General features: G+C 64.7%; 831 protein-coding genes, 8 tRNA genes, 2 other RNA genes, 30 pseudogenes, 4 riboswitches and 2 other annotated features (2 of these 877 only partly in view). Of the genes and pseudogenes, 493 read left to right on the forward strand and 378 right to left on the reverse strand.

All coding sequences use genetic code 11. The features are described from left to right. The 12 genes from ctaD to ACZ47F_RS08030 form a co-directional block, all read left to right on the forward strand. Positions 1-448: the final stretch of a cytochrome c oxidase subunit I gene (ctaD, locus tag ACZ47F_RS07975; protein ID WP_464924212.1), read on the forward strand. It extends 1,190 nt beyond the left edge of the window; the window shows 448 of its 1,638 coding nt (coding positions 1,191-1,638); its start codon lies off the left edge, out of view; the stop codon is at positions 446-448. A 90-nt stretch (positions 449-538) separates the two neighbouring features. Further along, complete coding sequence (locus ACZ47F_RS07980) at positions 539-1,201, forward strand: Crp/Fnr family transcriptional regulator (protein ID WP_464924213.1); 663 nt, start codon at positions 539-541, stop codon at positions 1,199-1,201. Then, complete coding sequence (locus ACZ47F_RS07985; RefSeq protein ID WP_464924214.1) at positions 1,194-1,715, forward strand: DUF2244 domain-containing protein; 522 nt, start codon at positions 1,194-1,196, stop codon at positions 1,713-1,715. Before ACZ47F_RS07980 ends, ACZ47F_RS07985 begins: the two co-directional genes overlap by 8 nt. A gap of 82 nt (positions 1,716-1,797) precedes the next feature. Then, a complete protein-coding gene (locus ACZ47F_RS07990; protein WP_464924215.1) occupies positions 1,798-2,934 on the forward strand; it encodes an NAD(P)/FAD-dependent oxidoreductase in 1,137 nt (378 codons plus the stop codon). A 238-nt stretch (positions 2,935-3,172) separates the two neighbouring features. Beyond that, positions 3,173-3,538, forward strand: a complete 366-nt coding sequence (gene merT / locus ACZ47F_RS07995) for a mercuric ion transporter MerT (protein ID WP_464924216.1) — start codon at positions 3,173-3,175, stop codon at positions 3,536-3,538. Between the two features lie 11 nt (positions 3,539-3,549). After that, entirely contained in the window at positions 3,550-3,828 is a 279-nt protein-coding gene (merP, locus tag ACZ47F_RS08000; RefSeq protein WP_464924217.1) for a mercury resistance system periplasmic binding protein MerP, read from the forward strand. Positions 3,829-3,838: 10 nt separating this feature from the next. Beyond that, positions 3,839-5,530: a mercury(II) reductase gene (merA, locus tag ACZ47F_RS08005; protein WP_464924218.1), complete on the forward strand. Its 1,692-nt coding sequence runs from the start codon at positions 3,839-3,841 to the stop codon at positions 5,528-5,530. A gap of 376 nt (positions 5,531-5,906) precedes the next feature. Beyond that, entirely contained in the window at positions 5,907-6,104 is a 198-nt protein-coding gene (locus ACZ47F_RS08010; protein WP_464924219.1) for a hypothetical protein, read from the forward strand. Continuing rightward, on the forward strand, positions 6,101-7,483 hold the full coding sequence (locus ACZ47F_RS08015; RefSeq protein ID WP_464924220.1) for an NRAMP family divalent metal transporter: 1,383 nt from the start codon (positions 6,101-6,103) through the stop codon (positions 7,481-7,483). Before ACZ47F_RS08010 ends, ACZ47F_RS08015 begins: the two co-directional genes overlap by 4 nt. 3 nt (positions 7,484-7,486) lie before the next feature. Beyond that, positions 7,487-7,684, forward strand: coding sequence for a hypothetical protein (locus ACZ47F_RS08020; RefSeq protein ID WP_464924221.1), 198 nt, complete (start codon positions 7,487-7,489; stop codon positions 7,682-7,684). A 157-nt stretch (positions 7,685-7,841) separates the two neighbouring features. Then, on the forward strand, positions 7,842-8,933 hold the full coding sequence (locus ACZ47F_RS08025; protein ID WP_464924222.1) for a carbohydrate porin: 1,092 nt from the start codon (positions 7,842-7,844) through the stop codon (positions 8,931-8,933). A gap of 15 nt (positions 8,934-8,948) precedes the next feature. Further along, entirely contained in the window at positions 8,949-9,656 is a 708-nt protein-coding gene (locus ACZ47F_RS08030; RefSeq protein ID WP_464924223.1) for an MgtC/SapB family protein, read from the forward strand. 340 nt (positions 9,657-9,996) lie between these two features. Here the strand turns inward: ACZ47F_RS08030 and ACZ47F_RS08035 are convergent, their stop codons facing one another. From ACZ47F_RS08035 to ACZ47F_RS08045, 3 genes are all read right to left on the reverse strand, one after another. After that, the gene (locus ACZ47F_RS08035) at positions 9,997-10,221 is read right to left on the reverse strand and encodes a hypothetical protein (RefSeq protein WP_464924224.1); all 225 of its coding nucleotides are present in this window, start codon (positions 10,219-10,221) and stop codon (positions 9,997-9,999) included. Between the two features lie 66 nt (positions 10,222-10,287). Further along, positions 10,288-11,075 (reverse strand): IS5 family transposase gene (locus tag ACZ47F_RS08040; protein WP_464924225.1). Its coding sequence is split into 2 segments (ribosomal slippage): positions 10,288-10,739 and positions 10,739-11,075, totalling 789 coding nucleotides; the frame shifts between segments, so codons are not numbered across the junction. A 203-nt stretch (positions 11,076-11,278) separates the two neighbouring features. Continuing rightward, on the reverse strand, positions 11,279-12,223 hold the full coding sequence (locus ACZ47F_RS08045) for a hypothetical protein (protein WP_464924226.1): 945 nt from the start codon (positions 12,221-12,223) through the stop codon (positions 11,279-11,281). A gap of 666 nt (positions 12,224-12,889) precedes the next feature. Between ACZ47F_RS08045 and ACZ47F_RS08050 the strand changes: the two genes are divergently transcribed. The 6 genes and pseudogenes from ACZ47F_RS08050 (at position 12,890) to ACZ47F_RS08075 (ending at position 18,338) form a co-directional block, all read left to right on the forward strand. Beyond that, a complete protein-coding gene (locus ACZ47F_RS08050) occupies positions 12,890-13,534 on the forward strand; it encodes a VirB8/TrbF family protein (RefSeq protein ID WP_464924227.1) in 645 nt (214 codons plus the stop codon). A 28-nt stretch (positions 13,535-13,562) separates the two neighbouring features. Continuing rightward, a complete protein-coding gene (locus ACZ47F_RS08055; RefSeq protein ID WP_464924228.1) occupies positions 13,563-14,507 on the forward strand; it encodes a TrbG/VirB9 family P-type conjugative transfer protein in 945 nt (314 codons plus the stop codon). Between the two features lie 39 nt (positions 14,508-14,546). After that, the gene (locus ACZ47F_RS08060) at positions 14,547-15,941 is read left to right on the forward strand and encodes a TraB/TrbI/VirB10 family type IV secretion system protein (RefSeq protein ID WP_464924229.1); all 1,395 of its coding nucleotides are present in this window, start codon (positions 14,547-14,549) and stop codon (positions 15,939-15,941) included. Positions 15,942-16,023: 82 nt separating this feature from the next. Next, positions 16,024-16,353: an IS66 family insertion sequence element accessory protein TnpA gene (gene tnpA, locus ACZ47F_RS08065; protein WP_464924230.1), complete on the forward strand. Its 330-nt coding sequence runs from the start codon at positions 16,024-16,026 to the stop codon at positions 16,351-16,353. A gap of 83 nt (positions 16,354-16,436) precedes the next feature. Continuing rightward, a complete protein-coding gene (gene tnpB / locus ACZ47F_RS08070; RefSeq protein WP_464924231.1) occupies positions 16,437-16,718 on the forward strand; it encodes an IS66 family insertion sequence element accessory protein TnpB in 282 nt (93 codons plus the stop codon). Positions 16,719-16,734: 16 nt separating this feature from the next. Beyond that, positions 16,735-18,338 (forward strand): annotated as a pseudogene (locus ACZ47F_RS08075) (IS66-like element ISCARN15 family transposase). A 101-nt stretch (positions 18,339-18,439) separates the two neighbouring features. On the opposite strand, the pseudogene ACZ47F_RS08080 reads toward ACZ47F_RS08075, so the two are convergent. Beyond that, positions 18,440-19,155: pseudogene (locus ACZ47F_RS08080) on the reverse strand (IS3 family transposase); the annotation flags it as partial. Next, positions 18,761-18,877, reverse strand: a sequence feature (AL1L pseudoknot). (Overlaps the previous pseudogene by 117 nt.) A gap of 77 nt (positions 19,156-19,232) precedes the next feature. Between ACZ47F_RS08080 and ACZ47F_RS08085 the strand changes: the two are divergent. Beyond that, positions 19,233-19,760, forward strand: a complete 528-nt coding sequence (locus ACZ47F_RS08085) for a transposase (RefSeq protein ID WP_464924232.1) — start codon at positions 19,233-19,235, stop codon at positions 19,758-19,760. Between the two features lie 156 nt (positions 19,761-19,916). Here the strand turns inward: ACZ47F_RS08085 and ACZ47F_RS08090 are convergent, their stop codons facing one another. From ACZ47F_RS08090 to ACZ47F_RS08170, 17 genes are all read right to left on the reverse strand, one after another. Continuing rightward, positions 19,917-20,456: a chemotaxis protein CheW gene (locus ACZ47F_RS08090; RefSeq protein ID WP_156052794.1), complete on the reverse strand. Its 540-nt coding sequence runs from the start codon at positions 20,454-20,456 to the stop codon at positions 19,917-19,919. A gap of 26 nt (positions 20,457-20,482) precedes the next feature. Next, positions 20,483-21,949 (reverse strand): methyl-accepting chemotaxis protein, encoded by a 1,467-nt coding sequence (locus tag ACZ47F_RS08095; RefSeq protein WP_464924233.1) that lies wholly within the window; start codon positions 21,947-21,949, stop codon positions 20,483-20,485. 31 nt (positions 21,950-21,980) lie between these two features. Next, positions 21,981-22,196, reverse strand: a complete 216-nt coding sequence (locus ACZ47F_RS08100) for a hypothetical protein (protein ID WP_464924234.1) — start codon at positions 22,194-22,196, stop codon at positions 21,981-21,983. Positions 22,197-22,246: 50 nt separating this feature from the next. Then, positions 22,247-23,866 (reverse strand): methyl-accepting chemotaxis protein, encoded by a 1,620-nt coding sequence (locus ACZ47F_RS08105; RefSeq protein ID WP_464924235.1) that lies wholly within the window; start codon positions 23,864-23,866, stop codon positions 22,247-22,249. A 95-nt stretch (positions 23,867-23,961) separates the two neighbouring features. After that, positions 23,962-25,044: a protein-glutamate methylesterase/protein-glutamine glutaminase gene (locus tag ACZ47F_RS08110; RefSeq protein WP_156052799.1), complete on the reverse strand. Its 1,083-nt coding sequence runs from the start codon at positions 25,042-25,044 to the stop codon at positions 23,962-23,964. A 35-nt stretch (positions 25,045-25,079) separates the two neighbouring features. Further along, positions 25,080-25,631, reverse strand: a complete 552-nt coding sequence (locus ACZ47F_RS08115; protein ID WP_464924236.1) for a chemotaxis protein CheD — start codon at positions 25,629-25,631, stop codon at positions 25,080-25,082. Beyond that, the gene (locus tag ACZ47F_RS08120) at positions 25,628-26,425 is read right to left on the reverse strand and encodes a CheR family methyltransferase (RefSeq protein ID WP_156052797.1); all 798 of its coding nucleotides are present in this window, start codon (positions 26,423-26,425) and stop codon (positions 25,628-25,630) included. The genes ACZ47F_RS08115 and ACZ47F_RS08120 overlap by 4 nt, the downstream gene beginning before the upstream one ends. A 7-nt stretch (positions 26,426-26,432) precedes the next feature. Beyond that, positions 26,433-29,681, reverse strand: coding sequence for a sensor domain-containing protein (locus tag ACZ47F_RS08125; RefSeq protein WP_464924237.1), 3,249 nt, complete (start codon positions 29,679-29,681; stop codon positions 26,433-26,435). 28 nt (positions 29,682-29,709) lie between these two features. Continuing rightward, positions 29,710-31,329: a methyl-accepting chemotaxis protein gene (locus ACZ47F_RS08130; protein WP_464924238.1), complete on the reverse strand. Its 1,620-nt coding sequence runs from the start codon at positions 31,327-31,329 to the stop codon at positions 29,710-29,712. Then, positions 31,263-31,622, reverse strand: a complete 360-nt coding sequence (locus ACZ47F_RS08135; protein WP_464924239.1) for a hypothetical protein — start codon at positions 31,620-31,622, stop codon at positions 31,263-31,265. The genes ACZ47F_RS08130 and ACZ47F_RS08135 overlap by 67 nt, the downstream gene beginning before the upstream one ends. Before the next feature lie 51 nt (positions 31,623-31,673). Continuing rightward, a complete protein-coding gene (locus ACZ47F_RS08140; RefSeq protein ID WP_156052794.1) occupies positions 31,674-32,213 on the reverse strand; it encodes a chemotaxis protein CheW in 540 nt (179 codons plus the stop codon). A 26-nt stretch (positions 32,214-32,239) separates the two neighbouring features. Then, entirely contained in the window at positions 32,240-33,706 is a 1,467-nt protein-coding gene (locus ACZ47F_RS08145) for a methyl-accepting chemotaxis protein (protein WP_464924233.1), read from the reverse strand. Positions 33,707-33,737: 31 nt separating this feature from the next. Then, positions 33,738-33,953 (reverse strand): hypothetical protein, encoded by a 216-nt coding sequence (locus tag ACZ47F_RS08150; RefSeq protein ID WP_464924234.1) that lies wholly within the window; start codon positions 33,951-33,953, stop codon positions 33,738-33,740. A 50-nt stretch (positions 33,954-34,003) separates the two neighbouring features. Then, positions 34,004-35,617: a methyl-accepting chemotaxis protein gene (locus tag ACZ47F_RS08155; RefSeq protein ID WP_464924240.1), complete on the reverse strand. Its 1,614-nt coding sequence runs from the start codon at positions 35,615-35,617 to the stop codon at positions 34,004-34,006. Positions 35,618-35,648: 31 nt separating this feature from the next. Beyond that, a complete protein-coding gene (locus ACZ47F_RS08160; RefSeq protein WP_464924241.1) occupies positions 35,649-37,889 on the reverse strand; it encodes a chemotaxis protein CheA in 2,241 nt (746 codons plus the stop codon). Continuing rightward, complete coding sequence (locus ACZ47F_RS08165) at positions 37,886-38,227, reverse strand: STAS domain-containing protein (RefSeq protein WP_464924242.1); 342 nt, start codon at positions 38,225-38,227, stop codon at positions 37,886-37,888. The genes ACZ47F_RS08160 and ACZ47F_RS08165 overlap by 4 nt, the downstream gene beginning before the upstream one ends. 20 nt (positions 38,228-38,247) lie before the next feature. Further along, a complete protein-coding gene (locus ACZ47F_RS08170; RefSeq protein WP_013105568.1) occupies positions 38,248-38,616 on the reverse strand; it encodes a response regulator in 369 nt (122 codons plus the stop codon). Between the two features lie 123 nt (positions 38,617-38,739). Between ACZ47F_RS08170 and ACZ47F_RS08175 the strand changes: the two genes are divergently transcribed. Beyond that, positions 38,740-39,849 carry a transposase gene (locus ACZ47F_RS08175; protein WP_464924243.1) on the forward strand — a complete coding sequence of 370 codons (1,110 nt, stop codon included), beginning with the start codon at positions 38,740-38,742 and terminating at the stop codon, positions 39,847-39,849. Positions 39,850-40,100: 251 nt separating this feature from the next. Here the strand turns inward: ACZ47F_RS08175 and ACZ47F_RS08180 are convergent, their stop codons facing one another. The 3 genes from ACZ47F_RS08180 to ACZ47F_RS08190 all read right to left on the reverse strand — a co-directional run bounded on the left by ACZ47F_RS08180 (position 40,101) and on the right by ACZ47F_RS08190 (position 41,884). Next, the gene (locus ACZ47F_RS08180) at positions 40,101-41,099 is read right to left on the reverse strand and encodes a methyl-accepting chemotaxis protein (protein WP_464924244.1); all 999 of its coding nucleotides are present in this window, start codon (positions 41,097-41,099) and stop codon (positions 40,101-40,103) included. Positions 41,100-41,144: 45 nt separating this feature from the next. Then, a complete protein-coding gene (locus tag ACZ47F_RS08185) occupies positions 41,145-41,438 on the reverse strand; it encodes a response regulator (protein ID WP_464924245.1) in 294 nt (97 codons plus the stop codon). Between the two features lie 224 nt (positions 41,439-41,662). Beyond that, positions 41,663-41,884 (reverse strand): hypothetical protein, encoded by a 222-nt coding sequence (locus ACZ47F_RS08190; RefSeq protein ID WP_464926653.1) that lies wholly within the window; start codon positions 41,882-41,884, stop codon positions 41,663-41,665. Between ACZ47F_RS08190 and ACZ47F_RS08195 the strand changes: the two are divergent. Beyond that, a pseudogene (locus ACZ47F_RS08195) lies at positions 41,856-41,978 on the forward strand (IS1182-like element ISCARN109 family transposase); the annotation flags it as partial. The gene ACZ47F_RS08190 and the pseudogene ACZ47F_RS08195 overlap by 29 nt on opposite strands. Positions 41,979-42,106: 128 nt before the next feature. Here the strand turns inward: ACZ47F_RS08195 and ACZ47F_RS08200 are convergent. From ACZ47F_RS08200 to ACZ47F_RS08250, 11 genes are all read right to left on the reverse strand, one after another. Continuing rightward, the gene (locus ACZ47F_RS08200) at positions 42,107-43,081 is read right to left on the reverse strand and encodes an IS5 family transposase (RefSeq protein ID WP_464926604.1); all 975 of its coding nucleotides are present in this window, start codon (positions 43,079-43,081) and stop codon (positions 42,107-42,109) included. A 224-nt stretch (positions 43,082-43,305) separates the two neighbouring features. Next, positions 43,306-44,106 (reverse strand): IS21-like element helper ATPase IstB, encoded by an 801-nt coding sequence (istB, locus tag ACZ47F_RS08205; RefSeq protein WP_464924246.1) that lies wholly within the window; start codon positions 44,104-44,106, stop codon positions 43,306-43,308. Further along, complete coding sequence (gene istA / locus ACZ47F_RS08210) at positions 44,099-45,616, reverse strand: IS21 family transposase (protein ID WP_464926573.1); 1,518 nt, start codon at positions 45,614-45,616, stop codon at positions 44,099-44,101. Before istA (ACZ47F_RS08210) ends, istB (ACZ47F_RS08205) begins: the two co-directional genes overlap by 8 nt. Before the next feature lie 96 nt (positions 45,617-45,712). Beyond that, positions 45,713-46,054, reverse strand: a complete 342-nt coding sequence (locus ACZ47F_RS08215; protein WP_464924247.1) for a hypothetical protein — start codon at positions 46,052-46,054, stop codon at positions 45,713-45,715. Between the two features lie 115 nt (positions 46,055-46,169). Further along, entirely contained in the window at positions 46,170-46,394 is a 225-nt protein-coding gene (locus ACZ47F_RS08220; RefSeq protein WP_464924248.1) for a hypothetical protein, read from the reverse strand. A gap of 137 nt (positions 46,395-46,531) precedes the next feature. After that, positions 46,532-46,607 (reverse strand) — tRNA-Asn (locus tag ACZ47F_RS08225). A 67-nt stretch (positions 46,608-46,674) separates the two neighbouring features. Beyond that, complete coding sequence (locus ACZ47F_RS08230) at positions 46,675-47,778, reverse strand: NAD(P)/FAD-dependent oxidoreductase (RefSeq protein WP_464924249.1); 1,104 nt, start codon at positions 47,776-47,778, stop codon at positions 46,675-46,677. A gap of 77 nt (positions 47,779-47,855) precedes the next feature. Further along, positions 47,856-48,179, reverse strand: a complete 324-nt coding sequence (fdxA, locus tag ACZ47F_RS08235; protein WP_464924250.1) for a ferredoxin FdxA — start codon at positions 48,177-48,179, stop codon at positions 47,856-47,858. A 144-nt stretch (positions 48,180-48,323) separates the two neighbouring features. Beyond that, a complete protein-coding gene (locus tag ACZ47F_RS08240; RefSeq protein WP_464924251.1) occupies positions 48,324-48,791 on the reverse strand; it encodes a DUF6691 family protein in 468 nt (155 codons plus the stop codon). Between the two features lie 3 nt (positions 48,792-48,794). Next, positions 48,795-49,244, reverse strand: a complete 450-nt coding sequence (locus ACZ47F_RS08245) for a YeeE/YedE family protein (protein WP_464924252.1) — start codon at positions 49,242-49,244, stop codon at positions 48,795-48,797. A gap of 125 nt (positions 49,245-49,369) precedes the next feature. Next, complete coding sequence (locus ACZ47F_RS08250) at positions 49,370-49,714, reverse strand: ArsR/SmtB family transcription factor (RefSeq protein ID WP_464924253.1); 345 nt, start codon at positions 49,712-49,714, stop codon at positions 49,370-49,372. A 92-nt stretch (positions 49,715-49,806) separates the two neighbouring features. Here ACZ47F_RS08250 and ACZ47F_RS08255 point away from each other — a divergent pair, with 92 nt between their 5' ends. From ACZ47F_RS08255 to clpB, 3 genes are all read left to right on the forward strand, one after another. Then, entirely contained in the window at positions 49,807-50,673 is an 867-nt protein-coding gene (locus ACZ47F_RS08255; protein WP_464924254.1) for an MBL fold metallo-hydrolase, read from the forward strand. A 225-nt stretch (positions 50,674-50,898) separates the two neighbouring features. Then, complete coding sequence (locus tag ACZ47F_RS08260) at positions 50,899-53,301, forward strand: Tex family protein (RefSeq protein WP_464924255.1); 2,403 nt, start codon at positions 50,899-50,901, stop codon at positions 53,299-53,301. A gap of 161 nt (positions 53,302-53,462) precedes the next feature. Continuing rightward, positions 53,463-56,051, forward strand: a complete 2,589-nt coding sequence (clpB, locus tag ACZ47F_RS08265; protein WP_464924256.1) for an ATP-dependent chaperone ClpB — start codon at positions 53,463-53,465, stop codon at positions 56,049-56,051. Between the two features lie 38 nt (positions 56,052-56,089). Here clpB and ACZ47F_RS08270 read toward each other — a convergent pair whose 3' ends face one another. After that, positions 56,090-57,112 (reverse strand): substrate-binding domain-containing protein, encoded by a 1,023-nt coding sequence (locus ACZ47F_RS08270; protein WP_464924257.1) that lies wholly within the window; start codon positions 57,110-57,112, stop codon positions 56,090-56,092. Positions 57,113-57,164: 52 nt separating this feature from the next. Next, positions 57,165-57,416, reverse strand: coding sequence for a hypothetical protein (locus ACZ47F_RS08275; RefSeq protein WP_464924258.1), 252 nt, complete (start codon positions 57,414-57,416; stop codon positions 57,165-57,167). A 161-nt stretch (positions 57,417-57,577) separates the two neighbouring features. On the opposite strand from ACZ47F_RS08275, the gene ACZ47F_RS08280 reads away from it, so the two are divergent. Beyond that, positions 57,578-58,192 (forward strand): SCO family protein, encoded by a 615-nt coding sequence (locus ACZ47F_RS08280; RefSeq protein ID WP_464924259.1) that lies wholly within the window; start codon positions 57,578-57,580, stop codon positions 58,190-58,192. A gap of 91 nt (positions 58,193-58,283) precedes the next feature. Here ACZ47F_RS08280 and ACZ47F_RS08285 read toward each other — a convergent pair whose 3' ends face one another. The 4 genes from ACZ47F_RS08285 to ACZ47F_RS08300 form a co-directional block, all read right to left on the reverse strand. Next, complete coding sequence (locus tag ACZ47F_RS08285) at positions 58,284-60,083, reverse strand: TRAP transporter large permease (protein WP_464924260.1); 1,800 nt, start codon at positions 60,081-60,083, stop codon at positions 58,284-58,286. Then, positions 60,084-60,677 carry a TRAP transporter small permease subunit gene (locus ACZ47F_RS08290; RefSeq protein WP_464924261.1) on the reverse strand — a complete coding sequence of 198 codons (594 nt, stop codon included), beginning with the start codon at positions 60,675-60,677 and terminating at the stop codon, positions 60,084-60,086. It lies immediately after the preceding gene. A gap of 221 nt (positions 60,678-60,898) precedes the next feature. Then, on the reverse strand, positions 60,899-61,969 hold the full coding sequence (selD, locus tag ACZ47F_RS08295) for a selenide, water dikinase SelD (protein ID WP_464924262.1): 1,071 nt from the start codon (positions 61,967-61,969) through the stop codon (positions 60,899-60,901). Positions 61,970-61,989: 20 nt separating this feature from the next. After that, entirely contained in the window at positions 61,990-62,886 is an 897-nt protein-coding gene (locus ACZ47F_RS08300) for a LysR family transcriptional regulator (RefSeq protein WP_464924263.1), read from the reverse strand. A gap of 278 nt (positions 62,887-63,164) precedes the next feature. Between ACZ47F_RS08300 and iscR the strand changes: the two genes are divergently transcribed. The 7 genes from iscR to fdx (ACZ47F_RS08335) all read left to right on the forward strand — a co-directional run bounded on the left by iscR (position 63,165) and on the right by fdx (ACZ47F_RS08335) (position 68,795). Beyond that, positions 63,165-63,701: a Fe-S cluster assembly transcriptional regulator IscR gene (iscR, locus tag ACZ47F_RS08305; protein ID WP_464924264.1), complete on the forward strand. Its 537-nt coding sequence runs from the start codon at positions 63,165-63,167 to the stop codon at positions 63,699-63,701. A 103-nt stretch (positions 63,702-63,804) separates the two neighbouring features. Then, positions 63,805-65,025 carry an IscS subfamily cysteine desulfurase gene (locus ACZ47F_RS08310; RefSeq protein WP_464924265.1) on the forward strand — a complete coding sequence of 407 codons (1,221 nt, stop codon included), beginning with the start codon at positions 63,805-63,807 and terminating at the stop codon, positions 65,023-65,025. Positions 65,026-65,125: 100 nt separating this feature from the next. Next, entirely contained in the window at positions 65,126-65,548 is a 423-nt protein-coding gene (gene iscU / locus ACZ47F_RS08315; protein ID WP_464924266.1) for a Fe-S cluster assembly scaffold IscU, read from the forward strand. A 22-nt stretch (positions 65,549-65,570) separates the two neighbouring features. Beyond that, positions 65,571-65,894, forward strand: a complete 324-nt coding sequence (iscA, locus tag ACZ47F_RS08320; protein ID WP_464924267.1) for an iron-sulfur cluster assembly protein IscA — start codon at positions 65,571-65,573, stop codon at positions 65,892-65,894. A gap of 44 nt (positions 65,895-65,938) precedes the next feature. After that, positions 65,939-66,469 carry a Fe-S protein assembly co-chaperone HscB gene (gene hscB / locus ACZ47F_RS08325; RefSeq protein WP_464924268.1) on the forward strand — a complete coding sequence of 177 codons (531 nt, stop codon included), beginning with the start codon at positions 65,939-65,941 and terminating at the stop codon, positions 66,467-66,469. A 66-nt stretch (positions 66,470-66,535) separates the two neighbouring features. Continuing rightward, complete coding sequence (gene hscA, locus ACZ47F_RS08330) at positions 66,536-68,431, forward strand: Fe-S protein assembly chaperone HscA (RefSeq protein ID WP_464924269.1); 1,896 nt, start codon at positions 66,536-66,538, stop codon at positions 68,429-68,431. A gap of 25 nt (positions 68,432-68,456) precedes the next feature. Further along, the gene (fdx, locus tag ACZ47F_RS08335; protein ID WP_464924270.1) at positions 68,457-68,795 is read left to right on the forward strand and encodes an ISC system 2Fe-2S type ferredoxin; all 339 of its coding nucleotides are present in this window, start codon (positions 68,457-68,459) and stop codon (positions 68,793-68,795) included. Here the strand turns inward: fdx (ACZ47F_RS08335) and ACZ47F_RS08340 are convergent. The 4 genes from ACZ47F_RS08340 to argA all read right to left on the reverse strand — a co-directional run bounded on the left by ACZ47F_RS08340 (position 68,770) and on the right by argA (position 73,602). Beyond that, complete coding sequence (locus ACZ47F_RS08340; protein ID WP_464924271.1) at positions 68,770-70,200, reverse strand: exonuclease domain-containing protein; 1,431 nt, start codon at positions 70,198-70,200, stop codon at positions 68,770-68,772. The genes fdx (ACZ47F_RS08335) and ACZ47F_RS08340 overlap by 26 nt on opposite strands. Positions 70,201-70,274: 74 nt before the next feature. Then, on the reverse strand, positions 70,275-71,570 hold the full coding sequence (locus tag ACZ47F_RS08345; protein ID WP_464924272.1) for an OmpP1/FadL family transporter: 1,296 nt from the start codon (positions 71,568-71,570) through the stop codon (positions 70,275-70,277). A 376-nt stretch (positions 71,571-71,946) separates the two neighbouring features. Then, complete coding sequence (locus ACZ47F_RS08350; protein WP_464924273.1) at positions 71,947-72,219, reverse strand: oxidative damage protection protein; 273 nt, start codon at positions 72,217-72,219, stop codon at positions 71,947-71,949. Positions 72,220-72,276: 57 nt separating this feature from the next. Next, positions 72,277-73,602, reverse strand: a complete 1,326-nt coding sequence (argA, locus tag ACZ47F_RS08355) for an amino-acid N-acetyltransferase (protein WP_464924274.1) — start codon at positions 73,600-73,602, stop codon at positions 72,277-72,279. A 50-nt stretch (positions 73,603-73,652) separates the two neighbouring features. Here argA and hrpA point away from each other — a divergent pair, with 50 nt between their 5' ends. The 9 genes from hrpA to ACZ47F_RS08400 all read left to right on the forward strand — a co-directional run bounded on the left by hrpA (position 73,653) and on the right by ACZ47F_RS08400 (position 85,883). After that, a complete protein-coding gene (hrpA, locus tag ACZ47F_RS08360; protein WP_464924275.1) occupies positions 73,653-77,630 on the forward strand; it encodes an ATP-dependent RNA helicase HrpA in 3,978 nt (1,325 codons plus the stop codon). Between the two features lie 93 nt (positions 77,631-77,723). After that, positions 77,724-80,234, forward strand: a complete 2,511-nt coding sequence (locus tag ACZ47F_RS08365) for a heavy metal translocating P-type ATPase (protein ID WP_464924276.1) — start codon at positions 77,724-77,726, stop codon at positions 80,232-80,234. 8 nt (positions 80,235-80,242) lie between these two features. Continuing rightward, positions 80,243-80,452, forward strand: coding sequence for a cbb3-type cytochrome oxidase assembly protein CcoS (gene ccoS, locus ACZ47F_RS08370; protein ID WP_464924277.1), 210 nt, complete (start codon positions 80,243-80,245; stop codon positions 80,450-80,452). A gap of 158 nt (positions 80,453-80,610) precedes the next feature. Continuing rightward, positions 80,611-82,053 carry a cytochrome-c oxidase, cbb3-type subunit I gene (gene ccoN, locus ACZ47F_RS08375; protein WP_464924278.1) on the forward strand — a complete coding sequence of 481 codons (1,443 nt, stop codon included), beginning with the start codon at positions 80,611-80,613 and terminating at the stop codon, positions 82,051-82,053. Between the two features lie 19 nt (positions 82,054-82,072). Continuing rightward, positions 82,073-82,714 carry a cytochrome-c oxidase, cbb3-type subunit II gene (gene ccoO, locus ACZ47F_RS08380; RefSeq protein ID WP_464924279.1) on the forward strand — a complete coding sequence of 214 codons (642 nt, stop codon included), beginning with the start codon at positions 82,073-82,075 and terminating at the stop codon, positions 82,712-82,714. An 8-nt stretch (positions 82,715-82,722) separates the two neighbouring features. Then, on the forward strand, positions 82,723-82,917 hold the full coding sequence (locus ACZ47F_RS08385) for a cbb3-type cytochrome oxidase subunit 3 (RefSeq protein ID WP_464924280.1): 195 nt from the start codon (positions 82,723-82,725) through the stop codon (positions 82,915-82,917). Then, positions 82,914-83,858 (forward strand): cytochrome-c oxidase, cbb3-type subunit III, encoded by a 945-nt coding sequence (gene ccoP / locus ACZ47F_RS08390; RefSeq protein ID WP_464924281.1) that lies wholly within the window; start codon positions 82,914-82,916, stop codon positions 83,856-83,858. Before ACZ47F_RS08385 ends, ccoP begins: the two co-directional genes overlap by 4 nt. Positions 83,859-83,961: 103 nt before the next feature. Beyond that, positions 83,962-85,380 (forward strand): cytochrome c oxidase accessory protein CcoG, encoded by a 1,419-nt coding sequence (ccoG, locus tag ACZ47F_RS08395; protein ID WP_464924282.1) that lies wholly within the window; start codon positions 83,962-83,964, stop codon positions 85,378-85,380. Positions 85,381-85,403: 23 nt separating this feature from the next. Then, a complete protein-coding gene (locus ACZ47F_RS08400; RefSeq protein ID WP_464924283.1) occupies positions 85,404-85,883 on the forward strand; it encodes a FixH family protein in 480 nt (159 codons plus the stop codon). 71 nt (positions 85,884-85,954) lie between these two features. Here ACZ47F_RS08400 and ACZ47F_RS08405 read toward each other — a convergent pair whose 3' ends face one another. After that, positions 85,955-86,692 (reverse strand): helix-turn-helix domain-containing protein, encoded by a 738-nt coding sequence (locus tag ACZ47F_RS08405; protein ID WP_464924284.1) that lies wholly within the window; start codon positions 86,690-86,692, stop codon positions 85,955-85,957. A gap of 58 nt (positions 86,693-86,750) precedes the next feature. Between ACZ47F_RS08405 and ACZ47F_RS08410 the strand changes: the two genes are divergently transcribed. Further along, a complete protein-coding gene (locus tag ACZ47F_RS08410) occupies positions 86,751-87,491 on the forward strand; it encodes a sulfite exporter TauE/SafE family protein (protein ID WP_464924285.1) in 741 nt (246 codons plus the stop codon). A 5-nt stretch (positions 87,492-87,496) separates the two neighbouring features. On the opposite strand, the gene ACZ47F_RS08415 is transcribed toward ACZ47F_RS08410, so the two are convergent. The 9 genes from ACZ47F_RS08415 to ACZ47F_RS08455 all read right to left on the reverse strand — a co-directional run bounded on the left by ACZ47F_RS08415 (position 87,497) and on the right by ACZ47F_RS08455 (position 101,541). Then, positions 87,497-88,039 carry an NUDIX hydrolase gene (locus ACZ47F_RS08415; protein ID WP_464924286.1) on the reverse strand — a complete coding sequence of 181 codons (543 nt, stop codon included), beginning with the start codon at positions 88,037-88,039 and terminating at the stop codon, positions 87,497-87,499. 64 nt (positions 88,040-88,103) lie between these two features. Then, the gene (locus ACZ47F_RS08420) at positions 88,104-88,253 is read right to left on the reverse strand and encodes an Lrp/AsnC ligand binding domain-containing protein (protein ID WP_464924287.1); all 150 of its coding nucleotides are present in this window, start codon (positions 88,251-88,253) and stop codon (positions 88,104-88,106) included. Positions 88,254-88,470: 217 nt separating this feature from the next. Further along, entirely contained in the window at positions 88,471-89,841 is a 1,371-nt protein-coding gene (pelG, locus tag ACZ47F_RS08425; RefSeq protein WP_464924288.1) for an exopolysaccharide Pel transporter PelG, read from the reverse strand. Beyond that, positions 89,842-91,611 (reverse strand): GT4 family glycosyltransferase PelF, encoded by a 1,770-nt coding sequence (gene pelF, locus ACZ47F_RS08430; protein WP_464924289.1) that lies wholly within the window; start codon positions 91,609-91,611, stop codon positions 89,842-89,844. Between the two features lie 6 nt (positions 91,612-91,617). Then, positions 91,618-92,769 (reverse strand): HEAT repeat domain-containing protein, encoded by a 1,152-nt coding sequence (locus ACZ47F_RS08435; protein WP_464924290.1) that lies wholly within the window; start codon positions 92,767-92,769, stop codon positions 91,618-91,620. Further along, on the reverse strand, positions 92,766-94,262 hold the full coding sequence (locus ACZ47F_RS08440; RefSeq protein ID WP_464924291.1) for a hypothetical protein: 1,497 nt from the start codon (positions 94,260-94,262) through the stop codon (positions 92,766-92,768). The genes ACZ47F_RS08435 and ACZ47F_RS08440 overlap by 4 nt, the downstream gene beginning before the upstream one ends. Positions 94,263-94,284: 22 nt before the next feature. Further along, on the reverse strand, positions 94,285-94,845 hold the full coding sequence (locus ACZ47F_RS08445; RefSeq protein ID WP_464924292.1) for a penicillin-binding protein activator LpoB: 561 nt from the start codon (positions 94,843-94,845) through the stop codon (positions 94,285-94,287). Positions 94,846-94,880: 35 nt separating this feature from the next. Beyond that, positions 94,881-98,630, reverse strand: coding sequence for a tetratricopeptide repeat protein (locus tag ACZ47F_RS08450; protein WP_464924293.1), 3,750 nt, complete (start codon positions 98,628-98,630; stop codon positions 94,881-94,883). Between the two features lie 16 nt (positions 98,631-98,646). Beyond that, entirely contained in the window at positions 98,647-101,541 is a 2,895-nt protein-coding gene (locus ACZ47F_RS08455) for a bifunctional glycoside hydrolase 114/ polysaccharide deacetylase family protein (protein WP_464924294.1), read from the reverse strand. Positions 101,542-101,729: 188 nt separating this feature from the next. On the opposite strand from ACZ47F_RS08455, the gene ACZ47F_RS08460 reads away from it, so the two are divergent. Next, positions 101,730-102,575, forward strand: coding sequence for a TatD family hydrolase (locus tag ACZ47F_RS08460; RefSeq protein WP_464926605.1), 846 nt, complete (start codon positions 101,730-101,732; stop codon positions 102,573-102,575). Between the two features lie 61 nt (positions 102,576-102,636). After that, positions 102,637-104,610: a molecular chaperone HtpG gene (gene htpG / locus ACZ47F_RS08465; protein WP_464924295.1), complete on the forward strand. Its 1,974-nt coding sequence runs from the start codon at positions 102,637-102,639 to the stop codon at positions 104,608-104,610. Between the two features lie 154 nt (positions 104,611-104,764). Here htpG and ACZ47F_RS08470 read toward each other — a convergent pair whose 3' ends face one another. The 6 genes from ACZ47F_RS08470 to rpsP all read right to left on the reverse strand — a co-directional run bounded on the left by ACZ47F_RS08470 (position 104,765) and on the right by rpsP (position 108,722). Continuing rightward, the gene (locus tag ACZ47F_RS08470) at positions 104,765-105,733 is read right to left on the reverse strand and encodes a CobD/CbiB family protein (protein WP_464924296.1); all 969 of its coding nucleotides are present in this window, start codon (positions 105,731-105,733) and stop codon (positions 104,765-104,767) included. A gap of 9 nt (positions 105,734-105,742) precedes the next feature. Continuing rightward, positions 105,743-106,453, reverse strand: coding sequence for an NUDIX hydrolase (locus ACZ47F_RS08475; protein WP_464924297.1), 711 nt, complete (start codon positions 106,451-106,453; stop codon positions 105,743-105,745). Between the two features lie 91 nt (positions 106,454-106,544). Then, on the reverse strand, positions 106,545-106,946 hold the full coding sequence (gene rplS / locus ACZ47F_RS08480) for a 50S ribosomal protein L19 (protein ID WP_464924298.1): 402 nt from the start codon (positions 106,944-106,946) through the stop codon (positions 106,545-106,547). Positions 106,947-107,038: 92 nt separating this feature from the next. Next, complete coding sequence (gene trmD / locus ACZ47F_RS08485) at positions 107,039-107,803, reverse strand: tRNA (guanosine(37)-N1)-methyltransferase TrmD (RefSeq protein WP_464926606.1); 765 nt, start codon at positions 107,801-107,803, stop codon at positions 107,039-107,041. A gap of 18 nt (positions 107,804-107,821) precedes the next feature. Next, the gene (gene rimM / locus ACZ47F_RS08490; RefSeq protein WP_464924299.1) at positions 107,822-108,364 is read right to left on the reverse strand and encodes a ribosome maturation factor RimM; all 543 of its coding nucleotides are present in this window, start codon (positions 108,362-108,364) and stop codon (positions 107,822-107,824) included. Positions 108,365-108,461: 97 nt separating this feature from the next. Further along, on the reverse strand, positions 108,462-108,722 hold the full coding sequence (gene rpsP / locus ACZ47F_RS08495) for a 30S ribosomal protein S16 (RefSeq protein ID WP_464924300.1): 261 nt from the start codon (positions 108,720-108,722) through the stop codon (positions 108,462-108,464). A gap of 146 nt (positions 108,723-108,868) precedes the next feature. Between rpsP and ACZ47F_RS08500 the strand changes: the two genes are divergently transcribed. Both ACZ47F_RS08500 and ACZ47F_RS08505 read left to right on the forward strand, forming a co-directional pair. Further along, positions 108,869-109,402 carry an N-acetyltransferase family protein gene (locus tag ACZ47F_RS08500; RefSeq protein WP_464924301.1) on the forward strand — a complete coding sequence of 178 codons (534 nt, stop codon included), beginning with the start codon at positions 108,869-108,871 and terminating at the stop codon, positions 109,400-109,402. A 10-nt stretch (positions 109,403-109,412) separates the two neighbouring features. After that, complete coding sequence (locus ACZ47F_RS08505; RefSeq protein ID WP_464924302.1) at positions 109,413-109,838, forward strand: NINE protein; 426 nt, start codon at positions 109,413-109,415, stop codon at positions 109,836-109,838. A gap of 24 nt (positions 109,839-109,862) precedes the next feature. Here ACZ47F_RS08505 and folK read toward each other — a convergent pair whose 3' ends face one another. The 5 genes from folK to ACZ47F_RS08530 are packed head-to-tail and all read right to left on the reverse strand — an operon-like array spanning position 109,863 to position 114,360. Further along, complete coding sequence (folK, locus tag ACZ47F_RS08510) at positions 109,863-110,369, reverse strand: 2-amino-4-hydroxy-6-hydroxymethyldihydropteridine diphosphokinase (protein ID WP_464924303.1); 507 nt, start codon at positions 110,367-110,369, stop codon at positions 109,863-109,865. A gap of 6 nt (positions 110,370-110,375) precedes the next feature. Continuing rightward, positions 110,376-111,815 (reverse strand): polynucleotide adenylyltransferase PcnB, encoded by a 1,440-nt coding sequence (gene pcnB / locus ACZ47F_RS08515; RefSeq protein ID WP_464924304.1) that lies wholly within the window; start codon positions 111,813-111,815, stop codon positions 110,376-110,378. Then, a complete protein-coding gene (locus ACZ47F_RS08520; RefSeq protein ID WP_464926607.1) occupies positions 111,812-112,486 on the reverse strand; it encodes a histidinol-phosphatase in 675 nt (224 codons plus the stop codon). The genes pcnB and ACZ47F_RS08520 overlap by 4 nt, the downstream gene beginning before the upstream one ends. 30 nt (positions 112,487-112,516) lie before the next feature. Beyond that, on the reverse strand, positions 112,517-113,299 hold the full coding sequence (gene hda / locus ACZ47F_RS08525; RefSeq protein ID WP_464924305.1) for a DnaA regulatory inactivator Hda: 783 nt from the start codon (positions 113,297-113,299) through the stop codon (positions 112,517-112,519). A gap of 2 nt (positions 113,300-113,301) precedes the next feature. Then, positions 113,302-114,360, reverse strand: a complete 1,059-nt coding sequence (locus tag ACZ47F_RS08530) for an AI-2E family transporter (protein WP_464924306.1) — start codon at positions 114,358-114,360, stop codon at positions 113,302-113,304. Between the two features lie 195 nt (positions 114,361-114,555). Between ACZ47F_RS08530 and purM the strand changes: the two genes are divergently transcribed. Further along, a complete protein-coding gene (gene purM, locus ACZ47F_RS08535) occupies positions 114,556-115,599 on the forward strand; it encodes a phosphoribosylformylglycinamidine cyclo-ligase (protein WP_464924307.1) in 1,044 nt (347 codons plus the stop codon). A 13-nt stretch (positions 115,600-115,612) separates the two neighbouring features. Here the strand turns inward: purM and ACZ47F_RS08540 are convergent, their stop codons facing one another. Further along, positions 115,613-117,130, reverse strand: coding sequence for an AMP nucleosidase (locus tag ACZ47F_RS08540; RefSeq protein WP_464924308.1), 1,518 nt, complete (start codon positions 117,128-117,130; stop codon positions 115,613-115,615). Between the two features lie 121 nt (positions 117,131-117,251). On the opposite strand from ACZ47F_RS08540, the gene ACZ47F_RS08545 reads away from it, so the two are divergent. The 4 genes from ACZ47F_RS08545 to rfaD are packed head-to-tail and all read left to right on the forward strand — an operon-like array spanning position 117,252 to position 120,652. After that, positions 117,252-117,572, forward strand: coding sequence for a LapA family protein (locus ACZ47F_RS08545; protein WP_464924309.1), 321 nt, complete (start codon positions 117,252-117,254; stop codon positions 117,570-117,572). Then, on the forward strand, positions 117,562-118,734 hold the full coding sequence (gene lapB, locus ACZ47F_RS08550) for a lipopolysaccharide assembly protein LapB (protein ID WP_464924310.1): 1,173 nt from the start codon (positions 117,562-117,564) through the stop codon (positions 118,732-118,734). Before ACZ47F_RS08545 ends, lapB begins: the two co-directional genes overlap by 11 nt. Then, complete coding sequence (gene rfaE1, locus ACZ47F_RS08555; protein WP_464924311.1) at positions 118,731-119,654, forward strand: D-glycero-beta-D-manno-heptose-7-phosphate kinase; 924 nt, start codon at positions 118,731-118,733, stop codon at positions 119,652-119,654. Before lapB ends, rfaE1 begins: the two co-directional genes overlap by 4 nt. Then, a complete protein-coding gene (gene rfaD, locus ACZ47F_RS08560) occupies positions 119,651-120,652 on the forward strand; it encodes an ADP-glyceromanno-heptose 6-epimerase (protein ID WP_464924312.1) in 1,002 nt (333 codons plus the stop codon). Before rfaE1 ends, rfaD begins: the two co-directional genes overlap by 4 nt. 80 nt (positions 120,653-120,732) lie before the next feature. On the opposite strand, the gene ACZ47F_RS08565 is transcribed toward rfaD, so the two are convergent. After that, the gene (locus ACZ47F_RS08565; protein ID WP_464924313.1) at positions 120,733-121,845 is read right to left on the reverse strand and encodes a hypothetical protein; all 1,113 of its coding nucleotides are present in this window, start codon (positions 121,843-121,845) and stop codon (positions 120,733-120,735) included. A 174-nt stretch (positions 121,846-122,019) separates the two neighbouring features. Here ACZ47F_RS08565 and ACZ47F_RS08570 point away from each other — a divergent pair, with 174 nt between their 5' ends. Further along, complete coding sequence (locus tag ACZ47F_RS08570; RefSeq protein WP_464924314.1) at positions 122,020-122,499, forward strand: phosphate-starvation-inducible PsiE family protein; 480 nt, start codon at positions 122,020-122,022, stop codon at positions 122,497-122,499. A 6-nt stretch (positions 122,500-122,505) separates the two neighbouring features. On the opposite strand, the gene ACZ47F_RS08575 is transcribed toward ACZ47F_RS08570, so the two are convergent. Further along, positions 122,506-123,717 carry a YbfB/YjiJ family MFS transporter gene (locus ACZ47F_RS08575; protein ID WP_464924315.1) on the reverse strand — a complete coding sequence of 404 codons (1,212 nt, stop codon included), beginning with the start codon at positions 123,715-123,717 and terminating at the stop codon, positions 122,506-122,508. 191 nt (positions 123,718-123,908) lie between these two features. Continuing rightward, positions 123,909-124,886: a GMP reductase gene (locus ACZ47F_RS08580; protein WP_464924316.1), complete on the reverse strand. Its 978-nt coding sequence runs from the start codon at positions 124,884-124,886 to the stop codon at positions 123,909-123,911. Positions 124,887-125,090: 204 nt separating this feature from the next. Here ACZ47F_RS08580 and ACZ47F_RS08585 point away from each other — a divergent pair, with 204 nt between their 5' ends. Continuing rightward, entirely contained in the window at positions 125,091-127,364 is a 2,274-nt protein-coding gene (locus tag ACZ47F_RS08585; protein WP_464924317.1) for a UvrD-helicase domain-containing protein, read from the forward strand. 80 nt (positions 127,365-127,444) lie between these two features. Here ACZ47F_RS08585 and ACZ47F_RS08590 read toward each other — a convergent pair whose 3' ends face one another. From ACZ47F_RS08590 to ACZ47F_RS08630, 9 genes are all read right to left on the reverse strand, one after another. Further along, positions 127,445-127,660 (reverse strand): hypothetical protein, encoded by a 216-nt coding sequence (locus ACZ47F_RS08590; protein ID WP_464924318.1) that lies wholly within the window; start codon positions 127,658-127,660, stop codon positions 127,445-127,447. A 29-nt stretch (positions 127,661-127,689) separates the two neighbouring features. Further along, positions 127,690-127,765 (reverse strand) — tRNA-Thr (locus ACZ47F_RS08595). A gap of 42 nt (positions 127,766-127,807) precedes the next feature. Beyond that, a complete protein-coding gene (locus ACZ47F_RS08600) occupies positions 127,808-128,818 on the reverse strand; it encodes a class 1 fructose-bisphosphatase (protein WP_464924319.1) in 1,011 nt (336 codons plus the stop codon). A 22-nt stretch (positions 128,819-128,840) separates the two neighbouring features. Further along, positions 128,841-131,522 carry an aminopeptidase N gene (gene pepN, locus ACZ47F_RS08605; RefSeq protein ID WP_464924320.1) on the reverse strand — a complete coding sequence of 894 codons (2,682 nt, stop codon included), beginning with the start codon at positions 131,520-131,522 and terminating at the stop codon, positions 128,841-128,843. 30 nt (positions 131,523-131,552) lie between these two features. Beyond that, a protein-coding gene (gene prfB / locus ACZ47F_RS08610; protein ID WP_464924321.1) for a peptide chain release factor 2 occupies positions 131,553-132,657 on the reverse strand; the annotation gives its coding sequence in 2 pieces (ribosomal slippage) (positions 131,553-132,575 and positions 132,577-132,657; 1,104 coding nt in all). A 72-nt stretch (positions 132,658-132,729) separates the two neighbouring features. Then, the gene (dnaJ, locus tag ACZ47F_RS08615; protein ID WP_464924322.1) at positions 132,730-133,866 is read right to left on the reverse strand and encodes a molecular chaperone DnaJ; all 1,137 of its coding nucleotides are present in this window, start codon (positions 133,864-133,866) and stop codon (positions 132,730-132,732) included. A gap of 94 nt (positions 133,867-133,960) precedes the next feature. Next, entirely contained in the window at positions 133,961-135,889 is a 1,929-nt protein-coding gene (gene dnaK / locus ACZ47F_RS08620; protein WP_464924323.1) for a molecular chaperone DnaK, read from the reverse strand. A 116-nt stretch (positions 135,890-136,005) separates the two neighbouring features. Continuing rightward, positions 136,006-136,554: a nucleotide exchange factor GrpE gene (gene grpE / locus ACZ47F_RS08625; protein WP_464924324.1), complete on the reverse strand. Its 549-nt coding sequence runs from the start codon at positions 136,552-136,554 to the stop codon at positions 136,006-136,008. A 186-nt stretch (positions 136,555-136,740) separates the two neighbouring features. After that, positions 136,741-136,935, reverse strand: a complete 195-nt coding sequence (locus ACZ47F_RS08630) for a hypothetical protein (RefSeq protein ID WP_464924325.1) — start codon at positions 136,933-136,935, stop codon at positions 136,741-136,743. 172 nt (positions 136,936-137,107) lie between these two features. On the opposite strand from ACZ47F_RS08630, the gene ACZ47F_RS08635 reads away from it, so the two are divergent. Then, entirely contained in the window at positions 137,108-137,596 is a 489-nt protein-coding gene (locus ACZ47F_RS08635) for a low molecular weight protein-tyrosine-phosphatase (RefSeq protein WP_464924326.1), read from the forward strand. Between the two features lie 9 nt (positions 137,597-137,605). Here the strand turns inward: ACZ47F_RS08635 and ACZ47F_RS08640 are convergent, their stop codons facing one another. Next, entirely contained in the window at positions 137,606-138,778 is a 1,173-nt protein-coding gene (locus tag ACZ47F_RS08640) for a GNAT family N-acetyltransferase (protein WP_464924327.1), read from the reverse strand. Here ACZ47F_RS08640 and ACZ47F_RS08645 point away from each other — a divergent pair. The 22 genes and pseudogenes from ACZ47F_RS08645 to ACZ47F_RS08750 all read left to right on the forward strand — a co-directional run bounded on the left by ACZ47F_RS08645 (position 138,777) and on the right by ACZ47F_RS08750 (position 160,933). Further along, the gene (locus tag ACZ47F_RS08645; RefSeq protein ID WP_464924328.1) at positions 138,777-140,453 is read left to right on the forward strand and encodes an NAD+ synthase; all 1,677 of its coding nucleotides are present in this window, start codon (positions 138,777-138,779) and stop codon (positions 140,451-140,453) included. The genes ACZ47F_RS08640 and ACZ47F_RS08645 overlap by 2 nt on opposite strands. Positions 140,454-140,519: 66 nt before the next feature. After that, positions 140,520-140,858, forward strand: a complete 339-nt coding sequence (locus tag ACZ47F_RS08650; RefSeq protein ID WP_464924329.1) for a P-II family nitrogen regulator — start codon at positions 140,520-140,522, stop codon at positions 140,856-140,858. 6 nt (positions 140,859-140,864) lie between these two features. Then, complete coding sequence (locus ACZ47F_RS08655; RefSeq protein WP_464924330.1) at positions 140,865-141,926, forward strand: 2Fe-2S iron-sulfur cluster-binding protein; 1,062 nt, start codon at positions 140,865-140,867, stop codon at positions 141,924-141,926. Between the two features lie 151 nt (positions 141,927-142,077). Next, a pseudogene (gene scpB / locus ACZ47F_RS08660) lies at positions 142,078-142,641 on the forward strand (SMC-Scp complex subunit ScpB); the annotation flags it as partial. A 145-nt stretch (positions 142,642-142,786) separates the two neighbouring features. Continuing rightward, positions 142,787-144,454, forward strand: coding sequence for a 23S rRNA pseudouridine(2605) synthase RluB (gene rluB, locus ACZ47F_RS08665; protein ID WP_464924331.1), 1,668 nt, complete (start codon positions 142,787-142,789; stop codon positions 144,452-144,454). A 90-nt stretch (positions 144,455-144,544) separates the two neighbouring features. After that, positions 144,545-144,970: a nucleoside-diphosphate kinase gene (gene ndk, locus ACZ47F_RS08670; RefSeq protein ID WP_464924332.1), complete on the forward strand. Its 426-nt coding sequence runs from the start codon at positions 144,545-144,547 to the stop codon at positions 144,968-144,970. Positions 144,971-144,988: 18 nt separating this feature from the next. Next, positions 144,989-146,119 (forward strand): dual-specificity RNA methyltransferase RlmN, encoded by a 1,131-nt coding sequence (gene rlmN, locus ACZ47F_RS08675; RefSeq protein ID WP_464924333.1) that lies wholly within the window; start codon positions 144,989-144,991, stop codon positions 146,117-146,119. Between the two features lie 14 nt (positions 146,120-146,133). Further along, complete coding sequence (gene pilW / locus ACZ47F_RS08680; protein ID WP_464924334.1) at positions 146,134-146,985, forward strand: type IV pilus biogenesis/stability protein PilW; 852 nt, start codon at positions 146,134-146,136, stop codon at positions 146,983-146,985. A 6-nt stretch (positions 146,986-146,991) separates the two neighbouring features. Further along, a complete protein-coding gene (locus ACZ47F_RS08685) occupies positions 146,992-147,879 on the forward strand; it encodes a helix-turn-helix domain-containing protein (protein WP_464924335.1) in 888 nt (295 codons plus the stop codon). Positions 147,880-147,890: 11 nt separating this feature from the next. Then, positions 147,891-149,174, forward strand: a complete 1,284-nt coding sequence (ispG, locus tag ACZ47F_RS08690; RefSeq protein ID WP_464924336.1) for a flavodoxin-dependent (E)-4-hydroxy-3-methylbut-2-enyl-diphosphate synthase — start codon at positions 147,891-147,893, stop codon at positions 149,172-149,174. Positions 149,175-149,181: 7 nt separating this feature from the next. Beyond that, entirely contained in the window at positions 149,182-150,474 is a 1,293-nt protein-coding gene (hisS, locus tag ACZ47F_RS08695) for a histidine--tRNA ligase (RefSeq protein WP_464924337.1), read from the forward strand. Positions 150,475-150,503: 29 nt separating this feature from the next. After that, positions 150,504-151,142 (forward strand): YfgM family protein, encoded by a 639-nt coding sequence (locus ACZ47F_RS08700; RefSeq protein WP_464924338.1) that lies wholly within the window; start codon positions 150,504-150,506, stop codon positions 151,140-151,142. Further along, a complete protein-coding gene (bamB, locus tag ACZ47F_RS08705) occupies positions 151,139-152,311 on the forward strand; it encodes an outer membrane protein assembly factor BamB (RefSeq protein ID WP_464924339.1) in 1,173 nt (390 codons plus the stop codon). Before ACZ47F_RS08700 ends, bamB begins: the two co-directional genes overlap by 4 nt. A 22-nt stretch (positions 152,312-152,333) precedes the next feature. Further along, the gene (gene der / locus ACZ47F_RS08710; protein WP_464924340.1) at positions 152,334-153,716 is read left to right on the forward strand and encodes a ribosome biogenesis GTPase Der; all 1,383 of its coding nucleotides are present in this window, start codon (positions 152,334-152,336) and stop codon (positions 153,714-153,716) included. A gap of 105 nt (positions 153,717-153,821) precedes the next feature. After that, on the forward strand, positions 153,822-154,067 hold the full coding sequence (gene hfq, locus ACZ47F_RS08715) for an RNA chaperone Hfq (protein ID WP_464924341.1): 246 nt from the start codon (positions 153,822-153,824) through the stop codon (positions 154,065-154,067). Then, positions 154,042-155,223, forward strand: a complete 1,182-nt coding sequence (gene hflX, locus ACZ47F_RS08720; RefSeq protein WP_464924342.1) for a GTPase HflX — start codon at positions 154,042-154,044, stop codon at positions 155,221-155,223. The genes hfq and hflX overlap by 26 nt, the downstream gene beginning before the upstream one ends. 86 nt (positions 155,224-155,309) lie before the next feature. Further along, positions 155,310-156,635, forward strand: a complete 1,326-nt coding sequence (hflK, locus tag ACZ47F_RS08725) for an FtsH protease activity modulator HflK (protein WP_464926608.1) — start codon at positions 155,310-155,312, stop codon at positions 156,633-156,635. A gap of 9 nt (positions 156,636-156,644) precedes the next feature. Further along, complete coding sequence (gene hflC / locus ACZ47F_RS08730) at positions 156,645-157,535, forward strand: protease modulator HflC (RefSeq protein ID WP_464924343.1); 891 nt, start codon at positions 156,645-156,647, stop codon at positions 157,533-157,535. Between the two features lie 51 nt (positions 157,536-157,586). Beyond that, the gene (locus ACZ47F_RS08735; protein WP_464924344.1) at positions 157,587-157,772 is read left to right on the forward strand and encodes a DUF2065 domain-containing protein; all 186 of its coding nucleotides are present in this window, start codon (positions 157,587-157,589) and stop codon (positions 157,770-157,772) included. 49 nt (positions 157,773-157,821) lie between these two features. Then, positions 157,822-158,979: an ATP phosphoribosyltransferase regulatory subunit gene (locus tag ACZ47F_RS08740; RefSeq protein ID WP_464924345.1), complete on the forward strand. Its 1,158-nt coding sequence runs from the start codon at positions 157,822-157,824 to the stop codon at positions 158,977-158,979. Between the two features lie 50 nt (positions 158,980-159,029). Further along, a complete protein-coding gene (locus ACZ47F_RS08745; protein WP_464924346.1) occupies positions 159,030-160,352 on the forward strand; it encodes an adenylosuccinate synthase in 1,323 nt (440 codons plus the stop codon). A gap of 56 nt (positions 160,353-160,408) precedes the next feature. Next, the gene (locus ACZ47F_RS08750; RefSeq protein ID WP_464924347.1) at positions 160,409-160,933 is read left to right on the forward strand and encodes a phosphoribosyltransferase; all 525 of its coding nucleotides are present in this window, start codon (positions 160,409-160,411) and stop codon (positions 160,931-160,933) included. 9 nt (positions 160,934-160,942) lie between these two features. On the opposite strand, the gene ACZ47F_RS08755 is transcribed toward ACZ47F_RS08750, so the two are convergent. Further along, positions 160,943-161,464 (reverse strand): DUF4124 domain-containing protein, encoded by a 522-nt coding sequence (locus ACZ47F_RS08755; protein ID WP_464924348.1) that lies wholly within the window; start codon positions 161,462-161,464, stop codon positions 160,943-160,945. A gap of 105 nt (positions 161,465-161,569) precedes the next feature. On the opposite strand from ACZ47F_RS08755, the gene guaB reads away from it, so the two are divergent. From guaB to ACZ47F_RS08770, 3 genes are all read left to right on the forward strand, one after another. After that, positions 161,570-163,045, forward strand: coding sequence for an IMP dehydrogenase (guaB, locus tag ACZ47F_RS08760; RefSeq protein ID WP_464924349.1), 1,476 nt, complete (start codon positions 161,570-161,572; stop codon positions 163,043-163,045). Positions 163,046-163,078: 33 nt separating this feature from the next. Next, entirely contained in the window at positions 163,079-164,662 is a 1,584-nt protein-coding gene (guaA, locus tag ACZ47F_RS08765) for a glutamine-hydrolyzing GMP synthase (RefSeq protein WP_464924350.1), read from the forward strand. A gap of 286 nt (positions 164,663-164,948) precedes the next feature. Further along, positions 164,949-166,229: a tyrosine-type recombinase/integrase gene (locus ACZ47F_RS08770; RefSeq protein ID WP_464924351.1), complete on the forward strand. Its 1,281-nt coding sequence runs from the start codon at positions 164,949-164,951 to the stop codon at positions 166,227-166,229. Positions 166,230-166,239: 10 nt separating this feature from the next. On the opposite strand, the pseudogene ACZ47F_RS08775 reads toward ACZ47F_RS08770, so the two are convergent. The 6 genes and pseudogenes from ACZ47F_RS08775 to chrA form a co-directional block, all read right to left on the reverse strand. Beyond that, a pseudogene (locus tag ACZ47F_RS08775) lies at positions 166,240-166,371 on the reverse strand (hypothetical protein); the annotation flags it as partial. Between the two features lie 92 nt (positions 166,372-166,463). Further along, complete coding sequence (locus ACZ47F_RS08780; protein ID WP_464924352.1) at positions 166,464-168,164, reverse strand: ATP-dependent helicase; 1,701 nt, start codon at positions 168,162-168,164, stop codon at positions 166,464-166,466. A gap of 319 nt (positions 168,165-168,483) precedes the next feature. Further along, positions 168,484-172,047, reverse strand: coding sequence for an EAL domain-containing protein (locus ACZ47F_RS08785; protein WP_464924353.1), 3,564 nt, complete (start codon positions 172,045-172,047; stop codon positions 168,484-168,486). Between the two features lie 131 nt (positions 172,048-172,178). Beyond that, positions 172,179-173,417 carry an RNA polymerase factor sigma-54 gene (locus ACZ47F_RS08790; protein WP_464924354.1) on the reverse strand — a complete coding sequence of 413 codons (1,239 nt, stop codon included), beginning with the start codon at positions 173,415-173,417 and terminating at the stop codon, positions 172,179-172,181. A 169-nt stretch (positions 173,418-173,586) separates the two neighbouring features. Continuing rightward, positions 173,587-173,892: a PadR family transcriptional regulator gene (locus ACZ47F_RS08795; protein ID WP_464924355.1), complete on the reverse strand. Its 306-nt coding sequence runs from the start codon at positions 173,890-173,892 to the stop codon at positions 173,587-173,589. Between the two features lie 10 nt (positions 173,893-173,902). Then, positions 173,903-175,108, reverse strand: a complete 1,206-nt coding sequence (chrA, locus tag ACZ47F_RS08800) for a chromate efflux transporter (protein ID WP_464924356.1) — start codon at positions 175,106-175,108, stop codon at positions 173,903-173,905. Between the two features lie 267 nt (positions 175,109-175,375). Between chrA and ACZ47F_RS08805 the strand changes: the two are divergent. Then, positions 175,376-175,628, forward strand: a pseudogene (locus ACZ47F_RS08805) (mercury(II) reductase); the annotation flags it as partial. 184 nt (positions 175,629-175,812) lie between these two features. Next, the gene (locus ACZ47F_RS08810) at positions 175,813-176,058 is read left to right on the forward strand and encodes a hypothetical protein (RefSeq protein WP_464924357.1); all 246 of its coding nucleotides are present in this window, start codon (positions 175,813-175,815) and stop codon (positions 176,056-176,058) included. Positions 176,059-176,090: 32 nt separating this feature from the next. Here the strand turns inward: ACZ47F_RS08810 and ACZ47F_RS08815 are convergent, their stop codons facing one another. Then, positions 176,091-176,354, reverse strand: a complete 264-nt coding sequence (locus ACZ47F_RS08815) for a FitA-like ribbon-helix-helix domain-containing protein (RefSeq protein ID WP_464924358.1) — start codon at positions 176,352-176,354, stop codon at positions 176,091-176,093. 381 nt (positions 176,355-176,735) lie between these two features. On the opposite strand from ACZ47F_RS08815, the gene ACZ47F_RS08820 reads away from it, so the two are divergent. Beyond that, positions 176,736-177,146, forward strand: a complete 411-nt coding sequence (locus ACZ47F_RS08820) for a hypothetical protein (RefSeq protein ID WP_464924359.1) — start codon at positions 176,736-176,738, stop codon at positions 177,144-177,146. Continuing rightward, positions 177,137-177,718: a DNA-binding protein gene (locus ACZ47F_RS08825; RefSeq protein WP_464924360.1), complete on the forward strand. Its 582-nt coding sequence runs from the start codon at positions 177,137-177,139 to the stop codon at positions 177,716-177,718. Before ACZ47F_RS08820 ends, ACZ47F_RS08825 begins: the two co-directional genes overlap by 10 nt. Before the next feature lie 141 nt (positions 177,719-177,859). Here the strand turns inward: ACZ47F_RS08825 and ACZ47F_RS08830 are convergent, their stop codons facing one another. From ACZ47F_RS08830 to ACZ47F_RS08850, 5 genes are all read right to left on the reverse strand, one after another. Next, positions 177,860-178,078, reverse strand: coding sequence for a WGR domain-containing protein (locus ACZ47F_RS08830; RefSeq protein ID WP_464924361.1), 219 nt, complete (start codon positions 178,076-178,078; stop codon positions 177,860-177,862). Continuing rightward, positions 178,068-178,718, reverse strand: coding sequence for a uracil-DNA glycosylase (locus ACZ47F_RS08835; protein WP_464924362.1), 651 nt, complete (start codon positions 178,716-178,718; stop codon positions 178,068-178,070). The genes ACZ47F_RS08830 and ACZ47F_RS08835 overlap by 11 nt, the downstream gene beginning before the upstream one ends. Next, the gene (locus ACZ47F_RS08840; RefSeq protein ID WP_464924363.1) at positions 178,681-180,486 is read right to left on the reverse strand and encodes a tyrosine-type recombinase/integrase; all 1,806 of its coding nucleotides are present in this window, start codon (positions 180,484-180,486) and stop codon (positions 178,681-178,683) included. Before ACZ47F_RS08840 ends, ACZ47F_RS08835 begins: the two co-directional genes overlap by 38 nt. 67 nt (positions 180,487-180,553) lie before the next feature. Continuing rightward, positions 180,554-180,907, reverse strand: coding sequence for a hypothetical protein (locus tag ACZ47F_RS08845; protein ID WP_464924364.1), 354 nt, complete (start codon positions 180,905-180,907; stop codon positions 180,554-180,556). Positions 180,908-181,163: 256 nt separating this feature from the next. Further along, positions 181,164-182,138 carry a ParM/StbA family protein gene (locus ACZ47F_RS08850; protein ID WP_464924365.1) on the reverse strand — a complete coding sequence of 325 codons (975 nt, stop codon included), beginning with the start codon at positions 182,136-182,138 and terminating at the stop codon, positions 181,164-181,166. A 597-nt stretch (positions 182,139-182,735) separates the two neighbouring features. Between ACZ47F_RS08850 and mobI the strand changes: the two genes are divergently transcribed. Beyond that, complete coding sequence (gene mobI / locus ACZ47F_RS08855; RefSeq protein WP_464924366.1) at positions 182,736-183,068, forward strand: conjugative transfer protein MobI(A/C); 333 nt, start codon at positions 182,736-182,738, stop codon at positions 183,066-183,068. A gap of 785 nt (positions 183,069-183,853) precedes the next feature. Here mobI and ACZ47F_RS08860 read toward each other — a convergent pair. From ACZ47F_RS08860 to ACZ47F_RS08875, 4 genes are all read right to left on the reverse strand, one after another. Beyond that, entirely contained in the window at positions 183,854-184,657 is an 804-nt protein-coding gene (locus tag ACZ47F_RS08860; protein WP_464924367.1) for an LEM-3-like GIY-YIG domain-containing protein, read from the reverse strand. A 117-nt stretch (positions 184,658-184,774) separates the two neighbouring features. After that, a protein-coding gene (locus ACZ47F_RS08865) for an IS3 family transposase (protein WP_464924368.1) occupies positions 184,775-186,003 on the reverse strand; the annotation gives its coding sequence in 2 pieces (ribosomal slippage) (positions 184,775-185,715 and positions 185,715-186,003; 1,230 coding nt in all). Further along, positions 185,609-185,725 (reverse strand) — a sequence feature (AL1L pseudoknot). It overlaps the preceding gene by 117 nt. A gap of 47 nt (positions 186,004-186,050) precedes the next feature. Continuing rightward, positions 186,051-186,356, reverse strand: coding sequence for a GIY-YIG nuclease family protein (locus ACZ47F_RS08870; protein WP_464924369.1), 306 nt, complete (start codon positions 186,354-186,356; stop codon positions 186,051-186,053). Then, the gene (locus tag ACZ47F_RS08875) at positions 186,353-187,216 is read right to left on the reverse strand and encodes an RNA polymerase factor sigma-54 (RefSeq protein WP_464924370.1); all 864 of its coding nucleotides are present in this window, start codon (positions 187,214-187,216) and stop codon (positions 186,353-186,355) included. Before ACZ47F_RS08875 ends, ACZ47F_RS08870 begins: the two co-directional genes overlap by 4 nt. 497 nt (positions 187,217-187,713) lie before the next feature. Between ACZ47F_RS08875 and ACZ47F_RS08880 the strand changes: the two genes are divergently transcribed. From ACZ47F_RS08880 to ACZ47F_RS08890, 3 genes are all read left to right on the forward strand, one after another. After that, on the forward strand, positions 187,714-188,016 hold the full coding sequence (locus tag ACZ47F_RS08880; protein ID WP_126152464.1) for a type II toxin-antitoxin system HigB family toxin: 303 nt from the start codon (positions 187,714-187,716) through the stop codon (positions 188,014-188,016). Between the two features lie 18 nt (positions 188,017-188,034). Beyond that, on the forward strand, positions 188,035-188,406 hold the full coding sequence (locus ACZ47F_RS08885; RefSeq protein WP_464924371.1) for a helix-turn-helix domain-containing protein: 372 nt from the start codon (positions 188,035-188,037) through the stop codon (positions 188,404-188,406). A gap of 70 nt (positions 188,407-188,476) precedes the next feature. Next, positions 188,477-188,614, forward strand: coding sequence for a hypothetical protein (locus ACZ47F_RS08890; protein ID WP_464924372.1), 138 nt, complete (start codon positions 188,477-188,479; stop codon positions 188,612-188,614). Positions 188,615-188,619: 5 nt separating this feature from the next. On the opposite strand, the pseudogene ACZ47F_RS08895 reads toward ACZ47F_RS08890, so the two are convergent. Beyond that, positions 188,620-188,895 (reverse strand): annotated as a pseudogene (locus tag ACZ47F_RS08895) (integrase core domain-containing protein); the annotation flags it as partial. A 484-nt stretch (positions 188,896-189,379) separates the two neighbouring features. Here ACZ47F_RS08895 and ACZ47F_RS08900 point away from each other — a divergent pair. Together ACZ47F_RS08900 and ACZ47F_RS08905 are read left to right on the forward strand one after the other, a co-directional pair. Then, positions 189,380-189,676, forward strand: a complete 297-nt coding sequence (locus ACZ47F_RS08900; protein ID WP_464924373.1) for a type II toxin-antitoxin system RelE/ParE family toxin — start codon at positions 189,380-189,382, stop codon at positions 189,674-189,676. A 3-nt stretch (positions 189,677-189,679) separates the two neighbouring features. Beyond that, complete coding sequence (locus tag ACZ47F_RS08905; RefSeq protein WP_156054986.1) at positions 189,680-189,976, forward strand: addiction module antidote protein; 297 nt, start codon at positions 189,680-189,682, stop codon at positions 189,974-189,976. A 441-nt stretch (positions 189,977-190,417) separates the two neighbouring features. Here ACZ47F_RS08905 and ACZ47F_RS08910 read toward each other — a convergent pair whose 3' ends face one another. Continuing rightward, a complete protein-coding gene (locus ACZ47F_RS08910; RefSeq protein ID WP_464924374.1) occupies positions 190,418-190,834 on the reverse strand; it encodes an ATPase, T2SS/T4P/T4SS family in 417 nt (138 codons plus the stop codon). 31 nt (positions 190,835-190,865) lie between these two features. Here ACZ47F_RS08910 and ACZ47F_RS08915 point away from each other — a divergent pair, with 31 nt between their 5' ends. From ACZ47F_RS08915 to ACZ47F_RS08955, 9 genes are all read left to right on the forward strand, one after another. Beyond that, entirely contained in the window at positions 190,866-191,075 is a 210-nt protein-coding gene (locus tag ACZ47F_RS08915) for a hypothetical protein (protein WP_464924375.1), read from the forward strand. A 164-nt stretch (positions 191,076-191,239) separates the two neighbouring features. Next, positions 191,240-192,403: a J domain-containing protein gene (locus ACZ47F_RS08920; RefSeq protein WP_464924376.1), complete on the forward strand. Its 1,164-nt coding sequence runs from the start codon at positions 191,240-191,242 to the stop codon at positions 192,401-192,403. Between the two features lie 320 nt (positions 192,404-192,723). Continuing rightward, a complete protein-coding gene (gene nifE / locus ACZ47F_RS08925; protein WP_464924377.1) occupies positions 192,724-194,208 on the forward strand; it encodes a nitrogenase iron-molybdenum cofactor biosynthesis protein NifE in 1,485 nt (494 codons plus the stop codon). Between the two features lie 10 nt (positions 194,209-194,218). Next, positions 194,219-195,652 (forward strand): nitrogenase iron-molybdenum cofactor biosynthesis protein NifN, encoded by a 1,434-nt coding sequence (gene nifN / locus ACZ47F_RS08930; RefSeq protein ID WP_464924378.1) that lies wholly within the window; start codon positions 194,219-194,221, stop codon positions 195,650-195,652. A gap of 49 nt (positions 195,653-195,701) precedes the next feature. Continuing rightward, complete coding sequence (gene nifX / locus ACZ47F_RS08935; protein WP_464924379.1) at positions 195,702-196,118, forward strand: nitrogen fixation protein NifX; 417 nt, start codon at positions 195,702-195,704, stop codon at positions 196,116-196,118. Continuing rightward, positions 196,111-196,617, forward strand: coding sequence for a NifX-associated nitrogen fixation protein (locus ACZ47F_RS08940; protein ID WP_464924380.1), 507 nt, complete (start codon positions 196,111-196,113; stop codon positions 196,615-196,617). Before nifX ends, ACZ47F_RS08940 begins: the two co-directional genes overlap by 8 nt. A 26-nt stretch (positions 196,618-196,643) precedes the next feature. Further along, positions 196,644-196,850, forward strand: a complete 207-nt coding sequence (locus tag ACZ47F_RS08945; protein WP_464924381.1) for a CCE_0567 family metalloprotein — start codon at positions 196,644-196,646, stop codon at positions 196,848-196,850. Between the two features lie 13 nt (positions 196,851-196,863). After that, positions 196,864-197,169, forward strand: coding sequence for a ferredoxin III, nif-specific (gene fdxB / locus ACZ47F_RS08950; protein WP_464924382.1), 306 nt, complete (start codon positions 196,864-196,866; stop codon positions 197,167-197,169). Positions 197,170-197,172: 3 nt separating this feature from the next. Then, a complete protein-coding gene (locus ACZ47F_RS08955; RefSeq protein WP_464924383.1) occupies positions 197,173-197,838 on the forward strand; it encodes a nitrogen fixation protein NifQ in 666 nt (221 codons plus the stop codon). A gap of 86 nt (positions 197,839-197,924) precedes the next feature. Here ACZ47F_RS08955 and ACZ47F_RS08960 read toward each other — a convergent pair whose 3' ends face one another. The 4 genes from ACZ47F_RS08960 to ACZ47F_RS08975 form a co-directional block, all read right to left on the reverse strand. Continuing rightward, the gene (locus ACZ47F_RS08960; protein WP_464924384.1) at positions 197,925-198,197 is read right to left on the reverse strand and encodes a 2Fe-2S iron-sulfur cluster-binding protein; all 273 of its coding nucleotides are present in this window, start codon (positions 198,195-198,197) and stop codon (positions 197,925-197,927) included. Positions 198,198-198,267: 70 nt separating this feature from the next. Then, entirely contained in the window at positions 198,268-198,627 is a 360-nt protein-coding gene (locus ACZ47F_RS08965; protein WP_464924385.1) for a 2Fe-2S iron-sulfur cluster-binding protein, read from the reverse strand. A 63-nt stretch (positions 198,628-198,690) separates the two neighbouring features. After that, complete coding sequence (locus ACZ47F_RS08970; protein ID WP_464924386.1) at positions 198,691-199,956, reverse strand: FprA family A-type flavoprotein; 1,266 nt, start codon at positions 199,954-199,956, stop codon at positions 198,691-198,693. A gap of 87 nt (positions 199,957-200,043) precedes the next feature. Continuing rightward, entirely contained in the window at positions 200,044-200,496 is a 453-nt protein-coding gene (locus ACZ47F_RS08975; protein WP_464924387.1) for a 2Fe-2S iron-sulfur cluster-binding protein, read from the reverse strand. Positions 200,497-200,843: 347 nt separating this feature from the next. Between ACZ47F_RS08975 and ACZ47F_RS08980 the strand changes: the two genes are divergently transcribed. From ACZ47F_RS08980 to ACZ47F_RS09115, 28 genes are all read left to right on the forward strand, one after another. Further along, positions 200,844-202,061, forward strand: a complete 1,218-nt coding sequence (locus ACZ47F_RS08980; RefSeq protein WP_464924388.1) for an IscS subfamily cysteine desulfurase — start codon at positions 200,844-200,846, stop codon at positions 202,059-202,061. Between the two features lie 60 nt (positions 202,062-202,121). Further along, complete coding sequence (gene iscU, locus ACZ47F_RS08985; RefSeq protein ID WP_464924389.1) at positions 202,122-202,559, forward strand: Fe-S cluster assembly scaffold IscU; 438 nt, start codon at positions 202,122-202,124, stop codon at positions 202,557-202,559. A 97-nt stretch (positions 202,560-202,656) separates the two neighbouring features. Then, complete coding sequence (gene erpA, locus ACZ47F_RS08990) at positions 202,657-203,028, forward strand: iron-sulfur cluster insertion protein ErpA (RefSeq protein WP_464926609.1); 372 nt, start codon at positions 202,657-202,659, stop codon at positions 203,026-203,028. Between the two features lie 26 nt (positions 203,029-203,054). Continuing rightward, positions 203,055-203,378 carry a HesB/IscA family protein gene (locus tag ACZ47F_RS08995; RefSeq protein ID WP_464924390.1) on the forward strand — a complete coding sequence of 108 codons (324 nt, stop codon included), beginning with the start codon at positions 203,055-203,057 and terminating at the stop codon, positions 203,376-203,378. 23 nt (positions 203,379-203,401) lie between these two features. Continuing rightward, positions 203,402-205,312 (forward strand): Fe-S protein assembly chaperone HscA, encoded by a 1,911-nt coding sequence (hscA, locus tag ACZ47F_RS09000; protein WP_464924391.1) that lies wholly within the window; start codon positions 203,402-203,404, stop codon positions 205,310-205,312. 126 nt (positions 205,313-205,438) lie between these two features. Continuing rightward, complete coding sequence (gene fdx, locus ACZ47F_RS09005; RefSeq protein ID WP_464926610.1) at positions 205,439-205,774, forward strand: ISC system 2Fe-2S type ferredoxin; 336 nt, start codon at positions 205,439-205,441, stop codon at positions 205,772-205,774. 176 nt (positions 205,775-205,950) lie between these two features. Further along, on the forward strand, positions 205,951-207,087 hold the full coding sequence (nifV, locus tag ACZ47F_RS09010; RefSeq protein WP_464926611.1) for a homocitrate synthase: 1,137 nt from the start codon (positions 205,951-205,953) through the stop codon (positions 207,085-207,087). Between the two features lie 53 nt (positions 207,088-207,140). Continuing rightward, positions 207,141-207,503, forward strand: coding sequence for a nitrogenase stabilizing/protective protein NifW (gene nifW / locus ACZ47F_RS09015; RefSeq protein WP_464924392.1), 363 nt, complete (start codon positions 207,141-207,143; stop codon positions 207,501-207,503). A gap of 23 nt (positions 207,504-207,526) precedes the next feature. Next, entirely contained in the window at positions 207,527-208,375 is an 849-nt protein-coding gene (locus ACZ47F_RS09020; RefSeq protein ID WP_464924393.1) for an electron transfer flavoprotein subunit beta/FixA family protein, read from the forward strand. 25 nt (positions 208,376-208,400) lie between these two features. Further along, positions 208,401-209,492 carry an electron transfer flavoprotein subunit alpha/FixB family protein gene (locus ACZ47F_RS09025; protein ID WP_464924394.1) on the forward strand — a complete coding sequence of 364 codons (1,092 nt, stop codon included), beginning with the start codon at positions 208,401-208,403 and terminating at the stop codon, positions 209,490-209,492. Between the two features lie 105 nt (positions 209,493-209,597). Next, a complete protein-coding gene (locus ACZ47F_RS09030) occupies positions 209,598-210,908 on the forward strand; it encodes an FAD-dependent monooxygenase (protein ID WP_464924395.1) in 1,311 nt (436 codons plus the stop codon). Continuing rightward, on the forward strand, positions 210,905-211,210 hold the full coding sequence (locus tag ACZ47F_RS09035; RefSeq protein ID WP_464924396.1) for a ferredoxin family protein: 306 nt from the start codon (positions 210,905-210,907) through the stop codon (positions 211,208-211,210). Before ACZ47F_RS09030 ends, ACZ47F_RS09035 begins: the two co-directional genes overlap by 4 nt. A 173-nt stretch (positions 211,211-211,383) precedes the next feature. Then, a complete protein-coding gene (gene nifA / locus ACZ47F_RS09040; RefSeq protein WP_464924397.1) occupies positions 211,384-213,081 on the forward strand; it encodes a nif-specific transcriptional activator NifA in 1,698 nt (565 codons plus the stop codon). Between the two features lie 21 nt (positions 213,082-213,102). Next, positions 213,103-213,420, forward strand: a complete 318-nt coding sequence (gene cyaY / locus ACZ47F_RS09045; RefSeq protein ID WP_464924398.1) for an iron donor protein CyaY — start codon at positions 213,103-213,105, stop codon at positions 213,418-213,420. Between the two features lie 389 nt (positions 213,421-213,809). After that, a complete protein-coding gene (gene nifB / locus ACZ47F_RS09050) occupies positions 213,810-215,318 on the forward strand; it encodes a nitrogenase cofactor biosynthesis protein NifB (protein ID WP_464926612.1) in 1,509 nt (502 codons plus the stop codon). 34 nt (positions 215,319-215,352) lie between these two features. Next, complete coding sequence (locus tag ACZ47F_RS09055; protein ID WP_464924399.1) at positions 215,353-215,547, forward strand: 4Fe-4S dicluster domain-containing protein; 195 nt, start codon at positions 215,353-215,355, stop codon at positions 215,545-215,547. Between the two features lie 28 nt (positions 215,548-215,575). Beyond that, the gene (locus tag ACZ47F_RS09060; RefSeq protein WP_464924400.1) at positions 215,576-215,965 is read left to right on the forward strand and encodes a HesB/IscA family protein; all 390 of its coding nucleotides are present in this window, start codon (positions 215,576-215,578) and stop codon (positions 215,963-215,965) included. A 130-nt stretch (positions 215,966-216,095) separates the two neighbouring features. Then, complete coding sequence (locus tag ACZ47F_RS09065; protein ID WP_464924401.1) at positions 216,096-216,686, forward strand: hypothetical protein; 591 nt, start codon at positions 216,096-216,098, stop codon at positions 216,684-216,686. Then, complete coding sequence (locus ACZ47F_RS09070; RefSeq protein WP_464924402.1) at positions 216,679-217,071, forward strand: nitrogen fixation protein NifZ; 393 nt, start codon at positions 216,679-216,681, stop codon at positions 217,069-217,071. The genes ACZ47F_RS09065 and ACZ47F_RS09070 overlap by 8 nt, the downstream gene beginning before the upstream one ends. Next, positions 217,064-217,393 (forward strand): nitrogen fixation protein NifZ, encoded by a 330-nt coding sequence (locus ACZ47F_RS09075; RefSeq protein WP_464924403.1) that lies wholly within the window; start codon positions 217,064-217,066, stop codon positions 217,391-217,393. The genes ACZ47F_RS09070 and ACZ47F_RS09075 overlap by 8 nt, the downstream gene beginning before the upstream one ends. After that, positions 217,393-217,758 carry a DUF3024 domain-containing protein gene (locus ACZ47F_RS09080; protein ID WP_464924404.1) on the forward strand — a complete coding sequence of 122 codons (366 nt, stop codon included), beginning with the start codon at positions 217,393-217,395 and terminating at the stop codon, positions 217,756-217,758. The genes ACZ47F_RS09075 and ACZ47F_RS09080 overlap by 1 nt, the downstream gene beginning before the upstream one ends. After that, entirely contained in the window at positions 217,755-218,945 is a 1,191-nt protein-coding gene (locus ACZ47F_RS09085; protein WP_464924405.1) for a cysteine desulfurase family protein, read from the forward strand. The genes ACZ47F_RS09080 and ACZ47F_RS09085 overlap by 4 nt, the downstream gene beginning before the upstream one ends. Before the next feature lie 21 nt (positions 218,946-218,966). After that, on the forward strand, positions 218,967-219,176 hold the full coding sequence (nifT, locus tag ACZ47F_RS09090) for a putative nitrogen fixation protein NifT (RefSeq protein ID WP_464924406.1): 210 nt from the start codon (positions 218,967-218,969) through the stop codon (positions 219,174-219,176). A gap of 4 nt (positions 219,177-219,180) precedes the next feature. Next, positions 219,181-219,444, forward strand: coding sequence for a hypothetical protein (locus ACZ47F_RS09095; RefSeq protein ID WP_464924407.1), 264 nt, complete (start codon positions 219,181-219,183; stop codon positions 219,442-219,444). Between the two features lie 8 nt (positions 219,445-219,452). Further along, a complete protein-coding gene (locus tag ACZ47F_RS09100; protein WP_464926613.1) occupies positions 219,453-220,604 on the forward strand; it encodes a DegT/DnrJ/EryC1/StrS family aminotransferase in 1,152 nt (383 codons plus the stop codon). A gap of 22 nt (positions 220,605-220,626) precedes the next feature. Then, positions 220,627-221,514: an SIR2 family protein gene (locus tag ACZ47F_RS09105; RefSeq protein WP_464924408.1), complete on the forward strand. Its 888-nt coding sequence runs from the start codon at positions 220,627-220,629 to the stop codon at positions 221,512-221,514. Positions 221,515-221,578: 64 nt separating this feature from the next. Then, a complete protein-coding gene (locus ACZ47F_RS09110; RefSeq protein ID WP_464924409.1) occupies positions 221,579-221,875 on the forward strand; it encodes a 2Fe-2S iron-sulfur cluster-binding protein in 297 nt (98 codons plus the stop codon). 5 nt (positions 221,876-221,880) lie between these two features. After that, positions 221,881-222,264, forward strand: coding sequence for a hypothetical protein (locus tag ACZ47F_RS09115; protein WP_464924410.1), 384 nt, complete (start codon positions 221,881-221,883; stop codon positions 222,262-222,264). A 6-nt stretch (positions 222,265-222,270) separates the two neighbouring features. Here the strand turns inward: ACZ47F_RS09115 and ACZ47F_RS09120 are convergent, their stop codons facing one another. From ACZ47F_RS09120 to ACZ47F_RS09130, 3 genes are read right to left on the reverse strand one after another with little or no spacing between them, the layout of a single operon-like run. Continuing rightward, entirely contained in the window at positions 222,271-222,507 is a 237-nt protein-coding gene (locus ACZ47F_RS09120) for an FmdB family zinc ribbon protein (protein ID WP_464924411.1), read from the reverse strand. A gap of 9 nt (positions 222,508-222,516) precedes the next feature. Next, complete coding sequence (locus tag ACZ47F_RS09125) at positions 222,517-222,957, reverse strand: ArsC/Spx/MgsR family protein (RefSeq protein ID WP_464924412.1); 441 nt, start codon at positions 222,955-222,957, stop codon at positions 222,517-222,519. Positions 222,958-223,005: 48 nt separating this feature from the next. Next, on the reverse strand, positions 223,006-223,596 hold the full coding sequence (locus ACZ47F_RS09130) for a hypothetical protein (RefSeq protein WP_464924413.1): 591 nt from the start codon (positions 223,594-223,596) through the stop codon (positions 223,006-223,008). 494 nt (positions 223,597-224,090) lie between these two features. Here ACZ47F_RS09130 and nifH point away from each other — a divergent pair, with 494 nt between their 5' ends. From nifH to ACZ47F_RS09150, 4 genes are all read left to right on the forward strand, one after another. Next, positions 224,091-224,975: a nitrogenase iron protein gene (gene nifH, locus ACZ47F_RS09135; RefSeq protein WP_464924414.1), complete on the forward strand. Its 885-nt coding sequence runs from the start codon at positions 224,091-224,093 to the stop codon at positions 224,973-224,975. Between the two features lie 78 nt (positions 224,976-225,053). Then, entirely contained in the window at positions 225,054-226,508 is a 1,455-nt protein-coding gene (nifD, locus tag ACZ47F_RS09140; protein WP_464924415.1) for a nitrogenase molybdenum-iron protein alpha chain, read from the forward strand. Positions 226,509-226,545: 37 nt separating this feature from the next. Continuing rightward, positions 226,546-228,105, forward strand: a complete 1,560-nt coding sequence (gene nifK / locus ACZ47F_RS09145) for a nitrogenase molybdenum-iron protein subunit beta (protein ID WP_464924416.1) — start codon at positions 226,546-226,548, stop codon at positions 228,103-228,105. 84 nt (positions 228,106-228,189) lie between these two features. Beyond that, the gene (locus ACZ47F_RS09150) at positions 228,190-228,732 is read left to right on the forward strand and encodes an Rrf2 family transcriptional regulator (RefSeq protein ID WP_464924417.1); all 543 of its coding nucleotides are present in this window, start codon (positions 228,190-228,192) and stop codon (positions 228,730-228,732) included. A 286-nt stretch (positions 228,733-229,018) separates the two neighbouring features. Here the strand turns inward: ACZ47F_RS09150 and istB (ACZ47F_RS09155) are convergent, their stop codons facing one another. Continuing rightward, positions 229,019-229,819: an IS21-like element helper ATPase IstB gene (gene istB, locus ACZ47F_RS09155; protein ID WP_464924246.1), complete on the reverse strand. Its 801-nt coding sequence runs from the start codon at positions 229,817-229,819 to the stop codon at positions 229,019-229,021. Beyond that, positions 229,812-231,329, reverse strand: a complete 1,518-nt coding sequence (gene istA, locus ACZ47F_RS09160; protein ID WP_464926573.1) for an IS21 family transposase — start codon at positions 231,327-231,329, stop codon at positions 229,812-229,814. Before istA (ACZ47F_RS09160) ends, istB (ACZ47F_RS09155) begins: the two co-directional genes overlap by 8 nt. Before the next feature lie 238 nt (positions 231,330-231,567). On the opposite strand from istA (ACZ47F_RS09160), the pseudogene ACZ47F_RS09165 reads away from it, so the two are divergent. Then, a pseudogene (locus ACZ47F_RS09165) lies at positions 231,568-231,933 on the forward strand (transposase); the annotation flags it as partial. A gap of 142 nt (positions 231,934-232,075) precedes the next feature. Here ACZ47F_RS09165 and ACZ47F_RS09170 read toward each other — a convergent pair. The 7 genes from ACZ47F_RS09170 to ACZ47F_RS09200 all read right to left on the reverse strand — a co-directional run bounded on the left by ACZ47F_RS09170 (position 232,076) and on the right by ACZ47F_RS09200 (position 239,268). Beyond that, positions 232,076-232,999: a methyl-accepting chemotaxis protein gene (locus ACZ47F_RS09170; RefSeq protein ID WP_464924418.1), complete on the reverse strand. Its 924-nt coding sequence runs from the start codon at positions 232,997-232,999 to the stop codon at positions 232,076-232,078. Beyond that, entirely contained in the window at positions 232,987-233,364 is a 378-nt protein-coding gene (locus tag ACZ47F_RS09175; RefSeq protein WP_464924419.1) for a P-II family nitrogen regulator, read from the reverse strand. The genes ACZ47F_RS09170 and ACZ47F_RS09175 overlap by 13 nt, the downstream gene beginning before the upstream one ends. Next, a complete protein-coding gene (locus ACZ47F_RS09180; RefSeq protein WP_464924420.1) occupies positions 233,364-236,021 on the reverse strand; it encodes an EAL domain-containing protein in 2,658 nt (885 codons plus the stop codon). Before ACZ47F_RS09180 ends, ACZ47F_RS09175 begins: the two co-directional genes overlap by 1 nt. Before the next feature lie 3 nt (positions 236,022-236,024). Continuing rightward, on the reverse strand, positions 236,025-237,116 hold the full coding sequence (locus ACZ47F_RS09185; protein ID WP_464924421.1) for an IS630 family transposase: 1,092 nt from the start codon (positions 237,114-237,116) through the stop codon (positions 236,025-236,027). 380 nt (positions 237,117-237,496) lie between these two features. Beyond that, entirely contained in the window at positions 237,497-237,787 is a 291-nt protein-coding gene (locus ACZ47F_RS09190; RefSeq protein ID WP_464924422.1) for a type II toxin-antitoxin system RelE/ParE family toxin, read from the reverse strand. After that, positions 237,775-238,065, reverse strand: a complete 291-nt coding sequence (locus ACZ47F_RS09195) for a CopG family ribbon-helix-helix protein (RefSeq protein ID WP_464924423.1) — start codon at positions 238,063-238,065, stop codon at positions 237,775-237,777. The genes ACZ47F_RS09190 and ACZ47F_RS09195 overlap by 13 nt, the downstream gene beginning before the upstream one ends. Before the next feature lie 156 nt (positions 238,066-238,221). Then, a complete protein-coding gene (locus ACZ47F_RS09200; protein ID WP_464924424.1) occupies positions 238,222-239,268 on the reverse strand; it encodes an RNA-guided endonuclease InsQ/TnpB family protein in 1,047 nt (348 codons plus the stop codon). 552 nt (positions 239,269-239,820) lie between these two features. On the opposite strand from ACZ47F_RS09200, the gene ACZ47F_RS09205 reads away from it, so the two are divergent. Further along, on the forward strand, positions 239,821-240,060 hold the full coding sequence (locus ACZ47F_RS09205) for a ribbon-helix-helix domain-containing protein (protein ID WP_464924425.1): 240 nt from the start codon (positions 239,821-239,823) through the stop codon (positions 240,058-240,060). After that, positions 240,060-240,479 (forward strand): putative toxin-antitoxin system toxin component, PIN family, encoded by a 420-nt coding sequence (locus ACZ47F_RS09210; RefSeq protein WP_464924426.1) that lies wholly within the window; start codon positions 240,060-240,062, stop codon positions 240,477-240,479. Before ACZ47F_RS09205 ends, ACZ47F_RS09210 begins: the two co-directional genes overlap by 1 nt. Before the next feature lie 204 nt (positions 240,480-240,683). On the opposite strand, the gene ACZ47F_RS09215 is transcribed toward ACZ47F_RS09210, so the two are convergent. Next, entirely contained in the window at positions 240,684-240,884 is a 201-nt protein-coding gene (locus ACZ47F_RS09215) for a hypothetical protein (protein WP_464924427.1), read from the reverse strand. A 151-nt stretch (positions 240,885-241,035) separates the two neighbouring features. Between ACZ47F_RS09215 and ACZ47F_RS09220 the strand changes: the two genes are divergently transcribed. From ACZ47F_RS09220 to atzF, 13 genes and pseudogenes are all read left to right on the forward strand, one after another. After that, a complete protein-coding gene (locus ACZ47F_RS09220; protein WP_464924428.1) occupies positions 241,036-241,275 on the forward strand; it encodes an AbrB/MazE/SpoVT family DNA-binding domain-containing protein in 240 nt (79 codons plus the stop codon). A 10-nt stretch (positions 241,276-241,285) separates the two neighbouring features. Beyond that, positions 241,286-241,705, forward strand: coding sequence for a type II toxin-antitoxin system VapC family toxin (locus ACZ47F_RS09225; protein WP_464924429.1), 420 nt, complete (start codon positions 241,286-241,288; stop codon positions 241,703-241,705). A 93-nt stretch (positions 241,706-241,798) separates the two neighbouring features. Beyond that, positions 241,799-242,068: pseudogene (locus ACZ47F_RS09230) on the forward strand (IS1634-like element ISCARN23 family transposase); the annotation flags it as partial. 219 nt (positions 242,069-242,287) lie between these two features. Beyond that, complete coding sequence (locus ACZ47F_RS09235; RefSeq protein ID WP_464924430.1) at positions 242,288-243,412, forward strand: IS256 family transposase; 1,125 nt, start codon at positions 242,288-242,290, stop codon at positions 243,410-243,412. A 49-nt stretch (positions 243,413-243,461) separates the two neighbouring features. Next, positions 243,462-243,551 (forward strand): annotated as a pseudogene (locus ACZ47F_RS09240) (hypothetical protein); the annotation flags it as partial. Between the two features lie 237 nt (positions 243,552-243,788). Further along, a complete protein-coding gene (locus ACZ47F_RS09245; RefSeq protein WP_464924431.1) occupies positions 243,789-244,331 on the forward strand; it encodes a GNAT family N-acetyltransferase in 543 nt (180 codons plus the stop codon). 254 nt (positions 244,332-244,585) lie between these two features. Next, positions 244,586-244,695, forward strand: a riboswitch (guanidine-I (ykkC/yxkD leader). Positions 244,696-244,747: 52 nt separating this feature from the next. Further along, positions 244,748-245,737, forward strand: a complete 990-nt coding sequence (locus ACZ47F_RS09250; RefSeq protein ID WP_464924432.1) for an ABC transporter substrate-binding protein — start codon at positions 244,748-244,750, stop codon at positions 245,735-245,737. Between the two features lie 76 nt (positions 245,738-245,813). Beyond that, positions 245,814-246,671, forward strand: coding sequence for an ABC transporter permease (locus ACZ47F_RS09255; RefSeq protein ID WP_464924433.1), 858 nt, complete (start codon positions 245,814-245,816; stop codon positions 246,669-246,671). A gap of 13 nt (positions 246,672-246,684) precedes the next feature. Continuing rightward, positions 246,685-247,572, forward strand: coding sequence for an ABC transporter ATP-binding protein (locus ACZ47F_RS09260; RefSeq protein WP_464924434.1), 888 nt, complete (start codon positions 246,685-246,687; stop codon positions 247,570-247,572). Beyond that, entirely contained in the window at positions 247,569-248,306 is a 738-nt protein-coding gene (locus ACZ47F_RS09265) for an urea amidolyase associated protein UAAP1 (protein ID WP_464924435.1), read from the forward strand. The genes ACZ47F_RS09260 and ACZ47F_RS09265 overlap by 4 nt, the downstream gene beginning before the upstream one ends. Positions 248,307-248,332: 26 nt before the next feature. After that, complete coding sequence (locus ACZ47F_RS09270) at positions 248,333-249,061, forward strand: urea carboxylase-associated family protein (protein ID WP_464924436.1); 729 nt, start codon at positions 248,333-248,335, stop codon at positions 249,059-249,061. 159 nt (positions 249,062-249,220) lie between these two features. After that, positions 249,221-252,835 (forward strand): urea carboxylase, encoded by a 3,615-nt coding sequence (gene uca / locus ACZ47F_RS09275; protein WP_464924437.1) that lies wholly within the window; start codon positions 249,221-249,223, stop codon positions 252,833-252,835. Further along, positions 252,836-254,641, forward strand: coding sequence for an allophanate hydrolase (atzF, locus tag ACZ47F_RS09280; protein ID WP_464924438.1), 1,806 nt, complete (start codon positions 252,836-252,838; stop codon positions 254,639-254,641). A 51-nt stretch (positions 254,642-254,692) separates the two neighbouring features. Here atzF and ACZ47F_RS09285 read toward each other — a convergent pair whose 3' ends face one another. Further along, positions 254,693-255,013, reverse strand: coding sequence for a CzcE family metal-binding protein (locus ACZ47F_RS09285; RefSeq protein WP_464924439.1), 321 nt, complete (start codon positions 255,011-255,013; stop codon positions 254,693-254,695). 294 nt (positions 255,014-255,307) lie between these two features. Here ACZ47F_RS09285 and ACZ47F_RS09290 point away from each other — a divergent pair, with 294 nt between their 5' ends. Continuing rightward, the gene (locus ACZ47F_RS09290) at positions 255,308-255,670 is read left to right on the forward strand and encodes a helix-turn-helix domain-containing protein (RefSeq protein WP_464924440.1); all 363 of its coding nucleotides are present in this window, start codon (positions 255,308-255,310) and stop codon (positions 255,668-255,670) included. Positions 255,671-255,982: 312 nt separating this feature from the next. Here ACZ47F_RS09290 and ACZ47F_RS09295 read toward each other — a convergent pair whose 3' ends face one another. From ACZ47F_RS09295 to ACZ47F_RS09330, 8 genes are all read right to left on the reverse strand, one after another. After that, entirely contained in the window at positions 255,983-256,672 is a 690-nt protein-coding gene (locus ACZ47F_RS09295; protein WP_464924441.1) for a hypothetical protein, read from the reverse strand. Next, positions 256,672-257,454 carry an N-acyl homoserine lactonase family protein gene (locus ACZ47F_RS09300; RefSeq protein WP_464924442.1) on the reverse strand — a complete coding sequence of 261 codons (783 nt, stop codon included), beginning with the start codon at positions 257,452-257,454 and terminating at the stop codon, positions 256,672-256,674. Before ACZ47F_RS09300 ends, ACZ47F_RS09295 begins: the two co-directional genes overlap by 1 nt. Then, positions 257,451-258,122, reverse strand: a complete 672-nt coding sequence (locus ACZ47F_RS09305; protein WP_464924443.1) for a cysteine hydrolase family protein — start codon at positions 258,120-258,122, stop codon at positions 257,451-257,453. Before ACZ47F_RS09305 ends, ACZ47F_RS09300 begins: the two co-directional genes overlap by 4 nt. A 1-nt stretch (position 258,123) precedes the next feature. After that, positions 258,124-258,891, reverse strand: coding sequence for a creatininase (locus ACZ47F_RS09310; protein WP_464924444.1), 768 nt, complete (start codon positions 258,889-258,891; stop codon positions 258,124-258,126). A 37-nt stretch (positions 258,892-258,928) separates the two neighbouring features. Then, positions 258,929-259,681 (reverse strand): SDR family NAD(P)-dependent oxidoreductase, encoded by a 753-nt coding sequence (locus ACZ47F_RS09315; protein ID WP_464924445.1) that lies wholly within the window; start codon positions 259,679-259,681, stop codon positions 258,929-258,931. Positions 259,682-259,686: 5 nt separating this feature from the next. Next, positions 259,687-260,697, reverse strand: coding sequence for a fatty acid desaturase family protein (locus ACZ47F_RS09320; RefSeq protein ID WP_464924446.1), 1,011 nt, complete (start codon positions 260,695-260,697; stop codon positions 259,687-259,689). Between the two features lie 81 nt (positions 260,698-260,778). Continuing rightward, positions 260,779-261,786, reverse strand: a complete 1,008-nt coding sequence (locus ACZ47F_RS09325; protein WP_464924447.1) for an ABC transporter substrate-binding protein — start codon at positions 261,784-261,786, stop codon at positions 260,779-260,781. 60 nt (positions 261,787-261,846) lie between these two features. Next, positions 261,847-261,947: riboswitch (guanidine-I (ykkC/yxkD leader) on the reverse strand. A 260-nt stretch (positions 261,948-262,207) separates the two neighbouring features. Next, positions 262,208-262,600 carry a RidA family protein gene (locus ACZ47F_RS09330; RefSeq protein WP_464924448.1) on the reverse strand — a complete coding sequence of 131 codons (393 nt, stop codon included), beginning with the start codon at positions 262,598-262,600 and terminating at the stop codon, positions 262,208-262,210. A 336-nt stretch (positions 262,601-262,936) separates the two neighbouring features. On the opposite strand from ACZ47F_RS09330, the gene ACZ47F_RS09335 reads away from it, so the two are divergent. The 4 genes from ACZ47F_RS09335 to ACZ47F_RS09350 all read left to right on the forward strand — a co-directional run bounded on the left by ACZ47F_RS09335 (position 262,937) and on the right by ACZ47F_RS09350 (position 269,035). Beyond that, the gene (locus tag ACZ47F_RS09335; protein ID WP_464924449.1) at positions 262,937-263,872 is read left to right on the forward strand and encodes an ABC transporter substrate-binding protein; all 936 of its coding nucleotides are present in this window, start codon (positions 262,937-262,939) and stop codon (positions 263,870-263,872) included. A gap of 12 nt (positions 263,873-263,884) precedes the next feature. After that, complete coding sequence (locus tag ACZ47F_RS09340) at positions 263,885-265,492, forward strand: amino acid ABC transporter permease/ATP-binding protein (protein WP_464924450.1); 1,608 nt, start codon at positions 263,885-263,887, stop codon at positions 265,490-265,492. Positions 265,493-265,562: 70 nt separating this feature from the next. Further along, positions 265,563-266,600 (forward strand): acetamidase/formamidase family protein, encoded by a 1,038-nt coding sequence (locus tag ACZ47F_RS09345; protein ID WP_464924451.1) that lies wholly within the window; start codon positions 265,563-265,565, stop codon positions 266,598-266,600. Between the two features lie 92 nt (positions 266,601-266,692). Then, complete coding sequence (locus tag ACZ47F_RS09350) at positions 266,693-269,035, forward strand: acetamidase/formamidase family protein (RefSeq protein ID WP_464924452.1); 2,343 nt, start codon at positions 266,693-266,695, stop codon at positions 269,033-269,035. A gap of 44 nt (positions 269,036-269,079) precedes the next feature. Here ACZ47F_RS09350 and ACZ47F_RS09355 read toward each other — a convergent pair whose 3' ends face one another. The 5 genes from ACZ47F_RS09355 to ACZ47F_RS09375 form a co-directional block, all read right to left on the reverse strand. Next, positions 269,080-270,669 (reverse strand): gamma-glutamyltransferase family protein, encoded by a 1,590-nt coding sequence (locus ACZ47F_RS09355; protein ID WP_464924453.1) that lies wholly within the window; start codon positions 270,667-270,669, stop codon positions 269,080-269,082. Positions 270,670-270,748: 79 nt separating this feature from the next. Then, positions 270,749-271,456 (reverse strand): YoaK family protein, encoded by a 708-nt coding sequence (locus tag ACZ47F_RS09360; protein ID WP_464924454.1) that lies wholly within the window; start codon positions 271,454-271,456, stop codon positions 270,749-270,751. A gap of 34 nt (positions 271,457-271,490) precedes the next feature. Continuing rightward, on the reverse strand, positions 271,491-272,771 hold the full coding sequence (gene oxlT / locus ACZ47F_RS09365) for an oxalate/formate MFS antiporter (RefSeq protein WP_464924455.1): 1,281 nt from the start codon (positions 272,769-272,771) through the stop codon (positions 271,491-271,493). Positions 272,772-273,236: 465 nt separating this feature from the next. Further along, entirely contained in the window at positions 273,237-273,545 is a 309-nt protein-coding gene (locus tag ACZ47F_RS09370; protein ID WP_094161094.1) for an antibiotic biosynthesis monooxygenase family protein, read from the reverse strand. Positions 273,546-273,575: 30 nt separating this feature from the next. Then, entirely contained in the window at positions 273,576-274,340 is a 765-nt protein-coding gene (locus tag ACZ47F_RS09375) for an SDR family oxidoreductase (protein WP_464924456.1), read from the reverse strand. Between the two features lie 191 nt (positions 274,341-274,531). On the opposite strand from ACZ47F_RS09375, the gene ACZ47F_RS09380 reads away from it, so the two are divergent. Both ACZ47F_RS09380 and ACZ47F_RS09385 read left to right on the forward strand, forming a co-directional pair. Next, the gene (locus ACZ47F_RS09380) at positions 274,532-275,233 is read left to right on the forward strand and encodes an SDR family NAD(P)-dependent oxidoreductase (protein WP_464924457.1); all 702 of its coding nucleotides are present in this window, start codon (positions 274,532-274,534) and stop codon (positions 275,231-275,233) included. 224 nt (positions 275,234-275,457) lie between these two features. Beyond that, positions 275,458-275,970, forward strand: a complete 513-nt coding sequence (locus ACZ47F_RS09385; RefSeq protein WP_464924458.1) for an N-acetyltransferase family protein — start codon at positions 275,458-275,460, stop codon at positions 275,968-275,970. 13 nt (positions 275,971-275,983) lie between these two features. Here ACZ47F_RS09385 and ACZ47F_RS09390 read toward each other — a convergent pair whose 3' ends face one another. From ACZ47F_RS09390 to ACZ47F_RS09400, 3 genes and pseudogenes are all read right to left on the reverse strand, one after another. Further along, positions 275,984-276,277 (reverse strand): hypothetical protein, encoded by a 294-nt coding sequence (locus ACZ47F_RS09390; protein ID WP_464924459.1) that lies wholly within the window; start codon positions 276,275-276,277, stop codon positions 275,984-275,986. 219 nt (positions 276,278-276,496) lie between these two features. Further along, a pseudogene (locus tag ACZ47F_RS09395) lies at positions 276,497-277,222 on the reverse strand (IS5 family transposase); the annotation flags it as partial. Between the two features lie 25 nt (positions 277,223-277,247). Continuing rightward, complete coding sequence (locus ACZ47F_RS09400; protein WP_464924460.1) at positions 277,248-278,126, reverse strand: ankyrin repeat domain-containing protein; 879 nt, start codon at positions 278,124-278,126, stop codon at positions 277,248-277,250. Positions 278,127-278,500: 374 nt separating this feature from the next. On the opposite strand from ACZ47F_RS09400, the gene relB (ACZ47F_RS09405) reads away from it, so the two are divergent. Further along, complete coding sequence (gene relB / locus ACZ47F_RS09405) at positions 278,501-278,725, forward strand: type II toxin-antitoxin system RelB family antitoxin (RefSeq protein WP_464926614.1); 225 nt, start codon at positions 278,501-278,503, stop codon at positions 278,723-278,725. Next, the gene (locus ACZ47F_RS09410) at positions 278,709-278,981 is read left to right on the forward strand and encodes a type II toxin-antitoxin system RelE family toxin (protein WP_464924461.1); all 273 of its coding nucleotides are present in this window, start codon (positions 278,709-278,711) and stop codon (positions 278,979-278,981) included. Before relB (ACZ47F_RS09405) ends, ACZ47F_RS09410 begins: the two co-directional genes overlap by 17 nt. 35 nt (positions 278,982-279,016) lie before the next feature. Here ACZ47F_RS09410 and ACZ47F_RS09415 read toward each other — a convergent pair whose 3' ends face one another. The 3 genes from ACZ47F_RS09415 to ACZ47F_RS09425 are packed head-to-tail and all read right to left on the reverse strand — an operon-like array spanning position 279,017 to position 280,006. Continuing rightward, positions 279,017-279,358, reverse strand: coding sequence for a helix-turn-helix domain-containing protein (locus ACZ47F_RS09415; protein WP_464924462.1), 342 nt, complete (start codon positions 279,356-279,358; stop codon positions 279,017-279,019). Continuing rightward, positions 279,355-279,819 carry a DUF192 domain-containing protein gene (locus ACZ47F_RS09420; protein ID WP_464924463.1) on the reverse strand — a complete coding sequence of 155 codons (465 nt, stop codon included), beginning with the start codon at positions 279,817-279,819 and terminating at the stop codon, positions 279,355-279,357. Before ACZ47F_RS09420 ends, ACZ47F_RS09415 begins: the two co-directional genes overlap by 4 nt. A 1-nt stretch (position 279,820) precedes the next feature. After that, positions 279,821-280,006 (reverse strand): hypothetical protein, encoded by a 186-nt coding sequence (locus tag ACZ47F_RS09425; protein ID WP_464924464.1) that lies wholly within the window; start codon positions 280,004-280,006, stop codon positions 279,821-279,823. 190 nt (positions 280,007-280,196) lie between these two features. Here ACZ47F_RS09425 and ACZ47F_RS09430 point away from each other — a divergent pair, with 190 nt between their 5' ends. Next, positions 280,197-281,255: an IS5 family transposase gene (locus ACZ47F_RS09430; RefSeq protein WP_464926615.1), complete on the forward strand. Its 1,059-nt coding sequence runs from the start codon at positions 280,197-280,199 to the stop codon at positions 281,253-281,255. A gap of 296 nt (positions 281,256-281,551) precedes the next feature. After that, positions 281,552-282,028, forward strand: a complete 477-nt coding sequence (locus ACZ47F_RS09435) for a hypothetical protein (RefSeq protein ID WP_464924465.1) — start codon at positions 281,552-281,554, stop codon at positions 282,026-282,028. Positions 282,029-282,036: 8 nt separating this feature from the next. On the opposite strand, the gene ACZ47F_RS09440 is transcribed toward ACZ47F_RS09435, so the two are convergent. The 5 genes from ACZ47F_RS09440 to ACZ47F_RS09460 all read right to left on the reverse strand — a co-directional run bounded on the left by ACZ47F_RS09440 (position 282,037) and on the right by ACZ47F_RS09460 (position 288,109). Next, entirely contained in the window at positions 282,037-283,179 is a 1,143-nt protein-coding gene (locus ACZ47F_RS09440) for a HoxN/HupN/NixA family nickel/cobalt transporter (RefSeq protein ID WP_464924466.1), read from the reverse strand. A 19-nt stretch (positions 283,180-283,198) separates the two neighbouring features. Continuing rightward, positions 283,199-284,329 carry a carbohydrate porin gene (locus ACZ47F_RS09445; RefSeq protein ID WP_464924467.1) on the reverse strand — a complete coding sequence of 377 codons (1,131 nt, stop codon included), beginning with the start codon at positions 284,327-284,329 and terminating at the stop codon, positions 283,199-283,201. Between the two features lie 76 nt (positions 284,330-284,405). Further along, positions 284,406-285,125, reverse strand: coding sequence for a Ni/Fe-hydrogenase, b-type cytochrome subunit (gene cybH, locus ACZ47F_RS09450; protein WP_464924468.1), 720 nt, complete (start codon positions 285,123-285,125; stop codon positions 284,406-284,408). A 63-nt stretch (positions 285,126-285,188) separates the two neighbouring features. Beyond that, positions 285,189-287,000, reverse strand: coding sequence for a nickel-dependent hydrogenase large subunit (locus tag ACZ47F_RS09455; RefSeq protein ID WP_464926616.1), 1,812 nt, complete (start codon positions 286,998-287,000; stop codon positions 285,189-285,191). A gap of 2 nt (positions 287,001-287,002) precedes the next feature. Then, positions 287,003-288,109: a hydrogenase small subunit gene (locus ACZ47F_RS09460; RefSeq protein ID WP_464924469.1), complete on the reverse strand. Its 1,107-nt coding sequence runs from the start codon at positions 288,107-288,109 to the stop codon at positions 287,003-287,005. Positions 288,110-288,555: 446 nt separating this feature from the next. Between ACZ47F_RS09460 and ACZ47F_RS09465 the strand changes: the two genes are divergently transcribed. Genes ACZ47F_RS09465 through hypE form a run of 18 tightly spaced genes read left to right on the forward strand, consistent with a single transcriptional unit; the run spans position 288,556 to position 304,908 of the window. Further along, a complete protein-coding gene (locus ACZ47F_RS09465) occupies positions 288,556-289,257 on the forward strand; it encodes a HyaD/HybD family hydrogenase maturation endopeptidase (RefSeq protein WP_464924470.1) in 702 nt (233 codons plus the stop codon). Between the two features lie 2 nt (positions 289,258-289,259). Continuing rightward, complete coding sequence (locus ACZ47F_RS09470) at positions 289,260-289,577, forward strand: HypC/HybG/HupF family hydrogenase formation chaperone (RefSeq protein WP_464924471.1); 318 nt, start codon at positions 289,260-289,262, stop codon at positions 289,575-289,577. A 12-nt stretch (positions 289,578-289,589) separates the two neighbouring features. Next, entirely contained in the window at positions 289,590-290,000 is a 411-nt protein-coding gene (locus ACZ47F_RS09475; RefSeq protein WP_464924472.1) for a hydrogenase-1 expression HyaE, read from the forward strand. 10 nt (positions 290,001-290,010) lie between these two features. Then, complete coding sequence (locus ACZ47F_RS09480; RefSeq protein ID WP_464924473.1) at positions 290,011-290,871, forward strand: hydrogenase expression/formation protein; 861 nt, start codon at positions 290,011-290,013, stop codon at positions 290,869-290,871. Further along, positions 290,868-291,089, forward strand: coding sequence for a rubredoxin (locus ACZ47F_RS09485; protein WP_464924474.1), 222 nt, complete (start codon positions 290,868-290,870; stop codon positions 291,087-291,089). The genes ACZ47F_RS09480 and ACZ47F_RS09485 overlap by 4 nt, the downstream gene beginning before the upstream one ends. Beyond that, on the forward strand, positions 291,086-291,613 hold the full coding sequence (gene hybE, locus ACZ47F_RS09490) for a [NiFe]-hydrogenase assembly chaperone HybE (protein ID WP_464924475.1): 528 nt from the start codon (positions 291,086-291,088) through the stop codon (positions 291,611-291,613). The genes ACZ47F_RS09485 and hybE overlap by 4 nt, the downstream gene beginning before the upstream one ends. A gap of 8 nt (positions 291,614-291,621) precedes the next feature. After that, positions 291,622-292,722, forward strand: a complete 1,101-nt coding sequence (locus tag ACZ47F_RS09495; protein ID WP_464924476.1) for a nickel-dependent hydrogenase large subunit — start codon at positions 291,622-291,624, stop codon at positions 292,720-292,722. Then, positions 292,715-293,056 (forward strand): hydrogenase maturation nickel metallochaperone HypA, encoded by a 342-nt coding sequence (hypA, locus tag ACZ47F_RS09500; RefSeq protein ID WP_464924477.1) that lies wholly within the window; start codon positions 292,715-292,717, stop codon positions 293,054-293,056. The genes ACZ47F_RS09495 and hypA overlap by 8 nt, the downstream gene beginning before the upstream one ends. A gap of 1 nt (position 293,057) precedes the next feature. Then, on the forward strand, positions 293,058-294,011 hold the full coding sequence (hypB, locus tag ACZ47F_RS09505; RefSeq protein WP_464924478.1) for a hydrogenase nickel incorporation protein HypB: 954 nt from the start codon (positions 293,058-293,060) through the stop codon (positions 294,009-294,011). Beyond that, a complete protein-coding gene (locus tag ACZ47F_RS09510) occupies positions 294,008-295,495 on the forward strand; it encodes a sigma-54-dependent transcriptional regulator (protein ID WP_464924479.1) in 1,488 nt (495 codons plus the stop codon). The genes hypB and ACZ47F_RS09510 overlap by 4 nt, the downstream gene beginning before the upstream one ends. Further along, positions 295,488-296,852, forward strand: a complete 1,365-nt coding sequence (locus ACZ47F_RS09515; protein WP_464924480.1) for a PAS domain-containing sensor histidine kinase — start codon at positions 295,488-295,490, stop codon at positions 296,850-296,852. Before ACZ47F_RS09510 ends, ACZ47F_RS09515 begins: the two co-directional genes overlap by 8 nt. Next, on the forward strand, positions 296,845-297,846 hold the full coding sequence (locus ACZ47F_RS09520) for an NADH-quinone oxidoreductase subunit B family protein (RefSeq protein ID WP_464924481.1): 1,002 nt from the start codon (positions 296,845-296,847) through the stop codon (positions 297,844-297,846). Before ACZ47F_RS09515 ends, ACZ47F_RS09520 begins: the two co-directional genes overlap by 8 nt. Positions 297,847-297,903: 57 nt before the next feature. After that, positions 297,904-299,343 (forward strand): nickel-dependent hydrogenase large subunit, encoded by a 1,440-nt coding sequence (locus ACZ47F_RS09525; protein ID WP_464924482.1) that lies wholly within the window; start codon positions 297,904-297,906, stop codon positions 299,341-299,343. A gap of 5 nt (positions 299,344-299,348) precedes the next feature. Further along, positions 299,349-301,712: a carbamoyltransferase HypF gene (hypF, locus tag ACZ47F_RS09530; protein WP_464924483.1), complete on the forward strand. Its 2,364-nt coding sequence runs from the start codon at positions 299,349-299,351 to the stop codon at positions 301,710-301,712. A 1-nt stretch (position 301,713) separates the two neighbouring features. Further along, positions 301,714-301,995 (forward strand): HypC/HybG/HupF family hydrogenase formation chaperone, encoded by a 282-nt coding sequence (locus ACZ47F_RS09535; RefSeq protein WP_464924484.1) that lies wholly within the window; start codon positions 301,714-301,716, stop codon positions 301,993-301,995. Positions 301,996-301,998: 3 nt separating this feature from the next. Further along, positions 301,999-302,694, forward strand: coding sequence for a D-sedoheptulose-7-phosphate isomerase (locus ACZ47F_RS09540; protein WP_464924485.1), 696 nt, complete (start codon positions 301,999-302,001; stop codon positions 302,692-302,694). After that, positions 302,681-303,844 carry a hydrogenase formation protein HypD gene (gene hypD, locus ACZ47F_RS09545; RefSeq protein WP_464924486.1) on the forward strand — a complete coding sequence of 388 codons (1,164 nt, stop codon included), beginning with the start codon at positions 302,681-302,683 and terminating at the stop codon, positions 303,842-303,844. Before ACZ47F_RS09540 ends, hypD begins: the two co-directional genes overlap by 14 nt. After that, positions 303,841-304,908 carry a hydrogenase expression/formation protein HypE gene (gene hypE, locus ACZ47F_RS09550; RefSeq protein ID WP_464924487.1) on the forward strand — a complete coding sequence of 356 codons (1,068 nt, stop codon included), beginning with the start codon at positions 303,841-303,843 and terminating at the stop codon, positions 304,906-304,908. The genes hypD and hypE overlap by 4 nt, the downstream gene beginning before the upstream one ends. A 267-nt stretch (positions 304,909-305,175) precedes the next feature. On the opposite strand, the gene ACZ47F_RS09555 is transcribed toward hypE, so the two are convergent. From ACZ47F_RS09555 to ACZ47F_RS09595, 9 genes are read right to left on the reverse strand one after another with little or no spacing between them, the layout of a single operon-like run. Next, entirely contained in the window at positions 305,176-306,279 is a 1,104-nt protein-coding gene (locus ACZ47F_RS09555; protein WP_464924488.1) for an NAD(P)/FAD-dependent oxidoreductase, read from the reverse strand. Between the two features lie 32 nt (positions 306,280-306,311). Beyond that, positions 306,312-306,635 (reverse strand): ferredoxin FdxA, encoded by a 324-nt coding sequence (fdxA, locus tag ACZ47F_RS09560; RefSeq protein WP_464924489.1) that lies wholly within the window; start codon positions 306,633-306,635, stop codon positions 306,312-306,314. Between the two features lie 9 nt (positions 306,636-306,644). Continuing rightward, positions 306,645-307,409 (reverse strand): uroporphyrinogen-III C-methyltransferase, encoded by a 765-nt coding sequence (gene cobA, locus ACZ47F_RS09565; RefSeq protein ID WP_464924490.1) that lies wholly within the window; start codon positions 307,407-307,409, stop codon positions 306,645-306,647. Then, positions 307,409-308,713 (reverse strand): sulfate adenylyltransferase subunit 1, encoded by a 1,305-nt coding sequence (locus tag ACZ47F_RS09570; RefSeq protein WP_464924491.1) that lies wholly within the window; start codon positions 308,711-308,713, stop codon positions 307,409-307,411. Before ACZ47F_RS09570 ends, cobA (ACZ47F_RS09565) begins: the two co-directional genes overlap by 1 nt. Then, entirely contained in the window at positions 308,713-309,672 is a 960-nt protein-coding gene (gene cysD, locus ACZ47F_RS09575; RefSeq protein WP_464924492.1) for a sulfate adenylyltransferase subunit CysD, read from the reverse strand. The genes ACZ47F_RS09570 and cysD overlap by 1 nt, the downstream gene beginning before the upstream one ends. After that, complete coding sequence (locus ACZ47F_RS09580; RefSeq protein WP_464924493.1) at positions 309,669-310,460, reverse strand: phosphoadenylyl-sulfate reductase; 792 nt, start codon at positions 310,458-310,460, stop codon at positions 309,669-309,671. The genes cysD and ACZ47F_RS09580 overlap by 4 nt, the downstream gene beginning before the upstream one ends. Then, positions 310,457-310,963, reverse strand: coding sequence for a DUF934 domain-containing protein (locus ACZ47F_RS09585; protein WP_464924494.1), 507 nt, complete (start codon positions 310,961-310,963; stop codon positions 310,457-310,459). Before ACZ47F_RS09585 ends, ACZ47F_RS09580 begins: the two co-directional genes overlap by 4 nt. Next, complete coding sequence (locus ACZ47F_RS09590; RefSeq protein ID WP_464924495.1) at positions 310,960-312,666, reverse strand: nitrite/sulfite reductase; 1,707 nt, start codon at positions 312,664-312,666, stop codon at positions 310,960-310,962. The genes ACZ47F_RS09585 and ACZ47F_RS09590 overlap by 4 nt, the downstream gene beginning before the upstream one ends. Before the next feature lie 10 nt (positions 312,667-312,676). Next, positions 312,677-313,444, reverse strand: coding sequence for a sulfite exporter TauE/SafE family protein (locus ACZ47F_RS09595; protein ID WP_464924496.1), 768 nt, complete (start codon positions 313,442-313,444; stop codon positions 312,677-312,679). Positions 313,445-314,284: 840 nt separating this feature from the next. Between ACZ47F_RS09595 and ACZ47F_RS09600 the strand changes: the two genes are divergently transcribed. The 3 genes from ACZ47F_RS09600 to ACZ47F_RS09610 are packed head-to-tail and all read left to right on the forward strand — an operon-like array spanning position 314,285 to position 316,054. Next, positions 314,285-314,509, forward strand: a complete 225-nt coding sequence (locus ACZ47F_RS09600; protein WP_464924497.1) for a hypothetical protein — start codon at positions 314,285-314,287, stop codon at positions 314,507-314,509. A 41-nt stretch (positions 314,510-314,550) separates the two neighbouring features. Continuing rightward, positions 314,551-315,069, forward strand: coding sequence for a tRNA adenosine(34) deaminase TadA (tadA, locus tag ACZ47F_RS09605; RefSeq protein ID WP_464924498.1), 519 nt, complete (start codon positions 314,551-314,553; stop codon positions 315,067-315,069). Between the two features lie 34 nt (positions 315,070-315,103). After that, positions 315,104-316,054: an LD-carboxypeptidase gene (locus tag ACZ47F_RS09610; RefSeq protein WP_464924499.1), complete on the forward strand. Its 951-nt coding sequence runs from the start codon at positions 315,104-315,106 to the stop codon at positions 316,052-316,054. 27 nt (positions 316,055-316,081) lie between these two features. On the opposite strand, the gene ACZ47F_RS09615 is transcribed toward ACZ47F_RS09610, so the two are convergent. From ACZ47F_RS09615 to ACZ47F_RS09625, 3 genes are read right to left on the reverse strand one after another with little or no spacing between them, the layout of a single operon-like run. Then, positions 316,082-316,339, reverse strand: a complete 258-nt coding sequence (locus ACZ47F_RS09615; RefSeq protein WP_464924500.1) for a DUF3106 domain-containing protein — start codon at positions 316,337-316,339, stop codon at positions 316,082-316,084. Then, positions 316,323-316,748 carry an anti-sigma factor family protein gene (locus ACZ47F_RS09620; protein ID WP_464924501.1) on the reverse strand — a complete coding sequence of 142 codons (426 nt, stop codon included), beginning with the start codon at positions 316,746-316,748 and terminating at the stop codon, positions 316,323-316,325. Before ACZ47F_RS09620 ends, ACZ47F_RS09615 begins: the two co-directional genes overlap by 17 nt. A gap of 21 nt (positions 316,749-316,769) precedes the next feature. Beyond that, positions 316,770-317,360: an RNA polymerase sigma factor gene (locus tag ACZ47F_RS09625; RefSeq protein WP_464924502.1), complete on the reverse strand. Its 591-nt coding sequence runs from the start codon at positions 317,358-317,360 to the stop codon at positions 316,770-316,772. 186 nt (positions 317,361-317,546) lie between these two features. Here ACZ47F_RS09625 and dapC point away from each other — a divergent pair, with 186 nt between their 5' ends. The 7 genes from dapC to ACZ47F_RS09660 all read left to right on the forward strand — a co-directional run bounded on the left by dapC (position 317,547) and on the right by ACZ47F_RS09660 (position 325,330). Continuing rightward, complete coding sequence (gene dapC / locus ACZ47F_RS09630; protein ID WP_464924503.1) at positions 317,547-318,746, forward strand: succinyldiaminopimelate transaminase; 1,200 nt, start codon at positions 317,547-317,549, stop codon at positions 318,744-318,746. 8 nt (positions 318,747-318,754) lie between these two features. Further along, a complete protein-coding gene (dapD, locus tag ACZ47F_RS09635) occupies positions 318,755-319,576 on the forward strand; it encodes a 2,3,4,5-tetrahydropyridine-2,6-dicarboxylate N-succinyltransferase (RefSeq protein ID WP_464924504.1) in 822 nt (273 codons plus the stop codon). A gap of 47 nt (positions 319,577-319,623) precedes the next feature. Next, positions 319,624-320,775 carry a PilT/PilU family type 4a pilus ATPase gene (locus ACZ47F_RS09640; RefSeq protein ID WP_464924505.1) on the forward strand — a complete coding sequence of 384 codons (1,152 nt, stop codon included), beginning with the start codon at positions 319,624-319,626 and terminating at the stop codon, positions 320,773-320,775. 18 nt (positions 320,776-320,793) lie between these two features. Continuing rightward, complete coding sequence (gene dapE, locus ACZ47F_RS09645; protein ID WP_464924506.1) at positions 320,794-321,942, forward strand: succinyl-diaminopimelate desuccinylase; 1,149 nt, start codon at positions 320,794-320,796, stop codon at positions 321,940-321,942. After that, a complete protein-coding gene (gene prmB, locus ACZ47F_RS09650) occupies positions 321,939-322,889 on the forward strand; it encodes a 50S ribosomal protein L3 N(5)-glutamine methyltransferase (RefSeq protein ID WP_464924507.1) in 951 nt (316 codons plus the stop codon). Before dapE ends, prmB begins: the two co-directional genes overlap by 4 nt. Further along, complete coding sequence (locus ACZ47F_RS09655; protein ID WP_464924508.1) at positions 322,886-324,817, forward strand: ABC-F family ATP-binding cassette domain-containing protein; 1,932 nt, start codon at positions 322,886-322,888, stop codon at positions 324,815-324,817. The genes prmB and ACZ47F_RS09655 overlap by 4 nt, the downstream gene beginning before the upstream one ends. Before the next feature lie 120 nt (positions 324,818-324,937). After that, positions 324,938-325,330, forward strand: coding sequence for a DUF6858 family protein (locus tag ACZ47F_RS09660; RefSeq protein WP_464924509.1), 393 nt, complete (start codon positions 324,938-324,940; stop codon positions 325,328-325,330). A gap of 6 nt (positions 325,331-325,336) precedes the next feature. Here ACZ47F_RS09660 and ACZ47F_RS09665 read toward each other — a convergent pair whose 3' ends face one another. From ACZ47F_RS09665 to ACZ47F_RS09720, 12 genes are all read right to left on the reverse strand, one after another. Next, positions 325,337-326,683 (reverse strand): MATE family efflux transporter, encoded by a 1,347-nt coding sequence (locus ACZ47F_RS09665; RefSeq protein WP_464924510.1) that lies wholly within the window; start codon positions 326,681-326,683, stop codon positions 325,337-325,339. Between the two features lie 7 nt (positions 326,684-326,690). Then, the gene (locus ACZ47F_RS09670; RefSeq protein WP_464924511.1) at positions 326,691-328,379 is read right to left on the reverse strand and encodes a hypothetical protein; all 1,689 of its coding nucleotides are present in this window, start codon (positions 328,377-328,379) and stop codon (positions 326,691-326,693) included. A 111-nt stretch (positions 328,380-328,490) separates the two neighbouring features. Beyond that, positions 328,491-328,751 (reverse strand): type B 50S ribosomal protein L31, encoded by a 261-nt coding sequence (locus ACZ47F_RS09675; protein ID WP_464924512.1) that lies wholly within the window; start codon positions 328,749-328,751, stop codon positions 328,491-328,493. A 149-nt stretch (positions 328,752-328,900) separates the two neighbouring features. Next, complete coding sequence (rho, locus tag ACZ47F_RS09680; RefSeq protein WP_464924513.1) at positions 328,901-330,163, reverse strand: transcription termination factor Rho; 1,263 nt, start codon at positions 330,161-330,163, stop codon at positions 328,901-328,903. Positions 330,164-330,369: 206 nt separating this feature from the next. Further along, on the reverse strand, positions 330,370-330,699 hold the full coding sequence (gene trxA / locus ACZ47F_RS09685; protein ID WP_464924514.1) for a thioredoxin TrxA: 330 nt from the start codon (positions 330,697-330,699) through the stop codon (positions 330,370-330,372). 155 nt (positions 330,700-330,854) lie between these two features. Continuing rightward, positions 330,855-330,953: signal recognition particle sRNA small type (ffs, locus tag ACZ47F_RS09690), an RNA gene on the reverse strand. A gap of 218 nt (positions 330,954-331,171) precedes the next feature. Further along, entirely contained in the window at positions 331,172-332,227 is a 1,056-nt protein-coding gene (locus tag ACZ47F_RS09695; protein WP_464924515.1) for a bifunctional UDP-4-keto-pentose/UDP-xylose synthase, read from the reverse strand. After that, positions 332,224-333,153 (reverse strand): formyltransferase, encoded by a 930-nt coding sequence (locus ACZ47F_RS09700; protein ID WP_464924516.1) that lies wholly within the window; start codon positions 333,151-333,153, stop codon positions 332,224-332,226. The genes ACZ47F_RS09695 and ACZ47F_RS09700 overlap by 4 nt, the downstream gene beginning before the upstream one ends. Beyond that, on the reverse strand, positions 333,150-334,172 hold the full coding sequence (locus tag ACZ47F_RS09705) for a glycosyltransferase (protein ID WP_464924517.1): 1,023 nt from the start codon (positions 334,170-334,172) through the stop codon (positions 333,150-333,152). Before ACZ47F_RS09705 ends, ACZ47F_RS09700 begins: the two co-directional genes overlap by 4 nt. Next, positions 334,169-335,305 (reverse strand): DegT/DnrJ/EryC1/StrS family aminotransferase, encoded by a 1,137-nt coding sequence (locus ACZ47F_RS09710; protein WP_464924518.1) that lies wholly within the window; start codon positions 335,303-335,305, stop codon positions 334,169-334,171. Before ACZ47F_RS09710 ends, ACZ47F_RS09705 begins: the two co-directional genes overlap by 4 nt. A gap of 10 nt (positions 335,306-335,315) precedes the next feature. Then, on the reverse strand, positions 335,316-335,687 hold the full coding sequence (locus tag ACZ47F_RS09715) for an SMR family transporter (protein ID WP_464924519.1): 372 nt from the start codon (positions 335,685-335,687) through the stop codon (positions 335,316-335,318). After that, positions 335,684-337,489, reverse strand: a complete 1,806-nt coding sequence (locus tag ACZ47F_RS09720; RefSeq protein WP_464926617.1) for a glycosyltransferase family 39 protein — start codon at positions 337,487-337,489, stop codon at positions 335,684-335,686. The genes ACZ47F_RS09715 and ACZ47F_RS09720 overlap by 4 nt, the downstream gene beginning before the upstream one ends. Positions 337,490-337,625: 136 nt before the next feature. Between ACZ47F_RS09720 and ACZ47F_RS09725 the strand changes: the two genes are divergently transcribed. Continuing rightward, positions 337,626-339,257, forward strand: coding sequence for an isovaleryl-CoA dehydrogenase (locus ACZ47F_RS09725; protein WP_464924520.1), 1,632 nt, complete (start codon positions 337,626-337,628; stop codon positions 339,255-339,257). Positions 339,258-339,266: 9 nt separating this feature from the next. On the opposite strand, the gene ACZ47F_RS09730 is transcribed toward ACZ47F_RS09725, so the two are convergent. Continuing rightward, positions 339,267-339,689 carry an energy transducer TonB gene (locus ACZ47F_RS09730; protein WP_464924521.1) on the reverse strand — a complete coding sequence of 141 codons (423 nt, stop codon included), beginning with the start codon at positions 339,687-339,689 and terminating at the stop codon, positions 339,267-339,269. Positions 339,690-340,284: 595 nt separating this feature from the next. Between ACZ47F_RS09730 and carA the strand changes: the two genes are divergently transcribed. From carA to ACZ47F_RS09755, 5 genes are all read left to right on the forward strand, one after another. Then, complete coding sequence (carA, locus tag ACZ47F_RS09735) at positions 340,285-341,436, forward strand: glutamine-hydrolyzing carbamoyl-phosphate synthase small subunit (RefSeq protein WP_464924522.1); 1,152 nt, start codon at positions 340,285-340,287, stop codon at positions 341,434-341,436. A 15-nt stretch (positions 341,437-341,451) separates the two neighbouring features. Next, positions 341,452-342,135, forward strand: coding sequence for a leucine efflux protein LeuE (gene leuE / locus ACZ47F_RS09740; RefSeq protein WP_464924523.1), 684 nt, complete (start codon positions 341,452-341,454; stop codon positions 342,133-342,135). Between the two features lie 36 nt (positions 342,136-342,171). Continuing rightward, positions 342,172-345,396, forward strand: a complete 3,225-nt coding sequence (carB, locus tag ACZ47F_RS09745; RefSeq protein ID WP_464924524.1) for a carbamoyl-phosphate synthase large subunit — start codon at positions 342,172-342,174, stop codon at positions 345,394-345,396. Positions 345,397-345,474: 78 nt separating this feature from the next. Continuing rightward, a complete protein-coding gene (greA, locus tag ACZ47F_RS09750) occupies positions 345,475-345,948 on the forward strand; it encodes a transcription elongation factor GreA (protein ID WP_464924525.1) in 474 nt (157 codons plus the stop codon). Next, entirely contained in the window at positions 345,945-346,367 is a 423-nt protein-coding gene (locus tag ACZ47F_RS09755; RefSeq protein ID WP_464924526.1) for a DUF4149 domain-containing protein, read from the forward strand. The genes greA and ACZ47F_RS09755 overlap by 4 nt, the downstream gene beginning before the upstream one ends. A gap of 9 nt (positions 346,368-346,376) precedes the next feature. On the opposite strand, the gene ACZ47F_RS09760 is transcribed toward ACZ47F_RS09755, so the two are convergent. Further along, the gene (locus ACZ47F_RS09760; RefSeq protein WP_464924527.1) at positions 346,377-346,868 is read right to left on the reverse strand and encodes a YhbY family RNA-binding protein; all 492 of its coding nucleotides are present in this window, start codon (positions 346,866-346,868) and stop codon (positions 346,377-346,379) included. A gap of 76 nt (positions 346,869-346,944) precedes the next feature. On the opposite strand from ACZ47F_RS09760, the gene ACZ47F_RS09765 reads away from it, so the two are divergent. From ACZ47F_RS09765 to phoR, 14 genes are all read left to right on the forward strand, one after another. Next, a complete protein-coding gene (locus ACZ47F_RS09765) occupies positions 346,945-347,595 on the forward strand; it encodes an RlmE family RNA methyltransferase (protein ID WP_464924528.1) in 651 nt (216 codons plus the stop codon). Positions 347,596-347,775: 180 nt separating this feature from the next. Beyond that, the gene (gene ftsH, locus ACZ47F_RS09770; RefSeq protein ID WP_464924529.1) at positions 347,776-349,683 is read left to right on the forward strand and encodes an ATP-dependent zinc metalloprotease FtsH; all 1,908 of its coding nucleotides are present in this window, start codon (positions 347,776-347,778) and stop codon (positions 349,681-349,683) included. A 56-nt stretch (positions 349,684-349,739) separates the two neighbouring features. Then, a complete protein-coding gene (gene folP / locus ACZ47F_RS09775; protein WP_464924530.1) occupies positions 349,740-350,573 on the forward strand; it encodes a dihydropteroate synthase in 834 nt (277 codons plus the stop codon). A gap of 19 nt (positions 350,574-350,592) precedes the next feature. After that, positions 350,593-351,912 (forward strand): phosphoglucosamine mutase, encoded by a 1,320-nt coding sequence (glmM, locus tag ACZ47F_RS09780; RefSeq protein ID WP_464924531.1) that lies wholly within the window; start codon positions 350,593-350,595, stop codon positions 351,910-351,912. A 147-nt stretch (positions 351,913-352,059) separates the two neighbouring features. Beyond that, positions 352,060-353,142, forward strand: coding sequence for a phosphate ABC transporter substrate-binding protein PstS (gene pstS / locus ACZ47F_RS09785; protein WP_464924532.1), 1,083 nt, complete (start codon positions 352,060-352,062; stop codon positions 353,140-353,142). Between the two features lie 80 nt (positions 353,143-353,222). Next, positions 353,223-354,179 carry a phosphate ABC transporter permease subunit PstC gene (pstC, locus tag ACZ47F_RS09790; protein WP_464924533.1) on the forward strand — a complete coding sequence of 319 codons (957 nt, stop codon included), beginning with the start codon at positions 353,223-353,225 and terminating at the stop codon, positions 354,177-354,179. Continuing rightward, entirely contained in the window at positions 354,172-355,026 is an 855-nt protein-coding gene (gene pstA / locus ACZ47F_RS09795) for a phosphate ABC transporter permease PstA (RefSeq protein ID WP_464924534.1), read from the forward strand. Before pstC (ACZ47F_RS09790) ends, pstA (ACZ47F_RS09795) begins: the two co-directional genes overlap by 8 nt. Positions 355,027-355,154: 128 nt before the next feature. After that, positions 355,155-356,186, forward strand: coding sequence for a phosphate ABC transporter substrate-binding protein PstS (gene pstS / locus ACZ47F_RS09800; RefSeq protein WP_464924535.1), 1,032 nt, complete (start codon positions 355,155-355,157; stop codon positions 356,184-356,186). Between the two features lie 164 nt (positions 356,187-356,350). After that, positions 356,351-357,334 (forward strand): phosphate ABC transporter permease subunit PstC, encoded by a 984-nt coding sequence (gene pstC / locus ACZ47F_RS09805; RefSeq protein WP_464924536.1) that lies wholly within the window; start codon positions 356,351-356,353, stop codon positions 357,332-357,334. Further along, the gene (gene pstA, locus ACZ47F_RS09810) at positions 357,331-358,209 is read left to right on the forward strand and encodes a phosphate ABC transporter permease PstA (protein ID WP_464924537.1); all 879 of its coding nucleotides are present in this window, start codon (positions 357,331-357,333) and stop codon (positions 358,207-358,209) included. The genes pstC (ACZ47F_RS09805) and pstA (ACZ47F_RS09810) overlap by 4 nt, the downstream gene beginning before the upstream one ends. A 9-nt stretch (positions 358,210-358,218) precedes the next feature. Then, the gene (pstB, locus tag ACZ47F_RS09815; RefSeq protein WP_464924538.1) at positions 358,219-359,001 is read left to right on the forward strand and encodes a phosphate ABC transporter ATP-binding protein PstB; all 783 of its coding nucleotides are present in this window, start codon (positions 358,219-358,221) and stop codon (positions 358,999-359,001) included. Between the two features lie 13 nt (positions 359,002-359,014). Further along, positions 359,015-359,719, forward strand: coding sequence for a phosphate signaling complex protein PhoU (phoU, locus tag ACZ47F_RS09820; protein ID WP_464924539.1), 705 nt, complete (start codon positions 359,015-359,017; stop codon positions 359,717-359,719). Between the two features lie 40 nt (positions 359,720-359,759). Beyond that, the gene (phoB, locus tag ACZ47F_RS09825; RefSeq protein WP_464926618.1) at positions 359,760-360,488 is read left to right on the forward strand and encodes a phosphate regulon transcriptional regulator PhoB; all 729 of its coding nucleotides are present in this window, start codon (positions 359,760-359,762) and stop codon (positions 360,486-360,488) included. Between the two features lie 95 nt (positions 360,489-360,583). Beyond that, positions 360,584-361,930: a phosphate regulon sensor histidine kinase PhoR gene (gene phoR / locus ACZ47F_RS09830; RefSeq protein WP_464924540.1), complete on the forward strand. Its 1,347-nt coding sequence runs from the start codon at positions 360,584-360,586 to the stop codon at positions 361,928-361,930. Between the two features lie 197 nt (positions 361,931-362,127). Here the strand turns inward: phoR and ACZ47F_RS09835 are convergent, their stop codons facing one another. Then, positions 362,128-362,298 carry a hypothetical protein gene (locus tag ACZ47F_RS09835; protein ID WP_464924541.1) on the reverse strand — a complete coding sequence of 57 codons (171 nt, stop codon included), beginning with the start codon at positions 362,296-362,298 and terminating at the stop codon, positions 362,128-362,130. A 77-nt stretch (positions 362,299-362,375) separates the two neighbouring features. Beyond that, positions 362,376-364,466: a polyphosphate kinase 1 gene (gene ppk1, locus ACZ47F_RS09840; RefSeq protein WP_464924542.1), complete on the reverse strand. Its 2,091-nt coding sequence runs from the start codon at positions 364,464-364,466 to the stop codon at positions 362,376-362,378. 133 nt (positions 364,467-364,599) lie between these two features. On the opposite strand from ppk1, the gene ACZ47F_RS09845 reads away from it, so the two are divergent. From ACZ47F_RS09845 to ACZ47F_RS09855, 3 genes are all read left to right on the forward strand, one after another. Further along, positions 364,600-366,135: a Ppx/GppA phosphatase family protein gene (locus ACZ47F_RS09845; RefSeq protein WP_464924543.1), complete on the forward strand. Its 1,536-nt coding sequence runs from the start codon at positions 364,600-364,602 to the stop codon at positions 366,133-366,135. Between the two features lie 102 nt (positions 366,136-366,237). Beyond that, positions 366,238-366,606, forward strand: coding sequence for an HIT family protein (locus tag ACZ47F_RS09850; RefSeq protein WP_464924544.1), 369 nt, complete (start codon positions 366,238-366,240; stop codon positions 366,604-366,606). A 334-nt stretch (positions 366,607-366,940) separates the two neighbouring features. After that, a complete protein-coding gene (locus ACZ47F_RS09855) occupies positions 366,941-368,335 on the forward strand; it encodes a class I SAM-dependent methyltransferase (protein WP_464924545.1) in 1,395 nt (464 codons plus the stop codon). A 10-nt stretch (positions 368,336-368,345) separates the two neighbouring features. On the opposite strand, the gene ACZ47F_RS09860 is transcribed toward ACZ47F_RS09855, so the two are convergent. Continuing rightward, complete coding sequence (locus tag ACZ47F_RS09860; protein WP_464924546.1) at positions 368,346-368,669, reverse strand: DUF190 domain-containing protein; 324 nt, start codon at positions 368,667-368,669, stop codon at positions 368,346-368,348. After that, positions 368,666-369,049 (reverse strand): fluoride efflux transporter FluC, encoded by a 384-nt coding sequence (locus ACZ47F_RS09865; protein WP_464924547.1) that lies wholly within the window; start codon positions 369,047-369,049, stop codon positions 368,666-368,668. The genes ACZ47F_RS09860 and ACZ47F_RS09865 overlap by 4 nt, the downstream gene beginning before the upstream one ends. A 290-nt stretch (positions 369,050-369,339) precedes the next feature. Between ACZ47F_RS09865 and fumC the strand changes: the two genes are divergently transcribed. After that, on the forward strand, positions 369,340-370,764 hold the full coding sequence (gene fumC / locus ACZ47F_RS09870) for a class II fumarate hydratase (protein WP_464924548.1): 1,425 nt from the start codon (positions 369,340-369,342) through the stop codon (positions 370,762-370,764). A gap of 21 nt (positions 370,765-370,785) precedes the next feature. On the opposite strand, the gene ACZ47F_RS09875 is transcribed toward fumC, so the two are convergent. From ACZ47F_RS09875 to ACZ47F_RS09885, 3 genes are all read right to left on the reverse strand, one after another. Beyond that, the gene (locus ACZ47F_RS09875; protein ID WP_464924549.1) at positions 370,786-371,583 is read right to left on the reverse strand and encodes a GNAT family N-acetyltransferase; all 798 of its coding nucleotides are present in this window, start codon (positions 371,581-371,583) and stop codon (positions 370,786-370,788) included. A gap of 96 nt (positions 371,584-371,679) precedes the next feature. After that, the gene (locus tag ACZ47F_RS09880) at positions 371,680-372,171 is read right to left on the reverse strand and encodes a SixA phosphatase family protein (RefSeq protein ID WP_464924550.1); all 492 of its coding nucleotides are present in this window, start codon (positions 372,169-372,171) and stop codon (positions 371,680-371,682) included. A 245-nt stretch (positions 372,172-372,416) separates the two neighbouring features. After that, positions 372,417-373,754, reverse strand: a complete 1,338-nt coding sequence (locus ACZ47F_RS09885) for a hemolysin family protein (protein WP_464924551.1) — start codon at positions 373,752-373,754, stop codon at positions 372,417-372,419. Positions 373,755-374,121: 367 nt separating this feature from the next. Here ACZ47F_RS09885 and ACZ47F_RS09890 point away from each other — a divergent pair, with 367 nt between their 5' ends. Together ACZ47F_RS09890 and ACZ47F_RS09895 are read left to right on the forward strand one after the other, a co-directional pair. Next, on the forward strand, positions 374,122-375,291 hold the full coding sequence (locus tag ACZ47F_RS09890; protein WP_464924552.1) for a cystathionine beta-lyase: 1,170 nt from the start codon (positions 374,122-374,124) through the stop codon (positions 375,289-375,291). A 68-nt stretch (positions 375,292-375,359) separates the two neighbouring features. Beyond that, a complete protein-coding gene (locus ACZ47F_RS09895; protein ID WP_464924553.1) occupies positions 375,360-375,899 on the forward strand; it encodes a glycine zipper 2TM domain-containing protein in 540 nt (179 codons plus the stop codon). 12 nt (positions 375,900-375,911) lie between these two features. On the opposite strand, the gene serB is transcribed toward ACZ47F_RS09895, so the two are convergent. Together serB and mfd are read right to left on the reverse strand one after the other, a co-directional pair. Beyond that, on the reverse strand, positions 375,912-376,766 hold the full coding sequence (gene serB, locus ACZ47F_RS09900; RefSeq protein WP_464924554.1) for a phosphoserine phosphatase SerB: 855 nt from the start codon (positions 376,764-376,766) through the stop codon (positions 375,912-375,914). A 47-nt stretch (positions 376,767-376,813) separates the two neighbouring features. Next, positions 376,814-380,308, reverse strand: a complete 3,495-nt coding sequence (gene mfd / locus ACZ47F_RS09905; protein ID WP_464924555.1) for a transcription-repair coupling factor — start codon at positions 380,306-380,308, stop codon at positions 376,814-376,816. A 43-nt stretch (positions 380,309-380,351) separates the two neighbouring features. On the opposite strand from mfd, the gene ACZ47F_RS09910 reads away from it, so the two are divergent. The 5 genes from ACZ47F_RS09910 to ACZ47F_RS09930 all read left to right on the forward strand — a co-directional run bounded on the left by ACZ47F_RS09910 (position 380,352) and on the right by ACZ47F_RS09930 (position 385,828). Next, positions 380,352-381,197, forward strand: coding sequence for an IspD/TarI family cytidylyltransferase (locus ACZ47F_RS09910; RefSeq protein WP_464926619.1), 846 nt, complete (start codon positions 380,352-380,354; stop codon positions 381,195-381,197). Next, on the forward strand, positions 381,194-381,694 hold the full coding sequence (ispF, locus tag ACZ47F_RS09915) for a 2-C-methyl-D-erythritol 2,4-cyclodiphosphate synthase (protein ID WP_464924556.1): 501 nt from the start codon (positions 381,194-381,196) through the stop codon (positions 381,692-381,694). Before ACZ47F_RS09910 ends, ispF begins: the two co-directional genes overlap by 4 nt. A 9-nt stretch (positions 381,695-381,703) precedes the next feature. Next, the gene (locus ACZ47F_RS09920) at positions 381,704-382,186 is read left to right on the forward strand and encodes a DUF192 domain-containing protein (protein WP_464924557.1); all 483 of its coding nucleotides are present in this window, start codon (positions 381,704-381,706) and stop codon (positions 382,184-382,186) included. A 763-nt stretch (positions 382,187-382,949) separates the two neighbouring features. Next, the gene (locus ACZ47F_RS09925) at positions 382,950-384,602 is read left to right on the forward strand and encodes a DUF1800 domain-containing protein (RefSeq protein ID WP_464924558.1); all 1,653 of its coding nucleotides are present in this window, start codon (positions 382,950-382,952) and stop codon (positions 384,600-384,602) included. Between the two features lie 11 nt (positions 384,603-384,613). Beyond that, the gene (locus ACZ47F_RS09930; protein WP_464924559.1) at positions 384,614-385,828 is read left to right on the forward strand and encodes a DUF1501 domain-containing protein; all 1,215 of its coding nucleotides are present in this window, start codon (positions 384,614-384,616) and stop codon (positions 385,826-385,828) included. A 37-nt stretch (positions 385,829-385,865) separates the two neighbouring features. On the opposite strand, the gene ACZ47F_RS09935 is transcribed toward ACZ47F_RS09930, so the two are convergent. The 4 genes from ACZ47F_RS09935 to xseA all read right to left on the reverse strand — a co-directional run bounded on the left by ACZ47F_RS09935 (position 385,866) and on the right by xseA (position 391,688). Beyond that, on the reverse strand, positions 385,866-386,957 hold the full coding sequence (locus ACZ47F_RS09935) for an ADP-ribosylglycohydrolase family protein (RefSeq protein WP_464924560.1): 1,092 nt from the start codon (positions 386,955-386,957) through the stop codon (positions 385,866-385,868). 1 nt (position 386,958) lies between these two features. Then, on the reverse strand, positions 386,959-389,079 hold the full coding sequence (gene ovoA, locus ACZ47F_RS09940; protein WP_464924561.1) for a 5-histidylcysteine sulfoxide synthase: 2,121 nt from the start codon (positions 389,077-389,079) through the stop codon (positions 386,959-386,961). A gap of 579 nt (positions 389,080-389,658) precedes the next feature. Continuing rightward, complete coding sequence (locus ACZ47F_RS09945) at positions 389,659-390,243, reverse strand: superoxide dismutase (RefSeq protein WP_464924562.1); 585 nt, start codon at positions 390,241-390,243, stop codon at positions 389,659-389,661. 74 nt (positions 390,244-390,317) lie between these two features. Then, a complete protein-coding gene (xseA, locus tag ACZ47F_RS09950) occupies positions 390,318-391,688 on the reverse strand; it encodes an exodeoxyribonuclease VII large subunit (RefSeq protein WP_464924563.1) in 1,371 nt (456 codons plus the stop codon). A gap of 506 nt (positions 391,689-392,194) precedes the next feature. Here xseA and rpoD point away from each other — a divergent pair. From rpoD to hemH, 3 genes are all read left to right on the forward strand, one after another. Next, entirely contained in the window at positions 392,195-394,474 is a 2,280-nt protein-coding gene (gene rpoD, locus ACZ47F_RS09955; protein WP_464924564.1) for an RNA polymerase sigma factor RpoD, read from the forward strand. 122 nt (positions 394,475-394,596) lie between these two features. Beyond that, entirely contained in the window at positions 394,597-395,517 is a 921-nt protein-coding gene (locus ACZ47F_RS09960) for an adenylate/guanylate cyclase domain-containing protein (protein WP_464924565.1), read from the forward strand. 19 nt (positions 395,518-395,536) lie between these two features. Further along, the gene (gene hemH, locus ACZ47F_RS09965; RefSeq protein WP_464924566.1) at positions 395,537-396,634 is read left to right on the forward strand and encodes a ferrochelatase; all 1,098 of its coding nucleotides are present in this window, start codon (positions 395,537-395,539) and stop codon (positions 396,632-396,634) included. A gap of 98 nt (positions 396,635-396,732) precedes the next feature. Here the strand turns inward: hemH and ACZ47F_RS09970 are convergent, their stop codons facing one another. Then, complete coding sequence (locus tag ACZ47F_RS09970; protein ID WP_464924567.1) at positions 396,733-397,113, reverse strand: hypothetical protein; 381 nt, start codon at positions 397,111-397,113, stop codon at positions 396,733-396,735. A 35-nt stretch (positions 397,114-397,148) separates the two neighbouring features. Between ACZ47F_RS09970 and ACZ47F_RS09975 the strand changes: the two are divergent. Beyond that, a pseudogene (locus ACZ47F_RS09975) lies at positions 397,149-397,307 on the forward strand (phosphoribosyltransferase); the annotation flags it as partial. Next, positions 397,306-397,461 carry a hypothetical protein gene (locus tag ACZ47F_RS09980; protein ID WP_464926654.1) on the forward strand — a complete coding sequence of 52 codons (156 nt, stop codon included), beginning with the start codon at positions 397,306-397,308 and terminating at the stop codon, positions 397,459-397,461. The pseudogene ACZ47F_RS09975 and the gene ACZ47F_RS09980, both read left to right, overlap by 2 nt. 206 nt (positions 397,462-397,667) lie before the next feature. Here ACZ47F_RS09980 and msrB read toward each other — a convergent pair whose 3' ends face one another. Both msrB and ACZ47F_RS09990 read right to left on the reverse strand, forming a co-directional pair. After that, on the reverse strand, positions 397,668-398,081 hold the full coding sequence (gene msrB / locus ACZ47F_RS09985) for a peptide-methionine (R)-S-oxide reductase MsrB (protein ID WP_464924568.1): 414 nt from the start codon (positions 398,079-398,081) through the stop codon (positions 397,668-397,670). Between the two features lie 10 nt (positions 398,082-398,091). Beyond that, positions 398,092-399,603 (reverse strand): protein adenylyltransferase SelO, encoded by a 1,512-nt coding sequence (locus ACZ47F_RS09990; RefSeq protein ID WP_464926620.1) that lies wholly within the window; start codon positions 399,601-399,603, stop codon positions 398,092-398,094. Positions 399,604-399,696: 93 nt separating this feature from the next. Here ACZ47F_RS09990 and ACZ47F_RS09995 point away from each other — a divergent pair, with 93 nt between their 5' ends. From ACZ47F_RS09995 to ACZ47F_RS10015, 5 genes and pseudogenes are all read left to right on the forward strand, one after another. Then, positions 399,697-400,227, forward strand: a complete 531-nt coding sequence (locus ACZ47F_RS09995) for a methylated-DNA--[protein]-cysteine S-methyltransferase (protein WP_464924569.1) — start codon at positions 399,697-399,699, stop codon at positions 400,225-400,227. After that, on the forward strand, positions 400,220-401,173 hold the full coding sequence (gene xerD, locus ACZ47F_RS10000; RefSeq protein ID WP_464924570.1) for a site-specific tyrosine recombinase XerD: 954 nt from the start codon (positions 400,220-400,222) through the stop codon (positions 401,171-401,173). The genes ACZ47F_RS09995 and xerD overlap by 8 nt, the downstream gene beginning before the upstream one ends. A 14-nt stretch (positions 401,174-401,187) precedes the next feature. Further along, the gene (locus tag ACZ47F_RS10005; RefSeq protein WP_464926655.1) at positions 401,188-401,391 is read left to right on the forward strand and encodes a hypothetical protein; all 204 of its coding nucleotides are present in this window, start codon (positions 401,188-401,190) and stop codon (positions 401,389-401,391) included. Continuing rightward, positions 401,354-401,527: pseudogene (locus ACZ47F_RS10010) on the forward strand (transposase domain-containing protein); the annotation flags it as partial. The gene ACZ47F_RS10005 and the pseudogene ACZ47F_RS10010, both read left to right, overlap by 38 nt. 51 nt (positions 401,528-401,578) lie before the next feature. Next, positions 401,579-401,757 (forward strand): annotated as a pseudogene (locus ACZ47F_RS10015) (IS5-like element ISCARN85 family transposase); the annotation flags it as partial. A 136-nt stretch (positions 401,758-401,893) separates the two neighbouring features. Here the strand turns inward: ACZ47F_RS10015 and ACZ47F_RS10020 are convergent. After that, positions 401,894-403,039, reverse strand: coding sequence for a diguanylate cyclase (locus ACZ47F_RS10020; protein WP_464924571.1), 1,146 nt, complete (start codon positions 403,037-403,039; stop codon positions 401,894-401,896). Between the two features lie 245 nt (positions 403,040-403,284). Between ACZ47F_RS10020 and ACZ47F_RS10025 the strand changes: the two genes are divergently transcribed. Then, a complete protein-coding gene (locus ACZ47F_RS10025) occupies positions 403,285-403,440 on the forward strand; it encodes a hypothetical protein (RefSeq protein WP_464924572.1) in 156 nt (51 codons plus the stop codon). 155 nt (positions 403,441-403,595) lie between these two features. On the opposite strand, the gene ACZ47F_RS10030 is transcribed toward ACZ47F_RS10025, so the two are convergent. Next, the gene (locus ACZ47F_RS10030) at positions 403,596-404,627 is read right to left on the reverse strand and encodes an IS5 family transposase (RefSeq protein WP_464924573.1); all 1,032 of its coding nucleotides are present in this window, start codon (positions 404,625-404,627) and stop codon (positions 403,596-403,598) included. 700 nt (positions 404,628-405,327) lie between these two features. Further along, positions 405,328-405,678: a hypothetical protein gene (locus ACZ47F_RS10035; RefSeq protein ID WP_464924574.1), complete on the reverse strand. Its 351-nt coding sequence runs from the start codon at positions 405,676-405,678 to the stop codon at positions 405,328-405,330. On the opposite strand from ACZ47F_RS10035, the gene ACZ47F_RS10040 reads away from it, so the two are divergent. The 4 genes from ACZ47F_RS10040 (at position 405,673) to ACZ47F_RS10055 (ending at position 408,019) form a co-directional block, all read left to right on the forward strand. After that, positions 405,673-406,371, forward strand: a complete 699-nt coding sequence (locus ACZ47F_RS10040; RefSeq protein WP_464924575.1) for an FHA domain-containing protein — start codon at positions 405,673-405,675, stop codon at positions 406,369-406,371. The genes ACZ47F_RS10035 and ACZ47F_RS10040 overlap by 6 nt on opposite strands. Next, positions 406,368-406,763, forward strand: a complete 396-nt coding sequence (locus ACZ47F_RS10045; RefSeq protein ID WP_464924576.1) for a hypothetical protein — start codon at positions 406,368-406,370, stop codon at positions 406,761-406,763. Before ACZ47F_RS10040 ends, ACZ47F_RS10045 begins: the two co-directional genes overlap by 4 nt. A 158-nt stretch (positions 406,764-406,921) precedes the next feature. Beyond that, on the forward strand, positions 406,922-407,431 hold the full coding sequence (locus tag ACZ47F_RS10050; RefSeq protein ID WP_464924577.1) for a MarC family protein: 510 nt from the start codon (positions 406,922-406,924) through the stop codon (positions 407,429-407,431). Between the two features lie 87 nt (positions 407,432-407,518). Continuing rightward, positions 407,519-408,019: a Crp/Fnr family transcriptional regulator gene (locus tag ACZ47F_RS10055; protein WP_464924578.1), complete on the forward strand. Its 501-nt coding sequence runs from the start codon at positions 407,519-407,521 to the stop codon at positions 408,017-408,019. A 21-nt stretch (positions 408,020-408,040) separates the two neighbouring features. Here ACZ47F_RS10055 and ACZ47F_RS10060 read toward each other — a convergent pair whose 3' ends face one another. The 4 genes from ACZ47F_RS10060 to ACZ47F_RS10075 form a co-directional block, all read right to left on the reverse strand. Beyond that, positions 408,041-408,457, reverse strand: a complete 417-nt coding sequence (locus tag ACZ47F_RS10060; RefSeq protein WP_464924579.1) for a DUF2237 family protein — start codon at positions 408,455-408,457, stop codon at positions 408,041-408,043. A gap of 190 nt (positions 408,458-408,647) precedes the next feature. Then, positions 408,648-409,484 (reverse strand): ferritin-like domain-containing protein, encoded by an 837-nt coding sequence (locus tag ACZ47F_RS10065; protein ID WP_464924580.1) that lies wholly within the window; start codon positions 409,482-409,484, stop codon positions 408,648-408,650. After that, on the reverse strand, positions 409,481-410,386 hold the full coding sequence (locus tag ACZ47F_RS10070; RefSeq protein WP_464924581.1) for an SPFH domain-containing protein: 906 nt from the start codon (positions 410,384-410,386) through the stop codon (positions 409,481-409,483). Before ACZ47F_RS10070 ends, ACZ47F_RS10065 begins: the two co-directional genes overlap by 4 nt. A gap of 38 nt (positions 410,387-410,424) precedes the next feature. Beyond that, positions 410,425-410,901 carry an NfeD family protein gene (locus ACZ47F_RS10075; RefSeq protein ID WP_464924582.1) on the reverse strand — a complete coding sequence of 159 codons (477 nt, stop codon included), beginning with the start codon at positions 410,899-410,901 and terminating at the stop codon, positions 410,425-410,427. 74 nt (positions 410,902-410,975) lie between these two features. Here ACZ47F_RS10075 and ACZ47F_RS10080 point away from each other — a divergent pair, with 74 nt between their 5' ends. The 5 genes from ACZ47F_RS10080 (at position 410,976) to ACZ47F_RS10100 (ending at position 416,261) form a co-directional block, all read left to right on the forward strand. Continuing rightward, positions 410,976-413,234 carry an Orn/Lys/Arg family decarboxylase gene (locus ACZ47F_RS10080; protein ID WP_464924583.1) on the forward strand — a complete coding sequence of 753 codons (2,259 nt, stop codon included), beginning with the start codon at positions 410,976-410,978 and terminating at the stop codon, positions 413,232-413,234. 195 nt (positions 413,235-413,429) lie between these two features. Next, entirely contained in the window at positions 413,430-414,329 is a 900-nt protein-coding gene (locus tag ACZ47F_RS10085) for a DUF6662 family protein (protein WP_464924584.1), read from the forward strand. An 11-nt stretch (positions 414,330-414,340) separates the two neighbouring features. Beyond that, positions 414,341-414,886 (forward strand): FMN-binding protein, encoded by a 546-nt coding sequence (locus ACZ47F_RS10090; protein ID WP_464924585.1) that lies wholly within the window; start codon positions 414,341-414,343, stop codon positions 414,884-414,886. Next, a complete protein-coding gene (locus tag ACZ47F_RS10095; protein ID WP_464924586.1) occupies positions 414,883-415,737 on the forward strand; it encodes an FAD:protein FMN transferase in 855 nt (284 codons plus the stop codon). Before ACZ47F_RS10090 ends, ACZ47F_RS10095 begins: the two co-directional genes overlap by 4 nt. Further along, positions 415,734-416,261 carry a hypothetical protein gene (locus ACZ47F_RS10100; RefSeq protein WP_464924587.1) on the forward strand — a complete coding sequence of 176 codons (528 nt, stop codon included), beginning with the start codon at positions 415,734-415,736 and terminating at the stop codon, positions 416,259-416,261. The genes ACZ47F_RS10095 and ACZ47F_RS10100 overlap by 4 nt, the downstream gene beginning before the upstream one ends. On the opposite strand, the gene prmC is transcribed toward ACZ47F_RS10100, so the two are convergent. Genes prmC through ACZ47F_RS10120 form a run of 4 tightly spaced genes read right to left on the reverse strand, consistent with a single transcriptional unit; the run spans position 416,192 to position 420,034 of the window. Beyond that, positions 416,192-417,133, reverse strand: a complete 942-nt coding sequence (gene prmC / locus ACZ47F_RS10105) for a peptide chain release factor N(5)-glutamine methyltransferase (RefSeq protein ID WP_464924588.1) — start codon at positions 417,131-417,133, stop codon at positions 416,192-416,194. The two genes, ACZ47F_RS10100 and prmC, sit on opposite strands and share 70 nt — an antisense overlap. 11 nt (positions 417,134-417,144) lie before the next feature. After that, complete coding sequence (gene nadE, locus ACZ47F_RS10110) at positions 417,145-418,131, reverse strand: NAD(+) synthase (protein ID WP_464924589.1); 987 nt, start codon at positions 418,129-418,131, stop codon at positions 417,145-417,147. A gap of 18 nt (positions 418,132-418,149) precedes the next feature. Further along, positions 418,150-418,401 (reverse strand): acyl carrier protein, encoded by a 252-nt coding sequence (locus ACZ47F_RS10115; RefSeq protein ID WP_464924590.1) that lies wholly within the window; start codon positions 418,399-418,401, stop codon positions 418,150-418,152. A 52-nt stretch (positions 418,402-418,453) separates the two neighbouring features. Next, a complete protein-coding gene (locus tag ACZ47F_RS10120; RefSeq protein ID WP_464924591.1) occupies positions 418,454-420,034 on the reverse strand; it encodes a class I adenylate-forming enzyme family protein in 1,581 nt (526 codons plus the stop codon). Between the two features lie 158 nt (positions 420,035-420,192). Between ACZ47F_RS10120 and ACZ47F_RS10125 the strand changes: the two genes are divergently transcribed. From ACZ47F_RS10125 to ntrC, 5 genes are all read left to right on the forward strand, one after another. Continuing rightward, a complete protein-coding gene (locus tag ACZ47F_RS10125; RefSeq protein WP_464924592.1) occupies positions 420,193-420,963 on the forward strand; it encodes a competence/damage-inducible protein A in 771 nt (256 codons plus the stop codon). Between the two features lie 243 nt (positions 420,964-421,206). Beyond that, positions 421,207-422,622, forward strand: a complete 1,416-nt coding sequence (gene glnA / locus ACZ47F_RS10130; RefSeq protein ID WP_464924593.1) for a type I glutamate--ammonia ligase — start codon at positions 421,207-421,209, stop codon at positions 422,620-422,622. A 128-nt stretch (positions 422,623-422,750) separates the two neighbouring features. After that, complete coding sequence (locus tag ACZ47F_RS10135; RefSeq protein ID WP_464924594.1) at positions 422,751-423,302, forward strand: hypothetical protein; 552 nt, start codon at positions 422,751-422,753, stop codon at positions 423,300-423,302. A gap of 38 nt (positions 423,303-423,340) precedes the next feature. Continuing rightward, on the forward strand, positions 423,341-424,402 hold the full coding sequence (glnL, locus tag ACZ47F_RS10140; protein WP_464924595.1) for a nitrogen regulation protein NR(II): 1,062 nt from the start codon (positions 423,341-423,343) through the stop codon (positions 424,400-424,402). Between the two features lie 28 nt (positions 424,403-424,430). Continuing rightward, on the forward strand, positions 424,431-425,918 hold the full coding sequence (gene ntrC / locus ACZ47F_RS10145) for a nitrogen regulation protein NR(I) (protein ID WP_464924596.1): 1,488 nt from the start codon (positions 424,431-424,433) through the stop codon (positions 425,916-425,918). Here the strand turns inward: ntrC and ACZ47F_RS10150 are convergent, their stop codons facing one another. Together ACZ47F_RS10150 and ACZ47F_RS10155 are read right to left on the reverse strand one after the other, a co-directional pair. After that, positions 425,919-426,686, reverse strand: coding sequence for an exodeoxyribonuclease III (locus ACZ47F_RS10150; RefSeq protein ID WP_464924597.1), 768 nt, complete (start codon positions 426,684-426,686; stop codon positions 425,919-425,921). A 39-nt stretch (positions 426,687-426,725) separates the two neighbouring features. Continuing rightward, positions 426,726-427,832 carry an alkene reductase gene (locus tag ACZ47F_RS10155; RefSeq protein ID WP_464924598.1) on the reverse strand — a complete coding sequence of 369 codons (1,107 nt, stop codon included), beginning with the start codon at positions 427,830-427,832 and terminating at the stop codon, positions 426,726-426,728. 289 nt (positions 427,833-428,121) lie between these two features. On the opposite strand from ACZ47F_RS10155, the gene ACZ47F_RS10160 reads away from it, so the two are divergent. The 5 genes from ACZ47F_RS10160 (at position 428,122) to ACZ47F_RS10180 (ending at position 434,193) form a co-directional block, all read left to right on the forward strand. After that, entirely contained in the window at positions 428,122-431,112 is a 2,991-nt protein-coding gene (locus ACZ47F_RS10160) for a molybdopterin oxidoreductase family protein (RefSeq protein WP_464924599.1), read from the forward strand. Then, on the forward strand, positions 431,109-431,906 hold the full coding sequence (locus ACZ47F_RS10165) for a 4Fe-4S dicluster domain-containing protein (protein ID WP_464924600.1): 798 nt from the start codon (positions 431,109-431,111) through the stop codon (positions 431,904-431,906). The genes ACZ47F_RS10160 and ACZ47F_RS10165 overlap by 4 nt, the downstream gene beginning before the upstream one ends. 3 nt (positions 431,907-431,909) lie before the next feature. Further along, a complete protein-coding gene (locus ACZ47F_RS10170) occupies positions 431,910-432,842 on the forward strand; it encodes a dimethyl sulfoxide reductase anchor subunit family protein (protein WP_464924601.1) in 933 nt (310 codons plus the stop codon). A 68-nt stretch (positions 432,843-432,910) separates the two neighbouring features. After that, positions 432,911-433,321 carry a lysozyme inhibitor LprI family protein gene (locus tag ACZ47F_RS10175; protein ID WP_464924602.1) on the forward strand — a complete coding sequence of 137 codons (411 nt, stop codon included), beginning with the start codon at positions 432,911-432,913 and terminating at the stop codon, positions 433,319-433,321. Positions 433,322-433,359: 38 nt separating this feature from the next. Continuing rightward, positions 433,360-434,193, forward strand: a complete 834-nt coding sequence (locus tag ACZ47F_RS10180; RefSeq protein WP_464924603.1) for an enoyl-CoA hydratase — start codon at positions 433,360-433,362, stop codon at positions 434,191-434,193. Here the strand turns inward: ACZ47F_RS10180 and ACZ47F_RS10185 are convergent. Beyond that, positions 434,156-434,992, reverse strand: a complete 837-nt coding sequence (locus ACZ47F_RS10185) for a PP2C family protein-serine/threonine phosphatase (RefSeq protein ID WP_464924604.1) — start codon at positions 434,990-434,992, stop codon at positions 434,156-434,158. The two genes, ACZ47F_RS10180 and ACZ47F_RS10185, sit on opposite strands and share 38 nt — an antisense overlap. Before the next feature lie 110 nt (positions 434,993-435,102). Between ACZ47F_RS10185 and ACZ47F_RS10190 the strand changes: the two genes are divergently transcribed. After that, complete coding sequence (locus ACZ47F_RS10190) at positions 435,103-437,121, forward strand: ATP-dependent DNA helicase (protein ID WP_464924605.1); 2,019 nt, start codon at positions 435,103-435,105, stop codon at positions 437,119-437,121. A 3-nt stretch (positions 437,122-437,124) separates the two neighbouring features. Here the strand turns inward: ACZ47F_RS10190 and ACZ47F_RS10195 are convergent, their stop codons facing one another. Beyond that, entirely contained in the window at positions 437,125-437,946 is an 822-nt protein-coding gene (locus ACZ47F_RS10195; protein ID WP_464924606.1) for an outer membrane protein assembly factor BamD, read from the reverse strand. Positions 437,947-438,006: 60 nt separating this feature from the next. Between ACZ47F_RS10195 and ACZ47F_RS10200 the strand changes: the two genes are divergently transcribed. The 7 genes from ACZ47F_RS10200 to rimO all read left to right on the forward strand — a co-directional run bounded on the left by ACZ47F_RS10200 (position 438,007) and on the right by rimO (position 446,116). Then, positions 438,007-439,038 carry an RluA family pseudouridine synthase gene (locus ACZ47F_RS10200; protein ID WP_464924607.1) on the forward strand — a complete coding sequence of 344 codons (1,032 nt, stop codon included), beginning with the start codon at positions 438,007-438,009 and terminating at the stop codon, positions 439,036-439,038. Positions 439,039-439,054: 16 nt separating this feature from the next. Next, positions 439,055-439,894 (forward strand): peptidoglycan editing factor PgeF, encoded by an 840-nt coding sequence (gene pgeF / locus ACZ47F_RS10205; protein ID WP_464924608.1) that lies wholly within the window; start codon positions 439,055-439,057, stop codon positions 439,892-439,894. Positions 439,895-440,156: 262 nt separating this feature from the next. Then, positions 440,157-441,890, forward strand: coding sequence for a class I poly(R)-hydroxyalkanoic acid synthase (gene phaC, locus ACZ47F_RS10210; RefSeq protein ID WP_464924609.1), 1,734 nt, complete (start codon positions 440,157-440,159; stop codon positions 441,888-441,890). 26 nt (positions 441,891-441,916) lie between these two features. Further along, complete coding sequence (locus ACZ47F_RS10215) at positions 441,917-443,098, forward strand: acetyl-CoA C-acetyltransferase (protein WP_464924610.1); 1,182 nt, start codon at positions 441,917-441,919, stop codon at positions 443,096-443,098. Between the two features lie 45 nt (positions 443,099-443,143). Beyond that, complete coding sequence (gene phbB / locus ACZ47F_RS10220; protein WP_464924611.1) at positions 443,144-443,884, forward strand: acetoacetyl-CoA reductase; 741 nt, start codon at positions 443,144-443,146, stop codon at positions 443,882-443,884. Between the two features lie 233 nt (positions 443,885-444,117). Further along, a complete protein-coding gene (gene phaR, locus ACZ47F_RS10225; RefSeq protein WP_464924612.1) occupies positions 444,118-444,660 on the forward strand; it encodes a polyhydroxyalkanoate synthesis repressor PhaR in 543 nt (180 codons plus the stop codon). Between the two features lie 55 nt (positions 444,661-444,715). Continuing rightward, positions 444,716-446,116, forward strand: coding sequence for a 30S ribosomal protein S12 methylthiotransferase RimO (rimO, locus tag ACZ47F_RS10230; protein WP_464924613.1), 1,401 nt, complete (start codon positions 444,716-444,718; stop codon positions 446,114-446,116). 328 nt (positions 446,117-446,444) lie between these two features. Here rimO and ACZ47F_RS10235 read toward each other — a convergent pair. The 6 genes and pseudogenes from ACZ47F_RS10235 to ACZ47F_RS10260 form a co-directional block, all read right to left on the reverse strand. Then, positions 446,445-446,672, reverse strand: a pseudogene (locus ACZ47F_RS10235) (helix-turn-helix domain-containing protein); the annotation flags it as partial. Next, positions 446,629-449,007 (reverse strand): plasma-membrane proton-efflux P-type ATPase, encoded by a 2,379-nt coding sequence (locus ACZ47F_RS10240; protein ID WP_464924614.1) that lies wholly within the window; start codon positions 449,005-449,007, stop codon positions 446,629-446,631. The gene ACZ47F_RS10240 and the pseudogene ACZ47F_RS10235, both read right to left, overlap by 44 nt. 21 nt (positions 449,008-449,028) lie before the next feature. Next, positions 449,029-450,453 (reverse strand): dihydrolipoyl dehydrogenase, encoded by a 1,425-nt coding sequence (locus ACZ47F_RS10245; protein WP_464924615.1) that lies wholly within the window; start codon positions 450,451-450,453, stop codon positions 449,029-449,031. 18 nt (positions 450,454-450,471) lie between these two features. Then, positions 450,472-451,662 (reverse strand): acetate/propionate family kinase, encoded by a 1,191-nt coding sequence (locus tag ACZ47F_RS10250; RefSeq protein WP_464924616.1) that lies wholly within the window; start codon positions 451,660-451,662, stop codon positions 450,472-450,474. A gap of 8 nt (positions 451,663-451,670) precedes the next feature. Next, positions 451,671-453,176, reverse strand: a complete 1,506-nt coding sequence (locus ACZ47F_RS10255; protein ID WP_464924617.1) for a bifunctional enoyl-CoA hydratase/phosphate acetyltransferase — start codon at positions 453,174-453,176, stop codon at positions 451,671-451,673. A gap of 8 nt (positions 453,177-453,184) precedes the next feature. Next, positions 453,185-453,322 (reverse strand): annotated as a pseudogene (locus ACZ47F_RS10260) (helix-turn-helix domain-containing protein); the annotation flags it as partial. Positions 453,323-453,337: 15 nt separating this feature from the next. On the opposite strand from ACZ47F_RS10260, the pseudogene ACZ47F_RS10265 reads away from it, so the two are divergent. Beyond that, a pseudogene (locus ACZ47F_RS10265) lies at positions 453,338-453,470 on the forward strand (IS200/IS605 family transposase); the annotation flags it as partial. A gap of 77 nt (positions 453,471-453,547) precedes the next feature. Here ACZ47F_RS10265 and ACZ47F_RS10270 read toward each other — a convergent pair. Beyond that, positions 453,548-455,266, reverse strand: coding sequence for a PHA/PHB synthase family protein (locus tag ACZ47F_RS10270; RefSeq protein ID WP_464926621.1), 1,719 nt, complete (start codon positions 455,264-455,266; stop codon positions 453,548-453,550). 417 nt (positions 455,267-455,683) lie between these two features. Here ACZ47F_RS10270 and ACZ47F_RS10275 point away from each other — a divergent pair, with 417 nt between their 5' ends. After that, positions 455,684-457,009, forward strand: a complete 1,326-nt coding sequence (locus ACZ47F_RS10275) for a UDP-glucose dehydrogenase family protein (RefSeq protein WP_464924618.1) — start codon at positions 455,684-455,686, stop codon at positions 457,007-457,009. A gap of 120 nt (positions 457,010-457,129) precedes the next feature. Here ACZ47F_RS10275 and ACZ47F_RS10280 read toward each other — a convergent pair whose 3' ends face one another. Beyond that, entirely contained in the window at positions 457,130-457,516 is a 387-nt protein-coding gene (locus ACZ47F_RS10280; RefSeq protein WP_464924619.1) for a YccF domain-containing protein, read from the reverse strand. A 187-nt stretch (positions 457,517-457,703) separates the two neighbouring features. Between ACZ47F_RS10280 and fliO the strand changes: the two genes are divergently transcribed. The 15 genes from fliO to ACZ47F_RS10355 all read left to right on the forward strand — a co-directional run bounded on the left by fliO (position 457,704) and on the right by ACZ47F_RS10355 (position 470,998). Next, positions 457,704-458,087 carry a flagellar biosynthetic protein FliO gene (gene fliO, locus ACZ47F_RS10285; protein ID WP_464924620.1) on the forward strand — a complete coding sequence of 128 codons (384 nt, stop codon included), beginning with the start codon at positions 457,704-457,706 and terminating at the stop codon, positions 458,085-458,087. Then, positions 458,084-458,851 carry a flagellar type III secretion system pore protein FliP gene (gene fliP, locus ACZ47F_RS10290; RefSeq protein WP_464924621.1) on the forward strand — a complete coding sequence of 256 codons (768 nt, stop codon included), beginning with the start codon at positions 458,084-458,086 and terminating at the stop codon, positions 458,849-458,851. The genes fliO and fliP overlap by 4 nt, the downstream gene beginning before the upstream one ends. A gap of 12 nt (positions 458,852-458,863) precedes the next feature. Further along, entirely contained in the window at positions 458,864-459,139 is a 276-nt protein-coding gene (fliQ, locus tag ACZ47F_RS10295; RefSeq protein WP_464924622.1) for a flagellar biosynthesis protein FliQ, read from the forward strand. 14 nt (positions 459,140-459,153) lie between these two features. After that, complete coding sequence (fliR, locus tag ACZ47F_RS10300; protein WP_464924623.1) at positions 459,154-459,945, forward strand: flagellar biosynthetic protein FliR; 792 nt, start codon at positions 459,154-459,156, stop codon at positions 459,943-459,945. A gap of 10 nt (positions 459,946-459,955) precedes the next feature. Continuing rightward, the gene (gene flhB, locus ACZ47F_RS10305; RefSeq protein ID WP_464924624.1) at positions 459,956-461,077 is read left to right on the forward strand and encodes a flagellar biosynthesis protein FlhB; all 1,122 of its coding nucleotides are present in this window, start codon (positions 459,956-459,958) and stop codon (positions 461,075-461,077) included. Positions 461,078-461,116: 39 nt separating this feature from the next. After that, positions 461,117-463,186: a flagellar biosynthesis protein FlhA gene (flhA, locus tag ACZ47F_RS10310; protein WP_464924625.1), complete on the forward strand. Its 2,070-nt coding sequence runs from the start codon at positions 461,117-461,119 to the stop codon at positions 463,184-463,186. A gap of 17 nt (positions 463,187-463,203) precedes the next feature. Then, positions 463,204-464,649 (forward strand): flagellar biosynthesis protein FlhF, encoded by a 1,446-nt coding sequence (flhF, locus tag ACZ47F_RS10315; protein WP_464924626.1) that lies wholly within the window; start codon positions 463,204-463,206, stop codon positions 464,647-464,649. 4 nt (positions 464,650-464,653) lie between these two features. After that, positions 464,654-465,520 carry a MinD/ParA family protein gene (locus ACZ47F_RS10320; RefSeq protein WP_464924627.1) on the forward strand — a complete coding sequence of 289 codons (867 nt, stop codon included), beginning with the start codon at positions 464,654-464,656 and terminating at the stop codon, positions 465,518-465,520. 34 nt (positions 465,521-465,554) lie between these two features. Then, positions 465,555-466,283 (forward strand): FliA/WhiG family RNA polymerase sigma factor, encoded by a 729-nt coding sequence (locus ACZ47F_RS10325; RefSeq protein WP_464924628.1) that lies wholly within the window; start codon positions 465,555-465,557, stop codon positions 466,281-466,283. 42 nt (positions 466,284-466,325) lie between these two features. Then, the gene (locus ACZ47F_RS10330) at positions 466,326-467,069 is read left to right on the forward strand and encodes a flagellar motor protein (protein WP_464924629.1); all 744 of its coding nucleotides are present in this window, start codon (positions 466,326-466,328) and stop codon (positions 467,067-467,069) included. Positions 467,070-467,087: 18 nt separating this feature from the next. Further along, positions 467,088-467,303: a hypothetical protein gene (locus tag ACZ47F_RS10335; RefSeq protein WP_464924630.1), complete on the forward strand. Its 216-nt coding sequence runs from the start codon at positions 467,088-467,090 to the stop codon at positions 467,301-467,303. 24 nt (positions 467,304-467,327) lie between these two features. After that, positions 467,328-467,744: a DUF2802 domain-containing protein gene (locus tag ACZ47F_RS10340; RefSeq protein WP_464924631.1), complete on the forward strand. Its 417-nt coding sequence runs from the start codon at positions 467,328-467,330 to the stop codon at positions 467,742-467,744. Positions 467,745-467,759: 15 nt separating this feature from the next. Beyond that, positions 467,760-469,007, forward strand: a complete 1,248-nt coding sequence (fliK, locus tag ACZ47F_RS10345) for a flagellar hook-length control protein FliK (RefSeq protein WP_464924632.1) — start codon at positions 467,760-467,762, stop codon at positions 469,005-469,007. After that, complete coding sequence (locus ACZ47F_RS10350; protein ID WP_464924633.1) at positions 469,004-469,306, forward strand: EscU/YscU/HrcU family type III secretion system export apparatus switch protein; 303 nt, start codon at positions 469,004-469,006, stop codon at positions 469,304-469,306. Before fliK ends, ACZ47F_RS10350 begins: the two co-directional genes overlap by 4 nt. Positions 469,307-469,369: 63 nt before the next feature. After that, positions 469,370-470,998, forward strand: coding sequence for a GGDEF domain-containing protein (locus ACZ47F_RS10355; RefSeq protein WP_464924634.1), 1,629 nt, complete (start codon positions 469,370-469,372; stop codon positions 470,996-470,998). Positions 470,999-471,108: 110 nt separating this feature from the next. Here ACZ47F_RS10355 and ACZ47F_RS10360 read toward each other — a convergent pair whose 3' ends face one another. The 12 genes and pseudogenes from ACZ47F_RS10360 to ACZ47F_RS10415 all read right to left on the reverse strand — a co-directional run bounded on the left by ACZ47F_RS10360 (position 471,109) and on the right by ACZ47F_RS10415 (position 485,648). Further along, a complete protein-coding gene (locus tag ACZ47F_RS10360) occupies positions 471,109-475,602 on the reverse strand; it encodes an EAL domain-containing protein (protein ID WP_464924635.1) in 4,494 nt (1,497 codons plus the stop codon). Positions 475,603-475,700: 98 nt separating this feature from the next. After that, positions 475,701-477,227 (reverse strand): methyl-accepting chemotaxis protein, encoded by a 1,527-nt coding sequence (locus ACZ47F_RS10365; RefSeq protein ID WP_464924636.1) that lies wholly within the window; start codon positions 477,225-477,227, stop codon positions 475,701-475,703. Between the two features lie 34 nt (positions 477,228-477,261). Further along, a complete protein-coding gene (locus ACZ47F_RS10370; RefSeq protein ID WP_464924637.1) occupies positions 477,262-478,227 on the reverse strand; it encodes a chemotaxis protein in 966 nt (321 codons plus the stop codon). A gap of 30 nt (positions 478,228-478,257) precedes the next feature. Next, a complete protein-coding gene (locus tag ACZ47F_RS10375) occupies positions 478,258-479,775 on the reverse strand; it encodes a methyl-accepting chemotaxis protein (protein WP_464924638.1) in 1,518 nt (505 codons plus the stop codon). A gap of 30 nt (positions 479,776-479,805) precedes the next feature. Beyond that, positions 479,806-480,045, reverse strand: a complete 240-nt coding sequence (locus tag ACZ47F_RS10380; RefSeq protein WP_464924639.1) for a hypothetical protein — start codon at positions 480,043-480,045, stop codon at positions 479,806-479,808. Positions 480,046-480,076: 31 nt separating this feature from the next. Further along, positions 480,077-480,448: a CZB domain-containing protein gene (locus tag ACZ47F_RS10385; RefSeq protein WP_464926622.1), complete on the reverse strand. Its 372-nt coding sequence runs from the start codon at positions 480,446-480,448 to the stop codon at positions 480,077-480,079. A 66-nt stretch (positions 480,449-480,514) separates the two neighbouring features. Next, positions 480,515-481,300, reverse strand: a pseudogene (locus ACZ47F_RS10390) (methyl-accepting chemotaxis protein); the annotation flags it as partial. A gap of 19 nt (positions 481,301-481,319) precedes the next feature. Continuing rightward, positions 481,320-482,072, reverse strand: coding sequence for an oxygen-binding di-iron domain-containing protein (locus ACZ47F_RS10395; RefSeq protein WP_464924640.1), 753 nt, complete (start codon positions 482,070-482,072; stop codon positions 481,320-481,322). After that, positions 482,069-482,764: a chemotaxis protein gene (locus tag ACZ47F_RS10400; RefSeq protein WP_464924641.1), complete on the reverse strand. Its 696-nt coding sequence runs from the start codon at positions 482,762-482,764 to the stop codon at positions 482,069-482,071. Before ACZ47F_RS10400 ends, ACZ47F_RS10395 begins: the two co-directional genes overlap by 4 nt. Before the next feature lies 1 nt (position 482,765). Next, complete coding sequence (locus ACZ47F_RS10405) at positions 482,766-484,703, reverse strand: chemotaxis protein CheA (RefSeq protein WP_464924642.1); 1,938 nt, start codon at positions 484,701-484,703, stop codon at positions 482,766-482,768. A gap of 19 nt (positions 484,704-484,722) precedes the next feature. Beyond that, positions 484,723-485,280: a protein phosphatase CheZ gene (locus ACZ47F_RS10410; protein WP_464924643.1), complete on the reverse strand. Its 558-nt coding sequence runs from the start codon at positions 485,278-485,280 to the stop codon at positions 484,723-484,725. Continuing rightward, on the reverse strand, positions 485,277-485,648 hold the full coding sequence (locus tag ACZ47F_RS10415) for a response regulator (RefSeq protein ID WP_464926623.1): 372 nt from the start codon (positions 485,646-485,648) through the stop codon (positions 485,277-485,279). Before ACZ47F_RS10415 ends, ACZ47F_RS10410 begins: the two co-directional genes overlap by 4 nt. 504 nt (positions 485,649-486,152) lie before the next feature. Between ACZ47F_RS10415 and flgM the strand changes: the two genes are divergently transcribed. From flgM to fliW, 4 genes are read left to right on the forward strand one after another with little or no spacing between them, the layout of a single operon-like run. After that, the gene (gene flgM, locus ACZ47F_RS10420; protein ID WP_464924644.1) at positions 486,153-486,491 is read left to right on the forward strand and encodes a flagellar biosynthesis anti-sigma factor FlgM; all 339 of its coding nucleotides are present in this window, start codon (positions 486,153-486,155) and stop codon (positions 486,489-486,491) included. Positions 486,492-486,510: 19 nt separating this feature from the next. Next, positions 486,511-486,930, forward strand: a complete 420-nt coding sequence (locus ACZ47F_RS10425; RefSeq protein WP_464924645.1) for a flagella synthesis protein FlgN — start codon at positions 486,511-486,513, stop codon at positions 486,928-486,930. 20 nt (positions 486,931-486,950) lie between these two features. Beyond that, complete coding sequence (locus tag ACZ47F_RS10430) at positions 486,951-487,190, forward strand: carbon storage regulator (protein WP_464924646.1); 240 nt, start codon at positions 486,951-486,953, stop codon at positions 487,188-487,190. A gap of 13 nt (positions 487,191-487,203) precedes the next feature. Continuing rightward, entirely contained in the window at positions 487,204-487,692 is a 489-nt protein-coding gene (fliW, locus tag ACZ47F_RS10435) for a flagellar assembly protein FliW (RefSeq protein WP_464924647.1), read from the forward strand. A gap of 97 nt (positions 487,693-487,789) precedes the next feature. Here fliW and ACZ47F_RS10440 read toward each other — a convergent pair whose 3' ends face one another. The 15 genes from ACZ47F_RS10440 to flgB all read right to left on the reverse strand — a co-directional run bounded on the left by ACZ47F_RS10440 (position 487,790) and on the right by flgB (position 505,336). After that, entirely contained in the window at positions 487,790-488,530 is a 741-nt protein-coding gene (locus ACZ47F_RS10440; RefSeq protein WP_464924648.1) for a flagellar brake protein, read from the reverse strand. A gap of 10 nt (positions 488,531-488,540) precedes the next feature. Then, on the reverse strand, positions 488,541-489,821 hold the full coding sequence (locus ACZ47F_RS10445) for an EAL and HDOD domain-containing protein (protein WP_464924649.1): 1,281 nt from the start codon (positions 489,819-489,821) through the stop codon (positions 488,541-488,543). A 72-nt stretch (positions 489,822-489,893) separates the two neighbouring features. Further along, positions 489,894-494,138 carry a rhamnan synthesis F family protein gene (locus ACZ47F_RS10450; protein WP_464924650.1) on the reverse strand — a complete coding sequence of 1,415 codons (4,245 nt, stop codon included), beginning with the start codon at positions 494,136-494,138 and terminating at the stop codon, positions 489,894-489,896. Between the two features lie 4 nt (positions 494,139-494,142). Further along, positions 494,143-495,396, reverse strand: coding sequence for a flagellar hook-associated protein FlgL (gene flgL / locus ACZ47F_RS10455; RefSeq protein ID WP_464924651.1), 1,254 nt, complete (start codon positions 495,394-495,396; stop codon positions 494,143-494,145). Positions 495,397-495,407: 11 nt separating this feature from the next. After that, positions 495,408-497,423 carry a flagellar hook-associated protein FlgK gene (flgK, locus tag ACZ47F_RS10460; protein WP_464924652.1) on the reverse strand — a complete coding sequence of 672 codons (2,016 nt, stop codon included), beginning with the start codon at positions 497,421-497,423 and terminating at the stop codon, positions 495,408-495,410. 1 nt (position 497,424) lies between these two features. Continuing rightward, the gene (locus tag ACZ47F_RS10465; protein ID WP_464924653.1) at positions 497,425-497,826 is read right to left on the reverse strand and encodes a hypothetical protein; all 402 of its coding nucleotides are present in this window, start codon (positions 497,824-497,826) and stop codon (positions 497,425-497,427) included. A 39-nt stretch (positions 497,827-497,865) separates the two neighbouring features. After that, on the reverse strand, positions 497,866-498,942 hold the full coding sequence (gene flgJ, locus ACZ47F_RS10470) for a flagellar assembly peptidoglycan hydrolase FlgJ (protein WP_464924654.1): 1,077 nt from the start codon (positions 498,940-498,942) through the stop codon (positions 497,866-497,868). Positions 498,943-498,950: 8 nt separating this feature from the next. Beyond that, a complete protein-coding gene (locus tag ACZ47F_RS10475; protein ID WP_464924655.1) occupies positions 498,951-500,063 on the reverse strand; it encodes a flagellar basal body P-ring protein FlgI in 1,113 nt (370 codons plus the stop codon). A 125-nt stretch (positions 500,064-500,188) separates the two neighbouring features. After that, a complete protein-coding gene (locus tag ACZ47F_RS10480) occupies positions 500,189-500,890 on the reverse strand; it encodes a flagellar basal body L-ring protein FlgH (protein ID WP_464924656.1) in 702 nt (233 codons plus the stop codon). Beyond that, the gene (flgG, locus tag ACZ47F_RS10485) at positions 500,890-501,675 is read right to left on the reverse strand and encodes a flagellar basal-body rod protein FlgG (RefSeq protein WP_464924657.1); all 786 of its coding nucleotides are present in this window, start codon (positions 501,673-501,675) and stop codon (positions 500,890-500,892) included. The genes ACZ47F_RS10480 and flgG overlap by 1 nt, the downstream gene beginning before the upstream one ends. Before the next feature lie 42 nt (positions 501,676-501,717). Continuing rightward, positions 501,718-502,455 (reverse strand): flagellar basal-body rod protein FlgF, encoded by a 738-nt coding sequence (gene flgF / locus ACZ47F_RS10490; RefSeq protein WP_464924658.1) that lies wholly within the window; start codon positions 502,453-502,455, stop codon positions 501,718-501,720. A gap of 26 nt (positions 502,456-502,481) precedes the next feature. Next, the gene (gene flgE / locus ACZ47F_RS10495) at positions 502,482-503,723 is read right to left on the reverse strand and encodes a flagellar hook protein FlgE (RefSeq protein WP_464924659.1); all 1,242 of its coding nucleotides are present in this window, start codon (positions 503,721-503,723) and stop codon (positions 502,482-502,484) included. 55 nt (positions 503,724-503,778) lie between these two features. Continuing rightward, positions 503,779-504,477: a flagellar hook assembly protein FlgD gene (locus ACZ47F_RS10500; protein ID WP_464924660.1), complete on the reverse strand. Its 699-nt coding sequence runs from the start codon at positions 504,475-504,477 to the stop codon at positions 503,779-503,781. 17 nt (positions 504,478-504,494) lie between these two features. After that, entirely contained in the window at positions 504,495-504,911 is a 417-nt protein-coding gene (gene flgC / locus ACZ47F_RS10505) for a flagellar basal body rod protein FlgC (RefSeq protein ID WP_464924661.1), read from the reverse strand. Positions 504,912-504,928: 17 nt separating this feature from the next. Then, positions 504,929-505,336, reverse strand: a complete 408-nt coding sequence (gene flgB, locus ACZ47F_RS10510; protein ID WP_464924662.1) for a flagellar basal body rod protein FlgB — start codon at positions 505,334-505,336, stop codon at positions 504,929-504,931. A 238-nt stretch (positions 505,337-505,574) separates the two neighbouring features. Between flgB and flgA the strand changes: the two genes are divergently transcribed. The 24 genes from flgA (at position 505,575) to fliN (ending at position 529,481) form a co-directional block, all read left to right on the forward strand. Beyond that, positions 505,575-506,312, forward strand: a complete 738-nt coding sequence (flgA, locus tag ACZ47F_RS10515; protein ID WP_464924663.1) for a flagellar basal body P-ring formation chaperone FlgA — start codon at positions 505,575-505,577, stop codon at positions 506,310-506,312. Positions 506,313-506,487: 175 nt separating this feature from the next. Next, the gene (locus tag ACZ47F_RS10520) at positions 506,488-507,474 is read left to right on the forward strand and encodes a GGDEF domain-containing protein (protein WP_464924664.1); all 987 of its coding nucleotides are present in this window, start codon (positions 506,488-506,490) and stop codon (positions 507,472-507,474) included. A gap of 121 nt (positions 507,475-507,595) precedes the next feature. Continuing rightward, the gene (locus ACZ47F_RS10525; RefSeq protein ID WP_464924665.1) at positions 507,596-508,561 is read left to right on the forward strand and encodes a histidine kinase; all 966 of its coding nucleotides are present in this window, start codon (positions 507,596-507,598) and stop codon (positions 508,559-508,561) included. Next, positions 508,558-509,073, forward strand: coding sequence for a chemotaxis protein CheW (locus ACZ47F_RS10530; RefSeq protein ID WP_464924666.1), 516 nt, complete (start codon positions 508,558-508,560; stop codon positions 509,071-509,073). The genes ACZ47F_RS10525 and ACZ47F_RS10530 overlap by 4 nt, the downstream gene beginning before the upstream one ends. After that, positions 509,070-510,158: a chemotaxis protein gene (locus tag ACZ47F_RS10535; protein WP_464924667.1), complete on the forward strand. Its 1,089-nt coding sequence runs from the start codon at positions 509,070-509,072 to the stop codon at positions 510,156-510,158. Before ACZ47F_RS10530 ends, ACZ47F_RS10535 begins: the two co-directional genes overlap by 4 nt. Positions 510,159-510,403: 245 nt before the next feature. Continuing rightward, entirely contained in the window at positions 510,404-511,879 is a 1,476-nt protein-coding gene (locus ACZ47F_RS10540) for a flagellin N-terminal helical domain-containing protein (RefSeq protein ID WP_464924668.1), read from the forward strand. 116 nt (positions 511,880-511,995) lie between these two features. Next, a complete protein-coding gene (locus ACZ47F_RS10545) occupies positions 511,996-512,415 on the forward strand; it encodes a hypothetical protein (protein WP_464924669.1) in 420 nt (139 codons plus the stop codon). An 87-nt stretch (positions 512,416-512,502) separates the two neighbouring features. Continuing rightward, positions 512,503-514,473, forward strand: coding sequence for a flagellar filament capping protein FliD (fliD, locus tag ACZ47F_RS10550; protein WP_464924670.1), 1,971 nt, complete (start codon positions 512,503-512,505; stop codon positions 514,471-514,473). Positions 514,474-514,497: 24 nt separating this feature from the next. Continuing rightward, positions 514,498-514,899: a flagellar export chaperone FliS gene (fliS, locus tag ACZ47F_RS10555; RefSeq protein WP_464924671.1), complete on the forward strand. Its 402-nt coding sequence runs from the start codon at positions 514,498-514,500 to the stop codon at positions 514,897-514,899. Positions 514,900-514,982: 83 nt separating this feature from the next. After that, the gene (locus ACZ47F_RS10560) at positions 514,983-515,588 is read left to right on the forward strand and encodes a PilZ domain-containing protein (protein WP_464924672.1); all 606 of its coding nucleotides are present in this window, start codon (positions 514,983-514,985) and stop codon (positions 515,586-515,588) included. A gap of 28 nt (positions 515,589-515,616) precedes the next feature. Then, the gene (gene motD / locus ACZ47F_RS10565; protein WP_464924673.1) at positions 515,617-516,489 is read left to right on the forward strand and encodes a flagellar motor protein MotD; all 873 of its coding nucleotides are present in this window, start codon (positions 515,617-515,619) and stop codon (positions 516,487-516,489) included. Further along, positions 516,486-517,268 (forward strand): SPOR domain-containing protein, encoded by a 783-nt coding sequence (locus ACZ47F_RS10570; RefSeq protein ID WP_464924674.1) that lies wholly within the window; start codon positions 516,486-516,488, stop codon positions 517,266-517,268. Before motD ends, ACZ47F_RS10570 begins: the two co-directional genes overlap by 4 nt. A gap of 47 nt (positions 517,269-517,315) precedes the next feature. Beyond that, positions 517,316-518,416, forward strand: coding sequence for a sigma-54 interaction domain-containing protein (locus ACZ47F_RS10575; RefSeq protein WP_464924675.1), 1,101 nt, complete (start codon positions 517,316-517,318; stop codon positions 518,414-518,416). A 120-nt stretch (positions 518,417-518,536) separates the two neighbouring features. After that, positions 518,537-519,958 (forward strand): sigma 54-interacting transcriptional regulator, encoded by a 1,422-nt coding sequence (locus ACZ47F_RS10580; protein ID WP_464924676.1) that lies wholly within the window; start codon positions 518,537-518,539, stop codon positions 519,956-519,958. Positions 519,959-520,032: 74 nt separating this feature from the next. Next, positions 520,033-520,380, forward strand: a complete 348-nt coding sequence (fliE, locus tag ACZ47F_RS10585; protein ID WP_464924677.1) for a flagellar hook-basal body complex protein FliE — start codon at positions 520,033-520,035, stop codon at positions 520,378-520,380. A 33-nt stretch (positions 520,381-520,413) separates the two neighbouring features. After that, entirely contained in the window at positions 520,414-522,093 is a 1,680-nt protein-coding gene (gene fliF, locus ACZ47F_RS10590) for a flagellar basal-body MS-ring/collar protein FliF (RefSeq protein ID WP_464924678.1), read from the forward strand. Further along, positions 522,083-523,099: a flagellar motor switch protein FliG gene (gene fliG / locus ACZ47F_RS10595; RefSeq protein ID WP_464924679.1), complete on the forward strand. Its 1,017-nt coding sequence runs from the start codon at positions 522,083-522,085 to the stop codon at positions 523,097-523,099. Before fliF ends, fliG begins: the two co-directional genes overlap by 11 nt. Positions 523,100-523,136: 37 nt before the next feature. After that, entirely contained in the window at positions 523,137-523,871 is a 735-nt protein-coding gene (locus tag ACZ47F_RS10600; RefSeq protein WP_464924680.1) for a FliH/SctL family protein, read from the forward strand. A gap of 44 nt (positions 523,872-523,915) precedes the next feature. After that, entirely contained in the window at positions 523,916-525,250 is a 1,335-nt protein-coding gene (fliI, locus tag ACZ47F_RS10605; RefSeq protein WP_464926624.1) for a flagellar protein export ATPase FliI, read from the forward strand. Between the two features lie 104 nt (positions 525,251-525,354). Next, the gene (fliJ, locus tag ACZ47F_RS10610) at positions 525,355-525,846 is read left to right on the forward strand and encodes a flagellar export protein FliJ (RefSeq protein WP_464924681.1); all 492 of its coding nucleotides are present in this window, start codon (positions 525,355-525,357) and stop codon (positions 525,844-525,846) included. A gap of 70 nt (positions 525,847-525,916) precedes the next feature. Beyond that, positions 525,917-527,224, forward strand: a complete 1,308-nt coding sequence (locus tag ACZ47F_RS10615; protein ID WP_464924682.1) for a flagellar hook-length control protein FliK — start codon at positions 525,917-525,919, stop codon at positions 527,222-527,224. 161 nt (positions 527,225-527,385) lie between these two features. Further along, positions 527,386-527,955: a flagellar basal body-associated FliL family protein gene (locus ACZ47F_RS10620; protein WP_464924683.1), complete on the forward strand. Its 570-nt coding sequence runs from the start codon at positions 527,386-527,388 to the stop codon at positions 527,953-527,955. Between the two features lie 32 nt (positions 527,956-527,987). Further along, positions 527,988-529,016, forward strand: coding sequence for a flagellar motor switch protein FliM (fliM, locus tag ACZ47F_RS10625; RefSeq protein ID WP_464924684.1), 1,029 nt, complete (start codon positions 527,988-527,990; stop codon positions 529,014-529,016). Positions 529,017-529,031: 15 nt separating this feature from the next. After that, on the forward strand, positions 529,032-529,481 hold the full coding sequence (fliN, locus tag ACZ47F_RS10630; protein WP_464924685.1) for a flagellar motor switch protein FliN: 450 nt from the start codon (positions 529,032-529,034) through the stop codon (positions 529,479-529,481). Between the two features lie 46 nt (positions 529,482-529,527). Here the strand turns inward: fliN and ACZ47F_RS10635 are convergent, their stop codons facing one another. From ACZ47F_RS10635 to nth, 17 genes are all read right to left on the reverse strand, one after another. Then, complete coding sequence (locus ACZ47F_RS10635; protein WP_464924686.1) at positions 529,528-530,031, reverse strand: GNAT family N-acetyltransferase; 504 nt, start codon at positions 530,029-530,031, stop codon at positions 529,528-529,530. Beyond that, positions 530,028-530,306 (reverse strand): type II toxin-antitoxin system TacA family antitoxin, encoded by a 279-nt coding sequence (locus tag ACZ47F_RS10640; RefSeq protein ID WP_464924687.1) that lies wholly within the window; start codon positions 530,304-530,306, stop codon positions 530,028-530,030. The genes ACZ47F_RS10635 and ACZ47F_RS10640 overlap by 4 nt, the downstream gene beginning before the upstream one ends. Positions 530,307-530,752: 446 nt before the next feature. Continuing rightward, positions 530,753-531,112, reverse strand: a transfer-messenger RNA (tmRNA) gene (gene ssrA / locus ACZ47F_RS10645). Positions 531,113-531,157: 45 nt separating this feature from the next. Next, a complete protein-coding gene (locus tag ACZ47F_RS10650) occupies positions 531,158-531,826 on the reverse strand; it encodes an HAD family hydrolase (RefSeq protein WP_464924688.1) in 669 nt (222 codons plus the stop codon). Next, complete coding sequence (ubiG, locus tag ACZ47F_RS10655; RefSeq protein WP_464924689.1) at positions 531,826-532,539, reverse strand: bifunctional 2-polyprenyl-6-hydroxyphenol methylase/3-demethylubiquinol 3-O-methyltransferase UbiG; 714 nt, start codon at positions 532,537-532,539, stop codon at positions 531,826-531,828. The genes ACZ47F_RS10650 and ubiG overlap by 1 nt, the downstream gene beginning before the upstream one ends. A gap of 19 nt (positions 532,540-532,558) precedes the next feature. Further along, the gene (locus ACZ47F_RS10660) at positions 532,559-533,317 is read right to left on the reverse strand and encodes a YdcF family protein (protein ID WP_464924690.1); all 759 of its coding nucleotides are present in this window, start codon (positions 533,315-533,317) and stop codon (positions 532,559-532,561) included. Continuing rightward, positions 533,314-534,486, reverse strand: a complete 1,173-nt coding sequence (locus tag ACZ47F_RS10665; RefSeq protein WP_464924691.1) for a glycosyltransferase — start codon at positions 534,484-534,486, stop codon at positions 533,314-533,316. The genes ACZ47F_RS10660 and ACZ47F_RS10665 overlap by 4 nt, the downstream gene beginning before the upstream one ends. After that, on the reverse strand, positions 534,483-535,331 hold the full coding sequence (locus tag ACZ47F_RS10670; RefSeq protein WP_464924692.1) for a polysaccharide deacetylase family protein: 849 nt from the start codon (positions 535,329-535,331) through the stop codon (positions 534,483-534,485). Before ACZ47F_RS10670 ends, ACZ47F_RS10665 begins: the two co-directional genes overlap by 4 nt. 3 nt (positions 535,332-535,334) lie before the next feature. Next, positions 535,335-536,501 (reverse strand): glycosyltransferase, encoded by a 1,167-nt coding sequence (locus ACZ47F_RS10675; RefSeq protein ID WP_464924693.1) that lies wholly within the window; start codon positions 536,499-536,501, stop codon positions 535,335-535,337. After that, a complete protein-coding gene (locus ACZ47F_RS10680) occupies positions 536,485-538,023 on the reverse strand; it encodes an O-antigen ligase family protein (protein WP_464924694.1) in 1,539 nt (512 codons plus the stop codon). Before ACZ47F_RS10680 ends, ACZ47F_RS10675 begins: the two co-directional genes overlap by 17 nt. 73 nt (positions 538,024-538,096) lie before the next feature. Then, positions 538,097-538,903: a polysaccharide deacetylase family protein gene (locus ACZ47F_RS10685; protein WP_464924695.1), complete on the reverse strand. Its 807-nt coding sequence runs from the start codon at positions 538,901-538,903 to the stop codon at positions 538,097-538,099. After that, entirely contained in the window at positions 538,900-540,030 is a 1,131-nt protein-coding gene (locus ACZ47F_RS10690) for a glycosyltransferase family 2 protein (RefSeq protein ID WP_464924696.1), read from the reverse strand. The genes ACZ47F_RS10685 and ACZ47F_RS10690 overlap by 4 nt, the downstream gene beginning before the upstream one ends. Continuing rightward, positions 540,027-540,929 carry an alpha/beta fold hydrolase gene (locus ACZ47F_RS10695; protein ID WP_464924697.1) on the reverse strand — a complete coding sequence of 301 codons (903 nt, stop codon included), beginning with the start codon at positions 540,927-540,929 and terminating at the stop codon, positions 540,027-540,029. The genes ACZ47F_RS10690 and ACZ47F_RS10695 overlap by 4 nt, the downstream gene beginning before the upstream one ends. After that, positions 540,922-541,749: a serine aminopeptidase domain-containing protein gene (locus tag ACZ47F_RS10700; RefSeq protein WP_464924698.1), complete on the reverse strand. Its 828-nt coding sequence runs from the start codon at positions 541,747-541,749 to the stop codon at positions 540,922-540,924. The genes ACZ47F_RS10695 and ACZ47F_RS10700 overlap by 8 nt, the downstream gene beginning before the upstream one ends. Further along, positions 541,746-542,528, reverse strand: a complete 783-nt coding sequence (locus ACZ47F_RS10705) for a 4'-phosphopantetheinyl transferase family protein (RefSeq protein WP_464924699.1) — start codon at positions 542,526-542,528, stop codon at positions 541,746-541,748. Before ACZ47F_RS10705 ends, ACZ47F_RS10700 begins: the two co-directional genes overlap by 4 nt. A 363-nt stretch (positions 542,529-542,891) precedes the next feature. Further along, on the reverse strand, positions 542,892-543,782 hold the full coding sequence (locus ACZ47F_RS10710; RefSeq protein WP_464924700.1) for a cobalamin-binding protein: 891 nt from the start codon (positions 543,780-543,782) through the stop codon (positions 542,892-542,894). After that, complete coding sequence (nth, locus tag ACZ47F_RS10715) at positions 543,779-544,420, reverse strand: endonuclease III (RefSeq protein ID WP_464924701.1); 642 nt, start codon at positions 544,418-544,420, stop codon at positions 543,779-543,781. The genes ACZ47F_RS10710 and nth overlap by 4 nt, the downstream gene beginning before the upstream one ends. Positions 544,421-544,540: 120 nt before the next feature. Between nth and smc the strand changes: the two genes are divergently transcribed. The 9 genes from smc to lgt all read left to right on the forward strand — a co-directional run bounded on the left by smc (position 544,541) and on the right by lgt (position 556,220). Beyond that, positions 544,541-548,065 (forward strand): chromosome segregation protein SMC, encoded by a 3,525-nt coding sequence (gene smc, locus ACZ47F_RS10720; RefSeq protein WP_464924702.1) that lies wholly within the window; start codon positions 544,541-544,543, stop codon positions 548,063-548,065. Positions 548,066-548,118: 53 nt separating this feature from the next. Then, on the forward strand, positions 548,119-549,177 hold the full coding sequence (locus tag ACZ47F_RS10725) for a cell division protein ZipA C-terminal FtsZ-binding domain-containing protein (protein ID WP_464924703.1): 1,059 nt from the start codon (positions 548,119-548,121) through the stop codon (positions 549,175-549,177). 9 nt (positions 549,178-549,186) lie between these two features. Then, on the forward strand, positions 549,187-551,238 hold the full coding sequence (gene ligA / locus ACZ47F_RS10730) for an NAD-dependent DNA ligase LigA (RefSeq protein ID WP_464924704.1): 2,052 nt from the start codon (positions 549,187-549,189) through the stop codon (positions 551,236-551,238). Then, entirely contained in the window at positions 551,231-552,154 is a 924-nt protein-coding gene (locus ACZ47F_RS10735) for an ROK family protein (RefSeq protein WP_464924705.1), read from the forward strand. The genes ligA and ACZ47F_RS10735 overlap by 8 nt, the downstream gene beginning before the upstream one ends. A gap of 80 nt (positions 552,155-552,234) precedes the next feature. Beyond that, a complete protein-coding gene (locus tag ACZ47F_RS10740; protein WP_464924706.1) occupies positions 552,235-553,113 on the forward strand; it encodes a metal ABC transporter solute-binding protein, Zn/Mn family in 879 nt (292 codons plus the stop codon). After that, positions 553,110-553,991, forward strand: a complete 882-nt coding sequence (locus ACZ47F_RS10745) for a metal ABC transporter ATP-binding protein (RefSeq protein WP_464924707.1) — start codon at positions 553,110-553,112, stop codon at positions 553,989-553,991. Before ACZ47F_RS10740 ends, ACZ47F_RS10745 begins: the two co-directional genes overlap by 4 nt. Beyond that, complete coding sequence (locus ACZ47F_RS10750; RefSeq protein WP_464924708.1) at positions 553,988-554,806, forward strand: metal ABC transporter permease; 819 nt, start codon at positions 553,988-553,990, stop codon at positions 554,804-554,806. The genes ACZ47F_RS10745 and ACZ47F_RS10750 overlap by 4 nt, the downstream gene beginning before the upstream one ends. Positions 554,807-554,932: 126 nt before the next feature. Continuing rightward, the gene (gene panD / locus ACZ47F_RS10755) at positions 554,933-555,277 is read left to right on the forward strand and encodes an aspartate 1-decarboxylase (RefSeq protein WP_464924709.1); all 345 of its coding nucleotides are present in this window, start codon (positions 554,933-554,935) and stop codon (positions 555,275-555,277) included. Between the two features lie 115 nt (positions 555,278-555,392). Further along, on the forward strand, positions 555,393-556,220 hold the full coding sequence (gene lgt, locus ACZ47F_RS10760) for a prolipoprotein diacylglyceryl transferase (protein ID WP_464924710.1): 828 nt from the start codon (positions 555,393-555,395) through the stop codon (positions 556,218-556,220). Positions 556,221-556,223: 3 nt separating this feature from the next. Here the strand turns inward: lgt and ACZ47F_RS10765 are convergent, their stop codons facing one another. The 3 genes from ACZ47F_RS10765 to ACZ47F_RS10775 all read right to left on the reverse strand — a co-directional run bounded on the left by ACZ47F_RS10765 (position 556,224) and on the right by ACZ47F_RS10775 (position 557,475). Then, positions 556,224-556,670 carry a putative toxin-antitoxin system toxin component, PIN family gene (locus ACZ47F_RS10765; protein ID WP_464924711.1) on the reverse strand — a complete coding sequence of 149 codons (447 nt, stop codon included), beginning with the start codon at positions 556,668-556,670 and terminating at the stop codon, positions 556,224-556,226. A gap of 221 nt (positions 556,671-556,891) precedes the next feature. After that, on the reverse strand, positions 556,892-557,236 hold the full coding sequence (locus ACZ47F_RS10770; RefSeq protein WP_464924712.1) for a cell division protein ZapA: 345 nt from the start codon (positions 557,234-557,236) through the stop codon (positions 556,892-556,894). Further along, positions 557,233-557,475, reverse strand: coding sequence for a hypothetical protein (locus ACZ47F_RS10775; RefSeq protein WP_464924713.1), 243 nt, complete (start codon positions 557,473-557,475; stop codon positions 557,233-557,235). Before ACZ47F_RS10775 ends, ACZ47F_RS10770 begins: the two co-directional genes overlap by 4 nt. A 78-nt stretch (positions 557,476-557,553) precedes the next feature. Beyond that, a riboswitch (cobalamin riboswitch) is annotated at positions 557,554-557,786 on the forward strand. Positions 557,787-557,951: 165 nt separating this feature from the next. Between ACZ47F_RS10775 and ACZ47F_RS10780 the strand changes: the two genes are divergently transcribed. The 9 genes from ACZ47F_RS10780 (at position 557,952) to ACZ47F_RS10820 (ending at position 567,041) form a co-directional block, all read left to right on the forward strand. After that, positions 557,952-559,916, forward strand: coding sequence for a TonB-dependent receptor domain-containing protein (locus ACZ47F_RS10780; protein WP_464924714.1), 1,965 nt, complete (start codon positions 557,952-557,954; stop codon positions 559,914-559,916). A gap of 13 nt (positions 559,917-559,929) precedes the next feature. Beyond that, positions 559,930-560,868: a FecCD family ABC transporter permease gene (locus ACZ47F_RS10785; RefSeq protein ID WP_464924715.1), complete on the forward strand. Its 939-nt coding sequence runs from the start codon at positions 559,930-559,932 to the stop codon at positions 560,866-560,868. Further along, a complete protein-coding gene (locus tag ACZ47F_RS10790) occupies positions 560,865-561,626 on the forward strand; it encodes an ABC transporter ATP-binding protein (protein ID WP_464924716.1) in 762 nt (253 codons plus the stop codon). Before ACZ47F_RS10785 ends, ACZ47F_RS10790 begins: the two co-directional genes overlap by 4 nt. Positions 561,627-561,677: 51 nt before the next feature. Next, on the forward strand, positions 561,678-562,934 hold the full coding sequence (gene kch / locus ACZ47F_RS10795) for a voltage-gated potassium channel protein (protein ID WP_464924717.1): 1,257 nt from the start codon (positions 561,678-561,680) through the stop codon (positions 562,932-562,934). A gap of 483 nt (positions 562,935-563,417) precedes the next feature. Beyond that, positions 563,418-563,774 (forward strand): carboxymuconolactone decarboxylase family protein, encoded by a 357-nt coding sequence (locus ACZ47F_RS10800; protein WP_464924718.1) that lies wholly within the window; start codon positions 563,418-563,420, stop codon positions 563,772-563,774. A 162-nt stretch (positions 563,775-563,936) separates the two neighbouring features. Next, the gene (locus ACZ47F_RS10805; RefSeq protein ID WP_464924719.1) at positions 563,937-564,209 is read left to right on the forward strand and encodes a hypothetical protein; all 273 of its coding nucleotides are present in this window, start codon (positions 563,937-563,939) and stop codon (positions 564,207-564,209) included. 1 nt (position 564,210) lies between these two features. Continuing rightward, entirely contained in the window at positions 564,211-565,005 is a 795-nt protein-coding gene (ppk2, locus tag ACZ47F_RS10810) for a polyphosphate kinase 2 (protein WP_464924720.1), read from the forward strand. Between the two features lie 12 nt (positions 565,006-565,017). Continuing rightward, positions 565,018-566,544, forward strand: a complete 1,527-nt coding sequence (locus ACZ47F_RS10815) for an MFS transporter (RefSeq protein WP_464924721.1) — start codon at positions 565,018-565,020, stop codon at positions 566,542-566,544. A 110-nt stretch (positions 566,545-566,654) separates the two neighbouring features. After that, positions 566,655-567,041 (forward strand): translational machinery protein, encoded by a 387-nt coding sequence (locus ACZ47F_RS10820; RefSeq protein ID WP_464924722.1) that lies wholly within the window; start codon positions 566,655-566,657, stop codon positions 567,039-567,041. 279 nt (positions 567,042-567,320) lie between these two features. Here ACZ47F_RS10820 and ACZ47F_RS10825 read toward each other — a convergent pair whose 3' ends face one another. The 5 genes from ACZ47F_RS10825 to map all read right to left on the reverse strand — a co-directional run bounded on the left by ACZ47F_RS10825 (position 567,321) and on the right by map (position 572,638). Further along, entirely contained in the window at positions 567,321-568,109 is a 789-nt protein-coding gene (locus tag ACZ47F_RS10825) for a peptidylprolyl isomerase (RefSeq protein WP_464924723.1), read from the reverse strand. 46 nt (positions 568,110-568,155) lie between these two features. Then, positions 568,156-568,473 (reverse strand): BolA family protein, encoded by a 318-nt coding sequence (locus tag ACZ47F_RS10830; RefSeq protein WP_464924724.1) that lies wholly within the window; start codon positions 568,471-568,473, stop codon positions 568,156-568,158. After that, positions 568,460-568,999: a septation protein A gene (locus ACZ47F_RS10835; protein WP_464924725.1), complete on the reverse strand. Its 540-nt coding sequence runs from the start codon at positions 568,997-568,999 to the stop codon at positions 568,460-568,462. Before ACZ47F_RS10835 ends, ACZ47F_RS10830 begins: the two co-directional genes overlap by 14 nt. A gap of 143 nt (positions 569,000-569,142) precedes the next feature. Next, complete coding sequence (locus tag ACZ47F_RS10840) at positions 569,143-571,770, reverse strand: [protein-PII] uridylyltransferase (RefSeq protein ID WP_464924726.1); 2,628 nt, start codon at positions 571,768-571,770, stop codon at positions 569,143-569,145. A 49-nt stretch (positions 571,771-571,819) separates the two neighbouring features. Continuing rightward, a complete protein-coding gene (gene map, locus ACZ47F_RS10845) occupies positions 571,820-572,638 on the reverse strand; it encodes a type I methionyl aminopeptidase (RefSeq protein WP_464924727.1) in 819 nt (272 codons plus the stop codon). A gap of 147 nt (positions 572,639-572,785) precedes the next feature. Here map and purL point away from each other — a divergent pair, with 147 nt between their 5' ends. From purL to ACZ47F_RS10910, 13 genes are all read left to right on the forward strand, one after another. Beyond that, positions 572,786-576,793, forward strand: coding sequence for a phosphoribosylformylglycinamidine synthase (gene purL, locus ACZ47F_RS10850; RefSeq protein ID WP_464924728.1), 4,008 nt, complete (start codon positions 572,786-572,788; stop codon positions 576,791-576,793). Continuing rightward, on the forward strand, positions 576,786-577,592 hold the full coding sequence (locus ACZ47F_RS10855) for an acetyltransferase domain-containing protein (RefSeq protein ID WP_464924729.1): 807 nt from the start codon (positions 576,786-576,788) through the stop codon (positions 577,590-577,592). Before purL ends, ACZ47F_RS10855 begins: the two co-directional genes overlap by 8 nt. A 188-nt stretch (positions 577,593-577,780) precedes the next feature. Then, the gene (locus ACZ47F_RS10860) at positions 577,781-580,633 is read left to right on the forward strand and encodes a 2-oxoglutarate dehydrogenase E1 component (RefSeq protein WP_464924730.1); all 2,853 of its coding nucleotides are present in this window, start codon (positions 577,781-577,783) and stop codon (positions 580,631-580,633) included. Between the two features lie 125 nt (positions 580,634-580,758). Beyond that, entirely contained in the window at positions 580,759-582,060 is a 1,302-nt protein-coding gene (gene odhB, locus ACZ47F_RS10865) for a 2-oxoglutarate dehydrogenase complex dihydrolipoyllysine-residue succinyltransferase (protein WP_464924731.1), read from the forward strand. A gap of 69 nt (positions 582,061-582,129) precedes the next feature. Further along, positions 582,130-583,566: a dihydrolipoyl dehydrogenase gene (lpdA, locus tag ACZ47F_RS10870; protein ID WP_464924732.1), complete on the forward strand. Its 1,437-nt coding sequence runs from the start codon at positions 582,130-582,132 to the stop codon at positions 583,564-583,566. Between the two features lie 8 nt (positions 583,567-583,574). Next, on the forward strand, positions 583,575-584,672 hold the full coding sequence (gene zapE / locus ACZ47F_RS10875) for a cell division protein ZapE (protein ID WP_464924733.1): 1,098 nt from the start codon (positions 583,575-583,577) through the stop codon (positions 584,670-584,672). Beyond that, complete coding sequence (locus ACZ47F_RS10880; protein WP_464924734.1) at positions 584,669-585,370, forward strand: hypothetical protein; 702 nt, start codon at positions 584,669-584,671, stop codon at positions 585,368-585,370. Before zapE ends, ACZ47F_RS10880 begins: the two co-directional genes overlap by 4 nt. A gap of 58 nt (positions 585,371-585,428) precedes the next feature. Continuing rightward, the gene (locus tag ACZ47F_RS10885; RefSeq protein WP_464924735.1) at positions 585,429-586,763 is read left to right on the forward strand and encodes a mechanosensitive ion channel family protein; all 1,335 of its coding nucleotides are present in this window, start codon (positions 585,429-585,431) and stop codon (positions 586,761-586,763) included. A gap of 512 nt (positions 586,764-587,275) precedes the next feature. Beyond that, the gene (locus ACZ47F_RS10890; RefSeq protein WP_464924736.1) at positions 587,276-588,025 is read left to right on the forward strand and encodes an electron transfer flavoprotein subunit beta/FixA family protein; all 750 of its coding nucleotides are present in this window, start codon (positions 587,276-587,278) and stop codon (positions 588,023-588,025) included. 43 nt (positions 588,026-588,068) lie between these two features. After that, positions 588,069-589,001 carry an electron transfer flavoprotein subunit alpha/FixB family protein gene (locus ACZ47F_RS10895; RefSeq protein ID WP_464924737.1) on the forward strand — a complete coding sequence of 311 codons (933 nt, stop codon included), beginning with the start codon at positions 588,069-588,071 and terminating at the stop codon, positions 588,999-589,001. Between the two features lie 90 nt (positions 589,002-589,091). Further along, positions 589,092-590,876, forward strand: coding sequence for an acyl-CoA dehydrogenase (locus ACZ47F_RS10900; protein WP_464924738.1), 1,785 nt, complete (start codon positions 589,092-589,094; stop codon positions 590,874-590,876). 2 nt (positions 590,877-590,878) lie between these two features. Continuing rightward, positions 590,879-591,838 carry an NAD(P)H-dependent flavin oxidoreductase gene (locus ACZ47F_RS10905; protein WP_464924739.1) on the forward strand — a complete coding sequence of 320 codons (960 nt, stop codon included), beginning with the start codon at positions 590,879-590,881 and terminating at the stop codon, positions 591,836-591,838. A gap of 30 nt (positions 591,839-591,868) precedes the next feature. Continuing rightward, on the forward strand, positions 591,869-592,228 hold the full coding sequence (locus ACZ47F_RS10910; protein WP_464924740.1) for an Mpo1-like protein: 360 nt from the start codon (positions 591,869-591,871) through the stop codon (positions 592,226-592,228). Here the strand turns inward: ACZ47F_RS10910 and ACZ47F_RS10915 are convergent. Both ACZ47F_RS10915 and ACZ47F_RS10920 read right to left on the reverse strand, forming a co-directional pair. Next, a complete protein-coding gene (locus ACZ47F_RS10915; protein WP_464924741.1) occupies positions 592,158-593,438 on the reverse strand; it encodes a YihY family inner membrane protein in 1,281 nt (426 codons plus the stop codon). The genes ACZ47F_RS10910 and ACZ47F_RS10915 overlap by 71 nt on opposite strands. A 196-nt stretch (positions 593,439-593,634) precedes the next feature. Further along, on the reverse strand, positions 593,635-594,507 hold the full coding sequence (locus ACZ47F_RS10920; protein WP_464924742.1) for an RNA-guided endonuclease InsQ/TnpB family protein: 873 nt from the start codon (positions 594,505-594,507) through the stop codon (positions 593,635-593,637). Between the two features lie 89 nt (positions 594,508-594,596). Between ACZ47F_RS10920 and wrbA (ACZ47F_RS10925) the strand changes: the two genes are divergently transcribed. Genes wrbA (ACZ47F_RS10925) through ACZ47F_RS10935 form a run of 3 tightly spaced genes read left to right on the forward strand, consistent with a single transcriptional unit; the run spans position 594,597 to position 597,014 of the window. Beyond that, entirely contained in the window at positions 594,597-595,196 is a 600-nt protein-coding gene (wrbA, locus tag ACZ47F_RS10925; protein ID WP_464924743.1) for an NAD(P)H:quinone oxidoreductase, read from the forward strand. 11 nt (positions 595,197-595,207) lie between these two features. Beyond that, a complete protein-coding gene (locus tag ACZ47F_RS10930; RefSeq protein ID WP_464924744.1) occupies positions 595,208-595,585 on the forward strand; it encodes a DUF2069 domain-containing protein in 378 nt (125 codons plus the stop codon). Next, positions 595,572-597,014, forward strand: coding sequence for an FAD-binding oxidoreductase (locus tag ACZ47F_RS10935; protein ID WP_464924745.1), 1,443 nt, complete (start codon positions 595,572-595,574; stop codon positions 597,012-597,014). The genes ACZ47F_RS10930 and ACZ47F_RS10935 overlap by 14 nt, the downstream gene beginning before the upstream one ends. 27 nt (positions 597,015-597,041) lie before the next feature. On the opposite strand, the gene leuA is transcribed toward ACZ47F_RS10935, so the two are convergent. From leuA to mutL, 4 genes are all read right to left on the reverse strand, one after another. Then, positions 597,042-598,754 (reverse strand): 2-isopropylmalate synthase, encoded by a 1,713-nt coding sequence (leuA, locus tag ACZ47F_RS10940; RefSeq protein WP_464924746.1) that lies wholly within the window; start codon positions 598,752-598,754, stop codon positions 597,042-597,044. Positions 598,755-599,330: 576 nt separating this feature from the next. Further along, positions 599,331-600,377, reverse strand: a complete 1,047-nt coding sequence (locus ACZ47F_RS10945) for a sensor histidine kinase (protein WP_464924747.1) — start codon at positions 600,375-600,377, stop codon at positions 599,331-599,333. 59 nt (positions 600,378-600,436) lie between these two features. Then, complete coding sequence (gene miaA, locus ACZ47F_RS10950) at positions 600,437-601,390, reverse strand: tRNA (adenosine(37)-N6)-dimethylallyltransferase MiaA (protein ID WP_464924748.1); 954 nt, start codon at positions 601,388-601,390, stop codon at positions 600,437-600,439. A gap of 2 nt (positions 601,391-601,392) precedes the next feature. Then, entirely contained in the window at positions 601,393-603,237 is a 1,845-nt protein-coding gene (mutL, locus tag ACZ47F_RS10955; protein ID WP_464924749.1) for a DNA mismatch repair endonuclease MutL, read from the reverse strand. 305 nt (positions 603,238-603,542) lie between these two features. Between mutL and ACZ47F_RS10960 the strand changes: the two genes are divergently transcribed. Then, positions 603,543-604,184 carry a DedA family protein gene (locus tag ACZ47F_RS10960; protein WP_464924750.1) on the forward strand — a complete coding sequence of 214 codons (642 nt, stop codon included), beginning with the start codon at positions 603,543-603,545 and terminating at the stop codon, positions 604,182-604,184. Between the two features lie 3 nt (positions 604,185-604,187). Here the strand turns inward: ACZ47F_RS10960 and lexA are convergent, their stop codons facing one another. Beyond that, on the reverse strand, positions 604,188-604,856 hold the full coding sequence (gene lexA, locus ACZ47F_RS10965) for a transcriptional repressor LexA (protein WP_464924751.1): 669 nt from the start codon (positions 604,854-604,856) through the stop codon (positions 604,188-604,190). A 123-nt stretch (positions 604,857-604,979) separates the two neighbouring features. Here lexA and ACZ47F_RS10970 point away from each other — a divergent pair, with 123 nt between their 5' ends. Further along, on the forward strand, positions 604,980-605,930 hold the full coding sequence (locus tag ACZ47F_RS10970) for an asparaginase (protein ID WP_464924752.1): 951 nt from the start codon (positions 604,980-604,982) through the stop codon (positions 605,928-605,930). Here ACZ47F_RS10970 and ACZ47F_RS10975 read toward each other — a convergent pair. After that, positions 605,922-607,361 carry a sensor histidine kinase gene (locus tag ACZ47F_RS10975; RefSeq protein WP_464924753.1) on the reverse strand — a complete coding sequence of 480 codons (1,440 nt, stop codon included), beginning with the start codon at positions 607,359-607,361 and terminating at the stop codon, positions 605,922-605,924. The two genes, ACZ47F_RS10970 and ACZ47F_RS10975, sit on opposite strands and share 9 nt — an antisense overlap. Continuing rightward, positions 607,330-608,058 (reverse strand): osmolarity response regulator transcription factor OmpR, encoded by a 729-nt coding sequence (ompR, locus tag ACZ47F_RS10980; RefSeq protein ID WP_464924754.1) that lies wholly within the window; start codon positions 608,056-608,058, stop codon positions 607,330-607,332. Before ompR ends, ACZ47F_RS10975 begins: the two co-directional genes overlap by 32 nt. Before the next feature lie 159 nt (positions 608,059-608,217). On the opposite strand from ompR, the gene ACZ47F_RS10985 reads away from it, so the two are divergent. The 3 genes from ACZ47F_RS10985 (at position 608,218) to folE2 (ending at position 609,796) form a co-directional block, all read left to right on the forward strand. Next, positions 608,218-608,541 carry a hypothetical protein gene (locus tag ACZ47F_RS10985; protein WP_464924755.1) on the forward strand — a complete coding sequence of 108 codons (324 nt, stop codon included), beginning with the start codon at positions 608,218-608,220 and terminating at the stop codon, positions 608,539-608,541. Between the two features lie 4 nt (positions 608,542-608,545). After that, positions 608,546-608,887, forward strand: coding sequence for a metal ABC transporter permease (locus ACZ47F_RS10990; RefSeq protein WP_464924756.1), 342 nt, complete (start codon positions 608,546-608,548; stop codon positions 608,885-608,887). A 120-nt stretch (positions 608,888-609,007) separates the two neighbouring features. Continuing rightward, positions 609,008-609,796 carry a GTP cyclohydrolase FolE2 gene (gene folE2, locus ACZ47F_RS10995; RefSeq protein WP_464924757.1) on the forward strand — a complete coding sequence of 263 codons (789 nt, stop codon included), beginning with the start codon at positions 609,008-609,010 and terminating at the stop codon, positions 609,794-609,796. On the opposite strand, the gene mutS is transcribed toward folE2, so the two are convergent. After that, the gene (gene mutS, locus ACZ47F_RS11000) at positions 609,793-612,369 is read right to left on the reverse strand and encodes a DNA mismatch repair protein MutS (RefSeq protein WP_464926625.1); all 2,577 of its coding nucleotides are present in this window, start codon (positions 612,367-612,369) and stop codon (positions 609,793-609,795) included. The genes folE2 and mutS overlap by 4 nt on opposite strands. Positions 612,370-612,633: 264 nt before the next feature. Between mutS and ACZ47F_RS11005 the strand changes: the two genes are divergently transcribed. Together ACZ47F_RS11005 and ACZ47F_RS11010 are read left to right on the forward strand one after the other, a co-directional pair. Then, positions 612,634-615,165, forward strand: a complete 2,532-nt coding sequence (locus tag ACZ47F_RS11005) for an ABC transporter permease (RefSeq protein WP_464924758.1) — start codon at positions 612,634-612,636, stop codon at positions 615,163-615,165. A gap of 106 nt (positions 615,166-615,271) precedes the next feature. Beyond that, positions 615,272-615,736 carry a group II truncated hemoglobin gene (locus ACZ47F_RS11010; RefSeq protein WP_464924759.1) on the forward strand — a complete coding sequence of 155 codons (465 nt, stop codon included), beginning with the start codon at positions 615,272-615,274 and terminating at the stop codon, positions 615,734-615,736. 433 nt (positions 615,737-616,169) lie between these two features. On the opposite strand, the gene ACZ47F_RS11015 is transcribed toward ACZ47F_RS11010, so the two are convergent. Beyond that, positions 616,170-616,847, reverse strand: a complete 678-nt coding sequence (locus tag ACZ47F_RS11015) for a Smr/MutS family protein (protein ID WP_464924760.1) — start codon at positions 616,845-616,847, stop codon at positions 616,170-616,172. After that, positions 616,844-617,524: a RadC family protein gene (gene radC / locus ACZ47F_RS11020; protein WP_464924761.1), complete on the reverse strand. Its 681-nt coding sequence runs from the start codon at positions 617,522-617,524 to the stop codon at positions 616,844-616,846. The genes ACZ47F_RS11015 and radC overlap by 4 nt, the downstream gene beginning before the upstream one ends. Positions 617,525-617,606: 82 nt before the next feature. On the opposite strand from radC, the gene ACZ47F_RS11025 reads away from it, so the two are divergent. The 4 genes from ACZ47F_RS11025 (at position 617,607) to ACZ47F_RS11040 (ending at position 620,518) form a co-directional block, all read left to right on the forward strand. Next, complete coding sequence (locus tag ACZ47F_RS11025; protein ID WP_464924762.1) at positions 617,607-618,068, forward strand: FKBP-type peptidyl-prolyl cis-trans isomerase; 462 nt, start codon at positions 617,607-617,609, stop codon at positions 618,066-618,068. A gap of 8 nt (positions 618,069-618,076) precedes the next feature. Next, positions 618,077-619,048, forward strand: a complete 972-nt coding sequence (ispH, locus tag ACZ47F_RS11030; protein ID WP_464924763.1) for a 4-hydroxy-3-methylbut-2-enyl diphosphate reductase — start codon at positions 618,077-618,079, stop codon at positions 619,046-619,048. Positions 619,049-619,099: 51 nt separating this feature from the next. Beyond that, complete coding sequence (gene serS, locus ACZ47F_RS11035) at positions 619,100-620,392, forward strand: serine--tRNA ligase (protein WP_464924764.1); 1,293 nt, start codon at positions 619,100-619,102, stop codon at positions 620,390-620,392. A gap of 36 nt (positions 620,393-620,428) precedes the next feature. Continuing rightward, positions 620,429-620,518, forward strand: a tRNA-Ser gene (locus ACZ47F_RS11040). A gap of 44 nt (positions 620,519-620,562) precedes the next feature. Here the strand turns inward: ACZ47F_RS11040 and ACZ47F_RS11045 are convergent. The 8 genes and pseudogenes from ACZ47F_RS11045 to ACZ47F_RS11080 all read right to left on the reverse strand — a co-directional run. After that, positions 620,563-620,824 (reverse strand): annotated as a pseudogene (locus ACZ47F_RS11045) (IS5-like element ISCARN14 family transposase); the annotation flags it as partial. Between the two features lie 270 nt (positions 620,825-621,094). Beyond that, positions 621,095-621,400 (reverse strand): type II toxin-antitoxin system RelE/ParE family toxin, encoded by a 306-nt coding sequence (locus tag ACZ47F_RS11050; RefSeq protein ID WP_464924765.1) that lies wholly within the window; start codon positions 621,398-621,400, stop codon positions 621,095-621,097. Next, the gene (gene relB, locus ACZ47F_RS11055; protein WP_464924766.1) at positions 621,397-621,843 is read right to left on the reverse strand and encodes a type II toxin-antitoxin system RelB family antitoxin; all 447 of its coding nucleotides are present in this window, start codon (positions 621,841-621,843) and stop codon (positions 621,397-621,399) included. Before relB (ACZ47F_RS11055) ends, ACZ47F_RS11050 begins: the two co-directional genes overlap by 4 nt. Positions 621,844-622,417: 574 nt before the next feature. After that, entirely contained in the window at positions 622,418-623,368 is a 951-nt protein-coding gene (locus tag ACZ47F_RS11060) for a transglutaminase family protein (RefSeq protein WP_464924767.1), read from the reverse strand. 20 nt (positions 623,369-623,388) lie between these two features. Beyond that, the gene (locus ACZ47F_RS11065; RefSeq protein WP_464926626.1) at positions 623,389-625,968 is read right to left on the reverse strand and encodes a circularly permuted type 2 ATP-grasp protein; all 2,580 of its coding nucleotides are present in this window, start codon (positions 625,966-625,968) and stop codon (positions 623,389-623,391) included. Positions 625,969-626,032: 64 nt separating this feature from the next. Further along, a complete protein-coding gene (locus tag ACZ47F_RS11070) occupies positions 626,033-629,470 on the reverse strand; it encodes a transglutaminase family protein (RefSeq protein WP_464924768.1) in 3,438 nt (1,145 codons plus the stop codon). Between the two features lie 40 nt (positions 629,471-629,510). Then, positions 629,511-630,467, reverse strand: coding sequence for an alpha-E domain-containing protein (locus ACZ47F_RS11075; RefSeq protein WP_464924769.1), 957 nt, complete (start codon positions 630,465-630,467; stop codon positions 629,511-629,513). Positions 630,468-630,510: 43 nt separating this feature from the next. Then, positions 630,511-631,932 carry a circularly permuted type 2 ATP-grasp protein gene (locus tag ACZ47F_RS11080; protein ID WP_464924770.1) on the reverse strand — a complete coding sequence of 474 codons (1,422 nt, stop codon included), beginning with the start codon at positions 631,930-631,932 and terminating at the stop codon, positions 630,511-630,513. A 374-nt stretch (positions 631,933-632,306) separates the two neighbouring features. Between ACZ47F_RS11080 and ACZ47F_RS11085 the strand changes: the two genes are divergently transcribed. Further along, complete coding sequence (locus ACZ47F_RS11085) at positions 632,307-632,636, forward strand: type II toxin-antitoxin system PrlF family antitoxin (RefSeq protein ID WP_464924771.1); 330 nt, start codon at positions 632,307-632,309, stop codon at positions 632,634-632,636. After that, the gene (locus ACZ47F_RS11090) at positions 632,633-633,223 is read left to right on the forward strand and encodes a type II toxin-antitoxin system YhaV family toxin (RefSeq protein ID WP_464924772.1); all 591 of its coding nucleotides are present in this window, start codon (positions 632,633-632,635) and stop codon (positions 633,221-633,223) included. The genes ACZ47F_RS11085 and ACZ47F_RS11090 overlap by 4 nt, the downstream gene beginning before the upstream one ends. 78 nt (positions 633,224-633,301) lie before the next feature. Here the strand turns inward: ACZ47F_RS11090 and ACZ47F_RS11095 are convergent, their stop codons facing one another. The 5 genes from ACZ47F_RS11095 to ureE form a co-directional block, all read right to left on the reverse strand. Continuing rightward, positions 633,302-634,138, reverse strand: a complete 837-nt coding sequence (locus ACZ47F_RS11095; RefSeq protein ID WP_464924773.1) for an urease accessory protein UreD — start codon at positions 634,136-634,138, stop codon at positions 633,302-633,304. A gap of 98 nt (positions 634,139-634,236) precedes the next feature. Further along, complete coding sequence (locus ACZ47F_RS11100; RefSeq protein ID WP_464924774.1) at positions 634,237-635,190, reverse strand: HoxN/HupN/NixA family nickel/cobalt transporter; 954 nt, start codon at positions 635,188-635,190, stop codon at positions 634,237-634,239. 107 nt (positions 635,191-635,297) lie between these two features. Next, entirely contained in the window at positions 635,298-635,963 is a 666-nt protein-coding gene (gene ureG / locus ACZ47F_RS11105) for an urease accessory protein UreG (RefSeq protein ID WP_464924775.1), read from the reverse strand. Then, entirely contained in the window at positions 635,960-636,697 is a 738-nt protein-coding gene (locus ACZ47F_RS11110) for an urease accessory protein UreF (RefSeq protein ID WP_464924776.1), read from the reverse strand. Before ACZ47F_RS11110 ends, ureG begins: the two co-directional genes overlap by 4 nt. Then, positions 636,681-637,190, reverse strand: a complete 510-nt coding sequence (gene ureE, locus ACZ47F_RS11115) for an urease accessory protein UreE (protein ID WP_464924777.1) — start codon at positions 637,188-637,190, stop codon at positions 636,681-636,683. Before ureE ends, ACZ47F_RS11110 begins: the two co-directional genes overlap by 17 nt. 102 nt (positions 637,191-637,292) lie before the next feature. Between ureE and ACZ47F_RS11120 the strand changes: the two genes are divergently transcribed. Both ACZ47F_RS11120 and ACZ47F_RS11125 read left to right on the forward strand, forming a co-directional pair. Beyond that, the gene (locus ACZ47F_RS11120; RefSeq protein ID WP_464924778.1) at positions 637,293-637,520 is read left to right on the forward strand and encodes an AbrB/MazE/SpoVT family DNA-binding domain-containing protein; all 228 of its coding nucleotides are present in this window, start codon (positions 637,293-637,295) and stop codon (positions 637,518-637,520) included. Next, entirely contained in the window at positions 637,517-637,903 is a 387-nt protein-coding gene (locus ACZ47F_RS11125; RefSeq protein WP_464924779.1) for a type II toxin-antitoxin system death-on-curing family toxin, read from the forward strand. The genes ACZ47F_RS11120 and ACZ47F_RS11125 overlap by 4 nt, the downstream gene beginning before the upstream one ends. Positions 637,904-637,974: 71 nt before the next feature. On the opposite strand, the gene ureC is transcribed toward ACZ47F_RS11125, so the two are convergent. From ureC to ureA, 3 genes are read right to left on the reverse strand one after another with little or no spacing between them, the layout of a single operon-like run. After that, the gene (gene ureC, locus ACZ47F_RS11130; protein WP_464924780.1) at positions 637,975-639,717 is read right to left on the reverse strand and encodes an urease subunit alpha; all 1,743 of its coding nucleotides are present in this window, start codon (positions 639,715-639,717) and stop codon (positions 637,975-637,977) included. Next, positions 639,717-640,022: an urease subunit beta gene (locus tag ACZ47F_RS11135; RefSeq protein WP_464924781.1), complete on the reverse strand. Its 306-nt coding sequence runs from the start codon at positions 640,020-640,022 to the stop codon at positions 639,717-639,719. Before ACZ47F_RS11135 ends, ureC begins: the two co-directional genes overlap by 1 nt. Positions 640,023-640,035: 13 nt before the next feature. Further along, a complete protein-coding gene (ureA, locus tag ACZ47F_RS11140; protein ID WP_464924782.1) occupies positions 640,036-640,338 on the reverse strand; it encodes an urease subunit gamma in 303 nt (100 codons plus the stop codon). 349 nt (positions 640,339-640,687) lie between these two features. Here ureA and urtA point away from each other — a divergent pair, with 349 nt between their 5' ends. The 21 genes from urtA to ACZ47F_RS11245 all read left to right on the forward strand — a co-directional run bounded on the left by urtA (position 640,688) and on the right by ACZ47F_RS11245 (position 662,342). Then, positions 640,688-641,929 (forward strand): urea ABC transporter substrate-binding protein, encoded by a 1,242-nt coding sequence (urtA, locus tag ACZ47F_RS11145; RefSeq protein ID WP_464924783.1) that lies wholly within the window; start codon positions 640,688-640,690, stop codon positions 641,927-641,929. A 138-nt stretch (positions 641,930-642,067) separates the two neighbouring features. Further along, positions 642,068-643,708: an urea ABC transporter permease subunit UrtB gene (gene urtB, locus ACZ47F_RS11150; RefSeq protein WP_464924784.1), complete on the forward strand. Its 1,641-nt coding sequence runs from the start codon at positions 642,068-642,070 to the stop codon at positions 643,706-643,708. Between the two features lie 6 nt (positions 643,709-643,714). Then, positions 643,715-644,848 (forward strand): urea ABC transporter permease subunit UrtC, encoded by a 1,134-nt coding sequence (urtC, locus tag ACZ47F_RS11155; RefSeq protein ID WP_464924785.1) that lies wholly within the window; start codon positions 643,715-643,717, stop codon positions 644,846-644,848. Then, positions 644,793-645,689, forward strand: a complete 897-nt coding sequence (urtD, locus tag ACZ47F_RS11160; protein WP_464924786.1) for an urea ABC transporter ATP-binding protein UrtD — start codon at positions 644,793-644,795, stop codon at positions 645,687-645,689. Before urtC ends, urtD begins: the two co-directional genes overlap by 56 nt. A gap of 32 nt (positions 645,690-645,721) precedes the next feature. After that, complete coding sequence (gene urtE, locus ACZ47F_RS11165; protein WP_464924787.1) at positions 645,722-646,414, forward strand: urea ABC transporter ATP-binding subunit UrtE; 693 nt, start codon at positions 645,722-645,724, stop codon at positions 646,412-646,414. 119 nt (positions 646,415-646,533) lie between these two features. After that, a complete protein-coding gene (locus ACZ47F_RS11170) occupies positions 646,534-646,908 on the forward strand; it encodes a sirohydrochlorin chelatase (RefSeq protein ID WP_464924788.1) in 375 nt (124 codons plus the stop codon). A 65-nt stretch (positions 646,909-646,973) separates the two neighbouring features. Next, the gene (locus ACZ47F_RS11175) at positions 646,974-647,618 is read left to right on the forward strand and encodes an ANTAR domain-containing response regulator (RefSeq protein WP_464926627.1); all 645 of its coding nucleotides are present in this window, start codon (positions 646,974-646,976) and stop codon (positions 647,616-647,618) included. Between the two features lie 294 nt (positions 647,619-647,912). Further along, on the forward strand, positions 647,913-649,205 hold the full coding sequence (locus tag ACZ47F_RS11180) for a CmpA/NrtA family ABC transporter substrate-binding protein (RefSeq protein WP_464924789.1): 1,293 nt from the start codon (positions 647,913-647,915) through the stop codon (positions 649,203-649,205). A gap of 31 nt (positions 649,206-649,236) precedes the next feature. Beyond that, positions 649,237-650,160 carry a nitrate ABC transporter permease gene (gene ntrB / locus ACZ47F_RS11185; protein WP_464924790.1) on the forward strand — a complete coding sequence of 308 codons (924 nt, stop codon included), beginning with the start codon at positions 649,237-649,239 and terminating at the stop codon, positions 650,158-650,160. A 30-nt stretch (positions 650,161-650,190) separates the two neighbouring features. Continuing rightward, positions 650,191-650,991: an ABC transporter ATP-binding protein gene (locus tag ACZ47F_RS11190; protein WP_464924791.1), complete on the forward strand. Its 801-nt coding sequence runs from the start codon at positions 650,191-650,193 to the stop codon at positions 650,989-650,991. Between the two features lie 43 nt (positions 650,992-651,034). Beyond that, on the forward strand, positions 651,035-651,469 hold the full coding sequence (locus ACZ47F_RS11195; RefSeq protein ID WP_094160070.1) for a globin family protein: 435 nt from the start codon (positions 651,035-651,037) through the stop codon (positions 651,467-651,469). Then, complete coding sequence (gene nirB, locus ACZ47F_RS11200) at positions 651,466-653,925, forward strand: nitrite reductase large subunit NirB (protein ID WP_464924792.1); 2,460 nt, start codon at positions 651,466-651,468, stop codon at positions 653,923-653,925. The genes ACZ47F_RS11195 and nirB overlap by 4 nt, the downstream gene beginning before the upstream one ends. Further along, a complete protein-coding gene (gene nirD, locus ACZ47F_RS11205) occupies positions 653,922-654,323 on the forward strand; it encodes a nitrite reductase small subunit NirD (RefSeq protein WP_464924793.1) in 402 nt (133 codons plus the stop codon). Before nirB ends, nirD begins: the two co-directional genes overlap by 4 nt. Further along, positions 654,323-657,178 (forward strand): nitrate reductase, encoded by a 2,856-nt coding sequence (locus ACZ47F_RS11210; protein WP_464924794.1) that lies wholly within the window; start codon positions 654,323-654,325, stop codon positions 657,176-657,178. Before nirD ends, ACZ47F_RS11210 begins: the two co-directional genes overlap by 1 nt. Before the next feature lie 33 nt (positions 657,179-657,211). Beyond that, the gene (ybiB, locus tag ACZ47F_RS11215) at positions 657,212-658,252 is read left to right on the forward strand and encodes a DNA-binding protein YbiB (RefSeq protein ID WP_464924795.1); all 1,041 of its coding nucleotides are present in this window, start codon (positions 657,212-657,214) and stop codon (positions 658,250-658,252) included. A 20-nt stretch (positions 658,253-658,272) separates the two neighbouring features. Beyond that, complete coding sequence (cobA, locus tag ACZ47F_RS11220) at positions 658,273-659,097, forward strand: uroporphyrinogen-III C-methyltransferase (RefSeq protein ID WP_464924796.1); 825 nt, start codon at positions 658,273-658,275, stop codon at positions 659,095-659,097. 223 nt (positions 659,098-659,320) lie between these two features. After that, a complete protein-coding gene (locus ACZ47F_RS11225; protein ID WP_464924797.1) occupies positions 659,321-659,551 on the forward strand; it encodes a FitA-like ribbon-helix-helix domain-containing protein in 231 nt (76 codons plus the stop codon). Continuing rightward, positions 659,548-659,958: a type II toxin-antitoxin system VapC family toxin gene (locus ACZ47F_RS11230; protein WP_464924798.1), complete on the forward strand. Its 411-nt coding sequence runs from the start codon at positions 659,548-659,550 to the stop codon at positions 659,956-659,958. The genes ACZ47F_RS11225 and ACZ47F_RS11230 overlap by 4 nt, the downstream gene beginning before the upstream one ends. A gap of 254 nt (positions 659,959-660,212) precedes the next feature. Then, positions 660,213-661,349, forward strand: a complete 1,137-nt coding sequence (locus ACZ47F_RS11235) for a Fic family protein (protein ID WP_464924799.1) — start codon at positions 660,213-660,215, stop codon at positions 661,347-661,349. A gap of 229 nt (positions 661,350-661,578) precedes the next feature. Continuing rightward, positions 661,579-661,851, forward strand: a complete 273-nt coding sequence (locus tag ACZ47F_RS11240; RefSeq protein ID WP_464924800.1) for a type II toxin-antitoxin system TacA family antitoxin — start codon at positions 661,579-661,581, stop codon at positions 661,849-661,851. Next, entirely contained in the window at positions 661,848-662,342 is a 495-nt protein-coding gene (locus ACZ47F_RS11245; RefSeq protein WP_464924801.1) for a GNAT family N-acetyltransferase, read from the forward strand. Before ACZ47F_RS11240 ends, ACZ47F_RS11245 begins: the two co-directional genes overlap by 4 nt. Before the next feature lie 70 nt (positions 662,343-662,412). Here the strand turns inward: ACZ47F_RS11245 and ACZ47F_RS11250 are convergent. Further along, positions 662,413-662,721: pseudogene (locus tag ACZ47F_RS11250) on the reverse strand (hypothetical protein); the annotation flags it as partial. Between ACZ47F_RS11250 and ACZ47F_RS11255 the strand changes: the two are divergent. Both ACZ47F_RS11255 and ACZ47F_RS11260 read left to right on the forward strand, forming a co-directional pair. Then, positions 662,713-662,952, forward strand: a pseudogene (locus ACZ47F_RS11255) (integrase core domain-containing protein); the annotation flags it as partial. The pseudogenes ACZ47F_RS11250 and ACZ47F_RS11255 sit on opposite strands and share 9 nt — an antisense overlap. Positions 662,953-662,990: 38 nt before the next feature. Continuing rightward, complete coding sequence (locus ACZ47F_RS11260) at positions 662,991-663,488, forward strand: reverse transcriptase domain-containing protein (RefSeq protein WP_464924802.1); 498 nt, start codon at positions 662,991-662,993, stop codon at positions 663,486-663,488. Positions 663,489-664,040: 552 nt separating this feature from the next. Here the strand turns inward: ACZ47F_RS11260 and ACZ47F_RS11265 are convergent. The 5 genes from ACZ47F_RS11265 to ACZ47F_RS11285 form a co-directional block, all read right to left on the reverse strand. Continuing rightward, positions 664,041-664,117, reverse strand: a tRNA-Pro gene (locus ACZ47F_RS11265). A gap of 184 nt (positions 664,118-664,301) precedes the next feature. Beyond that, positions 664,302-664,709: a MerR family transcriptional regulator gene (locus ACZ47F_RS11270; protein WP_464924803.1), complete on the reverse strand. Its 408-nt coding sequence runs from the start codon at positions 664,707-664,709 to the stop codon at positions 664,302-664,304. A gap of 165 nt (positions 664,710-664,874) precedes the next feature. Beyond that, positions 664,875-665,660 (reverse strand): BPSS1780 family membrane protein, encoded by a 786-nt coding sequence (locus tag ACZ47F_RS11275; protein ID WP_464924804.1) that lies wholly within the window; start codon positions 665,658-665,660, stop codon positions 664,875-664,877. Between the two features lie 97 nt (positions 665,661-665,757). Further along, complete coding sequence (locus ACZ47F_RS11280) at positions 665,758-666,699, reverse strand: homoserine kinase (RefSeq protein WP_464924805.1); 942 nt, start codon at positions 666,697-666,699, stop codon at positions 665,758-665,760. 57 nt (positions 666,700-666,756) lie between these two features. Then, a complete protein-coding gene (locus tag ACZ47F_RS11285) occupies positions 666,757-667,113 on the reverse strand; it encodes a hypothetical protein (protein WP_464924806.1) in 357 nt (118 codons plus the stop codon). A 34-nt stretch (positions 667,114-667,147) separates the two neighbouring features. Here ACZ47F_RS11285 and polA point away from each other — a divergent pair, with 34 nt between their 5' ends. The 4 genes from polA to ACZ47F_RS11305 all read left to right on the forward strand — a co-directional run bounded on the left by polA (position 667,148) and on the right by ACZ47F_RS11305 (position 673,087). Next, positions 667,148-669,943 carry a DNA polymerase I gene (gene polA / locus ACZ47F_RS11290; protein ID WP_464924807.1) on the forward strand — a complete coding sequence of 932 codons (2,796 nt, stop codon included), beginning with the start codon at positions 667,148-667,150 and terminating at the stop codon, positions 669,941-669,943. Positions 669,944-670,155: 212 nt separating this feature from the next. Then, positions 670,156-670,428: a FeoA family protein gene (locus ACZ47F_RS11295; RefSeq protein WP_464924808.1), complete on the forward strand. Its 273-nt coding sequence runs from the start codon at positions 670,156-670,158 to the stop codon at positions 670,426-670,428. After that, a complete protein-coding gene (feoB, locus tag ACZ47F_RS11300; RefSeq protein ID WP_464924809.1) occupies positions 670,425-672,776 on the forward strand; it encodes a Fe(2+) transporter permease subunit FeoB in 2,352 nt (783 codons plus the stop codon). The genes ACZ47F_RS11295 and feoB overlap by 4 nt, the downstream gene beginning before the upstream one ends. Next, entirely contained in the window at positions 672,773-673,087 is a 315-nt protein-coding gene (locus ACZ47F_RS11305) for a FeoC-like transcriptional regulator (protein ID WP_464924810.1), read from the forward strand. Before feoB ends, ACZ47F_RS11305 begins: the two co-directional genes overlap by 4 nt. Positions 673,088-673,290: 203 nt before the next feature. Here the strand turns inward: ACZ47F_RS11305 and ACZ47F_RS11310 are convergent, their stop codons facing one another. Together ACZ47F_RS11310 and wrbA (ACZ47F_RS11315) are read right to left on the reverse strand one after the other, a co-directional pair. Next, positions 673,291-673,575: a YkgJ family cysteine cluster protein gene (locus tag ACZ47F_RS11310; protein ID WP_464924811.1), complete on the reverse strand. Its 285-nt coding sequence runs from the start codon at positions 673,573-673,575 to the stop codon at positions 673,291-673,293. Beyond that, on the reverse strand, positions 673,575-674,177 hold the full coding sequence (gene wrbA, locus ACZ47F_RS11315) for an NAD(P)H:quinone oxidoreductase (RefSeq protein WP_464924812.1): 603 nt from the start codon (positions 674,175-674,177) through the stop codon (positions 673,575-673,577). Before wrbA (ACZ47F_RS11315) ends, ACZ47F_RS11310 begins: the two co-directional genes overlap by 1 nt. Before the next feature lie 210 nt (positions 674,178-674,387). Between wrbA (ACZ47F_RS11315) and ACZ47F_RS11320 the strand changes: the two genes are divergently transcribed. From ACZ47F_RS11320 to ACZ47F_RS11350, 7 genes are all read left to right on the forward strand, one after another. Next, the gene (locus ACZ47F_RS11320) at positions 674,388-676,205 is read left to right on the forward strand and encodes a bifunctional diguanylate cyclase/phosphodiesterase (protein WP_464924813.1); all 1,818 of its coding nucleotides are present in this window, start codon (positions 674,388-674,390) and stop codon (positions 676,203-676,205) included. Next, on the forward strand, positions 676,202-677,161 hold the full coding sequence (locus tag ACZ47F_RS11325; protein WP_464924814.1) for a fatty acid desaturase: 960 nt from the start codon (positions 676,202-676,204) through the stop codon (positions 677,159-677,161). The genes ACZ47F_RS11320 and ACZ47F_RS11325 overlap by 4 nt, the downstream gene beginning before the upstream one ends. Before the next feature lie 86 nt (positions 677,162-677,247). Then, entirely contained in the window at positions 677,248-678,114 is an 867-nt protein-coding gene (locus ACZ47F_RS11330) for a pirin family protein (RefSeq protein ID WP_464924815.1), read from the forward strand. Positions 678,115-678,161: 47 nt separating this feature from the next. Beyond that, a riboswitch (TPP riboswitch) is annotated at positions 678,162-678,285 on the forward strand. Between the two features lie 30 nt (positions 678,286-678,315). Then, positions 678,316-680,352, forward strand: coding sequence for a phosphomethylpyrimidine synthase ThiC (thiC, locus tag ACZ47F_RS11335; RefSeq protein WP_464924816.1), 2,037 nt, complete (start codon positions 678,316-678,318; stop codon positions 680,350-680,352). 3 nt (positions 680,353-680,355) lie between these two features. Beyond that, positions 680,356-681,468, forward strand: coding sequence for a glycine oxidase ThiO (gene thiO / locus ACZ47F_RS11340; RefSeq protein ID WP_464924817.1), 1,113 nt, complete (start codon positions 680,356-680,358; stop codon positions 681,466-681,468). After that, positions 681,465-681,695 (forward strand): sulfur carrier protein ThiS, encoded by a 231-nt coding sequence (thiS, locus tag ACZ47F_RS11345; RefSeq protein ID WP_464924818.1) that lies wholly within the window; start codon positions 681,465-681,467, stop codon positions 681,693-681,695. Before thiO ends, thiS begins: the two co-directional genes overlap by 4 nt. 1 nt (position 681,696) lies before the next feature. Further along, on the forward strand, positions 681,697-682,542 hold the full coding sequence (locus tag ACZ47F_RS11350; RefSeq protein WP_464924819.1) for a thiazole synthase: 846 nt from the start codon (positions 681,697-681,699) through the stop codon (positions 682,540-682,542). 56 nt (positions 682,543-682,598) lie between these two features. On the opposite strand, the gene ACZ47F_RS11355 is transcribed toward ACZ47F_RS11350, so the two are convergent. Continuing rightward, positions 682,599-684,362, reverse strand: coding sequence for an ArnT family glycosyltransferase (locus ACZ47F_RS11355; protein WP_464924820.1), 1,764 nt, complete (start codon positions 684,360-684,362; stop codon positions 682,599-682,601). A gap of 528 nt (positions 684,363-684,890) precedes the next feature. On the opposite strand from ACZ47F_RS11355, the gene ACZ47F_RS11360 reads away from it, so the two are divergent. Then, positions 684,891-686,162 carry an IS256 family transposase gene (locus tag ACZ47F_RS11360; RefSeq protein ID WP_464924821.1) on the forward strand — a complete coding sequence of 424 codons (1,272 nt, stop codon included), beginning with the start codon at positions 684,891-684,893 and terminating at the stop codon, positions 686,160-686,162. A gap of 188 nt (positions 686,163-686,350) precedes the next feature. On the opposite strand, the gene ACZ47F_RS11365 is transcribed toward ACZ47F_RS11360, so the two are convergent. Further along, entirely contained in the window at positions 686,351-686,659 is a 309-nt protein-coding gene (locus tag ACZ47F_RS11365; RefSeq protein ID WP_464924822.1) for a hypothetical protein, read from the reverse strand. 134 nt (positions 686,660-686,793) lie between these two features. Next, positions 686,794-688,557, reverse strand: a complete 1,764-nt coding sequence (locus tag ACZ47F_RS11370; protein WP_464924823.1) for a hypothetical protein — start codon at positions 688,555-688,557, stop codon at positions 686,794-686,796. A 224-nt stretch (positions 688,558-688,781) separates the two neighbouring features. On the opposite strand from ACZ47F_RS11370, the gene ACZ47F_RS11375 reads away from it, so the two are divergent. Beyond that, positions 688,782-689,594: a DUF6502 family protein gene (locus ACZ47F_RS11375; protein WP_464924824.1), complete on the forward strand. Its 813-nt coding sequence runs from the start codon at positions 688,782-688,784 to the stop codon at positions 689,592-689,594. Between the two features lie 40 nt (positions 689,595-689,634). Beyond that, positions 689,635-691,260 carry a DUF5666 domain-containing protein gene (locus ACZ47F_RS11380; RefSeq protein ID WP_464924825.1) on the forward strand — a complete coding sequence of 542 codons (1,626 nt, stop codon included), beginning with the start codon at positions 689,635-689,637 and terminating at the stop codon, positions 691,258-691,260. A gap of 131 nt (positions 691,261-691,391) precedes the next feature. On the opposite strand, the gene ACZ47F_RS11385 is transcribed toward ACZ47F_RS11380, so the two are convergent. Continuing rightward, positions 691,392-691,715, reverse strand: coding sequence for a PepSY domain-containing protein (locus ACZ47F_RS11385; RefSeq protein ID WP_464924826.1), 324 nt, complete (start codon positions 691,713-691,715; stop codon positions 691,392-691,394). A gap of 491 nt (positions 691,716-692,206) precedes the next feature. Between ACZ47F_RS11385 and ACZ47F_RS11390 the strand changes: the two genes are divergently transcribed. Next, positions 692,207-693,913, forward strand: a complete 1,707-nt coding sequence (locus ACZ47F_RS11390) for a multicopper oxidase family protein (protein ID WP_464924827.1) — start codon at positions 692,207-692,209, stop codon at positions 693,911-693,913. A 7-nt stretch (positions 693,914-693,920) separates the two neighbouring features. Here the strand turns inward: ACZ47F_RS11390 and ACZ47F_RS11395 are convergent, their stop codons facing one another. From ACZ47F_RS11395 to ACZ47F_RS11410, 4 genes are read right to left on the reverse strand one after another with little or no spacing between them, the layout of a single operon-like run. Further along, a complete protein-coding gene (locus ACZ47F_RS11395; RefSeq protein ID WP_464924828.1) occupies positions 693,921-694,457 on the reverse strand; it encodes a cupredoxin domain-containing protein in 537 nt (178 codons plus the stop codon). 14 nt (positions 694,458-694,471) lie between these two features. Continuing rightward, entirely contained in the window at positions 694,472-697,624 is a 3,153-nt protein-coding gene (locus ACZ47F_RS11400; protein WP_464924829.1) for an efflux RND transporter permease subunit, read from the reverse strand. Continuing rightward, a complete protein-coding gene (locus ACZ47F_RS11405; protein WP_464924830.1) occupies positions 697,625-698,635 on the reverse strand; it encodes an efflux RND transporter periplasmic adaptor subunit in 1,011 nt (336 codons plus the stop codon). Then, complete coding sequence (locus tag ACZ47F_RS11410) at positions 698,635-700,164, reverse strand: TolC family protein (protein ID WP_464924831.1); 1,530 nt, start codon at positions 700,162-700,164, stop codon at positions 698,635-698,637. The genes ACZ47F_RS11405 and ACZ47F_RS11410 overlap by 1 nt, the downstream gene beginning before the upstream one ends. A gap of 149 nt (positions 700,165-700,313) precedes the next feature. Here ACZ47F_RS11410 and ACZ47F_RS11415 point away from each other — a divergent pair, with 149 nt between their 5' ends. Together ACZ47F_RS11415 and ACZ47F_RS11420 are read left to right on the forward strand one after the other, a co-directional pair. After that, positions 700,314-700,991: a heavy metal response regulator transcription factor gene (locus tag ACZ47F_RS11415; protein WP_464926628.1), complete on the forward strand. Its 678-nt coding sequence runs from the start codon at positions 700,314-700,316 to the stop codon at positions 700,989-700,991. 142 nt (positions 700,992-701,133) lie between these two features. Continuing rightward, the gene (locus ACZ47F_RS11420) at positions 701,134-702,516 is read left to right on the forward strand and encodes a heavy metal sensor histidine kinase (protein ID WP_464924832.1); all 1,383 of its coding nucleotides are present in this window, start codon (positions 701,134-701,136) and stop codon (positions 702,514-702,516) included. 3 nt (positions 702,517-702,519) lie between these two features. Here the strand turns inward: ACZ47F_RS11420 and ACZ47F_RS11425 are convergent, their stop codons facing one another. Beyond that, positions 702,520-703,050, reverse strand: coding sequence for a hypothetical protein (locus tag ACZ47F_RS11425; RefSeq protein WP_464924833.1), 531 nt, complete (start codon positions 703,048-703,050; stop codon positions 702,520-702,522). 80 nt (positions 703,051-703,130) lie between these two features. Between ACZ47F_RS11425 and ACZ47F_RS11430 the strand changes: the two genes are divergently transcribed. Continuing rightward, complete coding sequence (locus tag ACZ47F_RS11430) at positions 703,131-704,645, forward strand: bifunctional hydroxymethylpyrimidine kinase/phosphomethylpyrimidine kinase (protein ID WP_464924834.1); 1,515 nt, start codon at positions 703,131-703,133, stop codon at positions 704,643-704,645. A 22-nt stretch (positions 704,646-704,667) separates the two neighbouring features. On the opposite strand, the gene ACZ47F_RS11435 is transcribed toward ACZ47F_RS11430, so the two are convergent. Then, positions 704,668-706,287, reverse strand: a complete 1,620-nt coding sequence (locus tag ACZ47F_RS11435) for a 3-(methylthio)propionyl-CoA ligase (protein ID WP_464924835.1) — start codon at positions 706,285-706,287, stop codon at positions 704,668-704,670. A 154-nt stretch (positions 706,288-706,441) separates the two neighbouring features. Continuing rightward, a complete protein-coding gene (fabI, locus tag ACZ47F_RS11440; protein ID WP_464924836.1) occupies positions 706,442-707,251 on the reverse strand; it encodes an enoyl-ACP reductase FabI in 810 nt (269 codons plus the stop codon). A 60-nt stretch (positions 707,252-707,311) separates the two neighbouring features. On the opposite strand from fabI, the gene ACZ47F_RS11445 reads away from it, so the two are divergent. The 11 genes from ACZ47F_RS11445 to ACZ47F_RS11495 all read left to right on the forward strand — a co-directional run bounded on the left by ACZ47F_RS11445 (position 707,312) and on the right by ACZ47F_RS11495 (position 722,623). Continuing rightward, positions 707,312-709,162: an extracellular solute-binding protein gene (locus ACZ47F_RS11445; protein ID WP_464924837.1), complete on the forward strand. Its 1,851-nt coding sequence runs from the start codon at positions 707,312-707,314 to the stop codon at positions 709,160-709,162. A gap of 99 nt (positions 709,163-709,261) precedes the next feature. Then, entirely contained in the window at positions 709,262-710,320 is a 1,059-nt protein-coding gene (locus ACZ47F_RS11450; RefSeq protein ID WP_464924838.1) for a microcin C ABC transporter permease YejB, read from the forward strand. After that, on the forward strand, positions 710,317-711,384 hold the full coding sequence (locus tag ACZ47F_RS11455) for an ABC transporter permease (protein WP_464924839.1): 1,068 nt from the start codon (positions 710,317-710,319) through the stop codon (positions 711,382-711,384). Before ACZ47F_RS11450 ends, ACZ47F_RS11455 begins: the two co-directional genes overlap by 4 nt. Next, a complete protein-coding gene (locus ACZ47F_RS11460; RefSeq protein ID WP_464924840.1) occupies positions 711,381-712,997 on the forward strand; it encodes an ABC transporter ATP-binding protein in 1,617 nt (538 codons plus the stop codon). The genes ACZ47F_RS11455 and ACZ47F_RS11460 overlap by 4 nt, the downstream gene beginning before the upstream one ends. A 352-nt stretch (positions 712,998-713,349) precedes the next feature. Beyond that, the gene (gene rimP, locus ACZ47F_RS11465) at positions 713,350-713,922 is read left to right on the forward strand and encodes a ribosome maturation factor RimP (protein ID WP_464924841.1); all 573 of its coding nucleotides are present in this window, start codon (positions 713,350-713,352) and stop codon (positions 713,920-713,922) included. After that, a complete protein-coding gene (nusA, locus tag ACZ47F_RS11470; protein ID WP_464924842.1) occupies positions 713,919-715,397 on the forward strand; it encodes a transcription termination factor NusA in 1,479 nt (492 codons plus the stop codon). Before rimP ends, nusA begins: the two co-directional genes overlap by 4 nt. A gap of 76 nt (positions 715,398-715,473) precedes the next feature. Beyond that, a complete protein-coding gene (gene infB / locus ACZ47F_RS11475) occupies positions 715,474-718,392 on the forward strand; it encodes a translation initiation factor IF-2 (RefSeq protein ID WP_464924843.1) in 2,919 nt (972 codons plus the stop codon). Between the two features lie 19 nt (positions 718,393-718,411). Beyond that, a complete protein-coding gene (rbfA, locus tag ACZ47F_RS11480) occupies positions 718,412-718,774 on the forward strand; it encodes a 30S ribosome-binding factor RbfA (protein WP_464924844.1) in 363 nt (120 codons plus the stop codon). A gap of 30 nt (positions 718,775-718,804) precedes the next feature. Beyond that, complete coding sequence (truB, locus tag ACZ47F_RS11485) at positions 718,805-719,818, forward strand: tRNA pseudouridine(55) synthase TruB (RefSeq protein ID WP_464924845.1); 1,014 nt, start codon at positions 718,805-718,807, stop codon at positions 719,816-719,818. Then, the gene (gene typA, locus ACZ47F_RS11490; RefSeq protein WP_464924846.1) at positions 719,815-721,641 is read left to right on the forward strand and encodes a translational GTPase TypA; all 1,827 of its coding nucleotides are present in this window, start codon (positions 719,815-719,817) and stop codon (positions 721,639-721,641) included. The genes truB and typA overlap by 4 nt, the downstream gene beginning before the upstream one ends. Before the next feature lie 58 nt (positions 721,642-721,699). Beyond that, positions 721,700-722,623, forward strand: a complete 924-nt coding sequence (locus ACZ47F_RS11495) for a spherulation-specific family 4 protein (protein WP_464924847.1) — start codon at positions 721,700-721,702, stop codon at positions 722,621-722,623. A gap of 150 nt (positions 722,624-722,773) precedes the next feature. Here ACZ47F_RS11495 and ACZ47F_RS11500 read toward each other — a convergent pair whose 3' ends face one another. Together ACZ47F_RS11500 and ACZ47F_RS11505 are read right to left on the reverse strand one after the other, a co-directional pair. Beyond that, on the reverse strand, positions 722,774-723,130 hold the full coding sequence (locus ACZ47F_RS11500) for a c-type cytochrome (protein ID WP_464924848.1): 357 nt from the start codon (positions 723,128-723,130) through the stop codon (positions 722,774-722,776). Positions 723,131-723,143: 13 nt separating this feature from the next. Then, on the reverse strand, positions 723,144-724,391 hold the full coding sequence (locus ACZ47F_RS11505; RefSeq protein WP_464924849.1) for a molybdopterin-dependent oxidoreductase: 1,248 nt from the start codon (positions 724,389-724,391) through the stop codon (positions 723,144-723,146). A 452-nt stretch (positions 724,392-724,843) separates the two neighbouring features. Between ACZ47F_RS11505 and ACZ47F_RS11510 the strand changes: the two are divergent. From ACZ47F_RS11510 to ACZ47F_RS11530, 5 genes and pseudogenes are all read left to right on the forward strand, one after another. Beyond that, positions 724,844-725,146, forward strand: a pseudogene (locus tag ACZ47F_RS11510) (GMC family oxidoreductase N-terminal domain-containing protein); the annotation flags it as partial. 43 nt (positions 725,147-725,189) lie between these two features. Beyond that, positions 725,190-725,959 (forward strand): annotated as a pseudogene (locus tag ACZ47F_RS11515) (GMC family oxidoreductase). Between the two features lie 252 nt (positions 725,960-726,211). Continuing rightward, positions 726,212-727,618, forward strand: a complete 1,407-nt coding sequence (locus ACZ47F_RS11520) for a TIGR03013 family XrtA/PEP-CTERM system glycosyltransferase (protein ID WP_464924850.1) — start codon at positions 726,212-726,214, stop codon at positions 727,616-727,618. A gap of 19 nt (positions 727,619-727,637) precedes the next feature. Then, positions 727,638-728,918 (forward strand): nucleotide sugar dehydrogenase, encoded by a 1,281-nt coding sequence (locus ACZ47F_RS11525; RefSeq protein WP_464924851.1) that lies wholly within the window; start codon positions 727,638-727,640, stop codon positions 728,916-728,918. A gap of 3 nt (positions 728,919-728,921) precedes the next feature. Continuing rightward, entirely contained in the window at positions 728,922-729,965 is a 1,044-nt protein-coding gene (locus tag ACZ47F_RS11530; RefSeq protein ID WP_464924852.1) for an SDR family oxidoreductase, read from the forward strand. 52 nt (positions 729,966-730,017) lie between these two features. Here ACZ47F_RS11530 and ACZ47F_RS11535 read toward each other — a convergent pair whose 3' ends face one another. Genes ACZ47F_RS11535 through ACZ47F_RS11545 form a run of 3 tightly spaced genes read right to left on the reverse strand, consistent with a single transcriptional unit; the run spans position 730,018 to position 732,709 of the window. Then, positions 730,018-731,547 (reverse strand): NAD(P)H-hydrate dehydratase, encoded by a 1,530-nt coding sequence (locus ACZ47F_RS11535; RefSeq protein WP_464924853.1) that lies wholly within the window; start codon positions 731,545-731,547, stop codon positions 730,018-730,020. Positions 731,548-731,561: 14 nt separating this feature from the next. Next, on the reverse strand, positions 731,562-732,095 hold the full coding sequence (locus ACZ47F_RS11540; RefSeq protein ID WP_464924854.1) for a chromate transporter: 534 nt from the start codon (positions 732,093-732,095) through the stop codon (positions 731,562-731,564). Next, entirely contained in the window at positions 732,095-732,709 is a 615-nt protein-coding gene (locus ACZ47F_RS11545; RefSeq protein WP_464924855.1) for a chromate transporter, read from the reverse strand. The genes ACZ47F_RS11540 and ACZ47F_RS11545 overlap by 1 nt, the downstream gene beginning before the upstream one ends. Positions 732,710-732,943: 234 nt before the next feature. On the opposite strand from ACZ47F_RS11545, the gene aceA reads away from it, so the two are divergent. Beyond that, positions 732,944-734,251, forward strand: a complete 1,308-nt coding sequence (gene aceA, locus ACZ47F_RS11550) for an isocitrate lyase (RefSeq protein WP_464924856.1) — start codon at positions 732,944-732,946, stop codon at positions 734,249-734,251. Positions 734,252-734,317: 66 nt separating this feature from the next. On the opposite strand, the gene ACZ47F_RS11555 is transcribed toward aceA, so the two are convergent. From ACZ47F_RS11555 to ACZ47F_RS11580, 6 genes are all read right to left on the reverse strand, one after another. Further along, a complete protein-coding gene (locus ACZ47F_RS11555) occupies positions 734,318-734,764 on the reverse strand; it encodes a DUF3617 domain-containing protein (protein WP_464924857.1) in 447 nt (148 codons plus the stop codon). Between the two features lie 302 nt (positions 734,765-735,066). Further along, a complete protein-coding gene (locus ACZ47F_RS11560) occupies positions 735,067-735,558 on the reverse strand; it encodes a dihydrofolate reductase (protein WP_464924858.1) in 492 nt (163 codons plus the stop codon). Continuing rightward, positions 735,555-736,403: a thymidylate synthase gene (locus ACZ47F_RS11565; protein ID WP_464926629.1), complete on the reverse strand. Its 849-nt coding sequence runs from the start codon at positions 736,401-736,403 to the stop codon at positions 735,555-735,557. Before ACZ47F_RS11565 ends, ACZ47F_RS11560 begins: the two co-directional genes overlap by 4 nt. A gap of 66 nt (positions 736,404-736,469) precedes the next feature. Beyond that, entirely contained in the window at positions 736,470-738,275 is a 1,806-nt protein-coding gene (locus ACZ47F_RS11570) for an ABC transporter transmembrane domain-containing protein (protein WP_464924859.1), read from the reverse strand. A gap of 43 nt (positions 738,276-738,318) precedes the next feature. Beyond that, positions 738,319-738,807: a bactofilin family protein gene (locus tag ACZ47F_RS11575; RefSeq protein ID WP_464924860.1), complete on the reverse strand. Its 489-nt coding sequence runs from the start codon at positions 738,805-738,807 to the stop codon at positions 738,319-738,321. A 9-nt stretch (positions 738,808-738,816) separates the two neighbouring features. Then, positions 738,817-739,785, reverse strand: coding sequence for a M23 family metallopeptidase (locus ACZ47F_RS11580; RefSeq protein ID WP_464924861.1), 969 nt, complete (start codon positions 739,783-739,785; stop codon positions 738,817-738,819). 151 nt (positions 739,786-739,936) lie between these two features. Here ACZ47F_RS11580 and uvrA point away from each other — a divergent pair, with 151 nt between their 5' ends. The 4 genes from uvrA (at position 739,937) to clpA (ending at position 750,003) form a co-directional block, all read left to right on the forward strand. Beyond that, positions 739,937-745,804: an excinuclease ABC subunit UvrA gene (gene uvrA / locus ACZ47F_RS11585; protein ID WP_464924862.1), complete on the forward strand. Its 5,868-nt coding sequence runs from the start codon at positions 739,937-739,939 to the stop codon at positions 745,802-745,804. An 85-nt stretch (positions 745,805-745,889) separates the two neighbouring features. Continuing rightward, complete coding sequence (icd, locus tag ACZ47F_RS11590; protein WP_464924863.1) at positions 745,890-747,140, forward strand: NADP-dependent isocitrate dehydrogenase; 1,251 nt, start codon at positions 745,890-745,892, stop codon at positions 747,138-747,140. A 207-nt stretch (positions 747,141-747,347) separates the two neighbouring features. Then, entirely contained in the window at positions 747,348-747,680 is a 333-nt protein-coding gene (gene clpS, locus ACZ47F_RS11595) for an ATP-dependent Clp protease adapter ClpS (protein ID WP_464924864.1), read from the forward strand. Between the two features lie 10 nt (positions 747,681-747,690). After that, complete coding sequence (gene clpA, locus ACZ47F_RS11600) at positions 747,691-750,003, forward strand: ATP-dependent Clp protease ATP-binding subunit ClpA (RefSeq protein WP_464924865.1); 2,313 nt, start codon at positions 747,691-747,693, stop codon at positions 750,001-750,003. A 55-nt stretch (positions 750,004-750,058) separates the two neighbouring features. Here the strand turns inward: clpA and ACZ47F_RS11605 are convergent, their stop codons facing one another. Then, the gene (locus ACZ47F_RS11605) at positions 750,059-750,976 is read right to left on the reverse strand and encodes a LysR family transcriptional regulator (protein ID WP_464924866.1); all 918 of its coding nucleotides are present in this window, start codon (positions 750,974-750,976) and stop codon (positions 750,059-750,061) included. 106 nt (positions 750,977-751,082) lie between these two features. Between ACZ47F_RS11605 and ilvD the strand changes: the two genes are divergently transcribed. The 7 genes and pseudogenes from ilvD (at position 751,083) to ACZ47F_RS11640 (ending at position 759,350) form a co-directional block, all read left to right on the forward strand. Further along, entirely contained in the window at positions 751,083-752,924 is a 1,842-nt protein-coding gene (gene ilvD, locus ACZ47F_RS11610) for a dihydroxy-acid dehydratase (RefSeq protein WP_464924867.1), read from the forward strand. A gap of 139 nt (positions 752,925-753,063) precedes the next feature. Further along, positions 753,064-754,596: an ABC transporter ATP-binding protein gene (locus tag ACZ47F_RS11615; protein WP_464924868.1), complete on the forward strand. Its 1,533-nt coding sequence runs from the start codon at positions 753,064-753,066 to the stop codon at positions 754,594-754,596. Then, on the forward strand, positions 754,583-755,644 hold the full coding sequence (locus tag ACZ47F_RS11620; protein ID WP_464924869.1) for an ABC transporter permease: 1,062 nt from the start codon (positions 754,583-754,585) through the stop codon (positions 755,642-755,644). Before ACZ47F_RS11615 ends, ACZ47F_RS11620 begins: the two co-directional genes overlap by 14 nt. 8 nt (positions 755,645-755,652) lie before the next feature. After that, positions 755,653-756,573: an ABC transporter permease gene (locus ACZ47F_RS11625; RefSeq protein ID WP_464924870.1), complete on the forward strand. Its 921-nt coding sequence runs from the start codon at positions 755,653-755,655 to the stop codon at positions 756,571-756,573. A gap of 118 nt (positions 756,574-756,691) precedes the next feature. Then, positions 756,692-757,729 carry a BMP family ABC transporter substrate-binding protein gene (locus tag ACZ47F_RS11630; RefSeq protein ID WP_464926630.1) on the forward strand — a complete coding sequence of 346 codons (1,038 nt, stop codon included), beginning with the start codon at positions 756,692-756,694 and terminating at the stop codon, positions 757,727-757,729. 50 nt (positions 757,730-757,779) lie between these two features. Further along, on the forward strand, positions 757,780-758,388 hold the full coding sequence (locus tag ACZ47F_RS11635) for a DUF1415 domain-containing protein (protein ID WP_464924871.1): 609 nt from the start codon (positions 757,780-757,782) through the stop codon (positions 758,386-758,388). 66 nt (positions 758,389-758,454) lie between these two features. Further along, a pseudogene (locus ACZ47F_RS11640) lies at positions 758,455-759,350 on the forward strand (dienelactone hydrolase family protein). Positions 759,351-759,363: 13 nt separating this feature from the next. On the opposite strand, the gene ACZ47F_RS11645 reads toward ACZ47F_RS11640, so the two are convergent. The 4 genes and pseudogenes from ACZ47F_RS11645 to ACZ47F_RS11660 form a co-directional block, all read right to left on the reverse strand. Then, the gene (locus ACZ47F_RS11645; RefSeq protein WP_464924872.1) at positions 759,364-759,798 is read right to left on the reverse strand and encodes a universal stress protein; all 435 of its coding nucleotides are present in this window, start codon (positions 759,796-759,798) and stop codon (positions 759,364-759,366) included. Between the two features lie 66 nt (positions 759,799-759,864). After that, the gene (locus tag ACZ47F_RS11650) at positions 759,865-760,299 is read right to left on the reverse strand and encodes a universal stress protein (RefSeq protein WP_464924873.1); all 435 of its coding nucleotides are present in this window, start codon (positions 760,297-760,299) and stop codon (positions 759,865-759,867) included. 111 nt (positions 760,300-760,410) lie between these two features. Beyond that, positions 760,411-761,262 (reverse strand): sulfurtransferase, encoded by an 852-nt coding sequence (locus ACZ47F_RS11655; RefSeq protein ID WP_464924874.1) that lies wholly within the window; start codon positions 761,260-761,262, stop codon positions 760,411-760,413. A 20-nt stretch (positions 761,263-761,282) separates the two neighbouring features. Beyond that, a pseudogene (locus tag ACZ47F_RS11660) lies at positions 761,283-762,389 on the reverse strand (aromatic ring-hydroxylating oxygenase subunit alpha). A gap of 169 nt (positions 762,390-762,558) precedes the next feature. Between ACZ47F_RS11660 and ACZ47F_RS11665 the strand changes: the two are divergent. The 4 genes from ACZ47F_RS11665 to dxs all read left to right on the forward strand — a co-directional run bounded on the left by ACZ47F_RS11665 (position 762,559) and on the right by dxs (position 766,239). Next, positions 762,559-762,825 (forward strand): exodeoxyribonuclease VII small subunit, encoded by a 267-nt coding sequence (locus tag ACZ47F_RS11665; RefSeq protein ID WP_464924875.1) that lies wholly within the window; start codon positions 762,559-762,561, stop codon positions 762,823-762,825. Positions 762,826-762,889: 64 nt separating this feature from the next. Continuing rightward, positions 762,890-763,777: a polyprenyl synthetase family protein gene (locus ACZ47F_RS11670; RefSeq protein ID WP_464926631.1), complete on the forward strand. Its 888-nt coding sequence runs from the start codon at positions 762,890-762,892 to the stop codon at positions 763,775-763,777. Between the two features lie 30 nt (positions 763,778-763,807). Next, positions 763,808-764,314 carry a disulfide bond formation protein B gene (locus tag ACZ47F_RS11675; protein ID WP_464924876.1) on the forward strand — a complete coding sequence of 169 codons (507 nt, stop codon included), beginning with the start codon at positions 763,808-763,810 and terminating at the stop codon, positions 764,312-764,314. A gap of 11 nt (positions 764,315-764,325) precedes the next feature. Further along, complete coding sequence (gene dxs, locus ACZ47F_RS11680; protein WP_464924877.1) at positions 764,326-766,239, forward strand: 1-deoxy-D-xylulose-5-phosphate synthase; 1,914 nt, start codon at positions 764,326-764,328, stop codon at positions 766,237-766,239. A 23-nt stretch (positions 766,240-766,262) separates the two neighbouring features. Here the strand turns inward: dxs and ACZ47F_RS11685 are convergent, their stop codons facing one another. After that, complete coding sequence (locus ACZ47F_RS11685) at positions 766,263-767,222, reverse strand: zinc ABC transporter substrate-binding protein (RefSeq protein WP_464924878.1); 960 nt, start codon at positions 767,220-767,222, stop codon at positions 766,263-766,265. A 65-nt stretch (positions 767,223-767,287) separates the two neighbouring features. Between ACZ47F_RS11685 and ACZ47F_RS11690 the strand changes: the two genes are divergently transcribed. From ACZ47F_RS11690 to ACZ47F_RS11800, 23 genes and pseudogenes are all read left to right on the forward strand, one after another. Then, entirely contained in the window at positions 767,288-768,052 is a 765-nt protein-coding gene (locus ACZ47F_RS11690) for an ATP-binding cassette domain-containing protein (protein WP_464924879.1), read from the forward strand. Continuing rightward, positions 768,049-768,849: a metal ABC transporter permease gene (locus ACZ47F_RS11695; RefSeq protein ID WP_464924880.1), complete on the forward strand. Its 801-nt coding sequence runs from the start codon at positions 768,049-768,051 to the stop codon at positions 768,847-768,849. The genes ACZ47F_RS11690 and ACZ47F_RS11695 overlap by 4 nt, the downstream gene beginning before the upstream one ends. A 247-nt stretch (positions 768,850-769,096) precedes the next feature. Next, positions 769,097-769,479, forward strand: a pseudogene (locus ACZ47F_RS11700) (RNA-guided endonuclease InsQ/TnpB family protein); the annotation flags it as partial. 398 nt (positions 769,480-769,877) lie between these two features. Beyond that, on the forward strand, positions 769,878-770,498 hold the full coding sequence (locus tag ACZ47F_RS11705) for a MotA/TolQ/ExbB proton channel family protein (protein WP_464924881.1): 621 nt from the start codon (positions 769,878-769,880) through the stop codon (positions 770,496-770,498). A 12-nt stretch (positions 770,499-770,510) separates the two neighbouring features. Further along, positions 770,511-770,933 (forward strand): ExbD/TolR family protein, encoded by a 423-nt coding sequence (locus tag ACZ47F_RS11710; protein WP_464924882.1) that lies wholly within the window; start codon positions 770,511-770,513, stop codon positions 770,931-770,933. Further along, positions 770,930-771,976 (forward strand): tetraacyldisaccharide 4'-kinase, encoded by a 1,047-nt coding sequence (gene lpxK, locus ACZ47F_RS11715; protein ID WP_464924883.1) that lies wholly within the window; start codon positions 770,930-770,932, stop codon positions 771,974-771,976. The genes ACZ47F_RS11710 and lpxK overlap by 4 nt, the downstream gene beginning before the upstream one ends. Further along, on the forward strand, positions 771,957-772,175 hold the full coding sequence (locus ACZ47F_RS11720) for a Trm112 family protein (RefSeq protein ID WP_464924884.1): 219 nt from the start codon (positions 771,957-771,959) through the stop codon (positions 772,173-772,175). The genes lpxK and ACZ47F_RS11720 overlap by 20 nt, the downstream gene beginning before the upstream one ends. Beyond that, positions 772,172-772,954, forward strand: a complete 783-nt coding sequence (gene kdsB / locus ACZ47F_RS11725) for a 3-deoxy-manno-octulosonate cytidylyltransferase (RefSeq protein ID WP_464924885.1) — start codon at positions 772,172-772,174, stop codon at positions 772,952-772,954. The genes ACZ47F_RS11720 and kdsB overlap by 4 nt, the downstream gene beginning before the upstream one ends. 74 nt (positions 772,955-773,028) lie before the next feature. After that, on the forward strand, positions 773,029-773,685 hold the full coding sequence (gene adk / locus ACZ47F_RS11730) for an adenylate kinase (RefSeq protein WP_464924886.1): 657 nt from the start codon (positions 773,029-773,031) through the stop codon (positions 773,683-773,685). Positions 773,686-773,735: 50 nt separating this feature from the next. Then, positions 773,736-774,494, forward strand: a complete 759-nt coding sequence (locus ACZ47F_RS11735) for an SDR family NAD(P)-dependent oxidoreductase (RefSeq protein WP_464924887.1) — start codon at positions 773,736-773,738, stop codon at positions 774,492-774,494. A gap of 39 nt (positions 774,495-774,533) precedes the next feature. Beyond that, the gene (dnaG, locus tag ACZ47F_RS11740; protein WP_464924888.1) at positions 774,534-776,435 is read left to right on the forward strand and encodes a DNA primase; all 1,902 of its coding nucleotides are present in this window, start codon (positions 774,534-774,536) and stop codon (positions 776,433-776,435) included. 130 nt (positions 776,436-776,565) lie between these two features. Continuing rightward, entirely contained in the window at positions 776,566-776,853 is a 288-nt protein-coding gene (locus ACZ47F_RS11745) for a GmrSD restriction endonuclease domain-containing protein (RefSeq protein WP_464924889.1), read from the forward strand. A gap of 5 nt (positions 776,854-776,858) precedes the next feature. Next, positions 776,859-777,077: a hypothetical protein gene (locus ACZ47F_RS11750; protein WP_464926656.1), complete on the forward strand. Its 219-nt coding sequence runs from the start codon at positions 776,859-776,861 to the stop codon at positions 777,075-777,077. A gap of 32 nt (positions 777,078-777,109) precedes the next feature. Beyond that, positions 777,110-777,985, forward strand: a complete 876-nt coding sequence (locus ACZ47F_RS11755; RefSeq protein ID WP_464924890.1) for an alpha/beta fold hydrolase — start codon at positions 777,110-777,112, stop codon at positions 777,983-777,985. 101 nt (positions 777,986-778,086) lie between these two features. Next, a complete protein-coding gene (locus tag ACZ47F_RS11760; protein WP_464926632.1) occupies positions 778,087-780,177 on the forward strand; it encodes a RelA/SpoT family protein in 2,091 nt (696 codons plus the stop codon). A 45-nt stretch (positions 780,178-780,222) separates the two neighbouring features. After that, positions 780,223-780,299, forward strand: a tRNA-Val gene (locus ACZ47F_RS11765). Between the two features lie 181 nt (positions 780,300-780,480). Next, a complete protein-coding gene (gene thrS / locus ACZ47F_RS11770) occupies positions 780,481-782,400 on the forward strand; it encodes a threonine--tRNA ligase (protein ID WP_464924891.1) in 1,920 nt (639 codons plus the stop codon). Positions 782,401-782,450: 50 nt separating this feature from the next. Continuing rightward, entirely contained in the window at positions 782,451-782,996 is a 546-nt protein-coding gene (gene infC / locus ACZ47F_RS11775) for a translation initiation factor IF-3 (protein WP_464926633.1), read from the forward strand. 212 nt (positions 782,997-783,208) lie between these two features. Next, the gene (gene rpmI, locus ACZ47F_RS11780; RefSeq protein ID WP_464926634.1) at positions 783,209-783,406 is read left to right on the forward strand and encodes a 50S ribosomal protein L35; all 198 of its coding nucleotides are present in this window, start codon (positions 783,209-783,211) and stop codon (positions 783,404-783,406) included. Positions 783,407-783,454: 48 nt separating this feature from the next. After that, positions 783,455-783,811, forward strand: a complete 357-nt coding sequence (rplT, locus tag ACZ47F_RS11785) for a 50S ribosomal protein L20 (protein ID WP_464924892.1) — start codon at positions 783,455-783,457, stop codon at positions 783,809-783,811. Positions 783,812-783,920: 109 nt separating this feature from the next. Further along, complete coding sequence (gene pheS, locus ACZ47F_RS11790) at positions 783,921-784,964, forward strand: phenylalanine--tRNA ligase subunit alpha (protein WP_464924893.1); 1,044 nt, start codon at positions 783,921-783,923, stop codon at positions 784,962-784,964. Between the two features lie 78 nt (positions 784,965-785,042). Beyond that, entirely contained in the window at positions 785,043-787,469 is a 2,427-nt protein-coding gene (pheT, locus tag ACZ47F_RS11795) for a phenylalanine--tRNA ligase subunit beta (protein WP_464924894.1), read from the forward strand. A gap of 42 nt (positions 787,470-787,511) precedes the next feature. Continuing rightward, positions 787,512-787,874, forward strand: coding sequence for an integration host factor subunit alpha (locus tag ACZ47F_RS11800; RefSeq protein ID WP_464924895.1), 363 nt, complete (start codon positions 787,512-787,514; stop codon positions 787,872-787,874). A gap of 195 nt (positions 787,875-788,069) precedes the next feature. Here ACZ47F_RS11800 and ACZ47F_RS11805 read toward each other — a convergent pair whose 3' ends face one another. Genes ACZ47F_RS11805 through mltG form a run of 6 tightly spaced genes read right to left on the reverse strand, consistent with a single transcriptional unit; the run spans position 788,070 to position 792,574 of the window. After that, positions 788,070-788,744 carry an ankyrin repeat domain-containing protein gene (locus ACZ47F_RS11805; RefSeq protein ID WP_464924896.1) on the reverse strand — a complete coding sequence of 225 codons (675 nt, stop codon included), beginning with the start codon at positions 788,742-788,744 and terminating at the stop codon, positions 788,070-788,072. 25 nt (positions 788,745-788,769) lie between these two features. Continuing rightward, positions 788,770-789,552 (reverse strand): TatD family hydrolase, encoded by a 783-nt coding sequence (locus ACZ47F_RS11810; protein ID WP_464924897.1) that lies wholly within the window; start codon positions 789,550-789,552, stop codon positions 788,770-788,772. Positions 789,553-789,567: 15 nt separating this feature from the next. After that, the gene (locus ACZ47F_RS11815; protein WP_464924898.1) at positions 789,568-789,945 is read right to left on the reverse strand and encodes a PilZ domain-containing protein; all 378 of its coding nucleotides are present in this window, start codon (positions 789,943-789,945) and stop codon (positions 789,568-789,570) included. A 3-nt stretch (positions 789,946-789,948) separates the two neighbouring features. Beyond that, positions 789,949-790,935 (reverse strand): DNA polymerase III subunit delta', encoded by a 987-nt coding sequence (locus ACZ47F_RS11820; RefSeq protein WP_464924899.1) that lies wholly within the window; start codon positions 790,933-790,935, stop codon positions 789,949-789,951. Next, positions 790,932-791,579 carry a dTMP kinase gene (tmk, locus tag ACZ47F_RS11825; protein ID WP_464924900.1) on the reverse strand — a complete coding sequence of 216 codons (648 nt, stop codon included), beginning with the start codon at positions 791,577-791,579 and terminating at the stop codon, positions 790,932-790,934. The genes ACZ47F_RS11820 and tmk overlap by 4 nt, the downstream gene beginning before the upstream one ends. Continuing rightward, positions 791,576-792,574 carry an endolytic transglycosylase MltG gene (mltG, locus tag ACZ47F_RS11830; protein ID WP_464924901.1) on the reverse strand — a complete coding sequence of 333 codons (999 nt, stop codon included), beginning with the start codon at positions 792,572-792,574 and terminating at the stop codon, positions 791,576-791,578. Before mltG ends, tmk begins: the two co-directional genes overlap by 4 nt. A 124-nt stretch (positions 792,575-792,698) precedes the next feature. On the opposite strand from mltG, the gene ygfZ reads away from it, so the two are divergent. After that, the gene (ygfZ, locus tag ACZ47F_RS11835) at positions 792,699-793,643 is read left to right on the forward strand and encodes a CAF17-like 4Fe-4S cluster assembly/insertion protein YgfZ (RefSeq protein WP_464924902.1); all 945 of its coding nucleotides are present in this window, start codon (positions 792,699-792,701) and stop codon (positions 793,641-793,643) included. Positions 793,644-793,729: 86 nt separating this feature from the next. Here the strand turns inward: ygfZ and ACZ47F_RS11840 are convergent, their stop codons facing one another. Both ACZ47F_RS11840 and ACZ47F_RS11845 read right to left on the reverse strand, forming a co-directional pair. Continuing rightward, entirely contained in the window at positions 793,730-794,287 is a 558-nt protein-coding gene (locus ACZ47F_RS11840; protein ID WP_464924903.1) for a CoA transferase, read from the reverse strand. Between the two features lie 86 nt (positions 794,288-794,373). Further along, entirely contained in the window at positions 794,374-794,841 is a 468-nt protein-coding gene (locus ACZ47F_RS11845) for a winged helix-turn-helix transcriptional regulator (RefSeq protein ID WP_464926635.1), read from the reverse strand. 130 nt (positions 794,842-794,971) lie between these two features. On the opposite strand from ACZ47F_RS11845, the gene ACZ47F_RS11850 reads away from it, so the two are divergent. Further along, positions 794,972-796,264 (forward strand): D-amino acid dehydrogenase, encoded by a 1,293-nt coding sequence (locus ACZ47F_RS11850; RefSeq protein WP_464924904.1) that lies wholly within the window; start codon positions 794,972-794,974, stop codon positions 796,262-796,264. 15 nt (positions 796,265-796,279) lie between these two features. On the opposite strand, the gene ftsH (ACZ47F_RS11855) is transcribed toward ACZ47F_RS11850, so the two are convergent. From ftsH (ACZ47F_RS11855) to ACZ47F_RS11895, 9 genes are all read right to left on the reverse strand, one after another. Continuing rightward, positions 796,280-798,166, reverse strand: coding sequence for an ATP-dependent zinc metalloprotease FtsH (gene ftsH, locus ACZ47F_RS11855; RefSeq protein ID WP_464924905.1), 1,887 nt, complete (start codon positions 798,164-798,166; stop codon positions 796,280-796,282). A gap of 89 nt (positions 798,167-798,255) precedes the next feature. Next, positions 798,256-798,618, reverse strand: a complete 363-nt coding sequence (locus ACZ47F_RS11860) for a c-type cytochrome (protein WP_464924906.1) — start codon at positions 798,616-798,618, stop codon at positions 798,256-798,258. An 11-nt stretch (positions 798,619-798,629) separates the two neighbouring features. Further along, a complete protein-coding gene (locus ACZ47F_RS11865; RefSeq protein WP_464924907.1) occupies positions 798,630-798,974 on the reverse strand; it encodes a c-type cytochrome in 345 nt (114 codons plus the stop codon). 68 nt (positions 798,975-799,042) lie between these two features. Next, on the reverse strand, positions 799,043-799,780 hold the full coding sequence (locus ACZ47F_RS11870) for a cytochrome c oxidase assembly protein (protein WP_464924908.1): 738 nt from the start codon (positions 799,778-799,780) through the stop codon (positions 799,043-799,045). A 2-nt stretch (positions 799,781-799,782) separates the two neighbouring features. Then, entirely contained in the window at positions 799,783-800,454 is a 672-nt protein-coding gene (locus ACZ47F_RS11875) for an SCO family protein (RefSeq protein WP_464924909.1), read from the reverse strand. Positions 800,455-800,458: 4 nt separating this feature from the next. Beyond that, a complete protein-coding gene (locus ACZ47F_RS11880) occupies positions 800,459-802,162 on the reverse strand; it encodes a cbb3-type cytochrome c oxidase subunit I (protein ID WP_464924910.1) in 1,704 nt (567 codons plus the stop codon). Beyond that, the gene (locus ACZ47F_RS11885) at positions 802,159-802,695 is read right to left on the reverse strand and encodes a cytochrome c oxidase subunit II (protein ID WP_464924911.1); all 537 of its coding nucleotides are present in this window, start codon (positions 802,693-802,695) and stop codon (positions 802,159-802,161) included. Before ACZ47F_RS11885 ends, ACZ47F_RS11880 begins: the two co-directional genes overlap by 4 nt. Positions 802,696-802,702: 7 nt before the next feature. Beyond that, positions 802,703-802,897, reverse strand: coding sequence for a hypothetical protein (locus tag ACZ47F_RS11890; RefSeq protein ID WP_464924912.1), 195 nt, complete (start codon positions 802,895-802,897; stop codon positions 802,703-802,705). A gap of 86 nt (positions 802,898-802,983) precedes the next feature. After that, entirely contained in the window at positions 802,984-803,547 is a 564-nt protein-coding gene (locus ACZ47F_RS11895; protein ID WP_464924913.1) for a group III truncated hemoglobin, read from the reverse strand. A 67-nt stretch (positions 803,548-803,614) separates the two neighbouring features. On the opposite strand from ACZ47F_RS11895, the gene ACZ47F_RS11900 reads away from it, so the two are divergent. Next, positions 803,615-804,058, forward strand: coding sequence for an RrF2 family transcriptional regulator (locus ACZ47F_RS11900; protein ID WP_464924914.1), 444 nt, complete (start codon positions 803,615-803,617; stop codon positions 804,056-804,058). A 25-nt stretch (positions 804,059-804,083) separates the two neighbouring features. Then, a complete protein-coding gene (locus ACZ47F_RS11905) occupies positions 804,084-804,521 on the forward strand; it encodes a DUF2214 family protein (RefSeq protein WP_464924915.1) in 438 nt (145 codons plus the stop codon). An 87-nt stretch (positions 804,522-804,608) separates the two neighbouring features. Here the strand turns inward: ACZ47F_RS11905 and murB are convergent, their stop codons facing one another. After that, positions 804,609-805,631 (reverse strand): UDP-N-acetylmuramate dehydrogenase, encoded by a 1,023-nt coding sequence (gene murB, locus ACZ47F_RS11910; protein ID WP_464924916.1) that lies wholly within the window; start codon positions 805,629-805,631, stop codon positions 804,609-804,611. 47 nt (positions 805,632-805,678) lie between these two features. Between murB and ACZ47F_RS11915 the strand changes: the two genes are divergently transcribed. After that, positions 805,679-806,164, forward strand: a complete 486-nt coding sequence (locus ACZ47F_RS11915) for a YajQ family cyclic di-GMP-binding protein (RefSeq protein WP_464924917.1) — start codon at positions 805,679-805,681, stop codon at positions 806,162-806,164. A gap of 159 nt (positions 806,165-806,323) precedes the next feature. Here the strand turns inward: ACZ47F_RS11915 and plsY are convergent, their stop codons facing one another. Next, positions 806,324-806,956, reverse strand: coding sequence for a glycerol-3-phosphate 1-O-acyltransferase PlsY (gene plsY, locus ACZ47F_RS11920; protein ID WP_464924918.1), 633 nt, complete (start codon positions 806,954-806,956; stop codon positions 806,324-806,326). Positions 806,957-807,045: 89 nt separating this feature from the next. On the opposite strand from plsY, the gene ACZ47F_RS11925 reads away from it, so the two are divergent. From ACZ47F_RS11925 to ACZ47F_RS11945, 5 genes are all read left to right on the forward strand, one after another. Further along, positions 807,046-807,918, forward strand: coding sequence for an RNA-guided endonuclease InsQ/TnpB family protein (locus ACZ47F_RS11925; RefSeq protein WP_464924919.1), 873 nt, complete (start codon positions 807,046-807,048; stop codon positions 807,916-807,918). A 212-nt stretch (positions 807,919-808,130) separates the two neighbouring features. After that, positions 808,131-808,982 (forward strand): 3',5'-nucleoside bisphosphate phosphatase, encoded by an 852-nt coding sequence (locus tag ACZ47F_RS11930; RefSeq protein ID WP_464924920.1) that lies wholly within the window; start codon positions 808,131-808,133, stop codon positions 808,980-808,982. An 8-nt stretch (positions 808,983-808,990) separates the two neighbouring features. Next, the gene (locus tag ACZ47F_RS11935; protein ID WP_464924921.1) at positions 808,991-809,626 is read left to right on the forward strand and encodes an L-threonylcarbamoyladenylate synthase; all 636 of its coding nucleotides are present in this window, start codon (positions 808,991-808,993) and stop codon (positions 809,624-809,626) included. Positions 809,627-809,712: 86 nt separating this feature from the next. Then, positions 809,713-810,372 carry a site-2 protease family protein gene (locus ACZ47F_RS11940; protein ID WP_464924922.1) on the forward strand — a complete coding sequence of 220 codons (660 nt, stop codon included), beginning with the start codon at positions 809,713-809,715 and terminating at the stop codon, positions 810,370-810,372. Positions 810,373-810,462: 90 nt separating this feature from the next. Continuing rightward, the gene (locus ACZ47F_RS11945; RefSeq protein WP_464926636.1) at positions 810,463-811,632 is read left to right on the forward strand and encodes a tryptophan--tRNA ligase; all 1,170 of its coding nucleotides are present in this window, start codon (positions 810,463-810,465) and stop codon (positions 811,630-811,632) included. Between the two features lie 150 nt (positions 811,633-811,782). Here the strand turns inward: ACZ47F_RS11945 and ACZ47F_RS11950 are convergent, their stop codons facing one another. Together ACZ47F_RS11950 and ACZ47F_RS11955 are read right to left on the reverse strand one after the other, a co-directional pair. Then, positions 811,783-812,334, reverse strand: a complete 552-nt coding sequence (locus ACZ47F_RS11950; RefSeq protein ID WP_464924923.1) for a DedA family protein — start codon at positions 812,332-812,334, stop codon at positions 811,783-811,785. Between the two features lie 109 nt (positions 812,335-812,443). Continuing rightward, positions 812,444-812,647 carry a cold-shock protein gene (locus ACZ47F_RS11955; RefSeq protein WP_055450940.1) on the reverse strand — a complete coding sequence of 68 codons (204 nt, stop codon included), beginning with the start codon at positions 812,645-812,647 and terminating at the stop codon, positions 812,444-812,446. A 368-nt stretch (positions 812,648-813,015) separates the two neighbouring features. Here ACZ47F_RS11955 and ACZ47F_RS11960 point away from each other — a divergent pair, with 368 nt between their 5' ends. The 4 genes from ACZ47F_RS11960 to ACZ47F_RS11975 all read left to right on the forward strand — a co-directional run bounded on the left by ACZ47F_RS11960 (position 813,016) and on the right by ACZ47F_RS11975 (position 818,483). Continuing rightward, positions 813,016-813,987 (forward strand): bifunctional riboflavin kinase/FAD synthetase, encoded by a 972-nt coding sequence (locus tag ACZ47F_RS11960; protein WP_464924924.1) that lies wholly within the window; start codon positions 813,016-813,018, stop codon positions 813,985-813,987. Positions 813,988-814,109: 122 nt separating this feature from the next. Beyond that, positions 814,110-816,989, forward strand: a complete 2,880-nt coding sequence (gene ileS / locus ACZ47F_RS11965) for an isoleucine--tRNA ligase (protein ID WP_464924925.1) — start codon at positions 814,110-814,112, stop codon at positions 816,987-816,989. A 9-nt stretch (positions 816,990-816,998) separates the two neighbouring features. Next, positions 816,999-817,526: a signal peptidase II gene (lspA, locus tag ACZ47F_RS11970; RefSeq protein ID WP_464924926.1), complete on the forward strand. Its 528-nt coding sequence runs from the start codon at positions 816,999-817,001 to the stop codon at positions 817,524-817,526. Positions 817,527-817,667: 141 nt separating this feature from the next. Next, positions 817,668-818,483 carry a DUF2189 domain-containing protein gene (locus tag ACZ47F_RS11975; RefSeq protein WP_464924927.1) on the forward strand — a complete coding sequence of 272 codons (816 nt, stop codon included), beginning with the start codon at positions 817,668-817,670 and terminating at the stop codon, positions 818,481-818,483. On the opposite strand, the gene ACZ47F_RS11980 is transcribed toward ACZ47F_RS11975, so the two are convergent. After that, a complete protein-coding gene (locus ACZ47F_RS11980; protein WP_464924928.1) occupies positions 818,484-820,097 on the reverse strand; it encodes a peptide chain release factor 3 in 1,614 nt (537 codons plus the stop codon). Between the two features lie 187 nt (positions 820,098-820,284). Here ACZ47F_RS11980 and dnaQ point away from each other — a divergent pair, with 187 nt between their 5' ends. Beyond that, on the forward strand, positions 820,285-821,025 hold the full coding sequence (dnaQ, locus tag ACZ47F_RS11985; protein WP_464924929.1) for a DNA polymerase III subunit epsilon: 741 nt from the start codon (positions 820,285-820,287) through the stop codon (positions 821,023-821,025). Between the two features lie 45 nt (positions 821,026-821,070). Next, positions 821,071-821,145, forward strand: a tRNA-Val gene (locus tag ACZ47F_RS11990). 69 nt (positions 821,146-821,214) lie between these two features. Here the strand turns inward: ACZ47F_RS11990 and ACZ47F_RS11995 are convergent. Beyond that, a complete protein-coding gene (locus ACZ47F_RS11995; RefSeq protein WP_464924930.1) occupies positions 821,215-822,018 on the reverse strand; it encodes an exodeoxyribonuclease III in 804 nt (267 codons plus the stop codon). Positions 822,019-822,213: 195 nt separating this feature from the next. Between ACZ47F_RS11995 and ACZ47F_RS12000 the strand changes: the two genes are divergently transcribed. Next, positions 822,214-822,819, forward strand: coding sequence for a DUF4124 domain-containing protein (locus ACZ47F_RS12000; protein ID WP_464924931.1), 606 nt, complete (start codon positions 822,214-822,216; stop codon positions 822,817-822,819). Positions 822,820-823,174: 355 nt separating this feature from the next. On the opposite strand, the gene ACZ47F_RS12005 is transcribed toward ACZ47F_RS12000, so the two are convergent. Next, complete coding sequence (locus ACZ47F_RS12005) at positions 823,175-823,723, reverse strand: acetate uptake transporter (RefSeq protein ID WP_464924932.1); 549 nt, start codon at positions 823,721-823,723, stop codon at positions 823,175-823,177. A 297-nt stretch (positions 823,724-824,020) separates the two neighbouring features. Here ACZ47F_RS12005 and ACZ47F_RS12010 point away from each other — a divergent pair, with 297 nt between their 5' ends. Beyond that, positions 824,021-824,809 carry a sulfite exporter TauE/SafE family protein gene (locus ACZ47F_RS12010; RefSeq protein ID WP_464924933.1) on the forward strand — a complete coding sequence of 263 codons (789 nt, stop codon included), beginning with the start codon at positions 824,021-824,023 and terminating at the stop codon, positions 824,807-824,809. A gap of 215 nt (positions 824,810-825,024) precedes the next feature. On the opposite strand, the pseudogene ACZ47F_RS12015 reads toward ACZ47F_RS12010, so the two are convergent. The 9 genes and pseudogenes from ACZ47F_RS12015 to ACZ47F_RS12055 all read right to left on the reverse strand — a co-directional run. Next, a pseudogene (locus tag ACZ47F_RS12015) lies at positions 825,025-826,170 on the reverse strand (IS3 family transposase); the annotation flags it as partial. An 11-nt stretch (positions 826,171-826,181) separates the two neighbouring features. Beyond that, a protein-coding gene (locus ACZ47F_RS12020) for an IS3 family transposase (RefSeq protein ID WP_464924934.1) occupies positions 826,182-827,755 on the reverse strand; the annotation gives its coding sequence in 2 pieces (ribosomal slippage) (positions 826,182-827,317 and positions 827,317-827,755; 1,575 coding nt in all). A 260-nt stretch (positions 827,756-828,015) separates the two neighbouring features. After that, a pseudogene (locus ACZ47F_RS12025) lies at positions 828,016-828,456 on the reverse strand (transposase); the annotation flags it as partial. A 217-nt stretch (positions 828,457-828,673) separates the two neighbouring features. Continuing rightward, positions 828,674-829,774 (reverse strand): hypothetical protein, encoded by a 1,101-nt coding sequence (locus ACZ47F_RS12030; RefSeq protein ID WP_464924935.1) that lies wholly within the window; start codon positions 829,772-829,774, stop codon positions 828,674-828,676. A 415-nt stretch (positions 829,775-830,189) separates the two neighbouring features. Next, entirely contained in the window at positions 830,190-830,600 is a 411-nt protein-coding gene (locus ACZ47F_RS12035) for a hypothetical protein (protein ID WP_464924936.1), read from the reverse strand. A gap of 294 nt (positions 830,601-830,894) precedes the next feature. Continuing rightward, complete coding sequence (locus tag ACZ47F_RS12040) at positions 830,895-831,926, reverse strand: IS5 family transposase (protein WP_464924573.1); 1,032 nt, start codon at positions 831,924-831,926, stop codon at positions 830,895-830,897. 7 nt (positions 831,927-831,933) lie between these two features. After that, entirely contained in the window at positions 831,934-832,326 is a 393-nt protein-coding gene (locus tag ACZ47F_RS12045; RefSeq protein WP_464924937.1) for a hypothetical protein, read from the reverse strand. Positions 832,327-832,368: 42 nt separating this feature from the next. Further along, entirely contained in the window at positions 832,369-833,655 is a 1,287-nt protein-coding gene (locus ACZ47F_RS12050; protein WP_464924938.1) for an ISL3 family transposase, read from the reverse strand. A gap of 175 nt (positions 833,656-833,830) precedes the next feature. After that, the gene (locus ACZ47F_RS12055) at positions 833,831-834,502 is read right to left on the reverse strand and encodes a ParM/StbA family protein (RefSeq protein ID WP_464924939.1); all 672 of its coding nucleotides are present in this window, start codon (positions 834,500-834,502) and stop codon (positions 833,831-833,833) included. On the opposite strand from ACZ47F_RS12055, the pseudogene ACZ47F_RS12060 reads away from it, so the two are divergent. From ACZ47F_RS12060 to ACZ47F_RS12075, 4 genes and pseudogenes are all read left to right on the forward strand, one after another. Then, positions 834,501-835,731 (forward strand): annotated as a pseudogene (locus ACZ47F_RS12060) (IS3 family transposase). The gene ACZ47F_RS12055 and the pseudogene ACZ47F_RS12060 sit on opposite strands and share 2 nt — an antisense overlap. 12 nt (positions 835,732-835,743) lie before the next feature. After that, entirely contained in the window at positions 835,744-835,956 is a 213-nt protein-coding gene (locus ACZ47F_RS12065) for a DUF1272 domain-containing protein (RefSeq protein ID WP_464926637.1), read from the forward strand. Between the two features lie 520 nt (positions 835,957-836,476). Next, positions 836,477-837,718 (forward strand): RNA-guided endonuclease InsQ/TnpB family protein, encoded by a 1,242-nt coding sequence (locus ACZ47F_RS12070; RefSeq protein ID WP_464924940.1) that lies wholly within the window; start codon positions 836,477-836,479, stop codon positions 837,716-837,718. A gap of 68 nt (positions 837,719-837,786) precedes the next feature. Beyond that, the gene (locus ACZ47F_RS12075) at positions 837,787-838,965 is read left to right on the forward strand and encodes a polysaccharide biosynthesis/export family protein (protein WP_464924941.1); all 1,179 of its coding nucleotides are present in this window, start codon (positions 837,787-837,789) and stop codon (positions 838,963-838,965) included. A 27-nt stretch (positions 838,966-838,992) separates the two neighbouring features. Here the strand turns inward: ACZ47F_RS12075 and ACZ47F_RS12080 are convergent, their stop codons facing one another. Then, positions 838,993-840,261 carry a glycosyltransferase gene (locus ACZ47F_RS12080; RefSeq protein WP_464924942.1) on the reverse strand — a complete coding sequence of 423 codons (1,269 nt, stop codon included), beginning with the start codon at positions 840,259-840,261 and terminating at the stop codon, positions 838,993-838,995. Between the two features lie 364 nt (positions 840,262-840,625). Between ACZ47F_RS12080 and ACZ47F_RS12085 the strand changes: the two genes are divergently transcribed. The 13 genes from ACZ47F_RS12085 to ACZ47F_RS12145 all read left to right on the forward strand — a co-directional run bounded on the left by ACZ47F_RS12085 (position 840,626) and on the right by ACZ47F_RS12145 (position 868,191). After that, positions 840,626-848,314 carry an SDR family NAD(P)-dependent oxidoreductase gene (locus ACZ47F_RS12085; RefSeq protein ID WP_464924943.1) on the forward strand — a complete coding sequence of 2,563 codons (7,689 nt, stop codon included), beginning with the start codon at positions 840,626-840,628 and terminating at the stop codon, positions 848,312-848,314. Next, positions 848,311-849,645: an aminotransferase class I/II-fold pyridoxal phosphate-dependent enzyme gene (locus ACZ47F_RS12090; RefSeq protein ID WP_464924944.1), complete on the forward strand. Its 1,335-nt coding sequence runs from the start codon at positions 848,311-848,313 to the stop codon at positions 849,643-849,645. Before ACZ47F_RS12085 ends, ACZ47F_RS12090 begins: the two co-directional genes overlap by 4 nt. Positions 849,646-849,675: 30 nt before the next feature. Then, the gene (locus tag ACZ47F_RS12095) at positions 849,676-851,127 is read left to right on the forward strand and encodes a mannose-1-phosphate guanylyltransferase/mannose-6-phosphate isomerase (RefSeq protein ID WP_464924945.1); all 1,452 of its coding nucleotides are present in this window, start codon (positions 849,676-849,678) and stop codon (positions 851,125-851,127) included. A 56-nt stretch (positions 851,128-851,183) separates the two neighbouring features. Next, entirely contained in the window at positions 851,184-852,299 is a 1,116-nt protein-coding gene (locus tag ACZ47F_RS12100) for a KpsE/RkpR family capsule polysaccharide export protein (RefSeq protein WP_464924946.1), read from the forward strand. Then, the gene (locus ACZ47F_RS12105; protein WP_464924947.1) at positions 852,289-853,104 is read left to right on the forward strand and encodes an ABC transporter permease; all 816 of its coding nucleotides are present in this window, start codon (positions 852,289-852,291) and stop codon (positions 853,102-853,104) included. The genes ACZ47F_RS12100 and ACZ47F_RS12105 overlap by 11 nt, the downstream gene beginning before the upstream one ends. A 108-nt stretch (positions 853,105-853,212) precedes the next feature. Beyond that, positions 853,213-855,666, forward strand: coding sequence for an FkbM family methyltransferase (locus tag ACZ47F_RS12110; protein ID WP_464924948.1), 2,454 nt, complete (start codon positions 853,213-853,215; stop codon positions 855,664-855,666). A 161-nt stretch (positions 855,667-855,827) separates the two neighbouring features. Beyond that, the gene (locus ACZ47F_RS12115; RefSeq protein ID WP_464924949.1) at positions 855,828-860,882 is read left to right on the forward strand and encodes a DUF6492 family protein; all 5,055 of its coding nucleotides are present in this window, start codon (positions 855,828-855,830) and stop codon (positions 860,880-860,882) included. 279 nt (positions 860,883-861,161) lie between these two features. After that, complete coding sequence (gmd, locus tag ACZ47F_RS12120; RefSeq protein WP_464924950.1) at positions 861,162-862,199, forward strand: GDP-mannose 4,6-dehydratase; 1,038 nt, start codon at positions 861,162-861,164, stop codon at positions 862,197-862,199. After that, positions 862,199-863,170 carry a GDP-mannose 4,6-dehydratase gene (locus tag ACZ47F_RS12125; protein ID WP_464926638.1) on the forward strand — a complete coding sequence of 324 codons (972 nt, stop codon included), beginning with the start codon at positions 862,199-862,201 and terminating at the stop codon, positions 863,168-863,170. Before gmd ends, ACZ47F_RS12125 begins: the two co-directional genes overlap by 1 nt. A gap of 85 nt (positions 863,171-863,255) precedes the next feature. Beyond that, positions 863,256-864,866: a glycosyltransferase family 4 protein gene (locus tag ACZ47F_RS12130; protein ID WP_464924951.1), complete on the forward strand. Its 1,611-nt coding sequence runs from the start codon at positions 863,256-863,258 to the stop codon at positions 864,864-864,866. Positions 864,867-864,918: 52 nt separating this feature from the next. Then, a complete protein-coding gene (locus ACZ47F_RS12135; protein ID WP_464924952.1) occupies positions 864,919-865,572 on the forward strand; it encodes an ABC transporter ATP-binding protein in 654 nt (217 codons plus the stop codon). Between the two features lie 268 nt (positions 865,573-865,840). Beyond that, positions 865,841-867,013 (forward strand): glycosyltransferase family 4 protein, encoded by a 1,173-nt coding sequence (locus ACZ47F_RS12140; RefSeq protein WP_464924953.1) that lies wholly within the window; start codon positions 865,841-865,843, stop codon positions 867,011-867,013. A gap of 176 nt (positions 867,014-867,189) precedes the next feature. After that, positions 867,190-868,191, forward strand: a complete 1,002-nt coding sequence (locus tag ACZ47F_RS12145) for a capsular polysaccharide export protein, LipB/KpsS family (protein WP_464924954.1) — start codon at positions 867,190-867,192, stop codon at positions 868,189-868,191. Here the strand turns inward: ACZ47F_RS12145 and ACZ47F_RS12150 are convergent. From ACZ47F_RS12150 to ACZ47F_RS12160, 3 genes are read right to left on the reverse strand one after another with little or no spacing between them, the layout of a single operon-like run. Beyond that, the gene (locus ACZ47F_RS12150; protein WP_464924955.1) at positions 868,175-869,488 is read right to left on the reverse strand and encodes a capsule biosynthesis protein; all 1,314 of its coding nucleotides are present in this window, start codon (positions 869,486-869,488) and stop codon (positions 868,175-868,177) included. The two genes, ACZ47F_RS12145 and ACZ47F_RS12150, sit on opposite strands and share 17 nt — an antisense overlap. Further along, positions 869,485-870,510 (reverse strand): NAD-dependent epimerase/dehydratase family protein, encoded by a 1,026-nt coding sequence (locus ACZ47F_RS12155; RefSeq protein WP_464924956.1) that lies wholly within the window; start codon positions 870,508-870,510, stop codon positions 869,485-869,487. Before ACZ47F_RS12155 ends, ACZ47F_RS12150 begins: the two co-directional genes overlap by 4 nt. Then, positions 870,507-871,844: a peptidogalycan biosysnthesis protein gene (locus tag ACZ47F_RS12160; RefSeq protein WP_464924957.1), complete on the reverse strand. Its 1,338-nt coding sequence runs from the start codon at positions 871,842-871,844 to the stop codon at positions 870,507-870,509. Before ACZ47F_RS12160 ends, ACZ47F_RS12155 begins: the two co-directional genes overlap by 4 nt. A gap of 83 nt (positions 871,845-871,927) precedes the next feature. Here ACZ47F_RS12160 and ACZ47F_RS12165 point away from each other — a divergent pair, with 83 nt between their 5' ends. Continuing rightward, positions 871,928-872,383, forward strand: coding sequence for a cytochrome P460 family protein (locus ACZ47F_RS12165; RefSeq protein ID WP_464924958.1), 456 nt, complete (start codon positions 871,928-871,930; stop codon positions 872,381-872,383). Between the two features lie 70 nt (positions 872,384-872,453). Here the strand turns inward: ACZ47F_RS12165 and ACZ47F_RS12170 are convergent, their stop codons facing one another. Continuing rightward, positions 872,454-872,861: a hypothetical protein gene (locus ACZ47F_RS12170; protein ID WP_464926657.1), complete on the reverse strand. Its 408-nt coding sequence runs from the start codon at positions 872,859-872,861 to the stop codon at positions 872,454-872,456. A 594-nt stretch (positions 872,862-873,455) separates the two neighbouring features. Here ACZ47F_RS12170 and ACZ47F_RS12175 point away from each other — a divergent pair. The 5 genes and pseudogenes from ACZ47F_RS12175 to ACZ47F_RS12195 all read left to right on the forward strand — a co-directional run. Then, positions 873,456-874,109, forward strand: a pseudogene (locus tag ACZ47F_RS12175) (transposase); the annotation flags it as partial. A gap of 350 nt (positions 874,110-874,459) precedes the next feature. Continuing rightward, positions 874,460-876,033, forward strand: a protein-coding gene (locus ACZ47F_RS12180) for an IS3 family transposase (protein WP_464924934.1) whose coding sequence is annotated in 2 segments (ribosomal slippage) — positions 874,460-874,898 and positions 874,898-876,033 — 1,575 coding nt in all. Because the reading frame shifts where the segments join, the coding sequence is not laid out codon by codon here. Positions 876,034-876,608: 575 nt separating this feature from the next. Next, positions 876,609-877,736, forward strand: a complete 1,128-nt coding sequence (locus ACZ47F_RS12185) for a branched-chain amino acid ABC transporter substrate-binding protein (protein WP_464926639.1) — start codon at positions 876,609-876,611, stop codon at positions 877,734-877,736. Between the two features lie 155 nt (positions 877,737-877,891). Beyond that, positions 877,892-878,407, forward strand: a complete 516-nt coding sequence (locus tag ACZ47F_RS12190; RefSeq protein WP_464924959.1) for a class I SAM-dependent methyltransferase — start codon at positions 877,892-877,894, stop codon at positions 878,405-878,407. A 213-nt stretch (positions 878,408-878,620) separates the two neighbouring features. Beyond that, positions 878,621-879,991, forward strand: coding sequence for an MFS transporter (locus ACZ47F_RS12195; protein WP_464924960.1), 1,371 nt, complete (start codon positions 878,621-878,623; stop codon positions 879,989-879,991). A gap of 172 nt (positions 879,992-880,163) precedes the next feature. Here the strand turns inward: ACZ47F_RS12195 and ACZ47F_RS12200 are convergent. The 13 genes from ACZ47F_RS12200 to ACZ47F_RS12260 all read right to left on the reverse strand — a co-directional run bounded on the left by ACZ47F_RS12200 (position 880,164) and on the right by ACZ47F_RS12260 (position 892,442). Beyond that, positions 880,164-880,239 (reverse strand) — tRNA-His (locus tag ACZ47F_RS12200). Between the two features lie 58 nt (positions 880,240-880,297). Then, positions 880,298-882,217 carry a SurA N-terminal domain-containing protein gene (locus tag ACZ47F_RS12205; protein WP_464924961.1) on the reverse strand — a complete coding sequence of 640 codons (1,920 nt, stop codon included), beginning with the start codon at positions 882,215-882,217 and terminating at the stop codon, positions 880,298-880,300. 137 nt (positions 882,218-882,354) lie between these two features. Beyond that, a tRNA-Val gene (locus ACZ47F_RS12210) sits at positions 882,355-882,430 on the reverse strand. Between the two features lie 62 nt (positions 882,431-882,492). After that, positions 882,493-882,765 carry an HU family DNA-binding protein gene (locus tag ACZ47F_RS12215; RefSeq protein WP_464926640.1) on the reverse strand — a complete coding sequence of 91 codons (273 nt, stop codon included), beginning with the start codon at positions 882,763-882,765 and terminating at the stop codon, positions 882,493-882,495. Between the two features lie 203 nt (positions 882,766-882,968). Further along, positions 882,969-884,072, reverse strand: a complete 1,104-nt coding sequence (locus ACZ47F_RS12220) for a tartrate dehydrogenase (RefSeq protein ID WP_464924962.1) — start codon at positions 884,070-884,072, stop codon at positions 882,969-882,971. 171 nt (positions 884,073-884,243) lie between these two features. Beyond that, positions 884,244-884,396, reverse strand: coding sequence for a hypothetical protein (locus ACZ47F_RS12225; RefSeq protein ID WP_464924963.1), 153 nt, complete (start codon positions 884,394-884,396; stop codon positions 884,244-884,246). A gap of 66 nt (positions 884,397-884,462) precedes the next feature. Next, a complete protein-coding gene (locus tag ACZ47F_RS12230; protein ID WP_464924964.1) occupies positions 884,463-884,915 on the reverse strand; it encodes a hypothetical protein in 453 nt (150 codons plus the stop codon). A gap of 213 nt (positions 884,916-885,128) precedes the next feature. Continuing rightward, complete coding sequence (gene pgsA, locus ACZ47F_RS12235; RefSeq protein ID WP_464924965.1) at positions 885,129-885,707, reverse strand: CDP-diacylglycerol--glycerol-3-phosphate 3-phosphatidyltransferase; 579 nt, start codon at positions 885,705-885,707, stop codon at positions 885,129-885,131. Between the two features lie 523 nt (positions 885,708-886,230). Beyond that, positions 886,231-886,557: a c-type cytochrome gene (locus ACZ47F_RS12240; RefSeq protein WP_464924966.1), complete on the reverse strand. Its 327-nt coding sequence runs from the start codon at positions 886,555-886,557 to the stop codon at positions 886,231-886,233. A 60-nt stretch (positions 886,558-886,617) separates the two neighbouring features. Next, a complete protein-coding gene (locus ACZ47F_RS12245) occupies positions 886,618-887,871 on the reverse strand; it encodes a hypothetical protein (protein WP_464924967.1) in 1,254 nt (417 codons plus the stop codon). Between the two features lie 4 nt (positions 887,872-887,875). After that, complete coding sequence (locus tag ACZ47F_RS12250) at positions 887,876-889,360, reverse strand: c-type cytochrome (RefSeq protein WP_464924968.1); 1,485 nt, start codon at positions 889,358-889,360, stop codon at positions 887,876-887,878. 419 nt (positions 889,361-889,779) lie between these two features. Beyond that, the gene (gene uvrC / locus ACZ47F_RS12255; protein ID WP_464924969.1) at positions 889,780-891,747 is read right to left on the reverse strand and encodes an excinuclease ABC subunit UvrC; all 1,968 of its coding nucleotides are present in this window, start codon (positions 891,745-891,747) and stop codon (positions 889,780-889,782) included. 8 nt (positions 891,748-891,755) lie between these two features. After that, positions 891,756-892,442 (reverse strand): uracil-DNA glycosylase, encoded by a 687-nt coding sequence (locus ACZ47F_RS12260; RefSeq protein WP_464924970.1) that lies wholly within the window; start codon positions 892,440-892,442, stop codon positions 891,756-891,758. Between ACZ47F_RS12260 and earP the strand changes: the two genes are divergently transcribed. Together earP and efp are read left to right on the forward strand one after the other, a co-directional pair. Then, on the forward strand, positions 892,441-893,607 hold the full coding sequence (earP, locus tag ACZ47F_RS12265) for an elongation factor P maturation arginine rhamnosyltransferase EarP (protein WP_464924971.1): 1,167 nt from the start codon (positions 892,441-892,443) through the stop codon (positions 893,605-893,607). The genes ACZ47F_RS12260 and earP overlap by 2 nt on opposite strands. A gap of 35 nt (positions 893,608-893,642) precedes the next feature. Continuing rightward, a complete protein-coding gene (gene efp / locus ACZ47F_RS12270; RefSeq protein ID WP_464924972.1) occupies positions 893,643-894,197 on the forward strand; it encodes an elongation factor P in 555 nt (184 codons plus the stop codon). Between the two features lie 215 nt (positions 894,198-894,412). On the opposite strand, the gene ACZ47F_RS12275 is transcribed toward efp, so the two are convergent. The 5 genes from ACZ47F_RS12275 to edd all read right to left on the reverse strand — a co-directional run bounded on the left by ACZ47F_RS12275 (position 894,413) and on the right by edd (position 899,012). Next, the gene (locus tag ACZ47F_RS12275) at positions 894,413-894,694 is read right to left on the reverse strand and encodes a high-potential iron-sulfur protein (protein ID WP_464924973.1); all 282 of its coding nucleotides are present in this window, start codon (positions 894,692-894,694) and stop codon (positions 894,413-894,415) included. 57 nt (positions 894,695-894,751) lie between these two features. Beyond that, positions 894,752-895,210 (reverse strand): group I truncated hemoglobin, encoded by a 459-nt coding sequence (locus tag ACZ47F_RS12280; protein ID WP_464924974.1) that lies wholly within the window; start codon positions 895,208-895,210, stop codon positions 894,752-894,754. A gap of 43 nt (positions 895,211-895,253) precedes the next feature. Continuing rightward, the gene (locus ACZ47F_RS12285; RefSeq protein ID WP_464924975.1) at positions 895,254-896,276 is read right to left on the reverse strand and encodes a DUF3034 family protein; all 1,023 of its coding nucleotides are present in this window, start codon (positions 896,274-896,276) and stop codon (positions 895,254-895,256) included. Positions 896,277-896,496: 220 nt separating this feature from the next. Beyond that, positions 896,497-897,153: a bifunctional 4-hydroxy-2-oxoglutarate aldolase/2-dehydro-3-deoxy-phosphogluconate aldolase gene (gene eda, locus ACZ47F_RS12290; RefSeq protein WP_464924976.1), complete on the reverse strand. Its 657-nt coding sequence runs from the start codon at positions 897,151-897,153 to the stop codon at positions 896,497-896,499. A 2-nt stretch (positions 897,154-897,155) separates the two neighbouring features. After that, the gene (edd, locus tag ACZ47F_RS12295) at positions 897,156-899,012 is read right to left on the reverse strand and encodes a phosphogluconate dehydratase (protein WP_464924977.1); all 1,857 of its coding nucleotides are present in this window, start codon (positions 899,010-899,012) and stop codon (positions 897,156-897,158) included. A 251-nt stretch (positions 899,013-899,263) separates the two neighbouring features. On the opposite strand from edd, the gene zwf reads away from it, so the two are divergent. The 6 genes in view from zwf to glgX are tightly spaced (at most 10 nt apart) and all read left to right on the forward strand, a layout consistent with a single transcriptional unit that may run on beyond the window. Further along, positions 899,264-900,724: a glucose-6-phosphate dehydrogenase gene (gene zwf, locus ACZ47F_RS12300; protein ID WP_464924978.1), complete on the forward strand. Its 1,461-nt coding sequence runs from the start codon at positions 899,264-899,266 to the stop codon at positions 900,722-900,724. A 3-nt stretch (positions 900,725-900,727) separates the two neighbouring features. Further along, entirely contained in the window at positions 900,728-901,420 is a 693-nt protein-coding gene (gene pgl, locus ACZ47F_RS12305) for a 6-phosphogluconolactonase (protein WP_464924979.1), read from the forward strand. Further along, positions 901,401-902,384 (forward strand): glucokinase, encoded by a 984-nt coding sequence (locus ACZ47F_RS12310; protein WP_464924980.1) that lies wholly within the window; start codon positions 901,401-901,403, stop codon positions 902,382-902,384. Before pgl ends, ACZ47F_RS12310 begins: the two co-directional genes overlap by 20 nt. Further along, positions 902,381-903,895, forward strand: coding sequence for a 4-alpha-glucanotransferase (gene malQ / locus ACZ47F_RS12315; RefSeq protein WP_464924981.1), 1,515 nt, complete (start codon positions 902,381-902,383; stop codon positions 903,893-903,895). The genes ACZ47F_RS12310 and malQ overlap by 4 nt, the downstream gene beginning before the upstream one ends. Positions 903,896-903,905: 10 nt before the next feature. Beyond that, a complete protein-coding gene (gene glgB, locus ACZ47F_RS12320) occupies positions 903,906-906,101 on the forward strand; it encodes a 1,4-alpha-glucan branching protein GlgB (RefSeq protein ID WP_464924982.1) in 2,196 nt (731 codons plus the stop codon). An 8-nt stretch (positions 906,102-906,109) separates the two neighbouring features. Further along, a protein-coding gene (gene glgX, locus ACZ47F_RS12325; RefSeq protein WP_464924983.1) for a glycogen debranching protein GlgX crosses the window boundary here: on the forward strand, positions 906,110-906,718 show its beginning. It continues 1,551 nt past the right edge of the window; 609 of the gene's 2,160 nt are visible here — the first part of the coding sequence; the start codon lies at positions 906,110-906,112; its stop codon lies off the right edge, out of view.

The raw sequence follows: 906,718 nt of genomic DNA on the forward strand, positions 1-906,718 counted from the left end.
CACCATGGTGGCCGGTACGCTGTTCGCTATTTTCATGGCGTTTTACTACTGGTCGCCGAAGTGGACCGGCACCATGTACAACGAGACCGCCGGGAAAATCCACTTCTGGCTGTCGATGATCGGCTTCAACCTGACCTTCTTCCCGCAGCACTTTCTCGGTCTGGCCGGCATGCCGCGACGCTACATCGCCTACCCGGTGCAGTTCACCGACTTCAACCAGATCTCGACCATCGGCGCGTGGATTTTCGGGCTGGCTCAGGCTTACTTCGTGTTCGCTGTGGTGATTCCAGTGCTGCGCGGACAGGGCGACAAGGCGCCGCAACGCCCCTGGGAAGGCGCTGAAGGGTTGGAGTGGGAGGTGCCCTCTCCAGCACCGTTCCATACCTACGAAACCCCGCCGCGTCTCAACGCCGATGCCACGCGGGTGATTGCACCGCAGACGAACTGAAGTCCACCAGCCGTGATGCGGCGCGACCTGGATTCCTGCAGCGGCTGCACCAGGATGCAAGGCTGCGCTCTGCCCGCCGCCGGTGCGGAGTTGGCCCGGCACGGAGATGTAGCGATTGCCCAGCAGACGTTCTGCGCCGATGCGCCGATTGCGGTCGAAGGCGACTGTCTGCTGGCGGTCAAGTCCGGCGTGGTCAAGTCGGTCTGCACGGACGCGCAGGGCAAGCTACGCGTGGTGACCTTCAGCTTTCCCGGCGATCTGTTCGGACTGGAGGCACTGGCCGATGCCGCGCCCGATGCGCTGCGGCACGGCGCGGCGGTATCGATGACCACGGTGTGTCGCATGCGCCTGAGCCCGGACGCAGCGCGTCGCGCGTCGCCGCAGTTCTGCGCCCGGCTCAGCGCCGAACTCGCCGCACGCATCCGCGACAACTTCGCGCATCGCCAGATCGTGGCTGCCAGCGCGCCGGTGCGCATCGCGTATTGGCTGATGCAATGTCTGCGTGCGGTGCAGCCGCCGCGCGGCGTGCGCTGCACCAGCCTGCCGGCGATCGCCCGCGGTGATATCGCCAGCTACTTGCACCTGCGCGCCGAGACCGTCAGCCGCATCCTGGCAGAGTTTCGCCACAATGGCTGGGTGCGCGGGCCGCTGCATCGGCTGGAAATCTGCGATGCCCAGGCGCTGTCGCAGCTGGCGTGCGCAGCCGGCGTGACGCCGCAAGCCCCATCTCATCGGGAGGCTCTGCATGGATGAGGCCGTCCTCGTCGCACAAGCGCGCGACTGGCCGCAGGCCGTCGCACCAGGCAGCCTGTTGCTGCGCCCGGTTTGGCACGGGGACGCATGGCACTGGCACTTTCGCCGCAACTGTGCCTTGCGCCCGGCGCAGCTGTTCGGCGCGTTCGCTGTGTTCGCGCTGGTCAGCGCCGTGGTGGCGCTGCTGTTCTGGTTGCGGGGCGTGCGTCTGGTGGCGCCGTTCACCGTGGCGGAACTGGCTGCGGTGGGCGCGGCGCTGATGGTGTACGCACGTCACGCCGCCGACCAGGAGCGCATCGCCATCGGCGCGGGCGCCGTCGTGGTGGAATGGGTGCGCGGCGGCAGGGAAGGGCGGATGGTGTTCGATCCGCGCTGCATCCGCATCCAGGCGCTGGACGGCGGTCTGGTGCAACTCTCCGATCGGCATCGGCAGGTGCTGATCGGCCGCCACCTACGCCCCGAGCGCCGCGCTGCACTGGCGCGCGACCTGCGGCGGGCAGTGATGCTGACATAGGGCAGCGCTGATATTTCTCAAGGCATGGTGGTACGGCAGCGCCTATGCTGGTTGCAAATTTCATCCCTGAAAGTTGCCTTCCATGTCTGCCCACTTGGTCGTTCTCGGCGCCGGCTTTGCCGGCCTGACGGCGGCGCGGACTCTGCGTGCCAAGGCGCCGCAGGCGCGCATCACTCTGGTCGCGCCCAAGGCGGAGTTCGTGTATCTGCCCAGCTTGATCTGGGTGCCCACTGGGGTGCGCAAGAATGCCGATCTGGTGATCGACCTCAAGCCCTTCCTGCAGAAAAACCGTATCGATTTTCTCGCCGCCGAGGTGACCGGGCTGCAGGACGGCGGCCGCACCGTGCTGACCAGTGCCGGGCCGGTGGACAACGACGGCTTGCTCATCGCCACCGGCGGGCGCTTCATCAAAAAGCTCCCGGGAATCGAACATGCCATCGCGCTGTGCGAGGGCGTGGCCGCGGCGGAGAAAATCCGCGAGCGTCTGCTGGCGATGGACTCCGGGCGCATCGCCTGTGGCTTTGGCGGCAATCCGCAGGAGCCCTCAGCCACGCGTGGCGGGCCGATGTTCGAGCTGCTGTTCGGCATCGACACCTGGCTGCGTCGGCAGCGCAAGCGCGACCAGGTGGAACTGGTGTTTTTCAACGCTTCCGCCACTCCGGGCCAGCGCCTGGGAGAGAGGGCGGTCACGGGGCTGCTCTCGCATATGGCCAAGCGCCGCATCGACACCCATCTGGGGCACAAGGTGCTGCGCATGTCGCCCACAGGCGTGGAAACCGAAGGCGGGCTGGTCAAGGCCGATCTGATTCTGTTCATGCCGGGTATGACCGGGCCGACATGGCTGCACCAGACCGAGCTGCCGCGCTCGCCCGGTGGTTTCATCCAGGCCGATGCGCATTGCGCGGTGCCCAGTTTCGAGCGGGTGTTCGTCGCCGGAGACGTGGGCAGCTATCCCGGCCCGGACTGGCTGCCCAAGCAGGCGCACATGGCCGACCTGCAGGCCAAGGCTGCGGCGGAGAACCTGCTGCTGGCCTTGGAGGGCAGGCCGCCAGTGCATGTGCCCAAGGCGGAATTGGTGTGCATCGTCGATACCGTGGATTCCGGCATCCTGGTGTTCCGCGATGAGCGCAAGACCTTCGTGCTGCCGCCTTCGCGCGCCTTCACCTGGGCCAAGCGCTGGTTCGAGGGCCGATATCTGAAGGACTATCGCACGCCCTGACGATGCGGTACCTGCCCGCGCGACAACCCCGCCCGTAGCGCTCGCCCCGGTCGGCGGACGGTGCCGCGCCGACGGGTGCAAAGAGGGAGTTCATGACCGTTTTGCGCCGCTAAGCCCGCATCCTGGCCCTCTGCGGCAAAACCCCACCGCCTTGTCAACCAAGGCGACATATGGCTTGACTCCGGACTTTGGTACGGACGGAAACTTATCGCTATCGTCAGCCCACCGGAGTTCTGTTATGTCCCAGTCGCTTTCCCCGCCGCCGCGAAAAGGCCGTGGCGCGCTGCTCGCCAGCGGGATTGCCGCCATTTTGGCGTCCACCTGCTGTCTCGGGCCGCTGATTCTGCTCAGCCTGGGCATCAGCGGCGCGTGGATCGGCAACCTGACCCTGCTCGAGCCGTATCGGCCGATTTTCATCGGCGTGGCCCTCGTCGCGCTGTTCCTCGCCTATCGCCGGCTGTTTCGCGCGCCGGCGGCGTGCAAGCCCGGCGAGGTCTGCGCCGTCCCCCAGGTCAACGCCGCATACCGGCTGCTGTTCTGGATCGTCGCTGCGCTCATCGTCGTGGCGCTGTCTTTCCCCTTCGTTGCACCGATCTTTTACTGAAAGGAATCAACATGAATAAGCTCTCGACCGCGATCGCCCTGGTTTTTGCCCTCTCCGTGCCGGCCTGGGCCGGGGTGCAGACCGTGACTCTGTCGGTGCCCGGCATGACCTGTGGGGTTTGCCCGATCACCGTGCACAAGGCGCTCACCGCCGTTCCCGGAGTGGAAAAGGTCAGTGTCGATGAGGCCAAGAAAGACGCCGTGGTGACCTTCGACGATGCCAAGACCAATGTCAAGGCGCTGATCAAAGCCACAACCGACGCGGGTTATCCCTCTGTTCTTGTCCACTGAAGGCGCTGTCATGACTCAAGCAAGCACGCTGCGCAGCGCGGTGTTCGACATCGGCGGCATGACCTGCAACGCCTGTGCCGCGCATGTGGCCAAGGCGCTCGAACACGTGCCGGGGGTGCAGTCGGCGCAGGTGTCTTATTCCCAGGGCGTTGCCCAGGTGCTGGCTGAGGCCGATGTATCCCTGGATCTCATGGCCGCCGCGGTAGCCAAGGCCGGCTACTCGGCCAGGCTGGCCTCGAGCGGAGCCGGCGCGGGTCTGGGCCGGCCCGGTGTGACCGAGGGACTGGCGCGTGGCGCGGCGGGCACGGGTCTGCGCGTGGCGGTAATCGGCAGCGGTGGCGCCGCGATGGCCGGCGCCATTCGCGCGGCGGGCGAGGGCGCACAGGTCACGCTGATCGAGCGCGGCACCATCGGCGGCACCTGCGTGAACATCGGCTGTGTGCCGTCCAAGATCCTGATCCGCGCGGCGCACGTCGCGTACCTAAGGCGTCACAGCCCGTTTGACGACGGCATTTCACCAGCCACGCCGGCAATTCTGCGCGATCGCTTGCACGCGCAGCAGCAGGGCCTGGTGGATGCGCTGCGGCACGCCAAGTACGAAAGCATCCTGCAAAGCCAGCCGGGCATCACTACGCTGCGCGGCCAGGCTCGGTTCATGGATGCGCACACGCTTGACGTGACCATGGCGGACGGCTCGGTGCAACAGGTCGGTTTCGACCGCTGCCTGATCGCAACCGGCGCCAGTGCCGCCATTCCGCCGCTTCCCGGCCTGCACGGCACACCGTACTGGACCTCGACCGAGGCGCTGGCAAGCAGCACTATCCCACCGCGGCTGGCGGTCATCGGCGGCTCGGTGGTGGCGGTCGAACTCGCACAGGCCTTTGCACGTCTGGGCAGCCAGGTCACCATTCTGGCGCGCAGCACGCTGCTGTCGCGCGACGATCCCGCGATCGGCGCCGCGCTTGCCGATGCCTTCGCTGGCGAAGGCATCACCGTGCTGACCTACACACAGGCCAGCGCCGTGACCCATGCAGACGGTGTGTTCAGGCTGAGCACCGCGCAGGGCGAGATCTTGGCCGATCGCCTGCTGGTGGCCACCGGGCGCACGCCCAACACCGCCGAGCTACAGCTGCAGGCCGCTGGTGTGAGAGTCGATGCGCACGGCGCGATCGTGGTGGACGACCATTTGCGCACCAGCGTGCCGCACATCTTTGCCGCTGGGGATTGCACCGACCAGCCGCAGTTCGTCTATGTGGCCGCTGCCGGCGGGACGCGCGCGGCGATCAATCTGCTCGGCGGCGATGCCGCGCTGGATCTGTCGGTCATGCCCGCTGTGGTGTTCACCGATCCGCAGGTGGCCACCGTCGGCCTGAGCGAGCCTGAGGCGCAGGCACGCAACATCCAGACCGACTGCCGCACGCTCAGCCTGGACAACGTGCCCCGGGCGCTGGTGAATTTCGATACCCGTGGCTTCATCAAGCTGGTGGCGGAGGCTGGAAGCGGGCGTCTGCTCGGTGTGCAGGCGGTGGCAGCGGAGGCTGGGGAACTGATTCAGACCGCGGCAATCGCCATCCGCAACAGCATGACGGTGCAGCAACTGGCCGATCAACTCTTTCCTTACCTCACCATGGTCGAAGGGCTCAAGCTCGCAGCGCAAACCTTCAGCAAAGATGTGAGCCAGCTCTCGTGCTGCGCCGGATGAAGTCTGGGTAACGCGATGCATCATCGAGATCGGCGGGGCGCGCACTAGTGCACCGAGCGCATGCCGCGTTGCATTTGGATACTTTCCATCTCTTGACCATCCCTGCGCGCGCCGATTAGGCTTAGAGAGTTTTCGTTTTGCCGAAGCTCGGCTCGAACCAACCCATGGACAGTGACAGTTGTCGACCAGTGAAGTGAACGCCTGAAGGCTCTCGACAGCAGACTGTTGCCGCTGCCGCCGCCCTCAGGCTGGCGGCAGCATCAGGATGAGTTCCTCATCCTGTTGCCCCCCTCTTCGTGTGAACCGTCACGCAAGCAGCGCAGGATGTGCTTGCGTGCACCGTGTGTCCGTCCGTCAACCACGAACGGAGGAAATCATGTGTTTCGCGTTTCATAACCTGCTCACCCGCCTGCTGCCCCGTCGCGCGCGGGCCCATATGGCATCCCGGCCGGCCCGTCGTGCGGTTGGCCCGGCGCGGATCAGTGTGGTCGATGTGCGTCTGGCCTCTCTGGACCTGGCGCTGATCCAGCTTCCCAGCCGGGACAGCGGCGAGACTCTGGGAGAGCGGTCATGAACACCGAAGTTGCCACTCTCGACGTCAAGCTCTGCCCGGACTGCCCCCCGTTGCCCGCGCAGCTCGAACACCGCCTGCGCGATCGCCTCTACCTTGATGCCCTGCGCCGCGCGCCGCAGGACTGGCGAACCCGGCTCGCCCTCGGACTGGCCCTGATCGGGCCGGGCGTGCTGGTCATGCTCGGCGACAACGACGCCGGCGGTGTGGTGACCTATGCGCAGACCGGGGCGACCTATGGGCTGGGCATTTTCCTGCCCATGATGATTCTTCTGGGTTTCGTCGCTTATGTGGTGCAGGAGATGACCGTGCGCCTGGGCGCGGTGACCCGCCGCGGTCACGCCGAACTGATCTGGAAGCGCTACGGCGCCTTCTGGGGGTGGTTCTCTCTGATCGATCTGGTGGTGGCCAATGTGCTGACCCTGATGACCGAGTTCATCGGCATCCGTCTGGGCGGTCAGGCCATGGGATTATCGCCCTGGCTGACGGTGCCCGCGTCGCTGGCCTTCATCGTCTATGTCCTGGTGTTTTTACGTTATTGGACCTGGGAGCGGATTTCGCTGTTCATCGCGGCGTTCAATCTGATCTTCGTGCCGCTGGCCCTGATGTCACACCCGGACTGGCACGCGGTTGCGCTGGCCTTCGTCGGGCATGGCTGGATCGTGCCGGGCGGCTTCCTGTCGCTGACCTTCCTGATCCTGATCTCGGCCAACATCGGCACGACCATTGCGCCCTGGCAGCTGTTTTTCCAGCAGTCCTGCGTCGTGGACAAAGGCTTGTTGCCACAGGACATTCGCGCGGGTCGCCGCGATCTGATGCTGGGCATCATCGGCATGGTGCTGGTGGCCATGGCCATCATCATCCTGGCCGCACAAACCCTCAAGGGCGTACCCAATGCACAGAACCTCGACGCCGACGTGGTGCTGCATGCCATTCGCGGCAAATTGGGCGACGGGATGATGGCCCTGTTTGCCCTGGGTCTGATGGAAGCCGGGTTGATTGCTTCCATCGTGATCACCGCCAGCAGCGCCTGGGCGATCGGTGAAGCCTTTGACATCGATCGCTCGCTCAACGCGCCCCCGCGCAAGGCCATCGGTTTTTATCTGCCGGCGATCCTCGGCACGGCCGTGGCGGCCATCGCGGTGATGATTCCCAACCTGCCCCTGGGTTTTCTGAACCTGAGCGTGCAGGTGATTGCCACGGTGTTCATGCCTGCGGCCATGTTGTTCCTGCTCATGCTGCTCAACGACCGTCAGCTCATGGGCGACCAGGTCAATTCGCCGCGGCGCAACGCGGTGTCCATCGCCATCATGGCGGGTTTGATCGTGTGCAACGGCCTCTACGGTGTGGCCATCCTGTTTCCCCATGCCTTTGGAGGATGAGCCATGAAGCAACTGCATGAATTCGATCCGACCGACATCCGCCGGTTGATCGAACGCGAGGGCTGGGAGAAACCTTTGCCGCCCGTGCAGCGCGTGCCGCTCACGCCCCGGCAGCAGATCGTGTTCTGGGGCCTGCGCCTCTATGTGGTGGTGATGACTGCGGTCGTCGTCTGGGCATTCCTGCACGGCGAGGCTGGCTGACCCTCCCCGGCGCGCATCGCGCGCCCATCTCATCTCATCTCCTCTGAACCCGTGTGACGCATTGCGTCACCCGCCGGGGGTCGTGCGCGCCGCGCGCACAACTCTGCACCTCGAACCGTCACGATCCCGATCCGGAATCGGGAGGGAAGGACGCATCATGCGCAAATTCCATCTGTTGTTTCTGTATGTCGTTCTGTTGGCCATCGTGCTGGGCACAGCAGTGCTGCCTGCGGCCTATGCGGACTCGGTGGCCCTGAGCACCTCGGGCCGGCTCGATCTGGAAAGTCAGGCCAATCTCTCCGGCGGGCTGCAAAGCCGCCCGGCATCCTCTGTGCTGTTCCAGTGGGGAGGCAGCCTGGATACCGCAGCCGCCCATTGGTGGCCGGGTGGATTGATCGAATTCAGCATCGAAGGCGTGCGCTCGGATGGCAACCTGCCCGACCGCACCGGGGCGATCCAGTATCCGAACAACGAGTGGGCGCCCAATTTCCTGCGCCTGTATCAGCTGACCTATCGGCAGCAACTGGGCGCGGCAGCTGTGCGCGTGGGCATCATGGACATCAACCAGTATTTCGAGGCGAGTGACGTCTCGGATCTGCTGCAAAACAGCTCGTTTGGTCTGGCGCCGAACTTCACCGCAAATTTCAACGCCCCTTCATTTCCAAACCCGGGTCTCGGGGCGATGGCGGAATACCGCTTCACCCCCGCCTGGACGGCACACGCCGGTATCTGGCAGGGCAACCCGCCCGGGCTTGCGGGTGCGCTGCGCCAGGGGGCACTGTGGATCGGGGAGGTGCAATGGAGCGCAGTGGCAGGCCAGGACGATCCGCCGAGCAGTGATCTCAAGCTCGGCGCCTGGCGCTATCGGCAAAGCGACCCGACCATCGGCCCGACCACCGCTGGCGCTTACCTGGTGGGCGAGACGCGCTGGACATGCGGCACGCAGCAATGGGGTGCGTTCGTGCTGGCTGGCACGTCCCCGACGCAAGTCAATCTGGTGACGCAGTTTTTCGCCGCCGGGGTGCTGGTGACCGGGCCGTTTTCCAGCCGGCCGCAAGATCAGTTCAGTGTCGGCGTGAGCCGGGTGAACCTGCATGCACCGTCGCCGGAGACGGTGCTGGAAGCGGTGTATTCGCTGCAAATCACTCCGACTCTGGCCGTGCAGCCCGATGTGCAGCGCTTTTGGCATCCGGGAGGTGTCAATCCCAGCGCGCTGGCGGCCGGGCTGCGTCTGCATCTGGCCTTGTGAATCGTGAGACATAGCATGACCGTCCTGTGGAATGATCCCCGCGTTCAGATCCTTGCCTGCCTGCTGATGGCCTTTGTGCTCGGTGGCATTGTGGGCTATGAGCGCCAGTACCGGCAACGTACCGCGGGGCTGCGCACCAATGTGCTGGTGGCGGTCGGCGCGGCGCTATTCGTCAACATGGCCGACCGGCTCGACGGACACGGTGGATCGGTGCGGGTCATCTCGTATGTGGTCTCGGGCATCGGCTTTCTGGGGGCGGGGGTGATCATGCGCGAAGAGGGCAATGTGCGCGGGATCAACACCGCCGCAACGCTGTGGGGATCAGCTGCAATCGGCGCGGCCTGCGGAGCGATGCTGTTTTTCGAGGCCAGCCTGGGCGCTTTGTTCGTGCTTGCGGCAAACACCCTGTTGCGGCCCTTAGTCAATGCGATGAACCGACAGCCGCTCGATACGGAGGCGGTCGAGGCGACTTACACGGCGCATGTGATCGCGGCAAAAGAGGATTGCCAGGATACGTTGGAGCGGGTCGGGCAGATGCTCGAATCCGCGGGCTATCCGATTCGCAAATTGCAACAGCATCCCTTCGGGCAAGGCGAGGTGGAAATCGAGGCCACGTTGATGGCCACCTCGGTGGATGGCGACGCGCTCGACGCCCTGGTCGAGGGGCTATCTGCGCTGCCGCAAGTCCACCAGGCGTTCTGGAGCCCGAGCACCTCAGAGTAATGGCAACGCTGAACAAAAAAAGCACCTAGCGTCTTACGACGCCAAGTGCTTGATTCATAAGCCAAATTTGGCTCCTCGACCTGGGCTCGAACCAGGGACCTACGGATTAACAGTCCAAAAATAAGCCGATTGCAAGTCATTGTTCGGTCGTGGCGATGACGCAAAAGCCATTTAAAAACATAGGTTTACGGTTGTTGTTCTTCGTTCTTCGAAAGTTTTCTTTAGTTCTTTTTTGTTCAACGAGTGAACCAAAATTGAACCAAGAGGTGGCTGAGTCCGCATGTCGCCGAGCGACGATAGCCTGCTGCTGCAGCGAGCTTGCGCATCAATCAAGCCCCGGCTAGACAAAGCCTTCGGCGACCGCCGACCGGGTTTCGTACAGGTGGCGCTCATCATCGCCGTGAAGCTCAGACCACGGCGTCGCGTATTCGGCGCAGAGCGCGCGGCGCCATTCCTGCTGCATCAGGTGTAGCGCTTCGCCGACCGTGCCAGCGCGCCGGAACATCGTTGGCGATCCCCGGTTTTGCATCCAGGACGCAACGATATAGCTCGGGTTCTTCAACATCGGCTCGCGCAGGAAAAACGAAACGCCGACCTGCGGGCCTCGGCCGCGCATTTCATCTAGGGCCTGTTAACACAAACTGCGAAGTCCATCGACCACCAGCACGAAGCTGAGGAAGCCGAGGAACATCGCGTCGAGTTTTTCGAACCGAGAGAAGATGCGCCGGAAGCCCTTCAGGCGTCGGAACAGGCGCTCGACTTCGTTGCGGCGCTTGTACATCTCTCGGTCGTACTCCCATGGCTCGATGCGCGTCTTCATCGGCGGCACCACCGGGATGAAGCCAAGGTCCAGAGCCAGTTGGCGCGTCTCATTGCCTTCGTAAGCGCGGTCCATCAGCAAGTGAATGGGGCGGCTCGTTGGGCCCAGGCTTTCAAGCAACTTCCTGCCCTCGGGCGCATCGTGCGCCTGCCCGGGAGACAGGCTAAACGTTACGGCCGTTCGAGCATCCGCGGCAACCAGATGAACCTTGGTGTTCCAGCCGCCTCGGGATTTGCCGATGGACTGCGGTCCGTTTTTTTTAGAGCGCCAGTGCCGTCGGGATGCACCTTGATGCTGGTGCTGTCCAGCGAGACCGCCTCGATCTTGATGCGCACCACCTGCTGGCGCTGCAGCTCTTCGAACATCTTGTCCAGCACGCCCGCCTTGGCCCAGCGCCGCATGCGCGTGTAGATCGTGTGCCAGTTGCCGAACCGCTTGGGAAGCCCGCGCCACTTGCAGCCCTGTTCGGCCACGTACAGCATGGCATTGACGACTTGCAGATTGGTCATGCTGACGTTGCCTCGTTGCTTGGGCAAACAATGTTCGACAAGGGCGAATTGCTGATTTCCATGTGCAGCAGTGTCGCTCACCGGCCCCATCGGTGCAATTAGTGTTAACACGCCCTAGCATTTCCGCGCATGCTTTCGCCGTTTCCTCGTCAACCCATTTGCTGGCAGTGATCGGGCGCAGGCCGTGATCGCGAATGATGCTGCTGCGCTGCTTGCGGTAGGATGGCCGCTCTTCGTTCGTGTCGCTCATCGCGTTCTCCGGTTAGTGATTAGATATGCGACGGACCGGCAGCCTAGTACTGCTCACCGCTCGCCCTCGCCCGCTCGATTGAAGCCTCAATATCAGCCACCGTTCGCTCGACAGTGCGCGAATCTGTCTGCAATATCGCGCCGCCACGCTTCCGGCCGTACTTGTCAACGATATGCAGCGACGACTTGTACTTGTCGCTTGCCACCAGCCGCAAGCCGTATTTCTTGATGATCTCCCTGGCGCGATCATTCGGAATGATGATGTAGCCGACGTCTCCGTTTTCCACCGGAACCGCCTGCGGCGGGAAAAGCGGGTTGTCATACATTGGGCGGCCGTCAAAGGTGAGGCGCATGAATTGATACGGTTGGCCGGTCTGCTCGTTGATCGGGGCGGATACGCCCCAAAGCCTTTCTAACCACGCCAGCGCTTCGGCGGGTAGCTCATCGGGCTTGATCTGCTTCGGGTGCCGGTCGCCGAATTGCGACGCGATCCACCTTTTCACGATCTCCGACCGCTGCACATCGGTCAGGTTGCCAACCGGGATCTCGGGCAGGGGCGCTGGGGGTGATGCGGCCTCTGCGCGAGGCTCCGCCGGTGCGGGCACCAATGCCGCTTCTTTCTTTGCCCCTACTGTCGCGACCGATTCTGTCGCGGCGGGTGCTGGCGCAACGGGCGCTGGCTGCGTGGCGGCTGGAATCGCGGCGGGCGGTGGCGGCGTCCTTGATCCGCGCTCGGCGCGCAGCGAGCCAAGATGCCGAACGAGGTGTGTTTTCTTGACGGCAAAACCGTCTTCTTGCAAAGCGGTTGCGATGTCTTCCAGTGTCAGCCCTGCCGCCAAATACTTCTCGATGACGGGAAAAAGAACCCCGACCAATGAGCCGGGCGAGAGTCGCTGCGGATCTTGCAGCCGCCGTGTCAGCGTCGCGTCCGCACGCTGGCGAATGTGCCCTGCGGGATCTTCGGTGAAATTTTGCGTGTCCGTGTTCATGCTGCACCGCATTCCAGGGTGGCTGATGTGTAGATATAACGACAGGCGGCACGACGGGCGTAGCGACAGCCGCACGAAACGCTCCGACAGCGTCACAAAGCGCGCCGACAGCGTCACAAAGCGCGCTGACAGCGGTAAAAAGTGCTCTGACAGGCGAAAAAGTGGCCCGACAGCGTCACAAAACGCTCCGACAGCGTCACGAAGCGCGCTGACAGCGTCACAAAGTGCGCTGACAGTCGAAAAAAGTGCTTCGACAGGAATCACGACAGGAGAACAAAACCGCTTCGACAGGAATCACGACAGCGGTAAAAAGTGCTCTGACAGGCGTAACAACCCGGCCATCCCGCGTAAAAAAATAAGTGCAGGGTAAGGGGCCGTGCCCACAAGCCTCGAAACCGCCCGCTTCGCTTGGCGTTTTCTGCGTTTGTGTGCGCCGTCCCACCCTGGTCAGGCTCCGCCCGACACCCCACCCCGGCGTTCTCGGCTGCGCCTTGAACGCCCCAAAATCGAGCCCGCCGCACGGTCACCGATGGATCAATTGGCGGTGCCAGCGAGGGGCAAACAGGGGCAAAAAGAAGTGCCGCCGCCGGGCCGTGCGGGCCTCGATTTGCGGTGTTGCCGCTGTCGCTCATATCTCTACAGACAACCCACCCAAGGAGAATCCACGTGGCCCAAGCCAACCCCTACCTGAATGCTCGGCGTGAATGGGATGAACGATACGGCGACGCACTCGCCCGCGCCAAGTCCTGGCGCATCGCCGCCCTCGCGGCGCTGTCTGTATCGGCCGTCGCCGTGATCGGTGTGGCCTATATCGGCGCCCAATCCAAGATCAAGCCTTTCGTCGTAGCGATCGACAAAATGGGCAGCCCGATTGCTGTCGCGCGGCCAAGCGACGGTTCTGGCGTGACGCAGCGAATCATCGAGGCGCAGCTCGCAAACTGGATCGTGAACACGCGCACCGTGCTGCCCGATCAGACAGCGCAGCAAACGCTACTCAACCGCAGCTACGCGATGTTGTCCAGCAACGCCGCCAGCACGGTGAATGATTGGTTCAAGGCCCACAGCCCGTTTGGCGTGACTTACACGGTCAACCCGCAGATCAACAGCGTGCTGCCGACAGGTGCCAACACCTATCAGGTGAACTGGACGGAAGTCAAAACCATCCCCGGCCAGAACAGCACAACCACGCACTGGAAAGCGCAAATCACCGTCGGCGTGGATCCCAAGCTGGCCGACAAACCGCAAGTGATGCTCGACAACCCGCTCGGCATCTTTATTCAGTCCTTGAACTGGGCGCAGAGCGTGTCTTGAGCCAGCCCGTCAACCTGGAGAAATCACCATGAAACGCACCATCCTCGCCGCCGCGCTGTCGGCCTCTTTCTTTGCCCCTGCCTTTGCGGGCGGGCAGACCCCGTCAGTCGGCACGCCGGACAACGGGCGCACCAGCCACGAGCTGGCAAGCCAGACCCCGCCCGTGCCGCTGTCATACCGCGCCACGGATGCCGCCGCGCAGCAGTGGCTGAAAACCGGTGTAGCGAATGACATCATCGGCACCAACGGGCAGGTGATGTATGCCTACGGCCAGAGCCGCCCGACGATCACCTGCGCCCCGCTGCATGTCTGCGTTATCAACCTCTTGCCCGGCGAGCACATCACCAGCTTGAGCATCGGTGATTCTGTCCGCTGGCTGGTGCAACCGACCACCGCCGGCGATCGCCCGGTTGTTGTTGTCAAACCGACCGCCACCGGGCTGGTGACCAACCTCGTCGTCGCCACCGATGCCGGGCGCGTCTATTACATGACGCTGCAAAGCGACGCCCATGAATACGTGCCGCTGGTCGGCTTTTATGACCCGCAGCAGCTTGTCATCGACATGCAAAAGCAGGCCGAGCAGGCCGAGGCGGCAGAACGGGCCAAGGCCGAAGCCAAAAAGCAGGCCGTAGTTGCCCCGCTGGGCAACATCGATCCGGCAAGTCTGGATTTCAATTTCACCTGCAAGGCCAACGGCGGCAATGATGACGCCAGCATGGTGCCCGTGCGCGTCTTTGCCGGCGGCGGACACACCTATCTGCAGATGCCGCAGTCGATGAAATTCACCGACGCGCCCGCCGTGTTCAACGTCACCAACGGCCAGACCGAGCTGATGAACAGCCGCCTGGTGCATGGCTACTACATCATCGACGGCCTGCCGGAGAAATTCAAACTGGCCGTCGGCGTTGGCAAGGACTCCCGCAGCGTGACGTGCGAGCACGGCGGGCCGGGCGATGATGCGTTTTGGCGGTGACATCCGGGGTTGAGCCAATGAACAGTGAGGACACGAAAAATGGATGAGGACAAGAAGCCATCTGGCAACCAAGGCGCCGCACCGCCGGATCCTGCCGAGCTTCCGCCGATCGCCGACGTCGTCGGGCCGGGGAAAGTCAGAGAGGAAGGCAGCAAGGGCAAGGGCAAGGCGCTCAAGATCAAGGGCGAAGCGAAGCAGGGCAAGCGCCTGTCGAGCAAAAGCAAGACCGCCATTGTTGGCGCGCTGTCGGCCCTTAGTGCGTTGATCCTGTTTGGCATTGCGACGTCGGGCAACAAATCCGACACGCAAGACAGCGCGCTGACCGCAAGCAGCACAGACCAGGTCGGCGCGACCCCGCCGCCTGCGCCGACGGCATCACAGTCTCGTGCGCAGGCTTTCCCCTTCGCACCTCGCGGCGTCGCGTCGGCCCCTGCGGGCACGGCCAGCCGCCCGGCGTCCCCGTTGAATCCGACTGGCGCAAGCAGCGCGCCATTGCAAGGCGGCCAGCCGCCGCAACTGACGCCGGCGCAGAAATATCACCAGTGGCTGGTCGAGCAGCACTATAAGGATCTGGAAAACGCGGTTCTGGCAGAGCAGGCGGCCCATTCTGCCAAGACAAGCGCGGGCGATATAGAAGCGCTAAGCAGTAGCCAGCCCAAAACTGCGGCCTCATCGCAAGCCGACACGCTGCGCACTCTCGCCGCCTTGGCCGCAACCCCGCAAGGCGCGACCGATCCCGCCATTCAAAAGGCGCTGGCCGCGCTTTCCGGACTCCAAGGCGCGGCTGTAGCAGGCGCAACCCAGAACCCGCAGGCCCAGCAAGATGCGAACAAGGCGTTCCTTGCCAGCCAAGGGCAAGGGGCGTCCAATGGCTACCTCGATGCAGCGGTGCAGCCGCCTATCGGCAACCATGAATTGTTCGCCGGTGCCGTCATCCCTGCGGTCATGCTGACCGGCATCGACAGCGATCTGCCGGGCACGATCACGGCGCAAGTGCGGCAGACGGTCTATGACAGCCTCAACCCGAACGTGGTGCTCATTCCGCAAGGCACTCGCATCGTTGGTGAGTACAGCAGCGATGTCGCCTACGGCCAGAGCCGCGTATTGGTTGCATGGAATCGTTTGATCTTCCCGAACGGTGCCACGATCAACCTGAAAGGGATGAGCGGCGCGGACGGCGAAGGGCAGGCCGGTTTCTACGACCAGGTCGATAACCATTACATGCGGATCTTTGGCAGCGCGGTCTTGATGAGCTTACTCGGTGTCGGTGCCCAACTCAGCCAGCCGCAGAACGCGGGTGCCTTCAACACGCCGACGGCGGGCCAGCAGGCCGCTGCAACCCTTGCGCAGCAGATGAACAGCGTCGGCACCAACTTGCTCAACAAGAACCTGAACATCCAGCCCACGCTGAGGATCCGGCCAGGCTACACGTAACCGGTAACCCCTCGGCGTTCTTTTCGCGCGCAGCATGACGCTGAACAATGCCCATTATCGATCACACGATGGAGGCTGAGCGATGCAAGAGCAAGCGCAAGGGATGCTGCCGGTCAAGCGGCGCCGACACCTGGACGAGCACAGTTGGCGGGCGCTGTTCGATCGTTTTGCGCAAGCCGGGTTGACGGTTGAGGAGTTTTGCCGCCGCGAGGGCGTATGCCGCAGCAGCTTTCGGCGCTGGCGCACCCGACTGTTGGGCGCGCCGCGCAAGGGGCCTGCCGCGGCACCCAAGACGCCGCCGCCAGGCCCCGCATTCGTCGATCTGGGGGCCATCGGTGGCAGCGCGGCGCGTGCGTTCGAGCTCAGCTTGGAGCTGGGCGACGGCATCCGTGTGCGCCTGGTGCAGGGCTGATGTTTTTCCCTGAGAGCCGCATTCGCGTGTTCCTGTGGGGCCAGCCCACGGACATGCGTTAGTCCTTCGACGGGCTATACACCTTGGCGCGCTCTGGCTTTGCCGTCGATCCCCTGCAGGGGCACCTGTTCGTGTTCGTCAATCGGCGTGGCACCCAGATCAAGGTGCTGTACTTCGACCGCAGCGGCTGGTGCGTGTGGAGCAAGCGGCTGGAAGCCGGGCGTTTCATCCGCGATTGGCGCCATGTCACACAGCGCGAGATCGACCCCACGGCGCTGAAGATGCTGCTCGAAGGCATCGAGCCCACACGCCGCTACAAACGTTATTGCCTGTTGCCTGCCGAAGCAGACATGGCACGGTGTTGAGCACGACAATGACTGCATGTCTGCCGTGCCGTCGATCCCCCTGCCCGATGCCACCGAGGTGGCGGCCCTGGGGCCCGAGCGGGTTGTGCAGATCATGCGCATGCAAGCCATGGCGATGGATGCACTCAAGCTGCAGGTCGCCGAGCTCCAACGCCAGCTCGACTGGTTCAAACGCCAGATCTTCGGCACCAAGAGCGAGCGCTTCGTGCCCGATGCCCAGCAGTTGCACCTCGGGCAGGTGCTGGATGAGATGCCCCCCCGCAGGCCGCATCGCCCCAACCCGAACAAACCGTGCCGGCGCACAAGCGGCGCAAGGCCCAGAACGACTTCGCCGAAGACCATGCCGGGGCGTTTTTCGACGCTGCCAACGTCCCCGTCGAGACCATCACGCTGCCCAGCCTTGAGGCGCAGGGGCTCGCCCCCGAGCAGTATGAGGTCATCGGCGAGAAGATCAGCCACCGTCTGGCCCAGCGTGCGGGCAGCTATGTGGTGCTCAAGTCCGTGCGCCCCATCATCAAGCGGCTCGACACGCAAACCCTGCACTGCGCCCCGGCGCCCACAGGCGTGCTCGAAGGCAGTCGTGCCGACGTGAGCTTCATCGCCGGCGTGCTGGTGGACAAGTTCCGCTGGCACCTGCCCCTGTACCGCCAGCACCAGCGCCTGCTCGACGCGGGCTTGACCCTGAGCCGTCCGTGGCTGACGCAGCTCGTGCAACAAGCAGCCCGCCTCCTCACGCCGATCGTTGATGCGCAACTCGCCTCGATCCTGGCCGGGCACGTCATCACCATGGACGAGACCCCGATCAAGGCCGGCCAGGCCGGGGGTGGCAAGATGAAGGCCACCTACTTCTGGCCGGTGTACGGCGACCGCGACGAGGTGTGCTTCCCCCACTTCACCTCACGCCGTGCCGAGCACGTGCAGAAAGTCCTGGGATGCGCTCGGCCGGGGGTGGTCTTGCTGAGCGACGGCTACGCGGCCTATGCGCGTTATGCGAGCAAAACGGGCATCACCCACGCGCAGTGCTGGGCGCATGCCAGGCGCACATTCTTTGAAGCGCAGGGCGCCGAACCGCAGGCCGCTGGCGAAGCGCTGCGCCACATCGGCGCGCTGTATGGGGTGGAGGAGGATATCCGCACGGCCAAACTCGCAGGGCAGGCCAAGCAACAGCATCGGCTCACCCACAGCAAACCGCAGGTGGAGGCGTTCTTCGCCTGGGTGGATCAGCAGCTCGCCCAGCAGGGCTTGCTGCCGAGCAACCCGCTGACCCGGGCGCTGGCCTATGTGCGCGAGCGCCGCGCGGCGCTGGAGGTCTTCCTGGACGACCCCGCAGTGCCGATCGACACGAACCACATCGAGCGTGCCCTGCGGCCCATCCCCATGGGGCGACGCAACTGGCTGTTCTGCTGGACGGAGGTCGGTGCGCAGCACGTGGGGATCGTCCAGAGCCTCATCGCCACCTGCCTGCTGCAAGGCGTCGACCCGACCACCTACCTCGTGGACGTGCTGCAGCGCGTGGGGCAGCACCCGGCCTCCAACGTGGCCGCGCTCACGCCAAGGCTGTGGAAACTGCACTTCGCCGATCAGCCGCTGCGATCGGATTTGCACAAGACGGCCGTGTAGGCAAGAACGCCGGCTGGTTAACGGTTACGGCTACACGTTCAATGTGCTGGTGAACCGCACAATGATCCTGCCGCCGTATCCAGGGCGCTAGGCAACCGTGGCCGACGGGGCCGCCCGGCGCGGAACTGCCTGTTCACCCGGTCCAGCGGGCACGCCGCCTTGGCATCGGGCACGGTGGTGCGCACCGACTTGCCGCGTCGCGTCCCGCGCAGCCCGGCCTGGCGCATTAGCCGCTCGACCGTGCAGCGTGCCACCGTCACGCCCTCGCGCTGCAGTTGTCGCCAGACCTTGTCGGCGCCGTAGACGCGCAGGTTGGCGTCGAACACGCGCTGCACTTCGGGCCGCAACTGGGCGTCACGCCGCGCACGCGCCGGCAGCAGCGCCGGCGCGCGCAAGCGGGCGGCATGACGCCGGTACGCCGACGGGGCAACCTGCAAGGCGTTGCAGATCGGCTCGACCCCGCAACGCGCGCGGTGCGCGTCGATGAAGGCGTTCACTTCTTGTGATGGCGGTCGAGCTCCGCCTGGGCGAAATACGCGCTGGCCAGCTTGAGGATCTCGTTGGCACGGCGCAGCTCCTTGTTCTCGCGCTCCAGATCCTTGATGCGCTGCTGCTCGACCGTCGTGGCGCCGGGCCGCACGCCGCTGTCGCGCTCGCCTTGGCGCACCCACTTGCGCAGCGTCTCGGCCGTGCAGCCGATCTTGCCGGCAATCGACTCGATCGCCGCCCACTGCGACGGGTACTGATCCTTGGCATCAAACACCATGCGCACGGCGCGCTCGATCACCTCGGGGGAAAACTTCGGGGACTTCCTCATGATGGCTCCATTCTCTCAATCGAAGGAGCCTCCTCAAAACCCGGGGCGGTTCAGATCTGGATGTGTCTCGCCTGTGGGTGATTGATGGATCCAAGGCCCTGGCCAGTGCCATCAACAGCCTGTGTGGCCAGGCGGCCAAGGTGCAGCGCTGCCAGATCCACAAGATCAGGAACGTCCCCGAGCGTTTGCCCAAAGACATGCGCGAGCAGGTGGCCTGGCGCATGAAAGCAGCGTTTGGCTTGCAGCGTGTCAACGGCATTGGGCGCCTGAAGGCACTGGCCCAGGAACTCAAGGCTCAGCACCCCGATGCGGCGGCCAGCGTGCTCGAAGGCCTGGAGCAGATGTTCACGGCTGCCACTCTGGGCGTACAAGGGGCTCTGGCACGCGGCCTGAGCAACACCAACATCATCGAGTCGCCCAACTCGGTGGTGCGCCGCCACAGCCAGCGGGTGACGAACTATCAGAATGCCGACATGGCGCTGCGCTGGACGGTGATGGGCTTCCTGGAGAGCGAGCGAGGCATGCGCCGCATCAAGGGCTTTGCACAGCTTCCTGAACTCGTCCGGGCGCTGCGACCGCAGCCAGATCAACGTCTGGCAGCATAATGCTCCCCGTCCACCAGCTCAAACCTGCAACTGAGTTCGGGACATCGCCAAGGCGATCGGCGCAAGGATGCGGAACTGAAGACGTTGATGCAAAGCGAGGGTCATGGCGTGCTCTGGTCGATGGAAAGAGTGGAAGAGAAATCGGTTAAGAAGAAATCAGGCGGCCATATGCGAGGCGCTGGCCAGACCCGCCATGTCTTCGACCGACAGCACACGACCCACATCGAGCAGGATGATGAAACCGGCTTCGGTGCGGGCCATGCCGCGGATGAACTCTTGCCGCAGGCCGGTGCCGAAGCTCGGCGCCGGTTCGATCTGGCCGGCTTCCATATCGAGTACGGCGTTGACCGCATCGACCAGCACGCCGATGGCCAGCGGCCCGTCTTCGCCCTCGATTTCAACGATGACGATGCAGGTGCGAGCCTGCAAGGCGGTGGGCGCGCGGCCGAAGCGCTGCGCCAGATCGATTACCGGCACCACGTTGCCGCGCAGGTTGATCACGCCGTGCACAAAGGCCGGCATCATCGGCACTGTGGTCGGGCGGGTGTATTCCAGAATTTCCCGTACCCGCAGAATGTCCAGACCATAGATCTCGTTCTGCAAGGTGAAGGTCAGGTACTGGCCGCTGGTGGGCTGGGCGTTGCCCGCCAGTTGCAGGGCAGGGGTGGAAGACGGATGCGCGATGGCGGTCGTCATATGGGGCTCCTTGGAAAATAGGCTGATCAGAATTTGACGAAGTCGCCCGCACCGGCCGCAGCCAGGGCTGGGCGCGGCGTGGCAGCGGGTCGGCGCGCGGGGGGCGTTGGTGTGCGCGACTGGGCTACGGCTGGCGTCGCTTGGGCGTCGGTTTTGAACTGGCTGATGAGGTCTTGCAGACCGCTGGCCTGCGCATTCATCTCTTCTGCGGTGGCCGCGAGTTGTTCCGAAGCCGAGGCGTTCTGCTGAGTGACGGCTGAGAGCTGCGCCACCGCCTGATTGATCTGCTGCATGCCGGTGGCCTGCTCCGTGGACGCCGCAGCGATCTCCTGGACGAGACCGTAGTTCTTCGTCTTCAGAGTGACCAATTCAGAAATCAGGTGAGTGGCGTGATCGGCGTGCTTGACCGTTGTAGAGGCCAGATCGCCGATTTCCTTGGCTGCGGATTGGCTTTTCTCGGCCAGCTTGCGCACCTCGGCGGCCACCACGGCAAAGCCCTTGCCATGTTCTCCGGCGCGGGCCGCTTCAATCGCCGCATTCAAAGCCAGCATATTGGTCTGGTACGCAATGTCATCGATCAGCGAAATGCGATCCGCGATGGTTTGCATGGCGGTGGAAGCCTGCCCAACGGCGGATTTACTGCTGTCGGCATGTTGCAGTACCTGTTGGGCGAGCGCATCGGCCGCAGAGGCGTTGTCCGCGTTCTGGCGTATCGAGGCTGCGGCCTGCTCGACGGTCGCCGAGGTTTGTTCCACCGAAGCGGCCTGCTCCGAAGACGACTGCGACAGACTCTGCGAAGTGGCCGACACCTGGGTGGACGCCGAGAGCAACTGCTCGGCCGACGACCGCACCGAGCCGATGGTCTGGGTAAAACGGTCGATCATCTTTTGTGCGGAGGCCATGACCTGACCGATTTCGTCGTTGCTGCGGCGGCCCATGCGAACCGTCAAGTCACCCTGCTCAAGCCGTGCAAACACAGCGAAGGCGTTGCGCATCGAAGCGTTGGTGCGGCGGGTGATGAACAGCGCCAGCGCCACCAGCAGGGCAATGCCGATGACCGAGATGATGAGGCCCTGCGTGCTGTAAGCCCACGCGGCCGCGCTCACGTCATCGACATACACCCCGGTGCCGATCACCCAGTGCCAAGGCGCGAAATTGATCGCGTAGGCCACTTTCGGGAAGGCCTCTTGGGTGGCGCCGCCGCCCGCAACGGGCTTGGGAAAGCGGTACTCGAAAATACCGCCATCGGGATTTTTTGCCGCGAGGTTCTGCGCGGTGTAGAGGTTCATCTTGCCGTCGGTATCAACAGGCTTGGCCTCCAGCCCGGGGCGGTAGCCGGTGGCGTTGTCGAACTTGGGCAGATCGAGCACCTTGCCGATGAGCGCGGGCACCGTGGGGTGCATCAGCATGGTTGGCACCGGGGTGGTGTCGGTGGTGATCCAGAAGTAGCCGTCTTTCTTCGCGCCGTAGCGCATGTCCTTGACGGCGGCCATCGCCTGGGTTTGGGCCTGCTGCGTGGTCAGCTCAGCTTGCCGGCCTGCGCCTGCTGGTAGTATACTGAATCACGCCCTCAGCGGTTTGCGTGGCGTTGCGCAGCATGAATTCGCGCTCGGTCAGAATGGACGACTGCAAGCGGCTCACATTGAGCAGGGTGATGCCGATCATTCCGAGAATGAACAGCGCGGATAGCAGCAACAGGCTGCGGCGAATGTCGAGCTTGAAGCCCTGTCTGGATCGCATGAGAGTTCCTTGTGAACGGAAGGTGAGTGTGTGAAGGGGGATGTTGAGGTTCAGAACCGCACGAATTCTGGCTGCGATTGCGCGAGCACCGGCAGACTGTCCTCGGTAGCCACCCGGGCCTTGCTTGCGGCAGACCGTGCGGCCGGTTTAGCCGCCGTGACCTGCGCTTCCTGGCTAAGCCGGAAGCCCGCCATGATTTCCTGCAAAGCCTGCGCCTGCGCGTTCATCTCTTCGGCAGTGGCCGCGAGTTGTTCCGAAGCCGAGGCGTTCTGCTGCGTCACCGCCGAGAGCTGGGCGACGGCCTGATTGATCTGCTGCATGCCGGTGGACTGTTCTTCCGAAGCTGCCGTGATCTCCTGCACCAGATCCGAGGTCTTGGAGATATTGGGTGCCATCTGCGCAATCAGGCTACCTGCCGCATCCGCCTGCTTCACCGTCGAAGTCGCCAGATCGCCAATCTCCTTGGCCGCCACCTGAGAGCGCTCCGCCAGCTTGCGCACCTCCGCGGCCACCACCGCAAAGCCCTTGCCATGCTCCCCAGCTCGGGCCGCTTCAATCGCCGCATTCAAAGCCAGCATATTGGTCTGATACGCAATGTCATCGATGATCGAGATGCGCTCCGCGATGGCTTGCATCGCCGAGACCGTGCCCTGCACCGCCGCACCCCCTTCACGGGCTTGGCCTGCCGCCTGCTGCGCCATCGAATCCGTCAGACGCGCGTTATCCGCGTTCTGGCGAATGGACGCCGTGGCCTGCTCCAGCGTGGCCGAGGTTTCCTCCACCGAAGCCGCCTGTTCTGAGGACGACTGCGACAGACTCTGCGAAGTCGCCGACACCTGCGTGGCCGCCGAGAGCAGTTGCTCGGCAGACGAACGCACCGAGCCGATGACCGAAGTCAGCCGCCCGACCATGTCTGCCAAAGCCGTGAGCAACTGCCCGGTTTCATCCTTCGACGTGGAAAGCACCCGCACCGATAGATCGCCTTCGGCCACGCGCTGGGCGACATGCACTGCCTCGCTCAAGGGGAGGGTGATGGAGCGGGTGATCCAGAAGCCGCCCACCATTGCTGCGAGGATGAAGCCGATGGTGATCCACAGCGCCTGGCGAACCGCACTTGCATAGGCAGCCTGGCTTTGCGCATACGCCGCCTGCATCTGCGCTTTCTGATGGGCGATCAACGCACTGATGTGCTGGTGCATGGCGAGCACGATGGGCGAAGCCAGTTGGGTGTAGATGGTGCTGGCCTGCGGATAGAGCCCTTGCTGCATCAGACCGATGACCTGCTGCTGCACGCCCCGGTTCTTTGCCATCAGGCTGTGAATTTCAGCGAGTTGCGCGTTGACCTCGGCATCCGGCGGCAAGGCTTGCAACTCTTTGAACACCTGGGCCGTGCTTTCACGGTTTTCGGCGAGCTGCTTTTTGAGGGCCTGCTGCGCCTGCGCGTGTGCCGGGTTCAGCAGGGTTTGATACAGCGCTGCCGTGGTGCCCTGGAAGTTGGTGAAAAAAGTGTTGAGCAGGGCGATACGCTGGCTTTGCACATGCACGATGGAGTCGAGCCGGGCGTTGGATTGCGCCAATTGCTGCTGCGCCAACGCGGCATTGAGCACGATGACGGCCAGCATTCCGAGCAGGCCCAAGGTCATGCGGGTGCGAATACGAAGGTTGTTCATCAGGGTAGAGAGAGGTTTAACTTGATGCTTATGTAACGACACGAGGCCAGTGCCGCTGCATAGGGGAAGACCCCGTGTGAAGCGCGACTTTCGGGTCAACCGCGGCCGTATTCCACCATCGCCGCGCCGATGTCGCCCAGGGCCAGGCTGCGGTCGGCGGCGCCAAGTTTCACCGCCTCCTTGGGCATGCCGTAGACCACGCTGGTGGCCTCATCTTGCGCCACGGTGCGGGCGCCGGCGTCGTGCATTTCCTTGAGGCCGCGCGCGCCGTCGTCGCCCATGCCGGTGAGGATGATGCCCAACGCGTTGCGCCCGGCGCATTGCGCCACTGAGCGGAACAGCACATCGACCGAAGGCCGGTGGCGGTTGACCGGCGGGCCATCGCGTACTTCGACGTGGTACTGCGCGCCGCTGCGCCGCACCTGCATGTGGCGGCCGCCCGGCGCGATGAGCACCAGCCCGGGAATCAGCCGGTCGCCGTCACGCGCCTCGCGCACTTCGAGGGCGCAGACGGAATTCAGGCGCTCGGCAAAAGTCGCGGTGAACTTCTCCGGCATGTGCTGCACCACGGCGATGCCCGGCAGGGTGCGGGGCAGGGTGGTGAGCACGCGCTCGAGCGCCACGGTGCCGCCGGTGGACATGCCCATGGCGATGATCTTCTCGGTGGTGTCGGTCAGCACATGCGCGCTGGGGGTGAACGTGGGCGGCGCGGGGGCCTTGGCCACGCTGACCACGGGCCGCGACAAGGCGCGCAGACTACCGGTGTTGGCGCGGGCTGCGGCCTTGATGGTCTGCGTCAGCTCGGTGGTTTGCTCCACCAGAAAGTCCTTCAGGCCCACGCGCGGCTTGGTCACCACGCTGACGGCCCCGGCCGCCAGAGCATCGAGCGTGATCTGCGCGCCTTTTTCGGTGAGTGTGGAACAGATGACCACCGGCAGCGGATGCTCGACCATGAGCTTCTTGAGGAAGGTGATGCCGTCCATGCGGGGCATCTCCACGTCGAGCACCAGCACGTCGGGCCACTGGCCTAGCTGCATGCGCTGCAGGGCAAACAGCGGGTCGGGTGCGACACCGATGACCTCGATGCCCGGATCGCGCAGCAGCACGGCCTGCAGCACCTGCCGCACCACGGCGGAATCGTCGACGATGAACACCTTGACCTTGTCGGTCCGAATCATGAAAGCGTCTCCAGTAGGAAGGGTTTTGATGGGACTCAACCCATGCTTTGCTGCGCGTTCTGGCCCCAGAATTTCAGATAGGCGTCGCCGCTCCAAATCTCGAACAGCACATTGCGGTGGCCTTCGCCACCCAGATGTTCGGCCTTCAGGCGCAGGCCATGTTGACGCACGAGTTCGCGTCCGCGCAGTACGTTTTTGCACGGCACGTCCAGGCAGCCGTGTTGCACATGCAGGGGCTTTTCCTGCGTGAACATGCGCCCGCCGCCGAACAGCTTGGCCTCGTATTCATCGGGGCGGGTGCCCGCCGCCTGCATATCGCGCAGGAATAGCAGCATGGCCTCGTCGGCATAGCGGCCGTCGAGCGCACGGTGAGCACCATGATGCGCGCCGCGGCCGGGCAGCATGTAATGGCATAGCCCGCCGATCTTCAGCCGCGGGTGCCACACCGCAATGGCCACGCACGAGCCCAGCAGGGTGCGCACGCGGGTGCGCCCTTCGCCGAAATACAGCTCGCCGGGCTGCAGAAAAATTTCCAGCGGCTCTTCCTGCGCGGCCTCGGCAGGTGCGGGGAACGGCGCAGTTTTCATTGCGGCTTGAGATAGACGGCGGGCTGAAGGCTGCGCAGCGGCAGATCCAGACCGTTCAGGCTTTCGGAATGACCGATGAACAGATGCCCGCCGGGCCGCAGCACATCCAGCAGCCGACGACAAACCGCGCGCTTGGTCTCGGCGTCGAAATAGATCATCACATTGCGCAGCACCACCAGGTCGAACTGGCCGATGTCGGGCAGGGCGGTGTTGAGATTGATGACCTGAAAGCGCACCCGCTCGCGGATGCTGGGCTGCAGCGCAAAACTACCCTCATGTGCCCCCGTTCCCTTCAGACAAAAGGCCTTGAGGTAGGGCTGGGGAATTTTTTCGGCGCGCTCCATCGGGTAGATGGCGCGACGCGCCTGCTCGATCACCCGGGTGGAAATGTCGGAGGCCACGATCTCCCACGGCCGTTGTCCCATGCGCTCGGCCAGCACCATGGCGATGCTGTAGGGCTCTTCGCCGCTGGAGCAGGCCGCGCTCCACACCCGGAATGGGCGCGAGGTATCCGCATGCGGAATGATTTGCTCCGACAGATAGGCGAAGTGCCGCGGCTCGCGAAAGAAATAGGTTTCGTTGGTGGTGAGCAGGTCGATGGCCTGCTGGCGCTCGGCGGCGTCTTGCCGCAGATGGTGCAGGTAATCGGTGAAAGTCGCCAGCCCGAGCGCGTGCAGCCGCTTTGAAAGACGCCCTTCGACCAGCGCTTTTTTCGACGGTGCCAGGGTGATGCCAGCGGCTTCGAACATGAGGCGGGAAAAGCCGCTGAGTTCGGTATCGGTGAGCGTTTGCATGGTTTTTTCAGCCAGGTGTGTGGGTCTTGGCATCGGCCAGATATTGAGCAAAGCGCTTGGGCGCGACCGCCTGGCTGAACAGCCAGCCCTGGTAGGCCTCGCACCCGAGTTGCTGCAGAAAATCGGCTTGCTCCTGCGTTTCGACGCCTTCGGCGATGACGATCAGGTGCAGGGCCTTAGCCATCGAAATCACCGCACGCGTAATGGCCGCGTCGTCGGCATCGTTGGGCAGGTCTTTGACAAAAGCGCGGTCGAGTTTGATTGTGGTGACGGGCAGGCGCTTGAGCGAGGCCAGCGAGGAGTAGCCCGTGCCGAAATCGTCGATGGAGGTGTTCACGCCAAGTTCGCGCAATTGCACGATCAGCCCGCTGACATGCTCGGGATCGCGCAGCATCATGCTTTCGGTGATTTCCAGCTCCAGCAGGCCGGGCGCGATGCCCGAGTGCTCCAGGGCCGAAGAGACCTGGCGCAAAATCAGATCGCCCTGCAACTGCCGCATCGAGCAGTTCACGGCGATGGGCAACGGGGTCTTGCCCTGCTGCTCCCATTCTTGAAGCTGCTTGCACACGGCGTTCAGCACCCATTGCCCCACGGGCACGATCAGGCCGGTTTCTTCGAGCAGCGGAATGAACGTGGCCGGAGAAACCAGGCCATGTTGCGGGTGCTGCCAGCGCAGCAAGGCCTCCGCCCCAATCACCTGACGGGTTTGCAAGCAGACCTTGGGTTGGTAAAGCACAAAAAACTGCTCCATGGCGAGAGCGTGGCTCAGATCGGTCTCCATCTCGATGAGCTCGCGCCCGCGCTGGCTCATGTCGGCGGTGTAGAGCAGCGCCCGGCCGGGGGTGTTGGCCTTGCAGCGGTACATGGCCACATCGGCACGGCTGAATAGTTGCGTGGCCGACCGCCCATCGCGCGGCGCACGCGCAATGCCCAGGCTGGCGGTGATGAAAATGGTCTGACCGTCGAGTACGAAAGGTTCGGTCAGGCTGTTGAGCAGTTGCTCGGCGTGATCGAGCAGAGCCTGCTGGTCGGCGGTGCAAGGATGCAGCACCGCGAAGGCATTGCCGCCCCAGCGTGCCAGAAAATCGTCTGGAGCAAGCGCGACCTTCAGCCGCGCCGCGGTTTCGATCAACAGGTCATCGCCCAGGGCGTGACCAAAGCTGTCGTTGATCTGGCGGAAGCGGTCGATGTCGAGCAAGTAAACGGCCAGTTGGCGGCTCTCGTCCCGGCTGGTCTCGGCTTCGAGCAAGCGCTCTAGCGATTCGATGACCAGGGTCTGATTGGGCAGTTCGGTCAGCTCGTCGTGATCGATCAGCCACTTGAGGCGCCGGTCTACGGCACGGATTTCCGTGACGTCGTGCGCGACCGCTGCGGCGCCGAGAGGCGTGCCGGTGGAATCCAGCAGTCGACGCGCCGTGATTTCATAGTGCCGCCACTGGCCTTCCAGGCTTTCTATCAGAAAGTTCTCTGCCTCCTTGGGTTCACCGCGCAAGGCCGATTCCAGCGGCAGTTGCTCCAGTGGAACCGGCTTGTGGTCAGTGGTGTGAACAGGCGTGACCAACTCCAATTCACGCAACGACACCCCCATTTTTGTCGGCAAACCCGCCCGAATGGCTGCCGCGTTTACATAGCTCAGCAAGCCGTTTTCGTCGCAGGCGTAGACCACGTCGCGCATATTGTCGAGCACCGCATTCAGAAACGCGGTCTGCCGGATCGCAGCGTCCCTGCGGGCGAGTTCGTCAGTCACGTCGAGGGCGTAACACACGATGGAGGTCACAGCGCCGTCCTCGTTCTTCACCGGGGAGACATGCCACTGCAGCATGCGGTAGCGGCCATTCTTGTGACGATAGCGCCGGTGCGCGCAATAGGCGCCCACCTCCGTATCTGCCATGCCGCCGAGCTGGGCGGCTACGGCGCCCCGGTCGTCCGGATGCAGAAAATCGTCGACGACATGGGGCTGGCGCAGCTCTGCCGGCGTGTAGCCCAGCATCTCGCTGAAGGCCGGATTGAAGTCGAGAATCTCGCCTTGCCCGTTCACCATCAAAATGCCGATACCAGAATAGTCAAAAGCGTTCTGTACCCGCGCGTTCGCCTGATGCAGCCTCTGGGTCAGTGGGCGCAGTTGCCAGCCCAGCACGAGCAGCCCCAGCAGCACCAGACCCGGCACGAACAGCAGCCCGGTTTCGAGCGTATCGACGACCGGGGCATAGAGTTCGGCCGTGGGCACCTCCACCGCCAGGGCCAGCCCGGTTGTGCCGAGCGGCGTGGAGCTGATCAGCCATCGCTGGCCGTCGATTTCCTGAATCGTCGTAGCCGCTTTGCCCTGTGCCCAGCGCACCTCTGCGGGCAGACGCTTGGATGTGAGCCGCGTCGTCTGTTCGCTTTCACCGGCCTGGCTGGGCAGACAGGTCCAGAGGTCATTGGAGAGGCTGCAGATCTTGATGACGGTGTGTTTCGCGCGACGCGTCAGCTCATGCGCGATGCGGCTGGAGGCGGGCAGGGGCAGCGAGGCGCTGAAGTGGCCGATGGTCTGCTCGCCCTTGCGAATCGGGAGCTGCGCGTGCAGAAAAAAATTGAGCGTTACCGGATCGCGCTGCAGCATGAACTGGCTGGCTGGCGGCATGGCCGACACCAAGCTGGGCAGCCCCGGGTGGTGCGCTGTGGAGGCTGCACTCGACAGCACGGTTTCACCCCAGAGATTGGTGATGCTGTATTCGTGAGGGGCCAACAGCGCCATCATGGTGCGCAAGTCGGCGAGTTGGCTTTGCAGTTCGGCAGATGGATGCGCGGGACTGCCTTCTTTGCCGGTTTGAAGCGTTTGCAGGGTGCGTAAGAGCAATGGGTTGTGGGAAAACCGCTCCAGCTCCTTGCCGCGAACCTCCATCGCCATGAGCAGGCCGCGGCTGAGCGCGTTGCGGTCGTTCTCCATGCTGAGCGTCAGCCGATTCCGTTCGTGGTCGGCCATTACCAGGGCGGTGAACAGCGCGGTGAGCGAGCTGGCCAGCAACAGAATCACCGCCGCCGTCAGCATGAGTTTGCGGTCTGGCCGCTGCCGGTACGCCGCGCGCATCCAGGGAAAGCGATTGCGCACGGCCGTGGCGATGCCAGCGGAAAACAGCAGCGCCGCAGGCTGGTAGGCGCTGCTCGTCCCGGTTCCCCACAGTTGCTGGAGCAGCTTCCAGGCGAGCATCAGCACGCCGGCCATCGCTAGGGCGACGATGCCGAGATCGATGAGTAGTGGGGTGATCAGGTGCATCAGCGTGTTGAGGAGTTAGTCAGTCCCTTCAGAACCGCACGAATTCTGGCTGCGATTGCGCGAGCACCGGCAGACTGTCCTCGGTAGCCACCCGGGCCTTGCTTGCGGCAGACCGTGCGGCCGGTTTAGCCGCCGTGACCTGCGCTTCCTGGCTAAGCCGGAAGCCCGCCATGATTTCCTGCAAAGCCTGCGCCTGCGCGTTCATCTCTTCGGCAGTGGCCGCGAGTTGTTCCGAAGCCGAGGCGTTCTGCTGCGTCACCGCCGAGAGCTGGGCGACGGCCTGATTGATCTGCTGCATGCCGGTGGACTGTTCTTCCGAAGCTGCCGTGATCTCCTGCACCAGATCCGAGGTCTTGGAGATATTGGGTGCCATCTGCGCAATCAGGCTACCTGCCGCATCCGCCTGCTTCACCGTCGAAGTCGCCAGATCGCCAATCTCCTTGGCCGCCACCTGAGAGCGCTCCGCCAGCTTGCGCACCTCCGCGGCCACCACCGCAAAGCCCTTGCCATGCTCCCCAGCTCGGGCCGCTTCAATCGCCGCATTCAAAGCCAGCATATTGGTCTGATACGCAATGTCATCGATGATCGAGATGCGCTCCGCGATGGCTTGCATCGCCGAGACCGTGCCCTGCACCGCCGCACCCCCTTCACGGGCTTGGCCTGCCGCCTGCTGCGCCATCGAATCCGTCAGACGCGCGTTATCCGCGTTCTGGCGAATGGACGCCGTGGCCTGCTCCAGCGTGGCCGAGGTTTCCTCCACCGAAGCCGCCTGTTCTGAGGACGACTGCGACAGACTCTGCGAAGTCGCCGACACCTGCGTGGCCGCCGAGAGCAGTTGCTCGGCAGACGAACGCACCGAGCCGATGACCGAAGTCAGCCGCCCGACCATGTCTGCCAAAGCCGTGAGCAACTGCCCGGTTTCATCCTTCGACGTGGAAAGCACCCGCACCGATAGATCGCCTTCGGCCACGCGCTGGGCGACAGAAACGGCTTCGCCCAGGGGGCGAATCACCAGACGGCGAAGAAGAAAGGCGGTGACGCCGAGTATCAGCAGAACCATGATCGACCCACCCGTGAGGATGGGCAGAACCCGCTCCCAAGTGTGGCTGGCAACGACGGATTTCGCGTAACGGGCGGTGACGGTGAAGCCCCAACCGGGTATGGCTTTCGACGACGTGATCCAGTCGTCCGGGTTGATCTGGGTTGGCATATTGGCCGTGGCGAAAATCACTTTGCCGGACTTGTCAGTCACGTCCAGATTGCCGCCATGCAGCAGTTGCAGCTTGCTGACTTCGTTTTTGATGGCGTCGATCTGCGCCTTGTAGCCCACGTACCAGATGCCGATGATTTTGCCGCTGGCGTCGCGCATGGGTTCATAGCCGGTGATGTATGGATTGCCCAGAATCTGCACCACGCCATAAAACGCTTTGCCATCGCGGATGCCGGCAATCACCTTGCCTTTGGGGTCAAGCAGGGTGCCGATGGCGCGGGCGCCGTCCGGCTTTTTGGCATTGGTGCTTACGCGCACAAAGTCGTCACCGCTGCGCACGAACAGGGTGGCGGTGCCGCCAAACAGCTTGGTTACGCCGTCCACCAGGCCGAACTGGTTGACCTCGCTGGTCTTGCCAAACTGCAGATCGGGCAGCATTTTCCGCCCAGCTCCACTGGCGCGCCCAGCGAAGGCGCGCCGAGCTGCGCGCCACGCTCGGTCAGCAGGCGCATCGAGCCATGCACCTGCTCGTTGAGCAGGTTCTTGGTGATGTCGAGCGTGCGCACGATTTCGCCCATCTGCTGCTGCGATTCACGTTGAATCTCCACGCCGACGTTGTGTTGCGCGTTGCGCACCATCAGGAACGAGCCGGTGGCGACCACGACGATCACCAGCAAGGCGATCGGCGCAAGGATGCGGAACTGAAGACGTTGATGCAAAGCGAGGGTCATGGCGTGCTCTGGTCGATGGAAAGAGTGGAAGAGAAATCGGTTAAGAAGAAATCAGGCGGCCATATGCGAGGCGCTGGCCAGACCCGCCATGTCTTCGACCGACAGCACACGACCCACATCGAGCAGGATGATGAAACCGGCTTCGGTGCGGGCCATGCCGCGGATGAACTCTTGCCGCAGGCCGGTGCCGAAGCTCGGCGCCGGTTCGATCTGGCCGGCTTCCATATCGAGTACGGCGTTGACCGCATCGACCAGCACGCCGATGGCCAGCGGCCCGTCTTCGCCCTCGATTTCAACGATGACGATGCAGGTGCGAGCCTGCAAGGCGGTGGGCGCGCGGCCGAAGCGCTGCGCCAGATCGATTACCGGCACCACGTTGCCGCGCAGGTTGATCACGCCGTGCACAAAGGCCGGCATCATCGGCACTGTGGTCGGGCGGGTGTATTCCAGAATTTCCCGTACCCGCAGAATGTCCAGACCATAGATCTCGTTCTGCAAGGTGAAGGTCAGGTACTGGCCGCTGGTGGGCTGGGCGTTGCCCGCCAGTTGCAGGGCAGGGGTGGAAGACGGATGCGCGATGGCGGTCGTCATATGGGGCTCCTTGGAAAATAGGCTGATCAGAATTTGACGAAGTCGCCCGCACCGGCCGCAGCCAGGGCTGGGCGCGGCGTGGCAGCGGGTCGGCGCGCGGGGGGCGTTGGTGTGCGCGACTGGGCTACGGCTGGCGTCGCTTGGGCGTCGGTTTTGAACTGGCTGATGAGGTCTTGCAGACCGCTGGCCTGCGCATTCATCTCTTCTGCGGTGGCCGCGAGTTGTTCCGAAGCCGAGGCGTTCTGCTGAGTGACGGCTGAGAGCTGCGCCACCGCCTGATTGATCTGCTGCATGCCGGTGGCCTGCTCCGTGGACGCCGCAGCGATCTCCTGGACGAGACCGTAGTTCTTCGTCTTCAGAGTGACCAATTCAGAAATCAGGTGAGTGGCGTGATCGGCGTGCTTGACCGTTGTAGAGGCCAGATCGCCGATTTCCTTGGCTGCGGATTGGCTTTTCTCGGCCAGCTTGCGCACCTCGGCGGCCACCACGGCAAAGCCCTTGCCATGTTCTCCGGCGCGGGCCGCTTCAATCGCCGCATTCAAAGCCAGCATATTGGTCTGGTACGCAATGTCATCGATCAGCGAAATGCGATCCGCGATGGTTTGCATGGCGGTGGAAGCCTGCCCAACGGCGGATTTACTGCTGTCGGCATGTTGCAGTACCTGTTGGGCGAGCGCATCGGCCGCAGAGGCGTTGTCCGCGTTCTGGCGTATCGAGGCTGCGGCCTGCTCGACGGTCGCCGAGGTTTGTTCCACCGAAGCGGCCTGCTCCGAAGACGACTGCGACAGACTCTGCGAAGTGGCCGACACCTGGGTGGACGCCGAGAGCAACTGCTCGGCCGACGACCGCACCGAGCCGATGGTCTGGGTAAAACGGTCGATCATCTTTTGTGCGGAGGCCATGACCTGACCGATTTCGTCGTTGCTGCGGCGGCCCATGCGAACCGTCAAGTCACCCTGCTCAAGCCGTGCAAACACAGCGAAGGCGTTGCGCATCGAAGCGTTGGTGCGGCGGGTGATGAACAGCGCCAGCGCCACCAGCAGGGCAATGCCGATGACCGAGATGATGAGGCCCTGCGTGCTGTAAGCCCACGCGGCCGCGCTCACGTCATCGACATACACCCCGGTGCCGATCACCCAGTGCCAAGGCGCGAAATTGATCGCGTAGGCCACTTTCGGGAAGGCCTCTTGGGTGGCGCCGCCGCCCGCAACGGGCTTGGGAAAGCGGTACTCGAAAATACCGCCATCGGGATTTTTTGCCGCGAGGTTCTGCGCGGTGTAGAGGTTCATCTTGCCGTCGGTATCAACAGGCTTGGCCTCCAGCCCGGGGCGGTAGCCGGTGGCGTTGTCGAACTTGGGCAGATCGAGCACCTTGCCGATGAGCGCGGGCACCGTGGGGTGCATCAGCATGGTTGGCACCGGGGTGGTGTCGGTGGTGATCCAGAAGTAGCCGTCTTTCTTCGCGCCGTAGCGCATGTCCTTGACGGCGGCCATCGCCTGGGTTTGGGCCTGCTGCGTGGTCAGCTCAGCTTGCCGGCCTGCGCCTGCTGGTAGTATACTGAATCACGCCCTCAGCGGTTTGCGTGGCGTTGCGCAGCATGAATTCGCGCTCGGTCAGAATGGACGACTGCAAGCGGCTCACATTGAGCAGGGTGATGCCGATCATTCCGAGAATGAACAGCGCGGATAGCAGCAACAGGCTGCGGCGAATGTCGAGCTTGAAGCCCTGTCTGGATCGCATGAGAGTTCCTTGTGAACGGAAGGTGAGTGTGTGAAGGGGGATGTTGAGGTTCAGAACCGCACGAATTCTGGCTGCGATTGCGCGAGCACCGGCAGACTGTCCTCGGTAGCCACCCGGGCCTTGCTTGCGGCAGACCGTGCGGCCGGTTTAGCCGCCGTGACCTGCGCTTCCTGGCTAAGCCGGAAGCCCGCCATGATTTCCTGCAAAGCCTGCGCCTGCGCGTTCATCTCTTCGGCAGTGGCCGCGAGTTGTTCCGAAGCCGAGGCGTTCTGCTGCGTCACCGCCGAGAGCTGGGCGACGGCCTGATTGATCTGCTGCATGCCGGTGGACTGTTCTTCCGAAGCTGCCGTGATCTCCTGCACCAGATCCGAGGTCTTGGAGATATTGGGTGCCATCTGCGCAATCAGGCTACCTGCCGCATCCGCCTGCTTCACCGTCGAAGTCGCCAGATCGCCAATCTCCTTGGCCGCCACCTGAGAGCGCTCCGCCAGCTTGCGCACCTCCGCGGCCACCACCGCAAAGCCCTTGCCATGCTCCCCAGCTCGGGCCGCTTCAATCGCCGCATTCAAAGCCAGCATATTGGTCTGATACGCAATGTCATCGATGATCGAGATGCGCTCCGCGATGGCTTGCATCGCCGAGACCGTGCCCTGCACCGCCGCACCCCCTTCACGGGCTTGGCCTGCCGCCTGCTGCGCCATCGAATCCGTCAGACGCGCGTTATCCGCGTTCTGGCGAATGGACGCCGTGGCCTGCTCCAGCGTGGCCGAGGTTTCCTCCACCGAAGCCGCCTGTTCTGAGGACGACTGCGACAGACTCTGCGAAGTCGCCGACACCTGCGTGGCCGCCGAGAGCAGTTGCTCGGCAGACGAACGCACCGAGCCGATGACCGAAGTCAGCCGCCCGACCATGTCTGCCAAAGCCGTGAGCAACTGCCCGGTTTCATCCTTCGACGTGGAAAGCACCCGCACCGACAGATCGCCTTCGGCGACACGCTGCGCCACAGAAACGGCTTCGGCCAGGGGGCGGGTGATGGAGCGGGTGATGAGCCAGGCAGCGGCGATGGCCAGCAGCAGAGCAAACACCGCCAGGCCGATGTTGGCATTGCGGGCAGCGACGAAATCGGCCTCGCTCTGGGCGTAAAGCGCATCGGTCTGACCCCGCAACATCGTCTCGATCGCCGCGGTTTCCTGGCGAACCTCGCGTGACACGATCAAGCCGGATTTGAGGTAATCGGCCGCAGCGGCGCCGAAGTTGCTTCGCTGCATTTCAAGAATCGCGGTCTGTTGCGCCGAACTTCCTTTGGCGATGATGGCGCGCAGGTTGTCGAGCCGGGTTTGCAGCTGCGGGGTGGGTTGAAGAGACTCCAAAGTCTTGAAAGCGGCGTCCGTATTCACACGTTGTTCAGCGATAAGGGCACGATCGGCATCACTGAACTGCTGCGACAGCAGGCTGCGCAGCATGATGCGTGTGGTGTTCTGGCTGCTGTTGGCAATGATGGTGACGGCTCGCTCCTTGGCGAGATGGTTTTGCACCACGAGCCGCAGATTGCTCTGAATGCGAGAGGCTTCGTACAGCCCGAACGCCGCGTTGGCGAGCAGAAGAACGATGAGCAGGCCGAAGGCGAGGCTGAGGCGTGTACCGATGCGAAGGTTGTTGAACATGGAAGGCTCAGTGTGCGGACGTTGAAGGGGTTCAGTTGCTCAGTACCGGGGCCTGGCGGCCCTGCGCGCTGCGGCTGGCGCGGCTGATCAGGGGGGCGGCGTCGAGAATGAGCGCCACTTCGCCGTTGCCCAGAATGGTCGAGCCGCTGATGCCTTGCAGGTGGGCGAACAGCGCGCCCAGCGGTTTGATGACGGTCTGATATTCGCCAAGCAGGGCATCGACGACGATGCCCGCGCGCTGCCCGCCGATTTGCGCGACCACCACATTGCTGCGGGTGTTCGGCGAGTCAGCGGCGGAGTCCGCCAAACCGAGCTGTTCGCGCAGATGCAATAGGGGCAACACTTCGCCGCGCAGGTTGATATAGCCCTGCTGCGGCTGGATGGGCGCAAACTCCATGCACTCGATCACCGCGTCGAGCGGCAGCACGAAGGTGCGCCCGGCGGCTTGCACCAGAAAGCCGTCGATGATGGCGAGCGTCAAGGGCAAGCGCAGGTGCATCTGCGTGCCCACACCGGCGCTGCTCTGAATGTCGATGCTGCCGCGAATGGCTTCGATATTGCGCTTGACCACGTCCATGCCCACGCCGCGGCCCGACAGATCGGTGACGGCATCGGCGGTGGAGAAGCCGGGCTCGAAAATCAGCGCCCACACCTCGGCGTCGGGCAGGGCGGCGGCGGCCTCAGTCGAAATCAGCCCGCGCTCGACGGCTTTGGCAAGAATGCGCTCGCGGTTCAGCCCGCCGCCGTCGTCTGAAACCGTGATGAGAATGCTGCCCGAGTCGTGACGGGCGGCGAGTTTGAGGGTGCCTTGGGCGGGTTTGCCGCGGGCGGTGCGCACTTCGGGCGACTCGATGCCGTGATCGATCGAGTTGCGCACCAGGTGCATCAGCGGATCGGCGATGCGCTCGACCAGGGTTTTATCCATTTCGGTGTCGGCGCCTTCGATGACCAGGGCGATGTCTTTGCCCAGCTCACGCGATACGTCGCGCACCACGCGCTGAAAGCGCGCGAAGGTTTCGCCGATCTCGACCATGCGCAGCTTGAGTGCCCGCTCGCGGATGTCTTCGACCAGCCGGGTGATCTGCGCGGCGGCTTCGATCTGGCTGGCGTTCTGCGCGTGCAGAGCATTGCCGGCGCTGGCAATCACCAGTTCGCCCACGAGGTTGATGAGGGCGTCGAGCTTGTCGGCGGCCACGCGCAGCATCTGGTTGTCGCGGCTGCGTTTATCTTTAATCTGCTTCTGTTTGTCGAGCGCGGCTTGCACGATGGGCTGGTGCGTGGCGCCTTCGCGCACCAGAATTTCGCCCAAGGGGGCGGCCGGTGCGCCGGTGGCCTGCGCGTCGTGTTGCGCGCTGAGCGCGTCGCTCAATTCTTTCTGCGTCAGCGTGCCGATCTGTACCAGAATGTCGCCCAGCCGCAGGTCGTCTTCGGGCAGGCTGCGAATGAGTTGCACATAGTCGGCAATGCGGCTGTGCGCGGGCAGGATGCGGATGGTGCTGTCTTCCTGCACGAACTCGAACACGGCGGCGATTTCTTCCTTGCTGGCCTCGCTCTTGAAGTTGATCTCGAAGCCGAGATAGCTGGTCTCGGCGTCCATCGCGTCGAGCGGGGGCAGGGCGTCGGTCAGGGTGACGAGACCGACGATTTCGCCCAGCCCGCGCAGATAGCGGATGAAGGCCAGCGGGTCCATGCCGTTGCGCAGACTGTCGGCGCCGAAGCGCAGCGACAGATGCCACGATGGCGTCAGCGCCGATCCGTGCGCGAGCACGGTGACGGGGGCGGCTTCCGCCGAGGGGGCGCTCGGTGCGATGGGGCTTTGCTGGGCCACGACCAGCGCACCGCCTGCGGGCTGCTGAGCGGCCTGCAGCCGGGCGACCAGCGCCTGTTCTTCCGGGGTGTCGGCGATGCAGGCGCCTTGGCTGTCGATCTGGTCGATCAGTTGCGCGAGGTGATCGCGCCCTTGCAGCAACAGCGCGACGAGTTCGCTGCTGACGGCGAGTTTGCCTGCGCGCATCTGGTCGAGCACGCTTTCCAGATGGTGAGTGAAACGCACGATGCTGTCGAGGCCGAACAGCCCGGCCGAGCCTTTGATGGTGTGGGCCGCGCGAAACAAGGCGTTGATGTGCTCGCCATCAAGGGCGTCATCAATAGCGTCATCAGCGCCGCCTTGGGGTTCGAGCTCCATCAGCCCGCGTTCCATGCCTTCGAGCAGCTCTTGCGCCTCGACGATGAAGGAGCGCATGGCCTGCTGCATTTGTTGTTCGAAGCTCATGCGTGCTCCTTGGGGGACGTGGTGTGGCCAAACTCGACCACCGGGTCGCCGAAGTAGGCGAGCAGGCCGCAGAGTTCGAGGGCGTCGATGACGGCGGGGCTGTGCCCGCTGAGCTTGAGGCTGTGCTCCAAATTGCTGGCCTGCTGCTTGGCGGCCAGCAGAATCTGCACGCCGGAGGCGTCGATCTCGTCAACCGCGGCCAATTGCAGTTCGACCAGGGGATGCTGGGCGATCAGTTCGGCCAGCCGGGTGCGCACCTCGGCGGCGGCATAGATGTCGAGCGCGCCTTGCAGCGTCACGCTGCAAGCCGGGCCGGCTTGACGGAGGATGATGTCCACAGCGTCTCCTCTGGCGGGGTTCAGGGTGCGATGAGTTTGGAGACCGCAGCCAGCATCTGCGCCGGCTGGAAGGGCTTGACCACCCAGGCACGGGCGCCTGCGGCCTGGCCTTGCGCCTTCATGTCGTCCTGGCTCTCGGTGGTGAGCATGATGATGGGCGTGAACTTGTAGTCGGCCTTCTGCTTGATCTCTTTCACCAGGGTGATGCCGTCCATATTGGGCATGTTCACGTCGCTGATGATGAGGTGGATCTTGCGGCCGTCGAGCTTGGTCAGCGCGTCCACGCCGTCAACGGCTTCAATGACTTCGTAGCCCGCGCTGGCAAGGGCGATGTTGACCACCTGACGCAGTGAGGCGGAGTCGTCGACGATGAGAATGGTTTTGGCCATGGAGCCTCTTGCAAAACTCCACACTCGAGCTGAATTACCCGCCGAATCGGGAGCAAAAACAGGTAGAGATGGGCGGCCATTGCTGGCAAGATAAAGGTTCCAAAGACTTGATCAACGCCCGACATGAATACTACACAACGCACCGGAATCATGCAACGCTGGACCATCATTCAGCACGAACTGATGCCTGAATTGCGGAGCGAGGTAGGTGCGCTGACACCGAAGTTAGCCAGGTTGGTGCACATCCTGGAATGGGTGCGCATTGAAGAATTTGTCAGTTCGTCGTGGGGCGGTAGCGGGCGGCCTGCACACGACCGTGGCATGCTGGCAAATGCCTTTGTTGCCAAGGCCGTGTTGGGTCTGTCGACGACGGCCGGGCTGATTGAACGTCTGGCCATGGATCGCGCATTGAAGCGCATCTGTGGCTTTTCGATGTGGCGTAAATTGCCGAGCGAAGCGACCTTCTCGCGCGCCTTTGCCGAATTTGCCGAGGCGGGCCTGGCGGAACGCACCCATGCGGCCCTGGTAAGGGAAACGCTGGGCGAACAGTTGATCGGCCACATCAGCCGGGATGGCACGGCAATCGAGGCGCGCGAGAAACCAGCCAAAAGAGACAAAGCGCCGGAATCTGCGCCTGTCGTAGCAAGGAAACGTGGTCGCCCCGGGAAGGGTAAGACCCGTGAAGTAACGCCGGGCAAACTGGAACTGCAACGTGGCAAGCCGCTGGCGCAACTCCTGAAGGAATTGCCGCGCGAATGCGACCGAGGCAGCAAGTGCAACGCGCAAGGCTACAAGAACAGCTGGAACGGCTACAAACTGCACATTGATACGGCGGACTGCGGTGTTCCGGTGAGCGCGCTGTTATCGAGCGCCTCGATGCACGACAGCCTGGCGGCGATACCGCTGTCCCTGATGACGGCAGAGCGCGTGACGAACTGCTACGACCTGATGGACGCGGCCTATTGCAGCAGCGTATTGCGGGAACACAGCCGCAGTCTGGGACATGTGCCGCTGATCGACCACAACCCGCGCCGTGGCGAGAAGATCGAATTCGCGCCCTGCGAGGCGGAACGATACAAGGAACGCACCGGTGCGGAACGGGCGAATGGGCGGTTGAAGGATGATTTCGGCGGCAGGCATATCCGGGTCAAGGGAAACAAGAAAGTGATGTCGCACCTGATGTTCGGTGTGCTGGCGCTGACGGCGGACCAGCTTCTCAGGTTGCTGACATAAGCCTGTCCTGAGCCCGTTGAAGGGCCCGGCAGCGTGGAGCAAAAAAGACTCAAACCGGCTTGGCCGGTGGAGAAACTCGCCCTCAGGGGCGGGGAAATGCGGTAATTTTGAGAAATTGCCGCAAACAGGGGAAGCGTAATCACTTCGATGCCGAAATTCGAGCATCAAATGCCATCGCGCTCCGTTTTCAAAAATAGTTTTGCAAGAGGCTCGCTTTTGAATGAGGGGATCGAAACAAGGGTTTGCTGGAGTCAGAAAAAGGTGATGTCGCCGCCGTCCTGCGCGTCCACCGTGGACTGGCCGCCGTGGTTGAGGCGCTGCTCCTGCGTGGTGTAGCCGACCGCGATGCGCTGCATGAAGGCGGAGGCGTCGAGCGCGGCTTCAGGGTTGCTGGCGCGGCGCGACTGATAGCTCTGCAGTTCGACCACCAGGGCGTCGAGGCTGTCGCGGCTGTGGGTGAGAATCTGGCTGACCCGATCCTGGAACTGCAGCGACACCAGCACGTCGCCGATCTCTTCGCGGATACCGCTGCTTTCGCGTTGCAGCAGGTCGGACGAATCGGACAGCCCCGTAGCCACATCGCGCAGGCGGGCGAGCACCTGATCGATGGACGATTCGGATTGGGTGAGGAACTGCTGCTCCTCGATTTGCGACTGCCCGGCCGAGCGGGTGAGCGTCTGGATGGCGCCGGTGATGATCTTCACCTGCTCGCCCATCTTGCGCCCGGTATCGCGCGATTGCGCCGAGAGCTTGCGCACTTCGTCGGCCACCACCGCGAAGCCGCGGCCGTTTTCGCCAGCCCGCGCGGCTTCGATGGCCGCATTGAGCGCGAGCAGATTGGTCTTGGCCGCCAGCGCCGCCACTTCAGTCGCCATCTTCTCCAGCGCCTCGGTGTAGCGCGACATGCCCAGCACTTCGCTGACCATGGCGGCGCGTTTGTCCAGCGCGGTGCGCAACTGATCGAGCACGGCGCCGAGTTCGCCTTCGCTGCGGCGGAATACCGCCACCACGCCTTCGCCGCCATCCATGCCGGCGGCGGCATGCTGCGACGCCCTCACAGCGTTTTCCAGGCGGTTGTGCAGGCTGGAGAAGCGCTGGCTCAAGGCCAGAATGGCGGTCTCCATCTGTGCGCGTCCGGCGTCGATCTGTTGGCCGAGCACGGGTAAGACCTGTGCGCAGAGGGCGTCGATCTGCTGCGCGGCATCGCTGTGCTGCAGGGCGGAAGGGGAGGTCGTGGCGTCTTGGGTCATGGCGGAGTCAACGCGGGTGGCGGGGAGGTTGGGTTGCAGGGAAGTTCAATGGGGCTGCGCGGCCAGTTGGCGCACCAGGGTTTCGAGCCGATCGATGTCGGAACTCTTGTCGAAGAAATAATCGGCGCCTCCATCGAGGCTGCGGGCGCGATGCTGCGAGTTGGCGTGCTGGATGAACATCGCCACGCAGATATCACTCCGGCTGGACTTGATGCGCTGCAAAACTTGCAGCCCGCTCTCACCCGGCATTTCGATATCGAGCACGATGAAGCGCACCGCGCCTGCGGTGTCTTGCTCCAACAGCTCCATCGCCTGCTGCCCGCAATCGGCCTGCAGCACGGCTTACACCCCATCAATGCCGCAGAGCAGGCCGGCCAGGCGCTCGCGCACCATTGCAGAATCGTCGACCACCATCAGTTGCATGACTCAGCTTTCAGAGAATTCAGGATGTATGGGGGCATTGTTGGCCTGCGGTTGCGCGGCGAACATCGGCCGCCAGCGGTTTGAAGACTGAGACAAGGGCGCGTTGATTTGTAGGAAATTTCTGACCCGCGTGGATCTGTTCATGCCAATTCATGGTCGAGGACGTAGCGCACCAGATCGGCGTCGCGCTCGATGTGCATCTTTTGCATCAGAGCCTCTTGCAAAACTCCCCACTCGAGCTGAATTACCCGCCGAATCGGGAGCAAAAACAGGTAGAGATGGGCGGCCATTGCTGGCAAGATAAAGGTTCCAAAGACTTGATCAACGCCCGACATGAATACTACACAACGCACCGGAATCATGCAACGCTGGACCATCATTCAGCACGAACTGATGCCTGAATTGCGGAGCGAGGTAGGTGCGCTGACACCGAAGTTAGGGAAGGTCTGCACAACCCGTTTCATAGCGCGAGCTGATGCGTCGCGTTCCATATGACGGAATTGGCATGGAAAATCGAGCAGATTTCTCGCCATTTTGGCCCGAATAGGCCGGTTTTCCGGCCCTTGCCCGGATAGCGGGCGCACTCATCCCGCAGCACCTTGCAAAATGCGCTTGCGCACCATCCACAGGTTCGACAGTGCGAACATCACCAGCAATTGGCTCGTGTTCTTGGCCAAGCCCCGATAACGCGTCTTACGATGTCCGAACTGGCATTTGATTACCCGAAACGGGTGCTCCACCTTGGCACGAATGCGGGCCTTGGTTTTCTCCAAAGCGTCCATGATCGCCCCCATGGGCGTGTCCTTGTCCAGCGCTTTGCGGTGGCTGGGCATCATGGCCACATGCCAACTGACTTGCGCGTGATCCTCAATCACCTCTTCGCGTTTGTGCACGCCACGGTAACCGGAGTCGGCAAAGACATCGCTTTCTTCGCCATGGAGCAAGGCGCTGGCCTGCGTGACATCGTGCGCGTTGGCGCTGGTGCCCACCACCGTGTGCACCAAGCCCGAGTCGGCATCCACGCCAATGTGCACTTTCATCCCAAAATGCCACTGATTTGCCTTCTTGGTCTGGTGCATCTCGGGGTCGCGTTCTCCCTTGGCGTTCTTGGTCGAACTGGGGGCGGCAATCAGGGTGGCATCGACTACGGTGCCGGTCTTGAGCAGCAGTCCCTGCCGCTGGAGCTGGGCGTTGACCGCCTCCAGGATCTGCGCGCCCAGGTCGTGCGCTTCAAGCAGATGGCGAAACCGCAGGATGGTGCTCTCGTCGGGCAAGCGCGTGGTGCCGACATCAAGCTGGGCAAATTCGCGGTACAGCGGGATGTCGTGCAGGGCCTCTTCCATCGCCGGATCGGAGTGCCCGAAGAACTGCTGCAGCAGGTGAATGCGCAGCATGACCTCGGCGGCAAACGGCGGCCTGCCGGTCTTGCCTGCGGGCGCATGTGGCGCGATCAGGGCCAGCAACTGCGACCACGGAATCACCCGGTCCATTTCGTCGAGAAATTCCCGCTTACGCGTGCGCTTCGCAGCAAGCTCAAATCCGGTCGCAGCAAGGCTGATCTCCGGAGTTCGACAGTTACGCTCGTAAGTCCTGTTGGCGCCGATGCAATTCTGAACCACCGTGCCGACGCAATTGTGAGCCAGGGGTGGAAGCCGGTTTGTTGTTGCCCGGCTGTGAATCAGTGTAGAGGTTTGCCTTGGTCGTGGTCTCCTTCGTTGGTGGGTTGATGCCGAGAGGGAAGCTGCGCAGGGCGTCGCCCGGAGCGGCTTCCCTCTCGGCTGCGTCAGTCACTTGGCATTGCTGTCTGCGCGGCCTTGCGAGCCTGTTCGCGCGCCTTGATCCGAGTCTTGGCCTCAGCGGTGCTGCGCAGGAAGCGGATCGAGTCGTTGCCGGTTTCGACGATGTGGCAGTGGTGGGTCAACCGGTCGAGTAACGCCGTCGTCATCTTCGCGTCGCCGAACACGCTGGACCATTCGGCGAAGTCCAGATTGGTCGTGATCATCACGCTGGTGTGCTCATAGAGCTTGCTCAGCAGATGGAACAGTAGCGCGCCGCCAGCCTGGCTAAACGGCAGGTAGCCCAGTTCATCGAGGATCACCAGATCCAGCCGCAGCAAGCTGGCAGCGATGCGTCCAGCCTTGCCCTGAGCCTTCTCCTGCTCCAGTGCATTGACCAGGTCGACGGTTGAATAAAAGCGCACACGCTTGCCATGCTGCGTGATGGCGGACACGCCAATGGCTGTGGCCAGATGCGTCTTCCCCGTGCCCGGGCCGCCCACCAGGACCGCATTGTGGGCGGCCTCGGTGAACGTGGTCTCGGCAAGCAGCGCGATGAGCTTGCGGTCGATTGGTGAGACGTCGAAGTCGAAACCGGCCAAGTCCCGGTGCATCGGGAACTTCGCCGTATGCATCTGGTAGTTCACAGAGCGCATGGCGCGATCGGTCACCTCGGCCTGCAGCAGGTGTTCGAGTAGCCAGCGGCTGCTGGCGGCTTCCGAACGGTCTCCTTGCTCGGTCAGGTCGGCCCACGCTCCAGCCATGCCATGCAGCCGCAACTGCCTGAGTTCCACAGCGAGGTCACGCATGGTCCGCTCCCTCGTCGCAGGTCCGCAGGGCGTCATATCGCGCGGTATTGGCGATGGGCACGATGTTGACCTGCAGTGTCGTGGCCGCGTTCTGTGGCACGACCGTGGGCGTCAGTCGGCCCAGCACGTTGATCACATGTTCCACGCTGACGCGCCCCGATGGCGGCGCGTTCTCCAGGGCCAACTCCGCAGCGACGAGCACAGCGTCCAGTCCAGCGGTGGGCACAATCGCCAGCACTTGCGCCATGATGCGGTCGCCCCCTGCCGTGCGGAGAAGGCTGCGCCGCAAGCGCTGCAGTGGCTCGGGCATGTCGGCGAAGGGTGCCCCATTGCGCAGGGCGCCCGGCTTTCTCTGCACCAGCGGCACGTAGTGCTGCCAGTCGTAGCGGGTCTCACCCGCATTGCTCAGCCGCGCATGGCGCGCGACCTCCTTGTCGTCGGCAACGATCACCACCTGGCCGGGATACAGCCGCGTGCTGACGATCTGCCCGGCCCACTCGCTGGGCACCGAGTAGCGGTTGCGCGCCACCGACACGAGGCAGGTGCTGGACACGCGCGCGGGCTTCTCCACATAGCCGTCGAATGACATCGTCATTGGCAGCAGGTGCGGACGTTCGAGGTCGAGCATCTCGGCCACCGTGAACTGGTCGTGCTCGGGATGTCGCACCTCATCCCACAGCGCCCGGCAGCGATCGCCCAGCCACGCGTTGAGCTCGGCAAAGCTACCGAATCGCTCCTTGGCGGCTTGAATCCAGATGCGCCTGCGGCTGTCCTGCACGTTCTTCTCAACGACCCCCTTCTCCCAGCCAGAGGCCACGTTGCAGAAGTCCGGGTCATAGAGGTAGTGTGCGCACATCACAGCGAACCGCGCGTTGACCACCCGACCCTTGCCCTTGCGGACCTTGTCCACGGCGGTCTTCATGTTGTCGTAGATGCCGCGCCGAGCCACGCCACCCAGCGCCGCAAAGCAGCGTGTGTGCGCATCGAACAGCATCTCGTGACCCTGGCTCGGGTAGGCCACCAGCCAGAAGGCACGGCTGGCACATAGCTTCATGTGGGCCACCTGCACCCGGTAGTAGATCCCGCCGACCACCAGCCCCTCTTCGCTCCAGTCAAACTGGAATGCCTCACCCAACTCAAAGCGCAGCGGAACGAACGCCTTGCCGCCGGACTCTTGGCCGGCGGCTCGCCGCCATGCACGAATGAAGTCCGTCACGCGGCTGTAGCTCCCCGTGTAACCCGCCGCCTTGATCTCGGCGAACAACGCCTGCGCCGTGCGCCGCTCCTGCGGCGGCCGCCTCGCATCCACTTTGAGGGCCAGCTTGATGCTGTCCTCAAACGGCGTGAGCTTGCACGCCTGCGCCGTGCGCTGATACTTCGGTGGCTCTGGCACCTCGCCGTGCAACCACTTGCGCACGGTGTTGCGCGATAGGCCCGTCTTGCGCGCAATCTCGCGCTCGCTGAGATGGTCCCGGCGGTGTAGTCGCCGAATCTTGCCGATCATGTCCATGGTGATCATTCCTGCTGTCCCCCACCGCACAGAAATGCAGCAGGGTAGGTCGAACACCTGGTTCAGTTTTCGGTCGGCACAACCCTCAAAAGTGGCTCAATTTTCGGTCGGTAACAACATTTCCCAGGTCATCGACAACAGTTCACCTTGGCGCATCGCGGTTTCTAGCGCGACAGTGACGAGCTGGCGGAGCCAGTGGCGCGGATGGACGACGGCCCTGCGATGGCGGGCGCCGCAGATCGCATCGATGGCGGCGAACAGCCTTGCCTCTTCGTCGCCTGTGAGGCGCCGGTCGCGCGCGTTCTGGACCTTGGGCTTGGTGATCTGCTTGACCGGATTGACGGACAGGCCAAGCCCCCACTCTTTGATCGCCGTGCTGAACAAATGCAAAACCAACGCGAGCTCCAGTCGAACCGAAGCCGGGGAAACCTCTTTCAATCGAGCGTTCCGGTAGCGCGCGAAGTCATCACCGCGAAGATCGCCGATGGCGCGACTGGCAAGAGGATGCTCTAGCAGGAATTCGATGCGGGAGCGCTCTTGCCTGGCGCCTTTTTCAGGCCACTGACCTCGGCGGCGTAGCGGCGCAGGCAGTCGGCGAACGAAACGATCTTCGCGGGCCGGTGATCGACATACCGTCTACGGTCGATGTCGGATTTATCTTGCGCGCCCAGGCTTCGGCCTCGGCCTTGGTGTTGTCGAAGGTGTTGGAGATGGCCGGATAGCCCTTGCGGCGGATCAACGCACGCCACGCACCGGCACGTTTTTGAAAGCTCGCCATGGTTCAGCCTTGGTTCAACTCGGTGGCTGAGAGTGCACCAATGCACCAAAGTGAACCAAAAGTGAACCAAACTCAGCGGCGCAAAGAAAAAGGCCTTACAGCTTTCACTGTAAGGCCTTGATTTTCCTCTGTATTTTTGGCTCCTCGACCTGGGCTCGAACCAGGGACCTACGGATTAACAGTCCGGCGCTCTACCGACTGAGCTATCGAGGAACGAAGCCCTAAACTATATCTGCTCGTCCCATCAGTGTCAACAATCGAGTTCTACCCAAGCTGCCGGTCAATCGAACACCGGTGTTTCCACGCCGAGCACCTTATGCAGCTTGGGACTGGTGGTGGTGTACTGGAGGTGGATTTTCTTTTCCGGGAAGATGATCGGTGCGGCGCCGAAGGCGGCCAGCGCCGCTTCGTGAAAGCCCGAGAGAATGAGTTTTTTCTTCCCGGGGTAGGTGTTGATGTCGCCAACCGCGAAGATGCCGGGGATGTTGGTCTGGAATTTTTCGGTGTCGACGACCAGCTGTTTGCGCTCGATTTCCAGGCCCCAGTCGGCGATCGGGCCGAGCTTGGGCGACAGGCCGAAAAACACCAGCAATATGTCCAGCGGCAGTCGGCGGGTGATGCCGTCGTTGCCGGTGACCTTGATCATGTGCAGCAGGCCTTCGGCGTTTTCCTCGTAGCCGGTGACCTGGCCGATGAGGAACTGCATTTGGTGCTGCTCGCACAGGGCGTGCATTTGGGCCACCGAGGCTGGCGCTGCGCGAAAGCCGTCGCGGCGGTGGATGAGGGTGACACTTTCCGGGCGATGGGTCGTGGTCTGCGCGAAATGCAGTGCCCAGTCGAGCGCGGAATCGCCGCCGCCGACGATGACCAGATTCTTGTCGGCAAACTGTGCCGGGTTGCGCACGCGGTAGAACAGCTGGCTGCCTTCGAATTTTTCCAATCCCTCGACCTTGAGGGTACGCGGCTGGAACGACCCCACCCCTGCGGCAATGAACACGGTCTTGGTCAGCAGCCGGGTCGCCTGGGTGGTTTCGACCAGGAAACGGCCATCAGCCTGCGGTTGCAGGGTGGTTACTTCTTGGCCGAGATGGAAGGTTGCACCGAAGGGTTCGATCTGCTTGAGCAGGTTGTCGGTCAGTTCCTGGCCGGTGCACACGGGAACCGCGGGAATGTCGTAGATCGGCTTGTCGGGGTAGAGCTCGACACACTGCCCCCCGGGGTGCGCCAAGGTGTCGATGACATGCGCCTTGATCTCGAGCAGGCCGAGTTCGAACACCTGGAACAGCCCGACCGGCCCCGCACCGATGATGACTGCGTCGGTTTCGATGATGTCGACAGCCTTGGAGCTGACAGGGGGCGTGGCGGGGGTGACGGACATGTCCATGCGAATTGGTGGAGCAGACGTGTGGTGTGCGGCGGGTTTGCCACACAAAGTTGACAAAACTGGTGGATCGGCAAGGGTCAGCGCTGCAGGTATTGCAGCTTGTTCGGCTTGTCCTTCCATTCGTCCGCATCGTCCGGGGCGGGCTTGCGCTTGGTGATGCTGGGCCACTGGCGTGCCAGTTCGGCGTTGAGCTTGATGAACGTTTGCTGGTCGCCCGGCACATCCTCCTCCGCGTAGATGGCGTTGGCGGGGCATTCGGGGACGCACACCGCGCAATCAATGCACTCGTCAGGATCGATCACCAGGAAATTCGGGCCTTCGCGGAAGCAGTCCACCGGGCAGACATCGACGCAGTCGGTGTACTTGCAGCGGATGCAGTTTTCAGTAACGACAAAAGTCATGAGGCGGACCGGAAAACAAGTTACGGAAATTTTAACTGTCGGCGCCTGGCCCGCTCTGCGCCACGTCAAAACCCGCCTGACGCAAGGGTGCGCACGCGGTCTGCGCCACGGCTCGCCCGAACACCGGGCGAGCCGTGATCTGGCTCAGGTTTTATGCGGCGTGACCGGGGGCAGCGATGCCGCTACCGTGGGCTGCGCAGGCGCACTGGCCCGCTGCCACAGCTCGAAACCCACCATCCCGCAGACCATGCTGCAGAAAAACAGCCATTCCTGCCAGGTGAAAGCAGCCAACGAGGCCAGAGAGGGGCCCGGGCACAGGCCGGTCATGCCCCAGCCCACGCCGAAAATCGCGCTACCCAGCACCAGCTTTGCGGTGATGCCGCGCGTGACCGGAAAGGCGACCGTCTGGCCAAGCAACGATTTCGCCCGGCGCTGCACCAGTTGCATAGGCACGAGTGCAACCGCCACCGCGGTGATCATCACCAGAATGAGGCTGGGATCCCAGGCGCCGGCGATGTCCAGAAAGGCGATGACCTTGGCCGGGTCGGTCATGCCCGAGACCAGCAGACCGATGCCGAACAGGATGCCGCTGAAAAAGGCGAGAGTTTTCATGGCTCAAGCTCCTGCCAGCACATGCCGCATGACAAAGGTGGTAGCCATGCCCGTACCGATGAAGGTTGCTACGGCGACCATCGAGCGCGGTGAAAACCGGGCCAGGCCGCAGACGCCGTGACCGCTGGCACAGCCCGAGCCCAGCCGCGTGCCGAAGCCCACGATCAGTCCGCCGACTGCGATCACCGGCCAGGACTCGCCGTAATGCGCGCCGGGAACCGGGCGAAACAACACCCAGAGGAACGACGCCGCCACCAGCCCGCCCAGGAACCACAGTCGCCATGGCAGAGGGCGTTTACCCTGCATGGCCTCGGTGATCGCTCCGCCGAAAATGCCGCTGATTCCGGCGATTTTGCCGCCCCCCAGTGCCATGATGGCGGCCGCGGCGCCAATCAGCGCCCCGCCGAGAATGGCCGTGCCTGGCGTGAAATGCACCCAATCGATGTCAAACATTTGTCTCTCCTTCGTGACGTTGCATGTGTTGTCTCTGGTTGTTGTTGACGCCATGCCAGTGATCTGGTCAGGCCGCTTCGTGCCGTGCCGTGGCGACATGCAAGCGCCGCGGCACAGGCGCACTCTCATCGCCTCGGCGGCGCGCTGCCGCGTTGGCAATAAATCTGATGCAAGGTCATCAAGACCGCACTGGCTGCCGGGCTGGCCAGGCGGTAATACACCCGTTTGCCGTCGCGGCGGGTTTTCACCAAACCCTGCGCGCGCAGCACCGTGAGTTGCTGCGACAGCGTGGGCTGGGTCACGTCGCAAGCGGCCTCGAGGTCGCTGACACAGATTTCGCCGCGACTGATCTGACACAGGATCAGTAGGCGATCCGGATTGCCCAAGGTTTTGAGCAGGGCACAGGCTTGCTCGGAATTGCGCCGCATCGCCTCCACGCTGGGAATTTCCAAATCTTGCAGGCTCGACATTGATTTGCCTCAACCAGGTAAAACCTAATAGGAAAACAATATATGCTTTTGTAAATTGTTACGGCAACCACATTTGCCTAGGAGATACCCGCATGAGTACGCCATCGCCCACCGTTCAGAGCTGGTTTCACGCGCCGACTTTCACTGCGACCCACTGCATCATCGACCCGCAGACCAAGCATTGCGCGATTCTGGACAGCGTGCTCGACTTCGACTACGCTTCCGGCCGTACCAAGACCGAGTTTGCCGACCAGATCGCTGCTTTCGTGCGCGAGCAAGGCTTGACCGTGGACTGGCTGCTGGAAAGCCACGCGCATGCCGACCACCTCTCGGCCGCGCCCTATCTCAAGTCGCTGTTCGGCGGCAAGATTGCCATTGGCGAGCACATCCGCGATGTGCAAAAGATGTTCAGCCAGGTGTTCAACGATCGCACCATTCCGACCGATGGTTCACCGTTCGACCACCTGTTCAAGGACGGTGAAACCTTCGCCATTGGCAATCTGCAGGTCCAAGTGATGCACACCCCCGGTCATACCCCCGCGTGCGTCACCTATCTGGTAGGCGACAGCGCTTTCGTCGGCGACACTCTGTTCATGCCCGACTACGGCACGGCGCGCTGCGACTTTCCCGGTGGCGACGCGCATGTGCTGTACCGATCGGTGCGCAAGCTCTACAGCCTGCCGCCGCAGACCAAGCTGTATCTGTGCCACGACTACATGCCCGGCGGGCGCGAGCCGATCTGGCAGACCACGGTGCAGGCAGAGCGTGAGGGCAACATCCAGCTCAACGACAAGACCCCCGAGGAAGAGTTCGTCGCCTTTCGCAAGCAGCGCGATGCCAAGCTGAGCATGCCCGCACTCATTCTGCCTGCGGTGCAGGTCAATGTGCGCGCTGGAGAGCTGCCGCCAGCAGAGAGCAACGGCGTGAGCTATCTGAAGGTGCCGGTCAACGCGCTGTAACCTGCCGCAGGCGTAATCCGCCTGAACAGGGCCTGGGGCAACACGGAACAAGTCCCTTGCGCGCTGCGCATTCGGGGCTGCGCGCGATTTGCAGAATTGCGCATCCTCGCCACAGCTGGGGCGATTGTCTCGGTTGTGCGTCTTGGATCCCATCCCGCAGCCCGGGCGCGCAGCATCACAAGGACTCATTCAGTGTTGCCCTAGACTGCAGGTTTTTTGCCTGCCATGACAGCTGCTGCTCCCGTCGCCCAGAACCCTTATGCCAATCCGCAGGCCGCCGCACGGCGGGTGCTGCAGGTGCTCAGTGCCGAGCTGCAGCTGCCCGTGCCGCAGATCCAGGCCGCAATCGACCTGCTCGATGGCGGTGCCACTGTCCCCTTCATAGCGCGCTATCGCAAGGAAGCCACCGGGGGGATGCGCGACGACCATCTACGCGTGCTCGAAGAGCGCCTGCTTTACCTGCGCGAACTGGAAGACCGCCGCGCCGCCGTGCTGCTGTCGATTGCCGAGCAGGGCAAGCTCACGCCCGCACTGCAGGCGGCAATTACCGCCGCCACGCAGAAACAGGAGCTCGAGGACCTTTACCTGCCTTACAAACCGCGTCGCGTGACGCGAGCACAAAAGGCCCGCGACGCAGGGCTTGCGCCGCTGGCCGACCTGCTGTGGCAGCAGCCGCAGACCGATCCACTGCAGGCCGCGGCGGATTTCGTCCGCCCGCAGGTCAGCGCAGACGCGGCCGACACGTCCACGCCGCAGGCCTGTCTGGACGGCGCGCGCGACATCCTCGCCGAACGCTGGGCCGAAGACCCCACGGTGCTGGCGGCGATGCGCGAGTGGCTCTGGCGCAGTGGCCAGCTCGTCAGTCAGGTGCGTGCCGGCAAAGAGCAGGAAGGCGCCAAGTTCCGCGACTATTTCGACTATGCCGAGCCGCTGGACAAAGTGCCTTCGCACCGCGCGCTGGCGGTGCTGCGCGGCCGGGCGCAGGAAGTGCTCGATGTGCGCATCGACCTGCCGCCCTCCACCGATGCGGCGGCACAGACCCTGTCGAGCCTGGCCGAGGGCCGGCTGGCGGCACTGTTGGGCTGGAGCCATCAGCAGCGCGCGGCCGACGACTGGCTGCGCCGGGTGCTGCAATGGACCTGGAAGGTCAAGCTCGCGCTGACCCTGGAAAGAGAGCTGCTGTCACGGCTGCGCGAGCAGGCCGAAGCCGTGGCGATCGAAGTGTTTGGCGCCAATCTGCGCGATCTGCTGCTGGCTGCGCCTGCCGGGCCGAAGGTGGTGATGGGACTAGACCCCGGCATTCGCACCGGGGTAAAGGTCGCGGTGGTCGACGTCACCGGCAAGCTGCTAGAGGCCGCCACGGTCTACCCCTTCGAGCCGCGCCGTGACATCGACGGCGCGCTGTCCACGCTCGCCGCCTTGGTGCAGCGCCACGGTGTGCAGCTCATCGCCATCGGCAACGGCACCGCCAGCCGCGAGACCGACGCGCTGGCCGCCGAGCTGCTGCGCCTGGCAGCCAAGCCCGGGCTGGCCAAGGTGATGGTCAGCGAGGCAGGTGCTTCGGTGTATTCCGCCAGCGCCCTGGCCAGCCGCGAATTTCCCGATCTGGACGTCAGCTTGCGTGGCGCGGTGTCCATCGCCCGCCGGGTGCAGGACCCGCTGGCCGAACTGGTCAAGATCGATCCCAAGAGCATTGGTGTCGGTCAGTATCAACACGATGTCAACCAGACCCTGCTTGCGCGCAAGCTCGACGCCGTGGTCGAAGACTGCGTGAACGCGGTCGGTGTGGATGTGAACACCGCCTCGGTGCCGCTGCTGGCGCGGGTGGCGGGACTGAACACGCGGGTGGCCGAGCAGATCGTGCTGCATCGCGACCAGGCTGGCGCTTTTCCCAGCCGCGAGGCGCTCAAGGCGGTGCGGGGGCTGGGCGACAAGACCTTCGAGCAGGCCGCAGGCTTTTTGCGTATCAACGGCGGCGACAACCCGCTGGACCGCACCGGCGTGCATCCCGAGAGCTATCCGCTGGTGGAGAAGGTGCTGGCGGCGGCAGGCCAGCCCATCGACATGCTGATGGGCAACCGCAAGGCGCTGCAGCGCCTGCGGCCCGAACAGTTCGTCGATGCCCGGTATGGTGCGTTCACTGTGCGCGACGTGCTGGCCGAGCTGGAAAAACCCGGCCGCGACCCGCGCCCCGAGTTCCGCACCGCCAGGCTGCTCGATGGCGTGCACGACATCGCCCAGCTCCAGCCGGGGATGCAGCTCGAGGGCACCGTGACCAATGTCACCGCGTTTGGTGCCTTCGTCGATCTCGGCGTGCACCAGGATGGCTTGGTGCATGTCTCGCAGATGGCGCAGCGCTTCGTCAAGGACGCGCGCGAGGTGGTGAAGACCGGCGACATCGTCAAGGTGCGCGTGGTCGAAGTGGACGTGGCGCGCAAGCGTATCGCGCTGTCCATGCGTCCGGCAGACCCGGCCCGCGACGGCACGCTGCCGCACGGCAAGCCTTCCCGGAGTGCGTGCCGGCAAGATCGCCAGGACGGGCAGCGTGGCGTGTCCGAGCGGCCCGCACAGTCCTGCACACCGCAGAACACGGCGATCGCCGTGGCGTTCGCCAAGCTCAGGCGATGAGCGCCGATGCAGAGGCGTCAAAGGCAATACTGAATGAGTCCATGTCCTGCTGCGCCGGGGGATTCGTTCGATATTGTCTAAATCAACCCAACCGACATTGATCCGCTTGAAAATCCCATGCTGACGCCGCATGTAGGCGGCAGTTCAAAACGGAGGATTCCATGCGGATCGAAAAACTCACCACCCAGTTTCAGGAGGCGCTGGCCGAGGCGCAGTCGCTCGCGGTCACACACAGCAATGCCTACATCGAGCCGGTACACTTGCTGCATGCGCTGCTCACGCAGGACGGGCCCAAGGCGCTGCTGGCCCGCTCCGGCGCCAACGTGCAAGGTATGCTGGGGGCCACCGCGCAGGCCATCGACCGTTTGCCGGAAGTCGAAGGCACCGACGGCAATGTGCAGGTCAGCCGCGAGCTGAGCGGCCTGCTCAACATCACCGAGAAAGAAGCCAATAAACGCGGCGACCAGTTCATCGCCAGTGAGCTGTTCCTACTCGCCGTGGCAGATGACAAGGGCGAGGCCGGGCGCATCGCCCGCGAAAACGGGCTGAACCGCAAATCCCTGGAATCCGCGATCGACGCGGTGCGCGGTGGTCAGGCCGTCGACAGCGCCGAGGCCGAAGGCGCACGCGAGGCGCTCAAGAAATACACCCTGGACCTCACCGAGCGCGCGCGCCAAGGCAAGCTCGATCCGGTGATCGGCCGCGACGACGAAATCCGCCGCACCATCCAGGTGCTGCAGCGCCGCACCAAGAACAACCCGGTGCTGATCGGCGAGCCAGGCGTGGGCAAGACCGCGATCGTCGAAGGGCTGGCGCAGCGCATCGTCAACGGTGAAGTGCCCGACAGTCTGCGCGGCAAGCGCCTGCTCGTGCTCGACATTGCGCTGCTGCTGGCCGGCGCGAAGTACCGCGGCGAGTTCGAGGAGCGGCTGAAAAACGTGCTGAAGGAGCTGGCACAGGATGAAGGTCGCACCATCGTTTTCATCGACGAAATTCACACCATGGTCGGCGCCGGCAAGGCCGAGGGCGCGATGGACGCCGGCAATATGCTCAAGCCCGCGCTCGCCCGCGGCGAGTTGCACTGCATCGGCGCGACCACGCTCGACGAATACCGCAAGTACATCGAGAAAGACGCGGCGCTCGAACGTCGCTTCCAGAAGGTCATGGTCGACGAGCCGAGTGTGGAGGACACGATTGCCATCCTGCGCGGTTTGCAGGAGAAGTATGAGGTGCACCACGGCGTGGAGATCACCGACCCGGCGATCGTCGCGGCCGCCGAGCTCAGCCACCGCTACATCACCGACCGCTTCTTGCCCGATAAGGCGATCGACCTGATCGACGAGGCGGCCGCGCGCATCAAGATGGAGATCGACTCCAAGCCGGAGGCGCTCGACAAGCTCGAGCGGCGGCTGATCCAGCTCAAGATCGAGCGCGAGGCGGTGCGCAAGGAAACCGACGAGGCCTCGCGCAAGCGGCTCGAACTGATCGAGCAGGAGATCGCCAAGCTCGAGCGTGAGTACGCCGATCTGGAGGAAATTTGGAAGGCAGAAAAAGCCGCGGTGCAGGGCTCGGCGCAGATCAAAGAGGAGATCGACAAGATTCGCTTCGAGATCGAGGAGCTCAAGCGCAAGGGCGACTTCAACAAGGTGGCCGAACTGCAGTACGGACGGCTGCCTGAGCTCGAACGCCGGCTGCACGAAGCCCAGGCCAAGGAAACCGCGGCGGAGGGGGGCAAACCGCAGGCGCGCCGCCTGCTGCGCACCCAGGTGGGAGCGGAGGAAATCGCCGAGGTGGTCAGCCGTGCCACTGGCATCCCGGTGTCCAAGCTGATGCAGGGCGAGCGTGAAAAGCTGGTGCACATGGAAGAGCGTCTGCACCGCCGCGTCGTCGGACAGGACGAGGCCATCCGTGCGGTGTCCAACGCCATTCGCCGCTCGCGTGCCGGGCTGTCCGATCCGCGCAGGCCGTATGGCTCATTCCTGTTCCTCGGCCCGACCGGCGTGGGCAAGACCGAGCTGACCAAGGCATTGGCCGAGTTCCTCTTCGACACCGACGAGCATATCGTGCGCATCGACATGAGCGAGTTCATGGAGAAGCACTCGGTGGCTCGTCTGATCGGCGCGCCGCCCGGCTATGTCGGCTACGACGAAGGCGGCTACCTCACCGAAGCGGTACGGCGCAAGCCGTACAGCGTGGTGCTGTTCGACGAGGTGGAGAAGGCCCACCCGGACGTGTTCAATGTGCTGCTGCAGGTGCTCGACGATGGCCGGCTGACCGATGGTCAGGGCCGCACTGTGGATTTCAAGAATACGGTGATCGTGATGACCAGCAACCTCGGCTCGCATCTGATCATGTCGATGAGCGGGCAGCCGCAGGAGGCGATCCGCGCCGCGGTGTGGGAAGAGGTCAAGCAGCATTTCCGGCCCGAGTTCCTCAACCGCATCGACGAGGTGGTGGTGTTCCATGCGCTGGGCGAAAAGCAGATCGCCGAGATCGCACGCATCCAGCTGCGCGGGCTGGAGGGGCGACTCGCGCAGCTCGACATGCGCCTGGACATCAGCGACGAGGCGCTGGCGGAAATCGCCCGTGCCGGGTTCGATCCTGTGTTTGGCGCCCGGCCGCTCAAGCGGGCCATCCAGCAGCGCATCGAGAACCCGCTGGCCAAGCTCATCCTCGAGGGCCGCTTCGGCCCGAAGGATGTGATTCAGGTCAACGTGCGAAACGGCGAAATCGTGTTCGAGCGGGTGTGAGCACGGCCCGGGCCGGGGACGACCCGGCCCGAGGCGTCTCAGTCTTTCAGCCACTTCAGGAAGTCGGCATACCGCTTCGGATCGCCGCTTTCCCAGCCTTTGATCCCGATCACCCGGTTGAGCGGTGCGGCGGCAGATGTGTCCATCAATGCCGCGCGCACGGCCGCGATCTGCTCCGCCGGTGTGTCTGGCGCCGCAATGACTGCCCAGAACGGCATGGGCTGATGCTGCAACAGCACACCGCCCTTGGCCTGCCACTGTTTGCCAAACACCGAGTTTACGGCGCCGACGACAGCGGTGTGCATTTGCTCCATCAGACCCACCACCGCATCCTGCGAGCGCACGCGCGCCTGTAATTGCGGCCCCTTGCCGTTGTGCGTCCTCCATACCTTTTCGCCAACCTGCTCGACCAGACTGTTCTCCGGGCTGAGCAGCACCGCCGAGGGCGAGGTCCAGACCTGTGCGACCGGCACGCAGGTCGAAGGGACTTGTCGGCTCAGGCCGAGAACCGCCAGGTTCTGGCCGCCCAACGCAACCTGGCCGGGTTTCCCCGGGCAGGGCTGGGCGATGAGATCGGTGCCAAAGCCGTCAGGATCGGAGGCAACCGCAACCAGGTGCCATCCTTTGGCCAGCAACTGTGCCGTCAGGCTCGGCGGTTTGACAAAGGCGAACGCAAAGCGGCTGCCGTGCGCTTGCGCAGAACTGGCATCGAACGATCCATCCCAGATGACGTTCTGTTGCGTAGCTTTGCTTAGCAGCTGCGCAAACGGGACACCGATTGCCTGAATGTGGATCTGATTGCCGTACCGCACGCCGTTGTTGATGCCCAGCACCAATTGCGGCGCCGTTGTCGCGCGGTCTGTGCGCGCCGGCGCGGCGCATGCAGAACCAAACCAGCAGGTCAGACAGACGCAGGCGAGTAGAGCGGCGGCCCGGCAGAGGCCGCCAAGGGTGTCGGGCAGGGCAGGTTGCATTGTGGTTTCAGTCGCAATCGGGGCAAAGCACCCCATAAGGTAAAGAAGCCCGCCATCAAGCAGTACTCGCGTATGCCCTGATTGCAAACCCTGCGGCGTGCTTTGCCCACATCGCCGCGAGCGAACGAAACAACCGCATTCAGCCCGGGCTGACGCGGGCAAGACCCTGGAGTTGCAGGCAATGGTGCATGTTGTTGATGACCACGACTCCGCGGCCCGGGGGAAGCGCGGCCAGTGGAACCGCTTTGCCCAGCGAGGGCGCCAGATGCAGCACATCAATGGCAGTCAGCGCCGCGCGCGGCCCATTTGCCGCGTGGACCGTCAGTGCAGCGGTGGCCAGTGTGGTCAGTCCTCCGGCCAGAAGCGCTTTAATCATAGGACGTTTGAACATGGTGCTCTCTCCACAGAGTGCTTGCGTGCCTTGGAGTATCCTGCTCTTCGTGGGTTGCAGCGGCCGTGGTAAGCAATTGTGACAGCGTTGATGCGCTGCAGCGTCAGTGCAGCGGGCGGCACAATACAGCCTGATCGAAAGAGCAAGTCAGCGAAATCCGTATGCCGTATTCAAAAACTCTGTTCCGTGCGCGCCGCCTGTTGCTGCTGGGCGCGCTGGCGCTGCCGCTGGCGGGCTGCGGCCACAAGTCTGATCAGGTCTGGCAGCTCGACAACATCACCGGGGTGATGCCCGACCTGCAGTTCAATCTCACCAACGATCTGGGGCAAAAGGTCACGGCGCAGACCTACCGGGGCAAGGTCGTGCTGCTGTATTTCGGCTACACCCATTGCCCCGATGTCTGTCCAACCACGATGCAGCTGATGTCCAGCGTGGTGCAGCAACTCGGCACCGAGGCCAAGGATGTGCGCATCCTGTTCGTCAGCGTCGACCCGAAGCGCGACACCGATGCCATCCTGAAGGCCTACACCCAGGCGTTCAGCCCCTATGCGGTGGGTCTGACCGGAACGATGAAGGACATCGAGGCGATTACCCGACGCTACCGCGTAGCCTTCAGCTACGGCAAGCCTGACGCGCATGGCAACTACACGGTCGATCACAGCGCCGGCGTCTACATCTTTGGCCGTAATGGCCACATCCGCCTTCTGGCCTCAGACAGCAACCCGCCGTCGGCCTGGGTGCACGACCTCAAACAACTCCTCGCCGAACCCGCCTGACTCCGGGCTGCACCGCGCTTGGCAGACACGCAGCGCAGCCGCAAGGGCCCGAACCCGCGGGGCCTTGCCAGAGCCACGCGCGTCCGGAGTTCTATTTCGATGCACCGCTGGCTGCCTGCCCGGGCGGTTGCGAGCGCAGCAGCGCTGCTGCAGGATCGTCCTCCTCGGCGGCCGGAGTGCTGGCGCTGCCTTCCCTGGGGGCGTCAGAGCCGCCGAGGCTTGGCGGGGTGATGGACTCGTAGGTGTTGTCGTCTGCCGGCGCGATGATCTGCACCTTGTCCAGATCGATCGTCTTGTGGCGATCCAGCCCACTGGTGACCAGTCCGGGGAAGGCGATGACCAGGCCGACCATCAGAATCTGGATCAGCACGAACGGCACCGCGCCCCAATAGATCTGGCCCGTGGTGACGCGCGCGATGCGCTGACCAGTTTCCTTGTCGGTGTAGTCGTCCTTGGCGGCAACGCTGCGCAGGTAAAACAGCGCAAAGCCGAAGGGTGGGTGCATGAACGAGGTCTGCATGTTGACCGCCAGCAGCACACCGAACCAGATCAGGTCGATGCCCAGCTTTTCAGCCACCGGCCCGAGCAGAGGAATGATGATGAACGACAGCTCGAAAAAGTCGAGGAAGAACGCCAGCACGAACACCAGGATGTTCACCACGATCAGGAAGCCCAGCACGCCGCCTGGCAGGCTGGTGAGCAAGTGCTCTACCCAAACCCGACCGTCCAGCCCCTGGAACACCAGGTTGAACACTGTGGAGCCGATCAGGATGAACAGCACGAAAGTCGACAGCTTGGCTGTGGTGTTGAGCGCCTGCTTGAGCAGGCGCATGTTCAGGCGCTGGCGCAGCAGTGCCATGATCAGCGCACCCATTGCGCCCATCGCGCCGCCTTCGGTCGGCGTGGCCACACCGAGAAAAATGGTGCCCAGCACGAGGAAGATCAGCGTGAGCGGCGGCACCAGGGCGAAGGTCACGCGCTCGGCCATGCGCGACAGCAGGTGCAGCCGCAGCGCACGGTTGAGCAGCGCCAACAACAGAGACAGGATCACGCCGAAGGTCAGCGCCACGACAATGGTCTCATCCAGCGCCGCATCTACCGCATGCCCCGCGCGCCAGCTCAGCAGCGCGCCATAGTTTTTCGCCAGTACGATGCTGCAGATCAGCACCAGGGCAAACAGCACACCGAGCGAGCGCAGGCCGCTGCTGCCATCGGGTTCGCGGATGGTGCGCGCCTCGGGCGGGAGTGCCGGCGCCCACTGTGGCCGCAGCAGGGTGACGCCAATCACATACAGGAGGTAGAGGCCGGTGAGCACTAAACCTGGAATGAATGCGCCCTTGTACATATCACCCACGCTGCGGCCGAGCTGGTCGGCCATGACGATGAGCACCAGCGACGGCGGGATGATCTGTGCCAGCGTGCCCGAGGCTGCGATCACACCGGAGGCCAGCCGCCGGTCATAGCCGTAACGCAGCATGATGGGCAGAGAGATCAGGCCCATCGAAATCACCGAAGCCGCCACCACGCCGGTGGTCGCCGCTAGCAGCGCGCCCACCAGAATGACCGCGATTGCCAGCCCGCCGCGAATCGGGCCGAACAACTGGCCGATGGTCTCCAGCAGGTCTTCGGCCATACCGCTGCGCTCGAGCAGAAGACCCATGAAGGTGAAAAAGGGAATGGCCAGCAGTGTGTCGTTCTGCATGATGCCGATGATGCGCAGCGGAATGGCCTCGAGCAGCGCCTGCGGCATCAGCCCGAGCTCCACGCCGATGAAGCCAAACAGCAGCCCGCAGGCGGCCAGGCTGAACGCCACCGGAAACCCGATCAGCAGGAACACCACCAGCGCCCCGAACATGATGGGCGCGATGTTCGCAATGAGAAAGGTGGTCATTTATTTGACCTCCTTCTGTTTCTGCGCCAACACGAACTCGGCGAGTTCCTCTTCCGCGGTTTTTTCGTTCTTTTTCACCATCGGGTCGTCAATCAGTCCGCGCAGAAAGGCCACACGCTTGATTAGCTCGGACACGCCCTGCAGCCCGAGAAGCGAGAAGCCGATTGGCATCAGGATGTAGGCCGGCCAGCGGATCAGCCCACCGGCGTTGCTCGACATTTCTCCCGAGGCGATGGCGTTGATCACCACTGGCAGCGACAGACGTATCGCCTCGAACACGAAGGGAAACAGAAAGAACACGATGCCGATGACGTCGATCCAGCTGCGCCCGCGCGGCGAGAGCTTGCTCGAGAGCACGTCGATGCGCACATGCTCGTTGTGCAAAAAGGTATAGCCGGCTCCCAGCAGGAACACGGCAGCGAACAAATACCACTGGATTTCCAGAAAGGCGTTCGAGCTGAAGTCGAAGGCTTTGCGCACGACGGCATTGAGCGCGCTGATGATGGCCGAGGCGAGGATGAGCCAGACGGTCAGGCGGCCGACGCGCTCATTGAGCCAGTCGATCCCTCGGGACAGGGCGAGCAGGGCGTTCAAGACATCTCCCGGTTGTTTTGTGAACGATTTGGTCGTGGTTGTTGTCCGCCAACTTGGTCATCACGAGGGCGTCGTGCGTGACAAGCTGGAAACAAGCTGCGGCCGAAGTATAGAGATGTAACAAAGCCCGGCTGAATTTTTCAGCCCCGGGTTTGCCCGAGTGGCAGGGGGGTGAAACAGTCGTGCGCGCGGCGCAGGCAATCGCTGCCGCGGCGCGCAGATCAGGCGCGCACGTCGATTCCAGCACTGCCGTGCACGAGCGTGCCGATCGCCGCGGCCTGCGCAAAGCCTTCGTCACGGAAAATGCCCAACACCGCGTCCACCTGTTCGGGGGCGCAGGCAACCAGCAGACCGCCGGAGGTCTGCGGATCGGTGAGCAGCGTGCGCGCCAGCGGGTCCAGGTCGGGGGCGAGCGAGACCTCGCTGCCGTAGCTGGCCCAGTTGCGGCCGGAAGCGCCGGTGGCAATGCCGGTGCGCGCCAGATCGGCCACACCGTCGATCAGCGGGACGCGGGAAAACTCCACGCGCGCGCGCAGGCCGGCGCCGCGGCAGACCTCCAGCAAGTGGCCGAGCAGGCCAAAGCCGGTGACGTCGGTCATGGCATGCACACCGTAGAGCTGCGCCAGTCGCCGGCCTGGGGTGTTGAGCTGGGTGGTGATGGCGACCATGCGGGCGTAGCCTGCGGCGTCGAGTGCGTCTTTTTTCAGCGCGGCAGACTGGATGCCTACGCCCAGCGGCTTGCCCAGCACGACCACATCCCCCGCCTTGGCGCGGTCGTTGTGGCGGATGTGTGCCGGATGTGCCAGACCCATGACCGCCAGTCCGTAGATCGGTTCGACCGAGTCAATGCTATGCCCGCCGGCGATCGGAATGCCGGCCTGCGCGCAGGCCGTTTCGCCTCCGCGCAGGATGGCCGAGACCGTCTCCAGCGGGAGCACGCCGATGGGCATGCCCACCAGCGCCAGCGCCATGATCGGCGTGCCGCCCATGGCGTATACATCTGAGATGGCGTTGGTCGCAGCGATGCGGCCGAAGTCGAACGGGTCGTCGACGATGGGCATGAAAAAGTCGGTGGTGGCGATCAGCGCTTGATCGGGGTTGAGCAGGTAGACCGCGGCGTCGTCGGACGATTCGCTGCCCACCAGCAGAGCCTCGGGACGAGGCAGTAGTGGGGCGTGCCGCTTGAGGATGTCGATCAGGACGTTGGGTGCGATCTTGCAGCCGCAGCCGCCGCCGTGCGACAGCGAAGTCAGGCGGGGTGCGGACTGTGGGGCAGGGGTGTTCGGGGACATGGCAAACGGGTGATGGTGTGTCAGGAATCGGGCGGTATGGCGTCGTCCTGCCAATCCTGGCAGAACTGCAGAAAGCGGGCGAGGGCTTGCGAGAAGGTCTTTTTTTGATGATGCACGATGTAGAGCAAGCGTTGCATCGGTGGAAGCGGGCTGCGCACCACGACCAGGCTGCCGCGCTCCAGCACATCGCGCACTAGGCGGCGGGGGATGCAGGCCAGCCCCAGTCCCGCGATCGCCGCGGCGCGGATGGCTTCGGAACTGCCCAGCACCATGGCCTGATCGAAGCGCTGCAGATGCGGCAACAGCAGCGCTTCGACCGTTTCGCGCGTGCCAGAGCCCGGCTCGCGCAGCAGCCAACGCGCGGCGCGCAGCTGGTCCAGTCCCACTTCGCGCTCAGCCAGCGGACTGTCTGGGGCGCACACCACGACGAGATGATCGGTCAGCCATGGGTGGACGACCAGGTCATCGCGGTGGCAAACGCCCTCGACCAGGCCGAGATCGACCTCGAACTGCGCCACCGCATCGGCGATCGCCAGCGTGTTGCCCACGCGCAGGCAGAACTGCGCGGCGGGGTGATCGCGGCAGAATGCGGCCATGATCTCGGGCAGGATGGCGTTGCCCACGGTGCTGCTGGCGCCGATGCGCAGCGCCGCGGCGCCAGCGCTGAACAGCGCCTCGATACCCCGGGTCTGATCCAGGATGGCCATAGCGCGCGGCAGCAGCAGACGGCCAGAGTCGTTGAGCACCAGGCGTTTGCCAACGCGGTCGAATACCCGCTCGCCCAACTGCGCCTCCAGCTCAGCCAGCGCGGCGCTGACCGCCGATTGCGACATTGCCAGCGCATCACCCGCCGCGGTGGCGCTGCGGCTGTGCGCGATTTCGACCAGCACTTCCATCTGCCGCAGGGTCAGTCGCATGGTATGGATTGATTCCGTGGATGCATTCGCGCGCAAGCATAAGCCAAGTGGCTGATGCAGACTGCGTGCGGGGCGGCAAAAAATCCCTGCAATGCAGGGAACTTAGGACGCGCGGAGAAATCTGATTTGTTGACGAAAACGATCGGGATTTGTAACATCAACCCCATGCTTTCGTCGGGTATTTTCCATCCGGCACTGTGTAATGTCTGCTGTCGCCCTCCGGGGCAGAGTCCGAGACCTTGCAACTGGCCGTCACTGATCTGTTGAGGAGAGCCGCCATGCGACTGACCACCAAAGGACGTTTTGCCGTGACCGCCATGATCGATGTGGCAATGCGTCAACATCTGGGCCCTGTGACCCTGGCTGGGATCAGCCAGCGTCAGCACATTTCCCTGTCCTATCTCGAACAATTGTTCGGCAAGCTGCGCCGGCACGAGCTGGTCGACTCGGTACGCGGGCCGGGCGGGGGCTACACCCTGTCGCGCAAGCCCGAGGAAATCAGCATTGCCGACATCATCATCGCGGTGGACGAGCCGCTCGACGCCACCCAGTGCGGCGGCAAAGAAAACTGCCACGGCGACGAAGCCGGCCCGTGCATGACCCACGATCTGTGGGCGCAACTCAACGCCAAGATGGTGGAGTTCCTCGATTCGGTCAATCTCAAGGGCCTGGTCGAGCAAAACCTTGCCAAGGGCGTGACTGTCGAAGAAGTGGCGGCCACGCGCAAGCCGGTATCCCCGCTGCCGGCAACTGCCAAGCCGATCAAGGTCAAGGCGCCCAATTCGGTGTTCAACCTGGCGCAGACCCTGAGCTGAGAACTTCTGACCGCTCAGCCCGGTCGTCGAGGCTGACGGAACTCCGCGCCAGTGTCAGCCGTCGGCGCGGCATTGCACACAACCGACTTTCAGCGTTCACAACATGTCCACAACACCACACCTGCCGATTTATCTCGATTACGCATCGACCACGCCGGTCGATCCGCGCGTGGTCGATGCGATGCTTCCCTGGTTGCGCGAGCATTTCGGCAACCCGGCGTCGCGCAGCCATGCCTGGGGCTGGGAGGCGGAGGACGCGGTAGAAAAGGCGCGCGCGCAGGTGGCCGAGCTGGTCAATGCTGATCCCAGGGAAATCATCTGGACCTCCGGCGCCACCGAGTCGAACAACCTGGCGCTCAAAGGCGCCGCCGAGTTCTACCAGGGCAAGGGCAAGCACATCGTCACCGTCAAGACCGAGCACAAGGCCGTGCTTGACACGGTGCGCGAGCTCGAGCGCCGCGGGTTCGAGGCCACCTATCTGGATGTGCTGCCCAACGGCTTGCTCGACCTCGACCGCTTCAAAGAGGCGCTGCGTCCTGACACCATCCTGGCGTCGGTGATGCTGGTGAACAACGAGATTGGTGTGATCCAGGACATTCCGGAGATCGGCCGCATCTGCCGCGAGCGCGGAATCATTTTTCATGTCGATGCTGCGCAGGCCACCGGCAAGATGGCAATCGATCTGCAGGCCTGGCCGGTCGATCTGATGAGTCTGGCATCACACAAGACCTATGGCCCCAAGGGCATTGGTGCGCTGTACGTGCGGCGCAAGCCGCGGGTGCGCCTAGTGCCGCAGATGCACGGCGGTGGTCATGAACGCGGCTTGCGCTCGGGCACGCTGCCGACGCACCAGATCGTCGGTATGGGCGAGGCGTACCGCATTGCCAAGGCTGAGATGGGGGCGAGCATCGAGCGCGCGCGCATGCTGCAAAAACGCCTGCTCGACGGCCTCAAGGACATCGAAGAGGTGTATGTGAACGGCGACCTGGAACGCCGCGTGCCGCACAACCTCAACATGAGCTTCAATTATGTCGAGGGCGAATCGCTGATCATGGCGCTCAAGGGTGTTGCGGTCTCGAGCGGCTCGGCCTGCACCTCGGCGAGTCTGGAGCCCTCGTATGTGTTGCGTGCGCTCGGCCGCAGCGACGAACTGGCGCATTCTTCGCTGCGCATGACCATTGGACGCTACACCACCGAGGAGGAGATCGACACCGCAGTGCGCCTGTTGCGCGACAGCGTGGCCAAGCTGCGTGACCTCTCGCCCCTGTGGGACATGTACAAGGAAGGCATCGACCTCAGCACCATCCAGTGGGCGGCGCATTGACCTTGTGGCGTCAGGGTTGTCCAAATAGTCGACAATATCGATCAGGATTGAACAACCAGCCGTGGCTCCCGAGCGCGGCTATCTACGAGGAGGACACATCATGGCCTACAGTGAGAAAGTCGTGGACCATTACGAAAACCCACGCAATGTCGGCTCGTTTCCCAAGGACGATCCGCGGGTGGGTACCGGCATGGTGGGCGCGCCGGCCTGTGGCGACGTGATGAAGCTGCAGATCCGCGTCAACGACCAGGGCGTGATCGAAGATGCCCGGTTCAAGACCTACGGCTGCGGCTCGGCGATCGCGTCGTCCTCGCTGGTGACTGAGTGGATCAAGGGCAAGACCCTCGACCAGGCGCTGCAAATCCGCAACAGCCAAATCGCCGAGGAACTGGCGCTGCCCCCCGTCAAGATCCATTGCTCCATCCTCGCCGAAGATGCGATCAAGGCTGCGGTGAACGACTATCAACGACGGCACGGACTCGCCCCGACCCAGCAGCAAGGCGCCGAGGCGCAGCCCGCTTGAGCACAGCCGGAGGGAACCCGCGATGGCAGTCACCCTGACCGAACGCGCTGCACAGCAGGTGCAGCGCCACCTCGCCAAGCGCGGCGCTGGCATTGGCGTGCGCCTGGGCGTGAAAACTACGGGCTGCTCCGGCATGGCTTACAAGCTCGAATTCGTCGATCAGCCGCAACCCGAGGATCTGGCTTTCGAAAGCCACGGCGTGAAAATTCTGGTCGATCCCAAGAGCCTGGCCTATGTCGACGGCACCGAGCTCGACTTCGTGCGGCAGGGCCTCAACGAGGGCTTTGCATTCAACAACCCGAACGAAAAAGATCGTTGCGGTTGCGGCGAGTCGTTCCGGGTGTGAACCACTTGGCCTCCCAACACGTCCGCGCGCCCGTGTCGATAGATTTGTCCCAGTCGTACTTTGCGCTGTTCGGCCTGCCTGAAGCCTTTTCGCTCGACCCAGCCCAGCTGGAGCGGGCGCGGCTCGCGGTACAGTCGATGGTTCATCCCGACCGGTTCGCCGCGGCAAGCGAGCGTGACAGACGCTTGGCCATGCAATGGGCGGCGCAGGTCAATGCCGCCTACCGGGTCTTGAAAGACCCGGTGCAACGTGCAGCCTACCTATGCGCGCGTCAAGGCGCGCCGGTGCAGGCCGACAGCAACACCGCGATGCCCGCCGACTTCCTGATGCAGCAAATGCAGTGGCGCGAACGACTCGAGGCGTTACGCGACGCGGCAGATGGTGCCGGGCTGCAGGCTCTGCTTGCCGAAGTGTTGGCACAACGTGCACAGCGTCTTGCCGCGATCGCCCAGGCGCTCGACCAGGATCATGCACCGCAGGCGGCTGCCGAGCAGGTGCGGGCGCTGCTGTTTCTCGATCGCCTCGGCGACGAGCTGCGCCGCGCGCTCGACGCGATCTCGCATCCCGCCGACTGATTCCTCGCCGCTGGCGTCTGGCCCGCAAACCGGTGCCATGCCAGCGGCGCAACCACTCTTGCTCCCATGGCCTTGCTCCAAATCTCCGAACCCGGGCAGTCGCCCGATCCGCACCGGCATCGCCGCGCCGTCGGCATCGACTTGGGGACCACGCATTCACTGGTGGCCGCCGTGCGCAGCGGCACACCGCAGTGCCTGCCCGATGCGCAGGGCGAGGTGCTGCTGCCTTCGGTCGTGCACTATCACGCCGATGGCCGGGCCGAGGTCGGGCTGCGCGCCCGCGACGAGCAGGCGGTCGATCCGGCCAACACCATCGTGTCGGTCAAGCGATTCATGGGGCGCAGCCCTGCTGATCTGCCCGCGCAAGCGCTGGCGCACTATCGCATCGCTGACGATCCACGCATGGTGCGCTTTCAGACCGCGGCGGGCGAAATGACCCCGGTGCAGGTCTCGGCCGACATCCTGCGGGTGCTGCGCTGGCGTGCCGAGGATACGCTCGGCGGTGAACTGGTCGGCGCGGTCATCACTGTGCCGGCCTATTTCGACGAGGGTCAGCGTCAGGCGACAAAGGACGCTGCGCAGCTTGCCGGCCTGCATGTGCTGCGGCTGATCAACGAACCCACCGCCGCCGCGCTGGCCTATGGCCTGGACCGTGGCGCCGAGGGACTCTATGTCATTTACGACCTCGGCGGCGGCACCTTCGATCTGTCGGTGCTGCGGATGACCAAGGGCGTGTTCGAGGTGGTGGCTACCCGCGGAGACACTGCACTGGGCGGGGACGATTTCGATCAGCGGCTCATGGCGCTGCTGCTCGAGCGCGCCGGCACGCCTGCACTGTCGCCCGGGTTGCAGCGGCAATGGCGCATGGCCGCCCGCCACGCCAAGGAAGAGCTGAGCACGGCGCAGGGCGTGACCTGCTCGGTGCCGCTGCCGGACGGGACGGTCTGGTCGACCACTGTGCAACGCACGGATTTCGAGCAGGCCAGTGCGGATCTGGTGCAGCGCACCCTGGATCTGCTGCGCCAGGCGCTGCGCGATGCGCAGGTCGACCCGGCCGAGGTGCAGGGCGTGGTGCTGGTTGGCGGTGCGACCCGCATGCCCATGGTCCGCGCCGCGGTGCAGCGTGCAATCGGCAAGGCGCCGCTGACCGATCTCGATCCCGATCAGGTGGTGGCGCTGGGTGCGGCGATCCAGGCGCATGCGCTGGCCGGCAATGCCGGTGCCGACGATGTGCTGCTGCTCGACGTCATCCCGCTGTCGCTGGGCATCGAGACCATGGGCGGGCTGGTCGAGCACATTCTGCCGCGCAACAGCCCGATTCCGCAGGCGCGGTCGCAGGACTTCACCACCTTTCGCGATGGCCAGACCGCGATGGCCATCCATGTGGTGCAGGGCGAGCGTGAGCTGGTGAACGACTGCCGCTCGCTTGCGCGCTTCGAGCTGCGCGGCATACCGCCGATGGCAGCCGGGGCCGCGCGCATCCGCGTGACTTTTGCCGTGGACGCAGACGGCCTGCTCGAGGTCAGCGCGCAGGAACTCACCACCGGCGTGCACGCTCAGGTGCAGGTCAAACCGAGCTATGGGCTCGACGACGCGCAGATCGCACAGATGTTGCAGGACAGCCTGGCGCACGCTCAGGACGACCGCGATGCCCGCATGCTGCAGGAAGCGCGGGTCGAGGCGCAGGCGCTGCTGGCTGCCACACGCAGCGCGATGCAAACCGACCGCGACCTGCTCAGCCCCGAGGAAGACGCCGCGATCCACGCCGCAATGGCGACCCTGGCACAGGCCGAGCAGGGGACTGATCTCGATCAGATCCGCAATGCCACCGAGGCGCTGACCCGCCAGACCGATGCGTTTGCCGCACGCCGCATGAACCGCAGCATCCAGCGTGCACTGTCCGGCCAGTCGCTCGCCCAGATCGCCCAGCTCACCGACGCGCAGCCTCCCGGCAAGCGCTGAATTCCGTTTTCATTCCCACCGCATCATGCCCACGATCACCGTCCTGCCGCATCCCGAATACTGTCCCGAAGGCAAGCAGGTGCAGGCCGGGCGCGGTACTTCGATCTGCGAAGCCCTGCTCGAAAACGGGGTGCCGATCGAACATGCCTGCGACATGCAGTGCGCCTGTACCACCTGTCATGTCGTGGTGCGCAAGGGGTACGAAAGCCTGGGAGAGCCTGACGAGGCCGAGGAAGACCTGCTTGACCGCGCCTGGGGCCTGGAGCCGACCTCGCGGCTGTCCTGCCAGGCCATCCTGTCGGATCAGGACGTGACCATCGAGATTCCCAAATACTCGATCAACCATGCCAAGGAGCACGGCTGAGCTGGATGAGCCCCGGCGGTGGCCCCTTGGCGCCGCACAGCCGTGACAGCAGGAGGCGATAGAGATCGAGGTCGAACCCACCACCGTCAACCGCCTCGCTGCGTCCGCGCAGCAGATCGGCCAGTTCGGCATCGTCGCGCACCGTGCCGAGGTGCCGCCACTGGTCGAACACATGCAACTCGGTGCGCTCGCGTTGCGCATCCTGCTCCCGCAGACCGATCGGCCCGGGATACGGCCAGGCGCGCAGCCGCTCTGCGGCCAGCGCGGTCTGCAATCTCAAGTAATGCTGCTGCGCGGACTCTTGCCCGCAGCACAGCCCCTTGCACTGGCCGATCTGCTGGGCAAAACAGCGGCCCTTGCCCGATTCCAGCCCTAGCGCCTGTGGGCACAGGCCATGACGCTGCGCCAGGGCGCGCAAGCTCTGCACCGCCTGCCGCCGGCTGCGATAGGTGCCGTATAGATTGCACATGCGCTGCGGGTCGATCGCCTCGCCGCGCACCAGGGTCAGCAAAGGGCGGGAATCGGGCGCATCGGCCAGCAGCCAGGCGCACAGCTCGCGCTCGCGCCGCAACTGGCGGTTGAACAGCGGCTGCAAGCTCTTGACCAGACGCGCCTCGAACAACAGCGCACCGAAGTCGCCGGCCGTCTCGTGCCACTGCACCCGCCGCACCTCCTGCGCCATGCGCATTTCCCGCGCATCGCGGTGATCGGCCTGGAAATGCGACAGCACCCGAGTGCGCAGCCGCACACTCTTGCCGATGTACAACGGGATCTCGCCCTCGCTATAGAACAGATAGACGCCGGGGCCGTCCGGGATCGCGTCGATCGGCGTCTCCAGCTGCGGCGGCAGGCTGGCGCTGCTGTGCAACAGTGCCAGTGCAGCGGCCTGCACCGTCTGTGCGCCGAGTTCGGCCGTAGCATGCTTCAGCCAGTCGTGAAGCAATTCGACATCGCCCATTGCGCGGTGCCGCGCCGCGGTCTGCAGGCCGTGGCGGTGCATCAGCGCATCCAGTCCATGACCGTGCGCCTGCGGATACAGCCTGCGCGACAGACGCACGGTGCACAGCGTCTTCACCCGCAGGTCTATGCCCTCACGCGCTGCCGCCTGTTTGAGAAAGCCGTAGTCGAAACGGACGTTGTGCGCCACCAGCACCGCACCGTCGAGCAAGGCCAACAGCCGCGGCAACACGGCGCCGAAGGGGGGTGCATCGGCCACCATGTGATCGTCGATGCCGGTGAGCCGCTGAATGTATGGCGAAATGCGCTGCCCGGGCTGGATCAGACTGCTCCACCTGTCCACCACGCGTCCATATTCGACCCGTAGCGCAGCGATTTCGGTGATGCGGTCATGAACCGGATTGGAGCCGGTGGTCTCCAGATCGAGCAGAACGTAACAGGGCAGCATGCCCGGATTGTCGTCGATGCACGCAAAAAAACCGCGGCCGAGGCCGCGGTTGTCAGCGGGAAATGCGCAGCTGGTCAGTACTTCCAGCCCAGCGAGACACCAAGCACGTTTTGACTCATGCTGAGCGTTTCGCTGCCAGTGAAGCCAAAATTCATCGGCAGCGGGCCCGTGACCGAGTGGCCGAAGGCGTGGACATAATCGAAGGAAACCTCCATATTCTTTGCCACGGCGTAGGTCGCGCCAAGCGTGAGGTGGTCTTTCACGACGCCGGGCGCCAACGTGTTGAAAAGTATGTTTGATGAATCAATCGGATTATCGCCGTGGTTCCAGCCAGCGCGCACCGTCAAGGCATCGTTGACCTGGTAGGCGACACCGAGCTTGTACACATTGATGCTCTTCCAGCCAAAACCTGGGCCATTGGTCTGTCCACCCAGTTGACCGGGCAGCATGCCGTTGGCAATTGCTGGAATGCTGCCGTAATCGATGCGCACCACGTCGGCGGCGACAGTCATGGCGGGGGTCGCTTTCCAAGCCAGGCCAACACCATAGTTGGCGGGAATGTTGAACTTGCCCGCACCTGCAAACAGTCCGCTGTATTTACCAAAACCCTGCATGTGGGTTTCGGACTGGTAGGTCGCGCCGATCGCCAGGGTGGGTGTGAGCTGCCCGATCCAGCCGATGCGTACGCCGACGCCGTTCGAGTCAGAATGCCCATTGTCCGTGCAGGCAGCTGGGTTGGCGGAAAGGGTGAACCCGGCAGGCGCACCGGGTACTGGAGCGTTGCACAAATTGCTCAAACCGTTGGCTCGGAACGACTGATGGACGATATTGAGGCTGACGCCGATCGAGTTCGACGGGTTGATTTTCATCGCGAAGGTCGGTGCGACAAAAAGCTGTTGCAGATCAACTCCGGTGCCAGGTTGGAACGGTGGAAAAATCTTCGAATAACCGGTGTTCAGGCCACCATTGCCGTAAACGCTCACGCCGACGGACATGGTCGGGTTGAGCATGTAGTTCACGCCAAACTCGGGGATGAGGAAATTCTTCTGGTCGTTGCCCCCGTAACTGCCGCCGATAGGGAATGCCTGACCCGCCTGCGGGCTGTACACGGTGGCGTCTGGGCTCAGGCTGACGTTACGCTTGGGCTGAAACAGGGTCACACCGAAGTCCAGGCGATTGCCAATGTCGACCATCCCCGCCGGGTTCATCGCTGCGGCCATGGCGTCTTGCGGGAATGCGATTCCCACACCGCCCATGCCGACGGATTTGACACTGAATCCGGGTTGGAAGTAGCCGTTGGTCGCGTGCGCGGCTGGAATGCAGCCCAGGCCACTCAGGGCCAGCGCGACTGCGAGTTTTTTCATCTGCATGTGGTCTCTCCTACCGGGCGTTGGCCCGACCTCCTATGTTGATTGATGGCACCGTCGACCGGCGGCTGAAAGATCTGATTCCTACCGCTTATCGCGAAAAGCCATGCGGCATGCTGGCCGCTCCGGCCCCTCTTGCAAGCGGGGGGTCAGACGCTTTCAGACGTCTGCTGGACAGCGCATTGACTCTGAATACTGATTTGAGTATTCGAGACGGGCATATGCTAGGAGCGCCCGCGCATACACCACATTGTGTTTAGTGTTGATTGCGCAACAGTGTGAATTGTTGTAGCAACCTGCTGTAGTCCGAACAAAAATACTCTGCACAGTATGCGATGCGAGGACGGCAGGGCTCTACGGCAGCCGGAGTCGGTGCGCCTCAAGCAGTGGGCGGGACGTAGCCTTGTGGCACTTCGGCGCCTTCGCCGAAAAAGTATTTTTCCATCTGCCGCGCCAGGTACTGGCGGGCGCGGGCGTCGGCAAGGTTGAGGCGGTTTTCATTGACCAGCATGGTCTGGTGCTTGAGCCAGGCGGCCCAGGCCTCCTTGGAGACGTTGTTGTAGATGCGCGCGCCGAGCTCGCCGGGGTAGGGAGCGAAGTCCAGGCCTTCGGCTTCTCGGCCGAGCTTGATGCAGTGAACCATGCGTGTCATCGGGATGTCCTTTGCGCTGTGGGTAAGGGGTGATCCGCCGAAGGCGTCGGCAGGGGGTCAGGTCAGATACTTGACCAGCACGCGCGAGCGGCGCTGGTCGTCATAGCGCAGGCGACGCTCGGGCGGCAGCCAGTCGCGCTCGACCAGCACGAAGCCACGCTTGAGAAACCAGTGCATGGTGCGAGTGGTGAGCACGAAAATGCTTTGCAGCCCTTGCGCACGGGCACGCTGCTCGATGTGCTTGAGGATGCGCTCGCCGTCGCCCTGGCCTTGCGCCGAGGGGTGGACGGTGAGCGCGGCCATCTCGCCGGTCTTGTACTGCGGATAGGGGTAAAGCGCGGCGCAGCCGAAAATGATGCCGTCGTGCTCGAGCACGGTGTAGTTGGCGATGTCGCGCTCGATTTCGGTGCGGCTGCGCTTGACCAGCACGCCTTGCTCCTCGAGCGGCTCGATGAGCTGCAGGATGCCGCCGACGTCATCTGCCGTGGCCTGGCGCAGGTGCTCAAGATGCTCGTCGGCGATCATGGTACCCACGCCGTCGTGGGTGAAGAGTTCGAGCAGCAGCGAGCCGTCGATCGCAAACGGCACGATGTGCGCGCGGGCCACTCCGCCGCGCACCGCGCGCACCGCGTGGCGCAGGTAGAAGGCGGTATCAGTGGGCTGCTGCGGGTCTGGCAGGCGGGCGAGCAGTTGCTCGGCCTGCGCCACGGTGAGTTCGGGGATGAGGTTGTGTTCATCGTCGACCACGCCGTCGACCTCGGTGATCAGGATGAGTTTTTCCGCCTTGATCGCCGCGCCGACGCTGCTGGCCACGTCTTCCATGCTGAGGTTGAACGCCTCGCCGGTGGGCGAATAGCCGAACGGCGACATCAGCACCACCGCGCCATATTCGAGCGCGCGCTGGATGGTTGGCGCGTCCACCTTGCGCACCAGTCCGGTGTGTTGGAAGTCCAGCCCGTCGATGATGCCCACCGGCCGGGCGATGATGAAATTGCCCGAGACCACGCGCACGGTCGCGCCGGCCATCGGCGTGTTAGGCAGGCCCTGGCTGAACGTGGCCTCGATCTCGAAGCGCAGCTGCCCTGCGGCTTCCTGCGCGGCGTCGAGGGCGATTTCGTCGGTCACGCGCATGCCGTGCGAGTAGCGCGCGCCAACGCCTTTTTCGCGCAGCTGGGCCTCGACCTGCGGGCGAAAGCCGTGCACCAGCACGATGCGCACGCCCATGGCGGTCAGCAGCGCCACGTCCTGCACCAGGGCGTTGAGCTTCCCGGCAGCGATCAGCTCGCCGGCGATCGCAACGACGAAGGTCTTGCCGCGATGGGCGTGGATATAGGGCGCCACTGAGCGCAGCCATCCGACGAATTGTTCTTGCTGGGCGATCATGCCGCGATTATCCGAAAATGGCGGGTTGCCTTGCGATGTCGTTGTCTTCCATGCCTGAACAGATGTCCACCCGTCCGCCGCGTCCGCGCCGCCCTGCTGCCGCGCGCCAGGCCGTGGCCGCGACCCCGGTGGGCGCGGTGCACTTTCCGCAAGACCTGCCGGTGTCACAGCGGCGCGAGGACATCGCGCAGGCGCTGCGGGAACATCAGGTGGTCATCGTCTGCGGCGAGACCGGCTCGGGCAAGACCACGCAGCTGCCGAAGATCGCGCTGTCGATCGGCCGCGGTCTGGGTGCGGGCGGCAGCGGCCTGATCGGCCACACCCAGCCGCGGCGGCTGGCGGCGGTGAGCATCGCCCGGCGAATTGCGCAGGAATTGGGCAGCGAACTCGGCGCGCAAGTCGGCTACAAGGTGCGGTTCAACGACAGGCTGCAGCCGGGCGCGTCGATCAAGCTGATGACCGACGGCATCCTGCTTGCCGAGACGCAGAGCGACCCGTTGTTGCGCGCGTACGACACGCTCATCATCGACGAGGCGCACGAGCGCAGCCTGAACATCGACGTGCTGCTCGGGTATCTGAAGCAGCTGCTGCCGCGTCGCCCCGATCTGAAGCTCATCGTCACCTCGGCGACCATCGATGCCGAGCGCTTTGCCGAGCATTTCCGCTCGGCCAAGGGCAAGGCGCCGGTGATCGAGGTGTCCGGCCGGCTCTATCCGGTGGAGGTGCGCTGGCGACCTTTCGGCATCAAGGATGGTCCACCGCCGGTGCCAGGCTCCGCCCAGCCCGTCTCCGCAGGGGAGCAAGGAAACCTAGTGCGGCCCAGTGTTGATTCGTATTCGGGCGACAACCGCGACCAGGCTGCAGCGATCTGCGATGCGGTCGATGAACTATGGCGGATCGGCCCGGGAGACATCCTGGTGTTCCTGCCGGGCGAGCGTGAAATCCGCGAAACCGAGGCCGCGCTACGCAAGCACCATCTGGAGACCGGGCGGCAGGCGGTGGAGATCCTGCCGCTGTATGCACGGCTGTCGCAGGCCGAGCAGGACCGGGTGTTTGCCAGCGGCGGCGCGCGGCGCGTGGTGCTGGCGACCAATGTGGCCGAGACCTCGCTGACCGTGCCAGGCATCCGCTATGTCATCGACAGCGGGCTGGCGCGGGTCAAGCGCTACAGCTACCGCAACAAGGTCGAGATGTTGCAGGTCGAGCCGATCAGCCAGGCCGCGGCGCAGCAGCGCGCCGGGCGCTGCGGCCGAGTGGCCAACGGTGTGTGCATCCGGCTGTACGACGAGGCCGATTTCCAGTCGCGCCCGCGCTTTACCACGCCCGAGGTGCTGCGTTCGTCGCTGGCCGCGGTGATTCTGCGCATGAAGTCGCTCGGGCTCGATGCCATCGAAGACTTTCCGTTCATCGACTCGCCGCCGCGCAAGGCGATTGCCGACGGCTACCAGCTGCTGGCCGAGCTTGGCGCGGTCGACACGCGCAACGCCCTCACTCCGCGGGGCCGTGAGCTGGCCCGCCTTCCGCTCGACCCGCGCATCGGCCGCATGATTCTGGAAGCGCGCAACCGCGAGTCGCTCACCGAGGTGCTGATCATCGCCGCCGCGCTATCGGTGCAGGACCCGCGTGAACGCCCCGCCGAGGCGCAGCAAGCCGCAGACGAGGCGCACCGCAAATTTGCCGACGAGCGCTCGGAGTTTCTCGGCTGGCTCAAGCTCTGGGCGCATTACCACGCTGCGGTGGAACACAAAAAATCGCAGCGCAAGCTGTGGGCCGAGCTGCGCGGGCAGTATCTCTCGCCGCTGCGGCTGCGCGAGTGGCACGACGTGCACAGCCAGCTCCACACCTTGGTGGCCGAGCAGGGCTGGCGGCTCAACACGGCGCCGGCCACCTACGAGCAGGTCCACACCGCGCTGCTCAGCGGACTGCTGGGCAACATCGGCTACAAGGGTGACGACGATGCGCAATACCTAGGGGCAAGAGGCATCCGCTTTGCGATCCACCCATCGTCGCCGCTGGGACGCAAGGCGGGCCGCTGGATCATGGCTGCCGAGCTGGTGGAAACCACCCGGCTCTATGCACGCGGCGTGGCGCGCATCGAGCCGCAATGGCTGGAAGCGGTGGGCGCGCATCTGCTCAAGACCAGTGTGCTCGACCCGCACTGGGAAAAACGTCCGGCGCAGGTCACCGCCTTCGAACGCGCCACGCTCTACGGTCTGGTGGTCTACAACCAGCGGCGGGTGGACTTCGGCCGCATCGACCCCACGCAGGCCCGCGAGATCTTCATCCGCCAGGCGCTGATCGAGGGCGAGTGGGACTGCAAATGGCCGTTTTTCACGCATAACCGGGGACTGATCGTCGAGATCGAAAAGCTCGAGCACAAGGCCCGGCGCCTGGATGTGCTGGTCGATGACGAACTGATTTACGCCTTTTACGACCGCCACATCCCAGCCGAGGTACACAGCGGCGCTAGTTTCGACCGTTGGTACCGCGACGCGGTACGCAACGCGCCCAGGCTGCTGTTCCTGCAGCGCGACGAACTCATGCGCCACGAGGCCGCGGGTATCACCACTGAGGCTTTTCCCAACCGCCTGCGGCTGGGCGCGCTGGAACTGCAGCTCGAATACACCTTCGACCCCGGCGGCGCGCGCGACGGTGTCACCGTGTTGGCGCCGCTGGCCGCGCTGAATCAGATTCCGGCGCAGCGTCTGCAATGGCTGGTGCCGGGCCTGCTGAAGGAAAAGATCTTCGCACTGCTCAAAAGCCTGCCGCAGCGCTCGCGCGCGCGCCTGCTGCCGCTGGCGCAGACCGCCGAGCGCTTCGCGCAGCAACTCACCGTGCCCGAGCGCTTTGGCCAGGGCGACCTGCTCGACGCACTGCGCGAGCTGGTGCGAGAGCACGCCGGTTTGGCGCTGCAGCGCACCGATTTCAAACTCGAGACCCTCGGGCCACATCTGTTTTTCAATGTGCAGGTGATCGATGCGCACGGCCGGCGCATCGACGCCGGGCGCGACATCGACAAGCTGCGCGCCGACCATGGCCAAGCCTCGCGCAGCGCCTTTGCCGAACTCGCCAAGCTGCGCACTCGCCTTCCGCAACGCGCGGCGCAGGCGTCTGCCGCATCGCCGCAGGATGCGAACGCCGCCCCAGTTGCCGTGCCTGCCGACCAGCCCGCCGATGCGCTGCAGGGCTTGACCGACTGGAGCTTCGACACCCTGCCCGAACTGCTCGAACTGCGCCGCGGCGCGCATACCCTGATCGGCTTTCCGGCGCTGGTTGACAAGGGCAGCGCGGTGGATGTGGATGTATTTGACACCGCCGAGGAAGCTGCGCGGCTGCACCGCGGCGGGCTGCGGCGGCTGTTTGCACTGCAGCTGCGCGAGCAGATTCGGCACGCGGAAAAAAGCCTGCCCGGATTCCAGCAGACAGCGATGCTGTTCCTGCCGCTGGGCAGCGCCGAGTTGCTGCGCACCCAGATCATCGACGCCGCACTGGACCGCGCGTTTCTGGCCGAGCCGCTGCCCGCGGACAAGGCGGCTTTCATGCAGCGTCTGGCTGAGGGAAAACCCCGGTTCCAGCTACTTGCCGCCGAGGTGGCGCGGCTTGCCGGGCAGATTTTGCAGGAGTATGCGCAGGTGCAGAAAAAGCTCGCGGCGTTCAAGAACCAGCCCGAGCTGCTTGCCGACATCCGCGCGCAACTGCAGGCGCTGTTGCCCGCGCAGTTCATCTCGCAAACCCCGCCTGCGCAGATCGGCCACTTTCCGCGCTACTTGCAGGCGATCCAGCGGCGGCTGGACAAGTTTCGCACCGATCCCGCGCGTGATGCGCAATTGCGCGCGCAGCTCGCGCCGTGGCTGGCGCGCTGGCAGCGCGAAGCGGCGCAGTATCGCGGCGCGCTGCCGCAGCGCCTGCAGGATTTGCGCTGGCTGATCGAGGAGCTGAGGGTATCGCTGTTCGCGCAGGAACTGCGCACGCCGATGCCGGTGTCGTTCAAACGGCTGGAAAAGGTCTGGGCGCAGTGGGACGCTTGAGCCGCGACCGATCCGGGAATACCCGAGGGGATAGATAGAAACTTCTTGATACATCTCAAGACGGCTCAGTACCGGGCTTCTAGGATGCGGGGTATGTCGAGTTCCAGTGTTTCGCTGACCGGAGCGCCTGCGCCGTCGCACACGTCCGTGCCGGTTTCGAGCGAGGGCGCCTGCTATCACTGCAGCCTGCCGCTGGGCAACGCACCGGTGCGCATGGAACTCGACGGCCAGTGGCGCAGCTTCTGTTGCCAGGGCTGCGCGGCGGCGGCCGAGATCATTGTGCAGGGCGGGTTGTGCGCGTATTACGACCGCCGCACCGCGGGCGAAGGCGCAATGGCCGCGCTGCCGCCCCAAGAAATCAAGCGGCTGCATCAGCAATGGATAGCGCTGGCTGACCCCGCTTTCCTTGCGGCCTACGCCACCCCGCTGGGTGACGACAAATGGAGCACCCAGATCGCGGTGGAAGGCATCCACTGCGGTGCCTGCGTCTGGCTCATCGAGCAGCGGCTGCGCGCAATTCCCGGCGTGCTGGCCGCAACGGTCAACTACTCCACGCGCCGAGTTGCGCTGCAATGGGACGCGCACCAGGTGCAACTGCCGCAGGTGTTTCAGGCACTGGCCGAGGTGGGCTACCGCCCGCTGCCCAATGCGCGGCATCAAAGCGAACTCAGCCACCGCCGCGCGCGGCGCCTGGCCATCCTGCGCACCCTGGTGGCCTGGCTGGCAATGATGCAGGTGATGATGTTCGCCTGGCCGGGCTATATCGACCCCGACGGCATGAACACCGCGGAGAAAAGCATCTTCCAGTGGGGCAGCCTGGCGCTGACCCTGCCGGCGCTGCTGTTTTCCGGCTGGCCCTTTCTGATGGGCGCGCTGCGCGATCTGCGCAACCGTCGGCTGGGGATGGACGTGCCGGTCACCCTCGGGCTATGGAGTGCGTTCACCGCCAGTGTGTGGAGCGTGGCGCAGGGCCACAGCCATGTGTATTTCGACTCGGTGGTGATGTTCCTCGCGCTGCTGCTCACCGCGCGGCTGATCGAAGACGGCCTGCGCCAGCGCAGCCTCAATGCCGCCGAGGAACTCATGGAGCAACTCCCGGCTGCGGTGCGGGTGCGTTCGAGCGCCGAGGACGACTGGCGCAGCGTGGCCATCACCCAGGTGCGCGTGGGCGACGAGGTGGAACTGCCCAGCGGCAGTGCAGCCGCGGTCGACGGCGTGGTGATTTCCGGTCGCTCGCAGGTGGACGAGGCGTTGCTCACCGGCGAGAGCCGCGCGGTGGACAAGCAGGTCGGCGACACCGTGCTGGCCGGCAGTATGAACCGGCAGTCGCCGCTGGTGCTGCGCGCCACGCAAACCAGCGCAGGCACACGCATCGCGCAGATGGTCGAGCTGATGCAGCATGCGTTGGCGAGCAAGCCGCGTTCGGCGCAGATCGCCGATGTCGCCGCGCAGTGGTTCACTGCGGGGCTGTTGCTGGTGGCGCTGCTCACGGTGGGGCTGTGGTGGTGGCTGGACCCGGCGCGCATCATGCCCACACTGATCGCGGTGCTGGTGGTGAGCTGCCCGTGCGCGCTGTCGCTGGCGGTGCCGGCGGCGCTGGCGGCCTCCACCGCGCAGCTGTCGCGCCATGGGGTGCTGTTGGCGCGGGGCCATGCGCTCGATCGTGCACCCAGGGTCGATCTGTGGCTATTCGACAAGACCGGCACGCTGACCACGGCCGAGCCGGTGATTGCTCAGGTGCGGGTGCTCGACCCGGCATTTAGCCGCGCGCAGGTGCTGGCACTGGCACGGGCGCTGGAGCAGGGGGTGCAGCATCCGCTGGCGCGGGCCTTTTTGGCCGACGCACCGGCAGACGGACCGATCGAGCAGGTGCAGGACCTGCGCGCGGTACCGCATGCCGGCATGCAGGCGCAGTGGCAGGGCGGCACGCTGCGTCTGGGGCACGCCGGGTTCAGCGGGGTGGCACAGGCCGCCACTGCGTCCGAGACCGATATTCCGGTCACCCGTCTGGGGCTGAGCCTGGACGGCCGTGCGCTCGCGGTGTTCGACATTGCCGAAACACTGCGGCCCGGCGCGCGCGAGGCGCTGCAGGCCCTGCGCCGCGGCGGCGCCGAGGTCGCGGTGCTCTCGGGCGACAACCCGCGTACCGTTGCCGCCTGGGCCGCGCGGCTCGGGCTGGAGCGGGCCGAGGGCGGGCTCAGCCCCGAGGACAAGCTTGCCCGCGTGCGCCAGTGGCGGGCGCAGGGACGGGTGGTGGCGATGGTGGGCGACGGTGTTAACGACGCGCCGGTGCTGGCTGCCGCCGATCTGTCGGTGAGCTTTGCAGGCGCAGCGCCGATCGCGCGGGCCGGTGCCGACGTCATCCTGCATCATCCGGACATGCGGGCGTTGCCGCGGCTGGTGTCAACCGGGCGGCGCACCGTGGCGGTGATGCGGCAGAACCTGATCTGGGCGGTGGTGTACAACCTGATTGCCATTCCGCTGGCCGTCGCTGGGTTCATTACCCCATTGTGGGCGGCGGTGGGCATGAGCACGTCGTCATTGCTGGTGGTGCTCAACGCGGCACGCCTGGCGCGGCGCGAACCGCGCGAGCAAACCGCCTGAAGGCCGGCATGGAAGATTCCCTGATCATCCTCATTCCGATCAGCGTGCTGCTGGTGTTGCTGATCGTCGGGGTGCTGTGGTGGGCGGCGCGCAGCGGACAGTTCGACGACCTGGAAGGCCCGGCGCATGCCATCCTGATGGACGACGACCGCCCGGAGTCAGCGCAAAACCACAAGGCATCAGACCCGAAAGACCCGCCACCAACAGCGCGGTCGTGATGCATGCATGCGACGGTATGTCGCATTGACTCTTCCGCTTCCCTAGTGCTTTCCCTAACTCTTTGCAATGTGTTGATACATGTCAATTCAGTGTATCTATAAGTAAATCATGATGTCCTACATTACGTCCCCTTCTTTTTGACCAACAGGTGGAGCAGATGAGCGATCTGACGCTGAAGCAGACATACAACTATGCGCTGGTGCGCAAATTCACGGTGATGACCCTGGTCTGGGCCGTCGTGGGCATGCTGGTGGGCGTGTTCATTGCGGTGCAACTGGTGTTACCCGACATGACCTACGGCATTGAGTGGCTGAGCTGGGGGCGTCTTCGTCCGCTGCACACCAACGCGGTGATCTTCGGCTTTGGCGGCACGGCGCTGTTCGCCACCTCGTATTACGTCGTGCAGCGCACCTGTCAGGTGCCGCTGTTTGCGCCCAAGCTGGCCGAGTTCACCTTCTGGGGCTGGACCGCGGTCATCGTGCTGTGCGCCATCACCTATCCGCTGGGCATCACCAGTGGCAAGGAATACGCCGAGCAGGAATGGCCGATCAGCCTGCTGATCGTGGTCACCTGGGTGGCCTATGCCATCGTGTTCTTCGGCACGGTGTTCAAGCGCAAGACCCCGCATATCTATGTGGCCAACTGGTTCTTCGGCGCCTACATCATCACCATTGCGCTGCTGTACATCGTCAACAACATCAAGCTGCCGATCAGTCTGCTGTCGTGGAAGAGCTACTCGGTCTACGGCGGTGCGCAAGATGCGATGATCCAGTGGTGGTACGGCCACAACGCGGTGGGCTTTTTCCTCACCACCTCGTTCCTGGGCATGATGTACTACTTCATCCCCAAGCAGGCCGAGCGCCCGGTGTATTCCTACCGGCTGTCGATCGTGCACTTCTGGGCGCTGATCTTCACTTATATGTGGGCCGGTCCGCACCACCTGCTCTACACCGCGCTGCCCGACTGGACGCAGTCGCTGGGCATGGTGTTCTCGCTCATCCTGCTCGCACCCTCCTGGGGCGGCATGATCAACGGCATGATGACCCTGTCGGGCGCCTGGTACAAGCTGCGTGAGGATCCCATCCTCAAGTTCCTGATCACCGCGCTGTCGTTCTACGGCATGTCCACCTTCGAAGGGCCGATGCTGTCGGTCAAGACGGTCAGCGCGCTGGGCCACTACACCGACTGGATCATCGGCCATGTGCACTCCGGTGCGATGGGCTGGGTCGGCATGATCACCATGGGCAGCCTGTATTACCTGATCCCGCGGCTATGGGGCCAGACCCAGATGTGGAGCAAGAAGCTCATCGAAGTCCACTTCTGGACCGCCACTATTGGTGTGGTGCTCTACATCGCCTCGCTGTGGGTCGCCGGTGTGACCGAAGGCCTGATGTGGCGTGCGATGCAGGCTGACGGTTCGCTGACCTACAGCTTCATCGAGAGCGTCAAGGCGGTCATTCCTCTGTATGTCATTCGCGCCATCGGCGGCTCGATCTACCTGTTTGGCATGTGCCTGATGGTCTACAACGCCTACCGCACCATCCGTCAGGGCAAGCCGGTCGATGCCCCGGTTCCTGCGCTGGCCCCGGCCCACGCCTGATCATTCTCCGGAGACATTCATGGCTTCTTTCAGTCACGAGACCATCGAGAAGAACGTCGGTCTGATGATCGTGCTGGTGGCGATCGTCGTCAGCATTGCCGGGCTGGTTCAGCTCGTGCCCCTGTTCTTCGACAAGACCACCACCCAGCCCATTCCTGGGGTCAAGCCCTACACCGCGCTGCAACTCGAAGGGCGCGACGTGTATCTGGCCGAGGGCTGCTATCTGTGCCACTCGCAGATGATCCGCCCGCTGCGCGCCGAGGTCGAGCGCTACGGCCATTACTCGGTCGCCGGCGAGTCGGTCTACGACCACCCCTTCCAGTGGGGTAGCAAGCGCACCGGACCCGACCTGGCGCGTGTGGGTGGCAAGTACTCTGACGAATGGCAGCGTCTGCACCTGCGCCAGCCGCGCGATCTGGTGCCCGAGAGCATCATGCCGGCCTACACCTGGCTACAGCACCAGCCAGCCGAGGCCGACAAGATCCAGGCCAAGATGCGCGCGATGCGCACCCTGGGCGTGCCCTACACCGATGCTGAAATCGCCGCGGCGCCCAAGGAACTTGAGGGCAAGACCAAGGAGGACGCGCTGATCGCCTACCTGCAGAGTCTGGGGACGGCGCTGAGCAACTACAAGTCTAAGGCGAACTACATCAACTACTGAGGCCGGCCATGTCCTTCGGATCGATCGTTCTCCTGTGCTCCATGGCGGTGTTCTTCGGCATCGTCTGGTGGGCGTTTTCTCCGCGGTTTAAGAAAAAACATGAGCAGGACGGTCTGATCCCCTTTCTCGACTCCAAGAACCACCCGCCCGAGTCCTTCGACAAGGGCGGTGACTCGCAGACCTCTGACAAGTCCAAATCATGAACCAGTTCTATTCCCCCGGGTGGGCCTTCTGGATCGGCGGCGTCACCATCATTTCGATCATTTCGCTGTTCTTCTTCCTGCGCGGTACGGCCAAGCAGACCGTGTTTCGCGACAAGGCGGGCAATCCCATCGCGACCACGGGCCATGTCTGGGACGGCGATCTGCAGGAGTTCAATAATCCGCTGCCGCGCTGGTGGATGGGGTTGTTCATCCTCACGCTGGTTTTCGCCGTGGTGTATCTGGTGCTCTATGGCGGTCTGGCGTTCTACAAGGGTGTGCTCGACTTTTCCAGCGACAAGATGTACCAGCAGGAATCCGCCGCCTTCGATGCGCGCATCGAACCGCTGTATGCCAAGTACATGAAAACGCCGATTTCCGAGCTCGCAGCCAACCCCACGGCGATGGCCACGGGGCAGCGGATGTTCTTGACCTACTGTTCGCAGTGCCACGGATCGGACGCCGGTGGCACCAAGGGCTTTCCCAATCTGACTCAGAAAAACCCGAACGCCTGGCTCTACGGCAACAGCCCGGAGGTGCTGGTCGAGACCATCACCAATGGCCGGCTGGGCATGATGCCGCCGATGGAGGCTGCGGTCGGCGGCAAGCCGGGCGTGCTGGCGGTGGCCAACTATGTGCGCAGCTTGAGCGGCATGAGCCATGACGCCAAGCTGGCGGCGCAGGGCAAGCCCTTGTTCGCTACGGCCTGCGCTGGCTGTCATGGGGCCGATGGCACCGGCAACAAGGCGCTGGGCGCTCCGAACCTGACCGATCCCAAGCGGCAGTGGTTGTACGGATCGAGCATCGAAACCATCTCGCACACCATTGAAAAGGGGCGTGCCGGCCAGATGCCCGCGCAGAAAGACCTCCTGTCTCCCGAGAAGATCCACCTGCTCGCCGCATACATCTATAGCATCAGCCACGGTTCCACTGCGGCCAAGTGAGGCGCGATCACGCCATCACTGACCGAGCATTTCGCTGGCGGGGCGCAGTCGATTTGCGTCCCGCGCCACTGCGAATGGCCCTCCATCTGCCCCCACGCTGCCCATGAACGTCAAGGCACCCGACCCCAGCGACGACGACATCACCACCTCCGAAGAGTGGTTGTACGAGGTGCGCAAGAAGATTTACGCCCGCTCGGTCACCGGCTGGTTCAACAACTGGCGGGTAGCGATGGTGATCTTCACCCAGGCGCTGTTCTACGGGTTACCCTGGCTGCAGTGGGATGGCAGGCAGGCGGTGCTGCTCGACCTGTCGGAGCGCAAGTTTTACTTTTTCGGCATGATCCTGTGGCCGCAGGATGTGATCTTTCTGGCGCTGCTGCTGATCATTTCCGCCTACGGCCTGTTTCTGTTCACCGCCATCGCCGGGCGGTTGTTTTGCGGCTATGCCTGTCCGCAGACGGTCTACACCGAAATCTTCATGTGGATCGAGCGCAAGGTCGAGGGCGACCGTCTGGCGCGCATCCGCCTGGACAGCGCAGAGTGGAACGCCAAAAAAATCCGCACCAAGGTCCTCAAGCACGCACTGTGGATCGCCCTGGCGCTGTGGACCGGATTTACCTTCGTGGGCTATTTCACTCCGATCTTGACCCTGGCGCATCAGGTCATGACCCTCAGCCTGGGGCCATGGCAGACCTTTTGGATCCTGTTCTACGGCTTTGCCACCTACGGCAATGCCGGCTTCATGCGCGAGCAGGTGTGCAAGTACATGTGCCCCTACGCGCGCTTTCAGTCGGTGATGTTCGACAAGGACACCCTGATCGTGACCTACGACGCCGAGCGCGGTGAGCCGCGGGGCAAGCATGTCAAAGGGGGCGATCGGCGCGCGCAGGGCAAGGGGGATTGCATCGACTGCAGCATCTGCGTACAGGTCTGCCCGACCGGGATCGACATCCGCGACGGCTTGCAGTACATGTGCATCGGCTGCGGGGCCTGTGTCGATGCATGCGACCAGGTCATGGACAAGGTCGGTTCCCCGCGCGGACTGATTCGCTACTCCAGCGAGAACGCGCTGAAGAACAAGTGGAACAAGCGCCAACAGTGGGCGCACCTGTTCAGGCCGCGCATTCTGATCTATTCCGCGCTGCTGCTGGTGATGATCGGTCTGTTCGTCGGCGGCCTGGCTCTGCGCGATCCGCTCAAAATGAACGTGATGCGCGACCGTGGCGTGTTCTCTCGCGAAATCCCAGGTGGCCTGATCGAGAACGTCTATCAAATCCAGCTGATGAACACCACGGAAAAGCCGCGCAAGATTCAGGTCCAGGCCAGGGGGATCGACGGCATCGCGGTGCATGGCCGCAATCTGTATGAACTGCCGCCTGCGACCAACATCCTCGCGCCGCTGGAGGTGACCATTCCGGTCGACAGCGCGAAAAAAGGCGTCTACAAGATTGAGATCATCGCCCGGTCCGACGATGCCAAACCGGTTTCCGCGACCAGCAAGACCACCTTCATCGTGCCCTGAGCGCACGCCTCACAGGAGTTGTCATGCACACACCCGCCCCCCGCCCTTGGTACCGCGAACCCTGGCCCTGGTTTCTGATGGCGCTGCCACTGATCGCCGTGGTGGCGAGTCTGTACACGATTTTTCTGGCCAGCCGGTCGCCCGACAGTTTGGTCACCGATCACTACTACAAAAAAGGGCTTGCGGTCGGCGGTGACATTCAGCGCGAGCGCCATGCGCAGGCGATGCGCCTGTCGGGCGTGATGTCGGTCACTGGCGGGCGCATCGATCTGAGGCTGAACCAGAGCGTTGCGCAGGACACGCTGCGGTTGACGCTGCGCCACCCGCTGTCGAACCAGAAGGACCTGCAGATCGATCTGCACCGCGGCACCTCGGGCTTGTACAGCGGGTTTGCGCCGCCGCTCGAGCCGGTGCGTTACCGGGTGCATCTGGAGACGGCCGACTGGCGTCTTGCCGGGGTATGGGTGCCCGGCACCAGCCTGACGCTCGAACCGGGCGTGTGAGGTGTGGCAGTGGCCGCGCTGTCTGGCCGCACGACACCGACAGACAAAGACCGAGAGCGGTCGCGCTGGATTCAGCCCTGCGGCATGAGCAGTTCGGCCAGCGCCTTGCGGTCGGTGATGCGGATCTGGCGCTGCGCGACATGAATCAGCCCGGCCGAGTGGAATTTGGACATCAGGCGGCTGACGGTCTCAAGCTTGAGCCCCAGATAACTGCCGATTTCCTCACGGCTCATGCGCAGCACGAATTCGTCGGGAGATAGGCCGCGCGCCTTGAAGCGCTCGGACAAATCGAGCAAAAAACGCGCCAGACGCTCGTCCGCATGCATACTGCCCAGCGCAAACTGGTCTTGCTGCGCGCGAATGAGCTTGTTGCCGACGATGCTGTGCAGCTGATGCTGCAAAGAGGGCAGGTCCCGCGCAGTCATTTCCAGTGCGCGCAGATCGATTTCACAGACTTCGCTGTCTTCGAGCGCCACTGTGTCGGTGAAGAAGGTGTTCTGGCCTAGGCCCTCGAGACCCATCAGTTCCCCGGGAATATGGAATCCGACGATTTGCTCTCGGCCGTCCGAGCTGGTGACATACGATTTGAACGAGCCGGCATGCACCGAATAGACCTTGGTCATGGGCTGTCCGGCGCTGAACAGGGTCTCACCTTTTTGCACCCGGACCGTGGCCTGGATCACGTCGCGAATGCGCGCCATCTCTGCGGGCTGCAGCGCAATCGGCAGGCAGAACTTGCTCTGGAAGCACACATCGCAAGGATGGGGTTTTTCCATCTGTGTGGCGCTGGGCGTCGGGGTCGATTTCATGGATTGCAATGCGACGATATGTGCTTGAATGGGTGATGACAGGATACAGCACAATGCAATGAATACAACCATTCCACTGAGCCTTTTGTTGATGGGTCTCACCGGCGGGCTGCACTGCGCGGCGATGTGCGGCGGTCTTGTCGTGGCGTCGGAGCGGGCGTCGGGCGAGCGGGTGCTGCTGCCGGCACGACGGTTGCTCCTCAACCAGCTACAGCTACAGGGCGCGCGCGTACTGTCGTACGCCATGCTCGGGGGCATCGCCGGGATGATTGGCGCCGGGGTATGGGCGGCCAGCGCCCGCCCGGTGCAGCTTGCGCTGTTCGCCCTGGGCAATCTGACGCTGCTGGGTGTGGGGATGTGGATGGTGTTGCAGCAAGTGGCATCACCGCGCTGGCAGGCGTGGTTGCAGCGTGCAGTGGGAGCGGGCTGGATCGGGCAGGGGCTCGCCCGGCTGACGCAGCCGCTGCTGTCTCGGCTGCTGCCGTTCGATACGTTCGCAAAACGGCTGGGCGCCGGGTTGCTTTGGGGGCTACTGCCTTGCGGGCTGGTGTATTCGGCGCTGTCGCTGGCGTTCCTGAGTGCAACCGCCTGGGAAGGCGCGCTGGCCATGCTGGCCTTCGGGCTGGGCACCCTGCCGCATATGCTGTTTGCGGGCCATACCCTGCGCTGGATCAGCCAGCGCACCAACCGGCGTGGGTTTCACCTCGTGGCTGGCGCGGTGTTGCTGTTGTTTGCCGCTGACGGCTTCTGGAAACTCATGAATGCCGGTTCGGCCTTGCCGACCGGCGGATGCGCCTGAGCGAGTCAGGCAATGTCGAAGGTGTGGACCGGGAAATGCCCGGTGCGCAAATCGGCGAAATACTGTTGCAGGGTTTGCGCCACGCTGCGAAACGCGATCTGTCCCCAGGGAAGGTCGGTTTCGTGGAACAACTGCACATCCAGGCTTTCTTCGCCGGGGTGCCAGCGGGGCTGATCCAGCTCGGCCCGGTAAAAGAAATACACCTGGTTGGCCGCAAGCACGTTGATCACCGCATACAGCCCCTTGAGCGCGACCTCGGCGCCGGCTTCCTCGCGGGTTTCGCGCAGCGCGCCATCTGCCGTGCTTTCACCGATTTCCATGAACCCGGCCGGCAGGGTCCACAGGCCGTAGCGCGGCTCGATCGCGCGCCGGCACAGCAGGACCTGGTCCTTCCACACCGGGATGGTGCCGACGATGTTGCGCGGGTTTTCATACTGGATATGCCCGCAGGCCGGACAGACCGCACGCGGACGCGAGTCGCCCTCGGGGATGCGATAGACGACCTGGGCGCCACAGGCAGTGCAATGACGGATGGGCGAGTTGTGCATGGGACGGGTCAAAGGGCCAGACGTCAGCTTATTGCGAAACCCGCCGCGGTGGAATCACCGCCTGTCACACCGACACGCCGGTGAAGGGTTTGACCTCGGCGAGCACGAAGCTCGATTTCACGTCCTCGACGCTCTCATGCTTGAGCAGGGTCTCGAGCACGAAGTGGGCGTCGTGGTCCATGTCCTGCACATGCACGCGTAGCAAATCGTCCATCTCGCCCGTCATGGCTGGGCATTCCACGACGCCAGGCCAGCCTTGCCCGCGGCGCGAGGCCCCAGACGTACGCTCAGTAGCGCGCTCAGCCCCAGCCGCGCGGCCTGCTTGCGGTGTTGCGCGGCGCCCGGGTCTGGCCGATCTGGTTGATTTGTCTCGACTCTACGCGCCGTGCGCCTTGCCATCGGGCCGCTCGCGACGAAATCTTCACAACTTCTCACTGCAGCATGAAGGTCTGATATTCCAGCTTGCGGAATAGGCGCTGCAGCAACAGCATGCCCAGGATCAAGCTGATGAGCAGCGCCACACCAAAGCCGTAGCCGAAAAACGCCGGGCCAAGCTGGATGGAGACCGCACTGAGCGCGAAGTTGAGCACCGTGAGTGTGGCGGTGATGAGCACCACGTCGCGCCGTCGGTCGAGGTAATAGAACACGTTGAGCACCGCCAGCAGCATCACCTGAAAGCTTGCCGCCACCGCCTGTACCAAGAACAGTGGGATGTACAGGCTGCTGATGCCAATCCAGGCAAACAGCGCGGGCACGAAGGTGTAGACCGCCAGGAGGGTGAGCGCCTGTACCTTGAGAATCTGGTAGAGCCCCTCGCGCACCACGCCCTGCATGCCGTCGTGATAGCGGGCGATGTCCTGCAGGGTACCGCCTTCGCGCACGGCGGTGTAGAACTTGTCGTACCACTCGACGAAGTCGGTCTCGAACTTCACCAGAAAGATGCCCATGGCGGGAATCACGCACAGATAGGCGAGAAACACCGGCAGGTCGTAAATGGTCGAGGCGCGCAGCGGGCCGATGACCGGGGTGGACGTGCCGGTGGTGAACCAGAAGGTGAGCTTGTCGGCCCACACACCCAGGTTGTAGAGCACACCACCGGCGATCAGCGAGAGATACATCTGGCGGGGGCGGAAGCAGGCGAGCGTAATGGGCCGCACCACCGGAAAGTTGCGCAGTACCAGCCAGAGCATGAGCACCCACATGACGAACTGACCGCCGAGGAAGCCCAGTAGCAGGCCGTCCAGCCCCCAGGGCCGAAAGACGTAAGACAGCAGCACCGACATGCCGTAGCCCAGCGCATACAGCCCGACGATGGCGCGGTATTGCTTCAGCCCAGAGAGGAACACCGTGGTGATCCACAGGTTCGACAGCAGGGTGAACCCCACCACGATGAGCACGCGGTACAGGTTGCTCACGTCGCGAAAGCCCAGGAGCGCCACCAGCCAGCCCAGCACGCCACTGACGGCCGTGGTCACCAGCACCACGCCGAAATAGGCCGGGGCAATGTCGTTCTTGCGCTTCTCGAACAGCCGGTCGGCCACCCAGCGGGTGAAACCCAGCTGCAGCCCTCCGGTGAGAATGAGCGAGGCCATGATGAGATAGGTGACTGTCACTTGGAACTGGGTGATCAGCCGGTCGGGCTTGACCACACCGAGCGACAGCACTCCGACTGCGATCAGGCCGATGATGGAAAACACCCACGGCCCGGAACTGATGATTGACGCGTAGGTATAGGCGCGCAGCAGCCCGAGATAGGACTCGGTGCGCAGCAGCTTGCGCAGCTCAAAACCAATGCCGGCCATCTAGTTGGCCCCCTCGTTTGGGCTGCGTCCTCTCTGCCCGTGCAGGTTGTCCAGGAGGGCGTCCTCATCCCGGCCCTCCCCACCCGTGGGGGAGGTTGGGAGGGGGAGCGACTCGTCTTGATCCGATGCAACGGGCGCATCGAGTGGCGGCTCGCCACGCAGCCAGGTGGCCACCGCGCCGACCGCGTCGGCAATGCCCGCGGCGCGTGCGGCGCTACGTTGCAGCGCGTCGTCGTAGACCGCGCGGTACTTGTCGAACATGATGGGCTGGGTGTAGTAACGCTCCACCCGATTGATGGCCGCCCGGCTGGCGGCCTGCCAGCGTGCGGCATTGCCTAGCAGTTCGGCGCAAGCCTCGCCCAGCGCCTGCGCATCGGCAATACCGACCACGGCGCCAGACGACCCGAGCGCCTCGTCCTCTTCACCCAGACCGTAAATCAGCTGGCGACACGAGCCCACATCGGTGGTCACTGCAGGCACGCCCGCGGCATAGCCTTCGAGCATCACCAGCGGCAGCGCTTCGCTGATCGACGACAGCACCACCAGGCCGATCTTGGGCATGAGCTCGGTGAGCTTTTGAAAACCGAGGAACTTGAGCGTGTCGCCCAGTTGCAGGCTGTCGGCCAGCTCGTGACACTCGCGGGCGTAGTCCGGGTGTTCGTCCTCCGGCCCGGCGATCCAGCCCTGCAGCCCGGGCAGGCGGTTGCTGGCCACACGCACCGCGCGGATGAAGGTCTTGATGTCCTTGATCGGCACCACGCGGCCGATCAGACACATCACCAGCGGCGGCGATTGCGGCCGCTGCGCGCGCGTGGCGGCAAACGGCGGCACGTTGATGCCGTTGGCAATGCAGCAGGTGGTGACCGGATCGGCACCGTCTGCGATCTGCCGCAGGCGATTGGTCTCGTACAGCGCGATCACAGGATCGGCTGCGTCATAGCACATGCGCCCGAGCGATTCGAACAGCTGGATCCACAACTGGCGAAAGTAGCCGGCGTCGCCCGCGGTGCGCTCCAGCACCGGAGTGTTGTCGCTGATCCAGTTGGCCGAGAACAGGTCGATGCGCCGCTCCTTGGTGTAGATGCCGTGCTCCGACAGAATCAGCGGCTTGTCGTACAGCCGCGCCAGCACGGCACCCAGATAGCCGGCGTAGCCGGTGGACACGGTGTGGTAGACCTTGGCACGCGGCAACGTGCGGGCCAGCGTGGCCAGGGTCCAGATCGGGGTGTGCATGGTGCGCACCGTCCAGAAGTAGTCGACGAAGGACGGGTCGGTGCAGCGCAGCTGGTACTGCTCGGTCAGATAGGCCCAGGACTGGTGCGCATGCAGGAAATAGTGCAGGTCGAGCTTGTCCTGCATGGCTTCGAGGCTGGCGCGCAGCACCTCGGCGCGGCTGGCACGATCCTTGCCGTCGCGGATCAGGGTGTGCAGTCGCTCGACCAGCTCGGCAGTGGCGGTGTCGCCGCGCATCTCGCGTGCAGGCGGCAGCACCGCTTCGCTGAACAGATAGTGATGCGTCAGACCGACCACATTGGGCGGCATCTGGTAGCGCGGCTTGCCGTAGTCCTGCTCGCGCGAGCCGAGGAACACCAGATGAAAGCGCAGGTCGGCAAAGCCGCTGACGATTTGGTGCACCCAGCTCGATACCCCACCCGACACATAGGGATAGGTGCCTTCGAGCAGCAGCATGACATCGATCTCGGCTGCAGCTTCGTGCGGCAGCGGCTGGGTGTCGGAAAAGTCGGGCTGGGACGGGGCGGGGCGGTTCATCGCAGATCAGCCGAGCAACAGACGGTCGGTGTCATCCAGCGGGACTGGCCTGGGTGTCACTGCTGGCGCAGGTGGTGCATCACCCGGGCGTGGCGTGGCCGGTTCGAGGCCGATGGTCGGCTCGGGCGCTGCGCCACCGGGTATTGCCTGCCAGAGCCGCACCACTGGGCGCAGGCGCGGTGCCACCTGGTGTGTGCCCAGCGGCTGCAGGGTTGAGGCAACGCGGTCGAAGCGACGCAGGGTCCATTCCAGCTCGGCGGCGTAGGGCCGCCATAATGTGGGGCTGGCGCCCTGCGCGGTCAGCTGTTCCAGCGCGGCGCGGGCGTTGGCGGTGTGTCCGGCAGCCAACGACAGGCGCAGAAACATCAGCTGCAACCCGGTGTCCTGCGGCATCGCGTCGCGGGCGATGTGGCAGTAGTGCAGCGCCTGTTCGAGCGCAAAGTCGCGCAGGTCGCCTTGCGCCAGCCCTTGGTAGATGAATTCCATCTGCAGTTCGGCCACGCGCTGCGCGGCGCGCGCCAGTGCCGGGCCGCTGGCAGCGGTCTGGCGCAGCGCCTCGATCTCGCGCAGCGCCTCCTGCAGGCTGTCGGTCAGGCGCTGTTCCCAGGTGTTGCTGATGCCGTAGGCGAGCAGCCGGATTTCCTCGTCAGGGTCGGACAGCAGCCTGCGCAGCACCGGCAGGGCCATGCGCGGCGACATTTCGCGCAGCGCCAGCACGGCGCGGATGCGCTGCGCCTGCGGCTGGCTCTGGTCGCGGGCGATACGGGCAGTTTGCCCCACGGGCAGTTCACGCTGCTGCGCATCGCTGATGTGCGACACCGCATACACCTGCAGATCGGGTGCCTGCCGCAGATGGTCGGTCAGCCGCTGCCGCAGCGGCAGCCACTGCGCCAGCCTTGCGGCGAGCAGCAACCCGAACACGCCGACGATGGGAAAGAACAGCGCCAGCACGGTCAGCAGACTCAGCGACAGGCGCCGCGGCCGGCGCAATGGGGCAGGCAGCAGCGTCCACAGCAAAATGCCCAGCAGCACCGCGGCGGCGCCATGCACCAGCCAGAACAGCAGCAGGTCGACGTTGTTGCGGCTTACCAGCAGCCATGCGGCCATCGCCTCGAAGGCGAGGATGATCGTGCCGAGCTTGTAGAACAGTGGACTCATGCGCTTTGCACGGCCTGCGCAGGCGTTGGGGACTCGGGCAGTGGGCTCAACAGCAGACGGTGCAGCTCATGAAAGCCCGGCGCCCCATTCACCTCGAGAAAGTCCAGATCGAAGGCCTGATCCGGCCGCTGGCTGCTGCGGGCGAGAATCTGGCCGAGTTGCATCGCCATGTCGCGGCGATAGTTGGCCAGACCGGCCGGGCTGAGTAGCGGCAGCAGCACCACCAGCGCCGGCTTGCCACCGCGCCCCTTGAGCGTCCAGGTGGAGCTCTCCACCGGCTGCAGCCCGGCAAATTCGGCCAGCGCTTCGTCGCTGACCTGCCCCTGACCGCTCCACACGGCGCAATAACTGCGCAGCTTGAAATTGCGCCCCAGCTCGCTGAGCTGCGCCCATTCCTGCTGCAGCCCGATGGGTGCGCCCACCCAAGCCGCGCGCACGTCAGCGACCGCGAGTTCGAGCTGAATGAAGTCGAGATACGAGGCGCATAGCACCTGCAGGCGCTGCAGATTGTTCTCCTCGAAGGACATGAACGGCATGGTATGCACCGCCAGCAGTGCGTCCACTTCGTCGTACTCGTCCAGGCGTAGCGGGGCGGTAAACACCCAGGGCAGATCCTGCGTCGATTCGCGCAGTGCCGCTTGCGCCACATGCACCGCCTGGCGCGTCTCTAGGGTACGGCTGATCAGCAGGTCATCCTGATCGATTGGTGGTAGACCCTGACCCAGCGCGGCGGCCAGCCGCCATTGCAGCCCCTGCCGGTTGATCTCACGCACAAAAATGCCCGCTTCGACTAGTCGACACGACTGGCTGAGCAACTGCAGAAAGGCGCGCGGATCGGGCAGCGGACGCGGCGCAGGCCGCCCCGCGATCGATTCGGGCGCGGACAAGGCCGGGCGATTGCCCTGGAAGACGAAGGTGCGCCGCAGATCCAGCAGGGCGTCGCGCAGTGTCATCGGCCGGTCGGTGAGTTCCTGCTCCAGCGTGGAGAGTGCTTCCTTGATGACGAACAACCGCCGCTTGGTGCGCTCCAGCCGTGCGGTGAGATCCTTGACCGTCTCGCGGTGCAGGACTTGCCGGTTGCGGAACGCTGCGCCGAATTCGCCTAGGATCAGGGTCATCAGCATGCCGCCGAGAAAGAACTCGGCGGGAAAGGGTTCTGCGGGAATCGCCGTGATCAGCAGCGGGCCAAATTTCCAGAACCCGGCGTAGAGCGCCACACCGAACAGACCGTATCCCGCGCCGTAGCGCACGGCGATCAACCAGGGGCCGAACCAGCCCCATGGAAACCCCGCATGCACGCCCAGCGGATCGGTCGGTCGCAGTTTCCACCCCAGCCAGAGCACCAGCACCGGCAGCAACACGCTCTCGACCATCGCCGCCAGGCGCCCGGACTGGGTGTTAGGCCGCCAGTAGCGCAGCCACTGCCAGCGCAGGCGTGTCCGCTGGCCGCGCACACTGCGCGTGACCCGGGTGGAGAGCCTGTCGAGTTTCATGTAGACCGGCACGCAGCGAGGCTCAGGATTTGGCCGCCGCGGTGGTCACGCTGATGCCGCGCAGCAGCGCCTCGATCTGCGACTGCCCCACGGCAGACAGCGCCTGATAGCCCCAGCCCGAGCGCCCACCGCTGGCGCTCCAGACCACCTGACCGCTGGGCACATCGGTGACCTGCAGGGTGAGTCCCACAGCGGGTTCGCTGTCCACCCCTGTCTTGTAGCGCCACTCGGTGACCGTGCCCGACAGCGCGTAGCGCGCGCCCTGCTGCCTGGCCCAGGCCAGCGCCTGCGCGCTGCTGACCGCGGGCTCGGCATCCAGCGGGTTGTCGCCAGCTTTCTGAGGATAGACCAGCACATCGCGAAGACCCTTTTGCTGCAGCAGCGATACGGTGATGGCCTGCGCCCGGCGCTCGACCATCGGCACGTCGGTGGCGTTGGCCAGCGGCAGCACTGCGATCTTGGTGTCCGCCGGGATCGAGAGCGTCTGGGCCGGCAGGGCGGTCACGGCGCAGCCGGCCAGCGGCAGCAGCGCAGCGCCAAGAAGGCCAAGCGCCAACCGGCGCGTTGGAGAAGCAATGGTCATGAAACTCTCCTGCATCATCAAAGAAAAAAACGCGGTCAGCGGCCGAACCACAGCCGGTATTGCACACTCCACTGGCGGTTCAGACCCGAGGTGTTCTGCTGGCGCTGGTAGCTCAAGGACAGTTCATCCGGGCCGAAAACCGGGCCGTGGATGCCCAGGTTCAGGTTGTTGGTCAGCCCCAGTCTGCGCGATTGCAGCACATCGATTTCGGCATACGGCAGCCAGCGGCGGGTGTAGGTGTCGCTGTGCGCCATATTGAAACCCAGCCCCAGGCCGAACACATCGTCCCCGGCCGGGATGAAAAAGGCCGCATTCGGCGCGGCACCGCTCGGAACCAGTGGGGCGTAGGGGGGCAGCGGTGGGTCGGCATTGGCGCTGAACCGGTTGGAGTATCCGAGCAGCCTGACGCTGAGGTCAGGCTCTTCCCGGCGCAGCCACAGGCCGAGCTCGAACTGAGTGCTCGTGCCATGCCCGAGTGGGTCGCCGCGGCGGGTGTCGTACTTCATCACCGTGGTGCTCAGGTTGGCCCAGGCACGGCCGAGGTCTCGCGACAGCCGAAGCAGCAGCCGGTCGCGGCGGCCTGCGATCTGCAGCGGGCCGGATTCGTCGGCCACGGCGTTGTGCTCGGCCTGCAGTTGCGCGCGCACATTGCCCGGCAGCTGCGTGGCCGCGTCGATGCGCCAGCCGTTGAGTGGGCCCACCGCGTTGTTGTGCGTGAGTGCGGCACCGATTCGCGTGTGCTCGCCTTGCCACTGCGCGCCGATCTGCACCTCGCTCCAGGTGGAGGGCACACCGACCAAGGCGGCGGGGTTGTTGCTGTGCATGGGCTGACGGCTGGCCTGCGCCAGCACGCGCCACTGCTCGCCGAGCTGCAGCGACAACCGCAGCACCGGCCCCTGCCGCACCACATTGTCGATCTGGCGATGTTCCAGCGTGAGCGTGGCGCGGTGCGCCAGCGCGAGCTGCTGCTCGACGGTTTGCCGCGCCAGTGCCTGCAGCGCCGGGTTGTCCTGTCCGCGTTCGGCTGCGGCCTCCAAGACCTGTTCGGCTGCGGCTAGCGCCTGCAGCGGGCGGCCTGCGATGCGCTGTGTCTCGGGCTTGTCTTGCGGCAGCAGGTGGCGCGCGGCACCTTGCTGCAAGAGGCGATCGACCGCCTGCCGGTCGTTGTCGCGCAGCGCCATCTGCAGCTCGATCGACTGCCGCGCCGCTGGGGTGAGGACGCGCCGCGCCAGCCACCAGCGCGCGGCCGAGTTGGTGTCCAGCCGCAGCAGCCAGTCGGCAATCGCGGCGTTGGCCTGCAGGGTTTGCTGGCTGGTCAGCGTGCCGCTGCGAAGCTTGTCGCGCAACTGGGCGAGCAACGCCTGCTGGCCGGCACCGTCCAGCCGCCCGTGGCTCAGGCGCAGCCGGGCGAGTAGGTCGTCCAGATCCCTGTCGGTGGTTTTGCCAGGTGCGGCAGGCTTGTGCGGCAGTTGCAGCAGCGCCCAGGCCTGGTCGTAGGCCGCCCGGGCGCGGCGGCTGTCGCCAGCTTGAGCGAGCAAGTCGCCGTAGTTCAGCAGCCAGAGCGGGTCGGTCTTCCTGCGGGGGTAGAGGGCCTGGCTGTAGCGCAGCGCGGCAGCGCTGTCGCCCACGGTCTGCGCGGCGGCGGAAAGCACGTCCAGGCCATCGGGCAGGCCCTGCAGGCCGCGGGCGTACCGTGCCATGTCCGTCCGCAGGGTGTCGAGCTGATTGGCGTCGATCTCCATCCACAACAGCGCGATCTGGTTGTCGGTGTTGTTTGGCGACAGGCGCAGCGCGGAGCGCAGATCGGCCAGCGCCAGATCGTCGCGGCCCAGCGCCCGCCAGACCTGCGCGCGGGTGGCGTACATCTGCGGCTGCTCGCGCAGCGGGGCGCCGGCCTCGCTGTCCAGCACCACGCGCTGCCACTGGTCGATGCCCTGCTGGCTGGGTTGGCGCACCAGCGCCTGCAACCACAGCAATGCCAGCGCCTCGGACGGCGCCTTGTCCCAGGCCTGCGGCAGCAGGTACAGCGCCACGGCATCGCCCTGCGATTTTTGGGTGAGGATGATGAAGCGCTGCAGCTGATAGGGCTTGATGTGGTCGCGCAGATCGGGGGTGTTCCAGAGGCTGCCGTAGGCGGCTTCGGCGCGGCGTTGCTCGCCCATGTCCCAGGCGATGTCGCCCAGCAGCCCTTGATGCGTGGCAAGCAGCACCGCGTCGTTGCACGGGGCAGTGTGTGCGGTGGCTGGCCCGTCCACCTGTGCCCAAGCCAGACGCCCGGGGCCGCAATCCAGCCGGCTGGGTAGGTGTTGTGTGGCCTCGAGCACCCGCAGCGCTTGCTCGAACTGGCCGTTTTGCAGCAGCGTGATTGCATAGTCGATGCTGCCGCGCAGGTCGAGCGTGCCGCGGCGCAAGGCCTCGGCGTAGGTGGCCAGCGAGGCGTCGATGTCACCCAGATTGCCCAGCAGCCAGGCCAGCGGCGTGAGCACCGCAGGTTCCTTGACCGCAGCCTGACGCAGGATGCGCGCCGCTTGCTCGGGGTGGCCGCTGGTTTCCAGCACCTGTGCATACTGCAGCCACTCGGTGGCGCTCAGCGTGGTGTGCGCTGCGCGCTGTTCCCAGTAGGTCTCCAGACCGCTGCTCGAATACAGCGCAAGGGCGAGGCGGTGGAGCTGGTCGAGCGCGTGACGACTGAACTGGGCGCGCAGCAGCGCGACCCACTGCTGCATCGCGGCCTCGGGTTGGCCGCTCCATTCCAGCACCTGCGCGCGACGCTCGGCCCAGGCGCGGTTGCCCGGCTGCCTGGCGAGCGCGGAGTCGGCCAGATGCACCGCGCCGGCCAGATCGCCCCCAGCGAGCAGCACCTGCCACGCCAGTTCGATTTGGGGCGGGGTGAGCGTCTGGCCGAGCTGGGCGGCGGGTGCATCGAGCGGGGCTGCCTGCTTCAGCCAGCGCGCCGCCTCAGCGGGCTGATTGGCGCCCAGCGCCAGCCGCACCATGAACCAGGCCATGTCGGAGGCGATTGGACCCGAGCCGAGCGCAGCGGCGGTCTGGCGGTAGGCCAGCGTCGGCTGGTTGGCAGCGAGCAGCGCGTTTGCAGCCGCGCGGATCAGGCCGTCGCGCTCGGCCGGTGTGACCCGGCCCCTGGCGGTGTCGAACAGCACCTGCGCGGCCAAGGCTTGGGCATGCAGGCCGACGAGCAACTGCCCCGCCTGCTGCGCGGCCGCTGGCGGCAGTGGCAGGAAGCGGGTGATCATTGCTGCCAGCCGCTGCGCGGCATGCGGCGCGTCCAGCCCCAGCAGCAACAGCACGGTGTCGCGCCAGGCAGAGTAGCTGTCGGGCTGGGTGCGCTGCAGCAGGATCAAGAGCGCGTGTCGTGCCTGCGCCTCCTTGACGGGCTGGTGCAGTGCCCTGGCATCGAACCAGCGCGTCTTCCAGATTTGCAGCCGCAACGCATCGGCCTGAGGGCTTTGCAGCGTGCCCAGCACGTCCAGTGCCTTTTGCGGCTCTCCGATGCGCATATAGCGCTGCGCCAGCATCAGCCGCAATGCGATGTCGTCGCCGCGTAAGTGCACCAGGTGGCGCAGGTAATCGATGGCCAGGGCGTTGTCGCTGCTGGTGGCCAGCAGGCGCATCAGACTCTGCCCCGGATAGACCAGCGCCAGTGTGCCGGCGCACAGCAACCCCAGCCCAAGCAGGGCGCCACGCGGAAACAGACGACTGCGCTGCGGATCATCCGGAGAGATGTGCAGCGGATCGCGTGCGGCGGGGTTGGAGCGATCCTGCATCGGCACCAATTGTCGGTCAGGCCCGCCTCAGGATGAGGTCGACGGTAGTCCCGTTGCTGCGCACACGCACTCCCGCTGGCGTGCTGTCCACGGTGACCCCGCTGGCGCCCTGGGCCGACCATCCGGCCGGCAGATCGAAAACCGCCTCGACCGGCAGATGGCCCTGCAGTCGCAGTTGCACCGTGCCGCCGGTTTGCACGGCCCATTGAGTGAGATCGGCATTGGCATCGACCAGCCTGGGCACGGCTGCGCTGGCGGTACCGGTCTGCAGGATGACCTCGGCCGCACTGGCATGCAGATACCGCCGTTGCCCATGCGCGTTCCAGCCGACGAGATTGCGGCACTGTGCCAGCACGGGCCTGGCGGCCGCGACCGGCTGCGCCCATTGCCGTAACTCTGTGCCGCCGCGCAGCCGCCAGCCGCCGGCCAGCCGCCGCGCCACCGTGGCCCGCCGCCAGTCCAGCACGCTGCGGAAATATTGGCGGCCGTAGATCGCGTGAGTCGACTGTTTGAGGACCCACTGATACACCGTGTGCAGGCTTTTCGCTCCGGCCGCCTTGGTGACGATGTAGGGGTGGTAGTAGATGTCGATCGGCTTGAGGCGGCGGGGAGAATCGGTCATCTGATAGCTCTCGATCACCCGCTCGAAGCCGAAGTAGGAGCCGGTCCAGTTGTGCGTAAAGTCCTCTTCGTTCGACTGCGGGGCGTAGACCTGAAAATACTTGCCCTTCGGGATCCCCATCGGCCAGATGCTAGACAGTGTATGCTGGGTCTTGCTGATAGACGCGCCGCCAGACGCGCCGCCGCCGTTGATATTGCCCAGGCCGTACTCGTAGGCCATCGCCACAGCCTCATTCGGCGGATTGCAGTCACCGGGCCAGAGAATCATGTCGCACTTTTTGCCTGGTGGGCAGAGCTTCTCATTGATGTACTGCGCCGCCTCGATGACATTGCTCCTGGTGCTGAAGGTGTAGTTGGGAAGCGGCAGGTAATTGCCGTAGGGATAGTTTTTTGTCTTTTTGCCGAGGCTGTGGGTCTCGCTCGCTGCAACCCAGTTGAATGGATGCGACCAGGTATGGCTGCCCACCTCGACCCACGGCAGTGCATACATGCGCCGCGCCCATTTCTGCGAGGTGTCGGCCAGCTTGGGATACAGTCCCTCATGGCTGATCTCGCCGATGATCACCGAGGCCAGGGTGGGCACCTTGTACTGTTCGAGGAATTCGCTGACCAGCACCTCGCAGGCCAGCGGCGAACCGGGCCGCTCGCAGGCGTTGGGCCAGCCGTCGCCGTCGAAATGCACAAAAAACACTCGTCGCCCGGTGCGGGTGGTGATGTCGGGCATGGGGTCTAAACCCACGCGCAGCGCAGCGCGGAAGAACTCCACCGGGTCGATCGCCCAGCGGGTGCCGGTGTTGCCCGGGAGGTTGAAAACCCCGAACGCTCCAAGCGCATAGCCGCCCCAGGGAGTGATGGCCGCGCCGTCCATGGTCTGTCCGTCGGCGCCGGTGGCCTGCAGCCAGACTTGCGACCCAGGCCCGGCGACCAGCCTCGCGGTGTCTTGCGCACTGATTAGCGGGATGACCTCGCCGTTGGGCGTGTCCGGCTGGCGCTGTACCTTGATCGGCGCGACCAGTGGGTCTTTGCCGACCTGCTCGCCCAGCTCGGCCAGCACATCCAGATCGGCGTATCCGAGCACGGCCACCGGCACGCCTTCGGCCTTGGCGCGCTTGAGCAGGGCACGGATGTCTTGCGGCACCTTGCCGTCGTCCGGGTAGAGCACGATGGCCGCATACCGACCGGCCAGCGGTTCGGTGATGGCTGGCGCGCCGACATAGCGATATTCAGGAACCAGGCCGAGATATTCCATCGGCATGGCGCCATAGAGGTGCGCGCTCTGCGCCTGTAGTTCCGGACTGTCGCCCTGTTCGCAAGAATGCAGCAGCAGCACGCGGCGCGGCACCAGCTCGACCGTGCCAACTCCCAGACTTTCCAGCGAAGGGTCGGCCACCCAGGGGATCAGGCCGTGCGCGGCGATCTGCTGTGCGGTCTGCCTGGCCAGCGCCCGCTCATGGGGCGCGCAGTAGTCGATCGCAACGCAGGGCAGATGGAACCGGGTGCGCATCTCGCCAAACCGCGCAAGCAGCCACTGGCGATCGGACGCGCTGACCTCGACATAGCGCGAGTTGCCCTGATCCCAGCTGCGGTAGAGCGATTCCGCCGCAACCGCGAGGATGCTCGGCGCCAGAGTGGCATCGACTAGTTCGAAGCCGCGGTTGAGCATCAGCCGGATGCCCGGAAAAGCGGCCACCAGGCTGTGCAAGGTTTTGGTGAGCGCCTGCGCCTGCTGCTGCCGGGCCTGTGGGGTCTTGGCCAGCAGTTGGTATGAATCGAGGGTGTCGAGAAAAAAGGCGCGAAACCCCGCATCCCACAGCGGCTTGACAATGCGATCGCGCAGAAACTGCGGCCAGCCGGCAGCGGTCTGATCGACCACGCGCGAACCCCAAGCGGCGTTCGACGCGGGCAGCCAGGCCTTGGGCATGTCGGGGTAGTACGGGCGCTCGGTCGTGACTTCGCCAACCGACACATACGCCAGCGCCTGGGTGTCCGGCCCGAGCGCGGAGACGATCTGCGCGTCCTGCACCAGCGCGTGCTGCGGCTCGAGCACCACCCAGTCGAACGCACGCAGATCGTCCACCGGGATGCGCGCGCCGTAGTAAAACGCCACGGCAGGCAGATCGCCAGTTTGCGCCTGCGCCCGGCAGTCGGGGCATTGCCCGCAGGAGCAGGCAGCTGTCGCCTTGCCCGCGGCGGCGCCGAGCACACCCAGGCCGAGCAGGCCGCGGCGCCCCAGCGGGTTGGCAAGTCGTCGGCACAGGGCGAGGGATTGAAGAAAATTGCGACGGCGCATGAGCAAATCGAGAGAATGTGTGGCTCTACAACGGGTAGAGGCAACCAAATACATGTGAACCAATGAACGCAGATCCATGATTTTCCAGATTTTTCAAGGACATGACCGCAATTGATTGCAAATTTCGGTTTGGGCTGTGACTTTTTTCACCTCTATGTGAACAGGCAAACCCGATGTCGCCCCACCCGATCTGGCTCGACACCCATGCGCATCTCGATGCGGCCGAATTCGGCGGCCGGGGGGTGGAGATCGCCGCGCGTGCGCGGCAGGCCGGGGTGGCAAGCGGGGTGATTCCGGCGGTGGAGCGCGGCAATTTCGCCGTGGTTCTCGCTTTGGCCCGGCAGTGCGGCTGGGCGTATGCGCTGGGCATCCATCCGCTTTACGTCGACCGCGCGCAGGAGGCGGATCTGGACGTGCTGCGCCGGCAGGCGGAACAGTCGCTGGCAGACCCTGCGTTCGTTGGCATCGGCGAGATCGGGCTGGACTTTTTCGTCCCCGGACTGGACAGGGACAGGCAGCAGCATTTCTACGCGGCACAGCTGCGCATCGCCCGTGATCTGGATCTGCCGGTGATCCTGCATGTGCGCAAGTCGCAGGATGCCTTGCTGGCCGGGCTGCGCCGCTTTGGGTTCGCCGCCGGTCGGCCTGCGGGCATTGCCCATGCGTTCAACGGCAGCATGCAGCAGGCGCAGGGCTTCATCGATCTGGGCTTTGCACTGGGCTTTGGCGGCGCGATGACCTTCGAGCGCGCCCGCAACATCCGCCGGTTGCTGGCGAATGTGCCGGATACCGCACCCGTGCTCGAAACCGACGCCCCCGACATCCCGCCGGTCTGGCTGTACCGGCCGCGCGGCATGGCCTGCGACCAGGCGCCTGTGCCCAACGCGCCGGAACACCTGCCCCGCATCGCACAAACTCTGGCGGAACTGCGCGGCTGGTCGGTCGAGCAAACGGCAGCGCAGACCACGGCCAATGCCCTGCGCGTGCTGCCGCGGCTGGCCGGGGTGCGCGATCTGGCGGCAGCCAGCCCTTGATTTTCGGGGTGCCCGACCGCATGTCTTGCCCCGGTCTTTTTCCGTCCAATTTTCTTCCGCCATGAGCACAGAACAAACCACCGAAGCCCCCGCCAGCGCGCACACCCACGCCTTCCAGGCCGAGGTACGCCAGTTGCTGCATCTGGTCACGCATTCGCTGTACTTCAACCGCGACATTTTTCTGCGCGAGCTCATTTCCAACGCTTCCGACGCCTGCGACAAACTGCGCTTCCAGGCGATCGACGATCCCGCGCTGATGGAGGACGACCCCAATCTGCGTATCCGCATCACGGTCGATCCCGACAAGCGCCTGCTGACCATCAGCGACAACGGCATCGGACTCAGCCTGGAAGAGGCGGTGGAACACCTGGGCACCATCGCCAAATCCGGCACGCGCGAGTTCATGCAGAAGCTCGGCGACAAGCAAAAGCCCGATGCCGCGCTGATCGGCCAGTTCGGCGTGGGCTTCTACTCGGGGTTCATGGTGGCCGACCGCATCACCGTCGAGTCGCGCAAGGCCGGCATGACCGAAGACCAGGGGGTGCGCTGGGTGTCCGACGGCACCGGCGAGTTCACCGTGGAAACCATCACCCGAAAGCAGCGCGGCACTGATGTCATCCTGCACCTGCGGCCCGATGCAGAGGACACGCCGCACGAGGACAAGATCGACAAGTACCTGCGGGTGTGGACGCTCAAAGACCTGATCGGCAAATACTCCGACCACATCTCCCTGCCCATCGAGATGCGCAAGGAAAAGTGGGACGCAGAGCAGAGCAAATACGTCGCCACCGACGAATGGGAACAGGTCAACAGCGCCGCGGCGCTGTGGACGCGCAGCAAGTCCGAGATCACCGACGAGCAGTATCTCGAGTTTTACAAGCAGCTCAGCGGAGACAGCAACCCGCCGCTGCGCTGGACGCACAACCGGGTTGAGGGCCGTAGTGAATACATCCAGCTGCTCTATATCCCGTCCAAGGCGCCGATGGATCTGTGGGATCGGCAGCAAAAGGCCGGGGTCAAGCTGTATGTCAAGCGCGTGTTCATCACCGACGATGCCGACAGCCTGATGCCCACCTACCTGCGCTTCGTGCGCGGGGTGATCGACAGCAGCGATCTGCCGCTCAACGTCTCGCGCGAGATGCTGCAAGAAAGCCGCGACGTGCGCGCGATCCGCGAGGGGTCGGTCAAGCGGGTGCTGTCCATGCTCGAAGACATGGCCGCCAGCGACGATCCGGCCGAGCGCGACAAGTACGCCACCTTCTGGCGCGAATTCGGCGCGGTGCTCAAGGAAGGTTTCGGTGAGGACTTCTCCAACCGCGATCGCCTGGCTAGGCTGCTGCGCGCGGCCTCCACGCACAACGAAGATGACGTGCAGAACGTGTCGCTGGCCGACTATGTGGCACGGATGAAAGAGGGCCAGAAAGCGATCTACTACATCACCGCCGAGACGCCGAAGATTGCCCGCTCCAGCCCGCAGCTCGAAATCTTCCGGCAAAAGGGCATCGAGGTGCTGCTGCTGACCGACCGGGTGGATGAGTGGATGCTGGGCTTTTTGCACGAGTTCGACGGCAAGCCGCTGCAGTCCGTGGCGCGCGGGGCAGTCGATCTCAGCGAGGTCAAGGGCGAGGACAAGACCGAGGCGGCCAAGGACGACAAGGCGCAGTCCGCCGACCATCAGGCCCTGATCGATCGCTTCAAGCAGGCGCTGGGCGAGCGGGTGCAGGATGTGCGGGTGTCGACGCGGTTGGTCGAGTCGCCAGCCTGTCTGGTGGCCACCGAGGACGGCATGAGCACGCATTTAGCGCGGCTGCTCAAGCAGGCCGGGCGCGAGCCGCTGGCGACCAAGCCGGTGCTCGAAATCAACCCGCGCCACCCGCTGGTGCAGCGCGTGGCGCAGGACGAAGCGCATGCCGCCGATCTGGCGCAGGTGGTGTTCGACCAGGCCTTGCTGTCCGAGGGCGGACAGCTCGACGATCCGGCCGCTTATGTCCGCCGGGTCAATGCGCTGCTGGTGGGCGAAGCCAGCGGCCAATGACCGGGGCTGCGCCGGCGCGGCCAGAAGTTGTGAATCTTTCTGCTGCGTAGCCCGCTGGCCACAAAGCGCGATGCTCTGGCCTTGCCGATCTGCGCAATATGTCGCGGCCCTGCGCTCCATGCGCATGGGCTACGCGTACCGAAATTTTCATGACTCAGCTCAGCCAGCTCACCACGCTGAGCATGGCCAGCAGCAGCATCCACAGCAGCACCGAGCGCCACACCAGACCGACCACATTGCGCAGATGCGCCGGCTGGGGCGTGGCGCCAGGCATGGCGGGAATGCCCAGATCCGCGGGGGCGCTATCGCTCTCCTGCGTCCATCGGGTATCGGTGGGCGCAGCCGGTGCGCGGGCCGCCGTGGCGCCCAGGCGGATGCCCACCGCCCCGGCCGCTGAGGCCAGCATCACTCCGGTGTTGCGGTTCGGCCACAGCTGGGCATAGCCGCGCCAGACATCCACTGCGTCCTCGAAATTGCCGACGATGGCATAGCCGATCGCGGTCAGCCGCGCGGGAATCCAGTCGAGCAGGTCGAAGGCCTTTTGCGCAAAGTTGCGCAAGGCCGGGCTGGCTTCGCTGTCGGGGTGGTTCCACTTGCCGGCCACATAGTCGCTGAGGCGGTAGAGCACCGCGCCGGCCGGGCCGATCGGCAAGATGAACCAGAAAAACACCCCGAGCACGTAGCGCTGGACCGACACCAGCGCGTGCTCGATGGTCTGCTGGGTGATGTCGCTGGTGCTCATGTCTACCGTGTCGAGCGCCTTCCACTGGCGCAGCAGGCTGCGCGCAGTGGCCGTGTCATTGTGGTTGAGCGCATCCTGGATATCGGTGAAAAAGTGGCTGAACTGGCGAAAACCGAGGGTGAAATACAGCACGGCGACATTCCACGCCAGCGCCAGCAGCACGCTGTGGTGCAGCGCCAGCAGATAGATCGCCAGCGTGAGCAGGGTCGGCACGAGCACGGCGATGAACCAGGCGGCCACACCGTGGCGCGACTGGCCGGCGTCGAAATTGCGCGAGGCCGTATCGGCCAGGAGTTGCCGCAGCCGGTAGACCGCGCTGCCGGGCCCCAGGGGCTTGAGCTGCTCGATCAGCAGCGCAATCAGAACGGAGAGAAAGGCCATGTACCTATCCTACGCAATCAGCAGGCGGTAGAGATTGCGCAGCATCGCGGCGGTCGCGCCCCAGATCACGTAGCGCCGCGTGCCGGCGCTGTAAGGCATCACCAGAAAGCGCCGGCGCAGCGCGGCAAATGGCAGCATGGTTTGTGAATCGGGCGCCCATTGCCGATGCTCGTGATGGCGCGGGTCCATCAGAAACGCCAGCGGCACCTCGAACACTTCGCTGACCTCCGCGGGGTGTGGCTGCATGCCGGCCGCGTGCGGCAGCAGCGCTACCACCGGAGTCACTGCGTAACGCGACACGGTGCGGTACAGCGGCAGGGTGCCGAGAACTTCCACGCCTGCTGGCTGCAGATGGATTTCCTCCTGCGCCTCGCGCAGCGCCGTGACGGCGGGGTGCAGATCATGGCGGTCGCGGCGACCCCCGGGAAAGCTGATCTGCCCGGCATGCTCGTGCAGATCCGGAGTGCGGCGAGTGAGCACCACCTGTAGACCCTGAGGCCGCGGTACCAGGGCGATCAGCACGGCGGCGGTGCGCAGCGGCAATGTGCTCAGGTGCTGCATGTCCTCGAACAGTTCGGGCTGCCACGGTGGGGGATCGGCAAAGCGACGCCGCAGCCGTTCCGGGGTGAGGTCGGCCTGCGGCACAGCGGGCAGATCGGTGTCGCGCCGCAACAATCGCGCTTGTTCGGGGTCGATGATCGGGACGCGTGAGTTGGACAAGGTCGGCGCCGCAACAAAAAAGCCGACGTGCACTGCAGCAGGTCGGCTTGTCGGCTGCGCCCTGCAGGGCAGGGCGCTTGGAACACAGGGGTCAGGCCTGCGCTGCGTCGTCCCGCTGCGTCGCAGCCGAGCGAAGCACGAGCTTTTCCTTGATGCGCGCCGACTTGCCCGAACGGTTACGAAGGTAGTACAGCTTGGCCCGGCGCACGTCACCACGGCGCTTGACCTCGATCGAGGCGATCTGCGGCGAATAGAGCTGGAAGGTGCGCTCGACGCCTTCACCGGCGGAAATCTTGCGCACGATGAAACTAGAGTTCAGGCCGCGGTTGCGCTTGGCGATCACCACGCCTTCATAGGCCTGGTTGCGCTTGCGGTTGCCTTCGACCACCTTGACCGACACGACCACGGTGTCGCCGGGGTTGAACTGGGGGAAGGTCTTGCCGGCGCTGAGGCGGGCGATCTCTTCCTGCTCGAGGGTTGCAATCAAATTCATGGGGGGCTCCGTCGATCTTGCTGCCCGGGTTGTGGATTCGGAAATGGGCCAAGGCATGTGTGGCATGTGCACCTGGCAAGAGCAGCAGAGGATCAAACTGAGAAAGTATATCCCAGTCCGGCGAGGAAGGCCAGGTCGCTGGCGGTCAGCAGGCCCTGCCGGCGCAGCCGGTCGAGCAGATCAGGGCGGCGTTGCAGTGTCAGGCGCAGTGACTGCTCGCGCCGCCAGCGCGCAATGCGCGCATGGTCGCCGCTGAGCAGGACATTGGGGACCGGTTCGCCGTGAAGCCGCTCGGGGCGGGTGTAATGCGGACAATCGAGCAGACCGCTGGAAAAGCTGTCCTGTTGCGCCGACTGCGCGCAACCGAGGACTCCGGGCAGCAGGCGGCTGACCGCGTCCAGCAGCGCCAGCGCAGGAATTTCGCCGCCCGACAGGACAAAGTCACCCAGACTGATCTCGGCATCCACGCGCCGATCGATGAGGCGTTGGTCGACGCCTTCATAGCGGGCGCACAGCAGCGTGGCACCGGACGACTGTGCCAGACTCTCCACCAGCGCCTGATCGATGCGTCGGCCGGTAGGGGTAAACAACCAGACCGGCGCGGTGGGCAGCGCGGCTTGCTGTCTGGCCGCGGCGATGGCATCGAGCGCACGTTCCAGTGGCTCGGCAAGCATCACCATACCGGGCCCGCCGCCATAAGGGCGATCGTCCACGGTGCGATGCGGGTCGTTGGTGAAGTCGCGCGGGTTCCAGCAGTGCAGTTGCATCTGCCCGGAGTCAAACGCGCGGCGCGACACACCATGTTGCCCGAGCGGATCGAAGTAGGCTGGAAACAGACTGATGACGTCAAAGCGCAGCATGGCACGGGCGCCGGTTCAGTCGTAGCTGGCATCCCACTGTGCGACGATGGTCTTGGACGACAGGTCGACCGTGTCGATGTAGCTCTGCACGAACGGGATCAGCCGCTCACGCGGCTTGGCGCCGGGCTCGCCGACGGCAAACTGGACCCGCAAAATGGCGTGCGCGGCGCTGTCGAGCAGACCGATGACCCTGCCCAGTTCCTCGCCCTGCGGATTGACCACCTGACAGCCGATCAGATCGGCCCAGTAAAACTCGCCCTCCTGAGTAGGCGGAAAATCGGACCGCCGTACGGCCACCAGATGACCACGCAGGGTTTCGGCGGCGTTACGGTCGTTTGCGCCCTCGAACAGAACCACGACCGTACTGCCGTGCCGCCGCGCCAGGCGCACCTGGAACGGGCGGGCGCTGGTCTCGAACCCCGGGCGGCTCAGCCACCAGGTCTTGGCTTTGAGCAGCGCAGCAGCCTGCGGATCGTCCGGTGCTACCTTCACCCAGCCGCGCACGCCCCAGGCGTCGAGTACATGGCCGACTTGGTACAGATCATCCGGCGTGGTCACGGTGTGTTGCAGGCAGCGTGCGAAAGACAAAAGCGGCGGGCGACTTGCAGTCGGCCCGCCGCCATGCAGTCTCGGAAAGTCTTGGAGCCTGGATCGATCAGGCCGCGGCCGGCGCCGATTTCTGCGCCGTCTTGACCAGGCGCTGCACCGTGGGCGAAACCTGCGCGCCGACGCTGGTCCAGTGATGCAGGCGGTCTGCGGCGATGTGCAGCGGCACCTCGGCGCCACGGGCAACCGGGTTGTAGTAGCCCAGACGCTCGATGTAGCGGCCGTCGCGACGGCTGCGCGAGTCGGTGGCGACGATGTGGTAGAAGGGGTGCGACTTGGCGCCGGCACGGGTCAATCGGATCACAACCATTTTGCTTCCTTGTCAAAAAACGGGGCCAGCGGGCGGGGTGGCCGGTGTCTGTCTGCGCGCATGTTTCTGGCGCGGCTCGCGCCCACGCCATGCCCTGCTCGGATAAACTCACCATTATAAACAAGACCCACCAGAGCACAGCTGCCATGCCGGAATTTTTGGTACGCCCCGCGACCGCCGCCGATCTCCCGTCGATTGCCGACATCTACCGTCATCATGTGCTGCACGGCACTGGCACCTTCGAAACTCAGCCACCAGACGAGACCGAGATGCGCCGGCGTCTGCAGGAGGTGACCTCGCGCGGGCTGCCCTGGCTGGTTGCCACGCAGGGGCGGGAGGGGCTGGTGGCAGGCTTCGCCTATGCCAACTGGTTTCGACCGCGCGAGGCGTTTCGCCACACGGTGGAGGACTCGGTCTACATCGCTGCACAGGGGCAGCGCCAGGGCCTGGGCGGGCGTTTGCTCGACGCGCTGATCGACGCCTGCGCCGCGCGCGGAGCGCGGCAGATGGTTGCGGTCATCGGCGACGCCGACAACGCGGGATCGATCGGCCTGCATCGCAGCAGAGGGTTCAGCGAACAGGGCCGACTGCCTGCGGTCGGGTGGAAATTCGAGCGCTGGCTCGATGTGGTGCTGATGCAGCGTCCGCTGGGCCCCGGTGCCCAGACCCGCGCGGCCTGAGGACCTGCCCATGACCCGACCCACATCCTTCAAGAACCGCTTTGTCGCTGCCGTGCTTGCCCTGTTCACCGGCGTGCTGGGCGGCCATCGTTTTTATCTGCACGGCGGGCGCGATCCGTGGGCCTGGGCGCACTGCCTGCTGTTCGCCATAGGGCTGTGGGGGCTGTACCGCTTCGTGTTGCTAGGGCAGGACGACCTGCTGACCTGGGCGCTGCTGGCAGTGTTCGTCGCCATGGTGATTGCAGTGGCGGTACAGACCCTGGTCATTGGCCTGACCGCCGACGACAAGTGGGATGCCCGCTGGAACGCCGGCGAAAGCCGTCGCAGCGCCAACGGTTGGGGGCCAGTCCTGGTGGTGGTTTTCACCTTGTTCATGACCGTGGGTGCGCTCACCGGCGGGCTGGCCTATGTGCTGCAACGCTTCTTCGGCGGTTGAGAAGTCGTCGGCCAATCCGCGGTGTCACAACGGCCCGAGACGCACCACCGCCTGACCTTCGGCGATGCGCCGTGCGGCCAGTTCGGCAACCGGAACGTCGTCCAGCCGGCCTTCGGGCCAGATTTCGGCCAGCGGCGCCAGCACGAAGGCGCGCTGCGCCATGCGCGGGTGCGGCAGGGTCAACCGCGGTGATCGACGTTGCAGACTGCCGTACATCAGCAGATCCAGATCGAGCGCACGCGGGGCGTTGTATTCGCCTTGTGGCCGAACCCGCCCCATGCGCTGCTCGATGTCGAGCAGGGCGCCGAGAAGCGCATCGGGTGGCTGAGCGGTGTGCAGCCGGATGACCGCGTTCCAGTAGTCCGGCCCGGTCGATTGCTGGGGCGCGGTCCGGTACAGGCCGGAGCGGGCCACGACCCGCACCAGCGGCAAGGTGTCGATCGCTTGCACCGCCGCGCGCAGCGTGGCCGCGCCGTCGCCCAAGTTGGCACCCAGGGCGACGAAGGCCACCACTTCGTCTGTGCAGGACATCGTGCCTCAGACCTGCGGCGGCGCACCAGGCGTGGGGTCGGCAGCGCCGTCGGCCGCCGGCTTCTTGCGGCGGCGGCGACGTTTGGCCTTTGCCGGCGCACCGGTCTGCGGCACACTGGCAAGCATCTGCGCGCGGCCCTCGGCATCGGCCAGCTGGAACGCTTCCCACCACTGCGCCAGCTCGGCGTCGGCCTGGCCGCTGTGGGCGCGCAGGCTGAGAAAGTCGTAGGCGGCACGAAACCGCGGATGCGCCACCAGGCTGTTGGCATAGCGTGGGGTGCGGCGATCGAAGCGCGACTGCAGCGACCAGATTTCGCGCATGTCGGTGGCGATGCGCCGCTGGATCGCCAGGCGCTCGGCCTGCGCGGCGAGCACGTCGTCGGCGGCCTGATCGAGCGCCATCAGCGGGGCCATGCCTTCGGCGCGCAGAGCGTTCCAGCGCTGCTCCACGTCGTGCCAGAGCAGACAGGCGAACAGGAAGCTGGGGCTGGCGGTCTTGCCCTGCGCGATGCGGGCGTCGGTATCTTCGAGCGCCGCGGTGATGAATCGCTCGCCCTCGGGCTTTTCGAGCACTCGATCAAGCAGTGGCAGCAGACCGTGATGCAGGCCCAGGCGGCGCAGCTGCTGCAGCGAGGCGACCGCATGGCCGGTCTGCAGCAGCTTGATGGTCTCGTCGAACAGTCGGGCAGCCGGCACATTGGCCAGCAGATCGGCACAGTCGGCAATCGGCGCGAGTGTGGCGGGCTCGATGTCGAAGCCCAGCTTGGCGGCGAAGCGGGCGACGCGCAGCATGCGCACTGGATCTTCGCGGTAGCGCGTGGCCGGGTCACCGATCATGCGCAGACGCCGCTTGCCCAGATCGTCCATGCCCTGGTGATAGTCGATGACCAGGTCGCGGATCGGGTCGTAATAAAGCGCATTGACCGTGAAGTCGCGCCGCTCGGCATCGTCGTCGAGCGTGCCCCAGACGTTGTCGCGCAGCACCCGTCCGCTGCTGTCCACGGCTAGCGTCTTGTCGGCCAGCGTCTTGCGCGCGGTGCGCTCGTTGCCCTGGACGGCCTCGACTGCCTGCGCGTCGTGCAGTGCGCGGTAAGTGGACACTTCGATGACCTCGCGGCCGTACACCACGTGCACGATGCGAAACCGCCTGCCGATGATGAACGCGCGTTTGAACAGCGGCCTGACCTGCTCGGGTGTGGCGTTGGTGGCGACGTCGAAATCCTTGGGCTTGTGACCCAGCAGCAGGTCGCGCACCGCGCCGCCGACGATGTAGGCCTCGTATCCGGCATGCTGCAGGGCCTGCACGGTAGCGCGCGCATTGGCCGGGATGCGGCTGGCGTCGATCTGGTGCACGCTGCGGGGCAGTTCGCGGCGTTGACCGCGGCGCTGCACTGTGTCTTGCGTCTTGTCGGACTTGAACAGGCGGGAGATGAATTTTCGGATCATGGATGGTGCAACTGCAATGTGGGCCAGCCTTTTTCGCGGGCGACCTGGGCCAGCAGCGGATCGGGGTGAACGACCACAGGGTGCGTGGCTTGTTCGAGCAGCGGACGGTCGTTGATCGAGTCGCTGTAGAACCAGACCTGGTCGAAGTCGTCCCAGTCCAGCCCCAGCGCCTGCAGCCACTGCGCAGTGCGCGTGATCTTGCCTTCGCGAAACGAGGGCACGCCCACCCAGTTGCCGGTGTACCGGCCTTGGGCATCGCGCTCGAGTTCGACGCCGATGAGATGCTCGACGCCGAAGGCATCGGCGATGGGGCGGGTGACGAAGGTGTTGGTGGCGGTGACGATGCAGCACAGATCGCCCGCCTGCTTGTGGCGGTCGACCAGTTGTCGCGCCGCGGGCTGCATTTGCGGCAGCACCACCTCGCGCATGAACGCGGCCTGCACGGCCTGCAGCTCGGCCGGGTCGCGTCCGGCGATGGGCTGTAGCGCAAAACGCAGGTAGGCGTCTAGGTCGAGGGTGCCTGCTTTGTACTGACGGTAGAACGCCTCGTTCTGCTGGCGATGTTGCTCGGCGTCGACCCAGCCCAGCTCCGCGACGAACTGGCCGAAGGCGTGGTCGGAATCGAAGGGAATGAGGGTATTGTCCAGGTCGAACAGGGCGAGTTTGCGCATGGAGTGGGCGGGCATGGGTGTGGCTTGCGCTCAGGCGACTTCGACTGGGGCGGCCTGCAGCAGGTGCGGCTGCTGCGCCAGCAGTGATTTGAGCAGAGGCACTGTAGCCGGGCGCTGCATCGCCAGAGCATAGCGGTCGAACGCGGCCATCAGTACCGCCAGGCGCGACAGGTCGCGACTCAGGTGGGTGAGCATGTAGTGCAGCAACTCCGGGCTGAGCGCGTATCCCCGATCGTGGGCTAGACGCTGCAGCACGCGGGCGCGCACCGTGTCGTCCGGCGGGCTTAGGCGCAGCGCCAGGCCCCAGCCCAGCCGGGTGCGCAGATCGGCTCGCAGCGGCAATGCCGCAGGCGCGGCATCACCGCACGACAGAAACGCGATCCTGGCGGTGCGCGCGGCGTTGTATAGGCCGAACAGCCAGTCCTGCTGCCAGTCGCACAGGTGCTGCACATCGTCCACAGCCAGCAGCCCGCCGGGCTCCTGCGCCGACAGATCGGCCACATCGGGCCAGGCGGATGCCGGGCTTTGTGGCGTCAGGCGCAGGGCCCAGCGGCCCTCGCGCTGCAGCGCATGGCAGGCAGCCCACAGCAGGTGGCTCTTGCCGCTACCGCTGCTGCCCCAAAGGTAGAGCGCGGCATGCCCGCGCTGGCGCAGCAGATCGGACACTGCCTGCCGCGCCAGCGCGTTGTCGCGCTGCGCGCCCGGATCGAAGTTGTCCAGTGTCTGACCCGGCTCCCAGTCCAGCGGCAGGATGTGCTGGCGCGCGGCCAGGCTGCACTGGCCGTCGGATGGCGAAGTTGGACGAAGGGGCATGGTCAGACGTACAGCGCGCTCTGGCGGTACCAGTTCAGTAGCCGGCGGGCCACGACCAGCAGTACCGAGCCTGCGGGCAGCGCCAGCAAGACGCCCCAGAACCCAAACAGCGTGCCAAAGGCCAGCAGGATGAAAATGACCAGTAGCGGGTGCAGTCCGATGCTGTGGCCAACGAATCTGGGCGTGACATAGAGCGACTCGATCAGCTGGCCAATGCCGTAGACCACGGCCACTGCGATCACGCCATACCAGCTCAAGAACTGCAGCGCGCCGGTGAGCAGCGCCAGCAGCAGCCCCAGCCCAAAGCCGACATACGGCACGAACACCGCCAGCCCGGTGAAAATGCCCACTGGCAGCGCCAAGCTGAACCCGGCGATTGCCAGCCCGGCCGAGTAATAGAACGCCAGGATCAGCATCACCAGCAGCTGACCACGCAGGTACTGGCCGAGGATGACATCGCAGTCGTGAAAAAAGCGCAGCACCGGATCACGGTGGCGCGGCGGAATCAGCTCGCTCAGCCGCTGCAGCGTCTGGCTCCAGTCGAGCAGCAGGTAGAACGCCACCACTGGAATCAGCGTCAGATTGCCCAGCAGCACCAGCAGGCTGATGCCGCCGACACTGGCCGAGTGCAGCAGCAACGCCAGCCAGCCCTCGCCATGCGTGCTCAGGTACTTGGAGAGGGTCTCGCGCACGCTGGCCGGGTCGAAATTGACCTGGATATCAAAGCGCGCCAGCAGCGGCGTGCCCCAGTTGACGATGGTCTGCAGCAGCAGCGGAAACTTCTCGCGGATCAGCGGCACGATCTGGCTGACCACTGGCACCAGCAGCAGAAACAGGCCGACGAACAACCCGATGGCCATGATGATTGCCAGCGCCGCGCCCAGCGCCCGCGGTACATGGTGCCGCTTGAACCTTTCCACCAGCGGGTGCAGCACATAGGCTAGGGTGATGCCGACCAGAAACGGCATCAGGATGCTGCCCAGCAGCCAGACCAGCCATAGGGCGACTGCCGCGATCCCGAGCCAGATCAGCGCGTGTTTGAGCGAGGGGGATAGGAACATGAGGCGCAGGACATCTCGTCGCGAAGGAGGGCACGCGGGTGCCGCTGAACGGGGCAAGGCGCGCGTTGCCGAGAGCGCACTCTAAAATCCACCGGTTGCCATTTTATGCAGTCCCTGCCGCCCGACCGCGGTCCCATCCTGCGCGTGCGCAGCCGCCCCTTGCGCCAGTTGTGCCGTTTCTCCGGACCTTTCAACATGCAAAACCCCCCCTTGACCTATCGTGACGCCGGCGTGGACATCGACGCCGGAGATGCGCTGGTGGATGCCATCAAGCCGTTGGCACGGCGCACGCTGCGCGACGGCGTGCTCGCTGGCATCGGCGGCTTTGGTGCGCTGTTCGAGGTGCCCAAGCGCTACCGCGAGCCGGTGCTGGTGTCGGGCACCGACGGCGTGGGCACCAAACTCAAGCTGGCGTTCGAGTGGGGCCGGCACGATACGGTGGGCATTGATCTGGTGGCGATGAGTGTCAACGACGTGCTGGTGCAAGGCGCCGAGCCGCTGTTTTTTCTCGACTACTTCGCCTGCGGCAAGCTCGCGGTGGACACCGCCACGCAGGTGATCGGCGGCGTGGCGCAGGGCTGCGAGCAGGCCGGCTGCGCGCTGATCGGCGGCGAGACCGCGGAAATGCCCGGCATGTACCCGCAGGGCGAATACGACCTGGCGGGCTTTGCGGTCGGTGTGGTGGAAAAAAGCGCCATCGTCGACGGCCGCAACATCGTGCCGGGCGACCGTGTGATCGGTCTGGCCTCGAGCGGGGCGCATTCCAACGGTTATTCGCTGGTGCGCAAGATCATCGCCCGCACCGCGCCGGCCGACCTGCCACAAACCCTGGACGGCAAGGATTTTCGCAGCGCGGTGATGTCACCCACCCGCATTTATTGCAAGCCGGTGTTGCAGGCGCTGGCGCGGCACCCGATCAAGGGCATGGCGCACATCACCGGCGGGGGCCTCAGCGAGAACATTCCGCGCGTGCTGCCAGCGAATGTGCAATGCGTGCTCAACCCCTCCACCTGGGGGCAGACCGAGCTGTTCGCCTGGCTGCAGCGCGAAGGTGGCATCAGCGACGTCGAGATGCGCCGCACCTTCAACTGCGGCGTGGGCTTCGTGCTGATGGTCGCGGCGCCGGACGCAGACGCCGTGCTCGGCACACTGCGGGCGCAGGGCGAGACCGGCTGGATCATCGGCGAGATCGTCGCGCGGCCGTCTGCCGACGCGCACCAGGTGCGCTACACCACCTGACACCACGCCCGGCTCACTGGAACGCCACCTCGTCGAAACTGCGCAGCTTGCGGCTGTGCAGCCGTCCCATGCTCTGCTGGCGCAGCCGGGCGATCGCCCGCAGGCCGATGCGCAGGTGCTGCTCGACCTGTTGGCGGTAAAACTGGTCGGCCATTCCCGGCAGCTTGAGCTCGCCGTGCAGCGGCTTGTCGCTGACGCACAGCAGGGTGCCGTACGGCACGCGGAAACGAAAGCCGTTGGCCGCGACCGTGGCGCTTTCCATGTCGAGTGCAATCGCCCGGCTCTGGCTAAAGCGGCGATCCGGGCCGGGGTAGGGCAGAAGTTCCCAGTTGCGGTTGTCCGTGCTGGCCACGGTGCCGGTACGCAGCACGCGCTTGAGCTCATAGCCGTGTAACTGGGTGATGTCGGCCACCGCGCCTTCGAGTGCCTGCTGCACCTCGGCCAGCGGCGGGATCGGCACCCACAGCGGCAGCTCCTCGTCAAGCACATGATCCTCACGCACATAGCCGTGCGCCAGCACATAGTCGCCCAGGCGCTGCGAGTTGCGCAGCCCGGCGCAGTGACCGAGCATGATCCAGGCATGTGGCCGCAGCACGGCGATGTGGTCGGTGATGGTCTTGGCGTTGGCCGGGCCGACGCCGATGTTCACCAGGGTGATGCCGCTGCGGTCGGGCAGGACCAGATGATAGGCCGGCATCTGCGGCAGCCGTGCCGGCGGCTGGCCGCAGGTCTGCGCAGGGGCATCTGCACGGGCGCGGGTAGTGATGACATGGCCTGGCTCGACGAACGCGGTGTAGGGCGGCTCGTCGTCCGTCGCACCGCCGGCGGGCCGGGCCATCAGCGCATGCGCCAGACGGACGAATTCGTCCACATAGAACTGGTAGTTGGTGAACAGCACGAAGTTCTGGAAATGTTCCGGCGCGGTGCCGGTGTAGTGCTGCAGGCGGTGCAATGAATAGTCGATGCGCGGCGCGGTGAACAGCGCCAGCGGCAGCGGCTGCGCGGAGGGCGTCTCGTGCGTGCCGTTGGCGATGCCGTCATCCATCGCCGCCAGATCGGGCAGATCGAAAATGTCGCGCAGCTGCTGGCGCTGTTCCGGGCTGAGCTGGCCCTCCACATGTGCCTGCCCGGCAAAACTGAAATGCAGCGGAATCGGCTGCTCGCCCACGCCGACCTCCAGCGCCACACCGTGGTTGGACAGCAGCAGCTGGAACTGCGTGCGCAGATAGTCGGCAAACAGGTCCGGGCGGGTGAGCGTGGTTTCGTACACCCCGGGTGCGGCAACGAAACCATAGGCCAGGCGTGAATCCGGCCGCGCCACGGTGTCGATGCGCACCCGCACCGCCGGATAGCAGGCGCGCACCCGGCCCGGCGACAGGGTGCCGGCGATGAACTCGGCGAACTTGTCACGTAGATGCGCCACTGCGGCTGCATAGAGCGCCTGCACCTGTTCCAGTGCAGCCTGCGCCTCGGTGAACACGGCGCTGGGGACAAGTGCAGGGCAATGCAGGGCGTGCTGGCGGTGCGGCATGATGTGGGCAAGGCGTGAGGATGAGCGCTATTGTCCACCGGGATGTTTTCATCGTCATGGCGAAACGTCGTTGGCGAGGAATCGAATATGCTTACCCGGTCCCCACCCCGAATCCGTTTCGATGCGCATCCTGAGCTGGTTTTTGCGACTGGTGGTGTTCCTGCTGCTGTTTGGCCTGGCGCTGAACAATCTGGAGCCCGTCACCCTGCACCTGCTGTTCGGCACCCAATGGCACACGCCCATGATCGTGTTGCTGTTGGTGGTGTTTGCCCTGGGCGCGGTGCTGGGCGTGCTGGCGCTGCTGCCGTCGTGGATGCGGCATCGCAGGCAGGCCAGCCGACGAGCAAATGCCCAGCCGCCAGATGAGGCGCCGGCCAAGGCGCCGGCCGCACCCGCCGAATTCCCGCAGCAGCCGATCGACAGGCCGATCGATGGAGTTTGACCTCTGGTGGTTGATTGCACTGCCCCTGATGTTCGCGCTGGGGTGGCTGGCATCGCGGATCGATTTGCGGCAGCTGCGCACAGAGAGCGCGCTACGCCGCGACGCGCCGCAAGCGTATTACCGCGGTCTCAACCACCTGCTCAATGAACAGCAGGACAAGGCCATCGATGCCTTCATCGAGGCCATGACCGCTGATCCCGACACGGTGGACCTGCATTTCGCCCTGGGCAATCTGTTCCGCCGTCGCGGCGAGTACGAACGCGCAGTGCGGGTGCATCAGAACCTGCTCGCCCGCGCTGACCTGCCGCGCGAAGCGCGCGAGCGCGCCCAGCTCGCGCTGGCGCAGGATTTTTTCAAGGCCGGGCTGCTCGATCGCGCCGAGTCCGCCTACCAGGACTTGCTGTGCAGCACCTATGCCTCGCAGGCGCTGGCCGCCTTGCTGCAGATCAGCGAACGCACGCACGACTGGCACAAGGCGATCGCCCGCGCCGGCGAGCTGGAGCAGCGCGCCACCGGCACCTACCAGCGCCAGATTGCGCAGTACTGGTGCGAGCTGGCGCTGCAGCACCATGCTGCAGGACGGCAATCCCAGGCCCAGCAAGCGCTCGACGCCGCGCTTGAGGCCGCGCCGCAGGGCGTGCGGCCGCGGCTGATGCGCGCGCAGTGGGCACAGGAGCGCGGCGATCTTCAGCTTGCCCTGCACACGCTGGAGTCCATCGACCTGGTCCAGCCCGAATTTCTTGCGCTGGCGGCGGTGCAGATCGCACAGCTGCGCCAGCAGCTCGGGCAGGTAGAGGAAGGGTTGGCCTGGCTGCGGCAGCGGTTGGCGCAGACCCCGGCAATCGACCTGCTCGACGCCGTGCTGCTGCTCGACCCCGACCCTGTATCGCGGGCGCGGTGTGCGCAGCAGTACTTGCAGTCGCACCGCAGCCTGCTCGCGCTCAAGCGCGTGCTCGAACACCCCATGCCCGGCGCCACCGTGCCCGAGGCGGCCGCCGCGATGCAGGGCGCGGTGGACAACGCGCTGCGCAGCCGCCAGCGCTACCGCTGCGCCGCCTGTGGCTTCGAGGCGCGGCAATATTTCTGGCATTGTCCGGGCTGCCAGGGCTGGGAGACCTACCCGCCGCGCCGCCTGGAAGAACTCTCCCTTCTTGGATCATGAACGCAGAACAACTCGCTCAATCCCGTGTGCTCATCGTCGGCGACGTGATGCTCGACCGCTACTGGTTTGGCGCGGTCGATCGCATCTCACCCGAAGCGCCGGTGCCCGTGGTGCGAGTGCAGCGCGATGAAGACCGCGTGGGCGGTGCCGCCAACGTGGCGCTCAACGCGGCGATGCTCGGCGCGCAGGCCACGCTGATGTCGGTGGTCGGTGCCGACGAGCCGGGGCGCAAGCTCGCCACCCTGCTGGTCGACACCCCCATCCGCAACGCCATGCGGCAAGACCCCACGCTCAAGACCACAGTCAAGTTACGCGTGGTCTCGCGTCAGCAGCAGCTCATTCGCCTGGACTTCGAGCAAAAGCCCGACCACGAGGTGCTCGCCGCCATGCTCGAGCGCTACGAGCAGGAGCTGACGTTTCACGACGTGGTGTTGCTGTCGGACTACGGTAAGGGCGGGTTGGAGCATCTGGAGCGGATGATGAATCTGGCCCGCACCCAGGGTAAGACGATACTGGTCGATCCCAAGGGCCGCGACTACAGCCGCTACGCCGGTGCCACCGTCATCACCCCGAATCGAGCCGAGCTCGCGCAGGTGGTCGGCGAGTGGAACAGCGAGGACGAGCTCACCGCCAAGGCGCAGGGACTGCGGCGCAAGCTCGGCATCAAGGCGCTGCTGCTCACCCGCTCGGAAGAAGGCATGAGCCTGTATACCGACAGCGGCGAGCTGCACATTCCAACCGAGGCGCGCGAGGTGTACGACGTCTCCGGTGCGGGCGACACAGTCATCGCCACTCTTGCCGTTGTGCTGGGCGCCGGCTGCGCGCTCGAGGATGCGGTGCGCACCGCCAACCGTGCTGCCGGCATCGTGGTGGGCAAGCTCGGCACGGCCACTGTCACGCCACAGGAGCTGTGGGCATGAGGGTCATCGTCACGGGAGCTGCCGGCTTCATCGGCAGCAATCTGGTCAAGGGGCTCAATGTCCGCGGCATCACCGACGTGATTGCGGTGGACAACCTCACGCAGGGCGACAAGTTCCGCAACCTGGTCGATCTGCGCATCAGCGACTATGTCGACAAGACCGTGTTTTTCGAGCAGTTCGCCCGCGGGCATTTCGGCAAGGTCGAGGCCGTATTCCACCAGGGCGCCTGCTCCGACACCATGGAGCATGATGGCCGCTACATGCTCGACAACAACTACCGCGCCAGCAAGATCCTGCTCGACGCCGCGCAGGCACAGGGCGTGCGCCTGCTCTACGCCTCCAGCGCCGCGACCTACGGCGCCAGCACCACCTTCCGCGAAGACCCGGCGTTCGAGCGTCCGCTCAATGTCTACGGCTATTCCAAGCTGTTGTTCGATCAGGTCGTGCGCCGCGTGTTGCCGCATGCGACCGCGCAGATCGCGGGCTTTCGCTATTTCAATGTCTACGGCCCGCGTGAACAGCACAAGGGCCGTATGGCCTCGGTGGCGTTTCACCATGTCCACCAGTACCGCAGCACCGGTCAGGTCAAGCTGTTTGGCGAATACGGCGGCTACGGGCCGGGGCAGCAGCAGCGCGATTTTGTCTGGATCGACGACGTGGTCGCGGTCAACCTCTGGTTTTTCGACCACCCCGCAAAGAGCGGCATCTTCAACCTCGGCTCAGGCCGCGCGCAGCCGTTCAACGACGTGGCGCAAACGGTGGTCAACACCCTGCGGCAGCAGGCGGGCAAATCCGCGCTACCGCTGGCCGAGTTGGTGGCAGCCGGCGAGATCGCCTACATCCCGTTTCCCAGCGCGCTGGTGGGCAAATACCAGTGCCACACCCAGGCCGACCTCGGCCTGCTACGCGCCGCGGGCTGCACCCACCATTTCGCCACAGTGGAGGAGGGCACCGCAGCCTATGTGCGTGCGCTGACTGCCGCCGAGGGGCTCGGTTGACCCGGCTCGCAAAGGCCTGAACGCCTGCCATCCCGACCTCCCTCACACGGGGGAAGCAGTGCGAGCATCAGCGTGCTGGATCAATTGCTCCGCGCTTGCAGCACGGTGACCACCACCTCGCGCACGCCGCCCTCGGGCAGCGTCACACCGGCATCGCGCAGGTGGGCATAGACGAAACTGCAGGACTGGTCGATCCAGCCGCTCACGGCGGTCTCCTCGGCGTCGAGCACCGCCGCAATGTCCACCGTGGCCAGATCGTCCAGCGCACTGAGCAGCAGTGCGCGGCGCCACACGATCGGCAACGTCTTCACCACATCCAGCGCATACGCCTGCTCGCTGCGTTGCCGGTTTTCGGGCAGCGCCTCGTCCTCGGCCTGTGCCGAGACGGCTTCGTCGGCCTCGCCCTCAGGGGCCGGCAGCACGTCGGCCAGGCTCAGGGTATCGTCCGGCTGGTAGTACTCGTAAACCTCTTCCTCGACCATGGCTTCGGCCTGGTCGCTGGCATCGGGTGCCACCGGAGCATCGAGCGATTCGGCCTTGGCGTAGGGCCGCACCGCCGCCACTTCGCGGTCGATGGTCTTGAACAGGTTCTTGAGTAATTGCTGGTAGACCTTTGCCGCGTCCTGCACGCCCTGCCATGCCGCGCGGGTCTGGGCCGCCGCTTCGTCGACCACGTCGCTGACCGTCGGATAGCCCTCGGGTAGATCGCCGCTGGCGCGCAGATAGGCCAGCTCGCGCGCCGCCACTGGAGTGACCCGCTGCAGCAGCGCCTCGACACTTTGCTTGGCCTGCTCCACGACCGCCGCGGGCATGCCGGCCAGACGATGTTCGAGCTCGCGCAGACGCTCGCGCCGTGCCTTGCGGCGGTAACGGTCCTGACCATGCAGCTGGGCAAAGTGACGTTGCGCCTCGCGGAACAGGCTTTTGACCGCGCGCTCGGTCAGCGCCTGGACCTGTTCGCCGCGCGCGCTGGCGGTGATGATCTTCTTGCCAGGCAAATGCATGTGCAGCTGCACTTCGAACCCATGCTGCAGGCGCGGCAGTTTGCGCAGCGTGGCATGCAGCACGCCTGCATCGGCACCATGTGCCACCAGCAGCGGGCGCAGTTGCCGCGAGGTGAACTCCTCGAGACTGGTTTGCCAGGTGGTCGTGTCGTGTGTGGCCAGGCCTTCGAAACGCGGTTTGATGATCATGGATGGATTCCTTGGTTGATTGGTTTTGATGTTTTGATCCGGCGATCGACTTGCAATTGGGTGCAAGAATGGCATTTTCAACGGCGAGTCACCCCTTGAATTTGATCTGGACGACCATCATCAAGCACACGGAAGATTTTTCTCAGTCACGATACTTTTCACCCAACCAAGGCCATGAACACCGAGCCCAGGCAATCCGAGTTTGAAAAATTCCGCGCACAGTGGCAGCTCATGTCGCTGTATGAGCGTTTCGAGCAGGCCATCGCCGTGGTGCTGTCGGCGGTGATCGCGGTGATCATCGTCGCCTCGCTGCTGCAGCTCATGCGCGTGGTGTGGTCGCTGCTCATCGTCGATGCGTTCAATCCGCTCGACCACAAGGTGTTCCAGACCGTGTTCGGCATGATCATGACTTTGCTGATCGCGATGGAGTTCAAGCACTCGATCGTGCGCGTGGCGATGCGCCACGACAGCATCATCCAGGTCAAGACCGTGATCCTGATCGCGCTGATCGCGCTGTCGCGTAAGTTCGTCATTCTCGATGTCGAGACCGATGTGGCCTCCGGGAAAATCGCCGCGCTCGCTGGGGCGACGCTCGCTCTGGGCGTGACCTACTGGCTGCTGCGCGAGCGTGACGACCGCATGCGTGAGCAGTGAGGCCGTTCAGGCGCTGGTCGGGCTCACGGCCCGCGCAGCATCGCGCTGCATTACCACCAGCAATGCCATGCCGGCGAGCATCACCGCTGCGGTCAGAACCAGCGCGCCGTGATAGCTGCCGGTGTGCGCGGCGATGTAGCCGGCCAGGGCCGGCGCTGCCATCTGCGACACTCCGTAACTCAGCGTCAGCCGCGCCATCGCCTTGGCCGGATTGGCCGGAAAGCGGCGACCGATGAGCGTGAGCGTCAGGCTGACGATGCCCACAAACGTGCCGCCATACAGCACCGCGCCGACCAGATTCAGCGTCACGTCTGCACTCAGCACGGGCAGCACGATAGACACGGTCTGCAACGCAAATGCCAGCAGCAACGCCCGGATGTCGCCCCAGGCGCGGGCGATGCGATCCCAGACGAAGCTCGACGGCGCTGCGGCCAACCCCACGATCACCCACACCCAGCCGCCCTTTCCCGCCAGCAGCGGCAGCTTGTCCAGAATGGCGACGATGAACGTGGCACTAATCACATAGCCGAACCCGGCGCAGAAATACATCGCGGTCATCAGCAGCATCCAGCGCCGCGGCGGCGCGGGCGCGGCCCGCTGCGCCCCGGAAGCCGCCAGCGGCGCGGCAGGCGCGGGCGGCGGTAGCCAAAGCCAGGCCGGGACGAAAAACACCAGTCCCAGAGCCCCGAGCGCCCCCCATTGTTGCGCCCAGTTCAGCCGGTCCATCATCGTGCCCACCGCCAGCCCCGAGACCACGATGCCCAACCCCAGCCCGGTGAAGTGCAGCCCGAGTTCGGGCCGGTGGCCGTGGCGGATCAGCCAGTTCAGCGCCAGCCCCGAGGCCAGCAGCAACCCCGCTGTGCTCGACAGCCCGGAGAGAAACCGCAGCACCGCCCACAGCGCAGTGTCAGTCGTCAGCCCCATCGCGGCGGTGGTCAGCACGGCCAGCACCAGACCGATCCGGTACAGCGCGAATTTCTGCCGCAGATCGCCCACTGCCGCAGCCAGTAGCGCACCGCTGATGTAGCCGACATAGTTGAGCGTGGCGAGCCAACCCGCAGTGACCGGGCCCAGACCGGCCTGGCTGTGCATCACCGGCAGCATCGGGGTGTAGGCAAACCGCGCCAGCCCCACGGTGAGAATGAGGGCGCAGATGCCTGCGAACAGCACGCGCACACGTTGCGCTGCGCTCGAGGCGGGAGTGGTGACCGTTTGCATGCGGAAGATGGCGCGAACAGGTTCTAGGCAAACCAGCACCGGCCTTACCAGGCCGTTGAAAAACTACTGCGGTGGGCCATCTGCGGCGTTGCACGGTGCTCGCTCCCTCGCCTATCTATTTGATATGTCTCGGTCGCTGCGCGCCGTGCGCCTTGCATCTGGCCATCCTCGCGACGTTTTTCAACGGCCTGTTACATCAGCACATGTTCTCCCGCGTTGTTCTGACCGAGGATGATGTAGTTGACCTTGCGGATATCGGCCAGCACCGTGCCGCCGGCATAAGAGATCGCACTCTGCAGGTCTTCTTCCATTTCGCGCAGGGTGTCGGCAATGCGCCCCTTGATCGGCTCCAGAATGCGTTTGCCCTCGATATTGCGATACGCGCCCTTGTTGAATTCCGAGGCGCTGCCGAAATACTCTTTATAGAGCTGGCCGTCGACTTCGACCGTTCTGCCCGGCGACTCCTCGTGCCCGGCCAGCAGCGCGCCGATCATCACCATACTGGCGCCAAAGCGCACGCTCTTGGCAATGTCGCCATGCTCGCGGATGCCGCCGTCGGCGATGACGGGTTTGGTCGCCACCCGCGCGCACCACTTCAGCGCCGAGAGCTGCCAGCCGCCGGTGCCGAATCCTGTTTTCATCCGCGTGATGCACACCTTGCCCGGTCCGATGCCCACCTTGGTGGCGTCTGCGCCCCAGGATTCGAGGTCGATCACCGCCTCGGGCGTGCCGATATTGCCGGCGATCACAAAGGCCTTTGGCAGTCTGTGCTTGATATGCGCAATCATGCGCTGCACGCTGTCAGCGTGGCCGTGGGCAATGTCGATGGTGATGTAGTCCGCGCCCGTGCCTTCTGCCGCGAGTTGATCGACTAGCGCCATGTCAGCGGGCTTTACTCCGAGCGAGATCGACACGAACAGCTCGGCATCGCGCATCTGCCGCGCGAAGGCCACGGTGTCCACATCGAAGCGGTGCATCACATAGAAATAGTCATGCCTGGCCAGCCAGCGGCACAGCGGCGCGTCCACCACGGTTTTCATGTTCGCGGGCACCACCGGCAGGCGAAACCTGCGTCCGCCGAACTCGGTGGACGGATCGCACTGGCTGCGGCTTTCTACCCGGCACTTGCGCGGCAACAGCAGAATGTTCTCGTAATCGAAAATGTCCATCATGCCCTCCAGGCCTGGCGCCGCACGCAAAAAACCGGGCGGCAGGTCTCTGCGGCCCGCTAGGGCATTCTATTTCCCTCCCCCTGCTGCGTCGGACTGGGGACGAACGTCGTTCTCCAGCCCCGTTCGGCACTCCCCGCGGGCGGGGAGGGCTGGGGTAGGGGGCGCGCATGCTTCAGATCGCACGCGCCCTAAAATCCCGGCATGTCCGCCCTCCTGTGCCACCTCAACCCCGAGCAGCTTGCCGCCGTCACCCTGCCAGCCGAAAACGCGCTGATCCTCGCGGGTGCGGGCAGTGGCAAGACGCGGGTGCTGACCACCCGCATTGGCTGGCTGATTTCCACCGGGCAGGTGTCTGCGGCGGGCATTCTGGCGGTGACCTTCACCAACAAGGCGGCCAAGGAGATGCTGGCCAGGCTGCAGGCGATGCTGCCGATGCCGGTGCGGGGCATGTGGATCGGCACCTTTCACGGCCTGTGCAACCGCTTTCTGCGCGCGCACTGGCGCGAGGCGGGGTTGCCGCAGACCTTCCAGATTCTGGATGTGCAGGACCAGCTCTCTAGCATCAAGCGCCTGCTCAAGGCGTTGAACGTGGACGAGCAGCGCCACCCGCCCAAGCAGGTGCAGTGGTTTATCAACGGCGCCAAGGAGCAGGGCCTGCGCCCCGGTGATGTGGAGGTGCGCGACCAGCAAAGCCGCCAGCTTGTCGAAATCTATCTGGCCTACGAGGCGCAGTGCACCCGCGACGGCGTGGCCGACTTTGCCGAGCTGCTGCTGCGTTCGTATGAAATCCTGCGCGACCACGCTGCGCTGCGCGCGCATTACCGCCAGCGCTTCCGGCACATCCTGGTCGATGAGTTCCAGGATACCAACCGGCTGCAGTACCAGTGGCTCAAGCTGCTGGCGGGGCCGCAGGAGCCGCAGCCTGCCAGCGTGTTCGCGGTGGGGGACGACGACCAGAGCATCTACGCCTTTCGCGGCGCGCATGCCGGCAATATGGACGACTATCAACGCGAGTTCCATGTGCGCCACCTCATCAAGCTCGAGCGCAACTACCGCTCGCACGGCCACATTCTCGACAGCGCCAACACCCTGATCGCCAACAACGCCCGCCGCCTGGGCAAGAACCTGCGTACCGAAGCCGGCGCGGGTGAGCCGGTGCGCGTGTTCGAGGCGCCGAGCGACTATGCCGAAGCCCACTGGCTGATCGAGGAAATCCGCCAACTGCTGCGCGATGGCCTGAGCCACAGCGAGATCGCTGTGCTCTACCGCTCCAACGCGCAGTCGCGGGTGATCGAAGGCACGCTGTTCAACGCCGGTCTGCCCTACCGTGTGTATGGCGGGCTGCGGTTTTTCGAGCGCGCCGAGGTCAAACATGCGCTGGCTTATCTGCGCCTGCTCGACAACCCGCAGGACGACACCGCCTTCCTGCGTGTGGTCAACTTCCCGGCGCGCGGCATCGGCGTTCGCACGCTGGAACAGTTGCAAGATGCCGCCCGGGCGCGTGCCGCCCCCCTGTGCGACGCGGTGGACGCGCTCGGCGGCCGCGGCGCTGCCAGCCTGCAAGGCTTTCTCGATCTGATCGCGCAGATGCGCATCCAGACCGCCGCGATGAGCCTGCCCGATCTGGTGCGCCATGTGCTCCAAGCCAGCGGACTGAACGCCCACTACCGCGACGAACGCGACGGCCAGGAGCGGCTGGAAAACCTTGAAGAACTGGTCAACGCTGCCGCCGCCTTCGTCACCCAGGAAGGCTTCGGGCTGCAAGCCGCCGCGCAGCAACCGCAGGCGCTAGGCGCGGCGGCTGGCGCAGACGCCCCCGGCGACATCGACCCCGCCACCGGCGAAACCCTCTCGCCGCTCACCGCCTTTCTCACCCATGCCGCGCTCGAAGCCGGCGATAACCAGGCGCAGAACGGGCAGGACGCGATCCAGATGATGACCGTGCATGCCGCCAAGGGCCTGGAATTCGACGCGGTATTCATCACCGGACTGGAAGAAGGGCTGTTCCCGCACGAAAACGCGCTGGGCACGCCCGACGGCGTGGAAGAAGAACGCCGCCTGATGTATGTGGCCATCACCCGTGCGCGCAAGCGTCTGTACCTCAGTCTGGCGCAGACCCGCATGCTGCACGGACAGACCCGCTACAACCTGCGCAGCCGCTTTCTCGACGAGCTGCCCGCGCAATCGCTCAAATGGCTTAGCGCCAGGCAGCCCGGTTTCGGCGGCGGCTTTGGCGCCGACCGGCATAGTTCCTGGAGCGATGCCCCTCAGACCGCGGTACCCGCTTTCAACCCGCCCACGGCCAGGCCCACGCACGGCCTGCGCAGCGGGCAGGCGGTGTTTCACAACAAATTCGGCGAAGGCGTGGTGCTCAGTCTGGAGGGCAGCGACGACGACGCCCGCGCACAGGTCAAGTTCCGCCGCCACGGCACCAAGTGGCTGGCGCTGAACATCGCCAAGCTCACGCCGGTGTAGTGCAGGGTGGTGCGGCGTTTCCCACCCCCCCCCCGCATCCTCACGGGGTGGGGCCGGGGTGAGGAGGAGCGTCTGGTCCGTCAGCGTGAGGCCGCCCGGCTGCGTGATGCCTTGGGCGCGAGCAGTAGGCTGTTGAGCCGCTGGTACAGCGCGAACACAAACGCCCTCCGCAGCGCGTCGAAGCGCTCGCCTCTGTAGCCGTAGGCCGCGTCTACCGCGCGGTCGTTGGCCGCATGCCGAGGGCGGAAGGAGGGGCGGGCATGGGCGGAGTGGATCGGTAAAGCCCGGGGATGCATTGCCCGCGCGGGCCGTGTTGCGGCTGCGATGGTGCCGGTGAGAGGAGTCGAACCCCCGACCTTCGCATTACGAATGCGCTGCTCTACCAACTGAGCTACACCGGCAAAGTCCGCGATTCTATACCACGCGGGTGTCTGAACAGGGCTTCAGGCGGCGCCTAAGGAGTAGCTGCGCAGCAACTCGACTTCTTCGCGAGAGCCGAGCATGACGCTGCAGCGCTCGTGCAGCGCGGTGGGGACGATGTCGAGAATGCGCTGGGTGCCATTGATGGCCGCGCCACCGGCCTGCTCGACCAGAAAGCTCATCGGGTTGGCCTCGTAGAGCAGGCGCAGCTTGCCGGGTTTGTTCGGTTCGCGCTGGTCCCAGGGGTAGAGAAACACGCCGCCGCGCATGAGGATGCGGTGCACGTCGGCCACCATGCTACCGACCCAGCGCATGTTGAAGTCGCGCCCGCGCGGGCCGTCCTTTCCCTGTAGGCATTCGTCGATATAGCGCCGCACCGGCGGTGCCCAGTGGCGCAGGTTGGACATGTTGATCGAGAACTCGCTGGTGCGCGGCGGAATCTGCAGGTCGCGCTGGGTGAGGACGAAGGTGCCTTGTTCGCGGTCGAGGGTGAACACGGCTACGCCATGCCCCAAGGTGAGCACGAGCTGGGTTTGCGGGCCATAGACGCAGTAGCCCGCCGCGACCTGCTGGCGGCCGGGTTGCAGGAAGTGCTGCTCGGTGACGGCGGGGGTGTCCTGCGGGATCTGCAGCACGGAAAAGATGGTGCCGATGGTGACGTCCACGTCGATGTTGGACGAGCCGTCGAGCGGGTCGAACAGCAGCAGATATTCGCCGCGCGGGTAGTCGTCCGACACGGCGAATACGGTGTCCATCTCCTCCGAGGCCATGGCGGCCAGATGCCCGCCCCATTCGTTGGCGTGGATGAGCACGTCGTTGGCGATGATGTCGAGCTTTTTCTGCACTTCGCCCTGTACATTGCCGGTGCCGGCGGAGCCGAGCACGTCGCCCAGCGCGCCCTTGTTCACGGCAATACTGATGCGCTTGCAGGCGCGGGCGACCACTTCGACCAGCAGACGCAGGTGTGGGGTAATGCCGGCATGGGCGCGCTCCTGCTCGACGAGGTAGCGGGTGAGGTTGATCGATTGGGTCATGGTGGAGGCCAGTGTCGGGACATCAGCCGGCCAGCGCACGCTCGATGATTTCGCGCGTGTCGGCCGACAGTCGGGGGTTTTGCGCCACGGTATGCAGTGCGTGCTGTGCGGCGTCGCGGTAGGCGGGGACGAGCTTGCGCCAGCGATCCAGCGCGCGGGCCAGTCGTGCGGCGACCTGCGGGTTGATCGCATCGAGCGCCTGGACCTGCTCGGCCCAGAAGGCGTAGCCAGCACCGTCGGCACGGTGGAAAGCGCCGGGGTTGCCCTGGCAGTAGGCGAACAGCACGCTGCGCGCGCGGTTGGGGTTGTGCAGCGAGAAGGCTGGGTGCCGCATCAACGCGCGCACGCGGTCGAGCTGGCGGCCGTCGTGGTCGGGGGCGCTGGCCTGCAGCGCGAACCACTTGTCCATGACCAGCGGCTCGTGCTCGAACTGTGCGGCAAAGCGCTGCAGCGCCGGTGCGGCCAGCTCGGCGCCGACCTGCACCAGGGCGGAGAGCGCGGCGAACCGGTCGGTCATGTTGTCAGCATCCTTGACCTTCTGGTAGATACGGCCGAGCCACTGCGGCTGCCCCAGCTCGCACAGGTAGGACTGCGCCAGATTGCGCAGCGCGCGCCGACCGCTGCTGGCGAAGTCGGGGCTGTAGCCGGCGCTGGGTGCGAGCGCGTCGTGTACCACTTGCCACTCGGAAGCGAGCTGCTGCGCCAGCGCGCGGCGCAGCGCCTGTCGGGTGCGGTGAATTCGGGGGGGATCGACGATGTCGAGCTGCTCGGCGATGTAGGCCTCGCCGGGCAGGGTCAGCACCAGTTCCTTGAACGCGGGATCCAGTGCAGGGTGTTGCAGCACCGCGCGCAGGGCGTCGAGATGGGCGGCGTCGAGCCGGGGCGGGTTCGGCTCGTCGCTGCGCAGCGCGTCGAGCAGCCGCGCCAGCGCCAGCCGCTGCGCCGCCTCCCAGCGGTTGAATGGGTCACTGTCATGCGCCAGCAGGTGCAGCAGGTCGGCGTCGGTATAGGCGACATCGAGAATGACCGGCGCGGAAAAGCCGCGCAGCAGCGAGGGCGTGACCGCTGGCACCGCGATGCGATCGAAGGTGAAGGTCTGCTCGCGTTCGAGGAGCACCAGCACGGTGTCGGTGCCTTTGTCCTGCCCATTCAGCCACAGCGGCAGTGCGGCGCCGTCGGGCCCGAGCAGGCCCATGCGCACCGGGATGACCTGCGGCTGCTTGCCGGTCTGGCCCGGGGTGTCGGGCAGGGTCTGGCGCAGGGTGAGGGTGTAGGTGCCGGAGCTGGCGTCCAGCAAGCCGCTCGCATGTACCCGCGGGGTGCCGGCCTGGCTGTACCAGCGCTTGAATGCCGCCAGATGCTGTGCCAGCGGCGAGCCGGGGTTGGCGTCGGCAATGGCCTGGGCGAAGTCGTCGCAGGTCACGGCTTGTCCATCGAAGCGCTGGAAGTACAGATTCAGCCCGGTACGGAAACCGGGGCGGCCCACCAGGGTTTGCATCATGCGCACTACTTCGGCGCCTTTTTCATAGACCGTGGCGGTGTAGAAGTTGTCGATCGCCTGGTATTGCTCCGGGCGCACCGGATGCGCCATCGGGCCGGCGTCTTCGGAGAACTGCACCGAGCGCAGCATGCGCACATCCTCAATGCGCTTGACCGCGCGCGCCGATTTCCCGCCTGCGGCCGCGGCCAGGTCCTGGCTGAATTCCTGATCGCGAAAGACCGTCAGGCCTTCCTTGAGACTGAGCTGGAACCAGTCGCGGCAGGTGACGCGGTTGCCGGTCCAGTTGTGAAAGTACTCGTGGCCGACCACGCTCTCGATGCCGTCATAGTCGGCATCGGTGGCGGTGGCCGGGTTGGCCAGCACGTACTTGGTGTTGAAAATATTCAGGCCCTTGTTCTCCATCGCGCCCATGTTGAAGTCGCTCACAGCGACGATCATGAAGCGATCGAGATCGAGGCTTAGGCCGAATCGTTGCTCGTCCCAGGCGATCGCCTTGATCAGCGACTGCATCGCGTGTTCGGTCTTGTCGAGGTCGCCCGCGCGCACATAGACCTGCAGCAGATGCGTCTTGCCCGAGGCCGCGCGCACGGTCTGCTCGCGACACACCAGGTTGCCGCCGACCAGTGCGAACAGATAGCAGGGCTTAGGAAAGGGGTCGTCCCAGACAGCCTCGTGCCGACCATCCTCGAGGTCGGTCTGCGACACCAGGTTGCCGTTGGACAGAAGCACCGGGTATTTGGCCTTGTCCGCGCGCAGGGTGACATGAAAGCGGCTCATCACATCCGGGCGATCGGGCCAGTAGGTGATGCGGCGGAAACCCTCGGCTTCGCACTGGGTGAAGAACGCGCCGCCCGACATGTAAAGCCCGGTCAGCTGCGTGTTGTCCTGCGGCACGGTGAGGGTTTCGATTTCCAGCGTGAACGCTGCGGGCAGCTTGTCGAGCAGCAGGGTATTGCCCTCCTGGCGGAAGGCGACGAATTCACCGTTGACCTTCAGGCTGAGCAGGGTGATGTCCTCGCCGTCAAGCACTAGCGGGGCGGTCTCAGCGACGCCTTCGACGCGGCGCACGGCCATGCGGCTGTGCACCCGGGTCTTGGCGGGGTCAAGGTCAAAGCGTAGCTGCACGCTGTCGATGGCGTAGGGCGGCGGGGTGTAGTCCGCCAGGCGGGTGATGCGGGCGGGGGTATCGGGTTTGGCGGTCATGGCTGTGCGGGGTTCAGCGGACGAGGGGAATCAAAGGCCGGATTTCAGGCTGGCGGTGATGAACTCGTCGAGATCGCCGTCGAGCACCTTCTGAGTGTTGGAGATTTCGACGTTGGTGCGCAGGTCTTTGATGCGGCTCTGGTCGAGCACATAGCTGCGGATCTGGTGGCCCCAGCCGACATCGCTCTTGGTCGATTCGAGCTTTTGCTGCTCGGCCATGCGCTTGCGCATCTCGTGTTCGTACAGCCGCGAGCGCAGCATCTGCCAGGCCTCGTCGCGGTTGCGGTGCTGGCTGCGGTCGTTCTGGCACTGCACCACGATGCCGGTGGGGATGTGGGTCAGGCGCACCGCGGAGTCGGTTTTGTTGATGTGCTGGCCGCCGGCGCCGCTGGCGCGAAAGGTGTCGGTGCGCACGTCGGCGGGGTTGATGTCGATCTCGATCGAGTCGTCTACCTCGGGATAGACGAATACGCTGGCAAAGCTGGTGTGGCGGCCGCCGGAGGAGTCGAATGGGCTTTTGCGCACCAGGCGGTGTACGCCGGTCTCGGTGCGCAGCTGGCCGTAGGCATAGTCGCCCTCGACCTTGATGGTGGCGCTGCGGATGCCGGCTACGTCGCCCTCGGTCTCCTCCATCACCTCGGTCTTGAAGCCCTTGCGTTCGCAGTAGCGCAGGTATTGGCGCAGCAGCATGCTAGCCCAGTCTTGCGCCTCGGTGCCGCCGGCACCAGCCTGGATGTCGATGAAGCAATTGCTCGGATCGAGCGGGTTGGAGAACATGCGGCGGAATTCCAGCGCCTCGACCTCGGCGGCGGATTTGTCCAGATCGGCTTCGATGGCGGCGCAAGTGGCGTCGTCGCCTTCTTCGCGCGACATGTCGAACAGCTCGCGGTAGTCAGCCAGGGTGGTCGTGAGCTGACCCAGGCCAAGTACCACGGTCTCGAGCGATTTGCGCTCGCGGCCGAGTTCCTGCGCGCGTTTGGGATCGTTCCAGACCTGCGGGTCTTCGAGCGCGCCAACCACCTCCATCAAGCGCGCGGACTTGGCATCGAAGTCAAAGATACCCCCTTAGCGCCTGAACGCGCTGCCGGAGGTCGTCGATGCGGTTAGAAATGGCGTTGAGACGTTCTGCTTCCATGATTGGGTGCGAAATGAAAAAAGGGTGCCATTTTCGCACCCCTTGTCATGGCCATGCACGCCGGGTCTTGGCTCACGCAGGTTTGAAAAACTCTTTGGCCTTGTCGAACCACGATTTGGCCTGCGGTGAATGGCGGTCACCGCCTTTTTTGAGCGAGTCGTCGAGTTCGCGCAGCAGGCGCTTTTGTTCTTCGTTCAGCTTGACCGGTGTCTCGACCGTGATGTGGCAGTACAGATCGCCGGGATAGCTGGAGCGCAGGCCCTTGATGCCCTTGCCACGCAGACGGAAGGTCTTGCCGGTCTGCGTGCCTTCGGGCAGGTCGATCTCGGCTCTGCCGCCCAGTGTGGGCACGTCGATGCTGCCGCCCAGCGCAGCAGTAACCATGCTCACCGGCACGCGGCAATGCAGATCGTCGCCGTCGCGCTCGAACACGCTGTGCGGCTTGATCTGGATCTCCACGTACAGATCGCCGGGCGGGCCGCCGTTGACCCCGGGTTCGCCATTGCCGGAGGATCGAATACGCATGCCTGAGTCGATGCCTGCAGGGATCTGCACTTCTAGTGTCTTGTGTTTCTGGATGCGGCCGCGTCCGTGGCAGGCGGGGCAGGGTTCGGGAATGAGCCGGCCACTGCCGTGACAGGTCGGGCAGGTCTGCTGCATCGCAAACGGCCCCATGCGCTGCGACACCTGGCCGCTGCCGTGACAAGTGGTGCAGGTAATGGGTTTGGTGCCGGGCTTGGCGCCGCTGCCGTGGCAGGTGTCGCACTCATCCCAGGTCGGGATGCGCAGGTTCTTGGTGACGCCGTATGCGGCATCCTCTAGGGTGATTTCGAGCGAGTAGGTCAGATCGTTGCCGCGGTACACCTGCGGGCCGCTGCTGCGCCGGCCACCACCGAAGATTTCGTCGAAGATGCTGCCGAAATCACCAAAGCCCGCGCCGCCGGCGAATCCGCCAAACCCACCGCCAAACCCGCCCGCCGAGGGATCGACCCCGGCATGGCCGTACTGGTCGTAGGCCGCGCGTTTTTGCGGGTCGCACAGACACTCGTACGCCTCCTTGATGAGCTTGAAGGTCTCCTCCGACTCTTTGTTGCCCTGATTGCGGTCAGGGTGATGCTTCATGGCCAGCTTGCGGTAGGCCTTCTTGATCTCGTCATCCGAGGCGTTTCTGCTTACGCCCAATACTTCGTAGTAGTCACGTTTGGCCACGGGTTCAGCCTTGACAGCGGTTTGAGAGGATGGACAAACGGGAGGGCCGCGCAGGTTGCGGCCCTCCCGTCAGGAATGCAGCCAACTGCGGCGATCAGGCCTTGCCATCCTTGACTTCCTTGAATTCGGCATCGACCACGGTGTCATCGCCCGCAGTCTGCGCGCCTGCACCGGCGGTGCTTGCTGCGGCCTGCGCACCAGCCTGGCTGGCGTACATCTTCTCGCCCAGCTTCTGGCTGGCGGCGAGCAGGGCACTGGTCTTGGCCTCGATCTCGGCCTTGTCTTCAGACTTGATCGCGACCTCGGCGGCCTTGATCGCGTCCTCGATGGCGGACTTCTCGCCGGCGTCGAGCTTGTCACCATGTTCGGCCAGTGACTTGCGCACCGAATGCACCGCGGCATCGGCCTGGTTGCGGGCCTCGGCCAGTTCGCGTTTCTTGTGGTCTTCCGCGGCGTTGAGTTCGGCGTCACGCACCATGCGTTGCACTTCCTCCTCGGTCAGACCCGAGTTGGCCTTGATGGTGATCTTATTCTCCTTGCCGGTGCCCTTGTCCCTGGCGCTGACATGCAGAATGCCGTTGGCGTCGATGTCGAAGGTCACCTCGATCTGCGGCACACCGCGCGGCGCCGGCGGGATGCCTTCCAGGTTGAACTCGCCCAGCAGCTTGTTGCCGGCGGCCATTTCGCGCTCGCCCTGATACACCTTGACCGTCACCGCCGGCTGGTTGTCGTCCGCGGTAGAGAACACCTGAGTGTGCTTGGTCGGGATGGTGGTGTTTTTGGTGATCATCTTGGTCATCACGCCGCCCATGGTCTCGATCCCCAGCGACAGCGGGGTGACGTCGAGCAGCAGCACGTCCTTGCGGTCGCCAGCGAGCACCGACCCCTGGATCGCCGCGCCGATGGCCACGGCCTCGTCCGGGTTGACGTCCTTGCGCGGATCCTTGCCGAAGAATTCCTTGACCTTGTCTTGTACCTTGGGCATGCGGGTCATGCCGCCGACCAGGATCACGTCATCGATGTCGCTGACCTTCACCCCGGCGTCCTTGATCGCCGTGCGGCACGGCTCGATCGTGCGCTCGATCAGGTCCTCGACCAGGCTCTCCAGCTTAGCGCGGGTGAGTTTGATGTTCAGGTGCTTGGGCCCGCTGGCGTCGGCGGTGATGTAGGGCAGGTTGATCTCGGTCTGCGTCGAGCTCGACAGCTCGATCTTGGCCTTTTCCGCCGCGTCCTTCAGGCGCTGCAGCGCGAGCACGTCCTTGCTCAGGTCGACGCCCTGTTCTTTCTTGAACTCGGTGATGATGTAGTCGATGATGCGCTGGTCGAAGTCTTCGCCGCCGAGGAAGGTATCCCCGTTGGTCGACAGCACCTCGAACTGCTTCTCGCCGTCGACATCGGCGATTTCGATGATCGAGATATCGAACGTGCCGCCGCCCAGGTCATACACCGCGATCTTGCGATCGCCCTTGCCATGCTTGTCCAGACCGAAGGCCAGCGCCGCGGCGGTGGGTTCGTTGATGATGCGCTTGACCTCCAGCCCAGCGATCCGGCCTGCATCTTTGGTCGCCTGCCGCTGGCTGTCGTTGAAATAGGCCGGCACGGTGATCACCGCCTCGGTCACGGGCTCGCCGAGATAGTCTTCGGCGGTCTTTTTCATCTTGCGCAGCACTTCGGCGCTGATCTGCGGCGGCGCGAGCTTCTTGCCGCGCACTTCCACCCAGGCATCGCCGTTGTCGGCGCGGATGATCTTGTACGGCATGAGCTTGATGTCTTTTTGCACCTCGGGCTCTTCGAATTTGCGCCCGATCAGCCGCTTGACGGCAAACAGGGTGTTGTGCGGGTTGGTAACCGACTGCCGCTTGGCCGGCGCGCCGACCAGGATTTCGCCGTCTTCCATGTACGCGACGATGGACGGCGTGGTGCGTGCGCCTTCACTGTTTTCGATGACCTTGGGGGTGTTGCCCTCCATGACGGCCACGCAGGAATTGGTCGTGCCGAGGTCGATGCCGATGATTTTTGCCATGGAAATTCTCCGTTTGTGCCGCGCCGCAAGGCGCTGATTTTCGACTACTGACTAAATGAGGGGGGGCGCCTGAAATTCAAGCTTGCCCCGAGGCAGACGCTGCGATTCCGCTGGCCTTACTGCGCCACGGTGACCAGCGCGGGCCGCAGGGTGCGCTCGGCGATGCGATAGCCTTTCTGCAGCACCGAGACGATGCTGCCTGCAGGCTGCTCGCTGGGCTGCACCGAAATGGCCTGGTGTACGGCCGGATCGAATTTTTCGCCGGCGCTCGGTGCGATTTCCTGCAAACGGTTGCGCTCGAAGGCCGATTTGAGCTGGTTCAGGGTGAGTTCCACGCCTTGGCGCAGAACCTCGGGCTTGCCGCTGGTGTCGGCCAGCGCCGCCTCTAGGCTGTCCTTGACCGGTAACAGCGCTTCTGCAAAGGTTTCGACCGCGAACTTGCGTGCCTTGGCGATTTCTTCCTCCGAGCGCCGGCGGATGTTTTCCATCTCTGCGCGGGCGCGCAGAAGCTGGTCGTTGAGTTTGCCGATCTCTTCTTGTGCCTGGGCCAGTTCGTCCGCCAGCGAAGGTTCAGGGATCAGCTCCTGATGCGAGGTGTCCTGCGGGGTCTGGGGGGCGACGGCCTGTGGATCGACGGTCTGGGAATTTTGGGGATCAGTCTGCATGGAGCATCGGTCCGTGAATGGGGGAACGGTGCCAGCATGGGGACGCTTGGTGCGATTTCAAGGGCAGGAGGTCGCCGCTGCGGGCCGTTCGGCTGCGCACAATAAAAAAATCCCCCGCAGCCATACTGACGGGGGATTTCGACGCGTTGCAGCAGCCGTGGCTGCTGCCATGTCGAGAAGCGGGCCTTACTGGGCCTTTTTCTCTTCCTTCTTCATTTCCTTGTGCTCGGCCTTCTTGTGGTGGGTGGCCTTGTGGTGCTCTTTCTTCATTTCCTTGTGCGCTTCAGGCTTGGCGGCCTCGGGGGCGGCCGAAGCCGGGGTTTGCGCCATGGCAACGGTGGCGAACAGAGAGGCGAACAGGATGGCAACGATTTTCTTCATGGAAAGATCTCTCTAAAGAGTTAGGTGGAAACGATCCAAGCCGGATCGGTCTCTTAATGCGCACCGGCACGGATCGGTTGACACGACATCGCGGGAATTTCAGGTGGCATCGGACCGCCCCATCGATAATGCATGGGGTTTGTCGCTTCTGCGCGCAGTTGCGTGCCTTGCCATGTCTGATTTTTCCGTGCTGTTCGTCTGTATGGGCAACATCTGCCGCTCGCCGACCGCCGAAGGCGTGTTCCGCGCCAAGGTGCGCGCGGCTGGGCTGGATCGGCGCGTGCGCATCGATTCGGCCGGGACGCATGCGTTTCATGTCGGCTCGCCGCCCGACCGCCGCAGCCAGCGCCACGCCAGCCAGCGCGGCTACGACCTTTCCAGCCTGCGCGCCCGCGCGGTCGAGGAGGCCGACTTTGCGCGCTTTGACCTGCTGCTGGCGATGGACTGGGACAATCTGGCGCTGCTCGAGCAGCAGTGCCCGCCGCAGTATGCCTCGCGCTGCCGTTTGTTCATGAGCTTTGCGCCGCAGGCGCCCATGGCCGCTGTGCCCGATCCGTATTACGGCACCGAGCGCGATTTCGAGCAGGCGCTCGACCTGATCGAGCAAGGTTGCGACGGGCTGTTGGCTTTTGCGGAAAAACGCCTGCTGCTGCGCGCCTGAGGCGGCTGACTACTGCGCCTCCCTGAACGGCAGGCGACTACGCAGGTGCTGCTGGTGGCTCTGCAGCGCTGCGGATTCATGCTGCAGATAGCGTTCCACCGCCTGCGCGAACTGCGGGTGCGCCAGCCAGTGCGCCGAGAGGGTTGCCATGGGTTGCAGGCCGCGCGCGATTTTGTGCTCGCCTTGCGCGCCGCCCTCGAAAGTGGTGTAGCCATGCTGCAGGCACCAGGCGATCGGTCGGTAATAGCACGCGTCGAAATGCAGCGCGGGAACATGTTCGAGCGCACCCCAGTGGCGCCCATACGCAGTGCGGGTGACTGGATCGAGCAGCACGAGGGAGCTGGCGATGGCTTTTGCGCCGCGTTCTGCGACGAACAGCAGGCAGTTTGCCGGCATCTCCCGGCCGATGGTGGCAAAGAACGCCAGGTTCAGGTAGGGCGTCGAGCCGTGTAGCGCGTAGGTGGCGTCGTAGCAGCGGGTAAAGAATGCCCAGTCCGCGGCGGTAATGTCGGTGCCGTGCAGGACACGGAAGGTCACGCCGGCATCGCGCACCTGGCGTTGTTCCTGACGGATTTTTTTGCGCTTTTCATGACGCAGACTGGTGAGAAATCCGTCGAAATCGGACAAGGGTCTGGCGTCCGCGCTGGGTGGGTTGCGCCAGTGGAACTGCAGGGTGGTGCGTGGCAGCATGCCGAGAGCGCCGGCCCACTGCGCCTCCTGTGGGTCGAGGAACAGTGCGTGCAGCGAGCTCGAGCCGCTTTCCCGGGCCAGCCTCAGCACACTGTGCAGCAACGCCTGGCGCGCGGCGCCGTCGCGGCCGAGCAGCTTGGCGCCGGTTACCGGGGTGAACGGCACGGCTAGCAAAAGCTTGGGGTAGTAGGGCAGGCCGTGTTCGGCATAGGCGCGCGCCCAGGCCCAGTCGAACACGTATTCGCCGTAGGAGTGGCTCTTGACATATAACGCGCAGGCTGCGGCGAGCTCTGCGTGACGGTCGCGCAGTGTTAGCACGCGTGGTTGCCAGCCAGTGCCGGCGCCAACGCAGCCGGTGCGCTCCAGCGCGCTTAACCAGGCGTGGCGTTGAAACGGTGTGGTGCCTGGGGTGCGCTGCACTAGCGCATCCCACTGCGCAGCAGGCAGTGCGTCCACGCCGCTGAGCAACTCGGTGCGAAAATCTCCATCCATGACCATTCGACTCGCTGTTTTGCAGTGCAACCCGGTTGTGGGCGATTTGGACGGCAACGCCGCGCTGATCGCGCGTCTGGCGCGCCGCGCCCATGCGCAGGGCGCGCAGGTGGTGCTCACGCCCGAACTGGCGTTGACCGGTTACCCGCCGGAGGATCTGCTGCTGCGACCGTCCTTCTTGCGCGCCAGTGCGCACGCATTGAAGCAGCTTGCCCATGACCTGTCGGACCTGCCGGAATTGACCTTGGTGGTCGGGCATCCGCTGGCACTGGCCGATGCACCGCGGCTGGCCGCCACCCCGCAAGCGGTGGCCTGCAACGCGGCCTCAGTGTTGCGCGGCGGCGTGGTGCAAGCCACCTATTGCAAGCACGAGTTGCCAAACTACCAAGTGTTCGACGAGCGGCGCTATTTCGCACCGGGTGACCGCGAGGTGGTGTTCGAGGCGGGAGGGGCGCATTTCGGTATCAACATCTGTGAGGACGCCTGGCTGCCGCACGCGCCGCGTCTGGCCAAAGCGGCCGGGGCGCAGGTGCTGCTGGTGCTCAATGCCTCGCCGTACCATCGCGGCAAGACGGCGCAGCGCGAGCAGGTGATGCGCCAGCGCTGCCTGGAAAACGACATGGCGCTGGTGGCGTCGCAGATGGTCGGCGGGCAGGACGAAATCGTGTTCGACGGCGCGTCCTTCGTGCTCGACAGCAAAGGCGAGCTGGTGGCACGCGCGCCGCAGTTCGAGGAACACATCCTGCTGGTCGATGTGGCCGGGGGCGAAGTGCTGCGGCAGGAGCCGGCGCATGTGGCTGCGTTGCGCTCTGACCATGCTGAGGTGTACGACGCGCTGGTGCTCGGGGTGCGTGACTATCTCGGCAAGAACGGTTTTCCCGGCGCGCTCATCGGCCTGTCGGGCGGGGCGGACTCGGCACTGGTGCTGGCCATTGCGGTCGATGCGCTCGGCGCAGACAAGGTGCGCGCCGTGATGATGCCCTCGCCCTTCACCGCGCAGATGTCGCTCGATGACGCCGAGCAGATGGCGCGGCGGCTGGGCGTGCAGTATGACGTGCTACCCATCACGCCGCTGTTCGATGCATTTCGCGCCAGTCTCGATCCGCTGCTGCAGCTGCATCCCGGTGACACCACGCTGGAGAACATTCAGGCGCGCATCCGCGGTACGCTGTTGATGGCGCTGTCGAACAACAGCGGCCGCATCGTGCTGACGACCGGCAACAAGAGCGAGATGGCCATGGGCTATGCCACGCTCTACGGCGACATGGCCGGCGGCTTTGCGGTGATCAAGGACGTGACCAAGACCCTGGTGTGGGAGCTGGCGCGCTGGCGCAATGCACAGGCGGCGGCGCAGGGTCAGGCGGAGATCATCCCGCAGCGCGTCATCATCCGCGCCCCCAGCGCCGAGCTGCGTGCGGATCAGACCGACCAGGACAGCCTGCCGCCTTACGATGTGCTCGACGGCATCTTGCAGCGCTACATGGAGCAGGACGAGAGCGTCGAGGCCATCCTGGCTGCGGGCTATGCCCGCGCTGACGTCGAACGCGTCGTGCATCTGCTCAAGCAGTCCGAGTACAAGCGCCGACAGGCCCCGCCCGGCATTCGCATCACGCACCGCGCCTTTGGCCGCGACTGGCGCTATCCGATCACGTCCAGATACCGGGAATCGTTCTGATTTCTGCGCGCTCGACGCATCAACGTTACATTTCGCCTTCATATCTCACATCCAGGAGTCCCTGACATGAAACTCATCACTGCGATCATTAAGCCGTTCAAACTCGACGAAGTGCGCGAGGCGCTGGCCGAGATCGGGGTGACTGGGCTGACCGTCACCGAGGTCAAGGGCTTCGGCCGGCAAAAGGGGCACACCGAGCTCTACCGTGGCGCCGAGTACGTGGTGGATTTCCTGCCCAAGGTCAAGGTGGAGGCAGTGGTCAAGGGAGATCAGGTCGAGCGTGCAATCGAGGCCATCGTCAAGGCTGCGCGCACCGGCAAGATCGGCGACGGCAAGATTTTCGTCACCAGCATCGAGCAGGTGGTGCGCATCCGTACCGGCGAAACCGGCGACGTCGCGATCTGAGGTCCCATGCCGCGCGTCCACATCCTGCCCGCGGGCACCGATCTGCTCGCAGATCCGGAAGACAACCTACTCAAGCTGCTGCGCAGGCACCAGGTGCCGATCCGCTATTCCTGCAAGTCCGGCGAGTGCGGTTCGTGTAAGTGCATTCTCGAGTCGGGTCAAGTGACGCTCAAGGCTTACGACCCGAAGGCGCTGCCGCAGGTGCAGAAGGACGCCGGCATCATTCTGGCCTGCCGCGCTGTGCTGCGCGAGGACATCACCATCCGCCTGACCGACAGCGACGATCTCATCGCACACCCCGAGCGCACGCTGCTGTGCCGCGTCGTGGCGCTGGAGCCGCTGACCCGCGACATTTTTGCGCTGCGGTTGCACATCGAATTTGCCGACATGGGAGGCGTCCCGTTCACCTTCTCCGCCGGACAATATGCCCAGCTGGTGGTCGACGTGGAGGGTCAGGAAATCGCGCGCGACTTTTCCATGGCCAGCACACCAGTTGATGCCGAGTATGACGACATCCTGGAATTTCACATCCGCCGCACGCCGAACGGCGCGCTGAGCAGCCTGCTCGGCAGCGTCATCCGCCCCGGGGCGCAGCTGCTGGTGCGCGGACCGATGGGCACGAGTTATTTCCGCCCCCGGCACGAGGGCCCGCTTTACGCGGTGGGCGGTGGCACGGGTCTGGCGCCGATGCTCAGCGTGGTGCAGACCGCGTTGGACAACGGCAAGCTCGAGCCGGTGGTGCTGTTTGCCGGGTTTCGCAACCAGGACGATGTCTATGGTTTGCAGCAACTCGACGAGCTGCGCCGCAGGCACCGCAACTTCCGTTATCACATCGCGCTCGACGAGGCGCGTCCGGGCGATCCACCGCAGGCGGTGCACCGGCCGCTAGGCGCATATCTGCTCGAACAGGTGCCCGATTTTTCCGGTGCCAAGGTGTATCTCGCTGGGCCGCCGGGCATGGTCGAGGCGATCAGCGCAACCCTGCTCGAACGCGGTCTGACCGAGCGCGACCTGCACGCCGACGCGTTCTATCCGCCGGTCGCGACCGAGCAGCCTGTCGACGCCTGAGAGGCACTCCAGGGGCGCGCGACCGCAAGCTGATTAAAATTCGCTCATTCGAAAGACACATTGGGCGCGATTCCCCAGCATAGCGCCCGCCTTCGGGCACCCCGCGGCACTGCGGAAACTGCCGGTCATTGCCGGCTGATACCGGGACTCTATGAACACGCACGAGGCCAAGCGCGTCCTCGAGACGGCGCTGATCTGCGCTCCCCAAGCCTTGTCCATCGCCGACATGCGGCGTTTGTTCGACGACACGATCGCCGCGGACACAGTGCGCGCGTTGATCGAGGAATTGCGTGCCGACTGGCAGGGCCGCGGCGTGGAGCTGGTGCAGCTCGGTCAGGGCTGGCGCTTTCAGAGCCGGGCCGAGATGCAGCCTTTTCTCGAACGGCTCTACCCTGAAAAGCCGCAGAAATACTCGCGCGCGGTGCTTGAAACCCTGGCCATCATCGCCTACCGTCAACCTGTGACCCGCGGCGACATTGAGGAGATCCGCGGTGTCGTAGTCAACACCCAAATCATTCGCCAGCTCGAAGATCGCGGTTGGATCGAAGTGATCGGCCATCGTGAAGCACCCGGCCGCCCAGCGCTGCTGGCCACCACCCAGCAGTTCCTCGACGATCTCGGGCTGCCCTCGCTCGACGCCCTGCCGCCGCTGGGCGAGCGTGCAGATCCCACATCGCATTTCGACGGCCTGCAGCAGCGGCTGCCGGAGTTCGACGCTGCCCTGGAGCTGCCCGATGCACCGCCCTTGACACGGGATGCGCACGCCGCCATCGCTCCCCAGGACATGCCGGCGGCTTCGACTTTTGCGGACAGTTCGCCGACAGCACCGCCCACTCACTGAATTCCCAACGAATCGCACCATGAGCCCTTCCGACCCCACAGAGAACCCAGAAACCCCTGAGGCCGAGCCGACGCAGACTGCCGCGGGGCCGACCACAGCCGCCGCCCCGGTGCGCAAACCACGCGCCGCAACCCGCCGTGCGCCGCGCAAGAAGGCAGCGCAAACCGGGCCGGCTGACGATGTGGCGGCCGCAGCCAGTGCGGCACCAGAGGTGCCGACACCGTCCGCGCAGCAGGCCGAACAACAACAAGTCCAACAGCAGCAGACCGAGCAAACTTCCGCCGGGAAACCGTCGCTCGAGCAGCTTCCCGTCGAACAACCGCTGGTCGAACAGCCCGCCGCCGAGCCTGCCGTCCAGCCGGCCCGGTCACCCAAGGCGCCGCGGCGCGGTAGCGTGCCACGCCCCGAGACGCAGGCTGGTGCAGCGGTGCAGGCCCCGGCCATTTCGCCGCTGCCATCCGTCGGGGTGCAGATTCAGGATGTGATCTCCGGCACCTTCGACCAGGTGGCCGATACCGCACCGATCGTGCGCAGGGTGCTCGCTCCGGCCGAGGACGCGCCCAAGCTGCACAAGGTGCTGGCGCAAAGCGGCGTGGGTTCGCGCCGCGAAATGGAAGACCTGATTCTTGCCGGGCGGGTGTCGGTCAACGGTGAGCCGGCGCATCTGGGCCAGCGTATCCTGCCCACCGATCAGATCCGCGTCAATGGCAAGATCATCAAGCGCCGCCTGCGCCCAGCGCAGGTGCGGGTGCTGGCCTATCACAAGCCCACGGGCGAGGTGGTGTCGTTCAAAGACCCGCAAGGGCGCCCCACCGTGTTTCAGCACCTGCCCAAGCTGCAGGGCGCGAAGTGGACCGCTGTCGGACGGCTCGACATCAATACCGAAGGACTGCTGCTGTTCACCACATCGGGCGACCTGGCCAACCGCCTGATGCACCCGAGCTACGGGGCGCAGCGCGAATACGCGGTGCGTGTGCTGGGCGAGCTCGATGCCGCGGCACGCGAACAATTGCTCACCGGGGTGCAACTCGGCGACGGGCCGGCCAAGTTCCTCAGCCTGGAAGAAGCAGGCGGCGAGGGCGCCAATCGCTGGTGGCGCGTGGTCATCGCCGAAGGGCGAAACCGCGAGGTGCGGCGCATGTTCGAAGCGGTGGGGCTGACGGTCAGCCGGCTGATCCGCGTGCGCTATGCCAGCGTGGTGCTACCAGCGGGCCTGCGTCGCGGTGACTATGTCGAGCTCGACAAAGCTGCTGTGCAGGCGCTGCAGGGCAAGCCGGCAGATGCGCCGCCGCAGCGCGGGCCGCGGCGTCAGAACGCCCAGCAGTCCGGCGAGCGCGGTGCAGACAAGCGTAGCGGCCGGGGTGGGCGCGGCGGCCGCAACAAAGGGCAAGGCGGGCAGCAGCAGCCGGGGCCCGACAGCTACGCCCGCACCACGGTCGAGGCGCTGTTTGGCAAGAGTCCGGTGGTGCGCGGCAGCGGCTGGGGCGGGGTCGATGGCGGCCTCACCTCTGGCGGCAGATCGGGCGGGCAGGGACGCCGCAAGTCGGGCGCAAAGACTCAGAGTGCCCAGCCAGACCCGATGAAAACCAGCTTTGGCTACATCCACAAAGACGGTGCAACACACCATGCCGGCGGGCCGGGTGGCGGACGCCGCCGCGGCGGTGGCGGCAATCGGGGCGGGCGCTGAACGCGGCAAAACCGACTTGCTGCAGCGCCAGGACAGCGGGTGCCGGTGTCCTACAATGATGAATTAACCTTTTGATTTCAGGAGCAAAGTATGACCACCGAGCGCACGCTCTCCATCATCAAACCCGATGCGGTCGCGAAAAACGTGATCGGCCAGATTTATACCCGCTTTGAAAACGCCGGCCTGAAAATCATCGCCGCCCGCATGGCATGGCTGTCTCGCGCCGAGGCCGAGGCGTTTTACGCGGTGCACAGGACACGCCCCTTTTTCAAGGATCTCGTCGATTTCATGGTCTCCGGCCCGGTGATGATTCAGGTGCTCGAGGGCGAAAACGCCATTCTCAAGAACCGCGACCTGATGGGCGCGACCGATCCCAAGAAGGCGGCCCCCGGCACTATCCGTGCCGACTTTGCCGACAGCATCGACGCCAACGCGGTGCACGGCTCGGACAGCCCCGAAACCGCGGCTGCCGAAATTGCGTTTTTCTTCCCGGCGATGGCGATCTACAGCCGCTGACGCCGGCGCGATCGAGCGATGTCTCAGGCGCCCGCCAACCTGCTGCAGTTCGACCGCGCTGGTCTGGGGGACTGGTTCGCGCAGCACGGGCATGCCGCATACCGCGCGCGGCAGGTGTTCCGCTGGGTGCACCAGCGGGGCGTGGCCGATTTCGACGCCATGAGCGATCTGGCCAAGCCGCTGCGGCAGTTCCTTCGTGAGCGGGCCGAGATCCGCGCGCTGCCGGTGATCAGCCAGTCGCGGTCGGCAGACGGCACGGTGAAATGGCTGTTCGACGTCGGTGGCGGCAACGCGGTCGAGGCGGTGTTCATTCCAGAGGCGCAGCGCAACACCCTGTGTGTGTCGTCGCAGGCCGGCTGTGCGGTCAACTGCGCGTTTTGCGCGACCGGCCATCAGGGATTCAGCCGCAATTTGCAGACCTGGGAAATCCTTGCGCAACTCTGGCATGCCGAGTTCACCATGCGGCGCGAGCTCGGCCTGGCCGCTGGCGAGCGGGCCATCTCCAACGTGGTGATGATGGGCATGGGCGAGCCGCTGCAGAACTACGCCCAGCTGATTCCTGCGCTGCGCACCATGCTTGACGACGACGGCTATGGTCTGTCGCGTCGCCGCGTCACTGTCTCCACCTCGGGCGTGGTGCCGATGATCGACCGGCTGGGACAGGATTGTCCGGTGGCGCTGGCGGTCTCGCTGCATGCACCGAACGATGCGCTGCGCAATGCGCTGGTGCCACTCAACCGCAAATATCCGCTGCACGAGTTGCTCGCGGCGTGTCGGCGCTACCTCGACATGGCCCCGAGGGACTTCATCACCTTCGAATACTGCATGCTCGACGGTGTCAACGATACTCCGGCGCTGGCGCGCGAACTGGTGCGGTTGGTGCGTGCCGCGCAGGTGAACTGCAAGTTCAACCTCATTCCGTTCAACCCGTTCGCACAGTCGGGGCTCAAGCGTTCGCCCGTTACACGGGTTGCGGCCTTCGCCGAGGTGCTGATGGACGCCGGCATCGTCACCACGGTACGCAAGACCCGCGGTGACGATATTGACGCCGCCTGTGGTCAACTCGCCGGCGAAGTGCAGGATCGCACCCGTCGTGTCATCCGCATGCAGCAGGCCGCTGCCCAGCCCGCGGCCGACCTGCGACCATGAGAGAGATCTTGCCCATGTTCCTGCGTCTAACTGCGTCTTACGCTGCTCGGTCCTGGCGGGCAGCGGTTCTCGGCGGGATGCTGCTCTGCACCGCGCTGCTGGGCGGCTGTGCTATGTCATCGCAGCGCGAGGCCGAAATGGGGTCTGCGGTATCGCCGAGCGCGAGCGATACCGCCGTGCTCAAGCGGGTGCAGCTGCGGCTCGAACTGGCCGAGGGCTATTACCAGCGCGGCCAGTTCCAGGTGGCGCTGGACGAGGTGAACAAGGCGCTGGCGGAAAAGCCTGATTTCGTCGCCGCCTACAACATGCGGGCGCTCATCTATATGGCGCTGGGTGACAACGCCAAGGCCGAGGCCAACTACCGCGAAGCGCTGCGACTGTCTCCCGACAACGCGGACGCGTTGCACAATTACGGCTGGTTTCTGTGCCAGCAAAAGCGCTACGACCAATCGTTCGTGCAGTTCAACAAGGCGCTGGCCATCCCGAACTATCGCTATCCGGTGCGTACCTATCTGGCGCTGGGCGTCTGCCAGTCACGCGCCAATGACCTGAACGCTGCCGAGGCTACGCTGAAAAGAGGCTTCGCACTCGATCCGGCCAACCCGGCGATATCGACCAATCTGGCGGTCGTACTCGACCGGCTGGGCAAGGCCAAGGAGGCGCTGTTCTACATCGCCCGGGTTAACAGCGGGCCCTACGCTAGTCCGCAGTCGCTCTGGGTGGGCATCCTGATCGCGCGGCGGGCGGGCAATCCGCTCGACGCAGCCCAGTGGAGCAACCAGCTCGAGCAGCGTTTCCCCGATTCGCGCGAGGCGATTGCTGCGCAACAGGGTCGGTTCGATGATTCGACCCTGCTCAATCAGTGATCCAGCATGTCCGAGATTGCACCCGAGCTGATCGACAGCCGTGCGCGGGCTGGTGCGGCGCTGCGCGAGGCGCGTCTGGCCGCCGGGCGCAATATCGAGGAACTGGCCGCGCAGCTCAAGGTCACGCCGGCCAAGATTGCCGCGCTGGAGTCGGGCGACTGGTCCAGCCTGCCTGACGACACCTTCGGCCGCGCCTTGCTGCGTAGCAGTTGCAAGGCGCTGAGGGTGGATCCGCAGCCCCTGCTTGACCTGCTGCCCGGCGCGCCGGTGCTCACTGCCCAGCCCGTCTCGGCAAATGTCCACGACATGGCCAATCTGCCAGAGCGGCCGCTGCCGCGCGCAGGTGCTGGGGGCTTGCGGTCGCGCGGTCTGCTGGGGCTTGCGGGACTCATCGCCGTGCTGGCCGCCGGGGTGTATTTCTGGCCCGCGTTGCGTGTGGCGGTCGATGGGCTGCTGCCCAGGACGTCCGCGCCGGCAGCATCCACCGCAGCGGTGCACGAGGCGGTGCCCACACCGGCGCAAGCCGAATCGGTGCCCGCGGCGCCACATTCCGACGCTGCGGTGGCGCACTCTGCACCTGCTGCGGTGGCCTCTGTGCCGGCAACGCCTGCATCGAGTGCGGCGGCTTCCGCATCTGCGGCTCCCGCTGGAAAGACCCTGGAGTTCAACGTCACCGCGCCGAGCTGGGTGCAGGTGACCGCACGGGACGGGAAAGTGATCTTTTCCGCGCTGCTGCAGCCCGGCTCACCGCAGACCGTGCGGGTGCCTGCTGCCAGTGCGCCGCTGGCCGTGGTCGTGGGCAATGCGCCCAGCACCAGACTGACCTATGACGGCAAACCGGTCGACCTCGCGCCGCAGACCCGGGCCAACGTCGCCCGCCTGACCTTGAACTGAATCGTTTCGCAATGCAACTGCTCGACCCGCCGATTCCCGAAGCCGTGCCTGCACGGCATGTCACGCGACAGGCGCGCGTGGTCTGGGGCGACAACGTGGTCACCGTCGGCGGCGACGCGCCGGTGCGGGTGCAGTCCATGACCAACACTGACACGGCCGATGCGATTGCCACCGCGATTCAGGTCAAGGAGCTGGCAATGGCCGGCTCGGAACTGGTGCGCATCACGGTGAACACCCCTGAGGCGGCGGCGGCAGTTCCCGCGATCCGCGAGCAGCTCGACCGCATGGGCGTGTCGGTGCCGCTGATCGGCGACTTCCACTACAACGGCCACCGCCTGCTCGCCGAGTTTCCGGAATGCGCGCAGGCGCTGTCCAAGTACCGCATCAACCCCGGCAATGTCGGCAAGGGTGACAAGAAAGACCGCCAGTTCGGCCAGATGATCGACATCGCGCTGCGCTACGACAAGCCGGTGCGCATCGGTGTGAACTGGGGCAGCCTTGATCAGGAACTGCTCGCCGCGCTGATGGACGCCAACGCGCAGCGCGCGCAACCCTATGAGGCGCGGCAGATCATGGTGCAGGCGCTAGTGCTCTCAGCGCTCGAGTCTGCGCAGCGGGCGCGGGAACTGGGCATGGACCCGGCGCAGATCCTGCTGTCGTGCAAGGTGTCGAATGTGCAGGACCTGATCACCGTCTACCGGGCGCTGGCGGCGCGCTGCGACCACCCGCTGCATTTGGGTCTGACCGAAGCCGGTATGGGCACCAAGGGCGCGGTGGCCTCGACCGCCGCGCTGGCGGTGCTGCTGCAAGAAGGCATCGGCGATACCATCCGCGTGTCGCTCACGCCCGAGCCGAATGGTGCCCGCACCGAGGAAGTGGTGGTGGCGCTCGAAATCCTGCAGGCACTGGGTCTGCGCGCGTTCACGCCCTCGGTGACCGCCTGCCCCGGCTGCGGGCGCACCACCAGCACCTTCTTCCAGGAACTGACCCAGACCATCGACCAGTTCCTGCGTGCGCAGATGCCGGTGTGGCGCACGCGCTATCCCGGCGTGGAGCAACTGCGCGTGGCGGTGATGGGCTGCATTGTCAACGGCCCGGGCGAGAGCAAGCATGCCAACATTGGCATCAGTCTGCCGGGAACCGGCGAGTCGCCGGCGGCGCCGGTGTTCATCGACGGCGAAAAGCGCATGACACTGCGCGGAGACAACATCGCCGCCGAATTTCAGACCATCGTCGAGCAATACGTTCAACAGCGCTACGGCGCAGCACACCGCCATCCCGTCCAGGTGGCCTGATAACTCCATGGCAGACAGACTCAGTGCCGTTAAAGGCATGAATGACATCGTGCCGCCCAAATCGGCGGTCTGGGAATGGTTCGAGCAGCAGGTGCGCGAACTGATGCGCAGCTACGGCTATCAGAACCTACGTACCCCGATCGTCGAATACACCCCACTGTTCGTGCGGGGCATCGGCGAAGTCACCGACATCGTTGAAAAGGAGATGTACAGCTTCACCGACGCGCTCAACGGCGAGCAGCTTACCCTGCGGCCCGAGGGTACCGCTGCGGTGGTGCGTGCCTGCATCGAGCACGGGCTGCTGCACGATGGCGGCAAGCGACTTTGGTACACCGGGCCGATGTTTCGCCACGAGCGCCCGCAGCGCGGGCGCTACCGGCAGTTCCATCAGGTCGGTGCCGAGGCGCTGGGCTTTGCCGGGCCCGATGCAGATGTCGAGCTGATCCTGATGGCGCGGCAACTCTGGTCGCGCCTGGGTGTGAGTGATCTGGTCACGCTGGAGATCAACTGCCTGGGTCACATCGATGAACGGGCGCGCCACCGGGTCGATCTCATCCGCTACCTGGAGCGGCACATCAACCAGCTCGACGATGACGCGCGCCGTCGGCTGCACACCAACCCCTTGCGCGTGCTCGACACCAAGAACCCGAAGATGCAGGAATTGGTCGCCGCCGCGCCGCGGCTGATCGACTATCTGGGCGAAAGCTCGCGCGCGCATTTCGACGGGGTGCAAAGCCTGCTGCGCTCAGCAGGCCAGCCGTTCATCATCAATCCGCGGCTGGTGCGCGGTCTGGACTATTACAACCTCACCGTGTTCGAGTGGGTGACCGACCGTCTGGGCGCGCAGGCCACGGTCTGCGCCGGCGGACGCTACGACGGCCTGATCGAGCAGATCGGCGGCAAGCCCGCGCCGGCCTGCGGTTGGGCGCTGGGGGTCGAGCGGGTGCTCGAATTGCTGGTCGAGGCCGGTCAGATCGCACCCGTGACTGCGCCGCACGCGTATGCCGTGCTCACCAGCCCGGCGCTGATGCCGCAGGCCATGCCGGTGTGCGAAGCCTTACGCGCTGCCGGGGTGCGGGTACAACTGCACCTGGGCGGCGGCAGCATGAAATCGCAAATGAAAAAGGCCGACGCCAGCGGCGCCCGCTGGGCGCTGGTGTTCGGTGAACAGGAACTGCAGCAGGGGCAGGTCGGGGTCAAGGATCTGCGCGCCCTGCAGGATGCACCGCAACAGCAACGGCTGCTGCCGCTGCAGCCGCTGGATGGGCTGGTGACGGGCCTGCTCAGCCCCGGAACCTAGAATCGCACTATTTCGGCCTTCGACCTCCCATGAGCTACAACTTCGAAGAACAGGAACAGATCGCCCGGCTGCGCCATTTTTGGGAGCGCTGGGGTACGCAGATTTCCGCGGGTGTGCTGGCGGTCGCGCTGGGCTTTGCCGGTTACTACGGCTGGCAATGGTGGCAGCGCAACGAGGGCGCGAAGGCCGCTGCGGTGTATGAGCAGGTGCAGACCGCGCTGCAGAGCAACAACCCGGACAGAATCGCCCAGTCCTGGGCGGCGATGCAATCCAAGGTGCCCGACAGTGCCTACGCCGGCATGGCCGCACTGGCGGTGGCCAAGGCGCTGCACGACGCTGGCCGCAACGCCCAGGCGATCGCGGCGCTGCAATGGGCCGTCGACCACGCGCAGAACAAGAGCGTGCGCGCGGTGGGGCGGCTGAATCTGTCGGCGCTGCAGATCGATGCCAAGCAGTACGCCCAGGCCAGTCAGACCCTGGCCGAGGTTCCGGAGTCCACCTTTGCGCCGTTGTTCGACATGCGGCGGGGCGATCTCGCGGCACTGCAGGGCCAGCGCAGCGTCGCCCGGCGGGCATATGAAGCGGCGCTCAAAGCCATGCCGGCAGACGCACCCGAGCGCGCCGCCGTGCAGCAACGCCTGCAGACCGTCGGCGGGAGCCCAGCATGAACGCCAGCCGCATGTCACCGATCGCGTCGCTTCTGGCCCGCCTGGCGCGGGCGTGGCGTCTGGTCGTACCGCTGGTGCTGGCTGCGCAACTCGGCGCCTGTGCCTCGGGCTCCAGGCGGCCCGAGCCGACGCCGCTGTCGCCGGTGGTCAACATTCTCACGGTCAAGCAGGTCTGGACGCAGCGCATCGGCGCGGTTCCGGCCTGGTTCCAGACGGCGACCTTGCCCGGATCGGTGGTGGTGGCCTCCGCCGACGGGGTGGTCGAGCGGCTGGATGCGGCCAGCGGGCAGGTGCTCTGGTCGGCCAAAGTGCCGTCGGGCATCAGCGCGGCCACCGGCAGCGACGGCACCTTCACCGCTGTGGTCGACAAGAACAACGGCCTGGTGTCCATCGGCCCCAAGGGCCAGTTGCTATGGCGCTATCAGTTGCCGACCACGGTGCTGACGCCCCCGACCGTGACCGGCGGGCGCATCATCGTGCAGGGGGCGGATCAGCGCGTGATCGCCTTCGATGCGGCCAACGGCAAACGGCTGTGGCAAGCCGACAGCCGCGCTGCGTCGCTGCTGGTGCAGCAGGCCGGCGGCATGGTGGTGCGTGACGGGCTGCTCATGGTGGGTACGGCGCTTGGTCGCATCGACGCCTACACCCTTGACGATGGGCTGCCGCGTTGGCAGGCCACGCTGGCGCGGCCGCGTGGGGTGACCGAGGTCGAGCAGGTGGTTGGCATCACCGGTCAGCCCGCGCTGCTGGGATCGACTGTCTGTGCCCGCGCCTATCAATCCGCGGTGGGCTGTGTGGACGCCAATACCGGGCGGGTGCTCTGGACCCGCGAGGCAGAAGGCTATACCGCGCTGACCATGAACGACGAAGAGGTCGTTGGCACGCAGGCCAACGGCGATGTGCAGGCCTATGCGGCCAGCGACGGCGTGCCCAGTTGGACCAACAGCCAGCTCAAATACCGCAACCTGAGCGCGCCGCTGCTGGTGGGCCGCACGGTGGCGGTGGGTGACTATCAGGGCTACATCAGCTTTCTGTCGGCCAAGGACGGCAGCATCGTCGGCCGTGTGGCCACAGACAGCAGCGCCATCCAGGTGGCGCCGGTGGTCGTGGGCAAGACGCTCATCGTCGTGACAGCCAAGGGCGGCATCTACGCCTACGTACCGGACTGACGCGCCTGCCCACTCCGCTCGCATGACCCCGATCGTCTCCCTGGTTGGACGCCCCAATGTCGGCAAGTCCACGCTGTTCAACCGCCTGACCCGTTCGCGCGATGCCATCGTCGCCGACATGCCGGGCCTGACACGCGACCGGCACTACGGCATGCTGCGCATGGCCGATCGTCCGGTCATCGTGGTCGATACCGGCGGTTTCGAACCCGTGGTCGATACCGGCATCGTGCATGAAATGGCGCGGCAAACCCGGCAGGCCATCGCCGAATCGGATCTGGTGGTGTTTTTGGTCGATCTGCGCACCGGTCTGAGCCCACAGGATCTTCACATCGCCGCCGAGTTGCGCAAGACCGGCAAGCCGATCCTGCTGGCGGTGAACAAGGCCGAAGGCCGGCACGGCCATCCCGCGCTGGCTGAATTTCATGAACTCGGTCTGGGCGAGCCGCTGTCGATCAGCGCCGCGCATGGCGACGGCGTGCCCGATCTGCTCGAGCGCATCCTGGCGGCGTTACCTGCCGGGCAGGCCGAGGACGACAGCAAGCCCGCGCCCCAGACCCGTGAGCAGGCCGCGGACCAACCGGGCGAGCCGCCGCGCGTCCACAGCCTGCGTCTGGCCATCGCCGGGCGGCCGAACGTGGGCAAGTCCACGCTGGTCAACGCCCTGGTGGGCGAGGAGCGCGTGATCGCGTTCGACATGCCGGGCACGACGCGCGACGCCATCGAAGTGCCGTTCGAGCGCGATGGACGCAGGTTCATCTTGATCGATACCGCCGGGCTGCGCCGCCGGGGTAAGGTGTTCGAGGCGGTGGAAAAATTCTCGGTCATCAAGACGCTGCAGGCGATCGAGCAGGCCAATGTGGTGGTGCTGCTGCTCGATGCCACCGAAGGGGTGTCCGAACAGGATGCGCACATTGCCAGTTTCGCGGTCGAGGCGGGCAGGGCGCTGGTGTTGGCTGCGAACAAGTGGGACGCTGTGAACGCTTATGGCCGCGAGCGTCTGATGGTCGCTATCCGCCAGCGCCTGCCCTTTGTCGGCTTTGCCCGCTTTCACAGCATTTCCGCCCGTACCGGAGCGGGCCTGAACGGGCTGATGAAATCGGTCCTTGCCGCGCACGCGGCCGCCTACCGCAAGCTGCCGACGCCCAAGCTCACGCGAGCCATCATCGACGCGGTGGCCCAGCAGCAGCCGCCGCGCAGCGGGCCGGTGCGTCCCAAACTGCGCTACGCCCATCAGGGCGGCACCAATCCGCCGATCATCGTGATCCACGGCACTGCGCTGGACCGGGTTCCCGCCACCTACACCCGCTATCTGGAGGGGCGTTTGCGCGAAAAATTCGATCTCGCCGGCACCCCCTTGCGGATCGAATACCGCAGTTCGACCAATCCTTACGCGCGGGATGACTGAAAGCGCCCCGCCCCGCAGGCCTTATCAGCACTATGTTATTTTGCGTGCTCTTGCATTTCACACCGTGAATGCCATTTGAGCCTTCCTTACCCAACGGAGAACAAAATGAGTCACAAAGGGCAGTTGCTACAAGACCCCTTCCTGAACCTGCTGCGCAAGGAGCATGTGCAGGTGTCGATCTACCTGGTCAATGGCATCAAGCTGCAAGGCCATATCGAGTCGTTCGACCAATATGTGGTGTTGCTGCGCAACACCGTCACACAGATGGTCTACAAACACGCCATTTCTACCGTCGTTCCCGCGCGTCCCGTCGCCTTCCAGATCGGTGAGCAAGAAACCCCTGCAGCCTGAGGGCCCCGAGCGCGCCGCCCTGGTCAGCGTGCAGCAGCGACGGACCGCCTCGGGTGACGCGCTGGCCGAGCTCGAGCAGCTCAGTTCCTCTGCCGGCTACGCCCTGGCCGGTGAGCTCTCCTGCGTACGGGCCCGGCCCGACGCGGCCACCTACATTGGCTCGGGCAAGCTCGAGGAATTGGGAGAGCTGGTCGCGGCTTCCTCGGCGGACACCATCATTTTCGATAACACCCTGAGTCCGATCCAGCAGCGCAATCTGGAAAAAGCGCTGGGCAAACCCGTGCTCGACCGCACCGGGCTGATCCTTGAAATCTTCGCCCGCCGCGCGCAAAGCGCCGAGGGCAAGATGCAGGTCGAACTGGCGCGGCTAGAGCATCTGGCCACCCGGCTGGTGCGCGGCTGGACCCACCTGGAGCGGCAGACCGGGGGCATCGGCGTGCGTGGCGGTCCGGGCGAAAAGCAGATCGAACTCGATCGCCGCATGCTCGACGACAAGATCAAGCAGCTGCGCATCCGTCTGGGCAAGCTCGGCCGCCAGCGCATGACCCAGCGCCGCGCGCGCGGGCGCAGCGGTGCGTTTCGCGTCGCCCTGGTGGGCTACACCAATGCCGGCAAGAGCACGCTGTTCAATGCGCTGACCAAGGCGAAGACCTACGCTGCCGACCAGCTCTTTGCCACGCTGGACACAACCACGCGCAAGCTGTTTCTCGCGCCGCAAGTCAACGCCACGCTGTCTGACACCGTCGGCTTCATTCGCGACCTGCCGCACACGCTGATCGAGGCATTCAAGGCCACGCTGGAAGACACGCTGCAGGCCGATTTGCTGCTGCATGTGGTCGATGCCAGCTCGCCGATGCTGCGCGAGCAGATGGATGAAGTCCACGCCGTGCTGCGCGAGATCGGCGCCGACGACATTCCCCAGTTTCTGATTTTCAACAAGTCCGACCTCTTGCCGGCCGATCTTCGTGTTACAGATGGTCACACGCAGATCGAGGGCATCGAGCCGCGTGCTAGCATCCGCCGCTTTGCGGTCAGTGCGTTGACCGGGGCGGGGCTCGATGCTCTCAGGAACGCGCTGCGCGAGACCGCGCTGGCAGATCCCCGCTTCCAGTCGGCTGCATCAGCTTTGTCGGATCCCACTCCTCTTTGCGCATGACATCCTCCCGATCCTGGCGTGCACCGTCCGCCGCGCAGTCACCGCTGCATCTGCGCTCATGGCGCAGCGTTTGGCCCTTGTCGCGCCTGTTCAACCTCAACGACCCGCGCTGGGGCACTGGCGACGACGGCAGCAGGCAGCAGAACAACGTCCAGCAGAACAACAACCAGGACCCCAACCGTCGCCCCGGCAGCGGCGGCCCGCCCGATCTGGACGAGCTCTGGCGCGATTTCAACCGCAAGCTCAACGGCCTGTTTGGCAAGAAGCGCGGCGGCGGGGGCATGGGCACGCCGCCGCAACGTCCCGACCTGTATCCCTCGGCCAAGGGCATGGGCGTGGGGTTCGTCATCCTGATCGTGATCGGCGTGCTTGGCTGGGTGGCTTCCGGGTTTTTCATCGTGCAGGAAGGCCAGCAGGCCGCGGTCACCCGCTTTGGCAAGCTGGCCTATGTGACCGGAGCCGGATTCCACTGGCGCCTGCCTTATCCATTCGAGGCCGATGAGATCGTCAATGTATCGCAGGTGCGCTCGGTCGAGGTCGGCCGCGGCGGTGAAGTTAAGGCCACCGGGCTGCCTGAATCGGCCATGTTGACCGAAGACGAGAACATCGTGGACGTACGCTTTGCGGTGCAGTACCGTATCGACAACGTGGTGGACTATCTCTACAACAACCGCAGCCCAGATGATGCGGTGTCGCAGGCAGCCGAGACTGCGGTGCGCGAAGTGGTCGGCAACAAGACCCTCGACTATGTGCTGTACGAAGGCCGCGAGCAGGTGGCCAGCGACGTGCAGACCCTCACCCAGAAAATCCTCGATCGCTACAAGACCGGCATCATCATCACCACGGTCACGCTGCAGAACGTGCAGCCGCCCGAGCAGGTGCAGGCGGCGTTCGATGATGCGATCAAGGCCGGCCAGGACCGCGAGCGCCTGAAGAACGAGGCGCAGGCCTATGCCAACAACGTGATTCCGCGCGCACAGGGAACCGCCTCGCGCCTGATCCAGGACGCCGAGGCCTACAAGGCGCAGGTGGTGGCACAGGCGCAGGGAGACACCTCGCGGTTCGACCAGGTCCTGCAGCAGTACGACAAGGCGCCGCAGGTCACCCGCGAGCGGATGTATCTGCAGACCATGCAGGATATTCTCTCCAGCGTCACCAAGGTCATGGTGGATTCGCGCAGCAACAACAATCTGCTTTACCTGCCGCTGGACAAGTTGCTGCAACAGTCTGCAGCCAAGTCGATGAATCCGACACCGGCCATGCCTGCTGCGCCTGCGGCACTGCCTACATTGCCGGCGGCATCGGTCGGCAACGCGTCCAGTGCTGCGGACAGCGCAGTGGCCAACGACGGCTCTGCACCGGCTGCATCCAGAACCCCGCGCGACACGTTGCGCGAGCGCAACTTCCAGTGAGGGCCGACGATGAATAAGCTCATTCTGGCGGTCGTCGCCACCATCGTCGCGCTGATGGTGCTGTCGTCCAGCCTGTTCGTGGTCGATCAGCGGCAGTTTGCCGCGGTGTTTGGTCTGGGTGAGATCAAGCGTGTCATCAGCACTCCCGGGCTGTACTTCAAGCTGCCGGCGCCATTCGAGAACGTGGTTTTCCTCGACAAACGCATCCTGACCCTGCAAAGCCCGGACATCGACCGCTTCATCACCGCCGAGAAAAAAAACGTGGTGGTGGACTGGTATCTGAAATGGCGCATCACCAACCCCACCGAATTCATCCGCAGCTACGGCGGGGACCAACGCCGCGCTGGCGACCGGTTGTCCCAGATCGTCAAAGCGGCGCTCAACGAGCAGATCACCAAGCGCACCGTGCGGCAGGTGCTGGCGTCGCAGCGCGATCAGGTCATGCGCGATGTGCAGGCCGGCATCGCCAAGGACATTGCAGGCACCGGCATCCAGATCGTCGATATGCGCCTGACCCGGGTTGATTTCGTCGCATCCATCACCCAGTCGGTCTACCGCCGTATGGAAGCCGAGCGCCAGCGTGTGGCCAACGAGCTGCGCGCCACTGGCTATGCCGAGGCTGAAAAGATTCGCGCCGAAGCCGACAAGCAGCGCGAGATCGTCATCTCCCAGGCCTATAGCAAGGCGCAGACCATCAAAGGACAGGGTGATGCCGAAGCGTCGGCGATCTACGCCAAATCCTTCGGCAAGAATCCGCAGTTTGCCGAGTTTTACCGCAGCCTGGAGGCTTATCGCGCCAGCTTCAACAACAAGTCCGACCTGCTGGTGCTCGATCCGAACAGCCAGTTTTTCCAGTATTTCCGCAGCCCCGGTGGGACTGCGGCAAAACCGGCCAAGTAAGACCCGGCCCGGACTGCGCCGCGCGCTGCGGTGCGTCCGGCCATGCTCCACATGTTCGACTCCGTGCTTGTCGCCATTGGACTGGTTCTGGTGATCGAGGGGCTGATGCCCCTGCTCGCGCCACGGCAGTGGCGCGCGACCTTGCGCCAAATCCTCAGTCTGACTGATGGGCAACTGCGCTTCATCGGTCTGGTTGCCGTGGCCTGCGGACTTCTCCTGGTGCTCGTCCTCAGTTAAGCTGACCGGTTGGCGCGGCAGGTCGCGCCGTCATTTTTTTGCGCATTTCATGAGCAACTGGCGACTTCCCGAGTATTTTTCCGATGTGCTGCCGCGTGAGGCGGCGATCATCGAACGGCTGCGGCGCGCCTGTCTGGATGCTGCGCAGCGTCATGGATACGCGCTGGTCATGCCGCCGCTGCTCGAGTTCGTCGATTCCCTGCTGTCTGGCACTGGGCAGGATCTCGACCTGCAGACCTTCAAGCTGGTCGACCAACTCTCCGGGCGCACCCTGGGGCTGCGCGCAGACATCACGCCGCAGGCAGCGCGCATCGACTCCCACCTGCTCAACCACGACGGCGTGACCCGGGTGTGCTACTGCGGCAGCGCGGTGCGCACCCACCCGGAGGGCATTCACGCCAGCCGCGAAATCCTGCAATTCGGTGCAGAGCTGTACGGGCATGCCGGGCTGGAGGCCGATTTGGAAGTGCAGCAGCTCGCAATCCTCTGTCTGCGACTGGCCGGGGTAGAACAGGCGGCACTCGATCTGGCGGACAACCGCATTGTGCGCGGTGTGCTGTCGGGGCTTTTGCTCGGGCCGCAGGACATGGAGGCCATCCTCGAAGCGCTGGCGAATAAGGACGCGGGAGAACTCCAACGCCTGACCCGCGACTGCAGGCCGGCACAGCGCGAGGCCATCCTTGCCCTGCCCGAACTGTATGGCAGCGATGACGATGTGCTGCAGCAGGCCCGGCAGGTCTTGCCGCCGCACGCATTGATCGGGCGCGCGCTCGACGAATTGACCGCACTGGCGCGGCATCACCGCCAGCACGGCGTGAGCGTGCAGATCGATTTGGCCGACATGCGCGGCTACCGCTATCACAGCGGCGTGATTTTCAGCGTCTATGCCCCGGGCTACGCCAACGCCGTGGCGCGTGGCGGGCGCTATGACGAGGTGGGCGCCAGCTTTGGCAGACCGCGGCCTGCCACTGGGTTTTCGATGGACCTGCGCGAAGTGGCTGGACTGTCTGACGCGGTGCCTGCTGCGGCGCCGATCGTGGCGGAATGGACCGATGCACCCGGGCTGGCGCAGGCCGTGGCCGACCTGCGGCGGCGCGGCGAGATCGTGGTGCAATTGCCCCCCGACGAGCTGACTGCGGTGCGCGCCCGCCCAGGTCGCAGCCTAGTGCTGCGCAACGGGGCGTGGGTGGTCGAACACCACGCCTGAGCCGCAGCACCGAATCCTTGGACTGACTCAATACCTGAAAGACCATCCGCGTGAATACTGGACGTCATGTTGTTGTCGTGGGCACCCAATGGGGCGATGAGGGCAAGGGCAAGGTCGTCGATTGGCTGACCGACCATGCGCAAGGCGTGGTGCGCTTTCAGGGGGGGCACAACGCGGGCCATACCCTGGTGATCAACGGCCACAAGACCGCGCTACAACTCATTCCCTCCGGGGTGATGCGTCCGGACGTGGCCTGCTATGTGGGCAATGGTGTGGTGGTCGATCCACAACATCTGCTGGTCGAAATCGAGCGGCTCGAGGCTGCCGGGGTCGAGGTGCGTTCCCGGCTGTACATGAGCGAATCCTGCCCCGTGGTGCTGCCCACGCACGTGGCGCTGGACAAGGCGCGCGAGGTGCGGCGCGAAGCCAATGGCAGCGGCAAGATCGGCACCACCGGCAAGGGCATCGGCCCGGCCTACGAGGACAAGGTGGCGCGGCGAGCGATACGGCTGCAGGATCTCAAACATCCGCAGCGGCTGCAGGCCAAGTTGAGCGAAGTGCTCGATCTGCACAACTTTGTGCTGGAGAACTACCTGCACACGCAGCCGGTCGATGCAAAGCAGGTGCTTGACTCTCTGCTGCAGTCAGCCGAGCAGGTGTTACCGCTGTTGGCCGACGTCGGCTACTGCATCCATCAGGCCCACCTGCGCGGCGAGCGTCTGCTGTTCGAGGGCGCGCAGGGCTCGCTGCTGGACATTGACCACGGAACCTATCCCTTCGTGACCTCGAGCAACTGCGTGGCGGGCACTGCTGCGGCGGGCTCGGGCGTGGGCCCCGGCATGCTGCACTATGTGCTGGGCATCACCAAGGCCTACACCACCCGCGTGGGCAGCGGCCCCTTCCCGACGGAACTGCCGACCGACCAACCTGGCAGCGTGGGCGAACATCTGTCGCGTGTCGGTCAGGAGTTCGGTACCGTCACCGGGCGTGCGCGGCGCTGCGGCTGGCTGGACGTGGCCGCGCTCAAGCGTGCGGTCATCATCAACGGGGTGTCGGGTCTGTGCATCACCAAGCTCGACGTGCTCGACGGTCTGCCGACCATCCGTGCCTGTGTGGGTTATCACCTCGACGGCGAGCGCCGCGATGTGCTGCCGCTCGATGCTGACGAAATCGAACGCTGCGAACCGATCTACGAAGACTTTCCCGGCTGGACACAAAGCACCGCAGGCCTGACCCGCTGGGAACAGCTCCCGGCCAACGCGCGCAGCTACCTGCAGCGCGTGGGCGAGCTGATCGGCGCGCCGATCGACATGATCTCCACCGGCCCCGACCGCGAGCACACCATCGTGCTGCGACACCCGTTTCAAGGCTGAGCAGCGGCTGCGCCCGGCTCGGCGGTTTCTTCCAACACGTTCACAAAGGTTCGGCCATGCTCAGCGAGGACGGCAAGCATCTTTATGTATCCTGGGACGAATACCACGCGCTGATCGAAAAGCTCGCGCTGAAGGTGTATGCCTCGGGCTGGGAATTCGATCAAATCCTGTGTCTGGCCCGTGGCGGCGTTCGGCCTGGCGACATTCTTTCGCGCATTTTCGACAAACCCCTGGCCATCATGTCCACTAGTTCCTACCGCGACAACGCTGGAACCGTGCAGGGGCGACTGGACATCGCCCGCTACATCACCCTGCCGCGCGGCGAACTGCAGGGCCGGGTGCTGCTGGTCGACGATCTGGCCGATTCGGGCGAGACCCTGCATGCGGTCGAAAAGCATCTGCGCAGCAGCAGCGACAAAATCACAGACCTGCGCAGCGCCGTGATCTGGGTGAAGGGCATTTCCACCTACCTGCCCGAGTATTACGTGGAGATGCTGCCCACGAGTCCGTGGATTCACCAGCCGTTCGAGGAATACGACGTGCTCAGGCCGGCCAAACTGGCCGAACGCTGGAAAATCTGAGCATCCGGCTCAGCGGCAGTACTGGGCGATCAGCGCCATGGCTTGCGCGCGCTGCTGCGCACGCTGCGCGTCGTCCATCACCACGTGCTGCCCCTGGGCGTCGAGCTGCACCATGCGCTGTCCGCTGTCCAGGATCTGTAGCTGGCGCTGCGCCTGCACGCAGTTCTGCTGATTCAGCAGCGCCTGCTCCTGCTGCTGGCGCAGCCTGGCCTGCTCCTGCGCGGCCTGCTCCGCCGATTTTTTCTCGGCGATCTTTTTCTCGAGCGCGCTGCTTGCCTGTGCCTTGGCATCCGCCGGGGCTGGTGCTTGGGCCTGTAGCGGCATCGCGCCCTGCGCGGGGCGCAGCAGGATGCTGCGTGCCGGCACCGTCGGTGGCGGGGGCTGGTCACTGTAGTGCACCACTCCCTGCGCATCGACCCATTTCCACTGCGCCGCCACCGCGCCTGAGCCCAGCAGCAAGGCGGATAGAGCCAAGGTGACCGCAGCGAAGAGCTGCGCGCGGGACCGGATGGGTGGCAGGGCAGGGCGCATGGCAGAAGATCTCGATGAATGGTGCAAGCTTAGCGCGTCCAGGCAGAACGTGGGCGGTGGCCAAATGTCTGCCCCCGTATAATTTCCTTTTGCCCGGAGGCATCTATGCGTCTTGTAGGAAAAGCGTTGACTTTCGACGATGTGTTGTTGGTCCCCGCGTATTCCCAGGTGTTGCCCAAAGACACCCATCTAGCGACTCGCCTGACTCGCAACATCGGCTTGAACATCCCTCTGGTGTCGGCCGCCATGGATACGGTGACCGAATCCCGCCTGGCCATCGCCATGGCGCAGGAAGGCGGCATCGGCATCATCCACAAGAACCTCAGCCCCAAGGCGCAGGCCAACGAGGTGGCGCGGGTCAAGCGCTTCGAGTCCGGGGTGTTGCGCGATCCGATCACCATTTCGCCGATCGTCAAGGTGCGAGACGTGTTGCAACTGTCGCGCCAGCACGGCATCTCCGGCTTTCCGGTCATCGAAGGTGGCAAGGTCGTCGGTATCGTCACCAACCGTGACCTGCGGTTCGAAACCCGCCTGGACATGCCGGTGCGCGACATCATGACCCCGCGCGAACGGCTGATCACGGTGCGTGAAGGTGCCACACTGGACGAGGCCAAGGCGCTGATGCATCAATACCGTCTCGAACGCGTGCTGGTGGTCAACGACGCGTTCGAACTGCGCGGACTGATGACGGTCAAGGACATCCAGAAGGCCACCGAGCGGCCGAACGCGGCGCGCGACCCGCAGGGCAAACTGCGGGTGGGGGCGGCCGTCGGCGTAGGCGACGGCACCGAAGAACGGGTCGAGGCGCTGGCCCAGGCCGGTGTCGATGTGATCGTGGTCGATACCGCTCACGGCCACAGCCAGGGGGTGCTCGACCGGGTCCGCTGGGTCAAGCACCATTTTCCCGACATCGACGTGATCGGCGGCAACATCGCTACCGGCGCTGCTGCGCTGGCCCTGGTCGATGCCGGGGCCGATGGAGTCAAGGTCGGTATCGGCCCGGGCTCGATCTGCACGACCCGGATCATCGCCGGGGTAGGTGTGCCGCAGATCACTGCGATTGCCGATGTCGCCAAGGCGCTCGAGGGCACTGACGTGCCGCTGATCGCCGATGGCGGGATTCGTTATTCCGGTGACATCGCCAAGGCGATCGCCGCAGGTGCGCACACAGTGATGATGGGCAGCATGTTCGCCGGCACCGAAGAAGCCCCGGGCGAGGCCATTTTGTACCAGGGACGGGCATACAAGGCCTATCGCGGCATGGGTTCGATCGGGGCGATGAAGGCGGGATCCGCCGATCGCTATTTTCAGGACGGGGCCGAGGCGTCCTTTGCTGCGGGCAACGAAAAATTCGTTCCCGAGGGCATCGAAGGCCGCGTGCCGCACAAAGGGCCGCTGATCAACATCATCTATCAGCTCGTCGGCGGTGTGCGCTCGTCGATGGGCTACTGCGGCTGCCCAGACATCGAATCCATGCGCACAAGGGCCGAGTTCGTGCAGATCACCGCGGCGGGCATGCGCGAAAGCCATGTCCACGACGTGCAGATCACGCAGGAAGCGCCCAACTACCACCTCGACTGAGGCCGCCCCGAACGCCGGCCTGCTCCCGCTTTCATGCACGACAAAATCCTCATCCTCGACTTCGGCTCGCAGGTCACCCAGCTGATCGCGCGGCGTGTGCGCGAGGCGCATGTCTACTGCGAAATCCACCCCAACGATGTCAGCAATGCCTTCGTGCGCGAGTTCGCGCCCAAGGGCATCATCCTGTCGGGCAGCCATGCCAGCACCTACGAAGACCAGGATCTGCGTGCGCCGCAGGCAGTCTGGGAGCTTGGCGTGCCGGTGCTGGGGATTTGCTACGGCATGTTCACCATGACCGTACAGCTCGGCGGCGCGGTCGAGCCCAGCGCCCAGCGCGAGTTCGGCTATGCCGAGGTGCGTGCACACGGTCACACCCGACTGCTCGACGGCATCCAGGATTTCGCCACCCCAGAGGGGCATGGGATGCTCAAGGTGTGGATGAGCCACGGCGACAAAGTGACCGCGATGCCGCCGGGCTTCAAGCGCATGGCGAGCACGCCGAGCTGCCCCATCGCGGGCATGGCCGACGAGGCGCGCGGCTATTACGCGGTGCAGTTCCATCCAGAGGTCACACACACAGCCAAGGGCCGCGAGATGCTGGAGCGCTTCGTGCTGCAGATCTGCGGTGCGCGGCCCGACTGGATCATGCGCGATCACATCGGTGAAGCGGTCGCACAGATCCGCGCGCAGGTCGGGGATGAGCAGGTGATTCTCGGTCTGTCCGGAGGGGTTGACTCCAGCGTGGCGGCTGCATTGATCCATCGTGCCATCGGCGATCAGCTGACCTGTGTGTTTGTCGATCACGGCCTGCTGCGTCTGGACGAGGCGAAAACCGTGATGGACATGTTCGCCGGACGGCTGCACGCCAAGGTATTGCATGTGGACGCCAGCGCGCGGTTCATGGCGGCGCTGGCTGGTGTCAGCGATCCCGAAGCCAAGCGCAAGATCATCGGACGCGAATTCGTCACCGTGTTCCAGACCGAGGCTGCAAAGCTGAAAAACGCCAGGTGGCTGGCTCAGGGCACCATTTATCCCGACGTGATCGAGTCCGGCGGCGCCCGCAGCAAAAAAGCCACGACCATCAAGAGCCACCACAATGTCGGCGGCCTGCCGCAGACCCTTGGGCTGAAGCTGCTCGAACCCCTGCGCGACCTGTTCAAGGACGAGGTGCGGGAACTCGGAGTGGCGCTCGGACTGCCGCATGACATGGTCTACCGCCACCCCTTCCCCGGTCCCGGGCTGGGGGTGCGCATCCTTGGCGAAATCAAGCCCGAATATACGGATCTGCTGCGCCGCGCCGATGCGATTTTCATCGAAGAGCTGCGCAACTGGCGCGATGAAGCGACCGGCAAGACCTGGTACGACCTCACCAGCCAGGCGTTCGCCGTGTTCCTGCCGGTCAAGAGTGTCGGCGTAATGGGCGATGGCCGCACCTACGATCATGTCGTGGCGCTGCGCGCGGTGCAGACCAGCGATTTCATGACCGCAGACTGGGCCGAGCTGCCGTACGGCCTGCTCAAAAAAGTCAGCAGCCGCATCATCAACGAGGTGCGTGGCATCAACCGCGTGACCTACGACATTTCCAGCAAACCGCCAGCCACCATCGAGTGGGAGTGAGTAGTGGTCTGGCAGAGGCCGGCGAGAACAAGCAACAAAGTCTCTGTAAGTCATTGATTTGAAATAAAAAATATCAAATTTTTCTGGCAAAGTCTGGCAGCATCAAGCGGGGGTAAGCAGTCAATTTTGCTGGTATATTTGCTGGCATCCCGCTATCTGATACCACGGTTTGCATCAGGTACCATCAACCGCGCGCAGGACTCGTGATGGTATTGAAATCTACTAACCTGTTGATAAACAAAGAAAAAACGCATGAATTCAGCGTTTGTTCAGTGATGGTATCGAGATGCTGTCCGACACCAAGCTTCGCAACCTCAAACCCGGGGAGAAACCGTACAAGGTCGCCGACCGTGATGGCCTGTATGTGGTCGTCACACCCACGGGGACGATCTCCTTCCGCTACAACTACCGCCTAAACGGGCGGCAGGAAACGCTGGTGCTCGGCCGTTATGGAACTGATGGCATCACGCTGGCCGAAGCGCGGGAAAGGCTCCTGGCCGCAAAAAAACTGGTCAGCGAAGGCAAGTCACCGGCGCGCCAGAAGTCCAGGGAGATGCAGAAGATCAGAGATGCCGAAACGTTCGGCACGTGGGCTGAGCTGTGGCTCAAGCATTACCCGATGGCTGAGTCCACGAGAGACATGCGCCGGTCGGTCTATGAGCGTGACCTGAAGGAACCATTTGGCCGACTCAAGATGACGGAGATCAGCCACGAAGATCTTCGGGAACTATGCGACAAAATCGTGGCGCGAGGCGCGCCGGCAACAGCCGTTCATGCGCGTGAAGTCGTCCACATGGTGTATCGGTACGCGCTGGACCGCGGGCATCGTTATGAAAACCCCGCAGAACTCGTGCGGCCCACATCCATTGCACGCTTCGAACCAAAAGACCGAGCACTGTCTCCACAAGAGATCTGGCTGCTCTATCAATACTTGGAGCGCGTATCGACCGCCCCGACCATCCGCTTGGCGGTCAAGTTGCTGCTGTTGACGATGGTCAGGAAGTCGGAATTGACTGAAGCGACGTGGGACGAAGTCAACTTTACTTTGGCGACCTGGACCATTCCAGCGGAACGGATGAAGAGGAAGCGTCCACACGTGGTGTACCTGTCCCGCCAGGCATTGGATATTTTCGTTGCCCTCAAGACGTGCGCAGGCGGGTCGCGTTATGTCTTGCCGTCGCGCTACGATCCTGACATTCCCATGAGCAAGGCCACACTGAATCAAGTGACGACTCTTGCGTGGAAGGCGGCGCAGGAAGATGGGAAGCCGTTAGGGAAGTTCTGCGTCCACGACTTGCGGCGGACCGCCTCGACCCTGCTTCACGAGGCCGGCTACAACACGGATTGGATCGAGAAGTGCCTCGCCCATGAGCAAAAGGGAATAAGAGCGATTTATAACAAGGCTGAATATGCCGAGCAGCGTCGCGTCATGCTTCAGGACTGGGCTGACATGATCGACCGCTGGGTAAAGGGCGACCCGGCGCTTTGGGCTGTTGTGCCGCCACCTTCCTCGCCTCTATCCATGCTTCGACCTCCCTCAAGTCCCATGCCACTGATCGCGGAGTGAGGGTGAATCGTCTCGGAAATTCGCCGCGCTTTTCCATATCGAAAATCGTTCGATCCGATAACGGAACGATCTTTAGAAGCTGCTTGCGGTTGATGAGAACCCGCCCAAGGATTTTGAGTTCGTCCTCTTGAATGGTGCGCATACTGTCTCCGTTACATGCTGGTTCTTGCTAGAAAATCTTAAACTACCCATCTAGCGTTTTGGTGGGGAAAAAGCGCACACTTTTGAATCATTTCAAGCCAACCCGGCCTCCTCTAGAAAGCGCGATTCAAGACCTTCCTCGATGGCGCTGCTGAGGATGAGCCGATGTCTGGCGCGGGTCATGCCGACGTAGAGCAGACGCCGCTCGTCTTCCTCGGTCGAGTCGGTATGCGGCAAATTCCCGTCCTCGCAGCCCATGATCCAGACATTGTCGAATTCGAGCCCCTTGGAGGCGTGGAGCGTCATGATTTGCACGGCGTGTTTCTGGCGATTCGCATTGGATCGGCCTAAGATGGAAAGCCGCTGCGCAAGGGAGCCAGGCATCTTGGCGATGGACGCTTCTAACCTTCTCAAGAGGTTTAACTGGTTTGGCTTGCAGTAATCCGCCAGAAAACCAGCAACGCCGTGTACGACCAGAGACGGCCTTCCTTTCGCTGCCTGGTTGACCCATCCCGCGAGCCCCATCCGCAAGCGAATGAGGGTCTTTCGCGTGCTGTTGTCCTCCTGGGTATGTTCAATGGCCATGTCGAGTCGAGTGGCGCATCCACCGGAGGTGCGCCTGGAGTGGCCATTGACCCATTCGGGGTGGATTCCGCAAAACGATAGGGCGTTCGCCATACCGGTCCAGGAATCGTCCAGAACCGAACGCAAGATACCCACAAAAATACCGCCAATCGAATGTTCCCAAACGCTCTTGCCGCCGGACCGGCCATATGGCAGACCAATATTCGATACTGCCACTTCAGCATGATCGAGGATCGAATTGGTCCGAGCGAGGATCGCCCATTCATTATTGGGCGACCTGATGGTTTCGACGAGAGCGTCGGCTTCGTCCCATCGTGAGGGCGCGCGAACGACGCGAATTTCGCCAAGATCATCCCTGTGAGCGGTGATTTTCTTGGCTGCCCGGTTTTTGTTGTGGCCGATCAGCTTGGCCGCGTGAGCCAGGATGTTGGGTGCACAGCGGTAGTTGACGGGCAGGGTGGTTTCAGTTGCGGAGAACGCTTCCGTTACCGTTTTGAGGCCGGTGTATCCCAAGGCATGGCGAAAGGCGTAAAGGCTCTGGTCGTCGTCACCGACCAGCGTGACCTCGGCGCCGGCACGGCCATGGAGCAGAATCCACTCCATCTGCACTTCGTCCATGTCCTGAGCCTCGTCCACCAGCAGCCAGCGGATCGGGAGCGGCGGCATGTCGCCACTCGCCATCCGGCGCACCGAGAGCAGCAGCAGGTCGGCGAAGTCCATGGCCCCCTCGGATTCCATGAGTTCTTGGTAGCCGTGAAACACGGCTTCGAGCGACGGATCGGCGAACGGTGCGGGGGCGAGCTTGGCCTTGATTGCATCGATGGCCTGCACTACATCTTCGAATTGAAGGTCGGGCGCGTGCTGCTCCCGGCATCTCCGTAGGACCGCCAAGCGCTCCCCTTCGGAGAGCAGGCGCGGCGGCTTTTTTCGGCTGGCTCGTTTTAGCTGCGCGAGCGCAAGGGAATGGAATGTGCCAACGGCAAGACGCCTTGCATGGTCTTGGCCACAGGAGGCAAGGATTCTCGATCTCAGCTCCTCGGCCGCATCGCGGGTAAAGGTAACCGCACACAGGCGGCCTTTGGGGTGATTTGCGAGCAACCTCGCGGCGCGTTCCGAGAGAACCCGAGTTTTGCCGGAACCTGGGCAGGCGAGAATGGTGCAGTGGCCGGTGGCAGCGACTGCGCGTTCTTGGTACGGGTTGAGATCCACCTATGCTTCAGGCACAGTCTCAGTCGAGGCCGCTTCCTTGATGTCATCGGCCCGATCCGCACCATTCTTTGCCTCGCCTTGCGCTTCCTTCCTGCGGGCCGAGATCATGGCTCGACTGGCGATGGATCGAATAGCGCCGGCCAGGCGGAGCAGCCGGCGCTTCCATTCGTAGATGCTACGTGAGTAGCTGCCATCAGGAATGACGCCTGACAGCCACAGGGGTCTCGCGAGGGCCGGGGTTTTTGTTGCTTGGCATGTCCAGCAGAGTTGGTGCTCTCGAAGGCAGCACCTTTTGAATATGCAAGAAAAAAATAGCAGCCTAATTGCGAGAGCCGCGCAGCCACGTCCTTTCGAAATCATCAGCAGCTTCCGGCCGGCCGAAATGATAGCCCTGCGCCAGCTGGCATCCCAGTGTCAACAGCGCATCGGCCTGATCCGCCCGTTCCACCCCCTCGGCGAGCGTCTCCATCTCCAGGTTCTTGGCCATGGCAATGATGGTGCTGACGATGGCGTAATCGTTGCGATCGTTCAACATGTCGCGGACGAATGAGATGTCGATCTTCAGTTTATGAACAGGGAACCGCTTGAGGTAAGCCAGTGAAGAATATCCGGTGCCGAAATCATCAATGGAGAGCGCAAACCCGGCCGAGGCCAGGGCGCGCGTGATCTCCACGGCACGTTCCGGATCGCGCATCATGCCGGACTCGGTCAGCTCGAGCTCGATTGCAGAGGGTGCTGTACCGGTTTCGCGAGCGATCCGAAGACACCGGTCGATGAAGTCGTCGTCCTCGAACTGCCTTGCGGCCACATTCACCGCGACTCTGCCGGGCAGCGGGCATTGTTGCTCCTGCCAGCGTCGCACCTGGCGGCACGCCTCGCTGAGCGCCCATTCACCCAACGTGCCGATCAACCCCCGTTCTTCGGCGATGGGTATGAACTCCGCCGGTGAAACCATTCCCCACTCGGCGTCAAACCAGCGTGCCAGCGCTTCGGCCCCCTCGATTCTGCCGTTGGATAAATTCATCTGGGGCTGATAGTGGAGTTGCAGTTGTCCGGCGGCAAGGGCGGTTTCCAGCCGATGGGCGATTTCCAGCTTCCTCGCCAAGTCCGTGCCCATCTCCGGGCGGTAGAAGTGATAGCCGCTGCCTGACGTCTTGGCGCGGTACATGGCGATGTCGGCGTGTTTGAGCAGTTCCTCGGCCGAGCGTCCATCTTCTGGATAGAAAGCAATGCCGATACTTGCCTTGAGCGTAAAAAACCGTCCATTGATTGCGAGAGGTTCGGCGAGCGCCTTTTGGACTCGTTCGGCGATGAGGGCCGCGGCCGACTGGTTGGCCCCCATTGCAATCACGACGAACTCGTCGCCTGCCAGGCGCGCCAGGGTTTCCTCCTCTCGCAATGCGGCCTGAAACCGCCGGGCGATCTCGATGAGCGCCCGGTCGCCGATGGCGTGCCCCTGGGTGTCGTTGATCTCCTTGAAGCGGTCGAGATCCAAAAACAGAAGCGCCACCCGCTGTCCGTGGCGCTGGGCGCTCGCCAGCGCTTGCTTGAGCCGATCCAGGAACAACGCCCGGTTGGGCAGCCCCGTCAGAGGGTCGTAGAAGGCGAGCTGCTCGATCTTCGCCGCCTGGGCTTTCTGCTCGCTGATGTCGACCAGGATGCTGATATGGTGACTGACCGCGCCTTGCGCGTCGCGCACGGTGGCAATCGACATCCAGACGGGGTGGATCTCGCCCGATTTGCGCCGGTTCCAGATTTCGCCTTGCCAGCGGCCATCGGCTTCGAGCCTTTCCTTGAGCGCCCGAAAGAAGGCTGCATCGTGCCGCCCGGAATTGAGGATGCGCGGTGTCCGGCCGATCACCTCGGTAGGTGCATAGCCCGTCAGCTCCACGAACGCCCGGTTGACCATCAGGATGCGCTCGGCTGCGTCGGTGACCATGATCCCTTCGACGCTTTGTTCGAATACCACGGCGGCGAGCCGCAGATCCTCCTGCTGCCGGGCCCGTTCGATGGCGATCGCGGCGAGCCGGGCCGCCTGGCGAATGAGCGCCATTTCTTCTGGCGTGGGTGCACACGGCTCGCGGTGGTACAAGGCAAAGGTGCCGAGCACTTTGTTATCGCCGGAGACGATAGGCTCCGACCAGCAGGCCCGAAGCCCGGCGCGGGCGGCGAGATCGCGGTAGTTCGCCCAGTAAGGGTGGGTGAGCACATCCTCGACGATCACGGTGCGGCCCGTGAACGCGGCCGTGCCGCAAGAGCCAACGCCCTCGCCGATCGCCAGACCGTCGATGGCGCGGTTGTAGAACTCGGGCAGGCTGGGGGCGGCGCCGTGCACAAGATGTTTACCGTCGGCAGACAACAGCAGGATCGAGCAGAGCGCGCCATCCATCTGCCGCTCGGCAAAGGCGGCAATGCCCTCCAGCACTTCCGGAAGCGGCACGCCGGTGCTGAGCAGGTCGAGCGTGCGCGCGTAGTGCCGCTGCCATTCCTCGGCGCGCTTGCGCGCGGTGATGTCCACCATGACACTACGCAGCCGTTGTGTGCGGCCCTTCTCGTCTCTCATCACGCGCACGCGGTCGCGTAGCCAGACGACATGCCCATCGGCGGCGATGACACGATATTCGAGTGCGCGATCAAGGGCTTCTGCTGCCGCCTGCAGGTATGTAGCGAGGGCACGCTCGCGGTCCTCAGGATGAATCAGATTGACCCAGAAGTCGGACTCGGCGAGCCAGCGCTCCATAGGGTAGCCCAGGATCGCCTCGGCGCGTCGGCTGACGAAGGTGAAAGCAAGCGTTTCGGCGTCCGCTTCGTAGACGATGGCGTCCAGCCCCTCCACCAGGTCGCGGTAACGCGTCTCGTGCGCGCGAGCCTGCTCGCGCAACCGCTCTTCTTCGCTTACATCCTCCACGATCATCAGAAGCCGGGCTTCTTCTTCTTCTTCTTCTTCTTCTTCCGCAAGGCGGATTCCAGTCAGCGTCACGCGCACCGGGATGCGTGCCGCCTTGCCCGCCGCGCCCATGTCGAGCCGCATATCATGCCGGGCAATGCCATGTTCAAGGATTTCGCGGGCATGTGCCTTAAGCCCCTCGGCCGCGACCACCGCGTCCAGGGGGCAGCCGCGCACCGCATTCTCCGCCAGCCCGAACCGCTTCAGGAACCACTGGTTGGCGGACAACACCGTCAGCTCGGGGGAGAGCACTATCAGCCCGAAGGGGATGCTCGCGAACACCATCTCGGCGTACTCCTTCAGCGCCAGGATGGTTCGCCGGTCGGCCTGGATATAGGTGTCGATGGCTAGCACCATGTCCAGCAGCACGATCTTGCTGAACGACTGAACTGTGGCGACAAACGTCTCGGGGTCTTTCCCGAGCCGCTGCCAGAGTTCGGGCAGCAATCCCGAGAAGTACTTGCCGTAGGCGCCCAGATACCATGCCGGCGCAAGGCCGACGCGCTGGTGGGCCACCCCCACGCGCAGGCGATGGTGGATGTATTCCCGGCCGTATTCGCCGGCGGTGAGGCTGTCGAAGTACCGGGCCTGGGTCTGCTTCAGGCGCTCGAGCGTTGCGGTGTCGGGGATGAGGCGTTGGGTTTCTTCGAAGCGCAGCAGATGGTCGTAGAAAGCCTGGGCGAATTCCGGGGGGAGATCCTGCAGGGCAGTATGCAGCCGCTTGAGCCGGGCGACGTCTTCGTCGGTGAATTCCAGAAAGGCCTTGCGCCGGGCAATCGCGGCATCGTCGAGCTCCAAGGCCCGCACCACCGCTTCGACGATCTCGTCAATCGGCTTCATGCCCCCGGACCTCGCCATGACCCAGGAGGGGGAGAGGAAGCCGCCGTCATGCTTGCTTGCTTGCTTGCTTGCTTGCTTGCGCAAGGTTTCTTCCATCTTGCTTTCGACCTTTTTGTTATTGTTGCGATCTTTTTGTTATTGTTGCATTTTCATTTTACTGGCACTCTGACTGGCCCCTTACCCGGAGCGGGCCAATCATTTGTTATATCGTCAGACGACGCGCTTTCTTAAGGACTCATACGATTGGCAAGCGGCGGCGTGCCGAAGGTCTCGCAGAACACCCGGTACAACTCCCGCTCCACCCAGCGCCAGCCTTCGCTCACCGGGCGAAACCGCACCCGCGCGGCCCCCTCAGCAATATAGCGATACAGCAGCGGATTATCACTGCTACCGCGCAGGTGATCGCCCAGGCGCTTGCGCAGGTCGCCCGTCGAACCGATATAGACCACACCGTGGGGCTCGGGCGACGGTCCCCTTTGTTCCAGCGGCTCGTTTGCTTCCGCAGCGGGGGCGGCAGCTGCCGCGCGGATCTCATACACCCCCGGATGGGCGGGAACCGCGCTGCGCAACGCCTGGGGCGTCAGCGGCATCAGTGCGGAAAACCCTTCGGTCGCCACCAGGTAATTCATCCGGTGACGGCGCCGCCGGCAATCCGGAATCGCGAGCTGGTGCCGGATGTCGGCCACCGTCCGCCGCAATAGCCGGATGCCGTGGTCGCGCGCCAGGATTTCGGCAATTGCCCCGTCCGACAGCGGCCCCTGCAATCTCCCTTCCGCCATCCACGATGGCTCCTTTTTTATCAGGTAATCAACGTAGTGGCAATGAAGCTGGCGCGCCCGGGGAAACAGTCCCGGCAATGGCAGCGCTTTCCCGTTCGGCAGGATGATCGACAGTCCGCGCACCAGGCGAGAGATACGCCCCGCATCGGCCACCATCGAAAGCCCCGCATCAATCCTGAGCCGCTCGGCCATTTGCGCCTGGGTCAGCGGCGCAAGCCGCATCGGGTCGCCGGAGCGCAAGAACGGCGCCTGTGCCTCGAGCAGCGCCTGCATCAGCGCATGGGTGAGCCGGTTGCGGCTGTTGATGAGGCGCAGCCGGTGCAGGGTTGTCGCCAGTTCCTTGGGCAACGCTTGGCGCGACTTGAGGTCCTGCAACATCGCCTCGTCGAACCGGTATTCGCGGGCGAAAGCTTCGCGGTGATAGACGAATACGAGACGCCCGCCCGCCTCAAGCACTTGCCCCAGGCTCAAGTTGGGGAGGCGCGAGAACCTGTCGCCCAGGTCCAGCTCGACCAGGGCGTCTGGTACGGTGGTCGGGCTCACCCATCGAGATTGCACCAATGCGGAAAACCCGGCGGAGGATTCGACCCGCCCCACAAAGCGGTCGAAACCCCGCAGCGGTAATTCCAGGAAACGGGCAAGCATGATCTTGCCCAGGAGAGCGGCATCGATATTGTTGTACTGCAATTCTTCGTCTCTTCTTTTTGTTTCGCGTCGCCTGCCCACAACCCACTCACCATCGCAACCACCCGTTGGAAGACGAAAAACCAGGGGAGCCTCAGTCCGGCGCAAACTGCCCACCGAGTGGGGGCGAAGAGAAATGGTCTTGTGCTCAAAAAAGCGAGCGTTGGCCTGATCATCGGCCCTCGATCAACTCGCCGAACAGTTCTTTGACCTTTGCTCTGGCCTCGATCAGCGCGACCCGTCCCTGCTCGGTGAGCTCGTAGACGCGTCGGCTCCGCCGTCCCGTGCGCTCTTGGCGCGAGGTCAGATAACCCTTTTTCTCCAGCCCATGCAGCATCGGGTACAGCGTGCCGGGACTGATCTCGTAGCCGTGACGTCGCAGCTCCTCGATGATGCCAAGGCCGAAGATGGGCTCTTCGGCCGCATGGTGCAGGAGGTGCAGGCGGATCAGCCCGCCATAGAGATCGTTGTCATTCATCGCAGCTTGCTCAATTCACGACGCTCAACAGCCACCCCGTGACGCCACTGCCCAAGGCGACCAGCCATGGAGGCAGCTTCCAGAACATCAGGGCGACGAAGGCCATCAGTGCCAGACCGAAGTCTTGAGGCCGATGAACCGCGCTCGTCCAGACCGGCTGGTACAGTGCGGCCAGCAGCAAGCCCACGACCGCTGCGTTGACACCGGCCAGTGCGGCCTGTGCGCGGACATGGCGACGCAGTTGCTCCCAACACGGCAGCGCTCCCACCACCAACAGGAACGACGGTATGAAGATGGCGATCAGGCAGATCATTCCGCCGAGCCAACCGGAGGGTTCGCCGTTCATGGACGCGCCGAGGAAGGCGGCGAACGTGAATAAAGGACCGGGCACGGCCTGCGCTGCACCGTATCCGGCCAGGAAGGCTTCGTTGCTCACCCAGCCGGGAGGCACCACCTCGGCTTGCAACAACGGCAACACCACGTGGCCGCCGCCGAACACCAGCGATCCGGCCCGGTAGAAGGCGTCGATGCGGGCCAAGGTTGGATCGGGAACCATGTGCGCCAGGATCGGCAGACCGATCAGTAGCGCAAGGAACACGACCAGCCAGACGGCCCCGGCCCGGCGGCTCACCGTCATGGGCAGGGGGTCGTGGGCGGGAGCCTGCCCAGGCTTGAACAACAGGAGTCCGGCAATGGACGCCATGATGATGACGCCGACTTGCCCCCATGCGGACGGCACCCACAGAACGACGTAACTGGCCACCGCCATGATCGTGACGCGCAGCACATCGGTGCAGAGGTTTCGGGCCATGCCCCAGACCGCCTGGGCCACGACGGCCACCGCCACGATCTTCAGACCGTGCAGCGCACCGGGCGCGAGCGCATCACCGAAGCGCGCGATGCCAAGCGCGAACACGATCAGCGCGACCGCCGACGGCAAGTTGAACCCGGCCCATGCGGCCACCGCCCCGGCGTAACCCGAACGCGACAATCCCAGCGCCATCCCGACCTGACTGCTCGCGGGCCCCGGCAGGAATTGGCAGAGCGCCACCAAGTCCGCATAGCTGCGTTCGGTCAGCCACTGCCGCCGTGTCACGAACTCGTGGCGAAAGTAACCCAAATGGGCGATGGGGCCGCCGAAAGAGGTCAGCCCGAGGCGCAGGAAGATGAAGAACACTGACCACGGGCTGCGGTCTTCTATGTGGGTGCGGGCCATGCGTTCGCCTTCTCGATTGGGTTCGGCCTATTATCGAAATTCGATATCGAAACCCGATTATTTCACACAGGCGTCTCTCGCATGGCACTCGTCTTGATTGGCGTCGCCGCCTTCCTGACCTATAGACCGACCCTATTCTCGGGGTTCGGTCTCTGAACGATCCTGATGCCGGTGTTGGCGTTGTTCTTCCCGGTGCCGCTGGCCATCAAGCAATAACGGCAGGGCGCCATCGTCATCGACATGGCCCGCATCAGCGAGCAATCGGGCAACTTGCCCGCTATGCCGGCCCTGGTCTTCACCGACTCGTAGGTCGCCACCGTTGGCTCGTCGAAAACCACGGCGCATCTCGAGGGCATCGAAACGAACGACCGCACGATCACGCTCGACAACGTACCGCGCGCTCGCCAACTTCGACCCGCGCGGCTTCATCAAGCTGATGGCCGAGGCCGGCTCGGGACGGCTGATCGGCGTGCAGACCTTTGGGAAGGACGTGAAGCGGCTTTCCTGCTGCGCTGGATAAGCTCAAAGGAGTTGGCAGACGGATGCCCATAGCTATCGTTCATGATAACTGTCATTATCATGAGCGCAATTTTTTGCGCACAAGTCGGCAAACCAGAAATGCGGCGGCAAAAACCCCATAGATAACAATTGCTTACGCCTGCTTTTTCTGCTACAGATGCGACAAACGACAGAAAGGAGAAGAGATGGGTCTACTGACCAGACAGCAAGCGGCCGACCTGATGGACGTCCCCGTTACCTGGGTTGATGCGTTCCTGGAGGTTGGATCACTGGAGCGCCACGAAGGGCCGAATGGCGAGACGTTGATCGATGCCGACGAGATTCTGGTGAAGCGTTTTGCGGCAACCCGCTTCGAAGCTGCTTCCCTTGCTCACGTCCGCAGCCTGTTGAAAAAGCTCGGCGCGGACCGCCCTGCGCATCCCGGAAGTTGATCGCAGAACCTCTGGAGCCGAACCCACCGACTTCAGTCGGCGGTAATCGACACCATTGGCGCGGCTGGCGTCTTGTCCCGCGCCTGTTCAAAGACTGCGAAATCCCCACCCTTCAAGCCAATTCTGCGACCCAGCGCCGCCAGGGCATCGCCCATGCGGATACGCTCCGCCGGCTTCACCGCGTTTTCCAGGATGGCGCGCACCTCGGCCTCCGTACTGCGCCCGTGCATGGCGGCGCGCACGCGCAGGGCGCGATGCACCTCATCAGGTAGGTTACGTACTGTCAGGGTGCCCATATACAAAACCCCTTATCTGCTTTCATTGACATCAATAATAGGCGAATGACTGCATTTATGCAGGCATAGGTGCATCACAGAACCACCAGAGCACTTCCTGTAGCAGGCAGCGTGGATTTATCGCCCGCATGCAGGGCGCCGCAACCGCCAGTGAACCGCCAGTCGCAGGCGCCAAGCGCGACATCCGCAGCAGGCTTTTCAGTAAACCGCCAATGCACCGCTAGCAACCGACGCGCGCCGACCATCTCTGAGTGACAGTCTGCGAGTGCACTTCTAGAGAACCGTCTGTGCTACGCAACGCATGCCGCACAAACCGGCCCATGTTGACTTGAAAATGTTGTATGTTGTAGTAGTATCGTATTACTACAGAAAGGATCAGCCATGAAAGAGTTGCTCATACTCGTGCGCGAGGTCGTCGTGCGCGCTTTTGAAATCGCGACGTTTCGGTCCGCCGGCTCTGATCTTCCAGAGTCGAAAAGCTTTGCTGGATGTTTGGCTGCCATATCAGCCATATTCGTCGCTGGAGAGCAAATGGCGCGCGGCCACGGTATCGCCGGCATGCTCATCGCCCCGCCCGCCTGGCTGTTTGTGGTCTGGGTATCCTCGCTGGCGAATGGAAAGACGAACTATCGCATCGCGGCAGCCTTGATGCTTGGAGCGATTCCCGTATGCGTCGGCCTGATGTTGGTCGCCGGCCATGATCTGTTGGAGTGGGTGGTGGCCACATGGGGTGCTTTCGTGGCGATCAACGTGCTCGCGCGCCAGCACGAAGGGTGGTCGTCATGGCGCTGACCCGGGAGGACATTTGGGCCGTCGCCGACCGGCTCGACGCGGAAGGGAAAGCGCCGACCCTGGCCGCCGTTCGCAGAGCGCTTGGCAGCGGAAGCTTCACGACGATCTCCGAAGCCATGCGTGAATGGCACCAGCGACGGAAGGAGAAGACAGACAAGGCGCAGGAAGCTGGCCCCGTACCACCAGACCTGGACGAGACCGTTCGCCGCTTCGCTCAGGGAGTCTGGGCGAAAGCGACGGAGATCGCCAAGGCGGAAGTGTTGAAGCTAAAGGATGAGTACAGCCAGGCGCAGAAAGAGTGGGATCGCGAGCGGCAGGAGCTGGAAGCGGTCGCCGAGGACCTGTCGACGGCGCTGGAGGAGTGCCAGGCCAAGGCGGACGAAGCCGGCGCCGCGTTTGCGGACTTGGTTCGTCGTCACGCCGAGACCGAAGCCCATGTGATCACTCTCAAGGAGCAGGCGAGGGAGAATGAGGCGCGTATCGAAGAGCTGCGGCAGGAGAATCAGCGCCTACACGATCTGTTGCGCCAAATGGCGGCTTCCGGTCGGACAGAAAACGATCGACAGACGTGAACCCCTCGATCGACCGGCACACGGCCACGAGGTAGTCGTGGCTACGCCAACCGGTCAAGCCACGCAAACCACTCGACGCAGGCTCTGTGCAACGATTCTTCGTCGCCGGCAAGGCGGCGCCATGGACCGGCACGCCTTCTGCTACCGATAGACCGGCGCATAACCGCGCCTTTCCCGCACGCGCACGATCCGGCGCACCTCTTTCAGCGCATCCTGTTCGCGCTCGAACACCTGGCGTTTCATCCCGCCCCGCCGGTTGTGCAGGCCGTACCAGCGCCGATACAGCACGAAGTCCCCGAACAGGTCGCGTTCCAGCCACATGGTATAGCCGCGCCGGTCGGTCCTGTACTCAAGTCTCATGCGATAACTCTAGGCATTTGACGGCCAGTTCAACCTGCTCTTCCCCAATCTCACGCCACGCTTTTCCGCTCGGCGCCTTGCGGTTCCACGCCATGCCTGAGGTGTGCGGCATGGGAATGGCAAAGATGTCGCCCACAGCGTCATACAGCCCCAGGATCGCCGGCTGAAGGATCGGGTGCGTATCCTTGGCGAGCAGCACCTGGGATTTTCTGGATCGCTCAATCTGCCAGTGGAGCGGCCCGGGACCGAGGAAGACTTCAGTCGCCGTGGAGCCGACCAGCAACAGCACCTTTGGGCGCGCCATTCCAAGAAAATCGGCAAGCCACGGCAGGCAGTTGGCGATCTCGGTCTTGTCGGGCTTCCGATTGCCATCCGGGCGGCATCGCACGATGTTGGCCACGCCGTAATCGCGGCTGCGCTCCAGTCCGTGCCGGACGAGCAGGGTGTCGAGCGTGCGGCCGGCCTGCCCGACGAATCCTTCTCCGATTTCGTCCTCATCCACGCCCGGCGCCTCCCCGACCGCGAGCAGACCGCCCGGCGGGCAGGGCGTGGGGAAGACGATCCGGGTGCGGCTTGCGGCAAGCCTGTGGCACAGCCGGCACTCAGGCTCTTGACTCGATTTCGGCCCACAGCCGTTCATCGTCCGTCTCCGTGTAGATGCTGGTGGTCGCCAGACTCGCGTGCCCCAGAAGCTTTTGCACCAGATTCACCGGCACCCCGCTCGATGCAAGATGAGCGCCGCAGGTATGCCGTAGCCAATGGACGGTCGCCCGGCGGAAGGTCCTGGCCTCCTGGTCTTTGCCATCCACCGCCAGGCTTTCTGCGGCCTGATGGAATACCGTCCGCAGCGTTTTGTACAAGGCGCTTCCCGTCACTGGTTCCTGGCTTCCAAGCCGGGAAATCAAAGGCGTCTCGGGCGGATTGGCGAGCGGGTCGGGGTCGAGGCCACGGTGGGCAAGGTATTCCCTGAGACGATCCATGACCGGGTTGGACAAGGGTACAGCCCGCCACTTGCCGCCCTTGCCCAGCACTTTGAGCATCCAGCGTACGCCCAGACCTTCCTTGAGCGGCATGGTATAGAGCCGCCCGATGCTCGCATCCACCAGTTCCGATAGACGCAGGCCAGTGGTCTGGGCGAAGGGCAGCACGAAACGTAGCCGGGATGTCGCATCGTCCGCAGGCAAGGTGTCGAGGAAAGTCATCAGGTAGCCCCATTGGCCGGTCGAGAACACCCGCGTCAATTCCACGTCCTCGGGTGTGTCAGTGCTTGCGGCCGGTTTCCGGCCAACGGCGTCCCAGGGGTTGAAGGCGCAATACTGGACACGAACCAACCACTCGAACAGGCTGGAGACGATGGTCAGCGCCTGGCGCACGCTCGCCGCTGACAGCGGGCCGTCGAACGGACGCCAAGCGGGGCTGAATCGTGGCGTGTTTCGGCTGCCGATCCATTCACCTTGGGAAATCCGAAACGGCCACTGCTCCGGGTTCGTCCGCCCAAGGATGGACAGCCAGTCCCGGTAGGCCGCGCAGTCCTCGACGGTGAGATCGGAAAGCGCTTTCTGGCGCTCGATCACAGCCCAGAGAAGCAGCCGTTCAGCTTCCTTGCGGTAGGCTCTGGCCGTGTTCGGGCTGCCGGCTTTCGTGGCAAGCCAGGATTCGATGGCCTGATGGTCATTACCGGCCTGAATGCGCGGCAAGCCGGGATGCCGATTGGAACCCGTTTCGCCAGACAGCGACTGCGGCACCGCGAGGGCCTCGATGGGCACGATGGCGGTCTGTCGATCTCGGGCCTGGACGAGTAGGGGCGCCGGCAGGCTGCGCACCGGTGCAGTGGCATGTTCTGGCAACGGCCCCAGGGACGACTCATATCCACGTAACCAGGCGACGATCCGGGCGGCGCCTTTCTCGCCAAGTTTGGGCACGGTGATCCACCAACGGTATCCACGGCCCCGGATTCGATCCAGAAGGGCGCCGATGGTCGGAATGCCGGCAAGAACCAGTCGATCGGCAACAGACTTGTCGAACCATGCGGAGACAAGATCTGCCGGCACGGGTTCGGTGGCAAGAAGACCTTCGAGGACACCGAGTGCTTTCAGTTGGCGCTCGATGAGGCGTTGACGCTGACGGATTTTTCTGTCCCCGGCCTGGGGGAACGTCTCCAGATACAGCCGGATCAGTTCTTCTTCTTGATAGAACCCGTCAGGGTCGTGTTCTGCCCGGAAATCGTCAAGCGATGGGAATGCGGGGGTCTTGGCCTGCTGGCTGGACGCCAGATGGAGTCGCAGCAATCGCGCCTCGCCCCGTTTGCCATGCCCGAGTGCCGCCTGGCTCAATGTGTCGCGCAGCCAGCCCAGGGCCGTCTTGGCCAGCCGCAGGTCGAGCCCGGTTTCGAGGTAGCGGTCGGCCAACGACTTGAGATCGAGCCCTTGGAGCCACCCTCGGTAAAAGGCGAGGTGGTGGCGGCCTACCTTTCGATCAATCGGAGACATTCTTGATGCGGCGGAGCAACAGATCGGTTTCGCGGGCCGCTGCCTGATCCATGGCAAACGACGGGACATGCGCCCACGCGAGGATTGCATCGACCCCGAAATCGGTTTGATCGCCTTCCTCGTCGAGAACCATCAGACCATCCCCATCTTCGACGAGACGCCCCATTCTTACCGTCTGCGACGGCTCGAACTGCACGTCGGTAGCGAGACCGACATGGCCCGCAAAGATGGCGATATGTCGGGCAGGATCAGCCGCCAAGAAGCTGATGCGCAGGCCTTCGGCGGTGCGGCCTAGCCACTTGCGCACCACGAGGGCGACGAGCGTGTTTTTCGGGGGCATTCCAATATTCCAGATCACATCCCATCTCCCAATGACTTGGCGAACGTGAGCGCCCGATTCTGAGTCCCTGCATTCTGTTGAGACTCGGTGGCCGGACCTATGGCCGGCCTGCTACCGATCCCGCCACAAACGGCAGCGAGCCCGAGCGTTGCGAGCGTCCGGACACGTTCAGCCCGCAGCCTGGCGGGCACCTCCTGCAACGCCGCAAAAAGCTCCGGACTGGCTTCGGTAACGGTAAGAACGATCCGGATACCACTCACTGGGCCGCCCCCATCAACCAGAATCCACGAGCATTGGAGCACACCGGGTCCTTCGGCGTGACCACGGCCAGCCGTGGAAACGCGGCCTGCACCGCCTCGCGGAAGAACATGGCGCCGCCACCAACCAGGACCACGAGGTCAGCCATCTTGCTTTCCGTCCGCAGCGACTTCTGGATGGATTCGACAACAACCGGACCGACCGTCTTCGCGGCCTGCTCGATGTAGGGAGCCAGCTCCACGCGCTGGCCAAGCACGAGCACGGTTGACTTGCCAGCCCGGATGGCGTTTTCGAAGGTTTCGGTATTGACCGCCGAGCCGTGATCCTTGGCAATCAGCCTGGAAGCCTCTTCGAGAACGACCGACGAGGCATTGAGGCTGGTGCCGGAGGATTGGCGATGCAGGTCCTTGTTGGCGATCACGACCCAATCGACCGAGAAGAACCCGGGATCGACCACTAGCACTCGCGCGTCCTCGATATCGGCATCTTCCTGGGAGATGTAGTCGAGAAGCCCGCCCACCGGTTGCGGGATGACCTTGACCTTCTCGACAGCGACGGTTCGCTTGGGCGTTACCTGATGGTTTCCCTGCATCTGTTCGGCCACGGCTTTCTTGCGGGCCTCATCCAGATACTGGGACACAGGCAGCCCGGTGACCAGCGTGTCGATCCTGTCCATCTCCGAGAGGAGAAGGCCGGCGTGAAACAACGCCTTGTAAGACGCTGTGGCGGGGTAGTCCGCGTGCAGGGAACGACTCCACATTTCGGCGCGGTCCGGTGAGACGCCGGCGATGAACTCCTGCCCGTCCACCATCACATGCAGGAAGTCATCGTGCGCCTTCCCATCGAAGCGCGCCCCGAATCTGTCGGCGGGCGCGGCGCCCGCAGGGCGCAGGTGGGTTTTCGGGGATTCGCCTTTGGCGCCAAAGGCGATCTTCAGGTTGGAGTACCCAATGTCAATACCGAGAATATTCAAGTCGACCTCCAGTGAACCGTTAGAAACAAGTTTTCGGTCATCTCGCTCCGAAGTGATTCGGTGCACCCTCAGTCGCCTTCCAGAGAACCGTCAGTAGCACCGGCATGATCGCTCGACAACCTAATACCGCTAGCAAACCACTTGAGAACATATCAGGCGGATCATCCAAAACTGCGACGAAAAGAGCGCAAAAACGCACTGTTTAGCGCCACGAACACGGAGAGCGTCGAGTTACAGTATTGAGTGTTGTGGTGCCTTTCCAGTACTGGAAAGGAATCGAAGCGTCATGCCTTAGATTCAAAGGCACAGAAACGATGATGGGTTGCCAGTGCGGCCAGTGCCCCATGCAGAATGGCCGTCGCCAACAAGCTCGGTTGCCTTTCCAGTACTGGAAAGGAATCGAAGCGCGATGTCTACATGGCACGGCCAGAAATGCAGTACGTCTCTGGTGCCTTTCCAGTACTGGAAAGGAATCGAAGCGTCATGCCTTAGAGTTAAAGGCATTGCGTCAAGGTGCGCGGGTAAACGAGGAGGGGGAATTTTTCTCTATAAGGCATAGCGTTTTGTTGCCGATCTAGTAAACATAAGGAAATCGATATGACCAACACGATGCAGGGAAACGACTTGGGAGAAGTCAAAGCAGCCCTGGAAAGGCACATGGAAAGCCTGCACAAACGGGCAATGGCTGTGGTGAACGAGTACTACAAATTCAAGGACGAGATGAACCAGCATATGGACTGGCAGAAGAAAAGCTCCCTCAAGCCCAGAATCCGCCAGCGTGGGCTATCGATAGCAGCGGAGTGGTACGACAAGCGCTGGTACGGCTCGAAGGCGAAGGGCACGCGGAGGGCGTTTACGACGTACATCGCCAAGCCTAGAGCAGCGCATGGCTACACCCTGAGCAAACTGCTGGAATATGCCCAGGACTGAGAGAAGGACAAGGTGGCCGAAACCGAGAACGCATTGGCGGCGATCCGGTACGAGGCGGGCTGCGTCATGAGGGCCCTGTCCTACCTGGACAGCGCCATTGAGAAAGCACAGGGGGCTTGAAATTGGCCCGGTGCGCGACAAGCCCGCCGTTCAGGGCGGGCTCGTGGCGCGCGGGCGGCGCAGCCGTCCTATCTTCGAAGCGAATCGGCGCCGCTACGGCTTCGACTTCTGCCCCGCATCTGATTGGTTGGGCCGCCCTTGTAGGGTATGAGTGGCGGCGACCCAAGCAGCAGTACGCCTCCGGTCACCGGCTTGACCGGGGCCATGTTGGGCATGTTTCGGCCCTGTAGCCCATCTGCAAGCGGCAGGCGGCTAGGGCGCGCATCTGCCGGCGAGGGTATAGGCCGGCCCTATACCCTCGCCCAGAATGCCGGCCTGGATGTTGATCCAAGCCTCGCCAGACTGGCGCAGAAACTCGCGCCCGTCAACCTTGGATCGAGGAAGCCGACTTGGCACAGAACGGCATGAGTGAAGGTCATGAAATCGCCGAAGCCATCCGGCTGCGTCATGGCGATCTGCGCGGCTGTCTCGATCAGCTTGTGGTCTTGCGTCGATGCGGGGGCAGGGGCTGATGCAGGCGATTGCCCGCGTGAATCGTGTCTGGAGGGACAAGCCAGGTGGCCTGGTGGTTGACTACATCGGCATTGGCGAGGAACTCAAGCAGGCCATTGCTCACTACACCCGTGCCAGCGGCGGCAAGCACGGCGAGCCGGTGTGGTTCAGATTCAGCGCGGAGTTCGCACATACCGAATCGGATTCTGGGAGCCACTGCCGGCGGGGCCGAATAAGGACGAGGCATTCTTCTGGCTGAACTGCGACCCGAGCAGCGGAGCATCGTGCTCAGGCTCGAAGATGCAACGTCCTTCGCTATCGGGCCCATGCCACGCCCTGATCTTGAAGACGCCTCGCACAATACCATTTGCGTGGATGACCGCATATGGACACTTCTCGGCTCGCTGCTTGCTCAGCTTCCAATGTCCCCTGGAAACATCCAGGAGCGTGGATTGTCCAGAGATCACTTCCGACCAGCGCCGGTTCACGTTGATTGCGATTACCTCTTGAGCATCGCCAAGATCGGGCAGGTCAGCCACGCGGAAGGGCTCACCCTTCGTTGCCTCCAGTTCGTCGACTGACTTCAGGCCGAAATGGGCAGTCCCGTGCCCTGCTGCTTGGTTGGTCAGCGCTTCTTCAAGTTGCCAATCGAGAACACTGATCAAGTCCGCCTCGACCAAGAGCGCCTGCTCAGGGGTTAGTCCTTCTCGAATGATGTACATGCGCGGCTCTGTCCTGCGCCGAAGAAGCTCGGCGATCCGTTGACGCTTTGGCCCCATTCCATTGCTGTCAGCGTCATCGGCGTCGGACTGCTCTAGCAGGCCGGCCGGATCACTGCGGACCAGCCGCCGCACCTCTTCAACGTGTTCGAAGACGCGGTTTCCTTGCCCTTTGCCGACATAGAAGATCCGGTCGTTTTCGTCGGTGAGGGCATAAACGTAGGACCCAATGGCTTCGATGGTGGCGGGAGAAAACACAGGCCGTCCTTTCTTCGTTATTCACTGAAACGGAAATCTGATGTCCAGGGTATCCCAAAGCCTCAAGGAAGCGCGTCATGAACCGCCCCGACTTTCGTGGAGGCCAGTTGGTTTAAGTCAGGCCACAGTGGTGACATGACTGGCTTGCTGCCTCCAGTAGTTTGCCTCAGCTTCTGCCGGAGGGATATATCCCAGGGGTTCCATCAAGCGATGATGGTTGAACCAGGCCACCCATTCCAGGGTCGCCAGTTCGACTGCCTCCCGCGTCTTCCACGGGCCGCGCCGATGGATCAATTCCGCCTTGTACAGCCCGTTGATCGTCTCGGCCAGCGCGTTGTCATAGGAGTCTCCTTTGCTGCCCACAGAAGGTTCAATACCGGCCTCGGCCAGCCGCTCGGTGTAGCGGATGGACAGATATTGCGAGCCTCTGTCCGAATGATGAATCAGAGCGTCGTCCTGCTGCGGTTGCCGGGCGTACAGCGCCTGCTCCAAGGCATCGAGCACGAAGTCCGTGCGCATGGAGCTGCTCACGCGCCAGCCCACGATCGGGCGGGCAAACACATCGATGACAAAGGCCACGTACAGCCAGCCTTGCCAGGTAGACACGTACGTGAAATCAGACACCCAGAGCGGATTGGGCCGCTCGGCCTTGAAGACCCGGTTGACATGATCCAACGGGCACGGCGCCTTGGCATCGGCGATGGTGGTGCGCACCACCTTGCCGCGGATGGCGCCGCGCAAGCCCAGGCGCTTCATCAGCCGCTCGACCGTGCACCGCGCCACAACGGTACCCTCGCGGTTCATCTGCTTCCAGACTTTATCAACGCCATAGACCTGCATGTTCACTTGCCAGACCTGTTGGACGTGGGGGATCAGCCGCTCATCGCGCTGAGCGCGTGGCGGCAGCAACGCCGGATTGCGCCGCCGGGCCGCATGCAGGCGGTAACCGCTTGGGGCGATCTGCAGGACCTTGCAGATCGGCTCGACCCCGAATTGGGCGCGGTACTGATCAACAAACGCTCTCAGTTCTTGAGTCGGCGGTCGAGCTCCGCCTGGGCGAAAAACGCGCTGGCCAGCTTGAGGATCTCGTTGGCACGGCGCAGCTCCTTGTTCTCGCGCTCCAGATCCTTGATGCGCTGGGCTTCTGCCGAGGTCACGCCTGGTCGCGTGCCTGCATCGATCTCGTCGCGTCTGACCCACTCCAGCAGGGTGTGCGCCGAGCAGCCAATCTTGGGGGCGATCGACTCCACTGCGGCCCACAGCGAGGGGTACTCACCGCGGTGCTCCTGCACCATGCGCACAGCGCGCTCACGGACTTCAGGGGAAAACTTGTTCGACTTGTTCATGGCTCCATTCTCTCGAAGGTTGGAGCCTCCTCAAAATCCGGGGCGGTTCAGTCGGCGCGGTTTCTTAAGGGCGCATGCGGTTGGCCAACGGCGGCTGGCCAACGGCGGCGCGCCGAAGGTCTCGCAGAATACTCGCAGAATACCCGGTACAGCAGCGGATTACCACTGTTGCCACGCAAATGATCCGAAAGGCGCTTGCGCAGATCGCACGTCGAGCCGATGTAGAGCACCTGCGTCCGATCCGGTGCGGCGGCATTGCCGGGCGCGCCGACGTCCTCCCGGCTCGCCGTTGACCGGATTTCGTACACGCCCGGATGCGGCGGTACCCCGGTGGACAGCGCCTGCGGCGTCAAGGGCAGCAGGGGGAGAATCCTTCCGTGGCCGCCAGATAGTCCTTGCGCTCACCCCGCCGGCGCCAGTCAGGAATCGCCAGCTGGTGCCGTATGGCCGCCACCGAGCGCCGCGAAAGCACAACCCCGTATTGGCTCTCCAGAAGCGCTGCAATCGCCTCGTCGGACAGCGGACGTGCCAAATGCCCTTCCCGAATCTGCGTTTTTTCGCCTTTGATCAAGGCATCGACACGAAGGCAGTGAAGCTGCCGCTCGTTGGGAAACAGCACGTTCAACGGCAGGGTCCTTCCATCCGTCATTTTGAACGACAAGCCGCGGATGAGGCGGGACAGCCGTCCTGCATCCGCGACCAGGGGAAGATCGCCGCGCGCCACGAGCCGCCTGGACAGGTGCGCCTGAGGGAGCGGCACCCGCATAAGCGGGTCGCCAGAGATCAGATAGGGCGCCTGGATGTCGAGCAGCGCTTCGATCAGCGCGTGCGTGAGCCGGTTACGGCTGTTGATGAGACGCAGCCGATGAAGCGTGGCCGTCAGTTCCTTGGGCAAGGCCTGGCGCGACGGGAGCGCCCGCAGCAGCGCCTCGTCGAAGCGGTACGCGCGCACATGGCAGGTGTTGGCGTAGACGAACGACAGGCCCCCGGCGTGGTCGCACACCTGTCCCAGACAGGCCGCGCGCGCGGCGTTGACCTCCCCCACGTCCACCCTCACCGCCCCGCTCCAGGTGCCCGCCATTACCCGACCGGACTCGCGCAATAAGGCAAATGAAGCGCTGGCCTCCACCCGGGCGACGTAGCGCTCGAACTGGCGCAAGGACAACTCCAGCAAACGGGCCAGCATGATCTTGCCCAACAGCGTCGGCGCCATGTCACAGGCGTGTTTTCAGTCGCCGCCGCCCGGCAGTTTGCATCGCCAACCCATGGTTCGTCACGCATTGATTCATAACGACACGGCCTCGCGCACGCGCGCGAGGCAAGCAGAGAAAAACAGAGAACAGAGAGGCGGTAGCGGGCCAAAAGTCCAAGAATGGGCAGGGTGGCGCGCGCGAGGCCAACCCGCGCAGGCGCGCCAACACGGGCGTTCCGGGCAGGCGTAAAAAAGCCCGAAACGGGTTCGGGCTTTTGGGAATGGTGGTGGAACGCGGAACCGAACCCGCGTCCGTCATCTGAACCAGATACGAAAGCGGCCCCATTGTAGGTGCCCACCTGTACGAAACGAGCATCTCGGAAATCCAGCCGATCAATGCTGCGCCGGCTCGGACAACCATAAACACACCCATTCACACCCATTCTTGGACGCCTTGACCACCCGCCTCGGCCGAACGTCGCTTGCCTTAGTCCCATTTTGGGACTACACTTCGGCCTATGCGAGTGATTGCCGTGTCCACCCTTCGGGCCTTCTGGGAGCGCTACCCCGACGCCGAGCAGCCGCTGAAGGCTTGGTACGAGGAGGCCACCAGTGCGAGTTGGAGCCAGCCCGCCGACATCAAGGCGCAGTACCGCAGCGCCAGCGTGCTGAAGAACCGTCGCGTGGTCTTCAACATCAAAGGCAATGACTACCGGCTGATCGTGGCCATTGCGTACAAGTTGCAGATCGTTTACGTGAAGTTTGTCGGCACCCACAAAGAGTACGACGCAGTGGACGCCGAAACCGTTGAAATGGCCTGACCGGCCACGGAGGAAAACATGGACATCCAACCTATCCACACCGAAGCAGACTACAAGGCCACGCTCAAAGAGATTTCGGCCTTGATGGAGTCCGACCCTGATCTGGGCACGCCTGAGGGAGATCGCCTGGACATCCTGGCCACGCTGGTGCAAGCCTACGAGGCCAAGCGCGTACCCATCACCGCGCCAGATCCGGTGGAAGCCATCAAATTCCGCATGGATCAGATCGGTCTGTCCGTCAAAGATCTTGAGCCGATGATTGGCAAAAGTAACCGCGTCTACGAAGTCCTGAGCCGCAAGCGCCCGCTGACGCTGGCCATGATCCGCAGACTGCACAAGAGCCTGGGTATCCCGGCCGATGTGTTGATTGCGGAGACAGTTGCCGGGTGATCAGCGAACACTGAGCTTGGCTTCTACGGTGAACAGCGTTGTCATGGGGTCATCTGTTCAGGAGAAAAAGATGCACTACCCCGTGATGACCGAAAAGCATGTGGCCGAACGCTGGCAGGTCAGTCTCAAGACGCTGCGACGCTGGCGGCTCGATGGCGAAGGGCCGGTCTGGCACAATGACCTTGCCCCTGGAATTCGTATCCCATAGCCGACTCATGCACTGGCTTGCCTGGGTTGGTTGGCGAGCCAGTTTTCTTCGAAGCGCATCGGGCTGACATAGGCCAGGGTTGAGTGCAGCCGGGTGCGGTTGTACCAGAGCATCCAGGCGACGACTTCGTCCATCGCCTGGCGCCGTGTCTTGAAGCGCTGCCCATGCAACCGCTCCACCTTCAATGACCCGAACAGCGTCTCGCTGCAGGCGTTGTCCCAACAATTGCCACGACGACTCATCGACGCGGTGATGCCGTACTCGGTCAGGACGTCGCGGAAGTCCTTCGCATTCCCGCGAGCAAGCATGAAGCCGATGCGCACATCGCCAATGCGCACGAGCAGCGAAGCGCTGATTCCCAGATCAGCCCAGCGCACCCTGAGATAGCCACGCTCAGCGGAGATCTCGACTTGGGGCTGCGGGATCAGGACGCCATGGGACCAGACCGCAGTCTGGACCCCATCGCGCTGTGCGTCGGCGCGTGCCAGGCGCTCGAGGCGATCGGCGACGGCAGCGTAGATCCAGCCTCTGGCCGATTCGACACGGCCATCCGCCGGCGTGACGATGGTCGGAGCCGCGATTGCGGCACGAGAAAATTCCTGTTGGCTTTGTTGCATAGCGGTGCGGACCCGTTGGCTTTTGGAGCTTGGCCCGGAGAGGCCTCCTTCCTGGATTCCGCACCACGTTGCGTCAGGCCGGTCGCCCGGTCAGCGCGCTTGTGAACCATGATTGACAATTGACCGCCGTAAGGTCAGAATGACATTCATGTTGGAACTGATCCAGAGTCAGACTTTTCAGCGCTGGCTGAATGGACTGAAAGACCGGCAAGCGCGGGCGCGCGTCCAGGCCCGGCTTGATCGTCTGGCGCTCGGGAATCCGGGCGACGCCAAGCCCTTGCGAGACGGCGTGTCTGAGCTCCGGATCGACTATGAGCCAGGCTACCGCGTGTACTTCATGCGACGTGGACCGGTGATCGTCGTGCTGCTCGCTGGCGGTGACAAGCGCACGCAGGACGCGGACATCGAACGGGCGATTGGAATTGCCAAGGACTGGAAGGACTGAACGATGGCTGAAAAATTCACGCGCTACGACACGGCGGACTACCTGAAGTCCGACGAAGATATGGTCGCCTACCTGGATGCATGCATCGAAGACGACCCCGGCGACGGCAGCCTCATCCGCGTTGCGCTGGGCACGATTGCCCGCGCCCGGGGCATGAGCCAACTCGCACGCGACACGGGCATTTCACGCGAGGGGCTTTACCAGGCGTTGTCTGCCGAAGGCAACCCGGAGTTCTCCACGGTGATGAAAGTGATCCGAGCGCTCAAGCTCAGGCTGCATGCAGAGTCAGTGCCTGGTTGACGGTTACCACTGTCCCTGGTCGGCCAGTGAAGCCAGTTGCGTTGCATCGCTGTAAGGCCGCGGACGGCCAGGAGCCGTCGGCCGGCGCGTTTGCTCGAAGGGCCGCGCTAGACTGATCTGAATCACTCGTGGTCACCGGCCGGAACGGCGGCTGCCACACGAACATCGGTCGTTGTAACCAAGCCGTGGCGCGTCTCCTGATCACCCATAGCGTCGACAGACAACCCAACGGCGGATGGAAGATCGACACCCTGATCGAAGCGACTGCTGGCGCGCTAAACGACCAAGATATGAGAAATGCGCGGCGCCGCTTGCGCTCCGACGCGGCCGGCCTGAGAGAAATTGGGATCGAAATCGACGGCGACAGGGTGCGGCGCGTGCCACAGCCGCCCAGTCGCGTGCCATAGCCGCGCCCAGGATTTGCGCCGGTCGAGACGTCCATCAAGCAACCCTCTCGACATGAAACCCGCCACCAGCTGACCAGCCGCGAACCTGCGAGACTTCCTCGACCCGCCGCCCCTCACTGGTGCGTTTGATCGACACGACCACATTGACGGCTTCGGCGATCAACTCCGGGTTTGGCGGCACACCAGCTTCCTGGATGAGCTGCCCGATGCGGATCAGCGCGGCGCTGGCGTCGTTGGCATGCACCGTGCCGACCCCGCCAGGGTGACCGGTGTTCCAGGCTTTGAGCAGGGCCAAGGCGCTGCCGTCGCGCACCTCGCCCACCACAATACGGTCTGGGCGCAAGCGCATGGTTGCGCGCAGCAGCCTGGTCATGTCGGTGTTGTCGCTGGTGCGCAAGAACACCACGTTCTCGGCCTTGACCTGCAGCTCACGCGTGTCTTCGATGACCACGATGCGGTGATCGGCGTGTAGGATGAACCAGATGGGCGCGCTGTTCTTCGCGAAAGCGCCGGGGAGGATGGCATTCGTAATGCGCGAGAACTTGAAGGTTGGCGGGTGCGTTTGGCAACATACGGCAGCAACAGGCATCAACAAGGGGATGATTCGCAATGGTATTTTTGCTGGTATCTGGTTAATTGAGTCGATTAAAGTGGCAATAAATCAACACGTTACGGTGCTCATTGATGAGTGAGTGGGAGTGAGTAGGGGTCTGGCAGCGGCCGGCGAGAACAAGATCGGCGATGAATTCATTCGCGATTCGCTATGCTGATCGGTTCTCGTAGGCCACCGGGTAAGATAAAGTGAACCGACTTGCCCACCGCGAGGGTCGGCGCTTGGGACGAACCGACCAACGTCATGGACAAGTCTCCCGGCGCCTCGAACCCCCGCCAGCCCAGCCTTCGATCGATTGTGCCCATGTCCGTCCCCGCGATCACCCTGCAGCCCCCTGTTTCTGGCAAGCCGCTGAGCAAACAGCAAAAGGCTTTCAACACACTGCTCGGCAAGATTCACCGCGCCCGCAATCGTCTTCAGCAATGGCACGATGCGATGCAGCGTGCAGCCCAGGCACAGGCTGCGCAGATTGACCCCAAGATGCGCAATCTCAATGCGATGCGCAAAGAACTCTTGCTGGCCCTGGACGTCATGCAAGCCGATCCCCGGTACAACAAAACTGACCACAAGCGCCTGCGCGTCCTGATCGAGGTACTTGCGCATGCCTGCCTGAGCATTCAGCACGACGCGGAGATCGAGGCGATCCTGAACCGGCAGCGTGTACCGGCGCGTGAGAAACGTGCATCCGGGATGGACGACCTGTTTGGCTTCGACACGTTCAGTCAAGCGGATGCTCAGGGCGCCGACGCGCCCGAGGCCGATGCCTTCGATGCGGAGGCTGACGACAGCGCCGGATTTCACCAATGGCATCAGATCGACGTGGAGAAGCGGCCGCGAGACGCCAAAGTCCCGTCCCTGCGCATCATCTACCGAAAACTCGCCAGCGCGCTGCATCCTGACCGCGAGTCTGACCCAGAAGAGCGTACGCGCAAGACTGCCTTGCTTCAGCGCGCCAATCAGTCTTACAAAAACGGCGATCTCCTTGCCTTGCTCGGCCTGCAGCTTGAAATCGCCATGGTCGACGCCGCCCACCTTTCGTCTCTGGCCGACGCGCAGATCAAGGACTATGTTCGGGCGCTCAAAGCCCAGCTTGCCGACCTGGAGGAGAAGATCACCCTGATCGAGCAGGATCTGCGGATCAACATGCCCTTCGCCGCATCCGCTGGAAAGCTCGATCCCCGCGCCATCGATACCCTGATCGAACATGAACTCGACGCCCTGGAGATGGTCGAGGGCGAACTGAAATTGGTGCTTTCGCGCAAAGCCGAGGTGCGCTTCATGAAATCCTGGCTGCGTGAGCAAGAGCGTTCCAGCCAAGCACTGGCCGAGGAGAGCTGGGATGAGGCATTGGCTGCGCTCGAAAACTTCCTCGCCGAGGAGCTGAGTCCCCGCCGCCGTCGTCGATGAACACCCCCGCGTAAGCTGAACGGCTGGCCGTCTGCCCGGGTGTTTCCCCGTGCCGTGAGTGGTGTTTGACGTCTTGGCGCCAGCGCTGCCTTGGGGCATGGCCTATTGGCTCCAGTCCGTCTTTGGCCTCCCGCCGCGTGAGACATCAATGTCTCGCACTGCCGTATCGAATCGGCTGCTTTGTCGGGTTTGTTGCAAAGCGGTCATTTCCGGATCGCAGCGGCGATTGATAAGTGGTTGAACGATAAAGGAAAATTCAGAGCGCCTCGCTGGCATCTTTTGTGCAATGTCAGTCCTGACCCCAACACATGGAGGCGGGAATGTCCACAATGCTCAAGCAGAAAATCGACCAGGTGTTCGAAGAGCCTGGATGTGACAAGAACCAGGCGAAGGATGCCAAGGAGCGAAAGAAGGGTTGCACCAAGCAACTGACTCCGGGAGCTGCCGCCGGCGGCTGCGCCTTCGACGGCGCCAAGATCGCCCTGCAGCCGATCACCGATGTCGCCCACCTGGTGCACGGGCCGATCGCCTGCGAAGGCAACTCCTGGGACAACCGCCACAGCGCTAGCAGCGGGTCGCAGATCTACCGCACCGGATTCACCACTGACATCAATGAACTCGATGTGGTGTACGGCGGCGAGAAGCGGCTGTTCAAGGCGGTGCGCGAGATTCTCGACAAGTACGACCCGCCCGCCGTCTTCGTCTACCAGACCTGCGTCACCGCGCTGATCGGCGACGACATCGAGGCGGTCTGCAAGCGCGCGAGCGAGAAGTTTGGCAAGCCGGTGATTCCGGTCAACGCGCCGGGATTTGCCGGGTCGAAAAATCTGGGCAATAAATTGGGCGGCGAGGCCTTGCTCGACTATGTCATCGGCACCCGCGAACCTGAGTTCACCACGCCGTACGACATCAACATCATCGGCGAATACAACCTGGTGGGCGAGTTGTGGCAGGTCAAGCCGCTGCTTGACGCATTGGGTGTGCGCATCCTGGCCTGCATTTCCGGCGATGGCCGGTACAACGAGATCGCTGCGAGTCACCGCGCCCGGGCGACGATGATGGTGTGTTCCAAGTCGATGATCAATATCGCGCGCAAGATGGAAGAGCGCTGGGGCATTCCGTTTTTCGAGGGCTCGTTTTATGGCATCTCCGACATGAGCCACACGCTGCGCGAAATCGCCCGCCTATTGGTGGAGCGCGGCGCGCCGGATGACCTGCTGGTGCGGACCGAGAAGCTGATTCGCGTCGAGGAGGCGCGGGCCACCGAGCGCATCCGAGCCTATCGCGAGCGCCTGTCCGGCAAGCGCGTGTTGCTGATCACCGGCGGGGTCAAGAGCTGGTCGGTGGTCTCGGCCTTGCAGGAGGCCGGGCTCGAGGTGGTGGGCACCAGCGTGAAGAAGAGCACCAAGGAAGACAAGGACAGGATCAAGCAGATCATGGGCGACGACGCGCACATGATCGACGACATGACGCCGCGCGAGATGTACGCCATGCTGCGCGAGGCCCGCGCCGACATCATGCTCTCCGGTGGGCGTTCGCAGTTCGTCGCCCTCAAGGCGCGGATGCCCTGGCTGGACATCAACCAGGAGAGGCATCACGCCTACGCGGGCTACGAGGGCATGGTCGAACTCGTGCAGGAAATCGACAAGGCGCTTTTCAACCCGGTGTGGGCGCAGGTGCGCATTCCTGCTCCGTGGGACGTCGGCGGACTCTGCGGTGACGCAGCGGGCAGGCTGGGCAATGTTGCGCTGGCGCAGCGGCCAGCCGGGACGCACGCGCTGGCGACGTCGGCACTGCTGTCCTGAGGAGACGATCATGGCCCATGTCGTCGAATCGAAAAAAGCCTGCGCGGTCAACCCGCTCAAAATGAGCCAGCCGCTGGGCGCGACTTACGCCTTTCTCGGCCTGGACTCCTGCATGCCGTTGATGCATGGCTCGCAAGGCTGTACCTCGTTTGGACTGGTGGTGATGGTGCGCCATTTCCGCGAGGCCATCCCGATGCAGACCACGGCGATGAATGAGGTCACCACCATCCTCGGCGGCATGGAGAACATCGAGCAAGCGCTGCTCAACATCCAGAAGCGAAATCATCCCCGCATCATCGCCATCTGTTCCACAGGTCTGACCGAAACTAAGGGCGACGATGTCGACGGCTACCTCGAACTCATTCGCAAGCGCCATCCAGAACTCGATGACACCGCGCTGGTCTATGTCTCGACGCCAGACTATGTCGGTGCCTTCGAGGACGGGTTTTCCCGCGCGGTCAGTGCACTGGTCAAGGCGCTGGTGGAACCTGCGTCGCATTCGATTCCCAATCAGGTCAATGTGCTTGTGGGCTGGCATGTGACCGCGGGAGACATCGACGAGTTGCGCGAACTGTTTGCCGCATTCGGCTTCAGCGCCATTGTGCTCCCCGACGTCTCGGGGTCGCTCGACGGCCACATCCCGGACGACTGGCTTGGCACCACTCTCGGCGGGACGACGCTGGAATCGATCCGCGCGATGGGCGCCTCGGTGTTGACCATCGCCGTAGGTGAACAGATGCGCTCTGCCGCGATGGAACTGGAAATGCGCGCGGGCGTGCCCTACGTCCTGTTCGACCGGCTGACCGGACTGGCGCCGAATGACCAGTTGCTGCAGACCCTGTCCGAACTCAGCGGCCGGCCCGTGCCCGAGAAATATCGCCGCCAGCGCAGCCAGCTTCTCGATGCCATGCTTGATGGCCACTTCTTTTTCGGCAACGTCAAGGTGGCCATTGCCGCCGAGCCTGATCTGCTCTGGGCGATGGGCAGCTTCCTAGCCGAGATGGGGGCCGAACTCACCGTCTGTGTCACGACCACCAAGTCGCCGCTGCTGTCGCGCCTGCCGACCAACGAAGTGGTGATCGGTGACCTGGAGGATTTCGAACGGGCCGCGCAGGCGACCGGCTGCGACCTGCTGCTGACGCATTCCCATGGACGCCAGGCGTCGGAGCGTCTGGGCAAGCCGCTGTACCGCATTGGCATGCCGCTGTTCGACCGTCTGGGAAACGCCCACACCGTGAACGTCGGTTATCGGGGCACACGCAACCTGGTGTTCGACATCGGCAATCTGCTGATCGCACAGACGCCGCACCATGCCCCGGATCATTGGCCTTTGCCTGCGGCCACACTTGCGGCGCTGGCTCCGGGCGTCATGCCAATCAGTCCGGCGGATGCGCAGGGCGCGGTGTCGTCCTGCCGTGGCAGTTCCTGCGCGTGCGACGACTGAAGGTTGCTGCACGCCTTTCCCATTTCTCAACTCTCGTGGAGCATGCGTCATGAAAATCGCTTTCGCAACGCAGGACATGCAGCAGGTCGACGCGCACTTCGGCTGGGCGCGGCACATCGCCGTGTATGAAATCGACGCGGTGGGCTGCCACTTCGTCCAGACCTTCGACTTTGGCGCCGAACTGGCCGAAGACGGCAACGAAGACAAGCTGGCGCCGAAGCTGGAAGCCATCAGGGACTGTGCGATTCTGTACGTCGCGGCCATTGGCGGATCCGGCGCGGCGCGGGTCGTGGCCATGAATATCCATCCGATCAAGGTGCCGCAACCCGAGCCCATCATGGACATTCTTGACAAACTGCAGGAAGTGCTCAAGGGCACGCCGCCGCCCTGGCTGCGCAAGGTGCTGAACAAGGGCCGCGAACGCGATTTCGATTTCGAAGACAACGAGGAGAAGACCCATGATTGACGCTGCACTGTCCGCTGCGCCCAAGGCGGATTCACCCCATGACGACACGGTCGACGCCGCTGTGCTGCAGGACACATTTGTCCGTGAGTTGATCAAGCAAATCCGCGCCCAGGACGCCCACGGCGTGTGGGAGGGCAAGAGCGACATGACCCTGCTCGCGCCCTACATCCTCACCGCTGAGCAACGCCGCGCGCTGCCCATCATGGGCGACCCAGACCCCGAAACCCTGTGGCGGCTTGAACTGTTCCACAACGCGGTCGGGCTGTCCATCGAGCGCGCCACCGGCTGCATGGTGTCGCCAATGATGAAAATGAGCCACGAAGGCTTCGGTCGCGCGGTGCTCACTGCCGGGCGACTGGTTGTGGTCAATCGCCACCTGCGCGATGTGCACCGTTTCGGCTTTCCCAGCCTAGCCAAGCTCGCCGAGGCGGGCAACAAGCTGGTTGCCGAAGGTGTCGGCATGATCGAGAAATACACCGAAGTCGCCAAATACGGCTGATCCGTTCCTTCACGCACGAGACCAATATGTCCCAGACGGCAACCGACCCCGAGGCGCTCAAGGCCGAGGTGAAAAAGCTCAACGCCCGCGCCACGCAGGCCAAGATGGACCTGCACGACCTGTCCGAGGATCTTCCCACCAACTGGGAACGCATTCTCGACGTCGCGCAGATCGCTTACGACGCGCATGCCGCGCTTATGCAGGCGCGCAAACGCCTGGCTGAAATCACCTGAGGAAACCAGTGCCATGACCACGTTCTCCATCACCCTGCCCAGCGGCGCGACCTGGGTGCCGACTTTCGTGCAGCAGATCGACGAAGGCAAGTGCATCGGATGCGGCCGCTGCTTCAAGGTCTGTCCGCGGGGCGTGCTCGCGATGGTCGGTCTGGACGAGGACGGAGAGCGCGTCGCCATCGATCCGGACGGCGATGACGACGAGGAATACGAAAAAAAGGTCATGACCATTGCGCACCGCGACCTGTGCATCGGCTGCACCGCTTGCGCGAAGATCTGTCCGAAAAAGTGCTATAGCCACGCGCCGCAGGAGGTCTGAGCCATGGCCGCCATCTGGATGGGTGGAGTCTCCCGGGTGCCACTGGCAGTGCAGGGAAGACACCCGATGCCCGCGGTCACGCCAGACGAGCAGGGGCTGCGTGCGTTGTTGCTCGATTGCGCAGCCGATCGCCAGGATCCGGCAACTCTGGCCGTTTCCGGGGTCTTGGCCAATGCCTTCGCCCGGCACGGCATGAGCTTGCTTCCCATCCCCGGGCTGGACGCCAGGGAGACCCGCAGGTTGATGCGCTACTGGGTTCCCGGTTCGGATCAGATCCTGGGCCTGGACTGGCTCGAACTGACTCGGATGGACAGGCACGAGCCCCGCGCAGACGAGATCGAGGACGTCGCCGCCTTGCTGCTGGATGCTGCCCACGAAGGGCGCGATGTAGACGCGGCGCGCTGGCTCGCGCAGATCGTTTCTGTCGCTTGCCTGGGCGCCGACCACCTCTGGCAGGACCTGCACCTGCGCTCCAGGGCCGACCTGTCCAGTCTGTTGCAGGACTGGTTCCCGGCGCTGGCTGCACGCAACACCAACAATATGAAGTGGAAGAAATTCTTCTATAAGCAGTTGTGCGAACGTGCGGAGCTGCAGATCTGCAAATCACCCAGTTGTACGGCGTGCAGCGACTACGCGCTGTGTTTCGGGCCCGAGGAGGCGGGCGGATAGCCCGGTGAATGCGAGGGAATGAAGCCCTCCTGGCGGCTGCGGTCCGGAGGTCCGGATGAGGAGCAGTCGGCCGCGGCACTGCGCCATCACCCGCCGGGTTTGATCACCGCATCGCCGAGGACCAGCGTCTGGCAGGCCAGGCGCATGGTGGGGCCGGCATTTTTCGACGCCAATGTGGACCGCTCGAACGTCGAGGGTTCTGACAGATGCTCCATGCCTTCCACCACTTCGGTCAGGCAGGTGCCGCAATCGCTTTCGCGGCAGCCGTACACGATGCCGGCACCCACCTTTTCGGAGACCTCGATGATGCGCGTCCCGGCAGGCACGGTGACTGTGACGCCGATGTCGGCAAAGGTCAATCTTGCTTTAGCCACGAAAGTTCTCCTGATTGATCCACGTCATGCGTCAGCGCTGCCGTGAGGTTGGGGTTCAAAGCGGGGATACGGTGACATCGCCGTAGATCTGCGTCTGGCAAGCGAGGCGGCAGTGTTTGCCTGCGAAGTTCTCGCGCCGGATCATGGCTTGCAGTGAGTCAAGGTCCGTGCAGTTGCGCCAGCCGCTGACCACCTCCTTGAAGTGTGCGAGCAGAGTGGCTTTTTCCAGCGCGGATTGCTTGGACAGGTTCTCGGCGCCATCAAGCACCGCGAACACGCAACTGCCGCAATCGCCCTCGCGGCAGTTGTAGGCGATGTAGGAGCCGACCTTTTCCGAGATCTCGATGATGCGTGTGCCCACCGGCACGGTGACGGTGGCCGAGACGTCTGCAAACTTGACTTTCGCTTTTGCCATGATGGTGAATGCTCCGGTTTGAGGGATGCGACGCGCGCAGTGGGGTTGCTGGAAGGAAGGGCGTTAGTCGATCGAGAGCTGCGACATGTCGATGTCACGCGTCCTGGGTCTGCCCATGAGAAAGCTGCCGATGTCGCGGCCAAAGTCGCGACAACTCTCCAGTTCCTCTTCGCTGGGAATCAGTTTGATGCGCAGCCCGCCGACGGGAACGCGCATCTTCAGGCCGCGTAGGCGGTCTTCGATCATGCGCACGGCTTCGCCCGACCAGCCATACGAGCCGAAGGCGCCGGCCACCTTGCCCTTGACGCTGATTTTGGCGAATGAGGACAGCAGATCCCACACGGGTCTGACGGCGTCGCCATTGATGGTGGGAGAGCCGATCAGAATGGCGTCCGCGTCTTCCACCAGGTCGACAAAGGGGTCGACTTCACCCCCTTCGAGGTCGTAAAGGGAGATGCGGAATCCGCCGACCTCTGCGGCCCCGTCGCGGATCGCCTCGGCCATAAGCGTGGTGTTTCGATATGAGCTGATGTAGAAGATGAGCATGGTTTTTTCGCCGCGGTCGCTGTCCATGTGCAGCCGGGACGTGGACAACTCGCGGTAGCGTGCGACGTAATCACGGGGATGATCTCGCAGGATGGGGCCATGCGTGGGGGCGATCAGCGTGATGTGCAGCGGCTCGATCAAGTCCAGCGCCTGCAGCACATGCTGCTTGAAGGGGCGCATGATGTGTGCGTAGTAGTACTCGAAGGAGAACCGGAAGTCGCCAACGCGGTCGTTGAACAACTGTTCGTCGCAGTAGTGACAGCCGAATACATCCCCGGAAAACAGCACGCCGTCATCCTCCAGAAACGTGCATTGGGTGTCGGGCCAATGCAGGTAAGGGGTGTTGAGAAAGCGCAGGGTGCGGTCGCCGAGGCTTACGGTGTCGTTCGTCGTGACCGGGGTGTAGGCAATGGCGGTGTCGTTGAGTAGCGCCTTGAGCATGAGCGGCGCCGCTTCGGAGATGTAGAGCTTGGCGTTGACCGCACGCCGCATGAGTTCGGGCAAGGCCCCGGAATGATCCGGCTCTAGGTGGTTGAGCACGATGACCTTGATGTCTTCGTAGTTGGCCACCGCTTCCAGCCGGGCGAAGAACTGCTCGGCGCATTCCGCCTTGACCGTATCGATCACCGCCAGACCCGCCGATCCGCGCACCAGATACGCGTTATAGGTCGTGCCGTTGGGCGTTTTCAGAATGACGTCGAAGGTCCGCATCTTGGGGTCGAGCGCGCCGATCCAATGCACCCGCGGGGTCACTTCGACAGGAAGCAGGCAGTTGTCTCGCATGGCTTTGAATCAGCAATAGAGTGGCGCGTCTTACCCAGTCGGACGGGAGCAGAGCGCCTCGGGCGGCGCTCCGCGTCCCTGCGCGGGTCACTTGAATCCGACGCCCGGCTCTCCAGTGAACTGCACAAGGATGTTTTCATCGCGGGGAATGAACTGGCAGGCCAGGCGATAGGCCGGTGGCAGGTCATTGACTTCGGCGTCCTTGAGTTCCTGCTTTGTGATCAGACCCTCCGCCACCAGGGTGCGGCGCTCTTTCTCACTGAGCGCATGCGCCATGCGCGGCTTGTCATCCAGCGAGGTGACCTTGATGACGCATGAGCCGCATTCACCGTCTTCGCATTCAAAGGGCAGGGGGATCTTGTTCTTCTTGGCGAGCTTGAGCACGCTGTGGGTGTCTCCGGCAATGGCATAGACGGTAATGTCTTTTTCCATCAGGGGCGAGCTAAAGCAGATCGTGGCCATTGAACTATTCCTTTTCAAACGACGGTGTGATGGAGGGCTGGCGGCACGCGCCATTACCGTCTTCAAAGCAATAGCCATGCCAAATCGTGAAATGCATCCAACGTGTTGTTTCCATAGGGGTATGGGCGCCAGGTGGAAGATTCATGGAGTTGATTCACGTTGCAAATCACACATGCACCATCGGCCGATAGTGGGTCTTTGGCCGACTGGAAGGCCTGTTGACGTCGCAATGCTGACAAAGCCGACATGAGGCATGGGTCGGCGCGGTTTTGTCGGTGACTCGCCAGACGTTTGCGGACGGAAGGATCTGCCAACTTGTTGATATAAAACAAGAAAGAGGGGAGGATGAAGGATGGCACGGTTTTTGCGAAACGAGGGCGTAGCGCAGTGAAATCCGACTGCGCCAAGCCCAGGGGAGCCGCGTCATGCCAGCCATTGACAAACCGATTTACCTCGACTACGCAGCCACCACGCCTGTCGATCCGCGTGTGGTGCGGGCCATGTTGCCGTATCTGAATGAGCAATTCGGCAATCCGGCGTCGCGCAGCCATGCCTATGGCTGGGCGGCGGAAGAGGCGGTGGAAATCGCCCGCGAGCAGGTCGCCGCACTCATCGGAGCCGATTCGCGGGAAATCGTCTGGACCTCTGGGGCCACCGAATCGAACAACCTGGCGATCAAGGGCGCGGCGCATTTTCACAAAGGCCGCGGCCGCCATATCGTGACCGTCAAGACCGAGCACAAGGCCGTGCTCGACACCTGCCGCGAACTCGAACGCGAGGGGTATGAGGTCAGCTATCTCGACGTCGGCCCCGACGGTCTGCTTGACCCGGCGGCGTTCGTTGCTGCGCTGCGGCCCGACACCATTCTGGCTTCGGTCATGTTCGTGAACAACGAGATCGGCGTCATCCAGGACGTGGCGGCACTTGGCACAATCTGCCGCGCACGCGGTGTCCTGTTTCACGTCGATGCGGCGCAGGCTACGGGCAAGGTGGACATCGACCTGACCGATCTGCCCATCGACCTGATGAGCATGTCGGCGCACAAGACCTATGGCCCCAAGGGCGTGGGCGCGCTGTATGTGCGACGCAAGCCGCGGGTGCGCATCGCCGCGCAGATGCACGGCGGCGGCCACGAGAACGGGCTGCGCTCTGGCACGCTGCCGACGCACCAGATCGTCGGCATGGGCGAGGCCTACCGCCTGGCCCGCGAGCACATGCATGTCGAGAACGCCCGTATCCGTAGCCTGCGCGATCGGCTCTGGTCCAACCTGTCGACGATTCCGGAAATCTGTGTCAACGGGCACATGGAGCAGCGTGTGCCGCACAACCTCAACGTCAGCTTTCGGTTCGTCGAGGGCGAGTCGCTGCTGATGGGCATCAAGGGGGTCGCAGTGTCCAGCGGCTCGGCCTGCACCTCCGCCAGCCTAGAGCCCAGCTACGTGCTGCGGGCGCTGGGCCTGAACGACGAGGTGGCGCACAGCTCGATCCGGTTTTCCATCGGCCGATTCACCACGGAGCACGACGTGGACGCTGCGGCTGAACGCATCAAGTCCACCGTCGGGCGTCTGCGCGATCTGAGCCCGCTCTGGGACATGCATTGCAGCGGCGTCGATCTGTCCACCGTGCAGTGGGCCGAGCATTGAGCCGCGCCCTCGCTTTCAACCCTCTTCGACCTGTTTCTCGCCTATCTCCGGGAGCCCATCATGGCCTATAGCGACAAAGTCATCGAGCATTACGAGAACCCGCGCAACGCCGGCAGCTTTGCTGCAAACGAAGTCGGCGTGGGCACCGGCATGGTGGGCGCACCAGCCTGCGGCGATGTGATGAAACTGCAGATCAAGGTCAATGCCGACGGCGTGATCGAGGATGCGCGCTTCAAGACCTACGGCTGCGGCTCGGCCATCGCCTCGTCTTCGCTCATCACCGAATGGGTGAAGGGCAAGACCCTCGACGAGGCACTGTCGATCAAGAACACCGCCATCGCCGCGGAACTGGCCTTGCCGCCGGTGAAGATCCACTGCTCCATCCTGGCGGAAGACGCGATCAAGGCGGCGGTGGCCGATTACCGCACGCGGCTCGGCGGAACCGATACGCTGATCGAGCGCGACGCCTGCGCGCCTGCAGTTTCCAGCGCGGACTGAAGCCGCCGTCCCGCATTTTCCTGGTTCATTGACGTCAAGGAGTCTCACCATGAGTTCATGCAAGTCACAAGGGGCGGCCTCATCCTGCTCCACCACCATGCCCGCGCCGCCTGCCGCCGCGCTCGAACGTGCTGCGGGCGCCGATCCCATCGTCGTCACCGATGCCGTGGTGGAGAAGGTCACGCAGATGCTGGCCGAGGAGGGCGACAGCGCAATGTGCCTGCGCGTGTTCGTCTCGGCTGGCGGCTGCTCCGGCCTGCAGTACGGTTTTTCCATCGAAGACGCTCCGGCGGAGAACGATGTGCTGGTGCAGCGCGGTGCCCTGTCCGTGGTGGTCGATCCGATGAGCCTGCAATATCTGGCCGGTGCCGAAATCGACTTCCAGGACGGTCTCGAAGGGGCGAATTTCATCATTCGCAATCCCAATGCGTCCAGCACCTGCGGCTGCGGCAATTCGTTCTCGACCTGAAGCGCATTCCCTCAAGGAGCAAGACGATGAGCATTTCCGTCACCCCCAAAGCCGCGCTGCAGGTGCGCAAGGCGCTGGAGAAGCGTGGGTCCGGCCTTGGCCTGCGGCTGGCTATCAAGACCAGCGGCTGTTCCGGCTATGCCTATGCGCTGGAGTTCGTCGATGCGGTCAATGGCGACGATGTCTGGTTCGAGACCGAGGGTGTGACCATCGTCGTGGACAAGCGCAGCCTGCCCCTGCTTGATGGCACGCAGCTCGACTGGATGCGCGAAGGCCTGAACGAGGGCTTCAAGTTCCTCAACCCCAACGCCACCGCGACCTGCGGCTGCGGCGAATCGTTCGCGGTCTAGAGACCGGTCGAGGACGGACTGCGATGGCCCTGTTGCAAATTTCCGAGCCCGGGCGGTCCGCGGCACCGCACCGTCACCGCCTGGCGGTCGGGATCGATCTGGGCACGACCAACTCCTTGGTGGCCACGGTGCGAAGCGGCCAGGCGGTGACGCTGGGCGACGCTGCGGGCCGGGTGCTGCTGCCTTCGGTCGTGCACTTCGCCGCCGATGGGGCGATCACCGTCGGCGATGCCGCACGCGAGCGCCTGGCGGATGATCCACTCAATACCATCGCCTCGGCCAAGCGGCTGATCGGGCGCACCATCGGTGATCTTGCCCCCGGCCTGGTGCACTATGGCCTGGTCGATCAGCGCGGCGCCGTGGCGGTGCGCACCGCCGCCGGGATCAAGTCTCCCAGCGAGGTGGGGGCTGAAGTGTTGCGGGCGCTGAAAGTGCGCGCCGAAACGGCGCTCGGTGGCGACCTTGTCGGCGCCGTGGTGACCGTGCCCGCCTACTTCGACGAGGCCCAGCGTCAGGCCACGAAGGAAGCGGCGCGCTTGGCGGGCCTGCCCGTGTTGCGATTGCTCAATGAACCGACTGCCGCCGCCGTGGCTTATGGCCTGGACAATGGCAGCGAAGGCGTGTTCGTAGTGTACGACCTGGGTGGCGGCACCTTTGACGTCTCCATCCTGCGCCTGACGCGTGGCGTGTTCGAGGTGCTCTCGACCCACGGTGATGCCATGTTGGGCGGCGATGATTTCGACCGCGCCATCGTCGGCTGGTTCATTGGCGAAACCGGCGCGACCTCATGGCTTGCCGGCGACGCAGCCAATCTCACCCGTGCCGCACGCGCCGCGAAGGAAGTCCTCAGCGCGCAGGACAGTGTGGTGATGCAATGTCCGCGAGCGGACGGCACGCTGCAGAGCGCCACGCTGGAACGCACCACCTTCGAAATCTTGAGCAAGGACTTGATCAGCCGCACCATGGCCTGCGTGCGCCACGCGCTCAACGATGCCGATCTGCGCCCCGATGAGGTCGATGGCGTCATCCTTGTGGGTGGCGCCACGCGCATGCCGCAGGTGCGCCGCGCGGTGGCGCGCCTGTTCGGGCGCGAGCCGCTGACAGACGTCGATCCCGACCAAGCGGTGGCCATCGGCGCCGCGATCCAGGCCGATCAGCTCGCCGGCAACAGCACCGCGGACGATGCGGGCCTGCTGCTGCTCGACGTCTGCCCGCTGTCGCTTGGAATCGAAACCATGGGCGGACTCGTCGAAAAGATCATCCCGCGCAACAGCACGGTGCCGACCGCAAGGGCGCAGGACTTCACCACCTTCAAGGACGGACAAACGGCGCTGTCGCTGCATGTGTTGCAGGGGGAGCGCGAACTGGTGAGTGAATGCCGCTCGCTGGCCCGGTTCGAGTTGCGTGGCATACCGCCCATGGTGGCGGGCGCGGCGCGCATCCGGGTGACGTTCCAGATCGATGCCGATGGCCTGCTGAGCGTGTCCGCGCGTGAACAAAGCACCGGCGTCGAAGCGCATATCGAGGTCAAGCCAAGTCATGGCCTCGGCAATGAACAGGTCACCGACATGCTGCGCGACGCCATGGACAGCGCCGAAGCCGATGCCGCTCTGCGCATGTTGCGCGAGGCCGAAGTCGAGGCCAGGCGTCTGCTCGACGCCACAGATGCCGCGCTGCGCGAGGACGGCCATGCCCTGCTCAGCCACGACGAATATCGCGCCATCACGCTGAGCATGCAGCACCTGGCCGATGTGCTGGAGCAGCTCGCTGCGGACGAAGCCCAGGAAGGGGTTGAATTGCCACAGCAGCGCAATAGATTGCAGCAAGCCAGCGCCGCGCTTAATCAGGCCACCACGGAATTTGCTGGACGCCGCATGGACGCCAGGGTGCGCAAGGCACTTGGCGGCATGCGTCTGGATGACGTGCCCTGCTGACACAGGTCCAGCCGAAGCTGGTTCATACCGCCCGCATGCGCAGCCCCGCATGCGCATGCGGGGCTAATCCCATTCACCATCCACCGAGGGAAGACCATGCACAGGGTGATCGAAAAAGTTCAGGCAATGACGCAGGTTCAGGTGCTGCCGCATCCCGATCTATGTCCGCAGGGCGCCGTGTTCGAGGCCAAGCAGGGCAGAACGCTGCTCGACGCACTGCTCGATCAAGGCATTGCCGTTGAGCATGCCTGTGAAAAAGTCTGCGCCTGCGCCACCTGCCATGTGCATTTGCGCGCGGGTGCGGAGCACGTCAAGCCCGCAGATGATGAGGAGGAAGATCAGCTGGGCGCAGCATGGGGATTGGACGCGCAATCACGCCTGGCCTGCTGTGTGCGACTGGGCGGCGCCCCTTTGGTAGTCGAGCTTCCTCGGCACACCCGCAACCACGCGCGCGAGCGCTGAACGATGTTGCGATCTCTTGTCGGCAAGCCGACAAAACCCACATCGGACAAACCCGCAGTTCTGGGTAAAAACCCTGATAAATCATAGACATAAAAAAAACTTCCAGCGATGGCACAGGTTTTGCGGAGTGAGAAGCACCAACCTGGGAGAAGTCCATGAACGCACTGTCCACTCGAATGATCGTGATCAATGACACTACGCTGCGTGATGGCGAGCAGACCGCCGGGGTGGCCTTTACCGATGAGGAAAAACTCAGCATCGCCTGCGCGCTTGATAAAGCAGGCGTGCCGGAGATGGAAATCGGCATCCCTGCCATGGGCGCGCGTGAGGTCGAAGTCATCCGCGCCATCGTCGGCCTGAACCTCAAGGCGCGCACCATGGTCTGGGCGCGGATGTGCGAGTCCGATCTGATCGCTGGCGTGGCGTGCGGCGCCGACACCGTGCACCTGACCGTTCCGGTGTCGGACATCCAGATTGGCCGCAAGCTCGGACGCGACCGCGACTGGGTGCTCCATGCCATCCGCCACCATGTGCAGTTTGGTCGCATGCTGGGCAGTCAGATCAGCGTTGGGTTCGAAGACGCGTCGCGCGCCGACCCCGACTTCCTGATCCGCGCCGCAGAAGCAGCGCAGAGCGCGGGCGCAGTCCGCGTGCGCTACGCCGACACCCTCGGTGTGCTCGATCCGTTCTCCACCTTCGAGCGCATTGCGCAGCTTCGGGCGGCGGTCGATCTGGACATCGAGATGCACGCGCACGACGATCTCGGCCTGGCCACAGCCAACACCCTGGCCGCGGTGCGCGCCGGCGCCACGCACGCCAGTACCACGGTCAACGGCCTGGGCGAGCGAGCAGGCAACGCGCCGCTGGAGGAGGTGGTCATGGCGTTGCGCCACGTGTACGACCTGGAATGCGGCGTCGCCACCGACGCCCTGTTGCAGATTTCCGAGCTTGTGGCCAAGGCCTCGGGCCGCCCTGTCGCGGCGGGCAAGAGCATCGTCGGCGCCGCCGTGTTCACCCACGAGTCGGGCATTCATGTGGATGGGCTGCTCAAGGACCCACGCAACTATGAAGGCTTCGACCCCGCCGAATTGGGCCGCAGCCATTCCACTGTGCTGGGCAAGCACTCCGGCTCGCATGCCGTGCAGCATGGCTACGAACAGATCGGCATTGCACTTCAACAGAACGAAGCCGACGAACTGCTGGGCCGCATCCGCCAGCATGTCAGCGTTACAAAGCGCCCCCCGGGGCGCGAGGAACTGCTGCGTTTCTATCGCGAGGCGATCGCCGTCGGCTTGAGCGAAGTCGGAATCTGAACAGCCGTCTGCGCCCGCATTCCCCGTCATTCATTCCCATCAGGATGCCGTCCATGAACGACCTCATCATCCGCCTCAAGCAACTCTCCAGCGCCGAAGAGTTTCTCCAGTTTTTCGGCGTGGATTATGACGAGCATGTGGTGCATGTCAACCGCCTGCACATCCTCAAGCGCTTCCATCAGTATCTGCACAAGGCGCAGGGGCTGGCCGAACTGAACGAAGTCGAGATGTTTAGCCGCTATCGTGAAATGCTGTCGACGGCCTATCAGGACTTTGTCCATTCCAGCGCCGCCCAGGAAAAGGTGTTCAAGGTATTCCAGGACGCCGACGGGCAGCGCGTGTCATTGACCTCGCTGCGCAACGCCCTGGTGGATCGGCGCGGCGAAGCGGTTGCAGTCACCCGGCGCGACGCCTGAACCACCTTGAGTAGGAGTCCATCGTGCACATCGTCGTCTGCATCAAACAGGTTCCCGACTCGGCGCAGATCCGCGTCCATCCGGTGACCAACACTATCATGCGCCAGGGCGTGCCGGCCATTGTCAACCCCTATGACCTGTTCTCGCTGGAAGAGGCCTTGCGCCTCAAAGACGCATTCGGCGGCCGCGTCACAGTGCTTAGCATGGGCCCGCCGCAGGCCGAGGATGCGCTGCGCAAGTGCATTTCCTATGGTGCCGACGACGCTGTGCTGTTGACCGACCGCGCTTTCGCCGGAGCCGACACCCTGGCCACCTCGTATGCGCTGGCCTCGGCCATCCGCCAGATCGCCCGCGAACAGGCGGTGGACATGGTGTTCGCCGGTAAGCAGACCATCGACGGTGACACCGCGCAGGTCGGCCCCGGCATTGCCAAACGCATGGACCTGCAGCTGCTGACCTATGTGTCGCGCATCGTGGAGGTTGATCCGGTGGCGCGCAGCATCACCGTCGAGCGCCGTGCCGAAGGCGGGGTGCAGGTGCTGCGCACTGCGCTGCCCTGTCTGGTCACCATGCTGGAGAACAGCAACGAGCTGCGCTTCGCCACCCTGCCGTCGATGATTCATGCCGCCGCCTATCCGGTGCGCAAATGGGACAAGGTTGCCGCGGGCATCGAGGATCTCGACAAAATCGGGCTCAAGGGATCGCCCACTGTGGTGAGCAAGGTGTTCGGGCCGACGCGGCGCACCGACAAGGCCGAGATGCTGTCCGCCGACACCGCCGAGCCGCGCGACATCGCGCTCAATCTGGTGCAGATGATTTTCACCCGGCAACCGGCGCTCGAACAGGAACTCCTGTCCGGCGCCATCGCATGAAGCGCGCCGCATTCAAGGAAACGCCATGAACGAACCCGTCAAAAAACCTGCTGGCCGAGGCCGCAATCTGGAGCTGCCCGAACACCTCAAGTCCTACAAGGGGGTGTGGGTGTTCATCGAGCACGACCGGGGCCATGTGCACCAGGTGAGCTGGGAACTGATGGGCGCGGCGCGCAAGCTCGCCGATGCGCTCGGCGTGACCGTCACAGGGGTGCTGATGGGCGGGCCGGACGAGCCGCTCGACACGTATGCCCACGAGGCCTGGGCCTACGGCGCTGACGTCTGCCATGTGGTGCGAGACCCGGTGCTCAAAGGCTATCGCAACGAACCCTTCACCCAGGCGCTGACCGAGCTGGTCAACCGCCATCAGCCGGAAATCGTGCTGCTGGGCGCGACGACCATGGGCCGCGACCTCGCCGGCTCAGTGGCCACCACGTTGCAGACCGGGCTCACTGCCGATTGCACCGAACTCAACATCGACCCGGCGACGCGTGCGCTGGCGGCGACGCGCCCGACTTTCGGCGGCTCGCTCTACTGCACCATCATGACCCTTGCCTATCGCCCGCAGATGGCGACGGTGCGGCCGCGGGTCATGCCCATGCCGGCGCGCGACGCCATGCGGATCGGCGCCCTGGTCGAAAACGACGTGGCCCTGGTCGAGGCGAACATCATCACCAAGCTGCTGGAGTTCGTGCCAGACGCCAGCCGCAACACCGTTAACCTGGCCTATGCCGACATCATCGTCTCCGGCGGCAAGGGCCTGAAGAATGCCGACAACTTCAAGCTGGTGTGGGATCTGGCGCGGGTGCTGGGCGCCGAAGTTGGCGCCAGCCGGCCGGTGGTGCATGCCGGCTGGGTCGAGGCCGAGCGCCAGGTCGGCCAGTCCGGCAAAACGGTGCGACCGAAGCTCTATATCGCCGCGGGCATTTCGGGCGCGGTGCAGCACCGCGTGGGCATGGAGGGAGCCGACCTGATCGTGGCCATCAACAGCGACCCCAATGCGCCGATCTTCGACTTCGCCCACATCGGCGTGGTCGGCAACGCGATGCAGATCCTGCCCGCGCTGACGCGGGCGTTCCGCGCGCATATCGACAGCCGCGTGTCGCGAGCGGCCTGACATGAAACAGCCCCCTGACTTGCTACGCGCGTCTCCCCCCGAGGGGGCGTCAGTTCCTTCGGAACGGACGTGCGGAAATGACATCGACCCCCAGGAGAAACAGTCATGAACGTTGACAAGACTTTCGATGCCATCGTCGTCGGTGCAGGCCCTTCCGGAAACGCCTGCGCCTATACCCTGGCCAAGGCCGGGCTGAGCGTGCTGCAGATCGAGCGCGGCGAATATCCTGGCTCGAAAAACGTTCAGGGTGCCATCCTCTACTCCGACGCGCTGGAGCGCATCATCCCCGACTTCCGCGACGACGCGCCGCTGGAGCGCCACATCATCGAGCAGCGCATGTGGGTGCTCGACGATGCGTCCTTCATCGGTACCCATTTCCGCAGCGACGACTACAACAAGCCGCCGCACAACCGCTACACCATCCTGCGCGCCCAGTTCGACAAATGGTTCTCGTCCAAGGTGCGCGAGGCTGGTGCCCTGCTGATCTGCGAAACCACGGTGGAGGAGTTGCTGCTCGATGGTGAGCGCGTGATCGGCGTGCGCTGCGACCGTCTGGGCGGCGAGGTATACGCGGACGTGGTGGTGCTGGCCGATGGCGTGAACTCGACGTTGGCGCGCAAGGCCGGTTTCCATAGCGAGATCAAGGCCAAGGAAGTCGCGCTGGCGGTGAAGGAAATCCTGTTCCTGCCGGAAGAGATCATCCAGCAGCGCTTCAACGTCAAGGGCGAGGAAGGCGTGGTGATCGAACTGGTTGGCAAGGTGACCGAAGGCATGGTCGGCACCGCCTTCCTCTACACCAACAAGGAGTCGCTGAGCATCGGCGTCGGCTGCATGCTCGACGGTTTCAAGAACAATCCGAACCGCACCACGCCTTACGCCCTGTTGGAAAAACTCAAGCGCCACCCGTCCATCGCCCCGCTGATCGAAGGCGGCGAGATGAAGGAATACAGCGCTCACCTCATTCCGGAAGGCGGATTTCATGCCATCCCCAAGCTGTATGGCGCGGGCTGGATGATCGTCGGTGACTCCGGCGGCTTCGTCAACGCCGCCCACCGCGAAGGCTCCAACCTGGCAATGACCACCGGACGCCTTGCGGCAGAAACCATCATCGAGGCGCGGGCCGCCGGATGGTCGATGAGCGAGAAGACCCTCAAGGCCTACAAGGACAAGCTCGACGCCAGCTTCGTGATGAAAGACCTACACAAATATCGCGACATGCCAGACGTGCTGCATGGCAGCCCGCAGTTCTTCACCACCTATCCGGAACTGGTCAACCGCGCGGCGCAGACCATGCTGACCGTCGACGGGGTAGACAAAAAGAGCAAGGAACGCGAGATTTTCAAGAGCTTTCGAGAGTCACGCGGGGTCGCCGGTCTGCTCGGTGACGCATTCAAACTGTGGAGGGCATTCCGATGAGCACCGCTGCGATTTCAGTCAATGTCGAGGAAAAACTCTTCCAGAACCGCTACCGGGTCGATCACGGCAGGCCGCATATCCGCATCAAGCAGCCCGAGATCTGCAGCAATGAGTGCGTCAGCCAGGCCTGCACCTTCATCTGCCCGGCCTCCTGCTATACGGCGGAAGGCAATGGCACCGTCACCCTGATCACCGACGGCTGCCTCGAATGCGGCAGTTGCCGGGTGATCTGCAGCGAACATGAAAACATCGCCTGGGAATACCCGCGCGGCGGCCATGGCATCCTGTTCAAGTTCGGCTAAATGGCGTACCGTACCCTCCGAGCATGCCATGCAATGGGAGCCAACGACACGTCTGGCATAAATCCTGCTGCTTCAATGCAGACGGGTGTGGCGTGCACCATGTCGGCGCAAAGCAAGGCCGATGGCACCGCACCGGGGCGACTGTTTTGCCGTTGTGTGGCAGGAGGTATGCCATGAATCAACCTGCACATCAGCAGCGCTCCCATCTGGAGCTGATCACCATCTACGAAGTCTGCCGCATTTTGGGTTCGTCGCTCGACATCGACCGCACGTTCCGTGAAGCGCTCAACGTGATCGCTGTGCATCTGGGCATGTCGCGCGCGATGATCGTCCTCGCCGACGAAGAGGGCCGGTTGCGTTTGCACAGCGCGGTGGGAATGAGCGACGACCAGATTGCGCGCGGTCAATGGCAGTCGGGCGAAGGCATGGTCGGGCGGGTCTATGCCAAAGGTTTGCCGATGACCGTGCCCGATGTGAGCAATGCCCCGGAGTTCATCAACCGCACCGGCGCCTTCTCGGCGCCAAGCGGGCGCATGATGGCCTTGATCGCCGTGCCCTTGAAAACCGAGCGCGGCAAGCTCGGCGTGCTGGCGGCGCAGCGCGAGGTTGAAGGCGCTGCGCGCCTGTCCGATGATCAGCGACTGCTCACCATGGTGGCCACTCTGCTGGCGCAAGCGGTGTTGATGCACAACGTAGTCAGCCAGGAACACGAGCGCTTGCAACTCGAAGCCACGCGTCTGCAAAAGGCGCTGCAGACCGCGCCAATCGGACGCTACAGCCTGGAAAACGTCATCGGCATTTCGCAGCCGATGCAGCAAGTGTTCGCCGAAGTGCATCAGGCCGCGCCTTCGCGCGCCACGGTGCTGCTGCGTGGGGAGAGTGGCACCGGCAAGGAGGCTATTGCGCGCGCGCTGCACTTTCTGTCGCCGCGCAAGGACGGCCCCTTCATCAAGGTTAATTGCGCCGCGCTCACCGAGTCGCTGCTCGAGTCCGAGCTGTTTGGGCACGAGAAGGGCGCCTTTACCGGTGCGATCGGCGACCGCAAGGGGCGCTTCGAACTGGCGCATGGCGGCACCCTGTTTCTGGACGAGATCGGCGATATTTCTCCGGCCTTCCAGGCCAAGCTGCTGCGTGTCTTGCAGGAGCGCGAGTTCGAGCGCGTCGGCGGCAGCCGTGTGGTCAAGGCCGATGTCCGGCTGATCTGTGCCACCAACCGCGATCTGGAAAAAATGGTCAAGCGCGGCGAATACCGCGCCGACCTCTATTACCGCATCAATGTGGTGTCCATCTTTCTGCCGCCGCTGCGCGACCGGCGCGAGGACATTCCGCCGCTGGTGGCGCACTTCGTCGATCGCTTCAACAAGGAGAACCGGCGCAGGCTCAAGGTCGGGCCAGACGCGATGCGGGTGCTCTACAACTGCTACTGGCCGGGCAATGTCCGCGAACTGGAGAACTGCATCGAACGCACCGCCACCATGGCGCAAGGTGACGTGATCCACGAAGCCTCGTTTCCCTGCCGTCACAACCGCTGCCTGACCCAGACCCTGCATTTCGTGGCGAAGGAGGATGCCGTGTCGGCAGTCATTCCCATTGCGCTTGCCGCATCTGCTGCGCCGATGGAGCTGCAAGGCGCCGCGGAAGCGTTCGGCGAGCGGCCGGGCGAGCCGGTGCGCATCGGGCCGACTGCGCAGATCGGTTCGCCGGCGCGCCAGTATGGCAATGAGCCGCCGCAGGGGGAGCGCGAGCGCCTGATCTGGGCCATGGAACAGTGCGGCTGGGTGCAGGCCAAGGCGGCGCGGCTGCTCAAGGTCACGCCACGCCAGCTCGGCTATGCCCTCAAGAAACACAAGATCGAAGTGCAGAAACTATGAGCGCGTGACGCGCCCCGCCAGATGAATACCATCACGCAGAGTGACTACTTCCAGCTTGCCGAGGCCATGTTCCGAGCCGTGGAATTGGCGGCGGACCGGGTCGATCTCGACTCGCGACGTGACGGCACCGTGCTCACCCTTGAACTCGAAAACAAAGAGAAAATCATCATCAACCTGCAAGCTCCGCTGCAGGAGCTGTGGCTGGCGAGCAAATCGGGTGCACACCACTTTCGCTACTCCGAGCGGCAGTGGCTGGACACCCGTACCGGGCACAGTTTTCAAACCATGCTCAAGAAGGCCGTCACAGCCCAGGGCGGTCCGGACCTGCAGTTGTCCTGAGTCGCGACTGCGCTCCACACCGGAGCGTTGGCAGTCCGGCGCGGTGATCGGCCGCACCCATTTCAAGCCCAGTCGGGACGCGCATCCGGCCCGAGCCGGGGCGCCGCGTTCCCTGTCGCGGCGTGATGAGGAAACAGGCGGGGTTCCCACGCTGTGGGTCGCTGGTGTCGGCGGTTGCAAGCTGACACCCGCTCTGTTGCATTTGTCGGTAAGGCAACATCCCTCAAAGTGCGTAACACATTGAAAATTAATGGGTTTCATGCTGGCACGGGTCTCGCTAAGGAGTGGGTAGTCCACACACTCTTTGAGGTCCATCCATGTCCACACCGTCCACACCAACTGCTACCGTTGCCTTGGGTGATCTGCTGCGTACCAAGCGGGCCGTTTCCATGCCACTGCCCGAAGCCGGTGGCGGCTGCTCCAGTAAAGGCGGGGAGGGCAAGGCGAGCTGCGGCTCGTCGGGAGGCCCGGACGACATGCCGGCCGAGATCTGGGACAAGGTCAAGAACCATCCCTGCTACTCGGAGGAGGCGCATCACCATTACGCCCGCATGCACGTAGCGGTGGCGCCGGCCTGCAACATCCAGTGCAACTACTGCAATCGCAAGTACGATTGTTCCAACGAGTCGCGCCCCGGTGTGGTGTCGCAGAAGCTCACCCCGGATCAGGCGGTGAAAAAGGTGCTGGCGGTGGCCAGCGAGATTCCGCAGCTGACGGTGGTCGGCATCGCTGGCCCGGGAGATGCACTGGCCAACCCGGCCAAGACCTTCGAGACCTTCCGACGCCTGCAGGCCGAGGCGCCGGACATCAAGCTCTGCCTCTCGACCAATGGCCTGGCGCTGCCCGACTACGTCGACGAAATCTGCAAATACAACGTCGATCACGTCACCATCACCATCAACATGGTCGACCCGGCGGTGGGCGAGAAGATCTACCCCTGGATCTTCTGGGACCATCGCCGCGTCACCGGCTATGAGGCTGCGAAAATCCTGCACGAGCGCCAGATGCTGGGGCTGGAGATGCTCACGGCGCGCGGCGTGCTCACCAAGATCAACTCGGTGCTCATTCCCGGCATCAACGACGAGCATCTGTACGAAGTGAACCGCGAAGTGAAAAAGCGCGGCGCCTTCCTGCACAACATCATGCCGCTGATCTCCGAAGCCGAGCACGGCACGGTGTTCGGCCTGACCGGCCAGCGTGGCCCCACCGCGCAGGAACTCAAAGCGGTGCAGGACGCCTGCATGGGGGGCGCCAACCTGATGCGGCATTGCCGACAGTGTCGCGCCGACGCGGTCGGGCTGCTCGGTGAGGATCGCAGCGACGAATTCACCCTCGACCAGATCGAGAAGATGGACGTCGTCTACGACCTCGACAAGCGCCGCGCCTACCAGCAGAAGGTCGAGGCCGAGCGGCAGGCGCAGGTCGCCGCCAAGGCCGATGCCTTGGGCGCAATGGCGGATCAGCCTAATGCGCAAGCCGACATGACCGTGCTCGTGGCGGTGGCAACCGAGGGCCAGGGACGGGTGAATCAGCATTTCGGTCACGCCACCGAGTTCCAGATTTTCGAGTTGACCCCGGCCTCGGCCAGATTCGTCGGCCATCGCCGCGTTGACCTCTACTGCCAGGGCGGGTACGGCGAAGACGAGCAGTTGCCGTCCATCATCAACGCCATCAACGACTGTCACGCCGTACTGGTGGCCAAGATCGGCGCCTGCCCGCGCGACGAGTTGACGGCGGCCGGCATCGAGCCGGTGGATGCCTATGCCCACGAGTTCATCGAAAAGGCCGCGCTGAGCTGGTTCGCCGACTACCGCCAGCGTGTGGCCAGCGGGCAGATCCAGCATCAGTCGCGTGGCGACGCCACGATCCGGCAGGGCGCTTTCACTGCGGCGGCCTGAAGGTTCATCCCCAGCAGTCATCAGGAGAATTGACATGGCACTGAAAATCATCGCCTCGACATGCACCGGATGCTCGGCTTGCGAGCCCGAATGCCCGAATACCGCTATCAGCGAAAAGGGCGGCACCTTCATCATCGACCCGGCCAAGTGCACCGAATGCCAGGATCAGTTCGACAGCCCGCAATGCGTCGCGGTCTGCCCGGTCGACGGCTGCATCGTCAAGGTCTGAAGCCATTCCATCTGCGCGGAGACAACTCATGGCCCTGACCCATCTCACCGTCACGCCGGCTGCTGAAAAATTCATGCGCCGCATCGTCCGCTTCTCGGGCCTGCCCGATGGTGCGGGGTTCCGTCTGCTGGTCAGCACCGGCGGCTGCTCGGGCTACAGCACCGAGTTCAGTGTCGAGGCCACGCCAGAGGACGGGGACGAAATCCACAAGGTGGGCGACGGCCTGCAGCTCTTTCTTCCGGCTGAGAGCCGTCTGCTGCTGGAGGGCGCGACGCTCGACTTCATCGACACCCCGATGCAGTCCGGGCTTAGCGTGCGCAGTCCGGCAGCAAGTTCCTGTGGCTGCTCCAGCACGGGCAGCGCAGAGGCCGTCCCCGCTGCGGCCAGCGTGCCGATGAGCGCGCTGCTGCGCCGCTGAGACGCTTGTAGGCGGACACCATGTTTCAATCCACGCCCGTAACCGGGCGAAACAGCGTGGAAGAGGTTATGCCCATCCCAAGCACGATTATCCCCTTGAAGGGGGAGGTTTCCAACCGAGTTTGTTTCCGATGAGTACGAACGTTCAGCCGGACTTTGGAGATGCGGTTCTGGGCAAGGACTTGCCCGAGCCGCTGGAACAGGCTTTGCGGGAGGCCGGAGAACGTCGCGCCGATCCCGTCCTGGCCATGGCCGCCTTGATGCGCGCCATGGCCTTGGCGCCGGATCATCCGGCCGTTCTGATCGCGCTTTACCGCTACTACTTCTACGGCCATCAGCTTGCCTGCGCCCGCTTCGTGGCGCGACGCGCCCTGTTTGTCGCGACGCAGGCGCTGGGTCTGCCGCCGTTGTGGCGGGAGGTGCCGCCGACGGCGCTGGCAGGCGCGCGGGACGACCCGGCAACGCGCTTCTTCCTGTTTTCTCTCAAGGGCTATGCCTACCTCAGCCTGCGCCTAGGCGATGCGGGCGAGGCGCGCGACGCCCTGGATCTGCTGCGTGCGCTCGACCCCGAGGACCGGGTGGGCGGTGCCCTGCTCGAAACCGTGCGTCTGCGCCACGAGCGCAACCCCTTTGACGAAGACGAGGACGAGCTGGACGCTGATGTCACTCCCATCCCGCCGGTGGAGACGGTGCCAGTGGGCCGTGGAGCGATCCATGGCTGACATCCGCCGCGACAGCGACGTGGTCGAGCTCGACGGCCCACCGCAGTTCGATTTCGGCGAGCGCGTCATCAGCCGCTATGTCGTGCGTAATGACGGCACTTATCGCGGACGCGAGATCGGCGAGGTGCTGGTGAACAAGGGCGACATCGGCTACGTCACGTCGGTGGGAACGTTCTTGCAACAGTACTACATCTACGCGGTTGATTTCGTTGCCACCGGGTGTCTGGTCGGCATGAAGGGGCGCGAGCTCATGTCGCTAGACAAGCTGCCGCCGGAGCTCATCGAGCGGCTTGGCGACAGCAAACTGGCGCAGCTGCGCGGCATCATTCCGGGCGACGAGCGCGCCGCCGTCCAAGCCAGGACCGAAGGAGAACGCCATGTCTGAACGACATGCAGTCGAGCTGGGCGCACCCGAGGCGCAAGACGGGGCCGCCGCGTTTCCGCATCCCCCCCGGCAGCCGCAGTATCCCTGGGGTCTGCAGGTGCAGGCGCTGGTCGATCTGCGCAACGATGGCAGTTACCCCAAAGCGGATGCGGGGGCTCTGCTCGTCGCCACGGGCGCGGTGGGCGAGATCGTGCGCATCGGTTACCACGTCGAGGCCGACATGCCGATCTATGTGGTCGATTTCGGTCAGCACGTGCTGGGCTGCACGGAAGATGAACTTGCGCCAGCTGGCGTTTCGGCGCCCGCGGCAGAGCCGGTGTGATGAGCAGGCTACGCATCGTCCAGGCCTTTGCCAATGCATCGCATGGCGCGGGCGTGGTGCGCGACCTGGTGCGGGAGCGGATCGAGCGCGCCATCGCGCAGCGCAGTCGCTACCGCTACGTGCATCCGCGCGTCGAAGCCGAAGGAGAGGGCTGGAAGATCGTCAGCCCCAACTGTTCACGCAGGATCGACAAGCAGGGCGGGGACATCGCCATTGCTTGGCTGACGCCGGACGGCGAGGGAGGCTGGCTGCTGTTCTCCCGCGATCATGCGCGCCAGAGCTGGGATCTGCGCGCCCGCAGCCGGCGGCTGTCCGTCGTGCTCGACCGCCTGGTCGTCGATAGTGAGCGGGAGTTCTGGCAATGATCTACCTCGACCACAATGCCACCACCCCTGTGGCTGCCGAAGTCATCTCCGAGATGTGCGCTGTGCTTGAGCACGTTTGGGCAAACCCCTCGTCCAACCACGGTCCCGGGCAGGTGGCACGCCGCGTGCTGGCGGACGCCCGGGCGCGCGTGGCGCAAGCCCTGGGCTGCCATCCAGCCGAGACGGTGTTCACCAGCGGTGCGACCGAGGCGAACCACATTGCCCTGCTCGGTGCGCTCGACGCCCGGCGTGGCGACGCGGGAAGTAACAGGCCGCGGCTGGTGTTGTCTGCAGTCGAGCATGCGTCCTCCCTGGCGCTGGCAGCGCGGCTGCGTGCGGCGGGGCATGCGGTGGACCTGATCCCGGTGGACGGCGAAGGCCGACTCGACATGGACGCGGCGCGTGCCTTGATCGGGCCGGACGTGGCGCTGGTCAGCGTGATGGGGGCGAACAACGAGACCGGTGTGTGTATGCCGCTGGAGGAACTGGCTGAATTGGCGCATGCCCGGGGCACCCTGCTCCATGTGGATGCCACCCAACTCGTCGGCAAGAGTGACCTGCGTTTCGCCGACAGTGGTGCAGATTTGTGGTCGGTCTCCGCACACAAGTTCAACGGCCCCAAGGGCGTGGGTGCGCTGCTCGTGCGCAAGGGGCTGGACTGGCCGGGCCTGCAGGCCGGCCGCCAAGAGCGCGGACGACGTGGCGGCACGGAAAACCTGCCGGGGATCGTCGGTTTCGCCGCCGCCGCCGAGCGCATGCATCGTTCTCTGGCGGCGGATCTTGCGGGCATGGTGGCGCTGCGTCAGCGCTTCGAATCGGGTGTGCTGCACATCGCGGCGGCGCATCGCGCTGTGCGTCTCTACGGCGCCGCCGAGCCGCGTTTGCCCAACACCACGCTGGTGCGGTTTGGCCAGCTGCTGGCCGAACGCGTGCTGCACGCGCTGGAGCGCGCAGACATCATCGCCGCCTCTGGCGCGGCCTGCAGTGCTGGCGGCAATCAGCCCTCACACGTGCTGCTGGCGATGGGAGAGAGTCCGCAGCACGCACTCTGCGGCGTGCGTTTTTCTCTCGGCCGCAACACCACTGCGGACGAGATCGATGCCGCGCTCGACGCGTTGCGACAGCATGTCCTGCCGCTGCTGCAGGAAGAGTGCAGCGAGGCCGAGCGCCTTGCGGCCGTCCATTGACATCCACCCTGAAAGACGCTCATGAAAGTCATGATCCGCAAGAACGCCGAGGGCCAGCTCCTCGCCTACGTGCCGAAGAAAGATCTGGAAGAACTCATCGTGTCGCAACAGCACCCGAATCTCTGGGGCGGTTCGGTGACCCTGGCCAATGGCTGGACCCTGGAGCTGCCGGAGATGGCGGAGCAGACCTGCTTGCCCATCACGGTGGAAGCACGCAAAGTGGGAGAGTGAAGCCATGCACGCCGCCGATCTGCAACTTGCCTTGACCTTGGCCGATTCCGCGCCCGACACCCGGGCCGCCGTCACGGCCTTGCGGCAGTGTTTCCCAGCGCTGCGCGTCAGTGCGGTGGAGGCGGGCGACATGCGCGACGAGACTCCCGCCGCACAAGGACGCTTACGCACCTTGTGGCTAGGCGCGAGCGACGGCCATTGCTGGTATGTCACCAACGATCTGTCGCGCGCCGCCGCGCTGTTCGTCGCTGAGGGAGGTGTCGCATGAACTCCGATCTGGATGATGACTGGATCGCACTGTCCGAGCCTGACCTCGGCGAGGTGGAGAGCGAGGTGGTGCAGGCGGTCCTGCACGCGCCGCGCCTCAGCGAAGGTCCGTTTGCCGAGCGCTTCGAGTCCGCCTTTGCCGAGTGGGCGGGGCGGGACCATGCTGTGGCGGTGGCCAGCGGCACGCTGGGCGCCTTGCTAGCGCTGCGCGCGCTGTGGATTGGCCCGGGCGACGAGGTGATCGTGTCGGCCTACGGCTGGCGCCAACTTGCGCATGCGGTTGCCTGGGCCGGCGCGACCCCGGTCTGCGCGGAGATCGATTACTGGACCGGATGCATGAATCCGGCCCGCGCGGCGTCGCAAATCAACCCGCGCACAAGGGCGATCATGGCCGGCAATACCAACGGCCATCCCGCAGAGTGGCATGCGTTGCGCGAACTGGCGAATGTCCACGGCGTGACGTTGATCGAAGACAGCACTGAAGCCATCGGTTCGCGCTACGCAGGCCGGCGGGTGGGCAGCTTTGGCGATCTTGCGGTGTTCGACTTCTCCCAACCCAGCGCGCTGTGCGTGGGGGAGGGCGGCATGGTGGTCACCGATGATGCGGAGCTTGCCGCCGAACTGCGCATGCTGCGCCGGCGCGACATGCGCGATCGTCACTCTATCTCCGCAGGCAGCCGGGTGCCGCTGCAGGCCGCCATGAGCGAACTCACCGCGGCGCTGGGACTGGTGCAGCTCGCGCGCATCGAGCAGATCCTCATCCGACGCAAGCAGGTCGAATCCTGGTACCTCGAGCAGATGCGGACCTTCGAGGGAATCAAGCCGCCGTATCTGGGGCAGGACGTGGATGAAGTCCACTGGATGCTGTACGTCGTGCATCTCGGCGCGCGTTTCACCGCGAGCGGACGGCGGCAGATCATTGACGACCTCGCCGCCAATCACATCGAGACCGCCGCCTATTGCCTGCCGCTGCACCAGCAGTTTCATTACCAGCAGCTCGGCATGGCGCGCGGGCAACTCCCGCTGACGGATCGCATCGGCGACCGCTCGCTTGCGCTGCCCCTGCACGCCGGTCTGGATGAGGATCAGGTGCGTTTCATCGTCAAGACCCTCAAGGACGCCTCGGTGAATGTCGGCGCCGGGGCCGCAATCTATCTCTGAACGTCCAAGTGAAAGTCACGCCATGCATGCCGCACCTTCGCAGATTCACGCCATTAGCCGCTTGATCGCTGCTGGCAGCGTCATTCCCTACCTCGGCCCGGCCATGCTGTCGCTGTGCGCCGACGTGCAGATTCCCTCTACCCCGGAAGCGCTGGCGGAGAGCATGACGGCCAAGGTCAGCGTGCCGCACAAGATCCGCCGCCGCCTGACGCAGGCGGCGCAGTTCATCGAGAACTTCAAGCACCGCAAGACCGTGGTGAAGCTGATGAACGAGGCCTACGCCACGGCGCCAGCTCCCTCGCGCCTGCATCTGGCGCTGGCTGCCAGCGGCGCACCGCTGCTGGTCGACAGCTGGTACGACGACACGCTGCTCAACGCCATGCGGCAGGTCCATCCGCAAGGCGGTTGGGGGCAGGTGCAAGGGCTGTCGCAGTCGGAGCACTTCGGCGCTTGGACGGCGGCCTACGCGTCAGACGACACCCTGATGGGCAGTCTGGATGCGCCATCCCTGCCCCAGGGATGGAACACGCTGCTCTACAAGCCTCTGGGCGGTCGCACTCCGGCATCCAACTACCTCGTATCGGACACCGACTTTGTCGAGGTGCTGACCGAGATCGACATCCAGACGCCGATCCCGCAGCCAGTGCAGGCGCTACGCAGCGGGCGCAGCTTTTTGTTCGTCGGCTGCCGGTTCAACGACCAGCTTGCGCGCAATTTCGCCCGCCAGATCATGAAACGTTCTTCGGACACGCACTGGGCCGTCCTGCCCGATGCACTGACCCGCATGGAAGAGCGCTTCATCGCCGAGCAGAACATTCAGCGCATCGACATGCCGCTGGCCGAGTTTGCCGCCCGTCTGAGCGATGCGCTCACCACGACGGCGGCTGATAGACAGGCCGTTGCCGCCTGAGGCCTGCCTGCCTTGCAGACAAATCCAGTTTCATTTTTCTCCCTACTCTGACACTTGACACACCATGCCAATCCTAACCCTGCTCCCCTCCGGTAAGACCATCGACGCCGCTGCCGGCGCCACCATCCTGCAGGCCGTGCTTGCTGCGGGCGAAGCGATTCCCCAAAAATGCAACGGCAAGGCCGAGTGCGGCAGCTGCCATGTGTTCGTGCATGACGGGCGCAAGACCCTGTCCAAGATTCAGCGCCTGGAAAATGAAAAACTCGACACCCTGGTCGGTGTCAGTTCCAAGTCGCGTCTGGCCTGCCAGGCGGTGCTCGGTGATGAACCGGTGACCGTGGAACTGCTCAGCTTCGTCTAAGCGTCATGTCACCCTCCGCGATGTGCGCTCGAATCGCCAGCACCGCCCTGCTCGGCATCATCGAGCAGGCCGGACTGGGCGTGTTGACCCTGGCGGAGAACCTCAGCCGCGAGGATTTGTTGCGTTCACGCCTGACGCGCGACGAGGTCAGCCGGCAGTTGCGCATCCTGACCGAAAGCCTTGCAGCCCTGTCGACGGAGTTGCAGCAGGCGATGCCCGAGATTGACTGGCCGGGTTGGCGGCGCGTGGGCCTGCGATTGAGGGAGCCGCGCGGCGATCCCCACGACGAGGCGCTGTGGTTCGCCGTCGAGTCCCTGACCCCGGCGCTGCTGTTGTGGCTGCGGGTCTATCGCCGCAACCAGTCCGAACTGTTCGTGATGCGGGCTTGAGCGCAACTACTTGCCGATCCCTTTGCGCTCGGCTCTGGAGTAGTTGCTGAAGTGTCCCTCCTTGTTAGCCTGGCGGCGTGCGGAGGCGATAATGTCCTTGCTTTTTCCCGGCGCGGCGGGCGCGGTGACGCACTTGGCCAGATCGGCGCTGCCGCACTTTGGACACACCGGGACGGTGGAACTTCGCACCAGCAGTTCAAACCGGCTGTCGCAGGCGAGGCAACGATAGTCATAGATTGGCATGACGACCTCTCAGTCGGTGGTGTGCCGGGATGGCGCCTGGCAACCGCCGGCTGCAGCGATGCAGCCCTCGGTCGTGGCGGGACGTTGATGCGGCAGCGACAGGCCGATCCACGCATACATATGGGCGCTGTCGAATCCGACCATGCAGCGGCCTTGCTCGTCACGCATCAGCGGACGCCGGATCAGCAGCGGCTCGGCCAGCAGCAGGGAAAGGGCGGCCTCCGCGTCAAGCGATTCCGGGGTGACGCGTCCCTGCCTGACTGCGGGCGCCGCGCGGTTGAACCAGGCAGTCACCGGAAGCGGACCGAGGAACTCAAGCAGACGTTCGCGGCTCCAGGGTTCGGTCAGCAGGTTGCGCACGTCAAGCTGATGGCCTGCTGCGCGCAGCCAGTCCTTCTGTCGTGCGTTGCCGCTGCACCCGGGCTTTTCGTAGAAGGTGATGCGACTCATGGCAAATCTCCGGTGAAATCGCGAGTTTGACCCGTCCTGGAGAACCGTTCAGACCGGACGGTTTTCATACAGATTGCGCACTGGCCCCATCAGCTTCAGTCCTTCGTCATAGGTGATCGTGGGAAAGGCATCGTTGAACTTCATCGCGGCATCGACGATGGCATCGGTCTTGCCCGCCGTGTCGAGTTTTTTCAGATCGTTCTTTTCGAGGTAGAGCAGTTGCAGGATTTCGTTGTAGACCGTGGATTCGTCAATCGGCAGGACATAGAAGGCGGCGCCGCCATAGGCCACCTGATAGCGCTTGGACAGATCGACGTTGTCGCAGAACACGAAATACTTGCCTTGTGGCGCCAGCGCTTCGCCCAGCGCTTCGGCAAGCAACTTGATGTATTCGAAGGAGAGCAGGAAGCCGGCGAAGAAGGCTAAGTGCGCCTCGCCTTCTTCGGCTGCGGCGATCACCTGGTCCGAGCTGATTTCCGGCGGGCGCTTTTCGTCGGCGAACTGAGCGGCGAACTTTAGCGCAAGGTCGCCGCGGAAGCCGATGCGGCCCGGCTTGTGCGTCGGACCCTTGAGCAGGCTGTTGAGCAATCGGCCTTCGGTCTCGAGTCGGGCGAATGCGGTCTGGTCGATGGTGGTCATGTGATGGACTCCGCTGGTTGTATTGGGGGAACTTGAGCAGCGCCGGGCTGTGTCCGGAAGTCTCCCGAAACGCTGTTCGGAGACTGAAGAGAGCAACGACCATGCCTGCGGCGTCATCCGCCATCCCATCGCCAGGCGCCGGCGCGGCCGATGCCTCTGGAATCCTTGCAAACAGGGGTTTCGGCGTGTTCTTCCAAGCGTCCGGCAGGGTTGTCGCATCTCGGTGTGACGCCATGCGGAGCGGATTGGCTTTGTCGTCTTTCAAACAATCGGCACGTGGCCGCGCGATGATCTATTTTTGCCATAAATGTGAATGAAAACAATGACTTGATGTTATGCGCGAGTGGTGGCACGCGGTTTGCAAAGGATGAAGCGCGCGGACACCATGTCTGGCCCTCAAGTGGCTTCATAAGAAGACCATAGAGACACCCAAGGCTGCATAGCGATCGCGAACCGCAATTCTTGTCAACCTTGTCACTGATTGGAGAACTGAAATGACCGCACTCAGGCAAATCGCCTTTTATGGCAAAGGTGGAATCGGTAAATCGACCACCTCACAAAACACCCTTGCGGCGCTGGCCGAAATGGGACAGAAGATCCTCATCGTCGGCTGCGACCCTAAAGCGGACTCGACCCGCCTGATCCTGCACGCCAAGGCGCAGGACACTATCCTGTCGCTGGCGGCAGAAGCCGGCTCGGTGGAGGACCTGGAGCTGGAAGACGTGATGAAGGTCGGCTACCGCGACATCCGTTGCGTCGAGTCCGGCGGCCCGGAGCCGGGAGTCGGATGCGCAGGACGCGGGGTCATCACGTCGATCAACTTCCTTGAGGAAAACGGTGCCTATGACGGCGTCGACTACGTCTCCTACGACGTGCTGGGCGACGTGGTCTGCGGCGGCTTCGCCATGCCCATCCGCGAGAACAAGGCGCAGGAGATCTACATCGTGATGTCGGGCGAGATGATGGCCATGTACGCGGCCAACAACATCTCCAAGGGCATTCTGAAGTACGCCAATTCCGGCGGCGTGCGCTTGGGCGGACTGGTGTGCAACGAGCGCCAGACCGACAAGGAACTGGAACTGGCTGAGTCGCTGGCGAAGAAGCTCGGCAGCCGGCTCATCCACTTCGTGCCGCGCGACAACATCGTGCAGCACGCCGAACTGCGCCGCATGACCGTGATCGAGTACGCGCCGGAGTCGAAGCAGGCCCAGGAATACCGCACCCTGGCCGAGAAGATCCACGCCAATGCAGGCAACGGCACCATCCCCACCCCCATCACCATGGACGAACTCGAAGACCTGCTGATGGAGCACGGGATCATGAAGGCCGTGGACGAGAGCCTGATCGGCAAGTCAGCGGCCGAACTGGCAGTAGCCTGACCGCAACGATTGCCCAACGGCGGCGTCGCGGCTCGCAGCGCCGCCCCGAATCGAAGCAACAGCCAAGGAGCATCCACCATGAGTATGACGGTTGAAGAGCGCAAGGCCGAAAACCGGGCCTTGATCGACGAGGTCCTCAAGGCCTATCCGGACAAGATGTCCAAGCGCCGTGCCAAACACCTCGGCACCTACGAGGAAGGCAAGCCCGACTGCGGCGTCAAATCCAACATCAAGTCGCTGCCCGGCGTGATGACCATCCGCGGCTGTGCCTACGCCGGGTCCAAAGGCGTGGTGTGGGGTCCGATCAAGGACATGATCCACATCTCCCACGGACCGGTGGGCTGCGGCCAGTATTCCTGGGCCTCGCGCCGCAATTACTACATCGGCACCACGGGGGTCGATACCTTCGGCACCATGCAGTTCACCTCCGACTTCCAGGAGAAGGACATCGTCTTCGGCGGCGACAAGAAGCTCGACAAGATCATCGACGAGATCCAGGACCTGTTCCCGCTGAACAAGGGGATCACGGTCCAGAGCGAATGCCCGATCGGCCTGATCGGCGACGACATCGAGGCGGTGTCGAAGAAAAAGACCAAGGAATACGACGGCCACACCATCGTCCCGGTGCGCTGCGAAGGCTTCCGCGGCGTGTCGCAGTCGCTGGGCCACCACCTCGCCAACGACGCCATCCGCGACTGGATATTCGACAAGGTCGATCCGAACAAACACGAATTCCAGGCCACCCCCTACGACGTGGCCATCATCGGCGACTACAACATCGGCGGCGATGCCTGGTCCAGCCGCATCCTGCTCGAAGAGATGGGTCTGCGCGTGATCGCGCAGTGGTCCGGCGACGGCACCCTCGCCGAACTGGAGAACACGCCAAAGGCCAAGCTCAACGTGCTGCACTGCTATCGCTCGATGAACTACATCAGCCGCCATATGGAAGAGAAGTACGGCATTCCCTGGGTGGAATACAACTTCTTCGGCCCGACCATGATCGAGAAGAGCCTGCGCGAAATCGCCGGTTACTTCGATGACACCATCAAGGCCAAGGCCGAGGCCGTCATCGCCAAGTACAAGCCGCTGATGCAGGGGGTGATTGACAAGTACAAGCCGCGCCTGCAGGGCAAGAAAGTCATGCTGTTCGTCGGCGGCCTGCGTCCGCGCCACGTCATCGGCGCCTACGAAGACCTGGGCATGGAAGTGGTGGGCACGGGCTACGAGTTCGGTCACAACGATGACTATCAGCGCACCACCCACTACGTGAAGGACGGCACGCTGATCTATGACGACGTGACCGGCTACGAGTTCGAGAAGTTCGTCGAGAAGATTCAGCCCGATCTGGTCGGCTCGGGCATCAAGGAAAAGTACGTGTTCCAGAAGATGGGCGTGCCCTTCCGCCAGATGCACAGCTGGGATTATTCCGGTCCCTATCACGGCTATGACGGCTTCGCCATCTTCGCCCGCGACATGGACATGGCGATCAACTCGCCGGTCTGGGGACTGACCAAGGCACCATGGGCCGCCTGAGCCCGATGCCACGCAACCAAGTTTGAAGGAGAAAGTCATGCCGCAAAGCGCCGAAACCATCCTCGACCACGAGATGCTGTTCCGCGAGCCCGAATACCGCGAGATGTTGCAGACCAAGCGGGCGAATTTCGAATACCGTGTCCCCGCCGAGGACCTGGCCAGGACCATCGAATGGACCAAAAGCTGGGAATACCGCGAGAAGAACTTCTCGCGGGAGGCGCTCACGGTCAACCCTGCCAAGGCCTGCCAGCCGCTGGGCGCCGTGTTCGCCGCCAACGGCTTTGCCAAGACGCTGTCCTTCGTGCATGGCTCGCAGGGTTGCGTGGCCTATTACCGCTCGCATTTTTCGCGCCACTTCAAGGAGCCGACGTCCTGCGTGTCGTCGTCGATGACCGAGGACGCCGCGGTGTTCGGTGGCCTCAACAACATGGTCGACGGCTTGGCCAACGCCTACAACCTGTACAAGCCGGACATGATCGCGGTGTCCACCACCTGCATGGCCGAGGTCATCGGCGACGACCTGAACGCCTTCATCAAGACGTCTAAGGAAAAGGGCTCGGTGCCCGCCGACTTTGACGTGCCTTTCGCCCATACACCCGCCTTCGTCGGCAGCCACATCACCGGCTACGACAACGCCCTGCTCGGTGTGCTCAAGCACTTCTGGGACGGGAAGGCAGGAACGGCCCAGGCGCTGACGCGCAAGCCCGATGACAGCATCAACTTCATCGGAGGCTTCGACGGTTATGTCGTTGGCAACATGCCGGAGATCCGCCGGATCTTCAAGGCGTTCGACGCGGACTACACCGTGCTCTGCGACCCATCGGAAGTGTGGAACACGCCGACCGACGGTGAGTTCCGCATGTACGACGGCGGCACCACCAAGGCTGAGGTCGAGCGCGCGCTCAATGCCAAGGCGACCATCGTGTTCCAGCATTACAGCGCTGAAAAGACCGCCGCATACATCGCCGAAAAAGGCCAAGAGGTGGTGGCCCTCAACAGCCCGATCGGGGTATCGGGCACGGACAAGTTCCTCATGGAGTTGTCACGTCTGACAGGCAGGCCGGTGCCGGCCAGCCTGGTCAAGGAACGTGGCCGTCTGGTTGATGCCATCGCCGACAGTCAGGCTCACCTGCACGGCAAGCGCTTCGCGATGTATGGCGACCCAGACATGATGATCGGCCTGACCCAGTTCCTGCTGGAACTCGGCGCCGAGCCGGTGCATGTGCTCAGCACCAACGGCGACGAGGAGTGGGCGGAGCGCGTGCAGGGCATGCTCGACGCCAGCCCGTTCGGCAAGGGTTGCAAGGCGTATGCGAAAAAGGATCTGTGGCATATGCGCTCGTTGCTGTTCACCGAGCCGGTGGACTTCCTGATTGGCAACACCTATGGCAAGTATCTCGAGCGCGATTGCAACGTGCCGCTGATTCGCATGGGTTTCCCGATCTTCGACCGTCACCACTGGCACCGTTATCCGATCTGGGGCTACGAGGGCGCGATGCGGGTATTGGTCTCCATCCTCGACAAGCATTTCGACCGCCTGGATTCGAGCACCATCGAAACTTCTGTGACCGACTTCTCCTACGACATCATTCGTTGAGTCGGTGTGTCTGGATCATGCCGCGCCTGCCACCTTGCGAGCAGGGCGCGGCATGAAGCGAGTTTGCCAATAGGGGAGTGCGCCGTGCGTATCACATCCAAAGCCAGTTGTGCAATTTCCGCGTTGATCGACCTTGCGCTGCAGCAGCCCGGGACCTGCACCAGCCTGCAAAGCATCGCGACGCGACACAACATCTCGGTCTCCTATCTGGAGCACCTGTTCGCCAAATTGCGACGCAATGCGCTCGTCCGTTCGGTGCGTGGCCCTGGAGGCGGTTATGTCCTGGCGCGGGCCGCATCCACGATCAGTATCGCAGACATCGTGAAGGCGGTGGATCAGCATGCCGAACAAGCCTTTGACCATGCCATGCCTGTGGCGGGCGGGTTGACACCGGAAGCCCTTATTGCCGAGTCGCTCTGGGCAAGAGCAGACCTGTACTTGCATTGCATCCTGCAGGACATTGATTTGCAGAGTCTGGCCGAGCCCCTCCGCGATGCGCAGGTGGCAAAGAACGAAGCGCCGCAGTCGCAGCGATCTCCGGTGCTGCGGCGACCCAAGTCCATCGGCCAGACGCCGCCTGTCCGCGCAGTGACTTCCGTCTTTGATCTGGCGGAACTGGATAACTGATCGCTTGCGGCTGCGCGACAGCGGAGTTCCGGTGTCGGGTTCTTCTTGAGTGCACTGAACCGCCCCGGTTCGATGCCGGCTGATCCAGCCAAAGTGTTGGCGCCGATGCAATTCTGAACCACCGTGCCGACGCAATTGTGAGCCAGGGGTGGAAGCCGGTTTGTTGTTGCCCGGCTGTGAATCAGTGTAGAGGTTTGCCTTGGTCGTGGTCTCCTTCGTTGGTGGGTTGATGCCGAGAGGGAAGCTGCGCAGGGCGTCGCCCGGAGCGGCTTCCCTCTCGGCTGCGTCAGTCACTTGGCATTGCTGTCTGCGCGGCCTTGCGAGCCTGTTCGCGCGCCTTGATCCGAGTCTTGGCCTCAGCGGTGCTGCGCAGGAAGCGGATCGAGTCGTTGCCGGTTTCGACGATGTGGCAGTGGTGGGTCAACCGGTCGAGTAACGCCGTCGTCATCTTCGCGTCGCCGAACACGCTGGACCATTCGGCGAAGTCCAGATTGGTCGTGATCATCACGCTGGTGTGCTCATAGAGCTTGCTCAGCAGATGGAACAGTAGCGCGCCGCCAGCCTGGCTAAACGGCAGGTAGCCCAGTTCATCGAGGATCACCAGATCCAGCCGCAGCAAGCTGGCAGCGATGCGTCCAGCCTTGCCCTGAGCCTTCTCCTGCTCCAGTGCATTGACCAGGTCGACGGTTGAATAAAAGCGCACACGCTTGCCATGCTGCGTGATGGCGGACACGCCAATGGCTGTGGCCAGATGCGTCTTCCCCGTGCCCGGGCCGCCCACCAGGACCGCATTGTGGGCGGCCTCGGTGAACGTGGTCTCGGCAAGCAGCGCGATGAGCTTGCGGTCGATTGGTGAGACGTCGAAGTCGAAACCGGCCAAGTCCCGGTGCATCGGGAACTTCGCCGTATGCATCTGGTAGTTCACAGAGCGCATGGCGCGATCGGTCACCTCGGCCTGCAGCAGGTGTTCGAGTAGCCAGCGGCTGCTGGCGGCTTCCGAACGGTCTCCTTGCTCGGTCAGGTCGGCCCACGCTCCAGCCATGCCATGCAGCCGCAACTGCCTGAGTTCCACAGCGAGGTCACGCATGGTCCGCTCCCTCGTCGCAGGTCCGCAGGGCGTCATATCGCGCGGTATTGGCGATGGGCACGATGTTGACCTGCAGTGTCGTGGCCGCGTTCTGTGGCACGACCGTGGGCGTCAGTCGGCCCAGCACGTTGATCACATGTTCCACGCTGACGCGCCCCGATGGCGGCGCGTTCTCCAGGGCCAACTCCGCAGCGACGAGCACAGCGTCCAGTCCAGCGGTGGGCACAATCGCCAGCACTTGCGCCATGATGCGGTCGCCCCCTGCCGTGCGGAGAAGGCTGCGCCGCAAGCGCTGCAGTGGCTCGGGCATGTCGGCGAAGGGTGCCCCATTGCGCAGGGCGCCCGGCTTTCTCTGCACCAGCGGCACGTAGTGCTGCCAGTCGTAGCGGGTCTCACCCGCATTGCTCAGCCGCGCATGGCGCGCGACCTCCTTGTCGTCGGCAACGATCACCACCTGGCCGGGATACAGCCGCGTGCTGACGATCTGCCCGGCCCACTCGCTGGGCACCGAGTAGCGGTTGCGCGCCACCGACACGAGGCAGGTGCTGGACACGCGCGCGGGCTTCTCCACATAGCCGTCGAATGACATCGTCATTGGCAGCAGGTGCGGACGTTCGAGGTCGAGCATCTCGGCCACCGTGAACTGGTCGTGCTCGGGATGTCGCACCTCATCCCACAGCGCCCGGCAGCGATCGCCCAGCCACGCGTTGAGCTCGGCAAAGCTACCGAATCGCTCCTTGGCGGCTTGAATCCAGATGCGCCTGCGGCTGTCCTGCACGTTCTTCTCAACGACCCCCTTCTCCCAGCCAGAGGCCACGTTGCAGAAGTCCGGGTCATAGAGGTAGTGTGCGCACATCACAGCGAACCGCGCGTTGACCACCCGACCCTTGCCCTTGCGGACCTTGTCCACGGCGGTCTTCATGTTGTCGTAGATGCCGCGCCGAGCCACGCCACCCAGCGCCGCAAAGCAGCGTGTGTGCGCATCGAACAGCATCTCGTGACCCTGGCTCGGGTAGGCCACCAGCCAGAAGGCACGGCTGGCACATAGCTTCATGTGGGCCACCTGCACCCGGTAGTAGATCCCGCCGACCACCAGCCCCTCTTCGCTCCAGTCAAACTGGAATGCCTCACCCAACTCAAAGCGCAGCGGAACGAACGCCTTGCCGCCGGACTCTTGGCCGGCGGCTCGCCGCCATGCACGAATGAAGTCCGTCACGCGGCTGTAGCTCCCCGTGTAACCCGCCGCCTTGATCTCGGCGAACAACGCCTGCGCCGTGCGCCGCTCCTGCGGCGGCCGCCTCGCATCCACTTTGAGGGCCAGCTTGATGCTGTCCTCAAACGGCGTGAGCTTGCACGCCTGCGCCGTGCGCTGATACTTCGGTGGCTCTGGCACCTCGCCGTGCAACCACTTGCGCACGGTGTTGCGCGATAGGCCCGTCTTGCGCGCAATCTCGCGCTCGCTGAGATGGTCCCGGCGGTGTAGTCGCCGAATCTTGCCGATCATGTCCATGGTGATCATTCCTGCTGTCCCCCACCGCACAGAAATGCAGCAGGGTAGGTCGAACACCTGGTTCAGTTTTCGGTCGGCACAACCCTCAAAAGTGGCTCAATTTTCGGTCGGTAACAACACCAGCCAAAGGCCTCCTCGATGCGCTTGCGCACCTTCAGGCTGGTCTTATCACCCTCATGCCGTTTGATGCGGCCATCGACCGCCCTGCTTGTCCCAAGGCCTGGCCGCGCTCCAAGAATGGACGGCCCGAGCCGAGCGTGTGCGCACCCAACGACCGAAGGACAAGAACAAGCTCTACGCCCTGCATGCCCCGGAGGTGGAGTGCATCGGCAAAGGCAAGGCGCGCAAGCCCTACGAGTTCGGCGTGAAGACCGCAGTGGTGGTGTCGCCCCAGCAGGGGCTGATGCTGGGGGCACGCACCTTCCCCGGCAATCCGTATGACGGCCACATCCTGCATGCGGCGCTGGAGCAGGCCACTATCCTGATGCAGGACTGGAGCGTCTGCATCCAGCACGTCGTCGTCGATCTGGGCTTTCGCGGGGTGGATGGCGACAACCCGGACCAGCGCCTCATCCACCGCGGCAAGTTCAAGAGTCTGACTGCATAGCAGCGCACCTGGCTGCGTCGCCGCTCAGCGGTGGAGCATCGTCCGTCTGGGTCTGGGGCCGGTTTTTTTGCGCCGACTGCGCCTGATCCACGCCGCCACCATGGTAATGACCAGTTGGCATTTGGCGAGATTAGTCTGCTTATTCCAGGATTGTCGTTAGATCTTGTGTCAAGGCATGCAGGTTGTTGGAAATGGATTGCAAATTTTGAAACTGGATGGATAGGGCGCGCATCGCCTTGTCTGCATCGTCCACCTCCTGACGTGCGGCTTGCCCTGTTCCCTCAATGGATTTTGCGTGCTGATCGACGGTCTCCATATTCTCCTGAATATTAAGGGTTGCATCTTGCACCTTTTTCGCCAGGTTGCGCACTTCGTCGGCCACCACGGCAAAGCCGCGGCCATGTTCGCCGGCGCGGGCGGCCTCAATGGCGGCGTTCAGGGCTAACAGGTTGGTCTGGTAAGAGATCTCCCGTATGCTACGAACGATCCCGCCAATGGTCTGGGCCTGTCGTTCCAAGTCTTGTACGGCCTTCTGATTGTCATCCATCCCTGTCACTACGCCCCGTAGGGCATGCTCCATGGTTGCTACCCGCTCCTTGGAAGTGTCGATGGCTGCGCTGATCCTTTCAACGACCTGGGTCAGTTCCTGTGCGGCGTGTTGCCCCATCTTGCGCGCCGTGACATCCCGCCAACTGGCATGAAAGGCAAATACAACGCCGTTCTCATCATGGACAGCGGTAAAGTTGAGGGCGAAGGTCACCGTTCCGATGGTCATTTCCGTACGGTGTTCCTTTTCTTTCCCCGTTGCGAGGTCGCGCAGGATGGCGCGGATCCGTTCCGGGTCTTTGTGAAACTGATGGATGGAATATCCATAAGCCTTGCGCACGTCGGCACCGCGTAATTGCGGATTGATTTCGCCATGAACGCGATCCATGATTTTTCGCGCGGCCGGGTTCATATAGAAGATGACGTTTTCCATTTTCTCATCCGCCTCGGCGAGCATTTCCAGCGTGTCGAGTGGATCAAGAAGCTCTTGAATATAATGCAGAACTATTTTTTCCATGATCTTTCTCCTTTTTTTTGCTTCTGCCAATTTAACAGTGGTTGGTATACGATATTTTTACAGATCGAGGTTCGCAATATTTCCGATACAAATATTTTTCCAGCGCCGGTTTTCCCCGTATTGGCGGCCTTGGTGATGGAAGCGACGACTTCGCAGAGTCGTTCGCTGGCTACCATCAGTTCGATCTTCGCTTTTGGTAGCAGGTCGATGGGTTGCCCAGCGTCCGGGTAGAGCGTCGTATGGCCCTTCTGGCGGCCAAATCCATGCGCCTCGGTTACCGTTAGATCGGCAATGTCCAAGGCCAACAACGCCTCACACACGTCATCAACCCTGGGTGGTTGGATCATGGCGAAAATTAGGTGCATCACTCTGGGCTCCCGGCGATTATTGGGTATGAAACCCGGCGCTGCCCCGTCATGGCCAGCAGTTCGGCCAGCAGCAAGCGGTTTTCCGCCTCCAGCAAGTTTCCTTGACGCATGGCCCCTTCTGCATCCCCGGCATCCAGGAGGGACTTAGCCGCGCGGGCGAACCGATGAATCCGTTCGTGGCGGGCGAGGAGGCCCGCGAAATCCGGTGACTGGCCAAAGAGGAGCACGCCTTCCCCCCGCAGCCACCGCCCCAGATGGCAATACTCCTCGGCATCCTCTTCCAGGACGTGGGCGGGGAATGGATTTTCCCGGCGCAGGGCGCGGAGGAAATTCTGCACACGCAGGATGTGCCCCTCCAGGATCGGCGGCAGGATGTCCATGGGGGTCAAGGCATCCTCCAGCCGGGCACCGGGGCGGAAACGGGCGATCCAGGCGGGGATATCCTCGGCCGGGAGTGGCTTGGAGAAGAGATACCCTTGCAGGTGGCTGCAGCCCATCTTGGCCAGCAAGGCGGCGTGCTCTGCCGTTTCCACGCCCTCGGCAATCACTTCCAGGCCCAGCATGCGGCTGGCGGTGATCACCGCGGCGACGATGGCGAGATCCTTGGGATCATCGATCATGTCGCGCACGAAACCCCGGTCGATCTTGATGGCGTCGGCGGGAAGCTGCTGAAGGTAGGTCAGGGAGGCGTTGCCGGTACCGAAGTCGTCGAGGGCGATGCGCACCCCCAGACGATGGCAGGCGCCCAGGATGGCCTGCGCCCCCGGCATATCGCGCAAGGGCGCCGACTCGGTGATCTCGATCTTGAGATGGTCCGGAGGGAAACCCGGGCGCTTGGCCAACGCATCCCGCAGATCCTCCAGGAAGCGGGCGTCGAGCAGGTGGCGCGTGCTGATATTCACCGATACACGCAGCGGCAGGCCATCCCCTTGCCAGATCGCCCCTTGCTGCAGCGCGGCGTCCAGGACGAAGCGCCCGATGGGGCGTGCGAGGCGGGGATGGTCCAGGGCGGAGAAGAAGGCCGCGGGCGTCAGCAGGCCCTTCTCCGGGTGCTGCAGGCGGATGAGGGCTTCCACGCCCACCACGCCATCGGCGCTGGCGACGATCGGCTGGTAGTGCAGGACCAGGCGGTCTTTGTGCAACGCCTGCTCCAGCAGGACGCGCATCTCCGCCTCGGCCTGTACGGCCTCATCCAGGGCCAGGGTATGCAGATGAAACTGGTCCCGGCCCGCGTCCTTGGCGGCATAGAGCGCCATATCGGCGTGCTGAATCAGGGTGCTGACATCGCTGTCGTCCAGTGGGTAGAGGGTGACGCCGAGGCTGCCGGAAATCCCGACCGCTTCGCCATGGATGTCCAGCGGTTCGCGGGTGGCGGCGAGCAAGCGCTCGCAAATGACTTCGAGATCGTCGATGCGCTCCAGGCCTGGCAGCAGCAGACCAAACTCATCGCCGCCTATGCGCGCCAGGGTATCCCCTGCCCGCAACTGCGCCTGCAGCCGTTGCACCACGGTTTGCAGCAACTGGTCTCCGACGCCATGGCCCAGGCGGTCATTCACCTGCTTGAATCCATCCAGGTCGAGGAGCGCCACCCCCAGCAGCCGCTCTTGCCGCAGCGCCTGGTGTCGGGCGGTTGCCAGACGATCCAGGAAGAGGGTGCGGTTGGGCAGGCCGGTGAGGGGATCGCGCAGGGCCTGGTTGCGCAGCAGGAGCACCAGTTTCCCAAGATGCGCAAAGGCATCGAAGTACGCCGATCCCACCCGATGGAAATACCCCTTTTCGCGCACGCCGATCAGGCCCACGCCATGCAGATCCTCTGCCCCGAAAGGAAAGAAGCCGATTTCCTCGATGCGGTTGCGCAAGGCCTGGATCCATTCCGGCGCCTGCGGATCATCCACCGACTGAATGACGGCCTGCCCGCTTTCCAAGGCATGCCAGCAGGGATCTCCATTGATTTTCGGGATCTGCAGCGCCGGCAATGGGAGCCCGGCCAGGCATTCCAGGATTAATATCTCCCCCATGGCGCTGCTCACCACGTAACCGGCCAGGCGCACGTTGGCGCTCTTGCGCGGCAAGGCCTCGCAGATCTGCTGCAGCAACCCCTCCGGGCGCGGGGACTCGTCGCCGCGGGGGGCGGCAAGCACGCCCAGCAGGACATCGAACAAGGCCAGCCTCTCGGCGTCGGTCTCGCGGGAGGCGCGGGCGTAGCCGTCGAGCTGGACCATGAGGTCGCCGATCAGCAGGCGGAACAAGGCGTCCCGCAGCACATCCCGGTCGCTCGCGGGAACCTGCTCCTGAAGCACTTTTTGCCAATGGCGCCAGTAGAGGATATAGGCGCCGGCGACCCAGGAGGGCTCGATGCCGAGATGGTGGTGCAGGGCACCGACTCTGTGCATGGATTCCCGCCAGGATCGATCCAGGCGACTGGCCAGCAGCCCGCTGATGTGTTCCGCCTGTTTCTGGATCAGGGCATCTAGCCGGGCAGGCGAAAAGTCCCGGAAGACGGCGGCGGTGACGGGGTGCGCGAGCAGGTAGTCGTAGAAAGCATGGGCAAGGGCCGGCGTTTCCGCCTCCAGGAGATCCCGGTAGCGATCGATGAGCTGAAAGTCCGGATCCTGCAGCCCAAGAAAATTGGGGAGGGTGCTGACTTTGGGCATGGTTTAGTGTCCTGTCCCGGTAATACGCGAACAAAGTCGATGCAGCTTTTCGAGGATCGAGTCGGCCGTGGCCGTCCACTTGAACGGCCGACAGTTCGTGTTGTAGGCGGCGACGAAGTGGTCGATGCGCTGCACGAGTTGCTTGACGCTGGTGAACGACCCACGGCGGATGGCCTTGTCGGTGATCAGGCCGAAAAATCGTTCGACTTGATTGAGCCAGGAGCTGTACGTCGGGATGAAGTGCATGGTCCAGCGCGGATGTGCAGCCAGCCAGGCCTTGACCTTCGGGTGGTTGTGCGTGGCGTAGTTGTCCGCGATGCAGTAGATTTCGAGCGCGGCCGGTACAGCTCGCTCGATCTCCCGCAAGAAGGACAGGTACTCCTGATGACGATGCCGCGGTTTGCAACTGGCCAGCACCGCGCCGTTGAGCACGTTCAACGCGGCGAACAACGTGGTTGTGCCGTGACGCTTGTAGTCGTGGGTGACGCCCTCGACGTAGCCGAAGCCCATGGGCAGCATGGGCTGTGTTCGCTCCAGGGCTTGGCACTGGCTCTTCTCGTCCACGCAGATGACCAGCGCGTTGTCGGGCGGGCTCAGGTACAGGCCAACGACGTCGCGCAGCTTCTCGATGAAGAACGGGTCGTTGGACAGCTTGAAGCCTTCGGTGCGATGGGGTTGCAAGCCGAAGAGCTGGAAGTAGCGCGCCACGCTGCTCTTGGAGATGCCAGTCTCGGCGGCCACCGAGCGCACGCTCCAGTGCGTCGAGCCGTCGACCGGCTTGGTATGCAGGGTGGTCTTGATCAACAGCGCCACGCGTTCGTCGTCGATGGTTCGCGGCTTGCCCGGGCGCATGTCGTCGTACAGGCCGGCAATGCGGCGATCGACAAAGCGCGATCGCCACTTGCCGACCGTGGCCATGCTCAGCTTGAGCCGCTTGGCGATGTCCTTGCTTTGTTCACCGGTCGCACTGTCGAGAATGATGCGCGCACGCAGGTTCAGCGCCGCCGGCAGCGAGCGGCTGCGAGCGAAGGATTGGAGCTGCGAACGCTCCGCGTCCGTCAGCAAAAGTTCGGCCTTCGGCCTGCCTGTTTTCATCGCGGTATCTCGGGTTCAAAGATACCGCACTGGCACGCAAGATTAATGCCAGTTATTTACGGGACAGGACTATTAGCAGGCCATTGAAAAACTACTGCGGTGGGCCATCTGCGGCGTTGCACGGTGCGCGCTGCCTCGCCTATCTATTTGATATGTCTCGGTCGCTGCGCGCCGTGCGCCTTGCATCTGGCCATCCTCGCGACGTTTTTCAACGGCCTGTTAGCAGGCCGTTGAAAATCCACCGACCAACAGGCCGATCAAACCGAAGAGGCCAGAGCGTGCGTCGCTGCTGTCGCGGCGCTCAGCCGCGACAAGCGACTCTTTGCTGTCGTGGTACTCATAGGTGCCATCCGCAGCGCGGCGGCCGAAGCGTGTCCCCATCAGTAGCCCACTTCTTTCTGGTGCCGCACCGCCAGGATCGTGACGGCATCTATGTCGATGCGGTAGCGGGCCACGTAGCCGCTATCGCCGAGGTCAATGATCCACTCCCGGAACTCGTCAGGCATGTCCTCAATGGGACGGCCGACGCCGGGCTGCTGTCCCAGCACCTTGACGCCTTGGCGAATGGCCTTCACCGCCCGCTTGGCGGCGTCGAGATTCTTGGGTGCGAGGAAACGATAGAGGCGCTGCACATCGAGCAGCGCCGGTTGTGACCAGATCAGACGTGACATGCCGGAGGTTCGATGTCATTGCCCTGTTCGAGCTGGGCAAGCCAAGCATCGGCCTCATCGGCGGTCACATGCAGTCCGGTGGTGCGGTACTCTTCCCAGGCCTTGAGGGTGTCCTGGCGGAAGGCCTCGCGCTTTTCCTCGCGATCAACGTACTGGGTGATCGCTTCGCGCATCAGCCAGTGCGACGTGCGATGACGTGCGTCAGCCAGGCGCTTCACGCGAGCCTTGGTGTCCTCGTCAATCTTGATCGACACAGGGCGAACGGCAGCAGCAGTCATGGCAGCCCCCATCAAAGTATCTCAAGGTATTACCTTACCATACTTCATTATGGCCGCGTCACTTGCTGTGGGCTTAACGTATCTACGCAGTACGCTAATACGTATTTACGTCATCTCCTGTCGGTGCGCCGTTCCGCAATTCCTACGCAAACCTTGTCATCTCTGACTCGATCTGCTGCTTGCTTCCTGCTTCACCGAGGCCGGTTTCACCGCGCTCTTGCGAGCACGGCCAGAGCCTTCCTCTCCACAGGCTGACGCCGTGGAACTCACGGCCATATTATTCAGGTTGATCGCAGCATTCACGTCGCGATCATGCATGACGCCGCACGCCGGGCACGTCCACTCGCGCACCGACAGCGGCAAGGTTTCGAGCTTGTGGCCGCATGCCGAGCACGTCTTGCTGCTCGGATGCCAACGGTCGGCCACGATGACGACGCCGCCGCGCATGGCCGCCTTGTATTCCAACTGCCGCCGGAATTCAAAGAATCCCATATCGGCAATGGAGCGAGCCAGGTGCCGGTTTTTCGCCATGCCGCGCACGTTCAGGTCCTCCACGCCGATGGTGTGGAAACGGCGCGTGAGGTCGGTCGTGAGCTTGTGCAGCGCATCCTTGCGGATGTTGGCGATACGGGCGTGCAGCCGGGCCAGCTTCGCCTTGGCCTTGGCGCGGTTGGCCGAGCCTTTTTGCTTGCGGCTCAGGCTGCGCGAGAGCCGCTGCAATCGCCCCATCAGCGCCTTGTGGGGCTTGGGGCCGGGGATGGGTGGCTCTCCCGTCGAGAGCGTTGCGAGCGTGGACACGCCCAGATCGACACCGACCGCGCCTTGGTTTTCGGCTTTGGGCAGGTGTGAACAGTCGGGCGTGTCCACGGTGATGCTGACAAACCAGCGGTCGGCCACACGAGAGATCGTGGCAGACATGATTTTGCCTGTAAAGCGCAACGACTCGCGCATGCGCACCCAGCCCAGATGGGGGATGCGAATGCGGCAGCCGTCGAGGGTGAATTGGTCGTTGGTGAGCGTGAAGCGGTCGTCGCGCCCTCGTCTGCGCGGTTGCGGGTAGCGGGCGCGACCGGCGAAGAAGTTTTTGAACGCCTCGCCCTGAGCTTCGCTATCGCCGCGCGGGCCTCTTCCAGGCTGGGCAGCACGCCGCCGGGACTGCCTGCCGGCGCAGTCAGCAAGCCTTCGTCGTAGCGTTGCAGCCATAGGAAGGTTTGGGTGTAGCGGGCGATCACATTCACCAGGCCGCGGCCCTCATTGGCGGTTAGCGCCTCGCCGGCGGCAGCCTTCTTCACCAGTTGCAGCGCGGCTTCGAGTTCGGCGGCGTTCTTCTCGAAACGCTCACGGTCGAGCGAGTGCCCTTGGTGAGATGCTCGCGCAGCACCCGCGTGGCCCATTGGCGAAAGCGGGTGGCGCGAGTGGAGCCGAACCCGCACGGGCAGTTCGGCATTCTCGTGCTGGCGGCCGATCAGTTGATGCGATTGCGACACTGAGTCGCTCCGGTGCGTGTGAGCTGCTTTGAACCCGATGTGGCTGTGCCGCAGGGCAAGATGTCTTCGGAAAACGGCCAAACCATGAAAAACACGAATCCGTGACCTCGCGCAGCCCCCTGCGCAGGTCAAAACGGGCCAATGCATCCACGGGAGCTGCGTCAACGCAACACGTCAGGGGGTTTTGCAAGAGGCTCAATATTGCGAAAGTAAACCAATCGGTGTATAAGCACCGTCACACAATCCACTTTTATGGAGCATCAAAAGCATGAATACAACGCGCTGGAATATCGCCGTGTCGCCGGAGGTGGATCAGGCCGTGCGCATGTTTCTTGCTGCGCAGGGCGGCGGGCGCAAGGGAGACTTGTCGCGTTTCATTGAGGAGGCCGTACGCGCCTACCTGCTGGAACGCGCGGTCGATCAAGCCAAGGCCGCCGCGGCTGGCATGAGTGAGGTGGAACTGACCGACCTCATTGACGAAGCGGTGCAATGGGCGCGTGAGCACTGATGCGCGTCATTCTGGACACCAATGTGCTGCTCGGCGCATTGATTTCGCCGCACGGACCGCCTGACGCCATCTATCGTGCTTGGCACGCGGGGCGCTTTGATCTGGTGACATCCACGGCGCAGCTCGATGAACTGCGCCGCGTGAGTCGCTACCCGAAGCTCAAGGCCATTTTGCCCGCGCACCGCATCGGCGCAATGGTCAACAACATCCAGCGTGCCATCGTGCTGGAGCACCTACCGCCTCTGCCCGAGGGCGTGGATGCCAGCGATCCGAACGACGCCTTCCTGCTCGCGATGGCATGGGCCGGTGAAGTGGATTACCTGGTGACGGGCGATCGCCGCGCCGGGCTACTGCAACGCGGCCGCATCGGTCGCTCACGCATCGTGACCCCCTCCGTGTTCTGTGCCGAGGGGCTGTAATTCTTAGAAACGGCCGGTTGTGAGCGGGCGACGAGATCTCGGGCGAGCAGTCCCTCGATAACTTTGGCACGAGCACCACCGTGCAGAGTGGTTGGCAGCGGTTCGATGTTGCCATCCGGGCGGCCGGCGGCGGCTTTGAGGATGGCGGTCTGGGTGGCGGTCAGTTTGACGTTCATGATCATCTCCGGTGGTTGGTGGGCATCGTCACTCGCCCCCGCCGAAGATCGCCAGCAGATCGTCCAGCCGGGCCTCCACCCGCCCGATGTCGACCTCGTGCCCCCAATGAATGCTATCGTGGTTGTGACCGAAGTGGTCGTCGGCGAGTTGCTGCAACCGTTCCAGCTTGGCGCGGATGGCGGCGGTGCGGGCGAGGTAGGCATCGAGGGCGGCTTGCTGGGTGTTCATCGTGGGCTCCGTGTGGTGATTGACGACATCGCCATGAACGCGTTGTTCGATCATGAAGCCAAGCTGATTTCGATAATCGTTCTGCTCCGATAGCCTGTCGTCTCTTTGGGTATTACAATTAACATCTCAGTAATACAAAAGGAGTCATGCCATGTCGACGACACTCACCAGCAAGGGTCAGGTCACCATCCCCAAGCAGATTCGCGATGCGCTGGATCTGGTACCCGGCTGCTCGGTAGATTTTGCGGTCAATCGCGAAGGCGATGTCGTCATTCACAAGGTGGGCGCCAAGCCCAGCCGCAAGCCGGATCGCTTCGAGGCGGCCCGTGGCAAGGCCGACGTAAAGTGGCGCACTGATGACTTGATGGCCCTGCTGCGCGACGGAGCTTGAGGTTACGTTGATGCTGCTGGTCGATACCAATGTGCTGGTCGACGTTCTGGAAGACGATCCGGAATGGTCGGACTGGTCTATAGGCCAGCTACGGGCGCAATCCAAGATTCATCGCCTGGCCATCAACCCAGTCATCTATTCGGAACTATCGCTGACGTTCTCGACGGTCGAAGCCCTGGATCGCACCATCGATGACCTGGGGCTGACGATGATCGAGATTCCCCGGCCCGCGTTGTTCCTGGCCGGCAAGGCCTTCGTGCGTTACCGCCGGCAGGGAGGAAAGAAAAACAACGTGCTTGCCGACTTCTTCATCGGCGCGCATGCCGCCGTGGCGGGCTACACTGTGCTTACACGGGATACGCAGCGTTACTCCACGTATTTCTCCGGGGTCAGTCTGGTGAGCCCGGCATCCGGGACGGGCAAACAATGAATTCAAAAATAACAGGGGGAACACGTTGTCAGCCATCCACGATCTGATCGGCCAAATCAGCGACCCGCGTTTGCGCGAGCGGCTGGCGGCTGAATGCCTGATCGCATTCGGGCCCACGCCCTGATCTGTTTCATGGCTCTGGTGCTGTACCGCGTGCTGCGCATGCAGCTCAAGGCTTCGGGCAGCCCCTATTGCCTGGAGCGCGCCCTCGAGATCGTTCGCCACATCCAGCTCCACCAGGTTCGCATCGCCGGCCAGGGCGCCGCCAGCGGCCTGACCGACTTGAGCCCCGAGCAACTCACCCTGTTGGACCAACTTCAACTCGACGCCCCCACCAAAGAGCCCTTCGACATCGCCCCGTAGTGCCAATTTCAAGCGCCTGAACAGAGGCGAATCAATCACTTACGCAAAAATATGTCGAACTCGGGCGACCGGCATCGGGGTACTTGCGCTCCAGCGCAAAAGGCAAATAGACATCGCCGAACCCCGCCCGCAAATCCGCCTCATGCAAGGCCTTCACTTGCGCCAGATGTGAACCGCCCCGGATTTTGAGGAGGCTCCAACCTTCGAGAGAATGGAGCCATGAACAAGTCGAACAAGTTTTCTGAACTGTTGGTGCTCTCGGCCCAACAAGTGGCTGGCTCCAAACACCCCGGGCGCCATGTCGGCGATGTACGCTGGCACGGCACACAGGCTGGGCAGGTGAGCGTGGGCAAGGCCAAGCTCAAGGTTCAACGCCCACGCCTGCGCAATAGCGAGGGGGAGGTCGGTATTCCTGCCTACCAGGCACTGGCTGCCGATGAGCGGCTGTCACAACGGGTGGCCGACATCCTGACGTGCGGCATCAGCACGCGCAAGTACGCTCGGGCGGTGCACCGCTGCCACGACGAGCTGGGCATCTCCAAGAGCGCCGTCAGCCGCCAGCACATCAAGCAGGCGGCCCGTGCCTTGGCCGCCTTGCGTGAGCGCCGCTATGAGGAGCTGGACATCGTGGCCGTGTTCCTGGACGGCTTGATGGTGGGCAAGCAGCACATCCTGGTCGCCCTGGGACTGGACGTCACAGGGCACAAACACTTGTTGGGGCTGGTGGCGGGCTCCAGCGAGAACGCCCGGGTGGCCAAAGACCTGCTGGTGCAGCTGCGTGACCAAGGGCTGGATCTGGATGTGTCTCGCCTGTGGGTGATTGATGGATCCAAGGCCCTGGCCAGTGCCATCAACAGCCTGTGTGGCCAGGCGGCCAAGGTGCAGCGCTGCCAGATCCACAAGATCAGGAACGTCACCGAGCGTTTGCCCAAAGACATGCGCGAGCAGGTGGCCTGGCGCATGAAAGCAGCGTTTGGCTTGCAGCGTGTCAACGGCATTGGGCGCCTGAAGGCACTGGCCCAGGAACTCAAGGCTCAGCACCCCGATGCGGCGGCCAGCGTGCTCGAAGGCCTGGAGCAGATGTTCACGGCTGCCACTCTGGGCGTACAAGGGGCTCTGGCACGCAGCCTGAGCAACACCAACATCATCGAGTCGCCCAACTCGGTGGTGCGCCGCCACAGCCAGCGGGTGACGAACGATCAGAATGCCGACATGGCGCTGCGCTGCACGGTGATGGGCTTCCTGGAGAGCGAGCGAGGCATGCGCCGCATCAAGGGCTTTGCACAGCTTCCTGAACTCGTCCGGGCGCTGCGACCGCAGCCAGATCAACGTCTGGCAGCATAATGCTCCCCGTCCACCAGCTCAAACCTGCAACTGAGTTCGGGACATCGCCGTGCCGATCTACTTCATCGGCGTGGGCGAATTGCTCGAGGACCTGCAGACCTTCGATGCGCGCGCCTTCGCCCGCGCCCTGGTGGGCTGAGGCATCGTTCCGCACCGTGCCTGCGTTGAACCCATGGCCATGACGACGACAGCCACCGACAAGGGCCAGGCGTTGCCCCCAATGGCCCGCTGGGTGCCGAGCTGCCTGGCTGGACGCCACCCCCGCGCCCGCGCGAGGGGTGCTGGCCGGGACGCGCGTGCGCCTGGAGTCGCTGGACGCCGCGCGCCATACTCCAGCGCTGCACGCGGCCTTCGCCGCGGATGCGCAAGGCGCCACGTGGACCTATCTGCCCTACGGGCCGTTCGCCGACGCGCAGGCCTACGCGGATTGGCGCTGGGCTATGCCGGCGTGGCCGACCCCATGCTGTTCGCCATCGTCGAAAACATCACGGGCCAGCCCGCGGGCGTGGCCGCCTACCTGCGCATCGATCCGCGCAACGGCTGCATCGAAATCGGCCATCTGGCCTTCGCGCCAAGCCTGCAACGCACGCCGGCGGCGACCGAGGCGATCTTTCTCATGATCGACCATGCCTTCGCGCTGGGCTATCGGCGCGTGGAATGGAAGCGCAACTCGCTCAACGCCGCGTCGCGCCGGGCCGCGCAGCGCCTGGAGTTCAGCTTCGAGGGCGTGTTCCGGCAGGCGGCCGTGGTGAAGGGGCGCAACCGCGATACCGCGTGGTACGCCATTCTGGACACCGAATGGCCCGCCTTGCGCACCGCGCATGTGCACTGGCTGTCGGCCGGCAACTTCGACGCGCATGGTAGGCAGCGCAGCGCGCTTGCCGATCTGACGCGTCCGCTGCTTGCGGCGCGGGGTTAGGGCCTGTTCACGCGATGTCTGCACTCGCGCCTGGGGTTTGGCGCGATCGCGTGGTGCGATGTGTGACAAGGTCCGACAGGCCATCCTTGTTTTGGTGCGTTTGTGCACCAGAACGGAGTGCGCGACTCCTGGGTTCGAGCTTGATCGCCCCGCGGCCCAGGCGTGAAGCACGCAAGTGGGTGATCGACCTCGCGAACCTGGCGGGTGGCATGCTTTCTGCTTGATGTTGGCCAGGAGGCGTGCCGGGAGCACGCACTGAGGCAAGCTAGGGTTCCGGTCGCCATGCCACGTCGCGATGTCTGGTCCGAGAGCATGCCGGCTCTGCAGATGCAGGGCTCCACGGAGGGATAAAAGCCCGGGAGGTTGCCAGTCGCACGCCTCCGCTTGTATTCCACATACTCACCCTGGAGCCCATCATGTCTGTGTTGCGAAACCTGTTGCGCAGAGTTGTCCCCCTCGCCGGCCTGCTCACCCTGGCCCTACATCCGATTCCATCTTTTGCCCAGGTCACGCTGGGCCTGTCGGACTGGCCAGGCTGGGTCGCCTGGTACGTGGCCGAGAAGGAGGGTTACTTCAAGAAATATGGTGCCGATGTCAAGCTGGTCTGGTTTCCCGACTACATGACGTCGGTGAACGCCCTGGCCGCCGGCCAGATCGACGCCAACTGCCAGGCGCTGATCGACACGCTGGCCTCGGTGGAGAAAAAGGTACCGGCCAAGGTCATCCTCGTGACCGACAACTCCGCCGGCAACGACGCGCTGATGGTGAGCAATGCCATCAAGACCTTTCCCGAGCTCAAGGGCAAGAGCGTGGGCGTGGAAATCGGCTCAATCGAACATTACCTCGCCGTCACCGCGCTGAAGACGCATGGCATGACGGACAAGGACGTGACCTTCGTCAACATGTCCACGGGCGACGCCGCCGCCGCGTTGATCGCCGGCAAGATTCCGGCCGCCGGCGTGTGGAACCCCTGGATCCAGCGTATCGAGAACGCCAGGGCCGGCCATCCCCTGTTCACCAGCAAGTCCGCGCCGGGCCTGATTCCCGACGTGGTGTACGCCCGCGATTCGGCCCTGGCCGCGCACCGCAAGGACTTCGTGGCGATGACCAGGGCCTGGTTCGACGCCGTCAAATTCATCGAGAAGAACCCGCAAAAGGCGGCCGAGATCATGGCGCCCCACGTCGGCCTCAAGCCCCAGGAATACGCCCTGAGCCTGGCCGGTACGCGGCTGTTTGGCGCCAAGCTGAACATGGAGGCCATGCACAAGAGCAGCGCTCCGGTCTCGCTGTACAAGAGCACGGCCGATTCCGGCGCCTTCCTGATCAGCCAGAAGGCCATCACTGCCACACCCGACCCGGCCACCTTCATCGACGCCTCCATCGTGAGCGAGGCGATGAAGCCATGAGCGCATCGCACGGCCGCCCGAAGATGGGTGATCCCTCCCCCTTGGGGGGGGTGCGCATCGCGCCGAGGGGGAAACCATGAGCGCTGCACCCCTGGATTCCGCCGATGGCCTCGCGCTTGGCATGCACAAACCGGCGTCCGGGGGCGCGCGCTGGCGCGAGCGCATGCGCATTCGCGCCGCCATTCCGAACTGGGTCTATGTCCTGCTCTCGGTGTTCGGCTTCCTGCTGCCGTTGCTCGTGTGGCAGTTGGTGGCCGCCAGCGGCTGGGTGGGTGCGCTGTTCCTGCCCTCGCCCGGGGCCGTGGTGCACAGCTTCGTCGACTGGACGTACAACGGCCTGTCGGACGACACCCTCATCAGCATCTACCGCGTGGTGATGGGCTTTGTCATCGCCGCCGTCATCGGCGTGCCGCTGGGCATCTACATCGGTGCCTACAAGTGGTTCGAGGCGCTGCTGCAGCCCATCAACGACTTCGTGCGCTACATGCCGGCCTCGGCCTTCATTCCGCTGGTGCTGCTGTGGGTGGGCATCGGCGAGGGGTCGAAGATCGCCATCATCTTCATCGGCGTGATCTTCCAGATCATCGTCATGGTGGCCGACGCGGTGCGGCGGGTTCCCGAGAACTACCTCGAGGTGGCCTACACCATGGGCGCCACGCAGGGGGAGGTGCTGGGCCTGGTGATCTGGCGCAGCGTGCTGCCCGAACTGCTGGACATCCTGCGCATCAACATGGGCTGGGCCTGGACCTATCTGGTGGTGGCCGAGATGGTGGCGGCCAACAGCGGTCTTGGCTTCCAGATCCTGCAGAGCCAGCGTTTTCTCAACACGCCCAAGATCTTCGTGGGAATTTTCGTCATCGGGCTCATCGGTCTGCTGTTCGATCTGGCGTTCCGCTGGATCTACCGCGTGGTGTTCCCTTGGAAGCGAGCCTGAGGAGGCCTGAACCATGGCGCAATCGGAAGTGCAGTTCGACGCAGTCAGCAAGAGTTTCGCGCGGCGCAACGAGTCGCCCCTGCTGGTGCTGGACCGTGTGTCACTGCATGTCGCGCCGGGCGAGTTCCTGGTGCTGGTGGGGGCCTCGGGCTGCGGCAAGTCCACCCTGCTGCGCATTCTCGCCGGGCTCGAAAGCTACGACGACGGCCGTCTGATCCTGGATGGCCAACCGGTGCACGGCCCGGGCGCGGACCGCGCGATGGTGTTCCAGCATTACAGCCTCTACCCGTGGCTGACGGTGAAGGACAACATCCGTTTCAGCCGCCAGCTCAAGGTGGTGCGCGACAACCTCACTAGCAACGACGTGGAAGTGGCCTCGGGCCGCTCCGACGCCTTGCTCCAGCTCATGGGCCTGGCGCACGCCGCTGACTATTACCCCAACCAGCTTTCCGGCGGCATGCAGCAGCGGGTGGCCATTGCCCGCGCGCTGATGAACCGTCCCAAGCTGCTGCTGATGGACGAACCGTTCGGCGCACTCGATGCGCAGACGCGCGAGGTGATGCACGACCTCATCCGCCACGTGCATCAACTGGAGGGCACGACCATCGTGTTCGTGACGCACGACGTGGAAGAGGCCTTGTACCTCGGCGACCGCGTGGTGGTGATGGCGCCCAAGCCCGGGCGCATCGACAGCGTGGTCGACCTGCCCTTCGGCCGCCGGCGCGACCAGGATCTGAAGATCACGCCGGAGTTCCTCGCCATCAAGCGCCAGATCCTGCAGCGCATCCGCGAGACCTCGGGGATGAAGACCGACCTCGAACAACTGGAACAGCTCAGCAAGCATCTCGAGTCCGCGACCGGGAGCACAGTCATGAACACCGCACAAGGAGATATCGCATGACGCAGAGCGTCAATCCCGTCCCGCCGGACACCCTGCTGTGGGAGGAAGTCCTTCCGGGCGGCTGCCATTGGTCCGGGCTGATGCGGCGCGGCACCGCGCTGCGGCTCACCGACACCGGCGGGCGCGCCAACCTCGCGGCTCTGTTCTATCGCGCCGATGAAAAGCTCGAGCGCTACAACATGCCCGACACCCTCAAGGCGCAGCACACCGCCATGCTCACGCGCGGCCATGCGCTGTACTCCGACATGGGCCGGGTGATGTGCTCCATCACTGCCGACACCAGCGGCTGGCACGATCCGCTCGGTGGGCTGTCCACCGATGCCGACATCCTGGCCCGCTACGGCGCGGCCAGCTACCAGAGCCACCGCAACGCCATGTACCGCAGCGGCGAGGACGGCATGCTGATCGAACTCGGCAAGTACGGCCTGGGGCGCCGGGATCTGGTACCCAACGTCAACTTCTTCAGCAAGGTCACGGCCGACGCCGACGGGCGGCTGTACTTCGATACCGCCCACGGCCGCGCCGGCGCGTGGCTGGACCTGCGTTTCGATATGGACGTGCTAGCCGTGTTTTCCGCCGCGCCGCATCCCATGGACGCCCGACCCAGCTACGCGCCCAGCGACGTCGTGCTCACCGCCTGGCGCTGCGGAGCTGCCGATGCCGGCGACTTCTGCCGCAACGCCTGCGCCGAAAACCAGCGCGGCTTCTACCGTTCCGACCTGCTGGTTCGCTGAACCCGATCCACTGACACCGATCCGCCATGTCTTCCTTCAATCTCGTCGAAAGTCCGCTCGACCCTGGCACCGCCGTGTACGACCACGTGCTTCCCGCAGGCGAGGGCTGGCTGCACCCCATCCAGGCCGGCCAAACCTTGCGCATCGTGGACCTGGAAGGCAACCAGGCCGTCGACACCCTGTTCTACAACGCGCACGACTTCACCGAGCGCTACAGCGCCACCGAAACCCTCAAGCAGCAGGGCGCCATCTACCTCACCGCCGGCAGCAAGCTGATGTCCAGCCATGGCCGCGAGATGCTGACCATCACCGCCGATACCTGCGGCCGCCACGACACCCTGGGTGGTGCCTGCTCGGCCGAGAGCAACGCCGTGCGCTACGCGCTGGACAAGCAGCCCATGCACTCCTGCCGTGACACCTTCCTCAAGTGCCTGTGGCAGTACGACGGCGGGCTCTCAAGGGCACGCCGGTCCGCGCCAAGTGTCCTTGACCCCCTTGGGGGGCAGGCCGGGCTGGGCCCGGCCCGGGGGGCGCTCACCAAGCGCGACATCACCTGCAACATCAACTTCTTCATGAATGTGCCGGTCACGCCAGCGGGCGGGTTGGAGTTCGCCGACGGCGTATCGGCACCCGGCAAGTACGTGGAGATGCGCGCCGCAATGGACGTGCTGTGCCTCATCTCGAACTGCCCGCAGCTCAACAACCCTTGCAATGCCTACAACCCCACGCCCGTGCGCCTGCTGATCTGGAACTGACGAAGGCGCTTCCAACCGCCCACCGGGACGGCCCGGTCGGGACAACCCAGATCCTGCGGGACGACCCGCCGCATCCCTAGGATGAAACAACTCCCAAGCTCATTCGACGCATTGCCCCCAGGGATTCCAGCGCCTTTCGGGCGGACGGGTGGGCACTACATGTTCGACACCGTCCTCATCGCCAACCGCGGCGCCATCGCCTGCCGCATCATCCGCACCCTCAAGCGCATGGGCGTTCGCGCCGTGGCCGTGTACTCCGAGGCCGACCGCGACAGCGTCCACGTGCGCATGGCCGATGCCGCCGTGTGCATCGGCCCGGCCCCGGCGGCACAGAGCTATCTGCGCGCCGACGCCATTCTGGACGCGGCGCGGCAGACCGGCGCCCAGGCCATCCATCCGGGCTATGGTTTTTTGTCGGAGAACCCGGATTTCGCCGAGGCCTGCGAGGCCGCCGGCATCGCCTTCATCGGCCCTACGCCGGCGCAGATGCGCGCCTTCGGCCTCAAGCACACCGCACGTGAACTGGCGCAGCAAAACGGCGTGCCGCTGCTGCCGGGCAGCGGGCTGCTGGCGGACGCTGGCCATGCGCTGGACGAGGCGCGGCGCATCGGTTTTCCTGTGATGCTCAAGAGCACGGCCGGCGGCGGCGGCATCGGCATGCAGCTGATCTGGAGCGAAGACCAGCTGCAGGAGGCCTACGCCCGGGTCGAGCGTCTGGCGCGCGCCAACTTCAAGGAAGCCGGCATCTATCTGGAAAAGTATGTGCAGGCGGCGCGGCATATCGAGGTGCAGGTATTCGGCGACGGCGCCGGGCATGTGGTGCACCTTGGCGAGCGCGATTGCTCGGTGCAGCGTCGCAACCAGAAGGTGATCGAGGAAACCCCGGCGCCCCATCTGCCCGACGCGGTGCGCCTGGCCCTGTACGACACCGCGCTGCAACTCATGCGCAGCGTGAGCTACCGCAACGCCGGGACCGTGGAGTACGTGCTTGACGCCGACACCGGCGCGTTCTACTTCCTCGAGGTCAACACCCGCCTGCAGGTCGAGCACGGCGTGAGCGAGGAGGTCAGCGGTGTGGACCTGGTGGAGTGGATGGTGCGCCAGGCCGCGGGCGAGTCGCCCAGCGCCGGCTATGTGCACGCGCCGCGCGGCCACAGTATCCAGGTTCGCCTGTACGCCGAAGACCCGGCGAAGAACTTCCAGCCCGCCACCGGCCTGCTCACCGAGGTGGCGTTCCCGCCGGATGTGCGCGTGGAAACCTGGGTTGAGACCGGTTCCGAGGTCAGCGCGTTTTACGACCCCATGCTGGCCAAGCTCATCGTGCATGGCAGCGACCGCGCCGATGCGCTGGCACGCATGCAAGCCGCGCTGGCGAGCACGCGGCTCTACGGCTTCGAGACCAATCTGGGCTATCTGCGGCAGATCGTGGCCGACGCCACCTTCGTGCAGGGGCGCCAGACCACGCGCTACCTCACCGGCCTGGCCTACTTCGCGCGCACCGTGGACGTGCTGGAGCCCGGCGTGCAGACCAGTCTGCAGGACTGGCCCGGCCGCCTGGGTTACTGGGACGTGGGCGTGCCGCCATCGGGGCCGATGGACGCGCTGGCGCACCGCGCCGCCAATCGCCTGCTGCACAACCCGGCCGATGCCGTGACGCTGGAGATCACCTTGGCCGGGCCGACGCTGCGCTTCAACGCCGACACCGTCATTGCCCTCACAGGGGCGGAGTTGGACGCCATGCTCGACGGCGAGCCCCTGGCGGCCTGGCGCAGCCATGCGGTGCGTACCGGGCAGGTGCTCAAGCTGGGCGGCGTGCGCGGTGGCGGTTGTCGTGCCTATCTTGCCGTGGCAGGAGGCTTCGACGCGCCGCTGTACCTCGGCAGTCGCGCCACCTTCACGCTAGGGCAGTTCGGCGGCCATGCCGGGCGCACCCTGCGCGCCGGCGACGTGCTGCACATGGGTCTCAATCCGCAGGCGACGGCAGGCGTGGAGGTGACCGCGCTTGCACGGCCCGTTTATGCCGCGCATTGGGAAATTGCCGTGCGCTACGGCCCGCATGGCGCGCCGGATTTTTTCACCGACGACGACGTGGCCATGCTTTTCGCCACGGACTGGGAGGTGCACTACAACTCCAACCGCACCGGCGTGCGCCTCATCGGCCCCAAACCGCAATGGGCGCGCAGCGATGGCGGCGAGGCCGGCCTGCATCCCTCCAACATCCACGACAACGCCTACGCCGTGGGCAGCATCAATTTCACCGGCGATATGCCCATCCTGCTCGGCCCCGACGGCCCCAGCCTGGGCGGCTTCGTCTGCCCAGGCGTGATCGTCGCCGCCGACCTGTGGAAGATGGGCCAGCTGCGCCCCGGCAACACGGTGCGCTTCGTGCCCGTGAGCCTGGACGAGGCCGCCCGGCTGGAAGCCGCGCAGGACGCCGCGCTGCAAAGCCTGCACATGCCCGACGGTCCACCGCTCGACCCGCCGCTGGCGGCCGCGCCGGCGCTGGAGTCGCCCGTGGTCGCGCAGCGCGGCGCGCAGGACGGGCATCCGGTGGGCGTGGCCTACCGTGTGGCTGGGGATAAAAATCTGCTGGTCGAATACGGCCCGCTGGTGCTCGACCTCGAACTGCGCTTTCGCGTGCATGCGCTGATGCAGTGGATTGCCGCGTCCGGCCTGCCGGGCATCGTCGACCTCACGCCGGGCATCCGCTCGCTGCAAATTCATTACGACAACCGCCGGCTGCCGCTGCGTACACTGCTCGACGCGCTGCGCCAGGCCGAGGACGCGCTGCCGCCCGCCGAGGCCATGGAGCTGCCCACGCGCATCGTGCACCTGCCGCTGAGCTGGGACGATCCAGCCACGCGCCTGGCCATCGAGAAGTACATGGCCGGCGTGCGCAAGGACGCGCCGTGGTGCCCCAGCAATATCGAGTTCATCCGTCGCATCAACGGGCTGGAGTCCGTGGATGACGTGCTGCGCATCGTGTTCGAGGCCAGCTACCTCGTGCTGGGCCTGGGCGACGTGTACCTGGGCGCGCCGGTGGCCACGCCGCTGGACCCGCGCCACCGCCTGGTCACCACCAAGTACAACCCGGCACGCACATGGACGCCGGAGAACGCGGTGGGCATTGGCGGCGCGTATCTGTGCGTCTACGGCATGGAAGGGCCGGGCGGTTACCAGTTAGTCGGCCGCACGCTGCAGATGTGGAACCGCTGGCGCCAGACGGCGGTGTTCACCGATGGCAAGCCCTGGCTGCTGCGCTTTTTCGACCAGATCCGCTTCTTCCCGGTGAGCACCGAGGAGCTGGCCACCATCCGCGCCGACTTTCTGCATGGGCGCTACCAGCTCGACATCCGTGAGGACCGCTTCAGCCTCGCCGATTACCGCCGCTTCCTCGACGACAACGCCACCAGCATCGCCGGCTTTCGCGCCAGCCAGCGCCAGGCCTTCGCCGAGGAGCGCGAACGCTGGGAACAGAGCGGCCAGGCCGACTGGGCCAACGACGCCAATGTGGCCGAGGCAGCCAGCGACAGCGAGCTCGATCTCGCGCCGGGAAGCCGTCTGGTGGCCAGCCACGTTGCCGGCAGCGTCTGGAGGGTGCTCGTCGAGCCGTCGCAGACCGTGAAGGCTGGCGACGTGCTGTGCATCCTCGAGTCCATGAAGATGGAGATCAACGTGGCTGCGCCGGCCGACGGCGTGGTGGCGCGACTGCTGTGCCACGAAGGCGGTGCGGTGAGCGCCGGCCAGAATTTATTGGTGTTGACGGAGACCTGAATGTCCACGAGCCTGACCATTCCCGCCCTGCTGGACGCCTACCGCGACGGCACCCTGACCCCCACGGCACTGGTGGAGGAACTGCTGGCGCGCAATGCGCGCTACCCAGACCACGCCATCTGGATCACCCCGCCCGAGCGCGAGCGCCTGCTGGCGCGTGCCCGCGAGTTGGAGGCGCGCGGCATGGAGGGGATGCCGTTGTTCGGCGTGCCGTTCGCGATCAAGGACAACATCGATCTGGCTGGCGTGCCCACCACCTGCGCCTGTCCCTCCTATGCCTACACCCCGACGCAATCGGCCACCGTGGTGCAGAAGCTGCTCGACGCCGGGGCCATCGCCATGGGCAAGACCAATCTCGACCAATTCGCCACCGGGCTCAACGGCACGCGGTCGCCGTTTGGTGCCTGCCGCAATGCCTTCAATCCCGACTACATCTCCGGCGGCTCCAGCGCCGGCTCCGCGGTGTCCGTGGCGCTGGGCCTCGCCAGCTTCTCCCTTGGTACCGACACGGCGGGCTCCGGACGCGTGCCAGCCGCGTTCAACAACCTCGTCGGTCTCAAGCCCACCTGCGGCCTGCTGTCCACGCACGGGGTGGTGCCCGCTTGCCGCTCGCTGGATGTGGTGTCCATCTTCGCGCTGGCGGCCAGCGACGCGCAGCAGGTGTTCGGCGTGGCGCTGGGCGAGGATGCGGCCGACCCGTATTCGCGTGCCGCCCAGCCCCATGGCTTCGACTTCGGCGCCGCGCCGCGCTTTTGCTTCGGCGTGCCCGCGCGCAAGGACCTGCAGTTCTTCGGCGACGCCGAAGCCGCAGGCTTGTTCGATGCGGCCGTGGCGCGGCTGCAATCCTTGGGTGGCGAAGCGGTGGAGCTGGACTTCACGCCCTTCTTCGACACCGCGCGTCTGCTCTACGGCGGCCCCTGGGTGGCCGAACGCTACCAGGCCATCCGAGCCTTCGTTGACGCCCAGCCCGAGGCCCTGTTTCCGGTGACGCGCGAAATCATCCTCGGAGGCGCCAAACCGCTGGCCGCCGATGCTTTCGCCGCACAGTACCGGCTGCGCGAACTCAAGCGCATTTGCGACCTGATCTGGAAGGACGTGGACTGCGTGATCACGCCGACGGCGGGCACCATCTACACCCGCGCCGAAATGCTGGCCGAGCCCATCGCGCGCAACACCGACCTTGGCCTGTACACCAACTTCATGAACCTGCTGGACTACGCCGCCATCGCCGTGCCCGCCGGTTTCCGTAGCGACGGCCTGCCGTTCGGCGTCACGCTGTTCGCGCCGGCGCACCAGGACGTGCCGCTGCTGCATCTCGCGGCACGCTGGCAGCGTAGCGTCGACAGACCTTGCGGCGCGGTTGAAACCACACCGGCAGCGGAGTCCAAGGCTGTGCCTTCCGCTGTGCCCAGCGGCCAGGTTCGCGTCGCGGTGGTGGGCGCCCATCTCAGCGGCTTACCACTGAACGGACAACTCACTTCACGCGGTGGTCGCCTAGTGGCCAAAACGCGTACCGTGCCCGACTACAAACTTTATGCGCTGCCCGACGGCAAGCGCCCAGGCCTGGTCCGCGTGGCCAGCGGCGGCGCGGCCATTGCCTGTGAAGTGTGGGAACTGCCTGTCAGCACCTTCGGCAGTTTCGTTGCCGGTATCCCCGCGCCGCTGGGCATCGGCAGTCTGCAACTCGAGGACGGCAGCACGGTGAGCGGTTTCATCTGCGAAGGCATCGGCATCGAAGGGGCCCGCGACATCACCGCATTCGGCGGCTGGCGGACATATCTCACGGCGGCTGAACGCACGGCTTGAGGTAAGCACCGCATGTCCATGATCCACCGCTTCACTGCAAGGCTTTGAAGCTCAATAGTTTTTCGGGAAACTTCCCACGTAGGCATACACCGGATGGTTGATCACGCCGGCTGGGGCTACGCGTTGCAGATTGACACGGGCGTCGGCGCGCGGGCCGTTGAAGTCATAGGTGAATGACTTGCCTTGGCTCTGGAACTCGACGCTTTGGCCCCACTTCACGTTCAGGTCTTTGGTGCTCGGTGAGATCTGTACGACGCGGTTGGCCGTGGAATCGGGCACTGTGTTGCCAAGCAGCGAGGTTGGCGCGGAGGCCTGGGCGCTCACGGCTGTTGCAAGGGCGGCAATGGCGATAAGGGCTGATAATTTTTTCATGGTGATCTCCCAGGTTCAAGGCAATGCCGGCCCGAAGGCTCGGTGTCGCCGGATCATAAGGAAGCCTGTTGCAACGGCACAAGAGGGCGGCGTTGCGCTGCGCAAGCCCTGCCAAGGCCCCTCTAGAGGTGCGCGGCACAAGGCGTTTGGCAAGGCTGCGGTTTTGGACAAGAGATTGTGCGCCGCAGCGCAAGCCCTGCAAGGAGCGTCTGCCTAGTGTAGTGTCGCGATCTTGATGGAATTTATATCAATCCCGCTTCTCCAATGGGCGATACGTGCAGAGTGGAGAAGTGAATGCGAGTGGCCCCCGAGATCGTGCTGACCAACGAAGAGCATGCCGAATTGTCGAAGCTGGTGCGCTCCAAGCTGTCGAGCGTGAGGCTTGCACAGCGTGCCCGCATCGTGCTGCTGGCCGCGGAGGGGATGCAGAACAAGGCCATCGCCCAGCAGTTAGGCGTGGGCCGTGTGCAAGTTGCACGCTGGCGTAAGCGGTACGCCGAGTCGCGACTTGCCGGCATCGAGCGGGATCTGCCGCGCGGCGCGCCACCGGCCAAGGTGGATGTGTCGCGGTTGGTAGAACTGACCACCCAGACCAAACCCGAAGCCGCCACGCACTGGAGCACGCGCACGATGGCAGCAGAGCTTGGCGCCAAATAGCCGGGTGGGTATGGCGGCTTGAGCGCTCACGGCGGTGGCGAGGCCGGCAATGGCGAGAAGGGCTGAGAATTTGTTCATGATCAACTCCAGGAAAGTGGGGCCAAGCCCCGGTTGCTGAACGCCGCGGTATCCAAAGCATCGCGGACGACTGCAGTGTTCGCCTGGTGACTTAAATCTAACTTAGGGGAGTATTACGCCGCATGCTGTCAGGGGTATGCAAACGGCGGCTTTGCTGACTGTTGCAAAACGCGCTACGTCTCCTTGGTTTTGTGGGTGGTCGCGGCGCATCGCTCGCCAGCGCGGGACCGGGCGCTAACCGGAGACAGCCGGACAGGAGGGCTTGAGTCGCGCCCCTTCTAACCAGGGCAGGGTGGAGTGGATGATTTGCCCTTGCCCATGCGCAATGTCACCAAACGAGATTTCAAAATCGGCCAGCTGGCGTAGCTCCTCGTCGTGCGCGGAGCCGTTTTGTACCCGGGTCCAGGCGGCACGAACCTCCTCCGCGCGCATGGCACGCGGACGTACGCGCATGAAACACGACCCCGAGGCCAGCCATAGGACGGGTGCGCGTTCGTCCGGAACGTGGACCATGGCCTGTGTGCCGCTGCCTTGCGGCTCACGCTCCCAGCGTTCGGCGTAATCGGCCTCGATGCCGACTTCGTCGATGGCGTCGCAGGCCGGCGAGAAGGCCATGCTGCCGAGATCGCGCCGGCCCGTGGGGCGGTAGTCCAACTGGCGAAGCCATTCGCAGGTGTCGCCCTGCACCTGGGTGATGCCGGCGAAACCTTCCTGGCGCAGCAGGCCGAGCAACTCGTCGCGGCTGCAATCGTGCAGGGATGTGCGTCCCTTGCATGGCGGCCGATCGGCGGGAATGCGCAGGTCGGCGTGCCACTGCGCGGTCTGCAGCCACAACACGAGGGTGGTGTCGTCGCGCAGGCCCGGCGCGGTCAGCAGGGTGCGGCGCCACAGGCCCTGGTAGTGCGGGGGGACGGTGTCGGACATCAGTCGTGGAATTCGGGAAAGTGGCGCAGGCTTTTCCAGAACGCCAGATCGTGGTTGGGCCACAGCATGGCCTGCTCGCGCGTGGCCAGGGCCTTGAGCTTGCGGATGCTGGCGATGGCCTGGTCCTCGCGGTCCTGCCAGCAGATGCCAGGGGCGATTTCGTCGCGCAGGTTTTCCTCCAGGTCGGCGGCGTCGCCGCAGAGGATCACGGGGGCGCCGCGCGGCAGTTCGACCCACAGCGACATATGGCCCGCGGTGTGCCCGGGGCTGGAGATCGCGCGCACGCCGGGCAACAGGTCGTATTCGCCGCGCATCAGCTTCCAGCGATGGCTGCCGGCGAAGTCGTCCGGGAAGTAGGCGGGGTCCAGGCCGCTGCGCGCGGCGGCCATTTCGTCGTGCTGCACATGCACCTCGGCGCCGCACACCTCGCACAGGCCGCCGGCGTGGTCGAAGTGCAGGTGGCCGAGGAAGACCACATCGATGTCCGCCGGGCTCAGGCCGAGCCGCGCCAGATGGCTGGGCAGGCGCTGGTCCTCGCGCATGTCGGGGGCGCCGAAGGCGAAGGTCTGCGGGGCGTAGTAGCGCTCGCGCAGCCGCGGGTCGGCGATCTTGCCGTAATCGCATCCCACGTCGTAGAGGATGCGCCCCTGCGCGGTCTCGATCAGATAGGCGAGGATGGGGGCTTCGATGATCTCGCCCTGGCCGCGGTTGCGGGTGGAGATGGACTTGTCGTAGCGGTGCGTGGCGGTGAGCAGCGGCCACATGCGCAAAACCTGGGTCATGGGGATTCCTGGGGCAGGGTGTCGATGGCCCCGGCGAGCTCCGCGCTGGTATGCACGCTGCCGAAGATGCCGCCTTCCACTGTCACCATGTCCAGCGCGGCCTGGTGCAAGGCGGGGAAAGCCGAGGCGCAGGCGTCGCTGGCGAGGCGGCAGCGGTAGCCGAGGTCCGTCGCGGCGCGCAACGTCGAGTGCACGCAAACCTCGGTGGTCACGCCGCACAGCACCAGTTCGTGGATTCCCTGCGCGGCGAGGATCTGCTGCAGATCGGTCTGGTGGAAGGCGCTGTAACCGGGTTTGTCCACCACGGGTTCGTTGGCCCGGGGGGCGAGTTCATCGACGATGCCGTGGCCATGTTCGTCGCGCACCAACAGCCGGCCCAGCGGGCCAGGCGTGCCGATGGGGGCGCCGGCGCGCGCGGTGCGCTGCAGCTTGGCGGTAGGGCAGTCGGAAAGGTCGGCGCGGTGGCCTTCGCGGGTGTGGATGACGAGCAGACCCCGGCGCCGCGCGGCGTGCAGCAGGCGCTGCGCGCCAGGGATGGCCGCGCGCAGTAGGGCAGTGTTCAGCCCGGCGTGTGCGGCATAGCCGCGCGGGTCGAGAAAGTCGCGCTGCATGTCGATGATCAGCAGCGCGGTGTCGCGGCCAAGCGGCATGGGGGCGAGGGCGTCCATCTCAGTCGGCGAACTCGTCGCGGATGGCGGCGACCAGGCGTTCGGTCAGTTCCTGCGACATGGTCGCGCCCTTGGCCGCGTCGGCGCCGCGCGCGGACGACAGTACGCCCGACGGCGGCACCCATTGCGGGCGCGGCGGATAGGTGTCGTAGGGCGGAAACTGCGCGGGTCCGTCGTCCGGCAGTAGGTCCATGCGCACCAGTTCGGGGTGGTGGTGCAGCATCAGCGAGGTTTCGATGACGGCGGCGTGCTCCAGCGCGAATCCGGGGAAGCCGTCGGGGAACACGCGCGCCAGGGTCTGCTCGGTGAGGAAGTCCCAGTATTCCAGGCGCATGACCCGCAGCGGGCAGGCTGGGCCGAGTTCGCGCAGCGCCAGATCGATGCCTTCGGTGACGAACCACTGGTTCTCGTAATGCCCGACCACCACCACCAGCTTGCGCACGCCGTGGCGGGCCAGTTCGCGGATGACGTCGCGGGTGATCTGGATCAGGCTGGACGCATCCAGGCTGGTGGTGCCGGGGAAGTGCTGGCCGCCGCCGCATTTGGGCTGCGACTTGTAGCCATAGCTCAGCGCGGGCGCGACGATGCCGTCGATGCGCGCGGCGACACCGGCCGACACCGCGGTGGCGAGCAGCGCGTCGGTGCCTAGCGGCAGGTGCGGGCCGTGTTGTTCGAGCGCGCCGCAGGGCAGGAACACCACCGGGCTGTCTTCGGCGATGCGGTCGCGGTAGGCGATCCAGCTCATGCGGTCCATCATCACGGGGTTCATGCCATCGTCCTTTCTTGGTCGTGTTGCGCCGTCGCGTTCAGGCCATCAGCGCCCCGCCGTTGGGGCTGAGGGTCTGGCCGCAGTAATAGCTGGCGTGCGGGGAGGCGAGGAACACGGCGGTGGCGGCGATTTCCTCGGGTCTCCCCACGCGGCCCATCGGCACGTCGGCTTCCTTCGCCGCCCAGGCCGCGCTCATCTGGTCCAGCGCCAGCATGGGGGTGTCCACCGGCCCAGGCGCGATGGCGTTGATGCGCACCGTCGGCGCGAACTCGCGCGCCAGCGAGCGTGTGAGGGTGATGACCCCGGCCTTGGCCGCCGTGTAGGCGGTGAACCCGGCGCGGCCGAGGTAGCCGAGTTCCGACGCCACGTTGATGATGCAGCCGCCGCCGCGGCGCAGCATGGCGGGCAGGGCAGCCTGGCAGCACAGGAACACGGACTTGAGGTCGGTGGCCAGGACGTGATCCCATTCCGACTCGCGCATGTCCAGAAAGGGTTTTTCAAGCAGGATACCGGCGTTGTTGACCAGGATGTCGACAACGCCGTGGCGTTGCAGGCAGGCGTCCATCATGCCGCGCACCGCGGCGCCCTGCGACACGTCGGCCTCCACCGCCCAGGCCGATCCACCCGCAGCGGCGATTAGCGCCACGGTTTCATCCGCCAATTCGGCGCGACCGAGATGGTTGACGATGACCGTCGCGCCCGCCTCGGCCATGGCCACCGCGATGGCGCGGCCGATGCCGGTGGCGGCGCCGGTCACCAGCGCGGTTCTGCCCGAGAAGTCGTCGCGCATGCGCTTCAGACCGCCGTGAGGAAGGACACGCCCACCGCGCCGTAGAAATCCTGGGCCTTGTCCGCGCCGGCCTTGACCACGCCGTAGTCGTCGCTCAGCACGCGCTTGACGCGGTGGCGATGGAAGCCGCGCAGCAGGGTGGACATCGGGAGCACCTGCGTATCTTTGTCGGCATACAGCTCGCGGTGCAAAGCCGGCAGTCGGTGCCAGGGCGCCGTGGGTTTCTCGTGGTGGGCGTTGTGATAGCTGAAGTTGAGCAGCAGCAGATTGAACCAGGGGTGGCGCACCGAGACCAGGTTGGAATAGGTGTTGTGCTGCTCGTAGTCGTGATCGCGCACATTGTCGTTGGGAATGCGGCCGCCGGTGAGCACGGCGAAGGCGTCGTAGGTGTGCTGGTAGGCGTCGGCGAAACGCAGCACGGTGACGAACAACAGGTAGGCGACGAAATACAGCAGCACCGCCTTGGGCGAGATCCATGCCAGCGCGGCGAAAAACGCCAGGCGCACGGCCAGCACGGCCAGGATGCGCTTGCGGCCCGCAGCGCGCTGCGGCTCGATGAAGGGCAGCAGCATCACGTAGGCGCGCATGATGAATTCGACCGCCGGGATGTAGGCCCACTCCAGCGCCAGCACCAGCGCGCGCACCCACGCTGGGGCCTCGCGCAGGAAGCGCTTGTAATCGAAGGTGATGACGTCGGCGCGGTCGATGTGGTGCCGCATGTGCTTGCGCCGCAGGTCGGCGAACGGTGCGTAGCAGCTGCCGTTGATCCAGCTCATCGCCGTGCCGCCGCGCTGGTTGGCGGCGTTGGATTTGAAGATCGCGCCATGCGCGAATTCGTGCAGGAAATAGGCGGAATAGGTCAACGCATGCGCGAGCAGCAGCACGCCCAGGGCGTTGAGCCACCACGCCTGCGCGACCAGCAGGCCCACGCCCGCGAGATAGCCCGCGGCCATGTAGCCCAGGGCAAGGATGTTGGGAACGGCGCCGTCGTCGTAGCGGAACAGGGTGCTGGCCATGGTGGTCTCCGAGCTTGGCTCCCGGCGTGGCGCGCAGCGCGGCCGAGCCGCGTCACGCGCCACCGAGGCAATGCTTTTTCGTTATTTGGCGAGTTCCATCACGAACTTGGCGTCGAAGGTTTCGGCAATGGGGGGAATGCTGCTGATCTGCTTCTTGCCCATCAGCACCTTGCCGATCACCGGGCCGCTGCCGTAGAGCGAGGTGGTCGCGGTGGACTTGGTGAAGGTCTTCACCATGCCGCTCAGGGGAATGTTGAACACGCCGGACATCTGATCCTTCACGTCCTTGGCCGAGATGCCCATGGCCTTGCCGATGATGGCGTCGGCGTCATCCGGGTGGGACTTCATATAGGCCAGGCCGTCGAGATAGGCCTCGATGGAGGCCTTGACCTCTTTCGGGTGCGCGGCGATGTAGTCCTTGTTGAACACCAGCACGTCGGTGATCAGGCCGGGGGCGTCCTTGGACGAGAACACGACGTGGAATTTTTTGCCGCCGCCCATGGCGACGATCTGCGACAGGCTGGGTTCATAGGTCACGCCGATCGGGATGCCGCCCGAGGCCATGGCAGCCGGCACCTGCTCCGGGGTCATGCTGATGGACTGGATGTCCTTCTCGCCCATACCGTTCTTCAACAGCGCGTAGGAGAGCAGGAAGTCCGAGGGCGACAGCGGGTTGTAGCCGATCTTCTGGCCCTTGAACTCGGTGATCTTTGTGATGTCCGTCTTGGCGACGATGGCGTCGGCGCCGTTCGAGTAGTCGATGGGCATCACCACCTGGAGATGCAGGCCCTTGGCGTCGGAGCCGATGACCTGGTCATAGGTGAGCATGCCGCCATCGACGGCCTTGCTGGCGATGGCGGAAGGGATGAGCGCCGGATCGTTGAAATTCTGCAGCTTGGCCTGCAAGCCGTGCTTCTTGAAGAAGCCCTTGGCATCGGCGACATAGAAGGGGCCGTAGCCGATCCAGACCACGGTGCCGATGTTCATGGTGGACTCGGCCTGGGCGACTTGCACGCCCGACACGGTGAGGGAGGCGAAGGCGGCAAGGCTTGCGAAGGTGCGCAAGACGGCTCTGCGGGTGAACGGCATGGTTGAGGCTCCGAGTGTGAGGGTTGTGAACGGGCACGGAAGAAAGCGGTGACGACGCTTTTCTCCCGGGCTTTTATCCCTCCGTGGAGCCTCCAGAGGAGGCCGGGCTGCTCTCGGACCAGGCACTTCGCGAAGAAGCCGGAACCCTAGCTGCCCTGTCAAACGCAAAACAACAATTGGCAATCAACCACCAATTCCGTGCTCCAACAGCCATGCAAGGAGCGTGCCTGGAGGGGCATCGAACCGCAGCGGGTCTCACACCGGGGGTGGATGGGCACGTGCGAGCGGGCATGACGCCGGCGCCGTCACCTCTTGGTGCGAAAAGCACCGGTTTGGAACATGCCGCCCTGCTTTTGAGCCGCGCCATCCGGCAGCCGCTGACGCGGCGCGCGAATGATGCCGCCGGGTTCGCATGCGCCGGTCAGTCGCGCCTGGCCACCATGTCGATCTCGACGCGCGCGCCCTTGGCCAGACCCGACACACCCACGCAGGTGCGGGCCGGCCGCCGCCCGGGCGGGAAGTAGCTTGCATACGCGCGGTTCATCGCGTCGTAGTCGGAGTCGAAATGCAGGAGAAAAATGCGCACGGAAACCACGTTCGCAAGCGTCAGTCGGCAGCCTTCGAGCACGGTTGCGAGATTCTTCATCACCTGGTGCGTTTGCGTCTCGATGCCCTCGGGGTAGGGCGAGTCCAGCGACGTGCCGCTGAATGGCATCTGCCCCGTGACAAAAACCCAGCCGTCGGCTTCGACGGCATGGCTGAACGGCGCCACCGGGTCCGGGGCGCCTGAAATCATGTGGAAGATGGGGGACATGAGAAAGGTCCGTGGTTGGAGGCGCGCCAGCAGGAGCATGACGCGTTCCCGGATCATAAAAAGACGTGCTGCATTTGCACAAGACAAGCCCGCAATCCACGCCATTGCGCCATCCGCATGCCCGGAAGATGCCGCCATTTCGGGGTACCGGACAAAGTTGCGGTTTTGGACAAGAGATTGTGCGCTGCAGCGCAAGCTTTAAGTCGACGCGCTGCCTAGCATCTTTCTCACGCCTTGCACAACGGCTCGTTGTTGATCCGCCGTTCGCCGATCGACACGGTGATGTACGGGGTTGCATCCCCACGGACTTGCCTCTTCACAACCGGAGAATTTGACATGTTGACTGACACGGAATGCCTGGGTACGCAGTGGTCACAAGGTGGAGCGGCCGGCCGCGGCTGGCGCCAATGGCTGTTCGTGGCCCTGTTTGCCACATTAGCCTGGGCTGCGAGTCCTGGCTCCGCGCATGCTGCCGATCTCGCGAGATCACCGGTTTGCCAATCGCTGCAAGCCCAATATCCGGAGTTCAAAGGAAAAACGCTGGTCGATGCCATCAACCCGCATACGCCGGGCTACGAGGCGCTGGACCCGAAAGACCCGAGCCACTATGTCGGGTTCGATATCGATCTCGCCGAGGCGCTCGGAAGTTGCCTGGGCTTCTCGTTGAAATACACACCCGTCGCATTCGCGGCACTGCTGCCGACGCTGCAAAGCGGCCAGGCCGACCTCGTGATCTCGGACATCTACGCGACGAAGGAGCGCGCCAAAGCCGCCGACTTCATCACTTACTCGAAGGTCTTCGACGGTGTTCTGGTCGCCAAGGGCAATCCGAAGCGCATCACCGGCATCAACCTGTCGATGTGCGGGACGACCGCAGCCGAGAACACCGGGTTCGTCGAGGTGCCATTGGTGCAGAACCTGGCGGAACCCTGCAAGGCCGCCGGCAAGCCGGCGCCACAACTGCAGCTGTACGACAACAACGCCGCCTGCATTCAGGCCGTGCTGGCCGGGCGTGCCGACACGTACATCAATGACGTGAACACCGTCGATCAAGCCGTCAAGGCCTATCCCGACAAGCTGAGCAAGGCGCTGGCCGTCACGCTGCCTTATCACATCGGCATCGGCGTGTCGAAGAGCAACCCCAGGCTGCGCGACGCCATCGTGGCCGCCTTGGGCGAAATCCAGAAGTCCGGGATGCAGCTGGCGATGATGAAGAAATGGGGCCTGGATCAAGGCGCCATCGAGCCGCCCACCATCATCACCGATAAGTGACCGGAGCTGCACGTGGATTTGTTTGTCCACTACCTGACCCTGGGCTACCTGCTCCACGGCATCGTCCTGACCTTGCAGGTCACGGTGCTGGGGCTCGTCGGCGGCCTGGGGGTTGGCATCGTGCTTGCCGCGATGCAGTTGTCGCGCCAGCCGCTGGTGTCGGCAATGGCGCGCACCTATGCGGTGATCTTTCGCGGCACGCCGCTGATCCTGCAGATGGTGTTCGTGTACGACGCGCTTCCCCACTTCGGCATCCGGCTCAGCGCCATGGCTTCGGCCGGCATTGCGCTGGCGGCCAACGAGGCGCCTTTCATCGCCGAGATCTTGCGCGCGGGCATCCTCGGCGTGGACCGCGGCCAGGTGGCGGCGGGCCAGGCGCTGGGCATGTCGTCGTTCGTGCTGATGCGGCGGGTCATCGCGCCCCAGGCCATACGCACGATGGTGCCAGCGTTCGGCAACGAAGCGGTGAGCGCATTGAAGAACTCGTCGCTCGCATCCTTCATCTCGGTCCAGGAATTGACCCTGCGCAGCACGCAGCTCGCATCGTCGACCTTCGATTTCTTCTCGGTCTTTTTTGCCTCCGGTCTGCTTTATCTCGTTTTGACGGGAACTGTGGCTGCTCTGCAGCTACTCGCTGAACGAGCGCTCGATCTTGACCGGCAACGATCTCCCGGCGCTGGTCTTCGGAGCCTGTTGACTCGGCGCCCATCCGCGCAAAGCCCTCCGGGTGCGGCAGCTTCGACTGTCGCACACCCGGAGGTAGCTGGGATTGAGACCGCAGCCCCGGAGACACGCGGAGCGCGCATGGCCAGATCGGCTGATCTGGCCAATGGCCCGATCGCCGTCGAAATCCAGGATCTGTCCAAGCGCTACGGCCCACGTCAGGTCTTCAGTGGGCTGAGCCTGAGAGTCCGCACGGGTGAAATCATCGCGCTTCTCGGGCCGAGTGGCTCTGGCAAAAGCACATTGCTCCGCTGCATCAACCGTCTCGAATCCTGGGATTCGGGCGCCGTGTTGATCGGTGGTCACCGGGTTGGGTACTCGGCGGGCGGTATCGTGCTGTCGCCAAGCGCGGTGGCCAGGCAACGCATCGAAGTCGGCGTTGGCATGGTGTTTCAGCAATTCAATTTGTTCGCTCATCTGACCGCGATCGAAAACATCGCCGGGCCCTTGCGCTGGGTCCATGCCTGGTCGCCCGAGGCCGCCGCGCAGCGGGCGCAGGAACTGCTCGATCGCGTCGGCCTCGGCGACCGTGCCGACACATTGCCGCGCCACCTGTCCGGCGGACAGCAGCAGCGCGTGGCCATCGCGCGCGCGATTGCTCCGAGGCCCAAGCTGCTCCTGCTCGACGAACCGACCTCCGCGCTCGACCCGGAAATGGTCAGCGAGGTTCTGGAGGTGATCCGCAAGCTGGCGACGGAGGACAAGCTCACGATGATCATTTCCACCCATCAACTGCGGTTCGTCGAAGAAGTGGCGGATCGGGTCGTCTTTCTCGCGGATGGCCATGTGGTCGAGGAAGGTCCGGCCCATGACGTCCTCAGCCATCCACGCCATCCGCTGACGGCGCGCTTCATCCGCGTGATGAACGCCGGCCAGACTTCGGCCCTCGCGCTATGACCCGCGAGCCGAACGCGAGCAAGGGCAGGTCGTGTCTTTAGTGTTCAACCAACCAGAGGAAGCAGCCAATATGTTTCATGAACTGCCTGCAACGCTTGCAACGGTGCATTGGGGCTATTTCGATGCAGGTCTGGCCCCCGCCTTGCGCATCAGAAGCGGGGATGTCGTGCGTGCCGAGGCCGTGACGCATCACGCTGGCGACGCGCCTGATTTGATGATGGACGACGCGGTGCGGGCGCTTTACGAAACCATTCCGGAGGAAGACCGGAACCCGGGCGTGCATCTGATGACCGGCCCGATCCACGTGGAGGATGCACGCCCGGGCGACATGCTCGAGGTGCGCTACCTGCAAATGCTGCCGCGCTTTCGCTACGGATCCAACCTCGCCGCGCACTGGGGACACCTCTACAAGGAGATGGGCGAGAAGGAGCGCGTGACGATCTATCAGATCGAGCCCGATTGCAACACCGCCAGCGCGCTCTATGCGTTCGATTATCCCGGCAAGTATTTGGTGCCGGGCAGGCTGATCCGGCGCGGAACCTGCACCTGCGAGCCGGCGCTCGGCGGAATCCGCGTGCCGGTGCGCCCGCACCTGGGCACCGCGGGGGTGGCGCCGGACGCCATGGGCCGGGTGAGCACGGTGCCGCCGGGGGCGCACGGCGGCAATATCGACAACTGGCGCATCGGCGCCGGCTCGACCATGTACTACCCGGTGGCAGTGCCCGGCGCGCTGTTCTCGATCGGCGATCCGCATATCTCGCAAGGCGATGGCGAGATCAGCGGCACCGCCATCGAGGCATCGCTGAACGTGATGTTCCAGGTCGTGCTGCGCAAGGACTTCCACTTCCCATCGCCCCTGCTCGAAACACCCGACACATGGATCGTGCACGGTTTCGACGAAGACCTCGATGTGGCGATGAAGAACGCGGCGAGGGACATGCTCCAGCTGCTGGTCGACAAGCATGGCCTGAGCCGCGACGACGCCTACTCGCTGATGAGCGTCAGCGCTGACTTTGGCGTCACCCAGGTCGTCGACGGGCGCCAAGGCGTGCACTGCAAGATGCCGCGCGGGATTTTCCCCGCGCGTGTGACGAAGACTGGAACATAGGTCGTCAGTGCTGCAAGGCCTGCAGCGTGGAGACTGATTTGAAGCGGCACGTTTCTTGCTGTTCCCACTGGGTCTTGCGGGAAGAGCCCAACGTGCATACCGAGTACTTCACGACAGAGTCCTATCCAGTGCAGCAACGCCCCATGGCATGGCGCGAGACCTTGCAGCAGCATTGGTTGCGCCCGGAGATGGCCGGCAACGACACGCCCATGCACGGCACCGTGCTGGCCGGGCGCTCGCCACAAGGGATTGAACTGGCTCGGATCAGTTCCTCCCCGCAGACCATCGAGCGCATGGTCGATCACCCGGACGCCGTCTGGCTCTCGCTGCACATCGCCGGCAAGGCGACCCTGTTCGAAGGCGGACATGCCGTGACGGTCGTGCCGGGCGACATTGTCTACAGCACGTCTGCAGCCGAGTTGAGAATGAGCTTCGGGTCGGATTTCCGCCAGTTCATCGTGCGCATTCCCGGCGAACCCTTGAAGGCGCGGCTTCCCGCCCCGCTCACACTCTCTGCGGGGTGCTTGTCGGGACGCTCGGGCATCGGACGCGTCTTTGCAGGAACACTGGGCGCGCTGGCAGAATCATTCGAGAGCCTTGGCGACGATCAGATCACGTCGATTGAACAGACGCTCTCCGAGTTCGTCATCACCAGTCTGGCCGAAAGTGGGGTCATCGCGGCGCAGGGTGGCATGCGCGCCTCCCATGGTGCGCTGTTCAACCGCCTGCTGCGCTATATCGACGCCAACCTGAGCGACTCCGACCTGAGCCTGAGCCAACTGGCCCGGCGCGAGCGGACGTCGGAGCGCACGCTGCAAAAGCTGTTCGAAGCCAGCGGTCAAACCTTTTCGTCCTATGTGCGGCAAAAGCGTCTGGAGCATTGCCGGGCGGATCTGGCCAACCGGCTCTACAGCCACCTGTCGGTCTCCGACATCTGCTTCCGCTGGGGCTTCAACGACGCGGCGCACTTCAGCCGTGCGTTCCGCGAGCAATTCCAGGTCTCGCCACGGCAATACCGCCAGCAGGCCAGCGAGGCCAGCCAGCAGAGCCTGCGCGTCGTGGCGCATCGGGGCTGGCCGGCCGGTTACCGGGAGGACGCGCCGCCTGTGACTGGCGATCGGCCGGCGCCGGGCGCGACTGTGGATTCCGAGCCGGCAGCGGCGCCGGGCGCGGGGCAACACCATCATCTCCGCGCCAGCGACAAGACCATTCATTGGGGCTATTTCAGCCAGTCGCTGGCTCCGGTGCTGCGCGTGAACTCGGGCGATCTCGTCACCATCGAAACGCTGACGCAGCATGCCTACGACGACTACGAGCGCATGATCAAGGGCGATTCGGGCGCGGAAAGCGTGTTCCATTGGACGCCGGAGCGCAAGAACGTCGACCGGCGCGGCGCGGGTCCGTCGGATGCGTCCATCTACGGACGCGGCAGCGGCGAAGGCTTCGGCGTGCACATCTGCACCGGCCCGATCTACGTGCACGACGCGCGCCCCGGCGATGTGCTCGAGGTGCGCATCATCGACGTGCTTCCCCGGCTTTCGGCGAACGCCAAGTTCGCGGGCCGCGTGTTCGGCAGCAACGCCGCCACGTGGTGGGGCTTTCATTACAGCGAGCTGCTCACCGAGCCCAAGCCGCGCGAGGTCGTCACGATCTACGAGATCGACTGCAGCCACGGCCACGGAGCCTGCGCGCACGCGGTCTACAACTACCGCTGGACGCCGCAGCGCGATCCCAGCGGCGTGGTGCATCCCACCATCGACTATCCGGGCATTCCTGTCGACCGCGGCAGCATCGTCGAGAACCACGACGTGCTGAAGAACGTGAAAATCCCGGTGCGTCCGCATTTCGGCGTGATCGCGGTGGCGCCGCGCGAGGTCGGCATGGTCGACTCGATCCCGCCGGCCTATTTCGGCGGCAACATCGACAACTGGCGGGTGGGCAAAGGGGCGAGCGTCTATCTGCCGGTCGGCGTCGAGGGTGCCTTGCTGTCGGTTGGCGACCCGCACGCCTCGCAGGGCGACTCGGAGCTTTGCGGCACGGCCATCGAATGCTCGCTCACCGGCGTGTTCCAGATCGTGCTGCACAAGGCCGAGACCTTGCATAACGAGCCCTATGCCGACATCGACTACCCGCTGGTGGAAACCGCGGACGAATGGGTTCTGCACGGCTTCAGCCATCCGGACTATTTCACCGAGTTCGGCGACAAGGCCTGCAGCGCGATTTACGAGAAGTCCTCCATCGATCTGGCTATGCGCGACGCCTTCCGCAAGACTCGGCGGTTCCTGATGACCTCGCAGGGCCTGAGCGAGGACGAGGCCATCTCGCTGATGTCGGTCGCCGTGGATTTCGGCATCACCCAGGTGGTTGACGGCAACGTCGGCGTTCACGCCATCGTTCGCAAGGCTTTGTTCCGGGCCGGGGTGTCCCAGGTTTGAGGCCGCGTGTTGCGGGCTTGCCGGCGGTTTCCGTCGGTCTTCGCTCAGACCCCGGCGGCCGCGCCATCGCTGCGCGGATCCGCGGCGCCCTCGATGCGCCCGTCGGGGTGGCGCACCAGGGCGCCGGCGTGGCCCATGGTGTCGCTGAAGGCCTGGTCGAGCACCTCGACGTCGTGGCCGGCGTCGCGCAGGGCCTGCACCAGCGCGGGGTCGAAGCGGTTCTCCAGTTTCAGGTTCGTGCTGACATCGCCCCAGGTGCGGCCGAGCAGCCAGCGCGGCGCGCTGATGGCCTGCTGCAGGGGCTGGCCGTAGCGCGCATAGCGCGTGAACACGGCGGCCTGCGTTTGCGGCTGACCTTCGCCGCCCATGGTGCCGTAGGGCATGACGCGGCCGTCGTCGAACAGGGCCAGGGCAGGGTTCAGCGTGTGGAAGGGTTTGCGCCCGGGTTCGAGGGCGTTGAGGTCGGCCGGGTCGAGTGAGAAGCTGGTGCCGCGGTTCTGCCAGGTGATGCCGGTGTCGCGCAGCACGACGCCGGAACCGAACTCCCAGTAGATGCTCTGGATGAAGCTCACGGCGCGGCCTGCGCGGTCGATGGCGCCCATCCAGATGGTGTCGCCGGGCGCGGCGGGCTCGGGCCAGGGCAGGGCGGCGCGCATGTCGATGTCGGCGGCGAGCGCGTCGAGCGCGGCGTCGCCGAGGTGGCGGGCCGGGTCGCCGGGCACGCGGCGCGGATCGGTGACCACCTGGTTGCGCACGCGGAAGGCGCGCTTGGTGGCCTCGATGAGGCCGTGCAGGTGCGCGAAACCTTCGCCTTCGGCCACGCCAAGGCGCTCGTAGAGGCCGAGGATCATCAGCGATGCCAGCCCTTGCGTCGATGGCGGCAGGTTGTAGACGGTGGCGTCGCGCAGGCGCACGGACAAGGGCGTGACCTCCTGCGCCATGTAGGCCGCGAGGTCGGCGGTGCGCACGGGGCTGCCGATGCGTTCGAGTTCGGCGCCGATGCGCCGTCCGAGTTCGCCGCGGTAGAAGCCATCGAGCCCATGCGCGGCCAGGCTTTGCAAGGTTTCGGCCAGCGCCGGTTGGCGCAGGATGTGGCCGGGCGCTGGCGGTGCGCCGTGGACGAGGAAAGCGTCGGCGAAGCCAGGCGCATCCTTCAAGCCATCGAGTTTTTGCCGGGTCAGTTCGGCCTGGCTGGTGGTCACGACCACGCCGTCGCGGGCATGGCGGATGGCGTCGCGCAGCAGCCGCTCCAGCGGTAGCGCCTGGCCGCCCCAGGTGCTGGCGACGTCAAGGGCTTTGGCCCAGCCGCCGACGGTGCCGGCGACGGTGAGCGCGGCCTGCGGGCCGCGCGCCGGAATGGCGTCGAGCCCGGCGTAGCGTTGCGGGGTGGCCAGGGCGGCGGCGAAGCCGCTGGCGTCGATGGCCACAGGCGCATGGCCGGGGGTGTGGATGAGCCAGAAGCCGTCGCCGCCGATGGAGGTCATGTGGGGGTAGACCACGGCGATGGCGGCGGCCGCCGCGACCATGGCCTCGACGGCGTTGCCGCCGTCGAGAAGGACGTCGCGCCCGGCCTGGGCCGCGAGGTGGTGCGGGGCGACGACCATGCCGCCCAGGGCATTCGGAGTGTTCAGCATGTGCGGGAATGCTCGAAGTGAGGGGATGTCAGGTTCAGTCTAGCGACGCGCAGGAATCCCAGCGCAACGCGTCTGGGTGCTATCGGGCGAGATTGGCGCCTTGGGTCCTGGAGACGACGTACTGAGTCGCCAGGGCGCCGATGACGGCCAGCAGCGGAATGCTCGTGGCGGCATCGACGCCGCGCCAGAGCAGGGCCGCGGTGAGCGCGGCGCCGCTGGCGTAGATGGCGAATGCCAGCGACTGGCGCTTGGCGTTGAAGATGGAGATGTTGCCGCCGCGCACGCTGGCGTGCATCAGGGTCATGACGATGCTGGTCAGGGTGCTGGTGAAGACCACGGTGGGAATGCCGTCGAGGTTGATCTTGCGTGCGGCCACGCTTTGCAGACCCATGCCGATGGCGGAGCACGCGATCAGGATGGCGAGCCAGATGCCTTCGGTGGGAAATCCGATCTGGCTCCAGAGCACGAAAAACAGCCCCAGAAACGCGGCCTCGGCGAGCAGGATCAGCATCAGCTCCCTTTGTTTGTCGCACGCATGGACGAGCGCGCCGAGCGCGACGCCGCCGATATAACCGCCGAGGGCGATGAGGGAATGGATGGCGGCGAACACATGCCCCCGGCCGATGGCCAGGCCGAGCAGGGCCGTGTTCCCGGTCATGGCCGAGGTGAAGACTTCCTGCAGCTTCAGGAAGGCGATGACGTCCGTCGCGCTCGAGGCGAAGGTCAGCAAGCCCAGGGTCAGGTCTCGGTGGTCGAAATGTTCCAGGTTCTGCGTGTTGCCTGCCATCCGATGCTCGTGGGTTGTGGTTCGAGCGGCGAGTTTAGACGCCGCCGGCTGTGCGCGCCATGTAGCGGGCGCGCATCCCCTTGAGGACGAAGAAGGCCAGCAGAGCGGCGCTCAAGTCGAGGGCGATCATCAGCCCGAACACCGGGATCCAGCTGCCGCTCGACTGGTGTATGAGCGCGGCGATGGGGCCGCCGAGGATGGAGCCGATACCCTGGGACATGTACAGGAAGCCATAGTTGGTCGTGGCGTAGCGCGTGCCGAAGGTGTCGGTCAGAGTCGAGGGAAACAAGGAAAATATCTCGCCCCAGCCGAAGAAGACGATGCCGGACAGCAGCACGAACCACAGCGGGTCGCTGCGCAGCCCCAGCCAGGCCAGCATGGCCATGCCTTCCATGCCGAACGCGATGGCCATGGTGTTCTCACGCCCGATGCGGTCGGACAGCCAGCCGAAGAAGGGGCGCGTCAGCCCGTTGGTGAAGCGGTCGATGGTCAGTGCCAACGGCAGCGCGGCCATGCCCCAGACCAGCACCGAGGCGACGCCGAAATCCTTGGCGAACGCACCCATCTGCGAAATGACCATGAGGCCCGAGGTGGACATCATGGTCATCATGACGAACATGAGCCAGAACACCGGTTGTTTCAGCATGGTGGCGGGCTTGATGCCCGCGGCGTGCGATTCGACCCGCACGGATTGCGCCGCGACTTCGATCGGCGGCCGCTTGATGCCTTGGGCCGCGATCAGGCCCACCGCGCCGATGATGTAGCCGAACATCGTGATGGTTTGCGCGTAGCCGACCGCTGCCAGGCTGGAGGAGATCGGGAAGGTGGTGAGTATGGCGCCGAAACCATAGCCGGCGGCGACCATGCCGACGGCGAAACCGCGCTGGCGGGGGAACCAGCGCACCATGAGGCCGACGACTCCCACATAGATGACGCCGGTGCCGATGCCGCCCAGCAGACCGTAGGTCAGGTAGAGCTGGGTCACGCTGTGGGCCGAGGCGGACAGCACCCAGCTGGCCCCGGTGAGGATGGCGCCGATGGACAGCAGCATTCTGGGGCCGAAGCGGTCCACCAGATAGCCCTGGAACGGCGAGAAGAAGGTCTGCAGCACGATCAGGATCGAGAACGTGACCTGCAACTGTGCGAGGCTGGCGCCGAGCTGGCCGAGCAGCGGCTTGGTGAACAGGGCCCAGACGTACTGCGGGCTGGAAATGGCTATCATGCAAACCAGGCCCAGCGCGAGCTGGCCCCAGCGGCCCTTGAGGTCGGTCATGGGGATGGCGAGGCCTTGCGGCGGATCAAGCAGTGTGGACATGGAAACTCCTTGGTTGCGTCAAGGCGGCGTGCGACGCTGGTTCGAGGGTTTGTGTGCTCCGGCGGCCATTGGTGATCAGCCACCCACTCCGTGACCATCATCTTGAGCAAATTCCATGCCCGGACCCTTGTGCCGCGTGGCGGCCCAAAAGGCACCGAGGGCTTGCGACCCGGGCATGTCCAGGTGGCCGAGTCCGATGTGGCCGGCACCAAAGCTGAGCATGGTTCCCTCGATTGGGGCGCTCAAGGAAACGCCGGGGCGCCCCAAGTTTCGTTGATCCCCATGGGTGGGGTGGTGTGCCGACCCTGGGGCGCCCAGAGGATCGTCTGCGGCAGCGGCGAGCGCAGCGACGCGCACCCCGTTCCTGCCGTCGCGCAGGTTGCGTCGAAGCAGGTCGTGCTCGGACCGGTCCGGCGCCAGCCGGATCAGTCCGCCCGGCCACTCGTGCAGTGGCCGGGACGGGGTTCAGGCCTTGGCGCTGCGTGCAACCAGCGCGAAATGCTCCACGCGCGGCGGTTCCGCGAAGTAGGGGCCGACGATGGCGCGCCATTGGGCGAAGGCTTCGGACTGCCGAAAGCCCACGGTGTGATCCTCCAGCGTGGCCCAGTGGATCATCAGCAGATAGCGCTCGGCGGACTCGACGCCCTTGCGGATTTCATAGCCGATGAAGCCTTTGGCGTGGGCGATGACCGTGTCCACGCCGCGGACGATGGCGGCTTCGAATTCGGCCTGTCGGCCGGGCTGGATGCGGATGTCGGCGAGTTCAAGAATCATGGTCTGGTGTGTCCTCGGTGGATGGGGGGTTCAACGTTCCTGATCGGTGGGGCGCAGCAGGATTTCGTTGATGTTGACATGCGCGGGCTGGCCGGCGCAGAACACGATGGTGCGGGCGATGTCCTCGCTTTGCAATTGACGCATGCTGTCGGCCCAGGTGTTGAGGGCCGTTTGCGTGGGGGCGTGGGCGATATGGTCGCGCAGCTCGGTTGCCGCCACGCCGGGCTCGATCACGGTGACGCGGATATTGTCCTTGTAGGCTTCGCGGCGCAGCGATTCGCTGAAACCCACCACGCCCCATTTGGTGGCCGAGTAGCCGCCGGTGTTGGGGTTGGCCTGGCGGCCCGCCGTGGAAGCGATGTTGATGATGTGGCCGTCCTTGCGCTCACGCATGCCGGGCAGGGCGGCCTGGGTGGTGGCGATGAGGGCCATCAGGTTCAACTGGGTCATGTGCTGCCAGCGGCTCAGGTCTGCGCTGTCGATGGGCTCCAGGTACATGACGCCGGCGTTGTTCACCAGCACGTCGAGCCTGCCGTAATGGGCCTCGGCGTCGCGCACGATTTGCTGCGCCGCCTGCAGATCGGCCAGATCGGCCGGCAGCACCAGCACCTGCGCGCCAAGCCCGCGCAGCTTGGACGCGAGCGCTTCGAGCCGGTCGGCGCGTCGGGCGGTGAGGGCCAGGCGCGCTCCGGCCTGCGCGAACAGTTCGGCGGTGGCTTCGCCGAATCCCGACGAGGCGCCGGTGATGAGGACGACACGATCTTGCAGATGGGCGGGGGCGAGATTGAGAGGCATGCAGAACTCCTTGGGTGGAGGGACGATTCTGCGCGTCCGGCACTGGCTTTGCAGGCCTGCGCGCAACGCACGACCCGGGCGTGGTGGGACTGCGCGCTCGCCTGCGCGCGCCGCGCGGATCGGCTAAAGTCGGCCGCGATGTCCCGCCCAAATTTCCGCGAAATGCCGTCATTCACGCCGCGAGCTTGCCCATGTCTTCGTCCCCTTACGCACTGATCATCGGCGTCGGCGATGGGCTCAGCGCCTCGCTGGCGCGCATGCTCGCCGGGGAGGGCGGCTACAAGCTCGCGCTGGCCGCGCGTCGCCCCGACAATGTTGCGGCCTTGGCCCGGGAACTGGGGGCGCTGGCGGTGGGCTGCGATGCCGTCGAGCCGGCCCAGGTGGAGGCGCTGTTCAACCAGCTCGAGGCGGCCTTCGGCGGCGCGCCCGAGGTGGTGATTTACAACCCCGGCGTCAGGGTGCGCGGTCCGATCACCGAGGTGGACCCGCAGGCGGTGGCGCAAGCCCTGGCGGTGAACGCGTACGGCGGTTTCCTGGTGGCGCAACAGGCCGCGCGGCGCATGCTGCCGCGCGGGCGCGGTGCCATCCTGTTCACCGGCGCCTCGGCCAGCGTGAAGGGCTATGCGCACTCGGCCGCGTTCGCGATGGGCAAGTTCGCCCTGCGCGGGCTGGCGCAGAGCCTGGCACGCGAGCTGGCGCCGCAAGGGATCCACGTCGCGCATTTCGTCATCGACGGCGTCATTCGCAATCCGGGGCGGCAGGAACCCGCCGAAGCGCCCGACTCCATGCTCGACCCCGACGCCATCGCCCGCAGCTATTTGCAGGTGCTGCGGCAGGACCGCAGCGCATGGACCTGGGAACTTGAATTGCGGCCGTGGGTGGAGCGGTTCTGAGCACCCCAGGGTCGGCACGCCGGATGGCGTTCGCCAGCCACGCGCAAGCGCTCGCGCGGTGCGGGCTCACCCCACCCGGGGGGGCAAGAAAACTTGGGAGCGGCCCGGCGTTTTCTTGAGAGCGCGTAAGTTGGCGTGCCGGCATGCCTGACGTGGACGGCTGGTTTGCGGGACGCACCAAGTGCCGACTGGCACAATGGCTTTTTTGCGCGAACAGGTTTGAGATGATCGAGATTCGTACGGTGGATTGGTCCGTTCCCGCCCATGCGCAGGGCGTGCTGGAGATGGTGAAGGCCTATGCGCTGGAGGCCACGGCGGGCGAGGGTTTGTCGGCCGACGCGCAAGCGCGTCTGATCCCGGCCCTGCGCCAGCGCGCCGACTACGTCGGCGTGCTGGCCTTCGCCGCACAGCGGCCGGTGGGCTTGATCAATGCGTTCGAAGGGTTCTCCACTTTCATGGCCCGCCCGCTGCTCAACGTGCACGATGTGTATGTCGACGGCGCGGTACGGGGGCAGTCGATCGCCGGGCGCATGCTGGAGCATCTGCAGGGCCTGGCCATCGCGCGGGGCTGCGGCAAGCTCACGCTGGAGGTGCTGGAGCACAACCATCCGGCTGTGTCCAGCTATCGCCGATTCGGCTTCCAGCCCTATGCCCTGGGCCCGGCGCAAGGCCGCGCCACGTTCTGGGAAAAGCGCCTTCCTCTCGGCGATCTGGTGGCGGCGCAACTGCCTTTCTAGAGGACGACGTGTCTCAGGCCAAGCGCGCGTGCAGGTGCGCGTTGAGGCTGCGTTCCAGCCAGCGAAAGCCCTGGATGATGACGAAGGACAGGATGAGGTAGAGCATGCCCGCGGCAAGGAAAATTTCCACCGGGGTATAGGTCACCGCGATGATGGTGCGCGCCGCCCCGGTGATGTCCAGCAGCGTGATGGTGCTCGCCAGCGCGCTGCCCTTGAGCATGAGAATCAGCTCGTTGGTATAGGCCGGAAGCGCCAGGCGGAAGGCGCGTGGCAGGATGACGCGCCGGTACAGCAGACTCCCGCTCATGCCCAGGGACCTTGCCGCCTCCACCTCGCCGTGCGGAACGCCCTGGATGGGACGATGTCCTGCGCGTAGTTGAAGGTTGAGTTGGTGGTTGAACCGTTCCAAGTCCTCAGAATTGAGGATGAAAGGCAACAACCATCGAACCTGAGAAGGACTCAACCACCATGAAACAGTCTACAAGCAAGCCCCGCATTGTCACCAAGGCGCAAGCTGCCCAGGATGGTTCTTGTTGCCCCGGCGCTTGAGCATCGCCAGCGCTGCCTCGCGCTCGGCTGTGCCGCTGGCGTGGGTGATCTCGACATCGGCGATCAGCCCACTGCGGTTCTCCATGAGGATGTGCCCCATGTGGCACAGGCGGGACTTGTCGCCCGCGCTCTTCTTGAAAAGCCGGGCTTCGGCATCGGTGGTGCTGGCGTGGGTGTCGTTGCAGCGCGCTTGCCCTTTGAAGTCCACCTCGGGGTTGCGCCCGGCTGGTGCGCTGCTGTCGTCGTCCTTGCGCTTGAAGCTCTTGTGCGAGGCCCATGCTTCGATGAGCGTGCCGTCGACGCTGAAGTGTTCGTCGCTGGCGAGTTTGGCCCACTGGGCGCTGAGCTTGACGCGCTCGAAGAAGGCGCGGGCGAGGTCTTCGTTGAACAAGCGTTCGCGGTTGGCGCTGAAGGTGGAGTGGTCCCAGACTTTGTCTTCGATGTTCAGGCCGACAAACCAGCGGTACAGCAGGTTGTAGTTGATCGCTTCGACCAGCAGCCGCTCGCTGCGAATGGAGAACAGGATCTGCAGCAGCAGGGCCTTGAGCAGCATCTCCGGCGGCACTGAGGGGCGACCGCAGCGGGCATACACCGCCTCGAACTGGCTGCTCATCGTCGCCAGCAACGCATCGACCACGGCTCGAAACTTGCGCAACGGGTGTGCCTGCGGCACACGATCTTCAAGGCTAATATGGCTGAACATCGCCCCCTGAAGTTTGGACTGCCTCTCATCGTCTTTGTCTGGGTCGTTCACCGATGGCTTCAGATCGTAACGCCTGCCGCAGCGGCTGCGGGGGATTTTTCAACGGCCTGCTAGGCTCGCTTCCCGCGTTTTGGCGCGCGAGGGCCTCGCGCAGCAAGGAATCGGCCTCCTCGATTTGCTCTGGCGTTTCTCCTCGCAAATCTTTCCGTTCGCGCAGCAAGTCAAGCGCATTGCGGCCCATGGATTCGCGCAGATCCGGGCGCGCTTCGTGCTCAAGTAAAAGACGTACCATTTTGGATGGGGCGCCGTTTTCGTACACCGCATACATCAATGGCGTCCATTCGCCGTCGCCATCGCGCGCATTGATGTTGGCCCCGCAGCGAAGAAGAAATCGAACGATCGATTCGTGGCCGCGGCTCGCGGCCCGATGCAAAGCTGTAATCCCCCCTGGCGGCCCTGCAGCAGGGGCGTCCGGATGCACGCCAATCTCTTCGATCAGGCGACGGACTTGCTCCTCGTCTCCACATCTCGCGGCGCACACGAGCCGATTGCCGAGATCTTCACCCTGGGGCGCATACAAGTCCCCTCCCAAGCATTTCGGGCTCAAGAAAGGCCACGGACGCGGGAAGATGCCCCTCCGTACCGACCCGTATCCCGCCATCTGATCCGTGATTCCGACGGAATCGAACGCCTCGTGCGGCCCCTTCCAGACAATGTCATTGGTTGCCAACCATCCGACAACCCATGGGTTTTCCTCAAGAAACTGCGGCGCCTTATCGCGTAGCAACTCCAGCAGTTCGCGGTTTTCGTCGATGCGTTTGAGCACGCCGCGGCCCAACGCGAGCGCATCCTGAACGTATCCTGCCGCATGGTTCTCGGCTTGTCGGTGTGAGCGTGTGAGCATGGTTTGCGGTCCTTTTTGACGTGGATTGATCAGTGGCCCGCCTCGTGGGTCATCCGGCGTGCGCCCTGGCTGGTGTGCGCCAAATGGCTGGCCCATCGCACGCTGCGGGTGTTATTTGCCGTTCGTCGCCGAACAGTCATGAACGCGCAACCTCCCGCTGGGCTGCCACGAAGACCATTCGTTCATGACCAAGCGTATGGTTGCCCACCATGGCCTCGCTGGTCAAAAATGCCAAGCTTTGGCGACGTATTCATCCGCGCACGTCCTTCCAGGCTGAGCAGATAGGGCTTGATCGGCACGCGTTGCAGAGCCATTCTCGCTGGGTTGGCAGTTTCGATATACTTGTATATTATTTTCAGAGCAGGAGCCCAATCATGCTTGCCATCCGACTGCCCCCCGAAGTGGAAAACCGCCTTGAAGCGCTGGCTCAAGCGACCGGGCGAACCAAGACTTTTTACGCCCGCGAAGCCATCCTCGAACACTTGGACGACCTCGAAGATTTGTACCTCGCGGAACAACGCCTGATCGATATTCGCGCAGGCAAGACCCAAGCCGTGCCGCTCGAAGACGTGATGAAACGCCATGGCATGGAAGGTTGATCTCGACCCGGCCGCCGAGCGCGAGCTAAGCAAGATCGACCCGCAAACCGCCCGACGAATCCTGGTTTTCCTACATGACCGCGTCGCCCAGCTTGACGACCCGCGCAGCATCGGCGAAGCCCTCAAAGGCTCCAAGCTCGGCGCGTTCTGGAAGTACCGGGTAGGCGACTATCGAATCATCGCCAGCATCGAGGACCGCGCTTTGTGCGTCCTCGTCGTGCGCATCGGTAACCGCAGGGATGTGTACCGGAAATGATCGACGTCGCTTGCGAGGATGTCTTTGCCGATGCTTCAGCGTGGCTGACATCGTGGGAGGATGTGCGGTGATTGGCTATTGGACGAATCAGTCCTGTTGCTCTGCTGCGTCCCATCAAGCCGATCCAGGAAGCCCTTGATTTGCTCTTCAGTCCATGCGTCGAAATCGCCGCGCAGCATGCTGGCCGCCTGCTGTTGCGTGATTCCCATGCGTTGCGCTGCCTCCTGTGGCATCAGTCCAAGGCTGCGCATGGCTTTTCTGATCTCGATCACCAATCCAGTTTTGATCTTGAGCCTTTCAGCGTCAGGCAGCCCGAGGTCGGCAAACACGTTGCCGGAACTGGACTCGCATTCGACGCCATCAGCGGCTCTGATCATGGTTGTGCCTCGCGCAGGACTTGCACTTTTGCCGACCTGCCGACGCTATTCCGGGAAAACCAGCCCAACGGCATTTCGAGCACGCCATTGACCAGTCCCGCCGAGCAGTGCGCGTCCAGCGTTTCGGGCTTCATGTCGGCCGTGTTGGTGATGGACCCGCTGGGCGCAATGAACGCGACCGACAGGGGTAGCGGCGTGTTCTTCATCCACATGCACACGACCTGAGGATGGGGGAAGACGAACAGCATACCCTGATCGGCGCCGAGATTGGTACGGCCCATCAGCCCGGTCTCGCGCTGCCGGTCCGTCCGCGCGACCTGGACCCTGGCGGCATGCCCGCCGACTGCGATCGTGGCCACTGGCAGATCGCGCTGCGGCTCGACCGCACGCCCTGGCGGAAGCGTCATAATGACGGCAAGCGCGGCGCCCATGGTGGCGATGGTTCTGGGTCCGAATCCCATGTCAGGATCCGATGGCCGCCATGGCGGCCTCATCTTCCGCGCCGAACTGATGCCCACGGGCCAATAGCACGTCGCGAATCTGCCTGACGCTGTCGCAGACATAGTCGATGCGCGGGCTGGCGCTGGCGTCCACCCCGACCACCTCATCGGTGGCATCGAGCAGCCAGGCCGCCATGCGTGCGCGCAACTCGGAATCGCTTCGCTGGAGGAGTTCTGGTTGCGGAAATTTGTACTTCGAAAAATCTATTTGTTCTAGCATTGCGTTAGCAGGCCGTTGAAAAATCCCCCGCAGCCGCTGCGGCAGGCGTTACGATCTGAAGCCATCGGTGAACGACCCAGACAAAGACGATGAGAGGCAGTCCAAACTTCAGGGGGCGATGTTCAGCCATATTAGCCTTGAAGATCGTGTGCCGCAGGCACACCCGTTGCGCAAGTTTCGAGCCGTGGTCGATGCGTTGCTGGCGACGATGAGCAGCCAGTTCGAGGCGGTGTATGCCCGCTGCGGTCGCCCCTCAGTGCCGCCGCAGATGCTGCTCAAGGCCCTGCTGCTGCAGATCCTGTTCTCCATTCGCAGCGAGCGGCTGCTGGTCGAAGCGATCAACTACAACCTGCTGTACCGCTGGTTTGTCGGCCTGAACATCGAAGACAAAGTCTGGGACCACTCCACCTTCAGCGCCAACCGCGAACGCTTGTTCAACGAAGACCTCGCCCGCGCCTTCTTCGAGCGCGTCAAGCTCAGCGCCCAGTGGGCCAAACTCGCCAGCGACGAACACTTCAGCGTCGACGGCACGCTCATCGAAGCATGGGCCTCGCACAAGAGCTTCAAGCGCAAGGACGACGACAGCAGCGCACCAGCCGGGCGCAACCCCGAGGTGGACTTCAAAGGGCAAGCGCGCTGCAACGACACCCACGCCAGCACCACCGATGCCGAAGCCCGGCTTTTCAAGAAGAGCGCGGGCGACAAGTCCCGCCTGTGCCACATGGGGCACATCCTCATGGAGAACCGCAGTGGGCTGATCGCCGATGTCGAGATCACCCACGCCAGCGGCACAGCCGAGCGCGAGGCAGCGCTGGCGATGCTCAAGCGCCGGGGCAACAAGAACAAACGGGTCACGGTCGGCGCTGACAAGGGCTACGACAGCAAGGCCTTCATCCAGGGCTGCAGAAAGCTCAACGTCACGCCCCACGTGGCGGCCAAGGACAAGCACTCGGCGGTGGATGGCCGCATCAAACGGCACGAGGGCTACAAGACCAGCCTGAAAGTGCGCAAACGCATCGAAGAGGCCTTTGGCTGGATCAAGACCGTCGGCGGTCTGGCCAAGACCAGGCTGATCGGCCAAGCCAAGCTTACGGGGCAGGCACTTCTGTGCTTTGCCACCTACAACCTGGTGCGTATGGGCAGCATCGGCGGATGGTGGGACGCGCATCATGCGTGAGCCATGGGATACGTGCGCCCGAAATGGGCGAAGTGGCCTGCAAACAGGCTCGATAGGCCATCTTGATGGCTGCGCAGCAGCGTTTTCGCAAGCCGTTTCCTCAGAATCAGAGGCCCCGGCGCGCTGGATGAGTACTTTTTCAACGGCCTGTTAGAGCGATTGTTGTGGTTGCATGTTGGCGCCGATGCCGATTTGAGCCACATGCCGATCGGCGACTGGGCCATGGAAATTGAGCTGCGCGCGGCGTCAGGCTTGAATTTCGTCGTGCTCTAACCGGCTCACCGCAAACCCGGCGCATGGCTCAAATCGGCATCGGCGCCTCGTTCCATCGGTTTTTTGAAACAGCATCCCTTGGTGCCATTCGGACGCTTTGCGACAGCGTCAGCGACCTGGCAGGTCAGCCGTGGGTTACGTCCGCGCTCGCGCAACTGACGCCTGAGGCCGATGCCCAGACGTGTGCCCAGGCTCGACGGGCGCTGTCCGACGGCTGCCGACATCTGACCACGGAATTCCTGTCGATGCTTGAAGGCGATGCGCGACGGGTTATCGCATTGGCCGAAGGCAAAGGTCCCGCGGCAATCAAAGTCGTCGAGCGCGACATCTACAAATTCGATGATCCGGAAGGCGGACTACGTGCCGGCTTTGATGCACAGACCGACGACCTTGGGAGATCGGTGTTCCTGCTGATTCGGGTGCCCCAGCTGTTCGAGGAGGCCGAGCGATTCCACTGCACCGCCATTCGGAATCGGCTGCTCGACCTCTCGGGGCGTTGAAAGCATGATCAATCAAGATGCCGGTGTCCGTGGCGGACTCCATCCGAGTGGGTATGGACATGGTCATGGACTGTGGGGTTGGCAGGCACCGCCTGTTCAATCCCACCCCATTTCCAAATGGCAACTGACACCAGCCAGCCGGTGATAAACAGTCCCACAACGAAGTAGCCAATATCTCCGAAGTCTAGGGCCGTGATCGCCTGCGCGACCGGTCCTTGCCAGCCTACGAGCGGAATCAGCACCTGCAGCAATTCGATACCTCCTAAAAGCAACGCAACCAAGACCGAGAGACTGGTGGTGGTGATGTTGTAAAAAATCTTGCGCACAGGATTGATGAAGGCCCAACCGTAGGCTTTGACCATGAGTACACCGTCTGTCGTGTCCATCGCACTCATGCCCGCTGTGAAGAGAATGGGCAGCGACAACACAGCCAGCATGGGAAAATTGCCCGTTGCGGCCCCAGCAGTCAGCGCCAGAAGGCCGACTTCAGAAGCGGTATCGAATCCCAGTCCGAACAGAAATCCGACCGGATACATCTGCCAGCTATGGCGCACGAACTTCTGGACCCGCCCCCCAAACACACGGTTGAGTAGTCCACGCTGAGCAAGTAGTTGATCGATGTGATCGTGATTGTGGTGATGTGACTTCCTCTCGCGCCAGATCTTCAGCATGCCCATCAAGACTGCGAGATTTAGCAAGCCAACAAATAGCAAAAAAGCGCCGGAGACCAAGGTCCCGAAGATGTTGCCGAAACTCTCCAGGCTAGGAAGAAAATGTTTGACAAGACCAGCCGAAATTGCCGTGAAGACAGCAAGCAAGAACACGATGGTCGAATGACCCAGCGAGAAGAAGAAGCCGACTCCCAAGGGCTTCTTGCCTTGTTGCATCAGGAGACGAACGGTGTCATCCACTGCCGCAATGTGATCTGCATCGAATGCGTGTCGCAAGCCGAACAAATAGGCCACAAGTCCCAATCCAATCATGGCTGGATGATCGGCTGAGTAATACAGATATAAACCCCAACCCAGTACGTGAAGACCGAGAATGACTCCATAGTAGCCAGATAGTTGCAACAAATCTGCACGGTCAAATTTTCCCAAACAGTCGCGAGGCTGAGATGATTTCAGATATGCGATGGTTTCAGTATTCATGGCTGTAGTCCTCGAAGAATCAAAACTCCAGGTGCAGGCGCGCACCCAGAACCGTGGCAGCAGGGTTCACGCCCGACGGGTGCCAGATGCGTTGCGCATCGGGCTGCAGGTAGACGCCAGCGGCAAGTTTGTAGGCGTAGGTCGCTTCCAGTACGGTTTCCGGATGCGGCTGACCGCGCAAGTTGGCCCGGGCCAGGCCGATGCTGAAACTGTCGTCGTCGCGCCCGGCCAAGGGGCGCTGCACGCGCAGTCCCAGGCCTAAGTAATACGGCAGCGCATTGACCCGGCCGTTGCAGGCGGCGAGTTGGACGAAAGCGCCGTAGCGCGGGCCGTTGGCCACGTCCCAGCGCGTCTCGCTGATGCCGTAGACCCCGCCGGTGGAGGGGCCGAGCAGCGGGTCGTTCTGCCGCATATGCCAGACGCCGAGCTTGAACACCTGCCACGGCTGGCCGTCGGCCAGGGCGCCGATGCTCTTGCTGGCTTCCGCCAGCGCCAGCGCGCCAGCGTGCAGCACGCCGCTGAACTCGGGTGGATTGGCCTGCCAGACACCGGCCTGCAGCGCATAGCCGTCGCCCAGCGTTACGCCCCCCATCAGGCCCAGGCCCGGATTGAGAAAGGTGGCGATGTTGGCATTGCTGGTCAGCGTGGGCACGAAGCCGAACGAGGCGTTTTGCAGCTGCGCTGCCACCCCGACGCTGGAGAAGTAGTAGTTGACGTCCATGATGCCGACACGATAGAACGCGGGGCCGACGTCTTGCCGATAGGTGAATTGATAGAGGCGCAAAAAATTGCTCGCCCAATTGTTGCTGGTGGTTTGCAGCGCGCCGGTTTGCGCGGGCAGATTGCCGTCAGTGCGCAAACCCATCAGGCTGAATTCAAACAGCCCGCCGCGCCACAGCCCGGCCTGACTCGTGTCCAATTGGCCGCCCAGCTGCAACACCGCGTCACTGGTAACTTGTCGGCGCAGGCCGCCAGCGGCCACGCCAACCACTTCGAGGTCGAGATGGCCGGAAAATAACAAGCCGTTTTCCAAGGTTTTGAACGGCGGCAGTGCGGGGGCGTTGTACGGCGCGATCTGGAATTCGCCGGGATTGTCGGCAGCATTGGGTACGACAGGCGTTGCAGCTTGCGCGCGTGCCAGCGGCAGCAAAGCAGCCAGTGCAACGCCAGTCAGGGTGAGGGATGTAGTTTTTTTGGGGGGTCTAAATTAATGAACATAACCCATCTCAAAATTCATCGCCGTCCACACGACGCGTATCCTTGAATGAACGCCAACCGCTGATCATCGAACTAACGATAGATTGGCGTGACATGATGTCTTCACGAACAGCTACGTAGATATGCACTAAGATGAAAGTAATCAGATACCACATAGCGAGGTGATGCGCGGTACGCACAGCCTGTGGTTGTCCAAATAAGGGCGTAATCCAGGAAGAAAACCAGTCATACTGCCAAGAGCCTGGAAGTGTTCCCTCACCGAATAGTGCAAGTCCCGTCAGTATGATGAAAATGGAACCCCATACGAACATGACATGCATCGTCAAGACGGCAAGTGGATTGTGCCCCGAATATTTTTTGGGTTCCAGAGCAAGGAACAGATACCACTTGATCTCGTGCCACACGCCGCTCCAATATTCGCCGCGGAAGATGGGAGGAAGAAAGATCTCGCGTGCATGTGAATTGCCCACAAAGGCCCAGTAGATACGAGTAAGGAAACCGATAATGAAAATGTATGCTGCGGCAAAATGGACGAAGCGGATATACCCCATCAAGAAATGGTCATATGGTTGACCAGGCTGGCTAGGTAGCGGGTGCCCAATGAAAAAACCGGTCACACATAGAGTGATGATGGCGAAAAACTGAACCCAGTGCCACAACCGGACCGGGGCTTCATAGACATACACCGCCGGCTCGACATGGGTTTGATGCGTGGACTGCGCGCTCATGCTTGTCTCCTGATTCGTCAATGGCGCTGAGCCTGGCCAAAGGCACAGGCCCAGCTACTTACTTCAGCGCACCTTCACTCGGGTGAGTTCACCGCCGTCTTCGCCCATCACATGGGTGGAACATGCGAGGCAAGGATCGAAGCTGTGCAGGGTACGCAATATCTCGACCGGCTCGTCCGGCCGCTCCATCTTGGTATTCATCAGGCTAGCCTCGAAAGCGCCAATGTTCCCCGCCGGATCGCGCGGCGATCCGTTCCAGGTGGTTGGCACCACCGCCTGATAGTTCTCCACCCTCCCGTCTTTGATGCGGATCCAGTGGCCCAGCGCGCCACGCGGGGCGGCGACGGTCCCAACACCCTTGGCCTCCTTGGGCCAGGTGCTCGGATCCCACTTCTCCATGTTTGCGGTCGAGGTGTCGCCGGCCTTGATGTTGGCGATCAGGTCGTTCCAGTCGTCCACCATCATGTCGGCGCAATACTCAGCTTCGAGTGCCCGCGCCAAAGTGCGACCAATGGTGGTCTGCAGCGCCGTCTTGGGGGCGAGATCGGTACCGGCGAGCTGGTTGAAGAAGGCCACGCTGCGATCCACCTGCTCGCGCTGGTACGGGAATTTCTTGGCATAGGCGATGGTGTAGCGTGACAGCGGCCCCACCTCCACTGCATGGCCCTTCCAGCGCGGCGCCTTGATCCAAGAATACTTGGCGGTTTCGTCGATTTCCTGGATGTTGGTTTTTGTTCCCTTGGTATTGGGTCCAAGTTCGAACTTGGGATCGGTCACGCCATCCCAGGGGTGCAGGCCCTTGTTCTCCTGACCCGGATAGGTATACCAGGAGTGGCTCACGAACTCCTGCACCTGCTCGGGGTCGCGCGGATCGACCTCGAACACCTCGTTCCAGTTGCCGTTGAGGATCACGCCGCCGGGCATCTGGTCGGTGGACTTGTCATACGGAACCTTGGCGTAGTCGCCGTAGTCCATTACGCTTTTGGCGCCGAGGCCGCCTCCGTATAGCCAGTCTTTGTAGAAGCTGGCGATGGCAATGACATCGGGCACGTAGACGTTGCGGCAAAAGTCCACCATCTCCTGGATGCGGGCGCGCACAAAATTCAAGCGCTCCATGTTCAGCGGGGCACCCGCAGCCAGGTCGCCGTCCATATTGATGGCGCAGGGTACGCCCCCCACGAGGTAGTTGGGGTGTGGGTTTTTGCCGCCGAAGATGGTGTGGACCTTCACGAACTCGCGCTGCATGTCCAGGGCCTCAAGATAATGGGCAACTCCCATTAGGTCGGCCTCAGGCGAAAGTTTGTAGGCCGGGTTGCTCCAGTAGCCATTCTTGAACGGACCGAGCTGCCCAGAATCCACGAATTTCTTGATGCGCGACTGCACGTCGCGAAAGTAACCAGGGCTGGACTGTGGGTGATTGGGCGACACTGTCTGCTGCAGCGTCGACGTGGCCTTCGGATCTGCCTTCAGCGCGTTGATCGGGTTGACCCAGTCCAACGCGTGCAGGTGATAGAAGTGCACCACATGGTCGTGCACCTGCAGGGTCTTGGCCATCATCTCGCGAATGAGATAGGCGTTCTTAGGGATCTTGATCCCCAGCGCATCCTCCACTGCGCGCACCGAAGCCAACGCATGACAGCCGGTGCACACGCCGCAGATGCGCTCGACGAAGGCCCAGACGTCGCGCGGATCGCGGCCCTTGACGATGACCTCCAGTCCGCGCCACATGGTGCCAGTGGACACCGCATTGCGAATAATATTGTCCTTGTCGACGTTGACTTCGCAACGCATGTGGCCCTCGATCCGTGTCACCGGATCGACAACTACACGCCGCCCAGAGGTGTCTAGTGTGTAGCCGTTTGGGGTAGTAGTCATACTCATTCCGCGCCTCCAGTGTGGTGAGTTTCGTTATTCGGTTGGTCCTTGCTACGCAGCCGCTTGACTGCACTGGCCACCGCATGCACCCCAACAGCCGCCCCAACGACACCGGCGGTTACTGCGCCGATGTCATCCGCGTTCGCTTCGGCCCCGAACGGCTTGATGTCGGTGAGGTGGGCGTACCACGAGCCCTTGTCCCAGAAACCGTCCTCCGAGCAACCGATGCAACCGTGACCCGACTGAATGGGGAAGGACACGCCGTCGTTCCAGCGCGTGGTCGAGCAGGCGTTATAGGTGGTCGGCCCCTTACAACCCACCTTGTAGAGGCAATACCCCCTACGTGCGCCCTCATCGTCAAAGGCCTCAACGAACTGACCGGCATCGAAATGCGGACGGCGATAACACTTGTCATGAATGCGTTGGCTGTAGAACATCTTCGGTCGGCCCTGGCGATCCAGTTCGGGCATCCGGTCGAAGGTGAGCATGTAGGTGATGACCGCCGTCATCACTTCGGCGATGGGTGGGCAGCCCGGCACCTTGATGAGCGGCTTGTCGGTGATGACCTTGTGAACTGGCGTGGCCCGGGTCGGGTTGGGCTTGGCCGCTTGGACACACCCCCAAGAGGCGCAGGAACCCCAGGAGATGATGGCCTTGGCGTTACTCGCCGCGTAGCGCAGCTTTTCCACAAAAGGCTGGCCGGCAATGATGCAGTACATGCCGTCCTCGTTGAGCGGCGGATTGCCCTCCACGGCGAGGATGTAGTTGCCCTTGTACTTGTTGACCACCTCTTCCACGATGGCCTCGGCCTGGTGACCTGCGGCGGCCATCAGGGTGTCGTCGTAGTCCAGCGAGATCATCGACAGGATGACATCCTTGGCCAGCGGGTGACCCGAACGGATGAATGACTCCGAACAACAGGTGCACTCGAGCCCGTGGAGCCAGAGTACCGGCAGCCGAGGCTTGTTCTCCATCGCGTAGGCGATCTCCGTGGCGTACCGAGGCCCGAGGCCAAGGGCGGCCGCAGTCAGGCTGCAGTACTTGAGAAAACTGCGGCGCGAAATACCCTGGCGCCGCATCACTTCATAGAACGTTTCCGTCACCGGCATGGTCTGCCTCCTCGTTGATTTTGGCTTCACTGGAAATTCACTGGAAATCAAGTGAACAGTGCGTTTAATGCAAACCATATGCCAAGCCATTAATCATAATAAAATCAATAACTTAGCGGAAAAATTTCCCAGCATTCATGGTTAACCCTAGGTTGTTTCGCAGCCAGGAGCGACCCTAGAGCGATAAGCCGCTATCCAGTCGAAGCACATGGACTTGCGGCGCCCTTCCACAGGAATGTTACTTTTCACTTTCTACGCCAACCTGCAAACCTCGTTTTCATTTTTGCGTCAAAGAACTGGAAGCCGCGCGTCCATTTCCAAAGTAATCATGCACTTAGTGCGGTCACGTGGGGCTGGCATCGTATTTGCTGAGTACATTCCAAAATATCCAATGCCAGTCAGGCTACCGCCCCTTGGCTGCGGAACGACAACAGAAGGAGACCCCCATGCTGGACGACCCGCCGTCCGTACTCATTCTCGGTATCGGCAATCTGCTCTGGGCCGACGAAGGCTTCGGCGTGCGCGCTGTCGAGACGCTGCACCGCACCCACGCCTTCGGCGGTAACGTCCGGCTGATGGATGGTGGCACCCAGGGACTCTACCTCCTCCACCACGTGCAGGATGCCGACATCCTGCTGGTGTTCGACGCCGTCGACTACGGCTTGCCGCCCGGGACGCTGCACTGCGTGGTCGGCCGCGACGTGCCGCGGTTCATGGGCGCGAAGAAGATGAGCCTGCACCAGACCGGCTTCCAGGAAGTGCTGATGACGGCTGAACTACTCGGCGGCATGCCACGGAACCTCGCATTGGTGGGGGTGCAGCCGCAATCTCTGGAAGATTTCGGCGGGAGTCTGACACCGCCGGTACGCGCCCAGATCGAGCCAGCCATAGCCGCCGGTCTGAGCTGGCTGGAAGGCCTAGGTGTCGTCGCCACCCGGCGCGACATCCCGCTGAGCAACGACGAGCGCCTTTCCCCAGCCGCGCTGGAGTTAACCCCGTACGAACGCGGCCGACCCGCCCCCGAAGCTGCGCCCCGACAGGGCGATCCGCGGGTGCTGGCCGACCCGGCAGTGCGCTTCGATCCCAAGCCCCTGCCCGACGCCTGGCAGCACCTGAGCGTCAACGTTGACAGCCGCCGCCCCCTCTGACCATGTGCATCGGCCGCCCAATGCGCATCCTCGAGATGCACGACTTCTCAGCCCTGTGCGCCGGCACCGACGGCGCGCAGCAGGTCGTTGACATGTCGCTGGTCGGCCCGCAGTCGGCCGACACCTGGGTGCTGGTCTTCCTCGGCCACGCCCGCAACGTGCTCGACCCCGACGAGGCGCAGCGCATCAGCGACGCGCTGGCCGCGCTCGACTGCGTGATGCGCGGCGAGACCGCCGACGTCGACCGCCTGTTCGCCGACCTCGTCGACCGCGAGCCCGAACTCCCCACCCACCTGCGCCACCCCGCCGCGCTGCCCTGAAAGGAGCCCTCAATGTCTTCCGCGCTGATCGATCGACTGACCGATGCGCTCGGCTACCCGCGCGTCACCGCCCGCACGCTCGACGCCGTGCTGCACTCGGCCGAGAACACAGTGCTGTTCTTCACTGGCGACCCGGCCACCACCCCCGAGGCCAACGACATCGCGGTGGTACTTCCCGAACTGGTCCGCCACTTCGACGGCCGCCTGCGTCCGGCGGTGGTCGCCCGTGAGGATGAACGCGCACTGCAGGCGATCTACGGCTTCGAGATCTGGCCTGCGCTCGTGTTCCTGCGCAAGGACCAGTACCTCGGCGCCATCTCCCGGATCCGCGACTGGGCCGATTACCTAGCGCAGATCCAGGGCTTCCTCGACGCTGGCCCGGTGCGGCCGCCCGCGCCGCGCATTCCCATCCTTCCCGCCTAAGACCGACACCATGCGCAAGCCCATCGACATCCCCATCGTCGCCCTCGGCCCCGGCAGCCAGCCGGAGGAGGACGACACCCTCGAGTACATGGCCATGCCCAAGGAGATGTACACGCACGACGCCATCTCCCTGCCCGATCCGGACGACCTGCGCAGGCGCCACCGCGTGCGCGACCTGCTCGAGGACCTGCTGGTCACCGTCGGCGCCTACGTCCCGGGCGAAGAGGACGCGATCGTCCATAGCCTCTCCCGGCTGGACGTTCACGACCTCGCCTGCGTGAACCAGATCCTCGGCGAAGGCGAGGTGAGCATCACCATCGACCTGCCCGGCGGCGTCATCCTGGCGCAGGAATCGGTGCTCACCGGCATCTGGCGCGTGCGTCAGGTAGACGCCGCGCAGACCATACTTGACGACCACATAGAAGTTGGCGACGTCCCTCAAGCAGTGCGCAGCAGTAGCTTCGGTGACGCGCTCGGCACCACCCTGCAACCCGGTGCACCCATTCCAGGAGTACAGAACGCGCCGGCGCTGCTGGCCGAGATTGCCAACAAGATATGCACTTGGGCACCAGGCAACCCAGCCCACGTCATTAACCTCACCCTGCTGCCACTGACTCGCGAAGACCTCATTTACCTTGGTAGTGAACTCGGCGTTGGTTCGGCCACGATCCTCTCGCGCGGATACGGAAACTGCCGTATCGGCGCAACCCGCATGCCCAACGTCTGGTGGGTCAAATACTTCAACTCGCAGGACGCGCTGATCCTCAACACCATCGAAGTCGTCGACGTGCCTCAAGTCGCGTTGGCCGCGCCCGAGGACTTCGCCGACACCGCCGACCGTCTGCGCGAGATCCTCGCCCTGTTCCGATGAACACCTTCGAAGGCTCCTACCTGGGCGACGCCTCCCGCCTGCGCGACGACGCGCGGCTGGAATGCCGCATCTGCTGGTACGTGTACGACCCCGCCATCGGTGACCCAGTGTGGCAGGTTCCGCCGGGCACCCCGTTCAGCCGACTGCCGCCGCATTGGCGCTGCCCCGAGTGCGATGGCGACGCTATGCACTTCATGGTGTTGCAGGACGAGTCATGAAGGCACCCGCTGAGGACCTCGCCACGATCGGGCAAACGCTGGTACAGGCTTACACCCAAATCCAACACACCCGCATGCGTGGTCTGCCTATCGTCAACTCCGCCCTACAGGTCGAGGCAGTGGGCCTTCGCCCTTGGAGCGGTCTGTGCGTCGGTGTGCTCGTTACCCCTTGGTGCATGAACCTGCTCGCTCTGCCCATGCCCGGAGGGTGTGCCTTACCACCGGTTCCCACTGGAACGGTGCGCACCTTAGACCTGCCCGCTGGCCGCTACGACCTGCTGGCCGCTCACCTGCCGCAGATCGGCCACCACCTCAGCGGCTCACTCTACTCGCCGATGGACGAGTTTGCCAGCCAAGATGAAGCCGTCACAGCCGCCCATGCTGCCCTCGACCTGTTGTTCGACCCTACAGCCGCGACACATCTCCAAGCAGTTGCCGAGTCAGCCTCGGTATTGCCCAATGGAGCAGTCGACGCCAGCAATGTCTCGCGCCGCAGCTTCTTGTTCCCAAGTTCCGCTGGTTAGGCATCGCCATGCACGCCGCGCAGCAACACCTGCATATACACATCGGAGCACCAGACTCCAGCGGCCGCGCCGTCCGCATCGATAACCAGCGCCCAGTGCAGGCCATGCGCCTGTTCGAAGGTCGTACAGCCACGCAGGCCATGCAACTGCTGCCCTTGCTGTTCAACCTGTGCGGCCACGCGCAACTCGCGGCGTCACGCGACGCCCTGCGCGAAGCGCTACCGCCAGCGGATCCCGCGCAACGCCATGCACTGCACCGCCGCGTACAGTTCGAAACCGTGCGAGAGCACCTGCTGCAGATCCACCGAGACTGGCCCGCTCTATGCGACGCCCTGCCTAATCTCGACGACCTCCGCCAGATCGTCTGCCGCACAGATGCCGCTGCGGCACACCCTACAGCCCTTGACGCGTTAGTCGACTGGGTGAATCACCGCACCCTAGGGGTGCCGCCTGCCGAATTTCTGGCATACGACAATATCGACGCTCTACGCCACTGGGCGCGGGTGACCACCAAGGCTGCCGCGCCCCGGTGGCTCAATGCCCTGTATGACTGCGCGACAACCCTGCCCACCATTGAGTTGCCGACGCTCGAATCGATGCCGCCCGACAGTCTTCGCACAGCGATCATTGCCGACGCATCCTTGCAGTTCGTCAGCCAACCCACCCATGCCGGTGTCTGCCTGGAAACGGGCCCTGCCGCCCGGCGCCGCGACCACCCGCTGGTGCGAGCCGTCGCCCTCCACGGCCTGCTTGGCCGCCTAGCAGCGCGGCTAGTGGATCTTTGCATCGTGCTCACCGACCTCAAACAGGGCGATGATGCCGCTCCTCACCCTTCCGAAGCAGCTGGCCTGGGCTGGGTCGACAGCGCCCGCGGTAGGCTCTTCCACTATGTCGAGCTGGACGCGCAGGAGCGCATCGCGCGCTACCGTATCCTGGCTCCTACAGAATGGAATGCACACCCGCGCGGACTGGCCGCGCAGCTGCTCGCCGGTATCGGCCATGGCACCCCAGCGACCACGCGCAGGCAGGCGCGACTGGTTCTCCAAGCCGTCGATCCCTGCGTGCAGGTTACCCTGCATCTCGTCATGCCGGAGCCCGCCCATGCATGAAATGTCGCTGTGCGAAAGCATCGTGCAGATCATCGAAGATCAGGCTCGTGTTCAGCAGTTCAACAAGGTGCGGCGCGTGGTGCTTGATATCGGCGCGCTATCGCCGGTGGACGTGGGCGCGCTGCGATTCTGCTTCGACGTGGTCGCCGTGCATAGCGTGGCGCAAGGTGCCGCGCTGGACATTCACACGTCACCCGCGCAAGCTTGGTGCATGTCCTGCGCCACGCGGGTGGAGGTCACCCAACACGCCGATCCCTGTCCGCTCTGCGGCAACCACCAGGTGGTGGTCGAGGATGGCGACGTGATGCGCATCAAAGAACTGGAGGTCGACTGATATGTGTACCGTTTGCGGTTGTTCCGAGGGCGAAGCCCGGGTTAGCGGTCAGGCGCTCGCTGGCACCAGTGCTGTGCACCACACCAACCATCATCACAGTCACGACGGCCATGGCCACGATCACAATCATGACCATCCGCACGATCATACCCACGACCATCACGACCACGCCCACGCGGTCAAGGGGATGGCGGGCGGAGCCAACCACCACTACGGCAACGGCCCCGCTCGCGCCCATGCGCCGGGGCTGAGTCAATCGCGCATGGTGCAAATCGAGCAGGACATTCTGAGTAAGAACGACAGCTACGCTCGCGACAACCGGCGGTTGTTCCAGCAACGCGGCATCTTCGCTCTAAATCTCGTCTCCAGCCCTGGGGCAGGGAAGACCACGCTGCTTACCCGCACCCTCACCGACTTGCGCGGCGAGTTCGGTCTCGCGGTGATTGAGGGTGATCAGGAAACTTCGCTCGACGCTGACCGCATCCGCGCGACCGGTGTGCCCAGCGTGCAGGTCAATACTGGCAAGGGCTGCCACCTGGATGCGCACATGGTCGGCCGCGCCATCTCCGAACTCGACCCGCAGCAGGGATCGGTACTATTCATTGAGAATGTAGGCAACTTAGTCTGTCCAGCCGCATTCGACCTTGGCGAGGCGCACAAGGTGGCCATCCTTTCGGTGACCGAGGGTGAGGATAAGCCGCTGAAATACCCAGACATGTTCCACGCCGCTAACGTCATGCTGATCAACAAGATCGACCTTCTCCCCCACCTGGATTTCGACGTCGATCGCTGCATCGACGCGGCCTTGCGAATTAACCCTGATCTGCAGATCCTGCTAGTCTCGGCACGTAACGGCGAGGGGCTGGACACATGGTACGAATGGCTGCGCTTGTCGCGCCGTACCCGCCTGATCGGCCGTCCATTGCCTCTGCGTGCCGACACACCCACCGCATGAACCGGCCCATGGCCACCAAGCCCACCATCCTGGTCGTCGATGACGAAGTGCGCTCGGTCGAGGCGCTGTCGCGCGTGCTGGATGACGACTTCGATGTGCTGAGCGCAACCTGCGCCGCGGAGGCGCAAGTGCTGCTGGAAAAGGAGTGGATCCAGGTCATCCTGTGCGATCAGCGCCTGCCCGAGACCACAGGGGTGGAGTTCCTCTCCCGGGTGCGGCAGCAGTGGCCGGAGGTGATCCGCATGATCATCTCCGGCTACACCGATTCGGAAGACATCATCGAGGCGATCAACGAAGCCGGCATCTACCAGTTCATTAGCAAGCCGTGGACACCCTCGGACCTTTTGCTCAAATTGCACAACGCGGTGGAACTGTTCCGCCTGCAGCGCGAGAACGAGCAGCTCGCGATCGAGCTCAAGCTCAAGCCGGCGACGTTGACCGACAGCCTGCAGCACAAGCGCCGCGTGCTTCAGGCCCGCTTCGACTGGGACCAGGGCATCGTGCGCGCCGCCGACAGCCCGCTCAACGCCTTGTGCGACATGGTGCGCACCGTGTCGGCCTACGACGTCAACGTGCTGGTGTGCGGTGAGTCGGGAACCGGCAAGGAGCTGTTCGCCCGCGCGCTGCACTACAACAGCCTGCGCCGCGACAAGCCCTTCGTCGCCGAGAACTGCGGTGCGCTGCCCGACGACCTGCTCGAAAGTGAACTCTTCGGTCACAAACGCGGTGCCTTCACCGGCGCGGTGGAAGACCGCGTCGGGTTGTTCGAGCGCGCCAACGGCGGCACGATCTTCCTTGACGAAGTGGGCGACATCTCGCCGGCATTCCAGGTCAAGCTGCTGCGAGTGCTGCAGGAAGGCGAGATTCGCCCGCTGGGCAGCAACACGCGCCGCTCGGTCGACGTGCGGGTGCTGGCCGCCACGCACCGTGACCTCAAGGAGGAGGTGCGGTCGGGCCGCTTTCGGCAGGATCTGTTCTTCCGGCTGGCCACATTCAGCATCACCATTCCGCCGCTGCGCGAGCGCCGCACCGATATCCCGGTGCTGGCGCAGTCGCTGTTGCAAGAGGCCATGCGCACCCTGGGAAAGACAGTACGCGGCATCACGCATGAAGCCCTGGCCTGCCTGCAGGCCTACGACTGGCCCGGGAATGTGCGCGAACTGCAGAACGAGATCAAACGCATGCTGGTGCTCGCGCCCGGCGACCTGCTCGGTGCTGAACTGATCTCGCCGCACATCCTGCGCGGCACCACCGAGGAGGCGGCCGAGGCGCTCGATCTGCTCGCCGGCAGCGAAGGCTCGCTCAAGGAGCGGATGGAGTCGCTCGAGGCGCGCATCGTCAAGGAAACGCTGATCCGCCACCGCTGGAACAAGACCCGCGCGGCGCAGGAACTGGGCCTGTCGCGCGTTGGCCTGCGCAGCAAGCTTGAGCGCTACGGCCTGGAGAAGATCGAACAGATCGAGGAGTGGGTCGACCATGGCTGATCTTCGCTACCTTGATCTGCGCGCCGAAGCGGCGGCACCACCGGGACCCGCCACGCCGCTTAGCATGAGCGAAGACGCGTGGATCGAGGTCATCCACCGCATGGACGAGATTTACGCCGATCTGGTGCGCTACCAGGTGGACCTGGAAGAGAAGAACGCCGCGCTAGAAGAGGCGCAACGCTTCATCGACAGCGTGCTGTCATCCATGTCGGACGTGCTGGTTGTTGCGAACGTGCAGGGCCGCATTCAGCGGGCGAACAAAGCGATGGTCAACCTGCTCGGCCGCAGCGAGGCGGAACTCGTCGGTACCGAATTGTCGGCGCTGTTCGCGCCGTCCGCCGCGCCGATGATCGCCAACTTCCCCCACCACATCCGCACCGGCGGCATCTTCGATTGCGAAATCGAGATCATTGCAGCCAACGGCGAGGCCGTGCCACTGGCGGTGAACTGTAGCCCCCGCTATGACAACGAGGGGACGCTATCGGGCATGGTGGTCACCGGCCGCCCGCTTGGCGAACTGCGGCGCGCCTACCGTGATCTACAGGAAACCCACAAGCAGCTCAAAACCGCGCAGCAACACCTTGTACAGTCGGAGAAGATGGCTTCGCTAGGCCGGCTGGTCGCCGGCGTCGCCCACGAACTGAACAATCCGATCAGCTTCGTATTCGGCAACATGCACACCCTGCAGCGCTACGGCGAGCGGCTGCAGGACTACCTGAACCTGGTGGAACGCGGCGCCCCGCCCGACATCCTGGAACAAGCGCGCAAGAACAACCGTATCGACCGCATCCTCAAGGATCTCGGGCCGCTAATTGCCGGCTCGCTCGAAGGCGCGGAGCGGGTGAGCAATATCGTTCAGAACCTGCGTCACTTCGCCACCCCGCAGCGCCAGAAGCGCAGCACCTTCGACCTCTGCCGCCTCGTCGAGTCCAGTCTGGCCTGGGTCAGCAAGGCCGTCCGCCAGCAGGCGCAGATTCGCCTCGACATGCCCGCCGAGCTCCCCGTGCACAACAGCGAGGGCTATGTGCAGCAGATCCTAATCAACCTGATCCAAAACGCATTCGACGCCATGAACGGCATGGACCAACCCCGACTGGACCTGCGCGTCTCGGCTACGGACGGCCACGCCCGCGTCCAGGTGCGCGACCACGGCAGTGGCATCTCCGAGGACAACCTGCTGCGGGTGTTCGATCCGTTCTTCACCACCAAGCCGGTGGGCAAGGGTACCGGGCTGGGCCTGTACATCAGCTACGGTCTGGCCACCGACCAGTGCGCCGGCGCCTTCTCGGTGCGCAACCACCCGGACGGCGGCGCCGAATTCACCCTGGAACTGCCGATGGAGGCCGTGCATGGCTGACCGCCTGAGTCTGCTTTGGTTGCAATCCGGCGGCTGCGGCGGCTGCAGCATGTCGCTGCTCAACGCAGAAGGGCCGGACCTCTACACTGCATTTGACCTTGCGGGCATCGATCTGCTCTGGCACCCCTCGCTCAGCGAGGCCAGCAACGGCGAACTGATCGCACTGCTGCAGGCCGTGGTGGATGGTACGCAGCGGTTGGACATCCTCTGCCTCGAAGGCGCGGTGATGCACGGACCCGGCGGCAGCGGCCGGTTCCACATGCTCGCCGGCACCGGCCGCCCGGCACGCGACTGGCTGATCGACCTCGCAGCCAAAGCCCACTACACCGTGGCCATCGGCAGCTGTGCGGCCTTCGGCGGCATCACCGCTGCGGGGGACAATACGCCTGAGGCTACCGGCCTGCAGTACGACGGAACCCGAAGCGGCGCCTTGTTGCCCGCATCGTGGACCTCTCCAGGCGGCCTGCCAGTGATCAATATCGCCGGCTGTCCTGTGCATCCCGGTTGGGTGACCGACACCCTGGCACAGCTCACCCATGGGGAACTGGGCCAGGCCGCGCTTGACGAACTCGCCCGACCCCGCAGCTACACCGACCATCTGGTGCATCACGGCTGCGCGCGCAACGAGTTCTACGAGTTCAAGGCCAGCGCCGAAAAACCCTCCGACCAGGGTTGCATGATGGAGCACATGGGCTGCCTCGGAACCCAGGCGCGGGCGGACTGCAACCTGCGCCCCTGGAATGGCGGCGGCTCCTGCCTCAAGGGCGGCTATGCCTGTATCAACTGTACCGCGCCGGGATTCGAGGAGCCTGGGCGCCCCTTCACCGAGACGCGCAAGATCGGCGGCATCCCGGTCGGTCTTCCCAGCGACATGCCCAAGGCCTGGTTCGTCGCGCTCGCCTCGCTGGCAAAGGCCGCCACGCCCGAGCGCCTGCGCCGCAACGCGGTGGCAGACCACATCGCGATGCGGCCGTCGGTGCGGCGGAGCAAGTGACATGACCGCCATCGCCCGCCCGATGTCGTGCGCCGATGCGCGCCGGGGACACCACGCATGAGCCGGCGCATCTACGGTCCGTTCAACCGCGTCGAGGGCGACCTCGAGGTGCAGGTGGAGATCGCCGACGGCCGCGTGGCCGCGGCCTGGGTCAACTCGCCGCTGTACCGCGGCTTCGAGCAGATCCTGCACGGCAAGGATCCGCGCGACGCGCTGGTGTACACGCCGCGCATCTGCGGCATCTGCTCGGTGTCGCAGTCGATGGCCGCCGCCGCGGCGTTGCGCGACGCCGCCGGCACGACCGAGACCGACAATGGCGCGCTGGCGGCCAACCTAGTGCTGGCTTGCGAGAATTTGACCGACCACCTCACCCACTTCTACCTGTTCTTCATGCCGGACTTCGCCCGCGCGGACTACGCCGCCCGGCCCCGATTTGACACCGTCGCGGCGCGCTTCAAGGCGCAGACCGGCACCGCCGCGCGCGACATGCTGCCGGCACGCGCGGCCTTCCTGCACCTCACCGGCATCCTCGCCGGCAAATGGCCGCACAGCCTGGCGCTGCAGCCGGGCGGCACCACCCGGGCTATCGAGCCGCAGGAGAAGGCGCAACTGCGCGGCATCGTCGCCATGTTCCGCCGTTTTCTCGAATCGACCCTGTTCGACGACCGGCTGGAGCAGGTCGCCGCGCTCGACTCGGCCGCGGCGCTGCAGCGCTGGGCCGAGGGCCATCCGCGCGGTGACTTCGGCCGCTTCCTCCAGATCGCAGCCGAGCTGCAGCTCGACGCGCTCGGCCGCGGCGGCGGCCGCTTCCTCAGCTACGGCGCGTACGCACTGCACGGTGCCCCGCTGTTCGCCCGCGGGGTCTGGGATGGCGGGCCGCGCCCCTTCGACGCCGCCCGAATTACCGAGGATATCTCGCACGCCCGGCTGCAGGGCCAGCCGGGGCCGATGCATCCTTTACACGGATGCACCCTTCCGGCCGCCGACAACCCTGCCGGCTACACCTGGTGCAAGGCGCCGCGCCTCGACGGCGAGGTGATGGAAACCGGCGCGCTGGCCCGTCAGGTGGTCGATGGCCATCCGCTCGCCCGCGACCTCGCCGCGGGCGGCGGCAGCGTGCTCGCCCGCGTCGTCGCCCGGCTGCTGGAACTAGCGCGCGTGGTGCCGGCAATGGAGCACTGGATCGCCGCGCTGCAGCCCGGTGCGCCGTTCTGCAACCAGACCGAGGTGCCGGAGGAGGCTGACGGCGTCGGTCTGGTCGAAGCTGCCCGCGGCAGTCTCGGCCACTGGCTGCGCATCCGCAAGGGCCGCATCCTTAACTACCAGATCATTGCGCCGACCACCTGGAACTTCTCGCCGCGCGACGCCGCGGGCACCCCGGGTGCACTGGAGGCGGCCCTCGTCGGCACGCCGGTGGGCGACGACGGTGCCGCCAGCGCGGCAGTGCAGCACGTGGTGCGCTCCTTCGATCCGTGCATGGTCTGCACCGTGCACTGAACACCATGGGTGCCGCCGAACGCCACGTCACCGCCACGCCGCGCACCCGCAGCGGCCGGCTGCTGCGGGTGCGCGGCGTGGTCCAGGGTGTGGGGTTCCGGCCGATGGTGTGGCGCCTGGCGCACGAACTCGGTCTAGTCGGCAGCGTGCGCAACGACGCCGACGGCGTGCACATCGCGGCCTGGGGCACGGCCGACGCGCTCGCCGCACTGGCGGACCGGCTGCGCGCGCAGTGCCCGCCGCTGGCGCGCATCGACGCCATCGACATCGTGCCGCTGCCGTGCGGCGACCCGCCGGCGAGCTTCACCATCGCTGCCAGCACCGCCGGCCGCGCCGCCACCGAGGTGGTGCCCGACGCTGCCACCTGCCTCGACTGCCTAGCCGAAGTGCGCGACCCCGGCGCCCGCCGCTGGCGACACGCCTTCGCCAACTGCACCCATTGCGGTCCGCGCTTTTCCATCGTATGCGCCGTGCCCTACGATCGCGCCAGCACCGCGATGGCCGCATTCGCGATGTGCCCGCGCTGCGCCGCCGAGTACGCTGACCCGGCCGACCGGCGCTTCCATGCCCAGCCCATCGCCTGCCCAGACTGCGGCCCGACCCTCTGGCTGGAGCAAAGTGGCGAGCCCATCGCAGGCGACCCCATTGCTACTGCCGCCGAGCTGCTACGCGCTGGACACATCCTCGCCGTCAAGGGCATCGGCAGCTTCCACCTTGTGGTCGATGCGACCCGACTCGACGCCGTCGCCGCGCTGCGCGCGCGTAAGCGGCGCCCGCACAAGCCGCTCGCGCTAATGGCGCGCGATCTCGACGTGGTGCGCCTCTACGCCGCGGTCGGTCCCGACGAGGCGCAGGCACTGGCCGGCCCGGCCGCCCCGGTAGTGCTGCTCGACGCCACCGGCCCCCAATCGCTGCCGGCGGCGGTCGCGCCGGACACCGGCCTGCTCGGCTTCATGCTGCCAATGAGCCCGCTGCACCACCTGCTGCTCGCCGGTTTCGATACCCCGCTGGTGTTCACCTCTGGCAACGCGTCGGGCGAACCGCCTTGCGTCGACAACGCCGAGGCGCTCGACCGCCTCGGCGGCATCGCGGACGCCTTCCTGCTGCACGACCGCCCCATCGTCAACCGCCTCGACGACTCGGTGCTGCGCCGCGTCGGCGACGGCCTGCAGCCGCTGCGCCGCAGTCGCGGCTACGCTCCGGGTGCGCTGCCGCTGCCCGACGGCTTCGGTGACGCCCCGACCGTCACTGCGCTGGGAGCCGATCTCAAGAACACCGCCTGCCTGCTCGGTGGCGGCCGCGCTATTCTGTCGCCACATGCCGGCGATCTCGGCGGGGCGCTGACCGCGGCCGACGCGCAACGCGGGCTGGAGCGGTTGTCGGCGCTGTTCGCCCATCGCCCACAGATCGTCGCGGTGGACCGGCACCCGGGCTACCACGCGACGCGGCACGGCCGCGCGCTGGCCGAGCAGGCCGGTCTGCCTCTCGCCGAGGTGCAGCACCACCACGCCCACGTCGCCGCCTGCATGGCCGACCACGGCCATCCGCTGGGCGGCGGACCGGTGCTGGGCCTCGCCCTCGACGGCCTAGGCCTAGGCGACGACGGTACGTTCTGGGGCGGCGAACTGCTGTGCGCCGACTACGCCACCTACCGCAGGCTGGCCAGCCTGCGCCCGACCGCGCTGCCCGGCGGCGATGCGGCCAGCCGTCAGCCCTGGCGCAACCTCGCCGCGCAGCTGCTCGCCTTGCCCGACGCCGCCGCGCTACTCGCCCGCCACGCCGACCTGCCGGCGGTGCGGCAGCTGCGATCCCGACCGCTCGACACGCTGTCGCGCATGATCGCCACCGGCCTGCACGCGCCGCCGGCATCGTCCACCGGCCGGCTGCTCGACGCGGTCGCCGCGGCGCTCGGCCTGCATGCCGAGGCGCAAACCTTCGAGGGCCAGGCGGCGATGGCGCTCGAAGCGCTGGCCACGACCGGCCGCGACGACGGCGCCTACCCCTTCGCCTTGGCGCCGGTCGACGGGCTGCTGCGCGTCGACCCGGCCCCGCTGTGGCCCGCACTGCTTGCCGACCTGCAGCACGGGGCGGCGCCCGCCGATGTGGCACGCCGCGTGTTTGCCGGTCTGGCGGCCGCCTGGGCCGAAGCGGTCGCCAGCGCCGCCGCTGGCGCGCCGTTCGCCGCGATCGCGCTGTCGGGCGGCGTGTTCCAGAACGCGCTGTTCAGCCGGATGCTGGCCGACCGCCTGCGCCACATCGGCCTACCGGTGTGGATGCACCGCCGCGTCCCGGCCAACGACGGCGGCCTGGCCCTCGGACAGGCGGTGATCGCCGCCGCCTGCGCCCTTCAACCCGATCGGAGCAACTGACATGTGTCTCGGAATTCCCGGCCGCATCGTCGAGATCGTCGACGCCGGAGCATGCCTGGCGACCGTCGAGATCTCGGGCGTGCGGCGCCAGGTCAACATCGCCTGTGTGGTCGACGCCGACCATCCGGTCGCCGGCTGCGTCGGCGACTGGGTACTAGTGCACGTCGGCTTCGCGATGAGCCGCATCGACGCCGACGAGGCGCGCAAGACGCTGGATCTGCTCGCCGAACTGGGCGAGATGGACGCCGAGGTCGACGCCATGCGCCGGACCGCTGGAGCCTAAGAAATGTCCACCCCGTCGCCCCTCGAAGGCCTTTATCCCTTCCTTCACGGCCATCCCAAGGACGCGGCGCAGGAGCAGTTAGCGCTGCTTGAATCCGTACGCCGCAAGAGTGCCGACAGTCTGGCCGCGAAGGAGCGCTTCTACCGCGAGCACGCCGAGGACGTGGTCGCCTGCGCCCGCACGCTGGCCGACGTCTACGCAGGCGGCGGACGGATGTTCGCGATGGGCAACGGTGGCTCGAGCTGCGACGCCGCGCACTTCTGCGTCGAATTCCAGCATCCTGTCACCGCGGGCCGCCCGTCGCTGCCGGCGATGAACCTGGTGATGGACATGGCCATGTTCTCCGCCGTAAGCAACGACGTGGGCGTGCGGCACGTGTTCGCCCGCCAGATCGAAGCGCACGCCCGCGCCGGCGACGGCCTGGCCGGCTTTTCCACCAGCGGCAACTCCGACAACCTCATGCAGGCGTTCGCCAAGGCGCGCGAGCTTGGGCTGCGCACCATCGGGTTCGCCGGCGGCGACGGCGGCGCGATGCGTCGTAGCGGACTGCTCGACCACTGCCTGGTGGTAGACACCGACTCGATCCATCGCGTGCAGGAGGTGCACGTGTCGCTCTATCACATCCTCTGGGACCTGACCCACACCCTGCTGGCCGACCGGCGGGGTGCCACCAAGGACAACGGCCATGCAATACGTTGACGAATTCCGCGACCCCGATAAGGCCCGCGCGCTGGTGCGGCAGATCGAGGCGCTGCTCGAACGCATTCCCGCGGCACGAGGCCGGCCGCTGCAGATCATGGAGTTCTGCGGCGGGCACACCCACACCATCTTCCGCTACGGCATCGAGCAGATGCTACCCGAGCGCATCGAGATGGTCCACGGTCCCGGATGCCCGGTGTGCGTGCTACCGATGGGGCGGGTGGACGACTGCATCGCCATCGCCCAGCGCCCAGAGGTGATCTTCACCACCTTCGGCGACGCCATGCGCGTGCCCGGCTCACAGAAGAGCCTGCTACAGGCCAAGGCCGACGGCGCCGACGTGCGCATGGTCTATTCCCCGCTGGACGCGCTGGACCTCGCCCGCCGCAACCCGGACCGCGAGGTGGTGTTCTTCGCCCTGGGGTTCGAGACCACCATGCCCAGCACCGCACTCACCGTGTTGCAGGCTGAGCGCGAGGACATCCGCAACTTCTCGCTATTCTGCAACCACATCACCACGGTGCCGACGATCAAGGCCATCCTCGATTCGCCCGACATGCAGATCGACGGCTTCCTCGCTCCCGGACATGTCAGCATGGTGGTCGGCGAGGCGCCGTTCGCGTTCGTCGCCCGCGACTACCGCCGCCCGATCGTGATCACCGGATTCGAGCCGTTGGACATCCTGCAGTCGCTGTGGATGCTCATCCGCCAGATGGCCGAAGGCCGCTGCGAGGTCGAGAACCAGTATGCCCGCGTCGTGCCCGCCGACGGCAACCCGCCCGGGCTGCAGGCCATCGCCAACGTGTTCGAGCTGCGCGAGTTCTTCGAATGGCGCGGGCTGGGATCGATCGACCACTCGGGCGTGCGCATGCGCGAGCGCTACGCGGCGTTCGACGCGGAACGCCGCTTCGCGGTGCCCAACCTGCGCATCGCCGATCCCAAGTCGTGCCAGTGCGGCGAGGTGCTCAAGGGCACCATCCGGCCCTGGGAATGCAAGGTCTACGGCAATCCCTGCACCCCCGAGGCACCGCTGGGCGCGCTAATGGTGTCGTCCGAGGGCGCCTGTGCCGCTTACTACAACGCCGGCCACCGGACCCGCCGGGTGCAGCTCGACACGCGGCTGGCCGCCCGCCTGGAGGCCACGGAATGAACGCCCTCGAATCCACAACCCTCCGACGCAGCGGCACCTTCTCCGGCGATCGGATCACCCTGTCGCACGGCAGCGGCGGCCGGGCGATGCGCGACCTGATCGACGACGTGTTCGTGCGCACCTTCGACAACCCGCTGCTGGCCCCGCTCGAAGACCAGGCGCGGATCGACCTAGCGGCACTCTCCGCGCACGGCGGCCGGCTGGCGATGACCACCGACTCCTACGTCATCACCCCGCTGTTCTTCCCCGGCGGCGACATCGGCAAGCTCGCCGTCGCCGGCACCGTCAACGACCTGGCCGTCAGCGGTGCAAGACCGCTGTACCTGACCTGCGGCATGATCATCGAGGAAGGCCTGCCGATTGCGGAACTGCGCCGGATCGCCGAATCGATGCAGGCCACGGCGCAAGCCGCGGGCGTGCGCATCGTGACCGGCGACACCAAGGTGGTGCCGCGCGGCGGTGCGGACAAGCTGTTCATCAACACAGCTGGCATCGGCGTCATCCCCCACGGGGTGGACATCCGCGCCGACCGCGCCCGCGCGGGCGATCTGGTGCTGATCAACGGCTACATCGGCGACCACGGCGCCGCGGTGGTCGACGCCCGCGGCGAACTGGCGCTGGACAGCGGCGTGGAATCCGACTGCCAGCCGCTGGCCGGGCTGATCGCCGACATGCTCGCCGCCTGCCCCGACCTGCGCTGCATGCGCGACGCCACTCGCGGAGGGGTCGCCACGGTGCTCAACGAATTCGCCCAGGCCAGCCGCTGTGCCATCCGGCTGGACGAGGATGCTCTGCCGGTCCGCGAGTCGGTGCGCGGCGTCTGCGAGATCCTAGGCCTGGATCCGCTGCATCTCGCGAACGAGGGCAAGATCGTCGCCATCGTCGCCCCGGAACATGCCGACGCGGTGCTCGCGGCAATGCACGCCAACCCGGCCGGACGCGACAGCCGCGTCATCGGCCGGGTCGACGCGGCGCCGCAAGGCACGGTGCTGCTGGCGACGCATTTCGGCGGCGACCGCATAGTGGACATGCTCTTCGGCGATCAGCTGCCGCGGATCTGTTAACTCTACTGCCGACCTGGCCAAACAGCCCCGCCAGCACGAATTGCTGTCGCACCGCTGGGCGGTGGCCAACACGCCGCCGTCGCCGCTCGCAGCCACCGCCTGAACCTCCCGCCAACCCGCGTCAAGACGGGTTTGCTGGACGCATATAAATCTGCGTCGGCACACATCACTGTTGTCTCATCGCGCGAAACTGCTCGCTCGGCATGAGCGCGCGTACCTAGCCTTGAATTTCACCCGGCCAACGCGTCCTGGCCATCGGCTCCTGCTTCAATCGAAGACCGGAGTTTCGACGCCGAGGACCCGATGCAGTTTGGGGCTGGTGGTGGTGTACTGGAGGTGGATTTTCTTATCCGGGAAGATAGTGTGGGCAGCGCCGAAGGCTGCCAGCGCGGCTTCGTGGAAGCCCGAGAGGATGAGTTTTTTCTTGCCCGGGTAGGTGTTGATGTCGCCCACGGCGAAAATGCCCGGGATGTTGGTTTGGAACTTCTCCGTGTCGACCAGGATCTGCTTGCGCTCCAGGTCCAGGCCCCAGTGGGCGATGGGGCCGAGCTTGGGAGACAGGCCGAAGAACACCAGCAGCATGTCCAGCGGCAGGCGCCGGGTGATGCCGTCGTTGCCGGTGAGCTTGACCTGCGACAGGCGGCCATCGCCGTCGGCCTCGAACCCCGTGATCTGACCGACGACGAACTGCATTGCGTGCTGCTCGCATAGGGCGTGCATCTTGGCCACCGAGGCCGGCGCGGCGCGAAAGCCGTCGCGCCGGTGCACGAGGATGACGCTTTCGGCGCGGTGCGCGTCATCCTGGGCGAAGTGCAGCGCCCAATCCAGCGCCGAGTCGCCGCCGCCGACCACCACGAGATTTTTGCCGGCGAAGACCGCGGGGTTCTTCACGCGGTAGAACAACTGCGTGCCCTCGAAGGCGTCCAGCCCCTCCACTTTGAGGGTGCGCGGCTGGAACGAGCCCACGCCGGCGGCGATGAACACCGTCTTGGTAAGCAAGGTGGTGTCCTTGGAGGTGCGCACGATGAAGCGCCCGTCGTCCTGGCGCTGCAGCTCCGTCACGTCCTGCCCCAGATGGAAGGTGGGCTTGAACGGCTCGATCTGTTTGAGCAGGTTGTCGGTAAGTTCCTGGCCGGTGCACATGGGCACGGCCGGAATGTCGTAGATGGGCTTGTCCGGATAGAGCTCCACGCACTGGCCGCCCAGGTGCGGCAGGCTGTCGATGACGTGGGCCTTGATATCGAGCAGGCCGAGTTCGAAAACCTGAAACAAACCCACGGGACCGGCGCCAATAATGACGGAATCGGTCTCGATCGGCGGGGTGCTGGCCATGGCCGCATTGGCGATGGCCGGACTGATGTGTATTTCCATGAGGGATGATGTGGCGGTCGGAATTCGGATGTTTAGCGCACGAGAAACTGCAGCTTGCCGGGTTTGCCATTCCATTCTTCGCCGTCCGGTGGGGCGGGCTTGCGCTTGGTGATGCTGGGCCAGCGGCGCGACAGTTCGGCGTTGAGGGCAATGAATGCCTGCTGGTCGCCAGGGACGTCTTCCTCGGCGAAGATGGCGTTGGCCGGACACTCGGGCACGCATACGGCACAGTCGATGCATTCGTCTGGATCGATCGCCAGGAAGTTGGGGCCTTCGCGGAAGCAGTCCACCGGGCAGACGTCCACACAGTCGGTGAACTTGCACTTAATGCAGTTTTCGGTCACGACAAAGGTCATGATGCATTCTCAGAGATGAAACGCTGTTCGGGACTTGGTTGGCGAGCCAGTCTGGGGTAAATAATTGTCAGTTTCCACTGTGCACACTGGATTCGCGCCAGCGCCCACCACGACCACCGTCGGCCTGCCATTGTGTAGTATCGCCGCTTGCGCCAGATCGGCTAGCCGGTGTTCGCTGTGCAGTCGGTCGGCACAGCCGGCGCGTGACACCACGCTGACCGGCGTCTCCCCGGTCCATCCCGCCGCGGCCAACCGGCGCCCGAGCGCGCCTAACTGCCGACCGGCCATGTAGAACACCTCGGTGTCGGCGCTGCGGCTGGCATGCAGTGTGCCGTCGCGGGTCATTGCCGTCGCCAGGCTGACGCTGCGGCCGCGGCCACGCCGGGTCAGCGGCCGCCCGGTGTCGGCCGCAGCGGCGAGCGCCGCGGTGACTCCTGGGACGACTTCGGCGGCGATCCCGGCCTTGGCCAGTGCCTCCAGTTCCTCCTCCAGCCGGCCGAAAATGCTTGGATCGCCGCCCTTGAGGCGCACGACCAGGGTGCTGGTCTGCGCTTGGCGCACCAGCAGCGCGTTGATCATGTCCTGCGCCGCGCTGCAGCGAAAGCCACGCTTGCCCACGTCGATCCAGCGTGCGTCCGGGGCCAAATCGCGCAGCGATGGATCGACCAGCGCGTCGACCAGCACGACGTCGGCCTGTGCCAGCAGTCGGGCGCCGCGCAGGGTGATCAAATCGGCTGCGCCCGGACCGGCGCCGATGAATGCAACTCGTCCCATCACCGCACCTGCTCGACCAGCACCGCGCCGCTGGTATGATGGCTCGCCGGATCGACCACGATCATCGCGCCGGCCACGCGGTTGTCGGTGTAAGGCGCCAGCGGCAGCAGGTCCTGCGCCTCGAACCGTACCCGGCCGATGTCGTTGACGCAGAGCGCCGTCGCCTCGACCTGGTCGAGGGTATGGATGTCCAGCCGTCCATCGATCGACGCGATGCGCGCCGCGATCCAGCGATGACCGTGGCGCAGCCAGTATTTGCGTCCGACGATCGCCTGTTCGGTGTCGAGCCAGGCCAGCGTCGCGCCAAACGACCGCGCGGCGCCGGCGAATTCCGGCGACTCCGCCGCACCGATCCAATCGCCGCGCGACACGTCGAGCTGCCGGTCGAGCACCAGTCCAGCGGACTGGCCGGCGACGCAGCGCTCGACCGCCCGGCCGGCGTGCCAGACCTTGACCACGGTCGCGGTCTGTCCGCTTGGATGCACCTGCACCACGTCGCCGGCGCGCACCATGCCGCGAGCAATGCGCCCCCAGAAGGTGCGCGGCTGATGGCCGGTGCCATCGCCTTCACGCGCGACGTATTGCACCGGTAGCAGCAGCGCACCCTCCCACGCCTCCTCAACCGCCGGCAGATCTTCCAGCAGTTCAAGCAGCGGCGCACCGTCGTACCACAGCCATTCGGCCGATGCGACCGCGACGTTGTCGCCGCGCAGCGCCGAGACCGGCACGATCCCCGCTGGGCGGATGCCGGCGCCGTCGGCGAATTCGAGCAGCGCCGCGCGCACCGCCTCGAACGCGGACTGCGGATCAGCCACGGCGTCGAGCTTGTTCACCGCGAACACGATCGACGGCACCCGCAGCAGCTGCGCCAGCAGGCTGTGCCGCCGAGTCTGCGGCAGCAGCCGCACGCGCTGGGCTAACAGGTCGAGCTTGGTGATGTCGACCAGCACCACCGCGGCGTCGCTGCCGGCGGCGGCGGTCACCATGTTGCGGGTGTACTGTTCGTGTCCGGGAGCATCGGCGATGATGAACTTGCGCCGCGGCGTCGCGAAGTAGCGGTAGGCGACGTCGATGGTGATCCCCTGCTCGCGCTCCGCCTCCAGACCATCGGTCAGCCGCGACAGGTCGATGGTGCCGGCGACCGCGTGGCGCTGCAACGCGTCGAGCTGGTCGGCGAGAATCGCCCGGCTGTCGAACAGGAAGCGACCGATCAGCGTGCTCTTGCCGTCGTCGACGCTGCCCGCCGTGAAGAAACGCAAGGCCTTGTGGCGGGCCTCGCCGTCGATGTCGTGTTGCCTGTCCATCAGAAATATCCTTCCTTCTTGCGCCGCTCCATTGCGCTGTCCGAGGCGCGGTCGTCCATGCGAGTGGCGCCGCGCTCGCTGAGCGTGGCGGTCAGCGTCTCGGCCACCACTTCCGCCGCGTTGCAGGCAGTGCTTTCGACCGGGCAGGTGCAAGTCATATCGCCGACGGTGCGAAAACGCACGTCGACGGTCTCGACCACCTCGCCCGGCCGCGGCGGCGTGACCTCAGTCACCGGTACCAGCAGCCCCTTGCGCCGCACCACCTGGCGCGGATGGCGGTAATAAATCGGTGGCAGCGTGATCGCCTCGCGCGCGATATAGAGCCAGACGTCGAGCTCGGTCCAGTTGCTGATCGGGAAGGCGCGGAAATGCTCGCCCGGGCGGATCCGGGTGTTGAACAGCGACCACAACTCGGGGCGCTGCTCCTTGGGCTGCCACTGCCCGAAGCTGTCGCGGTGGCTGAAGATACGCTCCTTGGCCCGCGCCTTCTCCTCGTCGCGCCGCGCGCCGCCTACCAGGCAGTCGAAGCGGTGGCGCTCGACGGCTTCGAGCAGCGCGACGCTCTGGTGCGGGTTGCGCGATTCGAGTTGGTGCGCCAACCGCACCGAACCGCGCCGGATCGAATCGTCCAGATGGGCAACGATCAGCGCATCGCCGCTGGTGGCTACCAGCGCATCGCGGAAGGCGATCACCTCGGGAAAATTGTGGCCGGTATCGACGTGCAGCAGCGGCAGCGGCATCCGTCCGCGGTAACCGCCGTCGGGGCCGCGGTGTCCGAAGGCCTTGTGCGCCAGCCGCAGCACCACGCACGAGTCCTTGCCGCCGGAGAACAGCAGCGCCGGGCGCTCGAAGGCCCCGGCGACTTCGCGCAGCACGAAGATCGCCTCCTCCTCGAGCGCGTCGAGGTGGCCGTGGTCGATGCGGGGCAGCAGGCGTTCGATGTCGAGGGCAGCGTTCATGATTGCGTGGTCGATGCGGAATTGGTGTCTTGCAGGGCACATTCGCTGGTTGGTGCGAAATGCAGGCCGCATTCCTTCGGCGCCTCGTTCTCCCACCACCAGCGGCCGGCGCGGAAATCCTCGCCCGGCGCCACCGCTCGAGTGCAGGGCTCGCAGCCAATGCTTGGGAACTGGCGGTCGTGCAGCGGGTTGTAGGGAACGCCGTGCAGCCGCACGTAATGCCAGACGTCACCAAGCGTCCAGTCGATCAGCGGACTGACCTTCGTCCGGCCGGCGTTGTCGCGCTCGTGCGCCGCCAAGCTGCTGCGCTGCGCCGACTGCTCGCGGCGTAGACCGGCGATCCAGGCAGACCGTCCGTGCAACATGCGCTGCAGCGGCTCGAGCTTGCGCAGTGCGCAGCAGGCGTGGCGCAGTTCGACGCTAGCGTACATCGCATTCGGGCCGCGCGCGGCGACGAAGGCCTGCACTGCGGCGGCGTCGGGCTGCCAGACTTCGATGGCGAGGCCGTAATGCCGCCGTACCCGTTCGATCAGTTCGAGCGTTTCGGCGTGCAGCCGTCCGGTGTCTAGGGTGGCCACCGCGATCGGCAGGCCATGGCGCACGATCAGGTCGGTCAGCACCATGTCCTCGACGCCGAGACTGCTCGCCTGGACCACCGCGCCAGGCCACTGCGCCGCCGCGTCGTGCAGCAGGTCGATCGCCGCAGCGACGCGAGCGTTGAATTGTGCGCTCGGCCGCGCGTGCTGAGAAACGGCGCCCAGCGCCACGACTGGAACCGCTACGTTCATGCCGCTTCCCGCAAGAAGAGCGGGCGTGGATCGCGCACGTCGCCCTGGTAAAACATCACCTCGGCGCCACCGCGCGTCGGCAGCAGCCCGTCGAAGAATGACAATGCCCGCCGCGCGTCCTGCTCATCCTGATCCTCGCGTAGCACCGCCGAACTGAATCCGGTCCGGACCAGCGGCAGCATCATGTCGACCAGCACCTGTCCGACGGCGCGGATCTCGCCCGCGTAACGCAGGCGGGCACGCAGCAACCGCGCCTGGCTGTACGCGCGGCCGTCAGTCCATTTGGGAAACTGCAGGACGATCAGCGCAAAACGCGCTAGGTCGTCGCGCAGCGTCTGCACCTCGTGGTCGTTGGGCAGCACGATCCCGGTCGGTTGGTCCGCGGGTCGGGTGCCACGGGCGGAGTCCCATTGCGTTGGCGACAGCAGCTGGAAGGGGGCGGGCGCGTCGCCGGCGGCGGCAATCGCCCACCGGTCCGAGACGGGGTCGACGAAACGGATCATGCCGCGACCTCCGAAGCGATGACCGCATCGTGCCGCGCCGAGTCTGCCGCTGCCTTGAAGGGCGCGACGCCCAGCCGGCGCACAGCGTCGACGAAGCGTTCGCCCGGCAGGCGCTCACGCAGGTAGGCCTCGATCAGCGTCTCGACCACGTCGGGTACTTCCTCGGCGGAAAACGATGGACCGACGATCCATCCGGGCGATGCGGGACCGCTCGCGTCCGACCCGTCCGAGCCGCCGACCGTCACCTGGTACCACTCGGAACCGTCCTTGTCGACGCCGAGGATGCCGATGTGCCCGGCATGGTGATGGCCGCAGGAGTTCATGCAACCGCTGATGTTGAGACGAATGTCACCGATGTCGAACAGTTCGTCGAGGTCGGCGAAGCGATCCATCACCGCCTGCGCGATGGGAATCGACCGCGCGTTGGCCAGCGAGCAGAAGTCGCCGCCCGGGCAAGAGATGATGTCGGTGAGTAGGCCGATGTTGGGCGTGGCGAAGCGCGACGCCTTCGCGCCGCGCCACAGATCGGGTAGTTCGTCGGCGCGTACCCAGGGCAGCAGCAGATTCTGCTCGTGGGTCACCCGGATCTCGCCTACGCTGTAGCGCTCAGCCAGATCGGCGGCGGCGCGCATCTGTTCGGAGGTGGCGTCGCCGGGCGCCTGGCCAGGACGCTTGAGCGAAAGGGTCACAGCGCGGTAGCCGGCGACACGGTGAGCGTGGACGTTGCGCTCCAGCCAGCGCACGTATGCGGGCGGGGCGCCATCTTCCGGCGGGGCGGGCTCCTGCCTCGGCTGCACGCCTTCGGGCTGCACGAAATGGCCGGTCACCCGGCGTAGCTCGTCATCGGTGAGCAGATGCGCGTTGCCGCCCAGGTCGTCGGCGAGGATCGCGGCGAACTCGCGTTCGACCTCGTCCGCAAAGCGCTCGGCGCCCAGCGCACGCACCAGGATCTTGATCCGCGCCTTCCAGATGTTGTCGCGGCGGCCCCAACGGTTGTAGACGCGCAGGATGGCCTCTACGTAGACCAGCAGCTGACGCCACGGCAGGAACTCGCGGATGACGCTACCAATCATCGGGGTGCGACCCATGCCGCCGCCCACCAGCACGCGGAAGCCGAGCTGACCGTCGTCGTCCACCATCTGCAGACCGATGTCGTACCAGCCCAGCGCGGCACGATCCTCGCGGGCACCGTTGAGCGCGATCTTGAACTTGCGCGGCAGGAAGCTGAATTCGGGGTGCAGGCTGCTCCACTGCCGCAGGATTTCGCAGAAAGGCCGTGGATCGACAATCTCGTCGCGCGCGATTCCAGCTAGCGAGTCGGCGGTGATGTTGCGGATGCAGTTGCCGCTGGTCTGGATGCCGTGCATGTTCACGTCGGCCAGCCGGTCCATCACGTCAGCGCTATGTGCCAAGGGGATCCAGTTGAACTGGATGTTCTGCCGTGTGGTGAAGTGGCCATAACCTCGGTCGAACTCGTCGGCAATGTCGGCCAGCGCACGCAACTGGCGGCTTGAGAGGGCGCCATACGGGATGGCGATGCGCGCCATCGGCGCGTGGCGCTGGGTGTACCAGCCGTTTTGCAGGCGCAGCGCCTTGAACTCGTCTTCGCCCAGCGAGCCGTCGAGATAACGCTGCAACTGGTCGCGATATTGTGCGGCGCGCGCGTGCACGAAGCGGCGATCGAATTCGGTATAGCGGTACATGGCCAGAACCTCAGGCGATGAGTTTGAGTCCGGCAGCGGCCAGCGTGACGGACAGCATGGCGCGCACGAGCCCCTCGGGAAGGCGCTGTGCGAGACGCGCACCGAGCCAAATTCCAGGCACCGAGCCGGCCAGCAGTGCCGCCACTAGCGCCCAGTCGACCCAGCCGAGCGCGGCATAGCCGATTCCAGCAAGCAGCGTCAGTGGCACCGCGTGTGCGATGTCTGTGCCGACTAGGCGTTGCGTGGTTAGCCCAGGATTCAGCAAGAGAATCAGGGTCGCGCCGATCGCTCCTGCGCCGACCGAGGTTAGCGTGACCAGAATCCCGAGCAGGGCCCCCACGGCAACCGACAACACGGGAATGCTTGATGCGGGAAGGCGGCGGTGGATGGCCAGTGCCGTGGGCTGCCAGACGCTGCGAGATGCCACAGCCAGCGCGGTGAGTAGCAACGCCGTGCCCAGCGCGACCGTGACCACGCTGTGGCCGGCTTTGCCAAGGATGCCGGCATGCATCAGCGCTAGAACTGTGACTGAGGCGGGAAGACTTCCGGCCAGCAGCAGGCAGACAGTGCGACGATCGACGTGTCCTTGGCGGGCGTGCGCCACGGCACCCGACAGCTTCGTTAAGCCGGCAAACCAAAGGTCGGTACCCACGGCCACTGGAAGGTCCAGGCCGAACACACCCAGCAGAAGCGGGGTCATCAAGGCACCGGCTCCGACTCCGGTACAACCGATTAGAACACCGGCGACCAGACCGTACAAACTTGCGTAACTTTGCATGATAACGACAGAAGGATGCGGATGTCGGAAGATGCTAGGGGTGACGTTCGAGTAAGGGAACGAATAATTTTTTATGGCCTCATATCTAAAAACGTATAGAGCAAGTGCGGGTCTCGGCGATCAACGGCGAGCCATGGCGCAGGTCATGCGGGCTGCAAAGACTTCCTCATCCGCCTGCGCTGGCCCAAGCATTCATGATCCCCTGCTCGCACTGAGACCCTTCGCCGCTTGAAGTGAATATTTCAGGGACGACTAAGAACAGCCGATTGACCATCACAGACGTTTCCATTCGATTTCCCGTCCCGAGTATTGCCATAGCCAGGTCTCGATGGGTTCTTGAAGGACATGTCTCTCCCGAGGGGCGCCACTTCCCCCACGCACCGGAATCCTTCTCAGCGTGCTCGCTCGCAGTTCGGAAGAAGGAGAAAAGTAGAATGTCCCCATTCCCCCTCGAGCTGTGGATGAACATGCAGGTGCAGCATGACCTCTGGACGGTGAGCAAGAAGGCGCGCCCAAAGGTTAAGTCGCTTTTGAAGAAGAAAGCGGCATGAGTGTGGTCCGTGTGTTTCCATTGAGTTAAAAACGATTCCGCATATCCCGGCACGTCACGACACCCCGGATGCGTGTGCCAGTTCCGGGCTCTGTCGAGGCGTAATTAAAAGCGAGCAGGGAGAGTGGAATTGGCGGGGTGCGTTTGGCAACATACGGCAGCAACAGGCATCAACAAGGGGATGATTCGCAATGGTATTTTTGCTGGTATCTGGTTAATTGAGTCGAGTAAAGTGGCAATAAATCAACACGTTACGGTGCTCATTGATGAGTGAGTGGGAGTGAGCCGCCATGCGCATGCTGTTCGGACTTCTCGGCTTGTTGTTGACCTTGCTGATCATCGTCTGGCTGGTGCGCACGCAATTGAGTACGCAGGTCAGCGTGGCGCCGGCGGCGTCGAGCGCTGCAGCGCAGGGGCGGCAAGGCCAGTCCGCATCGGCCGCGCTGCAGCAATTCAAGCAATCACTGGACAAGGCGCTCAAGGCGCGCCCGGCCAGCGTGCCCGAATCGCCGTGATCAACCAGACCTGCGCAGACTCGGCGGCAGACCGAGCCTTCATGCACTTGGCGCTCGACCAGGCGCGCAACGCCTGGTTGCTTGGCGAGGTGCCGGTCGGCGCGGTGATCGTTCGCTATGGACAGGTGATTGCCACCGGCTACAACCGGCCGATCGGCGAGCACGACCCGACCGCGCATGCCGAAATCGTTGCGCTGCGGCAAGCTGCCAGCCTGCTGGGCAACTACCGCCTGCCCGACTGCACGTTGTATGTCACCCTGGAGCCGTGCGCGATGTGCGCGATGGCGCTGCTGCATGCCCGGGTGGAGCGCGTGGTGTTCGGTGCGCGCGATCCCAAGACCGGTGCCGCCGGCAGTGTGGTGAACCTGTTTGCCGATCCCCGCTTGAACCATCACTGCCGCATCACTGGTGAGGTCGAGCAGGCCGCGTGCAGCGCCATGCTGTCTGAGTTTTTCCGCGAGCGGCGTCGCGCCCAGAAGCCGCCGCAGCAGGCTGTCGGGGCGGACTGCCTGAGTGGCATCGAAGTCACCGAGCTCGATACCGACCTACCCCAGTCCTGACCGCGGGCGTTTGTTGTTTCTCCCCGTGCATCCCATGCCCACTACCGCAGTCGCCACCGAGCAGCCGATCCGGCGCGGCCTGCTGCGCCTGGTGTCCCCTTCCGGCGCGGTGCAGGACATGCAGCGTCTGGAGCAGGCGATGGCGCACCTGCAGGGCCTGGGGTTCCGGGTTCAGGCCGGTGCGCAGGTGCGGGCAAGGGTGCAGCGATTTGCCGGCACCGACGCGCAGCGCCTACGCGCACTGCACGACGCCGCCCGCAGCAAGGCCGATGTGGTGATGATGACCCGCGGCGGCTACGGCCTGAGCCGTCTGCTGCCGATGCTGGACTACGCACTGCTGGCTGGTGCGATCGAGCAACGCAGGCAGATATGGGTCGGGCACAGCGATTTCACCGCGCTGCAGCTCGCCCTGCTGGCCAAGACCGGCGCCGTGACCTTCAGCGGGCCAATGGCGGTCTACGACTTCGGCGAGGCGGCGCTGGACGAGATCACGCGCGATAGTTTTCTCGACGCGGTGGACGGTACGCTCGAGGCCGTGGGGTTTGTCTGTGACGACGCACCGCGCGGTTTGAATGTGCAGGGCACACTCTGGGGCGGCAACCTCAGCCTGGTTGCCAGCCTGGCGGGAACCCCCTACCTGCCGCGCGTGCGCGGGCTGCTGTTTCTCGAGGATGTGAACGAACCCCCCTATAGGATCGAACGGTTATTCAGTCAACTGCTCCATGCCGGCGTGTTGCAGCGCCAGAAAGCGGTTCTGCTTGGCCGCTTCACCGAATTCCGGCTCTCGCCGCATGACGCAGGGTATGACCTGGACGCTGCGTTGAACTGGCTGCGCAGTCAGCTCAAGCCGCACGGCGTTCAGGTACTTACCGGCCTACCGTTCGGGCATGTGCGCACCAAGCTGACCTTACCGCATGGCGTGCGTGCCCAGCTGCTGCGCGATGGGGGCGAGGTGTTTCTTTTTTTCCCGCACGCCGGGCACTGAACCGACGCGCACAGGTCTAGCCGACCTTTACTGCCCGCGGCGCTGCTCGTACTCACGGCGCAGGCGTTCCTGCTCGCTCGGCGGCAGACGCTTGAAGCGCTGCTGTTCCTGCAGAATGCGCTCGCGCTGCTGCGGTGGCATTCTTTCCCACTGCTGATACGCGCCCTGGCCGTCGTGTTCCTTGGCGCTAGCCGCTGGACAGAGCGTCAGTACGCCGAGCACTGCGACCACTGCGGCCATCAGGGTGCTGCACCAGCGGGCGGGGCGATCAGGCCGGATTCCCATTTTGAAGTCCTTGCTGCAACATTTGCGGGTGGTTGGACAGCCATTGATAGAAATCCATGTTCTGCACGGCGTCTGCCACCTGCGGGCTGATATGGTTCAGATCATTCGTGTCGCTCGCGCCCAGGTGCGGTAGGCTGACGAACACGGCCAGCGCCAGTGATGCGGTGGCCATGCCGGCAGCGAACACCCGCGGCCAGCGCACAGCACGGGGATGGCGTTTGGGCAGATGCGCCGCGAGCTGCGGCAGCACGGCAAGCTGCTCGCACAGACGCTGGCCGAACCGAAATTGGCTCTGGCATAGCGGACATTGCGCCAGATGCAGCCGGATGTGCTCGGCCTGTTCAGCCGAGGCCAGGCCACTGCGGAAGTGGTCGATCTGAGCAGGGGTGAGGTGGTTCTGGGCGGTCATGATGTCACCTGATGCAGCAGTTCAAACTTTAGCGGGATGGTCGGCTTCGAGCAATTCCCGCAGGCGGGTGAGGGCGCGCATGTGATGGGTCTTGACGCTGCCTTCACTGACTTTCATTGCCAGCGCGGTGTCCGCGATGGACAGACCCTCCATTTCGCGCAGCAGGAAGGCTTCCCGCTGGCGCGGGCTGAGCGTGGCGATCGCATCGGCGATGCGGGCGGCGAGTTGGCCGTTGGCCACTTGTGCTTCGGGTCCGAGGGCCGTGTCGGCCACCGACTCCCAGCTCGGCGGCGGGTCGTCTTCTTCGCTGGAGAAGAAAAAATCGAAAATCTTCTCCATCTTGCGCCGGCGATGCATGTCGGTGATGCGGTTGCGCAGAATGCTGTAGAACAGCGGCGCCCACTCTTGCGGCGGGCGGTCCTGGTAATGGCTCACCAGCTTGAGCAGGCTGTCCTGCACCACGTCAGCGGCCAGCGCGGCGTCGCGCAATTCGATCAGCGCGACACGGGTAGCGCGCACGCGCACCTCGGCGCAGAACCGGTTGAGCGCGCTGGAAGCGGGAGTCGCAGCCTTGCTCACGAGCGCGCAGGGGAGGGCGGAAACATGATCCATAGCATAGCGGCCAAGGTCAGAGGGGCGGTCACGGGGTATCTTGCCTGTAGAAAACGGGGCTGAGCCTGCGGTGATGACAGCGTCTGCGCGCCACGGCGTGTTTTTTGCCTGCAAAGGCCGCGGTCTGCAGGCAGGCGGGCTTCGTAGAATGCCTATTTGCCCCGCCGGCTCGCGCTTGCCACTCCAGTGAATCCCCGCCTCGATCTGCTCCAGCCCTATCCGTTCGAAAAACTGCGTGCTTTGACGCGGGATGTAACCGCCACGGCACAACTGCCTGCGATCAGTCTGGGCATCGGCGAGCCTAGGCATCCCACGCCGCAGTTCATCCGCGACGCGCTGACCCAGCATCTCGACGGTTTGGCGGTCTATCCGAGCACCACTGGCACGCTGGCGCTGCGGCAGGCCTGTGCGCAGTGGGCGCAGCGCCGCTATGGCATTGCGCTGGATGCGCAGACCCAGGTGCTGCCGGTCAACGGCTCGCGCGAGGCGCTGTTTGCCATTGCGCAAACTGTCGTCGACTCCAGCCGACCCGCCGCCACCGTGGTCTGTCCGAATCCGTTTTATCAGATCTACGAGGGTGCCGCGCTGCTGGCCGGGGCGCAGCCGTATTTCGCCGCAGTCGACCCGCAGCGAAACTTCGCGGTGGACTGGGCTGCCGTGCCGCAGGCGGTGTGGCAGCGCACGCAGCTGCTGTATGTCTGCTCGCCGGGCAACCCGACCGGCGCGGTGATGCCCTTGGCCGAGTGGAAGTTGCTGTTCGAACTGTCCGACCGCCACGGTTTCGTCATCGCCAGCGACGAGTGCTACTCGGAAATCTGGTTCGGCGCGCAGCCTCCGCTCGGTGGGTTGCAGGCGGCATGGCAACTGGGGCGCAGAGACTTTCGTCGTCTGCTGATGTTCACCTCGCTGTCCAAGCGGTCGAACGTTCCGGGGCTGCGCTCGGGTTTCGTCGCTGGAGACCCATCGCTGATCAGCGCGTTCACACGCTACCGCACCTATCACGGCAGTGCGATGAATCCGGCAGTGCAGGCTGCCAGTGCCGCGGCCTGGGGCGACGAAACGCATGTCGCGCACAACAGGGCGCTGTACCGCGAAAAATTTGCCGCGGTGCTGCCTATCCTTCAGCCGGTGATGGACGTGCAGTTGCCCGACGCCGGGTTCTATCTTTGGGCAGCCACGCCGATCGACGACACCGAGTTCGCCCGCGGTCTGCTCGAAAAATACAATGTCACGGTTCTGCCCGGCAGTTATCTGGCGCGCACGCAGCATGGCAGCAATCCGGGCAGACGGCGCGTGCGCCTGGCGCTGGTGGCGCCGATCGAAGAATGTGTCGAGGCCGCCCGGCGCATTGCCGCATATTGTTCCGAACTCCACCCTTCACACTGAACTCCGCCATGACCCAACAACTGCAAACCCTCATCGACCAGGCCTGGGACGACCGCGCCAGCTACAGCCCGGCCAATGCCCCGGCGGAACTGCGCGATGCGGTCGACCATGTGATCGACCAGCTCAACGCAGGCAAGCTGCGTGTGGCCGAGCGGGTGAACGGCGAATGGGTGACGCACCAATGGCTGAAAAAAGCGGTGCTGCTGAGCTTTCGCCTACACGACAACAGGGCGATGCAGGCCGGCGATCTGCACTTTTTCGACAAGGTGCAGACCAAGTTCCACAACTTGACCGAAGAACAGATGCGTGCCACCGGGGTGCGTGTGGTGCCGCCGGCGGTGGCGCGGCATGGGGCTTACATCGCGCCCAATGTGGTGCTGATGCCGTCGTATGTGAACATCGGTGCCTATGTCGATGAAGGCACGATGGTCGATACCTGGGCGACCGTGGGCTCGTGTGCGCAGATCGGCAAGAATGTGCATCTGTCGGGCGGGGTGGGCATCGGTGGTGTGCTCGAGCCGATCCAGGCCAACCCCACCATCATCGGCGACAACTGCTTCATCGGTGCGCGCTCGGAAGTGGTGGAGGGTGTGATCGTCGAAGACAACTGTGTGATCTCGATGGGCGTCTATATCGGCAAGTCGACCAAGATCTACGATCGCGCCACCGGCGAGGTGAGCTACGGCCGCATCCCAGCCGGCTCGGTGGTGGTCAGCGGCAGCCTGCCCAGTAGCGATGGCAAGTACAGTCTGTACTGCGCGGTCATCGTCAAGAAGGTCGACGCGCAAACACGGGCGAAGACCAGCATCAACGAACTGTTGCGCGCCTGAGCGGAGCGCGCGCGGCAGACTGCGGCGGCACACATCGAGGGGGAACCATGTCGGCAATGGAGAGATTGTTCAAGCTGATGGCCGAAAAAAAGGCGTCCGATCTCTACATCAGCCCGCACGCCCCCATCCTCATCCGCATCAACGGTCACGCGGTCGCGGTCAACCGCCAGGTCCTTGGCACCGACGAGCCGTTTCGGCTGCTCGTCGAGGCAGTGGGCCCCGAGCGGGCCGCCGAGGTCACGCGCACTGGCGAGCTCAACATGGGCCTGCCGCGTCCGGGCTTGGGCAGCTTTCGCATCAGCGCGTTCCGCCAGCGCGGGAGTGTGGCGTTGGTGGTGCGCTTCATTCCCGGTGAGATTCCGCCGCTGGAGTCGCTGAATCTGCCGGGTATCTTGGCTGATCTGGTGATGGAAAAGCACGGCCTGCTGCTGATGGTGGGCTCCACTGGTGCTGGCAAGAGCACCACCCTGGCGGCGATGATCGACTACCGCAACGCCAACAAGACCGGTCACATTCTCACGTTGGAAGAGCCGATCGAATACCTGTTTTCCAGCCGCAAGTCCATCGTCAACCAGCGGGAGGTGGGCATCGACACCGAGTCGCTGGCGGTCGGCCTGAAAAACGCGCTGCGCCAGGCGCCCGACTGCATCATGATTGGTGAAATCCGCGACCAGGCGACCATGAGTGCGGCACTGCAATACGCGCTGTCGGGACATCTGTGTCTGGCCACGCTGCATGCGAACAACAGCTACCAGGCGCTCAACCGCATCGTCGGTTTCTACCCCATGGATCAACGTCCGGCGCTCTACAACGACATGGCTTCGGGCTTGCGCGGCATCATCTCGCAACGTCTGCTGCGCGCCACTGCCGGAGGGCTGACTCCTGCGGTGGAAGTCATGCTCAACACCCAGCTGGTGCGCGAGCTGATCGAAAAGGGCGACTTTTCCGGGGTCAAGGAGGCGATGGAAAAATCCATGGCCGAAGGCTCGCAGACCTTCGAGCAGGCACTGGCCGCGATGGTGATCGACGGCGTGGTCAGCCGTGAGGAGGCACTGGCCTATGCCGACTCACCGACCAATCTGTTGTGGCGGCTGGAGAACGACACCAGCCTGCGCAAGCAGTCCGCACCTGCGGAGGCGATCGAAGACGACACGCCATCGTTCACCGAAATCACCCTCGACCTCGACTCCCCGCGCTGAGCAGCGCGCATCCACCGCATGTCGCCGACACAGACACTGGTTCACGACCTCATTTCCCGCCCCTCGGTCACGCCGCAGGACGCGGGCTGCCAGCAGGTCATCGCTGCGCGTCTGTCGGCGCTGGGGTTTGCATGCGAGACCGTGCAAAGCGGTCCGCCGGAGTTTCGCGTGACCAATCTCTGGGCGCTGCGGCCGGGCGCGGCACAAGACGCGCCGGTGCTGCTGTTTGCCGGACATACCGACGTCGTGCCCACCGGGCCAATCGAGCAGTGGCACAGCGACCCGTTTCTTCCGACGGTGCGCGAGGGGCGGCTTTACGGCCGTGGCGCCGCCGACATGAAAACTTCGCTTGCTGCGATGGTCGTCGCAGTGGAGGAATTTCTCGCGGCGCATCCAGCGCCTCGCGCAGCGATCGCCTTCTTGCTCACTAGCGACGAGGAAGGACCGGCGCGCGACGGTACGGTCAAGGTGTGTGAGCTGCTCGCCGCGCGCCGCCAGCGGCTGGACTGGTGTATCGTCGGTGAGCCCACCTCCACCGCGACCCTGGGCGACGTGATCAAGAACGGGCGTCGCGGCTCGCTCTCCGGCCGGCTGACCGTGCGCGGTGTGCAGGGCCACATCGCCTATCCGCACCTGGCGCGCAATCCCATCCATTTGGCCGCCCCCGCGCTGGCCGAGCTGACCGCTGTGTCCTGGGACCAGGGCAATGCCCATTTTCCACCGACATCCTGGCAGATTTCCAATATCCATGCTGGCACCGGCGCGACCAATGTCATTCCCGGCGAACTCGTTGTGGATTTCAACTTCCGCTTCTCCACCGAATCCACCCCGGAGCAGCTCAAGCAACGCATGCATGCGGTGCTCGACCGCCATGCGCTCGATTACCGCATCGACTGGACGCTCGGCGGCGAGCCGTTTCTCACCCCGCCCGGCGCGTTGTCCGACGCGCTGCAGGCAGCGATTCGGGCCGAGACCGAGGTGCAGCCGCAACTATCGACCAGCGGCGGCACGTCCGACGGTCGCTTTATCGCCAAGATTTGCCCCCAGGTGGTCGAGTTCGGCCCGGTCAATGCCAGTATCCACAAGATCGACGAATGGGTGGATGTCGACGCCATCGACCCGCTGAAAAACATCTACCGCCGCACCCTCGAGGCGCTGGTGGCATGACCCCGCCCGCTGATCCACAGGGTCGGCAGCCTGCTGCGGCCACACTGGGTGAGGCCTGGGCTGAGGTGGCGCAGGCCCTGGCTGCGGCGCGTCTCCAACACGGCCACGGCTGTGCGAGCGCCCACGATGAAGCTGCCTGGCTGGTGCTGCATGTCGCAGGTCTGCCCGCGCCCGAGGCCGAGCGGCTCGATGCCCATGCTGCCCGGTCCCTCGATGCGCAGCAGATGCAGCGGATTCGGCAGATCACGGCGCAGCGCATCGCCAGCCGACAGCCGCTGGCCTATCTGCTTGGTGAAGCCTGGTTGGCGGGGCTGCGCTTCACGGTCGATCCGCGGGTGATCGTGCCGCGATCCTTCATCGCCGAACTGCTCGATCAAGGCGCGATCGACCCCTGGCTGGTCGCGCCGCCGCGGCGCATTCTCGACATGTGTACCGGCAGCGGCTGTCTGGCCATCCTTGCTGCGCGAGTCTGGGAGCAGGCGCAGGTCGATGCCGCCGATCTGTCGCTCGACGCGCTGGCCGTGGCGCAGATCAACTCCGCCGCGCATGCGCTGGATCGCCGTGTGCGACTCATCGCTTCCGATCTGTGGAACGCGTTTGCCACGCAGCCTGCCGCAGTTTACGACCTGGTGCTGTGCAACCCGCCGTATGTCCCCACCTCCGGTATGCAGACGCTACCCGCGGAATACCGCCACGAGCCCGCACTGGCGCTGGCAGGAGGCGCCGACGGCATGGACCTGGTGCGGCGTCTGCTGCGCGAGGCGCCGGCGCACCTTGCCCCGGATGGAGTCATGGTGCTCGAGGTGGGCCATGAGCGTGCCGCGTTCGAGGCGGCGTTTCCGCGGCTGCCCGCTGTCTGGCTGGAAACCGAATTGCATCCCGAAGCGGTGTGTCTGCTGCTGGCGGACGATCTGCGTGCCGCCTTCCCGCAGAGCGGCACCGCATGATCCGCCTGACTGACGTCGTGCTGCGGCGGGGCACCCAGGTGGTGCTCGATCGGGCCAGTCTGACCCTGCATCCGGGTGAGAAGATCGGACTGGTCGGAGTCAATGGCGCCGGCAAGACCTCGCTGTTCTCGCTGCTGCTGGGTCAGCTGCACGAAGACGCGGGCACGCTCGAGAAACCGACCGACTGGCGGCTGGCCACTGTGTCGCAAGACGTGCCGGACACCGTTGCAGCGGCGACAGAATTCGTGTTGCAGGGGGACTCGGCCCTGTGCGCTGCACGGCAGACGTTGCAGGACGCCCTGACCTGGGCCGAGCATGACCCCGGCGCAGGTCAGGCCGTGGCCGAGGCACAGCATGCGTTCGAGCAAGCTGACGGCTACACCGCGCAGGCGCGGGCCGAGGCCCTGCTGCTCGGGTTGGGATTCAGCCTGGAGCAACTGCATGCGCCGGTGCGGCAGTTCTCCGGCGGCTGGCGTATGCGGCTGGCGCTGGCGCAGGCGCTGTTCGCGCCGAGCGACTGCCTTTTGCTCGACGAGCCAACCAACCATCTCGACCTGGACGCGCTGGTCTGGCTGGAGCAATGGCTGGCCCGCTATTCCGGGCTACTGCTGGTCATCTCGCACGACCGCGAGTTCCTCGACGCCACCACCCGCGTCACCGTGCATCTCGACGGCGGCAAGCTCATCCGCTACGGCGGCAACTACAGCCTGTTCGAGGAGCAGCGCGCGGAAAAGCTGCTGCAGCAGCAGGCGGCCTATGCGCGGCAGCAGCAGGAAGTGATGCGGCTGAGCCGATTCGTCGAACGCTTTCGTGCCAAGGCGACCAAGGCGCGGCAGGCGCAAAGCCGCATGAAAGCGCTGGAGCGCATGGAGCGGCTGGCGCCGGTCTACCTGAGCGCTGCGTTGCGCATCGAGATGCTGCCGCCGCTGAGCCTGCCGCAGCAGATGCTCACCCTGCAGGACGCCAGCTGCGGCTACGGCCAGGCGCGCATCCTGTGCGATGTGAACTGCAGCATCGTCGGGGCGCAGCGCATCGGCATCCTTGGTGCCAACGGGCAGGGCAAATCCACGCTGGTCAAGACTCTGGCCGGCGTGCTGCCGCCCTTGACCGGCCAGCGCATCGAAGGCAAGGGGCTGGTGATCGGCTATTTTGCACAGCAGGAGGTGGATGTGCTGCGGCTGGACGAATCGCCGCTGCAGCATATGCAGCGTCTGGCGCGCGAGGTGGCGCCGCACAGCACCGAGCAGGATTGGCGCAACTGGCTGGCCCGCTATCAGTTCGATGGCGACATGATGCGGCGCGCCTGCGGCAGCTTTTCCGGTGGCGAGAAAGCGCGTCTGGCGCTGGCTCTGGTGATCTGGCGCCGGCCCAACCTGCTGCTGCTCGACGAACCGACCAACCATCTGGATCTGCCCACGCGCGAGGCGCTGGCACTAGCGCTGCAGGACTTTGCCGGCACGATGCTGCTGGTGTCGCACGACCGTGCGCTGCTGCGCGCGACCTGCGACAGCTTCTGGCTGGTCGACAGTGGCCGGGTGCAAGACTTCGACGGTAGCCTCGACGACTATCAGCAGTGGGCGCTGTCGCGCACCCGGCAGCGCTTGGGCGCCGCGACACCGTCCGGCAGCAGCGTGCCGACGGCGCCGGATCGCAAGCAGGCACGCCGCCAGCAAGCCGAGCTTCGCCAGCAGCGCATGCAACAGCTGCGGCCGATCAAGGCCGAACTCAACCAGATCGAGGCCGACATGCAGCGGCTCGAAACCGAGCGTACCGCGCTAGAAGCCGCCCTCGTCCAGCCCGACCTGCCCGCCGCAGAGCGGGCGGAATACAGCCGGCGGTACCGAGCGCTGCAAGAGCGTCTGTCCCAATGCGAGGAACGCTGGCTAGAACTGGCAGAGCAGATCGAGGCGCTGACTGATCGCGGCTGATCGCTTTGAAATTTGATCGATGCGCAAATGGGCCCGCATCGATCCGAGTAAATTGCTCGGGTTTTCCTGATCAGCCCGGCTGCGCAACGCGCCGGCACGACACCCCTTTTCGGAGTTCCCATGAAACAAACCCTGCTGCAAGAAAAGTACCCGGTCTACGTTGCCGAAGTGTCCAAGTCCGAGACCCGCTACACCACGGTGGACGAGGTGGTCGACTACTACAAGGCACAGATTGCCGCCAATCCCAAGGTCAAATTCATCGCCGTGTTCGACCACTACGCGCATACCAGCCAGATTGGCGGCAGCATCGCCCCGGAGATCAAGGCAGCGGCCGAAGTGATTTTCTGCTTCGGCATCGCCTTGCCCAATCCGTTGGTGCTGGCCGTGCGCCCGCGCTCGATTGGTATTGCCGATGTCGGCGACAAGTTCGTGATCAGTTTCCTCGAAGCGCCGATGGCCCCGGCCAACGAGGCGATGGAAGCCTGGACCAAGGGCCTGCACAACAAAGACTGAACCGCGCTACGGCCTGCGCGCTGCACGCCACAGCAGCAGCACGAAGAAAGTCGACGCAACCGCCAGGCCCGTGGTGTTGCCCATCCAAAACCCCGGCGCACCCTGCAGCTCGGGCGGGGTGATGCCCAGGGTGTCGAACCCCAGCGCATAGCCGCCGCCCAGCCCGATACCCCACAGCGACAGGGCGTACAGCAGGCTGGGCAAGACCGCGATGTGATAGGCGCGCAGCACGAAGGCGCTGCTCGATTGCACCGCGTCGAACACCTGATACAGCGCGATGAATAAGAACAGATGATTGGCTACGGCCTGCACCTGGGCATCAGACGTGTACCAGCCGATGATCCGGGCGCGACCGAGCCAGACCACCCCACCAACCACCACGGCCAGCAGCGCGGCCATGCCCACGCCGGTCCACGCGGTGTACCGTGCTGTGCGTGTGTTGCCAGCGCCGAGCTGCTGCGCCACCACCGCGGCCGTCGCAATCGAGATCGACAGCGGCAGCATGTAGAGCACGGTGGCGAAGCTGGCAGTGATCTGATGCGCCGCAAGCACCGTGTTGCCCAGCCGGGCGATGAACAGCGCCATGAAGGCAAAGGCGGACACCTCGACCAGCAGGCTCAGCCCGATCGGCCCGCCCAGGCGAAGCAGCTGCGCCTGCGTCCGCCAGTCAGGCCACTCCCAGCGCGACAGCACGTCAAAGGGCTTGAGCGCGGCGCTGTGGCGGTGCTGCAGCAGCGTGACCGCGAGCAGACCGTACTGCGTCAGCACCGTGGCTAGCGCGCACCCCGTTGCGCCCAGCGGCGCCAGACCCTGCAGGCCGAACCGGTCTGGCAGCAGGAACAGGGCATTGAGCAGCAGCTTGACGAACAGGCCGCCGAGCTGCACCCCCGCGGTGAGCAACGGTCTGGAAATCGCTTGGCTGAGCGCCGCGTGCACCCGAAACGCCAGTGCTGCTGGCAAGCCGATCGCCAGAATCGAGAGGTAGCGATCGACGGCCGGATCGCGCGCCTGCCCAGTCAGTGCCAGCAGCGGTTGCGGCCACAGCAGCACCAGGATGCCGGCGGCGCTCAGCGCAGCAGCAAGCCAAAGCCCCTGCCGCACGCCGGAGCCGACCGCCAGCGGCGCGCCTGCGCCATGGCTGCGCCCCAGCGTGGGCAGCAAAGACTGGGTCACTCCGGAGAGTGAAACGAACAGGGTGATATAGACCGCCTGTCCGATCGACAGTGTGGCCAGACTGGCCGTGGTCGAGTAATTCCCCAGCATAACCGTGTCGGCCACGCCGAAGCCGATGACCGCAAGCTGGCCGACGAGCACGCTCAGCGCCAGCCGCAACAGGTCGCGCAGGGCACGCATGCAGCGCTTATGGGCCGACCGGCGTTTGCCGCTGGTACAGCTGCAGCCGCTCGTCGCGTTCACCCGGACGGCCACCGCGCCAGATCAGTCGCCATTGCGCAGCCGGTTCCGGGGCGTGCGTACCCAGCGCGTAGATGCAGCCTGCGGGGGCGAAATCGAGCCGTCCCCAATAGCCGATCAGCGCCTGTGCAGTCAGATCGATCCCAGAGGGCTGCACACAGGGCGTGCGCACCTGCATCGACAGCGCACTGCTTTTGCGCACCGCATCGGCCACCCCGATGCCGACATCGCGATAGGTGCTGGCATAGTTCAGCACAGGCATCCACAGACTGCCCACCAGCACCCACGCCAGGGTGACGCCGCCCGCCGACAGCACCATGCCCTTCCACAGCGGGTGACGGTGCCGTCCGGTGCGCCAGATCACGATGGCTGCCCAGGCCGCGGTGGCCAGCAGCGAGGCGGCGAGTGCGAACGGATCGAGACCGAGGTGAAAGCCTGGTGCCAGTCGGGAAATGTTCGCCGCGGGCTTGGGCGGCCAGCCCGTGAGCATGGCCAGCCACATGACCCACACCAGCAACGCCAGCAGGCTGTAGAGCAGTACGGCGAACCAGTCGATCGCCGCCAGTCCGGCGCGCCGCATCACCGGCAGCGCGAAACCGGCCAGAATGGCCAGCGGCGGCAGCGACAGCAGGAAGACCTTGTCGTTGTTGCCGAGCGCTAAAGCGCCGAGCAGTGCCAGCAACGCCAGTGCCCAGGCCGGCTGCAGGTGCCGGGCATGCAGCGACTCGCGCCAGCGCCACAGTGCCCACAGCGCCAGCGGCCAGGCCGGCCAGGTGAACCAGACACCGATGCGCAAAAAGTTGCCGACCCCGTCCAGGCTGGGCCACGCGCCGCGCAGTGTCCAGCCGAGCTGCGCCTCGGCCCACAGCCCCGATACCAGGCCGAGCAGCAAGGCCAGCAGGACAGGCCAGTGGTGCCAGCCCAGATTGCGCCGCAGCAGCAGCGCGAGTATGGCCGTCAGCAGCAAGGCGAACCATCCAGCCGATGTCAGCGCCAGACCGACGAGCGCCAGTCCGATCACCATCGCGGCGGCTGCAGGTTTGCGCGGCTGCAGCGCCACGCCCAGCAGCGCTGCGCTGACCGCGGCGAGCTGCAACACCTGGGTCGAGGCTTCATGCCCGCGGCCCAGCAGCCCCAGTGTGGCCAGCAGGGTCAGCAGCACGCCGTCTGCGATCGCGCGGGCGTAGTCCCGAGACGCAATCGGCGGGCCGAAGGCCGGCGGCACCGGTTGCGCCGCGTCGTCCCGGGCAAAGTGATAGGCGGCATACCAGGTCAGCGCCATGCTGGCCGCAAGCGCCAGCATGAACGGCAGTCTGGAGGCGAACACCGGGCCGATCCAGCCGCCGAAGGTCCGAATCGACCACGCACCCAGCCAATGGGTCAGCCAGCCGCCGGAGATGGGGTGGCCGTACAGATGTGGATGCAACCAATCGATCGCGCCCTGCGCCATCTGCCACATCACGACAAAATTCAGGCCGTCGGACCGCCACGGATCGCGGCCAACAAACCCGGGCAGAATGTAGGCCACACACAGCAACAGCAGCAGCGGGCGCGGCAGCTTGCGCACCGCCTCGGTCTTCAGCGCCGGACGCGCCGGCGGTCTGCGGGTCTGTCCGTGCGAGAAGGCCGAACTCATTGACGAAAGTGGGCAAGAGGACGTTGTCCGCGGTCAAAACGACAACGGGCAGCCGTTGCTGCCCGTGAGGTTCGTTTGCCGCGGGTGGAACCCGGGATGACTGTCAGGCGATCAAGCCTTGCCAGCCGCCTTGGCAAACTTCTGGCGGAATTTCTCGACCCGACCGCCCAGGGTGTCGACGCTCTTTTGCTGGCCGGTGTAGAAGGGGTGCGATTCGGCGCTGGTTTCCACCTTGAACAGGGGCAGTTCGCGGCCATCGTCGAGCTTGATGGTCTCGCGTGTCTGCACCGTGGAGGAGATGATGATCTTCGATCCGGTGGACAGATCGAGGAAACAGACTTCGCGGTATTCGGGATGGATTCCAGGTTTCATTTCGGTTCCTTGGGTGGCAGCTAGCCGCAGGCGCGCGCAGTCCACAATTGCTGAGCTTGCGCCGGTACTTGGCAAAGCGAAAAATTATCGCAGATTTCCCGGTTCTGCCCCGTTGCGGTTGAACGACGGCGCAAGAGGCCCGGCAACCCTCAGCCGCCGCGACGCATCAGGTCGAAGAATTCGGCGTTGTTCTTGGTCTGCTTCATCTTGTCGAGCAGGAATTCCATCGCCTGGATTTCGTCCATGGGATAGAGCAGTTTGCGCAGAATCCACGCTTTTTGCAGAACCTCAGGCTTGAGCAGCAGTTCTTCGCGCCGGGTTCCCGAGCGGTTGATCAGAATGGCGGGATAGACGCGCTTTTCGGACAGGCGCCGGTCGAGATGGATTTCCATATTGCCGGTGCCTTTGAATTCTTCATAGATCACCTCGTCCATGCGGCTGCCGGTGTCGACTAGCGCCGTGCCGATGATGGTGAGCGAGCCGCCCTCCTCGATATTGCGCGCGGCACCAAAGAAACGCTTGGGACGCTGCAACGCGTTGGCATCGACACCGCCGGTGAGGATCTTGCCCGAGGTGGGCACGACGGTGTTGTACGCGCGCGCCAGGCGGGTGATCGAGTCGAGCAGGATGACCACGTCTTTTTTCAGCTCGACCAGGCGCTTGGCCTTTTCGATCACCATCTCCGCCACCTGCACATGGCGCACCGCCGGTTCGTCGAAGGTGGAGCTCACCACCTCGCCGCGCACCGAGCGCTGCATTTCGGTGACTTCCTCGGGCCGTTCGTCGATCAAGAGCACGATGAGCACCACTTCGGGGTGATTGGCGGTGATGGCATGCGCCAGCGCCTGCAGCATCACGGTCTTGCCGCTCTTGGGCGGTGCGACCAGCAGCCCGCGCTGGCCCTTGCCGATGGGCGCGATGATGTCGATCACCCGGCCGATGATGTTTTCCTCGCCCTTGATGTCGCGTTCCAGACGCATGTGTTCCGTGGGGAACAGCGGCGTCAGGTTCTCGAACATGATCTTGTTCTTGTTCTCCTCCGGGGTCACGCCGTTGACCCGGTCCACCTTGACCAGCGCGAAGTAACGCTCGCCGTCCTTGGGCACACGCACTTCGCCCTCGATCGAGTCGCCGGTGTGCAGGTTGAAACGGCGGATCTGGCTGGGCGAGATGTAGATGTCGTCGGGCGAGGCCATGTAGCTCGACTCGGGCGCGCGCAGAAAGCCGAAGCCGTCGGGCAGCACTTCCAGGCAGCCGTCGCCGAACACCTGCTCGCCGTTGCGCGCCACGCGCTTGAGAATGGCGAACATCAGCTCCTGCTTGCGCAAGCGGCTGGCGTTCTCGATCTCCAGGGACTGCGCCATTTCGAGCAGTTTGGAGACGTGCGTCGCTTTGAGTTCGGACAGATGCATGGTGAAAAGCTCGCGGGGGCTTGGATCAGGGCTGCGGCCGCCTGGGCGGTACATGAACCGGTAGGCGGTTCACGCGGGCAGCGTCAAACGAGTGGGACGAGGGGAGGGTTTTGAGCCGTGCTTGGGTTCACGGCAGGCAGCAGCAGAAGGTCGACAGCCGCCGCAGGCGTTGCGCGGTGGTATCGACCGCGCAACAGCAAGAAGAATTATAAATGGGCGTCGACGAAGGCAGCCAGTTGTGACTTGGATGCGGCGCCGACCTTGTTGGCGGCCAGCTCGCCATTCTTGAACAGCAGCAGGGTGGGGATGCCACGGATGCCAAACTTGGCGGGAATGGTGCGGTTCTCGTCGACATTGACCTTCATGATCGCGAGCTTGCCTTGATATTCGCTGGCCAGCTCGTCCAGGGCCGGGGCGATCATCCGGCACGGACCACACCACTCCGCCCAGAAGTCCACCAGCACGGGCACTTGGGACTTGAGCACATCCTGCTCGAAGTTCGCGTCGTTGGTGTGTTTGATCAGTTCGCTAGCCATGGTCACCTCGATGGAAAGAGTTGATGGGGATTTTGACACAAAATGTCGGGTCGGCGCGTTGTCCAGACGGTCGCTTCGCGATCCTGGCCTGGACAGCGCCTGGGCGGTGCCGTTGCGGCCAGCATGGCGCGTCGGTCTCGGCCAAAGTGAGAGGAGGTGACGAGCCGTTCCCCCGGCACTCTCGGTAAACGGCTGTGGCTGCTTCGTTCCCGACCTGACCAGGTTCACCGCGCCGCGATGCGGGGCGGCCCGTCATGACACATTCTAAGGCAATGCTGAACAAGCCCCTTGCGCACCGGGCATCCGGCCTACGGGCGGTCTGCTGCGTTGCACCTGCTCGCCATAGCGATGGCTGCGGTGTGCGCCTTGCATCCAATCCCGCAGCCCGGCGCGCAGCATCACAAGGACTGACTCAGTGTTGCCCTAAGCGGTTTCGGTTTGCGGCTTGCGGGCTATGGGGGGCGGGGCGGTTTCAGTTATCGGCCTCGTCCATCAGCGCGCGGGCCTGCGCGATTTGGCCGCGGTAGGCGTCGAAAATCTTGCGCAGCGCGGTATCCATGTCGGCCTTGGGTGCCCAGTTCAGGTCGCGCATGGTGTTGGTGATCTTAGGTACGCGGTTCTGCACGTCCTGGTAGCCCTTGCCGTAATAAGCACCGGAGCTGGTCTCGACCAGCCGCACCTGACGGGCAAACTCGGCATATTCGGGGATCGATGCGGCGATACGAAGCATGCGCTCGGCCAGTTCGCGGATCGAGTGGTTGTTGGCCGGGTTGCCGATGTTGTAGATGTTGCCGCTGGCCACGCCGTCCTTGTTTTCGATGATTTTCATCAGCGCGTCGATGCCGTCGTCGATGTCGGTGAACGCACGCTTTTGGTGACCGCCGTCGACCAGGCTGATGGCCTCGCCGCGCACGATGTGACCGAGAAACTGCGTGACCACGCGCGAGCTGCCTTCCTTGGCCGAGAAGATGGTATCAAGGCCGGCACCGATCCAGTTGAACGGCCGAAACAAGGTGTAGTTCAGCCCTTCCTGCTGGCCGTAGGCGGCAATGACCCGGTCCATGAGCTGTTTGGAACAGGCATAGATCCAGCGCGGCTTGTTGATCGGCCCGTAGGTCAGCGGGGAGTGCTCCGGATCGAATTCGGCGTCGCTGCTCATGCCGTAGACCTCGGAGGTGGAGGGGAACACCAGGTGCTTGCGGTGCTTGACCGCGGCGCGGACGATGGGCAGGTTGGCTTCGAAATCGAGCTCGAACACGCGCAGCGGCGCTTTTACATAGGTGGCGGGTGTGGCGATGGCCACCAGCGGCAGGATTACGTCGCACTTGCGGACGTGGTATTCGATCCACTCCTTGTTGATGGTGATGTCGCCCTCGAAGAATCTGAAGCGCGGATTGGGCAGCAGTTCGTCGATGCGGTCGGTGTTCATGTCCATGCCGTAGACCTGCCAGTCGGTGGTTGACAGGATGCGTTTGGACAGGTGGTGGCCGATGAAGCCGTTGACGCCGAGGATGAGGATTTTTTTCATGGTTGCGATCCTGCGAGAGTTGAGAATTGTTCTGCGCTCAGCGGCAGGCCCGGGTGGTCTGCGGCCCATAGCTCCAGCAGTTCGATCACGCCGCCGTCGCCTGCGCGTGCCAGGAGATGGTCTCCCACCGGGTGCACGCCGGGTGCGGCGGTAGCGGGCAGAAGTGCTGCGCGCGCAGGAGAGGCCAGCCTGGCCCGGGCGACGATGAAGCGCCGGCCGTGCAGCTGGAAAAACGCCCCGGGGTAGGGCGGGGCGACCGCGCGGATGAGGTTGTAGACCGCCTGCACCGGCTGCGCCCAGTCGATGCGGCCATCTTCCGGCTTGCGGCCCCCGAAGTAGCTTCCAGCGGCCAGGTCGTTGCGGCGGCGCGGTACCTCACCGCGCAGCAGCTGCGGCAGCACATTCCACAGCGCGATCTCCGCCGCCACCGTGACCTTGTCGAACACATCCTTGGCGGTGTCGTCGGGCAGGATGGGCACCGCCTGCTGCGCGACGATGTCGCCGGCGTCCGGCTTAGTCTGCATGACATGCAGCGTGGCGCCGGTTTCGGTCTCGCCGTGCAGCACCGCCCAGTTCACCGGCACCCGGCCACGGTATTTGGGCAACAGCGAGCCGTGCATGTTCAACGCGGCGATGCGCGCGGTAGCCAGCAACGGCGCGGGCAGCATGCGGCGAAAGTAGAAGGAAAAGATGTAGTCGGGCGCCAGCGCGGCCACACGGTCGATTAGCGCATCATCGAGTGCTTCGTCCACCGATGCCACCGCGATGCCGGCTTCGGCGGCCACATCTGCGACACGGTCGAACCACAGGGTTTCGGCGGGGTTGTCGGGGTGGGTGACGACCAGGTCGACCGACATTCCGCGTGCCAGCAAGGTTTTGAGGCAGCGCACGCCGACATTGTGATAGGCAAAGACGACCGCTTTCACGTGACAGCCGCCTGCGAATGTGTCATGCTGGCAGAGGCTGGCGCAGTGTGTGGCATGAACTTGTCCGGCTCTGGGGGCAAATCCTGCAGCACGGCCTGCACCAGATAGCGTGGACGACCGCGCACCTGCTCATAGATGCGGCCGATGTACTCGCCCAGCAGACCGATGCTGAACAGCACCACGCCGAGCAGGAAGAAGGTGATGGCGAACAGGGTGAACACGCCCTGCACCTGCGCACCCTCGACGAAGCGCTGCACCATCAGGTACAGAAACAGCGCGCCCGAGGCGAGCGACAGCAGGATGCCCGAATACGACATCAGCTGCAGCGGCACCAGCGAAAAGCCGGTGACCAGATCGAAATTCAGCCGGATGAGCTTGAACAGCGAGTATTTTGATTCGCCGGCCTGCCGCTCTTCGTGCGCTACCTCGATTTCGGTGGGGTTGAGCGCAAAGGTGTAGGCCAGCGCCGGCACGAAGGTATTGGCTTCGGTGCAGCGGTTGACGGTGTCGACCACATGGCGGCCATAGGCGCGCAGCATGCACCCCTGGTCGGTCATGCGCACGCTGGTGATTTTTTCGCGCACCCAGTTCATCGCCCGGCTGGCGTAGCGACGGAACCAGCTGTCCTGCCGCATGCGGCGGATGGTGCCCACATAGTCATAGCCTTCGCGCATCTTGGCTACAAGATTGACGATTTCTTCGGGCGGATTTTGCAGGTCGGCATCCAGGGTGACGACGATGGGCGCGCGGGTGTGCTCGAACCCCGCAAGGATGGCCATGTGCTGGCCGTAGTTGCCGTTGAACAGCACCACACGGGTCACATCCGGGCGTAGGCGCTGCTGCGCGGCCAGCAACGCGGCAGACCGGTCGCGACTGCCGTCGTTGACGAACAGGATTTCGTAGGGTTCGCCCAGCGCATCGAGCGCGGGGTAAAGGCGAGAGAACAGGGCGGGCAGACCGGCCTCTTCATTGTAGACCGGAACGACCACCGACACCGCAGGGTGGGGATGCAAAGTCATAGACCGAATTGTCGCAGCACGGCGTCGAGCGTGGCGGCCACCCGGGAGACGTCGCTGCTGCGCATCGCTGGAAACAGTGGCAGGGTGAGGATGGACGCGCCCACGGCCTCGGCATGAGGAAAGTCACCGGGCGCAAAGCCGCGCGCCCGGTATAGGCTGAACAGATGGATGGGCGGATAGTGCACGCCGGTGGTGATGCCGCGGTCTTTCAGCGCCTGCATCAGCGTGGCGCGCGGCACCTGCGACGGTGGCACGATCTGGAACATGTGCCAGTTGCTCTGGGTAAAGTCGCGCGGCGGCATCTGCACGCCGCGCGCCTCCAGCGCGATGCCGTCGAACGCGTCGAAATACTGCTGCGCCAGCGCGCGGCGGCGGGTATTGAATTCTTCCAGGCGCTGCAGCTGGCCCCAGCCCACGCGGGCGGCGACATCGGTGAGGTTGGATTTGCCGCCGACCACGTCCACGTCCATGCCGTCGAGCCCGCTGCGCTGCACGCCCTGCAGCCGCAGGCGCCGCGCCAGATCCGCGTCGGCATCCGGCGGCAGCACCAGGCAGCCGCCTTCGATCGAGGTGATGTTCTTGTTGGGATGGAAGCTAAACGAGGCAAAATCGCCAAAGCTGCCGATACGCTGGCCGCGCCAGCTGCTGCCGATGGCCTGCGCCGCGTCTTCGATCACCCGCAAGCCGTAGCGGGCTGCGGTGGCATAGATGCAATCCAGATCGGCCGGCAGACCGGCCAGATGCACCGGCAGGATGGCGCGGGTGCGCGGGGTGATCGCCGCCTCGATGCGGCCGCAATCGATGTTGCGCGTGGCCGGGTCGATATCGACGAACACCGGGGTCGCGCCCACGCTGAGGATCACATTGCTGGTCGCCACCCAGGACAGCGGGGTGGTGATAACCTCGTCTCCCGGGCCAATGCCCAGCAGCTTGAGCGCCACCTCCATGGTCGCCGTGCCCGAGGCAAAGGCCAGCACGGTGCGGCCGCCGAAATACTGGGACAGCGCCTGCTCGAACCGGGCGCACCACGGCCCGGTGGTGATCCAGCCCGAGCGCAGTACTTCGACGACCCCGGCGATGGTGTCGTCGTCGATATCGGGGCGGGTGAAGGGGAGGATGTCTTGAGAGGTCATGCGGGGATGTTCAGGCGCGGGCGACGATGATCACGCCTGCGATGATGACGGCAATGCCGACCAGTTTTTGCACCGTCAGCGCCTCGCCGAACAGCCACCACGCGGCAAACGCAGTGACTACATAGCCCAGCGACAGCATGGGATAAGCGATGGAAACCTGGACGCGGGTGAGCGCCAGAATCCACACCACCACCGATACCGCGTAGCAGCACAGTCCGAGCAGGATCTGCCATTGCAGTGCGAAATGCAGTCCGGCATGCCAGATATTTCCCGGGGTGAAGCTGAAACGCCCCACGGTTTCGGCGCCAGACTTGATGAGCAGTTGTGCCGCGGCGTTGAGCAGCACACCGGTCAGCACCAGCGCGAAGGCGACCGCGCTCATCGTGCACCTGCCTGCGCGGGCGGGGTGAGCGAAGCGCCTGCGTTCCACTGCGCAGGCAAGCGCGCGGCAGCAGCCCGCGCAGCTGCGCCGTAGTCTTGCCCCGGCTTGGCAATGACGACAAAGCGCGTGGTGCGGTAAATCACGGTCATCGGCAGGTGCAGGGCTTGTAGCGCGGGCAGGACGGACGGCGGCAGCAGCGCCAGCGGCAGCTTGTCCGCCTCCCAGCGTCTGGCGAAGTCGGCATAGGTCGGCACCCACAGCCCGGGCTGCTGCGCGATGCCGAAGTGCAGCTCGCCTTGATACTCCACCAGGGTCACGGTGCGGTCGAGGTAGAACGGCAGGGTTTGGTCGTAAGTGCCCACGGCGTAAAACGGCTGGCCCGGGTGAATCCAGGGACGGATGGCGTTCACCACGTCCTTGGTCGAGGCCGTGCGGCCCAAAATCTGGAACTGCTGGATGCCCAGCGAGAACCCCAGGGTCATCGCCAGACTCACGAGGAGCACCGCCGCCGTGCGCCGCCCCTGCATTTCCCAGCGCCAGGCCAGCCCGCCACTGGCGAGGGCGAGCACCGCAGTGATTTCCAGCCACCAGCCGAACTGCTGGTACAGCGCGCCGGGGGTGATGGCATTGCCCAGCCGGTGCAACTGGGTGAAGCCGATTCCCGCGGCCAGCCCCAGCAGCGCCAGCAGCACAAACTGCCAGCGCAGCGCGCCGCGCTGTGCCCGGTCGAGATAGTCGCCGATCAGCAGTGCAATTGCCGGGAAGATGGGGAGGATGTAAGACGGTAACTTGGATTTGGAAATACTGAAAAACACAAAAATGAACACCACCCAGATCAGCAACAGGCCCTGCGCATGCAGCGAACGCCCCTGCGCGGCGCCGAACCGTGTGGCGCGCAGTGCAGGTTGCCGCGCGCCCTGCCACAAGGCTGGCACCAGGCTACCCAGCCACGGCAGCACTCCCAGGATCAGGATGGGGAAGAAATACCACCACGGTCCCGGTCGCTTGAGCTCATTGGTGAGAAAGCGGGTGAACTGCTGGTAGATGAAAAAGTAGTCGAAGAACTCCGGGTTGCGCAGCTGCACCCAGACGAACCACGGCGCGGCAATGGCCAGAAAGATGAGCAAACCGCTGACGAGATGAAGCCGCTTCCACAGTGTCCAGTCGCGGTAAATCAGGGTATAGAGCACGAGCACCGCGCCGGGAAGCAAAATGCCGATCAACCCCTTGGACAGCATGGCCAGCGCCATGAACGCCCAGCAGGCCCACATCCACCATCGGGTCTGCGCGCGGCTCGCGTCTGGGCGCTGCGCCAGCAGGAAGGCCATCAGACTCGCGGACATGGTGGCCGCAGTGCCCATGTCCAGCGTGTTGATGTGGCTCATCGCGTTCCAGTAGAACATGCTGGCCAGTGCGGCGGCGGCGAACACACCGGTGCGGCGGTTGAACAGCCTCGCCCCGGTCCAGCCGGTGAACAGAATGGACAGCAGCCCAGTCAGCCCGGTCCACAGCCGCGCCTGCCACTCGCCCTGGCCGAACATCTCGTAGGCGAGCGCCGTGGTCCAGTATTGCAGCGGCGGCTTCTCGAAGTATTTGAAGCCGTCGAGCCGCGGAGTCACCCAGTCACCGCTGGCTACCATTTCGCGCGGAATTTCGGCGTAACGGCCCTCATCGGTGGGTACTAGATCGCGCCAGCCCAACGTGCCCAACCACAGCACGACCAGCGCGGCAAACAACGCCCAGAGCAGGCCGCGGCCAGGGCCGGCGTCGGAAGCGGAAACGTCTTGCGAGGAATGCGACATGGACATGGAAAAGGACGGGTCAGCGCAGGCCGAGCGGGCGCCGCAGCACAACCCGGCATGGTAGCGGGCCAAGTCTTGCAAGCAACTGAGCGTTGGTGCTGCAATGGTTGCACGACGACAGATCGAGGAGACCGACATGACCTGGCCAACCCACACCGTCACCAATCAGTCGCCGCCGTTGCAGGACTACAACCTGTTCGCCGCCGATCCCGCATTGCAGGAGGCGCTGGCGCGCGGCGGCGCGGCCTGGGCGCAGGCCGAGTTGATGCGGCACGGGCAGGAACTCGGCACTGCGGCCAGTTTCGAGCAGGGGCGGCTGGCCAACCGCTTTGGCCCCGAACTACGGGCCTTTGACGCACGCGGCTTTCGCCGCGACCAGATCGCGTTTCACCCTGCCTGGCATACGCTGATGGCCGACATCGCCCGACGCGGCCTGCACACCGGCCCGTGGGCGCAGCCCCGGCCCGGCGCGCATGTGGCGCGGGCGGCGGGCTTCATTCTGCAGACCCAGATCGAGGCCGGATCGATGTGCCCGACGACCATGACCTACGGCGCCATCCCCGCGCTGTCGCGCGATCCGATGCTCTCACGCGACTGGTTGCCCACCCTACTGCGGCGCGACTATGACCCGAGTGACCAACCCTTTGCGCGCAAGCGCGGCGGGTTGATCGGCATGGGCATGACCGAAAAGCAGGGCGGCTCGGATCTGCGCAGCAACACCACCCAGGCCGTCCCAGACGGTGCGCACGGCTGGCGGCTGACCGGCCACAAATGGTTCTTTTCCGCACCGCAGTGCGATGCCCACCTCGTGCTGGCGCAGGCGCCGGGGGGGCTGAGCTGTTTTTTCCTTCCCCGCTGGGCACCCGACGGCAGCAAGAACCCGGTGCTGATCCAGCGCATCAAGGACAAGCTGGGCAACCGTTCCAATGCCTCGGCCGAGGTGGAATTCCATGGTGCCTGGGGCCACCTGCTCGGAGAAGAGGGGCGCGGCATCCCGACCATCCTGGAAATGGGCACCTACACCCGGCTGGACTGCGTGCTCGGCACCACGGGGTTGATGCGTCAGGCGTTGAGTCAGGCGGTCCATCATGCGCGGCATCGCCGGGCGTTCGGCGCCGCGCTGATCGATCAGCCGCTGATGCGCAATGTGCTGGCCGACATGGCGCTGGAGGTCGAAGCAGCCATTGCGCTGGCGATGCGGCTGGCACAGGCGTTCGACGCGCAGCACGACGAGGCGCAACTGCTGCTGCGCCGCCTGCTGACTCCGGCGGGCAAGTTTCGCATCTGCAAGCGCGGCGCCGAGCTCGCCGCCGAAGCGATGGAAGTGCTGGGTGGCAACGGCTATGTGGAGGACGATGTGCTTGCGCGCATCTATCGCGAAATGCCGGTCAATTCCATTTGGGAGGGCTCGGGCAATGTCATGTGCCTGGACGTGCTGCGCGCCCTGGACAAGAACCCGCGCACCGCGCACGCGCTGATGGCCGAACTCGCCCCGGCGCAGGGCCGCAACGCCCATTTCGACGCGCATGTGCAGCGCCTGTCCAGCGCCCTGAGCAGCCCCGACGACAGGCAAAGCCGCGCCCGCGCCCTGACCCACGACCTGGTGCTGGCGGTCCAGGCTGCGCTGCTGCTGCAGCACGCGCCCGAACCCATCGCGCAGGCGTTCTGCGGCACACGTCTGAGCGGACAATGGGGCGGCGGATTCGGCACCTTGCCGCCGTCCACCGACTTCGACCTGCTGCTCCACAGGGCGTTGCAGATGGCCTGAGCGATCTGGTCAGTTCAGGATTTTGAACTTGATCGGCACCAGCACCCAGGAAGTGATGGCCTGGCCGTTGCGCGTGGCGGCAACGAAACGCCATTGGGCCACCGTGGTTTCGGCGGCTTCGTCCAGCCGGGCGAAGCCGCTGGACGACAGCAGCCTGACCTGCAGCGCACGACCATCCGCGCCGACCTGCACCTTGAGCAGCACCGTGCCCTCTTCCCCCAGTTGTCGCGACAACCGGGGATAGGGCGGCGGCGGGTTGTCCAGATAATCGGCCTTGTACGACGCTGCGGTTTCCACCGCCGGCGCGGCTGCGGGCGGTGCAGACGCCGATGCTGCCGGCGCAGTGCGCGGTTCCGCAGCGGGTCCGTGAGCGGCCGGTTGCGCGGTGACCTTTGGCGCAGACGGTTCGGGCTGCGCGGACGGCGCTGCCATCTCCGGTGATGCAGCTGGACGCGGCGCGGCAGGAGCGGCGGGGATTGCCGGCTGCGGTCTGGGCGGCTCCGGCCACGGCGCGGGCGCTCGAGGTGCCGGCTTGGTGATAGTGGGTCTGCGGCGCGAGGGCTGCGCCGGTTGATGCGTTGCTGCGGCGGCCGCCGCAGGCTGTGGCGGTGCCGATGGCCTGGGCGGCGTTGGTGAGGTTTGGGCTGGATGGAGTGAAACCCACGTCAGGCGCTGCTCTGGTCTGCTGACCAGGCTGCTGGGAGAACGCATCAGCCAGCCCAGCAGCAGCGCGTGCGCAACCAGCACGAAGGCGGCGATCGCAAGCGCGGGCAGGGGGCGGGGTGATGGAGGAATGGTGTGCATCGAACAGAGTTCCGCAGCGAACTTCGGGCAGGCCGCGTGAATATAATCTTGCAGATTTTGCGCGCCCGAATCGCTGCGATGCTGCTGTCATGCATGCGGCGCATGCACGGGGCCGCGAAGAACGCGCAAGCCGGCCCACGGTCCTTGCCGCGAACCGCGCCCCGCACAGGCCAGATCGTCTGGCACATCATTCCAACATCCGGGCGCTCACCGGAGAAGATTCATGTTGCCCAAGTTGCCCCAAGCCGTCCTGGTTCTCGCCGACGGTTCGATTTTTCGCGGACGGTCCATTGGCGCAACAGGGCAAACGGTCGGCGAGGTGGTGTTTAACACCGCGATGACCGGTTACCAGGAAATCCTCACTGATCCGAGTTACTGTCGTCAGATCGTCACCCTGACCTACCCGCACATCGGCAATGTGGGGGTCAATGCGCAGGATGTCGAGGCCGCCGCGGTGCATGCAGCCGGTCTGGTCATCAAGGATTTGCCCCCGCTGGTGTCGAATCACCGCAGCGAGCAGTCGCTGGATGCCGCCCTGCGCGCTTATGGCACAGTGGCGATCACCGGGATCGATACCAGGCGCCTGACCCGGCTGCTGCGTACCCAGGGCGCTCAGAGCGGTTGCATCATCGCACTGGACGCCGGGCAGGTCATCGACGACGGCGTGCTGCAGACCGCGCTGCAGGCCGCACGCGGCTTTGCCGGACTGGCCGGCATGGATCTAGCGCAGGTGGTGTCGACCAAGGCGCCCTATGCCTGGACGCAGACCGCCTGGTCGCTGGAGCAGGGCTATGGCGAGATGACCACGCCGAGTCGCCATGTGGTGGCGTATGACTTTGGCGTGAAGTACAATATCTTGCGCATGCTGGCCGCGCGGGGTTGCCGTGTCACCGTGGTGCCGGCGCAAACACCCGCATCCGAGGTGCTGGCCATGCGTCCCGACGGGGTGTTCCTGTCCAACGGCCCGGGCGACCCGCAGCCGTGCGATTACGCGATTGCCGCGACCCAGCAGATCATCGCCAGCGGCATGCCGACCTTCGGCATCTGCCTGGGGCACCAGATCATGGGGCTGGCAGCCGGCGGCAAGAGCTTCAAGATGAAATTCGGCCACCACGGTGCCAACCATCCGGTCAAGGATTTGGACACCGGGCGTGTCTCGATCACCAGCCAGAACCACGGTTTTGCGGTGGATGCGGCCAGCCTGCCCGACACGGTGCGCATCACCCATGTCTCGCTGTTCGACGGCACCCTGCAGGGGATGGCCTGGAAGGACAGGCCCGCGTTCTGTTTCCAGGGCCACCCGGAGGCCAGCCCCGGGCCGCACGACATCGGCTATCTGTTCGACCGCTTCGTCGCCATGATGGACCGGGTCTGACGCAGGGTACGGCAGATGTTCGGCGTCATCCATCCGTGGACTTATCTGATTGGGGTGATTTTCATCGTCCTGCTGCCCGGGCCGAATTCGCTCTACGTGCTCAGCGTGGCCGCGCAGCGCGGAGTGCGGGCGGGCTATCGCGGGGCGCTGGGTGTGTTTCTCGGTGACACGGTGCTGATGGTGCTGGCAGCAGCGGGTGCCGCGTCGCTGCTGGAAACCAACTTGACCCTCTACCACCTGGTGCAGGCCGTCGGGGCGCTGTATCTGGGCTGGCTGGGCATCAACATGCTGCGCGCTGCGGTCAGACGCTGGCGCACGCCCGACACCGGCCTGCACGCGCACACACCGCATCCGCATCCACACCCCGAACCGCCGGGCCGCCGCCATGAAGACCCGTTTCGCAAGGCGCTGTTCATCAGTCTGCTCAACCCCAAAGCCATCCTGTTTTTCGTGTCGTTCTTCATCCAGTTCGTCGATCCGCACTACCCGCATCCGGCGCTGTCGTTCACCATTCTGGGGGGCATCGTCCAGACCGTCAGCCTGATCTATCTGTCAGTGCTGATCTTTGGCGGATCGCGGGTGGCCGACGCGTTTCGCCGCCGTCGCCGTCTGTCGGTGCTGACGATGGGCGCGACCGGCGCCGGGTTTTTCGGCTTTGGCATCAAGCTGGCGCTGGCGGCGACCGTGCAAACACACTGAGCTTTCACCCATCCATCCGCAACAAGAGACTCGCCCATGCCCAAGCGCAGCGATATAAAAAGCATTCTGATCATCGGCGCTGGCCCCATCGTCATCGGCCAGGCCTGCGAGTTCGACTATTCCGGCGCGCAGGCCTGCAAGGCGCTGCGCGAGGAGGGCTACAAGGTCATCCTGGTCAACAGCAATCCGGCCACCATCATGACCGATCCGGAAACGGCGGACGTGACCTATATCGAACCCATTACCTGGCAGGTGGTCGAGACCATCATCGAAAAGGAGCGGCCCGACGCCATCCTGCCGACCATGGGCGGGCAGACCGCGCTGAATTGCGCGCTCGACCTGCACCGCAACGGCGTGCTCGAAAGGTATGGCGTGGAGCTGATCGGCGCCAAACCCGAAGCCATCGACATGGCCGAAGACCGACAGAAATTCAAGCAGGCCATGACCCGCATCGGCTTGGGTTCGGCGCGCTCGGGCATTGCGCATTCGCTGGAAGAAGCCTGGGCGGTGCAAAAGACCATCGGCTTTCCGGTCATCATCCGGCCGAGCTTCACCCTGGGCGGCACTGGCGGCGGCATTGCCTACAACCCGGAAGAATTCGAGGTCATCTGTAAGCGTGGCCTGGAAGCGTCGCCCACCAGCGAACTGCTGATCGAGGAATCGTTGATTGGCTGGAAAGAATTCGAGATGGAGGTGGTGCGCGACAGCGCCGACAACTGCATCATCGTCTGCTCGATCGAGAACCTCGACCCGATGGGCGTGCACACCGGCGACTCGATCACAGTCGCCCCGGCGCAGACGCTGACCGACAAGGAATACCAGATCATGCGCAACGCCAGCATCGCGGTGCTGCGCGAGATCGGGGTGGACACTGGCGGCTCGAACGTGCAGTTTGCGGTCAATCCCCGGGACGGGCGGCTGATCGTCATCGAGATGAACCCGCGGGTGAGCCGCTCCTCGGCGCTGGCTTCCAAGGCCACCGGCTTTCCGATCGCCAAGATTGCGGCCAAGCTGGCCGTGGGCTACACCCTCGATGAGCTGCGCAATGACATCACCGGCGGCGCCACGCCGGCGTCGTTCGAGCCGACCATCGACTATGTGGTCACCAAGGTGCCGCGCTTTGCCTTCGAGAAGTTCCCGCAGGCGGACTCGCGCCTGACCACGCAGATGAAATCGGTTGGCGAGGTCATGGCCATCGGCCGCACCTTCCAGGAGAGTTTCCAGAAGGCGCTGCGCGGGCTGGAGGTCGGCGTGGATGGCATGAACGAAAAGACCCAGGACCGCGAAGTGCTGGAAAAGGAACTGGGCGAGCCCGGCCCCGAGCGCATCTGGTACGTGGGTGACGCGTTCGCGCAGGGCATGAGCCTGCAGGAGGTGCACCAGCTTACCCGCATCGATCCGTGGTTTCTGGCACAGATCCAGGACATCGTGCAGACAGAGCTCGATCTGGAACGCCATCACACCCTGGACTCGCTCGACCGCGACATGCTTTACGCCCTCAAGCAAAAGGGCTTTTCCGACCGGCGTCTGGCCAAGCTTTTGCGCACCACCGAGACCGAAGTGCGCAACCGCCGCCGGGCGCTGCAGGTGCGACCGGTGTTCAAGCGAGTGGACACCTGCGCAGCCGAGTTCGGTACCGAAACCGCCTATCTCTACTCCACCTATGACGAAGAATGCGAAGCCGCGCCGACTTCGCGCCGCAAGATCATGGTGCTAGGCGGCGGGCCCAACCGCATCGGCCAGGGCATCGAGTTCGACTATTGCTGCGTGCATGCCGCAGTCGCCCTACGCGAAGACGGGTATGAGACCATCATGGTCAACTGCAACCCGGAGACCGTCTCCACCGATTACGACACCTCCGACCGCCTCTATTTCGAGCCGTTGACACTGGAAGACGTGCTGGAAATCGTCGACAAAGAGCGGCCGGACGGAGTGATCGTGCAATATGGCGGACAGACGCCGCTCAAGCTGGCGCTCGATCTGGAGGCCAATGGCGTGCCCATCATCGGCACCAGTCCGGACATGATCGACATGGCCGAAGATCGCGAACGCTTCCAGCATCTGGTCGAGGACCTCGGCCTGCTGCAGCCGCCCAACCGCACCGCGCGCTCCGAGGCCGAGGCGCTGAGCCGGGCCGAGGAAATCGGATACCCGCTGGTGGTACGCCCGAGCTATGTGCTGGGCGGGCGGGCGATGGAGATCGTGCATGAGCAGCGCGACCTCGAGCGCTACATGCGCGAGGCGGTCAAGGTGAGCAACGACTCGCCCGTGCTGCTCGACCGCTTTCTCAACGACGCGATCGAATGCGACGTGGACGCGATCTGCGACGGCTCGCAGGTCTTCATCGGCGGGGTGATGGAGCACATCGAACAGGCGGGGGTGCACAGTGGCGACTCGGCCTGCTCGCTGCCGCCGTATTCGCTCTGCGCGGCCACCGTGGCGCGCATCAAGGAGCAGACGGTCAAGCTCGCGCGGGGTCTGAACGTGGTCGGGCTGATGAATGTGCAGTTCGCGATCCAGCAGCAAGACGGCGAAGACCGCATCTTCCTGCTCGAAGTCAACCCGCGTGCCTCGCGCACCGTGCCGTATGTGTCCAAGGCGACGGGTCTGCAGCTGGCCAAAATCGCTGCGCGCTGCATGGTGGGGCAGAGCCTGACGCAACAGGGCATCGATCGCGAAGTCACGCCTGCGTATTACTGCGTCAAGGAAGCGGTATTCCCGTTCAATAAATTCCCCGGGGTCGATCCCATCCTTGGGCCCGAGATGAAGTCCACCGGAGAAGTCATGGGGGTGGGCCGCACCTTCGGCGAGGCATTCGTCAAGTCGCAGCTCGCTGCTGGCACCCGCCTGCCAGACCCCAAGGCCGGAGGCAAGGTATTCCTTTCGGTCAAGCAAAGCGACAAGCCCGATGCAGTGGAGATCGCCCGGCAACTGGTGGCCATGGGTTTCGGTGTGGTGGCCACCCGTGGCACGGCCGCCGCGATCGCTGCCGCCGGGGTGGAGGTGCAGGTGATCAACAAGGTCACCGAGGGACGCCCCAATGTGGTGGACATGATCAAGAACGACGAGATCGTGCTGGTCATCAACACGGTGGAAGAGCGTCGCAACGCAATTGCCGACTCCCGCGCGATCCGCATCTCGGCATTGGCCGCACGCGTGACCACCTATACCACCATCTCCGGCGCGCTCGCCGCGGTCGAAGGCATGAAAGAGCTGCAGAAAATCACGGTCTATCCCCTGCAATCGTTCGCGACGACATAAAATCCCACTCAACCGAGCACCGCAGCGCGCCAGTGGCTGCGGTGCTCGTTTTTTTCACGGTTTGACGGAGGCCCGACCATGGCGACCCCCATGACGCGCAAAGGCGCAGAACAACTCAAGCAAGAGCTGCACCGGCTCAAGACCATCGAACGACCGGCCGTGATCCAGGCTATCGCCGAGGCACGCGCGCAAGGCGATCTATCGGAAAACGCCGAATACGACGCGGCCCGCGACCGCCAGGGTTTCATCGAAGGGCGCATCGCCGACATCGAGGCCAAGTTGGGCACCGCGCAAATCATCGACCCGGCAGAATTGCAGGCCGATGGCCGGGTGGTGTTCGGTGCCACGGTGGAACTCAGCGATGAATCCAGTGGCGAGGAAATCACCTACCAGATCGTCGGCGACGACGAGGCCGACCTCAAGCAGGGCCGTATCTCGATCAATTCACCGATCGCCCGCGCCTTGATCGGTAAGGAGGCCGGCGACGTGGCGCAGGTCGCGGCACCCGGCGGCGTGCGGCACTACGAAATCCTCGCGGTGCACTACCGATGAGCAGTCTGCGCGCCCGCTGGTTTCTGGCCGCGCTCTGGCTGGGCGGCATGGCTGCGGTCGGGCTGATCGGCGCGCCCACCGCATTCGCCACCGTGTCCGAGAAAATGCTGGCTGCCGCGGTGGCCAGCCGCATGTTCTATCTCATGGCCATCGTCGCAGTGGCCTGCGGCATGGTGATCGCCGTGCTCGAGCGCTGGGCCGGCGGGGCTACGATGTCCGCCGATCTGCTGCTGCCGCTGGGCGGGGTGTTTTTCGCCGTGTTGGGCGAGTTCGGCGTCGTGCCGCGACTGCTGCAGGCCGCGTCCACCCACTCGCCACAGGCCGGGATGTGGCATGGCATTGCCAGTGCGGTGTTTGCGATGCAGGCCCTGTGCGTGGCAGCGTACGTCTGGCGGCTGCCGGCACGCCGCCCCGATTGACGGACGATCTCAGCCGCGCGAGGATTTTTTCACGCTGCTCTGCCGCGGCTTGGCACGCTTGATCTTGCCGGCTGCAGTCAGGCGCTGGTTGCCCAGCAGTGTGATGCGTTTGACCTTGGCGCGATGCGTCGGACTGCTGGAGGGCACCACCAGCTTGACGGTGCGCGGTGCCCGCCCGCGTCTGGCCGGCGGGGTGTCCGCCGCGACGGGTGGCTGTGGCGTTTTCGGCCGCGGGCGGTAGATCACCAGCAATTTGCCGATGGATTGCACCGGCGCGGCACCCAGCGTGTCGCAGATGGTGTGCAGAATGCTCGCGCGGGTGCTCGCGTCGTCGCCGAACACGCGCACCTTGATCAGTTCGTGCGCCTTGAGCGCCAGATCGATCTCGGCCAGGTTCGCCGGGTTCAGCCCTTGCTCGCCGATGAGCACCACCGGCTTGAGCGGATGGGCCTGCGCACGCAGGGCGCTGCGCAATTGCGGTGTGAGTTCCAATGTGGTCATGGCAGATAAGTGCGGGCCGGTTGGGGCGCGCTGGGCCGTTTCGAATCCAAAGTGCGGTATTGTCCCTGAAGAACCCATGTCGAGCGCGAAAAAAAACAAATTCAGCAAAGCCTGGCTGCACGATCACCTCAACGATCCGTACGTGAAGCTGGCACAGCGGGAGGGCTACCGCGCCCGCGCGGCCTATAAACTCAAGGAGATCGACGAGGCCGAGGGCCTGCTGCGCCCCGGGCAGATCGTGGTCGATCTGGGCAGCACGCCCGGCTCATGGTCGCAGTATGCGCGCAACCGGCTGATGCGTGGTGGCGTGTTGCACGGCGTGATTTTCGCGCTCGATCTGCTGCCGATGGAGCCAGTGCCAGATGTGTATTTTCTGCAGGGCGACTTTCGCGAAGACGCAGTCGTGCATGCGCTGGAAGAGCGGCTCGCCGGTCGCAAGGTCGATGTCGTGCTGTCGGACATGGCGCCGAACCTGACCGGCATTCCCTCGGCGGATGCTGCGCGTATCGAGCACCTGAGCGAACTGGCGCTGGACTTTGCCCGACGTTGGTTGCAGCCCCAGGGGGCAATCCTCATCAAGACCTTTCACGGCAGCTACTACAGCCAGATCGTGCAGGCGTTCAAGCAGACCTTCCAGCAGGTCAGGGCGATCAAGCCGCAGGCCTCACGCGACAAGTCGGCCGAAACCTTCCTGCTCGCGCGTCATCTCAAGAGGGCGCCGCAATAGGCGTGCGGGCGCGATCGGAGCCGTCTGGACTTGTGTTTTGTCAAATTCGATCGGATCGCCAGAATCAATAGCCCATTTTGACGGATCGGTTTTGCGGTTCGTGTGTGCCTGTGCTCTTGAAATGCCTAAAATGGCCTGCATGTCCTGCAACTGGACTGGTACTGTTTCCGGAGGTCGGTTTTGAACAATCAATGGTTTTCCAAGGTGGCAATCTGGCTGGTGATCGGCCTTGTGCTGTTCACGGTGTTCAAGCAGTTCGACCGTCCTCAGCAGTCTTCGGATGCGGTGAGTTACACCCAGTTCATGCAGGATGCCAAGGCCGGACGCATCAAGAAGGTCATCGTGCACCAGAGCGGCATTCTCGACGTGACCACGAACGAAGGTCGTCAGTTCACCCTGACCTCTCCCGGCGACCTCTGGATGGTCGGCGATCTGGTCAAGGACGGGGTGGAGGTCATTGGTGCCCCGCGGCAGGAACAGTCCTTTCTGACGCAGATCTTCATCTCCTGGTTCCCGATGCTGCTGCTGATCGGCGTGTGGGTGTATTTCATGCGTCAGATGCAAGGCGGCGGCCGGGGCGGGGCGTTCAGCTTTGGTAAGTCGCGCGCTCGCCTGCTCGACGAATCCAGCAACACCGTGACCTTCGCTGATGTGGCCGGCTGCGATGAGGCCAAGGAAGATGTCAAGGAATTGGTCGACTTCCTCAAAGACCCGCAGAAATTCCAGAAACTCGGCGGACGCATTCCGCGCGGTGTTCTGCTGGTCGGCCCCCCAGGCACCGGCAAGACCCTGCTGGCCAAGAGTATTGCCGGCGAGGCCAAGGTGCCGTTCTTCACCATCTCTGGCTCGGATTTTGTCGAAATGTTCGTCGGCGTGGGGGCGTCGCGTGTGCGCGACATGTTCGAAAACGCCAAGAAGCATGCACCATGCATCATCTTCATCGATGAAATCGACGCCGTCGGCAGACACCGTGGTGCGGGCCTCGGTGGTGGCAACGACGAGCGCGAGCAGACACTCAACCAGATGCTGGTCGAGATGGACGGTTTTGACACCAATCTCGGCGTGATCGTCATCGCCGCGACCAACCGGCCGGACATCCTCGACCCTGCGCTGCTGCGCCCGGGCCGTTTCGACCGGCAGGTGTACGTCACCCTGCCCGACATCCGCGGCCGCGAGCAGATTCTGCAGGTGCACATGCGCAAGATTCCGGTAGGCTCCGACATCCGTGCAGACATTCTGGCGCGCGGCACGCCGGGCTTTTCCGGCGCCGATCTGGCCAATCTGGTCAACGAGGCAGCGCTGTTTGCGGCGCGTCGAAACGCGCGGGTGGTCGAGATGGAAGACTTCGAGCGTGCCAAGGACAAGATTATGATGGGCGCCGAGCGCAAGAACATGGTCATGCCTGAAGAAGAGCGCCGCAACACTGCCTACCACGAGTCCGGGCATGCGCTGGTGGCAATGCTGCTGCCCAAGACCGATCCGGTGCACAAGGTCACCATTATCCCGCGCGGCCGCGCCCTCGGCGTGACCATGCAGTTGCCCGAAAACGATCGCTACAGCATGGACAAGGACCGCATGCTCAACATGATCTCGGTGCTGTTCGGTGGGCGGATCGCTGAAGAGGTGTTCATGAACCAGATGACCACCGGGGCATCGAACGACTTCGAGCGTGCCACCCAGCTCGCCCGCGACATGGTCACACGCTACGGCATGTCCGAGTCTCTCGGGCCGATGGTGTATGCCGAGAACGAGGGCGAAGTGTTCCTCGGTCGCTCGATCACCAAGACTACGCATGTGTCAGAGCAGACCATGCAAAAGGTTGATGCGGAAATCCGGCGCATCATCGACGAGCAGTACGCCCTGGCTCGCCGTCTGATCGAGGAAAACAAGGACAAGATCCACGCCATGGCGGCAGCCCTGCTGGAGTGGGAAACCATCGATGCCGACCAACTGGCCGACATCATGGCCGGGCGTGAGCCGCGCCCGCCCAAGCTGCCACCCAGCAGCGGGCCGACTTCGGCACCCAAGCCGCCGCTGGCACCGTCGGCTGGGACCACGACCGATGCACCGTCGGCCACCGCAGCCTGAAGGTCATCTCCTCTGCCCGGCCCGGTCTTCGACCGGGCCATTTTTTTGGATCGAGCATGAAGGCGCAGCAATGGCTGACAGGGCGCTTCCGCCTGCAGTTGGATCGACCGCTGGTTATGGGGATCGTCAACGTCACCCCCGATTCGTTCTCCGACGGCGGGAGACATGTCCAGGCGCGCGCTGCGATCGCGCACGCGCAGTCGCTACTCGAGCAGGGCGCGGACATTCTGGACGTCGGCGGGGAATCAACGCGGCCGGGTTCGCCGCGGCTGCTGCCCGAGGAGGAGTGGGCGCGCATTGGCGAGGTGCTGCGTGAGGTGGTGCGATGGGACGTGCCGATCTCGGTCGATACCTATCAACCGCAGACCATGCGCTGCGCGCTCGACCTGGGCGTTGACATCATCAACGACATCCATGCCCTGGGCAAGCCCGGCGCGCTCGACGCGGTGGCGTCCACGTCGGCAGGCATCTGCCTGATGCACATGCAGGGCGAGCCCGGCACCATGCAGCAGGCGCCGCACTATGTCGATGTGGGGCGAGAGGTGCGCGGATTTTTGATCGCGCGTGCTCAGGCGGCCATGGCACGCGGGGTCGATGCTGCGCGTATCGCCCTTGATCCGGGGTTTGGCTTTGGCAAGACGCTCGAGCACAATCTGGCGCTGGCGCGCGCGCTGGGGGACATCGTCGCCGAAGGCTACACCGTGCTGGTGGGCGTCTCGCGCAAGTCCATGCTCGGCGCGCTGACCGGGCGGGCCGTGGACGAGCGACTTCCTGCTAGCCTTGCGGCTGCGCTGGCCTGTCTCGCGGCAGGGGCGCAGGTCGTGCGGGTGCATGATGTCGGCCCGACCGTGGATGCGATCAAGGTGTGGCGCGCCCTGCGCGCGGATTGAATCCCCATTGGAGAAAGGAATGAGCAGAACGTATTTCGGCACCGACGGGGTGCGCGGTCTGGTCGGCAAGAGCCCAATCGTGCCTGAGTTCTGCCTGCGTTTGGGACATGCCGTGGGCAAGGTGTTGCGGGTGCAGGGGGTACAACGTCCCTCGGTGCTGATCGGCAAGGACACCCGCATCAGCGGTTACATGCTCGAGGCGGCGCTGGAGTGTGGCTTCGCCGCCGCCGGTTGCGACGTGGTGCTGGTGGGCCCCCTACCCACGCCCGGGGTGGCTTACCTCACGCGCGCTTTGCGGCTGGACCTGGGCGTGGTCATCAGCGCCTCTCACAACCCGTTTGCCGACAACGGCATCAAGTTCTTTTCCGCGGGCGGCAGCAAGCTGCCCGATGCCTGGGAGCTCGAGGTCGAAGCCGTGCTGCCGCAGGCTGAGGGCTGTGTGCCGTCCGAGCGGCTCGGCAAGGCCCGGCGGCTTGACGATGCCGCTGGGCGGTATATCGAATTCTGCAAAAGCACCTTCCCCAACCATCTCACCCTCAAGGGCCTGCGGCTGGTGGTCGACTGCGCGCACGGGGCCGCATATCACATTGCACCGGCGGTGTTTCACGAACTGGGCGCCGAGGTGATTGCCATTGGTGTCCAGCCCGACGGGTTCAACATCAACAAGGAGGTCGGGGCGACCGCACCCGATGCACTGATCCGTGCGGTGCGCGCCAATCACGCCGATTACGGCATTGCACTCGACGGCGATGCCGACCGGCTGCAACTCGTCGACCGCAGCGGGCGCTTGTTCAACGGCGATGAACTGCTCTACCTGCTCGCGATGGACCGCCGGCCGGCCGGTGTGGTGGGCACGCTGATGACCAATCTGGCCGTGGAGCAGGCGCTGCGCGCGCAGGGCATGGAGTTCGTTCGTGCCGCTGTGGGTGATCGCTACGTGCTCGAAGAACTCTTGGCCCGCGGCTGGCAGCTCGGCGGTGAGGGCTCAGGGCACCTTCTGCTGCTCGACCGTCACACCACCGGGGACGGCATCGTCGCTGCGCTGCAGGTGCTTGAACTGGTGGTGCGTACCGGCCGCAGCTTGGGCGAGCAGCTGCAGGCGGTGCAGCTTTACTCGCAGACCTTGGTCAACGTCAAGCTCCCGCCCGGGTTGGACTGGAAGAGCCATGCGGGCTTCGCCAAGGCGCGCGCGGCGGCGGAAGGGCAGATCAACGGCAGCGGACGCGTACTCATCCGCCCATCCGGCACCGAGCCGGTGCTGCGCATCATGGTCGAGCACCCGGAGCAGGCGCAGGGCGAAAAGGTCGCCGCATCGCTGAAAGCGGCGCTGCTGGAGTGATTGACCTGCACGCAAGAGCCAGATGCCTCAAAGACAAGATGTCAGAGACGTAACAAGATATCGCGCATCACGGAACTGTCATATTCGGGGTCTGAAATGGCGGTCGTGCCCGCTTGACATGCGGGAAACGTCACCCCGGAGAGAACGATGTCGCACAACCCCATCCGCCGCACCCAGATCAAGGCCACCCTAGCGGCTGCCAGCCTGACCCTGGCCGCCGGCCTATTTGCACTGCCGGCACAGGCCGCGCAGATCACCCTGCTTGAAACCGGTTCTACGCTGCTGTACCCACTGTTCAACCTCTGGGTACCTGACTACACCAAGATGCATCCCGGGATCAAAATCACCACGCAGGGCACTGGCAGCGGCACCGGCATTGCTGAGGCCATCTCAGGCGTGGCACAGATCGGTGCGTCCGATGCCTATATGTCCGATGCACAGATCAAGCAGAACCCAAACATTCTCAATATTCCCCTGGCCATCTCGGCGCAGACCATCAACTACAACATTCCCGGTCTGAACAACAAGCATCTCAAGCTCGACGGCCCAGTGCTTGCGGGCATCTACGACGGCAGCATCAAGAACTGGGACGATCCGGCGATCAAGGCGATGAACCCGGGCGTGAAGCTGCCCAACCATGCCATCGTGCCCATCCACCGCACCGACGGCAGCGGCGATACCTTCATTTTCAGCCAGTACCTGTCGTTTTCCACGCCCAAGTGGAACGACAGCGTCGGTTACGGCACCTCCATTTCCTGGCCAGCGGTGCAGGGTGGGGTGGGCGCCAACGGTAACCCCGGCATGGTGCAGGCCTGCCAGAGCACGCCGTACTCGGTGGCCTATATCGGCGTGAGCTTCCACAAGGAAATCGCCAAGGCTGGGCTGGGCACGGCGATGATCAAGAACAAGGCGGGGAATTTCCTGTTGCCGACGGCCAAGACCGTGAGTGCAGCTGCATCGGGCCTGATCGCCAAGACGCCGGCGGACGAGCGCATCAGTCTGGTGTTTTCCGATGGCGCGGATTCGTATCCGATCATTAACTATGAGTACGCCATCGTCAACGCCAAGCAGCCCAACCCGGAAACCGCAAAGGCGATCAAGGAATTCCTGAGCTGGGCTGTCGACAGCAAGGGAGGCAATGCGGCCAAGTACCTCGAACAGGTGCGGTTCATTGCCCTGCCGGCCCGCATTCAGCAGCTGAGCAAGGCACAGATCGCCAAGATCGAGTGATCCTCTGCCGGTCTGGGTCTCGCCGGGCTGCCTGCACAGGCAACCCGGTGCTGCATTTTGACAAGAAGGATTGATTCGTCATGCGCCTGTTCCGCCCCGGATTGCTGGCTGTCTCGACCCTGATCCCGCTGTCGCTCCTTGCGGTGCTCGGGTTTCTGACGATCTACTCCTGGCCAGCGATCCAGTACAACGGGGTGCACTTCCTGACCACCGAGACCTGGAGCTTGGGCAATCTGTACGCCAATCCGGTCCAGCGGCACGGCTTTGAAGTGCCGATCGGCGCGACTTACGGCATCTGGGTGTTTATCGTTGGCACCTTGGCAAGCTCAGCAATCGCGTTGCTGCTGGCGGTGCCGGTTGGTATCGGCGTGGCTTTGTTTCTCAACGAATACGCACCGCATCGGCTCCGCGGGACATTCATCCAGATCGTCGAGCTGCTGGCCATGGTGCCCAGCGTGGTCTATGGGCTATGGGGTCTGGAAATCCTTGCACCGCTGGTGTTGACGCATATTGCGCCGTTTTTGCAGCATGTACTGGACTTCACGTCGTTTTTCTCTGCACCGGCCACGAGCGGCTACGGCTTGCTCACTGCGGGGCTGGTGCTGGCGCTGATGGTTCTGCCGGTCATCACCAGTACCCTGGTCGAAGCGCTCAAGCGCGTTCCCAATGACATGCGCGAGTCCAGTTACGCGCTGGGTGCAACCCGTGCCGAGGTGTTGCTGAAAATTTTACTGCCTGCGGTGCGTGTGCCGTTGATCGGTGCGGTCATCCTGGCGCTGGGCCGCGCGCTGGGCGAGACCATGGCAGTCCTCATGGTCAGCGGTGGTGCGCTCAACTACCTGCCCAATTCTCTCTACAGCCCCATCACCAGCATGGCGGCATTCATCGCTTCCCAACTCGACAGTGCCTTACAGGATCCCAGCGGAATGGCCGTGCGTTCGCTGGCTGAAATCGCTCTGGTGCTGCTCATCATCGCGGTCATCGTCAATGTCATCGCTCGCCTCCTCACCAGCCGCATCCACCTCCATCGTGTCTGATCGCAGCAGACGCCTGCAGCGCAGGCGCTGGGTGCTCAACGGCGCTTTCGCCCTGTTGTGTGCAGCGGCCTTTGCCCTGGTCGTCGTTCCGCTGGTTGACATCCTTTGGATGACCCTGGTCAGGGGCGGTGCGGCGGTGTCGCCAACACTGTTCACCCAGGTGACCAACGGCATCAGCGGCGGACTGCTCAACGCGATCGAGGGCACGTTCGTGCTCAGTTTCGGCGCTCTGCTGTTTGCCACGCCCATCGGGGTGCTCACTGGGATTTACCTGGGGGAATACGGGCAAGGGCGCTGGGGGCGTGTGGTGCGTTTCCTGTCCGATGTACTCACGGGTGTGCCGTCCATCGTGCTGGGCTATTTCGCCTATGTCACGCTGGTCGTGGGCCTGGGCTGGCAGTTCTCAGCGCTGGCCGGCGCGATCACACTGGCGATCATGATCATGCCCTACATCGCGCGCTTTACCGAGCTGGCGATGCGGCAAAACCCAACCAGCCTGCGCGAGGCAGCCTATGCGCTGGGGTGTAAGGAGCATCATGTGGTGCTGCGCGTGCTGCTGCCGGCGGCCCGGTCCGGGGTGTTGACCGGTGTGCTGTTTGCCCTGGCGATTTCCGTTGGCGAGACCGCTCCACTGATCTACACCGCGGGCTGGTCGAACTACCTGTGGAACGGGCACCTTACCCAGTCGCCCATCGGCTATCTGACCTACGTGATCTGGAGCTTCATCAACCAGCCCTTCGCCTCGGCGCATGCGCTGGCCTATGCCGCGGCCTTTCTGGTGGTGACTATGGTACTGATCATCAATCTGGTGGCGCGCACCTTCCTAATACCCAGGCACCCGGTCTAAATGGGTGGGGCGATGCCACTCCATGAATGACACGAAACTGTCATATTGGTGACCTAAAGTATCTCTCGGCCGCCATTGTCGGCGTGTTGGCTGGGTTACTTTTTGCATCACCACAGGGAGTTCACTCAATGAAAATCATTGTCAAGAGCCTGCTGGCTTCGGCCTTTCTGGCTGCCACTTACAGCGCGAACGCACTCGAAATTTCCGGCGCGGGCGCCACGTTCCCTCAGCCGGTCTACGAAAAATGGGCCTATGAGTTCAACAAGGCCGGTCTCGGCAAGGTGAACTACCAGGGCGTGGGCTCTGGTGCAGGCATCAAGCAAATCATTGCCAAGACGGTCGATTTCGGCGCCTCCGACATGCCGCTGACCGATGAGGAACTGGCAAAGGACGGCCTGATCCAGTTCCCCACCGTGATGGGTGGCGTGGTGCCGGTGGTGAACATCGCCGGACTGAAGTCCAACGAAATGAAGCTGACCGGCTCTGTGCTTGCTGACATCTATATGGGCAAGATCGAAAAGTGGAATGACCCGGCCATTGTCAAGCTCAACCCTGGTGTGAAGCTGCCCGATGCGCAGATTGCCGTGGTGCGCCGCGCCGATGCCTCGGGCACCACATTCATCTTCACCAACTATCTGGCCAAGACCAACCCGCAGTGGGCCGAGAAGTACAAGTTCGGCACTACGGTGAACTGGCCGGTCGGCACGGGCGGCAAGGGCAACCCAGGTGTGGCGGGCTTCGTCTCGCAACTGCCCAACTCCATCGGCTATGTCGAATACGCCTACGCCAAGCAAAATCCCAAGCTCAATGTGGTTGACTTGGTGAACAAGGCTGGCAAGGTGGTCAAGCCGTCGGTCGAGGCCTTCAAGGCAGCAGCTGCGAACGCCGACTGGTCCAAGACTTTTTACCAGGTGCTGACCGACCAGCCGGGCGATGCATCCTGGCCGATCACCAATGCCACTTACATTCTGGTGCACAAGACCACCGACAAGCCGGAGAAAACCGCCGACGTGTTCAAGTTCTTCCAGTGGGCCTACAAGGAAGGAGACAAGTACGCCGAAGCTCTGGACTACATCCCGATGCCTGAGCCGGTGAAGGCGTCCATCTACAAAGAGTGGGGCAAGGTCAAGTCCACCTCTGGTCAGCCTGTCTGGAAATAATCCCGGTCACGCGGTTCCAAGCGGCGTGCTAGCCGGTGGTTGAATGCCCATCGCAACGACGCCGCCGCTGCTCAGCAGGATCTCAGGCTCGCGCGGAGTGATCCGCGCGGGCCGATTCGATTGAAGGGTTTACAGTCATGGCTGCGAGTTATTCCACCACCTCCATGAATGCATCGTCCCACGCAGTCATCGGCGAGCCCGGCGCCGGGCAAAAACGCAAGCACAACCCGCTCGGCGACCTGGTGTTCTCAGGATTGTCCCGCCTTGCCGCCATCATCAGTCTGGCGACCCTCGCGGGCATCATTGTTTCGCTGTTTATCGGTGCCTGGCCGGCGATCAAGGCCACCGGGCTGGGCTTTTTCACCAGCTCGATTTGGAGCCCGACAGACGATCGGTTCGGTGGCTTCTCCATGATTTACGGCACCCTGGTGACTTCTTTCATTGCGGTGCTGATTGCGGTGCCCGTAAGTTTTGGCATTGCGCTGTTCCTCACCGAGTTGTCACCGGCCTGGCTGCGCCGCCCGCTGGCCACGGCCATCGAGTTGCTCGCCGCGATTCCGTCGATCGTCTACGGTATGTGGGGCCTCCTGGTGTTTGCGCCGCTGCTGGCGCAGTATGTGCAAACACCACTGCAAAATTGGTTTGGGCAGGTTCCGGGCATCGGATTTCTGTTCCAGGGCGCGCCGGTGGGAATCGGGCTGTTGTCGGCCGGCATCATTCTGGCCATCATGATCATTCCCTTCATTTCGTCGGTGATGAAGGATGTGTTCGAGATCACGCCGCCGATGCTCAAGGAGTCTGCTTATGGCATTGGCTGCACCACCTGGGAGGTGGTGCGCCATGTGGTGCTGCCGTACACCAAGGCCGGGGTGATCGGCGGCATCATGCTCGGGCTTGGGCGTGCGCTGGGTGAGACTATGGCAGTGACATTCATCGTCGGCAATACCAGTGCATTCAGTTCCTCGCTGTTCGCCCCTGCCAACACCATCACCTCAGTGCTGGCCAATGAGTTTGCCGAGGCGGGACCGATGCATCAATCGGCCCTGTTCTATCTTGGTCTGGTGCTGTTTTTCATCACATTCGTCGTGCTGGCGCTATCCAAGATGCTGCTGGCACAGCTGGCCAAAGGCGAAGGAACTCGCACATGAACGCAATCAGTATGAACGCTGCGTCCAAAGCCGAGATTCGGCGGCGCTTTTTCGCCCGCCGCAAATTGGTCAACTTCATGGTGCTGTCGCTGGCGCTTGTAGCAATGGCCTTTGGCATGTCCTGGCTGCTAGCGATCCTGTTTTCCGTGATGCAGCTCGGGCTCAAAGGTTTGAGCATTGCCACATTCACCCAGATGACCCCGCCGCCGATGACCGATGGCGGTCTGCTCAATGCCATTTACGGCTCCGTGGCGATGACCGTGGTCGGCACCGCGCTGGGAACGCCGCTAGGCGTCATGGCCGGGGTGTACCTGTCCGAATACGGTCACAACGGCTGGCTGGCCAAGAGCACGCGCTTCATCAACGACATCCTTCTGGCTGCGCCCTCCATCATCATCGGGCTGTTCGTCTATGCGCTGATCGTGGCCAAGACCAAGACATTCTCGGGCTGGGCCGGTTCGGTGGCGTTGGCACTGCTCGTGGTGCCGGTGGTCGTGCGCACCACGGAGGATATGCTGCGGCTGGTACCGGGCTCGCTGCGAGAGGCGGCTTATGCGCTGGGCGCGCCCAAGTGGAAAGTGGTCTCCAGTGTCATCTTGCGCGCCGCGCGCGCGGGGGTGCTGACCGGCATCATGCTGGCGGTGGCCCGGATTTCCGGCGAGACCGCGCCGCTGCTGTTCACCGCCCTCAACAATCAATTTTTCACCACTGGACTGTCGCAGCCGATGGCCAACCTGCCGGTGACGATCTACAACTATGCAATGAGCCCGTATGCCAACTGGCAGAACCTGGCTTGGGCGGGCGTGCTGATCATCACCTTCGGTGTGCTGATCCTCAACATCACCGCGCGTGTTCTGACTCGTCAAAAACATTGAAAGCCCATCATGAGCGCTGTTGCTGAAACCCAGCAGACCTCGGTCTGCATGACAGTGAGAAACCTGGATTTCTATTACGGGAAATTCAGGGCCATCAAGAATGTCAACATGGAGATTGCCAGGAACAAGGTCACCGCGTTCATCGGTCCATCCGGTTGCGGCAAGTCCACGTTGTTGCGCGTGTTCAATCGCATGTACGAGCTCTACCCAGAGCAGCGCGCGCAAGGGGAGGTCCTGCTCGATGGCCAGGACATCCTCAAGTCCAAGGAGGACGTGGCCTTGGTGCGAGCGAAGATCGGCATGGTGTTCCAGAAGCCCACGCCGTTTCCGATGTCGATCTATGACAACATCGCCTTTGGCATCAAGCTCTACGAGAAGCTGCCTAAGTCAGAACTGGATGACCGCGTGGAATGGGCGCTGACCAAGACCGCGCTGTGGGAAGAGGTGAAGGACAAGCTGCAGCAAAGCGGCATGAGCCTGTCTGGCGGACAGCAGCAGCGTCTGTGCATTGCCCGCGCCGTGGCGATCAAGCCGGAAGTACTGCTGCTCGATGAGCCCACTTCGGCGCTCGACCCCATCTCCACGGCGAAGGTCGAGGAACTGGTGACAGAGCTCAAGCGCGACTACACGGTGGCCATCGTGACGCACAACATGCAACAGGCAGCGCGTGTGTCAGACTTCACTGCGTATATGTATCTCGGCGAACTCATCGAATTCGGCGAAACCAACGAAATCTTCCTCAAGCCCAAGAAACAGGAAACCGAGGACTACATCACCGGCCGCTTTGGCTGATTGGAGCGCACCCATGGACAAGCCGCATCTCTCGACTCAGTTCGACGCCGAAATCAATTCCGTCTCCACCCGAGTGCTCGAAATGGGCGGGCTGGTCGAGTCGCAGCTGGCGCAGGCCATCTATGCGCTGCGCCACCTGGATGGTGAGGCGGCACGCAATGTGCTGCAGGTGGAAAAGCGCGTGAACCAGATGGAAGTCGACATCGACGCCGACATCACCCAGATCATCGCCAAGCGCCAGCCCACTGCGCGCGATCTGCGTCTGCTGGTGGCGATTTCCAAGACCATCACCAATCTGGAGCGCGCCGGTGATGAGGCCGCACGCATTGCCCGCATGGCGCGCGACATTTCCGAGTCAGGCATGTCGGTGGCCATGGGCATCGGCGACCTGCAGCATTCAGCCGACTTGGCGATCGATCAGCTGCGCCGTTCGCTGGACTGCTTTGCCCGCCTAGACGAAAAGGCCGCGGTGGAGATCGTCGAATCTGACAGCCAGATCGACGACGAGTTCGATGGCTTCACCCGCAAGGTCATCACCTACGTGATGGAAGATCCCCGCGCGATCTCCACCATGCTCGACCTGATGTTCGTGGCCAAGGCCATCGAGCGCATTGGCGACCATGCCAAGAGTATTGCCGAATTCGTCATCTACATCGTGCGCGGAACCGATGTGCGCCACAACAAGGAAGCCTTCCGCGAAGTAGCCGGCTCGCTTTGATCCTTTTGTCGTTTCCACCGAGAACACCCGCATCATGAGCCTGTCGAGCAACATCCTGATCGTCGAAGACGAGCCGTCGATTGCCGAACTGCTGGCGTTGAATCTGCAGCATGCAGGCCATTGCCCAATCCGCGCAGCCAGCGCCGAGGAGGCGCTGCGCGTCATTCGCGACGTGCTGCCGGACGTGCTACTGATCGACTGGATGCTGCCCGGCATGTCGGGGTTGGCGCTGGCGCGCGCGTTGCGGGCCGATGCCCGCACCAAGGGTATTCCGATCATCCTGCTGACCGCGCGCAGCGAGGAGGGCGATAAGGTGCAGGGACTGGATGCCGGCGCGGACGACTACATCACCAAGCCGTTTTCACCGAAGGAACTGCTCGCCCGCATCCGTGCGGTGCTGCGCCGGCGTGCACCGCAGCTCACCGATGAACAGGTCGAGATCGGCGGGCTTTCGGTCGATCCCGCCAGCCGTCGGGCGCTGTTCAAGCGCGCAGGTGGCGAGCCGGTGGAAATCCGCCTGGGTCCGACCGAGTTCAAACTGCTGCATTACCTGATGGCCCATCCCGAGCGGGTGCACAGCCGCGGCGCCCTGCTCGACAAAGTGTGGGGCGATCATGTGTTCATCGAGGAGCGCACGGTGGATGTCCACATCAAGCGGCTGCGCGAGGCGCTGTCGCAGGTGCAATGTGCCGACATGGTCGAGACCGTGCGCGGAGCCGGCTACCGCTTCACTGCGCAGTCGCGCGCCGCACAGGCTTCGGTGGCGTGAGCCCGCTTCTCCGGCCCGGACGCATGACCAGAGACTGACCTCTTGCGCGTGCTGCGCTCCGCGCTGCCTTGGCGCAGGCTGACCCGGCTTCCATCATGAAATTCGTCGTCTGGCGTCTGACCGTCATTTTGCTGGTCGTCGCGTTGGCTGCAGGGGCCGGCGCGATCGTCGGTGGCCTGGTTGGTGCGCTGGTTGCCGCGCTGCTGATGCTATTTGCCGCGGTGTTGCGCGATTCGCTGGCGCTGTCGCGCCTGATCGGCTGGCTCAGGGCGCCAGAGACCTCGCCGATGCCGAAAGGCAGCGGCGTCTGGGCCGAGGTGTTCTACCGTGTCTCGCGCTTGCTGCGACTGTGGACTGCGCGACTGCGGCATGAGGAATCCAAGCTCCAGCGCTTCATCGAAGCACTGCAGGTGTCGCCAAATGGCGTCATCCTGCTCGACGAGAACGACCAGATCGACTGGTGCAACGCCACGGCGGAGCAACACTTCGGGCTGGATGCGCACCGCGATCTGCGGCAGCACGCGGTGCACCTGATCCGCAACCCGGAGTTCGTCGCCTATCTGCAGACACAGCGCTTTGACCAGGCGCTGCAGATGCACCGCGCAGGAGCGCGCGGGCAGTTCACGCTGAGCGTGCAGATCTTTCCGTACGGCGATAGGCAAAAGCTGCTGCTTTCGCAGGACATCACGCAGCTCGAGCGCACCGAGGCGATGCGGCGCGATTTCGTGGCCAATGTGTCGCACGAGATCAAGACACCGCTGACCGTGCTCGGTGGTTTTGTCGAGACCATGCGGGATATGCCGCTGGATGACGCGCAGCGCCAGCGGGTGCTCGACATGATGCAGGCGCAGTCCGACCGCATGCGACATCTGGTGGACGATCTGCTGGTGCTGGCGCGCCTGGAGGGCGATCCGCATCCGCCGCACGAGCAGGTCATCGACATGCGCGCGATGATGGCGCAGTACAGAAGCGAGGCGCTCGCGCTGTCGGGTGGCAGGCACCAGATCTCGGCCGATGTGCGCACCGAGATGGGGGTGCGCGGCAGTCCGCAGGAACTGCACTCGGCGCTGTCCAATCTGGTGAGCAATGCGGTGCGTTACACGCCCGATGGCGGCAGCATCCGGCTGGAGTGGGATGCGGTGGTATTCGACGACGGCAAGCCGAAATACGCCGAATTTAGCGTGACCGACACCGGCATCGGTATTGCCGCCGAGCATATCCCGCGGCTGACTGAGCGGTTTTACCGTGTCGACCGTGGGCGCTCGCGCGACTCCGGCGGCACGGGGCTGGGACTGGCGATCGCCAAGCATGTGCTTCTGCGCCACCATGCCGAACTGCTGGTCAGCAGTGTACCGGGCAAAGGCAGTCGGTTTGTCGTGCGCTTTCCGGCGGCCCGACTGGTGCAGGTCGATCACCAAGGCCAGGCGCTGCAGGCCGCCTGAGGTCTTTTTGGCGCGGACGACGAAGGCGGATGTCGGGGCCTAGTGTAGTGTTGCATTCTGTTTAGCAGGCCGTTGAAAAACGACTGCGGTGGGCCATCTGCGGCGTTGCGCGGTGCTCGCTGCCTCGCCTATCTATTTGATATGTCTCGGTCGCTGCGCGCCGTGCGCCTTGCATCTGGCCATCCTCGCGACGTTTTTCAACGGCCTGCTAACTGCTGGGCGATGGCCTTGTTCTGCATCCCCTGCGCGGCCAGCAGCACGATGCGGGCACGCTGTGCAAGCCTCACGCTCGACAGCTTGGAGCGCACCAGCTTCGACAATTCGGCATGCTCTTCGTTGGTCAGCACGATCTCGGGGGCCACTCGCATTCACTTCTCCACTCTGCACGTATCGCCCATTGGAGAAGCGGGATTGATATAAATTCCATCAAGATCGCGACACTACACTAGTTTTTGCCGACCAGGCGTGAGTGCATCAGCACCTGGTGGCAGCTTAGCCGGCTGCGCGAGCCACGCGGGCGGTGGTAGTTGCCGTCGCTGTCCATCTCCCACGCGTTGCCCGGATGTTGCCACTGGACCCGTAGCCCTTCGCGGATGACCTGTGCCTTGATCTTGTTGTCCAGCAGCGGCACGGCGATTTCCACGCGGCGGCGCAGGTTGCGCTCCATCCAGTCGGCAGAAGAAATGTACACCTCGGCATCACCGCCATTGTGGAAGTAGAACACGCGCGAATGTTCGAGGAAGCGCCCAATGGTCGAGCGCACACGGATGTTGTCCGACAGGCCCTCGACCCCCGGACGCAGCATGCAGGCGCCGCGCACCAGCAGGCGGATCTCGACCCCGGCCTGTGAAGCGTTGTACAGCGCCTCGATCACCGTGGGCTCCAGCAGCGCGTTGACCCGTGCCCACACCCGCGCCGGCTTGCCGTTGCGCGCATGCTCGGCCTCGCGAGCGATCGCCGCCAGCACGTTGTCGAGCAGGGTGAATGGCGACTGCCAGAGCCGCCGCAGTTGCTGCACCTGGCTTGATCCGGTGATCTGCAGAAACACCCGCCGGACGTCTTCGCAGATTTCCGTGTGGGCGGTCATCAGGCCGAAATCGGTGTAGAGCCTGGCGGTGCGGGCATGGTAGTTGCCGGTGCCCAGGTGTGCGTACATGCGCAGCAATCTGCGGCCGGTGTCGGGGACTGTTTCGCGGCGCACGATCAGCAGCATTTTGGCATGGCATTTGAAGCCGACCACGCCGAACACCACGTGCGCGCCGGCCGCCTCCAGCCGCGACGACCAGTTGATATTGGTCTCCTCGTCCAGCCTTGCCATGAGTTCGAGCACCACGGTGACCTCCTTGCCGTTGCGCGCGGCTTCGATCAGCGCGTCCATCAGCTCGGAATTGCCACCGGTGCGGTAGATGGTCTGCTTGATCGCGACTACGGCCGGGTCGCGCGCCGCGGTTTTCACCAAGTCGACCACTGGGGAGAAGGCATCGTAGGGGTGGTGCAGCAGCAGGTCGCGCTCGCGGATACGGTCGAAGATCTCGGGATTGACGCCGGGCCAGTTGGCAGGCAGCGCAGGCACATAGGGCGGAAACAGTAGCTGCGGCTGATCGACATGATCGATGATTTCCTGCAGCCGCACCATGTTCACTGGCCCGTCCACAAGGTAGCAGTCTTGCGGCAGGATGTTGTTCTCTCGCAGCAGCCGGTCGATGACCTCTGGCGGACAGTCCGCCGCGACCTCCAGCCGCACCGCGTCGCCAAAGTGACGCGCACGCAGTTCGCCCTGCAGCGCGACACGCAGATTGGTGATGTCGTCATCGTCGATGAACAGCTCGCTGTTACGCGTGACGCGAAACTGATGCACGCCGCGCACCGCCAGCCCCGGAAAGAGCTGGCCGGCAAACGCCTGCATGCACGACGACAGCAGCATGAAGCCGTAGCGGGCGTCGCATAGCTCGGGCGGCATCGGCACGATGCGCGGCAGGGTGCGCGGCGTCTGTACCACGCCAAGTTCGATGTTGCGGCCAAAGGCGTCAGTGCCTTCGAGCTGGACGGCAAACACCAGATTCTTGTTGATCACCCGCGGAAACGGATGCGCCGGATCGAGGCCGATGGGCGTGAGCAGCGGCGAGACCTCGGTCTCGAAATAGTGCTGCGCCCAGGCGCGCTGCGCCTCGGTCCAGTCGGACACGCGGTACAGCCGGATGCCGTGAACCTCGAGCGCGGGCAGCACGGCCTGCTGCAGCACGCGGTATTGATCGGCGATGAGCGCATGGGCGCGTACCGAAATCTCAGCCAGCGCATCGCGTACCAACATGCCGTCCGGGGTGCGCGAGTTTGGATCGGCTTCGAGCATGTCCTGCAGTGTGGCCACGCGGGTTTCGAAAAACTCATCCATATTGCTCGACACGATGCTGAGAAAGCGCAGACGTTCGAGCAGTGGGTTGGTGTCATCGAGCGCCTGGAACAGCACGCGGCGATTGAATTCGAGGGTGCCGAGTTCGCGGTTGAGCAGACGGGGAAACGAGGCGGGATCGGACATGGAGGGCAAGCAACGCTGGGACAGCCGGCATTTTGCCAGCGCGGTGAGCAAACCGAGCGAGAATGCAGGCATCGGATGAAACCTTGATGACAGGGTTCAAAAAGCTGTCATCGTCCTGACGTTCAATTGCCCCATGCCCAATCTCCTGAACCAACATCTGGCCGCGGTCGACCTGGGGTCGAACAGTTTTCGTATGCTCATCGGCCGGGCACAGGACAGCGCCGCAGGGGTGCAGATCTACCCGGTCGATTCACTGCGCGAGCCGGTGCGGCTCGCAGCCGGTCTGGACGACAGAAAATTCCTCTCTGAAGCCTCGCAGCAGATCGCGCTGCAGACCCTGCAGCGCTTTGGTGAGCGGCTGCGGCAGTTTCACCCGGACCGGGTGCGCGCGGTGGCCACCAACACCGTGCGCGTGGCCAAGAACGCGGCGCAGTTCCTGCACCGCGCGCAGCAGGCGCTTGGCTTTCCGATCGAGGTCATCGCCGGGCGAGAGGAGGCGCGCCTGGTCTACATCGGTGCGGCGCATTCGGTGTCTGTGGTGCAGGGCAAGCGGCTGGTGGTCGACATCGGCGGCGGGTCCACCGAGTTCATCATTGGCCAGGGCTATGAACCGGGGTTGATGGAATCGCTCTACATCGGCTGCGTGTCGATGAGCCAGCGCTTTTTTCCCGGCAATCAGGTGGACGAAACCACCATGCGCGCCGCCGAGATTGCCGCGCGCAAGGAAATCCAGATCATTGCCGCCGACTTCAAGCGCAACGGCTGGAACCACGCGGTGGGCTCCAGCGGCACGGCGCGCGCGCTGGCCGACATGATCGCCGGCAGCCGCCTCAACCCACCCGATCAGCCGGGCGACATCACGCTGCAGGGCCTGCGTGAACTGCGGCGCACCTTCGTGCGTGCAGGCAACCTCAACAAATTGCGCCTCGAAGGGCTCAAGCCCGACCGCGTGCCGGTGGCCGCAGGCGGACTGGCCATCATGCTCGGAGTGTTCGAGGAACTGGGCATCCAGTCCATGGAAGTCACCGACGCCGCGCTGCGTCTGGGTGTGCTCTACGACCTGCTCGGGCGGGAGCAGTCGCAGGACATGCGTGAGGTCACGGTGCTGCAGTTCATCCAGCGTTACGGCGCCGATGCGCAGCAGGCGCAGCGGGTGAGCGAGGTGGCGCTGCGGCTGTATGCGCAGCTGCGCCCCGACGCCAGCGAGGCCGAGCAACGCCTGCTGCGCTGGGCCGCGCAGCTGCACGAAATCGGGCTGTCGATCTCGCACAGCGCGTATCACAAACATTCGGCCTATATCGCGGCCAACGCCGATATGCCGGGTTTCTCGCGCGGCGAGCAGGCGGCGCTGGCGGCGCTGATTCTGGCACACACCGGCAAGCTGAAAAAGCTCGGCGCGGCCGATCTGGAAAGCCTCGATCTCGACGCGGTGATGGCGTTGCGGCTGGCGGTCATCCTGGCGCGCAACCGCGCGCCGGTCGATCTCGACGGCCTGCATTTGCGCTACCAGCCCACCGGGCTGAGCCTTCCGGGGGTGCGCAGTGCGCTCGACATCGTCGCGCCAGCACGCTGGCTCAAGGCCAATCCGCTGACCGAATACAGTCTGCGGCAAGAGGCCGCGGAATGGGCACGGCTGAATTGGAACGTGACCTTGCGCAGCGTGCCTTGAACCGCCGCCACTCGCCACTCAGTTGTAGCAAAGCGCCGCAAGGCATTGATCAGCGCAAACAGAGGCAGACACGCATCTCCGTGGTGTGAAATGAGCACAGCGATGGCAACGCCATGTCCATTCTGCCAGGACATGCCCTGGGTGCTGCGCAACGAATTGGCTTTTGCGGTGTACGACCGCACGCCGGTGAACCCTGGGCACCTGCTCCTGATCCCTCATCGGCATGTGGCCGACTGGTTCGACTGCACCCCGCAAGAACAGCAGGCCCTGCTCGCGCTCGCTGCAGAGGGCCGCGCACTGCTGCTGTGCGAGCGCCGCCCGGATGGTTTCAACCTCGGTGTCAATTGCGGCAAGGCGGCGGGGCAGAGCATCTTTCATGTGCATCTGCACCTCATTCCCCGCTATGCCGGCGACATGGACGATCCGCTCGGCGGGGTGCGCGGCGTCATTCCCGCGCGGCAGAAATACTGATCTCCATCGCCGTACGCAGTTTGTATTCGGTTGTAAGCCCACGGATGGGGCGCATTGACCCTGTCATATTCATGGTCTAAATTGGGGCTGGAAAAACGGCGAAGAAGGTCGCTGTTCAATGTCCAGAATGGGTTTGGCCTTGGATGTTCACTTCCATTCGGCTCGATGGCTGCGCTGCATATCGTCCGGAAAGGGGGTGCGGATGGGCTCATCCACAGTGTTCGAGCGTGCCTGCCCGCCTCGTCGGTGCCAGACCGCTGCGCGACAAGTTCCCTTGACGACTGCCTCATCCGCCCACCTGGGCAGCGGTGTTCGCTTTTGAAAGGAGATCAGCATGGCTTCCATTCCCCCGTCCATTCTGGGGCAGGTCGATGCGCGTCTGTCCCGGCTTCCTCTGGCCTGCAGCGTGGTCCTGCCCGACGGCGCGCGTGTAGGACCGAGCAACGCGCAGGTCGAGATGCGCCTGCGAGACAAGCGGGCGCTCTGGCATATCGTCACGGGACAGATCGGCAAGCTGGCGGAAGACTATGTCGAAGGGTTGGTGGACATCCTGGGCAATCTGCGCGACCTGATGCGCATCGCTCCCAGACTGCTCGACGACGATCCGCGCAACCTGCCCTCCGCGGCTACCGCGCGGCTGTGGCGTGGCCTGCGCCGCACGCTGTGGGAACACACGCACCACAGCCGCGAGAAGGACGCTGCACAAATCCAGCACCACTATGACGTCTCGGATGATTTTTACGCCCTCTGGCTCGACCCGCGGCGGGTGTATTCCTGCGCCTACTTTGCCGACCCGGCGATGACCCTGGCGCAGGCACAGCAGGCCAAGCTCGAACACATTTGCACCAAGCTGATGCTCAAGCCAGGTGAGCGCTTCATCGACATCGGCGCCGGCTGGGGCGGCCTGCTGCTCTGGGCCGCCGAGCACTATGGGGTGCAGGCCACCGGCATTACGCTGTCCAAAAACCAGTTTGCCTACGTCAACCGGTTGATCGAGCAAAAGGGCCTGCAGGGACGGGTCAAGATGCTGCTGCTCGACTACCGCGATGTCGACGAATCGCAACCATTTGACAAAGTGGCCTCGGTCGGGATGTGCGAGCATGTCGGCCGTCCGAACCTACCGCTGTATTTCGCCAAAATCCGCCGCCTGCTGCGGCCCGGCGGCTTAGTGATGAACCACGGCATCACCGCCGGTGGGGTAGACAACAGCCAGCTTGCCGGCGGCATGGGCGACTTCATCGAAAAATATATTTTCCCCGGTGGGCAACTCGTCCATGTCAGCGTGATGGCCGACGCCATGACCCGCGGCGGGCTCGAACCGTTGGACTTCGAATGCCTGCGCCCGCACTACGCCAAGACGCTCTGGCACTGGGTCGATGCCCTCGAGGCGCAAGCAGACGAGGCGCGCAGGGTGCTTGGCGATCGCGCCGAGAAAACTCTGCGCGCCTACCGCCTGTATCTTGCCGGCTCGGCGATGGGCTTCGAGCAGGGCTGGATCTCGCTGTTCCAGATCCTCGGCAGTCGCCCCAACGGCGTGGTCGAAGACCGCTTCGACGAGGCGCACGCGCTGCGCGCGCGGCAGTGCGACTACCCGTTCAACCGGGCGTATCAATACGCCGGTCAGACGAGTCTGCTTCGGGCGGCGGCAGGCGCCGACCAGCGCGACCCGCAGCAGGCAGAGCCTGTGGCAGCCGCCGCAACGCAGGTAAGCACTGCTCAGGCGCTGTAGGAACGCGCGGTCAGGCGTCGGCGCACTGCGCAGGCCAGTGGACGAGATGTCCGGGCGGCAGCATGGCTGCGATGCGCGGTAGTACGGCGTCGACCACGCTTGGAGTGTCGAAAAATTCGATCACTAGGGGCAGGTGCACGTTCAGGCGCAGCAGATCGTCGGCCTGGACTTCGCCCTTGCTGCCAAAGCCAGCAACCCCGCGAAACACAGTCACGCCGCGCACCCGGTATTCGTCGTGCAGCAGCTTGAAGATGGTTCGCATCAGATCGTGGCCGCCGGCTTTGTCGCCCTCGCGAATGTAGACGCGCACCATGGTGACCGCTTGCCTGCTCATGTCGAAACTCCGATGCTGCGTACCAGGTGCGCGCCGAGGATGGCTGCGCCGATCGACAGCACGACCGAGGCCACGATGTAGATCCCTGCCTTGACCAGTTCGCCGTTTTCGAGCAGGAGCAGCGATTCCAGGGAAAAGGTCGAAAACGTGGTGTAGGCGCCAAGCCCGCCGCTTAGGATGCCGGTGCGCAGTTCGGAGCTGAGGTTCAGGCGTTCGAGCACGCCAAAAAACAACAAGCCCATCAGGAAGGAGCCGAGCACATTGATCGACAGCGTGGCAAACGGAAACGTGCGGCCGAACATGCCTTGCACGAGCCAGGTCTGCCCGTAACGGGCAAACGCACCGATGACAGCGAAAATGGCGATGAACAGATAAGTCATGCTGGGGAGCAAACGGTGTGCCGACCGGGTGAGCAGGCCGGGCCTGCTCACGGAGCAGCCCCGTCCGACAGGGCGAGCAGACAAGAAGAACTGCCCCCGTAGGGCGCTTCAGTCTAGGAGTTTGCTGCGGGCGGGTCAAGCGCTTGGCGGTATGGAACCTCAAACGGCGCATGGAAGATCGCCAGCTTGGCATCGCGCAAAGGCAGTGCCGCGCCGCGAAAAACCGTTCTGCCTGTGGCAAGATCGGCGCGATGGGGCTACAACCATGCAAATCCCAACCGGAGACGCCAATGAAGACCGAAACCAGCCATGTGTCGCAGGTCTCTGAGGGCATGCGCATCGAAACCGATTCCTTCGGCCCGATCGAAGTATCTGAGGGGCATCTGTGGGGCGCGCAGACGCAGCGCTCGCTGCAGCATTTCGCCATTTCTACTGAGCGTATGCCGCGCGAGCTCATCCGCGCTCTGGCGCTAGTCAAGCGTGCCTGCGCGGGGGTCAACGCGGAGCTGGGCAAGCTCGACCTGCGCACCGCGCAGGCGATCATCGAGGCCGCCGACGAAGTGATCGCCGACCGCTATCCCGACGAGTTTCCGCTGGCGGTCTGGCAGACCGGCTCGGGCACGCAGACCAATATGAATATGAACGAGGTGCTGGCCAACCGCGCCTCGGTGCTGCTGGGTGGCGGAGTCGGCACACAGCGCATCGTCCACCCCAACGATCAGGTCAACATGGGGCAGTCGTCCAACGACATTTTCCCCACCGCCATGCATGTGGCCGCGGCAGCGCAGACCGTGCAGGACCTGCTGCCTGCGCTGATTGCGCTGCGCACCACGCTGCAGACCAAGGCCGATGCGTTTGCCGATATCGTGAAAATCGGTCGTACCCATCTGCAGGACGCCACGCCGCTGACGCTGGGGCAGGAATTCTCGGGTTATGTGGCACAGCTCGATCTGGCGCGTCGAGCGATCGACGCGGCGCTCAATCCGGTCTATGCCCTGGCGGTGGGCGGCACCGCCGTGGGCACTGGACTCAACACCCATCCCTCATTCGGCGCGCGCGTCGCCGCAGAACTGGCCCGCCAGACTGGGCTGCCCTTTACCAGCGCCGACAACAAGTTCGCCGCTCTGGCCGGGCACGAGGCGCTGGTGTTTCTGCACGGCGCACTCAAAACGCTGGCGGCGGCGCTGATGAAGATTGCCAACGACATCCGCTGGATGGCCTCGGGACCGCGCAGCGGCCTGGGCGAGATCCGCATCCCTGAAAACGAACCCGGAAGTTCCATCATGCCCGGCAAGGTCAACCCCACGCAATGCGAGGCGCTGACCATGGTGTGCGCGCAGGTGTTCGGCAACGATGTGGCGATCAACATCGGCGGGGCTTCGGGCAATTTCGAGCTCAACGTGTTCAAGCCGCTGATCGCACACAACCTGCTGCAGAGTCTGCGATTGCTGGCCGATGCGATGGCGAGTTTCGATCGCCACCTGGCGCGCGGCATCGAGCCGAACCGAGAACGCATCAACGAGCTGATGCAGCGCTCGCTGATGCTGGTGACCGCGCTGACGCCGCACATCGGCTACGACCGCGCCGCCGCCATTGCCAAGGTCGCACACCACGGCGGTATGACCTTGCGCGAGGCCGCGCTGGCCTCGGGCTGGGTCAGCGCGGAAGACTTCGACCGCTGGGTACGACCGCAGGATATGGTGGGGAGGAGCTGACGCCGAGCGTCGGGCCCGCACTCAAGCGCCGAGGAAGTGCCGAGCGTAGCGTGGGTTGACCTGGCTCAGGCGCAGCAGCACCGGGAAGTCGGCCACGCCGAAGTCCGGATCCCAGGCGGGCGCACCGCAGACCTTGGCACCCACGCGCAGGTAACCCTTGAGCAGCGCCGAGGGTTCGACCGCGAGATCCTGGCGCAGGCGGTGGATCGGCAGCGGCAGGCGGGGGTGGACCCTATCCTCGATCGCTGCCAGGTGGCTGCGCTGCAGGCGGGCCCACAGGCTGGCTGCGGTGTGGCCGCCGCAGTGTATCGAGACGCTGGCACAGCCGATGAGTGCATCGAGTCTGTGGCGCTGCATGTAGCCGGCAATGCCGCTCCAGAGCGCGAGAATGACCGCGCCGCTGCGGTAGTCGCGGTGCACGCAGGATCTGCCAATTTCCAGCAGACGCGGCTTGAGGTGGTACAGCCGGGTCAGATCGAATTCGGTTTCGGTGTAGAGCGTGCCCAAGCGCCGGGCCTGGTGCGGTGGCAGGGCACGATACGTGCCGATCAACCTGCCTTCGGTGTCGCGCACCAGCAGGTGATCGCAGTAGGGATCGAACAGATCGATGTCCAGACCGGGCTCGGGCGTCTTGATCTGTGCGCCCATTTCCTCGGCGAACACCTTGTAGCGCAGGCGCTGTGCTTCGCGCACTTCGTCGCCATGCCGGGCCCAGGCCACGCTGAGATCGTACCCGGGATGCGGCGCAGCGGTTGCGCTGCCGGGCAGGTGAACAGGGCGGCTTGCCGACAGCCGTGCGATCAGTTCGTCATCGAACATGAGGTCTCCTTCATCTGGTTGGATGAAGAAGATAGGCAGGCGGCGTGACGCTTCGGTGACGGTTGTGTGAATTTGATGTGACAGCGCGTCTGCCGCTCAATCGCTGAGCAGGTCAGCACAAATGCACGCCCGCAGGCTGCGCTGAATGCCGGTTTCGCGCTCTCGCTCGGTTGCCCACAGCAGCCCGCTCTTACGCAGCGAAAACGCCTGATCGCAGCCGGTGATCCAGTAAAGGCCAGCGCGTCCGAGCAGTGGTTGATGGCCCACGAGGATCAGTGCGCTGCCCTCTCGCGGGAATTCCGACACCACCGACAGCAGCTCGCTCAGCTCGGCATCCGGGCGCAGCCGCGGCTCGTTGACCGGGTAGTCGCTCAGATGCTGCGCGGTCTGGCGTGCGCGGGAGGCCGGACTGGTGAGTACGGTCCACGGCTTGGGCAGGTGCGACTTGATCCAGCCTGCCACCTGCGCGGCGTCGCGTCGCCCCTGCTTGGTGAGGTTGCGGCGCAGATCGACATCATCGCCCTGGGCAGAACCCGGTGCATCTTCCGCCTCGGCGTGGCGCCAGAAAACCACATGGAAATTCGGCATCTCAGAGGGCATCGTTCGAGTGAATTCGACAGTGCGCAAGAATACATGGCCGATATGTCCTCATTTTGTAAACCACACTGAAGCAGTCGTCTTGCGGCCCGGTTTAGCCCGATGGGGCCCGAGTGCAGTCAGACGCACCAGCGCCAAGTCCAGCACGATCAGGCTGAAACCGGGAGACAACCCCGGGGCGGTGTGCAGCATGAAGGCGGCCTCCCGCTGCGTGCGAGGCGCAGGCAGGGCGCGGCTCAGGACCGCGCGTCGTAGTCTTCGGCAGACTGGGAGAACTCGTCCGCTGGCTCTTCGGGTTTGCGCTGGACCAGCACCTTGTCGATGCGCTTGCCGTCCATGTCGACGATCTCGAAGGTCCAGCCGTCCCAGTGCACGATGTCGCCGGTGACCGGCAGGCGTGCCAGCAGCAGCATCAGCATGCCCGAGAGGGTGTTGTAGCGGCGCTTGTCCTCGTCGGGCAGATGCGTGAGATTCAATCGGGTCTTGAGATCGTCCACGGTGATGAGCCCATCCATCAGCCAGGAGCCATCTTCGCGCTGGATCGCCCAAGGCTCCTCGGACGGGTGCGATTTGAACTCCCCAGCGATCGCCTCCATTAGGTCCTGAACCGTAACAATGCCCATGGTCTGGCCGTACTCGTCGATCACCAGCGCAGTGTGTTCCGGGCTCTGGCGAAAGGTCTGCAGCAACTCCAGCCCGGTGAGACTCTCGGGCACGAAGGTCGCGGGGGTGGCCGCCTTGCTCAGATCGTCGATACCCTCGCGGCGGATGAATCGGCCGAGCAGCTCCTTGGTCGAAACCAGCCCGATCACCTCCTCGAGCCCGCGCCGCACCAGAGGAAAGCGCGAATGCGTGGACTGCGCAATCTTGTTGAGGTTTTCCGCCAGTGGCTGTTCGACATCGAGATACTCGATCTCATTGCGCGGCGTCATCAGCGAGGCGATCTGCCGGTCGTCCAGACGGAACACATTGCGCACCATTTCGTGCTCCTGTTCCTCGATCACTCCGGCGTCCGAGCCTTCCTCGAGCACCTCGTTGATTTCGGCTTCGGTCATCTGCGGCATCGAATCATGGCGCACCCGCAGCACAGTGAGCAATAGATCGGTGGAGATCGACAACAGTTTGACGAAGGGCGACGCGGCGCGGGCGATCCAGGTCATGGGCCGCGCGGTCACCATGGCGATACGTTCGGGCGCGAGCTGCCCGAGCCGCTTGGGCACCAGCTCGCCGATTACGATGGAGGCGTAAGTGATGGCCACCACCACAATGGCCGTGGCCGTGACTGCGGCGAACCGGGGCAACATCCCCAGCGAGATCAGCCAGTTGGCGACGGTTTCTGAAAACGCGGCCTCGCCCAGAATGCCGTTGAGCACACTGATCGAGGTGATGCCGATCTGTACCGTCGACAGCAACCGTGTGGGCTGCTCCGACAGGGCCAGCGCAGTGCGCGCGTTGTCGTTGCCCGCCTCGGCCAGGGCTGCCAGCCGTGCCCGACGCGCGGTGACCAGCGCGATCTCCGACATGGCGAACAGCCCGTTGAGCACGATCAGCCCGAACAGGATCAGCACTTCCATGACGCGCACTCCAGGGTCAGCGGAACATGGCAGAACGCGCTGGCGTGTCTGCCGGCCGGCAGACGTTGCCGCGCGAAGCAGCACAAACGAAAAAAGGCAGGACTGACGATGCGCCGTGGCGGCGCATCAAAGTGGACGGTTGTTGCACAGGCTGCGATGCCGGGCAACCAAGGTTCAGGGTCTGGGTCCAAGGAGAGGGATCGGAACGGGGGTGGCGTTCGGCCTATGCTGTGCGCGGGTCTGCCGGTTGAGGTTCAGTATTCCCCTGCGCAGCCCAGCGATCTTCAAACCAGAAAGCCACGGAGCCCATTCCATGTCGAGTCGAGAACAGCCCCGATTAGACCAAAATCCTCAGTCGTCCTCACACATGCAACACTTGGCGACACGGCTGCAGCACCATCCCTACCAGCCGCCGCCGGGGTTTTGCGCGGTCGAGCCCGGGGTGCACCATGCCTCCACCGTGCTGTTTCCCAGCGTCGCGGCGATGCGCGCGCGCGACTGGCGCAGCAAGAGCGGTTACACCTATGGTCTGCATGGCACGCCCACGACCTTCGCTCTCGAGGAGCGGCTGGCCAGTCTGGACGGTGGCAAGCACTGCATCCTCTGCCCCTCGGGGCTGTCGGCGATCACCCTGATCGATCAGGCGCTGCTGGGGCAGGGCGATCATGTGCTGCTGCCAGCCAATGCCTATGGCCCGGGGCGCGAGTTCGTCGAGCGCGTGCTGGCCCGGTGGGGCGTCAGCCACAGCCTGTACTCCCCGCTGGCCACCGCGGAGCAGGTTGCAGCGCTATTGACCCCGAGCACTCGCCTGATGTGGCTGGAAGCGCCGGGATCGGTCACCATGGAAATGCCCGATCTGCGCGCCCTGGTGGCCGTGGCCAAGGCACGCGGTGTGTACACCGCGATCGACGCGACCTGGGCAGCGGGCATTGCGCTGCAGCCTTTCGAGCTTGGTATCGACATGGTCATGCAGGCGCTGACCAAGTACCAGAGCGGCGGGGCGGACATGCTGATGGGTAGCGTGACCACACGCGACCCGGCGCTGCATGAACAACTGCTGTTCACCCACATGCGACTGGGACTGGGCGTGTGCGGTGATGACTGCGCCAAGGTGCTGCGCGGCCTGCACAGCCTGGAACTGCGCTATGCGGCGCACGACGCTGCGGCCCGCCGCATCGCCACCTGGCTGCAGACACAGCCGCAGGTGGCGCAGGTGCTGCACCCGGCCTTGCCCGGCAGCCCCGGGCATGCTTACTGGCAGCGCGACTGCACCGCGGCGGCCGGGTTGTTCAGTGTGGTGTTTGACGCCCGCTACTCGCCGACGCAGATCGATGCCTTCGTCGATGCTCTGAGGCTGTTCAAGATCGGCTATTCCTGGGGCGGGCCGGTCAGTCTGGCGATGCCTTATGACGTGCGGGCGATGCGTCCAGCGGGGCAGTGGCCACACAAGGGCGCTCTGGTGCGCCTGGCCATTGGGCTGGAGGATGCGCAGGATCTGATCGCCGACCTGCAGCAGGCCATGCAGGCGGCATTTTGAATGGGCTGTCGGCAAACCCGGGCGGTGGTGCGTTGAACCGACGTCATCCAACTTCGGAGAGTGTCATCATGTCTCGGTCCGGTCTGTTGTTGAACGCTGCGGTGCTGCTGTCGCTACTGGGTGGCTGCGCGGCGGTACCACCGTCTTATTCCACCGCGTATACGGTCCCGCAGCAGCCGGTGTACCAACAGCCGGTCTATCCGCAGCCGAGTGATCAGCAACCGGGTTACGCTCCATTTGCCAGGTATGACAGCGGTTACCGCGCTGCGCCGCAGCCTTCCTATACCCCGCCGCCGGTTGCGCAATCTGCCTTGCCCGCTGCCGCGCTGGGTGCGGTGGCTGGCGGTCTGATCGGCTCGCGTTTCGGCTCGGGCAACGGCCGCACCGCGATGGCCGCCACCGGCGCGGCGCTGGGCGCGGTGATCGGGGCAAACGCGGCCAATCCCGACAGCACGCCGATCACGCCCGGCACAGTGATCGGCGGCGTGGTGGGCGGACTGGTTGGTTCGCGTCTGGGTAATGGCAACGGCAAGACCGCAGCCGCCGCGCTCGGCGCTGCGGTGGGGGCGATGGCGGGGTCGCAATACCCGGCCGTGGGCTTGCCGTAATTCTGTCTGACCTCATTCGAACCAGCGCAGCAGGCTGTCGAGCCCGCCGAAGTCGATCGCGGCGGTGGCGGCTTCGCGCACTCTGGGCTTGGCGTGATAGGCCACGCTGAAGCCCACCGCCTGCATCATCGGCAGATCGTTGGCGCCATCGCCGATCACCAGCACCTCGCCGGGGTCGCAGCCCAGATCGCTGCAGAACGCGAGCACGGCATTTTTCTTGGCCTGGCCATCGATGACGGTGCCAACCACCGTGCCGTCGAGCGCGTCGCCCTTGACACCCAGCACATTGGCGGCCACTCGGTCGAAGCCCAAGCGCTGTTTCAGCCGGTCGGTGAAGTGGGTGAAGCCGCCGGTGACCAACAGGGTTTTGAGCCCGGCGGCCTTGGCCGCAGCGAGCAGGCTTTCGGCACCTGGGTTCAGGCGCAGGGTGTCGGTGTAGATTGCATCAAGCGCGGACAGCGGCACGCCCGCAAGCAGCGCCACGCGCTGGCGCAGACTGGTGGCGTAGTCTGCGATCTCGCCGCGCATCGCCGCGGCGGTGATGGCGGCGATCTCGTTTTTCTTGCCCACGGCCGCGCCGATTTCATCGACCGTCTCGATGTTGATCAGCGTAGAGTCCATGTCCATCGCAAGCAGCTTGAAGTCAGCCAGACGCAGCCCGTCGGGGACGATGGCCCAGTCGATCTGGTGTTGGCGGCAGCAGGCGTCGATGGCGCGGCGTGTTTGCGGATCGGTGCTACGAATGTCGCGCAGCCAGGCGACATGGTGGGCATGGTCGACGCGGGCCGGCGCTGCGATCTGGCGCAGTGGCTCGATATCGTGCTGCGACAGGGCGGTGGTGTGACGCTGGATGATGAGATGGTGCATGTCGGATCGGTTGGAGTGAGGGGCTGAGCGGAGGGGGGCGCGGCGGCTCAGGCCAGAGCGGTTTCGGTGCGTGGCGTGCCGAGTTGCCTGAGGGTGTCGCGGATGAGTTGCACGCGCTGCACGGCGTCGCGGGTGGGGCGTTCGATGCGCAGACGGTCGTTGCTGGCGAGCTTGATATGACGGTTTTTCTGGATCAGGTCGATGATGCGCGCCGCATCCACCGGGGCGTTGCTGCGAAACTGCAGAATGGCCACTTCTTCAGCGGCGTCGATCTTGGTGATGCCGTAGGCTTGCGCGAGCAGCCGCAGGCGGTGCGTGTCCACCAACGCCTGCGCCGGGGGCGGCAGGCGGCCGAAGCGATCGACGACCTCCTCTGCCACGCTGTCGAGCTGTGCGCTGGTCGTGGCGCTGGCCAGACGCTTGTAGAGCGACAGCCGGGCATACACGTCAGGGCAGTAGTCGTGCGGCAGCAGCGCGGGCACATGCAGGTTGATCTCTGTGGTCACGCCCAACGGGTTGAGCAGATCGGGTTCGCGCCCGGCGCGCAGCGCCTTCACCGCTTCGGCTAGCATGTCGTTGTAAAGCTGAAAGCCGATCTCCTGCATATTGCCCGACTGCTGCTCGCCAAGCACCTCGCCGGCACCGCGGATTTCCAGGTCGTGCATTGCCAGATAGAAACCCGAGCCCAGCTCCTCCATTTGCTGGATGGCCTCGAGCCGTTGTGCAGCCTGCTTGGTCAGGCTCTGCACATCGGGCACCAGCAGGTAGGCGTAGGCCTGGTGGTGCGAGCGCCCGACGCGGCCGCGCAGCTGGTGCAGCTGCGCCAGACCAAATTTGTCCGCCCGCGCCATGATGATGGTGTTGGCGCTGGGCACATCAATGCCGGTCTCGATGATGGTGGTGCACAGCAGGATATTGAAGCGCTGGGCGTGGAAGTCGCGCATCACCCGCTCCAGATCGCGCTCGTGCATCTGGCCGTGCGCGATGTCGATGCGCGCCTCGGGCACCAGTTCTTCGAGCTGGCGCCTGCGGTTGTCGATGGTTTCGACTTCGTTGTGCAAGAAGTACACCTGCCCGCCGCGCTTGATCTCGCGCAGGATGGCCTCGCGGATTACCGCACTGCTTTCGCTGCGCACGAAGGTTTTGATCGCCAGGCGCTTTTGCGGTGCGGTGGCGATGACACTGAGGTCGCGCAGCCCTTCGAGCGCCATGCCCAGGGTGCGTGGAATCGGCGTGGCGGTCAGCGTGAGCAGATCGACTGAGGCGCGCAGCGCCTTGAGCGCTTCCTTGTGGCGCACGCCGAAGCGGTGTTCCTCGTCGACGATGACCAGGCCCAGCCGGTCGAACTTGACCGTGGGCGACAGCAGCTTGTGCGTGCCGATGACGATGTCCACCGTGCCGCGGGCCAGGCCATCGAGGGCGGCGTTGATCTCCTTGGTGCTGCGAAAGCGCGACATTTCGGCAATGCGCACCGGCCAGTCGGCAAAGCGGTTGCGAAAGGTCTCGCAATGCTGTTCGGCCAGCAGGGTGGTGGGGGCAAGCACGGCCACCTGCTTGCCGCCCATCACCGCCACGAACGCGGCGCGCAGCGCCACCTCGGTTTTACCAAAGCCCACGTCGCCGCAGACCAGCCGGTCCATCGGCCTGGGCGAGATCATGTCCTGGATCACGGCGTGGATGGCTGCGGCTTGATCGGGCGTTTCCTCGAAACCGAAGCTAGCGGCAAAGGCCTCGTAGTCCTGCGCCACATAGCGGAAGGCATGGCCCTGCTGTGCAGCGCGCCGGGCATAAATATTGAGCAGTTCGGCTGCGGCGTCGCGCACCTGCTCGGCGGCCTTGCGCCTGGCCTTGTCCCACTGGCCCGAACCCAGGGTGTGCAGCGGCGCGTCCTCAGGCGCTGCGCCGCTGTAGCGGCTGATCAGATGCAGTTGTGACACCGGCACGTACAGCACCGCGTCGTTGGCATAGACCAGATGCAGGAACTCGGCGGGGCCGTCTCCCAGATCGAGCTCGGCCAGACCCTGATAGCGGCCGATGCCGTGGTTGGCATGTACCACGGGATCGCCCGGCTTTAACTCGGCAAGGTCGTGGATCAGCGCATCGACATGGCTTGCTTGCTCCTGCTTGCGCCGTCGGCGCTGTGCCGGGTTGAGCGCGAACAGCTCGGTTTCGGTGAGCACCGCGAGACGGTCGACAGGCAGCACAAAGCCGCGCGCCAGCGGGCCGACTGCCAGCGCAAAGCCCGAGGTGCCCTGGACGAATTCGTCCCAGCTCTCGGCAGGCTGGGCCGACAGGCCGGACTCCTGCAGCAGCTCGCGCAGGGTTTCGCGCCGCCCGGCGGATTCGGCCAGCAGCAGCACGCGCCGGTTGTGCTGTCTGCCTTCGTCGAGCCAGGAGGCAAGCCGCGCCAGCGGACGGGCGGCGCGGCGGTCGGCGGACAGGTCGGGAAGGGCGGCGCTGGTTGGCCCAGTTGCAGTGTTTTCGGCGGCTTCGGCTCCGGCGCGCAGCGCGAGCTGGGCCAGCGGCTTGATGCGGGTGAAAAACCCTTCTTCGCTGAGATAGAGCTGATCCGGGGCGAGGGCAGGGCGCTCGGGGTCGTGCTGCAGCAGGCGGTGGCGCTCGACGGTGTCGGTCCAAAATGTCCGGATTGCCGCCGGGATGTCGCCATGCAGCACCACACGGGCGTTTGCGCCGAGATAGTCGGGCAGGGTGGCGGTGTGCTCGAAAAACAGCGGCAGGTAATACTCGATGCCGGGCCCGGCCACGCCGCTGGCCATGTCCTTGTAGATCGGGCTGCGGCTCGGGTCGCCCTCGAACACTTCGCGCCAGCGGGCGCGAAAGCGCTTTTGCGCCGCTTCATCGAGAGGAAACTCGCGTCCAGGCAGCAGCCGCACTTCCTTGACCGGATAAAGGCTGCGCTGGGTATCGGGGTCGAACGCCTGGATGGAGTCGATGGTGTCGCCGAACAGATCGACCCGGTAGGGCACCGACGAGCCCATCGGGTGCAGATCGATCAACCCGCCGCGCACCGCGTATTCGCCAGGCGCCATCACCTGACTGACATGGTTGTAGCCGGCCAGCACCAGTTGGGCGCGCAGCGCGGCCTGGTCCAGCGCCTCGCCCTGGCGGAAGTCGAAGGTGTAGGCGGCCAGAAACTCGGGCGGGGCCAGCCGTTGGATCGCGGTGTTGGCCGGGGCGATGACCACGTCGATCTGCCCGCTGTGGATCGCCCATAGCGTGGCCAGTCGCTCGGAAATCAGGTCCTGATGCGGCGAGAAGCTGTCGTAGGGCAGGGTTTCCCAGTCGGGCAGCAGGCCCACGCGCAGCGATGGTGCGAACCAGCGCAGTTCGTCGAGCAGGCGTTGGGCGTCGGTGGCCTCTGCAGTGACGATCAGCCACGGCGCGGGCGGATTGTCTGCGCTGCCGCACAGTTGTGCGATCAACAGCGCATCGGCGCTTCCGGCAGGCAGCGGCCAGCTCACACGCTGACCGGGTTTGAGTGCGGGCACCTGGGCACGCAGGGCATGGACAATAGACGACATTGTTCAAATTTTCGCCCAAAGTCCGCCCGCGCCTGATGCGCCGCTGCAAATGCCGCCCAACTCCTCCGCGTTTTCCCTCCGCTGCCATGCCCTGATTCCCTGCGCCGGAAGCGGCGCGCGTCTGCCCGGCGAGGTGCCCAAGCAATACCGCACGCTGCTGGGCGACTGCGTGGTGCAGCACACGGTACGCGCGTTCCTGCGTACCCCGCGCATCACCTCGGTTGCGGTGGTGGTACAGGCGGCAGACACGCTGGCGGCAGCTTGTCTGCAGGCCGATCCGCGCCTGTCCCTGCTGCCGCTGGGCGGCGCAACCCGCGCGCACAGCGTGCTGGGGGGGCTGGACGGCCTGCTGCGCGCTGGCGCGCTGCCGACCGACTGGGTGCTGGTGCATGATGCAGCGCGCTGCTGCATCACCCCCGAGCTGATCGACCGCCTGATCGACGCCTGCGCCGCCGACCCGGTGGGCGGCCTGCTGGCTTTGCCCCTGCCCGACACGTTAAAGACCGCAGACGCCGCCGGTCGCGTGGCGCACACCGAACCGCGCGAGAGACGGTGGCTGGCGCAGACGCCGCAGATGTTCCGCGTCGGCGCGCTGCGCGAGGCGCTGCAAAGAGCGATCGAGGCAGGTGCATCCCCCACCTCACGCGGTAGGGCAGGAAGTCTCGCTCCCTTCCCACTTGTGGGGAGGGCAGGGGAGGGGGGGGAAACCGGCAGCCAGCGCATGTTAGAGCCGGGCGTCGCACCCACCGACGAAGCCGGGGCGATGGAGCAACTGGGCTGGCAGCCGCTGCTGGTGCCCGGCGCGGCGTTCAATTTCAAAATCACCTACCCCGAGGACCTCGAACTGGCGCAGGCCGTGCTGACCGCGCGATCAGGAGGACGCCCATGACACAGACCCCACAGACCCCACAGATCCGCATCGGCGAGGGCTTCGACGTCCATGTCCTGGTGCCCGGCCGCGAGCTCATTCTGGGTGGTGTGACCATTCCCCACTCCCTCGGCCTGCTCGGCCACTCCGACGCCGACGTGCTGCTGCATGCCATCACCGACGCGCTGCTGGGCGCGGCGGGGCTGGGCGACATCGGCCAACATTTCCCCGACACCGACGCGCGCTTTGCCGGCGCGGACTCCGGTGAACTGCTGCGTCTGGCATGGCAGAGCGTGGCGCAGCAGGGCTGGGTGCTGGGCAATGTCGATTGCACCGTGATCGCGCAGGCGCCTAGGCTCGCCCCCTACCGCGACGCGATCCGTCGGCGCATCGCCGAGTTGCTGCAGGTCGATGTCGCGCAGGTCAACCTCAAGGGCAAGACCACCGAGCGCCTGGGCTTCGTCGGCCGCGGCGAAGGCATCGCCGCCAGTGCGGTGTGTCTGCTGCTACGTGGCTGAGGAGGGCCCATGAACGACAAACGCGCTGTGCATCACGCCCCACTGCTTCGCCTCGTGGTTTTGGTTCTCACCCTAACTGCCGCCACGACGGCGTCGGCCGCACCGTCCGAGGTCAATACCGGGCTGCCGCAAATCCGCCTGCAGGTTGGCGCTCACACCTTGAGCGCCGAAGTCGCAGCCACGCCGGAGCAGCAGCGCATCGGCCTAATGAACCGCCGCAGCCTGCCGCCGAATCATGGCATGGTGTTCGTCTGGCCGCAGCCGCAGCGGGTGTGCATGTGGATGAAAAACACCCTGATCCCGCTGTCGGTCGCGTTCATCGCGGCAGACGGGCGCATCGTCAACCTGGCCGATATGCAGCCGCAAACCGAAGACGTGCACTGCGCCGAGCGGGAAGTGCGCTATGCCCTGGAGATGCCGCTGCACTGGTTTGCCGAGCATGGGGTGCGGCCCGGCGCGCGGGTTTCCGGCTTGCCGGCTGCGGTGCGCTAACAGGCCGTTGAAAAACTACTGCGGTGGGCCATCTGCGGCGTTGCGCGGTGCGCGCTGCCTCGCCTATCTATTTGATATGTCTCGGTCGCTGCGCGCCGTGCGCCTTGCATCTGGCCATCCTCGCGACGTTTTTCAACGGCCTGCTAAGGCAACACTGAATCAGTCCTTGTGATGCTGCGGGATGGGATACAAGGCGCCCACCGAGACAATAGCCGTCGCTAAGGCGAGCGAGGGCTGCGCCGCAGACCGCCCGCAGCCCGGATGCGCAGCGCGCAGGGGTTCAGTGTTGCCCTGAGAGTCGTTACAACTGGAAACGGTTGCGCGACGCGCGGCTGTCGCCAACTGCGGGGGGATGGCGTTGATGCGACATGGTCGCTTTGGTGGCGGTCGCACCACAAAGGAGGAATCTCGCCATGCAAACCGTTTCCCGTGACACTGCGCCTGACTCGTCGGTCGCAGGTGTTTGGCGTGCTGTCTGCCCGCCTCCTGGGCGCGGGGCGTCGCGCGCGACAGCACCCCAGCGTCCAGAGGGTGACGCAATGCGCGTGCCTTGGTGGCGCCGCGCCGTGCTGGCCGTGCTGGTCGCATCTGGCAGCGCGCTGCTTGCTGGTTGTTACGTCGCGCCGATCGCCCCGGCGCAGGTCTCGGGGACAGTGGTCGTGCGGCCCGAAGGAGCCGTCTGCTGGCATCGCGGCTGGTGGGGGCCATGGGGCGTCTGGCACCCGGGCCATTGGGGTCGGTGCGGCTGATCGGGGAGCAGACGATGGATGACACCACCGAGACGGCGCGCGGATTGTCGCGTCGCCAGTTCGTCCGTCTGCTGGCGGCAGCAAGCTTGGGTGGTGCGATGCCAGTGCGTGCGCAGGCGCTGCCGACTGACCCGGCTCCCGTGTGGCCCGATCTGGACGCCGCCGCGCGTGCGCGGCCCGTGGCTTTTCTCGACCACATCGGTTGGGGTGCGCGCGCGCTTGAGCTGCAGGCGCTTGATCGCCTTGGCCCCTCGGCGTACCTGCGCGCACAGCTGCAGCCGCAGGCGCAAAGACTACCCGAACGGATTGCCGCGCTGCTAGCGGCACTACCGGCGAACCGCCCGCTGCCGGTCTTGATTCCGCCAATCGTGCAGCAAGAGCGCACCATCCGTCAGGCGCGCCAGGCAAGCGACGCCGCGCAGACCGAGGCGCAGCTCAAGGCGATCAATCGCTTCAAGGCGGCGCTCGCGCAGCAGGCCGCCGCGCAGCAAGTGCTGCTTGCGCTGTACTCGCAGAATGCCCTACAGCAGCGGCTGGTCTGGTTCTGGTGCAACCACTTCAACGTGTTCCGCGCCGGCAACATCGCGCCGATGCTTGCCGACTATGCGCAGCGCGTCATTTCCCCGCATGCGCTCGGGCACTTTGCCGAGCTGTTGCGCGCGACCATGTTCTCGCCGCAGATGCTGCTCTACCTGAACAACGCGCAGAACGCCCGCGGCCATGTCAACGAAAACTACGCGCGCGAGCTGATGGAGCTGCACACCCTGGGCGTCGGCGGCGGCTACACCCAGGGCGATGTGACCAATCTGGCGCGCGTGCTCACCGGCCTTGGCGTCGATCTGCTGGATGCGCCAGTGCGGGTGCGGCCTGCCCTGCGCGCAGCGCTGTGGCAGCACGGGCTAGTCGTGTTCAATCCGGCGCGGCACGATGCCGAGCCGAAGGTCGTGCTTGGCCGCACGCTGCGCGGGCAGGGTCTGGACGAAATCGACGAGGTGATCACGCTGCTGGCCGATCACCCCTCGACCGCGCGGCATGTCTGCACCAAGCTCGCGCAGAATTTCGTTGCCGATCCGCCCGGTTCTGCGCTCGTGCAAGCGATGGTCTCGCGCTGGCAGCAAAGCGGCGGCCAGATCGCCGCGGTGCTCGAGACGATGTTCACGCATCCGGAATTCGTCGCCAGCCTGGCGCGGCCGCAGTTCAAGGATCCGATGCGCTATGTCCTTTCTGCGCTGCGCGCCAGTCTCGACGAGGAGCCGATCAGCAATCCGCTGCCAGTGCTCGGCATGCTCGCCCAGCTTGGCGAGCCGCTGTTCGGCCGGCAAACCCCGGACGGCTATCCGCTGGGCGCTGCCGCATGGGACAGCCCGGGGCAACTGAGCACGCGCTTCGAGGTGGCACGGCAGATCGCCGCCGGCGCGCCGATGCTCTACGCCGCAACGCCCGCCATCCTGATGCAGGACGCCCCCGCGCAGACGCCCGATATGCTGGCTGCGCCGCCAGCCCAGCAAGCGCCGCACCGCCCGCCGCCCGATCTGGCGCAAAGTGCGGTATTCCTCGTCCAGCGCGACCAGCTCGGCGCCGCAACCCGACGCGCGCTGGCGCAGGCGATCAATCGCGTGCAGTGGAATGCTCTTTGGCTGAGCTCCCCTGAATTCATGCAAACCTGAAGGAGCCGCGTATGAAACGCCGTCAGCTCTTGCAAACTGCCGCTGCCGCGGCGCTGGCCACGCCGTTTGGCCGGCTCTGGGCCGCACCAAGCAGCCAGCGCAGGCCGAAGTTCATCCTCGTCTTCCTGCGCGGCGCCTACGACGCGACCAATCTGCTCGTGCCATACAACAACGCCTTCTACTACGAAGCCCGCCCACACATTGCCGTGCCGCGGCCTTCCGATGGCGAGGATGGCGCGATCGCGCTCGATGCCGACTGGGCGCTGCACCCGCGCCTGCGCGAGTCGATGCTGCCGCTGTGGCAGGCTGGGCAACTCGCCTTCGTGCCGTTTGCCGGTACGCGCGACCTCAGCCGCAGCCATTTCGAGACGCAGGATCACATCGAACTCGGGCAGGGGCCGCAAACGCATGACGACGACAGTGGCTTTCTCAACCGCCTGGCGCAGCAGATCGGCGCGCAGGCGCGGCCGATCGCCTTTACCACGCAGTTACCGCTGTCGCTGCGCGGCCCGGCGCGGGTGCCCAATCTCGCACTCACGCAGGCCATGCACAGTGGAATCGATGCCCGGCAGCGTGCGTTGATCGAAACCATGTGGCGCGGCCAGCCGCAAGAGGCTGCGGTGCGCGAGGGCTTTGCCGTGCGCGAGACGGTCGTGCGCGATATGCACGGCGCCGACTGGCAGACCGAGATGACGGCGGCCAGCCGCGGTGCGGTCGCGCCGAAAGGTTTCGTCGCCGAGGCGATCAAGATCGGCACGCTGATGCACGACAGCTTCGACCTGGGGTTCATCGACGTCGGCGGCTGGGACACCCATGTGAGCGAAGCCACGGCCAACGGCGCACAGGGGCAACTGGCCGACAAGCTCGCTGCGCTCGGGCAGGGTCTGGCGGCGATGGCGCAGGCACTCGGCCCGGCCTGGCGCGACACCGTGGTCGTCGTGCTCAGCGAATTCGGCCGCACCTTCCGCGAAAACGGCAACCACGGCACCGACCACGGCCACGGCACGGTCTATTGGGTTCTCGGCGGCGCAGTGCGAGGCGGGCGCATCTGCGGCGGGCAGATCGTGCAGTCTCCCGCCACACTGAACCAGAACCGCGACGACCCGGTGCTGACCGACTACCGCGACCTGCTCGGCGGGCTGTTTCAGCGGCTCTGGGGGCTGCACGCCGAGCAAGTCCAGGCCGTGTTCCCGCAGGCACGTCCACTCGACCTGCAGTTGGTGTAGCGCGCGGGCCGCCGGCTGCGCCCGCGGTCGCAGCGGCTCAGACGCTCGATGCCGCCTGCTCCGCCAGCGCGGCAGCCAAAGGCAAAACCCGCGGCGCGCAGGCCAGCCCTTCGACGAAGCGCCGCTGGATGCCCGACATGCCCACCTGCGCGCCGACCAGCGCGCCGGTGAGCATCGCCCGCGCCTGGTTTTGCCCGCCACCGTTGATCGCGTGCAACACAGCGGACTCGAAATCGTCGGCAAAGCGTGCGGCGAGGTAATACGCCGCAGGAAACTGGTGGTAGACCGCGCACGGCATGCCGTAGACCAGCGAGACTTTCCACGCCGGATCGATCCGCACATCCGGGTCGCGTGCGACGCGTGCAATGCTGCCGGCGGTCAGTAGCGCGTCGGGCGAGGCGAATTCGCCGGGCTGCGCCACGCGCTGCGCGCCGACAGGGACGGCGTCGAGCAGCGCGTCCGTGACATGGTGGAACGGCAGCTCGCCACGGTGCACGCGCGCCATCAGCTTGGCCGAGATCGCCGCATCGAGCGGCTCGCCCTGTACGAGCAGCGCAAGCACGCAGCTGAACGCGGTGGTCATCGCCAGCACGGTCGGGTCGATCTGCGTCAGCGCCGCATTCGCCGCCACAGACCGGGCGACTGCGCCAAGCTCGCGCGCATATCGCACCGCGATCGCCAGCGTGCGCTCGGCCGCTTCGGTGTTGTCGGCCAGGCCGGCCACCTGCCCCCACGGCAGACGCTGCTGCACGCGCTTGCGCCAGGCTTCGCGCATCGACTGGCTGGTGTAGCCGCCGGGGCCGCTGTACGGCGTGCCGTTGAGCAGCGGGAAAAACGCGGTGTCGAGCCGCTGGCAGAAGTCGGCCTCGTCGTAGCCGCCACGCTCGACCAGGCTGCGCAGCGTCAGTTCGAGCAAAAAGCCCGGCTGCGAGGATTCGCCCGGCGCGAGCCCGGCGTGGTAGCGGCCCGGGCGCGGCGCGGTGTAGTCGTCGATCCACGGCCCGAAGTCGGCGCGCAACTGGTCGAGGTCGTAGTACCAGTGCGGGCCGACGCCGAGCGCCTCGCCAATGAATGCGCCGAGCAGTGCACCCTGCACGCGGTCGGCAAAGCCAGCGGCGCGCGCGGGCATGTCAACCCTCCCGCCGCAGCCACAGCGTCAGCTGCGACAGACTGTGCTGGAATTTGCGCGCGGTCTCGCGGATGACGAACGGCACGTCGCGCGGCGGCGCGATCCGCTCGAAATGCGGGTCGAGTAAGGCGTGCAGACCGTCGAGAGTGGTGAAGTTCTCGCCGTCTTTCTTGAAGCCGCCGATCCAGTGCGCGCGCTTGGTGAACTCGGGCAGCCAGGTGTACGGTGAGGCGATCGCAAGCAACCCGCCCGGGACGATGCGGCGATGCACCTCACGCAAGAACAGCGCCGGCTCGTACAGCCGGTCGATCAGATTGGCGGCGAGGATCAGGTCGTAGTCGGTATAGATCGGCTTGAGGTTGCAGGCGTCACCCTGGAAGAACTCGACGCGCTGCTGCACGCCGTCCAGCCCGTATTCGGCCAGGCCGTGCTCGTGGTAGCTGGTCAGCTCGCCTTCGTCGATCAGCGTGTAGCGGATGCGCCCCTGCTCGGCGAGCTGGTGGCCGATGCCGATGAACCGCGCGGAAAAGTCGATGCCGGTGACGCGCTCGAAATGCCGCGCCAGCTCGAAGCTTGCACGACCAGTGGCGCAGCCGAGGTCGAGCGCGCGGCGCATCGGCCGCCCCTGCATCGCCTGCACGCACAACTCGACAAGCGTCTTCGGGAAGTTCGGCACGTCGAAGTAGGTCTTGCCCCAGTGGAATTCACAGTATTGCGCAACTTGCGCGTCGGTTTCGTAATAGCTGCCGGTTTGCTTGGGCACCGGCGCGGCGCTCACCACGTAGCGAAACCCGGCGTGCTGGAAGAAATGCCGCCGGAACGCGTAGCGCGACCCCGGCAGCGCCTCGTTGCCGCAGGAGATCCACGATCCGCCCTTGATGATCGCGTGCCGGTCGTCAAAGGTCGGCGTGGTGAAGTCGTCGTAGACGGGGTGCGCCTCGAAGCCGTCGAACGGGTAGGTGCAGGTCTCGCACCATTGCCAGACGTTGCCGATGACGTCGAACAAGGGGCCATGCGCAAAGCGCGTGACCGGACAGCTCGAAGCGAAATGGTCGAGCTCGATGTTCGCCGGCGCCGGCACCGGCTGCGGCGCATCTGGCACGCCGGCGTGCCGCCGCAGCGCGTGCCACTCGTCCTCCGTCGGCAGGCGGTACGGCTTGCCGGTCTGCCGCGCCATCCAGTTGCAAAACGCCTTGGCCTCGTGGAAATTGGTCTCGACCGGCCAGTCCCACGGCATCGGCACCTCTTCGGCGAGCAGCCGCAGCCTCCAGCTGTCCGCAGCGCGCACCCAGAAGGTCGGATGTTCGGCCTGCGCAAAGCACCGCCAGGCCAGCCCTTCTTCGGTCCACAGTGTGTCGTCGCGGTAGCCGCCGGCCTCGACGAAGGCGAGGAACTCGCGGTTCGACACCAGCGTGCGTCCGGCTTCGAACGCCGCAGTGTGCGCCTCGTGCACGCCGAACTCGTTATCCCAACCGTAGAACTTGGGATCGCGCAAATCGCGGCCGAGACGAAACTGCTGCGGCGGGATCGGCACCAGATCCGGCGCTGGAGGCTCGCCAGCCTCGGTGCACGCGCGCCAGGCCGGATGCGGGCGAATATGTCGCAGTGCGTGCTGACGGATCAACACCGAGGACGTCTCGAGGTGGATGCGCTCGTGTTCGATCCCCATCAGCACGACCCACCACGGGCTGTGCCACCAGCCCTGCGGCAGCTCCAGCGGCAGGCGCGAGATGACGGCGTCGACCAGCTCGCGCGCCTTGGCGCGGTACGCCCACACCGCTTCGACCGCGGGCCAGTCGTAATGTGTCTCGTCCAGATCGTCCCAGCTCATCTCGTCGACGCCAACGGCGAACATCGACTCGAGCTTCGGATCGATGCGCTGCGTCTGGATGCCGGCGAGGATGAATTTGTTGATGAAAAACGTCGCCGTGTGGCCAAGATAGAAGATCAGCGGATGGCGCAGGCTGATCGGCTTGACGTAGTACGCCGCGTCGCCTTGCAGCAGCTGGAACAGCGATTCGTAGCGGTCGAAGGTGGCGTGAAACGTTTGCCGGACCTGCTCGCGCCAGTCGCGGCTCGACAAGGCAGGAAGGGATAGGATGCGCAAGGGAGGAGTCGGCATGACGCTTGGCATGATGGGCGAGACTGTGGGCTCGTTCCACGCCAGGGCGGACTGCCCGGGCATGGGAGCGAGGCCGGCGGGCAACACCGCAACCCCGGTTCCATGCACTGTACTGGAAGACAAAAAACCTGGCGACCATAGCAAGCACGGCGCACGGCATCTGCGCTTGCCGGCTGTCCGATCCCACAAATCCGATGGCCAGGACGAAAAAGCCCGCGGTTGCGGGCTGTGTTTCGATCAACGGCGGTAGCTACTTCGGGCAACACTGAACAATTTCCCTGCGCGCTGCACATCCGCCCTGCGGGCGGTCTGCGGCGCAGCCCTCGCTCGCCGTCGTCACGGCTATGGCTGCAGTGTGCGCCTTGCATCCCATCCGCAGCCCGACGCGCAGCATCACAAGGACTGATTCAGTGTTGCCTTATTGATCTTCACTTATCAGGCCGTTGAAAAACTACTGCGGTGGGCCATCTGCGGCGTTGCGCGGTGCTCGCTGCCTCGCCTATCTATTTGATATGTCTCGGTCGCTGCGCGCCGTGCGCCTTGCATCTGGCCATCCTCGCGACGTTTTTCAACAGCCTGTTAATAGCTGAAATTCTTTTCGGCGAAATCCCAGTTCACCAGATGCTCGAGGAATGTGGTGACAAAGTCCGGCCGGCGGTTGCGATAGTCGATGTAGTAGGCGTGCTCCCACACGTCGATGGTCAGCAGGGCCTTGTCCGCAGTTGTCAGCGGGGTTTGGCCGTTGGAGGTGTTGACAATGTCCACCGTGCCGTCGGGCTTTTTGACCAGCCAAGTCCAGCCCGAGCCGAAATTGCCGACCGCCGACTTGTGAAACGCTTCCTTGAACGCGGCGTAGCTGCCCCATTTGGCATTGATTGCGTTGGCCAGCGCGCCCTTGGGATCGCCGCCGCCGCCCGGCTTGAGGCAGTTCCAGAAAAAGGTGTGATTCCAGACCTGGGCGCTGTTGTTGAAAATGCCGCCGCTGGATTTTTTGATGATGTCCTCGAGCGGCATCGACTCGAACTCGGTGCCCTTGATCAGGCTGTTGGTGTTGTTGACATACGCCTGATGGTGCTTGCCGTGGTGATATTCCAGCGTTTCACGCGACATGTGTGGTGCGAGCGCGTCGGGGGCGAAGGGCAAAGGGGGCAGTTCGTGTTGCATGGGCTTCTCCTTGGGTGAGTGACGAGCGCAGGTCGCCGATCCCAAGCATTCTAGGAACAGCCCACGGGTCTTGCTCAGGCCGGCGGGATGTCCGCATCGAGTGGGTGGGCCTGGGGCCGGATCTGCGCGATGTCCAGCCCGATGGCGTGCTGTGCGTCGGCCAGCTGCAATGCAGCGCCGGGGCGCAGCTGCGACACATCGCGCAGGACTTGACCGCGGGCGTCCATGCCAAGCAGGTAGCCGCGCGACAGTGTGGCACGCGGACTGAGCAGCATCAGTTGCTGCGCCGCATGATCCAGACGCTGCCGCGCGTTGCGCAGGAGCTGCGCGCGGGCCAGGGGCAGAGCACGGGCCACATCATCGAGCCGCTTGTGCTCCTGCGGCAAGCGGCGTTGCAGCGCGTGCTCCAGCCGGCTCTGCAATAGCTGCAGGCGTTGTGCCTGTTGGCTGGGCAGACCGATCAGCGCCTGTCGCAGCCGCCACTGCCATTGCGCCAGACGCTGCAGGGGCGTGGCCAGCAACGCCGCGCGCTGGGGCCAGCGCAGCGCCAGGCGGTCGCAGCGTTGCTGCTCGCGCTGCAGGTGGCGTCGCATCGCGCTGTGCAAGCGCTGCGCCTGCCGATCCAGTGCCGAAATGAGTGCTTGCTGCGACGGCACGCCCAGCTCGGCCGCGGCAGTGGGCGTAGGCGCACGCAGATCGGCTGCGAAATCGGCCAGAGTGAAATCGGTCTCGTGGCCCACACCGCAAACCACAGGCAGACTGCAGGCGGCGATCGCCCGGACCAGCGCCTCGTCGTTGAACGCCCACAGATCATCCAGGCTGCCTCCGCCGCGCACCAGCAGCACGAGGTCGACCTCGCGGCGTGCCTGTGCGCGCTGCAGCGCGCAGAGCAGTTCGCCCGGTGCCTGCACACCCTGCACGCTGGCCGGATAGACCACCACGCGCACATGCGGGCTGCGACGCTGCAGCGCGGTGAGCACATCGTGCAGCGCGGCGGCCTGCAGCGAGGTGATCACCCCGACTGCGCCAGGCATGGCTGGCAGCGCACGCTTGCGCTGCGCATCGAACAGCCCCTCGGCCTGCAGTTTCTGCTTCAGGCGCAGGAATGCCTCGAGCAGCGCGCCTTCACCGTCGGCCTGAACGCTCTCGACGATGAGCTGCAGATCGCCGCGCGGCTCGTAAATTGCCACGGTGGCGCGAAGCCGCACACTGAGTCCGTCCCGCAGGGTCAGCGCGCTGGTTGCGGCGCGCTGGCGGAACAGCACACAGCGCAGCTGCGCGGTGCCGTCCTTCAAGTTGAAGTATTGATGGCCGCTGCCGGCGCGGACCAGACCAGAGACTTCGCCGCACACGGTGACAGTATTGAACCGTGCGTTCAGCGCGTCGGAAAACGCCTGAATCAGTGCGCTGACGCTCCAGATCACGGACGGGGATGATGAGTTCATCGATGCAAGCGGGAGCGATGGAAAAAAGGGCTGACGCGGGCAGATGTCGGAGAATGCATCGCGCCAAGATGCAAGCCCCGCTACTGCAGCCGCAGCTCAACTCACCTCAACGAGCAACCCGCCGCGGACAGAGAAAACGCCAGTGTTTGTAAAATCCAAAGTTTGGCAAAAATGCCGGGTCCACCGGATCTGCTGTTGGTTCGGCCTCGGACGGAGCCGTCCCGAGGCGATCCATAAAAAAGTCGTGCGGCTTGCCGAGGTGAGGTCGAACTGCGCGGCTGCAAGCGTACTCCAAGCGGATTGCAGTGGACGCTCTTGCCTATGCAGCGCTGGATGGCACCTGCCTGCGACAGCCTCAAACCGGCTCACTGCAGCAAGACCGCAAGGGCTGCTGGCTGCGCGCATGGGGTTGACTCCACTTTGAATTTTGCCTCTTTACCCTACATACTGTTGCTGAATCTCTGTTCATTTTCACTTGCCGAGCGAATGGCCGGTTGAGGTCCACCATGACAAAAGCGCAATCCAAAACTCAGGCTCCGTCAAAGGGGTCTGCATCCCGCAAGGTCACTGCTGCCGAGACAAGTCCGGTTGCGGACAAGCCCGTGCGGCGTGCGGCTGCTGGCGCCGAGACGGCGGCGGCAGAGGTTGCCGCCCCTGCTGCGCCCAAGCGCGGCCGTCCGGCCAAGACCGCTGCTGCCACGGTCGAGCAAACGCCTGCGGTGCGTCGCGGACGCAAGATCAAGGAGACAGAACCAGAGCCGGTGGTCGATCTGCATGAGGACGCAGGCGATGAGGTCGATGCGGTCGAGGTCGACGCCGAAGTGGCCGAGGTCGACGTGGTCGAGGAAGCCACGGCAGCGCCTGCGCCCAAGACGCGCAAGGCCTCGCGCGCTCGTGAAAAACAGTTGCTCAAGGAGTTCGGCTATGACGACTCCAACATCACCGACGAGGAACTGGGCCGCCGGCGCGCGCGGCTCAAGAGCCTGATCAAGATGGGTAAGACCCGCGGGTTTCTGACCTACGGCGAAATCAACGACCACATCCCGGACAACCTGGCCGACCCCGAGCTGCTCGAAACCATCGTGTCCATGCTCAACGACGTGGGCATCGCGGTGTATGAAACCACGCCGGATGCGCAGACCCTGCTGCTCAACCAGCATGGCCCGACTGCCTCCAGCGAGGAAGAAGCGGAAGAGGAGGCCGAAGTTGCGCTGTCCAACGTCGATTCCGAATTCGGCCGGACCACCGACCCGGTGCGTATGTACATGCGCGAGATGGGCACGGTCGAACTGCTGACCCGCGAGGGCGAGATCGTTATCGCCAAGCGCATCGAGGAGGGCCTGCGCCAGATGATGCTGGCGATTTCGGCATCACCGACCACCGTCGCCGAGATCCTGGCGATGGCCGCGCGTATCCAGAACGGCGAACTGCCGGTTGATGAAGTGGTCGACGGCATGGTCTCCGATGACGAGTCCGACGACTATGTCGCCGAGGAGGACGTCGACTACTCGCTCGACGAGAGCGGCGACGAAGACGAAGACGGCGGCGCCGGTGCCACCTCGGTCAAGCTCGAGGAACTCAAGGGCAAGGCGCTGGAAGTCTTTGGCAAGGTGCACGACGCCTTCATGAAAATGCGCCGCGCCTACGACAAGGACGGTTACCGCTCGCCCGGTTATCTGAAGGCGCAGGAGGCCATTTCCAACGCCCTCATGGAGGTGCGCTTCACCGCCCGCACGGTGGAAAAGCTGTGCAACCTGCTGCGCGCCCAGGTCGATGAGGTGCGCCGCTACGAGCGCGAAATTCGCCGCTACGCAGTGGATCGCTGTGGCATGCCGCAGGAGGAGTTCATCAAGTCTTTCCCAGGGCATCAGCTCGACCTGAACTGGGTCGATCGCCATGTCGCGGCGAACAAGCCGTACTCCGTGGTGCTCGGGCGCAATGCGCCGGCGATCAAGGAGTTGCAGCAAAAGCTCATCGACATCCAGAACCGTGTGGTCGTGCCGCTCGACGACCTCAAGGAGATCAACACTCAGATGAGCCTGGGCGAGCAGGCCGCACGTGAGGCCAAGCGCGAAATGATCGAGGCCAACCTGCGGCTGGTGATCTCGATCGCGAAAAAATACACCAACCGCGGCCTGCAGTTCCTTGACCTGATCCAGGAGGGCAACGTTGGTCTGATGAAGGCGGTGGACAAGTTCGAGTACCGCCGCGGCTACAAGTTTTCCACCTACGCCACCTGGTGGATCCGGCAGGCCATCACTCGCTCGATCGCCGATCAGGCGCGCACCATCCGTATTCCGGTGCACATGATCGAGACCATCAACAAGGTCAACCGCATTTCGCGTCAGCATCTGCAGGAAACCGGGCAAGAGCCCGATGCTGCGGTACTGGCCGAGAAAATGGACATGCCAGAGGACAAGGTGCGCAAGATCCTCAAGATCGCACGCGAGCCGATCTCGATGGAAACCCCGATCGGCGACGACGACGACTCGCATCTGGGCGACTTCATCGAGGACACCGGCACCTTGGCCCCCACCGAGGCGGCGATGCAAGCCGGTCTGCGCGACGTGGTCAAGGAAATTCTCGACTCGCTCACTCCGCGCGAAGCCAAGGTGCTGCGCATGCGGTTTGGCATCGAGATGGCCAACGATCACACACTCGAAGAAGTCGGCAAGCAGTTCGACGTCACGCGCGAGCGCATCCGCCAGATCGAGGCCAAGGCGTTGCGCAAGCTCAAACATCCGACCCGCTCGGACAAGCTGCGCAGCTTCCTCGACACCCTCTGACGCGCGCAGGGCCTGGAGGCGTCCGGCCCATTCCCGCCAACTGACCCGAAGCGCGGCTTTTGCAGTGCGTGTCCGCCGTCTGCGGCGGCACGCTTTGCGTGTGCACACGCTAGACTTCAGGCATGACCCAAGCGCGAAAAACCGTCGTTCGCACCATCGTTTTTGCCGATGTCGCAGGCAGCACCGCGCTTTTCCAGTCTCTGGGCAATGCCCAGGCCACCGCACTGGTCACGCAGGTCGTGTCGAACATGGCCAGGCGTCTGAAAGCCGGCGGCGGTGAGGTCGTCAAAACCCTCGGGGACGGCATTCTTGCCACCTTTGAGCACAACACCCCCGCGCTCAACGCCTGCATCGACATCCAGCGCAGCAGTTCCACCGCCGGCGCGGTCGATGCCGCCGGAGCTCGGCAGAAACTTCCGATCAAGATCGGCATCGCGCGCGGCTTTGTCGTGCTTGCTCCGGGCGATTGCTTCGGTGATCCGGTCAACGCCGCGTCCCGCCTGTCCGACTCCGCGGGCGCCGGGCAAATCCTGATCGGCGACGCCGTGATGGAAGCCCTGCCGCTCGAATTGCTTGGCCGCTTGCGCAGCCTGGGCGCCATTTTTTTGCGCGGCTACGATGTGCCGGTGCCGGTGCATCAGGTCGACTGGGAAGCGCAGGGTGACATGGGACAGACCATGCCCCAGGTTCCCTCGCGCATCGACTACACCAGCCAGATGCTCAATCTGTCTTGGCTGGATTTTGCCGTGGACTACTCCGCCGACCAGATGCCCATCGTCATCGGTCGCACGAACGGCGCGGATTTTCTGGTTAACGACCTGCGCGTTTCGCGTCAGCATGCACGCATCGACTGGCGCGGCAGTTACTTCATGCTCACCGACCTCAGCAGCAACGGCACATGGGTGCGCTACACCGGCAACGACACCACTCTGGCGCTGCGGCGCAATGAATGTGTGCTGCACGGACAGGGAGAAATCACCCTGGGCGCCAAACCGACCGACCCCACCGCGCCGACCGTCATGTTCCAGATCTACCCGCATTGACCCAAAGGCCCAGCCGCCCATGCCCGCCATCGACCCGACCGGATATCAGCACGGCAACCCTGCCCAGACTGCCATCCTTCTCGTCAACCTGGGCACGCCCGATGCGCCCACCGCACCAGCCCTGCGTCGCTATCTGCGCGAATTCCTCAGCGACCCACGGGTGGTGGAAATCCCCAAACCCATCTGGTGGCTGATCCTCAACGGCATCATCCTGCCGATCCGCTCGTCCAAGTCCGCGGCGAAATATGCCTCGGTATGGACCGAGCGCGGCTCGCCGCTGCAGGCCGGCACCGCCGATCTTACCGAGACGCTCGCCGCCGATCTGAAGCGGCGGGGCCATCACCTCCAGGTGCGCTACGCCATGCGCTACGGCAATCCGTCTGTGGCCAGCGTGCTCGACGATCTGGCCCGCCAGAACGTCACCCGGCTCCTGCTCGTGCCGTTGTATCCGCAATATTGCGCTGCCACCACGGCGTCCACCCTCGATGCTGTGACCGCCTGGATGCGCCGCAGTCGCCGCGTGCCCGAGCTGCGCGTGCTCAACCACTTCCATGACGTTCCTGCCTACATCGATGCCCTGGTGTACAAGATCCAGGCGCACTGGCAGCAGCATGGTCAGCCCGACAAGCTGGTGATGAGCTTTCACGGCATGCCCGCGCGCACCCTGCGCCTTGGCGACCCGTATCACTGCGAATGCCACCGCACCGGCCGCTTGCTCGCCGAGCGACTGCAGCTTGCCCCATCCGACTACCAGGTGACCTTCCAGTCGCGCTTTGGCCGGCAGGAATGGCTGCAACCCTACACCGAGCCGACTCTGCGTAAATTCGCCCAGGATGGAGTTGGACGGGTGGATGTGGTGTGCCCGGGGTTCAGCGTGGATTGTCTGGAAACTCTGGAAGAAATCGCAATGGAGGGCAAGCAGGCCTTTCTGTCCAGTGGCGGAAAGACCTTCCACTACATCGACTGCCTCAACGCCGATGCTCACTGGGTCCAGGCGTTCAGCGGGTTGCTGGAAGCCCACCTCCAAGGCTGGGACACCCGCACCTTGCCCGATCCGGCGGCATTGGCCCAGACCCGCAGCCTGGCGCAGGTGATGGGCGCAAGCAATCTCGCTTGACTGCGTCCGCTGGCGGGTCTATCGCTCCTGCCCCGGTGGCTGCGGCGTAGAACGCGCTTCACGCCAGAACTGGACCGCCAGACCCACCCCAAGGCCGATCACGCCCACGACGAGCAGATAAAGCACCAAGGCCGCCAGAGACATCCTGTCTTCTCCTCTTTCGCTGAACCGGCGTGCAGAACGGTTCTGCGCATGTAGAGTGGGCTGGAACAGAAAAATTCCGCGTGCCCCGCCCGCAGATCGTCCAGCGACAGCCGCAGCTGCGTGCGCAGGTAGATCACCAACGCTTTCTGAGCGGCATTGAGCGTGGGCAGGAACAGCGAGAGTTCCCGAGGCGACGCAGGAGTGGTCGATCCCCCTGTTTTGACGCCGCTGCAAGCCCGCATGCCACTGCGATTCACCCGGATGGGCGCTGCAACAGGATGTGTCACCTGTACATCATGATCCGGATCAAGATCGCCCCGCACCAAGGCATTCACGTGTCGATTCGCGAGCGACCGACCGGGAGGAAGCGATGCAAGGCCGTTTCAACGATCGCCATGAGGCGGGCCGCCTGCTCGCCGAGGCGCTGCGCGGGTACGCAGGCCGTGAGGATGTGATGGTCCTGGCGCTGCCTCGGGGCGGTGTTCCGGTGGGTGTCGAGGTGGCCAGGGCCCTGGGCGCGGCATTGGATGCGCCTGCAGAATCTCTGCGACGATTTTGTCAGCGTCCTCACCCCGGCGGATTTCCAGGCAGTCGGCCCGTTTTATGTGCATTTCGATCAGACCAGCGACGACGAGGTGCGTCGGCTGCTGGCGCAATTCCGCGAAGGCAAGGCCCGTCGATGACACTATTTTTGCGGTGCGTGATCTGCCCCGGCCTTGGACGAAAGCGCTGCGGACGTCGACTTGCTGCTCGAACGCGCGGCAACGCGACAGTTCGTCCCCTGGCAAAGCCACGCACGGCACCCGGGGGTTCTATCGCATGCTGCGCCGCGGCGTAGGCATCGCCCCCCCGAGACGGTCCCAATGCTGGCCGCAATCCCGGGGCGTTTTCAGTCGGGTGCGCCGAGCTCGGCGAAGTCCAGCGCAGCGGAGTTGATGCAGTAGCGCAGGCCGGTGGGCTTGGGACCATCTGGGAACACATGCCCGAGATGTGCACCGCACTGCGCGCACTGCACCTCGGTGCGCACCATGCCGTAGCTGGTGTCGCGCACCTCGCGGATGACCTCCTGCGCCGTGGGTTGCCAGAAACTGGGCCAACCGCTGCCCGAATCGAACTTGGTGCGCGAATCGAACAACGGTGTGCCGCAGCACACGCAGCGGTAGATGCCGTCGCCGTGGTGGTCCCAGTAGATTCCGGTGAACGGGGGTTCGGTGGCACCGCAGCGGGTGACGCGGTATTGCTCCTCGGTCAGCTTGCTGCGCCACAGGGCATCGTTTGGATCGTTGCGGTCGGGCTGGGACATGGGCTGGCTCTCAAGACGAACAGGACAGGCGTGCGGGCGGAGCATCGTCCGCGGGCGGTGCGGTGTAGTGCGGCGGCAGCGCGCTCGCGTCGAAAGGGTGGCGAAGCGCATCGAGCAGGCGCCGGACTTCGGAAAAGTCGCCGGCTTCGGCCTGGTCGATTGCCGCCTGCGCCAGATGGTGGCGCAGCACGATCGCCGGGTTGACCGCATGCATCGCCTGCGCGCGGGCGGCGTCGCTGCGCGATTGGGCCTGCAGGCGGGCGCGGTAGTGCGCCACCCATCGCGAGAATCGCTGCGGGTCGCGTGCAAACTGCGCGGCCAGTGGCGCAGGAATGTCTGCCTGCGGGTCTGCGGGTAATTCGGCGAGCAGCCGAAACGTCAGCGTCCAGTCGCTGCGGCTGGCCGCCATGCAGTCAAGCAGCTCCTGGAACAGATCGCCGTCGCCCGGCAGCAGCTGTTCCAGCCCCAGCTTGGTGGCGAGTTGCTGCTGCATCGCGTGCACATACTGCGGGCGGAAGGTGTCGACCGCCTCGAGCGCATGCTCGGGCTTGTCGATCAGCGGCAAAAGCGCCTGCCCCAGCGCCAGCAGATTCCAGTGCGCGATCGCCGGTTGCCGCCCGAAGGCGTAGCGCGCGCTGCGATCGGTGGTGTTCGGTGTGTGTAGCGGGTCGTAGGCATCGAGGAAGGCGAAGGGGCCGTAGTCGATGGTCCAGCCCAGGATGGACATGTTGTCGGTATTCATCACCCCGTGGATGAAGCCCACGGCCTGCCAACGCGCGATCAGCTGTGCGGTACGCGCCACTACCCATCGCAGCAAGGCCAGTGTGGGTTGCGGCTGATTTGCACAGTCCGGGCAATACCGGTCGATCACCCAGTCGGTCAGCCGGCGCAGTTGCGCGGTCTGTCCGCTGTAGCTGAAATGCTCGAAATGGCCAAAGCGCACAAAACTAGGCGACAGGCGAGTGACCATCGCGGCGGTCTCCTGGCGTTCGCGCTGCACGGGTCGGCTCGACCCCACCACGCACAACGCCCGCGTGGTCGGCACGCCCAGCGCCGCCATCGCCTCGGAGCACAGAAACTCTCGGATCGACGAGCGCAGCACCGCCCAGCCATCGCCCATGCGCGAAAACGGGGTCGGGCCGCTGCCCTTGAGCTGGACTTCCCAGCTGCGGTAGCCGCCGCTGGCATCGTCCCATTCGCCCAGCAACAGCGCACGGCCGTCGCCGAGCCGTCCGGCCCAATTGCCGAACTGGTGCCCGGCGTAAACGGTGGCCCGGCTGTGCCTGCACAATCCCGGATCATGGCCGCCAAAGGCCAGCGCCCAGGCGCGTTCCTCTTGCGCGGCGCGCGGTGCGGTCAGCCCGACCAGCGCGGCGGCGTCGGCGCTGTATGCCACCAAAACTGGGTCGGGCAGGGGACTGACCGCAACCGGCAGACTGAACTCGCTGCCCAGCGCGGCGTAGCGCTGCATCAGCGGCGGCCAGGTCGATGCGGTCTGTGCGGCGGTGTCCGGGAAGTCCAGTGCGGTGGTCATCATGGAAACATTGTCGGGCAAAGTCGTTGCCCGGGACGGGCTCGGGGTATCCTTGTCCACTCGTTGAGAGCTCTTAGCCCCATGTCTGCCCGCGCTCCGTCCCCCAGCCCAAACCCGCTATTCGATGCGGTCATCGCCCTACCGTTTGGCCGTCTGGGCATGATCTGCTCGGATCATGAGGTGCTGCGGCTTGACTACCTGCCGCCAGATGCGCCGCTGAAGCCGCCGACGCAGGCACAGTGCCGTGAAGTGGCCGTGCAGCTGCAGGCGTATTGCGACGACCCCGGTTTCGCATTCGATCTGCCGCTGGCGGTCGTCGGCACGGCGTTCCAGCAGCGCGTCTGGGCGCTGCTGCGGCAGATCCCGTCGGGATGCACTCGCAGCTATGGCGACGCGGCCCGGCAGTTGCACAGCGCGGCGCGCGCGGTCGGTCAGGCGTGCGCGGCCAATCCGTTCGCCCCCATCGTGCCCTGCCACCGGATCGTGGCACGCTACGGCCTGGGGGGCTTTGCGCACTCGACGGCAGAGGACGGCCACCTTCTTGGCATCAAGCGCTGGCTGCTGACACACGAGCGCCGCGCGCTTTCGCCAGCCCTGTCGCCCGATGGCTAAGGCAGACGTGCACGCCGCCTGGCCCCCTGCACCGGCCGCGTGCGCGGCGATCATCGACCGCTTTTGCGACGCACTATGGCTGGAAGATGGGCTGTCTGCCAACACCCTGGCGGCGTATCGCCGTGATCTCACGCTGCTGGCTCGCTGGCTGGCGTTCACTCAACGGCCAGCGTTGGCGCAGGCCGGGCTGGCGGATGTGCAGGCGTACATCGCTGCCCGCTTTACGCAGAGCAAGACAACATCGTCCAACCGGCGACTGGTGGTGTTGCGGCGGTTTTACCGCTGGGCGCTGCGCGAGCGGCTGCGCATCGACGATCCCACGGTGCAGCTCGACCTGGCGCGCACACCTGCACGCCGGCCGCGCACTCTGAGCGAGGCGCAGGTCGAGGCACTGCTCGCCGCGCCCGATGTCGACACCGCGCTGGGGCTGCGCGACCGTGCCATGCTCGAACTGCTCTATGCCAGCGGCCTGCGGGTGAGCGAACTGGTGGCGCTGCCGGTGGTGCGCCTCTTTCTCGACCAAGGTGTGGTACAGATCGCCGGCAAAGGCGGCAAGGAAAGACTAGTGCCTTTCGGCGATGCGGCGCAGGAATGGCTGCAGCGCTATTTGCGCAGCGCTCGCCCTGTCTTGTTGCAGGGGCGCGACAGTCCTTATTTGTTCGTCACCGCGCGCAGCGGCCAGAGTGCGCGCGAGACCGCAGGCATGACCCGGCAGATGTTCTGGACTTTGATTAAGGCCCACGCGCGCAAGGCCGGAATCGACATTCCGCTGTCGCCGCACACCTTGCGCCATGCCTTTGCCACGCATCTGCTCAACCACGGTGCCGATTTGCGTGTGGTGCAACTGCTGCTTGGCCATGCCGACATTTCCACCACACAAATCTACACCCACATCGCGCGCGAGCGGCTCAAGACCTTGCATGCCCGCCACCATCCCCGTGCCTGAACCCGCCACGCATCATGGCCAATGACGATTTCTGGTCCGCCTTCGTCCTGGTGTTGATCCTCGATCCGTTTGGCAACCTGCCGTTTTTCATCGCAAGTGACGTCGTTCTGAAACCTGCTCTCGTCCGTTTTTATGAAACGCGTAGCGCCATCAAGACCGACACAGCCTCCACGCACGACAGCCAGCGGCCGAGCTGCCGTGCTCATGAGGTTGATTGAATCGGCCAAGCTCTGTGAACCGCCCCGGGCCTATCTCAAAGATGTGCTGACGAAGCCCACCTGGCCCAACAGCCGTCTGGGTGAATTGCTGCCGCACAACTGGGCGAAAACCAACGCCCCTGTACTCAGCATCTGACCTTCACCTCAGGTGTCAAGATGGGTTGGTTGAACGCATACGATGAAGACGCGCATCGAGCCATGGGAGTGCGATGGAGAATGTACAAGCGCCGCAACGAGGTCGAGCACCTGTTCCGACGCCTGAAGGGCTTCCGGTGCATCTTCTCTTGGTTTGAAAAACTCGTCGTGATGTTCCTCGGTTTCCTCAGCTTCTTGCTGGTGGTCGATGGCCTTCGCGGTTTGTGTTAACAGGCCCTAGATCGGCCTTGTACAGGCCATTGATTGTCTCGGCCAGCGCGTTATCTTCAGCGTCGCCCTTGCTGCCCACAGAAGGGTCGATGCCGGCTTCAGCCAGCCGCGACCATCACCGCACCGCCGCAGACGTTCAGCCCCTTGCAGACGTTATTTCGGCATGATCGCGACGCTGTTTTGCGGCATACAGCGCCAGATCGGCGGACTGGATCCAGGCGCGCAGCGTGGTCAGTCCAGCTTGGGTCTGCGCTAGTCCGATACTGCTGGTGACCTGCAACCCCGGGTAATCAGGAAAGTGCAGTGCCTTCAGGCCATCTTGGATGCGCTGCGCAATGGTGTGCCCCTCAGCGGCCGGGGTCTGCCGACAAAGTACGGCAAATTCATCACCGCCGTACCGCCCGGCGCTGTCGTTTGTCCGAATGCTGTCGCGAATCACCCGCCCGGCCGAGCTGATGACCTCATCGCCAGCCACATGGCCGTAGGTATCGTTGATGTCTTTGAACCGATCGATGTCGATCATCAGCAAACACGCCGGCTGTCCGTTTGCGTGAAAGGCTTGCAGCGCGGCGTTGGCTTCACTCAGCCAATGGTCACGCACAAACAGGCCGGTCTGCGAGTCGGTCCTGCGCAACATCTCGAGCTGTTTGTTCTGGCGAGAGATGGTGCGGATGTGGCGGTAGCTGCCAATTGCGGTCGACATGGTGTGGACGACGAGAAGCGGCAAGGTACAAACGATGACTAGCAGTGAGCTTGGCAAGTCCACGGGCGGGCGCAGAACCAGGGTGACGAGCGCTGCTGCTGCAAACAACCCAGGCAGGGAGCGCAACCAAAGACGTCGAATGCCAGTGCTGAACTTATCGAAAGTGGTTACCGTCACGAGCACGACGCTGGGCAGCAGGTTGAAGTGCATCAGGGGAACCCACATCCCCGCAATGGCCGAGTCGATGAGCAGATTGCGTTTCTCTGCGTCGTAGGAATCACGGCTCAGTCGCGCCCAGAGGTAGGCGACATGGGGCCAGACCAGGCAGGTCAACCCCATCAGCGCCCAGCGCCACGCGGCGGCGTGCTGCATCAGCAGAACCCCGCTGATGGTCAGCCCCGCCAGCCCCATGCCGATGATGCGAAAGGGATAAATGCGACGGGCGGTTTGCTCGCGCGCCTGCCGTGTTCCAACAGGGATTTCAAACGCGACCTGCGGCATGCCGCTCGAGGCGAGATCGTGTCCAGGGGTGATGTGTGAAGAGGCGGTCGGCTCGCCTGATGGCTTGGTCTTGCGCATTGTTTATTTACCCCAGATTGTCCAGATTGTTCATTATTGAACCGGCAGAAAACATTTGAACTTACTCAGCAGTCGATAAATAAGTCGACAAATAGGGGACTCATGAGGGCTCATAAGGAGTCAGTCAGTGCATCTCATGGACATGAAACGAGATGGACGGACATTGGGCCACAAGACGCTGCGCTCCCCCGATGCGCAGAAGATCATCGACCGCTACGTCTACGAAGTGCCGCGCAGAGGCGGAGATGGAACTGTTCGGCGTCCCGATCGATCTGCAGCCGCTGTGGTTGACGCTGCAGGTTGCCGGCTTGACGACCGCCATTCTGCTGATCCTCGCGACGCTGCTTGCAGCATGGCTGGCGGGTATGCGCTCGCACGCTAACAGGCCGTTGAAAAACTAGGGCACCTCGAATTACCGCATCTTTGACCTGACCGTGCCGTGATGATGTCTCAAACGAGCGCGTTTCCGAGCCACGCGAAGGGTGGCGAGGGGATTTCTCCGCCGTCTGGAGCCCTGGTCCGGTGGCATTCGACCGCTCCAGGCCCATTTCGGGCGTCAGAAGGGCGCCGGCCCCACCTCCATCAGCGAGCACAGACGCCGCAGGTTGTACGTCGCGGCCTTCCAGTTCAGATGCAGCGTCGCCCGGTCCAGGCCGATCGAGCGCAGCGCCTTACCGCCCATCTGTTCCAGGCTGGCGTAGATGTGCTCCACACGAGCGCGGGTCTTGGCAATGCGCCGATTGCGCCGCTCCTGGCAGTCGGACAGCGGCTTGCCGGCCTGCCCCTTGCGCTGGATGTGCATGCGCCAGCCCTGGGCCTTCAGACGCTCCTCGCGTTCGCCGTCGACGTAACCCTTGTCAGCCCAGACGTCGCGGCTAGTGTTGCCCGCGTCGAGGACGCCCTCGAAGTGCAGGGTGTCGTGCTCGCTGGCCGTGCTGATGTGAATGCCCCGGATCAGCTTGTGCCGCCGGTCCACGCTGGTCGAGAGCTTGTAGCCGAAGTAGCTCTTGCCGTGCTTTTTGGTCCAGCGGGCCTGGATGTCCTTCTGCCGGCGCTTGGGCGCCGACCACTCGGCCGGCATCGCGTCCTGCTGAACAATCTCTTTCTCGTCCCTGCTCAGCGTCTGCTTCGGCACGGGCACGATGCTGGCGTCGATCATCTGGCCGCCGCGCGCGATGTAGCCGTGACGGTCGAGTTGCTGCCTCACCGCATCGAAGATGCGTTCGCTGGCACCGGCCTTGATCAGCCGCTCCTTGAAAGTCCAGATGGTCGTGCGGTCCGGCGCCTGCGAACTCTGCCGCAGGCCCACGAAGCGTTGGAAGCTCAGCCGATCCAGAAGCTGGAACTCCATCTGCTCGTCGCTGAGGTTGTAGATCTGCTGGATCACCAGGACGCGAATCATCAGTTCCGTCGGAAACGGCGGGCGCCCGCCCCGCTCGCGACCAGGGCGCGGCGCAGCCTCGTCGATCTCCGCAGCCAACGCCGCGAAGTCCACGTGCTGGGCCAGTTTGCTCAGCGCGTCGCCGATCTTGTCCAGCTTGGTCTCGCGCTCTTGCTCCGCGAACAGACTGACCTTGATCACCGCCATCCCCTCATCACGTCACCATGCCCACATGATGCCCGGCCCGCCGCTCGACGGCCAGGTTTTTCGAGGCGCCCACTACTGCGGTGGGCCATCTGCGGCGTTGCACGGTGCGCGCTGCCTCGCCTATCTATTTGATATGTCTCGGTCGCTGCGCGCCGTGCGCCTTGCATCTGGCCATCCTCGCGACGTTTTTTAACGGCCTGCTAAGGTGCTGATCGAAGATCACACAGACAAAATACTGCGCAATCCCGTGAAAAATTTCACAATCGATCCAGAAACACACGGGAAAGCGCGGGCACAGAAAGCCTCAGGATCTTTACACTGTTTCGGGTGAAGCCGAATTCTGCTCCGCTGCCATGCATTTCATTTATGCCGACTGATTTTTCGATTCTCCCTGCACCGCACACACTGCTTCCCGCGCTCGTCGAGGCACTCCTGCATGATCCTCGCGGACAGTTCCACCCGCGTCCTGTGGTGCTGTGCGTGCTGCAGCCTGGTGGCTCCGAGCAGGTTGTCATGCAAGTTGGCGAAGACGCGCAGGGTCGGGTCCTGCTCCTCACCGCAGATCCACTGACAGACGGGCTGGAGTATGGCCTTTGCGATGACGCGTCGTCTTCCGCCCACACGCAGGTCTATGTGCTCGACAGCGTCCGCGAGGGACAACGCCCAGAGGACGATTCGGCCCGATGCTGGATCAACACCCTCATCCCACTGCGTGTGCCGCGGCGATAGAAAGGGTGGCGGTGTTGTGATCCCCTTTTGGAAAAAGCCCGACATGCCAGCGCCGGTGCTGGTGGCGCTTAGCGCCGAGATTCCGCCCGTTCACACCCTGTTTATTACTCTGGGCGAGCGCAAGGCACAAGATTTCATGCAGCGCGCAGCGCAGCGCCTGGCGCACCGCGCTGCCGCACAGGGTGGGATCGTGGTGCGCACGGACCGCAGCGGTCTGCTGGCCCTGTTCGACCAAGCAGAGCGAGCCCTGGTCTGTGCGCGTGCTCTGCGCCGCGATCTGATGCAATGGGTACGCCCCATTGCTCACGAGGTAGAGGTGCATGTGGCCATTGGGATCAGCAGGGGGCGAATCCTGGGGCAGCCCCCAGATTACGAAGGCCAGACTCTGCAACACGCCAATGCACTGGCCGCGGCGGCCCAAGGAGGACAAATCCTGCTGGATGCTGCCGCGGTTCAGCAGTTGTCCCAGTCGCTGCGCGAGACCTTGCAACACGTGCACCGCATGCAATGGGATTCTGGGTTGACGGACGTCTGGATGGATCCGCCGGAAAACGCACAGCCGGACAGTGCCACTCTGCTCTGGTTGCATCTTCAACGCCCCGACAGCGGACCGGAACGAGTCGTGATTCCGGGCCGTGTGGTCCACATCGGCCGGTCATCCGAGGCCGACATCGTCATCGATCGCGAGGACGTGTCTCGGCGGCAGGCGGTCGTGCTTTGGCGCGATGGGGACTACACCCTCACCGATCTGAGCCGCAATGGCAGCTGGCTGCAATATGGTCTTTCCGGCGTGATCGTGCGAGTGCACCGCACTGCGGTTGTCTTGCGCGCTGCAGGTGCGCTGTATTTCGGACGTGCGCCGCTTCCCGGACAGCCCCCGGATTTGCGGTTTCTGGTGGATCGGCCAGGGCGCGTGACCGTGCAGGGCCACGCAGCACAGAACCCCCAACCCGTCGTCGTCATGGGGTCCGGATTGGCTGAGCAGAATCTGGACTTTGAGGAGATTGAGCCATGACTCGCCCCGTCGACCCGATGTCCCACGCTGTAGATGTGAATTGGGACGACCCCAAGCTGCAGGATCTGCTCAAAAAAATCGAAGGCTTGCGCCTGGATAACCGCAATACCTTTCATGCGCGATGGGTACGGATGCGTCAAGGCTGGCTTTTGGCAGACGCGCATGTGCCTTGGCACCCCGCGTTGCTGGTCTTGGACGACCACCAAGGAGGGTTGGTCCTGCAGACGCATGCCGAGATCGTCCAGGCCGGGGATCCGGTTGCGGTCGATTTGACTCTAGAAGGAATGGCTCCTCGAGTGGTTTTCGGGGAGGTTGCGCGAAGCCGTCCGGGTCTGCGTCCAGAAGATCAAGGACAGACTGTCTACTTTGCGTGGGTGCAGATTCTGAAGTGAAACCGACTCTCAGGCGTTGAACGGCCCTAGTGAATTTCGCCGCCTTGGCACGCTTCTCGGTTTCCGGGTCTTGCTCGTTGAGCCAGGCCTTCAGCGCAAGGGCAAGCGCAACAAACCGCTGTCCGCGTATCAGCCAGGGCACGTTTTTCATCGCAGTGATGCGCCAGTTGCCGATTGGGCGCCGGATGCCGGTGGCGCTGCGCGAAATCGGCATTGCCTATGTAGTGCTGCTGGCCTTCATGCTTGGCGGCCACGGCTTTCTGAAACTGATGAACCTCAGCCAGCCGTCGATCGAGGTGGCTGGCGGGGTCATCCTGCTGCTGGTGGCGATCAAGATGATCTTCTCCACCACATCCGAAATCTTCGGCGCTGGCAGCGGGCGCGAGCCGCTGATCTTTCCGCTGGCGGTACCGCTGCTCGCCGGTCCCTCGGCGCTGGCCACCGTGTTGCTGCTGGCCTCACGCCAGCCCAGCCAAATCTGGACCTGGGTGGGCGCGCTCAGTTCGCCCGTGGCCGTGACCGGTGGCTTGTTGCTGATGAGTGAAACCCTGCTCAAGTGGCTGGGCGACTCGGTGATGAACGCCGCAGCAAAGCTTATGGGCCTGATCCTCACCGCGATTGCGGTCAACATGCTGCTGTCGGGCATCCGCAGCCATTTCGGATTGTGAAGCCGACGCTGTCAAAACCGCAGGCTGCGGGCTAGGATATGTACCCGATGTCACACCCAACCGATTGTTCAACCGCATGGTTACCACATGGAACGCCTGACCCTGACTGCTGAAGACCGCGAAACGCTTGCCCGTTTCCTTGGCCAACTGGTCGACACCAGCATCCTCACCCGCCGCGAAATCCACGATTTTCTCGACTATTGCGATCTGATGGCGCCGAAAAAAGGCGAGATCATCGCTGATATCGGTCAGGTTGGGGAAAGCCTGTTTTTCGTTCTCGATGGACAGGGCTGTCTGATCGCGCAACTGCCCGAGAGTGAGATGGAGATCGGCCGGATCATGCCGGGGGAGATGCTGGGCGAAATGAGCTTTTTCGACCGCAAGCCGCGCGAGATCCGGCTGCGCGCCGGCGAGGACACCCGCCTGCTGCGCATCAGTCGCACCATGTATGACCGCTTGCGCCTGGAGCGACCAATCCTCGCGGTGCTGTTGCTCGAAGTGGCGATCATCAGCCTGGACCACCTCTACCGCCGGACCTCGGCGGACATGGCACAGCTCAACCGGTACATCCATCGCACCGGGCGTTGACCGCGGCGCGCCGGTGGCTGCTCAGCGCCCGGGCAGGGGTTGTTGCGGCAGGTGCTTGGGCGGATCGACCGCGTGCCGCGCCAGATCATCGAGGAACAGCGAGTTGAGCACCTCCTGGCTGGTGGCCTGAAGCACGACCTTGGGTGCCACGCCCGCGTCGAGCGCCTGCTGCCAGCGCCCGGCGCAGACGCACCAGCGGTCACCCGGCTTGAGGCCCGGAAAACGCAGCGCCGGGTTCGGGGTGGACAGATCGTTGCCCTGCGCCCTGGTGTAGGCCAGGAATTCGGCAGTCATCACGGCGCACACCCCATGTACTCCGGCGTCATTGGCGGTGACGGTGCACGAGCCATCGCGCAGGTAGCCGGTCAGCGGCGCGTGGCTGCAGGGCGGCAATGGCTGGTCAAGGACGTTGAGAGCGGGCTTGGCGGTGAGACTCATGGCGGGCTTTACAGCCGCTAGCGCGGCTATTGGCAGCAGACAGATCGCCAACGCGGCGCAGGCGATCGGGGCGAAGGAATTTGGTGTGCGGGACAAGGCGGGCATATGCAGGGCGGCGGATCGACGAGGCTGCGCAAGAATAGCCAGAGGCGGCATGGCGTTGCACCGGGCGGGGTGAGTTTCCGCGCGGTCAACCTGGATTTGCCTGCGCGCGCTCCATGTGGTCGAGTTCCTCCGCCGTGAACCCGGCCTGCAGTCGGGCATCGCGGTTGAACGGCGGCTTGCTGCGCGGTGCGCCAAATTGCGCGGCAAGCTGCGCATGCGTGCTCAGCGGATCACGCCCCTGCCGGGCGCAGGCCCAGAGATACCAGCGGTTACCCACCGCCACATGGCCGATTTCGTCGGCCAGGATGCGGTCGAGGATTTGAGCGCCACGTAGGTCGCCGGCGGCAGCGAGCTTGGCGCGGATGCTGGGATTCACATCCAGCCCACGCGCTTCGAGCGTGCGCGGCACCAGCGCCATGCGTGCGAGCAGGTCGCAACGGGTCTTGTCGGCCATTTCCCATAGGCCGTTGTGCGCCGGATAGTCGCCATAGTCGGCACCGATGCGCTGCAGGTGCGCGCGCAGCAGACTGAAGTGCTCGGCCTCCTCGGCGGCGACTTGGACCCAGTCGCGGTAGAAGCGCTCGGGCAGGCCTGGAAACCGCCACACCGCATCGAGCGCAAGGTTGATCGCGTTGAACTCGATGTGCGCGATGGCGTGCAGCAGCGCGGCATGGCCTTTCGGGTCGCGCGGGTTGCGACGCGGCATCTGCTGGGCGGACATCAGCACGGGCCTGGACGGGCAGCCGGGCAGGGCGATGCCCGCTGCAGGCTGTAGATCCGCTGCCGGGTCGATCGTGACCTCACCCGCAACCAGCCCGGAGCGCAAATTCAGCGCGAGCGCTACCTTGCGCGTGGGATCGGGCTCGACCAGCGCGGCCAGTGCCACAGCACGCGCCGAGGGCAGGGCAGACCGCTGGGTCACTGGGATTTTTTCAGCACAGTCATGGCCGAGGCGATGAGTGCGGCGGCCTGACTCATGTCGCCCGGAACGATGAGGCTAGTGCCGGCCTTGGCCAGATTCGCATAGGCCTCGAGGCCCTGCTGTGCAACCTTGAGCTGTACCGCCTGCTCGCCGCCTGGTTTCTGGATCGCCGAGGCGATCACCTCCAGCGCGTGCGCGGTGGCGTTGGCCACCGCCTCGATCGCCGCGGCCTCGCCCTGTGCCTTGTTGATCGCGGCTTGACGCTCGCCTTCTGAGCGCGCGATAAAGGCCTGACGCTCGCCCTCGGCCACATTGATCGCCTGCTGCCGCGCGCCTTCGGAGGTGGCGATCACCGCGCGCTTTTCGCGCTCGGCGGTGATCTGGCGCTGCATGGCATGGAGGATTTCGTTGGGCGGGGTCAGATCCTTGATTTCATAGCGCAGCACCTTCACGCCCCAGGTGGCGGCCGCTTCGTCCAGCGCGTTGACCACGCTGTGGTTGATGAACTCGCGTTCCTCGAAGGTCTTGTCCAGTTCGAGTTTGCCAATCACCGAGCGCAGCGTGGTCTGTGCCAGTTGGGTGATCGCGACGACATAGTTCGACGAGCCATAGCTCGCCCGCATCGGATCGGTCACCTGGAAATACAGTACCCCGTCGACCGTGAGCTGGGTGTTGTCCTTGGTGATGCAGACCTGGCTGGGCACGTCCAGCGGAATCTCCTTGAGCGAGTGCTTGTAGGCCACGTTGTCGATGAAGGGGATGATGATGTTCAGCCCCGGTTGCAATGTGGCGTGATAGCGGCCGAGGCGTTCGAGAATCCAGGCGTTTTGCTGCGGCACGATCTTGATGCCGCGGCTGACGAACAACACCGCGATGACGGCCAGGACAATGGCGATTTCCATGAACGACTCCCTGTTGAGAAACGGTGCGACGGGCGCGATCAGCCCGGATTGTGCTGCGCGCTCGTGTCATTCGGTGGACAGGCCAGCGCCTCGGGCAAGGGCTCGATCAGCAGCACATTGCCGTCCTGGCCTGCGATGCGGTGCGGGCCGGTGTGCAGCGGGCCGCGCCGCACCGGGCGGGCGTTCCAGTCGGAGCCGCGGTAGTGCACCCGGGCCATCCCCTCGGCAGACCAGGAGGAGACCTCCACCGTGGCGCCGAGATCGAGGTTGTCGTGGCGCATGTCCTGCGCCGTGCGCCGACCGAGGCTGCGGCGGCTGAAGTACAGCACCACGACCGCGCCGCCGCCCACCAGGGTGAACGCCACCCAGTGCAGCTCGCGCGGCAGGCCTGCATGCGCCGCGAGTGCACCGGCTGCAGCGCCGATCGCGAGCATCAGCAGGTAGAAGGTGCCGCTGAGCAGTTCGAGAGCGACGAAGAGGCCAGCAAGAATCCACCAGGCGGTCGGGTTGTCCATCAGCGTGAGTTGCGTATTGCGACATCGGGATTTCCTACACTGTGGCACTTTATCCCGTTCCCGCCGGAGCCGTCATGCACTTTCGCTTTCCCATTGTGATCATCGATGAGGATTTCCGCTCGGAAAACTCTTCCGGCCTGGGCATTCGCGCGCTGGCGCAGGCCATCGAAAAAGAAGGCATGGAAGTGCTGGGCGTGACCAGCTACGGCGACCTGTCCAGCTTCGCGCAACAGCAAAGCCGGGTCAGCGCCTTCATCCTGTCGATCGACGATGAAGAGTTCGCCACCGCGGAAGAAGGCGTCGAACCCGCAGCGCTGCATTCGCTGCGCGCCTTCATCGAGGAAATCCGCTTTCGCAATGCCGAAATCCCGATCTACCTCTACGGCGAGACACGCACCTCGGGGCACATTCCCAACGACATCCTGCGCGAGCTGCACGGCTTCATCCACATGTTCGAGGATACGCCCGAGTTCGTCGCCCGGCACATCATCCGCGAGGCGCGCGCCTACATGGATTCGCTGCCGCCGCCGTTTTTCCGCGCCCTGGTGGGCTATTCCGCCGATGGCTCGTATTCCTGGCACTGCCCAGGGCATTCGGGCGGCGTGGCGTTTCTCAAAAGCCCGGTCGGGCAGATGTTCCACCAGTTTTTCGGCGAGAACCTGCTGCGCGCCGACGTGTGCAACGCAGTCGAAGAACTCGGCCAGCTGCTCGACCATACCGGCCCGGTGGCGGCATCCGAGCGCAATGCTGCGCGCATCTTCCATGCCGACCATCTGTTTTTCGTCACCAACGGCACCTCAACCTCGAACAAGATGGTCTGGCATTCGACCGTCGCCCCAGGCGATGTGGTCGTGGTCGACCGCAACTGCCACAAATCGGTGCTGCACGCAATCATCATGACCGGCGCGCTGCCGGTGTTCCTCACGCCGACGCGCAACCACTACGGCATCATCGGCCCGATCCCCAAGGATGAATTCCGCCCCGAGAACATCGCGCGCAAGATTGCCGAAAACCCGCTGACCAGCCATCTGGCGGGCAAGGTCAAGCCGCGCATCCTCACCATCACGCAATCGACCTACGACGGCGTGGTCTACAACGTCGACCTGATCAAGCAGATGCTCGACGGCCACATCGACACCCTGCATTTCGACGAGGCCTGGCTGCCTCATGCAGCGTTTCACGACTTCTACCGCGGCATGCACGCCATCGGCGAGGGACGCGAGCGCACGCGCGAGTCGTTGGTGTTTTCGACGCAGTCGACGCACAAGCTGCTCGCCGGTCTGAGCCAGGCCTCACAGATTCTGGTGCAGAACGCGCAGAACCAGCAGCTCGACTTCCACCGCTTCAATGAGGCGTATCTGATGCATAGCTCGACCTCGCCGCAGTACGCGATCATCGCCTCCTGCGACGTGGCCGCGGCGATGATGGAGCCGCCTGGCGGCACCGCGCTGGTCGAAGAGAGCATCCTCGAGGCGATGAACTTCCGCCGCGCGATGCGCAAGGTCGATGCCGACTACGGACAGGACTGGTGGTTCGAAGTCTGGGGGCCGCAGTCGCTGGCCGCAGAGGGCACCGGCGAGCGCGACGACTGGATGCTGCGCGCCGAGGACGACTGGCACGGCTTTGGCTCGGTCGCTGAAGGCTTCAACATGCTCGACCCGATCAAGGCGACCGTGGTCACCCCGGGGCTCAAGCTCAACGGCGACTTCGACGCCACCGGCATTCCGGCGGCGATCGTCACCCGTTTCCTCGCCGAGCACGGCGTCATCGTGGAAAAAACTGGGCTCTACAGCTTTTTCATCATGTTCACCATCGGCATCACCAAAGGCCGCTGGAACACGCTGGTGACCGCGCTGCAGCAGTTCAAGGATGACTACGACCGCAACCAGCCGCTGTGGCGCATCCTGCCCGAGTTCATCGCGCAGAACCCGGTCTACGAACGCGTCGGCCTGCGCGATCTGTGCCAGCAAATCCACGAGGCGTACCGGCAAAACGATGTCGCGCGGCTGACCACGGAGATGTATCTGTCGGACCTGCAGCCCGCAATGACGCCGAGCGAAGCGTACGCGAAGATGGCGCACCGCGAGATCGAGCGTGTCGAGATCGACCAGCTCGAAGGCCGCGTCACCGCGGCGCTCGTCACTCCGTATCCGCCAGGCATTCCACTGCTGATCCCCGGCGAGCGCTTCAACCGGCCGATCCAGCGCTATCTCGAATTCGCGCGCGACTTCAACCAGCGCTTCCCCGGCTTTGCCACCGATGTGCATGGGCTGGTGACGCAAACCGACGCGTCCGGGCACAAGCGCTATTTCGTCGACTGCGTCAAGGCCTGACGGCCTGAAGTAGCAGTCCGGTTCTCTGCTCGTCCTCGGCGGCGCCCCCGCCGCCGGGATTTCCTGCTGTACGACCCCGCTGCGGGCGGGGCCAGCTTACGCGCGCCACCGAATCACCCAAGCCAGATGCGGAGGCTGTTGACATGTTTAGAAATAAAAACAAAAATGCGAACCGTTATCAAAACGGAGGTCATTTTGAAACGAGTCCAAACTGTCTGTCTGGTGTCTTTGCTCGGCTTTGCGGGCGCGGCAATTCCACTGGACGCGCAAGCTGACGAAAACCTGCTCGGCTACACCATCGGCGCCGAAACCCTGCCGCAGGGCAAGTCCGAGGCGTATATCTGGATCACCGACTACGACGGCAAGCGCCGCGGCAGCTACTCAGCGCAGCAGTTCCGCGCCGAAGCGGAATACGGCATCACCGACAGCCTGAGCGGTTCGGTCTATCTCAACGGCTACCGCCACAGTTACGACTGCGGCACGGTCGGCTGCGCCGGGCCGCTCGATGCGCCAGAGATCACCGGCAGCCGGCACAGCACCCAGTTCAGCGGGATGTCGGTCGAGATCAAAAAAATGCTCGCCTCGCCGTACAAGGAGGACCTCGGCGTGGCCTTGTATGGCGAGGTGAGCTACGACACAGTCGATGCGATCACCGGCGAGAAGGGCCGCGGCTGGGAGTTGGAAACCAAGCTGATCCTGCAAAAACCCTATCTCGACGGGCAGTTGCAATGGCTGACCAATCTGGAGCTCGAAGCCGAGACCTGGCGGCCTGATGCTGGAAGCGGCACCGAGGTGGCGGTTGCACCCCGGCTGCGCAGCGGCGTGTCGTATCGCTTTGCGCCGAACTGGTCGCTGGGCGTGGAGGGCTGGATCGATGCCGAGCTGCTGCGGCCGGCAGGCGGTTCGTGGGAATTCGACCACTGGGACTTGTTTGCCGGGCCATCGATCCACTACGGCGGCAAGCGCTGGTGGACCACGTTCACCTGGGCCGAGCAGTTGCGCGGCTCGAACGAGGCCGACGGCAACCGCGCCGGGCTGCACCTGGCCGACCACGCCAGGCGCGAGCTGCGGCTCAAGATCGGCTTGAATTTCTGACGGAGCGGGCGATGCGAAGCTGGCAGACATCCGCGCTGCTGCCGCTGGCGGCGCTGGTCGCAGGCCCCGCCTATGCGACCGAATACCTCACGGTCGAGCAGGCACAAAAGGCGATCTTCCCCGAGGCCGAGCGCTTTGTCAGCGCACCGTTGCAGCTCACGCCGCAGCAAAAGGCGGCGATCGAGGATCGATCCGGCCTGAAACAGCGCTGGGACCGGCAGGAGGTCTGGCGCGCGGAAAAGGGCGGCAGGCTGCTCGGCTGGTTCATCGTCGACGACGTGGTCGGCAAACATGAGTTCATCCACTACGCGGTGGGCCTGCTGCCCGAGGGCAAGGTGCGCGGGGTCGAGGTGCTGATTTTTCGCGAAACCTATGGCGACCAGATCACCCGCCCGGGGTGGCGCCAGACGCTGGTGGGCAAGACGCTGGCTGACCCGTTCAAACTCGACAAGGACGTGCCCAACATCAGTGGCGCGACGCTGTCCTGCCGCAATGTGATGAATGGGGTCAAGCGGCTGCTAGTGCTGCAGCAGATCGCGCTGCAGGCGGGGAAATGAGCGACGTTCTGCGCACCGTGGTCCGCATGCAGCCCCTGCTCGGCACCTGGGTGGAAATCCGCGCCGCGGGCCGCGCAGCAAGGGTGGAACGCGCGGTGCGCGCGGCGTTCCTGCATGTGGCGCGGGTGCAGCAGCGCATGAGTTTTCACGCACCGGACAGCGCGCTGTCGCGCATTAACCGGGATGCGCATCGCCAGCCGCAGCCGGTCGATGTCTGGACCTGGGACGTGCTGCGCAAGGCGCTCGCTCTGTCGCGGGCCAGCGCGGGGTGCTTCGACATCACGGTTGCGGGCCAGTTGGTGGCGCGCGGCCTGTTGCCGGATCACGGTTTTGCCACACTGGATGCACCGCCGGGCGCGGATGCGGTGGCGCTGCTGCCCGGGCGGCGGGTGGCGCTGCGCCGCCCGGTGCTGCTCACGCTCGACGGCATTGCCAAGGGCTATGCGGTCGATTGCGCGATCCGCTGCCTGCAGCGCGCTGGGGTGGCACAGGCGGTGGTCAACGCCGGGGGTGATCTGCGGGTGTACGGGCCGCAGGCGCTGCCGCTGGCGATCCGCATTGCGGACGGTGTGATTCACGCCGCGGGCCGGTTGCGCAATGCTGCCGTGGCCAGCTCGGCGCTGGGTCTGGACGCGGCCGACCGCGAGCGCTTTCCGGGCTGCGTGCTGCATCCCGCAGGACGCGCGGATGCGGTTGCCACCCCGCAGGTCTGGAGCGTGCGTGCGGCGCAGTGCTGGCGTGCCGATGCGCTGACCAAGGTCGCGGCGCTGGCCGACGCCGCGCGTCGCCATGCGCTGCTAGCGCGCCTAGGCGGGGCCATCGTGCACGCCGCGCCGGAGGGCGTCGCATGAAAACCTATCCGCGCGGCTTCGTGCCGCTGCTGCACGCCGTGCTGTTGGCGCTGCTCTCCAGCGGGCTGCTGCTGGCTCCCGGCGCGCTGCACATGCGGCTGGAGTGGGAGCTGCCGTGGCTCCTGCCCAGCGGGGCGCGGGTGTGGGTGGCTGCGCTGCATGCGCTGAGCTTTTTCCTCATGCTCGGACTGGTCGGCGCGCTATGGACGGTGCATGTGCGCGCGGGCTGGGTGCGGCGCGAAAACCTGATCAGCGGCGCGTTGCTGCTACTCGCGTTCGGCCTGCTGGGCGCCACTGGCTTAGCGCTGTATTACGCCGGCGGCGAGCGGCTTGCTGCGTGGAGCGCGGTGGTGCATCTGTTGGTGGGCGGCGCGTTACCGGTGCTGTATGTCGCGCACCGGGCTGGCGCGCGTGCCGCTGCAGCGCGTGCCTGGCCGCTGCGCAGCCGCCGTGTTCAGACCGCCTGCGCCAGTACTGCGCGTACTGCGCCGTCGGCGTCGCACACGGTCTCCACACGGCCGTAGGCCGGATGCTTGTCGAGCAGTTGCACCATCGCGGGGCCCTGGCCAAGGCCGACTTCCAAGCCTAGCCAGCCGCCGGGCCGCAGCAGCGGCGGCGCTTCGCGGATCAGGCGCATCAGGATGCGCACACCGAACGGCCCGCCGTCGAACGCCAGATGCGGCTCGTGGCCGACGATCTCGCGCGGCATGCTGTCCATTCTGACGGTCGAAATGTAGGGCGGTAGCGACACCAGCAGATTGACCTTGCGGGAAAATGCGGGGCCGAAGGGGGCGAGCAGATCGCCGGCATGCAGGGTCACGCGCTGCTCCAGTCCGAGCTGGTGGGCGTTCTCGCGCGCCAGGGCGATGGCCGCCGCCGAGATGTCGGCACCATGCACCTGCGCCTGCGGCACCGCATGCGCCAGCGCCAGTGCCAGATTGCCCGAGCCGCAGCAGACGTCGATCACCACCGGCGGCGTGGCCGTCGCACCCGCCGCCATCGCGCGCAGCTTTTGTGCGGCTGCCGTGCCGAGCAGCTCGCTCTCCGCTCGCGGAATCAGCGCGTCGGGGCGGGCCAGCAATTCCAGCCCCATGAAACGCTGCCTGCCGGTGAGGTAGGCAATCGGCTCGCCGGCGATGCGCCGGGCGATCAGGCTGTCGAGGGTATCGCGCTGCGCGGCGCAGAGCGGCTGCAGCGGAGTGTCCATCGCGGCATGGAGCGACAGCGCGGTTCCCGCGGCTAGTAGCCACAGCGCACGCAGCGCGGAGTAGGGGGTTTCTTCCGGCTTGTCCGGCAGGGGGGCGAGCGCGGCGCTCAGCCGGTGCAGCCGCCGGATAAAGTCGGCCTGACCCTCGGGGCCGAGCGCTTGCAGTTCGGATGCGGGGATGGGGTGCATGGTGCGAGGCATCAGTGGGTGGGGTGCGCGTGCGGCTGCAGCGCCGCGTCGATCCGCGCGGGCTCTGCGTGCAGGTAGCGGGTGGTGCGGCGTTTGGTGTCGATGTCGGCCAGTACCGCCGCGGCCTGCGCCGGGGAACAGCCAAGTGCCGTGGCGAGTTCCTCGGCGCTGCAGCCGTGGTTGCGCGCCCACAGCGCCAGATCCATCTGCGCCCAGGGCAAGGCAAAGTAGAACTCGTCCTGCCCTTGCGGCAGGCTGAAGGTGTCGGTCGTGGGCGCGGCGTTGCACACCGCCTCGGGCAGACCGAGACACCGCGCCAAGGCGTAAACCTGAGTTTTGTACAGGTGCGCGATCGGTTTGATGTCGGCCGAGCCGTCACCGTTCTTGACAAAGAATCCCAGGTCGTATTCCAGACGGTTGGGAGTGCCGATCACGGCATGGTTCAGGCGGTCGGCATGAAAATACTCTAGGGTCTTGCGCAGGCGCTGCTTGTGGTTGGTGGCAGCGACGATCTGCAGGTATTCGCGCAGCGGCAGACGCACGTCATGCATTTGGCCGTTGGGAGACCGGGCGATGAGGCGGAAATGGTTGATGCCACCGGTCAGTCCGCCCGAGATCGCGAGCTTGATTTTCCACCGCGGGGTGTAGTCGGGCAGTACCGCGCGCACCGCGTCATCGCGCCACCGGTAGCAGCCAATGGCCTCTAGCGCCGGGGTGATGTCTTCGACCGCATGCGCGATGCCCAGCTGGCGTGCCACCTCGGCTCCGAGGCTAATGCTGCTGCCGGAAGAATCGCGCTCGGGCATGAGCAGCGCGAACACCCGCTGCGGGCCGAGCGCGCGCACCGCCAGCGCAGCACACACCGCACTATCCACCCCACCCGACAGGCCAACGACCACGCCGCGCTTGTTGAAGCTGCGCAGGGTGCGGACCAGGAATGCGCCGATGCGCGCGGTTTCCGCCTCGCAGTCGATCGCAAGCACGTCTGTCTGCAGCATGGGTCTGGTCATCTCGTCTCAGCCCGCCAGCTTGCGCTGCACATAGGCGGCAATTGCGGCGACGCTGTCGAGGTTCTCGGGCACCATCTCGCTGTCGGCAACCTGGATGCCCCAGGTTTCCTCGAGGAAGAGGATGAGTTCGAGCACGCCCGTGGAGTCGAGGATGTGCAGGTCGAGCAGCGAGTCGGTGTCACTGTAGGCGAGGTCGCGCGCGCCCAGCAGAAAGTTGCTGTCGATGTACTGGCGGATTCGTTGCTGATGGTCGAGCATGGTGGGGAGCAGAACGTGCGGGGAAGGAGTGGGCGTTTGCGCGCAAGCAAACTCAGTGCAGCCCGGTTTTCTTGATCTTTCCGGTTTCGGTGCGGGGCAGGGCGGGGACGAATTCGACAAACTTCGGCGCCATGAAGTTTTCGATGTGCGCTAGGCAATGCTTGATGACCTCGCGCTCGGTCAGATTGTGGCCGGGCCTGCACACCACGAAAGCCTTGACCGCTTGACCCAGCAGCGGGTCGTCCACGCCGACTACAGCGGCCTCGAGTACGCCGTCGAGCGCGTAGAGCACGTTTTCGACCTCGCGTGGACTGACCTTTTCACCGCGGCTCTTGATGATGTCGTCTCGCCGCGCGACGAAATACAGCCAGCCCTCGTCATCGGTGCGGAACAGATCGCCCGAGTACAGTACCAGCTCGCCGGGGATCGGTCCGGGGCGCAGGCGCTGCGCGGTCTGCTCGGGCTTGCGCCAATAGCCGCGCATCACATGGTTGCCGCGGATGACCAGCTCGCCGGTCGAGCCGTTGGGCAGGCGTCGTCCGGCGTCGTCGACCAACCAGACCTCCTCGTTGGGCATGCCGCGCCCTACGCTGTCCGGGCGGATGTCGAGCTGCTCGGGCGGCAGGTAGCTCACGCGCTTGCATTCGGTCAAGCCATACATGGAGTAAAGCTGCGCCTGCGGGAACATTGCGCGAATCTGCGCGATCAGCGCGCGCGGCAGCGCCGCGGCGGTGTTGGTGACCAGCCGCAGCGCTGACAGGTCGAAGGTGTGCAAGGTGTCGAGCTGGGTCAGCAGGGTGAACATGGTCGGCACCCCCGGAAACACCGTGGCTCGCTCGCGCGCCACGTTCTCCAGCACCTTGACCGGGAAGGTGAACGAGCGCTCGAGCAGCACGGTGGCACCCAGGCTGAAAGCCATCAGCACCTGGTACAGCCCGTAGTCGAACGCCAGAGGCAGTGCGCAGCAGAGGATGTCGTTCTGCCGCAGCCCCAGATACTCCCGCACCGAGCGCAGCGCGGTGAGCATGTTCAGGTGGGTGAGCATCACGCCCTTGGACTGCCCGGTAGAACCCGAGGTGTAGATGATGGCGGCCAAGTCCTGATCGATCAGATCGGGGTGCGTCGCGGAGCACGCTGCGCCGGGCAGGGGCGGCGGGAAGGGGCATTCGCGCGGATCGGGCGTGCCGTTGTCGGGCTTGCCCTGCGCATAGGCGGTGAGCATGAAGCACTGGCGCACGCTGCGGTTCTGTGCCAGTGCCGCGCGGCTGACCTCGGCCAGTTCCTGTTGGGTCAGCAGCGCGCAGGCTTCGGCATCGTTGAGGATGTAGGCCAGCTTGTCGGCCTTGGTCAGGGTGTTGATCGGCATGAACACCGCGCCCACCTTGAGCACGGCGTAGATGGCCGCGACCATTTCCACGCAGTTGTCCAGAAACAGCGCCACCCGCTCGCCGCGCTGTACGCCACTGGCCCGCAACGCGGCGGCGATGCCCTCCACCAGACCCGCCATCTCGGCATAGGTGGTGGACACTCCTTCGCGCACGACGGCGCGGTGCCCGGCGTGGCGCGGGGCCGTAAATTCGAAGGTGTGGTGCAACAGCATGTGGATTGGCACTGGCGCGAGAGGTACGAGCATACGGTTGCAGCCCCGTGGTTTGGCACCCCGCATTTGCGATGGTGCGTGCAAGCCAGACTCATGTCGCATCCAGAGCAGCGGCCGTCGCACTGCGCCTGTCCGGCACGTGCGCGACATCTGGGCAGGCTATTCTTCACACTTTGTTTCGAGGTGTGCGCATGCGACTGGGCCTCTACATCATCGGTGACGAGATTCTGTCGGGCAAGCGGCAGGACAAGCACTTTTCCCATGTGCTCGAACTGCTCAGGGCCCGGCGGATGCGGCTGGACTGGGTGCAATATCTCGGTGACGACCCCGATCTGCTCGCCGCCGCATTTCAGGCCAGCTATGCCCGCGGCGACGTGGCGCTAAGCTGCGGTGGCATTGGCGCCACGCCCGACGATCACACCCGCCAGAGCGCCGCGCGTGCGCTGGGGCTGCCGCTGCAACTGCATCCGCAAGCCAAGGCGTTGATCCAGCAGCGGATCGCCGAAGCGCAGCTGGGCGATCCGGACTCTCCGGTCAACCTGCAGCGGCTGCAGATGGGCATGTTTCCGCAGGGCAGCGACATCATTCCCAATCCCTACAACCGGATTCCCGGGTTCTCGATCCGGCAGCACTACTTCGTTCCCGGTTTCCCGGTCATGGCCTGGCCGATGCTGGAATGGGTGCTCGACGGGCCGCTGGCCGCGCTGCACGGGCAGGGCCACCAGGTTGAGCGCGCGGTCATCGTGCGCAACGCAATGGAATCCGACCTGACCCCGCTGATGGAAGATGTCGAGCGGCGCTTTGCCGGTGTCAAAGTGTTCAGCCTACCCAGCGTGGATCATCCGGTATGGGGCCGGCACATCGAACTCGGGGTCAAGGGCGACCCTTCCAGCGTGGAGCAGGCATTTGCCTACTTGCGCGCGCATTTGCCCGTCGGCATCTGGGAGGATGCACCAAAATAAGGAAAAACGCACCAAAACAAGGCTTGATGGATGAATGCACTCATTCGGTGCATCGAAAACCTGCCGCACAGGTGCCGACACTCGCGCGATCGGGCTTGCGCGCAGGCGAAGTGGGCATCAGTCCCCGGCACGGTTTCTGCTAGATTGCTGCCGCTGCGCGGTGCAGGCACGAGCCGAATTCTGGCGCGACTTCCGATGCGACCAGGAATACGCAAACTCATTTCAACCTGACAGGAGATTTTCATGAGCAAGACAGTGGCCGATGTGATGGGCATGGTCAAGGAGCACGATGTCAAATTCGTCGACTTTCGCTTTACCGATACCCGAGGCAAGGAGCAGCACGTCACCGTGCCTGTATCGGCGTTCAACGAAAGCAAGTTCAGCGATGGCCATGCCTTCGACGGCTCATCGATCGCCGGCTGGAAGGGCATCGAAGCCTCGGACATGCTGCTCATGCCCGATCCGAACACCGCCAATATCGACCCGTTCATGGAGGAGACTACGCTGCTGCTGAGCTGCGACGTGCTCGAGCCAGGTGATGGCAAGCCCTACGACCGCGACCCGCGCTCGATCGCCAAGAAAGCAGAGGCGTATCTGAAGGCGTCCGGCATTGGCGATACCGCCTATTTCGGCCCGGAACCCGAGTTTTTCATCTTCGACCAGGTGCGCTGGAATGTCGACATGTCCGGTTGCTTCGTCAAGGTTGATTCCAACGAGGCGGCCTGGGCCACTGGTGAGGAGCGCGAAGGCGGCAACCTGGGCCACCGCCCGGCCGTCAAGGGCGGCTACTTCCCGGTACCCCCTGTGGATAGCCTGCAGGACATCCGCTCGGAAGCGTGCCTGATCCTGGAGCAGATGGGCGTGCCGGTCGAGGTGCATCACCATGAGGTGGCCAACGCCGGGCAATGCGAGATCGGCACCAAGTTTTCCACCCTGGTGCAGCGCGCCGACTGGACGCAAATCCTCAAATACGTGGTGCACAACGTCGCGCATGCCTACGGCAAGACCGCGACCTTCATGCCCAAGCCCATCGTTGGCGACAACGGCAGCGGCATGCACGTGCACCAGTCGGTGTGGAAAGACGGCAAGAATCTGTTTGCCGGAAACGGCTACGCCGGGCTGTCGGACTTCGCGCTCTACTATATCGGCGGCATCATCAAGCATGCGCGCGCGCTCAACGCCATCACCAATCCCGGCACCAACAGCTACAAGCGGCTGGTGCCGGGCTTCGAGGCGCCGGTGATGCTGGCGTATTCCGCGCGCAACCGCTCGGCCTCGATCCGCGTGCCGTTCGTGCAGAGCGACAAGGCCCGCCGCATCGAGGTGCGCTTCCCCGACCCGACTGCCAACCCCTACCTGGCTTTTGCCGCGATGCTGATGGCCGGTCTCGACGGCGTGGAGAACAAAATCCACCCGGGCGAAGCAGCGAGCAAAAATCTCTACGACCTGCCGCCGGAAGAAGAGGCGAAAATCCCGACCGTCTGCTCGAGCCTGGACCAGGCGCTGGAGCATCTCGACAAGGACCGCGCCTTCCTGACCAAGGGCGGGGTGTTCAGTGACGACTTCATCGACGCCTACATCGCGCTGAAGATGGAGGAGGTCACGCGCTTTCGCATGACCACACATCCGGTCGAGTTCGATATGTACTACTCGCTGTAACTCTGCCGCGGTGCACAGGCGGCCTGCGGGCCGCTTTTGTTTTGGTTTTGCCACGCGGCTGTCGGCTTTTCGTGTGGCTGGCGCGTTGCCAGACTTACACTGCTCCCCCAACCCTTCGCCGCACCATCATGAGCCCGAACTTCCGATCCATCTCCTGCCAGTTCGCGCGCGCGTTGCTGGCGACTCTGGCCGCAGTCAGTGTCGCGCAGGCGCAGACCGATCCGCAGCGGGTCTATCGTTGTCCGGACAATTCGTATACCAACGATCTGTCGGAGGTCAGGGCCAAGAACTGCAAGCTGATCGACAACGCCAATGTGAGCATCCTCTCCAGCCCGGGGATGCCGCCCAAGGTCATCGGCAGCGGCAAGGACGGGGCGCAAAAAGCCAGCCCGAGCGAGAATCAGGCCGCGCGCGTGGCCCCCTCCACGCAGAAGGAGCGAGACGCCGAAGCCCGCCGCATCCTCGAACAGGAACTGCTGCAGCAGCAAGCGCGGCTGGAGCAACTGCTCAAGGAATACAACAACGGTCATCCGGACTACCTGCCCAGCGAGCGCATTGTCGGCGGCGGGGTCAAAGGCGGGGAATATGCGCAACGCGTCGCAGGGATGAAGGAGCAGATCGCACTGACGCAGGCAAATATCGCCGCGCTGCAGCGCGAGCTGCAGAAATATTCCCAGTGAGCACGGCTTCTACCGGCGCGCGGCCCTGGACTGCCGCCATGTGGCAAGACGCGATGGATTTTCCTGGGCTGGAGTGGCTGGCCTCGATGGCGGCGCTGGTCGATGCGCAAGGGGCAATCCGCTACGCCAATCCGGCGCTGGAAAACGGTCTGGGCATTTCGCGACGCCAGTTGCAATCGCAGGACCTCGGGCAGTGGATGGATTGCGCCGCACTGTGGCGCGAGTCGCTCGCGCAGGTGTGCAGCAATGCGTTCAGCAGCAAGCGTTTCGACTGCCAGTTCCGCCTGCGCGATTTGCGCGAGGCGGCGCAGGTCATCATCGCACGGACTGACCACCCGGACGATCTGCTGCTGGTCGAAGTGCTGCAGCTCAGCCAGCAGACGCGGCAGGAGCGCGAGGAGCAGTGGCACAACCAGGCATTGGCCAACAAAGAGCTCATACGCAACCTGGCGCACGAGATCAAGAACCCGCTGGGCGGCATCCGCGGCGCAGCGCAACTGCTGCATGCCGAACTGCGCTTTCCTGAGCTGCAGGAGTACACCCAAGTGATCATTGCCGAGGCCGACCGGCTGCAGACCCTGGTGGACCGGCTTCTGGCACCGCACCGCAAGCCGCATGTCGTGGACGACCTGAACATCCACGAGGTGTGCGAGCGTGTGCGCATGCTGCTGCTGGCAGAGTTCCCGCAGGGACTGACCATCGAGCAGGACTATGACACCAGCCTACCCGAGTTCCGCGGGGATCGGGAACAGCTGATCCAGGCGGTGCTCAACATCGCGCGCAACGCGGCGCAGGCGCTGCAGCATCGCATCGCAGCGGGCGACGCCAAAATCGTGCTGCGCACCCGCGTGGCGCGGCAGATCACTGTGGCCCGCCAGCGTTACAGACTGGCACTGGTCTTGCATGTCGTGGATAACGGCCCGGGCATTCCGGCGGAACTGAAGGAGCGCATATTCTTCCCGCTGATCTCGGGCCGCGAGGGTGGAAGCGGTCTGGGTCTTACCCTGGCACAGACCGTCGTCCAGCAACATCAGGGAACCATCGAATGCGACAGCCAGCCGGGCCATACCGAATTCCGCATCACCATTCCGTTGCCCTGACCGGGTGTCGGCGCAGGGGGAGGGCGCGATGAAGCCGATCTGGGTGGTCGATGACGATGCCTCGATCCGCTTCGTACTAGAGAAGGCGCTGCACAAGGCGGGTCTGGAGGTGCGCAGTTTTTCAAACCCGCGCGATGTGCTGGACGCGTTCGAAGACGCCTGCCCGCAGGTGCTGATCAGCGACATCCGCATGCCCGGCGGCAATGGCCTCGATCTGCTGCAGCAAATCCGCCGGTCGCATCCCGGTCTGCCGGTCATCATCATGACCGCGTATTCCGATCTCGACAGCGCGGTGGCCGCGCTGCAGGGTGGGGCGTTCGATTACCTGAGTAAGCCGTTCGATGTGGACAAGGCGGTCGAGCTGATCCAGCGTGCGGTCGATGAAAGCCTGCGCGATGAGCAGGCCGAAGAGTCGCAGCACGACGCCCCCGAGCTGCTCGGCCAGGCGCCGGCGATGCAGGAGGTGTTTCGTGCCATCGGGCGGCTGGCGCATTCCCATGTCACCGTGCTGATCACCGGCGAATCCGGCACGGGCAAGGAACTGGTCGCGCGGGCGCTGCACCGGCACAGCCCGCGCGCAGGCGGCCCGTTCGTCGCCATCAATACCGCCGCCATCCCAAGGGACTTGCTGGAGAGCGAGCTGTTCGGCCACGAGCGCGGCGCGTTCACCGGCGCGCAGACCTTGCGACGCGGCCGCTTCGAGCAGGCCGAAGGCGGCACGCTATTTCTCGATGAAATCGGCGACATGCCGCTGGAACTGCAGACCCGGTTACTGCGCGTGCTGTCCGACGGGCATTACTACCGTGTCGGCGGGCATAACGCGATCAAGGCGCATGTGCGGGTGATCGCGGCAACGCACCAGAATTTGGAGCAGCAGGTCGCGCAGGGCAGGTTCCGCGAGGACTTGTTTCACCGTCTCAATGTCATCCGCTTGCGCCTGCCGCCGCTGCGCGAGCGCCGCGAGGACATCGCGCCGCTGACCCGGCATTTCCTGCAGCGCAGCGCGCAGGAACTCGGGGTGGAGCCCAAGCGCATCTCGTCTGAGGCGCTGCAGGTGTTGCAGCAATTCCCCTTCCCCGGCAATGTGCGTCAGCTCGAGAACCTGTGCCAATGGCTCACGGTCATGGCCCCGGCGCAGGTGATTCAGGTCAAGGATTTACCGGAGGATGTCCGTCCGGGGGCGGTACAGCAGGGCGACGGCACCGGCCTAGCGGCGGTTGCCCCGCATGCTGCCACACCGGACACGGCTGATCGCGCTGCGGTCGTATCCTCGCTGCCCGCGCCTTTGGCCCAGTCCGAAACCGATTGGGAAACCCGCGTGGAGCAGGTCGCGCTGAGCCTGATGCGTGGTGGCACGCCGGACGTGATGCACCATCTCACCCAGCGCTTCGAGCGCGCGGTGATCTCCGCCGCGCTGGCGCAAACCCACGGACGCCGCATCGAGGCGGCGCAGAAGCTTGGCATCGGGCGCAACACCATCACCCGCAAAATCCAGGAACTGGGCTTGGACGATTGATCACAGAGCCAGTTCAGCGATGACTGGCGCGTGGTCGCTGGGCCGCTCGTTCTTGCGCGGCGCCTTGTCGATACTGCACGACTGCAGCGCAGGACGCAGCGCGGCACTCACCAGGATGTGGTCGATGCGCAGCCCCTGGTTCTTGCGGAACGCGAGGTTGCGGTAATCCCACCAGGTCCAGCTCTTGGGCGGCTGCTCGAAGGCGCGGAAGGCGTCGACCAGCCCCAGGTCGAGCAGTTGCTGGAAGTGCGCGCGTTCCTGCGGGGTGCAATGGATTTGCCCGGCCCAGGCCACTGGGTCGTACACGTCGCGGTCTTCCGGGGCGATGTTGAAGTCGCCGAGCAGCACCAGTTTCGGCGTGCACTGCAGCTCGGCCGCCACCCAGTTGCGCAGTGCGTCCATCCACTGCAGCTTGTAGGCGAACTTGTCGCTGTCGGGCGCCTGGCCGTTGGGAAAGTAGGCGTCGATCAGCCGCACTCCGCTCACCGTGGCTGCGATCACCCGCGCCTGCGCATCATCCAGACCCGGAATGTTGCGCTGCACTGCCTCCAGCGGCATGCGACTGAGCAAGGCCACGCCGTTGTAGGTGGGCTGGCCGAAGCAGGCGCACTGGTAGCCGGCGGCAGCAAACGCTTCCTGCGGGAATCTGTCGTCAGTCAGCTTGGTTTCCTGCAGCGCGAGCACATCGGGTTGCTGCGCCTGCAGCCAGTCGAGCACCTGCGGCAGGCGCACGGCAAGCGAATTGACATTCCAGGTGGCGATTTTCATAGGGATGCGTGCAGCGGCAGCGGCGGGTGGCGCCGCAGTCTACGCCACGGCTTCGAGTGCGGGGTAGTCGGTGTAGCCGTGCTCGCCGCCGCCGTAGAACGTGGTCGGGTCGGGCTTGTTCAGCGCCGCACCCACGCGGAAGCGCTCGACCAGATCGGGGTTGGCGATGAACGGCCGGCCGAATGCCACCGCGTCGGCCAGGCCCGACTCGATGCGCGCTGCCGCCGATTCGGCGGTGTAATTGCCGCAGACGATCATGCGGCCGGGGAACGCCGCGCGCAGCTGGCGACGGAAGTCATCGGACAGCGCCGGGCCGCCGGCCCAGTCTGGTTCGGCGATGTGGATGTAGGCCACGCCGCGTTTGGCCAGTTCTGCTGCCAGATAGAGGTGGATCGCCTCGGTCTGCGCATCCTGGATGTCGTGCCGGTTGAAATGCGGCGACAGGCGGATGCCCACCCGCTGCGCCCCAGCCACCGCGATGATGGCATCCAGCGCCTCGAGCACGATGCGCGCGCGGTTTTCCAGGCTGCCGCCGTACTGGTCAGTGCGATGGTTGGTGTTGGTCGAGAGGAACTGCTGCAGCAAATAGCCATTGGCGCTGTGCAGCTCGAGCATGTCGAACCCGGCGGTCAGCGCATTTTTCGCCGCGCGGGCGTAATCGGCAATGATGCCGGGGATTTCGCTAGTGTCCAGCGCGCGGGGCATGTCGCAGGGCACGCGCTTGGGGCCTTCGGGCAGCACGACGAACGATTCGCCGGTTTCGCTGCGGATCGCGCTGGGTGCCACCGGCGGCTGCCCGCCTTCTTGCAGCAGGTGGTGCGAAATCCGCCCGACATGCCATAGCTGCATCGCCATGCGCCCGCCCGCGGCATGTACCGCGTCGGTCACCAGCTTCCAGCCTTTGACCTGTGCGTCGGTGTAAATCCCCGGCGTGAAGGCATAGCCCTGGCCTTGGCGGGAAATCTGCGTGGCTTCGCTGATGATCAGCCCGGCGCTGGCGCGTTGCGCGTAGTAGCGCGCGTTCATTTCGTTCGGGATGTCGCCGGGCTGACTGGCGCGCGAGCGGGTCAGCGGCGCCATGATGATGCGGTTGGGTAGTTCCAGCGCGCCGAGTTGCAGGGGTTTGAACAGTGTGGTTGTGGTCATCGAAAAACTCCAGGTTTGTGCAATGCAATACCTATCCTATGACCGGAACGCGGTTTTTTGCTCGGCCCGATTACTGCGCAGCCGGGGCGGTTGTGCTATGTCGCGCAGAGGTTGCGCTCCGCCCTCTGGCCTCCCTCACGGGGTGAGGGAGGAATGGCGCCCGAGCGCTTGCGGGGAACGAATACGGTTTGAGCGAATATTTCGATATCAAAAACAAAAACGTTTCGTTTGTTGAATGTTTGCAGCGTGATTACGGTTCGTGCACCGGCTTTTCAATCCGCAGCATGTTATGTCCGCGCTGTTCAGCCTCCTCGACCGTCTGTTTTCCAACAGCAAGCCTTTGCACGACCCCCTTACGCCGCCTGCGGGGAATACCGAAGTCAAGACCACGACGTGCTATATGTGCGCCTGCCGCTGCGGCATCCGGGTGCATCTGCGCGATGGCGAGGTGCGGTTCATCGAAGGCAATCCAGAGCATCCGCTCAACCAGGGCGTGCTGTGTGCCAAGGGATCGGCCGGCATCATGAAGCAGGTGTCCCCGGCGCGGCTGACCCAGCCGCTGCGGCGCAAGCCGGGCGCCGAGCGCGGGGCAGGCGAGTTCGAGCCGATTTCGTGGGATGAGGCACTGCAGTTGCTCGAAGACCGGCTGCGCCACCTGCGCGCCACCGACCCCAGGCAGTTTGCGCTGTTCACAGGGCGCGACCAGATGCAGGCACTCACCGGGCTGTTTGCCCGCGAGTTCGGCACGCCCAACTACGCTGCGCACGGCGGCTTCTGCTCGGTGAACATGGCCGCCGGCATGATCTACACCTTCGGCGGCAGTTTCTGGGAATTCGGCGGGCCGGATCTGGAGCGGGCAAAGTTGTTCGTGATGCTCGGCACCGCCGAAGACCATCACAGCAACCCGATGAAAATCGCGCTGTCGAAGTTCAAGCGGACTGGTGGGCGGTTCATCTCGATCAATCCCATTCGCACCGGCTATTCGGCCATTGCCGACGAGTGGATCCCCATCCGCCCCAGCACCGACGGCGCGCTGCTGCTGGCCTTGGTGCACGAACTGCTGCGTACTGGCCGTATCGATACCGCGTTCACCGCCGAGTGCACCAACGGCGCGCAGCTGGTGCGGGTGCAGCCGGGCCATGCCGAGGACGGGCTGTTCGTTCCCGCCTCCGGCGCTGACGGCAACGACACCGATCCGGCGCTGCACCGCCTATGGTGGGATGTGGTCACGCAGCGCGCGGTGCCCGCGTGGAGCGAAGGCGCGCAGCCCGCGCTGAACGGCCACTACCGCCTTCCCGACGGCACTCCGGTAGCCCCCGCGCTGCAATTGCTGCGCGAGCAGGTGGCCCACTGCACCCCGCAGTGGGCGCAGGACATCACCGGTATTCCCGCCGAGCGCATCCGCCGACTGGCGCAGGAGATGGCCCAGGCCGCGCTCGACCAGAGTGAAGACCTGCCGATCGCTTGGACCGACTGGCATGGCCGCCCCCAAGCCACGCTGCAGACCCGGCCGCTGGCGTTTCACGCCATGCGCGGGCTGGCGGCGCATTCCAACGGCTTTCAGACCATCCGCGCGCTGTCCATCCTGATGAGCCTGCTGGGCACCATCGACGCGCCCGGCGGCTTTCGCCACAAAGCGCCATACCCCAAGGACGTGCCGCCCGAGGTGCGCAACCCGAGCGGCCCGCAGGACGTGCAGCCCGACACCCCGCTCAATGGCGCGCCGCTGGGCTGGCCAACCTCGCCCGACGACCTGGCACTGATGGATGACGGCAGCCCGCTGCGCATCGACAAGGCGTTTTCTTGGGAACACCCGCTGGCGGTGCACGGGCTGATGCACAACGTCATCACCAACGCCTGGCGCGGCGATCCGTACCCAATCGACACCCTGCTGATTTTCATGTCCAACATGGCGTGGAACTCGGCGATGAACACCGTGGACGTGCGGCAGATTCTGCGCGACAAACGCGAGGACGGCAGCTACCGCATTCCCTTCCTGGTGGTGTGCGATGCGTTTCACAGCGAGATGACCGCATTCGCCGACCTGCTGCTGCCCGACACCAGCTACCTGGAGCGGCATGACGCGATGTCGCTGCTGGACCGCCCGATTTCCGAATTCGATGGCCCGATGGATTCGGTGCGCGTACCGGTGCTGCCGCCGTTGGCGCAGACCCGGCCGTTCCAGGAGGTGCTGGTCGAACTGGCGTCGCGGCTCGCGCTTCCCGCCTTCGTCCTCCCCACCGGCAGCCGCAGGTTCAAGGACTATCCTGATTTCATCGTCCGCTATGAAACCGCACCCGACTCGGGCATCGGCTTTTTGTCGGGCTGGCGCGGGGCGGACGGCAGCAAATCCCTCAAGGGCGAGCCCAACCCCAGACAGTGGGAGATGTACGCGCAGCACAACTGCGTACATCACCACCCGTTGCCCGAATCGCAGCGCTACCGGCGCAACTGGAACCGCGACTATCTGGACTTTGCCCAGAGCATGGGCTGGCGCCGGCGCAACACCCCGATCATCATTGCGCTGTACAGCGATGTGCTGCAGCAGTTTCGCCTTGCCGCCTTGGGGCAGCGCCCGGGGCGGCAGCCGCCAGAACATCTACGTGCGCGCGTGGCGCACCACTTCGATCCGTTGCCGTTCTGGGAGCCGCCGCTGGAACACGCCGCCACCGATCTAGCGCGCTATCCCCTGGCCGCGGTCACCCAGCGGCCCATGGCCATGTACCACGCCTGGGACTCGCAGAACGCCTGGCTGCGGCAGATCCACGGCCACAACAGGCTGTATGTCAACCCGGCGCTGGCGCAGCAGCACGGCATCGCCGACGGCGACTGGCTGTGGATCGAGTCCAGCTGGGGCCGGGTACGTGCGCGCTGCCAGTACAGCGAGGCGGTCGAGCCGGGCACGGTCTGGACCTGGAATGCCGTGGGCAAGGCCAGCGGTTTCTGGGGCCTGCACCCGCGCGCCGAGGAATCGCAGACCGGCTTTTTGCTCAACCACCTGATCCGCGAGGAGCTACCGGCGCAAGCGCTCGGGCTGGGGCAGGGCGTCATTTCCAACAGCGATCCGATCACTGGCCAGGCTGGGTGGTACGACCTGCGGGTGCGCATCACGCCGGCCGACGCGCCGCTGCAAGACGGCCAGACCCTTCCTGAAGCGGCGCAAAGCTGGCCGCAGTTCGACCCACCGCAGGCGCTGCCGCATCCACGCGTTCCCGGGCACCAGACCCGCGTGCTGCGCTACTTCGCCGGGCGCGGCAGGCACAAAGGAGTCCAGCCATGACCCAGCTCGCCCTGGTCATCGATCTGAATGTCTGCGTGGGCTGCCATGCCTGCGTCACCTCGTGCAAGCAGTGGAACACCTCCGGTTCCGCCGGCCACCTGAGCGACCACGAGCCCTACGGTGAAAACCCGCTCGGGGTGTTTTTCAACCGGGTGCAGACCTATGAGGTCATGCAGTTCCCGCAGACGCAGACCGTGCATTTCCCCAAGAGCTGCCTGCACTGCGAGGAGCCGCCTTGCGTGCCGGTGTGCCCCACCGGGGCGTCATACAAACGCCAGGAAGACGGCATCGTGCTGGTCGATAGCGACAAGTGCATCGGCTGCAAATACTGCTCCTGGGCCTGCCCGTATGGCGCGCGCGAGTACGACGACGACCGCGGGGTGATGACCAAGTGCACCCTGTGCGTTGACCGCATCTACGATGAAACCATCCCGCCTGCGCAGCGCCGCCCGGCCTGCGTCAACGCCTGCCCGACCAACGCCCGCTTGTTCGGCGATGTGCACGACCCCGAATCCGAGGTGTCGCTCGCCATCCGCGAACGTGGCGGCTACGCGCTGATGCCCGAACTGGGCACCCGGCCCGCCAATCACTACCTGCCGCGCAGACTGCCGCAGGAGACAAAGGCGGCCGATGACCAGACGCAGCGCACGCAGCAGCGGCCCGCATCCGCCCGGCAGACCCAGGTGCCGACGCCGCGCGCCGAAGCGGTGGAAATGCAGTCGCGCAGCTTGTTTGCCCGGCTGTTCGGCGCGGTGTTCGATCCCGTCCGCGCGGCGGTCGCAGGCAGGGAGTGAACCATGCGTCCGGCATTTTCCGTGCTGTTGCTGACCACCCTGGTGGGCTGTGCGCAGGGCCTGGCGGTGGCCGTGGCGCTACCCGCGCTGTGGGGCGTGGCAGATCCCGCGTCGTGGCTGGCGCTGTGGCACATCAGCCTGTGGGTGATCCTGGGGCTGGGCATGGTCGGGCTGGCTGCGTCCTTCGCCCATCTCGGCCGCCCAGAACGCGCGTGGCGTGCCGCGGCAATGTGGCGCACCTCGTGGCTGTCGCGCGAGGTCATCGCGCTGCCTGTCTTCCTCGGTACGGCTGCGCTGGGCCTGCTGGCGCTGCAGGAATTGCGGCACTGGCCCGCCGTTCTGGCTGCGCTGCTGGTCGCAGCGGCGCTGACGCTGTGGGCGTGCACCGCAATGATCTATGCCGGGGTGCGTTTCCTGCGGGAATGGGCCACGCCGCTGACCGTGGTGAATTTCGCGCTGATGGGCATGGCCAGCGGCGGACTGCTCGCCGCGGCGCTGGCGCTGTGGTGGAAGGCAGCGGTTGCGTTGCAGTACGGACACGCCGTCGCGGCGTTGCTGGCGCTGGCGCTGCTTGGACGGCTGGCGGCGCTGCTGCGACTGCGGGGCCTGACCCCGGCAGGGTCGATGCAGACCGCCATCGGTGTGAAGAGTTCCTCGATTCGCCAGACCTCCAAGGGCTTTACGGCGCGCGCGTTCAACACCCGGGAGTTTTTTCATGGGCGCAGCGCGGCTTGGGTGACCGGGGTGCGCTGGAGCTTCGTCCTGCTGGGTTTCGTGCTGCCGCTGCTGCTGGTGCTGGGCACGCCGCCCGCGCTGCGCAGTGTGGGCTGGCCGCTGGCGCTGGCGAGCAATCTGGTGGGGATGCTTGCCGAGCGCTGGGACTTCTTCGCCCAAGTCCGGCATCCGCAGAACCGCTACTACCAGGCGGCGTTGTGACCATTTGAAACCGTGGGGAACGCCGGCGCGCGGCGCGCCTCCACCCGAATTTTCGGCGGAGCCTGGCGATGCGTTGGGACGTGATGGTGTGGTCAGTTTTGTTGACTTATAGCGGGACAGGGCTGGCGCAGGCGGCCGTGGCGCCGAACCAGCTGCCGCCGATCTGCCGCTCGGCGCCCGAAAGCACCGCCTGCGCGGCGCAGACCCGCCACGCGCTCAACGCTCGGATGAACCGGCTCTACCGGCTGGAACTGCAAAAGGTCATGGGCACCTACGCCGAGCGACGGCTGGACCATGCGCAAAATCTGTGGCGGCGCTGGGCGAATGCGGACTGCTTGTTCCGCAACGGCCCGGCCGATCGGGGCGGGCCGCAGTGGCAGGCTCGGCAGGATGTCTGCCTGTCTGACAAAATTCGCAGACGCATCGCCCAGCTCGATGCCGATCTGCACTGCACCGGCTCGCAGTGCCCGCCCAGATAGCGCCTGACACAAGGCGCGCCGATTCAAGGAGACCCGCCATGCAAACCCCTGCTTCTCACTCGGACGTGCTGCTGCGCGAGACCGACCCGCGCGGCGTAGTCTGGCTCACGCTCAACCGCCCGCAGGCCTTCAACGCCCTGTCCGAGGCGCTACTCGACGCGCTGCAGCAGCAGATCGACGCGCTGATGCACGACGATGCGGCGCGCGTGCTCATCGTGCGCGGCGCGGGCCAGGCATTCTGCGCCGGGCACGACCTGAAGGAAATGCGCGCCCATCCCTCCCACGCCTATTACGCGGAGCTGTTTGCCCGTTGTGGCCGGGTGATGACCGGGCTGATGCGCCTGCCGCAACCGGTGATCGCGCAGGTGCACGGCATTGCTACTGCCGCCGGTTGCCAGCTGGTGGCCAGCTGCGATCTGGCGGTGGCCAGTGCCGATGCGCGTTTTGCGGTCTCCGGCGTGAACTATGGGCTGTTCTGCTCGACGCCGGGCGTGGCGCTGTCGCGCAACCTGCTGCGCAAGCAGGCGATGGAAATGCTGCTGACCGGAGAATTCATCGACGCCGCCACCGCGCAGCAGCGCGGTCTGGTCAACCGCGTGGCCGCGCCGGACGCGCTGCAGGCCGAGGTCGAACGCCTGGTCGCCAGCATCCTGGAGAAACCAGCGGCTGCGCTGCGTATGGGCAAGGCGCTGTTCTACCGCCAGCTGGAAGCTGGCATCGACGCCGCCTACCAAATGGCCACGCAGACCATGACCTGCAATATGCTTGATGAGTGCGCGTTGGAGGGGGTGCAGGCGTTCATCGATAAGCGCCAGCCCACGTGGCGCAGGCCAATCAACCAGCCGGCGGAGACAGCCGCGCCAGGGCAATGACGATGAGCGAAAGGTTGTCGCCCCGCCCGCCGGCGCGGTTGCGGGCCCTGTCGATCAGGTACTGACAGCATTCGCGCGGCTGCAGCTTGGCGGTGGCGATTTCCAGATCCTGGTCGGTGAAGTAGTGCCAGACCCCGTCGCTGCAGAGCATCAGCACGTCGCCGGGCATCAGCTGCAGTTCCTCGACCGGCTTGACCGGCAGCTCCGACATGCCCAGGCTGCAGGTCAGCACATTGCTCATCGGATGACTGCGTGCCATGGTTTCGGTGATCCCGCCCTTGTCCACCAAGGTTTGCACATACGAATCGTCGCGAGTGCGCAGCAGCAGGCGGCCGTCGCGGAAGACATATAGCCGGCTGTCGCCCACGTGCACCCAGTAGCAGCGACCCTCGTCGGCCTGGAACAACGCGCACACGATCGTGGAATGCGGCTCCTGCTCGGTGGACAGCGCGGTCAGGCGGATCATGCTGTGGCTTTCCTGCACGATCTGCTGCAGCAGCGCGTGCGGGTCGTCGCTATCTGGGTGGTAGCGCTCGAATAGTTGCTGTGCGGTGAGCATCACCTGATCGGCCGCTTTGCGTCCGCCGCTCTTGCCGCCCATGCCGTCGGCCAGGACCGCCAGCATGCAGCCGGCCACGCGGGGATGCGCAATCACCCGCAACTGGTCCTGCTGGTAGGGCCGATCACCCTTGTGCAGACCGCTTGCCGCCTGCAGCCGCCAGCGCGTTCCGGCCTGGTGCTGCACCGGCCTGGGCAGCGGCGGCAGCCGCGACGGCGGGTAGTGGTCGGTCGGGTCCATAGAATCGGCAGCAGTTTGGCTGTGGAGCGAGCAAGAGGCGTGGATGAACAGACTGATACGAGCAGCGGATTCTAGGTGGCGCGCAGGCCGGCGCCGTGGCGTGCAGCCGCATGGGTGCTGAACCCGTCGAGGTGCCGGCCTGCGACACCGCGCTGGTCGAGCATTGCGACGCGCTGTTTTCTCCGGGCAGCCCGCTGCAGGCCGAGCTGCCGCAGTGGTCGGTGCGCGAAGGTCAGCGTACGCTGGCGCGGGCGGTGGCAGGCGCGATCAGCGACCGTGCCATCCTGCTGGCCGAGGCCGGCACCGGCACTGGCAAAACCTTGGCCTATCTGGTTCCTGCGCTGCTGCATGGCGGGCGGGTCATCGTTTCCACCGCGACGCGCAATCTGCAGGATCAACTCGACCGCAAAGACCTGCCGGCAGCGCGCCGGGCGCTGGGCGCGGCGGTGAGCAGCTGCGTGCTCAAGGGCCGCGCCAACTATGTCTGTCTGTACCGCCTGCAACGCGCCGCGCAGTGGGTCCATGGCCGCGCCGAGTATGCGCAGCTGCGCCGCATTCAGCAGTTTGCCCGCGCCGATGCGCGCGGCGACCTGTCGGCACTGCCCGGTCTGGAGGAGAACTCTGCGCTGATCCATCTCGTGACCTCGACCGCCGAAAACTGCCTGGGCGCAGACTGCCCCGACCACAAGGCCTGTTTCGTGATGAAGGCGCGGCGCGAGGCCATGGCCGCTGACTTGGTCATCATCAACCACCATCTGTTTTTCGCCGATCTGGCGCTGCGCGGCGAGGGCGTGGCCGAACTGCTGCCGACCGCGGACACGCTGATCCTGGACGAGGCGCATCAGCTTGCCGAGATCGGCGTGCAGTTTCTCGGCACACGCTGCGGCACCGCGCAGGTGGTCGACCTCGGACGCGATGTGCTGGCCAGCGGATTGCAGCATGCCAAGGGTCTGACCGACTGGCAGACCCTGGCCGACGCGCTCGAGCGTGCGGCGCGCGATCTGCGGCTGGTGGCGCCTCAGGCGCCGGGCCGCCTGAGCTGGCAACAGGTCCGCGATCTGCCGGGATGGGATATGGCGCTGCACGATCTGCAGGCGCTGCTGGCCCACACCGCTGCGGTGCTGTCGGCGCATACCGAGTCGGCACCGGAGTTCGAGCGTCTGGCGCAGCGCTGTACTGCGCTGCAGCAGGCGTTTGTCAACTGGCAGGGCGAAGCGGCGCAGAGTGCACCGGGCGCCACACCCCAGGTCCGCTGGGCCGATGTCGGCACTGCGCATCTGCGGCTGCAATCGGCGCCGCTGTCGATCGCGCCGGCGTTTGCCGCGCTGCTGGCGCAGCGCAGCCAGGCCTGGATTTTCACTTCAGCCACGCTGAGTCTCGGCGGCGATTTTCGCCATGCCCGCAGCGCATTGGGCCTGACCGCCGAGCATGGCGGCTGCGCACCGGTGGAGCAGGGCATCGCACCGCGCTGCCGCGAACTGCGCGTGGCCAGTCCGTTCGACTACGCGGCGCAGGCCCGGCTGTTCGTGCCGCAGGATTTGCCGCTGCCGGGGAAGCCGGGGCATTCCGCTGCGGTCGGAGCGCTGGCGGCCCGGCTCGCTGCCGACAATGCCGGCGGTACCCTGGTGCTGACCACTACGCTGCGCGCGGCACGGGTGATTGCGCAAACCCTGCGCCAGATGCTGCCGGGGCGAACCGTGCTCGAGCAATTCGACGAGTCCAAGGCCACCTTGCTCGCACGGTTCGCCGGCACTGCACAGGCCATCCTGGTGGGCAGTCAGAGCTTTTGGGAAGGCGTGGACCTGCCGGGAGAGCGGCTGACCCTGGTGATCATCGACAAGCTGCCGTTCGCTCCGCCGGACGACCCGCTGACCGCCGCGCGGCTCAAGCAAATCGAGGCGCAGGGGCGCAGCGGCTTTGCCGAACACAGCCTGCCGCAGGCGGCGCTGTCACTGCAGCAGGGAGCCGGACGGCTGATCCGCACCGAAACCGATCGCGGGGTGCTGGTGGTGTGCGACCGCCGTCTGACCGCAACCGGCTGGGGGCGGCAACTGCTGGCTGGCCTGCCGCCCTTTGGCCGGGTCAGCCGCGTTGAGCAGGCGCTGGACTTCCTGCGACAGACAGATTGAGGCTTACCACAGCTTCCAGAACGCATCGTCCCGACGGGGCAGACCCTGGGTGAGGTAGATGCTGTCGGGATAGTTCAGCTTGAGCACGCGCTCGGCATCGTCGCGCAGCTGGGTCAGGCCCAGCTTGCCGTAGGCATGCACAAGCACCGCCAGGGCGAGCTGGTTGGACGGTGCATCCTGATAGTTCTCGATCGCCCGCTGCGCGCGGTCTGCCGCGGCCACATAGGCGCCGCGACGGTAATAAAACAGCGCCACATGGGTCTCGTACTCGGCCAGCGAGTTGACGATGTAGCGCATGCGCTGCAGGGCGTCGGGCGTGTACTTGCTCTGCGGAAAGCGGGTGACCAATTCCTTGAACGCCTCGAACGACTGCTTGGCCGCGGCCTGATCGCGCTCGTAGAGCTTCTGATCGGACAGGAAGGAGAACCAGCCCTGATCGGTGTTGAAGTTGATCAGCCCCTTCAGATACAGCACATAATCGGTGTAAGGGTTGTTGGGGTAGAGCTTGAGAAAGCGGTCGACCGCCGCCAGCGCCTCGGCGCGCTCGCCCTGCTTGTAGTGGCCGTAGGCGATTTCAATTAGCGCCTGCTGCGCCAGCAGGCCGTAGGGGTAGCGCGATTCGAGCTTTTCGTACAGCTTTACCGCCTTGTCGATGTTGCCGCTGTTCATCTCGTCCTTGGCCTCTGCATACAATTTGGAGGCCGACCATCCCAGGGTCTGATCTTTTTCCGGTGTGGACGCGCAGCCTGTCAGGCCCAGGAACAGCGCCGCAGCGGCGACGCCCAGAAGTCGCCGCGTCCACGGGCGGTACAACGCAACACGCATAGCAATCACCTAGGGTGGTGTAAAGCCTGCGGATTATAGGGAGCCCCTGGCCCCGTCTCGATGACCAAGCATTCCCTGACTGCCCCCCCGACTGCTGGCGACGCCGGGCCTGAGGACGACGACGCGCCGCCGCACGACCTGCTCGAAGCCCGCATTCCCGAGCCGCAGGCGGGCCAGCGCCTCGACAAAGTGTTGGCGCTGCTGTTTCCGCAGCATTCGCGCAGCCGTCTGCAGCAGTGGTGCGAAGCCGGGCTGGTGCAGGTGGATGGGCAGACCGCCGGGGTACGCGACAAGGCGCGCCCCGGGGCGTTGCTGCGCGTGACCGTGCCTGCGCTGCCGCAAGACAGCGCCTTCGCTGCGCAGGAGCTGACGCTCGCGGTCGTGTTCGAGGACGACTGGCTGGCGGTGCTCGACAAGCCTGCGGGTCTGGTGGTGCACCCGGCCGCGGGCAATTGGAGCGGCACCTTGCTCAACGGTCTGCTGGCCCGCTACCCCGAAACCGCCGCATTGCCCCGCGCCGGCATCGTCCACCGTCTGGACAAGGACACCAGTGGCCTGATGGTCACCGCCCGCACCCTGCAGGCGCAGACCGAGCTGGTGCGCAGGCTGCAGGCGCGCGCGGTGCACCGTCAGTATCTGGCGCTGGTGTGGGGGCGGGTGGAGCGTGCGTTCAGCGTGGATGCGCCGATCGCCCGTCACCCGCGCGACCGCCTGCGCATGGCGGTGGTCCAGGGCGGCAAGCCGGCGCGCACCGACTTCACCCCGCTGGCGGCGCTCGACACCCCCTGGGGGCCATTGACCGCGCTGCGCTGCAAACTGCACAGCGGCCGCACGCACCAGATCCGGGTGCATCTGCAGTTTGCACGACTGGAGTTGGTGGCCGACCCGGTGTATGGCGGGCGCGCGCGGCCCGGGCTGCCCCTGCAGCGCCAGGCCCTGCATGCGGCCCGGCTGGGCTTTCGCCACCCTGGTAGCAATGCGCAGATTGACTGCACCGCGCCCATTGCACACGACATCGCCGCACTGTGGCTGGAGTGCGGCGGTGCACCTGCGGACATCGACCCGCTGCGCTGGCCGGCCTTCATCGACTGAATGACAGGTGTCGCCCATGTCCGCCCCGATCTGGTTTGACTTCCTGCCACCCTGGTGCGACCTGGCGCCGCACCACGCGCCTTGGCTGCGCATCGCCTGGCCCGACAATCCGCGGGTTCATGCGCTGTTCACCAGCTGCGCTGGCGGGGTCAGCAAGGAAGCTTATGCCTGCGCGCCGCAGGCGCGGTGCGGCGGCATGAATCTGGGCACGCATGTGGGCGATGCGCCCGAGCATGTGGCGCAAAACCGCGCCAGGCTGCAGCAGGCGCTCGGTGGTGCGCAGCCGCGCTTTTTGCAGCAGGTCCACGGTGTCGAAGTGGCCGATCTGGATGCCCAGCCCGATCCCATGATTGAACCGGTTGCCGACGCGGCGAGCACCGCCCGGCCCGGCATGGCTGCCACGGTGCTGGTCGCCGATTGCCTGCCGGTCCTGCTGGCGGCGCCACACGGCCGTGCGGTGGCGGCGGCGCATGCCGGCTGGCGCGGGTTGGCGGCGGGTGTGCTCGAAGCCAGCCTGCAGCGTGTTTGCAAGCAGGCCGGGTGCGACCCATCCGAGGTGCAGGCGGTACTCGGCCCGGCCATCGGGCCGCAGGCGTTCGAGGTGGGCGAGGAGGTGCGCAGCGCCTTTGTCGCGCTGCACCCTTCGGCCGGCTCAGCGTTCCGGCCCGGTCGACCCGGCAAGTGGTGGGCCGACATCTGGCAGCTCGCTCGCCTGCGTCTGGTGCATGCGGGCATGCGGCCTGGCTCGATTGCCGGCGGCGGGCTGTGCACGTTCAGCCAGCCGCAGCGCTTTTATTCTTACCGCCGCCAGCCGGTCACAGGGCGGCAGGCCGGATGCATCTGGATCGACCGCTGAGAAGTTTTGAGATTTCGTTGCGAGCGGCCTGCTGCCCAAGCGTGCGGCGCGCAGGGGCCAGACATATCCATCAGATCGGTAAGACCCGAACACTGCGCTTTACGGCCAGCGAGCCGCGCAGCAGAGAGATTCACAATTTCTGAGTTCGCGAGTCGCGCCGCGGCTGCGACTGGTTGACACCTTCACCTGCCTGCTCAAGAATGCCGTCAGCTTCGTCGCAGACAATCGGCGGCGACGATCAGCTCCTCCAGCCGCCCTCCCCATGGATCAAACCTCTCCAAGCCCTCAGGCTGCCAGCGCGTCGTCAGGTACGGGCCAGGCACTGCGTTGGCCGGATGCGGCGCAGACCTGGGCGGCCTGGTGGCGCGGCGCAAGTGCTGGCGGCGCAGCCGCGATCCAGATCGACCCGCAGCGACTGCAACAACTGCAGCAGCGCTATGTCGACGAATTGCGCCAGATCTGGGCCGCCCTGCTGTTGCCGCAGCAAAGTGACACTGCGGCGCTGGCGGTCGATGACCGGCGGTTCAGCGGCGACGCGTGGAACCGCAACCGTCTGTCGCGCTACACCGCGGCGCTGTACCTGCTGGGCGCACGCGCGCTGCTCGATCTGGCCGACAGCGTGCAGACCGACGAGCCGACGCGGCAGAAGCTAAGGTTCGCGGTTCAGCAATGGGTCGATGCCGCCGCGCCGTCCAATTTTCTGCCACTCAACCCGGAGGCGCTGGACAAGGCGTTACAGACGCAGGGCGAGAGCCTGCGCGCCGGGCTGGAGAACTGGCTCAAGGATCTGAAACAGGGCCGCCTGACGCAGACCGATGAATCGATGTTCGAGGTTGGGCGCAACGTGGCAACCACCCCGGGGCAAGTGGTGTATGAAAACTCGCTGTTTCAGCTCATCGAATACACCCCGTTGACCGAGCGCGTGCATGCGCGGCCATTGCTGATCGTGCCGCCGTTCATCAACAAGTACTACATCCTCGATCTGCAGCCTGACAACTCGCTGGTGCGCTATGCGGTGGAGCAGGGGCATCGCACCTTTGTCATGTCCTGGGCCAATCCGGACACGAGCATGGGTCACCTGACCTGGGACGACTATGTGCAGGACGGCGCGATCCGCGCGATGGAAGTGGTGCGCGACATCGCTGCGGGTCGCAGCGAGCGTCGCATCAACACCCTGGGCTTTTGCGTCGGCGGCACCCTGCTGGCCAATGCGCTGGCAGTGCTGCAGACGCGCGGCAAACAGTTCGCGCACAGTGTCACGCTGCTGACCACCATGCTCGATTTCAGCGACACCGGTATTCTGAGCGTCTATGTGGACGAGGCATCGGTGGCGCTGCGCGAAGCCACTCTGGGCAAGGGCGGCTTGATGACCGGACGCGAGCTGGCCTCGGCGTTCTCCAGCCTGCGGCCGAACGATCTGGTGTGGAACTATGTGGTGGGTAACTACCTCAAGGGTGAGACGCCGCCGCCGTTCGATCTGCTGTACTGGAACTCCGATTCGACCAATCTGCCCGGCCCGCTGTTCGCCTGGTATCTACGCAACACCTATCTGGAAAACAAGATGTGCATACCCGGCGCGCTGACCGTGGCCGGAGTGCCGCTGGTTCTGCAGTCGCTCGACCTGCCGGCCTACATATACGCCTCGCGCGAGGACCATATCGTGCCGTGGAAGACCGCGTATGAGACCACGCAGATCCTCGGCGGGCCGATGCGTTTCGTGCTGGGCGCCTCCGGGCACATCGCCGGCGTCATCAACCCGGCCAGACGCAACAAGCGCAGCCACTGGATTTCGCCCCCCGGGCAGCGCAAGCTGCCGCGCAGCGCGCAGGCATGGCTCGATGCAGCGACCGAGCGCCCGGGTAGCTGGTGGACCGACTGGGTCGAGTGGCTGCGCCAGCAGGCCGGGCCGGACATTGCCGCGCCCCGCCGTCATGGCAATGCCCGTTTCAAACCGATCGAACCCGCGCCCGGACGCTATGTCAAGGTGCGCGTTTGAACCAATTTCACGAAAGGAAGTGACAAATGAAAGAAGACATCGTGATCGTCTCCGCAGTGCGCACCGCGGTCGGCAAGTTCGGCGGCGCGCTCGCCAAGGTGCCGGCAGTCGATCTTGGCGCGGTGGTCATCCGCGAGGCCGTGGCGCGGGCGAAGCTCGACCCAGCGCAGGTGTCCGAGGTCATTTTCGGCCAGGTGCTGCAGGCGGGCATCGGGCAGAACGGAGCGCGCCAGGCCAGCATCAAGGCCGGGCTGCCCGACATGGTGCCAGCGATGACCATCAACAAGGTCTGCGGCTCGGGGCTGAAATCGGTGATGCTGGCCGCGCAGGCCATCCACGCCGGCGATGCCGACATCGTCGTCGCCGGCGGTCAGGAGAACATGAGCGCCGCCCCCCATGTGCTGCCGGGTTCGCGCGACGGCCAGCGCATGGGCGACTGGAAGCTGATCGACACCATGATCGTCGACGGTCTGTGGGATGCCTTCAACCACTACCACATGGGCATCACCGCGGAAAACGTGGCGAAGAAATACGGGATCACACGCGAGATGCAGGACGCTTTTGCCGCGGCCAGCCAGAACAAAGCCGAGGCGGCGCAGAAGGCCGGCCGGTTCGACGCCGAAATCGTGCCGGTGATGCTGCCGCAGAAAAAAGGCGATCCTGTGGCATTTGCGACCGATGAATTCGTGCGCCACGGCGTCACCGCGCAGAGTCTGGCCGGGCTGCGGCCAGCGTTCGACAAAGCCGGAACCGTCACCGCAGGCAATGCCTCCGGGCTGAACGACGGCGCAGCGGCGGTGGTGGTGATGACGGCCAGGCGCGCCGCGCAACTCGGCCTCGAGCCGTTGGCGACCATCCGCGCCTATGCCAACGCCGGTCTCGACCCAGCCTATATGGGTATGGGGCCGGTGCCGGCATCGCAGCGTTGCCTATCGCGCGCTGGCTGGACGCCGCAAGACCTCGACCTGATGGAAATCAACGAGGCGTTTGCCGCGCAGGCCATCGCGGTGAACCAGCAGATGGGCTGGGATACCGCCAAGGTCAATGTCAATGGTGGCGCGATCGCCATCGGCCACCCCATCGGCGCCAGCGGCTGCCGCATCCTGGTCACCCTGCTACACGAAATGCAGCGGCGCGATGCGAAAAAGGGCCTGGCCTCGCTGTGCATCGGCGGCGGCATGGGCGTGGCGATGGCGCTGGAGCGCTAAAACGAACACACACGCATACCGGTCGAACCAGAAGAGGAGATTGCAATGAACAAGAAAGTGGCCTATGTCACAGGCGGCATGGGCGGCATCGGCACCGCGATCTGCAAGCGGCTGTGCGAGGCGGGACACAAGGTGATTGCGGGTTGCGGGCCCAATTCCAGCCGTAAGGACAGCTGGCTCGAATCGATGCGTGCGCAGGGATTCGACGTCTATGCCTCGGAGGGCAATGTCGCGGATTGGGAGTCCACCAAGGCGGCATTCCAGAAAGTGTTTGCCGAGCACGGGCAGGTGGACATCCTGGTCAACAACGCCGGCATCACCCGCGACGCGGTGCTGCGCAAGATGACTTACGAGGACTGGGACCTGGTGCTGCGCACCAATCTGTACTCCATGTTCAATGTGACCAAACAGGTGATCGAGGGCATGGTCGAGCGCGGCTGGGGGCGCATCATCAACATCTCGTCGGTCAACGGCGAGAAGGGCCAGTTCGGCCAGACCAACTACGCCGCGGCCAAGGCGGGCATGCACGGCTTCACCATGTCGCTCGCGCTCGAGGTGGCGGCCAAGGGCGTGACGGTCAACACCGTGGCGCCCGGCTATATCGCCACCGACATGGTCAAGAGCATTCGGCAGGACGTGCTCGACAAGATCATCGCATCGATTCCGGTCAAGCGTCTGGGTACACCCGAGGAGGTGGCGTCGATCGTAGCCTGGCTGGCCAGCGAGGATGCCGGATTCACCACCGGTGCGGAGTTCTCGTGCAACGGCGGGCTGCACATGAGCTGAGTGGTGAAGATGTCGTCGCAAGCGGCCTGCTGCCCATGCACACGGCGCGCAGGGTCGAGACAGATCAACCAGATCGGCGAGACCCGAGCCCAGTGCGTTGCGGCCAGCGGGCCGCGCCGCAGAAAGATTCACAACCTTCTGGGCGGGAAAGTCTCGGTGGTCTGCGCCGCGGGTTATGGTTCAATCGCAAAAAGAATCCTGCCCGCAGATTTTTTCCACCCGATCACCCGCCCATGTCCACGCCCGATTCTTCCACCCGCATCATCAAAAAATATCCGAACCGTCGCCTGTACGACAGCGAGGCCAGCGCCTACATCACCCTCAGTGACGTGAAACAGCTGGTGATGGACGGCACCCGCTTCGTGGTGCAGGACGCCAAGACCGGTGAAGACCTCACGCGCAGCATCCTGCTGCAGATCATTCTCGAGGAGGAAAGCGGCGGCGTGCCGATGTTCAGCGCGGCCATGCTCGAGCAGATCATCCGTTTTTACGGCCATGCGATGCAGGGCATGATGGGCAGCTATCTGGAAAAGAATGTGCAGGCGTTCATCGACATCCAGAACAAGCTGTCCGAGCAGTCGCGCGGCATGTATCAGGCCGGCGCGTTCAACCCCGAAGCTTGGAGCCAGTTCCTCAGTGTGCAAAGCCCCATGCTGCAGACCATGATGGGCAACTACCTGGAGCAGAGCAAGAACCTCTACATGCAGATGCAGGAGCAGATGCAGGAGCAGGCCAGGCAGATGCTCGGCGCATTCAAACCGCCCGAGAAGAAGTGACCCGCGAGGCGGCCGACCTCTGCCGTGCGGGTGGCCCTTCAGCGACAATGCGGGGATGGAACAACAACCTCGTCCCTCTCCCGCCGCGGCAGCAGCAACGCCGAAAATCGGCTTCGTCTCACTCGGCTGCCCCAAGGCCTTGGTCGATTCCGAGCGCATCCTCACCGAGTTGCGTGCGCAGGGCTATGACACCTCCAAGAGCTATGCCGGGGCCGATCTGGTGATCGTCAACACCTGCGGCTTCATCGACGCCGCAGTGCAGGAGAGTCTGGACGCGATCGGCGAGGCATTGGCCGAGAACGGCAAGGTCATTGTGACCGGCTGCCTGGGCGCGCGCACCGATGCGGCCACCGGCACTAACCTGGTGCGTGCAGTGCATCCCAAGGTGCTCGCCGTCACCGGGCCGCATGCCACCGACGAGGTGCTGCAGCATGTGCATGCGGTGTTGCCCAAGCCGCACGACCCGTTCGTCGATCTGGTGCCTCCCGCCGGCATCAAGCTCACGCCCAGGCATTACGCCTATCTCAAGATCAGCGAGGGCTGCAACCACCGCTGCACCTTCTGCATCATTCCGGCGATGCGCGGTGATCTGGTCTCGCGTCCGATTGGTGATGTGCTCGGCGAAGCCCGCGCGCTGCTCGAAGCGGGAGTGAAGGAACTCCTTGTGGTCAGCCAGGACACCTCCGCCTACGGCGTGGATCTGAAATACCGCACCGGCTTCTGGGAGGGGCACCCGATCCGCACCCGGATGACCGAACTGGTCGAGGCGCTGGGCGCATTGGCGGCAGAGCATGAGGCCTGGGTGCGGCTTCATTATGTCTATCCCTACCCGCATGTGGACGGGGTCTTGCCGCTGATGGCGCAAGGACGCATCCTGCCGTATCTGGATGTGCCGCTGCAGCATGCGCATCCGGATGTGCTGCGGCGCATGAAGCGTCCGGCCAGTGGCGAGCGCAACCTCGAGCGCATCGCCCGCTGGCGAGAGATGTGCCCGGATCTGGTGGTGCGCTCGACCTTCATCGTCGGATTTCCGGGCGAGACCGAGGAAGAATTCCAGGCCCTGCTCGATTTCATCGCGCAGGCCGAACTCGACCGGGTCGGCTGCTTTGCCTATTCCCCGGTCGAGGGTGCCGCAGCGAACGCCTTGCCGGGGCAACTGCCCGAGGCGTTGCGTGAGGAGCGTCGCGCCCGGTTCATGGCCGTGGCGGAAGCCGTGTCCACGCGCAAGCTGCAAAAACGGGTAGGACAGGTGATGCAGGTGCTGCTCGACCAGGCCAGCCGCGAGGGTGCGATCGGTCGCAGCTATGCCGATGCCCCGGAAATCGACGGCAAGGTCCATGTGCTGGCACCGGCCAGGCCGTCGCAGAAGCTGCGGCTGGCGCGCAGCGCAGGACAGTTCGTGCGGGTGCGCATCGTCCGCACCGACGGGCACGACCTGGTCGGTGAGCTGATCTGAGCGAGGGCGCATCGCCGCCGTTTCGCGCGCCGTGCCGGGATGCGCGACCTTGCAGAGGTTCGCTCAATGCTGCGGGGCGATCCAGGCGACGAGCTGTATTGGCCAGAACAGCGGCACGTTGATCAGTGGCGCGCTCCAGGTCCCAGAGCGCCTGTTGCCGCGGATGGACGGGCGCATCAGCCAACCAAGGCGCAACCCGTCCGGAAGGCCTGGGCGCCCCATTGCGCCACGCGGTCAGCTCCCTGTACAGCCCGGCGTAGCCGAGTTTTTTCTCGCCTTGCTCGCGGCGCGCCTTCTGCAAGACCAGCGCCTCATTGAACACCACCTGGTACGCGCCCGCGAAGCGGCGCATCTGCTGCTGTTCGCCTGTCGGCATGAGTTCAAATTTGAAGGCTTGGAGGCGCTGCATGCTTGGATGAATATACGGCGTTATCAGGACGCTTTCAGCGCCCGGCGCACCGAACCCGCCCTGAACGGCGGGGCTTGTCGCGCACCGGGTCATGCGGTTTTCCTCACGCGATGGCAAAGCGCCGCAGCAAGGGAGGTTTGATCGCATCGAGCAGCAGGGTGAACACCACCGTGGCCAGCAGCACGGCACCGACCACCGGCCACGGCAGCGCAGCCATCAGCACGCCCAGACCGGCCAGCAGGCAGACGACCAGCACATCGCCGAGACTGACCGCAGCCATCCACGCCGAAGGCGCCAGCCGCCATAGCGGGCCGTCACTGCGCAGCAGATAGATGCCGGCCTGATTGCCGAACACCAGCAGCAGGAACACAACGGTCTGCAACTGCGCTGGATTCAGACCCTGCGCGTGCGCCCAGACGTACACCGCGGCGGCAAACAGCAGGCTCAGCAGCGCGAGCACAACCGAGGCCCCCATCAGCTTGCCGATCTGCCAGTGCTGCGGCAGCGCTGCGGGCCGCACACGATCGGTGGCGATGCTCATGGTGGCAAAGTCGTTGGCGAACAGCATCAGCACGATCAGCAGCGGTGAGATCAGGAACTGCCCGGTGAGCAGCAGGCCCAGGGTGAGAAACAGCACGATCTCGAGGGTGCGCAGCACTTTGTTCAGTGTGTAGGTGAGCATGCGTCGGTGCACCTCGCGCCCCTCGCGCAGCACGGTGAGCACGCCGCCGAGCCCGGGGTCGGTCAGCACCACGCCGGCCGCAGCCTTGGCGACATCGGTCGCGCTGGCCACGGCAATGCCAAGCTCGGCCTGGCGCAGCGCGGGGGCGTCGTTGACGCCGTCGCCGGTCATGCCGGTGACATGCCCGGTCTGCTGTAGCCGGGCGACGATGTGGTGCTTGTCCTCGGGCAGCACGCGGGCGAATAGATCGCACTGCTCGGGATGCTGCAGCGATTCGGGTTTGGCCTGACACACGCGTGTGCCCAGGCCGAGCTTGGCGCCGATCGCTCGCGCGGTTTCCTCCGCATCCCCAGTGGCCATGCACACGCGCACGCCGAGCTGCTTGATCCGCGCGATCAACTCGGCGGCGTCGGGCCGCGGCGGGTCGGACAGCCCGACGACGCCGAGGAGCTGCAGCGCATCGTCCGTGCCCGCGGCGACCGCGAGCACGCGCGCACCGCTGCTGGCGAGCTGCTTTTCCGCCTGGTCGAGCGTTTGCTGCTGCGCGCCGTCGAGCCGGCACAGCAGACCGATGACATTGGCTGCGCCTTTGACCGCATACCAAGGCTTGCCGTCTACGGCATAGACGCCCTCGCTGCGGCGCGTGGCCGGACCGAAGGGATGGAACGCGGTGCGCGCGGGTGCGCCGTCGAGGAGCTTGCGCTGGCGCGCGGCGGCGAGCACGGCCAGATCGAGCGGGTCCTGCGTGGCCTCGTCGCTGGCCAGCGCGGCGGCACGCAGCACGGCAGCGTCGTCGGCTCCGGGTGCCAGCACGATGGCCGAGGCAAAGCGCAGGCTATTTTGCGTGAGCGTGCCGGTCTTGTCCGACACCAGCGTGTCCATCGCCGCGGCTTCTTCGACCGCCGGCAGCCTGGTGACGAGCACGCCCTGGTGCGCCAGGCGCTGGCTGCTGACCGCAGTGGCGAGGGTGTAGGTCGCCGGCAGCGCCACCGGCACCGAGGCGACCAGCAACATTAGCGCAAACACCGCAGTGTCGAGTAGCGGCAGGTGATGCCACAGCGCAAAGCCGATGACCAGCGCGACCAGTACCGCATCGAACGCCACCAGCCGTTTGACGATCGCAAAGATGGTGCGCTGCATATGGCTCGGCGCAGCCGATGCGCGCACCAGCTCGGCAGTGCGGCCGAAGGTGGTGCGCGCGCCAGTGGCGGTGACCGTGCCGCTGGCCTCGCCCTGTCGGACGATGGCGCTGGCGTAAGCCGACTTGCCGGCGGCGGCATCGACCGGCAGCGACTCGCCGGTGAGCGCAGCCTGATCGAGCGAGACCGCACCGTCGAAGAGCAGCAGATCCGCTGGCACGATGTCGCCGGCGCGTACATGCACCACATCGCCCGGCACCAGTTGCTCGGCGGGGATTTGCTGCCATTGACCGTCGCGCAGCACACGGGCGCTGACCTGCAGCCGCCGGCGCAGCAAGGCCAGCGCGTCTTTGGCGCGCTGCTCCTGCACGAACGCGACCACGGCGTTGAACACGAGCAGTGCAGCAATGATCAGCGCTTCGACACCCCGCCCGAGCAAGACCTGCAGGACGATGACCGCCTCGAGCATCCATGGCACCGGCGCCCAGAACTTGGCGAGCAGCTGACGCCAGGGGGGATCGGTCTTTTCGCGGATCGTGTTCGGGCCCAAGCGCGCCAGCCGCGTGCTGGCCTCGGTGGTGGACAAACCCTTGGCAGGGTCGGTCGGCGGCAGGCCATCGGACTGTGCAGGGCGGGTAACGGTTGCGGCGGAGGCGGACATCGGCGGCTTCCTCGCGGTGCTCTAGGGACAGACGGTCCGCGCCGCCTGGTTGATGCCCTCGCTGAGCATCGGATGCGGAAACACCGCATCGGCCAGCGCCGTAGCGGTCAAGCCCTGTTCCAGCGCCAGCGTCAAAGGCGCGATGAGCTGCGCTGCGTCCATGCCGGCGATCTGCGCGCCGAGCAGCCGGCCGTCCGCACGCCCGAACACCAGCTTGATGAAGCCTTGCGTGTCGCCGTAGATCTGCGCACGCGCGTCCTGTGCATCGTCGTAGCGGGTGACCACCACGGCGCCAGCGCCGAGCCTGCCTTCGGCCTGCGCGGCGGTCTGGCCGACATGCGATAGTTCCGGCTCGGTGAACACGGTCATTGGCACCGCGTCGAACCGCATGCGATCGACCGCCTGCCCGCCGGCGGCGATGCAGTGCGCCGCCACCAGGCTCTGGCGTACCGCGGAGTGGAACAACATGCTGCGGCCGTTCACATCGCCCGGCGCCCAGACGGCGGGATGGCTGGTGCGCAGCGTTTCATCGACCACTACATGACCGCGATCGAATGTCAACCCCAGGTGTTCGACGCCGTCGGGCAGGACCGGCACGCGCCCGGTGGCCATCAGCACCGCGTCGCCCTGCACGGCGCGCTCGCCTCCGTTTTGCTGGTATCGCACGGCAAAACCATTGCCTTCCCGCGCGATCGACAGCACCCGGGCGGAGAGTTCGATGCGCACGCGCTGCGACAGGCTGGCGTGCAGCAAGGCGGCCAGTTCGGCGTCGAACCCGGGGAGCAGCTGTGCTGCGAATTCGAGTACGGTGCACTGCACCCCCAGTGCCTGCAGCATCGAGGCGGTTTCCACCCCGATGTAGCCGCCGCCGATCACCACCAGATGCCGCGGCAAGGGCAGGTCGGCGCCGAGACGGAACAGGTCGTGGGAGGTCAGCGCCAGTTCGGCACCAGGAATTGGCAGACGTGCGGGCGCCGAGCCCGTGGCGAGGATCAGGTGCGCAAAACGCACGGTGCGCTGTGTGCCGTGCGGCGTGTCGATGCGCACCGCATCGACGTCGACAATGGCCCCGCGCCCCTGAACGAAAGCGACTGTGCCTTGGGCGATCTCCCGCGCATGCTGCGCGTACCGTGTGCGCTGCACCCGGTCCTTGTGCGCCAACACCGCGCGCCAATCCACCGCGGGCGGGCCGCCGCGCAGGCCGAAGTGGTCTAGGCGCGCTGCAAGACCGCGCACTAGCGCGGCCTCGCGCACCGCCTTCGACGGCACGCAGCCCTCGGCCAGGCAGTCGCCGCCAAGGTTGCCGATTGGATCGACCATCGCCACCTTCAGCCCTGCCCTGGCGAGAAAGAATGCTCCGGGATAGCCCGCGCCGCCCGCGCCGAGCACTAGCACATCCACCGTTTCGGGAAGATTGGAAAGCGGGGTTTGAGACGCAGTGTCCACCTCGAGACTCCTTTGAGTTCAAGCCAGCAGCGCAGCGGCCTGCAGCGCCATCACGCCTTCTTCGTCGGTGGGCAGCGTGTAGGCCGGCACAGGACTGTCCTCCTGGGTGATGCGCTGCTGCGCTGCGGCATTGGCCAGCGGATCCAGGCGCAGCCCGAGCCACGACAGCGCGCCGCACACCGCCTGCCGGACGCGGGCGCTGTGCGTGCCGATGCCGCCGGTGAACACCAGCGCATCCAGCCCGCCCAAGTCGGCGGCCAGTGCGCCGATGTGATGCACCACGCTGGCAGCATACAGCGCGATCGCCTCGGTGGCGTGCGGGTCGGCGCTGGCCTCGAGGGTGCGCATGTCGCTGCTGAGGCCGGAGACGCCCTTGAGGCCGCTGTCGTGGTAGAGCATCGCGGTGACCTGCCTTGCATCCAGTCCTTCCTCGGTGATCCAGTGCAGAACCAACCCGGGGTCGATCGCGCCGCTGCGTGTGGACATGACCAGACCGTCCAGAGCGGTGAATCCCATGGTGGTGGCCACGCTGCGCAACTGCCGCATACCGCACAGACTCGCTCCGCCGCCCAGATGCGCGACGATCACCGCGCCCAGGGCGCGTGCGCCGAGCAATGGCGGCAGTTTGCGCGAGATGGCGTCATACGACAGACCGTGAAAGCCGTAGCGCTTGAAGCCCTTGTCATGCCAGTCGCGCGGGATGGCGTAGCGCCGCGCCAGATCGCTTTGGCTGGCGTGGAATGCGGTGTCGAAGCATGCGATCTGCGGTACACCGGGCAGGCGCGCGCTGGCGGCGTCCACCCCGGCCAGCCCCGGCCCCTGGTGCAGCGGGGCGAGGCTGCGCAGTGCATCGAGCCCGGTACGTACCTCGGGGGTGATGCGCTGCGCGCTGGTGTAGCGCTCGCCGCCGTGGACGATGCGGTGGGCCACAGCCGCAATCGGCCCGCAGCCGGCAGGCAGGATGAGCCGACCCAGCAGGATGTCGAGCTCGGCGCGGATGTCGCCGCGCGGTTTTCTCGAGGCACTCTGGCCCGACCGGCCCTGCGCATCTGTCCAGCGCAGCGTCGTGGTCTGGCCGTCATGCTGATCGATCTCGCCGCGCAGCAGGGCGGCGGGCAGGTGCGGGCCGCTGCAGTCGGCCAGGTCGAACAAAGCGAACTTCAGGCTGGCCGAGCCGGTGTTCAGGCAAAGCAGGGTGGGGGATGGCATGGCCGCGTTTAGGTGCTTGGTGCCGCGGCCGCCGGGGGAACGGCAGGGTCGAGTTGGCCTGCCGCCCGCAGCCGCGCCTGGCGCTGCAGTACGGCCAGCGCGCACGAGGCCAGGCGCGCTTGCACGCCGTCGGCGCGGCTGGTGAGGATGATGGGCACGCGCGTACCGACCACCAGCCCGGCGATGGTGGCTCCGCCGAGATATTCGAGTTGCTTGGCCAGCATATTGCCCGACTCCAGATCCGGGGTGAGCAGGATGTCGGCCAGCCCGGCCACGGGGGAGTCGATGCCCTTGGTCTTGGCCGCGGCCAGCGACATGGCGTTGTCGAACGCCAGCGGGCCGTCGAGGATGGCACCGTTGATCTGTCCGCGGTCGGCCATCTTGCACAGTGCGGCTGCGTCGAGCGTGGCCGGCATACGGGCGTTGATCGTCTCCACCGCGGCGAGGATCGCCAGGCGCGGTGTGGCGATTCCCAGCGCCTGCGCCAGATCGATGGCGTTTTGCGCGATGTCGCGCTTGGTGTCCAAATCCGGGGCGATGTTGATCGCCGCATCAGTGATGAACAGCAGGCGATCTGCCGCTGGGGCGTCGATGACGAACACGTGGCTGGCGCGCCGAGCGGTGCGCAGTCCGGCGTTCGGGTCGAGTGCGGCGTGCATCAGCTCGTCTGTGTGCAGCGCGCCTTTCATCAGCGCGCCGACCTTGCCGCTGCGCGCCAGCTGCACCGCGGCCTCGGCAGCGGCGTGGCTGTGTTCAGTGGGGACGATCTGCCAGGGCGACAGGTCGATGCCGGCGTCCTGCGCGGCGGCGTGGATGCGCGCTTTCGGCCCGACCCACACCGGCTCGATCAGCCCGGCCTGCGCCGCATCGATCGCGCCCTGGATGGACACGGCGTTCACTGGATGTACCACCGCCACGCGCATTGGCCGCAGGCCCTTGCAGCCCTCGCGCGCCCTGGCCACGAGCGCCAGCAGGCGCTGCCCTGGGTCGATCAGATGCAACTGCGGCAGATGGGTGCGTGGACGACAGACCTTTTCGGTCGGCGCCTGCACCAGGGCGTTGCCAGAGACCACGGTCTGCCCGTGCTGGTTGACCACGGTGCAGTCGAAGCGGATGCGGTGGGAGTCGGCGAATTTCTCGCGGGCGGTCACAGTCACCGTGACCGTGTCGCCCAGCATCACCTGCTGGTGAAACGACAGCGCCTGATCGACATACACCGTGCCCGGCCCAGGCAGTTCGATGCCGAGCAGGTTGGACAGCAGCGCGGCGCTCCACATGCCGTGCGCCACGACCTGGTGAAACGGCGTGCTAAGGGCGAAATCGGCATCCACATGCGTTGGGTTGGCGTCGCCCGACATCACCGCGAAGGTGGCGATGTCATTGAGCGTGAGGGTGCGCTGCAGGCTGGCGCTGTCGCCCAAGGCGATTTCATCGAAGGTGCGGTTGCAGATCTGGTCGTTGACATCCTCCCCCGTCTGAGGGTCGAAGACTCCTGCTGCCATTAAGCGCGGCATGGTGCCTCTCCTTGCTCGTAGCGCGCCTTCCGCAACGCCAGCGCCTTGTTGCACACGAAGCGGCACGACCCGGCGAGGCGGCGCATTTGGCGCTGCTGTTTGCCTGTCGGCATCAACTCAAATGTGAAGGCTTGAAGGCGCTGCATGGCTCAATCATTCTTGGCGAGGACGATCATGTGCATCTGCTCGTGGAATATCCGCCCAAGGTCGCCGTCCTACTTCGCCTCAAGCTGTGGCGGTGCCCGGATTTCCATTGTGCGCCAGTACATCCGGCAGCAGCAGACTCCACACTGAAAACCAAAGGCAAGGATGGCTGTGCCGTCCGCGCGCACCGAACCCGCCCTGAATGGCGGGGCTTATCGCGCACCAGGTCAGCGCTGCAGCACATACTCGCCAGGGGCGAGCGCCAGCGGGGGATAGTCCACGCTGCCGCAGGCCGGCGGGTCGATCTGCTTGCCGCTGCCCTTGAACACCAGCCAATCGCTCCACCGCGGCCACCATGAGCCCTGCTCGGCATGCGCGAGCGGTACCCAGTGGTCGGGATCGAGGTAGGGACGACCGCCCGGATGCACCGCCCAGCGGTAGTGGCGGCGCGGGTGCCCGGGTTCGCTGACGATGCCGGCATTGTGCCCTCCGCTGGTGAGCACGAAGGTCACTTCCGAATCGGCCAGCAGGTGGATCTTGTAGACCGATTTCCACGGCGCGACATGGTCGGTTTCGGTGCCGACGACAAACCACGGCGCGGTGACGTTTTCCATCGCCACCGGCTTGCCGTCCACCTTGTAATGTCCTTGCGCGAGCGCATTGCGCAGGTAGAGGCTGCGCAAGTATTCGCTGTGCATGCGGTAGGGCATGCGGGTTGCGTCGGCGTTCCAGGCCATCAGGTCGTTCATCGGCGCGCGCTCACCCATCAGGTAGTCGCGCAAGATGCGCGACCAGATCAGATCGGAAGAGCGAAGCATCTGGAAGGTGCCGGCCATTTGCGAGGTGTCGAGAAACCCCTGCGACCACATGAGGTCTTCGAGGAAGCTCACCTGGCTTTCGTCGGTGAACAGGGTGAGTTCGCCGGCCTCGGTGAAATCGGTCTGCGCGGCAAACAGACTGATGCTGGCCAGTCGTTCGTCACCGCGCCGTGCCAGCGCGGCTGCGGCGATGGCCAGCAGCGTGCCGCCCAGGCAATAGCCGGTGGCATGCACCTTGCGCCCCGCGGCGATGGTGCCGACCGCATCCAGCGCGGCCAGCGGTCCGAGGCGCAGGTAATCGTCCATGCCCAGATCGCGGTCTTCGGCGGTCGGGTTTTTCCATGACACCATGAACACGGTGTGGCCCCGATCGACCAGAAACTTGACTAGCGAGTTGTGCGGCGACAGGTCGAGGATGTAATACTTCATGATCCACGCCGGGATGATGAGCACCGGCTCGGCATGCACCTTGGGCGTGGTCGGGCTGTACTGGATGAGCTCGATCAGCCGGTTGCGCAGCACCACCTTGCCCGGCGTGATTGCCACCTCATGTCCAGGGCGAAACTGCTCCACCCCGGCCGGCGGACGCTTGTCGAACAGACGCTGGAGGTCGTCCTGCCAGTTGCGTAGTCCCTGCAGCAGATTGACCCCGCCGCAGGTCACGGTGCGCTCGAGCACTTCCGGGTTGGTCCAGAAAAAGTTGCTCGGCGCGAACATGTCCATCCATTGCCGCGCCATGAAGGCCACGACCTGTTCGTGGTGTGGCCAGACGCCACGCACCCCGCGCGCGGCGTCATCGACCCATTGCTCGCGCAGCAGAAAGTGCTGCGAGAGCAGGTTGAATGGAAACCGCTGCCACTGCGGCGCGGCAAACCGCCGGTCGGAGGCCGGCGGGGTCACGCACTCCGTGCAGGGGGTGCGATCGGCGCGCAGCGCATGCGCCGCCAGATCGGCAACGTAGCGCAGCCACTGCCCCTGCATCCGCGCGGCAAGCACGGCCAGGCTGGCCTGCTTGCCCGGCGAGGCCGCCATGTGCATGGCCCAGTCAGCAAAGGCCAGCCCGAGCGCGGCCGGAGACAGACCCAGCGTGGCGCGTGCCGTGAGTGCGTGGATCGCGCGATCGATCATGTCGCGCAGCGACTCGTCTCGGTCGGGCGGGGCCGGCGTAGCATTTGCCGAGGGCGGCAGCGCAATGGGCGGCTTTGGCGCAGCGGCGGCCGCACGATCCTGCGCTGCAGGCGCGGCCGGTGTTGCGCAGACTGCGGCCAGCTTGACCGCGGGTTGCTTGCCGGACGTTTTGCCGGCGCCTGACCCCGGTTTGGGCGCCTGCGCACGACGGGGGCGTGGATGGAGTTCGCTCATGGGCATCTCCTGGAAAGATCGCTGCATTGGAATGTCGCAGTGCAACATGGCACTTGATGCAGGTCAAGCCGGACCGGTCGGCAGGCGTGGGCGCGGTCGGGAAATGCAACGCGGCCTGCCACAGCGCGGCTGCAGGCATACGGCAAAATAGCACTCCCTGATGAAACCACGAGAAAGCCAGTCATGCGCGTCACAGTCATAGGTGCGGGATATGTCGGTCTGGTTACCGCGGCCTGCTTTGCCGATGTCGGCAACCAGGTCACCTGCATCGAGCGCGATCCGGCCCGGCTGTCCGCGCTGCGCGAACGCGCCGAGGTGCCGTTCTACGAGCCAGGCCTCAGCGAGCTGGTGCGGCGCAACATCGAGCAGGGGCGTCTGACTCTACGCTCCAGCATTGCCGAGGGTCTGCCGGGTTCGCAGGTGTGCTTCATTGCGGTGGGCACGCCGTCGCTGCCCAGCGGACAGGCCGATCTGTCGCAGGTCGAAGGCGCGGCGATGGAAATCGGGCAGGCAATGACCGGGCCGCTGGTGGTGGTGCAAAAATCCACCGCGCCGGTGGGCACCATCCCCAGGATGCGCGCGCTGATCCAGGCCGAACTGGCCCGGCGCGGCGTGGATTACCCGCTGGGTGTGGTGAGCAACCCGGAATTCCTCAAGGAAGGTTCGGCCATCGAAGACTTCACCCGCGGGGACCGCATCGTGCTCGGCAGCGACGACCCGCAGGCGATCGCCACCATGCGCGAGCTTTACCGGCCGTTCAACCGCAATCACGAAAAAATCATGGTGATGGACGCAGCCAGCGCCGAGCTCACCAAGTACGCCGCCAACGCCATGCTGGCGACGCGCATCTCGTTCATGAACGAATTGGCGCGCATCGCCGAGGCCGTAGGTGCCGACATCGAACAGATCCGCCGGGGCATCGGCGTCGATCACCGCATCGGCAGCCACTTCCTCTACGCCGGCGCGGGCTACGGCGGCTCGTGCTTTCCCAAGGATGTCAAGGCGCTGGCGCATACCGCGCGCGAACTCGGGCTGCACGCCGAGCTGGTAGAGGCGGTAGACGCGGTCAACCAGCGACAGAAGCTGCGGCTGTTCGAGAAGATCCACGATCACTACCAGGGCGCGCTGGCCGGCAAGACCTTTGCGGTTTGGGGGCTGGCGTTCAAGCCGAATACCGACGACATGCGCGATGCGCCCAGCATCGATCTGATCACCGCGCTGCTACAAGCCGGCGCGCGGGTGCAGGCCTGGGACCCGGTGGCGATCCCCATGGCGCAACGCCTGCTGCCTGCGCAGCCCGAGCTGCTGTTTGCCAGGGACGCCAACACCGCGCTGCACGGCGCTGACGCGCTGGCGGTGATCACCGAGTGGCATGCGTTTCGCTCGCCCGATTTTTCTGCACTGGCGGATGCGCTTGCCGACCGCGTGGTGTTCGACGGCCGCAACATCTGGGAGCCACAAAGCGTGCGCGCCGTGGGATTGCGCTACTACGGCATCGGACGCGGGTAGGCGCGGCGCCTTGCTCCCTTCCAGTGGGTGGGGAGGGTTGGGGTGGGGAGGTGGGTGCGCAAGGTGCGTCCCTCCCGTTCTTCCCACCGGGTAGGACCGGTGAGAGCGTGAGAACGGCGATCAGCCTGGGATCGGCACGATCTCTTTCCCATAAGGGAAGAACGCCAACCCGGCCAGTTTGATGTGCTGCAGGGCAAACGGAATGCCGATGATGGTGATGGCGCATAGCAGCGCCGACGCCAGATGCCCCAGCGCCAGCCACCAGCCGAACAGAATCGCCCAGATCAGATTGCCCAGCGCACTGAACCCACTGCCCACCGCGCCACTGGGCTTCTCAGCCACCATGCGACCGAACGGCCAGAAGCTGAACGCGCCGATGCGAAACGCCGCGATCGCCCAAGGAATGCCGATGATGGTGATGGCGCACAGCAGCGCGGTGAACCACCACGCCAGCCCCATGACAAAGCCGCCGAGAATGAACCACAGGATATTGCCGATCAGCCGCATGGTGTGTCCAGTTTGAAATGGTCGAAACCGCATTCTGCAGGAAAGCGCAGCCTGGCCTGCGGATTGCAAAGACAGGGCGGGAGTCCTGCCGAAATCGGCTGAGGCGTGCATGCATACCGGGGTTTTTCATGGTTTGCGTCAAACGCCCGACGGCAGGACATGTCAATGTCAGGAAACCGTCGCCATCATGTCACCTTCTGCATTGCCCGATCCGCTGAGCTGGACCGAACTGCTGCGCGTGTTCGGCGGGCTGGTTGCCGTGATCGCGCTGTTCATTGCCGCGCTGTGGCTGCTCAAGCGCGTCCAGCCTAGCGTGCGCGCTGCCAGTGGCCCGATGCGGGTGTTGTCCACGCTGCACCTGGCGCCGCGCGAGCGGCTGCTGCTGGTGCAGGTGGGCGAGCAGCAGTTGCTGCTGGGTTCGAGCGCGCAGGGCCTGCGCTGCCTGCATGTGCTGGCCAAGTCAGTGGAACCGCAAGCGCAGCCCACGCAAGGCACTGGCTCGGGCCTACCAGCGGGCTTTCCAGACTGGCTGCGACGCGCGGTGGAGCAGCGTAGAAAGGACACGCCATGAACCGCGCGCTTACAAGCCTGTGCCAGCATGCACTGCCGCGTCTGTTCGCGGCGGCATTTCTGCTCGCGCCGCTTGCGGTCCGCGCGCAGACGCTGCCCGCGTTCACCGCCACACCGGCAGCCGGGGGCGGCACCGAATACAGCTTGAGCGTGCAGACCCTGCTGTTCATGACCGCGCTGGTTTTCCTGCCGGCCATGCTGCTGATGATGACCGCGTTCACTCGCATCGTCATCGTGCTGTCGCTGCTCAAGCAGGCACTGGGCACGACCACGGTGCCGCCCAGTCAGGTGATCATCGGGCTGTCGCTGTTTCTTACCTTTTTCGTGATGAGCCCGGTGCTCAATCAGGTCAACGACGTGGCGATCAAGCCGCTGATGGACAACCAGATTTCGATGCAGCAGGCGCTGCAAACGGGTAGTGCGCCGCTGCGCAACTTCATGCTCACGCAGACCCGGCAGGACGATCTCGCACTGTTCGTCAAGCTCTCCGGCCACAAGGCGCTCGCCAAGCCGGCCGACACGCCGATGACCCTATTGATTCCGGCCTTCGTGACATCCGAGCTCAAGACCGCGTTCCAGATCGGCTTTGTGATTTTCATTCCTTTTTTGATCATCGACATGGTGGTGGCTGCGGTGCTGATGTCGATGGGCATGATGATGCTCTCACCGGTGACCGTGTCGTTTCCGCTCAAGCTCATGCTGTTCGTGCTGGTGGGCGGCTGGGACCTGGTGATCGGCTCGCTGGTGCAGAGCTTCGTGCATTGAAAGGAAAAGGACATGACGCCCGAGTCCATTACATCCATTGCCCAGCAGGCGCTGTGGGTGACTTTTCTGGTGGCGCTGCCGCTGCTGGGCGTGGCGCTGGTAGTCGGCCTGCTGATCAGCCTGATCCAGGCAGCCACCCAGCTCAATGAAATGACCCTGAGCTTCGTGCCCAAGGTGCTCGCGATGGGTCTGGCCGCGGTGCTGGCCGGGCCCTGGATGCTGCATGTGATGATGGACTTCACCATCCGCCTGTTCGAGAGCATCCCGCAGTTGATCAACGGCGGCTGAATCCTGTCCAGGCCATGATCCATTTCACCAGCACCCAGATCGAGACGTGGATCGGCGCGTTCTTCTGGCCGTTCCTGCGCGTGCTGGCCATGCTGTCGACGGCCCCGGTGTTTGGTATGGGCAGTGTGCCCGTGCGGCTGCGCGTGGGACTGGCGGTGCTGGTGGCCGTGGCCATCGCCCCGGCCTTGCCGTCCATGCCGCCGGTGCAGTTCGGCACCGCTGCAGCGTGGATGCTGGTGGTGCAGCAACTGCTGGTGGGCGGGGCGATCGGTCTGTCGATGACACTGATTCTCAGCGCGGTGCAGATGGCTGGTGCCGTGATCGGGCTGCAGATGGGCATGGGCTTTGCCACCTTGTTCGATCCGGTGCAGGGCGTGCAGGTCACCAGTCTGGCGAGTTTTCTCAACATCCTCACCCTGCTGCTGTTTCTCGCGGTCAACGGGCATCTGGTGTTGCTGGCGGTGATCGCGCGCAGCTTCAGCCTGCTGCCGGTAGCGCCCAATCTGGGGCTGGCCACGCAGACCTGGCAGCTGCTGGCGCAGGCTGGATCGGCGATTTTCAGCCTCGGGCTTGCGCTGTCGGCGCCGGTGCTGGGTGTGCTGTTGATCGCCAACCTCGGCCTGGGGGTTCTGACCAAGCTCGCGCCGCAGCTCAATCTGTTCGCCGTCGGCTTTCCGATGTTTTTCATCCTCGGTTTTTTTGCGCTGTATCTGGTCATGCCGGTGATGCACAGTGTGGTGCAACATCTGGTGGATGTCGGGCTGAATCTGTCCGGCCAGGTGTTACAGCAGGGCGCAACGCGCTAGGAGCAGGCAGATGGCCGACGACAGCGCACAGGAAAAGGAATTACCCGCCTCGCAAAAGCGCAAGCAGCAGGCGCGCGAAAAGGGGCAGGTGGCGCGCTCGCGCGATCTCACCTCCAGCCTGCTGCTGCTGGGAGTGGCGGTTCTGGTCACCAGCCTGGGCGGCTGGTTCTACGACACCGGACGTGCGCTGCTGCACACCGGGCTGACTGTCTCGGCCCAGGCCGCGCAGGACCCGACCGCGATGCTGCAGGCCGCGGGCAAGGTGGCGCTGATCGGTGCGCTGCTGCTTGCGCCTGTGCTGGCGCTGACCTTTCTTGCCGCAGCGGCAGGCGGCGTGTTGATGGGCGGCTGGGTATTCAGCAGCGAGGCCTTGGCGCCGGATTTCAGCCGCCTCGACCCAGTGCGCGGACTCAAGCGCATGGTTTCCCTCACCGGTCTGGGCGAGCTGGGCAAGGCGCTGCTCAAGGCCGTGGTGATTGGCGTGATCGCCGGGCTGGTGCTGTGGCATCAGCGTGAGCCCTTGCTCGGGCTGCTGCAGGTCGAGCCGGGTCTGGCGCAGACCCAGCTTGGGCTGATCGCCGCCAAGGCGTTTTTGTGGATCGCCGCAGGCACCTTGCTGGTGGCCGCGGTGGATGTGCCTTGGCAGCTTTTTCAGATGAACAAGCGGCTCAGGATGAGCCGTCAGGATCTGCAAGACGAAATGCGCGAGAGCGAGGGCAATCCGCAGATCAAGCAAAAAATCCGTGCGCTGCAGCAAGAGCGCGCACGCAAGCGCATGATGGCTGCGGTACCCAAGGCCGATGTGGTGGTGACCAACCCGACTCACTACGCCGTGGCACTGGCCTACGAGGAAGGCAAGAACCGGGCGCCGGTGGTGCTGGCGCTGGGGGCCGACCGGGTGGCCGCGCGCATCCGCGAGATTGCCGCAGAACATGGCGTGCCGGTGGTCGAGGCGCCGCCGCTGGCACGTGCGCTGTTCCATCACGCCGAGCTGGAGCAGGAGATTCCCGTGGCGCTTTACAACGCAGTGGCGCTGCTGCTGGCGTATGTGTACCAGTTGCGCGCCGCGCCGCGGATCGCCCAGGCGCCCGGCGACTGGGCGATTCCCGCTGACTATGCAGTGAACGCGTAAAACGAGATGGCGACTTCCCCGACTTCGAGCCCCCCGGCGATGCCGGCCTGGCGTGGCCTGTTGCAGCGCATGGACTGGCGCATGCTCACCGCACCGGTGCTGGTGGTGCTCATCCTGATGATGCTGGTGCTGCCGCTGCCCACCTTTATCCTGGACATGCTGTTCACCTTCAACATCGTGTTGTCGCTGACCATCATGCTGGTGACGCTGTACCTCACACGGCCGCTGGACTTTGCCGCGTTTCCCACCGCGCTGCTGTTCACCACCTTGCTGCGGCTGTCGCTCAATGTCGCGGCGGCGCGGGTCATTCTGCTGCACGGGCAGAACGGCGAAGGCGCTGCCGGGGCGGTGATCGAGTCCTTCGGCAAGTTCGTAGTCGGCGGCAATTACGCCGTGGGCATCATCGTGTTTGCCATTCTGGTGGTGATCAACTTCGTGGTCATCACTAAGGGCGCGGGGCGGATTGCCGAGGTCAGCGCCCGTTTCACCCTGGATGCCATGCCGGGCAAACAGATGGCGATCGACGCCGACCTCAACGCCGGGCTGATCGACCAGGAAGAGGCCCGCAAGCGCCGCGCCGAGGTAGCGCAGGAGGCCGACTTCTACGGCGCGATGGACGGCGCGAGCAAGTTCGTGCGTGGCGATGCGGTCGCGGCCATTCTCATCTTGTTCATCAACCTGATCGGCGGGCTGGTCATCGGCATGTTCATGCATGGCCTGAGCCTGCGCGAGGCGGCGCAGAACTACACCCTGCTGTCCATCGGCGACGCGTTGGTGTCTCAGATTCCGGCGCTGGTCATCTCCATGGCCGCGGGCATCGTCATCAGCAATGTGTCCACTGGGCAGGATGTGGGGCGGCAACTGGTCAGCCAGTTGTTCACCCATCCGCGGGTTCTGGCCATCACCGCGGGCATCCTGGGGCTGATCGGGCTGGTTCCGGGCATGCCGCATCTGGCCTTCCTCGGGGCGGCGGCGGTGCTCGGCGGCGTTTTGTGGTGGCAGCTGAAAAAACATAAGCAGGCTGCAGCCCAGGCGCAGGCCACCCCCGAAGCGGCGCCCTCCGCCGAGCCGGAGGAGGTGAGCTGGGAGCAGATCGAGCCGGTGGACACCCTGTCGCTGGACGTGGGCTACCGCCTCATTCCGCTGGTCGACCGCAACCAGGGCGGCGAACTGCTCGGGCGCATTCGCGGGGTGCGCAAGAAGTTCGCGCAAGAAATGGGCTTTCTCGTCGCCTCGGTGCACATCCGCGATAACCTCGAACTGCGGCCCGGGGGCTATCGCATTGCGCTCAAGGGGGTCGAGATCGGAAGCGGAGACGTCTTTCCTGATCTGCTCATGGCCATCAACCCCGGGCAGGTGATGGGCGAGTTGCAGGGCACACCGACCCAGGACCCGGCCTTTGGACTGCCCGCGGTGTGGATCAACAAGGAGCAGCGCGACCGCGCGCAGGCGCTGGGCTATACCGTGGTCGATGCCAGCACGGTGCTGGCTACGCATCTGCACCACCTGCTGCAAACCCACGCCGCCGAACTGCTCGGGCGCGAGGAGGTCGAAGGCTTGCTCGCCCATCTGTCCAAGCGCTCGCCCAAGCTGGTCGAAGACCTGGTGCCCAAGCTGATTTCGGCCGACCGGCTGCGCAAGGTGCTGCAGAACCTGCTGGCCGAGGGCGTGCCCATCCGCGACATGCGCACGATTGCCGAGGTGCTGGCAGAGCATGCCGGACAGGTGACCGACACCGACGAACTCACCGCCCGGGTGCGGCTGGCGCTGGGTGCTTTCATCGTGCAGAGCCTGTCGCCGGGCGGGCAGGAGCTCTCTGCCGCAGTGCTCGACGGTCAGCTGGAACAGATTCTGCTATCGAGTCTGCGTGCCGACCCGCAGCAGGCCGCCGTGGAGCCCGGGCTGGCACAGCGCCTGATGGACAGGGCACGCGAATTGATGCAGCGCATGGAGGCGCAGGGCAGCACTGCGGTCCTGCTGGTCAGCGCGCCGCTGCGACAGTTTCTCGCCCGCCTGCTGGCGCGCAGCGCGCCACGGTTGCGGGTGCTGTCCTATGCTGAAATTCCCGACCAGAAACAGGTCAAGATCACCGCCACGCTGGGCGCATGAACACTGGAGCCTCGACCGTGAAAATCAAACGCTACACCGGAACCAATACTCGCGAGGTGCTCACCCGCATTCGCAACGATCTGGGCGCCGACGCGGTGATCCTGTCGAATCGGGAAATCGTCGGCGGCGTCGAATTGATGGCGGCGGTGGACTTCGACGCCAGCCGGTTACCGTCAGATGAACAGGAGGGCCTGGCAGGGGGCGCGGCAGTGGTGACCGCGGCTCCCCACTCCAACCCTCCCCATAAGTGGGGAGGGAGCGAAACGGCTGCGGGCGGGCAGAGGGTGGCATCTGCTGCTGAAGGCAGGCCGGACGCTCAACCGAGGCCAGCGCCTGGCGCTGTTCTCACCCCCCCCACGGGTGGGGGAGGCCCGCAGGGGGCAGGGCAAGCGCGCACTGCTCCCCATCCCGCTGCCGACCTGCCTCTGCCCGCCGTGGCGCGCGTGGACGCACCGATCACTCTGGAACAGAAAGACGCCGCTGCGCTTGCTGTTGCTCCCAAGCCTCCCACGCCAGCGCCCGCGCGTATCGATACGCCGCCGTTACGCCTTGATCACCACGCCGCGCTGCCGGACGAACTCGGCACCCTGCGCCATGAACTGCACGACCTGCGGCAATGGATGCAGTCGCAGATGGCGTCTCTGACCGACGCCGGGCCTCTCACTCCGCTGGGCGAGCAACTGCAGGCGCTGGGCTTTTCCACGGCGCGGGCGCGGCAGCTCGGCCATGAGGCGCTGAACCTGCGAGGCGCGCTGGCTGCGTATCTCGGCAAGGGCTTGCAGGTGGCGGCCGACCCGGTGTCGGCTGCGGGTATCTACGCCCTGGTCGGGCCGACCGGGGCGGGCAAGACTACGACCATTGCCAAGCTCGCTGCCCGGCTGGTGCTGCGCCACGGCACCGCGGCGGTGGCGCTGATCACCACCGACACCTATCGCATCGGCGGGGTCGAGCAGCTCAAGATCTACGGCCGCATCCTCGGCGTGCCGGTGGCCGTGGCGCGCGATGGCGAGGAACTGCAGCAGCACCTGCGCGCATTTGCCGACCGGCGCTATGTGCTGATCGACAGCATTGGTCTGAGCCCGCGGGATGCGCGCATGGCCGAGCAGATGCAATGGCTGCAGGCGCTGGGTGAGCGCGTCACACGGTTGCTGGTGGTCGGCGCCGGCCTGGCCCCGGCAGCATATGCCGAACTCTGGGCGCTGTACCGGCGGCTGCCGGTGGCCGCGGTCATCCTGACCAAGCTCGATGAGAGTCCGAGCTTTGGCGCGGCGCTGCAATGGTTGGTGGAGGGCAGCGTGCCGTTGTGGTTCTACACCGACGGCCAGCGCGTGCCCGAAGACCTACATGTGCCGTCGCTGGCTAAGATCACGGCTTTGCTCGAAAACGATCCCGTGACCCGTTTCGATTCTTCTGCCGTTCAGCCCAGCGCCGCATCTGCGGTGGCGCAGGCGCGTTCGGCCTGATGCCATGAGCCGGAACAAGATCATGGATCAAGCCGAAGGGCTGCGCCGCCTGCAGCGCCCGCCGACCAAGGTGATCACGGTCGCCAGCGGTAAGGGCGGGGTGGGCAAGACCAATGTGGTTGCCAATCTGGCCATTGCTCTGGCGCGCGCCGGCCAGCGGGTGATGGTGTTCGACGCCGACCTCGGCCTGGGCAATATCGACATCCTGCTCGGGCTGACCCCGCGCTACAACATCAGCCATGTGCTGTCAGGCCAGAGACGGCTCGACGACGTGCTGGTGCGCGGTCCGCAGGATATTCTGGTGCTGCCAGCTGCAAGCGGCGTGGCTGGCATGGCCGCTCTGGATGTGGCCACGCAGGCACGGCTGATCGATGCGGTGAGCGCGCTCGACATGCCGCTGGACTATCTGCTGGTCGATTGCGCCGCCGGCATTGCCGGTGACGTGCTGACCTTCAGTCGCGCAGCTCAAGACCTGATCGTGGTGCTGAACAACGAACCGGCTTCGGTAGCCGACGCCTACGCCCTGATCAAAGTGCTGAGCAAGCACCACGGCCTCAAGCGCTTTCACCTGCTGCCCAATATGGTGCGCGATGCGCGGGAAGGGCAGGCGCTGTTTGCCAAGATCGCCGGCGTAGCCGACCGCTACCTCGACGTGTCGCTCGATCTGGTGGGCAGCATTCCCCTCGACGCCGCGCTGCGCGCTGCGGTGCGCAGCCAGCGCGCAGTGGTCGAGTCGGCGCCGCAGAGTGCGGCGGCGGCGGCCTTCGCCGCGCTGGCTGCGCGGGTGCAAGCCTGGCCGCTGCCGCAGGGGCCCAGCGGACGCATCGAATTTTTCATGCAGCAATGGCTGCGCGCTGAGCAGGCTGCGTAGGCGGCACGGCTGACGTAGCAATGCGATTCTCCGCATGAAACATGGTCTTTATCCCGCCCCCGAGACCCGTGAGGAGCGTCTTGCCAAGCACCTGCCGATGGTGCGACGCATCGCCGGGCAGATGGCGGCGCAGTTGCCGGCCTCGGTCGATTTCGCCGACCTGGAGCAGGCCGGCATGATCGGCCTGTGGGACGCGCTCGACCGCGGCGAAATGCAGTCGCCTGCGCAGTTCGCCACCTACGCCGCGATCCGCATCCGCGGTGCGATCTATGACGAGCTGCGCAAGCTCGACTGGCTGCCGCGCCGCAGCCGCGCTAAGGAACGGCAGATGGAACGCGCCGAGGCGCTGCTCACCCAACGCCTAGGCCGCCACCCCAGCGAAGCCGAGATTGCGGCACATCTGGGCTGGGATCTGAGCGCGTATCACGAGGCGCTGGCCGAGACCAGCATGCAGCTGGTTTATCTCGAGGATCTGGCCCACGATGACGACGACTACGCCGATCGCACCGCCGACCAGGCCAGTCTGCTGCCCGAAGAACTGCTGCAAGGCGCCGAGCTCGAGCGCGATCTGCAGGCCGCGATCCTCGATTTGCCCGAACGCGAACGACTGGTGCTCGCGCTCTACTACCAGGAAGATCTGCAGCTCAAGGATATCGGCAGGGTGCTGGAGGTGAGCGAGTCGCGCGTGAGCCAGTTGATGAAGCAGGCGGTGATGCGCCTGCGCGCCCGGTTGCAGGCGCACCGGCAGTCCGACACGCCGTAAGGATCGCAAAACGTCACACCAGACAGGCACTGGGACTATCTCATGGACATTCTGACCATCATCGGCATCGTCGTTGCGATCGGCTCCATTCTGCTGGGGCAGATGCTCGAAGGCGGCCATATCAGCTCGATCATTCAGGGCACAGCCTTCCTGATCGTGATTGGCGGCACCACCGGCGCCACCATGCTGCAATTTCCGCTCAAGGTGTTCATGCGCTCGCTCAAGATGCTGCCGTGGATCGTGCTGCCGCCCAAGGGCGATCCACAGGAGAGCATCAAGCAGATCCTGGAGTGGAGTGACACAGCGCGCAAGAACGGCCTGCTGGCGCTGGAGGCTGTGGTCGAATCGGTGCCCGATCCCTTCCTGAAAAAAGGCTTGCAGATGCTGGTGGACGGCACCGATCCCGAGAAAATCCGCTCCACGCTGGAGCAGGAAATCGGCGCGGTCGAGCATCACGACAATCAGGCCGCCAAGGTGTACGAATCCTCCGGTGGCTACGCGCCGACCGTGGGCATTCTGGGGGCGGTGCTCGGCCTGATCCACGTCATGGAAAACCTGGCCGACCCGAGCAAGCTCGGCGGCGGCATCGCCGTGGCCTTCGTTGCCACGGTGTACGGCGTGGGATCGGCCAACCTGTTTTTCCTGCCGGTAGCTAACAAACTCAAGAGTATCGTGCACAATCGCACCAGGCTGCAGGAAATGCAGGTGGACGGACTGGTGGCGATTGCCGAAGGCGAGAATCCCCGCATCATCGAAGGTCGCCTGCAGAGCTACTTCGCGCATTGACCTTTGCCTGGGGGCCAGATGGATGATGACGCCACGATCGACCCGGTCGGCGCTTACGAGCCGGTACCCCGCCTGCCCGACGGCGGCGGACGCGGGCGGCAGCCGGCTCCCGGGCGCAAGCCCGCGTCGCGCCGGCCTGAGCCGCCCGCGTCGGCACCGCCCCCGGCAACTCCCGGCTCGGGTGTGCCCGATGCCGATGCGCCGCACGGCCGACGCATCGATGATCGCGCCTGACCATCCCGACCCTGCGCTGCCATCATGACCGTGATTCTGTTGATCTTCGCTGCCCTGATCGTTGTGCTGCAGATCGGGCTGACCTTGACCCTCAGGCGTCTGCTCGATCTGCTGGCGGGCACGCGCGACCAGGTCGATGCGCTGCAGCGCCGGGTGCACGCGCTCGAACAGGAACGCGATGCGCGCGTGCCGCCGCCGTCTGCCCTGTTCACCCTAGCGCCGCGCAGCGAGCCTGCTGCACCGCCCGAGCCCGTGGCGCCCACGCCAGCCGATCTTCCGGTGCTGCAAGAACCCGCGCAAATGCCGCCGGAGCAGCCTGTCGAGGTGCGTGTGCGTGAACTCGCCCGCCAGGGCCTGTCGGTGCGCGACATTGCCGAACGCTGCGGTCTGAGCGAGGCGGAGGCTGAACTGATGATCCGCCTACGGCAGGAGCCGTTCTGACCCGCGGCTGACGCCATGAACAGTCCCGTGTCCCTTGGCGGGGTGGTGCCGGTCGGCCCGCTGCCGGGTGCAGCCACGGGCATGCCCCCGCCCGGCCCGTTCACCGCCCAGCCGGGCACGGCGCTCGACGCCGAAGTCGTGCAGGTGCAGTCCGCCAGTGCCGCAGCGGCGGCGGATGCGCGGCTGCAGACACAGGTCATGCTGCGTCTGGGTGATGCCATCGTGGCGGCCACCTTGCCGGGACCGCCTCCCCAGGTGGGCAGCAGATTGCCGCTGGTCTATCTGGGCCAGAAAAATGGTCAGCCGCAATTCCTGCTCGCTCCTTCAACTGCGCAGGCCGCAGTGCAGACGCAGCTGTCCGGTCCCGGTCAACTCCTCGGCGTGCTGCAGCAGATGCAAGCCGCATCGACCACACCCACCGCGTGCGTCGAGGGACAGCACCTGTCCGCTGCGACCGCGCCCGAGCCGGTGTGGCCCCGGCCCATGCAGTCCACAGCACAGGCGGCGCAGCTGCTGGCCAAGGCGCTGGTCAGCAGCGGGCTGTTCTACGAGAGCCAGCTCGGCGCCTGGGCGCAGGGACAGCAACCGTTGTCTGCGCTGCTCGCTCAGCCGCAAGGTCGGCTGTCGCCCTTGCTGCAGCAGAACGCGCAGCCCGCAGCTGACCCTGTAGCGCAGAAGGCGCCGGCGTCCCCCGCCCCGGGCCAGCAGCCCACATCGCCCACATCGCCCACATCGCCCACATCGCCCACATCGCCCGAGGTCCAGGGCATGACGCCGGGGCCAGCCCCCGTGGCGCCGCGCCATGCGGCCTTGGCGGCCTACGGTGCTGTCCAGAGCGCGCCGCAGGCCATGAGCGACGCGGCGCAGCTGTTGGCCCGCTTGCCTGCCGAGCTGCACGGCATCGTGCAGCAACAGCTGCAGGCCTTGATGCAGGGGCAGGTGGTATGGGAAGGCTTGTTGTGGCCGGGTCAGACTCTGCGCTGGAGCCTGCGTCCGGAGTCCGAAGACAGTGCTCCGCAGGGCGGGGTATCGTTTGCGCGCAGCTGGTCCACACATCTCACGCTGGATCTGCCGAACCTGGGCACGGTACAGGCCAGGCTGCGGCTGAGCGCAAATCGGGTCGATCTGCTGCTGCAACGTGGTGACCGGGCGCAGCAGCGCATCGATCCCGCCTTGCCCGATTTGCAGGCCGCGTTGCGACAGGCCGGGCTCGAAGTCGGCGCGGTGCAACTCGCGTCGCTGCCTGCGGAGCCTGCCGAATGAGCGCGCCAGAGCGCCCCGGGCCGTCCGGCCTGCCGCTGGCGGTGGCGCTGCGCTACCAGCCCGAGGCGGGCGGCGCGCCCGAAGTGATCGCCAAAGGTCAAGGCCTGGTGGCCGAGGCCATCGTGGCGCGGGCGCGGCAGGCCGGGGTTTATGTGCACGAGTCTCCCCAACTGGTGCAGCTGCTCATGGCGGTCGATCTGGATACCCAGATTCCCCCGGCGCTGTACACCGCCGTGGCCGAGCTGCTGGCCTGGCTGTGGCGGCTGGAGGCAGGCGAGGGCGGGCAACCCTTGCCTTGACATTTGCCCAGGCGGCTTGCAATACGATTGCCTGCAAACGATTCAGAACAAAACGGTTTTCCCATGCCCACCATTGCCGAGCAGGCGCGTGCCACGCTCAAACGCCTGGTCGAACTCAACCTGCAGCCCACGCCGGACAACTATCGCCGCGTGTTCGACAGTCTGAACCAGACCGAGCCGCCCCCCGAGCCCATGGCCGAACCAGACGTCGCCGACTGGGGCGTGGCGCTGCAGAGGCTGCTCGAGCAGTGGGAGCGATCCCAAGCCGGGTTGACCCAGCTGCAAAAACGTCAGCAGATCGACCGTCTGGCCGCCTTGCCCACGGCGCAGGCCCAGTGGCGCGAACTATCGCGGCTGCTCGATCGCTGGAGCGCCCTGCCGGCGCGCGGCAGCAACGCGTCGGTCGGCACACCGATCGAAACCCGCGATGCACAGCCCACGTCGGACGGCAACGCCTGGCGCGCGCAGTGGTTGAGCGCGCTCAGGCGCGGCGTCCAGCCGTTCTGCACCGACGAGGCCGCTCAGCGGCTGTTGCGCGAGCTGATTGCCGCTGCCGACGCCGGCACGCCGCCCAGCGCTCTCGCGGCGCAGGCACGCGAGGTCTGGCTGGCGATCGACCGTGCTCAAGCCAACGAAGACGCGGTACGCCAGGGTCTGGCCGAGCTGGTGCGGCTGCTGCTGGAGCATCTGGGCGATCTGGTGCCCCAGCCCTGGGTGGGGGTACAGGCCGCGGCGATCAGCGAGCAGCTCAACGCACCGCTTGCGCCCGAAAATATTGCGCAGGCGCAAAACGCTGTGCGCGATCTGCTGGTGCGCCACAGTGTGCTGCGCAAGAGCGAGGACGACGCACACCGCACCGCTAAGGCACTGATCGACCTGCTGGTGCGCAAGCTGGGCGACTATGCTGCCGAGGGGAACGCATACAACCAGCGCCTGGAACAACGTCTAGCGCAGCTTCAGGCCAGCCGAGAGTGGGACGACATTCTGCGGCTGGTGCAGGAGGTGCTCGACGACAGCCGCCACATGCAGCGGCGCAGCGGCGAGCTGGGTGTGCATCTGGCCGAGGCACAGCGGCAGGCGCAGGCGGCGCAGGAGCGCATCCGCTCGCTCGAGGGCGAGCTCGAACAGGTCAGCCAGCAATTGCAGCTAGACCCGCTGACCGGCGCGCTCAACCGTCGTGGGCTGGCTGCCGAGTTCGCCCGGCTGCAGGCGCGCGCCCAGCGGCAAGGGCAGCCGCTGACTGTGGTGCTGCTCGATCTCGATCATTTCAAGGTGGTCAACGACACCCATGGTCACGACACCGGAGATGCTGTGCTCAAGGCACTGGTGAGCCTGGCCACGCGTCTGGTGCGCCCCAGCGACCGTGTGGCCCGCATGGGAGGTGAAGAGTTCATGCTGCTGCTGCCCGACACCCCGGTGCAGCAGTCGCGGGTCGTGGTCCAGCGGCTGCTGTCCGCTTTCAGCGAGCAGACCCTGGTGCAGGACTCCGCTGGCCGTCGCATTGCGCTGAGTTTCAGCGCCGGAGTGGCCGAGCTGTGCCCGCAGGAGGATTTTGCCGCGGTATACCAGCGTGTGGACGCCGCGCTGCTGCAGGCCAAACAGGCCGGACGCAAGCGGGTGGAATTCGCCGCACCCTGTGAGGGTGCCAAAGGCGGCGGCAGCCTGCCAGAGAGCGCGCTGCGCCGCGGGTAAGGGCGGCTGTTTCCAACGCTCCTCACAGGTAGGGAGTGCCGAATTGCTTGCCTCCACCCCACCGCGTGGGGATGGCTGGGAGGGAGGGGTGAAGAGGCCCTGTTGATGCCCTATTGCGCCCCCGGTCCCCGCTCTGCGAGTTTGCGTAGCGCTTCGTCGCGCACCCACTGGCGTGCGCGCTGGCCTAGGCGGGTCTGCGGCTGTGTCGGCTCGGTGTGCCAGCAAAACTGCTGCAGCCAGTCCAGCACCTGGGCGGCGGGCATGGGCTTGGCCAGGGCGTAACCTTGTCCGGCATCGGCACCGAGCACGGCAGCGACCTCGATCAGCGCCGGGGTTTCCAGTCCCTCGACCACCACCTGCAGGCCGAGTGCCTGGGTCATGTGCACCAGCGCGCCGAGGAAGCCGATCATGTCGCCGGCCTGCGCATCGGTTTCGCCCGGGATTTGCCGCACCAGACCCTGATCGATCTTGACCGTCTGGAACGGCAGGGTGCGCAGGCGTAGCAGGCTGCTGTAGCCGCTGCCCAGGTCGTCCATCACCAGCCGGGCGCCGGTGGCGGCCAGGGCATGGACTGCGCGATCGCGCTCGACGGCGTTGTGGAAGTCGGCATCCTCGAGCACCTCCAGACGCAGCCGTTCGGGAGCGATGCGCCAGGCGCGCAGCGCTTCACTGACCCACCGCGCGCAATCGGGCATGAGTAGCACTTCGGGGGGCAGATTGACCGACAGATCGACTGACAGGCCGTCGGCGTCCCAACGCGCCAGTTGCTGCAGCGCCTGCTCCAGCCCGAGGGTGAACAGCCGGGTCAGCTCGGAAGCGCCGAAGGACGGCAGAAACTGCCCCGGCCCGATCAACCGCCCATCGTCCAGGCGCAGGCGTGCCAATGCTTCCATCGCCGTGGGCTTGCCGCTGCGCAGATTGACTACGGGCTGATAGTGCATCTCGAGTCCGCCGCTGAACAGGCGGTGGCGCCAGGCACGGCGGTCGCTGGCGGGCAGCAGGGCGTCTTCACGGCGGGTCATCAGACCGTAGAGGCCGCGCTCGAACAGCTGCTCCAACCCACGCAGGAAGCTGTGCATGCTTTGGGTCTCGAACATGCCGGGATAGCGGCCGTAGAGGCCCATGACCGCGACCATGCGCCCGCGGCTGTCCTTCACCGGCACCGCCGCCGAACTGCGGATGCCCACGCGGTGTGCCGCGGCGCGCCACGGGGCCATGCGTGGATCGGTCACATAGCTGACATTGGTTTCGATCTGCTCGCTGCGCCAGCAGCGTGGGTGCGGGGTCTGGCCGAAGGGGCTTTGCGGGTCGATCTGCAGCGGGGCGATGGCGCTTTGCTCGATCGCCTGCATGTAGTCGTCGAACGCGCCGGCGGTGAATTCGGGGACGAAATAGCCTTGCGCATCGGGCTTGTAGATCACCGTGGCGGCCATGCCGGGCAGATCGACCACCGAGCGCAGCACGGTGCGCGCCAGATCGGCCCACTGGGTCAGGTCGGGCTGCATCTGATCCAGACCGAACAGCATCTGCTGGTATTGCTCGCGTTGCAGCTGCGCGCCCTCGGTCTGCCACTGCAGTTCACGCTGCAGCCGTGCAATGGCCACCTGCGCCAGGGTGGCCCGATCGGCACTGCGCAGCGGGCTGTCGGCGATCAGCTCGTGCAGGCTTTGCAGATACCAGCCCATGCTGGTGACCAGCGCTGCGGTGCTCACACCGACCAGGGCGTGGACCGCACCGGTGCGTTGCGCGCCCTCCTGGTGGATCTGCTTGTCCAGATCGCTACGCATGATGTCGAGCATGCGGGCATGCTGGTGCTGGTGCAGATGGGCGAGCTCCTCTTCGGACAGAATGGCCAGCAGTGCGGCGGCCTCCGGGTCTTGGCGCAGTGCAGCGAAAAAGCGCTCGACGAAGGCGGGCGCCTGGCGCTCGATCTGGGGGGCGATCAGGTCGAGCACGCGGGCAGCAGCTTCACCATAGGCATCGACATGCACCGGCAGATCGGCCGGACGGGTCGCTGCCAGATCCACTGTGTCCTCCCATTGCTGCCACCACAGCGTGCGGTCGGCCTTGTGCGCCTTGCTGGCGTAGAGCGCGGCATCGGCATGGCGCAGCAGTACTTCGGCCGGCACGTCATCCACCGGGTACAGCGTCAGCCCCAGGCTCATGCCCACTTTGGCCAGCACGCCGTCGCCGAGATCGAAAGGGGTCTCGACGACGCTATGGATGCGGTCGAGCACGGCGGGCAGGTCGGCCGCCTGCGCAATGCCTTCGAGCACGAGCACGAACTCGTCCCCGCCCAGCCGCGCGACCAGATCGATTTCACGCACCGCTGCCTTCAGGCGCTCGCCCAGCTGGCGCAGCAGCAGGTCGCCAGCGGAATGGCCGTGGGTATCGTTGACCGGCTTGAAATCATCCAGATCCATCATGCCGACGACCAGCAGGGTTTTGTGCCGCCGGGTGCGGGCCATCGCCAGCGGCAGGTGATGCTCTAGCGCCAGGCGGTTGGGCAGGCCGGTGAGCGCGTCGTGACGGGCCAGATAGCGTTGCTGCGCCTGTTCGGTTTCGAGCTCGGCCTTGAGGTCGATCTCGCCCAGCGCGCGCTCGATCAGGCTGGCCACCCGCAGCAGCAGGGCATGCAGGCCGTCGTCCAGATCGAGGCCGTTGAGCAGCACCAACATCAGCACCGCCCAGCGCGCCCCACCGCGGCGCAGCGGCAGCGCCAGCGCCCGCGGCGTCCACTCGGGCAACGAGAACTCGGTCCAGGGCCGCAGCACCGGGCTGTCGGCATTCTCGTCTTGCGCCTCGGTGCCGCTGCGCCAGGCGCGCGCCAACGCATGCGTGGCCGTGTCGTCCACCCGCAGCGGCGGCTGCGCGGCAAGGGTGTCCGCACCATTTCCACCTGCGGCCAGCGCTTGGGCGAAGCCCTGGGCGTCGGGCTTTGCCACCCAGACTGCGGCGAACAACCCGGTCTCCAGCAGCCGGGTGCAGGCGATCTCCAGGAGGTCGCGGTCGTTGCGCGCACTTATCAAAATGTCGATCTGTGCCAACACCGACTTGAGCAGCTCTTGCTGGCGCGCGGTGTTCTCACGCGCCTTGCGCTCGGCCGCTGCGAGGTCCAGGCGATCCAGGCCCCGGCTCAGACTGCGGGCGAGCTCTTCGAGCAGCACGCGCTGCTCGCTGTGGATGTGGCCCTTGCCGTCGCGGTAGATGCTGAACACGGCATCGAGCCGCCCCTGACGCCAGACCGGCAGCGCCGCCATGCTGCGCAGACCGTGATGGTGCATGCGGTCGCGCCACGGCGCGACCAGACTCCCGGAGCCGTCGCCCTGCACGAACACCGCCCGCGCCTCGCGCCAGGCGATCCCAAACGGGCCGCGTCCACCCTTTTCCCCGGCGTGTACAGACAGGTTCAGGCCGTCCAGATACGCGGTACGCCCCTCGGCGGCCAGGATGAGGGCGTGGCCGCTGGCGTCCGGCCGCCCCACCCAGGCCAGCGCCATGCCGCCCGTGTGCACGCAGATGCGGCAGATGGCGTGAAGCAGCGCGGTTTCGTCCTGCGCCTCGGCCGCCACCTGGTTGGCCTGCGCCAGTGCGGCGTTGATCTGCGCCAACCGCTGCTGGCGCTGTACCGCACGCGAGATCAGTGCGCCGCCGATGACCTGCAGCACCAGCAACATGATCCAGATCGTCAGGGTGGGCCAGCTTTGGCGCCACCACAGCGCGGTCAGCGCCGAAGACGGCAGGCTGGTGAAAGCGACCAGACCATGCTCCTGCAGACGCTGCCAGGCACCGATTCGCTCGGCGCCGCCAACCGCCTGCACGGGACCGATGAAAAGCCCTTGCATGCGCTCGGGATGCCTAACGATCTCGCGCGCGAGCACCCCTTGCGCCGGCTCCCGCGCCAGCGCGTGCTGGGTATGCGGCAGCGGCGCCGGCAGGCGCGCCAGCAGATAACCATCGCTGCGCAGCAGGCCGACCGCGGGCACCCAGCGACCGCTGTCGCCGAATCCTGACAGTGTTTTCTGCAGATCGGCCAGTGCCCGCTGCAGGCCGACGTTGAACACCAGCACCACCCCGGTGGAGGCGTGCGGCACCTGCAACGCGCAGCGCGCCGGGGTGATCAGCCGCGCCGGGTCGAACGGGTCGGGCTGCTGCAGGCCGATCTGCACACGGCCAGGTGTGCGCAGCGCGGCGGCAAATTCGGGTGTGGACGTGAAATTTGGCGCAGCGGGCAGCGCACCTGCAGGGCGCGGCTCCACGGCCAGCAACGCGCCATCTGGGGCGACCAGCGCAATGCCGTCGATGAAGGGCATCAGCGCGTCCATGTCGTGCAGCCAGGATTCGGGCGTGAGCAGCAGGCCCGGGTTTTGCTGAAGCTTGCGCTGCGCCACGCTGCAGGTGGTCTGCAGCTGGTCATAGCGCTGGCGCATCGCATCGGCCCAGAAGGTGGCCTCAGCCTGCAGGATTTGCTCCACCCCTTCGCGGTTACGCTGCCAGCTGGCAAACAGCGTGAGGGCCACGCCGATGGCGAGCAGCAGATTGGCTAGCAGGACGAAGGCGAGGATGCGGCGGCGGTCGGTCTGGAAAATCGCGTTCAGAGGCATGCCTGAATTACAACAGCCTGCACATCGCACGGCCGGCTTTTTCGTAGCAAAGTCCCGGCGAATGAGGAAAAACTGACAGAGCTCGGCATCTGCGCAGGTCAGGCGAAGGCCAGCCGCACCGCGCCCCAATGGCGCCCGCCCACGCGCAGCGGGCGCGACAGCTCCTGCAGGATTTCGCCGGTGTCGCGCGCATAGACCTGTAGCAAGTAGGGGTTGGTGTTGCGCGCCGCAGCCAGGCCTACCGGGTCGTTAAACAACCGCATCGAGCGATTGCCCACCAGATCGGTGGCGTCATCGCCGGTCAGCGGCTTGTCGTACAGGCTGTTGTGCGCCGCGGCATAGCCATTGCGGTCGACCAGCAGCACGAAGCGGTACTCTGGCTGACGCGCCAGCCAGGCGTCCTCGATCGGCTGAATGCGGTTCTTGACGAACTCGGTGAAACGCGTGCGGTATTTCTGCGGATTGGTGCCCGGCACCGGCTCGTACTGCGCGTCGAACAGCGCCTGTTCGCTGATCGTTCCGCTTGCCAGTGCCTGGGTCAGCACGGCCTCGATTTCTGCGCAGACCGCCTCCAGATCGCGCATCACCTGACTGGTCTTGGATGCGGTAACGAACTGCGTGGCGGCTTCGAACAGGCTTTGGCTGGCGTTGAGCGACTTCTGCACCTCGTCGGCGATGCGCTCAGACGTGGCAATGGTTTGGCGCGCGTTGTCCTGCACCGTCGCGGAAAGCGTGGCAAACTGCCCGCCAATGGCGCGCATGCGCTCGACTTCCTCGCCCAGTTGCGCCGACACCTGGTTGATGCCGCTGTGCATGGTGTCGATGCTGTGGGCAATTTCCTGAAAGTTGGAGATCATGGCCGCAGCCAGCGCCTTGCCGCTGTCCATCTGTGCAGCGAACTGGGTGGTGGACTGCGTGACCGCCTGCAAGCTGCGGCTGACTTCGGCGGCGAAGGTGGCGATGCTCTCCACTGATTGCTGCGTGCTCATCGCTAGTTTGCGGATTTCGTCGGCCACCACGGCAAAGCCGCGTCCGGCCTCGCCCACGCGGGCGGCCTCGATATTGGCATTGAGCGCCAGCAGGCTGGTCTTTTGCGCAATGTCCTCGATCACCTGCGTGACCGCGGTGACCTGTGCAAAGCGCTTGCCCAAATGTTGGATTTCGGCCTGGTTGTTGCTGGTGGCCTGGGCGAGCAGATCGAACACCTCGCGCGCCTCGGAGGCCTCGCGGGCGCCGCGACTGCTCAACTGATTGATGCTCTGCGACTGGGTGCGCAGCGCCTCAGTCTGGCCCTGCACGCCGACGATGCCGCGGATGAAGCGCTCCAGGCTGTCGCCCATCGCGGCGATGCGCTCGGTCTGCGCCTGCGCATGGCTTTGCGCGTCGCGGGTGGCGGTGCGTGCCTCGAAGCTGATGCGGGCAATGCCGTAGGCGACGCCGGTGGCATTGTGCGTGGTGGTGTCCACCAGATGCGTGACCAGCGCGAGGAATTCATCCAGCGCAGTGCCGCAGCCCGGCGGCGGTTTCTGGCGCAGATCGACCGGCCGCTGCGCCAGAAGATGCTGCAAGAAGTCGGCAGGCGACGCTTGGGCGGTGTCGGCAGGGGGCGCCGGTGTGGTGTCCATGAGGCGTTCTTGTGGTGCGATGCGGGTTTCGGGCTCAGCCGTGTGCCGCAATGGCTTTGCGAATGGTCTGCGCCAATTCATCGGCGACGAACTTGGCCACATAGGCATCGGCGCCCACGCTGCGGGCGTGGTCTTCATTGGCCGAGCCCGACAGCGACGAGTGGATGACCACCGGAATGTTTTTGAAGCGTTCGTCCTGCTTGATTTGGCGGGTGAGGGTGAAGCCGTCCATCTCGGGCATTTCGAGGTCGGTGAGCACGAGCTGCACCTTGTCTTCAACGCGCTTGCCCTCGGCGCGTGCCTCGCTGGCCAGGCTTTGCAGCCGCTCCCAGGCTTCCTTGCCGGTTTTGGTACTGACGAAGGGCACGTGCAGGGCTTGCAAGGCCTTCTCGATCTGCGTGCGAGCGACGTAGGAGTCGTCGGCCGTGAGAATGACCGCGCCAGGCTTGAGTGTCAGCGCGGGCCCCAAGTGCTGCGTGTCCTTGACCTCATGCACGCGCGAGGGCAGCACATCGCGCAATACCTTTTCCACGTCGAGCACCAGCGCCAGCCGAGTGGTTTGATCATCTTCTAGCCGAGCGATGCTGGTGACCATGCCGCCCACGGCGTTGGCCTCGGCCGACAGCACCTTGCTCCATTCCAGCCGCACGATTTCTTCAACCTCTTCCACCGCGAAACCCTGCACCGAGCGCTCGTACTCGGTGACCACCAGAATGTTCAGCCCGGTCTTGGGCACACAGCCGACCACGGCCGGCAGGTCGATGACGGGGATGATCTGGCCGCGGATGTTCGCGACTCCCAGCACATGTTTGGGCGCGCCGGGCATGACCGTGACCTGTGGCATCACCAGCGCCTCGCGCACCTTGAATACATTGATGCCGAACAGCTCGCGCCGCGACGATTGCGGCTCTTCGCCAAGGCGAAACAGCAGCAGTTCGAATTTGTTGGTGCCAGCGAGATTGGAGCGCTCGTCGACTTCTTGCAAGACATTGGAGTTCATGATTGGGTCCTGTGGGCGATGGAAGGAGACTCAGGGAATCTGGCGCATCAGCGCTTCGAGCCGCTGGGTGATGGTGTCGCTCAAGCCCTCGAGGCGGGCGGCGAGTTCGGTGATACGCGGGGCGTCATCCGCGCGGATGGCCTCGACCAGCGCCTGTCCGGTGCGGTGCACGTCCTGGTGGACGGAATCGACGGCGACAAAGCCCGCGTCGCTGCCAAAGTAGCTGGCCCCCGCGCCGAAGTACCACTTGCCGAAGAAGCAGCCGTGGAAGTTCGACACATCCATGTCGATCTTCTCTTGCTTCTGCGCCGCAGCGAGCAACTGGCCGATCCACTGGTAGTGCATGGCCAGCGAGACGCGCAGGGTGATGGCAGTATCGGGCCATTTTGAGACTGCGGTCACGCCGGTCTTGAGCTGTTCGCGGGCGGTGCGGATCAGACCCATCATGGCCTCAAAGCGCTGCACCAGGGCCTGCATCAGCGCGGCGGCCTGCTCGGCATCCAGCCGCTGGCGGTCAGCATCGCTGACCAGCTGGCGCATCAGCCCGGTCTGTTCCATCATGACGTTGCGCACCTGCGCGAGCATGGACTTGACCTCGGCCAAGGTCTCACCGGTATTGGTGACCAGCGCACCCACGCGCTGCACCCGCTGCACCGAGCGGGCCATGTCCGCGCCGACATCGGCCGACTGGTCGCGCAGCTTGTGGGTGAGTTCCTCGATTTCGTGGGTGATGCGCGCAGTCTTGCGCGCCAGGTTACGCACCTCATCGGCGACCACAGCAAAGCCGCGGCCGTGTTCGCCAGCTCTAGCGGCTTCGATGGCGGCGTTGAGCGCCAGCAGATTGGTCTGCGAGGCAATCTCGCTGATGCCCGCAGTGAGCGTCTCGACTGAGCGCACCGCATCGACAAAGCCGGTGAGCTTGGTCTCGGTGCAGGTGATGAAGCGCGACACATCGGCCACTTCATCCAACGTGGTGACGATGGCCTGGTCGCTGCGTTCGACCGAGCCGGTGGTGGCGTCCACCCGGCTGTGCAGGTCGTCGAGCTGGATCTGCGCGGTGTGGGTCTGGGTGGCGGCGCTGCGCAGCCGCGCAGCCATGTCGCCCACGCGCTGCGACAGACTGTGGATGTCGTGATCGAACCCGGCGGTACGGCTTTCGGCAAACGCCAGCGACTGCGTGGTGGTGCGCAGTGCGTCCACGCCGTGCAGCAACATCTGCCGCACGCCGCCGAGCTTGCGCGCCCAATCGTCGGCATCGATCAGGTCGATGTCGCGCAGCGCGCCGTCGCCCTTGCCGGTGAGGAGGTCGAGCACGGCCTGTAGCACACGCTCGCGGTCTTCGCGCACGCGATCCAACAGCCCACCCGGGGGGATGTTTCTGGCCTGGTCTTCACCCCAACCCTCTCCCGGGGGGGGCGGGAGCGTTTTACTTCCCTCGTTGCTCGTGAGATGGAGTTTTTCCCCTCCCCCATGCAATGCGGGAGGTTGGGTGGGGGCCGACTCCTGCGCATCCACAAGAGCGGTCATATCGGGGCTGGCGGTTTCCACGAGTATCTCCTAGTGTCCATTGGTGCGGTGTCAGCCCGCGTTGCCCTTGGCCTCGATGGCATCGCTGAGCGCTTGTGGGCGGTCGATGGTCAGGTCTTGCTGCGCGGATAGAGGCATCGCGCTTTTGCGTTTGTCGATCCTGTGCTGCAGTGGCTTGGGGGTGCCGCGGACACGCGCCAGGAATGCGCAGTGCGTGTGGATCTCGGACGGCCTGTCCAGGCTGTGCCGCAGCGCCAAGGTTTGTCGCAGAGCGTGCAGGGTCGTGGCCATGGTAGGGGGCGATGGGCCGAGGCGGCGCTGGTCAGGCAGCCTCGAGGCTTTTGGACAGATCGTGCAGCAGCGCCAAGGTGCGTTTTTCCTGTTCGAGCAAGGCCGCGGTGAGTTGCGGCAGACGCTGACGGTCGCCCGCTTGCGCGGCCTGGATCAACTCCCTGGCGGCAGTGTGCAACTGCGCGTGCGGCAACGCGAGTGCCTTGAAGACGGCAGACTCACCCAGAAGCGCTGCGCCAGAGGTTTCGTACCACTGGCCGAAGCTGCATTGATGATGGTCGGGGATGTCTTGCGCTCGCGCGGCTTGTGGTGTGCGCTCCGCATCGGCCAGGGTTTTGATGACAAAGTTGCGATGATCTTCCTCGGCTGACTTGAGCAGCATTTGTGTGCCGATGTTCTGCATTGCGCGCACATGCCCGCCGAGTTGCTCGACGATGGCGTCGACCTGCGCGAGTTCGCGCACCGATTCACTCGCTTTGGTCTCGATGGTCTGCGCGCCCGAGGCGATCTGACCGATGCTGGCCTCGATGCTGTCGGTCGCCTGCTGTACATTGCGCGACAGATTGCGCACCTCGTCGGCCACCACGGCAAAACCGCGCCCGTGTTCTCCGGCGCGGGCCGCTTCGATCGCCGCATTGAGCGCAAGCAGGTTGGTCTGAAACGAGATGTCGCGGATGGCGCGCGCCAGCGCGGCGATGGTACGGACTTCATTGCTGAGTGCACCGATGGCCTGCACATTGCCGGTGACGGCTTCTTGAACCTGGCGGATCGCGGTGTCTACCGACTGCATCGATGTGCTGACCTGCGTTTCGGCCCGCATCAGCGCCTGCAGAGTGATTTTCAGCCGGTCATTCAGCGCGACCGCCTCGCGTCGCGCGGAAATGTTGCGCAGGCTGGCGTGCAGCGCGATCGGTTTGCCCTCGTCGTTGCGCACCGCAGTGATGGTCACCGAAAACAAGAAAGAGCCGAGTTCGCGCTGCTGTTTGTGCATGGGCTGGCGGCCGACGGCCAGATCGTCCAGCGTGGTGCGCAACTGGGCAGAATCGCAGAGCACGGCCAGTGGCTTGCCGATCAGCGCGGTTGGGTCGACACCGCCGAACGCCTGGCGGAACATCGCAGCGAAACGGTCGAAAGTCTCGCGGGCAGTACGGTTGACGAACTCGATCGGGTGATCGCCATCGGCTGCGGCGAGAAAGTCCAGGGTCTCCAGCCCGTCGAGGACTTGTGAGGCGATTTGCAGGATGGATTTGTGCATGATGTCGTGTCGTGGCAGTTCACTCGATGGCCGAGCCGACCTTCAGCGCGTCGAACCAGTCGATGAAGCGCTTGACGTTTTCGCCGGTGTAGATCGCACCGTGTTGCGGGGCGAGGAAGTCGATGTCCATTTTGGATACGCGCTCGCACCAGTTGCGCTTGGCCGCCATCGACGGCATCCAGCGCTTGTGGAAGTACTCGGCGGACTTGATGTGCGCATCGAATGCCGCGGGCGATTCGATGTTGCGGCGGTCGACGACGGGAGGGTGGCCCGGCGGGAGCAGGGCAGCGCCGACGTCGCCGGAGAACAGCACCTTGGCCTGCGGGTCGTAGACATGAAAATTGGCCGAGGAATGCAGATAGTGCGCGGGCACGAACTGCAGCCGGGCCGAGCCCAGGGTCATCTCGCCGCCCTCGTCGGGGATGTCGCGCAGGTCGGCGTCGAGTGCGCCATAGTGGCGGATGAAGCCGCTCCACAGCTTGGGCACATACCAGGCGATGGTGGGGCTGCAGGCGTTCCACAGCGGCAGGCTGGAGGCGATGTCGGGGTCTTGATGGCTGATGAAAGCGGCCTTGAGCGAGCCGGGCGGGGCCACTTCCACCAGGGCGCTGAACACCTGCGGGAAGATCTCGAAGCCGCCCGGGTCGAGGATGAGGGTTTGGTCGTCCACGCTCAGGGCGTAGACATTGGAGTCGATCACCCGGCGCTCGTCCTGGTCGTAGAGGATGTTCCAGTGGTGGTTGCCCTGGCTGAAAAACTGCAGCGATTTCATTTGATGATCCTTTCGATTTGTTCGCGGTAGGTGCGCAGCAGGTCTTGCACGCCGCTGACGGAGCGGTCCATTTCCAGCGACACCTGGCTCAAGGGCGCGTTGACCGCGCCTTTGAGAGCGGCCTCGATCCGGCCATTGACCACCACGTAGTCGAGCTCGGCGATCACCGCCTGGAAACGGTCGAGCGCTGCACTGAGCGCCTGTCCGGCACGGCGGCTGCCGGCAGAGTGGTGCACGCGCTTCTCAGCATGCTCGCGCAGCCGTGAGGCCAGCGATGGGCAGTGCGCGGTGGCCGTACTTTGGATATGCCGCAGGCTGCTGATCTGCTGCATGTCACGCAGGGTTTCCATGAAGTGAAGCATCAGCGGGTTGATGAGTTGCTGCACTTGGTCGGCAGCGGCCTGCAGCGCCTGCGCGCCCTCGCGGAAAGCCTGCGCGACCACGCCGTAACCAGCAAGTTCCTTGCCATGGCGTTTGACCAGCACCTGGGCATTGAGCGCCTTGCGGTCGATGTCACGCAGGCGTTTTTTGATCGCACGCTGGAACGCGTACGAGGCGTCGGCCACGGCGATGAGCTCGCGGCGCAGGGTGTCGAGTTCCTGGTCGTCCACGCCGGTGTCGCGCGGATGGTTCTGAGGAGGCGGCACCCCCTGGGAGAGGGCGGCATGCAGGGTGTCAGAGGGTTGTTTCATGTCAGCTCTTGCGTTGCGCCCTGGCCAGAGCGGCGCCGTCGAGGATGAGCACCACCTCGCCTTTGCCCGAGATGGTGGCGCCCTGATAGAGATTGCTGGTGGTGGTGATGTCCAGCGGCTTGACCACTGAGTCCTCGGTGCCGAGGGCCTCGGACACGACCAGCAGGCCCTGCTCGATGAGGATGCCCTCGCTGGGTTCTTTGAGCAGATCGATTGGGCGGTCTTGCAGCAGTAGACCGAGGTCGATGTAAGGCACCACGCGGCCGCCGTCGACCTGCGCCATCAGCCGCCCGGAGATGGCATGCACCTGCGCCGGGTCGATGGCCAGCAGGTTTTCTATTGCCGCGACTGGCAGTGCGTAGGTCTCGCGCCGCAGGCGGAAATACAGCACCGGCAGCACGGCCATGGTCAGCGGCAGCTCCAGCGTGAGGGTGCTGCCCTTGCCCAGCGTGGTGTCGATGTCGATGCGCCCGCGCAGCGCGGTGACGGTCGAGCGCACCACGTCCATGCCCACGCCGCGGCCGGACAGCTCGCTGACCTGCTCCTTGGTGGAGAAGCCGGGCAGAAAAATGAGGTCGAGCATCTCGCGCTCGGACAACCGTGCGGCTTCCTGCGCGGTGATGACGCCTTTGGAAATGGCGTGCTGCATGATTTTTTGCGCGTTCATGCCGCGACCATCGTCGCCCACCTGAATCTGCACCTTGTCGCCAAGGTGGCGGGCGAGCACGCGCAGCACGGCCTCCTCGGGCTTGCCCGCCTGCTGGCGTGCTGCTGGCTCCTCGATGCCGTGGTCGAGCGCGTTGCGCACCAGGTGGATCAGCGGGCCGGACAGAGCATCGACTACGGTCTTGTCGATCTCCACATCCTCGCCTTCGAGCTCCAGGCGCACCTTCTTGCCCAGGCTGCGCGAGGCATCGCGCACCACGCGGGGCAGGCTCTGGAACAGGCGCCTGCATGGCTGCATGCGCAGGCGCATGACGGTGTTTTGCAGGTCGTTGACGGCCAGATCGGTTTCGCGCGCCAGCCGGCCCAGGCCTTCATCTACCTGCACCACGCGGGCCACGGCGGCGCTGAGTCGGTTGCGCAGCAGCACGAGTTCGCCCACCTGGTTCATCACCTGATCCAGACGGCTGGAATCGACGCGGATGGTGGCTTCTTCCTGCGGTGCGGCCGGTATGCCCGCCTGAACGCCGCGCGGGGCGGGAGCAGCCGCAGCCGGTGCGGCAAGCGGTGGCGGCGCGGCGCCTGGCGCCTTGCCGGGGCCGTACAGCTGATCGAGCACGCGCTCGAACTCCTCTTGCGTGATCTCGTCGCTGGCGGGGCCGGTACCCGGTGATGGTGGGGTGACGCCCGGCGCCTGGCCCGGGCCGTACAGGCTATCGAGCACCTGCTCGAATTCTTCCTGGGTGATGTCTGCCGCGGTGCCTTCGTCCGTGCGCTCGCGTCGCTCGGCGTAAAGCCCGGTGCCGCCCTGCGCCAGCGGGGTCTGGCTGACCCAAAGCCCCTCGGCAGGGGGGGCGGATGCGGGCACGGCTGGCGCTGCCGCGGTTTCGGGCGGGGCAGCGCCGCTGGCATAGGACTGGATTTCGCTGCCCAGGTCGACCGGGCCTGGGGCCGGATGTTCGCCGCGCGACATGTCATCGAGCATCGCGGCGATCACATCGGTGGCGCGCAGAATGGCGTCGATCATTGGCGCGGTCGCGCGCAGTTTGCCGCTGCGCATCTTGTCGAACAGGTCTTCGAGGTGGTGGCACCAGTCCACCATGTTCTGCGCTTCGAGAAAACTGGCGCCACCCTTGAGGGTGTGGAAAGCACGGAAGATGGCGCTGAGCGCGTCGCTGTCGTCGGGCTGCGATTCCAGCCGCAGCAACTGGTCTTGGGCCTGGCTGAGCAGTTCGCGCGACTCGGCGAGGAATTCCTGCAAGATGTCGTTGTCCATGATGGTGGGGCGGAAGGTTTCAGATGCCGAGGTCGCGCAGCAGCGCGTCCACGTCATCCTGGCCAAAGGAGGGCCCGGCGTAGGTGGGAACTCCGTTGAGCGGCGCGGCGCTGTCGGCCGCCGGGGCCGAAGCCTCGGGAGTGGCCGCGGGTTGAAGGTGCGGGCCGAGTTGCTCGACGGCGGCACGGATGCGCTGCTCCACCGCCTGCAGCAGATGGATGGTTTTTTTCAACCGCTGCCCGGCGAGATCCTGCCCCTGCTGGCTGGCGAGAATGGTGTGGAACTGTTGTTCCAGGCGGTCGAGGCGCTCGTCGATGAAACCGCCGTGCGTGGCGCGGATGGCGGCGATTTCGGTGAAGCCGTTTTCCACCGCTTCGAGTGTGGACATGGCCTGGGTTTCGGTCAGCCGCAGCGCTTCTTCGAGCGGATGGCTGGCCTCGGGCAGATCGCTGGAGGCGGCCATGATGCGGCGCACGCCTTCGTGCAGCAGGGCGTCGGCCTCGGTGAGCTTGTGCAGCGCGGTGGAGGCGGCCGCGGGCTGCGGCGTTTGCGTGGTGGCGGCGTGGTCGAGACTCATTGGGCCGCTCCCGCCGCCGCGTTGAGGCGCGCCATGATGGCGTCGAGCTTTTCTTTCAGGGTCTGGGCAGTGAAGGGCTTGACGATGTAGCCGTTCACCCCCGCCTGCGCCGCGGCGATGATATTTTCTTTCTTGGCTTCGGCCGTGACCATGAGCACGGGCAGGCTGCGAATGGCGGGGTTGTCGCTGGCGCGGATGTGCTTGAGCAGGTCGATTCCCTGCATCACCGGCATGTTCCAGTCGGTGACGACGAACTCGATACCGCCGGACTGCAGCCTGCGCCAGGCCTCTTCGCCGTTTTCCGCCTCGTCGATGGTGCCGGTGACATAGCCGGTCTGCATCAGCAGGCCCCGCACGATGCGGCGCATGGTGGGGAAATCGTCAACAACCAGGAATTTCAAGGTGGGCCTCGTGGGTTTTGATCTTGCCCGCTGTCTAACGGCACCGTCCGCCCTAACTTGAGCCTAGGTGGTCCATTGGGCGCGCACCTGCGGTGCTGTTTGGGTGCATGCGCCGCACTGGCGGCTATTTTGGGGTCTTCTTCGTCACTCATCGCCATAGAACTAGGGGCTTGTCAGTCAGACCCAAACTGGCTCGCCATTGCATCCGCCTGCCCTCCAAACTCCAATGAACAATCTGGGTTGTGCCGTCCCGGGCTGCGTGGCGTGCCGGCTGGCGATCTCTTGTCCTGGGTCAAGCGTTTGCGGGTGTGTGTCCATGCCGCCTTGGCGTGGCGCAAGGGGCGGGCAACGCCTGGCTTGCGTGGCCCGCAGTGAAATGCGGTGCGCAGCGTTTTTGCCAAAAAAGTCACACTTGCCCTAAAGTTCGCACAGGACGTGCCGTTGTGCCCGCCAACAGGAGAGAATGCCAACATGGTCCCGATTCAAAATCCCATCGTTCCCAGCAGCTCCACCGCGAGTAGTGGGGTAGCTGGCGCAGCCCGGCGCAACCCGGCTGCGGGCGCCAGCAATATCGCAAGCAGCGCTGCGCAGACCCCTCAGCCGGCCGCGGCCGAACAGGTGTCGATCTCCAGTGTCGGGCAGATGCTGCAGCTTGCCAGCTCGCAGGGCAACACCCCGCCAGCCAGCGATGCACGCATTGCAGAATTACAGGCTGCGATCCAGAGCGGCAACTACCCGGTCGATGCGCAACGTATTGCCAGCGGCTTGCTGCAGGACACCAAGGCTCTGCTCGGCATGGTCAAGCCCTGATCGCCGCGCCGAACACGCCATGGCAACCGAAACCGAACACCTTCTGCAGGAGCAGCTCGCTGCGCTGCAGGCTCTGGCCGGCGTGCTGGCCGCCGAGCATGACTGCCTGCTGCGCGCGGCGATCGATCAACTTCCCATCTGGACCGAGCAGAAAACCGCATGGATTTTGGTGCTGCAGGCGCTGGAGCAAAAGCGTCTGACGCAGTGGGATCAAAACGCCGCCGCGCATGCGCCCACGCTGTGGAATGCGGTGCAGACTCTGGCGCAGCAGGTGGCCCAGGCCAACGGGCGCAACGGCATGATGATTTCTGCGCTGATGCGCAACACCGAAGGCGCGCTGCACATCCTGCGCGGCACTGCAGACCAGCCCGGCCTGTATGGTGTGCAGGGCCGGGGACAGGCTGGCGCTGCCGGGCCCCGGCTGCTGGTCAGCGCCTGAGCCGCCTTCCCTCTCTGTCCATGCTCATCCTGACGCGTCGCCCCGGAGAAGCCATCCGGATCGGCGACGACATCCGTCTGGTGGTGCTGCAATCCGCGCCTGGCAAGGTGCGGCTGGGTATCGAAGGTCCCACTGCGCTGCGTATCCTGCGCGAAGAGCTCTACATCCAGATTCGCCAAGACAACCAGGCCGCGTTGGCCCCGCAAGGCGTGTCGCTTGCGCACTGGATCGGCGATCCGAACCCCACTGATCCGACCTGAAGGCAGCCCAGACGTGACCGACCTGCAGCCGATCGATACTGCTTCGCCGACCGTATCACCAGCGGTGTTGTTGCCCACCCGCTTTGGGCCGCTGCCGTTTTTGCCCGCGCAGGTCTGGACCGCGCAGCCTCCTCTGGCCGGTTTCGAGGCGCTGCAGCGCTATGGCCTGATCAGCCTGCAGGCCGAGCGACCCTTTGTCTGGCTGCAATCGCTTGACGATACGACGGTCAGTTTCCTGCTGGTCCAGGCCGTGCACTTCGGCTTGCGCTATGACCATTTGCCCGTCGGCGCAACACCGCTGGTCATGGTGCTGTTGCCGGGGCCGGCCGGGCAGACGCTGCGTGCGCATCGCCAGGCGCCGCTGTTGTTCGATGCGCAGAAGGCCACGCTGACGCAGTACATGGTCGAGGCCGACGAGGTACAAGGTGATGGCCTGTTTGTCGCGCAGGCGGGTGTATCGCTCCCCGCCGCCTTGGCCGAGCGGGTCGTGCTGCTGCGCTGACGGGTTGTCGTTGGCGTCCGAAGGCGTTGGGCGGTGCGAGCCGCAGTGGCTGCAAAGCGTTACCGCCCCGGGTTTCCCGGTGCGGATCGGCAACTGTTCAGCGCCTGGCTTCGCGCAACAGTTCGCGGTCGCGCCGTTGCACATAGGCTTGCAGGCGCTGCTCGAAGCCAGGGGCCAAGTTGAGAAACTGGATGCCAATCTGGCGCACCGGCTGGCGGGTTCTGGTGTCGCGCAGATTGCCGACATACCGCACCTCGGCCTCGACTGCGAGCGCCACATCTTCGAGACTGAAACGCACCTGTGGAATGTACTCGCCGACGGTCAGCGCGTAATCGATCGCCGAGGGCACGAGCAGCCGCATGCCGTTGACGCTCAGATCATGGCATTGCCCATATAGCGGTTTGGCGCCGCGGCGCTGGATGTCCACGGTGCTGACATCGCCCGGGGCGATGGACACGCGGAAAAAATTGCGCCGCTGCAGGTAATAGATCACATCGGGGTAGGCGATGCGCAGCGCACCGTAGCCCTCGAACTCGATGCGTTCGAGCAGCCTGGACTGAAATCCGACAAACACGCCTTCGTAGCGGCCGATGGTGAAAAACGGCGCCTGGTTTTCCAGCCGCCTGTTGCCAATGTCTGGGGTGAGTTCGTCGATGATCAGCCAGTGTTTCGACCGGTTAGTTGCCAGCAGAGTGGAGCTGAATTCTTCCGCCCGGTCGTGCGGCAGCACTGCGAGCGGTTCATGGCGCTCGATGATCTTGTTCAGCACATGGTCGGCTTTTTGCTTGGAATCGAGCTGGTATTCCTCGCAGAACAGCTTGGCGGTGACTTCTCGCATGGGGGACGACTCAAATGCCGAGCTGTTCCACCCAGGACAGCGCGGCCAGGTGGATGGAGCTCACGCGCCAGCCCGGAATCCCTAGGGCCGACGAGAGAAAGTCGAGGTTGTCGAAATCGCGCTGCTCGACCGCGCGAACCAGTTGCAGATAGCTGCCGAACACGCCACTATCATTTTTCAGCGCCATGACAATGGGCTCGGACAGGGTGATTTCCGCTAGCGCCTTGTCCATTGGCACGCCGAGCATCACGTCGAGCATGGAAAACACGCCGACGACGAAGGCATGGTCGGCGTCCTCTGCCGACAGAGTGTCCTTGGCCAGCAGTTCCATCATGCGCGCTCGTGTGATCGCAGTACGGGCGACCGCCGCAGACGTGGCATTGCTCGGCACCGTGGCCAGCAGAAGCGCCAGCCAGCGGAACAGCTTTTTGTAGCCGAGGATGGCCGCGGCATGGCGGAACGAGGTGACCTCGGACATCAGGCCAAAGCCGGAAGAGTTGATGTAGCGCAGCAGCTTGAAGGACAGCGCCGGGTCCCGCTTGAGCACCTGCTCGATGTCGGTCAACTCGGCCTGGCGCATGACCAGGTTCATCAGCTGCAACACATTGGCATACGCCGGATTGATGACCTTGGCGCTGATGGTCTGCGGCCGGGCGAAGTAATAGCCCTGGAAATAGTGGAAACCGGCGTCGAAACAGGTCTTGAACTGCTCCGGTGTCTCCACGCGCTCGGCCACCAGCCGCAGGTTGCGGTGACCTTCGACCTTGCGCTGCAGTGCGACGGCGACATGGGTCGAGATGCTCTGCACGTCGGCCTTGATGAAGGCCAGGAATGGCAGCCAGGCGGCGTAGATCGATGCGGCGGCAAACGGCCCTGCGGCGATGTGGAACCCACGCTCTCGCAGTGGTTTGAGCTGGGCGGCAACTTCGGCGATGCCGGTGGGGTCGTCGCCATAGATGCGCGGTACTTCGAGCACGATGCGGTCGGGGAAAACGATGTCGAGGTGTTCGGCCTTGAGGTCTTCGACCACGCAGTTGATGAATGCGAGCTTCTCGCCGAACAGGTTTTCCGAGCCGATGTTCGACAGGGCGTTGAATAGCAGCACGCTGTCGCTTTCTGCGCTGTGATGGGCGGGCGCACTTTGTGCAGTGGCGCTGTCACGTGCGAACAACTCGTAGCCGATGATCTGCTGCTTGCGGTCGACGATGGGCTGGCGCGCGATGTGTGTGTGCATCACGGTGCCAGTGGCATTGGACGCGGCGGCTTGCGGTGGAGTGAGGGCGCTGTTCATGGGGGGATCAGAACCTCTTGGCATTGCAGCGATGCTAGCAGTGCCGCTGTCGGCCAGTGGCATGGTGCGGGTTCAAGGAAGCCAAGCCTTCAGCCAGGTGTCGAGATGGTCTTCCATCATCCAGTTCGCCAGCACCTTGGCGCGCAGCGCATCCCCCTGGGCGCGCAGCGCGACGCGGTCTGACACGGCCTCACGTAGCGCGCGGACCCAGTCGCGGTAACGATTGGCCACGCGGGTGACCGGAAAGTCGCCCTGGTAGGGCACGAGGTCGGTGCAGATGACCGGATAGCCGAGGATGCCATACTCCAGCAGGCGCAGATGGCTCTTAGCTTCGTTGAACGCGTTGTCTTCCAGCGGTGCCACGGCTAGGTCGAGGTCGAGTGCAGCGAGCTTGGCTGGATACTGGTCCAGCGGCACACCGGGATGAAATTCCTTGACCAGCGGCTTGAGCGCCTGCGGGCATAGGCCGAAGAACACCCAATCCACCTCGGCTGCGGTGTCGCGTACCACATCGGCAATCAGCTCCAGATCGCCAGTATGGCCGACACCGCCGGCCCAGCCCACCCGCAGCTTGCTGCGCTCGGCGCGTGGCGGCTGCAGATGCTTCCAGCGTGCGGCTTCCAGGTAGTTGGGCTGCACCACCACCTCATCGGTGAAATGGGCGTAGGCCTTGGCCAGCGGCTCAGTGGCGACCACCAGCCGGTTGCACAGCCCGGCGGCCTTGCGAAAACGCTTGGCGATGTCTTTGTGGATGCTGGCGCGGTGCACGCTCTTTTGCGGCAGATTGGTGATGAGATCGTCGATCTCGAACACGCGAAACACCTTGGAGGTGCGCGCGTGACGCTCCAGCGCTTCGATCTGTGGCCACTCCATCTGCCGCTGCACCACCAGGGTGTCGGGCTGTATGCGCTGCATTTCGGCGGGTTCGAACAGCCGCATGGTTTCCCATCCCTGGGTGAGCCCGGCGCGGTTGAGCGCGCGCATCGGCGCGATGATGCGGTACTCTCCGCAGCCTTCGCGGTCGGCCGGATGCACCAGCACACGCGGACGGGGACGCCAGTCTGGGTCCCAGCTCAGGCAGGGCTGATCGTCGAGGAGAAAGTCGGTGCTGGCAAGGCTCAGGTGGCGGTTGTAGGCAGGGTCGAACGCGAGCTGCGGCAGCCACTTGGCATACATGGCGTCTTTTTCGGCGGCGAAGCGCTTGAGCTTGGCGTCGCTTAGCTGGGTTTCGGTGCCGCTCTTCTGGCTGGCCGAGCCTTCGTGCAACAACAGCGCGAACGGTGTGAACACGATGCGGTAGCCCGCTTTGCGCACCTTCAGGCACAGGTCGATGTCGTTGTAGGACACCTTGAACACCTGTTCGTCCAGCCCGCCAAGCTTTTCGTACACGCTTTTGCGCACCAGCAGGCAGGCGCCGGTCACGGCCGAGAGGTTCTGCGTGAGCTGGGCGCGGCCGAAGTAGCCGCGGTCTTCGGGCGGGCGGCCGATGAAGGGATGCTCCGCCGGGCCGCGCAGACCGAGAATGACCCCGGCATGCTGAATCTTGCCGTCGGGGTAGAGCAGCTTGGCGCCGACGATGCCCACATCGGGGCGCACCGCATGGCCCATCATTTCGTCGAGCCAGTCGTCGTGCAGGGCAGCAGTGTCGTTGTTGAGCAGCAGCAGATATTCGCCGCGCGCTTGGGTTGCTGCGGCGTTATTCATCGCCGAGAAGTTGAACGGACCGGGCTGGCGCACCACGCGCAGGCGGCCGCCGAGTTCGGCCTCCTTGGCTTCGATGGCGGCCAGATAGTTGCGCGCATCAATCGTCTGGCTGTCGTTGTCGATGATGAGAATTTCGTAAGCCGGGTACTTGGTTTTTTCGATCACCGACTCCACGCAGCGTTGCAGCAGCGGCAGCTGGTCGCGCGTGGGAATGAGGATGGACACCAGCGGCCGCGCTTCGGGCAGCGGCCAGCGCACGCGAAACGAGGGCGGAAACGGCCCCGGCTGGACCTGCGCGGCGATGCCCAGTCGTTCGAAATGGCGCTGCAGCGCCGAGTGCCCAGCTTGCAGAATCTCAGGTACCGACTTTTGCGTATGCCCCGAACCTAGAAGGCGGTGATAGAGCACCTCGGGTACATGGCCGATGGCCGCTTCTCCTGCCCCAGAACGCTGCAAATGCTCCCACGCTCGCAGCATCAGGTCGTAGTCTTCCGCGCCTTCAGCCTGTGGGTCGAAGCCGCCGAGCGCCTCGAACAGATCGCGCCGGATCAGCAACAGCCCGCCGACATAGGGCAGACTGCGCAGATAGTCGAGATTGAAGTCGGGCTTGCAGTGCGGGTTGGTGTGCTGACCATCGGCCGTGATCTGATCTTCGTCGGTGTAGACGATCTGCCACTGCGGATGCTCGCGCACGGCATGCGCGATGCGGAACAGCGCGTCGGGCGCGAGCTGGTCGCCGGCGTCGATCAGGCCGAGCCAGTCGGCGTCGTTGTTCGTCAGAGCGTGGTTGGCCGCTACCAGCAAATCTTGCGCTGGAGAGGACGACGGCAGGGGTGATGGCAGTTCGGTCAGGATATGGACCGCGAACCACTGGCATGTGATGCTCTGCAGCGTGCCTTGCGCAGGGTGGCCGGGGTGCGGCAGCAACGCCAGCGCGATGCGCGGGGCGCTTGCCCCGCTCTGGCTCCAGTCGTGCACGGTCTGGAGCGCCCAGTCCCGTTCCTGCGGAAGCCAGCGTCCTTCGGGCAGCCAGGGAATGATCGGCTTCGGCGGAGACGCCAGGAGGTTTCCTGCGGTGTCTGTGATCTGTAAACCGGCTTTCTCGGCGCTGAGGGTAAACAGGCGTTCGACCACGTGGGCCAGGGTGCCATCGGTCTGACCGGTTTCGTCCTCGAAATCCGCGTCTTTCAGATCGAGTGCCAGCAGCGGGTCGAGCGCCTGAGGCCGGCACCAGAACATCGATCCGGCGAAATAGCCATGCCGTGCCGGGTCTGGGGTGATGCCCATGCGCTGCGCCAGCGCGGATAGTCGGGGAAAGTTGGCATCGCCACGCAGACCCAGCCAGAAGCCGTGGGGGCCGACGAGCCCTAGCTTGGACTGCTGCGCAAATGCTGCAATCGTCTTCTCCGAAGCGTCGAGCAGTGCGGCCAGGAGTTCGCGCCGCCAGCGGTCGCCGTCCTTGTGCTGCAAAAACGGGACGTGGATGTTTTCGACTTCCTTGAGGTGCGGGGATTTTTTGCCGTGGAGAAACAATAGCTGACTGTAGTTGCGCGCTCGCGCCAAGCGCAGCAAGGCCAGGCGCGGAGCGATGTCACGGCCCTTGTTGGGATGGCGCATCACCACGGCGTCAGGCAGATCGCGCACGATATCGGTCAATAGTTCCTCGCGACCTTCGCTCAAGGATACATATACATCGCAGGGCGCTGGCAATGTTTTCAGGTGAGCAAGGAATTCCGGCCACAGATCGGGGTAGTACAGGTGCAGCAGCACTGCAGTCCCGTTTCCGTGTGGTCGACCCGTGTGCAGCACGGGAGAGGGAACTTGAACGGGTTGCGCAGCGCAAGCCGAGCGTGTGGGAATGAATATCCGGTTCTGCGCAGGGTTCGGCCGCGCGCGATAGAACACTTGCAGACTGGTGAGTTGCTGATATTCGTCTGCGGTGACGTTTTTGACTACAAGGCGTTCAGTTTCGAGATTGGCCGGGAAGACGGTAGGCCGCGTCGTTTGGAAAAAACGGCTGTCCGGGCCGTATGCCATTGCCTCGACGGTGTAGCCGGTTTGCTCCAGCATGCGCTGGCCTTCGTCGCGAGTGAAAAAACGCAGATGGGTGATGTCGAGAATGCCGGACTGCTCGTACGTCCAGCGGCCCTCGGCGAGTTCGTTGATCAGCCAGAGATTGCGCGCGTTCGGCAGGCTCACGAGCACCTGCGCATCGCCGCTCAGCCAGGGACGTAGGGTGTCGAGCGCGCGCCAGGGATTGGGCATGTGTTCGAGCACATCGGCCAGCACCAGGGTGTCGATGCTGGCGCTTTTCAGACCGTGCGCGGCCAAGTCGATGTCCTGCAGCAAACCGGGTATCACGCGGTGGTAATGCGCTTGCGCGAGATGAGCAACCTGTACATTTCCCTCGATGCCCCACAACTCGACGGTGGGAAATTTCCGCTTCAGCCCGGCGCCCATGGCGCCGGAAGCGCAGCCTACATCCAGCACGCGGCGCGGCGGCTGGCGCAGCAGGCTGAGAAGATCGGCCCGCGGGTTGCTGTGATAAGCGCCGACCTCTGCAGTGTCCGCCGAGTCGAGTGACTCCCAAAGAGGAGGGGAAGATGAGGTCATGGTGTCAGAGGTACTGGAACAAACTCAACCCCTGCACCTGCACAAACGCCTTCTGCGCAGCCTGAAGCGCGGTGAGGCTGGACTGGTACTCGGTGATGACCTGTGGGTAGTTGATATCGGTGAGCTGGGTCTGCTGAGTCTGCAGTTGCAGCGTCAGACTGGCGTTCTGGGTCAGCACGGCCTGCACTTGTTGCAGGCGGCTGCCGATGCTGGCCTGGGCACTGAGCAGGTTGGTCTGGTTCTGGTCGAGGCTGGCCAGGGCGTTGCTGATGGACTGCGCGCGCAAGGCGTTCGAGCCGGAGGTCTGCGCGGTGGCCGAGAATGCCTGCGCCAGCGACTGGAAGGTCTGGAACAGGCTCTGCGGCGTGGCGGCGGCGATGGTGAAACTGTCTCCCGCCACCGGCGTGCCGACGATGGGCACAGTGATCGCCGGGCTGCCGCCTGGGGGCAGCCCGATGCTCATGCCGGGGGTGAAGCTGCCGCTGCTGATCGACCCGGACGAGAACACACCGCCGCTGCCGCTGCTCACGGCGTAGGTCAGCGCGCCGCCACTGCTGCTGAAGGCAATCCGGTACTGCGTGCCGTTGACCTGCAGGGTCTGCTGGGCCAGTGCGGCGTCGTTGACCGTGCCCGGGCCGGCAGTGGCACCGCCGGTGTTGCTGCTCGCGGCGTTGATGACAAACGTGCCGTTGCCCGCGCGGGCGTTCATGAACAGGACGTTGCCGGGATCGGAAATCGCGGTGCTCAGGTTGGGGCCGAGAGCGAGCTGATTCTGGCTGCCGTCGCCCTGGTAGAGCACGCTGCCATCGGCCTGGATGACGAAGGGTTGGGTGTTGCTCTTGCTGCCGGCAAATAAATAGTTGCCCTGACCATCCTGGGTGTTGGCGTATTGCGCAAGCTGCTGGATGTAGCCCTGCATCGCAGTCGCGGCATTGTGCAGGTCCTGGCTGTTGACCGTGGCGTTGTTCATTTGCACCGCGAGCTGGCGCACCTGGTTGATCAGCGTGCCCACGCTTTGCAGCGTGGCGCTTTGCAGTTGCAGTGCGTTCTGCGCATTCTGCCCGTTCTGGGTGTAGCTGCCGAGGCGGTCGATCTGGCCGGTGAGGGTGACGTTTTGTGCGGCGGCCACCGGCTGGTCGGCCGGGTTGCCAAGGACGCTGCCCGTCGCAAGCTGCTGGCTCAGGGTGTTCAGGGTGTTTTGCTGGTTGAGAATGCCTGTGAGGCTGGCGGCGTAGAACTGCGAGGTGCTGATGCGCATGGAACGCTCCTTCACTGCACGGCTTGCAGCAGCGAGGTGAACAGACTGTTACCCACCTGGATGGCCTTGGCTGCAGCCTGGTAGGCCTGCTGGTACTGGATGAGCCGCGTGGCCTCTTCGTCGAGGTTCACGCCCGAGACCGACTGCTGCGCTGCTGTGGCCTGTGCCGCTACTGCACTGGCTGCGCCGAGTGCGCTCTGCGCCTGGTTGCCTTGCGATGCCACCTGGCCGACGAGCTGCGAATACGCACCCTCGAGCGAGGTGGTGCCGCCGGCCAGCGTCTTGGCGGTCTGCAGCGCGGCCATGGCCTGCATATTGCCACCATTGCCGCCGCCGGCCGGGCTCAAGGTGAAGGCGTCCCCCGAGACCGCGACACTGCCGGCGAGGGTGACATTCCAGTAGCCACCGGGGGGATTACTGGCGTAGGGAATGGACAGCACCTGCCCGCTGCCGCCCAGGGTGAGGCTGCCACTGGCGAGCACCGTGGTCGCGCCCGATGGCGTGACCTCAAAGCCGACCGCGCCGCTGGTGCCGCCGCTGGTCAGCGTGATCTGCAGGCTGGTGGGCGGGGTGGTGGATCCTAGACTCACACCACTCACGAGCACGCTGCCGGCACCACTAGTGGCGCTGTATTGCCCTGCCGAGAGCATGAGATTGCCCAGATTCGTGTTAACCAGACTGCCGGATTGCAGCTGCCCGGCGCTGGAGACGTAGGGCGAAGCTGCCGCGATGCCTGCCGGATCGCTGAGCAGGGTCTGGAAGTTGAGCGCGCCAAAGCGCGTGGGTAGCACCTCGAAGCTGTTGCCGGCCTGCGCGCCACTGACACTGAGCTGTACCCCATCGAAACTCAGGGTGGTGACTCCACCGGAGGTGCCGGAAGTCAGCGTGGCGGTCTGGCCTGTGGACTGATTGGTGGCCGACCAGTTGCTGCCGTCGAAGCTCAGCCGATAGTCGGCAGTGGTCAGCGCGCCTGCGTTCACCACGCTGCCACTGATCACCGCGCTGCCGGTGTTGGCCGAACTGGCCAGCACCTGCACCGGCCCGGCCTGGAACATCGGGGCGCCGAACTGACCGTTGAGATCGAGCCCCTGCGCCTGCTGGCTGTTCATGGCCGAAGCCAGACCGTCGGCGATGCGGCCGAGCGCGTTCTGCGCCGGTTGCAGCACCTGGCTGCGAAACTGCAGCAGCCCACCGAGCACGCCGCCCTGCAAGCCCTGCGAGATGATCGCACCGTTGGCCGCGTAGGCCACTTCCACTTGTCCCGGGTCGTAGGTATTGGGCACCGCCTTGAGATCGAAGGACTGCGCCCCGGCGACCAGCACCTGACCGTTGCCGGTGAACACATTGACCTGATTGCCGTCCTGCTGCAGCACGCTCACCCCCACCTGGCTGGAGAGCTGGGTGATGAGCTGGTCGCGCTGGTCGAGCAGGGAATTGGGCGTGCTGCCGGTGCCCGACAGCGCGTTGATCTGCACATTGAGCAGAGCGATCTGCTGCGTCAGGTTGTTGATGTGGGTGATGCTCAGGCCGATCTGCTGGTTGACGCTGGTGGAGGCGGCTTGCAGTTGCTGGGCCGCACTCTGAAAGGTCTGCGCCAGTCCTTGCGCCTGGCTGATGAGGTTCTGCCGGGACGGCATGTCCGACGGATTGGCCGCCACCTGCGCCACGCCGCTGGCGAAGAACTGGTTGATCGCGGTGCTCAGCCCGGCGTTGGCGCCAGCCAGCAGGTTGACCAGCGGCTGGAGCTGGGTATTGAGGGCGCTGGCGCCGCTGGCCGTGGCCGTGGTGCTCCACACCTGAGACTGCAGATAGGCGTTGTAGCTGCGGGTGACCGCGTCGATCTGCGTGCCGTTGCCCAGGTATTGCCCGCCGTACAGGCTGGGCGTGAGGGTGGACTGCACCGCTGTCTCGCGGCTGTAGCCGGGTGTGTTGACATTGGCGATATTGTTGCCCGTGACCTGCAACGCGGATTGCGCCGCCTGCAGCCCAGTGAGGGCGTTACTGACCAGACCACTGATGCCCGACATGTCAACCCCTGCCGAGCGATTGGCCTGGTGCACCGGCGTAAGCCGCGGTGCCGGCGCCAGCGCGCCGGTAGACGGGCTCAGGCGTCTGTTTGTTCGACTGGTCGATTGCCTGCTGCAGCGCGGCGCTCCAGAGGCTGAGGGTGTGTTGCAGCGCCATGGTTTCCTCGCGCAGGGCGGTGACTGCCGCGACCAGCTCGGGCGTGCGCTCGGGCTGCGGGTCGGCCGAATGCCGCTGCGCGGTGTAGCCATCGAGCGCGTCGATCAGCGGCTGCCAGATCGGGGCCACTGGCGCTGCGCCCTCGGTGCCAGAGTTCACCAGTGCCTGCCGCTGCTGGCGCAGCACTTCGGTCAGCGCAGCAACGAGCTGGCGTTCATCCGTGAGGGGGTGCGGCGGGTAGGACATGGCGCGATGGGCTAGACGCAGGACACACAGCGGGTAACGTCACCGGCTCGCCAGACTTGAGCCCAGGCCCAACTGGTCGAGCACCTGCTGCATGCGCGGGCTGCGGGCGATGGCCACCAGCTTGGCGGCATATTGCGGATCGGTTGCGTAGCCGCTGCGTTGCAGCGCGGTGGCAAAAGCTGAAATGTCGTTGCCTTGACCGCGTGCCGCCTGATAGCGCGGCCGGGCGAGCAGGGCGGCGTAGTTCTGCACGCTTTCACTCACGGTTTGATAGGCGCGGAAGGCTGCCGAGCCGACCGATGCCACGCTGTCGCTGAATTCCTGCGTGAGGCTCTGGACCGTCGCACCGTTCCATCCCGGTCCCGCTTTGACGCCGAACACATTATTGCCCGGGGTGTGGCGGCCCCAGCCGGTTTCGAGGGCAGCTTGCGCCAGGATGGCCACCGGCGTCACGCCGAGCTGTCGCGCGGCGGCTTGCACGCTGGGCAGAATGCTGGCGATGAATTGCCTGGCCTGGTCGGCCGCGGAGGATTGGGACTGGCTCGGTCTGGCTGCGGTGGTGGATGTCGCGGCAGCGGGCTGTGCCGGTGCGGCGTATTCGCGGGACGCACTCAGCGGCGCGCGGGGAGTGGGGATGTTCACCGCGCCGAGGGCCGGCTGTGGTGCTGTGTTTAGGGCTGTCGCACCGGCTGCGGTCAATGCGGGCGCTGAGGCACCGTTTGCAGCCGCAGCCTGCCTGGAAGCAGCAGGAGGCACTGCGCCTGGCGGGGTGCCATAGCGACTGGCGAGCTCGCGGGCGATAAAGCTCGCCAGGCCGATGCCCTGCCCCTGACTGATGGTCGAGGCGAGCTGCTGGTTGAACATCGACTTGAACATCGGCCCAGCGGTGTCGCCCAGCATGTCCGGGCCCAGGCTGGTGGCGTCCATCGCGGTGAGCATTTGCTGCATCAGCAGTGCCTCGAACTGCTGCGCTACCGCCTTGATCGCTTGCGGGCTGCGCGGATCGGCCTGGGCGGCGGCCTTGAGCTGGTTCAGCCCCTGAAACGACAGGCTGTTGGCGGCGGCAACCCCGCTGGGCGGCAGCGGCGCAGTGGGCAGGATCGGGGAGACGGGCATGGCTGCAATCAAATGACGTCGATCTGGGCGTGCAGCGCGCCTGCGGCCTTCATCGCCTGCAGGATGGCGATCAGGTCGCTCGGCGCGGCACCCACGGCGTTGAGCGCGCGCACGACGGCCTCGAGGGTGACGCCGGGGTTGAACATCAGCAGATTGGCCTTGTCTGCCTTGGCCTTCACATCGGTCTTTGGCACCACGGCGGTCTGACCGGCGCCCAGCGGGTTGGGCTGGCTGACCTCATACTGCGTGCTGATGGTGACCGACAGATTGCCGTGCGCAACGGCGCATGCGCCCAAGGTCACGTTCTGGCCCAGCACCACGGTGCCGCTGCGCGCGTCGATCACCACCTTGGCCGGTGGCGACTCGGGCGTGACGTCCAGCGCTTCGATCTGGCCGAGGAAGGCGGTGCGCGCGCTGGCGGTTGGCGGTGCCTGCACCTGGATCACCCCGGCATTGAGCGCCGTGGCCGTGCCGGCGCCAAATTGGCGGTTGATCGCGTCGGCCACGCGGCTGGCAGTGCCGAAGCTCGGGCTGTTGAGCGCAAGCATCAGCGGGCCGGCCTGGTCGAAATTGCTCGCCACCGCGCGTTCGACCGTCGCGCCGCCTGCGATCATGCCGGCGGTGAGGAAGTTGACCTGGGTACTGTTGCCGCCGGACGACGCACCAAATCCGCTGACCACCACACTGCCCTGCGCCACCGCGTAGGTCTGACCGTCTGCACCCTTCAGCGGGGTCATCAGCAGCGTGCCCCCCGCTAGGCTGGAGGCATTGCCCACCGCAGACACGGTGACATTGATGTTCTGCCCGGGCTGTGAAAACGGCGGCAGGTTGGCCGTGACCATCACTGCGGCCACGTCCTTGGGCTGCAGGTTGCCCGCCACATTCGGTGGCAGGTTGATGCCCATGCGCTGGAACATCGACAGCAGCGACTGCGTGGTGTAGGGCACCTGCGTGGCCTGATCGCCCGTGCCGCTGAGGCCAACCACCAGGCCGTAACCGACGAGCTGATTGATCCGCACACCCTGTACGCTCGCCAAATCGCGGATGGCGGCGGCCTGTGCGGGGGAGGTCAGGGGGAGGCAGAGGACGAGGGTGCAGAGCAAGGGGAACAGGTGGCGCAAGGTGCACCCCTCTCCACCCCCACCCTGCCCACCAGTGGAGACGTCATCAAGGCTCCTCCACCACGTCGTGAGGGAGGTTGGGAGACGCGATCGCAGCAAACGGGTCAGCACGGCAGTACTCCGGCTCAGAACGGCCACAGGGACAAGAAAAAGCTGGTCAACCACGGCACCCTGGCGGCGGCGTACACATCGCCGGTGCCGCTGTATTCCACGCGCGCATTGGCGATCTGGGTGCTCAGCACGGTGTTCTGCGGACTCACGTCGGCCGCACGCACCACGCCGGCCACGCGGATGTATTCATGCCCGCCGTTGAGCATGACTTCCTTCTGCCCGGAGATTTCGAGATTGCCGTTGCTCATCACCTGCACCACCGTGGCCTGCAGGGTCGTGGTGAAGGTGTTGCTCTGCGAGGTGGCGCCGTTGCCGCCGAACTTGCTGGAAGAAGTCAGTCCCATCGACGGCGAATAGCCGCCCACGGTGAAAGGCTTGCCGAAAAAGCTCGCCAGCCCGGCGCTGACGCTGTCGGCCTTGTTCACCGTGGTGTTGGTGGATTTGGTGGCGTTGGCGTTTTCCTGGATGAGTACGGTGATCAGATCGCCCACGCGGTGCGCACGGCTGTCTTCGAAAAGCGAGACATTCGTGCCCGGCTGCCAGATGGCGCCGTTGGGCGTGTGCGCGTTCATCGGCTCGGGCAGCGCCGGAATCGGCAGGGGCTTGAGCGCCTGGCTGCTCAGATGCTGCTGCGGCGTGGCACAGGCGCCAAGCAGTAGGGCGAACGCGGCGGCAAGCCACGAGCGGGAAAAGCGTAGCGCAGACATCGCGGTCATTACAGATTGTTGTTGACGTACTGCAGCATCTGGTCGGAGGCTTGCACCGCCTTGCTGTTGACCTCGTAGGCGCGCTGGGTCGAGATCATGTCCACCAGCTCGGCCACCACATTGACGTTGGACGATTCCAGATAGCCCTGCTGCACCGAACCCAGGCCGTTGAGCGTGGGCTGGCCGGTGTTGGGCGCTCCGCTCGATCCGGTCTGCACATACAGGTTGTCGCCAATGCTCTGCAGCCCGGTGGGGTTGACGAAGCTGGCCAGTTGCAGGGTGCCGACCTGCTGCGGCGCCGCCTGCCCCGGCAGGGTGACTGACACGGTGCCGTCGTTGCCGATGGTGATGGTCTGCGCGCTCGCTGGAATGGTGATGGTGGGCTGCACTAGGTAGCCGCTGGCGGTGACCACCTGTCCTTGGCTGTTGAGCTGGAAGGTGCCATCGCGGGTGTAGGCAATGGTGCCGTCTGGCTTGAGCACCTGAAAGAAGCCCTGGCCGTTGATCGCCACGTCGAGCGAGTTGCCGGTCTGCGTGAGGTTGCCCTGGGTCATCAGCCGCTCGGTGGCCACCGGGCGCACGCCGGTGCCAAGCTGCAGTCCGCTGGGATATTGCGTGCTCTGCGACGACTGTGCGCCAGGCTGGGTGAGGTTCTGGTAAAGCAGATCCTGGAACACGGCGCGCGAACCCTTGAAGCCGCTGGTGTTGACGTTGGCCAGGTTGTTGGCGATCACGTCCATGCGGGTTTGTTCGGCCTGCAGGCCGGTCTGGGCGACGTAGAGCGAGCGGATCATGGTGGGTGCCTGTGCAAAGGGAGAAAGAGGAGTCGCGGGCAATCAGCCCACGTTGAGCAGCTGCGATGCGGCCTGATGGTTTTGGTCGACGGTCTGCATCAGCTTGGTCTGGATTTCGAAGGCGCGGGTGTTGTCCAGAATCTGGAGCATGGCCTGCACCGGGCTGACATTGCTGCCCTCGAGCGCGCCCACGGCGAGCTGTACATTGCCGTCTGCTGGCGCTGGGCCCTGCGTGTCGCGAAACAGACCGTCGGCACCGCGCTGCAGTTGACTGGGCGGCGGGTTGACCAGCTGGATGCGGTTGAGAACCACCAGCGCATTGGGCTGACCGCCCACCGGCACGCCGGAGATGGTGCCGTCCGCGCCGATCTGCACCGTCTGCAGCGGCGGCAGGGAAATGGGCGCGCCGCCTTGGCCCAGCACCGTGTGGCCGTCGCTGGTGGAGAGGATGCCGCTGCTGCTGATCTGCAGATCGCCGTTGCGGGTGTAGGCGGTGTCGCCATTTGCTGCCTGCACCGCAATCCATCCCGGGCCCTGAATCGCCACATCGAGCGCACGCCCGGTGTGGTTGATCGGTCCTTCCTGCAGATTGGCGCTGTTGCCCTGCACCGCGGTGTAGACGCTGCTGGGCACGGCGTTGCCGTACACCGGCAGTGCGCGAAACTGCGCCTGCTCGCCGCGGTAGCCCGTGGTGTTGACATTGGCGAGATTGTTGGCCGTGACCGCCTGCTGCTGCAGGATGGCGCGGGCGCCGGTGGCGGCAATCCAGAGGGTGTCCATGATGTCTGTTCAGATGGGCCGTTGGATCACAGGGTAAGCAAGGTCTGGACCACCTGGTTCTGCGTCTTGATGGTCTGCGCATTGGCCTGGTAGGCCTGCTGCGCGACGATCAGGTTGACCAGCTGCGTCGACAAATCGACGTTCGATTCCTCGACGGCGCTGGCCTGCAGCGAGCCCAGCCCGGCCGACTGCGGATTGCCTGTCAGCGGCGGGCCCGATTGATAGGTGGCCGCGTAGTAGTTGTTGCCCACGCGCTGCAGACCCTGCGGTGCCTTGAAGTTGGTCAGGGTGATCTGCCCAAGGATGGCCGACTGGCCGTTGCTGTAGCGCCCGAAAATCACGCCGCTGGGGTCGATCGACAGATTGCTGAGCTGCCCGACCGCGTAGCCATTGTTGACAATGTTGTTGACCGCTGACGGCGCGTTGTAGTTGGTCGAACCGGCGAAGTTCAGTGCGATAGTCGAGCCCGAGGCGCCATCGGCCCAGGACAGCGGGCCAATGGTGCCACTGGCTGCGCCGCTGACCGCGCCGGTGGAGGTGAACTGGATCGACAGCGGCCCGCCACTGGTGATGCCGCCGCTGCTGGTCGTACCCCCCACGCTGTAATACACATTCCACTGCTGCCCGGATGTCGATCCGGAGGTCAGCACGTAATAAGTGCTCAGCAGATGCGCAGTGCCCAGGCTGTCGTAGACCGTGCTGGTGGTGGAGTAGTTGTAGGTGGTCGGATCGTTGATGTTGAACGGTGTGCCGCTTGCCGGTGGGGTGGACGCGGCATCAAGGTTGAGTGCCACCGTGGCACTGGTCGTGGCCTTGGGCGCCAGGCTGGTGGCGGTGATCTGCAGCGGCCCGCTGCCGCCAGTGAGCGTTCCGCTGACCGCCGGAGTACCGATGAGCTGGCCGCCAGCGGCGTCGACGATGTAGCCGTTCTTGTCGAGCTGGAACTGGCCGTTGCGGCCATACACCGTGGCGCCGTTGTAATTGAACTGGAAAAAGCCGCTGCCATTGATCGCCACGTCCAGCGGATTGCTCGTGGCGCTGATGTTGCCCTGCGAAAACTGCTGCGCCACGGTTTGCACCGTGGTGCCAATGCCCACCTGTCCGTACTGCGGCGCGGTGCCGGCGATGGCGGTGGCGTAGGCATCGGCGAACTGCGCGTTGCTCTGTTTGAAGCCCACGGTGTTGGCATTGGCGATGTTGTTACCCAACACCTGCAGATCGGTCGAGGCGGCTTTCAGGCCAGACAGTGCGGTTTGGAAGGTGCTCATGAAATCCCCCAGAAAAACGTTGTGGTGCGTTTGCTGTGGCGCTGAGGCGCCCGGATCACATCACGCCCTGGATGCTCGACAGCGGCACGGTGCCGCTTTGGCCCTGCAGCTGCAGCGAGGGGCCCTTGCTGCCGTTCAGATAGACCGATTGCACCTTGCCGGTGCCAAACGGCACCGCGGCCACCGGCTGGCCGCTGCCGTCCGTTGCGGTGACGTTGAAGGTGTAACTGCCCGCGGGCGCCTTCTGGCCGCCGCTGGTCGTGCCGTCCCAGGTGAAGGTCTGCACACCAGTGGGCAGCGCGCCGAGCTGCAGGGTGCTGACCGTCAGCCCGGCACTGTTTTGTACCTGCACCTGCACGTTCTGTGCGGCCGCTGCCAGGGTGAAGCCGCCAGCAGTGCTGCCGCTGGCCGGCAGGTTGATGCTGTTGTTGTCGAACACCACGGTCTGCCCCACCAGATTGGCCGCCTGCAGGCCCTGGGTCTGCGCCAGCTGGGCGGTCAGCGTGGACATGCTCTGCTGCAGCGCCTGCACTCCGCTGGCGGTGCTGAACTGCGCGAGCTGGGCCGACAGGTCCTGATTGCTCAGCGGGTTCATCGGGTCCTGGTTGGTCAGCTGGGTGACCAGCAGCTTGTAAAAAGTGTTGACGTCGGCCAAGCCACCCAGGCCGCTGGTGCTGCTGCCGGAGGTGCCGCTGCTGCTGGATGTCTGCAGCGAAGAGAGAAAGGCATTGGAGCCGATGGGAGAGGTGCTCATCGCGGTCGTCCTTCGGGTCACTGACCCAGGGTGAGGGTTTTCAGCAGCAGGTTCTTGGTGGTGTTCATCACGTTCACGTCGGCCTGATAGGCGCGCGAGGCGGAGATCATGTTGACCATTTCATCGACCGGGTTGACATTGGGGTAGGCCACATAGCCGTCCTTGTTCGCCAGCGGGTTGCCGGGGTCATACACCAGCTTGAGTGGGCCAGGCTTTTCCACCACACCGGCCACCTGCACGCCATTGACCCCGGCAGGCACGCCGGGGCCGGACAGTGGCTGTGCGGCAAACACGACTTCGCGGGCACGGTAGGGCTGGCCGTTGGAGCTGACCGCGGAATTGGCGTTGGCTAGATTGCTAGCGACCACATTCAGGCGGTAGCTTTCGGCATTCAGGCCGGAGTTGGCAACGTCGAGGGCGGAGAACAGAGACATGGCGGGACGAGACAGAATCAATTGCCGGTGATGGCCGAGGTCAGGGTCTTGATCTTGCCGGCGAGAAAGGTCAGGTCGGCCTCGTACTGGATGCTGTTTTTCTGGAATGCGGCCTGCTCGCGGTTCATGTCCACCGAGTTGCCATCCAGCCGCACCGCGTTGCCGGTCTGGTAGGCGACGAACTCGGCGCCAATGGCGTCCGTGCCGCCGGTGAACTGGCGGGGATGGTCCGTGCGCAGCGCCGGCGCAGGTGTCTGCTGGCCCAACAGGGCCGCCTTGTACGCGGCGGAAAAGTCCAGATCGACTGCCTTGTAGCCGGGCGTGTTGGCATTGGCGATGTTGGCGGCCAGCAATTGTTGACGCTGCGCTCGCAGATCGAGGGCGGTTTGCAGCGGGGCGAATTCACGGTCGAGAGCGCAGAGCATGGAAATCGGTCTTGGGTGTCGTGCCCTGAATCTGCAGATTCCATGCCAAGGTGTTCGCCGCGTTGTGCCGTGGAGGAGAGGCTGTTAAAGCGGCAATCCCGCCCCCATCCAGCGGCAAACCCTTGCCGGTCTGCCGCCGCCAAGGGCCGCAGGGCGGCGGCGTGGCCCGCTATCGCACCCTGGTATGGACCTTGCGGAGGGTAGGGCGCCCCCTGCGCATTGTGTTGCCTCTCATCTCATGTCCATGTCGCACGTCGATCTCTTGCTCCCCATCCAGTGGCGTTGCCTGGCTGTCGGCCTCATTCTGTTTGCGCTGTGCGCGGCTCCGGCGCGCGCCCTGCCCGCCGAGCAGAGCCTGCAGAGCATTCGCTCTGCGGTGGAGGCGTTCGTGCGCGCTGGCCTTCCGGCAGGCGCTGCCCAGGCCAGGATCGAGGTGCAGGGGCCGGCGCCGGGCCTGCGCTTTCCGTATTGCACGGAGCTGCGCACCGCATACTTTGGAAGCCCCAACCCCTACGGTGCGCAGACCGTGGAAGTGCGCTGCGCGGCGCCGCAGGTCTGGTCACTTTATCTGCCGGTGCGGGTGGATCAGCCGCAGGGCGTGGTCGTGGTGGTCCGGGCGCTGCAGGCCGGGCATGTGCTCACCGCGGCCGACCTGACCACTGTCGAGCGCGATTCTGCCCATCTGCCGCCGGGGGCGGTGGGCGACGTGCAGGCCCTGGTCGGGCAGGTCTTGCGCTACAGCGTCGCCGCGGGACAGCCGCTGGTGCGCAGCATGCTGACCGGGCCGTTGCTGGTGCACTATGGGCAGATGGTCAGCCTCGTGGCGCAGGGCATGGGCGTGCGGCTGGTGGCGCTAGGGCAGGCGATGGCGGACGGGCGGGTCGGCCAGTCGGTGCTAGTGCGCAATGTGCAGTCGGGTCGCGTGGTCAGCGGGGTGGTCGACGCGCAGGGTCAGGTGGTCGTGCCGCTCAATTGATCGGGATGCGGCGCGTCAAAAAACCGTCTTTTGGGGATGCGGGCGGAAAATCGCGGCCGAATTTGCCGATGAAATCGCTGCAAAAGGCCCGATATGTGTCGGAATGCCGGCATGCAGGGAGGCAATGGCATGGCACCGGGTTTGCTAAACAAGGGTATCTCTCCAGGAGGCCCCAATGCCTGCGATCGCCCAGATGTCCAACGCCGACCGTCACGTTCAGACCGACCGGGATGATTCCGCACACCCCGCGCTCGCGTTGGTCCAGAACGACCCCGCCACCACTGCGCCGCAGGAGAGCCCGCACACCGAGCTTTCGGCGCTGCGCCTTGCGCGGCAGATCTATGCGGCGTGGCTGCAGCGCAGTCTGCGGCAGGGCGCCTACCGCCCAAGCCCCGGGGCCGTGTCGGCGCTGCCGCGTGTTGCCATCGAACATCAGCTCGACTGTGCTTTGCAGGAGGCCGGGGGTGAGGCGGCCGAATTGTTGCCGCTGGACCAGGCGCAACGCGCGCGACTGGCAGGTCTCAGTGGTCTGGCCAAGAATCTGGCCTCGAGCGACAGGCAACAGTCCGGCGTCCTGCAGATCTGGGACCGGCTGATCGACCTGGGGCTGGAGGTGCTGCAGGGCTTTGCCGACATGGAAATCGTATTTGCCGCCCAGCGCGCTGGGCACGATCCGCTCACCGGTCTGCCCGGACGTGCGGCGCTGCAGCAAAGGCTGCAGGCCGAGCAGGCGTTGGTGCTGCGGCATGCACGTCATTGCGCGGTGGTCATCGCCGATCTCGACCACTTCAAGCAGATCAACGACCGATTTGGTCACCATAGCGGCGACCGTGTGCTAGCCGCATTCGCCCGCATGCTACGGGGCGCATTGCGACCGTATGACGGGGTATACCGCTACGGTGGCGAGGAATTCGTGCTGGTGCTGCCCGGCGCCACGGTAGCGCAGGCCGTGTGTATCGTTGACCGCATTCGCCTGCAGCTTGCCGCCCGCCCGCTGATGCGCACCCAGACTGGCGCCTTGCCAGTGAGCTTTTCCGCGGGAGTGGCCGCATTGAACGATCGGCCCATCGCACAGATCTTGCGCTGCGCAGACCAGGCGCTCTACCAGGCCAAGGCCGAGGGGCGCGATCAGGTGCAGCGCGAGCGCTGCACCAGCGCCTGAATTCCCTGTGGCCACCGCGGTCGCCATTGCCTCCGCGGCTTGCAGTCTGACCGGCATGTCTGCGCCTTCACCCCCTGCGTCCACCCGCGGCCTGCGCCACGCCAGCGCGCAGGACCTTTTGGTGGCTTTTCGCGTTGATGCGGAGGGATTCCTGCGGCTGTTCATCCACGGTCTGCAACCGCAGGCACAGCGTGAGGACACCTTGCAGGCGCTAGGCAACGCGGCCGAAGCGCTGCGCGGCATTCGCATCGGCGCCGACTTTCTGCGCCTCGATGCCGTCAGCGCGCTGTGTCGTCAGGGCGAGCAGGATTTGCTGCGGCAACTGCCGCTGATCGCATCGGGGGGCAAGCTGCAGTGGGACGTGTTACGCCCGGTGATCGACGGGCTGCAGCGGCAGCTCGGCATCCGGGACGACCCAGTACAGGCAGATTCGACCCAGATGCCGCCGCAGCCCTTGGCCACGGCTTCGACCACGATTCATCAGGCATCCGGGCCTGAGCACGCGACTGCAGCCGCGTCCGCGTCCGCGCCAGCGCCAGCGCCAGCGCCTGAGCCTGAGCCTGAGCCTGAGCCTGAGCCTGAGCCTGAGCCTGAGCCTGAGCCTGAGCCTGAGCCTGAGCCTGAGCCTGAGCCTGAGCCTGTCTCGGAGGTGCAGCAGGAGGACGGCGAGATCGCGGTCCAAACCGCACAGGTCGGCGCCTGGGTGGTCGCGGTGCCGGCATCCTGGGTGATAGCCATTTACGGTGCGCAGACGCCGCAATGGGTCGGCCCGCAGCACCACACCTTGGTGCTGCACGACGACATCGCGGTGCCGACCTGCGATCTCGCCGCACGCTGGGCGCTGCCGGGCGCAACGGCCGCCGGGGTCGGCCCGGTGCTGATGCTGAGAACCGAGCCGCAAGCCCTTCCGTTCGGCCTGCGGGTCGACGCGGTCGGCACCGCGCAGTCGCTGCGGTTCTGGCCCTTGCCCGCTGCGGTGCAAGCGCGCTGTGGTGTGCGGGCGGCAGCGTGGCCCGGTCAGCCGTCGCATGCCCAACCTGTCCTGCTGCTCGATGCGCGGCGGTTGCAGCCAAGGGAGCACGCATGAAGCCAGCGGCGACCTGGCTCCAATTTCGCCTAGGCGGCCAGATATATGCGCTGGAGGCCGAGGTGGTGCGAGAGGTTTTGCGTGTGCCGCAGCTCAAACCGCTGCCGTGGGCGCCCGAGGCTGCTCCCGGGCCGAGCTTGATGGCATGGCAGGGGCGGCCGCTGCTGGTGCTCGACCTCGGCGCCTGCCTGTTGCGCAAGCCCTGTCTGGCTGGAGGGGATGCGCGTTTTCTGGTCTGGGCCCAGGCGCAACATGCCGGCGCCCTGGTGGTCGAGAATGTCGGGCACTTGGTCCGCCTGTCTCCCACCACGCTCACACGCCACTGGGCACCCATCCTGCCGGGCCTGCCGCCGCCATGGAATGCGCTCAGTGGCCTGCTGCACGGCCTGGACGCTGTGGACTGCGCGCCCACCGGCGTGCAAGCGCAGCCGATTGCCGTGTTCGACGTGGTGGCGCTGTGGCAGCTGTGCTGTGAGCGATTGCGCGCCGCTGTGAGGGAGGCGCAGCGATGAATCGCCACCTCCAGCGCAGACTGCTGCTGCTCTGCCTGGCGGCGGCGGGGTGGAGCGGCGGGCTGCTGGCGCTGGCGTGGTTCGCCCCAGAGCAGCCTGCGCTGTGGTTTGCGGCCTGGGCGGGCGGGGCGTTGCTGTTGTTGCTGTTGGCACTGTTGTTCGGGCTGGCTTGGCGGCTGGATCTGCTGCAGGTGCAGCAGGCGTTGCGCGCAGCCGCCATGGGGGCCGGGTCGGCGCGTGCTGGCCTCGATCCGGGCTGGTGGTCGTTGATCGACGCCGCAGCGCCTCTGCCCAGACCCGACGCACCAGACGATACGGCGCAGCGCCTTGCACCGCTGCAGGCGCAGATCAATGCCCTGCAGTCGGCCCTTTCTGCCGAGCGCTTGCAGACCCAGGCGTGGCAGCGGCAGGCAGATCAGGCACAGGCCGAAGCGGCCTTCCTGCGGCAGCAGATGCAGCAGGCGATGCAGGCCGTGACCGCGCTGGAGTCTGCTGCGGCGGCCTGCTCCATGCCGGACGCGGCCATCGGCCTGGCCGATGCCGCCCAGGATTTGCTGCCCATGCTGTCTGCGCTCACTGGGCAAATCAAGGCACGCGACGCTGCCGCACAGCAGCAAGCCGACGCTGCGACAGCGGCCCGCGCCGTGCTGCGCGAGCACGAAAACAGGCTGGCACAGACCGCGGCGGATTTGCAGCTGTTCGGACTGAACCTGCGCTTGCAACTGGCCCATCTGCACGGCTCTGGTCAGGCGGACCCGGCCTGGATCGATCAGACCGAGGCGGATCTGGATGCGCTGCTGGCGGGCGCAGCGCAGCTGGCCGAAGCGACGCAAGTCCCTGACCCTTCGGCTGCTCTGCTACTGCCAGCGATGGCGCCCGCGACCGACACGACCGTGGCGCAAATCGAGCACATGGCAGACGCGATTGGCGCGGCCGCGCAATCTGCGGCAGCGCAGCATGCGCAGTGGGTGGTCATGCTGAGGCAGCACCAGCAACAATGCGAGGCGCTGCGGCAACAACTTGGCCGGGCACGACTGTCCCTGCAGGCCGCGGCGCAACGATCTGCTGACGGCCGTCCCGCATGAGCGGTGGTGAAGATGCACCCTGGGCTGTGACAAGGGGAAGGCAGGTCGCACACCAAGACAAACGCCCAGCCAAGGCATCCGGGGCCGAGCCGCAGACCACCCGCAGGCCCCGGATGCGCGTGCGCAAGGGACTTGTTCAGTGTTGCCCTAAAGTCCGTGGCATGTGTGCCGTCATGCTGAGTGCGGACAGGGTTGTCCGTATTCGGCACGGATGCCGGATTTCCCCATAGCAAAGGAGCTCCATCATGGCCATTACCGGCATCATCAACACCAACGTCAACTCGCTCAACACCCTCAACGCGCTCAACAGCACGTCCAGCAGCCTGAGCACCTACATCCAGCAGCTCTCCACCGGCAAGCAGATCAACGGCCCGGCCGACAATCCGGCAGGCTACGCTATTTCGCAGCGCTTTCAGACCCAGATCAACGGGCTAAACCAGGCGGTGTCCAACGGCAACCAAGCAATCTCGCTGGTGCAGACCGCTACCGGCGCGCTGCAGAACGAAACCAATCTGCTGCAGCAGATCCGCACCATCGCGGTGCAGTCGGCCAACGGTTCAAACACCTCGCAGGACCGGGCCTCGCTGCAGGGCGTGGTCTCGCAGCTGCTTGCGCAAGTCCAGACCATTGCCACGCAAACGCAGTTCAACGGGCAGAACCTGCTCGACGGCACCTTCAGCGGCCAGCAGTTCCAGGTCGGCGCCAATGCCAACCAGATCATCAACGTCTCGGTGTCCAACGCGAACTCCAACGCCATCGGTAACAACGTGATGGGCACCAGCGGCACGATCTACAGCACCACGGGTGCGGCCGCCAGCAACGGTTACGCGCTGGGGCAGGCCTTCACCATCACCTCAGGCGCAGGCGCGTTCACCGCCGGGACCGTTACGGTGTCAGGTTCTGCCGGCGCCAGCGGTGTTGCCGTGACCGCAACCGAATCTGCGCAGAGCATTGCGGCGGCATTCAACGCAATCAGCCAGCATACCGGGGTCACCGCCACGGCCAACACCAGCGTGGCATTTACCGTGGCCACGGGCAGCATCAGCTTCACCATCGGCAACGGCACCACGGCCAATCAGACCAATGCCGTGAACATCTCGGCCAACGTCACCAGCCTCGACCCGACCGGGCTGAGTGGCCTGGTGGCAGCCATCAACAACGCGACCGCGCAGACCGGCATTGCGGCAAGCGTGAACTCCAACAACCAGTTGGTACTGACCCAGAGCCAAGGGGACAACATCTCCATCACCAACTTCACCGGCACGGCCACCTTGTCGGCAGGCGGGACGACGGTGTCCAGCGGCGCGGCAACCGCACTGGTGCAGGGCTTCACTCAGCTGCAATCGACCCAGGGCTACTCGCTGGGTAATGGCGTGGCCATCGGTCTGAGCAACATCAGCACACTCGCTGCGGTCTCGACGGTTGATGTGTCGTCGGTCCAGGGTGCGAACCAGGCGATTGCGATCATCGACCAGGCGATCAACACCCTGAACCAGCAAGGTGGTGCGCTGGGTGCGATCCAGAACCGGATTCAGGCCTCGGTGCAGAACGTGCAGACCACTGCGACCAATCTGCAGGCTGCACAGTCCGTAGTGCAGGATGCCAATATCGCCCAGGCGACCACACAGCTGTCGAAGTATCAGATCCTGCAGCAGGCGGGCATCTCCACCCTGGCGCAGGCCAACTCGCTGCAACAGAGCTACCTCAAGCTGCTGCCGTAATTTGGCTTGATCGCTTCTCCAGGGCGTTTCCCCGGGCCGCCGTCAGGTGTCCCGGGGGTTTTGCCATCTGCTGCAAGCCGTTGTGTGGCGTGTCATCTGCCTGATTTGGAGGCATCATGGACGTTCAAAATGTACAGGGACGGTCTGCCCTTGCTGCGGTGCGGCCGCAGGCGCCGAAGACGGTTGCTGTCGCGTCGGCAGCCGCGGCATCTGCTCTGCCGCCACCTGGTGCTGCGGTTGGCGCAGGTGCCATCCCCCCGGTTGGCCCGCCTGCAGTGGGCCCAGCGGCGTTGGAGCAGGCCACCAGCGTTTTGCAAAAACAGGTGAGCCAGCAGGCACCGTCGGTTGCGCTGACCACCGGGCTCAACCCGGATGGAATGCATCCGGGGCAGTTGCTGGTCGAGCTCAAGGACAGGATCACGCAGCAAGTGTTCGTGCGCTATTACATTCCCGCCGAGCAGTTGGCCAAGGTGGCCGCACCCGGGGGGGATTCGACCGTCGTCGCGCCTGGCAGCCTGCTGCAGGATAAGGCCTGAGGGCCTGCGGCGATGCGCTCTGGGCCCTACAGTGTGGCGCGGGCGTGTCGTTAAGCCTGACAAGCGATCGCGCGTTCGGAGTTCAGCATGTCGTCAGTATCCATTTCGGGCTTGGTCAGCGGAATCAATGTGCAGTCGTTGATCAGCTCGCTGTCTGCCGCGTACCAGCAGCCCATCACCCTGCTGCAAAAACAGCAGCAGTCGTATCAGTCCACGCTCAGTGCATGGGGCTCGGTGCAAAGCAGTCTGTCCAGCCTGCAGTCCACGGTGGCGAGTCTGCAAAACGTCACCCAGCTGAACAACCGCACGGTGAGCCTGAGCAATTCGAGCGTGGTGTCGGCCACTGCCAGCGCCAATGCGCCACTGGGCACCTATTCACTGAGCAATATCGTGCTGGCGCAGGCGCAGAGCATCTACTCGCAGGACTTCGCCTCGGCCACCAACACCGCAGTGGGTACCGGCACGCTGCAGATCCAGGTGGGCAGCGGCGCGGTAACCAACATCACCATCGACAGCAGCAATAACACACTCAACGGCATTGCTGCGGCGATCAACCAGGCCAAGGGCGGGGTGAGTGCAGCAGTCATTTTCGATGGCAGCGGTTATCGGCTAACTCTCACCGGAAACAATACTGGCGCGGCCAATGCCTTCACGGTGAGCGTCAGCGGAGCGACAGGATCGCTCGCCGCGCTGAGCTACAGCCCAAGCACCTCGGGCGGCATGACCCAGAGTCAGGCAGCGCAGAACGCCTCGGTGAGCATCAACGGACTTGCCGTGACCAGCGCGACCAACACAGTCAGCGGCGCGATTCCCGGGGTGAGCCTGAACCTGCTGCAGGCTAGCGGCTCGACCACGCTGACCGTGACTAACGACACCAGCGCCTTTGTCACATCGGTGCAGAGCTTCGTCAGCGCCTTCAATACCACCATGGGCACGCTGAACCAGCTCACCGCGTTCAACGGGGGAGCAAGTTCGAGCGGTACTGCCAGCCAGAACGGCCCGTTGATCGGCAATGCCGGCATCCAGTCCTTGCGCACCCAGCTGCTCAACCTGATCAGCGGGCAAGGCGTGGGCACCACACCAGGCAGCGCTTATACCTCGCTCGGTGCGGTGGGCATCAGCCTAGCGCAGGACGGCACACTGGTGCTGAACTCCGGCGCACTCAGCAACGCGCTGCAGACCAATTACAACGCTGTTGCCGGGTTGTTCGGCCAAGTGGGCACGACGACGAATGCCAATGTGCAGTTCGTCGGTGCTGGCAGCGACACCCAGCCGGGCACCTATGCGATCAATGTCGTCTCCAATGCCACACAGGCCACCGTCACTGCGGCCAATCCCGTGGCCAGTGGCGGGCTGAGCAGCGCCGAGACTCTCACCATCACCTCGGGCGCGACCAGCGTGGCGGTGAATCTCGCCTCGGGCAGCACCATCACCGCCATCGTCAACACAATCAATAGCACGTTGAGCCAGCAGGGCCTGAGCAACATTTCCGCGGTCAACGACAACGGCACACTGCAGTTCCAGTCGTCCGGCTTTGGCAGCGCGCAGAGCTTCACGGTGGTGTCCACGCAACCGGCGTCGTCAGGCAGCACCGGCATCGGCACCACCTTGCTCAAGGGCACTGGCACCGATGTGGTGGGCTCGGTCAATGGGCAGGTCGGCTCGGGTGCGGGGCAGCTGCTTACCGTCACCGGGCCGGGGTCGGCGCTGGGGCTGCAGCTCAATCTGGCCGGGCAGTCCACCGGCAGCCTTGGCTCAGTGACGGTCAGCCGGGGTCTGTACCAGCAGATGAATGCCATCCTGACCCAGGCGCTCAATACCCAGACCGGCTTTGTCGCCGCCGCCACCAGCGGGCTGAACAACACCATCAAGGGCATCGACCAGCAGATCACCCAGCTGCAGAACAGCGCCGCTGCGCAGACCGCGCTGCTGCAACAGCAGTTCAACGCCATGCAAACCCAGGTCGCGCAGCTGCAGTCGGTGGGGCGGTACCTCACGGCCTTTTTCGCCCCGATGAACAGCAGCTCCAATTCCAGTTCGAATTCCAACGGCGGCTGACCGCCGTCCCAACCGGAGAAAACCATGACTGCAGCCGCCTTTGCCATGCGCGCCTACCGCCAGGTGGAGAATCAGGGCATCCCCGCAGAAAAGCTCTATGTTCTCGGCTTGGACGGCATTCTGGAATATCTGCGTCGCGCCGATGCCGCGCTGCGCCAGTCTGGCGCAAAGGACCTGGCGCTCAAAGGGCAGGCGCTTGGGCGCGCCGCGCAATTGGTCGAGCATCTGCTGGCCGTGCTGCCCGACGGCCCTCACCAGGCCGAGCAGCCGGTGAGCGAACGGCTGGAGCGGGTTTACACCTATCTGCTGGCGCGGCTGGCGCAGGCCAACATTTTCGATGACCTGCAGGCGATCGACGACTGCCGTACCGTGGTCACCGCGCTGCGCGATGGGTGGGTTGCTGCGCTGGACCAGGCCACCGGCTGACGCTTGTCGGCGCGGCGCCTGTGTGGCGACACGGATTGGCCCGACATTTGCTCCGGTGGGACAATGCAAGACAGGAGATTGCCATGTCCACGTCCCACCCATCCACCGATTTTCCCGATTCCCGCTTTTTTGCCAGCCACCCCGAGGCGCTGCACGGTGCCGTGGCGGCTGTGCAGCTTGACGGCGTGTTTCCGCTGGACTGGGTGGACGAATTGAACCCGCCGCAGACAAACGCCGAGGTCATGGCCGACAACTCCACCCTGCTGCGCGCGCTGCTGATGCTCGACGAGCCGCCGGTATCGCACGAGGTCGAGCATGGCCGCCCCGACCCAATCCAGAACCTAGAGCGCCGGGTCGATCTGCTGCTGCTGATGGCCAGCGCGGCGCTGCGCGGGTTGGGCAACCTGCCGCCCGAGCGGCCCTGCGCCTTGTCGTCGCGCAAGCTGCGCTGGGCTAGCGAGCAGCCACTGCATGTCGGGCGCAGGCTGTGGGCGCGGATTTACCTGCGCCACCGCATCGCACTGCCGCTGCTGCTGCCCGGTCGCATCGGCGAGCTGATTCCCGATCGCGGCCAATTCTGGCACACCCTGGAGCTCGACGCCCTCGACCAGCAGGTGCAGAACGATCTGGACCGGCTGATCTTCCGTCATCATCGCCGCCAGGTGGCGCGGCAGCGCAAGGGCGCCTGAGCGCCGGTCTTTCCGATCGAGACGAACCATGGCCCGAAAAAAGGCGCATGAAGAACACGAGAACCATGAGCGCTGGCTGGTGTCGTATGCCGACTTCATCACCCTGCTGTTCGCCTTTTTCGTGGTGATGTACTCCCTCTCCTCGCTGAATGAAGGCAAGTACAAGGTGCTGTCGCAGACCTTGATCGCAGCGTTCACCGGCCAGCCGACCACGCCGACGCCGGTCCAGATGGGCCAGCCGTTCAGCAGCATGCCGTCGGCCATCGATCTGCCGCCCCTGCCCAAGCCGCCAAAGCCCGAGGTCATCCAGCCAGGTCGCGGCGGACCGGCTGCCCAGGAGGTACAGAAAACCCTTGAAGCCGTGGCCAAGCAGGTCCACACGCTGCTGGCCAGCGCCATCCGCAAGGGCGATGTACAGGTGCGCATGACGCCGCTGGGCGTGGTGATCGACATTCACGACACCGTGCTGTTCGCATCGGGACAGGCCGAACTCACGCCGCAGGCCAAGGACCTGCTCAGCCAGATCGCCGGCGTGTTGCAAGGCGTGAGCTATCCGATCCAGGTCAACGGTTTCACCGACGACCGTCCGATCAACACTCCGCAGTTCCGCTCCAACTGGGCGCTGTCATCGGCGCGTGCGGTGTCGGTGGTGGAAATGTTCATCGCCCAGGGCGTCAAGCCGGAACAGCTTGTCGCTGCCGGGTATGGTCAATATCATCCGGTCGCGAGCAATGACACCGCCAAGGGCCGTGCGGCCAACCGCCGTGTCAGCGTGGTCATCGTCTCCCCACTGAGCAACGCGAACCTGAACCAGACGCATCTCGTGCCTGCTGCAGCCCCAGTGGTGCCGCCAAGTGCAACAGCCGCTGCGGCACCGCCCAAAACCGGAACATCCAGTTGAACGACGACCTGCAACCGATCAAAAACCGTCTGCGCTGGCTCAACCGCGGCATTCTGGTCCTGGGCGTCGCGGCTCTGATCGGGCTCATCGTTTGGGCCGTCATCGGACTGCGCAAGCCCCCATCCGGGACAACGACCACCATCATCCACCCCGCATCAGTCGTACCCAGTGCACCGGTGCGGCTGGCCTCGGCTGTCGCGTCTTCTGCACCCACGCGGCCCGTGCCAAGCGCGTCGCAGCAGCAACGCGCAGCAGCGACGGCGATGGCGGCGCTGTCCGCGGCGAGCACGCCGTCTGCGCCTGCCGCCGCTGCAGTAGCCACACCGCAGAAAGCACCTGCGCCTGCGCCAGCATCCCGCCCAGTCGCAGCAGCGTCGGCGCAGCCGTCTGCCGCCCTGCCGGTGGCGGAACGCGCGCCCAAGGCAGCAGTCAAACCGCGCCTCCGGCCTCATTCCGCGGTTGCGCACCACCCACAGCCTGCGCAGGGTAAAGAACGCTCGCACCCGGCAACGGTGTCGTCTGTGCGCTCGGTGCCCGATTGCGGCCCGGCCGGCTGGTATGTGCAGGTCGGTGCCTTCAGTCAACCGCGCAGCATCCAGCGCCTGGCGCAGCATCTGCACCGTGCGGGTTATGCCGAAGTCTGTTTGGCCGCCCGGCAGGTGCGGGGACTGCGTCTGTTTTATGTCGGGCCCTATCGCGATGCGGGCGCGGCACGCGCCGCACGCGCGGCATTGCACAAGATCGTTGGAACCGAGGGCATCCTGCGCCGCCTGCCGTGAGCGGGACCGGCCCCCCCCCCAATAACGGGGGATGCGAGAATGTTGCCATGTTCGATGACCGCATCGCCCTGACAGACCGTGCCGACGGCACGGATCTGCTGCTGGGCGAGAGCGCGCCGATGTGCGCGTTGCGCGAACAGATCCGCCGCGTCGCCCAGACCGACAGCACCGTGCTGATCCTCGGCGAGTCGGGTACCGGCAAGGAACTGGTGGCGCGTGCGGTGCACGCCTGCTCGCCGCGCGCCGGACGGCCGTTCGTCGCGGTCAATTGCGGTGCGATTCCCGGCGAGCTGATGGAAAGCGAGCTCTTCGGCCACGAGCGCGGCGCGTTCACCGGGGCCATCGGCGTGCGCAAGGGGCGGTTCGAACTCGCCGGACGCGGCACGCTGTTTCTCGACGAAATCGCCGAGATGAGCCCACCGCTGCAAGTCAAGATTTTGCGGGTGTTGCAGGAGCGGACCTTCGAGCGGGTTGGCAGCAGCGAAGTGCTGCCGTCGCAGGCGCGCATCGTCGCGGCCACCCACCGTGATTTGGAGCAGCAGATCAGCCTGGGCCGGTTCCGTGAAGACCTGTTCTACCGCCTGCATGTGTTCCCGCTGCAGGTGCCTGCGCTGCGTGAGCGTGGCGACGATATCTTGCAGCTTGCCGAGCACACCCTGCAGCGCCTGGAGGCACAGGGTCTGGGCCGGGTGCGGCTGGGCGACGGTGTGCCGCAGGCTTTGCTGAACTATCACTGGCCCGGCAATGTGCGCGAGCTGCAGAACCTGATGGAGCGCTTGCTCATCCTGCATGCCGGCTCGATCGTGCGTTTGTCCGATCTGCCGCCCAAGATACGGCAAAGCAGCCCGGACGCGCCAAGCGAAGCGCGGCTGGCCGCGTCGCTGCCGCCTGCGGAAACCGACGACGAGCAGCAGGGGCTGCACGCGCTGATGGAGGAGATAGCCGAGCCGGCCTGGCAGCCGGTGTTGCCACCCGAAGGGCTTGACCTGCGCGCCTATCTCGAGCAGATCGAGCGCAGCCTGATCGAGCAGGCGCTCGAACGCAGCCGCCATGTGATCGCCCACGCAGCGCAGCATCTGGGGCTGCGCCGAACCACGCTGGTGGAAAAAATCCGCAAATACGGGCTGGGTGCAGAACCGCGCGACTGATCTGGCCTGTGGTACGTGTCGGAAAATCGTCACTGCGCAGGCCCCGGATTTGCTAACGTATCGGTGTCCGGTCGTCTGGCCGGCGCCTGGTCCAGAGCCATTCGTGCCAAGTTTTCTCCAATGACCTCCCCGCGCATCCTGCTGATTGACCCTGACGCCACACAGGGGCTGACGCTCTGCGACGGTCTGCGCGCCGTGGGCTGCGTAGCGCAGTGGCAGGACACGCCGGAGGCGGCGTTACAGATGATGGCGCAGGGCTGGTCGCCCGATCTAGTGTTTCTCAGCGGCGGCGAGGTGGGGCTGATCACCCGGCTGCATGCGGTCCAGCCTCGGCTGCCGGTGCTGGTCGTTGCGCAGGATGCCTCGGTGCAGGCAGCGGTGCAGGCCGTGCAGGCCGGCGCGGCAGACTATCTCAGCGCCCCGCTCGACCTGATCGAGGCGCTGGCGCGTATTCGCCACTTCGTGCCCGCTGCGGCGGTGTTGCCGATGCCTGGCACCGCGCCTGCGCGGCCCCAACCCGCGGCGCCGGTCAAGCCAGCGCAGCACGGCCCGGGCACCGACAGCCTGGTGGCCGAATCGCTGGCCATGCGCGCCATTCTTGACACCGCGCGCCGTGCCGCGCAGACCGACGTGACCGTGATGCTGCTGGGTGAGAGCGGTGTCGGCAAGGAGGTCATGGCGCGCTTCATCCATGCGCAGTCGCCGCGTGCGGCCGGGCCCTTCATCGCCATCAATTGCGCCGCGATTCCAGAAACCCTTCTCGAAGCCACGCTCTTTGGCTTCGAGAAGGGCGCTTTCACTGGCGCGGGGCAGTCTGCACCGGGCAAGTTCGAGCAGGCGCAGGGCGGTACCCTGCTGCTCGATGAAGTCACCGAAATGGCCCCGGCGCTGCAGGCCAAGCTGCTGCGCGTGCTGCAAGAGCGCGAGATTGAGCGTCTGGGTGGGCGCAAACGCATCGTGCTCGACCTGCGGCTGATCGCCACCAGCAACCGCGATCTGCAGCAGGCGGTCAAACAGGGCGTGCTGCGCGAGGATGTGTATTACCGGCTGAGTGTGTTTCCGCTGCAGATCCCCCCGCTGCGCCAGCGCCGTGACGACATTCTGCCGCTGGCGCAGGCCATGCTGGCGCACCATGCGGCGCAGTTTCGCCTGCCGTCGGTTCCGCAGCTCGATGCCGCCGCCTGCCAGTCCTTGCTCGCACACGACTGGCCCGGCAATGTGCGAGAGCTTGACAACGTGATGCAGCGCGCCTCCATCCTGTGCCAGGGCGGGCGCATCGGCGCGGGGGATCTGTTATTTGCGCCGACCCCGCCCAAGACCGAGGCGCGGGCCGCGCCGCCGGCCTTGCCAACAGCCGTGCCGCAGGGCGATCTGGGCAGCGAGCTGGCACTGAGCGAGCGCCAGCTCATTGCCACGGCTCTGCAGCAAAGCCAGGGTTCGAAATCACTCGCCGCGCAGCGCCTGGGCATTAGCCCGCGCACCCTGCGGCACAAGCTGCAAAAGCTGCGCGAGGCCGGATTAGGTCTGCCCGAGTCGTCCTGACACCGCGGTGGAACGGCTTTTGCTTGAGTGGGGCATGTGCCGGATGAACCCTCGATCCCCAGCTGGAGACTTTCATGCAGACCGATCCCATGCAAAGCGTGCTTGCGCAGATACGCAGTCTGGCAGCGCAAGCCGCAGCGCGCCCTGATGCGGTTGCTGCCAATGCCGCCATGTCAGGTGGCAGCGCCGCCGCGCAACAGGCCGATTTCGCCGCCACGCTCAAGACCGCGCTGGACGGCGTGAACGGCGCGCTGCTGCAGGCAAGCGCGCTGCAGCAGCAGTTCGTCTCGGGCGCGGGCGATGTGAGCCTGAGCGATGTGATGCTGGCTTCGCAAAAGGCCAGCTTGTCGTTCCAGGCAGCGCTTCAGGTGCGCAACAAACTGGTGTCGGCGTATCAGGACATCATGAATATTCAGGCCTGAGACCGGCTCACGACAAATTTTTGACGCTCCGCCATGGCCACCACCGCCGCGCTGCAAGACCCGCTGGGAACCTTTCGCCGCATGAACATGAACCAGCGCCTGACCTGGCTGGCGGGGCTGGCTGCGTTGATTGCGCTGATCGTCGTCACCCTGCTGTGGAGCAGCCGGCTCGACTATCAGGTCCTCTACACCAATCTGTCCGAGCGCGATGGCGGTGCGGTGATCGGCGAATTACAAAAACTCGGCATCCCCTACCGCATTACCGGCGGCGGTGCGGTGATCGAGGTACCGGCGCAACAGGTCTACGCCACCCGCATGAAACTGGCGGCCAGCGGATTGCCCAAGGGAGCTGGCGTGGGCTTCGAGGTGCTCGACAACGAACCGATGGGGACCAGCCAGTTCGTCGAGCGCGTGAACTACCAGCGGGCGCTGGAGGGGTCGCTCGGGCGCACCATCGAATCGCTTTCGGCGGTGGAGTCGGCCACGGTGCACTTGGCCATTCCCAAGCCCTCGGTGTTCCTGAGCGAGAGCGAAAAGCCCTCGGCTTCAGTGTTGCTCAAGCTCTATCCCGGGCGGGTGCTCAGCGGCGCGCAGGTCGCGGGCATCGTGCATCTGGTGGCCTCGGCGGTTGCGGGGCTGAGTGACCAGAATGTCAGTGTGGTCGATCAGGACGGCAATCTGCTCACCGCAGGGCCGCGCGCAGACAGCGGCATCCAGCCCGAGCAACTGGCCTACCGCAACACGGTCGAGCAGCAGTATCGCAAGCAGATCGAGGCGCTGCTGGCGCCGCTGGTGGGCAGCGACGGGGTGCGCGTGGCGGTGTCAGCCGACATCGACTTTTCCAAGACCGAATCCAGCTCGGTGGTCTACGGCCAGGGCCATGTGCTCAGCCAGCAGCAGCAAAGTACCAACTCCACTGGCAACGGAACGCTGCCCGCCGGTGTGCCTGGCGCGCTGTCCAACCAGCCACCGGGCGGGGTAACTGCGCCGTTCACCGTGGGATCGGCGTCGGCGCCGCTCACCCCGCAGCAGTTCACCCAGATCGCGCCCAGCCTCAAGACCCTGGCGCCGACCTCGGCCAGTTCCTCGGCGACGACCAATTACGACCTGGACAAGACCGTCAGCCACACCCAGCTGCCCGTGGGCACGGTCAAGCGACTGTCGGTGTCGGTCCTGGTCAACGATCAGACCCGTGGAGGCAAACCGGCGCCGCTCACTTCGGCGCAACTCGGCCAGATCAAACAACTGGTGGAAAACGCCATCGGCTTCAGCAGCCAGCGTGGTGACAAGGTGAGCGTGATCAATCTGCCCTTCACAGCGGCGCAGAAAGAGGCAGAGAAGACCCTGCCATGGTGGCGTCAGGCCTGGCTGTGGGATGGGGTGCGGCAGGCGGCGCCTTATGCGATTGCGTTGGTTCTGGGCTTGCTGGCCTACCGCGCCATGCGCAAGTCGGCCGGGGCCGGCGGCAAGAGCCGGCTTGGCGTGGCAGTCGAGCCCGAGCAGGCCGTGCCTGCTCAGACGACAGAGCCGGTGTCCGCGCCGGGCGCTGCGCCCGAGTCAGCTGCCGCCAGCATGCCGGGAACACTGGCACCAGACACCGTACATCTGAGCAACACATTGGAGTCCGACATTGCCGTGTCGCGCGAGCTGGTCAAACAAGACCCGCGGCGGGCGGCACAGGTGGTCAAGGAGTGGCTGTCCGATGGCAAGTGAGCACGCTGATTTCACCGGGCTGGACCGGGCTGCGGTGTTGCTGCTGAGTCTGGGCGAAGATCAAGCGGCGGAAATCATGCGCCATCTCGCTCCACGTGAGGTGCAGCGCCTGGGGATGGCCATGTCCAGGCTCAACCGAGTGAGCACTGACCAGGCACACGAGGTGATGCGCGAGTTCCGCGCCAAGCTCGAGCAGCAGACCGCGCTCGGACTGGGCGCCAGCGAGTTTCTGCGCAGCGCGCTGACCAAGGCGCTGGGAGGCGAGCGCGCCAACTCGTTGATCGAGCGCATCCTGCACGGCGGCGAGTCCAGCGGCCTGGAAAACCTCAAATGGCTGGAGCCACGCGCCATTGCCGAGCTGATCAAGCTCGAGCATCCGCAGGTGGTGGCGTTGGTGCTGGCCTACATCGACCCCGAACAGGCCGCCGAAGTGCTGCATTTCTTGCCCGAGCGTCAGGGTGCCGAGGCCATGCTGCGGCTGGCTGCACTCGATGGGCTGCAGCCCAGTGCACTGCGCGAGCTCAACGAGGCGCTCGAAGAGCAGCTCTCGGGCGATTCGCAAAGTGTGCAAGTCAGTACGGTCGGTGGGCCCAAGGTCACTGCGGAGATTCTCAACCGGGTGGAAACGGCGCTTTCCTCGAGCATCATGGAACATCTGCGCGCGCAGGACGAGGAGCTGGCGACCAAGGTGCAGGACCAGATGTTCGTGTTCGACGATCTCATCGACATCGACGACCGCAGCATGCAAACGCTGCTGCGCGAGATTTCGTCCGAAACCCTCATCCTTGCCCTCAAGGGAGCGAACAATGCGCTCAAGGACAAGTTCCTGAGCAATATGTCCAAGCGGGCTGCCGAAATGTTGCGCGACGACATGGAGGCCAAGGGCCCGGTCAAGCTCAGCGAGGTCGAGGCGGCCCAGAAGGAAATCCTGCAGATCGCGCAGCGCCTAGAAGCCGCCGGGCAGATTCAGCTTGGCGGCGGCAGTGGCGAGGCGCTGGTGGGCTGACCCTGTGCCGCGCTACCACTGACTTCTCCCGCGCGCCATGACCCGCATCATTCCCCGCGAACAGGCCGCCTCGGCCAGGCGCTGGCAGCCGCAGGATGTGGCGGCGCAGGAGGCATCCGGCCAGGGTCTGGAGCGCAAGACCAGCGCCGGGCCGCCGACCATGCAGCAGTTCGAGGCGGTCTACGCCCAGGCAGAGGCGCAGGGGCGCGAGGAGGGCAGGGCGGCAGGTCACGCGCAAGGCTACAGCGAGGGGTATGCCGCAGGTTACGCCGAGGGCTTGGCGGCCGGCCGTGCGCAGGCGCAGCACGAGCGTGAAACGCTGCGCAGCCTGGCCGAGCGCTTGGCCCAGCCGGTGGCCGAGCTCGATGCGCAGGCCGAAACCGCGGTGGTGGCGCTGGCGCTGGAACTGGCGCGACAGGTCGTGCTGCACGATGTGCGCACCCAGCCCGAGATGATCCTGCCCATCGTGCGCAAGGCGCTGGCCGCATGCCCTGCGCAGGCCGCTAGTCCGGGGTTGCGACTGCATCCGCTCGACGTCGAACTACTGCAGGCCGCAGCACCCGAGCTCGAAGCCAGCGGCGTGGTGTTGCTGGCCGACGAACACCTGCAACGCGGCGACCTGATCGTCCAGTCCGTACCGCCCGGGCAGGTTGCCACGCCCGACCGACGTTGGCGCGCACGCAACCGCGACACCGTCAGCGAGCTCGATCTGCGGATCGAAGAGCGCTGGCGCCAGGTCATGGCCCGGTTGTTCGAAGAGGGTTTGCAGTGAGCGCGTCCCAGGTCTGGTCCCGACTGCCGGGCGCGGCAAGCCGTCTGCAAAGCCTGCAGCGGCGGCTGCAGACAGGGGGTACGCGGCCCATGGTCTACAGTGGCAGCCTGGTGCGGGTGCGTGGGCTGATCCTGGAGGCGCAGGGGCTGGAGGTCAGTCTGGGCGAACGCTGCCGCATCAGTACCGAGCACAGCCGCTTCATCGACGCCGAAGTAGTGGGGTTCAACGGCGATCATGTGCAGCTCATGGCACTGGGCGAGGTGCAGGGGTTGACGCCTGGCGCGCGGGTGCATCCGGTGCCGGGTGACATCCGCATTCCGGTCGGCCCGGAACTGCTCGGACGGGTGCTCGACGGCAACGGCCGGCCGCTGGACGGGGCCGGTCCGCTGCTCGCATCGGATTACACCACACTGTCGGCCAGGCCGATCAACCCGCTCGACCGCGCGTTGGTGCGCCAGCCGCTCGACGTGGGCGTGCGCGCGATCAACGCCCTGTTCACCGTCGGCCGCGGCGCGCGCATGGGGCTGTTTGCCGGCAGCGGCGTAGGCAAAAGCGTGTTGCTGGGCATGATGGCGCGCAACACCAATGCCGACATCATCGTGGTCGGGCTGATCGGCGAGCGCGGGCGTGAGGTCAAGGAATTCATCGAGGATATCCTCGGCGAGCAGGGGCGCGAACGCGCGGTGGTGATTGCCGCTCCGGCCGACGCCCCGGCGCTGACCCGCATTCGCGGCGCGCGCTTGGCCACTGCAATGGCCGAGTACTACCGCGACCAGGGGCGGAACGTGCTGCTTCTGATGGACTCTATCACCCGCTACGCCCTGGCACTGCGCGAAGTGGCACTGGCTGCTGGCGAGCCTCCGGCGGCGCGCGGCTTTCCGCCCTCGGTGTTCGCCAAGCTGCCTGCTCTGATCGAGCGTGCCGGCAACGGCCCTGAAGGTGGCGGCAGTATCACCGCGTTCTACACCGTGCTGATGGAGGGCGATGACCAGCAAGACCCGGTGGCTGACAATGTGCGCGCGATTCTCGATGGCCACATTGTGCTCAGCCGGCGGCTTGCCGAGCAGGGGCATTTCCCGGCAATCGACTTGCAGTCGTCGATCAGCCGGGTGATGCCAGCGATCGCCAGCCCTGCGGAGCTGCGCCGCATGCAGAAGCTCAAGGAAATGCAGTCACGCTACGCCAGCCATCAAGACCTGATTGCGGTTGGCGCCTACACTCCGGGCGCCGACCTGCAGCTCGATCAGGCGGTGCAGGCGCATGCTGCCATTCGCGATTTTCTGATGCAGGACATGCATACGGCGGTCGACCTGCAGCAAAGCCGGCAGGCGTTGGCGGATCTGATGGCGCCGTATATACCCGACTCGTCGGGAATTTGACGCGCGCAGCCGCGCAATCGGTCTCTGCCGGGTGACGCGGTCAGTGGTCCCGTTTACACAGTGGTCCCGTTTACACTTTCACCATCGCATCCAATGCATCAGACATGAGCCCACACGGTACCGCAGACATGCAACGGCTGGACACCCTGCAAACCCTGCATGCGCAGGCGGAACAAACCAGCCAGGCCGCAGGTCAGGCGGTGGGCCAACAGCAGGAGCACATACGCTCGGCGCAGGCCAAGCTCGAGCAGCTGCAGAGCTACGTCGCGCAATACCGGGAGCAAATCGCGGCACTGGGGGCGGCTGGTGCGCCCTGGAGCCAGGTGCGCGATCTGCGCGGTTTCGTCGACCGTATCGACGCCGCAATCGCCGCGCAGCGCACCGAGCTGACCCGTCAGCAGCAGCGTCTGGCCGAACTTACGGCGCAGTGGGCTGCCGCCCGCCAGCGCGAAAAAGCCTTTGCGGTGCTGATCGAGCAACATCAGGCGCAAAGCCGTCTAGTGCAAAAACGCAGTGCCCTGAAAAACCTTCAGGAGTGGGCAGTACGCCGCGCCTCGCAGTTTCTGCCGAGTTCCCAGCAGCGCTCCAATCTGTAGCTCGGCGCCCCTGCCCAGTGCTGGCGCAGGTTTTGCTTTGGATGGGCATGCCGATGCCTGAACCGCCACCATGCCGCTGATTTCCGCCACCCTGTCCATGCCGGCAGCGCCATCTGCCGAGGCCGCATCTGCGTCGCCAACAGCCGCGCCATCGGACGCAGCGCCACGGTTTGCCGATGCCTTGGCCCGCGCGGGGCAAACGCCGGGTCCGTCTGCGCATCCTGTCGGGGCACAGCAGACCGAGGCAGACGACATGTCGCTGCAGCTGGCACCCAGGCCGCCGATCCAAAGCCTAGCCGGCGGGGCCAGCGACGGCGACAGACCGCCGATCCAGACAGTAGACGGGCGGCTGCGCGATCCTGCCGCGGTGGCGCAGCTGGCGGGCCTCACCGCTTGGATCTTACCTGCCGCAGTGGCGATGCCAGCGGCAACGCCGGACACCCCAGGCGGCAAGACTTTGCCGCTCGAACAGCGCAGAACTGCAGCCGCAGATGCGCCCATGGCGCAGGCTCTTGCACCAGGCATGCCGGCCCCGTTTGGCTCTCCCATCCTACCCGCGTCGGCAGCGCCAGCACAGCAGGCCGCGCAAGCCTCCGCCGCCGGACAGGGCGCCATGCCACCCGCACAGACTCTGGTGCAGGCCGCCGAAACCGTCGTGCAAGGGCCTGCTGCCGCCCCGGCGTCGCGGTTCCCGGATCATTCGGCGATGAGCACTGGGGGGCTCGTGGCGCGTCAAGGACAGGCGCCCGCGGCGTTTGCCGTGAACGCGCTCTTGCCAGAACATGCAGAACAAGCCAGCCTTGCCGCTGCGCAAATCGAGGCTCGGTCTGAACACATCGGGCCTGTGGTGCCCAAGTCGCTGCCAGCCCTGCCTGCCGTGCCCGCTCAGTTCGTACCGCAGACCCTGCCCCTTGTGATGCAAGCCGTGCAGACGGCACTGCCTGCGACCGTGCATCCGCCCGTGGGCACGCCAGATTGGGGCGCGGCGGTGAGCCAGCAGGTGCTGTTCGCTGCGCAAGGGCAGCAGCAACTCGCTACCCTGCACTTGAACCCGCCGCAGCTCGGGCCGCTCGAAGTCCATCTGCAATTGCACGACGGCCTAGTCCAGGCGCAATTCGTCTCGGCGCATGCGGTGGTGCGGCAAGCGGTGGAGGCGGCCTTGCCACAGTTGCGCGATCTGCTGGGCAGCGCCGGCTTGTCACTCAGCCAGGCCTCAGTCAGCCCGCAAGGCGGGCAGGGCGGGCACCAACCCCCGCCTCGCGCGCCGCGCGGCGTGGTCAGCCCGATCGCGCTGGATCCGGTCGGTGCCGGGCCCGTCGCGAGCACTGCGGCGCGTCCAGCGCGCTGGCAACAAGGGATGGTGAACACATATGTCTGAGCCACATACGCGGAACCGCGCGCAGGTGGTTTGCTGCGGCAGGCCGCTTCAAAACCCGCGGGTACGTGCCGTTATCCCGATAGGTGAAGTGGCATTGCCTGCCACGCAAGCGAATCCAGGGCGCGTCTTGCGCGCCGTCCACAGCACATCGGGAGTCGGGAATGGCAGAACAAGAGTCCAAGGGCAAGGAAAAAGGCGGTGGCAAGACCAAGCTCATCATCCTGATCCTGGTCGCAGTCATCGTGCTGATGGCCGCAGGAGGTGCTGCGGCGTTTTTCCTGATGAAGCCCAGGGCGATGCCGACCGCGGCAGAACTGGCCGCGCAGGCAGCTGCCGAGCGCGCCAAGAACATGCGATTCATCAGCATGGAGCCGTTCGTCACCAATCTGCGCAGTACCGATGGCGCGGTGCATTACCTGCAGGTCAAGATCGACCTCAAGACCTACGACCCTTCCGTTGAAGCCAAGGTCAAGCTCATGACTCCCGAACTCCGCAACAACATCCTGCGCATCCTCGCAGCGCAATCGACCGACACGGTTGAAACCGTCGAAGGGCAAGACCGCCTGCGCCATGACATCCTGCGCGCGGTCAACCAGGTGCTCGAAGCGGCGCCCGCGGCAATCGCTGCAGACGGCGGCCACGGCAGTGGGGGCGGCGCAGCGCACAGCGGGGCGGGGCACGATGCCGCGCCGATCGACGGAGTCTACTTCACCGCCTTCGTCGTGCAGTGAGATGAGCTGGCGGGCGGTCGCACGGAGCTGACATGGTGCAGGACGTTCTCTCCCAGGACGAGGTCGACGCGCTGCTCGGCGGCATCGCCGGCGACGAACCCGCGCCTGACCCGCCACCCGAAGAGCAGGGCGGGGTGCGTCCTTACGATCTGGCTAGCCAGGACCGCATCGTGCGCGGGCGCATGCCCACGCTAGAGGTCATCAACGAGCGGTTCGCCCGGCTGTGGCGGGTGAGCCTATTCAACTTTCTGCGCCGCTCGGCCGAGATTTCGGTGTCATCGGTGCGATTGACTAAATACAACGAATTCATCCGCGGTCTGGTCGTGCCGAGCAACCTGAACCTGGTGCAAATGAGGCCGCTGCGCGGCACGGCGCTGTTCATCTTCGACCCACGGTTGATCTACAGCGTGGTCGACAACTTCTTCGGCGGTGACGGGCGGTTTCATGCACGCATCGAAGGCCGCGACTTCACCCCGCTGGAGCAGCGCATCATCAAGCGCATGCTCGATATGGTGTTCAAGGAATACAAGACCGCGTGGTCGCCTGTCCTGCCTCTCGAGCCCGAGGTCACCCGCTCCGAGGTCAACCCGCAGTTCGTCAACATCGCCACGCCGACCGAGGTGGTTATCATCTCCACCTTCAACATCGAGCTCGAAGGCGGCGGCGGCAGCCTGCATGTCTGCATTCCCTACGGCATGATCGAGCCAATCCGAGATCAGCTCACAACCGGCATGACCACCGACCGCAGCGAGATTGATCATCGCTGGGTCAGGGCGCTGCAGACCGAAATGCGCGAAGCCGAGGTCGAGATGCGGGTCGAGTTGCTTCAACGCCAGATCCTCGTGCGCGAACTGCTGACCCTTCGCGTGGGCGATGTGCTGCCTGTCGAAATGCCCGAGACTGTGGTGGCAAAGGTCGATGGCATTCCCGTGCTGGTCGGGGAATACGGCCGGCACGACGACAAGATGGCGCTCAAGATCCGACAGCAGCTCTTCCCCGAGGTGCCGGAAAAGGCACAGCTCCTGCCCCATGGCAGCGCAGCCTCCATACCGATCCCGTAACCCGCAGGACTTCGCATGGCAGACGATCCCACCACCGCCCCCCGGGCCGCCGACGACATGGCCGATTGGGGCGCGGCCTTGGCTGAGCAGGGTGTCGCAACCGACAGCGCAGCTGCGGCTGCGACTGTTGGGCCGGCGCCTCCGCCCCAAGTCAAACCCGCACCCTTTGCCGAGCTGCATGCCGAGCCAGTCGGCTCGATGCCCAACACTCAGCTTGATCTGGTGATGGACATCCCTGTGACGCTGTCGGTCGAACTCGGCCGCACCAAGATCCAGATCCGTGAGCTGCTCCAGCTCGCGCAAGGCTCTGTGGTCGACCTAGACCGGCTGGCTGGAGAACCGATGGACGTGCTGGTCAATGGCTTTTTGATCGCGCGCGGGGAAGTGGTGCTGGTCAACGACAAATTCGGTATTCGCCTCACCGACATCGTCAGCCCCACCGAACGCGCCAGGCGGCTGGGTTGACCCGTTTCTCACGCAACGCCCTGGGATATTGAGGCGAAGACGCCCCTTAGCTCAACATGCCCTTGAGATCCTTGAGCACCAGGAACAGATGGTACGGGTCAGTCGGGCTGGGCTCGAATTCCCACGATTCGTACCACTGCCGCGCTGCATCGTCCTTGGCATGGACCAACAGGCAGCGGATGCCGGCGATGTCGGCGGCCTGTGCGGTGCGCAGCAGCGCATCCTTGAGCAAGGCCTGGCCCAAGCCTTTACGCTGATGCGCCTTGTCCACCGCGAGCCGGGCCAGGATCATGACCGGTACCGGGTGACGCGCCAGCCCCTTCATCACTTTTGACGGCGCAGCCTCCGGATCGACGCTGCCGACCGCGAGGCTATAAAACCCCACCACCACGTCACCCTGGCAACAGACGTAAGTCTGCGCGCTATTGGCCTTCTGGTTGACGAGTGCGTAGCGCTGCAGGAACTGGTTCAGTGCATTCTCACCGCAGTCGAACGCATCGACCTGATCGGTCGCGGCCAGCTTTCGAACGGGTGAGTAGCCATTTCTCAATCCAGCACCCCGGGTTCACGCAGCAACTTCTTCAGGCGCGGCTTGCTTTGCACCGGGCGGTCCAGCGCCTCGTGGAAGGCCTGCCACTGCGCATCACTCAGCACGAACTGGCGACGATCCGCCAGCGTCTGCGCGGCCGCCGTCACGCCTGCGTCGAGCAGGAACTCGCTGACGTTCTTGTGGCAGGCGCGCGCCGCTTCTTGCAACAGCTGCTTGACCGGCGCGCTTGCACGAACGTCAATGCGTTCGGTCTTGGAAAGATTCAGGGTGCTCATGGTGCCCTCCGGACAGATCCAGATCTTGGATGCCCTTATTGTAGTCGTCCGGACATTGTCCTGACAAGGCGTTTCTTGTCTTGGCCATCATGCAAGCAGGTACATCCGTGTTGCAATGTGTCGGTAGCGATCGACAACTACCGACAAAACGCAACCGCAGAGTTTCCTTCGCCCCCCAATGCCGCAATCCAACCGCTTGATTCGTCCGCGCGTAGCTCTTTGATCTGTATAGGGGTGACTTGTGGTCTTTGCGGACTTTGGGCCAGTTTCAGGGAGCGAGGTCGGAGCGAGGAATAGCAAGGAGAGAGTGGAATGTGGCCAGGAACGGCCAATTCGGGTGGCGGGCGAAGTCCGCAGGCTTGCGCAGGAAGCCGCACGAGTTCGCAGGAACCGGCGCGATCGGGCAAGAAAAAACCCCAACCGAGAAAGGTTGGGGTTTCATTTATTGGTGGAGCCGGGGGGAATTGAACCCCCGTCCGCGAATCCTCCACAGCAGGATCTACATGCTTAGTGTCGCCGTTTGGTTTTAACCCTGCCGACGCGGACGGACGCGCTTCGGCAGCAGCGAGCCACTGGGTTTAAAACCCGGTCATGTGGCCTGACCGGATTCGAGCCAATGTGAATGACCTCGCAGGTGTTGCCACCCCGGCCCATCGGCCAGCCGTTGCGAGGCTCGCCGGGTTTAGGCGGCGAGTGCGTACGAAGAGTCGTTCGCAGTTACTTTGTTTCCAGTGGTTTATCGAGCGTACTGGGGCTCGGCATGCACCTGTCTGTTTTGTGATCCACGTCGAAACCGGGTCGGCCCCGAAGGAATTGAATTGTAGGCCCGCGCGGCGCAGTGCAGGTCGTGTTCAGGACATGAGGTCCAGGGCCAACAATTCAAGGGGGTGGGTGATGATGGCGTCTGCCCACCAGGTGGTGGGCCTGGTGGGGCCGCAGTAGCCGTATGCCGCGGCGATGGCGTGCATACCTGCTGCGCGCGCGGCCTGGATGTCGCGCAGATCGTCACCGAGATACAGGCAGTGCTGCGGCATCACACCTAGCTGCCGCGCGGCCAGGAACAGGGGGTCGGGTGCGGGCTTGGGGCGCGCAGCGGAGTCGCCGCTGACGACGCATCCGGGCGGGTGTGGCCAGGGCAGCTGCGCAACCAGGGGATCGGTGTAGGTGCTGAGTTTGTTGGTGACGATACCCCATGGGATTGCCGCGGCGTGTAGCCGGTCGATCAGGGTCTCGACCCCGTCGAACAGGGTGGTGTGCACGCAGATCGCCGCGCGGTAGCGGGCGAGGAACGCATCTTTGAGTGCGGGGTAGCGGGGATCGTCAGGCTGTACCTGCATGCCCACGGCGAGCAGGCCGCGTGCACCATGTGAGGCCATTGGGCGCAGCACTTCAAGAGGCAGGGCGTGCAGCCCGTGCTCTGCGCGGACGTGGTTGAGCGCGGCGGTCAGATCCGGGGCGGTGTCGGCGAGGGTGCCGTCCAGATCGAACAGGCAGGCCTGAATGGGGCGCGGGCGCGTCATCAGGCGGCCGGGCGCAGAGCCATCAGGTAGTTGACGCTGGGATCGGTGGTCAGCCGAAAGCGTTGGGTCAGCGGCTGGTAGTGCAGGCCAGCGATGTCGACCGTGTCCAGTCCGCACTGGCGGCCCATGGAGGAAACCTCGGAGGGCTGGAGGAATTTGGCGTAGTCGTGCGTGCCCTTCGGCAGCAGGCGCAGGATGTATTCGGCGCCGACAATCGCGGCGAGATAGGCCTTCGCAGTGCGGTTGATGGTGGAGATGAACAGCCAGCCATGGGGCTTCAGGAGCCGGGCCGCCGATCTGAGGATGGAGGCCGGATCGGGCACGTGTTCGAGCATTTCCATGCAGGTGATCAGGTCGAACGCGCCGGGCGACTCGGCCGCCAGGCGCTCGGCGCTGATGAGCCGATAGTCGATGTCCAGATGCGCGTCGAGCGCATGCAGCCGGGCGACTTGCAGTGCGGCCTCTGCCAGATCGATTCCGGTGACATGCGCGCCCGCGGCGGCCATGGATTCGCACAGAATGCCGCCGCCGCAGCCGATGTCGAGCACGGCCTTGCCGCGGAGTTCGGTATGGCTGCGAATCCACTGCAGACGTAGCGGGTTGAGCAGGTGCAGCGGGCGGAATTCGCCGTGCTCGTCCCACCAGCGGTGGGCCAGGGCGCTGAATTTGTCGATTTCGGCCGTCTCGACGTTGTGGTCTGTGGGGGTGGTCATGGTGCGTGTCCTGCGCGCCTCACTGAAACTTGACAAGGCGGTAGTAGAGCATTCCCAGCATTTCATGCAAGACCCGTGTGGACTTTTCCAGGGCGCTGAGCTGCGGGGTCAGCATGTCCAGCGGATGCAGCGGCAGTGCCTCGTCATCGACCGGCCACGCGCACATTGTCAGCCCCTCGTGGGCAAATGCCATCATCGCCCGCGGCATGTGGTCGGCCGAGGTGACCAGATAGCGCTGCCGGGGTGGGATGCGTTGCAGGCGCGCGCGCAGGTTGACTGCAGACTGGTAGGTCGTTCTGGACAGGGTGTCCAATTCGATGCGTGCCGAAGGAAAGCCCATCTGGCGCGCCAGTGTGCCCATCAGATCGGCCTCACGCACCGTTTTGCCCCAGCCGCCGGAAATGAGCAGCATGCTTGCCGGCACCTGTTGTGCCAGTTGCACTGCGGACAGTGTCCGGCGCAGGCTGGAAGCCTTCAGTGCAGCGACGTCATTAGTGTCGGTCGGGTTGCCGTTGACGCCGCCGGCCAGCACGACCAGCACACTGCCAGACGGTGGGGCAGGGCAAACTTTTTCGGCGCTGGCCTTGCGTTCGAGCACACCCAGCGCGAGGTTGGCAGTCAGCGGCATGCTGGCGAGAAGGAAAACCACAGTCGTGGCATACACCAGCACGCGCAGCATGAGGCGGTGCGGGCGCACACTCACCAGCACGGTCAGCGCGATCAGACCGCAGCAGGTGGCGCCGACCGGCGACAGCAGGAGTTCCAGGGTGTATTTCAACGCGCTCGGGACATCGCCGCCGCCGGCGCGGCGCGTGGCGCAATTCCTGCCCATTGCAGATACACACGCTCATCGCCTTCAACCCAGACATGGCGGGAAAATAGACGTTCGGCACGCCGACGGCCGGCCGTTCCCATGGCGCTGACCGTAGTGCGGTCGGTGAGCGTGATCATCTTGGCGGCCAGATCGTCGACATCCGCCGCGGTGAACAGCAGACCGGTGACGCCGTCTTCGACCACTTCGCCGCAGCCGCCGATACGCGGCGCGATCACGCAACGACCGGCGGCCATCGCTTCGCGCGCAGACAACGGAAACGACTCGCGGGTGGACGACAGCACGAACACATCGAGCAGCGCCAGATGCGACGGGATGTCGCGCTGCATCCCCGCGAAGATCACCTGATTTTGCAGCTCCAGCCGGGCAACCTGTGTCTGGGTCTGTTCGAGCAGAGGGCCGTCACCAACGATGAGCAGGCGGGCCTCGGGCGTCTGCCGGGCAACACGTGCAAACGCCTCGACCAGATAGTTGTGGCCCTTTTCTTCCGACAGCCGGGCGACGATGCCAAACACCAGATGCCGTCCCGGCTCCAGACCGTAGCGCTGCGCGAACTCGGCGCTGCGCGTCGCGGTGGCAAAGCGGTCCAGGTCGATGCCGCTGTGGATGACCACAGACTGCTCGGCGGGCAGGCCGTGGGACAGCAGGCGGTTGCGCTCGTAGTGTGACTCGAAAATCACAAAGTCTGCGCTGTGCCGCAGGATGCGGCCGGCCCATTTGAAGTTCTTGGGGTTGTGGATGTTGTGGATGGTGGTGATGATGGGCACTCGCCTCGAGGTTGCCGCAATGCGATCGCCAGAGGGCATCAAGCGCAGCGCCGCGCCGGCCACCATCGACGAACGCACCGACTGCGGCGCAACGAGTTCGATGCCCTCGCGGGCCACTACCTGCCGCAGCAGCCGCAGCGCGCGGAGGAATTGCGCCGCGCCGCTGAAATGAAAGTCGATGTCCACATGGATCGCGCCCTTGCCAATCAGCTCCTGCAGCAGCACGCCCTGGGTGGTGGCGACATAGACGCGATGTCCCCTGGCGGTGAGGTCTTCGGTGAGGGTGAGCACGTCGGACTGCACGCCGCCGATGCCGAACGGTTCGGTCATCAGATAAAGGATGTTCATGGTCGCTTGGTCTGAAGGGTTGGACTGGGCTTGAGGTGCCTGCGTGCAAAGCGACGGGTGCGCCGCGCATGCAAAATCTGGTGGATGGGGTCGAACGCCCCGGCCAGTTTGAGACGGAACATCGGCAGGTCGTCGCGGTCGGTGATTTCGGTGCGTCGCAGCGCGAACCGGTTAGTGTGGCGGTGATTGACCCCGGGCGCCACGCTAACCGCCGCGGCATAACCGGCCTGTTGCACCAGCGCCACTTCCCGCTCGCTCAGGTCACCCGACGGATAGCAGAACAAGTCGACCGATCGGTGCAGATGTGCTGCGATTTCCGTACGGCTGGCGGCAATTTCTTGTTGCGCCGTGTCCTCGGCGAGGGTGGGCAGATACGGGTGGGTCAGAGTATGCGAGCCGATGGTCATGCCGGGCATGCGCGCTAGCTGCCGCACTTCGTCCCAGTTCAGGTGCAGGCGCTGCCCGCCGGGGTTGCGGTAGCGCGGGTGGCTGGTCGCCTGGTCGCAGAACCGGGTGGTGACGAAAATGGTGGCCGGAATGCGGTAGTGTTGCAGCACCGGCAGTGCCTCAGTGAGGTTGTCTAGGTAGCCGTCGTCGAAGGTCACGGCAAATAGCGGCGCGCGCAGCGGGCCGGATTGCAGCGCCTGCAGCCCCTGCTCCAGGCTGACCACGGCATGCCGTGCCAGCTCCTCCATCTGCTGGGCGAAGCGGTCCGGTGAAACAGTGAGCTGGTCATAGGTGTCGACGGATGCGATCCGGTGGTACATCAGAATGCGCAGCCCCGGCTGCCAGGCGTTGCGCAACAGGGCTTGGGGCAGAAAGACGGTGGCGAGCAGTTTGCGCATGATTCAGTCCGCCCGGGCCACCTGCACCGGGCTGCTGGCGAGCGGCAGCCCAAGCGCCTGGCTGTGCAGCTGGTTGTACGCCGCGGCCGTGTGCGAGACGTCGAAACGCGCCATCACCGTCTCGCGCGCACGCTGGCCCAGCCGCTGTCGCAGCGCGGCGTCGTGCAGGAGGCGCTCCAGCCCCTGCGCCAGCGCGGGTATGTCCTGCGCGTCAACCAGTAGCCCGTTGTCGCCATCGACCACCACATCCGGAATGCCGCCCACCCGGGTGCACAGCACCGCCCTGGCGCTGGCCATCGCTTCGAGCAGCGCAATCGGCAGGCCCTCCCAGTGCGAGGACATGACAAAGACGTCTAGCGCCGCGACCAGCCGCGGGATGTCCTGACGCATGCCGGTGAACTGCACGCAGCGCTCCAGGCCCAGCTCCCGCACCTGCTGCATCAGCGGCGCGAGCAGGTCGCCCGTGCCGATGACCAGGCAGGCCAGTTGCCCTGCGCGTGCTTGTGGCAGCAGGGCCAGCGCGCGAAACAGGTCGGCATGCGCCTTTTGTGCATGCAGCCTGCCCACCACGCCAATCAGCAGGCGATCTGGAGGCAGGCCGAATTCCTCGCGCACTCCGGCACCGCTGGCGCTGGAAAACTTGCGCAGGTCGATGCCATTCGGAATGGCGACCAGCTTGCGCACGGGGATGCGGTAGCGCCGGGCCAGGGTCTGCGTCACCTCTTCGCTGCAACCCACCACCGCAGTGCTCAGTCGGGCAAGCAGCCGGTCGATCGCGTGGCGCCCGGCACCTTTCCAGGGATTGACCGTGTTGTGCACGGTGGAAAACACCGCCGGAACGCCCGCAAGCCGCGCTGCTAGGCGGCCATAGGTATCGGCCGTGAACAGATGGGTGTGCACCACGTCCACCTGCTCCCTGCGTAGCCAGGCCGCCAGACGCAGCACCAGCCCCGGATCGATCCGGCCGCGACGGCCGAAAATCTTCACCGGTACCCCAAGCCGCTCGAACTCCTGATCCAGCGGCCCGCCGCGAATCAGGCAGGCGATCTGGTAGCGATAGCCCGGTACGCGCAGCCGCATCAGATCGACCAGCAGCATTTCCGCGCCGTCGCGCGGCAGCTCGTCGATCATGTGGACGATCAGCGGGGAGGGTTTATCTGCGCGTGCCATGTTGCGTGGGTCCCGGTGGAATGTCCTGTGGGGGATACAGCCGTGCCACCACCGCGAGGTAAATCCAGAAAAAGATGTCTACCGCGGTATCGATCAAATGGGTGCCGAACATATTCACCCCGATCAATCCCGCCACCATGGTCACCGCACCCAGGCCGATGATGCGGTCGATGTCCAGCATGGCCTTGCGATACAGGAGCCAGCCGCGCCAGGCGAGCAGGCCGATGATCAGCAGCAGCACGATCAGGCTGGGAAGACCCATGTTCGCTGCTGTGTAGAGAAACATGTTCTGGTTGTCTGTCGCACCGCCGGTGGAGCCGTCGTAAAACCCCGGGACATAACTTGGCACCAGGCTGTGGAATTGATCGAATCCCTTACCGAAAATTGGCGATTCTTTGCTCATCTCGATCGCGGCGTTCCACAGCAGAAAACGCGAATCGGCGCTTTTGTCGATGGTTGCTCCCGATTCCCGGTCCTGGTAAGTTTGCTCGACCCGCGCCTTCATCGAATTGGGCACCAGCGCCGGGATGAAAAAATAAATCGACCCCAGCACCAGTAGCACTAGCACGAAAAACTTTTTGCTCTTGACAAACGACAGCGTGAACAGCTCCATAGCGAACGCCAGGTAGGCAGCGCGGGAAAAGGCCGCCAGAAGCACCCGCAGACCAATGAACACGATGGGCGACAGACGCAGCGATTTCCAGCGCGGAAAATAGTAGGCGCCGTATGCCAGAAACGGCGCGAAGGCGTAGATGATCTGTGCGGCAAACTCGTTGGGCTGACCGACCGGCCCGAGCAGGCGCGATTTTTCGATACTGCTGGCGCCGCGGGTAAACCACCATTCCTGGATACCGTAGAGGAAAATGACCGCGGCGGAAAACATCATGTAGATCACCAACCGCCTTGCCATATTCTTGTCCTGGATCAGGTTGACCACCAGAAAGAACACGATGAACTGGTCGAAAAATCCACGAACCGACAGCAGATAGTTCCAGATGAAAGGATGCAGACCGATGCGCAGGATCGCGGTGAAAATCGATACTACGGCTAGCCAGAACCAGATGCCTACCAGCCGGGTGAAGGCAAAGGGTTGGAGCCATTTTTTCTTGTGCTTGATCGCCAGCGCGACCCACACCGCAATGACGAGCAGTTCGAGCAGATTGGTGCCATTCAGACCGGGCGCGAGCAGCACGGGGTACAGCTTGCTCAGCGGGTAATAGATCACCATGAGTGCCAGAAGCGGCTCAGGACCCTTGCGCAGCTGCACCAGAAGCAGGGCGCCGAAAAACAGCGCGAAACCGTACAGCCCGATTTTCCCCGGATGCAGCTTGAATACGATAATGCTCAGTACGAACAGCGCCGGCACGGCCAGCAGCCACAGGGTCGAACGCAGCGCGGCCCCGACCCAGTCGGCTTGGGCGGATGCGGGCGGCGCCGGTATGGAGCTGGGCTGAGCGACAGCAACGCGGCGGTTGCTCTGCACCCCGGGTTTGTGACGCGGATGCGGGCTGATGACGCTCACCGGGCAGTCCTCCTTCGAGTGCGCGACGACGTGTCGCGGGTGCGCAGGTCGCGATGGAAAGCGGCGGACGGCTTCATGACGACGGTCCTTGTGCGCCCCTGATCAGCGCGTACAGGCGGTGATAGCGCTGGTTGCCGATGATCTGCCGGGCGCAAGTCTTGACCTGCGACAGCGCCTGCCCGCGCAGCAGCGACAGCGGCGCGCCGCGGGCGAAATCAAGGAATGCACGGTCGGTCGTGCCGGCGCGGATGGCCAGCCGCGGCAGCGGTTGGGCCGGCAGCGTCCCACCCGCAGGTAGCGCACCGACCGCAGAGCCATGCAGCACGCTGTAGCCCGCCGCACGGGCAAGCTGCAGGCAGCGCGCGTCGTATCGCCCGCCGGGAAAGGACATCTGCTGGATGGGAATCTGCAATTCCTGCTCCAGCCGGGCGTGCGATTGCTCCAGTTCCGCACGCAGCGCGCCGCTGGGCAGATCGCCCAGAAAGCGGTGGGTTTGACCATGGCCGCCTACGGTCATGCCCTGCCGCGCCAGGGCACGTACCTGGTCCCAGGTGCAGAACCCCGGGCGCCTGCCGATGAAGTCGGTGGTGATGAAAAACAGCGCACGCATGCCGCGCGCCTGCAACAGGGGCAGTGCGAGCTCGGCATTGCTGGCGTGGCCGTCGTCGAAGGTCAGCAGCACGCCGCCCGGCAAGGGTTCGGCGGTCTGCTCGATGCGCTTTGGACAGACCACCGGGATTTGCGCCGCCAGCAGCAGATCGAGCTGCCGCGCAAAGCGGTCGACCGACACCGCGTAGGGCCGATCGGCGGGGTCGATGGCCTGCTGCTGCACCGCGTTGGTGTACAGGGCGTGGTACATCAGGATGCTCAGGCGCTTCATATCTTTTCCCACCTCGCATCGACGCGGCCCGAGAGGAACCGCAGCAAAGCCAGCATGGCGGCGGCGTTCATGTCGAAAAACACGTGGGCGAAGCTGACCACGCGGCTGCGCCGTGCTGCGGGCACCCATTGCCCCAGCGCCGCAAGCAGATAAAAACCAAGCTGCAGCAGCAGGGCCAGGCGGTAGAGCGGCGAGGGCATCACGGCGCTGGAGAGCAGGGTCAGGACGAGGGCGTAGGGCACCAGCAGTCTGAATACCTTGTGTGACATGAACTGGAACCATACCGGGTTGCGCGCCGGGTTGAATAGCCAAAAATGTCTCGAAAAGGTCTGGAAATTACCGGTCAGGGTGCGAATCTTGCGCTTCTTCTCGGCCGCCGATTCGGTCTGCAGCAGGTCGTAGACCAGGGCACGCGGTTCGAGCAGGGTGCGTTTGCCCTTGCGTGTGATCTGCATCGGAATTTCGAAGTCGTCGAGAATGGTGCCGGGCGCGAGGGGCTGGTAGTCCGCCTTGCGGATGGCGTAAAGCGCGCCGGTCGCGCCAACGGTGGAGTGGAAGCGGCTTTCGGCCTTGCGGATGGCTTTTTCGTAACGCCAATACAGGCCGATGTTCTGCCCGGTCTGCGTGGCGCTGGGGCGGTGGACCAGCTCGGCGCTGACCGCGCCAACCGCAGGGTCGCAGAAATCCGAGATCAGCCGGCGCACCGCGCCCGGCTCAAGCGTCTGACGCACATCGCAGAACACGACGAATTCGGTACGCACCGCTGCCAGCGCCAGGTTCAGCGCGTGCGCCTTGCCGCAGCGCTGGGCATAGCTCAGGGTGCGTACCCCAGGGGTGCGGGCGAGCACTTCGATCGTGTCGTCTGTCGAGCCGTCGGAGACGACCAAAATCTCGACCCGATGCTGCGGATAGTCGAGCGCGCGCAGGTTGGCGATCTTGGCGGGTAGACGCGCGGCTTCGTTGTGGGCGGCCATGACCACGGTGATCGGCGGCAGTGCGGCATCGTCGAGCAGGGGGCAGTCGGGCAGCGCGCGACGCCGGGCCAGCAGGCTGATGAGCAGCGGGTAGCCCGCATAGGTGTAGAGCACGAACACGGTCGCAGCCCAGAACACCACGGCTGCGGTCATGGCGCCGCCTCCTGCACCGGGGCGAGTTGCATCAAACCGCGCCGCACCGTGTCGATCCACTGTTGCTGGGCCACGCGGGTTGTGACCGCATGGTCGATGTCTGCGAGATGCGCGAACAGCAGGCGGTCGTGCGCGGTGTGCCGCAGCCCGAGCGTTTCGCGCAGCTGACCGGCGTAGTTGACTGCGCTGTAATCGGTTCCCGCGCTGAACACCATCACGCCCGTGCCCCGCTGCGCCAGCGCCAGCAGGCTCTGGCCAAGGGTGTGGGGATCGATGCGTTCGTCCATGTCTGCGTCGGCGCCGCGGCCGTCTGGCAGGACGGACAGGCCGACATGGCGTAGGCGCTGGCGGGCGCGGGCGACAGTTGCGGCCAGGCCGCGCATCACCGCGCGGGTCCACGTGGCCCAGGCCTTTGGCCCGACGCCGTGGTGCATCAGGCGCACCCCGATATAGCGCAGCCTGCTGCGCAGCGTGGCGAAGGACAGCGCGTCGTACAGCACGATGGCGCTGACCCGCGCGTCGGCCTGGGCGCACCAATAGCTGGGCAGGGCGCCAGAACAAAAGCCCACCAGGGCGAAATGCCGCGCGCCGGTGATGTTTTGCAGCAGGTCCATGCCGGCGCACAGGTCGGCTACCACCTGCTCCTTGTACGACAGACGCCCATCGGCGCGCATGCTGTCGCCCATACCGTGCAGGTCGAAGCGCAGGGTGGCGATGCCGTCGGCGGCCAGAGCGCGCGCAAGCTTGACGTTGAGTCGGTGCGAGCCGACACGGTGAATCACTCCGGCGTTGAACAGCAGCACACCGAACCGGGGGATGGACGCCGAGCCGTTGGCCGGAAAAGAGACGGTGCCGAGCAGACCGCCCTGCGGCCCGAAGGTCATGGTGGTCTCAAGCATGCGCGGGCTGGACAAGCGCGTGAAGGAGGTGACCGATCCAGTGCATCGGCACGATGGCCGTGGCGGCGGCGCTGTCAGTGGCCCAGTCGATCCGGGCTGCGCTGTTGCCGATGCGCGCCTGGGCGGGCAGCTGCACGCCGGCCTGCGCTAGCGCGTCTGCGGTCTGCGCCGCATCGGTTACGAGCAGGCTCAAATGTTCTGCCGGCACGGGCAGCAGCCGCGCCGGGGTGATCGCCCCGATTTGCGCACGGCAGGCCGCGGTGAGGGCAAAGCCCAGCGCTTCTGTCTGCGGCTCGGGCAGCATGCTACGTCGCAAGGCCGCGCTCAGCGGCCAGCGCACGCCGTAACCCCGGCCGAGCGCGATCTGGCTGGAGGTGCCCAGATCGTCGAGGTAGTCCTTGCCGACCAGCACCGGCTCGATCAGCAGCAGCACCTGCGCCGGCTGCGCGGCGCGCCGCGCGGTCTCCAGTGCGATGGTGCCACCCAGGCGTAGACCGACCGCCGACCACTGCGGCGCATGACTGCGGCGCAGCAGCTCGGCCAGCGCGGCCTGTGCGTCGTCGATGCTGCCCAGCAGATCCCAGTCAGTGTCGTCTCCGGCCGAATCGCCACTGCCGTAGTAGTCGAAGCGCAGCACGTAGTAGCCTGCGGCGGCCAGCCGGTCGGCCATCACCCGGTACAGCCGGTGCGCCCGAATCGCCTCCTGCCCGAACGGATTGCACAGCAGCACCGCGTGGTGCCGCGGTGACAGTTCGGCAGACGGCTCGAGGTAGAGGCCCACGAGCTCGCGCCCGTGGTTGTTGATGCGCACCGGAGTCATGTCGGTCTGTGGTCGAGGATGTCGGCGGTGTGCCGGGTCAAGCGGGTGATGCGGTCTGTGCAGGCCAGCGCTGCGGCATAGCCGCTGCGGCAAGCCAGCGGTAGGAGGTCAAGCGCGGCTGCGCCCGGCGCGGGATGCACTTGCACCTGCCGACGTCGTGTGCGCAGCCCGACATGCAGACCCCGAGGTTCGAGCGCCAGACCGAGTCCAAGCGCTTTCATGCAGGCTTCCTTGGCTGTCCAGCAGCCAAAAAACGCCGCGGTGCGTTGGGCGGGCGGCAGTTGCTTGAATTCGGCCAGTTCGGCGGGTGTGAGCGCGCCTTGTGCAAGCGCCGCGTCGGGCAGCCCCGGGCGCAGCGCTTCGATGTCGATGCCGATCTCCATCCCCGTGGTCAGGGCAAGCAGCGCGACCTCGCTGCTGTGGCTGAGGTTGAAGCGCAGAGCACTGGCGTCGTGCAGGGCGGGCTTGCCGCAGGGGCCGCTGACAAAGCGCAGTTCCTGCGGGGCGCAGTCCAGATGATGGGCAAGGACGCGCCGCATCCACCCATGCGCAGCGATGTAGCGGCGGCGATGCAGGGCGTGGACGAGGCGCTGCACTCGCGCCTGCTCGGCCGTGTCCAGCCATGCGGCGGCATCCGCAGGTGGCCGGTCCAAATCCAGCTCCCAGACCTGCACCTCGCCCGCCGGTGGCAAGCGTGTTACCGCAGCGCACAGGTGCTGAGGCTTGCAGGCCAGCAGCGGCAAGTCATGGGGCGAAGCGGTCGAAGTGGCGGCGAGCATGGTTTTAGCGGAGCGAACGCTCGATTCGAGGCATGTCCGAATCCATATCATGCGGGCGACCGCAGGCCGCAGACAATCCCATCAAACGGGGGCGACTGGGTGGAGACGATCGATTGGCGCCCCCTGTCGGGCAGGGGATTTAGCAGGCCGTTGAAAAACGTCGCGAGGATGGCCCACCGCAGTAGTTTTTCAACGGCCTGTTAGGGCCTGTTAAGGCAACACAGCAGAACAAGTCCCTCGCGCACTGCACATCCAGGGCTGCGGGCGGTCTGCTGTGTTGCCCATGCCATCGCTGGGGCGATTGTCTCGGTGTGCGCCTTGCATCCCATCCCGCAGCCCGGCCGCAGCATCACAAGAACTGATTCAGTGCCGCAGCGATCTGCGCGCCGTGGCTATGGCGCTGCACAGCTGCTGCACGCCTTCGAGCACATCGATGCCCATGCGCGGCAGTAGATTCGGCGACAGGGTCACCAGTTGATCGTGTCGCACCGCACTGATGGCGGTGTAGCGCTTCCACTGCTGCATCAAGGCGTCTCCCCGCGGACTGGAGGTGACGATGAGCTGCGGATCGGCCCGCAGCACTGCCTCAGTGGAGATGGTGGGAGACAGCACGGCAAGGTTGCCGAACACGTTGCGACCGCCGCACAGGGTGATCGCCTGGGTGATCAGCTGAGGCCCGCCCACGGTGATTAGCGGACGGTCCCAGACCTGATAGAACACCCGCACCGCGGGTTCGGGCCCGCCGTAGCGAGCGCGCAGCGCAGCCAGCCGGCTGTCGAACGCCTGCACCCAGCGCTGCGCCGGGCCTGGCGTGCCGGCAAGGATGCCGATGCGTTGCACGGTCGAGGCCAGGGTCTGGAAGTCATTGGCCTGGCTCCAGTAGACCGGAATGCCCAGCGACTTCAGCCGCGCCGCATCGCGCGGCGGTGTGCCCGATTCCCAGGCAAGGATCAGATCGGGCTTGAGCCGCACGATGGCCTCCAGATTGAGCGCGAATGCATCGCCCACCAGCGGCAGCCGTCGCGCCCAGTGCACGTCGTCCGCACCGCGGATGGTGGCAATCACCTGTCGGCTGGCACCGGCCGCAGCGCTGAGTTCGAGCAATTGTGGCGACAGCGCGACGATGCGCCGGGCTGGCTGCTGCAGGGTGAGCACCTGCCCGGTGTCGTCGGTCACCCGGACAGGCTCCGCTGAGGCCGGCAGCGCGTACAGCAGCACACCTGCGCAAAGGACCAGAAACAGGCGGCGGATCATTGCGGTGTGGGCGTCTTGGGCTCGAAGGGGCACAGATCGGCCACGTTGCAGCGCCAGCACTCGGGCTTGCGCGCCTTGCACACATAGCGGCCGTGCAGGATCAGCCAGTGGTGCGCGTGCTGCCGGAACCGCTTGGGGATGACTTTTTCGAGCTTTTTCTCCACTTCCTCAGGCGTCTTTCCGCGCGCTAGCCCCAGGCGGTTGGCCACGCGAAAGATGTGCGTGTCCACCGCAATCGTGTCCTGCCCGAAGGCCACATTGAGCACGACGTTGGCGGTCTTTCGCCCCACGCCGGGCAGTGCCTGCAGCGCCTCGCGGGTTTGCGGCACTTCGCCGCCGAATTGCTCGAGCAGGATGCGGCTGGTGGCGATCACGTTCTTGGCCTTGGTCTTGTACAGGCCGATGGTGCGGATGGCCTCGCGCAGCCGTTCCTCGCCCAGTTCGATCATGGCCTGTGGGGTGTTGGCCACCGCGAACAACTGACGCGTGACCTTGTTGACGCTGACATCGGTGGCCTGCGCCGACAGCATCACAGCCACCAGCAGTTCGAACGGGGTGCGATATTCCAGTTCGGTGCGCGGCGCCGGGTTGGCTGCGGCGAAACGCTCGAACAGGGTCTGGATCTGGACGGGTGTCATGCGGCGCGATGATAGGCGGGCGCAGCCAGCAGGTTCGGCATGCACGACGGCAATGGTATGATTGCCGCTTGCCGAAGAATCCATAATTTCCCTTGTAAATCATAGGCTTACAACATTTCGATGCGTTTGACCTCTCTTCGTCTGGCCGGATTCAAGTCGTTTGCCGAGCCCGTGACGCTGCCGTTTCCCGGCCGCATCAGCGGCATCGTCGGCCCCAACGGCTGCGGCAAGTCGAACGTGATCGATGCGGTGCGCTGGGTGCTGGGCGAGAGCAAGGCCAGCGAGCTGCGCGGCGAGTCGATGCAGGACGTCATCTTCAACGGCAGTGCGCAGCGCAAGCCCGCCAGCCGGTGCAGCGTCGAGCTGGTGTTCGACAACAGCGACCACCGCATCGGCGGGCAGTGGGGACAGTTCACCGAAATCGCGATCAAGCGCGTGCTCACCCGCGACGGCACCTCGAGCTATTTCATCAATAACCAGGCGGTGCGCCGCCGTGATGTGCACGACATCTTTCTCGGCACCGGGCTTGGGCCGCGCTCGTACGCCATCATTGGCCAGGGCACCATCACCCGCATCCTCGAATCGCGCCCCGAAGACCTGCGCATGATGCTGGAGGAAGCGGCGGGCGTGTCCAAGTACAAGGAACGCCGCCGCGAGACCGAGAACCGTCTGCACGACACCCGCGAGAACCTCACCCGGGTGCAGGACATCCTGCGCGAACTCGGCAGCCATCTGGGCCGGCTGGAGCAGCAGGCCGAGGTCGCTACCCGCTACCAGGCGCTGCAGGCCGAGGCCACCACGGCGCAGCATCAACTCTGGCTGCTGCGCCATGACGAGGCGCAGACCCGGCGCCAGCAGATCACCGTGGCGGTTGGCGAGGCACTCAATGCGCTCGAGGCCCGCATCGCCGAGCAGCGCAGTCTCGAGGCCGAGATCGAGGCGTTGCGGCAGGCGCAGTTCGTCAGCAACGAGACGCTCAACCGCGCGCAGGCGGCGTTTTACGCAGCGCAGTCGCGCGTCAGCCAGCTCGAGGCGGAAATCCGCTTCGTGATCGAGGGCCGCCAGCGCGCGCAGGCGGCGCTGCAGGCCATCGATACCCAAACCCGGGAATGGCAGCAGCGGTACGACACCGCTGTGCAGCAGGCGGCCGAGACCGCCGAGCGCCTGGCCGATGCCCAAGTGCAGGCAGAGGTGGCACAGGCGCGGGTACAGGAACACGGCGAGCGCCTGCCTGCGTTCGAGGCCGCGCTGAGCGAGGCGCAGATGCGCGCTGCCGACGAACGCGCACAGGCCGCCGCAGCGCAGCAAGCGCTGCAGGCCGAGGCCGCGCGCCAGCGCGGTCTGAGCCAGCAGATCGCGCAGTTGCAACAACGGCAGGAGCGGCTGCAGGCCGAGCAGCGCGCGGTCGTTACAACCGACAGCCTGCGTCTGGCCGACCTGCAGCGCCAGCAGGACAGCCTGCGCGATGCGCTCGACACCCTGCGCGCGCAGCGCGAACAGCTCGATCAGTCCCTGCCTGAACTGCAGCAGGCACACCAACAGGCGCAGCAGGCGCAGCAGGAGGCGGCGGCCAGGCTGGCCGCCACCGCGGCACGTCTGTCGGCGCTGAAGACGCTGCAAGAGCGGGTGTTGACCGAGGGCAAGCTGCCGTCCTGGCTGACCCGGCATGGACTGGCCGGCCTGCCGCAGCTCTGGTCGCGGCTGCAGGTGGACAACGGGCTGGAAACAGCGCTCGAGGCCGTGCTGCGCGAGCGGCTGGCCGCGCTGGAAGTGCACGATCTGGACATGGCTGCCGGGTTCATCGCTGATGCGCCGCCGGTCAAGCTGGCGTTTTATTCGGCACCTGCAGCCGCCGTGGCAGCAGCGCCCACTGCAGCACTGGCGGGATGCCGGGCGCTGCGCGAGGGTGTGCGCTGCGGCGACGCCGCGCTGTCTGCGCTGCTGGACGACTGGCTGGCCGGGGTGTTCGTGGCGCCGTCGCTGTCGCAGGCGCTGTCGCTGCGCCCCGGTCTGCCGCCGCACACGCTACTGGTCACGGCACAGGGCCATACCGTCAGTCGTCACAGCGTGGGTTTCTACGCAGCGGATACCGAGCAGACCGGCGTGCTGGCGCGGCAGCAGGACATCGACAATCTCGAACGCCAGATCAAGGCCGAGCAACTCATCGCCGAGCAAAGCCGCGCCCGGCTGCATCAAGCCGATCACGAGCTGGCGCAGGCGCGGGAGCAGCTCGCCGCGTTGCAACGGCGTCAGCAGCAGGACACGCAGCAGCTGCACACGGTGCAAGTGGAATGGCTCAAGCTTACGCAGCAGGCCGAGCAGAGCGCTGCACGCCACGGCCAGATCGATGCCGATCTGGCCGACATCGCGGCGCAGCGCGAGGAGCTGCAGGAACAACTGGCGCAGAGCGAGGCGCGGTTCGAGGAACTCGATGCGCAACTGGCCGAACAGCAGCAACGCCAGGCCGATCTGGAAACCGAGGTTTTCCAGGCACAGCAGGCACTGGCCGAGGCCCGCGCGCAGCAGCGCCAGCTCGAAGCGCAGGCGGCCGAGAGCGTTTATACAGTGCGGAGCCTGCGGCAACAGCTCACGGAACTGCAGCGCCAGGCACAGATGGCGCAGGAGCAGCTCGCCCGTCAGTCCAGTGCGCAGGAGACGGCGCAGGCCGAACTGGCGCGCCTGAGCGAAGACGGCGCGCAGGCCGGGCTGCAGGCGGCGCTGGCCGAGCAGCAAAGCGCTCAGGCTCTGCTCGGCGCGCGCCGCAGCGAGGCCGACGACATCGCGCAGCAACTCCGCCAGCGCGAGGAAGCGCGGCTGCGGCTCGAGCGCGACCTCGACCCGCTGCGCCAGCGCATCACCGAGCTGCAGCTCAAGGAGCAGGAATTCCGGCTGCAGACCGAGCAGTTTGCGCAGCAGCTGAGCCAGGCGCAGGCCGACCTTGGTGCGGTGCGCGCCAGCCTTGCACCGGGTGCGCAGATCGCGCCACTTGCCCGCGAGCTCGAACGCCTGCAGCGCGACATCGCCGCGCTCGGCGCGGTCAACCTGGCCGCGCTGGACGAACTGGGCCAGGCGCGGCAGCGCAAGCAGTTTCTCGACGCGCAGCACGACGATCTGCAGGCCGCGATCACCACACTCGAAGACGCGATCCGCAAGATCGACGCCGAAACCCGCGACCTGCTGGCGAGCACCTTCACGCAGATCAACGATCACTTCGGCCGCATGTTCCCGCTACTGTTCGGCGGCGGCAATGCGCGGTTGATCATTACTGGCGAGGAAATTCTCGACGCCGGGGTGCAGGTCATGGCGCAGCCGCCGGGCAAGAAAAACAGCTCGATCCACCTGCTGTCTGGGGGGGAAAAGGCGCTGGTGGCCATTGCCCTGGTGTTTGCCATTTTTCAGCTCAACCCGGCGCCGTTCTGCCTGCTCGACGAGGTGGATGCACCTCTGGACGACGCCAACACCGAGCGCTACGCCCGGCTGGTCAAGGACATGTCGGCCAGCACGCAGTTCCTGTTCATCTCGCACAACAAGATCGCGATGGAAATGGCCGACCAGCTCATCGGCGTGACCATGCAGGAGCAGGGCGTCTCACGCACCGTTGCCGTTGAGATGGACGCGGCGCTACGCTTTGCGCAGGCGGCCTGATTCAGACTTTCCCGAATGCGCCGCGTGCACATGCCAACCCTGAGGACCCCTGGATGGGACAGTTGCAAATCGCATTAGTCGTCATCGGCGCCATCATCATCGCCGCCGTCGTAGCCTACAACGCCTGGCAGACTGGCAAGTTCAGGCGCCAGCATGGCGGGATCGATGCCGATGCCAGGTCGCGCAGTGAGCCGGTCGAGCCTGGTGGGCTGGACGCGCTCAGCCCGGACGGGGGACCACTGCAGCCGGTGCCGCTGCCTCCCGATGTCGGTCCGCGGCCGCGCCTGCTGCCGCTGCAGATCGATCCGCTGATCGATGCGATTGCCAGCTATCTGTTCGATTCGCCGCGCACCGGCGAGTCGCTACTGCCGCGCCTGCCCAAGGCGGCCCGCGCCGGTGCCAAGCGCATGCTGTTCGAAGGGCGTCATGCCCAGACCGGCCAGTGGGAGCCGCTGCAGGCCAGCGGCCAGTACGCCGAGCTGCAGGCCGCGGTGCAGCTGAGCAACCGCAGCGGCCCGATCAACGCGATCGAGTATTCCGAATTCGTCGCCAAATGCCACGAACTGGGCGACGCCCTGGGCGTGCCGCCCGATCTGCCCGACATGGCCGACGTGCTCGAGCAGGCACGGCAGCTCGACGCTTTCGCCAGCGCCAACGACGCCCAGCTGTCTATCACCCTGCGTGCCCGCAGCGTACCTTGGGGCATCGACTTTCTGCGCCAGCAGGCGCAGGACGCGGGTTTCGTGCCGGGGCCCGAGGCCGGTCGCATGGTGCTGCTCCATCAAGATGTCGATCGGCCGCCCACTCCGCTGGTGCATCTGCAGTTCGACGCTCGCGCCGATCTGGCCGACAGCGCTGCTGCGATCAGCCACGCCACCCTGCTGCTCGAAGTCCCGCAGGCCCCGGCGGCGCAAAAGCCCTTCGCGCGCATGCGCCAGGCCGCACGCGACCTGAGCGCCGCGCTCGATGCCGCCGTGGTCGACGACAACGACGCGCCGCTGAGCGATGCCGCACTCGACCACATCGAAAAACAGCTCGACATGCTCTACGAGGTGCTCGAGCAGCATGGCCTGCCTGCCGGCTCGCCCGCCGCGCAGCGTCTGTTCTCCTGAAGCCACCGCATGCCTGCCGTTTCGCCTGCTGAGCGCGCCGCGGCGCTGCGCGCCGAGATTGAGCGCCTCGACCACGCCTACTACGTGCTCGACGCCCCGCTGGTGCCCGATGCCGACTATGACGCGCTGTTTCGCGAGCTGCAGGCGCTCGAGGCCGCGCATCCCGAGCTGCGCACTCCCGATTCGCCGACGCAGCGCGTCGGCGGTGCGCCGCTGCCGCAGTTCGCCCCGGTGCGGCACGTGGTGCCGATGCTGTCGATCCAGACCGAGACCGACCCCACACCGCAGGGCGCGGTCGCCTTTGACCAGCGCATCCGCAATCGGCTCGGCCTGAAAGCGGACGACCCGCCGGTGATCTACAGCGCCGAGCTCAAGTTCGACGGTCTGGCAATCAATCTGCGCTACGAACACGGCGTGCTGGTGCAGGCCGCCACACGTGGCGATGGCGAGACCGGCGAGGACGTAACGCAGAACGTACGCACCATCCGTCGCGTGCCGCTGCGGTTGCAGGGGCACGCGCCCGCCGTGCTCGAGGTACGCGGCGAAGTGCTGATGCACCGTGCCGACTTCGATCGCTTCAATGCCCGACAGCGCGCCATGGGGCTGCCCACCCTGGTCAACCCGCGCAACGGCGCGGCCGGCAGCATCCGCCAGCTCGATCCCCGGGTCGCCGCACAGCGCCCGCTGGCGTTCTATGCTTACGGCTGGGGCGAGATCCGCGATTGGCCCGGGCAGCCCGATACCCATCACGCCATGCTCGACGCCTTCGAGACCTTCGGTCTGCCGGTGGCGAAAGAGCGTGTGCACGGCCCCGGCGCGCAGACCCTGATCGACTTTCACGCCCGCATCGCCGCTCAGCGCGACAGTCTGCCGTTCGACATCGACGGTGTGGTCTACAAGGTCGACGATATCGCGCTGCAGCAGCAACTGGGCTATCGCAACCGCGAGCCGGTGTGGGCCGTGGCGCACAAATACCCGGCGCAGGAGCGCAGCACCCGCGTGCTCGCCATCGACATTCAGGTCGGGCGTACCGGCAAGCTCACCCCGGTGGCCAAGCTCGAGCCGGTGTTCGTCGGCGGTGTCACCGTCACCAACGCCACCCTGCACAACGAAGACGAGGTGCGCCGCAAGGATGTGCGCGTGGGCGACACCGTGATCGTGCGTCGCGCCGGCGACGTGATCCCCGAGGTGGTCGGCGTCATCCTCGACCGCCGGCCCGCGGACGTGGGCCCGCCTTTCGACTTGTACCGCCAGCTCGGGGGGCGTTGTCCGGTATGCGGGTCGACCATCGTGCGCGAGGAAGGCGAGGCCGACTGGCGCTGCACCGGCGGGCTGTTCTGCCCGGCGCAGCGCAAACAGGCCATCCTGCACTACGCCAGCCGTCGCGCGATGGACATTCAGGGGCTGGGTGAAAAGCTGGTCGATCAGCTGGTCGATGGGGGTGTGGTGCGCACCCTGCCCGACCTGTACCGGCTCGGCCTGATGAAGCTCGCTGCGCTCGACCGCATGGCCGAAAAAAGCGCGGCAAATCTGCTCGCCGCGCTCGAAGCCAGCAAATCCACCACTCTGCCGCGCTTCATCTACGCGCTGGGCATTCGCCATGTCGGCGAAGCCACGGCTAAGGAACTCGCACAGCATTTCGGCAGCCTCGATGCGCTGATGAACGCCAGCCTGGAGCAGCTGCAGGCAGTGCCTGATATCGGGCCTGTGGTCGCGCAGAGCATTCGCACCTTTTTCGACCAGCCGCACAACCGCGAGGTGATCGAGCAGCTGCGCGCCTGCGGCGTGCACTGGGATGAGTCCGCACCCGCCGATGCCGCATCGCCCAAGCCGCTTGCTGGTAAGACTTTTGTGCTTACCGGCACCCTGCCGCATTGGAGCCGCGACGAGGCCAAGGCGCGCATCGAGGCCGCTGGCGGCAAAGTGACCGGATCGGTGTCGAAAAAAACGGACTATGTGGTCGCCGGCGCTGAGGCCGGAAGCAAGCTCGCCAAGGCGCAGGAACTGGGGGTGACCGTGATCGACGAGGCCGAACTGAAGGCCCTGCTCGGCGATGGCTGACGGGCTGCTGCTTGGCATCGATCTGGGCGGGACCAAGATCGAAGTCGCGGTGCTTGACGCGCAGGGCGGTTTCGTGTTGCGTGAGCGTTGCGCGACGCCCCAGGGCGATTACGCAGGCACCGTCGAGGCGATCGCCGCGCTGGTGGCGCGGGCCGATGCCGTCACCGGGCAGCGGCTGCCGCTGGGGGTGGCGATTCCAGGCTCGGCCTCGCCAGTGTCCGGCCTGATTCGCAACGCCAATTCCACCGTGCTCAACGGCCGCCCACTGCAGCAGGACCTCGAAACCCGTCTGGCCCGCCCGGTGCGGCTGCACAACGACGCGAACTGTCTGGCGATCAGCGAGGCGGTGGACGGCGCAGGGCAGGGCGCGCGGGTGGTGTTCGCGGTGATTCTCGGCACCGGTGTGGGTGGAGGGCTTGCGATCGGCCGCGCCGACTGGCTGGGCTGCAACGCGGTGGCCGGGGAGTGGGGCCACAACCCGCTGCCCTGGCCGCGGCTGGCTCCCGCCTGGGGCGAGGCACCGGGGCTGCGTTGCTGGTGCGGGCTGGACGGCTGCATCGAAACCTGGCTGAGCGGCCCAGGATTTGCGGCCGACCATGCCGCGCACACCGGCCAAACCGGCACGCCGCAGGACATCGTCGCGTCGATGCGCGCAGGCGACGCCGTAGCGCGTGCGAGCGTCGTCCGCTACTGCGACCGCCTGGCGCGGGCGCTGGCGCAGGTGATCAATCTGCTCGACCCCGAGGTCATCGTACTCGGCGGTGGCATGAGCAATGTGGACGTGCTCTATACCGAGGTGCCGCAGCGCTGGGGCGCATGGGTGTTTTCCGACAGCGTGTCCACGCGCCTGGTGCGCGCGCAGCATGGCGATTCCTCCGGGGTACGCGGCGCGGCGTGGCTGTGGCGCACGGCGTGATGCGAGGCTTGCATCTGGATACAGCGCCGAGTCGCAGAATGTTATACAGTAACACTTAATTTTCCCTGCCGATCGCTGCTATGCGCTACCTCATCCGCACCGTCCAATGCCTCGTCCTGGGTCTGCTGCTTGCTGCGGTGGCGCAGGCCGCACCCGTGTCCATCGTCGCGGCGGAGAGCACCTATGGGGTGATTGCGCAGTCCATCGGTGGCGATCGGGTAGCGGTGGACAGCATCATCAGCAATCCGAATGTCGATCCGCACAGCTTCGAGGCCACGCCCGCTGTGGCGCGTAAGGTGGCGCGGGCGCAGATCGTGCTCCTCAACGGCCTGGGCTATGACGACTGGATGGACAAGATACTCGCCGCCAGTCCGGCGCCGAACCGGTTGGTCATCATTGCCGCGCAGCTCGATCCGTCGCGCATCCTGCCGGACAAGAACCCGCATGTGTTCTACGACCCGCAGGTGGCGCTGCGGGTGGCGCAGCGGCTGGCCGCCGCGCTGCAGCGCCTCGATCCGGCTGGAGCGGCGCTGTTTGCGCGCAATTTACAGGCGTTCGAGGCCGATCTGGCGCGCCTGACCCAGGCGCAAGCCACGCTGCGCAAGCTCCATCCGGGGCTGAAGGTCACCGCAACCGAGCCGGTGGCCGCCTATCTGCTGCGGCAGCTAGGCTGGATCAGCCTGGGCGAAAAATTGCAGTTCGACCTGATGAACGGCAGCGAACCGTCTCCGGCCGAAGTGGCGCGGTACGAGGACGATCTGCGCCAGCACAAGGTGTCGCTGCTGCTGTACAACCGGCAGGTCAGCGACCCGCTGACCAAGCGTCTTCGCGCCCTAGCCACGACGTCCGGGGTGCCGGTGGTCGGGGTCGATGAATTCGTCCCGCCGCGCACCAGCTATGTGCAGTGGCAATTGCAGACCGTGCGCGCGATCGGGCAGGCGCTGGATAAGGCCAAGTGAACCCGCAACACCACGGGGCGACGGCCCAGACAACCCAGACTGCCTGCGAATGGGCGATCGAGGCACACGGCCTGCGCTGCGTGCTCGGGCAGCGCGTGGTGCTCGGTGGCATCGACCTGCGCATCGCTGCTGGACAGTTCGTCGGGGTGTTCGGCGCCAACGGGGCGGGCAAGACCACCTTGCTGCGCGCCCTGCTCGGGCTGCAGCCGCTGCAGTCCGGCAGCCTGCGGCTGCTCGGGCGCGACGGCGTGTCGCTGCGTACCGCAGTGGGGTATGTGTCGCAGCGCGACCCGGTGGGGGCGGACAGCTTCGTGCGGGTGCGCAGCTATGTGGCCACCGCTTGGCAGGGCGAGCGTTGGGGCATCGGGCTGCGGCAGCGCGCGCAGCGGGCGCAGGCGGTGGAGGCGGCACTGCGCGCGGTGGATGCGACCGATCTTGCCGAGCGCAGCCTGGATGCACTGTCTGGTGGTCAGCGCCAGCGGGTGCGCATTGCACAGGCGCTGGTCAACCCGGTGCGCATGCTGCTGCTCGATGAGCCGCTGGCCAACCTCGACCCGCAGGCGCAGCAGCGCATCCTGCACACCGCGCGGCGCTTGTGCCGGGAGCAGGGCATCACCGTGCTGATGACCGCGCACGACATCAATCCGCTGCTGCCGCACATGGATCGGGTGCTGTATCTCGCGGCGGGCAAAGGACGACTGGGCACGGTGGACGAGGTGGTCAACGGCCCGGCGCTGACCGAACTCTACGGCCTGCCAATGGCCGTGGCGCGCGATGGCGGCTATGTGTTCATCCATCCTGCCGGCGGCTTCATGGCCGAGGCGGCGGTGCACTGCGGCCATGACCACACCCACGCCACAGACGGAGGCAGCGCATGATCCTCGGCCTCGAATACGGCTTCATGCGTCATGCGCTGCTGGCCGGTAGCGCAATTGCGGTGCTCAGCGCCGCAGTGGGCTATTTCATCACCCTGCGGCGGCAGGCATTTGCAGCGCATGCGCTGTCGCATGTGGGCTTTACCGGCGCTGCCGGGGCAATTCTGCTGGGCGTGAGTCCGTATACCGGGCTGTTTGCCTTCACCCTGGCCAGCGGAGCGCTGCTCGCGCTGGCCGGCACCCGTCTGCGCCAGCGCGACATCGGCATCGGCATGGTGCTGATGTTCGCACTCGGGCTGGGCGTGCTGTTCCTCAATCTCTACACCGCCAACGCACAGTCGGCGATGAGCATTCTGTTCGGCAGCATCGTCGGCATCACGTTTGACCAGGCCGTGCTGTCGCTCGCGGTGTGTCTCGTCGGTCTAAGCGGACTGGCGGTACTGTGGCGCCCTCTGTGCTTTGCCAGCTTCAACCCCGAGGGTGCGCAGGCGCGCGGGGTGGACACCCGCCGGGTCGATCTGCTGTTCATGCTGTTGGTGGCGGCCACGGTGGCGATTGCCGTGCCGATGATCGGCGCCTTGCTGATTTTTGCGCTGCTCATCGGCCCAGCTGCCGCGGCGCAGACCCTCAGCCGCAGCGTGGCTGGCGGCATTGGCCTGTCGGTGCTGTTCGGCCTGGGCATCACCTGGGTCGGGCTGGCTGCGGCCTATGCCATCGGCTACCCGGCCAGCACCTGGATCGCCTCGCTGAGCTTTGCGCTCTACCTGGCCGCGCAAACGTGGCGGCGGCTGCGCGAAGGCTGCGCGCGGGGGGCGTGACTGCGTTCGCTGCGCGGCGTCCTTTACGATGCAGGGTCTGTGTCGACCGCGGTAAACGCCCGTTTTGTGATGACCGAGCCAATTTCTCCACCCACTTCCCATGCTCCTGCCGCACCGGCGCGCATCATGCTGCGTGCCAAGCTGCACCGCGCCACGCTCACCGGCGCCGATCTGCATTACGAGGGCTCCTGCGGCATCGACCAGGACCTGCTCGATGCCTGCGACATCCTGCCGGGCGAACAGATCGAGATCTACAACGTGACTAACGGCGCGCGGCTGAGCACCTACGCCATCGCCGAGGCACCAGGCAGCGGCAACGTCACGCTCAACGGCTCGGCGGCACGCCATGCCGCGGTGGGCGATCTGCTGATCATTTGCACCTACGCACCGATGGACGATGCCACCGCCCGCGCCTTCCGCCCGCGCATTGCACTGCTGGACGCGCACAACCGCATTGCCCGGATGAAGTGAACCTGTCCGCGGCCAGCCGCGTCCCGGCGTCGTGCATCGGTATCCAAAGGTAAATCCCTGCATGCCGCGCAAGCGGCACAGGATCGACCGGCGCAAGCCCGTACACTCTGTGCCCATGCTCGTCCATCCCGATTTCAACCCCATCGCCCTGCAGCTTGGGCCCATCAAGGTCCATTGGTACGGCATCATGTACCTGCTGGGCTTCGTCACTTTCTGGCTGCTTGCGCAAAAGCGCCTGATGGATCAGCCTTACGCGCGGCAAGGCTGGACTTCACGCGACATCGAAGATCTGCTGTTTGCCGGAGTGTTGGGTGTGATTCTGGGCGGGCGCACCGGCTATGTGCTGTTCTACCAGCCGGGCTACTACTTTTCGCATCCCGGTCAGATCGTTGCGGTGTGGGACGGCGGCATGTCGTTTCACGGTGGGCTGATCGGGGTGATGGTCGCCGCGTATTGGTTTGCGCGCACGCGACGCTACTCCTGGCTGCAGATCATGGATTTCGTTGCACCACTGATCCCGCCCGGACTGGCGTTCGGGCGCATCGGCAATTTCATCAACGGCGAGCTGTGGGGGCGCGCCGCACCGTCCTGGTGGCCCGGGGCGATGATCTATCCCGAGTCCGGCAGCATGGTGCCGCGCTTTCCGTCCGAGCTGTACGAGATGTTTCTGGAAGGCATCTTGCTGTTCGCCGTGCTGTGGTGGCTGTCGCGCCGCGAGCGCCCGCGCGGGTTCATCGCGGGATGCTTTGCGCTGGGTTACGGGCTGGCGCGGTTCACCGCCGAGTTCTTCCGCCAGCCCGACGCATTCCTCGGTTATCTGTGGTTTCACCTCACCATGGGGCAGTTGCTGTCGATCCCGCTCATCCTGCTGGGCAGCGGCATGATCTGGTGGTCTTTGCAGCGACAAAAGCGGCTAGAGGCGCTGGGACAGTCCGCCTCCTGAGGCTCAGCCCGGCAGCGGTGCGGCTTCGGGTGGGCTGATGCGCAGCCCGAACGGCCGGGCACGCGACGCCAGCCGAAGCACGGCGTGGTCGCGGCTCAGCAGGTGGCTGGCATGCCGCGCCAGCGCAAGGTCGAGGAATATCTGGTCATCCGGGTCGGTGCAGACCAGCTGGCGCTGCGTGTGCGGTGCGGCGCAGCACTCTCCCCAGCAGGCAAAGCACGCGATCAGACGCTGGGTGGACTGCGCCGGATCATGCCGCTTGCGCAGCGCAGGATAGTGCAGCACGCGCAGCGCCTCGTCACGCATGGCGGCGCTGTAGACCCAGCGCACCGACCGGCTCTGGATGGCCTGCGCCCAGTGACCCATCCGGGGATCGTCGAACAGCACCCAGTCGAGCACGACCTGCGTGTCGAGGACACAGCAGACGGGCCGATGCTGCAGGGAAGTCATGCGAGGGAGGGGTCTGCCGGAGCCCGACCGGGGGATGATCCCTGAACCCTACTGGGACAGGTGGGCAAGGTCACTGTGCTTTGGGGACATCTGCGCGAGACGTCGCACGCACACACAGAATTTCCAAGCCCGAGGCACGAATTTATCGGTTCAGGAAATGCCGACCCGACCAAGCCCGACAGACCAAGCCATTGTATGGCGGTTCGAGCCAGGCGTGACAGTCAGAGCAATTTGCCCTCGGCGCCCAGGGCCTCGTCGAGCTTGCGGATCAGAGCCTCGATGGCCTGCGCATCTGTTTCGTGGCGCGAGGATGCGCCCGGATCTGGGGCCGTGGACGCACCGGCGGACTGTGCGGCCTGCCGCGCCTCGATCAAACTGTGCGCCAAGTTGAGCGCGGCGAGCACAGCGATGCGCTCGCGGGCGCGCACCTTACCCATGTCGCGGATCGCGCACATCTCGTTGTCCACCTCGCGCACCGCAGCGCGCAATGCGGTCTGCTCCTCGGCAGGACAGGCCAGGGTGTAAATCTGGCCCATGATGGTGACGTCCAGTGTGGTGGTGCTCATGCCTGAGAGTCGGGCGTGCCCGGGATCGAGTGGGTCTGTTCCAGCCGCAGCAGCAGATTGTCGATGCGCTGCGCGGCGTCGTTCAGGCGCTGGCGCAACTGGGTGCGCTCGGCCTCCAGCGCCTGCACACGCTCGGCCAGCAAGGCGTTGGTGCGCTGCAGCTCGGCATGCCGCAGCAACAGACGTTCGACGCGCTCGTGCAACTGCGCGATGGCGGGGGAGATCGAGCGTTCGTCCATTCCGGAGATTTTAGGGCCTGTCCAGGCGCGACCCGCGTGCGCATCGGCAAGCGTGCGCCTGCGTGGCAGGGCGTCGCCTGTAACATGCACGGCGTTGGTGCTCGCGCGGCGGTTCATGTCGCGCAGTTAAACGGGAAACAGGAAGAGCCACGCTACCGGCGGACGCTCCAGCCTGTGCTGCCCCCGCAACGGTCAGCGACCGAAGGCAAATGCCTTCCGTTCGGACACGCAATCCACTGAGCCTGCGGGCTTGGGAAGGAAGTCCAGATCGCGTCGCCAGCCCGGATACCGGCCAACGAAGGGAAGACGCGCAGCTTCGGGGTGAACCTGGCGCATCACGACAGACCACACCGCGCACCGGCATGTCGCCCGCAGCGGTGGCGTTGCGATGTGCTCATTGCCCCCATGCCGCGCGCTTCGGCCGCGCCAGCCGTGCGGGGGAACACGGCAGCGCTCCCCAATCTGGAACAACTCTCATGCCTGAGACCATCCTTGCAACCGACGCCGTGCACGCAGACGCCACGGCGCATCCGCCCTCCCGCCTCTCGCAGCGCCTTGCGCCCGTCCGCCACACTCCGTGCTGGACGCGCACCCTGCTGGCCGTTTCTACCGGACTCACCGGCCTGTCCGCCCAGGCGCAGACGCCGCCCGCTGCCGATGCGACTGCGCTGCCGCCGGTGGTGGTCTCGGCCACCGGTTATCCGCAGCCGCTCGCGCAGGCGCTGCCTAGCGTCAGCGTCATCACCCGCGAGCAGATCGAGCAAAGCGGCGCGCAGAACCTCACCACCCTGCTGCAGCAGGTGGCTGGCGTGCAGGTGACGAGCAACGGCGGTCCGGGGCAGTCCGGCAATGTGTTCGTGCGCGGTTTTGGCGGCCCGGATGTGCTGGTGCTGCTCGACGGCGTGCCGATGAACGCGCAGGACACGACCGGCGTGGCTTACCTCAACAACTTCACGACCGACCAGATCGAACGCATCGAGATCATCCGTGGCAATGTTTCCGCCATCTACGGCTCGGGCGCGATTGGTGGTGTCGTGATGATCACCACGCGGCAGGGCAGCAAAACGCCGCAGGCGTCGGTTTCCGTCACCGCTGGCAGCCGCAACACCGCCACCGTCTCGGCCAACGCCAGCGGACAGGTCGGCAACACCGCGCTGCAGGCGGGCATCAGCCGCTACACCACGCAGGGGATCAGCGCAATCAACCCGGCGCAGCGCGTCAACGCCAACCCGAACGCCAACGGCTACCGCAATACCACGATGAACGGCTCGATCGTGCAGACGCTCGTGCCGGGCCAGTCTCTGGGATTGCGCGCGTATCGCAGTGAGGGACGGGCAAGCTATGACAGCTCCGGCTCCTATGCCAGCCCGAGCGATACCAACCTGAGCAGCACGACGCAGGAGCTGTATCAGCTGTTCAGCGACAACCAGTTGAGCGCGGCCTGGCAGTCGCACCTGAGCCTGTCGCAGCAAAACACGACCAACACCTCGCAGAGCTTCAGTGCCTATCCGTATAGCGCCACCTACCGCACCCGGGTGCAGCAACTGTCATGGCGCAATGTGGTGGCACTCGCAGGCGGATGGATGGCCACAGGTGGGTTGGAGTTCCAGCGTCAGTCCATCGGTTCGATGACGAATTCCATTCCTGCCAAAGAGCGCAATGCCAAGGCTGCATTCGTCGGCCTGAACGGCTCCTTCAGCGGCAATGAACTGCAATTGAACCTGCGCCATGACGCGATCGATGGCTATTCCGGCCAGAATACCGGCTATCTGGGCTACGGTCGTGGGCTGGGCGGTGGTTTCAAGGCCATCGCCAGCTATTCGACCGCGTTCAACGCGCCTCCGCTCGGTTACCTTTACGCGCCTTATTACGGCAATCCGAACCTGAAGCCGGAAAAAGCGCATTCCATCGAGGCTGGCTTGCAATGGTCGCAGGGTGCTGACGTCGTGCGTGCCACACTGTTCCAGACCAAGGCGACCGACCAGTGGCAATACGACTTCAACACCAACACGTTCCAGAACCTCAACCGCAGCCGAACCCGCGGGCTGGAGCTCACCGCCCGTGGCGCCTGGAGCGGCTGGGCTTACGACGCCAACCTCACCTTGCAGCAGCCGGTCGACCTGACCAAGCCCGGTGAGCCGACGCTGCAGCGCCGTGCGCGCAGCCTGGCCAATCTGTCGATCAACCGCGAATTCGGCGCGGTGCTATACGGCGTCGCAGTGCATTACAGCGGTCCGCGGTGGGATACTGGCCCCAGCGGGCGCGTCACCCTCGGCAGCTATGCCACGGTCGACCTCACCGCCGGCGGCGCGATCAGCAAGGAGTGGAGCTGGAACGCGCGGGTGCAAAACCTGTTCGACAAGAACTACCAGACGGTTTACGGCTACAACCGTGAGCCGTTCGGGGTGTTTGTGGGGGTGACCTGGCGTCCGGCGCTCTGATCGACCGCGCAAGATGAGCGCCGAAGTCGCCCCTGGCACACGGCGGTGGCGCTGGGGGCTGCCGCTCGTGCTCGCCTTGGTGGTGTTGCTGGCGCTTGCGGTCGGCGACGGCGGGTGGGATGCGGTGATCATCTGGCAACTTCGCCTGCCGCGGGTGCTTGCCGGGCTGGGGGTCGGCGCGCTGCTCGCCCAGGCCGGACTGCTCATGCAGATTCTGCTGCGCAACCCGCTGGCCGATCCGTATGTGCTCGGCGCGTCCGGCGGCGCGGGGCTGGGGGCGATCTTGGCGCTGCTGCTCGGCCTGGCGCTGTGGGCGGGCAGCCTGCTCGGTGCGGCGCTTGCGCTGTTGCTGTTGCTGCTGCTGGGCCGGCGGGTGCTCGCCAGCCGGGATGACGAAGCCTCGGCGCAACTCATTCTGATCGGGGCGATGCTCGCCGCACTCGCCGGGGCGCTGTCCACGCTGTCGCTCAGCCTAGTGCCAGACCAGCAGCTTCGCGGCGCGATGTTCTGGCTGGTCGGCAATCTCTCCGGCGCGAACCACGGCGCGGTGCTTTGCGCGCTGGCCACGCTGCTTGCGGCATGGATGCGGTGGCGGCAGCGGCGCTACGACCGGCTGATGCTCGGCAGCGAGATGGCCTGGCTGCTCGGAGAGCCGGTGGCGCGCGCGCGGATCGAACTCGTGCTGCTTGCCGCGCTGTCCACGGGGGCCTCGGTCGCGGTGGCCGGGGCGGTGGGCTTCGTCGGCCTCGTTGTCCCGCAGGCGCTGCGGCGGCTGGGGCTGCAGCGCCTGCGCGATCTGGCGTGGGCGGTGCCGCTCACCGGAGCCGGGCTGGTGGTCGCCGCCGACACGCTGGCGCGCAGCGTGGCGATGCCGTACGAACTTCCGGTGGGCGCGGTGACCGCGCTGGTGGGCGCGCCGGTGTTCATTCTGATGCTGCGGCGCGGATCATGAGCGTGCGGGCATGGCTGCAGGTCGATAGGCTGGATGTCGTGGCAGCGCCGCAACTGCCGGCGCTCGCCCGCGGGGTGTCGCTGTGCTTGAGTCCGGGTGATCGTCTCGGGCTGATCGGTCGCAACGGCGCTGGAAAATCCACGCTGCTGCGGCAGATCGCCGGTCTGTTGCCGCTGGCCGGGGCCGGGGCGCAGGTACTGCTCAACGGGCAGAACCTACGCACCCTCGGTGCGGAACGACTGGCGGCGCTGCGCGCACTGATGCCGTCTCAACCACGCGACCGTTTCAACCTTTCCACCCTGGCGCTGCTCGAACTGGCGCAACCCCGAGCGGACGCTGGGTCGGCGCGCGAGGCCCTGGAACGGCTGGACGCCTGGGCGCTGCGCGATCGCGACGTCCTGGCGCTGTCGGCGGGCGAACGACAACGGGTGGCCCTGGCGCAGGCACTGGTGCAGCACTGCCCACTGCTGCTGCTCGATGAGCCTGTGGCGTTTCAAGATCCCGGTCACCAGCGCCTGGTGGGTGCCGTGCTCGAGACGCTCTCGGACCGCATCGTGGTGTTCTGCGCGCACGATGTGAACTGGGTGGCCCGACACGCCACACATGTGCTCGGGCTCGGCATGGCGGGCGACGGGCCGGGATGGTTTTGTGCTCAGGTCGAGGCTGCACTGACACCGCAGCGGCTTCAGGCGCTGTACGGCTGCCAATGGGACAGCCTGCGCGGCGCAGGCGGGCAGCGCGCCTGGATCGCGGTCTAGGGCCTGCGCTGCGGGAGGGCGGTAGGCCGCCGGATGGTTGATACTTACGCCATGACCGATTCCGTTCTCCCACCCAAGCCACCTGCCGTGGCGATCGCTGCCCTGCCCAAGGCCAGCCGCTGGCGTAGGTTGAAGACCGGCCTGGGCAAGGCTGCGAGGCTGACGGTCAGGAATGGCAGAGAACTCGGGCCATCTTTGCTGACCGCGGCACTGGCACTGGTCAGCGCGGCACTGCAGATCAGCTCGCATTTCGCCAGCCTGCGGCAGGCCGTGCTGGCCATCCTGCGGCAGGGCGCAGGCGGTATTTCCAGGCTGGCCGATCTGGCGGCGTTTCCGCATGTGATCATCGGTGCCGGGCTCATTCTCATGATTCCCGGGCTGCTGCTGCGCGCGCGGGTGGCCTGGGTGCTGAGCGTGCTGCTGGGTCTGCTGTCGGCCGGGCTGGCGTACTGGGCGGCGCGCCAGATCGACCCCGCGGTGATTTTCTCCGCGGCGCTGCTGCTTGCGCTGTTGGTGTATGCCCGCCACTTCAGCCGCAGCAGTCTTGCCGCCAGTTCCCTGTTTGCGCTGCTCGGCGTGGGTAGCCTGCTGATCTACGGCGTGTTGGGCAGTCTGTGGTTCGGCGCGGACTACAACCCGCCGATCACCAACCTGCCTACGGCTTTCTACTACACCATCGAGACCATGTCCACAGTGGGTTACGGCGACATCATTCCGCGCAACACGCAGGGGCGCATGTTCACGGTATCGATGATCGTTCTGGGTATTTCGGTGTTTGCCACCACCCTGTCGGTGGTGATCGGCCCGCTGGTAGGCGGCAGCCTCAAGCGCGCCTTGGAGGGCAAGATGCAAAAGCAGCAACGCAGGAACCATTATGTGATCATCGGCGCATCGAGTCTGGCGTATGCAATGTGGAAGGAGCTCACTAGCCGCGGCGCCACGGTCACTGTGATTGCGCCCCTCGGGCATGCCTCTGCGTACCCCCCGGATGCCGATGTCATCACTGCCGATGCCACGCGCAGTGAAGTGCTGGAGCAGGCCGGCGTGCCGCAGGCCAAGGCGGTGCTGACCCTGCGCGAAGACGATGCCGAAAACGCGTTTGCCGTGCTTGCGGTCAAGGAGCTAGCGCCGGGGGTAAAGACCATCGCCGGGGTCAACGATGTGCGGCATGTAAACAAGATCCGGCGGGTGCAGCCCGATGTGCTGTTCGCGCCGCAGCTGCTGGGCAGTCAGCTTCTGGCGCGCGATCTGTTCGATGAACCGATCGACAACCAAACCGTGCACGAGCTGCTGTTCCTACGGCACTGACCCTGGCGTATCTGGCGGCCGCGCGGCCCAAGCCGCCAGACTTACGGGGAAGGGTGTCGATGGATCGGCATGCGCACCGTCTTCATCTACAAGGGTTGGGCTGACGGTCTCCAGAGTTGCCGCAGGTTTTGCCGCTTGACGGTCGATCAATGCGTTTGACATGATGCAAATCAAGTCCATGCGGCGTTGCAGCAAGCACACTGCATGCGTCCATTCGCCAATCCGGAGGTTGCCATGAACCCGACCGAGCGCCTGCAGCTCTGCAGAAAACCGAGCTTGAATCGACTCTGCTGTTGAGTCAGAGCGCAATGGTCCTGACCAAGCAGACGTCGAGGCGATACAACAGGCGCAGCAGCAGACCTCCAGAATGATCGGCGATCCGGTGCAGAACCTGTCGACGGCTGCGCGAAAAAATCCCGCACGACCGCGTGCACCGGTGCGCAAGCGCGGCGATTGAATCCCCCATCCGAAGCGGAGCATGCCATGACAGCCAGTTCCATGCGCGAGCGTCTTCAGGACATCGAATCGTTGCTGTCCGCGCTGGGCAAGAGCCATCCGAATGAAGTCCAGGCCTTCATGAATTTCATGGGCAAGGCCGAGGCCGGGCCGGCGCTTTCGAGCAAACAGAAGGAACTGGTCAATGTCGCGCTGTCGGTTGCCGCACAGTGCGAGTGGTGCATCGCGTTTCATGTCAAGCAGGCAGCGCAGGCCGGGGCGAAACGCGACGAGTTGATCGAGGCCGGTTTTCTCGCGGTGCTGATGCACGGCGGCCCGGCGATGATGTACATGACGCCCTTGCTCAAGGCACTCGATGAGTTTGGCATGTCCGCCGGCGCATAGGCCCAGCAGGCCGTTGAAAAACGTCGCGAGGATGGCCAGATGCAAGGCGCACGGCGCGCAGCGACCGAGACATATCAAATAGATAGGCGAGGGAGCGAGCACCGTGCAACGCCGCAGATGGCCCACCGCAGTAGTTTTTCAACGGCTTGCTAGGGGATGAGGATGAAACAGGCGCCGCTGTCACCCGAAAAAATGCAGGAGTTCGAGGAGTTCATCTGGCGGGCCATGGGGCGTCTCGACGACAACGCGTCGCGCGACCTGCTCGATCCCAACAGCGAAATCGGCAAGCTCGCTCGCGCCTATTACGAAGAGCTCGCCGAGGGCAAGCCCTGGGATGAGATGGTCGATTACCTCACCCCGGTCGGCAGCGACGCCCTGCCGGAACATCTGCCGGACAGTCCACCGATCAAACCCGACCTCGATCTCGAACACTGACATGACCAAGGACAGCGCACAGCAAGCCTCGGCGGCGCACTCCCACCGGGGCTACGGTAAGAGACTCAGAGCCTTGCAGATCGAGCTGGTGAAGTTCCAGAAGCATTTGATCGCGCACGGTGAGCGCATTCTGATCATCTTCGAAGGACGCGACAGCGCGGGAAAAGACGGCGCGATCAAGCGCATCACCCAACACCTCTCACCCCGCGAGACCCGAGTGGTGGCGCTGGGCAAGCCGTCGACCCGCGATGAATCGGAGTGGTATTTCCAGCGCTACGTGCCGCATCTGCCTGCGGCGGCCGAGTTCGTGCTGTTCAATCGCAGCTGGTACAACCGCGCCGGGGTAGAGCGGGTGATGGGGTTTTGCACTACCGAGCAGTACGAGGAATTCATGGAAACCGTGCCGGTGTTCGAGCAGATGCTGGTGCGCTCAGGAATGCGACTGTTCAAGTACTACCTGGACATCGACAAGACCGAGCAGAAGCGCCGCCTGAAGGCCCGGCTGACCGATCCGCTCAAGCAGTGGAAGATGAGTCCGATCGACGCCGTGGCGCAGAAGCACTGGAACGACTACAGCGTCGCGCGTAATGCCATGTTCGCTCGCACCCACACCCTGGCGGCGCCGTGGACCATCGTGCGCGCAAACGACAAGAAGCTGGCGCGCCTGAATCTCATCATGGATCTGCTGACCCGGCTCGACTACCACGACAAGAATCACAACGTGCTCGTGCCCGACCCCGATCTGGTGTTCAACTACACCCAGGACGCCGTGACACAGGGGCGCGTGGCGCCCTGAGGGAACCCGAGTATGGCCAGGCCTGTCCCTTCTGCGCCGGTGGTGGCCCAGGTCCATCCCGATCATGCGCAGATCGTTGCGCTGCTCGACGGTGCGCCGATGCGCCTACAGCACTATCTGGCTTGGGCGCTGTCCAGTGGCGGCACGCTGATTGACGGAATTTCGGTGTTCATGCTGGGCATCGCCATTCCGCTGCTCACACAGGACGTGCGGTTGTCGCCGCTGCAGACCGGATTGCTCGGCGCGGCGTTGGTGGCCGGGGCCATCGTTGGTGCGATGCTGGGCGGGCGACTGGCCGACCGCATCGGTCGCAAGTCTGTCTTTTTACTCGACATGGCGCTGCTGGCCGCAGCCGCAGGGTTCAGCGCGCTGACCTGGAATGCCTGGTGGCTGATCGCAGCACAGTTTGTCGTCGGCATCGGCGTGGGCATGGACTTTCCGGTCAGCGGCAGCTATGTGGCCGAGTGCATGCCGCACCGCAGGCGCAGTGAGATGATGGTGGCGACGATCGCATGCCAGTCGGTCGGCCTGGTGGTGGCCGCGCTGCTGGCGTCGGCCCTGATGCATCTGCAGGCCGAACCGTCGGTGTGGCGCTGGTTCTTTGCGATGGAAATGTTCACTGCGATGCTGTTTCTGGTCGGACGCTTGAACCTGCCGGAAAGTCCGCGCTGGCTGATGGGGCAGGGTCGCAACCGCGAGGCGGTGCACATGCTCGAGCGCTTCGTCCCCTCCGACCGACGCCTGCTCGAACGCATGGCCTCGCGTCTGGGCAATACTGTGCACTATGTCGCCCGCGTGCCGCAGACCGCCCGCCCGCCGGGCTACGCGGTACTGTTCCAGTCGGAATACCTGCGCAGCACCCTGCTGAGCACTGTGCCCTGGTTTCTGATGGACATCGCCACCTACGGCGTGGGCCTGTTCACCGCCGTGCTGCTGGCCGAGATGCACTTCACTGGCCACGACCTGCCGCTGGTGCAGCAGGTGGCGGTACTGGCACGCGGCACCGGGCTGATCGACGTGTTCCTGCTGCTGGGCTTTGCGTTCGGTCTGTGGACGGTCAGTCGCTTTGGGCGCATCCGCATGCAACTGATCGGCTTTGCCGGCATGGCGATGGGCATGGGGCTGCTGTGGCTGAGCACCGCGCTGCCCGGCGCGGCTGCGGCGCATGTGCCGCTGGTGTTCGCCGGCTTCGTGGTGTTCAACCTGTTCATGAACATGGGGCCAAACAGCACCACCTACATCCTGCCCACCGAGCTGTATCCCACCCAGCTGCGCGCCACCGGCGCGGGCTTTGCCGCGGCGGTGGCCAAGGTCGGCGCGACACTCGGGGTGTTTGCCCTGCCGCTGGTGAAGGCGGCGCTCGGCGTGCACGCGGTACTGGCGCTGATGGTGTTAATCAGCCTGCTCGGCCTGCTCGCCACCTGGGCGTTCAGCATGTACGGCCACGGCCTCACGCTGGAGCAGCACCAGACCCAACCACTGCCCACGCGCCGCGCACAGGCCACACTGCTGACGACGCAGCCTGGGAGATCTACATGAATCAGCCTGTTTCTTTGCTCGCGCGACCAACACCTGCCCGGGCTCTTTTCCACGTCGGTGCCTTGTGGACGCCGGCAATTCATCGTTGATATTCAACTGGGAGGTTCATCATGTCACACCGTCATGCCATCGTCTGGATCGATCATTCGCAAGCACGGGTGTTGTTCGTCGATACCGAGGATGTCGAAAAATCCATCATCCTGCCCAAGGAGCATCCGCATCTGCACATCATGAGCCGCACCATCGGCAGCGGCAAGGCGCCGGAGGATCAGCACTTTTACCACGCCGTGGCCGAGGCGCTCGCCTCGGTACCGGAGATCCTGATCACCGGGCCGGGACAGGCCAAGCTGGCGCTATTCAAGCATCTGCAGCGCCACGACCCCGCGGTGGCCGAGCATGTGCTGGGCATCGAATCGGCCGACCATCCGACCGATGGCCAATTGGTCGCGCATGCCCGCCACTACTTCAAGGTCAAGGATCGGATGCTCGGCATTTGAACTGTCTGGCTCATCCCGCCTCTACCCGCGATTTTCTCCACGCTGTTGACCGACAAAAATCTCAGTTCCCATCGATGCCAGCCGAACCGCGCAGCCGTCCGGCCCGGGCATTGCGGTCCGCAGGCGATGCGTGTGCGACATCTGTCGTCGGCTGCCGAGTAGCTGCTCCGACATTGTGCGGGACGATTTTTGACTGGGCCGGTTTCGAATCCCGGAAAACAAAAACGCCCGCGATCGCGGGCGTTTTGCAGAGGTGGGCTGACATCAGTCCAGAGCGGATCACTCGGTGATTTTGGCCTTGGCGCGCAGTTCGTTCTGGTATTTGTTGATTTCCTCGCGCTGCAGTTCGGCCTGAATCTGCGGTTTGAGCTGCTCCAGCGCGGGCGGCTTGGCCGGGCGAGTGGCGTCGAGCTTGATGATGTGCCAGCCGAACTGGCTCTGCACCGGGGTCTGGGTGTACTGGCCAGGTTTGAGCGCTTCTAGGGCCTTGGCGAAGGGCGGCACGTAGTTGGCCGGAGACGACCAGCCCAGATCGCCACCATTGGCTGCGCTGCCAGTGTCCTTGGAGTATTTCTTGGCGAGATCGGAGAACTTGGCACCCTTCTTGAGCTGGGCGATGATATCCAGCGCTTCTTTTTCGCTCGGCACCAGGATGTGCTGGGCCTTGTACTCGGTGGTGCCGAAGGACTTGGCGAACTCGTCGTACTTGGCCTTGATCTGCGCTTCGGTGATCGGATGCTTTTGGAGGTAGGCGTTGAACAGGGCGCGGATCAGGATGTTCTGGCGCGAGAAACGGATTTCGTCCTGCACGGTGGGGTCTTTTTCCAGACCGAGCTTGTCCGCCTCCTGCACCAGGACCTCGCGATTGATCAGCTCGTTCTTGACCATGTCCTTGAGCTGGGGCGTCACCGGCTGGCCTTGCTGCTTGGCCATGTTGGCTGCAACCGTGTCCGCCAGCGATTGGGGGATGGGTTTGCCGTTCACCGTGGCGATGTTTTGTGCCCAGGCGGGAGCGACCAGTGCGCTGCTCAACGCGGCGATGGCCAGAATGCGGGAGTGTTTCAGCATGGAATCGTCCAAAGGGGAGGGGAATACATGGCCAGGCGGGGTGCAGTCAGTCGTTTGGACCGGCTGGCGCGGGTGTGTCTTCGGGAGCCTGGCACTCGAGCACCAGTGCATGGATGTCACGGTGCATCATCGAAGCCAGAGCATCATACACGAGGCGATGACGGGCCAGACGGGACAGTCCGGCAAAGCGCGCGCTGACAATGCGCACGCGGAAATGGCTGCCGTCAGGGTCGAAACCGCCGTGACCGGCGTGGGCGGCCGAGTCGTCGCCGATCTCGAGCCGGTCCGGCTGCAGCGCGGATTGCAGCAGGGCGCGGATGCGATCGACCCGGCGCGGCGGCTGCTGCGCTTCAGGCGTTTTCATCGAACTTCATATGCCGCGACAGCAGCAGCGACTGCCCGATCACGAAGGCCAGGGTGAGGATCAGGCTGCCGAACAGTTTGAAATCCACCCACAGGTCGGTCGAGAAGTTATAGGCGATGGTGATGTTGAGCACGCCCATGAGTGCAAAGAACGCAACCCATGACCAGTTCACCCTGTTCCAGATCGCTTCGGGCAGTTGCATCTGCTTGCCCATCAGGGCACGCATCAGGTTCTTGCCCTGCAGCAGTTGCGCGCCGGCCAGGACCGCGGCGAATAGCCAGTACAGCACGGTGGGCTTCCACTTGATGAAGGTGTCGTTGTGAAAGAGCAGGGTGGCGCCGCCGAACACCACCACCACCCCCAGGCTCATCCACAGCATCGGCTCGACCTTGCGGTGCTTGAACCACACCCAGCCGATCTGTGCGAACGTGGCCGCGATCGTCACGGCGGTGGCGGCGTAGATACCCGCCAGCTTGAACACGACGAAAAACAGGATGATGGGGAAAAAATCGAACAGGAGTTTCAAGGTGTTTGCGCTGTGAAAAAGACGGATCCGCCACTGATGGGATCGGGCGCGGGAACAAAAATTCCCAGAATGCAGATTGTTTCACGTCCGCGCACAGTGATGATTGGCTGGAGCGAGTGAAGTTCCAGGTGCCCCATGTCGCATCAAGCGTCGGAGATGGCTTCTAGCAACTCACTCTCGATGGCATTTTGAACCCGGGCATCTCCCAGGCCGGGACCGCAGATCACGAAGGTGTCCTCCACGCGCTCGCCCAGGGTGGTGACCTTTGCCAACTGCAGGTCGATGCGGTGGCGCGCGAGCACCTGTGCGATGCCGTAGAGCAGGCCGGCGCGGTCGTGCGCGGTGATGCTGAGGATCCAGCGCTGACCACGCTCGTCGGGGCGCAGCCCCACCCGCGGGCTGACTGGAAAATTGCGCACACGGCGTGACAGACGCCCGGGGCGGGGCGCCGGCAACGGGGCTGTGCTGCGCAGCGCGGTGCGCAACGAGGTCTCGATCAGGCTGATCATCGCCCGGTCGTGCACCCGGGTGTGCGGCGAGATCACCACAAAGCTGTCGAGCGCCCAGCCATTGCTGGTGGTGTGGATCTTGGCGTCCAGGATGCTGAAATTCTGGCTGTCGAAATAACCGCAGATGCGCACGAACAGATCGGGCTGATCCGGCGCATACACCAGCACCTCCAGCCCCTCGCCCTCGGGGGCCAGCCGGGCGCTGACTACGGGCGTGTCACTGCAAACACGGGCATAGAGCTTGCGCGTGTGCCAGGCGATGTCCTGCGGCTCGTTGCGCAGGAAATACGCCATGTCCAGCGTATCCCACAGCGGTGTTTGCGCGCCCTCGGGCAGTGCGTAAAGGTTGAGGATGCGCAACGCTTCGCGCTGGCGCAGCTGGAGTTCGGCCTGCGGCTGCGGTGTTTGCCCGCCCAGCGCGCGCAGGGTGGTGCGGTAGAGGGTTTCCAGCAGCCGGCCCTTCCACGCGTTCCAGACCTTGGGGCTGGTGCCGCGGATGTCGGCCACGGTGAGCAGGTACAGCGCGACGAGATGGCGCTCGTCCCCGACGCGCCTGGCGAATGCTGCAATCACCTCCGGGTCGCTCAGGTCCTCTTTCTGCGCCACGCGCGACATCTGCAGATGCTCGCGCACCAGAAACACGGCCAGTTCGGTATGAACGGCACTGACCCCGTGCGCCTTGCAGAACCGGCGGACCTCGACCGCACCGAGCTCGGAATGATCGCCCCCGCGCCCCTTGGCGATGTCGTGAAACAGCGCAGCCAGGATGAGCACCCACGGCGGGTCGAAATTGGCCGCTAGTTGCGAGCACAGCGGGTATTCATGCGCATGTTCGGGCATGAAAAAGCGGCGCACGTTGCGCACCACCATCAGGATGTGCTGGTCGACCGTGTAGACATGGAACAGGTCGTGCTGCATCTGGCCGACGATGCGGCGAAACACCCACAGATAGCGGCCGAGCACACTGGTGCGGTTCATCAGCCGTAGCGCATGCACGATGCCCTGCGGTGCCTGCAGGATGCGCATGAACTGCGCGCGGCTGCGAGGGTCGTGACGAAACGCGCTGTCCATACGGCTGCGCGCCAGGTGGATGGCCCGTAGCGCGCCGGCCGACAATCCCCGGGCGCCGGGAGTGCGCTGGTACGCGGCGAAGATTTCCAGCAGCGCCCAGGGTTCGCGCTGAAACAGGCCGGGATCGACCGGCTCGATCATGCCGTCGCGCAGCGCGTAGCGGCCGTCTTCCACGCCGTCGATGCCCACCAGCGGCTGCGCCTGCGCGACCGACTGCGGCCACAGTCGCCCTTCGATGTCGAGCAGCACGATCTGATTGATCTGCTCGATCGCCTTGGCCGCCCAGTAGTAGCGCTGCATCAGCAACTCGCCCGCGCGCTTGGTTGGCGTGGCGTTGAATCCCAGCAACCGGGCCACGGCGGACTGCAGGTCGAACACCAAGCGGTCCTCACGACGCTGGGCCAGAGCGTGCAGATGCGCGCGGATGCGCTTGATCACGGTTTCATTGCGCTGGATCTGCCGCACCGTGCTGGCCGCGATGATGCCGCTGGCGGCCAGTTCCTTCCAGCTACGACCAAAGCCAGCGGCCTGTGCAACCCACAGCAGCACCTGCAGATCGCGCAGCCCGCCGGGGCTTTCCTTGCAATTGGGCTCGAGGGCATAGGGCGTGTCCTCGAACTTGATGTGGCGTTGCTGCTGCTCGCGCATTTTGGCCTGAAAAAACGCGCGCGGGTCGAGATGTGCCATGAACTGCGCCTGCATACGCTGCGCAAGCAGCCGGTCGCCGCACAGAAACCGCGACTCCAACAGCGCGGTCTGCACCGTGATGTCCTTTTCGGCCTCGACCAGACAGGACTCGGGCGTGCGTACACTGGCGCCGATTTCCAGGCCGATGTCCCAGCACGCAGTGATGAAGCGCTCGGCGGCGGCGTCGGTGGCGGTGTCGTTGCCCTGGGGCTGCGGCAGCAACAGCAGCAGATCGATGTCCGAGTGGGGAAACAGTTCGCCGCGGCCATAGCCGCCCACGGCCATCAGCGCAGCGTTGGGCGGAAGGCCGCTGGTCATCCACAGCGCCTGCAGGGTGCGGTCGGCCAGCCGGGTCAGGCCGTGCAGCAGTGGAGTCACTCGCCTGGGATGGTGGGAAAAGGCATCGAGCAGGCCAGCGCGCCCTTCCAGCCAGCCCCGGCGAATCGTCTCCAGGGCCGGGGCGAGCGCCTTGCCGTTGGCGGATGTGGCATCGACAGACGGCATGAGGACGAGGAGAAAAGGCGGTTTGCGCGGCTGCGCGCAGCGGCTGCTGCTAGGCGGCGGCCCTGGCGCGCTGTACGAAGTCGGGCGGCGCCTGACAGCCTGCGGAGGTGGTCAGCACCTCGAATCCGGTGTCGGTCACCAGCACCGTGTGCTCCCACTGGGCGGACAGCGATCGGTCCTTGGTGACGATGGTCCAGCCGTCGGGCATTTCGCGAATGTCGCGTCGCCCGGCGTTGATCATCGGCTCGATGGTGAAGGTCATGCCGGGGCGCAGTTCCTCGCCGGTGCCGGCCTTGCCATAGTGCAAGACCTGCGGGTCTTCGTGGAAGTTGCGGCCGATGCCATGCCCGCAGAATTCGCGCACCACGCTGTAGCCCGCACTTTCGGCAAAGGTCTGGATGACATGACCGATGTCGCCTAGCCGCGCGCCGGGTCGCACCAGGGCGATGCCGTGCCACATCGCCTCGAAGGTGATGTCCACCAGTCGCTGCACATGCTTGGGCACGGTGCCGACGCAGAACATGCGGCTGCAATCGCCATGGAAGCCATCCTTGATCACGGTGACGTCGATATTGACCACATCCCCGTTCTTGAGCGGCTTGTCATTCGGGATGCCATGGCAGATGACATTGTTGACCGAGGTGCAGATCGAGGCGGGGTAGGGCGTGTAGCCCGGCGGCGCATAGTTCAGTGGCGCGGGAATGGCCTGCTGCACCTGGGTGATGTAGTCGTACGCCAGCTTGTCCAGCGCCTTGGTGGTGACGCCGGGCTGGACATGCGGGGTGAGGTAATCGAGCAATTCGGAAGCCAGCCGCCCGGCCACGCGCATTTTGTCGATTTCTTCAGGAGTTTTGATGGTGATGCTCATGGCGCGAATTATCACACCGCGCCCCGCGAGCGTGCCCGCGCCGGTGCGGAACCACTGCACCGAAAGAGGCCGGGGATGCGGTTTCTATAATTTGCTGGCTGTTTCCCCCTCGACTCCCTCCTTCCGCCCGGTTACCCGGGTTAGCGCATGCACATCCTCGTATTCGAAGGCGCCAGCGCCTTGTCCGCATTCCGCCAGGACGCGCTGATGGCGCGGTTGCGTTCGTCGCTTCCGGATCTTGCCTGGCGTGTGCGCCGCATCCATGCTCGGTTCCTCCACGCCGTGGCACTCGACGCCGCGCCCGACGCCGCATTGCGCGACAGGTTGGACGCCCTGCTGCGCTATGGCGACCCCTACACCGGGCCGGCCGGCGACCAGACGCTGTTCGTGATGCCGCGGCTGGGCACGATCTCGCCGTGGGCGTCCAAGGCCACCGACATCGCCCGACTATGCGGCGCGCCGGTGCACCGCGTTGAACGCGCGGTGCAATACTTGATCGAGATTGAGCGCAGCCTGCTGCGGCCGGCCAGCCCGCTGCACGCGGACGAACTGCACCAGCTCGCCGCCCTGCTGCACGACCGCATGACCGAGAGCGTAGCGCTTCGAAAAGACGATCTGCAGCGCCTGTTTGACGAACTGCCGCCGCAGCCGCTGCAGCATGTCGATGTGCTGTCGGGCAGCGCGGACGACGGGCGCGCCGCGCTGTTGCGCGCCAATATGGAGCAGGGGCTGGCGCTGTCGGACGATGAGATCAGCTACCTGCTCGACGCGTATCGCAAGCTTGGCCGAAACCCGACCGATGTCGAGCTGATGATGTTCGCGCAGGCCAACAGCGAACATTGCCGCCACAAGATTTTCAACGCGCGTTTCACCATCGACGGGCAGGAACAGCCGCATACCCTGTTCCAGATGATCCGCAACACCCACGCCTGCGCGCCGCAGGGCACGGTGGTGGCATATGCCGACAACGCCTCGGTGATCGAAGGTGGTGTGGTACAGGTGTGGCAGCCCGATCCGCAGACGCACCGCTACCGGGCCGAACAGGCGCTGCGTCATGTGCTGATGAAAGTGGAAACGCACAACCACCCCACGGCGATCTCGCCGTTTCCCGGTGCGGCCACAGGGGCCGGCGGCGAAATCCGCGACGAAGGTGCTACGGGCCGCGGCTCGCGTCCCAAGGCCGGTCTGACCGGGTTTTCGGTATCCAGTCTGCGGCTGCCCGGCGCCGAGGAGCCCTGGGAGGTTGCCACGGCAGACCTCGGCAGGCCCGGTCACATCGCCAGCCCGCTGCAGATCATGCTCGACGGCCCGCTGGGCGGCGCCGCGTTCAACAACGAATTCGGTCGGCCCAATCTGGCGGGGTATTTCCGCGTGTTCGAGCAGGCGGTCGGAGGCCGGGTGTGGGGCTATCACAAACCCATCATGCTCGCCGGTGGGCTGGGGTCGATCGACGCCCGCCTGACCCACAAGCTGCCATTTCCCGCCGGCACGCTGCTGGTGCAACTGGGCGGGCCCGGCATGCGCATCGGCCTTGGGGGCGGCGCGGCGTCCAGCCTGGCTACCGGCAGCAACGCCGCGCATCTGGACTTCGACTCGGTGCAGCGCGGCAATCCGGAAATCCAGCGCCGCGCGCAGGAGGTCATCAACGCCTGCTGCGCGCTGGGCGAGGCCAATCCCATCCTGTCGATCCACGACGTGGGTGCAGGCGGGCTGTCCAACGCCTTTCCGGAACTGGTCGAAGGTGCCGGGCGCGGCGGAGTGTTCCAGCTGCGCGACATACCGCTCGAAGAAACCGGCATGAGCCCGCGTGAAATCTGGAGCAACGAAAGCCAGGAACGCTATGTGCTGGCCATCGCGCCGGAGCAGCGCGAGACCTTCGCCGCGCTTTGCGCTCGCGAGCGCTGCCCTTTCGCCGTGGTCGGTGTGGCCACAGCGGAGCAGACCCTGATCGTCGAGGATGCGCTGCACGCCGATCAGCCCGACCAGGCGCGCCCGGTCGATCTGCCGCTCGAGGTTCTTCTAGGCAAACCGCCGCGGCTGCACCGTCAGGCGCAGCGGCAGTTGCCGCAGGGTGAACCGCTCGATCTCGGCGCGGTCGACCTGGCGCAGGCCTGCGAGGCTGTGCTGCGCCACCCCACGGTGGCGAGCAAGCGCTTTCTGATCACCATCGGCGACCGCACGGTCGGCGGCCTGAGCCACCGCGATCCGATGGTCGGCCCGTGGCAGGTGCCGGTGGCCGACTGCGCGGTCACCCTGGCCGACTACGCCGGCTACCGCGGCGAGGCGATGAGCGTGGCCGAGCGCGCGCCGGTGGCCGTGCTGCATCCCGCCGCTTCGGGGCGTCTGGCGGTCTGCGAAGCGGTGCTGAACCTGCTGGCCGCGCCGGTGCGGCAGCTCAGCGATATCAAGCTGTCGTGCAACTGGATGGCCGCCGCTGGCCAGCCGGGGCAGGATGCAGCGCTGTATGACACGGTGCACGCCATCGGCATGGAACTGTGCCCGGCGCTTGGCATCTCGGTGCCGGTGGGCAAGGATTCGCTGTCGATGCACACCCGCTGGGAGCAGGGCGGACAGACCCGCAGCGTGACCGCGCCGGTGTCGCTGGTGGTCTCGGCGTTCGCCACACTGCCCGATGTGCGCGGCACGCTCACGCCGCAACTGCGTACCGATGCGCCTAGCAGCCTGATCCTGGTCGATCTCGGTCAGGGCAAGAAACGCATGGGCGCGAGCATCCTGGCGCAGACCTTGGGGACGATTGGCGACGATGCGCCCGACCTGGATAGCCCCGATCTGCTCAAGCACTTTGCCGCGGCGCTGACCGCGCTGCGCGGCGCCGGTCTAGTGTGGGCGTACCACGACCGCTCCGACGGCGGGCTGTGGGCCACGGTGTGCGAAATGGCTTTCGCCGGACATTGCGGCGTCAGCCTCAACGTCGATCTGCTCACCCTCGATGGCGGCGCGGCCGACGACTGGGGCGACGCCAAGGACTGGGCCAAGCAGGTCGGCCCCCGGCGCAACGCGCAGACCCTGCGCGCCCTGTTCAACGAGGAACCGGGTGTGGTGCTCCAGGTGTCGGCCTCTGCGCGTGATGCTGTGCTGCAAGTCCTGCGCCAGCACGGCCTGTCCGCGCACAGCCATGTCATCGGCACGGTCAACGACCGCGATGTCATCGACATCTGGCGCGACACCCAGTGCGTCTACACCGCCCCGCGCGCGCAGCTGCAGCAGACCTGGGACAGCGTGTCCTGGCACATCGCCATGCTGCGCGACAACTCCGAGTGCGCACAGGCCGAGCATGACGCCCTGCTGGATACGGCCGATCCGGGCTTGCATCTGCACCTGAGCTTCGATCCGCAGCAGGACATCGCCGCACCGTGGATCGCCACCGGCGCGCGACCGCAAGTCGCCATTCTGCGCGAGCAGGGCGTCAACTCGCAGCTGGAAATGGCCTACGCCATGTACCGCGCCGGCTTCGACCCGGTGGATGTGCACATGAGCGACCTGATGGTCGGCCGCGCGCAGCTTGCCGACTTCCGCGGCGTGGTCGCCTGCGGCGGTTTCAGCTACGGCGACGTGCTCGGCGCGGGCGAGGGCTGGGCGCGCTCCATCCTGTTCAACCCAGAGCTGGCCGACCAGTTCGCCCGGTTCTTCTCCCGGCCCGACACTTTCGCGCTGGGGGTGTGCAACGGCTGCCAGATGCTTGCCGCACTGGCGCCGATGATTCCCGGCGCCCGAGCCTGGCCGCGTTTCACCCGCAACCTCTCCGAGCAGTTCGAGGCACGTCTGTCGCTTGTGGAAGTCACTGACTCGCCGTCGATCTTTTTCCAGGGCATGGCCGGCAGCCGCGCCCCGATCGCCGTGGCGCATGGCGAAGGCCGGGCCGACTTTTCGCAGCAGGGCGACCCGCAGCGGCTGCAGGTGGCGATGCGCTTTGTCGATCATCACGGCAAGCCTACCGAGCGCTATCCGTTCAACCCCAACGGCAGCCCGGGTGGCATCACGGCGGTCACCACCCCGGACGGCCGCTTCACCGCGCTGATGCCGCATCCCGAGCGCGTGTTCCGCAGTGTGCAGATGAGCTGGACCGCACCGGGGCAGGGCGAGGACAGCCCGTGGATGCGCATGTTCCGCAACGCGCGGGTCTGGTGTGGCTGAGCCGTCACAGCGGTTTGACTCCGCTGCTGCTGGGCCGCCGCGAGGTGGCGGCAGCCTCGCGGAGCAGGGCGAGCAGGGCCCAAGCACGGGCGCTACCCGCTACGGCGGCGTTGACACCCTGCGCGGGCTGGCGATCGTGTGGATGATGGCGTTTCACTTTAGCTTCGACCTGAACTGGTTCGGCTTCATCCATACCGACTTCTACACCAATCCGCTCTGGCTGGATCAGCGCATCGCCATCGTCAGCCTGTTCCTGTTCACAGCAGGGCTGACGCAGACCTTCACCGATGTCAGCGGTCGCCCGACTCGACATTTCTGGAAGCGCTGGGCGCAGATCGTCGGCGCCTCCCTGCTGGTCACCGCTGGCAGCTACGCCGCGTTTCCGCACAGCTTCATCTACTTCGGCATCCTGCACGGCATCGCGGCAATGCTGCTGCTGCACCGCTTGGTGTTTCGCCACGCCCGCGCCTGGGTGCTGCTGTTTGCGCCCATCACCATCGTCGCGCCGCAGCTCTGGGGCCATGCGTTCTTCAACCCGCCATGGTGGAACTGGACAGGATTGATTACCCAAAAACCCATCACAGAGGACTATGTGCCGCTGCTGCCGTGGATCGGGGTGCTGTGGATTGGCGCGGGTGTGGGCTGGCTGCTGGCGCGGGTGCAGTTTCGGCCTTTGCGGCATCTGCCCGCGGTCCGGCCACTGTCCTTTCTCGGGCGCTGGCCGTTGACCATTTATCTGCTGCACCAGCCAGTCTTCGTCGGCCTGGTGTGGCTAGCAGCGCACCTGCGAGGCGGCTAAGCAAAGGCAACAGCAGTGTCCTGCACCCGCTCACGGGCTTACAGATTCACTTTGCGCTGCATCAATTCTGCGTGCTAGAGTGTGATTTGGCCCTTCTGAAGCCGCCGCAATCCGCCAATCGGGCAGCCCGAGCCGCGGAAGGATGTTTCCCACTGAACGCCGGGGTACCCGGCAGACTGTGAGCGCGTATGTTGATGCAGAAATTCCAAGCCAACTCCTATCTCTTTGGCGGAAATGCGCCGTATGTGGAGGAGTTGTACGAGAGCTATCTGACCAATCCCGGGTCTGTTCCTGACCATTGGCGCGCGTATTTCGACGCGCTGCAGCATGTGCCGGCGCTCGACGGCAGCAATGCCCGCGACGTGCCGCATGCCCCGGTGATTTCTGCCTTTGCCGAGCGCGCCAAGTCCGGGCCGATTCGCACCCTGCAGGCAGTGGCTGACGGCGAACTGGCGCGCAAGCGTGTTGCGGCCCAGCAACTGATCGCAGCCTATCGCAATGTCGGCGTGCGCTGGGCCGACCTCGATCCGCTCAAGCGTACCGAGCGACCGAACATTCCCGATTTGGAGCCGTCGTTCTACGGTTTCACCGACGCCGATCTGGAAACGGTGTTCAACGTCAGCAACACTTTTTTCGACCGCGAGAACCTGTCGCTGCGCGAGCTGATCAACAACCTGCACCAAACTTACTGCGGCTCGATCGGTGCCGAGTTCATGTACATCAGCGACCAGGACCAGAAGCGCTGGTGGCAGCAGCGGCTCGAATCCACGCGGGCCCGCCCCGCCGTCGATGCGGACACCAAGAAGCGCCTGCTCGAACGCCTGACCGCGGCCGAGGGGCTGGAGCGTTATCTCGCCACCAAATATGTCGGGCAGAAGCGCTTTTCCCTCGAAGGGGGGGAGAGTTTCATTGTGTCGATGGACACGCTGGTACAGCGCGCCGGTCAGCTCGGCATCCAGGAACTGGTCATCGGGATGGCGCACCGCGGGCGGCTCAATGTGCTGGTCAACATTCTGGGCAAGCGGCCGCAGGATCTGTTCGACGAGTTCGAGGGCAAGCACGCCGACGATCTACCCTCCGGTGATGTCAAGTACCACCAGGGCTTTTCCAGCGATGTATCCACCCCCGGCGGGCCGGTGCACCTGAGCCTGGCGTTCAATCCCTCGCATCTGGAAATCGTCAACCCGGTGGTCGAAGGCTCCACCCGCGCGCGCATCGACCGCCGCGAGGATCCCCGCGGCGAGACCGTGCTGCCGGTGCTGGTCCACGGCGACGCCTCGTTTGCGGGTCAGGGCGTGGTGATGGAAACGCTCGCCCTGGCGCAGACCCGCGGCTACACCACGGGCGGGACGGTGCACATCGTGATCAACAACCAGATCGGCTTCACCACTTCCGACCCGCGCGACGCCCGCTCCACGTTGTATTGCACCGACGTGGCGAAAATGATCGAAGCGCCCATCCTGCATGTCAACGGCGACGATCCGGAAAGCGTGGCCTTTGCCACCAGCCTGGCGCTGGACTACCGCAAGCAGTTCCACCATGACGTGGTGGTCGACATCGTGTGCTTTCGCAAGCTCGGCCACAACGAGCAGGACACCCCGGCGGTCACCCAGCCGCTGATGTACAAAAAAATCGCGACGCATCCGGGCACGCGCAAGCTGTATGCCGACCGGCTGACCAGCCAGGGCGTGATCACCGCCGAGGACGCTGAGCAGATGATGCACGCTTTTCGCGCCGAGATGGAATCTGGGGTCAGCCTGGAGCCGGTGCTGACCAATTACAAAAGCAAGTTCGCGGTCGACTGGACGCCGTATCTCAACCGCCGCTGGACCGACAACGCCGATACCGCGCTGCCGGTGACCGAGCTCAAGCGCCTGGCCGAGCGCATCACCACGGTTCCCGAAAACTTCAAGCTCCATCCGCTGGTCGAGAAGGTGATTTCCGACCGCGCCAAGATGGGGCGAGGCGAGTTGCCGCTCGACTGGGGCATGGGCGAGCACATGGCATTTGCCTCGCTGGTGGCCAATGGGTATCCGGTGCGCCTGTCCGGCGAGGACAGTGGACGCGGCACCTTCAGTCACCGCCACGCCGTGCTGCACGACCAGAACCGCGAAAAGTGGGATGAAGGCACTTACATCCCACTGCAGAACGTCGCCGAGGGCCAGGCGCCGTTCACGGTAATCGACTCGATCCTGTCCGAAGAGGCCGTGCTCGGTTTCGAGTACGGCTACGCCACCGCAGAGCCGCGGACCCTGGTCATCTGGGAGGCGCAGTTCGGCGATTTCGCAAACGGCGCGCAAGTGGTGATCGACCAGTTCATCGCCGCGGGCGAGGTGAAATGGGGACGCGCCTGCGGCCTGACCCTGATGCTGCCGCATGGCTACGAAGGGCAGGGGCCCGAGCACTCCTCAGCGCGGCTTGAGCGTTACCTGCAGCTTTGCGCCGAGACCAATATGCAGGTTTGCCAGCCGACCACTCCGGCGCAGATCTTCCACGTGCTGCGCCGGCAGATGCTGCGGCCGCTGCGCAAGCCGCTGATCCTGATGACGCCCAAGTCGCTGTTGCGCCATCCGCTGGCCAAGTCGCCGCTATCCGATCTCGCTAACGGCCGCTTCGAACTGGTGCTGCCGGAAACCGCCGAACTCGATGCCCAGCGGGTCAAGCGCCTGATCGTCTGCACCGGCCGGGTGTATTACGACCTGGTCGCCGCGCGCGCCGAGCGCAAGCTCGATGACGTGGCCATCATCCGGCTGGAACAGCTCTACCCGTTCCCGCACAAGGCCTTCGCCGCCGAAGTCAAGCGCTATCCGAATGCGCGCGACATCGTCTGGTGCCAGGACGAGCCGCAGAACCAGGGTGCCTGGTTTTTCGTGCAGCACCACATCCACGAGAACATGCTCGAAGGGCAGAAGCTCGGCTATGCCGGGCGGCCCGCATCCGCCTCCACGGCGGTGGGTTACTACGCCAAGCATGCCGAGCAGCAAAAGGAACTGCTTGCCGCGGCGTTTGGCAAACTCAAGGGCTTTGTGCTTACCCGTTGAGCGGGAGCCGGGTGCAGCCAGGCAGACACCCGGCAGACCGCGGCCTTTCCCACCAATTCATTTCCCGTTCACGACCGCGCACCGTCGCCCCCGGCCTGCGCGAGACAACAATACCGGACTCCATCATGGCGCTGATCGACATCAAAGTTCCCCAACTCTCCGAATCCGTGGCCGAAGCCACGCTGCTGACATGGAAGAAAAAGCCCGGCCAAGCCGTGGCGCAGGATGAAATCCTGATCGAGATCGAGACCGACAAGGTCGTGCTCGAAGTGCCGTCCCCTGCGGCGGGCGTGCTGGCGCAGATTCTGAAGAACGACGGCGCCTCGGTCACCAGCGATGAGGTCATCGCCCGCATCGACACCGACGCCACGGCAAAGACCAGCCCGATGCCAGTGACCGCGGTGGGCGGCGCAACACGACCCGCGCCTGCCCCTGCCACTCCTGCCGCACCCGCTGCGCAAGCCGCACCGGCTGCACCGGCTGTGGCCATGCCGGCGGCGGCAAAAATCCTGGCCGAGCAGGGCATCAATCCGGCCGAGGTCAGCGGCACCGGACGCGACGGACGCATCACCAAGGCAGATGCGCTACAGGTCGTCAAGCAGCCCGGTGCGCAGTCCACTGCTGCGGCATCGCCGAAGGCCACCGCCGCTGCTGCGGGCATGCCGGCGTCGGCGACTGCGTCGCTCCCGCCGGTCCAGGCCGAGCTCGATCTGGCGGCCTACACCGACCGGCCGGAGCAGCGCGTGCCCATGAGCCGGCTGCGTGCCCGCATTGCCGAGCGGCTGCTGCAGTCGCAGGCGACCAATGCCATCCTCACCACCTTCAACGAGGTCAACATGAAGCCGGTGATGGATCTGCGCAACCGCTACAAAGAACAATTCGAGAAACAGCACGGCGTGAAGCTCGGGTTCATGAGCTTTTTCGTGCGTGCCGCGGTGCATGCGCTGCGCAAGTTCCCTGTGCTCAACGCGTCGATCGACGGCAATGACATCGTCTACCACGGCTATTTCGACATCGGCATCGCGGTCGGCAGCCCGCGCGGGCTGGTCGTGCCCATTTTGCGCAATGCCGACCAGATGAGTTTTGCCGACATCGAGCGCACGATTGCCGAGTTCGGCGTCAAGGCGCGTGAGGGCAAACTGACCATCGAGGAGCTCACCGGCGGCACGTTTTCCATCAGCAACGGCGGGGTGTTCGGCTCGATGCTGTCGACCCCGATCATCAACCCGCCGCAGTCGGCGATTCTCGGCATCCACGCGACCAAAGATCGGCCGGTGGTCGAGGACGGGCAGATCGTCATCCGCCCGGTGAACTATCTTGCGCTGAGCTACGACCACCGCCTGATCGACGGGCGCGAGGCGGTGCTCGGACTGGTAGCGATGAAAGAGGCGCTCGAAGATCCGGCACGGTTGCTGCTCGATCTCTAACGTTCTGACATTTCTGACATCGCTCACCGCGGCGCCGTGCATCACGGCGCTGCCGCAAGGACACGCATCATGGCATTGGATTTCGACCTCATCGTGCTCGGCGCTGGCCCGGGCGGTTACATCGGCGCGATCCGCGCCGCGCAGCTCGGTCTGCGCGTGGCCTGCATCGACGCCTGGAGCAATGCGCAGGGTGGCCCCGCCCCCGGCGGCACCTGTACCAACGTCGGCTGCATTCCGTCGAAAGCGCTGTTGCAATCGAGCGAATTGTTCGAACAGGCCGGACATGCGCTTGCCGCGCATGGCATCGGCGGCCTTGGGCAACCGACGCTCGACCTCGGCGCGATGCAGCGGCGCAAGGCGCAGGTGGTGCGGCAGAACAACGAGGGCATCCTCTATCTGTTCAAAAAGAACAAGATCAGCTTCATTCATGGCACCGCCAGCTTTTCCGGTGGCAGCGCCGCTGACGGCTGGCAGGTGGCGGTGCGCGGCAAGGGTGGCGAGCAGCAGCTCGTCGCGCCGCAGGTGTTGATCGCCACTGGCTCGGTGCCGCGGCGCTTGCCAGGGGTCGAGATCGACGAGCAAACTGTGCTGTCGAACGCCGGCGCGCTCGCGCTCGATGCGGTTCCCAAGCGGCTCGGCATCATCGGCGCCGGCGTTATCGGCCTGGAGCTTGGCAGCGTCTGGCGGCGGCTCGGTGCGCAGGTCACACTGCTCGAGGCCATGCCCGAGTTCCTTGCCGCAGCGGACGCGCAGATCGCCAAAGAGGCGCTCAAGCAGTTCACGCGCCAGGGTCTGCAGATTCACCTGGGCGCTAAGCTCGGTGGACTCGGCCGACGTGAGCAGGGGGTGGCGCTCGACTGGATGGATGCTCAGGGCCAAGCGCAGACGCTCGAGGTCGACAAGCTGATCGTCGCTATCGGCAGGCAGCCGAACACCGAGGGTCTCGGCGCGGAGCAGGTGGGACTGGAGCGCGACGTCCGCGGCTTCATCGTCGTTGACGAGGCCTGCCGCACCAATCTGCCCGGCATCTGGGCCGTTGGCGACGTGGTGCGCGGACCGATGCTTGCGCACAAGGCGGAAGAGGAGGGCGTGGCGGTGGCCGAGCGCATCGCCGGACAAAAGCCGCATGTGGATTTCGCGACGATCCCCTGGGTGATCTACACCGCGCCTGAGATCGCCTGGGTCGGACAGACCGAACAGCAGATCAAGGCGGCTGGCCGCGCGTACAAGGCCGGCAGCTTTCCGTTTGTGGCGAACGGCCGCGCGCGGGCGCTCGGCGACACCACCGGATTCGTCAAGATGCTCGCCGACGCGCAGACCGACGAGATCCTCGGCGTACACATCATCGGCCCGATGGCGTCTGAGCTGATTGCCGAGGCGGTGGTGGCGATGGAGTTCAAGGCGTCGAGCGAGGACATCGCGCGCATCTGCCACGCGCACCCGACGCTGTCCGAAGCAATGAAAGAAGCCGCGCTGGGCGTGGCCGCACGCACGCTCAACCTGTAAACCAGCCGATGGATGTCACGAGCTATGTCAAGCAGGCGCTGCAGGGGCGCGGGCTCGAACTCGACGCGGCGCAGCGCAGGGCGCTCGCGCGGCTGCAGCAGTGCTACGACGAATGGGTGGATTACAAATCACGCCGCTCCAGCGCGATCCGACGCGCGCTGATCCATCCCGAACTGCCGCGTGGCGTTTATCTGTGGGGCGGGGTCGGGCGTGGCAAGTCGATGCTGATGGACGCGTTTTTCGTCACCGTGCCGATCATGCGCAAAACCAGGCTGCACTTTCACGAATTCATGCGCGAGGTGCAGCGCGAACTGGCCGCGCTGCAAGGCACGGTCGATCCGCTGCTGGAGCTGTCGCGGCGCATCGCGCGTCGGTTCCGGCTGATCTGCTTCGACGAGTTTCACATCAGCGACATCACCGACGCGATGATCTTGCACCGCCTGCTCGCCGGACTGTTCGACCACGGGGTGCAGCTGATCGCCACGTCCAACTTTCACCCCGACATGCTCTACCCCGACGGCCTACATCGCGACCGCATTCTGCCGGCGATCGCGCTGATCAAGCAAAAGATGGACGTCGTGCAGGTCGATGGCGGTGTGGACTACCGGCAGCGGGCGCTAGCCGAGCTCGACCTGTACATCACGCCGCTTGGCGCGCAGGCGCAGGTGAAGATGGCGCAGGCCTTCGAGCGCATCGCCGGCGACGCTGACGACGATCCGCTGCTGCGGATCGAAGGGCGCGACATCCAGGCGCTGCAGCGGGCAGGCGGCGTGGTGTGGTTCAGCTTCGATGCGCTGTGCAACACGCTGCGCTCGCAGCTCGATTATCTGGAGATCGCCAGCCGGTTTCACACCGTGCTGCTGTCGGACGTGCCGCAGATGACCGAAGACATGGCCAGCGCCGCACGGCGCTTCACCCTGCTGGTCGATGTGCTTTACGACCGGCGGGTCAAGCTGATTATCAGCGCCGCGGTCCCACCTGAAGACCTTTACCCGCACGGGCCTTTGGCGTACGAGTTCAGCCGCACCGCATCGCGTCTGCGCGAGATGCAAAGCGCCGAATACCTACGCGCCGAGCGGCGGCTGGATTTGGCGGAGCTGGCATGACGCCGCGCCGCCTCTTGCTGACCGGCCTGCTCGGCACCTGCCTATTGCAGGGTTTGCAGGGTTTGGCGCAGGCCACGCCCACCGCCGAGCAGGACGCGGCGCAGCAGTTTGCGCTGCAGGCGCAGCGCGCGCAGGTGCTGTCTCGCTACCGCGACGAGCAGGTGGCCTGTCTGCAGCGGTTTTTTGTCAATGACTGCCTGGACGCCACGCGCAGGCGGGAGCGCGAAGCGCTTGCCGCCATCGACTCGGAGCTGCAGGCGATCGCGCTGCGTGCCCGCCAGCGCGCTGCCGAGGCCGAGCTACGCAAGGTGCAGGCCAACCTCGCCGCGGCGCGGGCCGCCCAGCCCGACAGCGCGCAGACTGAGCGCGCCAGCGCAGCGCGCCGGGCAACACTGGCGCAGCGCGAAGAGCAGGCTGCAGCGCGCGCCCGGCAAGCCGCAGCGCAGGCGGCCGCGAACGGTGAGGCGACGGGCCGACCGCAGGCCGCACCTGCCGTCTCGCCGCGGCATTGCGCCCCGTTGCCGCCCATTGCGCCGTCTTCGGGGCAGCGGGCGGAGCAGGCTGCCAAAGCACGAACCGAATACGCGGCCAAACAGAAGGCCTATGCCGAAAAACAGGCACAACAGGCGCGCCGCAACGCCGCACAAAAACAAGCACCGCCTCTACCCGTACCACCTCCCAGCGGGCCCCTGCGTTGATCGGCCTTGACCAGCGCAGCGGGCTACCATGCCCGGCTGTCCATTCCTGGTTTCCAGCATGTTGATCGAATCCCCTTTGATCGAGGCGTTTTACCGCCAAACTCCGGAGCAGTTACGCTTGCAGGCTGGCATTCTGCTGGGGGTGATCGTGCTTGGCGTGCTGCTAGGCACTGCGCTCGAAAAGCAGATCCGCAAGCTGCCCAGTTGGCGTGAGGCGTTTGTAGCGAGCTGGCGTTATGGCCTGGGGTTTCCGTTTGTCGCCTTGCTCGCCCTGATTCTGGTGCGCCATGCATCGCACCTCCTGCTCAATTTACCTCTGCTCAAACTGGCATTACCGGTGCTCGGGGTGCTGCTGCTCGTGCGGCTGGCCGCTTCGGTTTCGCGGCACCGGTTTTCCAAGGACAGCGGCACGCGCTATCTGGTGCGGGTCCTCAGCATCGGTTTGTGGATCACCCTGGCGCTGCACCTGGCGGGCATCCTGCCAGAAATCCGCGAGGCACTGGACGCGCTGTCCATCACCCTGGGCAAGCAACGCTTGTCGGGCTGGACGCTTCTCAAGGGGGTGGCCTCGATTGCGGTGACGCTGCTTCTGGCGCTGTGGGTTTCGTCGCTGCTGGAGGCGCGCCTGTTGCGGTCGCCCCTGGACGCCAGTCTGCGGCTGGTGTTCACGCGGCTGCTGCGCTCGGTGGTGCTACTCGTCGCTGTGCTCACGGCGCTGCAGATGGTGGGGATCGACCTCACCGTGCTCAGTGTCTTCGGCGGCGCGCTCGGCGTCGGCCTGGGCTTTGGCCTGCAGAAAATCGCGGCAAACTATGTCTCTGGCTTTGTCATCCTGCTCGAGCGCAGCCTGCGTGTGGGCGACAACGTGCGCATCGACACCTTTCAGGGGCAGATCGTCGATATCAAGACCCGCTACACCCTGGTGCGCAGCATAGCGGGCATGGAGTCCATCGTGCCTAATGAAATGCTGATCGCCAACCGCATCGAAAATCTCTCATACAGTGATCCGAACGTGTGGCTGTCCACCACGGTGGGCGTAGCTTATGACACCGATGTGGAGCAGGCTCTTGCGCTGATCAAAGAGGCGGTGCAGTCGGTGCCGCGTGTCCTGCACAGCCCGGCACCCAGCGCGGTGCTCGACGCCTTTGGCGATAGCGCCCTCAACATCACGGTGGGGTACTGGATCGCCGACCCCGAAAATGGCACTCTGGGTGTGCGCGGCCAGGTCAACCTGGCCATCTGGCATGCCTTGAAGGCACACGGCATCGAGATTCCCTTTCCGCAGCGCGTGGTGCGATGGGCGGGGGACGATCCGCCGCCAGCGCCGCTGCGGCCTGCAGCAGGCGCAACCGGGGCTGCACGTCGGCCCGAGCCTGACCACGACAGCGATTGACAGAGCCTGCCTCCGTTGACCGCGCGCGTCGTCTGATGCGGCCAGCGCCTGATGCAGGGAAAACGCGCCCATCACGACGAACAAGAGTGCGGCAATGCCATGCACTCGGCGTGTTGGCAGAGGCGGTATAGCAGAGGCGATCGGCAAAGCGATGGCTGAACAGCGCGGCGGGCACGTTGGCCCGCATCATGCCCAGCACGGTTCTCGCTACCACCGGGACCATTCCTGATCGCGCGCAGCCAGCACGACTGCCAGGCGTCGCGGCCGCTTGTCGCTGGGCGAGCGTGACGGCCAAGTCTGTGGACGCAAGCCCCGCCGATTGCGGCGGCGGGCGGCTACTGCCCAATGCGGGTTGCAATCTAGGTAGGGTCTTTGAAAAGGCTTGATCTGGGGCAGTGTCCCTCGTTACACTGCCAAAAACGAACGATCGTTCTATTGTGGGTCGCCTAGCCGATTGGCTTGTGCGGTGCTGCACAAACTGAACTCACATTCCAAATCCATAGGAGCAAGGCATGAAAGTGCTGGTCGCGGTCAAACGCGTGGTCGATTACAACGTCAAGATTCGGGTCAAGTCCGATGGCAACGGCATTGAGACCGCCGGGGTGAAGATGAGCATGAACCCGTTTGACGAAATCGCCGTCGAGGAAGCGGTGCGGCTCAAGGAGAAGGGCACGGTCAGCGAGATCGTCGCCGTCAGCTGCGGCGTGGCCGCCTGCGGCGAGACGCTGCGCACCGCGATGGCGATCGGCGCCGACCGCGGCATTCTGGTCGAAACCGACGCCGAACTGCAGCCGCTGGCCGTGGCCAAGCTGCTCAAGGCGGTGGTCGAGCGCGAAGCGGTGCAACTGGTCATCCTCGGCAAGCAGGCCATCGACGATGACGCCAACCAGACCGGGCAGATGCTTGCCGCGCTGCTCGGCTGGTCGCAGGCGACCTTTGCGTCCAAGGTCGAGATCGACGGCGAGCAGGCCAAGGTCACGCGCGAGGTCGACGGCGGGCTCGAGACGATCGCAGTCAGGCTACCTGCGGTCATCACCACCGACCTGCGGCTGAACGAGCCGCGCTACGTCACCCTACCCAACATCATGAAGGCGAAGAAAAAGCCGCTGGAGACGCTCAAGCCCGAGGAACTCGGCGTCGATGTGGCGCCGCGGCTGAAGACGTTGAAGGTTGCCGAGCCGCCCAGGCGAGGCGCCGGGGTCAAGGTGCCCGACGTGGCCACCCTGGTCGCCCGCCTGAAAAACGAAGCCAAGGTCATCTGAATTCCGAACCGCCGATCGCCCAACGCTTTCAAGGACTGCGCCCATGACTGCCCTCGTCATCGCCGAACACGACAACCACACCCTGCGTCCCTCCACCCTCAACACCATTGCTGCGGCATTGCAGTGCGATCCGCAGGTCCATGTGCTCGTCGCCGGTCACGGCTGCACCGCCGTGGCGCAGGCCGCGGCGCAGGCAGCAGGAGTCGCCAAGGTGCTGTGCGCTGATGCGCCGCAGCTTGCCGCCGGACTGGCCGAAACTACTGCGGCGCAGGTGCTGGCGGTTGCCTCAGAATATGACCACATCCTGGCCCCGGCCACTGCGTTCGGCAAGAACCTGGCACCGCGCGTGGCTGCGCTGCTCGACGTGGCGCAGGTGTCTGACATCATCCATGTGCGTGCGCCCGACACCTTCGACCGCCCGATCTACGCCGGCAACGCCATCGCCACGGTGCACAGCAGCGACAAGGTCAAGGTCATCACCGTGCGCACCACCGGTTTCGATCCGGTGGCCGCCAGCGGCGGCCATGCCGAGATCCAGACCATTGCCGCGGTGGAAGATGCCGGGCTGTCCAGCCTGGTCGGGCGCGAGTCCATCAAGAGCGAGCGCCCGGAACTCACGGCGGCGAAGATCGTGGTCTCCGGCGGACGCGGTCTGGGCAGCAAGGAAAACTTCGACGCGGTGTTGACTCCCCTGGCCGACAAGCTCGGCGCCGCGCTGGGCGCAAGCCGTGCCGCGGTGGACGCTGGCTATGCTCCCAACGACTGGCAAGTGGGGCAGACCGGCAAGATCGTCGCGCCGCAGCTGTATGTCGCGGTGGGAATTTCCGGCGCCATCCAGCACCTGGCCGGCATGAAGGACAGCAAGGTCATCGTCGCGATCAACAAGGACGAAGAGGCGCCGATTTTCGGCGTGGCCGACTACGGCCTGGTGGCCGACCTGTTTACCGCGGTGCCGGAAATGGTCAAGCAGATCTGACCCGCAGCATCCCGCCCGTTCACGACTGTAGAGGCCGCGCAGAACGGCCCGCGATTCAGCACGGCCACACAGCCCCAACCGGAGACTCGCATGTCCTACACCGCCCCCGTCCGCGACATGATGTTCGACCTCGAACATCTCGCCGGTCTGGCGTCGATTGCCCAGCTTCCTGGATTCGAGGACGCCACACTCGACACTGCACGCGCTGTGCTGGAGGAATGTGCCCATTTCAACCAGGGGGTCATCGCCCCACTGAACCGCACCGGCGACCTGCAGCCCAGCAGCTGGAAAGACGGCGTGGTGACCACCACTCCCGGGTTCAAGCAGGCGTTCGGCCAATTTGCCGAAGGCGGCTGGCAGGGGTTGCAGCATCCGGCAGATTTTGGCGGTCAGGGGTTGCCCAAGAGCATTTCCGCGGCCTGCACCGAAATGTTCAACGCTGCCAACCTGAGTTTTGCGCTGTGCCCGTTGCTGTCGGACGGCGCAATCGAAGCGCTGCTCACTGCGGGCAGTGACGACCAGAAGCAGCGCTATATCCCGCGTCTGATCTCGGGGCAGTGGACCGGCACCATGAACCTTACCGAGCCGCAAGCCGGCTCCGATCTGGCACTGGTGCGCACACGCGCCGAACCGCAGGCTGACGGCCGCTTCCGTCTGTTCGGGCAGAAGATCTACATCACCTACGGCGAACACGACATGGCCGAGAACATCGTCCATCTAGTGCTCGCTCGCCTGCCTGATGCGCCGCCCGGGGTCAAGGGCATTTCGCTGTTCATCGTGCCCAAACTGCTGGAAGATGGACGCCGTAACGATGTCTGGTGCGCGTCGATCGAACACAAGCTGGGCATCAAGGCCAGCCCGACCGCGGTGCTGGTCTATGGAGACAGCAAGGGCGAGGTGGGACCGGGCGCCATTGGCGAGCTGGTGGGCGAGCCCAACCGTGGCCTAGAGTACATGTTCATCATGATGAACGCCGCACGCTATGCCGTGGGGCTGCAGGGCGTGGCAGTGGCCGAAGCCGCTTACCAGAAGGCCGCGGCCTATGCCAAGGAGCGGGTGCAGTCGCGTCCGGTGGACGGCAGCTCGGCGCAGGCGGTGACCATCGTGCATCACCCGGATGTGCGTCGCATGCTCATGACCATGCGCGCGCTCACCGAGGGCGCGCGGGCGCTCGCACTGGTCGCGGCCAGTCTGCACGACGTTGGCCGTGCTCACCCCGACGCCCAGCAACGTGCTGCACATGAGACGGCGTACGACTTTCTCGTGCCGCTGGTCAAGGGCTTTTCCACCGAAATGAGCATCGAGGTGACCAGCCTGGGCGTGCAGGTGCACGGCGGCATGGGTTTCATCGAGGACACGGGCGCCGCGCAGTTCTACCGCGACGCGCGCATCCTCACCATTTATGAAGGCACCACGGCGATTCAGGCCAACGACCTGGTGGGCCGCAAGACCGTGCGCGATGGCGGCGTGCTGGCGATGAGTTTTGCCAGCCGCGTGAACAAGACCGAGGACGCGCTCAAGGCCACCGGCGATGCGCAGGCTGTGACCATGGCCACGCAACTGGCCCATGCGCGGCAGGCCTATGCCCAGGTCGTGGCCTTCATCGTCGCGAGTGGCAAGACCGCGCCGAACGCGGCCTATGCCGGCAGCGTGCCGTATCTGATGCTGACGGGCACCCTGCTGGCCGGCTGGCAACTGGCGCAGAGCTGGCTGGCCGTGGCGCACCTGGGTGCCGAGGACGCCGCGTTTGCCAGCGCCAAGCGCGCCACCGCAGTGTTCTACTGCGCGCACATCCTGCCGCGCTGCAGCGCGCTGCGCGATGCGGTGCTGCAGGGTGCGGACAGTGTGATGGCGCTGCCGGTGGAGGCATTCTGATCATGGCGTTGCCCACTGCTCTTTCCTCACTGCGCCTGCCAGTGATCGGCTCGCCGCTATTCATCATCTCCAACCCCAAGCTGGTGATCGCGCAGTGCACCGCAGGCATTGTCGGCAGCTTTCCGGCGCTCAACGCGCGGCCGGCATCGCAACTCGACGAATGGCTGGCCGAGATCACCGAGGCGCTGGCAGCATGGAACGTGGCGCATCCGGATCAGCCGGCGGCGCCGTTTGCGGTCAATCAGATCGTCCATCGCAGCAACGACCGGCTGGAGCACGACATGATGCTGTGCGCCAAATACCGGGTGCCCATCGTCATCACCTCGCTGGGCGCGCGGCCCGAGGTCAACCAGGCGGTGCACGGTTGGGGCGGGCTGGTGCTGCACGACGTGATCAATCAGACCTTCGCGCACAAGGCCATCGACAAGGGCGCCGATGGCCTGATCCTGGTCGCTGCGGGCGCCGGGGGGCATGCCGGCACGCAGTCGCCGTTCGCTCTGGTGCAGGAAACCCGGGCTTGGTTCGACGGCCCCATCGTGCTGTCTGGGGCGATCGCCAGCGGCAGCTCCATTCTCGCGGCGCAGGCCATGGGTGCCGACCTGGCCTACATCGGCAGCGCCTTCATCGCGACCGACGAAGCCCGCGCAGTCGATGCCTACAAGCAGATGATCATCGACAGCAGCGCGCAGGACATCGTCTATTCCAGCCTGTTCACCGGGGTGCACGGTAACTACCTGCGCGGCTCGATCGCCGCTGCCGGGCTCGACCCCGACTATCTGCCCGAGGGCGATCCAAACAAGATGGACTTTGCCTTGGCGCTGGGCACAGCGAAGGCATGGAAAGACATCTGGGGCTGCGGCCAGGGCATCGGCGTGGTGCATAAGGTACAGAGTGCGGCCGCGCTGGTGGCGCAGCTAGCTGAGCAGTACCATGCCGCACGACAACGCCTGTGCCGCCTATAGTTGGCGCATCACCGTCACCGGAGATGTCTCATGCGCGCACGTCACCATCCCCACGACCTGCCCGCTGCCCCGCAGCCGTCCAACCTGGCACGGCTGGCCGCTGCGCGATCATTTGCCGAGTTCTATCCGCTGTACCTAGCCGAGCATCGCCAACCGCTCAATCGTTGGCTGCACTTCACCGGCTCGACTCTGGCGCTGGTTTGTCTGTTTTTCCTGGTGTTCACCGGCAACCCGTGGTGGCTGCTTGCGGCGGTGGTCTGCGGCTACGCCTTCGCCTGGGTCGGCCACTTCTTTGTCGAGCACAACCGCCCGGCTACGTTCAAGCGCCCACTGCTGAGTCTGATGGGAGACTGGGTGATGTGGTGGCAGATGCTGACCCGGCGCCTTTGACTGGGTGCTCGTCGAGCAGCCGATCGAGAGTGCAGCTGCGCGCTTCGGCGCCGAACAAATGCGCCAGCAGGGCCGAGGTGCGCCGGGCATGTTCCTGGTCGAGCAGCAGGGCGTCGATCAGTGGCTCGATCGACGTGGACTGCGTGTCGCACAGTAGCGCCCAGCGCGCCGGCCCGCGGTCTGCGCAGGCCACCTTGCCCACCCAACCCAACCGTTCGAGCGCGGTGAGCAGGTCCTGCAGTTGTAACGGGTCCAGGCGCAGCCGGCGCGACAGCGCGGCCGCCGTCAGCCCGCAGTTCGGCGCCTGTCGCGCGCGGTACAACTGCCTGAGCACTTGTATTGCGCCAAGAAACTCGGCCCCGGCATAGCCCTCGTGGCGGATCGCGCGCCCGCGCAGCGTCGGTGCATAGGCCGCGATCATTGCCCCGACCAGCACTGCGAGCCAGCTGAAGTCGATCCACAGCAGCAGCAAGGGCAGGGCGGCAAAGGTACCGTACACCGCGGTGTAGGTGGTCACGGAGGAGAAATACAAGGCCAGCGCCCGCCCCCCTAGGCTGAACGCCAGCGCGGCGACCACGCCGCCGGCCAGCGCGTCGCGCCACTGCACCTCGGCATTCGGGATGAAGCGGAACATTGCCGCCAGTGCGACCGCCATCAACGCCCAAGATGCCAGGCTCAGCAGCACGCTAGCGCCGCCCGGCAGGTGGTGCAGCAGCCCGCGGTGCGCGCCGACCACATAGCTCATTAACCCGATGCTTGCGCCCAGCACCAGTGGTCCCAGGGTGAATCCGGCCCAGTAGATCAGCACTCGCTGCGCCAGCGGGCGTGGCCGCGGGGTACGCCAGATGGCGTTGAGCGCGCGGTCGACCGTGAGCATCATCGACGTGGCGGTCAAGATCAGAAAGATGACGCTGACCACGCCCAGCCCCTTGGCCCGCGCTGCGAAATCGCTCAGGTAATGCGCCACCTTGTCCGACAGCCCCTCGGGCAGCATCTGCTGCGCCAGATGCGCCTGTAACTGGCCCTGCAGCCTGTCGAATGCTGGAAACGCGGTGAACACCGCCAGCGCCACGGTGAGCAGCGGCACCAGCGAGATCAGGGTGGTGAAGGTCAGGCTGGCTGCGGTCTGCGCCAGGTTGTCCTGCGCAAACCGCGTTGCCAGCGTGCGCAGGCTGGCTTTGAGGGCTTCGGGCAGGCTCAGGCGTGGCATGGCAATACCATAGCGGAGTAAATCACCCGCGACTTTTCAGTCGCAGGCTTTATCAGGCCGTTGAAAAACGTCGCGAGGATGGCCAGATGCAAGGCGCACGGCGCGCAGCGACCGAGACATATCAAATAGATAGGCGAGGCAGCGAGCACCGTGCAACGCCGCAGATGGCCCACCGCAGTAGTTTTTCAACGGCCTGTTATTGTGAAGCGCAGACATGGTTGCCCCTATCCACACCCCCAACATCAGGCGCATTGACGGTCGCCATCGGCAGCGGGGCACCGCTGCCGATGCGGGCAAGGTTTCGACTTGCATTCAAGTCGGCGTGCGCCCGCAGACCACACTTATCGCACACGAAACGATGCTTGAGCCGCTTGCCCAGACTGCCGCAGCACGCACACGTCTGGCTCGTGTAGGCCGGGTTGACGTACTCGACCACGATGCCCGCCGCCTTGGAACGGTCGCGCCGATCGCGCAGATGCTCGCCGCCGAAGACCTTGCCCGTGCTCACGGCGGCGAGGTTGTTTTCTCCGACATCCACGCCCATGACCGGGCCGGATGCCAGCGGCTTCACGTCGCCGGATTCGACGACGAGGTTGAAAAACCACTTGCCCTGCCGCAAGACCAGTTCCGCTTCCTTTGGCTTTCCGGATTCGAGGATGCGGCGCTGATGCGCGCCCAGGCGCAGGGGAATGGTCATGCGCCCCTGAGCCGTGTAGAGCGAGACGCCGTCGCCCCTGAGTGTGTAGGTGCGTTGGTCGAAATGCACGCTGGCATGGTCGAAACGGATCGCGGGAGGCGGCTGGTCTTTGCGGATGCGCCCCAGCGCCTTTTGTGCCTTGTCGGCTTTGCACACCGAGAAGATCGCGTTGCAGCCCATCTGGCTGCCCAGCGGCGTGGCCGCTCGCAGCGCGTTGTACGCCAGGTTGTGCAAGGCCACCCGATTCCAGACCCGGTGCGCGACGACGAAAGGCACCAGACGGTTGCAGGCATCTGCGTCAGCAGAACGCAGCGCCGTCAACGCGGCGGCTTGCTGTGCAGTCACGTCCAGTCGGACCTGGGCGGTGCGCATCATGCGTTCCAATATACACCACATGGTGCGCTTTGCGCGCCTGCAATTCCTCCCGCGATTGAAATCGCGGGTTTCCTTGCAAGGTCTCTATGAAAGTCATCCTGGTTCTCTACTACAGCGTGCATGGCGGCACGCGCACCCTGGCCGAGTGCATTGCGCAGGGCGTGGCCAGCGTGCCAGGAGCGCTGCCGCGGGTGCGCACCGTGCCGCGGGTCAGCACCGTGGCCGAGCAGACCGCGCCAGCCATTCCCGACGACGGCCCGCCATATGCGGAGCTGGGTGATCTGCAGGAATGCGCCGGGCTGGCGCTGGGCTCGCCCACGCGCTTTGGCAACATGGCCGCGCCGCTGAAGTATTTTCTCGACCAGACCTCGACGCTGTGGCTCTCCGGGGCGCTGGCGGGCAAGCCGGCGGCGGTGTTCACCTCCACCGGCAGTCTGCACGGCGGACAGGAAAGCACCCTGCTGTCGATGATGCTGCCGCTGCTGCATCACGGCATGCTCATCGTTGGTCTACCCTATGCCGGTCAGCCCGACCTGATGACCACCCGCAGCGGCGGCACACCTTACGGCGCGAGTCACCACGCCGCCTCCGATGCATCCCTGGCGGTCAGCGAGGAAGAAAAACGCCTGGCGGTGGCGCTGGGGCAGCGGCTGGCGCAGACGGCGCTCAAGCTTGGCGCAGATTGACAAGGCCGATCATGCCCGGCGCGTCCCTCCCCGATTGGCAGCATATCTGGCAGCGCGGCGCTGTGCTCAGTCTGCTGGCGCTGATCCTGCTGTGCCTGCTGTGGGAACTCTGGGTAGCGCCGCTGCATCCGGGCGGCTCGCTGCTAGTGCTCAAGGTCATGCCCCTGCTGCCGGCAGTGCCGGGTGTGCTGCGCGGCAAGGCGTTCACCATGCGCTGGCTGAGCCTGCTGCTGTGGTTTTACGCCGCCGAGGGGGTGACCCGCGCAATGACCGACCCTCAGGCCGCGTCGCGCGGGCTGGGGTGGATCGAGCTGCTGCTGTCGCTCTGCCTGTTCGTCTGCATCGCCGGATTCCTGCGCTCCGGAGCGCCGCGCCATGACGCCAGCTGAGAGCACCCGCTTTAGGGATGCACTGCGTGCGCTGCTCGGGGCCTCGCATGTGCTCACCGATGCGCAGGACTGCGCGCCCTATCTGACCGACTGGCGTAAGCGCTACCGGGGGCAGGCGCTGGCCGTGGTGCTGCCAGGCAACACGGCGCAAGTGGCCGAGGTCGTGCAACTGTGCGCACTGCATGGCGTAGGTGTGGTGCCGCAGGGTGGCAATACCGGGCTGGTTGGCGGAGCCACGCCGGACGACAGCGGCCAGCAGATCGTGCTCAGCACCCGTCGGCTGCAGTGCATCCGCGAGGTCGATCCGGTTGGTGGCAGCCTGATCGCCGAGGCTGGCTGTGTGCTGGCCGCGGTGCAGCAGGCCGCAGCCGCTGTCGGCAAGCTGTTTCCGCTGTCTCTCGCCGCCGAGGGCAGTTGCACCATTGGCGGCAATCTGTCGACCAATGCAGGCGGCACCGCGGTGCTGCGCTACGGCAATGCGCGCGATTTGTGTCTCGGGCTGGAAGTGGTCACCCCGCAGGGCGAAGTGGTCGATGCACTCAATACCCTGCGCAAGAACAACACCGGCTACAGCCTGCGCGATCTGTACATCGGCGCAGAGGGCACGCTGGGCATCATCACCGCGGCAGCGCTCAAGCTGTTCCCTCAGCCGGCAGCGCAGATCACGGCACTGGCCGCGGTGCGCGACCTGGCAGCGGCGATTGCCCTGCTTGATCTGGCCCAGTACCGGCTGGGCTGCAGCCTGACCGGTTTCGAGCTGATGAGCGCGCACAGCCTGCAGCTGGTACAGCAGCATTTTCCGCAGCAGCGTCTGCCGTTCGACCTGCCCAGCCCGTGGTGCGTGCTGCTGGAGACCAGCGAGGCCGAGGACGAGGCGCAGGGCAGGGCGCGGCTGGAAGGCTTGCTGCAGGCGGCGCTGGAGGCTGGGTCAGTGGTTGATGCCGCGGTGGCGCAGAGCCAGGCGCAAAGTCGCGCGCTGTGGCATCTGCGCGAGTCGATTCCGCTGGCGCAGGCGCAGGAGGGGCTGAACATCAAGCACGACATTGGCGTGCCACTGTCGCGCATGGTGGCGTTCGTCGAGTCGACCGCCGAGCTCATCCAGCAGGCGATTCCAGGCGCGCGGCTGCTGGTGTTCGGCCATCTGGGCGATGGCAATCTGCACTACAACGTGCAGGCGCCGCAGGGGGTGGACCCGGTGCAATTCTTGCATGCGTATCAGGCCGCGTGTAACCGCATCGTGCATGACGCCGCGGCGGCCTGCGGCGGCACGTTTTCTGCCGAGCATGGCATCGGCCAGCTCAAGCCGGAAGAGCTGGCGCGCTACGGTAACGCGGTTGCCCTGCGCCAGATGTGGGCAATCAAACGGGCGCTCGACCCGCAGAATCTGATGAATCCCGGCAAGGTGCTACCCGGGCCCGCCATGAGCTGACGGCAAGCATGCCCCGGGCACCACATCTCACGCCACGGCGCGCAGCGGTGCGTGCAGCAAGTCGAGGTGCTGCTGCGCAGCCTCCTGCGGCAGCCGGTGCAGCAGGCGATTGGCACCCGACACCAGGGCCCGCACCGATGCGGTGACGATGTTGGCATCCATGCCGACGCCGAAGGTGCTGGTGGGCAGCCCCTCGATCGCCATTTCGATGATGGCCGATGCCTTGGCGTCGGCGCCCAGGCCGAGCGCGCGTTCCTCATAGCTGTGCACCGCCAGCGGCAGGCGCAGGGCGTGGATGGCCGCATCAATCGGGCCGTTGCCTTCGCCCTTGAGACTCAGGCGTTTGCCGTCGGCCTCGATCTCCAGCCGGATGCCCTGGCGTTCGCCATGGTCGGTCAGGTGGTAGGACAGCAGGTGCAGCGGATGCGCCATGGCGACATATTCTTCGTTGAACATTTTCCACAGCTGCTGCGCGGTGACTTCGGTGCCGGTGGCGTCGGTGTGCTTTTGCACCACCCCGCTGAATTCGACCTGTAGCCGCCGCGGCATGATCAGGCCATATGTGGTTTCGAGCAGGTAAGCGATGCCGCCCTTGCCCGACTGGCTGTTGACACGGATCACCGAGTCGTAGGTCCGGCCCAGGTCGGCCGGATCGACCGGCAGGTAGGGAACTTCCCACAGCGCATTGGCGCGCTGCGCGGCAAGGCCCTTCTTGATCGCATCCTGGTGCGAGCCGGAGAACGCGGTGAACACCAGATCGCCGGCGTAGGGATGGCGAGGATGCACTGGGAGCTGGGTGCATTCCTCTACCGTACGCGCTACTGCGTTGATGTTCGAAAAATCCAGCCCCGGATCCACGCCCTGCGAGTACAGATTGAGCGCCAGAGTCACCAGATCGACATTGCCGGTGCGCTCGCCGTTGCCGAACAGGCAGCCCTCCACCCGGTCTGCGCCGGCCATCACGCCCAGCTCGGCCGCAGCCACGGCACAGCCGCGGTCGTTGTGCGGGTGCAATGACAGGATGATGCTGTCGCGCTTGTCGAGATGGCGGTGCATCCATTCGATCTGATCGGCGTAAATGTTCGGCGTGCTCATCTCCACGGTAGCCGGAAGATTGAAGATGATCTTGTTGTCCGGCGTGGGTTGCCACACCTCGGTGACTGCGTTGCACACCGATAGCGCGAACGGCAGCTCGGTGCCGCTGAATACCTCGGGGCTGTACTGAAAGGTCCACTGCGTCTCGGGGCGTTCGGCGGCGAGCTGCTTGATCAGCCTGGCGGCGTTGACCGCGATCTGGGTGCACCCGGCTTCGTCGACATTGAACACGATGCGCCGGAAGTTCGGCGCTGTGGCGTTGTAGACATGGACGATGGCGCGCTTGGCACCGCGCAGTGACTCGAAGGTGCGGCGGATCAGGTCCTCGCGCGCCTGTGTCAGCACTTCGATCGTGACGTCATCAGGGATGTGGTCGCCCTCGATCAATTCGCGCACGAAGTCGAAATCGGTCTGCGATGCCGACGGAAACGCCACTTCGATCTGCTTGATTCCGATCGCGCACAGCATCTTGAACATGCGCATCTTGCGCTGCGCGTCCATCGGCTCGAACAGCGCCTGATTGCCGTCGCGCAGATCGGTGCTCATCCAGATCGGCGGGCGGGTGATGACCTTGTCCGGCCAGGTGCGGTCTTTCAGGCCAATCGGCGGGAAGGCACGGTATTTGGTTTGCGGTTGCTTCAACATGGATCGATCTCCGGGAGGGGTAGGTGAGTATTCTGGACGGCATTCATGCGACGACAAGGCGGCCGGGCTGTCGCGGGCACATGGCCCGGCAACCGATGGGTAGTCGGTGCACAGAGACAAACAGGTTCATGCTGAAGCGTTGCATAACAAAAAGCGCCCTGAGCCGAGGCCGCGGGCGCTTGATGGTGGATGGATGGGGTTGGGTCGATCAGTCGCGCGCGGTCTTGGCTGGCAGCGCCAGTAGCAGCAGGCCACAAAGCAACAGCACAGCCGAACTGAGCTGCGCGTGCGCAGCAGCGCAGGCACGATGGGCAGAAAAGCCAGCAGCAGATACGGCATCACAAAACATAGGTGCAAGGTAGCAAAATCTGGCGCGAACGTCAAACAATGGCAACACTGAATGAATCCTTCTGATGCTGCGCGCCGGGCTGCTGGATGGGATGCAAGGCGCATACGGAAACAATCGCCCGAGGATGTGCAAGACAGCACACCGCTCGCAGATCGAATGCGCAGCAGGCAAGGGACTTGTGCTCAGTGTTGTCTTCAGTCCCTGATCTGCAGCTGCCACCGCCTGGATCAACAGGGCACACGCAGGCGGATGGCCGTGCCCTGACCGGGAGCGTGAATGGATTGCAGCGTGCCGCCCATCAGGCGGGCTCTTTCGCGCAGATTGCGCAGCCCCTGAGTCTGGTCCTGCGCTGCGCTGCCGGTGCCGAGTCCGTCGTCCACGATGTCCAGGCCGATCAGCCCGGGCGTGCGCGAGAGGCTCAGATGCACCGCGCGCACCGGCTTGCGTTCGGCAATGAGGGCAAAGGCCTGCTGCGCGATGCGAAACAGCTGGGCGGTGGTCGTGTCTGGCAGACTGCCGGCATGGTCGAGCGCATGGGTCACCGGGATGTCGTGGCGCTGGCTGAATGTCTCGGCCAGCCATCGCAGCGCGTCGGTCAATCCGGTATCGAGCGCGGGTGGGCGCAGTTGCATCGCCGCGAGGCGGGCTGCTTCAGTGGCGGCCTGTGCCAGACGGTGCAGTTGCGCCCGCTGAGCATCAGCGCCGCCGGCGCTGTCGTGCAGACCCTGGCTCAAGGCCTCGAGCAACGGAACGAGGCTGTTTTGCAGTTCTTGGGCGAGCTGCGCGCGCTCCTGTTCGCGCGCATGTTCCATCTGCATTGCCATGTCGCGCAGTTCGGCTTCGCGCCGGCGGGCATGACTGATGTTGAGCATGATGCCGTCCCATTGCGTCAGCCTGGCGCCAGATTGTGTGATGACCGCGCGGATGTTGATCCACTTGATTTCGCCCTCGGTGATGATGCGCCCTTCCCAGTTCCACGGCTCGCCGTGCAAGGCGCTGGCCTGCAGGGCGGCATGAAAGTCGAGCTGATCGCCCGGGTGGATGCGCGCGACAAAACTGCTTGCCGAGCTCAGCAGGGTCTGGGCGCTGAGGCCGCAGACCATTTGCGCCGAGGCGCTGGCCCGGGTGAACCGCAGCTGCCCAGCGCGCCGGTTGAGCTGAAACACCAGACCAGACCCCGATAAGGCACGCTCAGCCCAGCCCGGGTCGGTCGCGGGTGAGTCGGGCGGGCAGGCGTCGGGCTGTGGGGGCATGAGCGTTTGCGGCATGGGCATGACAAGTTCACTCAACGGCGCACACCGGCAGGACTTGAATCGAATCGCTGCTCAAAACCTCAGGGGACGAGCAGTTTCAGCGCGTCGAGCGTGGGCTGCAGCGGTGCCAGACAGTCGAGCACCGTGCGCTGCGGCAGGACACGCAGCCAGGTGAGTTGGCGCTTGGCGAGCTGGCGTGTGGCGGCAAGGGCCTGTTCACGGAATTCTGCGGCGGTGGTGTGCCCTTCGAGGTGGCGCCACGCCTGGCGGTAGCCGACCGCGCGCATCGACGGCAGCGAGGGGTCGAGGTCGCCGCGCTGGCGCAGCGCGCGCACTTCATCGAGAAAGCCCGCCTGCAGCATGGCATCGAAGCGCTGGGCGATGCGCGAATGCAACGCACTGCGGTCTGACGGCTCCAGCGACACGATGCGCAGCCGCATGGCCGCCCTGGTCTGCGCATCGGACGTGAAGTGTGCCGACAGCGGTCGGCCGCTGAGCATCCACACCTCCAGTGCACGCTGGATGCGCTGCGCATCGTTCGGCGCCAGACGGGCGGCGGTGGGTGCATCCACCGCGGCCAGACGGGCATGCAGCGCCGGCCAGCCCAGCCGGGCCGCTTCGGCGTCGATCTGCGCGCGCAGCGCCGCGTCGGCCTGCGGCAGCTCGGACAGGCCCGACTGCAGCGCCTTGAGATAGAGCATGGTGCCGCCGACGATCAGCGGCTGCGCCCCACGCTGGCGGATGGCCTGGACCAACCCGTGCGCATCGTCGACGAACTGCGCGGCACTGTAGGTCTGCGACGGGTCCAGAATGTCGATCAGATGATGCGGGCAGACGGCGCGTTCCTCGGCGCCCGGCTTGGCCGTACCGATGTCCATGCCGCGGTAGACCAGCGCGGAGTCCATGCTGATGAGCTCCACCGCGACTCCCCGGTCCCGCGCCTGCCGCGCCAGATGCAACGCGGCCGCGGTCTTGCCGCTTGCGGTCGGGCCCACCAGACACACCACGGGCTGCGATTGCGACGGCCTGGCCATGCTCAGCGCCCGCGCAGGAACAGCGCGTCCAGTTCGGCCAGCCCCACTTGTCTCCAGGTCGGGCGACCGTGGTTGCATTGATCGGCGCGCTCGGTGCGCTCCATGTCGCGCAGCAGCGCATTCATTTCGGCCAGGGTGAGCTGGCGGTTGGCGCGCACCGCGCCGTGGCAGGCCATGCTGGCGAGCATGGCGTTGCGCTGGTCCTGCAGGCGCGCGCTGGCGCCTTGCGCGGCCAGATCGGCGAGCACCCCTCGGGCTAGGCGGATCGGATCGGCATGGGCCAGCGGCGCCGGAATGGCGCGGACCACCAGGCTGCCGGGGCTCGCGCGGTCGAGTTCCAGGCCCAGGCTGCGCAAGCTGTCGGCGTGGTCTTCGGCCGCGCCGATTTCCATCTCGGTTGCAGCAAAGACCGCGGGGATGAGCAGGGGCTGCACCAAGCCAGCGGGCCCGGCCTGCTGCGCCGCTTTCAGCCGCTCGAAGACAATGCGTTCATGTGCCGCATGCATGTCGACGATGACCAGTCCGTACCGATTCTGCGACAGGATATAGATGCCGGCAAACTGCGCGAGTGCGAACCCGAGCGGAAAGTCGGGATCTGACTCGGTGTCCGATGGGTCCGATGGGTCGCGCGCAGGGGAAGCGTAGGCAGGCGGCGACGCGCTGTCCCGCGCCTGCAAGGCCGCAGCCGGATCGAGCGGGGCCTGCGCACGGACGAGCAGGTCCCACGGCGGCGCGCTGGGGCGCGTGTAGGTGAAGGGCAGCGGGGCGGTCGCCGGTCGCGGCGTCTCGGTGGGCAGCTGCGGCGCAAACGCCGGCTGCGCTGGCGGGGGCGCTGTCGCGTCGGCGCTGCGTGCCAGAGCCTGCTCGATCGCATGGCGCACCGCCTGGTGCACCGCGGCGCCATCGCGAAACCGCACTTCCGCCTTGGCCGGGTGCACGTTGACATCGACCAGCTCGGGCGGTAGGTCCAGCAGCAGCGCATATTGCGGCTGCAGCGCGCCGTGCAGCACATCGGCATACGCGGCGCGCACCGCATGCGCCAGCGTGCGGTCGCGCACCCAACGGGCATTGACCAGGATGTGCTGCATGTCACTGCGGGCGCGGGCCGCCGTGGGTCTGCACACCAGGGCCCGCAGCGCCAGCGGGCCGATCTGTGCGGTCACGGTCAGTGCGTCGCGGGCAAAGGCCTCGCCAAGCACGGCGCGCAGGCGCTGCAGGCCGTGTGCGGAGTGGTCGGGATCGAACTGCAGCTTGAGCTGGCCGTCGTGCCACAGCCGTAGCCCGACCCGTGGATGCGCCATCGCGGAACGTCGGAACACCTCGGCGCACCAGGCGTATTCGGTACTGGGTGATTTGAGAAACTTGCGCCGCGCCGGCAGGTTGAAAAATAGTTGTCGCAGGGTGACCCGGGTGCCGGGCTGCGCCGCAGCAGGCTGCACATTGCCGACCTGTCCGCCGCTGGCGCGCAGCATCGCACCCAGCGCATCCGCACGGCGGCTGATGATCTCGATCTCGCCCACCGCAGCCATGGCCGCAAGCGCTTCTCCGCGAAAGCCTAAGCTGGCAGCGCGGTGCAGCTCGTCCAGGTCGACGATTTTGCTGGTGGCATGCCGTTGCAGCGCAAGCGGCAGCTCGTCCGGCGGGATGCCGCAGCCGTCGTCCTGCACCTGCACGCTGGCCAGGCCACCCTGTTCGAGCCACACGGTGATGACGGTAGCGCCGGAATCGATGGCGTTGTCGAGCAGTTCGCGCAGCGCCGAGGCCGGACGTTCGATGACTTCGCCTGCGGCAATCTGACTGATGAGCACGTCCGGCAGCGGACGAATCGGACGTTGGGGTTGCGGCAAGACAGGATGTTGCGGGCAGGGCGCAGGAGGGACGGACAACTGCGCTCAGTATACTTTTCAAGGGGGTCTCAGTCTGGGCTCAGTGTCCGCTGGCAACATGCCTGAGCTTTGTGTCTGCGCAGGTCCGGCTTGCTTGGGCAGAAGGCTGGGTCGGAGAAAACCTCTCTTTTCCTTCTTTGCATGAGCGCAACGGGCGCGACTGTGCCAGCCATCCGCTGGCCCGACGCGTCGATGTGCTGCGGTCCGCCGCGTTGACTGACTTCCTCTGCCATCCTCAATCTTTTGCGCACTGGCGCCTGCGCCGCATGGAACTGCACCACCTGATCGATCTCATCCTGTACTTCGACGTGCATCTGGCGCAGCTCATCTCGGCGTACGGGCCGCTGGTCTACGGACTACTGTTCGGCATCGTGTTCGTCGAGACCGGGCTGGTGATCATGCCCTTCCTGCCGGGTGACTCGATGCTGTTCGTGGTCGGCGCCTTTGCCGCCACCGGCGCGCTGAGTCTGCCGGGCGTCATGGCGGTGCTGTGGCTCGGGGCGGTGCTGGGCGACAGCCTGAACTATCAGATCGGGAAGGCGATCGGCCACAAGGTCTTCTCCTGGCCGGATTCGCGCTGGTTCAACCGCCGGGCGTTCGACAAGGCGCATGCGTTTTACGAAAAATACGGCGGCATCACCATTGTCGCGGCCCGCTTCATGCCGTTCATCCGCACCTTTGCTCCGTTCGTTGCCGGAGTTGCGGAAATGTCCTACGGCAAGTTCCTCGTCTACAACATGATGGGCGCGACCCTGTGGGTCGGGGTGCTGGTCATGGCCGGCTATTTGTTTGGCAACATGCCGTGGATCAAACACAATTTGGGCATACTGACCCTGGGCATCATCGTGCTGTCACTGCTGCCGGCGGTGTGGGGCTGGTGGAAGTCGCGGCAGCGGGCTCCCGCGTAGCCTTCAGCCCAGCGCACCGCGCACCAGCCCCACGGCCAGACCCTCGATGGCGAAGGGTTGGTCCGGCGTGACGCGAATGGGCGCGAACTCCGGGTTGGCGGGCAGAAGCTCGATGTGACTGGCCAGGGTGCGCAGGCGCTTGACCGTGACCTCATCGCCGATGCGCGCTACCACGATCTGCCCGTTTTCCGCGCTGCAGCAGCTCTTGACTGCGAGCAGGTCGCCGTCGAGGATGCCGATGTCGCGCATGCTCATGCCGCGCACCCGCAGCAGGTAGTCAGGACGGGACGAGAATGCGGCCGGGTCGATCAGCAGCGTCTGCTCGATATGCTCCTGCGCCAAGATGGGATGCCCTGCCGCCACACGCCCAACCAGCGGCAGACAGAGCTGCTCGGCGCCGGGCAGCGCAAGCTGCTGCCCCAGGCCGCCAGGCGGCCGGGCACGCTGCGCTTCGACGATGCGGATGCCACGCGATGCCCCCGGCGTGAGCTCGATCACGCCCTTGCGCGCCAGTGCCTGCAGATGATCTTCGGCGGCGTTTGCTGAGCGAAAGCCCAGCCGCGTGGCGATTTCGGCCCGGGTCGGGGGGTAGCCAAGTTCGCGCACCGACAACACGATCAGATCGAGGATTTCCTGCTGGCGGGCGGTGAGCTTGGTGGCGGGACGGCGCATGGATGAAGGCTCAGGCGGTTGCACAATGCAGCAATCCGACCGCCACCGGGCGGTGCGATCGGGCAACATGCTGATCTGCCCGCCACTGTAAATCAAAACAGCTGTGATGCAAAGGAGTTTGGCATGCAAACCCCACATTCAGGCGTTGCGCAGGCAGGCGTCGTGGTTCTCGGCACAGGCGGCACGATCGCGGGTGTGGCCACCGGAGATCCCAGCCTGCACGGGTATACCGCCGGGGTGCTTGGCGTGGACGCGCTGCTGCAGCGCGTGCCGATGCTGCAGCGCCTGGCACAACTGCACACCGAGCAGGTGGTCAATATCGACAGCAAGGACATGGACTGCGCGACCTGGAGCTGGCTGGCCATGCGCGTGTCGCACTGGCTGGCGCGACCGGAAATCGCCGCCTGCGTCATCACCCACGGCACCGACACGCTGGAGGAAACCGCGTACTTTCTTCAGTTGGTGCACCGCAGCGACAAACCGGTGGTGCTGACCGCAGCGATGCGCCCGGCCACGGCGCTGGATGCCGACGGCCCGCAGAACCTGCTCGACGCTGTCCGGGTTGCGGCGCATCCGCAGACGCGCGGTCTGGGGGTGGTCTGCGTGCTGCATGGACGCATCCACGCCGCGCGTGATGTGATCAAGGCGAACCCTCACCGCATCGATGCCTTCAGCTCAGGCGAGCGGGGCCCGTTGGGCGAGATCGACGGCGACCGCCTGCGGCTTTGGCGCCGGCCCGAGACGGAGCCTGGCGCGCCATTTGCCATCCCGCCTGCCGATGCCTGGCCGCGCGTGGACATTGTGCTCAGCCACGCCGGCGCAGACGGTGCCCTGGTGCGCGGCTTGCTGGGCGACGTCCGGCTGCAGCCGCCGCTGCGCGGACTTGTGGTGGCCGGCACCGGCGCAGGGACGGTGCATCAACACCTGCAGGAGGCGCTGCAATGGGCCAAGCAGCAGGGAGTGCGGGTGCAGACGGCCCCTCGCATCGGGCCTGTGCGCGGTGGCGCGGCAGACGGGCTTACTGCGGTCAAGCTGCGGGTGCGGATGTTGCTCGAGCTGGCGACATCAGGCTGAGTGCTGCAGGCTGTGCGGCAGCCAGATGCGCACCTGCAGCCCGCCCCCCTCGGCATTGCTGATGTCCAGCCGGCCGCGCATCGCGGCGATGGTCTTGTCGACGATGGACAGACCCAGCCCAGTGCCCTTGGCCGACGTGCGGGCCGCATCTCCACGGAAAAATGGCCGGGTGAGATGAGCGAGCTGATCCTGCGGCACGCCGGGGCCGTGATCGCGTACGGTCAGCAGCACCGAGTCGATGCAGGGTTGCAGGCTGATGTCCAGATCGGTGTGCACCTCGCCCGGCGTCAGTGCATAGCGCTTGGCGTTTTCCACTAGATTGACCACGATGCGCTGCAGTTCCAGCGCATTGGCCTGCACCAACGGCACGGTCGGGGCGCGCAGGTGCAGCACCACGGTCTCGTCCTTCTGGTAGCGGTCGCGCACGAAATCGATCAGGGCGTTGAGGTCGACCGGTTCGAGCTTGGGCGCGATGCTGCGCGCGTATTCCAGAAACTTGCTGATGATGCGGTCGGCCTGCTCGATGTCGTCGATGATGTTCTGGCGCGACTGCTCGTCGGGCACGCTGAGTTCAGCCTCCAGCCGCAGGCGTGCCAGCGGTGTGCGGATATCGTGCGAAATGCCCGCGAGCATCAGCGCGCGCTCCTCCTCGACTTCCTGCAGGCTGCGCGCCATACGGTTGAAGCCGCGGTTGACCTCGCGGATCTCGCGCATGCCCGAGTGTTCATCGAGCATCTGCGAGTAGTTGCCAGCTCCCACCCGGGCAGTGGCCAGCCGCAGGTCGCGCAGCGGCTTGTTGACAAAGCTGGCGATCACCGCGGCGCCAATGAGCGCCAGCAGCGTGGCGATCGCTCCCCAGCTCGCCCAGGTCTCGCTCAGCGACGGGTCGATGCGCGAGCGGTCGAGCAGCAGCCAATAAGGATCGCCCTGGATCTGAAAGCCGATCCACAGGCCCGGGCGATCGTTGACCGCATCAGCGAACGTGAGATCCTCCTTCAGCCGGGAATCGACCGCGACCTCTAGCCGGTGGGTGAAGTCGGTGTGGTTCATCGGCGTCCACCGATCGCCCGGATTGCGCGGGTAGATGTAAATGCCTTCTTTTTTCGCCAGTTCCTCGAGCAGCGAAACGCGGTATTGCGGATCGGAGTGGATCAACGCCAACCGGGTCAGGTCGATCAGGCTGGTGATCTGCCGCGCGGTCTGCGCCACCTGTGGCCCGAGTTCGAGCAGGCGAAAACTCTGAAACCAGGTCGCCAGACTTGCGCTGACCAGCAGCACGATCAAAAAGAAGGTGCGCCAGTACAGCCTGCCAAACAGGCCGCCGATCCAGCGCCCCAGGCGCGCGAACACGCCGCCCGGGGTCGTGAATTGCGCAGGCGCTGCGGGGCTGGCTTCGGCCTCAGCTTTCGGAACTGTCGGGGACGAAGACATAGCCCACGCCCCAGACCGTCTGGATGTAGCGCGGGTGCGCCGGGTCGGTTTCGATGATCTTGCGCAGCCGCGAGATGGCCACATCCAGACTGCGGTCGAAGGCTTCGTAGTCGCGACCGCGGGCCAGCTCGGCTAGACGGTCGCGCGACAGTGGTTGGCGCGGGTGACGCACCAGCGCCTTGAGCATGGCGAATTCACCGGTGGTCAGGCTGACGGCTTCGCCGTTTTTACTGAGCTCGCGCCGCGCCAGATCGAGGCTGAACGGACCGAACACCACGGTCACGTCCTCGCGCGACGGAGCGCCCGGCAGTTCGGGCGAGGGCTGGCGGCGCAGCACCGCGCTGATGCGCGCCAGCAGTTCGCGTGGGTTGAACGGCTTGGGAAGGTAATCATCGGCACCGACCTCCAGGCCGATGATGCGGTCGACATCCTCGCCCTTCGCGGTGAGCATGATGATCGGCGTCTGATCCTTGGAGGCACGCAGACGCTTGCAGATGGATAGGCCGTCCTCACCCGGCAGCATGAGGTCGAGCACGATCAGGTCGAAGCGCTCCTTGACCATGATGCGTGACATGGCCTTGGAATCCTCGGCCACGAACACCTCGTAGCCCTCCTGCGAGAGATAACGACGCAACAGATCGCGGATGCGCGCATCGTCGTCGACAACCATCAGCTTTTTCGGTTTTTCGTGGTCCATGGAAGCGTCTTCTCGAATTGAAAACCGGGTCAGGCACGGCGGCCAAGCGTCCTCGCAGCGACGTGTCAGCTTAACGCTTGTTACAGAGTTTACTGCGGGCACGCGCGGTTTCGCCCCAGGTCGATTCGATAATTTCAATTGCAAACTTTGGATACGCTCATGTCTTCGCGGCGCGCTGCGCTCGTCCTTATCCTCTGTGCTGCCTCGTGTGCTGCCGTGCCAGCCGCGGTTTTGGCGGCACGCACTCGCGCCACGGCGCAGATGCCCGCAGCGGCCGACACCAGCCTGCAACAGTCGCGGCAGGGTGCAGTTGCCGGCAGCCGGCTGCGGGCACCGCAGTTTTCCAGTTCGGATGCCTCAGCTGCAGTCGCGCCGCGTGTCATGACGCCGCAAGACCGCCTGAAACTGCGCGAACAGATCCAAAGCACGGAAGCCGGCCGGCTGCCCCAGCCCGAGCCGCGGCTTAACCCCGGATCGAACTGAACCCGTGCCCCTGACCGTGCATGAAGAACTGGCCTGCGTGGAGGGCTGCCGGGTCAAGTGGTTGCAACTGGCTTTCATGCTGGTGCTCGCGGTGTTCGTCGCACTGGCGATGAAGCTTGTGGGCATTCTGCTGACGGTGGCCATGCTCACCATCCCGGCTGCGGCAGCGCGGCGTCTGGCGCGCACGCCGCTGCAAATGGCGCTGGGCGCGGTCGTGATCGGAGCCATGTCTGTCGTGCTCGGCATGCTGGCTTCGCTGCATTCCGACGCGCCATCCGGACCCGCCATGGTGGTGGTTGCGGCGGCCTTTTTTCTGCTGCTGCGCGCGGTGCCGGCGCGGGGGTGAGGGCAGGGCTTTTTCCACGAACCGGGCAAGGGCGCACGTCGTCCGAGATAATCCACAAACTTCTCTCAACAATGCCCCGGGCCGGCGGCCCGGATGCTGTGCCGCCTTACCCGTCACCCGATGAACAAACCCTTCGAAGCCATCCCGGACATCCAGAGCACGATCGACGATCGCCATATCGCCATTCAGCGCGTGGGCATCAAGGGCTTGCGCTATCCCCTGAACGTGCGGTTGCGCGACGGCAGCATCCAGCCGAGCATCGCGCAGGTCACCGCCGACGTGGCGCTGCCGGCTGACAAGAAGGGCACGCACATGTCGCGCTTCGTCGAACTGCTTGAAGCCATGCCCGAGGCGATGGACGGCGCCGCCTTTGCCAACTTGACGCGGCAGATGCTGCCCAAGCTGAACGCCACTGCGGGACGGCTGGAATTTGCGTTCACCCTGTTCCTGCGCAAGACCGCGCCGGTGTCGGGGGTGCAAAGCCTGCTCGACTACGAGGCTGGCTGGATTGCGCAGGCGCGTGGTGAGCAGATCAAGTTGATCGCCAGGGTCGTGGTGCCGGTCAAGTCGCTGTGCCCGTGTTCGAAGGAAATCTCGGACTATGGCGCGCACAACCAGCGCTCGAACATCACCATCACCGCCGAGCTGCTGCAGCCGGTGGCGCTGGAGGAACTCATCCGCATCGCGGAAGAAGAAGCCTCGTGCGAGATCTGGGGCCTGCTCAAGCGTCCGGACGAAAAGTACGTGACCGAGCACGCCTACGAGAACCCCAAGTTCGTCGAGGATCTGGTGCGTGATGTGGCCGCACGGCTCAATGCCGACCCGCGCATCGGGCATTACGTGGCCGAGGCGGAGAACTTCGAGTCCATCCACAACCACTCGGCCTACGCGCTGATCGAGCGCGCCTAGCGTGCATCGCGCTGCGCCTTGAGACGGTAGATCAGATCGAGCGCCTGGCGCGGGGTCAGGGCGTCGGGGTCGGTGGTGTCCAGGGTGTCGAGCAGGTCCTGCACCGCGGCGGGAACGGCGGGCATGGCTTGCTCCTCCCGCATCGCCAAGGCGTCGCTGTCTGCCGGTGCGGCAAACAGATCGAGCTGCGCCTGCTGCTGCCGGTGCTGACGCTCCAGCGCATCCAGTCGTTTGCGCGCATCGCGGATCACAGCAGGTGGCACCCCGGCGAGTTGTGCCACCTGCACGCCATAGCTGCGGCTGGCCGGGCCCTCCTGCACCTCGTGCAGGAACACGATGCCCTGCGGGGTTTCCGCCGCGCCGACATGCACATTGGCCGCGTGTGGATGGCGCTGCACCATCTCGGTCAGCTCGAAATAGTGCGTGGCAAACAGGGTCAGGCTGCGGTTGCGGTCGTGCAGGTGCGCGGCGATCGCCGCGGCCAGCGCCAGCCCGTCGAAGGTGGAGGTGCCGCGGCCGATTTCATCCATCAGCACCAGGCTTAGCGGCGTGGCCTGGCGCAGGATGGCTGCGGTCTCGGCCATCTCGACCATGAAGGTGGACTGCCCACCGGCTAGATCGTCCGAGGCGCCGATGCGGGTGTGAATCGCATCCAGCGGCCCGATGCGTGCGCTGCGCGCCGGAACGAAGCTGCCCACATACGCCAGCAGTGCGATCAGCGCGGTCTGCCGCATAAAGGTGGACTTGCCGCCCATGTTCGGCCCAGTGAGGACCAGCAGGCGGCGCTGCGGGTCCAGCCGGCAGTCGTTGGGAATGAAGCGATCGACCCGGCTTTCGATCACCGGATGCCGCCCGGCCTCGATGTCGATACCCGGTGTCTCCACCAGCTCGGGGCAGACCCAGCCGTAGGTGCCGGCGCGCTCGGCCAACGCGGCGAGCAGATCGAGCAGCGCCACGGCCTGCGCGGCGCGGCGGATGGCAGGCAACTCGGGCTGCAATGTGTCGATCACGCGGTCGAACAACACTTTCTCGCGCGCCAGCGCGCGCTCCTGCGCTGATAGCGCCTTGTCCTCGAAAGCCTTGAGTTCTGGAGTGATGTAGCGCTCGGCGCCCTTGAGGGTCTGGCGGCGGCGGTAATCCGGCGGCACCTTGTCGGTCTGGCCGTGGGTGACCTCGATGAAAAACCCGTGCACCTTGTTGTATTGCACCCGCAGATTGGCGATGCCGGTGCGCGCGCGCTCGCGCTGTTCGAGTTCCATCAGGAAACCGCCGCAATCGGTGTCGATGGCGCGCAGCGCGTCTAGCTCGGGATCGAAGCCGGGCGCGATCACCCCACCGTCACGCAGGTTTACTGCAGGCTCGGGCGCAATGGCGCGGGCGAGCAGTTCGGCGGCAGTCGGCGGCAGGTCGAGCTGCTGGTCGATGGTGCGCAGCGTTGCCGCGCGCTCGAACGCGGCAGCCTGCGCGCGCAGCGCGGGCAGGCGCTGCAGGCCGTCGCGCAGTGCGGAGAGTTCGCGCGGCCTGGCCTGCCTGAGCGCAATGCGCGCAGCGATGCGCTCCAGGTCGGCCATGCCCCGCAGCGCAGCGCGCAGCGCGGGCAGGTCGCCATCCAGCAGCGCCTGCACCGCGGCATGACGGCTGCGGGAGAGGGCAGCATCCCGTGGCGGGGCCTGCAGCCAGTCGCGCAGCAGACGGCTGCCGGCGGCGGTCTGGCAGGTGTCTAGATGCGATAGCAGGGTGGGGCCATCATCACCGCGCAGCGGCTGCAGGATTTCCAGGTTGCGCCGTGCCGCGGCGTCCAGCCGCAGGGTGTGTTCGGCGCGCTCGACCCGCAGGTCGGCCAGCAGTCGCGGCAGCGTATCGCCCTGGGTCTGCTCGGCATAGGTGAGCAGCGCGGCCGCCGCGGCCTGTGCGGCGCCCAGCGCCTGCGCGCCATAGCCGTCCAGATGCGCAACCTGCAGCTGCGCACACAGCTTGCGCAGCCCGAGTGCGGCGTCGAAATGCCAGTCTGGGCGGGTGGTGGTGAAGGGCCACGGCGCCATCTGTGGCAACGGCTGGTTCTGCGGCCACAGCACTTCGGCCGGGGTGATGCGCGCCAGCCAGTCGGGCAGGGCGTCGGCGTTGCACTGTGCCAGCGTGAGCACGCCGCCGCTGAGCGCCATCCAGGCCAGTCCCCAAGCGTCACGTGGCTTTTTTGCCGGGGCAATGGCCAGCAGCACCGCGTCGCGTTTGTCGTCGAGCAGGGCTTGGTCGGTCAACGTGCCCGGCGTGACCACGCGCACCACCCGGCGTTCGACCAGGCCCTTGGTCTGCGTCGGGTCGCCGATCTGCTCGCAGATCGCGGCGGATTCGCCCAGCTTGACCAGCTTGGCCAGATACCCGTCGAGCGCCTGTACCGGAATGCCGGCCATGATGACCGGCTCGCCGGCGGACTGTCCGCGTCGGGTCAAGGTGATGTCGAGCAGGCGCGCAGCCTTTTCGGCATCGGCATAAAACAGTTCGTAGAAATCCCCCATGCGACACAGCAGCAGCGCATCCGGGTACTGTGCCTTGATGCGCAGATACTGCTGCATCAGCGGGGTGTGTTGGTCAAGCGGTGCACTCAATGGAACGATGAACGAACGAAGAGCACGAATGGTGCAATGGGGTGGATGCTGCGGGCGCAGCGGGTCGGTGCCAAGGCGGGTTGCCTGCGCAATGGGCCGCGGCGCGGCAAGCGCACCATCGTACCCTGCCGCCCGTGCCTGCGCCGGCAATGCCCCTGTCGCTGCGGCCCCGACGTACTGCAGGGACAATTCTTTCTTTCTTTCCCGAAGCACACGAGACCACCGATTCCGATGCACTCCCACTCCTTACGGCAGTTCTGGCGTGACTGGCGCAGTGGCGAACTACGGCTGCTGTTCCTCTCCCTGGTGCTGGCGGTCGGCGCGCTGTCGGCCGTGGGGTTTGTCGCACAGCGTCTGCAGGGCGCACTGGTGCGCGACGCGGCACAGCTCATCGGGGGCGATGTGGCGGTGGTCAGCGATCAGCCAATCGCGCCGATCTACCTGGACAAAGCCCGCGCCCTGGGGCTGCGCCTGACACAGACCGCGGTATTCCCGAGCATGGCATTGGATATCAGCGGCGATCGCACTCGGCTGGTCGCGCTCAAGGCCGTGGGCGAGCACTACCCGCTGATCGCGCAGGTGGTGCTGCGTGCTGGGCTGCAGGGCCCGGAGGAGTCGTGCAGCGGCCCGCCGACGCCGGGAACCGTATGGGTGAATGCCAGTGTGCTCGGCGCGCTACGGCTGCAGGTGGGCGATGTGCTGCAACTCGGCAATGCGCGGTTTCGTATCGCGGCGGTCCTGGTGCGCGAGCCGGATACCGGCGCAGGGTTCGTCAATTTCGCCCCGCGAGTGATGATGAACCGTGCCGATCTGCCCGCCACCGAGCTGATCCAGCCCGCCAGCCGGGTGACCTACCGCCTGCTCGTCGCGGGGCCGGCGCAAGCGGCGGCAGACTATGCCACCTGGGCGCGACTGCAGATCCGTCAGACCGCCGCACGCGGCATGCGAGTGCAGACCGTGGCCGACAGCGGCCCGGCACAGGAGCAGACGCTCAAGCGTGCGGCCGACTTTCTGCATCTCGTCGCCCTGATCACCGCCTTGATGGCGGCCGTGGCCGTGGCGCAGTCGGCGCGCGACTTCGCCCGCAGACGGCTGCAGCCCTGCGCGGTGTTCAAGGCGCTGGGTCTGCGTCAGGGTGTGCTGCTGCGTCGCTACGCCGCCGAATTCCTCTGGCTGGGGGCTCTGGCGGCTGCACTGGGTGTACTGCTCGGGCTGGCGGCTCAGGCGGCGATGATCGGCTTGCTGCACGGCCTGATCCAGGTGCAGGTGCGCGAGCTGCCAGCGCCCGGCTGGATGCCGGCGCTGTTTGCCGCTGCCACCGGCATGATGCTGCTGCTCGCATTCGGCCTGCCCGCCATCCTGCAACTGGCGCGCGTGCCGCCGCTGGCCGTGCTGCGCCGCAGCCTGGGGCGTCTGCAGCCTGCACCGCTGTTCACAGTGCTCGCCGGTGTGACGGCGTTCGCAGTGCTGCTTTGGCTGCAGGCGGGCGACCTGCGGCTGGGAGCGATTGCCGCTAGGGGCTTTACCGGTCTGGCACTGGTGTTTGCGCTGCTGGCCTGGCTGATCACTCTGGGCTTGCGGCGCTGGGTTCGTGGTCATGCCGCGCCTTCCCGGGGCCTGGGCGCACTGCTTCAAATGGCCGCACGGCAGTTAGCAACGCGACCGGGCAGTGCAGTGATCCAGATCACCGCGTTGAGCCTGGGGCTGATGGCGCTGGTGCTGCTGGTGTTGATGCGCACCAGTCTGATCGACGCCTGGCGGCAGTCCATCCCGGCCGACGCGCCGGATCGTTTTGTCATCAACATCCAGCCGGCGCAGACCGCCGCGTTCTTGGCCGCCTTGCGTCGGGACGGGGTGACGCACCCCGACTGGTATCCGATGCTGCGCGGGCGGCTGGTGGCGATCAACGGCCGCGCCGTGTTCGGCCGCGACTATGACGACATCCGTGCCCGCGATCTGATCGACCGGGAGTTCAACCTCTCCGCCAGCGCCACCCTGCCCAAGGCCAACACCATTGTGGCTGGCAACTGGGAGGCCACTGCCGGGCCGCACGCGCGAGGTCTGTCGGTCGAGCAGGGTATTGCCAAAACCCTGGGCTTCAAGCTGGGCGACACCCTCACTTTCGACATCGCTGGCCAGCGCGTGACCGCGCCAATCACCAGTGTGCGGCATGTGGACTGGAATTCGATGCATGCCAACTTTTTTGTGCTGATGCCGCAGTCGATGCTCGAAGGCCAGCCCGTCACCTATCTGGCGGCCTACCGCGCCCCGGGCGATGCGCAGCGCATGGACGATTCCCTGGTGCGGCAGTTTCCCAACCTCACCGTGGTGGACATGGGCAGCCTTCTGGCGCACCTGCGCAAGCTGATCGCCCAGGTCATCACCGCGGTGCAGTTTCTGTTCCTGTTTGCGCTGGCAGCAGGGCTGCTGGTGCTGGCGGCGTCGCTGGCGCTGTCGCGCCAGGACCGGATGCGGGATATGGCCGTCTGGCGAGCGCTGGGGGCGTCGGCGCAGATGTTGCAGCGCATTGCGCTGCTCGAAATGCTGTGGGTCGGTGCGGTTGCCGGACTGCTCGGTGCTGCCGGAGCGGCAGCGGTCAGCGCTGCGCTGGCGCACTGGGTGTTTCAGTTTCCGTGGCAGCCGCCGTGGCTGTTGTGGCCTGCGGCCATGCTCGCTGCTGCGTTGCTGGCCATGCTTGCCGGCTGGTGGAGTCTGCGCGATTTGCTGCGGCGTGCGCCTGGGCAAAGCCTGCGGCAAGCTTGAAAGCGCGAAAGTTTGACGCGAAGCAAGCCTTGCAGCCGCTTCTCTCCCATAATCGCGCACTCCGCTGCGTCTGTCGTCTATCTGTTCACACCCGAGCGAACTCGTCATGTCCATTGCCGTCACTCCCATCTCTACCAACCCTGCGGCAGCCGAACTTCAGACCCCTTACCAGCGGCTCGGCGGCGAGGAGGGGGTTCGCAGGCTGGTCGACCGGTTCTACGATCTGATGGACCTGGAGCCGCGCTACGCCGATCTGCGCGCCATGCACCCGACGCACTCGGACGAAACCCGCGACAAGCTGTTCTGGTTTCTCAGCGGCTGGCTGGGCGGACCCGATCTGTATTCGCCGCGTTTCGGCCACCCACGTTTGCGCATGCGGCATTTCCCCTACGCCATCGGCACCAAGGAGCGGGATGACTGGATGGCCTGCATGCTGCAGGCCCTCGATGAGCTGCAGATCGAGCCTGAATTGCGCCGCCAGCTGCACGAAGCCTTCGCCGGCACTGCCGACTGGATGCGCAACAAGGCCGAGCCCGGCAACATGCCTGCAGGCAATGTGGTGCACCGCTGACCCGGTGCGCGACAAGCCCCGCCGTTCAGGGCGAGTTCGGTGCGCCGCGAGCAAGGCGAGAAGAAACTCGGCTATGCAGGTTTGTGCAAGCTACTCACCGAATGGCGCAACGACCCTGAAACCGCAAGGCAGCCCGGATGGCCTGTGGACCTGGCCGCTTTGGCGGCCGGAAGCAGGAACCCACCGAAGCGACTCAGGAGCGGCACCATGTCGCGCCTGAGCGCAGTAGCGTAGTAGGAATCTTTGGCTTCCCGCGCAAGCGGTGGCTGAAGGCCAAGGGCGGGGAGGATGTCAGGATCGTCATCTTTCAGGCAGAAAGCAACCTTTCCCAAAGGGTGGGATAGAGCATCCTTTCTTGCACCCCTTCTGCGATTGCGAGGAGATCGTGCCGGGGAGCCTTCAGACGTTTGCCTGTGCAGCTCAGTGTGCCGAATCAACCGCGCCGCACTGAGCGCAGCAGCAACACCAACGCACCGGCGCCGCCGTTGCTTGGCCGTGCCTGTACATAGGCCAGGACTTCGTCACGCTGCATCAGCCAGCTGCGCACCTTGTGCTTGAGCACCGGCTCGCGCAGTGGCGAGCTCAGCCCCTTGCCGTGAATCACCCGCACGCAGCGCCACTCCCTCTGTACCGCGGTGCGCAAAAACTGCCCGAGGACCTCGCGCGCCTCGTCACGGCGCAGGCCGTGTAGGTCGATTTCGCTCTGGATCACCCAGTGGCCTCGGCGCAACTTGCGCAGGATGTCGGAACCGATGCCATTGCGCCGCCAAGACAGGGTGACATCGGTTTCCAGCAAATGATCCAGATCGAGTTCGTCAGACATTGCCTCGCGCAGCACAGCCTGCTCGTCAAGCATGTGCTGTCTGGGAATTGGCTGCGGCGCAGACGTCCGCAGACCTGCCGGCTGCGGCCAATCTGCGCGGCGCAGCGGCTGCACCCCCGCGGTGGCCGCACGAAACAGCGCGCGGTCGGTCTCGGTGGGCAGGGTTTGGGCCACAGCAGCGGGCGCATGGCGCGCCACGGGTGGTGGTGGCGGCGGCTGGCGCAGCCGACGCCGCAGTTCGCTCAGCGTGTCCAGATGCCGTGGCTTGGGCGCTGCGGGCGGTTTCACAGCAGCCCACGCTCCGCAAAGGAGAACACGCTCTGGCGCGTGACCACCAGATGATCGAGCACGCGCACCTCGACCAGCGCCAACGCGGCCCGTAACGTCTGGGTCAGCGCGCGATCCGCTGCAGAGGGCTCATCTACGCCGCTGGGATGGTTGTGCGCGAGGATCAGCGCGGCGGCGTTCAGGCGCAGCGCGGCCTTGACGATTTCGCGCGGGTAAACGCTGGTGTGCGCCAGGGTGCCGCGCGATAGTTCCTCAGTGGCGATCAGCCGGTGCTGGTTGTCGAGAAACAGCGCCGCAAAGATTTCCACCGACTGCGGGCCCAGCCACAACCGCAGATAGTCGCGTACCGCAGTCGGCGAGTCTAGTAGGGTCTGCTGCTGCATTTGCTCGCTGAGCGTGCGCCGCGCGAGTTCGAGCACAGCGGCGATTTCCGCGTACTTGGCCGCGCCCAGACCCTTCACCTGGCGCAGCTGCTGGGACGGTGCATTGAGCAGTCCGTGCAGACCGCCAAAGCGCGCGAGCAACGCCGCGGCCAGGTCGATCGCGCTTTGTCCGCGCACCCCGGTGCGCAGCACGATGGCGACCAGCTCGGCATCGGCCAGGGCCTGTGGGCCGCGCGCCAGCAGCTTTTCGCGGGGACGGGTCTCGGCAGGAAGATCGGCGATGCGCGTGGCCATATGCGGGGTTCCACCTAAAATGCAGGCGCATCTCGCAGATGCGGCGGTCGTGTCTGCGTTATTTTGCCTGCGCCACCACACCGTGCCCTGCGTTCAAGCCGATTCCTATCTCACCCTGCATTACCGCCTGAGCGACCCGGCAGGGGTGGATGCGGTCAACACCTTTGGCCTTACTCCGGCCACGCTCACTCTGGGACAGGGGCAACTCAGCCCGGCGCTCGAAAAGCTGCTGATCGGGCTGGAGGAGGGCACGCACACCCGCTTTGACCTGCCCGCCGGTGCCGCGTTCGGCGCCCGTCTGCCTGGATTGCTGCGCTGGGTGTCGTGCGATGTGGCCGAGCAGGCGCGTGAACGCCCCGGGCCGCCGCCGCAGGTGGGTGATGTGCTGCGCCTGCGTCTGCCCATGAACGGTGGCGATCCCGGTCTGCTCACGGCGCTGGTGCGCGAGGTAGACGAGGCGCGCGACGCGCTCCTGCTCGACTTCAATCACCCCCTGGCGGACTGTGCGACCACATTCGAAGTCCACATCCTGGCCGTGCTGTGACCATGCCCATGTCCGATCCGTCCGAAGCCGCGGCTCCGTCTGGACAGCCGCTGGTTCTGCTCGCCAACCCGCGCGGATTCTGCGCCGGGGTGGATCGCGCCATCACCATCGTCGAACAGGCGCTGATGCGTTTTGGCGCGCCGATCTATGTGCGCCATGAAATCGTCCACAACACATATGTGGTCAATGATCTGAAGTCCAAGGGCGCGGTGTTCGTCGATGATCTGGAACAGGTGCCCAGCGGCGCGACGGTCGTGTTTTCCGCGCACGGCGTCTCGCAGGCCGTGCGGGCGCAGGCGCACGCGCTGGGACTGCAGGTGTTCGACGCCACCTGTCCGCTGGTGACCAAGGTGCATGTCGAGGTGGCCAAGCTGCGCCGCAATGGGTTTGAAATCGTGATGATCGGCCACGCCGGGCATCCCGAGGTCGAAGGCACGATGGGGCAGGCCGAAGGCATCCATCTGGTGCAGAACGTGGAAGACGTCGCCCAGTTGCCAATCGCACCGGACGCACCGCTGGCCTATGTGACGCAAACCACGCTGTCGGTGGACGACGCGGCCGAGATCGTGGTCGCGCTGCGTCGGCGCTTTCCGCAGATCCACGAGCCAAAAAAGCAGGACATCTGCTACGCCACGCAGAACCGGCAGGATGCGGTCAAGGTCCTCACCCCGCAGGTCGATGTGCTGATCGTCGTCGGCAGCCCCACGAGTTCCAACTCCAACCGACTACGCGAGGTGGCGCAACGCCTGGACAAGCCGGCCTACATGGTCGATTGCGCCGAAGACCTGCGACCTGAGTGGATCGCCGGCGCCGCGCGGGTCGGGCTGACCGCCGGTGCCTCCGCGCCCGAGGCATTGGTCGAGCAGGTCATCGCCCGGTTGCGGCAACTCGGCGCCGTGTCGGTACGCAGCATGCAAGGCGTGGCCGAGTCCGTGCAGTTTCCCTTACCGCGCGGCCTGGCAGCCAAGGCGGCGCGCTGATTCTTCCTATCCCCGCCCGTCGCGGGCGGCTTTCCTCTCTCATCTGCCAATATGCTCGACATCAACCTGCTGCGCAAGGACCTGTCGCAGGTCATCCAACGTCTGGAAACCCGCAAGTCACCGCAGCCCTTCCTCGATGTTCCCCGCTTCGAGGCGCTGGAATCCGAACGCAAGACTCTGCAAAAACGCACCGAAGACCTGCAGGCCAGGCGCAATCAGCTCTCAAAGCAGATCGGCTACGCCAAAGCCAGGGGCGAGGATGTGACACCGATGCTGGAGGAGGTCGGGCGCATCAAGGCCACGCTGGAGACCGATGCCGCCCGGCTGGAGACACTGCAGGCCGAACTGCACGACCTGCTCATGGCCGTGCCCAATCTGCCCGCCGAGGATGTCCCTGTCGGAGCCGACGAGACGGGCAACGTCGAACTTCGGCGTTGGGGCAACCCGCGGACATTTGACTTCCCGGTGCGCGACCATGTCGACATCGGCGCCAGGTTCGGCCTGGACTTCGAGGCCGCCGCCCGCATGTCCGGCGCCCGTTTTGCCGTGCTGTGTGGCCCAGTCGCGCGGCTGCACCGGGCGCTCGCCCAGTTCATGCTCGATGTCCACACCACCGAGCACGGCTACACCGAAGCCTATGTGCCCTACATCGTCGCATCACCGGCGTTGCGGGGCACCGGCCAGCTGCCCAAGTTCGAGGCAGACCTCTTCCCCGTGCAGCACGGCGACGGCGAGAACCATTACCTCATTCCTACCGCCGAAGTTCCGCTGACCAATCTGGTGCGCGAGCAAATTCTTGATCCCGACCAGCTGCCGCTGCGATTCGTGGCGCACACCCCGTGCTTTCGATCCGAGGCTGGTTCGGGCGGGCGCGATGTCCGCGGCCTGATCCGCCAGCACCAGTTCGACAAGGTCGAACTGGTCTGGATCACCCGGCCGGAAGAATCCGCAGCTGCTCTGGAAACCCTCACCGCACACGCCGAGGCCATCCTGCAGCGGCTCGAACTGCCCTACCGTACCGTCGTGCTGTGCACTGGAGATATGGGGTTTGGCAGCGCGCGCACCCACGATCTCGAAGTCTGGTTGCCGGGGCAGAACACTTACCGCGAAATTTCCTCCTGCTCCAACATGCAGGCCTTCCAGGCCCGACGCATGCAGGCGCGCTATCGCACCGAAAGCGGCAAACCAGACCTAGTGCACACCCTCAACGGCTCGGGCCTAGCCGTGGGCCGCACGCTCGTCGCCGTTCTGGAAAACTACCAGCGTGCAGATGGTGGCATCGACATTCCGCAGGCGCTGCGACCCTACATGGACGGCCAGGCCGAGCTGCAACCCGCAGTTTGATATATACTCTTATGCTTTTCGGGTGACCGGAAACTAGGAAAGGTGGCAGAGTGGTCGAATGTACCTGACTCGAAATCAGGCGTAGGCGCAAGCCTACCGAGGGTTCGAATCCCTCCCTTTCCGCCAGAATTCATCCAAGTCGATCCCTCAGAGGGTGTAGACGTAATGATTTATGTGGCCAGTCTAGTGGCGAGGATACGCGCTTTGGCCAGCCAGACCCACGCCAGTGGGGCCCCAGTTTGATCTGTCATGGTGTGCCATGAGGCGGCGGGGGCGCCCGTTCCAGGCATGCGTGCGCTCGACAACCCAGCGCTTGGCTTGCACCACGAAGCCCTTGGCCACAACCTGTGGCCACAGAGGCTGCTGAGCGTCTTGCCAAGTGCCCGTGCCGCGGTTGCCGGGGTGGCGCACGACCTCCACGTTGATGCCGTGGGTATCTTATAGTAACAATGTTGAATGTTATTTAACAGGCCGTTGAAAAACTACTGCGGTGGGCCATCTGCGGCGTTGCACGGTGCGCGCTGCCTCGCCTATCTATTTGATATGTCTCGGTCGCTGCGCGCCGTGCGCCTTGCATCTGGCCATCCTCGCGACGTTTTTCAACGGCCTGTTAATGCCATCGCTCCGGCCCTCTGAACTCCACGCGGGCGCGCCTCAGTAAAGACGGCTGAAAAAGCGAATACATCGTCGGGCCGGATCAAATCACGGCGTTTGTTGCGCCGCATGCTTCACTCTCAAAATTTCGACGGTGCGAGCCTCGGCCAGCACACGATAAAAAACGATGTAGTTCTTCGGATGCACGACCAGTTCGCGCAACCACTCGGGCAAGCCCGGTCGGCCCTGTCGGCCAAGCTCTGGATGCTGTGCAAGCGGCTTGGTTTTGTCGCGCAGATCCTGCCCGAAGCTCTTGGCCCGCGTCGGGTTGTCCTTACCGATGTAGCGCACGATGGCGCACAAGTCCTCGCGTGCCATTGGCCGCCATTCAATGCGGTAAGGCTTGGCCGTCATGCGCGTTTTTTCTTCGGCAAGGCGGCAATGTCGGCGTCCATCTCGGCCATGACTTCATCGTGCGGAATGCTCGGCCGTGGGTCGTCAATGGATGCCTGAATCTCGCCGGCCAGCCACTGGTTATAGGCGGCGGCCTTATGTGCGCCGCGCATTGCATCGGCCCTGCCTCGGTTGCCGGCGCCCGGCTCCTTGTCGGCCGGGTCATATTCGCTCGCGTCGAACTTGCCTACCGTGATGCCAATATCACGCAGCACATTCAACGCGGCCAGCGGGTTGCCAAACCGGCGCGGTTCGGTGCTTCGGGCCTTCGACAACACGGCACTGGAACCGCTGCGGGTGGCGATCTGAACGAGGAATGCCCCGCCCTGTCCTTTCAAGGTCACGCCAGACACGCCGCCGGCGTTACTTGCAGCGCGTAGCTGCTCTATGGTCATGCTTTGCATGGTTGGCTCCTTGTGGTCTGCCGTCTGAAACATGGTTCATTGTGTATGTAATCAAGGAAACGTGCAAGCGTTTTACTCAGCAACCGATAAGTAGGGCGACAACAGTGCAAGCGTTCATGCGGGTTCCAAGCACCTTTTGAACGAGAAAATCTTGCGCCTGGACGTTATCTGCTCTCAAGAATGCGCGCAATCATGTGCACGGTTCTTTTATGCGCACGTTTCCTTTCCTGCCCCGACGTGTCTTGCTGACCACCTTCGTCTCTGACAGGCGTGACTTTCCCGACGACAGCAGAGACCTTCTCTGCCGCAGTGCCGCCGTTGCCGGACGGACTCGCCGCGGGTAGGGCCGTTGCGGTGGCCAGCCGTTGTAGATTGCGCGCGGCGTTGTGGTCCCGGTCATGGCTCATCCTTATATGGATGCCTCCCGGCGATCAAGTCGCAATTGGCGTTGTGTTGTGAAGAAGTCTGCCGCTGGCCATGAGCTATGGGCAGGTTTTCCCATCGAACCCGCTGCTCGAGACCCTCGCCCGCGCACTCAGCAGGCAGGCGCAGCCTTATATCCGCGCGGATTTGCTCATGGCCCCGGGGTTCTCATCGCCGCTTCGTCCACCGGGCTGACACGCACGCCAACCTTGAGCGTGTGTTCGCCGCCGCCACGAATCACGCCGCGCAGCGGCGACACATCGGCGAAGTCGCGGCCTATGGCGATGCGCACGTAGTCGGCTGCGGGCTGGCGGTTGTTGGTGGGGTCGAATTCCACCCAGCCGTTGACCGGACACCACACCGCCACCCAGGCATGCGAGGCGTCGGCGCCGACCAGTTGTTCTTCTCCGGGCCGGGGATGTGAGCGCAGATAGCCGCTGACGTAGCGCGCGGCCAGCCCGAGGCTGCGCAGTGCGGAAATCATCACATGGGCATAGTCCTGGCAGACCCCTGCGCGCAGTTCTAGCGCCTGCGGGGCGCGCGTTTGCACTTCGGTGCTGTCGGGGTTGTAGGTGAAGTCGGCGTGGAGGCGGCGCATCAGGTCGAGCGCGCCATCGAGCAGCGGCCGTCCTGCGGAAAAGCTGGGCTGGGCGTAGGCGGCTGCTTGCACAAACAGCGGAGAGAAATGGGTGCCGAAGGTGTACTGGGCCTCGGCCACATAGGGCTTGCCCGCGCGGTAGAGCAGTTGTTCGCGCACGGCGTCCCAGGGCGGGCTGGCGGCCCAGTCCGGGGTGGGCGGCGTGCGTACCCGCACTAGGCTGACAGCGCGCACGCTCAGAGTGTCGTGCGGGCTGTAGTAGGCGAAGAACTCGCGCTGGTTGCCAAACACATCGACATCGCTGTGGCGATGTTCCGGCACGGGTTGAATCTCGCACACGAAGTCGAGGCGTTGCTGCGCCGGGTGATCGAGCGGGCACAGGTGAGCAAGGTGGTACGCCAGCTCCACCGGGGTCGCGTAGGCGTAGGCGGTTTCATGCACCACGCGGTAGAGCACGTCGTCGGCCGCGGGCGGCGCAGGGGCGTCGGGTGGGAGCGTGTTCATGGGGTGCAGAGGCAGGGCGCTCAATACCCGCCCAAGGTGCGATCGGGGGCATTGGCGTGGGCGAAGTAGCGGCGGCTGATCTCGTCGGACAGGCGCCAGGCGTTGTCCATGGCCTGGGTGAGGGTGAGATCCAGCCAGTTGTAGTGGGGCTCGTTGGTATGGGCGCACAGCTCGGGCAGATGCCAGTCGTCCGGATCGGGTGCGAGCGCGAGCAACGCGGCCTTGTCCTCGGCACTGGCTGGCAGCTTGGCCATGCGCGCCCGCAGGGTCTGCGCCACCCAGCCCAGCGCGCGGGGGTTTTCGCGGTCGAGCATGAGCAGGTCGAGCAGGGGCGGAATTTCCAGCCGATTCTGGTAGAGCGCGCGGTAGGTGATGATGCTGTCGAACAGGGCCAGCAGCAGGTTGAAGCCGCTGTCGCTGTGCACCGCGCCACTGCGGAAGGCCACGATGAGCGCGTCGGCAAGCAGCACCAGCCGCTCGATGTGACGGCCGATGCTCAGCAGCCGCCAGCCGTCGTCGCGGGTCATGCGGTCGGTCTGCGCGCCGGTGATGGCGCTGAGCATCTCGGTGAGCTGTTCCAGCCCGCGCAGCGCCTGGGTGGATTGGAGTTCCTCGCGCCGCACATCCGCGGGGAGAAGTTCGAGCCCGGTGGCCGACGCGATCCACTGCCGGTGGTCGCCGCCCAGCCGCTCACGCACCTGCGCAGCGGCGTTGCCCAGTGCCTGCAGATTCTGCACGATGCCGCCTTGATGCAGCCCTGGCCTTAGGCCGCGCACGATGCAGCGCTCGAAGCCCTGCGGGTTGTCGCCGAGTTTGGGTGCGTCCTGCGCGATCAGGCCGGTGCTGCGGCACCATTGGTCGAGCATGTCGCGCACGGTAGGGCCCAGATCGTCGTCGCCTGACAGCGCACCCAGGGTGATGCGCGCCAGCCGCACGCTGAATTCGGCGCGCTCGCTGTAGCGGCCTAGCCAGTACAGGTTTTCCGCCGCGCGGCTGGTGACCACGCGGTGGTGGTTGACCAGGTCTTGCGGCCGCATTGGCGCGGGCAGCAGGGTGGAATCATCCACTGCGTCGCCGGTGATGATCCAGGCGTCCTGGCTGCTGCCACCACGCTGCATCGACACCGTGTTGCCGCCAGGCGGCGCAGTGCGCACCAGCCCGCCAGGCAGCACCCGCCAGCCGCCCTGGCCGTCGGAAATGGCATAGGCCCGCAGCATGGCCGCACGGGCGGCGAGGCGGTCATTGCTCCACACCGGCACATGCGGCAGGGGTTGATACTGCTGCAGCGTAACCAGTGCCGGGTTGGACTGCACCCGCTCGCGCCACGGCGGCAGCTGCCCAAAGTCCAGGCTGGCCATCACGGTGGGCTCGAAGCCGCAATCGGCATGCACCGGCTTGACCACCCAGGCGCGCAGATCGTCCAGCGGCTTGTCGCACACACCCGGCTCGCCGCACCACCAAGTGGGCAGCGACGGCAGCTTGAGCGGCTCGCCCAACAGGGTTTCGCACAGCTTGGGCAGAAAACCCTGCACCGCGGGCGATTCAAGAAAGCCCGCGCCCAGCGCGTTGGCCACGAGCACTTGGCCCGCGCGCACCGCCTGCAACAGGCCGACGACGCCGAGCATCGAGTCCGGACGCAGTTCCAGCGGGTCGCAGAAACTGTCGTCCAGGCGGCGCAGCACCACATGCACCGGCTCCAGGCCGCGCAGGGTCTTGAGAAACAGCCGGTCCTCGCGCACTGTGAGGTCGCTGCCCTCGGCCAGGGTGATGCCCAGGTAACGCGCCAGATAGACCTGCTCGAAATAGGTTTCGCTATACGGGCCGGGGGTGAGCAACACGACGCGACTGCCTACGCCGCCAGGCGACAGCCGCAGTAACGTGTCCATCAGCAGCCGGTAGCTGGCGGCCAGACGCTGCACCTTGAGCTGGCTGAACGCCTCGGGGAACAGACGGGAGATGAGGATGCGGTTTTCCAGCAGATAGCCTAGGCCGGACGGCGCCTGCACCCGCTGGTTGACCACGCGCCACACCCCGTCAGGGCCGCGTGCCAGGTCGAACGCGGCGATGTGCAGCCAGACATTGCCTGGCGGCACGTGGCCATACACCGCGCGCAGATAGCCGGGGTGACCCTGCACCAGCGCGGGTGGCAGCAAGCCCTCCTTGAGTGTGCGCTGCGGGCCGGTGTAGATGTCGGCCAAGATGGTGTTGAGCAGCGCGGCGCGCTGTGCGACTCCGGCAGAAATCTGCTTCCAGGAGGCGGAGTCGACCAGCAGTGGGAACAGATCGACCGACCAGGCCCGTACCGCCTGCGTCGCGTCGGCGTGGACGTTGTAGGTCACACCATCGTCGTGAATCTGCTGCAGCAACTGCTGCTGGCGGGTGCTCAGGCTGTCGAAGCCGCCTGGGCCGAGCAGCCGAAAAAATTGGTCCCACAGCGGGGCCAGCGGCGCGCCCGCCATGCCATCGGACACACCGCCACGCAATTCGTCCCAATGTCCGGGGATGACGGGGGGCGCTAGGTCGCGGGCGAGCGCGGCGCAGTCGTCGCCCGGATTGGACTGGCCCTGCGATTGGGATGGAGACTGGAACAGGCTGACCATATGGCATTGTGGCATGCGGGGGATGCAGACACGGCACAGCGCATCCCCCGATTCCGGTCAAACTTCACGCTCCAGTTCGCAAATCCAGGGTGAAGGGAAATTCCAGGCTGGCATGCGCCGGTGCCACCCGGATGCGGCCCGGGGTGTGGCCCATGCGGAAAAAGCGCGACAGGCGGCGGCTTTCGGCCTCGTACGCGTTAATCGGGAAGGTAGTGGGGTTGCTGCCGCCTGGATGCTCGACATGGTACTGGCAGCCGCCGAGCGAGCGTTCCATCCAGGTATCGACCAGATCGAAGGTCAGCGGGGCGTGCACGCCAATGCCGGGATGCAGCGCCGAGGGCGGACGCCACGCGCGGTAGCGCACGCCGCTGACGAACTCGCCGCTGCGCCCTGTGGGCTGCAGTGGCACCGCGCGGCCGTTGACCGTGAGCACATGGCGGCTGTCGGTCAGGCCGTTGATTTTCACCTCCAGGCGCTCCAGCGACGAATCGACATAGCGCACCGTGGTGCCCGCCGCCCCCTCTTCGCCCATGACGTGCCAAGGTTCGAGCGCCATGCGCAGTTCCAGCTTCATGCCGCTCACCGCGTAATCGCCCAGCAGCGGGAAGCGGAAGGTGTGATGCGGGGCGAACCACTGCGGGTCGAAGTCGAACCCGGCCTCGCGCAGTTCGGTGAGCACGTCGTCGAAATCCATGGCAATGAAGGTGGGCAGCAGGAAGCGGTCGTGCAGCGCCGTGCCCCAGCGCTGCAGTGCGGCGGTGTAGGGCGTGCGCCAGAAGCGGGCGATCAGCGCGCGCAGCAGCAGCTGTTGCACCACACTCATGCGGGCATGCGGTGGCATCTCGAAGGCGCGCAACTCCAGCAGGCCGAGCCGCCCGGTGGGGCTGTCGGGGCTGTAGAGCTTGTCGATGCAGAACTCGCTGCGATGGGTATTGCCGGTGACGTCGATCAGGAGGTTGCGCAGGGTGCGATCGACAAACCAAGGCGGTGCGTCGATGCCGTAGCGCGCGCGGTTGGCACGCAGCTCGGCCAGGGCGATTTCGAGTTCATAGACCTGATCGTCGCGCGCTTCGTCCACCCGCGGCGCCTGGCTGGTGGGGCCGATGAACAGGCCCGAGAACAAATAGCTCAAGCTGGGATGGTTGTGCCAGTAGGCGATCAGGCTGGCTAGCAGATCGGGGCGTCGCAAGAAGGGGCTATCGGCCGGGGTGGCGCCGCCGAGCACCACATGGTTGCCGCCGCCGGTGCCGGTGTGGCGGCCGTCGAGCATGAATTTCTCGGCGCCTAGGCGGGTTTCAAACGCGGCCTGATAGAGGAACTCGGTATGGTCGACCAACTCGGCCCAGTTGTGCGCCGGGTGGATGTTGACCTCGATGACGCCGGGATCGGGCGTGACCTGCAGCAGGTTCAGACGCGGGTCATGTGGGGGCGGATAGCCTTCGAGTACCAGTTTGACCTGCAGGCGCTGCGCGGTGGTTTCAATGGCAGCGAGCAGGTCGAGATAGTCTTCCGCCGAGGTCAGCGGCGGCATGAATACATACAGAATGCCGCCGCGCGCCTCCACGCACAGCGCGGTGCGCACAACCCAGCCGGCAGACTCAAAGCGTTCGGGCTGTCGGCCATGTCCCGGGCGCCTGCGCTGACCATCGCCGCTGGACAGCGGCACGGTTCTGGTGCCAGTGCTCCGGCGTGGGGCAACCGCGTCCTGGTTTTGCACCCCGACGGTGCCGCCCTCGGCGTAACCGCTCCGAATGCGGTGCATCGGGCCGTACTGGGTGCGCAGCGCGACGGCTTCGGGCAGAGGCTGGCGTGACGCGAACGGGTCTTGTGCCCAGTCGGAGGCGCGCTCACCCTCGGTGGCCCAGGGCAGCGAGTCGAGCGGCAGCCGCCAGCCCATCGCCGAGTCGCCGGGGATCAGATACATACGTTCGTCGCGGAAGAACCACGGGCCGGAGACCCAGCGCGGGCCGCCCAGCGAGGCGCCGGGCATCTCCGGTTCGCGCCGGATCGGCAGGGCGTAGCCGGTCGGCGTTTTCAGCCCCTGGTCGAACACTTTACGCAGACGGGCGCGCTCGAGTTCGTCTTCGACCCGCGAATCGAATGGGTCGACGTTGACCGGCAGGCGGCGCTCACGCCACAGGTAGTACCAGGTGTCTTCAAAGCCGGTCTGCACATGGGCGGGATTGACGCCCAGGGTGTCGACCAGGGCGAGGATGAAGGTGTGTGCGTCGAAGTGGGTGGCGGTGCCGCCTTGCCGCTCGTCGGCGAACAGGGCCGGGTTGTGCCAGCAGGGCTGGCCGTCGCGCCGCCACACCGCCGACAGCGCCCAGCGCGGCAACTGCTCGCCCGGATACCACTTGCCCTGGCCGAAGTGCAGAAAGCCGCCGGGGCCGTAGCGCTTGATCAGCTTGCCAATGAGTTCGGCGGCGTAGCCGCGCTTGGTTGGGCCCTGCGCGTCGGTGTTCCACTCGGGCGCGTCGCGATCAGTGGTGGCAACGAAAGTGGGTTCGCCGCCTTGGGTGAGGCGCACGTCGCCATTCTTTAATTCCTGATCGACCAGTTCGCCCAGGGTGAGCACGGCCTGCCACTGGTCATCGGTGTAGGGCTTGGTGACCCGTGGTGACTCGAAGATGCGGGTGACTTCCATGTGATGGCTGAACTCCACCTCGCATGCGTCGATCAGTCCTTCGACCGGCGCGGCGCCCGAGGGTTGCGGGGTGCAGGCCAATGGGATGTGGCCTTCGCCCGCGAGCAGGCCGGAAGTGGGGTCGAGGCCGATCCAGCCGGCACCGGGCAGATACACCTCGCACCAGGCGTGCAGATCGGTGAAGTCGGCCTCAGGCCCGCTGGGGCCGTCGAGCGCCTTCACGTCGGGCGTGAGCTGGATGAGATAGCCGGAGACGAAGCGCGCCGCCAGCCCCAGATGGCGCAGCACCTGCACCAGCAGCCAGCCGGTGTCGCGACAGGAGCCGCAGGCGCGTTCAAGAGTTTGTTCGGGCGTCTGTACCCCAGGCTCCATGCGAATGGTGTAGCCGATGTCGCGCTGCAGCTGCTGGTTGATGTCCACCAGAAAGTCGATGGTGCGGCGCGGGGTGCGGTCGATGCTGCCCAGCAGCGCCTCCAGCCGCGGGGTCAGCGGATCGGCGGCCAGATAGGGGCCGAGTTCGTGCCTGAGTTCCGGGGTATAGCTGAAAGGGAATCGCTGGGCCTCGGGTTCGAGAAAGAAGTCGAACGGGTTGTACACCGCCATTTCGGCCACCAGATCGACCGTGATCTGCAGCAAGGTCGCCTTTTCTGGAAAGGTCAGGCGGGCCAGATAATTGGCGAATGGGTCCTGCTGCCAGTTGATGAAATGCTGTGTCGGCTCGACGCGCTGGCTGTACGACAGGATGGGCGTGCGGCAATGCGGCGCAGGGCGCAGCCGTACCACATGCGGCGACATCCCGACCGGACGATCGAAGCGGTAGGTCGTGGTGTGCGTGAGCTTGACGTGGATGGACATCCGGGCACCTTGGGTAGGGGAGGAAACGCGACTTGCTGAATCAGGCGGCGAGAAAGTCTTGACTGATGCCCACACCCAGATCGTTGATGCGTTCCAGAAAATGGGTGAGATAGGCGTGCAGCCCGGTGGCCATGATGTCGTCGAGCCGGCCGAACTGCAGCTCGGCATTGAGCAGACCGGCGCGGCGCAGGGTTTCGCGCGACTGCGGGTTGGCCACGGCACGCAGGTGGGTGTTGACCGCCATCATGCAGGCCGCCAGTGACCGCGGCATGTCTGGCCGCAAGATGAGCAGCTCGGCCACGCGCTCGGGAGCGATGACGTCGCGGTACACCTTGCGATAGACCTCGAAGCCGGAGACCGAACGGAGCACGCCCGACCAGTGATAGAAGTCGTGCTCCTGCAGGCGGCCGTTTCCATTCACCGAGCCGTAAAAATCGGACTGCAGCGCGTGGAACTTCACATCGAGCAGCCGTGCGGTGTTGTCGGCGCGCTCCAGAAAGGTGCCGATGCGCAGGAAGTGATAGGCCTCGTCCTGCAGCATGGTGCCCGAGGTGACGCCGCGCGAAAGGTGTGAGCGGTATTTCACCCACTCGAAATACTGCGCCGGGTCCTGTCGGTGCAGGCCATGGGCCAGCATGCGCTGCGATTCGAGCCAGGTCTGGTTGACCGTCTCCCACACCTCGGTGGTGATGGCACCGCGCACCGCGCGGGCGTTTTCGCGTGCGGCGCGCAGGCAACTCTGGATGGACGAGGGGTTGCTGGTGTCGCACACCATGAAGTCGAGCACCTTGTTGGCATCAATCTCGCCATGCCGCTCGGTGTATGCGTCGGTCAGCTCGGAAATGCCCAGCAGCCCGCGCCAGCCCAGTTGCATGGCCTCGGCCCCCTGCGGCAGTAGGGCGGACTGCACATGCACATCGAGCATGCGAGCCGTGTTTTCGGCGCGTTCGGTGTAACGGGCCATCCAGAACAGGTGATCGGCGGTGCGGCTGAGCATGGGGCGTTTCCTTGAGCCGGAAAATGACGGAGCGCGGGCGGGTCTACTTCTCCAGCACCCAGGTGTCCTTGGTGCCGCCGCCCTGCGATGAGTTGACCACCAGCGATCCTTCGGCCAAGGCCACGCGGGTGAGCCCGCCGGGGACGATGGATACGGTCTTGCCCGACAGCACGAAAGGCCGCAGGTCGAGGTGGCGCGGGGCAATGCCCGACTCGACATAAGTCGGGCAGGTGGACAGCGCCAGCGTCGGCTGGGCGATGTAGTGGTGGGGATGGGCCTTGATTCTCTCGGCAAAGGCGGCGATTTCGGCCTGGGTGGATGCCGGGCCGACCAGCATGCCGTAGCCCCCGGCGCCGTGCACCTCCTTGACCACCAGTTCGGGCAGATGCTCCAGCACATACGCCAGACTCTCGGGCTCGCGGCACATGCGGGTGGGCACGTTGTTCAGCAGGGCTTTTTCGCCTAGATAAAACTCGATCATGCGCGGCACATAGGGGTAGATGGACTTGTCGTCGGCCACCCCGGTGCCGATGGCGTTGGCCAGATTTACGTTGCCTGCGCGGTAGGCGCGCATCAGCCCGGCGCAGCCGATGGCCGAATCGGCGCGGAACACCTGGGGATCGAGAAAATCGTCGTCGATGCGGCGGTAGATCACATCGACCTGCTGCGGGCCCTGTGTGGTGCGCATGTAGACGAAGTCATCCTTGACGAACAGGTCTTGGCCTTCGACCAGCTCCACGCCCATCTGCTGTGCGAGAAAGGCGTGCTCGAAGTAGGCCGAGTTGTACATGCCCGGGGTGAGCACGACCACCGTCGGATCGCTCACCCCCGGCGGCGCCACGGCGCGCAGCTTCTCCAGCAGCATGTCGGGGTAATGCGCCACAGGGGCGATGCCGTGCCGGGCGAACAGCTCGGGAAACAGCCGCATCATCATGCGGCGGTTTTCCAGCATGTAGCTCACCCCGGAGGGAACGCGCAGGTTGTCCTCGAGCACGTAGTACTCGCCTTCGCCTGCCGCGTTTTCCGCGCGCACGATGTCGATGCCGGCGATCTGCGCATACACATGGTGCGGCAGATCGATGCCCATCATCTCGGGGCGGAACTGCGCGTTGCCGACTACCTGCTCGGGCGGCACGATGCCCGCCTTGAGAATTTCCTGGTCGTGATAGATGTCGTGGATGAAGCGGTTGAGCGCGGTCACGCGTTGCTTCAGTCCGGCTTCGAGCTGTTTCCACTCGGCCGCGGGAATGATGCGCGGAATCAGGTCGAAGGGAATGAGGCGCTCGGTGCCCGCTTCGTCGCCATACACCGCGAAGGTGATGCCCACGCGGCGGAAGATCAGCTCGGCCTCCTCACGTTTGGCGCGCATGGTATCAGGCGGCTGCTGCGCCAGCCACTGCGCGTATTGCGCGTAGTGGGGCCGGACTCCGCCTTCGGCGGGGCTCATTTCATCGTAGAAGCGCATCGTCGTTTCTCGTTGGGGCACTCTGTGCGACCTGTTGCCATATAGCTGAATAAGCAAGATACAGGCCAGATGCCATCACCGTGAAATCCAAGAGGGGAGACGGTTCCACATCAAGGAGAATCCACCGGCCACTGGGGCTCACAGCGGAAGCGACAGCCCTGGACTGCGTCGGGTGCCTTGATTGGTGCCCAGAGAAACCGATCAACCTCGTCTGCTTTCCAGCCCCAGTTCAGTTCCCAAACGCGGAATTGAACCCGCGCCCGTCGCGTCGACCAAAAGCAAACCCAATTGCACCCAGTCGCGCCCGGCGTCCCTGAGGGGTAATGCAATTGCATTACCATTCAGGCGCCAACCCAAATCCGCAGGAGAGTGCCATGGCCGCGACCCTTGAAGTCGAATCCACCCTCACCGATCGCTACCAGACCACAGTGCCGGAAATCGTGCGTCGTGCCCTCAAGCTGGGCAAGCGCGACAAGATCCACTACACCATTCGCCCCAGCGGAGAGGTGGTGCTGACGCGCGTCGAAGCATCCGACGGTGACGACCCGTTGCTAGGTCAGTTCCTCGGCTTCCTGGCCACCGACATCGGTCGCCATCCCGAGCGGCTGCAATCCGTGGATGCTGGCCTCGTCCATCGGCTCCAGTCCTTGGTCGGAGGTGTCGAAGTCGATCTCGATGCAGCCCTTTCGGAAGACGATGAATGACTGCAGGGAAGCCCGAGCCCTTGGTCATTCACGGCTGGACGATCTTCGCCCATCCACTGTTCCTGGCGCAGATTGAGGCGTTGTCACGTCAGATCGAGATCCTGAAGCAGAAGGACCCGGTCGGATATGTGAAAAAGAACGCCAGCAAGCGACTGGGCGCGATCACCAAGCTGGCGTTCGATGTCATCCCCCAAGATCCGACGCGACCGGAGTACCGCCAGGGTGGGGCGCTCGGTGACGATCACAAGCACTGGTTTCGGGCCAAGTTCTTCCAACAGTACCGGCTGTTCTTCCGCTACCACGCCCAGGCCAAGGTGATCGTCTACGCCTGGGTCAACGACGAGGACACGAAGCGGGCCTACGACAGCGCCGACGACGCCTACTGGATGTTCCGCAAGATGCTGGAAAGCGGGCATCCGCCTGACCACTGGGATCTGATCCTCGCTGAAGCGCAGAAAGAATCGCCGCGGATGCAGGAATCATTGGCAAGGGCCAATGCATCCACGGGAGCTGCGTCAACGCAACACGTCAGGGAGTTTTGCAAGAGGCTCGACTGCAATGCTCGGTTAGCAGGTTCACGACCTTGACACGCTATGGCACGAGATTCTGCGGCTGAGACACCCCGAACCGAAAGCGGCTGGGGACACGCCGGTGCTATAGCGCACTCATGTTGCCCACACACGCGGCGCGCAGGGCGGCAGTGACCAGGCCAGCTGCCGCCACTGCGCCCAGACCGCGCGAAGCAGTGCGATGATGGGCTCGGTGCGCTGGCCCAGGACGCGCAGCACGATGACCTGCGGTTGCGGCGCGCTCACCCCGGCAAGCAGAGCAGCATGCGGTACCTGAGCTGCGAGCTGCCGCGCCGTGTCGAGCAAGGCGTCGCGCCGCGCGGGCGCAATCTGGCTGCCCGCGGCGAAGATCAGAGTACCTATTGCGCTGTGTCCATGCAGCCCGCTGCGGCCAATGCGCATCGCGCAGTCGTCTGCCACGATCACACCGCGCTCAAGCCAGACCCCCGGCAGCTCGATGTGCTGGGTGAACCGCCCAGAGAGGAACGCAGCGTCGGCCGTCGGCAGGCCCAGCGCGAGCACATCCCAGGCGATGAATTCGGCGCCAGGGGCGAGGTCGAAGCGAATGTGGCTTTCGCCGATACAACCGTCATAAGCCAGGGTCTCCAGCGGGAGCCACTCCAGACGCGCGTTCGCGGCAAGCTGTGCTCGTAGCATCTGTCGTGCTGGCTCTCCAGTGCTGCGGTAGAAGCGCCCCGCGCCGGGCGTGGTGACCAAGGCGTGCGCGCCCGCATCGAGTTCAGCGTGGACTTCCAGGTCGTCGCCACTCACCAACCCACCCGGGGGATGCACCAGCACCTGATGACACACGACTTGCTCCTCAGGATAAAGGCTTGCCAGCGCACGCAGACTACCCGTATGCCTGTGGCGCAGCACAGTACGTCCACACTCGAGCGTGAACCGAAGCTGCAGAAAGGAGGGCCAGGATGGCATGCGCGGTGCCTATTGGGTAAGGGGGTAAGGGAGCAGATGCCGCCCTGTGTGACGCGGGGCGGTTTTTATTGTTGGCGGGATGTCACCGACACCTTGTTTCAGCGCACGCGGTAATGCCACCAGGCCAGCATCCAGGCGACAAACATCAGCGCAGTCACTGCCAGGCCGAGGTTGGAAAAATCGAGGGAGTCCAACCAGGCCCCCAGGCCGCCGCGCAAACCGCCGTGCTCGCCCAGCAATTGCAGCCATTCCACACAGCCCACGGCCAGCGCCACCAACACCGACAGTCCGGTGATGATCAGGTTGAAGCCCAGCTTGCGTGCGGCGTCCTGCATCGCCCAGTCGTAGACCTTGAGCATGGCCAGGCCGTCCAGTGTGTCCATCAGGCTCATGCCGGCAGCGAACAGAAGCGGAAACACCAGCACATTCCACACCGCAAAACTGCTGTGCTGGGCGAAGGCGGCGGAGATGCCGAGCACCGCCACTTCGGTTGCCGTGTCGAAGCTCAAGCCGAACAAAAAACCCAGCGGCAGCATCTGCCAGCTGGCGCGGATACGGGCATAGATCGAGTGGAATAGACGACTCATGCCGCCGCGCTGCGCCAGCAGGGCTTCCACCGCTTCGGCGCTGATGGCGTCGCCCCGCCGATGCACCAGCAGCAGGCGTAGCAGCCGCCGAAAAATCACCAAATTCACCAAACCGATGAGGGTGAGAAACCCGGCAGAGACGAGGGTGCCAATCCAGCCGCCAGCCTCGCCCGCGTTGTGAATAATTGCCTGCGCATCGCGCGCCAGCCAGGCGATGACAATGGACAGTAGCAGGACCACGGCACTGTGCCCGAGCGAGAAGAACAAGCCCACCGCGACCGGCCGCTTGTCGTCCTGCCGCAGCTTGCGGGTGACGTTGTCGATCGCGGCGATGTGATCGGCGTCGAAGGCATGGCGCAGGCCGAGGAAGTAAGCGAGAGCCCCAATGCCTAGCAGCGCCGAGTGACCGGGCAAAAGCAGCAACAGCCATCCCCAGGCAACGAGGTGCAGGGCCAGCAAGGTCACGCCGGTGGCGGTCAGCGCGCGGCGGTCAAATCCGCCTGAAACGCCAACTGGCTCCCTCCCCACGTGTGGGGAGGGTTGGGGTGGGGAGCAGACGCTGTGCCGCGTCATTACACGGCCTGCAGTAAACCCTTGGTCTCGATGAAGCGCACCACGGCGTCCAACCCGTCCAGGGTTTTGAGGTTCGTCATGACATAAGGCCTGCCAGCGCGCATGCGCTCGGTGTCGGCACGCATCACATCGAGGTTGGCGCCCACATGCGGCGCGAGGTCGGTCTTGTTGATCACGAACAGATCGCTCTTGGTGATACCGGGGCCGCCTTTGCGCGGAATCTTCTCGCCGCCGGCGACGTCGATGACGTAGATGGTCAAGTCACTGAGTTCCGGGCTGAAGGTCGCGGCTAGGTTGTCGCCGCCCGATTCGATAAATACGATGTCGGCGTTTGGGAACTGCCTCAGCATGCGGTCCACCGCTTCGAGGTTGATCGATGCGTCTTCGCGGATCGCAGTGTGTGGGCAGCCGCCAGTCTCCACGCCCAGGATACGCTCGGGCTCCAGGGCCCCCGCGACGGTGAGCAAACGCTGGTCTTCTTTGGTGTAGATGTCGTTGGTCACCACCACCAAGTCGTAGCGCTGGCGCATGGCCTTGCACAACATTTCGAGCAGGGTGGTTTTGCCCGAACCCACCGGCCCGCCGATGCCCACGCGCAGAGGCGGCAGACGTTTGGTGCGATGAGCAATGTGGTGCAGCGGGCTGGAAGCGGCGGACGGAATCATGAACGGAACAGGCGGGAATATTGGGTCTCGTGACGACTGCTGAGAATGGCGAGCATTGGCGAAAAACTCTGCCAGTCGTCCATGCGATGCTGCAGGTTTCGTGCCTGCGCCACGGCGGCAGGAATGGCGGGGGTCAACGCGGCAAGCAGCCGTTGCCCACTGCTTTGGCCTAGCGGCACGGCGCGCAGCGCGGCTTGCACCTGATTCTCCAGCCAGGAAAAGGCCAGCGCCTGCGCCATCCGATCGGCGTCCAGCCCCAGGGCCAGCGCGCCCAGCGCAAAGGCAAGCGGCCAGACAGGGACCGGTTCAAGTTGGGTAGCAAGCGGTAACAAAGGATGGTCGGACTGCAGCTGGCGCAGCCACTCGAGCATCGAGCGGCCCATCTGCTGGGTTTGTTGGCGCAGCTCGAACGTCTCGCGGGTGGTCAGCACCCAGGTCTGGATGGTTTGCAGCGAGGTGATGTCGGCTGCAGCCCAGGCGGCATGCGCGGCGCAGGCTACAGGTAGTTCGCTGCGCGCCAGCGTGAGTTGCAGCTGACTGCGCAGCCAGTCGAGCGTCTGCGCTTCGTCGGTGACCAGCCCCGCGTCCACCGCGGCCTCCAGACCTTCGGAATAACTGAACCCGCCCACCGGCAGGGTGGGCGAGGCCAGCCACATCATCGCCAGTTGCGGCGCTGGCTTGCTGGGTGCTTCAGGCGACGTCATCGCGGCCGCCGGTTCAATGCGCGTGTCCATGTGCATGGTCGTGATGATGCGCATACCCATGCCCGCCGCCCTCACCATAGGCCCCGGCCTCGGGCTCGAAGGGCGCTTGCGTTTCGGTGACGATGAGGTGCATGCGCCGCAGCATGTTGGCCAGCACTGGGTCGGGCTCGAACTGCAGGCAGTCGGCCTGCACTTCGAGCTGCACATGGCGGTTGCCCAAGTGATACGCGGCGCGCAGCAGATCTGTTGCAGTGCCATGCTTTGGGCAGGCGCGCACCTGCAGCACGGTCTGCGGCGCGGCCTCCACGCGGATCATCGCGCCATCCTCGGCCACCAGCATGTCGCCACCGCGCAGTACCGTCCCACGCGGAAGGAACACGGCAAGGTCGCGGCCTGCGCTGTCATGCGCTTCAAAACGGCTTTTGCTGCGGGTGTCCCAATCGAGGCTGACCGTGGCTGCGCGTTGCACCAGCGCTGGAGCCAGGCCGCGCGCGGCGGGAAGGAGCTTGTTGACGATCAGCATGGTTGCGGTGGGGCCTCCATGTGGGAACGATAGCAGGCTCGGGGGTCAAGGCTTAATATAACAACCGTTATAACTTCATTGCCCAAGCGCCAGGAGGACAGCATGTCCGCCCTCAAACTCACCCAGATCGGCAATTCCGTTGGCGTCATTCTGCCCAAGGACCTCCTCGCCCGCCTGCGGCTGGAGAAGGGTGATACTCTGTTCGTCACCGAGGTGGCAAACGGCGCCATTTTGCTTTCTCCCTACAGTGCTGAGTTCGAATCGCAGATGGAAGCCGCACGCGCTGTCATGAAAAAGCGGCGCAACGTTTTGCATGAGCTGGCCAAATGACCCGCTGGGTCTGGCTCAATGCTGCCGTACTCAGGGCTGTGCATGAGGAGCAATTGGCCGAACATGGCGGCGCTTCGGGCATGCGTGACGAAGGGCTTTTCGAATCTGCCCTGATGCGACCGAAACATCTGGCCGCCTATGGCGAGCCCGACGCCGCAGCTCTGGCCGCCGCCTACGGCTGGGGACTGGCGCGCAATCATCCCTTTGTCGATGGCAACAAGCGCACCGCGTTTGTCTCGACCGAGTTGTTTCTGATGCTCAACGGCTTTGAACTCACCGCCAATGATGCACCGTGCGTCCTCATCATGCTGGACGTCGCGGCTGGCGACACAAGCGAGGATGCGTTCGCCGCGTGGATTCGGGCGCACGCGAGTCCGCGCTGACTGAATCGATCCATCCTTTGCTCCCGCGGAAAACGCGAACTACGTTGGCATCATCGTAGGGTCGCGAAAGATCAAAACAGAAAATAACGCTGTGCCATGGGCAGCACGGTCGCGGGCTCGCAGGTGAGTAGCTGGCCGTCGGCGCGCACCTCGTAGGTTTGCGCGTCCACCTGCATCTGCGGGGTGTAGGCGTTGTGCACCATGTCGGCTTTTTTCACGCTGCGGCAGCCGCGCACGGCGGCCAGCGGCTTGTGCAGGCCGAGACGTTTGCCGATGTCGGCCGCCAGCCCGACCTGCGACACGAAGGTCAGCGCGGTGGCAAGCCGCGCGCCGCCGAAGGCGCCGAACATCGGACGGGTGTGCACCGGCTGCGGGGTTGGAATGGAGGCGTTGGCGTCTCCCATCAGTGCGGCGGCGATGAAGCCGCCCTTGATGATGACACTGGGCTTGACACCGAACCATGCCGGGCGCCACAACACCAGGTCGGCCCATTTGCCGACCTCCACTGAGCCCACCTCGTGCGCGATGCCGTGCGCCAGCGCGGGGTTGATGGTGTATTTGGCGACGTAGCGTTTGGCGCGGAAGTTGTCGTTGCGGCTGTCGCACTGGGCGCCAGCGCTGCCGGCCGGAAGCGCCAGCCAGCCGCGCTGCGCCTTCATCTTGTGCGCGGTCTGCCAAGTACGCAGGATGACTTCACCCACGCGGCCCATGGCCTGGCTGTCGCTGGACATGATGCTGATGGCGCCCAGATCGTGCAGCACGTCCTCGGCGGCGATGGTCTGCGGGCGGATGCGGCTTTCGGCAAATGCGAGGTCTTCGGCGATGTTCGGATCGAGGTGGTGGCACACCATCAGCATGTCCAGATGTTCGTCGATGGTGTTGACGGTGAAAGGCCGGGTCGGGTTGGTTGAGGACGGCAGCACGTTGGGTTCGCCCAGCACCTTGAGGATGTCGGGTGCATGGCCGCCGCCGGCGCCCTCGGTGTGAAAGGTGTGGATGGTGCGGCCCTTGAACGCGGCAATGGTGTCCTCGACGAAGCCGCTTTCGTTGAGCGTGTCGGTATGGATCGCCACTTGCACATCGGTCTCTTCGGCCACGCTCAAGCAGCAGTCGATGGCCGCCGGCGTAGTGCCCCAGTCCTCGTGGAGTTTGAGGCCGATCGCGCCAGCCTCGATCTGCTCGCGCAGTGCCGCGGGCTGACTGGCGTTGCCCTTGCCGAGAAAGCCCAGGTTCATCGGGAAGGCATCGGCTGCCTGCAGCATGCGCGCAATGTTCTCCGGCCCTGGGGTGCAGGTGGTGGCATTGGTGCCGGTCGCAGGGCCGGTGCCGCCGCCGAGCATGGTGGTGATGCCGCTCATCAATGCCTCTTCGATCTGCTGCGGGCAGATGAAGTGAATGTGGCTGTCGATGCCGCCTGCGGTGAGGATCATGCCTTCGCCCGCGAGAATTTCCGTGCCCGGGCCGATGATGATGTCCACCCCCGGCTGCACGTCCGGGTTGCCCGCCTTGCCGATGGCGGCGATGCGTTGGCCTCGGATGCCCACGTCGGCCTTGACGATGCCCCAATGGTCGAGGATGAGGGCGTTTGTGATGACCAGATCCATCGCCCCTTCGGCGCGGTTGCGCTGGCTCTGGCCCATGCCGTCGCGGATGGTCTTGCCGCCGCCGAACTTCACCTCCTCGCCATAGCCCCCGGCGCGCAGGGTGTAGTCGTCTTCCACTTCGATGAGCAGGTCGGTGTCGGCCAGGCGCACGCGGTCGCCAGTGGTGGGGCCAAACATCTCGGCGTACGCGCAGCGAGAGATCACGGCCATCACAGCGCTCCCATCACGTCTTGCCGAAAGCCGATGACCACGCGGCTGCCCGCATAGGCCACCAGTTCCACCGTGCGCTGCTGCCCCGGCTCAAAGCGCACTGCGGTGCCGCTGGCGATGTTCAGCCGCATGCCGCGCGCAGCTGCGCGGTCAAAGCGCAGCGCCGGGTTGGTCTCGGCGAAGTGGTAGTGCGAGCCGACCTGGACAGGGCGGTCACCGGCGTTTTCCACCACCAGGGTAAGCGTTGCACGGCCGGGGTTGAGAGCGATGTCGCCGTCAAAGCAGAGGATTTCTCCGGGAATCATGGGCGGCTCCGTTTCAGACGATGGGCTGATGCACGGTGACGAGCTTGGTGCCATCCGGGAAGGTGGCTTCTACCTGAATATCGGGAATGAGCTCAGCCACGCCGTCCATTACCTCATCGCGGCTGAGCAGGGTGCGCCCATAACTCATCAGCTCGGCAACGGTACGCCCGTCACGCGCGCCTTCCATCACCGCAGCGGTGATGTAGGCGATGGCCTCGGGCACGTTGAGCTTGAGTCCGCGCGCCTTGCGACGCTCGGCCAGCAGCGCGGCGGTGAAGATCAGCAGCTTGTCTTTTTCGCGGGGGGTGAGATCCATGATGGAGTGGATTGAATAGAAAAGTCATGCGAGCTTAACGCGCGAACACCCGGTTTGCAGGCCGGATCTCCTGCAAAAAGCAGACCTGCCTTTCCTTCATGCGCTGGCGGCAAGCCGGATACGCCCCGGTTTGGTGCGCTTGCACCAAAAACCCGTCGATTGCGGTACGCCAAGCCTATGCATGCCCCCTGTTGGGGCGTGCTGTGCTGCGCACTCGCTCGCATTCTGACGTTCGCGCCAACTGTCATTGAACTGACCCTCTGCGCAAACGGTACGGACAAAGCCATGGCACGCGACTTGCTCAAGCCAGCGTGTCACACCGCACCGTAACTTTGGAGGAACCACCCCGATGGATCGTCGTACCGCACTCAAGACCGTTGGCGGCGCAGTTGCCGCAGCGGCGGCCAGCACGCTGCCTTTCCCCGCCATTGCTGCAAGCAAGAAGCCGATCAAGGTCGGCATCCTGCATTCGCTCTCGGGCACCATGGCCATATCCGAAACCGCGTTGAAAGACGTGGACCTGATGACCATTGCCGAGATCAATGCTGCCGGCGGTGTCGACGGCCATCCGATCGAGCCGGTCGTGGTTGATCCGGCGTCCAATTGGCCATTGTTCGCGGAGAAAGCGCGCCAGCTCATCAGCCAAGACAAGGTGGCCGCGATTTTCGGCTGCTGGACTTCAGTGTCGCGCAAGTCGGTGCTGCCCGTACTCGACGAGTTGAACGGCCTGCTGTTCTACCCAGTGCAGTTCGAGGGCCAGGAGCAGAACCCGCATGTGGTCTATACGGGTGCAGCGCCCAACCAGCAAGCCATACCCGCCACCGAATACCTGATGAGCAAGGACGGCGGCGGCGCCAAGCGCTTTTTCCTGCTGGGCACCGATTATGTGTATCCCCGCACGACCAACGCCATCCTGCGCGGCTTTCTGCACTCCAAGGGCGTGAAAGATGCCGACATCGCCGAGGTTTACACGCCGTTCGGCTTCAGCAACTATCAAAACATCGTGGCCGACATCAAGAAGTTTGCCTCAGCCGGCCCCACCTGCGTGATCTCCACGGTGAACGGCGACTCCAACGTGCCGTTCTACAAGGAGCTGGGCAACCAGGGCATCAAGGCCACCGACATTCCGGTGGTGGGATTTTCCATCGCCGAGCAGGAGATTGCGGGCATGGAGATCAAGCCGCTGGTGGGCCAGCTCACCGCGTGGAATTACTTCCAGAGTCTCAAGAACCCGCGCAACACCAAGTTCGTCAAGTCCTGGCAGGACTGGGTCAAAAAGGAAAAACTCAAAGACTATCCGGTCACCGACGACCCGATGGAGGCCTCCTACATTGGCATCCATCTTTGGAAGCAGGCGGTCGAGAAGGCCAAGTCCACCAAGACCGATGAAGTGCGCAAAGCGCTGATCGGGCAGAAATTTGCTGCACCCAGCGGGTTCACCGTCGAAGTGCTGGAGAACCAGTATCTGAGCAAACCGGTGTTCATCGGTCAGATCAACGACAAGGCCCAATTTGACGTGGTCTGGAAGTCCAAGGGCCTGGTGCCGGGCGAATCGTGGAGCCCATACATCCCGAAACCGAAGAACGCTTGAGCCCCGGGGACGAGACATCCCCCTCCCAACCTCTCCCGCGGCGTGGGAGAAGAGCGGTCACTTCCTCCCCACAGTGTGGGAAGGGTAGGGTGGGGGAGTCTTTGGATGCATCGAGCCGCCCTGTCACCGCTACCGACCATGACCACTCAGCCCTCACCGTGGCACCGCCCCGACGCATGGCTGCGCATGGCGCTCGTCCTGCTGCTGCTTGGCCTCCTGTTCGCCCTGATGCCGCGTGCCCATGCCCTTACCCCGCAGGAGGCGCTGGCCATTTCTAGCGGGGGTACCGACGCGCGCATCGCGGCGTTACACAAGGCCGCGACCAAGCCCGATCCTCAGCTCGCCAACTTTCTACACAAGCTGCTCGACGGCGAAGTGCAGATCGACGGCAGCATGGTGCTGGTGCAGCAGGGCGATGCTTGGATCGACCTGGCCACTGGAAAACCCGTCACGCCCAGCGATAACGCACAGGGCGTGGTCAACAACAACTACATGCGCAAAGAGCTGCTGTCCGCCCGCGCTGCGCTCGATCTGTTTTCGCCACAGCGCGCACAGCGGCTAAGGGCGGTGCAGCAACTGCAGGACGACCCGACTTCGGTCGATCGCACCCTGGTGGAGCAGGCGCTGAAAACCGAGAAGGATCCAGAGATCGTGCAGCGGCTGCAACTGCTGCACGCCGCCATTCTGCTCACCAGCGCCAACGCTGCCGAACGTTTGGCCGCAGCCAGGAAACTGGCGGCGAGCAACTACCCGGCAGTACGCGCACTGCTGCTGTCTCGGCTTGACAAGAAAGACGGCGCATTTGTGGAATCGTCCCCGCTGGTGCGCGCGCAGATCGAAAAAAGCCTTGCGGAGATCGACAGCCGTCTGGCCTGGGGCGAGCGGCTGGGGACGCTGTTTTCTGGCATCAGCCTGGGCAGCATCCTGCTGCTGGCGGCGTTGGGCCTGGCCGTGACCTACGGACTGATGGGCGTGATCAACATGGCGCAAGGCGAGTTCATCATGATCGGCGCCTATGCCACGTATGTGATGCAGGGCCTGTTTCAGCACTACCTGCCAGGCTATGTGCATTACGCGTTGATTGCGGCGGTGCCATTTTCTTTCATCGTCTCCGGGGGCATCGGCATGCTCATCGAGCGCACCATCATCCGGCGACTCTACGGTCGGCCGCTGGAAACCCTTCTGGCCACCTGGGGCATCAGTCTGGTGCTGATCCAGGCGGTGCGCAGTCTGTTCGGGCCGCAGAACGTGCAGGTGGACAACCCGCCGTGGATGTCGGGCGGCTTTAATCTCATGGCCAATCTCATCCTGCCCTACAACCGCATGGTCATCATCGCCTTCACCGTGGTAGTCCTGCTGGGCATGTGGCTGCTGATTTCCCGCACGCGCCTAGGCCTGTTCGTGCGCGCCGTCACGCAGAACCGGCCCATGGCCTCCTGTATGGGCGTGCGCGTTACGCGGGTAGACATGCTGGCTTTCGGCCTGGGCACGGGCATCGCGGGGCTGGCTGGCTGCGCGCTCAGCCAGATCGGCAACGTCAGCCCGGAGATGGGAACGAACTACATCGTCGACTGTTTCATGGTCGTGGTGCTGGGGGGCGTAGGTCAGCTCACTGGCACAGTCGCGGCGGCGATGGGCCTGGGTGTGGCCAACACGCTGCTCGAAGGTGTGGCCGGCGCGGTGCTGGCGAAAATCGCGGTGCTGGTTGCCATCATCCTGTTCATTCAAAAGCGTCCGCAGGGCATGTTCAGCCTCAAGGGACGCAGCGCGGAAAGCTGAACATCCATGGCTGTCAACGTCGACGAATCGAGCACGTCATTGCCCGTCACGCGGGTACGGCTTCAGTCGACCACGGCCTTCCTGCCGCTGTGGGGCTGGGCCATGCTGATTGGCTTTCTGCTGGTATCTGCAGTGCTGGTGCCTCTGCTGGCACTGGCCTTGCCGCAGGGCAGTAGCCTGCATCTGTCGCAATACTGGGTTGGGCTAGCAGGCAAGATTCTCTGCTACGCCATGGTGGCGCTGGCAATGGATCTGGTCTGGGGCTATGCCGGCATCCTGTCGCTGGGTCATGGACTGTTCTTTGCGCTGGGCGGCTATGCCATGGGCATGTACCTCAACCGGGCAATGAACGCGGCCAGTGGCAACCTGCCTGACTTTATGCAGTTCATGCAATGGACGCACTTCCCGTGGTACTGGATAGGCACTGAGCACTTTGCCTGGGCGCTGTTCCTGGCAGTGGCTGCACCGGGCCTGCTGGCCTTTGTGTTTGGCTTTTTTGCCTTTCGCTCGCGCATCAAGGGGGTGTATTTTTCCATCATGACCCAGGCGCTCACTTACGCGGCCATGCTGCTGTTCTTCCGCAATGAGACTGGCTTTGGCGGCAATAACGGGCTGACCGATTTCAAGGTGCTGCTGGGCTTTCCCATGGGCACAGCGGGAATGACGGTGTCGCTGTTCGTCGCCAGTAGCCTCACGCTGGTCGGCATGTTCTTGTTCTCGCGTTGGCTGGCACGTAGCAAGTTCGGTCGCGTACTCACCGCCGTGCGCGATGCCGAGAGCCGGGTCATGTTCTGCGGCTACAACCCAATGTGGTTCAAGCTCGGAGTGTGGACGGTTTCGGCGATGATGTGTGGCATCGCCGGCGCGTTGTATGTGCCGCAGGTGGGCATCATCAACCCAAGCGAAATGTCCCCGGCGCATTCGATCGAAATCGCCATCTGGACAGCGATTGGCGGGCGGGGCACTTTGATCGGCCCCATCGTCGGCGCGGTGCTGGTGAACGGTGTCAAGAGCTGGCTGACCGTATCGTTGCCGCAGCTCTGGCTGTACGTGCTGGGTGGGCTCTTCATCGCAGTCACGCTGTATGCGCCCTACGGCATTGTCGGTCTGGTCAAACAGTGGGGCGCGCGCCGTGGCTAACCTCGACTGGCGGGACATTGTGTTCCAGCAGCCTCAGCCCGAACTCGGCGGCGATGCCATCGCCGGATACGGCCATGTGCGCAAGTCCGGCGTGGACTTGAGTCACGGCGTGGCGCTCTACCTCGACGACATCAGCGTGAGCTTCGACGGTTTTCGCGCACTCAACAAGCTGTCGTTGACCATCGACACTGGCGAGCTGCGCTGCATCATCGGCCCCAACGGGGCAGGAAAGACCACGATGATGGACGTGATTACTGGCAAGACCCGCCCTGATACCGGCACCGCCTTCTTTGGCCAGACCATCGACCTGCTCAAATTACGCGAGGCTGAAATCGTTGCTGCTGGCATCGGCCGCAAGTTCCAGAAACCTACCGTGTTCGAAGACTTGAGCGTGCAGGACAACCTGGAACTGGCGCTCAAGACGGACAAACGCGCGCGCGCGACCCTTTTCTTTCGCCTGAGCGCCGAACAGCGCGAGCGCGTCGAACGCGTGCTCGAGCAGGTCGATCTGCATGATCAGGCGGCGCGCCGCGCTGGCGATTTATCGCACGGGCAGAAACAGTGGTTGGAAATCGGCATGCTGCTGATGATGGAGCCGCAGCTGCTTCTGCTCGACGAACCCGTGGCCGGCATGACTGATTTCGAGACCGATCGGACCGCCGAACTGTTGCTGTCTCTTGCCGGCAAACACACCCTGATGGTGGTGGAGCACGACATGGAATTCGTGCGCAAGATCGCGGGCAAGGTCACGGTGCTGCACGAAGGCCGCGTTCTCGCTGAGGGCAGCCTGGAGCAGGTGCAGGCTGACGAGCGCGTGGTCGAGGTTTATCTTGGGCGCTGAGCCCACGCCCTCCGCAAATGCAACCCTACACCATGCTCCAGATTGACAGCATCGAGCAGTATTACGGCGGCAGCCACATCCTGCGCAACATCAGCCTCAGCCTGCAAAAAGGCCAGGTGCTTGCCCTGCTGGGCCGCAACGGCGTAGGCAAGACCACGCTGCTCAAGTCGATCATGGGACTGGTGCCCATCAGAAGCGGCAGCATCACTCTCGATGGCAAGCGCATCGACACCCTGCGCCCGGACGCCCGCGCCCGGCTAGGCATCGGTTACGTGCCGCAGGGCCGCGAAATCTTCCCGCGCCTCACCGTCGAGGAAAACCTGCTCATGGGCTTGGCCTACCGCCCTGGCTCGGCTGGCGTGCCGCAGGAACTGTTCGACCTGTTCCCTATACTCAAACAGATGCTGCGCCGCCGCGGAGGCGATCTCTCCGGCGGGCAGCAACAACAGCTCGCCATCGCCCGCGCGCTGGCCGCAGGCCCCAAGCTGCTCATCCTTGATGAGCCGACCGAAGGCATCCAGCCTTCGATCATCAAGGATATCGAGCGCGTCATCCGCATGCTCGCCCAGCGCGGCGACATGGCTATTTTGCTCGTCGAGCAGTACTACGACTTCGCCAAATCCCTGGCCGACACCTATTGCGTGATGTCGCGGGGGGAGGTGGTCAAGACCGGCAACGGCGCCGACATGGACGCCGACGGCGTGCGCCAACTGATTGCCGTTTAGCTGCCAATGGGCTTGTCCTGAGCTGCCACAGCCTTCCTGTTTTGCAGGATTTGCATTGCACCATGTGCCCTGCAGGCCTTATGCTCGCTGCTGCCTCGACGCGTTCACACCTGCCCAACATGACTCAAGTCCTTGTATTGCTCGCCCATGGTTCGCGCCACGCGGAGTGGGCACGTCCATTCGAGGCAGTGCGAGACAGCGTGCAGACGACTTGCCCCGATCTGCGCGTGCGATTGGCGTTTTTGGAGTTCATGCGTCCAGCGCTGCGCGAGGCGCTGGAGGACGCTGGGCAGGATGGCTTCACGCATGCGCGCATCGCTCCGCTGTTCCTCGGTGCCGGGGGGCATTTGCTGCGCGATATTCCGGCAGCCGTGCAAGAGGTTCAGCAACGCCATCCTGCGCTGAAGATCGAGATCGCACCGCCTGCGGGGGGCGAGACGGAAGTCCTTGCCGCGCTGTCGGCCTATGCCGTGCGGTGTGCGGCCGTCACCTGAAGAGTCCGTGGCATAGTCAGCCCGTCACCGTGCGGGCAGGGCATGGAATTTGCTCGATGCCTGCCATGTCACGCCCGTCGATCTCACAACGCGCTCTGACAGTTGCCGTCATCTCCCCCGATCCCGCGCTGGCGATGGAGGAGGGTGGTGGAGGCCATGAACGTCAGATGCAGCGTTGCGCCCTGCTGGAGCAGTCTCTGCGGGATGCAGGGTACGCTGTGGTCGCCGTGTTGCCGGCTGCGCCCGATCTGGATGAGCGCATCGCCACACTCAAGCCGGATCTGGTAATTGTGGATGCCGAGTCTGGCGTGCGCGACTTGCTGGAGCATGTGGTGCTAGCCTCGCGCGACACGCCGCGGCCCATTGTGCTGTTCACCGATGATGACGACACAGAAACCGCGCAGCTCGCCATCACCGCCGGAGTGACGGCCTACATCGTCGATGGCCTGAAGCCCAGCCGCGTCAAGCCAGTCATCGAGGTGGCGCTGGCACGGTTCGATCGCGAGCAGAGCCTGCGCGCGGAACTCGATGCGGCACGCATGCAACTGGCCGAACGCAAGCTGGTGGAGCGTGCCAAGGGCATCGTGATGCAGCGCCAGAATTGCACGGAAGAAGAAGCCTTCCGCCGCATGCGCAAGCTCGCGATGGACAAAGGCTTGAAGCTCTCCGAAGTGGCTCAACGCATTCTCGATACCGTCGGACTGATCTGAGCCCGTCTCGCCCGAATCGGGTGCGCTGCCGCACCATGTTGGCGCAGCCGCATCGTCACTTGCACCAATGGCAGTGGGGTCAGACCGCTTACTGCCGAGGGTTTTCCTCTGCACGGACTGGATGCGCACGCTGGCACGCTGTTTGCATTTGACTGTGCGTAGACCAACGGCGGTCTATGTTGGACCCGCTGACCGGAAGTCCCCCCGTTCAGGACGGCAATGATGCCTTCGCGTGCTTCGCCTCGTGTGAAGCACCCGGAGGTTTTTTTTCGCCCGCAATTTTCAGGATCTGCCATGCACAACCGACAAAACGCCACACCCTCGGCCCCCTCTTCGAGCAACGATCCGGCACAGCCCTTGCGCCGCACCCTCATCAAGTCAGGCGCCGCCGTGGCTGTTGCCGGCATTTTTCCCAGTCTGCAGCCCGCAGCACGCGCCGCAACCCTGGGAAAGCCTGAAATGGAAGAGGTCAAGATTGGATTCATCCCCCTCACCGACTGCGCGCCCATCGTCATGGCTGCGGTGTTGGGGTTCGACAAGAAGTATGGCGTCAAGATCATCCCGAGCAAGCAAGCCTCGTGGGCTGCCGTGCGAGACAACCTGCTCACCGGCGGTATTCAGATGGCACATGTGCTCTACGGTCTGCCGTATGGCGTGCAGCTCGGCATCGGCGGACCGAAGAAGGACATGGCCATCCTCATGGGCCTGAACCGCAACGGGCAGGCCATCACCCTGGCCGATGCATTGGCAAAGGAGGGCATCACCACCGGTCCGACGCTGGCCAAAGCGATAGCCGAAAAAAAGCGCACCTACACCTTTGCCCAGACCTTCCCCACCAGTACGCACGCGATGTGGCTGTATTACTGGCTGGCCACCTACGGCATCAACCCGATGAAAGACGACAAGGTGATCACCGTGCCACCACCGCAGATGGTGGCCAATATGCGCGTAGGCAGCATGGACGGCTACTGCGTGGGGGAGCCGTGGAACGCGGTGGCGATTGCACAGAAGATCGGCTTTACCGCTGTCACCTCGCAGGAGATCTGGGCCGATCATCCCGAAAAGGCGCTCGGCACTACCGCCGAGTTTGTCGACAAGTATCCCAACACCACGCGGGCGGTGATGGCGGCGGTGCTCGAAGCTTGCCAGTGGATCGACGCCTCGCTGGCGAACAAGACCAAGATGGCCAACACCATCGCCGCGCCGGGCTATGTGAACACTTCGGTGGAAACCATCCTGCCGCGTATTTTGGGCCGCTACATCAACGGCCTGGGCAAGAGCTGGGACGACAAGCACCCGATGACCTTCTATGAGGATGGTCAGGTCAACTTCCCGTGGCTATCCGATGGCATGTGGTTCCTCACTCAGTTCCGCCGCTGGGGCCTGATCAAGACCGATCCCGACTATCTCGCCGTGGCCAAGGCGGTGAACCGTGTCGAGCTGTACAAGGAAGTGGCTACAGCACTGAAGGTGCCGGTGCCCTCCAGCACCCTGCGCACGTCCAGGTTGATCGATGGCGTGACCTGGGACGGTAAGGACCCAAAGGCCTACGCGCACAGTTTCAAGGTTAACGACCTCGCCGCTTGATGTTGCCTGCACGATGAACCAGGAGTCCAGCATGAACACCGCCGTCTTGTCTACCTCAAGCGGGTCGTTTGAAACCGCCGAGAACGCCAACGCCGCTGCACCCGCAACCTCCACGTCCGCGGCGCCAAAAGCCTTGCCTGCATTCCGCCCGCAGAGCCCGGCCGACCGGCAGCGGGCAAAGAACCGCAAGATCGCGCTGCGCATCGTCGCCCCGCTCATGGGACTGATGCTGTTGCTGCTGGTATGGGAGATCGCCGCTGAGCACAGCAGTCAGTTCCCTTCCCCGCTCGCGACCTGGCATTCGGCGCAGAAGGTTTTCGCCCACCCCTTCTATGACAACGGGCCGAACGATGTGGGTATCGGCTGGAATCTGCTGGCCTCTCTGCAGCGCGTGGCCTACGGCTTCGGCCTGGCGGCTGCTCTGGGCATTCCACTGGGATTTGCCATTGGCCGCGTTCAGTTTCTGAACCGCATGCTCTGGCCTCTCATCAGCCTGCTGCGTCCGGTATCGCCCTTGGCCTGGCTGCCGATTGGGCTGTACGTGTTCAGCAATGCTCCCGCGGCGGCCATCTACACCATTTTCATCTGTTCCATCTGGCCGATGATGATCAACACCGCCATCGGCGTGCAGCGCATTCCCGCGGACTATATGAACGTCGCCCGCGTGCTTGACCTGTCTACCTGGAAGGTGTTCACCAAGATTCTGCTGCCCTCGGTCATGCCCTACATGATGACTGGTGTGCGTCTGTCGGTGGGCACCGCCTGGCTGGTCATCGTCGCCGCCGAAATGCTGACCGGCGGCACCGGCATCGGCTTCTGGTTGTGGAACGAGTGGAACAACCTCAACCTCGCCCACATCCTGATCGCCATTCTGGTCATCGGCGCAACCGGCATGCTGCTCGAAGGCCTGCTCATGCTGCTGGCGCGCCGCTTCAGCTACGACGACGCACGCTGAAACCTGTAACCCCTTCAAGAGGCATTCATCATGGAACGTTTCATCGTCGTCGAACAGGTCGAAATGGTGTTCGACACCGCACGCGGTCCCTTCCACGCTCTCAAGGGCATCAACCTCGACATCGCCAAGGGCGAGTTCATCAGCCTGATCGGTCATTCCGGCTGCGGCAAGAGCACTCTGCTCAACCTCATTGCAGGGCTCACCCTGCCGACCTCGGGAGTGCTGGTGTGCGATGGCCGCGAAATCGCCGCTCCCGGCCCTGACCGCGCCGTGGTGTTTCAGAACCATTCGCTGCTGCCGTGGATGACCTGCTACGGCAATATCTACCTTGGCGTGGAGCGGGTGTTCGGCGCAACGGAAACCAAGTCCCAGCTCAAGGCCCGTGCCCGGGCTGCGCTCGAACTGGTGGGTCTGCCGCATGCCGCAAATAAGTATCCGCACGAAATTTCCGGCGGTATGAAGCAGCGCGTGGGCATCGCCCGCGCCTTGGCGATGGAGCCCAAGGTGCTGCTGATGGATGAGCCCTTCGGCGCGCTCGACGCTCTCACCCGCGCCAAGCTGCAGGACGAGCTGCAGGCTATCGTCGCCGCCAGCGGCAGCACGGTGGTGATGGTCACGCACGACGTGGACGAGGCCGTGCTGCTGTCGGACCGCATCGTCATGCTCACCAACGGCCCGGCGGCCACCATCGGCGAGATCCTCGCCGTCGATCTGCCGCGCCCGCGCGAGCGCCTGGCGCTGTCGGAAGACCCGCACTACGCCCATCTGCGCGCCCAGGTGCTGGAGTTTCTCTACAAGCGCCAGGCCCATTCCCAGGCCAAGGCCGCTTGATGCCGCCGCCCGCTGTCGCACAAACACCTTGAGGAGTTCCACCATGAGTCTTACCGCCGAGCAAATCCAGTTGGTGCAATCGAGTTTCGCCAAGGTCAGGCCCGTCGCCGACCAGGCCGCGGCGATCTTCTACGCGCGCCTGTTCGAGATCGCGCCCCAGGTCAAGCCGATGTTCAAGGGCGACATGGCCGAACAGGGCCGCAAGCTGATGGCCATGCTGAACACCGTGGTCAACGGCCTGACGAATCTGGACAGCATCGTGCCGGCCGCGCAGAGTATGGCCAGGCGCCATGTGGACTACGGCGTGCAGCCCGAACACTATGCATACGTGGGCAGCGCCTTGCTGTACGCGCTAGGCCAGGGCCTTGGCACCGATTTCACCCCCGCGGTGAAGCTGGCCTGGACCGATGCCTACGGGTTGCTGTCGGGCGTGATGATCGCCGCGGCCTACCCCGCGATGCAGGAGCAGCGCGCATGAACAAGCTCAAGCTCGTCCTCGTGGGCAACGGCATGGCCGGCGTGCGCGCGCTGGAGGAGTTGCTCAAGCTCGCTCCGGATCTGTATGACATCACGGTGTTCGGCGCCGAGCCGTATCCGAACTACAACCGCATCCTGCTCTCGCCGGTGCTGGCCGGCGAGCAGACCGTCGAGCAGATCATCCTCAACCCGCTGTCCTGGTACGCCGAGAACGGCATCACCCTGCACACCGGTAAGACCGTGGTGGAAATCAACCGCGTCAAGCGCATCGTGCGCGCCGACGACGGCACCGAAGCCGCCTACGACCGTCTGCTGCTGGCCACCGGGTCCAACCCCTTCATCCTGCCCGTGCCGGGCAAAGACCTGGAGGGCGTGATCGCCTACCGCGACATCAAGGACACCGAGACCATGATCGAGACCGCCAAGCGCTACAAGCACGCGGTCGTCATTGGCGGCGGCCTGCTCGGTCTGGAGGCGGCCAACGGCCTGAAGCTGCGTGGAATGGACGTGACCGTGGTGCACATCATGCCGTGGCTGATGGAGCGCCAACTCGACGACGTGGCTGGCAAGCTGCTGCAAAAATCGCTGGAAGACCGCGGTCTGAAATTTCTCATCGGCGCGCAGACACAAGCCTTGCTGGGGAATGAACAAGGCCGGGTGCGCGCAGTGCAGTTCAAGGACGGCAAAGAGATTCCCGCCGATCTGGTGGTGATGGCTGCAGGCATCCGCCCCAACACCGCGCTGGCGGAAAAGGCCGGCCTGCACTGCAGCCGTGGCATTGTGGTGAGCGATACGCTGCAGACCATTACCGACCCGCGCATTTATGCCGTCGGCGAATGCGCCGAGCACCGCGGCATCGCCTATGGACTGGTCGCGCCTCTGTTCGAGCAAGCGAAGGTCGCGGCCAATCATCTGGCACAGATGGGCATTGGCCGCTACACTGGCAGCGCGGTCAGTACCAAGCTCAAGGTGACGGGGATCGACTTATTCTCCGCCGGCAATTTCATGGGCGGCGAGGGCTGCGAGGACATCATCTTGTCCGACCCGTTTGCCGGCGTCTACAAGCGCCTGGTGATTCAGGGTGACAAACTGGTCGGTGCCTGCCTGTATGGCGACACGGTGGATGGCTCTTGGTACTTCAGACTGCTGCGCGAAGGCCGCAAGGTGCACGACATCCGCGACAAGTTGATGTTCGGCGAAAGCCATCTGGGCGACGCCGGCCATCATGGACAGAGCAAGGCCCAGATGATGGCCGACGGTGATGAAGTCTGCGGCTGCAACGGCGTGTGCAAAGGCACGATCGTCAAGGCCATCAAGGACAAGGGGCTATTCACACTTGAGGAGGTGCGCAAGCACACCAAGGCCAGCGCCTCCTGCGGCTCGTGCACCGGGTTGGTGGAACAAATCTTGATGTTCACCGCCGGCGGAGACTACAGCGCCACGCCAAAGAAAAAAGCCCTGTGCGGCTGCACCGATTCCAGCCACCAGGACGTGCGCGAGGCCATCCGCGAGCAGCATCTTCTGACCATTGCCGACGTGTACGCCAAGCTCGGCTGGCGCACGCCCAACGGCTGTTCGAGCTGCCGCCCAGCGGTGAACTACTACCTCATTTCCACCTGGCCGCACGAAGCAAAGGACGACCCGCAAAGCCGCTTCATCAACGAGCGCAGCCACGCCAACATCCAGAAGGACGGTACCTATAGCGTCGTTCCGCGTATGTGGGGCGGAGAGACATCGGCTGCCGAACTGCGCCGTATCGCCGATGTTGTCGAGAAATACAACATTCCCACAGTGAAGGTCACCGGCGGTCAGCGCATCGACCTGCTTGGCGTAAAAAAAGAGGATTTGCCCCAGGTGTGGCGCGATCTCGGCATGCCGTCCGGACACGCTTACGCCAAGGCGCTGCGCACGGTGAAAACCTGCGTGGGCAGCGAATGGTGCCGCTTCGGCACACAGGACAGCACCACCATGGGCAAGATGCTCGAGCGTGCCACCTGGCGCATGTATGCGCCGCATAAGGTCAAGTTCGCGGTCAGCGGCTGTCCGCGCAACTGCGCTGAAGCCGGCATCAAGGACGTGGGCATCATCGGCGTCGATTCCGGCTGGGAGATGTATGTCGGCGGCAACGGCGGCATCAAGACCGAGGTGGCGCAGTTCCTGGTCAAGCTCAAGACGCAGCAAGACGTACTGGAATACACCGGCGCCTTCATCCAGCTTTACCGCGAGGAAGGCTGGTATCTGGAACGCACCGTGCACTTCATCGCTCGCGTCGGATTGGACTACGTCAAAAAACGCATTCTTGACGACGCCGAAGGCCGCAAGGCGCTATGGGAGCGGCTGCAGTACGCACTGCAGGGCGAGCCCGATCCATGGTTCGAGTTTGAGAAGGCCCAGGTGGACGCGCGGCAGTTCATTCCCATCGTTCCGGTCGTGGCAATGCAAGGAGAGCCGGCATGAGCGCTGTGCCTGTCGAGGCTACATGGATTCTGGTGTGCCACGTCGCCGACATCCCACGGCTGGGTGCGCGGCGCGTTCGACGCCCGGACGGCGTGGACATCGCACTGTTTCGCACTGCCAGCGACCGCGTTTACGCCCTGCTCGACCGCTGCCCGCACAAGGGCGGGCCGCTGAGCCAGGGCATCGTGTTCGGCGATGCCGTGGCCTGTCCGCTGCACAACTGGATCATCGGGCTGGATGACGGCCGCGCGAAAGCGCCCGACGCGGGTTGCACTCCGAGCTTCGCGGTGAAGGTGGACGGCGATCGGGTGTATCTGCGCGATGACCAGCTGCAAGCGCCGATCGACGCCATGAACGCAGTGCGTTGTGAGGGGACGACCCGTGGGAGCGCCGCGTGATGAACGCCGCCGACTTCCCGCAGGGCGCCATCGCCCTCCTGCCGGAAAATGCCCTGCACGAGACGCGCTCGACCTGCCCGTATTGCGGCGTGGGCTGCGGTGTCTTCATCCAAAGCGAGGACGGCCGCATCACCGGCGTACGCGGCGACCCGGGTCATCCGGCCAACTTCGGCAAGCTCTGTACCAAAGGCGGTACGTTACACCTAAGCGCCAAGCCGGAGCTGCTGCCGCAGGTGCGCGCGCTGCGACCCGAGTTGCGCATCCACCGCAACGCGCCACGTCAGGCGGTGAACTGGGGCGTCGCGCTCGACCACGTGGCGCAGCGCTTTGCCGACATCATTGCCGAGCATGGGCCTGACAGTGTGGGCTTTTACATCTCTGGCCAGATGCTGACCGAGGACTATTACGTCTTCAACAAGCTGGCCAAGGGTCTGATCGGGACCAACAACGTCGATACCAACTCCCGCGTGTGCATGAGCAGCGCAGTGGCGGGCTACAAGGCGACGCTGGGCGCCGACGCGCCGCCGTGCTGTTACGACGACATCGACCACGCCGCAAGCCTCTTCCTGGTCGGCAGCAATGCGGCGTGGTCGCACCCCATCGCCTTTCGCCGCATTGAAAAGGCCAAGGCCACGCGGCCAGACATGCGCATCGTCGTCATCGACCCGCGCCGAACCGAAACTGCCGAACTTGCCGACCTGCACCTGCAATTGCTACCCGGCACCGACGTGGCACTGTTCCACGCCATGCTGCATGTGATGGTGTGGGAAGATCTGATCGATCCTGCCTTCATTGCCGCGCATACCAGTGGCTTTGCCACGTTGCGCGATCTCGTGCGTGAGATGAGCCCGGCAGTCGCTGCCAATCTGTGCGGTCTCAAGGAGCAGGACATCGTCACCGCCGCACGCTGGTTCGCACTGGGTTCTCCCGGCGCTGCACTGCAAGCGCGCCAGCCGACGCTGTCAATGTATTGCCAGGGGTTGAACCAGTCGAGCAGCGGCACGGCGAAGAACGCCGGGCTCATCAACCTGCACCTGGCCTGCGGCCAGATCGGCAAGCCGGGCGCGGGGCCGTTTTCACTCACCGGGCAGCCCAACGCCATGGGCGGACGCGAAGTGGGCGGCATGGCCAATCTGCTGTCCGCGCATCGCGACTTGGCCAGCGCCGCGCATCGCGCCGAAGTCGCCGCCCTGTGGGGTGTGGCCGACGTGCCAGCAAACCGCGGCAAGACCGCCATCGAGCTGTTCCAGGCCGCGGCAGATGGCAAGGTGAAGGCGCTGTGGATCGCCTGCACCAATCCGGCACAATCTCTGCCCAACCAGGCGCTGGTGCGCCGCGCACTGCAGACGGCCGAACTCGTCGTCGTGCAGGAGGCGTACACCACCGCTGCCACGGTGCAGTACGCGGACGTGCTGTTGCCCGCCACCACTTGGGGGGAGAAGGAAGGCACCGTCACCAACTCTGAGCGTCGCATCAGCCTGGTGCGTGCTGCAGTGGCCGCCCCGGGACAGGCGCGTGCCGACTGGGAGATCGCTGTCGATTTCGCTCGCCGTCTGGAAAATCTCCTACCGATGCGCCGTGCCGATGGGGGCACATTGTTCCCTTACCGCAGCGCCGAAGACGTGTGGAACGAGCACCGCGCAAGCACTCGTGGCCGTGACCTCGATATCACCGGCTTGTCCTGGGCCATCCTTGATCGTGACGGACCGCAGCAATGGCCTTACCCCGAAGGTGCCACTGCCGGCAAGAAGCGGCTTTACGACGACGGCGTCTTCCCGACAGCCGACGGCCGCGCCAGGTTCTTCGCCGAACCCTTCAAACCCGTGGCCGAACCCTGCGACGCACGCTATCCCCTGGCGCTGACTACCGGACGGCTGCGCGACCAGTGGCACGGCATGACCCGCACCGGCACCGTGCCTCGACTGTTCAACCATGCTGCGCAACCTTGCGTCGACCTGCATCCAGGCGATCTCGCGCTGCGTGGTCTGCGCGATGGTGAGCTCGTGCGCGTGGCCTCACGCCGTGGCGATCTCGTCCTGCCTGTGCGCGCCACCGACACGGTACGCCCCGGCCAGGCCTTCATCGCCATGCATTGGGGCGCGGAATACCTCGCCGGGTGCAATGCCGAAGGCGTCGCGCGCCTGGGCGTCAACGGCCTCACCCTGCCGGTGATCGACCCCTATTCTTTCCAGCCCGAACTCAAGCACAGCGCGGTGCGGGTGGAAGCCGCCAACCTCACCTGGCACCTTGCCGCCTTCGGCTGGATGCCCGAAGCCAGCGCCCAGGCGCTGCGCGCCACGCTGATGCAGGAACTGGCCGACCTACCCTTTGTGTTGTGCGTGCCGTTCGGCCGCGAGCGTACCGGTCTGCTGCTGCGCGCTGCGGCGCGGGGCGCACCAAGTGCGGAATTGTTGACGCGCATCGAAGCCCGTTTCGGTGTGCAGGGAAACGCTGCACTGCACTACGCCGACCCCGGCCGCAGCGTTCGCCGCGCGGTGCGCTTGAATGGCGAGAAACTCGATGCCGCGCTGCTCAGCGGCCCGGCCGACAGCGTGGTGGCGCAAGGCTGGCTGCGCGAGCTGCTGCAAAGCGAAGCCAGCGCCAAGCCCTATGGCCACTGGCTGCTGCTGCCGTCCACTACGCCGCCGGCCAATCTGCCCAGCCCCGGTCATCAGGTTTGCAACTGCTTCGACGTGTGGCAAAGCCAGATCGACAGCCTCCTGCCCATGCTGGAAGGCAATGCCGATGAGCGACTCGCCACGCTGCAGCTGCAGCTCAAGTGCGGTACCAACTGTGGTTCCTGTCTGCCCGAGCTGCGCCGCTTGGTGCGCGAGTCAGAGCGGGTCGCGGGCTGAGTCTTGCCGTTCATCATCTAGGTGGTCTATACCATGGAAAACCCCGCAGCAACACGGCCCCAGCTTGCGCAAGCGGTCGATCCTGCAGACCGCTTCAACCCCGAGGTCGTGGCCATGCTGCGCACCATCGGCCGCGGCGCGCATGGCAGTCGGGGACTCAGCGTGGAGCAGGCGCAAACGCTGATGCGCTGGCTGCTGCGGCGCGAGCTGTCGGACGCGCAGATCGGGGCCGTTCTGCTGGCGCTGCGCATGAAAGGTGAGAGCGCCGATGAACTCGAAGGCTTCACCCGCGCGGTACGCGAGAGCCTACTGGCCATCGCGCCGGGGCGCTCGGTGGTCGTTCTGCCCAGCGTCAATGGTGCGCGTCGCCTGCCCAACCAGGTGCCGCTGCTGGCACTTTTGCTGCGCCAGCGCGGCATTCCGGTGCTGGTGCTGGGCACCGAACAGAGCGATGGCCGTTTGCATACCGCGCGCATCTGGGCCGCGCTCGGGCTGCATCTGGCGGGCAGCAGCATGCAGGCGCAAGCCTTGCTGAATGCAGGCGAAGCGGTCTACCTCGACCTTGCACGCATCAGCCCGCAACTGGCCACCTTGCTGCAATGGCGCAGCGTGCTGGGCGTGCGTAACGCCGGTCACAGCGTGGTGAAGCTACTGTCTCCGGTGGTCGGACCCAACCTGCTGCTGACCAGCTACACCCACCCGGAATACGCGGTGCTCATGCGTGAAGTGCTGCAGCGCCTGGGCCAGCCGGCGCTGCTGATGCGCGGCTGCGAAGGCGAGGCCATGGCCCACCCCACCCGTGCTGGTGAACTGTTACACATTGACGCCGAAGGCCGTTTACACCAGGAGCTAGCCTCCAAGGAAACACCAACCGATGTCACCTTGCCAGCCTGCGGTACCGATCTGGCCGCCACGCTAGGCTGGATTGCCGACGTGCGTGCCGGCCGCATGCCCATGCCAGCGCCGCTGGCGCGCCAAGTCGAGGTCATTGCCGCTGCCTTGCACATTGACCCACGCGCAGCGGCCGCAGCCGGCGCATCCCACCTGGCTTTCGAGTTCGTGCTCCACGACTGATACGCCCCCGGAGAATCGCCATGTCAACCAAGTCTCGTCCCATGCATACCGCCATCAAGGCTGATACCCCCAACACAGTCCACCTCGTCGGTGCTGGCCCTGGCGACCCCGAACTGCTCACGCTCAAAGCGGTACGCGTGCTGCAGCAAGCCAGCCTCGTGCTGGTCGATGATCTGGTCAACGACGCCTGCCTGCAGCATCTGCCCGCAAGCTGCCGCATCGTGCATGTCGGCAAGCGCGGCGGCTGCGCCAGCACACCGCAAGCCTTCATCGAAAAGCTGATGGTGAGCGAAGCCCTGCGCGGCGAGCGCGTGGTCCGACTCAAGGGCGGCGACCCGCTGCTGTTCGGCCGTTGCGGTGAAGAAATCGAGGCACTGCGCGCAGCCGGCCTTGGGGTAGAGGTGGTGCCCGGTATCACGGCAGGTGTCGCCGCCGCGGCCGCGTCGACGCTGTCGCTCACCCACCGCGACCATGCCCGCGGCGTGGCCTTCGTCACCGGCCACACCGCCGTCGGCAACGATGTCGACTGGGCTGCGCTGGCCCGTAGTGGCTTAACCTTGGTGGTTTATATGGGCGTGTCCACGGCAGCGTCCATGCAGCAGGCCCTGCTCGACGGAGGCCTGCCGGCGCACACCCCGGCACTGTTGGTGCAGTCGGCCAGCTGCGCGGACGAACGCCGCCTGCGTACCCGCCTGGGCTGGCTGGCCGATAGCCTCGCCGCCAGCGGTTTGGCCAGCCCCTGCGTGATGATCATCGGCAACGTCGCCGAGGGGTTGATGCAGGTCAACATGGCAGACCTCATGGTGCCAGTGCCCTCGGATGCGCGGGCAAGCCGTGTCGCCTGAGGCCACGCTGAATGCGCACGCGGGGCAGGCACCGGCGCGGCCAAAGCCGACCTGCTGGCAGACGGTAGATCCCCGCGCACGCGGGGCAGGCCGAACTGTCGGGCGCGGGGACCGCTGATGAAGTGTTGTTAGCACCTGATTCGATTTCTAGCACTCCTTTCTCCTGGTGTCAAGCGATTTTCGTGCTACACTAATAGCAGTTAATCGCTAGCATAGGGTAAGCATGAAGGCGCTCCATATTCGCAACCTCTCTGATGATGTCCATGAGGCATTGAAGCGGCTGGCGGCCGCCAGTCATCGCAGCGTGCAGGAATACGTTCGCACCCTGATCGAACGGGAAGTGCGCCTGTCTAAGCCGTCGCCAGTTGAAGCCGCCAGGCAGTGGCGTAGCAAGCTCGCCGGTCGAGTCCTTGGTGATACCGTTGAGGACATCCGTGAGGATCGGGCGCGATGATCTGGGTGGTCGATACATCAGCCGTCGTGCGGCTTTTCGTCCCGGACGGACCGCTTCATCCCGAGATCGAGGCGGCCATGAACCGGGCGATGCACGGCTCGGATGTCGTGCTGGCCCCGGAGCTGATGCTGATTGAGTCGGCCAACGTGCTGATGCGCAAGCAAAGGCGCAGCGAGCTGTTGTCCGAGGAGGCAAGGGCGATCATCGAGTCGATCGTCTCTTTGCCGGTTCGTATCGAGCCGCATGCGCCTTTGCTTGTCTCCGCCTGTGCGCTGGCGCAAGCCAACAATCTGACGGTGTACGACGCGCTTTATCTCGCCCTGGCGGAGCGGCATGGGGCGCGCCTTATGACCTGCGACGATCGGTTGGATCGTGTCGCGAAAACGATGGGGCTCGATAACCCCTGAGGGAAGCCCGTGACGAGGCAGCCCCGCACGTGGGCATTCATCATGTCCCCGGTCTGGAACCCGAAGGCGCTTCTGCCGTCGTTGGGAAAGTGACGCCTGTCAGAGAAGAATGTGGTCAGCAAGACACGTCGGGGCAGGAAAGGAAACGTGCGCATGATCGCGCACATTCTTGATAGCAGAATGACACGCTCTATCGCCGCACAATATGCGGCGAATAACTTGCGCATGCGGAGATTGCGGCCCATAATCTCCGCATGAACAGCGGCGATTGCAAATACATCTGGCAGGCCAGCGACTGGCCGAACTGGCGCTTCGATCTAGCGGTGCTCGCTGGCCCCATGGCAGAGGTCAGTCGTGCTCAAGGTCTCTTGATGGGTCGCTTGGCCGACGTGGGCATGGCGCTTCGCGATCAGGCGAGTCTGGCCGCGCTCACCGAGGACGTGGTCAAAACCAGCGAGATCGAGGGCGAGCAGCTCAATGTCGAATCCGTGCGTTCGAGCATCGCGCGCCGATTGGGCGTGGACATCGGCGCCCTGGCCCCGGTGGATCGGCACGTCGAAGGCGTGGTCGAGATGGTGCTTGATGCCACCGCCAACTGTCATGCACCGGTGTCGCGAGAGCGGCTGTTCGGTTGGCATGCCGCGCTGTTTCCTACCGGCTACTCTGGACTCTCCAAGATCAAGGTTGGCGCATGGCGCGACGATGCCAGCGGTCCGATGCAGGTGGTGTCTGGCCCCATCGGCCGCCAGAGAGTGCATTTCGAGGCACCGCCGGCAGATCGCCTAGCGACCGAAACCAGCCGGTTCCTGGACTGGGTCAATAGCGAATCAAACGAACCGCCGTTGCTCAAGGCCGGCCTTGGCCACCTGTGGTTCGTCACTTTGCACCCGTTCGACGATGGCAATGGCCGTATCGCTCGGGCCATCGGCGACCTGCTGCTGGCACGCGCCGACGGCAGCCCGCAACGCTTCTACAGTTTGTCGGCGCAGATCCAGCGGGAGCGCAAGGCCTACTACGATATCCTGGAGCGGACACAGAAGCGCTCAGTGGACGTCACCGAGTGGCTCGCCTGGTTCCTGGATACCCTCCATCGCGCTGTCGACCAGGCACAGCACACGCTCGATGCGGTGCTGACCAAGACGCGATTCTGGCAGCGCTGGGCGACAACGCCATTGAACGAGCGGCAGGTGAAGTTGCTCAACAAGCTGCTCGACGGCTTCGAAGGCAAGCTCACCAGCAGCAAATGGGCGTCGATCGCCAAATGCTCGCCAGACACCGCGCTACGCGACATCAACGACCTGCTTGCGCGGGGTGTGCTGCGGAAATCGGATGCGGGCGGACGCAGTACCAGCTATGTATTGGATGAGCCTCCAGCGGGTGAACGCACATGAATAAAGGTGCCAATGGCGATGAGGCCACAACCGGCAGTTCGTTCGAGAAAGTAGTTCTGGATCTGCTCGATCAGGATATTTCCGCGCACCCCGAGTGATTGCAACCCGTCACCGCCGGACTGGCACGACGCGCTCAGAGGCTGGCTGACCTGTTGGTACTGCGTATTGACAACAGCTACACGCGCATCTATCGTTTGTATATCTGTTGAATACACACAAGGAGGTCGCCATGCGCGCTGCTGCCATCAATTTACGTGCCTTGCCGGAGCAACGGGATCTCATCGATCATGCCGCCAGACTGCTGGGGAAAAACCGTTCGGACTTCATGCTGGAAGCCGCCTGCGAGCGTGCGCAGTCCGTGCTGCTCGACCAGGTATTCTTCGGTCTGGATGCGGAAAAATTCCAGCAGTTCACCGCCATGCTCGACGCTCCGCCACGGGCCAATGAGGGTCTTGAGCGACTGATGGCAGTAAAAGCGCCGTGGGGCAGCAATCCGGCATGAGCTTGAAGCTATCCGCGCCGCAGCCCCTTGCGGCCGCGCACCTGTTGGGCGACTTCGAGAGTGGTGAGCCTGCTTTGGATGAGTGGCTAAAACGCCGGGCGATGAACAACCAGCTCACTGGGGCCAGCCGCACTTTTGTGGTCGTTGATGAAGAAAATCGGGTGCGCGGCTTCTACGCGATGGCGGCTGGTGCGGCCGCACATCAAGTGGCAACCAGCTCGGTTCGGCGCAATATGCCCGATCCAGTTCCCGTCATGGTGCTCGGCAGGCTGGCGGTCGACCGGCGGGCACAGGGCATCAAGTTGGGGGCTGCCATGCTGCAAGACGCGGTTAACCGCGCCATCACCGTATCGCAAAACACCAGTGTACGAGCCTTGCTGGTTCATGCGCTCCACGAACGCGCCAAACAGTTTTATGCGCACTACGGCTTTCAGGAATCGCCACAGCATCCGATGACACTGATGTTGCGCCTGAATAGCGTCAAGGCTTGATGGACTCGATCGAGGGATGTTCCGTATCGTCGGTATATCTGGCCAAGTCGTCGTCCCTGAAATATTCACTTCAAGCGGCGAAGGGTCTCAGAGCGAGCAGGGGATCATGAATGCTTGGGCCAGCGCAGGCGGATGAGGAAGTCTTTGCAGGGCGCATGACGCGCGCCATGGCAGCGGCCACCCAAGACCCGCTCTGGCCGCTGGCTTGTTGCAGACACAAAAAAACAGATCGCAAGAAGGTGATGCCCTTTCGGGCGATCATGCGCAGCAGCCAGCGGATGTTGTAGCCCGCCGCACACAGCACCGCATGCAGCCGGTCACCCGTTTCACCCTTGAGATGACAGCGGTCCATGCGGTGATCGGCCTTGAGGTGGCCGAAGCCGGCATCGAGCCCTCGGTGGGCTCCACCGGCGACAGCGACGACAACGCGCTGGCCGAGACCATCAACGGCCTCTACAAAGCCGAGCTGATCCATCGCCGAGCACCATGGAAGACCAAGGAAGCGGTAGAGCTTGCCACGCTGGAATGGGTGGCGTGGTTCAACCATCACCGACTGCTCGAACCCATCGGCTATATCCCGCCGGCCGAGGCCGAGGCAGCGAAGCGTTGACAGGGGTACTTGCGGGCCAGCCATTGAGCCGCGAGTGGTTGCTGCGTTTCGTGAAGCACCGGGTCGGCGACGAGCGCATCGTTCGGCTGCTGAGCAAGTGGCTCACGGCCGGTGCCCTTGAAGACGGGCAATGGAGCGCAGCTGACCAGGGGACGCCACAGGGCGCGGTGATCTCACCGTTGCTGGCCAACGTCTACCTGCACTACGTCTTCGACCTGTGGGCCCAGCAATGGCGGCGGCGCGAGGCGACCGGCGACCTCATCATCGTTCGCTATGCTGACGATCTGGTCGTGGGCTTCGAGCATGAAGCCGATGCGCGGCGCTTCTGGGGCGCGATGCGAGAGCGGTTCGCGCGCTTCGCGCTCGAACTGCACGGGGGAAAGACCCAGTTGCTGGAGTTCGGTCGGTACGCGATCGAACGTCGGCATCGCCAGGGTCTGGGCAAGCCGCCAACATTCAACTTCTTGGGGTTCACGTTCATCTGTGGTCGATCACGGCGGGGTGCATTCCTGCTGCGACGACACACGCGGCGTTGACCGCATGCGCGCTGCGCTCCAGGCAGTCAAGGACGGTCTGCTCCAACGGCGCCACGCCAGCATCCCAGAGCAGGGGGACTGGCTGCGCTCGGTGGTGTCCGGCTCTTCGCCTACCACGCGGTGCCCACCAACGCTCAGGCGCTCTGCGTGTATCGGCGCCACGTCCTGTTGTTCTGGCGGCGCTCTTTGGAGCGCCGCAGCCAGAAGGCGGGCGTGACGTGGGTGAAGATGGATCGGCTCGCGGCCGAGTGGCTACCGCCCCCGCACATCCTTCATCCCTGGCCCGAAGAGCGGTTCAGCGTCAAACACCCAAGGTAGGAGCCGTATGCCTTAATTGGGCACGTACGGATCTGTGCGGGGGGTGCCGGGCAACCGGCATCCCTACCGCGATCACAACCCTCAAAAGTGGCTCGGTTTCGGTCTGCGCCAACAGGCAGTGTGCCCAGGGGAATTGAGCAATCCAGTGGAAATTTGCTCCCACCCGCGATCGGCACAAAAAAGCCCGCTACGGTCGTACGGGCTTGTTCTGCAACTACTCGTTTTCCGGGTTTTTGGTCGGGGCGAGAGGATTCGAACCTCCGACCCCCTGCACCCCATGCAGGTGCGCTACCAGGCTGCGCTACGCCCCGACGACCAAAGCAGGTAATTTTACACCAAGCCCCAGAAGTTGTGAATCTTTCTGCTGCGCGGCCCGCTACCCGCAAAGCGCGGTGCTCGGGTCTGGCCGATCTGGGGTTGATCTGTCTGGACCCTGCGCGCCGTGCGCATGGGCAGCATGCCGCTCGCGACACGAAATCTTCACAACTTCTCACCTCACGGCTCGATCAAATTCTGCCGGATGCTCAGCAGTTCCGCGCGCAGTTCCTGCACCGAGCGGATCGGCGCGCAGACGGCATGCTGATGGTCCTGCGCGTGGGGGCTGCCACGGTGCTGCGCGCCGACTTCCGACGTATCTTCATTTGAGCTGCCGCCTAGTCTGGCCCGCGCGCCACTGATGGTGAAGCCCTGCTCGTATAGCAGTTCGCGGATGCGGCGGATCAGCAGCACCTCGTGATGCTGGTAGTAGCGCCGGTTGCCGCGGCGCTTCATCGGCCGCAATTGCGCGAATTCCTGCTCCCAGTAGCGCAGCACATGCGATTTCACGCCGCACAGCTCGCTGACTTCGCCAATGGTGAAGTAGCGCTTGGCGGGAATGGGGGGCAGCGTGGAAGGGGCGCTCATGGGGATGACCAGATCGGGAGCCGGCTCAACGGTGCATTGGCGCGTGGCGTGGCCGCGGTTGATTGTCGACCAGGGATTTTGCCGCATCCTGCCGGTGTGGCGGCAAGGCGCGTGTCCAAAGAGGGTGCGGTCCGATGTCGACGTGCGGCGTTTTGACGACGCGCCTCATCTGGCGACGAAGCTCTGCGGTTCGCCGGCCAGCGATTCGTAGGTGCCGTAAAAGGACAGGATGTAGGCAAGAAAAATGGCGATGACCACGGGCATGCTCAGCGCGGCAGCCAGGGCCTGGCTGGCGCCGAGCAGGCTGGCAACGAGCGCGATGAGCGTGGGCAGGCTGAGAAACAGCAGCAGCCATTGCAATGCGTAGACAGCAAACGCCTTGAGATTGCGCAGTCCCAACACGAAGCTGAAAAATAACGCCTTGACCGGTGGCGTAGCGTGCCAGGCGATCAGCGGTGGCGCCAGCCAGAACGCGAGCGAGACCGGGATATAGGCCAGCGTCGAGACCACCGCACCGAGCCGCAGGCTGCCGTCCGCAATCGTGCTGGACGGGGGCTTGTCTCCCAGAAGCAGCAGGCGCAACATCGCGCCGCCATCGAACAGCGCGCCTGCGCCCAGCACCAGCAGCACGGCCAGGGTGTAGAGGGCGCTGAGGATCAGCAGATGACGTTGCACCACCGGCCCGCTGCGCAACCCGGTGAGCAGCACCGTCGGCCACACCGGCTGTCCTTGCGCGATCTGGCGACTGGCCTGCATGAAGCCGAGCGTGCCGAACTGCACCACGAACAGCGGAAACACCAGCCCGACGATCGGCAGCGCCGAAATGAAGCCGGTGACCACGATATAGGTCAGGATCATCAGCAGGGTCGCCCAGGGTTGACTTGCCAGGCGACGAAAGCCGGTTTGCACCCAGAGCAGCCCTTCGCGGGCGGGAACGGTACGCAGTTGCATGTGTTGGGCGAGCAGGTGAGGGCGCGATGCAAAGGGCAGGGCGGGCGCCGCGCGCAGGGCCAATGGTACCGGCTGCGCCCGACCGACAAGATGCGGCTCAGTGCGCCGCAACGCGCTGGCGCAGCACGCGCTCAAAGTGGACCGGATCGTGCGGGGTCAGCAGATGCGCATTGCGCGGCAGGTAAAAGTCGGCGAGCCGCGAGGTCCAGAAGCGCAGCGCCGCAGCGCGAAGCGCATCGGGCAGCAGCGCATGCTCGGGGGGGTGCAGCGGGCGCTCGGCGGTGTAAGCGTGTAGCAGGGCGTCATGACGCGCGGGGTCGAACGCGCCGGTCTGCGGCACGATGCACCAATCATTGAGCGCCACTGCGAGGTCGAACACCCAGGTGTCCACGCCGGCGAAGTAGAAGTCGAAAATGCCCGATAGCCTGTCGCCATCGAACAGCACATTGTCGCGGAACAGATCGGCATGCACTGCGCTGCGCGGCAACAGGGCATAGGCCGGCGAGGCGGCAACGCGGGTCTGGTGATCGAGTTCGCTGGTGATCAGCGCATGCTGCGCAGGGGTGAGATGCGGCAGGATGGCGGGAATGGTGCGCCGCTGCCAATCCAACCCGCGTAGATTGGGCTGCGTGCCAGGGTAGTCGCTTGCGGCCAGGTGCATGCGCGCCAGCCAATGCCCGACCTGCGCGCAATGCGCCGGGGTGGGTTGCAGCTGGCTGCGCCCGGCGAGCCGGGTGACCAGCGCCGCGGGCTTGCCCTTCAAACTGTGCAAGGTCTGGCCGTGACGGTCGGGCATGGGATCGGGCACCGGGATGCCGTGCGCGGCGAGGTGATGCATCAACCCGAGGTAGAACGGCAGCTGCTCGGCCTGCAGACGCTCGAATAGGGTCAGCACGAAACGTCCCTTGGTCGTGCTCAGAAAGTAGTTGGTGTTTTCGATCCCGCTGGCAATGCCTTGCAGCTCGGTGCGTGTACCGAGATCGAAACGGGCAAGCCAGGTGTCGACCTCGACCGGGTCGAGCGCAGTGAAGACGGCCATGAAAGACGTTGGAGGAGAAACCGGGCCGCATGCCGCATGGGCATGGGCCAACCCGCTTTACTTGAAGGTCAGCACCTTCCACTGCGCCTGCCCTTGCAGGCGGGCCGGATCGATGCTGGACGAGACGCTGGGCGGCACCACGTTGTAGGCCGCGCCACCATGCAGCGGCTGCACATGGATGGACGTGGTGGCGCCACGCACCTGCTGCTCCTGGATGCGCACCGAACGATCCTGGGTGACTATGTTGCGCACCAGCGGCTCGGGGAATTTTTCGCGCGGCTGCGCGTCGGCCAGCGCTGCTGCCGGTGCCTGCGGTGAGCTTTGCGCGCGAACCGGCTGCGCCAGGCACAGACCGGCAACCAGCAAGGCGGGCCAATGGGAGAATGGGTGGGATGCGATGCGCGGCGTGTTCATGCGCCGATTTTACGGTGCGGCCGATAATGCGGGGATGAATTCCTCACCGCAAACCGAGTCTGCGCCCATACTGCTGCTGGTCGATGGCTCCAGCTACTTGTATCGCGCGTTTCACGCCATGCCCGATCTGCGCGGCCCCGAGGGACAGCCCACAGGGGCGCTCTATGGCATGGTGGCCATGCTACGGCGCCTGCGCGAGCAGTATCCGGTGGCCAAGGGCTATCGCTACGCCGCCTGCGTGTTCGATGCCAAGGGCCCGACCTTCCGCAATGCGCTGTTTGATCAGTACAAGGCGCAGCGCCCACCCATGCCGCCCGAGCTGGCAGCGCAGATCGAGCCGATCCACGAGGCAGTGCGGCTGATGGGCTGGCCACTGCTCGAAGTGCCCGGTGTCGAGGCTGATGACGTGATCGGCACCCTGGCGGTGCGCGCGCAGGAGGCGGGCATCCGCACCCTGGTGTCCACCGGCGACAAGGACATGGCGCAACTGGTCAACGACCACATCACACTGGTCAACACCATGAGCAACGAAGTGCTCGACGTGGCTGGCGTGCAGCAGAAGTTCGGCGTGCCGCCAGAGCGCATCGTCGACTACCTCACCCTCGTGGGCGATGCGGTGGACAACGTGCCCGGCGTGCCCAAGGTCGGGCCAAAGACCGCGGCGAAATGGCTCAACCAGTATGGCTCGCTCGATGCTCTGATCGCGCATGCCGGCGAGATTGGAGGTGCCGCGGGCGAGAGCCTGCGCGCCGCACTCGACTGGCTGCCCAAGGCGCGCCAGCTGGTGACCATTTCCACCAACTGCGATCTGGATGGATACGCACGCGATTTCGACACTGACTTGCGTCCCGCGCCGGAAAACGTACATGCCCTGCTGCCTTTTTTCACCCGTTACGGCATGCGGCGGTTTGCACAGGAGATGAAGGCGCAGGGTGCGGGACAGACGTCTTTGCTCGACGATGCGGCCGACCCGCCCTCGGCGGATGTCGCGCCGCAGCCGGCTGCGGCCGCGCACAAGTCGCCCGCGAAGGCGGAGTACGAAACCCTGTTGACCTGGGAGCGGTTCGACGCCTGGCTGGCGCGCATCGACCAGGCGGCGCTGACCGCGCTCGACGCCGAGACCGATTCACTCGACCCGATGCGGGCGCGGCTGGTCGGGCTGTCGTTCTGCGTCACTGCGGGCGAAGCGGCCTATCTGCCGCTGGCGCACGACTACCCCGGCGCGCCGCAGCAACTGCAGCGCGACGCCGTGCTCGCCCGCCTCAAGCCCTGGCTGGAAAATGCGGACAAGCCCAAGCTCGGACAGAACTCCAAGTACGACCGGCATGTGCTGCAGAATGCGGGCATCGTGGTGCGCGGCTATGTTCATGACACCCTGTTGCAAAGCTATGTGCTCGAGGCGCACAAGCCGCACAGCCTCGACAGCCTGGCCATTCGCCACCTGGGGCGCGACGAGGTGCTGAGCTACGAGCAGGTCTGCGGCAAGGGGACCAAGGCCATCACCTTCGACCAGGTGGCGCTGGATCTGGCCACGCGCTACAGCAGCGAGGACGCCGACCTCACGCTGCAGGTGCACCAGGTGCTTTGGCCGCGCATCCAGACCGATGCGGGGCTGGCGCGCATCTACGCGCTGGAGCTGCAGGTCAGCGAGGTGCTGCAGCGCATTGAGCGCACCGGCGTGCTGGTCGACGGCGACCTGCTGCGGCTGCAAAGCCGTGAGCTGGCCGCCAAGATGCAGGCATTGGAAGCGCAGGCGCATGAACTCGCGGGTGGGCCGTTCAACCTTGGCAGCCCAAAGCAGATCGGCGAGGTGCTGTTCGACCGGCTCAAACTTCCAGTGCTGAAGAAAACCGCGTCGGGCGCGCCGTCCACCGACGAGGAAGTGTTGGAAAAGCTGGCCGAGGACTATCCGCTGCCGCGCGTCATCCTCGACCACCGCAGCCTGTCCAAGCTGCGCAGCACGTACACCGAAAAGCTGCCGCAGATGATCAACCCCGCTACCGGGCGGGTACATACCAACTATGCGCAAGCGGTGGCGGTGACCGGACGGCTGGCGTCCAACGATCCCAATCTGCAGAACATCCCGGTGCGCACCGCCGAGGGGCGGCGCATCCGCGAAGCCTTCATCGCACCCAAAGGCTGGCTGATCGCCTCGGCAGACTACTCGCAGATCGAGCTGCGCATCATGGCCCACCTCTCGCAGGACGCCGGGCTGCTGGCGGCCTTCGCGGCCGGCGAGGACATCCACCGCGCCACCGCTGCAGAGATTTTCGGTGTCAGCCCGCCCGAGGTCAGCAGCGAGCAGCGCCGCATGGCCAAGGTCATCAATTTCGGCCTGATCTACGGCATGAGCGCGTTCGGTCTGGCGCGTAACCTGGGCCTGGAGCGCAGTGCTGCGCAGCTCTACATCGACCGGTATTTCGCCCGCTATCCCGGCGTGGCCGCTTACATGGACCGTATCCGCAAGTTGGCGGCCGAGCAGGGGTATGTCGAGACCGTGTTCGGGCGGCGACTTTGGCTGCCAGACATTCACGCCAGCGGGCCGCGCCGTGCGGCGGCCGAGCGCGCGGCGATCAACGCACCGATGCAGGGCACAGCGGCCGATCTGATCAAGATGGCGATGGTCGCGGTGGACCAGGCGCTCAGCCGCGAGGGTCGGCACACCCGCATGATCATGCAGGTGCATGACGAACTGGTATTCGAGGTGCCCGAGAACGAGACCGGCTGGGTGCGCGAGCACATTCCGCGCCTGATGGCGGGGGTGGCCAAGCTCGACGTGCCGCTGCTGGCCGAACTCGGGATCGGCGCAAACTGGGAGCTGGCGCACTGAGGGCGGATCGGCGGCTTGCGTCGCCAGGCGGTGCCCGCCTGGCATCACGCGCAGGGCTTGTTCTCGATCGGCGTGCAGGGGGGATGACTCGTGAAACGATAAACGTTATCATTTGCGCAGTTGTTTGATAGTGGGTTGCATGCAGCGACATCCCGATCTGCAGCAATCCCATGGGCTCCATCGCTGCTCCTCGGCAGCACGACAGACAGATCATGAACCCCAGTCCTGAAGTGGTTTCCCTGGCGCAGATTCGCCACGGCCAATGCGCCCGGGTGCTGAGCATCGGCGGCGGGCGCACCATGATGCAGCGCATGGTGATGCTGGGTATCCGTCGCGGTGTGCCGCTCTGCGTGGTGCACGGCCCCGGCGCACGCGGCACCGTGGTGCAAGTGGGCGGCGCGCGCATTGCGCTCGGCCGCGGGGTAACCGACAAGATCCTCGTCACTCCGATCGACGCGGCGGCACTGCAGGAATGGGCAGTATGAGTGCCTGCCACGCAGCGGGTGGCGCCATGGCGCCAAAAGAGGGGAGCGATCTGCCGGTGATCGCGCTGGCGGGTAATCCCAATTGCGGCAAGACCACGGTGTTCAACCTGCTCACTGGGGCGCATCAGCATGTCGGCAACTGGCCCGGCGTCACCGTCGAGCAGCGCCGTGGCACGGCGCGTGCGGGCGGGCACAAACTTTGCGTGGTCGATCTGCCCGGCGTGTACAGCCTGCTCGGTGGCGGCGGCGCCGACCAGGGCGTGGCGCGCAATTTCCTGCTCGACCAGCGGGTCGACCTGATCGTCAACATCGTCGATGCCTCCAATCTGGAGCGGCATCTGGCGCTGACCTTCGAACTACTCGAAACCGGCAGGCCGCTGATTCTCGCGCTGAACATGGTGGACGAAGCGCAGGCGCTCGGGCTGGAGCCACAGGTGCGGGCGCTTTCCGAACACCTCGGGGTGCCGGTGGTGCCGCTGGTGGCGCGCAAGGGGCGCGGGCGGCAGGAACTGCTCGACACCATCAAGCAGGCGCTGCAGCAACCGCCGCGAGCGGTCGCTGCGCCCTATCCTGATGCAGTGGAGCAAGCGATCGATGCGGTTGCGGCCACGCTGGCCGAGTCGCGCCCGGTCAAGCGCCGCTTCGAGGCGCTGCGACTGCTCGAAGGGCTAGTGGTCTTGCCGCAACCCACGGTGCAACAGGCGGTGAGCGCGGCGCAGGCGCAGGTGCTCGCGCTCACCGGCGAGGAGGTGGCCGATCTCGTGGCCGCCGCTCGTTTCGGCTGGGCGCACCGCATCGCGGCGCTGGCGCTGCAGCGCACCGGCAAGATGGGTCTGCGCCACCGCGTGACTCAGATGCTCGACCGCGTGGTGCTGTCCGAGTGGTTGGGGGTACCTGTGTTCCTGCTCGTGCTCTATCTGGTGTTCGTGGTGAGCTTCAGCGGCGGCAACATCTTTCTGGATTTTTTCGACAAGGCATCCTCCGCTCTGCTCATCAGCGGCGTGGGGCATGTGATGCTGCAGGCCGGTCTGCCCGACTGGGTGGTGTCGATGGTCGCCGGCGGTGTGGGCGGCGGGCTCAATCTGGTCATCTCGTTCATTCCACCGATCGGCCTGACCTTTCTGTTTCTTGCCTTTCTCGATGACTCGGGCTACATGGCCCGCGCGGCCTATGCGATGGACCGCTTCATGCGCCGCCTGGGGCTGCCGGGCAATGCGCTGGTGCCGATGGTCATCGGCTTTGGCTGCAACGTGCCGGCGATCATGGGGTCGCGCATCATCGAAGATCCGCGCGGCCGGCTGCTGACCGTGCTGATGCAGCCGTTCATGTCGTGCTCGGCGCGGCTGACCATCTACATGGCGTTTGCCGTGGTGTTTTTCCGCGAAAGTGGCGGGCAGGTGGTGTTCCTGCTGTATGTGCTGGGCATTATGGTAGCCCTGCTGACCGCGTGGATGCTGGGCCGCACTGCGATTCGCGGCGAACCAATGCCCTTTGTCATGGAGCTGCCGCCCTACCGCCTGCCCAGTATGCGCAGCGTGGTGCTGCAGGCTTGGCAGCGGCTCAAAGTGTTTCTGTTTCGCGTCGGCAAGGTGATCGTGGCGATCGGCCTCGTGCTGTTCGTGCTGCCCGGCATCGGCTGGACCGGCAAGGGCCTGCAGGCCACCGACATCGACCATTCGCTGCTGGCGCAGGGCAGCCGGGCGATCGCCCCGGTGTTCGCGCCGATGGGCATCACGCAGGAGAACTGGCCTGCGGTGTCCGGCCTGCTCGCAGGCGCGGCGGCCAAGGAAATCGTGATCGGCACGCTCAATGGCATCTACCAGCGGCAGCAGTCGGGCGATCTGATGCAGCGCTATCGCCACCCCGATGTGGCCGCGCAGCTTTGGGAAGCGGTCCAGACCATTCCGCAAAACGCCGCTGGATTTTTCGGCAATCTATTCGACCCGCTGGGCCTGCACCGTCTGCAGTCGGCGCAGGACGCCGAGCAGGCTTCGGGTGCGAGCAACGAAACCTTGGCCGAACTGGCCGCAGCATTCACTCCGCTGTCGGCGTTTGCCTATCTGGTGTTCGTGCTGCTGTACGTGCCGTGCGCCAGCACCATGGGTGCGCTGCGGCGCGAAGTGGGCTGGGGCTGGATGGTGTTTTCGGTGTTCTACGGGATCGGCATCGCCTGGGCTGCGGCCACCATCGTTTACCAGACCGGAACCTTTGCCGCGCATCCGCAGTCGTCGCTGCTGTGGATCGCTGGCTGTCTAGCCGCGTTCGCGCTGCTGGTCATCGGCCTGCGCCTGTACGGCAACCGTGCCGAGCAGCGCATGGCCGCGCATGGGCTGGAGAGCCTGGCATGAATGCCGCGGTGAACCCGCTGTTTGCGGTGCGCGACTGCCTGCGTGACAGGCAGCTGGCCAGCGCGGCGGAGGTCGCCGCCTGCGTGCAGGTGCCCGTTGTCGTGGCACAGGACATGCTGGCGCACTGGGTGCAGCGCGGGCTGATCGAGCGGCTCGATGCCCAGGGGGCGTCCTGCGGTTCGGGCTCTTGTCAACACTGCGGCGCTTGCGGCAGCGGCCATACTGCTGCGGTGCTGTATCGATGGCGTGGCGCGCACGCCTCGGCCCAGCCCATGACGAACCACCCGGCTGTCCGCCTACACCCTGCCTGAAAGTGCGCCGCAGCGCTTGCACGCGGTTTTGCTGCACGGTCTAACAGGCCGTTGAAAAACGTCGCGAGGATGGCCAGATGCAAGGCGCACGGCGCGCAGCGACCGAGACATATCAAATAGATAGGCGAGGCAGCGAGCACCGTGCAACGCCGCAGATGGCTCACCGCAGTAGTTTTTCAACGGCCTGCTAAAGCGCCAGCGCGTCAACTGGATGGCGCGGTCTGGCGCTCCATCCAGCCCAGCCAGCGCAGTGCGTGCTCGCGGCTTTGTCCGCACATCTCCGCGCTGGGTTGCAGGCCGCTGCAGCAGCGCGGGCGCTGCGCGCTGCCGAAGATTGCACAACGCAGGTCGGCGGTGAGCTGCACGCAGGGCACGCCTGCGTGCTTGCCTTGCGGCATGCCGGGAATCGCGCTGCTGATCGACGGCGCGATACAGCAGGCCGCGCAGCCGGGACGGCAGGCGTGGCCTGCGTCCGCTTGAGCAGTCATTAGCCAAACAACTTCTTGGTGATTTCCGCCACATGCTTGCCCTGGAAGCGGGCAATGTCGAGTTCGTTGGCACTGGGCTGACGGCTGCCATCACCCTTGCTCAGTGTGGTTGCGCCGTATGGCGTGCCGCCAGTGATCTCGTCCATCTTGGTCAACCCGGCGCAGGCGTAGGGCACGCCAACCACCACCATGCCGTGGTGAAACAGCGTGGTGTGAAATGAGGTGATGGTGGTTTCCTGCCCGCCATGCTGGCTCGCGGTGCTAGCGAAGACGCTGCCGACCTTGCCCACCAGCTTGCCTTGCTGCCACAGTGCGCCGGTCTGGTCGAGAAAGTTGCGCATCTGCCCGCACATGTTTCCAAAGCGGGTGGGCGTGCCGAAGATCACGGCGTCGTAATCGGCCAGGTCTTCGGGCCTGGCGATCGGTGCGGCCTGGTCGGTCTTGGCATGGATCGCGGCGACGGTCTCGGGCGGCATGGTTTCGGGCACGCGCTTGATGTCCACAGTGCAGCCCGACACGCTGCGCGCGCCTTCGGCCACCGCGTGTGCCATCGTTTCGACATGGCCCCAGGTGCTGTAGTAAAGGACGAGGATTTTTGCCATTTTGATCTCCGCTTTCAGCTTGGGTTGGATTCACGCTGCGGCAGTTTCGCTGCAGCCTGCAGCATTCTGCGCCAGCGCGGCCCGACACGCTCCCGCCGCGTGGAGCTGCCGAGTACCGGGGCAGGGCATTGCGCAGCGCCCCCGTTCATCTGTCATCGTCCTGTCATGTCCCGGGCATACAACGAGAACGTCCACTGCTTCCTCCCCGCGATGCTTGCGCTCACTGCCGCCCCGCCCGACTACCGTAAGGCCATTGTCCAGAGGATACTGCGGGAGTGCGCGCTGCGTGTCGAGTTCCAGCCCATCATCGATCTGCGACGGAGGGAAGTCCATGCGTTCGAGGCGCTGATCCGCGGGCCGCGCGGCTCGGCGCTCGAGCGCCCGGACGCCTTGTTCGATGCCGCGCGGCTTGCCGGCCTGCTACCCGCACTCGACAAGCTCTGTCTGCACACCAGTCTGCAGACTTTCGCCCAGGCACGGCTGCCCGGTCTGCTGTTCGTCAATGTCACGCAGGCGCTGTTCGACCGAGGTTGTTTTTCCCGCGGCGAAACCCTCGACATGCTGCAGAAACTTGGCATCGAGCCGTCGCGCCTGGTGCTCGAGCTGCTCGAGTCCGACGACCTGCTCGGTGACGCACGTGCCTTTGACGAGGCGCAGACCCTGCACCGGCTGGGATATGGTTTGGCGCTGGACGACATGGGGCGCGGCTTTGGCCGGTTCGATCTCTGGCAGCGTCTGCATCCACGCTATCTCAAGATCGACCGGCAGTTCTGCCAGGGGGTGAGCGGCGATGCGCTCAAGCTGGCCTTCGTGCGATCGATGCTGCTGATGGCCGAAGCCAGCCAGTCCTGGGTGATTGCCGAGGGCGTGGAAAACGAGCAGGACTTGCTGACCCTGCGCGACATCGGTGTGCACATGGCGCAGGGGTATGTGATCGAGCGGCCCAGCGCCAGCCCGCTGCGCGAACTCTCGCCCGACTGGCGCCGGCGCCTGGACGGCGATGCGGCGCTGCCGCTGGCGCTGGCGGCGCGCGGCAGCATTGAGCAATCGGTGCTCGCACTGGCGCGACCGATCCCGCCAGTGGCGCCTAGCAGCAGGCTCGACGATGTCTTGCGCCGCTTCGAGGCGCAGCCCGAGTTGATGTCGATTCCGGTGGTTGACGCCACCGGCCGGGCGCTGGGCATCATCAACCGTTATGTGCTAGCCGACCGTCTGTGGCGGCCGCATGTGCGCGATCTGTTCGGCAACAAGCCGTGCGCGCAGATGATGAGCGCCGACGTGCTGCGGCTGGACGTGAAAAACAGCCTGCACCAGGCCAGCCAGCTCATAGCCGATGCCAGCTTTCGTCATGCCACGGAGGGCGTGCTGGTGACCGAGCAGGGCGTGTTTCGCGGCCTGTTGCTGGTGGGCGACCTGCTGCGCCTGGTCAGCGAATTCCAGATGCGCGCGGCGCGGTACGCCAATCCGCTGACCCTGCTGCCCGGCAATGTGCCGATCAACGAGCAGATCGACCGCCTGCTCGCGGCCGATCTGCCCTTCACCGCGGCATATTGCGACATCGACCACTTCAAGCCGTTCAACGACCGCTTCGGCTACCGGCTGGGAGACGAGGTCATCCTGCTGGTCGCACGTTTGCTGCAGGCGGCCTTTGCGCAAGAGTGCGACTTCGTCGGCCACATCGGCGGCGATGATTTCGTCGTGCTCAGCACTGCGCAGGACGCGATTGCACGCTTGCAAACGGTGCTCGATCGGTTTGGCGCCGAGGTACTGCAATTTTTCGATCAGCAGATCCAGGCTGCAGGCGGCTTCGAGGCCGAGAGCCGGCGCGGCGAGCTGCAATGGTTTGCGCTGCCCGCGCTGTCGATCGGCGCGCTGCCGGTGGTGCCGCATCGTTTCGATTCGCACCGGGATGTCTCCGCGGTGCTGGTCGAACTGAAAAAGCTGGCCAAGCGCACGCCCGGCAACGCACTGTTCGTCGACCGGCGCGACTACGCACCGAGACGCCCCTCGCAGGAAAGCGCCGCATGACCAGCGTCGATGCGCAAGCGCCGGGGCGCGCGATTCCTGTGCGGTGCAATCTGGTGCTGGTCGCCGGGTTCGGCGCCATGCAGCTATGGCTGTGGATCGCGCTGCCGCTGCAGTTGTCGCAGGCGCCCTGGCTGGCCTGGAGTCTGCTGTCAGTGGTGCTGGCGACCACCAGTTACTGGGCCTTGCTGCACGAGGGCATCCACGCCGTGCTGCATCCGAACCGGCGGGTCAACGACACGCTGTCGCGGCTGCTGGCCGTCGGCTTTCCGGCACCGTTCGGCGTGTTGCGCTTTGGCCACCTGAAACACCACCGTTTCAACCGCACCGCGATCGACCGTAGCGAGGTCTACGACGATGCGCACTGCAGCCGCTGGCGCGCGGCGCTGCGCTATTACCCACAGCTGCTCATCGGGCTGTACGCGGCAGAAGCAGCCGCGCTGCTTCTCGTCTGGCTACCGCCCACGCTGCTGCTGCACCTTGCCGCGCGTTTGCCCGCGCAGCCCGGCCTGCCATCTCTGTCTGAAAGCATCCAGCGGCAGCTGCTACAGCCCGATATGCTTGGTCAACTGCGGCGGGACAGTGCAGCCTCGCTGACGCTCATCGGTCTGGGCATTTGGCTGTACGGGCCGCATGTCGACTTGCTGCTGCTAGCCTTGCTGGGGCGCGGGCTGCTGATCTCTCTGACCGACAACGCCTATCACTACGCGACGCCGCTGCATGCGCCGGGCGGCGATGTGCGGTTTGCACGCAATCTGCGCCTGCCGCGGCTGGCGTCGGCGCTGATCCTGCACTTCAACTACCACGCGGTGCATCACCGCCACCCGGCGTTGCCATGGTCTGCGCTGCCGCACGCGGCGCAGGCTGGCGAGCTCGATGCTGCGCCACACTATGCAGCGGCGCTGCTGGCGCAGCTGCGCGGGCCGGTTCCGCAGAGTAGACTCAGCCTGCGCGACTGAACAGGGGGCGGCATCTGCAAGGGATTGATGCCCGCGGCTATCCTGTTTGCGCGGTGGGGTTTGGGCCTTGCCAGGCAGGAGAAAGCATGAAACGTGTTCAGGGCGTCCATGGCAACCCGCATCAGCATTGGGTCGGCGACGGCTTCCTCGTGCGCTCGCTGTTCAGCTACGACAGCCACGGCAAGGACCTCAGCCCATTTTTGTTGCTCGACTATGCAGCACCGACGACGTTTGCACCGGCGATGCGGCCACGCGGCGTCGGTGCGCATCCGCACCGCGGCTTCGAGACCGTGACCATCGTCTATCAGGGTGAGGTCGACCACCGCGACTCCACCGGCGCAGGAGGTCACATCGGCCCGGGCGATGTGCAATGGATGACCGCAGGCCGTGGCGTCGTGCATGATGAATTTCACTCCCGGGCGTTCACCGAGCACGGGGGAACGCTGGAGATGGTGCAACTCTGGGTCAATCTGCCGGCACGCCACAAAATGGTCGAGCCGGCATACCAGACCCTGCTGCGCGCCGACATTCCCGAACTTGCGCTGCTGGGTGGCGGCGGTCGGGTGCGGGTGATCGCCGGTGCATTCAACGGGCAGCGCGGCCCGGCGCGCACCTTCACGCCGGTGGACGTCTGGGACATGCGCCTGAACCAGGCAGCGCAGGCCCAGCTGGATGTCGCCGATGGGCGCACGCTGACATTGGTCGTGCTGCATGGCAGCCTCGTGCTTGACGGGGGCATCCGCGTGGGTTCAGGGCAGTTCGCCCTGTTCAGCCGCGACGGGCGGGGCGCTCAGATCCAAGCCGAGCAAGACGCCACAGTGCTGGTGCTCAGCGGCGAGCCGATCGACGAGCCCATCGTTGGCCATGGTCCGTTCGTGATGAACACGCGGCAGGAGATCGAGCAGGCGATGTGCGATTTCAGCAGCGGCCGCTTCGGCGCGATCACGGCATAGGGCCAGCCCGGGCATTGCGCGCGCCGGTGATGCGTCTATACTGGGCGGAGAGCTTGTCGGAGCGCCGGGTGCAACTCCCGGCTGAGACTGCGTAGCGCAGAATCCGCTGAACCTGATCGGGCGAAGGTCTTGCACCTTGCTACCCGCGGAGGGAACCAGGCGCCGGTGCAACGGCAGGCAGTCATCCATCCCGGAGGTCTCATGTCTGCACTGCCCGAAGCCCGCTACAAGGTCGACGCCCCCGAGCTGACCGAGCGTATCACCCGCACCCCGTTTTCCGCTTCCCGAAAGATTTATCTGCAGGGCAGTCGCGCCGACATCCGCGTGCCGATGCGCGAAATTCGCCTCAGCGACACGCCGGCGGTGTTCGGAGTGGAAAAGAACCCGCCATTTACGGTCTACGACACATCCGGCCCGTACACCGATCCGCAGGTGGACATCGATCTGGCGCGCGGCCTGCCCGCACTGCGCGCGGCGTGGATTGCCGAGCGCGGCGACAGCGAGAGGCTGGCGGCGTTCAGTTCCGACACCACGCGGCGCCACATGACCGACCCAAGTCTCGACGCCGTGCGCTTTTCGCAGCTGCCGCTGCCGCGCCGCGCCAAGTCCGGCGCGAACGTCACGCAGATGCACTACGCGCGCCGCGGCATCGTCACGCCGGAGATGGAGTTCGTCGCCATCCGCGAGAACCAGCGGCTCGAGCTGCTCGCCGACTCCGGGCTGCTGAAACAACACCCGGGGCAGAGTTTGGGGGCGCGCATCCCGCTGCGGATCACGCCCGAGTTTGTGCGCGACGAAGTTGCCCGCGGCCGTGCGATCATCCCGTGCAACATCAACCACCCAGAGAGCGAGCCGATGATCATCGGCCGCAACTTCCTGGTGAAAATCAACGCCAACATCGGCAATTCGGCAACCACCTCGAGCATCGCCGAAGAGGTGGAAAAAATGGTTTGGGCGATCCGCTGGGGCGCTGATACGGTGATGGACCTGTCCACCGGCAAGCACATCCACGAAACCCGCGAGTGGATCATCCGCAACGCGCCGGTGCCGATCGGCACGGTGCCGATCTACCAGGCGCTGGAAAAAGTCGGCGGCGTCGCCGAAGACCTGAGCTGGGAGCTGTTTCGCGACACACTGATCGAGCAGGCCGAGCAGGGCGTGGACTACTTCACCATCCATGCCGGCGTGCGGCTTGCGTTCATTCCGCTGACCGCCAAGCGCGTCACCGGCATCGTCTCGCGCGGCGGCTCCATCATGGCCAAGTGGTGTCTGGCGCATCACAAGGAAAACTTCCTCTACACGCACTTCGAGGAAATCTGCGAGATCATGAAGGCGTACGACGTCGCCTTCAGCCTCGGCGACGGACTGCGCCCGGGGTCGATCGCCGATGCCAACGACGAAGCGCAGTTCGCCGAGCTCGACACCCTCGGTGAGCTCACTCAGATCGCCTGGAAGCACGATGTGCAGGTGATGATCGAAGGCCCGGGCCATGTTCCGATGCACCTCATCAAAGAGAACATGGAGCGGCAGCTCGAGAAGTGCGGCGAGGCACCGTTCTACACCCTCGGGCCGCTGACCACCGACATCGCCCCCGGCTACGACCACATCACCAGCGCCATCGGCGCGGCGATGATCGGCTGGTATGGCACGGCGATGCTCTGCTACGTCACGCCGAAGGAGCATCTGGGCCTGCCGGACAAACAGGACGTACGCGACGGCATTGTTGCCTACAAGATCGCCGCGCACGCCGCCGACCTCGCCAAGGGTCACCCGGGCGCGCAGGCGCGCGACAACGCGCTGTCCAAGGCGCGCTTCGAGTTCCGCTGGGATGACCAGTTCAACCTCGGCCTCGATCCGGAGAAGGCCAAGGAATTCCACGACGAGACGCTGCCGAAAGAGGCGTTCAAGACCGCGCACTTCTGCTCGATGTGCGGGCCGAAGTTCTGCTCGATGAAAATCACGCAGGAAGTACGCGAGTTCGCAGCGCAACAAGGACTGGATGCGACGCAGGCGACCGAGGTGGGCATGGCGCAGATGTCCGCCGAGTTCCGCGCCGGTGGTGGCGAGGTGTATGTGCATGTCCCGTTGCCGGGCAGTTCCCGGGCGGGCTTTTCCCCCGCCCAAGCTCCGTCACCAACTGGCGGCGCAGATGACACACAAGGAGGTCTCAGTCCCTCCCAGCTTATCGACAGGGTAGGCAAGGGGATGGTCTCTGCAGCGGGCAGCGACAAGGCCTGAGCCATGGCAGACCCCGCTGTCGGTTCTGTCGCGATCGCCGGCGCCGGGCTTGCCGGGCGGCTGCTGGCATGGCGGCTGCTGCGCGCGGGCGTAGCGGTCATACTGGTCGATGCCCGCGCTCGCGCCGATCGCGACCATGCTGCGGGAGTGGCTGCGGCGATGCTCGCGCCGTATGCCGAGATGGTGGTCAGTGATGCGCAGCTGTTTGCGCTCGGTGAAGCCTCTCTGGCGCTGTGGCCGCAGTGGATTGCCGAGCTGCAGGGGCAGACCGGCTCGGAAGTGGATTTTCGCCATGAGGGATCGCTGGTGGTCGCGCACGCAGCAGATGCGGCAGGGCTGGCACACTATGCCGACCTGATCCGCTTCCGTCTGCCGGCCGACAGACGCGAGGCGGTGCGTCGCCTCGACGCCGAGGGCATTGCCGCGCTCGAACCGGCGCTCGCGCCGCGCTTCGACCGGGGACTGTGGTTGCCGCAGGAGGGGCAACTCGATAACGATCAGCTGCTCGCTGCGCTGGAGCAGGCGATCCTGCAGGACATGGCGCGTGTGGGCGGGCAGTGGCTGGAGCGCACCCCGGTGCACAGCGTGAGCGCCCACGCCGTCTGCACCACGGACGGCGTGCAGCTGCGCGCCGACGTGGTGGTCGATTGCCGCGGGGTGGCGGCGCATTGTGACGGCGTGCGCGGGGTGCGCGGCGAGGTGCTGACCGTGTCATGTCCGGCGGTGCATCTGCGCCGTCCGGTGCGATTGATCCACCCGCGCTACATGCTCTACATCGTGCCGCGGCGAAACGGGCGATTCATCATCGGGGCCACCGAGCTCGAGTCGCAGGACGCCGGGCCGATCACCGTGCGTTCGATGCTCGAACTCGCCAGCGCGCTCTACAGCGTGCATCCCGGCTTTGGAGAAGGGCGCATCGTCCGCGCCGCGGCTAGCCTGCGCCCCGCCACCGACGACCATCAGCCGGTCTGGGCGCAGCGCGACGGCGTGTGGCATCTCAACGGCCTGTACCGTCATGGCTATCTGGTGGCGCCGGCGCTGGTGCAGCGTGCACAAGGCGATCTTCTCGCGCTGCTGGCGCCCTCCCGCGGCCGCGCAACGGAGTTGGTGCAATGACTGCATCGCACGGCGAGCGCCTAGTCTTTGCGCTGCACCTCAATGGCCAGGTGTTGCAGACCACATGCACGACTCTGGCCGAGCTGCTGGCGGAACGCGGTTACGACACCACGCTCGCCATGGCTTGCGCGGTCAACCAATGTTTCGTGCCCCGCACGCACTGGGCCGAGTACAGATTGCAGCCGGGCGACAGCATCGAAGTGGTCAGCCCGGTAGTGGGAGGATGAGATGCAAGCGACCGATCAGTTCCGCGAGGCGGCAACGCAAACCCAAGCGGCGCCTGCCCCCGATCCGCTGCGGGTTGGTGGCGCCAGCCTGAACAGCCGCCTGTTCCTCGGCACCGCGCGCTACCCATCGCCCAGCGTGCTCAGCGAAGCGGTGCACGCGGCGCGGGCAGAGGTGCTCACCGTGTCGCTGCGCCGCCTGGCGCCAGAAACTCAATCCGGACAGGCCTGGTGGCAGCGCATCCGCGCGCTGGGCCGTCATCTGCTGCCCAACACCGCCGGCTGCCATTCGGCGGCCGAGGCCGTGACGCTTGCGCACATGGCGCGCGAGATTTTCGGCACCCACTGGATCAAGCTCGAAGTCATCGGCGACGACTACACCCTGCAGCCCGATCCTTGGGACACTGTGGCTGCAGCGCAGACCCTGGTGCGCGAGGGATTTGCCGTGTTCGCCTACACCACCGATGATCTGGTGACTGCGCTCAAGCTGCGCGATACCGGCGTGGCTGCCATCATGCCCTGGGCAGCGCCGATCGGCACCGGCGCGGGCCCGCGCAACCTGCCGGCGCTGCGCACCCTGCGCGAGCGCTTGCCTGACAGCGTGCTGGTGGTCGATGCTGGCATCGGCGCGCCGCATCATGCCGCGCAGGTGATGGAACTGGGCTTCGATGCGGTGCTGATCAATACCGCGGTGGCCGAGGCAGGCGATCCGGTGGCGATGGCGCGCGCGTTTGCCCTTGCGGTCGAGGCCGGTCGGCTGGCGCGCCGTGCACTGCCGATGCGCCCGCGCGACGTGGCACAGGCGTCCACGCCGATGGTAGGCGTGCCGTTCTGGCACCAGAACGCATAGGCCTGCGAAGCTTGAAACCCGTGCTGGGTGGAGGCCGGTTTGCCACCGGGCCCACCTCACGCGGGTGGCTGCACCTGCAAAGGTATTGCGGGTATCTTGCCCTGCAGCCGCCCTGCTGGCCCTGCGCTGCTGCCGTAGAACACCACGCTGTCCTTGAACGCCAGGCTGTGCAGCCCGCCGGCCAGGCCACTGGCAAGCCAGCTCTGCAGCCGCTTGCGCGACACCCAGACCGCCACCGATCCGCCGTTGGCGCGCGCCTGCGTCAGCGCTTCTGGCCCGACGCAGGTTGTCTGCCGCGGGTCGTGGCTGCAGCCGAACCACAGGTCCTTGCTGGTACTGTCGATGATCTGCAGATGCCTGACGCCGTAGAACAGCAGCGAGGCGTCGTGATCCTCGAAGGTCTGCCAGGAGAACCAGCGGGTCTGCGGCGGGAGAATCTGCCGCATCACGGCGGCAACCTGTTTTTGCGAGATATCCGCGGTCTTGGCCACTGCAAGCTGCGCGGCAAAGTCCACCATCACTGCTGCGCTCAGCGCGAACACGGCCAGCCCAATGTGCAGCCGGCGTGCCCGCAGCAAACCGGCACCGGCCAGTGCAATCAGCGCCACCGCGAAAATCATCACCGGCAACCAGTCGAACTGGGCTTGCGGCAGTCCCGATCGCAGCAGCTCGGCATGCAGCGGCCGGGTGAAGGTCAGCACCCACAGCCCGACGGCAGCGGCAGCAAATACGGCTGCGGACAGACCCAGACGTGCCTGCAGCATGGCGATCTGCCCATTCTGCACCGCAGTCTGCAACCGCACCCCCAGCCACCAGGCTACCAGCGGCACCACCGGCAGCAGGTAGTACGCCCCCTTGTCATCCGCCGAGGAAAAGAACACCGTGAGGATGATCGCGGTATTGCGCGCCCAGCGGGCGCAGACCGTGGCGAGATCTGTGCCACCAAGCCGCGGTGCGAGCAAGGCGACCATGACCAGCAGCGGCGTCCACTCGAAAAAGCCGATCAGCAGATTTGGCGCGTAGTACCACCATGGGCCATGATGAAAGTCGTCGGGAATGCGGGTGCCCAGAAACCGGCCGATGGTTTCGTTGACAAAGAAAAACCAGCCAAACCCTGGCAGACTGGCGAGCGCGGCCAGATGCCACGGTGCGGCAACCAGCAGGAACAGTGCGACCGCCCAGGGATCGAGGTAGAACTTGAGGAGTTCGCGCCGCATCCACGTGCCCGGCATCACCAGCAGTTGCGTCACCGCCACCAGGCCCAGCAACAAAAAGGCCATCGGCCCTTTGGTCAGGGTGGCCAGCGCCACTGCCACCGCAGCGGCCCGCAGCCAGCCGCGCTGGCGCCGTTCCACCGCCAGCACGAGCATCGCCAGCGCCGATAGCCAGAAAAACACCATCAACGGGTCGAATAGAATATTGCGCGCAATCAGCACATAGCCCAGCGCGGTGCCGGTCACTAGCGCCGCAAATCGGCCTGCCAGCGGCGCAGCCACGGCCCTGCCGAAGGCGATGCAACCCAGCACGGTCAACCATGCCGCCAGCGCACCGGGCAGACGCGCCTGCCAGGCGCCGATGCCAAAAACCTTGAAACTCAGCGCCATGAGCCAGTACAGCAGCGGCGGCTTTTCGATGTAGGGCACCCCGTTGAGATGCGGGATGATCCACGATCCGCCATGCGCCATCGCCAGTGCGATGCTGGCGTAGAGCGCTTCATTGGTGTCGCGAATTGGTGCCGCGCCGAGGTTCCAGAACAGGCAGATTGCCCCGATCAGTAGCACCAGTCCGTCGAGCGCGAGCGCATGCTGCTTGGTTTCCATCCCGGGTGCAGCGGGTCGGGACCCGGGCGCAGGCGATGCGGAAGACAGGACAGTCTTCGGCAGGCGGGAGAAAAACGGGGGTGTGCGCAAGGACATCAAAGCGTGGCGCAGGCGAAATACGGCATGCGGGGCCGGTGGCACTCATGCGCCACATGCTCATTTTCGCTGAAACCTGCGCACACGAGAATGAAGCGGAGATGACGATGTCATTATCTTTGCGGCAAACTAGTCAGGCGGGGTGCGGTGAAAGCTCGGCTCAGAAATTGTGAATTTTTCTGCTGCGAGGCCAGCTGGCCTTAACAGGCCGTTGAAAAACGTCGCGAGGATGGCCAGATGCAAAGCGCACGGCGCGCAGCGACCGAGACATATCAAATAGATAGGCGAGGCAGCGAGCACCGTGCAACGCCGCAGATGGCCGACGATGTCCCGCGCGTAGTTGAAGGTTGAGTTGGTGGTTGAACCGTTCCAAGTCCTCAGAATTGAGGATGAAAGGCAACAACCATCGAACCTGAGAAGGACTCAACCACCATGAAACAGTCTACAAGCAAGCCCCGCATTGTCACCAAGGCGCAAGCTGCCCAGGATGTTCTGCCCTTTGTCAGCCAGCCCGAACACGCCTTGGCGCTGCTGGGCCTGCTGGCCCAGGCCCAACTGTCCATCGAGGACTTGCTCGGCCAAATCTCCAAAGGCTTCATTGAGCAACTGTTGGTGCTCTCGGCCCAACAAGTGGCTGGCTCCAAACACCCCGGGCGCCATGTCGGCGATGTACGCTGGCACGGCACACAGGCTGGGCAGGTGAGCGTGGGCAAGGCCAAGCTCAAGGTTCAACGCCCACGCCTGCGCAATAGCGAGGGGGAGGTCGGTATTCCTGCCTACCAGGCACTGGCTGCCGATGAGCGGCTGTCACAACGGGTGGCCGACATCCTGACGTGCGGCATCAGCACGCGCAAGTACGCTCGGGCGGTGCACCGCTGCCACGACGAGCTGGGCATCTCCAAGAGCGCCGTCAGCCGCCAGCACATCAAGCAGGCGGCCCGTGCCTTGGCCGCCTTGCGTGAGCGCCGCTATGAGGAGCTGGACATCGTGGCCGTGTTCCTGGACGGCTTGATGGTGGGCAAGCAGCACATCCTGGTCGCCCTGGGACTGGACGTCACAGGGCACAAACACTTGTTGGGGCTGGTGGCGGGCTCCAGCGAGAACGCCCGGGTGGCCAAAGACCTGCTGGTGCAGCTGCGTGACCAAGGGCTGGATCTGGATGTGTCTCGCCTGTGGGTGATTGATGGATCCAAGGCCCTGGCCAGTGCCATCAACAGCCTGTGTGGCCAGGCGGCCAAGGTGCAGCGCTGCCAGATCCACAAGATCAGGAACGTCACCGAGCGTTTGCCCAAAGACATGCGCGAGCAGGTGGCCTGGCGCATGAAAGCAGCGTTTGGCTTGCAGCGTGTCAACGGCATTGGGCGCCTGAAGGCACTGGCCCAGGAACTCAAGGCTCAGCACCCCGATGCGGCGGCCAGCGTGCTCGAAGGCCTGGAGCAGATGTTCACGGCTGCCACTCTGGGCGTACAAGGGGCTCTGGCACGCAGCCTGAGCAACACCAACATCATCGAGTCGCCCAACTCGGTGGTGCGCCGCCACAGCCAGCGGGTGACGAACGATCAGAATGCCAACATGGCGCTGCGCTGGACGGTGATGGGCTTCCTGGAGAGCGAGCGAGGCATGCGCCGCATCAAGGGCTTTGCACAGCTTCCTGAACTCGTCCGGGCGCTGCGACCGCAGCCAGATCAACGTCTGGCAGCATAATGCTCCCCATCCACCAGCTCAAACCTGCAACTGAGTTCGGGACATCGCCCAGATGGCCCACCGCAGTAGTTTTTCAACGGCCTGTTAAAGCGCAGTGCTCGGGTCTCGCCGATCTGAAGGATTTGTCTGGACCCTGCGCGCCGTGCGCATGGGCAGCAGGCCGCTCGCGACGACATCTTCACAACTTCTCACTCATCGTCGTCGCCATGATGGCGATCCCCGTGGCGCCAGCGACGCCTGTCCTCACGGTACGGCGGGCCGGGAACGTACACCGGCGGCGCGGCGTAATAGACAGGTGGCGCGACATACTGCACCGGGGGCGCCACGTACACGGGCGGTGCCACTGGGTAGGCGTTGCCGATATTGGCAACCAGCCCCGGCACGCCGATGGCCAACGACCACAGTGGCGAGTCGTCGGCATGGGCCAGGGGAAGAGAGGCGGCACTGCCGACCACGAGGGCTGCCAGTGTTTTTGCGAGGTATTGACGCATGAACATGGTTGTTCGAGGGTGAAAGATGGAGAAAACGGGGCCATTGACATCCTCCCCCGTCAGAAGTCGGGGGATTCCCGAAGACAGATTTGAAAAGGTTCGCGTTCTTGTTTTTAAACCGCTTGCGCGGCTTTGTTTGCTCAGTGATCTTGCTGGGACTTGCTCTCCTGCAGAGTGTCGAGCGGGTTTTCGTTCATCACGAACAGGGCATTGGATACAGTGCCCGAGGTCTGCGCGGATGTGCTGAAGATCATGTCTTTGGCGCCCATGACGTAGAACATCTTGCCGCTGATGGTTGTGCAGGCGCTGCTGCTCTGGCAGCCATCTAAACTGGTTCTGCTGATCGTCACGGCGGGTGCGCTGATGATGAAGGGCGTGGAGCTGCCTTGGCTGCTCAGGTCTAAGCCGCTGAAGCTCACGCTGGCGCCGGGCTTGAAGTCGTCATCACCGTAGTTTCCGTTGCCGCCGCTGGCAGGGCTCAAGCGCAATCCAGTGGTTTGCGGCAGCACGCAGGCGCCGAGAACGTCACCGCCGACGCTGGCGCCGGTGCCCATCAGCCGCACGCCGAATAGGCTGCCGTTGCTGGCACATTGGATGCCGTCATCGTGCGACTTGCCCGACTGCCCGATTTGCGTCCAGCCCGGCAGGCTGTTCTGCGGCACCAGCACCGCGTCGAACCGGGTCAGCACGCCGCCAGAGAGCGTGCGGCCACCCATGCGCAGGCCATAGCCAACCGCACCGGTGCCGGCGGGGCTGCTTGCCGCAGCGCTGGGAGTGGTCGCCGGCGCCGTACTCGTCATCACAAAGCCGCTCGGCAGTAGACCGACTTTGCCGGCGAGGGTGTAGGCGTTGCCTTGGCCGTCTTTGACCGTGAGGGTCATCAAGTTGCCAACGATCACCCCAGTGACGTTGCCGCTGTCGTCGGTGGAGCGCACGTTGCCGCTGGTATCCACAGACACGAGGGCATTCAAAATTCCTGGCGGCAACGTGCCGGTCTGTGGCGGGACGGAGGCGGCGGATGCGGTCGATGCCGGCGCAACGGGCGATGTCGGCAGTGCACTCATGCCCGATTGCGCCAGCACGCCCTGCAGGCTGTACGTGCCGGCGGCCACCACCGGGGTGCCTTGCTCGATGATGTCGCCGATGTCGAGCTCCGGTGCCCAGCGGTCATCCGAAGCAATGTATTGCATCAGCGCCTTGAGGTTGCTGTTGCAGCTCGGGCCCAGGGCGGCAGACGCCGTGCCCAGCGTGCCGGAGGTCAAATTTGCCATGCCGCTTTTCGCCAACTTCCGCGCAAGGTCGTCGGTGTCCTTGTACCCCGAGGGACGGGCGCAGTAACCATCGGCCACGGCCTTGATCGCTGCCGACAGCGCGAGGATGTCGTCGTGATGTTGCGACAGCAGCCCGGCATACAGCGCCGGGGTGAGATTGGCGTAGCTGCCGCCGGCGGCAACGTAGACCGCAAGCGCCGCGGTGGTGACCTGGCTGATGACCAGGTTTGGCAGATTGGCCGGGGTGAGCGAGCCGGCGGCGAGCACGGCGCTGCTTGGACCCAGATAAGCGGTCAGCACCACCTGACCGTCGGGCGAGGTGGCATTGGCAAAGATCGGCGCAGAGGTATTCGGCAAGGCCACTTGCACCGTGTAGTTGCCGCTGGCATCTGCGGTTGCCGTGCCGACGACCACGGCACCGGGCTGACCCATTGGCGCATTGGTCGTGAAGGTCACGGTGGCATTGGCGATCGCGGCATCAATCACGGCGCCTTTGAGTGTGGTGTTCGCAGCGGGATTGACCGAGGCGGTGCCGCTACCACCGCCTCCACAGGCGCTGAGACTCAACGCCAGTGCGGCGGCGATGGGCAGAAGGGTTCGGGTGGAACGAGAGCGGGATTGCGAGGGATACATGTGGGTCTCCAGAAATCGAGGGTATGCCGCGGGTGGATGTGTGCTGCAATGATAGATGGGAAAAAATAACATGCAATAAAAATCTTGCGCTACACTTTCGCGAACACTGCGACACACGCCCTTTAGCCCTCATGGGACGCCCTCCGCGCCGTCTGCCAAGCGCGCCCGCATCAGAGCATCCGCTCCCCGCGGCGGAGGATGTTCTGCGCGCGCTGGCGCAAGTCATGGCGCCATTGGTGAGGCTGCTGCTGGCCAGCGGGGTGGACTACACGCGGTTAGCCGCCGAGCTCAAGCCGCTGTTCATCGAGCAGGCGCGGCTCGAGTTGCTCAGGACAGGGCAGAACGACACGGACTCAGCGATCAGCTTGCTCAGCGGAGTGCATCGCAAGGACGTGCGCGCCTGGCGTGTGGATGGTTTGAGCGGCCGGATCGCGCAGGAGATGTCGATCAGCGCGCAAATCTTCGCGCGCTGGGTGCAAGATCCGGTGTACCGCGACCGCCGCAAGCGCCCGAAGCCCTTGCCTCGCCTCGGCCCGGCACCGTCGTTCGAGACTCTGGCACGCAGCGTGACCAAGGACGTGCATCCCTTCAACGCGCTGACCGATTTGCTGCGCCTGGGACTGGTGACGGTGAAGACCGTGAAAAAGCAGGAGATGATCGTGCCGAACCGGGAGGGCTTCGTGCCGCCGCCTGGTTCGCGCGATTTGCTGGACTTGTTCGGCGCCAATCTGGCAGATCACGCCGCAGCAGCGGTCGGCAACCTGCTCGGGGAACCAGCCCGGCTCGAGCAAAGCGTGTTTGCCGAGGGCATCACGCCCGAGTCGGCCCGGCATCTTGGCGAACTCGCGCGCAAGCTTTGGGCGCAGGTGCGTGCAGACATGATCGCCGAGGCGACGCGGCGCTATGAGGCCGACCGGGGTCGTCCCGATGCCACCAGCCGCATGCGCTTCGGTGGCTATTACTGGGCGGAAGATGCGACGGAGCAGACGTTTTGGCCCGATTCAAACCCAAAGGGAGATGACCGTGATCCGAGCTGACCGACTGATGCGCAGACTGGGGGCAGCAGCGTTGGCCGCGATGATCGCGCTGCTGGCGTCTTGCGGAGGTGGAAGCACGGTGGCGACCACGGGCGGGGTCGGCACCGGGGGCACGGGGATTTCCTCCGGAACCGTCACCGGCTTCGGCAGCTTGGTCCTCGACGGCACGCCCTACAGCAGCGCCAGTCCCGTTTATTACACCAGCACAGACAGGGAGGAGAAGACGCAGACCGCGTCCACCGCGGTGAACCTCGGCGACCAGCTCCAGGTCCGGCTGGACGCGCAGGGTCAACCGACCCAGGTCATCATTGATCCTGACCTGGTGGGTCCGGTGGCCAAGCTTGGCGCCAACGGTTTCACCGTCAACGGGGTGCCGGTGACGGTCAACGCCAATCCTGCAGCAGGGCCCGTGACCTACTACACCGGGCTGAACGATTTTTCCAGTCTGCAGAACGGCATGCAGGTCGAGGTGCATGGCGCATACGGGCAAACGGCTGGCGGACTGGGCTTTATTCAGGCCACGCGCATCGCGCAGTTGCCGAGCAGTAACCCGGTGACGCGCTTGACCGGAGTCGTCAGCCAGCTCGATGCCGCCAGCGGCCGCTTTCTGCTCGGCCAGACCCCGGTGCAGACGAGCGCATCGACCGTGATCCGACCTTCCGGCGTGGCGCTGGCCAATGGCCAGCTCGTGAACGTCTGGAGCAATACACCGCCAGCGGCTGACGGCACCGTCGTTGCCGGCGCGGTGAACATTCGTACGCTCCTTGGTGTGTCCGGCCCAGTGCAGGTCGGCGGCTTGGTGTCGCAGCTGGCTGGCGCGCGCTTCCAGGTGGCGGGTATTCCTGTCGATGCCAGCGCGACGAACCTTGCCAGCGCGGTTCAGGCGCTCGCGAACAGCGAGTATGTCGTCGTGCAAGGGCGTTCCGATCCGTCGACGGGAATCCTCATCGCATCATCGCTGCGCACCTACGCAAGCCATCCGGCGCAGGTGGAGCTGCGCGGCACTATCACCGGCTTCGTCAACGCAAGCAACTTCCTCGTGCGCGGCGTTCCGGTCGACGCCTCAGCGGCCCATGTCGTGTTCGCCGGCGGGACGGCATCGACGCTGCGCAACGGCGTGTATGTGGACGTGGTCGGTCAGGTCGGCGGCAACGCCGGCAATGTGGTGTCTGCCAGCCAGGTCACCGTGCTCAGCCGCGCGCCCGACGGCGGCACGGTGGACTATCAAGGCACGGTCAGCGCGGTCGATCCCTCAAGCGGAACCTTCACCCTCGTCGCGCAGGACGATGGCGCAAGCCAGAGTTTGCAGGTCACGCTCGCGCCGAATATCGCGTTCGAGCACGGAACGGTCGCGCAACTGGTCGCCGGTGCAAGCGTCGAGGTCGAAGCCACGCAAACCGCGAGCGGGCTGCTGGCCTACACCGTGTCGTTCCAGCAGGTGAGCAACGCGGCTGGCTCCAGCGAGGGCGCACCGTCCAAGATGATCGAGACCAAGGGCACGCTCTACAACCTGAGCGCGACCAGCTTCCAGGTCAACGGCCTGACTATCCAGATCAACGGTGCTGTGGTGAAGGGCGGCACGCTGGCTAATGGCGTGAAGGTCGAAGTGAGTTTCATCCAGTCCGGCGGACAGAATCTGGCGCAGCAGATCAGCATCGACGGCTGACCTGGACAAGCCACTGGCATGCGCGGCACGCAAGGGACTTGTACAGCGTTGTCCCAAAAAGGCCCGGCATGGACCGGGCGAAGGGGAGGGCGGGGCACTGGCCCAAGCCAGTGTGTTTGGGTGCGTCAGCTTCAGTCCGCGTTCGGGCCTTCGATACTGTTTTCGAGCACCGCGCCGGTCTGCGCATCCACGCCAACCTCATGCTCGGTATGGCCCAGTTTCAGATCGAAGGAATAGCGCAGGCCGCTGCCGCCCTTCTCCTTTTCCAGCTCCTGGTCAGTGATGGTCGCACCCGGGATGGTCTTGAGCGCGATGGCGCGGGCCTCATCCAGTGTCACCTTGGCCTCCTTGGCGTACTGCGAACCGTCCATCGCATAGGCAGAACCGGCAGCACCGGCCAGGCCGAGCGCCAGCGCACTGGCAAACAGGAATGTGGCATTGTTGCGTCGTTGCATGATCAAACTCCTTGAAAAACTCTTGCGAGCGAAACACCGCCTCGGGCGGCGATCGCAAACCATTTGCGATGTGTGCAGTGTCGCGGCGCGGACTGAGCCTTGCCTTAGCGTGATGGCGCCGGCGCGTCAGTCAGTCAAACGGTTGAAACATGCCGCGCATGAGGTGGGCGCATTTCACTCATCCGACTCGACGCAGAAGAACCCGTGCGCGATGCCTCTCTCGCGCGTTGCCGCTACGCGGCAGTCACCCTTGCGCTGGGCGCGCTGCAGCTTCACGACATGCCATGCACGCCGTCGCTCGCTGCACGGTTGCACTGCGCAAGCCGAATCAAACCCTGTTGCTCAATGCGGTGCAGGAGGCGCTGGCGCCGCTCGAGTCATCGCGCTGAATCACGGATCTGCGCGTGCGAAACCGCCCCCGACGCCGGGGCGATGACATTTTCATACAACGCGGCGTTTTGTCTCGGGATACAGTGCGCAGCATCTACATCATGGATGACGGGCAGGCGATGAAACCGAAAACGCCGCAATTTCACACCGCAGACGCGCCGACGCGCGATGCTGCAAGGCGTCAGACGCTCCAGGCGCTGGCTGCGTTGGGGATTGGCGCGCTCCGGCCCGTGCGCGCGATGACGATGACGGGCATGGGCGGTATGGGCGGCATGCCGATGCACAGTGGCGCCTCTACACCTGCGACGACCGCGCCGGGCGTGTTCAGCCGCCCGTTGTGGGTGCCGCCCCAGCTGCACGGCCAGCCGCAGGGCGGGGTGCTGCGTTACGCGCTGCGGATGACTTCGGGGCAGAGCATGCTGGTTGCGGGCACGCAAACGCCGACCTGGGGTTATGACGGCGCCATGCTCGGGCCGACGCTGCGCCTGCCGCGCGGTAAGGCGGTACGGATCGATTTGCACAACACGCTCGACCAGTCGACGACCACGCATTGGCATGGCGCGCATGTTCCGGGCGAGATGGACGGTGGGCCGCAAAGCCTGATCACGCCTGGCGGGCAGCGTCGCGTCGAGTTCACGCTGCGCCAGCCGGCGGCCACGCTTTGGTACCACCCGCATCCCGATACGCGCACCGGGCCACATGTCTACGCCGGGCTTGCTGGGATGTTGATCGTCGATGACGGCAGCGACGCGACGCTCGGATTGCCACGGCGCTATGGCGTCGACGATCTTCCGCTGATCCTGCAGGACCGCCTGCTCGACGCCGAGGGCAGACTGCTCTACATGCCGCAAATGATGGACCGCATGGGGATGAAGGGCGATCGCTTTCTGGTCAATGGCCGGGAGCAGCCGTATGTGCTAGTGCCGGCGGAGTGGGTGCGGCTGCGGCTGCTCAACGGGGCGAATGCGCGGCTGTTCAATCTGGCATTCTCCGATGGCCGCGAATTTCACGTCATCGCTACTGATGGCGGGCTGATGCCGCGCCCGGTGCCGGTGCACAGCCTGTTGCTCGCACCTGGCGAGCGCGTCGAAATCCTGCTCGACCTGCGCCGCGCGCAGGGCAAGCGCCTGGTGCTGCGCAGCGACTCCGGCGCGGCGGTGCCGGAGCTGAGTTCGATGCCGATGGACGCCGACCGCTTCGACCACGCAGGCTTCGAACTGCTTGAGCTGCGCGTCGGCCCGCCGGCGGGAACAGCGGGCAGACTGCCGGCGCGGATGGTCGATCTGCCTGCGCTACACACCGACCTGCCGCCCCGCCGCTTCACCCTGCAGGGCATGATGGGCGGTATGGGCGGTATGGGCGGTATGGGCGGTATGGGCGGTATGGGCGGTATGGGCGGGGGCGCTATGGCCTCGGACACGGCAAACGGCAGTGGCCCAGGTGGAATGAGCCTCGGCCTGGGCGGGGCCAAGTTGTTTGCGATCAACCACCGCTACATGGACATGGCGCGGATCGACCAGCGGGTGCGGCTGGGCTCGACCGAAATCTGGGAGGTGGTCAATCAAAGCCATATGGCGCATCCCTTCCACTTTCACGGTACCTCGTTTCAGATCCTCAGCCGAAACGGCCACGCACCGCAGTCCTTCGAAGCCGGCTGGAAGGATACGGTACTGGTGCGCCGCAGCGAGACCGTACGGCTGATCGCCCGTTTCGGTCAGCCCGCCGGCGACGTACACCCGTTCATGTTTCACTGCCACATCCTCGAACACGAGGACAACGGCATGATGGGGCAGTTCACCGTGAGCTGACGCAAATTCAGCCGCCGAAGTAGCCGGGGAGGATTTTTTCGTGCGTGCTCGGCGGGTTGTCGGCGAGCAGGGCGCGGTCGTTGGTGACGATGACCAGGCCCGCCATCGGATCACCAAAGCCATGCACCGTAGCGCGCTTTTTCGGCACGGTGCGTCCACCGGGCTCTGTGGTGAGTTCGGCATGCACCGAACAGTAGTAGAACTTCAGCCCGGGGTGTTCGAAGCGGATCGTGTAGGTGCTCACCGGGTGGTCGGGCCCCGGTGTGCCCTGCACCTCGCCGTCGAAGTGGCTGCTGGTCTTGCCGGTCAGCGGGTCGTAGCCAATGATGGTGTGCGCGCCGGTGTCCTGATCGACGAACACCACCGGCTGGCCGGGGCGGACCGCGACCACGTCCTCGAGAAACATGTTCGCGCCGTTCATGTGGACATAGACCGGCGGCAGCGCCGAAGCGGCCACGGCAGGCGGTGCGGCATTGGTCACCAAAGCTGCTGCAGCGCCCAGCGCAGCTAGATGCAGGCGGGTCACGCGTATTGGATTGGACATGATGGTCTCCTGGGTCAGGGTGGGGGAAAGGGCCGCGCGCGGCGCGCCGTGCCGAAACGCAGCGCAAGCGGCGGCAAGATGAACAGGTTGTAGATCAGACTGCTGGCCAAGCCGCCGAGCAGCGCCACGGCCATCGGTCCTTCGATCTCGCGCCCGGGCGCGTGCAGGCCGAGTGCCAGCGGCAGCACACCCAGCGCAGTCACCAAGCTGGTCATGACAATGGCCGCCAGCCGTTCGACTGCGGCGCGCTGCACGGTCTGCGCGTGCCACGGCTGGTCCGCCTCGCGCTGCAGTTGCGCAGCATGCGCGAACACCAGGATGGCATTGCGCAGGCTGATGCCCATCAGCGCCAGCAGGGCGATCACCGCGCCCAGCGACAGCACGCCACCGACCAGCCACGCGGACAGCACCGCGCCGGCCCAGGCGGCAGGCACCGACAGCAGCACCAGCATCACCCGCCGCGCCGTGGTCGAGGCCGCCGCGCGCGCCGGCTGCGGCATGGCCGGCGGCTGCAGCGCAATGCTCAACAGCAGCACCAGCCCGGCCAGCACGCCGAGCACGTCGACTGCCAGGCGTTGCAACGTGGCGCTGCGTTGCGCCGCCTCGCCGGCAAATAGCAGCGTGACGCCGGGTGGCAGGCGCACCTGTTGGTCGATCGCGGCCCGCGCGCGCTGCACGAACCCGGTGAGATTGCCCGAGGTGGTGTTTGCCAGTACGGTCTGTACCCGCTGTCCGCCCAGGTGCCGGATGACCGAAGGGCCGCTTGAGGCGGTGATGCGTGCGAGCTGCGCCAGCGGCACCAGACCTTGCGCAGGCGTCGGGATCGACAGCGCGCTGAGCGCCTGGGGATTGTCTCGGGCCGCACGGGCGAGCACCACGCGCACCGGCACCGGCACCGCGCCGTGAAACACGGTGCCGGCGATGCTGCCGGCAAAGGCGCAGTGCATGGTTTGCAGCACCGGCAGCGGCTGCAGGCCCCAGCGACGCAGCGCATCGGCGCGCAGCGCAATGTCGAGCTGCGGCACGCCGGGCGGCGCTTGCACTTGGACTCCGGTGGCGCTGGGCAGACCTTGCAGCACCCTGGCCACCTGTGCAGCCACGGTGTCGATGGTGTGCAGATGATTGCCCAGCACCTGCACCACCAGTGGCGCACCGGCGTCGCCGGCAACGCTGTTGTCCAGGCGCTCGGTCAAAAAGCTGTTGACGCGAAAGCGCGCTCCGGCAAAGCCGGCCAGCACGCGCTCGATCTCCGCCAGTGCCCGCGCCGAATCCGCGCCCGGCTGGAGGTTCACGTCGATGGAACTACTCTGCGTGCCCGATGCGTCCGGCGATAAGGTGGCACGGCCGGTGTGCTGCGCCACCAGCCGCACCTCGGGCAGGGCTTGCAAAGCTTTGGTCACCCGCGCGCCTTCGTCCAGCGAGGCGGCAATCGACGCTCCAGGCGCCAGCCGCATATGCACGATGAACTGTCCTTCCTGCAGCGGCGGCAGAAAGCTGCCGCCCATGCCGCGTGCCAGCCACGCTGCAGCCAGCACCAGGAGCAAGGCAAGCAACCCCAGGCTCAGGCCGTGCGGCAGTAGCCGCCGCAGCACGGCGGCATAGCCGCGTTGCGCAAGGCGCACCGGCGCCGGTGTGTGCAGGCGGTGGTCGCGTCCGGCGAGCAGCCAGGCGGCCAGTGCTGGGGTGACCATGAGCGCCACTGCGAGCGAAGCCAGCACCGCCAGCGCATACGCCTGCGCCAGCGGCGAAAACAGCCGCCCCGACAGCCCCGGCAGCATCAGCACCGGCACGATGACCAGCAGCACTGCCGCAGTGGCATACAACACGGCACTGCGCACTTCCAGACAGGCGGCCAGGATGACGCGCAGCGGCGGCTGCGGCTGAGCCGAGGCCGCGTTGTCGCGCAGCCGCCGCAGCATGTTCTCGACATCGATCACGGCATCGTCGACCACCACGCCGATGGCAATCGCCAGCCCGCCCAGGGTCATGACGTTGAGCGTCGCCCCCATCTGCACCAGCACCGCTACCGCGGTCAGCAGCGACAGCGGGATCGCCAGCGAGGAGATCAGCGCCGCTCGCCAGTCCAGCAGCATCAGCGCAATGACCAGCACCACCAGCGCGGCGCCGAGCAGCAACGCATCGCGCACATTGCGCATTGCAATCGCGATGAAGTCCGCCGGCCGAAACAGATCGGCATGCAGGACGATGCCCTGCTGCGCAAGGCTGGAGCGATGTCGCTGCAGCACGGCCTGCACCGCGTGCGTGACCTGCAAGGTGTCGGCACCGTAAGCCTCCTGGATCTTGAGGATCACCGCGGGTTGGCCGCCGATGCTGGCGCCGCCGATGGCCGGCAGCGGCGCATAGGTCACATGCGCCACGTCGCCCAGCGTGACCACGCCGTCCGCCGTGGCCCGCACCACCGTGGCAGCCAGCGCCTGCGGCGTAGTTGCACTACCGCGCCCCACCAGCAGGACCCGCTGTCCGGGCGTGGGCATGAAGCCGGCGCCGATCACGCCGGTGGCGTTGCGGGTCGCGGCAAGCACCTGCTGAAGATCCAGGCCGAATCGCCGCAGCGCCTGTGGATCGACCCGCACTTGCAAGGCCCGCACCTGCTGGCTGAACACCAGCACGTTGGTCACGCCAGGCACGGCCATGAGCTGCGGGCGAATGTGCCATTGCGCGATTTCCTGCAGATCCATCAACGGCCTGCGTGGCGAGGTCAGCCCGGCCATCAGAACGGTGCTGGTGCTGGAGGTCAGCGGGATGAGTCGTGGCGCACCCACACCCGGCGGCAGGTGCACGCTGGCCAGGCGCTGCGCCACGCGCCAACGGTCGTCCTGCAGCCGGGTGTCGGCATCGAAATACAGCTTCAGGATCGAGATCCCCGGCAGGCTTTTCGATGCCACCTGTTTTACTCCCAGCAGACCGCTGGACGCCGCCTCCAGCGGATCCGTGACCAGCAGTTCGACCTGCTCGGGAGACAGCCCCGGCGCCTCGGTCTGCACCTTCACCATCTTCGCAGCGAACTCTGGAAAAACATCGGTGCGGGCGTCGCGTGCACTCCATGCCGCCAGCAGCGACAGCAGCGCAGCCAGCGCCAGCACCACACCGCGGCGGCGGATCGCCAGCGCAATCAGCGCGGCCTGCAAGCCATGCGCGCGGGCCATTCAGTCCTCATCCCCGCCGCTTGCCCGCGGCGCAGCGGGTGACTGCGGCGGCGGAGTCAGCAGTAACACCGCCCCGTACGTGACCAGATCGAGCGCGGTCCAACCCGGCTGCACATAGCCGTCATCGAGCGGCCAAGTCGTGGACACCGCACGCGGCGCAAAGCGCTGGGCATGGTGGGCGGCGGGCGTGGCAACGAACGCCACCGCCTGACCTCCGTTCCACACCACCGCACTTGCCGGCAGCCAGACTCCCGACTGCGCTTGCCCGGAAGTCACCTCGGCCTGCAGCCGCAGCCCCGGCATCAGCCCCGCCGCGTCTGGGGTGACCAGTGTTTCACGCAGGCCCTGCGACTGGCTGGACGCCGCTGCTGCCGGACCGATCACCCAGGCAGGCACGGTCTGTCCGCCCGCCGGCAGGCGCAACCGCACCCTGGGCTGCGGCGGCAGCACTTGCCCTGGCGGCAGGCTGAGATCGACCATCAGTTCCCGCCCGCTCAGGATGGCTTGCTGCAATGCCGGGTCGCGGTCCAGCCGCGCCGCCAGCGCCGGCCCTAGGTCGGCCGTGAGCCGATCCTGTGCGAGTTGGACCGCCGCCTGCGCGCTGCGCACCTCGGCCTGCGCCTGCATCGCCTTGGCCTGCGCCTGCTGCACGCTCGCCAGCGCCACATTCTGTCCCGCCGCGTACAGACCTTTGGCACGTCGGGCCTGCAGCCGCGCCAGATCGAGCCGGCTTTGCGCTGCTGCGGCCTGCGCCTGCGCCGCGTGCAGCGCGCTCAGCCCGCGCAGCAAGGCAGCCGTGCTGCGCACCGTGGCGCTGGCGTGCAACTGCCGACGATACAGTGCCGCCTTGCCATGAACGATCTGCAGACCGGCTGCGCGAACCTGCGCAGCGCTCCACACCACCGGCTGCGGCAGGGTCGCCTCTGCCGCAGGCATCGCACAGTGCACCGCAAGTAGCCCCGCTGTCAGCTGCATGCAAGCGCGAAACATCGGTTTGATCGGCATGGTCATCACGATCCCTCCCCACGTCCAGGCGCGCGCGAGACGCCGGCAATCTCCTGCTGGGCCAGCGACGCAGCGGTCTGCGGGCATGCGAGAACGACTTTGCTTCCTGCCTGCGCCTTCATCCGCTTTGGATCAGGCATCGAACGGCCGCCTTGCCGGGGACGGCGCTTTTCCGTCTTCTCGGTCGGCAAAAGCGGGTGCTGCAGTGCGGACTGCAGGTCGGCGAGCGCCTGCCATTGCGCGGCGCGGGCCTGGAGTTGGGCACGCTGCGCGGACAGCAGGTGCAGCCGCGCCCGCAGCGGCTGCACCGGGCCGACCAGCCCCCGGGCCTGCGCGCCCAGATCGGCGCAGAGCAAGGCCCGATCGACCGCAACCCGTCGTGCACTTCGGCGCTCCTGTGCTGCGGCCGCATGCAGCGCGGCAGCAGCCTGCTCGACCTCGGTCAGCGCCTGTGCCTGCACCTGCGCAAGCTGTGCGGTGCGCCGGGCCAGCCGGGCGCGCGCTTGAGCGATCTGGCCCTGATGCTGATTGAGCAGAGGCAGTTGCAGGCGTAGGCCGAGTGTCAGGCGGTTGACGCCCTGATCGCGCTCGGCACCCGGGGCAAGCAGCGGCAGGCCGCCATCGCGTGCGGCCTGCGCCAGCTGCAGTGCGGCCTGCGCCGCCCGCACGCGCTGCCACGCGGCACGCACATCATCGCGGCGTTGCAGTGCGGCATCGCGCAGGCGCGCAAGCGTTGCCTGATCGACACCGGGCGGCGCGGCATCCATCGCGGAAAAATCCAAGCGCACCCGTTGCAGCGCGGCCGCCGGCACGCCAACCGCGGCCGACAGTGCAATGCGCGCTGCCCGCTGCGCCGCCCGATCCTGCCCAAGCTGCAGTGCGGCCTGCTGCGTGGCCTGCTGCGCCAGCTCTGCGGTCAGTGGCGCATCCATGCCGGCCTGCGCCCTGGCCGCGATATGCCCTTGCAGTGCACGCGCAGTGGCCAAGGTGTCTTGCTGTAGCCGAAGGCGTTGTCCCGCGGCCCATAGCCCGATCCATGCCCGCTGCACGCGGGTGTGCATCTGCCAGCGCACCGCATCCAGCATGCACCGTGCCGCGCGCACTCCAGCCTGTGCCTGGGCCACATGCGCCGTACGCAGCGCGCGCGACTGCAGCAGCAGGCCGATCGCCGCGCCCACGGTCCACGGACTGGGCGCTGCCAGCGCTGCGGCGCTGCCGTATTTCAGGCCGAGCTGTAGGTCAGGGTTGGGGCGCTGCCGGGCGATCTGCAGGTCGGCTTCGGCCAGTTGTACACCGGCGCGACTGACCTGCAGATCGGGGTGGAAGTACAGCGCCGCCAGGCTCAGAGTCCGAAGCGTCCAGACCGGGTTTTCCGGCTGGGGCGCGCCGGTCTGCATGGCGATGAAGCGTGCCAGACCGTGGTCGCGCAGGCTGCGCTGCAACAGCGCCTGCGCACCGCTGCGCGGTGTGACGCTGGGCTGCTGCGGCGTGCCAGCGCAGCCTGCCAGCAGCGCGGCAAGCGCCAGGGCGGGCAACCGTCTGTACCGGGCTTTGCTGCAAGAACAAATTGGCATGCAGCGATGTTGCAGTGCGCCGCGTGGCGCGGGCATGAAGCGCACATGACGATCTCGTCATGTTGCAGACCGATACGCAAGGCCGAGGCACGCTGTCCGACAATCAGACTATGCGCATTTTGATCGTCGAGGACGAAGCCAAGACCGCTGCCTATCTCAAGCGCGGGCTGGGTGAGAACGGGTTCGTCGCGGACGTGGCGGCAGACGGCACCGACGGTCTGCATCTGGCGCTGATCCACCCCTATGACCTGATCATTCTCGACGCCATGTTGCCCGGACGTGACGGCTGGAGCGTGCTGCGGGAGCTGCGCGCGCGGCAGGCCACGCCGGTGCTGATGCTCACCGCCCGCGGCGGGGTGGCCGACCGGGTGCGGGGGCTGGAGCTCGGCGCGGACGACTATCTGGTCAAGCCGTTTGCGTTTTCGGAATTGCTGGCCCGAGTGCGCAGTGTCCTGCGGCGTGGTCCGGCGCGGCTGCCGGAGGTGCTGGAAGTGGCCGATCTGCGCATTGACCTGCAGCGCCAGCGCGCCGAACGCGCAGGCCACAGGCTGGCGCTCACCCCCAAAGAGTTTGCGCTGCTGTCGCTGCTGGCGCGGCGCGCGGGCGAGGTGCTGTCGCGCACCTTGATCGCGGAGCAGGTGTGGGACATGAATTTCGACAGCGACACCAATGTGGTGGACGTGCACATCCGCCGTCTGCGCAGCAAGCTCGACGAGCCGTTCGCCGCGCCGTTGCTGCACACCGTGCGCGGCGTGGGTTATGTGCTGGAGTGGCGCGATGGGCAGTGAGGCAGGCAGTGATGCGGCGTCTTTCGCTCCTTCGCCGCGGGCGGGCAGGGCCAGGCGGGGTCAAGATGCAGTGCTCTGGGCCCGGTTCGCGCTGCGCAGACTGCGGCTGGATGGCCTGTCACCGCGCTCGCTCGCCGCGCGCATGGCGGTCGCTTTCGCACTCACTTTGGCCGGCATCCTGCTGGTGGCCAGCTGCTGGGTGTATTGGGGCTTGAGTGCGCGCATGATGCAGGAGGATCGCGAGGCGGTGCTGCGCAAGCTCGACACCGTGGCCGCACTGCTGCAACATCTGCCGGTGCAAAGCGATGCGCTGCGGCAGGAGGCCTACCTCCAGTTGCCGCGCGACGCGCCGCACAACCTGTTTGTGCGGCTGCTCGCGGCCGACGGCACGGTGCTGCTGCAAACCCCGGGGTTGGATCCGGCACTGGGACCGCAGGCGTTCGATCCACCGCGTGCCGACGGCGCCGCCCGGCTGCGGCGGGTACATCTGGCGCACGATCTGCATTTCCTCACCGCAATGCGGCCGCTGGCCGCGCGCATCAGCCCGAATGCGCCGCTGCAGCCGGTCCGGCTGGAGGTCGCGCTCAATCGCACCGCCGAATCGCGCATCCTGGCCGACTATCGCCTGCGCCTGGCTGCCGTGCTGCTGGTGGCGATGCTGGTGGCTGCCGCGGCGGGATACGGCATCGCCTGGCGCGGCCTGCGCCCGCTGCGGCATATGGCCGACGCCGCCCGCGATATCGGCGCGCAGGATTTGCACCGACGCCTCGACACGCGGCAGCTTCCCGCCGAGCTGCAGACCCTTGCGCAGGCGTTCAACGTCACGCTGCAGCGGCTGGAAGAGTCGTTCGGCCGCATCTCGCAGTTTTCTGCCGATATCGCGCATGAGCTGCGCACGCCGCTGTCCAATTTATGGGGTGGGCTGGATGTGGCGCTGAGCCGTCCACGCGAACCAGCACAATATCGCGAGGCACTGGAATCTGCCGTGGAGGAGTGCGCCAGGCTGTCGAACATGATCCAGACCATGCTGTTGCTGGCACAGACCGAACACCCGGACGCCGCGCTGCGTCTGGAGACGCTGGACGTCTTGCGCGAGCTGTATGCGCTGGCCGAGTTCTACGACGCCAGCGCGGCCGAAGCGGGCGTGCGGCTTTCGGTGCAGGCCGCGCCGCAACTCACGCTGCGCGCCGATCGCATGCTGCTGCAGCGCGCGCTGGCCAATCTGATCGGCAATGCGCTGGCGCACACCCCGCGCGGTGGAGCGGTGATACTGCGCGCCCAAGCGAACGGCAATGGCGTGTGCGTCGAAGTGGCCGACTCTGGTTGCGGCATCGCCGCCGCGCACCTGCCATACCTGTTCGATCGGTTCTATCGTGTCGACGCGGCGCGCAGTAGAAGCCGTGGCGGACTCGGGCTCGGCCTGGCGCTGGTGCGCAATATCGCGCGCTTGCACGGCGGCGAGGTCAGCGTGCAAAGCCGTCTCGGCCACGGCACCTGCATGCGGCTGACCCTGCCTGGGCGCTGAAGCTCAGTCTTTGTCGTGACCCTTGCCGTGACCCTTGCCATGGTCATGGTGGTCGTGGCCGTGACCATGGCCGGGCCCACGATCCGGGCGTGGCCCGACGGCATGGAAGCGCTTCCAGTCGGGGTCTTTGTCATAGCGGTAGGCGCGTTCCTGCGCCCAGCGCCAGTCGGGATCGTGGAACTTGCGCAAACCGGGTGGAATGCGCTTGGCTGGGCGCCAAGGCCCGGCGTAACCGGGGCCGATGAACCAGCGGCCGCCACTGTAGTAGTAATACACGCCGCTCAGATAGAACAGCGGCTGCGAGACGCCCAGCGCCACGTAGCCGCCGAATTCCGGCAGCCAGATCATGGTCGGAGGCGCGGACACCACCACAGGCGGTGGGACATACGCCGGCGGCGCCGCATACACCGGAGTCGGTGGTGGCGGATTGCCGATGTTGAGCTGGATGCTGACGGGTGGGCCGTCTGCGTGCGCCGGCAGGGCCAGCGCGCAGGCGCCAAGCAGGAAAGAGGAAACGATCAGAGCGGATTTCATAGGGTGCTCAACGCCAAGGGGATACAAAAGTTGACAGCCTCGCCACTTGCTTACACTGCCGCAAACCGGAAAGCTTACCCATGTCGACCACATCCTATCTTCTGACCATTGCCGGGCACGATCCCACCGGCGGCGCGGGACTGACCGCCGACCTGGCCACCTGGACTGCGCTGGGCTGGCGGGGCGCCAGCGTCGCCTCGGCGTTGACCGCGCAGAACTCATATGGTGTACGCGCGGTGCAGGCGGTCGACGTAGAGCTGCTGCGCAGCAGCCTGCGCACCCTGCTGGCTGATGGCGAACCGGCGGCGATCAAGATCGGCATGCTGGGCAATGCCGTGATCGCCGAGGAAGTGGCGCAGTTCATCGAGGCGCGCACCTGTCCGGTGGTGTGGGACCCGGTTCTGGCGGCCAGCGACGGCACGCCGCTGTGGACGCAGGCGCACGGCGGCGGGCTGGCGATGCGCCTGGCACGCCGCGCCGACTTGATCACCCCCAACCGGGTGGAAGCCAGTACGCTGCTCGATCTGCCGGCCTGGGACACGGGGCCGCTGCCAGCGCCCTGGATTGCAGCGATACGCAGCCGCTGGCTCGAGCCGGGCGCGCCCAACCGTGCGGTGCTGGTCAAAGGCGGTCATGCCTGGGGAGCGCACAGCACGGACTGGTTCATCACCGGCAGTACGGTCTTGCCGCTGGTCAGCCGGCGGTTGCCGCGCAGCGCGCATGGTTCGGGTTGCGTGCACTCCAGCGTGTGCGCTGCCAGGCTGGCCGAGGGCTGGGGCATGCTCGACGCCGCGACCGAGGCACAGCTTCGCGTGCATGCCGGGATCGACCAGGCGGTGCCTATCGGCCCGGGTCGCCCCAATACGCGCAGTGATGCGCTGCCGGGCTGCGACGATTTGCCATGGCAGCCGCTGCCCGGACAGCCCGAGCAAGCGCCGCCAGAGTTTGCTCGGCTGACCGGGCAGCCGGGGTTTTATCCCATCGTGCCGGATGCAGACTGGGTGCTGCGGCTGCTGGAATGGGGCGTGTGCACCATTCAGCTGCGTATCAAGGGCGTCGAGGGCGCTGCGCTGCGGCTGCAGATCCGCGCTGCGGTGCAGGCTGCACAGGAGGTACCGGGCACGCAGCTGTTCATCAACGATCACTGGCGCGAGGCGCTCGACGCTGGCGCCTATGGCGTACACCTCGGGCAGGAGGATGTGCACACCGCCGACCTGCCCGCGCTCAACTCCGCGGGGCTGCGGCTGGGGCTGAGCACCCACACGCCGGCGGAAATCGCCCGCGCCCATGCGCTGCGGCCGTCGTATATCGCGCTCGGCCCGGTCTATCCGACGACCCTCAAGGCCATGCCTTACCGTCCGTTGGGGCTGCAACGACTGGCGATGTGGCGACAGTGGCTGACGCCGCGCTACCCGGTGGTTGCCATCGGCGGCATCGGGTTGGCGCAGATGCCAGGCGTGCGTGCCACGGGAGTATCGGGCGCTGCAGTGGTCAGTGCGGTCACGCAGGCAGACAATCCACGTCTGGCAGTGCGCGAGGCGCTGCACATCTGGCCGGCCTGTGCGGATGAGGCGGTGGCGCAGGCGATGGTGTGAGCGCAGCGCCTCAGCCAGCCGCCTACTGGCTGTGCGCAAACTGCTCGCGCAGTCGGTTCTTGAGCATCTTGCCGGTCGCGCCGAGCGGAATGGTGGGAACGAACACCACCTCGTCAGGAATCATCCACTTCGCCACCCGGCCTTCATAGAAGCGCAGTAGGGTGTCGCGATCCAGGCTGCTGCCTTCGCGTCGCACCACGACCAGCAGCGGGCGCTCGCCCCACTTCGGGTCGGGCCGGGCGATGCATGCGGCCATCGCTACCTCGGGATGCGCCATGGCGATGTTTTCCAGCTCGATCGAACTGATCCACTCGCCGCCGGACTTGATTACGTCCTTGGTGCGGTCTGTGATGTGGACATAGCCGTCGGCGTCGATGGTGACCACATCGCCCGTCGGAAACCAGCCGTCCTGGAGCGGGCTGGGGCCCTCGTTGCGGTAGTAGTCGCTGGCGATCCACGGGCCGCGCACGAGCAGGTTGCCCGCCGTCTTGCCATCCCACGGCAGATCGCGGCCCTCACCGTCGACCACACGCACCTCGACGCCGAAAATCGGCCGCCCCTGCTTGACCTGCACCGCGAACCGCTCCTCTTTGGGCAACGCCAGATGCTTGTTTTTCAGGCTGCACAAAGTTCCCAGCGGGCTCATTTCGGTCATGCCCCAAGCGTGCAGCACATGGATGCCGAATTCTTCCTCGAAGGCACGGATCATCGCCGGCGCCGCGGCCGCACCGCCGATGATCACGCGCTCGAGCGCTGGCAGGCGCAGCCGGTGCTCGCGCATGTAGTTGAGCAGCGCCAGCCACACTGTCGGCACGCCCGCGGCCAGCGTGACGCCTTCGGCCTGCATCAGCTCGAACAGTGACTTGCCGTCGAGCGCCGGGCCGGGGAAGACCAGCTTGGCACCGGTGAGCGCTGCGGCATACGGAATGCCCCAGGCGTTGACATGGAACATCGGCACTACCGGCAGCACCGTGTCGCGCGCCGACAAATGCATCACGTCGGGCAGCGCCGCCGCATAGGCGTGCAGCACGGTCGAGCGGTGGCTGTAGAGCACGCCTTTGGGATTGCCGGTGGTGCCGCTGGTGTAGCAAAGCGAAGATGCGGTGTGCTCATCGAACACCGGCCAGCCGTAGCTGGTCGGGCGCGCATCGAGCAGCGCCTCGTAGCTGAGCAGATTGGGCAGGTCAGCAAGCTCGGCGGGTAGCGCGTCGGCGGCGCACAGGGCGATCCAGTGTCTGACCTGCGGGCAACGCGCGGCGATGGCCTGGATGATCGGCACAAAGCTCAGGTCAAAGCACACCGCGCGGTCGTCGGCATGGTTGACGATCCAGGCGATCTGATCCGGGTGCAGTCGCGGGTTGAGGGTGTGCAGGATGCGCTGGCTGCCCGAGACCGCGTAATACAGCTCGAAATGCCGGTAGCCGTTCCAGGCCAGCGTGCCAACGCGCTCTTGTGCGCCGATGCCGAGGGCGTCGAGGGCATGGGCGCACTGCACCGCACGCTGCAGCACCTGCGCGTAGTGACTGCGGTGCAGATCGCCTTCGACCCGACGCGAGACGATCTCGGTGTCGCCGTGGTAGCGCGCGGCAAAGTCGAGCAGGCGGGAAATCAGCAGCGGGTGGTCTTGCATCAAGCCGAACATCGCGGTCTCCTCTGTTTTGTGGTGACAAATTGTGACACCACCAGGGTGCGCCCTGCCAGGGCAGGCGTGTTCCGCATCCGGGCATGATGCTTCTGGATTTTTGTGGCTGTGCAGCGCTTTGGCAGGCGATCGCAACGCGGGACGCGAATCGTCGTTACGCGTCTAGCCCCGCCATGCCGCCGACCACTGCGTGCATGCCGGCGTCCACGTGCAGGATTTCCGCGGTGATTCCGGCGGCCAGGTCCGACAGCAGAAACGCCGAGGCGTTGCCCACCTGGTCGATATCCACATTGCGGCGCAACGGGGCGTTGGCCTCGTTGAACTTGAGCATCTTGCCGAAGTCGGCGATGCCCGAGGCTGCCAGGGTCTTGATCGGCCCGGCACTGACCGCGTTGACCCGCATCCCCCGAGGTCCGAGCGACTCGGCCATGAAACGCACGCTGGCCTCAAGCGCCGCCTTGGCCACGCCCATGGTGTTGTAGTTGGGCACCACACGCTCGGCGCCGAGGTAGGTCATGGTGATCAGCGAGGGCATGTTGCCAGCCTGGACCGACCGGGTCAGCAGCGGTAGCGCAGCCTTGGCCAGCGCCGGGAAAGAATAGGCCGAGATGTCGTGCGCGATGCGGAAGCCCTCGCGCGACAGACCGTCGAGAAAGTCGCCGGCGATCGCCTCGCGCGGCGCAAAGCCGATCGAGTGCACCAGGCCGTCGAGCTGCGGCCAGTGCACGGCCAGGTCGCGGAAGGTGGCGTCGATCTGCGCGTCGCTGCTCACGTCGCATTCGAACACCAGGCTGCTGCCAAACTCGGCGGCAAAGTCGGTGATGCGCTGCTTGAAGCGCTCGCCCACATAAGTGAACGCCAGCTCGGCGCCTTCGCGGCGGCAGGCCCGGGCGATGCCGTAGGCGATCGAACGGTTGGACAGCAGGCCGGTGATGAGAATACGTTTGCCTTGGAGGAATGCCATATCGGGCGCTTTCGGGTGAGGAGGGTGTTGCAGGAATTTGCCACAAGTCCGCGGCAGGTCATGCAGAATTCTCGCATGGCCCATGCTCTGTCTCGTCCGCTGTCCCCGGATCGCCGCCGCCTGCTGCAAGGCCTGCCGCTGGCCGTGCTGGGGTTTGGGCAGGCGTGGGCCAGCTCTGCCGGGCAAGGCGCCTACGCGCTTTACGACCAGCCGAAGTATTCGCCGGATTTCACCCATTTCGACTATGCCAACCCGCACGCGCCGGTGGGCGGCAGTCTGGTGCTCACCCCACCGACCGTGGGTGGCAGTTTCGACAAGCTCAACCCCTTCACCCTCAAGGGCAACGCCGCGCCGGGGCTGAACACGCTGGTGTTCGAAAGCCTGATGACACCGAGCTGGGACGAGCCCAACACCATGTACGGCCTGCTGGCCGAGGACATCGCGGTGGCGGCGGACGGCCTGTCGGTGCAGTTCCGGCTCGATCCGCGGGCCCGGTTTTCCAACGGCGATGCGGTCACCGCGCACGACGTGGTCTATGCCTTCACCACCCTGACCAGCAGCGAGGCTGCGCCGCAGTTCGCTAGCCTCTATGCCGATGTGGCCCAGGCCGTAGCGCTGGACGCGCGGCAGGTGCGGTTCACCTTCAAGCGGCGCAATCACGAGCTGCCCATCCTGCTCGCCGGCTTGCCGGTGTTCTCGCCCAAGTGGGCGGCGGGCCGACCATTCAGCAGTGTGATCGACACCCCGATCGCCAGCGGCCCGTACCGCATTGCGCGGCAGTCGCAGCAGCGTGACATCACCTACGCGCGCCGCGCAGATTACTGGGGCTGGCACTTGCCCACACGGCGCGGCCAGTTCAACTTTGCCGAGATCACCTACAAGCTTTATCTGGACGGCACCGCGCGGCTGGAGGCGTTCAAGGCGGGCGAGTTCGATCTGCTGCAGGAGTTCATCGCCCGTAACTGGGCACGACAGTACCGCGGCCCCGGGTTCGACAGCGGGGCGCTGATCAAGCTAGAGCTGCCCAATCACAACCCGGCGGGGTTCCAGGGCTTCGTGGTCAACCTGCGTCGCCCGCAGTTCCAGGACGTGCGGGTGCGACAGGCGCTGGCGCTGGCGCTGGACTTCCAGTGGCTCAACCGCATGCTGTTCTACGGTGCGTACAAACGCATCGAGGGCTACTTTGCCAATACGCCGTTCGAGGCGCACGGCACCCCGGGTGTCGACGAACTGGCGCTGCTGCAGCCGCTGCGCGCGCAACTGCCGCCCGCGGTGTTCGGCGCGCTGCCGCGCATGCCCAGCACCAACCCGCCGGGCAGTCTGCGCGCCAACTTGCTCAAGGCCCGCGCGCTGCTCGTGCAGGCCGGCTGGCACTGGCGTGACGGGGCGCTGCGCAACGCCCGCGGGCAGGCGCTGGTGATCGACTATCTTGATGCTCAGGGAGCGATGTCGCGCATCATCTCGGTCTATGCGCAGGCGCTTTCCAGGCTGGGTATCACTCTCAACTATCGGCTGGTGGACTTTGCGTTGTACCAGCAGCGCATGGATACCTTCGACTTCGACATGACCACCATCCGCTACGGCGGCAGCACCAGCCCAGGCAATGAGCTATTCGACCGCTTCGGCTCGCGCGCGGCCGGGGTGCAGGGCTCGGACAATGTGTGGGGGCTGCGCGACCCGGCGGTGGACGCGCTGATCGAAAAAGTCGTCGCTGCCACCACCATGCGCGAGCTGCAGGCTGCCTGCCGCGCCCTCGACCGCGTGCTGGTATGCGGCTGGTACTCGGTGCCGCAGTGGTACAGCGACACCTTCCGTGTGGCCATCGCCGCGCACAAATTCGCCTGGCCGAAGACCCTGCCGCTGTACTACCAGCCGGAGTCCTGGGCTGTGCAATGCTGGTGGGCGGCGTGAAAATCGCGGGGCAAGCTTTCCACACCCCAACTCTCCCCATCGATGGGGCGGAGGAAATCGCTCAGCGGTGGTCGTGGGCATGACGACATGGATGGACGCATGAATCTCTGGACCTACATCCTCAAGCGCGTGCTGCTGATGATTCCTACGCTGCTGGGTGTGCTGTCCCTCACCTTCGTTGTGGTGCAGTTCGTCCCGGGCGGGCCGGTGGAGCAGATGGTGTCGCAGCTGCGCGGCAAGGACGGCGGCGCTGCAGGCGAGGCGGCCGCCGCGCAGGGCATCTATCGCGGTGCGCAGGGCATCTCGCCTAGGCAACTGGCCGAGCTGCGCAAGCTCTACGGCTTTGACAAGCCGCCGCTGCAGCGCTACCTCGACATGCTGTGGCAGTTCGCGCATTTCGATCTCGGGCGCAGCTACTACCACCACGAGGCGGTGTGGACGCTGATCAAGGAGCGGCTGCCGGTGTCGATCTCACTGGGGATGTGGAATTTTCTGCTGACCTATCTGATTTCGATTCCGCTGGGCATCGCCAAGGCGGTACGCCATGGCAGCCGCTTCGATGTGGCCACCAGCATCGCCGTGCTGGTGGGCTACGCGATTCCAGGCTTTGTGCTTGGCGTGCTGCTGCTGGTGCTATTTGCCGGTGGCACCTGGCTGCAGTGGTTTGCGCTGCGTGGGCTGGTGTCGGACGGCTGGTCGCAGTTCAGCCTTTGGCACAAGATCACCGACTATCTCTGGCATATCACCCTGCCTGTGGTGGCGTCCACGGCGGGCAGCTTTGCGGTGATCACCATGCTGACCAAGAACGCATTTCTCGAGGAAATCCGTAAGCAGTATGTGCTCACCGCGCGCGCGAAGGGGTTGAGCGAACGCGCCGTGCTGTGGCGGCATGTGCTGCGCAATGCGTTGATTCCGCTGGTTACCGGGTTTCCAGCGGCGTTCATCGGCGCGTTCTTTGCCAGTTCGCTGCTGATCGAAACCCTGTTCTCGTTGCCCGGGCTCGGCCTGCTGTCGTATGAGGCGGTGATGCGGCGCGACTATCCGGTGGTCATGGGCTCGCTGTACCTGTTCACCTTGATCGGGCTGGTGACCAAGCTGATCGCCGACCTGAGCTATGTCTGGGTCGATCCGCGCATCCAGTTCGGAGCCCTGCGGTGAGCGCCGCCGTTGCCTCCGCTGCACTTCTGCAGCGACATCCGTTCCTGTCGCAGGGCTGGGCGCGATTCAAGGCGCACCGGCTCGGTCGCTGGAGTCTGTGGCTGTTCCTGCTGCTGTTCGGCCTGAGCCTGCTGGCGCCGGTGCTGAGCAATGACAAGCCGCTACTGGTGCGGTATGAGGGGCGGTTTTACGTGCCGCTGCTGCACGACTATCCAGAAACCACTTTTGGCGGCGACTTCCACACCCCGGCCGACTACCTCGACCCCTTCATCCGCGCCCGGCTGTCGGCCCCGGGCAATTTTGCAATCTATCCGCCTATTCCTTTTGGCGCCGACACCATCGACTACTTTGCGCAGCGGCCGTTTCCTTCCTCGCCATCGACGCGGCACTGGCTGGGGACGGACGACCGCGGCCGCGACGTGCTGGCGCGGCTGATCTATGGCTTTCGGCTGTCGGTGCTGTTCGCGCTGGCGCTCACGGTCACTGGCACTGCGCTGGGGCTGCTGATCGGGGCGGTGCAGGGCTATTTCGGCGGGCGCATCGATCTGTCGGTGCAGCGTTTCATCGAGGTGTGGGGATCGATGCCTGAGCTGTATTTGCTGATCATCTTTTCCGCGGTGTTTGCGCCGGGGCTGGCGCTGCTGCTGATTCTGTTGTCGCTGTTCGGGTGGATGGGGCTGGCCGACTATGTGCGCGCTGAATTCCTGCGCAACCGGCAGATGGACTATGTGCGCGCGGCGCAGGCGCTCGGCCTGTCGCATGGCCGCATCATGTGGCGCCACATCCTGCCCAACAGCCTCACCCCGGTGGTCACCTTCCTGCCGTTTCGTATGAGCGGTGCGCTGCTGGCGCTGACCAGCCTGGACTTTCTCGGCCTGGGCGTGCCGCCGCCCACGCCCAGCCTGGGCGAGTTGCTGGCGCAGGGCAAGGCCAATCTCGACGCCTGGTGGATTTCGGCAGCAGCTTTCGGCGCGCTGGTGACCATTTTGCTGTTGCTGACCTTCATCGGCGAGGCGCTGCGCGACGCGCTCGATCCACGACAATCTGGAGTCGGCGCACCATGAGTGCGACGCCCGCCCCGCCGCTGCTGCGCGTGCGCAGCCTGCAGGTGCGCTTCGGAGCGCAGGCCGTGGTGCAGGGTGTCGATCTGGATATCGCCGCTGGAGAAAAGGTTGCGCTGGTCGGCGAGTCCGGTTCGGGCAAGACCGTCTGCGCGCTGGCCCTGCTACGCCTGCTGAGTGGTGCGCAGCAGTCGGGTCGTGTGCAGCTCGATGGCCGCGACCTCGGCAGCCTAAGCGAGCGGCAGATGCGTGCGATCCGCGGCAAGGACATCGCGATGATCTTCCAGGAACCGATGACCGCGCTGAACCCGCTGCATCCGGTGGGGCGGCAGATTGCCGAGGTTCTGGAACTGCACGAGGCACTGTCGCGTCGTGCTGCATGGGCCCGGGCGGTGGAACTGCTGGCGCAGCTGGGCATTGCCGAGCCGGCACGGCGCGCGCTCGACTATCCGCACCAACTCTCTGGCGGCCAGCGCCAGCGGGCGATGATCGCCATCGCCCTGGCCTGTCGTCCTCGCCTGCTGCTGGCCGACGAACCCACCACCGCGCTGGACGTGACCGTGCGGCGCCAGATTCTCGATTTGCTCGATGCGCTGCAGGCCGAATACGGGCTGGCGCTGCTGTTCATCACCCACGATCTGCATCTGGTACGCCACTATGCGCATCGGGTTGCGGTGATGCAGCAGGGCCGTGTGGTCGAGGCGGGAGAGGTTCGCACGGTCTTCGATGCGCCGCAGCATGCCTACACCCGCATGCTGCTGCAGAGCCGGCCACGGCGGCTGGTGCACGCGGTGCAGGAGACGGCATCGCCGCAGGTCGCGCTCCGCGCCCGAGCCTTGAGCGTGCGCTTTGCGCAGGCTGGTGGCTTGTTGCGCAGAACCTGGCATCCTGTGCTACAGGACATTTCTCTCGACCTGCCCGCCCGGCAGACGCTCGGCGTGGTCGGCGAGTCGGGCAGCGGCAAATCCACCCTAGCGCTGGCGCTGCTCGGCCTGCTGCGGCGGCAGGGCGGCTTGGTCGATCTGCTGGGACACGATCCGGCAGCGCAATCGCCGCGCGCGCTGCGGGCGCTGCGCGCGCAGGCGCAGATCGTGTTCCAAGATCCGTTTTCCAGTCTGTCGCCACGGCGCACGGTGGCGCAGATCGTCGAGGAGGGACTGGAAATCCACCGTCCCGAGCTCGGCGCGGCGCAGCGACGGCAGCGCGCGCAGGACATACTGGCCGAGGTCGGGCTGCCGCTGAGCAGCGCCGATATGCAGCGCTACCCACACGCCTTCTCGGGCGGACAGCGCCAGCGCATCGCCATTGCCCGCGCACTGATCCTCAAGCCCAAAATCCTCATTCTCGATGAGCCGACCAGCGCGCTCGATGTCTCGGTGCAGCAGCAGGTGCTCGAACTGCTTGCTGCATTGCAGCAGCGCCACGGCCTGGCCTATGTGCTGATCAGCCACGACCTGGCGGTGATCGCCGCGCTGGCGCATCACGTGCTGGTGCTGCATCAGGGCCGGGTGGTGGAGCAGGGCCCGTTGGACGCCGTGCTGCGCGCGCCCCAGCAGCCCTACACCCGGGCGCTGCTCGCCGCGGCCGATCTGGACGGGAATTGGCGTGGCAGTTGAAGCCGGTGCCTTGCCTGCCATGTCTTGGGGCTGCGTGGTTGCCAAAAATCAGGGGACACCCCTATAATTCATTTTTTCGCTGACGGCAAGAATGCAGGAGAGAAGCGCGAAAAACGAGCAGTCGCTTGGTCGTGGTCAGGCAACGGGCAGGGCACGGTGAGAAATGTGGGGCAATGGAGTTGCCGGCCCCGCTTCGAAACCGGCTGGTATCCTGCCTTGCAGGGCTGGCATGTGTGGCCGGGTTCACGTCTCGGCGCGGCGAAGGGCACCAACTGGGCGACATCATCGCCCTTTTTTTTTGCGCGTTCTGCCCGCCGTGGGCAAGTGATGCAGTAGGAGTGGTTTGACAGGCATGAGTGCAATGCAGGCAGTGGAAACCGCAGTGGCCAGCCTTGGGCTGGAGCTCGTGGAGGTGGAGCACCTTCCGCGCGGGCTGCTGCGCGTGACCATCGACCATGCCGACGGCACCGCAGTGACCGTGGACGATTGCGAGCGGGTGTCGCGGCAGCTGCAGTATGTGTTCGAGGTGGAAAACGTCGACTACGGACGTTTGGAGGTGTCTTCGCCCGGTCTGGACCGGCTGCTGCGCAAGCCGCAGGACTTTGTCCGTTTCGCCGGGCAGGAAATCGACATCGTGCTGCGTGTGCCGTTCCGGGGACGAAAAAAATACCGCGGCGTGTTGCTGGAGGCGGCGCAGGACGAGGCACCAGGGCGATTTTCCGTGCTGCTGTCGCCCCCAGAGCCCGCCAGTCCAGTCAAGGGACGGACACGACCCGCGGCCCGGCGCGGGGCGAAGCCGGCGGCCGCGCCAGTGGCGGTAAAGCCTCTGGACGACGCGCCGCAGTCCGTCATGAATTTCAGTCTGGCCGAGGTGCGCGAGGTGCGCCTGGTGCCTGTTGTCGATTTTGGGAGTGGTCGAAAATGAGTCGCGAGATTTTGATGCTGGTGGACGCCCTGGCGCGTGAGAAAAACGTCGATCGCGACGTCGTGTTCGGCGCGGTCGAAGCCGCGCTGGCGTCGGCCACCAAGCGCCTGTACGAGGGCGAGCCCGACGTGCGGGTGCAGATCGATCGCGAGACCGGCGAATACGAGACCTTCCGCCGCTGGCATGTCGTGCCCGACGAGGCCGGCCTGCAGCAGCCTGACAGCGAGATCCTGCTGTTCGAGGCGCGTGAGCAGATACCGGATATCGAGGTGGGCGACTACATCGAGGAACCGATCGAGAGCATCGCGTTTGGTCGCATCGGTGCGCAGGCGGCCAAGCAGGTCATCCTGCAAAAAATCCGAGATGCCGAGCGTGAGCAGATCCTCAACGACTTTCTCGCGCGCAACGACAAAATTTTCAATGGCGTGGTCAAGCGCCTGGACAAGGGCGACGTGATCGTCGAGTCCGGCAAAGTCGATGCCCGTCTGCGCCGCAGCGAAATGATCCCGAAGGAAAACCTGCGGGTCGGCGATCGGGTGCGCGCGGTCATCACCAAAATCGACCGCACCGCCCGCGGCCCGCAGATCGAAATTTCCCGCACTGCGCCCGAATTCATGATCGAGCTGTTTCGCCTGGAGGTGCCGGAGATCGAGCAGGGTCTGCTGGAAATCAAGTCCTGCGCCCGCGAGCCCGGGGTGCGCGCCAAGATCGCGGTGGTCTCGCATGACCGGCGGGTCGATCCGATTGGCACCTGCGTGGGGATCCGCGGCTCTCGCGTCAACGCGGTGAGCAACGAGCTCGGTGGTGAGCGTGTGGACATCGTGCTGTGGTCGGAAGACCCGGCGCAGTTCGTCATCGGCGCGCTGGCCCCGGCCAATGTATCGTCCATCGTGGTTGACGAGGAAAAACATGCGATGGACGTGGCGGTCGACGAGGAAAACCTCGCGCTGGCCATCGGGCGTACCGGACAGAACGTCCGGCTGGCCTCCGAGCTGACCGGCTGGCAGATCAACATCCTCAGCGCCGAAGAATCCAACGCCCGCACCACGCAGGAGATGGAAAAGATGCGCCGGCTGTTCGTCGAGAAGCTCGATGTCGATCAGGAAGTGGCCGACATTCTCATCGCCGAGGGCTTCACCAGCCTCGAGGAACTGGCCTATGTGCCGCTCAACGAAATGCTTGAGATCGAAGCCTTCGACGAGGAGACGGTCAACGAACTGCGCGAACGCGCCCGCAACGCGCTGCTCACTCAGGAAATCGCCCGTGAGCAAAAGCTCGATGAAATGGATGCTCAGCTCAAGGCCCTCGAGGGCTTGAGCGCAGACGATCTGGCGCTGCTGGCCGATGCCGGTGTGCTGACCCTCGACGATCTGGGCGACCTGGCCACCGACGAGTTGGCCGCCATCCTGCACACAGACGACGCCCGCGCAGCCGATCTCATCCTAAAGGCCCGCGCGCACTGGTTCAACGCCTGAGCCGCGGCATCCTCGATCGCGCCCCACCACGCCATCCGCCTTCACCTGTTTCAAGCCATCCCAGGACACACCATCAATGGCCAGTCATACCGTCGCACAACTCGCAGCAGAACTCGGCAAACCCCTCAACCTCCTACAGCAGCAACTGCAGCAGGCAGGTGTCGGGCCGCGTGCTGCGGACGATGTCATCAGCGAGGGCGACAAGGCGCGCCTGCTCGATTATCTGCGCGCGGCACACGGCGCCGCGGGCGGCGGCGAGCGCAAAAAAATCACCCTGACGCGCAAGCAGACCAGCGAAATCAAGCAGGCCGACGCGACCGGCAAGGCGCGCACCATCCATGTGGAGGTGCGCAAGAAGCGCGTGTTCGTCAAACGCGACGACATCCCGCCGGTCACTGAAGTGCAGCCAGCGCAGCAGAGCGAGGCCGCGCGTATCGACGAGGCCGAACTGCGGCGTCGCGAAGCCGAGGCACAGCGCCAGGCCGAGTTGCTGGCTCGCCAGGCCGAGGAACTCGCTGCGCAGCGTGCTGCGGAGCAAGAGCGCCGCGCCGCACAGGAACTGCGCGAGAAGCAGGCGCGCGAGCAGGCCGAGCGCGAAGCCCAGGCCCAGGCGGCCAAGGCAGCGCAGGCCGCCGCCGCCGCTGCCGCCGGCACGGCGCAAGCCGGTCAGACCGCCGCACCGCAACCCGGTGGCGAGCCAGCCGATCAACCAGCCGCCCAAGCCGCAGCAAACCAGGCCAGGAGCGATGCCGAGCGTCTGGCTGCGCAAAAGCAGCAGGATGCAGAGGAAGCGAAAAAACTCGCCGAAATCCAGAAACGCCGCATCGCCGCCGAAGCCGAGGCTGCGGCGATCCGCGACATGATGGCGCGCCCGCGCACCGTGCTGCGTGCGGAAAAGCCGGCAGCCAAGCCCGCCGAGAGCCCCGCGACCAGCGGTGCGATCAAGGGCACGATCCACAAGCCGGCAGCTACCGCGACCAAGGCCGCAGGCAGCGCAACGACCGCCTCCGCTGGCGGCGCGGGCAAGAAGGACGACAAGCAGATCAAGTCGGAAAAGCTCTCTTCCTCCTGGGCCGACGACGCGGCGAAAAAGCGCGGCTCGGCGATCAAGCCGCGCGGCAACCCCACCGGCAGCGCCGGGGGCTGGCGCGGGCCCAAGGTCAATGTCGGTCGCCGTGGCGGCCGCAACGACCGCAGTGACGAACAGCAGAGCTCGTCCGCGCCGGCGGAGATGATCGTGCGCGAGGTCCATGTGCCCGAAACCATCACAGTAGCCGAACTGGCGCACAAAATGGCGGTCAAGGCGGCCGAGGTGATCAAGGCGCTGATGAAGCTGGGTCAGATGGTGACCATCAACCAGGTGCTCGATCAGGAAACCGCAATGATCGTGGTCGAGGAGCTCGGCCATCGTGCGGTTGCCGCCAAGCTCGATGACCCGGAAAACTTTCTCAGCGAGGACGGCGAAGCCGCGCATGCCAATGCCCAGCAGCTGCCGCGTGCACCGGTGGTCACCGTCATGGGGCATGTCGACCACGGCAAGACCTCGTTGCTCGACTACATCCGTCGCACCAAGGTCGCTGCGGGCGAGGCCGGTGGCATCACCCAGCATATCGGTGCCTATCACGTCCAAACCCCGCGCGGCATCGTGACCTTTCTCGACACCCCGGGCCACGAGGCGTTCACCGCCATGCGGGCGCGCGGTGCGAAGGCGACCGACATCGTCATTTTGGTGGTGGCTGCGGATGACGGCGTGATGCCGCAGACCAAAGAGGCCATCTCGCATGCCAAGGCGGCCGGCGTGCCGCTGGTCGTGGCGCTGAACAAGATCGATAAGCCGGGCGCCAACCCCGACCGGGTGCGGCAGGAACTGATTGCCGAAGGCGTGGTGCCCGAGGAATACGGCGGTGACTCGCCTTTCGTGCCGGTATCGGCCAAGACCGGGCAGGGCATCGATGAACTGCTCGAGCAGATCTTACTGCAGGCTGAGGTGCTCGAGCTCAAGGCGCCGGTCGATGCGCCGGCCAAGGGGCTGGTCATCGAATCGCGGCTGGACAAGGGTCGTGGTCCGGTGGCTACGGTGCTGGTGCAAAGCGGCACGCTCAAGCGCGGCGACGTAGTGCTGGCCGGCTCGGCCTATGGCCGGGTGCGCGCCATGCTGGACGAGAACGGCAAGTCGGTGACAGAGGCCGGCCCGTCCATCCCGGTGGAAATCCAGGGGCTGACCGAGGTCCCCAGTGCGGGTGAGGAGATCATGGTGCTGCTCGACGAGCGCAAGGCGCGCGAGATCGCACTGTTCCGTCAGGGCAAGTACCGCGATGTCAAGCTGGCGCGCCAGCAGGCGGCCAAGCTCGAAAACATGTTCGAGCAGATGGACGAGAACAGCAAGACCCTGCCGCTCATCATCAAGGCCGATGTGCAAGGCTCGCAGGAAGCGCTCATCCATGCGCTCACCAAGCTTTCGACGCCCGAAATCAAAGTGCAGATCGTGCATGCCGCGGTCGGGGGCATTTCCGAGAGTGACGTCAACCTGGCGATCGCCTCGAATGCCGTGATCATCGGCTTCAACACCCGTGCTGACACCGGCGCGCGCAAACTGGCCGAAAACAACGGAATCGACATCCGCTACTACAACATCATTTACGAAGCGGTGGACGAGATCAAGGCGGCTATGTCCGGCATGCTCACGCCGGAGAAAAAGGAAGAAATCCTGGGTCTGGTGGAGACTCGTCAGGTGTTCCGTATTCCCAAGGTGGGGACGGTGGCCGGTTGCATGGTGCTCTCGGGTGTGGTGCGGCGCTCGGCGCAGGTGCGGGTGCTGCGCAACAACGTGGTCATCCACACCGGCGAGCTCGATTCGCTCAAGCGCTTCAAGGACGATGTGCGCGAGGTCAAGGAAGGCTTCGAATGCGGCCTGTCGTTGAAGAATTTCCAGGACATCGAAGTCGGCGATCAGCTCGAAGTCTTTGAGGTCAAGGAAGTGGCGCGGACGCTGTGAGCGCGCGGATTCCACCGAAATGAAACGATCGACACCCAACCGCGCGCAGCGCATCGCCGATCAGATCCAGCGCGATCTGGCCGAGCTGATCCAGCGCGAGCTGCGCAATCCGCAGCTCGGGCTGGTCACGCTCACAGACGTGCAGCTCACGCCGGACTATGCCCATGCCAAGGTCTATTTCAGCGTGATCGGCGCCGAACCCGAGACCGCACGGCAGATCCTCAGCGACAAGGCGGGGTATCTGCACAGCCTGCTGTTCAAGCGCTTGCAGATCCATACCGTCCCGACACTGCATTTCGTGTTCGACCCGACGACCGAAAAAGCCGCAGAAATGGACGGCCTGATCCGGCAGGCGCTGTCGCAGCGGGCCAAAGACGACTGACTGGCGCGCGCGGCGCGGGCTTCCACCACGATGAATGCAGAAAAAACGCCCTGGGAGGCGGTCAACGGTGTGTTGCTGCTCGACAAGCCGCGCGGTGTGAGCTCGCAACACGCGCTGCAACGGGTGCGCCGGATGCTGCGTGCGGCCAAGGCCGGGCATGGCGGCACCCTGGATCCGCTAGCCGACGGCCTGCTGATGCTGTGCTTCGGCGGCGCGACCAAGTTCTCACAGCGCCATCTCGAAGCCGACAAACGTTACACCGCGGTGGTGCAGCTCGGGGTGCGTACGACCACCGACGATGCTGAGGGCGCGGTGCTGACACGACAGCCGGTGCAGGTCGAGCGCAGCCGGGTCGAGGCCAAGTTGGCCAGGTTCACCGGGACCGTGCTGCAGATCCCGCCGATGCACAGCGCGCTCAAGCGCGACGGCAAGCCGCTGTACGCCTATGCGCGGGCGGGTCAGTCGCTGGCGCTTGCGCCGCGCGCGGTGCAGATTTTTTCCATCGAACTGCTGGACCTGCAGGACGACAGACTGGTGCTGGCCGTGCACTGCGGCAAGGGCACCTACATCCGCGCGCTGGCGCGCGACATCGGCGAGGCGCTGGGCTGTGGCGCGCATTTGGCGGCACTCACCCGCACCGCAAGCGGTGCTTTTTCGCTGGCGCAGGCGCTTGGTCTGCAGGCCGCCGAGGCACTGGGCCGGCAGGGGCTGCGGCACCGCCTGTTGCCTACCGACGTGCTGCTGCATGATCTCCCCCGTCTGAATCTCGATGCCGGGCAGACTCGGCGCTTTCAGCACGGTGGGCGGATCGTCGGCCTGGCCCTGGACATACCAGTGGACGCGGGCCGCGAGCTGCGTGTCTACGGCCCGCTATCCGATGCGCAGCCCGCAGTTTTGCTGGGCACGGGGCTGTGGGATGGTGCGGTGCTGGCGCCGCGCCGCGTGCTGTGCGCAGACGAACTCATCAGCGCGGCCGGGCCCCAGCCCCAGCCTCAGCCTTTACCCCTCCGAACCGAATCTCTCCATCAGGACGCCACACCATGAGCAAATCGATCCGCAACATCGCCATCATCGCCCACGTCGACCATGGCAAGACCACCATGGTGGACCAGCTGCTGCGGCAGTCAGGCACGTTCGCCGAGCATGAAAAAGTCGTGGACACGGTGATGGACAACAACGCCATCGAGCGCGAACGCGGTATCACCATTCTGGCGAAAAACTGCGCGGTGAGCTGGAGGGGCACGCACATCAATATCGTCGACACCCCCGGCCACGCAGACTTTGGCGGCGAGGTCGAGCGCGCGCTGAGCATGGTCGACGGCGTGGTGCTGCTGATCGATGCGCAGGAAGGGCCGATGCCGCAGACCCGCTTTGTCACCAAGAAGGCGCTGGCGCTGGGCTTGAAGCCCATCGTCGTGGTCAACAAGGTCGACAAGCCCGGCGCCAAGCCCGACGCGGTCATCAATGCCGCATTCGACCTGTTCGACAAGCTGGGCGCCACAGACGAACAACTCGACTTTCCGGTGGTCTATGCCTCGGGTATCAACGGCTGGGCGTCGCTGGAGGAGGGCGAGCCGGGACAGCAATGGGGCCCGGACATGTCAGCGTTGTTCGACACCATCCTCAAGCATGTGCCGCCGCACAGCGGCGATCCTGCCGCGCCGCTGCAGCTGCAGATTTCCGCGCTGGATTACAACAACTTCGTCGGCCGCATCGGCATCGGACGGGTCAATTCCGGCACCATCCGCCCCGGCATGGACGTGCTGGTGATGGAGGGCCCGCAGGGCAGGTCGGTCAAGGGGCGGATCAATCAGGTGCTGACCTTCCAGGGACTCGACCGCGTGCAGGTGACCGAGGCCGGGCCTGGCGACATCGTGCTGATCAACGGCATTGCCGACATCGGCATCGGCGTGACCGTGACCGACCCGCTCAACCCGGCGCCGCTGCCGATGCTCAAGGTGGACGAGCCGACGCTGACCATGAACTTCTGCGTCAACACCAGTCCGCTGGCCGGGCGCGAAGGCAAGTTCGTCACCAGTCGCCAGATCTGGGACCGGCTGCAGAAGGAGCTGCAGTCCAACGTGGCGCTGCGGGTGCGGGAGACCGATGAGGACGGCGTATTCGAGGTATCGGGTCGCGGTGAACTGCACCTGACCATTCTTCTGGAGAACATGCGCCGCGAAGGGTACGAGCTGGCGGTGTCCAAGCCGCGGGTGGTGTTCAAGGACATCGACGGCGTGCGCCACGAGCCGATCGAGTTGGTGACGGTGGACATCGAGGAGGCGCACCAAGGCGGGGTGATGCAGGCGCTGGGTGAGCGCAAGGGCGAGCTGGTCAACATGGAACCGGACGGCCGCGGTCGCGTGCGGCTGGAATACCGCATTCCGGCCCGCGGCCTGATCGGTTTCACCAACGAATTCCTCAACCTGACTCGTGGCTCGGGTCTGATCTCCAATATTTTCGACGGCTACGAGCCGCACAAAGGCGAGATCGCTGGACGCAAAAATGGTGTGCTCATCTCCATGGACGATGGTGAAATCTTCACCTACGCGCTGGGCAAGCTCGATGACCGCGGTCGCATGTTCGTCAAGGCGGGCGATCCGGTGTACGAGGGCATGATCGTGGGCATCCATAGCCGTGACAACGATCTGGTGGTCAACGCCACCCGCACCAAACAGCTCACCAATTTCCGCGTCAGCGGCAAGGAAGACGCGATCAAGATCACCCCGCCGATCGAGCTCACCCTCGAATACGCGGTCGAGTTCATCGAGGATGATGAACTGGTTGAAATCACGCCCAAGAGCATCCGTCTGCGCAAGCGCTATCTCACGGAAAACGAGCGCAAGCGGGCCGGGCGCGCGGCCTGATATTCTTCGCCGCCAAGACAGAGCCATCCGATCGGCAGGCCAATGAAGGAGTTATCGCATGGGGGCACGATGGATTGCCGGGCTGGGTTTGAGTGTGGTTGTCGGGTTGTTTGCCGGCTGCGGTGGTGGCTCCGGTGGGCTCGCCACCGACCCGGGCGTGCGTGCGACGCCAGCGGCAGCCGCCAGTAGCGTGCCTCTGCGCGCCACGCCGATGGGGGTGCTCGTGCCGCTGTACGCCTACCCGCTGGTGACCAGTGGCAGCGGCGCGGCGCAGACGACCCAGCCCAATCCGGGCTGGACAGAGCTTGCCGCGCATGCCGCGGTCGTGCCGACGCTGGCAGTGATCAATCCGAACAACGGGCCGCTGCCCTGCACGCAGCCCCCATCCTCCGGGCTGACGGCCTTCCAGCAAGGCATTGCGCTGTTACATGCCGCAGGCGCACGGGTGCTGGGCTATGTGTACACCGGGTATGGTCAGCGCGACCTCAGCCGGGTGCAGCAGGATGTGCAGACCTATGCACAGTGCTATGCGGTCGATGGCATCTTTTTCGATGAGGTCGCCAGCCAGGCCGCGCTCGCACCGTACTACGCCGCTGCCGCGTCCAGCGTGCGCCAAAGCATCGCGTCCGCAGGCGGACAGCCACCGCTGGTCGTCATCAATCCCGGCACCTATCCAGCATTGTCCATCGCACAGACAGCCGACATTACGGTCGTGCATGAGAGCAGCGATTTGAACCTGGCTGCGCCACCCGCCGCCAGTCTGGACGGCTATGCGGCGAACCGCTATGCCTACCTGGCGCTGGGCATAGACAACCTGCCGCAGTTGCAGCAGGTCACGCTGAACCGCCTGTTTCAGCAAGGGGTGGGCTATGTCGATCTAACCGATCAGGGCGTGGGTGGGGCCGATCCGTGGGCCAGGCTCAGCAGCTTTTATGCGGATATGATCCAGTCGATTCAGAAGCTGAACCAGTCCCTAAATTGAAAATTAGCAGGCCGTTGAAAAACGTCGCGAGGATGGCCAGATGCAAGGCGCACGGCGCGCAGCGACCGAGACATATCAAATAGATAGGCGAGGCAGCGAGCACCGTGCAACGCCGCAGATGGCCCACCGCAGTAGTTTTTCAACGGCCTGTTAGTGCTTGCCCTTGATGCTGTCCAGATAGTCGGCAATCACCGCGACCTGGTCTTGCGGGATCGGCGCCTTGAAGGCGTTTTTCATCTTGTTGACTTCCACCAGCCAGGCCGCCTTGGGCAAGTCCGGCTGGTTCATCACCATGCCGACGGAATGGCACATCAGGCAGTAGGTGTTGGCCGCGCGGGCGCCCGCGCTGTCCCCGGGGAACACGCTATGGCTGGTCGGCAGTTCGACGCTCTGGGTTTTCGGGGTGAACGCGTTTGCGCTGACGATCGTGGCCGCACTCAGTGCACAAGCGCTGACGGCGAGAGAGACCATGCGTTGAAGCACGGTGGGGATGTGGCGATGTGTCATGGTGTGCTCCCTATCAGACGGCGATCAGTTCGGTGGACTCGACCACGTTGCGCATGAACCCGCCCGGGTTCCAGTTCGGGGTCATGGGCTGCTGCAGGCCGTCGGTATTCGTGCAGCGGACCATCAAGGTCTGCGGGCCTTTGGGAAGTTTGACGTGGGTGGACCACTGACGGAAGCTGTACTTTCCGTAGTCGCGGCCGAGCTCGGTCGGCAGCCAGGTCTTGCCGCCGTCGGTGGACAGATCGACCGCCTTGACCCCGGTGTCGCCGCCGAAGGCGATGCCGCGTACCAGTTCCGGCCGGTCAGCGCCAATGTGATCGCCGCTGCGCAGATTGGTGATGAACGAGCGCGGCACCATGCGATTGATCGGCACGAACTTGACATCCTTCTCGCCCGGGGTCATGTTGGCCTGCGGCCAGTTGTCCGGGATGGTGTAAGCGGGATGCATCCAGAAATTGGTGTCCTCATGGTCGAGCACGCGGACATGCTGCAGCATCTTGGTCCAGTAGGTGGCGTACCAGCCTGGCACCACAAGGCGGAAAGGAAATCCGTTGAGCAGCGGTAGGGCCTGGCCGTTCATCTCCCATGCGATCATCACCTCACCGTCTCGGGCATGGTCGACCGACAGCGACTTTTTCAGATTCGGTGCCGTCGGAATGACCGGCCGCTCCGACCCCTCGAATTGCACCTGCACCGCACCGGGCTTGACCCCTGCGGCATCGAGGACGTCCTTGAGGCGCACCCCGACCCAGCGCGCGTTGCCCATTGCGCCGTTGCTCCACTGCCCACCGGGCACCCTGGGCTGGAAATAGCCGCGTGAATTGCCCGAGCACTGATTGACTGCAGCAAGTTCGACATGCTTGAACCGCTTCATCAGATCGAACACGGTGAATTCCAGCGTCTTATTCACATGCCCGCTGATGCGCATCTTGTGGGTGTGCGGATTCATCGTGGTAGGAATGCCGGCCCAGTGCCAGCGCACGTAGAACTTGTCCACGGGAGTGAACACCCCCTTGTCGAACACGGAAAAGGGGGTTTCCAGCAGCGGGGGGCGGGTGCGTTGGAGAATCATCACGCCCTTGCCGGGGAAGGCGCTGGTAAGCCTGCGCGAGTCGGGGCCACCCGGCAGCGGAAGTTCGACGGTGGATGCAGCTAGGGCATTGCGTGCCAGCGCGAGTGTACCGAGCCCGGTGGCCGCGGTCTGCAAGAAAGCGCGGCGTGAGGCAGCGTCTTGAAACGGTGATCGGTCGTTCATGTTCATCCTCCTCGGGGTTGTGAGCCGATGTTGCGATTTGTCGTCTCTTTTTTCTTTTTATCAGCCGGGTGCAGGATCGTGTAATGGATATATTCGGTGATCTTGATCTGATTTTTTGATATTTGATCCGCTTATCCAGCGATATGTTTGTATGGACAAATCCAATTTCTAACTATTTGATCTGACTGGGAAAAATTGGCAAGATTAATTAGTGAATGCGCATATTCCAAAATGGGTGAAATAGAACGCCGAGACCGTGCTGCTGAGATTTCATAAAAAGAAAGATAAATTACATCTAGATACGATCAAGTAACCCAGGGAGAGGAGATGGAATTCGACAAAATCATCGTCGGAGCGGGGTCGGCCGGCTGCGTGCTGGCCAATCGTCTCAGTGCCGATCCCGCGGCCGCGTGCTGCTGATCGAGGCCGGCGGCGCCGACTGGCATCCCTACATTCACATGCCCGCCGGCATCGCCAAGCTGGCCGGGCAACGACGGTTCAACTGGAACTACACCACAGAGCGCGAACCGCAGCGCGACAACCGACGCCTGTGGTGGCCGCGCGGCAAGGTGCTGGGTGGCTCCAGTTCGATCAAAGCCATGTGCTATTTGCGAGGCGCATCGCAGGACTACGTGCGCTGGGCCGAAGTCACCGGGGAGTCAGCCTGGTCGTGGCGTGCCGTTCTGCCGCTGTTTCGCGCCATGGAGCACAACTCTCGCGGCGCGAATACCTTCCACGGCGACAGCGGCCCGCTCGGCGTCAGCGATCTGCGACATCACAATGTGCTGACCGAGGCGTTCATCGATGCCGGTGTCCTACGGTCTGCCGCATCACCCCGATTTCAACGGCATCACGCAGGAGGGCGTCGGTCTCTATCAGGTCACGCAGCAAGACGGTTTGCGCCACTCCAGCGCGGCAGTCTTTCTCGCGCCCGTGCGCCGGAGGCCGAATCTGACCGTGTTTACGCATACCCTGACCGAGCGCGTGCTTTTCGACTGCGAGCGCGCGGTGGGGGTACAGGTGCGTCAGCGCGGTGGCGTCCGTCGGTGGATCGAGGATGGTGAAGTCATCCTCAGCGGCGGCGGGGTCAATTCGCCGCAACTGTTGCTGCTGTCCGGCATCGGCCCGGCCGATCATCTGCGCGCCCTCGGTATCCGTGTGGTGCGCGATCTGCCGGCGGTCGGGGAGAATCTGCAAGACCACCTAGACATCTGCACCCTGACCGCCTGCACCCTGCCGGTCACCTACGACAAGGTCAGCGTGCTGCGCACAGGTGTGCAGTTCTGGCTGACCCGGCAGGGCGTGGGGACGACCAATGCCGCCGAAGGAGGTGGCTTCATGCGCTTACGTCACGCCGCCGATGCACGCTGCGACCTCCAGCTACCACCCGGCACCTGTCGCATGGGGCGCGATGAGACCAGCGTGGTCGACCCGCATCGTTGCGCGTGCGCGGCGTCGACGGTCTGCGCGTGGTCGATGCCTCCGTCATGCCCGAAATCCCCAGCGGCAACACCAATGCGCCAACGTTGATGATTGCGTTGCAAGCCAGCAAGTGGCTGGGCGCGCCCGACTGACTCCCGGCCACATCCCACCGAACAGGGGGGCGCCCGGGATCGGGGATAGACCCGTCATGGTGCAACGGGAACAATCCTAATCGTCCGCAGGAAGTGCGCATCGACTGCACCAAACCGCGAAAAAATTCACTTCGAATCCACGAGCGATCAGCAAAGAATCACGACATGGATTTTATTCCCGACCAGATTCTCGTCATGGTCGCACAAGCCGATGTTTCAGTTGCGGTATGGCGCGAGAACCGAGGTTGAATCATGTTCAAGATTTTCAATCTCTACATTCCAGCAAAAGCAACCTTCGAGGTGTTGGTCGATATGACCATCTCGGCGCTATCCTTTGCGCTGGCGACCTGGACGGTTTATTTGATGACCACTAGCCCGACTGGTCTATATTACTGGGCGACGCAGGCAATTTATCCGCTGATTCTGTATGTGGCACTCAATGCGCTCCTGTACACCGCGCTGGGCGTTTATCGCATCGACGCGGAAAACAGTCTCAAAGACCTGCTCGGTCGAGCATCGGTGGCATTTGCTCTGGTGTTCTTCCCTGTCTATTGGTTCACGCTGATATTCACCGAGGCCGGGAGTTCATTTCGGGTTCTCGGTTTTGCCTACCTTTACCAGATAGGCTTGCTGACCTTCATCCGTTATATGGTGTTGCGGCCGAATGTCCTGGCTGGCATGCGCCGGAAAATACTGATCGTGGGCAACGGCAGGGAGGCGCAGGTGCTTGCCATGCAGGTCAATGAACAACATTGCACAGCCTATGCAATCGTCGGGTTTTACCCGACAGAAAATCCTCAACAACATGCAGTGCAGCTTCCCGGAGAGATTTTCGATGCAAGCCTTCCTCTGGATCAGCTGGTGCTGGATTATAGAGTCGATGAAATCATCGTGGCGGTGCGCGAGCAGCGGGGTGGGGTCTTGCCCATCCGCCATTTGCTGGAATGCCGTATTCTGGGCATTCCTGTGCATTCGCTCACCACCTTCTACGAGAGGCTCCAGGGAGAAGTCCCGCTGGAGAGCATGAAAGCCAGCTGGCTGATTTACGGATCGGGTTTTGTCCAGGGTCAGTTCAGGGCCTGGGCCAAGCGTGTGTTTGACGTATGCAGCGCCACGGTGTTGCTGCTGGTGCTGTGGCCCGTGATGCTGCTGGCTGCCCTGTTTATCAAGCTCGAGGATGGCGGGCCAGTGTTTTTCCGCCAGGAGCGTGTGGGACTGTTCGGCAAACCTTTCTTTTGCCTGAAATTTCGCAGCATGCAGACCGATGCCGAAAAGGATGGTGTGGCACGCTGGGCCAGCACCCAGGACAGTCGGGTGACCCGGGTGGGCCGATTCATCCGCAAAACGCGGATCGACGAGCTTCCGCAGCTGGTCAATGTTTTCCGTGGGGAAATGAGCATGGTCGGGCCACGCCCGGAGCGACCCACTTTTGTCGAGTTGCTGGAGCGAGATATTCCCTTTTATGCCATCCGCCACAGCGTCAAACCGGGTGTGACCGGATGGGCGCAAGTGCGCTATGCCTATGGCGCATCAATCGAGGATGCGAAAAGAAAGCTGCAGTTCGATCTATATTATGTCAAGAACAATAGTGTATTTCTGGATTTTTTCATTTTGTTCGAAACCGTGCGCGTCGTTCTCTTTGGCGAAGGTGCCAGGTAATTTCATTACGGGAATATAAATGACAGTCATTGCAGTCGTCGGGCTGGGTTATGTGGGGCTGCCGTTGGCAGTGGAATTCGGGAAAAAATACCGTACCATCGGTTTTGATCTGTCTTCTGAAAAAATCGATGCGTATCGTCGGCATGTCGATCCTACCGGCGAAGTGGGACAGGCCGATTTGAAAAGTGCAACCCTGCTCGAACCCACGACCGATGCGGCAAGGCTCAGAGAAGCGGACTTTGTGGTGGTCGCCGTGCCGACGCCGGTGGACGCGGCGCACAACCCCGATTTCAACCCACTGATCGGCGCAAGCCGATCGGTCGGAAAAAACCTCAAACCCGGCGCGATCGTGGTGTATGAATCGACGGTCTATCCCGGAGCGACCGAAGAGATCTGCGTGCCGATCTTGGAACGCGAGTCGGGCTTGAGGTGGAAGCAGGATTTTTTCGTCGGCTATTCTCCTGAGCGCATCAACCCGGGAGACAAGGAACATACCCTCACGCGCATCGTCAAGGTGGTATCGGGAGATACTAATCGCACCCTCGAGACGGTTGCGCAGATCTATGGCTCGATCATCACGGCGGGGATTTACCGTGCCAGCAGCATCAAGGTGGCCGAGGCTGCGAAAGTCATCGAAAATACCCAACGCGATCTGAACATCGCGTTGATGAACGAGCTCTCGCTCATTTTCCACCGTATCGGTATCGATACCCTGGAGGTACTGCAGGCGGCCGGAACCAAGTGGAATTTCCTGCCGTTTCGGCCTGGGCTAGTCGGTGGGCACTGCATTGGCGTCGATCCGTATTACTTGACCCACAAGGCCGACATGCTGGGTTATCACCCCCAGGTGATTCTTGCGGGCCGGCGCATCAATGACGGCATGGGCAAATACATTGCCGAGCAGGCGATCAAGCAGATGAGCCAGGCCGGCATCCCGATCAAGGACAGCAAGGTCATCGTGATGGGCCTGACCTTCAAGGAGAATTGTCCTGATCTGCGCAATTCCCGGGTAATCGATGTCATCCGCGAACTCGAGTCCTACGGGGTGAGCGTGGTCGTGCATGATCCGATCGCCGAGCCGCGCGAGGCCATGCAGGAATATGGCGTACAACTGGTTCCTTGGGAGCAGCTGCCCAAGGCGCAGGCGATCGTTGCCGCGGTCGCGCATGCGGCGTACAAAGACCGACCGCTTGCTGACGTACTGGCAAAACTGGACACCGGGGGGATTTTCATGGACATCAAATGCCAGCATGACCCTGCGCAGCTGCAGGCGTTCGGGGCCCGTGTGTGGAGGCTGTGAGGTATGGAACGCATCGCGCACATGCTGGCTGCAGCGCCGCGGCGCTGGCTGGTGACCGGTAGCGCCGGATTCATCGGCTCTCATCTGGTCGAAACACTGCTGAAAAATGGGCAGTCCGTGGTCAGCCTAGACAATTTTTCCACTGGTCACCGGTCGAACCTCGACGAGGTGCGGCGCATCGTGGGGGAGCGGGCCTGGGCGCGGCATCAGTTCATCGAAGGGGACATCGTCAATCTCGACGATTGCAGGCTGGCCTGCGAGGGGGTCGATATCGTGCTGCATCAGGCCGCGCTCGGCTCCGTGCCGCGCTCGATCGAAAACCCCCTGGGCACGCATGCGGTCAACGCCACCGGCTTCCTGAACATGCTGGTGGCTGCGCGTGATGCAGGTGTCGGCCGGTTCGTGTTTGCTGCGTCGAGTTCGACCTATGGCGATCACCCCGGGCTGCCCAAGGTCGAGCATCTGATCGGCAGGCCGTTGTCTCCCTATGCGGTGACCAAATACCTCAACGAGCTGTATGCCGAGGTGTTCGGCCGTGTCTATGGCCTGCAGACCATCGGTCTGCGCTATTTCAATGTGTTCGGCACCCGGCAGGACCCGAACGGGCCGTATGCCGCGGTCATCCCCAACTGGGCCAAGGCGATCCGCAGCAATCAGCCCTGCATGATCAACGGGGACGGCGAAACGACCCGCGACTTCTGCTATGTCGACAATGTGGTGCAGGCCAATCTGCTGGCAGGTCTGACCACCGATCCAGACGCGGTCGGTCAGGTCTATAACATCGCCTACGGCGAGCAGACCAGCTTGAACACCCTGCACCAACTGCTGACCCAGGAAATCTGTGCGCTCGACCCTTCAGTCGAACGCAAGGCGCCGGTCTATCGCGCGTTTCGCAAGGGGGATGTCCGGCACTCGCTGGCCGATATCGGCAAGGCCAGGCGCCTGCTGGGGTATCGGCCGCAGTTCAGCGTGCGGGCCGGCCTGCACATTGCGATGCGTTGGTATGTTGGGATGGATGCGGCCACTGCGCAGACGCCGGCGGTCTGAACATGCGGGTTCGCCGCGCTGGCATCTGCAGGGCGGACGGTGCGCCACCGCCTCACCCGATTTCTGCCCAGGCTCTGGCCATCCATCGCGGTAGGCGCGCTGCGGTGAAATCTGCCGAGCCATGCTGCCTGGCGGCGAGATCGGCTGCACGACCGTGCAGCCAGACAGCGGCGAGCAGGGATTGCGCGGTGGAGGTCGCGCCAATGGCCGCGGCGATCGCCCCGGCCAGCACATCCCCGCTGCCGGCGGTGGCCAACAGGCCGTTTCCCGTGGGGTTGATCCACAGGAGGGACCGTGGGGAGGCGATCACGCTGCCGGCGCCCTTGAGCACCACCCACGCGCCATAGCGCTCAGCCAGGTTTTGTGCGGCCTGCAGCCGGTCGCGCTGCACCTGCACGGCGTCGATGCCCAGCAGGCGGGCCGCTTCCAGCGGGTGCGGGGTCAGCACTGTTGCGGCGCCGCGCTGCCGTACCAGGCTGTGCAAGTCGGAACCGGGGCGCGCCTGCTGCGCCAGCAGGTTCAGGCCGTCCGCATCGATCACTAGCGGTAGAGGCTGCGCGAGGGCGAGCGCAAGAAGCTGGCCTGCGGTGGCCTCAGTACCGGCGCCCGGGCCGAACACCAGGCAGCCGCCCTTGCGTGCCGCGCTCAGCAGGGCTTGCGGTGGGCGCAGCATCAGTTCGGGCGCGACCGGGTCTGCGCAGGGGGCATTGGGATCGAGCAGGCCGACGAACACCCGCCCGGCACCCATCCGCGCCGCTGCACGGGCTGCCAGCAGGGCCGCGCCGGTCATCCCCGACGCGCCGCCGATTACAACCACATCGCCACGTTCCCCCTTGTGCGCCGCATGCAGCAGCTTAGGCAGCAGAGGGCGCACGTGGTCTGCGCCCAGCCACACCGCGTCTGGCGGGATGTCTGCGGGCGGCAAGGGCAGGTCGAGATCATCGCTCCACACTTCGCCGCACAGCGACGCGGCCGGGCCGGTGCACAAACCAGGTTTGAGACCGAGCAGACTGAGCGTGACTGCGGCGCGCACACAGGCATTGCCGCATATGCCGCGGTCGGCATCCAGGCCGGAAGGCAGATCGACACTGAGCACCGGTGCCTTGGTCTGGGTGTTCAGCGCCGAGATGACAGCCGCGGTCGCATCGCGCACTGGGCCGGTCAGGCCGATGCCAAGTAACGCGTCGATGTACAGATCTGCGGTGGGCAGCGACTGGAGCGGTGGCTGCTGCAGCGCGCAGGCAATCTGTCGTGCCTTTGTCTCGCCCCAGGCCCAGGCGGCATCCGGCGGGAGGCGGCTCAGCCAGGCGTCCAGGCTGGATGCGCCGCAAGCCAGGATCCGCACATCCCGCCCCGCGTCCTGCAGATGCGTGGCCGCAACCAGACCATCTCCGCCGTTGTTGCCCGCACCGGCGAGCACGACAATGCGCCGCGCATGGGGAAACCGGGCTTGCACCAGCCTGGCCACGGCCAGGCCAGCACGCTGCATCAGGGTGTGCGGGGGCAGCGCATGCGATGCCATCTCCTCGATCGCACGCAGGGCAGCGGTGCGGTAGACCGGCTCGCTTTGGTGAGGGAGCAAACGCCTGAGCATGATCAGACCCAGCCCAGCATACCCAGCAACGCACCGCCGAGCAAAAGCCACAAGGGATTGAGCCGAGTGCGCACCACCAGCACCGCGCTGAGCGCGATCAGCGCTACGCGCTGCACGCTGGTTCCCTCCTGCCGCGTGAGCAGCCATCCCGACGCCAGCAGCAGCCCCACGGTGATCGGCGCCATGCCGTCGTGCATGGCACGCACCCAGTGTCGATCACGATGTTTTCGGCTGTAGCGGAAATACGCGATGGTGATGACAGAGGACGGCAGGACGAGCCCGATCGCACACAGCAACGCCCCGGGCAGTCCGAGGATTTGCCAGCCCAGCAGCGCGGAAAAGAGGACCATGCTCGGCCCCGGCGAGGCCTGGCCCAGCGCCAGCGCCGAGGTGAACTGCGCATCGGTGATCCAATGCTGCTGCGCGACAAGATAGCGGTGCATGTCGGGCAGCAGCCCGATCGCGCCGCCTACCGACAGCAAGGACCACAGCAAAAAATGCGCGAATAGCGGCGCAGCAATTGACAGCAGATGCATCAACGTCTCCGGACGCGCCGCCACGCCATCGCCACCGCCAGCGGCCCCAGCGCGAGCAGCACCCACAGCAGATTCAAGCGCAGCAGACCGACTGCGGCAAAAGCTAGCGCCACCCAGACCCAGTTGATGTGGACATGGCTGACCGCTGGAAGCAGCTTGATCGCCATCGCGATCACCAGCCCGGCCACCACGGCAGACATCCCCTGCAGCGCGTGCACCACCAAAGGCGTGTGCGCGGAGTTGGCGTAGGCCACGGCAACGAACAGGATCAGCGCCAGCGGCGCGGCCAGCATGCCGGCCAGAGCCACCAGCGCGCCGCGCCAGCCGAAGAAATGCTGCCCGACCATCAAGGCGAGGTTGATCAGATTCGGGCCCGGCAACACTTGGCCGAGGCTGAGCATTTCGACAAACTGCGCATTGCTCAGCCAGCGCTTGTCCTCGACCAAAATGCGTTGCGCAAACGGCAGCACCCCGCCCACGCCCAGCAGGGTCAGGTGATTGAACACCCAGAACACCTCGGCCAGGCGCAGCGGCCCCCGGCTTGGATGCTGATCGAGAGCACGGTGCGGCGAAGGTGAGGGAGGACCGGAAGGTGGCGGAATGGAGCGAGGCATTCGGTTTATTCCACGATATGAAATGAAATCAGCGTGATGTGAAATTGATCTGCTGCAGCGCGATCAGGACGCCTTTTGCTTAACGGAAATGCATTCCACATACCGAAAAAGAATCGCCAATCAATTGATTCAAAAGATATAAATTTGACATCTTCTATAAGACATAAGACTATGCTGCGTCGCAATACTCAACTATGCTGAAGCATCGATTGTTGATTCACTATGGAGAAGCAGATGACAGATCGCGCACAGCAAGTGGCACAGTTGGAACAGGATTGGGCACAGAACCCGCGCTGGAAAGGGGTCAAGCGCGGCTATGGCGCAGAGGATGTCGTGCGCTTGCGCGGCTCGCTCATGGTCGAGCATACGCTGGCGCGACGCGGCGCGGAGCGCCTGTGGCGGCAGTTGCATGAAATGCCCTTCGTCAACGCGCTGGGTGCGCTCACCGGCAACCAGGCCATGCAACAGGTCAAGGCCGGGTTGCAGGCAATCTACCTCTCGGGCTGGCAGGTTGCCGGAGATGCCAACCTGGCCGGCGAGATGTATCCCGACCAATCTCTCTACCCGTCCAATTCGGTGCCCAGCGTGGTCAAGCGCATCAACAACACCCTGACCCGGGCCGACCAGATCCAGTGGATGGAAGGTAAGAACCCGGGCGACGAGGGCTATATCGACTATTTCGCCCCGATCGTGGCCGACGCCGAGGCGGGCTTTGGCGGTGTGCTCAACGCATTCGAGCTGATGAAGGCGATGATTGAAGCTGGTGCCGCCGGTGTGCACTTTGAGGATCAGCTGGCCTCGGTGAAAAAATGCGGCCACATGGGCGGCAAGGTGCTGGTGCCCACACGCGAGGCTGTGGCCAAGCTCATCGCCGCACGTCTGGCAGCCGACGTGATGGGCGTGCCCACCATCCTCGTGGCGCGCACCGACGCCGAGGCCGCCGACCTGCTCACCTCCGATGTGGATGCCAACGATCAACCCTTCTGCACCGGCGAGCGCACGGTCGAGGGTTTTTACCGCACCCGGCCCGGGCTGGAGCAGGCCGTCTCCCGCGGTCTGGCCTACGCGCCCTATGCCGATCTGGTGTGGTGCGAAACCGGCAAGCCCGATCTGGCCTACGCCAAGGCGTTTGCCGAAGCCATCCATGCCAAGTTCCCGGACAAGATGCTGGCCTATAACTGCTCGCCGTCGTTCAACTGGAAGAAAAATCTCGATGACGCCACCATTGCCAAGTTCCAGAAGGAACTCGGCGCCATGGGCTACAAGTTCCAGTTCATCACTCTGGCCGGTTTCCACGCGCTGAACTACTCGATGTTCAACTTGGCCTACGGCTATGCCCGCAACCAGATGAGCGCCTTCGTCGAGTTGCAAGAGGCCGAATTCGCCGCGGCGCCCAAGGGCTTCACCGCGGTCAAGCATCAACGCGAGGTCGGCACTGGCTATTTCGACGCTGTCACCACGACGATCGAAAACGAGGCTTCGACTGCCGCGCTCAAGGGCTCGACCGAAGACGAGCAGTTCTTCGACCGCACGGTCGCCTGACTGCAAAGGCGCGGGTGCGCCCGCGCAGGCAACGCAGCCACCCGCGCGGTGGCTGTTTTTGGCGCGCTACTTCACCTTGCCGCAGTCACGGCCCAGGAGTTTTCCGGTGACCTGCAGCGTCGTCCGCGTCTGCGTGCCGTTGCCGGCTGCACTGTCGATCGCCCAGTGCGAGTCGAAGGTGGCTGCAGTGGTGGCGAAGGTCCCGGTCTGGGTGACTTTCGCGCCCGGCAGTTTGCAATGAAATGTCCACTGCGTCTGCCCATCTGCCAAGGTTTCATGGGTGCCGGTGCATTCCTTGCCGCCTGCCGGGACGACAACGGTTTGCGGCTTTTGTCCCGGCTTGACGCAGATGTCCATCTCACGCAGCACCGGCACGGTCAGGTCGGGCGGGGCATGCGTCTGGCCTTGGATGTTCATGTGCCATAGCCCGGGCAGCATCGGGGCATCCGCGGCGTGTGCCGACAGGCACGCGCCAGAAATGAGCAGAAGAACCGCAAGGTGTTGTTTCCGCATGAGACTTCCTTCATCGACCGCGACGTGAGTTTTCGACCGGGCGGGACAGCCGTGACCCACGGCACGCCACGGCACGGGTTGCACCTGCTGCGAGCTTACTGCTTCGCAACGACATGCAAGGTTTCAACTCGCAACTGCCGGACGCCCCTCAGAATCTGGCCGACGAAGCGGGCAGCAGCGCCGCGCCCTTTGCACAACGTCGCGACCGATCGTCAGGCGCGGTACGGCAGGCAAGGCGCTGCCGTTGGCGGCAAAAAATCAGGATCGAGCGCGTGTTTGGTCAGCAGCCCGCGACAGCACTGTCAGCTGGCCTTCTGGGCTTCGTAGCTGACGAAGTGATAAGACCAGCCTTCGGGGGCGGTATATGTCTGGCGCGCGGTTTCGGTGAAGCGGCTGCGGTCCCAATCGGGAAAGCGCGTGTCGCCGTCGAAGTCCTGGTCGATCTCGGTGAGCTCCAGACCATCGGCCAGCGGCAGCGCCTGGGCGTAGAGCTGCGCGCCGCCGATGATAAAGGCCAGCGCATCGCTCGAGACGCGCTGCAGCGCTGCGTGCAGCGAATCGGCGTGTTCGGCACCTTCGGCCTGCCAGTCGGGCTGGCGGCTGATGACGATGTTGCGCCGTCCCGGCAGTGGCCTGCCGAGAGACTCCCAGGTGCGCCGACCCATCAGGACGGGATGGCCCAGGGTGAGCCGCTTGAAGTGCTGCAGGTCGGCGGGCAGGTGCCACGGCATGCCGCCGTCCTTGCCGATGACGCCGTTGCGCGCCACTGCGGCGATCAGCACCAGCCGGGTCATATCGCCACCGGCGCCTTGATTGCCGGATGATGCTGGTAGTTTTTCAGCACGAAGTCGTCGAAGGTGTAGTCGAACAGACTGGGCGGCTTACGGGCGAATTCCAGCGTGGGGTAAGGGTAGGGCGCGCGGCTGAGTTGCTCCTGCACCTGGGTGAAATGGTTGCGGTAGAGATGGCAGTCGCCGCCGGTCCAGACGAAATCGCCGGGCAGTAGGTCGGTCTGCTGCGCGATCATCAGGGTCAGCAGCGCATAGCTGGCAATGTTGAACGGCACGCCCAGAAAAATGTCGGCGCTGCGCTGGTAGAGTTGGCAGCTCAGCCGTCTGGGTTCGCCAGGCCGACGGGGCGGGCCGACGTAGAACTGGAACAGGACATGACAGGGCGGTAGCGCCATCTCGGCGATCTGGCCGACATTCCATGCGCTGACGATGATGCGGCGCGAATCCGGCTGGGTGCGCAGCAGCCGGAGCACCTCGCTGATCTGGTCGATGGTGCGGTGCGGGTCGCCCTCGGTCGGTGCCGGCCACGAGCGCCATTGCACCCCGTAGATCGGTCCGAGCTCACCGTCCTCACGCGCCCATTCGTCCCAGATCGTCACGCCGTGCTGCTGTAGCCAGCGCACGTTCGACTCACCGCGCAGAAACCACAGCAGCTCGTACGCGACGCTCTTGAAATGCACCCGCTTGGTGGTGATCAGCGGAAACCCGGCCGATAGATCGAAGCGCATCTGGTGGCCGAACACGCTGCGCGTGCCGGTGCCAGTGCGGTCGGTCTTGTCATGGCCGTGGGTGAAGACATGGCGCATCAGGTCTTCGTATGGGGTGGGGATGGCAGGCATGGGATGCAGAAAAGGATTGCGCGTGATGCTACGCCATGCCATGGCGGCAGGTCCGCCCCGCGCTGTCGTCTTGTGTCACTGCATGAACTGCAGCGCGGCCAGGCTGGCGTAGAGACCGCCGCGGCGCGCCAGTTCGGCGTGCGTGCCGATGTCGACGATGCGGCCCTGCTCCATGACCACGATGCGGTCGGCGCGCTGCACAGTGGCCAGGCGGTGCGCGATGACCAGTGTCGTGCGGCCGCGCATGGCCTGTTCGAGCGCTGCCTGCACCGCGCGTTCGCTGGCGGCGTCGAGCGCGCTGGTGGCTTCGTCGAGCAGCAGCAGTGGGGCATTTTTCAGGATGGCGCGGGCGATGCTGATGCGCTGGCGCTGCCCGCCCGACAGCCGCACACCGCGCTCGCCCAGATACGTGTCGTAGCCCTGCGGCAGCTCGAGGATGAAGTTCTCGGCCTGCGCTGCACGCGCAGCCGCCCGCACCTCGGCGTCGCTGGCGTCGGGGCGGCCGTAGCGGATGTTGTCGGCGGCGCTGGCGGAAAAGATGACCGCGTCCTGCGGCACCAGGCCGATACGCCGGCGCAGTGCCGCAAGATCGGCCTGCCGCACGTCGACACCGTCGATGTGCACACTGCCTTCCTGCACGTCGTAAAAGCGCAGCAGCAGTTGCAGCACCGTGGTCTTGCCGGCACCGCTCGGGCCGACCAGCGCCACCGTCTCGCCGGGCGCGATGCGCAGCGTCACGCCGTCGAGCGCGGGCCGCTCAGGCCGCGATGGGTAGAAAAAGCGCACCTGCGCGAGCTCGACTGCGGAGCCCCGGTGCACCAGCGGCAGCGCCACCGGCTGTGGCGGGTTGTGCACCGGAGATTGCTCGGCGAGCAGTTCCATCAGCCGCTCGGTCGCTCCTGCGGCGCGCAGCAGGTCGCCGAACACCTCGGCCAGCGCCGCGGCGGAGCCAGCCACCAGACCGATGTAGAGCACCGTCTGCCCCAGCGTGCCGGCGCTCATGCGGCCTTCCATCACTGCCACCGTGCCCAGGTACAGGCCATAAAGCAGGGCGCCGAACAGCGCGACGATGATGAATGCGGTCAGCAGCGCGCGCACCCTGTTGCGGCGAACCGCGGTGCGAAAGGCATTTTCCGCCGAGTCGCGAAAGCGCTGTGCCTCGTCGGCCTCGCGCGCATAGCTCTGCACCACCGGCATTGCGGCGAGCACTTCGGTGGCGATCGCGCTGGCGTCGGCGATACGGTCCTGGCTGGCACGGGACAGACCGCGCACCCGCCTGCCGATGAGCACCGCCGGAGCCACCACCACCGCGATCACCACCAGCACACCCAGCATCAGCCCTGGATTGGTGACGATGAGCATGGTCAAGCCGCCCAGCAGCACGACCCCATTGCGCAGGCCCATCGAAAAGCTGGTGCCCACCACGGTCTGCACCAGCGTGGTGTCAGTGGTCAGGCGCGAGATCACCTCGCCGGTCTGGGTATGTTCGAAAAACTGCGGGCTTTGCCGCAGCACATGGGCATAGACCGCGCTTCGCACATCGGCGGTGACGCGCTCGCCCAGCCAGCTCACCATATAGAACCGCGCGGCAGAGAACACCCCGAGCGACACCGCCAGAACGAACAGCCCGGCGAAATGCCAGCCCAGCGCGGCGGAACTCGCCTGCGCATGCAGCATGCCGGCGTCGATCAGCCAGCGCAGCGCCAGTGGGAAGGCCAGCGTGCTGCCGGCGGCCAGCAGAAGGAACAGCAGCGCCACCGCAATGCGCACGCGGTATGGACGCAGGAAAAGCAGCAGACCGCTCAGCGAGCGGATCGAGCGGCTACGTGCGCGCTTGTCGGTAAGGGTCAGGGGGCGAGAGGCGGCGTGTTCGGCGGACATGCGGCATTACAGCACGCAACCGCGGCCCAGCGCTCGACCGATGTCAAAGTGCGGGTTGCGCGGCGCTATCGTCGTCGCGTGGGGCGGCGGTCTGCGCGTGGTCGAGCTGCGGCACCTCGGGCGGTGGTTGCACGCCAGTGCGGCTGAAACCGATGAAATGCGCGCCCGCTTCGATGTCGAGCGACTGCGCGGTGACATCACCCTCCACCCGGCCCTGGCCGTGGATGCGCAACTGCTCGGCGGCATGCACCTTGGCCTTGATGCGGCCGTGCACCAGCACACTGCGCGCGCTGACCTGCTCGCCCTCGATCGCGCCGGTGGGCGAGACTTCCAGATCGCCGTCTACCTGCACATTGCCGAACAGGCTGCCGTCCACGCGCAGATTGCCAGCGGTGCGCAGATCGCCGCGCAGTTCGCTGCCGGTGCCGATGAAGGTCAGCGCCGAGGGCATGACCGCGGCAGACGGGCCGGACGCCGCGGCGGCGTCCCTGGCCCAGACATCGGTGGACTTGGGAGTTTTTGGCTTGAACATGGGCAGGTCCTATCGGCTGGCGAGAAGGTAGCTGGCGGGGTCGAGCGTGCGGTCACGGTAAAACAGGGTGTAGTGCAGGTGCGGGCCGGTGGAGCGGCCGGTATTACCTGACAGCGCAATGATCTGCCCGCGTTGAACGCTGTCGCCGGGCTTGACCAGGATCTTGCCTAGATGGCCGAACAAGCTGCGATAGCCGAAGGGATGATCGATGACAACACAGTTGCCATAGCCCGGCGTCCAGCCAGCGCTTTCCACCATGCCGTTCGCCGTGGCTTGAACCGGGGTGCCGATGTCTACGCCGAAATCGACGCCATTGTGAAACTCCAGCCCACGACCCAGCGGGTTGGGGCGCAGACCGTAGTCGGATGTGATGTCGAGCGGGCCCGACACGGGAGCCCCCATCGGCCGCGCCGCCTCGACTGCGGCGAGTTGCTGCGCTTGCGGCAGCAACTGATCGAGCCGGGCGGCGATCACATCGGCCTGTTCGTGCACCAGAGCATGGGCGTTGGACAGGGTCAGTGGGGTGGCGATGCCGCCCTGAGGTCCCGATTTGTGCTCGACGGGAAACTGCTGCGCACGTTGCTGCGCAAAGCTGTGCATGGTGCTTGCCAGGCCGTCGACACGCTGCTTCAGGCGCAGCAGTGTGTGCGCCATGGCGCCGTTTTCGGCGAGCAGCCGGGCATTGGCCGACTGCACGGCAGCCGCCTGCGCCGCCAGTCGCTCGGCCTGCTGGCGGGCATTTGCGCTGAGCATCTGTGACCAAACCATGTAGACCGTGATCAGCAGCCAGACCGCGACTGCACCGCTGGCCCACAGCACTGCGCGACGCAGCAGGTCGAGATCGATGCGCAGGCTGTATGCCGGGTGGCCGGGGCGGGTGATGAGGATTTGCAGATGCCGCGAACTCGCTGCCGCGCGTGCCGTCTTCGGCTTGCCGAACAGGGCGTGGAGCAGGGCGGAGCGCTTGGGCAGTGGCATGGTCGCAGCACGGCGGCGGGTCAGGACGCGGAAGGATTCTAGGCGCTGTCTGCGCAGGCCGGGCATGCCGCAGCCGCACCAGCACAGCGCGTGACAGCCAGGCCAAAACCCGCAGCAAACCGGCATCGACTCCGCACTGTATATTGCCCGGATGACAGATCATTTGCCCAAAGCCGGGGCGGGCAGCGCTGCAACGGCTGATGCCATCCGCATCCGCGGCGCCCGCCAGAATAACCTCAAGAATCTTGACCTGGACATTCCGCTGGGGCAGATCGTCGTGGTCGCCGGCGTGTCGGGTTCGGGCAAGAGCTCGCTGGTGTTCGACACGGTTTACGCCGAAGGGCAGCGACGCTATGTCGAGACCTTTTCGCCCTACGCGCGGCAGTTTCTCGACCGCATGGATCGTCCGCAGGTCGACCGTATCGAGGGCATTCCTGCTGCGATCGCCATCGACCAGACCAACCCGGTGCGCACCTCGCGCTCCACCGTGGGGACGATGACCGAACTGGCCGATCATCTCAAGCTGCTGTTCGCCCGCTCCGCGCAGCTGTACTGCCGCGGCTGCGGCGCGCTGGTGCGGCGGGATTCGCCGCAGAGCATCGTCGATGACCTGCAGCGCCGCGCCCGTCTGCTGCCAGGCGGGCTGCGCGCCGCGGTCGTCTTTGCCGTCGCCGTGCCGCAGGGGATGTCGGCAGCGCACATCGCCGAACAGCTCGGCGCGCAGGGCTACACCCGCATCCTGGGCGAGCGGCAGACGCCGCAGGCCTTGGTGCTCGATGTGGTGCAGGACCGTCTGCGCCTTCCCGCAGACGACACCGCGCGGCTCGCCGAGGCGGTGGAAGCCGCGCTGCGGCTCGGGCAGGGGCGCATGGAAGTGCGCGAGCTGACCGATGACGCCGTCACGCCCGGCGTGCAGTGGAAGTATTCCGCCGACCTGCACTGCCCGGATTGCGACATCCACTACCACCGCGACCCCAGCCCCGGGCTGTTCAGTTTCAACTCACCGGTGGGTGCCTGCGACACCTGCCGCGGCTTCGGCCGGGTGATCGGGGTCGATCTCGATCTGGTGATTCCCGATCCGCGCAAGACCTTGCGCGGCGGCGCGATCAAGCCCTGGCAGACGACCAGCTTTGCCGAATGCCAGACCGATCTGGAGCGCTACGCCGCGCAGGCCGGTGTGCAGCTGGACGTGCCGTGGGCCGAGCTGAGCGAGCGCGAGCGCAGCTGGGTGATCGACGGCGACCCCGACTGGCGCGGCGACTGGCAGAAGCAGTTTTACGGCGTGCGTCGCTACTTCGACTGGCTGGAAAGCCGCGCGTACAAGATGCATGTACGGGTGCTGCTGTCCAAGTACCGTAGCTATACCGTCTGCCCGGCCTGCGCCGGCGCGCGGCTCAAGACCGAGGCGATGCTGTGGCGCGTGGGGACGCGCGAGCAGGCGGACGCGGCGCTGTCCGGCGGCTATCGCCGGTTTCGCCCCGTGGGCGTGCAGTGGGATGAGCACACCCTCTGCGCGCTGCCTGGCCTGAGCCTGCACGATCTGAATTGCCTGCCGATCGAGCGGCTGCAGCAGTGGTTTGCCGAACTGCTGCTTCCCGGCGACATGGCCGCCTCGGCCAGCAGCCTGCTGCTCGACAACATTCGCTCCAGGCTACGTTTTCTGTGCGACGTGGGCTTGGGCTATCTCGCCCTCGACCGGCAGTCGCGCACCCTGTCGGGCGGCGAAGTGCAGCGCATCAACCTCACCACCGCGTTGGGTACCGCGCTGACACAGACCTTGTTCGTGCTCGACGAACCGTCGATCGGCCTACACTCGCGCGACCTGGACCGGCTCAACGGCGTGCTGCAACGGCTCAAGGATGCGGGCAACTCTCTGCTGCTGGTCGAGCACGACCCGCAGCTCATGCGCGCTGCGGACTGGATGCTCGAAATCGGCCCCGGCCCCGGGGAGCGCGGCGGGCAGCTGGTGTTTCAGGGCACGGTCGAACAGGCACTACAGGCCGAGACCCTGACCGGGCGCTACCTGCGCGGCGACCAACGGGTGTGCGACGTGCTGCCACGCCGCCGCACGCAGCGGCGCGACCAGGCTGGCGGCCTGCTCACTCCCCGGCTGACCCTGGAGGGTGCGCGCGAGCACAACCTCAAATCGCTTACGGTCGAGATTCCGCTGGGGGCGATGACTGCACTGACCGGCGTGTCCGGCTGCGGCAAGTCCACGCTGATTGGCGATGTCCTCTATCCGGCGCTTGCCCGCGCGCTCGGCAAGACCGCCCCGGCGCCTGGCGCTTTCGACCGTCTGCTCGGCGCGGAGCAGCTGGGCGACGTGGTGCTGGTCGACCAGTCGCCGATCGGCAAGACCGCGCGCTCGAACCCAGTGAGCTTCGTCGGAGCGTTCGACGGCATCCGCGCGTTGTTCGCCACCCTGCCCACTGCGTGCGAGCGCGGCTACACCGCGGGCACCTTTAGTTTCAACAGCGGCGACGGTCGCTGTCCCACCTGCGGTGGCTCGGGTTTCGAGCATGTGGAAATGCAGTTCCTCTCCGACGTTTACCTGCGCTGCTCGGATTGCGACGGCAAGCGCTACCGGCCCGAAGTGCTCGAACTGCGCCTGCCCGCGCACGGCAGCTTCGCCCCGCTCAACATTGCCGACGCGCTCGACCTCACCGTGGCCGAGGCGTTGCAGCGGTTTCGCGGCCAGTCCGAGATCACCCGGCCGCTACAGGCGCTGGTCGACGTGGGGCTGGACTATCTACGCCTGGGCCAGCCCACGCCCACGCTGTCGGGCGGCGAGGCACAGCGCCTCAAGCTTGCGGGCTTTCTGGCCGAGGCCGCCAAGTCCCGGCACGGACTGGCGCGCAAGGGCACGCTGTTCCTGTTCGATGAGCCGACCACCGGGCTGCATTTCGACGACGTCGCCCGGCTGCTGCGCGCGCTGCGCAAGCTGCTCGATGCCGGTCACACCGTGCTGGTGATCGAGCACAACCTGGACCTGATCGCCGCGTCCGACTGGGTCATCGACCTCGGCCCGGAGGGCGGGGATGCCGGCGGCCGGCTGGTGTTCGCCGGTCCGCCCGACGAACTCGCAGCCTGCGCCGCATCGTTCACCGGCCAGGCTCTGGCGCGGGACGCGGCAGCGCGAAACGGCGATCCTTCCCAGCCATCCCTACAGGGTGGGGAGGGGCGGGTCATCTCCTGCGCACATGAGGGGGGTCGGCAGGGATATCCGAAGGGGGGAGCCGCCAACCCATCCACCGACTTCCAAGCCGCCGAACCCCCCGCCGCCTACACCGCCACCGATGCGTCCTTGGGCCCACATCTGGCCAGTGCGCTGCGTGCCGGCAAGGCTGGGTTCATCGCCATTCGCCAGGCGCGCGAACACAATCTGCGCGGAGTCGACGTGGACATTCCGCGCGGCCAGATGACCGTGATCACCGGCGTGTCCGGCTCGGGCAAGTCCACGCTGGCGTTCGACGTGCTGTTCACCGAGGGCCAGCGACGTTATCTGGAATCGATCAATGCCTACGCACGGCAGTTCGTCCAGCCTGCGGCGCGGCCCGACGTGGAAGCCATATTCGGCATCCCGCCGACGGTGGCGATCGAGCAGCGCACCAGCCGCGGCGGGCGCAAGAGCACGGTGGGCACGCTCACCGAGACGTATCACTTTCTGCGGCTGATCTACGCCCGGTGCGGCACGCAATATTGCCCTGACTGCAACATCCCGATCGAGCCACAGAGCGCGGATGCGATTGCCGCGCAACTGTTGCGTGACTGGCGCGGCCGGCACATCGGGCTGCTGGCGCCGCTGGTGGTGCAGCGCAAGGGCTATTACACCGATCTGGCGGTGTGGGCGCGCAGCATGGGCTACACCCATCTGCGGGTGGACGGCGCCTTCGTCCCAACGGATCCTTGGCCGCGGCTGGACCGCTTCAAAGAGCACAGCATCGAGCTGCCGGTGGGCGATCTGGTGGTGGGACCGGACACCGAGGGCCGGCTGCGCGACCTGCTGCGCCGCGCGCTTGCGCTGGGCAAGGGGGTGGTGCTAGTGCTCGCCCCGCTCGACGGGCTGAAGGACGCGATGGCCAGCGGCCAGACCGAGCCGCCGATGCGCAGCCTGCTGCTGTCGACCAAGCGCGCCTGCCCGGGCTGCGGCCGCAGCTTCCGCGAACTCGATCCGCGGCAGTTCTCGTACAACGCGCCCACCGGCTGGTGCCCGACCTGCTTGGGCACCGGAGAATTGTTACCTGGCTTCGACGCCGGGCAGACCGGCGAGGAGGCCGCGTGGATCGAGGGCGATGCCGAGCCTGCCACCGCGCGCGGCAAATTCACTCGCGGTCGATCGCTGGGTTCTGCCGCGGCATCCGGCGCACCGACCCCCTGCCCGAGTTGCCACGGCGCCCGGCTGAACCGCGACAGCCTCGCGGTGCGCTTTCGCGCGCTGTCGATCGCCCAGCTCTGCGCGCTCGACGTGGACGCCGCCAGCACGTGGTTCGATGCGCTGCAGCTCAGTCCCCGCGAGGCGGAGATCGCACGCGATGCGATCAGCGAAATCCGCTCGCGTCTGGCCTTTCTGCGCCAGGTCGGCCTCGGCTATCTCGGGCTAGACCGCGCCGCGCCCACGCTGTCGGGCGGGGAGGCGCAGCGCATCCGGCTGGCGGCGCAGCTCGGCAGCAATCTGCGTGGGGTGTGCTATGTGCTCGACGAGCCGACCATCGGCCTGCACCCGCGCGACAACCGCATCCTGCTCGACGCGCTGGCCACGCTCAAGGCCAAGGGCAACACTCTGGTCGTGGTCGAGCACGACGAAGACACCATGCGCCGCGCCGATCACCTGATCGACATCGGCCCCGGTGCCGGGCGGCGCGGCGGGCAGGTCGTGGCCAGCGGACCGCTGGTGCAGGTGCTGGCGCAGGCCGACACTGCCACCGCCCGCAGCCTACGCGATCCCATGCCCTGGCCGTTACAGCCGCGGCCGCGCACCACCGCGCAAACCCCGGCCCTGCGCCTGCGCGGCGCGCATCTGCACAATCTGCAGGGCATCGATGTGCAGTTTCCGCGCGGACGGCTCAGCGTGGTCACCGGGGTGTCCGGCTCGGGCAAGTCCACGCTGGCGCGGGACGTGCTGTTGCCTGCGCTGCGCCAGCGGCTTGGTGGCGATCTGTCCGAGCTGCCGAGTGCCGCCGATCTCACCGGCTGGGACGGCCTGGAGCGCGTCCTCGAGGTCGATCAGGCACCCATCGGCAAGACGCCGCGGTCCTGCGCCGCGACCTACCTGGGCATTTGGGACGCGATCCGCCAGCTCTTTGCCGACACCGAGGAAGCGCGTATCCGCGGCTACACCGCCAGCCGCTTTTCATTCAATGCTGGCCCCGGCCGCTGCCCGACCTGCGAGGGACAGGGCGCGGTGAAGGTGGCGATGAACTTCCTGCCCGACGTGACCGTGCCCTGCACCGACTGCAACGGCCTGCGCTTCAATCCCGAGACCCTGGCCGTGCGCCTGCGCGGGCGCAACCCTGGTGAGGTGTTGCAGATGGAGGTGGACGAGGCGGTCGGCTTCTTTTCCGCGCACCGCAAGATCCACCACGCACTCAAACTGCTGCAGGACGTGGGCCTGGGCTATCTGCAGCTCGGCCAGCCCAGCCCGTTTCTGTCGGGGGGCGAGGCGCAGCGCATCAAGCTGGTGGCCGAGCTCGCTATGGCGGGTGCGCGGCCCACGGTGTATGTGCTCGACGAGCCCACGGTCGGCCTGCACATGACCGACACTGAAAAGCTCATCCGCGTGCTGCACCGCCTGACCGACTGCGGGCACACCGTGGTGGTGATTGAACACGATCTGGACATGATGGCCAACGCCGACTGGCTGATCGACCTCGGCCCCGAAGGCGGGCAGGGCGGCGGACGGCTGGTGCTGCAGGGCCCGGTGGCCGATTTCCTGCGCCCCGGCGCTGCTGGCCACACCGCGCAGGCGCTGCGCGCCGCCTGGGAGCGGCATGCCGCTGTCGCGCAGCAAGCCAGCGCGTGATCACTCTTGTGTCATATACAAGACTGTTTCGCTCTGCTCCTGCCGCGGCATAGAATGCCCGGGTCATTACCGAAGGAGACCCCTCATGGACCAGCATATCCGCATTCCCGCCGGCGAGAAAATCACGGTCAACCCGGACTTCTCGCTCAACGTCCCGGATCATCCCATCATCCCCTACATCGAGGGTGATGGCACCGGGGTGGACATCACCCCGGTGATGATCAAGGTGGTCGATGCGGCGGTGCAAAAAGCCTATGGCGGCAAGCGCAGGATCGCCTGGATGGAAATCTTTGCTGGCGAGAAGGCCACCCGCGTCTACGGCCCGGATGTCTGGCTGCCCGAATCGACCCTGCAGGTGCTCAAGGACTATGTGGTGTCGATCAAGGGGCCGCTGACCACCCCGGTGGGTGGCGGCATCCGCTCGCTCAATGTCGCGCTGCGGCAGGAACTCGACCTCTACGTCTGCCTGCGCCCGGTGCGCTATTTCCAGGGCGTGCCGTCGCCGGTCAAGCATCCGGAAAAGACCGACATGGTCATCTTCCGCGAGAACTCCGAAGACATCTACGCCGGCATCGAATGGGCCGCCGAGTCGGATGGGGCGAAGAAGGTGATCGATTTCCTGATCAACGACATGGGGGTCAAAAAAATCCGCTTTCCGCAGACCTCGGGCATCGGCATCAAACCCGTGTCGCGCGAGGGCACCGAGCGGCTGGTGCGCAAAGCCATGCAGTACGCAATCGACAACGACCGCAAATCAGTCACCCTGGTGCACAAGGGCAACATCATGAAGTTCACCGAGGGCGCGTTCCGCGACTGGGGCTACGGTCTGGCGCAAAAGGAGTTCGGCGCACAGCCACTCGACGGCGGGCCGTGGATGACCTTCAAGAATCCCAAGACCGGACGCGACATCGTGGTCAAGGACATGATCGCCGATGCTTTCCTGCAGCAGATCCTGCTGCGCCCCGACGAGTACGACGTGATCGCCACGCTCAATCTCAACGGCGACTACATTTCCGATGCGTTGGCTGCGCAGGTGGGCGGCATCGGCATCGCGCCGGGGGCGAACCTGTCGGACAGTGTGGCGATGTTCGAGGCCACCCACGGCACCGCGCCCAAATATGCTGGTAAGGACTATGTCAACCCCGGCTCGGAAATCCTCTCGGCAGAAATGATGCTGCGGCACATGGGGTGGGTCGAAGCGGCAGACCGCATCATCGCCAGCATGGAAAAGGCCATTCTGTCCAAGCAGGTCACCTACGACTTTGCCCGCCTGCTACCCGGCGCCACGCAGGTCAGCTGCTCCGGGTTTGGACAGGTGATGATCGACCACATGTGAGCCCGTGTGCGTGTCGCGCAGTGCCCGTCGAAAGACCGCTTGGTGCGGTCTTTTTTCTGCGCTGCGAGGCAGGGAACCTCCGTCTTGTTTTTCACTCTTTCTCCCGCAAATGCAAGGCTGAGAGTCGCCGCCTGTCATCCCGGGGGTGCGCTGCGGAATTACCCTTGACGTCCCCCCAACTGCGGCAGACATCCCTAAAATTTGCGTATGGCTGCACCCACACCCACACCCAATCACCCCGAAGACGGCGGCTCTGTCGTCGCCGAGCGCCAGACGCTGCGGGTCAAACCGCCGGCGATGTACCAGGTCATCTTGCTCAACGACAACTTCACGCCGATGGAATTCGTGGTTGTCGTGATTCAGCACTTTTTCAACAAGGACCGAGAAACGGCAACCCAAATCATGTTAAAAGTGCATCGCGATGGCCGCGGTGTCTGCGGGGTCTACACCCGCGATATCGCGGCAACCAAGGTGGAACAGGTGATCGCAGCAGCCCGTCAGGCCGGTCACCCGCTGCAGTGTGTGATGGAAGCCATTTAGGAGGCTCGAGATGATTGCGCAAGAACTGGAAGTCAGCCTGCACATGGCTTTTGTCGAGGCGCGCCAGCAGCGCCACGAATTCATCACCGTCGAGCATCTGCTGCTCGCGCTGCTCGACAACCCATCGGCCGCCGAGGTCCTGCGCGCATGCTCGGCCAATCTGGACGATCTGCGCAAGAGCCTGAGCGCGTTCATCAAGGAGAACACCCCCATCGTCCCCGGTTCGGACGATGTGGACACCCAGCCGACGCTGGGTTTCCAGCGGGTGATTCAGCGCGCCATCATGCATGTGCAGTCCACCTCCAACGGCAAGAAGGAGGTCACCGGTGCGAATGTGCTGGTGGCCATTTTCAGCGAGAAGGACTCGCATGCGGTCTACTACCTGCACCAGCAGGGCGTCACTCGGCTCGACGTGGTGAACTTCCTGTCGCACGGCATCCGCAAGTCCGAGCCGGTGGAGCCGGCCAAGTCGTCCTCGTCCTCGAACGAGGAGAGCAGTGACGAGAAGGACGGCAAGGAGTCGGCGCTCGACCAGTTCACCCTCAACCTCAACGCGCTGGCGCAACAGGGCAAGATCGATCCACTGATCGGCCGCGAACACGAGGTCGAGCGGGTCATCCAGGTGCTGTGCCGTCGGCGCAAGAACAACCCGCTGCTGGTCGGCGAGGCTGGTGTGGGCAAGACCGCGATTGCCGAGGGTCTGGCCTGGCGCATCACCGAAGGCCAGGTGCCCGCGATTCTCGACAAGGCCGTGGTCTACTCGCTCGACATGGGCGCGCTGCTGGCCGGCACCAAGTACCGGGGTGATTTCGAGCAGCGGCTCAAGGCAGTGCTCAAGCAGCTCAAGGACAAGCCGCACGCCATTTTGTTCATCGACGAGATCCACACCCTGATCGGCGCCGGTTCGGCCTCGGGCGGCACTCTTGACGCCAGCAACCTGCTCAAGCCAGCGCTGTCGTCCGGGCAGTTGCGCTGCATCGGGGCGACGACCTTCACCGAATACCGCGGCATTTTCGAGAAGGACGCGGCGCTGTCGCGGCGTTTCCAGAAAATCGACGTGGTCGAGCCCAGCGTGCAGCAGACGGTTGAGATCCTGCGCGGGCTGAAATCGCGCTTCGAGGAGCATCACGGTGTGAAATACTCGCCCGGTGCACTGTCGGCCGCAGCCGAGCTTTCGGCCAAGTACATCAACGACCGCCACCTGCCCGACAAAGCGATCGACGTGATCGACGAAGCCGGCGCGGCGCAGCGCATTCTGCCCAAGAGCAAGCAGAAAAAGACCATCGGTAAGCCCGAGATCGAGGAAATCATTTCCAAGATTGCGCGTGTGCCAGTGCACAGCGTCACCACTGACGACCGCTCCAAGCTCAAGAACCTCGACCGCGACCTGAAGAACGTGGTGTTCGGCCAGGAGGCCGCGATCGACGCACTGGCCGCCGCCATCAAGATGGCGCGCTCCGGCCTGGGCAAACCCGACAAGCCGATCGGCGCCTTCCTGTTCAGCGGCCCCACCGGTGTGGGCAAGACCGAGGTCGCGCGGCAGCTGGCGTTCACCCTGGGGGTCGAGCTCATCCGCTTCGACATGTCCGAGTATATGGAGCGGCACACTGTTTCGCGGCTGATCGGCGCGCCGCCGGGCTATGTCGGCTTCGACCAGGGCGGCCTGCTCACCGAGGCCGTGACCAAAAAGCCGCATGCGGTACTGCTGCTCGACGAAATCGAAAAGGCGCATCCGGACGTGTTCAATGTGCTGCTGCAGGTCATGGACAGCGGCACGCTCACCGACAACAACGGACGCAAGGCCGATTTCCGCAACATCATTCTGATCATGACTACGAATGCCGGCGCGGAAACCATGCAGAAATCGGCCATCGGCTTTACCAACAAGCGCGAACAGGGTGATGAAATGGCCGATATCAAGCGCCTATTTACGCCCGAGTTCCGCAACCGGCTCGACGCGATCATCAGCTTCAAGCCGCTGGACGAGGCCATCATCCTGCGCGTGGTCGACAAGTTCCTGCTGCAGCTCGAAGCGCAGCTCGCCGAGAAGAAGGTCGAGATTTCCTTCTCCGACGCGCTGCGTCGCTACCTGGCCAAGGCCGGGTTTGACCCGCTGATGGGCGCTCGGCCGATGCAGCGCCTCATCCAGGACACGCTACGGCGCGCGCTGGCCGATGAGCTGCTGTTCGGTCGTCTGGTCGATGGTGGTCGGGTGTCGGTCGACATCGACGAGTCAGCGCCCGAGAAAGACAGGATCAAACTCGACATCACTCCGCCCGAGCCACGATCGCGGCGAAAAGAGGCCGAGGACGCTGCGGTCTGACCGGCTATCTCGGCGGCCCGGAAAACCGCTGAGATCGTCGGTCGGGCAGCGTCGGTCAGGCTGGGCAGTCTGCTTCCAGTCCGGCCAACGCGGTAGCCGTTTCCAGCAGCACCTGGACGAAATTCTCCTGCAGCGGATCGGTCGTTTGTGCCCGCTGCAGCACGCCGAGCTCGATGCTTGCCGGAGGTCCGAGCAAGGCGCGGTACTCCACACCCGCGCGCTTGAGCCGTTGCAGCGAGGCCGGCACCAGGGCCACGCCCATACCGCTGGAAACCAGACCGATCACGGTCTGCATCTGCCGCGCGTGCTGGGTGATACGGGGGACGAAACCCGCGGCGCGACACAGACTGATGGTCAGGTCGTACAGCCCGGGCCCGATGGCCCGCGGCGGCACGATGAACGGTTCCCTGGCCAGAGTGCGCAGATCGACCGCCCCCGGGGTCTGCAATGCCGGATGATCGATTGGGGCGGCGAGGATCAGCGGTTCGTGCAAAAGGCTGGTGAAACGCAGGCCGGGCTCATCGACCGGGGCAAGCCCGATGCCGAGATCCAGCTCGGCTGCGTGCAGATCACGGATCTGCGCATCGGTCGTGAGTTCGTGCAATTGCACGTCCACCTGTGCGAAACGGATGCGGAAGGTTTTGAGCGTGGGCGGCAGGATGCCGAAGTCCGCAATCGAGACAAAACCGATTCTCAGCAGGCCAGCCTCACCGCGATGAGTGCGCTGCGCTCTTGCTACCGCCTGATCGATCTGGGCGAGGATGGCGCGGGCGTCTGCATGAAATGCTTCTCCCGCCGCAGTGAGCATCACACCGCGATTGCTGCGCAGCAGCAAACGGGCGCCGAGCTCATCCTCGAGCGCCTTGATCTGGGTAGACAGCGGCGGCTGCGACACATGCAGCCGTTCGGCTGCGCGAGAAAAGCTGCCCTGTTCGGCAATGGTGACGAAGTAGCGAAGCTGCCGCAGTTCCATGATTCGCCAGACGTATGGCGCCACAATCAAAAATGTATTGTTCAATATAGCCGAGGATTCGGACAATCACGCTGCGTTTCGACATTTCCCGCAGGAGAACCGCCCCATGCCCGCCTATCGCTCCCGTACCAGCACAGCCGGCCGCAACATGGCCGGGGCCCGCGCGCTGTGGCGCGCCACCGGCATGCAGGAAGGCGACTTTGGCAAGCCCATCATCGCCGTGGCCAATTCCTTCACCCAGTTCGTCCCCGGCCATGTGCATTTGCAGAACTTGGGGCAGCTGGTCATCGAGGAAATCGAGAAGGCCGGTGGCGTGGGCAAGGAGTTCAACACCATTGCGGTGGACGACGGCATTGCGATGGGCCATGACGGCATGCTCTACAGCCTGCCGTCGCGCGACATCATTGCCGACAGTGTGGAATACATGTGCAACGCGCACACCGCTGACGCGCTGGTGTGCATTTCCAACTGCGACAAGATCACCCCCGGCATGCTGATGGCCGCGCTGCGGCTGAACATTCCGGCGGTGTTCGTCTCCGGCGGGCCGATGGAGGCGGGCAAGACTCGGCTGGCGGGCAAGGTGATTTCGCTCGACCTGATCGACGCCATGGTGGCTGCCGCCGACGACAAGGTATCAGACGAGGATGTGCAATCGATCGAGCGCTCGGCCTGCCCGACCTGCGGTTCATGCTCGGGCATGTTCACAGCCAACTCGATGAACTGCCTGACCGAGGCGCTGGGCCTGTCGCTGCCCGGTAACGGCTCGCTGGTGGCCACGCATGCCGACCGCGAACAGCTGTTCCGCCAGGCGGGGCGCACCATCGTCGATCTAGCGCGGCGGTATTACGAAGGCAATGACGACAGCGTGCTGCCGCGCAACATCGCGTGCAAGGCCGCGTTCGAGAACGCCATGTCGCTGGACATTGCAATGGGCGGATCGACCAACACCGTGCTGCACCTGCTCGCCGCGGCGCAGGAGGGCGGGGTGGACTTCAGTATGGCCGACATCGATCGCCTGTCACGCAAGGTGCCCACGCTGTGCAAGGTGGCGCCGTCCAGCCATTTCCATCTCGAGGACGTGCACCGTGCCGGCGGTGTGATGGCGATTCTGGGCGAACTCGACCGCGCCGGTCTGCTCGACACCCGCGTACCCACGGTGCACGCGCCGACACTGGCTGCTGCGCTCGATACCTGGGACATCGCCCGCCAGCCCAGCCAGGCGGTGCAGACTTTTTACCGCGCCGGCCCAGCCGGGGTGCGCACCACCAAGGCGTTCTCGCAGGACTGCCGTTATGACACCCTGGACACCGACCGCGCCGCTGGCTGTATTCGCGACATCGCACACGCCTATAGCACCGATGGCGGTCTGGCCGTGCTGTTCGGCAATCTGGCCGAGCGCGGCTGCATCGTCAAGACCGCCGGGGTGGACAAGAGCATCCTGAGCTTCTCCGGCCCTGCGGTGGTGTTGGAAAGCCAGGACGCCGCGGTCGAGGCGATCCTGGGCGGGCAGATCAAGCCGGGCGACGTGGTCGTCATCCGCTATGAAGGCCCACGCGGCGGGCCCGGCATGCAGGAAATGCTCTACCCCACGAGCTATCTCAAGTCCAAGGGCTTGGGCAAGGTCTGCGCGCTGATCACTGATGGGCGCTTCTCCGGCGGCACCGCCGGGCTGTCGATCGGCCATGTCTCGCCCGAGGCGGCAGAAGGCGGCACCATCGGCTTGGTGCGTACCGGCGATCGCATCGTGATCGACATACCCAACCGCGTGGTGCGCGTGGATGTGAGCGACGAGGAACTGGCACGCCGCCGCGCCGAGCAGGATGCCCGCGGGTGGAAGCCCGCCGCGCCGCGCGCGCGCAAGGTCAGTCAGGCGCTCAAGGCCTATGCCAAGCTGGTCACCAGCGCTGATAGGGGCGCGGTGCGCAACCCCGAGTTACTGCAAGACTAGCGCCCGTTCGGGCGGCCTCTTGCGACGCACTGTGCTGCTGCGCCCAGCGCGATCAGCCGTCTCGCGCGCTGCTGGCGCGGCAGGGGCGCGCAGGCAGGTGTAGGACAATCTTGGGGTTGCATGACTCCCGTGATTTTCCATGCGGCTCGCGCTCGAACACATCAGCAAGTCCTATCCCGGCGTCAAGGCCAATGACGACATTAGCCTGCAGGTCGCCGCCGGCGAAATCCATGCAGTGCTGGGCGAGAACGGTGCGGGCAAGTCCACCCTGATGAAAATCATCTCTGGCGCGGTGCAGCCCGACTCTGGGCAGATCGTCTGGAACGGCATGCCGGTGCGGATGAAAAACCCCGGCATGGCGCGCGATCTGGGCATTGCGATGGTCCACCAGCATTTCTCGCTGTTCGACACCCTCACCGCGGCAGAGAACATCTGGCTCGGGCTGGGGCGGGGCATCGGGCTTTCCGAGGTGGAGCGTCGCATCGACGCGGTCGCGCAGCGCCATGGTTTGGACATCGCGCCGCGTCGCCCGGTGTACACCCTGTCGGTCGGGGAGCGTCAGCGGGTGGAAATCATTCGCTGTCTGCTGGCCGACCCCAAGCTGCTGATTCTGGATGAGCCGACCTCGGTGCTCACGCCGCAGGCAGTGGAAAAACTGTTTGTGGTGCTGCGCCAGCTGGCGGCGGACGGTTGCAGCGTTCTCTATATCAGCCACAAGCTCGACGAAATCCGCAGCCTGTGCCACAACTGCACCGTGCTGCGCGCAGGCAAGGTGGCCGGGCGGGTCGACCCGACCAGGGAAACCGAGGCCAGCCTATCTCGACTGATGATCGGCGCCGATCCGCCCGCGCTGCAGCACCGGCCCGCGCAGCCTGGCGAAATCTTGCTGCAGGTGCAGGATCTGAGCCTGCCGGGCGATGGCGAGTTCAGCGTGCCGCTGCATCATCTGTCGCTGCAGGTGCGCGCAGGGGAAATCCTAGGGATTGCCGGGGTGTCGGGCAACGGGCAACAGGAACTGCTCGCCATGCTGTCGGGCGAGGACCGGCGCGCGGGCCCCGAGGCGGTACGACTGGCCGGTGAGCCGGTGGGCCTGCTCGGTCCGGCGCAGCGGCGCAGCCGTGGGTTGCGTTTCATTCCTGAAGAACGCCTTGGCCGGGCCACGGTGCCGATGCTGTCGCTCGAACAGAACATGCTGCTGACCGCGCCGCCGGCCGAGGTCAGCGCGCACGGCCTGATCCGCAGGCAGACCCTGCGCGCGCAGGCGCAGGCGGTGATCGCGCGCTTTGGCGTGAAGGCCAGCGGCCCGCAGACCGCCGCGCGTAGCCTGTCGGGCGGCAATCTGCAGAAATACATCGTCGGCCGCGAAATCCTTGGCCGGCCCCGGGTGCTGCTCGTCGCGCAACCGACCTGGGGCGTGGACGTGGGCGCGGCGGCGCAAATTCGTGCGGAACTGCTCGCGCTACGCGATGCAGGCTGCGCGGTGCTGGTCATTTCCGAAGAGATCGACGAACTGTTCGAGATCGCCGATCGACTGCAGGTCATGGCACGCGGCAGGCTTTCGCCCGCGGTCGCCCGCGCAGACGCGACGGTGGAGCAGATCGGACTGTGGATGAGCGGGCTGTGGTCGAAAGACGGTGCCTTGAATGAGGAGGCGGCGCATGCTGCGGCTTGAGGCGCGGGCCCAGCCGTCGCGGCTGATGCTGTGGCTGTCGCCACTGCTGGCACTGTCCATCACCGTGGCCTTTGGCGTGAGCATTTTCCTGGCCCTGGGCAAGAACCCACTGCAGGGGCTGGGCCTGTTTTTCTGGGAGCCGGTCAAAAGCGCCTATAGCCTGTCGGAACTGGCGCTCAAGGCCACGCCGCTGATCCTCATCGGTCTGGGTCTGGCGGCCTGCTATCGCAGCAATGTCTGGAACATTGGCGCCGAGGGGCAATACGTCCTCGGGGCGATTTGCGGCGGCGGCGTGGCGTTGCTGGCGGGCGACCACACCTCGCATGCCATCGTGCTGCCCATTCTGCTGGCGGGCATGCTCGGCGGCATGGTGTGGGCGGGGCTGGTCGCTTCCTTGCGCGACTGGCTCAACGCCAATGAAATCCTGGTCAGCCTGATGCTGGTGTATGTCGCGCAATACCTACTCGACTATCTAGTGTATGGGCCGTGGAAAGACCCGCAGGGCTACAACTTTCCGCAGACAAAGATGTTTGCCGATCCCGCGCTGTTGGGCCACCTGATCGAAGGCACGCGGCTGAACTGGGGATTTCCTATCGCGCTGGTGACCGTGGGTTTGGTGTGGCTGTTTTTGTTTCGCAGCGTGGCTGGGTTCCGGCTGCAGGTGAGCGGACTGGCGCCCGCAGCAGCGCGCTACGCAGGGTATTCATCGCGCAAGGCGCTGTGGAGCGTGCTGCTGATGTCGGGCGCGTTCGCCGGTCTGGCCGGGGCGCTGGATGCGATCGGCCCGCTGCAGCAACTCACGCCGCAGGTGTCGCAGGGCTACGGCTTTGCCGCGATCATCGTTGCCTTCGTCGGTCGGCTCAACCCGGTGGGCATCGTGCTGTCCGGGGCGCTGATGGCGATGTTCTATATCGGCGGCGAACTGGCGCAGTCGCGCCTGGGGTTGCCGAGTGCACTGACCGGGATGTTCCAGGGGCTGCTGCTGTTCTCGCTGCTGGCCTGCGACACCCTGATCGACCACCGCATCCGCTTCAAGCGCACACGGTAAAGATGAACATGGATATGACCGCCTCTCTCATCGCCACCGCGCTGAGCGCGGGAACTCCGCTGGCGCTGGCGGCGCTCGGCCTGCTGATCAACGAAAAATCCGGCGTGGTCAACCTCGGTGCCGAAGGCATGATGCTGATGGCCGCTGTCGTGGGCTTTGCCGTGGCGCTGCATACCGGCAACCAGTGGGTGGCGTTCGGCGCGGGCGCGCTGACCGGCGCGCTACTGGCCGCGGCGCTGGGCCTGCTGGTCATCTGGCTCAACACCAACCAGTACGCCACCGGACTGGCGCTGACGCTGTTCGGCGGCGGGCTGTCGGCGTTCATCGGCATCGACTATGTCGGCAAGAGCTTGCCGAACTTTCCGCCCTGGGCCATTCCGGGTCTGAGCGATCTGCCATTCTTCGGCCCGGCGCTGTTTCGCCACCATCTGATGCTGTATCTCACCATCGCGCTGGCGCTGGGCATGATCTGGTTTCTCGACCGCACCCGCACCGGGCTGGTGCTGCGTGCGGTGGGCGAGTCGCCTGAAGTCGCACATGCGCTGGGCTATCCGGTACGGCGCTTCCGCCTGCTGGCGCTGGTGTGCGGCGGTGCGCTGGTGGGCGTAGCGGGGGCGTATCTCTCGGTGATCTACACCCCGCTGTGGGTGCAGGGCATGACCGCAGGGCGCGGCTGGATTGCGCTGGCGCTGACCACCTTCGCCACCTGGCGTCCGGCGCGTGTGCTGCTCGGCGCGTATCTGTTCGGCGGTGTCACCATGCTGCAATTCTTTTTTCAGGGCAGCGGGGTGCAGGTGCCGTCGCAGTTGCTGTCGATGCTGCCATATATTGCCACCATCGTGGTGCTCGCGCTGATCTCGCGCAATCCGCAGTGGATTCGGCAGAACATGCCCGCGTCGATCGGCAAGCCCTTCCGCCCGGCGGGGTGAAGCTGCCTTGTCTCAGGCACGATTTTTGTATGCGGTTTCGCATCATTTTTTGGAGAACTCCATGTTCACAACCCGCTTGAAAAAACCTCTGATCGCGCTGGCTGTAGTTGCCGGCCTGATGGGCTTTGGCGGCGCGTCCGCGCAGGCCGCCGAGCCGCTGAAAATCGGCTTTGTCTACGTCGGCCCGGTGGGCGATGCCGGCTGGAGCTATGCGCACAACCAGGCGCGGCTGGCGCTGCAGGCCAAGTTCGGCAACCGGATCAAGACCCAGTATGTCGAAAGCGTGCCCGAAGGCCCGGATTCGGCACGGGTGCTGCGCGATTTGGCGCAGCAGGGCGACGGCCTGATCTTCGCCACTAGCTTTGGCTACATGGAATCGGTGCTGCGCGTGGCGAAAGATTTTCCGAACGTCAAGTTCGAGCACGCAACCGGCTACAAGACTGCAAAGAATGTCGGCACCTACGACGCCCGCACCTATGAAGGCGCGTATCTGGCTGGGGTGATCGCCGGGGGCATGACCAAGACCAATGTGCTCGGCGTGGTCGGCTCGGTGCCGATCCCCGAGGTCATCCGCAACATCGATTCCTTCACTCTGGGCGCGCAGTCGGTCAACCCCAGGATCACCACCAAGGTGGTGTGGGTGAACAAGTGGTTCGACCCGCCGAAAGAAACCGAAGCTGCCACCTCGCTGATCAACCAGGGCGCCGACGTGCTGTTCCAGAACACCGACTCCCCGGCAGTGCTGCAGACCGCCGAGAAATTGGGCAAGTACGGCTTCGGCTGGGACAGCAATATGAGCAAGTTCGGCGGCAAGGCGCACCTGGCCTCGGCCACCATCAATTGGGCGCCGCTATATGAAATGCTCACCGATCAGGTGCTCAAAGGCACCTGGAAACCTGCGCAATACTGGTGGGGCATGAAGCATGACACCATCGCGCTCCAGGACATCAGCCCGCTGGTTCCCGCTGCGCTGAAAAAGACCGTGATGGAGCGCGAGGCCGGCCTGAAGAACGGCACGCTTGCCATCTGGAAGGGCCCGATCGTTGACTCAACCGGCAAGACCGTGCTGCCCGCCGGCAAGGTGGCCGACGACCAGTTTCTGCATGGCATCTCGTTCTACGTGAAGGGTGTGGAAGGCAAGGTGCCGGGGCAGTGATCCGGCATGCGCCGGGGCGCGTGGATCGACCAGCTCGACACGCTCTGGCAATGCGCAGGGCAGGTGACGTGAGCAGTGCACCGGTGTCCGCAGAGCAGGCGGTGGCGCTGACTCGCGCATGGGTCGATCGGGTGGTGATCGGGCTCAATCTGTGTCCGTTTGCCAAGGCGCCGCAGGTCAAGGGCCGCATCCGCTATGTCCACAGCGATGCCACCACGCCGCAGGACTTGCTGCATGCGCTATGTACCGAGCTGCGGCTGCTGGCCGACACGCCGATCGAGGTGGTGGAAACCACGCTGCTGATCCATCCGCAGGTGCTCACCGATTTTGCGCAGTACAACGCGTTTCTCGATCAGGCCGAGGCTGTGGTGGAGGTGCTCGGGCTGCGCGAGGTGCTGCAGATCGCCAGCTTTCATCCGCAGTACCGCTTCGCTGGGACCCGGCCGACGGACGTGAGCAACGCGACCAACCGCTCGCCGTTTCCGATGCTGCACCTCATCCGCGAAGCCAGTATCGACCGCGCCGTGGCCGCGTTTCCAGAGCCCGAAGCGATCTACCAGACCAATATCGCCACCATGCGTCGGCTGGGCAAGGCGGGCATCGCCGCGCTGCTGGCGCAATGCGCGCAGGATGTGCAGACGCCGGACTGTGGCAATTGACCCTGCTGAGCGCAGGGGCGGCCGCGCAGTCGCATCCGCTCACAATTGCAAGCTTGGGAGGCGGTGATGTGGAACGAGGATCTTGATGCGGAGTTCAACAGTCTGACCCCGGGGAGATCGGCTAGCGCGCTATCGCGGCGCGACTTTGTGCGCTCTGCACTCGGCGTGGGCTTTGCCGTGGCTGCAGGGCCGGTGGTGGCGCAGACCGCGATCCACACCTCGGCCGAGGGCTTGCTGGCAGTCGAGGTGCAGATCGAATCAGGCGGGCAGAAAATCCCGGTCTACCGCGCCCAGCCCAGGGGCAAGAGCGATCTGCCGGTGGTGCTGGTGGTATCCGAAATTTTTGGCGTGCACGAATACATCGCCGACGTCGCACGGCGCTTGGCGCATCAGGGCTATCTGGCGCTCGCGCCCGATCTGTTCGTGCGTCAGGGCGATCCGATGACTTACGGCAGTATCGCCGAGGTGATGCGCAATGTGATTTCCAAGGTGCCCGACGCCCAGGTGATGCAGGACCTGGACGCCTGCCGCAACTGGGCCAGCGCGAACGGCGGCAAGGCCGGTCATGTTGGCATCACCGGGTTCTGCTGGGGTGGGCGTATCGTCTGGCTGTATTGCGCGCACGCCCCGGTGCAGGCAGGGGTGGCATGGTATGGCCGTGTGGTGGGCACGCCGTCCGCGCTGACTCCGACCAACCCGGTGGACATCGCCAAGGAACTCAAGGCGCCGGTGCTGGGGCTGTATGGCGGTAAGGATCAGGGCATCCCGCTCGAGACGGTCGATCAGATGCGCAAGGCGCTCGCAGCAGGCAGTGCCGCTCCCGGGCCTCGGACATCGTGGTCTATCCCGATGCCGGACATGGCTTTCATGCAGACTACCGGCCGAGCGACAACGCCAGCGACGCGCAGGACGGCTGGAACCGGATGCTGGCCTGGTTGCGGCAGCATCAGGTCGTCGCCTGAAGCGAGGCCATGTTCAGCGCACCACGAGCACGGGCAGCTTGGAGTGCGACAGCACGCGCGCAGTCTGGCTGCCCAGCATGGCCGAACTCAAACCGCCTCGCCCATGCGAGGCGATGATGATGCAGTCGCAGCCTTGCTTTTCGGCCACGGCAAGCAACCCACGCCAGGCTTGTGCGTCTTCCTCCACCACCGTGTCGCAGCGCAGTCCGGCGGCTTGCAACTGATCGCGCATGCGCTGCAGTGCGCTGTTGGCCTGCTTGCGCACCTCCTCCTGCCATTGATCCATGCCTACCGGCATGACCTCGATCGCGCCGATGTAGGGATAGAGGTCGATGACCGAGGCGACGGTGATCCTGGAGTCGAATTTTTTGGCCAGTTCGATTGCGTAAGGCAGGGCTTTTTCAGACAGATCGGAACCGTCAGTGGACAGCAGAATGTGGTTGAACATGGGGGAGTGCTCCGGTTTTGAGGTTGTTGCCGCCGGGGTTGGGAACGGTCGCCCCGGCGGGATGAGTCAGCGCAGCACCAGGACCGGAATGGTCGAGTGGGTCAGCAGCTTCTGGGTTTCACTGCCGAGCAGCAGCGCCTGCACGCCGCGGCGGCCGTGCGAGGCGATGACCACCAGATCGCAGCCGCGATCCTTGGCCACATCAAGCATGGCTTTCCACGGGTGGATGTCCTCGGCGATCACCGGCTCGAAGTTCACGCCGGCGGCCTTGCAGGCATCCTGCAGCGGTTTGAGTGCATCTTCTGCCAGTTTGGTGACATGCACGCGGTATTGGTCTGCCGTGATCGGCACGGACTCCGCCAGGCCGGAATAGGGGTAGGGGTCGGTGACGTTGAGTCCGATCACAGTCGCGCCGCAACTCTTGGCCAGTTCGACTGCGTGCGGGATGACCTTGGCGGCGGTTTCCGAACCGTCTGTGGGGGCAAGAATTTTCTTGTACATGGTGAGCTCCGTTGCGTGTGGGAAACTGGATCGTGGCCGTTCACCCGTCGCCACGTCCATATGCTGCTCTCGCAATGTATCGCCGCGTTTGCGGCAGATCAAACGGATGGCTCAGCTCCGCCCCTTGGCTATGGGGTGAGATGGATCGGCGCACCATTCGCTCCAAGAGCCAGGGTAGAGCAGACTGCCGTCGAGTCCGGCGTGCATCATTGCCAGCAAATTGTGGCAGCCCGAGACGCCGGAGCCGCAGTGGTGAATCACGTCGCGTGGGTCCCAGTCCTCGAGCAGGGCGGTGAATTCCTCGCGCAGCTGCTGGCGCGACTTGAACGTGCCGTCGGGCTGCAGATTGGTCTGGTAAAAGCGGTTCCTGGCGCCGGGAATGTGCCCAGCCACTGGATCGAGCGGCTCGACCTCGCCGGCGAACCGTTCGGGGGCGCGCGCGTCGAGCAACAGCCTGCTTTGGTTGCGAAGGTTGTCCGAGACTTCCTCGGCCGATACCGTGCCAGCCAGCGCCGCGCGGCGGACGAAACTGCCGGGCGGCCGCGGTGCCGGCGCAGCACTCTGGCTGGCGCCGCCTGCGGCGACCCAGGCCTGCCAGCCGCCGTCGAGCACGGCCACCGCGTCATGTCCGAGCCAGCGCAGCATCCACCACAACCGAACGGCAAAGCTGCCGCCCGAGCGGTCGTAGGCGACCACCTGTTGATCCTGGTTCAGCCCCAGTTGGGCCAGGCGTTCGGCAAAGGCCTGCGGGTCGGGCAGCGGATGCCGGCCGTTGCGACCATTCGCCGGTGCCGACAGGTCGCGGTCGAGGTGCAAGAACAACGCCCCGGGGATGTGCCCGCTGGCGTAATGCCGCGCGCCAGCCTGGGGATCGGCCAGATCGTGGCTGCAATCGACCACGAAGGCATCAGGCAGGCTCGACAGCTCGGCTGGAGAAATCAGCGTGGTGTAGCGGGCAGGCATGGCTTGTGGAGACGGTGGGTTCAGGCCGGCACCTGCAGTTTGTTACGGTACCAGGCGTGGAAATGCCGCATGCCGTCTTCCATTGGCGACTGGTATGGGCCGTGCTGGTCGTCACCACGCTCGAACAGCGCCTTGCGCCCGGCATCCATGCGCTCGGCGATTTCGTCGTCCTCGGCGCAGGTTTCCATGTAGGCGGCGCGTTCGGCCATGATGAATTCGCGCTCGAACGCAGCGATTTCCTCAGGGTAGAAAAACTCCACCATGTTCAGGGTTTTCTGCGGGGCTAGCGGATAGAGGGTGGAGACTACGAGCACATGCGGATACCACTCCAGCATGATGTTGGGGTACAGGGTGAGCCAGATCGCGCCGTGCTCGGGCAGCTTCTTGTCAGAGCGGAAATTCAGCACTGCCTGATGCCACTTGCTATAGACCGCGCTGCCCGGATGCTGCAGGCCCTCGTGCACACCGACGGTCTGCACGCTCCATTCGGGGGCGAACTGCCACTGCAGCACACTGCAGTCGACGAACTTGCCCAAGCCGGGGTGGAAAGGCACGACGTGGTAGTCCTCCAGATACACCTCGATGAAGGTCTTCCAGTTGTAGTTGCAGATGTGCATTTCGGTGTGGTCATGCACGAAGCCGGTGAAGTCGAATTCCTTGAGCACCGAGAGCTGCTGCATGGTTTGCGCCACGGGGTAGCCGTTGTCCTCGAACAGCATGCCATTCCAGCGCTGCAGCGGGTATTTCTGTAGATGCAGACAGGGGTCCTGCTCGAAATGCGGGGCGCCGACGAGCTGGCCGTCAAGTCCGTAAGTCCAGCGGTGCAGTGGGCAGACGATGTTCTTGCCGGTACTGCCCATGCCGCGCAGCATCACCGCCTGGCGGTGACGGCAGACGTTGGACAGTAGTTCGATGCCATCGTTGGTGTGCACCAGCACCCGGCCTTCGCCCTCCTGTGCGAGGGCGGCGTAGTCGCCGATCTTGGGTACCGTGAGCTCATGTCCGATGTAGCGCGGCCCGGAACGAAAGATCTGTTCCAGTTCCAGTTTGAACAGGTCATCGTCGAAATAGGTCTAGACCGGCAGCTGCAGATGATCCTGCGACAGGCGAATGCTCAGATCGGACATGATGGGGGTGCACCTCCACAATTCGTCAAAAAATAACCCAGACAGGAGTTGCGGATTGTAGACCCCGTCTGTGACGGCAAAACCCCTCTGACGCGCCTAAAATGCCTAGCTTGCCCACTCCATCCCCCAGTGCCGACGCGATGCCGCGCGTGCACTGCAGCCAAAGCCCATGTCCGCCGCCAGACCCGCTCGCCATCCCGATGCCCCTCCGGCCAGCTACGAGGAGGCGCTGGCCGAGCTCGAACGTATCGTGCAGGCCATGGAGGCAGGACAGCTCAGCCTCGACGACACCCTGGCGGCCTACAAGAGGGGCAATCTACTGCTGCAGTTCTGCCGCAGCAAGCTGCAGGCGGTGGAGCAACAGGTGCGGGTGCTCGACGGTGAGCAGCTCAAGCCCTTGCCTGTCGGGCCCGGTGCGGAGGGGGATCGTGCCTGAAACCCTGCAGCACGTGCGCAGCGAAGCGCCGCCCGCCGCCGCTGCGCTGCCGTTCGATGTCTGGATGCGCCAGCATCAGGCCAGGGCGCAGGAACTGATCGCCCGCTTTGTGCCGCAAGCACATCCGCTGGTGCCGCAACTGCACGAGGCCATGCACTACGCCGCGGCGCTAGGGGGCAAGCGGGTGCGTCCACTGCTGGTGTGGGCTGCAGGGGAGTGCGTTCAGGCCGACTCCCAGGCGCTGGACCGTGCCGCCTGCGCGGTGGAGCTGGTGCATGCTTACTCTCTGGTGCATGACGATCTGCCCTGCATGGACGACGATGTGCTGCGCCGCGGCCAGCCGACCACCCATGTGCGCTTTGGCGAGGCACTTGCGCTTCTGGCCGGAGACGCGCTGCAGGCGTTGGCCTACGAAGTGCTCACTCCGGACCACGGTATGGCGCCGGCGCTGCAGGCCCGGCTGTGTGCATTGCTGGCGCGGGCATCGGGTGCCGACGGCATGGCCGGTGGACAGACCATGGACATTCTCGCCACCGGCAGCGCGATCAGCGGTGATGCGTTGATGCACATGCACAGCCGCAAGACTGGTGCGCTACTCAAGGCCAGTGTGCTGATGGGCGCCGCCTGCGCCGAACCTGCCTGCGACCGGCAGGCCGAGATCGATGCTGCGCTGCAGGCCTACGGCGAGGCCATCGGCCTGGCGTTTCAGGTAGTCGACGACATTCTGGACGTGACCGCGGACTCCGCCACGCTGGGCAAGACCGCGGGCAAGGATGCGCAGCAGAACAAGTCGACCTACGTGTCCGCGCTCGGGCTGGACGCGGCGCGTCAGCTGGCGCACACCCTGCGCGACAAGGCGCAGGCTGCGCTCGACACCCTGCCTGCGGCCCAGCGTGCCTTTAGCCAACGCCTGCGCGATCTGGCCGACCTGATCGTGCTGCGCGAGCATTGACCGCAGTCCCGTATGCATCAGCAGACCGCCGTGAGCCCTGTTCCTCATTCCGATCGCGCTGCCGTTGTGCTGCCAGCGCTTGCCGCGTTCGTCGCGCTGGTCGCGCTCGGCGGGGCGTTGTGGCTGCAGCAGCACGGCCATCCGCCGTGCCCGCTGTGCATCCTGCAGCGCTTGGCCTACCTTGGTGTGCTGGGGTTGGCGCTCGTGGGCCTAGGTTTGCTGCGTGTCGGGCTGGAAGCTGCCGCGCGGCTGGCGCAGGGCCTGGCCGCGGCCAGTGCGGTGGCCGGGCTGGGCTTTGCCGCCCGCCACCTCTGGCTGGTCCTGCATCCGGGGCAGCTCTGCGGCTTGGATCCGCTGGCGGCAGTGATCAACCACTGGGCCATCACGCAGTGGATGCCGTGGATGTTTCGTGCAGACGGCCTGTGCGCGGACACGCCCGCAGTGCTCGGTCTGGCGCTGCCGTTCTGGTCTGCCGCCGGGTTTGCCGTGGTGTTCGTCCTGCTGCTTGCGGCGATGTGGCGCCGCAGCCGTTCCTGATGGCGTGAGCGATGCTGACTTCTTCCTTTTCCCTGCTGTCCCGCGTGTCCTCGCCCGCGGATGTGCGTGCGCTCGACCGCGCGCATCTGCGCCAGCTCGCGGTCGAACTGCGGGAATTCATCCTGCAGTCGGTCTCGCGCACCGGCGGACATCTGTCGTCCAACCTCGGCACGGTCGAACTCACCATTGCGCTGCATGCTGCGTTCAATACGCCGGAGGACCGGCTGGTGTGGGATGTCGGCCACCAGACCTATGCGCACAAGATTCTCACCGGCCGGCGCGAGGCCATGCGCGGGCTGCGGCAAAAGGGCGGTATTTCCGGTTTTCCGCGGCGCGAGGAATCGGTCTACGACACGTTCGGCACCGCGCACTCGTCCACATCCATTTCCGCGGCGCTGGGCATGGCGCTGGCGGCGCAGCGCAAGGGCGAATCACGCCGGGTGGTGGCCATCATCGGTGACGGCGCGCTGACCGGCGGCATGGCGTTCGAGGCGCTGAACAACGCTGGGGTACACCCGGAGGCCGATCTGCTGATCGTGCTCAACGACAACGACATGTCGATCTCCCCGCCGGTAGGCGCGCTCAACCGCCATCTTACCGCGCTGCTGTCCGGCGGGCTGTTTACCGCGGCGCGCACCACAGCCAAGCAAGTGCTCAGCGCCGCGCCGCCGCTGCTGGGGCTGGCGCGGCGGCTGGAGGAATATGCCAAGGGCCTGGTTGCACCATCGCCGCTGTTCGAGGAACTGGGCGTGAAGTACTTCGGCCCAATCGACGGCCACGACCTGGACGCGCTGATTCCCACGCTGCACAACCTGCGCGACATGCACGGTCCGGTCCTGCTGCATGTGGTCACCAAAAAGGGGCAGGGCTACAAGCTGGCCGAGGCCGATCCGGTCGCGTATCACGGGCCTGGGAAGTTCGATCCCGCTGTCGGCCTGGCGCCGAGCAAGCCCGGCAAGCCGCCCACCTTTACCCAGGTGTTTGGGCAGTGGCTATGCGACATGGCACAGGCCGATGCGCGGCTGGTGGGCATCACCCCAGCCATGCGCGAAGGCTCGGGGCTGGTGGAGTTTGCCCAGCGTTTTCCGCAACGCTATTTCGACGTGGGCATTGCCGAGCAGCACGCGGTGACCTTTGCCGCAGGCCTTGCGTGCGAAGGCATGAAACCGGTGGTGGCGATTTATTCCACTTTTTTGCAGCGCGGCTACGACCAACTCATCCACGACGTGGCCATCCAGAACCTGCCGGTGCTGTTTGCGGTCGATCGCGCCGGCGTGGTGGGCGCGGACGGCGCCACGCATACCGGTGCATTCGACATCGCCTTCCTGCGCTGCGTGCCCAATATGAGTGTGCTCACCCCTGCGGATGAAAACGAATGCCGCCTGCTGCTGACCACCGGCTATCGTCATCCCGGTCCGGTGGCGGTGCGCTACCCGCGCGGCGGCGGCGTGGGCGCGGCCGTGGCGCAAGGTCTGACGGAACTGCCCTGGGGCAGAGCGCAGCCGCGGCGCGCCAGTGCGGCGCTGCCCGGGCGGCGTATCGCCATCCTCGCCTTCGGCCCGGTGCTGTACGCCGCGCTGCAGGCCGCCGAGGAGCTTGACGCCAGCGTGATCAACATGCGCTTCGTCAAGCCGCTCGATACCGAGACGCTGCTGGCGGCCGCCCGCAGCCATGATGCGCTGGTCACGGTCGAGGAGGGCGCGGTGCTGGGCGGCGCTGGCAGCGCGTGTCTCGAAGCGCTGCAAGCCGCCGGGGTGCAGCTGCCGGTGCTCACGCTCGGCCTTCCCGATGCCTGGATCGAGCATGGCGATCCGGCGCAGATCACCGCCGACCTGGGGCTGGATGCCGCCGGCATCGTCCGGTCGATCCGCGCGCGCTTTGCCGGTCTGCTCCAGCCCGGGCACAAGCGCGCCGCCAACGAGTAGGGCATCGTGGGGGCGACTGGGCGCTACGCGGACAGGCAACTGCGCAGACTGCCCGCCAGATTGCGCATCAGCTGGAGATAGCCATCCAGCCCGAGCGGGCCCTTGGCGCCGAGCGGGTCGAGGGTACCTAGGCGGGCGCTGCTGCCCTCGATCAGGGTCTGCATCAGACGCGGCTCGAATTGCGGCTCGGAGAACACGCACACCACGCCGAGCGTCCTGATCTTGTCGTGCATCTGGCTCACGCGGCGAGCGTTGACCATGGCCTCCGGGGTGACCAGAATCGAGCCTACGGCGTGCAGGCCGAAGGTCTGCTCGAAATACTGGAACGCATCGTGAAACACAATGAAGGGCCGGTCTTTCACTGGTTCGAGCTGCGCGGTGAGTTCTGCGGTCAAAGCGTCGATGCGCTGCACAGCCTGGGCGGCATTGGCCCGGTACTGCGCCGCATGCTGCGGGTCGATGACCTCCAGCGCACTTGCGGCGCTGCGCACGATCAGCTTGGCATTAGTCGGCGACAGCCAGATGTGGCCGTCGAAACTGCCGCTTTGTGGATGGTCATGCGGGTCTGGCATGGCCGATTGCAGCACGGGCGCAGGGCGCTTGCGCTCCCACTCTCCGCCGGTGCGGGCCGGCAGCACGTGCATACTGGGCTGGGTGGACAGGGTGATGACGCGGGCGCCGTTGGGCAAGGCCCGGACGATCTTGGTCAATGCCGGTTCGACATCGGGCCCGATCCAGAACAGAAGCTGCGCCTGCTCCGCTGCCGCGCGCTCGGAGGGTTTGAAGGCGTAAGTATGTGGCGAACTGCCCGGCGGAATCAGCACGATGGGGGTGCCCACGCCGGCCATGACCGCGGTAACCAGATCGCCCACCGGCTTGATGCTCACCGCCACGAGGGGGCGCTGTGCTTGGGCGATGAGCGGGCCGAACAAAGCGCCGATCAGCATGGCAACGGAAACAATGCGGCGAAGGATGTGTGACATGGTGGCAGGGGAACGGCAAGCGACAGATCGTTATAATATAACAGTCGCAACCAGAATAACCCAACTTGCCCGACACAGATCCTCTGATCCGCCTCGACGACATCAGCCTGCAGCGCAATGGCCATGTGCTGCTGGCCGGCGTGAACCTGCGCGTGTTGCCGCGCCAGATCGTCACCTTGGTCGGGCCGAATGGCGCCGGCAAGACCACCTTGGTGCGCGTGTTGCTAGGCCTGATTGCCCCAGACGCGGGCGCGGTGCAGCAGCGCGCCGGACTGGTGATCGGCTACGTGCCGCAGCGTTTTGCCTTGCCCGCGAGTCTGCCAATGGATGTGGACGGTTTTCTGCAGCTGGCCGGACGCAGCAGGCCGCAGCAGCGCAGGCTGGTGCTCGCAGACATCGGCGCGGGCGATCTGCTGCGGCGCCCACTGCGCGCGCTGTCCGGTGGCGAGATGCAGCGCGTGCTGCTGGCCCGCGCGCTGCTGCGCAAGCCCGACCTGCTGGTACTCGACGAACCGGCGCAGGGCCTGGATGTGCTGGGCCAGCAGGACCTGTACGACCTGATCCGACGCCTGCGCGACACCACCGGATGCGGTGTGCTGATAGTCTCGCACGACCTGCATCTGGTGATGGCAGCCACCGACGTGGTGATCTGTCTGGAGCGTCATGTGTGTTGCGTGGGCAGGCCAGAGGACATCAGCGTGCATCCGGAATATCTGCGGCTGTTCGGGCGCGACATGGCCGGACTGGCGCTGTACCGTCACCATCACGATCATCGTCACGATCTGCACGGTGACATCGTCTCCGATGCGCAGCCAAAGGAGATGCCATGACTGACTTCCTGCTGCCAGACTTTGTCTGGCGAGCGTTACTGGGCGGTGTGGGCGTGGCGCTGCTGTCCGGGCCGCTGGGCTGCTTTGTGGTGTGGCGGCGCATGGCCTACTTTGGCGAGACGCTGGCGCATTCGGCCTTTCTCGGGGTCGGGCTGGGGCTGCTGCTGCACCTCGCCCCGATCATTGGCGTCCTTGCGGTGAGCGTTGTGATCGCCATCATTCTAGCGCGTCGCAATCCGGCGGATGGCGTGGGCGAGGACGCCATGCTCGGCCTGCTGGCGCACACCAGTCTAGCGCTGGGCCTGGTGGTGCTGGCGTTCATGGAAGACGTGAGGGTGGATCTGTTTTCCTACCTGTTCGGCGACATCCTGGCGCTGCGCCCTGCTGATCTGTGGTGGGTGGCGCTGATCGATCTCGTCGGTCTTGGCCTCATCGCCTGGCTGTGGCAGGGCCTGCTGGCGCTGACCGTGCATGAAGAACTGGCCGCCGTGGAGGGCTGCCGGGTCAAGTGGTTGCAACTGGCTTTCATGCTGGTGCTCGCGGTGTTCGTCGCACTGGCGATGAAGCTTGTGGGCATTCTGCTGACGGTGGCCATGCTCACCATCCCGGCTGCGGCAGCGCGGCGTCTGGCGCGCACGCCGCTGCAAATGGCGCTGGGCGCGGTCGTGATCGGAGCCATGTCTGTCGTGCTCGGCATGCTGGCTTCGCTGCATTCCGACGCGCCATCCGGACCCGCCATGGTGGTGGTTGCGGCGGCCTTTTTTCTACTGCTGCGCGCGGTGCCGGCGCGGGGGTGAGGGCAGGGCTTTTCCCACGAACCGGGCAAGGGCGCACGTCGTCCGAGATAATCCACAAACTTCTCTCAACAATGCCCCGGGCCGGCGGCCCGGATGCTGTGCCGCCTTACCCGTCACCCGATGAACAAACCCTTCGAAGCCATCCCGGACATCCAGAGCACGATCGACGATCGCCATATCGCCATTCAGCGCGTGGGCATCAAGGGCTTGCGCTATCCCCTGAACGTGCGGTTGCGCGACGGCAGCATCCATCCTCGACCAAGGCTGGTTCGAGTTCCGCCGCCAATTGGGCTACAAGCTCCAGTGGCGGGCGGCTGGCTCATTGCTGTGCCGCCGCAGAACACGAGCCGCACCTGTCCATGCTGCGGCCATGTGTCGGCGGCCAATCGGCAGACGCAAGCCCGGTTCGCGTGTGTGGAATGCGGTTTCGAGGACAACGCCGATGTGGTCGGCGCGATCAACATCCTTTCTCGCGGGATGGACATGTTGCGAGACGAAGGGCAGGACACGGCGCATGCTTGCGTCGGGCGCGAAAGCGCAGCCCGGATCGCCTGTGAAGTGAGCGGTGCAGCAATGCCGCCAGCAGCAGGAACCCACCGAAGCGACTGCCTAGGGGAAACCCATGCGTAGCGCCGTAGGAATCCCCAGCCTTTGGGCTGGGGAGGATGTCAATGCCGCGTGTTGTACGGGGATGTGCACAGCGCGCCGGGGCGACTCAAGCCGTCCGGCGATCCTCGAAAAATCCTGCAGCGTCATGGCAACGCATTGATTTTCAATGAGAAAATCCTGCCTAAAAAAGCGTCATCCTGATTGGAATGCTTGAATTTGCTCGATTTGGCGAGGCGATTCAGCGCTTGCCCACAGAGTTGTCCACAGTTTGACGGGATAAGTCCCGACTCCCGGCAGCGATGCCTAAGCCGCGCCCGGCGCGCGGCTTGTGCACCCATTTCGGCAGCCGGCATAATGCGCGGCTGGTGTGGGAGAGGGCATGTCCGTCGGGTGACGGAGCAGACGCAAAGGACAACTGCATGTTTCACATGGTGCAAGCCGCTGGCTGGCCGATCTGGCCGCTGATCCTGTGTTCGATCGTGGCGCTGGCAGTGATTCTCGAACGCCTGACCGCGCTGCGGCGCGCCCGCATCCTGCCGCCCAGGCTGCTCGAGGAAGCGCTCGATGTCTCGTCCAAGCAACTTCTCAGCGCCGACGTGATCGACAAACTCGAGCGCAACTCGCCGCTGGGCGCGGTGCTGGCCAGCGGCTTCCGCTCGGTGGCACGGCCGCACGCCAGTGTCGCTGCGCTAGAGGAAGACCTGGAAAATGCCGGACGACACGAGGTCTACCGCCTGCAGAAATACCTTGGCGCCCTTGCCACCGTGGCTTCGGCCGCGCCACTGCTCGGGCTGCTGGGCACCGTGGTGGGCATGATCGAAATCTTCGGCTCGCAGTCGGCCGCAGGCACCGACCCGACAGTGCTGGCGCATGGCATTTCGGTTGCGCTGTACAACACCGCCTTCGGTCTGATCGTCGCGGTGCCCTCACTGATCTTCTACCGCTATTTCCGCAGCCGGGTCGACGCCTACACCATCGATCTGGAACAGGCCGCGCGCCGTCTGGCCACGCACCTGCAAACCTATCTGCCGCGCCGCTGAACCGCAGCCGCCATGAAATTCAAGCGCCTGGACACCGAGGAACCCGAGGTCAACCTCATTCCGTTGATCGACGTGCTGCTGGTCATCCTGATCTTTCTGATGATCAGTACCACCTACTCCAAATTCACCGAGCTGAAGATCACCCTGCCGACCGCCGATGCCGAGAAGCTACAGAACAACCCGCAAGAGATCATCGTGGCGGTCAGCAGCAGTGGAGAATACGCGGTCAACAAGCAACTCCTCTCCAACCGCAGCGTGCAGGGGTTGACCCAGGCGCTGCTTGCGGCATCCAAAGGCAAGCCAGAGGCTATGGTGGTCATCAGTGCCGATGCGCAGGCGACGCAGCAATCGGTGGTCAATGTGATGGAGGCCGCGCGCGCCGCCGGCCTGAGCCGCCTGACCTTTGCCACGCAAAAATCTCCCGGTAGCGGATGACACTGCCGCAGGCGCACAGCGGTTGGCCGCGCTGGTGGCTGCGTCGTAGCGCAGTCAGTTGGATGCTGTGGCCGCTGTCTCTGTTGTACGGCGCAGTCGGCGGCCTGCGGCGTGCGCTGTACCGTCGGGGATGGCTGCGAAGCGAACGGGTGGATGTGCCCGTGGTCGTGGTGGGCAATCTCACGGTCGGCGGCGCTGGCAAGACGCCGCTGATCGCCGCGATCGCCGCGGGCCTGCAGCAGGCCGGATGGCATCCCGGTATCGTCTCGCGTGGCTACGGGGGGCGCCTGGGCCGCAGCGCAAGCCTCGAGGTGCGCGCGGACAGCAACCCCGCGCTGTGCGGCGATGAGCCCGTGCTGCTGGCTCGGCAGACCGGCTGCCCAGTGTGGGTGGCGCGCCAGCGGGCTCGGGCGGCGCAGGATCTGCTGGCCGCGCATCCGCAGGTCGATGTACTGCTGAGCGATGACGGCCTGCAGCATCTGGCCTTGGGACGCGATGTGGAACTGGTGGTGGTCGACCAGCGGCTGTGGGGCAACGGCCTGTTGCTGCCGGCCGGGCCGCTGCGCGAGCCAACCGGGCGCAAGCGCGACGCCACGATCGGCCCACACCAGGCGCTGGCCCGGATCGACCGCGGCGGGCGGCATTTCGCAGTGCAGCGCACACTTGGCGACTTCACCCGGCTGAGCAGCGGCGAGCGCTTGAGCCCGGCCGCGTTCGTCCGTCGCCACCACGGCCAGCCGTTGGCGGCACTGGCGGGCATTGGACATCCTGCGCAGTTCTTTGGCATGCTGCAGGCTGCGGGTCTGATCGTGCAGGGCAGGGCATTGGGCGATCATCAGCCGCTCAGCGCAGCCAACTTTGCCCAACTGCCGAAGACCGGCCCGGTTTTGATCACTGAGAAAGACGCCATAAAATTGCCCGCTCTTACGCTCGCCCTGCGCGAGCGCCTCTGGGTCGTCGGACTGCGGCTGGAACTGCCCGGCGATCTGCTGCCCTGGCTAGCCCACAGACTGGAGATTGCGCGTGGACACCCGACTTCTTGACCTGCTCGTCTGTCCGATCTGCAAGGGCGCGTTGCAGTACGACCGCCAGGCGCAGGAACTGATCTGCCCGCGCGACAAGCTGGCCTATCCGGTGCGCGACGGCATTCCGCTGATGCTGGTCGACCTGGCGCGTGACATGACCGTGCCCTGCGCCGAATCGTCCACAGCGCCGGCCGACCAGCCCGACGTCGCGGCGTGAGCAACGTAGCGCCGTTCTGGGTGCTGATCCCGGCGCGGCTGGGTTCGACCCGCCTGCCCAACAAACCGCTGGCTGACCTTGCCGGCGCGCCCCTGGTGGTGCGGGTGGCGGAGCGCGTGCAGCGCAGTGGGGCGCGGGCGGTGGTGGTCGCCTGCGACAGTCCGCTGATCGCGCAGGCCTGCGCGGCGCATGGTGTGCAGGCCGTCCTCACCGCAGTGGAACATGCCAGCGGCACCGACCGGGTGGCGCAAGCGGCTGCGCTGCTCGGTCTGCCCGACGATGCCATCGTGATCAATGTGCAGGGGGATGAGCCCCTGATCGACCCGGCGTTGCCCGCCGCCTGCGCGGCCTTGCTGCAGGCACAGCCGCAGACCGAAATGGCTACCTGCGCACACCGCATCACGGACGACGGCGAGATTTTCAACCCCAACGTGGTCAAGGTCGTGCTCGATGCCCAGGGCCGGGCGCTTTACTTCTCGCGCGCACCGATTCCCTGGCAACGCGACGCTTACCTGCACAGCGCGGGCGGCTGGCAAAGCCATGGCACGCGCACCGCAGCGGTGTATCGGCACATCGGGCTGTATGCCTACCGTCACCGCTTTCTGCGCCGTTACGCCGCGCTGCCCGCTGCGCCGATCGAACAGGCCGAGGCGCTGGAGCAACTGCGCGCGCTGTGGCACGGCCATGCGATTGCAGTGCACATCGCGCAGCACGCGCCCGCCCCCGGTGTGGACACAGCAGCCGACCTGGCGCGCGTGCGCGCGCTGTGGGTGGGCTGAGCCGCCGTCGTCAGCCCCGGGGCAGGGGGCTCTGCTATTCTGGATTGCTGCGTTTTCACCATCGAGAGATCTTCATGCGATTGATTCTTTTGGGCGCGCCCGGCGCAGGCAAAGGCACACAGGCCGCGTTCATCACCGAGCGCCTGGGCATTCCGCAGATTTCCACGGGCGACATGCTGCGTGCTGCGGTGAAGGCTGGTACGCCGCTAGGACGGCAGGCGCAGAGCATCATGGAGGCCGGGCAACTGGTGCCAGATGACATCATGCTCGGGCTGGTGCGCGAGCGCCTGAGCGCGCCCGACTGCACCAAGGGCTTTTTGCTCGATGGATTTCCACGCACCATCGCGCAGGCCGAAGGGCTGGAGAAGGCAGGCATCGACATCGACGTGGTGCTCGAATTCGACGTGCCCGATGCCGACATCATCGAACGCCTGAGCGGCCGCCGGGTGCACCCGGCCTCGGGCCGCACCTATCACATCAAGTTCAATCCCCCGAAGACGCCAGGTATCGACGACCTGACCGGCGAGCCGCTGGTGCAGCGCGCCGACGATCAGGAGGACACCGTGCGCAAGCGTCTGCAGGTCTATCACGCGCAGACCCTGCCGCTGGTCGAGTACTACGCCCAGCGCATGGCGCAGGGTGACCCGAAGGCGCCGAGGCTGATCACCATTTCTGGGGTGGGGCCAGTCGACGTGGTGCAGCAGCGCATTTTCGACGCCCTGCAGCGCTGATCAGAGGCAGATGCTTTTGGCCGTTTTCTCTCGCGTTTCGGAGCAGGGACATGCAACTGTCAGGTCACAGCGCAGTCATCAGCGGCGGCGCATCGGGGCTGGGCGCGGCAACCGCCGAGCTGCTCGCGCAGCGTGGTATGCAGGTGGTCATTGCCGATGTGCAAGAACAGGCCGGGCGCGCGCTGGCAGCGCGCATCGGCGCGCAGTTCGTACATTGCGACGTCACCAGCGAGGCCCAGGTACAGGCGGCAGTCGATGCCGCGCAGGCCCTGGCGCCGCTGCGTGTGGCGGTCAGCTGCGCTGGCATTGCCCCCGCAGCCCGCACCCTGGGCAAGCAGGGTGCGCATGCACTCGAGCTATTCGAGCGGGTCATCCGCATCAACCTGACCGGCAGTTTCAACCTGGCGCGGCTGGCCGCGGCGGTAATGGCACAGCAAGCCGCGCTTGCTGACGGCGAGCGCGGAGTCATCATCAACACCGCATCGGTGGCGGCGTTCGACGGGCAGATTGGGCAGGTTGCCTATGCCGCGTCCAAGGCGGGGATCGTTGGCATGACCCTGCCGCTGGCACGCGATCTGTCGCGCGACGGCATCCGGGTGATGACCATCGCCCCGGGAATTTTCGAAACGCCCATGCTCCTAGGCATGCCCCCCGAGGTACAGGCTGCACTGGCGCAAATGGTGCCGTTTCCGCAGCGGCTGGGAAAACCTGCTGAATATGCTGCGCTGGTCGAGTCGATTCTGACGAACACCATGCTCAACGGCGAGGTCATCCGCCTGGACGGCGCCATCCGTATGCAGCCCAAGTGAGGCATTACACCGTGGCGTTCTGCCGCGGTGTGTCCGGTCATGCAGCAGCGCATTCCCCCCGGCTTCATCCAGGACCTGCTCGCCCGAGCCGACATCGTCGAGGTGGTCGGCCAGCATGTCGAACTGAAAAAGACTGGCAGCAATTACAAAGGGCTATGCCCGTTTCACGGCGAAAAGACGCCCTCGTTCACCGTCAGTGCGAGCAAGCAGTTCTATCACTGCTTCGGTTGCGGGGCGCACGGCACGGCCATCGGTTTTTTGATGGAATACGCCGGCATGGGCTTTATCGATGCGGTCAAGGATCTGGCTGCGCGCTACGGCTTGACCGTGCCCGAGCCCGAACTCGATCCGCAGCAACAGCAGCGACTGCAGCAGCAGCGCAGTCTGCAGGCCACGCTGATCGATGTGCTGCAGACCGCAGACAGCTTCTATCAGCACCGCCTGCGGCACAGCGAACGGGCCAAGACCTATCTGCTCTCCCGCGGTTTGCAGGGGCAGATCGCCAAGCGCTACGGCCTGGGTTATGCGCCCGATGACTGGCAGCCGCTGGCCGGGGCCTTTGCCAATTACAACGCCGACGCGCTGGTGCAGTCGGGCCTGGTGGTGGCGCGTGACGCGCAGGGCGAGACGCTCGACCCGCTGGCCGAGTCGTTCGCCGGTGCGCAGCGCCGCTACGACCGGCTGCGCGACCGTATCACCTTTCCGATCCGCAATCTGCGCGGCGAGGTGATCGGCTTTGGTGGGCGCATCATCGACCAGGGCGAACCCAAATATCTCAACTCGCCAGAAACCGCGGTCTTCCACAAGGGTGAGGAACTCTATGGCCTGTTTGAGGCGCGCACAGCGATCTCCCGCGCCGGTTACGCCTTGGTGGTCGAGGGCTATATGGACGTGGTTGCGCTGGCGCAGTACGGTGTCGAGCAGGCCGTGGCCACGCTCGGCACGGCCTGCACCACGCAGCAGTTGCAAAAGCTATTCAGACACACGGCGCAGGTGGTGTTCAGCTTCGACGGCGACGCCGCCGGCCGCCGGGCGGCACGCCGGGCGATGGAAAACGCACTGCCGCTGCTCAGCGATACCCGCGTGGTCAAGTTCCTGTTCCTGCCGCCCGAACACGATCCCGACTCGTTCGTGCGGGAGAAGGGCGCTGCCGCGTTCGAGCGGGAAATCGCCCGGGCGCAGCCGCTGTCGGAGTTCCTGTTCGGCAGTTTGTTCGACGGCGTGGCCATGACCACGGCCGAGGGCCGCGCTCAGGCCATTCACGAAGCGGCGCCCTTGCTGGCGCAGATCGCCGCTCCGGCGCTGCTCGGCCAGCTGCTCGCCGATTTCGCCCGCAGGCTGGACATGTCCGTGACCGAGCTGCGCGAGGTCTTGCGTCTGTCTGCCCCGCCGCGCAAGCCAGCGGCGCCGGTTCAGACCTTTGGTGCGACTGCGGGCGGGGTAGTGACGAAGCCACGCCAACGCAGTGGGCGGGCCGCGCTGCGCGCCTTTGCCACGCCGGTCGATCCATTGCGGCTGATCCTGCCGTTGTTGTTGACCCAGCCGGCGCTGTGGTGGGACATTGGCCCGGCGCACCAGGCCATGCTGTCGCAGCAGCCCAGCGCGCTGCAGGGCGTATTCAGGGCGCTGGAGTCGATTCTTGAAGATCAACCCGCGATCTGTGCCGCCGCGTTGTGGGAAGCCCTGCGTGCAGCCGGTCATGCACCCGAGGAGATGCTGTCTCAGTCGCCCGATCCGCTCGAGGTGGACGAAGCCACCGCTCGGCAGGATCTGTTTGCGGTGCTGCTGCGTATGGAACGTGCCGCTGTGTTGCGTCGGCAGGATACGCTGGTGGCCGGCGGGCTGGCGGACGAGGCAGACCGCGCGGAATACCGCGGCTTGGTGCTGCGGCTCAAGGAAATCGATCAGGAACTGCGCACCCCACGCGCCTCGCAGGGGTGAGGCGTTGTGAAGATTTCGTCGCCAGCGGCCCGGCAGCAAGGAGCGCGGCGCGCAGGGTCGAGACAGATCCATCGGATCAGCCAGACCGACAAGTTGATGGATTTGGTGAAGTGAAGACGAAGGCAAAACAATGAGCACTTTCGACAGCACCAAGCGGCTATTGCCAGAGATCCTTGCCGACATCGTCAAGGGGAAGATTCAGTTACCGGACTTTCAGCGGGGATGGGTGTGGGATGACCAGCACATTCGCAGTCTGCTGGTGAGCATCGCCCGGTCATTCCCGGTCGGGGCGGTGATGCTGCTGGAGACCGGCGGCGAGGCCAAGTTCCAGGTACGGCCGGTGGAAGGGGTTTCGCTCCCATCGGGCGCATTTCGCCAGTCGGGTGAACTGCGCTTGAGCGTTGGCGATCAGGTCTAGGTCGAATGCCCTGGGGCACCGGCGGCGCCACGCAGCGCGAGATCAAGCGCATCACCGGCATCTCGTGCCACACCATCCGCTCGTATCAGCAGCGCTTTGCTGCCGCCGACCCAGCAAACTGCCCCGGGGTGGCCACCGCCTCCCCCAGCCAAACTGCGCCACCTTGGCCACCAGACCCGAACACCGCCAGCGGGGCGCGCAGCAGAAAGATTCACAACTTCTGAGTGGGTATGATGCGGCGGTCTTCCTGCACTGGATGAACGCCGTGGAAAATCAACCTCGTCTTGCCGCCGTGCAATGCCTACATCCCGGCGGGCTGCATCGTCTGGCTTATTGGGAATGGGGCGATCCGCGTTGCGACGATGTGGTGGTCTGCGTCCACGGACTGACGCGGCAGGGCCGCGATTTCGACGTGCTGGCGCAGGCGCTGCTCCCCGCGCGCCGGGTGGTCTGCCCCGATCTGCCGGGACGCGGCGAATCGGACTGGCTCGACAATCCGGCGCTGTATCAGGTGCCACAGTATCTGGCCGATCTGGTCACGCTGCTGGCCCGGTTGCAGGCGCGCCGGCTGTCCTGGGTCGGCACCTCGCTGGGCGGTCTGATCGGCATTGCGCTGGCCGGGCTGAAAAACAGCCCGGTCGAGCGTCTGGTGCTCAATGACGTAGGCCCCTCGCTCGATCCGCGCGGGCTACTGCGCATCGCCGGTTATGTGGGACGTCAGATACATTTCGACACCGTGGGGCAGGCTGCCGCCGCACTGCGCGACATCTCGGAAGGGTTCGGCCCGCACACCCAGGAACAGTGGATGGCGCTGACCCGGCCGATGCTGCGTCCGGAGGGTTCAGGCTGGCGGCTACATTACGATCCCGCGCTGTCTCAGCCGCTGGCCGCACCCAGTGCGCAGGCCCTTGCCGCTGGCGAGCTGGCGCTGTGGCAGGCGTATGCGCAGATCACCGCCCGCACCCTGGTGCTGCGTGGTGCCGACTCCGACATCCTCAGCCCACAGACCGCGCAGGCCATGGCTCAGCAAGGACCGAAAGCCCGTGTGGTGGAACTGCCCGGCGTCGGTCACGCGCCGACGCTGGTACAGGACGATCAGGTGCGCATCGTGCGCGATTTTCTGCTGTCGTGACTCCGAGCCAGCCCTTACCTCCTGCTGCCGTGACGCTGGACGGCTGCACCGATGCCTGTGTGGTGCAGGCGCGCGCCTACTCGGTCGCGCTGATCGACACCATGCTACTCGAAACTGGCGAGCCCGCACTTGAACATGCCGACGGTGTGCGCACCATTCTTGCCGACATCGGAGCGGATGCCCAGGCGCAGGCCGCGGCCTATCTGAACCTGGCCGTGCCGCACCTGGCGCACCCGCACGAGCAGTTGCGCAAGCATTTCGGCAACGCGCTTGCCGATCTGGCGGTCGAGACGCGCAAGCTGGTCGAAGTCTCGCGCATGGCGCGGGTCGGGCCCGATGAGGCCGAGCTGCGCCGTCGGCATGTCGAACTCCTGCGGCGCCTGCTTTTGGGGTTCTCGCGTGACCTGCGCGTGGCCCTGCTGCGGCTGGCCTCGCGGCTGCAATCGCTGCGCTTTCTCACCCGCGTCAGGGCATCGGCGTCGGCCGCCTTCCTGGCCGAAACCATGGACATCTATGCGCCGCTGGCCAACCGTCTGGGCATCTGGCAGATCAAGTGGGAACTCGAAGACCTTGCCTTTCGTCTGGCGCAGCCCGCGATCTACAAAGACATTGCCCGCAAGCTCGACGAGCGCCGGGCCGAGCGCGAGCAGGGCATTGCCGCAGCCATTGCCCGACTGCAGAACGAACTGCAGCGCCAGCGCATCACCGCACAGGTCGTCGGTCGGCCAAAGCACATCTACAGCATCTGGCGCAAGATGCAGGGCAAGCAACTGGCCTTCGAGCAGGTGATGGACCTGCGCGCGCTGCGCATCATCGTGGCCGATGTCGAGGCCTGCTACGCAGCGCTCGGTGTCGTGCATGCCATGTGGACTGCACTGCCCGAGGAATTCGACGACTACATCGCCAAGCCCAAGCCGAACGGCTATCAGTCGCTACATACGGTGGTGCGCACCGAAACCGGGCAGGTGTTCGAAATCCAGATCCGCACCGAAGCCATGCACGCCTACGCGGAACAGGGTAGCGCGGCACACTGGGCATACAAGGAAGCCGGCGCAAAAGGCTACCAGGGCCAGGCCCAGGCAGGCGACTATCAGGCGCGCATCGCGCTGGCGCGGCAGCTGCTGGCGTTGCAGCAAGAGATTTCAGGCTCGGCGGCGGCATCGATCGCATCAGCCGACGCCGCGGCAGGCCATGACGCGGAGGATCGCATCTTTGTCCTGACTCCACAGGCGCGCATCGTCGAGCTTGTGCAGGGAGCGACGCCGGTCGATTTCGCCTACGCCCTGCATACCGATCTGGGGCATCGCTGCCGTGGGGCGCGGGTGGACGGTGCATTGGTTCCGCTGACCACGCCGCTGCGCAGCGGCCAGACCGTCGAGATCGTTACCGCCAAGGAGGGTGGGCCGTCGCGCGACTGGCTCAACCCCGAGCTCGGCTATCTGCGCAGCCCGCGCGCACGCGCCAAGGTGCGCGCCTGGTTCAACCAGATCGCGCAGCAGCAGACCATTGCCAAAGGGCGTGCGCAGGTCGAGCGGCTGCTGCAGCGCGAGGGCAAGACCAGCCTCAGTCTGCAGACCCTGGCCGAGGGCCTGGGCTTTCGCACCGCAGATGAACTGTTCGAGCGCGTAGGTAAGGATGAATTCTCTCAACGTCAGATCGAAGCCTATCTGCGTGCCGATCAAGCGACCGCGGCGCCCACGCAGGCCGTTCCCACGCCCGGTGATGCAACGCCTCGGGGCAGGCCCTCCGGCCAGGTGCTGGTGGTCGGCATGGGGTCGCTGCTGACCCAGCTGGCGCAGTGCTGCAAGCCCGCGCCGCCGGATGCGATCGGCGGTTTCGTCACCCGTGAAAAAGGCGTGACCGTGCACCGCACCAGTTGCCCCAACTATCGCAACATCTCCCGCCAGCACCCCGAGCGGGTGATCGCGGTCGCCTGGGCCGCGCAGGATGCCGGCGCGGCGCTGTACCCGGTGGACCTGGAAATCAGCGCCAACGATCGCCAGGGTCTGCTGCGCGACATTTCCGATGTGCTGACCAAGCAGCGCATCAACGTGATCGGCGTGAACACCCGCTCAGTGGGGGATCTGGCGCAGATGCGCTTTACCGTGCAGCTGATCAACAGCACCAGGCTCAAGCAGGCGCTGGCCTTGATCGCCCAGGTCCCAGGCGTGATCAAGGCGGTCAGGCGATGATGTCATGGTCCTCGTCTTGATGCGTGGTATGATGCACGGCTTCACAGGCGGTTAGCTCAGATGGTTAGAGCGCTTGCTTGACATGCAAGAGGTCGTTGGTTCGATTCCAATACCGCCTACCAAATACCATGCACAACCGGTGCCACGTTGGGCACATGGTTGCGCTTCACGGGGATGATCGTGTCCGCTTTGCCGTTTCGAACTTGCTTGCAGACTCCTTGAGATCCAGAGGTCCGCACGCACGTGCACATCCATGACAAGGTGCGGCCCAGCCGCACCTTTTTCATTTGAGGCGAACACATCATGATCCAGATCACCCTCCCCGATGGTTCGATGCGTCGATTCGATGCACCGGTGACCGTGGCCGAACTGGCCCAGTCCATCGGTCCCGGGCTGGCCAAGGCCGCGCTGGCTGGCAAAGTCGATGGCAAGCTGGTCGACACCAGCTACCGCATTACCCAGGACGCTACAGTGGCGATCATTACCGACAAGGATCCAGAGGGCCTGGAAATCCTCCGCCACTCGACAGCGCACCTGCTGGCTTATGCGGTCAAGGACCTCTACCCAGACGCGCAGGTCACGATCGGCCCGGTGATCGACAACGGCTTCTACTACGACTTCGCCTACAAGCGGCCATTCACCCCGGACGATCTTCAAAAAATCGAGGCGCGGATGGCCGAGCTGGCGCGCAAGGACGAGCCGGTCGTGCGTAAGGTTCTGCCGCGCGACGAAGCAGTGGCCTACTTCCGCTCGATCGGTGAGCACTACAAGGCCGAAATCATCGCTGGCATTCCTCAGGACGAAGAGGTATCGCTATATTCCGAAGGCAGCTTCACCGATCTGTGCCGCGGTCCGCATGTCCCGTCCACTGGCCGGCTCAAGGTGTTCAAGCTGATGAAAGTGGCCGGCGCCTACTGGCGAGGCGACCATCGCAATGCACAACTGCAGCGCATCTACGGCACCGCCTGGGCGAAAAAGGAAGACCAGGACGCCTACCTGCATGCCTTGGCCGAAGCCGAAAAGCGCGATCACCGCAAACTAGGCAAGGAGCTCGACCTGTTCCATTTCCAGGAAGAGGCTCCTGGACTTGCGTTCTGGCACCCCAAGGGTTGGGCGTTGTGGCAGGCGGTGGAGCAGTACATGCGACAGGTGTATCGCGACAGCGGCTATCAGGAGGTCAGGGGGCCGCAGATCCTCGATGTCAGCCTATGGAAGCGGTCCGGGCATTGGGACAACTATGCCGAAAACATGTTTTTCACCGAATCCGAGAAGCGGCATTTCGCGGTCAAACCGATGAACTGCCCAGGGCATGTGCAGATTTTCAATTCCGGCCTGCGCAGCTACCGTGATCTGCCGATTCGCTATGGCGAGTTCGGCTCCTGCCACCGCAACGAGCCCTCCGGTGCCCTGCACGGCCTGCTCCGGGTGCGCGGCTTCACGCAGGACGACGGACACATTTTCTGCACCGAAGACCAGATCGAGGCCGAGGTCACCGCGTTTCATCGTCAGGCGATGCAGGTCTACTCCGACTTTGGCTTCACCGACATCGCGCTCAAGATCGCGCTGCGTCCGGACAAGCGCATTGGAGATGATGCCGTCTGGGACAAGGCCGAGTCTGCGCTACGCGCTGCGCTGCAATCCTGCGGCGTGACCTGGCAGGAGTTGCCAGGGGAGGGGGCGTTCTACGGGCCGAAGATCGAGTATCACATGAAAGATTCGATCGGCCGCGCCTGGCAGGTCGGCACCATGCAGGTCGATTTCATGATGCCCGAGCGGCTGGGCGCCGAATACGTGGACGAACACTCGCGGCGCGTCCGCCCGGTGATGCTGCACCGCGCCATTGTCGGCTCGATGGAGCGGTTCATCGGCGTGCTCATCGAGCACTACGCCGGCGCGATGCCGTTATGGCTTGCACCGGTACAGGCCGTCGTGATGAACATCACCGACGCCCAAGCCGATTACGCCCGTTCTGTTGCACAAACGCTGACAAAACAAGGCTTTAGGGTTGAGTTGGATTTGCGCAACGAAAAAATCACCTATAAAATCCGTGAGAATGCATTGAACAAAGTGCCCTACTTGCTCGTGGTCGGAGATCAGGAGCGTGACGCAGGAACAGTTGCGGTCAGGGCACGCGGCAATGTCAACCTCGGGGTGCTGTCCCTGGAGGCGCTGACGCAAAAACTCTCCCAGGAAGTGCAGTCGCGCAGTCAAGACCGGCGGTGATGCCGTCGTTTGGTCAGCACAATGTTTGAATGAATTGAAAGGTTTGAGCCATCGCTACGTTCCAGAGCCGTAACACACCGGAAAAACGCGCCCACCGTCTGAATCGCGAAATCACCGCACCTGAGTTGCGTTTGATCGGGCCAGATGGTGAGGCCATCGGCATCGTCTCTTTGTCCGAGGCGCTCAAGCTAGCTGAAGAGCGCGATGTGGACCTGGTGGAAATTGCCCCGACCGCAAGCCCTCCGGTCTGCCGCCTGATGGACTACGGCAAGTTCAAGTACGAGGAGCAAAAAAAGATTCACGAGGCGCGGGCCAAGCAAAAACAGATTCAGATCAAGGAAATCAAGTTTCGCCCTGGAACCGACGACGGCGACTATCAGATCAAGCTGCGCAACCTGCGGCGCTTCCTGGAAGATGGAGACAAGGGCAAGGTGACCCTACGGTTCCGCGGTCGTGAGATTACCCATCAGGACATCGGGATGCGGGTGCTCGAGCGGGTCAAGGCCGATGTCGAGGATATTGGTCAGGTCGAGCAAATGCCCAAGCTCGAAGGGCGGCAGATGATCATGGTCATCGCGCCGAAGAAAAAGAAATGATGTTTGTCTGCGCCGTTCAACTGCCCTGCAGCGGGACGGTGCAGACGCAAGGAATGTCCGGCCGGCTGGCTCGGGCAGGCTAGCGGCGAAAGTCGCGGCTGCGCGCATTCGACGCAGTAGGCCGAATGCCGCAAAACTCGTGTGCGTGGGCTGGAAAGTGCCTGGTTCATCGTCAGGCCGCCTGCGGATATGTCAAATCGAACGGAGCAATCATGCCCAAGATGAAAACCAAGAAAAGTGCCGCAAAGCGATTCCGCGTGCGTCCGGGCGGCACTGTCAAACGTGGCCAGGCGTTCAAGCGCCACATCCTGACCAAGAAAACCACCAAGAACAAACGTCACTTGCGTGGAGCCACTGCGGTGCATGCCAGCGATCTGAAGCAGATCGCGGCCATGATGCCCTTTGCCTGAAGCGCACTGCGTTTCAGCTGAACATTCAATCAGGATAAGGAGTCTTCGATGCCTCGCGTCAAACGTGGTGTGACTGCACGTGCACGTCACAAAAAAGTTTTGGACCTTGCCAAGGGTTTCCGTGGCCGTCGCAAAAACGTCTATCGCATCGCCAAAGAGGCGGTGATGAAGGCCGGGCAGTATGCCTACCGCGACCGCCGTGCCAAAAAGCGTGAATTTCGCGCGCTGTGGATCACCCGGATCAACGCCGCCGTGCGTCAGTCCGGTATGACCTACAGCGTGTTCATGAATGGCATGAAAAAAGCGCACATCGAAATCGACCGCAAGGTGCTGGCCGACATGGCGGTGCACGATGCGACGGCATTCGCCAAGATCGTCGAGCAGGTCAAGGCTGCGATGGCCTGACCAGCCGCTGCCCCTTGGGGCAGCGTTGTGCTGTGCAAGGGCCTGTTCGTCAGGCCTTTGTTTTTTTGTGGCTATCGTGGTGTGTCCACTCTCTGACCATCCTGCGCTCATGAACCCCTTGCAGACCCTGATCGATCAAGCCATTGCGGAATTTGCTCAAGCCACGGATTCGGCCTCGCTGGAAAATGCCAAGGCGCGCTATCTTGGCAAGACCGGGCGCATCACCGCGGAACTGAAGGCCCTGGCCGCGCTTGGCGCGGAGGAAAAACGCATGCGAGGCGCGGAGATCAATGCGGCCAAGCAAGCGATCGAGCAGGCGCTGCAGCTGCGACGCGAGGCGATCGAGCAGGCTGCGCTGCAGGCTCAGCTGCAGGCTCAGGCGATCGATGTGACCCTGCCTGGACGGGGACGCAACCGGGGTGGATTGCACCCGCTGACCCGCAGCTGGATCCGGATGGAGCAGATTTTCCACTCGATGGGCTTTGATGTGGCCGACGGTCCGGAGATCGAGGACGACTGGACCAATTTCACTGCGCTGAATTCCCCACAGAACCATCCGGCGCGATCGATGCAGGACACCTTCTATGTCGATGCGCAAGATCAGATGGGGCAACCGCTGCTGTTGCGTACCCATACCTCGCCGATGCAGGTGCGCTATGCACGGGCGCATGTCCAGCACTACGGTGGTGGCGTCGACATGCCGCCGATCAAGGTCATTGCGCCGGGACGGACCTACCGTGTGGATAGCGACGCGACACACTCGCCGATGTTCCATCAGTTCGAAGGTTTGTGGATCGGCAATGACGTGTCGATGGCCGATCTTAAGGGCACGTTCACTAGTTTCCTGAAGGCGTTTTTCGAGCGGGACGACATTCTGGTGCGGTTTCGCCCGTCCTACTTTCCGTTCACCGAACCGTCGGCCGAGATCGACATGATGTTCGAGAGCGGACCGCTGCGGGGGCGCTGGCTGGAGCTGGCCGGCTCGGGACAGGTGCATCCGACGGTGGTACGTAACTTCGGCCTCGATCCGGAACGGTTCATCGGTTTTGCTTTCGGCAGCGGGCTCGACCGCCTGACCATGCTGCGTTACGGTATTTCCGACCTGCGGTTGTTCTACGAGAACGATCTGCGATTTCTGCAGCAGTTCGCCTGAGAACGGCTGCGCCCAGCCTGACTCTCTTTGATTCTGCGGGAACTCCCGCGGTGCTGGACTTTTCGACAAGAGCCGATCATGCAGTTTCCCGAATCCTGGCTGCGCCAGTTTTGCAACCCAGCGCTGACGACCGAGGCGCTGGCCGAGACCCTGACCATGGCGGGGCTGGAGGTCGAGGAACTCCGCCCCGCTGCGCCTGCATTTTCCGGCGTAGTCGTCGGCCGAGTGCTCGGCGTCGCACCGCATCCCAATGCGGACAAGCTGCGGGTCTGCCAGGTCGATGTCGGCCAGGCACAGCCGCTGCAGATTGTCTGCGGCGCGCCCAATGTGGCCGAGGGCATGTTCGCACCTTGTGCTCTCATCGGTGCCGAGTTGCCGCCGCAGCAGGAAGGGCAGGGCGCACTGCGTATTGGCGCAGCCACCATGCGTGGGGTGGAATCGCAGGGCATGCTGTGCTCCGCGCGCGAGCTCGGGCTGTCCGCTGACCATGCAGGTTTGCTGGCGTTGCAGGGCGAGCCGCAGCCGGGCGCCGATCTGCGCGAGGTGCTCGCTCTTGATGAGACCATTTTCACCATCAAGCTCACCCCCAACCTGGGGCACTGCCTAAGCGTGCTCGGTGTGGCCCGCGAGGTTTCTGCAGCCACCGGGGCAGTGCTACACAAACCCCATTTCGCGCCGGTGGTGCCCACCCTAGACGAGCGATTGCCGGTGCGCATCGAGGCGCCCGATCTGTGTGGCCGCTTTTCGGGCCGCGTGATTCGTGGGGTGAACGCCCGTGCGACCACGCCGCAGTGGATGAAAACCCGCCTGGAGCGCAGCGGCCAACGCAGCATTTCCGCGCTGGTCGATATTTCCAACTATGTCATGCTCGAGCTTGGCCGTCCCAGCCATGTGTTCGATCTGGCCAAGATCCACGGTGGGCTTGTGGTGCGCTGGGCGCAGGCGGGAGAACGGCTCGAACTGCTCAACGGTCAGACCGTCTCGCTAGACCCCGACATGGGTGTGATCGCGGCGGACAATGGGGTCGAGTCGCTTGCCGGGATCATGGGGGGGGATGCCACCGCAGTGACGCTCGACACCACTGACATCTACTTGGAAGCCGCGTTCTGGTGGCCGGATGCGATTCGTGGACGTGCAAGACGGTTGAACTTTTCCACCGACGCCGCTACGCGCTTCGAGCGAGGCGTGGACTATGCCACCACAGCCGAACACCTGGACGTGATCACCACCCTGATCCTGCAAATCTGCGGAGGTCAGGCAGGCCCGGTGGACGACCAGATCATCCGCCTGCCGCAGCGCAAGCCGGTGCGCATGCGCGTAGCGCGCTGCGAAAAGGTCATCGGCATCCCGATCGGTGCCCAGCGCATGGGCGAGATTTTTTCCCGCCTGGGGCTGAAAGCCGAGTTCGAGGCGGTCAGCGAGCCTGCATGGCGTGTGACTCCCGGCAGCGAGCGCTTCGACCTGGAAATCGAGGAGGATCTGATCGAGGAAGTCGCGCGCATTCACGGCTATGGACAGATTCCCGCGCAGCCTCCGGTTGATCAACTGCGTCCGCTGGCGACGCCCGAGATGCTGCGCAGTTTGCATGCGCTGCGGCTCAAAGCGGTCGAGCTGGGCTATCAGGAAACTATCAACTTCGCTTTCGTCGACCCCAAGTGGGAGCAGGATTTCGCCGGCCAGCCGCAGCCGATCCGTCTGCTCAATCCCATCGTCGCCCCGATGTCGGCTATGCGATCCACGCTGATCGGCTCGCTGGTCAAGGTGCTCGCGGACAATCTGAACCACCGTGCCCGCCGCATGCGGCTGTTCGAAATCGGCCGGGTGTTCTTCCGCGATCCCCAAGCCGAGGGCGGACCGATGCAAATTGCAGGCATTCGTCAGCCAACTCGCTTGGGGGGTCTGGCCTACGGCTCGGCGCTTCCGTTGCAGTGGGGGGAGGGTGAGCGGCGGGTCGACTTTTACGACGTCAAAGGCGATGTCGAGGCACTCTGCGCCGGTGCCGGCGAGCTGCAATGGTTGCCATGCACACACCCGGCGCTGCATCCAGGGCGCAGCGCGCAAGTGCTGCTCGACGGCGCGGTTCTCGGCGTGGTTGGCGAGCTACATCCGCAGTGGGTGCACAGTTATGCGCTGCAACAGGCTCCAGTCGTGTTCGAACTGGATGCAAGCCTGTTGCAGAGACAACGCATGCCGGAGTTTGCCCCGATCAACCGGGTGCCATCGGTGCAGCGCGACTTGGCATTTATGGTGCCCGCCGGTGTGACTTACGCGCAAATGCAACAGGCGGCGCATGCCGCGATCCGTGATCTGCCGGTTTGCTGCATCATCCGGGATATGCAACTCTTCGACCTATTCACGCCGCCGGGCGAGACTGCGCTGCGCAGCATGGCATTTCGGCTCCAACTTCAGGACGTGCAAACCCTGACCGACGAGCGGATCGACGCTGCGGTGCACGCGTTGGTCGCTGCGGTGGCGCAACGAACCGGCGCGCAGCTCAGGGCCTGAGGCCGTCAACCGATCACGACAACACGACAACGAGGCACAGCCATGGCACGCATTCGCATCGATTCAGTGCAAACGCCGACATTGACCAAGTCCGAACTTGCCGATCAGCTTTACGAACGGATCGGGTTCAACAAGCGCGAATCCAAGGACATGGTTGATGCGTTTTTCGACCGCATCCGGGACGCATTGGCGCGTGGCGAGGATGTCAAGTTGTCCGGTTTCGGGCATTTTCAACTGCGCGAAAAAGCACAGCGTCCCGGACGTAATCCTCGCACAGGCCAGATCATTCCCATCGCCGCGCGCCGTGTCGTGATCTTTCATGCCAGCCACAAGCTCAAGCAACAGCTCCAAGGTGATGCGTCCGTGGCAGGCCCAAGACAGTCGGTCGAGGACGCTGTCGATTGAGCTGCGCAGAACGAGAAGGACGCGCCCCCAATTGCAACAGGCCGGCAACTCTTGCGTTTATCAAGTTTTACATAATGCACATATGCTCTCAATAAATGTGCGCTCGATCCTTCGTCGCATGGGTCGTTTATTGCAACCGCCCAGACCCCGGCGCGGGTGCATCAATCGCGTGAGCAGGCCCTTGGCTGCGCGCGATTACCAGGAGCCCTTGGGCCGATCCTGGTCGAGCGCCTTGGCAATCATCTCGGCGATTTGCTGGTGATGCATCTTCAGCGCCAGGCTCAACGCGGTGTAGCCCAGCGCGTTCTTGAGCCGAGGGTCTGCGCCTTCCTCGAGCAGCAGCTTGACCGTCTGGTCGTAACCGAAGTAAGCCGCCATCATCAACGGCGTCGAGCCGTTGGGTGCTGCTGCGTCGATGTAGGCGGCGTGATCCAGGAGGTATTTGACGATCTCGGTATGGCCGCGCGTGGCGGCATAAGCCAGCGGCGTCCATCCTGGTTTGTTGATTTCGGCCCCCTTCTCGACCATGAGCTTGACGATGTCCAGATCACCCTGCAGGCAGGCGATCATCAGGGCGTTTTCGTCGTTCGGGGTGAGCTGGTTGAGGTGGATGTGCGGATCGTCAATCAGGACCCGCGCCACCTTCAGCGCGTTGTAGCGCAGCGCCAGGTACAGCGCGGTATTGCCCTTGCTGTCCACCGCATTGGGGTCGAACCCTTGCGCCAGCAGGCGGCGCACGGTGGAGACATCGTCGATATTGATTGCGCGGAAAAAGTCGGTATAAGCATCTGCACGCGCCCACTTTAAAGGCGCGGCTGACAGCCCGAGGGCGACGACGAACTGCAGAGCATGACGGCGGCGAGAGTTCACAGTTTGGTTGAAATATTCTTCGTAACTAACTAATTTCATTGAAGAAAATCCGCGTGAAATTATCGCCGGTCTGTTGGGCCAGGGTGTCTGGGCTCACGCCGCGCAATTGCGCCAGATACGCTGCCACATCGCAGACGAAGGCGGGCTCGTTGGTTTTTCCGCGGTGAGGAACCGGGGCAAGGTAAGGGCTGTCGGTCTCGATCAGCAGGCGGTCTGCAGGGATGCGCACGGCCACGTCGCGCAGTGCCTGGGCATTTTTGAAGGTGACAATCCCGGCGATCGAAATGTAGAACCCCAGATCGAGCGCGCGCCGTGCGACCTCCCAGGTTTCGGTAAAGCAATGCATCACCCCCCGCACGCGCCCTCGGCCTTCTGTGCTCAGGATGTCCAGGGTGTCGTCCGCGCTGGCGCGGGTATGGATGATCAGGGGTTTGTCCGCGGCGAGCGCTGCGCGAATGTGTACGCGAAAGCGCTCGCGCTGCCATTCCATGTCGGCCAGCGTGCGCTCGCCCAGGCGGAAATAGTCTAGGCCGGTTTCGCCGATGCCGATTACACGCGGCAGAGTGGCTCGCGAGGTTAGGTCCTCGACCGTGGGCTCGCGCACGCCTTCGTTGTCCGGGTGCACCCCCACCGTGGCCCAGACCTCCGGGTGCTGCAGCGCAATCGCGTGCACTGTGTCAAACTCTTCGAGTGTGGTGCAGATGTTGAGCGCGCGGCGCACGCCCCGCGCGTGCATATTGGCTAGCACGGCATCGAGGCGTTCGTACAACCCCGGGAAAGCCAGGTGGCAATGCGAGTCGGTCAGCATGTCGGCCGGGCGATTTCAGATGGTGCTGGTGGGCTTGCCACTGGCTTCTGCGGCGCCAAGTATTTCTTCGATCTTGACCTTGAGCTGGCGGGCCTTGTCGTCTGCCGGGAATCGCACCCCGATGCCTTGCGGGCGCTGGTTTGCGGCATTGGCCGGATTGATCCAGGCCACCTTGCCTTCGATCGGATAACGCTGCGGATCGTCCACGATGGTCAGCAGCAGATACACGCCCTCACCCAACCGGTATTCATGCGACGTCGGCACGAACACCCCGCCCTCGGGAAAGAATGGAATATACGAAGCGTACAGCGCCGGTTTTTCCTTGATCGCAAGCTGCAGCACGCGCGGTTTGCTGGAAACCGCGGCGGACGCGGGGCGCGGTATGGTCGCCATGTATCAATCTCCGGGGCAGAACAGTCGGGCAAATTCTAGGAGCAACGCATCGATGGCGAGCGGTTGGTTGAGCGGAAAACCGGTAAGCCGCTGCTGCGCGAGCAGCCGTTGCAGCGCGTCCGCCAGCGTTTCGGGCCGAACCCTGCGTGCTAGCGCAGACAGCGCCGGCTGCTGCTGCGGCAAATACAACGCGGCTGCGCCTGCCTGTATGCGCTGCAGATCGCTGCCGATCTTGAGCAGCGCGGCCACGGCCACCGTATGGTCGGGCGGGGCAGGCAGCGAGGACGCCGCCACAGCGCCGTCGCGGCCTAGCGCTTCGAGCAGACTGTGTGCCCACTGCAATCCGTTGGCCGGATCGGTCTGGTAGATCGCGCCCTGACACCACGCCAGCAGCGCAGCGTCCGCGTCTGCCCCGAACAGCTGCTGCATTTCCGCTGCAGACGGTCTGGCCATCGGCGCCTGGCGGCAGCGGCTGCGGATGGTCGGCAGCAGCGCATCGAGGCGGTGCGCACCGAGGAAAAACTGTACCCCTGGCGGCGGTTCTTCCAACGTCTTGAGCAGGGCATTGGCAGCCGCAGGGTTGAGGGCGTCGGCGGGATAGATCAGTGCGACCTTGGCCCTGCCCCGATGGCTGCTGCTGACCGCCCAGTCGTTGAGCTGCCGAATCTGTTCGATGCGGATGTCCTGACTGACGGTCCTGGATTCGTTGCGCGCCCTGCCCTCCTCTGCGCCGCGCAGTCCAAGAGCTGGCTCGAGCACCTCGGGAGCGGCGATCATCAGGTCGGGATGGGTGCCGGCCTGCAGCAGCGCGCAACTCGCGCAGTGGCCGCAGGCCCGCTGCGCACGCAGCGCAGCGGGCAGCCTTGCCGCAGCGGGGTGGTCTGAAGGACCGCAAGCGGGTGATTCACACAGCAGCGCATGGGCCGCCTGTTGCAGGGCGGGCCATTTTCCGTAGCCCTGCGGCGCATGGATCAACCAGGCGGAGCTCATTGAGAAGCCATTTTCATGAGCACATTGTTCAAGTGATTTGCAATGATGCTCTGCACCTGCTCAGGCGCCTGGGTGCCGTCGACGATCAGCCATTTGTCGGGTGCGGTATCGGCCTGCTGCAGGTAGTGCGCGCGCACCCGGGTAAAGAATTCCAGATTCTCCTGCTCGAAGCGGTCACGCTGGCGCGCCGCCGCCAGACGCTGCGCAGCCACTTCCGGTGGCAGGTCGATCAAGATGACGCAGTCCGGCCACAGACCCGGATGCACCCAGCGTGCGAGTGCCTGAAGCCGCTCGGTGGGAATGCCCTTGCCCCCGCCCTGGTACGCCAGGGTTGCCGCGGTGAAGCGGTCGCACACCACGTCGGTGCCTGCGAGCAGGGCAGGTTCGATGACCTGCAGCACATGCTCTTGCCGTGCGGCGAACATCAGCAGCGCCTCGGTGGCCGGCCGCATCGGCTCGCTCAGCAGCAGGGTACGGATTTTTTCGCCGATATCGGTGCCGCCCGGCTCGCGGGTGAGCACCACCTTGCGCCCTGCGGTGCGCAGCAGCTCGACGGCGGCATGCAACTGCGTGGACTTGCCGGCGCCGTCGATGCCCTCGAAGGCAACGAACAGGCCGGGACGATAGGGATTGAGTGCACTCATGGAGTTTTGAGGATGTACCGTACCACTGCGGCGTTGTGCTGCGCCAGGGTGTCGGAGAACTGGCTGGTGCCATCGCCGCGGGCCACGAAGTACAGCGCCTTGATCGGTGCCGGGTGCAATGCGGCTTGCAGTGAGGCTTCGCCCGGCAGCGCAATCGGTGTGGGCGGCAGGCCGCTGATCACATAGGTGTTGTACGGCGTGAAGGTTTGCAGATCGCGCTTGGTCAGATTGCCCTGATAGCGCGAGCCCATGCCGTAGATCACCGTAGGATCGCTCTGCAGCGGCATGCCGGCGCGCAGGCGGTTGATGAACACCGCGGCAATCTTGTCGCGATCCTGCGGGTTGCCGGTCTCTTTTTCGATGATGGAGGCCAGGATCAACGCCTGTTGCGGTGTCTGGAGCGGAAGGTCGGGCGCACGCTGGGCCCATGCGGAGGCCAAGCGCTTTTGCATTGCCTGATATGCACGGCGCAGCACGTCGAGCTCGGAGGAATTCCGGGCGTAGAGGTAGGTATCCGGGAAAAACTCCCCCTCGGGCGCGGTGCCCTCGGGGGCACCGATACGCTGCATGATCTGCTGAGGCGTCAACGACGCGGCGTCATGCTGCAGGCCGGGCGCGGTATTGAGCGCCTGCATCATCTGCGCGAATGTCCAGCCTTCGGGAATGGTGACCGCCAGCAGGGTCTGGTCTCCGCGCGCCATGCGTTCGAGCAGCACCCACGGTGTGATGCCTTGGGTGATTTCATAACTGCCCGCCTTCAGTTCGGTGCCGCGGCCGCTCAGCCGGGCGAGCCAGTAAAACAACCGGGGCTGCAGATCGGCGCCCTGCTGCGCGATCTGCCGTGCAGCGGACAACGCCGAACTACCCGGGCGCACCGAAAAATCCAGCGGACTCTCGCGCAACGCAATCGGGCTGTTGGCCCACCAGACCAGCGCCGCGGCAAGCAGCACCAGAACGAACAGGCCAGACAGCAGAAGTTTTCGCAGCAAACGCACGGAGTCGGTCAGAGAGTCGCAGCCGCCGGCTCAAGCCCACAGCGGGCCCCGGCGACACAGGTTGCCTATACTAGCCCAGCCCCTACTCGCGGGGTCTGTGCCGTTTGACCAACCTTCCCCCGCCATGTCGCTGTCCGCCTGTTCTCTCGAATCGCTTGCCGTGCTGCGCGTATCCGGCCCGCAGGGGGCGGATTTGCTCCATGCCCAGCTCAGTCAAGATTTTCGGAACTGGCCAGCGGATCAGGCCCGGCTGGCAGCGCTGCTCACCCCGCAGGGCCGGATGGTGGCCGACATGGTGGCGCTGCAATGGGCACCGCAGCAGATCCTGCTGCTGCTTGACGCCTCGATCGCGCAGGGCGTGCTCCAGCGTCTGCGCATGTTCGTGTTGCGGCTCAAATGCACCCTGGACGACGTCACTGCGCAACTGCATCGCTTCGGTCTGCTGGGTGCGCATGCGCACGACTTCACCCCGCACCTGATGCCGCCAGCGCAACCGTGGGAGGTTCGGCGGCTGGACGGCAGCGGGCTGTTGCTGCGCCTGCCCCAGGCTGACGACGCGGTGCGCTGCCTGCTGCTTCTCGACCCGACGCAACCCGCGCAACAGCGGCTGTACGCCGATCTGGCCGCCCTGCCCGCGCTGCCGGCAGCGACCTGGGCATTGCAGGACATCCGTGCCGGCCTGCCGCATATCACCCAGGCCACGCAGCAGCTTTTCGTGCCGCAAATGGTCAATCTGGAATTGATCGGTGGGGTGAACTTCAAGAAAGGCTGTTATCCCGGGCAGGAAGTGGTAGCCCGCAGCCAATACCGCGGCACGCTCAAGCGCCGCACCTACCTGATCACCAGCCGCGCGCCGATGCACCCCGGGCAGGAGCTGGTACACAGCGCCGACCCGGGACAGCCCTGCGGCGTGGTGGTCAACGCCGCACCCGATGACCGGGGGGGCTGGTGGGCGCTGGCCGAGCTGAAGATCGCGCTGGCCGAACAACCCGGGCTACACCTGGGCGACGCTGCAGGGCCGGAGGTGGAGGTCGGCACCCTGCCCTACGCGCTGACCGCACCCGCCTGAGCCGCAGCAGCACGCAAGGCCCGCGCGGCGGCCTCCGGCGCGTGCGGCTTCGGGCACGGCGCGACTGAGCTTGATGAAGTCGTGCGTCACCCCGGCCCACTTCGTGGCGTTGACCCGCACCCCGGCGCAGCGCAGCTGCTCGGCATAGGCCAGACCCTCGTCGTGCAGCGCAAACCCTTGGCCGTAGCGCCGCTGCGACGGGGCGTCGTGCCCGCAACCCATCCCGGCAAATGCGACTGCACCCCGGGATAGCCCAGCACGCTGACGACGATGAGTTGCGCATGACGTGCGCTCAGGCGGCGACGATCCAGGTCCCGGCGCCGTAGCGCGGCCGGGCGAAACGCAGTGAACAGCAGGTCGCTGTGCTGCAACTGCGCATGCAGCGTGGCCTGCCCTTGCGCGGTTTTCAGGTCCAGAGTCTGCACCCGGATGCCTCTGTGCATCGCACGGTACAGCGCGGGCGACATCTGCGCCACCGGATCGCCGCTGGGTAGCTCGAACTTGCGCACCTCGGCACCCAGCGCGCGCAGCCGAGCCACGGCAGCCGGGCCTGGCAGATTGAGCGCCAGTGTGGTGATGCGCGTCCCGCTCAACGGTTTGAAGCGGGAGGAATGACGGGGGGAGAGACGAGCAGCCGAGGGCATGCGGAAATGGGGGCGGTGCGTCAGGGCGGCGCTCTGCGCAATCGCACTAGAAGCAATGTGCACGATAGAGGCGTCGGGTGGGAAGTTCAGCGATCGGTGGGCAGATAAAAGCCTTCCTTGATGTCCTCCATCACGACATAGCTTTGCGACTCGGCAGCCACTGGCAGCCGCTTGAGAATATCCCCAAGCAGGTGACGGTATTCCTTCATGCCGTGCAGCCGGAACTTGACCAGATAGTCGAAACCGCCCGACACCAGATGGCATTCCATTACCTCGGGCATGTGCAGCAGTTCCTCGCGCACAGCGTCGAACACATCGCCCGACTTGGTGGCGAGCTTGATCTCGACGAAGACCAGCAGGGTTTTGCCCAGCGCCTCGGGGTTGACGCGGGCGTGGTAGCCGGTAATCACCCCGGCACGCTCCATGCGCCTGACGCGCTCGGTGCACGGCGAAGCCGATAGCCCCACTTCGGCAGCCAGCTCTGTCATGGAGATACGGCCGTTGCGCTGCAGAATGTCGAGAATGCGGCGGTCGATGCGGTCGAAGTCGTACATGGCGTGCGGGAGCATCGAAAAGTAGAAATCTGCGCAGGAATTTTCACTGCGAACACCCATCAAAACAAGGAAATTTTTTGCAGATAGCCGACTAAATTTGCCGCATCGAAACACCCAACAGGAACCAGAAATGAAAGTCATCGTCCTTGGCGCCGGGGTCATCGGCACCACGACGGCCTACTACCTTGCCAAGGCGGGCGCAGAGGTCACCGTAATCGACCGCCAGAATGCCTGCGCGATGGAGACCAGCTTTGCCAACGCCGGACAGGTGTCGCCCGGCTATTCCACGCCCTGGGCTGCGCCCGGTATTCCGCTCAAGGCGATCAAGTGGATGTTCCAGCGCCACGCCCCGTTGGCGATCCGGCTCGATGGCAGCTTGTGGCAGCTGCGCTGGATGGCGCAGATGCTGCGCAACTGCACCGCCGAGCGCTACACGGTCAACAAGGAACGCATGATGCGGCTGGCCGAATACAGTCGTGCCAGCCTGCAGGCGCTGCGCGAGCAGACCGGCATTGCCTACGAGCAGCGCACTGGCGGCACGTTACAGGTGTTTCGCAGCCAAGCGCAGCTCGATGCGGTGCAGCGCGACGTGGCCGTGCTCGAGGAATGCGGCGTGCCATATCAGATTCTCGATCGCGACCAGCTCGCCACCGTCGAACCCGGTCTGGCGCATGCCTGCGACCGCCTGGTGGGCGGCCTGCGGCTGCCGCATGACGAAACCGGGGATTGCCATCTGTTTACCACCCGCTTGGGCGAGATGGCGCGCGCGCTTGGCGTGGACTTTCGCTTCGGCCAAGTCGTCACCGGTCTGAACACCGACGGCCTACGCATCACCGGGGTGCGCCTGGCTAAGCAGACGCTCACCGCAGACCGCTATGTGCTCGCGCTGGCCAGCGACTCGCGCGCCATCCTCGCACCGCTCGGGTTCGACCTGCCGGTGTATCCAGTCAAGGGTTATTCGCTGACCGTGCCGCTGATTGACGAGACGCTGGCGCCGCGTTCGACCGTGCTGGACGAGACTTACAAGATCGCCCTCACCCGCTTTGACAAGCGCATCCGCGTAGGCGGTATGGCCGAGCTAGGCGGATTCGACCTGCGGCTAAACCCGCGGCGGCGCGAGACGCTTGAGATGGTCACGCGCGATCTGTTCCCGGGAGGCGATCTGGCAGCCGCTGAGTTCTGGACCGGCCTGCGCCCGATGACGCCCGACAGCACGCCTATTGTCGGCGCCACGCGCTACGGCAATCTGTTCCTCAATACCGGACACGGCACCCTGGGCTGGACCATGGCGTGCGGTTCAGGCCGTGTGGTCAGCGACCTGGTGCTGGGCCGCAAGCCGGAGATCAGTGTCGAAGGGCTGGGCATCGACCGCTACGACCGTCACATTCTGCCCGTGCGGAGGCTGCACTCCAGGCCGGCTTGAGCACGGCCCTGCGACTCAGGCATTGGCCACCGCCTCGTCTGATACCGTCTGCAGCAATGCCTTGAGCTCCGCCTCGGTCAATGTCTCCTTGGCCAGGAGCTGGCGCGCACCCTCCTCGAGCATGGCGCGTTTGGCCTGCAGAATGGCGGTGGCGCGGTCGAACGCGGCATTGACCAGTTCGCGAACCGCGCAGTCGATCTCGCGCGCGGTCTGTTCACTGTACTCGTGCTTCGGCGGCAGAGCCGTCGTGCCGAGAAAGGATTGCGGCGTCTCCTCCAGGCTGACCCCGCCGAGCTTTTCCGCCATACCGTAGCGCGTGACCATGCTGCGCGCAATGTCCGTCACCTTGGCCAGATCGTCGGCCGCGCCGGTGGACCAATGCCCGTAAACCAGATGCTCGGCAGCGCGGCCGCCCATCAGCACCGCCATCTTGTTCTGCAATTCTTCGCGGGTCATGAGATACCGGTCTTCGGTAGGGCGCTGGATGGTGTAACCCAGCGCGCCGACGCCGCGGGGAATGATCGACACCTTGTGCACCGCATCGGTGCCTGGCAGGCTCATTGCCACCAAAGCGTGGCCCATTTCATGGTGCGCGACGATCTCCCGCTCCTTGGGGTTGAGCAGGCGGTTCTTTTTCTCCAGACCGGCGACGATGCGCTCGACCGCGCGGGTGAAGTGCGCCAGGGTGACGGTCTGCGCGTTCTCGCGCGTGGCCAGCAGCGCAGCCTCGTTGACCAGATTGGCCAGGTCGGCGCCGGAAAAGCCCGGCGTGAGCGCGGCGATCTGCTCCAGATCGACCGTGGGGTCGAGGCGAATCTTGCGTACATGCACCTTGAGGATCTGCACCCGGCCGATCTTGTCCGGCCGCTCCACCAGCACCTGTCGGTCGAAGCGTCCGGCGCGCAGCAGTGCGGGGTCGAGGATTTCCGGGCGGTTGGTCGCCGCAAGAATGACCAGCGAGGAGCTGGAGTCGAAGCCGTCGAGTTCGACCAGAAGCTGGTTGAGCGTCTGCTCCTTCTCGTCATGCCCGCCGCCGAACGGCACGGCGCCGCGGGCTCGGCCCAGCGCGTCGAGCTCGTCGATGAAAATGATCGCCGGGGCCTTCTGCCGCGCCTGCTCGAATAGGTCACGCACTCGTGCCGCACCAACGCCGACGAACATTTCGACGAATTCCGAGCCGCTGATGGAAAAGAACGGCACGCCGGCCTCGCCCGCCACGGCACGCGCCAGCAGGGTCTTGCCCACCCCCGGCGGGCCTACCAGCAATACGCCTTTTGGCGCGCGTGCACCCAGGCGGCCGTGTTCGGCGGGATGCTTGAGGAAGTCGACCACCTCCTCCAGTTCGGCCTTGGCCTCGTCCACTCCGGCCACATCGGCAAAGGTCACGCCGGTGCGGTTTTCCATATAGACCTTGGCGCGGCTCTTGCCGATGGACATGAAGCCGCCCATGCCCATGCCAGCCTTGTCGGCAAAGCGGCGCACCAGAAAAAACCACACCCCGACGAACACCAGCGCGGGAACCACCCAGGACAGGATGTCGGACAGCCAAGTATTGGTGTACTGCTGCGCGTAGGTCACGCCGTAGCGCTGCAGCTCGCTGGCGAGCTGGGGATCGACCCGCACCGCCACGACGATGCTCTTGCCGTTGGCGTCTGGAGTCTTGAGCGTGCCGGTGATGGTCTGGTCACCGATCAGCACGTTTTCGATGCGGCCTTCCTTCAGGTAGGACTGGAAGGTGCTGTAGGGCACGGTTTGCACCGTGCTGTACGACGACCACAGGCTTTGCACCAGGAACATCAAGGCGATGGCCAGCAGCCAGTAGCCCAGATGCACCTGTGCCTTCGGGTCGATGACCGGTCGGTTTTTCCCGGAAGGCTGGGAGGAGTTTTGTTCATCAGCCATGGCGCCCTCTCAGGTTGACTCAACCCAAATCATAGCGGTTGAACATGCGATTTGGGCACTAGCGGCGCCAGGCAGTTGCCGCCACAAACTCAGCGCATTTCGTCGCGGATGTACAGATCACCCTTCAGGCTGGCAATATAGGCGGCGATGTCCTCCAAGTCCTGCTTGTTGTACTGCGCCACGATGCCGCTCATGATCGGGTTGTTGCGGCCGTACAGCGGCGTCTGGTGTTTGGCCTGGTACTGCTGCAGGGCGTGAAACAGATAGCTCTGGTACTGGCCGGCGAGCTTGGGATAATTCGGCGCAATGGGCTTGTCCAACCCCGCACCGTGACAGGCGATGCAGCCGCCCTTGTTCACCAGTTCCTCACCTTTTTTGATGTCTGCGGCGTGGGCTGCCGAAGCCAGCGCAAGCAATGCAGCAAGGCCAACCCCCGGGATGATGCATTTCATTGTCGTGTTCCTCATTTGATGGGCTGGTCTTTGGCGACTGCGTAATACGCCGACAGATCGGCGATCTGCTGTGGGGTGAGGATGTCGGCCACGGCCTTCATCGTCGGGTTGCGCCGCACGCCGCTGCGGTAGTCCTGCAGGCACTGGGCAAGATATGCTGCGCTCTGGCCGTTGAGCTTGGGGGCACGGTATTCGGCCGGGAAATCGGTCTTGAAGCCGCCGCGCACGTTGTGGCAGCCTTCGCACATCGAACTGTCGTACTTGCCCGCAGCCGGATTGCCGGTGGCGGTCTGCGCCTGCGCCGCGGCGCAGACCAGTAGTGACAATGCGATCATGCTGAGGGATCGGAGTTTCATGGGTCGTCCTTGGAAGTCTGAACAAAAACAGAAAAAGCTGCGCACCGCAAGCGACACACAGCGGCGTGTCAGGAAACGGCGGGCATGATGTCAGCAGGCATGATCAGCAGCCAGGCCGCGCGCAACTGCAGAGGCAGCCCTGCGGCGAACATCACCAGCCCGGCATAGTGCTGGTCGTCGAGTGGGCTGAGGTTCCACAGGCACAGCACGTCCAGATATGGGGTGTAGAGCACCTGGGTGCTCCACACCCAAACGGCGGCGATGACCATCATCGGCAGACTGCCCAGCCAGCCGTACAAGCCGGCGATCCATCGTGTCTGCAGCCGCGTGCTTCCCGCCAGCAGCTGCGCCCAGAACATCAGCCCAGAGATCAGCAGCAGCAGACCGATCGGTCCGGAAAACAGCGCATTGGCCAGCGCGGTGTCGAACACGCCGGGCAGGTTGACACCGAGGGTCACGATCACAAACACCGCGGCGGCCACCCAGGGATCCAACAGCCAGTCGCTCCACATCGTGTGGGCAGGCCGATACCAGCGCGCGCGCGCCTGCGGCGGAATGCCCACAAGCAACAGCGGCGAGACGATCTGTCCCATGCTCATCAGCGCGATGGTGTAGCCGGTCATCGACGCCAGCGGGTTGTGCAGACCCCATGCCGAGCCCAGGGTGAGCAGGCAACCCAGACTGAACACGGCCACCCGCCACCAGGCCCAGCGCCCGTGCCATGCGACCAGCCCGTAGACCAGCAGCATCACCGCGACCAGTGCAACCCACCCACCCCAGGCCGCCAGCGGCCAGCCGTGTTGCATGATCAAGGCTCCAGAATGTGGCGCAGGTCGTCTGCCAGCCAGGCGGGATGGGTGAGCTGGCCGAAGCCGTAACGTGCGAGCAACCGGCCATCTGGGCTGACCAGGGTGACCGCCGCGGTGTGGTCGATCCAGTACTGCCCCGCTCCGGTATCGACCCGGCGCCAACTGATGCCCCATTGCCGCGCTGAGTTGGCCACCGCTGCAGGAGCGCCACGCAGACCGATCGCATCGGGCAAAAAGCCGTCGAGGTAGGCGCGCAGCACCAAAGGCCTGTCGCGTGCGGGGTCCAGAGTGACGAACACCACGTGCACCCGTTGCTGCAGCCCGCCGAGGCGTTGCACACTCTGTGCCAGGGCCGCAAGGGTGAGCGGGCAGACATCGGGGCAATGGGTGTAGCCGAAGAACACCAGTACCGCATACCCGCGCTGCTGCTGCCAGTTGAAAGGTCTGCCCTGGGTGTCGGTGAGGCCGGTGAATGCAGGCGCTGGATCGGGCTGAAGTACGGATCCGTGCAGCGCCGCACCGTGCGGCTGCATATGCGACCAGCCCAGCAGCGCAGCCAGCAGCGCCACGCTGACGATGGCCGCGCGCAGTGCCGAAGCCCGCCAACCTCCGAGCCCCGCGTGCGCGCCGCGCTCCGCTGCCGTTGCCGTTGCCGACGTAGCATCGCGCATTCCATCACCAGAGCACGAAGCCCGGGGCGTGGATCGGATGGGTCAGCATCGGCCAGAACACCGGCAGATACACCGCCAGGGTGATGACGAAAGTGATCAGCGTCCACATCCCCAGCGGTTCGGCAATGCGCGCCAGCGTCGAGCCATCGGCTGGGGTAATGTATTGGGTGAACGGGACCTCGACCATCGCCTTGGCGTCCTTCTGGCCAAACAGCGTGCCGAAGAACACGATGTAGTAGAGCACTGCGCCCACTGCGGCAATCACACCGCCGATGCCCACGATGATCAGCGCCGGGTGCACCGCGCCGTAGAGCTGCATGTACTGGTCATGCGGCAGGGCAGACACCCAGGCGCGACGCGGCACGCCGCCCATGCCGGCCCAGTGACCGGCAAAACCCCAGGTCATCAGCCCGAGGAACCACAGCCACACGCTCCACAGAGCCAGCTTCGGGCTGTAGAGCCTGCGACCGGTCAGGTGAGGCAGCAGCCAGAAGCTCACGCCCATGAACACCAGCGTGGTCATGGTGCCGACGGTCAGGTGAAAGTGCGCCGGGATCCACAGGGTGTTGTGCACCACATTGTCGAGCTGCCAGCTGGCATTGACGATGCCGCCCGCTCCACCGAAGATGAAGCTCACCAGCGCCAGCACCTGCGCCACCACCGAGGGGTCCTTCCACGGCAGCGCGCTCCACCAGCCCATCAACCCCATGCCGCCGCGGCGGCGCCCGGCGTATTCCAGACTCAGCGCAATGGTGAATGCGGTGATCAGGCTAGGAATCGCCACCGACAGCGTGAGCGCCGTGACGATGCCCTTCATCACCGGCGAGATGCCCGGGTCGGTGTACTGATGGTGCGTGCCTACTGGCAGCGAGAACACGAACAACAGCAGAAACGCCAGCCGCGCCAGCGGATCGGAGACCAGCTTGCCACCGGCCTGCCGAGGCAGCAGCGCGTAGATCGACACATACCCCGGCATCAGCCAGTAGTACACGATCGGATGCCCGGTCCACCAGAACAGCGTACGCGCCAGCAGCGGGTCGATGGTGTGTGTCAGCCCGAGTGCCCACGGATCGAGCAGGAACACCGCCTCGGTGCCCGCACCCAAGGCCGCGAGCAGCCACATCAGCAGCGTGGTCGCGCTCATATAGGTCACCAGCGGGGTGAGCTGCCCGGGATTGGCCTTTTTCCAGCGCGCACGCATCTCCAGCACGACGAACAGTGGCAGAATGCTCGCCACCACGACCAGGGTGATGCCCAGATAGAACCAAGCGCTGCCCTTGAGCGGCGCATACATGGTGTAGAGCACGCTCGATGAGTTGTCGAACATGCCATAGGCGGCCATCAGCGTGCCCAGTAGCATCAGCGCATAGGTGAACCAGGCCAGCCCCATGTTCGGCTTGAGCTTGAGCTCGCGCGCCGGCAAATACATCAGCCAGCCGGAAATGGTGAAAAAGGTGAACACATAGGCGTTGAGCACGCCGTGCATGGTCAAGCCCTGGTAATAGGACTTGAGAAACGGCTGCAGATAGGGGTAGAGATCGATTCCGGCGTAGTTGGTGCTCTGCAGTACGCCAATGATGATGCCGACCGCCAGCGCCGCAAAGCCCGTGACCCAGAAGGCCAGAAGCATTTTTTTCTCGCCGGCCAGTTCACCGGCAGTGGGCACCGCCAGAACGCGCGGCGCATTGTGACCGAGGGTTGCGCTCATGATTGTTTCGCTCCGGTGATGACGATGGTGCCGATCATGGCCTGGTGGCCGGCGCCGCAATACTCATTGCAGATGATGTGGTAAATGCCGGGCTTGTCGAAGGTGTAACTCACATGCCCGACTACACCGGGAATGGCGGTGAGGTTGATGCTGGTGCCCTGCACTTCGAAACCGTGAAGCACATCGCCGCTAGTGACGTAGAACGTGACATGTGCGCCGACCGGCAGGGTCAGCGGCGTGGCGGTGCCCGGCGTCCAGCTCCAGGCGCGGCCGATTTCGTAGACGTCATAACTGTTCGGCCCGGTCTGCTTCACGCCCGACCCCTCGAACGCGGCCAGCTGCGCCGGGCTGTTGGGGTTGGAATAGAACTCAGTGGTCTTGGCCACCAGCCCATAGTCGTGCACCACGAACCACACGGCCACGAGAAAGAGCGCGGCGATCATCGCAATGGAAATGAAAATCCAGACGCGCTCGTGCCGCAGCGCCACATGGTGGAACCGATCCTCAAAGACATCAGGGGTGGAAGTCGACATGGCATCCTCAGGCATGGAGAGAGAAATACGCGGCGACCATCGCCCACATACCGACCACGACGACGAACAAGGCAGCGACGATCACCCACGCGCCAATCGGCCGGGCATAGTTCAGATCGGGCACTGGCATGGCCGCATTCGGCGTGGTGCTGCCATCCTCCCGAGATACTGGCATCGGGGCATACGGCATTTCTTCTGGCATCGTTCTCTCTCCTCAGGGTAATGCGACAAAACGTCGCAGGTGCATTGACAAGATAAGTGGCCGCTTATGTTCTGGCTTGCCCTGGATCAAGGCGCCTGGACAGGCGATGTATCTTTTGTGACCGCATGCAACTGAAGCGCGGATGCGTCCTGCGCTGCCAGGGCGTCCGCACACAGTCGGTTTCGCAGCGTGTCCGCGATGCGCTTCGCGATGACCAGCAGATGCTCACGCGCTTGCGGTGAGACCTCCGCCTGCAGCGCCTGGTCGAACAGCTCCAGCCAGCGCACGAAATGTTCCGTACGTAACCCCAGCGGTCGGTGCGCTTGCAGCGCATTGCGGTGGTAACGCCCCGCAAGCAATCCCACCGAAGCCCAGAAATCCACCAAGCGGCTGTAATGCGCCTCCCAGTCCCAGATATGTGCTGCGAAAAGCGGGCCGAGTACGGCATCCTGCTGCGCCATTGCGTAAAAACGTCGCACCAGCCGCGCCAGAACCTCATCATCGAGCCCGGTCTGTTCGCGCAGCTGACGGGCAATCGCAGTGCGACGATCCCGCGGCTCGACGCAACCGGGTGTGGCGTCGAGCATTTGTCGAAACAGACTGTCGCCGCGCTCAGGCTGCGGCAACGAGTGCAAAGGAGTATGCTTCATGATGATCACAAAAGTGGAAACATATGTTCCACTATAGACCCGCACAACCCAACCCGCAAGTCACAAATTGAAGCTCACCCAATTCACCGACTATGGTCTGCGTGCGCTGATGGTGCTCGCTTCCGATCCAGAGAAGTCATTCAATAGCAAAGAGATAGCGCTGATCCTTGATGTATCTCGCGAGCACTTGATCAAAATCCTCCAGCGTCTGGCACTGGGCGGGTATGTGGTCAACCAGCGCGGGGTCGGCGGCGGCGTGCGTCTGCAAAAAAAGGCAGAGGAAATTCTTCTAGGCAATCTGGTGCGCTGGCTCGAAGATGGTCAGGGGCTGGTGGAGTGTCTGCGAACCGACGGGGGGCATTGCAATCTCACGCCGCTGTGCCTGCTGCGTCCGCTGCTGAGCGATGCGGCCGAGGCGTTTTATGCCCGTCTGAACCAGTCCACCCTGGCTGATTGCCTGCACCCGCCGCTGCAGCATTTCGTCACGCAGCGGCAACGCGAGTTGGATTGACCCAGCGCAACCCACCCTGACCGTCATGCTGACCGATGCACTGCTGCTCTACCTCCATCTGTCCGCAATGCTTGGACTGGTGGTCTTTCTCACCGCCAAGACCAGTCTGATCCGTGTGGAGGCAATCGATCCGGCAGCTCTAGAGCGCCTACGGCGGCTCGACCTCTGGGTCTGGGCCAGCTTTGCCGCGGTGGCGGTCAGCGGTCTGATGCTGGTGTTCTGGGGCATCAAGGGGCCGCAGTGGCTACTGCACAATCCTTTGCTGTGGGGCAAGATCGGGTTCTTGCTGCTGATGGCGCTGATGTCCTGGCCGTCCAGCCGAACCCTGGCGCTGTGGCGGCGTCAGCCCGCGGACATTGCCGCGCTCGAAATCCGTTGCGAACGGCGCTGGTTGATGGCGCAGTCGCATGTGATGGTGATCATTCCGCTGCTGGCCGTGCTGCTGAGCCACGGCTTCGGTTGACGCTTGGCCTAGCCTGGCGCGCGCCGCATGGAGCGGTTCGAGCCGCCGTCGTGAACGCGCCTGCGGCAAATTCGGTCACCTGCTGTATCAAACGATGACCGGCTCCGGCTCCAGATGCAGGCCGAATTTCTGTTCCACGCTGGATTGCACCGCCTGCGCCAGCGCGAGGATGTCGGTTCCGGTGGCGCCGCCGTGATTGACCAGAACCAACGGCTGATGTTCATAGACCCCAGCCCGCCCCCGCGACCGGCCCTTCCAGCCACAGGCGGCAATCATCCACGCTGCGGCCAGCTTGTAGGTGCCATCCTCCAGCGGGTAGCTGACGATGTCCGGGTGCTCTTCGAGAATCTCGTTGCGGATGGTGCGATTGACCACCGGGTTCTTGAAAAAGCTGCCGGCATTGCCCAGCAGCGCGGGGTCAGGCAGCTTGCTGCGGCGAATGGCGCACACCGCGTCGAACAAATCCCTCGGACTCGGATCGTGGACGTGGTGGCGCTGCAGCCAGCGCGCGACATCGGCGTAGCCGGTCACGGGCACCCAGGGTTTGGGCAATCGCAGGCGGATGGCGGTGATCACCGATTTGCCAGCCAGTTCGCGTTTGAACACGCTGTCACGGTAGCCGAGACGGCAGGCCGCCGCCGGCAGTGTGGCGCTGCGTCCAGTAACCAGGTCGACCACGTCCACCGATTCCAGCCGATCCGACAGTTCCACACCATAGGCGCCGATGTTCTGCACCGGCGCTGCACCCGCCGTGCCCGGAATCAGCGCCAGGTTTTCCAGACCAGGCAAACCCTGATCGAGCGTCCATTGCACCACCCGGTGCCAGGGCTCGCCCGCGCCGACCTCGACCAGGGTCGAGTGGGCATTCTCCTCGAGCACCCGCAGGCCGGCGATCTCGATCTTGAGCACCACCGCGTCGATATCCCGGGTGAGCAACAGATTGCTGCCGCCACCGAGGATGAATTTCGGAGCGCGGCCTAGCTCTGGATGATCGACCACCAGGCGCACATCACGTGCGCTGCGCAGGCGCACCAGGCGGCGCGCAACCGCCTCTACGCCGAAGGTGTTGAGGCCGCGCAGCGGCAGGTCGGTTTCGATATGCAGGCTCATAGAATTCGTCAGACCAATCGTCGCATTATCCCTTCAAGGAAGCCTCCATGCCGTCTTTCGATACCGTCGTCGAACCCGATCTGGTCGAGGTGCGCAACGCCTGCGATCAGGTCGCCAAGGAAATTGCCACACGATTCGATTTCAAGGGCAGCTCGGCGCACATCGAGCACGCCGACAAGGCCATTACCCTCACCGCCGACAGCGATTTCCAGCTCGGTCAGGTGCGCGACGTGCTGATGGCCAAGGCGGCCAAGCGCAAGATCGATCCGCGGTTTTTCGAGCTGGGCAAGATCGAGAAAATTTCCGGTGACCGGGTCAAGCAGGTCGTCACCGTCAAGGCCGGCATCGCGCAGGATCTGGCCAAGAAGATCACTGCGGTGATCAAAGGCTCCAAACTCAAAGTGACCTCTGCAATCCAGGGTGACGTGGTGCGAGTCAGCGGGGCCAAGCGCGACGACCTGCAGGCAGTGATCGCCCTGCTGCGCAAAGACATCGACGACGCGCCGCTGTCATTCAACAATTTCCGGGACTAACAGGCCGTTGAAAAACGTCGCGAGGATGGCCAGATGCAAGGCGCACGGCGCGCAGCGACCGAGACATATCAAATAGATAGGCGAGGCAGCGAGCACCGTGCAACGCCGCAGATGGCCCACCGCAGTAGTTTTTCAACGGCCTGATAAGGCCTGTTTACGCTATTTTTTGCGTCCAATCGGGCTTTCCTCGCCGCGCATGAGCTTGCGGATGTTGGTGCGGTGCCGCCAGATCAGCAGCGCGCTGATCAGAATCAGCGCCAGCAGCAAGGCCGGATCGGTCTGCCAGGCTAGCCCGCCGCCGAACCAGTAGTAGAAGGGCGCAAACACCGCGGCCACCAGCGCCGCCAGCGAGGAATAGCGGAAAAAGCCGGCCACGATCAACCAGGTAACCAGTGTGGCAAGCCCGAGCCAGGGCTGCACCGCCAGCAACACCCCGGCCGCAGTGGCCACACCCTTGCCCCCTTTGAAACCGAAAAACACCGGGTAGAGATGGCCGAGAAACACGGCCATCGCCACCAGCGCAACCCCCGGAGCGCCCAATCCGTTGGCAGGGCCGAACACCAACGCCAGCCACACTGCGGCCCAGCCCTTGAACGCGTCGAGTAGCAGGGTCAATGCGGCGGCCAATTTGTTGCCGCTGCGCAGCACATTGGTGGCCCCGGGGTTGCCCGAGCCGTAGCTGCGCGGATCGGCCATGCCCAGTGCGCGGCTGACCAACACCGCAAACGACAGCGAGCCCAGCAGATAGGCCAGTCCGGCAAATAGCAGCGCAATGATGGTCGACTGATTCATAGATGCCTCGCAAGGAAACCCGCGTTTTCAATCGCGGGAGGAATTGCAGGCGCGCAAAGCGCACCATGTGGTGTATATTGGAACGCATGATGCGCACCGCCCAGGTCCGACTGGACGTGACTGCGCAGCAGGCTGCCGCGTTGACGGCGCTGCGTTCTGCTGACGCGGACGCTTGCAACCGTCTGGTGCCTTTCGTCGTCGCGCACCGGGTCTGGAATCGGGTGGCCTTGCACAACCTGGCGTACAACGCGCTGCGAGCGGCCACGCCGCTGGGCAGCCAGATGGGCTGCAATGCGATCTTCTCGGTGTGCAAAGCCGACAAGGCACAAAAGGCGCTGGGGCGCATCCGCAAAGACCAGCCGCCTCCCGCGATCCGTTTCGACCATGCCAGCGTGCATTTCGACCAACGCACCTACACACTCAGGGGCGACGGCGTCTCGCTCTACACGGCTCAGGGGCGCATGACCATTCCCCTGCGCCTGGGCGCGCATCAGCGCCGCATCCTCGAATCCGGAAAGCCAAAGGAAGCGGAACTGGTCTTGCGGCAGGGCAAGTGGTTTTTCAACCTCGTCGTCGAATCCGGCGACGTGAAGCCGCTGGCATCCGGCCCGGTCATGGGCGTGGATGTCGGAGAAAACAACCTCGCCGCCGTGAGCACGGGCAAGGTCTTCGGCGGCGGGCATCTGCGCGATCGGCGCGACCGTTCCAAGGCGGCGGGCATCGTGGTCGAGTACGTCAACCCGGCCTACACGAGCCAGACGTGTGCGTGCTGCGGCGGCCTGGGCAAGCGGCTCAAGCATCGTTTCGTGTGCGAAAAGTGTGGTCTGCGGGCGCACGCCGACTGCAACGCCAGTCGAAACCTTGCCCGCATCGGCAGCGGTGCCCCGCTGCCGAGGGCGGTCGTCAATACGCCTGATGTTGGGGGTGTGGATAGGGGCAACCATGTCTGCGCTTCACAATAACAGGCCGTTGAAAAACGTCGCGAGGATGGCCAGATGCAAGGCGCACGGCGCGCAGCGACCGAGACATATCAAATAGATAGGCGAGGCAGCGAGCACCGTGCAACGCCGCAGATGGCCCACCGCAGTAGTTTTTCAACGGCCTGATAAGCCTGCGACTTCAGTCGCGGGTGGTTTACACCGAGAAGCAGATGGGCTCTCCCTACAATGTTTCCATGTCCGCCGCATTCCCGCACAACGCCGACCTGCATTGCCATTCGACCGTATCGGATGGCACGCTGTCTCCGGCCGAGCTCGCTGCCCGTGCGCATGCGAACGGAGTGGACCTCTGGGCCCTGACCGATCATGACGAGATCGGCGGGCTTGCCGAGGCCGAGCGCGCGGCCAGTGCACTGGGGCTGCAGTTCGTCAGCGGGGTCGAGGTTTCGGTGTCGTTCGCCGCGCAGACCATTCACATCGTGGCTTTGGGAGTGCGCCCTGACAGCACAGTGCTCCGGGAGGGTCTGCAGCGCATCCGTACCGGCCGCGACCAGCGCGCCCGGGACATGGCCGCCGATCTGGAGCGTGACCTGGGCCTGACGCAGGTGTTCGAGGGAGCCTTGCGCTATGCAGGCAACCCGGCCCTGCTATCGCGCACCCACTTTGCACGCTATCTGGTCGAACAAGGCGTGTGCCGCCAGACGCACGAGGTCTTCAGCCGCTTTCTCGTTCCGGGCAAACCCGGTTATGTCGAACATGTCTGGGCCACGCTGGATGAAGCGATGGGCTGGATCGCTGCGGCCGAGGGCATTGCGGTGATCGCCCACCCGGGCCGCTACCGCTTCTGCGCGGCCGAGGAGCGGACGCTGTTTGAGCGATTCAAGGAACTGGGCGGTCGGGCGATCGAAGTGGTCACCGGCAGCCACACCCCCGCACAATACCGCAAATATACCGATCTGGCGCTGGAATTCGGCTTTCATGCATCGCGCGGGTCCGATTTCCACAGCCCGGCCGAGAGCGTTTGCGACCTCGGACGCCTGCCCCCGCTGCCAGCCGATCTCGCGCCGGTGTGGGACCTGCTGCACTGACACGCATCATGGCGCAATATTTCCAGCTTCACCCGGACAATCCGCAGCCACGGCTGATCAAGCAGGCCGCTCGCCTGCTGCACGCTGGCGGCATCGCGGCCATCCCCACCGATTCGTCCTATGCCCTGGTCTGCCATCTCGACGACAAGGCCGCGGTGCAGCGTCTGCGACAAATCCGCCAGGTGGACGAGCGCCACCATCTCACCCTACTGTGCAGCGATCTGTCCGAACTGGGCAATTACGCCCGTGTCGACAATCGTCAATATCGCCTGATCCGCGGCTGCACCCCCGGGCCCTACACCTTCATTCTGGAGGCCACCAAAGAAGTGCCGCGTCGCGTATCACATCCCTCGCGCAAGACCATTGGCGTGCGCGTGCCGGATCACGCGGTGGCGCACGCGTTGATGATGGAAATGGCGCAGCCCCTGCTCGGGACAACGCTGATCCTGCCGGGAGAAACCCAGGCGCTCAACGACGCGCAGGACATTCGCGAGCGGCTCGAACATCAGATCGATCTGGTGCTCGACGCCGGCGCTTGCCTGAGCGAGCCGACCACGGTGGTCGATTTGTGCGGCGACGATCCCATCGTGCTGCGCATCGGGCGCGGCCCGCTGGACCCGTTGGGCATTCCGGCGTTGCAGTAAGACCGCCTCGATCCAATACTGCCTGATTCTGGGCGGTATGACTGGCCTAGCCGGCCCCGGCCCCCTACTCTCCCTACAATCTCCGTATGGACCAACTCATACAGGCCGTCACCGTCTATGCGTTGCCGGTGCTCTTTGCCATCACCCTGCACGAGGCGGCGCACGGCTACGCGGCGCGCTACTTCGGCGACAACACGGCCTATATGATGGGGCGCGTGTCGCTCAATCCGGCGCGGCACATCGACCCGATTGGCACCATTCTGGTGCCGCTGATCCTTTATTTCGCGACCTCGGGGGCGTTTCTGTTCGGTTATGCCAAGCCGGTGCCGGTCAATTTCGGTCGGCTGCGCAACCCCAAGCGCGACATGATCTGGGTGGCGCTCGCCGGCCCCGCGTCCAATTTCTTCCAGGCGTTTCTCTGGGGCTTGCTGCTGGTACTGCTGCATGCACTGGCGGTCCACGAGGTGTATTTCTACGACGTGGCCCAGGCCGGCATCCTGGTCAACCTGGTCATGTTCGTATTCAACCTGTTTCCCCTGCCGCCGCTGGACGGCGGACGCATCCTGGTCGGTCTGCTGCCGGTTCGCCAGGCGATTGCCTTGTCCCGGATCGAGCCGTACGGCTTTTTCATCGTCATGGCCCTGGTGCTCACCGGCATCGTCACCACCTTGTGGCTCAGCCCACTGATGGCGCTGTCCATGCAGGTGCTGCGCGTGCTGCTCAGCCCATTCCAGATGCTGCTTTGATCCCCACCGCCCGTCGCAACCCTTCCCTCGATGACCTTGCCTCACGCTTCCAATGAACCCGCGCACCAGGACGACCGCGTGCTCTCCGGCATGCGCCCGACAGGCGCGCTGCATCTGGGCCACTACCACGGCGCGCTGAAAAACTGGGTGCAACTGCAAGACAGTTACACCTGCTATTTTTTCGTTGCCGACTGGCATGCCCTGACTACGCATTACGACACGCCCGAAACCATCTCGGCGCACACCATCGACATGGTCATTGACTGGCTGGCCGCCGGTGTGGATCCGAACAAGGCCACGCTGTTCATCCAGAGCCGGGTTCTGGAGCATGCGGAGCTGTTTTTGCTGCTCGGCATGGGCACGCCACTGTCGTGGCTGGAACGCGTGCCGACCTACAAGGATCAGATCGCCAATCTCAAAGACAAGGATCTGACGACCTACGGCTTTCTTGGTTATCCGCTGCTGCAGGCGGCCGACATTCTCATCTACCTTGCCCGCTATGTGCCGGTCGGGGCGGACCAGATTCCGCACATTGAGATGAGCCGCGAGATCGCCCGCCGCTTCAATCACCTCTACGGCAAGGATCCGCTGATCGAGGCCCAGGCCCGTGCGGCTGCCGCCAAATTGCCAGATGCCGTGCGCGAACAGCTCGCTGCGCTTCGCCGCGCGGCCGATCAGGAGGGACTCACGGAACAGCGTGACAAGGCCCGCGAACTCATCGCCACCAGCAAACTCTCGCGCCTTGAAAAGGACGCGCTGCGCGCCCAACTCAGCGGCGGGCGACGCCAGATCCTGCGCGAACCCGAAGCGCTGCTCACGCCCGAATCCAGGCTCCCCGGGCTCGACGGTCGCAAGATGTCCAAGAGCTACGGCAACGCCATCGCCATCCGCGAAGATCGCGCCAGCGTCGAGCAAAAGGTCCGCCGCATGCCCACCGATCCGGCGCGGGTCAAGCGTACCGATCCGGGCGACCCACAGCGCTGCCCGGTCTGGCAATTCCATCTGGCCTACACTGACGACGCTACCCGTGACTGGGTGCAGCGGGGTTGCACATCGGCGGGCATCGGCTGTCTGGAATGCAAGCAACCCGTGATCGATGCCATCCTGCGCGAGCAACAGCCCATGCTCGAACGCGCACAGCCGTACATCGACAACCCCGCGCTGGTGCGCGACATCCTCGACGACGGCTGCACCAAGGCGCGTGCCACCGCGCAGCGCACCATGCACACGGTGCGCGAGGCCATGGGCTTGAAGCTCTGAGAGGGTGTGAAGATGTCGTCGCGAGCGGCAAGCTGCTCAGGCGCACGGCGCGTACAGTCGAGACATATCCGTCAGATCGGCGAGACCCGCGCACCGCGCTTTGCGGCCAGCGGGCCGCGCAGCAGAAAAATTCACAACGTCTGACCGCTGCTATCGCCGCCGAAAGCGCCGACCCAGCCAAACCGTTGCGCCCACGGCGACCACGACGGCCAACACAATCTCTTCGCCCATCTGCAGCCGGGCTGCAAGCTGGGTGATCGTCGCGCCGAAAAACCAACCCAAGGTGGTGATCAGTGGTGCCCACAACACAGCGCCGATCGCGTTGAACACCACAAAACGCCAGGGCGCAACACCTGCTGCGCCGATCAACACTGGGCCGGCTATGCGCATGCCATACAGAAATCGCATCGCGATGATCGCCCAGCCAGAGCTGCGCCCCAGCATTGCTTGAACCCGGGGCAGGTGTGCCTGCAGCCGAGGGTATCGCTGCAGTAGGCGGGGACCGTAGAAGCGTCCGAGAAAAAAGAACAGCTGATCGCCCAGGGTCGCGGCCAGCGCCGCCACAGCGACCACCAGCGGCCATTGCAGCCAGCCGCGCTGCGCGCCGTAGCCGGCGACCAACAACACCGTCTCCCCTTCTGCGAACGCACCGACTGCCACGGCAAGGTAGCCGTATTGCCTGACGAGTTCCTCGACCATCATGGCAACAGGAGATTTCAGTGAATCGGCATGAAAAAACCGGCACAGGGCCGGTTGATGATGCCGCGCCCGATCAAAACCGGGCGCAGCGCACTGCGGTGATGCAGTGAAATTAAAGCGGGCGGATGGCGGAAGCCTGCGGCCCCTTGGGCCCAGCCTTCACGGTGAACTCCACGCGCTGGTTTTCTTGCAGGGTGCGGAAACCCTTGGCTTGAATCTCAGAGAAATGTGCGAACAGATCTTCGCCGCCTTCATCGGGCTTGATGAAACCGAAGCCCTTGGACTCGTTAAACCATTTCACAGTACCGGTAGCCATGAATCAACCTTTAAGAAAAAAATAGACAAGTGCAAATCTTCAACAAGCCCGGAAAATCACAACTGTGAAACCGTCACAAGCCAACCCCGATGCTGCAAGGACAGGCTCTTGTTTCGACTGCGCTTCAACTATACACGCAAAAAACCGGCGTGCGTGACAAATTCGCCCGCGGTGGCCACCTCGACCCGCCCTATCGATCCGCCGCGGCCGGTTTGCACCGACAATGCAAAGTTGCGGCTGCTGGCTGCGGTCGCGTTTTTGGCTACGGCTCATGGCGGCCGATGCGGCTGACTCGGCATCGAGCGCTACCTGCAGTCGCCCCAGTCGTTTCACAAAGTGCTTGAGATAAAAACTCCAACTCATTGTTTATGCGTGTTTTTCGCGGATTTCACCATGACGCGCTGGCGCGGCGGTCGGGGCTGAGCATCGGCAATTTCGACGGCGTGCACCGTGGACATCAGGCTGTGCTTCAGTCTTTGGTGCAGACGTCCCGAGAGCGCGGACTGGTGCCGACCGTGCTGACCTTCGAGCCGCATCCACGTGATTTTTTTGCAACACAAGCTGGGCATCCGGATCAAGCCCCGGCGCATATTTCCACCCTGCGCGACAAGCTGTGCGCACTCAGCGCGGCGGGTATCGGGCAGGTGGTGGTGCTGCGATTCGATCAACACCTGGCTGCGCTGAGCCCGGAGCAGTTCGTCGATCAGGTCGTACTGCGCGGTCTGCGGGCCCGGCTCGTCCTGGTCGGCGACGATTTTCGTTTCGGTGCCCGGCGTGCAGGCGACTTTTCTCGACTCCAGGCCTTGATGCAGGCTGCCGGCGGCGAGGCCAGGGAAATGACAGCGATCACTAACGGCGCGCTGCGCGTATCCAGCTCGGCGGTGAGGCAGGCGCTGCAGGCCGGCGACATGCAGACCGCGCGCAACCTGCTGGGGCGCCCATACAGCATCAGCGGCCATGTGCTGCACGGCGCGAAGCTGGGGCGACGCCTGGGTTTTCCCACACTCAATTTGCGCTTCGACCGGGCACGTCCGGCACCGGCCGGAGTCTTCGTCTCCAGGGTGTTCGGTCTGCACCAGATGCCGTTGGACTCGGTGTCCAGCTTAGGAACCCGGCCGGCGGTGCAGACCGATGGGCGGATCCTGCTGGAAACGCATGTGTTCGATTGGCACGGAGATGCCTACGGTAAAATTGTCAAGGTGGAACTTCTGCACAAGTTGCGCGACGAAGCGCACTATTCCAACCTCGACCAGCTCACCGCGGCCATTGCGCAAGACTGCGCTCAGGCCCGTGCCTGGTTCGGCCAGCTCACCAGGCAGACCACCCGCGACCGAATTTGACCGCGTCCCTCTGCGCGCACCACCCACCTGCACCCGGTCGCCGCGCTCTGCCCGGTCGACATGTCGATCCCCTCCATCGTGGGCGCAACCTGCCGAGGCCGCCCGTCCTGCCCTTCAATCCCATGGATCCATCCGTCTCTTCTGCCACAGATCAACCGGATTACCGCTCAACGCTGAACCTGCCGGACACACCGTTTCCGATGCGGGGCGACCTGCCCCGGCGCGAGCCCGAGTGGATCGCCAAATGGAATGAGGAGGGTCTGTACCAGCGTCTGCGTGCCGCGCGTGTCGGTGCGCCGAAATTCGTGCTGCACGACGGCCCGCCGTATGCCAACGGCCAGATCCACATGGGCCATGCGGTCAACAAGATTCTCAAAGACATGATCGTCAAGGCGCGGCAACTCGCCGGGTTTGACGCCGCTTACATTCCCGGCTGGGATTGCCACGGGCTGCCGATCGAAAACGCGATCGAAAAACAGTTCGGCCGCAATCTGCCGCGCGACGAAATGCAGGCCAAGAGCCGTGCCTACGCGACCGAGCAGATCGCGCAGCAGATGCGCGACTTTCAGCGCCTGGGCGTGCTGGGCGACTGGGCGCATCCGTATCGCACCATGGACTTTGTCAACGAGGCGGCGGAAATCCGCGCGTTCAAGCGGGTGATCGAGCGCGGTTTCGTCTATCGCGGCTTGAAGCCGGTGCACTGGTGCTTCGACTGCGGCTCGTCGCTGGCCGAGTTCGAGATCGAATATGCCGACAAGAAGTCACAGACGTTGGACGTGGCGTTCGAGACCGATGACCGCGCTGCGCTGGCCGCTGCGTTCGGTCTGCCCGCGCTGCCCGATGCGTCCAGGCCCGCCTTCGCGGTCATCTGGACAACCACCGCATGGACCATTCCAGCCAACCAGGCGCTCAACCTCAACCCGGAGCTGACCTACGCGCTGGTGGATACGCCGCGCGGCTATCTGGTGCTCGCAGCGTCTCTGGTGGAAAACTGCCTGAAGCGCTACCAGCTCGACGGCACCGTGATCGCGACCGTCGCCGGCAAGGCGCTTGGCGGGTTGGCATTCCGCCACCCGCTGTACGAGGTCGATGCAGGCTACCGGCGCCTGTCCCCGGTGTATCTGGCCGACTACGCTACCGCTGAGGACGGCACAGGCATCGTGCATTCCTCGCCGGCATACGGCGTGGACGACTTCAACTCCTGCGTCGCGCACGGCATGGCGACTGCCGACATCCTCAACCCGGTGCAGGGTGACGGCCGCTACGCACCCGACTTTCCTCTGTTCGGCGGGCAGAACATCTGGAAGGCAGTGCCGCACATCATTGACACTCTGCGCGATGCTGGACGGCTGATGGCCACGCACGCCATCACCCACAGCTATCCGCATTGCTGGCGGCACAAGGTGCCGGTGATCTACCGCGCCGCGGCGCAGTGGTTCATCCGCATGGACGAAGGCGAAGGCGTGTTCACCAAGGACAAGGCGCCAAAGACCCTGCGGCAGATGGCGCTCGAGGCGATCGAGCACACCAGCTTCTACCCCGAAAACGGCAAGGCGCGGCTAAGCGACATGATCGCCAACCGCCCCGATTGGTGCATCAGCCGCCAGCGCAGCTGGGGCGTGCCGATTCCGTTCTTCCTGCACAAGGACAGCGCAGAGCTGCATCCGCGCACCATGGACATCCTCGATGTGGCCGCCGAGATGGTCGAGCAAGGCGGCATCGAGGCGTGGAGCAAGGCGAGCGCAGTCGACATCCTGGCCCGCGTGGGCTGCGCGGAAGATGCGGCGCATTACACCAAGAGCAGCGACATCCTCGAAGTGTGGTTCGATTCCGGCACCACCCACACCACTGTGCTCAAGGGCAGCCATGCCGGAGCCGGCCATGCAGAAGGCCCCGAGGCCGACCTTTACCTCGAAGGCCATGACCAACATCGTGGCTGGTTCCATTCCTCGCTGCTGACCGCCTGCGCGATGTACGGCCGTGCGCCGTACAAGGGCCTACTCACGCACGGCTTCACCGTGGACAGCCAGGGGCGCAAGATGAGCAAGTCGCTCGGCAACGGCGTCGATCCGCAGAAAACCAGCGAAAAGCTGGGTGCGGAAATCATCCGTCTGTGGGTGGCCGCGTCTGACTATTCCGGCGACATCGCCGGCGACGACAAGATTCTCGCCCGCGTGGTCGACAGCTACCGCCGCATCCGCAACACCCTGCGCTTTCTGCTGGCCAACACCAGCGACTTCGACCCCACCCAGCACGCCGTGCCGCTGCCGCAACTGTTCGAACTCGACCGCTGGGCGCTAGCGCACGCTCAGGATCTGCAGACCGTCATCCTGGCGCATTACGACAAGTACGAATTCCATCCGGTGGTTGCCAGGCTGCAGGTCTATTGCTCGGAAGACCTGGGCGCCTTCTACCTCGACGTGCTCAAGGACCGCCTCTACACCACCGCGCCCGGCAGTCTGGCGCGGCGCAGCGCGCAGACTGCGCTGTGGCACATCACCCAGGGCATGCTGCGCTGGATGGCGCCGTTCCTGAGCTTCACCGCCGAGGAAGCCTGGGCGCTGGTTGGCAAGGCAGACAGCATTTTCACCGAGACCTACTGGCAGTGGCCGCAGCAGGACGACAGTGCGGCACTGCTCGATCGATGGGCGCGGATCCGTGCGGTGCGCGATGCGACCAACAAGCAAATCGAGGCACTACGTTCGCAGGGCAGTATCGGCGCCTCGCTGCAGGCCGAGGTGGACCTGTACGCCCCTGCTGCCGAGTATGCGCTGCTCGAACCGCTGGGGGATGACCTGCGCTTCGTGCTCATCACCTCGCGCGCCACGCTGCACCGCGGCGAGGACGAACTGCGCATCGTGGTCAGTCCCACGGCGCACGCCAAGTGCCTGCGCTGCTGGCACTGGCGGGCAGATGTCGGAGCCGACCCGGCACACCCCGGACTGTGCGGCCGGTGCGTGAGCAATCTGTTCGGCGCGGGTGAACCGCGCCATGTCGCCTGAGCAACGCCCATGCCCAGCGCCCTGTCCGCAAGCACCGCCGCCACACGCCGCGGCCGCATCTGGCCCTGGCTACTGGTTGCGCTGCTCGTCATCGCCGCCGACCAGTTGACCAAATGGTTGGTACGGCGCGATCTGCCGCTGGACGGCAGTCTGCCCGTCACCTCGTTCTTCAATCTGGTCTACATCCACAACCCCGGAGCGGCGTTCTCGTTTCTTGCCACGCAGCCCGGCTGGCAACGCTGGTTTTTCGCTGCGATTAGCCTCGCGGCTTCGGTGTTCATCCTCTGGCTGTTGCAGCGCAACCGCGGCAAGGCGCTGTTCAGCCTTGCGCTGGCGTTCATTCTGGGCGGGGCACTGGGCAATGTGATTGACCGGGTACTGTGGGGCAAGGTGACCGACTTTCTCGATTTCTACATCACTGTGCACGGCCGGCAATGGCACTGGCCTGCGTTCAACCTGGCCGACTCGGCCATCTTCGTCGGCGCGGTACTGCTCATCTTGGACGAAATGCACCGTTCACGCACCCGAGCGCACTGAATCGCCGGGTTTGGCTGATTGCGAGATCACGATCTCGCCCCAGTGGTATCCCGGGTTGTGCGACAAACCGTCGCACCTTAGTCTCTCACGCAGATGGGTTGCCCGACGCAGGCAACTCACTTCATGGAGGAGAACCCGGAGATGACGCCCGAAGAAGCGCAGCATCACCCCTTGGCTGCACAAACCCGCGCGCGGGTGAGTGTGTGCAGCCTGAACTGGACCACCCCGTTTCGCTGGCTGGCCGCAGGCTGGCGGGATTTTTCGCGCTGCCCAGTGGTTGGCCTGACCTACGGCACGATGTTCACCGCCCTGGGCTGGCTTTTGGCCTGGACGTTGGCAAGCACTCCCGAATACACCTTGATGCTGGCTGCCGGCCTGTTGCTCGTCGGCCCGGCGCTGGCCATGGGCCTGATGGAAGCAAGCCGCCGCTGCGAAATCAACCTCAAGGCACGGCTGAATTTCTGCATTCGCTGCTGGTGGCCGCACCGGGGAAGTGTGGCGATCTTCGCTGGGTTACTCCTGGTCATCGAGCTACTGTGGGGACGCACCGCATTGGTGGTGTTTGCGCTGTTCTTTGATGCCGGCATGCCCGAAACCGGCGGCGTACTGCGCCTGCTGCTCGACCCAGTCAACCTGCCTTTCGTGCTGGCTTACCTTGGCGTGGCGTTGCTGTTCGGTGGACTGGTGTTTGCGATCAGCGTGGTGTCGATTCCGATGATGCTCGACCGCCCGGTGGACGCGATCACCGCGGCGCTCACCAGCCTGCGCGTCTGCATGGAACATCCCGTGGCCATGGCCTGCTGGGCGGCGCTGATCGCCGTCATCAGTCTGGTGGCGATGCTGCCCTTCGGCCTGGGGTGGATCGTGGTGCTGCCGGTAATCGGGCATGCCAGTTGGCATGCCTATCGCGGCGTGGTCTGCCCGAGCCTGCAACAACCCGCCGCTGCCGCGGGCTGATCAGGTTTGCATGCCGGGCTTGAACACCTGCCCGGCGTGTTCGCGCAAGGTATGGAACTGGATCTTGGGCGCCAGTTCCTGCATCACCCGCAGTTCGCTGGCGTGCGTCAGCAGCACGGCAGGCGCTTCGACCACGTCGTAGGCGATGCGGTGCGCATTGGCATCGATGAAGCGCTTGAGCGCCTGCGCATCGTCGCAGGTGAACCATCGCGCCATGCGGTATTTGCTGGCTTCCATGCGCGCGTCCACGCCATATTCCGACTCGAGCCTGTGCTGCACCACGTCGAACTGCAGCGTGCCGACCGCACCGAGCAACAGACTGCCGCCGGTCAACGGGCGAAACACCTGGATCGCCCCCTCCTCGCCCAGCTGCTGCAGGCCGGTGCGCAGTTGCTTGGTGCGCATCGGGTCCTTGATTTCCACTGAACGGAACATCTCCGGCGCAAAGAATGGCAGACCGGTGAACTGCAGTTCCTCGCCTTCGCTCAGACTGTCGCCCAGGTGCAGCGTGCCGTGGTTGGGAATGCCGACGATGTCGCCAGCGAATGCCTCGTCGAGCAGCTCGCGGCGCTGCGACATGAAGGTCACCACACTGCCGGGCCGGATGTCCTTGCCGGTGCGGCTGACCCGTATCCGCATGCCACGTTCGAAGCGGCCGGAGACGATACGCACGAAGGCGATGCGGTCACGGTGCGCCGGGTCCATATTGGCCTGGATCTTGAACACCACGCCGGTGAACTTCGGCTCGTCGGGCTGCACCACCCGCGTGGTGGCTGCACGCGGCAACGGAGATGGCGCCAGCTCCACCAGGGCATCGAGCACTTCCTGCACGCCGAAATTGTTGATCGCCGAGCCGAAGAACAGCGGCGACTGCCGACCGGCGAGAAACTCCGCCGCGTCGAACGCCGGTACCGCCTCGCGCAGCAGGCCGATCTCCCCCTGTGCCTGCACATAGGGCTGACCGAAGCGCCGGATCGACTCCGGGTTGTCCAAGCCAACGAGCATCTGATCGTCGTCGCGCACACGTTCCTCACCCGGGCGGAACACCCGCATACGATCGAGCCGCAGGTCGTATACCCCGTGAAACTCGCGTCCCATGCCCACCGGCCACGTGAACGGCACCACGGCCATGCCGAGATGGCGCTCGATTTCGTCCATCAGTTCGAGTGGCGGCTTGACCTCGCGGTCCAGCTTGTTGACGAAGGTAAGAATCGGCGTGTTGCGCGCTCTGCAGACCTCGAGCAGCCGCAGGGTCTGCTCTTCCACGCCATTGGCCGCGTCGATCACCATCAACGCGGCGTCCACCGCGGTGAGCACGCGGTAGGTGTCCTCCGAAAAATCCTGGTGACCCGGGGTGTCGAGCAGGTTGATGACACAGTCGCGCCACTCCATCTGCATCACCGACGACGCCACCGAGATGCCCCGCTGCTTTTCGATCTCCATCCAGTCGGAGGTGGCGTGACGGCTGGCCTTGCGCGCCTTCACACTGCCAGCGATCTGGATCGCGCCGGAAAACAGCAGCAGCTTCTCCGTCAGCGTAGTCTTGCCCGCATCGGGGTGCGAGATGATGGCGAAGGTGCGCCGTCTGCGGATCTGCTCGGAATCAACGGTCATGGTCTGCGCTGCCTGCGGGGCTCGCGGCGCTGTGTGTCTGGAGTAGGCTTTCGAACTGCGGGGAGTGAAGACGAGACACTCAGAATTCGGGCCGTGCAGCCCGACTCACCTGCGCAGATGGCTCGCAACATGCCGGCAGGACATTGCAAGCAATTTTCTATTTTGCCTCAAACCCGACCCACCCGCCATGACACGCCAGATCGTGCTCGACACTGAGACAACAGGACTCAACCCCGGAAGCGGCGATCGCATCATCGAAATCGCCGGTGTCGAACTATTCAACCGCCGCCTCACCGGCAGGCATTTTCATCGCTATCTCAATCCCGATCGCGCCAGCCACCCCGATGCACTCAAAGTGCACGGCCTGACCGAGGAATTCCTCGTCGACAAACCACGGTTCGAGCAGATCGTCGGTGATCTGCTCGACTTCGTGCGCGACGCCGAGATCATCATTCACAACGCGCCGTTCGACTGCGCTTTTCTCGACGCCGAACTCGAACGCTTGTCGCTGCCGCCCTTCAGCCAGCATGTCCTGCAGGTGACCGACACGCTGGTCATGGCCAAACAGCAGTTTCCGGGAAAATTCAACAACCTCGATGCGCTGTGCAAACGGTTCGGCATCGACAACAGTCACCGCACCTTGCACGGTGCCCTGCTCGACGCAGAGCTCCTCGCCGAGGTCTATCTCAGCCTCACCCGTGGTCAGGACAGCCTGGTGATCGACCTGGAATCTCCCCGGCATCAGGCCGCCTCTGCGACCAGCCCGCTGGACACCTTCGCCCTGCCTTTGAGCCCGCTGAGCGACGCAGACCGCATCGCCCACGAGGCGTTTCTGGAACTACTCGACAAGACCAGCAAGGGCCGGAGCATCTGGCGACCCCAAACGCCGTCCAGCGCGGATGCCCCAACCGAAAAAACTGTGCAATAATCTTCTACTTTCCTGAACGCGCTTCGCAAATGCGTAGTGCGATTTGGGCGGTTAACTCAGCGGTAGAGTGCCACCTTCACACGGTGGAAGCCACTGGTTCGATCCCAGTACCGCCCACCACACAACCCTCGAACACCCGCGAAAGCAGCCAACCCTGGCTGCTTTTTGTTTTCCGACGGCCTGCGCGCGTCAGGCGTAATCGATGCTCAGAGGGGCGTGATCGGAGAAGCGCTCGTCAGTGTAGATCCAGGCGCTTCCCGGCTTGGCACGCGCGGCGACGCCGGGCGTGGCAAGGTGGTAGTCGATGCGCCAGCCGACGTTTTTGGCTCTGGCTTGCCCGCGATTGCTCCACCAGGTGTAGCGGTCGGGGTTGGGGTCGAGCCGACGGAAGACATCGACATACCCGGCCTTGTCGAGCAGGCGAGTCATCCAGGCGCGCTCTTCCGGCAAAAAGCCGCTGTTCTTCAGGTTGCCCTTCCAGTTCTTCAGGTCGATTTCCTTGTGGGCGATGTTCACATCGCCACACAGCAACACCTCGGCCGAGGATTTGAGCGCCAGCAGGTGCTCGTAAAAATCGGCTAGAAAGCGAAATTTCGCCTGCTGTCGTTCTGGCGAACTGGAGCCGGATGGGAAATAGGCCGACACGATGCTCAGACGACGGCCCCCAACCGTCTTATAGATCGCTTCGACATAACGACCTTCGGCGTCGAATTCGGTGTGGCCGAAGCCGATGCGCAGGTCGTCCGGCTCGTGCCGCCAGTACAGCCCTACACCGCTGTAACCCGGTTTGGTGGCGTGGGCAAATGCCGCGCCGCGTAAGCCGCCGAGCTCGCGCAGATCTGGAGTGAGGTCGGTCTGCTGCGCCTTGAGTTCTTGCACACACAGCAGGTCTGGACGCGCATGCTGTCGCAGCCAGGTATCGACGCCCTTTTGTGCGGCTGAACGGATACCGTTGAGATTGAGGGAAGTCACGCGCAAAGGAAAGAGGCTCATGGATGGTCGATCGAGGGCAAAAGACAGAGCACCCGCCCGCAGGGTAGGCGAAGGCGGGTTCAGGGACGCGACAGATCACGCCTGTGGCGAAGAAAGCAAGGCACAATACCGATTCATGCGTCAACCTCGCGGCTGGTGCTCACATTGTTGCAGGGACTCTGTCATTGGCTGTACATGGAACCGATCTATCTCCGCATGCGTGCACTGCTCGTCAGTAGCTGTCTGCTGCTCAGTACAGCGCAGGTCGCGCAAGCCGACATCTATCTATGCCGCGACGCGAACGGAACTCTGGTGTCGACCGATCGCATCACCAATGATTGTCTGACCTACGGAGGCCGGGTCATCGGTCCGGACGGTACAGTGCGGCGTCGCATCCTGACCCCCAAGGAGCAGGCGATGGCGGCGCAGGAAAGGGAAGCCGCGCAGAACTTGTCCAGGCAACAGCGTGATCGCCAGCGGGAAGATCGCGCCCTGCTGCTGCGTTACCCGGATGAGGCCGCACTGGAACAGGCCCGGGTCAACGATCTAGCCCGGCCCAATGCACTGATCGCCGATGCACAGAAGCAGCTTGCTGCGCTCGCGCGTCAGCGCAAGCAGTTGAACATCGACGCGCAGTTCTACCCGCAAGGGCCGCTGCCGCTGGAACTGCGTACCAAGTTTGACGAAAACAAGGTGCTCACCCAGCAGGAGACCAGGCTGATTGCCGAACAGAACGAAGAAATCGCGCGGATCAACCGCGAGTACGACGCCCTGCGTGCGCGCATGAAGCCGCTATGGGCCAGGACCGCGCCGTCGCGTTGAGCGTCGCCGCGCTCACGGCGCCAGACCGTTGGGGTCGAAATCCATTGGCATGCGCGACGGCATGTAGGCCACGCCTTCACAGAATTTTCGGCGCGCAAGCCCCCGACTTCAGTCGGGGGCGCCGCCTCTCAATCAAGACTTGATGTATAGCACTATCTTGCGCAGTCACGTCCAGTCGGATCGAGGCGGTGCGCATCATTCATCGCCGCGTACACCCATATGGTGCGCTTCGCGCACCCGCAATTCCTCCCGCGACTGAAGTCGCGGGTTTCCTTGCGAGGCATCTATCATGAACTCTCACTCTCGCGCGCGGCTTTGCACCACGACCAGGTGTCGATCATGGCCCCATGCCACATCAGACCGGCAAGACGGCCCGGCCCCAAGCCTCGTTGATCACTTCGGCTGCGGCCAGATAGAACGCTAGTGCCGCCGTGAGCAGGCCCAGATAGCCGCCGAGCGCCGTCAGCCCGTTGTTTCCTGTCAACGCCCCCGCGGCGAGCAAGAAAAACGTCGGCGTCAGCGCGGTGAACACCAGCATCAGCGCCCGGCCCTTTTTCCAGGTCGCAATCCACATGTAGGTCGTGAACACGCCCCAGAGCAACAAAAACCAACCCACATAAGGACCTTGCACGCCCTTGGCGAAAAACTCGACGAACAGTGCAAAACTCCACCAGAATGCGCCGTAGCCGCAGAACGCCACGAACCCGAAGCTATTGCCGACCCCGGCTTCCATGATGCCGGCGACGAACTGCGCCGATCCGCCAAAGGCGAACGCCGCCGCCAGCACCATGGGCACGTCCACCCCCGGAAACCAGCCGGCATTGACCATGCTCAGCAGCCAGGTGGTCAGGGCAAATCCAGACAGACCCAGCGGGGCCGGGTTGATCGCCTTTCTTCCGTCCATTTCAATCTCCTCGTTTTGTTCAGGGAACACGGCCTGCGCCATGAGGTGTGCGATTGCAGCGACCCGGGCGCAGCTTCGGCATGCTGCCTGACGACTGCCCTACATGTCACAACTCCCGCACGGGATTTACCAATTGTCGCGAGCGAGAAGGTCAGAAAGGACGCGCCATCGACCGCACGAACAACTGCGCACAAATGCTCACAGAACCGATAAGAACCTTCTTATATGCTTTGCCGGTTTAAGCGATCTCGTCGATTTCATCCGCCATTTTTCGCCATCATGCTTGCAGACCTAACCTTGATTCAACACGTCCTGTCCGTCGTATCCGGCGTGGCAGTGGGATTCACGCTTGGCCTGATCGGCGGCGGCGGTTCGGTCCTGGCCGTGCCACTGCTGCTGTATCTGGTGGGCTACCCCAACCCGCATGTGGTGATCGGCACTACGGCGCTGGCGGTCTCGGTCAATGCCTATATCAATCTGATTCCGCACGCCCGCGCGGGCAACGTGCGCTGGAAGGAAGCAGTGATTTTCGCGATCATGGGCGCGGTTGCCGCCTACGTCGGTTCCTCGCTGGGCAAAGCGGTCGATGGGAAGAAATTGCTCTTCCTTTTTGCGATTCTGATGCTGGCGATCGCCGCGCTCATGGTGCGTCCCAAACGCGCCAAACCCGGCGACCTCGCCGGGCACCCTGGCCAGTTTTCGATGTGGAAGCTACTGCTGTCAGCGGGTATCGTCGGCATGCTCTCCGGGTTTTTCGGCATCGGCGGCGGTTTTCTCATCGTCCCTGGATTGGTGTTCGCCACAGGCATGCCGATGCTGGCTGCAGTGGGGTCTTCGCTGTTTTCAGTGGGCACCTTCGGTTTGACGACTGCGGTGAATTACGCCAGCTCCGGCCTGCTCGACTGGACTGTCGCGGGGCTCTACATCGCCGGCGGGATCGCCGGCGGCGTCGCCGGTGCCCGACTTGCGACGCATCTGGGCAAGGGCAGCAAAGGCACGCTCAACCTCATTTTTGCGGCACTGGTGGCCATCGTTGCGGCCTACATGATCTACCGCAACATGTCGGCATTCGGCATCCACTTCTGAACGCGCTCTTCGCTCGAGAAGACCGTCTGTCGACGCTCCGATCTGCTCGACCGCCGCCGCGATCTAACAGGCCGTTGAAAAACCTCGCGAGGATGGCCAGATGCAAGACGCACGGCGCGCAGCGACCGAGACATATCAAATAGATAGGCGAGGCAGCGAGCACCGCGCAACGCCGCAGATGGCCCCGGCGCGCGTCAAGCTACTTGTCGCCTCTTTCACGCAGCAATCGGCTGAATGTCTCCTCGGCTCACAGCCGTTGTGACCACAGAGTCGCGTTCAGGGTTGAGGGTAACGGCCCGGATGTGCGACCAGTCGCGTGTGCCGCGTGACCAGCGCGCGGGGTTGCGTTCGCGAGCCTGGAGGTAGACCTGGTGCCGAGCCGCAAGGATCGCGACGTCGTGGCCTTCATGGCGCTGTGCCGGGCTGACGTAGCGGATGCCGCTGTGCCTGTGATCGTGGTTGTACCAATGCACGAACTGGCGCGCCCACTCGCGCGCGGCGCACAGATCCGTAAAGCCCTTTTCTGGGAACTCCGGCCGGTACTTCGCCGTGCGGAACAGGCTTTCGACGAAGGCGTTGTCGTCGCTCACGCGGGGCCGTGAGTACGACGGTTTCACGCCCAGCCACCACAGCATGGCCAGCACGGTGGTGGCCTTCAGCGTGGCGCCGTTGTCGCCGTGCAGTACGGGTCGCTCGTCACGCGGCATGGCGTGAATGCCCTCGGCCAGCGCCGTACGCTGCACGAGCCGCGCAGCGTGGTCGCAGTCGTCGTCCTCGTGCACCTCGAAGCCCACGATCTTGCGGCTGTACACGTCCATGATGAGGTACAGGAAGAACCAGCGTCCGGCGACATCCCTTGGCAGGAACGTCATGTCCCAGCACCACAGCTGTCGCGGCGCGGTGGCCACGTGAGTGGTCGGTGGCCGGCCCTTGCGTGGTGCCTTGGCGCGCCCGCGGTGACTCATTTGCCCCTGCGCACGCAGCACGCGGCGGAAGCTGGACTCGCTGGCGATGTAGACGCCCTCGTCAGCCAGCGTCGGCACGATGCGCGCCGGCGGCAGATCGGCGAAGCGCGGCTCGTTGGCCACGCTGACGATCTGCGCACGTTCGCGATCACTCAGCGCATGGGCTGGCGCCGGCCGCACGGCCTGCGGCCTGCCATCGCCAGATTCCAGGCCTTGGCCGGCCTTCCAGCGCTGCAAGGTACGCGCGCTGATCCCCATGAGTTCGCACGCTGGCTTCAGGCGCGCACCGGCATCGCAAGCCGCTTCGATGTCTCGGGCAATTTCCTGGCGATCTTCGAGGCCGATCATTCGTCCTCGCCCTTGTTCCTGTTGAAGATCGGCGCGCGTCAAGCTACTTGTCGCCTCTTTCACGCAGCAATCGGCTGAATGTCTCCTCGGCTCACAGCCGTTGTGACCACAGAGTCGCGTTCAGGGTTGAGGGTAACGGCCCGGATGTGCGACCAGTCGCGTGTGCCGCGTGACCAGCGCGCGGGGTTGCGTTCGCGAGCCTGGAGGTAGACCTGGTGCCGAGCCGCAAGGATCGCGACGTCGTGGCCTTCATGGCGCTGTGCCGGGCTGACGTAGCGGATGCCGCTGTGCCTGTGATCGTGGTTGTACCAATGCACGAACTGGCGCGCCCACTCGCGCGCGGCGCACAGATCCGTAAAGCCCTTTTCTGGGAACTCCGGCCGGTACTTCGCCGTGCGGAACAGGCTTTCGACGAAGGCGTTGTCGTCGCTCACGCGGGGCCGTGAGTACGACGGTTTCACGCCCAGCCACCACAGCATGGCCAGCACGGTGGTGGCCTTCAGCGTGGCGCCGTTGTCGCCGTGCAGTACGGGTCGCTCGTCACGCGGCATGGCGTGAATGCCCTCGGCCAGCGCCGTACGCTGCACGAGCCGCGCAGCGTGGTCGCAGTCGTCGTCCTCGTGCACCTCGAAGCCCACGATCTTGCGGCTGTACACGTCCATGATGAGGTACAGGAAGAACCAGCGTCCGGCGACATCCCTTGGCAGGAACGTCATGTCCCAGCACCACAGCTGTCGCGGCGCGGTGGCCACGTGAGTGGTCGGTGGCCGGCCCTTGCGTGGTGCCTTGGCGCGCCCGCGGTGACTCATTTGCCCCTGCGCACGCAGCACGCGGCGGAAGCTGGACTCGCTGGCGATGTAGACGCCCTCGTCAGCCAGCGTCGGCACGATGCGCGCCGGCGGCAGATCGGCGAAGCGCGGCTCGTTGGCCACGCTGACGATCTGCGCACGTTCGCGATCACTCAGCGCATGGGCTGGCGCCGGCCGCACGGCCTGCGGCCTGCCATCGCCAGATTCCAGGCCTTGGCCGGCCTTCCAGCGCTGCAAGGTACGCGCGCTGATCCCCATGAGTTCGCACGCTGGCTTCAGGCGCGCACCGGCATCGCAAGCCGCTTCGATGTCTCGGGCAATTTCCTGGCGATCTTCGAGGCCGATCATTCGTCCTCGCCCTTGTTCCTGTTGAAGATCGCCTCGGCTTTTTTTGACAGCACCAGCAGCGCCGCCGCCTCGGCCAGGGCCTTGTCCTTGCGGCGTACCTCTCGCTCGAGCTCTTTGATGCGGCGCCGATCCTCCTTGGTCTGCGAGGGGCTGGCACGTACTTCCTCGGGTGCAGCCAGTGCCCGCACCGCGTTGTCTCGCCATTGCTGCAGTTGCTGCGCGTACACGCCGTTCTCGCGGCACCAGGCGCTGCGCGAGGCATCGTCCATCGCCGCGGTCGTGATCACCGCCTCCAGGCGCGCGGCAGCTGTCCACACGCGCTCCTTCGCCGGCCTGGCCAACGACTCAGCGCGCCAGCGCTCCAGCGTGTCCACGCCCACTCCGATCTCGCGCGACACCACCTGCGGTGCGGCGCTCTCCGGCGGCAGCATGCGTGCCACCGCCCGGTCCTTGAATGCTTGTCCGTATCGAGCCAACTTCTTCTCTCATCCGCGCCCCCGTGTCGATGAAACGATGGTGTGCGGGGGGCGGCGCCTTCGGCGCCGCACAGGCTGTGCATTTGTGGACGATGCGCTTCGCGCACCGGCCAGCTTGCCGTGGACAACGCATCCGCGTTGCCCACCGCGCCGGCCTTCGCCCACAAGCTCCACAGCCTCCCACCACCATCAATGAACCAGTCTCACAGCTCTGGTCCTATCGGGGCGACAAGTATTCTGACGCGGGGGGAGATCGCCTCGGCTTTTTTTGACAGCACCAGCAGCGCCGCCGCCTCGGCCAGGGCCTTGTCCTTGCGGCGTACCTCTCGCTCGAGCTCTTTGATGCGGCGCCGATCCTCCTTGGTCTGCGAGGGGCTGGCACGTACTTCCTCGGGTGCAGCCAGTGCCCGCACCGCGTTGTCTCGCCATTGCTGCAGTTGCTGCGCGTACACGCCGTTCTCGCGGCACCAGGCGCTGCGCGAGGCATCGTCCATCGCCGCGGTCGTGATCACCGCCTCCAGGCGCGCGGCAGCTGTCCACACGCGCTCCTTCGCCGGCCTGGCCAACGACTCAGCGCGCCAGCGCTCCAGCGTGTCCACGCCCACTCCGATCTCGCGCGACACCACCTGCGGTGCGGCGCTCTCCGGCGGCAGCATGCGTGCCACCGCCCGGTCCTTGAATGCTTGTCCGTATCGAGCCAACTTCTTCTCTCATCCGCGCCCCCGTGTCGATGAAACGATGGTGTGCGGGGGGCGGCGCCTTCGGCGCCGCACAGGCTGTGCATTTGTGGACGATGCGCTTCGCGCACCGGCCAGCTTGCCGTGGACAACGCATCCGCGTTGCCCACCGCGCCGGCCTTCGCCCACAAGCTCCACAGCCTCCCACCACCATCAATGAACCAGTCTCACAGCTCTGGTCCTATCGGGGCGACAAGTATTCTGACGCGGGGGGGGGCCACCGCAGTAGTTTTTCAACGGCCTGATAAAGGTACTTGGAACATCTTTCCTGGAATCGCGAGAATCCCTCGATGCCCTTCGACTTGGCTTCAGCGACATTCGCGAGGTGTTCGATCACGAATGCACGTTCATCGTCAGGGATGTCGATTGTTCTGATCTCATTGATCTTGAGGTCTGGTATCTCGCCGAATTTCTCGATCAGGATTTGATCGGCTTCGTAAACGTTTGTGATGGTTCGTCCGGCAACGCTGGATGCCATTTTGGTGCGCTGGTATGCCGGAATGTGCTTATGGACTTTCGTTCTTTTTGTTTCCAGTGCTCCATTTCCATTGATGGATGCGTTTTCCCATTCCGATGGCCGAAGTCCGGTTGCGATTGTCGCACGGACAAAACAAAGGGTTTCCCTGCCCTTGATATTGGCTTTTTCGAGTTCTGAATAAATCTTCTTGATGTCGCCTCGACTAATTTTCTTCTCGTGTCTTTGCCGACTTTTTGCGGCCTCTGCGGGAGAGATGCCGTAGAAAATGTTTTCAGGCTTGTGTTTTGGGTCGAGCAGGGAATTCCTTGCGTTGATATAGTCTTGTCGTTCTTCGGGGGTCGGCGTGGTTTCGATCCACCGCTGAAGCTCAGAAATCATGGCGGTTCGATAGCGCTCGTAGGTGCTCTGTGTAAATACAAGGTTTTTGGCAAGGTCGATAAAGTGGTTTGTAATTTGCGAGGCCGTCAGCATGCTTTCAACCTCTTGATTCTCACCTGCCAGATCGTCGATACATCTTTGCCAGATCGCCCTTTGTATCCTCATATTGATCGCACGAGTCGATTCTTTGATATTGCCGGATTCACCGTTGATTTTCAGCAGCTCGATGTCACGCCGCTTGCGCGTCAGCCTTTGACCAGCAAGCGGATCGTCCCCATGCGGTTGTTCCATGTGCGCCAGACTGCCGCCTTGTGTTGAGACGCTGTGCGGGTCGTCATGCGCCTGGACAGCGTGTGTGACGTACAGCGGTTCCCCGCCTTGGGCCGCATCTTTGGTGTCAGGTTCTTCGTGTTCAGTGGGTGCCATTTCCAGACCTACTTTTTTTCAGCTTCATCGCATGTAAAAAGGTATCGGACAAATTTTGTCCGATACGCATTGCGTACCGGACAAATTTCACTGTCCGATACGCAATGCGTATCGGACATTTTCCGCGAGATCTCCGCCCGGATCGGGTGACCTTGGCTTGGAGTGCGTCAGGTTCACCCGAAACCGAGCATTCCGACCCCAAGATTATATGTCCGATACGCATTACGTATCGGACATCTCGGCCTTGTTTACATTGTCCGATACGCATTACGTATCGGACAGCATTTCGTTCGACGTCTGCACGTGTCGCCGGGTAGCGGCGAATCAATGTTCTCGTAACACATTGATTGAACTCGGCTTTTTTGATCAGCATGTCCGATACGCATGACGTATCGGACATGCTGATGGGCGAGCATTACTTGATGTACCTGCTCATTGCAGACCCCTCGCGCGCGCCGATCTTCACGAGTCCACCGGACGCCTGCAGCTCCTGGCGAGCCGCATGGACATGGCCGTCAGCGAGCTCTGCTGCGGCTGGATTGTCCGTTTTTACCGGCTCGCCAGGAGCGCTGACCGACGCGGGTGCAGGTACGGGTGCGGGCACTGTTGCGGGTGCAGGTGAAGGTGATCGGGCATGGGTTGGCGATGGCATGCTGCGCATGGCGTTCTCCGCCGCGAGCCCGATCTCGGCAAGCTGAAGGAGCCGTTCTACCCTCATTTTCGGTACGTCGAATTCAACGAGAGCGCCATATAAAGCCGGTCGCGTCGCTGCTCCGATGTAAATCTTCTCCTGGATTTTTACATATCGGGCTTGTCTGCTTTCCATATCAGGCTCCGGTGCGACGGCGCATGAGTTCTTCCCCGTGCAGAAGGAAGCCGGTCACGTTGCTGAAAACGCCAAGACCTGAATCGACAATCGGCACGAGCGGAAATTTTTGACGAAGGTATTCGACGTAATACTGTGGGGCACCTCGAATTACCGCATCTTTGACCTGACCGTGCCGTGATGATGTCTCAAACGAGCGCGTTTCCGAGCCACGCGAAGGGTGGCGAGGGGATTTCTCCGCCGTCTGGAGCCCTGGTCCGGTGGCATTCGACCGCTCCAGGCCCATTTCGGGCGTCAGAAGGGCGCCGGCCCCACCTCCATCAGCGAGCACAGACGCCGCAGGTTGTACGTCGCGGCCTTCCAGTTCAGATGCAGCGTCGCCCGGTCCAGGCCGATCGAGCGCAGCGCCTTACCGCCCATCTGTTCCAGGCTGGCGTAGATGTGCTCCACACGAGCGCGGGTCTTGGCAATGCGCCGATTGCGCCGCTCCTGGCAGTCGGACAGCGGCTTGCCGGCCTGCCCCTTGCGCTGGATGTGCATGCGCCAGCCCTGGGCCTTCAGACGCTCCTCGCGTTCGCCGTCGACGTAACCCTTGTCAGCCCAGACGTCGCGGCTAGTGTTGCCCGCGTCGAGGACGCCCTCGAAGTGCAGGGTGTCGTGCTCGCTGGCCGTGCTGATGTGAATGCCCCGGATCAGCTTGTGCCGCCGGTCCACGCTGGTCGAGAGCTTGTAGCCGAAGTAGCTCTTGCCGTGCTTTTTGGTCCAGCGGGCCTGGATGTCCTTCTGCCGGCGCTTGGGCGCCGACCACTCGGCCGGCATCGCGTCCTGCTGAACAATCTCTTTCTCGTCCCTGCTCAGCGTCTGCTTCGGCACGGGCACGATGCTGGCGTCGATCATCTGGCCGCCGCGCGCGATGTAGCCGTGACGGTCGAGTTGCTGCCTCACCGCATCGAAGATGCGTTCGCTGGCACCGGCCTTGATCAGCCGCTCCTTGAAAGTCCAGATGGTCGTGCGGTCCGGCGCCTGCGAACTCTGCCGCAGGCCCACGAAGCGTTGGAAGCTCAGCCGATCCAGAAGCTGGAACTCCATCTGCTCGTCGCTGAGGTTGTAGATCTGCTGGATCACCAGGACGCGAATCATCAGTTCCGTCGGAAACGGCGGGCGCCCGCCCCGCTCGCGACCAGGGCGCGGCGCAGCCTCGTCGATCTCCGCAGCCAACGCCGCGAAGTCCACGTGCTGGGCCAGTTTGCTCAGCGCGTCGCCGATCTTGTCCAGCTTGGTCTCGCGCTCTTGCTCCGCGAACAGACTGACCTTGATCACCGCCATCCCCTCATCACGTCACCATGCCCACATGATGCCCGGCCCGCCGCTCGACGGCCAGGTTTTTCGAGGCGCCCTGTGGATGTCCGCCAGCGACCACAATCACCTGAATGCGATCAAGCATGTTGCCGACGCGCGTCAACACAAGGTCAACAGAATCACGCGCAGCGGCTTTCGCAACCTCGACGTAATCTTTCGTGTTGATCTTCAGGCCGGAAACGTAGATCGACGATTCCCGCAACAGCGCATCATTGAGATCCATGCGCGAGCCCCATTTGAGCGTGATATTTTTGTGGCGCTCGATGTATTCAGCAACATGCTGAATGACGCGCATCCGACCGTGCCCGCTTTCAGCACCACTTGCATCGCGAATGACGACGCCGTCCTTATAGACAATCCAGTCCATCGTTTCCTGGTTCCTCGTCGTTTCGTGTGGAAAGCGACACCGTCATTTCGACATTGCCGGCACGAACGGGCTGGCCGGCAGATGCCTGAGCTTGGACAGGCGCAGGTAGGCGATGGCGATGAAGTTCGTGCTCGTTCTGAAGCCGCGTGCGGCGCGCTTGGCCTGTTGCAGCAACCCGTTCATGGCTTCGACGAAGGCGTTGCTGCGGTGATCGACCATCCCGCGCACGACGGCGTCGAAGCGCTCCTTGAGCGTGGCGGCCAGCTTCTTGAACGGCTCGAGCCGGCAGCGCCGCGCCCAGCTCAGCCAGGCCTTGAGGTCGGTTGCGGCCTGATCGAGGCTGTTGTGTGCGCGCGCCTGCGCGTACACCTCGCGCAGCGCCATCTTCAGCCGCCACGCCTGCGCGCTCTTGAGCGTCGAGCGCTGCAGCCAGTGCATGGCATCGAGCTGGCGGAGACTCCAGCTGGCCGGGTTGCGTCGCATGCCCCACAGCAGTTGCCTGAGCGTCTTGCCACCCAGCGCCGATCGCACCTTTCTCGCGTCTTCGGCCATCTCCTGCCGGCGCACCTGGTCCATCGCCTCGATGGCCATCGAGACGACGTGGAAGCGGTCGTAGCTGATCTGGGCCTCGGGCAGCGCCAGCGCCACGCCCTTGAGGTAGGCCGCGCTCATGTCCATGCACACGTGCCGCACCTCGGCGGGATCGCCGCCGTGCACCTTGAGGTCTGCGGCAAAGTCCAGCACGGTCTTGTGATCGCGCCCCGCGGTGGCGAACAGCAGCCGCTTGGCCTCCAGGTCGTGCACGACGGTGATGTAGTCCTGCCCACGCCGCAGGCTGGTCTCGTCGATGCCGACGATGCGCACGCCGGCGAAGTCCTCCAGCGCACGCGCCTGCTCGACGTAGAACTCGATGCGCCGCCACAGCTGCTTGTCGTTGCAGCGCAGCAGCGCCGCTGCCTGGCGAACCGGCAGATCGCGGCACAGAGCCAGCGCCAGCGCCTCGAAGGCGGCGGTGAAGCCCGAGCCCGCTCGCGCCCACGGCACGGCCACCTGCGTGGTCTTGCCGCAACAGCCACAGGCCACGCGCGGCACATCGCAGTGCAGCCAGGCCTCGAACTGGAAGAAGTCCAGGTGCCGCCACGAGCGGCGCATACGGTCGTGCACGGGCTGCGCAGCCGCGCCGCAGGCCGGGCAGGCCAGGCGCGCCTGCGGGCAGCCGATCTCAAAGTCGATGCGGCGCTTGACGGTATCAAGCTTGACGTCCTCGACCACCCATGGCGGCTGCAATCCCAGTGCGCTGGTGAACAGCGCTTCGACCCTGACGCTCATCGAATCAACTCCTCGGCAAAGCCCGCCCCGTGGGCATGTGGACAGGCCGGCAAGCGGCCTGCCCACATGCCCACCGGGCTCGACGACCAGCGGTCATTGTGAATGTCGCTTTCCACACGAAACGACGAGGAACCGCTTCGCGCCTTGCCCACATGTCCACCGGCCCCGACCACCATCAACCATTGTGATTGTTGGATTCCACATTAAACGACGAAGGGCCCGTTTCCTGGCCGGGGTCCATCACCATAATGGGCATGCCCACGAGATCTTCGGTAGATTCAATGGGGTCTCGGCCCACGCGCTCAAATTCTTTGTTGAGTTCCGGCAGAATTTGTCCAAGGAGAAGGTAACTTCCGAGTGGTTGGGGCAATACGCTGACTTCGCCAATGGAGAATGACTTTCCATTGATCTGCAAGGTTTTGTGCGCGTACTTTTCTTTCAGGTAATCGCCCGCTTTCTTTTGCAGAAAAAGCGACACCGGCAACCCAAGAACCAGCATCTCGATGTCTTCCAGGCCGGCGTCATAAATCGATCCCAGCGTCAAAGCCTCGTATTTCGGTGTTCGATACCAGGAGTCTGAAAAATCGGCACCGAATTCTTGGCCAATGATGACGCCGCGCCCGACAAGGAAGTCTGCGCCGTTGACTGAGACGGGGATCACGTCTTGTTTGGCAGTCGATGCCAGGTCGATTTTCGGGTCGGACGTCACGATGGACGGCATGGACTTATTGAGGATGGTGTCCGCATCGAGGCGGCGTGCTGTCTTGGTTACGCCGTAGCCGGCTGACCTCCCGCGGAAAACGTATCCCTTGCTGAGTGATTCAATCCAAGCAAGGAGAACGGACATGACGAAGACGACAAGGCGGGCGCGGTACACGCTCGAGTTCAAGCAAGGGGCCGTGCGGCTGGTCGAGGGTGGACAGAGCATCGCGGCGGCAGCCCGCACACTGGGCGTGGTGGATCAGACGCTGTTCAACTGGGTCAAAGCCCACCGGCAAGGCAAGCTCAAGGGGGCTGACAGCAAGCCCGTCAGCGCCGAGCAGATGGAGATCAGTCGGCTGCGGGCCGAGTTGGCGCGGGTGAAGATGGAGCGCGACATCCTGGGAAAAGGTGAACCCAGAAGCAGGACATCCAGTGAATGTCCTGCTGGGTGAACGCGTACTTCGCAAAGGCAGCGAAGTGAAGTACGCCTTCATTGAGCGCCACCGGCGCGTGTGGCCGATCTCGGTGCAGTGCCGGGTGCTGGAGGTCAGCGTGGCTGGCTACCACGCGCACGTCGTGCGGGCTGCCAGCACGGCCCAGCCACGCCATCTCAGCGACGATGCGTTGCTGGTGCATATCAAGGCCATCCACGCCGAGACCCGCGGGAGCTACGGCTGGCCCAGGACGTGGAAAGAACTGCTGGCCAGGGGCATCCGAGTCGGCAAGGAGCGGGTGCAAAAGCTCATGCAGTTGCACGGCATCCGCGCCAAGGGCAAGCGGCGCTTCAAGGTCACCACCGACAGCAATCATGACTTCCCGATTGCCCCCAACCTGCTTGACCGGCAGTTCACCGTGGCCGAGCCCGACAAGGTCTGGGCGGGTGACATCACCTACATCCAAACCGACGAAGGCTGGCTGTTCCTGGCCGTGGTGATCGACCTGTTCAGCCGCCAGGTGGTGGGCTGGAGCCTGCGCGCCGACATGACGCGCGACATCGTCATCGACGCCTTGCGCATGGCGTGGTTCAAACGTCATCCGAGCAAACAGGCCGGGCTGATCTTCCACAGCGACCGCGGCAGCCAGTACGCTGCGAAGGACTTCCGCGACGTCCTGACCGAGTACGGCATCACCGCGTCGATGAGTCGTCGTGGCAATTGTTGGGACAACGCCTGCAGCGAGACGCTGTTCGGGTCATTGAAGGTGGAGCGGTTGCATGGGCAGCGCTTCAAGACACGGCGCCAGGCGATGGACGAAGTCGTCGCCTGGATCCTCTGGTACAACCGCACCCGGCTGCACTCAACCCTGGCCTATGTCAGCCCGATGCGCTTCGAAGAAAACTGGCTCGCCAACCAACCCAGGCAAGCCAGTGCATGAGTCGGCTATGGGATACGAATTCCAGGGGCAAGGTCAGCGCGCATTTGTACCTTCGAATGCACCTTCTGCGCCACCTGCGCGACTGACAAGCTCAAGCTGATCTGCCCCAACTGCGGCGGTGACCTGGTGCAACGCCCCTGCCGCCCCGCCGGCAAGCTCGAACGCAACCCGCCTTCCACCAAACGGGTACACAACCCGGCCGGTTGCGCAACCACTCCCGCCTGACGGCACGCGGGAAAACTGCGGAGTGGGTTCAGACCAGGCCTGCCCGCCTGCAGCGCCTGTAAGACCGGAGTCCGCCGGCTGACTAAGGGAATCCTTACCCAACACGTCATGCCATGGCGGCCCCTATGCAAACTCACACTCTCCATCACCCTGTCAGTAGCGGCCCCGGTGTTCGCCGCCGACGCCTGCAAGACCGAATCAGCCGCCAACTCGGGGTTTAGCAGGCCGTTGAAAAACCTCGCGAGGATGGCCAGATGCAAGGCGCACGGCGCGCAGCGACCGAGACATATCAAATAGATAGGCGAGGCAGCGCGCACCGTGCAACGCCGTAGATGGCCCACCGCAGTAGTTTTTCAACGGCCTGCTAATGGCGGGAGGGGCACTGCGATGCTGGCTGCGTCCCTGAGGCGGGCACACTTGGCGTCGCAGATGCGCCAAACACACCCGCTACACTGCGTGGCGTCCGCCCTGCTGACCTCGCTGCACCGGAAGGATCCGCTGCGGCTGTGCTGACTGAGCGATGCAACAACTTCAAGCCTTCAAATTCGAACTCAGGCCGAACGGCCAGCAAGAGCGGCAGATGCGCCGCATCGCTGGTTCGTGTCGGGTCGTGTTCAATGAAGCGCTGAACTTGCAGGAGGCGCGCCGCGAGCGTGGCGAGAAGAAACTCGGCTACGCCGGGCTATGCAAGGAACTGACCGCGTGGCGCAATGGTGCGCCTATGCCTTCCGGTCGGGTGGCGCCCTGGCGATCCGATGCGCCTGTCCATCCGCAGCAACAAGCCCTCAAGGACCTGAAACGCGCCTACGCCAACTTCTTCGCCAAGCGGGCCGGCTTCCCGCGCTTCAAGAAGAAGGGCCAGCACGACAGCTTCCGCTATCCCGACCCGAAACAGATCAAGCTCGACCAAGACAACAGCCGCCTGTTTCTGCCAAAGCTGGGCTGGCTGCGCTATCGCAATAGCCGGAAAGTGCCTGGCACGGTCAAGAACATCACCGTGAGCCAGTCCTGTGGCAAATGGTTCGTTTCCATCCAAACCGAGCGAGAAGTCGAGCAGCCGATTCCGAATGGCGGTGCGGTGGGCATCGACATGGGCATCGCCCGGTTCGCTACGCTCTCGGACGGCACGTTCTACGCGCCTCTCAACAGCTTCAAACGGCACGAGACACGTTTGCGCCGTGCGCAGCAGGCGCTTTCTCGCAAGGTGAAATTCAGCAACAACTGGAAGAAGGCGAAAGCCCGCGTCCAGCGCATTCATTCCCGCATCGGCAACGCCCGCCGCGACTTCCTGCACAAGACCTCGACCGCGATCAGCAAAAACCACGCGCTCGTGTGCATCGAGGACTTGCAGGTACGGAATATGTCCAGGTCATCGACGGGCACGACCGAGCAGCCGGGAAGAAACGTTCGGGCCAAGTCCGGCCTGAACAAATCCATCCTCGATCAAGGCTGGTTCGAGTTCCGCCGCCAACTGGATGACAAGCTCCAGTGGCGGGGCGGCTGGCTCATTGCTGTGCCGCCGCAGAACACGAGCCGCACCTGTCCGTGCTGCGGCCATGTGTCGGCGGCCAATCGGCAGACGCAAGCCCGGTTCGCGTGTGTGGAATGCGGTTTCGAGGACAACGCCGATGTGATCGGCGCGATCAATGTGCTAAGGGCGGGACACGCCCGGTTCGCCTGTGAAGTGAGCGGTGCAGTCATGCCGCCAGCAGCAGGAACCCACCGAAGCGACTGCTCAGGGAGCAATCCATGCCGCGCCTGAGCGCCGTAGGAATCTCCAGCCTTTAGGCTAAGGAGGATGTCAAAAAATTTTCCGAATTGCAATTACCCATGTCACTGAAAACACTGCGCTTTCTCGTTTTATCGCTGACCGCGTCTAGCTTGACCTTGTTGGGAGGGTGCGCGGGCTTCGTCCCGGGTGCAGGTCCACGCACTGGGTCGGTCGAACAGGCGCCACAAATCGCATCGCTGCGTGGTATTGAACTGGTCAATGTCAACTATGCGGTTGCAACCGCGCTGCAAAAGGAGAATCAGTCGCGGGCGTTTTCCAGCTTTTTTGCCGAGCAAAAGCTCACCGACTATCACGTAGGCCCTGGCGATGTGCTCCAGGTCTACATCTGGGAAGCACCCCCGGCCATGCTGTTCACGCCGCAGGCGCTCAGTGGCTCTGGTCTGAGCAGCAGCGGTACCGGCACCGTAACCTTGCCCGAGCAAATCGTTGGCAACTCCGGGACGGTCGTCGTGCCCTTTGCCGGCAAGATCGACGTCAGCGGCAAGACCCTGTCAGAGATCGAAGCCGAGATCACCAATCGCCTGCGCGGCAAAGCCAATCATCCACAGGTCATCGTACGTCTGGCGCGCAACAATACGCAGAACATCACCGTTGTCGGCAATGTGCAGCACAGCATGGAAGTGCCGATGATGCCGGGTGGCGTGCGATTGCTGCGCGCCATCGCGCTGGCGGGCGGGGTCACCAAGCCAGTCGAAAAAACCACGATCCAAATTTCGCGCGGTGGCCGCAACATGACCCTGCCGCTGGAGGCGATTTTGCGCAACCCGAAGGACAACATTGCTTTGCAGGCTGGGGATGTGGTCACTGCGCTATACCAGCCGCTGAGTTTCACCGCCCTGGGCGCGATCGGGCGTAATGGTGAGGTGGATTTCGAGGCCAATGGCATCAACCTGGCGCAGGCACTTGCGCGCATCGGCGGCCTTGATGACAACCGATCGAACCCGGCCGGGGTTTTCCTGTTCCGCATGGTGCCGCCCGACGCACTGCCCTGGCCGCAAAAACCGACGACCTTGGTCGACGGCAAGGTGCCAACCATTTTCCAGTTCGATCTGCGCGATCCGGCAACCTTCTTCGTCGCGCAGTCTTTCCCGGTCGAGAACAAAGATTTGATCTACGTTTCCGATGCCCCGGCCGCCGATTTGCAAAAGGTGCTCAATGTCGTGGGCTCGATCGTCTACCCCTTCCAGACACTCCAGGCCTTTGGGGTAATCAAGTGATCCGCCGCGGATAACCGGCCGAGCCGCTCAGTTCGTCGAGGTCGCCAACAGGGCTTGCACCGCATCGCAAGCCACGCGCGCGCCGTCCTCCTGCGCCAGCATGCCTGCTGCGCGCTGGAGTCCATCTGCGATCGCTTGATCTTCCTCGAGCGCCCGCACCGCGCTGGCGATGCGGGGCGCGGTGTAATCGCCGATGTCCAGCACACGCCCCAAGCCACTGCGCTGCGCACGCCGCGCGTTGTCAAACTGATCCCACTCGGACGGCACTAGCAAAGAGGGCACGCCGTAGCGTGCCGCCCATCCCAGCGCGCCAATGCCTGCGGAATGCACAACCAGCGCCGCGTGCCGAAACAGCTTGGCATAGGGAAAGTACCCTGTGACCAGAATGTCGGGGTGGCGCGCAATTTGCGCGTGAAATTTTTTTGCCGCCACGAGAATGGCGCGGCGGCCCATGGCAAGCACAGCCGCGATGCTTTGCTCGAAAAACGCACCCGGGTCGACCCGGGTGCTGCCCCCTGGCGCAAACACGATGGGTGCCGCCCCGGCCTGCGCAAAAGCAACGATAGCCTGCTCCTGGTCATCGCCCCCGAGGAATGGCGGATCGAGCCAGGCAAATCCGGTGGCGAGGGTGTGGCAAGGCCAGTCTTCCTGCGCTGGGGCAAGCGCAGGCGACACCATGAGCAGATTGAGCGCGTTCGAGTACATGCACTCGAACCGCGGATGCCCTGGCAACGCAATCCCCAGTTTGCGGTACAGCCGCGCCTGCGGTTGCATCACCCCTCGAGTCGCCCATCGCGCCAGCGGCAAAAACACGCTCTGCGGCAGTCCCAGGAGGGCTGCGCGCCGTTGCCATGGGTAGAGGTACGGCCAGAAAGGCGCGTCGTGCCGCGACGGAATGGCCAGCGGAGAGGCTGCCGAAAACACCCAGGGAATGCCGACCATGCGGCAGGCAAGCGCGGCGGCATAAGCCAGCTGATTGCCGATCACCAGTTCAGCCTGACGCACCAGAGGCAGGAGGAACTCTAGCTCGGCTTCGAATCGCGCTGGCGCCAGAGTGCCTCGAAGGCGCGCAATCACGGTGGGCGGCTCTGCGGCGGGCCGAGCTGCTCCCGCAGCTGACAACGGATGGTCGCTGAAGCTTTGACATGACAGGCCCATGGTGGCACAGGCCGCTTGACTGCTCTGATCCACGGCGAGCTCAACCGCGTGGCCCCGGTTCTGCAAGGCCTTGGCCAAGGCAAACAGCGGGATCATGTCGCCGAAACCGCCTTTGCCTACCAGCAAGATTTTGGCCATGCGCAAAGAAAAGGAGAGGGATGGAGACTGACTGGAAAATGTGTGGCGGCGGCCGACACCAAACGGCTGCACCGCATGCGCGGCGCGCCAAACGATGCGTGTATCTCGTCCTCGTTACCGTGACCTGCGATGCGATCCTCACGTAAAGGTACAGACAGGTACCAGGTACCGCGTGCGAGACCAAATGGTACCTATTGGCACACTATTTGCTGGCAAGCAACGCGCACCTGTTGTGACAAATCGATTTGACATCCTCCCCAACCTGAGCGCCAGAGAGTCACTGCGCTCAGGCGCGGGGATGAGACCGCCCCTGAGTCGCTTCGGCGTGCGCATCTGACCATCGGGATGGGGGGATAATATGGCGGTGAAATTCGACACGAAAGAAATTTACCTAGGCCAGGACTTTATGCAGCTTGCACTACAACAAGAACTCAGCAGCAAGAACGAACAACATGTCGCAATCATCGGAGTCTCGTTACGTTTGCCCGGCGACCTGACCGACCTTGGCGCACTCTGGGGTGCCCTGATATCAGGAAAAGACCTCGTCACAGAAATCGACGCTTCACGCTGGGCGACGCGGGCGCTTCAGCATCCCAAGCGCAAGGAACCCGGGCGCAGCATCACGTTTTCTGCCGGTGTGCTGTCACAGATCGACGGCTTCGATGCCGGGTTCTTCGGGATCTCTCCACGCGAAGCGGAACTGCTCGATCCGCAACAGCGCCTTTTGCTCGAGCTGAGTTGGGAAGCACTGGAAAGCGCGCAGATCAAGCCTTCGTCGCTCGCAGGCAGTGACTGCGGAGTATTCATTGGCATTTCCGGTCTCGATTACGGCATGCGCATGCTCGACGACCTGGCGGGCATGGGCGCGCACTCGATGACGGGCAACACCCTGAGCATTGCGGCGAACCGCCTGTCGTACACCTACGACCTGCACGGCCCCAGCATGGCGATCGACACTGCCTGCTCATCCTCTCTGGTGGCACTCCACCAGGCTTGCATGGCGCTAGGCACCGGGCAGACCTCGATGGCCCTGGTCGGTGGTGTCAACCTGCTTCTGCATCCGTACCCGTTCGTTGGCTTCACCAAGGCATCCATGCTGTCCGGAACAGGTCGCTGCCGGGCTTTCGCCGAGGGAGGGGATGGCTATGTGCGAGCAGAAGGCGCCGCCATGCTGGTGCTCAAGCCATTGCGACGGGCCGAGCAGGATGGTGACCCGATCTGGGCCGTCGTCCGCGGCACCGGCATCAACGCCGACGGTGCGCGCAAAAGCGGCTTGACCATCCCCAGCCCGACTGCACAGGCGGAACTCATGCGGCAGGTGCTGGAACGCGCCGCCATCGCACCCGACACCATCGATTACATCGAAGCGCACGGTACCGGAACGCGCATCGGTGACCCGATCGAGGCCCAGGCCATCGGCCAGGTCTATGGCAATGCACCGGGCCGGTCGCACCCGTTGCCGATTGGCTCGGTCAAGAGCAACCTCGGGCACATGGAGCCCGCCTCAGGCATGGCCGGTCTGCTCAAGGCGCTGCTCGTGCTGCGCCACCGCACCGTGCCGCCCTCGCTGCATGCGCAGGTGCTCAACTCTGCGATCGACTTTGCCGCGCTCAACATCGAACTCGCACGCCAGCCCACACCGCTGCCGCAGCGCCCCCATCCCCTGCGCATCGGGGTCAATTCGTTTGGCTTTGGCGGTGTGAATGCGCACGTCATTCTCGAGGAGTACCAGACACCTTGCCGTGCGGCAAGCCTGCACCGGTTGCAGCAAGCCGGCGCCCACGACCATCTATCCTGCGGCGACCCTGGATTGCCCGTGCCGCTGGTGCTCAGTGCGCGCGATGTCACAGCACTGCGCGAGCTCGCCGCGCGCTATCACGCCCTGCTGACCGATACCGCCCCCGCCCGGCGAACCCTGATCGCCCAGGCCGCGTGGGAGGGACGGGACTGGCTGGACTGGCGTCTGGCCGTGCCCGATCTGCGCGCCCCCGAGGCGCTCGACGCCCTGCAGCGTTTCGCCGCGGATGGTGTTGCGGCCCCCTTGGTACAGGAGCAGACTCTCCCGATGCCCGGCAAATTGGCCTTCGTCTACAGCGGCAACGGCGCGCAGTGGGTCGGTATGGGGCGCAAGCTCCAGGCCGCATCGGCCCAGTTCCGGCAGATGCTGCTAGAGACTGCGGCCGCGATCAGTCGGCACGGCGGCCCGGACGTGCTGCAAGTTCTGGCTGCAGAAGACGCCACCAGCATGGACAACACGGCGCTGGCCCAGCCTGCCCTGTTCGCGATACAGGTTGCCACCACCGAGTTGCTACGCGGCCTTGGTATCCAGGCGCAAGGTGCATGTGGCCACAGTGTCGGGGAAGTGGCTGCAGCTTGGGCCTGCGGCGCACTCGATCTGGACACTGCCGCGCGGGTGATCGTCATGCGCAGCAAGGCGCAGGCCCTCACCCGCGGAACCGGGCGCATGGCCGCAGTGGGCCTGGGCGAGACCGCCATGCGCGAGACGCTGACCCGCCTGCAGCTCGATGACGTCCTCGAGGTCGCGGCAATCAACAGCCCACGCAACGTCACGGTCAGCGGCAGCAAGGCAGCGCTCGACGCGCTTCGCGAGGCGCTGCGCCCGCAGCAGACCTTCTACCGCGCGCTGGACCTGGACTACGCCTTCCACAGCCGGCTGATGGATCCGATCCAGCACGGTCTGCTCGGTGACCTGGCCGATCTGCGGCTGGACCAAACGCCGACCATCCCGTTTTACTCCACGGTCTCGGCCAGCATCCTGCCCGCCGAGGTGCTCGATGCGAATTACTGGTGGCACAACGTGCGCGATCCGGTGCAGTTCGGCCCGACGATTGAGCGCATGGCCAGCGATGGTTTCAACCTGTTCCTCGAAATTGGCCCGCACGCGATCTTGCAGCGCTACATCGACGAAGTGCTGCAAGCGGGCAAACACGCAGGCCGGGCCCTGCCGACGGCCCGCCGCGACGCCGACGACTTCCCGATCCTGCACCAGGCCGCGCTGCGAGTGGCGCTGCTCGGTGCGCCGGTGGACGCGCGGGCGTATTTCCCCGCCGACACTTACTGGAAGCAGATGCAACTGCCTACGTATGCCTGGCAGCGCCAGCGCTACTGGGCCGGGCACACAGCCGAGAGCTACGCGCTGATCCAGCGAGAACGCGTGCACCCCCTGCTTGGCTACAGGCTCAAGGAACACCCGGCCGCCTGGGAGAACCATCTCGACCCGGTCAGCCTGCCGTGGCTGGCCGATCATCAGGTCGGACATGCTGTGATCCTGCCCGGCGCCGCTTATCTGGAGCTGGCATTGGCAGCGGGGCAAGCCTGGTCGGAGAAAACCCCACTCACCACGGTGGAACGCCTTGAAATCCTCAGCCCGGTCGTGTTCGACGGCGAGCATGCGCAGACGCTGCGCGTTCACCTCAACCCTGTTGACGGGCGGTTGCGTATCGAGAGCCGCAGGCGCCTCAGCCAGGACGCCTGGGCCTTGCATGCAAGGTGCCAACTGCGGCTCGACACCAGCGGTGCAGCACCCGCTGTGCTGGCGCCCCCCGCCGAGCCAACGACCACCCTCGACGGCGCACGCCTGTATGCCATCGCCTCCGCCCTCGGGCTGGACTATGGCCCGGCATTCCGTGGGTTGCAGTCCCTGCAAGTCGCCCCCGACACGCTCCAAGCCCAGATTCGTTGGACGCAAGACGCCGCACCGGCAGCCGGATACGTACTGCATCCCGCCGTGCTCGACCAGTGCTTTCAGTCCGCTTTTGCGTGGTTCGAAGCGGAGCTCGACAGCGGAGCGCGCCCCATGGCCTTCCTGCCCATCGGGATAGACCGCGCCACCGTGCATCACGCAGACGTTGCCAAGCAGGCAACGCAGTTACGTGCGCGACTGGTACGCCGAAGTCCGCATTCGGTACTGGCGGACTTTGTACTGCTCGACGCGGAAGAATGCGTGCTGGCCGAAGCGCACGGTGTGCGCTTTCGGGCGGCTTCGCTCACCACGCAGCCCGCCCTGCCCCGTGCATGGCGCACTCAGTCGCGGCTCGCCCCGCTGGACGGCGATCCCATCCCTGCGCAGCCCATCTTGCCCGTGTCGCGGCTGGTCGAAGCAGTCGAGCAGACCTTCTCCTCAGGTGATCTGACCCCCTATCGGCGCTACGCAGAGGAACTGGCCCCACTGGTGGACGCTCTGCCCTCGGCCTTCGCGCGGGATGCGCTGCAGTCCCTCGCGGCAGAGGACGGCTCCATCGACAGCGCCACCTTGACCGCATTGCGGGAGAGTCACCCGTTGTGGCGATGGTGCCTTGCCGCGTTGCAAGACGACGGCGTGCTGCGGCGTCAGGCTGACTGCTGGATGCTGTGCGCGCACGAGCTTCCACCCACGGCGGCCATTTGGCAATCCGCACTGATCGAGTGCCCTCAAGCCTGGCCCGAACTGCTGCGCATGGCGCGCGCCGGCGACCATTTGCGCAATCTCGCCAAGCCGGGCGCAACCCCGGGCGAGATTCCCGCAGAGCCGGTTCCCCCTGCGCCAGACCGGCCGTGGTACGCCGCCGCGCACCAGGCCGCCGTGCACGCCCTGCGCGCCCTGATCGCGCAGTGGCCACTCAACCGCCGCCTGCGCATCCTGGACATCTCGGCCACCGAACCCAGTCCACTCGACGCACTCGCTGCCGAGCTGCCCGCAGACCGCACCGACATCGTCCGCGCGCGTACATCCGACGCGGCGCTGGCCCAGCTGCGGGCGCGCAACGAAGACGCCGGCCGATGCTTCATCACCCGCATCGACCCCGCCAGCTATGTGATCGACGCCGTGCCCGGCATGCCTGCGCGGTTCGATCTGGTGCTGGTGAATCACACCCTGCACAGCAGCCCGGCCCCGGTCATGGCGCTGGCAGAACTGGCCCGGCTGATGGCTGTCGATGCCCTTCTTTTATTCACGGAACGCTGGCCGGACCGCCCCAGCAACCTCCTCCATGGTCTGGATCAAACCTGGTGGCATGCGCACCACGACGACCTCGTCCCCAGCCTGATGACCCCGCAGGCCTGGACCGAAGCATTGCAAACCACCGGGTGGCAACACGTCCAGAGCATGACCGATACGGTCGCCGGATCGGCCGGCCTGGGCAGCTTTGCCGTACTGGCCCGCGCACCCGCGCCGCCGTCGCACACTGCCGAGTCCACGCAAGCACCCCGGCGACACGCACTCGTGGTACTCGATCCGGTTTGGGACACACTGTCCGGCGCCACCGCCAGCGCGCTGACCCTGCGGGGACACGGCGTGCAAGCAATCCCGCCAGCGCAGCAGCCCGAAGCTGCAACCCTCTGGACCGGCTGCGATGCGGCCATCGTATTCACCCGCGTCCACCCCGCCGATGCACCGCCCGACCGATGGGTGCACGATCTGGACACACTGCGCCGGATGCTGCTGCTCGCCGCCGCACTCGATCAACCGCCCTGCATCTGGCTGGTGACCCATGGCGGCGCGCTGGCCGACCCGACGCAGCGGGGCGGTCACAACCCTGCCGCTGCTGCGCTCTGGGGCATGGTGCGCGTGCTGCGCAATGAGGCCCCGCATTTGCCCCTCCGGCTGCTCGATGTGCCGATCGGGCCAGAACCTGCCGGGGTGAATCTGTTGTCTGCCCGCCTGGCCCACGCCGTCCTGTTCGATGACGGCGAGGATGAACTCAAGCTCACCGCGCAGGCGCGGTGGGCACCGCGGGTCGAACCCGTTGCGCTCGACACGCTCTTGCCGTCGGCGCAGCCCGCGCATGCCCCCGACGCCTGGCGGCTGGATTTCACCTTGCCAGGACAACTGCGCAACCTGTACTGGCAGCCCGTGTCCCGCCGTGCGCCACAAGGCGATGAAGTCGAGATCGAGGCGGTCGCAGCCGGGCTCAACTTCCGCGACCTGATGTACGCGATGGGACTGCTCAGTGATGAAGCGCTAGAGCAGGGCTTTGCCGGTGCGGCGCTCGGCCTCGAAGTCGCCGGGCGGGTGGTGCGCTGCGGGCCGGAGGTCACGCAGTTCAAGCCGGGTGACGAGGTGCTGGCGTTCGCCGGCTCCAGCCTGGCCAGTCATGTCTGCGTGTCCGAGCGCGCCGTGGCGGCAAAACCCGCATCATGGAGTTTCGAGCAGGCGGCCACCGTACCCACCGTGTTTTTCACCGTCTGGTATGCGCTGGTGCACCTGGCCCGCCTGCAACAGGGCGAGCGGGTGCTGATTCATGCGGCTGCGGGCGGAGTCGGCCTGGCAGCCATCCAGGTGGGCAAACTCCTCGGTGCCGAGGTTTATGCCTCGGCAGGCAATGCCGACAAACGACGCTTCGTGCAGCTACTCGGCGCCGATCATGTGCTCGACTCCCGCCGCCCCGATTTTGACCAGGCGCTGCTCGACCTGACCAAAGGCGAGGGCGTGGACGTCGTGCTCAACTCGCTGGCCGGACAAGCCATCGAGCGCAATCTGCGCGTGCTGCGTCCCTTTGGTCGCTTCGTGGAACTCGGCAAGCGCGATTTTTACGAGGACACCCCCATCGGCTTGCGCCCTTTCCGCAACAACATCAGCTATTTCGGTTTCGACGCCGACCAGCTCATGGCGCTGCGGCCAGAGCTCTCGACCCGGGTCTTCGGCGAAGTCATGGCGCAGTTCGCGCAGGAGCGCCTCACACCCCTGCCCTACACCACCTTCCCCGCAGACCGTGTCGTTGACGCCCTGCGGCACATGCAGCAGGGCCGGCATATCGGCAAACTCGTCATCGACCTGCGCGAGCGCCCTGCGCACATCCAGCCTGCGCAGACGGCCCCGCGACTGCGCCTGTCGAGTGATGCAAGCTATCTGGTCACCGGAGGTCTTTCCGGCTTTGGCCTGGCCACCGCGCAATGGCTGGCACGGCGGGGTGCCCGGCATCTGCTGCTCCTCGGCCGGCGCGGATTGGCGACGCCAGACTGCGAGCCCGCACTTGGTGCGCTGCGTGCGCAGGGCGTGCAGGTCACTGTGCTTGCCTGTGATGTGTCCGACCCTGCCGCGCTCGAGCAGACACTCAAGCCAGTCCTGGCTGAGTCGCCGCCGCTGCGCGGGGTGATTCACGCGGCCATGGTGCTCGACGACGCCCTGCTGCCCAATCTGGACGCGGCCCGCTTCGCCCAAGTTCTGGCCGTCAAGCTCGGCGGCGCACTCAACCTGCACGTGGCGACACGCCAAGCCCCACTGGATTTTTTTGTGCTGTATTCCTCCGCCACCGTGATGCTGGGCAATCCAGGTCAGGCCAACTATGTCGCGGCCAATGCGGCGCTCGAGGCCTTTGCCCGCTGGAGGCGCGCCCAGGGTCTGCCGACGCTGGCGGTTGCCTGGGGGCCGATTGGCGATGTTGGGGTGCTCACGACCAACGCGGCGGCACGCGGCGCGCTCGAATCCCGGCTAGGCGAAGCGCCGTTGGCATCGGCACAGGCCCTGGCGGCGCTCGAGCGCCTGCTTGCCACTGGCGCCGAGGGGCTGGCCGTGATGCCGATGAACCCCGCCACACTCCGCCGCAGCCTGCCCGACGCCGCCAGCCAGCGCTTTGCCCAGCTCTGGCGCATGGCAGGCAGCAGCCCAGCGCAGGAAAACGAGACCGATCTGCGCGCCCATCTGGCGCCACTGCCGCCCGAGCAGGCCCGCCAGACCGTGGCAGATCTGCTGGCAGCCGAAGTCGCCGCCATTCTGCGGCTGTCGGCAGACGCCGTGCCGCGCGCACGTTCGCTGCACGATCTTGGGCTGGATTCGCTGATGGCCGTCGAGCTGGGGCTGGCGATCGAAAAACGCTTTGGTGTCACATTGCCTGCCATGCTCATCAATGACAATCCAACCGTCGAACGCATTGCCGAGCGGGTCTACGCCGGGCTGTTTGGCGAAACCACCGCCGATGAGACCTCTGCGCAGGCACAACTCTTGCGTAGCATGGCAGCCCAGCACGCCGAGACAGATCTCGACGCGCAGCAACTGCAGGCGCTGGTCGACGATCTGCACAACAAAACCCAAGGCACCACACGGCTCATCGCATGACCCACTCTGCCGAAGACAAACCGATCCCCGGCCTGGGCAAGGCGGCCCGGCTCGGCCTGCTCGACCGCTTTCGCAACCGTCAGAGCGGCGCAGGCGAGGCCCCGGCACGCGTGGCGGCCAAAGACACCCAGGTGCCCGAGCAGTTCTGTCGCTTCGAGCGTCATCCGGCCTATGAGCGGCTGCTAGTCTCGCAGAGCGCTGCCGAGCGTTTTGGCGTGCAAAGCCCGTTTTTCCGTGTCCACGAGGCCGTAGCCGGGGCCACCACCATCATCGGCGCGCGCCAGTACATCAATTTCTCCAGCTACAACTATCTCGGCCTCAACGGCCACCCCCGGGTCAACCAAGCGGCGCAGCGGGCCATCGATCGTTATGGCACCTCGCCCTCGGCCAGTCGGCTCGTCGCCGGCGAGCGCCCGGTGCAGCGCCAGCTCGAGCAAGCCCTGGCCACGTTTTACGGCGTGGACGACTGCATCGCCTTTGTCAGCGGACATGCCACGAATGTGAGCACCATTGCCACCCTGTTCGGCACCCGTGATCTCATCCTGCACGACGCGTTGATTCACAACAGTGTGCTCGAAGGCGCCCGGCTCTCGGGCGCGCACCGGCGCAGCTTTCCGCACAACGACTGGCAGTGGGTCGACGCGCTGCTCGGCCAGTTGCGCGGCCAGTTCGAGCGGGTGCTGATCGTGGTGGAAGGCCTCTACAGCATGGACGGCGACAGCCCCGATCTGCGGCGTTTCGTCGAACTCAAGGCGCGGCACAAGACCTTTCTGATGGTCGACGACGCCCACGCGCTGGGCGTGCTCGGCGCGACAGGGCGTGGCAGTGCCGAGCACTGGGGCATCGATCCGCGTGATGTGGACATCTGGATGGGCACACTGTCCAAGACGCTTGCCTCCTGCGGCGGCTACATCGCGGGCAGTACCCCGCTGGTCGAGCTGCTCAAGTTCAATGCACCCGGCTTTGTCTACAGCGTGGGGCTGTCGCCGGCGTTGGCCGCCGCAGCGCTGGAAGCCCTGCGCATCGTGCAGGAAGAACCCCAGCGCGTGGCCCGGCTTCAAGCCGTGGGGCAGGAATTTCTGCACCGCGCCAGGGCAAAAGGCATCGATACCGGCCTGTCCGAAGGGCATGCCATTACCCCAGCGATCATCGGCTCGTCGCTCAAGGCAGTGCGCCTGTCCAACGCGCTGCTCGAACACGGCATCAATGCCCAGCCCATCATCTACCCGGCGGTAGAAGAAAAGGCCGCGCGCATCCGGTTTTTTCTGTCCTGCCTGCATGAACCCGAGCAACTCCAGGTCACCGTCGATGCCCTCGCCGCCCTTCTCTGACACCCCATTGACACCTCAGACCAACACGCCATGACCCTCATCCCCGTCATCCTCTCCGGCGGTGCCGGCACCCGGCTGTGGCCCGTCTCGCGCGAAAGCCACCCCAAGCCTTTCATCAAACTGGCTGGCGGGCAAAGCCTGCTGCAAAAGACCTTTCTGCGCGCTGCCGCATTGCCCGGCGTGGAGGAGATTTACACCGTCACCAACCGCGACTTCTTTTTCAAGACCGAAGACGAATACGCCGCTGTCAACTCCGGCCGGCTCGCCACCACCTACCTGCTCGAGCCCTTCGGCCGCAACACGGCTGCCGCCGCTGCTGCTGCCGCGCTGCACGCCGAAAGCCAGCAGCCCGACGCTGTGCTGCTGGTGATGCCGGCAGACCACCTCATTGACGATCAGGCCGCCTTTGTCGCGGCCGTGCAGCAGGCCACCCAGTTGGCACGCGAGGGCTGGCTCGTCACCTTCGGCATCGAGCCAGAAGCGCCAGAAACGGGTTTTGGCTACATCGAAGCCGAAGGCCACAGGGTCAAGCGCTTCATCGAAAAACCGGACGCCGAGACGGCGCGCCGCTTGCTTGCCGCAGGCGGACACTACTGGAACTCCGGCATGTTCTGCGTCACCCCGGCCACACTGCTGGAAGAAATGCAGCAGCACTGCCCGGCCATCGTCGAAGGCATGCAAGATTGCCTCGGCCGCTCGCGTCGGGTGCAAGGCCAGGGCATTATGCAGGTCGAACTCGATGCCCGCAGCCTCGAGCATGTACAAGACCTCTCCATCGATTACGCCGTGGCCGAAAAATCCAGCCGCGTGGCCATCGTCCCCTGCGACATCGGCTGGAGCGACATTGGCAGCTGGACGGCGCTGAGCAACCTGCTGTTGCCAGACGCCAATGGCAATCGGGTGGAAGGCGATGTCGTGCTGCACGATGTGCAGGACTGCGCCATCCACGGCGAAGACCGCCTCATTGGCGCAGCCGGCGTGCAAGGGCTCATCATTGTGGACACACCGGACGCACTACTCGTCGTCTCCAAAGACAACGCGCAGGAGGTGCGCAAGCTCTATGCCATGCTGAAGGCCCGCGGCCACGATGCACACAAGCTGCACCGCACCGTCCACCGCCCCTGGGGCACCTACACCGTGCTCGAAGAAAGCCGCCACTTCAAGATCAAGCGCATCGAGGTCAAGCCCGGCGCGAGCCTGTCGTTGCAGATGCACCACCACCGCAGCGAACACTGGGTCGTGGTCTCTGGCACCGCCAAAATCATCAACGGTGAAAACGACCAATACATCCGCACCGATGAATCGACCTTCATCCCCCCCTGCACCCCGCACCGCCTAATGAACCCTGGCACCATCCCCCTGGTGATGATCGAGGTGCAGAGCGGCCAATATCTCGGCGAAGACGACATCGTGCGCTTTGCCGATGTCTATGGCCGCGTGCCAGTCGCTGCTGCAGAGCAGGCCGCCAAGGCGCCCGCTTGATGCCGCGCCCGAACCGACCCCCACCCCATCATCCCTTTTTGATCAAAGTCTGCCCCGTGTCCAACAACAAAAAACCGTTCTGGCAACGCATCAACAAGCTCTTTGTCGTGGTCGTGGTCATTCCCACAGCGCTGTCTGCGGTGTACTTCGGCCTCATCGCCAGCGGCCAGTACATCTCGGAATCGAGCTTCGTCATCTACAACCCGCAGCAAACCAATACCGGCGGCTTCAGCTCCCTGCTGGCCACCGCGGGCCTGTCGCACTCCAGCTCGGGCGCCTATTCCGTGCGCGACTATGTCCTGTCGCGCGACGCGCTGGCCGAGCTGCAACGCACCCTCGACTACCGCCGCATGGTCAGCAACGACCAGATCGACCCGTTCAACCGCTTTGGCGGTGTGCTGTGGCCCTACTCCAGTTTCGAGGAACTGTTCGAGTACTACAAAAAGATGGTGGCCGACAACATCGACACCGTCTCCAACATCAGCACCCTGCGCGTCACCGCCTTTACCGCACAGGACGCGCAGCGCATCAACGCCAATCTGCTTGCCCTCGGCCAAAACCTCATCAACCGCCTCAACGCCCAGGCCAACGAAGACGCGGTCCGTTTTTACAGGCAAGACGTTGCCCGCGCCGAGGCCAAGGTGCGCGCCGCCTCGCTGGCCATGGCCGCCTACCGCAACAAGCAGGGTGTGTTCAACCCCGCCCCCGAATCGGCCATCCAGCTTCAGCTCATTGCCAAACTGCAAGACCAGCTCATTGCCACGCAAACCCAACTGTCGCAAATGCTGTCGAGCACGCCCAACAACCCGCAGGTTCCGCTGCTGCGCAAGGGCATCGAAAACCTCAAAGCAGAGATTGCCCGCCAGAGCGCCAAGGTCACCGGCGGCAGCAACTCCCTCGCCAGCAAGGCATCCCCCTATGAGCAACTGGTGCTCAACCAGACCTTTGCAGAAAAAGAACTCGCCGCAGCCCTGGCCGCACTGGAGCAGGCGCGCATCACAGCGCAAAAACAGCAGCTCTTCATTGAAGTCATCGCCAAGCCCAGCCTGCCCGATGAAGCCATGGAGCCCAAACGGCTGCGCGGCGTGCTGGCCACCTTTGTAGTCGGCCTGCTGCTCTGGGGCGTGCTGAGCGTGATCATTGGAGGCGTCAAGGAACACCATGACCGCTGAAACCTCGCAAACCGGCAGAGTCGATACCGGCCAGACCTTCTGGGATCAACTGCGCATCCAGCGCCGCGTGATCTGGGCGCTGACCATGCGCGAGGCCATCACCCGTTTCGGCCGGGAAGGGCTGGGCACCATCTGGCTGGTCGCAGAGCCCGCGATGTTCATCGTCGGCGTGATGGTCATTTTTTCGCATATCGAAAGCCATGCGACCTACTCCATCGCGGAATACCTTGCGGTGAGCTATCCCACACTGCTCTTCTGGCGTAACGGGACGGGCCGCGTGACCAAGGCGATCGAGATCAACCGCGCCCTGCTCCACCATCAACCCATCCGTCCGATCGACATCATTTACTCGCGCATTCTTCTGGAGTTTTCCGGTGCCGCTGGGGCATTTTTGATACTTTACCTTGTGTTTGTGCAGCTTGGAATATGCCACTGGCCGGAAAATACACTCGCCATGGCGCTCGGTTACATCTTGGTGATCTGGTTTTCCTTTGCTTTCGTGCTCATCATGGCCGCATTGGCCGAACTGAGCGAAACCATCGAGCGGGTATCGCACATTATCTTGTACCTCATGCTGCCGTTCTCCGGCGTTTTTATGCCGCTCTACGCCATTCCAGAAAATTTTCGGGAAATCCTGCTGTATTTTCCATTGGTCGATGCTGTTGAATATTTTCACAGTGGTTACTACGGCGCGCGCATGCCAACTTATTACCATATCGGGTACAGCATGTTCGTCATTCTCGCCATGACCTTGTTCGGGTATGCACTGACCAATATCGCCATCCGCCGCGTGCAGCGCAACTAACAGGCCGTTGAAAAACTACTGCGGTGGGCCATCCTCGCGACGTTTTTCAACGGCCTGCTAATCAATGAAAGCATCCCCCATACAACCAGCGCCGCGTAACCGCCCATTATGAACGGCATAATTTCTTACGCCCAAAACTTTGAAGACGTCATGCTCTGGCGCGCGCTAGGGCATATCGAAAACGGTTTTTATATCGATATAGGCGCGCAAGATCCTCTCATTGATTCGGTCAGCCTGGCATTTCATGAACATGGATGGCGGGGCATTCATGTCGAACCCACACCGCATTACGCCGAGCTATTAAGACAGCAGCGGCCCGGTGACACGGTCATCCAGGCAGCCGTTGGCAATGGCCCTGCGCTACTCACTTTCTTTGAAATCCCCGATACCGGGATTTCAACTGCCGATCCCGTCATCGCACAACAGCACCGCGAACGCGGCTTTGACGTGCACGAGATTACCGTACCCTGCATCACACTGGCAGCGATTTTTGACTCATGCCCCGTATCAGAAATACACTGGCTCAAGATTGACGTGGAGGGTTTTGAACAGCAAGTACTATCCAGTTGGGGCACATCCGAGTTACGACCCTGGATCATAGTGGTAGAAAGCACGCTCCCGCTGACGCAAATCGAAACCCATGAAAAGTGGGAAGGGATATTGATTGGTTATGGTTACTCCCCAGTCTATTTCGACGGACTGAATCGTTATTACGTTTCCAGCACACATCCGGGGCTTAAAGACGCATTCCGCTCCCCTCCCAATGTGTTCGACGGATTTACCTTAAATGGCACAGCCAGTACTACTTTCCACCACCTGATTGACGCACGTTACCAACAAAAAATCAGTGAGAGTATTGCCAAAAATGAACAGCAAAAATTAGGCTTCGCACAAGAAACTGAACGCCTCACCCAGAGCCTGACAGATCTGGAGCAAAAATACGCCGAGCAAACCAGCCAAATCCGGCAAGAGCTGGAAAGCCTGCTGCGTGCGCAGGCGCAACGTGAACAGGAATTCACCGCGCAATTGCTCACAATCCAGCAACGAGCTGAAGCAGAAAAAACCGAACTAACCCAGCAGCATCAGGCACATTTACAGGAAATGCAGCGCCAGCATGCTGAGCATGAATGGCTTGCCGCAGAGCGCATCCAGCAGCTCAACAACAGCCTGCAACAACTACAAACCGATGCCGTTGCAAGAGAACAACATCACGCTGAAAATACAGCGGCACTGCAAGCCGAGCTCGCCGAGTTGCTGCGTGCGCAGGCGCAACGTGAACAGGAATTCACCGCGCAATTGCTCACAATCCAGCAACGAGCTGAAGCAGAAAAAACCGAACTAACCCAGCAGCATCAGGCACATTTACAGGAAATGCAGCGCCAGCATGCTGAGCATGAATGGCTTGCCGCAGAGCGCATCCAGCAGCTCAACAACAGCCTGCAACAACTACAAACCGATGCCGTTGCAAGAGAACAACATCACGCTGAAAATACAGCGGCACTGCAAGCCGAGCTCGCCGAGTTGCTGCGTGCGCAGGCGCAACGTGAACAGGAATTCACCGCGCAATTGCTCACAATCCAGCAACGAGCTGAAGCAGAAAAAACCGAACTAACCCAGCAGCATCAGGCACATTTACAGGAAATGCAGCGCCAGCATGCTGAGCATGAATGGCTTGCCGCAGAGCGCATCCAGCAGCTCAACAACAGCCTGCAACAACTACAAATCCAAATAGCGGCAGAGCAGCAAACCAGCCTGCAATTGCGTCATGCACTGAGCAATGTGCAACAAAGGCTGGCAGCCACACACGCCACCTTCTCCTGGCGCATCACGGCACCGCTGCGCGCACTGGCTTCCATCGTGACCAGAAAAAAGAATTTTACGGATGCTTTCGCGTTGACGGGTGAAGTGATGCCACCGGACGCCACCATGCCAGCTATACACATCACACAATCTGCCTCAGAACCAGCCATTTCGGTACCGCACACCATGACTATAACCACCCCACACGCCAAGCCCATGATTGCATCCACATTGGATGAGCTTATGGCATTGCACGATCAACCCTTCATCGATAGCGCCTATCAAACCCTGCTAGGCCGTGCACCTGATCCCGAGGGGCAGCACCACTACCTCAACCGCTTGCGTACAGGCATTGCAAAAATTCAAATACTCATGGAATTGCGCAGTTCGTCTGAAGGCAGAGCCTTCCAGGCCACGTTGCCCAATTTAGATAGCGCAATTCGGCGTTATAAAAAAACAAAATGGCCATTGATAGGCTGGCTATTCGCAGATAAAAGAAGTCGTGTCGAACGAAAATTACGCGTCATTGAAAATCAGATAGTTGTATTCAGTGATGAGAACAACCGTCGCTTGAACCAGATTGAAACGTCACTCGCTGGCCTGCATCATTTGCTGGGCCAACAAAGGCAAGTCGCTGACCCGACACTGGGCGAAGTCCCTGTTCCTGTCCAGCCGCCTGAGCCGGAAGGAATCAAGCAACTCACACCACGTGCTCGCGACATCTATTTTCAGCTAAAAGCGGCTACATTAACAGGCCGTTGAAAAACGTCGCGAGGATGGCCAGATGCAAGGCGCACGGCGCGCAGCGACCGAGACATATCAAATAAATAGGCGAGGGAGCGAGCACCGTGCAACGCCGCAGATGGCCCACCGCAGTAGTTTTTCAACGGCCTGTTAAAACAAGAATTTGTGGGTAAAAAGTAATGCGTATCGTGATTGATTTGCAAGGCGCGCAAAGCGCCAGCCGCTTCCGTGGCATCGGCCGCTACACCATGGCGCTGGTCAAAGAAATGGCGCGCCAGCGCGGCGGGCACGAAATGCTGCTTGTGCTCAACGGCAGTTATGCCGACACCATCGAACCCATCCGCGCCGCGTTTGCCGACCTGTTGCCGGCAGACGCCATCCGCGTGTTCGAGGTGGCCGGGCCGGTGGGTGGACATGACCCGGCCAACGACGCGTGGCGTAAGGCCGCAGAGGCTATGTTCGACGCCTTTATGGCAAAGCTTGTACCAGATGTAATTTTCATATCCTCACTATTCGAGGGCAGTGAAGCGGTCACGGGTGTCCACAGTTTCCAGACCGCCATCCCCACGGCGGTGGTTTTGTACGACCTGATTCCACTGATTCATCGTCCCATTTATCTGGCCAACCCGGCAGCGGAGCGTTGGTACGACAGCAGGATCGGTCACCTACGCCGGGCTGATCTTCTGCTCTCCATCTCCGCATCGTCAGGCCAAGAGGCGAAGGATCATCTCAATGTCCCGGACCACGCGGTGGTCAACATATCCACGGCCTGTGACGACCATTTTCGCCCCATGGCCGTCAGCCAGGCAGACCACGCCCATTTACAGCAAACCTACGGCATCGAAAAGCCGTTTGTGATGTACACCGGGGACATTGATGAGCGAAAAAACATCAAGGGACTGTTTCGCGCTTTCGCCGGCCTGCCCGTCGATTTGCGCCAAAACCATGTGTTGGTGCTGGTCGGTAAACAAATAGCCATCGAACGAGAACGCTTCGTGGCGTTGGCGCAAAAGCAGGGTTTGCGCTCGCATGAATTGATCTTCACCGGTTATGTCACCGATGAAGAACTGGCGCTGCTCTACAACGCCTGCACACTGTTCGTCTTCCCCTCGTGGCACGAAGGCTTCGGCCTGCCCGCGCTGGAGGCCATGGCCTGCGGCAAGGCGGTCATTGCCGCGAACAGCTCCAGCCTGCCCGAGGTCATCGGGCGCGAGGATGCACTGTTCGCCCCGCGCGATGATGCCGCGATGGCCGCCAAAATGGCCGAGGTGCTTGGCAACCCGGCGTTTCGCGCCGCGCTCGAACGCCACGGCCTGGAGCAGGCGAAAAAGTTCTCCTGGCAAGAAAGCGCCCGCCGCGCCTGGGCTGCGCTGGAAGACTTGCAGCGCAAAACCGTGCAACCGCCGCAGTTTGCCTCGCCCGCCAAGCGCCCCCGCCTGGCGTTCGTCTCCCCGCTGCCGCCGGAGAAAACCGGCATTGCCGACTACAGTGCGGAGCTCTTGCCCGAGCTCGCCCGGCACTACGACATCACGCTCATCGTCGCCCAGCCCGAGGTGCGCGATCCCTGGGCACAGGCCAATGCCCCGGTGCGCGATGCGGCCTGGCTGCGCGCCAACGCCGGGCAGTTCGACCGGGTGATGTACCACTTCGGCAATTCAAACTTCCACGCCCATATGTTCGACCTGCTGGCCGAAATTCCAGGGGTGGTGGTGCTGCACGATTTCTATCTTTCCGGCATCGTCGCCCATCTGGACTTGCATGGCCAGCGTCCGCATGGCTGGGCGCGAGCCTTGCTTGCTGGACATGGCTGGAATGCCGTGTGCGAGCGTTTCATAGCACAAAAAGTCGCCGATACGGTCCGGGCCTATCCCTGCAACCTGGATATCCTCCAACAGGCCGTGGGCGTCATCGTCCATGCCGAGTTCTCCCGCACGCTGGCCCGGCAGTTTTATGGCACGGACGCCGCCCAGGACTGGGCGGTCATCCCGCACCTGCGCCAGCCGTTGCGCCTGCCTACCAAGGCCGAGGCCCGCGCCCAGCTTGGGCTTGCCGAGGATGCCTTTGTCGTCTGTAGCTTTGGGCTTCTGGGGCCGCACAAGCTCAACCACCGCCTGCTCGACGCCTGGCTGGCCTCGCCCCTGGCGACTGATCCACAATGCCATTTGGTGTTTGTGGGTGAAAACCATGGTGGCGACTACGGACAAGGGCTGCTGCGCACCATGGCCGAGAGCCCGGCCAAAGCGCGCATCACCATCACCGGCTGGGCGGAGATGGGCACCTTCCGCACCTGGCTGGCCGCGGCCGATGTGGCGGTGCAACTGCGCACCCTCTCCCGCGGCGAGACCTCAGGCACGGTGCTCGATTGCATGAACGCGGGCCTGCCCACCATCGTCAACGCCCATGGTTCGCTGGCTGAACTGCCTGCGCAGGCGGTGTGGCTGCTGCCCGATGAATTCACCGATGCCGAGCTGGCCGAGGCCTTGGCGACGCTCAAAAACGACGCCGCACGCCGCGCCGAGCTGGGCACGCGGGCGATCGAGCACATCCGCACCCACCATCATCCGCGCCGCTGTGCCGACCTCTATTTTGATGCAATCGAGCGCCTCTGCGCCCAGGCCAGCCAGCGCCTGCCCGGCCTGGTACAGGCACTGCCACACCTCACCCCGCCACTGCCCGCGCACCAATACCCCCTCGTAGCGCAGGTGCTGGCACAAAACTTTCCGCCTCACCCGCGCCGACCGCAACTGCTGCTGGACATCTCGGCCTTGGTCCAAACCGATCTGTGGAGCGGCATTGAACGCGTGACGCGCGCACTGCTGCATGAAATCATCACCCAACCACCTGCCGGCTGGCAGGTGGAGCCGGTGTATGCCACGCTAGAGCAACCCGGCTACCGCTACGCCCGCCGCTTCATGAGCCGGTTTTTGGGCATCCCGGACGACTGGGCAGAAGACGCGCCGGTGGAAACCTGGCCGGGGGATGTGTTTTTGGGGCTGGATCTGCAACCGGCTGTTGTTCCCGCCCAGGGGCCCACGCTGCAGAGTTGGCACCGCCGCGGGGTGAAGGTCTATTTCGTGGTCTATGACCTGCTGCCCGTCACCCTGCCCGAGGTCTTCCCCGAGGGTGCTCGCGAGGGGCATCAACGCTGGCTGGAGACCATCACCCGTTTTGACGGCGCCTTGGCGATTTCCCGCGCTGTGGCGGATGAACTCCATGATTGGCTGCAGACCTTCGGCGCCCCGCGTGAGCGCCCCTTTGCCCTGCACTGGCTCCACCTCGGCGCCGATACCGAAAATAGTGCCCCGTCACGCGGCCTGCCTGCCGATGCCACCGAGACCCTGGCCAGCCTGCGCGCGCGGCCAACCTTTCTGATGGTCGGCACCATCGAGCCGCGCAAGGGCTACCTGCAAACCCTGCGCGCCTTCGATCAACTCTGGGCGCGCGGCATCGATATCAACCTCGTCATCGTGGGCAAAGAAGGATGGACGCCGCTGCCCGACAGCAACCGCCGCAACATCCCCGAGACGGTCAACGCCCTGCGCCAGCACCCTGAGCGCAACCAGCGCCTGTTCTGGCTCGAGGGGATCAGCGACGAATATCTGGAAAAGGTCTACGCCGCCAGCACCTGCCTCATCGCCGCCAGCTACGACGAAGGCTTTGGCCTGCCGCTCATCGAGGCCGCCCGCCACGGCCTGCCGCTCGTGGTGCGCGACATCCCGGTGTTCCGCGAAGTGACTGCAGGCCATGCCTATTTCTTCGCCGACTCGCGCGAACCGCAGGTCATCGCAGAGGCGGTTGAAACTTGGCTCGCGCTCTACCGCCAAGGCCAGCACCCGCGCAGCGACCAGCTCCCGCACCAAACCTGGCAGGACAGCGCGCAACAGGTACTGAACGCTATTCTGCACAAAACACCGGCCCATCAAACCTGGCTGCCCGACGGCGTACGCCGTTACTGGGGCGCAGACCCACGCCTGAGCACCCAGGTGGGCAAGCGGCAAGGCCGCACGATGGTCACGACTGGCCAGGCTGGGCATTTGATCTACGGTCCCTATGAACATATCGAGCCGGGGAGGTATCGCGTGATCGTACGCGGTTCTGCTGATTATTTTAGCGGCGAAGAGTGGCTCGATATAGTTTGCGATCAGGGAAATAAGAAAATGGCGCATTTCCCGCTCCAAGAACAGGGGGGCTGCGGTGTATGGCAGGAAATGCGGGGACTTGATATTGGAGCGGAGTGTACTGACTTCGAAATCCGGTTATGGGTAACCGAAAGAACTCGCCTACGCTTATCGGATATTGAATTAAAAAAAATCGATGGCACCTATGATCAAAAGTTTGTGGTCATGAATAAAAGCTATTCGAAAGATTTGGAATGGTCTCTGGCTTTATATCGTTCATGGAGTAAGTATTCGGTTCGGAAGGCTTCATTCTTCGTAATTGTTCCCCGAAAAGATGTTGCCAATTTCACCCAGCGTTTTGCAGATGAAATGCAATGTAATCGCATCGCAGAAACGCCAATCATTCTTTCGGAGGAGGATGTTCTGGATGTGGCGGATATCAGGTTACCTCCTGATATGTCAGGCTGGCATATTCAGCAAATAATCAAGCTTTGTTTCTCTAAAACCGGTTTTTCGAGGCACTATTTAACCTTGGATAGTGCGATGATATTTACGAAACCGTTTGATTTCAGCGATTTATATTCAAGCGAAGGTATTTTTTATACGGCGGCAACGCGGGTCAGGAAAGATGAATTCTATGGGCACTACTTGCAGGTAGATGAAAAGGGATGGCTCAATGGCGAGCTGGTCAATTTAAGCCAATCTCTTGAAGCTATCTGCAGATTCATGGGCAACAAATCAGAGTTTACGCATTGGTATATTGCTGCAAATGGATTTTTTGATTCTGAGTGTGCAAAGGGACTGGAAGCATATGCCAGGAAAAACGGGATCGACGGATTTGTTGGTTTGATCAGGATGGCGCCCTACGAATTTGCTTGGTATGGGGAGTATGTCTTCACGCAGCGCCAGGAGCAATTTATGCCAAAAGGCCCTTTAATCATGCTGCCTTGTATCGAGTTGGAAAGTCTGGCGGATTTTTACGAGGGGAATTTACAAGTCCCTGAGCATTTTTATGGCGTGCTTTTTCAGCCACCGGCATCTGAACATTTTGATTTTAAGTGGCTCCTCGACGTTTCACGGGGTGACCAGAGATCCAGATTACCCGGGATCAGGTAGGCCATGTTGATTAGAGCCTGCCGATGCCCGTATGGATGTTGCGATTGATCAATGTCGATTTATTCTTGGCGAATCTCAACTGAATGAACCTGATGAAAATGACAATCTGGTCGTACGCCTCATTTCGTTGGATCAGTACTGCACTGACCTCGAAGTGAGAGTCTGGGTTAGTGAGAAGTCGGACTTGCAAATATCAATCATCGAGATTGAGCCATGGCAAGATGAGCTGGAATTATCCGGGTTAATATATGTTAACCCCAACCAGAGAGGCTTTATAATATGACTAAAACGGCAGTAATCACTGGCATCACTGGCCAAGACGGCGCTTATCTCACGGATCTTTTGCTCAGTAAGGGCTATACCGTTTATGGCACCTATCGCCGCACGAGTTCGGTGAATTTCTGGCGTCTTGAGGAGCTGGGCGTTGATAAACACCCGAATCTGCATTTGGTTGAATATGATTTAACCGATATGGGCTCAGCCATTCGCCTGCTGCAATCGAGCGGCGCCACCGAGGTGTATAACTTGGCCGCACAAAGCTTTGTGGGGGTATCGTTCGATCAGCCCATTGCCACTGCCGAGATGACCGGGGTGGGGCCTTTGTACTTGCTCGAGGCGATTCGCATTGTTAACCCAAGCATTCGCTTTTACCAAGCCAGCACATCGGAGATGTTTGGCAAGGTGCAGGCCGTGCCGCAATGCGAAGAGACGCCGTTTTATCCGCGCAGCCCTTATGGTGTGGCCAAACTGTATGCGCACTGGATGACGGTGAATTACCGTGAGAGCTACGATATTTTTGGTTGTAGCGGTATTTTGTTTAACCACGAAAGCCCATTGCGTGGCCGTGAATTTGTTACCCGCAAGATCACCGACAGCCTGGCCAAGATCAAGCTGGGCAAGCTGAATGTGCTGGAACTGGGCAATATGGATGCCAAGCGCGACTGGGGCTATGCCAAGGAATACGTGGAAGGCATGTGGCGCATGCTGCAGGCGGATGAGCCAGACACCTATGTGCTGGCCACCGGCCGCACCGAAACCGTGCGTGACTTCGTATCCATGGCCGCCAAGGCGGCGGGGTTCAACTTGGAGTGGCAAGGCAAAGCCGAGCAGGAGCGTGGCATTGACACCGCAACTGGCAACACCATTGTCACCATCAATCCGAAGTTCTACCGTCCGGCCGAGGTGGATTTGCTCATTGGCAACCCAGCCAAGGCCAAGGCCAAACTCGGCTGGGAGCCCAAGACCACGCTGGAGCAGCTTTGCGCCATGATGGTGGAGTCGGATCTACGGCGCAATATGGTAGGGTTCTCGTTCTGATGGCCGGGAAGATTGCACTTGTCACGGGAGCCTCTGGGTTCACTGGCCTTTACCTCGTGCCAGCCCTGAAGAACAAGGGCTTTCATGTCGTGGGCCTGGGCCAGGGCATTTCGGTAGCGGACGAGAGCGTGGCGTGTGATTTGACCGATGCACAGGCTTTGCGGGCCGTTGTGGTACGCGTGCGGCCAACGCATGTGGTGCATCTGGCCGCATTGTCCTTCGTCGGCCATGGCGATGCGCGCGCGTTCTACGACGTGAATCTGTTTGGCACACTCAACCTGCTGGAAGCCCTGGCAGCGCTGAACGTGCCGCCGCAAAAGGTACTCATCGCCAGCTCGGCCAATGTGTACGGCACACCGGGCGTAGAAGTCATCGACGAAACTGTGTGCCCTGCCCCGGTGAACCACTATGCCTGCAGCAAGTTGGCCATGGAGCACATGGTGCGCACATGGTTCGAGCGCCTGCCCATTGTGCTGACGCGGCCGTTTAACTACACGGGAGTGGGCCAGGACGAGAAATTTCTCATCCCCAAGATCGTGGGCCATTTTCGGCGCAAGGCCGCGCACATCGAGCTGGGTAATCTGGACGTGGCCCGAGACTTCTCTGATGTGCGTGACGTGGTGGACGCTTATCTCGGTTTGCTGGATACGCCACAGAGCATCGGCCGAACCGTGAATGTTTGCTCCGGCAGGGCCTATGCCCTGCGCGAGGTGCTGGACATGGCCTCGAGCATCAGCGGCCACGCGCTGGAGGTGCGCGTGAATCCGGCTTTTGTGCGCGCCAACGAAGTGCCGCGTTTGACGGGAGACTCCAGCACGCTTGGCCACCTCACCGGCCGCACCCCGCAGATACCGCTGGGCGACACGCTGCGCTGGATGCTTGAAGACGAGAGCGCGGATGGTGCGCGCATGGCGCGCGGCACGATGGACATCGATGGCTCGCTTCGCACGCGCGGGGTGCGCCCTGGCTGAGATTTTGCCGAAATATGTTCTGTGCTGATCATATTCTTATTGCGTCGTCTTCCTTTTGCACACCACTTTTCTCACATCATCCTGCATGAATCCGCCGCCATTCCCGACCGCTGACCCTGCGATGAATCCGAGGCCTCTCGTAGATGCGGGGGCGCACGTGCTGATGGACATGCGCCCGGCGCTGGACGGCTACTACGGCATTCCGCAGGAAACTCGACTATTGTTCAGCGCGCTGTCCACGCTGCCGCAAGTCCGGTTGTCAGGGCTGTTTCAAATGTCCACGCGCAAGGTGCGCGGGGGGACCTTGGCTGGGTCAAACTTGTCAGAGGCCGAACGGGTGCACCAGTTTTCCAAAACCGTGGTGTCGCTCAAAGGCCACACCGCGACCGACTGGCAAGAGACGGTGGGCGAGTGGCTGGAAGTTTGGCTTCACCGCTGGCGTTTGCGCCTGGGTGCGCTCTTGGGTATCGCTCCAATCCGCTTGAGGCATTTTGAGGCGCGCTATTTCCAGGACTTTGTCTGGCAACAACTCTTTGCCCGCAGTGTACCGGCCACCGAACGCGCCCATGTTCTGGCTAACGACTATGTCGTTTGTCCTTCGCCGTGGCGGTGGATGCATGCGGTGGGCATTGAGAGGGCGCGGTTGTTCGGTGAATCGCGCTACCCCAAGCTGGACACGCGGGGCATCGATGTGCTGCTGGCGCAAACGCCTTATCCAGGGCGAGTGAGCCCAGGCACAACGCTTGTGGTGCACTACCACGACGCCATTCCGGTGCTGATGCCGCACACCATTTCTGACCGCGCGTTTCATGAAGCCAGCCATTTTCAGGCGCTATCCGCCAATGTGCGCGATGGGGCTTATTTCGTCTGTGTGTCGGAGGCAACGCGGCAGGACCTGCTCCGCTTGTTTCCACAGGCCGAGGCGCGAGCGGTCACGATTCACAACATGCTGCCCTCGCATTACTACCCGGGGAAGCCTGAGCCCGAGCGGGTTCCGGGAATCGTTCGGCGGTATCTGCACGATGAGTTTCGCCCGAAAGGCGGTTCGAAATCGAACCGCGCGGCGTACAAACTAGCCAGGTCGTTCTCGAACGAATCTGAAAAATCAGCCTTCTATGCTCGTGCTTTTGCGCCCGGAGCACGCTATGTCTTGATGGTCTCGACCATCGAACCGCGCAAGAATCATCTCCGTCTCATCGAGGCCTGGGAGGTACTGCGCGACCGCTTCGACCCCGATCTCAAATTGGTGCTGGTCGGGCATATCGGGTGGGATCATCAAGCGGTGCTCGACGCCTGTCTGCCCTGGATCGAGCAGGGCGGACTCTTCATGCTGCACAGCGTGCCGGCGGAGGCGCTGCGCATCCTCTACCAGCAGGCAACCGTCACGGTGTGCCCAAGTGTCGGCGAGGGGTTCGATTTCTCCGGCGCGGAGGCCATGCGTTGCGGCGGTGTGGTGGCCGCCTCGGACATTGCGGTGCACCGCGAGGTGTATGGCGATGCGGCGGTGTACTTCGACCCCTACGACACGCAATCCGTGGTGCAGGTTTTGCACAGCCTCATCTACGCCAAGGACGCACCGGCTCGCACCGAAACCCTGCGTGTGGCGGGGCTAGAACAAAGCGCTCGCTATCTGCCCGAATGCATCGTGCCGCAATGGGAAGCGTTTTTGCGGGGACTGGTGTCAAAAGATGCATAACACCGTGTGCGCCGGTTTGATGATGGATTCCTTTGCCAAGCCAAGATTTGCCATGCTTGAACTCATCGACATCTGCAAAAGCTACCCCATCCATCACGGCCGCAGCATGCGCCCGGTGCTAGACCACATCAACCTGACGGTGCGCCCCGGTGAGAAGTGGGGCATCATGGGCCGCAATGGTGCGGGTAAGTCCACGCTCATCCGCATCATGAGCGGCTCGGACCGGCCGCAAAGCGGCACCATCCGCAAGACGATGTCAGTCTCTTGGCCGCTGGCGTTTGGCGATGCGTTTCAGGGCAGTCTCACCGGAAAGGACAATGCACGGCTGATCTCCCGGGTGTATGGCGTGGACTACCAGCGCACACTCGACATGGTGGAGGGCTTCGCCGAGCTGGGCGCCTACCTGGGCGAGCCGGTGAAGAACTACTCTTCCGGCATGCGGGCGCGTCTGGCGTTTGCCATTTCGATGGCGATCGAGTTCGATTGCTTCCTCATCGATGAAGCAATGTCGGTGGGCGACCATCGCTTTGCCGTGAAGTGCGACTACGAGTTGTTCGAAAAGCGCGGCGATCGCGCCATGGTCATCGTCGCTCACCAGACCGACCTGATCCGCAATCACTGCGATCACGCCGCCGTGCTGGAGCAAGGTAGGCTGATGGTCTATGACACAGTGGCCGAGGCGATCGAGGCATATGAAAACCTCTGAACCGCCTTGCTGGCAGCCCAATCGGGTACAGGCAACGACCATCTGCGCTCCAGGCAGCAGCGGGCTGTTCAAGCAGACGTTGCGTCCTTCGCCCAGGCCGCGGACGGATAGCCGCTGCCAGATCGCCCATGATTGGCTTCGATGTTTTGCAGGGCCGGCGTGGTGAGGGCGCAACCTCGCGCTTCCAGTCCGGAAGGGGCGGCGGAGCTGCCCACGCAGGGCACGACCGCGAGCGGCGAACCCTCCTCTCTGTGCTGACGACTCCCCGATGCCACACCAACCCGTGCTGATCGACGTCACCCGGCTGGCCGCACACCTGCTCGAAGGCAAGCGCCCTACTGGGGTGGATCGGGTCAGCCTTGCTTACATTGCCCATTTCCGGACGCAGGCACGCGCCGTGGTTCGCCACTGGGGACGCTGGATGGAGCTTGGCCCGGCGGCCTCGGCGAGGGTGTTTGCCGCCTTGCTTGGCGACGACCCGCGCCCCGCAGCCACCCTGCGCCGATGTGTGGCCGCGGCCTATGTGACGCGCTGGGGGCCCAGTGCCGGCGCACCGTTGTTCAACACCGGGCATAGCGGCCTGGATGACCCGCGCTATGCGCAGCGGGTCAAACGCTACGGGCTCAAGCCGGTGTATTTTCTGCACGACCTGATTCCTCTGTCCCATCCGGAATATTGCCGTGCAGGTGAAGTGGACAAGCACCACCGGCGGCTGCGCACCATGCTCGAAACGGGGCGCGGCCTGATCGTCAATTCACATGCGACGCTGCGAGATTTGGAGTCATACGCCGCGCAGCATGCCCTGCCCTGCCCAGCCACGCTGGTTGCGCACCTGGGCGTGCCCGACCTGCCCGCAGCCGTGGGTAAGCCGCCGCTGGACATGCCGTATTTCGTGACGGTGGGCACGATCGAGGCGCGCAAGAATCACCTTCTGCTGCTGCATGTCTGGCGCGCGCTCAGGGCAGCGCACGGGGCGGCGGCGCCCAGGCTAGTGCTCATCGGCCAGCGGGGATGGGAGTGTGAGCAGGTCGTCGATCTGCTGGAGCGCTGCGAGGCGCTGCGCGGCGTGCTTGTCGAGGTGCCCGGTTGCGACGATGCTCAGCTCGCAAACTGGCTGACGCATGCGCGCGCGCTGCTGTTTCCCTCTTTCGTCGAAGGCTATGGCCTGCCACTGATCGAGGCGCTGACGTTGGGCGTGCCGGTGATCGCCAGTGATCTGCCCGCCTTCCGCGAAGTTGCGGGAAACATTCCGCACTACCTCGATCCGATCGACGGTCTGGGCTGGCTGGAAATGGTGCAAGCGTATGCCCAGCCCGCGTCAAGGCTTCGGCAGGAGCAGATCGCACGAATTCAGGGGTTTTCTGCACCAACCTGGGAGAATCATTTCGCGCAGGTGGAGACATGGCTCGAGACGATCGGTCGACACGCGGCAGCTTCTTGATGGCTTCAGACCGTATTCACAGAATTTTCGGCGCGTCGAAGCGCCTGCCCTTCCCTATCGAAGACGCGTCAACTACCCCGCCCCGCCAAACGTCCCCGATCGTTCAGCTGGCGTCACGACCCGCGCCAGACGATCCGCGTCTTCGTCTGGACCATCTGCCACAGGTTCTCTATGTGGTGGATTTTCCGCGCTGGAAATGGCCGGTGATTCGCCAGTGCTTTCCGGGGCGCACCTTGCGGTTCGTGCATGCGCAGACTCTCCCTCCGGATGCGGGCGCCGTGGTTCTGTGGGGACGCGCGCCGGTACACAGCCGTCTGCCTGCTTCCGCGCAGGTGCTGCGAGTCGAAGACGGTTTTCTGCGCTCGGTCGGCTTGGGTGCGGAGCTGGTGCGACCGCTGTCGTGGATCGTGGATACACGCGGCATGTACTACGACGCCACATCTCCTTCCGACCTGGAATGGATGCTCGCCAACGCGGAATTTCCCGCAGAGATGCTTGTGCGGGCACGGCAGCTGCGGCAGCGGATCGTCTCCGCAGGGCTGACCAAATACAACGTCGGTGCGCGCGACTGGCAGCGGCCCGCGTACGCACAGCAGGTCATCCTGGTGCCGGGGCAGGTGGAAAGCGACGCATCTCTGGCCTTCGGCGCCCCGGGCCTGCGCCGCAATATGGAATTGCTTCGCCGGGTGCGCGAGGACAACCCGGCGGCCTATCTGGTCTATAAACCTCACCCCGATGTGGTGGCCCGGCTGCGCATCACCGGCGAAGACGAACACCGGGCATCCGACTGGTGCGACGCCGTGGTGACCGATGTGCCAATGCACGCTCTGCTTGACGCGGTGGATGCGGTTCATGTGTTGACCTCACTGGCCGGATTCGAGGCGCTGTTGCGCGGCAAGTCCGTGACCTGCCACGGCCAACCCTTTTACAGCGGCTGGGGCCTGACAGAGGATCGCCTGCCGCACCCACGCCGCAGCCGGCGCCTCACGCTCGACGAGCTGGTCGCCGGGGCGCTGATTCTGTATCCGCTTTATCTGGATCGCAGCGGAAACGGTTTGATCGAGCCCGAAAAAGCGCTCGACCAACTCGCTGCCTGGAAAGCGCGCAAGGGCACGGCAGCGCCTTGGTGGGCGGAGATCTACCGATTTTTTCTGCGGCGGTTCATCGGCGTGCGATAGCCACGTGCTGTGCAGACGACTGCTCATGCCCGGCCTGCACGGCATCCGGTACTGCAAGCGGTTGCCCCACACGGTTTTGAATCAGGCGCAGCGCTGCCTCGCGCGCGGCAGCGCGCATGCCGTCCTGCTCGAAAAACACCCCGCGAATCTGCACGGTTCCCGCGATGGCCTTGAGGAAATCGCGCACCAGGGTCGCGTCGGGCGGCCTGCCCTGCGTCCAGAAGCTGTCGAGTCCGCCTTGGTGGGTCAACTCGGGGACATCGAACACCGCCTGCCCCAGCACGACCAGAGGGCGGCCCAGATGCAGGGCGCGCATGCCCGTGGTGCTGTTGACCGTGACCACGCCCTTCGACTGGGAGATCAGGGTATCGAGATGCCCACCGCGCAGGTACAGCACGCGCTCAGCCACTCCCCACCTTCTGGCATGCTGGCGCAGCACCCGATGCCAATTTTTCAGCGCGGGATCCCAGGGATGTTCTTTGAGCACGAGCATGGCCTGTCGGGGCGCATGCTGCGCGAATGAGGCAACGACATGCGCAATCGACTCGGCAATGCCGGAAAACGGCGAATACGCCACGATCTGAAAATCAAAATCGAGCTGCAGGGGGAACAGGTAATACGGCCGTTCGCTGCGCAGCAGGGCGTGCACCGTCTGCTCGGTCTGCGCCTTGCGCAACCGGTTTGTCAGCAGGCGCAGACCGCTGGCCGGGGTGTAGATGAGGGTGTGCGGCCTGCGGTCGCTGCGGCGATAGAACGGAAACCACCAGCCGAGCAGGAGGTTGGAGAGGTTGTGCAGCAGATCGCCGCGTGCCATGTGAAATGCGCTGTCGGCAAACCGCGGCGTCCAATCCACTTCCGGCAGTCGTGCCGCAAGCAGCCGGATGGCTTGGGGATCGCGCGGAAAGAGCGAGCCGCCGCTCATGCCATTGCGCTCGAAGGTAATCCAGTCCGGGCGGATATAACCAAAGTCGTTGACCACGACCTGAATGCCAAGCGGGAGCGCCAAGTCGACCGCCTGCCGGTGGTAACGCCTGTTTTCACCAAGCAGCACAAGGTGGGTGACGTGCTGTTCCCGGTAAAACCGGTCGATGAACTCTGGCCAGCGACTGCGCCGCCCCCGGTAGGCCATGGCGTCTTCGCCATGCCAGAAAAGCCAGTCGCCAGTGCACAGGTTGATGCGCGTCACCCGCCATCCTGCAGCCTTGAGGTGCGCGGCAATCTGCCGGTAAAAAGGCGACGGCATGCCTTGCAGAAACACGGCATGCGGCGTTTTGGGCGCCGGTGTGTGGCTGTTCATGCCGCGCCCAGATCGGTCTGCTTCGCGCGAAACCATCGCACCGAAGCAGCGATCGATTCCTCGTAGCTGACGCGCCCCACCGGTCCGCCGGCAGCGATCAGCCGGGCAGCACTGTGCCCGCAGGTTCTGCCGAATATCCGAACGATCAACCGATGCAACGGCGGCTCTTGCGACGCGCGCAACAGGCGATATGGCGTCTCGATCAGCGTAGCGGACAGTTCGGCCACGGAATAAGGCAGATCGATGATCCACCCTCGCCCCGCCAGACCCCGCCGCAGATCGTCCAGAAACTGCCGCCAGCTGATGGGCCGCGGGTCGGCGACATTGAAAACCGCGTTCTGCGCCTGCGGTGCCTGCGTCGCCCAGATCATCACATCGACCAGATTGTTCACGTCCAGATAACCAGCATCTGCCCGCCCCCCGCTTACGCGCAGCATCAGCCCCTGCTGCAACTCGCGCCCCACCCGCTCGATGAAGGGGCTGCCTGGCCCCATCACATTGGTCGGCCGCAGCACGGTGTACGGCAGGTGCATGTGCTGCGCTGTCTGACGCAGCAGTTCCTCTCCCCGCAATTTGCTGTCGCCATAGCCAAATCCGGGTGGGCGCAAGGCGCAGCGCTCGTCGCAGGGCGTTTTTGGGAATCCGTAGACATCAACCGTCGAGAGATGAACGAAATGCCGCGGCATAGAGGGCTGCGCGGCGATGGCAGCGAGCAGGTGACGCACGCCGTGCACATTGACCGCTTCATACTCCTGCGCCCGCCCCCAGGTCCGGACGTCCGCCGCGCAGTGAAACACCACGCCTACATTCGACACCGCAGGGGCCAGCGAGCGAGGGTCATTGAGATCGCCCACGATCACTTCGACCCGGCCCTGCCATGCGTGCCGGAGTCTGGCGGGATTGCGCACGAGAAGGCGAGGCCGAACACCCTGATCGATCAGACGGTCCACCAGGTGGCCCCCCACGAAACCGGTGGCCCCGGTGACCAGCACGGAATCGCTCTGCAGCGTTGCCGATTTCATGAAGTTGGCACTGCTGCGGACGATTTGAATACCTGCCTCGGGCTGGGACGAGGCACTTTGTTGAGCAGCGCATAGCCCAGGCCGACAAAAGGATTGATCAACCCCCACGGTGCGTGAATGGCAAGCCGGATTGGAACGATCTCCGCGCCAAGGTCTTGCTTGATGGGATACGTGGTCAGCCCCATTTCCAGCCGGGTGGCACCCAAGGCAATGGCAGTTTCGACCACCGTGGCCGCAATGTAGATGTAGAGGCTGTCATTCTGCGCGACTTCACGCCCAACATAGAGCCAGCGCAGCATGTCCCTGTCCATCAGCAGCAAGGCGTGTCCCACCCAGGCATCCCCCCTGTAAAAGAGCAAGATCTTGGCACGCTTGCCCATCGTTGCTGGCAGGTCACGGTAAAACGCCGGCGTCAGAACCTCGCGCTGAAATTCACTCGCGTGTGCATGCACCTCCATCCACTGCGCACACAATGTCTCGGCCAGATGCGCAAAATCATCCACCAGTTCGTGCCGCACGCCCGCTGCCCGGTTGCGCTTTTGATGCTTGTGCAGCTTGCTCCGAAAATAGCTGCGCATGGCCGAGTGATACTCGGCAACCGAGCGCCAGCGGATATTCAGATAGGTGTTGGGCAGACTGTCAGTCCAGTGATAGCCATGCCGAGCGAACACGGGCCGTAAATGCTGCGCGTTGGGCTCGAAGTCGCGCACCACAATGATCAGACATCGCTCCTGTCTGGCGAGCGCCCGAAGCTCGGCACTCAGGGCATCGACCACTGCTTCATCGCTGACATCCGGACTGCGGATGTAGGGCGGGCTGCTGATGGTGATGGGTGTGCCGCATTCGAGCAGCTTCCATTTGAGGAAGTTGGGGAACAGGCGCCGGATGCCACCGAGCACCCTGCGGATCCACGGCGGGGCAAAGATGGCGATGTCGGTGGTGACGGTGTAAACCCCAGCGATCGCCACAGCCTGCCCCTGTCGATACAGAACGACGTAGCGGTAGGTGAAGTCATTCATCCCAGACCGCTCGATTAGGCCCCAGAATTCCCGGCTCATGGCCACCGAGCCACGACAGGCAAGCGCATCCCAATCGGCCGCAGGAATGCTGGCCAACGAGTCAAACCGAATGGCTTTCAAAGGAGTTTGCAAGGGGATCAGGTGATCGACGGAGGCCTTCCGCCTGAGCGCGCATCTCGTTTTAAGGCAGCGCTGAACAAGCCCCCTGCGCATCCGGCCTGCGGCCAGTCTGCGACGCAGCCCTCCCTGGCCATAGTCAGGGCGACGGCTACGGTGTGCGCCTTGCATCCCATCCCGCAGCCCGGCCCACAGCATCACAAGGACTGATTCAGTGTTGTCTGAAGTATACCGCCGCACTTTGGCGGGATATCCAGGCCCTGGAAAAGAGCCACGCCCTGATGCTGGATAGCAAGCCCTACCAACTCGGCTCGCGCACCGTGGACGTGTACACCACCGATCTGGCCAACGCCGCCGCGAACGACGCCATTCGCAAAGCCGGCAGCATCGAGAAGGTCCAGCGTTACCCCGACGGCGCCTTGGTGGTCAAGGAAAACTACGACGCCGGCAAGAAGCTCACCGGGGTGACCGCGATGCTCAAGCTGAACGGTTACGACCAGGCCGATCGCAACTGGGTAATGGCCGCCTACAAACCCGATGGCCAAGTCGTCGCCTACGGCAAGGTCCAGGCCTGCATCGCCTGCCATGCCATGGTGACGCAGCAGGATTTCGTGTTCGCGCCGCCGCCGCAGCAACTGCTCCCGGTCGCGGTGTGGAAGGCGTTTTTCCCGAAGCAGCAGATTTCGCCGCAGTACGCCCAGCTACTGGCGCAGCACCCCGAGGCGATCGTGAAGTAACCGCCGCCGCGCCTGCGGGCATGGGAATCCGGCCAAACGGCCGGATTCCGGCATGCGCCGAACGGAAATTTTACTTGGGCGCGACGATGTCGCCGCAAGCCACGTATTTCTTCAGATCCGTGGCGCTTTCATGCACGTTGATGGCCATCGGCTCCTTCAGCAGATCGGCGACCGATGCATCCACCATGGTGATCGACTTGCCGCCAACCACGGGTTTGAGCATGAAAGCCGGCTTGGGATCGAGGTTGGCGCAAGTGCCCTTGTGGATATGGTCGGGCTGAGCCACGCCCTTGGGGGTGCCCTTGAGGTGCACGATGACTTTGGTCTTAGCGCCGTGGGGATAGAGCATGGCATAGCCGGTTTCACCGGAACCGTTCTGCGCGCCCAGTTCGACCTTGACGGGTTTTTCCTTCATGGCGGCGAATGCCGGAGCGATTGCGAAACTGGCCAGTGCCAGCGTCAGCGCAAATCTTTTCATGGACTTTCCTTCGGGTTGAGGTCGGGACGACATTGTCGAGAACCGCGAACGTGCAGGCCATCACCGGACCCGCCGGGTTCACGGCAAATGATGATAATGACCCATTCGGCCCTGGTTCGTTTCGTGATGTAACGGCCCTGCCATCCCCGTGGTGGCGATCCGCGAACAACGCCCTGCCCACCCAGCAAGGCCGGACTCAGGCGTTTGCCGACTGCTCCCCGAGCGCGATGTCGACCACCATTTCGACACCCCTGATTTATTCGTAACCATTTGATTTTGTTATACATTTCTTGATTTCCCGGGTACAATTTCTCCCGATTTAATAGGCTTCACAGCCCTTTTTCCGGGAGTTTTTCGATGTTTGCCTGCCCCGCCACCGACGATTTCTTCCGCTCGCGCATCGACCACATGATCGACCTGCGCCATCCGCTGGCCGTGCTGGCCTCGCGCATGCCCTGGCAAGAGATCGAAGCGCGGGTGGCTCAGGTCTTCTGCCGCAAAGGCCGTGCCGGGGTTGTCATGCCCGAGCTGGACCTCTTCGGTGAACAAGTGCAGCGCACCGCTGTGCCCAGCAACGCCGGGCGCCCCCGTGGGCGCCAGCGCACCCTCGTTGGCAAGCTGCAGCGTGAGATTGAGCGCAAGGCCACTGCCATTGGGCAAGCTGTGCGGGAGGCGCTGGGCCAGACCTTGGATAAAGCCGCGCGCATCAACGCCCAAAGCGCTCAGCGCAAGTCAGTGGATGGGCAACGCAAGCTCTACAGCTTGCACGCCCCCGAGGTGGACTGCATCAGCAAGGGCAAGGCCAGAACGCCCTACGAGTTCGGGGTGAAGGTGGGCATTGCCAGCACGCTGCACAGCAACCTGATCGTGGGGGCGCGGGCCTTTCACGGCAATCCGTACGACGGTCACACCTTGGCCGAGCAACTGGAGCAGGCAAGCATCCTGATGCAGGACAGCGCAGCCAAACCCGTCACGGCATTCGTCGATCTGGGCTACCGGGGCGTGGACGCAGACAACCCGGATGTGCACGTGGTGCACCGGGGCAAGAGCAAACGGATCACAGAGCAGGAGAGAAAGCTGCTCAAGCGGCGCCAGGCGATCGAGCCGATCATCGGCCACCTCAAGGCCGATCACCGCATGGACCGCTGTCATCTCAAGGGTGAAACGGGTGACCGGCTGCATGCGGTGCTGTGTGCGGCGGGCTACAACATCCGCTGGCTGCTGCGCATGATCGCCCGAAAGGGCATCACCTTCTTGCGATCTGTTTTTTTGTGTCTGCAACAAGCCAGCGGCCAGAGCGAGCTTGGGTGGCCGCTGCCATGGCGCGCGTCATGCGCTCTGCAAAGACCCCCCCGCGTCAGAATACTTGTCGCCCCGATAGGACCAGAGCTGTGAGACTGGTTCATTGATGGTGGTGGGAGGCTGTGGAGCTTGTGGGCGAAGGCCGGCGCGGTGGGCAACGCGGATGCGTTGTCCACGGCAAGCTGGCCGGTGCGCGAAGCGCATCGTCCACAAATGCACAGCCTGTGCGGCGCCGAAGGCGCCGCCCCCCGCACACCATCGTTTCATCGACACGGGGGCGCGGATGAGAGAAGAAGTTGGCTCGATACGGACAAGCATTCAAGGACCGGGCGGTGGCACGCATGCTGCCGCCGGAGAGCGCCGCACCGCAGGTGGTGTCGCGCGAGATCGGAGTGGGCGTGGACACGCTGGAGCGCTGGCGCGCTGAGTCGTTGGCCAGGCCGGCGAAGGAGCGCGTGTGGACAGCTGCCGCGCGCCTGGAGGCGGTGATCACGACCGCGGCGATGGACGATGCCTCGCGCAGCGCCTGGTGCCGCGAGAACGGCGTGTACGCGCAGCAACTGCAGCAATGGCGAGACAACGCGGTGCGGGCACTGGCTGCACCCGAGGAAGTACGTGCCAGCCCCTCGCAGACCAAGGAGGATCGGCGCCGCATCAAAGAGCTCGAGCGAGAGGTACGCCGCAAGGACAAGGCCCTGGCCGAGGCGGCGGCGCTGCTGGTGCTGTCAAAAAAAGCCGAGGCGATCTTCAACAGGAACAAGGGCGAGGACGAATGATCGGCCTCGAAGATCGCCAGGAAATTGCCCGAGACATCGAAGCGGCTTGCGATGCCGGTGCGCGCCTGAAGCCAGCGTGCGAACTCATGGGGATCAGCGCGCGTACCTTGCAGCGCTGGAAGGCCGGCCAAGGCCTGGAATCTGGCGATGGCAGGCCGCAGGCCGTGCGGCCGGCGCCAGCCCATGCGCTGAGTGATCGCGAACGTGCGCAGATCGTCAGCGTGGCCAACGAGCCGCGCTTCGCCGATCTGCCGCCGGCGCGCATCGTGCCGACGCTGGCTGACGAGGGCGTCTACATCGCCAGCGAGTCCAGCTTCCGCCGCGTGCTGCGTGCGCAGGGGCAAATGAGTCACCGCGGGCGCGCCAAGGCACCACGCAAGGGCCGGCCACCGACCACTCACGTGGCCACCGCGCCGCGACAGCTGTGGTGCTGGGACATGACGTTCCTGCCAAGGGATGTCGCCGGACGCTGGTTCTTCCTGTACCTCATCATGGACGTGTACAGCCGCAAGATCGTGGGCTTCGAGGTGCACGAGGACGACGACTGCGACCACGCTGCGCGGCTCGTGCAGCGTACGGCGCTGGCCGAGGGCATTCACGCCATGCCGCGTGACGAGCGACCCGTACTGCACGGCGACAACGGCGCCACGCTGAAGGCCACCACCGTGCTGGCCATGCTGTGGTGGCTGGGCGTGAAACCGTCGTACTCACGGCCCCGCGTGAGCGACGACAACGCCTTCGTCGAAAGCCTGTTCCGCACGGCGAAGTACCGGCCGGAGTTCCCAGAAAAGGGCTTTACGGATCTGTGCGCCGCGCGCGAGTGGGCGCGCCAGTTCGTGCATTGGTACAACCACGATCACAGGCACAGCGGCATCCGCTACGTCAGCCCGGCACAGCGCCATGAAGGCCACGACGTCGCGATCCTTGCGGCTCGGCACCAGGTCTACCTCCAGGCTCGCGAACGCAACCCCGCGCGCTGGTCACGCGGCACACGCGACTGGTCGCACATCCGGGCCGTTACCCTCAACCCTGAACGCGACTCTGTGGTCACAACGGCTGTGAGCCGAGGAGACATTCAGCCGATTGCTGCGTGAAAGAGGCGACAAGTAACTTGACGCGCTCCGAGACTTCCTCATCCGCCTGCGCTGGCCCAAGCATTCATGATCCCCTGCTCGCTCTGAGACCCTTCGCCGCTTGAAGTGAATATTTCAGGGACGACTAAGTGAACTGCCCCGGGCTTCGCAGAGGCTTGTTGCAGGTGATAGTTTTGCCTCCATACGCACATCCCCGGTGCCAAAAGCACCTGATTGCCCACCAATTGTGGGGCACGCCGTCAATAATTTTGCAATGACCCGCTCTATTCGTCGATAGGCCAGACAAATTTTGAGAAATTTTCAATCTATTGCATATTTTAAGATGTAACCGCCGGAATAAATCATGACGGATACCGCCCATCATACTCCAAGGAGTTCAATGAAATGTTCTACTTGTAACGTTGTTTACTAATGGTCGTTTTTTGGGATCGCGCTTTGCTTACTTGTTAGGTCCCGGGATCGATTGGATCATGCATGTGCACGCTTCGGATGGCCTCCACATCGGAAAACATTTGGCTTGATCCGGTTTCTGTATCCCCAACAGAAGGGGCGAAGTGATGCATGCATTGCAGAGGATGGTGTTCGTTTCATCCCTATTCACGCTGACCCTGGCCGCGGCGCGCGCCGACGAGTTGACTGTGCGCATCGGCACGGCGGGGCCGCTCACCGGGCCGCAGTCGGCGTATGGACAGGACGCTGTCAACGGCGTGATCATGGCGATGAAGACGCTCAATGCGCAGCACGCCGAGATTGACGACAAGCCGGTGCTGTGGAAGGTCGACACCGAGGATGACCAGGCCGACCCCAAGCAGGCCACCGTGGTGGCGCAGAAGTTCGTCGATGAAAAGGTCAATGGCGTGGTCGGCCATCTGGATTCGGGTTGCACCTACCCGGCCTCGCGCATCTACGACCAGGCCGGCATCCCGGACATCACCCCCTCGTCCACCGATCCGAAAATCGCGCAGCAAGGTTTCAAGACCTTCTTCCGCATGCTGGCCAACGACAACGCCATTGGCGCGAGGTTGGCGCAGTACGCGGCGCACACCCTTCACCTCAAGACCGTGGCTGTGGTCGATGACGGCACCGCCTATGGACAAGGCATCGCCAAGGTCTTTTCCGCAGATGCCAAGAAGGATGGCCTGCGCGTCGTCGACCGCGAACACACCAGCGACCATGCTACCGACTTCAGTGCCATTCTCACCAAGATCAAGGCCGATCATCCGGCGCTGATTTTCTACGGCGGTGCGTACACCCAGGCCGGGCCGATGCTGCGCCAGATGCAGCAGCTCGGCATCAAGAGCCGGTTCATGGGCGGTGACGGCATCTGCACCAGCGAACTGGCCAAGCTCGCGGGCTCGGCCGTCGACGGCACCATCTGCGCCGAAGGCGGCGCGCCGCTGAAGGACATGCCGGGCGGGCCCGCGTGGAAGACGCGCTACGACCAGGAGTTCGGCGCCGGTGCCCTGCAACCCTTCTCGTCCTATGCCTATGACGCCACCATGGTGCTGGCGCACGCCATGATGAAGGCCAAGTCGGCAGATCCCAAGGTCTATCTGCCCTTCATCCGCAACATCGACTACGACGGCGTGACCAAGAAGCGCATCCGCTTCACCGCCACCGGTGAATTGGTGCATCCGGTCATCACCTTATCGCAATTCAAGGGTGGACAGAAAGCGCCGCTGGCGGTGGAGAGCGTGCAATGAAGTGGAGCACGGCCGCAGTTGGATGCGGCTGTTGATCGTTGTTTTCAACCTTTTGTCAATACGGAGGTTATTGCCATGTATGCCGACACCGATGCCGAATTCAGTGGAGAGCGCTCGACGAACTATCAGGACGCCCTGCGTATTTATCCGGAGGCGTGGCATCACGATTTGAGATTGATGCACGACATGCTTCAACCAAGACCGGGAGAATCCATTGTGGAGGTTGGTGCCGGAACAGGTTACTTCAGCCGCGAATCGCCGGAACGCTCGGATCGAACGGTCGCCTGGACATCGTTGATCCCGCGCCAGAGCAGACGCAAGGGCTTGCCGAGATCCTGTCGCGCAATGTCTGCATCCACCACCAAGCTGCAGAAGATCTGGATCTGGCGTTCAAGGGTTTCGACGCTGTATGGAGCCGCGGGGCCATCCACCATGTCCGCGACAAAACCCGGGCGTTTGAGCGATTCGCCGCGCACACCAAACCCGGTGGGCGGCTGGTGATCACCGACATCTTCGCGGGCACGGCCCCGGCACGTTATTTCGACAGCTTCATCGCCCGCTCCTGCGTGACTAGCCATGAGGTGTCATTTTTGTCCCAAGAGTTCGCCACCACATTATGTGGATTGACGGGATGGGGCCGTCCCGCGTTCTACGACAACACGGCTCGGTAGCGATTTGCGGATTCTCAGCATCTGGGCAAATTTTTGCGTCTGCTGTTTTCTGCCAAGCCGCATTACTCGGACGAGGATTGTCTTAAGGGAGTCCGCGATTTCCTGACAGTGCAGGACATAGACGGGAGTTGCACCTTGCTTTGGCCGATGACCACCCTGGTTGCGCACCGTGCGGCGACGCATTGACTAACCCGCATGTCAAGAGGGGAATCCATGCCCGATGCTTCAACACAAGCCGTGCGCGACGCATCCGTGTCGTCGCTCGGCTTATTGCTCGCCGTCTCCCTCGGCCTGTCCATGGTGCAACTCGACATCACCGTGGTCAATGTCGCGCTGCCGGCGATTCATCGCGAGTTGCACACCAGTCTTTCTGGCCTGCAATGGGTGAGCGACGCCTACGCCCTGAGCTTCTCCAGCCTGATGCTCGGCGCGGGCGAACTGGCCGACCTCCATGGGCGCAAGCGCGTCTACACCATCGGCCTGGTGGTGTTCGTGCTGGCCTCGCTGCTGTGCGCCCTTTCCCCGAACCTGGCCTGGCTGAACGCGGCGCGGGTGGCGCAGGGCGTGGGCGCCGCGGCGCTGCTGCCCAACTCTCTGGCTATCCTGCGACAGGCCTTCGTCGATGCGCGGCTGCGGGCGCGGGCCATCGGCCTGTGGGCTGGCATCTCCGGGGTGGCGCTGGTGGCCGGGCCGACGCTGGGCGGGGTGCTGGTGGATGCGCTGGGCTGGCGGGCGATCTTCTGGATCAATCTGCCGGTCGGGCTGGCCGCTTTGCTGCTGACCGCGCGCTCGGTGCGCGAATCCCACGGCGATACCCAGCGGCGGCTGGACGTGACCGGGCAGGCGCTGGCCACTGTTTGTCTTGCCGCCATGCTGTTTGCCTTGATCGAAGGCCATGCGCTGGGCTGGACTGCGCCGCCTATCCTGCTGGCTGGCGGTGCCATAGCGTTGGCCGGCGGACTCTTTGTCTGGTGGGAAGGCCGCGTGGCGCAGCCGCTGATTCCGCTGGCCTTCTTTCGTCGCCCTGCTTTCACCGGGGCCAATGTGGCGGCAGGGCTGATGAACTTCGGGGTCATGGGCATGTTGTTCGCCATGAGCCTGTTCTTTCAGCATGCGCAGGGCTTGTCGGCAGCGCAGGCCGGAGTGCGGCTGAGCCTGATGTTCCTGCCCTTCGTAGCATTGGTGTCTTTTGGCGGGCGGTTGGTGGGGCGGTTCGGCGCGCGCTGGACGGCCGTGGCCGGCCTAGCGCTGATGGGCATCGCCTATCTCGGTCTGGCGCGGGTACAGGCGCAGACGCCGTTCAGCGCAATGGCGCCCTGGCTGCTGCTGGCCGGGCTGGGCCTGGTGCCGGCCATGCCGGCCGTGGTGCATGCGGCCATCGGCGCCGTGCCGCCAGAGCGCGCCGGCATGGCTTCAGCGGTGAACAATACGGCGCGCCAAGCCTCAGGTGCGTTGGGCATCGCCTTGCTCGGCGGCTTTTTGCATCTGCACGCGGGGGGCATGGTTGGCGCGGGCGCGGCGCTGCTGGGGGCGGCGCTGGCCTTGTTGGCAGGGGCGCTCATTGGTGCTTGGACGCTACGCTGAGAGTTTCACTCAAGACAAACCGAACGCCATCTGCATCTGTGCTTTGCAGCAGCAGAGCAAGCCGTATGCACAGTGACCACGATCGTCAAAACCGCATTGGGAGTGCCACATGGATGCCCAGAATCAACTCAACGCGATGTTGGTAAGTCCGCGCAAGTCCAGAAGAAATCTTTGGGGTGGCTGATGGGACTCGAACCCACGACAACAGGAATCACAATCCTGGACTCTACCAACTGAGCTACAGCCACCACAGAAAAACGAGCATTCTACACCATAGCTTTGAGCAAAGCGCCTGTCTGCGGCAGATCAAGCTGCAGCGGCCTCCGGCTTGGGCTTGTAGAGAATTTCTACGCCGAAGCGCTTTTTGAGCGCCTCGACATAGGCGCTGATGATGCCTTGGGTCAGGGTTTGGTTTTGTGCAGCGGCGGCAGCGCGCACGAGCTCAGCGGGCACAGCGCCGTCGATGACCTTGTCGAGTTGCACGATGGCGTAACCTTGCGCACCAAGATCGACTCCGGCGGTGGCAGGCAGCTTGTCAGTGGAAAGCGCGAATGCCTTGGTCACAATGGCGGGGGCGACATCGGGCGTGGGCTGGGTCTGGCTCAATATCATGGGTGGGCCGAAAGTGATCGCAGCCGGTGTTTTGAGTGCCTTTTGTCCTGCCTGCCGGGAAAGTTCAGCAGCTTTCTGTTGGATCAGCATCTGCTTGGCCTGTGCCTGCACCGCGTCGAACGCTTGGGTTTGTGCGGGTGTATAGCTCAGCACGCGACCTGAGGCCCAGACGTTCGGGGCGATCTGCATGGCTTGCAGATTGTGTTTATTGCGCAGGCTGTTTTCGGAAAACAATGCGTCGAGGAAGGCTTTGCTCGCCAGCGGATTGGCGCTGTCCGAGGTGGCCGGCTGCGGCGTGCGGGTCACGCCGCTTGCGGTGTGCACCTGCAGGTGGAGTTTGCCGGCCACCGGCTCAAAGCTGTTCGGATGTTCGAACACCAGGTTGGTGAAGGTTTCGACGTCGGCGGATAGGCGCTTTTGCACGGCGTCCTGCTGCAGCTGCTTTTCGATATCGGCCTTGACCGCATCGAATGGCTGCTGGCTGCCCGGTTTGATACCGGTAAGCTCGATGATGTGGTAGCCAAACTGGGTTTTGATCGGGCCGACGATCTGGCCGATCTTAGTCATGCCAAATACCGCATCGGCGAACGGTTTGACCATGGCACTGGCGGTGAAATAGCCCAGATCGCCGCCCTTGTCGGCTGAGCCGGGGTCTTGCGAGTCCTTGCGCGCCAGCTCGGCAAACTCGGAGGGATGGGCTTGCACCTGCTTGGCAATCGCCTCTGCCTTGGCCTTGGCCTGTTCTTGTTGTGCCGCGGTGGCATCGCTGGGCACCGTAATCAGGATGTGGCTGGCGCGGCGTTCTTCGGGCGTGGCGTAGCGCGAGCGGTGCGCGTCGTAATAGGCCTTGATCTGCTCCGGTGTGATCTTGACCTGTGCTGCCAGCGCATCCGGGCTGAGCACGACATACTGGATATCGGCCTGTTCGGGTTTTTGAAACCGTGCGGTGTTGTTCTTGTAGAACGACTCGACCTCGGCGGGCGTCACCTGGACTTGCGCGGTATAGTCCGCAGGCTTGAACAACGCCAGCCTGACTTCACGCTGCTGCGCTGCCGCCTTGGCCGCCGCCGCGGCCAGCGCCTGGCTGTCGATCACCGAGCCCGCAATGCCACCGAGCAACTGCTGCAGGATGAGCTGCTCGCGCACCTGCGACTCGAACTGCGCGGTGGTCATGCCCTGCGCCGCGATCAGGCTGCGATAGGCTTGGACGTCGAAACTGCCATCGGGCTTGCGCAGCGCGGCAATCTGCGGAATCTGCAAGATGGCCTGCTGTACCTGCACGTCGGTGACGGTGAGATGCTCCCGTTGCGCTTCGAGCTGCAGCAGGCGCTGGCGCACCAAGGCGTCGAGGGTGCGCAGTTTTTGCTCGGGAGTGTCGAGCTGCTTGATGTCGACTGAACTGCCCAGCATGCTCTGAAGCCGCGCGATTTCCTCGCGATTGGCCGCATCGAGCTGCTGCATGGTAATGACCTGCCCGCCGACCTTGGCCGCCGCATCCTGCCCACCCTGAAAGCTGTTGTAGCCCTGGATGCCGAACAACACAAACGACGGGAAGATCAACACGAACAGCAAGATCTGCATCAGCTTGCTGTGTTTGCGTATGGATTCGAACATGGCGGAGCGGGTGGGTCGAAGTGCGATGCGAGAACAGTCGCATCTTGCGCCAGCGGAAAACGACCAGGGAATAGATACAGTGCCTTCGCGGGCTCAGGCAGGGCTGCAGCAACTGCGCTAAGCAGTTAGGGAACCGGTGGTGGGTGCTGAGGGGTTCGAACCCCCGACCTACGCCTTGTAAGGGCGCCGCTCTACCAACTGAGCTAAGCACCCGGTTGCCGCTGAGCACAGCGCGACAGCCGCAAGCCTGGCGGCGCCGCGCTGGGGATGAGAGATTACTTGATGGCGTCTTTCAGGCCCTTGCCGGGGCGGAATTTCGGAATCTTCGCGGCCTTGATCTTGATGGTCGCGCCGGTACGCGGATTGCGCCCGGTGCGGGCAGCGCGCTTGGTCACGGCGAATGTGCCAAAGCCGATGAGGGAGACGCTTTCGCCCTTTTTCAACGTGCGGCGAACGGCATCGATCAGCGCGTCGAGCGCGCGGCCTGCCTGGGCCTTGTTCAAATCTGCATTGTTGGCGATGTGTTCGATGAGTTCTGCCTTGTTCACTTGTGTCCCTCTTCGGTCTGGATGGATGCGCAAGATCACGCCTTGCACAAAAAACGCGCCCAAAACGCGCCCGTACCGCAGCGCATCGATAGCCAGCTGATTAGAACGGGGCCGGATTGCCGCTGTCAATGCGGCCAATCAGCGATCCAACGGGCTGCGCAAAGTCGTGAATTCTAGCCGTGACCGAATGCGCGCGAGCACAGTCAGACGCACTGCGCGATCGCGCGGCCGAGGTCGGCAGTGCGGGCGCTGCCGCCCAAATCGGGCGTGCGCGGGCCGCCGCTGGCCGGGTCGAGCACGGTTTCGATCGCGCGCAGCAGGGCATCGTGTGCGGCGCGGTGGCCGAGAAAATCGAGCATCATCGCGCCGCTCCAGATCTGGGCGATCGGATTGGCGATGCCCTGCCCTGCAATGTCCGGCGCCGAGCCGTGCACTGGCTCGAATAGCGACGGAAAGCGCCGATCGGGATTGAGGTTGGCCGATGGCGCAATACCGATAGTGCCGCAGCATGCGGGCCCCAGGTCAGACAGGATGTCACCGAACAGGTTGCTCGCCACCACCACATCGAACTGCTGCGGGCGTTGCACGAAATGCGCGGCAAGGATGTCGATGTGGAACTGGTTGACCTGCACATCGGGATAGCTGGCGGCCATGGCCTGTACCCGCTCGTCCCAATACGGCATGGTGATGGAAATGCCGTTGGACTTGGTCGCCGAGGTCAGCAGCCTGCGCGGGCGGCTGCGCGCCAGATCGAAGGCGTAACGCAGCACGCGGTCGACGCCGATGCGGCTCATCACCGTTTCCTGGATGACCACCTCGCGTTCGGTGCCGGCGTACATGCGCCCGCCGATGCTCGAATATTCGCCCTCGGTGTTCTCGCGCACAATCAACATATCGATCTCACCCGGCGCATAGGCGCTGCCATCGCGCCGCACCAGCGGCGAGCGCACCCCCGGCATCAACCGCGCCGGGCGCAGGTTGACGTATTGATCGAACTCGCGGCGGAACTGCAGCAGCGAGCCCCACAGCGACACATGATCGGGCACCACCCCGGGACATCCGACCGCGCCGAAAAAAATGGCGTCATGCTGCCCGAGGCGCATCTTCCAGTCATCGGGCAACATCTTGCCGTGGCGCTGGTAGTAGGTGCAGGAGGCGAAGTCGAAATGGTCGAACCGCAGCGCAATGCCGAACCGCCTCGCTGCTGCGTCCAGCGCGCGCAGGCCCTCTGGCATGACTTCCTGGCCAATGCCGTCCCCGGCGATGACCGCAATGCGCAGTGGCTGCTGCGTTGATGCGATGGTCATGAAACGTACTCCTTCGATCGATTGATGAACGGATCAATGGCACCGAGGGGCTGCGGGTCACTGCAACCACACCAGCAGCCACCATACCCATGCCCGACCAGGTGGCTAGGCCCAGCATCTCGGAAAACAGTACCCAGCCCATCAGCGCGGTCACCGGTGGCACCCAATAGATCAGACTAGTGACCTGCACCGCAGCCCCCGCTGGTTCAGCAAATAGAGCAAGGCGCCCACGGTAAACGCTAGCACCGACCAGGCCAGCGCCGCGATGAGCTGGCCGTTCCAGAGTACAGGCTCGGTCTCGAGCAACGCAAACGGCAGACTCAAGATTAGGGCCTGTGAGCACTATTTGTGCACCCGCGTCGGGGGTTTGGGCGGATGCAGTGCGAGGCGCTAGCCGCGCCGTGGTGTGTTGCACCACAAGCGGACTGCAACGTGGCTATGGACCGCCCAACCCCCGGCCCGTCGGGTTGCCCCCAGGCGTGGCATCTGCGGCGTTATCGAGACCCAGACCGAGGCGGGCTGAACGAAGCGCTTCTGCCACAGCGTGCCTGCGGTGATGCTGCCCAGTGCCAGCAAGGCAAGCAGCAGGTTGTGTGCCGTGAGCTCGCCGCCTTCGAGCTTGTGCAACACCACCAGCGCCAGCCCGCCGAATCCCAGCAGCAGCCCAACCCATTGGCGATTGTGGATTCCTGCCCCGCAGCGGACATGAGCCCGACGGTCAGCAAGGGTTGCAGGCCAACGATCAACGCCACACGGTCCCTGCAGAATGCCGTGCATGACCGCAGCCCACACGCCACCGAGGTAGCCCGCTTGCAGCAGACCGCCGACAATGGCCAAGTGCATCCACTGCCGCCAGCCTTGTAGCCACGGCGTGCGCAACTACTATGCCAGCGGCAGCAGCACCGACAGCGAAAACGCACAGCGCAGGCAGAGAAATTTCGCGGCGGGACATACGGCATGCCTAGCGCGCGACGATGAAACCGGCGCTCCAGATCAGCCCAAACGGCTAGGGCATGACACGCTGCAAGCCCTTCGCCGCAGCACTGTGCGAGGCGTTCACAACAGCTTCATACCGGCCAGTGCGATGCGAAAGTAGTACAGCATCGACCACAGCGTGAGCCCCGCAGCGACCCAGATGAGCGCCTGCCCGATACGCAGGGTATCGATCACGCCCAGCAACGTGCCGCCGTAGAGCAGAAACGGAATCGCCACCATCTGCACCGCGGTCTTGACCTTGCCGATGTAGCTCACCGCCACACGGCGCGACTGGCCGATCTGCGCCATCCATTCGCGCAACGCGGAGATCGCGATTTCACGGCCGATGATGATCAGCGTCACCAGCGCGTCGACCCGTCCGAGCTGCAGCAGAATCAACAGCGCGGCAGACACCATCAACTTGTCTGCCACGGGGTCGAGAAAGGCGCCGAATGCGGAGGTCTGGTTCCACTTGCGCGCCAGATAGCCGTCCAGCCAGTCGGTGATGCCGCTCAGGATAAACAGCACAGTGGCGGTAATGTTCCGCTCGGGCAGGGTCATCCAGGCTGTCGGCAGGAAATACACGCCAACGATCAGGGGAATGGCCGCCACCCGTGCCCAGGTGAGCAAGGTCGGCAGATTGATCGCGCGCATCGGCATGAGCAGGCAGGGATTGGATTGGGTCGAAAGGGCAAACCAAGTAGTGCGACAGTGCTGCGCGCCAATGCGCAACACGCATCGCGGCATGATAGGGTCTTTGCTTCTCACCACCCGCCCAGACTCACGGAGCCACGCATGCCTCCCAATTGGTTTGCCACGCACATCGATCTGCTGCTCTACATCTACGGCGGACTTGCCATCGCCCTAGTTGTCTGGACGCTTTGGCGGGTACGCAGGCGCAGGCGCGGGCGCGCCGCCGCAAACGGCCGTCCTCCGCAGAACCGTATAAACTGAGTGGCGCTGCGGCACCTCGAGCCTGGCGATTTGCAGGCGGTTGCAACGTCCTCGAACGCCGTGTCCTCGAACGCCGCCTGCATCTGCAAGCAGGAGATGTCCGGACTTCACCCACCCTTGCGCGGCCGCTGCAGAGCATGCGCACATTTCAGCATCTCGCCGCTTGCCTCTGGCCGTCATTTGCGCCTCGGGCTGCATGGTGTGCACGGCATGCAGCCCGGCGTTGATTTCACTTGGTCTTCGGCTTGAGATTGGCGAAGTACATCGCGATCTGATCGATGTCGGAATTGCTCAGCGGCTTGGCCATCGGTCCCATGATCGCATTGGGACGGGTGCCGTCGCGAAATTCGCGCAGGGTCTGCACGAGATAGTCTTTGTTCTGCCCGGCCAGGTTGGGATAGGTGGGAAGAATGGCATGGCCGTCTGCGCCGTGACAGGAAAAGCACACACCGAACTTGGCGTTGAGTGCGGCATTGGGCGCCGCCTGCGCCAGGCCGGCGGAGGCGCTCAGCACAAAGCCAGCGAACAGAAGAGAAGCAGATTTCAGTTGATTCATGATGCAGCTTGGAATGAGGTCGATGACTGCGCGCTGCGCCGGACGGCGCAGCGCATGTGTTCAGGCGGAAAAGCCGATGTTGCGCACATAAGCCCAGACGCCAATAGCAAAGAATGCGGCCATCCAGGTCCAGTTGATCCACACCGCGATGTCGCCCAGGCGCGAGACCGTGCGGTCTGCGGTGTACAGGCCCTTGACCTTGCCGGCCTTCCACAGCATGGTGCTGTAGAACGCAACCAGCGCGCCGCCCACACCGACAAACGTGGCGAAAAACCAGACCACCGCACCCCACTCATAGTGCGGCTTGGAGGCCAGGTTGTAGTGATACGGCGCTAGGTAGGCCACGCGCAGCGCCTCACGGTCGACCGAGACCACCAGCGCCATCAGCGCATAGAACGCCATGGCCGAGTAAGCCTGCAGCGCCGAACCACCAACCGGCACCTGGCGCGCATACAGCGCCACACCGACGATGAGCACCAGGGTCAGCCAGAACAGCGGCTGGGTGAACACCTGCATGGACGACGGCAGGCCGTAGGCCCACAGCAGGCCGGTTGCGAGTTGCAGCGCCACGCCCCAGTACGCGGTCTTCACACCCAGCCGGTGCGCCAGATCGAGATAGTCCGACGGGAAATCAGCGCGGACGCGGAAATAGCGCGCATAGCCGAGAAGGAAGACTCCGGTCATGGTTAGCGACATGACAATGAAGAAAGCAAAGCGCGGCAGTTCGAAGGCATGAATGCCCGTGCCGTTCATCACCGGCACACCGTGCGGCGCGTACCACTGCATCCACTTCTGCGGAAACAGCCCCTGATACGACAGCACATGCATGATGAAGCCGTCGAACAGCAGCAGCGACAGCGCAGCAGTAGCCCACCACACCGTGGTGTCCGGCGCCTTGGCGGCATGTGCCACATCATGGTTCTTGAAATAGAACACGAACCACAGTGTGTAGCCGATGCCCAGGGTGAAGATGAAAAAGATCGCCCAGAACGCCGACAGCACATTGCTGGTGTACCAGGACGGGTCATATATCGTCTGGGTGAACAGCAGCGGCGCCACGCCCAGTACGATGGCCATCGACACGGCGACCTTGGCCACTCCGGTCATCGCCACCGACAGCCGCGCCCATACAGGTTGCTGGCGGCGCATGAAGGCGATGATGGCCAGCAGACCCGAGCCCAGAGACAGGTTGACGAAGGCGATGTGAAATGCCCAGGTCAGCACATTGAGATACTGAAAAATCCATGCAGGTGCAGGCAGACCGGCCGGGTCCTGCAAGGCGCTCAGCATGGCGGAAACGGAAGCGTTATCCATGATGTCAGTCCTTTGACTTGATGGGTTGCTCGCCAGCGGCCTGCGCCACGGCGGTGCGCAGCGGCGCAGCAGTGGGCGCTGCGCGTGCGATCAGATGGCCCTCGGCGTCCACCGTGTCGGCATTGACCGCGGCAAGAAAGGTGGCAAGCGCCTTTTGCTCGTCGGCAGGCAGGTCGATCTTGGGCATGTAGGGCACGGAGCCATGCGCCAGCGGCCCGGCGAGGAAGGCCTGGATCATGGCCACATCTGTGGTGCCATGCAGCAGCTTGGGCAGCGGGCGCAGCGGGCCGTCCGCGTTGATCGAGTGACAGTTCGCACAGGACATGACCGCAAGCAGCCGTCCGGCCTGCATCTGGTTCTGCGGGGTGATCACGCGCAGATCGGCCGGCACGAAGGCCGCAGTCTTGAGCAGACCGTCCTTGGCGATGATGGGCACCTCATCCTGAATGCCCAGCCCCGGCACGTCACGCCCAATGATCTGATTGGAATACATGTACTGGCCGACCACCCAGGGCTTGCGCAGGCTCTCGCGAGTGCGCTCCTCCGGCCAGATGCCAGCGACCAGCAGGATGGCCACCATGCCCACCGCCACCGGCACGCGCACCGCTTGCGGTTTGAGGTAGACCCACAGCAGATACAGTCCGATCAGCACCGAGGTGGTGGCCAGCGGCACGAAGGTCGTGATGCGGAAGTCCACATGGCCGAACCAGTCGGGCAGACGATCCTTGAGGATGACCAGGGCATTGGGCGGCAGTGTGGCCACATACCACATGAACGACAGCCCACCGCCCACCAGACCAGTGATACCCAGCTTGGCCACTGTCTGCCCAACATCGCGCCGCAGCGGATCCCCCTTGGGAATGGCAGCGACGATGATCGAGCCCACCACGGCGGCCGAGGTCAGCATCAGAAAGCCCCGGTCGGCCAGCTGCGCGGCAAAGTTCAGGTTATAGAACGCGTCGAACACCGAGCCGGTGAGATACCAGCGCTGGCTGCCCGGCCACATCATGAAGGACAGGATGCCGATGATCAGGACCAGCGTGGCCACCGAGCTGACGACGAAGGTCCAGGTGATTTTCAGGTGCGTCTTTGGATCGATCTTGCCGATGGTGTAGACCAGCGCATACACCCCGATGACCTCGACGGTGAAGAACACCCACTCGGTCGCCCAGGCCCAGACAAAATTGTGGATCAGCGCCGAAATGCCGCGCGGGCTGGCCACGGTGACCGAGTACCAGATCCCCGGGCCGGTGACCGAGCCCCAGATGTACGAGAACACCAGCAGGAACATGCCGTACTTTTTGATGTACTGCATGATCTCCGGCTTGTTCTCGCGCACCGAGCGGCTTTCCAGCAGGGCAAACAGCACGGCAGCACCGACCGAGGTGTTGGACGCCAGCACGTGGATGGTGCCGATGATGCCCATCACCCAGGCGGTACCGATTTGGGGCACGTACCACGTCGGGTACATGCCGATCAGCTCAGACATACAAACTCCTTCAAGCAATGTGTTGACGGTGGATCACGGTCTTGACGCCGCTGCCCGTCGAGGCCATATCCATGCATCAGTATTCGCTGATGTGGATCAGGGAACAAGATGACATAACGTCGCTGGGAAAACCCTGATCACCGCTGAGCATCGTCCTGGAAAACGATGCCTGGTCAAGCTGCTCGCAGCGGTTGACGTGACGTAACCTGGATCAAAATGTCCAGCAATCGCAAGCCTATGCCGGTTCGCCTGCGACACCATGTCGCGTCGAAACACTCACTTGATCAATGTCAATACGAATGCTGACTCGTTGCCCGCTCTCACTTGCCGTCGTCATGTGCGCCGCAGTGATCGAGATCGCGCACCTAGGCCAAAGACCTTGACCGCGCATGAGATTGGACTGACGCCCGTACAACGCTTCAGTGCAGCGCGGCGTAGATCGCCTGTGCGAGCTCACGCGATATGCCATCGACCGTCATCAGATCGTCCACGCTGGCGGTCTCCACGCCTCGAATGCCACCAAACCGCGCCAGCAGCCGGGCGCGGCGCTTGGGGCCGATCCCCGGGATGTCTTCCAGCCGCGAACCGCCGGTGCGCACCTTGGCACGGGCCGCGCGCATGCCGGTGATGGCAAAGCGATGCGCCTCGTCGCGGATCTGCGCCACCAGCATCAGCGCAGCGCTGTCGGCGGGCAAGGTGAGCTTGGGCCGGCCATCGGCAAACACCAGCTCTTCCAGCCCCACCTTGCGGCCCTCACCTTTTTCGACCCCGACGATCAGGCTCAGATCGAGGCCGAGTTCGGTGAACACCTCGCGCGCCATCGCCACCTGACCACGCCCCCCATCGACCAGAACCACGTCGGGCATTTGCTCGCGCCCCGGCGCCTGCGGGGCGCTCTCGCCGTCATCGCGCTCTCCCACACCCGACGCCTGGCATTCGGCCAACCGCTTGTAGCGGCGCATGAGCACTTGGCGCATCGCGGCGTAGTCATCCCCCGGGGCGATGCCCTCGATGCGGTAGCGGCGGTATTGCGCCGGCTGCATCGCATGCCCGGCGTACACCACGCAGGAGGCCTGCGTGGCCTCGCCGGCGGTATGGCTGATGTCGAAACATTCCACCCGGAGGTCATCCGTCTGGCTCGGGTCTAGCCCCAGGGTTTGCGCCAGCGCCAGCGTGCGCTCGCGCTGTGAACCTTCTTGCGACAGCAGGCGAGCCAACGCGATCTGCGCGCCTTTTTGCGCCATCTCCAGCCAGTCGCGCCGCTGGCCGCGCGGCTGGGTGACCTGCTGCATGCGGTGCCCGGCATGCTCGGCCAGCGCATCGAGCAGCTCGGCATCGAGTGGCACAGCGCAGACCAGCACTGGCGGCGGTGCGAACTGCAGGTAGTGCTGCGCGACGAAGGCCTGCGCCACGCGCGCTGCCGCGTCGGGCGCGTCGGCGCTGCCGGCAGCGTCCTCGCCTTCGCTCAGGTCGAGTGCCGCCTGCACCTGGCTAGGAAAGTAGGCGCGGTCTCCCAGATGCCGGCCGCCGCGCACCATGGCGAGGTTGACGCAGGCGCGCCCGCCCTGGATCGCCACGGCCAGAATGTCCACATCCTGCGTGCTGCCCACTTCCATGCTCTGCTGCTGCAGCACGCCGGAGAGCGCGGCGATCTGGTCGCGTAGCACAGCGGCCTCCTCGAACCGCAGGGCTTCGGAGAGCGACTGCATTCGCAGCTGCAGATCGCCCAGCACCACGCCGTGATCGCCGCGCAAAAAGCGCACTGCATGCTGCACGTCGCGCGCATAGTCTGCCGCGCTGATCTTGCCCACGCAGGGTGCTGTGCAGCGATGGATCTGGTGCAGCAGGCAAGGCCGACTGCGGTTGGAAAACACCGTGTCCTCGCAAGCGCGCAACTGAAACACCTTCTGTAACACCGCGATGCTTTCCTTCACCGACCAGGCGTTTGGATAGGGGCCGAAATACTGCTGCTTGCGATCGGTCGCACCGCGGTAATACGCCACGCGCGGGAAAGGATGCGCGGTGGTGATCTGCAGATAGGGGTAGGACTTGTCGTCGCGAAACAGAATGTTGTAGCGTGGGTGTTGCGTCTTGATCAGGTTGTTTTCCAGCAGCAGCGCTTCGGCTTCAGTGCGGGTGACCGTGATGTCGAGCCGGGCGATGCGCGTGACCATCAGCCCGATGCGACTGCCACCGTGGTCTTTCTGGAAATAGCTCGACACCCGCTTGCGCAAATCGCGTGCTTTGCCCACGTAAAGCAGCGTGCCGTCGGCGGCGAAATAGCGATAGACCCCCGGCAGATGCGGCAGCGCAGCCACCTGCGCCAGCAGTTCGGGGCTGTGCAGCGGCGGCGCGTCGGAGGGCAGATCGGAGGGCGAATCAGCCATCCTGGTGATCAGGAAGCAAGCTGCACGGCGCGCTCTAACACGGCACGGAACATCGGCGCGGTCAACCGCCCGGTGTTCTGGTTGTAGCGGCTGCAGTGATAGCTGTCGATCAGGATGCAGCCGCCCAGCTGATGCTCGGCGGCATGGGCAAACCGCGCGGCCGACGCTTTTTGCCCCAGCGCCATCAGCACCGCATCATGCGCCACCCTGCCCAGCGCGACAATGACCTGCAGCCGGGGCATGGCCTTGATCTCGGCGGCAAGATAACGATTGCAGGTGCGGACTTCCGCGGGCAGCGGCTTGTTGTCCGGCGGCAAGCATTTCACCGCATTGCTGATGCGGCAGCCCAGCAGTTGCAGACCATCCGCTGCGTGCAGGCTTGACGGATGATCGGTGACGCATACCGGCTCCGGACGCGAGGCCAGGCCCAGCTCGGTCAGCGTGCCGTAGAGCAGCGGCCCGGCACCGTCACCGGTAAATGGCCTGCCCGAGGCATTGGCGCCTTTGAGCCCCGGCGCCAGTCCGGCGACCAGCAGCGGCGCATCCAGCGGCCCGAATGGCGGCACTGGCCGGCAGGCAAACCCGGGGTATTGCTGTTTGACTTGGTGTAAAAATGCCGCCAGACGCGGGCACGCCCGACAGTGCGCGTCATAAAAAAACCTGGAGGTCGGTGCCTCGTCACCCGACATGTTCATGAAAGTCCAATCTCGGTGGGATCTGTTTTGCCATGTGGTCGACAACCTCGGCGACATCGGTGTGACCTGGCGGCTGGCGCGGCAGCTGGTGGCCGAACATCAGCAGCAGGTGCGATTATTCCTAGACAATTTCATAGCGTTTGCGCACATCTGCCCCCAGGCGCAGCCGCGCGCAGTCGAGCAGACCATCGCCGGGGTGCAAATTGTGCCTTGGGCATGGCAACAGCAGGCCACCCCGGGGGATGTGGTGGTCGAAATGTTCGGCTGTCATCTGTCCGATGCTTTCGTGGCACAGATCGGCAAGGCGCAGCCCCGGCCGGTCTGGCTCAACCTGGAACACCTCAGCGCCGAGGCTCTGGTCGATCTGCACCATCTCAAGCCCTCGCCGCAGCCCGGTGGCATTCAAAAATACTTCTACTACCCCGGATTTACCGACAAGACCGGCGGGCTGCTGCGCGAGGCCAATCTGATCGCGCAGCGCGACCACTGGCAGATGCAGCCCTCGGCCAGACGTATCGCAATGCGCGCGCTAGGCCTGCCGCCACCGCCTGATCATGCCCTTACCGTGCTCCTGTTCAGCTATGCCCGCCAGCGCCTGGAGGGCTGGCTGCACACCATGGCCGCCTCCGAGCGCCCGGTGGCGCTATGGGTCTGTCCCGGTCCGGTGAGGACCGCAATCGATGCCTGGCTCGACATGGAACTGCAGACCGGCCAGATCACCAGCCGCGGCAGCCTGACCATCGCCGCCCTGCCCTATGTCGCACAGGAGCGCTTCGACGAGCTGCTGTGGGCGGCGGACCTGTGCATCGTGCGCGGGGAAGACTCCTTCGTGCGTGCGCAGTGGGCGGCCAAGCCCTTCGTCTGGCACATCTACCCGCAGGACGACAGCGCGCACGACCGCAAACTCGACGCCTTCCTCGACCGTTATCTGGCCGGTGCCGACAAGGATTTGCGCGACACCGTAATCCATTTCTGGACGGCGTGGAACCGCGGACTCGATCTGGCCCCGGCCTGGCTGCAATTCATCGACAGCCTGCCCGCGCTGCAGCGTCATGCGCTCGCCTGGTCGTGTGCGCTGCAGTCCCACACCGATCTGGCCAGCCAGCTCGTCCGCGACGTCTCGAATCTGCAGGACGCGCCAGCCCGGCTGACATCTGCCCGGTAGAATAAGAGTTGTTCTTGGATTTCCTCTCACACTCAATGAAGCTCGCTCAAGAAATTCGCGCCGGAAATGTCATCATGGTTGGCGACAACCCGATGGTGGTGCAAAAGACCGAATACAGCCGCGGTGGCCGTAATGCCGCCACGGTGAAAATGAAGCTGAAGAACCTGCTGACCAGCGGCGGTACAGAAGTGGTGTACAAGGCCGATGACAAGATCGACGCCGTTACCCTGGACCGCAAGGAGTGCACCTACTCCTACTTCGCCGATCCCATGTACGTCTTCATGGACGCCGACTACAACCAGTACGAGGTCGAAAAGGACAATATGGGAGACGCACTGAACTACCTCGAAGACGGCATGCCGGTCGAGGTGGTGTTCTACGACGGCAAAGCCATCTCGGTTGAACTGCCCACCACCGTGGTGCGTGAGATTGTCTATACCGAGCCCGCCGTCAAGGGCGACACCTCGGGCAAGGTGCTCAAGCCGGCCAAGCTCGCCACCGGCTTCGAGGTGCCCGTGCCGATTTTCGTCGCCACCGGCGACAAGATCGAGATCGACACCCGTACCGGCGAGTACCGCAGCCGCGTCTGATCGGCACGCCGCACCCCCAAAACCGCCTCGCAGGCGGTTTTTACATGAATCGGCATGGGGATCGACCAGGATTGTCTGGTCGCCCCCTATCCCGATTGTGCGCCCAGCATGGGCGCACAAAAAAAACCCGCCATCGGCGGGCCGAATCAACCTCGCAACGCCATCCCATTGCGAGGACTGGAGCGCATCAGAGCAAGCGTCTCGCCTCGCTCAAATCAGGACGAAAAACGCTCGCACCACCCCGTGGGCAGGATCGTGCCGGCCACCAGACGGCAACTTCCCGGGCCGGAGGCATCCTTCCCCGGGATGAAATAAGCACAATCGCTGCAATGCTGCGCGCCGTGCGGCGTGGATTGGTAGTGCACGGCCGCCTTGCTCAGCATGTCGTCGTCGGCGTGCGCTGGAACGACGGCCGCAGCGCTCACGACAGCAAACAGCAGGCCTCCTCGGCGCAACAGCGCGCGCCGATCCATGTCGGTTCGTTTGGTCTCAGACATCTTTGTTCTCCAGGTCGTGTGCAGGCGACGGGCGCCCGCTGCGCCCGTCGGCCAAGTTCATTGATGGACCACGTCGGGCTGCATCGGCGCCAGAATTGCCAGAAGCTGGTTCTGCAGGCCAAGCGGCACGTTGTTAGCGTTCATCGACTTTTGCAAATCTTCGACCAGTGCGTTGAAATCCGCGGTGCTCAAGTTCATGCCCTTGTGCGCCTGCTTCATGTTCAAGCCGGTGTATTTGCACGGCCCGCCTGTAGCCTCGCAAATCTGGTTGACCAGTTGCATTTGCAGGTGCGGGATGTTGGTCTTGGCAAAGAAATGGTTGATGCGGTTGTCCGCCGCGACATTGACGATCATGTCGTGCACGACCTTGGTGATGGCATCCTTGCCGCCGAGTTGTTCATACAGAGTGGGGCTGGTGGTCTGCGCCTGCGCGCTGATCAGGCTGGTCGTCGACACGGCGCCGATGAGGGCAGCAATCGCCAGCGGCTTGAGCAGGAACGAGAGGGGGTTTCGCATGGTTGAACTCCTTGAAAAAAAACGCAAACCGCAGGAAGCGGGTTCAGAACGTGCCGTTGAGCGACAGATAAAAGCCCTTGTTGCTGGCCTGGAAGGGCAGCGGGCCGAGGTCGGCATACGCCGCGGTGATCGACAGGCTCTTGTTCGGGAAGTAGGCGACAAACACATCCTTCATCGTGCCCGGCGAGCCGATCGCGGTGGCGGTGGAGTTGACCGGATATTTCATGTTGTCGGGCTGCTGGCGGAATTCGGCGCCGACCGCCACGTCCGGGCGCAGAAAAACCGCAAGCGACCCCTCCAGCTCGGCGTGATAACTGTCATTGGACTTGGTGCCCAGCGCCCCAGCGATGCCATTGGCCGAGTTGGTGCCAAAGCCGAGCAAGCCCAGCGCGTTCGCCTTGGTGGCGCGCACGGTCAGGTTAGCCACGGTGACGCGGTGGAACAGGCCGTCGAGAAAGGCTTTTGTTGCGCTGACATAGAAATCCGTGCCGGAATCCTTGGCAGCGCCGAGGAATTTGGGAATCCCGATCGGACCCAACCCGGAGAAATTGCTCGTGAAATCGTTGTTTTTCTTGTACTGCAAGCCCACCGAGACTTGCGGATATGGGGTGTAGAGAATGTCGCCGAACAACCGTGCCTTCAGCCCCAGCACGTCCATGCTGATGGTCTGGTTGCCCAGGTTCAGCATGGGATTGGCCACCGGCACCACGCCCAGACCGCCCGGCTGGTTGCCCAGGACGCTCAGATTGGACAGGGCGCCCAAGTTGACATTGAGGTTCTGGTGTGCCACGGAAACCTCGAAGCGGTTGTGAATTCCGATGGCCGCGCCCAATGTGGTCAGGCCGTAGTTCGGTACGGTGACATACGTGCCGGTCACTGAACCGCCGACTTCGTCGCCGGTGTCATAGCCGGCGATCACGGCCCATGGCGTGATGCCGCCGCCGGTCGAGCCTTCGACCTCTGTGACTCCGCTGGTGGCCAGCAGGCGGCTGCCCTGCGCCTGCGCGGTACCAACTCCCCAGATTCCCAGCCCGGCGATGGCGGCGGCTGCGATGGTTTTTTTCATGCGATGCACTCTCATAGGCTCTCTCCTCTTGGTTGGTGGGACACTCCAACGATGGAGTGGTCGCACGGCGGCAATTCGCGCCGATCCTTGATTGCGACAGACAGAACTACGCAGAGGCAAACAAAGCGGATTCAGATTGAAGCCGCAGAGATGTAAATGTTTGTAACCAACACGCGGGCGGCCCGCGCGGGCGATACCACGGTACTGTTACTGTTGTAGGTCAGTGCCCCGACCGCAGCGCAGCTGCCTGCCGCGCCAGCTCGGTGATCGCGTCCCAGTCGTGCGCGGTAACCCGGTCGGCTGGCGCTAGCCAAGAACCGCCCACACACGCCACATTGGGCAGTTCCAGATAGCCGCCAGCGTTGCCGGGGGTGATCCCGCCGGTGGGGCAGAACAGCAGTTGTGGCAGCGGGCCGTGCAGCGACTTGAGCAGCGCCTGCCCGCCAACGGCCTCTGCCGGAAACAGCTTGAGCGCGGTGAACCCGGCGTCCAGCGCAGCCATTGCCTCGCTCGCAGTGGCCACGCCAGGCACGAAGGGCAGAGGGCTCTTGCAGGCCGCGTCGAGCAAAGCCGGAGTCAGGCCGGGGCTGATGCCGAACTGCGCCCCGGCATCCTGCGCCCGCTGCCAGTCGTCCGGACTCAGCACCGTGCCCGCACCCACCAGCGCAGCGGGCACGCGGTCGCGGATCCGGCCGATGGCCTGCAGCGCGGCAGGGGTGCGCAGCGTGACCTCCAGGGCACGGATGCCGCCGGCCACCAGTGCCGCGGCCAGATCGACCGCGAGCGCAGCGTCGTGGATCACGATAACCGGCAGCACCGAGCCGACGCGCAGCAACTCGGCAGCGCTCAAAGGCGCGTGAGTCGTCGTGGTGTGCATGGTCACGCTCCAGCCCAATCCGGATGGCCGAAGCTGGCGGCGCCCTGCTCCGCGCCGTCCACATGGCGGCGGAAGTTGGCGAACAGCTCGCGGCCCACGCCATACTGGTTGTGCGTCAGGTCGATGGTCTGTGCGCTGCGCTCGGCCCATTCCTCGGGCGGCACCTCGGCGTTGACCTCGCCAGTGAGCGCGTTCAGGGTGATGCGGTCCCCGCTGCGCACCCGGGCGATCGGTCCACCGTGCACCGCCTCGGGCGTCATGTGGATCGCCGAAGGCACTTTGCCGGACGCGCCGGACATCCGGCCGTCGGTCACTAGCGCCACCTTGTAGCCGCGATCCTGCAGCACGCCCAGCGTGGGCATGAGCTTGTGCAGTTCGGGCATGCCGTTGGCCGCCGGGCCCTGGAAGCGGATCACGGCAACGAAATCTCTCTCCAGTTCGCCGCGCTTGAACGCCGCGATCAGCGCGTTCTGGTCGTCGAACACAATGGCCGGCGCGCTGATCACTCGGTGTTCTGGCTTGACCGCCGAAACCTTGATGATGCCGCGCCCCAGATTGCCGGTCATGAGCTTGAGGCCGCCATCGGGAGAGAAGGGATGGCGCACCGGACGCAGGATATCGGGGTCGAGCGATTCGGCAGCGCCGTCACGCCACACCAGCGTACCGCCGTCCAGCCACGGCTCCTGCGCATAGCGCGCCAGCCCCGGCCCGACCACGGTCTGCACATCGCCATGCAACAGCCCGGCGCCGAGCAGCTCGCGGATGACGAAGCCCATGCCGCCAGCCGCCTGAAACTGGTTGACATCGGCGCGTCCGTTGGGGTAGAGCTTGGTCAGCGTGGGCACGACCTTGGAGAGGTCGTCGAAATCGGTCCAGTTGATGTCGATGCCGGCAGCACGGGCAATCGCCACGAGGTGGATGGTGTGGTTGGTCGAGCCGCCGGTGCATAACAGGCCAACGATGCCGTTGACGATCACCCGCTCGTCGACCAGCTCGCCGATTGGTGTGTACTGCGGGCCTTCGGCGGAGATCGCCACCGCACGCGCGGCCGCTGCGCGGGTGAGCGCCTCGCGCAACGGCGTGCCGGGGTTGATGAAGGCACTGCCCGGCAGGTGCAGACCCATGATTTCCATGAGCATTTGGTTCGAATTGGCCGTGCCGTAAAAGGTGCAGGTGCCCGGGCTGTGATAAGACTGCATCTCCGCGTCGAGCAGTTCCTGACGGCCGATCTTGCTTTCGGCGTACAGCGCGCGGATCCGTGCTTTCTCGTCGTTGGCCATGCCGCTGGGCATCGGCCCGGCGGGAACGAAAATGCCCGGCAGATGACCGAAGGTGAGCGCGCCGATCAGCAGCCCCGGAACGATCTTGTCGCACACCCCGAGGTAAAGCGCGGCGTCGAACATCTGGTGGCTGAGCGCCACCGCGGTGGCCATGGCGATGACATCGCGCGAGAACAGCGACAGCTCCATGCCGGCCTGGCCCTGGGTGACACCGTCGCACATCGCCGGGACGCCGCCGGCGAACTGCGCCGTGGCCCCTGCGGCCAGCGCAGCCTCCTTGATCCACGCCGGGAATGCTCCAAGCGGCTGGTGCGCCGAGAGCATGTCGTTGTAGGCCGAGACGATGGCCAGATTCGGGCGCGACTGCGCAGAAACCTCCTTGAGCAGGATCTTGGCCGGCGGCGCCGCCGCCGCGATCGCGTGCGCCAGGTTGGTGCAGGAGAGCTGGCTGCGCTCGACCTTGCCACGCCGCGCCGCGCGGATGCGGGCCAGATACGCGGCACGGCGCGCGTGGCTGCGCGCGCAGATGCGCGCGGTCACCTCGGCAACGGTGGGATGGATGGACGAGGAGGCGGTCATGGCATGCGGGCGATCGGGAAAGTGGCAAGGATATTGCAAGCACGGCAGGGCAGCCGGATGCCGAACGGGCGGTCGGGATGCACGGGGTGTATGGTGCATGGTGCCCGCTGCGTAGATCACACCACAGACATGTTTCCTGATTCCAATCAATTTCCGAAAAACAATGCGCTCCCTGTCGATCCGCAACAGCCGCCTCTGCCTACACTGCCCCGTAACCTCGCATGGCTCCAGATGACTGCGCGCACACCAACATGAACGCCACTCCCGCATTCGACATGGTGCTGTTCGGCGGCACCGGCGATCTGGCCATGCGCAAGCTGCTGCCGGCGCTGTATCAGGCGCATCGATCCGGCACGCTGCACCGGGCTGGGCGCATCATTGCGCTGGGACGCGCGCCGCTCGCCCGGGAGGCGTATCTGGCACAAGTGCAGGAGCAGTCCGGCCCGCATCTGAAGGCCGACTTTGCCGACAGTGCCTGGGCCAGTTTTGTCGCGCGGCTGAGTTATCAGCGGCTCGACGCCAATCAACCCGCCGATTTCGACGCCCTGGCCAAGCTGCTGGGCGCCGAAGATGCGCATGTCACCGTGTGCTACCTGGCCACCGCGCCGTCGCTGTTTGCGCCCATCTGCACCCAGCTTGCCCGCGTCGGCCTGAACCACCCTGGCGTGCGCGTGGTGCTCGAAAAGCCCCTCGGCCACGATCTGGCCTCCAGCGAGGCAATCAACGCCGCGGTCGCGCAGTCCTTTGCCGAGCACCAGCTCTACCGCATCGACCACTATCTGGGCAAGGAGTCGGTGCAGAACCTCATGGCCATCCGCTTTGGCAACGTGTTGTTCGAGCCGTTGTGGCGACGCGAGTGGGTGGACAATGTGCAGATCACTATTGCCGAGGACATCGGCGTCGAGGGCCGCGGCGAGTTCTACGACAAAACCGGCGCGCTGCGCGACATGGTGCAGAACCATTTGCTGCAACTGCTGTGCATGGTCGCGATGGAGCCGCCAGCAAGCCTGCAGGCCGACGCCATCCGCGACGAAAAGCTCAAGGTGCTCAAGGCGCTCAAGCCCTTTGCCGAAGCCGACGTGGCGAGCAAAACCGTGCGCGGCCAGTACCGCGCCGGGGCGATCGACGGCAAGCCGGTGGTGGGCTATCTGCAGGAGGCTGACATCGCGCCGAGCAGCCGCACCGAAACCTTCGTCGCGCTCAAGGCCGAGGTGGTGAACTGGCGTTGGGCCGGGGTGCCTTTTTTTCTGCGTACCGGCAAGCGCATGCAGGAGCGGCTGGCCGAAATCGTCATCAGCTTTCGCTCCGTGCCGCTCAACCTCTTCGGCGGCCCGGTCGGGCTGCAGGGTGCCAACCGCCTGGTCATCCGCCTGCAGCCCGAGGAGAGCATCAGCCTGCACTTTCTCTCCAAGGAACCGGGCGACGGCATGCGATTGCATCCAACCAAGCTCGATCTGGATTTCGAGTCCACCGCGCAGCAGCGCCGCGCCGATGCCTACGAGCGCCTGTTGCTCGACGTGATCCGCGGCCAGCTCGGGCTGTTCATGCGCCGCGACGAACTCACCGCCGCCTGGCGCTGGGTCGAGCCGATTTTGGAATGCTGGCAGCGCAGTGGCGAGGCGCCCAAGGGTTACACCGCAGGCACCTGGGGGCCGGCGGCGTCCAGCGCCCTGCTGTCGCGCGACGGTGCGGCCTGGCACGAGGAGCTGTGAGCCATGCTGCATGTCTGCGCCAGCCCGCAGGAACAGGTCGCGCAACTGGTGCGCGTCATCCAGGCTGCGCTGGCTGCAGACATTGCGCAGCACGGCCGGGCGCTGCTGGCGGTTTCGGGCGGACGCTCGCCGATCGCGCTGTTCCACGCCCTGGCGCAGGCGCCGATCGACTGGCCGCGGGTCGTGGTCATGCTGGTGGATGAGCGCTTCGTACCGGCGGATCATCCCGACAGCAACGCCGCGCTGGTGCGCACGCATTTGCTCGCCGGCGCCGCGGCACAGGCGCAGTTCCTGCCGCTGGTCGATGAACCCTTCGACCACGCAGGCTGCATCGCCCGTGCCAATGCGCACTTTCGCGCGCTGGCACAGCCCTTCAGCGTGGCCTTGCTCGGCATGGGGGAGGATGGGCACACTGCATCGCTGTTCCCCGGTGCGCCTGAGCTCGCTGCAGGCCTCGACCCGGACCTCCCTGAGGCGTATCTGGCGCTCACCCCGCCACCGCCGGTTCCTCACCCCCGTATCAGCCTGAGCCTGGCCGCGCTACTGCGGTCGCGCCGCTTGCTGCTGTCGATCGCGGGCGATGCCAAGCGGGCAGTCTATGCCCGGGCCGCCACGCCGCCGCCGAGCCCTGCGCTGCCCATCAGTTATCTGGTCCAGCAAACCCGCACGCCGTTCGATGCCTACTGGACGCCCTGATACCTTCCCACGCCTGCTTGCCGACATCGGCGGCACCAATGCCCGCTTCGCGCTGCACACGGCGCAGGGCATCACGCCGATCGCCAGCCTTGCCAGCGCCGACTTTCCGACCGTGCAGGAGGCGATCGTGCAGGCGCTGCGCCGTGCCGGCACGCCCGCGGTGCGGCATGCGGCGCTTGCGATCGCCACCTCGGTGCAGGGCGATACGGTGCGCATGACCAATCATCACTGGGCGTTTTCCATCGCCGCACTGCGCCACGCGATGAGCTGGGACACACTGCTGGTGCTCAACGATTTCACCGCACTGGCGCTGGCACTGCCCGACATTCCGCCCGAGCATCTGCAACCCATCGGCGCAGGCACGCCAGTGGCGCGCAGCGCCCGTGCGCTGCTCGGACCGGGCACCGGGCTGGGCGTGTCAGGGCTGATTCCGGGCCCGTGTGGAAGCTGGCTGCCGCTGGCCGGCGAAGGTGGGCATGTCAGCCTTGCGCCGTTCGACGACAGCGAGATCGCCCTGTGGCGCCACGCCCGCGCGCGCTTCGGCCACGTGTCAGCCGAGCGGCTGCTGTCTGGGCCGGGGCTACAGCTGATCCATGGCTGGCTCGGCGGCCCACAGCACCAGGATGCGGCACCGCCCTCGCCTGCCGAAATCACCACACGCGCGCTGAGCCGCAGCGACAGCCGCTGCATGCAGACCGTCGATCTGTTCTGCGCCCTGCTGGGCACCGTGGCCGCCGATCTGGCGCTCACCCTGGGGGCCACGGGCGGGGTGTACGTGGGCGGCGGCATCGTGCCGCGGCTGGGCCCGCTGTTCGCGCAGTCGCGGTTTCGCTCCCGGTTCGAGGACAAGGGCCGGTTTTCCGAGTATCTGGCGCGCATCCCGGTGTACGTCATCCACCATCCCGATCCGGCCTTCCTTGGCGTGGCCAAGGCGCTGGAACACCACCTCACCGCATCGCCATGACCTCATCGCCCCGGTTTGCCCGCTGCAGCGGCGTGCTGCTGCACCTCACCAGCCTGCCGGGCCCGCACGGCAGTGGCGATCTGGGGCCCGACGCTTATCACTTCGTCGACTGGCTGCAGGCCAGCGGGCAGCGGCTCTGGCAGTTCCTGCCGCTGGGGCCCGTGGGCATCGGCCACTCGCCCTACATGAGCAGCTCGGCGTTCGCCGGCAATGTGCTGCTGATCGACCTGGGCGAACTGCAGCAACGCGGCTGGCTCGGCGCGGACGATTTGGCGCCGACGCACGGTCTGGACGCCGCGCAGGTGCGGTTCGAGCAGGTCATTGCCTATCGCATGGAGCGGCTGCAGCGGGCGGCGCAGCGCTTTGCCGCCAGCGCCTCGGCGCAGGATCGCGCCGATCTCGCCGCCTTCCGGGCCGCGCAGTCGGACTGGCTCGACGACTTCACACTGTTCATGGCGCTGTCCGAGCATTTCGGCCAGCGCCCCTGGCCCACCTGGGACCCAGCGCTGGCCCGGCGCGACCACACCGCCCTGCAGCACGCGCGCGCGCAGCACGCCGAGCGCATCGCCTTCTGGGAGTTCACCCAGTGGTGCTTTTTCCGCCAGTGGGCCGCGCTGCGCGCGCATGCCCACTCCCGCGGCGTGCTGCTCATGGGCGACATGCCGATCTTCCTCTCGCACAACAGCGCCGATGTGTGGGCGCGGCCCGACCTGTTCCAGCTCGACGCCTCGGGCCAGCCCACGGTCGTCGCCGGGGTGCCGCCGGACTATTTTTCCGCCACCGGCCAGCGCTGGGGCAACCCGCTGTACCGCTGGGCGGCGCACGAGGCCGAGGGCTTCGCCTGGTGGATCGCACGGCTGCGCGCCACGTTCGCGCTGGTCGATTTGGTGCGCATCGACCACTTCCGCGGCTTCGAGAGCTGCTGGGAGATTGCGGCGGACGCGCCCACCGCGATCGACGGGCGTTGGGTGGCAGCGCCGGGGCAGGCCTTGTTCAACGCAGTGTCCGCTGCACTCGGGCCGCTGCCCATCATTGCCGAGGATCTCGGCGTCATCACCCCCGAAGTCACGGCACTGCGCCAGCGTTTCGGCTTTCCCGGCATGCGCATCCTGCAGTTCGCCTGGGGGCAGGACGACGGCGGCAAGAACGCGTATCTGCCGCACAACCACACCCACGACAGCGTGGTCTACCCCGGCACGCATGACAACGACACCACGGTGGGCTGGTGGGCCAGCGCGCCGGAGTCGCTGCGCCACCACCTGCGCGAGTACCTGGCCTGCGACGGCGGCGACATCGCCTGGACGCTGATCCGCACGGCCAGTGCCAGCGTGGCCGACATCGCCCTGTTCGCGATGCAGGACGTGCTGCGGCTGGACGGCAGCCAGCGCATGAACACCCCCGGCACCGCGCACGGCAACTGGCGCTGGCGCTTCACCTGGGATCAGGTCCAGCCGGAGCATGCCGCCGGGCTGATGCGGCTGGGCCGCCTCTACAACCGCCTGCCCGCCTGAAAGCCCGTCCATGCTGACCGAACACGATATCGCCGATCTCGCCGCGGGCCGCCATGCCGATCCGTTCGGCGTGCTCGGCATGCACCGGCGCGGCAACGCGCTGTGGGTTAATGCAATGCTGCCCGGTGCGCTGGCGGTCGAGGTGATCGAGCGCGACAGCGGCACGCCGGTTGCCGTACTGCAGCGGCAGGGCGAGAGTTTCGTGTTCAGCGCGCGCATGGGCCGCCGCCGCAAACCCTTCGATTACCGGCTGCGCGTGACCTGGCCGCCGCTGCGCCCAGGCGATCCGCCCTGGGTGCGCGACCTCGAAGACCCCTACCGTTTCCCCCTCGTGCTGGGCGAGATGGACGCTTGGCTGCTGGCCGAAGGCACCCACCTGCGACCGTACGAATGCCTGGGCGCGCATCCCGGCGAGATGCTCGGTGTGGCCGGCACCCGCTTTGCCGTGTGGGCGCCCAATGCGCGACGGGTGTCGGTAATCGGCGACTTCAATCTCTGGGACGGCCGCCGCCACCCCATGCGGCTGCGGCGTGAATGCGGGGTATGGGAACTGTTCCTGCCCGAGGTCGACAAGGGCGCGCTGTACAAGTTCGAAATCCTCACCCAGCACGGCGCGATCTTGCAAAAAGCCGACCCGATGGCCTTTTGCGCCGAACTGCGCCCGGGCACTGCCAGCATCGTGCAGGGGCTGCCGCCGCTGCACCCGATCCGCCCCGACATGGCGCAGCGCAATGCCTTCGCCGCGCCGATCAGCATTTACGAGGTGCATCTGGGGTCGTGGCGCAAGCACGAGGGCTGGCGCTGGCTGAGCTATCGCGAACTGGCCGACACCCTGGTGCCCTACGCCCGCGACATGGGCTTCACCCATCTAGAACTGCTGCCCATCAGCGAGCACCCGTTCGACGGCTCGTGGGGCTATCAGCCCATCAGCCTGTTCGCCCCCACCGCGCGGTTCGGCACGCCTGAAGACTTTCAATATTTCGTCGATGCCGCGCACGCCGCCGGGCTGGGTGTGATCCTCGACTGGGTGCCCGCGCACTTCCCGTCCGACCCGCACGGTCTGGCCAACTTCGACGGCACCCATCTGTACGAATATGCTGATCCGAGAGAAGGCTTCCACCACGACTGGAACACCCTGATCTACAACTTTGGCCGCACCGAAGTGCGCAACTATCTGGTGGCCAATGCGCTGTACTGGCTCGAGCGCTTCGACATCGACGGCCTGCGGGTGGACGCGGTGGCCTCGATGCTCTACCGCGACTACAGCCGCCCCGCCGGGCAATGGGTGCCCAACAAATTCGGCGGGCGCGAGAACCTGGAGGCCATCGACTTCCTGCGCCGCATGAACCACACGGTCGGCGTGCAGCGCCCCGGCGCGGTGACCATCGCCGAGGAGTCCACCGCCTTTCCCGGCGTCAGCCGCCCACCATCCAACGATCTGCAAGGCGGCGGGCTGGGTTTTCACTACAAGTGGAACATGGGCTGGATGCACGACACCCTGAGCTACATCCGGCGGGATCCGATTCACCGCCAGTACCACCACAACGAGCTGACCTTCAGCATGGTGTATGCCTACGACGAGAACTTCGTGCTGCCGCTCTCGCACGACGAGGTCGTCCACGGCAAGGGCTCGCTACTGGCCAAGATGCCGGGTGACCGCTGGCAACAGTTCGCCAATCTGCGGGTCTATCTGGGCTATATGTTCTGCCATCCCGGCAAGAAGTTGCTATTCATGGGCGACGAGTTCGCACAAGCGTCGGAGTGGCAGTCCGACTACAGCCTGGATTGGGACGCCTTGCTGCACGCCTTGCACCGCGGCATCCAGCGCCTGGTGCGCGACCTCAACCTCACCTACCGCGCACACGCCGCGCTGCACCAGCTCGACCATCGACCCGCGGGATTTTCGTGGATCAGTTTCGACGACGCCGCGCATTCCGTGCTCGCCTTCGAGCGCATCGCGGCAAGCGGGCAGCGCCTGGTCGTGCTGTGCAATTTCACCCCCACACCGCGCCCTGGCTATCGCATTGGCGTGCCGCAGGCCGGCCGCTGGGAGGCGCTGCTCAACACCGATGATCCAGTCTATGAAGGCTCGGGTCTGCCTCTGGCGCTGCAGGACGCCGTGCCGCTTCCCTGGCAGGGCCGGCCCTGTTCGCTCGAACTCACCCTGCCACCGCTGGCCTGCGTGATCTTGCGCCCAGCCGTCTGAGCCCGCCGATGACCGCCCAACGCCGCACCCCCAGGACCAGAACCATCCCACCGGCGCTGCATCCCGCGCGGGTGACGACCTTGGGCGCACGGCTGCTCGCAGACGGCGTGCACTTCGCGCTAGCTGCGCCGCATGCGCAGGCCGTGGAGCTCTGTCTGTTCGCCGCCGACGGCCACACCGAGGTCGCTCGCCTGCCCATGCCGCTGCAGCGCGACGGCATCTGGCAGGGCGTGCTGCCCACCGCAGCCGGCGGCGTCGAAGGGCTGATCTACGGCTGGCGCGTGCATGGCCCGTGGGCACCGCGCGAAGGCCACCGCTTCAACCCGGCCAAGCTGCTGCTCGACCCCTGCGCCCGCGAGGTGGTCGGTCGCTACGACGGCAGCGACATCCACCTCGGCCACGACCCCGCCCACCCCGACCGCCCCGAGCCGCGCGACAACGCCGCTGCCGCGCTCAAGGCCAGAGTCGTCGCCGATCTGCCGCCGCTGACCCAGCCGCGCCCCGTCATCGACCCGGCGCAGCGCGTGATCTACGAGCTGCATGTCAAGGGCTTCACCGCGCAGCACCCCGACCTGCCGCCCGCTTTGCGCGGCAGCTATGCCGGCCTGGCGCATCCG

This window comes from Thiomonas islandica (genome assembly GCF_055383445.1).

What these genes read in the sequence shown, in the direction of transcription:
- hypD (WP_464924486.1), top strand. Translation starts at nt 302,681, where the DNA reads ATGCAATACGTTGACGAATTCCGCGACCCCGATAAGGCCCGCGCGCTG.
- ACZ47F_RS08220 (WP_464924248.1), bottom strand. Translation starts at nt 46,394, where the DNA reads ATGGCGAGCTTTCAAAAACGTGCCGGTGCGTGGCGTGCGTTGATCCGC.
- icd (WP_464924863.1), top strand. Translation starts at nt 745,890, where the DNA reads ATGGACCAGCATATCCGCATTCCCGCCGGCGAGAAAATCACGGTCAAC.
- fliS (WP_464924671.1), top strand. Translation starts at nt 514,498, where the DNA reads ATGACTGCAGCCGCCTTTGCCATGCGCGCCTACCGCCAGGTGGAGAAT.
- ACZ47F_RS10195 (WP_464924606.1), bottom strand. Translation starts at nt 437,946, where the DNA reads ATGCGTGTTGCGTTGTACCGCCCGTGGACGCGGCGACTTCTGGGCGTC.
- uca (WP_464924437.1), top strand. Translation starts at nt 249,221, where the DNA reads ATGTTCGACACCGTCCTCATCGCCAACCGCGGCGCCATCGCCTGCCGC.
- ACZ47F_RS08645 (WP_464924328.1), top strand. Translation starts at nt 138,777, where the DNA reads ATGACCATTCGACTCGCTGTTTTGCAGTGCAACCCGGTTGTGGGCGAT.
- ACZ47F_RS09315 (WP_464924445.1), bottom strand. Translation starts at nt 259,681, where the DNA reads ATGCGCGACGACTTCTCGGGCAGAACCGCGCTGGTGACCGGCGCCGCC.
- flhA (WP_464924625.1), top strand. Translation starts at nt 461,117, where the DNA reads ATGCCGGCCTGGCGTGGCCTGTTGCAGCGCATGGACTGGCGCATGCTC.
- ACZ47F_RS11080 (WP_464924770.1), bottom strand. Translation starts at nt 631,932, where the DNA reads ATGCGCTTCTACGATGAAATGAGCCCCGCCGAAGGCGGAGTCCGGCCC.
- ACZ47F_RS09880 (WP_464924550.1), bottom strand. Translation starts at nt 372,171, where the DNA reads ATGCCGAATTTCCATGTGGTTTTCTGGCGCCACGCCGAGGCGGAAGAT.
- ybiB (WP_464924795.1), top strand. Translation starts at nt 657,212, where the DNA reads ATGGAAAACCCCGCAGCAACACGGCCCCAGCTTGCGCAAGCGGTCGAT.
- ACZ47F_RS09065 (WP_464924401.1), top strand. Translation starts at nt 216,096, where the DNA reads ATGAGTACGAACGTTCAGCCGGACTTTGGAGATGCGGTTCTGGGCAAG.
- ACZ47F_RS11390 (WP_464924827.1), top strand. Translation starts at nt 692,207, where the DNA reads ATGGATGACGGGCAGGCGATGAAACCGAAAACGCCGCAATTTCACACC.
- ACZ47F_RS11995 (WP_464924930.1), bottom strand. Translation starts at nt 822,018, where the DNA reads ATGAGCCTCTTTCCTTTGCGCGTGACTTCCCTCAATCTCAACGGTATC.
- ACZ47F_RS12150 (WP_464924955.1), bottom strand. Translation starts at nt 869,488, where the DNA reads ATGAACAGCCACACACCGGCGCCCAAAACGCCGCATGCCGTGTTTCTG.
- ACZ47F_RS11955 (WP_055450940.1), bottom strand. Translation starts at nt 812,647, where the DNA reads ATGGCTACCGGTACTGTGAAATGGTTTAACGAGTCCAAGGGCTTCGGT.
- ACZ47F_RS09525 (WP_464924482.1), top strand. Translation starts at nt 297,904, where the DNA reads ATGAGCCGGCGCATCTACGGTCCGTTCAACCGCGTCGAGGGCGACCTC.
- lpdA (WP_464924732.1), top strand. Translation starts at nt 582,130, where the DNA reads ATGGCATTGGATTTCGACCTCATCGTGCTCGGCGCTGGCCCGGGCGGT.
- ACZ47F_RS11520 (WP_464924850.1), top strand. Translation starts at nt 726,212, where the DNA reads ATGTTCAAGATTTTCAATCTCTACATTCCAGCAAAAGCAACCTTCGAG.
- ACZ47F_RS08190 (WP_464926653.1), bottom strand. Translation starts at nt 41,884, where the DNA reads ATGATTCCGGTGCGTTGTGTAGTATTCATGTCGGGCGTTGATCAAGTC.
- ACZ47F_RS09510 (WP_464924479.1), top strand. Translation starts at nt 294,008, where the DNA reads ATGAACCGGCCCATGGCCACCAAGCCCACCATCCTGGTCGTCGATGAC.
- ACZ47F_RS08280 (WP_464924259.1), top strand. Translation starts at nt 57,578, where the DNA reads ATGCCGTATTCAAAAACTCTGTTCCGTGCGCGCCGCCTGTTGCTGCTG.
- ACZ47F_RS10340 (WP_464924631.1), top strand. Translation starts at nt 467,328, where the DNA reads ATGACCGTGATTCTGTTGATCTTCGCTGCCCTGATCGTTGTGCTGCAG.
- ACZ47F_RS11870 (WP_464924908.1), bottom strand. Translation starts at nt 799,780, where the DNA reads ATGCAACACGGCTGGCCGCTGGCGGCCTGGGGTGGGTGGGTTGCACTG.
- dnaK (WP_464924323.1), bottom strand. Translation starts at nt 135,889, where the DNA reads ATGGCAAAAATCATCGGCATCGACCTCGGCACGACCAATTCCTGCGTG.
- malQ (WP_464924981.1), top strand. Translation starts at nt 902,381, where the DNA reads ATGACCTCATCGCCCCGGTTTGCCCGCTGCAGCGGCGTGCTGCTGCAC.
- pilW (WP_464924334.1), top strand. Translation starts at nt 146,134, where the DNA reads ATGTTCCTGCGTCTAACTGCGTCTTACGCTGCTCGGTCCTGGCGGGCA.
- ppk1 (WP_464924542.1), bottom strand. Translation starts at nt 364,466, where the DNA reads ATGTCCGATCCCGCCTCGTTTCCCCGTCTGCTCAACCGCGAACTCGGC.
- erpA (WP_464926609.1), top strand. Translation starts at nt 202,657, where the DNA reads ATGCCCGCGCCGCCTGCCGCCGCGCTCGAACGTGCTGCGGGCGCCGAT.
- ACZ47F_RS12230 (WP_464924964.1), bottom strand. Translation starts at nt 884,915, where the DNA reads ATGCACTTGGCCATTGTCGGCGGTCTGCTGCAAGCGGGCTACCTCGGT.
- ureE (WP_464924777.1), bottom strand. Translation starts at nt 637,190, where the DNA reads ATGCTGATCGTCAACAAGCTCCTTCCCGCCGCGCGCGGCCTGGCTCCA.
- urtB (WP_464924784.1), top strand. Translation starts at nt 642,068, where the DNA reads ATGACCACTCAGCCCTCACCGTGGCACCGCCCCGACGCATGGCTGCGC.
- odhB (WP_464924731.1), top strand. Translation starts at nt 580,759, where the DNA reads ATGGCGCTGATCGACATCAAAGTTCCCCAACTCTCCGAATCCGTGGCC.
- ACZ47F_RS11945 (WP_464926636.1), top strand. Translation starts at nt 810,463, where the DNA reads ATGCGCCCGACAGGCGCGCTGCATCTGGGCCACTACCACGGCGCGCTG.
- purL (WP_464924728.1), top strand. Translation starts at nt 572,786, where the DNA reads ATGCACATCCTCGTATTCGAAGGCGCCAGCGCCTTGTCCGCATTCCGC.
- ACZ47F_RS11460 (WP_464924840.1), top strand. Translation starts at nt 711,381, where the DNA reads ATGAGTGCGACGCCCGCCCCGCCGCTGCTGCGCGTGCGCAGCCTGCAG.
- pelF (WP_464924289.1), bottom strand. Translation starts at nt 91,611, where the DNA reads ATGAACCGCCCCGCCCCGTCCCAGCCCGACTTTTCCGACACCCAGCCG.
- nifH (WP_464924414.1), top strand. Translation starts at nt 224,091, where the DNA reads ATGACCGCACTCAGGCAAATCGCCTTTTATGGCAAAGGTGGAATCGGT.
- ACZ47F_RS11070 (WP_464924768.1), bottom strand. Translation starts at nt 629,470, where the DNA reads ATGTCCATCCACGTCAAGCTCACGCACACCACGACCTACCGCTTCGAT.
- ACZ47F_RS11245 (WP_464924801.1), top strand. Translation starts at nt 661,848, where the DNA reads ATGAGCTTGAAGCTATCCGCGCCGCAGCCCCTTGCGGCCGCGCACCTG.
- nifD (WP_464924415.1), top strand. Translation starts at nt 225,054, where the DNA reads ATGAGTATGACGGTTGAAGAGCGCAAGGCCGAAAACCGGGCCTTGATC.
- relB (WP_464924766.1), bottom strand. Translation starts at nt 621,843, where the DNA reads ATGCAAAGCATGACCATAGAGCAGCTACGCGCTGCAAGTAACGCCGGC.
- flgE (WP_464924659.1), bottom strand. Translation starts at nt 503,723, where the DNA reads ATGAGCACCTTCCAAACCGCACTGTCTGGCCTGAAAGCCGCCTCGACC.
- dxs (WP_464924877.1), top strand. Translation starts at nt 764,326, where the DNA reads ATGCTGACTTCTTCCTTTTCCCTGCTGTCCCGCGTGTCCTCGCCCGCG.
- ftsH (WP_464924905.1), bottom strand. Translation starts at nt 798,166, where the DNA reads ATGGCTGATGAACAAAACTCCTCCCAGCCTTCCGGGAAAAACCGACCG.
- ACZ47F_RS10600 (WP_464924680.1), top strand. Translation starts at nt 523,137, where the DNA reads ATGACCCGCATCATTCCCCGCGAACAGGCCGCCTCGGCCAGGCGCTGG.
- ACZ47F_RS08900 (WP_464924373.1), top strand. Translation starts at nt 189,380, where the DNA reads ATGTTGGAACTGATCCAGAGTCAGACTTTTCAGCGCTGGCTGAATGGA.
- ACZ47F_RS10030 (WP_464924573.1), bottom strand. Translation starts at nt 404,627, where the DNA reads ATGGCGGTGATCAAGGTCAGTCTGTTCGCGGAGCAAGAGCGCGAGACC.
- tadA (WP_464924498.1), top strand. Translation starts at nt 314,551, where the DNA reads ATGCACTTGGCGCTCGACCAGGCGCGCAACGCCTGGTTGCTTGGCGAG.
- ispF (WP_464924556.1), top strand. Translation starts at nt 381,194, where the DNA reads ATGACACAGACCCCACAGACCCCACAGATCCGCATCGGCGAGGGCTTC.
- hypA (WP_464924477.1), top strand. Translation starts at nt 292,715, where the DNA reads ATGCATGAAATGTCGCTGTGCGAAAGCATCGTGCAGATCATCGAAGAT.
- nifX (WP_464924379.1), top strand. Translation starts at nt 195,702, where the DNA reads ATGAAAATCGCTTTCGCAACGCAGGACATGCAGCAGGTCGACGCGCAC.
- ACZ47F_RS09590 (WP_464924495.1), bottom strand. Translation starts at nt 312,666, where the DNA reads ATGTACCGCTATACCGAATTCGATCGCCGCTTCGTGCACGCGCGCGCC.
- flgM (WP_464924644.1), top strand. Translation starts at nt 486,153, where the DNA reads ATGGTCCCGATTCAAAATCCCATCGTTCCCAGCAGCTCCACCGCGAGT.
- fliQ (WP_464924622.1), top strand. Translation starts at nt 458,864, where the DNA reads ATGACGCCCGAGTCCATTACATCCATTGCCCAGCAGGCGCTGTGGGTG.
- ACZ47F_RS12205 (WP_464924961.1), bottom strand. Translation starts at nt 882,217, where the DNA reads ATGTTCGAATCCATACGCAAACACAGCAAGCTGATGCAGATCTTGCTG.
- ACZ47F_RS08945 (WP_464924381.1), top strand. Translation starts at nt 196,644, where the DNA reads ATGTCCCAGACGGCAACCGACCCCGAGGCGCTCAAGGCCGAGGTGAAA.
- ligA (WP_464924704.1), top strand. Translation starts at nt 549,187, where the DNA reads ATGCCTGCCGTTTCGCCTGCTGAGCGCGCCGCGGCGCTGCGCGCCGAG.
- ACZ47F_RS08875 (WP_464924370.1), bottom strand. Translation starts at nt 187,216, where the DNA reads ATGGCGCCGACGCTGTTGGGCAAGATCATGCTGGCCCGTTTGCTGGAG.
- ACZ47F_RS10910 (WP_464924740.1), top strand. Translation starts at nt 591,869, where the DNA reads ATGCGCGCACGTCACCATCCCCACGACCTGCCCGCTGCCCCGCAGCCG.
- flgJ (WP_464924654.1), bottom strand. Translation starts at nt 498,942, where the DNA reads ATGCCCGTCTCCCCGATCCTGCCCACTGCGCCGCTGCCGCCCAGCGGG.
- fliR (WP_464924623.1), top strand. Translation starts at nt 459,154, where the DNA reads ATGATCCATTTCACCAGCACCCAGATCGAGACGTGGATCGGCGCGTTC.
- ACZ47F_RS10780 (WP_464924714.1), top strand. Translation starts at nt 557,952, where the DNA reads ATGCCTGAGACCATCCTTGCAACCGACGCCGTGCACGCAGACGCCACG.
- ACZ47F_RS08650 (WP_464924329.1), top strand. Translation starts at nt 140,520, where the DNA reads ATGAAACTCATCACTGCGATCATTAAGCCGTTCAAACTCGACGAAGTG.
- nirB (WP_464924792.1), top strand. Translation starts at nt 651,466, where the DNA reads ATGAACAAGCTCAAGCTCGTCCTCGTGGGCAACGGCATGGCCGGCGTG.
- ACZ47F_RS09655 (WP_464924508.1), top strand. Translation starts at nt 322,886, where the DNA reads ATGATCCGCCTGACTGACGTCGTGCTGCGGCGGGGCACCCAGGTGGTG.
- ACZ47F_RS10165 (WP_464924600.1), top strand. Translation starts at nt 431,109, where the DNA reads ATGACCCAGCTCGCCCTGGTCATCGATCTGAATGTCTGCGTGGGCTGC.
- aceA (WP_464924856.1), top strand. Translation starts at nt 732,944, where the DNA reads ATGACAGATCGCGCACAGCAAGTGGCACAGTTGGAACAGGATTGGGCA.
- ACZ47F_RS09665 (WP_464924510.1), bottom strand. Translation starts at nt 326,683, where the DNA reads ATGCGTGCCCTGCGCGACCTGTTGCGGCTGGCGCTGAGCGTGCTCGTC.
- ACZ47F_RS08530 (WP_464924306.1), bottom strand. Translation starts at nt 114,360, where the DNA reads ATGTTCCTATCCCCCTCGCTCAAACACGCGCTGATCTGGCTCGGGATC.
- ACZ47F_RS11845 (WP_464926635.1), bottom strand. Translation starts at nt 794,841, where the DNA reads ATGTACGACTTCGACCGCATCGACCGCCGCATTCTCGACATTCTGCAG.
- lapB (WP_464924310.1), top strand. Translation starts at nt 117,562, where the DNA reads ATGGAGTTTGACCTCTGGTGGTTGATTGCACTGCCCCTGATGTTCGCG.
- lpxK (WP_464924883.1), top strand. Translation starts at nt 770,930, where the DNA reads ATGACACTGCCGCAGGCGCACAGCGGTTGGCCGCGCTGGTGGCTGCGT.
- folP (WP_464924530.1), top strand. Translation starts at nt 349,740, where the DNA reads ATGAAGGCGCAGCAATGGCTGACAGGGCGCTTCCGCCTGCAGTTGGAT.
- polA (WP_464924807.1), top strand. Translation starts at nt 667,148, where the DNA reads ATGAATTCCTCACCGCAAACCGAGTCTGCGCCCATACTGCTGCTGGTC.
- ACZ47F_RS10480 (WP_464924656.1), bottom strand. Translation starts at nt 500,890, where the DNA reads ATGACCGCGATGTCTGCGCTACGCTTTTCCCGCTCGTGGCTTGCCGCC.
- ACZ47F_RS11225 (WP_464924797.1), top strand. Translation starts at nt 659,321, where the DNA reads ATGAAGGCGCTCCATATTCGCAACCTCTCTGATGATGTCCATGAGGCA.
- ACZ47F_RS11570 (WP_464924859.1), bottom strand. Translation starts at nt 738,275, where the DNA reads ATGTCCGCCGAACACGCCGCCTCTCGCCCCCTGACCCTTACCGACAAG.
- ACZ47F_RS09440 (WP_464924466.1), bottom strand. Translation starts at nt 283,179, where the DNA reads ATGAATACTGAAACCATCGCATATCTGAAATCATCTCAGCCTCGCGAC.
- ACZ47F_RS11580 (WP_464924861.1), bottom strand. Translation starts at nt 739,785, where the DNA reads ATGCCACTGCCCAAGCGCTCCGCCCTGCTCCACGCCCTGTTCGGCAAG.
- ACZ47F_RS11095 (WP_464924773.1), bottom strand. Translation starts at nt 634,138, where the DNA reads ATGCCATCCTGGCCCTCCTTTCTGCAGCTTCGGTTCACGCTCGAGTGT.
- pstS (WP_464924535.1), top strand. Translation starts at nt 355,155, where the DNA reads ATGAAAATCATTGTCAAGAGCCTGCTGGCTTCGGCCTTTCTGGCTGCC.
- ACZ47F_RS09480 (WP_464924473.1), top strand. Translation starts at nt 290,011, where the DNA reads ATGCGCAAGCCCATCGACATCCCCATCGTCGCCCTCGGCCCCGGCAGC.
- ACZ47F_RS08735 (WP_464924344.1), top strand. Translation starts at nt 157,587, where the DNA reads ATGTTCGACTCCGTGCTTGTCGCCATTGGACTGGTTCTGGTGATCGAG.
- ACZ47F_RS08785 (WP_464924353.1), bottom strand. Translation starts at nt 172,047, where the DNA reads ATGGAAGAAACCTTGCGCAAGCAAGCAAGCAAGCAAGCAAGCAAGCAT.
- merA (WP_464924218.1), top strand. Translation starts at nt 3,839, where the DNA reads ATGACTCAAGCAAGCACGCTGCGCAGCGCGGTGTTCGACATCGGCGGC.
- atzF (WP_464924438.1), top strand. Translation starts at nt 252,836, where the DNA reads ATGTCCACGAGCCTGACCATTCCCGCCCTGCTGGACGCCTACCGCGAC.
- ACZ47F_RS10400 (WP_464924641.1), bottom strand. Translation starts at nt 482,764, where the DNA reads ATGAAACAACCCTCTGACACCCTGCATGCCGCCCTCTCCCAGGGGGTG.
- ACZ47F_RS09025 (WP_464924394.1), top strand. Translation starts at nt 208,401, where the DNA reads ATGAACGAACCCGTCAAAAAACCTGCTGGCCGAGGCCGCAATCTGGAG.
- ACZ47F_RS08115 (WP_464924236.1), bottom strand. Translation starts at nt 25,631, where the DNA reads ATGAAAACTGCGCCGTTCCCCGCACCTGCCGAGGCCGCGCAGGAAGAG.
- ACZ47F_RS09460 (WP_464924469.1), bottom strand. Translation starts at nt 288,109, where the DNA reads ATGCCGGTGACGGAAACGTTCTATGAAGTGATGCGGCGCCAGGGTATT.
- ACZ47F_RS08440 (WP_464924291.1), bottom strand. Translation starts at nt 94,262, where the DNA reads ATGAAACTCGACAGGCTCTCCACCCGGGTCACGCGCAGTGTGCGCGGC.
- ACZ47F_RS09935 (WP_464924560.1), bottom strand. Translation starts at nt 386,957, where the DNA reads ATGCCCGCGCGCGCCGCTGGCTTTGCCGACCGCGTGCAGGGTGCACTG.
- ACZ47F_RS11895 (WP_464924913.1), bottom strand. Translation starts at nt 803,547, where the DNA reads ATGAAGCATACTCCTTTGCACTCGTTGCCGCAGCCTGAGCGCGGCGAC.
- ubiG (WP_464924689.1), bottom strand. Translation starts at nt 532,539, where the DNA reads ATGACCACCCCCACAGACCACAACGTCGAGACGGCCGAAATCGACAAA.
- ACZ47F_RS11695 (WP_464924880.1), top strand. Translation starts at nt 768,049, where the DNA reads ATGACTGACTTCCTGCTGCCAGACTTTGTCTGGCGAGCGTTACTGGGC.
- xerD (WP_464924570.1), top strand. Translation starts at nt 400,220, where the DNA reads ATGGCTAAGGCAGACGTGCACGCCGCCTGGCCCCCTGCACCGGCCGCG.
- ACZ47F_RS11950 (WP_464924923.1), bottom strand. Translation starts at nt 812,334, where the DNA reads ATGATGGTCGAGGAACTCGTCAGGCAATACGGCTACCTTGCCGTGGCA.
- ACZ47F_RS09615 (WP_464924500.1), bottom strand. Translation starts at nt 316,339, where the DNA reads ATGGGAATCCGGCCTGATCGCCCCGCCCGCTGGTGCAGCACCCTGATG.
- ACZ47F_RS08260 (WP_464924255.1), top strand. Translation starts at nt 50,899, where the DNA reads ATGACAGCTGCTGCTCCCGTCGCCCAGAACCCTTATGCCAATCCGCAG.
- ACZ47F_RS11630 (WP_464926630.1), top strand. Translation starts at nt 756,692, where the DNA reads ATGGGCTTTGGCGGCGCGTCCGCGCAGGCCGCCGAGCCGCTGAAAATC.
- ACZ47F_RS09380 (WP_464924457.1), top strand. Translation starts at nt 274,532, where the DNA reads ATGTCTTCGTCCCCTTACGCACTGATCATCGGCGTCGGCGATGGGCTC.
- ntrB (WP_464924790.1), top strand. Translation starts at nt 649,237, where the DNA reads ATGAACACCGCCGTCTTGTCTACCTCAAGCGGGTCGTTTGAAACCGCC.
- ACZ47F_RS08060 (WP_464924229.1), top strand. Translation starts at nt 14,547, where the DNA reads ATGGATGAGGACAAGAAGCCATCTGGCAACCAAGGCGCCGCACCGCCG.
- ACZ47F_RS09400 (WP_464924460.1), bottom strand. Translation starts at nt 278,126, where the DNA reads ATGCTCACACGCTCACACCGACAAGCCGAGAACCATGCGGCAGGATAC.
- ACZ47F_RS09355 (WP_464924453.1), bottom strand. Translation starts at nt 270,669, where the DNA reads ATGCTGAACACTCCGAATGCCCTGGGCGGCATGGTCGTCGCCCCGCAC.
- ACZ47F_RS11170 (WP_464924788.1), top strand. Translation starts at nt 646,534, where the DNA reads ATGACTCAAGTCCTTGTATTGCTCGCCCATGGTTCGCGCCACGCGGAG.
- ACZ47F_RS10700 (WP_464924698.1), bottom strand. Translation starts at nt 541,749, where the DNA reads ATGACTCCGGTGCGCATCAACAACCACGGGCGCGAGCTCGTGGGCCTC.
- ACZ47F_RS10185 (WP_464924604.1), bottom strand. Translation starts at nt 434,992, where the DNA reads ATGGACCCGACCGACCACTACCCGCCGTCGCGGCTGCCGCCGCTGCCC.
- ACZ47F_RS09260 (WP_464924434.1), top strand. Translation starts at nt 246,685, where the DNA reads ATGGCGCAATCGGAAGTGCAGTTCGACGCAGTCAGCAAGAGTTTCGCG.
- mutS (WP_464926625.1), bottom strand. Translation starts at nt 612,369, where the DNA reads ATGCAGCAGTATCTGCGCATCAAGGCACAGTACCCGGATGCGCTGCTG.
- dnaQ (WP_464924929.1), top strand. Translation starts at nt 820,285, where the DNA reads ATGACACGCCAGATCGTGCTCGACACTGAGACAACAGGACTCAACCCC.
- ACZ47F_RS09595 (WP_464924496.1), bottom strand. Translation starts at nt 313,444, where the DNA reads ATGCAAAGTTACGCAAGTTTGTACGGTCTGGTCGCCGGTGTTCTAATC.
- ACZ47F_RS10880 (WP_464924734.1), top strand. Translation starts at nt 584,669, where the DNA reads ATGACGCCGCGCCGCCTCTTGCTGACCGGCCTGCTCGGCACCTGCCTA.
- ACZ47F_RS11380 (WP_464924825.1), top strand. Translation starts at nt 689,635, where the DNA reads ATGATCGCGCTGCTGGCGTCTTGCGGAGGTGGAAGCACGGTGGCGACC.
- ACZ47F_RS11430 (WP_464924834.1), top strand. Translation starts at nt 703,131, where the DNA reads ATGTCGACCACATCCTATCTTCTGACCATTGCCGGGCACGATCCCACC.
- cysD (WP_464924492.1), bottom strand. Translation starts at nt 309,672, where the DNA reads ATGAACGCTGCCCTCGACATCGAACGCCTGCTGCCCCGCATCGACCAC.
- ACZ47F_RS09105 (WP_464924408.1), top strand. Translation starts at nt 220,627, where the DNA reads ATGCATGCCGCACCTTCGCAGATTCACGCCATTAGCCGCTTGATCGCT.
- fliJ (WP_464924681.1), top strand. Translation starts at nt 525,355, where the DNA reads ATGAGCCCACACGGTACCGCAGACATGCAACGGCTGGACACCCTGCAA.
- panD (WP_464924709.1), top strand. Translation starts at nt 554,933, where the DNA reads ATGCTGCGTGCCAAGCTGCACCGCGCCACGCTCACCGGCGCCGATCTG.
- ACZ47F_RS10775 (WP_464924713.1), bottom strand. Translation starts at nt 557,475, where the DNA reads ATGGACGAACGCTCGATCTCCCCCGCCATCGCGCAGTTGCACGAGCGC.
- thrS (WP_464924891.1), top strand. Translation starts at nt 780,481, where the DNA reads ATGATCCAGATCACCCTCCCCGATGGTTCGATGCGTCGATTCGATGCA.
- ACZ47F_RS08230 (WP_464924249.1), bottom strand. Translation starts at nt 47,778, where the DNA reads ATGGACATGTCCGTCACCCCCGCCACGCCCCCTGTCAGCTCCAAGGCT.
- ACZ47F_RS10900 (WP_464924738.1), top strand. Translation starts at nt 589,092, where the DNA reads ATGTCCTACACCGCCCCCGTCCGCGACATGATGTTCGACCTCGAACAT.
- istA (WP_464926573.1), bottom strand. Translation starts at nt 45,616, where the DNA reads ATGGACATGATCGGCAAGATTCGGCGACTACACCGCCGGGACCATCTC.
- ACZ47F_RS09540 (WP_464924485.1), top strand. Translation starts at nt 301,999, where the DNA reads ATGTCCACCCCGTCGCCCCTCGAAGGCCTTTATCCCTTCCTTCACGGC.
- ACZ47F_RS08955 (WP_464924383.1), top strand. Translation starts at nt 197,173, where the DNA reads ATGGCCGCCATCTGGATGGGTGGAGTCTCCCGGGTGCCACTGGCAGTG.
- ACZ47F_RS10135 (WP_464924594.1), top strand. Translation starts at nt 422,751, where the DNA reads ATGAGCCCGAACTTCCGATCCATCTCCTGCCAGTTCGCGCGCGCGTTG.
- ACZ47F_RS09270 (WP_464924436.1), top strand. Translation starts at nt 248,333, where the DNA reads ATGTCTTCCTTCAATCTCGTCGAAAGTCCGCTCGACCCTGGCACCGCC.
- ACZ47F_RS09370 (WP_094161094.1), bottom strand. Translation starts at nt 273,545, where the DNA reads ATGATTCTTGAACTCGCCGACATCCGCATCCAGCCCGGCCGACAGGCC.
- ACZ47F_RS11420 (WP_464924832.1), top strand. Translation starts at nt 701,134, where the DNA reads ATGGCGGTCGCTTTCGCACTCACTTTGGCCGGCATCCTGCTGGTGGCC.
- ACZ47F_RS11190 (WP_464924791.1), top strand. Translation starts at nt 650,191, where the DNA reads ATGGAACGTTTCATCGTCGTCGAACAGGTCGAAATGGTGTTCGACACC.
- ACZ47F_RS09110 (WP_464924409.1), top strand. Translation starts at nt 221,579, where the DNA reads ATGCCAATCCTAACCCTGCTCCCCTCCGGTAAGACCATCGACGCCGCT.
- fdxB (WP_464924382.1), top strand. Translation starts at nt 196,864, where the DNA reads ATGACCACGTTCTCCATCACCCTGCCCAGCGGCGCGACCTGGGTGCCG.
- ACZ47F_RS10050 (WP_464924577.1), top strand. Translation starts at nt 406,922, where the DNA reads ATGCGCCAGTTGCCGATTGGGCGCCGGATGCCGGTGGCGCTGCGCGAA.
- ACZ47F_RS11625 (WP_464924870.1), top strand. Translation starts at nt 755,653, where the DNA reads ATGGATATGACCGCCTCTCTCATCGCCACCGCGCTGAGCGCGGGAACT.
- ACZ47F_RS08140 (WP_156052794.1), bottom strand. Translation starts at nt 32,213, where the DNA reads ATGACGACCGCCATCGCGCATCCGTCTTCCACCCCTGCCCTGCAACTG.
- ACZ47F_RS09360 (WP_464924454.1), bottom strand. Translation starts at nt 271,456, where the DNA reads ATGGCAGGCAACACGCAGAACCTGGAACATTTCGACCACCGAGACCTG.
- ACZ47F_RS08090 (WP_156052794.1), bottom strand. Translation starts at nt 20,456, where the DNA reads ATGACGACCGCCATCGCGCATCCGTCTTCCACCCCTGCCCTGCAACTG.
- ACZ47F_RS10160 (WP_464924599.1), top strand. Translation starts at nt 428,122, where the DNA reads ATGTCCGCGCTGTTCAGCCTCCTCGACCGTCTGTTTTCCAACAGCAAG.
- ACZ47F_RS09095 (WP_464924407.1), top strand. Translation starts at nt 219,181, where the DNA reads ATGCACGCCGCCGATCTGCAACTTGCCTTGACCTTGGCCGATTCCGCG.
- hisS (WP_464924337.1), top strand. Translation starts at nt 149,182, where the DNA reads ATGGCAGACAGACTCAGTGCCGTTAAAGGCATGAATGACATCGTGCCG.
- ACZ47F_RS09865 (WP_464924547.1), bottom strand. Translation starts at nt 369,049, where the DNA reads ATGACTTATCTGTTCATCGCCATTTTCGCTGTCATCGGTGCGTTTGCC.
- zapE (WP_464924733.1), top strand. Translation starts at nt 583,575, where the DNA reads ATGGATGTCACGAGCTATGTCAAGCAGGCGCTGCAGGGGCGCGGGCTC.
- ACZ47F_RS12310 (WP_464924980.1), top strand. Translation starts at nt 901,401, where the DNA reads ATGCCTACTGGACGCCCTGATACCTTCCCACGCCTGCTTGCCGACATC.
- ACZ47F_RS08975 (WP_464924387.1), bottom strand. Translation starts at nt 200,496, where the DNA reads ATGGCTATTGCTTTGAAGACGGTAATGGCGCGTGCCGCCAGCCCTCCA.
- uvrC (WP_464924969.1), bottom strand. Translation starts at nt 891,747, where the DNA reads ATGGCTGATTCGCCCTCCGATCTGCCCTCCGACGCGCCGCCGCTGCAC.
- ACZ47F_RS12280 (WP_464924974.1), bottom strand. Translation starts at nt 895,210, where the DNA reads ATGCGAAACCCCCTCTCGTTCCTGCTCAAGCCGCTGGCGATTGCTGCC.
- ACZ47F_RS11085 (WP_464924771.1), top strand. Translation starts at nt 632,307, where the DNA reads ATGGCCGCGACCCTTGAAGTCGAATCCACCCTCACCGATCGCTACCAG.
- nifK (WP_464924416.1), top strand. Translation starts at nt 226,546, where the DNA reads ATGCCGCAAAGCGCCGAAACCATCCTCGACCACGAGATGCTGTTCCGC.
- ACZ47F_RS10190 (WP_464924605.1), top strand. Translation starts at nt 435,103, where the DNA reads ATGGGTGCTGAACCCGTCGAGGTGCCGGCCTGCGACACCGCGCTGGTC.
- ACZ47F_RS09305 (WP_464924443.1), bottom strand. Translation starts at nt 258,122, where the DNA reads ATGGACGCCCTCGCCCCCATGCCGCTTGGCCGCGACACCGCGCTGCTG.
- ACZ47F_RS12250 (WP_464924968.1), bottom strand. Translation starts at nt 889,360, where the DNA reads ATGTCTGAGCTGATCGGCATGTACCCGACGTGGTACGTGCCCCAAATC.
- ACZ47F_RS10650 (WP_464924688.1), bottom strand. Translation starts at nt 531,826, where the DNA reads ATGACGCGCCCGCGCCCCATTCAGGCCTGCCTGTTCGATCTGGACGGC.
- ACZ47F_RS08240 (WP_464924251.1), bottom strand. Translation starts at nt 48,791, where the DNA reads ATGAAAACTCTCGCCTTTTTCAGCGGCATCCTGTTCGGCATCGGTCTG.
- rplS (WP_464924298.1), bottom strand. Translation starts at nt 106,946, where the DNA reads ATGAATTTGATTGCAACCCTCGAGCAGGAAGAGATCGCCCGCCTCAGC.
- murB (WP_464924916.1), bottom strand. Translation starts at nt 805,631, where the DNA reads ATGAGCCTGCATATCGAAACCGACCTGCCGCTGCGCGGCCTCAACACC.
- pgsA (WP_464924965.1), bottom strand. Translation starts at nt 885,707, where the DNA reads ATGCCGATGCGCGCGATCAATCTGCCGACCTTGCTCACCTGGGCACGG.
- ACZ47F_RS11820 (WP_464924899.1), bottom strand. Translation starts at nt 790,935, where the DNA reads ATGAGCTCCGCCTGGTTGATCCATGCGCCGCAGGGCTACGGAAAATGG.
- ACZ47F_RS08110 (WP_156052799.1), bottom strand. Translation starts at nt 25,044, where the DNA reads ATGATTCGGACCGACAAGGTCAAGGTGTTCATCGTCGACGATTCCGCC.
- ACZ47F_RS12005 (WP_464924932.1), bottom strand. Translation starts at nt 823,723, where the DNA reads ATGGACGGAAGAAAGGCGATCAACCCGGCCCCGCTGGGTCTGTCTGGA.
- dnaG (WP_464924888.1), top strand. Translation starts at nt 774,534, where the DNA reads ATGCAGCAGCGCATTCCCCCCGGCTTCATCCAGGACCTGCTCGCCCGA.
- ACZ47F_RS11305 (WP_464924810.1), top strand. Translation starts at nt 672,773, where the DNA reads ATGAATGCCGCGGTGAACCCGCTGTTTGCGGTGCGCGACTGCCTGCGT.
- ccoG (WP_464924282.1), top strand. Translation starts at nt 83,962, where the DNA reads ATGAACGTCAAGGCACCCGACCCCAGCGACGACGACATCACCACCTCC.
- ACZ47F_RS09285 (WP_464924439.1), bottom strand. Translation starts at nt 255,013, where the DNA reads ATGAAAAAATTATCAGCCCTTATCGCCATTGCCGCCCTTGCAACAGCC.
- dapE (WP_464924506.1), top strand. Translation starts at nt 320,794, where the DNA reads ATGTCGCCGACACAGACACTGGTTCACGACCTCATTTCCCGCCCCTCG.
- ACZ47F_RS11445 (WP_464924837.1), top strand. Translation starts at nt 707,312, where the DNA reads ATGCAGAATTCTCGCATGGCCCATGCTCTGTCTCGTCCGCTGTCCCCG.
- ACZ47F_RS08795 (WP_464924355.1), bottom strand. Translation starts at nt 173,892, where the DNA reads ATGAATGACAACGATCTCTATGGCGGGCTGATCCGCCTGCACCTCCTG.
- ACZ47F_RS10180 (WP_464924603.1), top strand. Translation starts at nt 433,360, where the DNA reads ATGCAAACCCCTGCTTCTCACTCGGACGTGCTGCTGCGCGAGACCGAC.
- miaA (WP_464924748.1), bottom strand. Translation starts at nt 601,390, where the DNA reads ATGGCCAGGCCGTCGCAATCGCAGCCCGTGGTGTGTCTGGTGGGCCCG.
- ndk (WP_464924332.1), top strand. Translation starts at nt 144,545, where the DNA reads ATGACCACCGAGCGCACGCTCTCCATCATCAAACCCGATGCGGTCGCG.
- ACZ47F_RS10385 (WP_464926622.1), bottom strand. Translation starts at nt 480,448, where the DNA reads ATGCAGAACATCGGCACACAAATGCTGCTCAAGTCAGCCGAGGAAGAT.
- fabI (WP_464924836.1), bottom strand. Translation starts at nt 707,251, where the DNA reads ATGGCATTCCTCCAAGGCAAACGTATTCTCATCACCGGCCTGCTGTCC.
- ACZ47F_RS11320 (WP_464924813.1), top strand. Translation starts at nt 674,388, where the DNA reads ATGCTTGCGCTCACTGCCGCCCCGCCCGACTACCGTAAGGCCATTGTC.
- ACZ47F_RS09675 (WP_464924512.1), bottom strand. Translation starts at nt 328,751, where the DNA reads ATGAAACCTGGAATCCATCCCGAATACCGCGAAGTCTGTTTCCTCGAT.
- glnL (WP_464924595.1), top strand. Translation starts at nt 423,341, where the DNA reads ATGTGGCAAGACGCGATGGATTTTCCTGGGCTGGAGTGGCTGGCCTCG.
- flgF (WP_464924658.1), bottom strand. Translation starts at nt 502,455, where the DNA reads ATGGACACCCTCTGGATTGCCGCCACCGGCGCCCGCGCCATCCTGCAG.
- ACZ47F_RS10150 (WP_464924597.1), bottom strand. Translation starts at nt 426,686, where the DNA reads ATGAAAATCGCCACCTGGAATGTCAATTCGCTTGCCGTGCGCCTGCCG.
- ACZ47F_RS10115 (WP_464924590.1), bottom strand. Translation starts at nt 418,401, where the DNA reads ATGCTCGACCATCAGCAACGAATCCGCCAGTACATCGACAGCAACTTT.
- ACZ47F_RS09265 (WP_464924435.1), top strand. Translation starts at nt 247,569, where the DNA reads ATGACGCAGAGCGTCAATCCCGTCCCGCCGGACACCCTGCTGTGGGAG.
- typA (WP_464924846.1), top strand. Translation starts at nt 719,815, where the DNA reads ATGAGCAAATCGATCCGCAACATCGCCATCATCGCCCACGTCGACCAT.
- thiC (WP_464924816.1), top strand. Translation starts at nt 678,316, where the DNA reads ATGTCTGCACTGCCCGAAGCCCGCTACAAGGTCGACGCCCCCGAGCTG.
- feoB (WP_464924809.1), top strand. Translation starts at nt 670,425, where the DNA reads ATGAGTGCCTGCCACGCAGCGGGTGGCGCCATGGCGCCAAAAGAGGGG.
- nifV (WP_464926611.1), top strand. Translation starts at nt 205,951, where the DNA reads ATGATCGTGATCAATGACACTACGCTGCGTGATGGCGAGCAGACCGCC.
- ACZ47F_RS10370 (WP_464924637.1), bottom strand. Translation starts at nt 478,227, where the DNA reads ATGAACTCCAATGTCTTGCAAGAAGTCGACGAGCGCTCCAATCTCGCT.
- ACZ47F_RS10395 (WP_464924640.1), bottom strand. Translation starts at nt 482,072, where the DNA reads ATGAAATCGCTGCAGTTTTTCAGCCAGGGCAACCACCACTGGAACATC.
- ACZ47F_RS10905 (WP_464924739.1), top strand. Translation starts at nt 590,879, where the DNA reads ATGGCGTTGCCCACTGCTCTTTCCTCACTGCGCCTGCCAGTGATCGGC.
- ACZ47F_RS11010 (WP_464924759.1), top strand. Translation starts at nt 615,272, where the DNA reads ATGTCCATTGCCGTCACTCCCATCTCTACCAACCCTGCGGCAGCCGAA.
- ACZ47F_RS11885 (WP_464924911.1), bottom strand. Translation starts at nt 802,695, where the DNA reads ATGTCGACTTCCACCCCTGATGTCTTTGAGGATCGGTTCCACCATGTG.
- ACZ47F_RS10240 (WP_464924614.1), bottom strand. Translation starts at nt 449,007, where the DNA reads ATGTCCGCCTCCGCCGCAACCGTTACCCGCCCTGCACAGTCCGATGGC.
- ACZ47F_RS09495 (WP_464924476.1), top strand. Translation starts at nt 291,622, where the DNA reads ATGCACGCCGCGCAGCAACACCTGCATATACACATCGGAGCACCAGAC.
- merT (WP_464924216.1), top strand. Translation starts at nt 3,173, where the DNA reads ATGTCCCAGTCGCTTTCCCCGCCGCCGCGAAAAGGCCGTGGCGCGCTG.
- ACZ47F_RS11760 (WP_464926632.1), top strand. Translation starts at nt 778,087, where the DNA reads ATGCTACTCGAAACTGGCGAGCCCGCACTTGAACATGCCGACGGTGTG.
- ACZ47F_RS08740 (WP_464924345.1), top strand. Translation starts at nt 157,822, where the DNA reads ATGAGCAACTGGCGACTTCCCGAGTATTTTTCCGATGTGCTGCCGCGT.
- mfd (WP_464924555.1), bottom strand. Translation starts at nt 380,308, where the DNA reads ATGTCGTCTATTGTCCATGCCCTGCGTGCCCAGGTGCCCGCACTCAAA.
- ACZ47F_RS10560 (WP_464924672.1), top strand. Translation starts at nt 514,983, where the DNA reads ATGTCCACGTCCCACCCATCCACCGATTTTCCCGATTCCCGCTTTTTT.
- nifA (WP_464924397.1), top strand. Translation starts at nt 211,384, where the DNA reads ATGAATCAACCTGCACATCAGCAGCGCTCCCATCTGGAGCTGATCACC.
- lexA (WP_464924751.1), bottom strand. Translation starts at nt 604,856, where the DNA reads ATGCGCCGTCCCGCCACCAAGCTCACCGCCCGCCAGCAGGAAATCCTC.
- ACZ47F_RS11710 (WP_464924882.1), top strand. Translation starts at nt 770,511, where the DNA reads ATGAAATTCAAGCGCCTGGACACCGAGGAACCCGAGGTCAACCTCATT.
- ACZ47F_RS09170 (WP_464924418.1), bottom strand. Translation starts at nt 232,999, where the DNA reads ATGGAAAAAATAGTTCTGCATTATATTCAAGAGCTTCTTGATCCACTC.
- rimO (WP_464924613.1), top strand. Translation starts at nt 444,716, where the DNA reads ATGGAACAACAACCTCGTCCCTCTCCCGCCGCGGCAGCAGCAACGCCG.
- flgG (WP_464924657.1), bottom strand. Translation starts at nt 501,675, where the DNA reads ATGATCCGCTCGCTCTACGTCGCCCAGACCGGCCTGCAGGCCGAACAA.
- serS (WP_464924764.1), top strand. Translation starts at nt 619,100, where the DNA reads ATGCTCGACATCAACCTGCTGCGCAAGGACCTGTCGCAGGTCATCCAA.
- thiS (WP_464924818.1), top strand. Translation starts at nt 681,465, where the DNA reads ATGACTGCATCGCACGGCGAGCGCCTAGTCTTTGCGCTGCACCTCAAT.
- ACZ47F_RS09190 (WP_464924422.1), bottom strand. Translation starts at nt 237,787, where the DNA reads ATGTCACGTCTGATCTGGTCACAACCGGCGCTGCTCGATGTGCAGCGC.
- adk (WP_464924886.1), top strand. Translation starts at nt 773,029, where the DNA reads ATGCGATTGATTCTTTTGGGCGCGCCCGGCGCAGGCAAAGGCACACAG.
- carA (WP_464924522.1), top strand. Translation starts at nt 340,285, where the DNA reads ATGTTGCCCAAGTTGCCCCAAGCCGTCCTGGTTCTCGCCGACGGTTCG.
- ACZ47F_RS08545 (WP_464924309.1), top strand. Translation starts at nt 117,252, where the DNA reads ATGCGCATCCTGAGCTGGTTTTTGCGACTGGTGGTGTTCCTGCTGCTG.
- pcnB (WP_464924304.1), bottom strand. Translation starts at nt 111,815, where the DNA reads ATGATCCGAAAATTCATCTCCCGCCTGTTCAAGTCCGACAAGACGCAA.
- hscA (WP_464924269.1), top strand. Translation starts at nt 66,536, where the DNA reads ATGGCCTTGCTCCAAATCTCCGAACCCGGGCAGTCGCCCGATCCGCAC.
- ACZ47F_RS10920 (WP_464924742.1), bottom strand. Translation starts at nt 594,507, where the DNA reads ATGCGCACCGCCCAGGTCCGACTGGACGTGACTGCACAGCAAGCCGCC.
- ACZ47F_RS09995 (WP_464924569.1), top strand. Translation starts at nt 399,697, where the DNA reads ATGTCTGCCCGCGCTCCGTCCCCCAGCCCAAACCCGCTATTCGATGCG.
- ACZ47F_RS10985 (WP_464924755.1), top strand. Translation starts at nt 608,218, where the DNA reads ATGTCTTCGCGGCGCGCTGCGCTCGTCCTTATCCTCTGTGCTGCCTCG.
- leuA (WP_464924746.1), bottom strand. Translation starts at nt 598,754, where the DNA reads ATGTTGAAGCAACCGCAAACCAAATACCGTGCCTTCCCGCCGATTGGC.
- ACZ47F_RS08770 (WP_464924351.1), top strand. Translation starts at nt 164,949, where the DNA reads ATGCTGTCCGACACCAAGCTTCGCAACCTCAAACCCGGGGAGAAACCG.
- ACZ47F_RS12095 (WP_464924945.1), top strand. Translation starts at nt 849,676, where the DNA reads ATGACCCTCATCCCCGTCATCCTCTCCGGCGGTGCCGGCACCCGGCTG.
- ACZ47F_RS11975 (WP_464924927.1), top strand. Translation starts at nt 817,668, where the DNA reads ATGACGCCCGAAGAAGCGCAGCATCACCCCTTGGCTGCACAAACCCGC.
- ACZ47F_RS08940 (WP_464924380.1), top strand. Translation starts at nt 196,111, where the DNA reads ATGATTGACGCTGCACTGTCCGCTGCGCCCAAGGCGGATTCACCCCAT.
- ACZ47F_RS10710 (WP_464924700.1), bottom strand. Translation starts at nt 543,782, where the DNA reads ATGATCCGCCGCCTGTTTCTGGTCCTTTGCGCAGGTGTGCTGCTGTAC.
- ACZ47F_RS08580 (WP_464924316.1), bottom strand. Translation starts at nt 124,886, where the DNA reads ATGGACATTTTCGATTACGAGAACATTCTGCTGTTGCCGCGCAAGTGC.
- ACZ47F_RS10830 (WP_464924724.1), bottom strand. Translation starts at nt 568,473, where the DNA reads ATGAAAACGCCTGAAGCGCAGCAGCCGCCGCGCCGGGTCGATCGCATC.
- ACZ47F_RS12165 (WP_464924958.1), top strand. Translation starts at nt 871,928, where the DNA reads ATGCTGGATAGCAAGCCCTACCAACTCGGCTCGCGCACCGTGGACGTG.
- ACZ47F_RS09320 (WP_464924446.1), bottom strand. Translation starts at nt 260,697, where the DNA reads ATGGCCAGCACCCTGTTCCGCTACGACGACGGCGCCGTTCCCAACATC.
- flgC (WP_464924661.1), bottom strand. Translation starts at nt 504,911, where the DNA reads ATGTCTCTGTTCTCCGCCCTCGACGTTGCCAACTCCGGCCTGAATGCC.
- radC (WP_464924761.1), bottom strand. Translation starts at nt 617,524, where the DNA reads ATGGCCACGCGCATCGCCGATCTTCCTGCCGAGACCCGTCCCCGCGAA.
- ACZ47F_RS10765 (WP_464924711.1), bottom strand. Translation starts at nt 556,670, where the DNA reads ATGACTTCCCTGCAGCATCGGCCCGTCTGCTGTGTCCTCGACACGCAG.
- ispG (WP_464924336.1), top strand. Translation starts at nt 147,891, where the DNA reads ATGCAACTGCTCGACCCGCCGATTCCCGAAGCCGTGCCTGCACGGCAT.
- pstC (WP_464924533.1), top strand. Translation starts at nt 353,223, where the DNA reads ATGCGCCTGTTCCGCCCCGGATTGCTGGCTGTCTCGACCCTGATCCCG.
- ACZ47F_RS08600 (WP_464924319.1), bottom strand. Translation starts at nt 128,818, where the DNA reads ATGACCCAATCGATCAACCTCACCCGCTACCTCGTCGAGCAGGAGCGC.
- cobA (WP_464924490.1), bottom strand. Translation starts at nt 307,409, where the DNA reads ATGGGACGAGTTGCATTCATCGGCGCCGGTCCGGGCGCAGCCGATTTG.
- plsY (WP_464924918.1), bottom strand. Translation starts at nt 806,956, where the DNA reads ATGAATCAGTCGACCATCATTGCGCTGCTATTTGCCGGACTGGCCTAT.
- ACZ47F_RS08835 (WP_464924362.1), bottom strand. Translation starts at nt 178,718, where the DNA reads ATGAACGGCTGTGGGCCGAAATCGAGTCAAGAGCCTGAGTGCCGGCTG.
- ACZ47F_RS09920 (WP_464924557.1), top strand. Translation starts at nt 381,704, where the DNA reads ATGAACGACAAACGCGCTGTGCATCACGCCCCACTGCTTCGCCTCGTG.
- ACZ47F_RS08635 (WP_464924326.1), top strand. Translation starts at nt 137,108, where the DNA reads ATGTCTGATTTTTCCGTGCTGTTCGTCTGTATGGGCAACATCTGCCGC.
- ACZ47F_RS08120 (WP_156052797.1), bottom strand. Translation starts at nt 26,425, where the DNA reads ATGCAAACGCTCACCGATACCGAACTCAGCGGCTTTTCCCGCCTCATG.
- rbfA (WP_464924844.1), top strand. Translation starts at nt 718,412, where the DNA reads ATGAAACGATCGACACCCAACCGCGCGCAGCGCATCGCCGATCAGATC.
- ACZ47F_RS10545 (WP_464924669.1), top strand. Translation starts at nt 511,996, where the DNA reads ATGGACGTTCAAAATGTACAGGGACGGTCTGCCCTTGCTGCGGTGCGG.
- pstS (WP_464924532.1), top strand. Translation starts at nt 352,060, where the DNA reads ATGTCGCACAACCCCATCCGCCGCACCCAGATCAAGGCCACCCTAGCG.
- ACZ47F_RS09130 (WP_464924413.1), bottom strand. Translation starts at nt 223,596, where the DNA reads ATGACCACCATCGACCAGACCGCATTCGCCCGACTCGAGACCGAAGGC.
- ACZ47F_RS11930 (WP_464924920.1), top strand. Translation starts at nt 808,131, where the DNA reads ATGTCCGCCGCATTCCCGCACAACGCCGACCTGCATTGCCATTCGACC.
- eda (WP_464924976.1), bottom strand. Translation starts at nt 897,153, where the DNA reads ATGCACACCACGACGACTCACGCGCCTTTGAGCGCTGCCGAGTTGCTG.
- ACZ47F_RS10690 (WP_464924696.1), bottom strand. Translation starts at nt 540,030, where the DNA reads ATGACCGCAGCCGTGGTGTTCTGGGCTGCGACCGTGTTCGTGCTCTAC.
- ACZ47F_RS09850 (WP_464924544.1), top strand. Translation starts at nt 366,238, where the DNA reads ATGGCAACGCCATGTCCATTCTGCCAGGACATGCCCTGGGTGCTGCGC.
- ACZ47F_RS09200 (WP_464924424.1), bottom strand. Translation starts at nt 239,268, where the DNA reads ATGGCTGCAACGCTACGACGAAGGCTTGCTGACTGCGCCGGCAGGCAG.
- ACZ47F_RS08365 (WP_464924276.1), top strand. Translation starts at nt 77,724, where the DNA reads ATGTCGAGTTCCAGTGTTTCGCTGACCGGAGCGCCTGCGCCGTCGCAC.
- ACZ47F_RS09835 (WP_464924541.1), bottom strand. Translation starts at nt 362,298, where the DNA reads ATGCGAGTGGCCCCCGAGATCGTGCTGACCAACGAAGAGCATGCCGAA.
- ACZ47F_RS12105 (WP_464924947.1), top strand. Translation starts at nt 852,289, where the DNA reads ATGACCGCTGAAACCTCGCAAACCGGCAGAGTCGATACCGGCCAGACC.
- ACZ47F_RS09430 (WP_464926615.1), top strand. Translation starts at nt 280,197, where the DNA reads ATGTTCAGCCATATTAGCCTTGAAGATCGTGTGCCGCAGGCACACCCG.
- rho (WP_464924513.1), bottom strand. Translation starts at nt 330,163, where the DNA reads ATGCATCTGTCCGAACTCAAAGCGACGCACGTCTCCAAACTGCTCGAA.
- ACZ47F_RS12275 (WP_464924973.1), bottom strand. Translation starts at nt 894,694, where the DNA reads ATGTCTGAGACCAAACGAACCGACATGGATCGGCGCGCGCTGTTGCGC.
- ACZ47F_RS09070 (WP_464924402.1), top strand. Translation starts at nt 216,679, where the DNA reads ATGGCTGACATCCGCCGCGACAGCGACGTGGTCGAGCTCGACGGCCCA.
- ACZ47F_RS10825 (WP_464924723.1), bottom strand. Translation starts at nt 568,109, where the DNA reads ATGCTGAAACACTCCCGCATTCTGGCCATCGCCGCGTTGAGCAGCGCA.
- der (WP_464924340.1), top strand. Translation starts at nt 152,334, where the DNA reads ATGACCCCGATCGTCTCCCTGGTTGGACGCCCCAATGTCGGCAAGTCC.
- edd (WP_464924977.1), bottom strand. Translation starts at nt 899,012, where the DNA reads ATGACCGCCTCCTCGTCCATCCATCCCACCGTTGCCGAGGTGACCGCG.
- ACZ47F_RS11635 (WP_464924871.1), top strand. Translation starts at nt 757,780, where the DNA reads ATGCGCAGGGCAGGTGACGTGAGCAGTGCACCGGTGTCCGCAGAGCAG.
- ACZ47F_RS11755 (WP_464924890.1), top strand. Translation starts at nt 777,110, where the DNA reads ATGAACGCCGTGGAAAATCAACCTCGTCTTGCCGCCGTGCAATGCCTA.
- ACZ47F_RS12170 (WP_464926657.1), bottom strand. Translation starts at nt 872,861, where the DNA reads ATGAAAAGATTTGCGCTGACGCTGGCACTGGCCAGTTTCGCAATCGCT.
- ureG (WP_464924775.1), bottom strand. Translation starts at nt 635,963, where the DNA reads ATGATTCCGTCCGCCGCTTCCAGCCCGCTGCACCACATTGCTCATCGC.
- thiO (WP_464924817.1), top strand. Translation starts at nt 680,356, where the DNA reads ATGGCAGACCCCGCTGTCGGTTCTGTCGCGATCGCCGGCGCCGGGCTT.
- ACZ47F_RS09435 (WP_464924465.1), top strand. Translation starts at nt 281,552, where the DNA reads ATGGCTCAAATCGGCATCGGCGCCTCGTTCCATCGGTTTTTTGAAACA.
- clpA (WP_464924865.1), top strand. Translation starts at nt 747,691, where the DNA reads ATGATTGCGCAAGAACTGGAAGTCAGCCTGCACATGGCTTTTGTCGAG.
- ACZ47F_RS10325 (WP_464924628.1), top strand. Translation starts at nt 465,555, where the DNA reads ATGAAACATGGTCTTTATCCCGCCCCCGAGACCCGTGAGGAGCGTCTT.
- ACZ47F_RS11270 (WP_464924803.1), bottom strand. Translation starts at nt 664,709, where the DNA reads ATGAGCGCCCCTTCCACGCTGCCCCCCATTCCCGCCAAGCGCTACTTC.
- ACZ47F_RS08810 (WP_464924357.1), top strand. Translation starts at nt 175,813, where the DNA reads ATGGGTCTACTGACCAGACAGCAAGCGGCCGACCTGATGGACGTCCCC.
- ACZ47F_RS10255 (WP_464924617.1), bottom strand. Translation starts at nt 453,176, where the DNA reads ATGCCGCGCTTAATGGCAGCAGGAGTCTTCGACCCTCAGACGGGGGAG.
- ACZ47F_RS11670 (WP_464926631.1), top strand. Translation starts at nt 762,890, where the DNA reads ATGCGCCAGCATCAGGCCAGGGCGCAGGAACTGATCGCCCGCTTTGTG.
- ACZ47F_RS10620 (WP_464924683.1), top strand. Translation starts at nt 527,386, where the DNA reads ATGGCAGAACAAGAGTCCAAGGGCAAGGAAAAAGGCGGTGGCAAGACC.
- dapD (WP_464924504.1), top strand. Translation starts at nt 318,755, where the DNA reads ATGACCCAACAACTGCAAACCCTCATCGACCAGGCCTGGGACGACCGC.
- ACZ47F_RS09845 (WP_464924543.1), top strand. Translation starts at nt 364,600, where the DNA reads ATGCCCAATCTCCTGAACCAACATCTGGCCGCGGTCGACCTGGGGTCG.
- ACZ47F_RS11495 (WP_464924847.1), top strand. Translation starts at nt 721,700, where the DNA reads ATGGGGGCACGATGGATTGCCGGGCTGGGTTTGAGTGTGGTTGTCGGG.
- nifN (WP_464924378.1), top strand. Translation starts at nt 194,219, where the DNA reads ATGGCCCATGTCGTCGAATCGAAAAAAGCCTGCGCGGTCAACCCGCTC.
- ACZ47F_RS08685 (WP_464924335.1), top strand. Translation starts at nt 146,992, where the DNA reads ATGTCCGAGATTGCACCCGAGCTGATCGACAGCCGTGCGCGGGCTGGT.
- efp (WP_464924972.1), top strand. Translation starts at nt 893,643, where the DNA reads ATGAAGCTCGCTCAAGAAATTCGCGCCGGAAATGTCATCATGGTTGGC.
- ACZ47F_RS11435 (WP_464924835.1), bottom strand. Translation starts at nt 706,287, where the DNA reads ATGTTCGGCTTGATGCAAGACCACCCGCTGCTGATTTCCCGCCTGCTC.
- ACZ47F_RS11005 (WP_464924758.1), top strand. Translation starts at nt 612,634, where the DNA reads ATGCACTCCCACTCCTTACGGCAGTTCTGGCGTGACTGGCGCAGTGGC.
- ACZ47F_RS11665 (WP_464924875.1), top strand. Translation starts at nt 762,559, where the DNA reads ATGTCCGCCGCCAGACCCGCTCGCCATCCCGATGCCCCTCCGGCCAGC.
- ACZ47F_RS08830 (WP_464924361.1), bottom strand. Translation starts at nt 178,078, where the DNA reads ATGAGACTTGAGTACAGGACCGACCGGCGCGGCTATACCATGTGGCTG.
- ACZ47F_RS09195 (WP_464924423.1), bottom strand. Translation starts at nt 238,065, where the DNA reads ATGACTGCTGCTGCCGTTCGCCCTGTGTCGATCAAGATTGACGAGGAC.
- lgt (WP_464924710.1), top strand. Translation starts at nt 555,393, where the DNA reads ATGCTCGTCCATCCCGATTTCAACCCCATCGCCCTGCAGCTTGGGCCC.
- ACZ47F_RS09945 (WP_464924562.1), bottom strand. Translation starts at nt 390,243, where the DNA reads ATGCAACACGAACTGCCCCCTTTGCCCTTCGCCCCCGACGCGCTCGCA.
- ACZ47F_RS11890 (WP_464924912.1), bottom strand. Translation starts at nt 802,897, where the DNA reads ATGCCAGAAGAAATGCCGTATGCCCCGATGCCAGTATCTCGGGAGGAT.
- nifT (WP_464924406.1), top strand. Translation starts at nt 218,967, where the DNA reads ATGAAAGTCATGATCCGCAAGAACGCCGAGGGCCAGCTCCTCGCCTAC.
- ACZ47F_RS09715 (WP_464924519.1), bottom strand. Translation starts at nt 335,687, where the DNA reads ATGAGCGCGGTCGCCTTCGCGCTGGTGCTGACCGGTGTGCTGCTCAAC.
- ACZ47F_RS08300 (WP_464924263.1), bottom strand. Translation starts at nt 62,886, where the DNA reads ATGCGACTGACCCTGCGGCAGATGGAAGTGCTGGTCGAAATCGCGCAC.
- ACZ47F_RS10430 (WP_464924646.1), top strand. Translation starts at nt 486,951, where the DNA reads ATGCTCATCCTGACGCGTCGCCCCGGAGAAGCCATCCGGATCGGCGAC.
- ACZ47F_RS11575 (WP_464924860.1), bottom strand. Translation starts at nt 738,807, where the DNA reads ATGTTCAAGCCAAAAACTCCCAAGTCCACCGATGTCTGGGCCAGGGAC.
- fdx (WP_464926610.1), top strand. Translation starts at nt 205,439, where the DNA reads ATGACGCAGGTTCAGGTGCTGCCGCATCCCGATCTATGTCCGCAGGGC.
- ACZ47F_RS08470 (WP_464924296.1), bottom strand. Translation starts at nt 105,733, where the DNA reads ATGGCCTTTCTCTCCGTTCTGATTGCGCTGCTGATCGAGCAGCTCAAG.
- ACZ47F_RS09535 (WP_464924484.1), top strand. Translation starts at nt 301,714, where the DNA reads ATGTGTCTCGGAATTCCCGGCCGCATCGTCGAGATCGTCGACGCCGGA.
- ACZ47F_RS09755 (WP_464924526.1), top strand. Translation starts at nt 345,945, where the DNA reads ATGAGCAGTCTGCGCGCCCGCTGGTTTCTGGCCGCGCTCTGGCTGGGC.
- ACZ47F_RS10580 (WP_464924676.1), top strand. Translation starts at nt 518,537, where the DNA reads ATGACCTCCCCGCGCATCCTGCTGATTGACCCTGACGCCACACAGGGG.
- ACZ47F_RS10075 (WP_464924582.1), bottom strand. Translation starts at nt 410,901, where the DNA reads ATGGACAACCCGACCGCCTGGTGGATTCTTGCTGGCCTCTTCGTCGCT.
- ACZ47F_RS09375 (WP_464924456.1), bottom strand. Translation starts at nt 274,340, where the DNA reads ATGCCTCTCAATCTCGCCCCCGCCCATCTGCAAGATCGTGTCGTCCTC.
- phoU (WP_464924539.1), top strand. Translation starts at nt 359,015, where the DNA reads ATGGACAAGCCGCATCTCTCGACTCAGTTCGACGCCGAAATCAATTCC.
- ACZ47F_RS08340 (WP_464924271.1), bottom strand. Translation starts at nt 70,200, where the DNA reads ATGCTGCCCTGTTACGTTCTGCTCGATCTGGAGACCACCGGCTCCAAT.
- leuE (WP_464924523.1), top strand. Translation starts at nt 341,452, where the DNA reads ATGTTCGGCGTCATCCATCCGTGGACTTATCTGATTGGGGTGATTTTC.
- ACZ47F_RS09620 (WP_464924501.1), bottom strand. Translation starts at nt 316,748, where the DNA reads ATGACCGCCCAGAACCACCTCACCCCTGCTCAGATCGACCACTTCCGC.
- ACZ47F_RS08640 (WP_464924327.1), bottom strand. Translation starts at nt 138,778, where the DNA reads ATGGATGGAGATTTTCGCACCGAGTTGCTCAGCGGCGTGGACGCACTG.
- ACZ47F_RS11405 (WP_464924830.1), bottom strand. Translation starts at nt 698,635, where the DNA reads ATGACCATGCCGATCAAACCGATGTTTCGCGCTTGCATGCAGCTGACA.
- ACZ47F_RS10930 (WP_464924744.1), top strand. Translation starts at nt 595,208, where the DNA reads ATGCCCGGCGCGTCCCTCCCCGATTGGCAGCATATCTGGCAGCGCGGC.
- ACZ47F_RS11880 (WP_464924910.1), bottom strand. Translation starts at nt 802,162, where the DNA reads ATGAGCGCAACCCTCGGTCACAATGCGCCGCGCGTTCTGGCGGTGCCC.
- ACZ47F_RS11650 (WP_464924873.1), bottom strand. Translation starts at nt 760,299, where the DNA reads ATGTACAAGAAAATTCTTGCCCCCACAGACGGTTCGGAAACCGCCGCC.
- ACZ47F_RS11980 (WP_464924928.1), bottom strand. Translation starts at nt 820,097, where the DNA reads ATGACCGTTGATTCCGAGCAGATCCGCAGACGGCGCACCTTCGCCATC.
- ACZ47F_RS12135 (WP_464924952.1), top strand. Translation starts at nt 864,919, where the DNA reads ATGCTTGAACTCATCGACATCTGCAAAAGCTACCCCATCCATCACGGC.
- ACZ47F_RS08100 (WP_464924234.1), bottom strand. Translation starts at nt 22,196, where the DNA reads ATGCGATCCAGACAGGGCTTCAAGCTCGACATTCGCCGCAGCCTGTTG.
- ACZ47F_RS08410 (WP_464924285.1), top strand. Translation starts at nt 86,751, where the DNA reads ATGAATACAACCATTCCACTGAGCCTTTTGTTGATGGGTCTCACCGGC.
- htpG (WP_464924295.1), top strand. Translation starts at nt 102,637, where the DNA reads ATGAGCACAGAACAAACCACCGAAGCCCCCGCCAGCGCGCACACCCAC.
- urtD (WP_464924786.1), top strand. Translation starts at nt 644,793, where the DNA reads ATGCGCCCTACGGCATTGTCGGTCTGGTCAAACAGTGGGGCGCGCGCC.
- ACZ47F_RS09235 (WP_464924430.1), top strand. Translation starts at nt 242,288, where the DNA reads ATGAACAAGTCGAACAAGTTTTCTGAACTGTTGGTGCTCTCGGCCCAA.
- ACZ47F_RS12220 (WP_464924962.1), bottom strand. Translation starts at nt 884,072, where the DNA reads ATGACCATCGCATCAACGCAGCAGCCACTGCGCATTGCGGTCATCGCC.
- ACZ47F_RS11875 (WP_464924909.1), bottom strand. Translation starts at nt 800,454, where the DNA reads ATGCGCGATGCTACGTCGGCAACGGCAACGGCAGCGGAGCGCGGCGCG.
- zwf (WP_464924978.1), top strand. Translation starts at nt 899,264, where the DNA reads ATGAACGCCACTCCCGCATTCGACATGGTGCTGTTCGGCGGCACCGGC.
- rpmI (WP_464926634.1), top strand. Translation starts at nt 783,209, where the DNA reads ATGCCCAAGATGAAAACCAAGAAAAGTGCCGCAAAGCGATTCCGCGTG.
- ACZ47F_RS09895 (WP_464924553.1), top strand. Translation starts at nt 375,360, where the DNA reads ATGTCTCGGTCCGGTCTGTTGTTGAACGCTGCGGTGCTGCTGTCGCTA.
- ACZ47F_RS08505 (WP_464924302.1), top strand. Translation starts at nt 109,413, where the DNA reads ATGACCCGACCCACATCCTTCAAGAACCGCTTTGTCGCTGCCGTGCTT.
- ACZ47F_RS11530 (WP_464924852.1), top strand. Translation starts at nt 728,922, where the DNA reads ATGGAACGCATCGCGCACATGCTGGCTGCAGCGCCGCGGCGCTGGCTG.
- ACZ47F_RS11110 (WP_464924776.1), bottom strand. Translation starts at nt 636,697, where the DNA reads ATGGACACGCGCATTGAACCGGCGGCCGCGATGACGTCGCCTGAAGCA.
- ACZ47F_RS08655 (WP_464924330.1), top strand. Translation starts at nt 140,865, where the DNA reads ATGCCGCGCGTCCACATCCTGCCCGCGGGCACCGATCTGCTCGCAGAT.
- ACZ47F_RS12045 (WP_464924937.1), bottom strand. Translation starts at nt 832,326, where the DNA reads ATGGACTGGATTGTCTATAAGGACGGCGTCGTCATTCGCGATGCAAGT.
- ACZ47F_RS11685 (WP_464924878.1), bottom strand. Translation starts at nt 767,222, where the DNA reads ATGTCACACATCCTTCGCCGCATTGTTTCCGTTGCCATGCTGATCGGC.
- ACZ47F_RS11615 (WP_464924868.1), top strand. Translation starts at nt 753,064, where the DNA reads ATGCGGCTCGCGCTCGAACACATCAGCAAGTCCTATCCCGGCGTCAAG.
- ACZ47F_RS10575 (WP_464924675.1), top strand. Translation starts at nt 517,316, where the DNA reads ATGTTCGATGACCGCATCGCCCTGACAGACCGTGCCGACGGCACGGAT.
- ACZ47F_RS12125 (WP_464926638.1), top strand. Translation starts at nt 862,199, where the DNA reads ATGGCCGGGAAGATTGCACTTGTCACGGGAGCCTCTGGGTTCACTGGC.
- wrbA (WP_464924812.1), bottom strand. Translation starts at nt 674,177, where the DNA reads ATGGCAAAAATCCTCGTCCTTTACTACAGCACCTGGGGCCATGTCGAA.
- ACZ47F_RS10665 (WP_464924691.1), bottom strand. Translation starts at nt 534,486, where the DNA reads ATGAACATCCTTTATCTGATGACCGAACCGTTCGGCATCGGCGGCGTG.
- chrA (WP_464924356.1), bottom strand. Translation starts at nt 175,108, where the DNA reads ATGGCCCGCACCCACATAGAAGACCGCAGCCCGTGGTCAGTGTTCTTC.
- ACZ47F_RS10815 (WP_464924721.1), top strand. Translation starts at nt 565,018, where the DNA reads ATGGCCAGGCCTGTCCCTTCTGCGCCGGTGGTGGCCCAGGTCCATCCC.
- earP (WP_464924971.1), top strand. Translation starts at nt 892,441, where the DNA reads ATGAAAGTCCAATCTCGGTGGGATCTGTTTTGCCATGTGGTCGACAAC.
- ACZ47F_RS10275 (WP_464924618.1), top strand. Translation starts at nt 455,684, where the DNA reads ATGCGCGTCACAGTCATAGGTGCGGGATATGTCGGTCTGGTTACCGCG.
- ACZ47F_RS08500 (WP_464924301.1), top strand. Translation starts at nt 108,869, where the DNA reads ATGCCGGAATTTTTGGTACGCCCCGCGACCGCCGCCGATCTCCCGTCG.
- relB (WP_464926614.1), top strand. Translation starts at nt 278,501, where the DNA reads ATGCTTGCCATCCGACTGCCCCCCGAAGTGGAAAACCGCCTTGAAGCG.
- flhB (WP_464924624.1), top strand. Translation starts at nt 459,956, where the DNA reads ATGGCCGACGACAGCGCACAGGAAAAGGAATTACCCGCCTCGCAAAAG.
- ACZ47F_RS09930 (WP_464924559.1), top strand. Translation starts at nt 384,614, where the DNA reads ATGAAACGCCGTCAGCTCTTGCAAACTGCCGCTGCCGCGGCGCTGGCC.
- ACZ47F_RS09860 (WP_464924546.1), bottom strand. Translation starts at nt 368,669, where the DNA reads ATGAGCAGGCAAGCGGTCACCATGGTGCGCGTCTACATTCGCGAGGGC.
- ACZ47F_RS10685 (WP_464924695.1), bottom strand. Translation starts at nt 538,903, where the DNA reads ATGAAGCGCCTGAGCATCCTGATGTACCACGCCCTGTACACCAACGCG.
- ACZ47F_RS12080 (WP_464924942.1), bottom strand. Translation starts at nt 840,261, where the DNA reads ATGGCCAAAATCTTGCTGGTAGGCAAAGGCGGTTTCGGCGACATGATC.
- iscU (WP_464924389.1), top strand. Translation starts at nt 202,122, where the DNA reads ATGGCCTATAGCGACAAAGTCATCGAGCATTACGAGAACCCGCGCAAC.
- ACZ47F_RS11360 (WP_464924821.1), top strand. Translation starts at nt 684,891, where the DNA reads ATGAAACAGTCTACAAGCAAGCCCCGCATTGTCACCAAGGCGCAAGCT.
- phaR (WP_464924612.1), top strand. Translation starts at nt 444,118, where the DNA reads ATGTCCACGCCCGATTCTTCCACCCGCATCATCAAAAAATATCCGAAC.
- ACZ47F_RS10440 (WP_464924648.1), bottom strand. Translation starts at nt 488,530, where the DNA reads ATGCGAGAAGTCACCGCCAAGCTGTTCTGCGAGGAATACCAGCTCGAT.
- ACZ47F_RS10060 (WP_464924579.1), bottom strand. Translation starts at nt 408,457, where the DNA reads ATGAGTCTCACCGCCAAGCCCGCTCTCAACGTCCTTGACCAGCCATTG.
- map (WP_464924727.1), bottom strand. Translation starts at nt 572,638, where the DNA reads ATGAGCATCACCATCAAAACTCCTGAAGAAATCGACAAAATGCGCGTG.
- ACZ47F_RS10945 (WP_464924747.1), bottom strand. Translation starts at nt 600,377, where the DNA reads ATGCCCATGCCGCAAACGCTCATGCCCCCACAGCCCGACGCCTGCCCG.
- ACZ47F_RS11295 (WP_464924808.1), top strand. Translation starts at nt 670,156, where the DNA reads ATGAACCCCAGTCCTGAAGTGGTTTCCCTGGCGCAGATTCGCCACGGC.
- ACZ47F_RS11810 (WP_464924897.1), bottom strand. Translation starts at nt 789,552, where the DNA reads ATGCTGACCGACTCGCATTGCCACCTGGCTTTCCCGGGGTTGTACGAA.
- ACZ47F_RS11330 (WP_464924815.1), top strand. Translation starts at nt 677,248, where the DNA reads ATGAAACGTGTTCAGGGCGTCCATGGCAACCCGCATCAGCATTGGGTC.
- nusA (WP_464924842.1), top strand. Translation starts at nt 713,919, where the DNA reads ATGAGTCGCGAGATTTTGATGCTGGTGGACGCCCTGGCGCGTGAGAAA.
- ACZ47F_RS08175 (WP_464924243.1), top strand. Translation starts at nt 38,740, where the DNA reads ATGAATACTACACAACGCACCGGAATCATGCAACGCTGGACCATCATT.
- ACZ47F_RS12260 (WP_464924970.1), bottom strand. Translation starts at nt 892,442, where the DNA reads ATGAACATGTCGGGTGACGAGGCACCGACCTCCAGGTTTTTTTATGAC.
- ACZ47F_RS08540 (WP_464924308.1), bottom strand. Translation starts at nt 117,130, where the DNA reads ATGCCGCACCGCCAGCACGCCCTGCATTGCCCTGCACTTGTCCCCAGC.
- ACZ47F_RS08155 (WP_464924240.1), bottom strand. Translation starts at nt 35,617, where the DNA reads ATGTTCAACAACCTTCGCATCGGTACACGCCTCAGCCTCGCCTTCGGC.
- ACZ47F_RS11605 (WP_464924866.1), bottom strand. Translation starts at nt 750,976, where the DNA reads ATGGAACTGCGGCAGCTTCGCTACTTCGTCACCATTGCCGAACAGGGC.
- ACZ47F_RS12185 (WP_464926639.1), top strand. Translation starts at nt 876,609, where the DNA reads ATGGTGTTCGTTTCATCCCTATTCACGCTGACCCTGGCCGCGGCGCGC.
- ACZ47F_RS08585 (WP_464924317.1), top strand. Translation starts at nt 125,091, where the DNA reads ATGTCCGCCCTCCTGTGCCACCTCAACCCCGAGCAGCTTGCCGCCGTC.
- ACZ47F_RS09485 (WP_464924474.1), top strand. Translation starts at nt 290,868, where the DNA reads ATGAACACCTTCGAAGGCTCCTACCTGGGCGACGCCTCCCGCCTGCGC.
- ACZ47F_RS09310 (WP_464924444.1), bottom strand. Translation starts at nt 258,891, where the DNA reads ATGAACCCCGTGATGATGGACCGCATGAGCTGGATCGCCTACCGCGAC.
- ACZ47F_RS10615 (WP_464924682.1), top strand. Translation starts at nt 525,917, where the DNA reads ATGCCGCTGATTTCCGCCACCCTGTCCATGCCGGCAGCGCCATCTGCC.
- ACZ47F_RS10890 (WP_464924736.1), top strand. Translation starts at nt 587,276, where the DNA reads ATGAAAGTGCTGGTCGCGGTCAAACGCGTGGTCGATTACAACGTCAAG.
- prmB (WP_464924507.1), top strand. Translation starts at nt 321,939, where the DNA reads ATGACCCCGCCCGCTGATCCACAGGGTCGGCAGCCTGCTGCGGCCACA.
- merP (WP_464924217.1), top strand. Translation starts at nt 3,550, where the DNA reads ATGAATAAGCTCTCGACCGCGATCGCCCTGGTTTTTGCCCTCTCCGTG.
- ACZ47F_RS10820 (WP_464924722.1), top strand. Translation starts at nt 566,655, where the DNA reads ATGTCACACCGTCATGCCATCGTCTGGATCGATCATTCGCAAGCACGG.
- ACZ47F_RS11400 (WP_464924829.1), bottom strand. Translation starts at nt 697,624, where the DNA reads ATGGCCCGCGCGCATGGCTTGCAGGCCGCGCTGATTGCGCTGGCGATC.
- ACZ47F_RS08275 (WP_464924258.1), bottom strand. Translation starts at nt 57,416, where the DNA reads ATGTTCAAACGTCCTATGATTAAAGCGCTTCTGGCCGGAGGACTGACC.
- ACZ47F_RS08590 (WP_464924318.1), bottom strand. Translation starts at nt 127,660, where the DNA reads ATGCATCCCCGGGCTTTACCGATCCACTCCGCCCATGCCCGCCCCTCC.
- nth (WP_464924701.1), bottom strand. Translation starts at nt 544,420, where the DNA reads ATGACACCCGTCCAGATCCAGACCCTGTTCGAGCGTTTCGCCGCAGCC.
- fdx (WP_464924270.1), top strand. Translation starts at nt 68,457, where the DNA reads ATGCCCACGATCACCGTCCTGCCGCATCCCGAATACTGTCCCGAAGGC.
- ACZ47F_RS11905 (WP_464924915.1), top strand. Translation starts at nt 804,084, where the DNA reads ATGCTGACCGATGCACTGCTGCTCTACCTCCATCTGTCCGCAATGCTT.
- ACZ47F_RS10425 (WP_464924645.1), top strand. Translation starts at nt 486,511, where the DNA reads ATGGCAACCGAAACCGAACACCTTCTGCAGGAGCAGCTCGCTGCGCTG.
- ACZ47F_RS10740 (WP_464924706.1), top strand. Translation starts at nt 552,235, where the DNA reads ATGCGCTACCTCATCCGCACCGTCCAATGCCTCGTCCTGGGTCTGCTG.
- hflC (WP_464924343.1), top strand. Translation starts at nt 156,645, where the DNA reads ATGAATAAGCTCATTCTGGCGGTCGTCGCCACCATCGTCGCGCTGATG.
- ACZ47F_RS10125 (WP_464924592.1), top strand. Translation starts at nt 420,193, where the DNA reads ATGCGACTGGGCCTCTACATCATCGGTGACGAGATTCTGTCGGGCAAG.
- ACZ47F_RS09120 (WP_464924411.1), bottom strand. Translation starts at nt 222,507, where the DNA reads ATGCCAATCTATGACTATCGTTGCCTCGCCTGCGACAGCCGGTTTGAA.
- xseA (WP_464924563.1), bottom strand. Translation starts at nt 391,688, where the DNA reads ATGAACTCATCATCCCCGTCCGTGATCTGGAGCGTCAGCGCACTGATT.
- ACZ47F_RS09080 (WP_464924404.1), top strand. Translation starts at nt 217,393, where the DNA reads ATGAGCAGGCTACGCATCGTCCAGGCCTTTGCCAATGCATCGCATGGC.
- ACZ47F_RS10935 (WP_464924745.1), top strand. Translation starts at nt 595,572, where the DNA reads ATGACGCCAGCTGAGAGCACCCGCTTTAGGGATGCACTGCGTGCGCTG.
- ACZ47F_RS08905 (WP_156054986.1), top strand. Translation starts at nt 189,680, where the DNA reads ATGGCTGAAAAATTCACGCGCTACGACACGGCGGACTACCTGAAGTCC.
- ACZ47F_RS08435 (WP_464924290.1), bottom strand. Translation starts at nt 92,769, where the DNA reads ATGAGTCCACTGTTCTACAAGCTCGGCACGATCATCCTCGCCTTCGAG.
- ACZ47F_RS10960 (WP_464924750.1), top strand. Translation starts at nt 603,543, where the DNA reads ATGGAACTGCACCACCTGATCGATCTCATCCTGTACTTCGACGTGCAT.
- hybE (WP_464924475.1), top strand. Translation starts at nt 291,086, where the DNA reads ATGAAGGCACCCGCTGAGGACCTCGCCACGATCGGGCAAACGCTGGTA.
- fliE (WP_464924677.1), top strand. Translation starts at nt 520,033, where the DNA reads ATGCAGACCGATCCCATGCAAAGCGTGCTTGCGCAGATACGCAGTCTG.
- ACZ47F_RS10725 (WP_464924703.1), top strand. Translation starts at nt 548,119, where the DNA reads ATGGGACAGTTGCAAATCGCATTAGTCGTCATCGGCGCCATCATCATC.
- ACZ47F_RS09390 (WP_464924459.1), bottom strand. Translation starts at nt 276,277, where the DNA reads ATGAGCGGGAGTCTGCTGTACCGGCGCGTCATCCTGCCACGCGCCTTC.
- ACZ47F_RS08980 (WP_464924388.1), top strand. Translation starts at nt 200,844, where the DNA reads ATGCCAGCCATTGACAAACCGATTTACCTCGACTACGCAGCCACCACG.
- folK (WP_464924303.1), bottom strand. Translation starts at nt 110,369, where the DNA reads ATGTCCTGCACAGACGAAGTGGTGGCCTTCGTCGCCCTGGGTGCCAAC.
- ACZ47F_RS12195 (WP_464924960.1), top strand. Translation starts at nt 878,621, where the DNA reads ATGCCCGATGCTTCAACACAAGCCGTGCGCGACGCATCCGTGTCGTCG.
- ACZ47F_RS12110 (WP_464924948.1), top strand. Translation starts at nt 853,213, where the DNA reads ATGAACGGCATAATTTCTTACGCCCAAAACTTTGAAGACGTCATGCTC.
- ACZ47F_RS11935 (WP_464924921.1), top strand. Translation starts at nt 808,991, where the DNA reads ATGGCGCAATATTTCCAGCTTCACCCGGACAATCCGCAGCCACGGCTG.
- carB (WP_464924524.1), top strand. Translation starts at nt 342,172, where the DNA reads ATGCCCAAGCGCAGCGATATAAAAAGCATTCTGATCATCGGCGCTGGC.
- ovoA (WP_464924561.1), bottom strand. Translation starts at nt 389,079, where the DNA reads ATGCCGACTCCTCCCTTGCGCATCCTATCCCTTCCTGCCTTGTCGAGC.
- ACZ47F_RS11840 (WP_464924903.1), bottom strand. Translation starts at nt 794,287, where the DNA reads ATGCCCTCGGCTGCTCGTCTCTCCCCCCGTCATTCCTCCCGCTTCAAA.
- ACZ47F_RS10080 (WP_464924583.1), top strand. Translation starts at nt 410,976, where the DNA reads ATGCACTTTCGCTTTCCCATTGTGATCATCGATGAGGATTTCCGCTCG.
- fumC (WP_464924548.1), top strand. Translation starts at nt 369,340, where the DNA reads ATGAAGACCGAAACCAGCCATGTGTCGCAGGTCTCTGAGGGCATGCGC.
- fliP (WP_464924621.1), top strand. Translation starts at nt 458,084, where the DNA reads ATGAACCGCGCGCTTACAAGCCTGTGCCAGCATGCACTGCCGCGTCTG.
- ACZ47F_RS08565 (WP_464924313.1), bottom strand. Translation starts at nt 121,845, where the DNA reads ATGATCATCAAACCGCGTTTCGAAGGCCTGGCCACACACGACACGACC.
- ACZ47F_RS11065 (WP_464926626.1), bottom strand. Translation starts at nt 625,968, where the DNA reads ATGGTCAGCCTGTTCCAGTCTCCATCCCAATCGCAGGGCCAGTCCAAT.
- cybH (WP_464924468.1), bottom strand. Translation starts at nt 285,125, where the DNA reads ATGAGCGCGCAGTCCACGCATCAAACCCATGTCGAGCCGGCGGTGTAT.
- ACZ47F_RS10100 (WP_464924587.1), top strand. Translation starts at nt 415,734, where the DNA reads ATGAAAACCTATCCGCGCGGCTTCGTGCCGCTGCTGCACGCCGTGCTG.
- tnpA (WP_464924230.1), top strand. Translation starts at nt 16,024, where the DNA reads ATGCAAGAGCAAGCGCAAGGGATGCTGCCGGTCAAGCGGCGCCGACAC.
- ACZ47F_RS12030 (WP_464924935.1), bottom strand. Translation starts at nt 829,774, where the DNA reads ATGGCACCCACTGAACACGAAGAACCTGACACCAAAGATGCGGCCCAA.
- ACZ47F_RS10155 (WP_464924598.1), bottom strand. Translation starts at nt 427,832, where the DNA reads ATGACCACAACCACACTGTTCAAACCCCTGCAACTCGGCGCGCTGGAA.
- ACZ47F_RS11915 (WP_464924917.1), top strand. Translation starts at nt 805,679, where the DNA reads ATGCCGTCTTTCGATACCGTCGTCGAACCCGATCTGGTCGAGGTGCGC.
- ACZ47F_RS09925 (WP_464924558.1), top strand. Translation starts at nt 382,950, where the DNA reads ATGGATGACACCACCGAGACGGCGCGCGGATTGTCGCGTCGCCAGTTC.
- ACZ47F_RS11560 (WP_464924858.1), bottom strand. Translation starts at nt 735,558, where the DNA reads ATGACCCGGCTGGTGCTGATCGCCGCAGTGGCGCGCAACGGCGTCATC.
- pheS (WP_464924893.1), top strand. Translation starts at nt 783,921, where the DNA reads ATGAACCCCTTGCAGACCCTGATCGATCAAGCCATTGCGGAATTTGCT.
- ACZ47F_RS09660 (WP_464924509.1), top strand. Translation starts at nt 324,938, where the DNA reads ATGAAACAAACCCTGCTGCAAGAAAAGTACCCGGTCTACGTTGCCGAA.
- iscR (WP_464924264.1), top strand. Translation starts at nt 63,165, where the DNA reads ATGCGACTGACCACCAAAGGACGTTTTGCCGTGACCGCCATGATCGAT.
- iscA (WP_464924267.1), top strand. Translation starts at nt 65,571, where the DNA reads ATGGCAGTCACCCTGACCGAACGCGCTGCACAGCAGGTGCAGCGCCAC.
- pstA (WP_464924537.1), top strand. Translation starts at nt 357,331, where the DNA reads ATGAACGCAATCAGTATGAACGCTGCGTCCAAAGCCGAGATTCGGCGG.
- uvrA (WP_464924862.1), top strand. Translation starts at nt 739,937, where the DNA reads ATGACAGATCATTTGCCCAAAGCCGGGGCGGGCAGCGCTGCAACGGCT.
- istB (WP_464924246.1), bottom strand. Translation starts at nt 229,819, where the DNA reads ATGCGTGACCTCGCTGTGGAACTCAGGCAGTTGCGGCTGCATGGCATG.
- ACZ47F_RS09455 (WP_464926616.1), bottom strand. Translation starts at nt 287,000, where the DNA reads ATGACTACTACCCCAAACGGCTACACACTAGACACCTCTGGGCGGCGT.
- ACZ47F_RS10380 (WP_464924639.1), bottom strand. Translation starts at nt 480,045, where the DNA reads ATGGCCACGACCCTGCACGCTCTGCGACAAACCTTGGCGCTGCGGCAC.
- ACZ47F_RS10095 (WP_464924586.1), top strand. Translation starts at nt 414,883, where the DNA reads ATGAGCGACGTTCTGCGCACCGTGGTCCGCATGCAGCCCCTGCTCGGC.
- ACZ47F_RS09215 (WP_464924427.1), bottom strand. Translation starts at nt 240,884, where the DNA reads ATGAACACCCAGCAAGCCGCCCTCGATGCCTACCTCGCCCGCACCGCC.
- ACZ47F_RS10785 (WP_464924715.1), top strand. Translation starts at nt 559,930, where the DNA reads ATGAGCGCCGAAGTCGCCCCTGGCACACGGCGGTGGCGCTGGGGGCTG.
- ACZ47F_RS11620 (WP_464924869.1), top strand. Translation starts at nt 754,583, where the DNA reads ATGCTGCGGCTTGAGGCGCGGGCCCAGCCGTCGCGGCTGATGCTGTGG.
- pstC (WP_464924536.1), top strand. Translation starts at nt 356,351, where the DNA reads ATGAATGCATCGTCCCACGCAGTCATCGGCGAGCCCGGCGCCGGGCAA.
- ACZ47F_RS09600 (WP_464924497.1), top strand. Translation starts at nt 314,285, where the DNA reads ATGCGCATGCTGTTCGGACTTCTCGGCTTGTTGTTGACCTTGCTGATC.
- greA (WP_464924525.1), top strand. Translation starts at nt 345,475, where the DNA reads ATGGCGACCCCCATGACGCGCAAAGGCGCAGAACAACTCAAGCAAGAG.
- hypB (WP_464924478.1), top strand. Translation starts at nt 293,058, where the DNA reads ATGTGTACCGTTTGCGGTTGTTCCGAGGGCGAAGCCCGGGTTAGCGGT.
- pgeF (WP_464924608.1), top strand. Translation starts at nt 439,055, where the DNA reads ATGTCCGCCCCGATCTGGTTTGACTTCCTGCCACCCTGGTGCGACCTG.
- phoR (WP_464924540.1), top strand. Translation starts at nt 360,584, where the DNA reads ATGAAATTCGTCGTCTGGCGTCTGACCGTCATTTTGCTGGTCGTCGCG.
- ACZ47F_RS12130 (WP_464924951.1), top strand. Translation starts at nt 863,256, where the DNA reads ATGAATCCGCCGCCATTCCCGACCGCTGACCCTGCGATGAATCCGAGG.
- ACZ47F_RS11500 (WP_464924848.1), bottom strand. Translation starts at nt 723,130, where the DNA reads ATGACACATCGCCACATCCCCACCGTGCTTCAACGCATGGTCTCTCTC.
- ACZ47F_RS10120 (WP_464924591.1), bottom strand. Translation starts at nt 420,034, where the DNA reads ATGCTCGTACCTCTCGCGCCAGTGCCAATCCACATGCTGTTGCACCAC.
- ACZ47F_RS08245 (WP_464924252.1), bottom strand. Translation starts at nt 49,244, where the DNA reads ATGTTTGACATCGATTGGGTGCATTTCACGCCAGGCACGGCCATTCTC.
- rimP (WP_464924841.1), top strand. Translation starts at nt 713,350, where the DNA reads ATGAGTGCAATGCAGGCAGTGGAAACCGCAGTGGCCAGCCTTGGGCTG.
- ACZ47F_RS08285 (WP_464924260.1), bottom strand. Translation starts at nt 60,083, where the DNA reads ATGACCACCTTTCTCATTGCGAACATCGCGCCCATCATGTTCGGGGCG.
- glgB (WP_464924982.1), top strand. Translation starts at nt 903,906, where the DNA reads ATGCTGACCGAACACGATATCGCCGATCTCGCCGCGGGCCGCCATGCC.
- ACZ47F_RS10215 (WP_464924610.1), top strand. Translation starts at nt 441,917, where the DNA reads ATGAAAGAAGACATCGTGATCGTCTCCGCAGTGCGCACCGCGGTCGGC.
- phaC (WP_464924609.1), top strand. Translation starts at nt 440,157, where the DNA reads ATGGATCAAACCTCTCCAAGCCCTCAGGCTGCCAGCGCGTCGTCAGGT.
- ACZ47F_RS07990 (WP_464924215.1), top strand. Translation starts at nt 1,798, where the DNA reads ATGTCTGCCCACTTGGTCGTTCTCGGCGCCGGCTTTGCCGGCCTGACG.
- nifW (WP_464924392.1), top strand. Translation starts at nt 207,141, where the DNA reads ATGAACGACCTCATCATCCGCCTCAAGCAACTCTCCAGCGCCGAAGAG.
- hrpA (WP_464924275.1), top strand. Translation starts at nt 73,653, where the DNA reads ATGCCTGAACAGATGTCCACCCGTCCGCCGCGTCCGCGCCGCCCTGCT.
- ACZ47F_RS10705 (WP_464924699.1), bottom strand. Translation starts at nt 542,528, where the DNA reads ATGCTCGCCGCCACTTCGACCGCTTCGCCCCATGACTTGCCGCTGCTG.
- ACZ47F_RS11735 (WP_464924887.1), top strand. Translation starts at nt 773,736, where the DNA reads ATGCAACTGTCAGGTCACAGCGCAGTCATCAGCGGCGGCGCATCGGGG.
- ACZ47F_RS12240 (WP_464924966.1), bottom strand. Translation starts at nt 886,557, where the DNA reads ATGAATCAACTGAAATCTGCTTCTCTTCTGTTCGCTGGCTTTGTGCTG.
- hfq (WP_464924341.1), top strand. Translation starts at nt 153,822, where the DNA reads ATGAGTCACAAAGGGCAGTTGCTACAAGACCCCTTCCTGAACCTGCTG.
- ACZ47F_RS11135 (WP_464924781.1), bottom strand. Translation starts at nt 640,022, where the DNA reads ATGATTCCCGGAGAAATCCTCTGCTTTGACGGCGACATCGCTCTCAAC.
- ureA (WP_464924782.1), bottom strand. Translation starts at nt 640,338, where the DNA reads ATGGATCTCACCCCCCGCGAAAAAGACAAGCTGCTGATCTTCACCGCC.
- ACZ47F_RS10280 (WP_464924619.1), bottom strand. Translation starts at nt 457,516, where the DNA reads ATGCGGCTGATCGGCAATATCCTGTGGTTCATTCTCGGCGGCTTTGTC.
- ACZ47F_RS09410 (WP_464924461.1), top strand. Translation starts at nt 278,709, where the DNA reads ATGGCATGGAAGGTTGATCTCGACCCGGCCGCCGAGCGCGAGCTAAGC.
- ACZ47F_RS08820 (WP_464924359.1), top strand. Translation starts at nt 176,736, where the DNA reads ATGAAAGAGTTGCTCATACTCGTGCGCGAGGTCGTCGTGCGCGCTTTT.
- ACZ47F_RS08420 (WP_464924287.1), bottom strand. Translation starts at nt 88,253, where the DNA reads ATGGACGATTTGCTACGCGTGCATGTGCAGGACATGGACCACGACGCC.
- rfaE1 (WP_464924311.1), top strand. Translation starts at nt 118,731, where the DNA reads ATGAACGCAGAACAACTCGCTCAATCCCGTGTGCTCATCGTCGGCGAC.
- ACZ47F_RS10355 (WP_464924634.1), top strand. Translation starts at nt 469,370, where the DNA reads ATGCCCACCATTGCCGAGCAGGCGCGTGCCACGCTCAAACGCCTGGTC.
- ACZ47F_RS10365 (WP_464924636.1), bottom strand. Translation starts at nt 477,227, where the DNA reads ATGGACACCACACCGGCGCCCCCTGCCGACACCGCCCAAGCGTCGCCT.
- ACZ47F_RS09720 (WP_464926617.1), bottom strand. Translation starts at nt 337,489, where the DNA reads ATGTCGCATTCCTCGCAAGACGTTTCCGCTTCCGACGCCGGCCCTGGC.
- ACZ47F_RS09335 (WP_464924449.1), top strand. Translation starts at nt 262,937, where the DNA reads ATGTTGACTGACACGGAATGCCTGGGTACGCAGTGGTCACAAGGTGGA.
- ACZ47F_RS12070 (WP_464924940.1), top strand. Translation starts at nt 836,477, where the DNA reads ATGCAACAACTTCAAGCCTTCAAATTCGAACTCAGGCCGAACGGCCAG.
- ACZ47F_RS08135 (WP_464924239.1), bottom strand. Translation starts at nt 31,622, where the DNA reads ATGACCCTCGCTTTGCATCAACGTCTTCAGTTCCGCATCCTTGCGCCG.
- ACZ47F_RS10970 (WP_464924752.1), top strand. Translation starts at nt 604,980, where the DNA reads ATGCAAACCCCACATTCAGGCGTTGCGCAGGCAGGCGTCGTGGTTCTC.
- ACZ47F_RS08015 (WP_464924220.1), top strand. Translation starts at nt 6,101, where the DNA reads ATGAACACCGAAGTTGCCACTCTCGACGTCAAGCTCTGCCCGGACTGC.
- ACZ47F_RS08150 (WP_464924234.1), bottom strand. Translation starts at nt 33,953, where the DNA reads ATGCGATCCAGACAGGGCTTCAAGCTCGACATTCGCCGCAGCCTGTTG.
- ACZ47F_RS11865 (WP_464924907.1), bottom strand. Translation starts at nt 798,974, where the DNA reads ATGAAACTCCGATCCCTCAGCATGATCGCATTGTCACTACTGGTCTGC.
- ACZ47F_RS10270 (WP_464926621.1), bottom strand. Translation starts at nt 455,266, where the DNA reads ATGATCGATCGCGCGATCCACGCACTCACGGCACGCGCCACGCTGGGT.
- ACZ47F_RS11815 (WP_464924898.1), bottom strand. Translation starts at nt 789,945, where the DNA reads ATGGCGACCATACCGCGCCCCGCGTCCGCCGCGGTTTCCAGCAAACCG.
- urtA (WP_464924783.1), top strand. Translation starts at nt 640,688, where the DNA reads ATGGATCGTCGTACCGCACTCAAGACCGTTGGCGGCGCAGTTGCCGCA.
- ACZ47F_RS08920 (WP_464924376.1), top strand. Translation starts at nt 191,240, where the DNA reads ATGGACAAGTCTCCCGGCGCCTCGAACCCCCGCCAGCCCAGCCTTCGA.
- ACZ47F_RS11415 (WP_464926628.1), top strand. Translation starts at nt 700,314, where the DNA reads ATGCGCATTTTGATCGTCGAGGACGAAGCCAAGACCGCTGCCTATCTC.
- ACZ47F_RS08160 (WP_464924241.1), bottom strand. Translation starts at nt 37,889, where the DNA reads ATGAGCTTCGAACAACAAATGCAGCAGGCCATGCGCTCCTTCATCGTC.
- bamB (WP_464924339.1), top strand. Translation starts at nt 151,139, where the DNA reads ATGAACGCCAGCCGCATGTCACCGATCGCGTCGCTTCTGGCCCGCCTG.
- pelG (WP_464924288.1), bottom strand. Translation starts at nt 89,841, where the DNA reads ATGGCCGGCATTGGTTTTGAGCTGCGCAAGCTGCTGCGCACCGAGTCC.
- ACZ47F_RS09470 (WP_464924471.1), top strand. Translation starts at nt 289,260, where the DNA reads ATGTGCATCGGCCGCCCAATGCGCATCCTCGAGATGCACGACTTCTCA.
- clpB (WP_464924256.1), top strand. Translation starts at nt 53,463, where the DNA reads ATGCGGATCGAAAAACTCACCACCCAGTTTCAGGAGGCGCTGGCCGAG.
- hscA (WP_464924391.1), top strand. Translation starts at nt 203,402, where the DNA reads ATGGCCCTGTTGCAAATTTCCGAGCCCGGGCGGTCCGCGGCACCGCAC.
- ACZ47F_RS09075 (WP_464924403.1), top strand. Translation starts at nt 217,064, where the DNA reads ATGTCTGAACGACATGCAGTCGAGCTGGGCGCACCCGAGGCGCAAGAC.
- ACZ47F_RS11120 (WP_464924778.1), top strand. Translation starts at nt 637,293, where the DNA reads ATGTCCGCCCTCAAACTCACCCAGATCGGCAATTCCGTTGGCGTCATT.
- ACZ47F_RS10335 (WP_464924630.1), top strand. Translation starts at nt 467,088, where the DNA reads ATGGATGATGACGCCACGATCGACCCGGTCGGCGCTTACGAGCCGGTA.
- ACZ47F_RS10750 (WP_464924708.1), top strand. Translation starts at nt 553,988, where the DNA reads ATGATCCTCGGCCTCGAATACGGCTTCATGCGTCATGCGCTGCTGGCC.
- ACZ47F_RS09055 (WP_464924399.1), top strand. Translation starts at nt 215,353, where the DNA reads ATGGCACTGAAAATCATCGCCTCGACATGCACCGGATGCTCGGCTTGC.
- ACZ47F_RS10350 (WP_464924633.1), top strand. Translation starts at nt 469,004, where the DNA reads ATGAGCGCGCCAGAGCGCCCCGGGCCGTCCGGCCTGCCGCTGGCGGTG.
- ACZ47F_RS08025 (WP_464924222.1), top strand. Translation starts at nt 7,842, where the DNA reads ATGCGCAAATTCCATCTGTTGTTTCTGTATGTCGTTCTGTTGGCCATC.
- ileS (WP_464924925.1), top strand. Translation starts at nt 814,110, where the DNA reads ATGGATCCATCCGTCTCTTCTGCCACAGATCAACCGGATTACCGCTCA.
- ACZ47F_RS09885 (WP_464924551.1), bottom strand. Translation starts at nt 373,754, where the DNA reads ATGGAAGTGCTGATCCTGTTCGGGCTGATCGTGCTCAACGGGCTGTTC.
- ACZ47F_RS11925 (WP_464924919.1), top strand. Translation starts at nt 807,046, where the DNA reads ATGCGCACCGCCCAGGTCCGACTGGACGTGACTGCGCAGCAGGCTGCC.
- ACZ47F_RS07985 (WP_464924214.1), top strand. Translation starts at nt 1,194, where the DNA reads ATGGATGAGGCCGTCCTCGTCGCACAAGCGCGCGACTGGCCGCAGGCC.
- ACZ47F_RS09570 (WP_464924491.1), bottom strand. Translation starts at nt 308,713, where the DNA reads ATGGACAGGCAACACGACATCGACGGCGAGGCCCGCCACAAGGCCTTG.
- ACZ47F_RS12035 (WP_464924936.1), bottom strand. Translation starts at nt 830,600, where the DNA reads ATGGAAAGCAGACAAGCCCGATATGTAAAAATCCAGGAGAAGATTTAC.
- ACZ47F_RS09875 (WP_464924549.1), bottom strand. Translation starts at nt 371,583, where the DNA reads ATGTTCGATGACGAACTGATCGCACGGCTGTCGGCAAGCCGCCCTGTT.
- ACZ47F_RS08055 (WP_464924228.1), top strand. Translation starts at nt 13,563, where the DNA reads ATGAAACGCACCATCCTCGCCGCCGCGCTGTCGGCCTCTTTCTTTGCC.
- mobI (WP_464924366.1), top strand. Translation starts at nt 182,736, where the DNA reads ATGACCAACACGATGCAGGGAAACGACTTGGGAGAAGTCAAAGCAGCC.
- ACZ47F_RS12140 (WP_464924953.1), top strand. Translation starts at nt 865,841, where the DNA reads ATGCCACACCAACCCGTGCTGATCGACGTCACCCGGCTGGCCGCACAC.
- hypE (WP_464924487.1), top strand. Translation starts at nt 303,841, where the DNA reads ATGAACGCCCTCGAATCCACAACCCTCCGACGCAGCGGCACCTTCTCC.
- ACZ47F_RS09255 (WP_464924433.1), top strand. Translation starts at nt 245,814, where the DNA reads ATGAGCGCTGCACCCCTGGATTCCGCCGATGGCCTCGCGCTTGGCATG.
- ACZ47F_RS11230 (WP_464924798.1), top strand. Translation starts at nt 659,548, where the DNA reads ATGATCTGGGTGGTCGATACATCAGCCGTCGTGCGGCTTTTCGTCCCG.
- ACZ47F_RS08630 (WP_464924325.1), bottom strand. Translation starts at nt 136,935, where the DNA reads ATGAAGAAAATCGTTGCCATCCTGTTCGCCTCTCTGTTCGCCACCGTT.
- ACZ47F_RS10530 (WP_464924666.1), top strand. Translation starts at nt 508,558, where the DNA reads ATGAAGCCAGCGGCGACCTGGCTCCAATTTCGCCTAGGCGGCCAGATA.
- ACZ47F_RS10200 (WP_464924607.1), top strand. Translation starts at nt 438,007, where the DNA reads ATGACCAAGCATTCCCTGACTGCCCCCCCGACTGCTGGCGACGCCGGG.
- ACZ47F_RS11645 (WP_464924872.1), bottom strand. Translation starts at nt 759,798, where the DNA reads ATGTTCAACCACATTCTGCTGTCCACTGACGGTTCCGATCTGTCTGAA.
- ccoN (WP_464924278.1), top strand. Translation starts at nt 80,611, where the DNA reads ATGAGCGATCTGACGCTGAAGCAGACATACAACTATGCGCTGGTGCGC.
- cyaY (WP_464924398.1), top strand. Translation starts at nt 213,103, where the DNA reads ATGAATACCATCACGCAGAGTGACTACTTCCAGCTTGCCGAGGCCATG.
- ACZ47F_RS08400 (WP_464924283.1), top strand. Translation starts at nt 85,404, where the DNA reads ATGCACACACCCGCCCCCCGCCCTTGGTACCGCGAACCCTGGCCCTGG.
- nadE (WP_464924589.1), bottom strand. Translation starts at nt 418,131, where the DNA reads ATGCTGCAGACAGACGTGCTTGCGATCGACTGCGAGGCGGAAACCGCG.
- ACZ47F_RS08105 (WP_464924235.1), bottom strand. Translation starts at nt 23,866, where the DNA reads ATGAACAACCTTCGTATTCGCACCCGCATGACCTTGGGCCTGCTCGGA.
- ntrC (WP_464924596.1), top strand. Translation starts at nt 424,431, where the DNA reads ATGAAGCCGATCTGGGTGGTCGATGACGATGCCTCGATCCGCTTCGTA.
- ACZ47F_RS09415 (WP_464924462.1), bottom strand. Translation starts at nt 279,358, where the DNA reads ATGATCAGAGCCGCTGATGGCGTCGAATGCGAGTCCAGTTCCGGCAAC.
- ACZ47F_RS10895 (WP_464924737.1), top strand. Translation starts at nt 588,069, where the DNA reads ATGACTGCCCTCGTCATCGCCGAACACGACAACCACACCCTGCGTCCC.
- folE2 (WP_464924757.1), top strand. Translation starts at nt 609,008, where the DNA reads ATGAACAAACCCTTCGAAGCCATCCCGGACATCCAGAGCACGATCGAC.
- ACZ47F_RS11525 (WP_464924851.1), top strand. Translation starts at nt 727,638, where the DNA reads ATGACAGTCATTGCAGTCGTCGGGCTGGGTTATGTGGGGCTGCCGTTG.
- nirD (WP_464924793.1), top strand. Translation starts at nt 653,922, where the DNA reads ATGAGCGCTGTGCCTGTCGAGGCTACATGGATTCTGGTGTGCCACGTC.
- ACZ47F_RS10415 (WP_464926623.1), bottom strand. Translation starts at nt 485,648, where the DNA reads ATGCGCCGCATCGTGCGGGGCCTGCTGATGCAGACCGGCTATGTCACC.
- ACZ47F_RS08995 (WP_464924390.1), top strand. Translation starts at nt 203,055, where the DNA reads ATGAGCATTTCCGTCACCCCCAAAGCCGCGCTGCAGGTGCGCAAGGCG.
- ACZ47F_RS11310 (WP_464924811.1), bottom strand. Translation starts at nt 673,575, where the DNA reads ATGACTGCTCAAGCGGACGCAGGCCACGCCTGCCGTCCCGGCTGCGCG.
- flgB (WP_464924662.1), bottom strand. Translation starts at nt 505,336, where the DNA reads ATGCTCTGCGCTCTCGACCGTGAATTCGCCCCGCTGCAAACCGCCCTC.
- ACZ47F_RS11395 (WP_464924828.1), bottom strand. Translation starts at nt 694,457, where the DNA reads ATGTCCAATCCAATACGCGTGACCCGCCTGCATCTAGCTGCGCTGGGC.
- ACZ47F_RS10465 (WP_464924653.1), bottom strand. Translation starts at nt 497,826, where the DNA reads ATGTCCTACCCGCCGCACCCCCTCACGGATGAACGCCAGCTCGTTGCT.
- ACZ47F_RS09980 (WP_464926654.1), top strand. Translation starts at nt 397,306, where the DNA reads ATGCGCCTGCAGAATCTCTGCGACGATTTTGTCAGCGTCCTCACCCCG.
- ACZ47F_RS11540 (WP_464924854.1), bottom strand. Translation starts at nt 732,095, where the DNA reads ATGCATCTGCTGTCAATTGCTGCGCCGCTATTCGCGCATTTTTTGCTG.
- ureC (WP_464924780.1), bottom strand. Translation starts at nt 639,717, where the DNA reads ATGGCCGTGATCTCTCGCTGCGCGTACGCCGAGATGTTTGGCCCCACC.
- pstB (WP_464924538.1), top strand. Translation starts at nt 358,219, where the DNA reads ATGAGCGCTGTTGCTGAAACCCAGCAGACCTCGGTCTGCATGACAGTG.
- smc (WP_464924702.1), top strand. Translation starts at nt 544,541, where the DNA reads ATGCGTTTGACCTCTCTTCGTCTGGCCGGATTCAAGTCGTTTGCCGAG.
- ACZ47F_RS09225 (WP_464924429.1), top strand. Translation starts at nt 241,286, where the DNA reads ATGCTGCTGGTCGATACCAATGTGCTGGTCGACGTTCTGGAAGACGAT.
- ACZ47F_RS08170 (WP_013105568.1), bottom strand. Translation starts at nt 38,616, where the DNA reads ATGGCCAAAACCATTCTCATCGTCGACGACTCCGCCTCACTGCGTCAG.
- ACZ47F_RS12000 (WP_464924931.1), top strand. Translation starts at nt 822,214, where the DNA reads ATGCGTGCACTGCTCGTCAGTAGCTGTCTGCTGCTCAGTACAGCGCAG.
- ACZ47F_RS10175 (WP_464924602.1), top strand. Translation starts at nt 432,911, where the DNA reads ATGCGTTGGGACGTGATGGTGTGGTCAGTTTTGTTGACTTATAGCGGG.
- ACZ47F_RS08965 (WP_464924385.1), bottom strand. Translation starts at nt 198,627, where the DNA reads ATGGCAAAAGCGAAAGTCAAGTTTGCAGACGTCTCGGCCACCGTCACC.
- ACZ47F_RS09625 (WP_464924502.1), bottom strand. Translation starts at nt 317,360, where the DNA reads ATGGATCATGTTTCCGCCCTCCCCTGCGCGCTCGTGAGCAAGGCTGCG.
- ACZ47F_RS08450 (WP_464924293.1), bottom strand. Translation starts at nt 98,630, where the DNA reads ATGCAGGATCGCTCCAACCCCGCCGCACGCGATCCGCTGCACATCTCT.
- ACZ47F_RS11285 (WP_464924806.1), bottom strand. Translation starts at nt 667,113, where the DNA reads ATGAACACGCCGCGCATCGCATCCCACCCATTCTCCCATTGGCCCGCC.
- trxA (WP_464924514.1), bottom strand. Translation starts at nt 330,699, where the DNA reads ATGGCTAGCGAACTGATCAAACACACCAACGACGCGAACTTCGAGCAG.
- ACZ47F_RS10975 (WP_464924753.1), bottom strand. Translation starts at nt 607,361, where the DNA reads ATGTCTTCGTCCCCGACAGTTCCGAAAGCTGAGGCCGAAGCCAGCCCC.
- ACZ47F_RS08145 (WP_464924233.1), bottom strand. Translation starts at nt 33,706, where the DNA reads ATGGCCGCCGTCAAGGACATGCGCTACGGCGCGAAGAAAGACGGCTAC.
- ACZ47F_RS11850 (WP_464924904.1), top strand. Translation starts at nt 794,972, where the DNA reads ATGAAAGTCATCGTCCTTGGCGCCGGGGTCATCGGCACCACGACGGCC.
- ACZ47F_RS09300 (WP_464924442.1), bottom strand. Translation starts at nt 257,454, where the DNA reads ATGACCCAGGTTTTGCGCATGTGGCCGCTGCTCACCGCCACGCACCGC.
- ACZ47F_RS11860 (WP_464924906.1), bottom strand. Translation starts at nt 798,618, where the DNA reads ATGAAATGCATCATCCCGGGGGTTGGCCTTGCTGCATTGCTTGCGCTG.
- hemH (WP_464924566.1), top strand. Translation starts at nt 395,537, where the DNA reads ATGCCCGCCATCGACCCGACCGGATATCAGCACGGCAACCCTGCCCAG.
- ACZ47F_RS11705 (WP_464924881.1), top strand. Translation starts at nt 769,878, where the DNA reads ATGTTTCACATGGTGCAAGCCGCTGGCTGGCCGATCTGGCCGCTGATC.
- ACZ47F_RS11210 (WP_464924794.1), top strand. Translation starts at nt 654,323, where the DNA reads ATGAACGCCGCCGACTTCCCGCAGGGCGCCATCGCCCTCCTGCCGGAA.
- ACZ47F_RS09030 (WP_464924395.1), top strand. Translation starts at nt 209,598, where the DNA reads ATGAACGTTGACAAGACTTTCGATGCCATCGTCGTCGGTGCAGGCCCT.
- ACZ47F_RS08970 (WP_464924386.1), bottom strand. Translation starts at nt 199,956, where the DNA reads ATGCGAGACAACTGCCTGCTTCCTGTCGAAGTGACCCCGCGGGTGCAT.
- argA (WP_464924274.1), bottom strand. Translation starts at nt 73,602, where the DNA reads ATGATCGCCCAGCAAGAACAATTCGTCGGATGGCTGCGCTCAGTGGCG.
- ACZ47F_RS12155 (WP_464924956.1), bottom strand. Translation starts at nt 870,510, where the DNA reads ATGAAATCGGCAACGCTGCAGAGCGATTCCGTGCTGGTCACCGGGGCC.
- ACZ47F_RS10500 (WP_464924660.1), bottom strand. Translation starts at nt 504,477, where the DNA reads ATGAGCACCTCTCCCATCGGCTCCAATGCCTTTCTCTCTTCGCTGCAG.
- ACZ47F_RS08755 (WP_464924348.1), bottom strand. Translation starts at nt 161,464, where the DNA reads ATGCGCCCTGCCCTGCCACCCATCCGGTCCCGCGCGCAGCTCTTCGCT.
- cobA (WP_464924796.1), top strand. Translation starts at nt 658,273, where the DNA reads ATGTCAACCAAGTCTCGTCCCATGCATACCGCCATCAAGGCTGATACC.
- ACZ47F_RS08445 (WP_464924292.1), bottom strand. Translation starts at nt 94,845, where the DNA reads ATGACCATTGCTTCTCCAACGCGCCGGTTGGCGCTTGGCCTTCTTGGC.
- ACZ47F_RS10770 (WP_464924712.1), bottom strand. Translation starts at nt 557,236, where the DNA reads ATGAGCACCACCACACTGGACGTCACCATCATGGGCCAGATTTACACC.
- hda (WP_464924305.1), bottom strand. Translation starts at nt 113,299, where the DNA reads ATGCCCCTTCGTCCAACTTCGCCATCCGACGGCCAGTGCAGCCTGGCC.
- ACZ47F_RS09960 (WP_464924565.1), top strand. Translation starts at nt 394,597, where the DNA reads ATGACCCAAGCGCGAAAAACCGTCGTTCGCACCATCGTTTTTGCCGAT.
- ACZ47F_RS10535 (WP_464924667.1), top strand. Translation starts at nt 509,070, where the DNA reads ATGAATCGCCACCTCCAGCGCAGACTGCTGCTGCTCTGCCTGGCGGCG.
- ilvD (WP_464924867.1), top strand. Translation starts at nt 751,083, where the DNA reads ATGCCCGCCTATCGCTCCCGTACCAGCACAGCCGGCCGCAACATGGCC.
- ACZ47F_RS08255 (WP_464924254.1), top strand. Translation starts at nt 49,807, where the DNA reads ATGAGTACGCCATCGCCCACCGTTCAGAGCTGGTTTCACGCGCCGACT.
- fliF (WP_464924678.1), top strand. Translation starts at nt 520,414, where the DNA reads ATGGCCACCACCGCCGCGCTGCAAGACCCGCTGGGAACCTTTCGCCGC.
- fdxA (WP_464924489.1), bottom strand. Translation starts at nt 306,635, where the DNA reads ATGACCTTTGTCGTGACCGAAAACTGCATTAAGTGCAAGTTCACCGAC.
- urtE (WP_464924787.1), top strand. Translation starts at nt 645,722, where the DNA reads ATGCTCCAGATTGACAGCATCGAGCAGTATTACGGCGGCAGCCACATC.
- ACZ47F_RS08575 (WP_464924315.1), bottom strand. Translation starts at nt 123,717, where the DNA reads ATGCAAACGGTCACCACTCCCGCCTCGAGCGCAGCGCAACGTGTGCGC.
- ACZ47F_RS09695 (WP_464924515.1), bottom strand. Translation starts at nt 332,227, where the DNA reads ATGAAAAAAATCCTCATCCTCGGCGTCAACGGCTTCATCGGCCACCAC.
- ACZ47F_RS11370 (WP_464924823.1), bottom strand. Translation starts at nt 688,557, where the DNA reads ATGTATCCCTCGCAATCCCGCTCTCGTTCCACCCGAACCCTTCTGCCC.
- oxlT (WP_464924455.1), bottom strand. Translation starts at nt 272,771, where the DNA reads ATGTCCACACTGCTTGATCCGCCGCAAGGCCTCGCCATCCCCATGACC.
- ACZ47F_RS11750 (WP_464926656.1), top strand. Translation starts at nt 776,859, where the DNA reads ATGCCCTGGGGCACCGGCGGCGCCACGCAGCGCGAGATCAAGCGCATC.
- ACZ47F_RS11175 (WP_464926627.1), top strand. Translation starts at nt 646,974, where the DNA reads ATGTCACGCCCGTCGATCTCACAACGCGCTCTGACAGTTGCCGTCATC.
- ACZ47F_RS11325 (WP_464924814.1), top strand. Translation starts at nt 676,202, where the DNA reads ATGACCAGCGTCGATGCGCAAGCGCCGGGGCGCGCGATTCCTGTGCGG.
- ACZ47F_RS10045 (WP_464924576.1), top strand. Translation starts at nt 406,368, where the DNA reads ATGACTCGCCCCGTCGACCCGATGTCCCACGCTGTAGATGTGAATTGG.
- ACZ47F_RS11090 (WP_464924772.1), top strand. Translation starts at nt 632,633, where the DNA reads ATGACTGCAGGGAAGCCCGAGCCCTTGGTCATTCACGGCTGGACGATC.
- ACZ47F_RS10170 (WP_464924601.1), top strand. Translation starts at nt 431,910, where the DNA reads ATGCGTCCGGCATTTTCCGTGCTGTTGCTGACCACCCTGGTGGGCTGT.
- ACZ47F_RS08020 (WP_464924221.1), top strand. Translation starts at nt 7,487, where the DNA reads ATGAAGCAACTGCATGAATTCGATCCGACCGACATCCGCCGGTTGATC.
- ACZ47F_RS11655 (WP_464924874.1), bottom strand. Translation starts at nt 761,262, where the DNA reads ATGCCTGCCCGCTACACCACGCTGATTTCTCCAGCCGAGCTGTCGAGC.
- ACZ47F_RS09295 (WP_464924441.1), bottom strand. Translation starts at nt 256,672, where the DNA reads ATGTCCGACACCGTCCCCCCGCACTACCAGGGCCTGTGGCGCCGCACC.
- pgl (WP_464924979.1), top strand. Translation starts at nt 900,728, where the DNA reads ATGCTGCATGTCTGCGCCAGCCCGCAGGAACAGGTCGCGCAACTGGTG.
- ACZ47F_RS10035 (WP_464924574.1), bottom strand. Translation starts at nt 405,678, where the DNA reads ATGCACCTCTACCTCGTGAGCAATGGGGCGTACCCATTGCATCAGATC.
- clpS (WP_464924864.1), top strand. Translation starts at nt 747,348, where the DNA reads ATGGCTGCACCCACACCCACACCCAATCACCCCGAAGACGGCGGCTCT.
- ACZ47F_RS09765 (WP_464924528.1), top strand. Translation starts at nt 346,945, where the DNA reads ATGTCGAGCGCGAAAAAAAACAAATTCAGCAAAGCCTGGCTGCACGAT.
- ccoO (WP_464924279.1), top strand. Translation starts at nt 82,073, where the DNA reads ATGGCTTCTTTCAGTCACGAGACCATCGAGAAGAACGTCGGTCTGATG.
- serB (WP_464924554.1), bottom strand. Translation starts at nt 376,766, where the DNA reads ATGCACCATCTCATCATCCAGCGTCACACCACCGCCCTGTCGCAGCAC.
- ACZ47F_RS10070 (WP_464924581.1), bottom strand. Translation starts at nt 410,386, where the DNA reads ATGGAAATCGCCATTGTCCTGGCCGTCATCGCGGTGTTGTTCGTCAGC.
- ACZ47F_RS08250 (WP_464924253.1), bottom strand. Translation starts at nt 49,714, where the DNA reads ATGTCGAGCCTGCAAGATTTGGAAATTCCCAGCGTGGAGGCGATGCGG.
- grpE (WP_464924324.1), bottom strand. Translation starts at nt 136,554, where the DNA reads ATGCAGACTGATCCCCAAAATTCCCAGACCGTCGATCCACAGGCCGTC.
- tmk (WP_464924900.1), bottom strand. Translation starts at nt 791,579, where the DNA reads ATGAGTGCACTCAATCCCTATCGTCCCGGCCTGTTCGTTGCCTTCGAG.
- ACZ47F_RS09585 (WP_464924494.1), bottom strand. Translation starts at nt 310,963, where the DNA reads ATGATCCGTTTCGTCGACCCCGTCTCGGACCGGTGGGCGATTGCCGCC.
- istA (WP_464926573.1), bottom strand. Translation starts at nt 231,329, where the DNA reads ATGGACATGATCGGCAAGATTCGGCGACTACACCGCCGGGACCATCTC.
- ACZ47F_RS08385 (WP_464924280.1), top strand. Translation starts at nt 82,723, where the DNA reads ATGTCCTTCGGATCGATCGTTCTCCTGTGCTCCATGGCGGTGTTCTTC.
- fliO (WP_464924620.1), top strand. Translation starts at nt 457,704, where the DNA reads ATGTCACCTTCTGCATTGCCCGATCCGCTGAGCTGGACCGAACTGCTG.
- ACZ47F_RS09250 (WP_464924432.1), top strand. Translation starts at nt 244,748, where the DNA reads ATGTCTGTGTTGCGAAACCTGTTGCGCAGAGTTGTCCCCCTCGCCGGC.
- ACZ47F_RS08010 (WP_464924219.1), top strand. Translation starts at nt 5,907, where the DNA reads ATGTGTTTCGCGTTTCATAACCTGCTCACCCGCCTGCTGCCCCGTCGC.
- ACZ47F_RS11350 (WP_464924819.1), top strand. Translation starts at nt 681,697, where the DNA reads ATGCAAGCGACCGATCAGTTCCGCGAGGCGGCAACGCAAACCCAAGCG.
- fliD (WP_464924670.1), top strand. Translation starts at nt 512,503, where the DNA reads ATGTCGTCAGTATCCATTTCGGGCTTGGTCAGCGGAATCAATGTGCAG.
- ACZ47F_RS09705 (WP_464924517.1), bottom strand. Translation starts at nt 334,172, where the DNA reads ATGACTTTGCATCCCCACCCTGCGGTGTCGGTGGTCGTTCCGGTCTAC.
- ACZ47F_RS09855 (WP_464924545.1), top strand. Translation starts at nt 366,941, where the DNA reads ATGGCTTCCATTCCCCCGTCCATTCTGGGGCAGGTCGATGCGCGTCTG.
- hypF (WP_464924483.1), top strand. Translation starts at nt 299,349, where the DNA reads ATGGGTGCCGCCGAACGCCACGTCACCGCCACGCCGCGCACCCGCAGC.
- ompR (WP_464924754.1), bottom strand. Translation starts at nt 608,058, where the DNA reads ATGGACCACGAAAAACCGAAAAAGCTGATGGTTGTCGACGACGATGCG.
- urtC (WP_464924785.1), top strand. Translation starts at nt 643,715, where the DNA reads ATGGCTGTCAACGTCGACGAATCGAGCACGTCATTGCCCGTCACGCGG.
- ACZ47F_RS10320 (WP_464924627.1), top strand. Translation starts at nt 464,654, where the DNA reads ATGAGCCGGAACAAGATCATGGATCAAGCCGAAGGGCTGCGCCGCCTG.
- ACZ47F_RS10735 (WP_464924705.1), top strand. Translation starts at nt 551,231, where the DNA reads ATGGCTGACGGGCTGCTGCTTGGCATCGATCTGGGCGGGACCAAGATC.
- ACZ47F_RS09420 (WP_464924463.1), bottom strand. Translation starts at nt 279,819, where the DNA reads ATGGGATTCGGACCCAGAACCATCGCCACCATGGGCGCCGCGCTTGCC.
- ACZ47F_RS09580 (WP_464924493.1), bottom strand. Translation starts at nt 310,460, where the DNA reads ATGAACGTAGCGGTTCCAGTCGTGGCGCTGGGCGCCGTTTCTCAGCAC.
- ACZ47F_RS09345 (WP_464924451.1), top strand. Translation starts at nt 265,563, where the DNA reads ATGTTTCATGAACTGCCTGCAACGCTTGCAACGGTGCATTGGGGCTAT.
- ACZ47F_RS10800 (WP_464924718.1), top strand. Translation starts at nt 563,418, where the DNA reads ATGACAGCCAGTTCCATGCGCGAGCGTCTTCAGGACATCGAATCGTTG.
- ACZ47F_RS11505 (WP_464924849.1), bottom strand. Translation starts at nt 724,391, where the DNA reads ATGAACATGAACGACCGATCACCGTTTCAAGACGCTGCCTCACGCCGC.
- rfaD (WP_464924312.1), top strand. Translation starts at nt 119,651, where the DNA reads ATGAGGGTCATCGTCACGGGAGCTGCCGGCTTCATCGGCAGCAATCTG.
- ACZ47F_RS12050 (WP_464924938.1), bottom strand. Translation starts at nt 833,655, where the DNA reads ATGAGCGTCAGGGTCGAAGCGCTGTTCACCAGCGCACTGGGATTGCAG.
- ACZ47F_RS10445 (WP_464924649.1), bottom strand. Translation starts at nt 489,821, where the DNA reads ATGAACAGCGCCCTCACTCCACCGCAAGCCGCCGCGTCCAATGCCACT.
- istB (WP_464924246.1), bottom strand. Translation starts at nt 44,106, where the DNA reads ATGCGTGACCTCGCTGTGGAACTCAGGCAGTTGCGGCTGCATGGCATG.
- nifB (WP_464926612.1), top strand. Translation starts at nt 213,810, where the DNA reads ATGCCACTGCCCGAAGCCGGTGGCGGCTGCTCCAGTAAAGGCGGGGAG.
- ACZ47F_RS09185 (WP_464924421.1), bottom strand. Translation starts at nt 237,116, where the DNA reads ATGAAAACAGGCAGGCCGAAGGCCGAACTTTTGCTGACGGACGCGGAG.
- ACZ47F_RS08915 (WP_464924375.1), top strand. Translation starts at nt 190,866, where the DNA reads ATGGGCGCGCTGTTCTTCGCGAAAGCGCCGGGGAGGATGGCATTCGTA.
- ACZ47F_RS11195 (WP_094160070.1), top strand. Translation starts at nt 651,035, where the DNA reads ATGAGTCTTACCGCCGAGCAAATCCAGTTGGTGCAATCGAGTTTCGCC.
- purM (WP_464924307.1), top strand. Translation starts at nt 114,556, where the DNA reads ATGCAAAACCCCCCCTTGACCTATCGTGACGCCGGCGTGGACATCGAC.
- flgK (WP_464924652.1), bottom strand. Translation starts at nt 497,423, where the DNA reads ATGTCGGGCATCAGTGGTCTGGTCAGTAACGCCCTCACTGGGCTGCAG.
- ACZ47F_RS08700 (WP_464924338.1), top strand. Translation starts at nt 150,504, where the DNA reads ATGAGCTACAACTTCGAAGAACAGGAACAGATCGCCCGGCTGCGCCAT.
- ACZ47F_RS09175 (WP_464924419.1), bottom strand. Translation starts at nt 233,364, where the DNA reads ATGCACCTAATTTTCGCCATGATCCAACCACCCAGGGTTGATGACGTG.
- ACZ47F_RS12075 (WP_464924941.1), top strand. Translation starts at nt 837,787, where the DNA reads ATGTCACTGAAAACACTGCGCTTTCTCGTTTTATCGCTGACCGCGTCT.
- kch (WP_464924717.1), top strand. Translation starts at nt 561,678, where the DNA reads ATGACCGATTCCGTTCTCCCACCCAAGCCACCTGCCGTGGCGATCGCT.
- ACZ47F_RS08825 (WP_464924360.1), top strand. Translation starts at nt 177,137, where the DNA reads ATGGCGCTGACCCGGGAGGACATTTGGGCCGTCGCCGACCGGCTCGAC.
- ACZ47F_RS09890 (WP_464924552.1), top strand. Translation starts at nt 374,122, where the DNA reads ATGCAACACTTGGCGACACGGCTGCAGCACCATCCCTACCAGCCGCCG.
- fdxA (WP_464924250.1), bottom strand. Translation starts at nt 48,179, where the DNA reads ATGACTTTTGTCGTTACTGAAAACTGCATCCGCTGCAAGTACACCGAC.
- nifE (WP_464924377.1), top strand. Translation starts at nt 192,724, where the DNA reads ATGTCCACAATGCTCAAGCAGAAAATCGACCAGGTGTTCGAAGAGCCT.
- ACZ47F_RS09725 (WP_464924520.1), top strand. Translation starts at nt 337,626, where the DNA reads ATGACCTGGCCAACCCACACCGTCACCAATCAGTCGCCGCCGTTGCAG.
- ACZ47F_RS11365 (WP_464924822.1), bottom strand. Translation starts at nt 686,659, where the DNA reads ATGTTCATGCGTCAATACCTCGCAAAAACACTGGCAGCCCTCGTGGTC.
- ACZ47F_RS08310 (WP_464924265.1), top strand. Translation starts at nt 63,805, where the DNA reads ATGTCCACAACACCACACCTGCCGATTTATCTCGATTACGCATCGACC.
- ACZ47F_RS09220 (WP_464924428.1), top strand. Translation starts at nt 241,036, where the DNA reads ATGTCGACGACACTCACCAGCAAGGGTCAGGTCACCATCCCCAAGCAG.
- ACZ47F_RS11125 (WP_464924779.1), top strand. Translation starts at nt 637,517, where the DNA reads ATGACCCGCTGGGTCTGGCTCAATGCTGCCGTACTCAGGGCTGTGCAT.
- pepN (WP_464924320.1), bottom strand. Translation starts at nt 131,522, where the DNA reads ATGACCGCCAAACCCGATACCCCCGCCCGCATCACCCGCCTGGCGGAC.
- ACZ47F_RS08125 (WP_464924237.1), bottom strand. Translation starts at nt 29,681, where the DNA reads ATGCACCTGATCACCCCACTACTCATCGATCTCGGCATCGTCGCCCTA.
- ACZ47F_RS11355 (WP_464924820.1), bottom strand. Translation starts at nt 684,362, where the DNA reads ATGGAAACCAAGCAGCATGCGCTCGCGCTCGACGGACTGGTGCTACTG.
- ACZ47F_RS10640 (WP_464924687.1), bottom strand. Translation starts at nt 530,306, where the DNA reads ATGAGCACCCTGAATCTTTCCAAGACCGAACGCATTGACGTTCGTGCA.
- ACZ47F_RS12115 (WP_464924949.1), top strand. Translation starts at nt 855,828, where the DNA reads ATGCGTATCGTGATTGATTTGCAAGGCGCGCAAAGCGCCAGCCGCTTC.
- ACZ47F_RS12055 (WP_464924939.1), bottom strand. Translation starts at nt 834,502, where the DNA reads ATGTCCGTTCTCCTTGCTTGGATTGAATCACTCAGCAAGGGATACGTT.
- ACZ47F_RS11545 (WP_464924855.1), bottom strand. Translation starts at nt 732,709, where the DNA reads ATGCCTCGCTCCATTCCGCCACCTTCCGGTCCTCCCTCACCTTCGCCG.
- ACZ47F_RS11180 (WP_464924789.1), top strand. Translation starts at nt 647,913, where the DNA reads ATGCACAACCGACAAAACGCCACACCCTCGGCCCCCTCTTCGAGCAAC.
- ACZ47F_RS11235 (WP_464924799.1), top strand. Translation starts at nt 660,213, where the DNA reads ATGAACAGCGGCGATTGCAAATACATCTGGCAGGCCAGCGACTGGCCG.
- prmC (WP_464924588.1), bottom strand. Translation starts at nt 417,133, where the DNA reads ATGCACCCCATCCCCGCATCCGAACTGCAAGCGCTCGGCCCCGAGGGT.
- ACZ47F_RS11375 (WP_464924824.1), top strand. Translation starts at nt 688,782, where the DNA reads ATGGCGCCATTGGTGAGGCTGCTGCTGGCCAGCGGGGTGGACTACACG.
- ACZ47F_RS09385 (WP_464924458.1), top strand. Translation starts at nt 275,458, where the DNA reads ATGATCGAGATTCGTACGGTGGATTGGTCCGTTCCCGCCCATGCGCAG.
- fliK (WP_464924632.1), top strand. Translation starts at nt 467,760, where the DNA reads ATGAACAGTCCCGTGTCCCTTGGCGGGGTGGTGCCGGTCGGCCCGCTG.
- ACZ47F_RS10020 (WP_464924571.1), bottom strand. Translation starts at nt 403,039, where the DNA reads ATGCGCAAGACCAAGCCATCAGGCGAGCCGACCGCCTCTTCACACATC.
- ACZ47F_RS09760 (WP_464924527.1), bottom strand. Translation starts at nt 346,868, where the DNA reads ATGACCACATTGGAACTCACACCGCAATTGCGCAGCGCCCTGCGTGCG.
- ACZ47F_RS10410 (WP_464924643.1), bottom strand. Translation starts at nt 485,280, where the DNA reads ATGAGTCTCGACCACGCCGCCACCACGCAAACGCCGCAGCCCGCGGCC.
- ACZ47F_RS09475 (WP_464924472.1), top strand. Translation starts at nt 289,590, where the DNA reads ATGTCTTCCGCGCTGATCGATCGACTGACCGATGCGCTCGGCTACCCG.
- ACZ47F_RS08570 (WP_464924314.1), top strand. Translation starts at nt 122,020, where the DNA reads ATGAACACCGAGCCCAGGCAATCCGAGTTTGAAAAATTCCGCGCACAG.
- ACZ47F_RS08415 (WP_464924286.1), bottom strand. Translation starts at nt 88,039, where the DNA reads ATGCACAACTCGCCCATCCGTCATTGCACTGCCTGTGGCGCCCAGGTC.
- ACZ47F_RS11555 (WP_464924857.1), bottom strand. Translation starts at nt 734,764, where the DNA reads ATGCGGAAACAACACCTTGCGGTTCTTCTGCTCATTTCTGGCGCGTGC.
- ACZ47F_RS09060 (WP_464924400.1), top strand. Translation starts at nt 215,576, where the DNA reads ATGGCCCTGACCCATCTCACCGTCACGCCGGCTGCTGAAAAATTCATG.
- ACZ47F_RS08405 (WP_464924284.1), bottom strand. Translation starts at nt 86,692, where the DNA reads ATGAAATCGACCCCGACGCCCAGCGCCACACAGATGGAAAAACCCCAT.
- ACZ47F_RS09515 (WP_464924480.1), top strand. Translation starts at nt 295,488, where the DNA reads ATGGCTGATCTTCGCTACCTTGATCTGCGCGCCGAAGCGGCGGCACCA.
- ccoP (WP_464924281.1), top strand. Translation starts at nt 82,914, where the DNA reads ATGAACCAGTTCTATTCCCCCGGGTGGGCCTTCTGGATCGGCGGCGTC.
- ACZ47F_RS08890 (WP_464924372.1), top strand. Translation starts at nt 188,477, where the DNA reads ATGCACTACCCCGTGATGACCGAAAAGCATGTGGCCGAACGCTGGCAG.
- ACZ47F_RS08045 (WP_464924226.1), bottom strand. Translation starts at nt 12,223, where the DNA reads ATGAACACGGACACGCAAAATTTCACCGAAGATCCCGCAGGGCACATT.
- ACZ47F_RS11240 (WP_464924800.1), top strand. Translation starts at nt 661,579, where the DNA reads ATGCGCGCTGCTGCCATCAATTTACGTGCCTTGCCGGAGCAACGGGAT.
- ACZ47F_RS09640 (WP_464924505.1), top strand. Translation starts at nt 319,624, where the DNA reads ATGTCGGCAATGGAGAGATTGTTCAAGCTGATGGCCGAAAAAAAGGCG.
- ACZ47F_RS08455 (WP_464924294.1), bottom strand. Translation starts at nt 101,541, where the DNA reads ATGCGCCGTCGCAATTTTCTTCAATCCCTCGCCCTGTGCCGACGACTT.
- guaA (WP_464924350.1), top strand. Translation starts at nt 163,079, where the DNA reads ATGCACGACAAAATCCTCATCCTCGACTTCGGCTCGCAGGTCACCCAG.
- ACZ47F_RS08750 (WP_464924347.1), top strand. Translation starts at nt 160,409, where the DNA reads ATGCTCAGCGAGGACGGCAAGCATCTTTATGTATCCTGGGACGAATAC.
- glnA (WP_464924593.1), top strand. Translation starts at nt 421,207, where the DNA reads ATGAGCAAGACAGTGGCCGATGTGATGGGCATGGTCAAGGAGCACGAT.
- ACZ47F_RS08815 (WP_464924358.1), bottom strand. Translation starts at nt 176,354, where the DNA reads ATGGGCACCCTGACAGTACGTAACCTACCTGATGAGGTGCATCGCGCC.
- ACZ47F_RS10450 (WP_464924650.1), bottom strand. Translation starts at nt 494,138, where the DNA reads ATGACCTCATCTTCCCCTCCTCTTTGGGAGTCACTCGACTCGGCGGAC.
- ACZ47F_RS10025 (WP_464924572.1), top strand. Translation starts at nt 403,285, where the DNA reads ATGGAACTGTTCGGCGTCCCGATCGATCTGCAGCCGCTGTGGTTGACG.
- ACZ47F_RS12245 (WP_464924967.1), bottom strand. Translation starts at nt 887,871, where the DNA reads ATGGATAACGCTTCCGTTTCCGCCATGCTGAGCGCCTTGCAGGACCCG.
- pheT (WP_464924894.1), top strand. Translation starts at nt 785,043, where the DNA reads ATGCAGTTTCCCGAATCCTGGCTGCGCCAGTTTTGCAACCCAGCGCTG.
- ACZ47F_RS09325 (WP_464924447.1), bottom strand. Translation starts at nt 261,786, where the DNA reads ATGCCGTTCACCCGCAGAGCCGTCTTGCGCACCTTCGCAAGCCTTGCC.
- ACZ47F_RS08345 (WP_464924272.1), bottom strand. Translation starts at nt 71,570, where the DNA reads ATGCAGATGAAAAAACTCGCAGTCGCGCTGGCCCTGAGTGGCCTGGGC.
- ACZ47F_RS11075 (WP_464924769.1), bottom strand. Translation starts at nt 630,467, where the DNA reads ATGCTCAGCCGCACCGCCGATCACCTGTTCTGGATGGCCCGTTACACC.
- ACZ47F_RS10360 (WP_464924635.1), bottom strand. Translation starts at nt 475,602, where the DNA reads ATGCCTCTGAACGCGATTTTCCAGACCGACCGCCGCCGCATCCTCGCC.
- ACZ47F_RS10915 (WP_464924741.1), bottom strand. Translation starts at nt 593,438, where the DNA reads ATGCCACGCCTGAGCCTGCCCGAAGCCCTCAAAGCCAGCCTGCGCACG.
- ACZ47F_RS12160 (WP_464924957.1), bottom strand. Translation starts at nt 871,844, where the DNA reads ATGCTGTGGGCCGGGCTGCGGGATGGGATGCAAGGCGCACACCGTAGC.
- ACZ47F_RS10695 (WP_464924697.1), bottom strand. Translation starts at nt 540,929, where the DNA reads ATGCTTGAGACCACCATGACCTTCGGGCCGCAGGGCGGTCTGCTCGGC.
- iscU (WP_464924266.1), top strand. Translation starts at nt 65,126, where the DNA reads ATGGCCTACAGTGAGAAAGTCGTGGACCATTACGAAAACCCACGCAAT.
- ACZ47F_RS12040 (WP_464924573.1), bottom strand. Translation starts at nt 831,926, where the DNA reads ATGGCGGTGATCAAGGTCAGTCTGTTCGCGGAGCAAGAGCGCGAGACC.
- ACZ47F_RS11425 (WP_464924833.1), bottom strand. Translation starts at nt 703,050, where the DNA reads ATGAAATCCGCTCTGATCGTTTCCTCTTTCCTGCTTGGCGCCTGCGCG.
- ACZ47F_RS09465 (WP_464924470.1), top strand. Translation starts at nt 288,556, where the DNA reads ATGCTGGACGACCCGCCGTCCGTACTCATTCTCGGTATCGGCAATCTG.
- ACZ47F_RS10005 (WP_464926655.1), top strand. Translation starts at nt 401,188, where the DNA reads ATGGCCAATGACGATTTCTGGTCCGCCTTCGTCCTGGTGTTGATCCTC.
- rpsP (WP_464924300.1), bottom strand. Translation starts at nt 108,722, where the DNA reads ATGGTTGTGATCCGATTGACCCGTGCCGGCGCCAAGTCGCACCCCTTC.
- ACZ47F_RS10330 (WP_464924629.1), top strand. Translation starts at nt 466,326, where the DNA reads ATGGACATTCTGACCATCATCGGCATCGTCGTTGCGATCGGCTCCATT.
- glmM (WP_464924531.1), top strand. Translation starts at nt 350,593, where the DNA reads ATGAGCAGAACGTATTTCGGCACCGACGGGGTGCGCGGTCTGGTCGGC.
- flgA (WP_464924663.1), top strand. Translation starts at nt 505,575, where the DNA reads ATGTCCATGTCGCACGTCGATCTCTTGCTCCCCATCCAGTGGCGTTGC.
- ACZ47F_RS10540 (WP_464924668.1), top strand. Translation starts at nt 510,404, where the DNA reads ATGGCCATTACCGGCATCATCAACACCAACGTCAACTCGCTCAACACC.
- ACZ47F_RS10805 (WP_464924719.1), top strand. Translation starts at nt 563,937, where the DNA reads ATGAAACAGGCGCCGCTGTCACCCGAAAAAATGCAGGAGTTCGAGGAG.
- ACZ47F_RS09710 (WP_464924518.1), bottom strand. Translation starts at nt 335,305, where the DNA reads ATGACCTCTCAAGACATCCTCCCCTTCACCCGCCCCGATATCGACGAC.
- ACZ47F_RS09205 (WP_464924425.1), top strand. Translation starts at nt 239,821, where the DNA reads ATGAATACAACGCGCTGGAATATCGCCGTGTCGCCGGAGGTGGATCAG.
- ACZ47F_RS11960 (WP_464924924.1), top strand. Translation starts at nt 813,016, where the DNA reads ATGCGTGTTTTTCGCGGATTTCACCATGACGCGCTGGCGCGGCGGTCG.
- ACZ47F_RS11800 (WP_464924895.1), top strand. Translation starts at nt 787,512, where the DNA reads ATGGCACGCATTCGCATCGATTCAGTGCAAACGCCGACATTGACCAAG.
- ACZ47F_RS08035 (WP_464924224.1), bottom strand. Translation starts at nt 10,221, where the DNA reads ATGTTGAAGAACCCGAGCTATATCGTTGCGTCCTGGATGCAAAACCGG.
- msrB (WP_464924568.1), bottom strand. Translation starts at nt 398,081, where the DNA reads ATGTCCCAGCCCGACCGCAACGATCCAAACGATGCCCTGTGGCGCAGC.
- ACZ47F_RS11060 (WP_464924767.1), bottom strand. Translation starts at nt 623,368, where the DNA reads ATGAACACGCTCCCACCCGACGCCCCTGCGCCGCCCGCGGCCGACGAC.
- ccoS (WP_464924277.1), top strand. Translation starts at nt 80,243, where the DNA reads ATGGAAGATTCCCTGATCATCCTCATTCCGATCAGCGTGCTGCTGGTG.
- ACZ47F_RS08030 (WP_464924223.1), top strand. Translation starts at nt 8,949, where the DNA reads ATGACCGTCCTGTGGAATGATCCCCGCGTTCAGATCCTTGCCTGCCTG.
- ACZ47F_RS08350 (WP_464924273.1), bottom strand. Translation starts at nt 72,219, where the DNA reads ATGACACGCATGGTTCACTGCATCAAGCTCGGCCGAGAAGCCGAAGGC.
- ACZ47F_RS08885 (WP_464924371.1), top strand. Translation starts at nt 188,035, where the DNA reads ATGGACATCCAACCTATCCACACCGAAGCAGACTACAAGGCCACGCTC.
- ACZ47F_RS09610 (WP_464924499.1), top strand. Translation starts at nt 315,104, where the DNA reads ATGCCCACTACCGCAGTCGCCACCGAGCAGCCGATCCGGCGCGGCCTG.
- ACZ47F_RS10090 (WP_464924585.1), top strand. Translation starts at nt 414,341, where the DNA reads ATGCGAAGCTGGCAGACATCCGCGCTGCTGCCGCTGGCGGCGCTGGTC.
- ACZ47F_RS09290 (WP_464924440.1), top strand. Translation starts at nt 255,308, where the DNA reads ATGCGAGTGGCCCCCGAGATCGTGCTGACCAACGAAGAGCATGCCGAA.
- ACZ47F_RS11280 (WP_464924805.1), bottom strand. Translation starts at nt 666,699, where the DNA reads ATGGCCGTCTTCACTGCGCTCGACCCGGTCGAGGTCGACACCTGGCTT.
- ACZ47F_RS10885 (WP_464924735.1), top strand. Translation starts at nt 585,429, where the DNA reads ATGTTGATCGAATCCCCTTTGATCGAGGCGTTTTACCGCCAAACTCCG.
- flgL (WP_464924651.1), bottom strand. Translation starts at nt 495,396, where the DNA reads ATGCGCATCAGCACCTCGCAGTTCTACGCCGCCAGCCTCACAGGCATT.
- ACZ47F_RS09180 (WP_464924420.1), bottom strand. Translation starts at nt 236,021, where the DNA reads ATGCCCAAAGTCAGCACCCTCCCCAATTTTCTTGGGCTGCAGGATCCG.
- ACZ47F_RS10860 (WP_464924730.1), top strand. Translation starts at nt 577,781, where the DNA reads ATGTTGATGCAGAAATTCCAAGCCAACTCCTATCTCTTTGGCGGAAAT.
- ACZ47F_RS09730 (WP_464924521.1), bottom strand. Translation starts at nt 339,689, where the DNA reads ATGGCAGCGCCGTCCGCGCAGCCCGAACCGTCTGCGCCAAAGGTCACC.
- rluB (WP_464924331.1), top strand. Translation starts at nt 142,787, where the DNA reads ATGAGCCCTTCCGACCCCACAGAGAACCCAGAAACCCCTGAGGCCGAG.
- ACZ47F_RS09125 (WP_464924412.1), bottom strand. Translation starts at nt 222,957, where the DNA reads ATGAGTCGCATCACCTTCTACGAAAAGCCCGGGTGCAGCGGCAACGCA.
- ACZ47F_RS11275 (WP_464924804.1), bottom strand. Translation starts at nt 665,660, where the DNA reads ATGCAACTGCGTACCGTTCCCGCCCGCGAAGGGCTGCTCTGGGTGCAA.
- ygfZ (WP_464924902.1), top strand. Translation starts at nt 792,699, where the DNA reads ATGTCGCTGTCCGCCTGTTCTCTCGAATCGCTTGCCGTGCTGCGCGTA.
- rpoD (WP_464924564.1), top strand. Translation starts at nt 392,195, where the DNA reads ATGACAAAAGCGCAATCCAAAACTCAGGCTCCGTCAAAGGGGTCTGCA.
- ACZ47F_RS10670 (WP_464924692.1), bottom strand. Translation starts at nt 535,331, where the DNA reads ATGCGCAAACTGCTCGCCACCGTCTTTCTGCCCCAAGCCCTGTTGCGC.
- fliN (WP_464924685.1), top strand. Translation starts at nt 529,032, where the DNA reads ATGGCAGACGATCCCACCACCGCCCCCCGGGCCGCCGACGACATGGCC.
- ACZ47F_RS10840 (WP_464924726.1), bottom strand. Translation starts at nt 571,770, where the DNA reads ATGCCGTCTGTCGATGCCACATCCGCCAACGGCAAGGCGCTCGCCCCG.
- ACZ47F_RS10790 (WP_464924716.1), top strand. Translation starts at nt 560,865, where the DNA reads ATGAGCGTGCGGGCATGGCTGCAGGTCGATAGGCTGGATGTCGTGGCA.
- ACZ47F_RS12090 (WP_464924944.1), top strand. Translation starts at nt 848,311, where the DNA reads ATGACCCACTCTGCCGAAGACAAACCGATCCCCGGCCTGGGCAAGGCG.
- ACZ47F_RS10405 (WP_464924642.1), bottom strand. Translation starts at nt 484,703, where the DNA reads ATGGACAACGACATCTTGCAGGAATTCCTCGCCGAGTCGCGCGAACTG.
- lspA (WP_464924926.1), top strand. Translation starts at nt 816,999, where the DNA reads ATGCCCAGCGCCCTGTCCGCAAGCACCGCCGCCACACGCCGCGGCCGC.
- ACZ47F_RS09670 (WP_464924511.1), bottom strand. Translation starts at nt 328,379, where the DNA reads ATGAGTTCGGCCTTCTCGCACGGACAGACCCGCAGACCGCCGGCGCGT.
- fliG (WP_464924679.1), top strand. Translation starts at nt 522,083, where the DNA reads ATGGCAAGTGAGCACGCTGATTTCACCGGGCTGGACCGGGCTGCGGTG.
- ACZ47F_RS08880 (WP_126152464.1), top strand. Translation starts at nt 187,714, where the DNA reads ATGCGAGTGATTGCCGTGTCCACCCTTCGGGCCTTCTGGGAGCGCTAC.
- fliM (WP_464924684.1), top strand. Translation starts at nt 527,988, where the DNA reads ATGGTGCAGGACGTTCTCTCCCAGGACGAGGTCGACGCGCTGCTCGGC.
- ACZ47F_RS11050 (WP_464924765.1), bottom strand. Translation starts at nt 621,400, where the DNA reads ATGACGGCCAAGCCTTACCGCATTGAATGGCGGCCAATGGCACGCGAG.
- selD (WP_464924262.1), bottom strand. Translation starts at nt 61,969, where the DNA reads ATGTCCCCGAACACCCCTGCCCCACAGTCCGCACCCCGCCTGACTTCG.
- infB (WP_464924843.1), top strand. Translation starts at nt 715,474, where the DNA reads ATGGCCAGTCATACCGTCGCACAACTCGCAGCAGAACTCGGCAAACCC.
- ppk2 (WP_464924720.1), top strand. Translation starts at nt 564,211, where the DNA reads ATGACCAAGGACAGCGCACAGCAAGCCTCGGCGGCGCACTCCCACCGG.
- ACZ47F_RS09330 (WP_464924448.1), bottom strand. Translation starts at nt 262,600, where the DNA reads ATGTCCCCCATCTTCCACATGATTTCAGGCGCCCCGGACCCGGTGGCG.
- ACZ47F_RS11745 (WP_464924889.1), top strand. Translation starts at nt 776,566, where the DNA reads ATGAGCACTTTCGACAGCACCAAGCGGCTATTGCCAGAGATCCTTGCC.
- ACZ47F_RS09555 (WP_464924488.1), bottom strand. Translation starts at nt 306,279, where the DNA reads ATGGAAATACACATCAGTCCGGCCATCGCCAATGCGGCCATGGCCAGC.
- ACZ47F_RS09085 (WP_464924405.1), top strand. Translation starts at nt 217,755, where the DNA reads ATGATCTACCTCGACCACAATGCCACCACCCCTGTGGCTGCCGAAGTC.
- ACZ47F_RS09035 (WP_464924396.1), top strand. Translation starts at nt 210,905, where the DNA reads ATGAGCACCGCTGCGATTTCAGTCAATGTCGAGGAAAAACTCTTCCAG.
- ACZ47F_RS12285 (WP_464924975.1), bottom strand. Translation starts at nt 896,276, where the DNA reads ATGAAAAAAACCATCGCAGCCGCCGCCATCGCCGGGCTGGGAATCTGG.
- gmd (WP_464924950.1), top strand. Translation starts at nt 861,162, where the DNA reads ATGACTAAAACGGCAGTAATCACTGGCATCACTGGCCAAGACGGCGCT.
- ACZ47F_RS10675 (WP_464924693.1), bottom strand. Translation starts at nt 536,501, where the DNA reads ATGGCACGCGCAGATAAACCCTCCCCGCTGATCGTCCACATGATCGAC.
- ACZ47F_RS10055 (WP_464924578.1), top strand. Translation starts at nt 407,519, where the DNA reads ATGGAACGCCTGACCCTGACTGCTGAAGACCGCGAAACGCTTGCCCGT.
- motD (WP_464924673.1), top strand. Translation starts at nt 515,617, where the DNA reads ATGGCCCGAAAAAAGGCGCATGAAGAACACGAGAACCATGAGCGCTGG.
- guaB (WP_464924349.1), top strand. Translation starts at nt 161,570, where the DNA reads ATGCGTCTTGTAGGAAAAGCGTTGACTTTCGACGATGTGTTGTTGGTC.
- ACZ47F_RS11450 (WP_464924838.1), top strand. Translation starts at nt 709,262, where the DNA reads ATGAATCTCTGGACCTACATCCTCAAGCGCGTGCTGCTGATGATTCCT.
- rlmN (WP_464924333.1), top strand. Translation starts at nt 144,989, where the DNA reads ATGTCTCAGGCGCCCGCCAACCTGCTGCAGTTCGACCGCGCTGGTCTG.
- ACZ47F_RS08845 (WP_464924364.1), bottom strand. Translation starts at nt 180,907, where the DNA reads ATGCCCCCGAAAAACACGCTCGTCGCCCTCGTGGTGCGCAAGTGGCTA.
- ACZ47F_RS08095 (WP_464924233.1), bottom strand. Translation starts at nt 21,949, where the DNA reads ATGGCCGCCGTCAAGGACATGCGCTACGGCGCGAAGAAAGACGGCTAC.
- rplT (WP_464924892.1), top strand. Translation starts at nt 783,455, where the DNA reads ATGCCTCGCGTCAAACGTGGTGTGACTGCACGTGCACGTCACAAAAAA.
- ACZ47F_RS09210 (WP_464924426.1), top strand. Translation starts at nt 240,060, where the DNA reads ATGCGCGTCATTCTGGACACCAATGTGCTGCTCGGCGCATTGATTTCG.
- ACZ47F_RS09520 (WP_464924481.1), top strand. Translation starts at nt 296,845, where the DNA reads ATGGCTGACCGCCTGAGTCTGCTTTGGTTGCAATCCGGCGGCTGCGGC.
- phbB (WP_464924611.1), top strand. Translation starts at nt 443,144, where the DNA reads ATGAACAAGAAAGTGGCCTATGTCACAGGCGGCATGGGCGGCATCGGC.
- ACZ47F_RS08520 (WP_464926607.1), bottom strand. Translation starts at nt 112,486, where the DNA reads ATGCGCAAACTCGCCCTGTTCGACCTGGACAATACCCTCATTCCCTTC.
- ACZ47F_RS08180 (WP_464924244.1), bottom strand. Translation starts at nt 41,099, where the DNA reads ATGACCCAAGACGCCACGACCTCCCCTTCCGCCCTGCAGCACAGCGAT.
- truB (WP_464924845.1), top strand. Translation starts at nt 718,805, where the DNA reads ATGAATGCAGAAAAAACGCCCTGGGAGGCGGTCAACGGTGTGTTGCTG.
- ACZ47F_RS10520 (WP_464924664.1), top strand. Translation starts at nt 506,488, where the DNA reads ATGCCTGCGATCGCCCAGATGTCCAACGCCGACCGTCACGTTCAGACC.
- ispH (WP_464924763.1), top strand. Translation starts at nt 618,077, where the DNA reads ATGTCCGATCCGTCCGAAGCCGCGGCTCCGTCTGGACAGCCGCTGGTT.
- ACZ47F_RS08130 (WP_464924238.1), bottom strand. Translation starts at nt 31,329, where the DNA reads ATGCTGCCCGATCTGCAGTTTGGCAAGACCAGCGAGGTCAACCAGTTC.
- ACZ47F_RS11940 (WP_464924922.1), top strand. Translation starts at nt 809,713, where the DNA reads ATGGACCAACTCATACAGGCCGTCACCGTCTATGCGTTGCCGGTGCTC.
- wrbA (WP_464924743.1), top strand. Translation starts at nt 594,597, where the DNA reads ATGAAAGTCATCCTGGTTCTCTACTACAGCGTGCATGGCGGCACGCGC.
- ACZ47F_RS10250 (WP_464924616.1), bottom strand. Translation starts at nt 451,662, where the DNA reads ATGCCATCCCCCACCCTGCTTTGCCTGAACACCGGCTCGGCCAGCCTG.
- ACZ47F_RS09115 (WP_464924410.1), top strand. Translation starts at nt 221,881, where the DNA reads ATGTCACCCTCCGCGATGTGCGCTCGAATCGCCAGCACCGCCCTGCTC.
- ACZ47F_RS11385 (WP_464924826.1), bottom strand. Translation starts at nt 691,715, where the DNA reads ATGCAACGACGCAACAATGCCACATTCCTGTTTGCCAGTGCGCTGGCG.